786 protein-coding genes, 17 tRNA genes, 2 other RNA genes, 4 pseudogenes and 2 riboswitches (2 of these 811 running past the window's edge) are annotated in these 918,846 nt (G+C 65.0%); of the genes and pseudogenes, 414 read left to right on the top strand and 395 right to left on the bottom strand.

The genetic code is table 11. The features are described 5' to 3' along the window. Together AC1MEM_RS21765 and AC1MEM_RS21760 are read right to left on the bottom strand one after the other, a co-directional pair. Positions 1–1,607, bottom strand: the 5' portion of a protein-coding gene (locus tag AC1MEM_RS21765) for a S9 family peptidase (RefSeq protein ID WP_499474110.1). Its footprint begins 613 nt before the window's first position; only the first 1,607 of its 2,220 coding nucleotides appear in the window; the start codon lies at positions 1,605–1,607; its stop codon lies beyond the left edge, outside the window. Between the two features lie 107 nt (positions 1,608–1,714). Further along, positions 1,715–3,118 carry an MATE family efflux transporter gene (locus tag AC1MEM_RS21760; protein ID WP_499474108.1) on the bottom strand — a complete coding sequence of 468 codons (1,404 nt, stop codon included), beginning with the start codon at positions 3,116–3,118 and terminating at the stop codon, positions 1,715–1,717. A 138-nt stretch (positions 3,119–3,256) separates the two neighbouring features. Between AC1MEM_RS21760 and AC1MEM_RS21755 the strand changes: the two genes are divergently transcribed. The 4 genes from AC1MEM_RS21755 to AC1MEM_RS21740 all read left to right on the top strand — a co-directional run bounded on the left by AC1MEM_RS21755 (position 3,257) and on the right by AC1MEM_RS21740 (position 5,662). Then, the gene (locus tag AC1MEM_RS21755; protein WP_499474107.1) at positions 3,257–3,589 is read left to right on the top strand and encodes a hypothetical protein; all 333 of its coding nucleotides are present in this window, start codon (positions 3,257–3,259) and stop codon (positions 3,587–3,589) included. Between the two features lie 140 nt (positions 3,590–3,729). After that, positions 3,730–4,638, top strand: a complete 909-nt coding sequence (locus AC1MEM_RS21750) for a DnaJ C-terminal domain-containing protein (RefSeq protein WP_499474105.1) — start codon at positions 3,730–3,732, stop codon at positions 4,636–4,638. Between the two features lie 13 nt (positions 4,639–4,651). Beyond that, entirely contained in the window at positions 4,652–4,966 is a 315-nt protein-coding gene (locus AC1MEM_RS21745; RefSeq protein WP_499474103.1) for a chaperone modulator CbpM, read from the top strand. A gap of 75 nt (positions 4,967–5,041) precedes the next feature. Then, positions 5,042–5,662, top strand: coding sequence for a type 1 glutamine amidotransferase domain-containing protein (locus AC1MEM_RS21740; protein ID WP_499474101.1), 621 nt, complete (start codon positions 5,042–5,044; stop codon positions 5,660–5,662). Positions 5,663–5,858: 196 nt separating this feature from the next. Here AC1MEM_RS21740 and AC1MEM_RS21735 read toward each other — a convergent pair whose 3' ends face one another. Continuing rightward, a complete protein-coding gene (locus AC1MEM_RS21735) occupies positions 5,859–6,206 on the bottom strand; it encodes an MmcQ/YjbR family DNA-binding protein (RefSeq protein WP_499474099.1) in 348 nt (115 codons plus the stop codon). 363 nt (positions 6,207–6,569) lie between these two features. On the opposite strand from AC1MEM_RS21735, the gene AC1MEM_RS21730 reads away from it, so the two are divergent. Then, positions 6,570–8,255, top strand: a complete 1,686-nt coding sequence (locus AC1MEM_RS21730; protein WP_499474098.1) for a hypothetical protein — start codon at positions 6,570–6,572, stop codon at positions 8,253–8,255. Positions 8,256–9,009: 754 nt separating this feature from the next. Here AC1MEM_RS21730 and AC1MEM_RS21725 read toward each other — a convergent pair. The 8 genes from AC1MEM_RS21725 to AC1MEM_RS21690 all read right to left on the bottom strand — a co-directional run bounded on the left by AC1MEM_RS21725 (position 9,010) and on the right by AC1MEM_RS21690 (position 13,611). After that, positions 9,010–10,248: an Arm DNA-binding domain-containing protein gene (locus AC1MEM_RS21725; protein WP_499474096.1), complete on the bottom strand. Its 1,239-nt coding sequence runs from the start codon at positions 10,246–10,248 to the stop codon at positions 9,010–9,012. Beyond that, positions 10,197–10,403: an excisionase family protein gene (gene xisR, locus AC1MEM_RS21720; protein WP_499474094.1), complete on the bottom strand. Its 207-nt coding sequence runs from the start codon at positions 10,401–10,403 to the stop codon at positions 10,197–10,199. The genes AC1MEM_RS21725 and xisR overlap by 52 nt, the downstream gene beginning before the upstream one ends. Continuing rightward, positions 10,385–11,086 (bottom strand): hypothetical protein, encoded by a 702-nt coding sequence (locus tag AC1MEM_RS21715; RefSeq protein ID WP_499474092.1) that lies wholly within the window; start codon positions 11,084–11,086, stop codon positions 10,385–10,387. Before AC1MEM_RS21715 ends, xisR begins: the two co-directional genes overlap by 19 nt. Continuing rightward, complete coding sequence (locus AC1MEM_RS21710; protein ID WP_499474090.1) at positions 11,083–11,271, bottom strand: hypothetical protein; 189 nt, start codon at positions 11,269–11,271, stop codon at positions 11,083–11,085. Before AC1MEM_RS21710 ends, AC1MEM_RS21715 begins: the two co-directional genes overlap by 4 nt. Beyond that, positions 11,268–11,621, bottom strand: a complete 354-nt coding sequence (locus AC1MEM_RS21705; RefSeq protein ID WP_499474088.1) for a hypothetical protein — start codon at positions 11,619–11,621, stop codon at positions 11,268–11,270. Before AC1MEM_RS21705 ends, AC1MEM_RS21710 begins: the two co-directional genes overlap by 4 nt. Before the next feature lie 2 nt (positions 11,622–11,623). Then, positions 11,624–11,965 (bottom strand): hypothetical protein, encoded by a 342-nt coding sequence (locus AC1MEM_RS21700; RefSeq protein WP_499474086.1) that lies wholly within the window; start codon positions 11,963–11,965, stop codon positions 11,624–11,626. A gap of 84 nt (positions 11,966–12,049) precedes the next feature. Next, complete coding sequence (locus AC1MEM_RS21695; protein ID WP_499474084.1) at positions 12,050–12,604, bottom strand: phage antirepressor KilAC domain-containing protein; 555 nt, start codon at positions 12,602–12,604, stop codon at positions 12,050–12,052. A 119-nt stretch (positions 12,605–12,723) separates the two neighbouring features. Beyond that, positions 12,724–13,611: a helix-turn-helix transcriptional regulator gene (locus AC1MEM_RS21690; protein WP_499474082.1), complete on the bottom strand. Its 888-nt coding sequence runs from the start codon at positions 13,609–13,611 to the stop codon at positions 12,724–12,726. Between the two features lie 125 nt (positions 13,612–13,736). Between AC1MEM_RS21690 and AC1MEM_RS21685 the strand changes: the two genes are divergently transcribed. The 7 genes from AC1MEM_RS21685 to AC1MEM_RS21655 all read left to right on the top strand — a co-directional run bounded on the left by AC1MEM_RS21685 (position 13,737) and on the right by AC1MEM_RS21655 (position 23,529). Further along, a complete protein-coding gene (locus AC1MEM_RS21685) occupies positions 13,737–13,988 on the top strand; it encodes a YdaS family helix-turn-helix protein (protein ID WP_499474080.1) in 252 nt (83 codons plus the stop codon). Positions 13,989–14,079: 91 nt separating this feature from the next. Next, complete coding sequence (locus tag AC1MEM_RS21680; RefSeq protein WP_499474078.1) at positions 14,080–14,847, top strand: hypothetical protein; 768 nt, start codon at positions 14,080–14,082, stop codon at positions 14,845–14,847. Beyond that, positions 14,844–16,238, top strand: coding sequence for a replicative DNA helicase (locus AC1MEM_RS21675; RefSeq protein WP_499474076.1), 1,395 nt, complete (start codon positions 14,844–14,846; stop codon positions 16,236–16,238). The genes AC1MEM_RS21680 and AC1MEM_RS21675 overlap by 4 nt, the downstream gene beginning before the upstream one ends. 223 nt (positions 16,239–16,461) lie before the next feature. Continuing rightward, complete coding sequence (locus AC1MEM_RS21670) at positions 16,462–16,749, top strand: hypothetical protein (protein ID WP_499474074.1); 288 nt, start codon at positions 16,462–16,464, stop codon at positions 16,747–16,749. A gap of 592 nt (positions 16,750–17,341) precedes the next feature. Beyond that, positions 17,342–18,067 carry a hypothetical protein gene (locus AC1MEM_RS21665; RefSeq protein ID WP_499474072.1) on the top strand — a complete coding sequence of 242 codons (726 nt, stop codon included), beginning with the start codon at positions 17,342–17,344 and terminating at the stop codon, positions 18,065–18,067. Between the two features lie 443 nt (positions 18,068–18,510). Continuing rightward, positions 18,511–19,971, top strand: a complete 1,461-nt coding sequence (locus AC1MEM_RS21660) for a tape measure protein (RefSeq protein ID WP_499474070.1) — start codon at positions 18,511–18,513, stop codon at positions 19,969–19,971. A 66-nt stretch (positions 19,972–20,037) separates the two neighbouring features. After that, on the top strand, positions 20,038–23,529 hold the full coding sequence (locus tag AC1MEM_RS21655; RefSeq protein WP_499474068.1) for a hypothetical protein: 3,492 nt from the start codon (positions 20,038–20,040) through the stop codon (positions 23,527–23,529). 698 nt (positions 23,530–24,227) lie between these two features. Here the strand turns inward: AC1MEM_RS21655 and AC1MEM_RS21650 are convergent. From AC1MEM_RS21650 to ssrA, 4 genes are all read right to left on the bottom strand, one after another. Beyond that, positions 24,228–24,446: a DUF4224 domain-containing protein gene (locus AC1MEM_RS21650; protein WP_499474066.1), complete on the bottom strand. Its 219-nt coding sequence runs from the start codon at positions 24,444–24,446 to the stop codon at positions 24,228–24,230. Between the two features lie 101 nt (positions 24,447–24,547). Next, positions 24,548–24,853 carry an STAS-like domain-containing protein gene (locus AC1MEM_RS21645; protein WP_499474064.1) on the bottom strand — a complete coding sequence of 102 codons (306 nt, stop codon included), beginning with the start codon at positions 24,851–24,853 and terminating at the stop codon, positions 24,548–24,550. Beyond that, entirely contained in the window at positions 24,834–25,697 is an 864-nt protein-coding gene (locus tag AC1MEM_RS21640; RefSeq protein ID WP_499474062.1) for an ATP-binding protein, read from the bottom strand. The genes AC1MEM_RS21645 and AC1MEM_RS21640 overlap by 20 nt, the downstream gene beginning before the upstream one ends. Before the next feature lie 196 nt (positions 25,698–25,893). Beyond that, positions 25,894–26,252: a transfer-messenger RNA gene (gene ssrA, locus AC1MEM_RS21635) on the bottom strand. A 343-nt stretch (positions 26,253–26,595) separates the two neighbouring features. On the opposite strand from ssrA, the gene AC1MEM_RS21630 reads away from it, so the two are divergent. Beyond that, positions 26,596–27,270, top strand: a complete 675-nt coding sequence (locus AC1MEM_RS21630) for a class I SAM-dependent methyltransferase (RefSeq protein ID WP_499474060.1) — start codon at positions 26,596–26,598, stop codon at positions 27,268–27,270. A gap of 36 nt (positions 27,271–27,306) precedes the next feature. Here AC1MEM_RS21630 and AC1MEM_RS21625 read toward each other — a convergent pair whose 3' ends face one another. From AC1MEM_RS21625 to ompA, 4 genes are all read right to left on the bottom strand, one after another. Further along, positions 27,307–27,948 (bottom strand): glycine zipper 2TM domain-containing protein, encoded by a 642-nt coding sequence (locus AC1MEM_RS21625; RefSeq protein ID WP_499474058.1) that lies wholly within the window; start codon positions 27,946–27,948, stop codon positions 27,307–27,309. A 128-nt stretch (positions 27,949–28,076) separates the two neighbouring features. After that, positions 28,077–28,766: an HAD family hydrolase gene (locus AC1MEM_RS21620; RefSeq protein WP_499474056.1), complete on the bottom strand. Its 690-nt coding sequence runs from the start codon at positions 28,764–28,766 to the stop codon at positions 28,077–28,079. Positions 28,767–28,795: 29 nt separating this feature from the next. Next, the gene (ubiG, locus tag AC1MEM_RS21615; protein WP_499474054.1) at positions 28,796–29,497 is read right to left on the bottom strand and encodes a bifunctional 2-polyprenyl-6-hydroxyphenol methylase/3-demethylubiquinol 3-O-methyltransferase UbiG; all 702 of its coding nucleotides are present in this window, start codon (positions 29,495–29,497) and stop codon (positions 28,796–28,798) included. A 112-nt stretch (positions 29,498–29,609) separates the two neighbouring features. Then, positions 29,610–30,323 (bottom strand): outer membrane protein OmpA, encoded by a 714-nt coding sequence (gene ompA / locus AC1MEM_RS21610; protein ID WP_499474052.1) that lies wholly within the window; start codon positions 30,321–30,323, stop codon positions 29,610–29,612. Positions 30,324–30,722: 399 nt separating this feature from the next. On the opposite strand from ompA, the gene gyrA reads away from it, so the two are divergent. The 15 genes from gyrA (at position 30,723) to cysM (ending at position 48,248) form a co-directional block, all read left to right on the top strand. Further along, positions 30,723–33,341, top strand: a complete 2,619-nt coding sequence (gene gyrA, locus AC1MEM_RS21605) for a DNA gyrase subunit A (RefSeq protein ID WP_499474050.1) — start codon at positions 30,723–30,725, stop codon at positions 33,339–33,341. A gap of 73 nt (positions 33,342–33,414) precedes the next feature. Then, positions 33,415–34,503 carry a 3-phosphoserine/phosphohydroxythreonine transaminase gene (serC, locus tag AC1MEM_RS21600; protein ID WP_499474048.1) on the top strand — a complete coding sequence of 363 codons (1,089 nt, stop codon included), beginning with the start codon at positions 33,415–33,417 and terminating at the stop codon, positions 34,501–34,503. A gap of 268 nt (positions 34,504–34,771) precedes the next feature. Next, complete coding sequence (gene pheA, locus AC1MEM_RS21595; protein ID WP_499474046.1) at positions 34,772–35,842, top strand: prephenate dehydratase; 1,071 nt, start codon at positions 34,772–34,774, stop codon at positions 35,840–35,842. A gap of 20 nt (positions 35,843–35,862) precedes the next feature. Further along, the gene (gene hisC, locus AC1MEM_RS21590) at positions 35,863–36,978 is read left to right on the top strand and encodes a histidinol-phosphate transaminase (RefSeq protein ID WP_499474044.1); all 1,116 of its coding nucleotides are present in this window, start codon (positions 35,863–35,865) and stop codon (positions 36,976–36,978) included. Beyond that, entirely contained in the window at positions 36,979–37,884 is a 906-nt protein-coding gene (locus AC1MEM_RS21585; protein ID WP_499474042.1) for a prephenate dehydrogenase, read from the top strand. After that, positions 37,881–39,224 carry a 3-phosphoshikimate 1-carboxyvinyltransferase gene (aroA, locus tag AC1MEM_RS21580; protein WP_499474040.1) on the top strand — a complete coding sequence of 448 codons (1,344 nt, stop codon included), beginning with the start codon at positions 37,881–37,883 and terminating at the stop codon, positions 39,222–39,224. The genes AC1MEM_RS21585 and aroA overlap by 4 nt, the downstream gene beginning before the upstream one ends. 43 nt (positions 39,225–39,267) lie before the next feature. Continuing rightward, positions 39,268–39,930, top strand: a complete 663-nt coding sequence (cmk, locus tag AC1MEM_RS21575) for a (d)CMP kinase (RefSeq protein WP_499474038.1) — start codon at positions 39,268–39,270, stop codon at positions 39,928–39,930. 149 nt (positions 39,931–40,079) lie between these two features. Then, positions 40,080–41,762, top strand: a complete 1,683-nt coding sequence (gene rpsA / locus AC1MEM_RS21570; RefSeq protein ID WP_499474036.1) for a 30S ribosomal protein S1 — start codon at positions 40,080–40,082, stop codon at positions 41,760–41,762. A 23-nt stretch (positions 41,763–41,785) separates the two neighbouring features. Continuing rightward, positions 41,786–42,091 (top strand): integration host factor subunit beta, encoded by a 306-nt coding sequence (locus AC1MEM_RS21565; RefSeq protein ID WP_056344442.1) that lies wholly within the window; start codon positions 41,786–41,788, stop codon positions 42,089–42,091. A 251-nt stretch (positions 42,092–42,342) separates the two neighbouring features. Beyond that, positions 42,343–42,645 carry a LapA family protein gene (locus AC1MEM_RS21560; protein ID WP_499474034.1) on the top strand — a complete coding sequence of 101 codons (303 nt, stop codon included), beginning with the start codon at positions 42,343–42,345 and terminating at the stop codon, positions 42,643–42,645. A 47-nt stretch (positions 42,646–42,692) separates the two neighbouring features. Continuing rightward, positions 42,693–43,868 (top strand): lipopolysaccharide assembly protein LapB, encoded by a 1,176-nt coding sequence (gene lapB, locus AC1MEM_RS21555; RefSeq protein WP_499474032.1) that lies wholly within the window; start codon positions 42,693–42,695, stop codon positions 43,866–43,868. Between the two features lie 83 nt (positions 43,869–43,951). Next, a complete protein-coding gene (gene rfaE1 / locus AC1MEM_RS21550; RefSeq protein WP_499474030.1) occupies positions 43,952–44,929 on the top strand; it encodes a D-glycero-beta-D-manno-heptose-7-phosphate kinase in 978 nt (325 codons plus the stop codon). 256 nt (positions 44,930–45,185) lie between these two features. After that, positions 45,186–45,557, top strand: coding sequence for a ComEA family DNA-binding protein (locus AC1MEM_RS21545; protein ID WP_499474028.1), 372 nt, complete (start codon positions 45,186–45,188; stop codon positions 45,555–45,557). Positions 45,558–45,678: 121 nt separating this feature from the next. Further along, positions 45,679–47,043 carry a M28 family peptidase gene (locus tag AC1MEM_RS21540; protein ID WP_499474026.1) on the top strand — a complete coding sequence of 455 codons (1,365 nt, stop codon included), beginning with the start codon at positions 45,679–45,681 and terminating at the stop codon, positions 47,041–47,043. Between the two features lie 302 nt (positions 47,044–47,345). Further along, complete coding sequence (gene cysM, locus AC1MEM_RS21535) at positions 47,346–48,248, top strand: cysteine synthase CysM (RefSeq protein WP_499474024.1); 903 nt, start codon at positions 47,346–47,348, stop codon at positions 48,246–48,248. A gap of 102 nt (positions 48,249–48,350) precedes the next feature. Here cysM and AC1MEM_RS21530 read toward each other — a convergent pair whose 3' ends face one another. From AC1MEM_RS21530 to AC1MEM_RS21510, 5 genes are all read right to left on the bottom strand, one after another. Beyond that, positions 48,351–48,695 (bottom strand): hypothetical protein, encoded by a 345-nt coding sequence (locus AC1MEM_RS21530; protein WP_136219512.1) that lies wholly within the window; start codon positions 48,693–48,695, stop codon positions 48,351–48,353. Positions 48,696–49,137: 442 nt separating this feature from the next. Then, complete coding sequence (gene mltB, locus AC1MEM_RS21525; RefSeq protein WP_499474022.1) at positions 49,138–50,319, bottom strand: lytic murein transglycosylase B; 1,182 nt, start codon at positions 50,317–50,319, stop codon at positions 49,138–49,140. Then, positions 50,316–52,328, bottom strand: coding sequence for a transglutaminase TgpA family protein (locus AC1MEM_RS21520; protein ID WP_499474020.1), 2,013 nt, complete (start codon positions 52,326–52,328; stop codon positions 50,316–50,318). The genes mltB and AC1MEM_RS21520 overlap by 4 nt, the downstream gene beginning before the upstream one ends. After that, on the bottom strand, positions 52,325–53,320 hold the full coding sequence (locus AC1MEM_RS21515) for a DUF58 domain-containing protein (RefSeq protein WP_499474018.1): 996 nt from the start codon (positions 53,318–53,320) through the stop codon (positions 52,325–52,327). The genes AC1MEM_RS21520 and AC1MEM_RS21515 overlap by 4 nt, the downstream gene beginning before the upstream one ends. Before the next feature lie 174 nt (positions 53,321–53,494). Next, positions 53,495–54,415, bottom strand: coding sequence for an AAA family ATPase (locus tag AC1MEM_RS21510; protein WP_499474016.1), 921 nt, complete (start codon positions 54,413–54,415; stop codon positions 53,495–53,497). A gap of 175 nt (positions 54,416–54,590) precedes the next feature. Between AC1MEM_RS21510 and AC1MEM_RS21505 the strand changes: the two genes are divergently transcribed. From AC1MEM_RS21505 to AC1MEM_RS21490, 4 genes are all read left to right on the top strand, one after another. After that, positions 54,591–55,523 carry a histone deacetylase family protein gene (locus AC1MEM_RS21505; protein WP_499474014.1) on the top strand — a complete coding sequence of 311 codons (933 nt, stop codon included), beginning with the start codon at positions 54,591–54,593 and terminating at the stop codon, positions 55,521–55,523. A 176-nt stretch (positions 55,524–55,699) separates the two neighbouring features. Beyond that, positions 55,700–56,578 carry a hypothetical protein gene (locus AC1MEM_RS21500; RefSeq protein ID WP_499474012.1) on the top strand — a complete coding sequence of 293 codons (879 nt, stop codon included), beginning with the start codon at positions 55,700–55,702 and terminating at the stop codon, positions 56,576–56,578. After that, positions 56,568–57,923, top strand: coding sequence for a hypothetical protein (locus AC1MEM_RS21495; protein ID WP_499474010.1), 1,356 nt, complete (start codon positions 56,568–56,570; stop codon positions 57,921–57,923). Before AC1MEM_RS21500 ends, AC1MEM_RS21495 begins: the two co-directional genes overlap by 11 nt. Before the next feature lie 84 nt (positions 57,924–58,007). Next, the gene (locus AC1MEM_RS21490) at positions 58,008–58,901 is read left to right on the top strand and encodes a hypothetical protein (RefSeq protein WP_499474009.1); all 894 of its coding nucleotides are present in this window, start codon (positions 58,008–58,010) and stop codon (positions 58,899–58,901) included. 70 nt (positions 58,902–58,971) lie between these two features. Here the strand turns inward: AC1MEM_RS21490 and AC1MEM_RS21485 are convergent, their stop codons facing one another. Further along, a complete protein-coding gene (locus AC1MEM_RS21485) occupies positions 58,972–59,232 on the bottom strand; it encodes a hypothetical protein (RefSeq protein WP_499474007.1) in 261 nt (86 codons plus the stop codon). Positions 59,233–59,453: 221 nt separating this feature from the next. On the opposite strand from AC1MEM_RS21485, the gene ylqF reads away from it, so the two are divergent. From ylqF to AC1MEM_RS21450, 7 genes are all read left to right on the top strand, one after another. Beyond that, a complete protein-coding gene (gene ylqF / locus AC1MEM_RS21480) occupies positions 59,454–60,374 on the top strand; it encodes a ribosome biogenesis GTPase YlqF (protein WP_499477727.1) in 921 nt (306 codons plus the stop codon). A 152-nt stretch (positions 60,375–60,526) separates the two neighbouring features. Next, a riboswitch (cobalamin riboswitch) is annotated at positions 60,527–60,752 on the top strand. 70 nt (positions 60,753–60,822) lie between these two features. Continuing rightward, complete coding sequence (locus AC1MEM_RS21475; RefSeq protein WP_499474005.1) at positions 60,823–62,856, top strand: TonB-dependent receptor family protein; 2,034 nt, start codon at positions 60,823–60,825, stop codon at positions 62,854–62,856. A 13-nt stretch (positions 62,857–62,869) separates the two neighbouring features. After that, the gene (locus AC1MEM_RS21470) at positions 62,870–63,907 is read left to right on the top strand and encodes a FecCD family ABC transporter permease (RefSeq protein WP_499474003.1); all 1,038 of its coding nucleotides are present in this window, start codon (positions 62,870–62,872) and stop codon (positions 63,905–63,907) included. After that, complete coding sequence (locus AC1MEM_RS21465) at positions 63,904–64,719, top strand: ABC transporter ATP-binding protein (protein ID WP_499474001.1); 816 nt, start codon at positions 63,904–63,906, stop codon at positions 64,717–64,719. Before AC1MEM_RS21470 ends, AC1MEM_RS21465 begins: the two co-directional genes overlap by 4 nt. After that, positions 64,716–65,588: a cobalamin-binding protein gene (locus AC1MEM_RS21460; RefSeq protein ID WP_499473999.1), complete on the top strand. Its 873-nt coding sequence runs from the start codon at positions 64,716–64,718 to the stop codon at positions 65,586–65,588. The genes AC1MEM_RS21465 and AC1MEM_RS21460 overlap by 4 nt, the downstream gene beginning before the upstream one ends. A gap of 129 nt (positions 65,589–65,717) precedes the next feature. After that, positions 65,718–66,383 (top strand): thiol:disulfide interchange protein DsbA/DsbL, encoded by a 666-nt coding sequence (locus AC1MEM_RS21455; protein WP_499473997.1) that lies wholly within the window; start codon positions 65,718–65,720, stop codon positions 66,381–66,383. Then, positions 66,380–66,694, top strand: a complete 315-nt coding sequence (locus tag AC1MEM_RS21450; protein ID WP_499473995.1) for a hypothetical protein — start codon at positions 66,380–66,382, stop codon at positions 66,692–66,694. Before AC1MEM_RS21455 ends, AC1MEM_RS21450 begins: the two co-directional genes overlap by 4 nt. A gap of 183 nt (positions 66,695–66,877) precedes the next feature. Here AC1MEM_RS21450 and AC1MEM_RS21445 read toward each other — a convergent pair whose 3' ends face one another. Further along, a complete protein-coding gene (locus AC1MEM_RS21445) occupies positions 66,878–68,179 on the bottom strand; it encodes an ATP-binding protein (protein WP_499473993.1) in 1,302 nt (433 codons plus the stop codon). A gap of 379 nt (positions 68,180–68,558) precedes the next feature. Between AC1MEM_RS21445 and AC1MEM_RS21440 the strand changes: the two genes are divergently transcribed. Then, on the top strand, positions 68,559–69,404 hold the full coding sequence (locus AC1MEM_RS21440; RefSeq protein WP_499473992.1) for a MipA/OmpV family protein: 846 nt from the start codon (positions 68,559–68,561) through the stop codon (positions 69,402–69,404). Positions 69,405–69,406: 2 nt separating this feature from the next. Then, positions 69,407–70,099, top strand: a complete 693-nt coding sequence (locus AC1MEM_RS21435) for a hypothetical protein (protein WP_499473990.1) — start codon at positions 69,407–69,409, stop codon at positions 70,097–70,099. A 27-nt stretch (positions 70,100–70,126) separates the two neighbouring features. On the opposite strand, the gene lspA is transcribed toward AC1MEM_RS21435, so the two are convergent. Together lspA and AC1MEM_RS21425 are read right to left on the bottom strand one after the other, a co-directional pair. Continuing rightward, the gene (gene lspA / locus AC1MEM_RS21430; protein WP_499473988.1) at positions 70,127–70,615 is read right to left on the bottom strand and encodes a signal peptidase II; all 489 of its coding nucleotides are present in this window, start codon (positions 70,613–70,615) and stop codon (positions 70,127–70,129) included. 20 nt (positions 70,616–70,635) lie between these two features. Beyond that, complete coding sequence (locus tag AC1MEM_RS21425; protein ID WP_499473986.1) at positions 70,636–71,322, bottom strand: response regulator; 687 nt, start codon at positions 71,320–71,322, stop codon at positions 70,636–70,638. A 256-nt stretch (positions 71,323–71,578) separates the two neighbouring features. On the opposite strand from AC1MEM_RS21425, the gene AC1MEM_RS21420 reads away from it, so the two are divergent. Beyond that, on the top strand, positions 71,579–71,878 hold the full coding sequence (locus AC1MEM_RS21420) for a hypothetical protein (protein WP_499473984.1): 300 nt from the start codon (positions 71,579–71,581) through the stop codon (positions 71,876–71,878). 221 nt (positions 71,879–72,099) lie between these two features. On the opposite strand, the gene AC1MEM_RS21415 is transcribed toward AC1MEM_RS21420, so the two are convergent. Both AC1MEM_RS21415 and xseA read right to left on the bottom strand, forming a co-directional pair. Next, positions 72,100–72,678 carry a superoxide dismutase gene (locus AC1MEM_RS21415; protein ID WP_499473982.1) on the bottom strand — a complete coding sequence of 193 codons (579 nt, stop codon included), beginning with the start codon at positions 72,676–72,678 and terminating at the stop codon, positions 72,100–72,102. A 121-nt stretch (positions 72,679–72,799) separates the two neighbouring features. Continuing rightward, complete coding sequence (gene xseA / locus AC1MEM_RS21410) at positions 72,800–74,173, bottom strand: exodeoxyribonuclease VII large subunit (protein WP_499473980.1); 1,374 nt, start codon at positions 74,171–74,173, stop codon at positions 72,800–72,802. 1,242 nt (positions 74,174–75,415) lie between these two features. Here xseA and AC1MEM_RS21405 point away from each other — a divergent pair. The 7 genes from AC1MEM_RS21405 to AC1MEM_RS21375 all read left to right on the top strand — a co-directional run bounded on the left by AC1MEM_RS21405 (position 75,416) and on the right by AC1MEM_RS21375 (position 81,674). Then, complete coding sequence (locus tag AC1MEM_RS21405) at positions 75,416–76,021, top strand: MotA/TolQ/ExbB proton channel family protein (RefSeq protein WP_499473978.1); 606 nt, start codon at positions 75,416–75,418, stop codon at positions 76,019–76,021. Beyond that, a complete protein-coding gene (locus tag AC1MEM_RS21400) occupies positions 76,021–76,461 on the top strand; it encodes an ExbD/TolR family protein (RefSeq protein ID WP_499477726.1) in 441 nt (146 codons plus the stop codon). The genes AC1MEM_RS21405 and AC1MEM_RS21400 overlap by 1 nt, the downstream gene beginning before the upstream one ends. 56 nt (positions 76,462–76,517) lie before the next feature. Further along, positions 76,518–77,564 (top strand): tetraacyldisaccharide 4'-kinase, encoded by a 1,047-nt coding sequence (gene lpxK, locus AC1MEM_RS21395; RefSeq protein WP_499473976.1) that lies wholly within the window; start codon positions 76,518–76,520, stop codon positions 77,562–77,564. Then, on the top strand, positions 77,545–77,715 hold the full coding sequence (locus AC1MEM_RS21390) for a Trm112 family protein (protein ID WP_499473974.1): 171 nt from the start codon (positions 77,545–77,547) through the stop codon (positions 77,713–77,715). Before lpxK ends, AC1MEM_RS21390 begins: the two co-directional genes overlap by 20 nt. Positions 77,716–77,723: 8 nt before the next feature. Next, positions 77,724–78,476, top strand: coding sequence for a 3-deoxy-manno-octulosonate cytidylyltransferase (gene kdsB / locus AC1MEM_RS21385; RefSeq protein ID WP_499473972.1), 753 nt, complete (start codon positions 77,724–77,726; stop codon positions 78,474–78,476). Between the two features lie 196 nt (positions 78,477–78,672). Further along, entirely contained in the window at positions 78,673–79,329 is a 657-nt protein-coding gene (adk, locus tag AC1MEM_RS21380) for an adenylate kinase (RefSeq protein WP_499473970.1), read from the top strand. A 179-nt stretch (positions 79,330–79,508) separates the two neighbouring features. Then, positions 79,509–81,674 carry a sodium-translocating pyrophosphatase gene (locus AC1MEM_RS21375; RefSeq protein WP_499473968.1) on the top strand — a complete coding sequence of 722 codons (2,166 nt, stop codon included), beginning with the start codon at positions 79,509–79,511 and terminating at the stop codon, positions 81,672–81,674. A gap of 256 nt (positions 81,675–81,930) precedes the next feature. Here the strand turns inward: AC1MEM_RS21375 and AC1MEM_RS21370 are convergent, their stop codons facing one another. After that, on the bottom strand, positions 81,931–82,458 hold the full coding sequence (locus AC1MEM_RS21370) for a DsbA family protein (protein WP_499473966.1): 528 nt from the start codon (positions 82,456–82,458) through the stop codon (positions 81,931–81,933). 84 nt (positions 82,459–82,542) lie between these two features. On the opposite strand from AC1MEM_RS21370, the gene AC1MEM_RS21365 reads away from it, so the two are divergent. Further along, complete coding sequence (locus AC1MEM_RS21365) at positions 82,543–82,737, top strand: DUF1059 domain-containing protein (RefSeq protein ID WP_499473964.1); 195 nt, start codon at positions 82,543–82,545, stop codon at positions 82,735–82,737. Between the two features lie 48 nt (positions 82,738–82,785). Here AC1MEM_RS21365 and AC1MEM_RS21360 read toward each other — a convergent pair whose 3' ends face one another. Then, positions 82,786–84,084: an acetyl-CoA hydrolase/transferase family protein gene (locus AC1MEM_RS21360; protein WP_499473962.1), complete on the bottom strand. Its 1,299-nt coding sequence runs from the start codon at positions 84,082–84,084 to the stop codon at positions 82,786–82,788. A 180-nt stretch (positions 84,085–84,264) separates the two neighbouring features. Between AC1MEM_RS21360 and AC1MEM_RS21355 the strand changes: the two genes are divergently transcribed. The 5 genes from AC1MEM_RS21355 (at position 84,265) to AC1MEM_RS21335 (ending at position 92,879) form a co-directional block, all read left to right on the top strand. Then, positions 84,265–84,903 carry a hypothetical protein gene (locus tag AC1MEM_RS21355; protein WP_499473961.1) on the top strand — a complete coding sequence of 213 codons (639 nt, stop codon included), beginning with the start codon at positions 84,265–84,267 and terminating at the stop codon, positions 84,901–84,903. A gap of 139 nt (positions 84,904–85,042) precedes the next feature. Continuing rightward, positions 85,043–85,801, top strand: a complete 759-nt coding sequence (locus tag AC1MEM_RS21350) for a 3-hydroxyacyl-CoA dehydrogenase (protein ID WP_499473959.1) — start codon at positions 85,043–85,045, stop codon at positions 85,799–85,801. 94 nt (positions 85,802–85,895) lie between these two features. Then, positions 85,896–87,713 (top strand): gamma-glutamyltransferase, encoded by a 1,818-nt coding sequence (ggt, locus tag AC1MEM_RS21345; protein WP_499473957.1) that lies wholly within the window; start codon positions 85,896–85,898, stop codon positions 87,711–87,713. A gap of 195 nt (positions 87,714–87,908) precedes the next feature. After that, positions 87,909–92,135 (top strand): hybrid sensor histidine kinase/response regulator, encoded by a 4,227-nt coding sequence (locus tag AC1MEM_RS21340; RefSeq protein WP_499473956.1) that lies wholly within the window; start codon positions 87,909–87,911, stop codon positions 92,133–92,135. Between the two features lie 66 nt (positions 92,136–92,201). Then, entirely contained in the window at positions 92,202–92,879 is a 678-nt protein-coding gene (locus tag AC1MEM_RS21335; protein WP_499473954.1) for a response regulator, read from the top strand. Positions 92,880–92,886: 7 nt separating this feature from the next. Here the strand turns inward: AC1MEM_RS21335 and AC1MEM_RS21330 are convergent, their stop codons facing one another. Then, entirely contained in the window at positions 92,887–93,522 is a 636-nt protein-coding gene (locus tag AC1MEM_RS21330; protein ID WP_499473952.1) for a DedA family protein, read from the bottom strand. 405 nt (positions 93,523–93,927) lie between these two features. On the opposite strand from AC1MEM_RS21330, the gene AC1MEM_RS21325 reads away from it, so the two are divergent. From AC1MEM_RS21325 to AC1MEM_RS21270, 12 genes are all read left to right on the top strand, one after another. After that, positions 93,928–94,458, top strand: a complete 531-nt coding sequence (locus tag AC1MEM_RS21325) for a GNAT family N-acetyltransferase (RefSeq protein WP_499473950.1) — start codon at positions 93,928–93,930, stop codon at positions 94,456–94,458. A gap of 289 nt (positions 94,459–94,747) precedes the next feature. After that, positions 94,748–94,822, top strand: a tRNA-Arg gene (locus tag AC1MEM_RS21320). A 469-nt stretch (positions 94,823–95,291) separates the two neighbouring features. Then, positions 95,292–97,205: an ATP-binding cassette domain-containing protein gene (locus tag AC1MEM_RS21315; protein ID WP_499473948.1), complete on the top strand. Its 1,914-nt coding sequence runs from the start codon at positions 95,292–95,294 to the stop codon at positions 97,203–97,205. A 417-nt stretch (positions 97,206–97,622) separates the two neighbouring features. Then, a complete protein-coding gene (locus AC1MEM_RS21310; RefSeq protein ID WP_499473946.1) occupies positions 97,623–98,852 on the top strand; it encodes a glycosyltransferase in 1,230 nt (409 codons plus the stop codon). Then, positions 98,836–99,060, top strand: coding sequence for a hypothetical protein (locus AC1MEM_RS21305; protein ID WP_499473944.1), 225 nt, complete (start codon positions 98,836–98,838; stop codon positions 99,058–99,060). Before AC1MEM_RS21310 ends, AC1MEM_RS21305 begins: the two co-directional genes overlap by 17 nt. Before the next feature lie 118 nt (positions 99,061–99,178). Then, the gene (locus AC1MEM_RS21300) at positions 99,179–99,637 is read left to right on the top strand and encodes a hypothetical protein (RefSeq protein WP_499473942.1); all 459 of its coding nucleotides are present in this window, start codon (positions 99,179–99,181) and stop codon (positions 99,635–99,637) included. After that, the gene (locus AC1MEM_RS21295; protein WP_499473941.1) at positions 99,637–101,598 is read left to right on the top strand and encodes a heparinase II/III family protein; all 1,962 of its coding nucleotides are present in this window, start codon (positions 99,637–99,639) and stop codon (positions 101,596–101,598) included. The genes AC1MEM_RS21300 and AC1MEM_RS21295 overlap by 1 nt, the downstream gene beginning before the upstream one ends. Positions 101,599–101,676: 78 nt before the next feature. Continuing rightward, the gene (gene wecB / locus AC1MEM_RS21290; protein ID WP_499473939.1) at positions 101,677–102,744 is read left to right on the top strand and encodes a non-hydrolyzing UDP-N-acetylglucosamine 2-epimerase; all 1,068 of its coding nucleotides are present in this window, start codon (positions 101,677–101,679) and stop codon (positions 102,742–102,744) included. A 214-nt stretch (positions 102,745–102,958) separates the two neighbouring features. Beyond that, positions 102,959–103,963, top strand: coding sequence for a UDP-glucose 4-epimerase GalE (gene galE, locus AC1MEM_RS21285; RefSeq protein WP_499473938.1), 1,005 nt, complete (start codon positions 102,959–102,961; stop codon positions 103,961–103,963). Between the two features lie 110 nt (positions 103,964–104,073). Beyond that, positions 104,074–105,225 (top strand): nucleotidyltransferase family protein, encoded by a 1,152-nt coding sequence (locus AC1MEM_RS21280; RefSeq protein WP_499473936.1) that lies wholly within the window; start codon positions 104,074–104,076, stop codon positions 105,223–105,225. Positions 105,226–105,236: 11 nt separating this feature from the next. Next, positions 105,237–106,655, top strand: coding sequence for a mannose-1-phosphate guanylyltransferase/mannose-6-phosphate isomerase (locus AC1MEM_RS21275; protein WP_499473934.1), 1,419 nt, complete (start codon positions 105,237–105,239; stop codon positions 106,653–106,655). A gap of 155 nt (positions 106,656–106,810) precedes the next feature. Then, positions 106,811–107,251, top strand: coding sequence for a hypothetical protein (locus AC1MEM_RS21270; protein WP_499473932.1), 441 nt, complete (start codon positions 106,811–106,813; stop codon positions 107,249–107,251). A gap of 190 nt (positions 107,252–107,441) precedes the next feature. On the opposite strand, the gene murJ is transcribed toward AC1MEM_RS21270, so the two are convergent. Continuing rightward, the gene (murJ, locus tag AC1MEM_RS21265; RefSeq protein ID WP_499473930.1) at positions 107,442–108,992 is read right to left on the bottom strand and encodes a murein biosynthesis integral membrane protein MurJ; all 1,551 of its coding nucleotides are present in this window, start codon (positions 108,990–108,992) and stop codon (positions 107,442–107,444) included. A 209-nt stretch (positions 108,993–109,201) separates the two neighbouring features. On the opposite strand from murJ, the gene rpsT reads away from it, so the two are divergent. Then, positions 109,202–109,468 carry a 30S ribosomal protein S20 gene (gene rpsT, locus AC1MEM_RS21260; RefSeq protein WP_110846758.1) on the top strand — a complete coding sequence of 89 codons (267 nt, stop codon included), beginning with the start codon at positions 109,202–109,204 and terminating at the stop codon, positions 109,466–109,468. Positions 109,469–109,753: 285 nt separating this feature from the next. Here rpsT and AC1MEM_RS21255 read toward each other — a convergent pair whose 3' ends face one another. Continuing rightward, positions 109,754–110,554, bottom strand: a complete 801-nt coding sequence (locus AC1MEM_RS21255) for a DUF2243 domain-containing protein (RefSeq protein ID WP_499473928.1) — start codon at positions 110,552–110,554, stop codon at positions 109,754–109,756. A gap of 356 nt (positions 110,555–110,910) precedes the next feature. On the opposite strand from AC1MEM_RS21255, the gene AC1MEM_RS21250 reads away from it, so the two are divergent. Continuing rightward, the gene (locus AC1MEM_RS21250; protein WP_499473926.1) at positions 110,911–113,145 is read left to right on the top strand and encodes an NADP-dependent isocitrate dehydrogenase; all 2,235 of its coding nucleotides are present in this window, start codon (positions 110,911–110,913) and stop codon (positions 113,143–113,145) included. Between the two features lie 170 nt (positions 113,146–113,315). Here the strand turns inward: AC1MEM_RS21250 and AC1MEM_RS21245 are convergent, their stop codons facing one another. Further along, positions 113,316–113,873: a pseudouridine synthase gene (locus AC1MEM_RS21245; RefSeq protein ID WP_499473924.1), complete on the bottom strand. Its 558-nt coding sequence runs from the start codon at positions 113,871–113,873 to the stop codon at positions 113,316–113,318. 204 nt (positions 113,874–114,077) lie between these two features. Between AC1MEM_RS21245 and icd the strand changes: the two genes are divergently transcribed. Beyond that, positions 114,078–115,334 (top strand): NADP-dependent isocitrate dehydrogenase, encoded by a 1,257-nt coding sequence (icd, locus tag AC1MEM_RS21240; RefSeq protein WP_499473922.1) that lies wholly within the window; start codon positions 114,078–114,080, stop codon positions 115,332–115,334. A 90-nt stretch (positions 115,335–115,424) separates the two neighbouring features. On the opposite strand, the gene cspE is transcribed toward icd, so the two are convergent. Continuing rightward, entirely contained in the window at positions 115,425–115,628 is a 204-nt protein-coding gene (cspE, locus tag AC1MEM_RS21235) for a transcription antiterminator/RNA stability regulator CspE (RefSeq protein WP_020653506.1), read from the bottom strand. 371 nt (positions 115,629–115,999) lie between these two features. On the opposite strand from cspE, the gene clpS reads away from it, so the two are divergent. The 3 genes from clpS to AC1MEM_RS21220 all read left to right on the top strand — a co-directional run bounded on the left by clpS (position 116,000) and on the right by AC1MEM_RS21220 (position 120,497). Further along, positions 116,000–116,302, top strand: a complete 303-nt coding sequence (gene clpS, locus AC1MEM_RS21230; RefSeq protein WP_056339252.1) for an ATP-dependent Clp protease adapter ClpS — start codon at positions 116,000–116,002, stop codon at positions 116,300–116,302. Further along, the gene (clpA, locus tag AC1MEM_RS21225; RefSeq protein WP_499473920.1) at positions 116,299–118,599 is read left to right on the top strand and encodes an ATP-dependent Clp protease ATP-binding subunit ClpA; all 2,301 of its coding nucleotides are present in this window, start codon (positions 116,299–116,301) and stop codon (positions 118,597–118,599) included. The genes clpS and clpA overlap by 4 nt, the downstream gene beginning before the upstream one ends. A gap of 317 nt (positions 118,600–118,916) precedes the next feature. Further along, the gene (locus tag AC1MEM_RS21220) at positions 118,917–120,497 is read left to right on the top strand and encodes a methyl-accepting chemotaxis protein (protein WP_499473918.1); all 1,581 of its coding nucleotides are present in this window, start codon (positions 118,917–118,919) and stop codon (positions 120,495–120,497) included. A gap of 36 nt (positions 120,498–120,533) precedes the next feature. Here AC1MEM_RS21220 and AC1MEM_RS21215 read toward each other — a convergent pair whose 3' ends face one another. Both AC1MEM_RS21215 and AC1MEM_RS21210 read right to left on the bottom strand, forming a co-directional pair. Further along, positions 120,534–121,727: a trans-sulfuration enzyme family protein gene (locus AC1MEM_RS21215; RefSeq protein WP_499477725.1), complete on the bottom strand. Its 1,194-nt coding sequence runs from the start codon at positions 121,725–121,727 to the stop codon at positions 120,534–120,536. Next, positions 121,721–123,121 (bottom strand): pyridoxal-phosphate dependent enzyme, encoded by a 1,401-nt coding sequence (locus tag AC1MEM_RS21210; RefSeq protein WP_499473916.1) that lies wholly within the window; start codon positions 123,119–123,121, stop codon positions 121,721–121,723. The genes AC1MEM_RS21215 and AC1MEM_RS21210 overlap by 7 nt, the downstream gene beginning before the upstream one ends. Before the next feature lie 284 nt (positions 123,122–123,405). On the opposite strand from AC1MEM_RS21210, the gene AC1MEM_RS21205 reads away from it, so the two are divergent. Beyond that, the gene (locus AC1MEM_RS21205; protein WP_499473914.1) at positions 123,406–124,095 is read left to right on the top strand and encodes an Lcl domain-containing protein; all 690 of its coding nucleotides are present in this window, start codon (positions 123,406–123,408) and stop codon (positions 124,093–124,095) included. 12 nt (positions 124,096–124,107) lie between these two features. On the opposite strand, the gene prpR is transcribed toward AC1MEM_RS21205, so the two are convergent. After that, positions 124,108–125,721 (bottom strand): propionate catabolism operon regulatory protein PrpR, encoded by a 1,614-nt coding sequence (prpR, locus tag AC1MEM_RS21200; RefSeq protein WP_499473913.1) that lies wholly within the window; start codon positions 125,719–125,721, stop codon positions 124,108–124,110. A gap of 199 nt (positions 125,722–125,920) precedes the next feature. Between prpR and prpB the strand changes: the two genes are divergently transcribed. The 6 genes from prpB (at position 125,921) to AC1MEM_RS21170 (ending at position 135,611) form a co-directional block, all read left to right on the top strand. After that, positions 125,921–126,805, top strand: coding sequence for a methylisocitrate lyase (gene prpB / locus AC1MEM_RS21195; RefSeq protein WP_499473911.1), 885 nt, complete (start codon positions 125,921–125,923; stop codon positions 126,803–126,805). 22 nt (positions 126,806–126,827) lie between these two features. After that, entirely contained in the window at positions 126,828–127,979 is a 1,152-nt protein-coding gene (gene prpC, locus AC1MEM_RS21190; protein WP_499473909.1) for a bifunctional 2-methylcitrate synthase/citrate synthase, read from the top strand. Between the two features lie 19 nt (positions 127,980–127,998). Beyond that, positions 127,999–128,529, top strand: coding sequence for a GNAT family N-acetyltransferase (locus tag AC1MEM_RS21185; RefSeq protein ID WP_499473907.1), 531 nt, complete (start codon positions 127,999–128,001; stop codon positions 128,527–128,529). A gap of 14 nt (positions 128,530–128,543) precedes the next feature. Beyond that, positions 128,544–131,144, top strand: coding sequence for a Fe/S-dependent 2-methylisocitrate dehydratase AcnD (gene acnD / locus AC1MEM_RS21180; protein WP_499473905.1), 2,601 nt, complete (start codon positions 128,544–128,546; stop codon positions 131,142–131,144). Positions 131,145–131,297: 153 nt separating this feature from the next. Beyond that, the gene (gene prpF, locus AC1MEM_RS21175; protein WP_499473903.1) at positions 131,298–132,491 is read left to right on the top strand and encodes a 2-methylaconitate cis-trans isomerase PrpF; all 1,194 of its coding nucleotides are present in this window, start codon (positions 131,298–131,300) and stop codon (positions 132,489–132,491) included. 177 nt (positions 132,492–132,668) lie between these two features. Next, positions 132,669–135,611, top strand: a complete 2,943-nt coding sequence (locus AC1MEM_RS21170; protein ID WP_499473901.1) for a sensor domain-containing protein — start codon at positions 132,669–132,671, stop codon at positions 135,609–135,611. Here the strand turns inward: AC1MEM_RS21170 and xth are convergent. Further along, a complete protein-coding gene (gene xth, locus AC1MEM_RS21165; protein WP_499473899.1) occupies positions 135,581–136,345 on the bottom strand; it encodes an exodeoxyribonuclease III in 765 nt (254 codons plus the stop codon). The genes AC1MEM_RS21170 and xth overlap by 31 nt on opposite strands. Before the next feature lie 459 nt (positions 136,346–136,804). On the opposite strand from xth, the gene AC1MEM_RS21160 reads away from it, so the two are divergent. Further along, positions 136,805–137,152 carry a phiTE_015 family protein gene (locus AC1MEM_RS21160; protein ID WP_499473897.1) on the top strand — a complete coding sequence of 116 codons (348 nt, stop codon included), beginning with the start codon at positions 136,805–136,807 and terminating at the stop codon, positions 137,150–137,152. Between the two features lie 13 nt (positions 137,153–137,165). After that, on the top strand, positions 137,166–137,354 hold the full coding sequence (locus AC1MEM_RS21155) for a DUF1653 domain-containing protein (RefSeq protein ID WP_499477723.1): 189 nt from the start codon (positions 137,166–137,168) through the stop codon (positions 137,352–137,354). Positions 137,355–137,595: 241 nt separating this feature from the next. Here AC1MEM_RS21155 and AC1MEM_RS21150 read toward each other — a convergent pair whose 3' ends face one another. After that, on the bottom strand, positions 137,596–139,092 hold the full coding sequence (locus tag AC1MEM_RS21150) for a leucyl aminopeptidase (protein WP_499473895.1): 1,497 nt from the start codon (positions 139,090–139,092) through the stop codon (positions 137,596–137,598). A 92-nt stretch (positions 139,093–139,184) separates the two neighbouring features. Here AC1MEM_RS21150 and lptF point away from each other — a divergent pair, with 92 nt between their 5' ends. Genes lptF through AC1MEM_RS21135 form a run of 3 tightly spaced genes read left to right on the top strand, consistent with a single transcriptional unit; the run spans position 139,185 to position 141,903 of the window. Then, a complete protein-coding gene (gene lptF / locus AC1MEM_RS21145; RefSeq protein ID WP_499473893.1) occupies positions 139,185–140,330 on the top strand; it encodes an LPS export ABC transporter permease LptF in 1,146 nt (381 codons plus the stop codon). Next, a complete protein-coding gene (lptG, locus tag AC1MEM_RS21140; protein WP_499473891.1) occupies positions 140,327–141,520 on the top strand; it encodes an LPS export ABC transporter permease LptG in 1,194 nt (397 codons plus the stop codon). Before lptF ends, lptG begins: the two co-directional genes overlap by 4 nt. Next, positions 141,520–141,903, top strand: coding sequence for a sirohydrochlorin chelatase (locus AC1MEM_RS21135; protein WP_499473890.1), 384 nt, complete (start codon positions 141,520–141,522; stop codon positions 141,901–141,903). Before lptG ends, AC1MEM_RS21135 begins: the two co-directional genes overlap by 1 nt. An 80-nt stretch (positions 141,904–141,983) precedes the next feature. Here the strand turns inward: AC1MEM_RS21135 and AC1MEM_RS21130 are convergent, their stop codons facing one another. Next, positions 141,984–143,291 carry an ISNCY family transposase gene (locus tag AC1MEM_RS21130; RefSeq protein WP_499471885.1) on the bottom strand — a complete coding sequence of 436 codons (1,308 nt, stop codon included), beginning with the start codon at positions 143,289–143,291 and terminating at the stop codon, positions 141,984–141,986. Between the two features lie 290 nt (positions 143,292–143,581). Beyond that, a complete protein-coding gene (gene yghU, locus AC1MEM_RS21125) occupies positions 143,582–144,424 on the bottom strand; it encodes a glutathione-dependent disulfide-bond oxidoreductase (protein WP_499477721.1) in 843 nt (280 codons plus the stop codon). Between the two features lie 365 nt (positions 144,425–144,789). Here yghU and AC1MEM_RS21120 point away from each other — a divergent pair, with 365 nt between their 5' ends. Continuing rightward, a complete protein-coding gene (locus AC1MEM_RS21120) occupies positions 144,790–145,164 on the top strand; it encodes a hypothetical protein (RefSeq protein WP_499473888.1) in 375 nt (124 codons plus the stop codon). A gap of 56 nt (positions 145,165–145,220) precedes the next feature. Here AC1MEM_RS21120 and cobA read toward each other — a convergent pair whose 3' ends face one another. Genes cobA through AC1MEM_RS21090 form a run of 6 tightly spaced genes read right to left on the bottom strand, consistent with a single transcriptional unit; the run spans position 145,221 to position 151,295 of the window. After that, a complete protein-coding gene (cobA, locus tag AC1MEM_RS21115) occupies positions 145,221–146,009 on the bottom strand; it encodes a uroporphyrinogen-III C-methyltransferase (protein WP_499473886.1) in 789 nt (262 codons plus the stop codon). A gap of 14 nt (positions 146,010–146,023) precedes the next feature. Then, a complete protein-coding gene (locus AC1MEM_RS21110) occupies positions 146,024–147,343 on the bottom strand; it encodes a sulfate adenylyltransferase subunit 1 (protein ID WP_499473884.1) in 1,320 nt (439 codons plus the stop codon). Next, positions 147,343–148,281: a sulfate adenylyltransferase subunit CysD gene (gene cysD / locus AC1MEM_RS21105; protein WP_499473882.1), complete on the bottom strand. Its 939-nt coding sequence runs from the start codon at positions 148,279–148,281 to the stop codon at positions 147,343–147,345. The genes AC1MEM_RS21110 and cysD overlap by 1 nt, the downstream gene beginning before the upstream one ends. A gap of 26 nt (positions 148,282–148,307) precedes the next feature. Then, complete coding sequence (locus AC1MEM_RS21100) at positions 148,308–149,024, bottom strand: phosphoadenylyl-sulfate reductase (protein WP_499473880.1); 717 nt, start codon at positions 149,022–149,024, stop codon at positions 148,308–148,310. A gap of 32 nt (positions 149,025–149,056) precedes the next feature. Next, positions 149,057–149,617: a DUF934 domain-containing protein gene (locus tag AC1MEM_RS21095; protein WP_499473878.1), complete on the bottom strand. Its 561-nt coding sequence runs from the start codon at positions 149,615–149,617 to the stop codon at positions 149,057–149,059. Next, positions 149,610–151,295, bottom strand: a complete 1,686-nt coding sequence (locus AC1MEM_RS21090; protein WP_499473876.1) for a nitrite/sulfite reductase — start codon at positions 151,293–151,295, stop codon at positions 149,610–149,612. Before AC1MEM_RS21090 ends, AC1MEM_RS21095 begins: the two co-directional genes overlap by 8 nt. A 171-nt stretch (positions 151,296–151,466) precedes the next feature. Here AC1MEM_RS21090 and AC1MEM_RS21085 point away from each other — a divergent pair, with 171 nt between their 5' ends. Together AC1MEM_RS21085 and AC1MEM_RS21080 are read left to right on the top strand one after the other, a co-directional pair. Continuing rightward, positions 151,467–152,405, top strand: coding sequence for a CysB family HTH-type transcriptional regulator (locus AC1MEM_RS21085; protein WP_499473874.1), 939 nt, complete (start codon positions 151,467–151,469; stop codon positions 152,403–152,405). A 39-nt stretch (positions 152,406–152,444) separates the two neighbouring features. Next, complete coding sequence (locus AC1MEM_RS21080) at positions 152,445–153,107, top strand: class I SAM-dependent methyltransferase (RefSeq protein ID WP_499473872.1); 663 nt, start codon at positions 152,445–152,447, stop codon at positions 153,105–153,107. Positions 153,108–153,318: 211 nt separating this feature from the next. On the opposite strand, the gene AC1MEM_RS21075 is transcribed toward AC1MEM_RS21080, so the two are convergent. From AC1MEM_RS21075 to AC1MEM_RS21060, 4 genes are all read right to left on the bottom strand, one after another. Beyond that, positions 153,319–154,335 (bottom strand): porin, encoded by a 1,017-nt coding sequence (locus AC1MEM_RS21075; protein WP_499473870.1) that lies wholly within the window; start codon positions 154,333–154,335, stop codon positions 153,319–153,321. Positions 154,336–154,444: 109 nt separating this feature from the next. Continuing rightward, positions 154,445–155,617, bottom strand: coding sequence for a PAS domain-containing sensor histidine kinase (locus AC1MEM_RS21070; protein ID WP_499473868.1), 1,173 nt, complete (start codon positions 155,615–155,617; stop codon positions 154,445–154,447). A 287-nt stretch (positions 155,618–155,904) separates the two neighbouring features. After that, positions 155,905–156,666, bottom strand: coding sequence for a LytR/AlgR family response regulator transcription factor (locus AC1MEM_RS21065; protein ID WP_499473866.1), 762 nt, complete (start codon positions 156,664–156,666; stop codon positions 155,905–155,907). An 81-nt stretch (positions 156,667–156,747) separates the two neighbouring features. Further along, a complete protein-coding gene (locus tag AC1MEM_RS21060; protein ID WP_499473864.1) occupies positions 156,748–158,094 on the bottom strand; it encodes a sensor histidine kinase in 1,347 nt (448 codons plus the stop codon). Between the two features lie 320 nt (positions 158,095–158,414). Here AC1MEM_RS21060 and AC1MEM_RS21055 point away from each other — a divergent pair, with 320 nt between their 5' ends. Next, entirely contained in the window at positions 158,415–159,353 is a 939-nt protein-coding gene (locus tag AC1MEM_RS21055; RefSeq protein ID WP_499473862.1) for an exopolyphosphatase, read from the top strand. Positions 159,354–159,577: 224 nt separating this feature from the next. Here the strand turns inward: AC1MEM_RS21055 and AC1MEM_RS21050 are convergent, their stop codons facing one another. From AC1MEM_RS21050 to AC1MEM_RS21035, 4 genes are all read right to left on the bottom strand, one after another. After that, positions 159,578–160,279, bottom strand: coding sequence for a YjjG family noncanonical pyrimidine nucleotidase (locus AC1MEM_RS21050; RefSeq protein WP_499473861.1), 702 nt, complete (start codon positions 160,277–160,279; stop codon positions 159,578–159,580). 115 nt (positions 160,280–160,394) lie between these two features. Next, positions 160,395–162,803, bottom strand: a complete 2,409-nt coding sequence (locus AC1MEM_RS21045; protein ID WP_499473859.1) for a putative bifunctional diguanylate cyclase/phosphodiesterase — start codon at positions 162,801–162,803, stop codon at positions 160,395–160,397. A 137-nt stretch (positions 162,804–162,940) separates the two neighbouring features. Further along, a complete protein-coding gene (locus AC1MEM_RS21040) occupies positions 162,941–164,206 on the bottom strand; it encodes a nitronate monooxygenase (protein ID WP_499473857.1) in 1,266 nt (421 codons plus the stop codon). Between the two features lie 172 nt (positions 164,207–164,378). Further along, the gene (locus AC1MEM_RS21035) at positions 164,379–164,864 is read right to left on the bottom strand and encodes a YajQ family cyclic di-GMP-binding protein (protein WP_499473855.1); all 486 of its coding nucleotides are present in this window, start codon (positions 164,862–164,864) and stop codon (positions 164,379–164,381) included. A 183-nt stretch (positions 164,865–165,047) separates the two neighbouring features. On the opposite strand from AC1MEM_RS21035, the gene murB reads away from it, so the two are divergent. Beyond that, positions 165,048–166,076 (top strand): UDP-N-acetylmuramate dehydrogenase, encoded by a 1,029-nt coding sequence (gene murB, locus AC1MEM_RS21030; protein ID WP_499473853.1) that lies wholly within the window; start codon positions 165,048–165,050, stop codon positions 166,074–166,076. On the opposite strand, the gene AC1MEM_RS21025 is transcribed toward murB, so the two are convergent. Continuing rightward, the gene (locus AC1MEM_RS21025) at positions 166,073–167,086 is read right to left on the bottom strand and encodes a diguanylate cyclase domain-containing protein (protein WP_499473851.1); all 1,014 of its coding nucleotides are present in this window, start codon (positions 167,084–167,086) and stop codon (positions 166,073–166,075) included. The genes murB and AC1MEM_RS21025 overlap by 4 nt on opposite strands. A 159-nt stretch (positions 167,087–167,245) precedes the next feature. Between AC1MEM_RS21025 and AC1MEM_RS21020 the strand changes: the two genes are divergently transcribed. Next, the gene (locus AC1MEM_RS21020; RefSeq protein WP_499473849.1) at positions 167,246–167,959 is read left to right on the top strand and encodes an SDR family oxidoreductase; all 714 of its coding nucleotides are present in this window, start codon (positions 167,246–167,248) and stop codon (positions 167,957–167,959) included. Here AC1MEM_RS21020 and AC1MEM_RS21015 read toward each other — a convergent pair. From AC1MEM_RS21015 to AC1MEM_RS20985, 7 genes and pseudogenes are all read right to left on the bottom strand, one after another. After that, positions 167,902–168,207 carry a hypothetical protein gene (locus AC1MEM_RS21015; RefSeq protein ID WP_499473847.1) on the bottom strand — a complete coding sequence of 102 codons (306 nt, stop codon included), beginning with the start codon at positions 168,205–168,207 and terminating at the stop codon, positions 167,902–167,904. The genes AC1MEM_RS21020 and AC1MEM_RS21015 overlap by 58 nt on opposite strands. A 545-nt stretch (positions 168,208–168,752) precedes the next feature. After that, positions 168,753–169,985 (bottom strand): argininosuccinate synthase, encoded by a 1,233-nt coding sequence (locus AC1MEM_RS21010; RefSeq protein ID WP_499473845.1) that lies wholly within the window; start codon positions 169,983–169,985, stop codon positions 168,753–168,755. A gap of 114 nt (positions 169,986–170,099) precedes the next feature. Next, positions 170,100–171,023, bottom strand: coding sequence for an ornithine carbamoyltransferase (argF, locus tag AC1MEM_RS21005; RefSeq protein ID WP_499473843.1), 924 nt, complete (start codon positions 171,021–171,023; stop codon positions 170,100–170,102). A 225-nt stretch (positions 171,024–171,248) separates the two neighbouring features. Further along, positions 171,249–172,816, bottom strand: a pseudogene (locus AC1MEM_RS21000) (IS3 family transposase). A 73-nt stretch (positions 172,817–172,889) separates the two neighbouring features. Next, the gene (gene rsgA, locus AC1MEM_RS20995) at positions 172,890–173,801 is read right to left on the bottom strand and encodes a ribosome small subunit-dependent GTPase A (protein ID WP_499473841.1); all 912 of its coding nucleotides are present in this window, start codon (positions 173,799–173,801) and stop codon (positions 172,890–172,892) included. Then, complete coding sequence (locus AC1MEM_RS20990) at positions 173,798–174,130, bottom strand: 4a-hydroxytetrahydrobiopterin dehydratase (RefSeq protein WP_499473839.1); 333 nt, start codon at positions 174,128–174,130, stop codon at positions 173,798–173,800. The genes rsgA and AC1MEM_RS20990 overlap by 4 nt, the downstream gene beginning before the upstream one ends. Continuing rightward, complete coding sequence (locus AC1MEM_RS20985; RefSeq protein ID WP_499473837.1) at positions 174,127–175,389, bottom strand: M48 family metallopeptidase; 1,263 nt, start codon at positions 175,387–175,389, stop codon at positions 174,127–174,129. Before AC1MEM_RS20985 ends, AC1MEM_RS20990 begins: the two co-directional genes overlap by 4 nt. A gap of 122 nt (positions 175,390–175,511) precedes the next feature. Here AC1MEM_RS20985 and orn point away from each other — a divergent pair, with 122 nt between their 5' ends. Both orn and AC1MEM_RS20975 read left to right on the top strand, forming a co-directional pair. Beyond that, positions 175,512–176,042 (top strand): oligoribonuclease, encoded by a 531-nt coding sequence (gene orn, locus AC1MEM_RS20980; protein ID WP_499477720.1) that lies wholly within the window; start codon positions 175,512–175,514, stop codon positions 176,040–176,042. 58 nt (positions 176,043–176,100) lie between these two features. After that, positions 176,101–178,614 carry a hybrid sensor histidine kinase/response regulator gene (locus AC1MEM_RS20975; RefSeq protein ID WP_499473834.1) on the top strand — a complete coding sequence of 838 codons (2,514 nt, stop codon included), beginning with the start codon at positions 176,101–176,103 and terminating at the stop codon, positions 178,612–178,614. A gap of 1,029 nt (positions 178,615–179,643) precedes the next feature. On the opposite strand, the gene AC1MEM_RS20970 is transcribed toward AC1MEM_RS20975, so the two are convergent. From AC1MEM_RS20970 to AC1MEM_RS20960, 3 genes are all read right to left on the bottom strand, one after another. After that, complete coding sequence (locus AC1MEM_RS20970) at positions 179,644–180,585, bottom strand: MBL fold metallo-hydrolase (protein WP_499473832.1); 942 nt, start codon at positions 180,583–180,585, stop codon at positions 179,644–179,646. A gap of 176 nt (positions 180,586–180,761) precedes the next feature. Beyond that, positions 180,762–182,543 (bottom strand): chloride channel protein, encoded by a 1,782-nt coding sequence (locus AC1MEM_RS20965; RefSeq protein ID WP_499473830.1) that lies wholly within the window; start codon positions 182,541–182,543, stop codon positions 180,762–180,764. A gap of 16 nt (positions 182,544–182,559) precedes the next feature. Continuing rightward, on the bottom strand, positions 182,560–182,904 hold the full coding sequence (locus tag AC1MEM_RS20960) for a MarR family winged helix-turn-helix transcriptional regulator (protein WP_499477718.1): 345 nt from the start codon (positions 182,902–182,904) through the stop codon (positions 182,560–182,562). 278 nt (positions 182,905–183,182) lie between these two features. Here AC1MEM_RS20960 and AC1MEM_RS20955 point away from each other — a divergent pair, with 278 nt between their 5' ends. Beyond that, positions 183,183–184,370: an HPP family protein gene (locus AC1MEM_RS20955; protein ID WP_499473828.1), complete on the top strand. Its 1,188-nt coding sequence runs from the start codon at positions 183,183–183,185 to the stop codon at positions 184,368–184,370. A 98-nt stretch (positions 184,371–184,468) separates the two neighbouring features. On the opposite strand, the gene AC1MEM_RS20950 is transcribed toward AC1MEM_RS20955, so the two are convergent. Further along, positions 184,469–185,161 (bottom strand): UPF0149 family protein, encoded by a 693-nt coding sequence (locus AC1MEM_RS20950; protein ID WP_499473826.1) that lies wholly within the window; start codon positions 185,159–185,161, stop codon positions 184,469–184,471. A gap of 91 nt (positions 185,162–185,252) precedes the next feature. Here AC1MEM_RS20950 and AC1MEM_RS20945 point away from each other — a divergent pair, with 91 nt between their 5' ends. Both AC1MEM_RS20945 and AC1MEM_RS20940 read left to right on the top strand, forming a co-directional pair. Continuing rightward, positions 185,253–186,263 (top strand): serine/threonine protein kinase, encoded by a 1,011-nt coding sequence (locus AC1MEM_RS20945; protein ID WP_499473824.1) that lies wholly within the window; start codon positions 185,253–185,255, stop codon positions 186,261–186,263. 127 nt (positions 186,264–186,390) lie between these two features. Then, on the top strand, positions 186,391–188,709 hold the full coding sequence (locus AC1MEM_RS20940) for a coiled-coil domain-containing protein (protein ID WP_499473822.1): 2,319 nt from the start codon (positions 186,391–186,393) through the stop codon (positions 188,707–188,709). 75 nt (positions 188,710–188,784) lie between these two features. On the opposite strand, the gene AC1MEM_RS20935 is transcribed toward AC1MEM_RS20940, so the two are convergent. Both AC1MEM_RS20935 and AC1MEM_RS20930 read right to left on the bottom strand, forming a co-directional pair. After that, positions 188,785–189,204: a DUF8785 domain-containing protein gene (locus tag AC1MEM_RS20935; protein ID WP_499473820.1), complete on the bottom strand. Its 420-nt coding sequence runs from the start codon at positions 189,202–189,204 to the stop codon at positions 188,785–188,787. Positions 189,205–189,342: 138 nt separating this feature from the next. Continuing rightward, positions 189,343–190,401 carry a DUF475 domain-containing protein gene (locus AC1MEM_RS20930; protein ID WP_499473818.1) on the bottom strand — a complete coding sequence of 353 codons (1,059 nt, stop codon included), beginning with the start codon at positions 190,399–190,401 and terminating at the stop codon, positions 189,343–189,345. Positions 190,402–190,565: 164 nt separating this feature from the next. Here AC1MEM_RS20930 and AC1MEM_RS20925 point away from each other — a divergent pair, with 164 nt between their 5' ends. The 3 genes from AC1MEM_RS20925 to AC1MEM_RS20915 all read left to right on the top strand — a co-directional run bounded on the left by AC1MEM_RS20925 (position 190,566) and on the right by AC1MEM_RS20915 (position 195,663). Beyond that, positions 190,566–190,985: a divergent PAP2 family protein gene (locus tag AC1MEM_RS20925; RefSeq protein WP_499473816.1), complete on the top strand. Its 420-nt coding sequence runs from the start codon at positions 190,566–190,568 to the stop codon at positions 190,983–190,985. A gap of 238 nt (positions 190,986–191,223) precedes the next feature. Further along, a complete protein-coding gene (locus AC1MEM_RS20920) occupies positions 191,224–192,411 on the top strand; it encodes an efflux RND transporter periplasmic adaptor subunit (protein WP_499473814.1) in 1,188 nt (395 codons plus the stop codon). Between the two features lie 3 nt (positions 192,412–192,414). Further along, positions 192,415–195,663, top strand: a complete 3,249-nt coding sequence (locus tag AC1MEM_RS20915) for an efflux RND transporter permease subunit (RefSeq protein WP_499473813.1) — start codon at positions 192,415–192,417, stop codon at positions 195,661–195,663. Positions 195,664–195,828: 165 nt separating this feature from the next. Here AC1MEM_RS20915 and AC1MEM_RS20910 read toward each other — a convergent pair whose 3' ends face one another. The 5 genes from AC1MEM_RS20910 to AC1MEM_RS20890 all read right to left on the bottom strand — a co-directional run bounded on the left by AC1MEM_RS20910 (position 195,829) and on the right by AC1MEM_RS20890 (position 200,807). Then, complete coding sequence (locus tag AC1MEM_RS20910) at positions 195,829–196,311, bottom strand: hypothetical protein (protein ID WP_499473811.1); 483 nt, start codon at positions 196,309–196,311, stop codon at positions 195,829–195,831. Between the two features lie 431 nt (positions 196,312–196,742). Further along, the gene (locus AC1MEM_RS20905; RefSeq protein ID WP_499473809.1) at positions 196,743–197,204 is read right to left on the bottom strand and encodes a hypothetical protein; all 462 of its coding nucleotides are present in this window, start codon (positions 197,202–197,204) and stop codon (positions 196,743–196,745) included. 350 nt (positions 197,205–197,554) lie between these two features. Then, positions 197,555–198,529 carry an NAD(P)H-hydrate dehydratase gene (locus AC1MEM_RS20900; protein WP_499473807.1) on the bottom strand — a complete coding sequence of 325 codons (975 nt, stop codon included), beginning with the start codon at positions 198,527–198,529 and terminating at the stop codon, positions 197,555–197,557. Positions 198,530–198,542: 13 nt separating this feature from the next. Next, positions 198,543–199,307: a histidine phosphatase family protein gene (locus AC1MEM_RS20895; RefSeq protein WP_499473805.1), complete on the bottom strand. Its 765-nt coding sequence runs from the start codon at positions 199,305–199,307 to the stop codon at positions 198,543–198,545. Positions 199,308–199,406: 99 nt separating this feature from the next. Then, positions 199,407–200,807 carry an L-cystine transporter gene (locus AC1MEM_RS20890; RefSeq protein ID WP_499473803.1) on the bottom strand — a complete coding sequence of 467 codons (1,401 nt, stop codon included), beginning with the start codon at positions 200,805–200,807 and terminating at the stop codon, positions 199,407–199,409. A 262-nt stretch (positions 200,808–201,069) separates the two neighbouring features. Between AC1MEM_RS20890 and AC1MEM_RS20885 the strand changes: the two genes are divergently transcribed. After that, positions 201,070–202,785, top strand: coding sequence for a methyl-accepting chemotaxis protein (locus AC1MEM_RS20885; protein WP_499473801.1), 1,716 nt, complete (start codon positions 201,070–201,072; stop codon positions 202,783–202,785). A 14-nt stretch (positions 202,786–202,799) separates the two neighbouring features. Here AC1MEM_RS20885 and AC1MEM_RS20880 read toward each other — a convergent pair whose 3' ends face one another. Then, a complete protein-coding gene (locus AC1MEM_RS20880; protein ID WP_499473799.1) occupies positions 202,800–205,481 on the bottom strand; it encodes a bifunctional diguanylate cyclase/phosphodiesterase in 2,682 nt (893 codons plus the stop codon). 350 nt (positions 205,482–205,831) lie between these two features. Here AC1MEM_RS20880 and AC1MEM_RS20875 point away from each other — a divergent pair, with 350 nt between their 5' ends. The 6 genes from AC1MEM_RS20875 (at position 205,832) to AC1MEM_RS20850 (ending at position 212,858) form a co-directional block, all read left to right on the top strand. Beyond that, complete coding sequence (locus AC1MEM_RS20875) at positions 205,832–206,506, top strand: hypothetical protein (RefSeq protein WP_499473797.1); 675 nt, start codon at positions 205,832–205,834, stop codon at positions 206,504–206,506. Between the two features lie 222 nt (positions 206,507–206,728). Next, complete coding sequence (locus tag AC1MEM_RS20870; RefSeq protein ID WP_499473795.1) at positions 206,729–209,431, top strand: type VI secretion system Vgr family protein; 2,703 nt, start codon at positions 206,729–206,731, stop codon at positions 209,429–209,431. Beyond that, positions 209,428–210,306, top strand: coding sequence for a DUF4123 domain-containing protein (locus AC1MEM_RS20865; protein WP_499473793.1), 879 nt, complete (start codon positions 209,428–209,430; stop codon positions 210,304–210,306). Before AC1MEM_RS20870 ends, AC1MEM_RS20865 begins: the two co-directional genes overlap by 4 nt. Further along, the gene (locus AC1MEM_RS20860; RefSeq protein ID WP_499473791.1) at positions 210,303–210,890 is read left to right on the top strand and encodes a DUF3304 domain-containing protein; all 588 of its coding nucleotides are present in this window, start codon (positions 210,303–210,305) and stop codon (positions 210,888–210,890) included. Before AC1MEM_RS20865 ends, AC1MEM_RS20860 begins: the two co-directional genes overlap by 4 nt. After that, positions 210,868–212,334 (top strand): T6SS phospholipase effector Tle1-like catalytic domain-containing protein, encoded by a 1,467-nt coding sequence (locus AC1MEM_RS20855; RefSeq protein ID WP_499473789.1) that lies wholly within the window; start codon positions 210,868–210,870, stop codon positions 212,332–212,334. The genes AC1MEM_RS20860 and AC1MEM_RS20855 overlap by 23 nt, the downstream gene beginning before the upstream one ends. A gap of 8 nt (positions 212,335–212,342) precedes the next feature. Continuing rightward, complete coding sequence (locus AC1MEM_RS20850) at positions 212,343–212,858, top strand: hypothetical protein (RefSeq protein ID WP_499473787.1); 516 nt, start codon at positions 212,343–212,345, stop codon at positions 212,856–212,858. A 111-nt stretch (positions 212,859–212,969) separates the two neighbouring features. On the opposite strand, the gene AC1MEM_RS20845 is transcribed toward AC1MEM_RS20850, so the two are convergent. From AC1MEM_RS20845 to ybgC, 8 genes are all read right to left on the bottom strand, one after another. Beyond that, positions 212,970–213,045: transfer RNA gene (locus tag AC1MEM_RS20845), tRNA-Lys, on the bottom strand. Between the two features lie 72 nt (positions 213,046–213,117). Further along, the gene (gene ybgF, locus AC1MEM_RS20840) at positions 213,118–213,873 is read right to left on the bottom strand and encodes a tol-pal system protein YbgF (protein ID WP_499473785.1); all 756 of its coding nucleotides are present in this window, start codon (positions 213,871–213,873) and stop codon (positions 213,118–213,120) included. Positions 213,874–213,998: 125 nt separating this feature from the next. Then, positions 213,999–214,520: a peptidoglycan-associated lipoprotein Pal gene (gene pal, locus AC1MEM_RS20835; RefSeq protein WP_499473783.1), complete on the bottom strand. Its 522-nt coding sequence runs from the start codon at positions 214,518–214,520 to the stop codon at positions 213,999–214,001. Between the two features lie 36 nt (positions 214,521–214,556). After that, positions 214,557–215,822, bottom strand: coding sequence for a Tol-Pal system beta propeller repeat protein TolB (gene tolB / locus AC1MEM_RS20830; RefSeq protein WP_499473781.1), 1,266 nt, complete (start codon positions 215,820–215,822; stop codon positions 214,557–214,559). A 35-nt stretch (positions 215,823–215,857) separates the two neighbouring features. Continuing rightward, positions 215,858–216,892 carry a cell envelope integrity protein TolA gene (gene tolA / locus AC1MEM_RS20825; RefSeq protein ID WP_499473779.1) on the bottom strand — a complete coding sequence of 345 codons (1,035 nt, stop codon included), beginning with the start codon at positions 216,890–216,892 and terminating at the stop codon, positions 215,858–215,860. Positions 216,893–216,904: 12 nt separating this feature from the next. Further along, positions 216,905–217,336, bottom strand: coding sequence for a biopolymer transporter ExbD (locus tag AC1MEM_RS20820; RefSeq protein WP_499473777.1), 432 nt, complete (start codon positions 217,334–217,336; stop codon positions 216,905–216,907). Between the two features lie 16 nt (positions 217,337–217,352). Beyond that, positions 217,353–218,036 carry a protein TolQ gene (tolQ, locus tag AC1MEM_RS20815; RefSeq protein WP_499473771.1) on the bottom strand — a complete coding sequence of 228 codons (684 nt, stop codon included), beginning with the start codon at positions 218,034–218,036 and terminating at the stop codon, positions 217,353–217,355. A 24-nt stretch (positions 218,037–218,060) separates the two neighbouring features. Then, positions 218,061–218,465: a tol-pal system-associated acyl-CoA thioesterase gene (ybgC, locus tag AC1MEM_RS20810; RefSeq protein ID WP_499473769.1), complete on the bottom strand. Its 405-nt coding sequence runs from the start codon at positions 218,463–218,465 to the stop codon at positions 218,061–218,063. Positions 218,466–219,466: 1,001 nt separating this feature from the next. On the opposite strand from ybgC, the gene AC1MEM_RS20805 reads away from it, so the two are divergent. Continuing rightward, a complete protein-coding gene (locus AC1MEM_RS20805; protein WP_499473767.1) occupies positions 219,467–220,096 on the top strand; it encodes a hypothetical protein in 630 nt (209 codons plus the stop codon). Between the two features lie 52 nt (positions 220,097–220,148). Here AC1MEM_RS20805 and AC1MEM_RS20800 read toward each other — a convergent pair whose 3' ends face one another. Beyond that, the gene (locus tag AC1MEM_RS20800) at positions 220,149–220,895 is read right to left on the bottom strand and encodes an SDR family oxidoreductase (protein ID WP_499473765.1); all 747 of its coding nucleotides are present in this window, start codon (positions 220,893–220,895) and stop codon (positions 220,149–220,151) included. Positions 220,896–221,033: 138 nt separating this feature from the next. Further along, positions 221,034–221,138, top strand: a riboswitch (ZMP/ZTP riboswitch). A gap of 101 nt (positions 221,139–221,239) precedes the next feature. On the opposite strand from AC1MEM_RS20800, the gene glyA reads away from it, so the two are divergent. From glyA to AC1MEM_RS20755, 9 genes are all read left to right on the top strand, one after another. Then, positions 221,240–222,487 (top strand): serine hydroxymethyltransferase, encoded by a 1,248-nt coding sequence (gene glyA / locus AC1MEM_RS20795; RefSeq protein ID WP_499473764.1) that lies wholly within the window; start codon positions 221,240–221,242, stop codon positions 222,485–222,487. A gap of 106 nt (positions 222,488–222,593) precedes the next feature. Then, complete coding sequence (nrdR, locus tag AC1MEM_RS20790) at positions 222,594–223,052, top strand: transcriptional regulator NrdR (protein WP_499473762.1); 459 nt, start codon at positions 222,594–222,596, stop codon at positions 223,050–223,052. Positions 223,053–223,167: 115 nt separating this feature from the next. Next, positions 223,168–223,704 (top strand): type IV pilus modification protein PilV, encoded by a 537-nt coding sequence (gene pilV / locus AC1MEM_RS20785; protein WP_499473759.1) that lies wholly within the window; start codon positions 223,168–223,170, stop codon positions 223,702–223,704. Continuing rightward, positions 223,701–224,636, top strand: a complete 936-nt coding sequence (locus tag AC1MEM_RS20780) for a PilW family protein (RefSeq protein ID WP_499473757.1) — start codon at positions 223,701–223,703, stop codon at positions 224,634–224,636. Before pilV ends, AC1MEM_RS20780 begins: the two co-directional genes overlap by 4 nt. Before the next feature lie 7 nt (positions 224,637–224,643). Further along, on the top strand, positions 224,644–225,267 hold the full coding sequence (locus AC1MEM_RS20775) for a PilX N-terminal domain-containing pilus assembly protein (protein WP_499473755.1): 624 nt from the start codon (positions 224,644–224,646) through the stop codon (positions 225,265–225,267). A 33-nt stretch (positions 225,268–225,300) separates the two neighbouring features. Next, entirely contained in the window at positions 225,301–225,741 is a 441-nt protein-coding gene (locus AC1MEM_RS20770) for a type IV pilin protein (RefSeq protein WP_499473753.1), read from the top strand. Then, positions 225,669–226,298, top strand: a complete 630-nt coding sequence (locus AC1MEM_RS20765; protein ID WP_499473751.1) for a GspH/FimT family pseudopilin — start codon at positions 225,669–225,671, stop codon at positions 226,296–226,298. Before AC1MEM_RS20770 ends, AC1MEM_RS20765 begins: the two co-directional genes overlap by 73 nt. Before the next feature lie 43 nt (positions 226,299–226,341). Continuing rightward, positions 226,342–227,448: a bifunctional diaminohydroxyphosphoribosylaminopyrimidine deaminase/5-amino-6-(5-phosphoribosylamino)uracil reductase RibD gene (ribD, locus tag AC1MEM_RS20760; protein WP_499477716.1), complete on the top strand. Its 1,107-nt coding sequence runs from the start codon at positions 226,342–226,344 to the stop codon at positions 227,446–227,448. Positions 227,449–227,460: 12 nt separating this feature from the next. Next, positions 227,461–228,090 carry a riboflavin synthase gene (locus AC1MEM_RS20755; RefSeq protein WP_499473749.1) on the top strand — a complete coding sequence of 210 codons (630 nt, stop codon included), beginning with the start codon at positions 227,461–227,463 and terminating at the stop codon, positions 228,088–228,090. An 18-nt stretch (positions 228,091–228,108) separates the two neighbouring features. Here AC1MEM_RS20755 and AC1MEM_RS20750 read toward each other — a convergent pair whose 3' ends face one another. Further along, a complete protein-coding gene (locus tag AC1MEM_RS20750) occupies positions 228,109–228,906 on the bottom strand; it encodes a nuclease-related domain-containing protein (protein ID WP_499473747.1) in 798 nt (265 codons plus the stop codon). Positions 228,907–229,106: 200 nt separating this feature from the next. On the opposite strand from AC1MEM_RS20750, the gene AC1MEM_RS20745 reads away from it, so the two are divergent. Then, a complete protein-coding gene (locus AC1MEM_RS20745; RefSeq protein WP_499473745.1) occupies positions 229,107–231,068 on the top strand; it encodes a S9 family peptidase in 1,962 nt (653 codons plus the stop codon). Between the two features lie 157 nt (positions 231,069–231,225). Here AC1MEM_RS20745 and AC1MEM_RS20740 read toward each other — a convergent pair whose 3' ends face one another. After that, complete coding sequence (locus AC1MEM_RS20740; RefSeq protein ID WP_499473743.1) at positions 231,226–234,099, bottom strand: M16 family metallopeptidase; 2,874 nt, start codon at positions 234,097–234,099, stop codon at positions 231,226–231,228. Between the two features lie 72 nt (positions 234,100–234,171). Beyond that, the gene (locus AC1MEM_RS20735; RefSeq protein WP_499473741.1) at positions 234,172–236,880 is read right to left on the bottom strand and encodes a two-component system response regulator; all 2,709 of its coding nucleotides are present in this window, start codon (positions 236,878–236,880) and stop codon (positions 234,172–234,174) included. A gap of 360 nt (positions 236,881–237,240) precedes the next feature. On the opposite strand from AC1MEM_RS20735, the gene ribBA reads away from it, so the two are divergent. The 3 genes from ribBA to nusB are packed head-to-tail and all read left to right on the top strand — an operon-like array spanning position 237,241 to position 239,375. Beyond that, complete coding sequence (ribBA, locus tag AC1MEM_RS20730) at positions 237,241–238,353, top strand: bifunctional 3,4-dihydroxy-2-butanone-4-phosphate synthase/GTP cyclohydrolase II (protein WP_499473739.1); 1,113 nt, start codon at positions 237,241–237,243, stop codon at positions 238,351–238,353. A 52-nt stretch (positions 238,354–238,405) separates the two neighbouring features. Further along, entirely contained in the window at positions 238,406–238,891 is a 486-nt protein-coding gene (gene ribH / locus AC1MEM_RS20725; protein ID WP_499473737.1) for a 6,7-dimethyl-8-ribityllumazine synthase, read from the top strand. Between the two features lie 13 nt (positions 238,892–238,904). Next, positions 238,905–239,375, top strand: a complete 471-nt coding sequence (gene nusB, locus AC1MEM_RS20720) for a transcription antitermination factor NusB (RefSeq protein ID WP_499473735.1) — start codon at positions 238,905–238,907, stop codon at positions 239,373–239,375. Between the two features lie 370 nt (positions 239,376–239,745). On the opposite strand, the gene AC1MEM_RS20715 is transcribed toward nusB, so the two are convergent. Beyond that, a complete protein-coding gene (locus AC1MEM_RS20715; protein ID WP_499473733.1) occupies positions 239,746–240,543 on the bottom strand; it encodes a transglycosylase SLT domain-containing protein in 798 nt (265 codons plus the stop codon). A gap of 577 nt (positions 240,544–241,120) precedes the next feature. Between AC1MEM_RS20715 and ubiD the strand changes: the two genes are divergently transcribed. From ubiD to AC1MEM_RS20675, 8 genes are all read left to right on the top strand, one after another. After that, on the top strand, positions 241,121–242,620 hold the full coding sequence (ubiD, locus tag AC1MEM_RS20710) for a 4-hydroxy-3-polyprenylbenzoate decarboxylase (protein WP_499473731.1): 1,500 nt from the start codon (positions 241,121–241,123) through the stop codon (positions 242,618–242,620). Between the two features lie 80 nt (positions 242,621–242,700). Beyond that, a complete protein-coding gene (locus AC1MEM_RS20705; protein ID WP_499473729.1) occupies positions 242,701–243,387 on the top strand; it encodes a type 1 glutamine amidotransferase domain-containing protein in 687 nt (228 codons plus the stop codon). Between the two features lie 65 nt (positions 243,388–243,452). After that, positions 243,453–243,551: signal recognition particle sRNA small type (gene ffs, locus AC1MEM_RS20700), an RNA gene on the top strand. Between the two features lie 170 nt (positions 243,552–243,721). Then, positions 243,722–245,875, top strand: coding sequence for a DNA polymerase III subunit gamma/tau (locus AC1MEM_RS20695; protein WP_499473727.1), 2,154 nt, complete (start codon positions 243,722–243,724; stop codon positions 245,873–245,875). 37 nt (positions 245,876–245,912) lie between these two features. Then, entirely contained in the window at positions 245,913–246,242 is a 330-nt protein-coding gene (locus tag AC1MEM_RS20690) for a YbaB/EbfC family nucleoid-associated protein (RefSeq protein WP_499473725.1), read from the top strand. A gap of 46 nt (positions 246,243–246,288) precedes the next feature. Then, complete coding sequence (recR, locus tag AC1MEM_RS20685) at positions 246,289–246,879, top strand: recombination mediator RecR (protein ID WP_499473723.1); 591 nt, start codon at positions 246,289–246,291, stop codon at positions 246,877–246,879. Positions 246,880–247,099: 220 nt separating this feature from the next. Then, positions 247,100–248,236, top strand: a complete 1,137-nt coding sequence (locus tag AC1MEM_RS20680; protein ID WP_499473721.1) for a glycosyltransferase family 4 protein — start codon at positions 247,100–247,102, stop codon at positions 248,234–248,236. Beyond that, the gene (locus AC1MEM_RS20675; protein WP_499473719.1) at positions 248,223–249,029 is read left to right on the top strand and encodes a DUF2334 domain-containing protein; all 807 of its coding nucleotides are present in this window, start codon (positions 248,223–248,225) and stop codon (positions 249,027–249,029) included. The genes AC1MEM_RS20680 and AC1MEM_RS20675 overlap by 14 nt, the downstream gene beginning before the upstream one ends. A gap of 191 nt (positions 249,030–249,220) precedes the next feature. On the opposite strand, the gene AC1MEM_RS20670 is transcribed toward AC1MEM_RS20675, so the two are convergent. Then, positions 249,221–249,502 (bottom strand): hypothetical protein, encoded by a 282-nt coding sequence (locus AC1MEM_RS20670; RefSeq protein WP_499473717.1) that lies wholly within the window; start codon positions 249,500–249,502, stop codon positions 249,221–249,223. A 189-nt stretch (positions 249,503–249,691) separates the two neighbouring features. Here AC1MEM_RS20670 and AC1MEM_RS20665 point away from each other — a divergent pair, with 189 nt between their 5' ends. Further along, positions 249,692–252,154, top strand: a complete 2,463-nt coding sequence (locus AC1MEM_RS20665; RefSeq protein ID WP_499473715.1) for a penicillin acylase family protein — start codon at positions 249,692–249,694, stop codon at positions 252,152–252,154. A gap of 161 nt (positions 252,155–252,315) precedes the next feature. On the opposite strand, the gene AC1MEM_RS20660 is transcribed toward AC1MEM_RS20665, so the two are convergent. From AC1MEM_RS20660 to AC1MEM_RS20645, 4 genes are all read right to left on the bottom strand, one after another. Beyond that, positions 252,316–254,496 carry a putative bifunctional diguanylate cyclase/phosphodiesterase gene (locus tag AC1MEM_RS20660; RefSeq protein WP_499477714.1) on the bottom strand — a complete coding sequence of 727 codons (2,181 nt, stop codon included), beginning with the start codon at positions 254,494–254,496 and terminating at the stop codon, positions 252,316–252,318. A 13-nt stretch (positions 254,497–254,509) separates the two neighbouring features. Then, the gene (locus AC1MEM_RS20655) at positions 254,510–257,317 is read right to left on the bottom strand and encodes a response regulator (protein WP_499473713.1); all 2,808 of its coding nucleotides are present in this window, start codon (positions 257,315–257,317) and stop codon (positions 254,510–254,512) included. 283 nt (positions 257,318–257,600) lie between these two features. Next, complete coding sequence (locus AC1MEM_RS20650; protein WP_499473711.1) at positions 257,601–257,798, bottom strand: YbdD/YjiX family protein; 198 nt, start codon at positions 257,796–257,798, stop codon at positions 257,601–257,603. After that, complete coding sequence (locus tag AC1MEM_RS20645) at positions 257,798–259,867, bottom strand: carbon starvation CstA family protein (protein ID WP_499473709.1); 2,070 nt, start codon at positions 259,865–259,867, stop codon at positions 257,798–257,800. Before AC1MEM_RS20645 ends, AC1MEM_RS20650 begins: the two co-directional genes overlap by 1 nt. A gap of 263 nt (positions 259,868–260,130) precedes the next feature. Between AC1MEM_RS20645 and AC1MEM_RS20640 the strand changes: the two genes are divergently transcribed. From AC1MEM_RS20640 to AC1MEM_RS20630, 3 genes are all read left to right on the top strand, one after another. Beyond that, positions 260,131–261,297: an HDOD domain-containing protein gene (locus AC1MEM_RS20640; protein WP_499473707.1), complete on the top strand. Its 1,167-nt coding sequence runs from the start codon at positions 260,131–260,133 to the stop codon at positions 261,295–261,297. Then, complete coding sequence (locus tag AC1MEM_RS20635) at positions 261,290–263,371, top strand: putative bifunctional diguanylate cyclase/phosphodiesterase (protein ID WP_499473705.1); 2,082 nt, start codon at positions 261,290–261,292, stop codon at positions 263,369–263,371. The genes AC1MEM_RS20640 and AC1MEM_RS20635 overlap by 8 nt, the downstream gene beginning before the upstream one ends. Before the next feature lie 158 nt (positions 263,372–263,529). Further along, a tRNA-Ser gene (locus AC1MEM_RS20630) sits at positions 263,530–263,619 on the top strand. 191 nt (positions 263,620–263,810) lie between these two features. On the opposite strand, the gene AC1MEM_RS20625 is transcribed toward AC1MEM_RS20630, so the two are convergent. Continuing rightward, positions 263,811–265,547: a class I SAM-dependent methyltransferase gene (locus AC1MEM_RS20625; RefSeq protein ID WP_499473703.1), complete on the bottom strand. Its 1,737-nt coding sequence runs from the start codon at positions 265,545–265,547 to the stop codon at positions 263,811–263,813. A 220-nt stretch (positions 265,548–265,767) separates the two neighbouring features. Here AC1MEM_RS20625 and AC1MEM_RS20620 point away from each other — a divergent pair, with 220 nt between their 5' ends. The 3 genes from AC1MEM_RS20620 to AC1MEM_RS20610 all read left to right on the top strand — a co-directional run bounded on the left by AC1MEM_RS20620 (position 265,768) and on the right by AC1MEM_RS20610 (position 269,228). Further along, positions 265,768–267,492, top strand: a complete 1,725-nt coding sequence (locus AC1MEM_RS20620) for a bifunctional diguanylate cyclase/phosphodiesterase (RefSeq protein ID WP_499473701.1) — start codon at positions 265,768–265,770, stop codon at positions 267,490–267,492. Positions 267,493–267,611: 119 nt separating this feature from the next. Continuing rightward, complete coding sequence (locus AC1MEM_RS20615; protein WP_499473699.1) at positions 267,612–268,688, top strand: porin; 1,077 nt, start codon at positions 267,612–267,614, stop codon at positions 268,686–268,688. 102 nt (positions 268,689–268,790) lie between these two features. Next, positions 268,791–269,228: a hypothetical protein gene (locus AC1MEM_RS20610; protein WP_499473697.1), complete on the top strand. Its 438-nt coding sequence runs from the start codon at positions 268,791–268,793 to the stop codon at positions 269,226–269,228. 340 nt (positions 269,229–269,568) lie between these two features. Here AC1MEM_RS20610 and AC1MEM_RS20605 read toward each other — a convergent pair whose 3' ends face one another. The 3 genes from AC1MEM_RS20605 to AC1MEM_RS20595 all read right to left on the bottom strand — a co-directional run bounded on the left by AC1MEM_RS20605 (position 269,569) and on the right by AC1MEM_RS20595 (position 272,129). Continuing rightward, positions 269,569–270,615 carry an SDR family oxidoreductase gene (locus tag AC1MEM_RS20605; protein ID WP_499473695.1) on the bottom strand — a complete coding sequence of 349 codons (1,047 nt, stop codon included), beginning with the start codon at positions 270,613–270,615 and terminating at the stop codon, positions 269,569–269,571. A gap of 134 nt (positions 270,616–270,749) precedes the next feature. Then, the gene (locus AC1MEM_RS20600) at positions 270,750–271,769 is read right to left on the bottom strand and encodes a sulfate ABC transporter substrate-binding protein (RefSeq protein ID WP_499473693.1); all 1,020 of its coding nucleotides are present in this window, start codon (positions 271,767–271,769) and stop codon (positions 270,750–270,752) included. Positions 271,770–271,916: 147 nt separating this feature from the next. Then, entirely contained in the window at positions 271,917–272,129 is a 213-nt protein-coding gene (locus AC1MEM_RS20595) for a hypothetical protein (protein ID WP_499473691.1), read from the bottom strand. 135 nt (positions 272,130–272,264) lie between these two features. Here AC1MEM_RS20595 and AC1MEM_RS20590 point away from each other — a divergent pair, with 135 nt between their 5' ends. Then, positions 272,265–272,969, top strand: coding sequence for a phosphatase PAP2 family protein (locus AC1MEM_RS20590; protein WP_499473689.1), 705 nt, complete (start codon positions 272,265–272,267; stop codon positions 272,967–272,969). A 13-nt stretch (positions 272,970–272,982) separates the two neighbouring features. Continuing rightward, positions 272,983–273,819: a metallophosphoesterase family protein gene (locus AC1MEM_RS20585; RefSeq protein WP_499473687.1), complete on the top strand. Its 837-nt coding sequence runs from the start codon at positions 272,983–272,985 to the stop codon at positions 273,817–273,819. Positions 273,820–274,018: 199 nt separating this feature from the next. Here AC1MEM_RS20585 and cls read toward each other — a convergent pair whose 3' ends face one another. The 7 genes from cls to AC1MEM_RS20550 form a co-directional block, all read right to left on the bottom strand. Next, positions 274,019–275,407, bottom strand: a complete 1,389-nt coding sequence (gene cls / locus AC1MEM_RS20580) for a cardiolipin synthase (RefSeq protein ID WP_499473684.1) — start codon at positions 275,405–275,407, stop codon at positions 274,019–274,021. Further along, a complete protein-coding gene (locus tag AC1MEM_RS20575; protein WP_499473682.1) occupies positions 275,404–277,539 on the bottom strand; it encodes a site-specific recombinase in 2,136 nt (711 codons plus the stop codon). Before AC1MEM_RS20575 ends, cls begins: the two co-directional genes overlap by 4 nt. Positions 277,540–277,676: 137 nt before the next feature. Continuing rightward, positions 277,677–278,084 carry a hypothetical protein gene (locus AC1MEM_RS20570; protein ID WP_499473681.1) on the bottom strand — a complete coding sequence of 136 codons (408 nt, stop codon included), beginning with the start codon at positions 278,082–278,084 and terminating at the stop codon, positions 277,677–277,679. Positions 278,085–278,382: 298 nt separating this feature from the next. Then, positions 278,383–279,051, bottom strand: a complete 669-nt coding sequence (locus AC1MEM_RS20565) for a YiaD family glycine zipper/OmpA-like lipoprotein (protein WP_499473679.1) — start codon at positions 279,049–279,051, stop codon at positions 278,383–278,385. A 169-nt stretch (positions 279,052–279,220) separates the two neighbouring features. Beyond that, positions 279,221–279,367, bottom strand: a complete 147-nt coding sequence (locus AC1MEM_RS20560; protein WP_193686458.1) for a lmo0937 family membrane protein — start codon at positions 279,365–279,367, stop codon at positions 279,221–279,223. 91 nt (positions 279,368–279,458) lie between these two features. Further along, the gene (locus tag AC1MEM_RS20555; RefSeq protein ID WP_499473676.1) at positions 279,459–279,716 is read right to left on the bottom strand and encodes a hypothetical protein; all 258 of its coding nucleotides are present in this window, start codon (positions 279,714–279,716) and stop codon (positions 279,459–279,461) included. Positions 279,717–279,950: 234 nt separating this feature from the next. After that, the gene (locus AC1MEM_RS20550; protein ID WP_499473674.1) at positions 279,951–280,703 is read right to left on the bottom strand and encodes a glycine zipper 2TM domain-containing protein; all 753 of its coding nucleotides are present in this window, start codon (positions 280,701–280,703) and stop codon (positions 279,951–279,953) included. Positions 280,704–280,922: 219 nt separating this feature from the next. Between AC1MEM_RS20550 and AC1MEM_RS20545 the strand changes: the two genes are divergently transcribed. Next, on the top strand, positions 280,923–281,654 hold the full coding sequence (locus AC1MEM_RS20545; protein ID WP_499473673.1) for a Crp/Fnr family transcriptional regulator: 732 nt from the start codon (positions 280,923–280,925) through the stop codon (positions 281,652–281,654). A 16-nt stretch (positions 281,655–281,670) separates the two neighbouring features. Here AC1MEM_RS20545 and AC1MEM_RS20540 read toward each other — a convergent pair whose 3' ends face one another. Further along, entirely contained in the window at positions 281,671–282,216 is a 546-nt protein-coding gene (locus AC1MEM_RS20540; RefSeq protein ID WP_499473671.1) for a hypothetical protein, read from the bottom strand. Between the two features lie 90 nt (positions 282,217–282,306). Here AC1MEM_RS20540 and AC1MEM_RS20535 point away from each other — a divergent pair, with 90 nt between their 5' ends. Next, positions 282,307–282,663, top strand: coding sequence for a winged helix-turn-helix domain-containing protein (locus AC1MEM_RS20535; RefSeq protein WP_499473669.1), 357 nt, complete (start codon positions 282,307–282,309; stop codon positions 282,661–282,663). Between the two features lie 104 nt (positions 282,664–282,767). Here the strand turns inward: AC1MEM_RS20535 and AC1MEM_RS20530 are convergent, their stop codons facing one another. The 3 genes from AC1MEM_RS20530 to AC1MEM_RS20520 all read right to left on the bottom strand — a co-directional run bounded on the left by AC1MEM_RS20530 (position 282,768) and on the right by AC1MEM_RS20520 (position 285,495). Continuing rightward, complete coding sequence (locus AC1MEM_RS20530) at positions 282,768–282,989, bottom strand: YMGG-like glycine zipper-containing protein (RefSeq protein ID WP_499473667.1); 222 nt, start codon at positions 282,987–282,989, stop codon at positions 282,768–282,770. Between the two features lie 20 nt (positions 282,990–283,009). Then, a complete protein-coding gene (locus AC1MEM_RS20525; RefSeq protein ID WP_499473665.1) occupies positions 283,010–283,324 on the bottom strand; it encodes a BON domain-containing protein in 315 nt (104 codons plus the stop codon). Positions 283,325–283,428: 104 nt separating this feature from the next. Continuing rightward, entirely contained in the window at positions 283,429–285,495 is a 2,067-nt protein-coding gene (locus AC1MEM_RS20520) for an AsmA family protein (RefSeq protein ID WP_499473663.1), read from the bottom strand. 206 nt (positions 285,496–285,701) lie between these two features. Between AC1MEM_RS20520 and AC1MEM_RS20515 the strand changes: the two genes are divergently transcribed. From AC1MEM_RS20515 to AC1MEM_RS20490, 6 genes are all read left to right on the top strand, one after another. Then, complete coding sequence (locus AC1MEM_RS20515; protein ID WP_499477713.1) at positions 285,702–286,082, top strand: DUF4398 domain-containing protein; 381 nt, start codon at positions 285,702–285,704, stop codon at positions 286,080–286,082. Positions 286,083–286,185: 103 nt separating this feature from the next. Next, positions 286,186–287,109: an OmpA family protein gene (locus AC1MEM_RS20510; RefSeq protein ID WP_499473661.1), complete on the top strand. Its 924-nt coding sequence runs from the start codon at positions 286,186–286,188 to the stop codon at positions 287,107–287,109. A 30-nt stretch (positions 287,110–287,139) separates the two neighbouring features. Beyond that, the gene (locus AC1MEM_RS20505) at positions 287,140–287,679 is read left to right on the top strand and encodes a ferritin-like domain-containing protein (RefSeq protein WP_499473659.1); all 540 of its coding nucleotides are present in this window, start codon (positions 287,140–287,142) and stop codon (positions 287,677–287,679) included. A 39-nt stretch (positions 287,680–287,718) separates the two neighbouring features. Beyond that, complete coding sequence (locus tag AC1MEM_RS20500) at positions 287,719–288,048, top strand: ElaB/YgaM/YqjD family protein (protein WP_499473658.1); 330 nt, start codon at positions 287,719–287,721, stop codon at positions 288,046–288,048. 20 nt (positions 288,049–288,068) lie between these two features. Further along, positions 288,069–288,455 (top strand): phage holin family protein, encoded by a 387-nt coding sequence (locus AC1MEM_RS20495; protein ID WP_499473656.1) that lies wholly within the window; start codon positions 288,069–288,071, stop codon positions 288,453–288,455. 24 nt (positions 288,456–288,479) lie between these two features. Next, on the top strand, positions 288,480–288,902 hold the full coding sequence (locus AC1MEM_RS20490; RefSeq protein WP_499473654.1) for a hypothetical protein: 423 nt from the start codon (positions 288,480–288,482) through the stop codon (positions 288,900–288,902). A gap of 231 nt (positions 288,903–289,133) precedes the next feature. On the opposite strand, the gene AC1MEM_RS20485 is transcribed toward AC1MEM_RS20490, so the two are convergent. Next, complete coding sequence (locus AC1MEM_RS20485; RefSeq protein WP_499473652.1) at positions 289,134–289,529, bottom strand: hypothetical protein; 396 nt, start codon at positions 289,527–289,529, stop codon at positions 289,134–289,136. Positions 289,530–289,675: 146 nt separating this feature from the next. Further along, positions 289,676–290,152 carry an outer membrane lipoprotein gene (locus AC1MEM_RS20480; RefSeq protein WP_499473650.1) on the bottom strand — a complete coding sequence of 159 codons (477 nt, stop codon included), beginning with the start codon at positions 290,150–290,152 and terminating at the stop codon, positions 289,676–289,678. Between the two features lie 203 nt (positions 290,153–290,355). Here AC1MEM_RS20480 and AC1MEM_RS20475 point away from each other — a divergent pair, with 203 nt between their 5' ends. From AC1MEM_RS20475 to AC1MEM_RS20465, 3 genes are read left to right on the top strand one after another with little or no spacing between them, the layout of a single operon-like run. Then, positions 290,356–290,916: a hypothetical protein gene (locus tag AC1MEM_RS20475; RefSeq protein WP_499473648.1), complete on the top strand. Its 561-nt coding sequence runs from the start codon at positions 290,356–290,358 to the stop codon at positions 290,914–290,916. A gap of 60 nt (positions 290,917–290,976) precedes the next feature. Beyond that, a complete protein-coding gene (locus AC1MEM_RS20470) occupies positions 290,977–291,291 on the top strand; it encodes a BON domain-containing protein (protein WP_499473646.1) in 315 nt (104 codons plus the stop codon). A gap of 45 nt (positions 291,292–291,336) precedes the next feature. Continuing rightward, a complete protein-coding gene (locus tag AC1MEM_RS20465; RefSeq protein WP_499473644.1) occupies positions 291,337–292,587 on the top strand; it encodes an AI-2E family transporter in 1,251 nt (416 codons plus the stop codon). A 203-nt stretch (positions 292,588–292,790) separates the two neighbouring features. Here the strand turns inward: AC1MEM_RS20465 and AC1MEM_RS20460 are convergent, their stop codons facing one another. Further along, positions 292,791–293,720, bottom strand: a complete 930-nt coding sequence (locus AC1MEM_RS20460; RefSeq protein ID WP_499473642.1) for a YihY/virulence factor BrkB family protein — start codon at positions 293,718–293,720, stop codon at positions 292,791–292,793. A gap of 158 nt (positions 293,721–293,878) precedes the next feature. Continuing rightward, positions 293,879–294,907, bottom strand: coding sequence for an OmpA family protein (locus AC1MEM_RS20455; protein ID WP_499473640.1), 1,029 nt, complete (start codon positions 294,905–294,907; stop codon positions 293,879–293,881). A gap of 464 nt (positions 294,908–295,371) precedes the next feature. On the opposite strand from AC1MEM_RS20455, the gene AC1MEM_RS20450 reads away from it, so the two are divergent. From AC1MEM_RS20450 to AC1MEM_RS20435, 4 genes are all read left to right on the top strand, one after another. Then, on the top strand, positions 295,372–295,977 hold the full coding sequence (locus AC1MEM_RS20450; protein WP_379719772.1) for a winged helix-turn-helix domain-containing protein: 606 nt from the start codon (positions 295,372–295,374) through the stop codon (positions 295,975–295,977). A 214-nt stretch (positions 295,978–296,191) separates the two neighbouring features. Then, positions 296,192–296,938, top strand: coding sequence for a glutathione peroxidase (locus AC1MEM_RS20445; protein ID WP_499473638.1), 747 nt, complete (start codon positions 296,192–296,194; stop codon positions 296,936–296,938). A 28-nt stretch (positions 296,939–296,966) separates the two neighbouring features. Next, positions 296,967–297,833: a M90 family metallopeptidase gene (locus AC1MEM_RS20440; RefSeq protein WP_499473636.1), complete on the top strand. Its 867-nt coding sequence runs from the start codon at positions 296,967–296,969 to the stop codon at positions 297,831–297,833. Positions 297,834–297,909: 76 nt separating this feature from the next. After that, complete coding sequence (locus AC1MEM_RS20435) at positions 297,910–298,464, top strand: hypothetical protein (protein WP_499473634.1); 555 nt, start codon at positions 297,910–297,912, stop codon at positions 298,462–298,464. A 57-nt stretch (positions 298,465–298,521) separates the two neighbouring features. On the opposite strand, the gene AC1MEM_RS20430 is transcribed toward AC1MEM_RS20435, so the two are convergent. The 7 genes from AC1MEM_RS20430 to AC1MEM_RS20400 all read right to left on the bottom strand — a co-directional run bounded on the left by AC1MEM_RS20430 (position 298,522) and on the right by AC1MEM_RS20400 (position 304,754). Further along, positions 298,522–298,881: a TraR/DksA family transcriptional regulator gene (locus AC1MEM_RS20430; RefSeq protein WP_499473632.1), complete on the bottom strand. Its 360-nt coding sequence runs from the start codon at positions 298,879–298,881 to the stop codon at positions 298,522–298,524. A 355-nt stretch (positions 298,882–299,236) separates the two neighbouring features. Then, entirely contained in the window at positions 299,237–299,878 is a 642-nt protein-coding gene (locus AC1MEM_RS20425) for a hypothetical protein (protein WP_499473630.1), read from the bottom strand. 16 nt (positions 299,879–299,894) lie between these two features. Beyond that, complete coding sequence (locus AC1MEM_RS20420; protein WP_499473628.1) at positions 299,895–300,755, bottom strand: hypothetical protein; 861 nt, start codon at positions 300,753–300,755, stop codon at positions 299,895–299,897. An 89-nt stretch (positions 300,756–300,844) separates the two neighbouring features. After that, positions 300,845–301,210 (bottom strand): VOC family protein, encoded by a 366-nt coding sequence (locus tag AC1MEM_RS20415; protein ID WP_499473626.1) that lies wholly within the window; start codon positions 301,208–301,210, stop codon positions 300,845–300,847. Positions 301,211–301,263: 53 nt separating this feature from the next. Then, positions 301,264–302,055, bottom strand: coding sequence for a 2-oxo-tetronate isomerase (gene otnI, locus AC1MEM_RS20410; protein WP_499473624.1), 792 nt, complete (start codon positions 302,053–302,055; stop codon positions 301,264–301,266). A 309-nt stretch (positions 302,056–302,364) separates the two neighbouring features. Further along, on the bottom strand, positions 302,365–303,765 hold the full coding sequence (locus AC1MEM_RS20405) for a DEAD/DEAH box helicase (protein ID WP_499473622.1): 1,401 nt from the start codon (positions 303,763–303,765) through the stop codon (positions 302,365–302,367). A gap of 209 nt (positions 303,766–303,974) precedes the next feature. Continuing rightward, positions 303,975–304,754 (bottom strand): inositol monophosphatase family protein, encoded by a 780-nt coding sequence (locus tag AC1MEM_RS20400; protein ID WP_499477711.1) that lies wholly within the window; start codon positions 304,752–304,754, stop codon positions 303,975–303,977. Between the two features lie 175 nt (positions 304,755–304,929). Here AC1MEM_RS20400 and AC1MEM_RS20395 point away from each other — a divergent pair, with 175 nt between their 5' ends. Beyond that, positions 304,930–305,691, top strand: coding sequence for an RNA methyltransferase (locus AC1MEM_RS20395; protein ID WP_499473620.1), 762 nt, complete (start codon positions 304,930–304,932; stop codon positions 305,689–305,691). 96 nt (positions 305,692–305,787) lie between these two features. Here AC1MEM_RS20395 and AC1MEM_RS20390 read toward each other — a convergent pair whose 3' ends face one another. The 10 genes from AC1MEM_RS20390 to AC1MEM_RS20345 all read right to left on the bottom strand — a co-directional run bounded on the left by AC1MEM_RS20390 (position 305,788) and on the right by AC1MEM_RS20345 (position 315,486). Continuing rightward, the gene (locus AC1MEM_RS20390) at positions 305,788–306,621 is read right to left on the bottom strand and encodes an acyl-CoA thioesterase (protein WP_499473618.1); all 834 of its coding nucleotides are present in this window, start codon (positions 306,619–306,621) and stop codon (positions 305,788–305,790) included. Between the two features lie 160 nt (positions 306,622–306,781). Beyond that, the gene (locus AC1MEM_RS20385) at positions 306,782–307,510 is read right to left on the bottom strand and encodes a methyltransferase family protein (protein WP_499473616.1); all 729 of its coding nucleotides are present in this window, start codon (positions 307,508–307,510) and stop codon (positions 306,782–306,784) included. After that, positions 307,507–308,232 carry a methyltransferase domain-containing protein gene (locus tag AC1MEM_RS20380; RefSeq protein WP_499473614.1) on the bottom strand — a complete coding sequence of 242 codons (726 nt, stop codon included), beginning with the start codon at positions 308,230–308,232 and terminating at the stop codon, positions 307,507–307,509. The genes AC1MEM_RS20385 and AC1MEM_RS20380 overlap by 4 nt, the downstream gene beginning before the upstream one ends. A gap of 78 nt (positions 308,233–308,310) precedes the next feature. Next, a complete protein-coding gene (locus tag AC1MEM_RS20375; RefSeq protein ID WP_499473612.1) occupies positions 308,311–309,258 on the bottom strand; it encodes a DUF2145 domain-containing protein in 948 nt (315 codons plus the stop codon). After that, entirely contained in the window at positions 309,258–309,725 is a 468-nt protein-coding gene (locus tag AC1MEM_RS20370; RefSeq protein ID WP_499473610.1) for a hypothetical protein, read from the bottom strand. The genes AC1MEM_RS20375 and AC1MEM_RS20370 overlap by 1 nt, the downstream gene beginning before the upstream one ends. Positions 309,726–310,127: 402 nt before the next feature. Further along, complete coding sequence (locus tag AC1MEM_RS20365; RefSeq protein ID WP_499473608.1) at positions 310,128–311,492, bottom strand: dual specificity protein phosphatase family protein; 1,365 nt, start codon at positions 311,490–311,492, stop codon at positions 310,128–310,130. Further along, complete coding sequence (locus AC1MEM_RS20360) at positions 311,492–313,267, bottom strand: bifunctional alpha/beta hydrolase/class I SAM-dependent methyltransferase (RefSeq protein WP_499473606.1); 1,776 nt, start codon at positions 313,265–313,267, stop codon at positions 311,492–311,494. Before AC1MEM_RS20360 ends, AC1MEM_RS20365 begins: the two co-directional genes overlap by 1 nt. Continuing rightward, on the bottom strand, positions 313,264–313,926 hold the full coding sequence (locus AC1MEM_RS20355) for a lysophospholipid acyltransferase family protein (protein ID WP_499473604.1): 663 nt from the start codon (positions 313,924–313,926) through the stop codon (positions 313,264–313,266). The genes AC1MEM_RS20360 and AC1MEM_RS20355 overlap by 4 nt, the downstream gene beginning before the upstream one ends. 8 nt (positions 313,927–313,934) lie before the next feature. Next, complete coding sequence (locus tag AC1MEM_RS20350) at positions 313,935–314,873, bottom strand: phosphatidate cytidylyltransferase (protein ID WP_499473602.1); 939 nt, start codon at positions 314,871–314,873, stop codon at positions 313,935–313,937. A gap of 4 nt (positions 314,874–314,877) precedes the next feature. After that, a complete protein-coding gene (locus AC1MEM_RS20345; protein WP_499473601.1) occupies positions 314,878–315,486 on the bottom strand; it encodes a CDP-alcohol phosphatidyltransferase family protein in 609 nt (202 codons plus the stop codon). Positions 315,487–315,740: 254 nt separating this feature from the next. On the opposite strand from AC1MEM_RS20345, the gene AC1MEM_RS20340 reads away from it, so the two are divergent. The 6 genes from AC1MEM_RS20340 (at position 315,741) to AC1MEM_RS20315 (ending at position 321,147) form a co-directional block, all read left to right on the top strand. After that, on the top strand, positions 315,741–316,262 hold the full coding sequence (locus AC1MEM_RS20340) for a twin-arginine translocation signal domain-containing protein (RefSeq protein WP_499473599.1): 522 nt from the start codon (positions 315,741–315,743) through the stop codon (positions 316,260–316,262). Position 316,263: 1 nt separating this feature from the next. Further along, positions 316,264–317,913 (top strand): GMC family oxidoreductase, encoded by a 1,650-nt coding sequence (locus tag AC1MEM_RS20335; protein WP_499473597.1) that lies wholly within the window; start codon positions 316,264–316,266, stop codon positions 317,911–317,913. Continuing rightward, the gene (locus AC1MEM_RS20330; RefSeq protein WP_499473595.1) at positions 317,910–319,232 is read left to right on the top strand and encodes an alpha/beta fold hydrolase; all 1,323 of its coding nucleotides are present in this window, start codon (positions 317,910–317,912) and stop codon (positions 319,230–319,232) included. The genes AC1MEM_RS20335 and AC1MEM_RS20330 overlap by 4 nt, the downstream gene beginning before the upstream one ends. A 66-nt stretch (positions 319,233–319,298) precedes the next feature. Next, the gene (locus tag AC1MEM_RS20325) at positions 319,299–319,826 is read left to right on the top strand and encodes a phasin family protein (protein ID WP_499473593.1); all 528 of its coding nucleotides are present in this window, start codon (positions 319,299–319,301) and stop codon (positions 319,824–319,826) included. 78 nt (positions 319,827–319,904) lie between these two features. Continuing rightward, positions 319,905–320,591, top strand: a complete 687-nt coding sequence (locus AC1MEM_RS20320) for a TetR/AcrR family transcriptional regulator (protein WP_499473591.1) — start codon at positions 319,905–319,907, stop codon at positions 320,589–320,591. 13 nt (positions 320,592–320,604) lie between these two features. Beyond that, on the top strand, positions 320,605–321,147 hold the full coding sequence (locus AC1MEM_RS20315) for an LOG family protein (RefSeq protein WP_499473589.1): 543 nt from the start codon (positions 320,605–320,607) through the stop codon (positions 321,145–321,147). A 157-nt stretch (positions 321,148–321,304) separates the two neighbouring features. Here AC1MEM_RS20315 and AC1MEM_RS20310 read toward each other — a convergent pair whose 3' ends face one another. From AC1MEM_RS20310 to AC1MEM_RS20280, 7 genes are all read right to left on the bottom strand, one after another. Continuing rightward, positions 321,305–324,004: a bifunctional diguanylate cyclase/phosphodiesterase gene (locus AC1MEM_RS20310; RefSeq protein WP_499473587.1), complete on the bottom strand. Its 2,700-nt coding sequence runs from the start codon at positions 324,002–324,004 to the stop codon at positions 321,305–321,307. A gap of 10 nt (positions 324,005–324,014) precedes the next feature. After that, positions 324,015–324,446 (bottom strand): phosphate ABC transporter substrate-binding protein, encoded by a 432-nt coding sequence (locus tag AC1MEM_RS20305; RefSeq protein ID WP_499473585.1) that lies wholly within the window; start codon positions 324,444–324,446, stop codon positions 324,015–324,017. An 8-nt stretch (positions 324,447–324,454) separates the two neighbouring features. Next, on the bottom strand, positions 324,455–325,702 hold the full coding sequence (locus AC1MEM_RS20300) for a hypothetical protein (protein ID WP_499473583.1): 1,248 nt from the start codon (positions 325,700–325,702) through the stop codon (positions 324,455–324,457). A gap of 233 nt (positions 325,703–325,935) precedes the next feature. Next, the gene (arsH, locus tag AC1MEM_RS20295) at positions 325,936–326,652 is read right to left on the bottom strand and encodes an arsenical resistance protein ArsH (protein ID WP_499473581.1); all 717 of its coding nucleotides are present in this window, start codon (positions 326,650–326,652) and stop codon (positions 325,936–325,938) included. A gap of 12 nt (positions 326,653–326,664) precedes the next feature. Further along, positions 326,665–327,945 (bottom strand): arsenic transporter, encoded by a 1,281-nt coding sequence (locus AC1MEM_RS20290; RefSeq protein WP_499473579.1) that lies wholly within the window; start codon positions 327,943–327,945, stop codon positions 326,665–326,667. A 19-nt stretch (positions 327,946–327,964) separates the two neighbouring features. Next, positions 327,965–328,444, bottom strand: a complete 480-nt coding sequence (locus tag AC1MEM_RS20285; protein WP_499473577.1) for an arsenate reductase ArsC — start codon at positions 328,442–328,444, stop codon at positions 327,965–327,967. 15 nt (positions 328,445–328,459) lie between these two features. Then, entirely contained in the window at positions 328,460–328,789 is a 330-nt protein-coding gene (locus AC1MEM_RS20280) for an ArsR/SmtB family transcription factor (RefSeq protein ID WP_499473575.1), read from the bottom strand. Between the two features lie 163 nt (positions 328,790–328,952). On the opposite strand from AC1MEM_RS20280, the gene AC1MEM_RS20275 reads away from it, so the two are divergent. Continuing rightward, positions 328,953–330,161: an MFS transporter gene (locus tag AC1MEM_RS20275; protein WP_499473573.1), complete on the top strand. Its 1,209-nt coding sequence runs from the start codon at positions 328,953–328,955 to the stop codon at positions 330,159–330,161. 18 nt (positions 330,162–330,179) lie between these two features. Here AC1MEM_RS20275 and AC1MEM_RS20270 read toward each other — a convergent pair whose 3' ends face one another. The 5 genes from AC1MEM_RS20270 to AC1MEM_RS20250 all read right to left on the bottom strand — a co-directional run bounded on the left by AC1MEM_RS20270 (position 330,180) and on the right by AC1MEM_RS20250 (position 333,453). After that, complete coding sequence (locus AC1MEM_RS20270; RefSeq protein WP_499473571.1) at positions 330,180–330,698, bottom strand: YgjP-like metallopeptidase domain-containing protein; 519 nt, start codon at positions 330,696–330,698, stop codon at positions 330,180–330,182. Positions 330,699–330,806: 108 nt separating this feature from the next. Then, positions 330,807–331,181, bottom strand: coding sequence for a KGG domain-containing protein (locus AC1MEM_RS20265; protein ID WP_499473569.1), 375 nt, complete (start codon positions 331,179–331,181; stop codon positions 330,807–330,809). Positions 331,182–331,350: 169 nt separating this feature from the next. Continuing rightward, entirely contained in the window at positions 331,351–331,902 is a 552-nt protein-coding gene (locus tag AC1MEM_RS20260; protein ID WP_499473567.1) for a hemerythrin domain-containing protein, read from the bottom strand. A 23-nt stretch (positions 331,903–331,925) separates the two neighbouring features. Beyond that, positions 331,926–332,312, bottom strand: coding sequence for a phasin family protein (locus AC1MEM_RS20255; protein ID WP_499473565.1), 387 nt, complete (start codon positions 332,310–332,312; stop codon positions 331,926–331,928). A gap of 115 nt (positions 332,313–332,427) precedes the next feature. Next, positions 332,428–333,453: an NADP-dependent oxidoreductase gene (locus AC1MEM_RS20250; RefSeq protein ID WP_499473563.1), complete on the bottom strand. Its 1,026-nt coding sequence runs from the start codon at positions 333,451–333,453 to the stop codon at positions 332,428–332,430. 144 nt (positions 333,454–333,597) lie between these two features. Here AC1MEM_RS20250 and purU point away from each other — a divergent pair, with 144 nt between their 5' ends. Genes purU through AC1MEM_RS20235 form a run of 3 tightly spaced genes read left to right on the top strand, consistent with a single transcriptional unit; the run spans position 333,598 to position 335,531 of the window. Next, on the top strand, positions 333,598–334,467 hold the full coding sequence (gene purU, locus AC1MEM_RS20245; RefSeq protein ID WP_499473561.1) for a formyltetrahydrofolate deformylase: 870 nt from the start codon (positions 333,598–333,600) through the stop codon (positions 334,465–334,467). Positions 334,468–334,488: 21 nt separating this feature from the next. Next, positions 334,489–335,034, top strand: a complete 546-nt coding sequence (locus tag AC1MEM_RS20240) for a YaeQ family protein (protein WP_499473559.1) — start codon at positions 334,489–334,491, stop codon at positions 335,032–335,034. 38 nt (positions 335,035–335,072) lie between these two features. Then, positions 335,073–335,531, top strand: coding sequence for a copper chaperone PCu(A)C (locus AC1MEM_RS20235; RefSeq protein ID WP_499473557.1), 459 nt, complete (start codon positions 335,073–335,075; stop codon positions 335,529–335,531). Positions 335,532–335,588: 57 nt separating this feature from the next. On the opposite strand, the gene AC1MEM_RS20230 is transcribed toward AC1MEM_RS20235, so the two are convergent. Then, a complete protein-coding gene (locus AC1MEM_RS20230; protein WP_499473555.1) occupies positions 335,589–336,365 on the bottom strand; it encodes a head GIN domain-containing protein in 777 nt (258 codons plus the stop codon). Between the two features lie 192 nt (positions 336,366–336,557). On the opposite strand from AC1MEM_RS20230, the gene AC1MEM_RS20225 reads away from it, so the two are divergent. Together AC1MEM_RS20225 and AC1MEM_RS20220 are read left to right on the top strand one after the other, a co-directional pair. Beyond that, on the top strand, positions 336,558–337,031 hold the full coding sequence (locus tag AC1MEM_RS20225) for a DMT family transporter (protein WP_499473553.1): 474 nt from the start codon (positions 336,558–336,560) through the stop codon (positions 337,029–337,031). A 255-nt stretch (positions 337,032–337,286) separates the two neighbouring features. Next, positions 337,287–338,408 carry a type IV pilus twitching motility protein PilT gene (locus AC1MEM_RS20220; RefSeq protein ID WP_499473551.1) on the top strand — a complete coding sequence of 374 codons (1,122 nt, stop codon included), beginning with the start codon at positions 337,287–337,289 and terminating at the stop codon, positions 338,406–338,408. Here AC1MEM_RS20220 and AC1MEM_RS20215 read toward each other — a convergent pair. The 3 genes from AC1MEM_RS20215 to AC1MEM_RS20205 all read right to left on the bottom strand — a co-directional run bounded on the left by AC1MEM_RS20215 (position 338,405) and on the right by AC1MEM_RS20205 (position 341,552). Then, entirely contained in the window at positions 338,405–339,667 is a 1,263-nt protein-coding gene (locus AC1MEM_RS20215) for an FCSD flavin-binding domain-containing protein (protein ID WP_499473550.1), read from the bottom strand. The genes AC1MEM_RS20220 and AC1MEM_RS20215 overlap by 4 nt on opposite strands. Positions 339,668–339,671: 4 nt before the next feature. Continuing rightward, positions 339,672–340,514 (bottom strand): quinoprotein relay system zinc metallohydrolase 2, encoded by an 843-nt coding sequence (locus AC1MEM_RS20210; protein ID WP_499473548.1) that lies wholly within the window; start codon positions 340,512–340,514, stop codon positions 339,672–339,674. Between the two features lie 120 nt (positions 340,515–340,634). Further along, positions 340,635–341,552 carry a quinoprotein dehydrogenase-associated SoxYZ-like carrier gene (locus tag AC1MEM_RS20205; protein ID WP_499473546.1) on the bottom strand — a complete coding sequence of 306 codons (918 nt, stop codon included), beginning with the start codon at positions 341,550–341,552 and terminating at the stop codon, positions 340,635–340,637. 1,167 nt (positions 341,553–342,719) lie between these two features. Here AC1MEM_RS20205 and AC1MEM_RS20200 point away from each other — a divergent pair. Beyond that, a complete protein-coding gene (locus tag AC1MEM_RS20200) occupies positions 342,720–344,405 on the top strand; it encodes a PLL family lectin (RefSeq protein WP_499473544.1) in 1,686 nt (561 codons plus the stop codon). 204 nt (positions 344,406–344,609) lie between these two features. Here AC1MEM_RS20200 and AC1MEM_RS20195 read toward each other — a convergent pair whose 3' ends face one another. The 5 genes from AC1MEM_RS20195 to AC1MEM_RS20175 are packed head-to-tail and all read right to left on the bottom strand — an operon-like array spanning position 344,610 to position 348,175. Then, positions 344,610–344,951 (bottom strand): group II intron maturase-specific domain-containing protein, encoded by a 342-nt coding sequence (locus tag AC1MEM_RS20195; protein ID WP_499473542.1) that lies wholly within the window; start codon positions 344,949–344,951, stop codon positions 344,610–344,612. 13 nt (positions 344,952–344,964) lie between these two features. Beyond that, entirely contained in the window at positions 344,965–346,233 is a 1,269-nt protein-coding gene (locus AC1MEM_RS20190; protein ID WP_499473541.1) for a c-type cytochrome, read from the bottom strand. After that, positions 346,230–346,937: a c-type cytochrome gene (locus AC1MEM_RS20185; protein WP_499473539.1), complete on the bottom strand. Its 708-nt coding sequence runs from the start codon at positions 346,935–346,937 to the stop codon at positions 346,230–346,232. The genes AC1MEM_RS20190 and AC1MEM_RS20185 overlap by 4 nt, the downstream gene beginning before the upstream one ends. A gap of 53 nt (positions 346,938–346,990) precedes the next feature. After that, positions 346,991–347,590, bottom strand: a complete 600-nt coding sequence (locus AC1MEM_RS20180; protein WP_499473537.1) for a 3'-5' exonuclease — start codon at positions 347,588–347,590, stop codon at positions 346,991–346,993. Between the two features lie 21 nt (positions 347,591–347,611). Further along, positions 347,612–348,175, bottom strand: coding sequence for a ProQ/FINO family protein (locus AC1MEM_RS20175; RefSeq protein WP_499473535.1), 564 nt, complete (start codon positions 348,173–348,175; stop codon positions 347,612–347,614). 600 nt (positions 348,176–348,775) lie between these two features. On the opposite strand from AC1MEM_RS20175, the gene rpoD reads away from it, so the two are divergent. The 3 genes from rpoD to AC1MEM_RS20160 all read left to right on the top strand — a co-directional run bounded on the left by rpoD (position 348,776) and on the right by AC1MEM_RS20160 (position 354,705). Continuing rightward, entirely contained in the window at positions 348,776–351,448 is a 2,673-nt protein-coding gene (rpoD, locus tag AC1MEM_RS20170; protein ID WP_499473533.1) for an RNA polymerase sigma factor RpoD, read from the top strand. Between the two features lie 380 nt (positions 351,449–351,828). Beyond that, entirely contained in the window at positions 351,829–353,769 is a 1,941-nt protein-coding gene (locus AC1MEM_RS20165) for a methyl-accepting chemotaxis protein (RefSeq protein WP_499473531.1), read from the top strand. A gap of 96 nt (positions 353,770–353,865) precedes the next feature. Next, positions 353,866–354,705 carry a transporter gene (locus tag AC1MEM_RS20160; protein ID WP_499473529.1) on the top strand — a complete coding sequence of 280 codons (840 nt, stop codon included), beginning with the start codon at positions 353,866–353,868 and terminating at the stop codon, positions 354,703–354,705. Between the two features lie 148 nt (positions 354,706–354,853). Here the strand turns inward: AC1MEM_RS20160 and ppc are convergent, their stop codons facing one another. After that, positions 354,854–357,679, bottom strand: coding sequence for a phosphoenolpyruvate carboxylase (gene ppc, locus AC1MEM_RS20155; RefSeq protein WP_499473527.1), 2,826 nt, complete (start codon positions 357,677–357,679; stop codon positions 354,854–354,856). Between the two features lie 265 nt (positions 357,680–357,944). Between ppc and hemC the strand changes: the two genes are divergently transcribed. The 5 genes from hemC (at position 357,945) to ppa (ending at position 362,662) form a co-directional block, all read left to right on the top strand. Beyond that, positions 357,945–358,853: a hydroxymethylbilane synthase gene (gene hemC, locus AC1MEM_RS20150; RefSeq protein WP_499477710.1), complete on the top strand. Its 909-nt coding sequence runs from the start codon at positions 357,945–357,947 to the stop codon at positions 358,851–358,853. 15 nt (positions 358,854–358,868) lie between these two features. Next, positions 358,869–359,636 carry a uroporphyrinogen-III synthase gene (locus AC1MEM_RS20145; protein WP_499473525.1) on the top strand — a complete coding sequence of 256 codons (768 nt, stop codon included), beginning with the start codon at positions 358,869–358,871 and terminating at the stop codon, positions 359,634–359,636. Next, complete coding sequence (locus AC1MEM_RS20140; protein ID WP_499473523.1) at positions 359,633–360,784, top strand: uroporphyrinogen-III C-methyltransferase; 1,152 nt, start codon at positions 359,633–359,635, stop codon at positions 360,782–360,784. Before AC1MEM_RS20145 ends, AC1MEM_RS20140 begins: the two co-directional genes overlap by 4 nt. A 37-nt stretch (positions 360,785–360,821) precedes the next feature. Beyond that, on the top strand, positions 360,822–361,988 hold the full coding sequence (locus tag AC1MEM_RS20135; RefSeq protein WP_499477708.1) for a heme biosynthesis protein HemY: 1,167 nt from the start codon (positions 360,822–360,824) through the stop codon (positions 361,986–361,988). A 134-nt stretch (positions 361,989–362,122) separates the two neighbouring features. After that, on the top strand, positions 362,123–362,662 hold the full coding sequence (gene ppa, locus AC1MEM_RS20130) for an inorganic diphosphatase (RefSeq protein WP_499473522.1): 540 nt from the start codon (positions 362,123–362,125) through the stop codon (positions 362,660–362,662). Between the two features lie 83 nt (positions 362,663–362,745). Here the strand turns inward: ppa and AC1MEM_RS20125 are convergent, their stop codons facing one another. The 10 genes from AC1MEM_RS20125 to AC1MEM_RS20080 form a co-directional block, all read right to left on the bottom strand. Then, positions 362,746–364,179 (bottom strand): PA domain-containing protein, encoded by a 1,434-nt coding sequence (locus AC1MEM_RS20125; protein WP_499473520.1) that lies wholly within the window; start codon positions 364,177–364,179, stop codon positions 362,746–362,748. Continuing rightward, on the bottom strand, positions 364,172–364,564 hold the full coding sequence (locus AC1MEM_RS20120) for a post-PEP-CTERM-1 domain-containing protein (protein WP_499473518.1): 393 nt from the start codon (positions 364,562–364,564) through the stop codon (positions 364,172–364,174). The genes AC1MEM_RS20125 and AC1MEM_RS20120 overlap by 8 nt, the downstream gene beginning before the upstream one ends. Before the next feature lie 337 nt (positions 364,565–364,901). Continuing rightward, a complete protein-coding gene (locus AC1MEM_RS20115) occupies positions 364,902–365,975 on the bottom strand; it encodes a branched-chain amino acid ABC transporter permease (RefSeq protein ID WP_499473516.1) in 1,074 nt (357 codons plus the stop codon). A 3-nt stretch (positions 365,976–365,978) separates the two neighbouring features. Next, the gene (locus tag AC1MEM_RS20110; protein WP_499473514.1) at positions 365,979–367,001 is read right to left on the bottom strand and encodes a branched-chain amino acid ABC transporter permease; all 1,023 of its coding nucleotides are present in this window, start codon (positions 366,999–367,001) and stop codon (positions 365,979–365,981) included. A gap of 10 nt (positions 367,002–367,011) precedes the next feature. Next, positions 367,012–367,737, bottom strand: a complete 726-nt coding sequence (locus AC1MEM_RS20105) for an ABC transporter ATP-binding protein (protein ID WP_499473512.1) — start codon at positions 367,735–367,737, stop codon at positions 367,012–367,014. Further along, on the bottom strand, positions 367,730–368,521 hold the full coding sequence (locus AC1MEM_RS20100; RefSeq protein WP_499473510.1) for an ABC transporter ATP-binding protein: 792 nt from the start codon (positions 368,519–368,521) through the stop codon (positions 367,730–367,732). Before AC1MEM_RS20100 ends, AC1MEM_RS20105 begins: the two co-directional genes overlap by 8 nt. A 1-nt stretch (position 368,522) precedes the next feature. Continuing rightward, positions 368,523–369,704: a substrate-binding domain-containing protein gene (locus tag AC1MEM_RS20095; RefSeq protein ID WP_499477706.1), complete on the bottom strand. Its 1,182-nt coding sequence runs from the start codon at positions 369,702–369,704 to the stop codon at positions 368,523–368,525. Positions 369,705–369,724: 20 nt separating this feature from the next. Continuing rightward, entirely contained in the window at positions 369,725–370,468 is a 744-nt protein-coding gene (gene fabG / locus AC1MEM_RS20090; RefSeq protein ID WP_499473508.1) for a 3-oxoacyl-ACP reductase FabG, read from the bottom strand. Positions 370,469–370,481: 13 nt separating this feature from the next. Further along, positions 370,482–371,399, bottom strand: coding sequence for an alpha/beta fold hydrolase (locus tag AC1MEM_RS20085; RefSeq protein ID WP_499473506.1), 918 nt, complete (start codon positions 371,397–371,399; stop codon positions 370,482–370,484). A gap of 76 nt (positions 371,400–371,475) precedes the next feature. Further along, positions 371,476–372,996 carry a class I adenylate-forming enzyme family protein gene (locus tag AC1MEM_RS20080; RefSeq protein ID WP_499473504.1) on the bottom strand — a complete coding sequence of 507 codons (1,521 nt, stop codon included), beginning with the start codon at positions 372,994–372,996 and terminating at the stop codon, positions 371,476–371,478. 101 nt (positions 372,997–373,097) lie between these two features. Between AC1MEM_RS20080 and AC1MEM_RS20075 the strand changes: the two genes are divergently transcribed. Further along, positions 373,098–374,030, top strand: coding sequence for a LysR family transcriptional regulator (locus tag AC1MEM_RS20075; RefSeq protein ID WP_499473502.1), 933 nt, complete (start codon positions 373,098–373,100; stop codon positions 374,028–374,030). A 61-nt stretch (positions 374,031–374,091) separates the two neighbouring features. Here AC1MEM_RS20075 and AC1MEM_RS20070 read toward each other — a convergent pair whose 3' ends face one another. From AC1MEM_RS20070 to AC1MEM_RS20060, 3 genes are all read right to left on the bottom strand, one after another. After that, entirely contained in the window at positions 374,092–376,371 is a 2,280-nt protein-coding gene (locus tag AC1MEM_RS20070; protein ID WP_499473500.1) for a TonB-dependent receptor, read from the bottom strand. Positions 376,372–376,674: 303 nt separating this feature from the next. Then, positions 376,675–377,022 carry a hypothetical protein gene (locus AC1MEM_RS20065; protein ID WP_499473498.1) on the bottom strand — a complete coding sequence of 116 codons (348 nt, stop codon included), beginning with the start codon at positions 377,020–377,022 and terminating at the stop codon, positions 376,675–376,677. Positions 377,023–377,272: 250 nt separating this feature from the next. Further along, positions 377,273–378,424, bottom strand: a complete 1,152-nt coding sequence (locus AC1MEM_RS20060) for a GNAT family N-acetyltransferase (RefSeq protein WP_499473496.1) — start codon at positions 378,422–378,424, stop codon at positions 377,273–377,275. A gap of 97 nt (positions 378,425–378,521) precedes the next feature. Between AC1MEM_RS20060 and AC1MEM_RS20055 the strand changes: the two genes are divergently transcribed. Both AC1MEM_RS20055 and AC1MEM_RS20050 read left to right on the top strand, forming a co-directional pair. Further along, on the top strand, positions 378,522–380,576 hold the full coding sequence (locus AC1MEM_RS20055) for an NAD(+) synthase (RefSeq protein ID WP_499473494.1): 2,055 nt from the start codon (positions 378,522–378,524) through the stop codon (positions 380,574–380,576). A 28-nt stretch (positions 380,577–380,604) separates the two neighbouring features. Beyond that, positions 380,605–380,943: a P-II family nitrogen regulator gene (locus AC1MEM_RS20050; protein WP_498574490.1), complete on the top strand. Its 339-nt coding sequence runs from the start codon at positions 380,605–380,607 to the stop codon at positions 380,941–380,943. Between the two features lie 19 nt (positions 380,944–380,962). Here the strand turns inward: AC1MEM_RS20050 and AC1MEM_RS20045 are convergent, their stop codons facing one another. The 4 genes from AC1MEM_RS20045 to trxB all read right to left on the bottom strand — a co-directional run bounded on the left by AC1MEM_RS20045 (position 380,963) and on the right by trxB (position 385,758). After that, positions 380,963–381,571, bottom strand: a complete 609-nt coding sequence (locus AC1MEM_RS20045) for a trimeric intracellular cation channel family protein (protein ID WP_499473492.1) — start codon at positions 381,569–381,571, stop codon at positions 380,963–380,965. A gap of 207 nt (positions 381,572–381,778) precedes the next feature. After that, entirely contained in the window at positions 381,779–383,959 is a 2,181-nt protein-coding gene (locus AC1MEM_RS20040) for an ATP-binding protein (protein WP_499473490.1), read from the bottom strand. 148 nt (positions 383,960–384,107) lie between these two features. Beyond that, positions 384,108–384,779 (bottom strand): Smr/MutS family protein, encoded by a 672-nt coding sequence (locus tag AC1MEM_RS20035; protein WP_499473488.1) that lies wholly within the window; start codon positions 384,777–384,779, stop codon positions 384,108–384,110. A gap of 19 nt (positions 384,780–384,798) precedes the next feature. Beyond that, positions 384,799–385,758: a thioredoxin-disulfide reductase gene (gene trxB / locus AC1MEM_RS20030; protein ID WP_499473487.1), complete on the bottom strand. Its 960-nt coding sequence runs from the start codon at positions 385,756–385,758 to the stop codon at positions 384,799–384,801. A 182-nt stretch (positions 385,759–385,940) separates the two neighbouring features. On the opposite strand from trxB, the gene AC1MEM_RS20025 reads away from it, so the two are divergent. The 7 genes from AC1MEM_RS20025 to AC1MEM_RS19995 all read left to right on the top strand — a co-directional run bounded on the left by AC1MEM_RS20025 (position 385,941) and on the right by AC1MEM_RS19995 (position 393,570). Further along, the gene (locus AC1MEM_RS20025) at positions 385,941–388,424 is read left to right on the top strand and encodes a DNA translocase FtsK (RefSeq protein WP_499473485.1); all 2,484 of its coding nucleotides are present in this window, start codon (positions 385,941–385,943) and stop codon (positions 388,422–388,424) included. Positions 388,425–388,536: 112 nt separating this feature from the next. Further along, on the top strand, positions 388,537–389,169 hold the full coding sequence (lolA, locus tag AC1MEM_RS20020; protein WP_499473483.1) for an outer membrane lipoprotein chaperone LolA: 633 nt from the start codon (positions 388,537–388,539) through the stop codon (positions 389,167–389,169). Positions 389,170–389,277: 108 nt separating this feature from the next. Then, on the top strand, positions 389,278–390,222 hold the full coding sequence (locus tag AC1MEM_RS20015; RefSeq protein WP_499473482.1) for an NADP-dependent oxidoreductase: 945 nt from the start codon (positions 389,278–389,280) through the stop codon (positions 390,220–390,222). A 113-nt stretch (positions 390,223–390,335) separates the two neighbouring features. Further along, complete coding sequence (locus AC1MEM_RS20010; RefSeq protein ID WP_499473480.1) at positions 390,336–391,640, top strand: replication-associated recombination protein A; 1,305 nt, start codon at positions 390,336–390,338, stop codon at positions 391,638–391,640. A gap of 98 nt (positions 391,641–391,738) precedes the next feature. Then, positions 391,739–393,034, top strand: coding sequence for a serine--tRNA ligase (gene serS, locus AC1MEM_RS20005; RefSeq protein ID WP_499473478.1), 1,296 nt, complete (start codon positions 391,739–391,741; stop codon positions 393,032–393,034). Positions 393,035–393,138: 104 nt separating this feature from the next. Next, a tRNA-Ser gene (locus AC1MEM_RS20000) sits at positions 393,139–393,228 on the top strand. A gap of 252 nt (positions 393,229–393,480) precedes the next feature. Further along, a tRNA-Ser gene (locus AC1MEM_RS19995) sits at positions 393,481–393,570 on the top strand. 140 nt (positions 393,571–393,710) lie between these two features. On the opposite strand, the gene AC1MEM_RS19990 is transcribed toward AC1MEM_RS19995, so the two are convergent. Beyond that, on the bottom strand, positions 393,711–394,652 hold the full coding sequence (locus AC1MEM_RS19990) for a methyltransferase (RefSeq protein ID WP_499473476.1): 942 nt from the start codon (positions 394,650–394,652) through the stop codon (positions 393,711–393,713). Positions 394,653–394,828: 176 nt separating this feature from the next. Here AC1MEM_RS19990 and AC1MEM_RS19985 point away from each other — a divergent pair, with 176 nt between their 5' ends. The 5 genes from AC1MEM_RS19985 (at position 394,829) to AC1MEM_RS19965 (ending at position 399,950) form a co-directional block, all read left to right on the top strand. After that, the gene (locus AC1MEM_RS19985; protein WP_499473474.1) at positions 394,829–395,005 is read left to right on the top strand and encodes a hypothetical protein; all 177 of its coding nucleotides are present in this window, start codon (positions 394,829–394,831) and stop codon (positions 395,003–395,005) included. Continuing rightward, a complete protein-coding gene (gene ypfJ / locus AC1MEM_RS19980) occupies positions 395,002–395,889 on the top strand; it encodes a KPN_02809 family neutral zinc metallopeptidase (RefSeq protein ID WP_499473473.1) in 888 nt (295 codons plus the stop codon). The genes AC1MEM_RS19985 and ypfJ overlap by 4 nt, the downstream gene beginning before the upstream one ends. A 197-nt stretch (positions 395,890–396,086) precedes the next feature. Next, positions 396,087–397,271 (top strand): zinc-dependent alcohol dehydrogenase, encoded by a 1,185-nt coding sequence (locus AC1MEM_RS19975; protein ID WP_499473471.1) that lies wholly within the window; start codon positions 396,087–396,089, stop codon positions 397,269–397,271. 10 nt (positions 397,272–397,281) lie between these two features. Continuing rightward, on the top strand, positions 397,282–397,884 hold the full coding sequence (locus AC1MEM_RS19970; protein WP_499473470.1) for a hypothetical protein: 603 nt from the start codon (positions 397,282–397,284) through the stop codon (positions 397,882–397,884). 221 nt (positions 397,885–398,105) lie between these two features. After that, on the top strand, positions 398,106–399,950 hold the full coding sequence (locus AC1MEM_RS19965) for a M4 family metallopeptidase (RefSeq protein WP_499477705.1): 1,845 nt from the start codon (positions 398,106–398,108) through the stop codon (positions 399,948–399,950). A 136-nt stretch (positions 399,951–400,086) separates the two neighbouring features. Here AC1MEM_RS19965 and AC1MEM_RS19960 read toward each other — a convergent pair whose 3' ends face one another. Then, positions 400,087–400,809 (bottom strand): M23 family metallopeptidase, encoded by a 723-nt coding sequence (locus tag AC1MEM_RS19960; protein ID WP_499473468.1) that lies wholly within the window; start codon positions 400,807–400,809, stop codon positions 400,087–400,089. Between the two features lie 33 nt (positions 400,810–400,842). After that, a complete protein-coding gene (locus tag AC1MEM_RS19955) occupies positions 400,843–401,847 on the bottom strand; it encodes a L,D-transpeptidase family protein (RefSeq protein ID WP_499473466.1) in 1,005 nt (334 codons plus the stop codon). Between the two features lie 114 nt (positions 401,848–401,961). Between AC1MEM_RS19955 and AC1MEM_RS19950 the strand changes: the two genes are divergently transcribed. Further along, on the top strand, positions 401,962–402,261 hold the full coding sequence (locus AC1MEM_RS19950; protein ID WP_499477703.1) for a 2Fe-2S iron-sulfur cluster-binding protein: 300 nt from the start codon (positions 401,962–401,964) through the stop codon (positions 402,259–402,261). Here the strand turns inward: AC1MEM_RS19950 and AC1MEM_RS19945 are convergent. After that, positions 402,230–403,183 (bottom strand): alpha/beta hydrolase, encoded by a 954-nt coding sequence (locus tag AC1MEM_RS19945; protein WP_499473465.1) that lies wholly within the window; start codon positions 403,181–403,183, stop codon positions 402,230–402,232. The two genes, AC1MEM_RS19950 and AC1MEM_RS19945, sit on opposite strands and share 32 nt — an antisense overlap. Before the next feature lie 131 nt (positions 403,184–403,314). Here AC1MEM_RS19945 and AC1MEM_RS19940 point away from each other — a divergent pair, with 131 nt between their 5' ends. After that, the gene (locus tag AC1MEM_RS19940) at positions 403,315–403,494 is read left to right on the top strand and encodes a hypothetical protein (RefSeq protein ID WP_499473463.1); all 180 of its coding nucleotides are present in this window, start codon (positions 403,315–403,317) and stop codon (positions 403,492–403,494) included. 115 nt (positions 403,495–403,609) lie between these two features. Further along, entirely contained in the window at positions 403,610–403,780 is a 171-nt protein-coding gene (locus AC1MEM_RS19935; RefSeq protein WP_499473461.1) for a hypothetical protein, read from the top strand. Positions 403,781–403,852: 72 nt separating this feature from the next. Here AC1MEM_RS19935 and AC1MEM_RS19930 read toward each other — a convergent pair whose 3' ends face one another. Beyond that, positions 403,853–404,023: a hypothetical protein gene (locus AC1MEM_RS19930; protein WP_499473459.1), complete on the bottom strand. Its 171-nt coding sequence runs from the start codon at positions 404,021–404,023 to the stop codon at positions 403,853–403,855. Positions 404,024–404,217: 194 nt separating this feature from the next. Between AC1MEM_RS19930 and AC1MEM_RS19925 the strand changes: the two genes are divergently transcribed. Further along, positions 404,218–404,355, top strand: coding sequence for a hypothetical protein (locus AC1MEM_RS19925; protein WP_499473457.1), 138 nt, complete (start codon positions 404,218–404,220; stop codon positions 404,353–404,355). An 85-nt stretch (positions 404,356–404,440) separates the two neighbouring features. Next, positions 404,441–404,812, top strand: coding sequence for a hypothetical protein (locus AC1MEM_RS19920; RefSeq protein ID WP_499473455.1), 372 nt, complete (start codon positions 404,441–404,443; stop codon positions 404,810–404,812). A gap of 52 nt (positions 404,813–404,864) precedes the next feature. Here the strand turns inward: AC1MEM_RS19920 and AC1MEM_RS19915 are convergent, their stop codons facing one another. The 3 genes from AC1MEM_RS19915 to AC1MEM_RS19905 all read right to left on the bottom strand — a co-directional run bounded on the left by AC1MEM_RS19915 (position 404,865) and on the right by AC1MEM_RS19905 (position 408,877). Further along, positions 404,865–405,065 (bottom strand): hypothetical protein, encoded by a 201-nt coding sequence (locus AC1MEM_RS19915; RefSeq protein WP_499473453.1) that lies wholly within the window; start codon positions 405,063–405,065, stop codon positions 404,865–404,867. 89 nt (positions 405,066–405,154) lie between these two features. After that, positions 405,155–408,004 (bottom strand): bifunctional diguanylate cyclase/phosphodiesterase, encoded by a 2,850-nt coding sequence (locus AC1MEM_RS19910; RefSeq protein ID WP_499473451.1) that lies wholly within the window; start codon positions 408,002–408,004, stop codon positions 405,155–405,157. 120 nt (positions 408,005–408,124) lie between these two features. Then, positions 408,125–408,877 (bottom strand): fused MFS/spermidine synthase, encoded by a 753-nt coding sequence (locus tag AC1MEM_RS19905; protein WP_499473449.1) that lies wholly within the window; start codon positions 408,875–408,877, stop codon positions 408,125–408,127. Positions 408,878–408,995: 118 nt separating this feature from the next. Here AC1MEM_RS19905 and AC1MEM_RS19900 point away from each other — a divergent pair, with 118 nt between their 5' ends. The 3 genes from AC1MEM_RS19900 to AC1MEM_RS19890 all read left to right on the top strand — a co-directional run bounded on the left by AC1MEM_RS19900 (position 408,996) and on the right by AC1MEM_RS19890 (position 411,301). After that, entirely contained in the window at positions 408,996–409,271 is a 276-nt protein-coding gene (locus tag AC1MEM_RS19900; RefSeq protein WP_499473447.1) for a hypothetical protein, read from the top strand. Next, the gene (locus AC1MEM_RS19895; RefSeq protein WP_499473445.1) at positions 409,265–410,455 is read left to right on the top strand and encodes a GGDEF domain-containing protein; all 1,191 of its coding nucleotides are present in this window, start codon (positions 409,265–409,267) and stop codon (positions 410,453–410,455) included. The genes AC1MEM_RS19900 and AC1MEM_RS19895 overlap by 7 nt, the downstream gene beginning before the upstream one ends. Positions 410,456–410,614: 159 nt before the next feature. Then, a complete protein-coding gene (locus AC1MEM_RS19890) occupies positions 410,615–411,301 on the top strand; it encodes a hypothetical protein (protein WP_499473443.1) in 687 nt (228 codons plus the stop codon). Positions 411,302–411,328: 27 nt separating this feature from the next. Here AC1MEM_RS19890 and AC1MEM_RS19885 read toward each other — a convergent pair whose 3' ends face one another. The 6 genes from AC1MEM_RS19885 to AC1MEM_RS19860 all read right to left on the bottom strand — a co-directional run bounded on the left by AC1MEM_RS19885 (position 411,329) and on the right by AC1MEM_RS19860 (position 415,850). After that, entirely contained in the window at positions 411,329–411,616 is a 288-nt protein-coding gene (locus tag AC1MEM_RS19885; RefSeq protein WP_499473441.1) for a hypothetical protein, read from the bottom strand. 181 nt (positions 411,617–411,797) lie between these two features. Further along, complete coding sequence (locus tag AC1MEM_RS19880) at positions 411,798–412,442, bottom strand: ABC transporter ATP-binding protein (protein ID WP_499473439.1); 645 nt, start codon at positions 412,440–412,442, stop codon at positions 411,798–411,800. 13 nt (positions 412,443–412,455) lie between these two features. Next, entirely contained in the window at positions 412,456–413,250 is a 795-nt protein-coding gene (gene phnE, locus AC1MEM_RS19875) for a phosphonate ABC transporter, permease protein PhnE (protein WP_499473437.1), read from the bottom strand. After that, a complete protein-coding gene (locus tag AC1MEM_RS19870) occupies positions 413,247–414,074 on the bottom strand; it encodes a PhnE/PtxC family ABC transporter permease (protein WP_499473435.1) in 828 nt (275 codons plus the stop codon). The genes phnE and AC1MEM_RS19870 overlap by 4 nt, the downstream gene beginning before the upstream one ends. A gap of 38 nt (positions 414,075–414,112) precedes the next feature. After that, entirely contained in the window at positions 414,113–414,940 is an 828-nt protein-coding gene (locus AC1MEM_RS19865; protein WP_499473433.1) for a phosphonate ABC transporter ATP-binding protein, read from the bottom strand. A 28-nt stretch (positions 414,941–414,968) separates the two neighbouring features. After that, positions 414,969–415,850, bottom strand: a complete 882-nt coding sequence (locus AC1MEM_RS19860; protein ID WP_499473431.1) for a putative selenate ABC transporter substrate-binding protein — start codon at positions 415,848–415,850, stop codon at positions 414,969–414,971. A gap of 164 nt (positions 415,851–416,014) precedes the next feature. Between AC1MEM_RS19860 and egtD the strand changes: the two genes are divergently transcribed. The 4 genes from egtD to AC1MEM_RS19840 all read left to right on the top strand — a co-directional run bounded on the left by egtD (position 416,015) and on the right by AC1MEM_RS19840 (position 419,446). Further along, complete coding sequence (egtD, locus tag AC1MEM_RS19855) at positions 416,015–416,977, top strand: L-histidine N(alpha)-methyltransferase (RefSeq protein ID WP_499473429.1); 963 nt, start codon at positions 416,015–416,017, stop codon at positions 416,975–416,977. An 8-nt stretch (positions 416,978–416,985) separates the two neighbouring features. Beyond that, positions 416,986–418,209 carry an ergothioneine biosynthesis protein EgtB gene (egtB, locus tag AC1MEM_RS19850; RefSeq protein ID WP_499477702.1) on the top strand — a complete coding sequence of 408 codons (1,224 nt, stop codon included), beginning with the start codon at positions 416,986–416,988 and terminating at the stop codon, positions 418,207–418,209. After that, positions 418,206–419,147, top strand: a complete 942-nt coding sequence (locus AC1MEM_RS19845; protein ID WP_499473427.1) for a YihY/virulence factor BrkB family protein — start codon at positions 418,206–418,208, stop codon at positions 419,145–419,147. The genes egtB and AC1MEM_RS19845 overlap by 4 nt, the downstream gene beginning before the upstream one ends. Positions 419,148–419,272: 125 nt before the next feature. After that, positions 419,273–419,446, top strand: coding sequence for a hypothetical protein (locus AC1MEM_RS19840; RefSeq protein WP_499473425.1), 174 nt, complete (start codon positions 419,273–419,275; stop codon positions 419,444–419,446). Here the strand turns inward: AC1MEM_RS19840 and AC1MEM_RS19835 are convergent. The 5 genes from AC1MEM_RS19835 to AC1MEM_RS19815 form a co-directional block, all read right to left on the bottom strand. Further along, entirely contained in the window at positions 419,443–420,594 is a 1,152-nt protein-coding gene (locus AC1MEM_RS19835; RefSeq protein WP_499473423.1) for a GGDEF domain-containing protein, read from the bottom strand. The genes AC1MEM_RS19840 and AC1MEM_RS19835 overlap by 4 nt on opposite strands. Before the next feature lie 166 nt (positions 420,595–420,760). Continuing rightward, positions 420,761–421,816: a selenide, water dikinase SelD gene (gene selD / locus AC1MEM_RS19830; protein ID WP_499473421.1), complete on the bottom strand. Its 1,056-nt coding sequence runs from the start codon at positions 421,814–421,816 to the stop codon at positions 420,761–420,763. Between the two features lie 15 nt (positions 421,817–421,831). Next, complete coding sequence (gene senB, locus AC1MEM_RS19825) at positions 421,832–422,818, bottom strand: selenoneine biosynthesis selenosugar synthase SenB (protein ID WP_499473419.1); 987 nt, start codon at positions 422,816–422,818, stop codon at positions 421,832–421,834. 374 nt (positions 422,819–423,192) lie between these two features. Then, positions 423,193–424,656: a DEAD/DEAH box helicase gene (locus AC1MEM_RS19820; protein WP_499473417.1), complete on the bottom strand. Its 1,464-nt coding sequence runs from the start codon at positions 424,654–424,656 to the stop codon at positions 423,193–423,195. Between the two features lie 422 nt (positions 424,657–425,078). Then, complete coding sequence (locus AC1MEM_RS19815; RefSeq protein ID WP_499473415.1) at positions 425,079–426,413, bottom strand: transglycosylase SLT domain-containing protein; 1,335 nt, start codon at positions 426,411–426,413, stop codon at positions 425,079–425,081. 443 nt (positions 426,414–426,856) lie between these two features. Between AC1MEM_RS19815 and AC1MEM_RS19810 the strand changes: the two genes are divergently transcribed. The 5 genes from AC1MEM_RS19810 (at position 426,857) to AC1MEM_RS19790 (ending at position 433,817) form a co-directional block, all read left to right on the top strand. Further along, entirely contained in the window at positions 426,857–427,426 is a 570-nt protein-coding gene (locus AC1MEM_RS19810) for a DUF1415 domain-containing protein (RefSeq protein WP_499473413.1), read from the top strand. Then, the gene (locus AC1MEM_RS19805; protein WP_499473411.1) at positions 427,407–427,616 is read left to right on the top strand and encodes a DUF1289 domain-containing protein; all 210 of its coding nucleotides are present in this window, start codon (positions 427,407–427,409) and stop codon (positions 427,614–427,616) included. The genes AC1MEM_RS19810 and AC1MEM_RS19805 overlap by 20 nt, the downstream gene beginning before the upstream one ends. A gap of 213 nt (positions 427,617–427,829) precedes the next feature. Further along, positions 427,830–430,991: an EAL domain-containing protein gene (locus AC1MEM_RS19800; protein WP_499473409.1), complete on the top strand. Its 3,162-nt coding sequence runs from the start codon at positions 427,830–427,832 to the stop codon at positions 430,989–430,991. Further along, positions 430,951–433,278 carry a xanthine dehydrogenase family protein molybdopterin-binding subunit gene (locus AC1MEM_RS19795; protein ID WP_499473407.1) on the top strand — a complete coding sequence of 776 codons (2,328 nt, stop codon included), beginning with the start codon at positions 430,951–430,953 and terminating at the stop codon, positions 433,276–433,278. Before AC1MEM_RS19800 ends, AC1MEM_RS19795 begins: the two co-directional genes overlap by 41 nt. 272 nt (positions 433,279–433,550) lie before the next feature. After that, a complete protein-coding gene (locus tag AC1MEM_RS19790; RefSeq protein WP_499473405.1) occupies positions 433,551–433,817 on the top strand; it encodes a WGxxGxxG family protein in 267 nt (88 codons plus the stop codon). 242 nt (positions 433,818–434,059) lie between these two features. Here AC1MEM_RS19790 and AC1MEM_RS19785 read toward each other — a convergent pair whose 3' ends face one another. Then, the gene (locus AC1MEM_RS19785; RefSeq protein WP_499473403.1) at positions 434,060–434,485 is read right to left on the bottom strand and encodes a thioredoxin family protein; all 426 of its coding nucleotides are present in this window, start codon (positions 434,483–434,485) and stop codon (positions 434,060–434,062) included. 79 nt (positions 434,486–434,564) lie between these two features. Here AC1MEM_RS19785 and tsaB point away from each other — a divergent pair, with 79 nt between their 5' ends. Genes tsaB through AC1MEM_RS19765 form a run of 4 tightly spaced genes read left to right on the top strand, consistent with a single transcriptional unit; the run spans position 434,565 to position 437,635 of the window. Beyond that, positions 434,565–435,281 carry a tRNA (adenosine(37)-N6)-threonylcarbamoyltransferase complex dimerization subunit type 1 TsaB gene (gene tsaB / locus AC1MEM_RS19780; protein WP_499473401.1) on the top strand — a complete coding sequence of 239 codons (717 nt, stop codon included), beginning with the start codon at positions 434,565–434,567 and terminating at the stop codon, positions 435,279–435,281. Further along, positions 435,278–435,754, top strand: a complete 477-nt coding sequence (rimI, locus tag AC1MEM_RS19775; protein ID WP_499473399.1) for a ribosomal protein S18-alanine N-acetyltransferase — start codon at positions 435,278–435,280, stop codon at positions 435,752–435,754. Before tsaB ends, rimI begins: the two co-directional genes overlap by 4 nt. After that, on the top strand, positions 435,751–436,686 hold the full coding sequence (locus AC1MEM_RS19770; protein WP_499473397.1) for a uracil-DNA glycosylase: 936 nt from the start codon (positions 435,751–435,753) through the stop codon (positions 436,684–436,686). Before rimI ends, AC1MEM_RS19770 begins: the two co-directional genes overlap by 4 nt. Next, complete coding sequence (locus AC1MEM_RS19765; protein WP_499473395.1) at positions 436,652–437,635, top strand: DUF1853 family protein; 984 nt, start codon at positions 436,652–436,654, stop codon at positions 437,633–437,635. The genes AC1MEM_RS19770 and AC1MEM_RS19765 overlap by 35 nt, the downstream gene beginning before the upstream one ends. A gap of 123 nt (positions 437,636–437,758) precedes the next feature. Here the strand turns inward: AC1MEM_RS19765 and lplT are convergent, their stop codons facing one another. After that, entirely contained in the window at positions 437,759–439,021 is a 1,263-nt protein-coding gene (gene lplT, locus AC1MEM_RS19760) for a lysophospholipid transporter LplT (RefSeq protein WP_499473393.1), read from the bottom strand. A 161-nt stretch (positions 439,022–439,182) separates the two neighbouring features. On the opposite strand from lplT, the gene alr reads away from it, so the two are divergent. The 16 genes from alr to AC1MEM_RS19680 all read left to right on the top strand — a co-directional run bounded on the left by alr (position 439,183) and on the right by AC1MEM_RS19680 (position 456,820). Beyond that, entirely contained in the window at positions 439,183–440,292 is a 1,110-nt protein-coding gene (gene alr, locus AC1MEM_RS19755; RefSeq protein WP_499473391.1) for an alanine racemase, read from the top strand. Then, positions 440,285–441,664: a DNA repair protein RadA gene (gene radA / locus AC1MEM_RS19750; RefSeq protein ID WP_499473389.1), complete on the top strand. Its 1,380-nt coding sequence runs from the start codon at positions 440,285–440,287 to the stop codon at positions 441,662–441,664. The genes alr and radA overlap by 8 nt, the downstream gene beginning before the upstream one ends. A 123-nt stretch (positions 441,665–441,787) precedes the next feature. Further along, entirely contained in the window at positions 441,788–442,057 is a 270-nt protein-coding gene (locus AC1MEM_RS19745) for a PilZ domain-containing protein (protein WP_499473387.1), read from the top strand. A gap of 643 nt (positions 442,058–442,700) precedes the next feature. Next, positions 442,701–443,747 (top strand): phosphate ABC transporter substrate-binding protein PstS, encoded by a 1,047-nt coding sequence (pstS, locus tag AC1MEM_RS19740; protein WP_499473385.1) that lies wholly within the window; start codon positions 442,701–442,703, stop codon positions 443,745–443,747. Positions 443,748–443,913: 166 nt separating this feature from the next. After that, positions 443,914–444,846 (top strand): phosphate ABC transporter permease subunit PstC, encoded by a 933-nt coding sequence (gene pstC, locus AC1MEM_RS19735; protein WP_499477700.1) that lies wholly within the window; start codon positions 443,914–443,916, stop codon positions 444,844–444,846. Further along, positions 444,846–445,700 carry a phosphate ABC transporter permease PstA gene (gene pstA, locus AC1MEM_RS19730; RefSeq protein ID WP_499473383.1) on the top strand — a complete coding sequence of 285 codons (855 nt, stop codon included), beginning with the start codon at positions 444,846–444,848 and terminating at the stop codon, positions 445,698–445,700. The genes pstC and pstA overlap by 1 nt, the downstream gene beginning before the upstream one ends. Before the next feature lie 27 nt (positions 445,701–445,727). Beyond that, entirely contained in the window at positions 445,728–446,519 is a 792-nt protein-coding gene (gene pstB / locus AC1MEM_RS19725) for a phosphate ABC transporter ATP-binding protein PstB (RefSeq protein ID WP_499473381.1), read from the top strand. 86 nt (positions 446,520–446,605) lie between these two features. Next, positions 446,606–447,298, top strand: coding sequence for a phosphate signaling complex protein PhoU (gene phoU, locus AC1MEM_RS19720; protein WP_499473379.1), 693 nt, complete (start codon positions 446,606–446,608; stop codon positions 447,296–447,298). 3 nt (positions 447,299–447,301) lie between these two features. Next, positions 447,302–447,985, top strand: a complete 684-nt coding sequence (locus AC1MEM_RS19715; RefSeq protein WP_499473377.1) for a response regulator — start codon at positions 447,302–447,304, stop codon at positions 447,983–447,985. 27 nt (positions 447,986–448,012) lie between these two features. Then, positions 448,013–449,305, top strand: coding sequence for a phosphate regulon sensor histidine kinase PhoR (gene phoR, locus AC1MEM_RS19710; protein WP_499473375.1), 1,293 nt, complete (start codon positions 448,013–448,015; stop codon positions 449,303–449,305). Positions 449,306–449,540: 235 nt separating this feature from the next. Beyond that, positions 449,541–450,452: a patatin-like phospholipase family protein gene (locus AC1MEM_RS19705; protein ID WP_499473373.1), complete on the top strand. Its 912-nt coding sequence runs from the start codon at positions 449,541–449,543 to the stop codon at positions 450,450–450,452. 32 nt (positions 450,453–450,484) lie between these two features. After that, the gene (locus AC1MEM_RS19700) at positions 450,485–450,898 is read left to right on the top strand and encodes a GlcG/HbpS family heme-binding protein (RefSeq protein ID WP_499473371.1); all 414 of its coding nucleotides are present in this window, start codon (positions 450,485–450,487) and stop codon (positions 450,896–450,898) included. Between the two features lie 462 nt (positions 450,899–451,360). Beyond that, positions 451,361–452,524: a glutamine-hydrolyzing carbamoyl-phosphate synthase small subunit gene (gene carA / locus AC1MEM_RS19695; protein WP_499473369.1), complete on the top strand. Its 1,164-nt coding sequence runs from the start codon at positions 451,361–451,363 to the stop codon at positions 452,522–452,524. 1 nt (position 452,525) lies between these two features. Further along, positions 452,526–455,756: a carbamoyl-phosphate synthase large subunit gene (carB, locus tag AC1MEM_RS19690; RefSeq protein WP_499473367.1), complete on the top strand. Its 3,231-nt coding sequence runs from the start codon at positions 452,526–452,528 to the stop codon at positions 455,754–455,756. Positions 455,757–455,870: 114 nt separating this feature from the next. Then, entirely contained in the window at positions 455,871–456,350 is a 480-nt protein-coding gene (greA, locus tag AC1MEM_RS19685) for a transcription elongation factor GreA (protein ID WP_499473365.1), read from the top strand. Further along, positions 456,350–456,820, top strand: a complete 471-nt coding sequence (locus AC1MEM_RS19680) for a DUF4149 domain-containing protein (RefSeq protein WP_499473363.1) — start codon at positions 456,350–456,352, stop codon at positions 456,818–456,820. The genes greA and AC1MEM_RS19680 overlap by 1 nt, the downstream gene beginning before the upstream one ends. 121 nt (positions 456,821–456,941) lie before the next feature. Here the strand turns inward: AC1MEM_RS19680 and yhbY are convergent, their stop codons facing one another. Beyond that, positions 456,942–457,412 carry a ribosome assembly RNA-binding protein YhbY gene (yhbY, locus tag AC1MEM_RS19675; protein WP_499473361.1) on the bottom strand — a complete coding sequence of 157 codons (471 nt, stop codon included), beginning with the start codon at positions 457,410–457,412 and terminating at the stop codon, positions 456,942–456,944. Between the two features lie 42 nt (positions 457,413–457,454). On the opposite strand from yhbY, the gene AC1MEM_RS19670 reads away from it, so the two are divergent. From AC1MEM_RS19670 to AC1MEM_RS19645, 6 genes are all read left to right on the top strand, one after another. Next, a complete protein-coding gene (locus tag AC1MEM_RS19670; protein WP_499473359.1) occupies positions 457,455–458,141 on the top strand; it encodes an RlmE family RNA methyltransferase in 687 nt (228 codons plus the stop codon). A 215-nt stretch (positions 458,142–458,356) separates the two neighbouring features. After that, entirely contained in the window at positions 458,357–460,243 is a 1,887-nt protein-coding gene (gene ftsH, locus AC1MEM_RS19665) for an ATP-dependent zinc metalloprotease FtsH (protein ID WP_499473358.1), read from the top strand. Between the two features lie 135 nt (positions 460,244–460,378). Continuing rightward, a complete protein-coding gene (gene folP / locus AC1MEM_RS19660) occupies positions 460,379–461,215 on the top strand; it encodes a dihydropteroate synthase (RefSeq protein WP_499473356.1) in 837 nt (278 codons plus the stop codon). A 43-nt stretch (positions 461,216–461,258) separates the two neighbouring features. Beyond that, entirely contained in the window at positions 461,259–462,596 is a 1,338-nt protein-coding gene (gene glmM, locus AC1MEM_RS19655; protein ID WP_499473355.1) for a phosphoglucosamine mutase, read from the top strand. A gap of 68 nt (positions 462,597–462,664) precedes the next feature. Then, positions 462,665–462,741, top strand: a tRNA-Pro gene (locus AC1MEM_RS19650). Positions 462,742–462,809: 68 nt separating this feature from the next. After that, a tRNA-Arg gene (locus AC1MEM_RS19645) sits at positions 462,810–462,886 on the top strand. A gap of 57 nt (positions 462,887–462,943) precedes the next feature. Here the strand turns inward: AC1MEM_RS19645 and AC1MEM_RS19640 are convergent. Continuing rightward, a complete protein-coding gene (locus tag AC1MEM_RS19640) occupies positions 462,944–463,429 on the bottom strand; it encodes an Rv1443c family protein (RefSeq protein ID WP_499473353.1) in 486 nt (161 codons plus the stop codon). 187 nt (positions 463,430–463,616) lie between these two features. Continuing rightward, positions 463,617–464,702 carry a M28 family peptidase gene (locus AC1MEM_RS19635; protein WP_499473351.1) on the bottom strand — a complete coding sequence of 362 codons (1,086 nt, stop codon included), beginning with the start codon at positions 464,700–464,702 and terminating at the stop codon, positions 463,617–463,619. Between the two features lie 232 nt (positions 464,703–464,934). On the opposite strand from AC1MEM_RS19635, the gene AC1MEM_RS19630 reads away from it, so the two are divergent. Then, the gene (locus AC1MEM_RS19630) at positions 464,935–465,897 is read left to right on the top strand and encodes an MBL fold metallo-hydrolase (RefSeq protein WP_499473350.1); all 963 of its coding nucleotides are present in this window, start codon (positions 464,935–464,937) and stop codon (positions 465,895–465,897) included. 5 nt (positions 465,898–465,902) lie between these two features. Here AC1MEM_RS19630 and AC1MEM_RS19625 read toward each other — a convergent pair whose 3' ends face one another. Further along, a complete protein-coding gene (locus tag AC1MEM_RS19625) occupies positions 465,903–467,183 on the bottom strand; it encodes a family 1 glycosylhydrolase (RefSeq protein WP_499473348.1) in 1,281 nt (426 codons plus the stop codon). A gap of 503 nt (positions 467,184–467,686) precedes the next feature. Between AC1MEM_RS19625 and AC1MEM_RS19620 the strand changes: the two genes are divergently transcribed. Both AC1MEM_RS19620 and AC1MEM_RS19615 read left to right on the top strand, forming a co-directional pair. Further along, complete coding sequence (locus AC1MEM_RS19620) at positions 467,687–468,814, top strand: polysaccharide biosynthesis/export family protein (protein ID WP_499473346.1); 1,128 nt, start codon at positions 467,687–467,689, stop codon at positions 468,812–468,814. 16 nt (positions 468,815–468,830) lie between these two features. Beyond that, a complete protein-coding gene (locus tag AC1MEM_RS19615) occupies positions 468,831–471,116 on the top strand; it encodes a polysaccharide biosynthesis tyrosine autokinase (protein ID WP_499473344.1) in 2,286 nt (761 codons plus the stop codon). 581 nt (positions 471,117–471,697) lie between these two features. Here the strand turns inward: AC1MEM_RS19615 and AC1MEM_RS19610 are convergent. From AC1MEM_RS19610 to AC1MEM_RS19500, 23 genes are all read right to left on the bottom strand, one after another. After that, positions 471,698–472,900, bottom strand: coding sequence for an acyltransferase family protein (locus tag AC1MEM_RS19610; RefSeq protein ID WP_499473342.1), 1,203 nt, complete (start codon positions 472,898–472,900; stop codon positions 471,698–471,700). A 25-nt stretch (positions 472,901–472,925) separates the two neighbouring features. Further along, complete coding sequence (locus tag AC1MEM_RS19605) at positions 472,926–473,531, bottom strand: phosphatase PAP2 family protein (RefSeq protein WP_499473340.1); 606 nt, start codon at positions 473,529–473,531, stop codon at positions 472,926–472,928. Positions 473,532–473,540: 9 nt separating this feature from the next. Then, positions 473,541–474,131: a sugar transferase gene (locus AC1MEM_RS19600; RefSeq protein ID WP_499473338.1), complete on the bottom strand. Its 591-nt coding sequence runs from the start codon at positions 474,129–474,131 to the stop codon at positions 473,541–473,543. After that, positions 474,128–475,309, bottom strand: coding sequence for a DegT/DnrJ/EryC1/StrS family aminotransferase (locus tag AC1MEM_RS19595; protein ID WP_499473336.1), 1,182 nt, complete (start codon positions 475,307–475,309; stop codon positions 474,128–474,130). The genes AC1MEM_RS19600 and AC1MEM_RS19595 overlap by 4 nt, the downstream gene beginning before the upstream one ends. Before the next feature lie 49 nt (positions 475,310–475,358). After that, positions 475,359–476,540, bottom strand: coding sequence for a glycosyltransferase family 4 protein (locus AC1MEM_RS19590; protein ID WP_499473334.1), 1,182 nt, complete (start codon positions 476,538–476,540; stop codon positions 475,359–475,361). A 224-nt stretch (positions 476,541–476,764) separates the two neighbouring features. Beyond that, complete coding sequence (locus tag AC1MEM_RS19585; RefSeq protein ID WP_499473332.1) at positions 476,765–477,877, bottom strand: choice-of-anchor Q domain-containing protein; 1,113 nt, start codon at positions 477,875–477,877, stop codon at positions 476,765–476,767. A 1,124-nt stretch (positions 477,878–479,001) separates the two neighbouring features. Beyond that, positions 479,002–480,126 (bottom strand): right-handed parallel beta-helix repeat-containing protein, encoded by a 1,125-nt coding sequence (locus tag AC1MEM_RS19580; RefSeq protein WP_499473330.1) that lies wholly within the window; start codon positions 480,124–480,126, stop codon positions 479,002–479,004. A gap of 32 nt (positions 480,127–480,158) precedes the next feature. Next, on the bottom strand, positions 480,159–481,412 hold the full coding sequence (locus AC1MEM_RS19575; protein ID WP_499473328.1) for an O-antigen ligase family protein: 1,254 nt from the start codon (positions 481,410–481,412) through the stop codon (positions 480,159–480,161). Continuing rightward, entirely contained in the window at positions 481,409–482,839 is a 1,431-nt protein-coding gene (locus tag AC1MEM_RS19570) for a lipopolysaccharide biosynthesis protein (RefSeq protein ID WP_499473326.1), read from the bottom strand. The genes AC1MEM_RS19575 and AC1MEM_RS19570 overlap by 4 nt, the downstream gene beginning before the upstream one ends. A 165-nt stretch (positions 482,840–483,004) precedes the next feature. After that, positions 483,005–483,697: a hypothetical protein gene (locus AC1MEM_RS19565; RefSeq protein WP_499473324.1), complete on the bottom strand. Its 693-nt coding sequence runs from the start codon at positions 483,695–483,697 to the stop codon at positions 483,005–483,007. Positions 483,698–483,798: 101 nt separating this feature from the next. Continuing rightward, complete coding sequence (gene wecB / locus AC1MEM_RS19560) at positions 483,799–484,899, bottom strand: non-hydrolyzing UDP-N-acetylglucosamine 2-epimerase (protein ID WP_499473322.1); 1,101 nt, start codon at positions 484,897–484,899, stop codon at positions 483,799–483,801. A gap of 44 nt (positions 484,900–484,943) precedes the next feature. Further along, positions 484,944–485,795 (bottom strand): hypothetical protein, encoded by an 852-nt coding sequence (locus AC1MEM_RS19555; protein ID WP_499473320.1) that lies wholly within the window; start codon positions 485,793–485,795, stop codon positions 484,944–484,946. 1 nt (position 485,796) lies between these two features. After that, positions 485,797–486,909: a DegT/DnrJ/EryC1/StrS family aminotransferase gene (locus AC1MEM_RS19550; RefSeq protein ID WP_499473318.1), complete on the bottom strand. Its 1,113-nt coding sequence runs from the start codon at positions 486,907–486,909 to the stop codon at positions 485,797–485,799. A 37-nt stretch (positions 486,910–486,946) separates the two neighbouring features. Further along, a complete protein-coding gene (locus AC1MEM_RS19545; protein ID WP_499473316.1) occupies positions 486,947–487,456 on the bottom strand; it encodes an acyltransferase in 510 nt (169 codons plus the stop codon). Then, complete coding sequence (locus tag AC1MEM_RS19540) at positions 487,453–488,514, bottom strand: Gfo/Idh/MocA family protein (protein WP_499473314.1); 1,062 nt, start codon at positions 488,512–488,514, stop codon at positions 487,453–487,455. Before AC1MEM_RS19540 ends, AC1MEM_RS19545 begins: the two co-directional genes overlap by 4 nt. Continuing rightward, positions 488,514–489,887 (bottom strand): UDP-glucose dehydrogenase family protein, encoded by a 1,374-nt coding sequence (locus AC1MEM_RS19535; protein WP_499473312.1) that lies wholly within the window; start codon positions 489,885–489,887, stop codon positions 488,514–488,516. The genes AC1MEM_RS19540 and AC1MEM_RS19535 overlap by 1 nt, the downstream gene beginning before the upstream one ends. Before the next feature lie 205 nt (positions 489,888–490,092). Continuing rightward, complete coding sequence (locus tag AC1MEM_RS19530) at positions 490,093–491,259, bottom strand: glycosyltransferase family 4 protein (protein ID WP_499473310.1); 1,167 nt, start codon at positions 491,257–491,259, stop codon at positions 490,093–490,095. After that, on the bottom strand, positions 491,250–492,368 hold the full coding sequence (locus AC1MEM_RS19525; RefSeq protein WP_499473309.1) for a DegT/DnrJ/EryC1/StrS family aminotransferase: 1,119 nt from the start codon (positions 492,366–492,368) through the stop codon (positions 491,250–491,252). Before AC1MEM_RS19525 ends, AC1MEM_RS19530 begins: the two co-directional genes overlap by 10 nt. Before the next feature lie 6 nt (positions 492,369–492,374). Continuing rightward, on the bottom strand, positions 492,375–493,022 hold the full coding sequence (locus tag AC1MEM_RS19520) for an acyltransferase (RefSeq protein WP_499473307.1): 648 nt from the start codon (positions 493,020–493,022) through the stop codon (positions 492,375–492,377). A 1-nt stretch (position 493,023) separates the two neighbouring features. Continuing rightward, positions 493,024–494,085, bottom strand: coding sequence for a Gfo/Idh/MocA family protein (locus AC1MEM_RS19515; protein ID WP_499473305.1), 1,062 nt, complete (start codon positions 494,083–494,085; stop codon positions 493,024–493,026). A 20-nt stretch (positions 494,086–494,105) separates the two neighbouring features. After that, the gene (locus AC1MEM_RS19510; protein ID WP_499473303.1) at positions 494,106–495,434 is read right to left on the bottom strand and encodes a nucleotide sugar dehydrogenase; all 1,329 of its coding nucleotides are present in this window, start codon (positions 495,432–495,434) and stop codon (positions 494,106–494,108) included. A 51-nt stretch (positions 495,435–495,485) separates the two neighbouring features. After that, positions 495,486–497,243, bottom strand: coding sequence for a polysaccharide biosynthesis protein (locus AC1MEM_RS19505; protein WP_499473302.1), 1,758 nt, complete (start codon positions 497,241–497,243; stop codon positions 495,486–495,488). A 726-nt stretch (positions 497,244–497,969) separates the two neighbouring features. Beyond that, positions 497,970–498,917 (bottom strand): N-acetylmuramoyl-L-alanine amidase-like domain-containing protein, encoded by a 948-nt coding sequence (locus AC1MEM_RS19500; protein ID WP_499473300.1) that lies wholly within the window; start codon positions 498,915–498,917, stop codon positions 497,970–497,972. A gap of 678 nt (positions 498,918–499,595) precedes the next feature. Between AC1MEM_RS19500 and AC1MEM_RS19495 the strand changes: the two genes are divergently transcribed. The 6 genes from AC1MEM_RS19495 to AC1MEM_RS19470 all read left to right on the top strand — a co-directional run bounded on the left by AC1MEM_RS19495 (position 499,596) and on the right by AC1MEM_RS19470 (position 503,132). Then, the gene (locus AC1MEM_RS19495) at positions 499,596–499,760 is read left to right on the top strand and encodes a hypothetical protein (RefSeq protein WP_499473298.1); all 165 of its coding nucleotides are present in this window, start codon (positions 499,596–499,598) and stop codon (positions 499,758–499,760) included. A 40-nt stretch (positions 499,761–499,800) separates the two neighbouring features. Next, a complete protein-coding gene (locus AC1MEM_RS19490; protein WP_499473296.1) occupies positions 499,801–499,977 on the top strand; it encodes a hypothetical protein in 177 nt (58 codons plus the stop codon). Between the two features lie 224 nt (positions 499,978–500,201). Then, on the top strand, positions 500,202–500,573 hold the full coding sequence (locus tag AC1MEM_RS19485) for a LiaF transmembrane domain-containing protein (protein WP_499473294.1): 372 nt from the start codon (positions 500,202–500,204) through the stop codon (positions 500,571–500,573). After that, complete coding sequence (locus tag AC1MEM_RS19480) at positions 500,566–501,324, top strand: LiaI-LiaF-like domain-containing protein (protein ID WP_499473292.1); 759 nt, start codon at positions 500,566–500,568, stop codon at positions 501,322–501,324. Before AC1MEM_RS19485 ends, AC1MEM_RS19480 begins: the two co-directional genes overlap by 8 nt. Further along, positions 501,324–502,400, top strand: coding sequence for a sensor histidine kinase (locus AC1MEM_RS19475; RefSeq protein WP_499473290.1), 1,077 nt, complete (start codon positions 501,324–501,326; stop codon positions 502,398–502,400). The genes AC1MEM_RS19480 and AC1MEM_RS19475 overlap by 1 nt, the downstream gene beginning before the upstream one ends. A gap of 3 nt (positions 502,401–502,403) precedes the next feature. Next, a complete protein-coding gene (locus AC1MEM_RS19470) occupies positions 502,404–503,132 on the top strand; it encodes a LytR/AlgR family response regulator transcription factor (RefSeq protein WP_499473288.1) in 729 nt (242 codons plus the stop codon). Positions 503,133–503,143: 11 nt separating this feature from the next. Here the strand turns inward: AC1MEM_RS19470 and AC1MEM_RS19465 are convergent, their stop codons facing one another. The 3 genes from AC1MEM_RS19465 to AC1MEM_RS19455 form a co-directional block, all read right to left on the bottom strand. Further along, positions 503,144–505,399, bottom strand: coding sequence for an ATP-dependent DNA helicase (locus tag AC1MEM_RS19465; RefSeq protein ID WP_499473286.1), 2,256 nt, complete (start codon positions 505,397–505,399; stop codon positions 503,144–503,146). Then, positions 505,396–507,045 carry a VRR-NUC domain-containing protein gene (locus tag AC1MEM_RS19460; protein WP_499473284.1) on the bottom strand — a complete coding sequence of 550 codons (1,650 nt, stop codon included), beginning with the start codon at positions 507,043–507,045 and terminating at the stop codon, positions 505,396–505,398. The genes AC1MEM_RS19465 and AC1MEM_RS19460 overlap by 4 nt, the downstream gene beginning before the upstream one ends. Before the next feature lie 102 nt (positions 507,046–507,147). Beyond that, positions 507,148–507,912, bottom strand: a complete 765-nt coding sequence (locus AC1MEM_RS19455) for a hypothetical protein (protein WP_499473282.1) — start codon at positions 507,910–507,912, stop codon at positions 507,148–507,150. Between the two features lie 105 nt (positions 507,913–508,017). Between AC1MEM_RS19455 and AC1MEM_RS19450 the strand changes: the two genes are divergently transcribed. The 4 genes from AC1MEM_RS19450 to AC1MEM_RS19435 all read left to right on the top strand — a co-directional run bounded on the left by AC1MEM_RS19450 (position 508,018) and on the right by AC1MEM_RS19435 (position 514,449). Then, positions 508,018–508,854 (top strand): M15 family metallopeptidase, encoded by an 837-nt coding sequence (locus tag AC1MEM_RS19450; RefSeq protein ID WP_499473280.1) that lies wholly within the window; start codon positions 508,018–508,020, stop codon positions 508,852–508,854. A 98-nt stretch (positions 508,855–508,952) separates the two neighbouring features. Beyond that, the gene (tssM, locus tag AC1MEM_RS19445; protein WP_499473278.1) at positions 508,953–512,693 is read left to right on the top strand and encodes a type VI secretion system membrane subunit TssM; all 3,741 of its coding nucleotides are present in this window, start codon (positions 508,953–508,955) and stop codon (positions 512,691–512,693) included. Further along, entirely contained in the window at positions 512,693–513,658 is a 966-nt protein-coding gene (tagF, locus tag AC1MEM_RS19440; protein WP_499473276.1) for a type VI secretion system-associated protein TagF, read from the top strand. Before tssM ends, tagF begins: the two co-directional genes overlap by 1 nt. A 5-nt stretch (positions 513,659–513,663) precedes the next feature. Beyond that, positions 513,664–514,449, top strand: coding sequence for an OmpA family protein (locus tag AC1MEM_RS19435; RefSeq protein WP_499477699.1), 786 nt, complete (start codon positions 513,664–513,666; stop codon positions 514,447–514,449). A 61-nt stretch (positions 514,450–514,510) separates the two neighbouring features. Here AC1MEM_RS19435 and icmH read toward each other — a convergent pair whose 3' ends face one another. From icmH to tssJ, 3 genes are all read right to left on the bottom strand, one after another. Continuing rightward, positions 514,511–515,275 (bottom strand): type IVB secretion system protein IcmH/DotU, encoded by a 765-nt coding sequence (gene icmH, locus AC1MEM_RS19430; protein WP_499473274.1) that lies wholly within the window; start codon positions 515,273–515,275, stop codon positions 514,511–514,513. Next, positions 515,272–516,618, bottom strand: a complete 1,347-nt coding sequence (gene tssK / locus AC1MEM_RS19425; protein WP_499473272.1) for a type VI secretion system baseplate subunit TssK — start codon at positions 516,616–516,618, stop codon at positions 515,272–515,274. Before tssK ends, icmH begins: the two co-directional genes overlap by 4 nt. A 74-nt stretch (positions 516,619–516,692) precedes the next feature. Then, positions 516,693–517,244, bottom strand: a complete 552-nt coding sequence (gene tssJ / locus AC1MEM_RS19420) for a type VI secretion system lipoprotein TssJ (RefSeq protein WP_499473270.1) — start codon at positions 517,242–517,244, stop codon at positions 516,693–516,695. Positions 517,245–517,508: 264 nt separating this feature from the next. Here tssJ and AC1MEM_RS19415 point away from each other — a divergent pair, with 264 nt between their 5' ends. The 7 genes from AC1MEM_RS19415 to tssA all read left to right on the top strand — a co-directional run bounded on the left by AC1MEM_RS19415 (position 517,509) and on the right by tssA (position 524,937). Beyond that, complete coding sequence (locus tag AC1MEM_RS19415; RefSeq protein ID WP_499473268.1) at positions 517,509–518,087, top strand: tetratricopeptide repeat protein; 579 nt, start codon at positions 517,509–517,511, stop codon at positions 518,085–518,087. A gap of 46 nt (positions 518,088–518,133) precedes the next feature. After that, positions 518,134–518,634, top strand: a complete 501-nt coding sequence (tssB, locus tag AC1MEM_RS19410) for a type VI secretion system contractile sheath small subunit (protein ID WP_499473266.1) — start codon at positions 518,134–518,136, stop codon at positions 518,632–518,634. Positions 518,635–518,643: 9 nt separating this feature from the next. After that, positions 518,644–520,131 carry a type VI secretion system contractile sheath large subunit gene (gene tssC / locus AC1MEM_RS19405; protein ID WP_499477698.1) on the top strand — a complete coding sequence of 496 codons (1,488 nt, stop codon included), beginning with the start codon at positions 518,644–518,646 and terminating at the stop codon, positions 520,129–520,131. A 47-nt stretch (positions 520,132–520,178) separates the two neighbouring features. Further along, positions 520,179–520,670 carry an Hcp family type VI secretion system effector gene (locus AC1MEM_RS19400; protein ID WP_499473264.1) on the top strand — a complete coding sequence of 164 codons (492 nt, stop codon included), beginning with the start codon at positions 520,179–520,181 and terminating at the stop codon, positions 520,668–520,670. A 68-nt stretch (positions 520,671–520,738) separates the two neighbouring features. Then, positions 520,739–521,248 (top strand): type VI secretion system baseplate subunit TssE, encoded by a 510-nt coding sequence (tssE, locus tag AC1MEM_RS19395; RefSeq protein ID WP_499473262.1) that lies wholly within the window; start codon positions 520,739–520,741, stop codon positions 521,246–521,248. 24 nt (positions 521,249–521,272) lie between these two features. Next, positions 521,273–523,927, top strand: a complete 2,655-nt coding sequence (gene tssH / locus AC1MEM_RS19390; RefSeq protein WP_499473260.1) for a type VI secretion system ATPase TssH — start codon at positions 521,273–521,275, stop codon at positions 523,925–523,927. A gap of 8 nt (positions 523,928–523,935) precedes the next feature. Next, a complete protein-coding gene (tssA, locus tag AC1MEM_RS19385; RefSeq protein ID WP_499473258.1) occupies positions 523,936–524,937 on the top strand; it encodes a type VI secretion system protein TssA in 1,002 nt (333 codons plus the stop codon). A 102-nt stretch (positions 524,938–525,039) separates the two neighbouring features. Here tssA and phaP read toward each other — a convergent pair whose 3' ends face one another. Beyond that, complete coding sequence (phaP, locus tag AC1MEM_RS19380) at positions 525,040–525,621, bottom strand: TIGR01841 family phasin (RefSeq protein ID WP_499473257.1); 582 nt, start codon at positions 525,619–525,621, stop codon at positions 525,040–525,042. A 232-nt stretch (positions 525,622–525,853) separates the two neighbouring features. Here phaP and cueR point away from each other — a divergent pair, with 232 nt between their 5' ends. Both cueR and AC1MEM_RS19370 read left to right on the top strand, forming a co-directional pair. Then, positions 525,854–526,273 carry a Cu(I)-responsive transcriptional regulator gene (cueR, locus tag AC1MEM_RS19375; RefSeq protein ID WP_499473255.1) on the top strand — a complete coding sequence of 140 codons (420 nt, stop codon included), beginning with the start codon at positions 525,854–525,856 and terminating at the stop codon, positions 526,271–526,273. A gap of 76 nt (positions 526,274–526,349) precedes the next feature. Then, positions 526,350–526,868 carry a hypothetical protein gene (locus tag AC1MEM_RS19370; protein ID WP_499473253.1) on the top strand — a complete coding sequence of 173 codons (519 nt, stop codon included), beginning with the start codon at positions 526,350–526,352 and terminating at the stop codon, positions 526,866–526,868. Positions 526,869–526,996: 128 nt separating this feature from the next. On the opposite strand, the gene AC1MEM_RS19365 is transcribed toward AC1MEM_RS19370, so the two are convergent. From AC1MEM_RS19365 to AC1MEM_RS19355, 3 genes are all read right to left on the bottom strand, one after another. Then, positions 526,997–527,081, bottom strand: a tRNA-Leu gene (locus tag AC1MEM_RS19365). A gap of 107 nt (positions 527,082–527,188) precedes the next feature. Further along, positions 527,189–527,273: transfer RNA gene (locus AC1MEM_RS19360), tRNA-Leu, on the bottom strand. Between the two features lie 62 nt (positions 527,274–527,335). Next, positions 527,336–527,420: transfer RNA gene (locus tag AC1MEM_RS19355), tRNA-Leu, on the bottom strand. Positions 527,421–527,815: 395 nt separating this feature from the next. Here AC1MEM_RS19355 and rnr point away from each other — a divergent pair. From rnr to AC1MEM_RS19335, 4 genes and pseudogenes are all read left to right on the top strand, one after another. Further along, positions 527,816–530,032: pseudogene (gene rnr / locus AC1MEM_RS19350) on the top strand (ribonuclease R); the annotation flags it as partial. A gap of 1,157 nt (positions 530,033–531,189) precedes the next feature. Then, entirely contained in the window at positions 531,190–531,930 is a 741-nt protein-coding gene (gene rlmB, locus AC1MEM_RS19345) for a 23S rRNA (guanosine(2251)-2'-O)-methyltransferase RlmB (RefSeq protein WP_499473251.1), read from the top strand. Positions 531,931–532,211: 281 nt separating this feature from the next. Further along, complete coding sequence (gene cysE, locus AC1MEM_RS19340; RefSeq protein WP_499473250.1) at positions 532,212–532,949, top strand: serine O-acetyltransferase; 738 nt, start codon at positions 532,212–532,214, stop codon at positions 532,947–532,949. A gap of 21 nt (positions 532,950–532,970) precedes the next feature. After that, positions 532,971–533,669, top strand: coding sequence for a YceH family protein (locus tag AC1MEM_RS19335; protein WP_499473248.1), 699 nt, complete (start codon positions 532,971–532,973; stop codon positions 533,667–533,669). On the opposite strand, the gene AC1MEM_RS19330 is transcribed toward AC1MEM_RS19335, so the two are convergent. From AC1MEM_RS19330 to AC1MEM_RS19315, 4 genes are read right to left on the bottom strand one after another with little or no spacing between them, the layout of a single operon-like run. After that, a complete protein-coding gene (locus AC1MEM_RS19330; RefSeq protein WP_499473247.1) occupies positions 533,629–534,453 on the bottom strand; it encodes a hypothetical protein in 825 nt (274 codons plus the stop codon). The two genes, AC1MEM_RS19335 and AC1MEM_RS19330, sit on opposite strands and share 41 nt — an antisense overlap. Further along, complete coding sequence (locus tag AC1MEM_RS19325) at positions 534,453–535,442, bottom strand: hypothetical protein (protein WP_499473245.1); 990 nt, start codon at positions 535,440–535,442, stop codon at positions 534,453–534,455. Before AC1MEM_RS19325 ends, AC1MEM_RS19330 begins: the two co-directional genes overlap by 1 nt. Further along, the gene (locus tag AC1MEM_RS19320) at positions 535,439–536,311 is read right to left on the bottom strand and encodes an ABC transporter ATP-binding protein (RefSeq protein ID WP_499473243.1); all 873 of its coding nucleotides are present in this window, start codon (positions 536,309–536,311) and stop codon (positions 535,439–535,441) included. The genes AC1MEM_RS19325 and AC1MEM_RS19320 overlap by 4 nt, the downstream gene beginning before the upstream one ends. Further along, positions 536,308–536,676, bottom strand: coding sequence for a GntR family transcriptional regulator (locus AC1MEM_RS19315; RefSeq protein WP_499473241.1), 369 nt, complete (start codon positions 536,674–536,676; stop codon positions 536,308–536,310). The genes AC1MEM_RS19320 and AC1MEM_RS19315 overlap by 4 nt, the downstream gene beginning before the upstream one ends. A gap of 487 nt (positions 536,677–537,163) precedes the next feature. On the opposite strand from AC1MEM_RS19315, the gene AC1MEM_RS19310 reads away from it, so the two are divergent. Continuing rightward, positions 537,164–539,386, top strand: coding sequence for an NHL repeat-containing protein (locus tag AC1MEM_RS19310; protein WP_499473239.1), 2,223 nt, complete (start codon positions 537,164–537,166; stop codon positions 539,384–539,386). Position 539,387: 1 nt separating this feature from the next. Here AC1MEM_RS19310 and AC1MEM_RS19305 read toward each other — a convergent pair whose 3' ends face one another. The 3 genes from AC1MEM_RS19305 to AC1MEM_RS19295 are packed head-to-tail and all read right to left on the bottom strand — an operon-like array spanning position 539,388 to position 541,349. Then, on the bottom strand, positions 539,388–540,152 hold the full coding sequence (locus tag AC1MEM_RS19305) for a UDP-2,3-diacylglucosamine diphosphatase (protein WP_499473237.1): 765 nt from the start codon (positions 540,150–540,152) through the stop codon (positions 539,388–539,390). Between the two features lie 53 nt (positions 540,153–540,205). After that, positions 540,206–540,697, bottom strand: a complete 492-nt coding sequence (locus AC1MEM_RS19300; protein WP_499473235.1) for a peptidylprolyl isomerase — start codon at positions 540,695–540,697, stop codon at positions 540,206–540,208. 40 nt (positions 540,698–540,737) lie between these two features. Next, on the bottom strand, positions 540,738–541,349 hold the full coding sequence (locus tag AC1MEM_RS19295; protein WP_499473233.1) for a peptidylprolyl isomerase: 612 nt from the start codon (positions 541,347–541,349) through the stop codon (positions 540,738–540,740). A 270-nt stretch (positions 541,350–541,619) separates the two neighbouring features. On the opposite strand from AC1MEM_RS19295, the gene cysS reads away from it, so the two are divergent. The 6 genes from cysS to AC1MEM_RS19265 all read left to right on the top strand — a co-directional run bounded on the left by cysS (position 541,620) and on the right by AC1MEM_RS19265 (position 547,758). Beyond that, positions 541,620–543,014, top strand: coding sequence for a cysteine--tRNA ligase (cysS, locus tag AC1MEM_RS19290; protein ID WP_499473232.1), 1,395 nt, complete (start codon positions 541,620–541,622; stop codon positions 543,012–543,014). Further along, positions 543,014–543,709 carry a DNA-3-methyladenine glycosylase family protein gene (locus AC1MEM_RS19285; protein WP_499477697.1) on the top strand — a complete coding sequence of 232 codons (696 nt, stop codon included), beginning with the start codon at positions 543,014–543,016 and terminating at the stop codon, positions 543,707–543,709. Before cysS ends, AC1MEM_RS19285 begins: the two co-directional genes overlap by 1 nt. A gap of 69 nt (positions 543,710–543,778) precedes the next feature. Next, entirely contained in the window at positions 543,779–544,756 is a 978-nt protein-coding gene (locus tag AC1MEM_RS19280) for an acetyl-CoA carboxylase carboxyltransferase subunit alpha (protein WP_499473230.1), read from the top strand. Between the two features lie 10 nt (positions 544,757–544,766). After that, entirely contained in the window at positions 544,767–546,185 is a 1,419-nt protein-coding gene (gene tilS, locus AC1MEM_RS19275; protein ID WP_499473228.1) for a tRNA lysidine(34) synthetase TilS, read from the top strand. 136 nt (positions 546,186–546,321) lie between these two features. Next, entirely contained in the window at positions 546,322–547,569 is a 1,248-nt protein-coding gene (locus tag AC1MEM_RS19270; RefSeq protein ID WP_499473226.1) for an aspartate kinase, read from the top strand. A gap of 96 nt (positions 547,570–547,665) precedes the next feature. Next, a tRNA-Ser gene (locus AC1MEM_RS19265) sits at positions 547,666–547,758 on the top strand. Positions 547,759–547,847: 89 nt separating this feature from the next. Here the strand turns inward: AC1MEM_RS19265 and AC1MEM_RS19260 are convergent. Then, entirely contained in the window at positions 547,848–548,294 is a 447-nt protein-coding gene (locus AC1MEM_RS19260; RefSeq protein ID WP_499473224.1) for a hypothetical protein, read from the bottom strand. Between the two features lie 221 nt (positions 548,295–548,515). On the opposite strand from AC1MEM_RS19260, the gene tssF reads away from it, so the two are divergent. Both tssF and tssG read left to right on the top strand, forming a co-directional pair. Beyond that, on the top strand, positions 548,516–550,366 hold the full coding sequence (gene tssF, locus AC1MEM_RS19255) for a type VI secretion system baseplate subunit TssF (RefSeq protein WP_499473222.1): 1,851 nt from the start codon (positions 548,516–548,518) through the stop codon (positions 550,364–550,366). After that, positions 550,315–551,493, top strand: coding sequence for a type VI secretion system baseplate subunit TssG (tssG, locus tag AC1MEM_RS19250; protein WP_499473220.1), 1,179 nt, complete (start codon positions 550,315–550,317; stop codon positions 551,491–551,493). Before tssF ends, tssG begins: the two co-directional genes overlap by 52 nt. Here tssG and AC1MEM_RS19245 read toward each other — a convergent pair. Further along, positions 551,450–552,967, bottom strand: coding sequence for an aryl-sulfate sulfotransferase (locus AC1MEM_RS19245; RefSeq protein ID WP_499473218.1), 1,518 nt, complete (start codon positions 552,965–552,967; stop codon positions 551,450–551,452). The genes tssG and AC1MEM_RS19245 overlap by 44 nt on opposite strands. A 168-nt stretch (positions 552,968–553,135) precedes the next feature. On the opposite strand from AC1MEM_RS19245, the gene AC1MEM_RS19240 reads away from it, so the two are divergent. Further along, a complete protein-coding gene (locus AC1MEM_RS19240; RefSeq protein WP_499473216.1) occupies positions 553,136–555,616 on the top strand; it encodes a heavy metal translocating P-type ATPase in 2,481 nt (826 codons plus the stop codon). 212 nt (positions 555,617–555,828) lie between these two features. Here AC1MEM_RS19240 and AC1MEM_RS19235 read toward each other — a convergent pair whose 3' ends face one another. From AC1MEM_RS19235 to AC1MEM_RS19215, 5 genes are all read right to left on the bottom strand, one after another. After that, positions 555,829–557,199, bottom strand: coding sequence for a multicopper oxidase family protein (locus tag AC1MEM_RS19235; protein ID WP_499473214.1), 1,371 nt, complete (start codon positions 557,197–557,199; stop codon positions 555,829–555,831). Then, a complete protein-coding gene (locus tag AC1MEM_RS19230; RefSeq protein WP_499473212.1) occupies positions 557,196–558,596 on the bottom strand; it encodes a TolC family protein in 1,401 nt (466 codons plus the stop codon). Before AC1MEM_RS19230 ends, AC1MEM_RS19235 begins: the two co-directional genes overlap by 4 nt. Continuing rightward, positions 558,593–559,075 (bottom strand): hypothetical protein, encoded by a 483-nt coding sequence (locus AC1MEM_RS19225; protein ID WP_499473210.1) that lies wholly within the window; start codon positions 559,073–559,075, stop codon positions 558,593–558,595. Before AC1MEM_RS19225 ends, AC1MEM_RS19230 begins: the two co-directional genes overlap by 4 nt. 69 nt (positions 559,076–559,144) lie before the next feature. Next, positions 559,145–559,546, bottom strand: coding sequence for a hypothetical protein (locus AC1MEM_RS19220; protein ID WP_499473208.1), 402 nt, complete (start codon positions 559,544–559,546; stop codon positions 559,145–559,147). Between the two features lie 78 nt (positions 559,547–559,624). Further along, on the bottom strand, positions 559,625–560,593 hold the full coding sequence (locus tag AC1MEM_RS19215; protein WP_499473207.1) for a cation diffusion facilitator family transporter: 969 nt from the start codon (positions 560,591–560,593) through the stop codon (positions 559,625–559,627). 84 nt (positions 560,594–560,677) lie between these two features. Between AC1MEM_RS19215 and AC1MEM_RS19210 the strand changes: the two genes are divergently transcribed. Continuing rightward, a complete protein-coding gene (locus AC1MEM_RS19210; protein WP_499473205.1) occupies positions 560,678–563,368 on the top strand; it encodes a bifunctional acetate--CoA ligase family protein/GNAT family N-acetyltransferase in 2,691 nt (896 codons plus the stop codon). A gap of 234 nt (positions 563,369–563,602) precedes the next feature. On the opposite strand, the gene AC1MEM_RS19205 is transcribed toward AC1MEM_RS19210, so the two are convergent. After that, complete coding sequence (locus tag AC1MEM_RS19205) at positions 563,603–564,850, bottom strand: DEAD/DEAH box helicase (protein WP_499473203.1); 1,248 nt, start codon at positions 564,848–564,850, stop codon at positions 563,603–563,605. 132 nt (positions 564,851–564,982) lie between these two features. Next, positions 564,983–565,111 carry a hypothetical protein gene (locus AC1MEM_RS19200; protein ID WP_499473201.1) on the bottom strand — a complete coding sequence of 43 codons (129 nt, stop codon included), beginning with the start codon at positions 565,109–565,111 and terminating at the stop codon, positions 564,983–564,985. A 196-nt stretch (positions 565,112–565,307) separates the two neighbouring features. Between AC1MEM_RS19200 and AC1MEM_RS19195 the strand changes: the two genes are divergently transcribed. Together AC1MEM_RS19195 and AC1MEM_RS19190 are read left to right on the top strand one after the other, a co-directional pair. Next, positions 565,308–565,826, top strand: coding sequence for a hypothetical protein (locus AC1MEM_RS19195; protein WP_499473199.1), 519 nt, complete (start codon positions 565,308–565,310; stop codon positions 565,824–565,826). Positions 565,827–565,928: 102 nt separating this feature from the next. After that, a complete protein-coding gene (locus AC1MEM_RS19190) occupies positions 565,929–567,233 on the top strand; it encodes an NAD(P)/FAD-dependent oxidoreductase (RefSeq protein ID WP_499473197.1) in 1,305 nt (434 codons plus the stop codon). 172 nt (positions 567,234–567,405) lie between these two features. Here the strand turns inward: AC1MEM_RS19190 and AC1MEM_RS19185 are convergent, their stop codons facing one another. Further along, positions 567,406–568,125 (bottom strand): sensor histidine kinase, encoded by a 720-nt coding sequence (locus AC1MEM_RS19185; protein WP_499473195.1) that lies wholly within the window; start codon positions 568,123–568,125, stop codon positions 567,406–567,408. Positions 568,126–568,299: 174 nt separating this feature from the next. Here AC1MEM_RS19185 and AC1MEM_RS19180 point away from each other — a divergent pair, with 174 nt between their 5' ends. After that, entirely contained in the window at positions 568,300–568,764 is a 465-nt protein-coding gene (locus tag AC1MEM_RS19180; protein ID WP_499473193.1) for a hemerythrin domain-containing protein, read from the top strand. A 75-nt stretch (positions 568,765–568,839) separates the two neighbouring features. Here AC1MEM_RS19180 and AC1MEM_RS19175 read toward each other — a convergent pair whose 3' ends face one another. Then, positions 568,840–570,468, bottom strand: coding sequence for a response regulator (locus AC1MEM_RS19175; RefSeq protein ID WP_499473191.1), 1,629 nt, complete (start codon positions 570,466–570,468; stop codon positions 568,840–568,842). A gap of 261 nt (positions 570,469–570,729) precedes the next feature. Between AC1MEM_RS19175 and AC1MEM_RS19170 the strand changes: the two genes are divergently transcribed. After that, positions 570,730–571,182 (top strand): hypothetical protein, encoded by a 453-nt coding sequence (locus AC1MEM_RS19170; RefSeq protein WP_499473189.1) that lies wholly within the window; start codon positions 570,730–570,732, stop codon positions 571,180–571,182. Positions 571,183–571,528: 346 nt separating this feature from the next. Here AC1MEM_RS19170 and AC1MEM_RS19165 read toward each other — a convergent pair whose 3' ends face one another. From AC1MEM_RS19165 to AC1MEM_RS19150, 4 genes are all read right to left on the bottom strand, one after another. Beyond that, the gene (locus AC1MEM_RS19165; RefSeq protein ID WP_499473187.1) at positions 571,529–572,521 is read right to left on the bottom strand and encodes a response regulator; all 993 of its coding nucleotides are present in this window, start codon (positions 572,519–572,521) and stop codon (positions 571,529–571,531) included. Between the two features lie 132 nt (positions 572,522–572,653). Further along, on the bottom strand, positions 572,654–575,674 hold the full coding sequence (locus tag AC1MEM_RS19160; RefSeq protein WP_499473185.1) for a PAS domain-containing hybrid sensor histidine kinase/response regulator: 3,021 nt from the start codon (positions 575,672–575,674) through the stop codon (positions 572,654–572,656). 218 nt (positions 575,675–575,892) lie between these two features. Next, positions 575,893–576,717, bottom strand: a complete 825-nt coding sequence (locus AC1MEM_RS19155) for a response regulator (protein WP_499473183.1) — start codon at positions 576,715–576,717, stop codon at positions 575,893–575,895. Between the two features lie 89 nt (positions 576,718–576,806). Continuing rightward, positions 576,807–577,430, bottom strand: a complete 624-nt coding sequence (locus AC1MEM_RS19150; protein WP_499473181.1) for a 2-hydroxychromene-2-carboxylate isomerase — start codon at positions 577,428–577,430, stop codon at positions 576,807–576,809. A 518-nt stretch (positions 577,431–577,948) separates the two neighbouring features. Here AC1MEM_RS19150 and AC1MEM_RS19145 point away from each other — a divergent pair. Further along, positions 577,949–578,593 carry a TOL_0243 family YfiR-like periplasmic protein gene (locus AC1MEM_RS19145; RefSeq protein ID WP_499473179.1) on the top strand — a complete coding sequence of 215 codons (645 nt, stop codon included), beginning with the start codon at positions 577,949–577,951 and terminating at the stop codon, positions 578,591–578,593. Beyond that, complete coding sequence (locus AC1MEM_RS19140; protein ID WP_499473177.1) at positions 578,593–580,497, top strand: sensor histidine kinase, YfiR-like protein-associated; 1,905 nt, start codon at positions 578,593–578,595, stop codon at positions 580,495–580,497. The genes AC1MEM_RS19145 and AC1MEM_RS19140 overlap by 1 nt, the downstream gene beginning before the upstream one ends. 115 nt (positions 580,498–580,612) lie before the next feature. Here AC1MEM_RS19140 and AC1MEM_RS19135 read toward each other — a convergent pair. The 4 genes from AC1MEM_RS19135 to AC1MEM_RS19120 form a co-directional block, all read right to left on the bottom strand. Then, positions 580,613–580,689: transfer RNA gene (locus tag AC1MEM_RS19135), tRNA-Arg, on the bottom strand. Positions 580,690–581,118: 429 nt separating this feature from the next. Then, positions 581,119–581,195, bottom strand: a tRNA-Arg gene (locus AC1MEM_RS19130). A gap of 225 nt (positions 581,196–581,420) precedes the next feature. Further along, a tRNA-Arg gene (locus AC1MEM_RS19125) sits at positions 581,421–581,497 on the bottom strand. Positions 581,498–581,732: 235 nt separating this feature from the next. Continuing rightward, positions 581,733–581,809: transfer RNA gene (locus AC1MEM_RS19120), tRNA-Arg, on the bottom strand. Positions 581,810–581,919: 110 nt separating this feature from the next. Between AC1MEM_RS19120 and AC1MEM_RS19115 the strand changes: the two genes are divergently transcribed. From AC1MEM_RS19115 to AC1MEM_RS19105, 3 genes are all read left to right on the top strand, one after another. After that, positions 581,920–585,894: a sensor histidine kinase gene (locus tag AC1MEM_RS19115; protein WP_499473175.1), complete on the top strand. Its 3,975-nt coding sequence runs from the start codon at positions 581,920–581,922 to the stop codon at positions 585,892–585,894. Then, positions 585,891–587,036 (top strand): alpha-hydroxy acid oxidase, encoded by a 1,146-nt coding sequence (locus AC1MEM_RS19110; RefSeq protein WP_499473173.1) that lies wholly within the window; start codon positions 585,891–585,893, stop codon positions 587,034–587,036. Before AC1MEM_RS19115 ends, AC1MEM_RS19110 begins: the two co-directional genes overlap by 4 nt. Before the next feature lie 151 nt (positions 587,037–587,187). Beyond that, positions 587,188–589,092, top strand: coding sequence for a TonB C-terminal domain-containing protein (locus AC1MEM_RS19105; RefSeq protein WP_499473171.1), 1,905 nt, complete (start codon positions 587,188–587,190; stop codon positions 589,090–589,092). A gap of 106 nt (positions 589,093–589,198) precedes the next feature. Here the strand turns inward: AC1MEM_RS19105 and AC1MEM_RS19100 are convergent. The 3 genes from AC1MEM_RS19100 to AC1MEM_RS19090 all read right to left on the bottom strand — a co-directional run bounded on the left by AC1MEM_RS19100 (position 589,199) and on the right by AC1MEM_RS19090 (position 592,215). Then, positions 589,199–590,448 (bottom strand): IS3 family transposase gene (locus AC1MEM_RS19100; RefSeq protein ID WP_499473170.1). Its coding sequence is split into 2 segments (ribosomal slippage): positions 589,199–589,969 and positions 589,972–590,448, totalling 1,248 coding nucleotides; the frame shifts between segments, so codons are not numbered across the junction. 234 nt (positions 590,449–590,682) lie between these two features. Next, a complete protein-coding gene (locus AC1MEM_RS19095; protein ID WP_499473168.1) occupies positions 590,683–591,630 on the bottom strand; it encodes a D-2-hydroxyacid dehydrogenase in 948 nt (315 codons plus the stop codon). Between the two features lie 240 nt (positions 591,631–591,870). Continuing rightward, positions 591,871–592,215: a hypothetical protein gene (locus AC1MEM_RS19090; protein ID WP_499473166.1), complete on the bottom strand. Its 345-nt coding sequence runs from the start codon at positions 592,213–592,215 to the stop codon at positions 591,871–591,873. Between the two features lie 218 nt (positions 592,216–592,433). Between AC1MEM_RS19090 and ligD the strand changes: the two genes are divergently transcribed. Continuing rightward, positions 592,434–595,148, top strand: coding sequence for a DNA ligase D (ligD, locus tag AC1MEM_RS19085; RefSeq protein ID WP_499473164.1), 2,715 nt, complete (start codon positions 592,434–592,436; stop codon positions 595,146–595,148). 33 nt (positions 595,149–595,181) lie between these two features. On the opposite strand, the gene AC1MEM_RS19080 is transcribed toward ligD, so the two are convergent. The 4 genes from AC1MEM_RS19080 to AC1MEM_RS19065 form a co-directional block, all read right to left on the bottom strand. Further along, the gene (locus AC1MEM_RS19080) at positions 595,182–596,576 is read right to left on the bottom strand and encodes an alpha/beta hydrolase family protein (RefSeq protein WP_499473162.1); all 1,395 of its coding nucleotides are present in this window, start codon (positions 596,574–596,576) and stop codon (positions 595,182–595,184) included. A 299-nt stretch (positions 596,577–596,875) separates the two neighbouring features. Then, positions 596,876–597,109: a hypothetical protein gene (locus AC1MEM_RS19075; RefSeq protein ID WP_499473160.1), complete on the bottom strand. Its 234-nt coding sequence runs from the start codon at positions 597,107–597,109 to the stop codon at positions 596,876–596,878. A gap of 3 nt (positions 597,110–597,112) precedes the next feature. Beyond that, entirely contained in the window at positions 597,113–598,171 is a 1,059-nt protein-coding gene (gene ku, locus AC1MEM_RS19070; protein WP_499473158.1) for a non-homologous end joining protein Ku, read from the bottom strand. 146 nt (positions 598,172–598,317) lie between these two features. Further along, entirely contained in the window at positions 598,318–599,292 is a 975-nt protein-coding gene (locus AC1MEM_RS19065) for an SDR family oxidoreductase (RefSeq protein WP_499473157.1), read from the bottom strand. Between the two features lie 181 nt (positions 599,293–599,473). On the opposite strand from AC1MEM_RS19065, the gene AC1MEM_RS19060 reads away from it, so the two are divergent. From AC1MEM_RS19060 to AC1MEM_RS19045, 4 genes are all read left to right on the top strand, one after another. Continuing rightward, on the top strand, positions 599,474–600,943 hold the full coding sequence (locus AC1MEM_RS19060; RefSeq protein ID WP_499473155.1) for a GGDEF domain-containing protein: 1,470 nt from the start codon (positions 599,474–599,476) through the stop codon (positions 600,941–600,943). A gap of 329 nt (positions 600,944–601,272) precedes the next feature. Beyond that, a complete protein-coding gene (locus tag AC1MEM_RS19055; RefSeq protein ID WP_499473153.1) occupies positions 601,273–602,919 on the top strand; it encodes a SulP family inorganic anion transporter in 1,647 nt (548 codons plus the stop codon). Positions 602,920–603,017: 98 nt separating this feature from the next. After that, positions 603,018–603,155 (top strand): hypothetical protein, encoded by a 138-nt coding sequence (locus tag AC1MEM_RS19050; RefSeq protein WP_499473151.1) that lies wholly within the window; start codon positions 603,018–603,020, stop codon positions 603,153–603,155. Positions 603,156–603,167: 12 nt separating this feature from the next. Then, complete coding sequence (locus AC1MEM_RS19045) at positions 603,168–605,003, top strand: DUF1302 domain-containing protein (RefSeq protein ID WP_499473150.1); 1,836 nt, start codon at positions 603,168–603,170, stop codon at positions 605,001–605,003. A gap of 66 nt (positions 605,004–605,069) precedes the next feature. Here AC1MEM_RS19045 and AC1MEM_RS19040 read toward each other — a convergent pair whose 3' ends face one another. Then, the gene (locus tag AC1MEM_RS19040; protein ID WP_499473148.1) at positions 605,070–605,696 is read right to left on the bottom strand and encodes a 1-acyl-sn-glycerol-3-phosphate acyltransferase; all 627 of its coding nucleotides are present in this window, start codon (positions 605,694–605,696) and stop codon (positions 605,070–605,072) included. A 190-nt stretch (positions 605,697–605,886) separates the two neighbouring features. Between AC1MEM_RS19040 and arsC the strand changes: the two genes are divergently transcribed. Further along, positions 605,887–606,234, top strand: coding sequence for an arsenate reductase (glutaredoxin) (gene arsC, locus AC1MEM_RS19035; RefSeq protein ID WP_499473146.1), 348 nt, complete (start codon positions 605,887–605,889; stop codon positions 606,232–606,234). 29 nt (positions 606,235–606,263) lie between these two features. Here arsC and AC1MEM_RS19030 read toward each other — a convergent pair whose 3' ends face one another. From AC1MEM_RS19030 to AC1MEM_RS19005, 6 genes are all read right to left on the bottom strand, one after another. Next, positions 606,264–607,511, bottom strand: coding sequence for a right-handed parallel beta-helix repeat-containing protein (locus AC1MEM_RS19030; protein ID WP_499473144.1), 1,248 nt, complete (start codon positions 607,509–607,511; stop codon positions 606,264–606,266). Positions 607,512–607,654: 143 nt separating this feature from the next. Further along, complete coding sequence (locus tag AC1MEM_RS19025) at positions 607,655–608,065, bottom strand: acyl-CoA thioesterase (RefSeq protein ID WP_499473142.1); 411 nt, start codon at positions 608,063–608,065, stop codon at positions 607,655–607,657. 178 nt (positions 608,066–608,243) lie between these two features. Continuing rightward, entirely contained in the window at positions 608,244–609,110 is an 867-nt protein-coding gene (locus tag AC1MEM_RS19020; protein ID WP_499473140.1) for an endonuclease/exonuclease/phosphatase family protein, read from the bottom strand. Between the two features lie 200 nt (positions 609,111–609,310). Continuing rightward, complete coding sequence (locus AC1MEM_RS19015; RefSeq protein WP_499473138.1) at positions 609,311–610,003, bottom strand: hypothetical protein; 693 nt, start codon at positions 610,001–610,003, stop codon at positions 609,311–609,313. 3 nt (positions 610,004–610,006) lie between these two features. Beyond that, the gene (gene pepN, locus AC1MEM_RS19010) at positions 610,007–612,667 is read right to left on the bottom strand and encodes an aminopeptidase N (protein WP_499473136.1); all 2,661 of its coding nucleotides are present in this window, start codon (positions 612,665–612,667) and stop codon (positions 610,007–610,009) included. 290 nt (positions 612,668–612,957) lie between these two features. Then, a complete protein-coding gene (locus AC1MEM_RS19005; protein ID WP_499473134.1) occupies positions 612,958–614,019 on the bottom strand; it encodes an alkene reductase in 1,062 nt (353 codons plus the stop codon). A gap of 157 nt (positions 614,020–614,176) precedes the next feature. On the opposite strand from AC1MEM_RS19005, the gene sugE reads away from it, so the two are divergent. Continuing rightward, positions 614,177–614,497 (top strand): quaternary ammonium compound efflux SMR transporter SugE, encoded by a 321-nt coding sequence (gene sugE / locus AC1MEM_RS19000; RefSeq protein WP_499473132.1) that lies wholly within the window; start codon positions 614,177–614,179, stop codon positions 614,495–614,497. Between the two features lie 122 nt (positions 614,498–614,619). Here the strand turns inward: sugE and AC1MEM_RS18995 are convergent, their stop codons facing one another. The 4 genes from AC1MEM_RS18995 to AC1MEM_RS18980 form a co-directional block, all read right to left on the bottom strand. After that, positions 614,620–615,288, bottom strand: coding sequence for a hypothetical protein (locus AC1MEM_RS18995; RefSeq protein ID WP_499473130.1), 669 nt, complete (start codon positions 615,286–615,288; stop codon positions 614,620–614,622). A gap of 320 nt (positions 615,289–615,608) precedes the next feature. Continuing rightward, positions 615,609–615,857: a DUF3297 family protein gene (locus tag AC1MEM_RS18990; RefSeq protein ID WP_499473128.1), complete on the bottom strand. Its 249-nt coding sequence runs from the start codon at positions 615,855–615,857 to the stop codon at positions 615,609–615,611. 243 nt (positions 615,858–616,100) lie between these two features. Beyond that, the gene (locus tag AC1MEM_RS18985) at positions 616,101–619,883 is read right to left on the bottom strand and encodes a hypothetical protein (RefSeq protein ID WP_499473126.1); all 3,783 of its coding nucleotides are present in this window, start codon (positions 619,881–619,883) and stop codon (positions 616,101–616,103) included. A 154-nt stretch (positions 619,884–620,037) separates the two neighbouring features. After that, positions 620,038–621,012: a M14 family metallopeptidase gene (locus AC1MEM_RS18980; RefSeq protein ID WP_499473124.1), complete on the bottom strand. Its 975-nt coding sequence runs from the start codon at positions 621,010–621,012 to the stop codon at positions 620,038–620,040. A gap of 105 nt (positions 621,013–621,117) precedes the next feature. On the opposite strand from AC1MEM_RS18980, the gene AC1MEM_RS18975 reads away from it, so the two are divergent. Continuing rightward, the gene (locus tag AC1MEM_RS18975) at positions 621,118–622,260 is read left to right on the top strand and encodes an acyltransferase family protein (protein WP_499473122.1); all 1,143 of its coding nucleotides are present in this window, start codon (positions 621,118–621,120) and stop codon (positions 622,258–622,260) included. Here AC1MEM_RS18975 and AC1MEM_RS18970 read toward each other — a convergent pair. The 3 genes and pseudogenes from AC1MEM_RS18970 to AC1MEM_RS18960 all read right to left on the bottom strand — a co-directional run bounded on the left by AC1MEM_RS18970 (position 622,241) and on the right by AC1MEM_RS18960 (position 624,327). Further along, entirely contained in the window at positions 622,241–622,714 is a 474-nt protein-coding gene (locus AC1MEM_RS18970) for a hypothetical protein (RefSeq protein WP_499473120.1), read from the bottom strand. The genes AC1MEM_RS18975 and AC1MEM_RS18970 overlap by 20 nt on opposite strands. Before the next feature lie 103 nt (positions 622,715–622,817). Next, positions 622,818–623,699 (bottom strand): annotated as a pseudogene (locus AC1MEM_RS18965) (pirin family protein). Positions 623,700–623,730: 31 nt separating this feature from the next. Next, a complete protein-coding gene (locus AC1MEM_RS18960; RefSeq protein ID WP_499473118.1) occupies positions 623,731–624,327 on the bottom strand; it encodes an FMN-dependent NADH-azoreductase in 597 nt (198 codons plus the stop codon). A 113-nt stretch (positions 624,328–624,440) separates the two neighbouring features. On the opposite strand from AC1MEM_RS18960, the gene AC1MEM_RS18955 reads away from it, so the two are divergent. Then, the gene (locus AC1MEM_RS18955; RefSeq protein WP_499473116.1) at positions 624,441–625,352 is read left to right on the top strand and encodes a LysR family transcriptional regulator; all 912 of its coding nucleotides are present in this window, start codon (positions 624,441–624,443) and stop codon (positions 625,350–625,352) included. A gap of 50 nt (positions 625,353–625,402) precedes the next feature. Here the strand turns inward: AC1MEM_RS18955 and AC1MEM_RS18950 are convergent, their stop codons facing one another. The 8 genes from AC1MEM_RS18950 to AC1MEM_RS18915 all read right to left on the bottom strand — a co-directional run bounded on the left by AC1MEM_RS18950 (position 625,403) and on the right by AC1MEM_RS18915 (position 633,370). After that, positions 625,403–627,484, bottom strand: coding sequence for a TonB-dependent receptor (locus AC1MEM_RS18950; protein WP_499473114.1), 2,082 nt, complete (start codon positions 627,482–627,484; stop codon positions 625,403–625,405). Positions 627,485–627,486: 2 nt separating this feature from the next. Next, positions 627,487–628,338 carry an archaetidylserine decarboxylase gene (gene asd, locus AC1MEM_RS18945; protein ID WP_499473112.1) on the bottom strand — a complete coding sequence of 284 codons (852 nt, stop codon included), beginning with the start codon at positions 628,336–628,338 and terminating at the stop codon, positions 627,487–627,489. Between the two features lie 305 nt (positions 628,339–628,643). Next, positions 628,644–629,501, bottom strand: coding sequence for a flocculation-associated PEP-CTERM protein PepA (pepA, locus tag AC1MEM_RS18940; protein ID WP_499473110.1), 858 nt, complete (start codon positions 629,499–629,501; stop codon positions 628,644–628,646). A 149-nt stretch (positions 629,502–629,650) separates the two neighbouring features. Continuing rightward, positions 629,651–630,901 (bottom strand): TCR/Tet family MFS transporter, encoded by a 1,251-nt coding sequence (locus tag AC1MEM_RS18935; protein ID WP_499473109.1) that lies wholly within the window; start codon positions 630,899–630,901, stop codon positions 629,651–629,653. Further along, positions 630,898–631,560, bottom strand: coding sequence for an HD domain-containing protein (locus tag AC1MEM_RS18930; RefSeq protein ID WP_499473108.1), 663 nt, complete (start codon positions 631,558–631,560; stop codon positions 630,898–630,900). The genes AC1MEM_RS18935 and AC1MEM_RS18930 overlap by 4 nt, the downstream gene beginning before the upstream one ends. Further along, positions 631,541–632,227, bottom strand: coding sequence for a ribonuclease HI family protein (locus AC1MEM_RS18925; RefSeq protein ID WP_499473106.1), 687 nt, complete (start codon positions 632,225–632,227; stop codon positions 631,541–631,543). Before AC1MEM_RS18925 ends, AC1MEM_RS18930 begins: the two co-directional genes overlap by 20 nt. Positions 632,228–632,328: 101 nt before the next feature. Next, positions 632,329–632,937 (bottom strand): thrombospondin type 3 repeat-containing protein, encoded by a 609-nt coding sequence (locus tag AC1MEM_RS18920; protein ID WP_499473104.1) that lies wholly within the window; start codon positions 632,935–632,937, stop codon positions 632,329–632,331. 196 nt (positions 632,938–633,133) lie between these two features. Further along, positions 633,134–633,370: a hypothetical protein gene (locus tag AC1MEM_RS18915; protein ID WP_499473102.1), complete on the bottom strand. Its 237-nt coding sequence runs from the start codon at positions 633,368–633,370 to the stop codon at positions 633,134–633,136. 226 nt (positions 633,371–633,596) lie between these two features. Here AC1MEM_RS18915 and AC1MEM_RS18910 point away from each other — a divergent pair, with 226 nt between their 5' ends. From AC1MEM_RS18910 to AC1MEM_RS18880, 7 genes are all read left to right on the top strand, one after another. After that, the gene (locus AC1MEM_RS18910; RefSeq protein WP_499473100.1) at positions 633,597–636,755 is read left to right on the top strand and encodes a penicillin-binding transpeptidase domain-containing protein; all 3,159 of its coding nucleotides are present in this window, start codon (positions 633,597–633,599) and stop codon (positions 636,753–636,755) included. A 102-nt stretch (positions 636,756–636,857) separates the two neighbouring features. Further along, positions 636,858–638,153: a hypothetical protein gene (locus AC1MEM_RS18905; RefSeq protein ID WP_499473098.1), complete on the top strand. Its 1,296-nt coding sequence runs from the start codon at positions 636,858–636,860 to the stop codon at positions 638,151–638,153. Further along, the gene (locus AC1MEM_RS18900) at positions 638,150–638,704 is read left to right on the top strand and encodes a hypothetical protein (RefSeq protein ID WP_499473096.1); all 555 of its coding nucleotides are present in this window, start codon (positions 638,150–638,152) and stop codon (positions 638,702–638,704) included. Before AC1MEM_RS18905 ends, AC1MEM_RS18900 begins: the two co-directional genes overlap by 4 nt. 2 nt (positions 638,705–638,706) lie before the next feature. Continuing rightward, positions 638,707–639,762, top strand: coding sequence for a hypothetical protein (locus AC1MEM_RS18895; RefSeq protein ID WP_499473094.1), 1,056 nt, complete (start codon positions 638,707–638,709; stop codon positions 639,760–639,762). Beyond that, positions 639,759–640,775: a hypothetical protein gene (locus AC1MEM_RS18890; RefSeq protein ID WP_499473093.1), complete on the top strand. Its 1,017-nt coding sequence runs from the start codon at positions 639,759–639,761 to the stop codon at positions 640,773–640,775. Before AC1MEM_RS18895 ends, AC1MEM_RS18890 begins: the two co-directional genes overlap by 4 nt. 61 nt (positions 640,776–640,836) lie before the next feature. Further along, positions 640,837–643,005, top strand: coding sequence for an SPFH domain-containing protein (locus tag AC1MEM_RS18885; RefSeq protein ID WP_499473091.1), 2,169 nt, complete (start codon positions 640,837–640,839; stop codon positions 643,003–643,005). Positions 643,006–643,015: 10 nt separating this feature from the next. Continuing rightward, entirely contained in the window at positions 643,016–645,277 is a 2,262-nt protein-coding gene (locus AC1MEM_RS18880) for an SUMF1/EgtB/PvdO family nonheme iron enzyme (protein ID WP_499473089.1), read from the top strand. Positions 645,278–645,457: 180 nt separating this feature from the next. Here AC1MEM_RS18880 and AC1MEM_RS18875 read toward each other — a convergent pair whose 3' ends face one another. Together AC1MEM_RS18875 and AC1MEM_RS18870 are read right to left on the bottom strand one after the other, a co-directional pair. Continuing rightward, complete coding sequence (locus AC1MEM_RS18875; RefSeq protein WP_499473087.1) at positions 645,458–647,014, bottom strand: FHA domain-containing protein; 1,557 nt, start codon at positions 647,012–647,014, stop codon at positions 645,458–645,460. A 579-nt stretch (positions 647,015–647,593) separates the two neighbouring features. Continuing rightward, positions 647,594–648,547 (bottom strand): PP2C family protein-serine/threonine phosphatase, encoded by a 954-nt coding sequence (locus AC1MEM_RS18870; RefSeq protein WP_499473085.1) that lies wholly within the window; start codon positions 648,545–648,547, stop codon positions 647,594–647,596. Positions 648,548–648,626: 79 nt separating this feature from the next. On the opposite strand from AC1MEM_RS18870, the gene AC1MEM_RS18865 reads away from it, so the two are divergent. Then, positions 648,627–649,085, top strand: a complete 459-nt coding sequence (locus AC1MEM_RS18865; protein ID WP_499473083.1) for a GNAT family N-acetyltransferase — start codon at positions 648,627–648,629, stop codon at positions 649,083–649,085. 11 nt (positions 649,086–649,096) lie between these two features. Here the strand turns inward: AC1MEM_RS18865 and AC1MEM_RS18860 are convergent, their stop codons facing one another. The 5 genes from AC1MEM_RS18860 to AC1MEM_RS18840 all read right to left on the bottom strand — a co-directional run bounded on the left by AC1MEM_RS18860 (position 649,097) and on the right by AC1MEM_RS18840 (position 655,177). Further along, positions 649,097–649,549: an SH3 domain-containing protein gene (locus tag AC1MEM_RS18860; RefSeq protein WP_499473081.1), complete on the bottom strand. Its 453-nt coding sequence runs from the start codon at positions 649,547–649,549 to the stop codon at positions 649,097–649,099. Position 649,550: 1 nt separating this feature from the next. Next, a complete protein-coding gene (locus AC1MEM_RS18855) occupies positions 649,551–651,110 on the bottom strand; it encodes a hypothetical protein (protein WP_499473080.1) in 1,560 nt (519 codons plus the stop codon). Further along, on the bottom strand, positions 651,080–653,428 hold the full coding sequence (locus tag AC1MEM_RS18850) for an FtsW/RodA/SpoVE family cell cycle protein (protein ID WP_499473078.1): 2,349 nt from the start codon (positions 653,426–653,428) through the stop codon (positions 651,080–651,082). The genes AC1MEM_RS18855 and AC1MEM_RS18850 overlap by 31 nt, the downstream gene beginning before the upstream one ends. Next, complete coding sequence (locus AC1MEM_RS18845) at positions 653,425–654,366, bottom strand: protein kinase domain-containing protein (protein WP_499473076.1); 942 nt, start codon at positions 654,364–654,366, stop codon at positions 653,425–653,427. The genes AC1MEM_RS18850 and AC1MEM_RS18845 overlap by 4 nt, the downstream gene beginning before the upstream one ends. Positions 654,367–654,718: 352 nt before the next feature. Further along, the gene (locus AC1MEM_RS18840) at positions 654,719–655,177 is read right to left on the bottom strand and encodes a PXPV repeat protein (RefSeq protein ID WP_499473074.1); all 459 of its coding nucleotides are present in this window, start codon (positions 655,175–655,177) and stop codon (positions 654,719–654,721) included. 208 nt (positions 655,178–655,385) lie between these two features. Here AC1MEM_RS18840 and AC1MEM_RS18835 point away from each other — a divergent pair, with 208 nt between their 5' ends. After that, complete coding sequence (locus AC1MEM_RS18835; RefSeq protein ID WP_499473072.1) at positions 655,386–656,522, top strand: metallophosphoesterase; 1,137 nt, start codon at positions 655,386–655,388, stop codon at positions 656,520–656,522. A gap of 107 nt (positions 656,523–656,629) precedes the next feature. Then, a complete protein-coding gene (locus AC1MEM_RS18830; protein ID WP_499473070.1) occupies positions 656,630–658,072 on the top strand; it encodes a M20/M25/M40 family metallo-hydrolase in 1,443 nt (480 codons plus the stop codon). 46 nt (positions 658,073–658,118) lie between these two features. Here AC1MEM_RS18830 and AC1MEM_RS18825 read toward each other — a convergent pair whose 3' ends face one another. Further along, the gene (locus AC1MEM_RS18825) at positions 658,119–658,478 is read right to left on the bottom strand and encodes an Lcl C-terminal domain-containing protein (RefSeq protein WP_499473068.1); all 360 of its coding nucleotides are present in this window, start codon (positions 658,476–658,478) and stop codon (positions 658,119–658,121) included. Positions 658,479–659,161: 683 nt separating this feature from the next. On the opposite strand from AC1MEM_RS18825, the gene AC1MEM_RS18820 reads away from it, so the two are divergent. Then, positions 659,162–659,329 (top strand): hypothetical protein, encoded by a 168-nt coding sequence (locus AC1MEM_RS18820; RefSeq protein WP_499473066.1) that lies wholly within the window; start codon positions 659,162–659,164, stop codon positions 659,327–659,329. Positions 659,330–659,400: 71 nt separating this feature from the next. Here AC1MEM_RS18820 and AC1MEM_RS18815 read toward each other — a convergent pair whose 3' ends face one another. Then, positions 659,401–660,072 (bottom strand): SOS response-associated peptidase, encoded by a 672-nt coding sequence (locus AC1MEM_RS18815; RefSeq protein ID WP_499473064.1) that lies wholly within the window; start codon positions 660,070–660,072, stop codon positions 659,401–659,403. Between the two features lie 113 nt (positions 660,073–660,185). On the opposite strand from AC1MEM_RS18815, the gene AC1MEM_RS18810 reads away from it, so the two are divergent. From AC1MEM_RS18810 to AC1MEM_RS18795, 4 genes are all read left to right on the top strand, one after another. After that, positions 660,186–660,590, top strand: a complete 405-nt coding sequence (locus AC1MEM_RS18810; protein WP_499473062.1) for a hypothetical protein — start codon at positions 660,186–660,188, stop codon at positions 660,588–660,590. Between the two features lie 22 nt (positions 660,591–660,612). Beyond that, the gene (locus AC1MEM_RS18805; protein WP_499473061.1) at positions 660,613–660,810 is read left to right on the top strand and encodes a hypothetical protein; all 198 of its coding nucleotides are present in this window, start codon (positions 660,613–660,615) and stop codon (positions 660,808–660,810) included. 276 nt (positions 660,811–661,086) lie between these two features. Further along, the gene (locus AC1MEM_RS18800) at positions 661,087–661,887 is read left to right on the top strand and encodes a TorF family putative porin (RefSeq protein ID WP_499473059.1); all 801 of its coding nucleotides are present in this window, start codon (positions 661,087–661,089) and stop codon (positions 661,885–661,887) included. 50 nt (positions 661,888–661,937) lie between these two features. After that, positions 661,938–663,947 carry a methyl-accepting chemotaxis protein gene (locus AC1MEM_RS18795; protein ID WP_499473057.1) on the top strand — a complete coding sequence of 670 codons (2,010 nt, stop codon included), beginning with the start codon at positions 661,938–661,940 and terminating at the stop codon, positions 663,945–663,947. 216 nt (positions 663,948–664,163) lie between these two features. Here AC1MEM_RS18795 and AC1MEM_RS18790 read toward each other — a convergent pair whose 3' ends face one another. Both AC1MEM_RS18790 and AC1MEM_RS18785 read right to left on the bottom strand, forming a co-directional pair. Next, a complete protein-coding gene (locus tag AC1MEM_RS18790) occupies positions 664,164–665,477 on the bottom strand; it encodes an MFS transporter (RefSeq protein WP_499473054.1) in 1,314 nt (437 codons plus the stop codon). A gap of 77 nt (positions 665,478–665,554) precedes the next feature. Next, positions 665,555–666,904 carry an FAD-binding oxidoreductase gene (locus AC1MEM_RS18785; protein ID WP_499473052.1) on the bottom strand — a complete coding sequence of 450 codons (1,350 nt, stop codon included), beginning with the start codon at positions 666,902–666,904 and terminating at the stop codon, positions 665,555–665,557. A 247-nt stretch (positions 666,905–667,151) separates the two neighbouring features. Here AC1MEM_RS18785 and AC1MEM_RS18780 point away from each other — a divergent pair, with 247 nt between their 5' ends. Next, positions 667,152–668,084: a LysR family transcriptional regulator gene (locus AC1MEM_RS18780; protein WP_499473050.1), complete on the top strand. Its 933-nt coding sequence runs from the start codon at positions 667,152–667,154 to the stop codon at positions 668,082–668,084. Positions 668,085–668,105: 21 nt separating this feature from the next. On the opposite strand, the gene AC1MEM_RS18775 is transcribed toward AC1MEM_RS18780, so the two are convergent. Together AC1MEM_RS18775 and AC1MEM_RS18770 are read right to left on the bottom strand one after the other, a co-directional pair. Further along, entirely contained in the window at positions 668,106–669,965 is a 1,860-nt protein-coding gene (locus AC1MEM_RS18775; protein ID WP_499473048.1) for a T6SS phospholipase effector Tle1-like catalytic domain-containing protein, read from the bottom strand. A gap of 272 nt (positions 669,966–670,237) precedes the next feature. After that, positions 670,238–670,324, bottom strand: a tRNA-Leu gene (locus AC1MEM_RS18770). Between the two features lie 184 nt (positions 670,325–670,508). On the opposite strand from AC1MEM_RS18770, the gene AC1MEM_RS18765 reads away from it, so the two are divergent. The 12 genes from AC1MEM_RS18765 to AC1MEM_RS18710 all read left to right on the top strand — a co-directional run bounded on the left by AC1MEM_RS18765 (position 670,509) and on the right by AC1MEM_RS18710 (position 683,156). Next, positions 670,509–671,297: a hypothetical protein gene (locus AC1MEM_RS18765; RefSeq protein WP_499473046.1), complete on the top strand. Its 789-nt coding sequence runs from the start codon at positions 670,509–670,511 to the stop codon at positions 671,295–671,297. Between the two features lie 46 nt (positions 671,298–671,343). Continuing rightward, complete coding sequence (locus AC1MEM_RS18760) at positions 671,344–673,611, top strand: penicillin acylase family protein (RefSeq protein ID WP_499473044.1); 2,268 nt, start codon at positions 671,344–671,346, stop codon at positions 673,609–673,611. Positions 673,612–673,625: 14 nt separating this feature from the next. After that, complete coding sequence (locus tag AC1MEM_RS18755) at positions 673,626–674,192, top strand: sugar O-acetyltransferase (protein ID WP_499473042.1); 567 nt, start codon at positions 673,626–673,628, stop codon at positions 674,190–674,192. Between the two features lie 103 nt (positions 674,193–674,295). Continuing rightward, the gene (locus AC1MEM_RS18750; RefSeq protein ID WP_499477696.1) at positions 674,296–674,817 is read left to right on the top strand and encodes a thymidine kinase; all 522 of its coding nucleotides are present in this window, start codon (positions 674,296–674,298) and stop codon (positions 674,815–674,817) included. Between the two features lie 37 nt (positions 674,818–674,854). Then, a complete protein-coding gene (locus AC1MEM_RS18745; protein ID WP_499473040.1) occupies positions 674,855–675,445 on the top strand; it encodes a hypothetical protein in 591 nt (196 codons plus the stop codon). Positions 675,446–675,605: 160 nt separating this feature from the next. Further along, positions 675,606–677,876 carry a carboxy terminal-processing peptidase gene (locus AC1MEM_RS18740; RefSeq protein WP_499473038.1) on the top strand — a complete coding sequence of 757 codons (2,271 nt, stop codon included), beginning with the start codon at positions 675,606–675,608 and terminating at the stop codon, positions 677,874–677,876. Positions 677,877–678,202: 326 nt separating this feature from the next. Then, positions 678,203–679,393, top strand: a complete 1,191-nt coding sequence (locus AC1MEM_RS18735; protein ID WP_499473036.1) for an acyl-CoA dehydrogenase family protein — start codon at positions 678,203–678,205, stop codon at positions 679,391–679,393. Positions 679,394–679,402: 9 nt separating this feature from the next. Further along, positions 679,403–680,554: an acyl-CoA dehydrogenase family protein gene (locus AC1MEM_RS18730; RefSeq protein ID WP_499473035.1), complete on the top strand. Its 1,152-nt coding sequence runs from the start codon at positions 679,403–679,405 to the stop codon at positions 680,552–680,554. Then, entirely contained in the window at positions 680,551–681,012 is a 462-nt protein-coding gene (locus tag AC1MEM_RS18725; RefSeq protein ID WP_499473033.1) for a MaoC family dehydratase, read from the top strand. Before AC1MEM_RS18730 ends, AC1MEM_RS18725 begins: the two co-directional genes overlap by 4 nt. A gap of 114 nt (positions 681,013–681,126) precedes the next feature. After that, positions 681,127–682,773, top strand: a complete 1,647-nt coding sequence (locus AC1MEM_RS18720) for a long-chain fatty acid--CoA ligase (protein ID WP_499473031.1) — start codon at positions 681,127–681,129, stop codon at positions 682,771–682,773. A 96-nt stretch (positions 682,774–682,869) separates the two neighbouring features. Beyond that, positions 682,870–682,995, top strand: coding sequence for a hypothetical protein (locus AC1MEM_RS18715; RefSeq protein WP_499473029.1), 126 nt, complete (start codon positions 682,870–682,872; stop codon positions 682,993–682,995). Further along, a complete protein-coding gene (locus AC1MEM_RS18710) occupies positions 682,992–683,156 on the top strand; it encodes a hypothetical protein (protein WP_499473028.1) in 165 nt (54 codons plus the stop codon). The genes AC1MEM_RS18715 and AC1MEM_RS18710 overlap by 4 nt, the downstream gene beginning before the upstream one ends. 121 nt (positions 683,157–683,277) lie before the next feature. Here the strand turns inward: AC1MEM_RS18710 and AC1MEM_RS18705 are convergent, their stop codons facing one another. The 3 genes from AC1MEM_RS18705 to AC1MEM_RS18695 all read right to left on the bottom strand — a co-directional run bounded on the left by AC1MEM_RS18705 (position 683,278) and on the right by AC1MEM_RS18695 (position 686,214). Further along, positions 683,278–683,544, bottom strand: coding sequence for a hypothetical protein (locus AC1MEM_RS18705; RefSeq protein WP_499473026.1), 267 nt, complete (start codon positions 683,542–683,544; stop codon positions 683,278–683,280). Positions 683,545–683,672: 128 nt separating this feature from the next. Beyond that, positions 683,673–684,800: a TGL-type protein-glutamine gamma-glutamyltransferase gene (locus AC1MEM_RS18700; RefSeq protein ID WP_499473024.1), complete on the bottom strand. Its 1,128-nt coding sequence runs from the start codon at positions 684,798–684,800 to the stop codon at positions 683,673–683,675. 136 nt (positions 684,801–684,936) lie between these two features. Continuing rightward, on the bottom strand, positions 684,937–686,214 hold the full coding sequence (locus AC1MEM_RS18695) for an NRAMP family divalent metal transporter (RefSeq protein WP_499473023.1): 1,278 nt from the start codon (positions 686,212–686,214) through the stop codon (positions 684,937–684,939). An 801-nt stretch (positions 686,215–687,015) separates the two neighbouring features. Here AC1MEM_RS18695 and AC1MEM_RS18690 point away from each other — a divergent pair. Further along, positions 687,016–687,261: a hypothetical protein gene (locus tag AC1MEM_RS18690; RefSeq protein ID WP_499473021.1), complete on the top strand. Its 246-nt coding sequence runs from the start codon at positions 687,016–687,018 to the stop codon at positions 687,259–687,261. 107 nt (positions 687,262–687,368) lie between these two features. Here AC1MEM_RS18690 and AC1MEM_RS18685 read toward each other — a convergent pair whose 3' ends face one another. From AC1MEM_RS18685 to AC1MEM_RS18645, 9 genes and pseudogenes are all read right to left on the bottom strand, one after another. Continuing rightward, complete coding sequence (locus AC1MEM_RS18685; protein WP_499473019.1) at positions 687,369–687,761, bottom strand: hypothetical protein; 393 nt, start codon at positions 687,759–687,761, stop codon at positions 687,369–687,371. Positions 687,762–687,898: 137 nt separating this feature from the next. Beyond that, entirely contained in the window at positions 687,899–688,216 is a 318-nt protein-coding gene (locus tag AC1MEM_RS18680) for a hypothetical protein (RefSeq protein WP_499473017.1), read from the bottom strand. A 91-nt stretch (positions 688,217–688,307) separates the two neighbouring features. Beyond that, positions 688,308–689,875, bottom strand: a pseudogene (locus AC1MEM_RS18675) (IS3 family transposase). A 280-nt stretch (positions 689,876–690,155) separates the two neighbouring features. Then, positions 690,156–692,018, bottom strand: coding sequence for a dihydroxy-acid dehydratase (gene ilvD / locus AC1MEM_RS18670; protein ID WP_499473015.1), 1,863 nt, complete (start codon positions 692,016–692,018; stop codon positions 690,156–690,158). Between the two features lie 150 nt (positions 692,019–692,168). After that, on the bottom strand, positions 692,169–693,101 hold the full coding sequence (locus AC1MEM_RS18665; RefSeq protein WP_499473013.1) for a diguanylate cyclase: 933 nt from the start codon (positions 693,099–693,101) through the stop codon (positions 692,169–692,171). Further along, on the bottom strand, positions 693,098–697,510 hold the full coding sequence (locus AC1MEM_RS18660) for a PAS domain-containing protein (protein ID WP_499473011.1): 4,413 nt from the start codon (positions 697,508–697,510) through the stop codon (positions 693,098–693,100). The genes AC1MEM_RS18665 and AC1MEM_RS18660 overlap by 4 nt, the downstream gene beginning before the upstream one ends. Positions 697,511–697,640: 130 nt before the next feature. Then, positions 697,641–698,858 carry an acyl-CoA dehydrogenase family protein gene (locus AC1MEM_RS18655; RefSeq protein WP_499473010.1) on the bottom strand — a complete coding sequence of 406 codons (1,218 nt, stop codon included), beginning with the start codon at positions 698,856–698,858 and terminating at the stop codon, positions 697,641–697,643. Positions 698,859–698,874: 16 nt separating this feature from the next. After that, complete coding sequence (locus AC1MEM_RS18650; RefSeq protein WP_499477694.1) at positions 698,875–699,924, bottom strand: phosphotransferase; 1,050 nt, start codon at positions 699,922–699,924, stop codon at positions 698,875–698,877. Positions 699,925–700,052: 128 nt separating this feature from the next. Next, a complete protein-coding gene (locus AC1MEM_RS18645; RefSeq protein WP_499473008.1) occupies positions 700,053–700,757 on the bottom strand; it encodes a histidine phosphatase family protein in 705 nt (234 codons plus the stop codon). Positions 700,758–701,035: 278 nt separating this feature from the next. Here AC1MEM_RS18645 and AC1MEM_RS18640 point away from each other — a divergent pair, with 278 nt between their 5' ends. From AC1MEM_RS18640 to AC1MEM_RS18565, 16 genes are all read left to right on the top strand, one after another. After that, positions 701,036–702,739, top strand: coding sequence for a GspE/PulE family protein (locus AC1MEM_RS18640; RefSeq protein WP_499473006.1), 1,704 nt, complete (start codon positions 701,036–701,038; stop codon positions 702,737–702,739). Further along, a complete protein-coding gene (locus AC1MEM_RS18635; RefSeq protein WP_499473004.1) occupies positions 702,739–703,986 on the top strand; it encodes a type II secretion system F family protein in 1,248 nt (415 codons plus the stop codon). Before AC1MEM_RS18640 ends, AC1MEM_RS18635 begins: the two co-directional genes overlap by 1 nt. Further along, positions 703,986–704,558 carry a hypothetical protein gene (locus tag AC1MEM_RS18630; RefSeq protein ID WP_499473002.1) on the top strand — a complete coding sequence of 191 codons (573 nt, stop codon included), beginning with the start codon at positions 703,986–703,988 and terminating at the stop codon, positions 704,556–704,558. The genes AC1MEM_RS18635 and AC1MEM_RS18630 overlap by 1 nt, the downstream gene beginning before the upstream one ends. Further along, positions 704,559–705,095: a type II secretion system protein gene (locus tag AC1MEM_RS18625; protein WP_499473000.1), complete on the top strand. Its 537-nt coding sequence runs from the start codon at positions 704,559–704,561 to the stop codon at positions 705,093–705,095. It abuts the gene before it with no gap. Between the two features lie 99 nt (positions 705,096–705,194). Beyond that, on the top strand, positions 705,195–705,695 hold the full coding sequence (locus AC1MEM_RS18620) for a pilus assembly FimT family protein (RefSeq protein ID WP_499472998.1): 501 nt from the start codon (positions 705,195–705,197) through the stop codon (positions 705,693–705,695). Beyond that, positions 705,685–706,293, top strand: a complete 609-nt coding sequence (locus AC1MEM_RS18615) for a prepilin-type N-terminal cleavage/methylation domain-containing protein (protein WP_499472996.1) — start codon at positions 705,685–705,687, stop codon at positions 706,291–706,293. Before AC1MEM_RS18620 ends, AC1MEM_RS18615 begins: the two co-directional genes overlap by 11 nt. Next, on the top strand, positions 706,290–707,174 hold the full coding sequence (locus tag AC1MEM_RS18610; RefSeq protein WP_499472995.1) for a prepilin-type N-terminal cleavage/methylation domain-containing protein: 885 nt from the start codon (positions 706,290–706,292) through the stop codon (positions 707,172–707,174). The genes AC1MEM_RS18615 and AC1MEM_RS18610 overlap by 4 nt, the downstream gene beginning before the upstream one ends. Further along, positions 707,171–707,644: a pilus assembly PilX N-terminal domain-containing protein gene (locus AC1MEM_RS18605; protein WP_499472993.1), complete on the top strand. Its 474-nt coding sequence runs from the start codon at positions 707,171–707,173 to the stop codon at positions 707,642–707,644. Before AC1MEM_RS18610 ends, AC1MEM_RS18605 begins: the two co-directional genes overlap by 4 nt. After that, the gene (locus AC1MEM_RS18600) at positions 707,641–710,757 is read left to right on the top strand and encodes a hypothetical protein (protein WP_499472991.1); all 3,117 of its coding nucleotides are present in this window, start codon (positions 707,641–707,643) and stop codon (positions 710,755–710,757) included. Before AC1MEM_RS18605 ends, AC1MEM_RS18600 begins: the two co-directional genes overlap by 4 nt. Positions 710,758–710,895: 138 nt before the next feature. Beyond that, positions 710,896–711,837 carry an agglutinin biogenesis protein MshI gene (locus AC1MEM_RS18595; protein ID WP_499472990.1) on the top strand — a complete coding sequence of 314 codons (942 nt, stop codon included), beginning with the start codon at positions 710,896–710,898 and terminating at the stop codon, positions 711,835–711,837. Then, complete coding sequence (locus tag AC1MEM_RS18590) at positions 711,834–712,481, top strand: PilN domain-containing protein (RefSeq protein ID WP_499472988.1); 648 nt, start codon at positions 711,834–711,836, stop codon at positions 712,479–712,481. The genes AC1MEM_RS18595 and AC1MEM_RS18590 overlap by 4 nt, the downstream gene beginning before the upstream one ends. After that, entirely contained in the window at positions 712,478–713,161 is a 684-nt protein-coding gene (locus tag AC1MEM_RS18585; RefSeq protein WP_499472986.1) for a type II secretion system protein M, read from the top strand. The genes AC1MEM_RS18590 and AC1MEM_RS18585 overlap by 4 nt, the downstream gene beginning before the upstream one ends. Continuing rightward, a complete protein-coding gene (locus AC1MEM_RS18580) occupies positions 713,158–713,532 on the top strand; it encodes a hypothetical protein (RefSeq protein ID WP_499472984.1) in 375 nt (124 codons plus the stop codon). The genes AC1MEM_RS18585 and AC1MEM_RS18580 overlap by 4 nt, the downstream gene beginning before the upstream one ends. A 14-nt stretch (positions 713,533–713,546) precedes the next feature. After that, on the top strand, positions 713,547–715,319 hold the full coding sequence (mshL, locus tag AC1MEM_RS18575) for a pilus (MSHA type) biogenesis protein MshL (RefSeq protein WP_499472982.1): 1,773 nt from the start codon (positions 713,547–713,549) through the stop codon (positions 715,317–715,319). Continuing rightward, the gene (locus AC1MEM_RS18570; protein ID WP_499472981.1) at positions 715,319–716,209 is read left to right on the top strand and encodes an ExeA family protein; all 891 of its coding nucleotides are present in this window, start codon (positions 715,319–715,321) and stop codon (positions 716,207–716,209) included. The genes mshL and AC1MEM_RS18570 overlap by 1 nt, the downstream gene beginning before the upstream one ends. Positions 716,210–716,216: 7 nt before the next feature. Further along, positions 716,217–717,587: a tetratricopeptide repeat protein gene (locus AC1MEM_RS18565; protein WP_499472979.1), complete on the top strand. Its 1,371-nt coding sequence runs from the start codon at positions 716,217–716,219 to the stop codon at positions 717,585–717,587. Positions 717,588–717,797: 210 nt separating this feature from the next. On the opposite strand, the gene AC1MEM_RS18560 is transcribed toward AC1MEM_RS18565, so the two are convergent. After that, a complete protein-coding gene (locus AC1MEM_RS18560; protein WP_499472977.1) occupies positions 717,798–718,955 on the bottom strand; it encodes a pyridoxal phosphate-dependent aminotransferase in 1,158 nt (385 codons plus the stop codon). 25 nt (positions 718,956–718,980) lie between these two features. Beyond that, entirely contained in the window at positions 718,981–719,457 is a 477-nt protein-coding gene (locus tag AC1MEM_RS18555; protein ID WP_499472975.1) for a putative toxin-antitoxin system toxin component, PIN family, read from the bottom strand. Positions 719,458–719,487: 30 nt separating this feature from the next. Between AC1MEM_RS18555 and yaaA the strand changes: the two genes are divergently transcribed. After that, a complete protein-coding gene (gene yaaA, locus AC1MEM_RS18550; RefSeq protein WP_499472973.1) occupies positions 719,488–720,255 on the top strand; it encodes a peroxide stress protein YaaA in 768 nt (255 codons plus the stop codon). Between the two features lie 118 nt (positions 720,256–720,373). Here the strand turns inward: yaaA and AC1MEM_RS18545 are convergent, their stop codons facing one another. Continuing rightward, on the bottom strand, positions 720,374–721,213 hold the full coding sequence (locus tag AC1MEM_RS18545; RefSeq protein ID WP_499472972.1) for an outer membrane protein assembly factor BamD: 840 nt from the start codon (positions 721,211–721,213) through the stop codon (positions 720,374–720,376). A gap of 64 nt (positions 721,214–721,277) precedes the next feature. Between AC1MEM_RS18545 and AC1MEM_RS18540 the strand changes: the two genes are divergently transcribed. Together AC1MEM_RS18540 and pgeF are read left to right on the top strand one after the other, a co-directional pair. After that, complete coding sequence (locus AC1MEM_RS18540; protein WP_499472970.1) at positions 721,278–722,321, top strand: RluA family pseudouridine synthase; 1,044 nt, start codon at positions 721,278–721,280, stop codon at positions 722,319–722,321. Continuing rightward, a complete protein-coding gene (pgeF, locus tag AC1MEM_RS18535; protein ID WP_499472968.1) occupies positions 722,321–723,091 on the top strand; it encodes a peptidoglycan editing factor PgeF in 771 nt (256 codons plus the stop codon). The genes AC1MEM_RS18540 and pgeF overlap by 1 nt, the downstream gene beginning before the upstream one ends. Positions 723,092–723,103: 12 nt before the next feature. Here the strand turns inward: pgeF and AC1MEM_RS18530 are convergent, their stop codons facing one another. Continuing rightward, positions 723,104–723,310, bottom strand: a complete 207-nt coding sequence (locus AC1MEM_RS18530; protein WP_499472967.1) for a hypothetical protein — start codon at positions 723,308–723,310, stop codon at positions 723,104–723,106. 41 nt (positions 723,311–723,351) lie between these two features. On the opposite strand from AC1MEM_RS18530, the gene phaC reads away from it, so the two are divergent. Beyond that, the gene (gene phaC / locus AC1MEM_RS18525) at positions 723,352–725,109 is read left to right on the top strand and encodes a class I poly(R)-hydroxyalkanoic acid synthase (RefSeq protein ID WP_499472966.1); all 1,758 of its coding nucleotides are present in this window, start codon (positions 723,352–723,354) and stop codon (positions 725,107–725,109) included. Between the two features lie 197 nt (positions 725,110–725,306). Further along, positions 725,307–725,867 (top strand): polyhydroxyalkanoate synthesis repressor PhaR, encoded by a 561-nt coding sequence (gene phaR, locus AC1MEM_RS18520; RefSeq protein WP_499472964.1) that lies wholly within the window; start codon positions 725,307–725,309, stop codon positions 725,865–725,867. Positions 725,868–726,083: 216 nt separating this feature from the next. On the opposite strand, the gene AC1MEM_RS18515 is transcribed toward phaR, so the two are convergent. Beyond that, complete coding sequence (locus AC1MEM_RS18515; protein WP_499472962.1) at positions 726,084–727,730, bottom strand: methyl-accepting chemotaxis protein; 1,647 nt, start codon at positions 727,728–727,730, stop codon at positions 726,084–726,086. Positions 727,731–727,945: 215 nt separating this feature from the next. On the opposite strand from AC1MEM_RS18515, the gene rimO reads away from it, so the two are divergent. From rimO to AC1MEM_RS18500, 3 genes are read left to right on the top strand one after another with little or no spacing between them, the layout of a single operon-like run. After that, positions 727,946–729,361 (top strand): 30S ribosomal protein S12 methylthiotransferase RimO, encoded by a 1,416-nt coding sequence (gene rimO, locus AC1MEM_RS18510; RefSeq protein ID WP_499472960.1) that lies wholly within the window; start codon positions 727,946–727,948, stop codon positions 729,359–729,361. Positions 729,362–729,374: 13 nt separating this feature from the next. Next, positions 729,375–730,538, top strand: coding sequence for a cystathionine beta-lyase (locus AC1MEM_RS18505; protein WP_499472959.1), 1,164 nt, complete (start codon positions 729,375–729,377; stop codon positions 730,536–730,538). A 25-nt stretch (positions 730,539–730,563) separates the two neighbouring features. Beyond that, positions 730,564–733,230 (top strand): HlyD family type I secretion periplasmic adaptor subunit, encoded by a 2,667-nt coding sequence (locus AC1MEM_RS18500; protein WP_499472957.1) that lies wholly within the window; start codon positions 730,564–730,566, stop codon positions 733,228–733,230. A 174-nt stretch (positions 733,231–733,404) separates the two neighbouring features. On the opposite strand, the gene AC1MEM_RS18495 is transcribed toward AC1MEM_RS18500, so the two are convergent. The 3 genes from AC1MEM_RS18495 to trxC form a co-directional block, all read right to left on the bottom strand. After that, positions 733,405–734,364, bottom strand: coding sequence for a chemotaxis protein (locus tag AC1MEM_RS18495; protein WP_499472955.1), 960 nt, complete (start codon positions 734,362–734,364; stop codon positions 733,405–733,407). A gap of 76 nt (positions 734,365–734,440) precedes the next feature. Next, complete coding sequence (locus AC1MEM_RS18490) at positions 734,441–734,803, bottom strand: DUF4870 family protein (RefSeq protein ID WP_499472953.1); 363 nt, start codon at positions 734,801–734,803, stop codon at positions 734,441–734,443. A 99-nt stretch (positions 734,804–734,902) separates the two neighbouring features. Next, entirely contained in the window at positions 734,903–735,337 is a 435-nt protein-coding gene (gene trxC / locus AC1MEM_RS18485) for a thioredoxin TrxC (protein WP_499472951.1), read from the bottom strand. Positions 735,338–735,491: 154 nt separating this feature from the next. On the opposite strand from trxC, the gene AC1MEM_RS18480 reads away from it, so the two are divergent. From AC1MEM_RS18480 to AC1MEM_RS18460, 5 genes are all read left to right on the top strand, one after another. Next, positions 735,492–735,860: a GIY-YIG nuclease family protein gene (locus AC1MEM_RS18480; protein ID WP_499472949.1), complete on the top strand. Its 369-nt coding sequence runs from the start codon at positions 735,492–735,494 to the stop codon at positions 735,858–735,860. Then, positions 735,857–736,285, top strand: a complete 429-nt coding sequence (locus tag AC1MEM_RS18475; RefSeq protein ID WP_499472947.1) for a helix-turn-helix domain-containing protein — start codon at positions 735,857–735,859, stop codon at positions 736,283–736,285. The genes AC1MEM_RS18480 and AC1MEM_RS18475 overlap by 4 nt, the downstream gene beginning before the upstream one ends. Before the next feature lie 90 nt (positions 736,286–736,375). Further along, positions 736,376–737,128, top strand: a complete 753-nt coding sequence (locus AC1MEM_RS18470) for a DUF72 domain-containing protein (protein ID WP_499472945.1) — start codon at positions 736,376–736,378, stop codon at positions 737,126–737,128. 7 nt (positions 737,129–737,135) lie between these two features. Continuing rightward, on the top strand, positions 737,136–737,876 hold the full coding sequence (locus AC1MEM_RS18465; RefSeq protein WP_499472943.1) for a Mut7-C RNAse domain-containing protein: 741 nt from the start codon (positions 737,136–737,138) through the stop codon (positions 737,874–737,876). Next, a complete protein-coding gene (locus AC1MEM_RS18460) occupies positions 737,873–738,289 on the top strand; it encodes a hypothetical protein (protein ID WP_499472941.1) in 417 nt (138 codons plus the stop codon). The genes AC1MEM_RS18465 and AC1MEM_RS18460 overlap by 4 nt, the downstream gene beginning before the upstream one ends. Here AC1MEM_RS18460 and AC1MEM_RS18455 read toward each other — a convergent pair. Genes AC1MEM_RS18455 through AC1MEM_RS18435 form a run of 5 tightly spaced genes read right to left on the bottom strand, consistent with a single transcriptional unit; the run spans position 738,286 to position 743,154 of the window. Further along, the gene (locus AC1MEM_RS18455) at positions 738,286–738,606 is read right to left on the bottom strand and encodes a hypothetical protein (protein WP_499472939.1); all 321 of its coding nucleotides are present in this window, start codon (positions 738,604–738,606) and stop codon (positions 738,286–738,288) included. The genes AC1MEM_RS18460 and AC1MEM_RS18455 overlap by 4 nt on opposite strands. A 39-nt stretch (positions 738,607–738,645) precedes the next feature. Then, the gene (locus tag AC1MEM_RS18450; RefSeq protein WP_499472937.1) at positions 738,646–739,557 is read right to left on the bottom strand and encodes an EamA family transporter; all 912 of its coding nucleotides are present in this window, start codon (positions 739,555–739,557) and stop codon (positions 738,646–738,648) included. 12 nt (positions 739,558–739,569) lie between these two features. Then, on the bottom strand, positions 739,570–740,298 hold the full coding sequence (locus AC1MEM_RS18445) for an ABC transporter ATP-binding protein (protein WP_499472935.1): 729 nt from the start codon (positions 740,296–740,298) through the stop codon (positions 739,570–739,572). A gap of 11 nt (positions 740,299–740,309) precedes the next feature. Beyond that, entirely contained in the window at positions 740,310–742,262 is a 1,953-nt protein-coding gene (locus AC1MEM_RS18440; protein ID WP_499472933.1) for a branched-chain amino acid ABC transporter ATP-binding protein/permease, read from the bottom strand. A gap of 1 nt (position 742,263) precedes the next feature. Further along, positions 742,264–743,154, bottom strand: a complete 891-nt coding sequence (locus tag AC1MEM_RS18435; protein ID WP_499472931.1) for a branched-chain amino acid ABC transporter permease — start codon at positions 743,152–743,154, stop codon at positions 742,264–742,266. Here AC1MEM_RS18435 and AC1MEM_RS18430 point away from each other — a divergent pair. Further along, entirely contained in the window at positions 743,153–743,284 is a 132-nt protein-coding gene (locus AC1MEM_RS18430; RefSeq protein ID WP_499472929.1) for a hypothetical protein, read from the top strand. The genes AC1MEM_RS18435 and AC1MEM_RS18430 overlap by 2 nt on opposite strands. Here AC1MEM_RS18430 and AC1MEM_RS18425 read toward each other — a convergent pair. From AC1MEM_RS18425 to AC1MEM_RS18400, 6 genes are all read right to left on the bottom strand, one after another. Then, the gene (locus AC1MEM_RS18425; protein WP_499472927.1) at positions 743,272–744,429 is read right to left on the bottom strand and encodes an ABC transporter substrate-binding protein; all 1,158 of its coding nucleotides are present in this window, start codon (positions 744,427–744,429) and stop codon (positions 743,272–743,274) included. The genes AC1MEM_RS18430 and AC1MEM_RS18425 overlap by 13 nt on opposite strands. Before the next feature lie 288 nt (positions 744,430–744,717). After that, positions 744,718–745,116 (bottom strand): membrane lipoprotein lipid attachment site-containing protein, encoded by a 399-nt coding sequence (locus tag AC1MEM_RS18420; protein ID WP_499472925.1) that lies wholly within the window; start codon positions 745,114–745,116, stop codon positions 744,718–744,720. A 179-nt stretch (positions 745,117–745,295) separates the two neighbouring features. After that, a complete protein-coding gene (locus AC1MEM_RS18415) occupies positions 745,296–746,621 on the bottom strand; it encodes an SGNH/GDSL hydrolase family protein (protein WP_499472923.1) in 1,326 nt (441 codons plus the stop codon). Positions 746,622–746,922: 301 nt separating this feature from the next. After that, a complete protein-coding gene (serB, locus tag AC1MEM_RS18410) occupies positions 746,923–747,765 on the bottom strand; it encodes a phosphoserine phosphatase SerB (RefSeq protein ID WP_499477693.1) in 843 nt (280 codons plus the stop codon). A 20-nt stretch (positions 747,766–747,785) separates the two neighbouring features. Then, positions 747,786–751,232, bottom strand: coding sequence for a transcription-repair coupling factor (mfd, locus tag AC1MEM_RS18405; protein WP_499472921.1), 3,447 nt, complete (start codon positions 751,230–751,232; stop codon positions 747,786–747,788). A gap of 86 nt (positions 751,233–751,318) precedes the next feature. Further along, positions 751,319–752,185 carry a DMT family transporter gene (locus AC1MEM_RS18400; RefSeq protein ID WP_499472920.1) on the bottom strand — a complete coding sequence of 289 codons (867 nt, stop codon included), beginning with the start codon at positions 752,183–752,185 and terminating at the stop codon, positions 751,319–751,321. Positions 752,186–752,495: 310 nt separating this feature from the next. Between AC1MEM_RS18400 and AC1MEM_RS18395 the strand changes: the two genes are divergently transcribed. The 4 genes from AC1MEM_RS18395 to AC1MEM_RS18380 all read left to right on the top strand — a co-directional run bounded on the left by AC1MEM_RS18395 (position 752,496) and on the right by AC1MEM_RS18380 (position 755,333). Further along, on the top strand, positions 752,496–752,963 hold the full coding sequence (locus AC1MEM_RS18395) for an Lrp/AsnC family transcriptional regulator (protein ID WP_499472919.1): 468 nt from the start codon (positions 752,496–752,498) through the stop codon (positions 752,961–752,963). An 82-nt stretch (positions 752,964–753,045) separates the two neighbouring features. Next, positions 753,046–753,954, top strand: coding sequence for a hypothetical protein (locus AC1MEM_RS18390; RefSeq protein WP_499472917.1), 909 nt, complete (start codon positions 753,046–753,048; stop codon positions 753,952–753,954). Between the two features lie 15 nt (positions 753,955–753,969). Further along, complete coding sequence (locus AC1MEM_RS18385; protein WP_499472916.1) at positions 753,970–754,398, top strand: hypothetical protein; 429 nt, start codon at positions 753,970–753,972, stop codon at positions 754,396–754,398. Beyond that, positions 754,395–755,333: a sensor domain-containing diguanylate cyclase gene (locus tag AC1MEM_RS18380; protein ID WP_499472914.1), complete on the top strand. Its 939-nt coding sequence runs from the start codon at positions 754,395–754,397 to the stop codon at positions 755,331–755,333. The genes AC1MEM_RS18385 and AC1MEM_RS18380 overlap by 4 nt, the downstream gene beginning before the upstream one ends. 21 nt (positions 755,334–755,354) lie before the next feature. On the opposite strand, the gene AC1MEM_RS18375 is transcribed toward AC1MEM_RS18380, so the two are convergent. The 7 genes from AC1MEM_RS18375 to AC1MEM_RS18345 form a co-directional block, all read right to left on the bottom strand. Next, entirely contained in the window at positions 755,355–756,083 is a 729-nt protein-coding gene (locus AC1MEM_RS18375; protein WP_499472912.1) for a DNA-binding protein, read from the bottom strand. Positions 756,084–756,229: 146 nt separating this feature from the next. Further along, the gene (locus AC1MEM_RS18370; protein ID WP_499472910.1) at positions 756,230–757,186 is read right to left on the bottom strand and encodes a 5'-nucleotidase; all 957 of its coding nucleotides are present in this window, start codon (positions 757,184–757,186) and stop codon (positions 756,230–756,232) included. Further along, entirely contained in the window at positions 757,187–758,170 is a 984-nt protein-coding gene (locus AC1MEM_RS18365) for an HDOD domain-containing protein (protein WP_499472909.1), read from the bottom strand. A 153-nt stretch (positions 758,171–758,323) separates the two neighbouring features. Further along, the gene (locus AC1MEM_RS18360; protein WP_499472907.1) at positions 758,324–758,659 is read right to left on the bottom strand and encodes a hypothetical protein; all 336 of its coding nucleotides are present in this window, start codon (positions 758,657–758,659) and stop codon (positions 758,324–758,326) included. A gap of 124 nt (positions 758,660–758,783) precedes the next feature. Continuing rightward, positions 758,784–760,607, bottom strand: coding sequence for a putative bifunctional diguanylate cyclase/phosphodiesterase (locus AC1MEM_RS18355; protein WP_499472905.1), 1,824 nt, complete (start codon positions 760,605–760,607; stop codon positions 758,784–758,786). Beyond that, positions 760,570–761,934 (bottom strand): sensor domain-containing diguanylate cyclase, encoded by a 1,365-nt coding sequence (locus AC1MEM_RS18350; RefSeq protein ID WP_499472903.1) that lies wholly within the window; start codon positions 761,932–761,934, stop codon positions 760,570–760,572. Before AC1MEM_RS18350 ends, AC1MEM_RS18355 begins: the two co-directional genes overlap by 38 nt. Next, positions 761,931–762,326 carry a PAS domain-containing protein gene (locus tag AC1MEM_RS18345; protein ID WP_499472901.1) on the bottom strand — a complete coding sequence of 132 codons (396 nt, stop codon included), beginning with the start codon at positions 762,324–762,326 and terminating at the stop codon, positions 761,931–761,933. The genes AC1MEM_RS18350 and AC1MEM_RS18345 overlap by 4 nt, the downstream gene beginning before the upstream one ends. A 2,582-nt stretch (positions 762,327–764,908) precedes the next feature. On the opposite strand from AC1MEM_RS18345, the gene AC1MEM_RS18340 reads away from it, so the two are divergent. The 17 genes from AC1MEM_RS18340 to AC1MEM_RS18260 all read left to right on the top strand — a co-directional run bounded on the left by AC1MEM_RS18340 (position 764,909) and on the right by AC1MEM_RS18260 (position 788,815). After that, positions 764,909–765,193, top strand: a complete 285-nt coding sequence (locus AC1MEM_RS18340; protein ID WP_499472899.1) for a hypothetical protein — start codon at positions 764,909–764,911, stop codon at positions 765,191–765,193. Between the two features lie 499 nt (positions 765,194–765,692). Beyond that, a complete protein-coding gene (locus AC1MEM_RS18335; RefSeq protein WP_499472897.1) occupies positions 765,693–767,198 on the top strand; it encodes an undecaprenyl-phosphate glucose phosphotransferase in 1,506 nt (501 codons plus the stop codon). 337 nt (positions 767,199–767,535) lie between these two features. Beyond that, positions 767,536–768,765 (top strand): XrtB/PEP-CTERM-associated polysaccharide biosynthesis outer membrane protein EpsL, encoded by a 1,230-nt coding sequence (epsL, locus tag AC1MEM_RS18330; protein WP_499472895.1) that lies wholly within the window; start codon positions 767,536–767,538, stop codon positions 768,763–768,765. Positions 768,766–769,498: 733 nt separating this feature from the next. Beyond that, positions 769,499–770,299, top strand: a complete 801-nt coding sequence (epsE, locus tag AC1MEM_RS18325; RefSeq protein ID WP_499472893.1) for a polysaccharide export protein EpsE — start codon at positions 769,499–769,501, stop codon at positions 770,297–770,299. A gap of 201 nt (positions 770,300–770,500) precedes the next feature. Continuing rightward, a complete protein-coding gene (gene epsF, locus AC1MEM_RS18320; RefSeq protein WP_499472892.1) occupies positions 770,501–771,922 on the top strand; it encodes a chain length determinant protein EpsF in 1,422 nt (473 codons plus the stop codon). Continuing rightward, on the top strand, positions 771,919–772,836 hold the full coding sequence (gene epsG, locus AC1MEM_RS18315; RefSeq protein ID WP_499472890.1) for a chain length determinant protein tyrosine kinase EpsG: 918 nt from the start codon (positions 771,919–771,921) through the stop codon (positions 772,834–772,836). Before epsF ends, epsG begins: the two co-directional genes overlap by 4 nt. A 223-nt stretch (positions 772,837–773,059) precedes the next feature. Beyond that, positions 773,060–774,649 (top strand): lipopolysaccharide biosynthesis protein, encoded by a 1,590-nt coding sequence (locus AC1MEM_RS18310; protein WP_499472888.1) that lies wholly within the window; start codon positions 773,060–773,062, stop codon positions 774,647–774,649. Continuing rightward, the gene (locus AC1MEM_RS18305) at positions 774,646–776,067 is read left to right on the top strand and encodes an O-antigen ligase family protein (RefSeq protein ID WP_499472887.1); all 1,422 of its coding nucleotides are present in this window, start codon (positions 774,646–774,648) and stop codon (positions 776,065–776,067) included. The genes AC1MEM_RS18310 and AC1MEM_RS18305 overlap by 4 nt, the downstream gene beginning before the upstream one ends. After that, a complete protein-coding gene (locus tag AC1MEM_RS18300; protein ID WP_499472885.1) occupies positions 776,064–777,029 on the top strand; it encodes a glycosyltransferase family 2 protein in 966 nt (321 codons plus the stop codon). The genes AC1MEM_RS18305 and AC1MEM_RS18300 overlap by 4 nt, the downstream gene beginning before the upstream one ends. Before the next feature lie 2 nt (positions 777,030–777,031). Further along, complete coding sequence (locus AC1MEM_RS18295) at positions 777,032–777,880, top strand: heparin lyase I family protein (RefSeq protein ID WP_499472883.1); 849 nt, start codon at positions 777,032–777,034, stop codon at positions 777,878–777,880. A 191-nt stretch (positions 777,881–778,071) separates the two neighbouring features. After that, positions 778,072–779,268: a glycosyltransferase gene (locus tag AC1MEM_RS18290; RefSeq protein WP_499472881.1), complete on the top strand. Its 1,197-nt coding sequence runs from the start codon at positions 778,072–778,074 to the stop codon at positions 779,266–779,268. 93 nt (positions 779,269–779,361) lie between these two features. After that, positions 779,362–780,468 (top strand): acyltransferase family protein, encoded by a 1,107-nt coding sequence (locus tag AC1MEM_RS18285; protein ID WP_499472879.1) that lies wholly within the window; start codon positions 779,362–779,364, stop codon positions 780,466–780,468. Between the two features lie 480 nt (positions 780,469–780,948). Then, complete coding sequence (locus tag AC1MEM_RS18280; protein ID WP_499472877.1) at positions 780,949–782,259, top strand: nucleotide sugar dehydrogenase; 1,311 nt, start codon at positions 780,949–780,951, stop codon at positions 782,257–782,259. Further along, complete coding sequence (locus AC1MEM_RS18275) at positions 782,243–783,592, top strand: glycosyltransferase family 4 protein (RefSeq protein WP_499472875.1); 1,350 nt, start codon at positions 782,243–782,245, stop codon at positions 783,590–783,592. The genes AC1MEM_RS18280 and AC1MEM_RS18275 overlap by 17 nt, the downstream gene beginning before the upstream one ends. A gap of 86 nt (positions 783,593–783,678) precedes the next feature. Further along, entirely contained in the window at positions 783,679–784,809 is a 1,131-nt protein-coding gene (locus AC1MEM_RS18270) for a glycosyltransferase family 4 protein (RefSeq protein ID WP_499472874.1), read from the top strand. Positions 784,810–784,947: 138 nt separating this feature from the next. After that, a complete protein-coding gene (gene asnB, locus AC1MEM_RS18265) occupies positions 784,948–786,780 on the top strand; it encodes an asparagine synthase (glutamine-hydrolyzing) (protein ID WP_499472872.1) in 1,833 nt (610 codons plus the stop codon). Positions 786,781–786,826: 46 nt separating this feature from the next. After that, on the top strand, positions 786,827–788,815 hold the full coding sequence (locus AC1MEM_RS18260; protein ID WP_499472870.1) for a heparinase II/III family protein: 1,989 nt from the start codon (positions 786,827–786,829) through the stop codon (positions 788,813–788,815). 668 nt (positions 788,816–789,483) lie between these two features. On the opposite strand, the gene AC1MEM_RS18255 is transcribed toward AC1MEM_RS18260, so the two are convergent. Beyond that, the gene (locus AC1MEM_RS18255) at positions 789,484–791,883 is read right to left on the bottom strand and encodes a penicillin-binding protein 1A (RefSeq protein ID WP_499472868.1); all 2,400 of its coding nucleotides are present in this window, start codon (positions 791,881–791,883) and stop codon (positions 789,484–789,486) included. Positions 791,884–792,028: 145 nt separating this feature from the next. Here AC1MEM_RS18255 and AC1MEM_RS18250 point away from each other — a divergent pair, with 145 nt between their 5' ends. Further along, on the top strand, positions 792,029–794,302 hold the full coding sequence (locus tag AC1MEM_RS18250) for an OPT family oligopeptide transporter (RefSeq protein WP_499472866.1): 2,274 nt from the start codon (positions 792,029–792,031) through the stop codon (positions 794,300–794,302). Positions 794,303–794,473: 171 nt separating this feature from the next. Here AC1MEM_RS18250 and AC1MEM_RS18245 read toward each other — a convergent pair whose 3' ends face one another. Further along, positions 794,474–795,397, bottom strand: coding sequence for an NAD-dependent epimerase/dehydratase family protein (locus AC1MEM_RS18245; protein ID WP_499472864.1), 924 nt, complete (start codon positions 795,395–795,397; stop codon positions 794,474–794,476). Positions 795,398–795,502: 105 nt separating this feature from the next. On the opposite strand from AC1MEM_RS18245, the gene AC1MEM_RS18240 reads away from it, so the two are divergent. Continuing rightward, positions 795,503–796,432, top strand: a complete 930-nt coding sequence (locus AC1MEM_RS18240; RefSeq protein ID WP_499472862.1) for a LysR substrate-binding domain-containing protein — start codon at positions 795,503–795,505, stop codon at positions 796,430–796,432. 94 nt (positions 796,433–796,526) lie between these two features. Here AC1MEM_RS18240 and AC1MEM_RS18235 read toward each other — a convergent pair whose 3' ends face one another. Further along, complete coding sequence (locus AC1MEM_RS18235; protein WP_499472860.1) at positions 796,527–797,936, bottom strand: peptide MFS transporter; 1,410 nt, start codon at positions 797,934–797,936, stop codon at positions 796,527–796,529. Here AC1MEM_RS18235 and AC1MEM_RS18230 point away from each other — a divergent pair. Both AC1MEM_RS18230 and ppnN read left to right on the top strand, forming a co-directional pair. Beyond that, entirely contained in the window at positions 797,935–798,174 is a 240-nt protein-coding gene (locus AC1MEM_RS18230; protein ID WP_499472858.1) for a hypothetical protein, read from the top strand. The two genes, AC1MEM_RS18235 and AC1MEM_RS18230, sit on opposite strands and share 2 nt — an antisense overlap. Before the next feature lie 164 nt (positions 798,175–798,338). Further along, positions 798,339–799,709 (top strand): nucleotide 5'-monophosphate nucleosidase PpnN, encoded by a 1,371-nt coding sequence (ppnN, locus tag AC1MEM_RS18225; RefSeq protein ID WP_499472857.1) that lies wholly within the window; start codon positions 798,339–798,341, stop codon positions 799,707–799,709. 227 nt (positions 799,710–799,936) lie between these two features. Here ppnN and lysS read toward each other — a convergent pair whose 3' ends face one another. The 3 genes from lysS to prfB all read right to left on the bottom strand — a co-directional run bounded on the left by lysS (position 799,937) and on the right by prfB (position 803,307). Further along, positions 799,937–801,478 carry a lysine--tRNA ligase gene (gene lysS / locus AC1MEM_RS18220; protein WP_499472855.1) on the bottom strand — a complete coding sequence of 514 codons (1,542 nt, stop codon included), beginning with the start codon at positions 801,476–801,478 and terminating at the stop codon, positions 799,937–799,939. 26 nt (positions 801,479–801,504) lie between these two features. Then, entirely contained in the window at positions 801,505–802,200 is a 696-nt protein-coding gene (locus AC1MEM_RS18215; RefSeq protein WP_499472854.1) for an HAD family hydrolase, read from the bottom strand. Beyond that, positions 802,200–803,307 (bottom strand): peptide chain release factor 2 gene (gene prfB, locus AC1MEM_RS18210; RefSeq protein WP_499472852.1). Its coding sequence is split into 2 segments (ribosomal slippage): positions 802,200–803,225 and positions 803,227–803,307, totalling 1,107 coding nucleotides; the frame shifts between segments, so codons are not numbered across the junction. The genes AC1MEM_RS18215 and prfB overlap by 1 nt, the downstream gene beginning before the upstream one ends. Before the next feature lie 151 nt (positions 803,308–803,458). On the opposite strand from prfB, the gene AC1MEM_RS18205 reads away from it, so the two are divergent. Further along, positions 803,459–805,474: a bifunctional 2',3'-cyclic-nucleotide 2'-phosphodiesterase/3'-nucleotidase gene (locus tag AC1MEM_RS18205; protein WP_499472850.1), complete on the top strand. Its 2,016-nt coding sequence runs from the start codon at positions 803,459–803,461 to the stop codon at positions 805,472–805,474. Next, a complete protein-coding gene (locus tag AC1MEM_RS18200) occupies positions 805,471–805,863 on the top strand; it encodes a hypothetical protein (protein ID WP_499472848.1) in 393 nt (130 codons plus the stop codon). The genes AC1MEM_RS18205 and AC1MEM_RS18200 overlap by 4 nt, the downstream gene beginning before the upstream one ends. 191 nt (positions 805,864–806,054) lie before the next feature. Here the strand turns inward: AC1MEM_RS18200 and AC1MEM_RS18195 are convergent, their stop codons facing one another. From AC1MEM_RS18195 to AC1MEM_RS18175, 5 genes are all read right to left on the bottom strand, one after another. Then, a complete protein-coding gene (locus tag AC1MEM_RS18195) occupies positions 806,055–806,804 on the bottom strand; it encodes a GAF domain-containing protein (protein WP_499472846.1) in 750 nt (249 codons plus the stop codon). 220 nt (positions 806,805–807,024) lie between these two features. Next, positions 807,025–808,629 (bottom strand): methyl-accepting chemotaxis protein, encoded by a 1,605-nt coding sequence (locus AC1MEM_RS18190; protein WP_499472844.1) that lies wholly within the window; start codon positions 808,627–808,629, stop codon positions 807,025–807,027. A gap of 190 nt (positions 808,630–808,819) precedes the next feature. After that, entirely contained in the window at positions 808,820–809,155 is a 336-nt protein-coding gene (locus AC1MEM_RS18185; protein ID WP_499472842.1) for a DUF2288 domain-containing protein, read from the bottom strand. Between the two features lie 16 nt (positions 809,156–809,171). Then, entirely contained in the window at positions 809,172–809,855 is a 684-nt protein-coding gene (locus tag AC1MEM_RS18180) for an RES family NAD+ phosphorylase (protein WP_499472840.1), read from the bottom strand. A gap of 2 nt (positions 809,856–809,857) precedes the next feature. Further along, a complete protein-coding gene (locus AC1MEM_RS18175) occupies positions 809,858–810,295 on the bottom strand; it encodes an antitoxin Xre/MbcA/ParS toxin-binding domain-containing protein (RefSeq protein ID WP_499472838.1) in 438 nt (145 codons plus the stop codon). A 135-nt stretch (positions 810,296–810,430) separates the two neighbouring features. Between AC1MEM_RS18175 and AC1MEM_RS18170 the strand changes: the two genes are divergently transcribed. Then, the gene (locus AC1MEM_RS18170; protein ID WP_499472836.1) at positions 810,431–810,889 is read left to right on the top strand and encodes a YybH family protein; all 459 of its coding nucleotides are present in this window, start codon (positions 810,431–810,433) and stop codon (positions 810,887–810,889) included. Between the two features lie 155 nt (positions 810,890–811,044). Here AC1MEM_RS18170 and AC1MEM_RS18165 read toward each other — a convergent pair whose 3' ends face one another. From AC1MEM_RS18165 to AC1MEM_RS18150, 4 genes are all read right to left on the bottom strand, one after another. Further along, positions 811,045–812,046 carry a Bug family tripartite tricarboxylate transporter substrate binding protein gene (locus tag AC1MEM_RS18165; protein ID WP_499472835.1) on the bottom strand — a complete coding sequence of 334 codons (1,002 nt, stop codon included), beginning with the start codon at positions 812,044–812,046 and terminating at the stop codon, positions 811,045–811,047. 48 nt (positions 812,047–812,094) lie between these two features. Further along, positions 812,095–812,826: an SDR family NAD(P)-dependent oxidoreductase gene (locus tag AC1MEM_RS18160; protein WP_499472833.1), complete on the bottom strand. Its 732-nt coding sequence runs from the start codon at positions 812,824–812,826 to the stop codon at positions 812,095–812,097. Positions 812,827–813,234: 408 nt separating this feature from the next. Continuing rightward, entirely contained in the window at positions 813,235–814,884 is a 1,650-nt protein-coding gene (recJ, locus tag AC1MEM_RS18155; RefSeq protein WP_499477692.1) for a single-stranded-DNA-specific exonuclease RecJ, read from the bottom strand. A 44-nt stretch (positions 814,885–814,928) separates the two neighbouring features. After that, positions 814,929–816,104, bottom strand: coding sequence for a hypothetical protein (locus AC1MEM_RS18150; RefSeq protein ID WP_499472831.1), 1,176 nt, complete (start codon positions 816,102–816,104; stop codon positions 814,929–814,931). Between the two features lie 162 nt (positions 816,105–816,266). On the opposite strand from AC1MEM_RS18150, the gene AC1MEM_RS18145 reads away from it, so the two are divergent. From AC1MEM_RS18145 to AC1MEM_RS18105, 9 genes are all read left to right on the top strand, one after another. After that, the gene (locus AC1MEM_RS18145; RefSeq protein ID WP_499472829.1) at positions 816,267–817,544 is read left to right on the top strand and encodes a lipoprotein-releasing ABC transporter permease subunit; all 1,278 of its coding nucleotides are present in this window, start codon (positions 816,267–816,269) and stop codon (positions 817,542–817,544) included. Between the two features lie 10 nt (positions 817,545–817,554). Continuing rightward, a complete protein-coding gene (locus AC1MEM_RS18140) occupies positions 817,555–818,832 on the top strand; it encodes a lipoprotein-releasing ABC transporter permease subunit (RefSeq protein ID WP_499472827.1) in 1,278 nt (425 codons plus the stop codon). Next, complete coding sequence (lolD, locus tag AC1MEM_RS18135) at positions 818,825–819,535, top strand: lipoprotein-releasing ABC transporter ATP-binding protein LolD (RefSeq protein WP_499472825.1); 711 nt, start codon at positions 818,825–818,827, stop codon at positions 819,533–819,535. Before AC1MEM_RS18140 ends, lolD begins: the two co-directional genes overlap by 8 nt. A 3-nt stretch (positions 819,536–819,538) precedes the next feature. After that, positions 819,539–820,342 carry a TatD family hydrolase gene (locus AC1MEM_RS18130; RefSeq protein ID WP_499472823.1) on the top strand — a complete coding sequence of 268 codons (804 nt, stop codon included), beginning with the start codon at positions 819,539–819,541 and terminating at the stop codon, positions 820,340–820,342. Between the two features lie 172 nt (positions 820,343–820,514). After that, positions 820,515–823,286: a type VI secretion system Vgr family protein gene (locus tag AC1MEM_RS18125; protein WP_499472821.1), complete on the top strand. Its 2,772-nt coding sequence runs from the start codon at positions 820,515–820,517 to the stop codon at positions 823,284–823,286. A gap of 87 nt (positions 823,287–823,373) precedes the next feature. Next, positions 823,374–825,041, top strand: coding sequence for an esterase/lipase family protein (locus AC1MEM_RS18120; RefSeq protein WP_499472819.1), 1,668 nt, complete (start codon positions 823,374–823,376; stop codon positions 825,039–825,041). Beyond that, positions 825,038–826,765 carry a T6SS immunity protein Tli4 family protein gene (locus tag AC1MEM_RS18115; RefSeq protein ID WP_499472817.1) on the top strand — a complete coding sequence of 576 codons (1,728 nt, stop codon included), beginning with the start codon at positions 825,038–825,040 and terminating at the stop codon, positions 826,763–826,765. Before AC1MEM_RS18120 ends, AC1MEM_RS18115 begins: the two co-directional genes overlap by 4 nt. Continuing rightward, entirely contained in the window at positions 826,762–827,895 is a 1,134-nt protein-coding gene (locus AC1MEM_RS18110) for a T6SS immunity protein Tli4 family protein (protein ID WP_499472815.1), read from the top strand. The genes AC1MEM_RS18115 and AC1MEM_RS18110 overlap by 4 nt, the downstream gene beginning before the upstream one ends. A gap of 28 nt (positions 827,896–827,923) precedes the next feature. Continuing rightward, complete coding sequence (locus AC1MEM_RS18105; RefSeq protein ID WP_499472813.1) at positions 827,924–830,269, top strand: DNA internalization-related competence protein ComEC/Rec2; 2,346 nt, start codon at positions 827,924–827,926, stop codon at positions 830,267–830,269. Here the strand turns inward: AC1MEM_RS18105 and AC1MEM_RS18100 are convergent. Then, entirely contained in the window at positions 830,266–831,789 is a 1,524-nt protein-coding gene (locus AC1MEM_RS18100; protein WP_499472811.1) for a sensor histidine kinase, read from the bottom strand. The genes AC1MEM_RS18105 and AC1MEM_RS18100 overlap by 4 nt on opposite strands. A 2-nt stretch (positions 831,790–831,791) precedes the next feature. Then, the gene (locus AC1MEM_RS18095; protein ID WP_499472809.1) at positions 831,792–832,493 is read right to left on the bottom strand and encodes a response regulator; all 702 of its coding nucleotides are present in this window, start codon (positions 832,491–832,493) and stop codon (positions 831,792–831,794) included. A 174-nt stretch (positions 832,494–832,667) separates the two neighbouring features. Between AC1MEM_RS18095 and AC1MEM_RS18090 the strand changes: the two genes are divergently transcribed. The 4 genes from AC1MEM_RS18090 (at position 832,668) to AC1MEM_RS18075 (ending at position 835,734) form a co-directional block, all read left to right on the top strand. Beyond that, positions 832,668–833,198, top strand: coding sequence for a Spy/CpxP family protein refolding chaperone (locus AC1MEM_RS18090; protein WP_499472807.1), 531 nt, complete (start codon positions 832,668–832,670; stop codon positions 833,196–833,198). Positions 833,199–833,222: 24 nt separating this feature from the next. Continuing rightward, positions 833,223–834,386 carry an alpha/beta fold hydrolase gene (locus tag AC1MEM_RS18085; protein WP_499472805.1) on the top strand — a complete coding sequence of 388 codons (1,164 nt, stop codon included), beginning with the start codon at positions 833,223–833,225 and terminating at the stop codon, positions 834,384–834,386. 65 nt (positions 834,387–834,451) lie between these two features. Further along, the gene (gene dcd, locus AC1MEM_RS18080) at positions 834,452–835,018 is read left to right on the top strand and encodes a dCTP deaminase (RefSeq protein WP_499472803.1); all 567 of its coding nucleotides are present in this window, start codon (positions 834,452–834,454) and stop codon (positions 835,016–835,018) included. Positions 835,019–835,074: 56 nt separating this feature from the next. Next, positions 835,075–835,734, top strand: a complete 660-nt coding sequence (locus AC1MEM_RS18075; RefSeq protein WP_499472801.1) for a cation efflux transmembrane domain-containing protein — start codon at positions 835,075–835,077, stop codon at positions 835,732–835,734. 275 nt (positions 835,735–836,009) lie between these two features. On the opposite strand, the gene AC1MEM_RS18070 is transcribed toward AC1MEM_RS18075, so the two are convergent. From AC1MEM_RS18070 to wrbA, 14 genes are all read right to left on the bottom strand, one after another. Next, complete coding sequence (locus AC1MEM_RS18070) at positions 836,010–838,265, bottom strand: Orn/Lys/Arg family decarboxylase (RefSeq protein WP_499472799.1); 2,256 nt, start codon at positions 838,263–838,265, stop codon at positions 836,010–836,012. Positions 838,266–838,499: 234 nt separating this feature from the next. Further along, positions 838,500–838,994 carry a dihydrofolate reductase gene (locus AC1MEM_RS18065; protein ID WP_499472797.1) on the bottom strand — a complete coding sequence of 165 codons (495 nt, stop codon included), beginning with the start codon at positions 838,992–838,994 and terminating at the stop codon, positions 838,500–838,502. Positions 838,995–839,136: 142 nt separating this feature from the next. Continuing rightward, on the bottom strand, positions 839,137–839,835 hold the full coding sequence (locus AC1MEM_RS18060; protein WP_499472795.1) for an MOSC domain-containing protein: 699 nt from the start codon (positions 839,833–839,835) through the stop codon (positions 839,137–839,139). 12 nt (positions 839,836–839,847) lie between these two features. Then, positions 839,848–845,832 (bottom strand): anti-phage protein ProA, encoded by a 5,985-nt coding sequence (gene proA / locus AC1MEM_RS18055; protein ID WP_499477690.1) that lies wholly within the window; start codon positions 845,830–845,832, stop codon positions 839,848–839,850. 137 nt (positions 845,833–845,969) lie between these two features. Further along, complete coding sequence (thyA, locus tag AC1MEM_RS18050; protein ID WP_499472793.1) at positions 845,970–846,764, bottom strand: thymidylate synthase; 795 nt, start codon at positions 846,762–846,764, stop codon at positions 845,970–845,972. A 23-nt stretch (positions 846,765–846,787) separates the two neighbouring features. Continuing rightward, entirely contained in the window at positions 846,788–847,870 is a 1,083-nt protein-coding gene (locus tag AC1MEM_RS18045) for a threonine aldolase family protein (RefSeq protein ID WP_499472791.1), read from the bottom strand. Between the two features lie 131 nt (positions 847,871–848,001). Next, positions 848,002–850,023, bottom strand: a complete 2,022-nt coding sequence (locus tag AC1MEM_RS18040) for a methyl-accepting chemotaxis protein (RefSeq protein WP_499472789.1) — start codon at positions 850,021–850,023, stop codon at positions 848,002–848,004. 116 nt (positions 850,024–850,139) lie between these two features. Next, entirely contained in the window at positions 850,140–851,987 is a 1,848-nt protein-coding gene (locus AC1MEM_RS18035; RefSeq protein ID WP_499472787.1) for an ABC transporter transmembrane domain-containing protein, read from the bottom strand. A 43-nt stretch (positions 851,988–852,030) separates the two neighbouring features. After that, positions 852,031–853,107, bottom strand: coding sequence for a lipocalin-like domain-containing protein (locus AC1MEM_RS18030; RefSeq protein WP_499472785.1), 1,077 nt, complete (start codon positions 853,105–853,107; stop codon positions 852,031–852,033). Then, complete coding sequence (locus AC1MEM_RS18025) at positions 853,107–855,668, bottom strand: FtsX-like permease family protein (protein ID WP_499472783.1); 2,562 nt, start codon at positions 855,666–855,668, stop codon at positions 853,107–853,109. The genes AC1MEM_RS18030 and AC1MEM_RS18025 overlap by 1 nt, the downstream gene beginning before the upstream one ends. Then, positions 855,656–856,090 carry a DUF4124 domain-containing protein gene (locus tag AC1MEM_RS18020; protein ID WP_499472781.1) on the bottom strand — a complete coding sequence of 145 codons (435 nt, stop codon included), beginning with the start codon at positions 856,088–856,090 and terminating at the stop codon, positions 855,656–855,658. Before AC1MEM_RS18020 ends, AC1MEM_RS18025 begins: the two co-directional genes overlap by 13 nt. A gap of 23 nt (positions 856,091–856,113) precedes the next feature. Beyond that, on the bottom strand, positions 856,114–857,523 hold the full coding sequence (locus AC1MEM_RS18015; protein ID WP_499472779.1) for an FAD-binding oxidoreductase: 1,410 nt from the start codon (positions 857,521–857,523) through the stop codon (positions 856,114–856,116). Next, positions 857,516–857,914: a DUF2069 domain-containing protein gene (locus AC1MEM_RS18010; RefSeq protein WP_499472777.1), complete on the bottom strand. Its 399-nt coding sequence runs from the start codon at positions 857,912–857,914 to the stop codon at positions 857,516–857,518. The genes AC1MEM_RS18015 and AC1MEM_RS18010 overlap by 8 nt, the downstream gene beginning before the upstream one ends. After that, positions 857,914–858,537, bottom strand: coding sequence for an NAD(P)H:quinone oxidoreductase (gene wrbA, locus AC1MEM_RS18005; RefSeq protein ID WP_499472769.1), 624 nt, complete (start codon positions 858,535–858,537; stop codon positions 857,914–857,916). The genes AC1MEM_RS18010 and wrbA overlap by 1 nt, the downstream gene beginning before the upstream one ends. Before the next feature lie 61 nt (positions 858,538–858,598). Here wrbA and AC1MEM_RS18000 point away from each other — a divergent pair, with 61 nt between their 5' ends. Beyond that, positions 858,599–859,969: a YihY family inner membrane protein gene (locus AC1MEM_RS18000; protein ID WP_499472766.1), complete on the top strand. Its 1,371-nt coding sequence runs from the start codon at positions 858,599–858,601 to the stop codon at positions 859,967–859,969. Positions 859,970–860,101: 132 nt separating this feature from the next. Here the strand turns inward: AC1MEM_RS18000 and AC1MEM_RS17995 are convergent, their stop codons facing one another. Genes AC1MEM_RS17995 through AC1MEM_RS17985 form a run of 3 tightly spaced genes read right to left on the bottom strand, consistent with a single transcriptional unit; the run spans position 860,102 to position 862,523 of the window. Beyond that, on the bottom strand, positions 860,102–860,392 hold the full coding sequence (locus AC1MEM_RS17995) for an Mpo1-like protein (protein ID WP_499472764.1): 291 nt from the start codon (positions 860,390–860,392) through the stop codon (positions 860,102–860,104). After that, on the bottom strand, positions 860,389–861,210 hold the full coding sequence (locus AC1MEM_RS17990; RefSeq protein WP_499472763.1) for an alpha/beta fold hydrolase: 822 nt from the start codon (positions 861,208–861,210) through the stop codon (positions 860,389–860,391). Before AC1MEM_RS17990 ends, AC1MEM_RS17995 begins: the two co-directional genes overlap by 4 nt. Positions 861,211–861,212: 2 nt before the next feature. Beyond that, positions 861,213–862,523, bottom strand: a complete 1,311-nt coding sequence (locus AC1MEM_RS17985; RefSeq protein WP_499472761.1) for an O-acetylhomoserine aminocarboxypropyltransferase — start codon at positions 862,521–862,523, stop codon at positions 861,213–861,215. Between the two features lie 183 nt (positions 862,524–862,706). On the opposite strand from AC1MEM_RS17985, the gene AC1MEM_RS17980 reads away from it, so the two are divergent. Beyond that, positions 862,707–863,159 (top strand): CBS domain-containing protein, encoded by a 453-nt coding sequence (locus AC1MEM_RS17980; protein ID WP_499472759.1) that lies wholly within the window; start codon positions 862,707–862,709, stop codon positions 863,157–863,159. Between the two features lie 216 nt (positions 863,160–863,375). Here AC1MEM_RS17980 and AC1MEM_RS17975 read toward each other — a convergent pair whose 3' ends face one another. Further along, positions 863,376–865,667, bottom strand: coding sequence for a GGDEF/EAL domain-containing response regulator (locus AC1MEM_RS17975; RefSeq protein ID WP_499472757.1), 2,292 nt, complete (start codon positions 865,665–865,667; stop codon positions 863,376–863,378). Between the two features lie 210 nt (positions 865,668–865,877). Between AC1MEM_RS17975 and aroC the strand changes: the two genes are divergently transcribed. After that, the gene (gene aroC, locus AC1MEM_RS17970; protein WP_499472756.1) at positions 865,878–866,969 is read left to right on the top strand and encodes a chorismate synthase; all 1,092 of its coding nucleotides are present in this window, start codon (positions 865,878–865,880) and stop codon (positions 866,967–866,969) included. A gap of 204 nt (positions 866,970–867,173) precedes the next feature. Here the strand turns inward: aroC and AC1MEM_RS17965 are convergent, their stop codons facing one another. Both AC1MEM_RS17965 and AC1MEM_RS17960 read right to left on the bottom strand, forming a co-directional pair. Continuing rightward, positions 867,174–868,670: an HDOD domain-containing protein gene (locus tag AC1MEM_RS17965; protein ID WP_499472754.1), complete on the bottom strand. Its 1,497-nt coding sequence runs from the start codon at positions 868,668–868,670 to the stop codon at positions 867,174–867,176. After that, positions 868,667–870,400, bottom strand: a complete 1,734-nt coding sequence (locus AC1MEM_RS17960) for a putative bifunctional diguanylate cyclase/phosphodiesterase (protein ID WP_499472753.1) — start codon at positions 870,398–870,400, stop codon at positions 868,667–868,669. The genes AC1MEM_RS17965 and AC1MEM_RS17960 overlap by 4 nt, the downstream gene beginning before the upstream one ends. A gap of 339 nt (positions 870,401–870,739) precedes the next feature. On the opposite strand from AC1MEM_RS17960, the gene AC1MEM_RS17955 reads away from it, so the two are divergent. From AC1MEM_RS17955 to AC1MEM_RS17940, 4 genes are all read left to right on the top strand, one after another. Beyond that, positions 870,740–872,467: an isovaleryl-CoA dehydrogenase gene (locus AC1MEM_RS17955; RefSeq protein ID WP_499472751.1), complete on the top strand. Its 1,728-nt coding sequence runs from the start codon at positions 870,740–870,742 to the stop codon at positions 872,465–872,467. A gap of 45 nt (positions 872,468–872,512) precedes the next feature. Beyond that, a complete protein-coding gene (gene upp, locus AC1MEM_RS17950; RefSeq protein WP_499477688.1) occupies positions 872,513–873,163 on the top strand; it encodes a uracil phosphoribosyltransferase in 651 nt (216 codons plus the stop codon). 14 nt (positions 873,164–873,177) lie between these two features. Then, positions 873,178–873,558 carry an Hpt domain-containing protein gene (locus tag AC1MEM_RS17945; RefSeq protein WP_499477687.1) on the top strand — a complete coding sequence of 127 codons (381 nt, stop codon included), beginning with the start codon at positions 873,178–873,180 and terminating at the stop codon, positions 873,556–873,558. A gap of 290 nt (positions 873,559–873,848) precedes the next feature. Continuing rightward, positions 873,849–874,052, top strand: a complete 204-nt coding sequence (locus AC1MEM_RS17940; RefSeq protein ID WP_182988379.1) for a cold-shock protein — start codon at positions 873,849–873,851, stop codon at positions 874,050–874,052. 142 nt (positions 874,053–874,194) lie between these two features. Here the strand turns inward: AC1MEM_RS17940 and AC1MEM_RS17935 are convergent, their stop codons facing one another. Then, complete coding sequence (locus AC1MEM_RS17935) at positions 874,195–875,121, bottom strand: LysR family transcriptional regulator (RefSeq protein ID WP_499472749.1); 927 nt, start codon at positions 875,119–875,121, stop codon at positions 874,195–874,197. A 193-nt stretch (positions 875,122–875,314) separates the two neighbouring features. Here AC1MEM_RS17935 and aceB point away from each other — a divergent pair, with 193 nt between their 5' ends. Continuing rightward, positions 875,315–876,904: a malate synthase A gene (aceB, locus tag AC1MEM_RS17930; RefSeq protein WP_499472747.1), complete on the top strand. Its 1,590-nt coding sequence runs from the start codon at positions 875,315–875,317 to the stop codon at positions 876,902–876,904. A gap of 248 nt (positions 876,905–877,152) precedes the next feature. Here the strand turns inward: aceB and gloB are convergent, their stop codons facing one another. Then, on the bottom strand, positions 877,153–877,986 hold the full coding sequence (gene gloB / locus AC1MEM_RS17925) for a hydroxyacylglutathione hydrolase (protein WP_499472745.1): 834 nt from the start codon (positions 877,984–877,986) through the stop codon (positions 877,153–877,155). A gap of 32 nt (positions 877,987–878,018) precedes the next feature. On the opposite strand from gloB, the gene AC1MEM_RS17920 reads away from it, so the two are divergent. From AC1MEM_RS17920 to AC1MEM_RS17905, 4 genes are all read left to right on the top strand, one after another. Next, positions 878,019–878,792, top strand: coding sequence for a class I SAM-dependent methyltransferase (locus AC1MEM_RS17920; RefSeq protein ID WP_499472743.1), 774 nt, complete (start codon positions 878,019–878,021; stop codon positions 878,790–878,792). A 35-nt stretch (positions 878,793–878,827) separates the two neighbouring features. After that, positions 878,828–879,268 carry a ribonuclease HI gene (gene rnhA / locus AC1MEM_RS17915; protein ID WP_499472741.1) on the top strand — a complete coding sequence of 147 codons (441 nt, stop codon included), beginning with the start codon at positions 878,828–878,830 and terminating at the stop codon, positions 879,266–879,268. A gap of 54 nt (positions 879,269–879,322) precedes the next feature. Continuing rightward, a complete protein-coding gene (gene dnaQ / locus AC1MEM_RS17910; protein WP_499472739.1) occupies positions 879,323–880,030 on the top strand; it encodes a DNA polymerase III subunit epsilon in 708 nt (235 codons plus the stop codon). A 39-nt stretch (positions 880,031–880,069) separates the two neighbouring features. After that, positions 880,070–880,144: transfer RNA gene (locus AC1MEM_RS17905), tRNA-Val, on the top strand. A 309-nt stretch (positions 880,145–880,453) separates the two neighbouring features. Here AC1MEM_RS17905 and AC1MEM_RS17900 read toward each other — a convergent pair. The 4 genes from AC1MEM_RS17900 to AC1MEM_RS17885 all read right to left on the bottom strand — a co-directional run bounded on the left by AC1MEM_RS17900 (position 880,454) and on the right by AC1MEM_RS17885 (position 884,057). Beyond that, the gene (locus tag AC1MEM_RS17900) at positions 880,454–881,062 is read right to left on the bottom strand and encodes a TadE family protein (RefSeq protein ID WP_499472737.1); all 609 of its coding nucleotides are present in this window, start codon (positions 881,060–881,062) and stop codon (positions 880,454–880,456) included. Continuing rightward, entirely contained in the window at positions 881,049–881,540 is a 492-nt protein-coding gene (locus AC1MEM_RS17895) for a TadE/TadG family type IV pilus assembly protein (protein ID WP_499472735.1), read from the bottom strand. Before AC1MEM_RS17895 ends, AC1MEM_RS17900 begins: the two co-directional genes overlap by 14 nt. Then, positions 881,537–883,009: a TadE/TadG family type IV pilus assembly protein gene (locus AC1MEM_RS17890; protein ID WP_499472733.1), complete on the bottom strand. Its 1,473-nt coding sequence runs from the start codon at positions 883,007–883,009 to the stop codon at positions 881,537–881,539. Before AC1MEM_RS17890 ends, AC1MEM_RS17895 begins: the two co-directional genes overlap by 4 nt. Before the next feature lie 433 nt (positions 883,010–883,442). Continuing rightward, the gene (locus AC1MEM_RS17885) at positions 883,443–884,057 is read right to left on the bottom strand and encodes a flavin reductase family protein (protein WP_499472731.1); all 615 of its coding nucleotides are present in this window, start codon (positions 884,055–884,057) and stop codon (positions 883,443–883,445) included. 203 nt (positions 884,058–884,260) lie between these two features. On the opposite strand from AC1MEM_RS17885, the gene AC1MEM_RS17880 reads away from it, so the two are divergent. After that, positions 884,261–885,439 carry an ABC transporter substrate-binding protein gene (locus tag AC1MEM_RS17880; RefSeq protein ID WP_499472729.1) on the top strand — a complete coding sequence of 393 codons (1,179 nt, stop codon included), beginning with the start codon at positions 884,261–884,263 and terminating at the stop codon, positions 885,437–885,439. A gap of 43 nt (positions 885,440–885,482) precedes the next feature. On the opposite strand, the gene AC1MEM_RS17875 is transcribed toward AC1MEM_RS17880, so the two are convergent. Next, a complete protein-coding gene (locus AC1MEM_RS17875; RefSeq protein WP_499472727.1) occupies positions 885,483–886,427 on the bottom strand; it encodes a LysR family transcriptional regulator in 945 nt (314 codons plus the stop codon). Between the two features lie 170 nt (positions 886,428–886,597). Here AC1MEM_RS17875 and AC1MEM_RS17870 point away from each other — a divergent pair, with 170 nt between their 5' ends. Continuing rightward, positions 886,598–888,514 carry an FAD-binding monooxygenase gene (locus AC1MEM_RS17870; protein WP_499472725.1) on the top strand — a complete coding sequence of 639 codons (1,917 nt, stop codon included), beginning with the start codon at positions 886,598–886,600 and terminating at the stop codon, positions 888,512–888,514. 144 nt (positions 888,515–888,658) lie between these two features. Here AC1MEM_RS17870 and AC1MEM_RS17865 read toward each other — a convergent pair whose 3' ends face one another. From AC1MEM_RS17865 to AC1MEM_RS17850, 4 genes are read right to left on the bottom strand one after another with little or no spacing between them, the layout of a single operon-like run. Next, positions 888,659–889,918 (bottom strand): M20/M25/M40 family metallo-hydrolase, encoded by a 1,260-nt coding sequence (locus AC1MEM_RS17865; RefSeq protein WP_499472723.1) that lies wholly within the window; start codon positions 889,916–889,918, stop codon positions 888,659–888,661. Then, positions 889,915–891,699 carry a 2-oxo-4-hydroxy-4-carboxy-5-ureidoimidazoline decarboxylase gene (gene uraD / locus AC1MEM_RS17860; RefSeq protein ID WP_499472721.1) on the bottom strand — a complete coding sequence of 595 codons (1,785 nt, stop codon included), beginning with the start codon at positions 891,697–891,699 and terminating at the stop codon, positions 889,915–889,917. The genes AC1MEM_RS17865 and uraD overlap by 4 nt, the downstream gene beginning before the upstream one ends. Before the next feature lie 2 nt (positions 891,700–891,701). Next, complete coding sequence (gene puuE / locus AC1MEM_RS17855) at positions 891,702–892,646, bottom strand: allantoinase PuuE (RefSeq protein WP_499472719.1); 945 nt, start codon at positions 892,644–892,646, stop codon at positions 891,702–891,704. 33 nt (positions 892,647–892,679) lie between these two features. Next, entirely contained in the window at positions 892,680–893,396 is a 717-nt protein-coding gene (locus tag AC1MEM_RS17850) for a GntR family transcriptional regulator (protein ID WP_499472717.1), read from the bottom strand. 130 nt (positions 893,397–893,526) lie between these two features. On the opposite strand from AC1MEM_RS17850, the gene uraH reads away from it, so the two are divergent. From uraH to AC1MEM_RS17835, 3 genes are all read left to right on the top strand, one after another. Further along, entirely contained in the window at positions 893,527–893,883 is a 357-nt protein-coding gene (gene uraH, locus AC1MEM_RS17845; RefSeq protein ID WP_499472715.1) for a hydroxyisourate hydrolase, read from the top strand. A gap of 196 nt (positions 893,884–894,079) precedes the next feature. Beyond that, positions 894,080–895,291 (top strand): urate hydroxylase PuuD, encoded by a 1,212-nt coding sequence (locus tag AC1MEM_RS17840; protein ID WP_499472713.1) that lies wholly within the window; start codon positions 894,080–894,082, stop codon positions 895,289–895,291. 88 nt (positions 895,292–895,379) lie between these two features. Next, positions 895,380–896,900: a nucleobase:cation symporter-2 family protein gene (locus AC1MEM_RS17835; RefSeq protein WP_499472711.1), complete on the top strand. Its 1,521-nt coding sequence runs from the start codon at positions 895,380–895,382 to the stop codon at positions 896,898–896,900. Positions 896,901–896,918: 18 nt separating this feature from the next. Here AC1MEM_RS17835 and AC1MEM_RS17830 read toward each other — a convergent pair whose 3' ends face one another. The 8 genes from AC1MEM_RS17830 to AC1MEM_RS17795 are packed head-to-tail and all read right to left on the bottom strand — an operon-like array spanning position 896,919 to position 902,522. Beyond that, a complete protein-coding gene (locus tag AC1MEM_RS17830; protein ID WP_499472709.1) occupies positions 896,919–897,443 on the bottom strand; it encodes a HupE/UreJ family protein in 525 nt (174 codons plus the stop codon). Next, positions 897,440–898,072, bottom strand: coding sequence for an urease accessory protein UreG (gene ureG / locus AC1MEM_RS17825; RefSeq protein WP_499472707.1), 633 nt, complete (start codon positions 898,070–898,072; stop codon positions 897,440–897,442). Before ureG ends, AC1MEM_RS17830 begins: the two co-directional genes overlap by 4 nt. A gap of 17 nt (positions 898,073–898,089) precedes the next feature. Further along, a complete protein-coding gene (locus AC1MEM_RS17820; RefSeq protein ID WP_499472705.1) occupies positions 898,090–898,764 on the bottom strand; it encodes an urease accessory protein UreF in 675 nt (224 codons plus the stop codon). Continuing rightward, positions 898,761–899,279, bottom strand: a complete 519-nt coding sequence (ureE, locus tag AC1MEM_RS17815) for an urease accessory protein UreE (protein ID WP_499472703.1) — start codon at positions 899,277–899,279, stop codon at positions 898,761–898,763. The genes AC1MEM_RS17820 and ureE overlap by 4 nt, the downstream gene beginning before the upstream one ends. Before the next feature lie 10 nt (positions 899,280–899,289). After that, positions 899,290–901,005, bottom strand: a complete 1,716-nt coding sequence (ureC, locus tag AC1MEM_RS17810; protein ID WP_499472701.1) for an urease subunit alpha — start codon at positions 901,003–901,005, stop codon at positions 899,290–899,292. A gap of 1 nt (position 901,006) precedes the next feature. Next, entirely contained in the window at positions 901,007–901,330 is a 324-nt protein-coding gene (locus AC1MEM_RS17805) for an urease subunit beta (protein ID WP_499472699.1), read from the bottom strand. Positions 901,331–901,352: 22 nt separating this feature from the next. Continuing rightward, the gene (locus tag AC1MEM_RS17800; protein WP_499472697.1) at positions 901,353–901,655 is read right to left on the bottom strand and encodes an urease subunit gamma; all 303 of its coding nucleotides are present in this window, start codon (positions 901,653–901,655) and stop codon (positions 901,353–901,355) included. An 18-nt stretch (positions 901,656–901,673) separates the two neighbouring features. Further along, on the bottom strand, positions 901,674–902,522 hold the full coding sequence (locus tag AC1MEM_RS17795; RefSeq protein WP_499472695.1) for an urease accessory protein UreD: 849 nt from the start codon (positions 902,520–902,522) through the stop codon (positions 901,674–901,676). Between the two features lie 359 nt (positions 902,523–902,881). On the opposite strand from AC1MEM_RS17795, the gene AC1MEM_RS17790 reads away from it, so the two are divergent. Continuing rightward, positions 902,882–904,228: an MFS transporter gene (locus tag AC1MEM_RS17790; RefSeq protein ID WP_499472693.1), complete on the top strand. Its 1,347-nt coding sequence runs from the start codon at positions 902,882–902,884 to the stop codon at positions 904,226–904,228. Positions 904,229–904,300: 72 nt separating this feature from the next. On the opposite strand, the gene AC1MEM_RS17785 is transcribed toward AC1MEM_RS17790, so the two are convergent. Next, entirely contained in the window at positions 904,301–905,224 is a 924-nt protein-coding gene (locus tag AC1MEM_RS17785; protein WP_499472691.1) for a LysR family transcriptional regulator, read from the bottom strand. A gap of 92 nt (positions 905,225–905,316) precedes the next feature. On the opposite strand from AC1MEM_RS17785, the gene AC1MEM_RS17780 reads away from it, so the two are divergent. From AC1MEM_RS17780 to AC1MEM_RS17765, 4 genes are read left to right on the top strand one after another with little or no spacing between them, the layout of a single operon-like run. Next, entirely contained in the window at positions 905,317–906,279 is a 963-nt protein-coding gene (locus AC1MEM_RS17780; RefSeq protein ID WP_499472689.1) for an MBL fold metallo-hydrolase, read from the top strand. 32 nt (positions 906,280–906,311) lie between these two features. Next, a complete protein-coding gene (locus AC1MEM_RS17775) occupies positions 906,312–908,006 on the top strand; it encodes an FAD-dependent oxidoreductase (protein WP_499472688.1) in 1,695 nt (564 codons plus the stop codon). Beyond that, on the top strand, positions 908,003–908,215 hold the full coding sequence (locus AC1MEM_RS17770; RefSeq protein WP_499472686.1) for a DUF2783 domain-containing protein: 213 nt from the start codon (positions 908,003–908,005) through the stop codon (positions 908,213–908,215). Before AC1MEM_RS17775 ends, AC1MEM_RS17770 begins: the two co-directional genes overlap by 4 nt. Further along, positions 908,175–909,671, top strand: coding sequence for a TonB-dependent receptor plug domain-containing protein (locus AC1MEM_RS17765; RefSeq protein ID WP_499472684.1), 1,497 nt, complete (start codon positions 908,175–908,177; stop codon positions 909,669–909,671). Before AC1MEM_RS17770 ends, AC1MEM_RS17765 begins: the two co-directional genes overlap by 41 nt. Before the next feature lie 150 nt (positions 909,672–909,821). Here AC1MEM_RS17765 and fahA read toward each other — a convergent pair whose 3' ends face one another. Both fahA and hmgA read right to left on the bottom strand, forming a co-directional pair. Further along, complete coding sequence (gene fahA / locus AC1MEM_RS17760) at positions 909,822–911,159, bottom strand: fumarylacetoacetase (protein WP_499472682.1); 1,338 nt, start codon at positions 911,157–911,159, stop codon at positions 909,822–909,824. Continuing rightward, entirely contained in the window at positions 911,156–912,502 is a 1,347-nt protein-coding gene (gene hmgA / locus AC1MEM_RS17755) for a homogentisate 1,2-dioxygenase (protein ID WP_499472680.1), read from the bottom strand. Before hmgA ends, fahA begins: the two co-directional genes overlap by 4 nt. Positions 912,503–912,611: 109 nt before the next feature. On the opposite strand from hmgA, the gene AC1MEM_RS17750 reads away from it, so the two are divergent. The 4 genes from AC1MEM_RS17750 (at position 912,612) to AC1MEM_RS17735 (ending at position 917,361) form a co-directional block, all read left to right on the top strand. After that, the gene (locus AC1MEM_RS17750) at positions 912,612–913,514 is read left to right on the top strand and encodes a LysR family transcriptional regulator (RefSeq protein ID WP_499472678.1); all 903 of its coding nucleotides are present in this window, start codon (positions 912,612–912,614) and stop codon (positions 913,512–913,514) included. Positions 913,515–913,883: 369 nt separating this feature from the next. Beyond that, positions 913,884–914,396 carry a GNAT family N-acetyltransferase gene (locus AC1MEM_RS17745; protein WP_499472676.1) on the top strand — a complete coding sequence of 171 codons (513 nt, stop codon included), beginning with the start codon at positions 913,884–913,886 and terminating at the stop codon, positions 914,394–914,396. Between the two features lie 576 nt (positions 914,397–914,972). Then, positions 914,973–916,562 (top strand): isocitrate lyase, encoded by a 1,590-nt coding sequence (locus AC1MEM_RS17740; protein WP_499472674.1) that lies wholly within the window; start codon positions 914,973–914,975, stop codon positions 916,560–916,562. Between the two features lie 73 nt (positions 916,563–916,635). Beyond that, complete coding sequence (locus AC1MEM_RS17735) at positions 916,636–917,361, top strand: 3-hydroxyacyl-CoA dehydrogenase family protein (protein ID WP_499472672.1); 726 nt, start codon at positions 916,636–916,638, stop codon at positions 917,359–917,361. Positions 917,362–917,470: 109 nt separating this feature from the next. On the opposite strand, the gene AC1MEM_RS17730 is transcribed toward AC1MEM_RS17735, so the two are convergent. Then, positions 917,471–918,385, bottom strand: a complete 915-nt coding sequence (locus AC1MEM_RS17730; RefSeq protein ID WP_499472670.1) for a LysR family transcriptional regulator — start codon at positions 918,383–918,385, stop codon at positions 917,471–917,473. A gap of 102 nt (positions 918,386–918,487) precedes the next feature. Between AC1MEM_RS17730 and AC1MEM_RS17725 the strand changes: the two genes are divergently transcribed. Further along, a protein-coding gene (locus tag AC1MEM_RS17725; RefSeq protein ID WP_499472669.1) for a muconate/chloromuconate family cycloisomerase crosses the window boundary here: on the top strand, positions 918,488–918,846 show its 5' end (the start). 751 nt of this gene lie beyond the right edge of the window; only the first 359 of its 1,110 coding nucleotides appear in the window; it begins with the start codon at positions 918,488–918,490; its stop codon lies beyond the right edge, outside the window.

Genomic DNA, 918,846 nt, shown 5'->3' with positions numbered 1-918,846 from the left:
AAATAATTGCCCCAGGTACGGGTCACGCGCTGCGAGTGCGGGCCGCCATAGGTGAACAGGAAGACCGGATATTTTTTCGTCGCATCGAAACCGGCCGGTTTGATCATCGAGTAGTACAGGGTCTGGCCGTCCTTGGCCTTGATGGTGCCGTATTCGGTAGGCAGCAGGTCGGGCAGGTATTTCGCGAACGGGTGGCTGGCGTTCAGCTCGTTATGCTCGAGCCATTGCACCATCGCGCCGTCGGCCTTGCGGATCGATACCTGCGGCGGGGTGCGCGGGTTCGAATACGTGTCGACGAAGATCTTGCCGTTGTTTGCAAACGCCGCCTCGTGCCAGCCGTCGCCGGTGGTGACGCGCGCCGGCTTGTTGGCCGTGCTGCCATTCAGGGCCAGTGCATAGGTCTGCTTGTCGATAACGGCGTCGCGGTTCGACGACACATATACCTTGCCGGCCGCTTCGTCGACGGCCAGCACGTCGTCGATGCCCCATTCGCCGCTCGAGATCGGGTTCAGCAGCTTGCCGTTCAGGTCGTACAAATACAGGTGGTTGCGGCCGCTGCGCTCGGAAGCCCAGATAAAGGCCTGGCGGTTTTTCAGGAAGCGCAGGTCGTTATGGATGCTGACCCAGGTCTTCGAGGTTTCGGTGAGCAGCGGGCGCTGTGCCAGCGTGGCCGCATTCACGGCGATCAGGTCGAGGCGCTTCTGGTCGCGCGTCTGGCGCTGGTAGACCAGGGTCTTGCCGTCCGCGCTCCAGTCGGCGCGCACCAGGTAGATGTCTTTCTCGGCGCCGATGTCGACCTTGCGCGCGGCACCCGTTTCCGGCGACACGATGAACAGGTCCACCAGCACGTTCGGGTCGCCCGCGGCCGGGTAGTGCTGGTCGATCACTTCGGTGCGGTCGGCAAAGATCTCGAAGCGGCGCGCCACCGGCACCGGCGCTTCGTCGTAGCGTTTATAGGCAATGCTGGAATCGTCCGGCGCCCAGTAGTAGCCGGTCGTCTGGTCCATTTCTTCCTGGGCCACGAACTCGGCTTCGCCGTTGTGCACGGTACCTGCGCCGTCGGTCGTGAGCTGGCGCTCGGCGCCGGTTTTCAGGTCGATCACGACCAGGTTCTGGTTGCGCACGAAGGAAACGTAGCGGCCCTTCGGCGAAATCTTCGGGTCAATCACATTGCCCGAGGCCACCTTGCGCGCGGCATCCGGCTTCGCCACGTCGACCAGGTACAGGTCGCCGGCGATCGGCACCAGCAACTGCTTGCCGTCGGGCGACCAGCTATAGCTCAGGATGCCGGACAGGCTGGCGGTACGGGCGCGTTCGCGGCGGGCCTTTTCCTCGAGAGACAGGTTTTCGTTCGGCACGAGCTGCTTGGAGTCGACCAGGCGATGCGTGGTCTTGTCCTTCATGTTGTATTCCCACAGGTCGAGCTGGAACTGGTTGTCTTCGCGGCCGCGCAGGAAAGTCACGCGCTCGCCGTCGGGCGACACGCGCAGGCTGCGCACGCCGGGACCGGCAAGGGACGGGTCCGCATGAATGCGGTCGAGCGTCAGGCGTTCCGCGGATGCGGGCGCGGCCGCGAGTGCGGCCAGGAGGCAGAGGAGAAGGCGCATTGTTTGTCTCGTTGAAAGTTAGCTTTATGCAACGGACGAGACGATACCAGAGTCCTACGGTAAAAGCTGTACATACCACTTCATTCAGGGGCGTCTGCGCCACAATGTCAGTGCGTCGCCATGAGTACCTTCCGGCGCGACAGCTTTTCCATCGACCAGCTCAGCAACACCGCGGCAATCGTCAGGCCGAGCACCAGCCCGATCCAGAAGCCTGTCGTTGCCATCGGCGCACTTGGCGACCACGGGAACCACGCCGGCGCGATGCCGAGGATATAGCCCAGCGGCAGGGAAAAGCCCCAGAAGGCGACCAGCTGGATGATCATCGGCGGACGCGTCACCTGATAGCCGCGAATCGCGGACGCGGTCGCGACCTGGGTCGCATCCGACAGCTGGAACAGCGCCGCGAACAGCAGCAGGTGCACGCAGGCTTGCTGCACCGCCGGGTCCGAGGTATAGGCGCGCGCGATTTCCCAGCGGAACAGGGCGATGCAGGCCGCCGACAGTACGCCAAAGGCGACCGAGATGCCGACCCCGACCCGCGCCACGAACTGCGCCCGTACGGGATTGCCTTCGCCCATTGCCTGGCCGACCCGGGTCAACAGGCCTATGCCGAAGCTCAAGGGCACCATGAACACGAGCGAGGAAAAGTTCAGTGCAATCTGGTGCGCCGACACCTGGATGACGCCGAAGCGCGCAACGAGCAGGCTGATCAAACCGAAGGCGCTGACCTCGGCGAAATACGTGATTCCGATCGGGATGCCGAGGCGCAACATCGTGCGGATCTCGTTCCAGTCCGGGCCTTCCCAGCCCGTGAACGGATAGGTCATGCGATAGACCGGGGAAATTTTCACCCAGACCAGCATGGCGATCAGCATCAGCCACATGCCGACGGCGGTCGACACCGCGCAGCCGACCGCGCCCAGTTGCGGAAAACCCCCCTTACCGAACACCAGCAGCCAGTTGCTGGCGATGTTGAACAGCAGGCCCATGATTGCGATGACCATGATCGGCTTGGTCTCGTTGATGCTGGTCGTATAGCCGTACAGCGCCCGGTAGCAGGCAAAGGCGGGCATGCCGAGGCTGATCACGTGCAGGAACAGGGCGGCCCGGTCGGCCACTGCCTGCTCCATCCCGATATGGTCGAACAGCAACGTGCACAGGTTCGTCGCCAGACAGGCGATGAGGCCGATGCAGCCGCCTTTCCACAGCGCCTGGCGCACCGAATGGGGAATCTTGTCGTAGCGTCCGCCGCCGATTTCGTGCGCGACCACGGTGTTAATCGACATCATGATGCCCATCACCGTCACCAGCACGATCGACCAGACCGAGGCGCCCAGCGAGACGGCAGCCAGCTCGGCCGCACTGACGTGCCCCGTCATCGCCACGTCGGCCACGCCCATGCCGACGGTTGCCATCTGGCCGACCAGCATCGGCCAGGACAGCTTCCAGAGGGTCGCGATTTCGAGGCGGACAGGAGACGGGGCAGGGGCGAGGGTGGTGGTCGAAGTCATGGGCGAGCAGGAAACGGTAACCCATGATTTTACTGTCTATTTGACTGTTTCGATATCAAGCGTCAACGGAACGGATCATACCGGCGTTGGAGGAGGGAGCATATTGCTCGCCATTTCAAAAACTACTCGGAGAACCCCATGAAATCGATGTTCAAGATTGCAGGTGCTACGTTGTTGTTGGTTTCGGGCGCAGCTTTTGCCACTGGTCAGACGGCAACGCCTGCCCCCGCCAAAACGACGACAACGCAGAGCACGACGACCGTCCCCGCCACGACGACGGCGACAACCACCACTGCCCCTACGAAGATGACGCATGCACAGTACAAAGCCGCGAAAAAGCAGATCGAGGCTGACGAGAAAACCGCGAAGGCAGCGTGCAAGAAGATGAAGGGCGCCGATGAGTCGGCCTGCAAGAAGGATGCTGAGGCGAAAGAGGAAACCGCGATGGCGGACCTGAAAGCCAGGAAGTAAGCGAAGCTGTCGATATGAAAAGCCCTGCTTTCATCGCAGGGCTTTTTTTATGACGAGCCAATCTACCCGGCGCGCGGAACTTTATTTTCCGCGCCGTGACCCCATCTCCGAAGGAACAAGCAACCATCCGGGAGTGCACTGTGGAATACAAGGACTACTACCAGACCCTTGGCGTCGACAGGGGCGCGGCTGCGGACGACATCAAGAAGGCGTACCGGAAAATGGTGCGCAAGTATCACCCCGATGTCAGCAAGCACGAGGACGCGGACGCGAAAACCAAGGAAATCAACGAAGCCTACGAAGTGTTGGGCAACGCCGAGAAACGCGCCGCCTACGACGCACTGGGGCGCGGCCATCATGCCGGTGAGCAGTTCCATCCGCCGCCGGACTGGAGCGAGCACTTCGATTTCGCCGGCGCCGGCGCCGACGACTTCTTCGCCGACCTGTTCGCCCAGGCCGGACGCTCGCGCCGCGGCGGCGGTTTCCAGATGCGCGGCGACGACATCCACGCCGCCATCACGATCGACCTGGCCGATGCCTACCGCGGCGCGACCCGCACGGTCAGCCTGCGCGTGCCGAAAGCGGAAGGCCCGGGGCGCGCCACGATGCAGGAAAAAACGCTCAGCGTGAACATCCCGCGCGGGGTGACGCCGGGCCAGCAACTGCGCCTGGCCGGGCAGGGGCACGAAGGCCACGGCGGCGGCGGGCCCGGCGACCTTTACCTGGAAATCGGCTTTTCTCCCGATCCGCGCTACCGCATCGAGGGTTCGCACGTCTACGAGAACGTGCCGGTCACGCCCTGGGAGGCGGCGCTGGGCGGCAATGTCGCGGTGCCGACGCCGTCGGGCACGGTCGAGGTGACGATCCCGGCCGGCTCGCAAAGCGGCCGCAAGCTGCGCCTGAAAGGAAAGGGGATTCCGGCCAGCGTGCCGGGCGACCTGTACCTGATCCTGGACGTCGTGCTGCCGCCTGCCAACAACGACAAGGCGCGAGCCCTGTACCAGGCGATGGCGCGCGACCTGGCTTTCAATCCACGACAGAATGCCTGAAGAGGAGAGGACGATGTTTGCGAACCAGACTGTCACCGGGGTCTTGATCGACGAGGCCGCCCTGGACCTGATCGAACTGGCGCGCGCCTGTCGGGTCGAACCCGACTGGGTGGTGCGCCATGTCGAGGCCGGCGTGCTCGGCGCCGAGGCAATGCAGGCGGCGCAGCTGCGCTTTCGCAGCGGCGACCTGGCGCGGGCACGGCGCCTGCTCGAACTGGAGCGGCAGTTCGATGCCAACGAGGAGCTTGCTGCCCTCGTGATCGACCTGGCCGACGAGGTGCGCCGCCTGCGCGCGCGCCTGCATGCGCTCGGCCTGAAGGACACCTGAAGCGCGCGCCGTGCACGCTGGCGTCCTCCTAGAATTGTGTCAGATGAATCACCAACAATTGATTGAGGAGGTCATATGGATCAGGTAGAGGTACAAGCGCCGGAGAGCGAAAAGGCGGGCCGCGGGGAGTTGGACGGTAAACGCGTTGCCGTGCTGATGACGGATGGCGTCGAACAGGTCGAGTACACGGGCCCGCGCAGCTTCCTGGAGCAGCACGGCGCGCAGGTGATGTTGATTTCGCCGAAACGCGTGGGCGAGTCGGTGCAGGGCATGAACCACGACGACAAGGGCGACAGCTTCCCGGTCGAATTGAACGTGAACGACGCCAGGCCCGGCGATTTCGATGCGTTGCTGCTGCCGGGCGGCGAAAAGAATCCGCTCGCATTGCGCAAGAGTGCCGAGTCGATTGCCTTCATCCGCGACTTCTATGCCGAGGACAAGCCGATCGCCGCCATTTGCCACGCGCCGTGGGTGCTGATCGACGCAGGCATCGCCGAGTCGAAAAATTTGACCAGCTGGCCCGACATCCAGGACGACATGAAGAAGGCCGGCGCCGAGTGGATCGACCAGGAAGTGGTGATCGACGAGAAGCTGATCACGAGCCGCAAGCCGGACGATATTCCGGCGTTTAACGATGCCTTGTTGAAGGCGATGATGATTTCGCCGGATATGGCCGATATGGGGCCGTCGTCCTGATGATATAGAAGCAGGCTGTGGACTTGCGGGCGCCCGCCGGTTATGTGCCCGCGTCGCGTCCTCATATCCGTGCGGCGTCGACCACGAACCTCTCCCGTAGGGGGGGGCATGCCCACGCGGATCAAACCCACCGATAACGCCACAGGCAACAGCCCCACGTCCCCAGGCACACGACGAGGCCTGCAAATCGCCGGCACTAAACCCCGCCTATCTCCCGCTGCAACTTCTTCGTCAATTTTCCAAACACCAGCTCATACGACCTGCGCAGCAACTGCGCCGCTTCCTCATCGCCCAGCGCTTTTGCATCCTCGACATACACCCACTTCGCCCGCGCCAGGTAGGGCGCCGGAATAATCCCCGGACGGTCCGTCAGCTCGAGGAAGCGCTCTTCCTCGACCTTGAAGCTCATGCCAGTGGCCTCGTCCAGGTTGGTCACAGCGAACATTTTTTCACCAACGGAAAAGACGAGGTCGTTGTCCCATTTCGTGTCTTCGGTGACGCCGGGAAAAGTGCGGCAGAGGGTTTTTGCGCTCTCAAAATTCACTATTTTGCTCTTTCGGCTGAGTAAGGTTAGCGGACGGGCAATTTTATACCGCCGCCATGACTGCATTCCGGGATCTACACCATTTACTCGGCCTCACCTTCGACTTGCAGCAAACCCTGGAAGGAAAAGACCGGTGGTTTGCCTGTAAAAATCGGTGCCGCGTAGTTGTCTTTAGATCATGATTGAATTTGAGGCCACAGTCACATTTTCCCTTTGCGGGGTGTTGCACATTTTCATATCGCGGCGCCTGGCCCGGCAACTTCCACGAGCATGCGTCCGGCGCGGCGCTGTTGCTGGCTGCGCGTACGCCTGTGGCGCTGACATCCGAGCCGCTGCCGTCTGAGTGTTAACAGGAGAATCCACATGACTAAGTTTCGTACCTTGCCGGGCCTGCTGCTCACTGCGCTGGCCATGGCGTCGCCGCACGCCGAGCCGCTGCGCCTGGAGACCCGGCTTCCCGCCGCCAGCGTCAGCCCGAGCCTGAAGGAACTTGCCGCTGCGATGCCGGCGGCGCGGGCCACCGCAGCGCCTGCACACACCGTGGTTCCGCTGCGCCTGGTGACACCCGCAATGAAAAGCCGCGCGCCGCAGTCCGCAGCCGCCGCCGCACCCGAGGCCGCAGCCCTGGGCGCGGCCCCGGCCAGCGCACTGCTGGCCGGCAGCGGCGCCATCACGCCGAACGTCTACACCAACGGCACCCGCGTCAACGTCGAAGGCATCGTATCGGACAACACCGTCGCGCCGGCCGACCCGAACGGGGCAGCCGGCGCGACCCAGTACGTCCAGTGGGTCAACCAGCGGCTTGCGGTCTACAACAAGGCGGACGGCGCGCTGTTGCTCGGCCCCGTCCCGGGCAACATCCTGTTCGCGGGCCTGACCGGCAGCCCTGGCGCCGACGCCTGCGCCAACAGCAACTTTGGCGATCCGATCGCCCAGTACGACAAGCTGGCAAAACGCTGGATCCTGACCCAGTTCGGCTGGGACCCGGCCAACACCGCGACCGGCCCGTACTACCAGTGCATCGCGGTCTCCACCTCCTCCGACGCGACCGGCTCCTACTATCGCTACGTGCTCGAGAGCCGCACCAGTGGCGGCGCCGTGGCGTTCAACGATTACCCGAAGCTGGGCGTGTGGCCCGACGCCTACGTGCTGACCTCCGTGCTGTTCGAGAGCGCGACCGAGGGTGGCTATCTCGGTCCGCAAGTCTGCGGCCTGCAACGTGCCGCGATGCTGGCTGGTGCGGCGGCCGCCGTCCGCTGCTTCGACCTCGGTGACGCCTTCGGCCCTGTGCTGCCCGCGGACCTCGACGGCACGAAGTTGCCGCCGCACGGCAGCCCGAACTACCTGTTGTCGCTCGACTTCAACGCAGACGGCAGCGGCGACCACCTGTTCCTGTGGCGCTTCTCATTCACCCGGAACACACTCGGCAGCCCGGTCACGATACCGGTGGCGCCGTTCACGATCGCCTGCCCGAGCTTGTTCGGCGGCCCATGCGTCCGGCAACCCGCGCCCGGCGAGCCGCTCGATGCGCTCGGCGATCGCCTGATGTACCGCCTCGCCTACCGCAACTTCGGCCACCACGAGTCGCTGGTGGTCAACCACTCGGTGCAGCAGCGCGGCGCGCCCACGGATGGCCCGGTCGGCGTGCGCTGGTACGAGCTGCGCAACCTGTCGACCACACCGGGCGTGTACCAGCAAGGCACCTGGGCACCTGACGCCAACAGCCGCTGGATGGGCAGTATCGCGATGGACCGGATGGGCAACATCGCGCTCGGCTACAGCATCAGCGGTCCCAGGGTCTATCCGGGAGTCCGCTACACGGGCCGGCTGCGCGGCGAGCCGCTGGGCCGCCTGGAGCGCGAAGCGGTCATCGTCAGGGGCGGCGGGGTCCAGGTCGACACCTTTAACCGCTGGGGCGACTACAGTGCGATGACGGTCGACCCGGTTGGCGATTGCAAGCTGTGGTACACGCAGCAGTACCAGGCCGAGACGGGGAGCTTTAACTGGCATACGCGGATTGCCAACTTCAGGTTCAGGAATTGTTGGTAGGTGATGCGGCAGGGCGCGAGGGCTGAACGCCACGCTCGCAAAAACAAGGCCCCGCCGGTTGCGGCGGTGGGGCTTTGTTTCTTGTGTACGGTGGTGGTGGCGGAAAGGCAAAAACTTGCTGCCCCGATTTTCTTTAGGTAGTCGATGTTGCTGGCGACGATGGTGTCAATGCGGCGGCATCATCGCTACTTCAGCGGCCAGAACTATACCTTCGTCGACGACCAGTAGCAGTCCTCTTCGCATGTCGGGCCCCAGTCACCGGGCGCCACAAGGTCAATGTGACCCTGTCGGTCGCTCCCGCCGTACAGGCTGAAAAAGCTGATCACAACAAACAGAATAAGGTCAGGTCTGACATTCGGACGCGAGCTCAGCAGGACACAGCAAAGGGTTCGAAGGAGGGCGAGAGGCAAAAAATCGCTGCGCGATTTTCCTTAGTCAGGCGAATCGAAGAGCCCTTGCGCCCGGAGGCGCAAGGTCGCTCGTGGGCTCGTCGCTGCGCGACTCGAAACCCCTGCTCGGCCTTGCGCCTGCATGCGCAAGGCCGTTCACAGGCTCGCCGCTGTGCGACTCGAAACCCCTGTTCACCCCACGCGTCCGTGCCGTCCGCGGATTCGATTCCCGACGCCGAAACGACACCGCACAAAGAACAACGCCCCGCCGGCTTTCGCCGGCGGGGCGTTGTTCTTTGTGCGGTGGTGGAGGCGGCGGGAATCGAACCCGCAGCTTTTTTGCCCTTTTTCATAGGAGAGCACTGTCAATTTCCACGGTCGCGTGTCGTACGCGTGTCGTTCGCCGGTTGCGTGTCGCTCCAGTCGTTGACCGGGCGGTACTGGCCGCTGTCCGCGTTCGGTATCCACTTGCCGTAATGCCTGAACACCATCTCGACGTCGACGTGTCCCATCTGCTTCGCCACCCACCACGGGTTCTCGCCGGCCGACAGCATTCGCGATGCATAGCTGTGCCGGGTTTGGTAGGGGTTGCGGTACCGAACCCCCGCTTTCTTTAGAATCAGCGTCCAGCACGTTTTCCGGATCTGCCCGTCGGTCTCCCAAGCCAGGCCAGTTCGTGGATTGTGGAATACGCGCTTGCCCTCCAGGAATGTGTGATCCTTCTGTGCCTGCAGCGCGGCGCGCGCGAAAGGAAGGAGCAGCACATCACGTGTGCCAGCCTTGGTCTTCGGTCCCTTCTCAGTCTTGGCAACCACGGCGCGCTGGACGCGCACGGTGCCGTGGATCCAGTCGATGTCGTCCCACTCGAGTCCGATCAGCTCTGACGTGCGCAGGCCGGACCAGAAGGCAAACTGGAAGAGGTTGCGCGCCTGGCCGGCGGCGGCGCCCACAATCGCGTCGATTTCGAGATTGTCGAACGGGTCGACCTCGTACTCGGACTTCTTCGAAGTCGTCGACAGCAGCTTCTTGAGCGCGATCCTCTCAAGCGGGTTCTGATCGATCAGCTCATCGTTCACGGCGTCGTCCAGGGCCGACCGAAGTACCGACACGATGTTGCGCGCGGTCTTCGCGGTGACCCCGAGGGACGACAGCCACTGGCGCAGCACCGACGGCGCCAGCGCCCGCACTTCGACCTTGTCGAACTGGGGCAGCAGATGGCCCTTGATGATTCCCCGGTACCCGACGATAGTCGACGGTGACAGGTTTCCATTCTTAACCGCATGCTCGCATCCCTCGAGGTGGGCGCGCAGCAGGTCGCCGACAGTCTTCTTGCTGACCACGTAGCCGAACAGGGCCGCCCGGGGTGAGTCCGGAAAGTAGTCCTGATACTTGAACGACTCGCTCACGATCTTGCGCATGATCTCGGCGCGCAGCCCCTCCGCATAGCGAAGGTTCGCCGTCGTCGGATCGAGCCGCAGGCTTTCCCGGCAGCGCACGCCGCGAAACACGAAAGCAATCTGGATCGACTTAACGCTCTTGTGTTCGCGTATGCTTACCCCGCGCGGAGGGCGCTTATCGCCGACCGATTTCCCTGTTCCACCCATTTTTCCACCGCCTCCACATTGACCCACAGATTGCCGTCACTGGCGATTTTGCAGTGCACTCCGTCCAGGAACTGCCCCTTTTTCCGCTTCGAGTGCACCGCGTTCGAGGTATCGCCCGACAGTTCACAATACTTACTCAGCTTAACCCAGCGCATGGCCCATCCTTTCCTGGTTCGGCGTTGTTATCGCGTTTTTTAGAAGAATCCTGCTTAGCGCGGACCGCGTCCCATTTATCGCGCACCATCGGGGCGTACACGCCGGCCAGCGCTGCGCGGAGCTCTTCAATTGCTTCCAGCATCGCGTTGGCGCGCTTTCGAGGGTCGGCCGGGCTCCGTGGACTGCACGTATCCCCGCAAATCTGCGCCCAGCTGATGATCGCCAGGTGAAGCCGGCTGTGCACCTCGATGGGCGCCGACCCGATGCCCTGCGCCTTGTGAGCGTTGCAGAAGATGGCCACCCCATACGCCATGCCGTTTAGAAATTCATCGCCGCAGTCGTCACGCTTGACCATGTGCGTAAGGATGGTGAAGACCAAAGCAAGCGCATCTTGGAGTGCACGCGCGCCGTAGCCGCCGTCGTCAATGCTTACCCCAGGGGAGGGGTCGTTTTCCTGAACGACACCCCCGTGCTGCTCGCCGGGGAGGGTGTCCACAATTTGTGGCTTCCCCTCCATTTGAGCGGGGGCCATCCCAGCATGCTCATGCCCGGGCTGTTCGCTCTGCCGGGTGCGCGGGTCGCGCTCGTACGACAAGCGATCGCAAGGGATGATGCGCCGCGACCTGCAGCTTTCGACATAGGCGTCGTACGCGTCGACCGGACCTCGTTTTATAGGCTTCATTTTGTGAAGTTCTCCACTACGGTAAGGATGATGCCGGCCAGGCGATCAAGTGCGAAGCCGGCGCCCAGCACCAGGGCGATAAACGCTGCCTCGGCGGCGGCACGGTGGCGGGCCAGGCGAACCAACGCCGGCGCCGAGGTGCGGTAGGTCGTGTAGCCAGCCAAACTGGGGGACGTGCGCTTCATTTCGCCACCTTGGCCTGGCGCAGGAGCGATCCCATATCGGCGTCCACCTGCTGCAGGTGCTGGGCCTCCACTGCCAGATGCTTGATCAGCTGACCGAGATTGCGGAAGTGCTGGTTGTCGGTGTCGTCGTCGCTTCCGCCGGCGATATACAGGAGCTGCCCGATCGACTCGATGCCGGTCAAGATCGTGTCGCTCGCGTTGATGGCGTGACACTGGGCAGCTTCGATCATTTGAACCTGGTCGGCCGAAAGCTTGGTCGAGCCGGTCACCGGTCCGAGGTTCGCGATGAGGTAGGGCAGCTCATAAGCTGGGCGCTCGGAATTATTGAAATGTGGATTCTTCGAAGCCATGATCACGCTCCTTCGGTGGTGCGGGTGTTGAAGTAATCTATGCGACGCTCGGCAAGGTCCGCCAGCATCTGCATCGATTCCGACAGGAGGCCAGCCAAAGCGTCGATGCTGTTCCCATCGAGCAGCGGGCGATCGCCGTTTTCCGCGGCGAGGATGTCGGCGTGGATGATCCCCGCAACTACCTGCGCGCCACGCGCCACCGCCAAAACGCGCACAGCCAAGTACGCTTCGTTGCTGACGACCTTCCCCTGGCGGAGAGGGTTGTTTGGGGTATGCAACGGCTCAAGGTGGTCTCGAACGCTTGCACTCGACATTTCCTTTGTGCTACTCTCATCATTCGCCATTTCTTTTCTCCAAAAGGTTAGGGGCGTAAGGGGCCATCCGGTGCTGGATACACCGGGTGGCTTTGTTGTTTCTGCTGGGTTAAATCAGGGCGGACTTGCCGCTGGGCCGGTTTCACGGTCGCACTGGGCTGAAAATTCAGCCCACGGTATTCCGGCGGGCTTCTCAGCGCGTGCCCTCTGTTCGGCCACCATGCAGGCCAGCTTGGTCAGCCCTCGCGGCGTGACGAGCACCTGCTCCTTCACCTTCTGCTGGCCGCTGTTCGGATCTTCGTACTGGCCCATCTTGTGGATCAGATAGCCTTCACGGATCTTCGCTTGGCTGGCGAGGTAACCGGGCTTGCCCGGGCGGTGATACGTCCATCCATTCTTGAGTAACAGCTCAATCAGCTGCTGGCGCTGGATCTGCAGCGTTTTGGCGGCTTCAGTGATGCACATTGATCCGTCCTGCTTTGCGATCATGTCCAGACCTGCGGCGGCCGGCGCCAGGTCGGCGAGTTGGTGCTCCAGTTGCTCGACTTTGCTTGCCAAGTTCCGCTTTGCCTCCACCTCGTCAGCCCAAGCGCGTGCTGCCGCGACGGGGTCAGAGAAGTTTGGCAGCCCAGAAGGCTGTGGAAGAGTAGCGTGCAGTGGTGTATTCATGGGTGCCTCGGCGTTGATCCCCGACATGGTGGAACAACTTTATCACGCCTAAAAACGCTTTACAACACATAAGGCGTAAAAAGGCGTGAAGTAAGACAAAAAAAACGCCCGAAGGCGCTTTATTCGTAGGGAATCGGCTCTTCGCCAGGGTACTCGTAGTTCCATCCTGCATCGTAGATGCGAGCGGGGTTTGTGAGGAAAGCAACGACATTCGCCGGCGTGCGAGCAAGGACTAAATAGATTCCCATGTCGGCCGCCTCGGCAGTTATCCGTCTCAACAGCATTTCATTTGTTGCACTGGACTGCGTGCCTGATGGGTCAACAATGCGCTCGTTGATTGGTTGATTCTGTGGGTAGGTAATGATCAAAAGTCTGTATCTTCCAGACCCTTCTGCTAGGCTGCCTGGTAGACCGATCGTTAGGTATTGCCACAAATAGCGGTATATGTTCACCCGCAGATGCAGGGCTAAAGCAGATGCCGTCGGCGCGGGCAAAATCTGAGCATATAGCTCATCATTCGTATAATCAACACGCCAGATTCCATGTGCGCTCTTGATCATCTCATCCCATGTACTGGTAGGGTCGACGCCTTGAACAACAGGGGCAATCATCCGCTTGAGAGCTACGGGGTTCGCGCCAAAATTGAACCGCGCTTCCGCTGGAAATGTCGCGGGAAGTGACGTGGACATAACACCGCTTGGCGGCGAATCCTCCGCCTCCCAAGCAGTGATCTCAGGATCAGTAAGCATCAACTCTGCGAGGCGGTCATTACCTAAATATTTTGAAGTATCTATGGTGGACGACGCCTCCATTTCCCGGAGCTTATTTCCGTTAATGTTGAGTGCGTGGAGTAGGTTTGCGAGAGCCTTTGGCCTTGGCTTGCTCTTTCCTCCCTCCCACTTTGCGATGGTTTGCTGAGAGACACCGATGCGGTCACCCAGCTCGTCCTGGGTGAAGCCAGCCCGCTCTCTGAAGGTTTGAATGATGCTCCCAAGCTTATCGCTCATGCTAACAACCCCTTGGTTGTAAAAAACGATAAGTGTAACGGTTTCCACACGTTTGTAAAGCAAATGGACTACATAGTTGTTTTTAGTTGTACAATGGCGTAAAACAACTTTGGTCGAGGTCAATAATGTTGGAAGTAAGCTCTACCCCCTCGGGTATCGCGGATGCAATCGTCGCCGCAGGGACGCAGGCGGAGTTGGCAGCCCATCTGGGGGTAACCCAGCAGGTCGTAAGCCGCTGGCTGCGTCGGGGATGGGTGCCGCTCCGCAGGGCCAATCAAATCGAACAGCGCTACAAAATACCGCGAGGACGCCTGGCTAATCCTCGACTGATGGCGCTGATCGTGCCAAGCGAAAGCGCGCCCGCGCGCAGCAGCTAGAAACCAAACATGAGTAACCACACGAACGCCGCCGCTCACTCGGCCGGTGTAGGGCCTCTTTACGCCCAAACTTCAAAAGCCGAGGTCAAGCATGGCTAACCCATGGTTCCGCATGTACGCGGAATTCGCGCACGACCCGAAGGTGCAGATGCTGCCCGAGGCAATGCAGCGCCGCTACGTCATGCTGATGTGCATGCGATGCAGTAACGCCCTTGTAACGTTACAGGACGATGAGATTGCGTTTCATCTCCGGATCGATACGGCGCAGCTGGCCGAAACGAAGGCACTTTTCGTCGCCAAGGGATTCATCGACGAGCGGTGGACGCTGCTGAACTGGGACAAGCGCCAGTTTGCATCGGACAGCAGCGCACAGAGGGTGGCCAAGCACCGAGCGGCCAAGAAAAAGGGCGCGAAGGATGGCGGTAACAGCGATGTAACGTTACATGAAACGATGGGTAACGCCCTAGATACAGATACAGATACAGATACAGAAGAACCTACTACTACTGACGTAGTAGTCGTCGCCAGCGCTGCTGACGGCCATCCGCCCGCCGAGCCAAAACGAGACTGTCCCCATAAGGAAATCATCGCCCTGTACCACGAGGTGCTCCCCATGTGTCCGGAGGTTCGGGACTGGACGCCGACCAGGGCGCAGCAGCTCCGCACGCGATGGAAGGAGGACGCAGCCAGGCAGGATCTCGACTACTGGCGCCGGTTCTTCGAATACGTGCGTGATAAATGCGGCTTCCTGGTGGGCAAATCGGTTAGCCCGGGGAAGCGCCCGTTTCTCGCCGACCTGGAATGGATGACCAAACAGGGGAATTTTACGAAGATCCGTGAAGGGAAGTACGCAGAATGAGCGACACGACGAATCGGTTATCCCCCAACGGGGGAACACCACCACACTCTAACGAGGCTGAGCAATCCGTTCTGGGCGCGCTCCTGCGCTTCAACGACGTGTTCGACCGGGTCGGCGACCTGCAGGTGAAGCACTTCTACCGAGAGGATCATCGCATGATCTACGCCGAGATCGTGCGCATGATCGGGCGCGGCGAACCTGCCGATGTGATGACGGTATGGGCGGCGCTCGAGGGTCGAGGTGGCGCAATCGGCGACGACATCGCTGCATACCTTAACCAGCTCGCGCAGACGGTTCCCAGCGCCGCGAATATCGCCCAGTACGCCGCTGTCGTGGTGGATCGCGCGTTGCGTCGCGCCACGATGCTGTTGGCCGATTCGATCAGCGGCCTGGCCATGAACCCGAAGGGCAAGAGCGCCGACGAGATCCTGGATGCGATGCAGTCGATGGTCACGGCGCTGGCCGAGCGACGCGTGCGCAACGAACCTAGGATGATCCGCGACGTCGTGGCCGAGTTTATCGACGGCGTCGCCAGGCGTTCGGAGGGCCAGGACAACACCATCCCGACCGGTATCCCCGGCATCGACCGAATGTTGACCGGCGGCGGCCTGAGGCCTGGCCAGCTGGTCATCGTCGCTGGCCGCCCGTCGATGGGCAAGAGCGCGCTAACGGCTGACGTGGGTCTAAACATGGCCGCCGACCACAGTGTGCTCGACTTCAGCATGGAGATGGAAAGCCAAGAGATTGCAGGCCGCGCGGTGGCGAGTCGCGGCCGGGTGTCGCTGGGGAAGGTGATGAGCCAAATTCCTGCCGACGACGTGGCCACCTGGGGCGGAGTGACGGCCGGCTGCATCAAGCTCGACGCACTGCGCTTCGCAATCGATGACACCCCGGCGATTTCGCTGATCGAGCTGCGCATGAAGTCGAAAGCCTGGAAGCGCAAGCACGGCCTGCATGTGATCATCGTCGACTACTTGGGCCTGATGTCGGGCGGCGACGGGGAGAAGCGGCACGAGCAGATCGGCTCGTACTCGCGGGGCCTGAAAGCACTGGCCAAAGAACTGGGCGTTGCCGTGATCGCGCTGGCCCAGCTGAACCGCAAGGTGGAGGACCGGCCCGACCGGCGCCCAGTGCTGTCAGACCTGCGCGATTCAGGTGAACTCGAGCAGGATGCGGACATTGTGATGCTGGTGCATCGGCCCGAGATGTATGAGCCCGAGAATCCAGGCCTGCGCGGCTATGCCGAAGTGCTCCTCCGGAAGCAGCGTGGCGGCGAAATCGGCGACATCCCTTTGCTTTTCGACGGTCCAACCTGCAGCTTTTCAGATTGGTCGGGGCCTCCCCCGGCGACTGCATCAAAAAGTCGGGGCTCGCGGAGTTTTGAGGGATGAGCAGGCGCGCCTCGACGATCAAGGGTGTCGCCAAACGCTACCCCCTTTGGGGAAAATTCGACCGGCTGAATTTTCAGCCCGTTGAATTTCGCTCGGAGGGGGTAACGTTTCGTTACCCCCTTTGGGCAGGATTCAGCCGCCTCAAAATTGAGTTGGTTAAATTTTGCTCGGATGGGGTAGCGGGCTGCTACCCCATGCAAACCACCACCGGTGGGCGGACGTCATGAGCGCCGGCGCGCGCGCGGCGCTGATCGAGATCCTGGAAGGTGTCGAAGCGATCGACGTTGACGCCTCGGCAAAGCAGAAGTTCCGCCAGCTGGTGGGCGCCATCGCCACCACCCACGGCTACGACTGGATCGAGCGCGCCAATCGGATCGCATTCGCGCGCGGGCTATTGCGCACGCGGGTCAGCCGGCCCGAGGTGCGAGACCGGCTGATTGTGCTGTACGGGATCTCGCGCCCTCAGGCCTACCGGATCATCAGCCACGCGCTGCAACTGTCTCACGAATGAACTGCGGATGAGACGCCCCGACGGTTTAATGAACACATCGGAAACCCCAATCACGAAAGAAAATTGCTATGCCGAACACTGCAACCGAGACCGTAAAAGTGCGCCTGCTGAGGGATTGCGAATTAGGGCAATGCGACGACGTCGTTTTCATCGACCCTGCGCTGGTGCCTGGATACTCGAAGGGTGGGCTCGTCGACCCTCACCCAGCTGCTATCGCCTACGCTGAATCGTTGAAGTGATGGGAGAATTTCCAATGGGTTTCACAAGGCTTGGCTCACCCGGCGTCATTGCCGCAAAAGGCCACTGGGGAACGATGATGCAGGCGGCGGTCAACGCCAAAATAAGGCAGGCAACTGCCACGGCGGCGCCGCGCGCCGCAGGTTCAGAGAAGGGCAGAGCTACCTTGGCGAAGAACAAGGCGGCACTCGCGAAAGCCCTGGCGAACATCCCTGCCAGTAGGGCGCCGCACGCCTCGAGCCCCAGGGCCACCCCCGCGAACTCCACCGCAAATAGGGCGCGCCTCAACGCACTGCTGGCGGATAACGACTAAGCCGCGACGCCTCCAATCAAACAAATCGAAGGATCAATTTACATGCCATACGCCAGCACCACCGACGTCCTCGTCAGAAGCATGACCGGCCCAAAGGGTGGGCTCAGGGAGGTGGACGCACCACCACCGGTACCGCCGAAGCCAGCGATCGAAATCGATTATCCCCACATCGCCACGCGCCCCGAATACAAGGCCGAACTCGACAAGCTTAATCATTTCGCCAAGCAGAAAGATGAGGCAGAGGCAAAGGTGGCGGACCTGTTCAAGCAACTGGAGCTGGCCAGTAAGACCGTCGAGCGCACCGATGAAGATGCGATTTCGAAGGCGGAAGCGCTGCTGGCCGGCGAGGTGCATGGTGTCAATCTGCATGCCGAGATCCAGGCAGCAAACAAGCTTATCGAGGCCCTTCGCGCTGCCATGTATGCCCAGCACGCTGTTCTCCGTCGTGTGAACCAGCAGCTGTCCACAGCCGCAGGGCGCCGATACCAGGAAGAACATAAGAAGCGGGTCAAGCGTCTGATGGCGGCGCTGGATGAGTTGTACGCCGCTGACTATGCCGAACGGGCTTTAAGAGATGATCTGGCGCGCTTGGGCTATAACGGCGAAGCCCTTCCGGCGATGACTTTTCGAGGGGCGGAAGACCCGCACGACCGCAACGGGAATCTTGCCTACTACTGGTATCGGGAGGCCGAGAACTACAGCCAGTCCGCCACTGAGATCGCGGCCGGCCTGCGCAAGTCGCGCCTTGCGGCAGCGCTCGCTGAGTAGTCATCGTCGTCATGGAAGGGGTCGCTTTCAACACAGACCCTTGCGCCAAGAGTTTTGCGACTTAGTCGTAAAACTCATCCGATAAATTTTAATTAATAGCTGACCTGCAAAGTTGGTCGGCTATTTTTTTATCAACCGGAATGAACCCTATGCAAAAACAAACTAACGAATTAACAGTCCCGACTGAATTGCCGGCTGCGCTGAAAGCTCGTGTTAATCAGCTCGCGTCCCGCCGTGGTAAGCAGGAGGCGAAACTGGTCCGTGAAAGTACGCTAGCGGCGCTTCAGCTTATGGCCAACGACGGCGCCTCGTGGGACCGGTTGTCGGCAGCATTTGCCGTAATCGAAGAGGATGGGGCTCGCAGGTTGTGCCATCCGCCCACCGATAAGTAAGCAAGCCCTCCCGCGAAAGGGGCTTTGCGGTCGCAGCCACTGCGCCGCTTGATGGAAGAAGGGGAAATCATGGTTGTAGGCGAACTTGAAATTCGTATCATGGCAGATATCGCCAGGCTAACCCGGGACATGGGCGCCGCCCGGCGGATCGTTACAGAGACGACCGAGGGCATGTCTCGAGCTGCGGCGCAGGCAAAGGCCGCTCTCGGCGCAATCGCAGGAGGGATCGGGCTCCAGCAGATTGCTCAGATGGTTGATCAATACCAAAAATATACGGCGCAGTTGAGGCTTGCTACAAATTCCGAGCGTGAATATGCGGCCGCACGCGCCGACGTGCAGCGTATCGCGCGCTCGGCGCAGCAAGACCTTGGGGCGACTGGCGTCTTATACGCCAAAATTGCCAATGGCACCCGTGAGCTCGGCGTCACCCAGGCGCAGGTGGCCGCGATTACTGAGACGGTCAACATGTCGCTCAAGGTGTCCGGGGCGACTGCCTCGGAGTCAGCATCTGCCCAGCTGCAGCTGTCCCAGGCATTCGCCGCCGGCGCGCTACGCGGTGAGGAATTTAACGCTGTGAACGAAGCCTCGCCAAGGTTAATGCTGGCGCTGGCTGACGGCATGGGCGTTCCTGTGGGCGCGCTCAAGAAAATGGCGGAGGAAGGCAAGATCACGTCCGCCATCATGGCCGATGTGCTGCCCCAGGCTCTGGAGAAGGTGCGCGAGGAGGCGAAGCAGATCCAGACGATCGGCGGCGCCTTGACGGTGCTGAAAAACAGCGCGATGGAATTTTTCGGCGTCCAGGCTAATGCAAGCGGCGCGGTTGCCACATTGACTGGAGCAATCGGTTTGCTTGCCGATAACCTGGCCCTGGTTGCTGGCGCCGCGGCTACGCTGACAGCGGCAAAGCTCGTGACCTGGCTGGAAAAAATGGTGACAAGCGTGTACAGCGGTATCGCGGCAAACCGCGCACTTGCTGCGTCGACGCTGGCGACAGCCGTTTCGACGACTGAAGCGGAATCGATCATGGCAGCAGCGAAGCTGGCGGACGCGCAAGCGAATGTGCGTACGACCGCGACGGCGATGAACCTGGCTAACGCGCGCGTTGCTGAACTGCGCACGGCTGTACTCGCAGCCGAGGGCGAGGTTGCACTTGCGATCGCTACCAATGGCCTAATCCCGGCGCAGACGCGCGCCCTCATGCTGACGGAGGCGAACAACATCGCCCTGGCGGCACAAGCTGTTGCTGCGAATGGGGCAACCGTCGCCGCTGGAGCTCATGCAGTGGCCATTGACGCGCAGGCAGTGGCTGCGACGCTTGGCGCGCGCGCGATGGGCGTGCTGCGCGGCGCCATGATGTTTTTGGGCGGGCCCATCGGGGCAGTCGTGACGCTTCTCGGCTTGGGCGCGACAGCCTGGATGATGTGGGGCGACAAGAGTAAGGAGGGCAACGACAAGGCCACCAAATCGACTGACGAATCGACGGTCGAAATGATTGCGCGCCTGGACAAGTAAATCGAGAAACTCCGCGAGCGAAACAGGCTGGCGGAGACCGAGCCGCGCATTAAAAGCCTCACCGAAATGAGTGATGCGGACAAGGACGGGATTGCTCGTGCGCAGAAGGCCCTTGAGGCGCACCGGAATAGCTCCACCAAGCCGGCCGCTCCATATGACCATCAGTTCCACCCTTGGCGCATGGAAGAGCAGCGGCTTGTAATCGAGTACGAAACCGCACTCAAACGCGTGGGTGATGCGCAGGAAGCGGTCGCACGGGGTGCAAAGAATACCCGTGATGCAGACATCAAGGAGTGGTACGGAAAGCACGGCACTGCTGCGCAAAGGATGGCTGCCGAACTGGATGAGCTGAAGAAGAGATTCGGCACAATTCCGGAGGAGATGCGCAAGCTGGTAGAGGCAAAATACGCCGACAAGGGCGCGGCCTCGGCGGTCAAGCAGGAGGCTACTGCATACGACACGCTGATCACGTCGATCCGCGAAAAGATTGCCGCGAACAAGCTCGAGGCGGCAGGCTATTCGACGATGACCGATGCCCAGAAGATGACCGTCCAGCTTGACGCGGCCATCGAAACGGGCAAGAACAAGCTGTCGAAGGAACACATCGCCACGGCCCGCGCCTTGATCGCTCAGGTCGAGGCCGAGGACGCTGCGCTGAAGTCGGCTGCCAACGTGAAGAAGGCGGTGCAGGACCTGACCGACGATCGCAATGGCGCCTTCGCCGCCGCCATGGCCGAAGCACAGGCCAACGAGGAACTGGTGGCCACCTACGGCATGACGAAGACCCAGATCGAGCAGTTGACCTTGGCGCGTCTCGAAGACCGCCTGGCGCAGCGCGCGACGCTGGATCTGGACGAGAAGGAGGTGGCCCAGATCACGCGAATGATCGAGGCAAAGCGTCGAAATGCCACGGCTGTTGGCACGCTCGATATGCTTGAGCGCGGGACCGACGTCACCAAGGCCAAGGAACTGCTGGACATCATGACGTCCGTGGACGACATCGCCAGGTCGGCAGCATCCGGCATGACGGAATCGTTCGGCCGCGTCGGCTCCGCGATCGGCAGCCTTACCACCGCGCTGACTGGCCTAGGAAAAACCCAGGCGGCAATCGCGGCCCAGCTTGCAGCAGCAACGAAGGCCGCCGGCGGCGACCAGGTCAAGATCGCTGCGGCGACCACCTCGGCGGCGCGCGAGACCGCACAGGCCCAGATCCGTTCGTACGGCGACATGGCCGGGGCCGCGAAACGCTTCTTCGACGAACACTCCCGTGGCTACCAGGCGATGGAAGCTGCGGAAAAAACCTTCCGCGCGTTCGAAATCGCCCTGGCCATCAAAACCATGTTCGAGAAGAGCGGGATCCTGCAGGCCTTCACCGCGATTTTCGTGACCAGTAAGGCGACCGAGACGGCGGCTACCGTGGCCAGTGTGGCGCCGGATGTCGCGGCGTCGATGGTCAAAGGTCAGGCAGCGGCAGTTGCGGGCGTGGCCGGGCAGGCCCAAGGCGATCCATACAGTGCCTGGGCGCGCATGGCGGCCATGGCTGCGGTCATGGCAGCGCTGGGCTTCGCGGTCTCAGGTGCGGGTGGACGAAAGGACACCACCGCGGTCGACCGGCAGAAGGCAACCGGTACCGGCTCAGTGTTGGGCGATGTCGACGCAAAGTCGGAATCGATCGCGAAGGCAATCGAACTGTCGGCCGCGAACTCCAACATCGACCTGAACTACACGGCCGGCATGCTGCGGTCGCTGCGGGCGATCGAAAGCTCGCTTTCTGGCCTTGGCGGCATTTTGGCCCAGAACGGTGTGAGTGGTGCAGCGCCAGGGTCTGATATGAGCGGCCCCAACAGCATCGGGCGTCTCCTCAATGGTGGAGCCCTGGGTGCGCCGTTCATCACCGCATTGGACAAGATAACAGGGGGATGGATCAGCAAAACGACCGGGCAAATCGCTAACGCTATTTACGGCGGCAAGGTTTCGACACTCGACGTTGGGGTCATGGCCGGCGCGGCAACCGTGGGCGGCGTGCGTTCGAACGGACTGCAGGCATCGAACTACGCCGACACGAAAACCGACGGCGGCTGGTTCCATAGCGACAAATACCGCACCGCAACGGAGGCCCTCGGCGCTGAGTCGAACGCGCAGTTCACGCTCATCGTAAAGAACATGGCTGACGCTGTAGGCGAGGCCGGCAAGCTGTTGGGCATAGGCGGCTACGCCTTCGCTGAGCGTCTGAATGGCTTCGTGGTAGATATCGGCAAGATCAGCACCAAGGGTCTAAATGCGGAAGAGATCCAGAAGCAGCTGGAGGCGGCGTTCTCGAAGGTCGGCGACGACATGGCGCGCTGGGCCGTCGGTGGCCTGACGCAGTTCCAGAAGGTTGGCGAGGGCGCGCTGGAAACGCTGGTGCGCATCGCTTCGAACTATGCCAACGTCGACGCGGTGCTGGCCAGCGTGGGCAAGACCTTCGGCGCGACTGGCTTGTCCAGCATCGCCGCGCGCGAGAGCCTAGTCGAACTTGCCGGCGGCATCGACGAGCTGGCCAGCAAGACGGCCGGCTTTGCCGAGAACTTCCTGAGCGAGGCCGAGCGCCTGGCGCCGGTGCAGAAGTATGTGGTCGACCAGCTGGCATCGATGGGCCTGGCCAACCTGCGGTCGCGGGACGCGTTCAAGCAGTATGTCCTGGAGCTGGATCTGACCAGCGAGGCGCAGCGTCAGCAGTATGTCGCGCTGATGGATTTGCAGGATGCCTTCGCCAAAGTCTATCCCGAGATCGAGGCGGCAACGTCGTCGCTCGCCGATGCGAAGTCGGCATTGGCCGAAGCGTACAACGCGGAAGTCGACGCCATCGGCGCCACGATCGACCGCATGGGTTCATTCGCTTCCACCTTGCGCAACCTGCGTGACAGCGCGCTGCTGGGCAACCTGTCGCCGCTGTCGCCGCAAGAGAAGTATGCGGAGGCGAAAGCGCAGTACCAAGCGGTGCTGGCGGCCGCGCGCGGCGGCGATGAGGGCGCCCAGTCGAACTACCAAGGTGCGTTCACCTCGTTCCTCGAGGCGTCGCGCACGGTATTCGCCAGCAGCGGCCAGTACCAGGTGGACTTCGCCATGGCGCAGGCTGCCACGGAAGAGGCCGCGCGATGGGCTGAGCTTGAGGCCGATGTGGGCCGGGCCCAGCTGGACGTGCTAAAGCTTCAGGTCTCCGGAATCATCGAGATCAACAAGTCGGTGCTCTCGGTGCGTGATGCGCTGCTCCAGTACCAGGCTGCGATGGGCGGGAACACCATGCCGCTGACCGGGTATGCGCCGCCGGCTGCTGGCCCGATCCCGTACGCTTCGTACGGCGCCGCAAACACCACGGCGCTTGTCGCGGAGATCAAGTCGCTGAACAGCCGGCTCGAAACCCAGACGCAGGTGATCGAGGGCCTGCGCGCCGACCAGCGCCAGCAGACCGGCGATGTCATCCAGGCGCAGTACGGCTCGGCGGACGAATCGGCAAGGCGCATCAGCGGTAGTGTCAAAGCGGCGGCCTACAGCGAAGCGAGGGTCTATCCTGAGTGAGTAGGCCCGGCCTGCAGATGGCGCAGGTCGGGTATTCCATAGAGCGATGCATCCAAATCTGGATGCATCCTTCTCTCCTCAACTTGAGGAATGCTGTGTAATCAATGAGTTAGCGATGGGGTGCAAAAGCTGCACCCATCTCTAATTAGATGCGCGCAAATCTGCTCACATCTTCCTAGACTCCCTCAACCTGAGGAAGTGCGGAAACCTGCTTAATTTTTAAGCAAAACCCCCCGCCGGCCTGCAAAGTGTAGAAGCGGTGGCCGGCGGACACCACCATGTCTCCCACGCGCAGAAAAAATCCCCCTTTGGAGATTTTGTTAAAGCCTTTAACAGGCGTGACCTACCTGCGGATCGCCGGTTTTGGCTGTGTTCTCCTATGTGGGAAGCGGTGCCTGGTGCCCAGTTCGATGACGCGGACCTGTTAAAGGCTTTAACACGCCGGCGCCGGTGCCTTTAACACCTGGCATTTGAATTCCATTTGAAATGAGGGGACTTTTTTGCGCGTGAGAGACATGGTGGTGTCCGCCGGCCGCGACCTCCTCGACTTTGCAGGGCCGCCGGGGGGGGCGGTCTGAAGTGGCCGGCTCGGGGCGTCAGGGACCGTCAGGTTCCATCCGCGTGCGCACCCGCGAATTGAGAATTTTTTTCCGGCCGCTGTTCGCCGGGGAACCAGGGATCCGTCGTGTCCTCGCCTGTTATCGATTCTTCACCGCGTTCGACTTCCACTTCACTTTCTTCTCCACCGTTTTCACATCCCCGCGACCCTCTATCACCGCCCTGGCGACGACCGGCCTACCTACCGCGTTCACCCAGAACGGGATGCCCATGTTGCGCAGCTGTTCGATCTGAAGGCTTTTGATCTTGCGCGCCGTAAGGGTTTCGATCTCATCCTTGGTAAGGAACATTTCAGGCATGGCATCTCCTGCTTGTAGAGGAAACCCTTAGGCCAAAAACGAACGAGCGCCGAGACCGTGCATCGGCCGCGGCGCCCGCGAGGCGTCTACTTTTGTTTGGTTTAACTGCTGCGAGCAGTGCCGCATCTGGAAAGAATAACGTGCTTGACCAGAGGGCGGACGGCCTCGCTGACATTGGTGAGGCGCACCCGGCTCTTAAAGTCGGCTAGCCCTATCGATGCCGCGAGTTGACCAATGCACTCGTCTGCAAACGAGGGCGTCAGACTCTTGTTATGAAAATCAATTTCAATTGACTCATGTTCTTCCAGAAAGTTTAGGAGCTCTTGACGCGCCTTAGCTCCGACAGGGCGTGTTGTCAGCTCACTTGCTACATCATCAATATCGATGCTAAAAGTCGAAGTCATCATCTGTCATTCCTTCCGGAAGTGGGAAGCTTTTGTACACCGCACCGAGGTCCATCGGTCGGTCTAGATCCCACTCAATTACAAGTAAGGTACCATTCCAGCGCCATTTGCTGGTTGTTTTGTGGCTAGCGGTTTGCGATAAGTAAAACGCTTCATTGCCTGACCGAACATACAGAACTCCTTGGCATCGCTCAATCAACCTCCTCGCGACCGCCAGGCCGTAACCGTTGTGCCCCCGACCAGGCTTGCTTGTTATACCGTATTCAGTTGCCATCTCGCAACTGTTTTCATACTTAAGTCTGTTGAGCAACAACGGGTTTTCCATCAGTGAGCCGCGAATGCCAATCCCTGAATCTGCCAAGACAATCTGTGCCTTCCTCCCGCCGCCCCACACTTGAGCACAGGTGATCCCAAACAGGCCATCATTGACAGCAGAGTGAGCAAAGCAGTTCCCAATCAGTTCTCTCAGCATCGTCTGAACTGCATCCAGAGTCGGTGCGTCCAAGCACACTTGGTGAAAAAGCTTCACCAGCGCTTCGGCGGCCGGCTCGATCGATCGCTCATCCTGCAGTAACGTTACGGGATGATACCGGCCGCCGGGATTGCGTTCGAAATGCCCGAACGGAGAGTTGATGCCGAGCGCGCCCCACAAGTCCATCGTGTGCGCATACGGAGCAATTTTTTCTGGAAGATTAAGTTGTGCGACTGGATTGCGCCGGAGGGCGTGGGCAAGCGTAGCCAGGTGGAAGGGCTTAACGAACTTTGGGCCTCGGCAACGATGCTGAGTGCGCAGAATTTCAAGCTCTTCGAGCCAGTTCTCGATCTCGCCTGCTTTAACAAAGTCCATTAGGTACCTTTCGGAGGGCAATAAAAAACCCAGCCTGAGCTGGGTTTCCGCGTGTCGCCTGCGTGTCATTTGGGTGTCATTCTGCCGACAATCAAAGACCACAAGAGACAACCTAATACTACTGAACACCTACCGAAAAACCTTGTCGTTTCAATGGCTTACATGGTCTTTCGTGGTGCTTCATTACAATGTGCATTGGTGGAGGCGGCGGGAATCGAACCCGCGTCCGCAAGCACTCTACAGACAGTTCTACATACTTAGCACTGTCATTTAATTTAACCAGTACAACGGGGACGTGCACCCTTTGTACCAGCGAGTTACCTTAAATTTCGGAAGCAACCAAGTAACCCGGTTGAGTCCTAGCCTCTGTAAATGACTCTACTTGCCTTTCGGCCCACCCCAGAGGCGAGGTAGTGTAGAGCTAGCAGCAATTAAGCTGCGAGTGCGTACGAGTTATCGTTTGCAGTTATTGATTTCTGGATGTATTTACGAGGTAACCAGTCCTCGGTATGCCCTGCACTGCTTTGCAACCCACGTCGAAACCAGGTCGCCCCCAACGAAACTCCATTGTACTCCAATCGGAACGGCCTGGCACGCAACTGCGCTGAATCAAAGTGGTTAGCTAGCAGATCAAACATCTTTACTTCTTGCCAACGATGTCATAGTCTTTGGCGTGGACTTTCCCAAAGAAAATTTTTCTGAGGTGAAGAGGATGGCGTGCATCGTGTGCGGGAATTCCCAAACTGCTGGACTGGCTGCCTGGCACGCACGCTGTCCGGCGTGTTCCTACGAAAGCGCGGCCCTGGAAGTGGCCATCAACGATGCGCACGCCTGCCAGCAAGTCAATGAAGAGGAACGCGAAGCCGCTCTCAAGGCATTGCGGCTCGAGAATTTCAAGGTGATCGTCGATCTCGCGGAGCGTTTTGCGCCGGCGGGCGGAGGCTCGCTGCTCGACGTGGGGAGCGCCCACGGCTGGTTTCTCGAGACGGCGCGGGATCGCTTCAAGGTGCTCGGCATCGAGCCGGACGCGGTGGTCGGGGCGCTGGCGACAGCGCGCGGACTGCCGGTGCGGCCAGGCTTTTTTCCGGAGGCGCTGCATGAGGATGAGCGTTTCGATGTCATCGTCTTCAACGACGTCATCGAACATATCCCGGACATCCATGCCGCACTGAGCGCTTGCGAGGAGCGGCTGCAGCTAGGGGGAATCCTGATCCTGAACCTGCCGAACAGCCGGGGCTTCTTCTATCGCTTGTCGAAACTCATGGCCCGGGCGGGGCTGCGCACGCCGTTCGACCGGCTCTGGCAGAAGGGCCTGCCGTCGCCGCATGTCCATTATTTCGATCCGCATAACCTGTCCAGGCTGGTCGGCACGCACCGCTTCGAACAGGTGTACGGCACCCAATTGCCGTCACTGAGCGCGAATGGCTTGCTGGAACGCCTGCGTTACGTCGGCAAGATGTCGCCGGTCGCGCTGTACACGCAGTACGCCGCGATCCGCTGCGCCATTCCCTTCCTGCGTTTTTTCCCGAGCGACATTATCGTCGGCATCTTCCGTAAAAAAACCGCAGCCTGAGACAGCGCTGCGGTTTCGGGTGGCGTCGATGGCCGCTTACTGGCTGTTGCGCTTGGCGACTTCGTTGCCGACGAAGCCGCCGCCGATGATGCCGGCCAGCGTTGCCAGTTTCTTGCCGTTGCCGCCGCCGACCTGGTTGCCGATCAGGCCGCCGATGACGGCCCCGGTGCCGATGCCGACATAGTGTGGCTGCGCAGGCGCCGGGGCAGCCTGGTAGGCCGGCTGCTCGTAGTGGTTGACCGGGCGTGCCGGACGGTGTTCGACGACGCGATGCTCGACGATACGTTCCACGACGCGCGGCTTCTGCACGACAACCTGCTTCACCACCGGCGCTGGTTCCTGCCTGACGATCACGGCCGGCGCGTTGGGGGCCTGCACGTAAGTCGTGGTACCGGGCGCGGCGCTGATGACCATCGGTGCCGCGGCAGGAGCGGGGTACTGGGCAACTGCGGCAGGAGCGGGGTACTGTGCAGCCGCAGCGGTTTGATACTGGCCCGCAGCCTGTGGCGCGGCGAGCGGCATGCCGGCATTGGGCGTCATGACGGCTTGCGGCTCCGGAGCGCTACGGGACGAAGGCAGCATGCCGCTGATGGCGGCGGCGCCGGTCAGGCTGACGATGATCACCGACACGGCTGCGGTGGCCATCAAAGGATGAATGCGGGTGGCGGTGGTGTTCATGGTCTGCTCCATCTGTTGTTGCGTTGTCGATGGATGCAGATTACGGCTCACAACAGTTACACGGTAGACAGAAACCCGTTTCAGTCGTTAACGAATGTAACAGCGAGATGTAACTGCAAGACGGTGGTTCACACCCGTGCGATGGCGACGCTGCGCAGCAGCTCCAGCAAGTCGAGCGGCGTGGCGCAGAGGAAGTCGGCGCCCCAGCGCGATGGCTCGATCGCGCCGCAATAGCCCCAGGCGCAAGCGACGGTCGGCATGCCGGCCGCACGGCCCGCTTCGATGTCGCGCAGGTCGTCGCCGACATACCAGCAATCGCGCGGAGAAATGTCCAGCCGGCGCGCGCCTTCCAGCAGCGGTTCCGGGTGCGGCTTGGCGTGCGGCGTGGTGTCGCCCGAGACGATGCAGCGCGCGTGCGCCAGGCCGATCTGCGGAATCAGCGGATCGGTGAAGCGGGCCGGCTTGTTGGTGACGACGCCCCAGGCCATGCCGGCCTCTTCGATGCCCTGCAGGAGTGCATCGATGCCCTCGAACAGCCCGCTCTCGACGGCCATGTTCGACTGGTAGCGGTCGAACCACTGGAGGCGCAATTCTTCGTAGCCGTCGTCGCCCGGCGCCAGGCCGAAGGCGGCGCCGATCATGCCGCGCGCGCCGGCCGAGGCGGTCGGGCGCAGCACGCTGTAGGGCGTGGGCGCGAGGCCGCGCTCGGTACGCAGCCAGTTGACGGCGGCGGCGAGGTCGGGCGCGGTATCGGCCAGCGTGCCGTCGAGGTCGAACAGGACGGCACGCGGTGCCGTGGTCAAAGCAGGGGAGGTCATCGAATCGAAAGCGTCAAAAAGGGGCTTGGTCAGACAGGCTTGGTACAGGCCACCATGTAGTTCACATCGGTGTCGTTGTTGAGCGAGTAGATCTTGGTCAGCGGGTTGTAGGTCAGGCCCTTCATGCCTTCGACCTGCAGGCCAGCGGTGCGCATGTATTGCGACAGTTCGGCCGGCGTGATGAATTTGCCGTAGTCGTGGGTGCCGCGCGGCAGCATGCGCAGCACGTACTCGGCGCCGACCACGGCCAGCATGTAGGCCTTCATGTTGCGGTTGATGGTCGAGAAGAACAGGTGGCCGCCCGGTTTTACCAGGGCTGCGGCCGCGCGCACGATCGAAGCAGGGTCCGGCACGTGTTCGAGCATCTCCATGCAGGTGACGACGTCGAACTGGCCCGGTTCTTCAGCCGCCATGTCTTCGGCGGCAATCAGCTTGTAACGGACGTCGACGCCCGACTCCAGTCCGTGCAGGTCGGCGACCTTCAGGGCCTTCTTCGACAGGTCGATGCCGGTGACTTTGGCGCCCTTGCGCGCCATCGATTCGGACAGCACGCCGCCGCCGCAGCCGATGTCGATCACGTTCTTGCCGGCTAATGGCGCGCGGGCGTTGATCCACTCCAGGCGCAATGGGTTGATTTCGTGCAGCGGGCGGAACTCGGAGGTGGGGTCCCACCAGCGATGGGCCAGCTCGCTGAATTTATTGATTTCGATTGGGTCGGCGTTCGTAGTCATAGGTCGGAATAATAGCGGGAAATATTGGGCTGCGACGGACAAAAGAGGGCGCCCGCGCGTAGGGACGAAAAAAAACCCCGCCGCAGCGGGGTTCTTCGACCCTCACACCAGATTACTGCTGGCGGGTACGGGTACCGACGACTTCGATCTCGACGCGGCGGTTTTTCGCGCGGCCAGCCGAGCTCTTGTTGTCAGCAACCGGCTGCTTCTCGCCCTTGCCTTCGGTGTAGACGCGGTTGGCGTCGATGCCTTTGGTCTGCAGGTAAGCCTTGACCGATTCGGCGCGGCGGATCGACAGCTTCTGGTTGTAGGCATCGGTGCCGATCGAGTCGGTGTGGCCGACGGCGATGATGACTTCCAGGTTCATGTCGCCCAGCTTCGAGGTCAGCTCGTCGAGCGACTTCTTGCCTTCTGGCTTCAGGACGGCCTTGTCGAAATCGAAGAAGGCGTCAGCCGAGTAGCTCACCTTTTCCGAGGTCGGGACCGGAGCTGCCGCAGGGGCCGGGGCCGGAGCAGGCGCTGGTGCGGCTTCGACCGGTGGTGGCGGTGGGGCCACGCACTTGCCGTTTTCGAGCTTTTCAGGCGGTACGCACAGTGGCGCGTCGCAGCCAGGGACCGCATCGGCCGGGGTCCAGTAGCCGGTACGCCAGCACAGGCCGAAAGGATCGCGCGCGATCACGCCGCGGCTGTCCTGGACGTACGCGCTGTACGGCTTGTTCGCCTGGATGTCGGTGGTCAGCGGAGCATACGGAGGTGCGCTCTGTGCGAACGCACTGCCAGCCATCGCTGCCGAAGCCGCGAGCATGAGGGTTGCAATCTTTTTCATATTTTTTGATCCTTTCGGGTTTTAAATCTTATCGCTGCGAAACTTTAACCATTCACGACAACGTAGGCAGAATAATAACACCATTTGCCGCCGTGTTCGTTTCGCATTGTGAAACAAGCAATTAACTTCTGGACCATTTTGCCACATTCGCCATAGTCGTACGATCTGCGCCTGCTCAATCGTGGTGCATGGAATTTGCCGTGTTGTTTCTGCGCAACAATCCTACGGTAGAGCACGCTATCTTGACGAATGTTTATGACCTGCATGTGTCAACTCAATAAACAGGCAGAAAATCAGGGGATGTTGCCGTGTCGGCAAATGTCGCCCGCTGTATAGGTGCATGGTAGAATCATCCGTTGGAACTCATAACCATTAGCCTGAAAGCAGTCGACCCGCCCAATGGATCAATTCGCAAAAGAAACAGTCCCCATTTCCCTCGAAGAAGAGATGCGCAAGAGCTATCTCGATTACGCCATGAGCGTGATCGTGGGCCGTGCGCTGCCGGATGTGCGCGATGGCCTGAAACCGGTGCACCGCCGCGTCCTGTTCTCGATGCACGAGAGTAACTACAACTACAACCGTCCGTACGTCAAGTGCGCGCGCGTGGTCGGCGACACCATGGGTAAGTACCACCCGCACGGCGACTCGTCGATCTACGACACGCTGGTCCGGATGGCCCAGGATTTCTCGCTGCGCTACACGCTCGTCGACGGCCAGGGCAATTTCGGCTCGATCGACGGCGACAGCGCCGCGGCAATGCGTTATACCGAGTGCCGCCTCGACAAGATCGCCAGCGAATTGCTGGCCGATATCGACAAGGACACGGTCGACTTCCAGCCGAACTATGACGGCAAGGAAAAAGAGCCGACCGTCCTGCCGACCAAGATCCCGAACCTGCTGATCAACGGCTCGTCCGGCATCGCGGTCGGCATGGCGACCAACATCCCGCCGCACAACCTGTCGGAAGTCATCAACGGCGCCCAGCACCTGCTGCGCAACCCGGACTGCACGATCGACGAGCTGATCGAACTGATCCCGGCGCCGGACTTCCCGACCGCCGGCATCATCTATGGCGTCTCGGGCGTGCGCGACGGCTATCGCACCGGCCGTGGCCGCGTCGTGATGCGCGCCAAGACCCACTTCGAAGAGTATGGCAAGGATGGCGGCCGCATCGCGATCATCATCGACGAGCTGCCGTACCAGGTAAATAAAAAGTCGCTGCTCGAGCGTATCGCCGAGAACGTGCGCGACAAGAAGCTGGAAGGCATCAGCGACATCCGCGACGAGTCCGACAAGTCGGGCATGCGCGTGGTTATCGAACTGAAGCGTGGCGAAGTGCCGGAAGTGGTGTTGAACAACCTGTACAAGCAGACGCAATTGCAGGACACCTTCGGCATGAACATGGTCGCGCTGGTCAACGGCCAGCCGAAGCTGCTGAACCTCAAGCAGATGCTCGAGTGCTTCCTGTCGCACCGCCGCGAAGTCGTCACGCGCCGTACCGTGTTCGAACTGCGCAAGGCGCGCGAGCGCGGCCACATGCTCGAAGGCCTGGCCGTCGCGCTGGCGAACATCGACGACTTCATCGCCATCATCAAGGCCGCGCCAACGCCGCCGGTCGCGAAGACGGAACTGATGCAGCGCGCCTGGGATTCGTCCCTGGTGCGCGAGATGCTGCTGCGTACCGCCGAAGGCAGCACCATCGGCGGCATCGAGGCCTTCCGCCCCGAGCACCTGCCGAAGCACTACGGCATGCAGCAGGACGGCCTGTACAAGCTGTCGGACGAGCAGGCCCAGGAAATCCTGCAGATGCGCCTGCAGCGCCTGACGGGACTGGAGCAGGACAAGATCGTCAACGAGTACAAGGAAGTGATGTCGCACATCGCCGACCTGCTCGACATCCTGTCGCGTCCGGAACGCGTGACGACCATCATCAGCGACGAGATGGTGCAGATCAAGAGCGACTACGCGGACAACGGCAAGGACACGCGCCGTTCGGCCATCGAGCACAACGCCAGCGACCTTGACACCGAAGACCTGATCACCCCGCAGGACATGGTCGTGACCCTGTCGCACACCGGCTACATGAAGTCGCAGCCGATCGCCGAATACCGCGCGCAAAAGCGCGGCGGCCGCGGCAAGCAGGCGATGGCGACGAAAGACGAAGACTGGATCGACCAGCTCTTCATCGCCAACACCCACGACTACATGCTGTGCTTCTCGAACCGCGGCCGCATGTACTGGCTGAAGGTGTGGGAAGTGCCGCAGGGTTCGCGCAATTCGCGCGGTAAGCCAATCGTCAACATGTTCCCGCTGCAGGACAACGAGAAGATCACGGTCATCCTGCCGCTGTCGGGCGAAAACCGCAGCTTCCCGGAAGACCATTACGTCTTCATGTCGACCTCGCTCGGCACCGTCAAGAAGACGCCGCTGAAGGACTTCAGCAATGTGCGCAAGGCCGGCATCATTGCGGTCGACCTGGACCCGGGCGACTTCCTGATCGGCGCCGCGCTGACCGACGGCCAGCACGACGTGATGCTGTTCTCGGACGGCGGCAAGGCGGTGCGCTTCGACGAGAACGACGTGCGTCCGATGGGCCGTCTGGCGCGCGGCGTGCGCGGCATGAACCTGGAAGACGGCCAGAGCGTGATCGCGCTGCTGGTGGCCGAGAACGAGCAGCAGTCGGTGCTGACGGCAACCGAGAACGGCTTCGGCAAGCGTACCCCGATCACGGAGTACACCCGCCACGGCCGCGGCACCAAGGGCATGATCGCGATCCAGCAGTCCGAGCGTAACGGTAAAGTGGTGGCCGCGACCCTGGTCGACGTCAGCGACGAGATCATGCTGATCACGACCGGCGGCGTGCTGATCCGCACCCGCGTGTCCGAGATCCGCGAGATGGGCCGTGCCACCCAGGGCGTGACCCTGATTGCGGTGGAAGACGGCACCAAGCTGTCCGGGCTGCAGCGCATCGTCGAGACCGACCTGGAAGAGGTCGAGCTCGAAGCGGCGCCGGAATAAGCCAATGAACGCCACTCCTTCGGGGTGGCGTTTTTTTTCGTACAATGGAACACTTCCGCTTTCCCTTCATCGCATGACCCAGGTATTCAACTTTTCAGCAGGACCCGCCGTCCTCCCCAAGGAGGTCCTGCAGCAGGCCGCCAGCGAGATGCTCGACTGGCACGGCAGCGGCATGTCGGTGATGGAGATGAGCCATCGCGGGCCGGAATTCATCTCGATTTATAAACAGGCCGAAGCCGACCTGCGCGAGCTGCTGGCGGTGCCGGCCAACTATAAAATCCTGTTCATGCAGGGCGGGGGGCTGGGCCAGAACGCCGTCATTCCCTTGAACCTGTTGAACCGTGTGCGCGCGCCGGCGACGATCGACTTCGTCCACACCGGTTCGTGGTCGGGCAAGTCGATCAAGGAAGCGGCACGCTATGCCAACGTCAACGTCGCTGCCTCGAGCCAGGCCGAGGGCTTCACCTGCGTGCCGCCGCAGGATGCGTGGAAGCTGACGGACGGCGCGGCCTACCTGCACGTCTGCACCAATGAAACCATCGACGGCGTCGAATACAATTTCGTGCCGCAGCCACTGGACGGCGTGCCGCTGGTGGCGGACATGTCCTCGCACATCCTGTCGCGCGTCATCGACGTGTCAAAATACGGCGTGATCTTCGCCGGCGCCCAGAAGAACATCGGGCCGGCCGGGCTGACGCTGGTGATCGTGCGCGAGGACCTGCTGGACTACGCGCTGCCGACCTGCCCGTCGGCCTTCCACTGGAAGAACGTGGCCGAGCACGAGTCGATGTTCAATACGCCGCCGACCTATGCGATCTATATCGCCGGCCTCGTGTTTGCCCACCTGAAAGCGCAGGGTGGCGTGGCGGCGATGGAAGCGCGTAATATCGAGAAGGCGCGCCTGCTGTACGAGGCGCTGGACCGTGACGATTTTTATAGCAACCGCGTCGAGAAATCATGCCGCTCCCGCATGAATATCCCGTTCTATTTGCGCGACGAATCACTGAATGAACAATTCCTGGCCGGCGCGAAGGCGCGCGGGCTGCTGCAGCTGAAGGGCCACAAGTCCGTCGGGGGCATGCGGGCATCCATTTACAATGCGATGCCGATCGAAGGGGTGCAGGCCCTGGTCGATTATTTGAACGAGTTTGCGGGGCGGTAGAACCGTCCGCAGCGGTCGTGCACGAACCCGCGGCGGTTGTGCACCCATCGGTGTGATGTACCCGGATCGGTGGTGCACCGTAGGGTGGGCTCCCGAGCCCACGCGTTCGTGCCGGTGCATTCCACCATCGCGTCCGCGCACGCCACGACCGCGTGATCATGCTGGACGGGCGTCGCCGGATGAGCCGCAACCGATCGAACGGTGAACGCGTGGGCACAAGTGCCCACCCTACGTTTCGCAAATGCCAACAAAATTTAGCAAGCACAACATGACAGACAAACTCACCCCCCTGCGCCAACAGATCGATGCGATCGACGCCCAAATCCTCGACCTCCTGAGCCGCCGCGGCCGCATCGCCCAGGAAGTCGGCCACGTCAAAGCCGAAACCGACGCCCCCGTGTTCCGCCCCGAGCGCGAAGCGCAGGTGCTGCGCGGGGTCGCCGAGCGCAATCCCGGCCCCCTGAAAAACGGGGACGTGCAAACCATCTTCCGCGAAGTGATGTCCGCCTGCCGCGCGCTTGAGAAACGCGTCACCGTCGCCTACCTCGGCCCGGCCGGCACCTTCAGCGAGCAGGCCGTGTACCAGCATTTCGGCCACGCGGTGGAAGGCCTGCCCTGCGCCTCGATCGACGAAGTGTTCCGCGCGACGGAAGCCGGCACCGCCGACTTCGGCGTCGTCCCGGTCGAGAACTCGTCGGAAGGCGCGATCAACCGCACGCTCGACCTGATGCTGGCGACGACCACCGCGATCAGCGGCGAAGTCTCGATTCCCGTCCACCACAGCCTGATGACGAAGACCGGCAGCATGGACGGCGTCACCGTCGTCTGCGCTCATTCGCAGGCGTTGGCCCAGTGCCAGGTGTGGCTGAACCTGCACCACCCGAACGTCGCGCGCCGCGCCGTCGCATCGAATGCGGAAGCGGCCGTCATGGCGAGCCAGGACCCGACGGTGGCTGCGATCGCCAGCGAGATGGCCGGCGAACAGTATCAACTGGGCGTGGTGCAGGGCCACATCCAGGACGACCCGCACAACCGCACGCGCTTTGCCGTCATCGGCAGCCTGCAGACCAACCCGTCGGGCCGCGACCGCACCTCGCTGGTGCTGGCCGTGCCGAACATCGCCGGCGCCGTCTATAAACTGCTGGCGCCCCTGGCCACGCACGGCGTGTCGATGACGCGCTTCGAGTCGCGCCCGGCGCGCATCGGCACCTGGGAGTATTACTTCTATGTCGACGTCGAAGGCCACCGCCTCGACGCACCGGTCGCGCGCGCGCTCGACGAACTGCACACCAACGCCGCCTTTTTCAAGCTGCTGGGTTCCTACCCGGTCGGTCTCTAATTTTTAGTCGAGAAAACCCCATGTCGAAATTCGGTCCAGAATACGTCCGCGCCATCGCCCCTTACCAGGCCGGCAAACCCATCGCTGAAGTCGCCCGCGAGTTCGGCCTCGACGAAGCGAGCATCGTCAAACTCGCCTCCAACGAAAACCCGTTCGGCGTGCCCGAGTCGAGCAAGGCCGCGATGGCGCAAGCCGCCGCCGACCTGGGCCGCTACCCGGACGCCAACGGTTTTGAACTGAAGGCAGCGCTGGCCGCGCGCTACGACGTGCCGGCCGACTGGATCACGCTGGGCAACGGCAGCAACGACATCCTCGAAATCGCCGCCCACGCCTTCGTGCAAAAGGGCGAGTCGGTCGTGTTCGCGCAGTATTCGTTCGCCGTGTACGCGCTGGCCACGCAAGGCGTGGGTGGACGCGCGATCGTCGTCCCGGCCGTGAACTATGGCCACGACCTGCAGGCGATGGCGGCCGCGATCGAAGAAGACACGCGCCTGGTGTTCGTGGCGAACCCGAACAACCCGACCGGCACCTTTGTCAAAGCCGACGAGATCGAGGCTTTCCTGAAGCAGGTCCCGGGCAACGTCGTCGTCGTGCTCGACGAAGCCTATAACGAATACCTGGCGTCCGAACACCAGTTCGAGTCCGCCGACTGGGTGCGCAAGTACCCGAACCTGATCGTCTCGCGCACCTTCTCGAAGGCTTACGGCCTGGCCGGCCTGCGGGTGGGATTCGCCATCGCCCAGCCGGACGCCACCGACCTGATGAACCGCATCCGCCAGCCCTTCAACGTCAATTCGCTGGCCCAGGCGGCAGCGATCGCCGCGCTGAACGACAAGGAATTCCTGCAAAAGGGCGCCGAGAACAATGCGCAAGGCTACAAGCAGCTGACCGCCGCCTTCGATGAACTGGGCCTGGAATACGTGCCGTCGTTCGGCAACTTCGTGCTGGTACGCGTGGGCGACGACGACCAGGCCGGCGCGCGCGTCAACCTGGCCTTGCTGAAGCAGGGCGTGATCGTGCGTCCGGTCGGCGCCTACGGCTTGCCGCAGTGGCTGCGCATCTCGATCGGCCTGCCGCAGGAGAACGCGACCTTCATCGAGGCGCTGAAGAAGGCCTTCGCGAACGCGGGAGTTTAAATGCTGGGCAAGGTCGTCGTCGTCGGCGTCGGGCTGATCGGCGGGTCGTTCGCGCTGGCCCTGAAAAAGGCAGGCGCCGCGCGCCAGGTCGTCGGCATGGGACGTTCAAAAGAAGCACTGGGGCGCGCGCTGGAACTGGGCATCGTCGACAGCATCACCGACTCCGCTGAAGAAGCCATGGCCGGCGCGGACCTCGTGCTGCTGGCCGCACCGGTTGCGCAAACGGGGCCGATCCTGAGCTCATTGTTGCCCTACCTGGACATCGGCACCGTGATTACCGATGCCGGCAGCACCAAGTCCGATGTCGTCGCTGCCGCCAGGGCCGCGCTGGGCGACAAGGTCAAACAGTTCGTACCGGCGCACCCGATCGCCGGACGCGAATCGAATGGTCCGGATGCCGCGCTGGCCGAGCTCTACCAGGGCAAGAAAACCGTCATCACGCCGCTGCCGGAAAACGCAGCCGGCGACGTCGGCCTGGTCGTCGCCGCCTGGCGCCTGTGCGGGGCCATCATCCACACGCTCACGCCGGCGCAGCACGACCGCGTGTTCGCGGCGGTCAGCCACTTGCCGCACCTGCTCGCCTTTGCGCTGGTCGACGACATCGCCAGGAAGCCGCATGCCGACCAGCTGTTCCAGTACGCCGCCAGCGGCTTTCGCGACTTCACCCGGATTGCCGGCTCGTCTCCCGAAATGTGGCGCGACATCAGCCTGGCCAATCGCGATGCGCTGCTCACCGAGCTCGATGCATATCTGGCACAATTGACCGTATTGCGCGGGCACCTCGCCACCCACGACGGCGCCGGCCTGGAGCTCATCTACACGAATGCGCAGCGCGCCCGCCGCGCCTGGAGCGAGGCCATCGAAACGGCCGAGCCCGCGCCGCCAAAGAACCAGGAACCCGAATGACGCAGCAAAAACCGCAGTTGAAACACTATCCGCAGCACATCGACCTCGAGCCCGTGATGCATGTCGCGGGTACGGTGCGCCTGCCGGGCTCGAAAAGCATTTCGAACCGCACGCTCCTGCTCGCCGCCCTCAGCGAAGGCGACACCACGATCCACGACTTGCTGGCTTCCGACGACACGATGGTCATGCTGGGCGCGCTGCGCTCGCTCGGTGTCCAATGGGAAGAAATCGACGAGCGCACCATCAAAGTGCAAGGCAATGGCGGCGTGCTGCCGAACCCTGAAGCCGACCTGTTCATGGGCAATGCCGGCACCGCGATCCGTCCGCTGACCGCGGCGCTGGCCGTGATCGGCGGCGACTACACCCTCCACGGCGTCTCGCGCATGCACGAGCGTCCGATCGGCGACCTGGTCGACGCCTTGAACGAGATCGGCGCGCAAATCGAATACACCGGGGAACAAGGCTTTCCGCCGCTACGCATTCGCCGCGGCCACATCCATGCAAACCGCATGTCGGTGCGCGGCAATGTGTCGAGCCAGTTCCTCACCGCGCTATTGATGTCCGCGCCGCTGATGGCGCGCGGCCACGCGGTGACGATCGACGTCGTCGGCGAACTGATCTCGAAGCCCTATATCGAGATCACCCTGAACCTGATGCGCCGCTTCGGCGTGACGGTCGAGCAGAACGGCTGGGCTTCGTTCACGGTGCAGCCGGGGCAGAAGTACGTGTCGCCGGGCAGCATCCACGTCGAGGGCGACGCCTCCTCGGCCTCCTATTTCCTGGCGGCCGGCGCGATCGGCGGCGGGCCGGTGCGGGTAGAGGGAGTGGGGCAGGACAGCATCCAGGGCGACGTGCGCTTTGCCGACGCACTGGAACGCATGGGCGCGATCGTGACCCGCGGCGAGAACTGGATCGAAGCGCGCGGGAATGGCGTGCTGAAGGCGATCGACGCCGACTTCAACCATATTCCCGACGCCGCGATGACGATTGCGGTCGCCGCCCTGTATGCCGACGGCACCAGCACCTTGCGCAACATCGCCAGCTGGCGCGTGAAGGAAACCGACCGCCTCGCCGCAATGGCGACCGAGCTGCGCAAGGTCGGCGCGATCGTGGAAGAGGGCGCGGACTACATCCGCATCACCCCGCCCGAGGAGCTGCTGCCGGCCACCATCGACACCTATGACGACCACCGGATGGCGATGTGCTTCTCGCTGGCCGCGCTGGACGGCAAGGCGCGCCGCGGCAACGCCATGCGCATCAACGATCCGAAATGCGTCGCCAAGACCTTCCCCGACTACTTCGAAGCGTTCGCCAGCATCGCACGCAACGAATTGTTTTAACGGCGCGCCACAAGCGCACCCGTCCACCAAGAGCTAGAAAAAAATGCCCAATTCCCATATCCCCGTGATCACAATCGACGGCCCGACCGCCTCCGGCAAGGGGACGGTCGCGGCGCGCGTTGCCGACCGGCTCGGCTACCACCTGCTCGACTCGGGCGCGCTCTACCGCTTGACAGCGCTGTCCGCCATGCGCGCGGGCGTGGCGCTCGACAATGAACATGCGGTGGCCGAGCTCGCGCAGGCACTGCCGGCAAGCTTCACCAATGGCGGCATTTTCCTCGCCGGCGAAGAGGTGGGGGCGCTGATCCGGGCCGAGGATGTCGGCAACAATGCGTCGAAAATCGCCGCCTTCCCGAGCGTGCGCCAGGCCCTCTACGCCCTGCAACTGGGCTTTCGCAAGGCGCCCGGACTGGTGGCGGACGGGCGCGACATGGGCACCGTCATTTTCCCCAACGCACGCCTGAAAGTGTTTCTCACGGCCAGCGTCGAAGCGCGTGCGCAACGCCGATATAAGCAATTGATTGACAAAGGGTTTTCTGCTAATATGGACGGTCTGCTTGCCGATTTGCAGGCGCGCGACGACCGCGATACCCATCGCACCGTCGCCCCGCTGGTCGCGGCAGAAGGCGCGTACATCCTCGATACGTCGGACATGACGGTCGATGAAGCGGTGGAGCAAGTGCTTCACTGGCATACATTGTTGTGACTGCGTGCTGTAATTGTTTGGTGCCTGTGGTGGCGTATCGCCCCGCAGGTGTTGTTTTAACCTGACCCAGTTCAGAACCGCACTATCGCCGGTCCTGCTGGCTAACTCGTAAATAACCTATGTCTACTGCAACTACCCAAGATTCCGGTATGGAAAGCTTTGCCGCCCTGTTTGAAGAGTCGCTGTCGCGTCAAGACATGCGCTCGGGCGAAGTCATCTCCGCCGAAGTCGTGCGTCTGGATCACAACTTCGTGATCGTCAACGCCGGCCTGAAATCTGAAGCATTCATCCCAATCGAAGAATTCAAGAATGACCAGGGCGAACTGGAAGTCGCAGTTGGCGACTTCGTTTCCGTGGCCATCGAATCGCTGGAAAACGGTTTCGGCGATACCATCCTGTCGCGCGACAAGGCCAAGCGCCTGGCATCGTGGCTGGCTCTGGAAAAAGCAATGGAGTCGGGCGAGATCGTCACCGGCACCGTCAACGGTAAAGTCAAAGGCGGCCTGACCGTCCTGACCAACGGCATCCGCGCATTCCTGCCGGGTTCGCTGGTCGACACCCGTCCGGTCAAGGACACCACCCCGTTCGAAGGCAAGACCCTCGAATTCAAGGTCATCAAGCTCGACCGCAAGCGTAACAACGTCGTCCTGTCGCGCCGCGCCGTCATCGAAGCATCGATGGGCGAAGAGCGCCAGAAGCTGATGGAAACGCTGAAAGAAGGCACCGTGGTTACCGGCGTCGTCAAGAACATCACCGACTACGGCGCGTTCGTGGACCTGGGTGGCATCGACGGCCTGCTGCACATCACCGACCTGGCATGGCGTCGTGTGCGTCACCCGTCGGAAGTGCTGTCGGTTGGCCAGGAAATCACCGCCAAGGTCCTCAAGTACGATCAGGAAAAGAACCGCGTCTCGCTGGGTGTCAAGCAGCTGGGCGACGACCCATGGACCGGCCTGTCGCGTCGTTACCCACAGAGCACCCGCCTGTTCGGTAAAGTCACGAACCTCACCGACTACGGCGCGTTCGTCGAAGTCGAGCAGGGCATCGAAGGCCTGGTGCACGTGTCGGAGATGGACTGGACCAACAAGAACGTGGCCCCGAACAAAGTCGTGCAGCTGGGCGACGAAGTCGAAGTCATGGTCCTGGAAATCGACGAAGAGCGTCGCCGTATCTCGTTGGGCATGAAGCAGTGCAAAGCGAACCCATGGGACGACTTCGGCATGACCCACAAGAAGGGCGACAAAGTCCGTGGTTCGATCAAGTCGATCACCGACTTCGGCGTCTTCATCGGCCTGCCAGGCAACATCGATGGCCTGGTGCACCTGTCGGACCTGTCGTGGACCGAAGCCGGCGAAGAGGCAGTGCGCCGCTTCAAGAAGGGCGACGAGCTGGAAGCCGTCGTGCTGGCCATCGACGTCGAGCGCGAGCGTGTTTCGCTGGGCGTCAAGCAACTGGAAGGCGACCCGTTCAACAACTTCGCTTCGCTGAACGACAAGGGTTCCCTGGTCACCGGCACGGTCAAGTCGGTTGAGCCGAAAGGCGCCGTCATCGCGCTGAACGAAGAAGTCGAAGGCTACCTGCGCGCTTCGGAAATCGCCCGTGACCGCGTTGAAGATGCTGGCACCCACCTGAAGGTCGGCGACAAGGTCGAAGCCCTGGTCATCAACATCGATCGCAAGGCTCGCAGCATCCAGCTGTCGATCAAGGCGAAAGACAATGTCGATACCCAGGAAGCGATGACCAAGCTGTCGAACTCGAGCGACAGCAATGCCGCATCGGGCACGACCAGCCTGGGCGCGCTGCTGAAGGCCAAGTTCGATAACAAGGGCTAATTGCCCCTGCCTGAGGCGAACAGATGACCAAGTCCGAGCTGATTGCCCGACTGGCTGAGCGTTATTCTCAGCTGGTCGCCAAGGATGCGGAGTACGCAGTCAAGACCATTCTCGACGCGATGACCAACGCCCTGGCGACCGGGCAGCGCATCGAGATCCGTGGTTTCGGCAGCTTTGCACTCAACAGCCGCCCGCCCCGCATCGGCCGCAACCCGAAGTCGGGCGACAAGGTGATGGTTCCCGAAAAACGGGTGCCCCACTTCAAGCCCGGCAAGCAGCTGCGCGAGCGGGTCGACGCGATGGTCGGGCAACCGATTATCGAAGACTGAGTCGTCTGCCACGTGCAGGCAACAGAGAACGGCATCCTCGCGGATGCCGTTTTTTTTTGTTCGCGCGGCTGATCTTGCTTGGGTTGAACGCGTGGGCACGGGGCGCCCACCCTACCGAAACGCATGCGTCCGTAGGGTGGGCGCCCCGTGCCCACGCGGTACGAAACCCCCGCGAACACCCATCAATTTTGAAATAACGGTACAGATATGCGACACTGCGCCTTTGCATCCCCCACCGCCAGGCCCATCAGATGAAATTTGTCTCCACCATCGCGGGATTTATCCTGTTCGTCCTGTTTTTCGGCTTCGCGCTGAAAAATACGCAGGAAGTCGACCTGAACTTTTTCCTCGGCTATGAACTGCGCGGCCCGCTGGTGCTGATGCTGCTGGCCTTTTTCATCGCCGGCGCGGCGCTCGGCATCCTGGCCATGTCGCCCACCGTCTTCCGCCATCGCCGCGAAGCATCGCAGCACAAGAACACCGTGCAGGCGCTGCAGAGCGCGGCCGGCACCGGTACCGCCCAGCCCGCCGCGGATGCGGTCGCGCCGCGCTGACGCCGTGCCCATCCCGCGCTCATCAACTGAACCAACAATAACAACTCATGGAATTTGAAACCTGGTGGCTGCTCGCCGTCCCTGTCTTCTTTGGCCTCGGCTGGATCGCCGCCCGGGTCGACATCAAACAGATCCTGTCCGAATCGCGCACCTTGCCGCGGGCCTATTTCAAGGGCCTGAACCTGCTGCTGAACGACCAGCCCGACAAGGCGATCGACGCCTTCATCGAGATCGTCACGCTCGACCCTGAAACGGCGGACATGCACTTTGCGCTCGGCAACCTGTTCCGCCGCCGCGGCGAAATCGAACGCGCCATCCGTGTCCACCAGAATCTGCTGGCGCGTCCCGACCTGCCGGCCGAACAGCGCACCCAGGCCCAGTACGAACTCGGCATGGACTATTTGAAAGCCGGCCTGCTCGACCGCGCGGAAGAAACCTTCAACGGCCTGGTCGAGGGCAGCTACAGCGTGCAGGCAAGCAAGGCGCTGCTGGAAATCTACCAGCGCGAAAAGGAATGGGGTCGCGCGATCGATGCCGCGACCGGCCTGCAGGCCTCGGGCGCCGGCGCGCGCCAGAAGGAAATCGCCCAGTTCTATTGCGAGCTGGCCCAGGACACGCTGGTGCGGAGTGACTTGCCGGACGCGATGGCGCTGCTGGACAAGGCCCTGCACGCCGACCGCAACAGCGTGCGCGCGACCATGCTGCTGGGCGACGCCCTGCTGGCCCAGGGTGACGCCGAAGGCGCGATCGCCGCCTGGAAGCGGGTGGAACAGCAAAGCGTGCCGCACGTGGCGCTGGTCGCCGGGCGCCTGATGGACGGCTACCGCCGCGTCGGCCGGCCGCAGGAAGGCGTCAACCTGCTGCGTTCCTACCTGGCGGAAGCCTCGTCGATTGACCTGATCGAGGTTGTCTTCAAGGCCGTGATTGAACTCGACGGCGTGGAAGCTGCCAAACAGCTGGTGGTCGACGAGTTGCGCCGCAATCCGACCTTGCTCGGCCTCGACAAGCTGCTCGAAGCGCGCCTGATGGACGCCCCGGCCCACCTCTGGGAAGAGCTGTCGATGGTGAAGAACCTGATCCACGGTTACACGGCAAAGCTCGCGCGCTACCAGTGCAGCCATTGCGGCTTCAAGGCGCGCCAGTATTATTGGCAATGTCCGGGCTGCAGCCGCTGGGAAACCTATCCGCCGCGTCGCACGGAAGAACTGAATGTCATGAATTGACATAGCCAACGAGACGCGACGTTCCGCGTGGGCACGGAGTCCGATCGCGGCCCGGCCCACCCTACATACCTACGCACACGCAGATGATTACCGAAACACCAAGCCGCCTGCTCGACGGCGCAGACTACCTCCACACCGCCGCCCCGCGGCTCGACAACGTGCGCATGCTCGTGGTCGGCGACGTGATGCTCGACCGCTACTGGTTCGGCGACGTCTCGCGCATTTCGCCGGAAGCGCCGGTGCCGGTGGTGCGCATCGAACGGCGTGAAGAGCGCCTCGGCGGCGCCGCCAACGTGGCGCGCAACGCGGCCGCGCTCGGCGCCCACAGCGGCCTGCTGGGCGTGGTCGGTGCCGACGAAGCGGGAACATCGGTCGAGCGCCTGCTGCTCGATTCCGGCATCCATAGCTACCTGAAGCGCGACGAGGCGATTTCCACCATCATCAAGCTGCGCGTCATCGGCCGCCAGCAGCAGATGGTACGCATCGACTTCGAGGACGCCCCCACCGAGACCGTGCTGCGCGACAAGCTGACGCAATTTCGCGCGCTGCTGCCGGACTACGACGTGCTGATTTTCTCCGACTATAACAAGGGCAGCCTGGTCAACGTCGCCGAGATGATCCGCGCCGCGCGCGAGGCCGGGAAGATCGTGATGGTCGACCCGAAGGGGGACGATTTCTCGCCCTACGCGGGCGCCAGCATGCTCACGCCGAACAAGTCCGAACTCAAACGCATCGTCGGCAACTGGAAGAGCGAAGAGCAGCTGACCGCCAAGGCGCAAGCGCTGCGCACGGAGCTCGGACTCGAGTCGCTGCTGCTGACGCGCTCGGAAGAGGGGATGAGCCTGTACACGGAAAACGAGGTGCTGCACGTGCATGCGGATGCGCGCGAGGTGTTCGACGTGTCGGGCGCCGGCGACACGGTCATCGCGACCATGGCCGCCATGCTGGGCGCGCGGGCGCCGCTGGACGTGGCGCTGGCAACCGCGAACCGCGCCGGCGGCATCGTCGTCGGCAAGCTGGGTACCGCCACTGTCACCCGCGAAGAATTATTCCCAGGCTGATCATCGTAGGGTGGGCATGCCCACGCGTTACGCACGGCTCCCGGTCGAAACGTTTTACGTGGCCTGCGGGCTCCGCACGCGTGGGCATGCCCGGTGAACCCGTCATTGAGGCCACTGGCCTCAATGACCCCGTACGTTACGCGGAGGCCAACTCCATTTGATCCGGCTCAATCGCTTCAGGTCAACAGCCTTTCATCTGCCGCGTTAAGCGCGGATGGACGGCATCCGCCGTCCGTTACCCAAATGGAGACTTTTGATGATCAAGAAACTGATGCTTGCCGTTGCCATGCTGGTCGCCTCGACCGGCTTCGCGTTTGCCCAGGTCGACGTCAACAAGGCCGATGCCGCCGCCCTCGATGGCGTGAAGGGCGTGGGGCCGAGCATGTCGAAAGCGATCCTGGAAGAGCGCAGCAAGGGCGAGTTCAAGGACTGGGCCGACTTCCAGAAGCGCGTCAAGGGCGTCGGCGAGAAGAAGGCGGCCAAGCTGTCCGAGGCCGGCCTGCAGGTGAACGGCAAGGGCAAGAAAGGCGCCGCGGCCGGCGTCAAGCCCGACACGAAGACGGCCAAGGCCGCTCCGGGCGCGAAGGAATCGAAAGCCAAGCCGGCCGAAGCCAAGCCCGGCATGTAAGGGCGAGCTGCCGCCGTCGCCCCGGCGGCAGCTGTTCCACCCCGGATTTTCGCCCGTAAAGACTGTAACAGGCGGGGGCGGCATGAGAAGATAAGGATTCGCACCGACTCCAGGGACCTTCATGCATCGCCTCCGCATCACCGCCCGCCTCATCGCCGGTCTGCTCGCTTCCGCTTCCAACGCCGCGCCCGCCAGCCCGGACGTTTCCCGCCACCAGGCCCAGATCGACAAGATCGTCGCCCAGATTTCCCCGAAACGCATCGATGCCTATGTGCGCAAGCTCGTCAGCTTCGAGACGCGCCACACGATGTCGGACACGGCTTCCGGGACGACCGGCATCGGCGCCGCGCGCCGCTGGATCAAGGCCGAACTCGAGCGCTGCGGCGCCGGCACGCAACTTGAGGTCAGCTTCGACAGCCACATCGCCCCGATCTCGGCGCGCATCTCGCGGCCGACCGAGATCGTCAACGTCGTCGCCACGCTGCCGGGTACCCAGGAGGCCTCGAAAGACCGCCTGTACGTGGTGACCGGCCACTACGACTCGCGCAATACCGACGTGATGGACGCTGCCGGCCGTGCGCCGGGCGCGAACGACGACGCTTCGGGCACGGCCGCCGTGATGGAGATGGCCTGCGTGATGGCCAGGTACACATTCGACGCGACCCTCGTCTTCATGGCGGTCGCCGCGGAAGAGCAGGGCCTGCTCGGCGCCGGCCACTGGGCGAAGATGGCGCGCGAAAAGAACCTGAACGTGGCCGGCATGTTCACCAACGACATCATCGGCAGCTCGCACGCCGACGACGGCCGCGTCGACAACAAGCAGGTGCGCCTGTTTGCACAGGGCGTGCCGGCGACCAGGGAGATGAGCGACGCGGTGCGCCAGCTCGTCGCGACCGGCGGCGAAAACGATTCGATCTCGCGCCAGCTCGCGCGCCATGTGAAGGAGCAGGGCGAGCGCTACGTGAAGGGCTTCAAGGTCAATGTGATCCAGCGCCACGACCGCTACCTGCGCGGCGGCGACCACATGCCTTTCCTCGAGCAGGGCTATGCGGCACTGCGCTTCACCGAGCCGAACGAGGACTTCTCGCACCAGCACCAGAACCTGCGCACCGAGAATGGCAAGGTGTATGGCGACCTGGTCGACTTCGTCGATCCTGATTACACGGCGAAGGTGGCGAAGGTGAATGCCGCCGCGCTCGCTTCGCTGGCCCTGGCGCCGGCCGCGCCGCAAGGCGTGAAGGTGCGCACGGACAAGCTGGTGAACGATTCGACGCTGGTGTGGCAGGCGAATGCGGAACCGGATGTCGCGGGTTACCGGATTGTGTGGCGCGATACGACAGCGGCCGGGTGGCAGGGGGCGAAGTTTGTCGGCAATGTGACGGAGGCGACTGTGAACCTGTCGAAGGACAATTACTTCTTCGGCGTGCAGGCGGTCGATAAAGACGGCAACGTCAGCGTCGCGACCTATCCCGCTCCGCTACGCTGATTCGTAGGGTGGGCATGCCCACGCGGAACGGTGCATGGTGTTGGCGCGATTCCGGTCCGCACCGTGAAACCGCCGAAACGTCTTGAATGAACATTTGGACGCGCTGGCGGGTATCCACGTTCGCGTCTCCAAAATCACCACCATTGATCATCGTTCCGCGTGGGCATGCCCACCCTACGTTACGTCGGCGCCGCGGAATGACGGTGATTGCGTCGGGGCGGAGACCGGCCGCGACCCCTCTCCATGCGCACTCTTGCGTCCCGGTTTAGAATGGCATTTTGAAGAACAGCAAGAGAGCGAGCATGGCCTATAAAACCATCGAAGATACGATCGGCAATACCCCGCTGGTGCAATTGATGCGCCTGCCGGGCGCGGATGCCGTGGCGCGCAATAACGTCATTCTTGGCAAGCTCGAAGGCAACAACCCGGCCGGGTCCGTGAAGGACCGCGCCGCGATGTCGATGCTCAAGAATGCCGAGGCACGCGGCCAGATCAAGCCGGGCGATACCATCATCGAGGCAACTTCCGGCAACACCGGCATCGCGCTCGCCATGGCGGCCTCGATCCGCGGCTACAAGATGATCCTGCTGATGCCGGATAACCTGTCGATCGAGCGGCGCCAGAGCATGGCGGCCTACGGCGCCCAGATCGTGCTGACCCCGAAGACGGGCGGCATGGAATACGCGCGCGACATGGCCGACCAGATGCAAAAGGAAGGCAAGGGCATCATCCTCGACCAGTTCGCCAACCAGGACAATCCGCTCGCCCACTATGAGACGACGGGTCCGGAAATCTGGCGCGACACCGATGGGCGCATCACCCATTTCGTCAGCGCCATGGGCACCACCGGCACCATCATGGGCGTGTCGCGCTACCTGAAGGAACAGAACGAGGCGGTGCGCATCATCGGCGCCCAGCCCGAAGAAGGGTCGTCGATTCCCGGTATCCGCAAGTGGCCGCAGGCTTACCTGCCGAAGATCTTCGACAAGTCGCGCGTGGACCAGGTCGAAAACGTCGGCCAGGCCGCGGCCGAGCAGATGGCGCGCCGGCTGGCGGCGGAAGAGGGGATTTTCTGCGGGATTTCAGCGGGCGGCGCCTGCGAAGTGGCGCTGCGCATTTCACAGACCGTGGAGAATGCGACGATCGTGTTCATCGTCTGCGACCGCGGCGACCGTTACCTGTCGACCGGCGTGTTCCCGGCCTAAGACGCGCACAGGACGGCAAAAGGGGCGATCGCATCGCCCCTTTTTTTCGTTCAGCATCCTGCACGGCCGCATGATTGCCGGCTGCGCGGGAATGCGTGAAAATTACTCGCCGCTCGAGGCGGACGGTGCCGCGCCTTCTTTTGGCTTGAACTGCTTGTCGCTGATGCGGAACTTGTTGCGGCGGTCGCCCATCAGGTAGCGCAGGTCGCGGATCGACAGGTCGCTCACTTCGTGCATGCGGATCAGGAGCGATGCGCCGACCGGCAGGCGGTGGTGGCGGATCTTCGAGATCACCGGCGGCGCCACTTCCAGGGCGCGCGACAGGGCTGCGTCGTTCTTCAGGCGCAGGTTCTCGATCAGGGTGTCCAGCAGACGGTTCGGGTTGTATTGCAACAGTTCATCCGACTCCGCATCGCTGCTCATATCAATGCCGACTTGGTTTGTCATGATTCAAAAATTCCTATTGTGGGTTACGGAAAGTTGCTTGCGGCGTTTCGGTTCCGGAAGTTCTTTCGAAAAAATCTACTCAATTGTACAACTAATTCAGGCTCTAGTACTTATGAGCAATAGAATTCGGTGCGAAGCCTCGGCTCTGTTGTCTATTCGCAACAATAGCCGCAATGCAATTCTCTCACAAACTCACGAAAAAAATAATTGTTTTTTCATTAAACCTGAGTGTAAAGGAAACAGACGTTGCGCGCCGCACGTTTCAGAATGATATGCACAAATGGCAACATCGGAGGGAGTATGCCGCGCCTTTGAATGTTTCCATAGAGTACAGAAATCAGGCGGGTCGGGATACACCGGGGGAGTACCCGGGGTAAGGAGCGCTGCGCCGGGGAAGAACGGGGGCGCAACGCTGTTACAGCCTGTTACAACTTTGTCAGCTCTACAATGCCTGGGCCATCCGGGCTTCGCGTACGGCGCGTCCCAGGTCGATGACCGACATGGCATAGAAATAACTGCGGTTATATTTGGTGATGGCAAAGAAGTTATCGGTCGCCAACCAGTACTCGGTCGCTTCGGCGCCGTTCTGCAGGTCGACCAGGCCGTACAGGCGGCCCGGCGCCAGCGCCGCGGGCGGGATGACGCCGGCCGCTTCCAGTTCGTCCGGACGCAGCGTGGCGGCCAGGCCGCGCTCGAGCAGCGGCTCCCAGGCGCGGTGCGCGGCGACGTCGACCGGGATCACGGCCGGACCCGGGTCGCTCGGCTTCCAGCCGTGTTCGATCAGGAAATTGGCCACGCTGCCGATCGCGTCCGCGGTCGAGTTGCGCAGGTCGATATGGCCGTCGCCGTCGAAATCGACGCCATACTTCAAAATATTCCCGGGCATGAATTGCGGCAGGCCGACGGCGCCGGCAAAGGAGCCGAGCAGCGTGAACGGGTCGATCTTCTCGTGGCGCGCCAGCAGCAGGGTGTTCTCGAGTTCGCTACGGAAGAAGTCGGCGCGCGCGGTCTTGTTCGGCGCGTCCGGATAAGCAAAGGCAAGGGTGGTCAGGGTGTCGAGCACGCGGAAGCGGCCGGTATCGCGCCCGTACACCGTTTCCACGCCGATGATGCCGACCAGGATCTCGGCCGGCACGCCGTACATCGCCTCGGCACGCGACAGTGCGGCGTCGTTTTCGTTCCAGAAGCGCAGGCCGGCATTGATGCGGATCGGCTCGATGAAGCGCTCGCTATAGGCTTTCCAGTTCTTCGGCTTGCCCGGCGGCGCCGGTTTCACCAGCTGCACTGCGGACTCCACGAAATGGACCTGGCGCATCTGCGCTTCGAGCTCGGCGCGGTCGAAACCGTGCTTGACGACCATGTCGTCGACGAAGCCCTGGACGGCCTGCCATTCGCCGAAATTGATCGGCTCGCCCTTGTAGTCGATGGCCGACACGGCAGCCACCGCCGCAGCGGCGGCCAGCGCCTTGCGCACCCTGGGACCGGGCCTGGAGAGCGATGCTTTGGCCGCGCTTGCCTTGGCCTTGCCGGCCTTGGCCGGCGGATGCTTCGTCGCGGCGTTGGCGTCGAACACCGGGGGTGCTGCGAAAACGAGTGCTGCGAGAACTAATACTAAGGATTTCATCGAACTTGCGAAAGTAAGCGCTTCAGGGTCGCGGCCAGATGGGCGTCGTCGCGGCGCGGCGCATACCGCCAGGCGCTGTAACGGCCGAGGAACTCGGCGGCGGCCGCTTGCGCGGGCGCTGCCAGGCTGCCTGCCGCGACAATGCGCGCGCAATAGGCGGTCGGGCCTTCATCTGCCGAACGCGCCAAACCCAGCCGGGCCAGGCGCGAACACAGGGCCGAGTATAGCGCATCGACCGGATCGCTAGCCCGGCGTTGCTGGAACATTCTAAACAGCAACAACACTCCGGCCAGGAAAGCCAGCAAGACCGGCATGTGCCAGCCGAACAGCGAGGACTGCACGCTCGCGACGACGCTTTGCTGGCGCTGCGGCGTGTAATTGAGCACCCACTGGTTCCAGCCATTGTTCATCGCCCCGGCCGCGTAGCGCATCTGGGCGATCCATGGCGTGCTCTCGCCGTCCATGCCCATGAAGCGCCCGAATCCTTCGATGCCGAAGGGCGGGCGCGGCGGGATCGCGCCGTCCAGGCCGCGCCGCACCCGTTCCGGTGCCACGGCCGCGGTCGGGTCGACACGCACCCAGCCGCGTCCCGCGAGCCAGACTTCGGCCCAGGCGTGGGCATCGGACTGGCGCACGGTGACATACCCATCGAGCGGATTCAACTCGCCGCCCTGGTAGCCGGTGACGACCCGCGCCGGCACCCCGGCCGCGCGCATCAGGAAGACGAAGGCGCCCGAAAAATGTTCGCAAAAGCCGGCGCGGCTGCCGTAGAGGAAATCGTCGACCGCATTGCGCCCGAGCAGTGGCGGGTTCAGCGTATACACATAGTTCTCGCGCCGGAAGCGCTGCAGCACGGCCTCGACACGGCGGCGCGGATCAGGTTCGGCGCGCAGGTTGAGGCCGGCCAGCAGGGCACGCGGGTTGCTGTCGGCCGGCAGCTGCAGCCAGTCATCTGCGTCCGGCGGCAAGCCATCCTTTTGCAGGCTGTAGTCCAGGAAGGAGCGCATCCGGTAGCGCAGGCGCGTCTCCACCGGGAGATTCGTCGTCAGTTCGAATTCGCCCGAGACATGCGCGAGGTTGCCGTCCAGCGCGGGCAGGCGCTGCGGCATCTCGAGCGCGAACAGCCAGCGGTTTGACCCGGGTTCGAGCGTGACTTCATAGCCGACCGGCTTGCCGGCAACCAGCAGGGACGGCGGCTGCTGCGCCGAGCGCCGGCGTGCCCTGGCGTCGATCCGGGTCCAGGTGCGCCCGTCGTAGGCGCCCAGCACCGGGCCGCGCCAGTACAGCTGCTCCTGGCGCGGCACCGGGCCGTCGAAACGCACGCGGAAGGCGGGCTCGCCCGACTGCGCCAGGTTCGCCATCGTTCCCGGCGCCATCGTTTCCGACAGGCCGGAACGGGCACTGGTGGCGTCGCCCGGCAAGCCCCACAGCGGCCCCTGGATGCGCGGGAACAGGAAGAACAGGGCGAGCGCCAGCGGCGCGGCCAGGCCCAGGATCTTCACGCTCATCAGGAAGCGCCGGCGCAGCGGCGGCACGGCGCCCGTGAACTGGAAACTCAGCTGGGCGGTGAGCAGGGCCAGCACCGAGAGCGCCATCAGCAAGGCCGTGCCGATGCCCTGCTCGTAGAAGAAATTCGTCAGCACCAGGAACAGGCACAGGAACACGACCACGAACAGGTCGCGCCGCGCATGCATTTCCAGCATCTTGAAGGCGACCAGCAGCACCAGCATGGCGACCCCGGCATCGCGCCCGAGCAGGGTCTGGTAGCTTTGGGCGACGCCGAACATGGCAAGCGCCGCCAGCGGCAGCAACAGCAGGCTGGGCGGCATGCGCTTGCCCTGCAGCGTGATCGCGCCGCGCCACAGCAGGGTCAGCGCGCACAGCCCCGACACCCAGGCCGGCAGGTGCGCCACATGTGGCGCCAGCACCAGCAGGGCGCTGGCGAGCAGCAGCAGGGTGTCGGCCTTGTCGCGCGGCAGGGCATGCAGTCGGGCAAAGAGCGCCTTCATCGCGGCGTTTCCAGGCCATACAGCGCCAGCGCGCGCAGGCAGGCGGCCGCGTGGGCGGGGCCGCTGGACGCTGCGAACGAGGCCGCGCCCAGGTAGAAGGCGTAGGGCAGGGCGCGGCTCTCGGCCTCGAGCACCCAGCGTGCCATGCGCGACAGGCGCAACTCCAGGTCGAGTGCGGGAGGCAGGCTGGCCAGGTCCAGCACCAGCTCCTCGCGCGCGCCGCCCTCGAAATGCTTGATGGCGAGCTGGCCGCCGTCTTCCAGGGCGAGGCGCGCGATCTGGCGCCAGGCCAGCCGGCGCAGCGGGTCGCCCGGCTGGTAGGGGCGCACGCCGGCGAAATCGTCTTCGCCGCCCGCACTGGCCGTGTCCCCGGACGAAGGTGCGCCCGTGGCCCGCGGCAGCGGTGGCGCATCTTCCTCGGGGAACGGATAGACCAGTGCGCGCAGGTCAGGCTGCCAGTAGCTCCAGGCGCGGAACAGGCCGAGCGGAAAGCGCGTGCTCAGCACCAGGCGCGGCGCGGCCAGCCAGCCGCGGCGTTCGGTCGGAACGGCGAGGCGCACGATGGCGTCGGCACCGGCCGCAAGGTCGGCCGCGTGGCGCGGTTCGTCCTCGCTTGCGGCATCGACCCGGATGGCGTAGCGGGGACGGGCGGTCGTGTTGACCAGTTGCAGCTCGAAGCTGGCCTCCTGGCCGGCGAACACGGCCGGCGTGCGGCCGGCTTTCAGGCGCAGGTGGGCCAGGTTGCGCCAGGTGAGCAGCATGTCGACCAGCGCACAGGACAAGGCCAGGAAGGTCAGGGCATAGCCCAGGCCCAGGTTGTAGTTGATCGATCCGACCAGCAGCACCAGCAGCAGCGCGCCGAAACCCACCCCCGGTCCACTGGGCAGGATATAGATGCGGCGCTGGCCGAGGAACAGCTCGCTGGTCGCGCGCGCTTCGCGGCGCAGGCGCCAGTGGCCGCCCTCGGCCGGGGTCGGGCCCATGCTGTCCATCGTTTAGAACCTATCCCAGTAGGGATGAGTCGTTGCTGACGCGCCTGGAAAGCGCGTGCTGCGTTGCTCGTCGCGCATTTGGTAAATTCGTGGTTTACCATGCGGCCTCCTCGCGCCTTGCCCGCGCTTCCCATGCATCGTCATCAACTTCCTCCTCCCTACTGGCATAGGTTCTTACACCGGCACCGATTTTTGCAGCTGCAGCACCAGGTCGCGGCTGGCCTGCGCCATCCCGTGCGCCGACTTCAGGGGCCGCAGGCGGTGCGCGCAGACCGGCACCAGCACTGCCTGTATATCTTCCGGCAGCACATGGTCGCGTCCCTCGAGTGCGGCCCAGGCGCGTCCGGCCTGCAACAGGGCGATCGCGGCGCGCGGCGACAGGCCCTCGGCGAACAGGGTGCCCGAGCGCGAGGCCTGGGCCAGCGCCTGCACGTAGTCGATCAGCGAGCTTGACGCATGGATCGCACGCAGCGCACGCTGCGCCTCGAGAAGCTCTTCCGGATTCATCGCGGCGTCCAGCGTGCGCAGCAGGACGCGACGGTCTTCGCCCATCAGCAGCGCACGCTCGGCGGCGGCGTCCGGATAGCCCAGCGACAGACACATCAGGAAGCGGTCGAGCTGCGACTCCGGCAGCGGGAAGGTGCCGAGCTGGTGCGCCGGGTTTTGCGTGGCGATGACGAAGAAGGGTTCGGGCAGGGCGCGCGTCATGCCGTCGATGCTCACCTGCCGCTCTTCCATCGCCTCGAGCAGGCCCGATTGCGTTTTCGGCGTGGCGCGGTTGATCTCGTCGGCCAGCAGCACCTGGGTAAAGATCGGTCCCGGGTGGAAGGCGAAACCGTTCTTCTCGCGCTCGTAGACGGAAATGCCGGACACGTCGGCCGGCAGCAGGTCGCTGGTGAACTGGACGCGGTTGAATTTCAGGCCGAGGGACAAGGCCAGCGCATGCGCCAGCGTGGTCTTGCCGACGCCCGGCACGTCCTCGATCAGCAGATGGCCGCCGGCCAGCAGGCAAGTGAAAGCGAGGCGCACCTGCTGGTCCTTGCCGACCACGATCTGGCCGACCTGGCGCGCGGCGGCGTGCAATTTGTTGAACATGGTTGGGTTCCAAGGTGGAATATGCGGGGCCGCGGGCGGCATGGTAGATTAGCGCTATTGGCAACTATTCTTTCCATGCAGCGGGAACGTCCGTCTCCGGATGATTCTATGCGAGAACGGGCATTCCCGGTGTATGGCTGAGCAGCAGGCAACACATCGACAAGCAGCCACGATCATGAGCACAGCAATCTACAGCCATCCAGACTGCCTGAAGCACGACATGGGCGACTGGCATCCCGAATGCCCGGCCCGCCTGCAGGCGATCGACGACCAGTTGATCCGGGCCCGGATCGACGGCCTGCTCGAACGCCGCCTGGCGCCGCTGGCCGAGATTCCCGCGATACTGCGCAACCATACCGAGGGCGCGCTGGCGCTGGTGCGCGACCATATCCCGAGCACCCCGGGCGACACCTATCCGCTCGACGGCGACACCCTGCTGTGCCACGCGAGCTACGACGCGGCCCTGCGCGCGGCTGGCGCCGCCCTGGCCGCGACCGACGCCGTCATTGCCGGCGATATCGACAACGCCTTCTGCTCGGTCCGCCCGCCCGGCCACCACGCCACGCCAAGCGAGCCGATGGGCTTTTGCCTCTTCAATAACGTCGCGATCGCCGCGCGCCACGCGCTCGAGGCGCACGGGCTGGAACGGGTCGCGATCGTCGACTTCGACGTCCACCATGGCAATGGCACGTTGGAATCCTTCCGCAAGGATCCGCGCGTGCTGATGGCGAGCTTCTTCCAGCATCCGTTCTATCCGTACGTGGAACCGGAACCGGTCAGCGCCACCATGGTCAACATCCCGGTGCCGGCGAGGAGCGGCGGCGATGTCGTGCGCCAGGTGGTGCAGGAATACTGGCTGCCGGCGCTGCACGCGTTCCGGCCGCAAATGATTTTCATCTCGGCGGGTTTCGATGCCCACCGCGACGACGACATGGGCGGCATGGCCCTGGTCGAAGCCGATTACGCCTGGCTCACGCGCCAGGTGATGGCGGTGGCGCGCGAGCACGCGGGCGGCCGCATCGTCAGTTGCCTGGAAGGCGGCTATGAATTGTCGGCACTCGGCCGCAGCGTCGTTGCACACCTGAAAGTTCTGGCAGAGCTTGATTAAAGGCAAACTTTGTTCGTTTTCGCGCGAATACAACGCACTATTCTTCTCTCGCTTGTTCAATTGACTCGTTTCTAGTGCAGGCATACAGTCAGCTCAGCCGCAGGAAGCGGCTGCGCCTGGCTCTGCCGGCAGCGATGGCATCGGGACAGGCGTCAACTCTACAAGAGGAGATGATTGTGAAGAAAGCCCTACAGTTGGTCATGGCGGCCTGTCTGATGGTCGTTTCAGGCTTCGCTGCCGCAACAAACTACACACTCTGGATCAACGGCCGCACTGGCGGCGGCGTGGTCGGCAACTACAACAGCTGGTCCTACTGGGGCCCCGGCACCACGGCTGCGGGCGTCAACAAGAAATCCGTCAACTGGGATGGCCGCAGCAGCATCGCTTCGCAAAGCGGCAAGATTCGCGACGCGCTCGACTGCTTCTGCACCGGGAACAACTGGTGCTATGTCGTCACCCACAGCGCCGGCGACCTGATGATGGGCTACAACATGGCCAACTACGGCGGCTCTTCGCGCGTCAAGAAAAACGCCATGGCCAACGCCACGGGTGCCTGCGGCAACAGCGACGGCACGGCCCAGACCGGCTGGAACATCAAATGGGTGCGCGCCGCCTCGGGCGCGGGCGGGGGATCGGAGCTGTCGGATGCCGGTTCCTGGACGACGTCCGAACCCCTCGTGCAGGACCTCAAAACCAGCACCGCGCGCGCCATGTACAACCACAACACCACGCGCAATGTCTGGTTCTACATGTATGCCGCGGCGAAGGGGACGGCCTATTCCGGCATCCTGCCGGGCCAGGACGATGAAGCCGTCGCTTACCACAGCACCGGCGGCGTGTCCGGCAGCGGGGGCGGCTCCTACTGCAATCCGAGCGACTGGTTCTGCAACGACCTGACCCTCGGCACGGCGGCCAACGAAGGCGGCTCGCTGAAATGGAGTTACCACTCGGTCAGCTTCCGGGACGATAACGAAACCTACAATCACTATGCGAACGGCAACTGGAAAGGCATCGTCGGGGTCGTGCGCAGCGCCGTGGTGAACAGTGCCCTCTGATCGACAACAACCGGGCCGCGCAAGCGGCTTGCGGCGCTGGCTGCCCCTCGTGCTGATCCTGGCGCTGCTGGCGGCCGTCGCCTGGCTGGCGCTGCGCGGCGACACGCAGTCGCCGGTCACGACCGTCGCCGCCGGCGGCGGCCCGCAACAGCGCCCGCAGTTCTTCGGCCAGGTCGACGGCCAGCCGCTTGCGCCGGCCCCGGGCGAGCGGGCACGCCAGCGCCAGCAGCTGGTCGACAACTATGCGCTGGCCGACAACACGTATTGCAGCTACCGCGAGGGCAGCATGTATCCGCCGGGCTCGCAGCCGATGTCGCGCAATCCCGACCAGGTCTATCCGAACCGCCCGGTGACGGAGACCAACCCGATGCGCGGCGAGGACCGCCGCGGCGATCCGAACATCCTGCTCCAGACCTCGCAGTCGCGCGTGTTCCTCGCCGCCGGCGAGTCGGCCGCGTTCTCGCTGCGCGCGGTCGAACCGAACGGGACCACCGTGCCGCTGGTCGTCACGCGTGCGCTTGCGGCCGGCATCGTCACGGCCGGCGCGCGGCCCACGACCCAGGTGCCGCTCGCCTTTGCCGACGATGGCGCCGGTGCCGATCCGGTGGCCGACGACGGCGCCTTTGCCGGGGTACTGACCCCGGCGCAGACGGGACTGGCGGGTTTTCACGGCACCATCCGCACCGAGGTGCGCTACACGGCGGGCGGCAAGAATGGCGTCGTGATCTTCGACGTCATCTATTCGCCGAAGGTGCCCGCGGTCTGGGCCGGGCCGCCGCGCGAAGCGATGGAGGACGGTTCGCTCACCTTCATCCTGCGCGCCGACGTGCGCCAGCCTGGTCGTTACGTCGTCACCGGCCGCATCGACGATGCGAAAGGCCGTCCGTTCGCGCTGGCGACCTTCAACGAGGTGCTGGGGCCGGGGCCGAACGACATCAAACTGACGGTGTTCGGCAAACTCATGATCGATGGCGGCGCCGCTGCCTTTGATGCTGCGCGACGTCGACGGTTATCTGCTCAAGGAGAACACCGACCCCGACCGCGAGCTGATGCCGCGCCTGGAAGGGCCCGTGCTGGCCAGCCGCAAGCGTTCGCTCGAGGGTGTGCTCGACACGGAGTGGGACAGCGAAGAACGCCAGCGCCACCTGGCGGAATTCGCGAAGGACCGCAAGGGCGCGGCCGCCGAACTGGCGAAGTTCGACCCCTCGCAACCCTTGCCGCCGAGCGCCTGCGGGCCCGTGAAATAAGCGTCCTCATCTGGAGTCGGCGCCGCCTGTGTTGGCGGCGCCGCATTCTTCCGGCTGTTCAGTATCCTTCCTCCAACGTGCGCCTCGTGCGCGGTTGACGTGCCAACCGACTTGTCACAAGAATGGTCGTTCGCGGTCGGCCGTCGACACGTCCCACTGCAACCAGAACGATGGAGGATGACATGGGACGATCCGCACGCCTTGCCGCTTTGCCCTACCTGCTATGCCTGCCCGGCCTGCTCGCCGCCGGCGTGGCGAGTGCCACCAATTACAGTCTCTGGATCAACGGCCGCACCGGCGGCGGCGCGATCGGCAACTACAACGACTTCACCTATTTCGGCCCCAATGCCGTGGCGGCGGGCGTGAACAAGAAGTCGGTCAACTGGGACGGCAGGAGCGGGATCGCCTCGCAAAGCGGCTATGTCCGCAACGCGCTCGACTGCTTTTGCACCGGCAACAACTGGTGCTATATCGCGGTCCACAGCGCCGGTGACATGCTGATCGGCTATACGCTGGCCAACTACGGCGGCTCGGCGCGCCCAAGGACGAATGCGCAGCCGAACGCGTCCGGCGTGTGCGCGGCCGGCACGGGCGGCACGCAAACGGGCTGGAACATCCGGTGGGTGAGGGTGGCGGCAGGCTCCGCCGGCGGCAGCGAACTGGCCGACATCGGCGCCTGGACCACGAGCGAACCGCTGGTCCAGCAGCACAAGGTCTCGACCGCGCGCGCCCTGTACAACCACAACGACACGCGTGGCGTCTGGTTCTACAACTATGCCGGCGCGAAAGGCACGCTGTATTCGTTCATCCTGCCGGGCCAGGACGACGAGGTCGAGGCCTATCACAGTTCGGGCGGGGTGTCCGGCACCGGCGGCAGCTCATTCTGCAATCCGGGCGACTGGTTCTGCAACGACCTGACGCTCGGCTCGGGCCCGAACCAGGGCGGGCGCGCGAAGTGGGCCTGGCACTCGGTCGTGTTCCGGGACGATGGGGAGGACTACGGGCACTACACGGACCGCAACTGGGGCGGGGTCACGTCACTGGTGCGCAGGGATATGGAAGCCATGGCGAGGTGAGGGGGAGTTGCCGGTTTGGCAGGATGGGCACCCGTGCCCATCCTGGTCGTGCACCTGCAGGTGATTTTCTTTACCCCGCGCCTCCACGCGCGGCGGCCCGCTTCTTCGCTGCAGTGGGCCGCTTGCCCACCACATACACCACATACCGCGCCTCGGTGCCGGCCGCCTGCGGCCCCGGCTGCGCCAGCTCCACTTCCGCCACCGCGCCCACCCGGCTTGCCGGCTTCGCCCGCTCGGCCGGTCTGTCCAGGCAGGCCAGCAGGATCAGCCCACCGAACGCCCCAAAAATCCATACCTCGACATTGCGCGCGACACCCATCAACTTCGCCATGACCTTCTCCTCGACATTGTCCCTTGACCGGCCACAAGCGGCCGTTCCCTCATCGTGCCCGTCCGCGGTGACTCGATATTGCAACGAATCAAGCCAAAATCATTCCAGTTGGAAACATAACGACAATGGAGCCGGGCACCGGTCGCGGCGCCAGCGTAAAATACCGCCTCGTTCGCAGAATTTGAAAGCACAGCATGTCGATACAATGGTTCCCGGGCCACATGAACTCCGCCAAGAAGCAGGCGGAGGAGCAGATGGAATTCATCGACCTCGTCATCGAGGTGCTCGACGCGCGCCTGCCCGAGGCAAGCTGCAACCCCCTGGTCGACCGCATGCGCCAGTTCCGCCAGCGCCCGGTCCTGAAGATCCTGAACAAGATCGACCTGGCCGACCCGGCGGCCACCGCCGCCTGGAAGGCGTATTACGACGCCAAGCCGGGCGTGACGGCCTACCCGATGACGACCAAGAAGCCGCTCGATGTCGCGCGCATTCCGGCGCTGGCGCTGTCGCTCGCCCCGCACCGCGGCGTGCCGACCAAGCCGCTGCGCATCATGATCATGGGCATTCCGAACGTCGGCAAGTCGACGCTGATGAACGCGCTGCTGAAAAAGCGCGTGGCCAAGGTCGGCGACGAGCCGGCCGTCACCAAGGTCCAGCAAAAGCTGTATCTCGACAAGCACACGGTGCTGGTCGACACGCCCGGCCTGATGTGGCCGAAGATCGAGATGCCGAGCGACGGCCTGATGCTCGCCGCCAGCCACGCGATCGGCACCAATGCACTGATCGAAGAAGAGGTCGCCTTCTTCCTGGGCGACATCCTGCTCGAGCGTTACCCGCAATTGCTGACCGCCCGCTACGGCTTCAAGACCGAGGGGCTGGACGGTATCGGCGTGGTCGAGCAAGTGGCCGCGCGCCGCGGTTTCCGCGTGCGCGGCGGCGAGTTCGATGTCGAAAAGGCGGCCCACGTGCTGCTGCACGACTACCGCAGCGGCGCCATCGGGCGCATCAGCCTCGAGACGCCGCAATCGCGCGCCGCGCGCCTGGAAGCGCACCGTCTCGAGAAGGAAGAAAAAGAGCGCATCGCCGCGGAGAAGGCGGCTGCGAAAGCGGAAGAAGCCGCACGCGGCAAGCGCGGCACGTAAGGACATGTCGACTGCGCACCGGTCTCGTAACGCATGGGCATGCCCATCCTGCGTTATGCAGCTTCCGCGGCCCGTGGTGCACCGTAGGGTGGGCATGCCCACGCGTTCACCACATGAATACCCGCGCCGCAAACCCTGACCCATTGTCCGATATATAATCACGCCGTTCTGGTGCCCGCGTGCGCAGTCTGCGCACGCAGTTAAACGGGAAACACGAAGCCATGGCGCCCCCGGCGCCCGGCCAACGTGTGCTGCCCCCGCAACGGTAAACAAGCGTCGCCCCGGCGACAGTCCGTCTCGAAAACCACTGTGCCCGCACAGGAAGGTGAGGCGCTCGCGCTTGCTAGCCCGGATACCGGCCAGGACAGGTGGACAGGTCATTGCCTTGTCCGTTGAATCCGGACTGCGGGGACGCAGGCCGGGTGCACACTTATCGAAGAACCACAACATGACTTTTGCTGCTGTTTCGAACAGCGCGCCGGCACGCAAGCCGATCGCGCTCGCCTGCGCCGTTTCCCTCTCTCTCTCCCTCTCCCTTTCCTTGTTCGCCGCCGCCGCCGCCCACGCCGATGAGCAGGCCATGTCCACCGTCCACGTCACGGGTGCGCGCTTCCCGAGCGATGCCGCCTTGCCGCCCGTGGGCGCCACGGTGATTACCGCCGACGAGATCCGGAATGCCGGCGTCAACGACGTCAACGCAGCCATCCGCAAGATCGGCGGCGTCTACGGCCGCCAGAGCCTGGACGGCTCGCCCGACTTCGGCCTCGACCTGCGCGGCTTCGGCACCAACAGCGCCCAGAACCTGGTGATCCTGGTCGACGGCGTGCGCCTCAACGAAAACGAGCTGGCCGGCACCGTGCTGTCGACCATCCCGGTCGACACCGTCGAGCGCATCGAGATCACGCGCGGCGGCAGCAGCGTGCTGTACGGCGAAGGCGCGACCGGCGGCGTGATCAACATCGTCACCAGGGGCGGCAATGAGCATGGGGCGGAGCAGGGCTATCACGGTAGCGTGGTGGCCGAAGCCGGCCAGCGCCACCAGTTCGATACCCGCGCCTCGCTGCGTCATGGCGAAGGCCCGCTGTCGTTCGACCTGGCCGCCGCACGCCAGGGCACCCATAACGACCGCGCCAACAACCAGTTCCTGCAGAAGAGCGTCAGCGGCGGCGTCCAGTGGGCCGCCGGCGATACGCGCGTCGGAATGCGCGTCGAAAGCGCGCGCCAGGATGCGCGCTTCCCGGGCGCGCTGACGCTCGAACAATTCGAACAGGATCCGCGCCAGGCCACGACCCCGAACGATTTCGGCACGCTGGCCAGCGACCGCGTGGCGCTCTTTGCCGGGCAGCGCATCGGCAGCGTCGAACTGGCCGCCGAGCTCTCGCACCGCGAACGCGAGAGCCGGGCGCATTATGAAACCACCTTCGGCACCGGCGACGTCGTCAACACGAGCCGCCAGACGCAGTTCTCGCCGCGCCTGCGCCACCTGGCGCGCATCAGTGGCCCCCTGAGCGGCCTGCTCAACGAATTCGTGGCCGGTGTCGACCTGCTGCAATGGGAGCGTGTCTCGACCTATGCCACGGCCTTCGGCACCTCGCGTAACGACGCGGAGCAAAAGTCCCGTGCCTTCTACCTGCGCGACGAACTGCGCTGGAGCGACGCATACAATGCGCGCCTGGCCTTCGGTGCGCGCCACGAACGCTTCGACAAGGACTACGCCGACGCGGCCGCAAGCGTCCCTCAGGAAAGCAGCGCGCAGTCGCAGAATGCCTGGTCGCTCGAGGGCAGCATCGATCCGGTCCCCGGCGTCACCCTGCACGCCAAGGCCGGCAAGAGCTACCGCTTGCCGAATGCCGACGAGAACAGCTACCGTTCCAGCGCCGGCGTGCTGGACGTCCAGACCTCGCGCGACCTCGAGCTCGGCGTGACCGTCGGCGACAAGGCGCGCCAGGTGTCGGCGCGCGTGTTCCGCCACCGCCTGCGCAACGAAATCTTCTTCGATCCGACCCTGTTCGGCGGCTTCGGCACGAACACCAACCTCGACCCGACCCGGCGCCAGGGCGTCGAGCTCGACGCCCACGTGGACCTGCCCGCCGACCTGCGCCTGAGCGGCCACGTCCAGCACGTGCAGGCCGAGTTCACCGACGGCCCGAACGCAGGCCGCGACATGGTGCTGGTGCCGAAGAACGTGCTGACCGCGCGCCTGGCCTGGACCCCAGGCAATGGCCAGAGTGCCGACATCGGCGCGCAGTACGTGTCGAACCAGCGCTACGGCAGCGACTTCGGCAACGATTGCAGCGCGCGCATTCCTTCGTACACGACCTTCGATGCCCGCTACGCGGTCAAGGCCGGCGCCTGGGAGTTCGCAGTGAACGCCCTGAACCTGGCCGACCGCCAGTACTTCAGCCAGGCCTACGGCTGCCGCGGCGGCATCTACCCGAGCGATGGACGCCAGCTGAAGCTGTCGGCGCGCTACGACTTCTGATGCCGTCGGCCGCATGAACACCATCGCCGCCACCTCGCCCGCACGCCGCCGCGCCACGCTCGCGCTGCTGGGCGCGTGCGCGCTGCTCGCGCTGGCCGGGGCGGGGCTGGCCGGTTCGGTGGCGGTCCCGCTGGCCGACCTGCCGCGGGCCTTTGCGAGCCTGCTGGCCGGCAGTCCGGACGGCATGGCGGCGACCCTGCTCGACCTGCGTTTGGGACGCGCCAGCAGCGCTTTCGTCACCGGCGCCTCGCTGGCGCTGGCCGGCGTCATGATGCAGGCCTTGGTGCGCAACCCGCTGGCCGACCCGTATGTGCTGGGCGTGTCGGCGGGCGCCGCGGTCGGGGCGCTGGCAGCCTTGCTGTTCGGTGCGGCCCTGTGGCTGGTCGACGGTGGCGCGCTGCTGGGAGCGGTGGCGATTTCGCTGCTGCTGTACCTGCTGGCGCGCCGCGACCTGGCCGGCGGGCGCGGCGGCGCGCCTGGCGGCGAATCGAGCGTGCTGCTGCTCACCGGCGTGGTGCTGGCCTCGGCCTGCATGGCGCTGGTGACCCTGATGCTGTCGGTGGCGCCGGAATCGCGCTTGCGCGGCATGGTGTTCTGGATGATCGGCGACCTGGCCGGCACTTCCTGGCGGCTGCTGCCTTGGCTCGTGCTGGCGGGCGCCTTGTTCCTGGCGCGGCGCCAGGCGCGCGCCCTGAACGTGATGGCGCTGCATGCCGATGCCGCCGTCACCCTCGGCGTCAACGTGGCCGCGCTGCGCCGTTTCCTCTTCGTCTGTTCGGGCCTGCTGACGGCCTGCGCGGTCACCACGGGCGGCAGCATCGGCTTTGTCGGCCTGGTGGTGCCGCACGCCTGCCGCCATGCCTTCGGTCCGGACCACCGCATCCTGTTGCCCGGCGCGGCCCTTGCCGGCGGCGCCTTCCTGGTGCTGGCCGACACGCTGGCGCGCACCGTGCTCGCGCCCCAGCAGCTGCCGGTGGGCGTGCTGACCTCGCTGATCGGCGTGCCCGTGTTCCTCGTCCAGTTGCACCAACTTCACCTGCGCCCGCGATGATCGAAACGCATGAACTCACCCTGCGTGCCGGTGCACGCCTGCTGGTCGAGCACCTGGACTGGCGCGTCGCGGCCGGCGAATGCTGGTGCGTGATCGGCCCCAACGGCGCCGGCAAGAGCACGCTGCTGCGCACGCTCGCGGGCCTGCGCGCGCCGGATGCCGGCAGCGTCAGCCTGGCCGGCACGCCGCTTGCCCAGTGGCCGCTGCCGGCGCTGGCGCGCGAGCGTGCCTGGCTGGCGCAGTCGCGCGGCGACGCCTTTGCCTACCGCGTCATCGAAACGGTGCTGATGGCGCGCCATCCCTATCATGCCGACCGCTACTGGGAAGGCAGCGACGACCACGCCGCCGCGGAAGCTGCGCTGCGCACGCTCGACGTGCTGCACCTGGCCCAGCGCGACGTGCGCACCTTGTCCGGCGGCGAGCGCCAGCGCGTGGCGATTGCCGCGCTGCTGGCCCAGGACACGCCGCTGCTGCTGCTTGACGAGCCGGCCAATGCGCTCGACCTGGCGCACCAGGTGGCAATGACCGATTTGCTGGCGCGCCTGTGCCGCGACGAGGGCAGGGCAGTGGTGAGCGTCGGCCACGATTTGAACCAGGCCTGGAGCGGCGCTACCCACGCGCTGCTGCTGCACGGCGACGGCGAATGGCGCGCCGGGCCGGTAGCAGAGGTCATGCGCGCCGAGCTGCTCGGTGCCTGCCTCGGCCATCCGATTTCCGTCATCGAACATGGCGGACGCACGATCTTCCTGCCCGAGGCGCCCGAAGCGCCCGCCCGCGCAGGGACCGTCCTTCCCGTCCGGAGAGCCCAATGAACGCCTTTCTCTTGTTCCTGCTGGCGCTGTGCGCTCCGCTCGCGCAGGCCGCCGTCAGCGTGGTCGACGACAGCGGCCGGCAAGTCGTCCTGGCGCGTCCCGCGCAGCGCGTGATCTCGATGGCGCCGCACGTGACCGAGCTGCTGTTCGCGGCCGGCGGCGGCGCGCACATCGTCGGCGCCATGAACTACAGTGACTACCCGCTTGATGCGCGCAAGATTCCCCTGATCGGCTCGAACAGCCAGGTCGACCTCGAGCGCGTGATCGCCATGAAGCCCGACCTGCTCATCGTCTGGCAAAGCGGGAACACGGCGCGCCAGATCGCCCAGCTTGCCAGCCTGGGCATCCCGGTCTTTCACAGCGAACCGCGCAACTTCGGGACGGTGGAGACGAGCCTGCTGCGCTTCGGCCGCCTGCTCGGCACCGACAAGACCGCCGCCGCCGCGGCCGCGCAATTCCGCGCGAAAGTGCACAGCCTGCGCACGCGCTACGCCGGCCGGCCGCCGGTCACGGTGTTCTACCAGGCCTGGGACAATCCCCTGTTCACCCTGAACGGCGAGCAGATCGCCAGCGACGCGATCCGCCTCTGCGGCGGCCGGAATATCTTTGCCGGGCTGAAAACAATCGCGCCCCAGGTCGGCATCGAGGCGGTGGTGCAGGCCGATCCGGAAGCCATCGTCGGCGGCAAACGCTACACGCCCCAGGACCGCGGGCTGTCGATCTGGCAACCGTATCGGGGCATGACGGCCGTACGCCGCAACAACCTGTTCACGCTGGACGAAGAAATGATTACCCGCCCCGGACCGCGCGTGGTCGATGGCGCAGCCACCCTCTGCGCCCGTCTCGAAGAGGCGCGCACGCGGCGTTAAGAAGCCCGGTTGCAGGCCGGTTACAGCGGTAAGCAAATGCAAAAAACGGCGCGGGCCTCCTTGGGGCGGCCGAAAAAGTGGTAATCTCGCGTCGTTTTCTTCAATTCCAAACAAGAAGGATCTATTCATATGCGCCGTTCCCTGCGTTTCGCCCTTGTCGCTGCCAGCCTGGTCGCCAGCACCGCTTTCGCTTCGCCCACCAATCCGCAGAACGGGGTCGAATACGTGACCTTGTCCTCGCCGCAGCCGGTCCAGGCTGTCGGCAAGAAGGTCGAAGTCGTGGAATTCTTCGCTTACCACTGCCCAGCCTGCTACGCGCTGGAAGCGCCCCTGCTCGAATGGACCAAAAAGAACGCCGACAAGGTCAATTTCCGCCGCATTCCGCTGCCGTTCCAGGGCCCGGCCGATCCGGAAGCCCACCTGTTCCTGACGCTCGAGGCGATGGGCAAGGAAGCCGAGATGCATGCGAAGATCGAGAACGCGGTGCACGTGCAGCGCATCCGCCTGATGAAGGATGAGCAGATCATCGACTGGGTGGCGAAGAACGGTATCGACAAGGCCAAGTTCATGGAAACCTGGAATTCCTTCGGCGTCATGACCAAGCTGCGCCGCCTGCCGCAGACAACGACCAATTACCAGGTGAGCGGCACCCCGACCCTGATCGTCGACGGCAAGTACCAGACCGCGCCGGGCCTGGTGGCCGAGAAGCTGAAGATCACCGACCGCAACCAGATGCTGCAGGCGCATTTCCAGGTCCTCGATGCGCTGGTCGCGAAAGCAGCCGCCACGAAATGAGCGACGGAGAACGCAAAGTCCTGGAAATGTACGAGGGCGCCCGCCCCCGGGAAGAGGACTTGTTCGAGATCAGCCACGTGAACCACGTGGCCTGGTCGCTGGCCGTCATCCTGTTCGGCCTCGTCATCTGGCTCTGCATTGCACTCGTCAATGCCGAGAACCAGCGCTACGCCCTGATGACGAATAAATGCCAGGACCCGGTCTTCAAGACCGGCGTCGACAAGGCCTGCCTCTACACCGTCCGCTCGCGCGACCATTGGTGGGAACACCTGTGGTACGGGTTCACGCATGTGAAGCCGGAGAGCAAGTAGGTTTCGAGGTGCCGACCTTGTACCGCGTGGACTCTTGAGTCCACCCTACGGTTCTCTGGATGCAAACTGGTGTGGCAGTAAGGTGCCCCGATTCCGACCGCTCGCGCAGAGACGAACGTAGGGTGGACTCTTGAGTCCACGCGGTACCACGCCCGCACATCGAAACGCACCGCGCAGCGCCGCTCACCCCTCCAACACCACCACAAACCGCGCGCCCCCGAGCTCCGAGCCCTCCACCTGCAAGCTCCCCCCGTGCACCAGCACCGCCTTGCGCGCAATCGACAGGCCCAGCCCGAAGCCCCCGGTCGCCCGGTCCCGGCTGCGGTCGAGCCGGTAAAACGGCTCGAAAATCCGTTCCCGCTCTTCCACCGGAATCCCCGGCCCGTCATCCTCGACCGCAATGAGCACGCGCCCACCCTCGCGCCACGCGCTCATCCGGATGCGTGACAAGGCATACTTCTGCGCATTCCTGAGCAAATTCGACAGCGCCCGCCCCAGCAGCCGCGCATCGGCCTCGATGCTCCCCACCTCGAGCCCGCACTCGATGCCGATGGAAACCTGCCCCGGCGGCAGCGCCGCCTCGCTCGAGCGCAACAGCGCGGCGACATCCACCGTCGCGCGCTGCGGCGCCTGGCCGCTGTCCAGGCGCGCCATGCCGAGCAGTTCGCCCACCAGGCTGTTCAGTTCCAGCACGTCGCCCTCCATCGCCGCGATCCGCTTCTTCAACACGGGATCGTTCGCCTTCGCATCCAGCAGCTCGAGCGCGAATTCTAGGCGCGCAATCGGCGTGCGCAATTCGTGCGAGACCGAATGCAGCAGCGTCTTTTGCGACACCAGCAGCTCTTCGATGCGGTCGGCCATGTGGTCGATTCGTTCGGCCAGCGGGTAGATGCTGGAGGAGGGCTGCATGCGGGCGCGCGCCGACAGCTTGCCGGCACCAAATTCGTCGGCCACGCGCGACAGCGACTGCAGCGACTGCCAGTGCGAGCGCGACCACAGCGCGATCGGCACCAGCAGCGCCAGCGCCACGATCACATAGCGCACCGCCTCCATCTGCAGCGCCAGGCTGACATCGATCGGCAAGTCCTGCGCGTGGATGACTTCGTCTTCGCTGCCGATGTAGCGCTCGCCCTTGAGGTCGACGCGGCGATAGAAGGACTTGCCGTCGACATCGAGCACGACCTCGCCGCGGTCGAGCGCGCCGAGGCTGGCGGCGGGGAGGAAGGCGCGGGCTTTCGGCAGCGGGATCAGGTCGAAGCGGGTGTCGGACACCTCGCGCACCCGGTTCAGGCGCGCCAGCCACTGGTCGGCGGGGGCCGCGTCAACATATTGTTCGATCAGGAAAATCTGGGCGGCGGCCTGGCGCCGCGCGATGTCTTCCAGCGGGTCGCCGAACAGGCGGCTCATGGCGAAATAGATGACGAAAGTGGCCGCCGTGATCGACAGCATCACCAGCATGAAGAAACGGAAGAAGATCCGGTTCACCCGGGTCCTCCTGCAACGTGCCGGCCGCCTTCTCGTTTCAACACCATTTTTTTCTCCTAGCGGCATTGTATCGGAGCAAACATTACCTTGCCAGCTTACAAATTCGCGACAATTCATCGACATCTGCTGCGAGTTTGGAAAGTTTTCGCAAGTTAAGATGTCCGGTAATCAGGTTTTCCGTTTGCCCACTCGGCATGCGAGTGTCGATGGGCTTTTTTATTCGGGTCGCCGCCTTTCCAGGCGCGCGGCCACATGGACTGCAGCCGCCCGGCCCTGGTGCAGTCGATACCAACGATTTGTAGACAGGCAAACACGACACTTGGGAGGAGGGCTTGCCTCAACGTAAAATACTGGCACCTGAGCTTTCGCTATCCCAACCATGACCAAGCTTTTCGCCCTGGCGCTGGCCACCGCATGCTGCGCAGCCTCTGCGCAGACGCCGGCGACCAATCCGATGCCCGACGGCAGCCGCGACATGTATGTCGGGCTGGGCATGGTCTCGAAGCCGCGCTACGACGGCGCCGGGCAAAGCGAACGGTCGGCGCTGCCGGTGCTGCAGCTTCAGTTGAGCAATGGTTTGTTCGTGTCGGGCATGCGCGCCGGCATCCACCTGGCGCACTCGCCCCAGCTTGAATTCGGCCCCTTGCTGGAACTGCAGCCGCGCCGCGATGCCGAAGGCGAGGGCGGTGAAGCAGGCGGCGTCAGCGAAGTGCGTTTCAGCATCGTCGCCTTCCCGCCGGCCGCCTTCAGCGACAACCGCCTGGCCGGCATGCCGGTGATCCACAGCCGCGTGCAGGGCGGGGGCTTCCTCAACTATTACCTGACGCCCGGGTGGCGCTTCACCAGTAGCCTGCTGTACGGCGCCGGCAACGACCGCAAGGGCACGAAACTCGAACTCGGCGTGCAGCGCCTGGCGCTGGAGCTGGGCACCCATCACCGGGTCGCACTCGATGCCGGGGTGACGCTGGCCGACCGCCGCTACAACATGGCCTTTTTCGGCGTCGGCGAAGAGGATTCGTACACCAGCGGAAATGCCGTGTTCGCGGCCGGCGGCGGCCTGAAGGATGCGCACGTCGGTGCGCGCTGGAACTGGGCCTGGTCGCCATCCTGGATGCTGAACTCGAGCGTGCAGCTTACCCGCCTGCTGGGCAGCGCCCGCCTGAGCCCGCTAGTCGAGCGGCCGACCAACCTGACGGTTTCCACCGCCATCGCCTACCGCTTCTGACGATGCCACCGGCCCCTCATCTCATCGCCACCCTGACGCTGGCCGCGCTGTCCGCCAGCGCGCCGGTCTACGCCGGCGACTGGGTCAGCTACCGCGACGCCTACCGCGCCATGGTCGTGTTCGAAAAATACGGCGGGCCGAAGAATTTCCTGCAAAGCCAGTTGCAGGTCGCGCCGCAGGACCGCGGCGCCCAGGTCGAGGGCTTGCAACTGACGCTGGCCGGCAAGACGAACCAGGTCAACCTGCCGCTCGACCCGCTGGGCCGCACCCCGTTCCCCCTGCTCAAGGGCGCCTACGACGAAAACGTCGCCTTGCTGCTGAGCCGCAAGATCGGCAGCTTCATGGTACGTCCGCGCGTGTCGATCGCGCTGCAGGCCGATGGCGTCTACGAGGATGGCGAATTGCGCGCCGGCTGCGAGCAGGCGCTCGGTTTTGCCCGCTACGGCGACGGCTCGCTGCGCACGCGCGTGTGCGGCGGCGTGCGCTTCGTGTTCGCCAAGCGGGCGGGGGAGGTCGGCGTGCGCCTGCACCGGCCAGACGGTTCCGACGCTGCGCTGGCCGTCGTCGCCGGCGTCGCGTTTCCCGGGGACGCCGACGACAATTTCCCGACGGTGCAGTACCGCTTCGCCGGCAACGAGCGGGGCCAGCTTGTCACCGCCTATCCGCCGCTGGCGATCGTGCCGCTGTTCGACTAGGAGCCGTTGTCGACATGCCGGGCGCGTCTATTTCCGGCGACTTCCTTCCATCTCCTTGCTGAAGACGAGCAAGGCTGCGCCACCGAATACAAACACGTCGGCAACATTGAATGAATATGGGTTGGTAATGGTGCAGCAGCTGACGTTGAGGTAATCGGCAACCGCACCATAGACCACCCGGTCATAGGCATTGCCGAGCGCTCCACCGATGACGGCACCGGAGGCCAGCGGCAAGACCCAGCCTGGCTTGTTGCGTGTCCATAGTGCCAGCGCCAGCGAGACGGCGACGCTGAATGCGACCAGCAACCAGCGGCCATCGATACTGTGCAAAAAACCGAAATTGACGCCTTTGTTCCAGGCCATCACAAAGTTGAGATAGGGCGGCCATACCTCGATCGTGTGGACCGATGCCAGGTCGAGCCGATGAACGATGATGACTTTGGACAGCCGGTCGAGGCCGAAAGCAATCAGTGATGCGATGAGCGTCCGGAGCATGGGCATGGGCATGGATGACATGGTTGCTTGTGTTGCAGGGGCTACACCCAGGCCGATGGCGAGAACAGATACCCTTCGCCCCAGACCGTTTTGATTTTCTCCGATTTGGTATCGTCGAACTTGCGCCGCAGCTTGGAGATGCAATTGTCGATGCTGCGGTCGAGCCCGTCGAACTCGATGCCGCGCATCTTCTTGAGCAGTTCGTCGCGCGACAGCACCCGTCCGGCCGCCTCGGCCAGCACCAGCAACAGTTTGTATTCGGTATTGCTCAGCACGCAGAGTTCGCCGCGCCAGAACACGGTGCGGTCGGCTTCGACGATGCGCAGCGCGCCGAAAGCGAGTTCACCGGTTTCGGGGGCGGCCTTGGGCTGGGTGCGGCGCAGCAGGGCGCGCAGGCGCGCCAGCAGCACGCGCGGCTGCACCGGCTTGTTGACGAAGTCGTCGGCCCCTTGCTCCAGGCCCGACACTTCGTCGTAGGAATCCTCGCGCGCCGTCAGGATCAGGATCGGCACCTCGGACAATTCCCGGATCTGGCGGCAGACGACCATGCCGTCCAGGCCGGGCAGCATCAGGTCGAGCACGACCACATCCGGCGCAAAGGCCTGGAAGCGCGCCACTGCCTCGTCTCCGCGCGTGACCAGGTCGACCGCGAACTCGTAGCCGGACAGGTATTCCGTGACCAGTTCGGCCAGGCGCGCATCGTCTTCCACCAATAACACTCGGTACATGCTGTTCTCCTCAGTCCGATATTGTATAGAAGCAATCGGATCGCAGCACAGGCCGGCGACACTCTGCCGACAGTTGAATACATTTTCGGGACAAATGGAAGCAAACGCGCTTGCCTGGCGTAACTGCGACAAACGCAGCCCGAGTTGCCCTGCAGTGGGTACCCTGGTTCTTTTGAACCAGCCCAAGGGGCGGGGCCGGCCGCATGCGAAAATCTCCAGCTGCTTCCGAAAAAAACGCACACATGGGAATAGCGATATGTCGACAAGAAATGAAAACAGCGTCGACGCCATTTTTGAAAAACGACGAACCTTCACTGTGCTGGTGCGTTATTGGTTGTTATCTTTTGTTGTGCTATGGGCAGTTGTGCTCGGAACAAGCTGGTTATTGCGGCCGCAACTCTTCCATGCAGATTTTTTGCGGTCTTTCACACCGATCATCGTTATTCTTTCGACGCTGTGCCCGGTTCTCGTCATTCTTCCAGAAGCGCCGAACTCAGGGGCGAACAAAGCGCCTCGGCAACGGACCCCAGTAGTGCATGAGCATCTCCGGGAATAAGGCTGCGACGATTCCAGGTGGAAACAAGAGATGTGTGAGTACAGATCGGCTCGCACTCGGACGGTCCAGACGACTGGCCGATCCGCACGATTCAGCCAGCAATCGCAGAAATATCTGCGCTTCAAAAGACACGGCCCGCGCGAGGCGGGCCGTGAGTCACGAAGCGTTTCGGCCTCGATCAAGTTGTGCAAACTTGATGAGGGCGAAACAGACGCGTCGAATTACGCCATGTTCTTGCCGACGAATTCCCAGTTGACCAGGTTCCAGAACGCTTCCACGAACTTGGCGCGGGCGTTGCGGTAGTCGATGTAGTAGGCGTGTTCCCAGACGTCGCAGGTCAGCAGGGCCTTGTCGTTCGAGGCCAGCGGGGTGTGCGCGTTCGAGGTGTTGACGATGTCGACGCCGCCGTCGGCCTTTTGCACCAGCCAGGTCCAGCCCGAACCGAAGTTGCCGATGGCCGACTTCGAGAACTCTTCCTTGAACTTGTCGAACGAACCCCACTTGGCGTTGATCGCGTCAGCGACCGGGCCGGTTGGCGCGCCGCCGCCGTTTGGCGTCATGCAGTTCCAGAAGAAGGTGTGGTTCCAGACCTGGGCCGAATTGTTGAAGACGCCGCCCGAGGACTTCTTGACGATTTCTTCCAGCGACATGTTTTCGAACTCGGTACCCTTGATCAGGTTGTTCAGGTTCGTCACATAGGTGGCATGGTGCTTGCCATAGTGGTATTCCAGGGTCTCGGCGGAGATGTGCGGCTGGAGTGCGTCTTTCGCGTACGGCAGCGGTGGCAGGGTGTGTTCCATGTCTTATTCCTTTATTGGTTGGCAACGAATTAATTCTTCGGAAACGGTGCATATTTTAAACTGGATGGGCAGACCCTGCATGTTTGCTGCCGAAAGGACAAGCTTGCCCCTCCCGGCAGCCTCATTCCAGGCGTGCCTGCACGCTCGATACCTTCATTTCCGCGCTACCCTCGGCCAGGCGCACCGTCAGCACTTGACGCGCCTTGATCTGTCCGGGCGCACGCAGCGCCTGACCCTCGGCATTGCTGACGATCGCATAGCCGCGCTCGAGCGTGCGTTGCGGGTTCAGCAGTTCCAGTTGCGCCGACAAGGCCTCGAGCGCGTCGCGCCGCTGTTTGACCGCGCCGCACAGGCTTGCGTTCAGGTGGCGGCCTTCGGAGATGATCTGGGCGCGCAGCGAGCGCAGGTCGGGCCGGTGGCGGGCCCAGCGCTGCTGGAGTTGCGCCAGCAGCACGCCGCCGCGGTTCAGGGGCGCGCGCACCACGTGGGTCAGGCTGGAGGCCATGGCGCGCAGTTTGAGGCGCTGGTGCGCGATCTGGGCCGTCGGGCTGAGCAGGCGGCGGCTGAAGTTATCGAGCCCCTGGTTCGCTTCCGACAACTGGCGCCGCATCGCGCGGCGCAGGTCGGTGGCGTCCGCCGCCAGCGAGCCCATCCAGTCGTCGCGTGGCGTGGCCGCCAGTTCGGCCGCCGCCGTCGGGGTGGCGGCGCGCATGTCGGCGGCGAAGTCGGCGATGGTGACGTCGGTCTCGTGGCCGACGCCGGCAATGACCGGCATGCTGCAGGCGGCGATCGCGCGCGCCACGACTTCCTCGTTGAAACTCCACAAGTCTTCGATCGAGCCGCCGCCGCGGCAGACCAGCAGCACGTCGACCTCGGCGCGCCGCGACGCGGTCATGATGGCGCCGGCGATTCGTTCCGCCGCGCCCTGGCCCTGCACCGGCGCCGGATACAGCACGATGTTCACGTGCGGCGCGCGGCGTTTCAAGGCGGTGAGGATGTCGCGCAGGGCCGCGGCCTGGGGACTGGTGACGATGCCGATGCTGCGCGTAAAGAGGGGCAGGGCGCGCTTGCGGTCCTGGTCGAACAGGCCCTGGCTTGTCAGCTTTTCCTTCAGGCGCAGGAAGGCCTCGTACAGCTGGCCGACGCCGGCGCGCCGGATCGCTTCGACATTGATCTGGTAGTCGCCGCGCGCGCCATACAGGGTGACCAGCGCGCGCACCTCGACCTTGTCGCCTTCGCGCGGCACGAAGCCGGCGTACTGGGCGCGGCCGCGGAACATCACCGCGCGCACCTGGGCCGCATCGTCTTTCAAGGTGAAATACCAGTGGCCGGAACTGGCGCGCGTGAAATTCGAGATTTCGCCGCCAATCCATGTCAAGGGAAACGAGCGCTCGAGCAGGCGCGCCACCTGTGCATTCAGGGCGGTGACGGTGAGGACGGGCGGAGCGGCGAAGGGCGCGTCGGAGTCGGAATCAAAATTCGGGTTGTTCAGCATGGCATCGTTGCGGACGGTGGAGCGGAAAGCTTATGGCATAAGCCGCGCCGCCCGACAAGGGCTTTTTGTCCCGAATCGCAGCCAGTGCGGTGCGCCTTATTTGCTGGCAGTGCAGGTTGATTTGTTTAAAATCAAAGGCTTAGGAGGCGGTAGATGCACTTGGGCACAATGTTATCCACAAAAAGTGTGGGGAACTCATCCAGAAGACTTGTGCACTGCTGTAAAAGCGGGCAGGCATCCGTTTCCTGTGTCGAATCAAAGGCTTAGTCATTAGACGCTGCGTTTGCGCACATTGTTTTCCACAGTTTGTGTGCATAGCGGGTGACGGCGGCCTGCGCGCGGAGCAATCGAGCGCCCTGAATACCCCGGCAACCCTGCCTGCCACTGACTACGGGGCTGGACTTACCCACTGCAAGGATTTTGTGCAACGTAAATTTTCCCTTTTAAATCAATGTACTTGCGCCACATCAACGCTCTTCCTCACAATTTTGTCCACAGAAACTGTGCAGAACGGCGGGACGTGCACGCCGGTACAGGAGGGCGGCAATAACATCGCCGCGCCTGCCATAAAAACAAGCACGCATCTTAATCCGTATCGAATCAAGCACTTAAGCCAACACAAGCGCGCTTGCGCACATTCTTTTCCACAGAATGTGTGCACAGCGAGGACAGCGCACAAAGCCCGGGCAGCGGAAGTCTGCTATGCAACGCAACGCGCGCAGCGACAATGTGGATAATGTCCGGTGCTCAATTTCGCGACAGTAAAATCTTTCCTTTTGAAATCAAGTACTTGAGTATGCTCCGATGCTATTGCACACAATTTTGTCCACAAAAAATGTGGGAAACCGGCGCAATACGCTGCGCAGCCAGCGCCGTGTTTTCTTGCCGCAATTTTCAGCGCTGCCTTAATGTTGATTAAAATCAATGACTTAACTCGTACATATGTCCATTGCACACAATTTTATCCACAGAAAATGTTTACAAGTCGCGCCCGGCGGCCGCGGCGCGTTCGATGAATTCGGGCAGCAAAAACCCACAGTTTCCCTAGGTGCTACATAATTGCGCATAGGAAAAATTCCTTTAAGAATCAAGGCGCTTTGATCCAGAACAAGCCCTTGCACACAATTTTATCCACAGAACTTGTGCAGAACTTCACTTGCCGCATTGCTGCCAACTTGCTACATTGCCGGGATTCGAGTCTCATCCTTATCTTCATCCTTTCTTTCATCTTCAGGAGTTCCCTTGTTCGCCATTCTTCAAGCCGCAGGCTGGCCCATCTGGCCATTGCTGATTGCCTCCATCGTCGCCCTGGCCTTGATCATCGAACGCCTGATTTACCTGCGCCGTGAAAAAATCTTGCCGAAGCAATTGCTCGCTGAAGTCATCCAGGTTCACCGCAACAAGAAGGCGACCCCCGAGATCATCAACACGCTCGAGCAGAATTCGCCGCTGGGCACCGTGCTGGCCGCCGCGCTGCGCAATGTCGATGCCCCGCGCGACGTGATGAAGGAATCGATCGAAGAGGCCGGCCGCGGCGTGGCCCACGTGCTGGAACGCTTCCTCACGACCCTCGGCACGATCGCCTCGCTGGCCCCGCTGATGGGCCTGTTCGGCACGGTGGTTGGCATGATCGAGATTTTCGGTTCGCAAAACGCCAGCGGTGCCAACCCGGCCCAGCTTGCCCACGGTATTTCGGTGGCGCTGTATAACACCGGCTTCGGCCTCGCCATCGCGATGCCGGCCCTGGTCGCCTACCGCCACTTCCGCGCCCTGGTCGACAGCTTCATCATCGACATGGAACTGCAGGCCGTCAAATTTGTCGACGTCGTCCATGGGGCACGCAAATGATGGATTTCCGCCGCGGCCGCAAGCGCGAGGATCCGGAGATCAACCTGATCCCCTTCATCGACGTTCTGCTGGTCGTGCTCATCTTCCTGATGGTGTCGACCACCTACAGTAAATTTACCGAGCTCCAGATCACGCTGCCGACCGCCGATGCCGACAAGGTCGCCGAGAAGCCCTTCGAGATCAATGTCACGGTCGATGCCAAGGGCAATTACACGGTGAACAACACGCCGGTGTCCTTTCACGGCGTCGCCGGCCTCGCCGACGATTTAAGGGTGGCCGCAAGGCAGGGCCCGAACGGCCAGCCGGTGAAGGATCCCGTCATCATCGTCAATGCCGACCAGTTCGCGATGCACCAGATGGTGATCAACGTACTGGAAGCGGCGCGCCTGGCCGGCTATGACAAGCTGACCTTCGCCGCCCAGACCGGCGGCAAGAAGTAAAGCGGAGCCGGCACCGGACGGGCGCATTGCCCGCCGGTGCTGGTTTCCCGTATCTCATGTCCAAAAACAATTCCCTCGAATCGAGCCTCGAATCCACCATCATGCGCGCCTGGCTGCGCCGCGGCCTGCTCGCCTGCGCGCTGTGGCCGGTCTCGCAGCTGTTTCGCGCGCTGGCCAGCCTGCGTGCCGGCCTGTACCGCGCGGGCATCCTGAAAGCCGGGCGCCTGCCGGTGCCGGTCGTCGTGGTCGGCAATATTTTTATTGGCGGCACCGGCAAGACGCCGCTGACGATCTGGCTGGCGCAGGCCCTGCGTGATGCGGGCTTTCGTCCGGGCGTGATTTCGCGCGGGCACGGGGCCGAGGGCGATGCGCCGCGCGCGGTCACCTGCGAATCCAGCACGCTCGAGGTGGGCGACGAGCCGCTGCTGATCGCGCGCCGCGCCGGCGTTCCCGTGTTCGTCGGCAGGAAGCGCGTCGAGGCGGGCAGGGCGCTGCTGGCCGCGCATCCGGAGGTCGATGTCGTGCTTACCGACGATGGCCTGCAGCATTACGCGCTCGCACGCGACGTCGAAGTGCTGCTGTTCGACGGCCGCGGCGTCGGCAATGGCTGGCTGCTGCCGGCCGGCCCGCTGCGCGAAGCGCCGTCGCGCAAACGCGATGTCACGGTCGTCAACGCGCCTGTCATTACGCCGCAGCTGGCGTCCAGCGTGGGCGCTACGCCGTTCCAGATGCAGCTGGTCGGCGAGGTCGCCGAGCAACTGGCGGACCCTCGCCAAAAGCGGCCCCTGGCCGCGTTTGCCGGACAGCGCGTGCTGGCCGCCGCCGGCATCGGCAATCCGGGCCGCTTCTTTACCCTGCTGCGCGGCGCCGGCCTCGCGTTTGCCGAGCTGCCCTTGCCCGACCACTATGATTTTCGCGCGGACCCGTTTGCCGGCGTCGATGCCGATGTCATCCTGATCACCGAGAAGGATGCAGTAAAATGTGGGCAACTTGAAAACCTGAAGGACGATCCACGCTTGTGGGTGGTCCCGGTCACGGCGCGCATCGATGCGGCCCTGGCCGAACATATTGTGGAGAAATGTCGTGGACGCTCGCCTGCTTGATATCCTGGTCTGCCCGTTGTGCAAGGGACCGCTCGAATACGATAAGAAGGCCCAGGAACTGACCTGCCGTCCTGATCGCCTGGCCTATCCGGTGCGCGACGGCATCCCGATCATGTGGGCCGACCAGGCGCGCAAGATCGAGCCGCTCTGAGCGTCGGCATGGGTTTCACCGTCATCATCCCGGCACGGCTCGCTTCGACCCGCCTGCCGAACAAGCCGCTCGCCGATTTAGGGGGCAAACCGATGGTCGTGCGCGTCGCCGAGCGCGCCCGCGAATCGGGCGCCGCGCGCATCATCGTCGCCACCGACCACCCCGACATCCTGGCCGCCTGCGCGGCGCACGGGGTCGATGCGCGCATGACGCGCAGCGACCATCCGTCGGGCACCGACCGCATCGCCGAAGTGGCGCGCGAGATCGGGCTCGGCATGGATGAGGTCGTGGTCAACCTGCAGGGCGACGAGCCGCTGATCGACCCCGCGCTGCTGGCCGCCTGCGCCAGCCGCATCAGTGCGGAGGTGCCGATGGCCACTTGCGCCCATCCGCTGCATACCGTCGCTGACGTCTTCAATCCGAACGTCGTCAAAGTCGTGCTCGACAAGGCGGGCAGGGCGCTGTATTTCTCGCGCGCCACGATTCCCTGGCACCGCGATGCCTTTGCCGCCAGCCGCGAAGCGCTACCAGGCGGCTACGCGCCACTGCGCCACATCGGCCTGTATGCCTACAGCAACGCCTTCCTGCAAGCCTATCCGGGGCTGGAACCGGCCCCGCTCGAGCACATCGAGGCGCTCGAACAATTGCGCGTGCTGTGGCACGGCTACCCGATCGCGGTCCACGTCACCGACAGCGCGCCCGAGGCCGGTGTCGATACGCCGGAGGATCTGGCACGGGTGCAATTGCACTACGCGTCTTGAGCTACGCGTCTTGAGCTACTTGGCAATTGATTTTTATCCTATCTGCGTAACATCAATATTCTGTTGTTGCCGGCGCCAGGATTGGCGCTGAGGCTTGGTTTTGTGGTAAGTTTCGTACCAAGGTAGTCAGATATGCATCAATTGACATGTATTGCCAACACAATAACGATTTTCAACATTTGCTTTAGGAATTTTCATGCGTCTCATTCTGTTAGGAGCGCCTGGCGCCGGCAAAGGCACCCAGGCTAACTTCATCAAGGAAAAATACAATATCCCGCAAATCTCCACCGGCGACATGCTGCGCGCGGCGATCAAGGCCGGCACCGAGCTGGGCCTGGCGGCGAAAAAAGTAATGGACGCAGGCGGACTGGTGTCGGACGACATCATGATCGGGCTGGTCAAGGACCGCCTGCAAGAGGCCGATTGCGCCAACGGCTACCTGTTCGACGGCTTCCCGCGCACCATCGCCCAGGCCGACGCCATGAAGGACAACGGCATCAATGTCGATTACGTGCTGGAAATCGACGTGCCTGACGAACTGATCGTCGAGCGCATGAGCGGGCGCCGCTCCCACCCGGCATCGGGCCGCGTGTATCACACCAAATTCAACCCGCCAAAAGCGGCCGACATCGACGACGTCACCGGCGAAGCGCTGGTCCAGCGCGACGACGACAAGGAAGAAACCGTCAAGAAGCGCCTCGCGGTCTACCATAACCAGACCGAAGTGCTGCTCGGCTATTACAACAAATGGGCCCAGTCGGGCCTGCCTGGCGCGCCGAAGTATCGCAAGATCACGGGCGTGGGACCAGTCGAACAGGTACGGGACGCAGCCTTCGCGGCGCTGTCCGAGTAAGACACCAGGCGGACAGCGATGTCCGCTTTTTTTTTGGACCGGGATGACACCGTAGCCATCCGTCGCACTATAAGTTTGCATCAAAGATTTGCAGTACGCAGTGAGTCAGACTGCTTCGCCGAAGAGGTGAGCATCTTTCGTTGTGTTGTTGTGACTTGATCGAAAACTAAGGGGACGATATGGCTGCAAACTATCTCGCGTTTGCCGTGGCATGCGGCGTCATCGCGGTACTCTACGGGCTCTGGGCCCGCGCCTGGATTCTCAAGCAAGACCCCGGCAATGCGCGCATGCAGGAAATCGCGCAGGCCATCCAGGAGGGCGCCTCGGCCTATCTCGGGCGCCAGTACCGCACCATCGGCATCGTCGGGCTGGTCTTGCTGGTCGCCATCTACGCATTGCTCGGGCCACGTACCGCGCTCGGCTTCTTCGCCGGCGCCGTACTCTCGGGCGCCTGCGGCTTCATCGGCATGAACGTCTCGGTACGCGCCAACGTACGCACCGCCCAGGCCGCCGTAACGGGCATGAACCAGGCGCTGAACGTGGCCTTCAAGGGCGGCGCGATCACCGGCATGCTGGTGGTCGGACTGGGCCTGCTGGGCGTGACCCTGTTCTACTGGTATCTCACGAGCACTGGCGGTAGCGGCCAGACGCGCCACGCCGTCATCGAGCCGCTGATCGGGCTGGCCTTCGGCGCCTCGCTCATTTCCATCTTCGCGCGCCTCGGCGGCGGCATCTTCACCAAGGGCGCCGACGTCGGCGCCGACCTCGTCGGCAAGGTCGAGGCCGGCATTCCGGAAGACGATCCGCGCAACCCGGCCGTGATTGCCGACAACGTCGGCGACAACGTCGGCGACTGCGCCGGCATGGCGGCCGACCTGTTCGAAACCTATGTCGTCACGCTGATCGCGACCATGCTGCTCGGGGCATTGCTGGTGGGCGGCGAGAACGGCGCGGCGATCATCTATCCGCTGCTGCTGGGCGCGGTGTCCATCATCGGCTCGATCGTCGGCTGCTCGATGGTGCGCTACCGGCCCGGACGCAAGATCATGTCGGCGCTCTACACCGGCCTGTGGTGGGCCGCGGGGCTGTCGCTGATCGGCTTCATCGTCGTCACCTGGCTGGTGTGGGAAGATTCAGCGATGCGTGGCAGTATGCTGGGCTGCGCCGTCGTCGGCATCGTGCTGACCGGCCTGATGGTCTACATCACCGAGTACTACACCGGCACCGACTTCAAGCCGGTGCGCCACATCGCCGAAGCCTCGACCACCGGCCACGGCACCAACATCATCGCCGGCCTGGGCGTGTCGATGAAGTCGACCGCCTATCCGGTGCTGGTGGTGTGCATCGCCATCCTCGTCTCCTACCAGTTGGGCCAGCTGTACGGGATTGCGATCGCGGCCACCTCGATGCTCTCGATGGCCGGCATCATCGTCGCCCTCGACGCCTACGGCCCGATCACCGACAACGCCGGCGGCATCGCCGAGATGAGCGGCATGCCGGAATCGGTACGCGCCATCACCGACCCGCTGGACGCCGTCGGCAACACGACCAAGGCCGTCACCAAGGGCTATGCGATCGGCTCCGCGGGCCTGGCCGCGCTGGTGCTGTTCGCCGATTACAGCCATGCGCTGGACACGGCCGGGATGTCGATGGCTTTCGAATTGTCGAACCCGATGGTGATCGTCGGCCTCTTCATCGGCGGCCTGATTCCCTACCTGTTCGGAGCGATGGCGATGGAAGCGGTGGGGCGCGCGGCGGGCGCGGTCGTGGTGGAAGTGCGGCGCCAGTTCCGCGATATCCCCGGCATCATGGCCGGCACAGGCAAACCCGAGTACCACAAGGCGGTCGACATGCTGACCGCCTCGGCGATCCGCGAGATGGTGATTCCGTCGCTGCTGCCGGTGGTGGTGCCGATCGCGGTCGGCATGCTGCTGGGGCCTGCGGCGCTGGGCGGGCTGCTGATGGGCACCATCATCACCGGCCTGTTCGTCGCCATTTCGATGACGACCGGCGGCGGCGCCTGGGATAATGCCAAGAAATACATCGAGGACGGCCATTTCGGCGGCAAAGGTTCGGATTCGCACAAGGCGGCCGTCACGGGCGACACCGTCGGCGACCCCTACAAGGACACGGCCGGGCCGGCGGTCAACCCGCTCATCAAGATCATCAACATCGTCGCACTGCTGATGGTGCCGCTGCTGCCGGCTGCGGGCTGGGTGGCCGTGTCGGAGCCGAATGTCGCGCAGTTGAAGTGGTCTGCCAAGCCGGCCGGGCAGGGCGGCGTCCAGCCGGCGAGTGCGGTGCAGGCAACGACCGTGGCGCAGGAACCGCGCGAGCAGCATTGAAAGCAGCGTCCGCAGTCGATGACGTCGCGTACCGTAGCGTGGGCACTTGCGCCCGCGCGGTACACCGTGTGATCTGTGGCGGCTGTACCGGCAACGCACGAATCGGCGAATTCTCGTTCGCCTTTCGCGCAATCCATATTCAACCGTCGTAACGCGTGGGCACAAGTGCCCACCCTACGTTACGCCGCGGTTAGCGGTAAAAAATAACTGCCGCTCATCGCGTTTTGACCAGACCCGCTTGCCCGACGCGACCGTCTCACGCCTCGCCCAGCGCTTTCCCGATCGCCGCCGCCAGCGAAGCCTGGTCCGAATCGCCGTGATAACGCTCGCCGTTGATAAAAAAGGTCGGCGTGCCGCGCGCGCCGAGCGCGCCGGCCTGCCCGGCGTCGGCCGCGACGCGGGCGCTGTGCTTGCCCTCGTCGAGTTCGTGCGCGAAACGCTGCGTGTCCAGGCCGAGGCTGGCGGCGACGGCGGGCAGGGCGTCCTCATCCAGCATGTCCTGGTTGTCGAACAGGGCGTCGTGCATCTCCCAGAACTTGCCCTGCGCGCCGGCGGCCTCGGCCGCTTCCGCCGCAGGCATGGCGAAGGGGTGCAGGTCGGCGAGGGGCAGGTGGCGGTAGACCAGCGCCACGCGTCCCTCATGCTGCGCCATCAGCCCGGTCAGCGCCGCGTGGGCGCGGGCGCAGTAGGGGCACTGGAAGTCGCCGTATTCGACCAGCATCACCCGGGCGTCGCGTGCACCCCGCAGGTGGTCATGTTCTTCGATCCTGATGCTTTCGCTCATCTTTCCTCCAATAGTCGGGCTTGCTTGAACTGGCGCCGCCAACCGATACACTGAGAGATTGGGACACCTGCTGAGGAGGTCATCATGGCACGCAAATTCATCGATTGCCGCGAGTTTCCGAGCGAAAAGAACTGTTCGGTCACCATCGCCGCCGACAGCGAGAAGGAGTTGATGGAAGTCGCCGTCCAGCACGCCGTCAGCGTTCATGGACACCAGGACACGCCGGCCTTCCGCGAACAGCTGCGCGCGACCATGCACGACGGCCGGCCGCCCGAGTAGAACGGGCGGCGGCGCGGTGTGCAGGTTGGGTGAGGCGCGCGCCCGCGCTCAGAACACGCACATCCGGTTTGCCTCCTCGCGCAGCCAGCCCCGAAAATCCGGATGCGCGATCGCGATCAGCGCCTGCGCCCGCTCCTTGGCGGACTTGCCGCGCAGCTGGGCCACGCCGTATTCGGTGACGACATAGTTGACGTCGTTCTTGCTGGTGGTCGCATGGGTGCCGGGCGTGAGCGTCGGCACGATGCGCGAAATCGTGCCGTCTTTCGCCGTCGAGGGCAGCACGATGAAGGACTTGCCGCCGCGCGAACGGTTGGCGGCGCGCACGAAGTCGACCTGGCCGCCGGTGCCCGAATAGGGCAGGTGGGCGATGCTTTCGCTGCCGCACTGGCCGAGCAGGTCGACCTGCAGGCTGGCGTTGATCGACACCAGATTGTCGTTTTGCCCGGCGATGTACGGATCGTTGGTGAAGTTCGATGGATGCATTTCCAGCATCGGGTTGTGGTGCATGAAATCGTAGAGGCGGCGCGAGCCGAGGGCGAAGGTGGCGACCATCTTGCCGGGCAGCAGGGTCTTCTTGCGGTTGGTCACCGCGCCGCATTCGACCAGTTTCAAAATGCCGTCGCCGATCATCTCGGTGTGCACGCCGAGGTCGCGTTTGTGGGTCAGCTGCATCACGACCGCGTCCGGAATGCCGCCGTAGCCGATCTGCAAAGTCGATCCGTCGTCGATCATGTCGGCCACGTATTTGCCGATCGCTTCCTGCACCGGGCCGATGCCGGGCAACCCGACTTCGAGGATCGGATCGCTGCTTTCCACCAGGCTCGTTACCTGCGAAATGTGGACGTGGCAGTGGCCGTGCGCGAAAGGCACGTTCGGATTGACCTCCAGCACCACGACGCGTGCCTTTGCTACGGCCGCCATCGTGTAGTCGGTGCCCAGGCTCAGCGCGAAATATCCCTGGGCGTTCATGCTGGAGGCCATCGCGAAGACGACGTCGGCCGGCATGTACTCGCGCTCGATCAAGGTCGGGATTTCGGAAAAATAGTTCGGGATGAAATCGCACCAGCCGCCCTGGCCGCTGGCGCGCGAGGCGCCCCCGAAGAACAGGGCGGCGTGGCGCACGTGCTGCGCCGTGTCCTGGTCAAAATAGCCGTATTTGCGCATCGCCAGGATTTGCGCGACGCGCACGCCGTGCCAGCGCGTGCGTTGTTCCGACAGTGCCGTCAACAGCGTGGGCGGTTCGCCGACGCCGGTCGGCACGATGATCATGTCGTCGTCGCGCAGGTGCGCCAGCGCGTCCGTCGCACTGCCGCGTTTGGCTGCATAAAGGTCTTGTACGGTCTGCATCAGGGTCTCCGTTTTTTCGATTGTCGCCACGCCCCGCCGGGCGGATCGCTGCCCAGCGTACCGCGCGAAACTGACGCGGACATGACATGGCCGCGTCCCGTGGCGCATGGCGTCGACACACGCGCGCCATGCCGGTCCATGGCGGCAGATAATTGCTCCATTGGCCGCATGGAGGCGAACATGAAGCACGCGAAACATTCGAAGCCGCTACGCATCGTCCGGATCGCGCTGGTCCTGCTGGCCGTGCTGGCGGCGAGCACGGTGGCAGGGCAGGGGGCGGTGCAGGGGGCGCAGCCGCCCGGGCAGCCCAGGGCAGGCGCAGCCCCGGCCGCACAAGTGACACCGGTCCCGGCCGGCCCGACCTACGGCCCGGTCCTGCATCCGCAGCCACTCAAATCCGAGCCGGGCGCCCAGCCCGGGCAAACCCCGCAGGCCCAGGAAGAAAAATCCGGCGCAGCACCGGCGAACCGCGCGCTCGAGGCCGATCCATCCGCCCGTCCGGCCCCGCAGCAGAAGGATTCCGCGAAAACCGACATCCGCAAGGAGCAGAAGAAGGGCAGGCACCGCAGCGCGCGCCGTTCCAACCCGCAGCGCGTGGACCTCGTGCCACCGGCGTCATCGGACCCCGCCTGGCTGGCGCCGCCGCCCCCGGTCCAGCCGGTGTCGATCGTGCCCGGCCCGGCCCAGATCAACAGCTGCATCGGCGGCACCTGTACCGACACCAGCGGCGCGACCTACAACACCGGTGTCGGCAACGCCGCCGTCAATGGCCAGGGTCGCTTGTGTACCCGCAGTGGCAACACGATGCAGTGTTTTTAGGCCGCGCCGCCCGAGACCCGGGGCGATCCCGGCCTTTTGCGACCAACATGGTTTTCGCCCCAAAAGTTCGCTACAATCCTGCTGGTTGACGTTAACGTAAACGTCAAAAAAAGAACGCCAAAAGGAAAAAGGGACAGCCATGCAAATTCAGAACAATGTGTTCATCATCACCGGCGGCGCGTCGGGCCTGGGAGCAGCAACTGCGCGCATGATCACGGAAGCGGGCGGGAAGGTCGTCATCGCCGACGTGCAGGCGGAAGCGGGCGCGGCGCTGGCGCTTGAGCTCGGCGGCCAGTTCGTCAAATGCGACGTCACCTCGGAAGCGGACGGCCAGGCGGTCGTGGCTGCGGCCGTGGCGCTGGGCACGCTGCGCGGCCTCGTCAACTGCGCCGGCGTGGCGCCGGCCGTGAAGACCGTCGGCAAGGACGGTCCGCATCCGCTGGACGTGTTCCAGCGCGCGGTGAACATCAACCTGGTCGGCACCTTCAACATGTCGCGCCTGGCGGCCGAAGCGATGGGCAATACCGAAGGTGCGGAATACGGCGAGCGCGGCATCATCATCAATACCGCCTCGGTCGCGGCTTTCGACGGCCAGATCGGCCAGGCCGCCTACGGCTCCTCGAAAGCGGCCGTGGCCGGCATGACGCTGCCGATGGCGCGCGACCTGGCGCGCAGCGGCATCCGCGTGATGACCATCGCCCCGGGCATTTTCGAAACCCCGATGCTGATGGGCATGCCGCAGGAAGTGCGCGAGTCGCTGGGCAAGATGGTTCCGTTCCCGCCGCGCCTCGGCATGCCGAAGGAATACGCGCACCTGGCAAAAGCGATCATCGAAAACGTCATGCTCAATGGCGAGACGATCCGTCTCGACGGCGCCATTCGCATGCAGCCGAAATAAGCCGTGGAATGAACTGTCTGACAATTTGATGTAGGATGCCAACGGTATCGGGCGTGCGACCCCTCGCACGCCCGTTTTGCTTTCAGGGATTCCGATGATCAAATTCAAGATGCTTGCCGTCGCGGCGGCACTCGCCGCGCTCTCCGCGCCCTTCAGCACCGCACTGGCCCAGAAGGTCGAGCAAAAGCTCGAGCAACAAGTCGCGCAAGAGACCACCCAGCGCGCTCCCGAAATCGCGACCGGCTATGCCGAAAAGGCCGGCTGGGCCGCACGCAATTACATGGTCGCTGCGGCCAACCCGCTCGCCGTCGAAGCCGGCTACGAAATGCTCAAAAAGGGCGGCACCGCCATCGATGCCGCGATCGCCACGCAAATGGTGCTGACCCTGGTCGAGCCGCAAAGTTCGGGCATCGGCGGCGGCGCCTTCCTGATGTATTACGACGGCAAGAAAGTGCAAGCCTTCGACGGCCGCGAGACGGCGCCGATGGCGGCCGACGAACACCTGTTCCAGCATCCCGACGGCACGCCGCTGTCGCGCACGGCGGGCATCGTCGGCGGCCGCTCTACCGGCGCGCCGGGCGTGCTGCGCATGCTGGAACTGGCCCACAAGCAGCACGGCAAGCTTCCCTGGAAAACCCTGTTCGCACCCGCGATCCGCCTGTCCGAACGGGGCTTTGCCGTCAGCCCTCGCCTGAACGGCCTGCTGACCTGGGACGCCCACATCCGCAAGGACCCGGCCGCGGCCGCCTATTTCTATGACCCGTCCGGCCAGCCCTGGCCCGTCGGTCATATCCTGAGAAACCCGGCGCTGGCGAAAACCCTGCACGAGATCGCGCAGGGCGGCGCCGACGTCTTCTACAAGGGCCATATCGCACGCGACATCGCGGCCAAGGTCCACGCGCATCCGACCAATCCGGGACTGCTCACCGCAAAAGACATCGCCGACTACCGTCCCCGCGTGCGCGAGCCGGTCTGCAGCGATTACCGTTTCTATACGGTATGCGGCATGCCGCCGCCATCCTCGGGCGGCATTGCCGTGGCGCAGATGCTCGGCATGTTCGAAACGCGCGACATGGCAAAACTCGCGCCAAAAGACGGCGTGCCGGGAGCGGACGCCGTGCACGTATTCTCCGAAGTCGGGCGCCTCGCCTATGCCGACCGCGACCGCTATGCCGCCGACACCGATTTCGTCCCGCTGCCGGGGCGCGGCTTGCCGGCCCTGATCGACAAGACCTATCTCGCGCAGCGCGCCAGCCTGATCGGCGAGCGCTCGATGGGGGAAGCGCCGCACGGGAATCCGCCCGGCCTGAACGTGGCCTGGGGCAAGGACAACGCCATCGAGGAACACTCGACCTCGCACCTGGTGGTGGTCGACAGCCAGGGCGCTGGGCTGTCCATGACGACGACGGTCGAGGACGCCTTCGGTTCGCGCCAGATGGTCGACGGCTTCATCCTGAACAACCAGCTGACCGATTTCTCCTTCGATTCGCGCGACGCCAGCGGCCCGATCGCGAACCGGGTCGAGCCGGGCAAGCGTCCGCGCAGCGCCATGTCGCCGACCGTCGTGTTCGACAAGCAGACCCGGAAACTGGTGCTGGCGGTCGGTTCGCCCGGCGGTCCGGCGATCATCAATTACGTGGCGAAAGTACTGGTCGGCACCCTCGACTGGGGCTTGAACGTGCAGCAAGCTATCAACCTGCCGAACTTCGGCAGCCGCAACGGCCCGACCGAACTGGAAGCGGGGCGTTTCCCGCAAGCGACGATCGACGCCCTGACGGCGCGCGGCCATGCGGTGCGCCAGACTGAACAGAACTCCGGCCTGCACGGCATCATGCGTTTGCAGATCCATGGCGAGCCATGGTGGTTCGGTGGTGCGGATCCGCGACGCGAAGGTGTGGCAAAAGGCGATTAATAGTGGCTTTTGGGCAAGAATTGCCCTCAGGCTCAAGTTTGTTTGCTAACCTTGCGAAGTGGACCGCCAACCAGAACCCTACCTCTTCGCCGCCGGCGCCGGGAAGCAGCTTTCCCGGCCACCGCGCATTCCCTTCCTTACCTGCATGCGCCCCCACGGAGCGGGCAGGGCATCACGCGTTTCCGTCGTTACCGCATGAGGGCGCTGCTGTGCGCATTGCTGCTGGCGCTGGCCGGCTGCCCCGGCGCGCCGGCTTTCGCCGGGCCGGCGCCGACGCTGCGCTTCGAACACCTGAGCGTCGAGGATGGCCTGGCCCAGGAGACGGTGCTGGCCATGGCCCAGGACCGCGACGGCTTCATGTGGTTCGGCACCCAGAGCGGGCTGTCGCGTTTCGACGGCTACCGCTTCGTCAATTTCCGTAACGCCGCCGGCGACCCGACGACGCTGCCCAGCACCTGGATCCGCGTGCTCCACGTGGACGGCAAAGGGCGCCTGTGGATCGGCAGCGACGGCGGCCTGGCGCTGTACGACCCGAAGGCCCAGACCTTCCGCCAATACCTGCCGGACGACGAGTCGGGCCGGCGCGGCAACGGCAACCGCCATGTGCGCGCGATCGTCGACGACGGCAAGGAGGGCCTCTGGCTCGGTACCGCCGACGGCCTGCAGCACGTGGACATCGCCAGCGGGCGCTTCACGACCTGGCACAGTGTTCCCGGCGACCCGCGCAGCCTGGCCGACGACGACATCAACGCGCTCGCCCTCGACAAGCGCGGCCGCCTGTGGATCGGCACCGGCTCGGGCGTCGACAGCCTGGACCCGGCGATGCAGCGTTTCGAGCACCACCCGCTCGGCACGGGCGGGCCCGAAACCGTGCACGCGCTGCTGCTCGACGGTGCCGACAACCTGTGGATTGGCCTGCTGAACGGGCTCGAGCGCATGACGCTGGGCGCCGGCAAGCCGACGCTGCGCCATTACGGCCCGGAAGACGGCATCGGGCGCGTCTGGATCGCCGCCCTGTACGACGACGGCAAGGGCCAGGTCTGGGTCGGCGGCCACGACGACGGCATGTACCGCTGGGACGCGGCGCGGGACCGTTTCGAGGCGCACCGGCGGGTCGTCACCGACAAGCACAGCCCGGCGGACGACCACATCGCCTCCCTGTTCCGCGACCGCGTCGGCACCTTCTGGGTCGGCACCTGGTATGGCGGCGTCTCGCGCGTCGACCTCAGCAGCGGCGGCTTCGCGCGCGTGGTGCGCGAGCACGACGGTTTTGGCATTCCCGCCGACAACCGGGTGCGCGCCATCGACAACGACGGCAGTGGCCGCCTGTGGCTGGCCAGCGCCGACACCCTGCAGCTGTTCGACCCGGCCAAAACCGGCCCCGAGGCCTACCGCATCTGGCGTCACCAACCGGGCAACCCGAACAGCCCGATCGACCCCTCGATCAATGCCCTCGTGCGCGACCGCGACGGCATCCTGTGGATCGGCGGGCGCGCCGGCATCACCCGTTTCGACGCCGCCAGCAACCGCTTCACGCGCCGGGTGCTGGTGCCGGGCGACGCCGAGGCCAACAACGTGCGCGCGCTGACGCTCGGCCGCGACGGCGCGATCTGGATCGCCACCCGGGGCGGCCTGCACCGGATGGAGCCGCGCAGCGGGGCGCTCGAATCCTGGCGCCACGACCCGGGCCGCCAGGCCAGCCTGGCCGACGACATCGTGCGCCCGGTGCTGGAAGACCGGCGCGGCCGGACCTGGATCGGTACCTTCAACGGCCTCGACCTGCTGGACCGCGCCAACAAGCGCTTCCGCCATTTCCGCCACGAACAATACAACCAGAGCAGCCTCAGCCACGACGAGGTCCACGCCCTGCTGGAAGACCGGGCCGGCAACGTCTGGGTCGGCACCGCCGGCGGCCTGGACAAGATGGTCACCGCCGCCGACGGCTCGGTCAGCTTCGTGCGTTACACCACGCGCGACGGCCTGGTCGACGACTCGGTGGCGGCGATCCTGGAAGACCTCGACGGCGTCATCTGGATCAGCACCACCAACGGTTTGTCGCGCTTCGACCCGGCCAAGAACAGCTGGCGCAGCTACATGGCGGCCGACGGCACCATCGACGGCGCCTATTTCGACGGCTCGGCCCTGCGCGCGCCGGACGGCACCCTGTATTTCGGCGGCTTCAACGGCATCACCGCTTTTGACCCACGCGCGCTGCGCAACAACGGCATCGCGCCGCCGGCCGTCATCACCGGCATCCAGATTTTCAACCGGCCGGTGCAGCAGGCCTATCCATGGCTCCTGAAGGGGCCGGTGGAGAACACGCGTGCGATCACGCTTTCGCACAAGCATTCGGTGTTCTCGCTCGAATTTTCGGCGCTGCATTACGCCGCGCCCAAGCGCAACCGCTTCGCCTACAAGCTCGAGGGCTTCGACCAGGGCTGGGTGTATGCCGACGCCAGCAAGCGCTTTGCCACCTATACCAACCTGGAGCCGGGCCATTACGTGTTCCAGGTGCGCGCCGCCAACAAGGACGGCGTCTGGAGCGAGACCCCGGCCACGCTGGCCATCACGGTCGAGCCGCCGGTATGGGGCACCTGGTGGTTCCGCAGCGCCGCCGCGCTGCTGCTGCTCGGCGCCTGCTACGCCGGTTATTTCCTGCGCGTGCGCGGCTTGAGCCGCCAGAAGGAACGTCTCGAGGGGCAAGTCAACGCGCGCACCAGGGAAATTGCCCTGCAAAACAGCCGCCTCGAACGCCAGACCGAGGAATTGCGCGAGCGCGAGCGCGAGGTGAGCCGCAACACGGCTGAACTGGCCGAGGCCAACCGTGCGCTGTACGAAAACGAGCAGCGCCTGCAGCTGGCCAAGCAGCGCGCCGAGGATGCGGCGCGCCAGAAATCGGAATTCCTGGCCAACATGAGCCACGAGATGCGCACCCCGCTGGCCGGCGTGATCGGCATGCTCAATTTCGCGCTGCGCGACAGCGGCGTACGCGACAGCACGCGCGAGCAGATCCAGCGCGGCCAGGCGAACGCCGAGTCGCTGCTGGCGATCATCAACGACCTGCTCGATTTTTCGAAAATCGAAGCGGGCAAGCTGACCATCGAAAACATCGACTTCGCGCTCGACGCGGCGATCCACAACGTGGTCGGCCTGTTCGCCGAGCAGGCGGCCGCGCACAGCGTGGACTTTGCGATCGGGATGGCCGAGGACCTGCCGCGCTTCGTGGTGGGCGACCCGACGCGCCTGCGCCAGGTGCTGATCAACCTGGTCGGCAATGCCTTCAAGTTCACGCCGAGCGGGCAGGTGAACTTGCGGGTCGAGCGCCGCGGCGAAGACCAGCTGCCGGGAACCGAGCACATGATCCGTTTTTCGGTGCAGGACACTGGCATCGGTATCGCGCCCCAGGCGCTGCCGCGCCTGTTCCAGAAATTCGAGCAGGCCGACACGACCACGACGCGCCGCTACGGCGGCACCGGCCTCGGCCTGGCGATCTGCCGCCAACTGGTGGAATTGATGGGCGGCACGATCGGCGTGACGAGCACCCAGGGCAGGGGCAGCACCTTCAGTTTCGTGCTGCCGCTGCGCGATGGCGTCGAGCCGCCGACGGTCGAGCAGGCGCCGCGCATGCCGCACACCCACCGCCTGCGCGTGCTGTGCGCCGAGGACTTTGCCACGAACCAGATTATCGCCCGCATGATGGTCGAGGAAATGGGCCACCAGATCGAAGTCGTCGAGAACGGCGCGCTGGCGGTGGCGGCCTGCGCGCGTACCCGCTTCGATATCATCCTGATGGATGGACGCATGCCGGAGATCGACGGCGCCACCGCCACCCGCCTGATCCGCGCCGGCGGCACGCTCGACGCGCCCGTGTTCGACCAGCACGTGATGATCGTCGCGCTCACGGCGAATGCCAGCGACGAGGACCGCGACCGCTATCTCGCCTGCGGCATGGACAGCTTCCTGGCCAAGCCGATCGACGAAGCCGCGCTGCATGATCAATTGAGCCGGGCCATAGAGCGCCAGCTGCAGCGCGGAATCGAGCTGCCGCCGATGCCGCAGGCCGGGCCGAGCGTGGCCGAACTGGACGCGATGTTCGGGATCGACGGCGCCGGCGGGCTCGCGCCGGCGCCGCCGGTCGACCGGGCCGCGCTGCTGCACGCGCGCATGCGCGCCGCGTTTGCCGCCGACCTGCCGCGCCGCCGCGCCGAACTGCGCACGGCACTCGAGACCGGCGACGTCGAAGGCTGCGCGCGCGTGCTGCACGGCCTGCGCGGCAGTGCGGCCCATCTCGGGGTGGACGAGCTGGTCGCCATCTGCGCGGGGCTCGAAGTGGCCGCCGACCGCGGCCTGCACGCCGAGGTGCTGGCCGCGCTGCCGGGACTCGAGGCCATGCTGCGCACGTTTGAACAGCTTCCGGCCTGATGTGGGCGAGCGACGTATAATGTTCTTCAAAGCAACAAATTGGCGAGGGCCGCGATGAAGGTGCTGGTGGTAGACGACGACGTGGTGTCGCGCATGATGCTGATGCATCTGGTCGACAGCTGCGGCACATATGAAATCCTGGAAGCGGAAGATGGCGCCGACGCCTGGCGCCAGCTCGAAGCGGGCCTGCGCCCGGCGATCGTGTTTTGCGACCTGCGCATGCCCCACCTGTCGGGCACCGAATTGCTGGCCCGCGTGCGCGCCCGGCCCGAGCTGTCGAACCTGCCATTCGTGCTGGTGTCGGCGGCCAACGACGGTGAGACGATCGGCGAGGCCGACGCCCTGGGCGCGAACGGCTATGTCGTCAAGCCGTTCCGGATCGAAAGCCTGCGCCCGCACCTGATGGCGCTCGAACACGACGAAGCGCCGGCGGCCAGCACCCAGCGCCTCGGCATCGATGCGGCCCGCCTCGCGCTCTACCTGGGCGGGCTCGAGCGGCAGCTGGCCGAGGCCGGCGGGGTGATCGAGACGGCCCTGGCGCAGGGCGACGCAGCGTTCGCCAGCGAACGCCTGCGGCGCCTGCGCGAAGGCTGCGTGATGCTCGGTTTGCACGCGGCGGCCACGACGCTGGCGCGGGTCGAAGCGGCGCCGCAGGCGGCGCCGGTGGCGCAGGCGCTGGCGGCGGCGCAGGCGGCGGTGGCGTCGCGCGCGGCATCCTTGCGCAGCGGGCGCGACGGGGCTTAAAGCGCGTTCATCCCGGTTCGTGTTCCTTTTCCCGGCGCTCGCTCTTGGCCGGCGCACGGTAGGTGATCACACGGTACAGGTACCAGGCCAGCATCGCGCCCAGCACCACCTTCGACACCGGATCGACATACTTCGCCACTTCCTGATAGTTAGTCTCAAGCAAAAAGCCGGCCGCCGTCAGCAGGCCGGTCCAGGCCAGCGAGCCGATACCCGAATACAACAAGAACTGTCCCAGCGACATGTTGCCAAGGCCGGCGGGAATCGAGATCAGCGTGCGCACGGCGGGAATCAAGCGTCCGAACAGCACCGCCTTGCGCCCATGCTTGCGGAAGCTGGCGAGCGCGGTATCGATGTCGTCCGGGCTCACCGTCAGCCAGCGTCCATGGCGCCCAGCCATGCGCTTGAGGCGCTCGCAGCCGTAGAAGCGCGCCGCGTAATACCAGGGCAGGGCGCCCGCGACCGAGCCGGCGGTGCCGGCCAGCAGCACGCCGGCCAGGTTCAGCTTGCCGCGCGCGACGACGAAGCCGGCGAAGGGCATGATCATTTCGGAGGGGATCGGGGGGAAGATGTTCTCGAGCGCCATCAGCGCGAACAGGCCGAGATAGCCGCCATGTTGCAGGAAACCGGTGATGAACTCGAACATTCGCGCACTCCAGGCAGGCTCGGGAGTGGCGATGATAGCGCGGATGGGAAAACGCCTGCGCGCGGGGCGCGGGGCCTTGAGTAGCGGGCGCAGCCGCTCGCGCATGGAGGGTGCGCGGCGGGGCGGAGCAGGGTGGTCCTCCCGACTGGGTTCGATTGCCGTTTGGAGCTCAGCCAAGGCGTCGATACGAAAGGATTTTTGTTGTTGATGAATTCGTGGCGTACCACGGTCGCTACCGCACTTCGTCCTGCTTGAGCGTCATCGCATGACGGTTGGAACTTGTCTTGATGGCATTCTCTTCGTACACTGAGCCTTTACGAAGGTCTGCAATCGCGCCAGGAACGGACCTTCGCTTGTAGCCGACAATGGACGGCTTGTCTGGCACCAGTACATGGAATCCAGCTCATGAATAGCGAATTCATCACTTCTGTTCCATACCTCCACACGGAACGACTCATGCTTCGTGAATATCGACGGGAGGACTTTGACGCATTCGCAGCGCATTGCGCCGACCCTGTAAGCGCGGCCCACCTGGTTCCGGCTGACCGCCAGGCTGCATGGCGAATCTTCTGTTCACAAGCAGGATTATGGCTCATACATGGCGCCGGATGGTGGGCTGTCGAGGAAAAGCAGACTGGTCAACTCGTCGGGAGTGTTGGCGCGTTCTTTCGCGAGGAATCCACGGTGATGGAGCTTGGCTGGAATACCTATCGTGCCTTTTGGGGCCAGGGATTCGCGAACGAAGCGGCGGCGGCAGCCTTGAACCATGCGCTCGAGATCCGGCGCGAACCAAAAGTCCGGGCTCTCATCGCTTCAGCCAATGAATCATCGCTGCGCGTTGCCAGGCGCCTTGGCCTGACTTATGAAGCGGAAACTGAGATATACGGCAAAGCGGTCGGCACTTATACGCGTGAGCGGGGAGGCTCAGTTGTTTAGGCCTACAGGACTGCATGGGAAGCTGTTGGCCAGGCCCGCAATGGGTCGGTTGCAGGCGTTTGCGCATTCGGGGGGCTGGTCTGACATTCGGACACGAGCCCTGCCTTATTCAGCCGAGTCTTGTGGGGGGCGTGTCTCACGATCGTCCAAAGGATAGTTTCAACATCCGCATCACGTATCTTTTACAGCCCTTGCTTGCCAGGGAGTGGGTAGGCGACCATCTGTGCACCTCCTCGGGGTGCCAGCGTTTCCCAGATAGTTGCCATCCCTGTATAATTCACGGTTGTGTGTCGCCATCGTACAATGGATAGTACAAGGTCCTCCTAAGACTTAGATGTGGGTTCGATTCCCGCTGGCGATACCACTTTTTTTCCCGTCCCCGGTCAAGGCACTGCAGTGCCGGGAGCGCCGGGGCCGGTTCATGCCGGTCGCCCGCAACGCCTGCTTGCATATCCGCCTGACCGGCTTTGGCTTTGAGTGGTTTGAACACTTCGCAGCGCTCGGGCGGGACACCTCCCATGTTGTTGGCCCATCGCATTCGCCTCGACGCTCCCTCGCGCAGTGCGATGACTTCGCATGCGTGGCGGGACCGCACGCCGGGTCTGGAACCGGGCCCTGGTCGAGTGGCAACGCCGGATCGCCGAGGGCCTGCGACCCGACGCGATGGCGCCGAAAAGACAGGTCAATGGCGACGAAAGCCGCTAATTTGGAAGACTATTGGAAGGGTCGCCTCCGCAATCGGTACAATGGCGGCTTCTTTCACCTTTCCCCGCCGCGCCACATGTCTCCGAGCACGCTCGTCGAGCCCATCGCGCGTGGCCTGCTCACAGATTATGGCTGTCATTTCTCTCTCGTCCGCGCAACTCGCGTTCGGTCACGTCGCGTTGCTCGACCATGCGGACTTTTCCCTCGAAACCGGCGAGCGCGTCGGTTTGATCGGGCGTAACGGCACCGGCAAATCCTCGCTGCTCAAAACCATTGCCGGGCGCTTCAAGCTCGACGACGGCCTGCTTGTCATGCAGCAGGGTATCAAAATTGCCTATGTCGAGCAGGAGCCGACCTTCGATCCGGAGTCGACCGTGTTCGACGCCGTGGCCGCAGGCATGGGCGAACTGCAAGGCATGCTCGCGGAATACGAAGCGCTGACCGGCCAGTTCGGCCAGGGCGACGACGATGCGCTGATGGAGCGCATGCACGTTATCCAGGTCAAGCTCGACGCCACCGACGGCTGGAACCTGGGCAACAAGGTCGACACCACGCTCGACCGCCTCGGCCTGAACGCCGATGCGAAAATGGGCACCCTGTCCGGCGGTATGCAGAAACGCGTCGCCCTGGCCGTGGCGCTGGTTTCGGCGCCGGACGTGCTGCTGCTCGACGAGCCGACCAACCACCTCGACTTCAAGTCGATCATGTGGCTGGAAGGCCTGCTGCGCGAATTCCGCGGTTCCGTCCTGTTCATTACCCACGACCGCAGCTTCCTCGACAACGTCGCTACCCGCATCATCGAACTCGACCGCGGCAAACTGCTGTCCTTCCCCGGCAATTTCTCGACCTACCAGGAACGCAAGCGCGAACTGCTGGCCAACGAAGAAGTCGAAAATGCCAAGTTCGACAAATTCCTGGCCCAGGAAGAAGTGTGGATCCGCAAGGGCGTGCAGGCACGCCGTACCCGCGACGAAGGCCGCGTGCGCCGCCTCGAGGCCTTGCGCCTGCAGCGCGTGGCGCGCCGCGACACGCAGGGCCAGATCAAGCTCGACGTCGGCATGGGCGAGCGTTCCGGCAAGATCGTGGCCGAACTCGAGAACGTCTCCAAGAGCTACGGCGAGAAGGTGATCGTGTCGAACTTCAGCGGCACCATCCTGCGTGGCGACAAGGTTGGCCTGATCGGCCCGAACGGCGCCGGCAAGACCACGCTGCTCAAGATCATCCTCGGCGAGGAAACCGCGGACGGCGGCACCACGCGCCTGGGCACCAAGCTCAATGTCGCCTACTTCGACCAGATGCGCACCCAGCTCAACGAAGAGGCGAGCCTGGCCGACACCATCGCGCCGGGCAGCGACTGGGTCGAAGTCAACGGTCAGCGCAAGCACGTGATGACCTACCTGAACGACTTCCTGTTCGCTCCCGAGCGCGCCCGTTCGCCGGTCAAGTCGCTCTCCGGCGGCGAGCGCAACCGCCTGCTGCTGGCGCGCCTGTTCGCGAAACCGGCCAACTGCCTCGTGCTCGACGAACCGACCAACGACCTCGATATCGACACCCTGGAGCTGCTCGAAGAGCTGCTCGAGGAATACACGGGTACCGTCTTCCTCGTCAGCCACGACCGCACCTTCCTCGACAACGTCGTAACCCAGGTCATCGTTGCCGAAGGCGAGGGCCTGTGGCGCGAATATGTCGGCGGCTACAGCGACTGGGAACGCGTCAAGGCGACCGCGCCGCAGCCAAGTGCCGCCGCAACGAAGAGCTCGCCTGTGAAGGCCGCGGAAGCCCCGGCGCCCGACACGGCTGCGAAAAAGGTCAAGCTCAGCTACAAGGAGCAGCGCGAGCTGGACGAACTGCCGAAACTGATCGCCTCGCTCGAGGATGAGCAATCGGCCATCACCGCCCAGCTCAATGCGCCGGACTTCTACAAGACCAACCCGGCCGACGCACGCCGCATCAACGCCCGCTTCGCCGAGATCGAAGACCTGCTGCTCGACGCCCTTGAGCGCTGGGAAAAGATCGAAGCGCGCTCGCGCGGCGAGGGCTGATGTAAAGCCGCTGCCGCGCCTGCGGCGGCAGCAAGTGCGACGACACGCCACGGGCACTGTGCCTGTGGCGCTCCATCGACGGCGGACGCGCCCTGCGTCCCGCCATCAGGCTGCGCCCCGGCGCACATCCTGATTACTCCCGAGTCCCTTCCCGGCGCCTGCAAGTGCTGACTCCACCTCTCGAACGGTAGCACCGGCATCGGTGCGCTTCTTCCCTTGCGTCAAACGCGCCGGCGGAACTCATGCGCACCGGCGGCGTCGCAGGCAGGGGCAGCGCCGCCAGGGCAGGGTAGCCTGCAACGTGTGGCTACTCGTCCTTGATCGACCTCAATCGCGCGCCCCGCACGCGAGGGCGGGTACGGGCATTTTGGCAGGGCCCTGCGCTAGTATCGACTGCGACACCCCGACAAGGCTCCCATGCGCACCCGTCCATTTTCGATTGCCTTCATCGTTCGCGACCCGCTGCCGCCGCTGTGCGCGGACGTCGCGACCCTGTTCGGCGCCGAGATGCCGCGCCACGGCGTGCACACCGAGCTGGTGGGGCAGCGCGGCGGCACCGGGGGCGTGCCATGGCGCGCCGGCGGCATGCACATCGTCGGCAACCTGCGCAGCCGCTTCGCCAGCCTGCGCGCGCCCCTCTGGGACGGGCTCGGGCTGCTCCGCGCCTGGCGCCACACGCGGCCCGACTGCATGCAGGTGCGCGACAAGGTCGCCAGCGCGCTGCTCGCCCTGCTGGCCGCGCGCCTCCTGCGCATTCCGTTTATTTACTGGATGTCCTTCCCGCTCGTCGAGGGCTTCGAGGCGCGGCGCGATGCGCTTGCGCTGCATGGCCGCGGCCCGGCCTGGCTGGCCCATGCGCTGCGTGCGCGCATCGCACGCCGGCTCGTCTACCGGCTGCTGCTGCCGGCCGCCGACCACCTGTTCGTGCAGAGCGAGGCGATGCGCGACTGGCTCGCCGGCCTGGGCATCGCGCGAGCGCGCATGACGCCGGTGCCGATGGGGGGCGATGCCGGCCTGTTCGACCGCGCCACCATCGCGCCCAGCATCGACCCGCGCCTGGCGGGGCGGCGCGTCGTGCTCTACCTCGGGCGCGTGGCCCGGTCGCGCCGCTCTGACTTCCTGCTCGAGGTCGCCGATTGCCTGCGCAGGGAAGTGCCCGAGATGCTGCTGGTGATCGCCGGCGAGGCGCCTTCGCCCGACGAAATGGTGTGGATGCGCAGCGCGATTGCCGCGCGCGGCCTCGGGCACCATGTGCTGCTGACGGGCTGGCTGCCGCAGGCGGCCGCGCTCGGTTATGCGGTGCGCGCCGAAGTCGGGCTGTCGCCGATCCCGCGCGGCGCGCTGTTCGACGTCTCGTCGCCGACCAAGCTGGTCGAATACCTGGCGCTCGGCATTCCTGGCGTGGCCAACGACATCCCCGACCAGCGCCACGTCATCGAAGAGAGCGGCGCGGGGCTGTGCGTACCGATGGAGGCGGACGCCTTTGCGCAGGCCACGCTGCGCCTGCTGCGCGAACCCGCGCTTGCCGCGCAGTGCGCCGAACGCGGCCCGCCCTGGGTCCAGGCGCATCGCACCTACGACATCCTGGCGCGCGAGGTCGCGCTCGCCTATCACCGCATCCTGATGCCATGTGGACCTGGTCCCTGAAGGGATCGAGGGCCTGGTGTTGTATGCGAACGACGGCCGCTTTCGCTGGCGGGGCGTCGCCACCCCGGCCTTCACGGCGCTCGAGGAGGCGGGTTTGGGCCGCGCCTTCCTGCTGCGCGTACCGGGCGGGGAGCTAGCGGTGGGGCGGGTTCCGGCAATTCTGCCCGGGCCGAACGGCAAGTTCGAATTTGTTGCGCCCGAAGGCTGAACCGTGCGCGGAAGCTGCAATAGGTGATGTATGATCGAAATATTGCGCCTTTATTAAGAATAGTGAACCCGTCTCCCTTCAACAGTTTGGCTGTGCCCCTGAGCGCCGGAGTTCGTGCATGACAGCGCGCGCGCCGCGCATCCAGATGGCCGGCACCGCTCCGGAAGGGCGGGGCGCGGTGGCGGCGCTGGCGGCGCTGGTGGCGGACGGATTTGCAAGGGCGATTGCCTGCCTGTGCCCGCTGGCGATCGCCCATGCGCATGCGGCCTCGCTCGCACGCTTCGCGCGCAAGTCGCTGCTGCCGTGGCTGGCGCGCTGCGCCGCCTGCCAGACCATTTTCCACCTGCACGGCGGCGGCGCTCGCCAGTTCGCCACGCCGGGGCCAAGCGTCGTGACGCGGCGCCGGATCCGTCATGCGCTCGAGCGCAGTTCGCGCGTCATCGCCCTCACCGAAGACCGGGCCGGTTTCGTGCGCGGCTTCGCGCCGCGCATCCGGACCAGGGTGGCGCAGCACTATTCAACAGAAGCGGCAGGCAGCCGGCTGGCTGCGATCCATAACGATTTGACGAGGGCTTGATGAACGCAACAGTACGCATGGTGTGGTGGGTGAATCGTCTGCGCTGCATGTCGGTGGCTGAAATCGGCTACCGCGTGCGGCGGGCGGCACGCTCGAAAATGGCGCGCGGGGCTGCCGCGCGCACCGCACCGGCGCCGCTGCCGCGGGCACGCACCTTCAACGTCCATGGCGCCCCCGCGCTCAGCCCGGTCCAGGTCGATGCACTGCTGGCCGAGGCCGATCGCATCTGCGCCGGCCACGTCGTGCTGTTCGCCGACCGCAGTTTCGACGTCGGCGTGCCGACCGTCTGGAACCGCGATCCCTACAGCGGCGTGACGGGCCCGTCCGTCTTTTCCAACGACATCGCGATCGACAATCCCGAGCTGGTCGGCGACATCAAGCATGTCTGGGAGCTGAACCGCCACCTGCATCTCGTGCGCCTGGCCCAGGCCTGGAGCGTGAGCGGCGACGTGCGCTGGCTGCACGCCCTCGAGCAGCAGCTGCGCAGCTGGCTCGACCAGTGCCCGGTGCTGACCGGGCCCAACTGGACCAGCCCGATGGAACTGGGCATTCGCCTGATCAACTGGGCCTTGCTGTGGCAACTGGTGGGCGGAGAAGCGAGCACCTTGTTCGCCGGCGAATCCGGCCAGCGCCTGCGCGCCGACTGGCTGGACAGTATCCACGCCCACTGCCGTACGATTTCGCGCAACCTGTCGCGCCACTCCTCGGCCAACAACCACCTGATCGGCGAACTGGCCGGCCTGTTCGTGGCCAGCTCGGTCTGGCCCTGCTGGAAGGCGTCGAGCGGCTGGATGGAGCAGGCCCGGCGCGAACTCGAGCAGCAGGCGCGCCTGCAGTACTCGCTCGACGGCGTGAATCGCGAGCAAGCCTTTGGCTACCACGTGTTTTCGGCCGAGTTCCTGTTCGTGGCCGGCCTCGTCGGCCAGGCCTGCGACGTCGCCTTCTCGCGCACCTACTGGAGCGTGCTCCAGCGCGCCCTGCGCTTCCTGCGCTCGGTGCGCGATGTCGGCGGCCATGTGCCGAACGTGGGCGACAGCGACGACGGCAGCGTGTTCCGGCTGGACGCCGCCGGCAGCGATCGCGCGGTCCAGTTGCTGGCCCTGGGCGAGACCGTCTTCGGCTTTCAACCGGCCGGCCATCCGGGCGTGCGCTGGCTGCTGCACGCGCTGCCCGGCAAGCGCCCCGACGCCGATCCCCACGAGTCCGATACCGGCTGGGCCTTCCCGGATGGCGGCTACCTGCTGTTCGGTTCGCACTTCGGCGAGGAAAACGAGATCAAGGGCATGCTCGACTGCGGGCCGCTCGGCTACCTCGGCACCGCCGCCCACGGCCACGCCGACGCCCTGTCGCTCACGCTGTCGGTGGCGGGCGAACAGGTGCTCGTCGACCCGGGTACCTATTCGTACTGGCAAGGGCAGAAGTGGCGCGATTATTTCCGGGGTACCTCGGCCCACAACACGGTGCGCGTCGACGGGCGCGACCAGTCGGTCTCGGGCGGGCGCTTCATGTGGCTGCGCAAGGCGCGCGCCAGCATCGAGCGCATGCCGGCTTCGCCCCACGAATTCGATTTCCGCGGCTCGCACGACGGCTATGCGCGCCTGTCCGATCCGGTGCGCCACCTGCGCAGCGTGCGCTTCGACGCGGCCAGCAGCACGCTGGTCGTGCGCGACGAGGTGGCCGCGAAAAAGGCGCATCCGCTCGAGCTGTTCTGGCATTTCGCGCCAGAACTGAACGTGCGCCTGACCAGCGCGGGCCTGCACGTGCGCGGCAAGCGCTTCGCGCTGCAGATGCACACGACCGGGGCCGATCTGAAGCTTGAACTGGTGCGCGGCGCCGAGAACCCGCCGCTGGGCTGGTATTCGCGCTGCTATCAATCGAAGGAGCCCAGCGACGTGCTCCGTATCTCAACCGTATCGTCCGCCGTTCCGGTGGAGTGCAGGTTTACAATAACGTTTTTCTAATTTGTTTCCATAATTACTATAGTTTCAGGACAGTCCAAAATGCTTATTTATCTGGTTGCAGGCGCAAGGCCCAATTTCATGAAGATCGCTCCTATCGTGCGTGCACTGCAGGCACAACAGGCGCTGTCGTTCAAGATCATCCATACCGGTCAGCACTACGACCGCGACATGAACGACGTGTTCTTCGAGGAACTCGGCATTCCGCAACCTGACGTCTTCATGGCCGCCGGCGGCGGCAGCCATGCCCAGCAGACCGCCAAGATCATGGTCGGTTTCGAAGAACTCTGCATGGCCGAATGCCCGGCCGCGGTGCTGGTCGTGGGCGACGTGAATTCCACGCTGGCCTGCTCGATCGTCGCCAAGAAACTCAACATCCCGGTCGCCCATGTCGAAGCGGGCCTGCGCAGCGGCGACATGTCGATGCCCGAGGAAATCAACCGCCTGGTGACGGACAGCATCTCGGACTGGTTCTTCGCCACCGAACCGGCGGCCGTCGAACACCTGCGTCGCGAAGGCAAGCCGGATTCGGCCGTGCACTACGTTGGCCACGTGATGGTCGACAACGTCCTGTTCCAGGCCGACAAGCTGACCCGCGCCGACACCTCCGGTTTCGACACCGCCGCTTTTAAAGCAGCGGCCCAGCAAAATGGCGGCAAATACGGTGTGGTCACGATGCACCGCCCGAGCAACGTCGACGATCCAGTGATGTTCGCCCGCATCGCCGGCGCATTGAAGGAAATCGCGGCGGAACTGCCGCTGATCTTCCCGGTGCACCCGCGCACCCGCGCCAACATCGAAAAATTCGGCATCGACCTCGGTCCGAACGTGACCCTGGCCGGTCCGCAAGCCTACATGGCCTTCCTCAACCTGTGGAAGGACGCGGCCGTGGTGCTGACCGACAGCGGCGGCCTGCAGGAAGAAACGACGGCGCTCGGCGTGCCCTGCGTCACCATCCGCGAGAACACCGAGCGTCCGGTCACGGTCGACGAGGGTTCGAACGTGCTGGCCGGTACCGACCCGGCGAAGATCATGCTGGAAGCGCGCAAGGTCTTGCGCGGCGAAGGCAAGCAGGGCCGCCGTCCGCACCTGTGGGATGGCAAGGCCGCCGAACGCATCGTGGCGGTACTGGCACGCGAACTGGCGTAATCCCCGCCGTCGCATGGATGGGCCAGCCGCGACGCGAACCGCGCGCCGGGCCCGTACGCGGCCACTGGATACAGCGCGCTCCCCGGGGCGCGGCCGAATTAGGGAAGACGCGGTCGGAGAACCGCTGCCGAAGGACAAAGAGGGGGATGGCGCCAGGCGCCGTTCCGAGCGCCGAAACAGGCGCGCATCAACTGTTTACAAGAGAGTGACGACAATGAAGATTCTGGTTACCGGCGGCGTGGGCTACATTGGTTCCCACACCGTCGTCGAGTTGCAAAATGCCGGGTACGACGTGGTCGTGGTCGACAATCTCTCCAACGCCCAGCGCTCGGTCCAGGACCAGGTGCAGAAAATCACCGGCAAGTCCTTCGACTTCGTCGAAGCCGACATCCGCGACCGCGCGGCCATGGAAGCGGCCTTTGCCGCCCACAAGGTCGACGCCGTGATCCATTTCGCCGGCCTGAAAGCCGTCGGCGAATCGGTGGCGCAGCCGCTGCGCTACTACGACAACAACGTTTCCGGCAGCGTCGTGCTGTTCGAGACGATGGCCAAGTTCGGCGTCAAGACGCTCGTGTTCAGCTCGTCGGCGACCGTGTATGGCGATCCGGCCTCGGTGCCGATTACCGAAGATTTCCCGCTGTCGGCCACCAATCCCTATGGCCGCAGCAAGCTGATGATCGAAGACATCCTGCGCGACCTGATCAAGGCCGAGCCGGACTGGCATATCGCGCTGCTGCGCTACTTCAACCCGGTCGGCGCCCATGAAAGCGGCCTGATCGGCGAATCGCCGTCCGGCATCCCGAACAACCTGGTGCCCTACATTGCCCAGGTCGCCACCGGCCAGCGCGAAAAGCTGTCGGTCTACGGCGGCGATTATCCGACGCCCGACGGCACCGGCATGCGCGACTACATCCACGTGGTGGACCTGTCGATCGGCCACGTCAAGACCCTGGAAAAACTGGCGCAGGGTCCGGGCCTGGTGACCTACAACCTCGGCACCGGGCACGGCAACAGCGTGCTGGAAATGGTGCGCGCGTTCGAGCAGGCCAGCGGCCGTCCGGTTCCCTACCAGATCGTCGACCGCCGTCCGGGCGACATCGCCAAGTGCTATGCCGATCCGGCCCGTGCGCGCGACGAACTGGGCTGGGTGGCGACGCGCGACGTTGCGCAGATGTGCGCCGATACCTGGCGCTACCAGACGATGTCCGCCAAGGCCTGAAGCGCCTCCGGCCAGGCCAATCGGGCGACAGACACGTACAACAAGCGCAAATAAACCGACAAAGTTTTACAGCTGAAAAGCTTAACAGCATAGAGAATGAGGACGGTTCAATGAAAGCAATGATTCTCGCGGCAGGCAAAGGCACGCGCGTTCGCCCGCTCACCTACGACCTGCCGAAACCAATGATTCCCCTGCTGGGCAAGCCGGTGATGGCTTACCTGGTCGAACACCTGAAGAAACACGGCGTCACCGAGATCATGGTCAACGTCAGCTGGCTGCACGAGAAGATCGAAGAGTATTTCGGGGAAGGCGAGCAGTTCGGCGTCCAGATCGGTTATTCCTTCGAAGGCTATACGACCGACGACGGCACCATCGTGCCCGAGCCGATCGGTTCGGCCGGCGGCATGAAGAAGATCCAGGAGTTCGGCCAGTTCTTCGATGACACGACGATCGTCCTGTGCGGCGACGCCCTGATCGACCTCGACCTGAAGGCGGCGCTCCTCGAGCACCGCCGCAAGGGTGCGATGGCCACGGTCATCACCAAGGAAGTGCCATGGGACAAAGTGTCCTCGTATGGCGTGGTCGTCACCGACGAAGGAGGGCGCATCACCGAGTTCCAGGAAAAGCCGAGCCAGGAACAGGCGAAGTCGAACTTCATCAGCACCGGCATCTATATTTTCGAACCGGAAGTCGTCGACCTGATCCCGTCGGGCGTGCCCTTCGACATCGGCTCGGAACTGTTCCCGCTGCTGGCCGAGCGCGGCCTGCCGTTCTACGCCCAGGGCCGTCCGTTCAACTGGCTCGACATCGGCACCATGTCGGATTACTGGGAAGTGCTGCAAACCGTGCTGACCGGCGAAGTCAACCACATGGACGTACCGGGTACCCAGATCGAGCCGGGCCTGTGGGTCGGCCTGAACACGAGCATCGACTGGAACGGCACGACCATCGAAGGCCCGGTGTATATCGGCTCGGGCGTGCGCATCGAAGCGGGCGCGCACATTGTCGGACCGACCTGGATCGGGCACGGCAGCCACATCTGCGAAGGGGCTGAAGTTGTCAGAAGTGTATTGTTTGAATATACTCGTGTGTTGCACGATGTAACACTTAACGAAATGATTGTGTTCAAAGAATATAGTGTCGACCGCGCAGGGGAGATGAAGCACGCCTCCGAATACAGCTCCGAGGAGTGGTTGAACGCACGCGATCGCCGACGTAGTAGCCGCAAAGAAAACGCAGGCCAGAAAAGTATTAATCGATAGAAAGCGAACGCATGAAAATTTATCCAGTGATCCTTTCCGGCGGCGCCGGCACCCGTCTGTGGCCGCTGTCGCGCGCTGTGCTGCCCAAGCAGCTGCTGCCGATCGTGGCCGACAAGACCATGCTGCAGGACACGGCCTTGCGCGTGGCCGGCCTGCCGGGTCTGATGGCGCCGCTCGTCGTCTGCGGCAACGACCACCGCTTCATGGTGGCCGAGCAGCTGCGCGCGGCCGGCATCACGCCGCTGGGGATCCTGCTCGAGCCGGTCGGCCGCAATACCGCTCCTGCCGTGGCCGCGGCGGCTCACTACCTGAAGTCGATCGATCCCGAAGCGGTCATGCTGGTGCTGCCGGCCGACCACGTGATCGAAAACACGGAAGCGTTCAAGGAAGCCGTCACCCGCGCCGCGAACCTGGTGCAGGACGGCGGCCTGGCCACCTTCGGCATCGTGCCGCAGTCGCCGGAAACCGGCTATGGCTACATCCGCCGCGGCGCAGCCCTGGCCGGCCGTGAGGGCTGCTACCGGGTCGAGCGCTTCGTCGAGAAGCCGGACCTGGCCACCGCCGAAGCCTTCGTCGCCGATGGCGGCTATTACTGGAACAGCGGCATGTTCATGTTCGCCGCCGAGCAATACCTGGCCGAGCTGGCGAAGTTCGCGCCAGGCATCGCCGAAGCGGCCGAAAAAGCCATCGGCACCGGTTACCGCGACCTCGATTTCTGCCGCCTCGACGAGGCTGCATTCTCGGCATGCCCGTCCGATTCGATCGACTACGCCGTCATGGAACACACGGCCAACGCGGTCGTCGTTCCCGCCGATATCGGCTGGAACGATGTCGGTTCGTGGTCGGCCTTGTGGGAAGTGCAGCCACACGACGAGAACGGCAATGCGCAGCGCGGCGACGTCTACCTCGACGGCGTCAAGAATTCGCTGGTGCGGGCCGAGAGCCGCATCGTGGCCGTGGTTGGACTGGAAGACATCGTGGTGGTCGAGACCAACGACGCCGTGCTGGTGGCGCACAAGAGCCAGGTCCAGCGCGTCAAGCAGGTGGTCGACCACCTGAAGTCGAAGGAGCGTACCGAGCACCTGCACCACACCAAGGTCTACCGTCCGTGGGGCCATTACGAGGGCATCGATGCGGGCGACCGTTTCCAGGTCAAGCGCATCACGGTGAAACCAGGCGAAAAACTGTCGCTGCAGATGCATCACCACCGCGCCGAACACTGGGTCGTGGTGTCGGGCACGGCGCGCGTGACCTGCGGCGAAAAGGTCACGCTGCTGTCGGAAAACGAGTCGACCTATATCCCGATCGGCATGAACCACCGCCTCGAGAACCCGGGCAAACTGCCGCTGCACATCATCGAAGTGCAGTCCGGCAGCTACCTCGGCGAGGACGATATCGTGCGCTTCGAGGACATCTACAAGCGTTCGTAACCGGCGTGGGCCGCACATGAAAACGGGCAGCGATGCCCGTTTTTTTTCGTCCGTCGCCCGGCCGTACGCGCGCCACTGCCGGGGCAGTCTGGCTCGACCGGCCACGCCAGCCCGCGCACGCTTGACCCGTACGCCTGCGCGCGTATGATGAGCTGATGCGACAACTTGCCATTCTCTTATTGCTGGCCTGCACGGCTTGCGCGACCCGGGCCGATGCGCCGGCCGACCAACACGCGGCGCCTGCGCCGGCCGCCGCACCCGTCGCGCGCGTCGGGGCCGGCGCCACGCCGGCGCCAAGCGCTACCCTGGAGCGCATCCAGGTTCTCGTGGGGAAGGCGGAGTGCACCAGCGACAGCCAGTGCGAGGTGCTGCCGATGGGCGCCAAGGCCTGCGGCGGCCCGGCCGGCTATCTCGCCTTTTCGAACGCGAAGACGAATGCCGCCGAGTTGCAGGCCCTGGCCGAGCGTTACCATGGCGAGCAGCAGGCAAGCAACCAGCGCTCGGGCATGGTCTCGAACTGCCAGGTCGTCCCGATGCCGGTCGCGGCATGCCGGGCGAATACCTGCCAGCTGACGGAAGCACTGCCAGCACGTTGAGCTCACATTGCTCATCCCATCCCGGATGTTGCTGCCGGATGTTGCTGCCTCTCACGGCCTGCCTTGCAGTGGCGCGCCACGGCAAGGCCTGGCCCGGTCAGTGCTCAGCCTGCGAAGAACTGATCGATCAGGATCGCTGAAATTCTCCCGCTCACCATTGGTTCATCACGCACATCCGGGCCGCCCTTGATTACTTGGCGCGGCGCTTGAAGTCGCGCGGACGGAAGCCCAGGCCAATCAGCACGCCGAAATAGGTGACGGCGGAAAGGACGATGATCCCGAACAGCGCCGCGGCGCGCAGCAGCGGCCGGGCGCGTAGCGCGGCCCAGTCGAACTGCGCCTGGCAGACCCAGGCGACGACGCCCATCAGGCTCACGGCCAGGGCCAGTTTCAGGAAAAAGACCGCCCAGCCGGCCTGCGGCGTGTAGATGCCGCGCCGGCGCAGGCCCGTGTACAGGAAGCCGGCATTGATGCAGGCGCCCAGGCCAATCGACAAGGCGAGGCCGGCCACGCCGAACAGCGGCACGAAGACCAAGTTCATCAGCTGGGTGGCGACCAGCACGCCGACGGCGATGCGCACCGGGGTGCGGATGTCCTGGCGCGCATAAAAGGCGGGCGCCAGGGTTTTCACCAGGATGATGCCGACCAGGCCGGCGCTATAGGCCATCAGCGGCATGGCCGAGCTGGTGATCGCGGCGGCGGTGAATTTGCCGTAGTGGAAGAGGGTGGCGATCAGCGGCTCGGCCATCGCCGCCATGCCGACCGCCGAGGGCAGGGCCAGCAGGAAGGTGAGGCGCAGGCCCCAGTTCAGCAGCGAAGAATATTCATGGGTGTCGTTCTCGGCGCTGGCTTTCGACAGGCTTGGCAGCAGGATCGTGCCCAGCGCCACGCCCAGCATCGCGGTCGGGAATTCCATCAGGCGGTCGGCGTACTGCAGGGCCGAGACGGCGCCCTCGGCCAGGCTGGCGGCGATACTCGTATTGATCAGCAGGCTGATCTGGGCAGCCGAGACGGCGAACACGGCCGGTCCCATTTTCTTGAGCATGCGCCGCACGCCGGCGTCGCGCAGGCCCGACAGGGGATTGAAGGAGATGCGCGGCAGCATGCCGATTTTCACGAGCGCCGGAATCTGGATCCCGACCTGCAGCAGGCCGCCGACGCAGACGGCGATCGCCATCGCATAGATCGGTTGCTCGAGGAAATGCACCAGCACCAGGGAAGCGAAGATGAAGGAGAGGTTCAGCAGCACCGGCGTGAAGGCCGGGATCTTGAACTGGCGCCAGGTGTTGAGCACGCCGCCGGCCAGGGCCACGAAGGACATGCAGGCGATGTAGGGGAACATCAGGCGCGTCATCAGGACCGAGGCGTCGAAGGCTTCCGGGTTGCGCTCGAGGCCGCCGGCGATCATGTACAGCAGGACCGGCGCCCCGATGATGCCGACCAGGCTGGTCAGCACCGTGGCCCAGACCAGCGAGGTGGCGACATGGTCGACCAGGCCTTTCGTTGCATCCTGGCCGTGCTGGGTCTTGTATTCGGACAGGATCGGCACGAAGGCTTGCGAGAACGCGCCCTCGGCGAACAGGCGGCGCAGCAGGTTCGGGATGCGGAAGGCGATGATGAAGGCGTCGGTGTAGGCGGAGGCGCCGAAGGCACGGGCAAACAGGCTTTCGCGCAACAGGCCGGTGACGCGCGACAGCATCGTCATGCTGGAAATGGCAGCGAGGGTCTTGAGCAGATTCATGGGGCGAGATTATAGCTGGGCAACACCCCGGAGACAGCTTCTGTCGCAGCAAAAATGAAGAATGAATTGCCGGTAGTGGATTCCTTCGCTATAATCGTGGGCTGTACTGAATTCTGTTAGCAGACACAATGTTTTGGCAGGCACTGGAATGGGCCAGTTTGACTCGCTAATGTTTGCAAACGCAACTTGACCCCGATTTAGGAAATTCCATGGCAAATACCGCACAAGCGCGCAAACGCGCTCGTCAAGCAGTTAAGCAAAACGCACACAACAGCTCGCAGCGCTCGACCCTGCGTACCGCCATCAAGGCCGTCCGCAAAGCCATCCAGGCAGGCGACAAAGCTGCAGCAACGACCATCTTCCAGTCGTCGGTCTCGACCATCGACAGCATCGCTGACAAGAAGATCATCCACAAGAACAAGGCCGCTCGCCACAAGAGCCGCCTGGCTGCTGCCCTGAAAGCCCTGTCGGCTTAATAAGCTGGTTGGCGCGCGACCCAGGTCGCGCTGGCAGTACAGTGGAAGAAAGACCCGCCCGGCGCAAGCCCCGGCGGGTTTTTCCGCTTTCGGAGTGTCATGGCTCCGTTTCCGGAGCCCGTCGCCGATGTGCACCGTAGGGTGGGCACTCGTGCCCACGCGTTCGTGCCCGTGCGCGCCGCACCATTTCCCGGGATCGTGGACGTCGCGGACCGGGTTCGATGTCGCAGTTGATCAACCGGTGAACCGCGTGGGCACGAGTGCCCACCCTACGGTGCGCTTCGGTCAACGGGATGCCGACGTCCACGCCAGGCAGCCGATCGCCAGCGCCGAGTTGCTGACCATCCAGGCCCCATGCCGGTAGAGGAAGGCGGTTTTCTCCTTGTCCTTCACGTCGAGTGCCCACACGTCCCCCGACGGCGCCGACCACAGGATGCGGCCGTCGACCGCGTCGATCCCGGCAAACACCGTCGCCGGCGACGTTCCCGGCTTGAAGAACACCATCACCGTGTCCACCCCCGGCGGCGGCAGCGCGGCCACCGGACCGCCGGCCAGCACCGCCAGCACCAGTGCCGCCGCAGCGCCCCTGCCGCCGAGCGATCCGCCATTCCCGCGCCGCAGCCACCAGCCGAGCGCAACGAACGCCACGCCGAACACGACGAACCACAGCAGGTCCCAGAACAGCAGGTGCTCGCTATCGAGCCGGACCCGGTGAATGCCGAGCAGCCAGTGCGACAGCACCCCGTCGAGCATGTGCCAGGCGCCGAAACCGGTCGCCGCGTTGGACAGCAGCAGGCGGTCGCTGCCCGGGACGCTGAACTGATGCCGCCCCTTCCACAGTTTCCGCAATCCGGCAAAAGTAATCACATACATCAGCAGGTGGAATACCCCGTCGGCCAGGATCTGGACGCGGATGTCCTGGAAGGGCGCACGGGTGACGAGCGAGAGCAGGTGGTGCCATTGCAGGATCTGGTGCAGCAGGATGCCGTCGAAGAAGCCGCCCAGGCCGAAGCCGAGCAGGAAGCCGGCCCAACCGAGGGCGCGCAGTTCGGGAATGATGAACGCATCGGCCTGGCGTACCGTCATGGCAACTCCTCCGGAGAATGTGATCGTCCTTCGATATCCTAGCGCGTTCTCACGCAGCCGCGCGCCGCGCAGCACCCCGAGGCTTGCTAAAGCTGTAGCGCACAGTAAAATACTGGTGCATAATGTGAAACGCCGTCTTATGTCTTATAGAAGACTTGCGGGTGTAGAAGAGGTCTCCCGGCAGTGTGGTTGAAGCTGGCCGGGCTACCCTTCGCACTCCATTCCCCTTCGCGTGGAGGTGGAGTAGCATGACCGGCGGGCCGCGTAGGACGTCGCGTTCACCGCGAACGACGACAGGCGTTACTTATCAAGATTTACACATCGCGAACCGTTCGCGAGAACCGAGGAAAAAGCGCATGAGCAGTAATCCGACCATCATCTATACCCTGACCGACGAGGCGCCGCTGCTGGCGACCCACGCCTTCCTGCCTGTCGTCAGCACCTTCACCAAGGCCGCCGGCATCGATGTCGTGTCGAGCGACATTTCGGTCGCGGCCCGCATCCTGGCCGCCTTCCCGGAAAACCTGACGCCCGAGCAGCGCGTGCCGGACGCACTGGCCGAGCTGGGCAAGAAGACGCTGGAAGCCGATGCGAACATCATCAAGCTGCCGAACATCAGCGCTTCGGTCGGCCAGCTGACCGCCGCCATCAAGGAACTGCAGGAGAAGGGCTATAACCTGCCCGACTACCCGGCCGACGCCAAGACCGAGGAAGAAAAAGCGATCAAGGCACGCTACAACAAGTGCATCGGTTCCGCCGTGAACCCGGTGCTGCGCGAAGGTAACTCGGACCGCCGCGCGCCGCGCGCCGTCAAAGAGTACGCACGCAAGAACCCCCATTCAATGCAGCCATGGTCGCCGGCTTCGCGTACCCACGTCTCGCACATGACCCATGGCGACTTCTACCACGGCGAAAAGTCGATGACGGTGCAGGGCGCCCGCGACGTCAAGATGGAACTGATCACCAAATCGGGCCAGACCATCGTGCTGAAGCCGAAGGTCGCGCTGCAGGATGGCGAGATCATCGATTCGATGTTCATGAGCCGCAAGGCCCTGCTCGAGTTCTACCAGCAGCAGATCGACGATGCCAAGGAAACCGGCATCCTGTTCTCGCTGCACGTGAAGGCGACGATGATGAAGGTCTCGCACCCGATCGTCTTCGGCCACTGCGTGCGCATGTTCTACAAGGAAGCCTTCGAGAAGCACGGCGCCCTGTTCGACAGCCTCGGCATCAACGTCAACAACGGCATGGCCGACCTGTACAACAAGATCGCCGACCTGCCGGCCTCGCAGCGCGAAGAAATCGAGCGCGACCTGCACGCCTGCCAGGAACACCGTCCGGCGCTGGCCATGGTCGACTCGGCCAAGGGCATCACCAACTTCCATTCGCCGAACGACGTCATCGTCGACGCCTCGATGCCTGCGATGATTCGCGCCGGCGGCAAGATGTACGACGCCAACGGCCGTCTGAAGGAAGTCAAGGCAGTCATCCCTGAATCGACCTTCGCCCGTATCTACCAGGAGATCATCAACTTCTGCAAATGGCATGGCGCTTTCGACCCGAAGACCATGGGCACCGTCCCGAACGTGGGCCTGATGGCCCAGCAGGCCGAGGAATACGGCTCGCACGACAAGACCTTCGAGATCCAGGAAGACGGCGTCGCCAACATCACCGACCTCGCCACCGGCGAAGTGCTGATGAGCCAGAACGTGGAAAAAGGCGACATCTGGCGCATGTGCCAGGTCAAGGATGCGCCGATCCGCGACTGGGTCAAGCTCGCCGTGACGCGCGCGCGCAACTCGGGCATGCCGGCCGTGTTCTGGCTGGACCCGTACCGTCCGCACGAGAACGAGCTGATCAAGAAGGTGCGCACCTACCTGAAGGACCACGACACGGCTGGCCTGGACATCCAGATCATGTCGCAGGTCCGTGCGATGCGCTACACGCTGGAACGCGTCAAGCGCGGCCTGGACACCATCTCGGTGACCGGCAACATCCTGCGCGACTACCTGACCGACCTGTTCCCGATCATGGAACTGGGCACCAGCGCCAAGATGCTGTCGATCGTCCCGCTGATGGCCGGCGGCGGCATGTACGAAACCGGCGCCGGCGGTTCGGCTCCGAAGCACGTGCAACAGCTGACCGAAGAAAACCACCTGCGCTGGGATTCACTGGGCGAGTTCCTGGCCCTGGCCGTGTCGCTGGAAGACCTGGGCATCAAGACCGGCAGCAACAAGGCCAAGGTCCTGGCGAAAACGCTGGACGCCGCCACCGGCAAGCTGCTGGACAACCGCAAGTCGCCTTCGCCGAAGACCGGCGAGCTCGACAACCGCGGCAGCCAGTTCTACCTGTCGCTGTACTGGGCGCAGGAACTGGCCGCACAGACGGAAGACGCCGAACTGGCTGCCTACTTCGCGCCGCTGGCCAAGAACCTGGCCGAGAACGAAGCGAAGATCGTGGCCGAGCTGCTGGAAGTGCAGGGCAAGCCGGCTGATATCGGTGGCTACTACAAGGCCGATGAAGCGAAGGTGAAGGCGATTATGCGTCCGAGCAAGACGTTCAATGCGGCGCTGGAGTCGCTGGGCGCCTGATTAGCGCTTTGCTCGTAATGAAAAACCCCGCCCGGCTATTGGCCCGGCGGGGTTTTTTGTAGGGTGGGCGCCCCGTGCCCACGCGGAAAACGGCATGGTGACGGCCGTGTTTGCGCGGTCAACGCCGCGACGACATGACGCCACGTTCCGGTGGGCACGGGGCGCCCACCCTACCTTATCGCCGATGCAGGCACCTCGACGAACTCGCCCGGCATCAACGGATGCGTCTGCAAGGAAAACGGCCCGATACTGCTGCGCACCAGCCGCAGCGTTGGCAGCCCGACGGCCGCCGTCATGCGCCGCACTTGCCGGTTCTTTCCTTCTTCCAGCGTGATCGCGATCCAGCCGGTCGGCTTGTCCTGGCGCGTGCGGATCGGCGGGTTGCGCGGCCACAGCCATTCGGGCTCGGCGATGCGTACCGCGCGGCAGGGCTTGGTCACGAAATCGCCCAGGTCGAGCGGCGCCTGCAGGCGGGCCAGCGCGGCGGCGCCCGGCACACCGTCGACCTGCACCAGGTAAGTCTTCGCTTCCTTGTGATCCGGATGGGCAATCTTGTGCTGCAGGACGCCGTCGTCGGTCAGCAGCATCAGGCCCTCGCTGTCGGCGTCGAGCCGGCCGGCGGGGTAGATGCCGGGAATGGTGAGGTAATCGGCAAGCGATTGCCTGCCCTCCTGCGGCGAAAACTGGCACAGGACCTGGAAGGGTTTATTGAAGAGAATCAGGGGCATGGATGAAGTTTCGGGTCGAAGCGGCGAGGGCGGTTGGAACGCCGGGCGCCAAGGTATGACATCTGGCAAAATACTGATGCATAATGCAAGTCGCAATCCGTACGTCTTATAGAGGACTGCGCGGCTGGTCATCGATCGCCGCTATTGTAATGCAGAGCGTATGCCACGCTTCGCCGCAGTCCTGCGGCCACCTGGGAGAACACGATGTACCAACATATTAATGTACCGGCCGAGGGCCAGAAAATCACGGTCAATCCCGATTTCTCGCTCACCGTACCGGACAATCCGATCATCCCCTATATCGAAGGCGACGGCACCGGCCTGGATATTACGCCCGTCATGCTCAAGGTGGTCGATGCGGCAGTGGCAAAGGCCTATGGCGGCCGGCGCAAGATCAGCTGGATGGAAATCTTTGCCGGTGAGAAGTCGACCAGCATCTATGGTCCCGACGTCTGGCTGCCGCCCGAGACCCTCGACGTGGTCAAGGATTACGTGGTCTCGATCAAGGGGCCGCTGACGACGCCCGTCGGCGGCGGCATCCGTTCGCTCAACGTCGCGCTGCGCCAGGAACTCGACCTCTACGTCTGCCTGCGCCCGGTGCGCTATTTCAAGGGCGTGCCCTCGCCGCTGAAGCAGCCGGAGAAGACCGACATGGTCATCTTCCGCGAGAACTCGGAAGACATCTATGCCGGCATCGAATGGGCGGCGGAGTCGGAAGGGGCGAAGAAGATGATCGATTTCCTCACGAGGGAGATGGGCGTCAGGAAAATTCGCTTCCCGGAAACCTCGGGCATCGGCATCAAGCCCGTGTCGCGCGAAGGCACCGAGCGCCTGGTGCGCAAGGCGATCCAGTATGCGATCGACCACGACAAGCCATCGGTGACGGTTGTCCACAAGGGCAATATCATGAAGTACACCGAAGGCGGTTTCCGCGACTGGGCTTATGCGCTGGCGCAAACCGAATTCGGCGCAGCGCCCATCGACGGCGGCCCGTGGTGCAGGCTGAAAAACCCGAAGACGGGGCGCGACATCATCATCAAGGATTCGATCGCCGACGCCTTCCTGCAGCAGATCCTGCTGCGTCCGGCCGAGTACAGCGTGATCGCGACGCTGAACCTGAACGGCGACTACATCTCGGATGCGCTCGCGGCCCAGGTCGGCGGGATCGGCATCGCGCCGGGCGCCAACATGTCGGATTCGGTGGCGATGTTCGAAGCCACCCACGGCACCGCGCCCAAGTATGCGGGCAAGGATTACGTGAACCCGGGCTCGCTCATCCTGTCGGCGGAAATGATGCTGCGCCACATGGGCTGGACCGAGGCGGCCGACCTCATCATCTCCTCGATGGAAAAGGCGATCACCTCGAAACGCGTCACGTATGATTTCGCGCGACTGATGGAAGGGGCGACCCAGGTATCATGCTCGGGCTTCGGCGAGGTCATGATCGAGCAGATGCAGTAAGCAGATGCAATGCCGGGCAGGGCGTATGTATTCTGGATAGGCGAAAAAAAACCCCGCGTGTGGCGGGGTTTCTCGCTTCCTGGGGATGTATTACATGCCCTGGATGTTGGAAGCTTGCTTGCCTTTAGGGCCTTGCGTGACTTCGAATTGGACTTTCTGACCTTCTTTGAGGGTCTTAAAACCGTTCATGTTGATTGCGGAGAAATGCGCGAACAGATCCTCGCCGCCGTCATCTGGAGTGATGAAGCCAAAGCCTTTGGAATCATTGAACCACTTAACAGTACCAGTTGCCATAAAAGAACTTTCAAATATAAACAAATCACACGAGCCATAAAAGCAAGAAGCTTCTTGCCCCCTCCTCAGCCTGCTCACTTCTTATCAACAAGTACATAAGTACATGTCAACAGTTGCATTGTTGATGCACTGGATTTTGAAGTCAAGCCCTTTGATGCGACTGTTGTTAATTTTTTCATACGCCATGCATACGTCCAATGAAGCTGCCCCTTGATTTCTGCAATCGGGACGCCATCTGCGCTTTCAACGGAAAACAAGTAAGATGAAGGCGAGTCGAAGTGAGCCGGTCGCCGTGATCCGATCGCATTGATCTGACCACACTGAATGATATTTACGCTTTGCATCATCCTGGAACGCTTTAGAATACGCCCATGGCAACCAAGCACGATACCGAACAGCTGCTGGAGCGGCAAGTCGTAAAACCACCGCCCCTGTATCAGGTGGCGTTGCTGAATGATGACTACACACCGATGGAATTTGTGGTGGCAATCATTCAGGAGTACTTCAACAAGGATCGCGAGACGGCGACGCAGATCATGCTTTCCGTACACCGTCATGGTAAAGGAGTGTGCGGGGTGTTTTCCAAAGATATAGCGTGTACCAAAGTGGAGTTTGTCTTAACGCATGCACGCAAGGCGGGGCATCCCCTGCAGTGCGTGATGGAGGAAGTATGATTGCGCAGGAACTTGAAGTATCCCTACACATGGCCTTTGTCGAAGCTCGACAGGCACGGCACGAGTTCATTACCGTGGAGCACCTGCTGCTTGCGCTCCTCGACAATCCCTCGGCCGCTGAAGTCCTGCGTGCATGCGCGGTCAATATCGATGACCTGCGCAAGACCCTGACCAATTTCATCGGTGACAACACCCCGACCGTGCCCGGCACGGGCGAGGTCGACACCCAGCCGACGCTCGGCTTCCAGCGCGTGATCCAGCGCGCGATCATGCACGTCCAGTCGGCCTCGAACGGCAAGAAGGAAGTGACCGGCGCCAACGTGCTGGTCGCGATCTTCGGCGAGAAGGACTCGCACGCTGTTTACTACCTGCACCAGCAGGGCGTGACGCGTCTCGACGTGGTCAACTTCATCTCGCACGGCGTGCGCAAGGACCAGCAGATCGACAGCCAGAAGGCGTCGGAAGGCGTGGAAGAGGCGCAGGTCGAGGGCGCGACGAAGGAGAGCCCGCTCGACCAGTTCACGCAGAACCTGAACAAGGCTGCCGCCGACGGCAAGATCGATCCGCTGATCGGGCGCGAGGAAGAAGTCGACCGCGTCATCCAGATCCTGTGCCGCCGCCGCAAGAACAATCCGCTGCTGGTGGGCGAGGCTGGTGTCGGCAAGACCGCCATCGCCGAGGGCCTGGCATGGCGCATCGTCCAGGAAGAAGTGCCCGAGATCCTGCAGAACGCCGTCGTGTTCTCGCTCGACATGGGTGCGCTGCTGGCCGGCACCAAATACCGCGGCGACTTCGAGCAGCGCCTGAAGGCCGTCCTCAAGCAATTGAAGGACACGCCGAACGGCATCCTGTTCATCGACGAGATCCACACGATCATCGGCGCCGGTTCGGCTTCGGGCGGCACGCTCGACGCATCGAACCTGCTGAAGCCTGCGCTCGCCAACGGCCAGCTCAAGTGCATCGGCGCGACCACGTTCACGGAATTCCGCGGCGTGTTCGAGAAGGACCATGCTTTGAGCCGCCGCTTCCAGAAAGTGGACGTCAACGAGCCGTCGGTCGAGCAGACCGTGCAGATCCTGCGTGGCCTGAAGTCGCGCTTCGAAGAGCACCACGGCGTGAAGTATTCGTCGTCGGCGCTCTCCACCGCGGCGGAACTGGCGGCGCGCTTCATCAACGACCGTCACCTGCCTGACAAGGCGATCGACGTCATCGACGAAGCCGGGGCAGCCCAGCGCATCCTGCCGAAGTCGAAGCAGAAGAAAACGATTGGTAAAGCCGAGATCGAGGAAATCATCGCCAAGATCGCGCGCATTCCACCGCAAACGGTCAACCAGGACGACCGCAGCAAGCTGCAGACGATCGACCGCGATTTGCGCAACGTCGTCTTCGGCCAGGACCCTGCGATCGACGCGCTGGCGTCCGCCATCAAGATGGCGCGTGCCGGTCTCGGCAAGCAGGACAAGCCGATCGGCTCCTTCCTGTTCTCGGGTCCGACCGGCGTCGGCAAGACCGAAGTCGCTAAGCAGCTGGCCTTCATCCTCGGCATCGAGCTGATCCGCTTCGACATGTCGGAGTACATGGAGCGCCACGCCGTGTCGCGCCTGATCGGTGCGCCGCCGGGCTATGTCGGCTTCGACCAGGGCGGCTTGCTGACGGAAGCCATCACCAAGAAGCCGCACGCGGTGCTGCTGCTGGACGAGATTGAAAAGGCCCACCCGGACATTTTCAATATCCTGCTGCAGGTGATGGACCATGGCACGCTGACCGACAACAACGGACGCAAGGCCGACTTCCGCAACGTGATCATCATCATGACCACGAACGCGGGCGCCGAGAGCCTGACCAAGCGTTCGGTGGGCTTTGTCGACTCGAAGGCGGCCGGCGACGAACTGGCCGACATCAAGCGCATGTTCACGCCGGAGTTCCGCAACCGCCTCGACGCGACCATCAGCTTCCGCGCGCTGGACGAGGAAATCATCCTGCGCGTCGTGGACAAGTTCCTGATGCAGCTGGAAGAGCAGCTGCACGAGAAGAAGGTGGAAGCCATCTTCACCGAGAAGCTGCGCAAGTTCCTCGCCTCGAAGGGTTTCGATCCGCAGATGGGTGCGCGTCCGATGTCGCGCCTGATCCAGGACATGATCCGCAAGGCGCTGGCCGACGAGCTGCTGTTCGGCCGCCTGGTCAACGGTGGGCGCGTGACGGTCGACCTGAACGAGAAGGACGATGTCACGCTCGAGTTCCCGGAAGGCGACGCATTGCCACCGCCGGCTCCGGCCGAGACGGTCGAGATCGAGTAAGCTTTGTAGCTCACCCAAAACCGCGCCGGGTGCGCGGTTTTTTTTCGTCCATGCCGTCGTACATTACGGGCGTGCCGGTGGTCTATCGATTGCGCATCGGCCCCGTCCGCGTGGGCACGAGTGCCCACCCTACGATACGCCACTGCCGCATGAACCAGTCGAGACCGTTGTGCACCGTAGGGTGGGCACTCGTGCCCACGCGTCCCGGCCATCCGATCACAAGCGCATTCACGCTCACCGCGATCGACGAGCACCCGTTCATGATGTTGTCACATTCCCTACCTACACTGCGGCCACCTCCACCCACCGTGATCCGCATGTCCCTCGCCAAACTCCAGACCGGCACCCGCATCCTCGGTTCCTTTTGCATCGTCTCCCTCCTCATCGTCCTCATCACCTTCGTTGCCCTCTGGCGCATGGCCGCCGCGGACGCCATCACGCGTGATCTCGTGAACGACAAGCTGGTGAAGCAGCAGCTGGCGTCCGACCTGCTCGGCGTGGCGCGCCTGAACGGCCTGCGCGTCATGTCGGTGGCGCGCAGCGACAGCCTGGAGCTGGCCGACCTGTACAAGGCGCAGCTGCAGGAGGGAGAAGGGCGCGTGGCCGTCATCGACAAGGCCATGCGCGCGCTGCCGGCCTCGCAGGCGGAGCAGCGCATGCTGCGGGCAATGGCCGAACACAAGACGGTCTTTGCCGACGCGACGCAAGCCGTCTTCACCGCCAAGGACCTGGGGCGCACCCAGGAAGCCGAGGACCTGCTGGTCCGGTCGCTGGAACCGGCCTTCGTACGCTACAGCGCCAGCCTCGAAGCGCTGCTGCAGCACCAGGCGCGCCAGGCACGTGCACTGGCCGCCGACTCGGCCGGCGCCTCCGCCTTCAGCCGCAGGCTGCTGCTCGCACTCGGCGCGGCCGCGCTGGCGGCGGGCGGCCTGCTCGGCTGGATCCTCACGCGCAGCATCGTGGTCCCGCTCCAGCAAGCCGTGACCCTGGCCGAAGACGTGGCGCGCGGCGACCTGCGCCCGCTCATCCGCCACGATCGTTTCGACGAGATCGGCCGGCTGTTCGAGGCCCTGAACGGCATGACGGACGGGGTGTCGGCCACCGTCACCGAAGTGCTGCGCGGCGCGCACGGAATCGATGCCGCATCCGGCGAGATCGCCGAAGGCAACCAGGACCTGTCGCAGCGCACCGAGCGCCAGGCCGGCGCCCTGCGCCAGACCGTTGTCGCCATGGAGGCGCTGACCGATGCCATCGCCAGCAACAACAGCAGCGCGCGCGAGGCCAACCTGCTGGCGCAGTCGGCCTCGCAGGTCGCCGGGGAGGGCGCCGCGGCCGTAGCCCAACTGGTGCAGCGCATGGGCGCGATCAGGACCTCGGCGGACAGGATTGTCCACATCACGGGGATGATCGACAGCATCGCCTTCCAGACGAATATCCTCGCATTGAACGCGGCCGTGGAAGCGGCGCGCGCGGGCGCCGAAGGGCGCGGCTTTGCTGTCGTCGCGGCCGAAGTGCGCAGCCTGGCCCAGCATTCGGCCGGGGCGGCGAAGGAAATCAAGATGCTGCTTCAGGCGTCGGCCGGCGAGATCGAGGCGGGCACCGGCATCGCCCACGGGGCCGGCGACACGATGCGCGCCGTACTCGGCAAGGTGCACGAGGTCGCGGCGATTCTCGGTGCGATCCACGGCGCCAGCGAACAGCAGGCGCAGGGCGTGGCCAGGGTAGGACAGGCGATCGCCGAGATCGATCTGTCGACCCAGCAGAACGCGGCGATGGTCGAAGAAGCGGCCGCTGCGGCCGCCTCGATGCGCGAACAGGCAGCGGCCTTGTCGAAGCTGGTCGGCACCTTCCAGGTACGCCGGCAGCTGGACATGCCGCGTCTGCCCGCAGCGGCCTGAATCAGCTTGCGCCGCGCAGGCCTCGCCGCGGCTGCACTAGACCTGGTCGAGCGCGCGCCGCAAATCCGCACGCTGGTCCTCCACATGCTCGATCCCCACCGACAGCCGGATCAGCGTATCGCTGATCCCCAGTTCCGCGCGCTGCGCCGCCGGAATCGTCGCATGGGTCATCAGCGCCGGATGTTCGATCAGGCTCTCGACGCCACCCAGGCTCTCGGCCAGCGTGAACACCCTGCATGCCTCTAGAAAGCGCCGCGCACCCGCGAGGTCGGATTCCAGCTTGATCGAGACGATGCCGCCAAAACCGCTCATCTGGCGCCGCGCCAGTGCATGCTGCGGGTGCGTCTCCAGCCCCGGGTAAAACACTTTCCGTACCTTGGGCTCGCGCTCGAGCCACTGCGCCAGCGCCATGGCGTTCGCATTGCTGCGCTCGACCCGCAAGGCCAGGGTCTTGATCCCGCGGAGCACCAGGAAGCTGTCGAACGGCCCCTGGATCGCGCCCACCGCGTTCTGGATGAAGCCCAGCCCCTCGCGCAACTCGGCGTGGTGCGGCGCATCGCCCACCACCGCCACGCCGCCGATCACGTCCGAGTGGCCGTTCATGTACTTGGTGGTCGAGTGCACGACGATGTCGATGCCCAGTTCCAGCGGGCGCTGGTTGATCGGGCTGGCGAAGGTGTTGTCGCAGACGGTGATGATGCCGCGCGCGCGGCACAGCGTCGCGATGGCTGCCAGGTCGGCCAGTTTCAGCATCGGGTTGGTCGGCGTCTCGACCCAGACCAGGCGCGTGTCAGGCGTGAGTGCGGCAGCCAGCGCTTCCGGTTCGGCCAGGTTCACATAACTGAACCGGTGGCCTGCGCTCTTGCGGCGCACGCGTTCGAACAGGCGGTAGGTGCCGCCGTACATGTCGTCGCCGGCGACGATGTGGGAGCCGGCGGGCAGCAGTTCCAGCACCGCCGAGATGGCCGCCAGGCCGGAGGCAAAAGCGAAGGCGGCGCTGCCGGACTCGATGTCGGCCACGCAGCGCTCGAGCGCCCAGCGCGTCGGGTTGTGCGAGCGGCCGTAATCGAGCCCCTTGTGCACGCCCGGGCTCTCCTGGGCAAACGTCGAGGTGAGGAAGACCGGCGGCATCACGGCGCCGGTCGCCGGCTCGGGCGACTGGCCGCCGTGGATGACGCGGGTGGCGAGATGGAGTTTAAGGGGAGGATAATGAGCGGATGAGTTCACGATAAGGTCCTGCGCAGGTGGTTGAGGAGGTCGAATCGGGTGATCAGGCCGTAGAAGCGCTCGCCGTCGGCAATGACGGCGGTCAGGCCGCGGTCGAGGATGGCGCGCAGCTGGGCCATGCCGGCCGAGGGCAGCAGCGTCTGCAGCTGCACCGTCATGGTCCTGGAAACCGGCGACTTGAAGTGCGCGGCTTCCACGGTCACGTGCATCAGGAGGTCGGACTCGTCGATGATGCCGACCAGCTGCCCCTGGTCGATCACCGGCAGCTGGGCCAGGTCGCTCGAACGCATGCGGCTGAAGGCCGTGAGCAGGGTGTCGTTTGGTCCCACGGTGACGACTTCGCCGGCGTCGAAACGGCGCCCGACCAGGTCGCGCAGGTCGCCCAGCCGCGGGCGCTGCAGCAGGCCCTGGTCGACCATCCAGCCGTCGCTGTAGACCTTGGTGAGATAGCGGGTGCCGGTGTCGCACACGAAGGTGGCGACGCGTTTCGGGCGGGTCTGGGCGCGGCAGTATTTGAGCGCCGCGGCCAGCAGGGTGCCGGTCGAGGAGCCGGCCAGCAGGCCTTCTTGCTGCAACAGGGCGCGCGCCGTACCGAAGCTTTCTTCGTCGGTGATCGTATAGGCGCTCTTCACGCGCGACAGGTCGGCGATGCCGGGAATGAAGTCTTCGCCGATGCCTTCCACCGCCCAGGAGCCGGCCTCCTTCGCCAGGTGCCCGGTATGGATGTAGTCGGCCAGGATCGAACCCTTCGGGTCGGCCAGCACGAACTCGAGCGCGGGCTGGACGCGCGCGAAATAATTCGACAGGCCGGTCAGGGTGCCGCCCGAGCCGACGCCGACGACGATCGCATCGAGTTCGTGATTGGCCTGCTCCCACAGCTCCGGGCCGGTCGTGGTTTCGTGGGCGCGCGGGTTGGCCGGATTATTGAACTGGTCGGCGAACCAGGCGCCCGGGATCTCGCGCGCCAGCCGGGCGGCGACGTCCTGGTAATACTCGGGGTGGCCCTTGCCGACGTCGGAGCGGGTCAGGTGGATCTCGGCGCCCAGGGCTTTCAGGTGCAGGATCTTTTCGGCCGCCATCTTGTCGGGCACGACCAGCACGACCCGGTAACCCTTGATGCGGGCGACCAGCGCCAGGCCCAGGCCGGTATTGCCGGCCGTGGCTTCGACCACGGTGCCGCCGGGCTGCAGGCTGCCGTCGAGTTCGGCCTGCTCGATCATGGCGCGGCCGATGCGGTCCTTGATCGAGCCGCCGGGGTTTTGCGATTCCAGTTTCAGGAATAACTGGCAGGGACCGGTGTCCATGCGGGTCACTTGCACCAGCGGGGTGTTGCCGATCAGGGAAAATATAGCTGCCTGAGTTGCCGCTTGGGGCGTATTTTGCGTACTGCCTTGCATAGTGCCTCCAGAGAAGCGCCTTGTGGGCGCCGTAAGCTCGGAAAAGACGCGGAAGAAGAGGGCGCAGATGGGTGCCCTGCCATGATAAAAAAGACATGGTACGGCGGATCGGCGCGCAGTGGATATGCGATTAATCAGGCGTGTGGATGGGGCGGGGAGCTAGCATGGCCCGCGCTGCTCGAAGCGGGTAAAGGGCTCGGACCAGCGCCCCTGCGTGGCTAATTACTTATCAATTGTTTTAGAAAAAACGTTATAGTGAAGCATCATTTTCCTCCTGCACATCCATGACCTCCAAACGACTGCTTGCCCTTGTCACGACCTGTGCACTGTTCCTGCTGACCGCTTGCGGCAGCAACGACGGCGTCAAGCTCGGCGAATTCCCCGCCATCAGCGCGACCGAAGGCGATGCCCCTTTCGAACTGAAGGCGCCTTCCTCGAGGAGTCCCGCCGCCTTCAGTTTCACCAGCAGCGACCCGAAGGTGGCCACGATCGAGGGCAATATGGTGACCGTCCACGTGGCCGGCAAAAGCACGATCACGGCGCAGCAAGGGGAACTGGGCAGCTACAACCCGACCTCGACCAGCACCGTGCTGACGGTCAAGGAGCGTGTCTGCACCGCGCCCCTGGTGCGTGAGAATGGCCAGTGCGTGGCTCCCCCGAACACGGCCGGCTACGTCACACATGAGGGCGCGACCTGGATGCCCGCGACCGTCGCGCTCACCTGGGCACAGGCCGACGCGTACTGCAAGAACACGAAGATCCAGGGGGCGACCGGCTGGAAGCTGCCGGGACAGTTCGAGCTGGCGGCCCTGAGCAGGTCAGGCATGCTGGAGGGGCAGGGCTGGGCGGCTGGCGACGCCTGGACGGCCACCGCCGGCAGCACGGCCGACAGCCACTTCGCGGTCAACCTGGCGAGTGGCGCATCGAACGCCTTCCCGAAAGAGAACAAGGCCTACGTGACTTGCGTGCGCTGACCTGGGCCTTGCTCAGGTCCCGGCGCGCAGCCGCCGCCACAAGGTCGTGCGGCTGATGCCGAGGTGGCGCGCGGCGGCGTCGCGCTGGCCGCCGAAGCGGGCCATGACCTCGGCGATGCTTTCCCCCATTGCCGGCGTGGCCGGCGCCGGCGCATCGGGCACGGCTGCGCCGGGCGCGCCCAGCTCGGGTGCGATCCCCAGCAAGAATGTCGGGCTCAGGGCCTGCAGCGGTTCCGCCGCCAGGAACAGGGCAAGCCGCTCCATCAGGTTGCGCAATTCGCGCACATTCCCCGGCCAGGCATAGCTCGTCAACAGCGGCGCGCAAGCCTGGACCTCGGCATGCAAATTCGGATGCGGCTTCGCGCCGAGCGCGGCCAGCGACTGCTTGAGCGACCATTCGGCCAGCGGGACGATGTCCGCCACGCGCGCCCGCAATGGCGGCAGGGCCAGGCGCAGCACCGCCAGCCGGTAGAACAGGTCGGCCCGAAACCGTCCTTCGCGCACCCGCGCTTCCAGGTCGCAGTGGGTGGCGCTGACCACGCGCACATCGATCGGTACCGGCCGCGTGCCGCCGACCCGCATCACCTCGCGCTCTTCCAGCACCCGTAGCAGCCGCGTTTGCAGGGCCAGGGGCATCTCGCCGATCTCGTCCAGGAACAGGGTGCCGCGGTTGGCCGCCTCGAACAGGCCCGCATGGCCGCCGCGGCGCGCTCCCGTAAACGCGCCTTCCTCGTGGCCGAAGAGTTCCGATTCCAGCAGCGACTCGGCGATCGCCCCGCAATTGACCGCGACAAAGGGGCGGTTCGCGCCCAGGCTGCGCGGCCCTTCGCGGTGGATCGCCTGGGCGACGAGTTCCTTGCCGCTGCCGGTCTCGCCCTGGATCAGCACGGTGGCCGGCGAGCGCGCGTACAGCACCACCGTCTGGCGCAGGCGTTCCATCGCATCGGACTCGCCGCGCAGGTCGTTCAGCCCACGCCGCGTGCGCCGCGATTCGTTGACCGGGCCGCGCCGGATGCGGTTCGCTTCCAGCTGCGTCAGGCGCGCCAGCTCCAGCGCATCGTCGAAGGCCTGGCGGATCGAGCCGGCCGAATACAACAGGATGCCGGTCAATCCCGCTTCCTCGGCCAGGTCCGTGATCATGCCCGCGCCGACGATGACCTCGATGCCGGCCGCCTTCATCTCGTCCATCGTGCTGCGTGCATCCTCGCGCGTGACATAGCTGCGCTGGGCAACCGTCAGGCCGAAGGTGGCGCTGAACTCGGCCAGTTCCGGCAGTGGTTGCTGGTAGCTGATCACGCCGATCCGCGTCGAGACCTTGCGCGCCCGCACCAGCGCGCCCATCACGTCGTAGCCGCTGGCCTTGGCGACGATCACCGGCGCCGAGACCCGGCCTTTCAGATAGGCGCCGTTCGAGCCGGCGGCGATGACCACGTCGCAGCGTTCGTTGGCCATCCGTTCGCGGATATGGCGGGCGGCTTCGTCGAAGCCGAGGTCGATCGGCTCGATCGTGGCCAGGTGGTCGTACTCGAGCGTGATGTCGCGGAACAGGTCGGACAGGCGCGATACGGAGACGGTCCAGATCACCGGTTTGTCGAGGTCTTGCGGGGCGGGCGAGAGGGGGCGCATGTTGCAATTTTACTGCAACCTTGTTTCGTCTGTTTCATTATGAAACGCCTCGTGAAACACCGGCGCGGATTTCGGCCTCGTCAATGATGAGCCAAGTGCTTGAAACGATGTGGTTTTCCGGCGGTCGAACACTTGGGCAGACGCTGGCACGTTCTTTGCGAAAGAAAGCGCATACTCAATCGATTCACCAGGAGACCCCATGATCCAATCCGCAGGCGCCGCGTTCCGCAAAGCCGTCCAAGAAGAATCCCCGCTGCAAGTCGTCGGCGCCATCAATGCCAACCACGCGCTGCTGGCCAAGCGCGCCGGCTTCAAGGCCATCTACCTGTCGGGTGGCGGTGTCGCCGCCGGTTCGCTCGGCCTGCCTGACCTCGGCATCTCGAACCTGGACGACGTGCTGACCGACGTGCGCCGCATCACCGACGTCTGCGACCTGCCGCTGCTGGTCGACGTCGACACCGGCTTCGGCTCGTCCGCCTTCAACGTCGCGCGCACCGTGAAATCGATGATCAAGTTCGGCGCCGCCGCGATGCACATCGAAGACCAGGTCGGCGCCAAGCGCTGCGGCCACCGTCCGGGCAAGGAGATCGTCTCGAAGCAGGAAATGGTCGACCGCATCAAGGCCGCCGTCGACGCCCGCACCGACGAGAATTTCGTCATCATGGCGCGCACCGATGCGCTGGCCGTGGAAGGCATCGACGCCGCCATCGAACGGGCAGTGGCCTGCGTCGAGGCCGGCGCCGACATGATCTTCCCGGAAGCGATGACCGACCTCGCCATGTATTCGCGTTTCGCCAAGGCGGTCGGCGTGCCGGTCCTGGCCAATATCACCGAGTTCGGTTCCACCCCGCTGTTCACGGTCGAGGAACTCAAGACGGCCGATGTCGGCCTGGTGCTGTACCCGCTGTCGGCCTTCCGCGCCATGAACAAGGCAGCCGAAAACGTCTACACTGCGATTCGCCGCGACGGTAGCCAGCAGGCCGTGGTCGACACCATGCAGACCCGCGCCGAACTGTACGACCGCATCAATTACCACGACTTCGAGCAGAAGCTCGACGCCCTGTTCGCCGCACAGAAGAAATAAGACACCAGAATTGGAGATCACGATGACTGAACAAGCCCCAGCATTCAAACCAAAAAAATCCGTCGCCCTGTCGGGTGTCGCCGCCGGTAACACGGCCCTCTGCTCGGTCGGCAAATCCGGCAACGACCTGCACTATCGCGGCTACGACATCCTGGACGTCGCCACTTCCTGCGAATTCGAAGAAATCGCCTACCTGCTGGTGCACGGCAAACTCCCGACCGCGGCCGAGCTGAAGGGCTACAAGGCCAAGCTGAAAATGCTGCGCGGCCTGCCGCAAGCGGTGAAGCTGGCGCTGGAAGCGCTGCCGGCCGGCAGCCACCCGATGGACGTGATGCGTACCGGCGTTTCGGCGCTGGGCTGCGCGCTGCCGGAAAAGGACGACCATGGCACCGCCGGCGCGCGCGACATCGCGGACCGCCTGATGGCTTCCTTCGGTTCGATGCTGCTGTACTGGTACCACTACAGCCATAACGGCAAGCGCATCGAAACGGAAACCGACGACGACTCGATCGGCGGCCACTTCCTGCACCTGCTGCACGGGACGACGCCATCGGAAGAGTGGGTGCGCGCGATGCACACCTCGCTCATCCTGTATGCCGAGCACGAATTCAACGCCTCGACCTTTACCGCGCGCGTCATCGCCGGTACCGGTTCCGACATGCACTCGGCCATTACGGGCGCCATCGGCGCGCTGCGCGGTCCGAAGCACGGCGGCGCCAACGAAGCTGCATTCGAAGTCCAGAAGCGCTACGAAAACGCCGATGAAGCCGAAGCCGACATCCGCAATCGCGTGGCGAACAAGGAAGTCGTGATCGGCTTCGGCCATCCGGTCTACACGATCAGCGATCCGCGCAACGTCGTGATCAAGGAAGTCGCACGTTCGCTGTCGCAGTCGGCGGGTTCGATGAAGATGTTCGACATCGCCGAGCGTCTCGAGTCCGTGATGTGGGAAGTCAAGAAGATGTTCCCGAACCTGGACTGGTTCTCGGCCGTGTCGTACCACATGATGGGCGTGCCGACGGCGATGTTCACGCCGCTGTTCGTCATCTCGCGTACTTCCGGCTGGGCCGCGCACATCATCGAGCAGCGCATCGACAACAAGATCATCCGCCCGAGCGCGAACTACGTCGGTCCGGAAGACCTGCAGTTCGTGCCGCTCAGTGAGCGCACCTGAGCGCACCTGAGCGCACCCGATGACTTCCTCGCCAGGCGCCGCGTTCACCGTACGCCGGCTCGGCTCGGCCGATGCCGCGCAGTACCGTGCGCTACGCCTGGCCGGCCTGCACGCCTTTCCGCATGCCTTTCGCCCGGCCGTCGAGGAAGCGCTGGCCCAGCCCCTGTGCTGGGCCGAAGCGCGGCTGGCAAAGGAGGGCGAGTACTGGTTCGGCGCTTTCGATGGCGAGGAACTCGTGGGCGCCATCTGCCTGCGCACGCAGGAGGGCATCAAGATTCGTCACTCGGCCAGCCTGAACGCGTTGGTCGTCGATCCCGGGCGGCAGCGGCGCGGCACCGGTGCCGCGCTGGTTGCGCACCTGGTCGACTTTGCGCGTTCGCTCGGCTTCATCCGCCAGATCACGCTCACCGTCCACGACGGCAACACGGCCGCGGAAGGGCTGTACGAGCGCTTCGGCTTCCGCCAGTTCGGCCTCGAGCCGGACGCCTTGCTGCAAGACGGGCAGTATTACGCCAAGCAGCACCGACAACTATTACTGGTAACTAATTAGGCTTTAACACCGTCATGAACAACGCATACCGCAAACCCCTGCACGGCACGAATTTGCATTATTTCGACGCGCGCGATGCCGTCGACAGCATCGAAGCGGGCGCCTGGGACAAGCTGCCCTACACCTCGCGCGTGCTGGCCGAGAACCTCGTGCGCCGCTGCGAGCCGATGGCGCTGGTGCCCTCCCTGAAGCAGCTCATCGAACGCAAGCGCGACCTCGACTTCCCGTGGTTCCCGGCGCGCGTCGTCTGCCACGACATCCTGGGCCAGACGGCCCTGGTCGACCTGGCCGGCCTGCGCGACGCCATCGCGCAAGAGGGCGGCAATCCGGCGCTCGTCAATCCGGTGGTGCCGACCCAGCTCGTGGTGGACCACTCGCTGGCCGTCGAGTGCGGCGGCTTCGATCCCGATGCGTTCGCGAAGAACCGCGCCATCGAGGACCGCCGCAACGAAGACCGTTTCCACTTCATCGACTGGACCAAGAAGGCTTTCCAGAACGTCGACGTGATCCCGCCGGGGAACGGCATCCTGCACCAGATTAACCTCGAGCGCATGTCGCCTGTCGTGCAGGTGAAGGATGGCGTGGCCTTCCCGGACACCCTGGTCGGCACCGACTCGCACACCCCGATGGTCGACGCGCTCGGCGTGATCGCCATCGGCGTCGGCGGCCTGGAAGCGGAAAGCGTCATGCTCGGGCGCGCTTCCTACATGCGCCTGCCGGACATCGTCGGCGTCGAGCTGACCGGCAAGCCGCAGCCGGGCATCACCGCGACCGACGTCGTGCTGGCGCTGACCGAATTCCTGCGCGCGTCGAAAGTGGTCTCCACCTACCTCGAGTTCTACGGCGAGGGTGCGTCGAACCTGACCCTGGGCGACCGCGCGACGATCTCGAACATGGCGCCCGAATTCGGCGCCACGGCCGCGATGTTCTACATCGACGAGCAGACCATCAAGTACCTGAAACTCACCGGCCGCGAAGACGAGCAGGTGGCGCTGGTCGAGCTGTACGCGAAGGAAACGGGCCTCTGGGCCGATACGCTGACGAACGTCGACTACGAGCGCGTATTACGGTTCGACCTCTCGAGCGTGGTGCGCAACATCGCCGGCCCGTCGAATCCGCACAAGCGCGTGCCGACTTCGGAACTGGCGGCGCGCGGCATCTCGGGCGTGGTCGAGAATGAGCCTGGGCGGATGCCCGATGGCGCCGTCATCATCGCCGCGATCACCAGCTGCACCAACACTAACAACCCGCGCAACATGATCGCCGCCGGCCTGATCGCGCGTAACGCCAACAAGCTCGGGCTGCTGCGCAAGCCGTGGGTCAAGTCCTCGCTGGCGCCGGGATCGAAAGCGGTCTCGCTTTATCTTGAAGAAGCGGGCCTGATGCCGGAACTCGAAAAGCTGGGCTTCGGCGTCGTCGCGTTTGCCTGCACCACGTGTAACGGCATGAGCGGCGCGCTCGACCCGGTCATCCAGCAGGAGATCATCGAACGCGACCTGTACGCGACCGCCGTCCTGTCGGGCAACCGCAATTTCGACGGCCGCATCCACCCGTACGCGAAGCAGGCCTTCCTGGCCTCGCCGCCGCTGGTGATCGCCTACGCCATCGCCGGCACGATCCGCTTCGATATCGAGAAGGACGTGCTGGGGCTTGATGCCCAGGGCAATCCGGTGAAGCTGGCCGATATCTGGCCAAGCGACGAAGAGATCGATGCCGTGGTCGAGCAGAGCGTGAAGCCCGAGCAGTTCCGCAAGGTCTATACGCCGATGTTCGCGCGGGTCGCCGACGATGGCGAAGCCGTGTCGCCGCTGTACGACTGGCGCGAGATGAGCACGTATATCCGCCGTCCGCCGTACTGGGAAGGCGCGCTGGCGGGCGCGCGCAGCTTGAGCGGCATGCGCGCGCTGGCGGTCCTGGGCGACAACATCACGACCGACCACCTGTCGCCGTCGAATGCGATCATGATGGACAGCGCCGCGGGCGAATACCTGTTCAAGATGGGCTTGCCGGAGGAAGACTTTAATTCGTATGCCACCCACCGCGGTGACCACCTGACGGCGCAGCGCGCGACCTTCGCGAATCCGACCCTGAAAAACGAGATGGTGCGCAATGCGGACGGAACTGTCCGCGCCGGTTCGCTGGCGCGCATCGAGCCGGAAGGGCAGGTCACGCGCATGTGGGAAGCAATCGAGACCTATATGGAGCGCAAGCAGCCGCTGATCGTGATCGCCGGCGCCGACTACGGCCAGGGCTCCTCGCGCGACTGGGCGGCCAAGGGCGTGCGCCTGGCGGGCGTGGAAGCGATCGCCGCCGAAGGCTTCGAGCGCATCCACCGCACCAATCTCGTCGGCATGGGCGTGCTGCCGCTGGAGTTCCAGCCGGGCGTGAACCGCCTGACGCTGGGCCTGGACGGCACCGAGACCTATGACGTGATCGGCGAACGCACGCCGCGCGCGGTGCTGACGCTGGTAGTCAACCGCCGCGATGGACAGCGCGTCGAGGTGCCCGTCATCTGCCGTCTGGACACGGCCGAAGAGGTGTCGATTTATGAAGCCGGCGGCGTGCTGCAGCGTTTTGCGCAGGACTTCCTGGCGTCCTCGAAAGTCGCGGCGTAAGGGATGTTCAACGTGCGTAACCGCGTGGGCACAGGGCGCCCACCCTACCGCAAGGTCTTGTAGGGTGGGCGCCCCGAGCCCACGCGGTACGCACATACGCCCGGCCACGCACGTCAACTGATCGCTCGCACCGTCAAACAGGACCACGAAAAAATGCCACACACCCCCCAAATCAAAATCCCTGCCACCTACATGCGAGGGGGCACCAGCAAGGGCGTCTTCTTCCGCCTGCAAGACCTCCCCGAGGCCGCCCAAACCCCCGGCCCGGCCCGCGACAGGCTCCTGCTGCGCGTCATCGGCAGCCCCGACCCCTACGGCAAGCAGATCGACGGCATGGGCGGCGCCACTTCGAGCACCAGCAAGACGGTCATCGTCTCGAAAAGCACCCGCGAAGACCACGACGTCGACTACCTGTTCGGCCAGGTCTCGATCGACAAGCCCTTCGTGGACTGGAGCGGCAACTGCGGCAACCTGTCCTCGGCCGTCGGCTCCTTCGCCATCAATGCGGGCCTCATCGACCCAGGGCGCGTGCCGCAAAACGGCATGGCCACGGTGCGCATCTGGCAGGCCAACATCAATAAAACCATCATCGCCCACGTCCCTGTGACGAATGGCGAAGTCCAGGAAACCGGCGACTTCGAACTCGACGGCGTCACCTTCCCCGCGGCCGAAGTGCAGCTCGAATTCATGGACCCCGCGGCCGAGGAAGAGGGCGCCGGCGGCTCGATGTTCCCGACCGGGAACCTGGTCGACGAGCTCGAAGTCCCGGGACTCGGGACCCTGAAGGCGACGATGATCAACGCCGGCATCCCGACCATCTTCGTCAATGCCGAGGACGTCGGCTATACCGGCACCGAACTGCAGGACGCGATCAACGGCGACCCGCGCGCGCTCGCCATGTTCGAGACCATCCGCGCCCACGGCGCCGTGCGCATGGGCCTGATCAAGGATACGGGCGAGGCCGCAGGACGCCAGCACACGCCGAAGGTCGCCTTCGTCGCGCGTCCGCTGGACTACACCTCCTCGAGCGGCAAGCAGGTGGCGGCAACCGACATCGACCTGCTCGTGCGCGCGCTCTCGATGGGCAAACTGCACCACGCGATGATGGGCACGGCCGCGGTGGCGATCGGCACCGCGGCCGCCGTTCCGGGCACCCTGGTCAACATCGCGGCGGGCGGCGGCAAGCCGGACGCGGTGCGCTTCGGCCATCCGTCGGGCAGCTTGCGCGTCGGCGCGGAGGCGGTGCAGGTGAAGGGCGAGTGGAGCGTCACCAAGGCCGTGATGAGCCGCAGCGCGCGCGTGCTGATGGAAGGCTGGGTACGCGTGCCGGGCGACTGCATGAAGTAAGGCATATGAAGCAAGGCGTCTAATACAAGGCGCGTCCCCGCCGACCGGCCCGGCCCCTGCAGCGCGCAGCGGTCGGGCTTTTTTGTTAATACCTGGTAGAGATTCCATCCACCCTGGTTTATTATCGTGCAACAACAAGCGGCCCCCAGGGAGGCCGCACGCAAGGGGACCGCCTGGATGGACAGAATCACGAGCAAACCCGCAGTCGTCGCTGCGGCACTGGACCTGGTCGCGGCACCTGCCTGCGCCTGCGACGCCTCGGGCATGGTCATCGCCGCCAACGCCGCGATGGCGCTACTCGCGGGCGAATCGCCGGCTGGACGGCCCCTGCTCGACCTGTTCAGCGGCCGCGCCGCGCGCCAGGCCGCGGTCGAACTGCGCAAGGCGGCGCGCGCCGAACGGCAGTGGCGCGGAAGGCTGGACATCGCAGGCGAAGCGCTTGCCGTCGAGGTGAGATCAAAGCCTTTGCCGCCGGATTGCGGCGCGCGCGGCGCGACCTTCGTCTTCACCGATGTCAGCGCCTACGAGCGCGGCCAGGAGGCGCTCAGGAAGACGATGGTCGAGCAGCAGGCGATCCTCGGCCACGCGCCGGTCGGCATCGTCTTCACCAAACCCGGCCTGCTCAAGGAATGCAATGCGCGCCTGGCGCAGATGGTGGGCTACAGCGTCGACGACCTGGCCGACCGCGACGCGGGCGAGATGTTCGCTTCGCCCGAGGCCTACCAGACCTTCCGCGACGAGGCCTTCGCCGCGCTGGCGCAAGGGCTGATCTACGAAAACAGCGAGTGCCAGTTCCGGCGCGGCGACGGCTCGCTTTTCTGGGCACGGGTGCGCGCCAGCGCCGTGGTGGCGGGGCAGCGCGAAGCGGGCACTATCTGGATCATCGAGGACGTGAGCGAAACGCGCCAGGCGCGGCGCGAACTGCAGGCGCTGATGAACAACGCCTCGCTGGCGGTCATGTTCACGCACGAACGGAGCATGCGCCGCGCCAATACGGGCTTCCTCGAGATGTTCGGCTACGGACCAGGCGAATGCGAGGGCCTGCCGGTGCAGCGCCTGCATCCGAGTCCCGCCGCCTTCGAGCGCCTGGTCGCCGCGGCCTATCCGCTGTTCGCCCAGGGCCGTACCTTCGAGTCCGAACTTGAACTCAGGAAGAAGGACGGCACCCCGCTCTGGGCCAAGGTGATCGGCTACCCGGTCAATCCGGACGATTTGTCTCACGGCTTCGTGTGGATCGCCGGGGACCGCACGCGCCAGCGGCGCGACGAGCAGGCGCTGCGCGAGGCGCTGCAGGAAAACCAGGCCATTTTCGACACTGCGGTGCTCGGCATCGCGGTCGTCGAGAACGGCCGCACGCTGCACGGCAACCGCAAGATGGAAGAGCTGTTCGGCTATGCACCGGGCGCGATCGGCGGCGTCGCGATCCGTGCGCTGTATCCCGACGTGGAAGCCTGGCAGGCGGCGCGCCTCGACACCGCGCGCGACTTCGCCGCCGGGCGCGTGAGCGTGAGCGAGCGCCTGCTGGCCAGGCGCGACGGCGCCACCTTCTGGGGCCGCCTGTCGGGCCGTCCGTTCGACCTGGACGACCCGGGCGGGCGCAGCCTGTGGCTGATCGACGACGTCACCGCGCAGCACGAGGCAGCCGACGCCGTGCGCCGCGCGCGCGACGAACTCGAACTGCGCGTGCACGCGCGCACGGCCGAACTGGCGGGCGCGAATGCGCTGCTGCAGGACGAGATCGTCGAACGGCGCCAGGCCGAGGCGCGCGTGCTGCACATGGCCTACCACGACAGCCTGACGGGCCTGCCGAACCGCGCGCTGCTGGCCGACCGCCTGCAGCAGGCGATCCGCGCCGCGCAGCGCGCCGGCACCCGCCTGGCCGTGATGTTCCTCGACCTCGACCGCTTCAAGACCATCAACGATTCGCTCGGCCACGCGACCGGCGACTTCCTGCTGAAGGAAGTGGCGAGCCGCCTGTGCCACGCGGTGCGCGCCAGCGACACCGTGGCGCGCCTGGGCGGCGACGAATTCGTGGTGCTGGTGCCGGGCGCCGGCACGCGGGAGGAGTGCAGCGAGGTCGGCGACAAGATCATCGAGGTGCTGGGCGCGCCGGTGCGCTTCGAGGGCCACAGCCTGCACATCTCGCCTTCGATCGGGATCTGCCTGTATCCGGACGACGGCGGCGACGTCGACCTCCTGATGCGCCATGCCGACGCCGCGATGTACCAGGCCAAGGCGGCCGGGCGCAACAACTACCAGTTCTTCAACGAGCGGCTCGACGACGCGGCATCGCGCCATTTCGTGCTCGAATCGAACCTGCGCCACGCGCTCGCCAACGGCGAGTTCGAACCCTTCTACCAGCCGATCATGGACATGGCCACCGGCCGCGTGCATGCGCTGGAAGTGCTGCTGCGCTGGCGCCGGCCGGGCAATGAGGAAAACCTTGGGCTTGTGCTGCCGGACGACTTCATCCCGACGCTGGAAGAGAACGGCATGATCGTGCCGGTCGGCGAATGGGTGATCCGGCGCGCCTGCGAACAGAGCATGGCCTGGCAGCGCGCGGGCCTGGCGCCGGTGCCCCTGGCGATCAACCTGTCGGCGCGCCAGTTCATGCACCGCTCGCTGGTGGCGTCCATCAAGAACATCGTCGACGAGACGGGCATCGATCCCGCGCTGGTGGAGTTCGAAATCACCGAGACCGCGCTGATGCAGCACGGCGAGCAGACGCTCGAGATCCTCGACCAGATCAACCGCATGGGCATGCGCCTGTCGATCGACGACTTCGGCACGGGGTATTCGAGCCTGGCCTACCTGAAGCGCTTCCCGGTCAGGAAGATCAAGATCGACCGCGCCTTCGTTCGCGAGCTGGAGTCGAGCGGCGAGGATCGCGCGATCGTCGCGGCCGTGATGGCGCTGGCGAACAGCCTGCAGCTGCAGGTCGTGGCCGAGGGCGTCGAGACCGAGGCCCAGCTGGCGCTGCTGCGCGAGTACGGCTGCCAGTACGTGCAGGGCTGGCTGTTTGCGCGCGCGCTCGATGCCGGGGCGGCGCAGGCCTTGCTGGTTGGCGACCAGGCGGCGCCCACCCTACGTCAATCGATGGTCGCAATCACCGGCGTGTGATCCGACGGCTGCTCCCACTTGCGCGGCTCCCTGTCGATCACACAGGCCGTACACCGTTTGGCAAGCGCCGGCGACAGCAAGATATGGTCGATGCGCAGCCCCCGGTTGCGGCGGAAGCCCATCATCCGGTAATCCCACCAGCTGTACTGTTTCTCCGGCTGCTCGAACAGCCGGAACGAATCGGCCAGCCCCAGGCCGACCAGCCCCGTCATCGCCGCCCGCTCGCGCTCGGAGCAGTGGATCTTGCCTTCCCACTCGACCGGATCGTGCACGTCGCGGTCTTCCGGGGCGATGTTGTAGTCGCCCAGCAAAGCCAGTTGCGGATGGGCGCGCAATTCCTCGCCCAGCCATTCGTGCAGGGCCTCCAGCCAGGCCATCTTGTAAACGTATTTATCCGAATCGACCGCCTGGCCATTCGGGATATATGCGCAGACGAAACGCACGCCTTCGATGGTGGCCGCAATGATGCGCTGCTGCGCATCCTCGAAACGCGGATTGTTCCTGACCACGTCCTGGATCGGGAAACGCGACAGGATGGCGACACCGTTATAGGTTTTCTGGCCGGTAAAGGCGACCTGATAACCCGCCGCGTTAATTTCCGCAACCGGGAACTTATCGTCGGTGAGTTTTGTCTCTTGGAGGCAGAGCACATCAATTGGATTCGCTTCCAGCCAGCGCAGCAGGTGGGGCAGGCGTACTTTCAGCGAATTGACGTTCCAGGTTGCTATTTTCATGTCGGCGCGTGTAGATGAAGCGCGGCGGACCGTCCGCCGCGACTGCGCGCAGTATCGACGCTGTAAGGGATTCATGCAACTTTCCCGCATCTTTCCCACAGCGCGCGCCGATAAAACGGCAGCGTTGTATCGGTTTGCCCAAATTGCAATCGCAGTGCTCCGGCGACAAGTTTGTGGTTTAAAATATATTGTCGTTTCGCACGGATGGTATTTAGGCCTAGCAATATGTAACAATCACCGGCTAAAATGTGACACACCTATTGTTACTGATAGGTAATATCTGGTTGTTTTTATATAACGCCCAAGGTAGTATCTCGGCTGGTCGATAATTGGTCGGCCGCATCACGGCACCGCACGATTGAGAATCATTCGTGCAAGGCTTTAAGTGATGAAATGGTACTATGGTGAAATATTGCTGTTTCGATAGCGAATATCCGTACCCATATGAAAAGGACAGAGATGCGCAGTGCATTTGAAGCGTGGGCCCAGCGTGATGGCCACATCGTTCGCCGTCGTGAAGACAAGCCGGAGGAATACCTCGTCTATGAAACGCAGCGCCGCTGGGTGATCTGGCAGGCCGCACTGGCGCATGGCGCCAAGACCGCGGACGCCGCTCCCTCGAAGTTTGCCGCGGCCGAGCAGGGCGCGAAAGCGGTCCAGCCCGACGAGGCAGCGGTACGCAACCGCGTGCTCAACGAAGTGCTCGACGCCTTCAGCGACCTGGATGAAGACACCGGCATCGAAGGCGTGCTGAAGGTCATCCAGAGCCTGAAGAAAAAGCAGAAGGCCACGGCCGAGCAGGCCTGAAGGATCACGCTTGATACAGTACCGTCACTACAAGGGCGGCCTCTACGAGCTGGTCTGCGAGGCCACGCTCGAGGCCGATCTCACGCCCATGATCATCTACCGTGCCCACGACGGCTCGATCTGGGCACGGCCGAAGTCGGTGTTCTTCGAACTGATCGAGGTCGAGGGCTTGATGGTGCCGCGCTTCGCGCCGGTGTCGTAGCGCGTTTGAAATAAAATTTCTCGGCGTACCGTAGGGTGGGCATGCCCACGCGTTACGGACGGTTGCGTTACGAAACGACCTTCCTTGCGGTTCATCCATTCCCGGATGTCGCCATCCGCGCCATATGCCGATGGTGACGCGTGGGCATGCCCACCCTACCGTGCACGACCGTTCCAGGCAAAAAAAATGGGCCGCATCAGCGGCCCATTTTCAATTCGGCTGACCGTTTCAAACCCGCGCTTTACACCCTGTTCATCAGGAAGGTCGTCAGCAGCGGCACCGGGCGGCCAGTGGCCCCTTTTGCCGCGCCGCTCTTCCACGCGGTGCCCGCGATGTCCAGGTGCGCCCAGGTGTAGTTGCGGGTGAAGTTCTCGAGGAAGCAAGCCGCCGTGATCGAGGCGCCGCCTGGCGTGCCGATGTTGGCGAGGTCGGCGAAATTCGACTTCAGCTGCTCGTTGTACTGCTCGCCGATCGGCAGGCGCCAGGCGCCGTCGCCGGTCTGCTTGCCGGCGTCCATCAGTTCGTCGGCCAGGGCGTCGTGGGCGGCATCGTGGCGCGTGAACAAGCCGCTGTTGTGGTGGCCCAGCGAGACGATGCAGGCGCCCGTCAGCGTGGCGATGTCGACCACGGCGGCCGGCTTGAAGCGCTCGGCGTAGGTGAGGGCGTCGCACAGGATCAGGCGGCCTTCGGCGTCGGTATTCAAAATTTCGATGGTCAGGCCGTTCATGGCGGTGACGATGTCGCCCGGCTTCGACGCGCGACCCGACGGCATGTTCTCGCAGGCGGCGACGATGCCGATCACGTTCAGCTTCAGGCCCATCTCGCCGATCGCCTGGAAGGTGCCCAGCACCGAGCCGGCGCCGCACATGTCGTACTTCATTTCGTCCATGCCGGGGCCCGGCTTGATCGAGATGCCGCCCGTGTCGAAGGTGATGCCCTTGCCGACCAGGACCACCGGCGCGTCCTTCTTGTTGCCGCCCATGTGCTTCAGGACGATGAACTTCGGCGCTTCGTCGCTGCCCTTTGCCACCGACAGGAAGGAGCCCATTTTCAGGGCTTCGAGCTGCTTGCGCTCGAGGACTTCGATCTCGAAGCCATGGTCGTCGGCCAGCTTGCGGGCGACGGTGGCGAGATAGGTCGGGGTGCAGATGTTCGGCGACAGGTTGCCCAGTTCCTTGGTCAGGTTCATGCCGTTGGCGATCGCGACCGATTGCGCCAGCGTGGCCTTGGCCGCGGCGTCGGCCAGCGGCAGGGCCAGCGTGATCTTGCGCACGCCGGTGAGTACGGGATCCTTCTTGCTCTTTTGCGCGTCGGTGCGGAATTCGCCCTCGGTGGCGGCAACGACGATGGCGCGCGTGGCCCACTCAGGCGTGCGCTCTTTCACTTCCGTCATTGGAAATGCGATAATGGCGTCCGCCGCGCCCAGCGACGCAAAGGCTTTGAGCGTCGCGCCGACCGCGGTCATGAAATTCTTTTCGCTGACCGCCTCGTCCGCGCCCATCCCGACCAGCAGCACGCGCTGTGCGGCTACACCGGCCACGCCGCGCAGCAGCAGGGTCGAACCGGCCTTGGCGGTGATATCGCCCGACTTCAATGCCGCCGTGATTTCGCCGGTTTGATCGAGGGCTTTCGCAGCCTGCGACAGTTTTTTGTTTTCGAACACCGCCACTGCCACACAGCCGGTTTTGGCTGCGGTCAGGGTGTTCCTGGTGTCGAATGCTTTTATGCTAAAGTCCATTTGATTCTCCGTTTCGTTTTTGTTCGCGCGATGGGTACGCACGATGTGTATCCATGAGGCGGCGCTACTCAACCTGCAATTATAACTATCGAATGATTTTCCAACGCGCCCTGCACCGTGAACTTGCCAGCGCAGCCGGGGCAACCTTCACGGTATTGTTCACGGTGTGCGTCACCTGGACCCTCATTGCCATCCTCGGCAGGGCCGCCGGCGGGCGGGTCGCATCGGGCGACGTCGTCGCATTGATTGCGTTTCAATCATTGAATTATCTGCCAACTGTCCTGATTCTCACCAGTTTTATTTCCGTATTGGTGGTCGTCACGCGCAGCTACCGCGATTCCGAGATGGTCGTCTGGTTCGCCTCGGGCCAGTCGCTGCTTGCCTGGGTGCGTCCGGTGCTGCTGTTTGGCCTGCCGCTGGTGCTGCTGGTGGGCGCGCTGTCGCTCGTGGTCGCGCCCTGGGCCAAGATGAAAAGCGCGGAATTCATCCAGCGCTTCGAAAAGCGCGAAGACCTGAAACGCGTCGCGCCCGGCCAGTTCCGCGAGTCTTCCTCGAGCGACCGCGTGTTCTTCGTCGAAGGCAGCACCAACGGGTCGACCGTGGTGAAGAACGTTTTCGTGAGTACCAACCAGAAGGAAGGCAGCTCGATCGTCGTCGCACGCGAGGGCGTGGTCGAAGCGGACGGCAAGGGCGGCCAGTACCTGGTGCTGAAGAATGGCCGGCGTTACCAGGGCGTGCCGGGCCAGGCCGATTTCCAGTCGATGGAGTTCGAGCGCTACAGCATGCGGGTGGCGACCAGGGTGCCGGTGCTGGGCGCCGACGTACCGCTCGACGCGATGTCGACACCGTCGCTGCTGGCCGTGGTCAACCAGTACACGCGCTCGGAACTGCTCGACCGCATTTCGGCGCCGATCACCTGCCTGGTGCTGATCCTGCTCGCCATTCCGCTCGGCTTCGTGAACCCGCGCGCCGGCAGTTCCGCCAACCTGATCCTGGCCTTGCTGATCTTCTTCACCTATAACAACCTGGTGAAAATGTCCGAGGCCAGCGTCAAGCAGGCGAAAGTCGATTTCGCGATGGCCTGGTGGCCGCTGCACCTGGTCGTGGCGCTGATCGTGCTGGGCCTCTTTGCCTGGCGCCTGAACGTGAACCACCATTACCACCCGCTGGTCCTGATCAATGCCTGGAAGCGGCGCCGCCGGCAGCGCGCGCCGGCCGCCCAGGTGGAGTCCCGATGAAAGTCCTGCAGCGCTATTTCGCGGTCAACATCACGCAGGCGGTCGCCTTCGTGCTGGTCGCCTTCCTCGGCCTGATCGCCTTCATGGACCTGACCACCGAGCTGCCCGCCGTCGGCAAGGGCAACTACATGTTCCAGCATGCGCTCCTGTACGTGGCGCTGATGCTGCCCGGGCACGTGTACGAAGTGATGCCGGTGGCGGCGCTGATCGGCACCATCTACGCGATGGCGCAGTTCGCGCAAAGCTCGGAATTCACGATCATGCGCGCGTCCTCGATGTCGACGCGCATGGCGGGCTGGATGCTGTTCAAGATCGGCATCGTGTTTGTCATCGTCACCTTCATCTTCGGCGAACTGATCACGCCGCGCACCGCGCCGCTGGCGGAAAAGGTGCGCCTGTCGGCCAAGGGCGCGACGCTCGCCTCGGAATTCCGCTCCGGGATGTGGACCAAGGATAACGTGCATGCCGAAGGGCCGAACGGCACCCGCGGCGCCGTGATCGGCTCGCGCTTCTTCAACGCGCGCCAGATCCAGCCAGACGGCGGGCTGCTCGATGTGCACGTCTACGAATTCGACCAGGCGATGCGCATGCGCGCCCTGATCACGGCGGCCAGCGCCACCTTCCTCGGCAACGGCACCTGGCGCCTGAAGGATGTCGCCGAGACCCGGTTTTCCAACAGCCGCACGCTGCCCGAGCCGGGCGCGCCGGTGCCGCAGGGCCAGACCATCCAGAGCACCTATGGCCAGGAGACCAGTGCGGCCGCCAACCGCAAGCTCGCCAGCATGGACCTGGTGTCGGAAATCACGCCGAAGATCCTGCAGGTCTCGCGGCGCGACCCGGAGCGCATGTCGGCGCACGAACTGAGCGTGTATTCGCGCCACCTGGCCGAGAACCGCCAGGAGAGCGAACGCTTCCAGATCGCGTTCTGGAAAAAGATCGTCGACCCGCTGGCGATTTTCGTGCTGATGGCGCTGGCGCTGCCCTTCGCCTACCTGCACACCCGCAGCGGCGGCGTGAGCCTGAAGATCTTCATCGGCATCATGATCGGCGTCGGCTTCCTCCTGATCAATTCGCTGTTCTCGCACCTTGGCCTGCTGTCCACCTGGCCGGCCTTCTTCACGGCGGTGGCCCCGAGCCTGCTGTTCCTGCTGCTGGCAATCGGCGCCTTGCGCTGGGTGGAGCGACACTGATGAACGGTCCGTCGAATCGGCGCGCGCTCGTCCTGTTTGCCCATGGCGCGCGGGCTGTCTCCTGGGCGGCACCCTTCGAGCGGCTGCGCGAACTGACGGCGGCGCGGCTGCCCGATTGCGCGGTGCGGCTGGCCTTCCTGGAGTTGATGGAGCCGCGCTTGCCGGAGGCGGTGGCGGAGCTGGTGGCCGACGGCGTGGAGGAGGTCACGGTCGTGCCGGTGTTCCTGGGGCAGGGCGCGCATTTGCTGCGCGACTTGCCCCTGCTGGCGGAGGGCTTGCGCGCCGCGCATCCGGGCTTGCGGCTTTCGGTAGTCGGCGCGGTTGGCGAAGATCCCGGCGTGCTGGCTGCGATGACGGACTATTGTGTCCGGTCGATAGGGTAGCGTAACGTAGGGTGTGTAAAGGCAAATTAGAAATGTCCGGTTTCAGCAAAATAGAAATGTCCGATTTTTTTCGGCAATTCCTAGCAGTGTTGAGGCGACTTGGATGCGACTTTGCGCGCGCTCGTTTGTTTGGCAGCGGTGACGCCGGCTGCGATCTCGGCGGCAGTGGGATTACGGTACGGACGATTGCGTTTGCGCTTCTCGGCCAGCTGATCGAGCGTGTGGTCTATCGTCTTGGTGTCGACATCGATGAAGTGTCGCGCTTTCAGGTTGCATTCTTGTACCGTATGCGGCAGCAGGTGCGTGCCTGCGCGTACTTCGATGCGTCCATCGGCAAAGGTGTAGAGCGCTACCGAGCTTCCAGCGTGGGCCCTGGCAGCGGCCGAATCCACAAGCACAAAGCGCTTCGATTCAAATTGCAGCGTCAACTTGGCACTCAGTTTTCGTTGTTCGCGGTGGGCCAGGATCAGGGACAGATCTTCATTCGATCTGACTGGGCGGTGCAGATTGATCGTGCTGTGCGCTGGTCGCTCAAAACGCTCGTTGTATTGGCAAACGAAGCTGTCGCACCAAACGTTGGCTTCAGCGATGCTGCTGATGTTTGCCAGACGCAGTTCCCGTGTCAAGCGCGCTTGCAAACTGCGATTCATGCGTTCGACCCGCCCTTTGGCTTGGGGAGAGTTGGCACAGATCAGCTCGATATCCAACTCATCGAGAGCGCGTTGAAACTGCGTCGGAGCATGGCGGTTTTGCGCAGCCGAGCGAAATACCGCAGCCTTGTCGGCATACAAGGCTCGAGGCTTGCCATGGCGCCCGAGGTAGCGCCGCGTGGCTTCGAAGTAGCCGGTGGTTGTTTCGGTTTCGGCAAAATACAGTTGCATTAGCCGGCCAGTGGCGTCATCGACGTACACGAGCAAAGCGCAATGCGGAGCACGGCCTTCGAACCAATCATGCCGGCTTCCATCGATTTGGACCAGCTCACCCAGGCAAGCGCGCCGCGTACGAGGCTGATGCAAAACGCCTGCGCGGGCGTCGCGTGGTGTCCACAAACCGCTCTCGATCATCAAGCGACGCAGCGTCTCCTTTGAGAGCACCACGTCATGGCATTCAGCCAGCTTCTCGCAAGCGAACGTGGGTGGAAAATCAGCGTAATGGTCCCGGACCAACTGCAACGCTTGCTGTGCCAAGCCTGGCTTCAGCTGGCGATTGCCAGCCTTACCGCGCTGCGCCGAGATCAACCCAGCTGGCCCGGCATCACGAAATTGGTTAGCCAGCCGCTGCACCTGCCGCGTCGTCAGTCCAAGCTGCAACGCCGCCGTTGCCGGCTTGATCTGCTTGTCGACCAAGGCCTTGATGACCTTACCCCGATCTACTTCTTTCATGTTCATGCTCCCGGTTCTGCTCATCGCCCAACTCCGACATATTCGAAGTCAACAGCTTGAATGAAATAGCAAAATCGGACATTTCTATTTTGCTAGAACCGGACATTACTATTTTGCCCTTACAGGGTGGGCACTCGTGCCCACGCGGTTCGGCCGTTGATCATTCACGGCGTCTCGGCAATTCACACGCTTCCGGCCTTCGGCTGATTCTCGAATAATCAACGGTGCGTACGCGTGGGCACAGCCCACCCTACGGTGCGCCGCCGTTCGTGGGCTACGCGCAGCGCATCAGGGAATCAATCAAGATCCGCCGCCGAATGCCTCTCCGGCAGCTGCTCCGCTTCATTCCCGAACACCCGATTGACCCGGCGCCCGCGCTTCACCGCCGGCCGCGCATAGACCTCTTCCGCCCAGCGCCGCACGTGTTCGTACTCGTGCACCGACAGGAATTCGCCCGCCCCGTACAGCTCCCCGCGCACGAGGTTGCCGTACCAGGGCCAGATCGCCATGTCGGCGATCGTGTACTCGTCGCCGGCCACATAGCGGTTGGCAGCCAGCTGGCGGTCCAGGACGTCGAGCTGGCGCTTCACTTCCATCGCGTAGCGGTCGATCGGGTACTGGTATTTTTCCGGCGCGTAGGCGTAGAAGTGACCGAAGCCGCCGCCCAGGAATGGCGCCGAACCCATTTGCCACATCAGCCAGTTCAGCGTCTCGGTGCGCGCCTGCACCTCTTTCGGCAGGAAAGCGCCGAACTTCTCCGCCAGGTAGATGAGGATCGAACCGGATTCGAACACGCGCACCGGCTCGCTTCCGCTGCGGTCCATCAGCGCCGGAATTTTCGAATTCGGATTGACCTCGACAAAACCGCTGGAGAACTGCATGCCTTCGCCGATCTTGACCAGCCATGCGTCGTACTCGGCGCCCGTGTGGCCGGCCGCGAGCAACTCTTCCAGCATGATCGTCACCTTCACGCCGTTCGGCGTGGCCAGCGAGTACAGCTGCAGCGGGTGCTTGCCGACAGGCAGCGCCTGCTCGTGGGTGGGGCCGGCGACCGGGCGGTTGATGTTGGCAAAGGTGCCGCCGGAGGAAGCCGGCGGGATCCAGACCTTCGGTGGCACGTAGTTCGATTGTTCAGTCATCATTTCTCCTTGCGCTCGTTGGAATGCGCCGCCGCCGTGCAGGCGGCGTGCCCGTAATCAATCCTGAACGGGGAGCTTACCGCAGTCCGGCGCTTCGCGTGGGCGGGGCACCGTGGCAGGGCTGGCGCGGCGATTTCATTGACGGCGTGGCAAGCTTGAGGAAGAACCGCGTGGTCCTTGTTCCACATCATGCTGCTTCACCGCCAGTCCGGTTTGACAGCCCTGGCGAACCAACACACACTGCTCGGGCTCCGGCCGCGTCCGCCTATTCACTCGACTGCGCTTCCATGCTCCCATCCTTCCTGAAACAGATCCTCGCCATGCTCCTGCGCCCACGCGCGGGACGGGAGTCGCTTTGGAAAGGCATGCGTTTGCCAGGCGGGCTGTTCGCGCAGATGCGCTGCGCGCGCCACATCGATGCCACCGCGCGCCGGGTAGCGCTGCTGGGCCACAAGATCACGATCCTGTCGAACCGCCTGCTCGCAGGCAGCGTGTCCGGCCAGGTCGACGCCGACCGCAGCCTGCGGCGCATGCTCGACGAATTGAAGGAAGATTTGAACAGCATGCGGCGCGACCTGGCGCGCTGGCACAACCGCGAATGCGCAGGACGTTCCGGCGCGCGCCTGCAAGCGGCGATTGCGCGCCTGAACCGGGTCAATGCGGATACCCATGCGGCGGCCGACCGGCTGCTGCGCCAGATCGACGAATACGACGGCGCGCGCGCGCATATCCCTGGCTAGAAACCTGCCCGGTAGCGGGGCGGCCAGGCCCGAGGGCTTGCAGCGGCGCGCCCGGCTCAGGCGCTGCGCACCTCGCCGACCTGCGCGGCGAGCGCCGGCTGATGCGCACGCAGGCGCAAGGCCTCGCCGATCATCACCAGCACCGGCCCATGCGCCGCTTCCAGGCCGCGTGCCAGGTCCGCCAGCGTCAGGCGCGCGATGCGCTCGTCGAAGCGGCTGCAGTTTTCCACCACCACCACCGGCGTGTCCGCGCGCCGTCCCTGCGCCAGCAGACGCTCGGCGGTGGCCGCGGCTTCGCGTCCGCCCATGTACTGGACCATCGTGTCGGTGTGGGGCAGGGCGGGGTGTTCCGGCTGGTCCGGCCCCGTGCTGGACGTGAAAAAGGCGACGCTGCGGGCAACGCCGCGTTTGGTCAGGGGCTGTTTGGTGGTGGCTGCCGCCGCCAGCGCGGTGGTGATGCCGGGAACGATCTCGACGGCGATCCCCTCCGCTTCGAGGGCGCGCAACTCTTCGTCGGCACGTCCGAACAGCATCGGATCGCCGCCCTTCAGGCGTACCACGGTAGCGAATTTGAACGCACAGTCGACCAACAGGGCGTTGATCGCATCCTGCGCGGTGGAGCGCTGGCCCGAGCGTTTGCCGACCGAGACCAGCTCGGCTTGCCCGCAGAGGGCCAGCATCTCGGGCGTCACCAGCGCGTCGTAAAGGACGACATCGGCTTGCGCCAGCAGGCGCGCGCCGCGCACGGTGATCAGGTCGGCGGCGCCGGGGCCGGCGCCGACCAGGTACACCTTGCCGGCAGACCTGCCGGACGGCCCAGGTACTTGGTTTTCCAGCAAGGCCATACGCCGCTCCTGTCTTATTCGCTCAGGCGAATCATACCCGCCGCAACGGTCTGGTGCGTGACTTCATCGATCAGGATAAAGGCGCCGGTGGCGCGGATGTCGGCATAGGCGTCGGCCACCAGGGGCTGCTGCACGTTCAGGTTGATGCGCGCGATATCGTTCAGCTTCAAGCCCTCGAGCGGGTTGTCGACCACCTTGCGCTGCTGGGTGTTGATGTCGAGGATGGACTCGACCTTCGTCACCTTGGCAGCCGTCTGGCGCGTGCCGTGCTTGATCCAGTATTTGCGGCGCGCGTCCAGCGGCTCGTCCGACATCCAGCACACGTCGGCGACGACCTGCTTGAGCAGGGTTGCCGGTGCATTGGCGCCGGACAGCGTATCGCCGCGCGAGATGTCCAGGTATTCCTCGAGCAGCAGCGTGACCGACTGGCCGGCGGCGGCGGTGTCCTTCGATCCGTCGAAGCTCAGGATTTCCTTGACCGTCGCGCTTTGTCCGGAAGGCTGCACCACCAGCTTGTCGCCGACCGCGACGCTGCCCGACTCGACGCGGCCCATGTAGCCGCGGAAGTCCTTGGCCTCATGGCCGTTGTGGCGGGCGACCAACTGCACCGGGAAGCGGAAGGGCGCATCGTGCGCTTCGTCGTAGACCGAGACCGACTCGAGCAGCTCGATCAGGGTCGGACCGGTGTACCAGTCCATGTTATCGGAGCGATCGACCACGTTGTCGCCGGCCAGGGCCGACAGCGGAATCGCGGTGACGTCCTTGAGGCCCAGCGAGTTCGCGAATTCCTGGTAGGCGGCGACGATGCGGTCATAGGTGACCTGGTCGTAGTTGACGAGGTCCATCTTGTTGACGGCGACGATCACGTGCTCGATCTGCAGCAGGTGGGCGAGCGTCGAGTGGCGCTTGGTTTGAATGAGCAAATCGACGCCGCCGTCTTCGCGCAGCTTCACTTTCGACACGTCGACCAGGATGATCACGGCGTCGGCCGTCGAGGCGCCGGTCACCATGTTGCGGGTGTACTGCTCGTGGCCCGGGGTGTCGGCGATGATGAACTTGCGCTTCGGGGTCGCAAAGTAGCGGTAGGCCACGTCGATCGTGATGCCCTGTTCGCGCTCGGCTTCCAAGCCGTCGGTCAGGAGCGACAGGTCGATCGTGTCGCCGACGGTGCGCTTGTGCTTCGAGCGCGAGACGGCCGCCAGCTGGTCGGCGAAGATGCCCTTGCTGTCGAACAGCAGGCGGCCGATCAGGGTGCTCTTGCCGTCGTCGACGGAACCGGCCGTGATGAAGCGCAGCAGGCTGTGTTGGGTGAGCTTGTCGTTGAGGGCGTTCATCAGAAATATCCTTGCTTCTTGCGTTTTTCCATCGATGCTTCGGAGGTCTGGTCGTCCATCCGGGTGGCGCCGCGTTCGGTCACTTGCGTCACGGCCGTCTCGGCGATGATCGCCTCGACCGTGCTGGCGTCCGACGACACCGGGCAGGTGCAGCTGATGTCGCCGACGGTGCGGAAGCGCACGGTCTGCATTTCGACGCTTTCGCCTTCCTTCGCCGGGGTCAGCGGGGTCAGCGGCACCAGCAGGCCGTTACGCGGGATCACTTCACGCTGGTGCGCGAAATAGATCGACGGCAGGGCCAGTTGTTCGCGGGCGATGTACTGCCACACGTCCAGTTCGGTCCAGTTCGAGATCGGGAACACGCGCATGTTTTCGCCTGGGTGGACGCGGGTGTTGTACAGGTCCCAGAGTTCCGGGCGCTGGGCCTTCGGGTCCCACTGGCCGAATTCGTCGCGGAAGGAGAAGATGCGCTCCTTGGCCCGTGCCTTCTCTTCGTCGCGGCGGGCGCCGCCGATGCAGGCATCGAAACCGTGTTCGGCGATCGTTTCCAGCAGGGTCACGGCTTGCGCCGCGTTGCGCGAGTCGGTGGCCGGGTTACGCAGGCGCACGGTGCCCTTCTTGATCGAGTCTTCGACCGAGCCGACGATCAGGCGCTCGCCGAGTTCCGCGACCTTGGCGTCGCGGAAGGCGATCACTTCGTCGAAATTGTGGCCGGTGTCGATGTGCACCAGCGGGAAGGGGAATTTGCCGGGGCGGAAAGCCTTTTCGGCCAGGCGCAGCAGCACGACCGAGTCCTTGCCGCCCGAGAACAGCAGGGCCGGATTCGTGCATTCGGCGGCCACTTCGCGCAGGATGTGGATCGCTTCCGATTCGAGGGCGTCGAGATGGCGCGCGTTCACCGTGGCAAGGATGCCGGCGTTGTCCAGGAGGTTCGTCATGAGTTGCCTTGTATTCGTGTTGTGGCTCAGGCGGCCACGGATTTGATGCGGATGAGTTTGCCGTCGACCACGTGCAGGCCGCATTCCTTCGACTCCGGGTTTTCCCACCACCAGCGCCCGGCGCGCACGTCCTCGCCCGGCTGGATGGCACGGGTGCAGGGCTCGCAGCCGATCGAGGGATAGCCGCGGTCGTGCAGTGCGTTATACGGCACCTTGTTGGCGCGGATATATTCCCAGACGTTTTCTTCGGACCAGTCGGCCAACGGGTTGAACTTGGTCATGAAGTGCGCCGGATCGTCTTCCTCCACCCGCAGGTCCGAACGGGTGGCGGACTGCGCGCGGCGCTGGCCGGTGATCCAGGCCTGGTTGCCGGCCAGGGCGCGCCCGAGCGGCTCGACCTTGCGGATGCGGCAGCATTCGCGGCGCATCTCGACGCTGTCGTAAAAGGCGTTCAGGCCATTGCCGGCAACATAGGCGTCGACCGCCTCGGTTTGCGGGCGGAACAGCGCGATCTCATAGCCGTAAGTCGCCTTGACGGCGTCCAGCACGGCCAGGGTTTCTTTGTGCAGGCGGCCCGTTTCCAGCGAGAAGATGCCGATCGGCAGCTTCGAACGCAGGATCAGGTCGGTCAGCACCATGTCTTCCGCCGCCAGGCTCGAGGCGAACACGGCCGGCGTGAAATCGCGGGCAATGCGCGCCAGGATGGCTTCGGTTTCGCTGACGCGGATGGCGAGGTCGCTCATGGGGTTTTCCAATGCGTTATCCAATGCGGTCCTTAGATGCCTGCGCCGAGGTCGCTATGTTCGAGCGGCACGTCGCGTTCCTTGCGGCGGAACAGCGGCAGCGGCTGGTCGACCGAGGCCTGGTAGGTTTCGGAAAACACGGTCAGGCCCTTCAGTGCGTCATGGATCGACCGGTCCTGGCGGGTGGCGTAGGCATTGAAGCCGACGCGTGCCATCGAGAACAATTGATCACGCAGCACGTCGCCGATCGCGCGCAGTTCGCCGGTATAAGCGAGGCGCTTGCGGACGTTGTAGGCGATCGAATAGCCGCGGCCATCGCTGAACTTCGGGAAGTCGACGGCGATGACGGCAAAGCGGTCGGCGTCGCCCTTCAGGGCTTCGAAGCGCTCGTCGGCCGCGAGCCACACGCCGAGTTCGGCACGTTGCGCCAGGGTTTCCTTCTGCGCCAGCCACACCGTCAGCGGCACGATGAGCTTGCCTTCGGGGACGACGACGCTCTCGGCCGCTTCGTTTTCTTCCAGGCGCAGCACGCGCCAGTCGTCGGCCACGACTTCACGGCCGCGGATGATGTGTTCGTGGACTACTTCAAGCATGGTCTTCCCCAACCAGTTCGCCCGCCGCGATCGGCGTGGCATACACGTGTTCCTTGAATGGCGCGATGCCGAGACGCTGCGCCGTCTCGGCGAAACGTTCGCCTTCGAAACGGTTCTGCACATACACATTCAGCAGGCGCGCCACGACTTCCGGCATCTGGCCGCCGGCAAACGAGGGGCCGATGATCTTGCCGATCGCCGAGTTGTTGCCCTGCGCGCCGCCGATCGAGACCTGGTACCACTCGCTGCCATCCTTGTCGACGCCCAGCACGCCGATCGAGCCGACGTGGTGGTGGCCGCAGGCATTGATGCAGCCCGAGATGTTCAGTTCGATGTCGCCGATGTCGTGCTGGAAGTCGAGGTTGTCGAAACGCTCGGCGATGGCGGCCGCGATCGGGATCGATTTCGCATTCGCCAGCGAGCAGAAATCGCCGCCCGGGCAGGAAATGATGTCGGTCAGCAAACCGATGTTCGGCGTCGCCAGGCCTTTCGATTTGGCCAGGGTCCAGACTTCGAACAGGTCCGATTGCTTGACGTCGGCCAGCACCAGGTTCTGTTCGTGGGTCACGCGCAGTTCGCCGAAGCTGAACTTGTCGGCGAGATCCGCCACGAAATCCATCTGCTCGGCGGTGGCGTCGCCCGGCGGCACGCCGGTCTTTTTCAGCGACAGCACGACCGATGCATAGCCCGGCACCTTGTGCGGCTTGACGTTACGGCCGAGCCAGTTGGCGAAGGCCTTGTTGTCGGCGTGGGCCGCCAGCGGATCGACCGGGCCCAGGGTCTCGTAAGGGGGCGATTCGAAATAGGCGGCCACGCGGTCGTATTCCTCGCGCGTCAGGGTTTCCGGGCCATCCTTCAGGTCTTGCCACTCTTCTTCGACCAGGCGCGCGAATTCCTCGACGCCCAGTGCCTTCAGCAGGATCTTGATGCGGGCCTTGTACTTGTTGTCGCGGCGGCCGTACGAGTTGTACACGCGCATCACGGCTTCGGTATAGGTCAGCAGGTGCTGCCATGGCAGGAAGTCGCGGATCACGCTGCCGATGATCGGCGTGCGGCCCATGCCGCCGCCGGCCATGAACTTGAAGCCGACTTCGCCGGCTTCGTTGTGGGTCAGGGTCAGGCCGATGTCGTGGATCGCGATCGCGGCGCGGTCTTCCACGGCGCCGTTGATGGCGACCTTGAATTTACGGGGCAGGGCGATGAATTCGGGGTGGAAGGTGCTCCACTGGCGCAGGATCTCGGCGAACGGGCGCGGATCCATGATCTCGTCCGCGGCCACACCGGCGAACTCGTCGGTCGTGATGTTGCGGATGCAATTGCCCGACGTCTGAATGGCGTGCATTTCCACCGAAGCGAGTTCGGTCAGGATGTCCGGCGTCTGTTCCAGCTCGATCCAGTTGTACTGGATGTTCTGGCGCGTCGTGAAGTGGCCATAGCCGCGGTCGTACTTGCGGGCAATGTGCGCGAACATGCGCATCTGGCTTGTGGACAGCAGGCCGTAGGGCACCGCAACCCGCAGCATGTAGGCATGACGCTGCATGTAGAGGCCGTTTTGCAGGCGCAGCGGCAGGAACTCTTCTTCGGTCAGCTCGTCGTTCAGGCGGCGGGCAACCTGGTCGCGGTATTGCGCAATGCGCTCGCGGACGATGAGATGGTCGTACTGATCATAACGATACATAGTAAAAATCCTGGCGTGTTCGGGGTGGAAGGCCCGCTAATCTGGATCGAATGGTAAGCCCAGGCAGCTTTATTCCAAACGACTGACAATTTATTTGCTTATATACGGTAGGGGCATAAGCATTCGCATAAAATAGCGACTGGCGTTTTCACAACATCTAGAAAAACAGGAATGAACCTTCATCAACTGCGCTTCGTCCGCGAAGCCGTGCGCCAGAATTACAACCTGACCGACGCGGCGAAGGCCTTGTTCACCTCCCAGCCGGGGGTGTCGAAAGCCATCATCGAGCTCGAGGAAGAGCTCGGCGTCGACATCTTCACCCGCCACGGCAAGCGCATCCGCGGCCTGACCGAGCCGGGCCGCCTGGTACTCGAGTCGGTCGAGCTGATCATGCAGGAAATCGAAAGCCTGAAACGCATCGGCAAGGAATACGCGGCCCAGGACAGCGGCAGTTTCACCATCGCCACGACCCACACCCAGGCGCGCTACATGCTGCCGAAAGTGGTGCAGGCCTTCATGGTCAAATACCCGAAGGTGCGCTTGTCGCTGTTGCAAGGCAACCCGAAGCAGATCGCCGACATGGTCAAGGGCGGCCAGGCCGATCTCGCCATTGCAACGGAGGCGATCGCGTCGATGGACGGGCTGGTGACCTTGCCCTGCTACCAGTGGGAACACGTGGTCGTGGTGCCGCCGGAACACGATTTATTGCGCTCGAAAGCGGTCTCGCTGGAGGAAATTGCCGGTTACCCCTTGATCACCTATGATGCCGCCTTTGCCGGACGCAGCAAGATCGACCATGCGTTCAGCCTGCGCGAACTGAAACCGGACGTGCTGCTGGAAGCGATCGACGCCGACGTCATCAAGACCTATGTGGAGTTGGGCATGGGCGTGGGCATCATCGCCGGCATGGCCTTCGACACCGAGCGCGACCGCAACCTGCGCGCGATTCCCGTCGGCCACTTGTTCGGCATGAACGTGTCGCGCGTCGCGGTGAAGCAGGGCGCGTATTTGCGCAGTTATATTTATACCTTCATCGAGCTGCTGGCCCCGAGCCTGACGCGCAAGATGGTCGAGTCGGCCATGCGCGGCGGCGAGAACTATGAACTGTAATGCGGCGAGCTGTGTCGCAATGAGCTGTAAGAGAAAAACATGAACAATCAACAAGTTGCAAAATACTATGCCCTGCTGGGCGAAGCGCTCGAGGACAAGTACCTCGAGCCGGACATGGGCGACGACATCGACGACATGAGCATCCACCTCGGAAACGTCCTTGCCGGGCATACGGTGCTGGAACTGGGCTGCGGCACCGGGTTCTGGACCGAAGTGACGGCCGAGTCGGCGGCGTCGGTGCTGGCGGTCGACATCAACGCCTCACTGATCGACATCGCCCGCGAGCGCGGCATGCCTGAAGGCAAAGTGTCCTTCCGCGTGGCCGATGCGCTGGATTTGCCGGAAGACATCGGCAACGACCTTGGTAAATTCACGGCGGTGCTGGTCAGTTTCCTGTGGTCGCATTTGACCAAGGGCGAGCAGGAAAAGCTGCTGGCGACGCTGAAAAAGCGCCTGGGCAAGGATGTGCTGCTGGTGATCCTGGACGATTCGTTTGTGGAAGGCTTCAGCGAAACCATTGCCCGCACGGATGCCGAAGGCACGACCTACGAGATCCTGACGGCACCCGAGGGCGAACGTTTCGAGCTGCCGAAGAGTTACCAGTCGGACAGTGCTTTGCGCAAGCGGCTGGGGAATGTCAGCAAGGAGATCAAGATCGAGCGGGTCGAGTTTTTCTGGATCCTCACCTGCCGGCTCAAGTGATCACTGCGTTGGCGATCGCATGACGTAGGGTGGGCTCGTGAGCCTACGCGGTACGGCGCTTGCATATCGCGGCGGATGATCTCGCACAATGTGGTGATCATCCGCCGCGTTTTTTTACAACGTGTGCGGAGCGCATCGGCACGAACGCGTGGGCATGCCCACCCTACGTTACGCGACTGTCTGCGGCTAACCGAGACAGCTCGTATCACTCTTAAAACGCGTGGCGCATGCCCACCGTGAACGCGGTCGGATCCGCACCCAGCGCGGTCGCCACAGGCGTGACGTTGTTCGACGACGAGTTCAGGCCGAATACGCCGCGCTCGTTGTTGCGCATCGCGCCGTAAGCAGTGTACAGGTTGGTGCGCTTCGACAGCGCGTAGCTGTAGGCCAGCGACCAGGCGTTGCCGCGGGCGCCGTTGTCGATTTTGTTGCGTTGCACGTTCGCGTAGAACTTGTTCGAACCCATAGTGTAGACGCCGCCCAGGTTGACCTGCTCGAACTTGTTGTTCGCGCCGGCCTGGTCGGCGGACATGTAGTTCGCCTTCAGGTCGAAATCGCCGAATTTGTAGCCGGCGCCGACTGCGACTTCCTTGTCCTTTTCCGTTGCCACGCGTTCCACCTGGTGATAGCCGGCGCCGACGTAGAATGGGCCGTTCGCGTATTCCAGCGCCACGCCCAGCAGGTTGCCGTTCGGGCCGCCGGTGGTGCGCTCGCCGGCCGAGTAGGCCGCCAGCACGCTGAAGCCTGCCATCGGGTTGCTCTTGAAGTTCACCGAGTTCGACAGGCGGCGGGTCAGGCGGTTGGTGGTGAAGGCCGACAGGTTGCTGCCGTAGAAACCCTGGCCGAGCGCGTCGGTGGCCGCGGCGATCGAAGCGATCGGGCTGTATTCGCGGCCGATCGTGACCTGGCCGAAGCCGCCTTGCAGGCCCACCACCGAGCGGCGGCCGAACAGGGCGGAATCGGCGGCGCCGGTGTCGAGCGCGACGCCCGCTTCGATGTTGAAGATCGCCTTCAGGCCATTGCCCAGGTCTTCGGTACCGCGAAAGCCCAGGCGGCTGCTCGACTGGTTGCCCGAGCTGACGACGGTGCGGCGCTTTTCGCCCGGTGCGTCGGTATCCTCGATGGCGACGGCCGCGTCCATGACGCCGTAGACGGTGACGTTGGTCTGCGCATGCGCGAACAGCGGAAGGGTCGTGATCAGCGCGGCGGCCAGGGCTTTGTATTGCATGAAGATCTCCAATAAGGTGACGAAGGATTGAGTTGGCGTTTTGCAAACTCAAGGTCCAGCGCATCTTATCGAAGCAATATTTCTTCTTGATGACAGGCAGTCATCGGCACTACACGACGTGGCCGGCGATCGGCAACACGATGTCGATGCGGGTGCCGGGCGGATCCTCGGCGCTGATCGTGATCTCGCCGTGCAGGCCCCAGACCCGTTCGCGCATGCCGATCAGGCCGAGCGATTCGGCCTTTTCCAGGTCTTCCTCGCGGATGCCGCGGCCGTCGTCGCGGATCGTGACCAGGAGTTCGCCATCGATGCGGTACAGGTTCATCGTCACGGCGCTTGCCCCGGCGTGGCGCGCGATGTTGGTCAGCGCTTCCTGCACGATGCGAAAGATGGCGGTGCTGGCCTGGTCGTCCAGGCGCAGCTCGGCTTCGTCTGCCAGGACCTGGCAGGCAATGCCGTGGCGCTCGGTGAAGTCGTCGCGCAGGCCCTGCAGCGCGAAGTACAGGCCGCCTTCGTCGAGCGAGCGCGGGCGCAGGTTGGTGGCGATGCGTCGCAGCGAGGTAATTGCCGTGAGCAGGTTGCCGTCCATGCCGCGGATCAGGCGCAAGGCGTCGGGCGTGGCGCCGCATGCGTCCTGCAACAGCGTCAGGTCCATGCGCAGCGAGGCCAGCAGCTGGCCGAGATCGTCGTGCAGTTCGCGGGCGATGTGGGTGCGTTCTTCCTCGCGGATGGTCTGCAGCGCCGCCGACAGTTGGCGCAGCTGGTCGTGAGAGCGGGCAAGTTTGCGCTGCACGCGCTGGCGCTCGGAGACATCGCGCAGGATGATGGTGTAGACGATGCGCCGGTAATGCCGGGCTTCGGCGATCGAGCCTTCGATCGCGAACGCGGTACCGTTGGCGCGCAGCCCGGTGCCGGCGTAATCGGTGCCGCGGCGCCCGGCGCTGCCGCCGGCGCGGAAATAGTCGAGCGGACCGGCGCCGTCCGCTCCGAAGTCGACCGCCCGGGGCGCTTCGATGAAGCGCGCCAGCGGACTGCCTTCCATTTGCTGCACGGTCACGCCGAACATGCTGGCCGCGGCCGGATTGGCCAGCACGATGCGGCTGGTCTCGTCGGCCGCGATGATCGCTTCGCCCGCGTTGTGGACGATGCGCCGGCTGTGGCGGGTGGGTGCATCGCCGGCGCCGTCGGTATCGAAACGGGCCAGCAAACGCCCGCCGAGCACGCCGAGCGCGAACATCGCCAGGCCCCGCCCGCGTGGGCGCGCACTGCGCTCTTGTTTCATCTGGATATGCCTGCGGTAATGTCCGCGTGCGCGGACCAAACGCTACGATACGGCGGGCGAAGCGGGGTATGGTTGAGCCGGCACAAGCAGGGAAGATGGGCCTGGAACTGTTGCGTAAGGTAGGGTGGACTCCTGAGTCCACGCGGTCGTACAGTTGCGTGCCGCAACGCGTGACAGCATCACGAACGCACGCACTGTGAAGCTGACGCGCGGCGTTTCGATATGCATATGCCGTACGCGTGGAGTCAGGACTCCACCCTACGGTGCACGACGGCCAACAATGCTTTTTACATCTGCTTGAACAGGTGCAGGAAACTGCGGCTCACTTCCAGCTTCTCCGGGCGCCCCTTGACCAGCACCAGGTGGCGGCCGCGGATGTCGCGCGTCACGCCTTCGATCGCGTTGACGTTGACCAGCGTAGCGCGGTGGATTTGCCAGAACAGGGCAGGGTCGAGCTCGTCGGCCAGGTCGCGCACGGGTTTCCTGATCAAGGCCTCGAATGTCGCGGTCTGCACGCAGGTGTATTTTTCGTCCGAGCGGAAGAACAGGATGTCCTCGACCGGAATCATCCGTAAATCCTGGCCGATGCTGGCCTGGATCCATTGCAAATGCTTCGGCTTGGGCGCGGCGATCTTCTCGGCCAGTTGCGACAGCATTGCGGTGACGCTGTCGTTGACCACGGCGCCGGGCTTGCCGAGGCGTGCCTTGAGTCGTTCGACCGTCACCTTCAGGCGCTCGGGCTCCGACGGTTTCAGCACGTAATCGACGGCGCCGCGCTCGAAGGCCTCGACCGCGTACTGGTCGTAGGCGGTGACGAACACGATCTGGCTGCGGTCGCCGATCTCGCGCGCCGCTTCGATGCCGGTCTTGCCGGGCATGCGGATGTCGAGGAAGGTGAAATCCGGCTTGCACTGGCCGACCAGCTCGACCGCCTCTTCGCCATTTTTCGCTTCGCCCACGATGTCCAGTTCCGGCCACACCTGCTCCAGGCGCAGGCGCAGCTGGTCGCGCATCAGTCTTTCATCATCGGCAATAATCGCGGTCGGCATGGTCGTGGTCCTGGCGGAAAGAGGAAGTGACAATTATTCAACGAATTGGCGCCGCAGGCAAGGCCGGCGGTGAGCATGGTGTCAGCGCGAAACCTGGTAGGGCACCTCGACCATCGCGATCACGCCGCTCGGGCTGTTGGCGGCGATGTGCAGCTGGCCGGCCTCGCCGTGCAGCAATCTCAGGCGCTCGCGGATGGTCGGCAGGCCGAGGCCGGTACCGGTGCTCGGCACGACGCCAAAGCCGACGCCGTCGTCGGTGACGGTGACGCGCAGTTTGTTGTCGGCGACGTCGGCCACGATCTTCAGGGTGCCGCCCTCGGGCTTGCATTCGAGTCCATGCTTGATCGCATTCTCGACCATCGATTGCAGCATCATCGGCGGAAAGGCCGCGCTGCGCAGTGCGTCGGGAATGCGCATATCGACCGTCAGGCGCTCTTCCATGCGCATTTTGAGCAGTTGCAGGTAAGCCGTCACCATGTCGACTTCGCGCCCGAGGTTGGTCACCAGGGTGTTGTCGCGCATCTGCGGCAGCACGGCGCGCAGGTAGAGGATCAGGCTGCGCTGCATGGCCGAGGCACGCGGCGGATTGGTCTCGATCAGGTGTTCGACGGAAGCGAGCGTGTTGAACAGGAAGTGCGGTTCGACCTGCGCCTGCATCATCTGCATGCGCGCTTCGGACAGCTGGCGCTGCATCGACTCGCGCTCGGCGGCGGCGTTCGCGCTCTGGGTCTGCAATTCGGCGCGCTTCTTGCCGCCCATCAGTGCCTTGATGCCGAACAGCGCCATCAACAGCAGCAGCACGAAGCTCCTGAACCAGGTCGAGGCCTGTTTGTGATAACGCGACACTTTCGCTTCGGCCGCATCGTCCACCGCACCTTCGATCGCGACCGACAACTCTTCCGCGATCTGCGGCGGCAATTCGATGTGCACCGAATCGCTGCCGGGGCGCGCGCCCTTCGGCAGGACGAGGTCGGGCGCGGCCATCGCGGCCGCCGCTCCGGCGGCAGCTGCTGCCCGGGCAGCGGCTGCCGGGGAGGCCGCCGGCGCAGCGGGCGCTGCAGGAGCGGCGGGAGCGGCGTCTGCCGGGGCCTCCGGCGGCGCCGGCGGCACGGGCGGGGGGAGGGCCGCAGGGCCGTTCGGGCTGCCGGGTTTCGGCTTGTTGCGCGGGTTGAAATGGATGCCGCTGTCGTCGATCAGGATACTGGGCTGGTCCTTGCGCGCGGCGCGTTCGGCTGCTGCGATGTCGGCACCGCTGTCGGAAAATAGCTCTTCCTGCAGGATGATGCCGGCGATCAGGGTCAGCGCCGCGAACAGGAAGAATTTCCACCACGACAGCTGGGTCACCCAGGTAGCGACGGCGTCGAAGGCGCGGTAGAGCGACGACAGGATGCCGGAAAAATAATGATTGGTGGAGCTGCGCGCTTGCATGTCTGGTCTTGTCGTTCGATTCGTGGGCGCAACGAGTGTACCGCGCCGGCGCCGCCCGGTGCCGGTTTGCCTTCCTCGAAAGGCAGGGTCTGGCGTCCGGATTGTTGGAATGTTGCAACTTTACCCCGCTCGCCGGCGCGGGGCACCTGCTTTGCGACAGCCTGCACGATGCGGGGCGTGGAATGCAAAACCGGACGCCGGGACCGCCCTCTTATTTGCGAAACAGCCTGACAAAAACTAACAGCTGGAAACATTGCACGGTATGATGAAAAAACGATTTGATGCTTCCACAGTCAACCATTCGACGAAAGGGTCCGCCGATGTCCGCCGTTCCAGCTCAATTCCGCCTCGTCACCCGCAGCGACTTCGATGGACTGGTCTGCGCGGTCCTGCTCAAGCACCTGAACCTGATCGACGACATCCTGTTCGTCCATCCGAAAGACATGCAGGACGGGAAGATCTCGATCAGCAGCCGCGACATCACGACCAATCTGCCCTACGTCGCCGGCGCCCACCTGTCCTTCGATCACCACCTGTCCGAGACGATTCGCAACACCGGCGTGCGCAACAACCACGTGATCCAGCCCGAGGCGCCCTCGGCGGCGCGCGTGGTCTGGGATTATTACGGCGGCGAGAAAGTGTTCCCCGTCGCCTGGCTGGACATGATGGCGGCCGTCGACAAGGGCGACAGCGCCCGCTTTTCGCGCGAGGAAGTCCTCGAGCCGGCTGGCTGGAACCTGCTCAATTTCCTGATGGACGCCCGAACCGGCCTGGAGCGCTTCCGCGATTTCCGCATCTCCAACTACCAGCTGATGATGGAGCTGATCGAGGCCTGCCGCCAGCATTCGATCGACACCATCATGGCCATGCCCGACGTGCAGGAGCGCACGAAGCTGTATTTCGAGCACAGCAACCAGTGCAAGGAACAGATCCGGCGCTGCGCCCGCGTGCACCGCAACCTGGTCGTGCTCGACCTGCGCAACGAAACGACGATTTTCGCCGGCAACCGTTTTATCATCTACGCGCTGTTCCCGGAGACGAACATCTCGATCCACGTGCTGTGGGGGCTGAAGAACCAGAACACGGTGTTTGCGACGGGCAAATCGATCCTGAACCGGACGTCGAAGACGAATATCGGCGCGCTGATGCTCGAATATGGCGGCGGCGGGCATGAGAATGCGGGGACCTGCCAGGTGGATAATGCGATGGCCGAGGATGTGCTGGGGGCGCTGATCCAGCGGATTACGACCGAGGGCTAATGCGGTTCGCGAAAGGCGGTGTGCGGACAGGGTGGGGCTGTTGCCTGTGCGGTACGTGGTGCGCGCGATCCGCGCGGGCATGCCCACCCTACGGTCGCCTTTCGTGGCGAGTTCACGCACACCCCGGACCCGCTATCGTGTCCCGTAGGGTGGGCATGCCCACGCGGATTAAAAACACCGATAACAGAACAGGCAACAGCCCCACGGCCTGTCGCCCTGAAAGTTCAGGCCCCCGCCATGCGGCGCAGCGCCGGCACCACCTCATCGAGCCGCCTCACTTCGCAGGTCGGCAGCGCTCCCGTGTCATTGCCCAACCCGCCCGGATTGAACCAGCAGCTCTCGATCCCGAACCGGTTCGCGCCTAGAATGTCGGCGTCCAACCGGTCGCCGACGATGACCGTCTCCGCGTTCGAAAACGCGCGCGCCATCTTGACCGTGTAGTCGAAAAACCGCGCGTCCGGCTTGGCATGGCCGCAGGCCTCCGAGGTTGCGACAAACGACACATGCGCGTGCAGCTTCGATGCGGCGATGCGCCGATGCTGGATATGCTCGACGCCATTCGTGATGATGCCCACTTCGCCGATGCCGGCCAGCGTCTCGCACAACTGCTGCGCGCCGTCGATCAGGACCACCGTATTCGACAGCGATTCGAGGTAGAGGTGGCTGGCCGCCTGCGGATCGAGATCCAGCCCGGCCGCGGCGAAGGTCGCGCGGAAGCGCTCCACCTTCAGATAATCTTTCGAAACGGCGCCAAGCTCGAAGGACTTCCAGAGTGCGAGGTTGATCGCCTGGTAGCGCGCGAACAGCCCCTCGGGAAGCGTATCGAGCCCGAGTTCGCGCATCGTGCGATCAAAGGAGCGTTGTTCCGAAGCCTTGAAGTCGAGCAGGGTGTCGTCCAGGTCGAAAAGAAAAAGTCTGTGTTTCATCGTGTTGGATGCGCGCACGGCAGTGGCGCCGTGCATGGCAAAGAATGCGTCGGGAACCAGGCATGATACCGGAAGCGCCGACCCGACTCCCGCCGCCGGGCCTGGTGCCGGTCCTTTACGCAGGCATGCGGTCGCGGTCGCGCACCAGTTCGCGCGCCGCCTCGGCCGCCATCGGCTCGCTCATCAGCAAGCCCTGCAGCACCGCGCAGCCGTGCGAAGTAAGAAAGTCGCGCTGGGCGTGCGTTTCGACCGCTTCGCCGATCACCGGCATGCGCAGGTTATGGCCGATGTCGATCAGGGTGCGCGCCATCGTGCCGCCTTCGGCATCGCGCTCGTCGGCAATCGCGTGGACCGCTTCTTTCGACAGTTTCAGCTGGCCGACGGACAGTTCGCGCAGGAAGCCGAGGTCGCTCATGCCCTGGCCGAATTCGTCGATCGACAAGGTCAGGCCGAGCTCGCGCAACTGGGCCGCCAGGTCGCGCACCTGGCCGGGATTGCGGATCACGGTTTCCTCGCGCAATTCGATCTGCAGGCTGTCCGGCGCCAGGCCGTAGGCCGTGAGGCGCGCCGCGATGTCCGGGACAAAATTCTGCTGGCCATATTCGCGCGCCGAGACGTTCACCGTGACCGGCACGTCGGTCACGCCAAGCTGTTTCAAATCGTGCAGGAAGGCGCAGGCCTGGTCGAGTACCCAGGCGCCGAACTCGACGATACGGCCGTTTTCCTCGGCCTCCGACAGGAAGGCCGAGGGCAGCAGCACGCCATGCTCCGGATGGCGCCAGCGCAGCAGCGCCTCGAAGCAGGAGACCCGGCCGCTGCGCGCATCGATGCAGGGCTGGTACAGCATGAACAGTTCGCCGCGCTCGATCGCGTGCGACATGCCGGAATCGAGCCGCTGGCGCGCCTCGCTGCTCGACTTCATATCGTTCGAGAAGAAATAGATTTCGTTGCGGCCGGTGGCCTTGGCGTGATACATGGCGACGTCCGCCGAGCGCACCAGCTCGGCCGCCGTGACGCCATCGTGCGGATAGACCGCGACGCCGAGGCTGGCGCCGACTTCGATCTGCTTGTGCATGAAGGAGGCCGGCTGGGTCAGGCTCTGGCGCAGGCGCTCGATCATGCGTAGCGTGAAGCGCAGCGAAGGTTGATTCACCAGCACCAGCACGAATTCGTCGCCGGACAGGCGTGCCACGGTGTCGATGTCGCGCACCGAGGCCTGCAGGCGCCGTGCCACCACCTTCAGCACCACGTCGCCGGCCTCGTGGCCGAAGCTGTCGTTGATGCTCTTGAAGTTGTTCAGGTCGATCAGGACGATGCCGACCATCGATTTCTGGCGCTGCGACAGGTGCAGCGCCTGCTCTAGCCGGTCCCACATCAGGTTGCGGTTGGCGAGGCCCGTGAGCGGGTCGTGGTTGACCTCGTGCTCGAGGTGGGCGGTGCGCTGCTTGGTGGCGGTGACGTCCATGATGACGCCGATGAAATGGGTGGTGACGCCGTGCTCGTCCAGCACCGGCGTGACGGAGAGGTCGTTCCAGAACAGCTCGCCGTTCTTGCGCATGTTGCGAAACACGACGTTCACCGGCTGGCGCGCGGCGATTGCCTCGTGTACCTGCATGCGCTCGTTGTTGTCCATGCCGGGCGCGGCCATGAAGCGGGAATCGCGCCCGACGACCTCGAGGGCGCTGTAGCCGGTGATGCGCTCGAAGGCCGGATTGACGTATTCGATCGGGCAGTCGCGCCCGGCTATGCCGGTGATGACGATGCCGTTGCTGGCCGCGTGCAAGGCGCGCTCGCGCAGTTGCAGCATGCGTTCCTGGTCGCGCCGCGCAGTGATGTCCATGCCCATGCCGAACAGGTACTGGCCGCCGTCGCAATCCACGCGCGCGCCGCACAGCAGCATCGGCGTCTCGCGCCCGCTGCGCGACACGACCTCGGCTTCGATCGCAATTTCCTCGTCCTGCTCGAACACGCGGCGGATACTGTCGGCAATCAGGGGACGGGTCGGCAGGTCGAACAACTCGAGCACGTTGAGCGCGGCCATCTCGTCCGGGCTGTAGCCCGTGGCCCGTTCGTGATTGCGGTTCCAGAGCACGAAGCGGCTGTCGCGATTGAGCGCATACACGGTGCCGGGCAGGAAGTCGATGACCGCCGACAAGGGGGTACGCCCAACCAGCACGGTGTCGGGCGTGTCGTCGCCGTGGACATTGTCGATGGCGGCGACCCAGACCCGGGACACGCCGTCGGGGCCGTACTGCGGACACAAGGCCAGGTCGGCTTTCACCTCGCCGCCGTTCGCGCGACGCAGCACCACCCGGTTGGTGTTGCCATGGTCCTCGGCCAGGCCGAGCCAGCGCTCCCCGCTGTCTTCCGGCGCAACGCCGGTGAGCAGGGCGCCGAGTGGCTGCCCGATGGCATCCATGGCTGTGAAACCAAGCAGCTTTTCGCAGGCATCGTTCCAGGCCGCGATGATGCCGGTCTCGTCGACCAGGAAGGCGGCATTGGCTGTCGGTACGGACATGGTCATGCTGGGCGCCTTTGGCTGGTTGGGCATCCTCAGTTGGACTCGCCCAGCGTACACGCGTTCCCGAAGACGTGTCGCCGTTGTGCCAAAACAAAAAAGCCATGCGTGGGCATGGCTTTTCGCTAAAAACGCGGCGCGGTTCAGGCCGCCGCGCTCTCCTGTTTTTCCGGCAGCGCGATGGCGTTGTCCACGCTGAACTGGTAATCCTTGAACACGTGCTCCGCGCTCAGGATCTGGTAGTTACCGTCGGCCAGTTTATGCGTCGTGTCCTTCAGGCGGTAAGTGTAGTGGCCGCAGGTCCAGCAGTTATAGTTGCGCATGTGCGTGCACAGGCAGGTCTTGTCCATCACCGGCGGATTTTTCACGTCCGGATTCGCCAGCACTTCGCGGTTGTACGAATTGATGTAGGCGCAGTTGCCGGTGGCGTCCAGCAGGTAGCCGTAGGATTCGCAGCCCGGACGGATGCCGGAACCGATCGCCGGCGTGCTTTTCAGCATGCGCATCGGGTAGCCGGTCGGCGAGATGCCGTTGACGATGATGTCTTCCTCGCTGGCGCGGAAGTATTCCTGCTTGACGCTGTCGGGCATGCCGCACTCGCGGGTGACGGTGAAGCGGGTCGCCACCTGCACGCCGCCGACGCCTTTTTCGAGGAAGCTCACCGCATCCGAACCGGTGAACACGCCGCCGGCCGCGATCAGCGGGATATCGATGTTTTCCGCGCGCATGTAGGCGAGGATTTCGTCGATGATCAGGTGCAGGTCGTAGTTCTTCCAGTCGAAACCGAAACCCAGGTGGCCGCCGGCCAGGGGACCTTCGACGATGATGAAATCGGGCGGGCGGTTCAGTTTGGCGACCTTGCGCAGGAACAGCTGCAGCGCGCGCACCGACGACACGATGATGCCGAGCTTGGCTTCGCGGAAGCGCGGGTGGTCCTTGATCAGCTCGAACGAACCGAGGTGCAGGCCGGCCGACATGGTGATGCCGTCGATGCCGGCGTCCAGCGCCGAGGCCAGGCGCGTGCGCAGGGTTTCCTTGGGCGCGTTCATGGTCAGCTTTTCCATGCAGTTCACGAAAATCAGGCCATCGCCTTTTTTCGCCGCCATGGTCGCGCCCACGTGCAGGCGCGTCGCTTCAGCCAGGCGTTCGAGGTCGAACTTCACGACCGCCTTGTCCATGTTGTTGATGTTGAACTTGTAGAGCTTGGTCTTGTCCTTGACGAAGGTGGTATCGAACTTGCGGTCCGAGACGTCCTGCACCATCGCGTCCGAGATGTGGCCGATGCCGCCCAGGCGCGCCGCTTCCAGCGCCAGCTCGGAGGTCGAAATGTCCACGCCCATTCCGCCAATCATGATGGGCACATATTCCTTGTTGCCCAGACGCAGGCGGAAATCATCAACACGTTTCATTGCTATCCTTAGACTACCGAAGTTACTCTTGCTGCCACAGCAGGGCCGATGCGAGCGAGTTTGTGCCGCCTCAATTCTACCTCAAGCAAAAAGTGGGTAGCGCGAGGCGTGCGGCGATATGCAGAGTGAGAGAAACAGAGGCGCCGCCCCTGTTCCGGATCTTCTTATTGCATCAATCGCGGAAGTTGTTGAATGCGAGCGGCAAGTCCTGGATGTCCTTGCGCAGCAGCGCCATCGCGGCCTGCAGGTCGTCGCGCTTGGCGCCGGTGACGCGCACGGTTTCGCCCTGGATGCTGGCCTGCACCTTCATCTTGCTTTCCTTGATCGCCTTGGTGATCTTCTTGGCGTCCTCGGTCTCGATGCCGTTGCGCACCTTGATCAGCTGCTTGACCTTGTCGCCGCCGATTTTTTCCACTTTTTCCTCGTCGAGGAAGCGGACGTCGACTTTCCGCTTGGTCATTTTGTTGACCAGCACGTCGTACACCTGGCTCAGCTGGAAATCGGAATCGGCGAACAGCGTCAATTCCTTTTCCTTCTGCTCGACCTTGGCCGAGCTGCCCTTGAAGTCGAAGCGGGTGGTGATTTCCTTGTTCGATTGCTCGACGGCGTTCTTCACTTCGACCATGTCTGCTTCGCAGACCACGTCAAACGATGGCATGGCGGTTTCCTTTTATAGTTTTGCTGCTGAACTTATGAATGGCAGTATTTTAACGGAATGGCCCAAATAGAACGACCGTTTTAGGCGGCAAGGCCGGGCTTGCTACGATAATTGCCACTATAATCGACCGCTTATTTCTTCTCGACCCGCCTTTCTCGACCCGCCCCTCAACTGTTCCTGCCCATGTCCATTGTCCTCCCGATCGAACACGACGTTTCGCTGCAAGCCTTCAACACGTTCGGCCTCCCCGCGCGTGCCCGCCACTACCTGCGCGTCACCGACCCGGCCCAGCTCGACGCCCTGCAGGGCGATGCACGCTTCCCGAGCCTGCCGCGCTTCGTGCTGGGCGGCGGCAGCAACGTATTGCTGACGAAAGATGTCGAGGCCCTGGTGCTGCACATGGCAATCGCCGGCCGCGAGATCGTGGGCGAAGAAGACGGCAAGACCCTGGTGCGGGCCGGCGCCGGCGAACACTGGCATGCCTTCGTCGACTACACGATCGAGCAAGGCCTGGGCGGGTTGGAAAACCTGTCCCTGATTCCCGGCACCGTGGGCGCGGCGCCCATCCAGAATATCGGGGCGTATGGCCTCGAGATCAAGGACGTGTTTCATTCGCTGACGGTGTTCGACCTGGCAAGCGGCGCGCGGCGCACCCTGAGGGGGCCGGAATGTCGTTTCGGCTACCGCGACAGCGTGTTCAAGCACGCCGACGGCGCCAACCTGGTGGTGCTGGACGTCACCTTCGCCTTGCCGCATGCCTGGCAGCCGAACCTGCGTTATGCCGAGCTGGCGCAGGCGCTGGAGTCCGCGGGCATCGCCGCGCCGACGCCGCGCCAGGTGAGCGACACGGTCGTCGCGATCCGGCGCCGCAAGCTGCCCGATCCGGCGGAGATCGGCAACGCTGGCAGCTTCTTCAAGAATCCGGTGGTATCCGGAGCGCGCTGCGCCCAGCTGCTGGAACGCTTCCCGCAGCTGGTGCACCACAGGCAGCCCGATGGCAGCGAGAAGCTGGCGGCGGGCTGGCTCATCGACCAGTGCGGCTGGAAGGGTAAACACCTCGGCGCTGCCGGCGTCTACCCGAAGCAGGCGCTGGTGCTTGTGAACAATGGCGGGGCGACGGGGGGGGAAGTCATGGCGCTGGCGCGCGCGATCCAGCACGATGTGCAGGAGCGTTTCGGCGTCGGGCTCGAACCCGAACCCGTCTTTATTTAAGCGCGAAAAGCCGCCACGCGGTTGCGGCCGCGCGACTTGGCCGCCTGCACGGCTTCGCCGGCCCGCGCCAGCACGGCGTCGAAGATGGCTTCTTCGGATGGCACGGTCGAGGCGACGCCGACCGACATCGTCACGATGCGGCGTTCCGGCGCCGGGTGCGACAGGGCCAGGCGCTCGAGCGCCGTGCGGCAGGCTTCGGCCACCTGCACGGCGCCGTCCAGTCCGGTATCGGGCAGCAGGATCGCGAACTGCTTGCCGTCGTAGCGCGCGGCGAGATCCGACGGGCGCTTCAATTGACCGGTGAGCACGCCCGCCATCTTGCGCAGGCAGAGGTCGCCCGCTTCGCGCCCGAAGCGGTGATTGAAATAACCGAAACTGTCGACGTCGCACACCAGCAAGGACAAGGGCTGGCCATTGCGGCGCGCGCGCTGCCATTCGCCCTGCGCGACCTGGTCGAAGCGGCGCCGGTTCGGGATGCCGGTCAGGCTGTCGACGCCGTCGATGCGGTCGAGTTCGCTCTGGGCGCGCGCCAGCAGCGCTCCGGTTTCGGCGAGGCGGCGCAATGCGTCGTCGCGTTCGAACAGGGCCTGGCCGGCGCGCGCGTGGTAGCGCAGGCGCGCCAGCCATTCGGTCTGGGTCGGCAGCTCGGCCAGGTAATCGCTGGCCCCGGCGGCAAAGGCGGCCTCGCGTCCGGCATTGCCCGCCGCATTGCCCGCCGCGTTGCCTGCATTGGGTGCGAGCACCAGCAGGGGCAGACCGCCAAGCAGCGGGTGCGCGCGGCAGGCGCGGATGAATTCGCTGCTGTCTTCCGTCCCGGCCAGGGCGCGCACCAGCACCGAAGGACGCAGCGCAGATGCCTGTTCCAGTGCCTGCGCGGCATCGGTGATCACCAGTTCGATATCGTCGACAGCCGCCAGCATGTCGCGCAGCGCGCCGGCAAAGGGCGGGGCGCCGACCAGCAGGACGCGGCATGGACTGTTCAGTGACGCAAAGGCAGTGGCAAGTGGCATCGGTGGCTAAGTGGCGAGACAGGTGGACAGGGCGGACTCATTCTACCTGAGGCATGTTCGAAGTGTTGCATTTAACCTACTTAAAGTGTCCGCATACAACGGTCTGCGCCGGCGGCGCGCATTCGGCTATGCTTGGGTTCCATTCCCGAGGAGAAGTGCATGAAAGCCATCGTCACCGGCCACACCAAAGGTCTCGGCGCCGCCATCGCCGCCGAGCTGATCGAACGCGGCGTCCCGGTGCTGGGCCTGGCGCGCGGCCGGTCCGCCGGGCTGTCTTCCGAACTGCTGGCCGAAATCGAAGTCGACCTGTCCGACCCCGCCGCCATGGGCGCCTTCCTGGCCGGCGACACGCTGGCGCGCTGGCTGCGCGACGAGGGCGCCACGCTGCTGGTGAATAATGCCGGCGTCGTTGCACCGGTCGGTCCATTGGCTGAACAAGATCCATTGGCCGCGCTGCGCGCCGTGACGCTGAACGTGGCCGCGCCGCTGGCGCTGGCGGCGGCCGTCGTGCGCGCCAGCCGGGGCGAGCGCCGCATCTTGCACATCTCGAGCGGCGCGGGCCGGAATGCCTATCCGGGCTGGAGCGTCTACTGCGCCACCAAGGCCGCGCTCGACCGCCACGCGGAGGCGGTGCTGCTCGATGGCGATGCCTCGGTGCGCTGCTGCAGCATGGCGCCGGGCGTGATCGATACCGGGATGCAGGCCGAGATCCGGGCCACGCCGGAGTCGAATTTTCCGATGAAGGAGCGCTTCGTACAGCTCAAGCAGGAGGGGGCGCTGGCCAAGCCGCAGGACTGCGCGCGCCAGCTGGTGGACTACTTGCTGGCTGAGGGTTTCGGCAACGAGCCGGTGGCCGATCTGCGCAAGGCCTGAGGCGGCCCGGTCGAGGACATGGATTCATCGGCACGGCCGGGACGGCGCCGCGGCAAGGGCGTGCGCTGGTACGCCGTGCGGTCGAGCACGCGCTGGGCGACTGCGTCGGGCACCCGGGTTTCGCGCAAAAACGCGGCGGCTACCCCCATGCCGACGTTGTCGCGATAGGCGATGGCCACATCGACCACTGCGCCGAGTACGGGATCGGCGCGCCGGTCCCGCATGCTGCCTGCAACCGAGTCGTCCACGCTGTCTCCTCATCGCTTTGCAGCCACACCGCGGCCGGCCCGAAGGGGTTACCCGCGCCATCGCCGCTGGAACCAGGCGCAGCGGCTGTTCCGGCTATGCAGATCGGGTAAGCTCATGTCAGTTTAGTAAAGACATGTGATCAACGCAACAGGTATCGGCGCAACTGATCTGCGCCACAGTGACTGGCGCGGCCGGCCCCGAGCGTGCCGGCGCTGTGCAAAAACGGTAGCGCGTGCCTGCTACGAAACCAATGAAAAAGCCGCCCGCAGGCGTAATGCCGTTCAGTTAAGCGCGGATGAGCTGCCCCGGGCCAGCATAACGCGCGGGCATGCCCGGTGAACCCGTCATCGAGGCGATTGGCCTCGATGACCCCATACGGTGCGCTACCGTCGTCATTGTTGGTCGAGGCCGCTATGTAACGTAGGGCGGGCATGCCCGCGCGTCGACCTCAAGAACAAAGGCCGCTCCGATGTGAATCGAAGCGGCCTTCTTCACTGAACGGCATTACGCCCGCAGGCGGCTTTCCGTAGCGGTCGAAAGACCCTTACTGCCCGCGCTTGGCGCGCGCCTTCGCCGCAATCCGCATCCGCAGCGCATTGAGCTTGATGAAGCCGCCCGCGTCCGCCTGGTTGTAGGCGCCGCCGTCTTCATCAAACGTCGCGATGTTCATGTCGAACAGCGAATCGGTCTTCGAATCGCGCGATACGACGATCACGTTGCCCTTGTACAGCTTGATGCGTACCCAGCCATTCACGGTCGCTTGCGTGTGGTCGATCAGCGTCTGCAGCGCGACGCGTTCCGGCGCCCACCAGTAGCCGTTATAGATCAGCGACGCGTAGCGCGGCATCAGGTCGTCCTTCAGGTGCGCCACTTCGCGGTCGAGCGTGATCGACTCGATTGCGCGGTGCGCGCGCAGCATGATGGTGCCGCCCGGGGTTTCGTAGCAGCCGCGCGACTTCATGCCGACGTAGCGGTTCTCGACCAGGTCGAGGCGGCCGATGCCGTGCTTGCCGCCGAGGCGGTTCAGCTCGGTCAGCACCTGGGCAGGCGACATGCGCACGCGGTTCAGGGCGACGATGTCGCCGCGCTCGTATTCGAGGTCGAGGTACTCGGGAGTGTCCGGCGCCTGCTCCGGCGACACGGTCCAGCGCCACATCGATTCCTCGGCTTCGGCACTCGGGTTTTCCAGGTGGCGGCCTTCGAAGGAGATGTGCAGCAGGTTGGCGTCCATCGAATAAGGCGCGCCGCCGTTCTTGTGCTTCATGTCGACGGCGATGCCGGCGTCTTCCGCGTACTTCAGCAGTTTTTCGCGCGACAGCAGGTCCCATTCGCGCCATGGCGCGATGATCTTGACGTCCGGTTTCAGGGCATAGGCGCCCAGCTCGAAGCGGACCTGGTCGTTGCCCTTGCCGGTCGCGCCGTGCGAGACGGCGTCGGCACCGGTTTCGTTGGCGATCTCGATCAGGCGCTTGGCGATCAGCGGACGCGCGATCGAGGTGCCGAGCAGGTATTCGCCTTCATACACCGTGTTCGCGCGGAACATCGGGAACACGAAGTCGCGCGTGAATTCTTCGCGCACGTCGTCGATGTAGATGTTTTCAGGCTTGATGCCGAACTTGATCGCCTTGGCGCGGGCCGGTTCGAGTTCTTCGCCCTGGCCGAGGTCGGCCGTGAAGGTGACGATCTCGCAGCCGTAATTGTCTTGCAGCCATTTCAGGATCACGGAGGTGTCGAGGCCGCCGGAGTAGGCGAGAACTACTTTTTTGATGTCGCTCATGGAGATTCCAGTGTGGAGGAGAGGTAGGATTGAAGTGGTCAGCCGGCCCGCTTTTCAACGGGGCCGACGATCAAACAAAGGGGTGGTGCTTTACAAATTATTCCTTGGCTTCGCTCAGTTGTCGATTCTGCCGAGCAGCAGGTATTCGATCAGCGCCTTCTGCACGTGCAGGCGGTTTTCCGCTTCGTCCCAGACAACCGACTGCGGGCCGTCGATGACCTCGGCGGAGACTTCCTCGCCGCGGTGCGCCGGCAGGCAGTGCATGAAGAGCGCGTCGGGCGTGGCGCGCGCCATCTTGGCGGCGTCGACGATGAAGCCGTCAAACGCTTTCAGCCTTTCTGCGTTTTCCTTCTCGTAGCCCATGCTGGTCCACACGTCCGTGTTGATCAGGTGCGCGCCTGCGCAGGCGTCCGACGGGTTCTCGAAATGCGTGTAGCGGTTGGTGGAGACCAGCGCCGGGTCGAGGTCGTAGCCTTTCGGCGTCGAGATGTTCAGGTGGAAGCCGAACACTTCGGCCGCCTGCAGCCAGGAGTACAGCATGTTGTTGGCGTCGCCGATCCAGGCCACCGTCTTGCCGGCGATCGGGCCGCGGTGTTCGTAGAAGGTGAAGATATCTGCCAGCACCTGGCAGGGGTGGTGCTCGTTGGTGAGGCCGTTAATCACCGGCACGCGCGAGTTGGCGGCGAAGCGCTCGATGATGTCCTGGCCGAAGGTGCGCACCATGATGATGTCGCACATGCGGCTCATCACCTGGCCGGCGTCTTCGACCGGCTCGCCGCGGCCGAGCTGGCTGTCGCGCGTGTTCAGGTAGATCGCGGCGCCGCCCAGCTGGTGCATGCCGGCCTCGAAACTCAGGCGCGTGCGGGTCGAGCTCTTCTCGAACACCATCACGAGCGTACGGTCGACCAGCGGGTGGTACACCTCGTAGGCCTTGAACTTGCGCTTGATGACCTTCGCGCGCTCGATCACGTATTCGAATTCGTCGAGCGAGAAATCGGAGAACTGCAGGAAGTGCTTGATCGCTTTGGAGCCTGGCATATCGTGTTCTTCAGAGGGAGTATCCCCTTGATTATAGTGGTTTTGCGAAGGCTGGGGTCAGGTCTGACATTCGGACACGGTCTCAAGCGTAATCGCATCGACGTTGAACGTTGCTTGTCCAAGGCAGAGTTCGTGTCCAAATGTCAGACCTGACCCCAGCTTTTTTAATGCAGAGCTCGTGTCCAAATGCGGTGGTTGTCAAGCTAGTTGTCGCGTGAGCAGCCGTTAAGCTGTTCTTCTAAAAGCCGGCATATTGGTCGCCGGCGCTGTGGTTTCGCTGATCGCGTGGTCGGGGTTGAGATGCACTTCCCTGATCGGCGACCAGTTGCGTATGGACCCGGTCCAACGCAGCGGATTGGCCTCACGTGCGGCGTTGTAGACGGCTGTGCGGGCTGCCAGCAACACGTGGTGGAGGCCCGCGTGACGTTGGGTCGGCGTCACGAAGTTGATGGTGCTGTGACGGTGCTCGTTGTTATACCAGCGCACGAATCTGGCCACCCAGTTGCGTGCGTGTGCGAGGTCCGTAAATGCTTTACCGGGATAGTCGGGGCGGTACTTCAAGGTCTTGAACAAGGATTCCGAATATGGGTTGTCATTGCTGACGGCCGGCCGGCTGAACGAAGGCATCACGCCCAGTGCCTGCAAGGTCGCCAGCATGGTCGCGCCCTTCATCGGGCTGCCATTGTCGGAATGTAGAATCACCTGGTTGGGCTGGATTTTTTCACGTGCACAGATGTCGCGCATGACCTCGGCCGCAAGGTTGCTATGCTCGTCCCGATAAACCTGCCAGCCAACGACCTTTCGGCTGTAGATATCGATGAACATGTACAGGTAAAAATAGATTCCCTTTACCCCGCTCGGCAAATAGGTAATGTCCCAACTGTAGAGCTGGTTAGGCGCCGTGGCACAGATGGCGCGCGGTTTGCTGCGCTCTTGAACCGGCCGCGCCGCCTGCCGATGCTTGACCAGGCCAGCGCTTCGCAACACCCGATAGAACGTCGATTCGGAGGCCAGGTAAGTGCCCTGGTCGGCCAGGCGCGGCACGATCTGGCTAGGCGGCATCTGGCCAAACTCGGCCGAGTTGGCGATAGCGAGAATCTCTTCACGCTCTCGCGCCGTCAACGCATGAACTGGTTGTTGGACGCGCGTCGTACGCCCATCGGGCGCAGCACCGACTAGCTTCCAGCGCTGCAATGTGCGCAAGCTCAAGCCGATGATTTCACATGCTTTGGTATGGCGCGCTCCCGAGGAAACGGCTTGGGCGACCATCGCGACGATATCGGCCCGCGCTGCGGGCAAGGTCATTTGACCTCGTCCTCCCACAGCGCATTGAACTTTTTTTGCAATAAGAGCAGCGCTGCGGCCTCCGCGAGTGCTTTATCTTTACGATCCAAATCCCGGCGCAATTTGTCTATCTCTTGCTGCAGGCTGCGCATCTCGCGTGTATCGACGGGGGCGGTCGGCTTTGCATCCAGGCAGAACCCGGTACGCCAGGCTTCAAGATGGTGCACGAACAGCCCACGCTCGCGGCACCAGGCCTGCAGCGCTTCCTCATCCAGGGCGTGCGTTTCGTGCAGCGCCACCAGCTGCTCGCTTCGGCTCCAGTCCTGCGGCCGCTTTTCCCTGTCAGAGGACGCTTTCAACATATATAAATTCTTTCTGCGAATCCAGTTCTTGACCGTGTACACATTGACGTGCAGGTCGTCGGCAACGTCCTGTATGGTGCGCTTGCCGCGAGAATACACCTTCACCAAGGCTTGTTCGATGAAGGCGTCGGAATACAGTTTGCTCATGTTGTCTCCTAAATGTGAGGCGACAACTAGCGTGACACAGGGGGAATGCCAGACCTGACCCCAGCTTTTGTTACTAATACAGCGTCTGCGCCGACTCGTGCAGCAGCTGGCCGTACAGCTCGTGCCTGTGCTTCGCGATCTTGCCACTGGCGACAGCGTCGAGCACCGCGCATTGCGGCTCGGCCAGGTGGCGGCAGTTGTAGTACTTGCAGCCGCCCAGATAGGGCTTGAACTCGACGAAAGCCCGTTCCAGCATGCCTTCGCTCAGGTGATACAGGCCGAATTCCTGGAAGCCCGGCGAATCGATGATCGCGCTGCCGTCGGGCAGCCAGTAGAGGCGGGTGAAGGTGGTGGTGTGCTTGCCCGTATCGAGCGCGGCCGAGATTTCGCGCACGGCGATGTCGGCGTCCGGCACCAGCAAATTGATCAGTGAGGATTTGCCCATGCCCGACTGGCCGATGAAGATCGACGATTGCCCCGCCAGCAGCGGCTGCAGCACGGCCAGTGCATGCTCGGGATTGGCGCGCGCCGACACTTCATGCACCGGATAGCCGAGCGCCGCATAGACGCCGGCCCGTTCGCGTGCGCGCGGCAGCAGGTCTGCGACGTCGGTCTTGTTCAGGATGAGGTGGGCCTCGATGCCGGCCGCTTCGGCCGCGACCAGCGAGCGCGAGACGAGGTCGTCGGCGAAACCGGGTTCGGTGGCGATCACGATGAACAGGCGCGAGATGTTCGCTGCCAGCAGCTTCGATTTGTACTGGTCCGAGCGATACAGCAGGGTCGTGCGGTCGGCGATCTTCTCGATTACCGCCTGGTCGTTCGAGGTTTTCACCAGGTGCACCACGTCGCCGACGGCGACATTCGTCTTCTTGCCGCGGGTGACGCACTGGAGTTTTTCGCCGTTCGCATCGGCCAGGTAATGGCGTCCGTGTGCCGCGATGATGGTGCCGCTCAGGCTGGCGCTTTCTTTGTTCTTCGTGCTCACGCGCGTGTCCGTTCTTCGTAAATTGCGTCGGCTTTCGCAGCGCAGATCAGGTCGTTCAGCGAAACGGTATTGCCCGCCGAGTGGGTAGTGTAGGCGACGATGCAGTGGCGATAGCGCACCGTCAGTTCGGGATGATGGTCTTCAAGGTGGATCATCGCCGCCAGCGCGTTCACGAAGGCGATGGTCTCGTGGTAGTCCTTGAATTCGAACGCGCGCACGATGCGATCGCCTTCGCGTTGCCACTGCGGCAGCTGAGCCAGCAAGGCGCCCGGTTCGATGGCACCCAGCGCCGGCGCGCCATGCGTGCAGTGTTGCTCGACCAGCCTCATGCCGCCGCCGCGTTCAGGTGGGCGATGCGGACCGACGCCGGCGGATGCGAATCGTAAAACGCCGAGTGCAGCGGATCGGGCGTCAGCGTCGAGGCATTGTCCTCGTACATTTTCACCAAAGCCGACACCAGGTGGCTGGCGTCGCTGTGCTTCGCCGCGAAGGCGTCCGCCTCGAACTCGTGCTTGCGCGAGGTGATCGCATTCAGCGGCCCGAAGACGAAGGTAAAAATCGGCAGCACCAGCGCGAACAGCAGCAGGGCCATCGCATCGTTCGGCGCCTGCAGCATCGGCGTCACGCCCAGGCCCGTGTAGAACCAGCTTTGTTCCTTCAGGTAGCCGAGCAGGGCAAGGAAGGCCAGCGACAGCGCGAACATGACGACGATGCGCTTGACGATGTGGCGCAATTTGAAATGGCCCAGTTCGTGCGCCAGCACCGCTTCGATTTCGTGCGGCGCCAGGCGTTCGATCAGGGTGTCGAAAAAGACGATGCGCTTGGCCGCGCCGAAGCCGGAAAAATAGGCGTTGCCGTGCGCGCTGCGGCGGCTGCCGTCCATCACGAACAGCCCTTTGGAAGCGAAACCGACGCGCGCCATCAGGCCTTCGATGCGCGCCTTGAGACTCTCGTCGGCGAGCGGCGTGAATTTGTTGAACAGCGGCGCGATCACGCTCGGGTACAAGACCATCATGAGGAGTTGAAAGCCGCTCCAGACCAGCCAGGTCCAGAACCACCACAGGGAACCGGTCGACTCCATCAACTTGAGCACCACCCACAACAGCGGCAGGCCGATCACGGCGCCGATCAGCGCGCCTTTGACGCCGTCGCCGAGCCATAGCCCGACGCTCATCTTGTTGAAGCCGAAGCGCTCTTCCATCACGAACTGGCGGTAGTAGTCGAAGGGCAAATCCAGCAGGCCGGAGACTGTCGCGAACGCGGCGACCAGCAGCAGTTGATGTAGCATTCCCGGACCGGCGACGTGCAGCAGCGCATTCGACAAGGCCTGCAGGCCGCCGAGCAGGGTGAAACCGACCAGCACCAGGCCGCCCCAGAGCAGGGCCGCGATGCCGAATCGGCTTTTTGCGACCGTGTAGTCGGCCGCTTTCTGGTGCGTCTCGAGCGAGACTTTGGGCGCGAACTCGGCCGGCACGCTGGCGCGATGGCGCAGCACGTGGCGGATCTGGCGGTTGGCCAGCCAGAAGCGCAGGCCGAGCGTGAGCACGAAGAAAACGACGAACAAAACCGAAAACGCGAATGAAGACATTCCGTGCCTGTGAGAAAATGCAGGATTGATTAGGCAAAGAGAGAATTATGTCACACCCCACCGATTCCGCTGCATCTGCAACCTCTGCTACCCCAACTGCGACCGCCCAGCGCCCGAACGACATGAACCTGGTCTGGGTCGACATGGAAATGACGGGGCTCGACCCGGACAACGACCGCATCATCGAGATCGCCGTCGTCGTCACCGACATGCACCTGAACGTGCTGGCCGAAGGTCCCGTGTTCGCGATCCACCAGTCGGACGAAACGCTGAACAAGATGGACAACTGGAACAAGGGCACCCACGGCAAGTCCGGCCTGATCGACCGCGTGAAGGCCTCGACCGTCACCGAAGCCGACGCCGAAGTCGCCCTGATCGCCTTTTTAAAGAATTTCGTGCCGGCGAATAAATCGCCGATGTGCGGCAACACGATCTGCCAGGACCGCCGCTTCATGGCGCGCGGCATGCCGAAGCTGGAAGCCTTCTTCCACTACCGCAACCTGGACGTGTCGACACTGAAGGAATTGTGCCGCCGGTGGAAGCCGGAACTGGCCTCGGGTTTCAAGAAGCACCAGAAACACACGGCGCTGGCCGACATCATCGAGTCGGTCGAAGAACTGAAGTACTACCGCGAGCATTTCATCAAGCTGTGATGCGCAAGCTGTAGTTCGAGTTGCAAGAAAGACGATAGGCGATGTTCGCGGGCAAGTCGTGTTCTGGAACATCGCCGAACTGTGGGACAATCGGCAGATGCCCGGCATCCTCCCCAACGACCCATCCTCTCCTTTGACAGGCGTCCGCGCGCTCTACGCCGCGTACGACTGGCGTCTTTGCCCGCTCGGACACCCCGATACCTGGCCGCCCGAACTGGCGACCGCGGTCGGCATGAGCCTCAATTCCTCGTTCCCGATGTTCGTCGCCTGGGGACCGGACCTGCGCTTCCTGTACAACGACGCCTACGCGGTCATCCTCGGCGCCAAGCACCCGGCCGCGTTGGCCCAGCCGTTCCGCAAGGTCTGGGCCGAGATCTGGCGCGACATCGTGCCGATCATCGACCAGGCGCTGTCGAACAAGTCCGCTTTCCACGAAGACCTGCCCCTGACCGTGGTGCGCCAGGGTTTTCCGGAGCGGGGCTATTTCACGTTTTCGTATTCGCCGCTGCACGATGGCACCGGGGCGGTCGCCGGCATGTACTGCACCGTCATCGAAACCACCAGCCGCGTCGAGGGCGAACGGCGCGCCGCGCTCGAACTCAAGCTCTCGGATGCACTGCGGCCCTTGAGTTCGCCCGACGACGTGCTCGACACCGCGAGCGCGCTGCTGGGCCAGGAACTGGGCCTGACGCGCGCGATATACGCGCAGGTCGACGACGCCGCCGGCACCTTCACCGTACAGCGCCAGTGGATCGAGGCGGGCGCGGTCGAACTGTCCGAGGCGACCATGGCGATCGCCGGCTTCGGCCCGGAAATCGGTGCGGTGTTGCGCGCGGGCGATACCCTGGTCATCAACGATCCGGCGCTCGACCCGCGGACCGCCGCCTTTCCCGCCGCCTACCGCGACGAACGCATCGGCGCCGTGATCACCGTGCCGCTGGTTCGCAACGGGCGCCTGGTCGCCTTCCTCAGCCTGAACCGCGCCGAGCCGTATTACTGGTCCGAAGGCGAAGTGCGCTTCACCCGCGAGACGGCCGAGCGCACCTGGGCCGCGCTGGAAACGGCGCAGGCGCAGGCGGAACTGCGCGCCGAGCGCGACCGCAGCCGCTATATCTTCGACACCATGGTCGAAGGCTTCGCGCTGATGGCCCCCGACTGGACCATCGCCACGATGAACGCCGAGGGCCTGCGCATCTGCCATATGGCCGCGGAGCAGGTCATCGGGCAGAACTACTGGGCGCTGTTCCCGGCAATCGAAGGCAGCCAGGCCGGCGCCATGCTGCGCCGGGCAATGGAGGCGCGCGAGGCGGGCGCCGTCGAACACCGGCTGTCCGAGATCGGGGGGCGCGGCGGCTGGAACGAGATCCGCGCCTTTCCTACCCAGGATGGCGGCATCGCCGTGTTCTTCCGCGAGATCACCGACCGCAAGCGCGCCGAGGAACAGTTGAAGGTGGCCGACCAGCGCAAGGACGAGTTCCTCGCGATGCTGGCGCACGAACTGCGCAACCCGCTGGCGCCGATCAGCGCGGCGGCGATGCTGCTCGACATGGGCTCGCTGAATGAGACCCGGGTGCGCCAGAGCAGCGCCATCATCGGGCGCCAGGTGCGCCACATGACGCGCCTGGTGGATGATTTGCTGGACGTGTCGCGCGTCACGCGCGGCCTGATCGAGCTCGATCGCAGCCTGCTCGATGTGCGCGCAATCGTCGACGAAGCCGTCGAACAGGTGCGTCCGCAGCTGTCGGCGCGGCGCCAGCGCCTCGCGCTGCATTTGCCGGCCGGGCCCTTGCCGGTTGAAGGCGACCGTGCGCGCCTGGTGCAGGTGTTGTCCAACCTGCTCGGCAACGCGGTCAAGTACACGCTGGACGATGGCGCGATCGAGGTCGGGGTCGAGGCCGGCGACGGCATGCTGGTGCTGTCGGTGCGCGACGACGGCATCGGCATGGAACGCGAACTGACCGAGCGCGCCTTCGACCTGTTCGCCCAGGCCCGGCGCAGCTCCGACCGCTCGCAGGGCGGCCTCGGGCTGGGGCTGGCGCTGGTGCGCAACCTGGTCGAACTGCATGGCGGCAGCGTTACCTGCGCCAGCCCGGGCCTGGGCCAGGGCAGCACCTTCACGGTCACGCTGCCGCTGGCGGCGGCTGCGGCCGACGCCGAGCCGCAGCCGGAAACGGCAGCCGTTGGTGGCGCGGGGCTGCGGCTGCTGGTCGTGGACGACAATGTCGATGCCGCCACGACGCTGGCGATGGTGCTCGAGGCCATGGGCCACGAAGTCCATATCGAACACGAATCGCTGCGCGCGCTGGAGCTGGCGCGCAGTGCGCTGCCGGACGCCTGCCTGCTCGACATCGGCCTGCCCGATATCGACGGCATCGAGCTGGCGCGGCGGATGCGGGCGCAGCCGCAAACCGCGCACAGCGTGCTGATCGCGGTGTCGGGTTATGGCCAGGAGCAGGACCGCAAGGCGGCGCTCGAGGCGGGATTTTCGCATCACCTGGTCAAGCCGGTCGATCTCGAGGCCTTGAATGCATTGCTGGCCACCGTGCGCCGGACCGAGGCCGCAGCGGCTTGAGCGATCCGTAGGGTGGACTCCCGAGCCCACGCGGTCGTACCGTCGCACGCCGCAACGCTGACTCAACAACGGTACGCTTGCATCCCGATGTTGTCATGCGCTTCGGACGGGACGCGCCGTACCGCGTGGGCGGAGCCCACCCTACGGATCGCGATACGCAACGCAGCGGCTTGAGCGATCCGTAGGGTGGACTCCCGAGTCCACGCGGTCGTACCCTCGCACGCCGCAACGCTGAATCAAAAACGGTACGCTTGCATCCCGATGTTGTCATGCGCTTCGGCGGGGACGCGCCGTACCGCGTGGGCGGAGCCCACCCTACGGATCGCGATACGCAACGCAGCGGCTTGAGCGATCCGTAGGGTGGACTCCCGAGTCCACGCGTTCGTGCGCTCGCACGCCGCAACGTTGACTCAACAACGGCACGCTTGCATCCCGATGTTGTCATGCGCTTCGGCGGGGACGCGCCGTACCGCGTGGGCGGAGCCCACCCTACGGATCGCGATACGCAACGCAGCGGCTTGAGCGATCCGTAGGGTGGACTCCCGAGTCCACGCGGTCGTACCGTCGCACGCCGCAACGTTGAATCAAAAATGGCACGCTTGCATCGCGATGTTGTCATGCGCCTCGAACGGGACGCGCCGTACCGCGTGGGCGGAGCCCACCCTACGGATCGCGATACGCAACGCAGCGGCTTGAGCGATCCGTAGGGTGGACTCCCGAGTCCACGCGTTCGTACCCTCGCACGCCGCAACGCTGACTCAACAACGGTACGCTTGCATCCCGATGTTGTCATGCGCTTCGGCCGAAACGCGCCGTACCGCGTGGGCGGAGCCCACCCTACGGATCGCGATACGCAACGCAGCGGCTTGAGCGATCCGTAGCGTGAACTCCCGAGTCCACGCGGTCGTACCGTCGCACGCCGCAACGTTGAATCAAAAACGGTACGCTTGCATCCCGATGTTGTCATGCGCTTCGGCGGGGACGCGTCGTACCGCGTGGGCGGAGCCCACCCTACGGATCGCTACGCAGTCAAGGCATCCGCGTGTAGTTGACCGGCATCCAGCGATAGCCCTTGCCCTCGACGCGCAGGTAGCCCAGTCCCGGGAAGGAGAGGTGGGCGCCGCCGACCAGCGAACCATCCTTGGCCGCCGCATCGAACAGTTTTTTGCGCGCCGCGGCCGCCGCTTTCTGGTCGCCGTCGAAGCCGATCGTCACCGCCGGGTCTTCGAACTGCACCGCCGCCACGTGGATCAGGTCGCCGATCGCGACCATCTTCTGGCCGCGGCTCTCGATAATATAGGTGGTGTGGCCCGGCGTGTGGCCGTGTCCGCCCTGGGCGCGAATGCCGGGTACGAGTTGGGCATCGCCTTCGAAGGCCTTGAACTTGCCGGCCTTGACGTACGGATCGAGCGCGGCCATCGCATTCTTGAAGCTGCCTTTGCCGTCTTCCGGCGCCTTGTCCATGTTCGCCTGGCTCAGCCAGTGGTCGGCTTCCGTTTTCGATGCGCGCACGACCGCGTTCGGGAAGGCCGGCTTCGACTGGGCCGCGAGGCCGCCCACGTGGTCGCTGTGCATGTGGGTCAGGTAGATTTCGTCGACCTGCTCGGGCGTGTAGCCGGCCGCCTTCAGGCTCGCCCCGATCTTGCCCAGCGTCGGCCCGAACAGCATGCCGGCGCCGGTGTCGATCAGGATCAGTTTGCTGCCGGTATTGATCAGGAAGGCGTTGTCCGAGGTTTCGAGCGGCGCCTTCAGGTGCGCCTTCGCCAGCGCGGCATTGGTCTTGTCGGCCTTTTGTTTCAGCAGCTTGTCGACCGGCAGGTCGACCGTGCCGTCGGACAGGGGTGTGATTTCGAAGTCGCCCAGCATCACGCGGAAATAGCCCGGGGCCTGGGTTTTCGCCATCGGCGCGGCGGCGAAGGAAGACGTGGTGAGGAGGGCGGCGGCGAGCAGGCACAGGGAGGTGCGTTTCATGGGGGCTCCGTGAGGGGTGTTGTGGTCGAAAAGACAGGGTGACCTATCGTACCTCAAGGGGGCCGCCGGTATGTAAACGCCGTCAACGCGTGGCGTCAGGATGCCCTGCGATCATCGCGATGCGTAGGGTGGAGTCCCGACTCCACGCGTTACAAGGCCGGCATATCGAACAGGGCCTAGTCCGCGCGAACGGCCGGCCGGCGGGCAAACGGCCGGGCGCGCATCACCCGGCGCTCGTGCTCCTCGACGTGCAGGACCGCCGTTGCCTTGATCAGGTCGCTGCGGCTGACAATGCCGACCAGTGCCGGCGAGTCGGCCCGCGCCACCACCGGCAGCCGTTCCAGTCCCAGCACCGCCAGGCGCGTGGCGATCGTGCGGCAGGTTTCGCCGGCCAGCGCAACGGCCGGGGCGGCGGCGCCGAACAAAGCGCCCACCGGCGCCTCGGGCGGCTGGCCGTCGAGCGCTTCGCGCTGGATCATCCCGACCAGCGCGCCGTCGCGGGTGACCGGATAGGCGCGGTGCGCCTGGCCGGGCCCGAAGTGGGACACCAGTATCGCGCCGACGCTGGCGCCGGCATCGATGCTGCGCACCTTCGCCGTCATGACTTCGGCCACGCTGTGGCGCTCGAGTGGATCGATGCCGTATTCGCGGTAGATATGGTGGCCGCGGCGCGCGATCTTTTCGGTCAGGATCGAGCGGCCCATGGTCAGCACCGTGAAACCGTAGGCGCCGGCGGTCGCCGCCAGCAGGGGCAGCAGGGCGTTGGCGTCGTGGGTCAGTTCGAAGGCGAACACGGCCGCCATGACCGGCGCGCGCATCATGCCGCCCAGGGTCGCGGCCATGAACACCAGCGGCCACAGCGCGGGTTCGGCGCCCGGCAGCCAGGGGGCGAGGAGGGCGCCCAGGCCGGCGCCCAGCATCAGCAGCGGGGCCAGCACGCCGCCCGAGGTGCCGGAGCCGAGCGCGATCAGCCAGATCACCAGTTTGACGCCCAGCAGCGCGGCGATGGCGCCCAGCGCCAGGTGGTTGTGCAGCAAATCGCCAATGACGTCATAACCGACGCCCAGCGCGCGCGGCTGGAAATAGCCGCCGATGCCGACCGCGAGGCCGCCCAGCGCCGGCCACCACATCCAGTGCATCGGCAGGCGGTGGAACCAGTCCTCGACCCGGTACAGCGTGGTCGACATGAACCAGGCCAGCGCCCCGCAGAGCACGCCCGCGAGCAGGCAGGACAGCAGCGCGACCGGTTCGACCGGCGCCGTTTGCAAGGGGAACAGCACCTCGCCGCCGATTGCCAGCGGGCGCAGGAAACCGGCCACCGCGCAGGCGACCGCGACCGGCAGCAGGCTGCGCGGGCGCAGTTCGAACAGCAGCAGTTCGATCGCCATCAGCAGGCCGGCCACCGGCGTGCCGAACACGGCCGTCATGCCGGACACGGCGCCCGCCACCAGCAGCGTCTTGCGTTCGCCGCCGGTCAGGTGGAAGTGCTGGGCGATGAGCGAGCCGATCGCGCCGCCGGTCATGATGATCGGGCCTTCGGCGCCAAAGGGGCCGCCGCTGCCGATCGCGATGCCAGAGGCCAGCGGTTTCAGTACGGCGACCTTGGGCGACATCGCGCTGTTCTTGAACAGGATCGCCTCGATCGCTTCCGGGATGCCGTGGCCGCGGATCTGTTCGGTGCCGAAGCGCGCGATCAGGCCGATGATGAGGCCGCCGATGACCGGGATGGCGATCACCCAGGCGCCCAGCGTATTGTCGGCCGGCGAGAGGTCGGCCAGCGACAGGCGTCCGTAGAAGAACAGGTCGGTGAAGAAGCGGATCAGGAGCAGCAGCACGCGTGCGGCGAGGGTGCTCAGCAGGCCGATGAAGGCGGCGAGGGCGGCAATGCGCAGCAGGCGGCGGTCGCCGGAAAAGTCGCGCCGGGGAGCGTCGTGCCGGGTAGTAGAGGACAAGGACATAAAAATTCAGCCAGGATCAAAGAAGGTTGGGAATCGTGAACACGCCCTGCAGCGCGCGCAGTTCGGCGCGGTGGACTGCGGCCAGGTGGGTCAGGATGGCTTCGCCGGCGGGCAGCAGGTGCACTTCCACGCGGCGGCGGTCGCCGGCGTGCGCGCGCCGCTCGACCAGTCCGCCGGCTTCGCAGCGCGTCACCAGCGCCACCACGCCGTGCTGCTTGGACTGCAGGCGCTCGGCCAGTTCGCCCACCGTGGCCCACTCGCGGCCGGGAAAACCCTTGATATGCAACAGCAGCAGGTACTGCAGCGGCGTGATGCCTTCGGCCTGCACCGCGGTTTCGGAGAAATGCTCGTAACGGCGCATCTGGTAGCGAAATTCCGAGAGTGCGCTAAAGTCGGATTTGGAGAGTGCAGGCTTGGACGGCGGACGGGTGGGAGAGTTCACGGCGGGCAGTGGTGGGGGCAGAGGCCGGCGAATATATCATAAAGTGATACAATTGCGGACCTGTCGTGATGTTTGTTTCGTTTCGGTATTCTCTGCAATACGCAGTTTTCGAGCACTTTCCCCCAGCAGTTCCCTGTCGACATCCGGCCTGCGTGCTGGTGAAGCATGGTTTTTATTGTTTTTTCGAGTAGACGTATATGTTGGACAAAAGTGTGGAATGGCTGTGGTCTTTCGTGCCCCAGCCGAATACGGTCCCGCGCACCGAGCGGATCCGAGCGGTGGCGGGGGCGCTGGTCGGCCTGTTCGTGACCGCGATGTTCAGCGACATGCTGAGCACGGCCGGACCGGGGGGACTGGTCCCGCTGGCCCTGGTGGCGCCGATGGGCGCGTCGGCGGTGCTGCTGTTCTGCGTGCCGGCCAGTCCGCTGGCCCAGCCCTGGTCTGTCATCGGCGGCAATACGATTTCGGCGCTGATCGGCATCGTGTGCATGAAGCTGATCGGGGTGCCGATGATCGCGGCCCCGGTCGCCGGCGCGCTCGCGATTTTCGTCATGTTCCTGCTGCGCTGCCTGCATCCGCCCAGCGGCGCCGTGGCGCTGACGGCGGTGCTGGGCGGCCCGGCGGTGCATGCGGCCGGATTCAGCTTCGCCTTCATGCCGGTCTGCCTGAACTCGACCCTGATCGTGCTTGCCGCCCTGGTCTTCAACAACCTGACCGGGCGCCGCTATCCGCACACCCAGCAGTCAGGGATGCGCAATGTCCATGCAACGAAGGACCCGGTCCCGACCGCGCGCCTGGGATTCTCGAAGGAAGACCTGGACGCCGTGCTGGCGCACTACGGCCAGGTGCTGGACGTGAGCCGGGACGACCTCGAGGAGATTTTGCTGGAAACGGAGATGCGTGCCTTCGAGCGCCGCTTCGGCGTCGTCACCTGCGCGGCCATCATGTCGCGCGACGCGGTGACGGTCGGGCCGGACATGGCACTCGCTGACGCCTGGCGCCTGCTGCGCCGGCACGGCCTGCATGCCTTGCCGGTGCTCGATGGCGAACGGCGCGTGATCGGCATGATCGGGCAGGGCGACTTCCTGCACCATGTCGGGCTGGACGATTACCAGACCCTGGGCGAACGCCTGCGCGACCTGTTCGGCCACCTGCTGGGCGTGCGCGCCGACCAGCGTCCGGCCACGGTGGGGGAGATCATGCATGTGCCGGTCAAGACCGTCGAGGCCGGCGAGTCGATCGCCGAACTGATCCCGCCGATGAGCAACAACGGCCTGCACCACGTCCCGGTCGTCGACGCGCGCGGGGTATTCCTCGGCATCGTCAGCCAGACCGACGTGCTGGCGGCCTTGTACGAAAGCCGGCTGGCGCAGGCGCTGACCTGACGGCTGGGGTCAGGTCTGACATTCGGACACAAGCTCTGCCGTATTCGCCCGTTATTGTTGAGGTCGTGTCTAAATGTCAGACCTGACCCCAGCTTTTTTTACGCCGATTCGGCCCCGCAGCACTTCTTGAACTTCTTGCCGCTGCCGCAAGGGCAGTCGTCGTTGCGGCCGACCTTCGGCGTTTCGTGGCGCACGGTTTCCACTGCGGCTTTACGCAGCGGCAGCCAGTAGCGGTAGATCGCAGGCAGGTTCGCTTCGATTTCGAGCGCCAGCTGGTGCGCCTTGGCCGGGTCTTCGACCAGCGGCAGTTCGGCTTCCTCGATCTCGTCGGCGCCCAGCAGGTAGAGCGGGCGCATCAGTTCGGCGACTTCCGATTCCCAGATCGGCTCCCAGGAACCCGGGCGCAGTTCCATGCCTTCCCAGAAGCCCCAGCACCAGGCTTCGCCGTCGATCAGGGTCTGGCCGTTGTGCTCGTGCTCGCAGTACAGCGGCTCGAACTCTTTCGGCGCGACTTCGAAGGTGATCAGCACTTCGTTCATGAAGCGCATGATCAGGTTGAGGATGCGCTCTTCTTCCTTCGGGCTCTTCCACTTCGGCGCGGCGCCGTCTTCCTGGCCCCAGACGCGCGGCAGCCATTCGGCCGGCATGATGGTTTCCGGGCCGATCGCGATCGCGGTCAGGTAGCCGTGCAGGGTGTCCATCGTCATCGCGTCTTCCGGGCTGCGCTCGGAGAGGAGGAACTGGTCGAGTTCGTCGAATTCTTTTTCGCTCAGGGGCTGTTCGAGTTGCATATGTAGGCTCTAATTTCGGTGAAGTCTGCCAGTTTAACGCGTGGCAGCCGGAGTGCGTACGAAATAACGCGCCGCGCCGTACAATGGGCTTATGCATAACGAGTCTATTTCTTCCCCAGAATCCGCGGCGCACCCGTTCTCGCGCCTCGACCCAAGCCGCGTGCTGGACGCCGTCGACAGCGTCGGCCTGCACGGCGACGGCCGCCTGCTGGCCCTGAACAGCTATGAAAACCGGGTCTACCAGGTCGGCCGCGACGAGGGCGAGCCGGTGGTGGTCAAGTTCTATCGGCCGAACCGCTGGAGCGACGCAGCCATCCTGGAAGAACATGCCTTCGTGGCCGAACTGGTCGAGCATGAAATCCCGGTCGTGCCCGCCATGGAAATCGATGGGCGCACGCTGCACGAATTCGACGGTTTCCGGTTCGCCGTCTTCCCGCGCCGCGGCGGACGGGCGCCGGAACTGGGCAACCCGGATACGCTGGAATGGATGGGGCGCTTTATCGGCCGCATCCATGCCGTGGGCGGGGTCAGGCCCTATGCGCTGCGTCCCGAGCTGAACCCGCGAACCTTCGGGCGCGAACCCTTCGATTTTCTTTTGAAGCACGACTTCATCCCGCTCGAGCTGCGCGCAACCTATGCCAGCGTGGTCGAACAGGCCCTGGCCGGCGTGGCACGCTGCTACGAGCGCGCGGGCGACTTGCCGACCCTGCGCCTGCACGGCGACTGCCATGGCGGCAACGTCCTGTGGACCGGCGACGGCCCGCATTTCGTCGACTTCGACGACAGCCGCATGGGCCCGGCGGTGCAGGACCTGTGGATGATGCTGTCGGGCGAACGCCATGAGATGGTGCGCCAGATGGCCGACGTGCTGGCCGGCTACGAGGACTTCTGCGATTTCGACCCGCGCCAGTTGTACCTGGTCGAAGCCCTGCGCACCCTGCGCCTGATCCATTACGCGGGCTGGCTGGCGATGCGTTGGGACGATCCGGCTTTCCCGGCGGCATTTCCGTGGTTTAACACGCAGCGTTACTGGCAGGATCGGATCCTCGAGCTGCGTGAGCAGGTCGCGCTCATGGACGAGCCCCCTCTCTGGCCCGTTTAAGCCTCGAACTGCGAGGATTTCCTCACCCAGTTCCGCGTGCCATGATTGTCGGGTTTCGTTGATAATGAATCAGCGACTCAGCGACTCAGCGCCTGCACTCAGCGCCTGCAACAACCCGAGAATGATCATGGAACCAGCACCACACGACGATACCGACTTCACCATCGACATGCCGCCGTCGAAGGCCCAGCCTGCCGCGCCTGCCGCCCCAACGGCTGACCGCGGCGCTGTCGAAAAAATGGCGATCAAGGAAGCGATCGCGCGCGTGGAAGCCGAGGCCAAGGCCAATGTCGCCGCCGAAACGCGCGCCCATGCCGAGGCGCGCGCCCGTTCGCTGGCCGACGAGCGCGCCGCGCTCGATGGTGCCGCGGCGGCCGCCGCGCTGGCCAACGCCCAGGCGTCGGAAGAAGTCATCGAACTCAATCGCGACCGCCTGGAAACCCTGCGCGCCGCCGCACTGGCCTCGAACGAGCGCCTGGAAGCGATGCGCCTGGAAACGGCCGAGCTGCGCGCGCGCGTGCAGGCCGATACCGAAGGGCGGCTGGCGGTGGAAGCGCGTGCCCGTGCGGCCGAGGAAGCCAGGCGCCGCGCGACCGAACAGATCGAGGCCGAGGCGGCGATGGCGGTCGAAGCGGCGCGCGTGGCCGAAGAACTCCTGGTGCAGACCGAGGAAGCGCGGCGCCAGGCGGCCGAGCGGGTCGCCGCCGTCCAGGCCGCGCGCGAAGAGGTGCTGCACAGCGCGAGCGCCGACGCCCGCGTCGCCGTCCTCGCCCGCGAGCGCGAGCGGGCCGAAAAAGCCGCGCGCCAGACCGCCGAAAAGCGCGCGCAAGTCGAAGCCGAGGCGCTGGAACTGGCCCTGCAGCGCGAACGCGCCGACCAGGTCGCCCTCAGCTCCGCCTTTGCCCGGGCGACGGCCGAGGCGCGTGCGCTGGAAGAAGCGCGCGCACTGGCCCACGTCGAAAAGGAGCGCGAGTCGATCGCGCAATCCCAGGCCGACTCGACCCGGATCGCGGCCGATACCCTGCGCGCCCGGCTGCAGCTGGAAAAGGAATTGCGCGACGCCGCGATCCACCGCGAGCGCCTCGAACAAACCGCCGCCGCCACCGCCGAAGCGCGGCGTGAAGCCGAGGCGCGCATCGCCGTGGCGACCGAAGCGCGCATCGAGGCCGACCGCAAGCTGCGCGAAGTGGCGCTGGCGCGCGCCGAAGCCGAACACGAAGCGGGCTTGCAGGTCGAAGCCCGGCTGCAGGCCGAAACCGATGCGGCCGAACACGCGCGCGCCCGCGCCGAGGCCGACCGCCTGGCCGCGCAGGCCGCCGGACAGGACGCCCTGGAGCAGGAGCGCGAGCGGGCGCTGGCCACGGAACGCGCGGAGCTGGCCCAGGCCGCGGCCGACGCCAAAGCAAGGACCAATGCGGCCCGCGAAGCCGAGCTGGCGCTGGCGACCGGGGCGCTCGAAGACGAACAGCATGTGGCGCAACTGGCGGAGCAGCGCGCGCAGGAGGCGCAGGAACTCGCCGCCGCCGAACGCGCGCGCCTGGACGCCGAAAGCGCGGCGCTGGCGCAGCAGCAGGACAAATTGCAGGCCGAACGTGCGCTAAGCGAAGCGGCCGCCGCGCGTGCGCAAGCCGAGGCGGCGGAGGCGGCCGCGCTGCGCGAGCAGCTCGACGCCGAGGGGCGCGCGCAGGCTGCGCGGCAGGCCGCGCTCGAAGCGCAGCGCATCGAGACGGCACGCGCGGTCGAGGCGGCTGCACAGGAAGAAGCGGCAGCCGCGGCCGCACAAGCCGCAGCCGAGGCTGCAACGGAACTGGCGCGCCTGCACACCGAACGGGCCACTGCCGAACAGGCGCGGCTGCTGGCCACCGAAGCGGCGCTGGAGGCCGAACGCGAAGCTGCCCAGGCCGCGGCCGAAGCCCTGGCGCTGGCCGAACAGAAACTGACGGCCCAGCGTCAGCAGGTCGACTTCGACACGCGCGCCAACGCTGCGGCGGCCGAGCGCCTGGCGTTCGAGGAAGAAGCGGCGCTGGCCGCACGCGTGCGTTGCGAAGCCGAGGAGGAGGGCGCGCGCCTGGCGCGCGAGCACGAACAGGCCGAGTCAGCGGCGGCGCAGGCGGCGATGGAAAAACGCGACGCCCAGCGCGCCTTGCTCGAACACGCCCAGGCCCACGCCGAGATGCAGCGCCGCACCGCTGCCACCACGCACCAGATGGCCGAGGCCCGGCGCGAGTTGTTGGAACTGGAAACGAAGCGTCTCGAGGAACAGGCGGCCGAGCTGTCCGCCACCGAGGACGCCATCAACGAGCGCAAGGCCGAAGCGCACCAGCGCACGGCGTCCGAAAACATCACCCGCGAAGTGCTGGGCCGGCTGAAGCAGCCGTCGGCGCAGCAGGCGGCGGCCAGGCTGGCCGAGGTGATCATGAACCAGAGAAGGTCGAGCGGGGAATAAAACGACCGTTACCGATACGTCCCTCCGGATAATACGTGGAATGAATCACCCGTTTCCGGTGATATATCCAACGTATCACCGCGCCCCGGCCGGCGCGTCGCTCGGCGCCACCGGCGACACCGGCCCGATATTCACCGCGTTCACGAAATACTCGGTCTCGCCGAAGCAGTTGGTCGGCACCCCGCGGTGCTGCTCGTAACCGATCTCCACGCGCTGTCCCATGGTTGCCTGCAATTTCTTGACCAGCGCATCCTCGCGCACGGTAAAGGCGAAGCGTTCCGGAATCGCGCCCGGCATGCTCGAGAGCAGGATTTCGCCTTCCCAGGTCTTGCACAGCCAACCCTTTTTCGAGAACTTCTGCAGGTAGCCAGCCCGTGTGCCTTCGGAATACGACCAGCTCAGCGTCGCCCAGGTGTACAGCCCGGCGATCACGATCAGGGCGGCGACGAGGGACAGCAGGATGGCGGTGGCGCGTTGCGGCAGGGCTTTCGGCATGGTATCGGGAATGGTGGGTGGAGAGGGCGCTCAGCGGCGAGGGTAGCCTCATTCTGCCACGCGCGCCGCGATTGTCAAAATGGCAGGCCGTGTCGGCGCTGCCGTTTAAGGTCGGCTTAAGCGCGAGCCGATGTCAGGTCACATCACCTCGGCCTTGTCCGGCGTTTCCTCCAGCGCCACGCGCTTGCGGTGCCGGATCGAGGACCAGAGCGAGACCAGGATGAAGGCCACCCCCGACAGCCCCGTGAACCACTCCGGGATTTCGTAGTGCACGCTGGCGAACATGATCAGCGCCAGGATGCCGATCGCGTAGTGGGCGCCGTGCTCGAGGTAGACGAATTCCTGCAGCGTGCCCTTGTAGACCAGGAACACCGTCAGCGAACGCACGAACATCGCGCCGATCGCCAGGCCCAGCATGATGATGACGACGTCGTTGGTGATCGCGAACGCGCCGATCACGCCGTCGAAGCTGAACGAGGCATCCAGTACTTCGAGGTAGAGGAAGCCGCCGATACTGCCCTGGGAAATCAACTTGCCGATCGTCGGGTCTTCTTCCTCTTCTTCCAGCAGGCTGCTGATCCAGTCGACGCCGACATACACCAGCACCCCGACCACGCCCGAAATGAGCACCGCCAGCTTGCGGCCCTCGGGCATCAGGCTCATCGCGCCGAACACGGCGAGCAGGGTCAGCAAAATCGCCAGGCCTTCGGTACCGTACTTGCCGACTTTTTCTTCGAGCCAGCCGAGCCAGTGCAATTCTTTTTCGTCGTCGAACAGGAAGTTCAGGAAAACCAGCAGCAGGAAAGCGCCGCCGAAGGCCGACACTTCGGCATGGTGCTCGGTGAGGTGGCGTGAATACTCCTGCGGGGTCTGGATCGCCATGTCCCAGACGTCGAGCAGGCCGAGGCCGGTCGCCACCGAGACGATCACGAGCGGGAACAGCAGGCGCATGCCGAACACGGCGACGACGATACCGACGGTCAGGAACAGCTTGCGCCAGAATTCGTTCCAGTGCCGCAGGACCGACGCGTTGACCACCGCGTTGTCGAAGGAGAGCGACACTTCGAGGACCCCAAGTACCGCCGTGATCCAGAGGGCATTGACCAGCCCTGTCGTGCCGCCGTGCTGATAACCCCACCAGCCGGCCAGGAACATCAGCACGACGGTGACGGCGAACGAAAGCCTGAAGTGACGCATATAAGTTTCCCTTTGAGTCTTATTGGTTGAAATGCCACGTTTTTCAGTATCTTAACCGCAGCCGGGGCGCTGCGGCGCATCGGAGTCGCCGTATAGCATTGCTTCTGCGATAATTCCGGCGGGCATATGCACTCATCCAGAGCACACCAGCAGACAAGGATTCCATGGACTACGCTTACCTCATCACCCCCTTCCTCACCTGGCTGGTCGTCGGCCCGATCAAGTTCCTGATCAACAGTGCGCGCCAGCGGCGCTGGGCCTTCAATCTGGTCGGGAATGGCGGCTTTCCGAGCAACCATAGTTCGGTCGTGACCAGCATGGCGACCCTGATCGCATTGCGCGAGGGAATCGATCACCCGGCCTTCGGGGTGGCCGTCACGCTCTGCTTCATCGTGATGATCGACGCCAACAGCCTGCGCCAGCACGTCGGCCGCCAGGCCGCCGCCATCAACCGCCTGGCCGCGGGCGCTGCCAGCCACACCACGCTGCGCGAGCGCATGGGGCATACGCTGGTCGAAATTTGCGGCGGCATCGTGACCGGCATCTGCATGGGTTTCCTGGTGTATCACCTGTTCGGCGGGTAATCCGATTCCATCCCGGGGCGGTGCCCCGGGCTCCCGCTTGTGTAACACAGCACGCACGGCCCGCATTTCGTCACGTACGTATGCAGCTCATCGCAGCATTTCGCAGTTCATCCCTCCAAAATAACAACGGGCGGGAACGTCAATTGACGGGTGCGGCAAGCTCCCGGATACTGCGCGCTGACAGTTTTCATCCAATTTTAATAAATACGTCATCAGCGTCCAACCGGGAGATTCTTCAATGCTGCGCAACACATTACTCGTCCTTGCCATCGCGTCCGCCCTGGGCGCCTGCAGCAAGGGGGCCAAGGATCCGGCCAAGGCAGAAGGCAAGGCGGTCGCCGGTGCCGGCCAGAAGGACACCCGGCCGAGCCAGCTGCTGGTCGCCCCCCAGGACCTGCTGACCGTCTCGAGCGATGCGCTCGCTTCCGGTCCCGTGGTCACCGGCTCGATCCAGCCGGAACGCCGCGCCGACCTGCGCGCCGAAGTGTCCGCCGTGGTACTGCAGGTACTCAAGGAAAATGGCGAGCCGGTCAAGCGCGGCGACCTGCTGGTGAAACTCGACGAGACGGCGATCCGCGACACCCTGGTCTCCGCCGACGCCGCCGTGCGCGCGGCGGGCCAGGCGCTCGACCAGGCGAATCGCCAGCTCGAGCGCCTGAAGACGCTGCGCGCTTCCGGCATGACCTCGGCCGCGGCCCAGGACGAAGCCGAAGTGCGGCGCAATACGGCCCTCAGCGAAGTGTCCGCCGCCAAGAGCCGCGCGGCACTGGCGCGCCAGCAGATCGCGCGCACGATGGTGCGTGCTCCGTTTGATGGCATCGTCAGCGACCGCAAGGTCTCCGCCGGCGACACCGCCACGGTCGGCAAGGAGCTGGTCAAGGTCATCGACCCAACCAGCATGCGTTTCGAAGGACGCGTTTCGACGGACAAGATCAGCACGATCAAGGTGGGCCAGCACGTCAAATACCACATCAACGGCTATGGCACCCAGCAGTTCACGGGCGTGGTCAAGCGCATCGACGCCTCGGCAAACGACATCACCCGCCAGGTCGAGGTGCTGGTCGCCCTGACCGGCGAACAGCCGCGCGTGGCCGGCCTGTATGCGGAAGGCCGGATCGATGCCGAGACGGCGAACGTGCTGATGCTGCCGGAAAGCGCCATGGTGAAAACCGGCGACAAGACCTATACCTGGCGCGTGAAGGGCAACCTGCTCTCCAAAGTCGACGTGCAGACGGGCATGCGCGACCAGCGCACCGGCAACATCGAGATCAAGTCGGGCCTGGCCGCCGGCGACGTCGTGCTGCGTAGCCCGAGCTCGAACCTGAAGGATGGCCAGAAAGTCCAGTTCGCCGGCGGCGCGCCGGTTGCGGCCAAGACCGTCGCCAGCGCGGCTGGTACGGGCAGTACAGCGGTCAAAGGAAACTAAGTCATGTTCCTGTCCAATTTCTCAGTCAAAAAGCCGATCGCGACGGTCGTGCTGATCCTGGGCATGATGGCCATGGGCCTGCTGGCCCTGTCCAAACTGCGCGTCAACCAGATGCCGGACGTCGAGATTCCGGTCATCGTCGTCAACATCCCGTATCCGGGCGCATCGCCGGAGACGAGCGAGCGCGAGATCATCAACCGCCTCGAAAAGCAGTTGCTCAGCGTGCAGGGCGTCACCGAGATCGAGTCGTATGCGAACGAGGGCAGCGCCACGCTGGTGCTGCAGTTCGACTTCAAGCGCAACCTGATCGAAGCCTCCGACGACGTGCGCAACGCCATTTCCGCGGTGCGCTACAAGCTGCCGACCGAGATGCGCGAGCCGATCCTGCGCCGCGTCGACCCGGCGGCCCAGCCGATCATGCAGTTGGCCCTGTCCTCGGACAAGCAGACGCACGCTGAAATCTCGCGCCTGGCCGAGGACGTGCTTGCCGACCGCTTCCGCGCCATCGAAGGCGTGGCCACGGTCAACGTCAACGGTTCGCTGCGGCGCGAGCTGTCGGTCCTGCTGCGCGCGGATAAACTGCGTGAATACAATGTGTCGGTGAGCGAAGTGGCGAACGCCCTGCGCAACCAGAACACGAACGCGCCGGTGGGCAAGGTACGCGGCGAAATGGACGAGAAGGGCATCCGCCTGATCGGCCGCATCGAGCGTCCGGAAGACTTCTCGCAGGTCGTCGTCAAGCGCAGCGGCGAAACCATCGTGCGCCTGAACCAGGTGGCCGAGATCCAGGACGGCTTCGCCGACATCGACAGCGCCTCGATCCACAGCGGCAAGCCGAACGTCGGCATCTACGTCGTCCGTTCGCGCGACGCCTCAACCGTCTCGATCGCGAAAAAGGTGCGCGAAGAGGTGGAGAAAATCAACAAGGAGCTGCCGAAGGGCACCGAACTGGCGATTACCCGCGACGGCGGCAACGAAGCGCAAAGCAGCCTGAACAACGTGATCGAGTCGCTCATCTTCGGCGCCATGCTGACCGTGTTCGTGGTCTACGCCTTCCTCAATTCGTGGCGCTCGACGCTGATCACCGCGCTGTCGCTGCCGACCTCGGTGCTGGCGGCCTTCATCGCGGTCTGGCTGTGCGGCTTCACGCTGAACTTCATGACCCTGCTCGGGTTGTCGCTGGCGATCGGCGTGCTGATCGACGACGCCATCGTGGTGCGCGAAAACATCGTGCGCCACATGGAAAACGGCGCCGACCGCCGCACCGCGGCCCTGGTCGGTACCTCCGAGATCGGCATGGCGGTTGCGTCCACGACCTTCTCGATCATGGCCGTGTTCATTCCGGTGGCCTTCATGCCGGGCGTGCCCGGCGAATGGTTCCGTCCGTTCGCGCTGACGGTGACCTGTTCGGTGCTGGTCTCGCTCGGCATTTCCTTCACGCTCGACCCGATGCTGTCGGCCTACTGGGGCGACCCTCCGGGCCACCACCACGCGCCGAAGAAGGGCATTTCGAAGGTGCTCGGCCGCTTCAACGACTGGTTCGACCGCCAGGCTTCGCGCTATGGCAACATCATCGCCTGGGCGCTGCACCACCGCCGCTGGATGGGTTTCATCGCACTGGCCAGCCTGGCCGGCGCCATCGCCCTGCAAGTCTCGATCGGCGGCACCAGCTTCATGCCTAAAGGCGACGGCAACAAGATCATGATCGACGTGCGTACCCCGGCCTCGTCGAGCCTGGAATACGCCCGCATCAAGATGGAACAGGCCGCGGCGCTGGCGCGCAGCATGCCTGAAACCCGCGCCACCGACAGCGTGGTGCGTGCGAACGGCGGCTCGATCTATATCGAGATCGGCAAGCGCAACACCCGCCACCGCACGGCGGCGGATATCGGCGCCGACCTGCGCACCAAAGTCGGTCAGCTGGTGGGCGCCGAGTACACCGTGCTCGACGACCTGAACGGCGGCGGCAAGCCGGTGCAGATCGAGTTCACGGGTACCGACTCGCGCAAGCTGATGGAGCTGACCGCGGCCTACATGGAGAAACTGCGCCAGGTGCCGGGCGCGGTCGACGTGACCCTGTCGCAGCAGGATCCGAAGAACGAGCTGCAGATCGAGCTCGACCGCGGCCTGGCCAATTCGATGGGCGTGTCCGTCGGCGACGCCGCCACCGCGCTGCGGGTTGCTTTCGCCGGTATCGAAGTGGGCGACTGGGTCGACCCGACCGGAGAGACGCGCGACGTCGCGGTGCGCCTGCATCCGGAAGACCGCGTCAACATCGAGAACATCGAGCGCCTGCCGATCGCGATCGCCGGCACCAATATGATGGTGCCGCTCGAGCAGATCGCCCGCATCAGCATGGGCAAAGGTCCATCGGAAATCATGCACAAGGACGGCAAGCGCGTGATCACGGTCTCGGCCAACGCGCAGGGCCGTTCCAGCGGCGAAGTCACGGCCGACGCCATGAAGCTGGCCAAGACCTTCGACTTCCCGCCGGGCTATGGCCTGGCGCTGGGCGGCGCCGGCAAGGACCAGGCGGAACTGTTCGGCGCGATGCTGACCGCGCTGTTGGGCGGCATCGGCCTGATGTACCTGATCCTGGTGATGCAGTTCGGCTCGTTCACGGCGCCGCTGGGCGTGATGCTGTCGCTGCCGCTGTCCCTGATCGGCGTCGTGCTGGCGCTGCTGCTGACCGGCGGCACCCTCAACCTGATGAGCTTTATCGGCATCATCATGCTGATGGGCCTGGTCGCGAAGAACGCGATCCTGCTGCTCGACGCGGCGCGCGGACTGGAAGCGGAAGGCTACGGCCGCGAGGACGCCCTGATGAAGGCTGGCCGCATGCGCCTGCGCCCGATCCTGATGACGACCTTCGCGCTAATCGCCGGCATGCTGCCGGTGGCCTTGGCCCTCGGGCCCGACGGCAAGTTCTACCAGCCGCTGGCGGTGGCGATCATCGGCGGCACGATCACCTCGACCTTGCTGACGCTGCTGGTCGTGCCGACCTTCTACGACAGCATCGAGATCGCCCGCGACCGCATGGTGGCCAAGTTCCATCGCCGCGCCGAGCGCTGGCACGCGCTGCCGGCCTTCCTGATGACCTTTGTGGAAGCGGTCCTGACCCTGGTCTTCGTACGCCTGGTGTTCCGCACCATCGTGCGCGGCTTCCGCCTCGTTACCGGCCGCGGCCGCGGTCCTGCGGAGCCGGTGGCGCTGGCGAAAGCGCCGGCTGCCAAGGTGACCGAACGGGTTTGAGCCCTGCCTTGATGGACAAAGAAAAGCCCGCGCAAGCGGGCTTTTCTTTTTGAGGAACCGGGGTCGGGTCTGACATTCGGACTCCCGCCTTGGCGCGACCTCTGCCTTATTCGGCCGGCTACCGTTGAGGCCGTGTCTAAATGTCAGACCTGACCCCAGCCTTGGTTAGTGGCTGCTGCCGTCGCCGCCAGTGCCTGGTTTGGTCGAGGCCGGGCCGGTGCCGGTGGTGTTGCCGGTGTGGCCGGTGCTGTGCGTGCCTGCCGCCGGCGCCGCCTGCATCGGGGAGCCGCCGGGGTTGGTGCCGCCGGTGGTGTTGCCGCTGCTGTCGATCGGCTTGACGCCGTCGACCCCGCTGGCCCCGCCGGACGCGCCGAGGCTGGTTTCCTTGGTGCTCTCGGCGTTGCCGACGGTGCGCGGCGTATTGTTGGTGTTGTACTCGGTCGAAGACAGGCCTGCGTTGCCCGAGTTGCCGGTGGCGCCGCTGACACCGGCAGCCGAGCCGGCGCCCGAGCCTTCAGTCCGGCTCTCGACGTGGGCGGCGTCGCCGGCGCCGCCGATGCCGGAATCCTTCTTGGTGCAGGCGCCGAGCGTGGCCGCGAGGAAGGCGGCGGTCAGTACGATTTTCGGTAAAGCATTCATGGTACGCATGGTGGAACTCCTTGTTCGATGGCTTGCCGTTGCCGCATGGATGGGGCGGGCGGCGTCGGGTACTGGGTTTTATTCTGGCATGGAATGAGGGGATGCACTGTGCGCTGTTTGACAGAGCGGGAACGGCAAAGCGCCGGCGGTCCGATCAAGCACGGAGGCGGGTGGCACTTCTGGCGCGGGATGCACCGGGCAGTCGAAGGGTGCGGGAAGGGCGCAGGTAAAAAAGGCGGGGTGCAGGCAAAGGCAGGACGAAGGTCGACTCAGGACGCAGGCATAGGCGCGACGGAAAGAAACGGGGAGGAAAGCGGAGGACGAAGCGAAACCGCCCGAACGACAGGCGTACAGCAAAACGCCGGCTGCTTACGTGCCGGCCAGACGCAAACGCGGAGCCCGCGTTATGGGGCTCCGGTTTGTGGGCGGACGGAAGCCGGTTAGCGGCCGGTGCCCGTGGTGCCGGTGCCGGTGGTGCCAGTACCCGACGAGTCGGTGTTGCCGGTGGTGCCGCCAGCGCCGGTGACGCCGGTGGTGCCCGAGGTACCGGTGGTGCCGCTGGCGCCCGTGCCCGTGGTGCCGGTTGCGCCGGCGCCGCTCTGGTCGGTCATGGTGCCGGTGCCCGTCGTGCCCGCTGCACCTGCTGCGCCGGTGCCGGTCGCGCCGGTGCCCGAGGTGCTGCCGGTGGTGCCCATTGCGCCGGTGCCGGTGGCGCCGGTGCCGGTATCACCCGTGGTGCCCGTCGTGCCGGTGGTGCCGCTGGTGCCCGAGGTCGAGGTCGGCGAGGTTGCCGAGGTGTCGCCAGCCGTACCGGCCGTGTCGTTCTTCTTGCATGCGCCGAGCATCGAAGCGAGCAGGGCGGCGGTCAACAGGATCTTTGGTGCTTTGGTGATTGCGTTCATTTTTTAACTCCTCGTTCACGTCTATTTTGTGCCGTCGTCCCCAGGTGAGGCGGTGGGGAATGACGGCGCCAGTTCGGTCTTGCCATGCACATCTGTCGGCGTGACCGATTGCTCGATACGCCTCTGTGTTCATTGGCAAAAACCACCAGGGAACCGACGCAACACGCGGCCCCAATTCAGTGCACGAATTCGACTGAAAAAATTAGACTGCCGTCACTACCGCCAGTTCACCGAATTGTGCACTTCTTGCCTTGTTCCGCGATACCGCTTGCGGAGTTTGATACCGGTCAAACGGCTTCCCGTTCAACCAGCCCCCCGGCGTTCGCCGGATGGTTGGTACAGGGAGCATCTCAGGACTCCCTTTGCTTGCCCGCCTCGCGGCCGGCAACGGATTCGAGTAGCGCGGGGATCTCGTCCGGGATCTCGCGCGCCAGGTAGCCGAGCACGCCCAGGCGTTCGGCCAGGCGTTCGCCGGCGCGCGCGTGCAGCGCCACACCCCAGCAGGCGGCCTGTTCGAGCGTCGCGCCGCGCGCGGCGAGGCCGGCGATGATGCCGGCCAGCGTGTCGCCCGAGCCGGAAATGGCGAGGCCGACATTGCCGCCTTCGTGCTCCCACATGTCGCCCTGCGGCGAGGCGATCACGGTGCGCGCGCCCTTCAACGCGACCACCGCGTTCCAGGCCGCGGCCGAGGCCAGCGCCCGCGCGTCCGGTCCGGACACGATCTCGGTCTTGTCGATGCCGGTCAGGTGCGCCATCTCGCCGCAATGCGGGGTGACGATCACCGGTTGCCGGAAGCGGAAAGCTTCGCCCGGCGCCCAGCCCTCGGGCGCGTGCAGCAGTGTGCCCATCGCGCAGGCGTCGAGTACCACCGCCGTTTCACTGCCTTCCTTGCTGCCTTGCATCCGTTCCAGCAGGCCGTGCACCAGTTCGGCGGCGGCCGCTTCGTCCTGCATGCCCGGTCCGATCAGCACCGCGTTGACGCGGTCGGCCAGCGGGTCGAGGCGGGCGATGGCTTCCGGCAGGAAGCCGCCGGCATCGGTTTCGGCCAGGCCGATCACGCGTGCCTCGGGCATGGCCAGCGCAACGAGCTGGGCGACGCTGGCGCCCGTCGCCACCGTCAGCTTGCCGGCGCCGGCGCGCAGCGCGGCGGTGGCGGCGAGGATGACGGCGCCCGGCATTTCGCGCGAGCCGCCGAGGATCAGCACATGGCCGCGTTCTTCCTTGTCGCCGTCAAAGCCCGGCATCGGCAACGGCCAGTCGCGCAGCAGTTGCGTGGTGACCTCGTGCACGGCGGGAGCGGCGTGGATCGCATTCATGATGGTCATTGGATGCGCGGCCTCAGGCTTTAGGCGCGGTCGGCACGTCTTTGCCCACCGTGACCGGGGTGCCCGTGTTTTCCAGCGGCGCGACGAAATTCACGAGGCGCACGACCAGCTTGCCGTGCTTGCCCTGGATCGGGTCGAAGCCGTAGGAAGTGACCGAGCAGTTCGGGACGTCGCTGGCGCGGTCGAAAGCGAGGATGCTCGCTTCGTCGAGGCGCTCGATCAGGTAGCGGAAGCAGTTGACGATGACCTGGTGGGCGACGATCACGACGCGCTCGTGGCAGTAGTCGCGGCTCAGGGTGTCGAGCACGCTGCGCAGGCGCAGGATGACGTCGCACCAGCTCTCGCCGCCGGGCGGGCGGAAATAGAACTTGCCGACGTGCTGGCGCTGGGCGTAGAGCTCGGGATATTTGTGGGCGATGCCGTGCGTGGTGAGGCGGTCGAGGATGCCGAATTCCTTTTCGCGCAGGCGCTCGTCGGCATTGATGGCCAGCATCGAATCGCGCTCGAGGCGGCGGATCAGGATTCTTGCGGTCTCGGCCGCACGCACGTAGGGCGAATGCAGGACGACGTTCGGACGCTCGTGCTGCGGCAGGGCGGCGAACCAGGAGGCAAGGGCTTCGGACTGGCGGATGCCCAGATCGGACAGGGGGACATCGACGTCGCGTTCGGCGATGTCGATTTCGTGCCCGGCAGCGGCCTCGGCCACGTCACGTGCGACGTTGCCGGCGCTTTGCCCGTGCCTGATCAGCCAGAGTTCCTGAGGCCACTTCTGCTCCATTACTTGTCCATTGTTGATGTTGACATGTCATCATCATAGACAGATTCGGCAAGTGGGCCGCGCACGATTCCGTGCGCAAACTATTAACTTTTCTTTGCTTCAGGCGGCTTGTTCTTCCCCGTCCAGATTGGTTTCCACGTCGCTATTAAATATGCCCATGTCGGTGGCGCCGAGCGCGCGCGAGGTCAGGGTGCCGGCCGTGATCGAACCGCTCACGTTCAGGGCGGTGCGACCCATGTCGATCAGCGGTTCGATCGAAATCAGCAGGCCCGCCAGGGCGACCGGCAGGTCCATCGCGGAAAGCACGATCAGGGCGGCGAAGGTGGCGCCGCCGCCGACCCCGGCCACGCCGATCGAGCCGAACACGACGGTGGCCAGCAGCGGCAGCAGGAAGCTCGCGTTCCACGGGTCGATGCCGACCGTCGGCGCGATCATCACGGCCAGCATGGCCGGATAGATGCCGGCGCAGCCGTTCTGGCCGATCGTGGCGCCGAAGGACGCCGCGAAATTGGCGATGCCTTCCGGGATGCCGAGGCGCGTGGTCTGGGTCGCCACGCTCATCGGGATGGAGCCGGCGCTGGTGCGCGAGGTGAAGGCGAAGGCCAGCACCGGGAAGATTTTCTTGACGTAGCGCGCCGGGTTCAGGCCGGACAGTGCCACCAGGACCAGGTGCACGCAGAACATCAGGATCAGCGCGCTGTAGGAAGCGAGCACGAAGCCGAGCAGGTTCAGGATGTCCTGCAGGCTCGACCCGGCCACGACCTTCGCCATCAGCGCGAACACGCCGAACGGGGTCAGGCGCAGCACCAGGGTCACCATGCGCATCACGATCGTGTGGGCGACGTGCACGAAATGGCTGAAGGAGGCGAATTCGCCTGGCTTCTTTTGCGCGATGCCGGTCGCGGCGATGCCGACGAACACCGAGAAGAACACGACGGCGATGGTCGAGGTCTTGCGCGCGCCCGTCATGTCGAGGAAGGGATTGGCCGGAATAAAGGACAGCAGCATCGACGGCAGCGAGATTTCCTGCGCCGTCGACAGCGAGCCCTGCAGGTATTCGCCGCGCGCCACTTCGGCGGCCGAGGCCGTGAGGCCGACGGCGGTCAGGCCGAACAGCTTGGCCATCAGGATGCCGATCATGGCGGCCACGGCCGTGGTGGCGATCAGGATGCCGATCGTCAGCGCGCTGATCTTGCCGAGCGAGGCCGCGTCGCGCAATTTCAGGATCGCGCCGATGATCGAGACCATGATCAGCGGAATCACGATCATCTGGAGCAGCTTCACATAGCCGCTGCCCAGCACGTCCAGCCAGGCGTTCGTGGCGGCGACGGCGGGAGAGCCGGCGCCGTAGATCGCCTGCAGGGCCGCGCCCAGCAGCACGCCCAGTCCGAGGCCCGTGAACACGCGCTTGGTGAACGAGGCATGCGCCGCCTGCATGCGGTAGAGGAGGGCGCACACGAGCAGGGCGACGACCAGGTTCAGGATCAGGGGCAGGGTCATAAGGATTCTTCGATGGGCGCTTAGCGCAATTGAAATTTATCCGCAGCATTTTATAGGCAAACCGATTACCCCGCAGGACAGCAAACTTGCCGATTTATCCTGAGCGCTTGACGGCTTGCTATTTTTTCGTTGCACCAACGCGACGAAAACCCTGAAAGCGGTATGGATATCCGATAGTGTTTCCTTGAGGATTGATAAATTTCTATAATCTAATTAACCCAGCCGGTCGGGCCTTCCCCATTACTTCTTTCGCGGTCGAATCATGTTCAAGAACATTACCATCAAGACGCGCCTCATTTTCGTCATCGGCTTTCTCGCCATCGAACTCATCGCTGGCTTTGCCGTCGGCATCCTCAACCTGGAAAAGTCGAACGACGCCATGAAGAGCATGTACGACGACCGCCTGGTAGCGCTGTCGCAGCTCGGCGAGGTCGAGCGCGCCACCAAGCTGAACCAGATCCTAGTTGCCAAGGCCGTCACGACCGGCGCCCCGGCGGCGCCGATCCTGGAGCAGGTCGATGCCAACACGGCCCTGGCCGACAAGGCATGGCAGGCCTATGTGGGGACCAGGATGGACGACGAGGAAAAGCGCGTGAGCCAGCAGTTCGCCGCTTCGCGCGCACGCTTCCAGGAGCAGGCCATGAAGCCGATCATCGCGGCCTTGCGCGAGGGCGACGTCGACCGTGCCACCGCACGGATGAATGGACCGATGCACGCCCTGGCGGCGCCGATGGGCCAGGCGATCGCCGCCCTCGTCAAGATCCAGACCGATGTCGCCGCGGCGGATTTCAAGCGCTCGCAGGAAATCGTCGGGATCGTGCGCATCGTCTGCTTCGCCGGTCTCGTCGTCGGCCTGGCGTTCGCGGTGGTGCTCGGCTGGCTGCTGGTGCGCGCCATCGTGCGTCCGCTGGAAAAAGCGGTGCAGATCGCCGGCGCCGTGGCCCAGGGCGACCTGACCCAGCACATCGAAGTGCGTTCGAACGACGAAACCGGCCGCCTGATGGGCGCGCTGCGCGACATGAACGATTCGCTGGTCGAGATCGTCACCCGGGTGCGCGCCGGTACCGACACCATCTCCACCGCCTCGAGCGAGATCGCCGACGGCAACCTGGACCTGTCTTCGCGTACCGAACAGCAGGCCGGCGCGCTCGAGGAAACCGCTTCCTCGATGGAAGAGCTGACCTCGACCGTGCGCCAGAATGCCGACAATGCGCGCCAGGCCAATGTACTGGCTGGCTCGGCCTCGCAGATCGCCGGCAAGGGCGGCGCAGTGGTGGCGCAGGTGGTCGAGACGATGGGCGACATCAATACTTCGGCCGGCAAGATCGTCGAGATCATCGCCGTGATCGACGGCATCGCCTTCCAGACGAATATCCTGGCGCTGAACGCCGCCGTCGAAGCGGCGCGTGCCGGAGAGCAGGGCCGCGGTTTCGCGGTCGTGGCGGGCGAAGTGCGCAACCTGGCCCAGCGCAGCGCGGCGGCGGCCAAGGAAATCAAGGGCCTGATCGACGATTCGGTCGGCAAGGTGCGGTACGGTTCCGAGCTGGTCGACCAGGCCGGCGCGACGATGAAGGAAATCGTCGCCAGCGTCAGCCGCGTGACCGACATCATGGCCGAGATCAGCGCCGCCAGCCAGGAGCAGACCGCCGGCATCACGCAAGTCAACGAGGCGATCGTGCAGATGGACCAGACCACCCAGCAGAACGCGGCCCTGGTCGAGCAGGCCTCGGCGGCGGCGCAGTCGCTGCAGCACGAAGCGGCCTCGCTGGCGCGCACGGTGGGCGCGTTCCGGATCGCGGGCAGCGTGGCGGTCACGGCCGCGGCGCCCAAGCGCCAGGTCGCTCCGGCGGCAAAAGCGCCGGCACCTGTACCGGCCCGTGCCACGCTCGCCAGGCCCGCCGCGCGCCCGGCAGCCGCGAAGCCGCGTCCGGTTCAAATGGAAGCGGCAACCGCGGGCGACGGCTGGGAAGAGTTCTGAGCGTCTAAGCCGGCTCAGGCGACGACGGCGCGGTTGCTCTCGATCAGCGCCGGCACCATCTCGGCCTCGACCGGCCGGCTGAACAGGAAACCCTGGTAGTCGTCGCAGGCAAGGCCGCGCAGGATCGCCAGTTGTTCCTCGGTCTCGACCCCTTCGGCCACCACGGCCAGCTTCAGGTTGCGCGCCAGGTTGACGATCGAGCGCACGATCGCCGCGCTGTCCTCGTCGCGGCCGAGGTCGCGGATGAAGGCGCGGTCGATTTTCAGGCGCTGCACCGGGAAATGCTTCAGGGCCGCCAGGCTCGAATAGCCGGTGCCGAAATCGTCGATCGACAATTCGACCCCGAGCGCGCGGATCGCGTGCAGCAGGTCGTCGACTTCGCCCTCGCGCCGCATCAGGGCCGTTTCCGTGATCTCGCATTCGAGGCAGGTCGGATCGATACCGGTCTCGAGAATGCAACGCTGCATCATCGGCACCAGGTCTTTCTGGTCGAACTGGCGCGGCGACAGGTTCACCGCCACCTTCAGCCGCTCGCCGCCCGCGTTCCAGCGCGCCAGCTGGCGGCAGGTTTCCTGCAATACCCAGGCGCCGATCGGCACGATCAGTCCCGTGCGTTCGGCCAGCGGAATGAAGCGCACCGGCGACACGTCGCCCAGTTCCCCGTTTTTCCAGCGCAGCAGCGCCTCGAAGCCGACAATGCGGCCGGACCCGATCGCCACCTTCGGCTGGTAGACCATGCGCAGCTCGCCGCGCTCGAGTGCGCGCCGCAGCTGGGCCTCGACCGTGAGGCGCTCGTCGAGGTCGGTCTGGGCGCTCTCGGAGAAGAAGTGGATCGTGTCGGCATCGGCGCCGATGCGGTTGCGGGCGCTCTCGGCGCGCCGGAACAATTCGTCGGCGCTTTGCCCGTCCTCGGGGAAGATCGACACGCCCACGCGCGGACCGAGGGAGAATTCGCGGCCGTTGACGGTGAGCGGGCTCGATAGCCGGCGGTGCAGGGCGGCCGCGAATTCCTCCAGCTCGCCGCGCCCGTGGTGCGCATGCACGAGCACGGCGAATTCATTGCCCTTGATGCGCGCCACCCCGGCCGCGCGCGGCAATTGCGACTGGAACAGGGTGCCGACCTCGCGCAGGGCGGCATCGCCCGCTTCATGGCCCAGCAGGTCGCTGATTTCGTGCAGGCGCGCCAGCGACACGACCAGGGTGCCGAGCGGGGTTCCCTTGGCGGCGGCGTCGGCCAGCTCGGCCCCGAGCAGGTGGCGGAAGTGGTTCTGGTTCGGCAGGCCGGTGAGCGCGTCGAAATTGGCAAGATAGGCCAGGTGCGCCTCGGCCCGTTCGCGCTCGGTGATGTCGGTCAGCAGGTTCACCAGCTGTACCTGTCCCGAGGCGTCGAGCAGCTGCGACGTCTGCTGGATCACCGTGCGCGCCTCGCCGCTGCCGTCCTTGACGGTGGCCAGCGCCTCGTCCGTGCGGCCGGTGCCGAGCACCAGCGCGTAGCGGCGTTCGCGCTCGGCGCCACCGGCCGGGTCCAGCACCTCGGCCTCGAGCGATCCCTGCATCTCCTCGGGCGCGCGTCCGGCGAAGCGGGCAAACGCGTCGTTCCACACCACCAGCCGGCGCGCATTATCCAGCACCCAGATCGGCGTGCGCACGGCATTCAGGATCGCCGCCAGGTAACCTGCGCTCCTGCCGGCGCGCGCTTCGCTCGCCTCGAGGCGGGCGATCAGGGCGTGCTGGCGCCGGGTGTCGCGCGCCACGCGCCAGGCGAGGAACACGAGCACGACGCAGACCAGCAACAGCAGCGGCACCGCGGTCCACAGCCGGCCATACCAGGACGCCAGTGCCGCCGATTTGTTCATGCCGGTGATGATCACCAGCGGATAGTGGCCGACCGCGTCATAGCCATACACCCGCGCCAGGCCGTCGACCGGGCTGACCGTTTCGAAGGCGCCGCGCTCGCTCACCGGCAGGTGCTGGCGGAACAGGGGCGTGCCTCCGAACGAGCGTCCGATGCTCTGCGCCAGCGTCGGTCCGCGCACCAGCATCGTGCCGTCGCGGTGCAGCAGGGTCACGGAACCGCCTTCGCCCAGTTCCACCAGGCTGTAGATGCGCTCGAAGCGCTCCGAGTCGACCTGCGCCAGCACCGAGCCGACGCGCCGCCCGGCCGCGTCGTGCAGCGGCCGCACGAACTCGATGATGCCGCGCCCGGTATTGGCGTCGACTGCGGTGATGCCGATCTCGAGCCCGTCGCTGCGCAGCAGGTCGCTTGCCGGCGCGGCCGGGGCACGGGCGCCCGCGGGCGCACCAGGCGGCAGGGCGCTGGCCAGCAGATGCCCATCGAGGCCGTAAACATACAGGCCAAGCAGGTAATCCTGGGCGGCGCCCTGTTCGTTGAAATAGTCGAGCCGAGGCGGCTGGGTGCGGGGGCCGGCCTTGTAGCTGCGCTCGACCTGGTGCAGCGCCTGGTCGACCGCCTGGGCCACGATCTGGGTCTGCGCCGCAAACGCGATGGCCAGGTTGCGCAGCGTGGTTTTCTGCTGGCGCATCGTGTCCTGGTAGCTGACCTGGAGCATGGCTGCGGTACCGAGCACCAGCGTCAGGATCAGCAGCGCCGCGAGCGCACCCAGGCGGGCCAGCGAATAGGGACTGAGCCGCAGGGGCGGCGTGGCGGTTGGCGGGGATGGACCGCGTAATATCATGTTTGACGCATCGATCTGCCTCGTGGGCGTGGAGTCTGGGCCATGTCGCGGCGTGGCCGGGCTGGCGCTTTACGGCCGGGCCGGCCTTGTCGCGATGCCTCACCCGGATTATGCAATAAGGCGCGCAATGGCGGCACGCAGGAAACTGAGCAGTACGGTGGACGGGCGCGAACGCGGGGCCGGAGCGGATGATAACGCTGCCGGCGCTTCTGGAGCGTATTTGATGTCCGGATGCGTCAGTTGAGGACGGCGCCTTGATAAATGTTGACTTTCCGATCACGCGGGAATAGCCTCGAACACAGCACTGGCGCCGTCCAGGTGTCGACGACTGCATTTCCTTCGAGGTGATCATGACGTTCACGCTGCCTGCCAAATCGACGTGCAAACCCTCCGATGCCGGCGCGGTCGAAAAATACCTGCGATCGATTGTCGCCTACCAGCCCAAGGCCCGCACGACCTACCAGTTCTACGAAGTGATCGATGCACGGCTAGGCCCATGGGGGGAGGCCGGCTACCCGATCGGCTACGGCAAGAAATACAATATTGCGTTCACGACCGACGCCAGCCTGAACGATCCGTCGCGCTGGGTCAGTGCCAAGTGGGTCAGGGAAACCACGGTCAACCTGCAACTGCCGCTGATCGCACTCATCGTGGCGCGCATCAAGGCCGGCACCCTTGCCAGCCTTGACGAGAAAACCTTGCGCCAGGCAGCGTTCGCTTCGCATCCGAAGGCGTATCTCGACGCCGGCCTGGTCGATGTCGCGAGCTACGAGGTGGAATCCATCCCGCGCATTCTCCTCATTCCCTACGCCGAGTTCAACCCGACCAATCCAAGTTTCAAGGCGACCGTCATGCAGGTGATCGCCGTGATCAAGGACCCCGGCCTGCTGGGGTGGATCACAGCCCTGTCCAACGGCGTCACCAACTGGCCGGTGCGGGAGATCAAGAGCAGGCTTGGCAGCCTGTTCACCTATCTCGACTGGGAGATCAAACAGTCGTACGGCTATCCGGCCAACCTGTATTGAACGTCGCCACAGCCCGGATGCGGGCGGGCTGGACTCCCACGTCCTTGTGTCTTGACGGCACGCTCAACCTTGACGCGGCGCAAACTATAGATGAGGCCGCGAACCCTGCGTTTCCACTGCGATATCGTGATGAGTGCTTTCCTTTGAGCACGGCCGAGGTGTGCGAGCAGCGATGCCCGTGCCGAGGTCGCGGATCGATCCGTACATGGAGCGTCGTCGAGGATGCCAAATCTTTCAGCGCGAGAACTCAGGCGGACCCTGGCCGCCTTTTCCAGCACAACCAGGCTTTACGAACTGTTCGTTAGTGACGGCAGGGCGGCGCTCTCCACGGGATTTCTGGTCGAGGCCTTTGCGGCGGACGACGCGGTGCAGGAGATCGGGGCCCGCGACCTCATCGTCCTGTCGACCAGTGCGCATGTCGACCCGTCGTCCCTGCTGGGGAAGGGGGCCAGGCTGGAGATCAGCCTGGCCGACGGCACGCGCACGCGCTTCGCCGGCGACATCAGCGAAGCGGCGATGCTGGGCAGCGACGGCGGCTTTGCCCGTTACCGGATACGGATCTCGCCCTGGTTCTGGCGGCTCGGCCAGGCGCGCAACAGCCGCGTATGGCAGGACAGGACGGTGGTCGAGATTGTCGATGAAGTGCTCGCGCCTTACCGGCCATTGGCACGCTGGCGCTGGAGCGACGACACCGGACAGTTCATGGCGATGGCCGTGCCGCGCAGTTATTGCTGTCAGTACCGGGAGTCCGATCTCGATTTCGTACGTCGGCTGCTGTCCGAGGAAGGACTGTGCTGGCGCTGCGAGCAGACCCCGGACGGGCCGGGAATGGTGCTGTTTGCCGACAGCAGCCGGGCCTGCGCCGTGCCCGAGGACCCGTGCAGCAAAGTTCAGGGCGGCGTCCGTTTCCATGGCGTCAGTTCCGTCGAACGCCAGGATACCGTGCAGGCGCTTGTGGCACGGCGCAAGCTGTCTGCGTCGCTCGTCACGGTCGTCAGTCCGAACTATAAGTCGAAGCAGGTAACGGCGGCCAGTTCGCCCTCCACCCTCCGGCGTTCGTCCAGGTTACCCGTGCTGGAGTCCTATGATGCCCCTGGCCAGTATGCGTATGCGAACAGGAAGGACGCCGAGCGCTACGCCGACCTCGCCATGGAAGGCATGGAAGCACGCACCCAGCTGTGGCGCGGCCGCTCGACTGTGCGCACCCTGCGCGCGGGAACCCGGATGGTCGTGTCGGGTGCGCCGCGGCGCGCGCTCGGCGCCAGTGCGCCGTTCACCATCCTGAGGGTGACGAGCGTCGGGGTAAACAACCTGCCGCCACCGGCCCGTGATGCGCTCGCCGAGCTGTTCGGGCCGATTCCCGAACTGCTGCAGGAACTTGCGCCCGACGCGTTTTCGGTCGACTTGGCACTAGCGATCGCCCAGGCCATCGAATCCGGTTATGCCAACTGCTTCGAAGCCATCCCCACGGAGTTTCCCTGGCGTCCCCAATTGCCCGGCAGCGAGGGTCGCCGGAACGCCAGGCCAACCGCAACCGGGTCGCAGACTGCGATCGTCGTTGGGCCGGACGGCTCGGCCGGCAGCGGCATGGGCTGCCAGTTCCTGCCGCGCATCGGCCAGGAAGTGCTGGTGCAATTCCTGGAAAACGATATCGACCGGCCGATCGTCGTTAGTGCCCTGTACAACGGCCAGGGCGAGGGCGGCGTCATTCCGACACCGGGCGGCCGTGTCGATCGTGCCAGCGACGCGAAGATATTCGGCCGCGCCCCTGATCACGCGCCTTCGGCGCAGGGCAACCTCGCCGGCGGCAATAGTCCCGTCTGGCACGGCGCATCGGGCGACAGCGCCGGCCACCGCAACGGCGCCGCGCAGTGGGGCATCCGCAGCAAGGAATTCGGCGGCGCGGGCTATAACCAGCTCCTGTTCGACGACACCGATGCGCAAGGCCGGGGGCAATTGAAGTGCAGCCATGCGTCGACCGAACTGAACCTCGGTCACCTGATCCACGCCGCCGACAATTATCGGGGCAGCTTCCGCGGTACGGGCGCCGAGCTGCGTACCGATGCCTATGGCGCAGTGCGGGCCGGCGCCGGCTTGCTGATCACGAGTTACCAGATCGAACACAGCGCTGCCAGGCGCGATCCGGCCGGCGAGAACGCGGCTGCGGGCAGCTTGCTGCAACAGGCGGTCAAGCTGGCGGAGACATTCAATGGGGTAGCGGTAACGCATCAGGCGGTTGGCCTGGCCGCTCACCTGGGGGCCGCATCGGCTGACGGGAGCGTACTGGACGGCACAGCGGCACCGTTGGCCGCGATGTCGAAGGCGGTAGCGGGCGAGGTGGAAACGCAGGGCAGCGAGCCGCTGCCGCACCCGAGCGCGCCTGTCATTGCGATCGCCGCGAAGGATGGCTTCGGCGCGAACGCCGCGCAGAGCTTGCAGCTATCGAACGGCGAAACCGTCAGTGTGATGAGCGGACAGGACACCCAGTTCGTGGTCGGTGGACAGATGCGCATGCATACACGGCAGGCAATCGGCGTCCTCGGGGGCGTCGTGAAACCAGGCGAGGGCGGAACCGGGCTGCAGATGATTGCCGCCAGGGATGCGATCGATCTCCAGGCGCAGGGCGATGAGCTGAAAGTACAGGCGCGCGACGCCATCGATGTGATCAGCGCGAATGGCCATATCGACTGGGCAGCGGCCAAGCGCATCAGTTTGTCGACGGCGGGCGGGGCGAACATCACGATCGAGGGCGGGAATATCACGGTGCAGTGCCCGGGAAAGATCAAGGTTCATGCGGGCAAGAAGAGCTTGATCGGTCCGGCCCGACTCGACTATCCGCTGCCAGCCCTGCCGACGAGCATTTGCGTCGAGTGCCTGCTGAAGGCGCGGGCCGCGGGCTCGCCTTTTGTCGTGAGGTCCGAATGAGTATTCCCATCGATTTTCGCGCTGTTGCCGAGGAAATTCTGGCGGCACATCCGAGCTCGAACCTGTACTTCCTGCTCGACCATGCCGGTATGCCCGGCCTGCACCGGCAGCTGCTTGCCAGTTCGGTGGAATGGTCGAGCTTGTTCGATTGCAGCAGGGAGGCCAATGCGCTGCAGGTTGCGCCGTTTCTCGTACTGGTCGGTAGCGTGGGGCAATTGCGGATGTTCCGTCATCTGTTCAAGTGGATAGGGGAGCACGGGACCTACTCCTCTTCCGTTGTGATGTTAACGACTCCGCTGGATATTGGGCAGCTTCGAAATCGACTGGCTGCGCGCCTTGATGTGATGTTCTCGGAAAACATGGAGGCAATGCTGCGTTTCTTCGATCCGCGGGTGTTAGAGAGTCTGGTGAGTATTTTGTCTGCCGAGCAGGCAGAACCTTTTTTTGGGGCGGCGGAATCCTGGCGATATGTCGACCGCTCCGGGAAGCTTGTGAATTTCAACACAAAATTTGACCCCCAGAATAACTTTTCCGCTCCACTCCTACTCACTCAGCGGCAAGAAATTGCGTTGCTCGATGCGTGCGAAATCGATCAGGTACTCAATCTGCTTCGAGAGAACTTTTCGAACCTCTTGAGGGCGGTCCCGCCGGTTGATCAGCCTGCATTCGTCAGCGAATCCATTGGCATGGCAAAACAGGGCGGGGTGGAATCGGTTTTCAAATTCTCGATTTTTACCGCGACGATTCTGATGTACAGGAAAAAATTCGCTGATGGGGCAGAGCGAGAACGATTGCTGGAAGAATTAAAGCGGGACGACTTTGCTTCAGAACGGCTAAGCATTTTTGATCTTGATGAAACTGGGGAGCAGGTATGAAGAAAATGTTGACTCGTGATCGAACACAACAGTCCATCGTGCGATGCGCTTGTCTAATGATGTTATGTATGACGTTCAGTGCATGCCATGCACGGTCGGGCAATTCGACAGGGGGAAATGACGACGGCAACGATCTTCTTTTGGGGCTTGTTGGCTATAATTACACAGATCGCAATATTTCGAGTTACACGGTGAATGACTCTGGAGGCGGCCACGTCTTTCTGAGCTCTCCGGATAGCGGCGGTAGCGGTGTAACCTGCTGTGTAAGGATTTCTAAAAAATCGACGAGACCTTTGCGCGTCAAGGTTCGGTGGCAATACGATGGCTGTACATATCTCATCAAGGACGAACGCACTGGGGCGGCTGATAGGGTAAGACATTTTTATTTCAGAGAGACTGAAGTAGACGTTCCCCGGCCCGCCGGCGAAGAGCCGAATACCATCGAAACCCATTTTTATCCCGACGGGTCCGTGCAAGTTTTTCTATCGAAAGATGGAGCTGGGCCGCGCCTCTCCCTTGATGGGAGGCGGAAGGACAAATCTTCATTCCCAAGGTGCAAAAATGACGAAAAGCCAGAAGTATGACTCAGTGGGCGATCAAAAGACGCCTGGCCTTCAGGCAACGGAGTCCGGCCTTAGTACCGCAACCGATCAGGCACGGGGTATCTCAGCAGAAAATCCTGGACCAGCACAAAGACTGTCGACTTTGCAAAACATGGCCGCGTCGTTAAAAACCCGAAACAATCTGAATGGCGCTCCGGGCGCATGCACACAAATCCTATGGCTCTCGTTTTTCTTCGATGGTACTGGCAATAACCTCGATGCAGACCTTGGTCTGGCAAAGCACAGCGCTATTGCAAGGTTATACAGGGCGCATGTACCGAAGAACGATAATCAAGGAATCCTTGTCGTATATATCCCGGGAATCGGCACCTATTTCCCTGAAAAGGGCGATGACGGGGGCAGTGCATTGGGCCTGGGCTGCGGGAGGATGGGCGACCGACGCCTCGAGTTCGCACTCGAGCGACTCGATAGCTTTCTAGCCAAACCGTTGGCACGTGCCAAGGCGCCGTCAAACGCAATCAAGGAAATCAACATCGCCCTGTTTGGATTCAGCCGGGGTGCTGCGCTTTCCAGGGCATTCGTCAACATGGTGATGGAGGAGCGATGTGTACTACGCAACGGCAGGTGGATTTTGAAGGAGGGACACTGGCCAGTTCGCTTCCGCTTCCTCGGCTTGTTCGATACCGTTGCCTCGGTTGGTTTACCCATGAGTTCAGGTACTACGGGTGTGTATGAAGCCGCTAACGGAGATACCGCGGGCTTGATGGCGAAACGCCGGAGAAACTACCGAGCGACTCGGCCCGAGGAACTGGCTTATGCGATCAATGCACTTCCAGGCGCAGACCCAGCATGGGGAAACTCTCATGGGCATGACGACTGGGGCGACAGGTTACGGGTTCACGCGACCATTGAGGAGGTGCGCCATTTTGTTGCGGCGCACGAAATTCGGAATTCATTCCCGGTCGACAGCATAAGCGCCATCGAGAATGGACGAATATTCAAACCGGCGCATTTTCACGAAGCGGTGTACCCTGGCGCGCACTCCGATGTAGGTGGCGGCTATGCTCCCGGCGAAGGCGCAAAAGGAATCCGTCCTTCGCAAAACCTGAGCTTAATTCCGTTGCGCCACATGTACGAACATGCCTTACGCCAAGGGGTGCCAATGCTCGCCGAATGGCAAGCAGATAATGCAAACGATTTTGCAACCGATCCGGCAATGTGTGCCGCTTACAATAGTTATTTGAAAGCCGTAGGACCATTTAAGACCCTAGGTGAGGGTATCAACAAACACATGGCCTTGTACTATTCTTGGCGTTTCAGGGCAATCAAGCGTAAAGTCGCTGGCGACATAACGGAAGCCAGACTTATCGAAGTCCACGACAGGAAATTCCGGGAGCAAGATGGCGCATTGACGCGTGAAGTTGACAACCTGGCAAAAAAGAGAAGCTCGCACAGTTATCTTTGAATGCATCAATGACCTTGCAGGATATGCAAGCGAGCGCTTCGAGCGACAGTGCTCAACAGCCGATGGTGTCTGAAACTAATGGTATCGTGGAGTCGGCACGCGAAGACTACCAAGCCTCCCGCCGCGCCTACCTGAAAGCAAAAGCCCGCAAAGATTCGGTTCCGAATCTGAATAAGCTGCAAGCCTTGATAGAACTCTACGACAGGGAGTTGTTGGCTGATATACGTGCAATCCGCCCGGCTTTGTCCGGACCACGCAACAACAGGAAAATGGAAGAGTTACGTCCTCATTACAAAGCCTTGGTCGAAGCGTACGAAAATGAGTTTGAACGGAACAACGGGCTGAAGGACGAGCAAGTCATCAGCTTCTTCGACAACTATGTGCACGATTCGCTTGCAGGGTTCGGTAAGGACGCGACACTGCCATCCGATCCACGCGTCGTCTACATGGGCGACGATCAGAAGTACAAATATGCCGGCTTGGACGAGGATTTGTCGAGCGATAGCGTATCGAGGACGGCGTGAGCAATCTCGTAGCGAACCAATGAAAATCCTGCTCGCCATGCCGTACCGGCCAGGAAAACAAAAAAGGCGTCACGATCACTCGTAACGCCTTCATTGTTGCAACTAAATTCGTGGTAGGCCGTGCGGGATTCGAACCTGCGACCAACGGATTAAAAGTCCGCTGCTCTACCAGCTGAGCTAACGACCCGAAAGAAGCAAGATTATAGGGGGGCGCCGTCGTGCTGTCAAATGTGCGACCCCTGAATCTTGCTTTAAGACTTTATTTCAGGGCAGCCAGGCGGTCCTTGGCGGACTGCGCGGCCTGCGAATCCGGGAACTTCGACACCAGCGACTGCAAGGTCTTCTTCGCTTTGACTTTGTCCTTCAGCTCGGCGTAGCTGGTGGCGATGTTGAGCATCGCGTCCGGCGCCTTGGCGCTGCTGGCGTAGGTGGTCGTCACGACTTCCTGGGCGGCGATCGCGTTCTTGTAGTCGCGCTGGGCGTAGTAGGCGTTGCCGAGCCAGTATTGGGCGTTGGCGGCATACGCCGACTCCGGGTAGCGCTTGACGAAGTCCTGCAGGGCGCCTGCTGCGCGCTTGTAGTCGCCGGTCTTGAAGACTTCCATCGCGCTCTCGTAGGCCTGCTTTTCGGACGGCAGCACCTGCGCCGTTTCGCCGTCGATGGTCTCGGCGCGCGGCTCGATCTTCTTGATGCGCGCATCGAGGTCGGAATACAGGGTGCGCTGGTTGTTCTGGGCCTTGCTCACTTCGTTGGCCAGCACTTCGATCTGGCCGCGCAGCCTGGCGACCTCGGCCTGCAGCTGCTCATTCTGGTTCAGGAGGTCGAGCGTCGCGTTCTTGTCGGCCTTGGCGTCGAGGCGGGTGGTCAGGTCGCGCGTGATGGCGTCGACCTTCGCGCGCAGGTCGAGGATGGCGCGGCGCGCTTCATCGTCGTCCAGGATGCCCGCGGAGGCCTGCAGCGGCAGCACGAGGGCCAGTAACATGGCGGCAAGGCGGGACGGGGTCAGTTTCATCATGTCGTACTCTTTCTATACCAGTGAGGCAATGAAAAACGGGGCGGGTTGCAGTCTGCACCGCACCCGCCCCGCTGTCAATCAGCTGAGTCTTAAGAGCCGAGTCTTAAGCGACTCTGTACATACGATTACTGATAGACGATGTCGGCGCGACGGTTTTCAGCCCAGGCGGCTTCGCCCGAACCGGTTGCCTTCGGCTTTTCTTCGCCCAGCGAGACGGCTTCCATCTGGCCTTCGGCCACGCCCTGGGTTGCCATTGCACGGCGCACGGCTTCGGCGCGCTTCTGGCCCAGGGCCAGGTTGTACTCGCTGCCGCCGCGATCGTCGGTGTTACCCTGGATCAGGATCTTGCGGCCCTTGTTCTGGTTCAGGTACTGCGAGTGGTTGGCGACCACTGGCTTGCCATCTTCACGCACGACATAGCTGTCGAAGTCGAAGTAGACGCTGCGGTTGGCCAGCACGCCTTTTGGATCGTTCAGTGGATCGACGGTGGCGGTTTCCACTGGGCGGATGTCGCGGCTGTCGGTCACTGGGGCCGCGGTTGGGGTACGCTCGACAACGGTCGGCTCGGCGACTGGGGCTGGCGATTTGCACGCTGCCAGCAGGGCAGCGGTTGCGATGATGAAGGACACACTCTTAACGTTGCGCATGGTTTTTCTCCTGGTCTTGGTTGGTTGATTTACTTCTTACTTCATGAAGGGACCCCAGCTGGGCTCCCGAATGTTTCCCGCTTTGGTGGTCAAGCGTTGCTTGACCCGACCATCCGTCGATACGACCGCCAGCGCGACACGCCCGCCAGCCTTGTTCGCATACATGATGTATTTGCCGTTCGGCGAAAAACTCGGTTCGGAGGCCCCATCGGCCAGGCGCAGTTCCTGGCCGCTCGCCAGGTCCTTCGCGTAAAGAGAGAAGCCACCATCGCGCTGCGAGATCCAGGCCAGGGTCTTGCCATCCGGAGACAGGCGCGGGCTGATGTTGTAGTTGCCGTTAAAGGTGACGCGGGTGGCGTTGCCGCCCGAGACGCTCATTTTGTAGATCTGCGGTCCGCCGCTGCGGTCGCTCGTGAAATAGATGCTCTGGCCGTCGGCGGAGAAGCGCGGTTCGGTGTCGATGCCGCTGCTGTTGGACAGGCGGCGCAGGCCGGAACCGTCGGCGTTCACGATGTACACCTGGTAGTTGCCCGACTTCGACAGGGCGATCGCCAGCTTGCTGCCGTCCGGCGACCAGGTCGGCGCCGAGTTGCTGCCTTTTTCGTTGGCGATCACGCGGCGCTTGCCGGTGACCAGGTCCTGCATGTAGATGACCGGCTTGCGGTCTTCGAACGACACGTAGGCGACCTTGCCGCCGTCGGGCGACCAGGACGGCGAGATGATCGGCTCGCGGCCATGGGCGGCGACGATTTCGTTCTCGCCGTCGGCGTCGGCCACCGCCAGCACATAGTCGCGGCCGGCACGGTTTTCCTTCACGTAGGCGATGCGGGTCGAGAAGATGCCGCGGGTGCCGGTCAGCTTTTCATACACGTCGTCGGCGATGCGGTGCGCCTGCAGGCGCGTGAAGCGCGGCTGGACTTCGTTGCCCAGCTGCGAGAGCTGGCTGCCCTTGACCGTGTCGTAGAGCTTGTAGCGCACGGCGAAACGGCCGTCGGGCTGCTTCTGCACGCTGCCGACGACCAGCGCATCGGCGCCGCGTGCTTTCCAGCTGCCGGCGTCGACGCTGGCGCTGTCGCTGATGACCTGGCCGGCGTTGATGACCTTGAAGACGCCGCTGCGCTCGAGGTCGGCACGGACGATGGCCGAGATCTGTTCCGGCGCCATGCCTTCGTCGGCGAAGGCGGCGACCGCCACCGGGATCTGGTTGCTGCCGACGCCGGCAATTTCAACTTGTAGCTGGGCATTGGCCGCCGACCCGATCAGGAGGGTGGCGGAAAATAACAGGGTATGAATTTTTTTCATGCGTTCTTTTCTCGACAATGATTATTCAGGTGCGATCAGTCCAGGTCTTTCATGGAGAAATTGACCACGATTGTGCGCTCCACCGTACCATCTTTCTTTTTAGGAAGTGGTGACGATTTGTTAATGCCACGCTCCACCGCGTCGTCGAATTGCGGCACGCCGCTGCTCTTCGACAGGCGCACCGACAGGATCTCGCCGGTGGGCAGCAGCTCGACCCTGAACACGGCTTTCGGATTGCCCGGCACATCGGTACTGCCGGCAAAGGTCGTATTGCTCTTGATGAGGGCGGTCAGCTTGCCGATGTAGCCGGCGTCGATCTTCGGCGCGCTCGACTTCTGCGCGCTGCCGGAGGTGCCGGCGGCGCCCATCATGCGCTTGAGCTCGTCGGCGTGCATCTTGTCCAGCCTGGCCTGCTCGGCAGCTTCCTTCTTCGCCTTCGCTGCTTTTTCCGCTTTTTCCGCTGCGACTTTCTTCTTCTCGGCGTCCGCTTTCTCGGCGGCCAGCTTTTTCTCGTCGAGCTTCTTTTCTTCGAGCTTTTGCTCCAGCTCTTTCTTTTCCTGCTCTTTCTTGGCGAGTTCTTTCTTTTCCTGCGCCTTCTTCTCGGCCAGTTCCTTCGCCTTCAGTTTTTCGCGCTCTTCTTCACGTTCTTTTTTCTCGGCCAGCTCGCGCTCACGCTCTTTCTTTTCCAGCAGGTCGCGCTCGCGCTGCTTCTTCTGCTCGGCGAGTTTCTTTTCGCGTTCGAGGTTGATGTCGGGCGCGGCAGGCTTGACGGGTTCGGGTTCCGCGACCTTCGGCGGTGGTGGCGGTGGGGCAGGCGTCGGCTCCGGTTGCGGTTCCGGCTCCTGCATCTCAGGCGGGGGCGGCGGAGGCAATGCGGGCGCGGCGGCCGACTGGACCTTCATGTCCCAGACCTCGGCTTCGACCGCGGGCGGTTCGGTGTTCTGCCAGCTGATGCCGATCCACAGGAAGGCCAGCAGCAGCGCGTGCACGGCCAGCGCCAGCGCGATGGCGGGCAGGCGGTTCGGTTCTGGCGGCACCGTGTAGGGGGCGCCCATGGTGGCTGGCTTCATTGCGGACATTGCTTACTTCGTCGCGAGACCGACGCGATTGATCCCCAGCTTCTTCGATTCCGAAATCAGTTCGATCACGTCGGCGTATTTGCTGTCGCGGTCGCCCGCGATCATCACCGGATAGTCGGGATTACTCTCGTGCAGTTCACGCAGGCGGGCGAGCAGGGCGGCGCGGTCCGGCATCGATTCGGCGGCAATCGTTTCCTTGCCGCTCACGCCGATCGACAGCGTGGCGTCGGGTTTCACGGTGATGTGGATAAAGGTGTCCGGCGGCAGCGCCGATTTCTCGGCGTTCGGCAGGTTGATCACGTTCGGGGTCGGGTTGCTCGGGACCGCCATGAAAATGATGAGCAGCACCAGCATCACGTCGATATACGGCACGACGTTGATTTCGGATTTGAGTTTGCTGCGGCGTCCGCCGCGCATGCTGCTGGAAAAGGCCATGGTCGAATCCTCTCGATCAGCGCGACTGGCGCTGCAGGATGTTCGAGAATTCCTCGACGAAGCTCTCGAAGCGGGTCGCGAGGCGGTCGATGTCGTGCGTGAAGCGGTTGTAGGCGACGACTGCCGGAATCGCGGCGAACAGGCCGATCGCGGTCGCGATCAGCGCTTCGGCGATGCCCGGCGCGACGACGGCGAGCGTGGCTTGCTGGACGCTGGCCAGGCCGCGGAAGGCGTTCATGATGCCCCACACGGTGCCGAGCAGGCCGATGTAAGGCGAGACGGAACCGACCGAGGCCAGGAAGTTCAGGTGCAGGTCGAGGCCGTCGAGTTCGCGCTGGAAGGCGGCGCGCATGGCGCGGCGCGAACCGTCGAGCACGGCGCCCATGTCGAGGGCGTCGCGCGAGGCTTGCTTGCCCTTGATGAATTCGCCCATGCCGGCTTCGAAGATGCGTGCCAGCGGACCGCTCTGGTCGCGCTGGGCGCTGGCGCTCTGGTGCAGGGTATGCAGGTTGCCGCCGGCCCAGAAGCTGCGCTCGAACTGCTCGGTCTGGCGGCGCGCGGCGCGGATGGCGAACAGTTTGCGGAAGATGTACGACCAGCTGACCACGGACAGCAACAGCAGGAGCAGCATGATGAGTTGCACGATCACGTGCGCATGGCTGATAAGTGTCAGGAATGAAAGGTCAGGGGTTGGTGTCATCGGGTATGCAATATTGTTAATGGATCAAGCGGCACGCATTTTATCAGCCACTTCGATCGGGAGCGAGCGCGGGCGTACGGTGGCGATGTCGACGCAGCCGACTTTCACCTGCGCTTCGACCAGCAGCAGGTCGCCGAGATACGCCTTCTGGGCGAACTGCACCGAGGCGCGGCCGAGCTTTTCGATGGTGAGAGTCAGTGTCAGTTCGTCGTCGAGGCGGGCAGGCGCGTGGTAGTCGATGCTGGCGCTCTTGACGACAAAGGCGGCGCCGTCGCTGGCGATGAGCTTCTGTTGATCGACACCGGCAGCGCGGAGCCATTCGGTGCGCGCACGTTCGAAAAACTTCAGGTAGTTCGCGTAGAACACGATACCGCCGGCGTCCGTATCTTCGTAATAGACCCGTACTGTCCAGGTGAAAAGCGCAGGCATTCGTTTTTGCCAAAAATGATAATAGGAAACATTTTACGCTATCGGCGCAAATGTACGCTAGCGAACGCACCACCCGGGACAGTGGGGCAGGGCGTTCGGTCGGAAATCCATGGAGCGCGCGTAGTAGACGAGAGAAAACGCTATCAGGACAATAACTGTAACACTTTCTCACAATTATCGTCGCCGAGGCGCACGATGGCCGGCGACCCGGTTTTTCACGGCCTGCTTTTACAGGCCCGACCGATACTTCGCTCAATCAGGATCAAACAAGGCGCAGGCTTTCGCGGAACGCAATACCGCCGAGTGGATCAAACATTGATCAGTGCACGGGTTCGTGACGACTGGCGATGCATGTCGGGATCGTCCGATCGCGGACTTCTACCTATTTGGCGGAAAAGATGAGAATTCCCGGCATAGTCGAGAGGGATGGCGACGGCAGCACCCGGTTGGTCGCTCTCGCCGCGGTTGCTGCTCTTCTGCTTGGTGCGATATTTCTTGCTTGCGCAATTCCGGATGTGCGTCCGAAGGCAGCGACACAACCGGTCCCCGCTACGCCATCGAAAGCGCCGCCGCCGGGGAAGGGGGCGGAAGGCGCGACGTCATCAGGGCAAGGGGCAGCGGGGGCGACAGCTGCCACGGGAAAGCCATCCGCTACCCAACAGCAGGCCGCTGCGGGAAAGCCCGCCGCTACGGTCAAGCCGGCCCCTACGGTCAAGCCGGCAAATGCATCGGGAGGCGGCGCTACTGCCGGGCAGCTTCCTGCCGCGACAGGCTCGGCGGAACCGGTCAAGCCGGCAGCGGCCGGTCTGCCGATATTCCCCGAGGACGGGGAAACGCGCAATGCGGCGCGTTGGGCAGCACTCCTGTGGGCCTTTGCATGCTGCGCGGTCGGTGCATTCCTCGGGTTTATTTTCGGAATACCGAGGTCGCTTTCATCGGACACCGCGCGTACCACGGTCCCGCTATCAGCACGCGCATCCGACGCCGCGAAAGCAAAAACGGTGGCATTGAAAGCTGCTGCCGCCAAGGCTGCAGCCGACAGGGACAAGGCGACAGCGGAAGCGAACAACGCGGCTGCGGCGCTTTCACGCGCCGCTGCGGAGCTGAATGAACTCAGGGCGGCGGCGGGGCAGGGGGCGGACAGCGACGCGCGCGTGCGCGCCGCGACGCAGGCGCATGCCGGGCTCGTGCTAAAGAAAACGAACCTCGACAAGATCGCTTCGGAAAAAGCGAGGGCGGCGGAGGATGCGGAAGAACAGGCGAAAAAAGACGGCGAAACGAGCGCTGCAAGCGGCGCGCCGAGTACCGCCACGTTTTCGCAGCCCCAGAATTCACGCGGTCCTTCGACCGCGGTGAACACGAACCTCGAGCAGATTTCCGATTGGCTGACCAAGATTATCGTTGGCGTGTCGCTGGTGAACAGCGAAAAAATCGGCACTGCCCTGATGACGGCTTCGAAGGAAATGGCAAGATCCTTCGGTGGCGAACCCGCCAGTTCACTTGCCCTGGCGATGTTGACGTATTTCGGCGTGATCGGACTACTGGGCGGCTATCTGTTAACCCGTCTTTATCTGCAGCGCGCCTTCGAGGCGGCCGGATCGTACGACATGGCCGCACATCGCCCGGGGTAGCGCCGTGGCAAACGGCGCTCTGCAAATCGGCTACCGCGCGCTACAGCCAGCCTCAGGCCCGCTTGATATTGAAAGGCGAGAAGCCCTGGCAGGTCGGCATCATCTCGATGCTGTTGACATTGATATGGGGCGGCAGCGTCGCGATCCAGTAGGCCGTCTCGGCAATGTCTTTTGCCGTCAGGGGCGTCGTGCCTTCGTAGACCTTCGCCGCCGCGTCGTCGTTGCCCTTGAAGCGCACGTTCGAAAATTCGGTGCCGCCGCACAGGCCGGGCGCCAGGTTGGTCGCGCGCACGCCGGTGCCGACCAGGTCCGCGCGCAGGTTCAGCGTGAACTGCTCGACGAAGGCCTTCGTTGCACCGTACACGTTGCCGCCCGGGTAGGGGTAGTGGCCGGCCACCGAGCCCAGGTTGATCACCAGGCCGCTGCCGCGCCCGACCATCGCCGGCAGGACGGCGCGCGTCATCGTCACCAGGCCCTGGCAATTGGTGGCGATCATGGTTTCCCAGTCGTCGAGCGGCGCCTCGTGGGCCGGCGCGGTGCCGAGCGCGAGGCCGGCATTGTTGATCAGCACGTCGATCTGGCGCCAGGATTGCGGCAGCATGGCCAGCGCTTCCTCGATCGATTTCTTGTCGGTCACATCCATTTCGACCGGCAGCGCCGACTCGCCCAGTTCGGCCGCCAGCGCTTCGAGGCGCTCGATGCGGCGCGCCGCCATCACGACCTGGTGGCCGTTGCGGACGAAAGTGCGCGCCATTTCGGCGCCGAAGCCGGCGGAGGCGCCGGTAATGAAAACGATCATGATGGAGTTCCCCTGGTGGCAGATGCTGCAAGATTGTAGCCGAAATGACCATCTTGTCGGAATCATGACAGTGGTTGCCGACCTGGCAGGGCTTTCCTTGCCCTCAGCGGGCAGTTCACATACAATCCCCAGTCCATTTATGTCTCGCGTAACTGGCGAAAACTTCAGCGCAACCGCTGCGGGAAAGGTGGGTAACCACCGGGAAGCGTGAGACTTCATCCGCCGTTCGCCTGGGCAGCCGACAATGGCTCGCGTGCATTGCATCCGCAGCCGGCTGCTTGCTGGGCCACGCGCCGATCCGACACTGCCGTTGTCCGGTTCTCTTATCGATTGGAGTTTTGTTCATGTTTGCAAAAGATCACACGCTGGCCAAGGTTGACCCGGAACTGTGGGGCGCCATCCAGAAGGAAAACACTCGTCAGCAGGATCACATCGAGCTGATCGCGTCCGAGAACTACACCTCGCCGGCCGTCATGGAAGCGCAGGGTTCCCAGCTCACGAACAAGTACGCCGAAGGCTATCCGGGCAAGCGTTACTACGGCGGCTGCGAATACGTCGACGTCGCCGAGCAGCTGGCGATCGACCGCGTCAAGGAACTGTTCGGCGCTGAAGCGGCCAACGTCCAGCCTAATTCCGGCTCGCAGGCCAACCAGGGTGTGTTCTTCGCGATGCTCAAGCCTGGCGACACCATCATGGGCATGTCGCTGGCCGAAGGCGGCCACCTGACCCACGGCATGGCGCTGAACATGTCCGGTAAATGGTTCAACGTCGTGTCCTACGGCCTGACCCCGGAAGAAGACATCGACTACGAGGCCATGGAACGCCTGGCGCGCGAGCACAAGCCGAAGATGATCATTGCCGGCGCCTCGGCGTTTGCGCTGCGCATCGACTTCGAGCGCTTCGCCAAAATCGCCAAGGAAGTCGGCGCCTACTTCATGGTCGACATGGCCCACTACGCCGGCCTGATCGCGGCGGGCGAATACCCGAACCCGGTCCCTCACGCCGACTTCGTCACCTCGACCACCCATAAATCGCTGCGCGGCCCGCGCGGCGGCATCATCCTGATGAAGGCCGAGTTCGAAAAGCAGATCAATTCGGCGATCTTCCCGGGCATCCAGGGCGGTCCGCTGATGCACGTGATCGCCGGCAAGGCCGTTGCCTTCAAGGAAGCACTGACGCCTGAGTTCAAGCAATATCAGCAGCAAGTCGTAAAGAACGCCAAGGCCCTGGCCGACGCGCTGATCGCACGCGGCCTGCGCATCGTGTCGGGCCGTACCGAATCGCACGTGATGTTGGTGGACCTGCGTTCGAAAGGCCTCACCGGCAAGGAAGCGGAAGCCATCCTCGGCCAGGCGCACATGACCTGCAACAAGAACGGCATTCCGAACGATCCGCAAAAGCCGTTCGTGACCTCGGGTATCCGCCTGGGCAGCCCGGCCTTCACGACGCGCGGCTTCAAGGAAGAAGACGCGACGAAAGTCGGCAACCTGATCGCCGACGTGCTCGACAACCCGCACGACGCCGCGACCATCGAGCGCGTGAAGGCGGAAGTCAAAGTGCTGACCGACAAGTACCCGGTGTACGCCGCGTAAGCGAAATGTCCTCCAGGCTGCAAACGTAGTAGAGTTCAGGAACGGCAACCAGCAATGGGAGCTGTTCCTTTGCATCACCCAGCACGATCAAGCACCACCGGCGCCCATGAAATGTCCGTTCTGCCAGCATGAAGACACCCAGGTCCTCGATACGCGCGTATCCGAGGAGGGCGACGCGATCCGGCGCCGGCGCCGCTGCGTGCAATGCGACAAGCGCTTCACCACCTACGAACGCATCGAACTGTCGATGCCGATCATCGTCAAGAAAAACGGCAGCCGCACCGAATTCGCGCCAGCGAAGCTGCGCGGCAGCCTGATGCTGGCCCTGCGCAAGCGCCCGGTCTCGGCCGAGGCCATCGACGCCGCCGTCGCCTCGATCGAGGAAAAGCTGCTCACCAGCGGCCGGCGCGAAGTCGATACCGGCTATGTCGGCGAACTCGTGATGCAGGAACTCAAGCGTCTCGATGAGATCGCATATATCCGCTTTGCCTCTGTCTATAAAGACTTCAAGGATCTGGCGGAGTTCCAGCAGGCCCTGGCCGAAGTCGGGCAGGCGCGCAAGTAAATCAATCTCTCCTGAACCACCTGCGCACGCTTGAGCCAACGCAGGGGAGCCTCCGACCCCGCTGATAACTTCTCGGTTCGCGCGAATTCCCGCGCCCGGACTGTGGAGGTGTTCCTTGCAGCGCTGTCGTATCAATGGCTTCACGCTCATCGAAGTGCTGGTCGCCATGTTCGTGCTGGCGCTCGGCGTCGTCGGCGCGGCAGGCACGCAGGTGACGGCGGCGCGCCTGCGCCAGCAGGCCGCCCTCGAGTCCGAGGCCGTGCAACTGGCGGCCTCGCTCGGGGCGCGCATGCGCGTCAACGCCGCGCAGATGGCGCTGGCCGATGCAGCGAATCCCTATCTCCAGTTCGCGTACGACGCGCTCGATGGCGATCCCGCCGCGCCGCCCGTGCAATGCTTCGGCGCGGCCGCTTGCGATCCCGCCCAGATGGCCGCTTTCGACCTGTACGAGGCCGCGCGCATCGTGCAGGGCGCCTTTCCCGGCGGGCGCATCGCGGTCTGCCGCGATGGCGGCGGCTGGAACGCGGCGCTGCAATCCTTCGAATGGACCTGTGCCGGCGGCGCGGGCGCGCCGGTCGTCGTCAAGCTGGGCTGGCGCGCGCCAGGCAGCGATGCAGCGGCGCCGTTCGTGGCGATGGTGGTCGCGGGATGAGTGCGCGCCGCTTCCCCCTGCGCGAGGCCGGCATGACCCTGGCCGAGCTGCTGGTCGCGCTGGCGCTCGGGCTTGGCGTGCTGCTGGCCGGCGGGGTGTTGATGATCGGCGCGAACCGGGCCTATGTCGCCCATGAAGACGCGGCCGGCATCGACGATGGCGGGCGCTATGCGCTGGCCCTGATCGGGCGCGCCGTGCGCCAGGGCGCCTATGTCGACTGGGAGCACCAGGGCGCGGCCGGGCCGGGCAAGGATGTGCCGGCGCCGCTCGCCGGGCTGGACAGCCGCTCACTCGTCAAGACAAGCGTCGGCATCGACAACGCGGTATCGAGCGCCGTGAACGGCAGCGACGTGCTGGCGGTGCGCTATGCGGGTGCCGGCGCCGCGCCCGGTGGCGACGGCAGCGTCATCGATTGCGCGGGTTTTTCCGTGCACGAGACGAAAGAGGGCTGGAGCATCTTCTATGTCGCCCGGAATAGCGACGGCGTCGCCGAGCTGCGCTGCAAGTACCGGGGCGCCGCCAACTGGAGTGCGGATGCGGTGGTGTCCGGCGTCGATGGCTTCCAGGTGCTGTATGGCCTCGACAGCGATACGCCGCCCGACGGCATCCCGAACCGTTACGTGAACGCGAGCGCGCTCGCTGCGCTCGACGCCGGGCTGCCCGCCGCCGAGATCAACGAAAAGACATCGTGGAAGCGCGTGGCCACCGTGCAGGTGGCGCTGCTGCTGCACGGAGAGCGTCCGTCCGCGGCCGTGCAACAGCCGGATGGCTACGCGCTGTTCGGCCCGGCCTACAGCCTGGCGCAGGCGGAAAGCGACGCCGGCGTGCAGCTGGCGACCGCCGGTTTGCAGGAGCCCGCATCCGCACCCGCGTCCGCGCCCTCGCGCCGGCTGTTCACGGCCGTATTCGCGGTCGGCGCGGCGCAGCCCTGAGGCGGCCATGAAGATTCCTGTTCGCGAGCGCGGCGCGGCGCTCGTCACCATGCTGTTCCTGATGCTGGCGCTGCTGATGATGTCGCTCTCGAGCACGCGCGCCGCGCTGGCCGGCGCCAAATCGGCGCGCTACGAGCGCGACCGCCAGGTGGCCCACGCGGCGGCCGAGGCGGCGCTGCTGGATGCCGAGCGCGACATCGATGGCGCCGCCGGGCCGGCCTCGCCGCGCACCGCGATTTTCACGGCGCTCGACGCGGACGCGTTTGCCGAGCGCTGCACGGGCCAGGCCGAGAGGACGGGACTGTGCAAGGTCGTGCCCGGCGCCGGTGCGCCGGCCTGGCAGGCGGCCGACCTGGCGGGCGAGGCCGCTGTCGAATATGGGCGCTTCAGCGGCCGCGCGCTCCCGACCGGCGCCGGCACGCTGCCGTCTGCCGCGCCGCGCTACGTGGTCGAGCTCCTGCCCGGCGCGCAGCCGCTCTTTCGCATCACCGCGCTCGGCGTGGGCGCGGACCCGGCGACGGCGGTCGTCTTGCAGGCTTATTACCGGCGCGCGGCCGGCAGCGCGCCCGGCAAGCGGCTGGGCTGGCGCGAGATCGCCAACTGGCCCGAGCTGCACCGGGCGGCCTCCTGAATTGCATCCTGATTGACTACCGGAGAGAGCTCGATGACGCACACGCGTGGTTTCACCCTGGTCGAAATGATGATCGTGCTGCTGATCGTCTCCGTGCTGGCCAGCCTCGCCTATCCGGGCTATGCCGCTTACCTGACGAAGACGCGGCGCATGGAAGGGAAGGTCGCGCTGATCCTGGCCATGCAGCAGCAGGAGCAGCACCACGCGCTCCACCACACCTATGTCGCTTTCTCGAACGCCGCGCCGGTGGACGGGCTGCCCTGGTGGTCGGGGAACCTGGCCGCCGGCAGCGCGTACGAGCTCGACGCCGAGGCGTGTCCGGACCGGGACTTGCGCGACTGCGTGCAGTTGAGGGCGCGTCCGGGCACGGCAAATGTCGACGCCCGCTTCCTCGATCCCGAATGCGGCACGCTGACGCTACGCAGCACGGGCGAGCAGGGCGCCGGCGGCAAGGCGACGCGCTGCTGGCCATGAGCGCGGCGCGGTCCAGGCGCGGCTTTTCGCTGCCCGAACTGTTGATCGTCGTGGCGATCGCCGGGGTCCTGCTGGGGATAGCCTTGCCCAACCTCGGCGCGCTGCTGCGCGCCCAGCAGCTGCGCACGGCCAGCAACGACCTGTTCGGCGCGATCGGGCTGGCGCGGGCGCAGGCGATCGCGCGCAACGAGCGCATCTTCCTGGTGCCGCGCGATGCCGCCGGCGTCGACTGGGCCCAGGGCTGGACCGTGTTCGCCGACCGCGACGGCGACGGCCTGCCGGGCGCCGGGGACGACGTCCTGGCCGTGCACGAAGCGCTGCCCGTGGGCGTCAGCGCCGTCTTTGCCTTCACGAGTCCTGCAGCGCCGTATTACATCGCCTACAATGGCGCCGGGCGCAGCTGCGGCGTGGCCAGCAGTGCATCCGCACGCTGGGGCACGCTGTCGCTGTTTCATGGCGGCGCAATCCGCCGTATTAAAATCAACATGCTGGGCCGGGCGCGGGCATGCAACCCCGAACGCGACGACAATTGCGACGGCGCCGAGGCACCCGGCTAGATTTCGAACGAAGACAGTGCAGATCAAAACCGATACCGAAGGCATGGCGCTGGCGCTGGACTGGGCCGCGAAAGGCATGACCATCACGGCGCCTAACCCGCGCGTGGGCTGCGTGATCGTGCGCGATGGCGAAGTCATCGGCGCCGGCCACACCCAGCCCGCCGGGCAGGCGCATGCCGAAATCCAGGCCCTGCGCGACGCGGCCGCACGCGGTAACGACGTGCGCGGCGCCACGGCCTATGTCACCCTCGAGCCCTGCAGCCACTACGGCCGCACGCCGCCCTGTTCGAACGCCCTGGTCGAAGCGGGCCTGGGACGGGTGGTCGCGGCGATGGGCGACCCGAATCCATTGGTGGCCGGGCGCGGCATGGCGCAGCTGGCGGCGGCCGGCATCGCGACGGCATCGGGCCTGATGGCGGACGAAGCCCATGAGCTGAACATCGGCTTCTTTTCGCGCATGCGCCGCGGCCGTCCGTGGGTGCGCCTGAAAACGGCGGCCAGCCTGGACGGCATGACGGCGCTGGAGAACGGCGAGAGCCAGTGGATCACCGGGCCTGAAGCGCGCCAGGATGGCCACGCCTGGCGCGCGCGCGCCTGCGCCATCCTGACCGGCATCGGCACCGTCAAGGCGGACGATCCGCAACTGACCGTGCGCAGTATTGGTACGGGCAGCGATACGGGCGTCGCTGCGCCGACGCGCCAACCGCGCCGCGTGATCGTCGACAGCCGGCTCGAGATCGCCCTGGGCGCACGCATCCTGCAGGGCGAGCCGTGCTGGATCGTGGCTGCCGTGCCGAGTCCGGACAAGGAAGCCTTGCTGCGCGCCGCCGGGCATGAGGTGATCCTGCTGGCCAATGGCGCCGGCAAGGTCGACCTGCCGGCGCTGATGCTGGAACTGGGCCGGCGCGAGATCAACGAGGTGCATGTCGAGGCGGGTTCGAAACTGAACGCTTCGCTGGTGCGCGAAGGCTGCGTCGACGAATTGCTGGTCTACCTGGCCCCGAGCCTGATCGGCGCCGGGCAGGGCATGTTCGCGCTGCCGCCCTTGCATCGCCTGGCGGACAAGGTGGCACTGCGCTTCCATGAAGTCACGCCGGTGGGCGCCGACCTGCGCATCCTGGCCAGATTCAACAATCAAGAACCAACCTGAAGGAAAAGCAGCATGTTTACTGGAATCGTCGCCGCCGTCGGCACTATCAATTCGGTCGCGCCGCTGGCGGGCGGCCTGGACGCGGGCGTGCGCCTGCAGATCGATGCCGGCGGCTTGCCGCTGGCGGACGTCGGGCTGGGCGACTCGATCGCGATCAACGGCGCCTGCATGACGGTGGTCGAGAAGAGCGCATCGCGCTTTTGCGTCGACGTCTCGCGCGAAAGCCTGAGCAAGACCGTGGGCCTGGATGCGCCGGGCGAAGTCAACCTGGAAAAGGCGCTGACCCTGGCCGAGCGCCTGGGCGGACACCTGGTGTCGGGCCACGTGGACGGCCTGGGCCGGGTGCACAGCTTCGAGCCGGTCGGCGAATCGCGCGAACTGGTCATCGACGCGCCCCAGGAACTGGGCAAATTCCTCGCCTACAAGGGCTCGATCGTGGTCAACGGGGTGTCGCTGACCGTGAACCGCGTGGAAGACCTGGCCGTCGACGGCGCCAGGGTGTGCCGTTTCTCGATCAACCTGATCCCGCACACGATCGAGGTCACGACCTTGAAGCACCTGCGCGCCGGGTCGCAGGTGAACCTGGAAATCGACCTGATCGCGCGCTACGTCGAGCGCATGCTGTCGGCCGCGAAGGCCTGATCGCGGCGAGACGCGCAGCTACACGCTGCGCAGCTCCGCGCCCTGCGGCGCGTCCGCGCAGCCGGGCGCCGCACCGGCACCGGCCGGCCCCGGTCCCGGCGCCGCTTCGCGCCGCAGCCCGAAGCGCGCCATCGTGTCGGCCGTCGAGGGCCGGTGCAGCGCAATCAGTCTCTGGGCGATGTCGCCGATCGAATCGGACATGCGTGCCCGGTTCAGGTTACCCAGCACCGTCAGGACGGGCGCATTGTCCATCCCGCTGTTCAGCCTTTCCATGAACTGGTCGGCCTTCATCACGCGCGCGCTGTCGAAGCGGCGCGGGCGCTCGATGCGGGCGTTCGGGGCCAGCAGCACCAGGGTGTCGACCGGGGCGTCGTCGAGCCCCAAGGGTTCGAGCACGTCGCGCAGGACCGTGACGTGGCGCGCCAGCGCATCGAGCGGCGAGGGCATCGGCTCGAAACGCTTGGTCGCCTCGTCCCAGCGCAGGAAATCGCCGTCTTCCGTGATTTTGAGGCCGTGCGAAAAATGCCGCGTGTCGAGCAGGTAGAAGCGGCGCGAGCGGTGGATCAGCAGGTGGTCGATCTGCGCCGCGGCGCCCTCGTTCGACACCAGCCGCAGGTCGTGCACAACGGCCGTGCGGGTCGAATCCTTCAGGTACACGTCGATCAGGCCGGTCGCCTCGCGTTCGGCGATGATTCCCGCACGCATCATGCGCAGTTCGCGCTCGATCAGCGGCCGCTTGTCGGGGCCCGCCATCGCCAGCATGCGCTGCAATATCGCGACGACGGGCATCTTGTTGTCGCTATCCTTGTAGATCATCGTCAACTCCTGCTGAGGTCGAACTCCCACTCTAGCTCTGCGTCAACGATCCGCCACCGTATTTCTTAAGTGCAAGCAAGATTATCCCGCCTGCATACAAAATGTTGCGCTCCCGACTCAGGAAATTCGGCGTAGACTGCCTTCCACAATAAACATGAGCTTGCCCCCATGTGGCGCGGCGGCCATTTTGAGGAGAAAAGATGAGAGTCAAGGAAACCTGGTCACGGCTTGCGTTGGGAACGGCACTCGGCACGGCATTGCTCGCGGCCACGGCAGCGCAGGCCGCGCAGATGCGCGAATACCGCTCGGTGGCGATCAGCGGCGGCGAATCGGTGGCCGCGATCGAATCGATCGACCCGGGCATCCCGGGCCGGCATGCGCACGGCCGCATCGTCGTACGCGATGCCGCCAGCGGCAGGATCACGGCCGAATACGATCCCTGCGCCACCTGTTCCTATGATTTCCCGGCCTGGTCGCCGGACCGCAAGGGCCTCGCCTTCATCGGCGCCAACCGCGACACCGGAGAAGCGACGCTGTGGGTTGCGCAGGGCGGCAAGCTGGCGGCGGCGGCCACGATCAAGGGCGTGGCGAACACCGCGCGCTGGTCGCCGGACGGCGCCAGCATCGCGCTGCTCGCGACGGTGGGCGCGAAGAAGCAGACCGGCGCGGTCGAAGCGGGCGCCCGCCAGGTGGGCGAGATCGGCGTCGACGAGGATGCGCAGCGCATCGCGCTGGCGCCCGCCGCGGGCGGCGTGCTGCGCCTGGTGTCGCCGCCCGATTCGTTCGTCTATGAATACGACTGGACGCCGGACGGCCGCGGCTTCGTCGCCACCAGCGCCAGGGGCAATGGCGACAACAACTGGTGGGTAGCCACCCTTGGGCATGTCGATATCGCCAGCGGCGCGCTGCGGGTGATCGCGGCCCCGAAAATGCAAATCAGCCTGCCGCACGTGTCGTCCGACGGGCGCACGGTCGCTTTCGTCGGCGGCCTGATGAGCGACTTCGGCTCGGTCGGCGGCGACGTGTTCACGGTGCCGATGGCCGGCGGCGAGCCGCTCGACGTGACGCCGGGTTATGCCGGTTCCTTCAACGGCCTGGCCTGGAAGGGCACGCAATTGCTGGCCTCGAGCCTGCAGGGCAGCGAGATGGCGGTGGTCGCGCTTGATCCGGCCGCGCCCACCGCACACGCTGCGCGCACGCTGTGGAGCGGCGCGGTGTCGGCGAACGGTTCGGCCGACGGGCGCATCGTGTTCAGCGCGGATGGCAGCTCGGCCGTCTCGGTGCAGGAGAGCTTCGAGCAGGCGCCGCGCATCGTCGCAGGACGCCTGCCGAAGCTCGCCCCCATCACGCGCGACAACGACGATTTCGCGCCCCAGGTGGCGGCGAAGAGCATCAGCTGGACCAACGAGGGCATGCGCAGCCAGGGCTGGCTGGTCGGCCCGCGCAAGGCCCTGGCCGGCGTGAAGCACCCGATGGTCGTGCTGGTGCACGGCGGGCCGTCGTCGGCCGCCACGCCGCGTTTCGTCGCGGCGGGCGAGTTCGGCAATCCGCTGGTGCGCGAACTGACGGCGCGCGGCTTCTATGTGTTCCAGCCGAACCCGCGCGGCAGCTACGGGCAGGGCATGGCCTTCGGTAGCGCGAACCGGCGCGACTTCGGCGGCGGCGACTGGCGCGACATCCTCGCCGGCGTCGACGCCGTCCTCAGGGAAGCGCCGGTCGACGGCGCGCGCCTCGGCCTGATGGGCCACTCGTATGGCGGCTTCATGACGATGTGGGGCGTCACCCACAGCCAGCGCTTCAAGGCGGCGGTGGCCGGCGCCGGCATCGCCAACTGGATCAGCTACTACGGCCAGAACGGCATCGACCAGTGGATGGTGCCTTTCTTTGGCGCGACCATGTACGAGGATCCGGCCATCTACCGCGCCGCTTCGCCGATCGAATCGATCCGGAATGCGAAGACGCCGACCCTGATCTATGTGGGCGAGCGCGACGTCGAAACGCCGGCGGTGCAGTCGATGGAATTCTGGCACGGCCTGCGCGCCGTGGGGACGCCGACGGCGCTCGTGATCTACGATGGGGAAGGGCATGCGATTCGCAAGCCGGAGCATCAGCTGGACCAGCGCCGGCGCACGGTGGAGTGGTTCGAGAGGTATTTGAAGTAGGTGGCGTCAGCCGTAGGGTGGCGGGCTCCACCACCAAATGATGAGCAGAGGCGCCCTGTGCGCCGCCCACGCGTCGATAGCTAGCAGCGAGATCAGCCGGCACGATAGCGGAGCCGCCAACGATCGACGCGTGGACGGGAGACCCGTCCACCCTACATCAATCCACCGGTTTTGCGGCAGCTTGCTGCACCACCGCCTCCGCCTTCTTCTCCGGATACAGCACCACCTGCACGTAATTCCCCGTGTCCAGGTAACGCCGCGCCGCGTCCTGCACCTCGCTTGCGGTGAGCGCGTCGATCCGCTCCTCCTGCGTCAGGATCGCCGCCGGGTCGGTCCCGTCGAGCAGCGCCGTCTGGATGCGCCCCAGCCAGTAGCCGTTCTCGCGCAGCGCCTTGCGGTGGTTCTGGATCCAGTTCTGCTTGACCTTGGCCAGGTCGGCTGCCGCCGGCCCTTCGCGCTTGAGGCGCTCGAATTCGGCGAAGGTCGCCGCCAGCACCTTGTCGACATTTTCCGGACCGGTCGGCAGGGTGACGGCCAGCGTGTAGTTCCCGTAGGGGATGCGGCCCAGCTGCCCGCCGGCGCTGCCGCCGTAGATCAGGGAGAGCTGCTCGCGCAGCACCTCGATGATGCGGATGTTGAGCACCTCGACCAGCGCCTGCAGCCGCATTTGCTCCGCTTCCGAGAATGGCGCCTCGCCCGTAAACGTCAGCGAGATCGTGCTCTTCGGTTCGCTGCCGCTGTACACCGCGCGCTTGACCACGCCTTTTACGGGACGCAGGCCGACGTCGCGCCAGGCGGTCGGGATCTCGGGCGTGGGCAGGCTGCCCAGATAGGTCGCCAGCAGCGGCTTGAGCCTGGCCGGGTCGAAGCTGCCGACGATCACGAAGGTGAGGTCTTTGGCGCTCGAGAAACGCTCGCGGTAGATCGCGATGCTGCGGTCCAGGCTGATCTGGCTGAATTCTTCCGGACGCAGCGGACGCGGGGCGCGCGGGTGGTTGTTGTAGAGCGTGGCGACGACGGTGTCGCCGAAGCGCGCGCCCGGCTGGCCGAGGCGGTTGCGCGCGCTTTCCACCTGCTTGCCGATGAAGGACTTGAACAGGTCTTCGTCGCGCCGCACGGCGTCGAAGCGCAGCCACAGGAGCTGCAGCATGGTCTCGATGTCGGTCGCGCCCGATGAGGCGCCCAGCACTTCGCTGTAGCCGGCCAGGCCCATCGTCACGGCGGCCGCCTTGCCCGCCAAAACCTTCGACAGGTCGAGCGGTGAATAATCCTGCAGGCCCATGCTGGCGACGATCGCGTTGGCGTAGCGCGCGTTGAGGATGTCTGCCTCGCCGTACAGGCTCTGGCCGCCGAAGCGGGCCGCGCTCATCATGACCTGGTCGTTGCGGAAATCGGTGGGCTTCAGGATCGCCTTGACACCGTTCGAGAACGTCAGACAGGTCAGGCCGAGCGCCTTGTCCTGCGTCTCGGCCACGATGCTGCCCGCTTTCGGCGGCTGCGCCATCAGCTGGGTGCCGAGCTGCCTTTCCTCGTGCGGCGCGACCTCGGCTTTTTCGGCCGCGGCCACGGCGGCCAGCAGCGCCTCGCCCGGAGGCGGCGGGCTGTCCGCGCGTTCGATGCCGGTATAGATCACGAGTTTGCCGGAGCTGGCCGGGATCGTGCGCCGCGCATAGGCGTTCATTTCGTCGAGCGTCACCGCCGGCAGCATCTCGTTGGCGTAGCGGTATTCGGCGGCGATGCCGGGGATCGGTTCCTGCTGCAGGAAGCTGCGCAGGTATTCGGCGACATAGGCGCCGGAATCGGTCTTCTCGCGTTCGTTGTAGGCCTGCTCGAAACTGCGCAGCATGTTCTTGCGGGCGCGATCGAGTTCGGCCTGGCCGAAGCCGTAGCGGCGCGCGCGCTCGTTCTCGCGCACCAGGGCGTCGATGGCTTTTGGCGCGCCACCCGGGCCGATGACGGCGCTGGTGTTGAAGGATTTGTAGAAGGGCGTGATCTTGCCGAGGGCGCTGCCGCCGCGCAGGAAAGGCGGCTCGGCCAGCTGCGACAATTCCTGCAGGCGCGCGCCGAGCATGCCGGTGAACAGGCTTTCGATCAGCTGCTCGCGGTAGCCGCGCGGCGTGTCGGGCTCGCGTACCGGCTGCACCGGATAGCGCACCAGGATGCTGTTGCCGCCGGCCTCGCGGTCGGTAACGACGACGGCCTCGGTTTCTTCGCGGCGCGGGATCTCCGCATACACGCGGGGGCGCTCCGGTTTCGGGTTGGCCAGCCGTGAAAAGTGCGTGCGTATGAGTTTTTCGATGGTTTTCGGGTCGATGTCGCCGACCGCCACCACCGCCATCAGGTCGGGCCGGTACCAGTCGCGGTAGAAGCGGCGCAGGGTCTCGGGCTGGAAGTTGCGCAGCACTTCTTCCTTCCCGATCGGCAGGCGCTCGGCGTAGCGCGAGCCGTTATAGATCTTCGGCCAGATCTGCTTGCCCATGCGGTCCCCCGCGCCTTTCCCGAGCCGCAGTTCCTCGAGCACGATGCCGCGTTCCTTGTCGATGGCGGCGTCGTCGAACGAGAGGCCGTGCGCCCAGTCTTCCAGCACCTGGAAGGCCTTGCCGAGGTTTTCCGGACGGTCGAGCGGGATCGGCAGGATATAAACGGTTTCGTCGAACGAGGTGTAGGCGTTCAGGTCCGCACCGAATTTGACGCCGATCGATTGCAGGTAGTCGACCAGCTCGTGCTTCTTGAAATTGGTCGAGCCGTTGAAGGCCATGTGCTCGACGAAGTGGGCCAGGCCCTGCTGGTCCTCGTCCTCCAGGATCGAACCGGCTTTCACTACCAGGCGCAGTTCGAGCTTGTGTTCGGGGCGGGTGTTCTTCTGGATGTACCAGGTGAGGCCGTTGGCCAGCTTGCCGACCTTGACCTGCGGGCCGACCGGAATCGGCCCATCCAGTTTCAGGGCGGCGTCGGCGACAAAGGACTGGGTCAGGAGGACGGCGGCGAGGCAGGCGTTGCGGACGAATTGACTGAATTGCTGACTAAGCATCGGGGCTTCCGTTGAAAGGCGTCGAGCGGCCATTGTAACGGCCGCCCGCGCCCCTGTCCTTCAGCTGTGTCCTCAGACGATCACGCGCCCCGCCAGCAACAGCATTTCCATCTCGCGCGCCGGCACCGGCCGGCTGTAGAGGTAACCCTGCAGCACCGCGCAGCCGATCTTGCCCAGGAAGTCGCGCTGCGCCAGCGTCTCCACGCCTTCGGCCACGACTTTGAGTGACAAGCCTTCGGCCAGCGCGATCGTGGCCTGGGCAATCGCCGCGCTGCGCGGGTCGGTGGTGATGTTGCGCACAAAAGCCTGGTCGATTTTCAGCTTGTCGAGCGAGAAGCGCGACAGGTAGCCGAGCGAGGAATAGCCGGTGCCGAAGTCGTCGAGCGAGAGCGATACGCCCATGGCGCGCAGTTCGGCCAGCTGGGCTTCGGCCGCCGTGGTGTCGCCCATCATGACGCTCTCGGTCAGTTCGATCTCGAGGTACTGCGGCGCGAGTCCCGTTTCCTGCAGCGCCGCGCGTACCACCTGCGGCACCGTGCCGGCCTTGAACTGGTGTGCCGAGACGTTCACCGCCACCGGCACGCAGGGCAGGCCCGCATCCTGCCAGGCCTTGTTCTGCAGGCAGGCCTGGCGGATCACCCAGTCGCCGATCGGCAGGATCAGGCCCGTGTCCTCGGCCAGCGGGATGAAGTCGGCCGGCGAGACGCGGCCCAGTTCCGAGCTGTGCCAGCGCAGCAGCGCTTCCATGCCGAGCACGCGCCCGTCCGCGCAGGCCACCTGCGGCTGGAAGTGCAGCGCCAGTTCGGCCTGGCCGATGGCGCGCCGCAGGCGCGTTTCCAGCGCCAGCCAGCGCATCGCCTGGTCGTTCATCTCGCCCTTGAAGAAGCGGAAGCCATTGCGGCCGGCGTCCTTCTGGTTCGCCAGCGCGGCGTCGGCCGCCTTGAGCAGGTCGCCGGCCGCATTGCCGTCGCGCGGGAAGACGCTGATGCCGATGCTGCCGGTGACGACCACGTCATGCCCGTCGACCGCAATCGGCTGGGCGATCGCCTCGATCAGGCGCTGGGCGGCGAGGATGATGTCCTCGGTGTCCTCGCAGCCGGTGAGCAGCACGAATTCGTCGCCCGAGAGGCGCGCCACCGTGTCGGCGGGGCCGGCGACGGCGCTGGCCCGGAGCGCCACTTCGCGCAGCAGGGCGTCGCCGGCGGCGTGTCCCAGGCTGTCGTTGATGCGCGAAAGCCGGTCCACGTTCACCAGCAGCAGGGCCAGCTGGCTACCGTCGCGCCGCGCCGCGGCGATCGCCTGCTGCAGGCGGTCGTGGAACAGCGAACGGTTCGGCAGCAGGGTCAGTGCATCGTGGTTCGACAGGAAGTCGAGCCGGTTGTGGGCCGCTTTCAAAGCCGACAGGTCGGTCGACACCGAGACATAGGCCGTGAGCTTGCCGGCCTCGTCGCGCACCGCGCTGATGCTCATGCGCTCGGGGTAGACTTCGCCGTTCTTGCGGCGGTTCCAGATCTCGCCGCGCCATTGGCCGTCCTGTTCCAGGCCGTCCCACATGCAGCGGTAGAACGAGGCGTCGTGGCGGCCGGAGCGCAGCACGCTGGGATTGCAGCCGACGACCTCCGCTTCGCGAAAGCCCGTGATCTGCTCGAAGGCCGGATTGACCGCGACGATGTTCGCACTGGCGTCGGTCATCATGATGCTTTCCTGGGTGCTGTCGAAGACCTGGCGCGCGAGCTCGAGCCGGTGTTCGCTCTCGCGCAGCGCGGCGTCGGCTTCGGCGCGCGCGGTCGCTTCGAGCTGCAGCTGGGCCGCGTGGCGCTGCACCACGCCGTACAGGTTCAGGTTTTCGTAGGCGACCGCCAGGTGGGCGGCCAGGGCCGAGGCCCAGCGTTCGTCCTCGAGTTCGAAGGGCGCCGCGCTCGGGGCGCGCACGAAGTACACCCAGCCGTGCAGGTGGCGCAGGTCGCGCACCGCGAGGCCGAGGAAGGAACCGCAGCGCGGCAGTTCGGGCGGCAGCGTGGACAGCAGCGGATCGCCTTCGGCCAGCAGCAGCGGCCCGCGCGTTTGCAGCAGGGCGCCGGGCAGGCGCGTGCCGGCCGCATGGGGTGCGAGCAGGGCGCCGTCGAGGCCGCGCGCGGCCAGGTGGCGCACCGTGCGCTCGTCGTTCTCGAGCAGGCACAGGGCCAGCTGGTCGGCGTCGAGGATGCGCGCCGCGGCCTGCAGGAACAGGTCGACCAGGCCCTCGACGCGGCGTTCGCCCGCCAGGCGCAGGCACATGTCCTCGAGGGCGGCCAGGCGCGTGGCGAGGCGGCTGTCGGCGGGTGGCGGCGCGGGCGGCAGGAATGCCGCGGAGGAGGGCGCGTTGCGTGCTTCACGGACGGCTTCGCGTGGCGCCTCCTGCGCCGCCGCGGCCGACAGGCCCAGTTCGGCATTGACCGCCGCCATGATGTCCTGCGGGTCGGAAGGTTTGGAGAGCACGGTCTGCACGCCGCAGCTGCGCGCCATCGCGATCGTCTCGCGCTCCGCATATACGGCTGAATAGAAGATGACACGGGTGGCGGCCAGGGCGCGGTCGGCGCGCAGGCGCTGCACGAACTCGTAGCCGTCCATGGTCGGCATCAGGATGTCGGTGATGATCAGGTCTGGCCGTTCGGCGCGCACCAGTTGCAGCGCGGCGGCGCCGTCTTCGGCTTCGAGCAGCCGGTGCTCGGTAAATCCAAGCAGTGCCATCAGGTAGGCGCGGTTGCTCGGCCGGTCATCGACGATGAGGATGGTCGCCATCAGTGGGTCTCCCGGGCTGCGGCGGTGGACTGACGGGCAAATAGCGGTACCAACATGACTACTCCATGAGTGCGCCGGCAGCAGCACGGCGGCGCGTTAGGCCAGATCGCGATAAATTGACATCGGAATGATGTCGCAAACCCTACATAGTTGCATAGTAAAACATAAAAATTAACAATTGTTTTTGAACAAATGTATTCTTGTTGCATTGGTGCAACGTTCGAAGTGTTCAAATACAACTCTCTGCTGCCAGCTGGCTACAAGCTGGCTGCCGGCTTCCTCGCATCGACTCGGTCGGAACCCCATAAATCCTTTAAAATAGCGGATTACGCACGACGCGTCACCGTTTCAAGGAACCGAATGTCTATTTCTAGTACTCAGGAAATCGTTGCCGAACTGCGCGCCGGGCGCATGGTCATCCTGGTCGACGAGGAAGATCGCGAGAACGAGGGCGACTTGGTGCTGGCGGCGGACTTCGTCACGCCTGAAGCGATCAACTTCATGATCCGCCACGCGCGCGGCCTGGTCTGCCTCACCCTGGCCGAAGAAATCTGCGACCGCCTGGCGCTGCCGATGATGACGAGCCGGAACGGCACCTCGTTCGGCACGAATTTCACCGTCTCGATCGAAGCGGCCGAAGGCGTGACCACCGGTATCTCGGCGGCCGACCGTTCGCGCACGATCCAGGTCGCGGTGAGCAAGGGCGCCAAGCCCGACGACCTGGTGCAGCCGGGCCACATCTTCCCGCTGCGTGCGGTGAAGGGTGGCGTCCTGATGCGCGCCGGCCACACCGAAGCGGGCTGCGACCTGACCGAAATGGCCGGCCTGACCCCGGCCTCGGTGATCTGCGAGATCATCAAGGAAGACGGCACCATGGCGCGCCTGCCGGACCTGATCGAGTTCGCCAAAGAGCACAACCTGAAAATCGGCACGATTGCCGACCTGATCCACTACCGCAGCGAGAACGAAAGCCTGGTCGAGCGCGTTGCCGAGCGTACCCTGAACACGGCGCAGGGCGAATTCAAGCTCGTCGCCTACCGCGACAAGCCGAGCGGCTGCGCCCACCTGGCGATGGTCCATGGCGACGTCAGGCGCGAGGTCGAAACCCTGGTGCGCGTGCACCAGCCTGTTTCCATCCTCGACGTGCTGGAACACCGCGCCACGACCCACTCCTGGACCATGGCCTCGGCGATGGAAGCGATCCAGAAAAGCGAGAGCGGCGTCGTCGTGTTGCTGAACTGCGGCGAGACGGCCGAGCAGCTGTTCGCCCAGTTCGGCTCGCTCGACGCGCCGGGCGCGCGTCCGACCGGCCGCGCGGCCACGATGGACCTGCGCACCTACGGCATCGGCGCCCAGATCCTGAAGGAACTGGGAGTGGGCAAGATGAAGCTGCTGGCCAATCCGCGCAAGATGCCGTCGATGACCGGTTTCGACTTGGAAGTCACCGGCTACATTGCGAATCCGACGGCCTGACGCAGTACCATACATACACTATTAATACGAACATACCAAGAAGAGGGCAGCCATGACCGTAGGAACTTATGAGAGCAACATGACAGGCGAGGACCTGCGCATCGGGATCGTGCAGGCGCGCTTCAATGCCGACGTCGGCCATGGCCTGCTGTCATCCTGCCTGGCCGAGCTCAAGCGCCTGGGCGTGGCCGACGAAGACATCCTGCACGTGACCGTGCCGGGCGCCCTGGAAATCCCGCTGGCCCTGCAAAAGATGGCCGAGACCCAGCAGTTCGACGCCCTGATCGCGCTGGGCGCCGTCATCCGCGGCGAGACTTACCACTTCGAGCTGGTCTCGAACGAGTCCGGCGCCGGCATCACCCGCATCGGCCTGGATTACGGCATCCCGATCGCGAACGCCGTGCTGACCACCGAGACCGACGAGCAGGCCGAAGTGCGCATGGCAGAGAAGGGCGCCGACGCGGCCAAGGTGGCCGTCGAGATGGCCAACCTGCTGCTGGCGCTGGAAGAGCTGCACCCCGAGGAAGAAGAAGAGTAATCGAAGGACGAACATGACCGACAAGACCACCCACGCCAACCCGAGCAAGAACCGCACCCCGCGCCACCGCGCGCGCGAGTTCGCGCTCCAGGGCCTGTATCAATGGCTGCTGAACAATGAGCCATCGTCCCAGGTGGCCAACAACATCCGCGCCGCCCACGGCTTCGACAAGGCCGACGGCGAGTATTTCTCGACGCTGCTGAACGGCACCATCACGACCTCGGTCGAGCTGCGCGAATCGATCGCCCCGCTGATTGACCGCAGCGTCGCCGAACTGTCGCCGATCGAGCACGGCGTGCTGTTGCTGGGCGCCTTCGAGCTGAAGAACCACCCGGAAATCCCCTACCGCGTCGTCATCAACGAAGCGGTCGAGCTGACCAAGTCCTTCGGCGGGATCGACGGCCACAAGTACGTCAACGGCGTGCTCGATAAACTGGCCTCGCGGCTGCGTCCCGAAGAAGTCGGCGCCGACGCCCGGCGTTAATTTCCCTCTCTATATAGTAGGGATGGCGAAAAGCCACCGTTGCCGAGCCGGCACGGTGGCTTTTTTGTTGGTTCGCGGACTTTGTGCTCGCCGTTGGCGGAAGTGCACCGTAGGGTGGGCACGCCCACGCGTACGTGCCGGTGCGCAGGCATAACGCCACCGCAAGACCGCGAACGATGGATGGACCGTGGTGTGCGTATTTCGCGGGCGATCGTCGGAGGTTGTAAGCTCTCATATGCCGTAACGCGTGGGCATGCCCACCCTGCGTTACGCAGCTGCTGCGGACTCCGGCACGGTATCGCAATACATCTTCATCGCCATAAAAAAGCCACCGCGAGCGGTGGCCGTGAGGAGTGTTCGATGCGTCGCCTTACAGCGTCGCCAGCGCTTCCACGTGCTCGGCCGGGGCCGCCTGGTCGGCCTTCGGCACCGCCGGGGCAGCGGCTGGCGCTGCCTTGACGACCATCTGCGTAGGGGCGGCCGGCGTGGTGGTCGGCACCTTCTTGCCGCCGGCGACCATTTTCAGGCGCTTGTATTCGGCCAGCACCTTGGCGCCATAGCCGGAATCGTCTTCCATGTCGGCCGCGCCCACGTAGGTCTTCAGGCCGCCCTCGACGGAGCCGGTGCGCTTCACGTAATCCTTCAGGATCTGCGCGCCCACCTTGATGTTGGCGACCGGGTCCAGGGCCGCTTCGGCGCCGCCGAGTTCCTGGAATTTGTCGTGGTGGACCTTTGCCATCACCTGCATCAGGCCCTTGGCGCCCATCGGGCTTTCCGCGAACGGGTTCAGGCCCGATTCGATGGCCATCACGGCCAGGATCAGCAGGGGATCGAGCTTGATCTCGTGGGCCGTCGTATAGGCCGTCGAGACGAGCATGTTGGCCGCATCGCCGGCTACCCGGTAGCGCTTGGCGAGCCAGGAGGTGACGTTCTGCTGTTGCTTGCTGTTGCCGAGGACCTTCAGCTCGGCCGGGGCTTGCGTCGTCTCGTGCGCGGCATCGTGGGCCGGCAAAGGGGTGGCGGTTGCGACGACGACGCCAACGGGTGCGCGGGCCGCGGATCCTGGCGTCAGCAGTGCGGACACTTTTTTCGCTGCATCCGGGTTCGTGTAGAGCAGGGCCAGTACTGCCACTGCCGAGAGACCGAACACGGTCAATGTGTGCTGCATTGTGGTCAACAGACCACGTGCCGTTTTCGTCACTTGTGAAAACGTGATTGGCTGGCTGGCCATGTGGACGAGCCTTGCGCTCGAGCCGAACAAACGATTGATCATCGAAGTCCCCTTTGTCGCGGCGAAAAGGATCCCGTCGTGGCGCACTGAGCGCTACGGAGGTACCAATGCCGTGCATCAGAAAAATCGTCAGGGCTTCCAGTAGGGAAGACCAAAACGCCGTCATTGCTTTGCTTCAGCTGGCCGGTGTCCCAGGGCGGGTGCGGTCCAGTGGCTCAACAACTGTGTCGGGGGTTCAGGCAGAAGCCTGGTGGAAACACTCCTTAAAAATGTCGTTGGGGCCCCGACCCCGTGAAGTTATGAGAGCGGCTACAATCTGCTTTTCAAATGGCCGCCTCATCAAGTAGGTGCGATTGTAGGAGGTCGTTTATACCAAGTCAATACTAGCACGACTGCGCCTTATAACTTATAGATCTGACTTTTCGTACCTGAGCTCAGCAATACCTTGCCAAATCAAACACTTGGCGGCGCAATTTGATTAACCTCAAGCAACCGAAAAAACAAGCAAAACTTGATGAAATATTCAGATCTTCGGGATTTTATGTCCCAACTGCAACTAAATGGCGACTTAAAGCGTGTAAGCGTCCCGGTATCGACCCATCTCGAGATGACGGAAGTGTCCGATCGCGTCCTGCGCGCCGGCGGACCCGCGCTTTTGTTTGAAAAACCGACGGGTCCGGGCGGCGCTCCGCAGACGATTCCCGTCCTGGCCAACCTGTTCGGCACGCCGCAACGGGTGGCGCTGGGCATGGGCGCGGACAATGTCAGCGAGCTGCGCCGCATCGGCCACGTGCTGGCGCGCCTGAAGGAGCCCGAGCCGCCGCGCGGCTTCAAGGACATCCTGGGCCTCGGCTCGCTCGTGAAAGCCGTCTGGGACATGGCGCCCAAGGAAGTGAAGGGCGCGTCCTGCCAGGAAATCGTCTGGGAAGGCAATGACGTCGACCTGGCGCGCCTGCCGATCCAGCATTGCTGGCCCGGGGATATCGCACCGCTGATCACCTGGGGCCTGGTCATTACCAAGGGTCCGAACAAGAAGCGCCAGAACCTGGGCATCTACCGCCAGCAGGTGTTATCACGCAACAAGGTCATCATGCGCTGGCTGGCCCATCGGGGCGGGGCGCTCGACTTCCGCGAGCACGCGATCGCCAACCCGGGCCAGCCGTATCCGGTGGCCGTCGCGCTGGGCGCCGATCCGGCCACCATCCTCGGCGCCGTCACGCCGGTGCCCGACAGCCTGTCCGAATACCAGTTCGCCGGCCTGCTGCGCGGCCAGCGCACGACGCTGACGAAAGCCATCGGCAGCGAACTGCGCGTGCCGGCTTCGGCCGAGATCGTCCTGGAAGGCCATATCTATCCGGATGCGAACCACCCGACGGGCTTCGAGCACGCGCTGGAGGGGCCGTACGGCGACCATACCGGTTACTACAACGAGCAGGACAGCTTCCCGGTGTTCACGATCGACCGCATCACGATGCGGCGCGACCCCATCTATCACTCGACCTATACCGGCAAGCCGCCCGACGAGCCTGCCGTGCTGGGCGTGGCGCTGAACGAAGTCTTCATTCCGCTGCTGCAAAAGCAGTTCAGCGAGATCACCGACTTTTACCTGCCGCCGGAGGGCTGCAGCTACCGCATGGCGGTGGTGCAGATGAAGAAACAGTACGCCGGGCATGCCAAGCGCGTCATGTTCGGGGTCTGGAGTTTCCTGCGCCAGTTCATGTATACGAAGTTCATTGTCGTGGTCGACGAGGATGTCGACGTGCGCGACTGGAAGGAAGTCATCTGGGCGATCACGACCCGGGTCGATCCGACGCGCGACACGGTGCTGGTCGATCACACGCCGATCGACTACCTCGACTTCGCCTCGCCGATCAGCGGCCTGGGCAGCAAGATGGGCATCGACGCCACCAATAAATGGCCCGGTGAAACCAATCGCGAGTGGGGCACGCCGATCGTGATGTCGCCGGACGTCAAGACGCGCGTCGACGACCTCTGGCAGCAGTTGGGCCTGTGAGGGGATAGCCCTTGCGTGCGGCGCGCGCGGCGGCGTGCGGGTAGACTCGGCCTTCGATCATGAACGCCCAAGGAGGCCCGATGAATATCCTGATGGTGCTGACCTCGCACGACCGCCTCGGCGACACCGGCAAGAAAACCGGTTTCTGGCTGGAAGAGTTCGCCGCTCCCTATTATGTGTTCAAGGACGCCGGCGCCAGCCTCACGCTGGCTTCGCCCCAGGGCGGCCAGCCGCCGCTCGACCCGAAGAGCGACGAGCCGGATTCACAGACCGAAGCAACGCATCGCTTCAAGGCAGACCCGGCCGCGCAGCAGGCGCTGGCGAACACGGTCAAGCTGTCCACTGTATCGGCGGAGAAGTTCGATGCCGTGTTCTATCCCGGCGGCCACGGCCCGCTGTGGGACCTGGCCGAAGATGCCGACTCGATCCGCCTGATCGAGACGATGGCCGCAAGCGGCAAGCCGGTCGCCGCCGTCTGCCACGCGCCGGGCGTGCTGGGGAAGGTGAAGGGCCCGGACGGCGCGCCGCTCGTGAAAGGCAAGCGCGTTACCGGCTTCACTAATACGGAAGAGGCTGCCGTCGGCCTGACCGAGATCGTGCCTTTCCTGGTCGAGGACATGCTGGTGAAAAATGGTGGCCAGTACAGCAAGGCGGGGGACTGGGCGCCCTATGTGATTACCGACGGCTTGCTCGTTACCGGACAGAATCCGGCCTCGTCCGAGCCGGGCGCGCATGCCTTGCTGGCCCTGCTGAAACAGGGGGGCTGAACCGTCTGCAGGCAGGGGCCGAAAAGCCGGCCCCAAAACCGGTGCGGTCGGTTATAATGGCCGCTGGCGGGCCCCTGCGCATTGTGGCATGGTTTACCTGGTCAGGTCGGGAACGAAGCAGCCAAAGCCGTTCACCGCAAGTGCCGCAGATCAGGCTCGCCTCCTTCGTTTTCCTCGTCGTTCTCCCTCCCGCAGTCCCCTCCGGTTTCAGTGCGCCTCAGTCTCAAACAATTGTTTGTCGATCAAGACAAAAGTGCTGCGCCAACAGATAGCCTTCCGCCTTGCCTCAGCCGGGAATGTTCGCGCCGACCGCCATCTGCGGTAAAATCGCGGTATGTCCTATCAAGTCCTCGCCCGCAAATACCGTCCCAAGAACTTCGAAACGCTGGTCGGCCAGGAGCACGTCGTGCGCGCGCTCACGCACGCGCTCGGCACCGGCCGCTTGCACCACGCCTACCTGTTCACGGGCACCCGCGGCGTCGGCAAGACGACGCTCTCGCGTATCCTCGCCAAGTCGCTCAACTGCACCGGGCCCGACGGCACGGGCGGCATCACCGCCCAGCCCTGCGGACAGTGCGAAGCCTGCCGCGCGATCGACGCCGGCCGCTTCGTCGACTATATAGAGATGGACGCCGCATCGAACCGCGGCGTCGACGAAATGGCCCAGCTGCTCGAGCAGGCCGTCTACGCGCCGAGCAATGCGCGCTTCAAGGTCTACATGATCGACGAGGTGCACATGCTGACCAATCACGCGTTCAATTCGATGCTCAAAACGCTCGAAGAACCGCCCGAGCACGTCAAGTTCATCCTCGCCACGACCGACCCGCAAAAGATCCCGGTGACGGTGCTGTCGCGCTGCCTCCAATTCAACCTGAAGCAGATGCCGCCGGGTCACATCGTCGGCCACCTGGAAAATATCCTGGGGCAGGAAGGCGTCAGCTTCGAGCAGCCGGCCCTGCGCCTGCTGGCGCAAGGCGCCCACGGTTCGATGCGCGATGCGCTGTCGCTGACCGACCAGGCGATCGCCTATGCCGCCGGCGCCGTGACGCTCGATGCCGTGCAGGGCATGCTCGGCGCGCTCGACCAGTCCTACCTCGTGCGCCTGCTCGACGCGCTCGCGCTTGAAAACGGTGCCGACCTGCTGGCCGTGGCCGACGAGATGGCCAGCCGCAGCCTGTCGTATAACGGCGCGCTGCAGGACCTGGGTACCTTGTTGCACCGGATCGCGCTGGCGCAATCGGTGCCGGCCGCGGTGCCGCAAGACTTGCCGGAGCTGGCCGACATCCTGCGCCTGGCCGGGTCCTTCGATCCGCAGGAAGTGCAGCTGTTCTACCAGATCGCCGTGCACGGCCGCAACGAGATCGGGCTGGCGCCGGACGAGTACGCAGGTTTCACCATGACGCTGCTGCGCATGCTGGCTTTCCGCCCGGGGCAGGGCGGGGCCGAGCGCATCGCCGCGCCGGCTGCGGCGAGCGCACCGCGTCCGGCGCCGCCGGCGGCGCGTGCAGCAGCGGCTGCCGTTGCCAGCCACGCGCAGGCGCCGGCGGCTGCGCCGGCTCCGGCTGCCGCACCGCCGCGTCCGGCTGCGCCGCCGGCCAACCCGGCCCCGGCCATGAATTCGGCGCGCGCCGCGATCAACGCCGCGCTGGAGGCGGCCCGCGCGGCCTCCGGCCAGCGTGCGCCGGCCAGGCGTCCGGGCGCCGACGCGCCGCCTGCAGCCGAGGCGCCGTCCGCGCCGGCAGCACCGGCACGCCCGATCAATGTCGGTCCTTCCGGCGGCCAGCCCGGCAGTGCGTCCGCGCCGCCCGCCGCCGGCATGCCGGCACAGCCCGCGCGTCCCGGCGCGGCGCCGCCCTGGGACAGTGGCCAACAGCCGCAGGCGGTGGCGCGTCCGCAGGCACAGGGCCGCCAGCAGGCCGCTGGCAGCGATGACGACGGGCCGCCATCCTGGGTCACCGAATTTTCCGACGACACCGCCGTCGCCAACGAAACGGCGGCCGCAACCGCAACCGTAACGGCGCCGGCGAGTGTACCTGTTTCAGCGCGGGCGCCGGCCAAGGCGCCGCATGCCTACGTCGTCACGCCCGTGCCCGAGCTCGACTGGGACGGCAACTGGCCCGCGCTGGCCGCGACCTTGCCGCTGCGCGGCGTGTCGCAGCAGCTGGCCTTGCAGACCGAACTCATCGACTGCCATGCCGACACCCACTCCGCCGTGTTCCGCCTGCGGGTGCCGGTCGACACGCTGCGTGCCAGCGGCAACAGCGAAAAACTGCAGGCGGCAGTGCAAGAGATGTTTGCCGGCAAGCGCATCACCGTCGAGACCGAAATCGGTCCGGTCTGGTACACGGCCAGCGCCGAGGCGAAAGCCGCGAAGGAAGAGCGCCAGCGCCTGGCCGAAGCCATCGTCGCCGGCGACCCCTTCGTGCAGGAAATGGAGCGCTTGCTGAACGCCTTCGTCGTGCCCGGCTCGGTGCGCCCGCCGGTCTGACCACCTACTTTCAAACAATTTATTGGAGAACCACACCATGATGAAAAACCAGCTCGCAGGCTTGATGAAACAGGCGCAAGCCATGCAGGACAACATGAAGAAGGCGCAGGACGCGCTGGCCCTCATCGAAGTCGAAGGCCAGTCGGGCGCCGGCCTGGTGAAGGTCACGATGACCTGCAAGAACGACGTCAAGCGCGTCCAGATCGACCCGTCGCTGCTGGCCGACGACAAGGACATGCTGGAAGACCTGGTGGCCGCCGCCTTCAACGATGCCGTGCGCAAGGCTGAAGCCACCTCCGCCGAAAAGATGAGCGGCCTGACCGCCGGCATGCCTGGCCTGCCGCCCGGCTTCAAGATGCCGTTCTGATTGCCGTTCTGACCGAGCTCCCGACCTTCATCGCGCACCGCCCGACATGTCCAAGTCCCTCGACTTCCTGACCGAGGCGCTGCGCCGCCTGCCCGGCATCGGGCCCAAGTCCGCCCAGCGCATGGCCTTCCACCTGCTGCAGCACGACCGCGAAGGGGCGGCGATGCTGTCGCGCGCGCTCTACCAGGCGGTCGACTCGGTGCACCACTGCGCCATGTGCAATACCTTCGCCGACACCGAGGTCTGCGAGATGTGCGCCGACGAGGCGCGCGACCGCACGCTGCTGTGCATCGTCGAAACCCCGGCCGACCAGATCATGATCGAGCAGACCCTGACGTACAAAGGCCTGTACTTCGTGCTGATGGGGCGCCTGTCGCCGCTCGACGGCATTGGTCCGAAAGACCTGCACCTCGATAAGCTCGTCGGCCGCGCCGCGGATGGCGTCGTCGTCGAGGTGGTCCTCGCGACCAATTTCACCAACGAGGGCGAAGCGACCGCCCACTACATCAGCGAGATGCTGAAGGCCCGCGGGCTGAAGGTCAGCCGCCTCGCGCGCGGCGTGCCCGTGGGCGGCGAGCTCGAGTACGTCGACGCGGGTACGATAGCGCGCGCCATGCTTGACAGGCGCAGTGCATAATCTTCTGATAAGAACCCCGTAGCGACGGAGCATTGGAGCGGCTGACAAAGCCTTCAGGACAGGCACCTCATCGAAGTCAGTACATTGGTACGGCGAGACGATACAGGGCCGCCATGAAGGCTTTTGTCAAACGGTCCGCGGCGGTGGGCGTTTGCGTGCGCGCAATCGGCGCCCAAAGTCCGCTGCTATCGTGGGACTGACCTCAAGCGGACCTGCGAGCATGCACCTAGTCGACATCACGATGTTCTACGCCGCCGAAGGCAACGGCGTGAGCACCTACCTGAACGCCAAGGCCCGCTGGCTGGCGCGGCAGAGCCGCGTCCGGCACACCATCCTCAGCCCGAACGTCGACAGCGGCGGCGAAGCGCCGGCCCTGGTGCGCGTGCCCGCGTTTGCGCTGCCGGGCATCAACGGCTTTCGCATGCCGACCTCGGTGCGCGCCCCGGCGCGCCTGCTGCGCCAGGCCGAACCCGACCTGATCGAGGCGGGCGACGCCGGCCACAGCGCCTGGGCCGCCTTGCAGCTGCGCCGCCGCCTGGGCGTGCCGGCCATCGCTTTCTACCATTCCGACCTGCCGCGCCTGGTGCGTCCGCGCTTCGGCCCGACGGCCGAGGGCGTCACCTGCAAATACCTGTCGCACCTTTACCGCCAGTTCGACCTCGTGCTCGCGCCCAGCCGTGCCATGGTCGAGCAACTGCACGAGATGGGCGTGCCCGACGCGCGCCACCAGCCGCTCGGGATCGACAGCAGCGTCTTTCATCCGGCACGCCGGGTCGAGACCCTGCGCGCACACCTGCGCCTGCCCGACAACGCGCGCCTGCTCGTGTATGCGGGGCGCTTCACGCAAGATAAAAAACTCCCGCTGCTGATCGAGGCGGTGCGCAAACTCGGCCGGCCCTACCACCTGCTCATGATCGGCGGCGGCCTCGACCTGCCGCGCTATCCGCAGATCACCTATGTCCCGTTCAAGCGCAACCAGCGCCACCTGGCGCGCCTGCTGGCCAGCTGCGACGTGCTGGTGCATCCGGGCGACTGCGAAACCTTCGGCCTGATCGTGCTCGAAGCGATGGCCTGCGGCTTGCCGGTCGTGGCCACCAGCGGCGGCGGCGTGGCCGAGCTGGTCGACGAGCACACCGGCATCCTCGCGCGGCCGAACTGCGTCGACAGCCTGGCCAGCGCGATCGAGGCCATCTACGCGTGCGACCTGGGCCTGCTGGGCGCAAACGCGCGGCGCAAGGCAGCCGAGTATTACGACTGGAACGAGATCCTGCCGCAGGTGATGCGGCGCTACCAGGCCGTGCTCGGCACGCGCGGGCAGGACGAACCCGGAGCGAGGAGCATCTGTGTCACCGATTGAAGCCCATCTGGCCCCAGGCGAGCCGCCCCTGCTGTGCGTGTCGATCCACGACGTCGCGCCCGCCACCTGGGAGGAGTGCGCGCGCCTGGCGCGGGCCATGCGCGAGGTCGCCGACATCCGCCTGACCTGGCTGGTCGTGCCGCGCTACCACGACCGTAGCGACGACGAGGGCGCCATGCGCCGCGGGCTGGACGCGGTGCTGGCGCGCGGCGACGAGCTGGCGCTGCACGGCTATACCCATCTCGATACCGCGCGCGCATCAAGCGGCCTGCGCCAGCGATTCCTGCGCGGCGTCTACACGCAGAGCGAAGGCGAGTTCGCGGCGCTCGCCGCCGAGGAAGCGCGCGAGCGCATCGCGCTGGGACTCGAATGGTTCCGCCAGCGCGACTGGCCGGTCGCGGGCTTCGTCCCGCCCGCCTGGTTGCTGGGCGAGGCATCCTGGCGCGTGCTGCCGGAGTTCGCCTTTTCGTACACCACGACGTTTACCCGCTTTCACCTGCTGCGCCAGGGACGCTCGGTATTCGCGCCTTCGCTCGTGTACACGGCCAGGAACCGCACGGGGAGGGCGCTGTCGCCGGTTGCCGCAAGCATCGCCGCGCGCTGCCTGGCGACCGGGCCGCTGATGCGCCTGTCCCTGCATCCGCCCGACGTGCGCCATCCTCACCTGGTGGCGCACGCGCAGCGCCTGGTCGAGCGCATGCTTGCCACGCGCGAGGCCGTCACGAAAGCCGAGTGCGCGAGGCGTCTGCTAGCGCTCTCTCCCGCACCATTTTTACCGGGAACCGCTACGTAACGTAGGGTGGGCATGCCCACGCGGACGTACGCATGCATGCCGCAACGTGAGCGACGAATCCACGCGGTCGAATTCCAACGACATCACGCGCGAGCCGATGCGGTCCCCGGTGACCGTGCAACATGCCGGAGCATGAGCGCGTGGGCATGCCCACCCTACGTTACGCAGCGGTCCCGGGCTCTCGGCAACTGTTACCAGCCGCGACCCCAGAATCCGCCGCCCCAGTAGCGTCCGCCCCAGCCTCCGCCATACCCGGCGGAACTGCCGTAGCGCTGCACCTCATCCTTCGTGCTGAGGCTGATAATGCAGTTGCGCCATTGATCAGATTGCTGGGCATAGCCGAGCCGGTCGCAGGCCGGTCCGTAGACGGCGATCATCTCCGCCATTTCCGCCTGTTTGCGCGCCGCCCGTTCCTGTGGAGTGGCGCAGGCGCTCAGCAGCAGCGCTGCTGACAGGATGATGTAAGTACGCATTGCGAGCTCCTTTGCGGTGAACTTCACCGGTTTCGAGCTTAGCGCAAGAACCAGAACACTGCTCGATCCGGTCCAATCGGACGCTCCCTTGCATCTTCATGCGCACCGCATGGAATCGCGCAGACCGCTTTCTCCGGTGTGGTTTTTCTGGCAACATCATCCGCATAAATAAAAATAACTGGGGGAGAGATGCGAGCTCGAGGCTGGAAGGCCTGGACGCGGCGCCTGGCGCTCGTCCTGTTCGCACTGGTGGTTCTGGCCGGCCTCGGCGCCTGGCTGCTGCTGCGCGCCAGCCTCGCGCAGCTCGACGGCAAGCGCGACGCGCCCGGCCTCGCCGGCCCGGTCACGATCGCGCGCGACGAAGCGGGCGTACCGATGATCCGCGGCGGCAACCGCCTCGATGTCGCCTATGCCACCGGTTTCGTCCACGCCCAGGAGCGCTTTTTCCAGATGGACCTGCTGCGCCGTACCGCCGGAGGCCAGCTGGCCGAGCTGTTCGGGCCGCGCGCCTTGCCGCTCGACCGCGCGCGCCGCCTGCACCGTTTCCGCGCCCGCGCCGTGCAGGCGCTGGAGACCCTCTCGCCGGCCGAGCGTGCCTTCGTCGACCGTTACGTGGCCGGCGTCAACGACGGTGTGAAGGCGCTCGCCGCGCGGCCCTTCGAATACCTTTTGACGGGCACGGCGCCGGCGCCGTGGCGGGCCGAGGATTCGCTGCTGGCAGTGTGGGCGATGTTCATCGACCTGCAGGGCAACCAGGAGCCGCGCGAACTGGCGCGCGGCTGGCTGCGCGAGCACAGCGATGCCGCGCAACTCGCCTTTTTGCTGCCGCAGGCGACGCGCTGGGACACGCCGCTCGACGGCCCATCCATGGCAGCGCCGGCCGAGGCAGCGCTGCCGGACCGCGCACCGGCCTGGTGGGGCAGCAGGGCGGGCCAGCCGGCGCCGCTGGCCTTGCTCGGGCGCGGCGACCTGGTGGGGAGCAACAATTATGCGATCGCCGGCAGCCGCAGCACGACGGGCGCCGCGATCGTCGCCGACGACATGCACCTGGGCCTGCAGTTGCCGAACATCTGGTACCGGCTGGCCTTGCGGTATCCGGACGGGCAGGGCGGCGAGCGGCGCCTGGTCGGGGTGACGCTGCCGGGCGCGCCGCCGCTGGTGATCGCAGGCAGCAACGGCAAGGTTGCCTGGGGTTTCACCAACAGTTATGGCGACTACCTGGACCTGGTCGAGGTCGGGCGCGAGCTCGAGCGCACGCGTCCCGGGGAGGTGCGCACGCCGCAAGGATGGGAGCGCCCGGCCGAGCATGCCGAGACGATCGCCGTGAAGGGCGCGCCGGCCGAGCGGCTGCTGGTACGCGAGACCCGCTTCGGGCCGCTGCGCGAGGCGGGCGGCAGGACCTGGGCGCTGCACTGGGTGGCGCACGCGCCGGGCGCCGTCAACCTGAACCACCTGCGCCTCGAGGGGGCCGCCACGCTCGAGGAGGCGCTGGGGATCGCCGCGCTCGACGGCATTCCGGCCCAGAATTTCATTGCCGGCGACGCCGCCGGGAACATCGGCTGGACGATCGCCGGCCGCTTGCCGCAACGCGCGCCGGACGCCGCCGGCGCTACGTCTCTCACCGCGCCTCTCGCCACGCCTTTCGCCACGCCTTTCGCCAGCTTTCCGCTGCTGGCGGGCGAGCCGACGCCAACCTGGAGCGGCCTGCTCGCGCCCGAACATTATCCGCGCGTGATCAACCCCGCAGACGGCCTGCTCTCGACCGCGAACAACCGCCAGCTGCTGGGATCAAACAGTGCGCTGCTCGGGGACGGCGGTTTCGACCTCGGCGCGCGCAGCAGCCAGCTGCGCGACCGCCTGCGCGGCCTCGGGCCACGCACCGACGAGCAGGGCGCGTTTGCGGTCGCACTCGACGACCGCGCCCTCTTCATCGCACTCTGGCGCCAACGCGCGCTCGACGTGCTCGACAGTGCCGCGACAGCGGGAAAGCCGCGCCGCGCCGCCTTCCGGCGCCTGCTCGAGACCAGCTGGAATGGCCGCGCCGACGTCGATTCGGTCGGCTACCGCCTCGCGCGCAGCTTCATGTGGGCGCTGCACGACATCCTCTTCGAAGGCGTCGATGCGCAACTGGCGGCGCTCGACCCGAAGGCGACGATGGCGCTGGCCAATCCGCGCTGGCCGGCGCTGGTCGCGCGCCTGCTCGATGCACAGCCCGCCGGCTGGCTGCCGCCGGGGCGGCGCAGCTGGCGCGAGGTGCAGCTGGGCGCGGTCGACCGGGTGCTGGCCAGCCTCGACGCCGAGGGCCTGCCACTGGAGGCGGCGACCTGGGGTGCGCGCAACACGGCGGCGATTGTCCATCCGATCGCGCTGGCGATGCCCTTTCTCGGCCGCTGGCTGGGCGTGCCGCCCGACCAGTTGGCGGGCGACGCCAACATGCCGCGCGTGGCGGGTCCGAAATTCGGGCAGTCGGAACGGATGACGGTGTCGCCCGGGCACGAAGAGCAGGGGCTGTTCAACATGCCGGGCGGGCAGAGCGGCCATCCGCTCTCGCCGTATTTCCTGCACGGGCACGCCGACTGGGTGCAGGGCCGGCCGGTGCCGCTGCTGCCTGGACCGGCGCGCCATACGCTGACGCTGGCGCCGGCCGGGTAGGGTGGTCGGCTCCACCCGATAATGTGAATTGACGCGGCGTCCGCGCCGCCCACGCGTTCAACGCACGCCGGCATCGACGCGGGATATCACAAGGCGGGCGTCACGCGTGGGCGGCGTCGGGCGCAGGCGGGTGTCAGGCACCCCGGGGGGAGCCGACCACCCTACGGCGCCGGCAATGCAGGCAGCTCCGGCTGGATCATGCGCAGCTGGCCCAGCATCTGCGTGATCGCCTCCGCGCTCGCCGGGTGGCCGAGGAAGTAGCCCTGCACGAGGTCGCAGCCGAACTGCTCGAGCAGCACCAGCTGTTCGTCGGTCTCGACCCCCTCGGCGACCACGGCCATTTTCAGGCCATGGGCCATCGCGATGATCGCGCGCGTGATCGCCGCATTTTCCGAATCCTGCGGCAGGCCGCAGATGAAGCTGCGGTCGATTTTCAGGGCCCGCACGTCGAAACGTTTTAGATAATTCATCGACGAGTAGCCGGTGCCGAAATCGTCGATCGACAGGTAGACGCCGATGCCGCGCAACTGCTCGAGGGTGGCCATCGTCGCCCTGGCGTCGTCCATCAGCGTGCCTTCGGTCAGTTCGAGTTCGAGCAGCTTCGGATCGAGCCCGGTCTCGTCGAGCGCGGAGACGACGATCTGCGACAGGTTCTCGTCCTTGAACTGCTTGGCCGACAGGTTCACCGCCATGCGCACCGGGCGGTGCAGCGCACGCTGCCAGGCGCGCGCCTGGTTGCAGGCGGTGCGCAGCACCCATTCGCCGATCGGCACGATCAGGCCTGTCTCTTCGGCCAGCGGGATGAATTCGGTCGGCGAGATGATGCCCCGCTCCGGATGACGCCAGCGCACCAGGGCCTCGACGCCGACGATTTCGAGCGAGCGCACATCGAGCTGCGGCTGGTACAGCAGATACAGCTCGTTGTTCTGCAAAGCCTTCCGCAAGCCCACTTCGAGCTTCACGTGGCTCATGATCTGCATCGTCAGCGAAGAGCTGTACAGCTTGGCGTTGTTCTTGCCGCAGTTCTTGGCGTGATACATCGCCGTATCGGCGAACTTGAGCAGCGAATTACAATCGTCGCCGTCTTCCGGGAACAGCGAGATGCCGATGCTGGCGGTGACGAAGATCTCGTTGCCGTCGATGAGGAAGGGACGGCGCATCGCTTCCTTGACGCGGTGCGCGACGTTCAGTGCATGCTCGACCCGCTCGAGGTCGGGAATCAGGATCGTGAATTCGTCGCCGCCCAGGCGCGCCAGGTTGGTGGCCGAGGATTCGGTTGCGGGTGCCTCGCCGGGTAGCGCTTCGCTGCGCGACACCAGGTCGCTGGGACGGATCGTTTCGCGCAGGCGCTCGGAAACGATCTTGAGCAGGTGGTCGCCGACATTGTGGCCAAGCGTGTCGTTGATGCGCTTGAAGGCGTCGAGGTCCATGAACAGCACCGCGAACTTCTTGTTGCCGACTTTCGAACGCTGCAGTTCGCGTTCCAGCGTTTCGAGGAAAGCCTGGCGGTTCGGGATGCCGGTCAGGCTGTCGCAATAGGCCAGGCGCCGGATCTGCTCTTCACTGCGCTTCCTCTCGCTGATGTCGCGCACCAGGCCCAGGACTTCGGAGGGCCCGGTCGCCACCAGGCGCGCCTCGAAATGCTGGGTCGCGCCGAAGCGCAGCAGTTCGTATTCGATCGAGCGGATCTGCTGGGTGCGCAGCACCTCGGCCAGTTGTTCCATCACCCGTCCCCCGATGTCCTTCGGCAGCACTTCGGAGATGTGGCGTCCCACGCAGCGTTCGCTGGTGAAGGGCACGGCGCCGTCGCGCTCACGGCTGGGAAAACCGCGGCCCGGTTCGTAGTCGAGATAGAAGCCGTCGCGGTTCATGCGGAAGAACGTGTCCGGAATCGCGGCCAGCACGGCGCGGTTCTGGGCGTCGGCGATGCGCAGGCGGGCGATGGCGTCGCTGGCGCGCAGCACGTAGAGCACGCGGTGGCCGAGGATCGGCCAGTTGATCGGCTTCGAGACGAAGTCGGTGGCGCCGGCCTCGTAGGCGCTGGTGACGGCTTCGATATCGTCGCCGCCGGTGACCATCACGATCGGCACCGAGGCGCCCGGACCCTCGCTGCCGCGGATCGCGCGGCACGCGGCGAAGCCGTCCAGGTACGGCATCTCGACGTCCATCAGGATCAGGTCGGGGCGGCGCTCGCGCGCCAGGGCCAGCGCTTCGCGTCCGTCCCCGGCTTCGATGCCGTCGAGTCCGACCTGCTGCAGCATCTCGAGCATCAGCAGGCGCATCACCGGATCGTCGTCGGCAACCAGCACGACACCGCGTTGGGAAGAAGGGGAGGCTGGCATCATGTTTCCTTCACTAGTTTTCCAGCATGGCATTCAGTGACTGCCGCACGGTCTGGAACTCTTCTTCCATGTCGGTCAGCAGGGTGGCCGCGCCGCTCACGCTGGCATTGCGGCCCATCTGTTCGAGGTCCTTGCACAGGCGCGCGAGCGTCTCCGCGCCGACGTTGGCGCTGGCCGATTTCAGGCTGTGGGCGACGCGGCGCACGGTATCGGCATCCCGCCCGCCGACCGCCTGGCGCAGCGTGCGCAGGTGTTGCGGGGCGTCGCCGACATAGGCCCGGATGACTTTCCGCACCAGGGCGTCGCCTCCCTGCTGGCTGAGCGCGCGGATGTTCTCCAGCGCTTTCGCGTTGATGACGTCGCGCTGGATCACTTCGCGCGCTTCGATCGGCAGGGTCGGGACGGACTCGTCGTGGTGCACGCTGGCGGCCAGCGGCAGCGCGATCCAGCGCCCGATCACGCCCGCCAGCTCGGCTTGCGTAAACGGTTTCGACAGGTAGTCGTCCATGCCGGCGGCGAGGCAGGCCTCGCGGTCGCCCTGCAGCGCATTCGCGGTAATCGCGATGATCGGCAGCGTGCGCGCACGGCCGGCATCCTGCTCCTCGCGCCGGATCGCCGCCGTGGCGGCAAAGCCGTCCAGCACCGGCATCTGGCAATCCATCAGCACGGCCTCGAAAGCGGTGCCGCGCGTCGCCTCCAGGGCTTGCAGGCCATTCTGCGCGACCTGCGCCTGCAAGCCCAGGCTCTCGAGCATGGCTTTCGCCACTTCGACATTGACCGGATTGTCTTCGGCCAGCAGCACACGCCGCACGCGCGCCGTGCCCTCGCCACGCGGCGCCTGCGGCGGCGGCAGGAACTGCGGCGCGGGCGCGGTCAGGCCGCGCGGACGGGTACCGAGGCAGGCGAACAGGTCGGCCGCGCGCGCCGGTTCGATCAGCTGGTAGGCCACACCCGCTTCGCGCCGCTGCACCGGATCGGCCGCGACGCGTTCGGGGCTGAGCAGGATGATGCGGGTCGGCCGCGTCAGCGGGGAGGACTTGATCGTCGCCGCCAGCAGCAGGCCGCTCGACTGGGTCAGTTCCATGTTGACGATCGCGGCGTCGAAAGGCTGGCCGGCGCGCGCGCGGCTGACCAGGCGGTCGAGCGCGGCGCCGGCGCTGGCCGCACCCTCGCAGGCGAGCTCCCATTCGGCCAGATGGCGTTCGAGCGCGATGCGCGTGGTCTCGTCCTCGTCGACCACCAGCACGCGCATGCCGGCAAGCAGGTCCTGCTGCCCGCCGGGCGCGTCCGGATCGACGCGGCGCTTGTCGAAGCTGACCGTGAACCAGAACACCGAACCCTGCTTTGCACCGTTGTCGACCCCGATCGCGCCGCCCATCAGTTCGACCAGCTGCTTCGAGATCGCCAGGCCCAGGCCCGTCCCGCCGAACTTGCGGGTGGTCGAATCGTCGGCCTGCGAAAAGGCTTCGAACAGGCGCCCGCGCGCCTCGCGCGAAATGCCGATGCCGGTATCGATCACTTCGAAGCGCAACACCACGGCCTGGCTGTCTTCGCTGGCCACGCGCACGCGCGCCTCGATCCGGCCCTGTTCCGTGAACTTGATGGCGTTGCCAAGCAGGTTTGCCATGATCTGGCGCAGCCGGTTCGGGTCGCCGCAAATGGCCACCGGGATGTCGTTGGCGATGTCGAAGTCGAGCGCGATCCCTTTGTTCTGGGCTTGCGGCGTGTAGACGGTGTGGATGTCTTCCAGCAGGTCCCACAGGTTGAAGTTGATGTATTCGATGGTCAGCTTGCCGGCCTCGATTTTCGAGAAATCGAGGATGTCGTTGATGATCACCAGCAGGTGCTCGCCGGAGCGCTTGACCAGGCGCGTGTAGTTGCGCTGGGCCTCGGTGAGATTCGTCCCGAGCAGCATCTCGGTCATGCCCAGCACGCCGTTCATCGGGGTGCGGATCTCGTGGCTCATGGTGGCGAGGAAGGCGCTCTTCGCGCGGCTGGCCGCCTCGGCGGCGTTCTTGGCCCGTTCGAGCTGCTCGGTGCGCACCGACACCTGGCGTTCGAGTTCGTCGCGGTGCAGGCTCAGGGCCGCGCCGCGGCCTTCGATCTGGGCCAGCATGTCGTTGAAGCTGTTGATCAGGGTGCCGAGTTCGTCGCGCCGCTCATGCGGCACGCGCAGGGTGTAGTTCTGGCTGCTTGATACCTCCTGCGCGGTCTGGATCAGTTTCGTCACCGGGGCGGCAATGCTGCGCGTGAAACGCCGCGCCAGCACCAGCGACACCAGCAGCGAGGCGCACATCGCCCCCGCCAGCACGCCGCTGCTGCGCAGGATCCCGCGCCACATCGGCAGCAAGTCGACTTCGATCACCAGCACGCCAACCTGGGCTTTGGCGCCGGCCACCCCGCGCACCAGGCGCATGCGCGGCGACCACAGGCTGCCGGCCTCCGGGTTCGCGGCCGGCGCGGACTCGTCGCCCGGCTCGAGCACGGCCGCCGGCTCCTCACCGGCGTGGGCGGGGGCGCTGTAGGAGGCGAACAGCTTGCCCTTGCGGTCGTACAGGGCGGCATGCGAGATCTCGTCCTTCGCTTCGAGCGAGGCGAGCAGGGTGCGCGCCAGGCTGCGGTCGTTGAACACGAGCGCGTCGGCGCTGTTGGCCGCGACCACGCCGGCCAGCGAGGACAGCTGCCGGCCTTCGTTCTCGCGCCCGTTCAGCACCGAGGCGACGGTGAAGGCGACGAACACGCAGGCCAGCGCGACGCCGGTCGACAGCAGCGACATCGTGGTCAGTTTGCGATACAGGCTGGAGCGCGCGAAGTTCGGCATGGAAGATGGGCAGGAGCGGCATCATCGTGCGGGCCGGCGCCAGGTTGCGTGCGCATGCCCTCCTTGCAGAAATGCAAATTCCTGCAGGAAAAAATATTACGTTGTAGGGGAGGGGGTGGCTTTGCGATGGCGCAAAGCGGGAGGGGAGGGATGGTAGGGTGGACGCCTCTGCCGTCCACGCGTTCAATGCACGTGTGATGTTGCGCGCTGTGTCGATATGCGGCGTTGACAGAACGCGTGGACGGGGGACCCGTCCACGCCACAGTTCAATGCAGTGTTTGTGCTAGCAACACCCCCCGCTGCGCCCCGACCCATACCGCGCTTCCTGGCGCTCGCGGAAAAACTCCTCGTAGGTCATCGGTCGCTTGTCCGGATGCTCGCGCTCCATGTGCGCGAGGTAGGTGTCGTACTCGGGCAGGCCGACCATCAGGCGCATGCTTTGCCCGAGATAGCGGCCGGCCTGGGCGAGGGTGGAGAACATCACTGCACCTGCGCGGCGGCCGGCGCGGCGACGAAGGGCGATTCCTTCACCGACGGCGTGTTGTTGTTGCGGGCGTTCAGCACCGTGCGGATGCCGTAGAACAGCACCGCGACGACGACGACCATGAAGAAGCCGGCCAGCGTAGCGTCGACATAATCGTTGAAGATGATGCGGTGCATCTCGTCGAGCGACTTGGCCGGCGCCAGCAGTTGGCCCCCGTCCAGTGCGGCCTGGTACTTGCGGGCGTGGGCGACGAAGCCGACCTTCACGTTAGCGTCGAAGATCTTCTGCCAGCCCGCGGCCAGGGTGCAGATCAGCAGCCAGATGGTCGGCACGATCGTGACCCAGGCGTATTGGCCGCGCTTCATCTTGAACAGCACCACGGTGCCCAGCACCAGCGCGATACCGGCCAGCATCTGGTTGGCGATGCCGAACAGCGGCCACAGGGTGTTGATGCCGCCCAGCGGATCGACCACGCCCTGGTACAGGAAATAGCCCCAGGCCGCGACGCACAGGCCGGTCGCCAGCAGGTTGGCCGGCAGCGATTCGGTGCGCTTCAGCGAAGGCACGAAAGCGCCCAGCAAATCCTGCAGCATGAAGCGGCCGGCGCGGGTGCCCGCATCGACCGCGGTCAGGATGAACAGGGCCTCGAACAGGATCGCGAAGTGGTACCAGAAAGCCATCATCGACTTGCCGCCGGCGACATTGGCCAGGATGTTGGCCATGCCGACGGCCAGCGTCGGGGCGCCGCCGGCGCGCGAGATGATGGTGTGCTCGCCGACGTTCTGCGCGGTCTGGGTCAGGATTTCCGGGGTGACGACGAAGCCCCAGTTCGACACGGCGGCCGCTGCGCTTTCCGCGGTGGCACCCAGCACGGCGGCCGGCGCGTTCATCGCGAAATAGATGCCCGGGTCGATGGTCGATGCGGCAACCAGCGCCATGATGGCGACGAACGACTCCATCAGCATGGCGCCATAGCCGATGAAGCGGGAATGGGTTTCGTTCTCGATCATCTTCGGCGTGGTGCCGGAGGAGATCAGCGCGTGGAAGCCGGAAACGGCGCCGCAGGCGATCGTGATGAACAGGAAGGGGAACATGTTACCCGACCACACCGGGCCGGTGCCGTCGATGAAGCGGGTCACGGCCGGCATCTGCATGTGCGGCGCGACCAGCACGATACCGATGGCCAGCGCCATGATGGTGCCGATCTTGAGGAAGGTCGACAGGTAGTCGCGCGGGGCGAGCAGCAGCCAGACCGGGATGACGGAGGCAACGAAGCCGTAGCCGATCAGCATCCAGGTCAGCTCGGTGCCGGTGAAGGTGAACATCGGTCCCAGCACCGGCGAATCGTGCACCCACTGGCCGCCGATGATGGCCAGCATCAGCAGGATGAAGCCGATGAAGGAAATCTCGCCGATACGCCCGACGCGCACATAGCGCGAATACACGCCCATGAAGAGCGCGATCGGGATCGTCGCCATCACGGTGAAGCTGCCCCATGGGGAGCCGGTGAGGGCCTTGACGACGATCAGCGCCAGCACCGCGAGGATGATGACCATGATCATGAAGGTGCCGAACAGGGCGATAATGCCCGGGATTTCTCCCATTTCGGATTTGATGAGGTCGCCCAGCGAGCGGCCGTCGCGGCGCATCGACATGAACAGGACGATGAAGTCCTGCACCGCGCCGGCGAACACGACGCCGGCGAGGATCCACATCATGCCGGGCAAATAACCCATTTGCGCCGCCAGCACGGGGCCGACCAGCGGGCCGGCGCCGGCAATCGCGGCGAAGTGGTGGCCGAACAGCACGTACTTGTTCGTCGGCACGTAGTCGAGGCCGTCGTTGTATTTATAGGCGGGGGTCTGGCGGCCTGGGTCGAGGCCCATTACCTTGGTGGCAATGTAGAGGCTGTAAAAACGGTATGCAATCAGGTAGACGCAGACGGCGGCCGCGACCACCCACACGGCGTTGATGGACTCGCCGCGGCGCAAGGCAACGTAAGCGAGCGCACCGGCGCCGAAGAGTGATAGCGCCGCCCAGCCGAGTCGGTTTCCGAGACTTTTCATGGTGGCTCCTAAGGTTTTTCTCATGGGGGTGCGGCGCGTCCGCCTCGCTGCGGGCGTGCCAGCGCGGCGCAGAGGAATCCGACCCGTATCTTGCACTATTATGGAAACGGCAAGCGCATGATTCTAACTGTCGGGAATGTCAATTCGGCTACGTAATAACACGTAATAAAGGCGATACGAAATGTATCCATATGGAAACATTTCCATTGCTTTTGGCCAGTTGCTAGACTAATATTGTCCGACTACCTACTCCAAAGACCACGATGGCTTTGCTGGACCACATCCCCGCCCCAACGGTACGCCTGCACCCCGTAGCCAACGGCCGGAAGGAATGGGTGGCGCTCGGCATGGACCTGAGGACAGGCAGCCTGCCCGAGCTGCTGGGCACCCTGTTCGGCGCGTCCGACCTGCTGGCGGCCATCGCCCCCCTCGACTGCGTGCTGCTGCTGGCCACGCCAGGCCAGCTCACGCCCAAGCTGCTGGCCCTGCTGCCCCCGAACCGCGTCGTGCTCGGCTTCGGCGCCGCCGCGCTGGCGCAGGAGGGCACCGCGCAGCAGCTGTCGGCGCTGATCGAGGGCGGCTACCGCCTGATGCTCGACGGCGCGCTGCCCCCTGGCCTTGCGCGTCCCGCCGGCATACGCGCCGTGACCATGGACTGCCGCGACGGGGCGCCGCCGGCCGCCAGCCTGCTGCCGCTGTTCGGACCGCACCTGGCGCGCGGGGTCGACAGCGCGGCGCGCCTGCTCGAGTGCGAGCGTGCCGGCTTCACCTGGTTCTGCGGCGACTATCCGCTGGCGGTCGAGGCAGGCGGGCATGGCCAGGACGGGACCTCGCGCCGGCGCCTCCTTGGCCTGCTGGCCCTGCTCGCAAGCGATGCCGATTCGCGCGAACTCGAACTGCTGCTCAAGCAGGACCCGGCGCTGTCCTACCACCTCCTGAAACTGGTCAATTCGGCGGCGTTCGCCGTCAACACCGCGATCACCGGTTATGCCCAGGCGATCGCCGTGCTCGGCCGGCGCCAGCTGCAGCGCTGGCTGCAACTGCTGCTGTATGCGCGCAGCGATGCGGACGGCTTGCCGAACCTGCTGCTGCCCCTCGCGGCACTCCGCGCCGGCCAGCTGCAGCTGCTCTGCAAGCGCGACGGCGGCGATCGCGACGCCCAGGATCTTGCCTTCATGACCGGCGCCTTTTCCCTGCTCGACCGCCTGCTCGGCATGCCGATGGCCGAGATCCTGGCCGACCTGCGCCTGCCCGGCCACGTGGCGGCCGCGCTCCTCGAACGCCAGGGCGTGCTGGGCCGGCGCCTGCTGCTCGTCGAGCGCGGCGCCGATGCGGCGCTGCTCGCCAGTGCGGGCATCGACGCCGGCACCTGGTGGGACAGCCAGCTGCACGCGCATCACTGGGCGATCCAGGTGGGCCGCAATGTCTGACGCCCGTCTTGACCACTGCGTCGACCAGCGCATCGACCGCAGCGACGACTTCGTCGCCTGCAGCGCCGCTTTAAGCGAAGCCGTGATGCGCCTGCGCGGCGAGGCGCTCTCCGCGGAACTCGGCCGCATCGCGCGCGCCTTGCTTGACAGCCCCGACGGGCGCTTCGTGGCGGCCGACCCGCTGGCCCCGGCGGACTTCGCGCCGCGCGCCGCGCGTCGAGGCATGCTGGTGCAGGAGATCCACGTCGACGGCGCCTGCTACGGCTGCTATGAAGTCGGCGGCCGCCACGGCTACGACGCGCAGGACCGGCGCCAGCTGGCCGGCCTGGCGGCGCTCACCGGCACGCTGTTGCAGGTTCATTCGCTGGCCCGGCGGGCCACCCACGCCTATGCCGGCATCGAGGCGCAGCTGGCGCACCAGTCGCAGATCCTCGACCAGATCCACGAGTCGGTGCTGACCCTCGACCTGATGGGCTACATCACCAGCTGGAACGGCAGCGCCGAGCGCCTGTTCGGCTACTCCTCGCTCGAAGCGGTCGGAAAAAACATCCTGTTCCTGTATGCCGACGAGGACGAGAGCACGCCCGACGCCTTTGCCGAAGGGGGCGGGCGCATGATGGAAGTGCGGCGCCGGAAAAAATCGGGCGAGGTGTTCTGGGCCAGCCTGTCGCTGTCGCCACTGCGCGACATGGAGGAGCGCCCGGTCGGCCTGATCGCCTACCTCACCGACATCACCGAGCGCAAACTCGCCGAAGAGCGGCTGCACCATCTCGCGTATTACAACGAGCTGACCGGCCTGCCGAACCGCACGCTGTTCGCGCGCCTGGTCGACCAGGCGCTGATGGTCGCGCAGCGCAACGTGGCGACCGGCTGCGTGCTGTTCATCGACCTGAACCGCTTCAAACTGGTCAACGACACCCTGGGCCGGCCGGTCGGCGACGAACTGCTGCGCCAGGTCGCGGCGCGTTTCCGGGCCGCGCTGCGCGAGGAAGACGTGGTGGCGCACATGGCCGGCGACGAATTCGCGGTCGGCCTGTTCGACATCCGCCAGCACTTCGAGGCCACCACCGTCGCCCAGAAACTGCAGTCGGCCCTCGACGCGCCTTTCCTGATCGACGGTCACGACCTGCGCGTGGGGGCCAGCGTCGGCATCAGCGTCTTCCCGCAAGACGGCATGGAAGCCGAAACACTCCTGCGCAATGCCGACATCGCCATGGCGCGCGCAAAAGAAGGCCATGCCAACCCGGACCACAGCGTCGCCTTCTACAGCCTCGACATGAACCAGGGCATGCACGAGCGCATGCGCATCGAGTCCGGCCTGCGCCACGCGCTCGGCCACGGCGAACTTCTGCTGTATTACCAGCCGAAGTTTGAAATCGGCAGCGACCGCATCGTCGGCGCCGAAGCCCTGGTGCGCTGGTCGCATCCCGAGCGCGGCCTGGTGCCGCCCTCCGAATTCATCCCGCTGGCCGAAACCACGGGCCTGATCGTGCAGGTCGGCGAATGGGTGCTGGAACAGGCCTGCGCCCAGGCGGCAGTGTGGCAGCGCGCCGGCCTGCGCCCGTTCCGCCTCGCCGTCAACGTCTCCGCGCGCGAATTCACCGAGTCGCTGCCGACCCGCGTCGCCGCAACGCTGGAGCGCTACGGGCTGGACGCCTGCTGGCTCGAGCTGGAGATCACCGAGAGCACGCTGATGCACGACATCGACCGCGTGATCGGCATCATGGACCGCATCAATGCGCTCGGCGTGGCGCTGTCGCTGGACGACTTCGGCACCGGTTACTCGAGCCTTTCGTACCTGAAGCGCTTCCCGATCCATACCCTGAAAATCGACCGCTCGTTCACGACCGGCATTCCCGCGGACGCCAGCGACTGCGCGATTGCCAGCACCATCATCAGCATCGGGCGCCAGCTGGGGCACCGGGTGATTGCGGAAGGGGTGGAGACGCTCGAGCAGCTGGACTTCCTGCGCGAGTCGGGCTGCGACGAGGTGCAGGGCTATCTGTACGCGGCGCCCTTGCCGGCGGCGCGCTTCGAGCAGGGCTTGCGCGAGAACTGGCTGCTGGTGGAGTAGGGAACCGTAGGGCGGACGGGTTTCCCGTCCACGCGGCGATACACGAACCTTGACCTGCCGAGCTCCTGCCGACAGTGATGGCGCTACGCGCGGCCTCTCGTGCCTCGTACCGATTGCCTGCCGTCAGCACAGTGATTTATGTATAATGCCGGACTTCAGGAAGCGTGGCCGAGTGGTTGAAGGCAGCAGTCTTGAAAACTGCCGACGGGGGAACCCGTTCGTGAGTTCGAATCTCACCGCTTCCGCCAGGAAATAAAAGAAACCGCCGAAAGGCGGTTTTTTTATTGTCGGGCGAGAGCGAGATGAGCGTCCGTTATCAGCCCGCGAGGCGGGCAGCGGCGCGCACGCCGTACCGCTGATCAAAAAGCCCGGCAGCAGGCCGGCCCGCTGCAGTTCACGCCCAGCCCTGTCGATCCCCTACGATACCAGGTGCCGGCCTTCAGGAGCTTCCTACGCCATTGCCTGTCCGTTCGCGCAACCCAAGCGGCTCCCATGGCCTGAGCCCCTGATCCTTGCTCAACCTGATCCTGTACAGCTTCATCGCATCGATGACGTCGGCCGTCCCCGGGCTGCTCGCCAGGACTGGCAAGGTCTGATTGGCCTCCAAAAAGAACTGCCGTGCCCGCTCCTCGCCCTGGCTCAGGAAAGCCTCGGACCACCAGTACGTGATGCAATCGCTGGCCCGCTCCAGCGCCGCCTGCGTCACCAGCCGGTTCGACTTTTGAATATTGATGCGCCGTGAAGCCGGCATCAGGTTCCATGCATCCCCGCAAGGCCAGGCAGCGAACGGAAAGCAGTGATCGACATCGTACTCGTCACCCAGGCGCGTACCCGACCAGACGCAGTACACCGGCTTGCCGCCGGCGCGGATGCGGTCAACCGCAGCCCGCGCGAAGCGCGTATCACGCGCAGGGTCAACCCAGGCGAGCAGTGCGTGCGCAAGCATGCGAATGTCAGGGCGCCGGTGCGCAGAGTAGCCTTCGATCAGCCTGACCCATTCCGATACGAGCGCCGGTTCGACCCACACGTTGTAGTGGGCCAGGGCTTGCCAGATCTCGTGTGGAATCCGAAAGTCGCCGAAGCTCCACAGGAAGGCTTCGTCGATCAGCAAGCGGGACGGCGTCGAAACCTGGCGGCGCCGGCAAACGGCGAAGATCGGGTTGTCGCTGGACGGCCAGCGCAAGTACTTCGCAGGCATGTCCCGTATTACTTGCGCAATCTCCGACAGGCTTCGGTGAAGATGCTTTGCCGTCTGGCCGCCGAACACCGAACCGACGCGCAGCTCGACTGCGGTGACTTCCCGCAGCGCGTTGAAGTGGTCGGTAACGAAGCCGGGTCGGGTTCCGAGGCGCGAGGGCGGCATCTGCGGCAGATCGTTCTCGATCAGCGGCTTGAACATGCGCATCCAGTACAGCGATACCAATCCCAAAGGAACGACGACGGAATCGGATTCATAGCGCGCCAATCCCGCGGCGGTATCTGCGATACGGGCCAGGACGCGTAGCAGCGCAATCTTGTACGTCGAGGACTTCTCATCGACCAGGATCAAATGCCGCAGCAGGGGCAGGGCGCCAAGGCCATCGTCGGGAAGCCCCAACACGACATTCGTCCAGGACACCTCGGCCCGCCCCAGCCTGTCGGGACTATCGGTTGTCTGCACGATCCGCATGCCGAATTGTTGAGCAAGGGCGGACAGCTCCTGCAACGACACCGCATACATTGCGCGCTCGGTGTCGGGCGGCCCGAGCCGGAGACTGATCGCAATGCGCCCCTTCGGCGCAAGCAGCGTGGCCAGCTTTCTCAACGCGCGTTGGCGCGCAGCCGGCGGGATGTGCATCCATACGGCGGACAGGAGAATGAGGTCGAAGCTCAGGCCGAGACGCCGGACCTTTGCAAGTTCAGGCAGGCTGTCCGATAACCAGTGGATGTTGTTCGAGGGGTGGAGCGTCCGCGCACGGGCGAGCATGGCTTCTGCCGGCTCGACAGCAACGACCTCATATCCATTTGCCGCGAGCCACGCGGCGTCGCGGCCGGAGCCGGCCCCAACGTCGAGTACGGTTGCTCCCCGCGCCGGAAGGATGTCGACCAGCCCAGCATGCACATCCTGGAAAGAGAGCGACTCGTACTGGTCGGCCAGTCGCGCCGCATGCTGTTCGTAGTGGGGGATCGATGCCATTGACCATTCGTTCAGGATGTTGAGCTACAGACTATTGTAGTCTGGAACTGTCCAGCCGCCGAAGGTGGATGCATGCAGGCATCCACCGCCCCGTCGTTTGTCACCAGAAACTTCCGGTCCCAAACAAAATAACTCAAAAGCATTGCAATAAAGCATCAGCCCGGTTGTCCACATCTTCCCGCGCAGCTATCATTGCCGATTACCCACGGACTTCATGCCGATGAACAACCCGCCCCGCAGCCCGGCCCGCGCAGTGGCCCGGCGCCCGCTGCGCCTGGCCACGCTGGCCATGCTCACCGTCAGCATCGCGGTCACCCTGACGGTGCTGCTGCATTTCGCCCTGGTCAGTCATTTCGCGCACCAGCAGGCGCGCAAGGAAGCGCAGTTGCGTCTGCAGCAGCTGTCGTGGCAGATGCGCGACTCGCTCAACCGGGTGACCGGCAATGCCGTCGCCAACGTCAGGCTGCTCTCGGAACTGCCGCAGGTGCGCTCCTTCGAGCGTCCGGATGCGACACGCCACGCGCTCGAATCGTTGCAGCGCGGTTTCCCGGACTATGCCTGGATCGGCGTCGCCGATATGCAGGGCAAGCTGGTCGCTGCCACCGGGCGCCTGCTGGAAGGGGCGGCGGTCGAGGCGCGTCCCTGGTACCAGGCCGGCATGCACGGCGTGATGGCGACGGACTACCATCCAGCGGCCTTGCTCGACAAGCTGCTGCCGCAGGCGGCAGATCCCTGGCGCTTCATCGATGTCTCGGCGCCGCTGATCGGCGACGACGGCAAGCTGCGCGGCGTCGTCGGCGTCCACATGAGCTGGCAATGGGCGCGCCGCCGCGCGCGCGAGCTGTTGACGCCGGCCCTGCGCGAGTACGGCGCCGAGGTGCTGGTGGTGCGTTCCGACGGCGTCGTGATCCTCGGGCCGGAGGCCCTGGTCGAGAAAAAATTCGAGAGCCCCAGCCTGCGCCTGGCGCTGGCGGGCGCGACCGCCTCGTTGCGCGAAGTGGGGCCGGACGGCAAGGCCTACCTGACCGGCTACAGCCGCACCGGCACGGCGGGCGACCGGTCGACGCTGCAGTGGGCTGTGCTGGTGCGCCATACGGAAGACGCGGCGCTGGCCGATGCGCGTAGCCTGCAGGACCGCATCATTGCGCTGAGCGTGCTGATGGCCGCGGTACTGGCTGGCTGCGCGGCCTTGCTGGCGCGGCGCCTGACGCGGCCAATGGATGCGCTCGCCGGCGCGATCGAGCAGGCGGTCGAGGCGACGCGCGCCGGCGGCCGCGCGCAGGACATTTCCGTGGTCAGCGGCTTCCATGAGGCGCAAGTGCTGTCGCGCGCGATGCGCGAACTGGTGCGCAGCGAAGAAGCCCACCGCAGCGCCCTCGAAACGATGAACCAGCAGCTCGAGATCACGGTCACCGCACGTACCGCCGAGCTGCAGGCCTTGCTGCTGCACGACGCCCTGACCGGCTTGCCCAACCGGCGCGCCCTGATGCAGGCCTTGCCGGAAGCCATGCATCGCGCCGCGCGTGCTGGCAAACCCTGCGCCTTGCTGTTCCTCGACATGGATGGCTTCAAGGCCGTCAACGATACCCATGGCCATGAAGAGGGCGACGAGTTGCTGCGCCAGTTCGGCGCCCGCCTGCAGGCTGCGGTGCGCAAGACCGACCTGGCCGCACGCCTGGCCGGCGACGAATTCGTGGTCGTGCTGGAAGGCTTGGGCGACGCCCGGGATGCGCATGAAAAGGCGGGCAGCGTGCTGGCCGTGCTGCGCGCGCCCTACACGCTGCGTCGCGTCACCGTCAGTGTCGGCGCCAGCATCGGCGTGGCCCTTCACCGGCCCGCGGACCGGCACGATCTCGACGCCTGGCTGGCCCGTGCCGACGGCGCCATGTACGCGGCGAAACGGGGCGGCAGGAACGCGGTGGCGCTGGCAGCCTGCGCCCTTTAGCGTGATCGTGGGAGTTTGCCTACACAACGACAAGCCTAACTGGTCAGCTGTATGTGCGACATTCGACAGATGAAACCGCTCCAGAGGGGTAAGGTAGAGGCGTAGAGAGGGATACGCCGATGCTCAAGTCGTTTGTCACGTTTGCAATACTGGGTGGAAGTGCCGCGCTTGCCTGCGCGCAGACCGGCGTCACGACTTATGGCGTGATCGATGCCGGCGTGGTGGGGCAGGGCGGCTGCGGCGATGCCTGCGCGACCCAGGTCGGCAGCGGCATCGCATCGGAATCGCATATCGGTATCCACGGCAGCGAGCCGGTCGGCAATGGGACCTCCGCCATCTTCACGCTCGAGAGCGGCGTGCGGGTCGACACCGGCCGCAGCGACCAGCGCGAGCGCCTGTTCGGGCGCCAGGCCTTTGTCGGCCTGGCCGGCGAATTCGGCGCGCTCACGATCGGCCGCCAGTACAACCTGCAATACCTGGCGCTGACCGATGTCGGCGATCCGTTCAAGGGCGGCATGGCCGGCAGCGCCAGTAACCTGATCGGCGGCGGTCGCCGCGTCGACAACAGCGTCCAGTATTTCGGGGCGCTGGCGCGCGGCATCTCGGCCGGCGCTTCGTATGCATTCAGGGAAAACGTCGATACCTCGCCTGCCGGGCGCGCCTGGGGCATGACGGTCGGCATCGAGGCCGGGCCGCTGACCGTGCGCGCTGCCCACCAGAACCTGAGCGCCGTGCGCGTCCAGCTCAACAGCAAGACCGCCAACGACACGGTGTCGCGCAATTCGATCCTGGCGGCCAACCTGCGCCTCGGCTGGGGCACGGCCTATGCGGCCTACAGCCTGAGCCGCGGCTGGGCCAGTTCACCGCTGTTCAATCCCGATAATCCTTACGGCGCCGGCCTGGCGCGCACCGCCTCGACCAACAGCCGTGACGTCCTGCTCGGCATGGCGGTGCCGGTCAGCGAGCGCACGACCCTGCTCACCTCGTTCATCCGCAAGGACGACCGCGACCTGGCCAACCAGGACGCCGACCAGGTCGCGTTCGGCGCGAGCTACGCGATCTCGCGCCGGACCGATTTCTACGGCGCCTGGTCGCATATCAAGAACCGCAACGGCGCCGGCTATACGGTCGGCAACGCCAGTGCACGCGGAAACGGTAATTCGGCCATCAACATCGGCATGCGCCACGCCTTCTAGCAGCCGGCGCTAGCGCAAGCCCTGCGCTGCGACGTGCGCTGCCGAATGGCTGTAGCCTGACACCATACAAAACTATCCGACAACCATCTTCACGGAGGCATCATGACTGGCAGTAGCACACTTGATCCGGACAACTTCCCGGAAGGCCCGGACCGCAGCCTTGGCAAGGGCCATGGCACCGACGCGCTGGGACCGAGCGATATTTCCGATACTGGCAGCGACGTGGTCGGCGGCCCGGGTTTCTCGACCAACCTCGACGACGACCAGGTGCTGCACCTGGACGAAGGCACGACCTCCGACCTCGAACAGAGCCATGCGGGCGACACCGCCGGTCCCGACGTCGGCGACGCGGATTTTTCCGGTGACAGCGACATGGGCGGCACCGGTGAACGCGCCGCGGCCGGCCGCGACACCGTCGCCAGGGATGGCGCCGACATCGATACCGACCGCATCGAGTCGATTCCCGACCTGCCGCTGACGGAGGAGGACACGGACTTTTTGGCCAGCCGTCCGCCGATCGGCAAGGACGCGGGGCAATAAAACCCCGTGCCGCGCAGGCTGCATTTCGCGATACGTACGACTACGACGCGGGGGAATAATCCCGTGCCGTGCTGCCTGCGCTCCGCGATCCGTAGGGTGGACTCTTGAGTCCACGCGGTACTGCGCCTGCACCATGAGAAGCAGAGTACGGCCGAGGCGCGTGCTTATAGCATTGTTTGCACATGCCACGGTGTGCGAAGGTAGTACCGCGTGGACTCAAGAGTCCACCCTACGGATTGCTCGTATCGGGCGTCGCCACTGAGTCTTTACCGAGAACCAATCAAAAAAAGCTGCGTCGATCAGATCGAGGCAGCTTTGTTTTGTGACCGCTCAGGCAGGTTCAAGCCCGGCCCAGCCGGCGCCGCGACAGCCCCGGCCCGGCCAGCTTCCAAGCCGCCAACAGCACGCCCCCGCCCAGCAAGGCCGTGACCAAAGGCGTTTTGTTCAGGCTCAGCGACGTATAGGCCGAGGTTTCCTTGACGCTACGCTCCGTCATGCCCTGGCGCTCGCGCAGCGCGTGCGTCGGATCCGGCGCGTGCAGGGCGTCCGGCCGTCCCGGCATCTTGTCGAACTTCGATTTTTGCTGGCTGAACATCGTGGCGCGCACATAGCGGTCCATCAGGTGAGGCAGGCGCGCGCGGCTGGCGGAGATGAACTTCGAGGCGCCGCCGACGAAGACTTCGCGCTTCGGGTGCTGGGCGCAGTGCAGGATCGCTTTGGCCACGATCTCGGGCGCGTACACCGGCGGCGGCAGCACCGCTTCCTTGTCCATGTAGTTTTTCGCGTGCACGGCGAACATGGTGTCGATCGCCGCCGGCTTGATCAGCGTGACGGAAATCGGCGCTTCTTCCTTTTCCAGTTCCATGCGCAGCGAATCGGTAAAGGCTTTCACCGCATGCTTGGAGGCCGAATACATGCCTTGCAGCGGTACCGGCGCATCCGACACTTCGCTGCCGACATTGATCAGGGCGCCGCCGCCGCGCTGCTTCATCTGCTTCACCGCTTCCAGCGAGCCATTTACCACGCCCCAGAAATTAGTCTGGAACAGGCGCTGGTGGTCTTCCAGCGACACGTCCTCGAGACGTCCGAAGGTGCCGACCCCGGCATTGTTGACCCAGGTGTCGATGCGGCCGTAGCGCTCGAGCGCGGTCTGGCCGATGCGGGCGACATCGGCAACATTACCAACATCGGCGGCCACCGCCGCCACCTGGCAACCCTGGCGCCGCAATTCGCTGGCAAGTTGGTCCAGCGCGTCGCCGTTGCGCGCGGCAAGCACCAGTTTGGCGCCCTGTTCGGCCGCCATGCGGGCGGTGGTGAGACCGATGCCGCTACTGGCGCCGGTGATGACGATGACCTGTTCGTTGATGTTGCGAAGTTTTGCTGACATGTCGGCTTCCTTTCCTGGGGGTAGTACGGGAAGGACTGCCGCTTCAAAGCCACAAGGGTGCCCGGCGGCAGGCCACGAATATCAAATAGACACAGTCGTGGCCAAGTGCTGGATTTCAAGGCATGAATTTCACCTCATTTTTTGCCTGGCTGGTAAACCTGGTCGAACACGCCGCCGTCGGCGAAGTGGGTCTTCTGCGCATTGGTCCAGTTGCCGGCGATCTGGTCAAGCGTGAACAGCTTGATGTTTGGAAACTGCGTCGCATACTTGCGCGAGAACTTCTCGACTGCCGGGCGGTAGTAATTTTTGGCGATGATGTCCTGGCCTTCGTCGCTGTACAGGTATTCGAGGTAGGCCTGGGCCACCTGGCGCGTGCCGCGCTTGTCGGCGACTTTGTCGACCACGGCCACCGGCGGCTCGGCCAGGATGCTCACCGAGGGCGCGACGATCTCGAACTTGCCCGGACCGAGTTCGCGCAGGGCGAGGAGCGCCTCGTTTTCCCAGGCCAGCAGCACGTCGCCGATGCCGCGCTCGACAAAGGTGGTGGTGGCGCCGCGCGCGCCCGAGTCGAGCACCGGCACGTTCTTGTACAGGCGGTTGATGAAGTCGCGCGCCGTGGCCTCGTTGCCGCCCGGCTGGCGCAGCGCATAGCCCCAGGCCGCGAGGTGGTTCCAGCGCGCGCCGCCCGAGGTCTTCGGGTTCGGCGTGATGACCGAGACACCCGGTTTCACGAGGTCGCCCCAGTCCTTGATCCCTTTCGGATTGCCCTTGCGCACCAGGAACACGATCGTCGACGTGTAGGGCGCGCTGCGGTACTTCAGGCGCTCCTGCCAGTTGTGCGCGATAAGGCCGCGTTCACTGATAGCATCGATGTCGTAGGCCAGTGCCAGCGTGACAACGTCGGCCGGCAGGCCGTCGATCACGGCGCGCGCCTGCTTGCCCGAGCCGCCGTGCGACTGGCGCACCGTGACCTTGTCGCCGGTTTTGGCCAGCCAGTGTTTGGCAAAGGCCGCGTCGAAGTCCTGGTACAGCTCCCGCGTCGGGTCGTACGACACATTGAGCAGCGTAATGTCAGCCGCAGATGCGACCGTGAAAGCGGCGGACTGGGCCAGCAGCGCGATGGCCACCAGCGATTGGGCGATTTTCTTGAACATACGTTTCTTCCGGATGAGTTGGGCTTACTGCTAGAGTAGGTCCCGCTTCACCCGAAGAAAACGAATGATTTCAGCTATGGTTATGCGAATTTCAACGCTTGCCCTATTGCTACAAACAGGCAGCGTGCAGGCCCGAGGGCCCGCCATTCAGTGCGCCCTGGAGAGGATGAGGAGCCAACGGCCGAACAGCAACACCTCGACGTGGCCCGGCTCGACGCCCGTATCGCACTCGATGATCGGGTTGATCGGATAGAAGCGCTTGCGGAAGTCGCGGGTGATCAGGATTTCGCGTTGGCCAAAACGCATAAGAAAAGGTGCAGGAGCGTATTCCAGGCCGAAGGAGTTGTTCAGAGTGGTCATTGACGTTTCCCTTGTTTGAATTATGTTGGTCAGTGAAAACAGAATAGCACAACTACTGTATAAATCCACAGGTACTGTACATAACACCAGTAAAAATAATTAACTGTAGTTTTTTTGCCATGGCCCATCCATTTGATGATTGATTCCTTGACGACCCGCCGGCACCTGATGCCCGGCCTGCTGGCGCTACTGCTGGCGCTGGCCGGCTTCGCCTGCATCGCCGCGGCTGTCATGCACAATGCGCCGATCACCTTGCTCGACCTGCGCCTGGCGAACTGGCTGCATCTCCACGCGAACGACAGCACGCTGCTGCGCAGCTTCATGTTCGGGATCACCCAGCTGCACAGCACGCCCGGCGCGCTCGGCCTGACCGCGCTGGCGGGCTGGTGGATGGTGCGGCGCGACGCGTACTCCTGGATGCTGGCGCTGGTGGCCGCGGTGCCGGGCGGGATGCTGCTGAACGTGGCGCTGAAGCACATCTTCGTGCGTGCGCGCCCGCATTTCGACCAGCCGATCATCACGCTGACGACCTACAGTTTCCCCAGCGGCCATACGGTCGCCGCGACCCTGTTCTACGGCGTGCTGGCCTGCTACCTGACGCGCCATGCGCACAGCCGGGGCGCGCGCCTCGGCATCGTCGTGCTTGCTTGCGCGATGGTGCTGCTCGTTGCAGGATCGCGCCTGTACCTGGGCGCCCATTACCTGTCCGACGTGTTGGCTGGAATGCTCGAGGGCTGCGCCTGGCTGGCGATCTGCGTCACCGGGAGGGCGATGCTGCAGCGGCCCCGGCGAAGGCCAGCAGGGCAATCCGAACACTCCGAATATCCCGAATATCAATGAGCGAGGAACCCCGATGCGAACACTCATCCACCTGTCCGACCTGCATTTCGGGCGTGTCGACCAAGCCTTGCTGGGCCCGCTGCGCGACCTGATCCATTCGATCGCGCCCAGCGTCGTCGTCATCTCGGGCGACCTGACCCAGCGCGCCAGGCCCGAGGAATTCGAGGAAGCGCGTGCCTTCCTCGACACCTTGCCCGGGCCGCAGATCGTGGTGCCGGGCAACCATGACATTTCCCTGTACAACGTGTTCCGGCGTTTCGTCAAACCGCTCGACCGCTACAAGCGCTACATCACGGACGACCTCGACCCGATCTATGCCGACGAGCAGATCGCGGTGGTGGGCGTGAACACGGCGCGCTCGCTGACGATCAAGGACGGGCGCGTGAACAAGGAGCAAGTGGCGAAGATCCGTGAGCAGCTGGCCGGCCTCGATCCGAACGTCACGCGCATCGTCGTCACCCACCACCCCTTCGACCTGCCGACCACCTTCGAGGAACAGGACCTGGTCGACCGCGCGCCGATGGCGATGGAGGTGTTCGCCGAATGCGGCGTCGACGTGCTGCTTGCCGGACACATGCACGTGAGTCATGCGGCCAGCACGGCCTCGCGCTACCAGATCGACGCTTACGCGGCGCTGGTGGTGCAGGCAGGCACGGCGACCTCGACGCGGGGCAGGGGAGAGGTCAATTCCTTCAACCTGCTGCGGGTCGAGCATGAACGGGTCGAGGTGGATCGTTATGGCTGGGATGCGCTGACGAAGTCCTTCCGCGTGATCCTTACGGAGAAGTTCCTGCGCAGTGGGAATGTATGGGCGTCGGCGGCGGAAGGCATGCTGGCGGCGGGCTTGTGACGGGTGAACCGAGCGGCGCGGCCTGAACCTTGCGATCCGTAGGGTGGACTCTCGAGTCCACGCGGTGCAACGCAGGCATATCGAAACGCGCGCAAAGCGTATGTCCAGGGATGTTCTCAGGCGCCGCGGTATGCAAGGGTGCGACCGCGTGGACTCGGGAGTCCACCCTACGGATCGCGCCTCGCAAGCGGCGCCGTACTCAGATCCAGTACTCCGTCAAGCGCGACGCCCATTCCTTGATCCGGTCCGCCCAGGGCCGGTCGCGCCATTTTTCCAGCGTCACTTCCTTCGAGTCGCGCAGGTCTTCGTTGAAGGCGCTTTCCATGTCGCGCCCGAAGGCAGGGTCGATCACGACCACGTTCAGCTCGTAGTTGTGGATGAAGCTGCGGCGATCAATATTGGCCGAGCCGATCGTCGACCAGGCTTCGTCGATGACGGCCGTCTTCGCGTGCAGCACGGCCACCTGCAGCTGGAAGATCTTCACGCCGCCCGCCAGCAACTGGTCGAAGAAGGCCTGGCCCGCATACATGACGAGGCCGTGGTCGGACACGCCCGGCAGCACCAGCTTCACGTCCACGCCGCGCTTGGCGGCGGCAATGAGCGCATCGACCACCTGCTGGTCGGGCACGAAATAGGCCGAGGTGATGTGGACCGATTTCTTTGCTTCGCCGATCGCCAGCATCAGCGACTTGTAGATTTCCGAGTTGCTGCCCGGCTCGGTGGCGAGCACGCGCACGAACTTGTCGCCGACGGGCGCCAGGCGCGGGAAATAATCGCGCGCCGACAGCTCGCCGCCTTCCTGGCGCACCCAGTTGTTGACGAAGGCCCACTGCAGCGTCGCCACCGCCGGACCTTCGATCTTCACGTGGGTATCGCGCCAGCCGACCTTGTTCTTGTCGACGTTGTCCGGCTTCCTGCGCGAGCGGAACAGCGAGCTGTTGGCGTAGTCGCTACTGATGTTGATGCCGCCCGTGAAGGCCGTGCTGCCGTCGACCACCATGAGTTTACGGTGGTCGCGGTTGTTGATCGACCAGTTGCCCCTGGCCTTGGCCGGATTGACGGGGTTGAAGGCGATCATGTTGATGCCGGCCGCGCGCATGCGGTCGAAAAACACTTGCGGGGTGCCGAGGGTGCCGACGCTGTCGTACATGACGTTCACCGTCACGCCCTGGCGCCGCTTTTCCATCAGCAGTTCGGCGAACTGCAGGCCGATCGGGTCCTGGTCGAAGATATAGGTTTCGAGGTTGATCGAGGTGGTCGCGCTCTTCACGGCCGCCATCATTTCGCGCATCGTGGCCGGACCGTCGAACAGCAGCTGCACGCGGTTGCCGGCGATCAGCGGCAGGCCGGTGGCCTGTTCCTCCAGCACGGCCAGCTGCTTCAGGTCGCCGGTCGCATTCGCCCAGCGGCGCTTGAGCAGCTGCGCGGCCTGCTGCTTCTGCAGCGTGCCTTTCGCGGTTTCGACCGTCGGGTTGGCCTTCTGCGGCGTGTCCGGCAGCCGGTCGGCATCGGGCAGCGTGCGGCAGGACGCCATCACGCCCACCAGAAGCAACGATGCGAGCGACCATTTGATCCGTTGCATGTTCATTTGTTTCCCCTTGTGGCGACGTGGATCTCGATCGTGTCGACGTCCCTTGGTCCGATAAAAAAGTCGAGCGGCGCGCTCATGAAGCGCCGGCCGAGTGCGCGCAGCAGCAGGATGCTGCGTTTGAACTGGATCTTGCGGGCGCGCAGCGCCACCCACAGCGCCAGGCTGAAGCTCACCAGCAAGTTCACGGCACCGATCAGCGCCACGCCGAGCGTGGCATTCGCGGCCATCTCCCAGCTCATCCGGTAATCCAGTCCCACCAGGGCGGTCGCGACATTCGCGGTCGAAAAGGTGACGTGGCGGATGTCGAGCGGCAGGCCGAGCAGGTAGCCGACGGTGCCGGTGGTGCCGAGCAAAATGCCGAAATAGAAGTTACCCATCAGGCCGCCGAGATTGTCCTCGACATAGCGCGCCAGGCGGCCGCGCCGCTTGTCGCCGATCAGGCTGCCCAGCCAGCGCAGCTGGCGCACCCGCTGGCCCATGCGCGTGTAGAGCGCCTTGTTGTCGTAGTAACCGGAGATCAGGCCGGCCACGAACAGCCAGACCCCGGCAATGGCGGCATAGAACAGGGCCGGGGTGTGGATCGGATCGATGTCGTGCAGCAGGTGATGCGCCTTCTCCGGCGAGACGAGGTGGTGGCCGGTCATTTGCTGCCAGGCGATGGCGATCACCAGCGCGGTCGGGAAAGCGACCACGACGTTGCCTAGCACCGAAACGATCTGGGTGCGGAACACCTTGTTCACCAGCTCGGCCATGCTGTCGAAATCGATGCTGCGCCCGTCGCGGCTGTGCAGGCCGGCGGCGATGCGCTGGGCCGTCATGGCCGGCTGCTTGGTGGCGATGGTCCAGTGCAGCATGTGGACAAACATGAAGCCGAGCGAATAGTTCATACTGAACAGGAAAGCCTCGACCAGGGGCGCGGCGCGCAGGTAAGACAGCAAGATCTTGAAAGTCGCCATGAAGCCGACGATGAAGCCGGCGCCGGCCGCGGCCTTGAACATGTCGCGCAGCTGGGCGCGGCTTTCGGCGATGTAATGCTCGCCGGTGCGGCTGGCGTTTTCGGTGACGTTACGGGCCAGCAGGTGGATATTGTCGCGAAACAGCCCGCGCACCTGGTATTTCGTGTTGTGGGCCTCGACCAGTTCCTGGGCCAGGGCCAGCGCCGCCGCACGGCGCGCGCTGACCGGACGCGGCGGTCCCGCGACGGGCGGGATGGGCACCAGGGCGCGGCTTTCCGAGGCCGGCTGTTCGGGCAGGTCCTGCGGCGCGGCCAGCAGCACCGGCGCCTCTTCTTCGGCCGATTCGCTGCTGTCGACCAGGAACAGCAGTTTGCGCAGCCGCTCGATGCTCTGCGTAATGGCGACAAGCACATAGGTCAGCGCGACGCTGGTGCCGAAGGAGAGCGAATTGCGGCGGATCTTGCCGACGACCTCGTCGCACTGGTCGAGCATCACGAGCAGGTGGCGCGGATCGTCCGGGCGGGCAATCGTGCCTTGCAGGAAGCTGCCGTATTCGTCGAGGTAGTGGTTGACCTCGATGTTCTGCATCAGGAAGGGCGAATCGAAATCCTCGATCTCGCTGTAGCTGTGCACCAGGCGCGGCTCCAGGCCCAGCGCGCAGACGCGGCAGGACAGGGTGCGGATGGCGTCGAGCATGCCCATCGTCGTGACCAGGTGCGCGCGGTCGGGCGCGGCGTCCATCGGCGGCGGCGCCTCGGCGACGACGTCGAACAGGGCCAGCCAGTCGGCGTCGGGGACCGAGCGGATCCAGTAATGATCCTCTTCCGCATACAGCACCTGGTCGAGCGCATCGGACAGGTATAAATCGTCGAGCGCGGGCGGCAGCACGCGCCAGGCGATGCGGCGCTTGAGTTCGGTGAAGAAGCCGTCGTTCGAGAGGATGCCGATGTCGCTGTAGAGGCTCGTGTGGCGGCGTTTTTCGAGCAGGGTGACGATATAGCTGCGCAGCGCCCAGGCCTGCGCCGGGTTCCCTTTCAACAGTTGTGTGAGCGTACGCACGGCCGCGCGCGCATGGCCGGGATGACGCCGGCGCGGGCGCAGGCAATCGACCAGCTCGATGAGCAGGTCGATGTCGTTGCTGTGCGGGTCGACGCGTTCAAGAATGTCAAGCATACAATTTCCGTTTCCTCATAGCGGATAGTGTACGCGTTGAAACCGGACGTGCTTGGTACGGCAGCGTACGCATCGGCAGATGAGGACGCTTGAGAGAACGATCGCGTTATACGGGTAAGGTGGGCGGGTAAGCCAGTTCAGGTGTATGCCAGAAGCAAACTCGTTAACATCGCTCCTGCGCCCCAGCAGGCGAGGCCGCACAGCACCGCCATGCCCAGCGCGCCATTCCAGCCGCGCCGCGCATAGCGCCGGCCGAAGCGCCGCCGCACCAGGCGCCACTGGGGCGCGGCCGCGCCCAGCAGCCACAGGCCGAGCCAGGCCAGGGCCAGCCACCGGGCAAACGGCGCGTTGCCGTTGACCCGCTCGGTAATGGCGCCGGCCAGCAATTCCAGCGCCAGCACCAGCACGCTGCCCAGTAGCCACCACTGCGCGCTGCGGGCGGCACGCGCCTGCCCCAGCACGCGCCAGTTGTGCATCAGGAGCCAGGACCCGAACACCGGCGTGAAGAACAGGCTCCAGGCGACGACCGCCGACGGACGCCACAAGGCAGGTGTTTCATGGGAGTCGTGCTGTGGCGGCGCGCAGGTATCGGGCATGATGGCGACAGGAAATGTTGCTTAAACGAAGCAACACTATCCCGCCGGAACGGCTTCCTGTCCTTGCGCTGGGTCCGCGTTCATGGCGTCCAACGGAAGGGTTTGCAGCAATACGACAGTCTTGACGCCGACGCCCTCGCCGTGGGGCAGGCGCAAAAAAAGCCGCCCGGCGTGCACCGGGCGGCTTGCTCTTCATAAGAAATACTTATGCGTGCGGTCGAAGTAGATGCCAGTCTTATGAATCGACTTAGCCGCGGCCAGGTTCCGCCACGTAGATCTCGACGCGGCGGTTGCGTGCGCGGCCGCTGTTGTCGTTGTTCGAGGCGATTGGCTCGCGTTCGCCGCGGCCCTCGACCGTGATGCGGCTCGGGTTCACGCCGCGCCCGGCCAGGTAGTCGCGGGTGCGCGCCGCGCGGTCGACCGACAGCGGCTGGTTGATGGCCGGGCCGCCGGTGTTGTCGGTGTGGCCGATGATGACCACGTTGGTTGCCGGGTTCTCGTTGAGGGTGGCGGCGAAGCGCTCGAGCACTGGCTGGAAGTTCGGCTTGATGTCGGAACGGCCAGAGTCGAAGGAGACGTCGCTCGGGATGTCCAGTTTCAGGCGGTTGTCGGAGGTCTGCGTCACCTGCACGCCGGTGCCGCGGGTCGCCTGCTCCATCGCCTGTTTCTGCTGCTCCATGCGCTTGGACCAGATGTTGCCGATCACGGCGCCGGCTGCGCCGCCGATGACGGCGCCCTTGGCGGCGCGGCCGCCGCCGCCGCCGTGGGTGGTGCCGCCGATCAGCGCGCCGAGGGCTGCGCCGGCGCCGGCGCCTTGTGCGGTGCCGCGCTGGGTGGCGCTCATGTCGGCGCAACCGGAGACGCCCAGGGCGAGGACGGTGGCTGCGACGGCGGATTTGGTCAGTTTCGAATACATGATGTGCTCCTTGAAAGAAAAAATCCGTTTCGTAGGCGCGCCCATGGGGCACGACCGCGAAACGGATTGGTCAAAACCTGCTACGGGTGGTGCTTGGCCGGTACCGGTAATGCGAAGCTTAGCGCCGCACACCATCCGGTACAACCGATTTGATATTGCATGCAGCCTGCTATATGCCTCGACCGCTGATCAGGCGCACCAGGATCATGATGACGGCAACCACGAGCAGGATGTGGATGAAGCCGCCCACGGTGTACGAGGTGACCAGGCCGAGCAGCCACAAGACGATAAGAACGATGGCAATGGTATAGAGCATGATGAGTCTCCTCACTGGGGTTCGCGCCGATAGTGGCGCCGTGAATCCAGTATCGCGCGCCCAGCTCAGCATGACCGTTCGCTGGCGTACATTATGCGCGAGATTTTTGTTTATTTCGCAAGCCCGCGCCCGGCATTCCGGCGCTCTGCAAGCCTGGAATCCAGCCCATGAAGCCGAGCAGGCCGACGATCCCGATCAGGCAGGTGAGCAAACCGCCGCTGACGAGGAAGAAGACGTCGTGCGCCGCGAGCTCGCCCGCCTGCTCGAGCGGCGGCGTGGCCGAGACAAGCCCGAAACCCGTGACGACCAGGCCCCAGGCGATGATGCCGATCCATGCAAGGCTGTTCATGGTGCTCCCCTTATGCGAAGTTTGAATTGAGCGGAAGGTTCACATGAACGCTATCCGCCGTGCGCCGCCAGCGTGGCACGCGCCCTTTCGGCGCTCATCCATTCTCGGGGTAGCTCAGCAGTATTTCCGTGCGGTGGCGCACATTGCACGTAGGAAAAAGTCAAGGCCGGCGGTCTGGCGACGGCCGGCCTTGCTGGGTGTTGCTCGAATGCCGCGAAGCGGCTGCTATCGGTATCAGGCGCTGCGCAGGTGGCCCTTGACGATGCGCACGCGGTCGCCACTACGCCATTGCGGCTGGCTCGACTGGTGGAAAGTGCGCAGGGTGCCGTCGTCCAGGCGCACCCGGATCTCATAGCTGGTGGTCGCCTTCATGTTGCCCTCGACCTGGTTGCCGACGACCGCGCCGCCGACTGCACCGGCGACGGTCGCCAATTGACGACCATGGCCGCCGCCGATCTGGTTGCCCAGCAGGCCGCCGAGGATCGCGCCGCCGGCCGCGCCGACGCCGCTGCCCTGGGCACGGTGCTTGAGCGCCTGCACCGATTCGATGTTGCCGCAGTTGCCGCACCATTTCGGTTCGCTGGCGGCCACCTGCACCGGCTTCGGTTTGACGATCGTGCGCGGGGCCGGTTCAGGCTCCGGCGCATAGGCCTGGCTTGTTGCCGGCGCGTAGTTCTGGGCCAGCTGCTGCGACGGATAGGCCGGTGCGGCAGGCGCCACCTGTGCGGCCTGCGCGGCAGGGTAGGCCGGACCTTGCGGCGCCAGCTGCGCCAGCGGGGCAGCGGGGGCGGCCGCCGGCAGGCTCGATGCCAACGCGGCACGCTCGGCCTCGTTGAGCTGGCGCGTTGAATTGCCGCCGATCGAAGAGGGGATCCAGCCCATGATGGCTGCGGTGCCGATCAGGCAGAACAGCACGACGGCGAGCGCGGCAAGCAGCAGCAATGGATGGTGCTGGGCGCGGGCCGGTGGAGTGGGAATGTTGTTCATAGCTTGTTCTCCAAGAGTTGCGGTTGGCTTGTCCATTTCCGCATCGGCAGGCGGGGCCGGCCGATGGGAAGGATTGTCCCTAGGAACAACAAGGTATTCCGTGCGTCACCGAACATACACCCTGCTATCAGAGCATTTAACCTGATCGAAATTGTTTGCAAATGTATCTAACTATCCGTCCCGGCACTTGCCGGGCCTGTCATTTATCGCGAGGGTTCGATGGACTTTGCTGCTACTCCCGACGTCGCCGAGCACAACGCCAATTTGTTGCTGGCCGCGCTCCCGCCGCAGGAGCTTGCCCAGGTGTTGCCGATGCTCGACCAGGTTCACGTCGAGGCCGGCGAAGTGCTGGGCGAAGCAGGCAATCCCATCCGGTATATTTATTTTCCGCATGATTGCCTGATCTCGCTGCTGGGCGTGGCCGGCGGGCGCATGACACTCGAGGTCGGCCTGGTGGGCCGCGAAGGCATGCTGGGCGCCACCGTCGCGCTCGGCCATGAAACGGCCCAGGTACGCGCCGTGGTCCAGCGGCCCGGCAGCGCCAGCCGCATGGACAGCGCCGCCTTCCGCGCCGAATTCGCGCGCAACGCCGCACTCCAGCGGGTGCTGTACCGCTACACCGACACCTTGCTGGCGCAGGCGATCCAGATCGCCGTCTGCAGCCGCTTCCACGTGCTAGAGGCGCGCCTGGCGCGTTCGCTGCTGATCACGCGCGACCGCCTGCAATCCGACAAATTCCACCTGACCCACGAATTCCTGGCCCACGCGCTGGGCGTGCGCCGGGTCGGCGTGACCAAGGCGGCCAGCGCCCTCCAGCAGCAGGGGCTGATCATCTACAGCCGCGGGAATATCGAGATCCTCGATGCCGAAGGACTGGCGGCCGCCTCCTGCACCTGCTACGAGATCGTCAAGGATGCGGGTGCTGGTGCCTTGTCGAGCGCCTTTGTTTAGCGCCTTTGTTTAGCGCTCAGCGCAGCCTGGGCGCCACGCGCATCAGGATGAATTTTGCTGCGTACAGAACGGTGATCGTGCCGAAAAAGTCGCCGGTCGCCATCACCATGAAGCTGCGCACGAGGCCGGTCTTGCCTTCGTACAAAGCGAACCAGATGTGATGGAGCAGGGGACTGGCCAGCGAAAAGGCGAGCGCACAGATGAGCAGGCGCGTGGGCGTCAGGTTGGTCAGCGCCGCCTGCAAACCGAAGTGGCGCCGCATCCCGAGGTAGACCAGGTACGGGCTGACGCTGGCCAGCACGCCGCCGGCGAACGAGCGCACCGGGTCGTCCGGGAAAAAATAGAAGAAGCACACGGCCCAGGACACCAGCAGCAGGCCGACCGCGCCGGCTTCGGCGAACAGCAGGGTGCACAGCAGGCGCACGCCGGCCGGCAGGTAAATCCAGTTGATGCCGGGCGCAAATTCGAGGCGCGTGAACAGCAGTTCGTTGATCGCCAGTGCCAGGGTGAACAACAGGATGGTCGCGCTGATCATCAGCGTATTCATTTTGAAGGGGCTCATTGTGCCCGTACAGTACAATATTCGCCAGCCAGCCGGTAGGGGAAAGCGACACTGCGTCGCGCCAGCTTCCGGCGTTGTACTGACAGGATCATGAAGAAAACCCGCCCGGCCGACATCTACCTGCGTTTCCTGCAACTGAGCGAAGCATTGCGCGGCTTGCCTTCGCTGCCCCCGCTCGATCCGCTCGAAGAACGCATCCTCGCCCTCATCGCGCGGGCCGGGCAGACCGACGAGCGCCTGTCGGTGCGCGACGTGATGGGCAACCAGGAACTGGGCGCCCCCGCGACCGTGCACAACCGCCTGAAATCGATGCGCCAGAAGGGCTGGATCATGCTGGCCGATACCGAGGACACGCGGCGCAAACGCATCGAGCTGACCCAGGCCGCACTCCAGCATTTCGACAAGCTCTCCCAATGCATGGTGCGCGCAACGAATCCGCAAGGCTGAGCGCTCTCGTCAGCACCACCCCAGAAACGTTACGCCCCGCCGGCGCAGTGCGCGAGCGGGGCGTTTCGTGTGTGTTTGCCTTTGGGTACTACCAAGGGGGTAAATCAGTGCGTCTTGCCAGTCTGGTTGCCGATGACGCCGCCAACGGCTGCGCCGCCGACCGTGCCCACAGCGCTTCCGCCAGTCAACACGCCGCCGACCACTGCACCGGCGCCGGCGCCGATCGCGGTGTTCCTGTCCTGTCGCGTCATATCGGAGCAACCGGTCATGCCCAGTGCCAGGGTAGCCAGGGTAGCGCATACTGCCAGGTGTTTGATGTTTTTCATACTGATCTCCTTGGTGGGTTTTACTTCAGGCGTAGGTCATTCCTGACCGACTTTACGCCCTTCACTGTGCGCGCAACCGATGCTGCGGTGGCCACGCTTTCCGCCGAGACGACATAGCCGCTCAGCTGGACAATGCCTTCGCGGGTAGCGACATCGATGTCGGCCGCATGGAGTTCCGTATTGCCGCCGATGGCTGTTTTGACGCCGGTGGTGATGGTGGAATCTTCCACCGCCGGGCTTGCAGCCAGCAGGCCGCCGGGACTGCCACAGCCCGCCAGCGGAGCCCCGAACATCAGGGCCGCCAGCAAGGCCAGGGCCGGTTTCCAATGCGTCATGCGTAATCCTCGATTGCCGTATTCCTGTTTCAGCGTTGATGCCAGAATAAATCCGTGCACATGTCGAGTCTGTTCGACAACACACACACACGCCAACTTACTGCTCAGTGCGTCTTGGCCTTGCCCGGCGGCGGCGCGACCGGCTTTTCCTTCGCCAGTGCGACCAGCTTGCCGCATTCGCTGTTCTCGCCGGGACCGGTATTGATCAGCGGGATCAGCGCGGCGACCGGCGCCGCAGCCGCCGCCAGCACGGCGGCGCCGCCGGCCTTCAGCGCCAGCACGCCCTTGTCGACCGACACATCGGGCTTGCTGAACGGGCCGCGCACATACAGCGGTGCGCGCAGCGTGAACAGGCGCAGCGCCTTGGTGTCGGGCTTGATCGTCAGGTCCATCTGCTCGTTGGCCAGGCTGATGCTGCCGTTCACGCGGATGATCGCTTCCGCGGTATCGACCACGAACACGTTCGACTGCATCAGGCCCTTGTTGACGTCGAAGTCGGCGGCCATGCAGTTCAGCTGCACCGTCTTGTCGCCGAACAGCTTGGTGACAATGATGTTGCCGACGTTCAGGCCCATCTCCTCCAGCAGCATCTTGCTGATCGTGCCCTCGTTGACCAGCGCCTTGACCTCGCCGTTCGAAGAGCCGAGCAGGGCCGCCACCGAGCTGCCGGTGGCCGACAGCTGGGCGTCGCCGTTGATCTGGCCGACCGTCGCCTGCATCTTCTCGATGGTCGGGAACAGCTGCTTGATCTGGATGTGGCGCGCCGTGACCTTGGCCGTGGCCGCGATCGTGTTCTTGCCCCTGGCGCCGCTGCCGTCCAGGCGGATGGTCGAACGCAGCGTGCCGCCGGCCGCGCCGAAGTCGAGCGGGGCGAGGGTGATGACGCCGTCCTTCATGATCAGGTGGGTCGACAGCTTGCTGATTGGCAGTGTCTTCTCGCGCCGGATGCTTTCGGCGGTATAGCGCACGTCGGCGTCGATCGCCTTCCAGCGCTCGGTGCGGAATTCTTCCACCGGCAGCACCTTGCCGCCCGGCTGCACGGTCGCGACGCCGCGCGCCTTCTTGCTCTCGTTCGAATCGCCGCCGATCAGCGGGGCGAGGTCGGAGAACAGCAGCTGGCGGGTCGATACATTGCCCGACAGTTTGCCGCGCGGCTTGCCGCCTTCGTACACGAGTTTGCCGCCGATGTCGCTGGCGCCGACCTTGCCCTTGAACTTGTCGTAGGTCCAGCGTCCATGCTCGCGGTCGAGCTCGCCGACCAGGTGGCCCGAGGTCGAGAAGGCCGGGGTTTCCGGCAGCGTGATGCCGGTGAAGTTATACAGTTGCGCCATGCTGCGTCCCGCCAGTTCGAGCTGCAGGTCGACCGCCTTCAGCTTGGCCGGGCTGGTGACCGTGCCTTCGATGGCGATGCGGCTGGCACCGCTGCGCATGTCGGCCTGCACCGGGTAAGGCGTGTCCTGGTCCTTCAGCGAGAGCACCTGCCCGACCTTGCCGCCGCCGGTGACCGGGGCGCCGTTGTAGCTGCCCGTCACCTTGAAGCCGATGCCGTATTTCGCATCCTTGTCGAGCGTGTGCACATTGGCCGTGACATCGGCCTTGGTCACCGCATCGACGACCCGGATCACGCCATCGGTCAGCACCACGCGCTCGAGGTCGAGCTCCCACTTCGATTTCTCGTCCTTCTTTTTATAGACCCAGTTGTAATGGGTACTGTCGGTGCGCTGCAGTTCGACATACGGCGCATCGAAGCGCAGCACCGGGATGCCGATCGTGTGGTGCAGCAGGCCGAAGGGATTCAGGGAGAACGAGAACTGGCGCACGCGCGCCATGTCCATCTGCTTCATGCTGGCCGGATTGCCGACGTGCACGTCGTTGGCGATCAGGTGCGGCCAGGGCAGCCAGTCACGCAGGTGGCGGTCCGAGGGCGCCATGCGCTTCGCCGGGACTTCCCATTGCACCGCGAGGTTGCCGCGGATCGCGAAGGGACGCTCGATGGCTTCGCTTACCTTGGCATTCAACCACGGGCGCGCCTTGTTCCAGTCGAAGGTCAGGATGAAAATGATGGCGATGACCGGAATCGCAATCAGGATGGCGAGCAGGCTGAGGAGGATTTTCTTTTTCTTGCCGCCATGCTTGTGGGCGGCATCGTGCTGGGTGGTGGTATCGGGCATGACGATCCTTCAAAGGGTATCGATCTTGCGGCCAAGCTTAGCGCAAAGGGAAGGGCGGCAAATGTGCGGTGTCGCACGGTGCGGCCGATGAGCATGGGTGGATGCCCCGCGATGTACGATCTATGTGCGGCAGCGAACCGAACGCGACCGATAACAGGCTTATAACGTTAACAACTTGCTTACATCCACAGGAGAAAGATATGGATATGAATCGCCCGATGAACACCCTCGGCCGCGCCGCGGCACTCGCCGCAGTGCTGGCACTTGCCGCCTGCGCCAGCCAGAAGGCGCCGGCCACGGCCGATGTCGCGGTATCGCGCAATGCAGTCGCCAACGCCGTGCAGGCCGGCGCCGCCGACCTGGCGCCGGAGGAAATCACGGCCGCGCGCGCCAAGATGATGCGCGCCAACGAAGCACTCGCCGCCAAGGATTACAAGCTGGCACGTGAACTGGCGATGCAGGCCCAGGCCGATGCACAGCTGGCGCAGAGCAAGGCCAACTCGGCCAAGGCGTCCGCCGCCTCGAACGCACTCAACGAAGACCTGCGCGTGCTGCGCCAGGAAGTCGACCGCGCCAATTCGCAGTAAGCAGCTGCTACCTCGTTGCGCTGGCCGGCGCCCCGCACGCCGCGGCAGCATCCACAAGAACGCGAACGCGCCTTCACCGGCGCCATGAATGAAGGGGAAGACCATGACACCACGTTTCCTGAAACCGGCCGTCCTTGCCAGCGCCATCCTGCTGGCCGCCTGCAGCACCGTGCCGACCACCACGCCGACGCTGGACCAGGCGCGCGCCGATTTCGTCGCCGCCAATAACGACCCGCAAGTGTCGAGCTATGCACCGCTGCAATTCAAGGAGGCCAGCGATGCGCTCGACCGCGCCAACGCGGCCGCCGCCAAGAAGGAAAGCCTGAACGACATCGACCGCCTGGCCTATGTCGCCAAGCAGAAAATCGCCACCGCCCAGGAAGTGGCGCGTGGCAAGGCCGCCGAGGCGAATATCGCCGACGCATCGCGCCAGCGTACCGAGGTGCGCCTGGAAGCACGCACCCTTGAGGCCGAGCGCGCCAAGCGTGACGCGGCGGACGCGCAGGCTGCGGCGATGGCTGCCCAGCAGCAAGCCGCGACGGCACAGCAGCAGGCCGCCATGGCCCAGGACCAGACCCGGATGATGGCCGAACGCACCGCCAAGCTCGAAGCCCTGCTGGTCGAGCTGCACGCGACCAAGACCGAGCGCGGGATGGTCGTGACCATCGGCGACGTGCTGTTCGCCACCAACGAAGCGAACCTGACACCGAACGGAATGTCGACCCTGCGCAAGCTGGCCGACGTGATGGCACAGAACCCGGAGCGCACTGTGCTGGTCGAAGGGTTTACGGACAGCACCGGCAGCTCGAGCTACAACCAGAACCTGTCGCAGCGCCGCGCCAATTCGGTTGCCATGGCACTGGCCGGCATGGGCGTGGCGCGCGAACGGATCGCCATGAAAGCCTATGGCGAAGCCTTCCCGGTTGCCGCCAACGATACGGCATCGAACCGCCAGCTGAACCGCCGTGTCGAGATCGTGCTGTCGAACGACAACGCGCCGATCCCGCCGCGTTCGGCCAACCGCTAAAGTTTTAACCTGCACTTTTAAGGAAACATCATGGAACAAAGCAAGACGCCACTGGCGCATGGCTTCGATATCGAGGCCATCCGCCGCGCCGCGGCCAACCTCGACGATGGCGCCGTCACCGCGGGTTACGCGGCCGACCGCGAAGCCGTCATCGCCATGCTCAACGACGCGCTCGCCACCGAACTGCTGTGCGTGCTGCGCTACAAGCGCCACTACTTCACCGTCAGCGGCCCGAACAACGGCGCCCTGAAGGCCGAATTCCTCGAGCATGCCCAGCAGGAACAGGACCACGCCGACCGCATCGCCGAGCGCATCGTGCAACTGAACGGCTCGCCGAATTTCAACCCGGCCACGCTGACGGCCCGTTCGCATGCCGAGTACGACGATTCGGAAGATACGCAAGCCATGGTCCGCGCCGACCTGATCGCCGAGCGGGTCGCCATCGAGTCGTATCGCCAGATGATCCAGGCGATCGGCGACAAGGACCCGACGACCAGGCAGATGCTGGTCGAGATCCTCGCCGTCGAGGAAGAGCACGCCGACGACATGCACGATTTCCTTGTGCGCTAATTTTTCTAACCATCACATCACCGATAACAGGAGTTCACCATGCTAGACACCACCCGCACCAGCCGCTCGATCGACGACGGCATCCAGAACGCCGGCGCCGACATGAAGGTCCTCGTCAAGGATGCCCAGGCCCTGCTGACCGCCGCCGCTTCGCTGACCGGCGTGAAGGCCGACGAGCTGCGTTCGCGCGGCATGGAATTGCTCGACCGCGCGATGGGCAAGGCGAGCCAGTACCAGGGTCAAGCAGTCATCAAGAGCAAGGAACTGGCCGAGAGCGCCGATGTCTACGTTAAGGACAACCCATGGCGCACCGTCGCCGCGGCGGCAAGTGTCGGCCTGCTGGTCGGCATCTTCCTGGGTCGTAAATAATTCGCGCCGGAGAGAACGCCATGGAAAAGACCGAAACCGTCGTGCATGGTCCCGGACTCATGGGCGGGATCTCCGGCCTGGCGAAGAACCTGTTCGGCCTCATCGTGTCGCGCGTGGAGTTGGCGGCGCTCGAGATGTCGGAAGTGCGTAACCACGTGATCGAACTGCTGGCGATCTTCGCCGGCGCCGTTCTCGCCGTGTGGTTCGCACTGGCCTACGGCACCGCGACGATCGTGATGCTGGCCTGGGATAGCTGGGGCTGGAAGATCCTGCTGGTGATGTTCCTGGTGTTTTTGGTGATCACGGTCGTCCTCGTGATGAAGGGACTGGCCATGCTCAAGCAAGGCAAGCTCGCCTTCCCGGAAACGATGAACGAACTGCGCCACGACCGCGACGCGCTGATGTAAGCGGCCACCAACAGGGGAGGGAACATGGACAAACACGATCATCAGGATCACAAGCCTCACAAGCACGACAAGGACGAGCCGACCGGACTGGCTGGCCACAAGCACAGCGCCGACCCGGTCAAGCGCAAGGCCGAGCTGCTGCGCGAAGGCGAGTTCTACCGTGCTGGCGTCACTTATGCGAAGGCACAGGTAAAGCACGGCGCGCGGCCCGAAGTCATGCTACATTCTGCTCTGGACCACGCAACGTGGGCACTGCGGGCAAGGGCTGATGCTCTGCTGAAACCTACGGGCACCAGCATCTCGGTACTCGCACCGTACGCGCTGACCGCATTCAATTTCCTGCGCCAGCGCCGCATGGGCAAGCAAGCCCTCGCGGGTGCCGTACTGGCGGGTGTCGCCGGCTGGTACATGAAGAAACGGCGCGCGCAATCGCAGTACGAAGCCTGATAAGTCCCGCATGGCGGCTGTGGCCGTCATGTCGGCCAGGCCTGAGGGTCAACGAATATGGTGGGGCTTGAGCGGCGTCGCAATCATTGATTGGACGCCGTCTTTTTTTGCTGGTCGGTCCAGGCGATGCTGCACCTGCGGCCCATGCGTACCGGAGGGTGGGCATGCCCACGCGTTACGCACGCATCCATTCTCGTTGGCCGCGAAGACGCTTGTCCGTCGCCCGCAATATCAACGCGTCCGGGTCCCCGGTTGCGCACCCGCTTCGGCACGCGCCGCATTCAACTCTTCCCTGTATGTCGCCTGCGCCGCCCTCACGCACTCCGACCGCTCCGCCGCCGGCCCCTGGCCGCAAGCCCGCTTCGCTTCATCCAGCGCCGCGCCAATTTCCTTCTGGCGCGTACGCCATTGCTGCTGGGCCGTCGCATCCTCGCGATACCAGCGCGCCGGATCGCCGCGCGCGATTTCGCGGGCTTGCTTGCTGGCCGCGGCCGGCGTCACCATCGCATCGTTGCTGGCGTTGCTGGCGTTGCTGGCGTTGTTGCTCGTTTGTGCGCCGGCCATGCCGCCCGCGCCCGCCAGCAAACAAGCCATCACCACGCGCATCGTTTGGGTCTTGGCATTCATCTTCACCTCCATGAAATGAAACGGGCCGGCAAGGCCGGCCCGGTGATGCGTCAAGCGATGCGTGCGGCGCAGGAGGCAGTACGTGTCCATGCCCGATATGACATCGGAGAGGACGAAGGCACCACGGCTGCGCCGCGCACGCCGGATCAGTAGCGGTAAGCGCGGCCGTCGACCAGGCGCACGCGGTTGCCCACGCGCAGGTCGTAGACGTTGTCCTGGACCACGGTGCGGTATTCGCCGTTGTCCATGCGCACGTTGACCTGGTACATCTCCTGGCCGTTGCCGGTATTGCGGTTCTTCTCGACGTTGTTGCCGATCGCAGCGCCGGCAACGCCGCCGGCGACGGTCGCGGCGGTACGGCCCGTGCCGCTGCCGACCTGGTTGCCCGCCAGGGCGCCGACGAGGCCGCCGACAATGGCACCGGCACCGCTCGTGCGTCCTTCGGCCTGGGTCACCTGGATCGATTCGATGACGCCGTAGCCCATCGAAGCGGTGTTGTTGTAGCCGCTTCTGTAACCATTGTTGTTGCTGTAGCCGTTGTCATACGAAGGCGAGCTGGCGCAGCCCGAGAGCAGGGCGACGGCTGCAACGGCTGCGGCGGCGAGGGTGCGTGGTGCTTTCATATTGTTCTCCTGGCAAAAAGGTGTGAGTCAAGAATACGAGCGGGCCAGGGTGGGGTCTGTGCGATGACGCACTGTGAGTTGCCAGATTACTATTATATAAACAACATTTTCTGTTGTGTTCGACAGCGAACAGAGAACGCGGCAGGATCGGCGTAAAACATCACTCACGGTCACGCGACATGCGCAATCAGGAGAACAAGAACATGACAACCAAGATGAGAAACGTCCACGCATTACTGATCATCGGCGCCGCCCTGGTGTGGTCCGCCCATGCCCGCGCACAGACTGTGCCGGACGCCAAGACGGCGTACAACACGGCGCGCGACCAGGCGGCCACCCATTACAAGGCAGCCCACGCACGCTGCGAGCTGGTGACCGGCAATCCGCGCGATGTCTGCATCGCCGAGGCGAAAGCCGAGCGCGTGCGGGTCGAGGAAGAAGCGGGCGCCGCCTACAAGAACACCCTGAAGGCCTATACCCAGGCCCGCATGCGCATCGCCGACGCGAACTACGATCGCGACAAGGCACGCTGCGGCGCGGTAACGGGCAACGACCGCGACGTGTGCATCAAGCAGGCCAAGGCGACCCTGATCGCCGCCCAGGCCGATGCCACGGCCGATCGCAAGATGATCGAAGCGCGCAGCAATGCGCGTGAAGACAAACTGACGGCGGAATACCGGGTCGCACTCGAAAAGTGCGACGCGTTTGCCGGCGCGGCGAAAGACCATTGCGTCGACGCCGCAAAAACCGCGTACGGCAAGTGACGTACCGGATTCGCTCATACGAGCAATTTTGATTTTGACCAACGAAGAAAGGGATACATCATGAAAATCACCCAACGTCTCGCCACCGCTATCTTCACCGGCGCGCTCGCCTTCACCATGGTCGGTTGCGCATCGAGCCCAACGAAAGAAAGCGCCGGCGAATACGTCGACGACAGCGTCATCACCGGCAAGGTGAAGGCTGCCTTCGCTGCCGACCCGACCGTGAAAGCGACCGAAATCAACGTCGAGACCTTCAAGGGCGACGTCCAGCTGTCGGGCTTCGTCTCGCAGCCAGGCGATGCACAGCGTGCTGTCGAAGTCGCACGCGGCGTCAAGGGCGTAACATCGGTGAAGAACGACATCCGCGTGAAGTAATCCCAGCCGCTGGGCGGCGGTCCGGCAATTTGAAACGGCAAACATATGCATCTCGCCAGTCCTGGCTCGGCTCCCGCCGGGCAGAACAATCCCGCCGCCCTCGAGGCATCGCCGGCCATCACGGCCGACATCGTCCCGCCGGAGATCCACTCCGGTCCGGGCGATGACCTGACCCTGCAGTCCGGCAACCTGCGCCTGCCGATTCACGTGAATGCGCGCGGCCTGTCGCTCGGCATCCTGGCCACGGTCGCCTTCGTGTTCGCGCTGCAATGGGCGCAAAAATTCTTCGTGCCGCTCCTGCTCGGCATCTTCATCGCTTATACGCTCAGCCCGGTCGTACGCTGGCTCGAGCGCATCCACGTCAAGCGCGTCATCGGCGCGACCCTCGTCACCGCCATCCTGATCGGCGGACTCGGCGCGACCATGTACCGCTTGCAGGACGAATTCTTCAACATCATCGACGAGCTGCCCACGCTCACCCACAAGGTCACCAAGCTGCTCGCCTCCGCCGCCAGCGGGGAGGGGACCATCCAGCAGATGCAGAAGGCGGCCGCCGAGATCGAGCAGGCCACCGCCAGCGTCGGCCAGAACAAGGACGCGCGCCTGGTCCAGCGCCGTCCCACGCTGTCGCAGCCGCATTCGCCGGCTTTCCGCGTCACGGACTGGCTGCTCGCCGGCTCGGTCGGGCTGGCCTCTTTCATCAGCCAGGCCACGATGGTGCTGTTCCTCGTGTTCTTCCTGCTGCTGGCCGGGGACACCTTCAAGCGCAAGCTGGTCAAGCTGACGGGGCCCTCGCTGACCCGAAAAAAAGTGACCGTGCACATCCTGGACGACATCAACACCTCGATCCAGAGCTATATGTTCATGCTGCTCGTGACGAATATCCTGCTGGCGCTGCTGATGTGGGTAGCGCTGCGCGCGATCGGCCTGGAGAACGCCGGCGCCTGGGCCATCTTTTCCGGCGTGGCCCACATCATGCCGTATTTCGGCCCGCTCCTGATCACCACCGCCACCGGGCTGGTCGCCTTCCTGCAATTCGAATCGCTGCGCATGGTCATCCTGGTCGCGGGCGCCTCGATGGGCATCGCGACGCTGGTCGGCATGGTCGTTACCACCTGGATGACCGGCAAGATCGCCAAGATGAACCCGGCGGCGGTGTTTGTCAGCCTGCTGTTCTGGGGCTGGCTGTGGGGGATGTGGGGCTTGCTGCTGGGGGTGCCGGTTGTCGTGATCCTCAAGACGGTGGCGGAGCGGGTCGAGGGGATGGAGTTTGTGGCGGAGTTGTTGGGCGAGTAATTGCGGTCGGGTGTGCAAAGGCACGTAAAACGCGTGGGCATGCCCACCCTACGTTACGCAAGGGTCCCCAGGGTCGGCAGGCCCACGCGGTCAGACGGTCAATCAGCCACAGGGCCGCCGCATCGTCATCGCTTGCACACCAACATGAAAAAACGGCGCGGACCCCATCGGATCCGCGCCGTTTCATTTCATCGAACCGCCCGTCACGCCATCCGCTTCACATTCTTCGCCCCGGTCTCCTGCTCCGGCTTGTGCCGCAAACTACCCAGCTGCAGCGCATACTGACGCGCGAACTCGGCGCCCAGGAAGAAGATCTGTGCCGAGTAGTACACCCACAGCAGCAGCGCGATCAGCGAGCCGGCCGCGCCGAAAGTGCTCGCCGCGCCGCTGTTGCCGATGTACAGGCCAATCAGGAATTTACCCAGCGTGAACATGGCGGCCGTACCCAGCGCCCCGATGATCACGTCATGCCAGGACAGCTTGATCCGCGGCAGCAGCTTGTAGATCACGCCGAACATCGTCGCGATCACCAGGAAACCGATGCAGGACGAAATCCAGCCCATGAGTATGGCCGAGTCTTTCCACATGCCGCCGAGATAGCCGTCGACCACGTTCATCGCCGCACTGACGACCAGCGACACCAGCAGCAGGAAGCCCAGCACCAGGATCAGCCCGAAGGACAGCACGCGGGTGCGCACCGTGTCCCACCAGCTGGCGTCTTTCGGCGCCGGGACGTCCCAGATTTCGTCGAGGCTGTCCTTCAGCTCGGCAAACACGCTGGTGGCGCCCACCAGCAGCAGCACGGTCGCAATGATGGTGGCGATCTTGCCGGTTTCCTTGTTCCGGGCGCCGGCCAGGATGGACTGGATCGTCTCCGCGCCTTCCTTGCCGACCAGGCCGCGCAATTCGCTGAGCAACTGGCCCTGCGCCGCTTCCGCGCCATAGAAGAAGCCGGCGACGGCGATCACCAGTACCAGGATCGGCGCCATCGAGAACAGGGTATAGAAGGCGAGGGCTGCGCCCTTGCTGGCGGCACGGTGCGCCAGCCATTCGGTCACCGCGCATTTGATGATGTGGAAGATCTGGCGCGGGGACGGAATCCACTGTCTTTTTTCTTTACTGACCGTATCCATACCGATTCTCCGAAAAAGAAAAAGGGGCACCGGGCTCCGCGATCAACCTGTCATCGTGAGAATCGAGATTGACCGGGCCAAGTGCCCCCCAGGCCGCGGCCGACCAGGCCGCGTAGCGCCGCTCGGCCGTGATGCCGGAGCGGCGGCTGAGATGCCGATTACTGAACGCGCTTTTCGATCGTGATCTGTTCGACTTCGACGCGGCGGTTTGGCTCCAGGCACTTGATCAGGGCTGCACGGTTTTTCTCGGTGCAGGTCACGACCGGGTTGGCTTCGCCCTTGCCGTAGGCCTTCAGGCGGCTGCCGTCGACACCCTTGTTGACCAGGTATTCACGCACGGCATCGGCGCGGCGCTGCGACAGCTTCAGGTTGTACTTCTCCGAACCCAGGCGGTCTGCGTAGCCGGTGACGTCGACGTCGGTGATGCTCGTGTCGGCCTGCAGGGCAGCGGCGATCTCGTCCAGCTTCGGCTGCGGCGCGCGCAGGGTGGCCTTGTCGAATTCAAACAGTTCGGTGCTCGACAGGGTGACCTTCTCGAAGCGTGCCGGCGGCGGAGCGACCGGTGCCGGCGCTGGTGCAGGTGCCGGAGCTTCGGCGACCGGTGCCGGTGCCATGACTGGTGCGGCTGCGACTGGCGGCGGGTTGAAGGCGTAGTTCAGGCCGACGGTGATGTACTTGTTGTTCGGCTTGTTGAAGCCGAAGTCTTCGTCGTGACGCAGGTCGCTGCGCACGGTACGGATGTCGGCCTGCAGCGACCATTGCGGGGTCAGGGTTGCCTGGACACCGACGCCGGCGGTCCAGTATGGCGAGTTGTGGCTCACGTGGCGCAGCGGGTTTTCAACCTTGTCGCGCTCGACGCCGGCGCCGATCAGTACGAATGGACGCACCCGGTTACGCGACAGCATCAGCAGGCCATCGACGCCCAGCAGGGTCTGGCGGTAGGCCGCCGGGCCGTCTTCGGTACGCACGTGGGAGCCGCCGAACTGGACGTCCCAGTACTGGTTGATGGCTTTACCGAACTTCAGGCCACCGCCCACGTCCTTCTTGTCCACGCCGAAGTCAGCGTCCGGCTTCATGCCGACGATGCTCGGCTGGATGTACCAGGACGGGTTGATTTCTTGGGCCAGCGTGGTACCGGCGGCGCACAGCATGGCCACGGCCAGGGCGATCTTCTTCGTATTGTTCACAGGAAACTCCCATAAGTTGAAAAGGTAGGTGACATCGCGTGCTTAACAGTGATGTTGGAGTGAAGAATACGAGTGGGGTTCCCGAGGGTCGGTGCGCTAGCGCACCTATTCATACTGCTGAGTGACAAATTCGCAACAACATGCTGCACTCACAAAATTCCCCTTATATAGAGCGCATAAAAAGGTGTAATTTCGATAATTATTTCTATGGCAAAAATCTTTACTGAAACGTCGCGTTTTTGCAACAAAAGTCGAGTTAGGCCCGCACGATTGATTTTCCGCTAGGACAAATTCATAAAAATGCTTAGAGGAATTTTGCCAATGTGGGATGGCGCACAGACCGGCCGGGCTGACGCAGGCAATCTTGTGGTCAGTTAAGCGGAACCCGAGGTGTTGTCGGAGTGTCAGACCACACACAGCGACCCGGGCCTTCCAAGTCTCTCTCTTTATTGGAGTAAATCAACATGCATGCAACGACTCATCACAACGCGGTGCAAGGCGACATCGGCGCAGTGCACACTTCCAGCAATTCAGCGCTGATCGAACGCGTCCCGCCACAGCCAACCGAACGCGCGCCCATCTCGCTGGCGCCGATCGAGCGCGTGCGGTCGACTTCTGCAACGCAGCGTCGGATCGAGAACATGCAAAAGCTGATCAACGAACTGTCGACCCACGAAATGCTGGCCGACGAGATCGCGTGGTTCCTGAAATTTTCGCCGTCGGGCGCCCGCAAGTACATCCGCGACCTGCGCGAAGCCGGCGTGATCGAACTGGCTCGCTATATCGAAGGCACCGCCACCTACCTCGGCAAGGCCGTCTACCAGATCTGCCCTGACCAGGAACGCGTGAAAGCCTTCCTCGCCGCCATCTGCCAGCCCAAGCGCGAGGGCGTCGCCCCACGCAAGGAACGTCCAGGCCTGCGCGAGCAGAGCATGGCCGGCAGCGGCCGCCACTTCCACATCCTGGCCGACGACACCCATTACGCGATCCGCGTGAACCGCAGCCCGGTCACCCGCGATCCGCTGGTCGCCGCGCTGTTTGGCCCGGCGCCGAGCCAGCTGGCCAAGTAAGCCTACCGACGGGAGGCGCCGCGGTGGAGACCCGGGGCGCAATCCCGTAACCGACGATCGCTGTCGTCAAGCAAACGCCGCGCATTGCGCGGCGTTTGCCGTTTACGTCCCTGTCACGGCACGGGGACTGCGAATATTGAAAACCCGGCAACAGGCCCAAACTGCGAGGGAAGCGGCCACCCTGGCCGCATCACCCACCGCAAAAGGAGTCTCCATGCTGCCAACTGCCGAATCGCTCGAAGGAAAACCCGTACCGCAAGTCACGTTCAAGGCCCGTCCCGAGAACCAATGGCGCGACCTGACGACCGACGAACTGTTCAAGGGCAAGACTGTCGTCGTGTTCTCCCTGCCGGGCGCTTATACGCCCACTTGTTCCTCGACCCATTTGCCGCGTTATAACGAGTTGTCCCAGGTGTTCCGCGACAATGGCGTGGACGACATCCTGTGCCTGTCGGTGAACGATGCCTTCGTGATGAACGAGTGGAAGCAGGGCCAGGACGCGGAGGGCATCACGTTCATCCCGGACGGCAATGGCGATTTCGCGCGCGGCATGGGCATGCTCGTCGACAAGCGCGCGCTCGGCTTTGGCATGCGTTCCTGGCGCTATTCGATGCTGGTGCGCGACGGCATCATCGAGAAGGTCTTCATCGAGGAAGAGGGCGAAGACGAGGACCCGTTCAAGGTATCCGACGCCGACACCATGCTGCGCTACATTAACCCGGAAGCGCGCGCACCGGAGCCAATCGTCATGTTCTCGCGTCCGGGCTGCCCGTTCTGCGCGCGTGCCAAGGAAGCGCTGTCGGAACGCGGACTGCGGTATACCGACTTCTCGCAAGACCAGCGAATCAATACGAGCGTGCTGCGCGCCGTCAGCGGCCGCCTGACCTGGCCGCAAGTGTTCATCGGCGGACGCCTGATCGGCGGCGCTGACGAACTGGACGCGCACCTGGCCGACGCGTGAACGTCGCCACAGTGGCAGGAGCCGCCTGATGGAAGCCTTGTTGACCGTCTCGATCCTGGCTGCGGCCGGCCTGCTGGCCTGGGCGCTGCCGCGCTGGCGCCTGCGGCGCGCGCTGGCGCAGCCGCTGGGGGCGGACGCCATCGCCATCCTCGAACGCAATATCGGCCAATACCGGGCGATGGACAAGGCGCAACGCGCCCGGCTGGAGCGCCTCGTGCGGCGTTTCCTGCACGAAAAAACCTTTGTCGGCTGCGCCGGGCTCGAGATCACCGGGGAGATGCGCCTGACGATCGCCGGCCAGGCTTGTCTACTGCTGCTCGGCGCCCGCGGCGAGGCCGTCTATCCGAGCCTGAACGCGGTGCTGGTCTATCCGGGCGCCTTCCTGGTGCCGCGGCGCCAGGTCGACGCCGCCGGGGTCGTCACCGAGGAGCGCCAGGATTTACTCGGCGAATCCTGGGGCGACGGCCGGGTGATCCTGTCCTGGGACCATGTACGCCGCGCCGGCCTGGATGCGCCGCCTTCGCATAACGTTGTATTGCACGAATTCGCGCACCAGCTCGACAGCGAATCGGGCACCACCAACGGCGCGCCTTACCTGGGCAGCGCCGAGCGTTACCGCAGCTGGTCCGAGGTGCTCGCACGCGATTTCGCGGCCCTGCGCCACGACGCCTGGTTCGGCCAGGAGGGCGTGCTCGACCATTACGGCGCAACCAATCCGGCCGAGTTTTTCGCCGTCGCCACCGAAGCCTTCTTCGAGCAGCCGCACCGCCTCGCGGGGCGCCATCCGGCCCTGTACGACGAGTTCCTGAAATACTACCGGGTCGATCCGCGCGCCTGGCAGGAACCCGAACCTGAACCGGGTTTCGACGAAATGGCGTATGGCCAGTGGCGGTAGGCTGCGTGCGTTTGCGTACAGAGAGGACAGCCCAGCAGGAGCATGCTTCGCCTAAACAACGATGCAGGAGAAACCGATGTCGACGATCATTGCAGGGCATTTCCAGACCCAGGGCGAGGCCGACGCCGCGTCCCGGGCGCTGGCACAGGCCGGCTTCACCGGCGAGCGCGTCAGTATCTTTTATTTAAGCCAGGCGGGACAGCACGACATGACCCCGATCGGCGGCGACAACCTGCATTCGCCGGGCGCCAAGGAAACGCCGATCGGCGTGGTGCAGGGCGGCGCCACCGGCGGCGCGGTCGGCGCCATCCTCGGCGCCGCGACGGCGCCGGTCACCGGGCCGGCCGGCCCCATCGTCGGCGGCCTGGTGGGCGCCCACGTCGGCTCGCTGTTCAGCTTCAGCAAGATGAAGGAAGCTGGCGAAGGCGAGCAGGGCGGCCGCGCGCCGATCGAGCAGCGCAAGGCCGGCATGCTGGTCGCTGTCGCCTTTGACGACGCCGGCCAGGAGTCAGACGCGGTCGACGTGCTGCGCCGGCTGGGCGCGGTCCAGGTCGAGCGCGCCCGCGGCAATATCGTGGATGGCGACTGGGCCGATTTCGACGCCTCGATTCCGCCCGAGATAGTCCGCTGAGCGCTCACTGAGCGCTCACTGAGTGGTCGTTGACGCAGGGTCGCGGCGCAGCCCCGGCTAGCGTTTTTCCGCGCGCGTCTGGCACCCGATGCACAGGCGCGCTTCCGGGCGTGCCTGCAATCGAGAAAAGCCGATGTCGCTGCCGCATTCTTCGCACAGGCCATAGCTGCCGTCGTCGAATTTCGCCAGTGCATGGCGCAGCACCTGCATCCGGGCCGCGTGGTGCCCGGCCGCCTCCAGTGCGAGATCGTTCAGCAGGCGCACGGTGGCCTTGTCGGCCGGCGAGGTTTCCACTTCCGGCACGGGCAGGTCGTGCCCGCCGTCCGCCTGCGGCGCGTCCGTGCTGCTGAGCGCAGCCAGTTGCGACACGAGCGCTGCGCGCAACTGGGCCAGCTGGCCTTGGTCGAGGGCGTTCATTGGGAGACCTGCGTGTGTCAGGATTGGGCGGCGGCACGCCGCGCGCATGGACAAAGCAAGGAAAAGCCGTGCATTGCGACCTCCCACATGAGCTGGAACTGAGCTGGAACTGGAACCGGTGTGGGATCAGTGTAGCGCGACGTGCGCCCATTGAACATGGGCGCACGTCTGCCTTATTTGCCTACTTGGAGCCTATCCCAGTAGGCAGGAGTCGCTCCTGTCGCGCCTGACGAGCGTGGGCGGCCTTGCTCGTCGCGCGTTTGGCAGATTCGTGGCTGGCCATGCGGCCTCCTCGCGCCTTGCCCACACTCGCCATGCATCGACATGCGCTTCCCCTCCCTACTGGGATAGGCTCTCAGGCCGGCTTCGGTGCGCCGGCGCGGTGGGTGTCGATGTCTTTGATGTGCGTGTGGATCTTGCCGAGCGCAAGGACGATCGGTGCTGCCTGGCCGGTGGCGGCCGCACCAGCCAGGCTGAGCAGGCCCCCGACCAGGCCCGTCACGTCTCCGATCAGCGCGATCTTGCGGATCTTTTCCGCCGCCGCGCTCGTGAGCGCCACCACTCCCTCCTGCGACTTGCCGAGCGACTTGACGATATAGGTCGCGGCATCGGCATACAGGCCGTTGGCGCGCTGGCGCAGCAACAGCTCGTCTTCCAGCAGGGCGCGTGCAGTCGCCTGCACATGGGCCGGCACGATGCCGCCGTCATAGGCGCGGATGTCGCGCATGATGCGCTCGTGCAGCTGGTCGGCGCAGGCCGATAGCTGGTCGGCCAGCTCGACGATCTGCTTCACGCTGGCCAGGCCGCCGTTGCCGCCGGCCGGGGCCGGGGCGGGCGAGCGGATGACGGCGCCGTCGCCGCTGCCTGCCGTGGTGGCCGCCGGCGACTCCGCCGGACTCGCGGGGTGCTGCGCCGTTGCCACGCTGGCGACCGCACCGGCGAGGGCGTCGATTGCCGCATCGGCCGGGTCGACCGTTACCTTCGTTTCGTTTCCCATGCTGCCTCCGTAAAAATCAATTGGCCGCGAGGCCTTCGTGGATCACCCGCAGGTCGCGTCCATAATTGCCGAGCAGGCGCTTGACGTCTTCCTGCGTCAGCTTGTGCAGGTTTTCGCGCAGCTTCTGGTGCCCGAGCGCCACCTTGGTCAATCCCTGCAAGGCCAGGTCGTAGCGGCGGTCGATCAGCTTGTATTCGCTCGCCTTGTTCAGGTAATGCACCTTGGCCAGGGTCACCAGCATGCGTTCGTTGCTGCCCCGCGTGATCGGCAGCTCGACGTCGAAGATGCCGAGGATCGTCTTCTTTTCGTTCTCGTTGGTCTTGTAATACAGGCGGGTGAGCGAGATCATCGTTTCGAGCAGGGTCTGGACGTCGGCGTCGCCGTCGCGCACCATGGTCTCGACGCTGCGGTTCTGGTAGCCGGAAGCGATCACCCGCGTCAGCAGGCGGGTGAGGCCCGTATAGGCGGCGATATGGCGCTGCTGCAAGCCCGATTCGGTATTGGCTTTCAGGCCGTTCCCGAGGTCGTCGATGCGCTCGGTCAGGTCGTAGCGCGTGTCGCCGGCGAGCAGGCTGAGCGTCTGCATGTAGAGCACGACGGCCTTTTGCACGCTGACGAAATCTTCATACACGGCGCGCCGCTTGGCGTCGTTTTCGCGCGCCAGTTTGTCGCTCGAGGCGGGCAGGTACGGCTGTTCGCGCTCATAGGTATCGCGGTAGCGGCGCGACAGCTCGGAATAGCCGCCGAGCCTGGCCGAAGCATCCGCGAATTCGCGCACTTCCTGCAGGCTGACGGGCCCGCCGGTGGAGGCGCAGCCGGCCAGCAGCAGGTTCAGGCCGAACAGGCAGATGGCGAGGGCAAGGCGGAATGTTCTCATTGGGTCCTCTCGAAGCGGCAATGATGCCGGACGGAAAGACCCTATTCTGGCGAACGCCGCGCGCGGCGACGTTGCATTGGATCAACTAATCAAGCGACGTTGGCCGCGTCGAAGTGGGGATTTTCGATGATTCCGAACAGGTTGCCGTACGGATCGCGCACAGTCGCGACCTTGATGCCGTCGCCGACATCCGCGAGCGCAGACTCGACCGTCGCGCCGAGCGATTCCAGCCGCGCCAGTTCGGCTGCGGCGTCGGCCGTGCCCCAGTAGGCCGTCGCGCCGGCACTCCCGGGCACGCCATCGGGCACCAGGCCCAGTTCAAAGCCGCCGACCTCGAAGCCGACATAGAAGGGCTGCTCGAAATAGGGCGCTTTATCGAGCACGCGGCGGTACCAGTCGGTCGCCTCCAACAGTTGCGTGACCGGATAGATGACGGTGCGCAGTCCCTGGATCATGATGTTCTCCTTATTGGTAAGGAAACAATGGTGCCCCAGCTGGCGCAGCCTGTCTAGCCCAGGGCCGCCGTGGCCGGGGCGCCGCGCCAGCCGAGCCCCTCGAGCGTCCCCGCGGCCGGGTTGTATTCGCAGCCGATCCAGCCCTCGTAGCCCAGCTCGTCAAGCAGGCGGAACAGGTAATGGAAATTGATTTCGCCCGTGCCGGGCTCGTGCCGGCCCGGGACGTCGGCCAGCTGGATGTGGCGGATCACGGGCAGCAGTTCGCGCAGGCTGTTGCCCAGGTCGCCTTCCATGCGCTGCATGTGATAGATGTCGAACTGCAGGAACAGGTTGTCCACGGCGCACTCGGCAATGATGGCGGCGGCCTGGCGCGAGCCGGTGAGGAAATAGCCCGGCATGTCGCGGTCGTTGATCGGTTCGATCAACAGGTTCACGCCTTTTTCTTTCAAGGCCGCTGCCGCGAAGCGCAGGTTCGACACATACGTGGCGTGGGCGCGCTCGCGCGGCACGTTGGGCGGCAGCTTGCCCGCCATGCAGTGGAGTTGCTTGACGCCGAGTTCTTCTGCGTAATCGAGGGCCAGTTCGACGCTGTCCTGGAACTCGCCGATACGGCGCGGATCGCAAGCCATGCCGCGGTCGCCCGCCGCCCAGTCGCCGGGCGGGAAATTGTGCAGCACGAGCTCGAGGTGGTAGCGCGCCAGGCGGCCGGCGATCCATTCCGGTTCGCAGGCATACGGGAACAGGAATTCGACGGCATCGAAGCCGGCCTCGCGCGCCGCGGCGAAACGGTCGAGAAAGCTGAGCTCGGTGAAGAGCGTGCTCAGGTTGGCGGCGAATTTGGGCATGGCGGTCTCGAATGTTGTCAGCCCGTTATCGTAGCACCGTGTCGATCGGCGCGCCGGGGACGCCCAATCGTGCGGGCGACGTAGGGTGGGCGGCTCCACCCGGGTGTTCGATCATTGGCGACGTCTGCGCCGCCCACGCGTTCAACGCACGTGTGACATGGCGCGAGGTTTCCGGAGCCGGTTGAACGCGTGGGCGGCGCATCCGCAGCGTATGCGCAGGCAGTGGCGTGGAGCCGCCCACCCTACAGGTCAGCACAAATAAAAACAGCCCGGCAAGCCGGGCTGTTTTCCATTCACCTGCGTGACGGCTTAGCGGCCGCGGCCGCCCGTGCGCGGCGCGGACGCCGAACGCGGGCCATTGCCATTGCCGCCACGGCCAGCGCCGCCGCCGGCGGCAGCCGGACGGCCACCGCCATTGCCGGCCGGACGCGCACCGGCGGCAGGCGCCGCGCTGCGAGGCTGGCCCTGGCCGCGGCCACCACCACCCGGACGGCCGCCACGGCCGCCATGGCCCGGCGCGCCGCTGCGCAGCTGGATCGGCTGGGCCTTGGCGTTCATGTCCGGCTCGAAGCCCGGGATCACGTGACGCGGCAGCGTCTGCTTGATCAGCTTCTCGATGTCTTTCAGCATCTGGTGCTCGTCGACGCAGACCAGCGACACGGCTTCGCCGGTGGCGCCGGCGCGGCCGGTACGGCCGATGCGGTGGACATAGTCTTCCGGCACGTTCGGCAGGTCATAGTTGACCACGTGCGGCAGCTGGTCGATGTCGATGCCGCGCGCGGCGATATCGGTTGCGACCAGCACCTGCAGGCTGCCGTCCTTGAACTCGGCCAGGGCCTTGGTACGGGCGGTCTGGCTCTTGTTGCCGTGGATCGCCATCGCGCCGATGCCGTCCTTGCCGAGCTGTTCGACCAGCTTGTTGGCGCCGTGCTTGGTGCGCGTAAACACCAGCACCTGGCTCCAGTCGTTTTCCTTGATCAGGTGCGACAGCATCGGGTGCTTCTTGTCGCGGTCGACCGGGTGGATCTTTTGCGAGATCACTTCCACGGTCGAGTTGCGGCGTGCGACTTCGATTGAGGCAGGGTTGTTCAGCAGCTTGTCGGCCAGGGCCTTGATCTCGTCCGAGAAGGTGGCCGAGAACAGCAGGTTCTGGCGCTTCGGCGGCAGCACGGCCAGCACTTTCTTGATGTCGTGGATGAAGCCCATGTCGAGCATGCGGTCGGCTTCGTCGAGGATCAGGATTTCGACTTTCGACAGGTCGACCGTGCGCTGGCCGACGTGGTCGAGCAGGCGGCCAGGGGTGGCGACGAGGACGTCGACGCCTTGCTTCAACAGCTTGATCTGCGGGTTGATGCCGACGCCGCCAAAAATCACGGCCGAATTCATGTTGGTGTACTTGCCGTACAGGCGCACGCTTTCCTCGACCTGAGCCGCGAGTTCGCGGGTCGGGGTCAGGACCAGGGCGCGGATGGCGCGCGGCGAGTTTTTACTTTTCTGGGCTGCGCCGACCGCGTCGGTCGACAGGCGCTGCAGCAGCGGCAGGGTGAAGCCGGCGGTCTTGCCGGTGCCGGTCTGGGCGCCGGCGAGCAGGTCACCGCCGCCGAGCACGGCGGGAATGGCTTGCGCCTGGATCGGGGTAGGCGTGGTATAGCCTTGTTCAGTGACAGCACGAACGATAGCGTCGGACAAGCCGAGGGTAGCAAATGACATAGACTCTTCTGGTGAGGTTGATCCGCCGCGGCGCAAGCGGCGCCAGGAGCGGAAGAGGTGCAGGGCGTCGGGGCCACGCAAAAGCGCGGTCAGCCGTCGAGCCGGAGCATTATAGTGATTTTGTTGCGCAGTGGAAATGCTGGGGTGAGGGGCTGCCACCGTGTGCACTGCGGGTCACGGTGGCGAGCAAGACCGCTATTTTACGCGAATTACGCGAACGGGACCATCAGCGGGACCATCTGTGCGAATACCTTCGGGCCGGCGGCCATGATGTCGCCCTTGTTCAGGTACGAGGACTCGCCGTTGAACTCGCCGCAGATGCCGCCCGCTTCCGTCACCAGCAGCGAACCGGCTGCGATATCCCAGATTTTCAGGCCCTTCTCGAAGAAGGCGTCGACGCGGCCGGCGGCGACGTTGGCCAGTTCCAGCGCGGCCGAACCGCTGCTGCGCACGCCATGGCAGCGCGAAGCGACGACTTCGTACATGCGCAGGTATTCCGCCAGCGCGCGCGGGTCGGGGCCGTGGCCGGCGGCGATCAGTGCCTTGCCGATGCGGTCGTGGTTCTTGACGCGGATGCGCTTGTCGTTCAGGTAGGAGCCGGCGCCCTTGCTGGCGGTGAACAGGTCGTTGCGGACCGGGTCATAGATGACGGCCTGGGTGATCACGCCCTTGTGCTGCAGCGCGATCGAGATGCAGAAGTTCGGGTAGCCGTGCATGAAATTGGTGGTGCCGTCGATCGGGTCGATAATCCAGACATACTCGCTGTCGTCGTTCAGGTTGCGCGACGCGCCCGACTCTTCGGCAAGGATGGCGTGGTCGGGGTAGGCTTTCAGCAGCGTTTCCACGATTGCCTGTTCCGACGCCTGGTCGACATCGGTGACGAAATCGTTGTGTTGTTTTTCAGAGACCACGATACGGTCGATGTCGAAAGACGCGCGGTTGATGACGGTGGCGGCGCGGCGAGCGGCCTTGATGGCCGTATTGAGCATTGGATGCATTGTGCTTTTTCCCTGAAAAAAACGCTGACGCCCACGGGGCGTGAAGCACCATGGACGGTCGAGTATGGATTGAATTAAAGAGCAAAGCGGCGCCGAACCCGTTAAAATTCCGGCCCTTGATGCCAGAAATTCAATTGCTCGTCGCCGCGCGATAGCGCTATTTTAAATGAACCCGCCAAATTCCGACACGTCTCTTTTCAATCGCCTGCCTCATGGGCTACGTTTCGTTCTCGTCGAGACCAGCCGCGCCGGCAATATCGGTTCGGTCGCACGTGCCATGAAGACCATGGGTTTTACGGAACTCGTCCTCGTCGCGCCGCGCTGCGCCGATCCCCTGAATGACCCGGAAGCGGTCGCCTTTGCCAGCGGCGCGATCGACGTATTGCAGAACGCACGCATCGTCGGCAGCATCGGCGAGGCTTTGGAAGGCTGCAATTTCGCCGCCGCCGTCTCGGCCCGCCTGCGCGAATTTTCGCCGCCGGTGTGGACGCCGCGGTCCTTCGCCGGCCACGCTGCCGGCCAGGGCGAGGTGAAGGCCGCGCTCATCTTCGGCAACGAACGCGTCGGCCTGCCGAACCAGATCGTCGAGAAGTGCAATGTGCTGATCAATATTCCCGCCAATCCAGCCTATTCCTCGCTGAATTTGTCGCAGGCGGCGCAGGTGCTGGCCTACGAATGCCGGATGGCGGCGATCGCCGATGAGGTGCCTGACACGCCGGTCGGATTCCACGGCGACGCCGCCAGCCTGACCGAGATCGAGGGCATGTATGCGCACCTGGAAGAGGCGCTGGTGTCGATCGGCTTCCTGAATGCGGACAATCCGAAAAAGCTGATGCCGCGCCTCAAGCGACTGTTTTCGCGCACGCAGCTCGAAACCGAAGAGGTCAATATCTTGCGCGGAATTGCGCGCCAGATCCTGAAGCGCTGACGATTTCCCCCGATTTGATGTTCAAACATACTATGTTGATGGCGCCGGTGCACCTCTGACTTGTGATCCGGCGCCAGGGCACATGCGCTCCCCGGCCTATTCCTTGAAATAGACCACCTGGTGGCTCGTCGCCAGCAGTTCGCCGGATGCGCTCCAGACTTCGGCGCTTTGGTCGAAGAAGCCCTTGCCGAAGCGTTGGGCCCTGGCGCTGCCGAGCAGGTGGGCCGTTCCTTGCGCCGCCAGTGCCGCGGCATCGGCATGGAAATACGTGGTCAGCGCGACCGTGCCCACCGGGACCCATTTCGGCCGGCGCACGAAAATGCGGGGGAAGAATGCGTCGCAGATGGCCGCCAGCGCCAGGTAGTCGAGCGGCCGCGGCGGCGCGTCGCGGATCCAGAGCCGGCTCTCCGACGCCAGCGCATCGCTGCCCGGCGCGCCGGGAATGCCGTCGATGAAGCGCATCTCGTAGGCGCCGGTCCAGGCTGCCCGCGCAATCGCCGGCGCGCGCTCGCGTTCGCGGGCCGCCGGCACGCTGGGAAATACGGCATCCTGCGCCTCCCAGGTGGCGCGCGGCAGCGCGGTGACGGCGGTGGCAAACGCGGCGACCTGTGCGTCCTGGATCAGCTCGACATGCCAGTGCTGGGTCGTGCGGTTGGTGCGTACGGCCCTGGCCTCGACCGAGAAGCCGCCATCGGCGATGGGGGCGGCGAAATGCACGGTCAGCGACACCGGTTCACCCAGCAGGGCCGGGTGGCACAGGACGGCGTTGAGCAGGGTCGCGCCGATCACGCCGCCGAAGGGCCCGACCATGTTGCCGTATGCGGGATGGGTCTGGCCGCTGAAGCTGCCGGCGCCGGCGCCAGTTGGTGCGAGGGCCGTGGCCGCGTCGAATACATGCAAGGCGCCGTCCGGCGTCGTTTCCTGGTCCATTTACGCTCTCCTGTGGTGTGTGGGCAGGCCCTATGGTGCCATGGCGCGCGCTTCGGCGCCCGGTGGCGGTCGGCGCCGCCGCAGGGAGGTGTCGATCCGCTCAGCCAGGAATAACCGGCGCGGGACTGCAAGGCAGGTGCGGAAGCGTTGAACGGCTCCCTTACGGCTTGACGTAGCCGGTCTTTTTCGCCGTCCGCACCGCGAGATAGCTGCCCAGCCAGATGACGAACGCCGTCGCCATGGCTTCCGGCGCGGGCAGGGCAGGTGGCCCGATCACCTGGTAGTCGGCCCACAGCTTGACGGCCGCCAGGGCCAGGAGCACAACGAACATGGTGTTGTACTCCTTCACCAGCACGCGGCGCCAGTTGAAGCGCATGCCTGCCACCGCCGCACGCCAGCCGCGCAGGCGCGGCACCCACCTGGCGACGCGCCGGCAGTACTGCACATATTGCGCGCCGAATTTCTCGCGCAGGAAGGCTTCTTCGGCCGCGACGATGGCAACATAGGCGTAGGTCACCAGGGGCAGCACGAGCAGGTAGAACACCAGCGAATTGACGACCAGCGCCAATCCCGCGGCCAGCAGCACGTTGCCGACGTACAGCGGGTTACGGCATTGCGCGAAGACGCCGCCCTGTACGAGCTTGCTCGCATACACCTGTCGGTTGCGCCCGCCGCGTTCGATGTATTCGAAACCGATGGTCACGATACGCAGCAACTGGCCCGCCAGGGCCAGGGCGATCCCCGCACAGTCGAGCAGCAGGTTCAAATCGGGGCTTCCCGCCGGGAAGGTAGGGCGGCCCCCGAGCAGCGCCAGGATGAAGAGGACCGGGCCGAGGCCGTTGCGGTAGCGGAAGAGGAAGTTCCCGACGCGTATATTTAGTTTGCTCATTTGATTGCGAGAAAACCTTCAAAGCATACATATTTATGGACGGTCATGAGATCCGTGAAGCCCGCGCGCCCCAGCATGTCGGCATTGCCCTGGCTGGAAAACGGCTCCATCACGCCCTTGATGCTACGCGACTTGTTCAGCACTTCCGCTTCGGTAAAACCCTTGTCCAGTTTGTATTCGACATACACCTGGCTGGCGTAATCCTGGAATCGGCCATCGGGCGCGCGCACCTTTTCGAACATGAAGAAGGCGCCGCCCCAGTTCAATGCCCGATAGACCTGGTCGACCAGCACTTGCCGGACCCGGGGTGGCAGGAACTGGATCGTGTAGTTGGCGATGATCATGTCGCAGGGCTTGAAATCGATATCGAGGACGTCGCCCTCGATGAAGGACAAACGCGGATCGCGCTCGGCCAGGCGGCTCGCGCGCTCGATCATGTCCGGCACGCAATCGATGCCGATCAGCTGCAATTGCTGTTTGGACGGATGGCGTTCCGCCAGCTGCGCCAGCATGGTGCCGGTCGAGCAGCCGATGTCATACACGACGCTGTCCGGCTTGAGGAAGAAATCGCTGTAGTAGCAAACGAGCTGATGCCCTTCGCGGTACAGGGGGATCGATTTGAGGATGTGTTCGTCGAAGCTGGCGCTGATATTCTCGAACGTCCAGCCGGCGTTGTGCTGGCTGATGTGCGCGTCGACGTATTTCTTTTCGAGTTCGTTCATGGCGTCGTCCTTCACAAGGAAAACACCAGCCTGCGGCCGTCGACGTGAAAATTTTGTTAAGGTCGGCCTCGCGTTTCCTCAGCCTTGGGCAGCTTGCGCTGTACCTTGATCTGGCTCAAGGGCGATCACCTCGTCGCCCGGCATCGGGCGGCACTCCGCTCCCAGCGGCGCCCACCCCCGGCGCACGACGATGCGTTCCCTGTCATGGCACATCTCCACCCGCCGCGCGCCAGGCAGGCGGCGCCGCACGAAGGCCTCGATCGATTCCGGCACGCTGACCTGCAGCGCCAGCGCGTAGATGTCGTCCAGCGGATGGTCGTCCACGTGTATGAGCGGCACGAACTGGCCGCCGAACATCATGGCGCGCGAAGGCACCTTCACCGGACCGGCCGTATAACCCTGCGCGCGCAGCCAGGATTGGGCCTGCACACGTGCATCGGCCGTGCCGCCCAGGTGGCCCCAGGCGCTGGCGAGGAGCTCCGCCACCCATTGATTGCAGTTCTGGTAGCGCGTGCCGAAGGCATAGGCATTCGCGCTGTACTGGCCGGCCAGGAGAGAGAGGGCGAGCGGCTTGTCGAGGGCCGCGCGTTCGAGCAGCGCGCCGTCTTCATCGGGCAGGAATACCAGCGACATGTGGCCGCGCTTTGGGGCGTCGGCCCCGAGCGCGAAGCCGGCGATGCCCTGGTCGAACAGGCGCGGGCGCGATTCGTCGCAGGCGTAATAGAGCTGGCGCACGGCCCACGGGCTGCCGGGATTGTCCTTGAGCGCAATGCCGGAGTGCGAGTACAGCAGGCCGAAGCGGCTCAGGTCGAGCCCGGCGCGCGAGACCAGCGCGACCTTGCCGCCGGCGTGTTCCAGCTCACGCTTGACGACGCCGGCAAAACGCAGCACACGGTCCTGGTCGGCAGCGGTGACCTCGTTGGCGCGCTCGCAGAAGGTCGGGATGCCGGCCCAGGCGCTGCCGCCGGCACAGAGCGCCAACGCGGCCAGGCCCAGCCGCAGCGGCAGCGGCAGCGGTTGACGCATCAGATCGCGACTTTTTGCGAGCCCAGTTCGCGGTACCAGCTGTCTTCCAGTGCGAGGAAGAAGGATTGCTTCGTGTCCGCGTGTGCGAACTCGTAGCCGTATTCCCGCTCGTTGACCTGGACCAGTTCACCTTTGGCCACGTCGCGCTGCGCCAGGGCGCGGTTCGGCACGTCGAGATAGAACTCGCGGGTGGCGCCGGCGGCGGATGCGTGCAGGGTCATGCGCGTGGTGTCCCGCTTGCCCGGTGCGGCGGCGATGTCGATCACGCGGTACTGGCCGGCGGCCACGCGTTTGTCGTCGCCCGAGCTGTTGCTCGACGCGCCGATCGAATCGGACACGCTGCCCGACGAGGCCGAACCCGCGCTGGAAGCGGAAGAAGCGGCGGTACTGGCGGCCTGGACCGGCAGGGTGCAGGCGGCGGCAAACAGGGCCAGGCAAACGGCGCGGGAGAGGGAGGTGAGGGTCATGGCAGTCTTTCGTAGTCGAGCTGAATGGCGCTATGGTACTAAGTACTCGGCCAGAAAGAAATGTGTTTTTGGCTGCCAGAACCGGCGCGTTGCTGCGTTGGCTCGTGCTTGCAGTGCTCGCACTGCGGCGCACTCGCCGCCTTGCACCGCATCCGGTTCTGTTTGCCAAAATTCACATTTATTTCTGGTCGAGTACTTAAGCCGGCGCTCCGCTGAGAAGGCTGGACGCAACTGTGCAGGCGCCTGAACGGACCTTGTGCTGGTCTGCCGCTGCCCGGGCACCGTGCAAAGAACTTTGCATCCCTGGCTCCCGATGCAAATATTGTTTGCATCCCAAGCGCTCATGCATGATTCTGTATGGTGTCCAGATGCCATCGTCAACACGCTAAAACGGTACCTCTACTACTCCGCTGATGCCCGTGCCCTGGTCGCGAGGATGTATCGGTCGAGTGCCGCCATTGCGGCTGGCGACAACACCACCCGTGGCTGCGCGGCCTTGACCAGCATGACTGCATCGTCGCGCGAGCTTGCGAACCCGCACCGACTCAACCAGGCCGCAATAACGAGTGCGCTGCGCGCGTATCCAAGCGCGCAATGCACCAGCACCGGACCGCCAGCATACAACTCGTCGAGGGCCCGCGTCGCCTCCTCGAGTCCCGAGAGCGGCGGTGCGAGGAGGTCGAGCATGGGCACGTTTCGGTAGCGCAGCCGGCGTGACTGGGGCCTCGCGATGAACTCTGCTGTCAGGTCAAGGACCGCGCACACCTGCAGTTGTTCCAGATCCTTGCGGCCAGGAGCGCGGGCGATCCAGAGCCCCGGGACGACTTGCGCGCCAGGTGCGGCGCCACGCGTCAGCCAGCGCGAACTTAACCAGGCTCCGGTCTGGTACGGAAACAATAGTAAACTCGCCGCCCATGCCGTGCCTCCGCCGCTTTTCTGAAAAATTGCGGGACCGATTCCTGCGTAGGCCAGGGAAACCAACCCCAGGGAAAGCGCAGGCCACAGGAGCACCCATGCCCAATCCCCAATCAGGATCGCGAACGCAGCAAGCGTACATGCAGTTGCGCCGTAAATGCCGGCAAGCTTGACCCGGGCGGGATCGGTGGAGCACGCCCCCCGTGCCCAGTATGGCTTGGCTGGAAATACGTACACGCACATGATTGCGACGACGATGCCGCCGATGCAGTCGATGATGCGGTGTTGAAAAGTCGTGAGTGCCGAGAGTCCGATCAGGGCAAACCACAGGTGCATCGCGCATTTCGCCCGCCCGTTCAGATGGCGCGCGTACACGAACCACAAGAGCAGCAACAGGCTGACGTGCAGGGAGGGCGCCTGGTTGAAGGGCGGATCGGCACTGGACAGGATCGCGAACAGTGCGCCGCACAGGCCTGTGCTGGGCGGGCGTATCGTGTCAAAGCGCAGCGGAAACAGGAGAAAGCACACAACCGACACGAGCGTAGCGCAGAGCAAGCGTTTGCCGTGGATGTCGAGCTCGGAGCGTTTCGTGCAAAGGAACAGTGAGGCAACATAGAACGCGTCGATGGACATATACGGGATGATCGTCCATTCGATGAACGGTATCTTCCTCTCCCAGGCAAAAGCAAACGAAGGTACCTGCGGCAGCGTGGAGGTCCAGTGCGCCGCCATACCGTAGGTAAGGAAAAAAACCGGTCCGAGGATCAGTAGCCAACGCACGGCGCGTGCGCGCAGCAATCGCCCGCTGCTTTTCCGCAGGGGCGCGGTCTGGGCGACAGCGGCCAGCCGCATCAGGTCCGCCGGGCAGTGCGGCGGCACACGGAGACGGTGAAGATGCCCCATTCGTCAACCAGCTGGTCGATTTTTTCGAAACCCGCTTGCGTGACCAGTTGATCGATTTCCCCCTGGGTCCGCCGTCTCATGACCCACGGTTGACCCTTGCGGTGACTGGTCAGCGAGCGCGCGATCATTTCCAGCTGTGGATGCCAGGGTTGCCCGGTATAAACCAGATAACTGCCTTCATCCATGCAAGCGGCAACCCCTGCCAGCGAACTGCGCACCGGGCCGTTGTCGGGAAAGAGTTCGTAGAGCCCGGAGACGACTGCAAGGGTAGGACGAGGCTCGATGGCGGCGAACGCCGCCTCGTCGCAGGCATCGCCCTGAACGACCTGCGCCACGTCTTGCAAACCCAACTGTTGAACCATCCGCTGCGCGCCCTCGATACTGCCCGCGTCATAGTCGCGCAGCGTGATGCGCTCCACGTGCTTGCGTAAAGGGGCGAGCGTTTCCAGCAGGTAGCGGCCATGCCCCGCGGCAATGTCCAGCACACGCACCGGCGTGCCCTGCGTCACGAGCCTGGCTACGGCGCTGGCAATCAAGTCCTCGATGTGGGTCTTGCGCAGCCGGATACCGCGCCACCCAATGCTGTCGAGATAGATGCGGTCGATGAGCTTGCCCAGCAGGGGCAAGCCAGTTGCACGATTGCAGTAGACGTAGTCGAGCGTGCTTCCCGAATCGAAACCGGTTTTGATGCCGAGGGCGATTCCGGCAGAAAATTTCCCTCCCAAGCCAATCGAGAACCGGGCCATGCGCCAATATGCACGGGCCGCCGGCGAGCGGGGTGCACAGTTGAGCCGATCGAATTCAGTCCTTGTAAAACCACCTTTGTCCGCGTTCGCCAAGTCCAGCGGACGTGCCGATGCTGCAAATTGTCGGGTAACAAATGCTCGGACCTTGGTGACTGCCTGCGCACGCTCCAGCTCGCCGAGCGTGTCGTGATAAAAGCCGTCCAGCACGTGGACTTCCTTGTCCGCGCTGCCAAGCTTGCGCATGAACGCATGCTGCGGCGCGTGGTGGACAACGAAGTCCGCGCCAGAAATGAGTAATTGCGTCGGAACCGTGATCGTGGCTGCGTCGGCGACAATGCGTTCGGCAGTCGAATACAGGCCTAGCAGGACATTGACCGCAATAGGACGTGTGATGAGTGGGTCGGCCTGATAGGAGGCGATGCGTTCGGGATCGTGCGTGAGGAATCGTGGTTTGACGTAGGAATTGACAAAAAATTTCTTGCGGAACCTGCTGAGCAAGGCGAGGCATGGACGTGCAAAAGGGACGTACAGCTTGACCTTGAAGGCAGGAGATGCCAATACCATGCAGCGGATTCGCGGCGCAAAATCGTGGGCCCAGGCGGCAACGGCAACTGCCCCCACGCTCTGTGCGATGACGGCCATGTTCTCGACGCCGACCCCGTACGTGCCGGCGATATGGCGAATGAACGCGTCGACGTCCTTGACGAGCGTACTGAAGTTATCGGCGTATCCGCGTTCTCCGCTCGAACGGCCGAGTCCGCGCGCGTCCCAGGCAAAGATGGCGTAATCCGCCATGTCGAGCTCGTCGGCCAGGTGTGCCATGCGGCCCCCATGTTCATGCCCCCGGTGGAACAGCACCAGGGCGCCCCGGCATGCTTGTTGTGAGCTGGGCCAGTAGCGATAGAACAGCCGCGTTCCATCGCTGCTTTCGAACCCGGCTTCCAGGAAGGGGCGCGCCCCGTGTACTCGTGCGTTCATAGGCTTTCGTGCTCGTGGGTTGAAAGGGTGTTCGCCCGCAGGCGGTGCAAGCGCTGGCTCAGGAGCGCCAGGAATTCGCTCTTGTCCAGGTTGCCGTGCAGGGCGCGCCCGACGGTGACTTTGACGACGAAGGGCAGTGGAAACACGCGTCCTTTCGGCATCGACTTTCCCGCGCCATACATGAATACGGGGACGACCGGTACCTGCGGAAACCGGCTGGCCAAGTGCCAGATACCAGATTTCAGTTTCGCCATCTGCTCCGGCTCGCCGCGCGTGCCCTCCGGGAAGAGCACGAGCACCTTGCCCGCGTCGAGGGCGCGGTAGCACTCCTCGAGCGGATCCTGTGCTCCTGAGCCACTGCTTCGCCTGACCGGCACGATGCCGACCAGGCGAAGGGAAAACCATCTGAGCCATCGATTGGCGAGGAAGTAGTCTGCCGCCGCGACCGGATGTACGTCGGCGATGCGGGTCAGCGGGAAGAGCGACAACAGGACGAGAGTATCGAAATGGCTGTTGTGATTCGCAGCGACGATCGCGGGCCCCGCCAGCGGCAGGCGCCCGGCATGACGCACCCTCAGGCCGAGCCACAGCAGCACGACGGGATAGGCAGCCATCAATACAAACATCACGCGCAGGGCACTCGCTAGCAGGCGTCGCATGGATGACCCTAGTAATAAAAGTAATGGAGGTAGTGGAAAAACACGGGGGCGGTAAAGGTCAGCGAGTCGAGCCGGTCCAGCATGCCGCCGTGGCCAGGCAACAGGCTGCCGCTATCCTTGACGCCCATATCGCGCTTGACCGCGGAGATGACGATGTCGCCGATGAATCCGGCGAGGCCGACCAGCAATCCGCTGACGCAGGCGTGGAGGCCGTTCATCGGCGTGAGCGACGGCGCCAACAGCCAGGCGAGCGCGGTGGTCGTCGCGACGCCGCCAAGTATGCCTTCGACGGTCTTGCCGGGGCTGACCTGCGGCGCCGCGCGGCGCTTTCCGCAGGCTTTTCCCCACAGGTACTGCGCGACATCGTTCAGCTGGGTCAGCACGAGCAGGTAGAACACCAGCATCTCGCCGCTCGCCTGACTGCCGGCCGCCTGTGGCAAGGTCAACAGGCAGGCCGCGTGGCTGATGCCGAAGACAATCGTCATCAGGCCCCATTGCAATGTGCTGGCTGCGCGCAGGAAACCTCTCGGGTCGCCCAGCAGGACGAGATGCAGCGGTACCGCCAGCATGGTCCACAGTGGAATAAATGTGAGAAATACCTGGTAATAGCCGAGCCCTGTCCATGTGTACTGGAGTGGAACGAGGGCATAGGCGAGCAGCAGTACCCAATGATCGCCCTTGCGTGTCGGGACCATCGACAAAAACTCTCGCAGCGCGAGAAAGGTCACAACAGCGAAGATGGCGAGGGCCAGTTTCTGGTCGACGCTGAGCGCCAGGAGGAGCAGTCCCACCAGCCACCACCAGGTCTGGACGCGCAGTTTCAGTTCGACGAAGGATTTTGCCGGATACAAGCGGATCAGGACAGCCGTGATCGCCGACGCCACAGCGAGGACGACGAACAGCGCAACGAAACCGAGGCTGAGCGGACTGGCGCCGATTTGCTGCATCGGGTTAGTCCGCCGTGCGCGCGAATGCGGCCGCACTGCGCACGCGCCGGAAGATGGTAAGGGCGAGCAGGACTGCGGCCAGGTCCAGGATGGTGTCGACGAGTGGCAGGATGGCGCTTCCCGCGCCGATCAGGAATCCCAGTATCCCGAACAGGGCGGACCTGTCGCTCTTTCCAAGCGGTCCCTCCTGCCGGCGCCCGGTCCCGGTGGCATGCCCGAGCACCCCGACGAATTCGCTCATCATCGCAAGGAACACGACGATCAGCACATCGATGGACCTGACCCCGGCCACGAAGGCAAATGGCAGGTACAAGGCGATGTCGGACACGACATCGCTCACTTCATTCAGGATCGCACCGAGTGCGCTTTGCAGTTGAAAATCACGGGCCAGCATGCCATCGAGCGCATTGAGTGCCATCCGCAGGAAAAGGAAGCCTGGGAGCAGGAGATAAGGCGCCGGACTCCTGGAGGCCACCATCCAGAACCCGTATACGAGCGACAGAAGAAGAGCAGCTACCGTGATGCTGTTCGGCGTCGCGCCACAGCGGCGAGCCAGCGGCACGAGCGGGCGAAGCAGGCTCTGGAATTGTGGTTTGAGCGAATAGAGCGTCATCGAGGTTCCCGGTGCCTGGCGGTGCTGGCGTATCTCACGAACGTATGCGAAACACGCAGCAATAAAATTGGCGTAGATCAATCTTACAAATAGTCATCTTTTCTGCGTTGTAGAATTGAGCGAAAGGGGAGGGCAGCGTTTCCGTCGACTGGTCAATCATCGCGGGTGTTTGCGGCTAGACGACTTCGTCTAATCTGCTGCTTAGGTGAACGATTCTTCTTTCGGTACACTACGAAAAACAACAAGGATGCCAGATGGAGACAAACCGCAGATCCTTCCTGAAAGCCGGCGCCCTCGGTGCGCTCGTGCTGGCCGCGGGCGGCGGCATTTACCGCGCCGTGCACACGCCGCGTCCGCAGGGTTTCGTCCTCGACGGCGAGGCGCGCGCCGCGCTCGGCGCCATCGTGCCGGCCATGCTGGCGGGCGCACTGCCGGGCGAGCAAAACGAACGGAAGGCGGCGATCGCCAACACGGTCGAGGGCGTGCATACAGCCATCTCGAACCTGCCGCTGTCCGTGCAAAAGGAAGTGCAGGACCTGTTCGGCCTGCTCGCCCTGGCGCCCGCGCGGCGCCTGCTGACCGGTGTGTCCGGCGGCTGGGCGAATGCCAAAGAAGCCGAGGTGACGGCCTTCCTGCAGGACTGGCGCCTGCACCGTTTCGCCCTGCTGCGCACCGCCTACGGCGCCCTGCACGACCTGTCGCTCGGCGCCTGGTATGCGCAGCCGGCCAACTGGGCTGCGATCGGCTATCCCGGCCCGCTGAAGGAACTGTCCTGAGATGAGCGACAAAACCATTCCCGTAAAACCTGCGCAGGGCCTCGTCCCGGACCCGATCAAGGCCGGTATCGCGCGCGGCTGGAAGATCGTCGACGCAGCCAGCCTCGAGGCCGACCGCACCCTGGAAGCCGACGTCGTCATCGTTGGCAGCGGCGCCGGCGGCGGCGTGACGGCCGAGATCCTGGCGCTGGCTGGCCTGAAGGTGCTGATCGTGGAGGAAGGCGCGCTGCGTTCTTCAAACGACTTCAAGATGCGCGAAGCCGATGCCTATCCGTCCCTGTACCAGGAGTCGGCCGCGCGCCAGACGCTGGACAAGGGCGTCAAGATCCTGCAGGGACGCACTGTCGGCGGCTCGACCACCGTCAACTGGACCTCGAGCTTTCGCACGCCCGTGCCGACCCTCGACTACTGGCGCGACCGGTTCGGCATCGCCGGCTACGACAGCGACACGCTCGCCCCCTGGTTCGCGATGATGGAAGCGCGCCTGCACGTGGGCGACTGGCAGGCGCCGCCCAACGAAAACAACGATCTGTTGAGACGCGGTCTGGAGAAGCTCGGCATCCAGCCGGGCTTCATCCGCCGCAACGTCAACGGCTGCTGGAACCTGGGCTATTGCGGCATGGGCTGCCCGACGAACGCCAAGCAGTCCATGCTGGTGACGACGATTCCCTCGGCCCTCGACCATGGCGCGACCCTGGTCACGCGCGCGCGCGCCGAGCGCTTCGTGCTGCGCGGCGAACGCGCCGACGAGTTGCTGTGCAGCGCCCTGGGTCTTGATGGCGTGGCGCCGACCGGCCGCGTGCTGCGCCTGCGCGCGAAGCACTTCGTCGTGGCCGGCGGGGCGATCAATTCGCCGGCCCTGCTGTTGCGATCCGGCGCGCCGGACCCGCACGGCCTGCTGGGCAAACGCACTTTCCTCCATCCGACACTGATCTCGGCCGGTATCTTCCCGCAGCGCGTCGACGCCTACGCGGGCGCGCCGCAGACGGTGTATTCCGACCACTTCCTGCACACGGCTGCCATCGACGGCCCGATCGGCTACAAGCTCGAAGCCCCGCCGCTGCATCCGGTGCTGCTGTCGACGACCCTGAACGGTTTCGGGCAGCAGCATGCCGCGATCATGCGCCAGTTCCCGCACATAAGCGGCATGCTGGCGCTGCTGCGCGACGGCTTCCACGCCGAGTCGCCGGGCGGCGCCGTGCGGCTGAAGGATGGGGCAGGGGTGCTCGACTATCCATTGAACGACTTCCTCTGGGACGGCGCGCGCCGCGCCTTGCTGACGATGGCCGAAATCCAGTTCGCCGCCGGCGCCAGCGCCGTGCAGCCGGCGCACGAAACCGCGCGCTCCTACGCCAGTTGGGCGGAAGCGAAGCGCGAGATCGCGGCGCTGCCGCAACGCCTGCACATGACGCGCGTCGCCTCGGCCCACGTGATGGGCGGCTGCACGATGGCGGGCGATGCGCAACGCGGCGTGGTCGCCCCCGACGGGCGCTACCGGGAATTGTCGAACCTGTCCGTGCACGACGGCTCGCTGTTCCCGACCTCGATCGGCGCCAATCCGCAGCTGTCGATCTACGGCATCACCGCACGCCTGGCGAGCGGCCTGGCGCACACGCTGACCGGCAAGCCGGCGCCGCGGGTCGTGGCATGAACATCAATGCGCGCCAGATGACGCGGGGCCTGCTGGTCCTGCAGCTGGCCAGCGCGACCGCCATCGCGCTGGCCGGCTGGCACTGGCGCGGCCTGGCGCCGGCCGCCGCGCTGGCGCTGGGCCTGGGCTGCGTCATGTTGCTGCGGCTGGCGATCAACATGAACAACTTTGTCCTCAGCGCCTGCTTCGCCAGCCCGACGCCGGCCGACTTCCGCCTCACCCTGGGGGCTCGCCTGCACCTGCTCGGCGAGGAGTTCAGGACAAGCATCCTGTGCACCTCCTGGCTGATGCCGCGCGCAGCGGCCTGCCGCAGCATCCATCCCGATTCGACCGCGGTGCCGGTACTGCTGGTGCATGGCTATGGCTGCAACAGCGGCTACTGGAGCTACCTCATGCCGCGCCTGGACCGCAACGGCATCAGCCATGCCAGCGTCGACCTCGAACCGATGGGCGGCGCCATCGACGACTACGTGCCGGCGCTGGAAAGGGCGGTCGAAGACTTGTGCGCGGCGACCGGCGCGCCGCAGGTCGCCATCGTGGCCCACAGCATGGGCGGGCTGGTGGCGCGCGCCTGGATGCGCGCGCACGGCAGCGCGCGCGTCGCGCGCCTGGTCACGCTCGGCACGCCGCACCACGGCACGCGCCTCGCGGACTTCGGCCCCGGCGCCAACGCGGTCCAGATGCGGCGCACCAGCGACTGGCTGCGCGAACTCGCCGCCAGCGAAGACGCCGGCCGGCGCGCGCTGGTCACCTCGATCTTCAGCCACCACGACAACATCGTCGCGCCGCAAACCTCGAGCGTGCTGGAGGGCGCGCGCAATATCGCGCTGGGCGGCGTCGGGCACGTGGCACTGGGCTGCAACGACCGCGTGCTCGATACCGTGATGGCGGCGCTGGATGCGCTGGCGCTGCCTGCGGAGCCCCACGATACGCTGGAGCCCCCGGTCCTGCTGCTGGTCGACGACGACCCCTTCATGCTGGAGGTGCTGGCCGACGCCGTGGCGGGGCAGGGCTGGCGCGTGGAGACGGCCGATTCCGGGCGTGCCGCGCTCGGCGTGCTGGCGCGCGAGCCCGTCGCCGTCATCGTCAGCGATCACCTGATGCCGGAGATGAGCGGCGCCGAACTGCTGGCGCAGGCGCGGCGCCTGCAGCCGGCCAGCTTTCGCATCCTGCTGTCCGGTGCGCGCGACGACCCGGCGATCGCGGCCTCGCTCGCCGGCGGCGACGCGGACGCCTTCCAGCCCAAGCCCTGGCGCATGGACGCGCTGCTGGCGCTGCTGCATGAAGGCTTTGGCGCGCAGCGGGTGCACGGCGTTTAGAATGCAGGTTGGATCGTGCAGACCCCGAATGGGTTTGGGACGATGAGGAAGCGGCATGAGGAAGCGATGACGAAAAATATCAGGGAACTCGAGCAGGAAGAAGAAGAGCTGTCGCGCGCGGTGCGCAGCTCGGCCCAGCAGATCTGGCAGGCGGGTCTCGGCGCTTTCGCCAAGGCCCAGCAGCAGGAGGGCGGGCGCGCGGGTGGACGTGAATTTACGCGCCTGGTGCGCGACGGCAGCGAGCTGCAGAAGCGCGCGCGCCAGGTCGAGGATGCGACCGACACCGTGGCGCGCAAGGCCGAGCGTTCCAGCCGCCGCGCGTCCGGCACCTGGGGCAAGCTGGAACAGGTGTTCGAGGAGCGCGTGGCGCGCGCGCTGGCTACCATCGGCGTGCCGGCGCGCAGCGAGATGGAGGCGCTGAACCACCGCATCGAGGAGCTGGAGCGGATGCTGGCCGAGCTGGCGGGCGAGCAGATGCACCGTGCCGCGAAAAAGGCAGCGGCGCCGGCCTCGAAGAAGGCGGCCGCAAAAACGGGCGCAGCGAAGGGGAGCGCCACGAAGCGCGCCACGGCGAAACCCAGGGCCGCCGAGTGAGCTGCAAGCCCGGCCGCAGTGTCGTCGAGCTGCGGTTCGATGATATGCTTGCGGACGACACCAATCAGACCGCCATCCATGCTACAGAAAGCTCCACGCCGCACCCGCGAACGCATCCTCGAGCTCTCGCTCAGGCTGTTCAACGAGTTCGGCGAGCCGAACATCACGACGACCGTCATTGCCGAGGAGATGAATATCTCGCCCGGCAACCTGTACTACCATTTCCGCAACAAGGACGACATCGTCAACTCGATCTTCGTGCAGTTCGAGGCCGAGATCGAGCGCATCCTGACGGTGCCGGCGGGCCGGCGTTCGAACATGGAAGACGTCTGGCTCTACCTGCACCTGATGTTCGAACTGATCTGGCGCTACCGCTTCTTCTACCGCGACCTGAACGACCTGCTGTCGCGTAACCGCAAGCTCGAACTCCACTTCAAGGCCATCCTCGCCCACAAGATCAAGGTCGCGCGCCAGCTGTGCGAAGACCTGCGCAGCGAAAATTCGCTCGAAGCGGGCGACCAGCAGATCGGCGCGATGGCGACCAACATGGTGGTGGTGGCGACCTATTGGCTGTCCTACGAATACGTGCGCAACCCGCGCAAGTACAGCGAGCAGCAGGCCATCGCCGACGCGCTGGCGCGCGGCTGCTACCAGGTGCTGTCGATGCTGGGGCCCTACCTGCGCGGCGACACGCGGCTGCTGTTCGAGAAGCTGGCCGAGGAATACCTCAAAAAACTGCCCGGCGAGGGCAGGGACCCGTCCTGATTAGCGAGAACTCATGAAATCGATTGCTGTCTACTGCGGCGCCTCCAACGGCGCCAAGCCCCAGTATGCCGACGCCGCGCGCAGCCTGGCGCGCGTGCTGGTCGAGCACAACATCGCCCTCGTCTACGGCGGCGGCAAGGTCGGTCTGATGGGCGTGATCGCGGACGAGGTGTTGCGGCTTGGCGGCGAGGCGACCGGCGTCATCCCGCGCGCGCTGGTCGAGCGCGAAGTCGGGCACGCCGGCCTGACGCGGCTGTTCGTGGTGAAGGACATGCACGAGCGCAAAGCGATGATGGCCGAGCTGTCCGAGGGTTTTATCGCGATGCCGGGCGGTTTCGGCACGCTGGAGGAACTGTTCGAGATGGTGACCTGGGCGCAGCTGGGGATTCATGCCAAGCCGATCGGGCTGCTCAATGTGGACGGGTTTTACGATGGCTTGATGGGCTTCGTGCGGCACCAGCAGGAGGAGGGGTTCGTCAGGCCGGGGCATGCCGGGCTGATGCAGGTGGACGCGGATGCGCACGCGTTGGTGAAACGATTACGCGAGGTTTCGTAGGGTGGGCATGCCCACGCGGACGTGGGCATTGTGTTGGCGGGATTCCGCACGCGCCGTTCGCATCATGGAAACGTGTGCGGATGATCCGCGATAGCGCGTCGGGTTTGATGGACTGTCAACATGACGAAAACGTCCGCGTGGGCATGCCCACCCTGCGTTATGCGGTCGCCAACTCCAGCGCATACGCTTCCAGCATGTCGACGATCGCATCCGCCGTTATCGGCTTGCTGAACAAATACCCCTGCATCTCGTCGCACTCGTTCTCGCGCAGGAAAGCGCGCTGCTGCTCGGTCTCGACGCCCTCGGCGATCACGCGCAGGTTCAGCTTGTGGCCGAGCGAGATCACGGCCATGGCGATCGCCTGGTCGTCCGGGTTGTCGGCCAGTTCGCTGACAAAACTCTTGTCGATCTTCAGGCGGCTGATCGGGAAGGTCTTCAGCGACGACAAACTCGAGTAACCGGTGCCGAAGTCGTCGATCGACAGCGACACGCCCATCGCCTCCAGCTCGCGCATCCTGGCCACCGACCGCGAGAGGTCGCGCATGATCAGGCTTTCCGTCACTTCGAGTTCCAGCAGTTCCGGCGCCAGGCGCGTGTCGCGCAGGGCCGTGGCGACGCGCTCGACCAGGCGCGCTTCCTCGAACTGGCGCGCCGAGACGTTCACCGACATCGTCATCTGCGGCAGGCCGGCGTCGACCCAGGCGCGCGCCTGGCGGCAGGCTTCGCGCACCACCCAGTCGCCGATCTCGACGATCAAACCGCTTTCTTCGGCCAGGCCGATGAAGCGCTGCGGCGGCACCATGCCGTGCTCCGGATGCTGCCAGCGGATCAGGGCCTCGACGCCGAACACGCGCCCGGTACGCAGGTCGACTTTCGGCTGGTACAGCAGCCGGAAGCCGTTGTCGACAGCGCCCTCGATGGTCGCCTGAACAGCGCCGCGCAGGCCGTCGAGCAGGACCAGCTTTTCCTCGACGCTGGCATTCATCTCGCGTGCGTAGAACTGGAAGTTGTTGCTGCCCAGGTCCTTGGCGCGGTACATGGCCGCGTCGGCGTTCATCAGCAGGGCGTTGGCGTCAAGCCCGTCGCGCGGGTACATCACCACGCCCATGCTGCAGCTGACCTGCACCGCCTGGCCCGACACCGCGACTTCCTCGGTGACGGCGATCCGGATCTTTTCCAGCAGCGGCGCGAGCGCCTGCGGGTCGTGGCCCTGGTCCGGCAGCAGGATCACGAATTCGTCGCCGCCAAAGCGCGCCAGCGTGTCGTTGCGGCGCAGGCAGGCACCCATGCGCTTGCTGACCACCTTGAGCAGCTCGTCGCCGGCCTGGTGGCCGAGACCATCGTTGACCAGCTTGAAGCCGTCCAGGTCGACGAACGCGAGCGCCACTGCGCTGCCCTGGCGCGCGGCATTGCTGATCGCCTGTTCGATCCGGTTGCGCATCAGGTTCCGGTTCGGCAGGCCGGTCAGCTCATCGTGGTGCGCCAGGTGGAAGATGCGTTCCTCGACCTGCTTGCGCTCGCTGATGTCGCGCACGATGACGACCACGCCGTCCTCGACCGCGACAACCTGGCGGTGCAGCCAGCGGCCGCTGGCCGGGCGCGAGGACGCCTGCCATTCGCCTTCGCGCGGCGCGCCGTCGAGCGCCACGAGCGCGATGTCGTCGAAGATGCCGTTGTCGCGGAGCGTCGGCAGCATCTCGCACACGCGCATGCCGCTCATCGTGTCGCGCGGCAGGCCCATGATGTCTTCGGCGCGCGAGTTGGTCGCCTCCACCATGAAGTCCAGTACGATCCCGCCGGGGCCGCGCACGCAGCGCAGCACGAAGAAAGCGTCCAGGCTGCCTTCGGAGGCGGCCGCATAGGTTTCCTGGGCGCGGCGCGCGCGCCGGCGCACCCGGGCCAGTTGCCAGGCCCAGCCCGAGATCATGGCCACCACCAGCAGCAGCAGCGCGCTGGCGCCGCCGGCGGCAAGCAGGTAAGTCCGGCGTTTTTCGACGAAGGGCGCGAACTGCTCGTCGCGCGACAGGCCGACCACGATCGCCAGCGGGAAGCCGTGCAGGCGCTGCACGCTGGTGTAGCGGACAATACCGTCCGGTCCCTTGTGCAGCGTGACGGCGCCGCCGGCGGCGGTGCCGAGTTCGATGCGCTGGCCCCAGGTCACGCTGTCGCCGACGCGCAGGGCGCGCATCAGGCCATCGAGGCCGGCCAGGCCCAGCATGCCGTGCTCGCCGTCGCGCGAACGCTCGTAGGCGCTGGTGAAATAGGATGGGTCGGCTTCCACGATCGCGACGCCCGCGAACTTCCCGGCGCGGTCGTTGATGCGGCGCGTGAAGTGCAGGTGCGGTTCGCGTTTGGGACTGTCGGCCATGGTCGCGCTGACGAAAGGCAGGCCGAGGTCATTGTTGCGGTGGTAAAGGAAAAAGGCGGTACCCGAGACGTCCTGCGCGTCGTCGTCCGGATTGGTGGCGGCAATACGGCCTTCGCGATCGGCGACTTCGACCACGAACACCAGGCCGGGCGGCAGCAGGCCCTGTGCGCGCAGGGCCGGCAGGGCGCCCGCGGTGCCGTTCAGTTCGACCGCGTACTTGAGCACCTTCAGGGTCTGGTCGATGCCGTACAGGCTGCGCGCCATCTGCGCTTCATAGGTTTCGACGCGCTCGAGCGTGGCCGCTTGCACCGCGCTCGCGGCGGCGGCATGGTCGGCGTCGATCACGCGCAGGGTCAGGATCCACAGGCCGATGACGAGCAGGCCGGCGAACAGGGGCAGCGAGATATGGGTGTCGAGGCCGCGTCCGAGCCAGCGGGCGAGGCGCGACCCGCGCGAGCGCCGTTCCTTCGTGGGTGGGAATGAGAACATGGAGCTCCTTTCAATGCAGCAGCAGGACCGGCCGCACCGACGGGTCCAGGGCTTCGCGTTCGATATAGCCGACCAGGGCCGGGTCGTCGGCCACCGCCTTGCGCACCTCGGCGCTGCCGGCCAGTTCGCGCGGCGGCTGGCCGCGGCCCGTAAACACCATCTTCGACCACCAGGCCTTCAGCAGGGCCGGGGTCTTGCCCGCCACGCGCAGGTAGAACTGGTCGCGCTCGGGCGATCCGATCGGCTGGTCGAGCGCGGTGGCCAGCCGCCCGTTCGGAAAGCGCGGCGCCTGGCCGAGGAAGATCGCCGCCACCTGGTCGGGCCGCAAGGCTTCCACCGGGCTGCGCGCCGAGACCACGACCACCAGGTCGTCGGCCTGCGCCCGGCCGGCGCACAAGGAAATGAGGAGGGCGGCCAGCAGCCGCGTACGTCTAAATCGCATGCCGTCCCTCAGAAAACGAAGTCGAGGGCAGCGCTGGTCACCTGCGCCGTGTGCCCGGACTGGTAGTCCGGCACCGTATTGATGAACATGCCGCGTGAGCCGCGCCTGGTCGTGACGCGCTGGTGCTGCAGCTTCAATGCCATGTTCGACGCCAGGTCCCAGCGCAGGCCGGCCCCGAAGGTCGACTGCGAGGGTACCGCACGCAGCATCGTCGCCAGCGCGGTATTGAGCGTGGCGCCGGCGGCCGCATACGGCGCCGGCAGGCCGGCCAGCGACAGGGCGGTCGCGCCTTCCGGCGGGCTGCCCCAGACGCGGGCCCAGGTGGCATATGGCGTCAGGTTGGCGTGGCGCCAGCCGGCGCTGAGGTAGGTCGAGCGCGTGCTGCCGAGATAACCGTCGACTTTGCTGCGTCCGGCTTCGCTCATCACGAACCACTGGCCCGGATCGTAGTTCAGGCCGATGCTCATGGCCGCTGCACGCTTGTCGTCGATGCGCAGGCGGCGCGCGATGTCGCGGCCCTGGGGCCCAAAGCCGTCGAGCGCGGCGAACAGCTCGCCGAACAGGTCGACCGACAGGCGGCTCGTGATCACGGAGGCGCGGGCGCTGAAGGCGCCCTGTTCGACCGTGTGCGAGAGCCCGGCGATGTCACGGCCGCGCAGGCGCGCGCCGTCGTACAGTGGCACGTCGGTGCGGCCGTAGAACACCTGGGTCGTGCTGCGCAGCGCTTCGCCGTTCCAGTGCCAGCTGAGGTCGGCCCCGTCGCTGTTACTCAGCGGCAGGACGCCATACACCTCGACCGGCGTGCGCACCCATGGATAGGCGTAGCCGACCTTGCGGTAATCGGCGGCGATGAATATCGGTAGGGCGATCCGGCCAAGGCGCAGGGCCAGCTCGGGCGTCACCTGGTATTTGATGTTGGCCCATTCCACGCGTGGCTGGTAGCTGTTGTCGGCGCGCTGCTCGGTGACGACTTGCAGCACGGCCGACCAGCGCGGGCCGAGCGCCAGGTCGACCTGGGCGCCCAGTTTGCTGTCCACATGGCGGCTCCAGCTTGCCGTGCGCCCGGCGCCGCTGCCCTTCAGGATGGAGGCGGTGAAGTCTGCCTGGCCCTCGTCGGAGTGCACGAAGCCGGCGGTGCCGAAACCGGAAAACTTCCAGGCCGGCGCCGCCGTTTCGGCGCAAGCGGCGCCGCCGAGCGCAAACAGGACGGCGCCCGCGCAGGCGGGAAGGGTGGTGGCAGTGGGTGGGAAAAACATGAATCGCTCTCAATCGGGTCTGGCCTGCGGCGGCGCGGACGGGCAGCGCGCAACAGCCTGGTCGCCGGCGGGAGCCGGCTGCGTACATCGCGCACGCCTCGGATTGGACTGTAAGCGAGCGACCCCTCGAAAGTCGATATATTTGCGAATGGAAACGGACTGGGTCGCGCTAACCGTTGTGATTCGGCAACGAAACTTGCATCGAATGGAACGCCCAGCGTGTCCGCAGGTCGTCAGATCTTCTGCAACTGCCGGTCGATCGCCTTGCGTGCGCGTTCGCTGCGCTCGCTGTAGCGGTCGGTCAGGTAATCGGTGCGGCCGCGCGTGAGCAGGGTGAACTTCACCAGCTCTTCCATCACGTCGACCACGCGGTCGTAGTAGCTCGATGCCCGCATGCGGCCATCCTCGTCGAACTCCTTGTAGGCCATCGGCACCGAGGACTGGTTCGGGATCGTGAACATGCGCATCCAGCGTCCCAGCAGGCGCAGCGTGTTGACCACATTGAACGATTGCGAGCCGCCGCAGACCTGCATCACGGCGAGCGTGCGGCCCTGGCTCGGGCGCAGCGCGCCCTGCTCGAGCGGGATCCAGTCGATCTGGTTCTTCATCACCGCCGTCACCGCGCCGTGGCGCTCGGGACTGCACCAGACCTGGCCTTCGGACCACAGGCACAGCGCGCGCAGCTCGGCCACTTTCGGATGGGTCTCGGGCACGCTGCCGGCCATCGGCAATTCCATCGGGTCGAAGATGCGTACCTCGGCGCCGAAGTGCTCGAGGATGCGCGCGGCCTCGAAGGTGAGGAAGCGGCTGAACGAGCGCTCGCGCAGGGAGCCGTAGAGCAGCAGGATGCGGGGCGGGTGGTCCATGGCGCCGGCCGGTGCCAGCTTCGCGTCGTTCGGGATGTCCACCAGTTCGCGCTGGAGGTTGGGAAGGTTCGGGATGGAAGTCATGGTCGTCTTTTCTCAGGAGAGGCGCAGGGCCAGTGCGCACAGGGTGACGAACAGGATCGGCAGCGTCAGCACGATCCCGATGCGGAAATAATAGCCCCAGGAGATGCGGATGCCTTTTGTGGACAGTACGTGCAGCCAGAGCAGGGTGGCCAGGCTGCCGATCGGCGTGATCTTCGGCCCGAGGTCGGCGCCGATGACGTTGGCGTACACCATCGCTTCGCGCACCACGCCGTGCGTGGAGGTCGCATCGATCGCCAGCGCGCCGACCAGCACGGTCGGCATGTTGTTCATCACCGAGGACAGGATCGCGGTGACGAAACCGGTGCCGAGCGCCGCGCCCCAGACGCCGTGCGCGGCAAAGCGATCCAGCAGGGCGGTCAGGGCATCGGTCAGGCCGGCGTTGCGCAGGCCGTAGACGACCAGGTACATCCCGAGCGAGAACACGACCACCTGCCAGGGCGCACCGCGCAGCACGGCCCGTGTCGAGATGCGGTGCCCGCGCGCGGCCACCGCCAGCAGCAGGAGCGCGCCGGCCGCGGCCACCACGCTGATCGGGATGCCGACGTCGTCGAGCCAGAAGAAGCCGACCAGGAGCAGGGCCAGCACCCACCAGCCGGTGAGGAAGGTGGCGCGGTCGACGATGGCCTCCTGCGGACGCCTGAGCTGGGCGAGGTCGTATTCAAGCGGGATATCCTTGCGAAAGCACCAGGTCAGCGCTGCCAGCGTCGCGGCCACCGAAACCAGGTTCACCGGCACCATCACCGCCGCGTAGCGCGCGAAGCCGATATCGAAATAGTCGCTTGATACGATGTTCACCAGGTTCGACACCACCAGCGGCAGGCTGGCGGTATCGGCGATGAAGCCGGCCGCCATCACGAAGGCCAGCGTGGCCTGCGGCGAAAAGCGCAGGGCGGCCAGCATGGCGATGACGATGGGCGTGAGGATCAGCGCGGCGCCGTCGTTGGCGAACAATGCCGCCACGCTTGCTCCCAGCAGGACCAGCAGCACGAACAGGCGCCGGCCCTTGCCCTTGCCCCAGCGCGCCACGTGCAGGGCCGCCCATTCGAAGAAGCCGGCTTTATCCAGCAGCAGGCTGATGACGATGATCGCGACAAAGGCGCCGGTTGCATTCCAGACGATGTGCCAGACCGTCGGGATGTCGGAGACGTGGATCGCGCCGGTGAGCAGGGCGGCCGCGGCGCCGGCACTGGCGCTCCAGCCGATACCCAGGCCGCGCGGCTGCCAGATGACGAGGACGAGGGTGGCGAGGAAAATCAGGGAAGCGGTCAGCACAAGGTTCTTCGCGGGTTCGTTAGGGCAGCATCGTGCCGATGCGGTCCAGCTCCGCCTTGAAGCGTGCGGGGTCGTTCTTCAACGCTTCCAGCGGCAGCGCCAGCAAGGCTTGCGTGCGTGCCAGGATGATGTCGTGGGTGCGCTCGAAGGCTGCCTCGATCTCTTCGTCGGTGCCGGTGACGTGGCTGGGGTCATCCAGCCCCCAGTGCGTGCGCAGCACCGGCCCGAGATAGGCGGGGCAGGTTTCGCCGGCGGCGCTGGCGCAGACCGTGACGACGATATCGGGCACTACCGGCAAGTCGTCCCACGATTTGCTGAAATAGCCCTCGGTCGAGATGCCCTTGCGCCGCAGCAGCGCCACTGCCCGCGGATGGAGCCAGCCGGTTGGCTGGCTGCCCGCGCTCATCGCGCGCAGGCCTTCGGGTGCCAGGTGGTTGAAGACGCCTTCGCTGAGGACCGAGCGGCAGGAGTTGCCCGTGCAGAGAAACAGGATGTTCATGTGTCGTTTGTTCGTTCAGGATGATTGCTGGCAGTTTGTCGCCGCAGGCACACCGCAGGGCACGCCGCCGCAGCAGTTCTCTGTCAGGAAGCCGACCAGGCCGTTCATCGCGTCCACGTTCGCCGAATAAATCACGAAGCGTCCGTCCTGCCGCCCGGCGAGCAGCCCCGCGTGCGTCAGTTCCTTCAGGTGGAAGGACAAGGAGGAGGGCGCGATGTCGAGCTGTTCGGCAATCCTGCTGGCCGCCATGCCGGCCGGGCCGGCCTGCACCAGCAGGCGAAACACGGCCAGCCGGCTTTCCTGTGCCAGCGCCGAGAGCGCTGCCAAGGCTGTTCGGGTATCCATCACGGCTCCGCTTGAAAAAGATGGACACATGATACCGGAAGCAATACGACAATTCAACAAATGTCGAATTGTCAGGGGAAGGAGGCTCGTCGGGAATCCGGCTATGATGCTGTTGGCGCCGTGCAATTGCCGCGGCGAGCACCGCCTTCATTGAAGAGGACCGATGACTTCCCAGTGGCGCACCATCAGCATCCTTGCCCCGACCCAGATCATCTCCTGGGGCTCCCTCTACTACGCCTTCAGCATCCTCGCCCCCGGCATTCAGCACGAGCTCGGCTGGAGCACGGGACTCGTGTTCGGCGCCTATTCGTGGAGTTTGCTGGTGGCGGGGCTGGCGGCCACGCCGGTCGGCATCCTGCTCGACCGCCACGGCGGCCGCGGCGTCATGGGGGCGGGATCGGTACTCTGCTGCATCGGCCTGCTTCTACTCAGCGCGAGCCGCAGTCCGCTCGCTTACCTGTCGGCCTGGACGGTACTCGGCCTGGCCATGGGCATGAGCCTGTACGAAGCCGCCTTCGCCACGATCAACCGCCAGTTCGCGGGTATGGGCCGGCAGGTAATCTCGAACCTGACCTTGTTTGCCGGCTTCGCCAGCACCATCTTCTGGCCGCTGACGCAAGCCATGAACGCCGCGCTCGGCTGGCGCGAAACCTGTTTCTGGTACGCGATGCTGCAGTTGCTGGTGTGCCTGCCCTTGCACCTGCTGCTGGACAGCCGGCGCGCGCGGCCGCTCGAAGCGCCGGGGGCGGGGCGGCGCAGCCATACCCTGGGCGAGGCCCTGCGCCATCCGGCCTTCTGGAAGCTGACGATGGCCTTCGCGGCCAATACCCTGGTCTTCTCCGCACTCTCGGTCCATTTGATCCCGCTGCTGCAGGACCTGGGACACAGCGCCCGGCTCGCCGTGCTGATGGCGATGCTGATCGGTCCGATGCAGGTGGCGGGGCGGGTGCTGGAGCGCACGGCCGGGCGCGCCCTGGCGCCGCAGACCGTGGGCAAATTCTGTTTTGCCGCGCTCCCGGCCGCGCTGGTGAGCATCCTCCTCTTCGGCACCCAGGCCTGGGCGGTGGCCTGCTTCTGCATCCTGTACGGATTGAGCAATGGCGTGATCACCATCGTGCGCGGCACCTTGCCGCAGACCCTGTTCGGGAGCGAGAACTATGGTGCGATTTCCGGCGCCATGGCCGGCCCTTCGCTCCTCGCCAAGGCGGCCGGTCCCGTCATCGGGGCGCTGGTGCTGGCCCGGCATGGGGCGCCGCAGATCGTGCTGGGCCTGATGTTCGGGGTGGCGGCAAGTTCGGTGCTGTTTTATTTCGCCGCGATCAGGGTGCGGCCGGAGACCGGCGCGTCACCCGTGGCGTCGGGCGGGGCGTAAGGACGAGGCCGGAACAGCTCAGGCGCCTTCCGCCCAGAGCCGCTCGCCCGTCTGCTCCATATGCGTGAGATACAGGCGCAGGTCGAGTTCGAACTGGTGGTACTGCGGCTCCATCCAGCAGCACAGTTTATAAAACGCCTTGTCGTGCTGCTTTTCCTTCAGGTGCGCCAGTTCGTGCACGGCGATCATGCGCAGGAATTCGAGTGGGGCGTCGCGGAACACGCTGGCGATGCGGATTTCGTGCTTTGCTTTGAGCTTGCTGCCCTGCACGCGCGAAATCGCCGTATGCAGGCCGAGGGCGTGCTGAACGACGTGGATCTTGCTGTCGTAGGCGACCTTCGCCACCGGGTCGGCGTTGCGCAGGTGCTCAATCTTCAGGTCCTGCACGTAGTCGTACAGGGCGCGGTCGGTGCGCAGGCCATGCGGACTTGGGTAGCGTGAACGCAGCAGGGCGCCCAGGCGTCCTTCCCCGAGGAGGGTGGCGGCCTGCTGGCGCAGCTGGTCGGGATAGGCGGTGAGGTAGCGGAGTTCAGGCATGGGGCGCAGAATGTACCACAGCCGTGCCTCCGCCGCAGGCAGGGCCCGCGATCAGAAAACGATGGGGCGAAGCTTCGCCCCATCGCGCCTTGCCGGCAGGCCTGCGGCTTATTCCTTGCCGCCCTGGCGATTGCCGCCCTTGGCCGCCGCATCGCCAGTAGCTGCCGCACCGCTCGCCGCCGCCCGGCTGGCCGACTGCCGGCTCTCGCCTCCCTTGCGGCCGATATCGGCCATGTGCGCACGGTTGCGGCTGACCGCCTCCCCGCCTTTTTGCCCCGCGCGGCGCGCTTCTTCGGAATCGAATTCGTGCGCCGTGCCTTTCTGGTGGGCCGCCTGGCCGCCCTTGCTGGCGATCTCGCGCTGCTGGTTCTGGTCCATCGCCGCGAAGCCGCGCTTGGCCGGGCCGCTGCCGCTGCCGCCACCACTCTTTTGCGCGCTGCCGGGGCTGCCCGCGCCCTTGCCGCTCTCCTTGCCTGTCGCCATGTCGTTCTCCTGGTTGCCCTGCAGTGAAGTGGAAGTGAACGCACATTGCTGCGCTCGTCCGGTTAGAGACACCGCGCCTGTGTTAGTTCCGCCTGTTTGTGGACGCCGCTTGCAGGCCCCTTTGCAAGCCTTCCTGCGGCGCCTGCGGGGGCAGCCGCGCACCATGGGTTCAGTCCGGCGCGCGCGGCGGCGTGCGCCTGCCGTCGTGCGGCTCGGGGGCCTCGAAACTGCCGGGCGGCGCGGCCATGTCGTCGTCGAGCTGGGCACGCCGCAGCGCCAGCCGGTGTCCGAGCTCGACCAGGTCGATGCCGGCCGCGCGCGCGGCGTCGAACATCTCGCCTTCTTCCTGCGCCACGTGGTGCGCGAACTCTTCGCCCAGCACTACGAGCGTGGCGTCGAAATGCTCGTCGCCGGGGTACATGACTTCGAGCTGGCTGATCAGCTCGCGTGCGCCGGCATGCTCGAGCTCGGCGTCGTCGAACAGTTCGTCGTCGCCCGTCGCCGCGCGCACGGCGGGGTAGAACAGCTCTTCCTCGATCATGGTGTGGACGATGAGCGCGTCGCACAATTCGTCGACCAGTTCGGCCAGCGTTTCTTCCGCGTCGTCCAGGCCGCGCAGGTCCTCGCAGCGTGCGAACAGCCGGCGTACCTGGTCGTGCTCGGCGAGCAGCAGCGCGAGCGCGTCCACCACCCCATCCGGGTGATTGCCAATCGATGCCATGGCTTCTCCTCCTTGTGAATGGGTCAGGTGGGGTTGTGGGCGGCGCCGACGTCTTCGCCGCCGGCGACCCGGCGCGCGGCCTGCCAGCTGCCGTCGTTGGCGTCGTGCGCGAGGAGCGCGCCGCTGGAGGTGAGCACGCCCATCAGGGCGCTTTGCCAGATCTGCCAGTGCTCGGCCGCCGGCTGCGTTTCGCGCAGCGCGACTGTGCTCATCTGGAAGGGATCGTTGCAGCTTGCCAGCGCATGCCCGAGCTTGAAACCATCGTCGAGCATCTGGCGCGCCGTGCGCATGTTCAGTTCGCTGAGCTGGCGAATGGTGTCGAATGCGTGGTGCGAGACCTGGTTCAGGAAATCGACCTGCGCCCCGAGTTGGGTGCGCAGGTCGGGAAGGGGAAGGGAAAAGGCGTTCATGGGGTCCTCGACGAAAGTGAAGTGTCGGTAGACGCCGTAAACGTGCGGGAGTTCGCGCAGGAATTCGGGCAAGGGGCTTGCGCCAGCGACTGGCGCAAGCGTGCTCCACTAATTTTCAGGCATCGGCCACTTTGAGCACCAGCTTGCCGAGGTTCTCGCCCTTGAACAACATCAGCAGCGTGGACGGGAAGGTCTCGAAACCCTCGACAATGTGCTCGCGGCTCTTGAAGCTGCCTTCCTTCATCCAGCGTGCCAGCGTCGCGACGCCTTCAGGATAGCGCGCGGCATAGTCGGTGACCAGCATGCCTTCCATGCGTGCGCGGTTGACCAGCAGCGCCAGGTAATTGGCCGGGCCCTTGACTGCTTCGGTCGCGTTGTACTGCGAGATCGCGCCGCAGATCACGATGCGCGCCTTCATGTTGATGCGGGTGAGGACCGCGTCGAGGATGTCGCCGCCGACGTTGTCGAAATACACGTCCACGCCCTGCGGGCAATGCTGCTTCAGGCCCGCCTGCACGGGACCGGCCTTGTAGTCGATGCAGGCGTCGAAGCCGAGTTCCTCGACCACGAAGCGGCACTTGTCTTCGCCGCCCGCAATACCGACCACGCGGCAGCCCAGGTGTTTGGCAACTTGCCCCACCGTCATCCCGACCGCGCCGGCCGCACCCGACACCACGACGGTGTCGCCGGCTTTCGGCTGGCCCACTTCGGTCAGGCCGAAATAGGCGGTCATGCCGGGCATGCCGAGGGCGTTGAGCCAGGCCGGCAGCGGCGCCATGCCAGGGTCGACTTTCGCCAGCATCGCGCCCGCATCAATGGCCGGTCCGGTCCAGTAGCGCTGCACGCCCATCACGCCCATGACGTGGTCGCCGGCGGCAAACTTCGGCGACTTCGATTCGACCACCACGCCGACGCCGCCGGCGCGCATCACTTCGCCGATCGCGACCGGGCGCACGTAGGAGCGCGCATCGTTCATCCAGCCGCGCATGGCCGGATCGAGCGAGATGTAGAGGATCTTGACGCGCACTTCGCCGTCGGCAAGTGCGCCGAGGGGCGGGGCGGCGCGCTGCCAGTCGCTGTCTTTCGGCATGCCGACGGGACGTGCGGCAAGCAGGAACTGGTCGTTGGTGGCTTCGGTCATGGGTGTCTCCCTCAGTGTTGGTATGAACCGCCAACTATACCGAAAAAAAGACGGTCGTGCGTTTTTAAAATCAGGGTCGATCCCGGCTGTTTTTGCGAGGCATGCGACAATGCAGGAGACCTCTACCATGACCACCTTCCCACCATGACGCATCCGGAATACATCCTGACCCTGTCCTGCCACGACCAGCGCGGAATCGTGCTGCGCGTGGCCGGTTTCCTGGCCGAACACGGCTGCAACATCATCGACTCCGCCCAGTTCGGCGATCCGGAGTCCCAGCTGTTCTTCATGCGCGTGCACTTCGCATCGGAAGACGCGAGCGTGCAGGATGCCGACCTGCGCGCCGCCTTTGCCGCCCTGTGCGAAGCGAACGCGATGCGCGGCCAGCTGCACGACGCGCACGCCAAGCCGCGCGTCCTGATCATGGTCTCGAAAATCGGCCACTGCCTGAACGACCTGCTGTTCCGCTACAAGAGCGGGCTGCTGCCGGTCGAGATTCCGGCGATCGTCTCGAACCACATGGAGTTCTACCAGCTGGCCGCGAGTTACAATATCCCGTTCCACCACCTGCCGCTGGCAGCGGGTGCGCCCGAAGAAGCGAAGCTGGCGCAGGAAGCACGCATCATCGAGCTGCTGGACATGCACAAGATCGACCTGGTGGTGCTGGCGCGCTACATGCAGATCCTGTCGCCAGGTTTATGTGACGCGTTGCAGGGCAGGGCGATCAACATCCACCACTCCTTCCTGCCGAGCTTCAAGGGCGCGCGCCCGTATGCGCAGGCCCACACGCGCGGCGTCAAGCTGATCGGCGCGACCGCCCACTTTGTCACGGGCGAACTCGACGAAGGCCCGATCATCGAGCAGGATGTCGAGCGGGTCGACCATGCGATGACGATCGACGAGCTCACTGCGATCGGCCGCGATGTCGAATGCGTGGTGCTGGCGCGGGCAGTGAAATGGTTCGTGGAACACCGCATTTTGCAAAACGGCCATCGTACGGTCGTCTTTAAATAATTTCAGATAAAAGAAGCATCAATGGCACTCAAAGCGACCATCTACAAGGCCGACATCCAGATTGCGGACATGGACCGCAACTATTATGCGGAGCATGGCCTGACCATCGCCCGCCATCCGTCCGAAACCGACGAGCGCGTGATGATCCGCGTGCTCGCCTTCGCGCTGCACGCCAACGAAGCGCTGTCGTTCACGAAAGGCCTGTTCGATACCGACGAACCTGACCTGTGGCAGAAAGACCTGACGGGCGCGATCGACACCTGGATCGAGGTCGGCCAGCCGGACGAGAAGCGTTTACTGAAAGCCTGCGGGCGGGCCGAGCACGTGTATGTGTACTGCTACAGCGCGACCAGCCACATCTGGTGGAAGGGCATCGCGAATAAACTCGAGCGGGCGCGCAACCTCACCGTCATCAACATCCCGGCCGAGACCAGCGCCGCGCTGGAAAAGCTGGCCAAGCGCGCGATGCAGCTACAGTGCACGATCCAGGACGGGCAGCTGTGGCTGACCGACAGCGTCGACACCGTGCTGGTCGAGCGCGAGAGCTTCAAGGCCGCTGCCGCCTGAGTCCATCCTCCTCCGACCAACATTTACCGAGCCCGAACATGATCCGATCCCTGTCCGTCCTGCTGGCCGCCGGCCTGTTTTCCGCCAGTGCGCTGGCCCAAGTCACCGTTACCGAACCCTGGGTACGCGCCACCGTGCCGAACCAGAAGGCCTCCGGCGCCTTCATGCGCGTGCAGTCGGCGCAGGCGGCGCGCCTGGTCGGCGTCAGCACCCCGGTCGCGGGCCGCGCCGAGCTGCATGAGATGGCGATGGAAAACAACACGATGCGCATGCGCCAGGTCGACGGCATCGAGCTGCCGGCCGGGCAGCAGGTGAACCTCGCGTCCGGCGGCTACCACGTGATGTTCTTCGACCTGAAGCGCCAGCTGAAGGAAGGCGAGACCGTGCCGGTGACGCTGGTCGTGCAGGATGCGGCGAAGAAGAAAAGCAGCGTAACGGTCGAGGCGCGGGTGCAGCCGCTGACCTATGTGGCGCCGCAGGCGGGCCACCAGCACTAGCAATCGTAGGGTGGGCGCCCCGCGCCGACCCGACAACGGCGACCATGTTCGTGTCGCTTATTTCGGCGCAGCTCCCATCCTGCGCACATTACCCGATCCCACGCTCGACTTGCTCACCTGCGGGTCGCCGTAATAATTCACGTCCCCCGAGCCCGCGATCGTCGCGCTCAATTCATTACGCGGCCACACCGTCGCTTCGCCCGAGCCGGCAATCGTCACGCTGGCGCTCCTGGCCTGCACCCGTCCAAGATCGACATCGCCCGAGCCGCCGATCGACACGCTCAGCCTGCCGACCGTGCCGCTCGCGGCCTTGAGGTCGCCGCTGCCGCCGAGCGACACCGCCAGCGCATCGCTTTCGACGCCTTTCAGCCTGATCGTGCCCGAGCCGCCCAGGTCGACGTCGAGCTTGCGGGCGCGCAGCGCGTCGGCGTCGATGCTGCCCGAGCCGCCCAGCGCCAGGCGCTCGATCGAACGGGCCTGCACGACGATGCGGATCGATGTCGATTGCAGGTTCAGGTTGCGCTTCGACGGGCGGATCTGCAGGGTGCCGCCTTCGACGACGGTCTCGACCAGCGGCAGCAGGTTGTCGTCCGCTTCGATGGTGAGGCCCTCCGCATTGCCGATGCGTAGCTCGACATGTCCCGGCACCCCGAGCGACAGTCCATTGAAATTGCCGACCTGGCGCGCCTGCTTGACGATGCGCCCGCTGCCCTGCACCTGCTCGCCGCCCCAGAACGAGGGCGCGGCAGCCACGTGTGCGGTGGCGGCCAGGCCGGCTGCGATGCAGGCGGCCAGCAGGGTGCGGCGGGCGTAGGTGGAGATTGTCTTGTTCATGATCGTGTCCTTACGGTTGTCGATGACAGGAATGTAAGCACATACGGGCCCGGACGCGACAGGATTGCGACAGACTGCGCAGGAAGGCGACAGACGGCAGCCGGCCACATCGAAAATGGCTGCACATGCGCGGCCCACTTCCACTACAATCTTGCCCTTTTTGCTGCGGCAGCGCCGGTTAGGTAGAGATTCATGAATGCGATTTTGTTTGTCCTGGCCTTTTGCGTCGGCATCTTCATTTCGGTCCAGGCGGCCGTCAACAGCCAGCTGGCCAGCGCGCTGCATGCCAACTCGGTGGTGGCCGCCCTGATTTCGTTTTCGGTCGGCACGCTGGTACTCGGCATCGCGGCCTTTGCCCGCGGCGGCGTGGGCGAATCGCTCGGGCTGCTGGGCCAGCAGCCGCTATGGAAGCTGACCGGCGGCATGCTCGGCGCGGCGTTTGTATTCGGCACCGTGTTCCTCGCACCCCGCATCGGCCTCCTGAACCTCGTGGTGCTGGTGATCGCCGGCCAGCTGCTCATGTCCATGGCGATCGATAACTTCGGCCTTGTGCAGATGGCCGTGCGCAAGGTGTCGAACATTCGCATGGCGGGCGCCCTGGTCGTCGTGGCTGGCGTGGCGCTGACTCTGTTCGGCGACAAGATCGTCGCCGCATGGGGACGCTGAGAGCCTATCCCAGCAGCCCGGAGTCGCTGCTGGCGCGTCTGACAAGCGGGTGCTGCGTTGCTCGTCGTTGCATGGCCAGCCATGCGGCCTCCTCGCGCCTTGCCCGCGCTTGCCAGCCATCGCCATCAGCTTCCCCCGGTCTACTGGGATAGGCTCTAAAATTTCTCTCTAGCAGCTGCAATTTCTGATGAGCATGGTTCTATAATGGCCGGTATTGTCTGAACGACACTTCGAATATCAAGAGAGCCACGCCCGATGGAATTCCACCAGTCCTCGCAAATCCCCACGCTGTCGTATGTCGAAAACGAAGACCATCCGGTCTTCGGCACCCTGGTCGAGCAGATCCTGCACCTGCTGAACTCGCGACTGGTGTTTTCCGACATCATCATCCACCAGAACAGCCCCCTGATGCTGCGCCAGCCGAAAGGCCTGGTCGCGGTCACGGATTCGCCGATCACGCGCGAGGAGCTGGAGGAATTCTTCGAAGTCATCGAGCCGAACTGGGCCGAGCGCATCGCCGACCGCGCCTTCGACCGCTCGATCGACCTGCACACGGCGCGCATCCGCGCCAACTGTTTTACCTTCCAGGGCAAGAAGCGCCTGGGCTGTGTGATCCGCCGCTTCCCGAAAGAGCCGATCGCACTCGGCGAACTCGGACTCGACGCCGACGCCCAGGAATTCGCGCGCCTCACCAGCGGCCTGGTGCTCATCATCGGGGACACCTGCCAGGGCAAGTCGACCACGATCGCGTCGATGCTGGACGAAATCAACAAGCGCCGCTCGGGCCACATCATCACGATCGAAGACCCGGTCGAAACCCTGATCCCGCAGCGCAAATGCATCATCACCCAGCGCGAAGTGGGCATCGACGGCGACGTCGAAAGTTATTACCTCGGTGCGCTCGATGCCTTGCGCGAGCGGCCGGACGTGATCGTCATCGGCGAGATCCGCGACGCCCAGACGGCCCAGGAAGCGCTGGCGCTGGCCGAATCGGGCCCCCTCGTGCTTGCCACTCTTCATGCGCGCTCGACCGAGATGGGTTTGCAGAAGATGCTGCGCCTGCTCGGCAATTCGGACGCCCAGGCCCAGGCGCTGGCGCATGCCCTGCGCGGCGTGCTGTGCCAGGCGCTGCTGCCTTCGAACGACGGCAACCGTTACCACCTGGCCACCGAATGCCTGACGCCCGGCCCGGCGGTGGCGCGCCTGATCGAGGAGGGCGACCTCGGCGCCCTGCGCGAACACATGAACAGCGGGCGCGATCCCGGCTGCCATACGATGAACGCCTCGCTCGAGCGGCTGCTGTCCGGTCACAAGATCGGCATCGAGGATGCGCGTGCGGCGACGACGGACCGCGTCGGATTCGCCGACCTGGTTTAAGTCAGGACATCCGCCCAGATTTGCTGGGCCCATGCATCGGCATCGACCCCTTCCTGCACCGATGGATGGTCCGACAGGATACCGCTGCCGTCGGCTTGCATGCTTTCTTTCGCCGGATCATAGCGGTACAGGGTCGATATGTGCATCGCCTGCCTGTCGTCGATAAAGCTGTAGCAGGTATTGGCAAAGGCCGGTGCCGGGTCGGGCGCCTGTCCCAGCATCAGGTCGACGATGGCACGCGCGCAGGTCTTCGCCTGCGCATTGGCCATATGGGCCGATTTCGGCAAGCCCGATTCGATCGCATCGCCAATCACATGAACACGGGGCAGGACCTTCGATGCGTAGGTGACGAAGTCGACCTCGCACCAGCGCCGCCCGGCATTGGCCAGGCCGCTGTCCTGGGCAATCCGGCCCGCGCGCTGGGGTGGAATGATGTTCAACACGTTTGATTTCACCGTATCGAATGCGGTCCTGACGGTCTTCGTCGCCACCTCGACGTGCTGCAGCTCGCTGCCCGGCACGTATTCGATCATGCCCGGATACAGGTCGCGCCATGCCCGTTCGAACAGGAGGCGTTTCGAGGTAATCACGGGATTGGCATCGAGCACGATGACTTTGGACCGGGGTTTGTGCGTCTTGAGGTAATACGCGACCTGGCAGGCGCGCTCGTAGGGCGCCGGTGGGCAACGATAGGGCTGCGGGGGAACCACGATCGTGAAGACGCCGCCATCGGGCATCGCGATCAGCTGGCGGTGCAGGTTGCGCGTTTGCGGTCCCGCTTTCCACGCATGGGGAATGTACTCCTGTGCGCCGGCGAGCATCGGAAAGGCATCGTAGATGAAGTCGATGCCGGGGGCGACGACCAGCCGGTCGTAGGCCAGTTTTTTCCCTGCCACCACGATGTGCGACTTGTCCGCATCGATCGCGCTGACGCTGCCCTGCATGAACTTCACGCCATGGTGTCGCTGCAGCGCATCGTAGCCGAACGTGAGTTGATCGAGCGTTCTCTGGCCGCCCAGCACGCGGTTGCTGACAGGGCAAGAAATAAAATCGGCGCCCTGGTCGACGAGGATGACTTCGATGCGCCCGCCGCCCAGGATGCTCACATACCTGGCCGCGGTAGCGCCGCCATAGCCGGCGCCGACGACGACGACACGCCCCAGGGCAGGGCGTGCCCGGCCGGGCTTGCCGGCTGCCGCAGCCATGGATGACCAGGCCGATCCGGCCACTGCCAGTTCGAGAAAATGCCGCCTGCGCATCAGCTCACTCCCATTCCAGGGCCGGATAGATAAAGTTGACGTTGCGCCGGTTGACGACGTCAAAGAGTTGCCAGCGCGCCCGTTCAGAGGCAGCAGCGCTTGCCATCGACTCGGTCATGCTGCTGCCCTGCCGGATGCTGCTTCGCACGTCTTGCAGCAAGGTCGTCAGGTAGCCGCGCTGCCTGGCCAGCGCCCCGTTTTTATCGCGGGTAAGGGGGCCGTGTCCGGGGATCGTCGTCACGGCAGGCAGCTTGTCCAGTGCGTCCATGGCGGAGAGCCAACCCTTGATATCGCCATCGACGGCGGGCGTGCGCTCGATGAAGAGCAAATCGCCCGTCCACAACGTGCCGGTGCCGGCGTCGAATACGGTCACATCGGTATTCGTATGCGCGCTCGGCCAGGCGGTCAATTCCAGCTTTCGGCCACCCAGGTCGAGGACCAGGTGATTTTGCACGGTCTCGGTGGGGGCGATCAGCGTGCTTTTTTGCGCCGCGCCTGCCAATTGCTTTTTCAAATTGCGTAAATAGGTGTCGCTGCGCGACGCCATCGCAAGAGGCAGTGCCGCATGACCGACGAATCGCGGTGGCGCGCCGGCCCCGGCGGAATCGTCATCGGCAAAGGCGGCGTTGCCGAATACGTGGTCGGGATGCACGTGCGTATTGATCACATAGCGAATCGGGAGCCGGGTGATGCCGCGCAGCGCTTCCTTCAAGGCCATGCCGACGGCATACGATCCGCCCGTATCGATGATCGCGACCGCGTCGGTGCCGATCACGAAGCCGATGTTGGCGATATCGCCATCGTAAGCATCCTCGAAATCCTTGTGCTGCCCGATGTGCACGTACACGCCCGGCGCGACTTGATCGACGCGCAGTGGCGCCGCGGCAAGGTGCGGAGCGGCGGCAGCGACAGCGGCTGCCAGCAGCCAGGCCGCGGGGTTCGGGCGCCGCTTCAGGCCTGTGCGCATCTAGCCTCCCACCTCCAGCGAGTGGCGGAAGCTGGCGCCCTCACTGTCGCGGATCAGCACTTGCAGGGCCCCGGGTTCTTGCGCGACGAAGCCGAACTGGATCGAGGGATCTTCGCTGATGCCGATCGACGTGTCCGCCGTCAGCACCGGCTTGCCCTTATAGGTGACTTCGATCTTGTTGATGAAAAACGCGGGCCGATATCCATTGGTGGACAGGTCGCGCTGCAAGCCGGTGTACATCGGATGCCTGATCAACAGCCTGGCCTTGTTGAGGCCTGCGCGTTTGAATGGCCCGTCGAGCGCCATTTTCATTTTTCCTGCCGCCGCCATCGCTGCCGCATTATCGCCCAGCGTCGTTCCGCCGCAACCGCCGGACGCTTTCACGACAATGGCGTTCACATACAAGCGGCCATCGTTCGACTCGGCCACCACGTGTACCGGCGAATCGGACTCGAAGCGGATTCTGGTGGCAATTTCCGCCTTGCCGCTCTCGGGATAGAAGTGAAAAACCGCCGTCAAGGGCGCCGGATTGGCGTCGACGATCACGGTCACCGACTTGATGTACTGTTTTGCAGTCATCGGATGATCGATGCTGAAAGCGAAAGGAACCTGGTCGCCGCTGGCCGCGCGCGCGGGCGCGGTCAGGTGGATGAAAGGGGCATCTTCCAGTTGCTTGCCGGGGAAGTAGGACTGTTGCAAGGCCGTCCAGGAAGCGTCCGGCGCCTGGGCCAGCGCCGCTGGCGGGCAGGCCGACAAGGCCAGGGTTATCAGGCTGAGCAATAAATACAGACACCGCGCGCCGCGTGTACGAGTTTTCATCGAATCAACCTTTATCCCGAGGTGGCTACACGATCTCATTTGTGAAACCGGCGCCCCGTTGTTTTGCCAGGCACCGTGACGTCCTCGCACCGACTGCATGCGTCCTTGCCGATAAGACGACTATAACGCATGAAATCCGTTGTATGAATCGTAGCTTGTGAAGTCGCAAAAATTCCTTGAATGGCAATTCGAGAAATTCATTTTCCTTAGGGAAGTGCTGATGAATTTAACTTTTACTCAACATTTATAAGTCAGGCGCTCACTTCTTTGCTTCATGGATGCGACGGCAAAAGATGCGATGTGACATTGTGCCAGCTCGGCGGGGCTCGCAGAGGCAAGCTCAGGAATAATTCAGCGGTTCCCTAACCCGCTGGATAAAAGCGCGTCCAGCGAAACTGGGATTGCGGCTTGCGCTCCCGATTTGCCGTCGAGATTGGGGTCTGTGGCACGACAAAGGTTGTGTTTGCGGTAGCTCAACGTCCCCATGCATTTTTGAGAACCTACCGCTTAACGTTTGGTCATAACACTGAGCGCCGAAAAGTAGAAGCGGGGAGACGCTATTCATTCGGAGGTAAGGAATGAAAGTCTCGCGGGGACGTCCGAGTCGGTGCGCTGTCAGCATTCCCGATTACATTTTGCAATAGCGATGCAAGGGATTCCTGGAGAGAGCGATGGCGAAAGAGAATAACACCCTTCCAACCCCGAAGCGGGGCGCGTTCCCGACCCCCAGAAGCGTACTGGCCGGCGCCACACCCTACGCGCCCGAAAAAACCGCCGACCAACCAGGATCGGAATCGTACTCCCCGGAAGTATCTAACCGTTCAGGTACTAGTACAGGAGGAATAGCTATGAGTGATCAGTCAGGTTCGGCGAGCTATGTCGGGACTGCAGGTACGCCACCGCCGCCCTCAGGCGCCGCTGCCGCTGGTTCGAAGTCTGGCTCACAGTCCAGTGCGAGCTATGTCGGGACTGCAGGTACGCCACCGCCGCCCTCAGGCGCCGCTGCCGCCGGTTCGAAGTCCGGCTCGCAGGCCGGTTCGGGCTATGTCGGAACCGCAGGTACGCCACCGCCGCCCTCAGGCGCCGCTGCCGCCGGTTCGAAGTCCGGCTCGCACGCCAGTTCGGGCTATGTCGGAACCGCAGGTACGCCCCCGCCGCCCAAATAAGATCTGTCCAATAGAGCGGTCTGATCCAGGGAGCGGGAAGAGGCCCCTCGAGATGTAGAGGGCTCAGTTTTCGCCTTATTGTCAGAAGGAGTAAGACGCGATGCCTGCGATTAGCACTCTGAAGCGAGGCGCATTGCCTACCCCACGGTCGGTATTGGCCTCGGCGAAACCTTTTGTCGCCAAATTGGGTGCGCCACCCGAATACATCGTCATCCCGCAACAGCTCTCGATGTGGGGCAACGACGTGCACGGAGACTGCGTAACGGCGGAGGAAGCATTTGCGAAGGCCTGCTATCAGCCGGAGATTTTTATCACCGAGGGCGAGGTCATCAATTGGGCGACGCGCCATGGAGTCCTTGAAGGCGCCTATATCAACCAGGTGCTCGACTGGATGGTGAATGACGGCTTTCAGCAGGACGGTCAGACCTACAACGATGGCGGCAAACTGTCGGTCGATTGGAGCAATGCCGGCATCCTCAAGAATGCAATTTCGCAGGGTCCGGTGAAGATCGGCATTGCCGCCGATCAGATTCAGACTGCTTATCGGCGACAAAATGGCTGGTTCGCGACCGGGTTTTACGCCGACGCCAATGAGGATCACAGCGTCGCGCTTTGTGGCTACGGCAGTATGTCCTGGCTGGCGCAGCAGCTCGGCGTCTCGGTACCATCCGGGGTGGATGGCAACGCGCCAGGCTATGCCCTGTATACCTGGGACACGATCGGCATCATCGACGAGCCGTCGATGCAGGCGATCACGCACGAGGCCTGGCTCAGGGTGCCGACAACGGTCATCGTGTCCGCGCAGGGTGTGCGCATCCATGTCTGCGCCCGTGGCAGCGACGGTGCCGTGTGGCACAGGTGGCAGACGGCTCCCAACAATGGCTGGAGCGACTGGTATTCGCTCGGCGGCTGGGTCGACTTGATCGAGGTCGCGACGAACCAGGACGGGCGCCTCGAGATCTTCGCGCGCGGCGGCGACGGCGCTCTCTGGCACAATTGGGAGCTTAGCCCCGGCGGCGGCTGGAGTGGCTGGTACTCGATGGGCGGCTGGATCGACCGGCTGAACGTGGTCCAGAACGCCGATGGCCGCCTCGAGATCTTCGCGCGGGGCGGCGATGGTGCACTCTGGCACATGTGGCAGACCGCTCCCAGCAACGGCTGGAGTGACTGGTATTCGCTCGGCGGCTGGATCGATACTCTGGACGTGGCTCGAAACGCCGACGGCCGGCTAGAAATCTTCGCACGCGGCAGTGATGGTGCCGTCTGGCACATGTGGCAGACCGCTCCCAACAACGGCTGGAGCGACTGGTATTCGCTCGGCGGCTGGATCGATATACTGGACGTTGCTCGAAACGCCGACGGTCGGCTAGAAATCTTCGCACGCGGCAGTGATGGTGCCGTGTGGCACATGTGGCAGACCGCTCCCAACAACGGCTGGAGCGACTGGTATTCATTCGGCGGCTGGATCGATAGGCTGGACCTCGGCAGAAATGCGGATGGCCGCCTCGAGATCTTCGCGCGCGGCGGTGATGGTGCGGTCTGGCACATGTGGCAGACCGCTCCCAACAACGGCTGGAGCGACTGGTACTCGCTCGGCGGCTGGATCGACCTGCTCAATGTCTCTTCGAACGATGATGGCCGCATGGAGGTCTTCGCGCGCGGCGGCGACGGCGCTGTCTGGCATATGTGGCAGACGGCTCCCAGCAATGGCTGGAGCGACTGGTATTCGCTCGGCGGCTGGATCGATATTCTGGCGGTATGGCCCAAGGCGCCCGGGACGCCGTAACCCGAAGGCGGGAAGAGAACATCGGCCGCGCGGCTGACGATACCCAGAAGGCGCCATGGACTCGACTCCGTGGCGTTTTTTCCGTGCGCTCAGCATGAGCGCTATATTTTTATGGGTGAGTACTTAGAATCAAGGCGGCAATCGTGGCGGCGCCAGGTGTGGGCTTCTCGCCGGGGCCACGCGCGCTCGCCAACGTTCCGGTGCCTATCCAGCTTTTGGAGCGGCGACAAAGATGAACCGGTGGGCATGTTTGAAGTAAGCGTACCAGCCTCGCAGGGGCGGATTGAGCGACGCAATCACGCACTCGATGGAATGACGCACGGTACGCTTCGTCTTGGCGCGGATTTTATCGCGCAACGACCGCAGACTTTTCTTGCGCACCCAACGCTGCGCTGCTTCAAAGCGGTAGCCCAGAAACTCGAACCCTTGCCCCTCCACCCGGCAATTTCCGACATGCGTCTTGTCAGGATGTAGCGTCAAGCCGTTCGCAGTCACCCATGCCCGCATTCGAGCCAGCGCTGCTTCCGCTTCCTCCCACCACGGCATGACCCCACGGCATCTAATCGAGCGGCACGCTGCGGTAGCGATTCACCTCCGAGGCCGTTGCGGGCGCCGCGGCGTTGCCCCAGCTGGCGCGCAGGTAGCTCACCAGCGTCGCCACCTGGCTGTCGTCGAGCACGTGGCCGAAGGGCGGCATGCCGTAGGGACGCGGGTTGCCCTGTGTTCCAGGTGCAAAGCCGCCATTCAACACGACGCGGATCGCATTCACCGGCTCGCTTAATGCCAGCGCCCGGTTACCGGCAAGCGCCGGATACGGTCCCTTGCCTTCGCCGCGCTCGCCATGGCAGGTGGCGCAATGCTTGCCGAACAATTGCTCTCCCGCGCGCATCATCTGCTCGGGCGGCGCCGCCGCGGCCGCGCGCTCCACGCCGGATCCGGCCGGCAGCGCTTTCAGGTAGACGGCCATCGCGCCCAGGTCGTCCTGCGTCAGGTATTGCAGGCTTTGCGCCACCACTTCGGCCATGGGCCCGGTCACGCTGGCGCCCGGCGCAACACCGGTGCCCAGCAGCTGCACGATATGCGCCTCGCTCGACTTGCCCATGCCCGCTTCTGCATCCGACATCAGCGAAGGCGCATACCAGCCAAGCATCGGGATCAGGCCGCCGCCGAGCGTGCCGCCGCTTGCGCCGAACTGGTTGCGCGCGCTGTGGCAGGCGCTGCAGTGGCCGAGTCCCTCGACCAGGTAGGCGCCGCGGTTCCAGCGGGCGTTCTTCGCGGCGTCCGGCTGCTGCACGCCGGGCTTGAAGTAGAGCAGGCGCCAGCCGGCCAGCGTCAGTTGCTGGTTGTAGGGGAAGCCCAGGTCATGCTCGATATTTTGCTGGCGCACCGGCGGCAGGCTGCGCAGGTAGGCAAACAGGGCATCCGCATCCGGCCGCGTCACCTTCGTGTAATTCGTGTAGGGGAAGGCCGGATACAGCAGGCGGCCATCCTTCGATTTGCCGTTGTGCAGTGCGCGCCAGAAATCGTCGGCCGTCCAGTTGCCGATGCCGGTCGCCGCTTCCGGCGTGATGTTGGGCGCGAACAGGCGGCCGAAGGGCGTATCGAGCGCGCGGCCGCCGGCCCAGGGCACGCCGCCGCGCGCCGTGTGGCAGGCCATGCAGTCGCCGGCGCGGGCCAGGTAGGCCCCGCGGGCGAGATTCGCCTCGGTGGCCGCATGGTCGGCGGGCGAAGCCGAGGCAATGAATTCCTCGCGCGGCCAGGCCAGCGCGACGAGCCCCGCCGCCACGACGAGCAGCAGGATCAGGCCATAGGCAATGCGCCGCTTCATGGCACGCTCCCGCAGGCGATCGGAAGGGGTTGCGTCAGGCGTTCGGCCGGACGCGCGTCGGGCGGCGTCGGCTGGCTGGCGAGCCAGGCCGAGATGGCGGCGACGTCGCCCGGTGCCAGCCGTTCGGCGATCAATGCCATGCAGTCGGGCGCGTGGGCGCGGCGCACCTTGTTGCGCCAGGCGCCGAACTGCGCATTCACGTAATCGCGCGGCAGGTTCAGGAGGCCGGGAATCGCGGGCGCCACGCCGGCCAGGCGCTCGCCATGGCAGGCGACGCAGGCCGGCACCTTCAGTGCCGGGTCGCCCTGGCGCACCAGGCGCTGGCCGCGTTCGAGCACGCCGGCTGCCACGGCCGGCGCGGCAGGCGCCGGGACTGGCGGGTGCTGACTCGAGAAATAATCCGCGATTTCATGCAGGTAGGGATCGGGCAGGTGGGCGACCATCCAGGTCATCAGGGGATACTGGCGCCGGCCGTCGCGGAAGTTCACCAGCTGGTTGTACAGGTAGCCCGCTGGTTTGCCCGCAATGCGCGGAAAATAGACGCCGCCCGCGCTGGTGCCGGCGCCATCCTTCGGCGCATGGCAGGCGATGCAGGCGGCGACGCGCTGCTCGATCGTATCGGGGACGGGTGTGCGGGCGCCGGCAGCAAAAGGCAGGGCGCACAGGAGGAGTGCTGAAAAACGGAGCGGAGCAGGGATCGGCATGCGGCTTCCAGGTTATCAATATCAGGATGATAACCCAAGGCCGCAGGCCTGGCTCATGCGGGCGGGTTTGCCCGCCAGTGGCGATAGATGCGCAAAGCCACATGCGCATCGTCGGCGGCGTAGCGGATCTGCTGTTCCGACAGCCGCGGCAGCGCCCAGTTGGTGGTGGTGATGCGCTTCGACTTGGCCAGGCGCTGGCCGAAGAAACGCGCCACCGCCGTCTTCGCGCCGAGCGTGTTGCGCTCGCCGCGGCGGCGCAGCGTGGTCGACAGGTCGACCACGTTCTGCGTCTCGATGCCGAGCTTGCCGCGCAGGCGGCGCAGGTCGTCGCCCAGGCCAAAGCCCACTTTCAGGATCGACGGGGATTCCAGTATCGCCTTCAGCACAGCCTGCAACGCGTCGGCGCCGGGCTTCGCGCCGATCTGGAACAGGTAGGCGGTGCTGTCGGTGGCCAGCTGCACCAGGTGCGGACCGGTCGATTCTTCTCCCTTGGCGAAGGTCGGTTTCGACTCGGTGTCGAAACCGACGACGTCGGCGCGGGACAAGGCCGCCAGGGCCTCGGCGGCCTCGGCCTCGGTCTTCACCAGCACGATGTCGTCGAGGGTGATGCCTGCGTACGGCGGCAGCTCTTCTTCTTCAGGAAGGGAACTCATTCGCGCTGCGGTTAAAAGAACTTAACCGCGCGAAAACTTCGAGGCCAGCTGCTGCAGCTTTTCCTGGCGCAGGCGCGCCGCTTCGGCTTCTGCGGCCGCGGCCTTTTCGGCCTTCTTGCGGTCGGCTTCCTTCTTGAAGCGCAGCTGCAGCTGTTCCTTGGCGTGCAGGCGGTGGGTGTCGGTCACTTCCGCGCCGGCAACGCCGTCGAGGTCGTAACGCACGGTCGCCTTTTCCATGGAACGCAGGTAGCGCATCGAGCCGGTATGGATGCCGAGCGCGGCGCGCATGGTCTTGCGGTCGAGGCCGGGAATGCGCGACAGCAGCTGCTTGTCGATGCCGATCGCCAGCGGCAGGCAATCGCGGAAGGCCGGGAATTGCTGCTGAAGCTGTTTCAGCAGCGCACGCGCCGACTGGGCTGGCGCAGTGGCTGCCGTCGCGGCTGCGGCCGGTGCGTCGCTGGCCGCGGGCGCCTCGGCGCCGCTGTCGACGGAGGTATCCGGGGCCGTTGCCTCGGTGTTCGGGGTCTCGGCTGGGGAAGGGGTGGTAGCGTCGACGGACTCGGCGGCAGAACTAATGGTATTCATTGACTTCATGGTAATAACAGGAATCCGAAGGATAGCATGCTGGCCCGCACTAGTGCGCTGCCAATCGTGTGACTTCTGCTGAGCGTGAAAGGGTGACCGATTGTGGAAAGGCCGTACTCAACAAGCCGGCGCGCAGGGCGGCGCCCCGGTTCGCGAAATCGTGTATGATCCGCCTCTTGCCTTGCGCGCGGCTTGCGTCGGCGCAGACGGATCGAAGGCCTGAGTCGTGACTGAAAAGCAACAGTATGTGATTTGCTTATATCTCATATCGGATATATCAATTATCACCAATTCCGTGCCTTAAGGCATAATGTTGGCTGTCCCGTCTCTTCGATCCGATAGAGCTAGATGCAAGCCCGCCCCGCCGACGGGCTTTTTTTCGTTTCGACATGCACACCGCGATCCTGACCACTGCCTATTCTCATCCTGCTTCTCGCGCATCCGGCCCCGCCGCATGCCGCCGCAGGTGACGGCGTCCTTGATTTGCGGCCTGTCCGCCCTTAACTAGGGCCCTTCCCGATCCTTTAACCGCGGCCGATCCAGGCCGTGGTGACCTTTGACCTCGCAGGCGCGCACCCGCCTCGACAGGAGAGTTTTTTAATGAAGAACACCGCCAAAACACTGACATTGACAGCAAAGAAAGCGCCGGCCAAGAGCGCCACGGCGCAGTTGGCGGTGCCGAAAACCGCGACCTCCTATTTCCTCGAAACGGAAGCGGCGTCCAAGGTCACGGTGGTCAAGACGCGCTCGCGCCTGGCCTCCCTGAAAGCGCAAGCCGATGAAATCCTGGCGGCCGGCGCTGCGCTCGCCCCAGTGGAAGCGCCCGAAGCCCTTGCCGCGGCGGAACCGGTCGAAGCCGCGATTCCAGTCGCGGAGCCGGTCGAAGCCGAAGCCGTTTCGGCATCGGTTGCGGACGCTGTCGAGCCCGAGCCCGAATACATGCAGGCCGCGCCAGCCGAGGCTGCGCCGGCCCCGGTCATCGTCCGCAAGCGCGGCTCGAAACTCGCCGCCCTGAAACCTGCCGATACCGCCGAGGCCGCACCTGCCGCCGCCGCGCCTGCACCTGTCGACGACGAGGCGCCGAAAGCCGCCAAGCCGCGCGTCGTGCGCCGCATCGAGCCGGCCCCGACCGTGATCCAGACCGCCGGCAGCTCGGTGAGCAAGACCACCGACGCCGCCACGCTGGCCGCGATCGACACCACCGGCTACCTGCTGCCGCAAGTCAAGGTGCCGGGTCGCCGTGGCCGCAAGCCGAGCGAATTCACGCCCGAGAACGACGAAGTCGCGGCACTCAACGCCGTCGAGCGCGCCGAACTGAAGGCCGTGTCGAAGGCGCGTGAGCGCAAGGCCAAGGGCATGCCGACGCTGGGCACCGAGCAGGGCTTCTCGGAAGCCGAACTCGAAAAACGCCGCACCCAGTTGCGCAACCTGATCAACATGGGCAAGGAGCGCGGCTACCTGACCCATGCGGAGATCAACGACCACCTGCCGGAAAACATCATCGATCCGGAAGCGATCGAAGGCATCATTGCGACCTTCAACGACATGGGCATCGCGGTGTACGAGCGCGCCCCGGAAGCGGAAATGATGCTGCTGTCGGACAACGCCGTGACGCCGACCAGCGAAGACGAAGTCGAGGCCGCCGCCGCGACCGCGCTGTCGACCGTCGACTCCGACTTCGGCCGTACGACCGACCCGGTGCGCATGTACATGCGTGAAATGGGCGCCGTGTCGCTGCTGACGCGCGAAGGCGAGATCGAAATCGCGAAGCGCATCGAACAGGGCCTGAAAGACATGGTGCAGGCGATCTCGGCCTGCCCGACGACGATTTCGGAAATCATCGCGCTGTCGCACAAGATCGCCGCCGACGAAATGAAGATCGACGAAGTGGTCGATGGTTTTGTCGACCACAACGACAGCGGCACGCCGGCCCCGGCCGCGCCTGTCGCCGCACCGCGTGCGGCTGCGGACGACGAGGAAGAGGAAGAAGAGGAAGAAGTCGAGGAAGAAGACGGCGATGCCGCCGGCGGCGCGGCCGGCTACTCGACCGAGCAGCTGGCGCAGCTGCGCCGCGGCGCGCTGGACAAATTCGCGCTCATCGAAGAGCAGTTCGACCGCATGGGCCATGCCTTCAAGACCAATGGCTACGGTTCGGCCGCTTATATCAAGGCGCAGGACATCATCACGAACGAGCTGCTGGGCATCCGCTTCACCGCGAAAGTGGTGGAAAAGCTGTGCGACACGCTGCGCCATCAAATGGACGAAGTGCGCGCCATCGAACGGGCCGTGCTCGACATCTGCGTGAACCGCTGCGGCATGCCGCGCGCCCACTTCATCAAGGTCTTCCCGGGCAACGAAACGGATCTCGCCTGGGGCGACCGCGAAGTCGACTGTGCCTATCCGTACAGCGCCGTGCTGGGCCGTAACCTGCCTGCGATCAAGGAACTGCAGCAGCGCATGATCGACCTGCAGGCCCGCGTGGCGCTGCCGCTGGCCGACCTGCGCAAGATTAACAAGCAGATGGCGGCCGGCGAGAAGCGCGCCCGCACCGCGAAGCGCGAAATGACGGTGGCCAACCTGCGCCTGGTGATTTCGATCGCGAAGAAATACATCAACCGCGGCCTGCAATTCCTCGACCTGATCCAGGAAGGCAATATCGGCCTGCTGAAGGCGGTCGACAAGTTCGAATACCGCCGCGGTTATAAATTCTCGACTTACGCGACCTGGTGGATTCGCCAGGCGATCACGCGTTCGATCGCCGACATGGCCCGTACCATCCGCGTGCCGGTGCACATGATCGAGACGATCAACAAGATGAACCGCATCTCGCGCCAGATCATGCAGGAAACCGGCAGCGAGCCGGACCTCGCCACCCTGGCCGTCAAGATGGAAATGCCGGAGAACAAGGTTCGCGAGATCATGAAGATCGCGAAAGAGCCGATTTCGATGGAAACCCCGATGGGCGAGGATGGCGATTCGCAGCTGGGCGACTTCATCGAAGACAACACGACCCTGGCCCCGCTTGACGCTGCGCTGCACGCCTCGATGCGCAACGTGATCAAGGAAGTGCTCGACTCGCTGACCCCGCGCGAAGCGAAAGTGCTGCGCATGCGCTACGGCGTCGAAATGTCGAACGACCACACGCTGGAAGAAGTGGGCAAGCAGTTCGACGTAACGCGCGAGCGTATTCGCCAGATCGAAGCGAAGGCGATGAGCAAGCTGCGCCAGCCGTCGCGGTCGGACAAGCTGAAGACGTTCTTGCACGATAAATAAACCTTTATCGCTTCATGAAAATGCCGCTCAGTTATCGCTGAGCGGCATTTTTTTTGTAGGGTGCGCTCCGCCTACGCGGTGATACGCGCCAGCGAGATCGTCGAGCACGAAATCGGAGCCGCTAACGATCACCGCGTTGAAGGCGTGCACTTCAACCATGCTCATCATTGCCCGGTATAGCCGCCCACCCTACGCCGGCCTGCGTGTTCAATATTGAATCGCTACACGAATGCCTGGACCGATTGTCAATCTGACGAAAGCACAACACTTACTTAAAACTGTATAAACACTTTCTGGTAAACAAGTTGACGCGTGTGGGCGCATACGTGAACATGCGCTACGGAAACATTCTATCAATAGTCACACATTCCCACCGCCCCATGCTCGCCCAATTCCTCCGTCGTTCGTCGATCAAGACCAAGCTCATGCTCAGCATGGCCGCCTGCCTGCTGCTGTTCCTTGTCATTTCCACCACTCTGAGCGTCACCCTGACCGGACGCAGCCTGAGCGAGCGCGCCGTCAACCAGGAGTTGCCGGCCGTGGTCGGCGAGATCCGCAATGACGTGCTGCGCCAGATGGGCGGCCCGATCACGGCCTCGCTGGCGCTGGCCAACAACAGCTTCCTGCATGCCTGGGAGCGCGACAACCTGGCCGACAGCGGCCTGGACGCCTGGCGCACCTATGCCGGCAAAATGAAAGACCTGAACAAGGCAATGACCGTGTTCTGGGCCTCGCCGAGCCAGATGAAATTCATGGACCAGACCGGCCTGTCCTACATGCTGGAAAAGGGCAACCCGCGCGACAAGTGGCTGCCTGAGTTCCTCGCCGGCGGCAAGCCCTACGACCTGAACCTGGACCCGGACCCGAAGACGGGCGAAATGAAGCTCTTCATTAATACCCGGGTCGACGCGGGCGAGGGCAGGGTGGCCGTCGCCGGCCTGGGCCTGTCGGTGAAGGCGATGGCCGACGCCGTGCGTGCGCACAAGGTCGGCAAGTCGGGTTACGTGTTCCTGGCGCGTCCGAACGGCACCATCGTGCTGCACCGCGATCCGACCCTGGCCGATGGCGACCACAAGATGGTCGACCTGCCGGGCTTTACCCCGGCCCTGATCGGCACGCTGTTCAACAAGAGCCAGTTCACGCACGCGACCCGCCAGTCGCCGCAGGGCAGGCTGATCGTCGCCTCGTCCTATGTGCCGGAACTCGACCTGTACGTGGTCGCCGAAGTGCCCGAGAGCGAAGTGCTGGGCGACCTGGCGCGCACGGCCATGATCGCCGCGCTGGTGGCCGGCCTGGTCGGCGGCGGTATCGGCCTGTTCGTCTTCTATTTTGTCAGCCGCGCGATCACCGCGCCGGTCTCCCGCGCGGCCGCCATGCTGGGCGAAATCGCCGACGGCAAGGGCGACCTGACGCGCCGCATGCCGGTCGAGTCGCAGGATGAAGTGGGCGCGCTGGCCGACGCGTTCAACCGCTTCGTTTCCTCGCTCAACCACACGATGAGCGAAGTGCGGCGCAGCAGCCACGCGATCGCCGAAGCATCGAGCGAAATCGCCGCCGGCAACATGAACCTGTCAAGCCGTACCGAAGCGCAAGCCTCGAGCCTGGAAGAGACGGCGGCCGCCATGGAAGAACTGACCTCCACCGTGCGCCAGAACGCCGACAATGCACGCCAGGCGAACACGCTGGTGGAGTCGGCCAGCGACCAGGCGCACCAGGGCGGCCGGGTGGTGGGCGAGGTCGTGTCGACGATGGGTTCGATCACCGACAGTTCGCGCAAGATCGCCGACATCATTGGCGTGATCGACGGCATCGCCTTCCAGACGAATATCCTGGCGCTGAACGCGGCGGTCGAAGCGGCGCGCGCCGTCGAGCAGGGCCGCGGCTTCGCGGTCGTCGCCAGCGAGGTGCGCAACCTGGCGCAGCGCTCGGCCGCGGCGGCGAAGGAAATCAAGGGCCTGATCCAGGATTCCGTGGACAAAGTCGAGACCGGCGCGCGCCTGGTCGATACGGCCGGTGCGACCATGAACGGCATCGTGCAGGCAGTCGGGCGCGTGGCCGACCTGATGCGCGAAATCGATGCCGCCAGCACCGAGCAAAGCCATGGCATCGGCCAGGTGAACCAGGCAATCGCGGCCATGGACGACGCCACCCAGCAGAATGCGGCCCTGGTCGAGGAAGCGGCCGCTGCCGCCAGCGCGCTGGAAGAACAGACCGCCACGCTGGAGCAGGTGGTCGGCGTGTTCAAGCTGGAAGAAGACGCCCGCGGCGCGGCGCCTGCGCCGCGCCGGCCTGGGCACGCGACGGCGCTGCTGCCTGCCTGAACGGCCAATCGGACGGGCTTGACCTTTCGATATCGGTAAAATCCGGGCGTCCTGGCGGAACGTTTCGCCAGCCCGATCGAATCGAAGGAGCTTCGCATGTCTCGAAACTGTACTCCACGCCTGTCCCGCCTGTTGCCTGGTCTTGCGCTCCTGGCTGCGGCCTGGCTTCCCGCACAGGCCCAGGAGGCGCCTGGCAAGGACGAGCCGCTGGAGACCGACCGGCCCGATTTCGTCGAAACGAGCAAGGTCGTCGGCAAGGGCCGGTTCCAGGTCGAAACCAGTGTCCTGGCCGAGCGCGAGCGCAACCCGGAGGAGCGGCAGCGAACGTACTCGATGCCGACCATGCTGCGCGTCGGCCTGAGCGATGCGGTCGAACTGCGCATCGAGACCGACGGCCGGATGGTCCAGCACAGCACGGACAATGCAAGCGGCGAGCGCAGCACGACGGCGGGCTACGCCGATAGCGCTATCGGTGTGCTCTGGCATGTGCAGGATGCGGACGGCAAGCGGCCATCGGTCGGCGTGGTGCTGAACGCAACGCTGCCGACCGGCTCGAACAGCCTGCGCGGCAAGGGCGTACGGCCCTCGCTACGGGTGGTCGGCGAATGGGAGCTGCCGGGCGACATGGAGCTGGGCATGATGCCCGGCATCGCCTTCGATCACGACCAGGAGCACGACCGCGCCACGCCGCGCCATGCCTACGGCCTGTTCGGCATCGTGCTGGACAAGGCCTTCAACGAACGCCTGCACGGCCTGGCCGAAATTTCGCTGCCGCGGATCGCCCGCAGCCGCCATGGCGGCACCGAGGCCAGTTTCGATGTCGGCGCCACCTATTTGCTGACGAAAGACTGCCAGGTCGACACGCTGTTTTCGCGGGGGCTGAATCATCGCACGCCGTATTCGAGCTGGACGGTGGGGCTGTCGTTCAGACTCTGATTCGGCGCGGCTCACGGAAACGTGTGCGGATGATCCGCGATAAGGTGTCGGGGTTGACCGCGTTATCGCCGCGGTCGACCGCCAACGCGATGCACACGTCCGCGTGGGCACGGGTGCCCACCCTACGGTTATGCGTCGTTTTTGTCCATCAGCCCGTATTGCGCAAGCCCGCCGCCACACCATTGATCGACAAATGAATCCCGCGGTGCACGCGCGGGTCCATCTCGACACTTTCGCCGCCTTCGTTCACCTTGTGCGACATCGCGCGGTGGCGGTGGATCAGTTCGACCTGCAGGTGGTTCAGCGGATCGAGGTAGGCAAACCGGTTCTGGATCGAGCGCGCCAACAAAGGATTCGCCGCCAGCCGTTCGCCCGTTCCCGTGACCGCTTCCAGCTGGCGCAGCGTCTCGCCGTGTTCGGCGGCGATGCGCTTGAAGATGCGGTCGCGCAGCGCCGCATCGGGCACCAGGCCGGCGTAGCGCGAGGCGACCGCGAGGTCGGTCTTGGCCAGCACCATGTCCATGTTCGACAGCAGCGTGGCAAAGAAAGGCCAGTCGCGGAACATCTCCCGCAGCGTCTTCAAACGCTCCCCGCCGCTATCCTCGCTCAACCAACCGGCGACCGCCGCGCCGAAGCCGTACCAGCCCGGCAGCAGCAGGCGGCACTGACCCCAGGAGAAGCCCCAGGGAATCGCGCGCAGGTCTTCGATGCGGCGCGTCGACTTGCGCGAAGCCGGGCGCGAGCCGAGGTTCAGTTCGGCGATTTCGGCGATCGGCGTCGCGGCGAAGAAGTAGTCGGTGAACCCCGGCGTCTCGTAGACCAGGTCGCGGTAGGCCGCATACGCCCGCTGCGACAATTGCGCCATGACGCCTTCGAACACGGCCAGGCGCTCGGCTTTTTCTCCCTCGAGCGCATGCGGCATTAGGCTCGCTTCCAGCGTGGCGGCGACCAGCAGCTCGAGGTTGCGGCGGCCGATTTCCGGGTTCGAGAATTTCGAGGCGATGATTTCGCCCTGTTCCGTTAGCCGGATCTGGCCGTTCACGGTACCCGGCGGCTGGGCCAGGATCGCCTGGTAGCTCGGGCCGCCGCCGCGCCCGACGGTGCCGCCGCGGCCGTGGAACAGGCGCAGCTTGACGCCGGCGCGCTCGAAGACTTCGACCAGTTTGAGTTCGGCCTGGTACAGCTCCCAGTTCGAGGTGAGGAAGCCGCCGTCCTTGTTCGAATCCGAATAACCGAGCATGACTTCCTGCAGCCGGCCCTGGTTGTGGACGATGCGCGTGACCGGGGCCAGGCCCATCCAGCTTTCCATGATGGCGCCGGCACGCTGCAGGTCGGGGATGGTTTCGAACAGCGGGATGACCATCACGTCCGAGACGCCGGCGGACGGGCGCACCAGGCCCGCTTCCTTCAGCAGCAGCAGCACTTCGAGCAGGTCGGACACGGCCTCGGTGTGCGAGATGATGTAGTTGCGGATCGCGCGCGCGCCGTAGCGCTGGCGGATCTCGCGCGCCGCGCGCACGATCGCCAGTTCCGATTGCGTCTCGTCGGTATAGGTTTCGAAAGGCGAGTACAGGAGGCGCGGCTGGGCGATTTCGGCCAGCAGCAGCTTCACCTTTGCCTCTTCCGACAGGGCCGCGTAGTCGGCTTCGACCTTCGCCTTTTCGAACAACTCGGCCAGCACGCGCTCGTGCACGTCCGAGGTCTGGCGCATGTCGAGCGAGGCCAGGTGGAAACCGAAGATGTGGGCCGCGCGCGTCAAGCCGGCCAGGCGCGGCATGACCAGCATCGCGCCGTGGTTCTGCTTCAGTGACTCGGCGATGATGCCGAGGTCGGCCGCGAATTCGGCGGCGTCGGCGTACGGCTCGGCGTGGCCGACTTCCTTGCGCAGGATGTTGGTCGCACCGAGTTCGCGCGCGCTGGCGGCGAGGCGCGCATACATGCCGATCAGGGCGCGGCGATAGGGTTCGTCGGCGCGGTGTTCGGACTGGTCGGTCGAGCGTTCGGAGAGCGCCTGCATGGCGGGCGTGACGTCGACCATCAGCGTGGACGTCGACAGCTCGGCGCCGAGCGCATGCACTTCATCGAGGTAAAAATCGAGGATCGTGGTCGCGTGGCGCATCGTCGCGTGGCGCATGGTGGCGGCGTTCACGTTCGGGTTGCCGTCGCGGTCGCCCCCGATCCAGCTGCCCATCTGGACGTAGGCGGCATCGCCTAGTTGCGGCGCGCTGCCGTGGTATTGAAAGCCGATCTCGTCCTCGATGTCGTCGTACAGCGCCGGCAGCTCGCGGAGAAAAGTGATGCGGTAGTAGGAGAGGGCATTCTCGATCTCGTCGGCCACCGTCAGCTTGGTGTAGCGCAGCATGCGCGTCTGCCACAGGGTCGCGATGCGGGCATGCAGCAGCTGCAGGTTGCGGACTTGCTCCTTGGGTGTCAACGGCTGGTCGCGTTCGGCCAGCAGGCGCGCGATGTCGTGCTCGGCGTCGAGGATGGATTTGCGCTGCACCTCGGTCGGGTGGGCCGTGAGCACGGGCGCGATCAGGGCGTTGCGCAGGAAAGTCTCGATCGTGTTCTGCTCGACGCCGGCGCCGCGCAGCTTGCCGAGCGCATGGCCGACGCTGCCTTCGCGCGGACGCGAGCCGGCCAGCAGGTGGGCGCGGCGGCGGCGGTTGTGGTGCTGGTCTTCGGCGATGTTCGCCAGGTGCGAGAAATACGAAAAGGCGCGCACCACCGAGATGGTCTGGTTGCGCGTGAGCTTGTGCAGCAGGGTGGTGAGCTCTTCGCCCGCTTCCGGATCGGCGTCGCGCCGGAAGCGCACGGCGGTCTGGCGGATGGTTTCGACGACGTCGAACACGGCGTCGCCCTCCTGGTCGCGCAGCACGTCGCCGAGCAGGCGGCCGAGCAGGCGGATGTCTTCTTTCAGGGGCGCGTCCTTGTCGGCGCCTGCTTCAACTTGGGGTGCAACGGGTTTGTCCATATCGGCCACTGTTCTCACTTGTCAGGTACACCAGTTGGCATGGCGATCGGCCATGATCCAGGGGAGGCCGCATGCTAAAATTTGTGATCTTATGCAAGAGGCGTTGCTAAAGCTGATTTACTAAAGCTGATACTGGCATCGGCCGGGTCGGCGCAACGGCAGTGAAACAATTCGTTTTGAAAGCACTTACATGACGCAGCAGCAGCAGCCAGCAGTACGCTTGCCAACACAGCTGATTATCGCCTCGCGCGAGAGCCGCCTCGCCATGTGGCAGGCCGAGCACGTACGCGACCGTCTCGCCGCATTATATCCAGATTGCCAAATCAGCATTCTCGGGATGACGACGCGCGGCGACCAGATCCTCGACCGCACGCTCTCGAAAGTCGGCGGCAAGGGCCTGTTCGTCAAGGAGCTCGAAGTCGCGATGGCCGAAGGCCGCGCCGACCTGGCCGTGCATTCGCTGAAAGACGTGCCGATGGACCTGCCGGAAGGGTTCGAGCTGGCGGCCGTGCTCGAGCGCGAAGATCCGCGCGATGCCTTTGTCTCGAACGATTACGCCAGTCTCGACGCACTCCCGCCCGGCGCCGTGGTCGGCACCAGCAGCCTGCGCCGCCAGGCCCTGGTCGCCGCGCGCTACCCGCAGCTCGTCATCAAGCCGCTGCGCGGGAACCTCGATACCCGCCTCGGCAAGCTCGATCGCGGCGAGTACGCGGCCATCATCCTGGCCGCCGCCGGCTTGAAACGCCTCGGCCTGCCGCAGCGTATCCGCGCCGTGCTGGCGCCGGAACTGAGCCTGCCGGCCGCCGGCCAGGGCGCGATGGCGATCGAGATCGCGAGCGGCGCGCGTTCGGATGGCGTCGATTTGCAGGCGATCCTCGCGCCCCTGAACCACGCGGACACGCGCCATGCCGTGCTGGCCGAGCGCAAGGTGTCGAAAATTTTCGGCGGCAGCTGCCAGATCCCGCTGGCCGCGCATGCGACCGTCGACGGCGCCAGCATGCACCTGCGCGCGATGGTCGCCACGCCGGATGGCACGCGCAGCGCCGTTGCCGAACTGACCGGTCCCGCCGATCGCCCGGAACTGCTGGGCGAGCAGGTGTCGGCGCTGCTGGAAAAACAGGATGCGCAGGCGATCCTGGCCGTCTGCCGGCTCGATGCCGCGCCTGACGCCTGAACCTCGCCTTCGCTGATGCCAGGCTCTGTCGTCATCACCCGTCCGCGCGCCCAGGCCGAGGGCCTGGCGCAGGCCGTGGCAAAGCTCGGCCGCACGCCGGTGCTGCTGCCGCTGCTGGAGATCGCGCCACTGGCGGACCAGTCGGCCTTGCGCGCGGTGTTGGCTGAACTCGACCGTTACGCGCTGGTCGCCTTCGTGTCGCCGAATGCGATCGACGCGGCGTTTGCGCATATCGCGCACTGGCCGCGCCAGGTGGCGCTGGCCGTACTGGGCGAGGGCAGCCGCGCCGCGCTGGCGAAGCATGGGCTCGACGCCGGCAATGCCACCATCCTCGGCCCGCTCGACCCGACGCGCAGCGATTCGGAGAACTTGCTGGCTTCGCTCGACCTTGCCGCATTGGCCAGCAAGCGCGTGCTGATCGTGCGCGGCGAGTCGGGGCGCGAACTGATGGCCGACGGTTTTCGCGCCGCCGGCGCCGAGGTGACGGTCATCCCCGCCTATCGCCGCAGCGTGCCGGCCCTGGGCCCCGAGCTGGACGCGACGCTCTGCGCCTTGCTGGACACGCCGAACGACTGGATAATCACGAGCTCGGAGGCGCTGCGGGGGCTGTTCGACCTGCTGCGCCAGCTTGGCGATGCCCGATTGGATCAAATGCAACAGCAGCACGTCATCGTGCCGCACGCCCGGATTGCCGCCACCGCGCAGGCACTCGGGCTGGCGCGGGTGACGCTTACCGGCTCGGGCGACGAGCGTTTGCTTGCCGCGTTACAATCTCAAAAATGAACGAATTGCCGAATAGTCCAGAGCTGCCGCCGACGCAGCCACCGATACAGCCACCCCAGGCGCCGCCGGCGCCGGCTTCCGAATCGTATCGCCCGCGCGCCCCGGAGCGCAGGGCAGGCCCTGCGCTGGGCGAACAGCTCACGCGCCCGCTGCCGCTGGCGGTCATGGTGCTGGCCGTGCTGCTGGCAGCCCAGACCTGGTCCAGCCACAGCCGCATCAACACGCTGCGCCAGGAAATGGCGCGCAGCCTGCAAAAGGGCAATGAGACGAATGCCGAGACCGCCTCGCTGGCGCGCGACGTTGCCGAGCAATCGAAAGCGCTGCAGCTGAAAGTGGGCGTGCTCGAGAGCCGCCAGCTCGAGAACCAGAGCCAGCAGCTGGCCCTCGAACAGCTGTATGCGGACCTGTCGAAGAGCCGCGACGAGTGGGCGCTGTCGGAAGTGGAGCAGGTCCTGTCCACCGCCAGCCAGCAGCTGCAATTGGCCGGCAACCTGCAGGGCGCGCTGATCGCGCTGCAGAATGCCGACCGTTCGCTGTCGCGCTCGGACAAGCCGCAGTTCATCGCCGTGCGCCGCGCGATTGCCGGCGACCTGGAAAAACTCAAGGCCACGCCGGCGGTGGACCTCGCGGGCGTCGCCCTGCGCCTGGACAGCGTCATCGGCCAGGTCGACACGCTGCCGCTGCTGTCGGACGAAAAGCCGCTGCTGCCGGCGGCGCCCTTGCGCGCCCAGCGTGCCCAAAAACAGGCCACGCCTGCCGCCCCCCTCGGCATCGGCGAGCGCATGCTCGCCACCTGGCGTAACTGGAGCGAGGAAATGTGGGACGACGTGCGCCAGCTGATCCGGGTGCGCAGCGTCAATACGCCGGAAGCGCTGATGCTGTCCCCGGGCCAGAATTATTTTGTCCGCGAAAACCTGAAGTTGCGCCTCCTGAACGCGCGCCTGGCGCTGCTCTCGCGCGACGAGACGACCTTCGCCGGCGATTTGGCGGCCGCCCAGGAAACGCTGGACAAGTATTTCGACACGCGCGCCCGCACCACGCAGCAGGCGCAGTCGGCGCTGCGCCAGGTACAGGCGAACAATCTCGCCATCGAGATGCCGACGCTGGCGGACAGCCTGAACGCCGTTCGCAACTACAAGAAGCCTTGAATAATTTATGCGTCTACTTCTCTGGTTAGTCGCCCTGATGGCCACGGCCATCGGCATCGCCGTGACGGCGCGCTTCAATCCGGGCAACGTGGTGCTGTTCTACCCGCCGCACCGGATCGACATGTCGCTGAACCTGTTCGTGGTGCTGCTCGCGCTCCTGTTCCTGACGCTCTACGGCCTGGCGCGCGCGATCGTCGCGACCTTGCGCATGCCCCAGCGCGTGGCCGCCTACCGCCAGCGCAAGCGTGAGCGCGAAGGCAACAAGGGCATGCGCGACGCCCTGAAAGCCCTGTTCGAGGGCCGCTTCGGCCATGCCGAAAAGGCCGCCATGCGCGCCGCCGAACTGCCGGAAAACGCGGGCCTCGCCGCCCTGATCGGCGCGCGCGCCGCGCACCGCATGCGCGAGCCGGCCCGGCGCGATGCCTGGCTGGCCGGCGTCGCCCACGACAACGCCCTGAAAACGGCGCGCCTGATGACGGTCATCGAACTGCTGGTCGACGACCACCAGCCGGAAGCGGCGCTGGCCGCGGTCGACGAACTCAACGCCAGCGGCCAGCGCCACATCCACGCCCTGCAATGGTCGATGAAGGCCAACCAGCAAGCGCGCAACTGGCCGGAAGTGCTGCGCCTGGTGCGCATCCTGGACAAGCGCAAGGCGCTGCACCCGGCGCTCGCCGCGCGGCTGCGCGAGCTGGCCTACGAGGCGCTGCTGTCGGAAGAGGGACGCGACCCGGAAGCGATCCGCCGCGTCTGGGCCGGCGTGCCGGCGCCCGATCGTACCAAGCCCTATATCGCCGCACGGGCGGCGGCCGCCTTCAACGCCAGCGGCCTGCAGGACGAAGCGCGCGTGATCGCCGAAGAGGCATTGAAGGCAGGCTGGGACGAACGCGTCGTGCGCGCTTACCGCGATGCCGCCGGGCCGGCCGGCTCGCCGACCTTGCTGGCGCAAATCGAGCACTGCGAAGCCTGGCTGCGCGAGCGTCCGAACGACGCGGAACTGGCGCTCACGCTCGGTTCCCTCTGCCTGCGCCAGAAACTCTGGGGCAAGGCCCAGCGCTACCTCGAACTGGCGCTGTCCGACGCCACCCAGTCGCACATGGTGCGCGACGTCCACCTGAAGCTGGCGCAGCTGCACGAGGCGCTGGGGCAGGAGGAGTCGGCGGCGAGTCATTACCGGCAGAGCGCGCTGGCGACCATGCTGTAATCGGGCGCGGTTCCGCCGGCACCTACGATCCTCCTCCGACCAATCCGCACGGCAAGGTGCTGCGCCGCACAAGCGTATGCTGATTCGATATAATGTTTCCCTTTATTGATTCTTCAGCAACCAAGGAACGACCCATGAGCCTGAACCACGTCCCAGCCGGCCGCGATGTGCCGAACGACTTCAACGTCATCATCGAAATCCCGATGAACGCCGATCCGATCAAGTACGAAGTGGACAAGGACACCGGCGCGATCTTCGTCGACCGTTTCATGGGCACCGCGATGCACTATCCGTGCAACTACGGCTATGTGCCGCAAACCCTGTCCGACGACGGCGACCCGTGCGACGTGCTGGTGATCACCCCGTTCCCGCTGTTCCCGGGCGTGGTCGTGCGTTGCCGCGCGATCGGCGTGCTGAAGATGACCGACGAAGCTGGTGGCGATGCCAAGATCCTGGCCGTGCCTGTCGACAAGATCCTGCCGATCTACAGCCACTGGCAAAAGCCGGAAGACCTGCAAGACCTGCGCCTGCAGCAGATCCAGCACTTCTTCGAGCACTACAAGGACCTCGAAAAAGGCAAGTGGGTCAAGATCGAAGGCTGGGAAGGCCCTGAGGCAGCGAAAGAAGAGATCGTCAACGGCGTCGCGGCGTACAAGGCAAAAGAGCAGAAGTAATACGCTTGCTGTTCGTGAGAAGGCCCGCCCACCCTCGAGGTGGCCGGGCCTTTTTTATTGCAGGGCCTTAGCGTCGATCGGGCTTACCATCCAATATCTTGCAGCAGCGGATAGGTCAGGTCGCGCGGCGGCGTGACGGTGTGCGTCAGGTCCGAATTGATCGCCGGTTCCATCAACTGGTTCGGCTTGGCATCGGTCGTGTAATGCGACACCGAGGAACCGGGCGCGTTCGTGGTCGGCGTGTACATCAGGATGCGGCTGCGGTTGTCGGCGCCGGCCAGGCGGTGCCGGTAGACACTGAGGCTGGCGAAGACGCCGGAGCGGGTGCGCGAGCGCGCCTGCAGCGCCGCGCGCAGTTTCACGCCGGCTTCCTGCGTTACCCGCACCGACGGGATCCGGATGTTCGGGTCGCTGCCGCTCATGCCGGCCGGCTCGCCCGGCGCATTGTCGGCCACCACCATGCCGATCGCGCCCGCCGCCTGGACGTTGCGCGCCTTGTCGACAAAGGCGCAGGTGCCGCGCGAGACGAGCGCGATGTTGCCGCGCACTGCCCAGGCATTGTGCTTGTTCAGGGGCGCGCAGGCCAGGCCGCTACCGTCGGGCTGGTCGATCACCGGCATCAGCTGTCCCTTGACGGGCCGGCGGCCGAGCGGCGGGCCGAACGAGGCGTCGCCGACCTGGTAGTCGCCGGACGCGCGGCCGGCGACCTTGCCGAAGACGGTCATGCGCGAGCGTGGATCGAGTACCGCCGGCACGGCCGCGGTAACGATCCGGCCATTCCAGGACAGGCCGTTGCCGCTGATGGCCGAGGCCACCCGCTGTTCGGGCGTCATGTTGACCCAGAGCTGCTCGGTGCGGTTGTCGACGAGGTAATGGTCCCAGACCGAGGGAAGGTCGAGGATTTCGGCGCCGGTTTCGTCGTCGGTGAAGGTCTGGAAGCCCAGGCCGTGCGCCATTTCGTGCAGCAGCACGGTGACGAGGTCGAGGGCCTCGCCGGCATTGTTGTCCAGCCCGAGGTAGAAGCCGGGACCGGGCAGGCAATCCGGGAACAGGCCGAGGCGTGAATTGAAGCGCGCGATGATGTGCGGCTCGCCCGGGGTGGAGACATCGACCCCTGCGAGTTTGCTCGCCAGCGCGCTGGGATACCAGGTGGCTGCACGCGGCGCGTTGGGGAAGTCGGACCAGATCTCGTTGGCGCCGGCCGAACCGAGCACGGCGCTGCTCGCGGTGCAGGACAGCGGCACGAAGGAGGCGCCGATGCGGATCGGCACGCTGCTGCCGAGGGTGGCGCCCCAGATGTCGGCCGCGTGCTGGAACGCGATCAGGCGCTGCTCGCCGAGCGTGACGCCGGGATTGCCGCCGACCGCCGTGGCCGGCGTCGGGTCGTTGAAGCCGATGCCGGGCGCGTTCTGGTTGACGATGGTGATGGTGGCGGCCTGGGCGCCGACCTGGGCGGCGGCAAAGGCGGCGCAGGACAGCACGAGGGCGGCAACGCGGCCAAGCGGGGACTTATTCATGTGACTGCTCCTTGTGCTGGGCTGGCGCTGGGGTGTGGACGGCCTTGTCGGCGGCCGCGGCGCCCTGTACGCATTGGTCGTGCAGCTTGCCGTCGGCATCGCGCGTGACGACCGAATAGACGAGGCTGCGCTCGCCGAGCCTGACCTGGCGGCTGCCGCCCGGATGGGTCACGAGGGCCGGCTGCGCCGGGGCGGCCATGGCCGCGGATGCGCGGGCGGGCGGCGCCAGCGCGCGGCTCTCGGCTGCGGTGGGCGCGCGCAACTGCCCGGTCTCGGCGTCGCGCACGACGACCATGCCGGGTTGCTCCTGCGCCGAGGACGGCGAGGCCAGTGCGGCGCACAGGGCGGCGCACGGCAGGACTGCGAGTAGGTTTTTATAAGACATGGTGGGTCTCCGCTCAAGCTTCAGATGACGGCTTGCGGCGCATGAAACTCGGCGCGCCCAGGCCAGGGGCCAGCATCAGGTGCAACGATGGTCGGGGAACCGCCGTTACTACTCGGACCGTGTCGAGCCCGAGGTAGTTCAGGGTGCCGGCTCAGACCATCATATGAGCTGAACGATCACGAACCTTGATCTGGCTTCAATGTGCGTAACGGTAGAGCGGGCAGGAATTTCGTGTGCGCGCGGGAATGTTTTTTGCACCAAGGTGGTGCAAATGGACGGGGCAAGGGGGGAAGCAGCAGCGCGCGGACGGCAGGACGCCGCCCGCGCGCAAGAGCGGTCAGCGGCGGGCCAGGTGGCTGCGCAGGCGCAGCTTGCCGACGATCCCGATCGGGAAGAAATAGATCGACAGGACGAAGAGCACGCCCAGCCACAGCATCCAGCGGTCCGGGTGCAGGGCCGCTGCCAGCAGCGGCACGCCTTCCATCGCGGCCGAACCGTGCGCCATCAGTTCCTTCAGGTAGTTCTGGGCCAGGATGAAGAGCGCGGCGCCGACCACCGCGCCATACATCGTGCCCATGCCGCCGATCACCACGATCAGCAGGATGTCGGTCATCACCTCGAAACCCAATGAGGTCTTGGGGCCGACATAGCGCAGCCACAAGGCCATCAGCGCGCCGGCCAGCGCCGCCACCAGCGCGGCCAGGCAGTTGGCCCAGATGCGGTAGACGACGGTGCGGTAGCCGAGCGCCTCGGCGCGGAACTCGTTTTCGCGGATCGCCTGCAGCACCCTCCCGAACGGCGAGTTTACGAGGCGCAGCAGGAACAGGAACAGGAGCAGGCAGCCGAAGAACACCAGGTAATAGCTGAGCAGCTTGCCGTCGATCGCACGCCCGAACACGGCGTTCTCGACCAGCGTGAAGCCGGGCGAGAGCACTTCCGGCACGCTGAAGGTCTTGCCGTCTTCGCCGCCCGTGAAATCCGACAGCTGCGAGGCGAGAACCGCGAACGAGGAAGCCACCGCCAGCGTGATCATCGCGTAGAAGATGGCGCGCACGCGCAGGGCGAACAGGCCGACGACCGTGGCCAGCGCGAGCGCCAGCAGCAGCGCGAGCCCGAGGCCGGTGAGCGCGGCCGACCAGGTCGGCTCGTCGACGGAAGAGAGACCCAGGCCGATGCCGTAGGCGCCGATCCCGTAGAACATCGTGTGCGCGAACGAGACGATGCCGGTGTAGCCGAGCAGCAGGTCGTAAGAGGCCACCAGCACGATGTAGACGCAGATCGTGGCCGCCGTATTCAGTGGACGCGCGCCGCTGGTGAGGAAGGGCGCGCAGGCCAGGCCGAGGAAGATCAGCAGCAGGACCAGCGTGAGGATGCGGCTGCGCGGCAGGTCGCCGGAAAGAAGTCGGTTCATGAGTCAGTTCCGCGATGTCGAATACAGACCGGCCGGACGCCACATCAGCACAGCGATCATCAGGGCGATGTTCGAGACCAGCGCGAATTTCGGCGCCAGGAAGCCGGCATAGTTGGCCACCAATGCCATCAGCAGCGAACCGATGAAGCAGCCGCCCACCGAACCGAGGCCGCCGATGATGATGACGATGAAGATCATGACGATGGTCTCGCTCCCCATCGCGGCCGACAGGGTTTCCTTGTACAGGCCCCACATCACGCCGCCCAGGCCGGCCAGCGCGGAACCGGCCGCGAACACGGCCACGAACAGGCGCCGGATGCGGTAGCCGAGGCTCTCGACCATGTCGCGGTTTTCCACGCCGGCGCGGATCAGCAGGCCGATCTTGGTGCGGTTCAGCGTGAGGAAGAGCACCGCGAACACGACCAGGCCGACCACGACCGCCAGCAGCCGGTATTTCTCGATCGCCGCGTCGCCCAGGAAGATCGCGCCGCGCAGGGAAGTCGGCAGCGGCAGCGGAATCGTTTCCGCGCCCCAGATCACGTTGATCAGCTGTTCGGCCACGATCATGCCGCCCATCGTGATCAGGATCTGCTTCAAATGCTGGCCATACACCGGCATGATGATGATGCGCTCGAAGGCCCAGCCCAGCAAGGCGGTAACCACCATCGCCAGCGTGACGGCCAGGCCCAGCACGCCGAGGTTGAGCAGCAGCGAATCGGCTTCGAGCCAGCCGCGCATCGGCAGCAGCACGAGCGTCGCGGCAAAGGCGCCGACCGAGACAAAGGCGCCATGGCCGAAGTTCAGCACGTCCATCAGGCCGAAGACCAGCGTCAGGCCGCTGGCCATGATGAAGATCATCATGCCCATCGCGAGGCCGGCAACGGTCAATGTGACCCAGGTGGGGAAACTGCCGACCAGCGGCAGCATGAGCAATGCCAGCACGGGAATAAGCAGCAGCGGCGCCGGGTCGCGCTTCGCAGCCGGCAGCGGCGTGTCCGTTGGCGCGAGGGGGAGGCTTGCACTCATCGTTTCAATCCTATTGGTGGGAAGCGAGCGACAGGCCGAGCAGGCGCTGCTGGAGCTCATCGTCGTTCGCCAGCGCTGCCATGCTGCCGGCATGGGCCACGCGGCCGTCGTCCATCACGCTGACGCTGTCGCCGAGCGAGCGCACGAAATTGAAGTTCTGCTCGACCAGCAGGATGGTGGTCTCAAGCTCTTTCAACTCGCGGAAGGCCGCGATCAGGCTTTGCACGATGCTGGGGGCCAGGCCCTTGGTCGGCTCGTCGACCAGCAGCAGTTTTCTCGGCTCGATGATCGCGCGGGCGATCGCCACCATCTGCTTCTGCCCGCCCGAGAGGTTCCCCGCGGGGTAGTTCCAGAATTTTTTCAGGGCCGGGAAAAAGCCGAAGATCCAGTCGACGCGCGCCCCGTCCATCGGCCCATTGCGCGCGGCGAGGTGCAGGTTTTCGCGCACCGTCAAATCCGAAAACACGGCCATGCTTTCCGGGACATAGGCGATCCCGAGACGCGCGATGTCCGGCGTGGCCAGCTTCGTGATGTCCTGGCCGTCGAAGGTGATTGAGCCGGCGCTGGCCTTCCACAAGCCCATGATGGTGCGCAGGGTCGTGGTCTTGCCGGCGCCGTTGCGGCCCAGCAGCACCGACAGGCCGCCGCGCGGCACGGCCAGGTCGACGCCTTGCAGGATGTGGTACTGGCCGATGTGGGTGTGCACGCCGGATAACGTCAGGAGCGGTTCAGGCATGTTCGGGCTCCGGTGTTCCAAGATAGGCTTCCTGTACGATCTTCGATTGCATGACGTCGGCGGGCATGCCGTCGGCGACGAGGGTGCCGTTATGCAGCACGATGATGCGGTCGGCCAGCTGGCGCACCACGTCCATCTTGTGCTCGACCAGCAGCACGGTCTTGTTGGCGTCGCGTTTCACGGCGTGGATCAGGTCGAGCACCACCGGCACTTCGTCGACGCTCATGCCAGCGGTGGGCTCGTCGAACATCAATATATCCGGCTCCAGGGCCAGCAGGATCGCCACTTCCAGCTTGCGCTGGTCGCCATGCGAGAGCGAGCCGACGTGGGCGTCGCGCTTGCCCGCCATCGCCACGCGCTCGAGATAGTGTTCGGCGCGGTCGATCAGTTCCTTGTGCCCGAACCAGACCGAGAACATATTGAGTCCCAGCCCGGCGCGGCTTTGCACGGCCAGGCGCACGTTTTCCATCACCGTCAGGTTGGGGAATAAATTCGTGAGCTGGAAGGCGCGGCCGATACCGAGCCGGGTGCGCTTCGCAGCGCCGGCGCGGGTGACATCGAGCCCCTTCAACAGCACGCTGCCCGAAGTTGCCGACAGCTGGCCCGAGACCAGGTTGAAATACGTCGTCTTGCCGGCCCCGTTCGGGCCGACGATCACCGTCAGCGTGCCCGGATAGAAGTCGGCCGTGACCCCGTTCACGGCGACGTGTCCGCCGAAGCGGATCGTCAGGTCGCGCGTGGACAGGGAGGGCTGCCGTGCCGCCTGTGCGTTGCTAGGCTCCATCTCAGCGCTTGTTCCTGACCGGCAGCGGCAGCTCGGCGGCCGGGATCTCGCGCACCAGTTCCAGCAAGTCCCATTCGTCCTTCTGGTCCTTCTTGATGCGGAAGTGGTACATCGATTGCAGCGCCTGGTGGTCTTCCTTGCGGAAGCTCATCGGGCCTTTCGGCGTGTCGAATTTCATGCCTTCCATGGCGGCCACCAGTTGGTCGCCATTCCCGCTGGGGACCTTCGACAGCGCGTTGAACACGGCGCTGGCCGCGGCAAAACCGCCGGCGGTGAACATGTCGGGCGGGGCCTTGAAGCGCCTGGTGTGTTCCGCCACCAGCCAGTCGTTCATCTTGTTCTTCGGGAAGGCGTAGTAATAATAGATCGTGCCCTCCGTCCCGGCGTAGTTCTTCCAGGTCTTCATCACCGGCAGGATGTTCCCGCCCGGCGCCAGCGAGATGCCGAAGCGCTCGGGCTTCATGTCGGCGATCTTGTTCATCGGGTTCGGGCCGGCCCAGACGATGCCCAGGACGCGCGGCTGCGGCTTGTCTTTCAATGCGTCGAACAGGCGCTGCGTCGGCGCGGTGAAGTCGGTCGCGGTGGCCGGCGCGTATTCCTCGTGCACCACCTTCGCCTTGCTGCCGGTGGCGGCCAGCGCTTCCTTGCCGGCCTTGACGCCGTCGCGCCCGAACGCATAGTCCTGGGCCAGGAAGGCGACGCTGCCGCCTTTCAGGGTAGTGGCGGCGGCCAGCGCATCCTGCATCGAACTGCGCGCGGTACGGAAGATGTACTTGTTCCACTTGTCGCCGGTGATGGCGTCGGCCACGGCCGGTTCGATGACCAGGACCTTCTTGTATTCCTTCGCCACAGGCAGCATGGCGATCGCCGAGCCGGAAGACGACGTGCCGACCGCGATCTCGACCTTGTCGTCGCCATAGGCTTCGGCCAGCAGCGTGCGGCCCAGGTCCGGCTTGCTCTGGTCGTCCTTGACGATGACCTTCAGCTTGCGTCCGCCGATTTCCATCTTGCCGCCGGTGAGGTATTCCAGGCCCAGCATGAAGCCGGTCTCGGTTTCCTTGGCATAGGCTTCGAGCGGGCCGGTCTTGCCGGCGATGAGGGCGATTTTCAGGTCGGGGCCGGCGGCGTGGGCCGAGGCGCCCACGGTGGCCGTGACCGCGCCGGCGATCAGCAGGGGTAGCATCTTTTTCATTGTCGTCTCCGTCATAGTGTCAATCCGCCCGTCACTTCGAGCGTCGCGCCGTTAATGTAACTTGCTTCGTCCGACAGCAGGAAAACGGCCGCGTCCGCGATCTCGCGCGGCTGTCCCATCCGCTTCTGCGGAATTTGCGCCACCATGTCCTCGACCACCCGTGCGGGCATCGAGGACAGGATCGGTGTTTCGATAAAGCCCGGGCAGATGGCGTTGCTGCGCACGCCTTTGCGCCCCAGTTCGCGGGCCCAGGTCTTGCTCATGCCGAGTACGCCTGCCTTGGCGGCGGCGTAGTTGGTTTGCCCGAAATTCCCCGACATGCCGACAATCGACGAGATGTTGACGATCGCGCCTTGGCTCGCCAGCAAGGCATCGACACACGCGCGGGTGCTGTTGAAGACCCCCTTCAGGTTGATGCCGATCACCCGGTCCCACTGCTCCTCGCTCATCCTGGCCAGCTGCGCATCGGCGACCACGCCGGCATTGTTGACCAGGCCGTGGATGCGGCCGAAGCGCGCCAGCGTGGCGCCGGCGGCGTGCCGTACGGCCGCCAGGTCGGAGACATCGACGATGAAACCGGCGAGGTTGGCGCGCGTGGTCAGGGCGCCGATGCGTTCGAGCGCGGCGGCAACCGCGTCGGCCTGGTAGTCCCATAGGGCCACGTTCGCGCCCTCGGCGGCGCAGCGCTCGGCGATGGCCAAGCCGATTCCCTGGGCGCCGCCGGTCACGATGATGGTCTTTCCTGTCAAATTCATGTCTTTTTTCCGTTCAATCGACCTGGTCGAGGAAGGCGCGCAGCGCGGTCTGGGATGCGCACTCCATCAGCATGGGAGCGTGGCCGACGTCGGGCACCTCCGCCACCGCCAGCGACGGCGCCGCCGCGCGCATCATGGCCACCTGCTCCGCTTCGATCAGGTCGGACAGGGTGCCGCGCAGCAGCAGCGTAGGGCGCGCGCGCGCCAGGCGCCGGAAGGCGTAGCGCGCGATCATGGAAGTGGGCTTGATCTTGCCGGCCTTGATCGCGACGGCGATATTCGGGTCATAGCGCATTGCCAATTCGCCGCTCCCGGTGTCGGCAAAGGCGCGCCGCGCCCATTTGTCCCAGTCCGCCCCGGAATTCGACGGGAAGGCACAGCCGTTGATGGTGCGCAGGTACTGCGCCGCTTCCTCCCACGTGGCCGGCGGCTTGCCGCCACCGACGTAGCCGGCGATGCGTTCCAGGCCGCGCAGCGAGAGCGCGGGGCCGATGTCGTTCAGGACTGCGGCCGCGATCAGGTCCAGCCGGCGCATGGCGAGCGTCATCGTGATCAGTCCGCCCATCGAGGTGCCGATGAACACGGCGCGGGCGATGCCCAGGTCTTTTGCCAGCTTGGCGACGTCGCCGGCATACACGACCGGGTTGTAATGCCTGGGGTCGGGATCGTAGGCCGAGTTGCCGCGGCCGCGCACATCGACCGCCAGCACGCGCCGCCCCTGGCCCGCGATCCACGGCGCGACTTCCTCGAAGTCGGCGGCGTTACGCGTCAGGCCGTGGATGCAGATGACGGGCAGGCGGGCGCGGCCGCTGGCGGCCGGGTAATCGCGCGCGTACAGCTGCAGGCCGTCGGTGCTGGTGAAGCGAAGTTCGGAATAGGTCGACACATTGGCACCGTTGGTGAGGTTACGGGTGAGCACGCCGGAGTGCATGCTCTGCAGTTTGCGCGAAAACGCCAGGCTCTGGAAGGCAGGGGGGCGCCCACCGTGTGTGCATGAATGCACAGCCTCAGATGGCACGCCCGCGTCCGCTCCAGTAGGGGTCGCGCAGCACGCGTTTGAGGATCTTGCCCGCCACGCTGCGCGGCAATTCGTCCATCAGGAGCACCCGGCTGACCCGCTGGTAACGGGCGCCGACGCGTTCGTTGATCCATTCGCGCAAGGCGTCGGCGTCGAGCGCTTCGCCGGGGCGCAGCTGGACCGCCGCGACCGGGGTTTCGCCCCATTTATCGTCGGGCACGCCGAACACGACCGCTTCCGCAACCTGCGGATGGCGGGCGATGACTTCCTCGATGTCGTGCGGGTAGACCTTGACGCCGCCCGAGTCGATCATGTCTTTCTTGCGGTCGACCAGGTAGAGGAATCCGTCCTCGTCGACATAGCCGAGGTCGCCCGTCATGAGCCAGCCGTCGCGGATGGCCTCGGCGGTGAGTGCGGGCTGCTTGTAGTAGCCCGGCATCAGGAACGGCCCCTGTCCGGCGATTTCGCCGACTTCTCCCGCGCCCAGCGCCTGGCCCTGTTCATCGACTATGCGCAGCGAAAAAAATGGCGGCGGGATGCCCACCGAGCCGCGCTTGCGGACGGCATCGGCGCGGTCGAGGATGGTGACGAAGCCCTCGGTCAGTCCATACAGCTCGTGCAGGCGCGCCGGCAACAGCGCCTCGAGCCGCTCCTTGTGCGCCAGCGGCAAAGGGGCGCCCAGCGAGACCAGCACCTGCAGCGACGCCAGGCGCGCCGGGTCGAAGCCGGGCAGGTCGAGGACCGCGGCCAGCTGCGACGGCACCAGCATGGTATGGGTCACGCGCTCGCGTTCAACGGTGTCGACAAAGGCGGCGGCGTCGAATTGCGGGTGCAGGATGAACCCGGCGCCGGTCGTCAGCGCCGGCAGCAGCGTGACGAACGCACCGTTGAAGAGGAGTGCCCCGGTGTGCAGGACGACCGACTCCGGCGCCATGCGCCAGGCATTGGCCAGCAGCGTGGCGTAGTGGGCCCGGATGCGGTGGGTCAGCGCGATTCCCTTGGGCAGGCCGGTGGTGCCGCTGGTGTACATGATGTTGAACAGGTCGTCCGGGGCGATCGCCGCGGCGTCGGGGGCGGCGGGCGCCGCGCGCGCGGAATGGACGAAATCGTCGTATTCGGCGCCGGTGCGGATGCGCAGGCAGGACAGGCAGGCGCTCGCGTCCGCGCTGGCGGCCTCGGTGGCGGCGCTGCAGACGATCAGCGCCGGTTCGGCGTCGGCCAGCAGGGTGCGCAGGCCGGCCGCCGTCAGCAGGGGCGACAGCGGCACCGCCACCGCGCCGATGCGCGCGCAGGCCCAGTAGAGCTCGACCAGCTCCGGGCAGTTGGCCAGGACGGTGACGACGCGGCTGCCGTGGCCGACGCCGGCGCCATGCAGTGCGCGGGCGAGGGCGTCGACGCGCCGCTCCAGCTGCGCCCAGCAGAGCCATTCTGCGCCGAATGCGAATGCCCGCGCCTGCGGCCGGTAGCGGGCGTGATGGGCGACGAGGCCGCCGATGTTCAGGGAGTCCATGGGTATCCTTGAGTGAACGATCAGGCAATTCTAGTGCGGGGTGATGCCGATCGGTGACGAAGAAATTGCCATATGCTTGTGCATTGATGCACAATGGAATCATGAAAACCTTGCCTGAATGGACAGACCTGCGTTTCTTCCTCGAACTGGCCCGCAGCGGCACCCTGTCGGGCGCTTCCCGTGGGCTCCAGGTCGAGCACACCACCGTGGCGCGCCGGATCGACCGGCTCGAGGCGCAACTGGGTTCGACGCTGTTCGACCGCTCGCGCGAGGGCTACGAACTGACCGAAATGGGCGCGGCGCTGCTGCCGCATGCCGAGGCAATGGAAAGCGCGGCCCTGGCCGCCCAGGACCAGTTGAGCGGCAACCGGGTGGGCGTGCGCGGCGTGGTGCGCCTTGGGGTGCCGGAAGTGCTGGGCGTGCGCATCATCACGCCACTGCTGTCGCGCTTCCTGCAATCGCATCCCGACCTGTCGATCGACTTGCTGGTGCAGCCGCGCTTCGCCAACCTGGCCAACCGCGAGGCAGACCTCGGCGTGACGCTCGATGCACCGAACACGGGGCGCTACATGGTCACGCGGCTGGCGTCCTTCCGCGTCTACCTGTACGGTTCGCCCGACTACCTGGCACGGCGCCCGGTGCGCAGCCGCGCCGACCTGGCGAACCACGATTTCGTCGATTACGTGCAGGACCGGCTGGCCAGCAACGAGCTCAACTTCCTCGATGAACTCGGATTCACGCCGCGCCGGCGCCTGTGCTGCACCGGCATGATGGCGCAAGCCGAGGCGGCCGCGGCCGGGCTCGGGCTGATCATGGCGCCGCCCTATGTGATTCCGGCCGACGGCAGCCTGGTGCCGGTCATGCAGGACGCGATCTACGCCGAGCGCGCCTACTGGATGGTGGCGCCCGTCGACCTGTACCGCCTGCCGCGCGTGCGCGCCGTGTGGAATCTGCTGCGCGAATACGCCGATACCCAGCCGGCCCTGTTCGCCCATCCCGACAGCACGCCGGCGGCCGGCGCGCGGCGCCGCTGAGCGGCCACGGGAAATAAAAAAGGGCGCCCGCCGGGCGCCCTTGCCGTTCATGCGGGCCGGATCAGAACTTGTAGGCCAAGGTCAGGCGCACGGTGCGCGGATCGCCGTAGAAGGTGGTGACCGTGTTGAAGAAACCCGAGAAATTGTAGCCCGCGACCTTGTAGCGCTTGTCGCCCAGGTTGCGGCCATGCAGGCCGACCTGCAGCTTGCGGTCGCGGCTGGTCCAGACCAGGCCGGCGTCGAACAGCGTGTAGCCGCCCTGGGCCAGCATCAGGTTGCCCGGTACCGTGGCGTCGAGGGCGGCGGTGGCGCCGAGGCGCGCGAACTCGGTCTGGTAGACCATGCTCTTGTATGAGCTGCTGCCCAGCAGCGACAGCGAGCCGCTGCGGCCCATCATCGTCAACGGCCAGTCGTAGCTTGCCGAGAGGTTGGCGGCATGCCGGGGCGTGTTCTGGAACTCGGCCTGGTCGGCCACGTTCTTCAGGCCCGTGCCGTTCGCAACGATCCACTCGTCGTGATTGGCGTCGATGAAGCTGTACATGGCGCTGATGCTCAGCGCATCGGTCGGGCGCATCACCGCTTCGAGTTCGACGCCCTTGATCTTGGCCTTGCCGGCGTTGGTCAGCGAGCCGGCGAAGCCGTTCACGTTGCCGGCCGCATCGTAGGTCGGGATCGAGCCGGGAATCTGCACGTTCTTGTACTTGCTGAAGAACACGGCCGCGTTGGTTTGCAGGCGCCCGCCGGCCATGTTCGACTTCAGGCCCAGTTCCACCGAGGTGACGGTTTCAGGATCCACGCCCTTGCGCTTTTGCAGCGAGGCGGCCGAGTTCGGGTTGCCGCCGAGGTCCATGCGCGGGTCGTACATGCCGCCCTTGAAGCCCTGGGTGGCGGTGCCGTACAGGTTGTGGTCGGGCGCCAGCTTCCAGCCGAAACCGAGCTTCGGCGTGAACTTGGTGTCGGTCCGGTTCAGGTCGTTCTTCGACATGTCGGTGTTGGTCGGCAGGCCCACGGCCGCCGGGTTGCCCAGGGTCGGCGAGCCGGTCGGGCTGACGTAATTGCGCTTGAAGATGCGGGCGCTGCGTTCGTCGTCGGTATAGCGGCCGCCGACGTTGATGTTGAAGCTGTCGGTCAGCGAGTAGCTCAGGTCGGCGAAGGCGGCCCAGGTGCGGGTGTCGATGTCGTCGAGAGTGTACAGCGACAGGCCGGAGAACAGCACGTCGAACTCGTTGAAGGCATTGCTCTTCATGTAGAACAGGCCGGCCACGCCCTGGATCTTCGCGCCGGTGTAGGTCAGCTGGAATTCCTGGCTCTTCTGGTTGTCGGAATAGATCGACGGTGCTTCGAACAGCGGCGTATTGAGCGAATCGAAGTCGATCGGCGCGTACGATTTCGACTTGCGGTAGGCGGTGATGGACTTGACGGACAGGGTCGGGTCGATCGCGTAGTCGACCAGCAGCGAGCTGCCCTGGGTGATCACCTGCTGCTCGTGGCCGTTGACCTGGTAGAGGTTGGCGCGGGTGTCGTAGTCGCCGCCCAGCGGCGCGAGACTGGCCGGGGCCGGGCCATTGGTCAGGCGGTAGCCCTGCTTCGGCTGCGAATCGTCGACGGTGCGGTCGGCGGCGAGGCGGATGAAGAGATCGGGAACCGGGTTGGCCTCGACGCTGACGCGTCCGGCGAGCACGTCCTTGTTGTAGTTTTCCCTGCCGTTGACGACGTTGCGGCCGAACCCGTCGCGGTTGAAGGTGCCGATGGTGGCGCCGATGCGCAGCATGTCGTTGATCGGCGTGCTGGCCTTCAGGACCAGGTCTTTCTCGCCGTAGTTGCCGAAGGTCGCCTTGGCATCGAAGGTGGGCTTGGCGGCCAGCTTGCGGGTCACGTATTTGACCGCGCCGCCGATGGTGTTGCGGCCGTACAGGGTTCCTTGCGGACCGCGCAGCACTTCAATGCGTTCGAGGTCGTAGATGTCGGTCAGTGCGCCTTGCGGACGGACCAGGTAGATGTCGTCGAGGTAGATGCCGACCCCCTGTTCGAAACCGGCCACCGGGTCTTGCTGGCCGACGCCGCGGATGAAGGCGGTCAGCGTGGTATTCGTGCCGCGCGAGCTTTTCAGGGTGGTATTCGGCAGCGTGTCGGCCAACGCGGTCAGGTCGGGGGTGGCGCGTTTTTCGAGTTCGGCGCCGGAGATGGCAGTGACCGCGCCCGGCACGTCCTGGATCAGTTCTTCGCGGCGGCGCGCGGTGACGACGACCCGGGTGGTCTCGACGCCGGCAACCTCGGTCTCGGCGGTGTTCGTCTGTGCCAGGGCGGAGTCGGCGACTGTAACGGCAGGAAGGGCCATCATTACCGCAACAGAACGTCGCAGCATCGCCTTATGTTTCTTCGAAATACGCATTACAGTCTCCAAAGGTTTATGTTTCTTGTACGCGGGCCGAGACCCATCGCCTTGGAGTGTGCGACTTTTCCTTGTTGAGTTAAAGATAAAGGCTTGCAAGGCCTGTGTGCAAAATTGCACACAGGCGCATCGGGGACGGCGTCGCCGCACGGCACAGGAATGAGGAATGGGCTGAAAGCGTGCCGGACGCTGCGCGCCGGCAGCGTAGTAAACATGCAACTCTTGAGTGTGGTCAAGACTTGTGCGGTTTAGTCACGAACGAGTCCTGGACGCGCATGTAATCTGCGCCGCGAGCAAGACGTCGCAGTCAGGTTGGCTGATCCTGGCACGGAAAAAGCGATATGCTCGGAATAATGAAAAATTGCTTTCATAGCCAGAAATTTGTTTGCGCAAGGGGTAGGCATGACTAATTCGGGTCCGGTGCTGGTGCGCGGCTTCGTGTCGGCTGACGAGCGTCAGGTCAACACGATTGCGCGTGCCGGCTTCGCGCAATACGAAGGGCGCTACGCTGGCTGGCTTTCGTTCAATGACGGGATCGGACAAACGGCGCAGTTGGCTGCGCGCCGCGATCTTTCCGGAGGCGTGGTCGGTGATTCGCATGCTCGTGGTCGCACCGGAACATCGCGGCCTGGCATAGGTGCGCGGCACGATCGGGCGCCGGCGGTGGGATTGCACACCAGGCCCCTGATGGCCTCGGCGCTACGGATATACACGGCGTTCGGGTTCAAGCGCGATTCGTACCTTCCGCCGATCAGGGGCGTGCATATGGGCGCTATGTATTGCGGGCAGATGGACTCGGTGCTGCCATTGCCCGGCTGGTGGGGCGCTAACGTAGGGACGCAGGGTGGGCTCAGGAGTCCACCCTGCGAAGTCCTTTGAACGGATTACGCTCGTTCAGCTCACTGATGTAATCGTCGATACCGCCCGCCTCGCGTTCGAGGAAACGCTCGATCGCATCCGCGAACGCGGGATGCGCCAGCCAGTGCGCCGAGAAGGTCCGCGTCGGCAGGAAGCCGCGCGCCATCTTGTGTTCGCCCTGGGCGCCGCCCTCGAAGGTCTTGATGCCTTGCTCGATGCAGAACTCGAGCGGCTGGTAATAGGCCGCCTCGAAATGCAGGCAGGGCACGTGTTCAAGTTCGCCCCAGTAGCGCCCGTACAGGGTATCGGCGCTGTGGATCACCAGCGAGGATGCGATCGGCCGGCCTTCGCGCTCGGCGATCACGAGGAGGATATTCCCGGGCATCGTGCGGCCGATGCGGCGGAAGAAATCGAGGTTCAGGTAGGGCGTCGAATGGTGCGCCGCGTAGGTGTGGCGATAGCAGCGGTTGAACAGCTTCCAGTCCGCATCCGTGGCGTCGATACCGCGCACGCGCCGCAGCGTAACGCCGGCCTCCGCCACCTTGCGCCGCTCGGCGCGGATGTTCTTGCGCTTCTTCTGCTCCAGCGTGGCGAGGAACTCGTCGAAATGCGCATAGCCGGGATTGAGCCAGTGGAACTGCACGCCGCTCCTGAGCGTGAAACCCGCCGCTGCCAGCTGGCGCGCATGCGCTTCCGGCGGGAACAGGATGTGGGTCGACGACACTTCGGTCGCGCGCTGGGTCGCCTGCAGCACGTCGATCAGCGCGGATCGCGCCTGCGCGTCGACCGCCAGCAGGCGGGGGCCGGCCACCGGCGTGAACGGCACGGCCGCCAGCAGCTTCGGATAGTAGTCGAGCCCGTGGCGCTGGTAGGCATCGGCCCAGGCCCAGTCGAACACGTATTCGCCGTAGGAGTGGCCTTTCACGTAGAGCGGCAGGGCCGCGGCCAGGGTGTCGCCATCGTAGAGCGCGATGTACTGCGGCTGCCAGCCGGTCTCGGGCGAAGCGCTGCCCGACTCGTGCAGCGCGTGCAGGAAAGCGTAGGAAAGAAACGGGTTTGCTTCGTCCTGCAGCGCCAGCAGGCCGTCCCAGGCTGGCTGGCCGATCTCGGACAAGGAAGAAACGATATGCGTGCGATAATTCAAGTGATCTACTACCTAAAAGAAGAAGTGCGAGAAGTGCTTTCCGGGGACCGGCGCAGCTGGCTGGCGATCCGTACTTCCCGCATGCGAAAGGGGCTCAATGAACAACCGATTTTTTAACCTGTACTCGCATGGATTCGCGCGCGTGGCCGTGGCCATTCCCCGTTGCCGCATCGCCGACCCGGCCTACAACGTCGAGCAGACCCTGGACCTGGCGCGCCAGGCGGCAGGGCAGGGCGCGGCCCTGGTCGCGTTCCCGGAACTGGGCCTGTCCGCCTACAGCTGCGACGACCTGTTCCACCAGAAGACCTTGTTGGACGCCTGCATGGAAGGCTTGCAAGCGATTGTCGAAGCGTCGAAGGACCTGCCTCTGGCGATGGTAGTGGGCCTGCCCCTGCGGGTCAATCACCAGCTGTTCAATTGTGCGGCCGTGGTCGCGAACGGGCGCGTGCTGGGGCTGGTGCCGAAGAGCTACCTGCCCAATTATGGCGAGTTCTACGAATCGCGCCAATTCAGCGCCGCCGAATGCGCCGCCGTCGACACCGTCGAGCTGTTCGGCGAGAGCGTGCCCTTCGGGCCGAACCAGGTGTTCGAGGTAGAGAACCTGCCGCTGCTGCGCTTCCACGTCGAGATCTGCGAAGACGTCTGGGTGCCGGTACCGCCGTCCTCGTTCGCCGCGATGGCCGGCGCGACCGTGCTGGTGAACCTGTCGGCCTCGAACGTGCTGGTCGGGAAGAGCACCTACCGCCACCAGCTGGTCAGCCAGCAGTCGGCGCGCTGCATGGCGGCCTACCTGTACACCTCGGCCGGGCGCGGCGAATCGAGTACCGACATGGCCTGGGATGGCCAGGCGATCATCTACGAAAAGGGAGAGATGCTGGCCGAGTCGCAGCGTTTCCTCGACGAGTCGCACATCATCTTCGCCGACGTCGACCTCGAGCGCCTGTCGCAGGAGCGCATGCGCGCCACCACCTTCGCCCAGTCGGCGCGGCGCCATGCGCAAGAGGTGGCGAGCTTCCGCGTCCAGCGCGTGAAGCTGGCGCTGCCTTTCGAATCCACGCTGCCCTTGCAGCGCGAGGTCGAGCGCTTCCCCTACGTGCCGGCCGACCGCGCCTTGCGCGACGAGCGCTGCACCGAGGTCTACAACATCCAGGTGCAGGCACTGATCCAGCGCCTGTCCTCGAGCGGCATCCAGAAGGTGGTGATCGGCGTCTCGGGCGGGCTCGATTCGACCCACGCGCTGCTGGTCTGCGCCGCCGCGATGGACCGCCTCGGCCTGCCGCGCACGAACATCCTCGCCTACACGATGCCGGGCTTTGCCACCAGCGGCCGCACGCTGCAGCAGGCGCACGCGCTGATGGACGTGGTGGGTTGCACGGCCCGGGAAATCGACATCCGCCCGAGCTGCCTGCAGATGCTGAAAGACCTGGGCCACCCTTACGCCGAGGGCAAGGAGCAGTACGACGTCACCTTCGAGAACGTGCAGGCGGGCGAGCGCACGAATCACCTGTTCCGGCTCGCGAACCACCTCGGCGCGATCGTGATCGGCACCGGCGACCTGTCCGAGCTGGCGCTGGGCTGGTGCACCTACGGCGTGGGCGACCATATGTCGCACTACAACGTGAACGCCAGCGTGCCGAAGACGCTCATCACGCACCTGGTGCGCTGGGTCGCCGAGACCGGCGCGGTGGTGAAGGGCGGGGCGGAAGTGCTGCTGAACGTCCTCGGCACCGAGATCAGTCCGGAGCTGGTGCCGGGTACGGGCCGCGACGACAAGCCGGCCCAGATCACGGAAAACGTGATCGGCCCGTACGAGCTGCAGGATTTTAATTTGTACTACATCCTGCGCTACGGCTTCACGCCCTCGAAGGTGGCCTTCCTGTCGTATTCGGCCTGGCGGGCGAGGGACGAAGGACGCTGGCCCGACGAGCACGGCGCGCGCAACGAATACGAGCTCGCGGCCATCAAGCGCAACTTGTCGATCTTCTTGTGGCGCTTCTTCAAGACCAGCCAGTTCAAGCGCAGCTGCGTGCCGAACGGGCCGAAGGTCGGCAACGGCGGCTCGCTCTCGCCGCGCGGCGACTGGCGCGCGCCGAGCGACTCCGAAGCGACGGTCTGGCTCGACGACCTGGCCAACATCCCCGACACACAATAAAAACCATTCATTCAAAACAGGAGCAGACATGAAACAGATTACCTGCGTAATCAAACCTTTCAAACTCGACGAAGTACGCGAAGCCCTCGCCGACGTCAACGTGACCGGCCTCACCGTCACGGAAGTCAAAGGCTTCGGCCGCCAGAAGGGCCATACCGAGCTGTATCGCGGCGCCGAATACGTGGTCGACTTCCTGCCGAAGGTGAAAATCGAAGTGGTGGTGGACGACGGCGTGGTCGACCAGGTGGTCGACGCCATCATCAAGGCGGCGCGCACCGGCAAGATCGGGGACGGCAAGATTTTCGTGCAGGATGTGCAGCAGGTGATTCGCATCCGGACCGGCGAGACCGGCGCGGACGCGGTTTAAGCGCACGTCAAATGGGGCGTCAACGCCCCATTTGAATATCGAACTTCCAGGTCACCAGCCGCAGCACGCTGATGAACAGGGCGCTGCTCCACAGCGCGAAATCGTGCGACACGCTCGTGTACAGGCCCATCAGCAAAAACATCCAGTTGCCGAGGAAGGCGCAGATCGCATAGGGCTTGCCGTCCCTGAATACCATCGGCACTTCGTTGCAGACGATGTCGCGCAGGACGCCGCCGAAAATGCCGGTGATCACGCCCATCATCGAGGCGATGAAGAGCGGCATGTTGGCGTCCAGCGCCGACGACACGCCGGCGATCGAGAACAGGCCCAGGCCGACGGCATCGGCAATGACGATCAGGCGCTCGGAGACCATGTGGCGCAAGGTGCGGATGAGCGGGGAGGCGATCAGGGCCAGCACGAAAATCAGGATCGCGTATTCCTGGTGCGTGACCCAGAACAGCGGACGGCGGTCGAGCAGGATGTCGCGCAGGGTGCCGCCACCGAAGGCGGCGATGAAGGCGACCGTGAAGACGCCGACCAGGTCCATGCGCTTGCGGCGCGCCTCGATGAAGCCGGAAAACGCCCCGACCAGGATCGCCATGATTTCGATGAACTTGATGAGGGTCATGCAGCGGCTTATTCTGTTGGCGTGTTGCTAGCCTAACATGCGGCAGACTTTCTCTGCCACTGGCGGCTGTGTAACGTAGGGTGGGCATGCCCACGCGTTTTCACCGTCCGATGTCCGGCGACGCCGAATGCGTGACGCGACGCATGCGGCACATCGCATGTACACGCAAACACAAATCATCCGCCGTACCGCGTGGGCATGCCCACCCTACGCTTCGGCCAGCGGCAGGCGCACGCTGAACACGACTTGGCCATCTTCATGGTGGTAGGCGATCTCGCCCCCGTGCTCGCGCACGATGCTGGCCACGATGTACAGTCCCAGCCCCATGCCGCTGCGGTTACGCGGGTTGTGCAGCGACGAACGCTTGAACGGATTGAACAGCGTCGCCGCGAGATCGTCGGCAATCGGCGAGCCATTGTTCGCCACCTCGAGCGTGGCCCAGCCGGCCCCGGCCTTCAACAACACGCGAATCGGGTGGCCAACGTGTCCGTGATGACGCGCATTGCTCAGCAAATTCGACAGCACCTGGGACATCCGCCCGGCATCGGCGCGCACCAGGGTCGGTCCCGGATTCGCGTACTCATAGCGAATCGTCGGATACGCGAGGCGCATCTCGTCGACCAGGTCTTCGGCCAGCGCCGCCAGGTCGATCGGTTCGAGCAGCAAGCCCAGGCCCAGGCCGCCGTCGATGCGGCTCATGTCGAGCACCTGGCCGATCAGGCGCTGCATGCGGTTGCTCGACGACTGGATGCGCTTGCCCAGCGTCGGCTGGTTATTGCCATTGCCGCGCTCGAGCAGGGTGCCGGCCATGTTGATGGAGTGGAGCGGGTCGCGCAGGTCGTGCCCCAGCATGGCCAGCAGCTGGGCGCGCGTGGATTCGGTCTGGGCACGGCGTGCATTCGAGGCGCGCAGCAGTTCCGAGAGCATCAGCCGGGCATGGCTTTGCACCGGCGCTTCCCAGGGCTGGGCACGTCCGCGTACGGTTTCGTGCCAGGCGTCGAAAGAGCCGCGCGGGGTCAGGCGCGCACCCAGCGGGCCGTAGGTGATCGTCTTTTCCGGGCGTCCCGCCCAGGCCACCTGTTCGATCTGCTCGGTGCGCAGCAGCAGGCACCAGCCGCCGCCCGGCGGATCGAAGGGCAGTCCCAGCATGCCGACCCACTTGCCCAGCAGCGGCTGCAGCGCGGGCGGCCAGTCGTCGCGCCTGTCGCGCACCAGCAGGGCGCTGCCATCGTCCGGCAGCGAGCGCACGATGGCATCGAGCGTGGCGCCGTCGATTGCGCCGAAACTGGCCACTTTGCCGTTGTGGACGCAGACCATCGCATGCGAGCCGGTGGCGCCCTGCAAGGCCGCGGCATGGCGCGCCAGCGCGTCCAGCGGCTCCTCGTCGGTCAGCAGCGACTCGACCAGGCTGGTACGCACCTGCGCAGCCTGTTCAACCTGTTCGGCATCCTGGCGCGCTTCGATGCTCTGGATGGTCGAGGCCATGACCTGGGCCAGCACATCGGCCGCCATCCGGATCGCGTAGGGCACCTGTTTCGACGCCATGTGGTGGCAGGCCAGCAGGCCCCACAACCGGCCGTTGATCACGATCGATACGCTCATCGACGCGCACACGCCCATGTTCTGCAGGTATTCGAGGTGGATCGGCGACACGCTGCGCAGCACGCTGTAGCTCATGTCGAGCGGCAGCGCGCCGGGCACGCCCAGCAGCGGCACCGGCGCGTAGCCGACGCGTGCGATCATGCGCAGCGTGGTCAGTACGTACATGCGCCGCGCTTGGGCCGGGATGTCGCTGGCCGGATAGCGCTGGCCGAGGTAGGGCACCAGGTCCTCGCGCCGGGCCTCGGCCACGACATCGCCGCTGTCGTCGTCGCGGAAGCGATAGGCCATGACGCGGTCGAAACCAGTGAATTCGCGCACCTGGCGCACGGCCGTCTCCAGCAGGGCGTCGATGCTTTTCTGGCGCCGCACGCGCTCGATCGAACCGTGTGCCTTGACCGCGAACAGGCCCACCGCGTCGGCAGGCACGTCGCGCGTTTCGAATTCGGCGACGATGCGCCCGCGCGTGGCGTGCACGATGCAGTCGTATTCGAGGCCGCCCAGCCCGACGGCGGCCAGGGCCGGCGCGCACTCGCCGTCGACCTGGGCGCCAACGCAATCTTCGACCAGGCCGGCCACGGCTGCCGGCAGCGGCAGGCTGTCGAAGTGCTGGCCGGCCTGGAGCCGTGCCAGTTCGGCGGGCAGGTTCGCGCTCCAGCCCTCGACCAGGCCGTCGAGGCCGAAGAACAGCAGGAAGCCGTGCGGCTGGATGAATCCGGGAATGTGGATCGGTTCGTCCGCGCAGGATTGCAGGTCGACCAGGGGCGCCTCGGACATGGGAACGGTCAAGCTCGACTTCAATGGACTTCCCTTATGTTGGGCGCGGCGCGGAGGGCAACAGCAATCGCGGCATTCTACAACGCGCGCCAAACCGGTGTCGCCTCGACATTGTTGCAGCGTGGGGGGTGTGGTATCGACCCGGATGACAGCCCGGGTACTACAGGTCGAGCGCAGGTTTCAGCAGCACGATCAGGGCGCCGTTACCGCCATCGGCGCGGTTGGCGACACAGAAGGCCACCACCTCGTCGAGCTGCACCAGCCAGCTGTGCACGACCGAACGCAGCACCGGCTCGCCGTTCGGCGAACCATAGCCGACGCCGTGGATGATGCGCACGCAGCGCACGCCGCGGCGAATCGCGCGCCGCACGAAGTCGCCCACCTGGCCGCGCGCGACGTCACGCGTCATGCCGTGCAGGTCGAGTTCGTCCTGCACCGGCCAGTGGCGCTTGCGCAGCTTTTTCACCACGTCGGGACCGACGCCTTCCTTGGCATAGCTGAGCGTCGGATCGTCGTCGAGCAGGCCGTCGACGTCGAACTGGTCGGACAGCGACTGCTGCAGCACCAGGGCGTCGTCTTCTTCCTGCGACAGGGCGCGGCGGGCAGGGTGCTCGTTTCGCCCCCCTTGCAGCAGCGCTTCCTGCACCGGGCGGTAGACGTAGCGGTTCGACTCCGGCATCTTCTTGACGCCTTCCATCGCACCACGGAACTCGACTGCGCGTTCGCGCGCGATGCGCTCGCGCTTCTCGCGCTCGGCCTGTTCGATGGCGCGCACGCGTTCTTGTTCCCTGAGCGCGTCGCGCAGGGATTTCAGGTCGCCGAAGTCTTTCATGCCCGCCGTCGTTCTCCGCTTACTGGTCTTCCAGCGCTTCCAGGTAGCGCTGGGCGTCCAGCGCGGCCATGCAGCCGGTGCCGGAACTGGTGATCGCCTGGCGATAGATGTGGTCCTGCACGTCGCCGGCCGCGAACACGCCCGGCACGCTGGTGGCGGTCGCCATGCCCTCGTTGCCGCTGCGGGTCTTGATATAGCCGTTGTGCATGTCGAGCTGGCCTTCGAAGATCATCGTGTTCGGCTTGTGGCCGATCGCCACGAACAGGCCGTGCACGGTCAGGTCCTTGACCGCGCCATCGGCGGTGGACTTGAGCTTCAGTCCCGTCACGCCGCTGTTGTCGCCGACGACTTCGTCCAGCGTCTGGTTCAGCTCCAGCACGATCTTGCCCTCGGCAACCTTGTTCATCATGCGGTCGACCAGGATCGGCTCGGCGCGGAATTTCTCGCGGCGGTGGATCAGGGTGACTTTCGAGGCGATGCCGGCCAGGTACAGCGCTTCCTCGACCGCGGTATTGCCGCCGCCGATGACCGCCACTTCCTGGTTGCGGTAGAAGAAGCCGTCGCAGGTGGCGCAGGCCGAGACGCCGCGGCCCATGAAGGCCTGTTCCGATTCGAGGCCGAGGTACTGGGCCGAGGCGCCGGTGGCGATGATCAGGGCGTCGCAGGTGAATTCATGCGAGTCGCCGACCAGGCGGATCGGCTTTTCGTTCAGATAGGTCGTGTGGATGTGGTCGAACACGATGTCGGTATTGAAGCGTTCGGCGTGCTGCAGCAGGCGCGCCATCAGTTCCGGACCTTGCACGCCCAGCGGGTCGCCCGGCCAGTTCTCGACATCGGTCGTCGTCATCAGCTGGCCGCCCTGTTCGACGCCGGTCACCAGCATCGGGCTCAAATTCGCGCGCGCGGCGTAGACGGCGGCGCTGTAGCCGGCGGGACCGGAACCGAGGATCAGGACTTTGGCGTGTTTCTTAGTGGTCATGGGGTGCGAGGTAGTAAGGTGGAGAGTGGAAACTGGGGACGAAGGGGATACAAATCAAGTCACCGGATGCAGCCCGGATTATAGACGATGATGCGCACGAGCATGAATGATGGGGCCGTGTGCGGCCATATGGCTTAGAATGGCTGGATTCCGAAACGGCGAAGCCATCAGCACCCAGCAGCATGAGCAAGAAGAGTCCCGCACAGCCCCCGATCCCACCCCGTCATCCGTCCCCAAGGTCGCCGATGCCGCGCCGTCTCGCCCGTCTCCTGCTGGAGGCGCGCTGGATCGCCATGGCCGTCGCTTTCCTGTATTTCGTGCTGATATTGCTAAGTTACAACAAGGCCGATCCGGGCTGGTCGCACGCGAACACGGTCGCCAGCATCACCAACCTGGGCGGCAAGGCCGGCGCCTGGCTGGCCGACCTGATGCTGTTCATCTTTGGCTTCTCGAGCTGGTGGTGGGGCGTGTTGTTCCTGCGCGCCGTCTGGCGCGGCTGGCGCAAGCTGACCAATAAATTGCCGACGCCGGCCGAACCGGAACACCAGGACGAATTCATCGTCCGCTGGATCGGTTTCGGTTTGATGTTCGCCGGCAGCGTCGGCCTCGAATACCTGCGCATGTGGTCGTGGGACGTGGAACTGCCGCGCGCCCCGGGTGGCGTGCTGGGCCAGATGCTGGGCCACGCGTCCCAGGTTGCCTTCGGTTTCACCGGCGCGACGCTCTTGTTGCTGCTCTTGTTCGGCCTCGGCTTTTCGCTGTTCTTCCACGTTTCCTGGCTGGCCGTCGCCGAGCGCATCGGCGAGACCTTCGAGACGACGATGGACTGGTTCCGCATGCGCTATGAGGATCGCGAAGACCGCCGCCACGGGGAAGCGGCCGCCGTGCAGCGTGACGAAGCAGTGGTGACGGAACGGGCGAAAATCGAGAAGCCGGCGCCGTCGCGCCGTGCCGAGCCGATGCTGGACGACGATGACGAACCGGTGCATATGCCTGCGCCGGCACGCGTTGCGCCGTCTCTCGCCGCGCCAGCGCCAGCGCCTGTCGTCGCCGCACAAACGGTGCCGGCTGAACCTGCGCCGATGAAGATCGAGCCGCAGATGATGTCGGTGCCGAAAGGCGAGCGCGCCCAGAAAGAGCAGCAGACGCCGCTCTTCCGCGACCTGCCGGGCGACTCGCCGCTGCCGCCGCTGTCGCTGCTGGACGAGCCGCCGCCGGTGCAGGAAACCGTGGCCGTCGAGACGCTCGAATTCACGAGCCGCCTGATCGAGAAAAAGCTGTCGGACTTCGGCGTCGACGCCAAGGTCGTGGCCGCCTTCCCGGGCCCGGTCGTCACGCGCTACGAAATCGAACCGGCCACCGGCGTCAAGGGCAGCCAGATCGTCAACCTGGCGCGCGACCTGGCGCGTTCGCTGTCGCTGACCTCGATCCGCGTCGTGGAAACGATCCCCGGCAAGAACTACATGGCGCTCGAGCTGCCGAACCCGAAGCGCCAGATCGTGCGCCTGACGGAAATCGTCGGCTCGAAGGTCTATAACGACAGCCCGTCGAACCTGACGGTTGCGCTGGGCAAGGACATCGCCGGCAAGCCGGTGGTGGCCGACCTGGCCAAGATGCCGCACCTGCTGGTCGCGGGTACCACCGGTTCCGGTAAATCGGTCGGCATCAACGCGACGATCTTGTCGTTGCTGTACAAATCCGACCCGGCCGACGTGCGCCTGATCCTGATCGACCCGAAGATGCTGGAAATGTCGGTGTATGAGGGCATCCCGCACCTGCTCGCGCCGGTCGTGACCGACATGCGCCAGGCCGGGCACGCGCTGAACTGGGCGGTGAACGAGATGGAGCGTCGCTACAAATTGATGTCGAAGCTCGGCGTGCGTAACCTGGCCGGATACAACACCAAGATCCTGGACGCGCAAAAGCGCGAGGAGCACATCCCGAATCCGTTCTCGATCATGCCGGATAATCCCGAGCCGCTGGAAAAGCTGCCGACGATCGTCATCATCATCGACGAGCTGGCCGACCTGATGATGGTGGTCGGCAAGAAGGTGGAAGAGCTGATCGCCCGTATTGCGCAAAAGGCGCGCGCCGCCGGCATCCACCTGATCCTGGCGACCCAGCGTCCGTCGGTCGACGTGATTACCGGCCTGATCAAGGCGAACATCCCGACCCGCATCGCCTTCCAGGTGAGCTCGAAGATCGACTCGCGCACCATTCTCGACCAGATGGGCGCCGAAGCGCTGCTGGGCATGGGCGACATGCTCTACATGCCGCCGGGCACCGGCCTGCCGGTACGGGTGCACGGCGCCTTCGTGTCGGACGACGAAGTGCATCGAGTTGTAAAACATCTTCAATCGCTGGGCGAGCCGAATTACATTGAAGGCATCCTGGAAGGCGGCACGCTGGAAGAGGGTGGTGCCGGTGGTGGCGGCGACGCCATGGCAGGCGAGGGCGGCGGCGAGTCCGACGCCCTGTACGACCAGGCCGTGGCCGTGGTGCTGAAGAACCGCCGCGCGTCGATTTCCCTGGTCCAGCGCCACCTGCGCATCGGCTACAACCGCGCCGCCCGCCTGCTCGAGCAGATGGAGCAAAGCGGCGTCGTCTCGCCGATGCAAAGCAACGGCAACCGCGACATCCTCGTGCCGGCCACCCAGGCGGAGTAAACGGCTGGCTGTTTGCTCCCGCACCGACTGATAACGGTTGTGCACCGTAGGGTGGGCTCTCGAGCCCACGCGTTCGTACCCCTGCACGCCGCACACTAAACAAAGGACCACGATGCCCAACATCAAAAACACCATCGCCGCAATGCTCACTGCAACCCTGGCCATCTCCGGCGCCGCCCACGCATCCGCCCTCGACCAGTTCAAATCCTTCGTCGCCACCACCAAGGCCGCCAAAGGCGAATTCACCCAGCAACAACAGCGCAAATCCCAGACCGGCAAGATCTCGCCCATCTCCAGCGGCAGCTTCGTCTTCGCCCGTCCCGGCAAGTTCATCTGGAACTACCAGAAACCCTACGAGCAACTGCTGCAGGCCGACGGCGACCAGCTCTACATCTACGACAAGGACCTGAACCAGGTCACCGTCAAGAAACTCGGCAACGCCCTCGGCTCTTCGCCCGCCGCCATCCTGTTCGGCAGCAACGACCTGGAAAAGAATTTCACCCTGTCCGAAGCGGGCACCCGCGACGGCCTCGAATGGCTGAACGCCGTGCCGAAGGCAAAGGACACGACCTTCGAACAGATCAGCATCGGCCTGAAGAACGGCACGCCGGAAGCGATGGAACTGAAGGACACCTTCGGCCAGACCTCGGTGCTGAAGTTCACCAGCTTCCAGCGCAATCCGTCGCTGGGCGCCCAGCAGTTCAAGTTCGAGATCCCGAAGGGGGCCGAGGTCAGCAAGCAGTAAACAACTGTTTGCCAATGTGAAACAATTGTTGTGCCCGGGCGTGGCGGCGCGCCGCCCCGGCGGCCCTTGCCGTAGAATCGTCAGCGACGACGACGGCAAGGAGCAGGCATGAAAGCAGTACGCATCCATCAGTACGGAGGGCGCGAAGTCCTCTCCATCGACGACATCCCGGTCCCGGCCATCGCGCCGGACGAGGTGCTGGTGCGGGTCGTCGCCGCCTCCATCAATCCGGTCGACTGGAAGGTCCGCGCCGGCTACCTCGCGCACATGATTCCCCACGCGCTGCCGCTCACGCTCGGCTGGGACGTCTCGGGCGTGGTGGCGGACGTCGGTAGCGCGGTGACGCAGTGGCAGGCCGGCGACGCCGTGTTCGCGCGTCCGGACCTGGCGCGCAATGGCACCTATGCCGAGTTCGTCGCGATCCGCGCCGGCGAGTGCGCGCGCAAGCCGCGTACCATCTCGCACGTCGAAGCAGCCTCGCTGCCGCTGGCCGGCATCACCGCCTGGGAGGCGATGGTCGACGTGGCCAAAGCGGGGCCAGGCCAGCGCGTGTTGGTGCATGCCGGCTCGGGCGGCGTCGGCTCGCTGGCGATCCAGATCGTCAAGGCGGCCGGTGCCACCGTCATCGCGACCACATCGGGCCGCAACCGCGCCCTGGTCGAATCGCTCGGCGCCGACCAGGTGGTCGACTACACGACGACGGCCGTCGCGGAGGCGGTCGAACCCGTGGACGTGGTCTTCGACACCATTGGCGGCGCGGTGCAGGAGGCCTCGTGGGCGCTGCTCAAGCCTGGCGGCATCCAGGTATCGATCATCAGCCCGCCAGACGAAGCGCGTGCGGCCGAGTTGGGCGTAAGCGGCGTGCGCGGGGCGTTTGTCTTCATCGGGCCGAACGCGCCGGTGCTCGATGGCCTCGCCGCGATGGTCGACGGTGGCACGCTGCGCCCGATCGTCGGCGCCGAGTTCGCGTTGGCCGACATCGCCGCCGCGCATGCGCTGAGCGAGAGCGGGCGCGCGGTGGGCAAGATCGTGCTGTACGTGGGCACGCCCTGAGTCGGCGCAAGCGGGCACGGACGCAGCCCGCGTCCGGCGCATCGGCTACACTAGCCGCATGACCAACAATCCCATGATTTCCATGCTCGCGCCCCTTGCCACCGGAGTTCTCCGTGGATGATCTGTTCAAGCACGAACCCGCGGCCCCGCTGGCCGAGGCCCTGCGTCCGCGCACGATCGACGAAGTCATCGGCCAGAGCCATTTGCTGGGACCGGGCAAGCCGCTGAACCTGGTCTTTAAATCCGGCAAGCCGCATTCGATGATCCTGTGGGGCCCACCGGGCGTCGGCAAGACCACGCTGGCGCGCCTGACCGCCTATGCCTTCGATTGCGAGTTCATTGCGCTCTCGGCCGTGCTGTCGGGCGTGAAGGACATCCGCGCCTCGGTCGAGCAGGCCGAACAGTACCTGGCGCGCGGGAAGCACACGATCCTGTTCATCGACGAGATCCACCGTTTTAACAAGTCGCAGCAGGACGCCTTGCTGCCCTTCGTCGAATCGGGGCTCGTGACCCTGATCGGCGCGACCACCGAAAATCCATCGTTCGAAGTGAACTCGGCACTGCTGTCGCGCTCGCAGGTCTACGTGCTCAAGGCCCTGACCGACGACGAGATGCGCCTGCTATTGAAGCGCGCGCAGGAGCGGGTGCTGGCCCATCTGAAATTCGACGAGATCGCGATTTCCACCCTGATCGGTTACGCCGACGGCGACGCGCGCCGTTTCCTGAACCTGCTGGAGCAGACCAAGACCTCGGCCGAGACAAGCGGTATCACGACGATCACCGGCGAGTTCGTCGACAATGCGCTGACCCTGAATTCGCGCCGCTTCGACAAGGGCGGCGACAATTTCTACGACCAGATATCGGCCCTGCACAAATCCGTGCGCGGATCGCATCCGGACGCGGCCCTGTACTGGCTGTGCCGCATGCTCGACGGCGGGGCGGACGCCAAATACCTGTCGCGCCGCATCGTGCGCATGGCCTGGGAAGACATCGGCCTGGCCGACCCGCGCGCACTGCAGGTCGCCAACGATGCCGCCACGACCTACGAGCGCCTCGGTTCGCCCGAAGGCGAGCTGGCGCTGGGACAGGCCGTCGTGTATCTCGCGATCGCGGCCAAGAGCAATGCCGGCTACAACGCCTTCAACGCCGCCATGGCCTTTGTCCGCAAGGACAAGTCGCGCGAGGTCCCGGTCCACCTGCGCAATGCCCCGACCAAGCTCATGAAAGAGCTCGGCTACGGCCACGAATACCGCTACGCCCACGACGAGCCGAATGCATATGCGGCCGGCGAAACCTATCTGCCCGAGAACATGCCGGAGCCGCGCTGGTACCAGCCGGTGCCGCGTGGGGTGGAAGCGAAGATCGCGGAAAAGCTGGCCTTCCTGCGCCAGCTCGATGAGGACGCCAGCGAGACGTGAATCTCGGCGTCAAGAACCGCTGCCCACTTGGTACAATTGCGGTTTAGACAAACTGCGCGACATACTGCCGGCCTGACCCATACTACGATATCCCGACAATGATAGACATCCAACTCCTCCGCAAAGACATCGACACCGTCGCCACGCGCCTGGCCGCGCGCAAGTTCCAGCTCGACGTGGCTGGCTTCAACGCGCTGGAAGCCGAACGCAAGGCGATCCAGACCCGCACCGAAGAACTGCAGGGCAAGCGCAATTCGCTGTCGAAACAGATCGGCATGTTGAAGGGCAAGGGCGAGGACACCTCTGGCGTGATGGCGGAAGTCGCGGGCCTGGGCGACGAGCTCAAAGCCAACGAAGCATCGCTGGCCGACGTCCAGCGCAAGATGGCGGAATTCATGGAATCGATCCCGAACCTGCCGCACGAGTCGGTACCAGGTGGCGTCGATGAATCGGGCAACGTCGAAGTACGCAAGATCGGCACGCCGCCATCGTTTGACTTCGAGGTGAAGGACCACGTCGACATCGGCGAAAAGCTGGGCCTGGACTTCGACACCGCAACGAAACTCACCGGTTCGCGCTTCTCGGTCATGAAGGGCGGCATCGCGCGCCTGCACCGCGCGCTGGCCCAGTACATGCTCGACACGCATACCGACAAGCACGGCTATACGGAGTGCTACACCCCATACATGGTGAACGCGGACTCGCTGCGCGGCACCGGCCAGTTGCCCAAATTCGAAGAAGACCTGTTTTCGGTGAAGAAGGGCGGCGCGGAAGGCGAGGGCGAGACCTTCTACCTGATCCCGACCTCGGAAGTCACGCTGACGAACACGGTACGCGACGAGATCGTGCCGCTGGATGCGCTGCCGATCAAGATGACGGCGCACACCCCATGCTTCCGCTCGGAAGCCGGCAGCTATGGCCGCGACACCCGCGGCATGATCCGCCAGCACCAGTTCGACAAGGTCGAGATGGTGCAGGTCGTGCATCCAGAGCAGTCGTACGCCGCGCTGGAAGAGATGGTCGGCCATGCCGAAACGATTTTGCAAAACCTTGGCCTGCCATACCGCGTGATGTCGCTCTGCACCGGCGACATGGGCTTCGGCGCGGCCAAGACCTATGACCTCGAGGTCTGGCTGCCGGCGCAGAACACGTACCGCGAAATTTCCTCGCTGTCGAACTGCGAAGCCTTCCAGTCCCGCCGCATGGGCGCGCGTTTCCGCAACGCCCAGAACAAGCCCGAATTGCTGCACACGCTGAACGGTTCGGGCCTGGCAGTGGGCCGCACGCTGGTCGCGGTGCTGGAGAATTACCAGCAGGCCGACGGCAGTGTCGTGATTCCGGAAGTGCTGCGTCCGTACATGGGTGGGCTGGAGCGTCTGTCTCCGGCAGCCTGAGCGTAGCCTCGTGCGAATTTGGGAAGGGCGCGATTTTGCTCTTCCGTTTTTGCCCGGGGCTGGCTATAATGTTTGTCTCTTGCAGCGACCGTGACACCGATTTAGGAGAGGTGGCAGAGTGGTCGAATGTACCTGACTCGAAATCAGGCGTACGTTAAATCGTACCGTGGGTTCGAATCCCACCCTCTCCGCCAATAAATAAGAAAGGACTCCCTCGGGAGTCCTTTTTTATTTGGTGGCGGAGAGGAGGGAAGCGCCTGCGCGCTTCCCGTGTGGCGCCAAGGCGGTAGATTCGAAGACCCGCGCATACGGGAGGCTGGGCACTTGTGCCCAGTGGAACGGCGATCAGTGTTGGTTCCCCTGATGCATCCAACATCGTTCCCTTGCACAACACCCGATCGCTCGCTATAATGCGAGCCTCTTGCAGCGACCGCAACACCGATTTGGGAGAGGTGGCAGAGTGGTCGAATGTACCTGACTCGAAATCAGGCGTACGTTAAATCGTACCGTGGGTTCGAATCCCACCCTCTCCGCCAAAAAATAAAAAAAGGCTCCCTCGGGAGTCTTTTTTTATTGCGTGATCGGTAGCGCAGGCGCCAGGTATCGGGTCTGCGACCGCACGTAAACCGCGTGGGCACAAGTGGCCACCCTAGGGTACGCAGACGTTCGTGGCGCATCAAGCCCGCTTCGTCGCCCGCAACCACACCGCCGCAATCCGCTCCACCTCTTCATACCCCTCGCAATCGAGCTGCCCGCCGAAGATATCCGGATCGAGCTCCTCATACGTCCACGACTCGCAGGCCGCCGCCAGGCGCGGCCGTATCGTCTCGAGGAACTCGTCGCGCCCGTCGACGATCGCAATCCCCGTGTACAGCAGCAGCGTCCCGCCCGGCGCCAGCCGATCGAGCGCCGCGTCGACGATCTGCAGCGACAGGCCCGCCCCGCGCATGTCCCCGCCGTGGCGATAGCGCAGCTTGCGCGGATCGAGGATGAAGGGCGGGTTCGACAACACCAGGTCGAATTCGCCGTCGAGGTCCTTCAGCAGGTCGCTGTGGCGCGCCTGCACGTTGTGCGTGCCCGCAAGCCGTGCGTTGACGCCGGCCAGCGCCAGCGCGCGGTCGTTGATGTCGGCCGCGAACACCTGCGCCCCGGGAAAACGCGCTGCAACCTCGATCGCGCCCGGCCCGCCGCCGGCGCCGATGTCGACCGCGCGGCGCGGCGGCCGCAGGTCGGCCATCGCACGCTTCAAGGCCGCGACATAGCGATAGGTATCCGGCCCGAAGAAGACCGCATCCTCTTCATGTGTCGGAAACGCCGAGTGAAAATACAGTCGGGTGCCAATCGTTGAAGCGCGCACCGTAGAACACAGCTGGCCGTCGCGCTCGACAACCACGCCGGCCCGCCGCATTAACGACGTAATGTCCGCGGGAAGCACGCCGTCGCGAAACGGCCGGCTCCAGCCGAAGACGCCGCGCAAGTCCTGCGCCGAGGAATTTCCGGGCCGGCCGTTGACGCGCCGGTGCGTGGCCGGCGTGACGGTGGTGAACTGGTAGCCTGCTTCCTGCAGGGCCCGGCCCAGCGCGAGCAGGGCCTCAATATCCTGGATGGTGGCGGTCATGACGCCAGCATGGCTGATGGGGTCTGCGGCCTCTGTACGATGGCGCACCGAAGCTGGGGGATGGCGGGCGCCGCTTATGTGAATGCCCGAACATACTGCGTGACGGGACACGTCCATACTGGAGGACATGTTCAAGTTGGCAACGGTGCCGGCGCGACGACATTTTTAGGATAGCCATGAAGCCATTACTCCCGGATCAGGAACACGCACGCATCGACCGCGAGGTCGCGCGCGAGCGTCAGGAACGCAGTCTCAACGATGAAGCCCGTGCCGGCCTGGCACTCGACGACGAATTCCGCATGAAAGATGCGCGCGAAAGCATGAATTCGTCCAGCCTGCGGCGGGCACGATGAAGTGGGAAGGCGACCGCGAGAGCAGTAATGTCGAGGACAACCGTGGCGGTGGCGGTGGCGGGGGCGGTGGCGGTTTCAATATCGGCCGCGGTGGGATAGGACTCGGGACGGTGGCGATTGCGCTGGTGGCCTCGATTTTCTTTGGCGTCGACCCGGGCACGGTGATCGGCATGCTCGGCGGCGGCGGCGGACCTGCCCCGCAGGTGCAGCAGCAGCGCGCCCCGAACGCGCCCCAGGCCAACGACCGCGAGACGCGCTTCGTGCGCACGGTGCTGGCCTATACCGAAGACGCGTGGACGCCGATCTTCAAGGCTCAGGGCAGCACCTACATCCCGCCGAAGCTGCAGTTGTTCGAAGGCCGCACGCAAACAGCCTGCGGCGCCGGCAACGCGGCCACGGGCCCCTTCTATTGCCCGTCCGACCAGAAGGTGTACATCGACCTGAGCTTCTTCCGCCTGATGCAGGAGCGCTTCCACGTCGGCGGCGAGTTCGCGCAGGCCTATGTGATCGCGCACGAGGTCGGCCACCACGTGCAAAAGCTGATCGGCGTGTCCGACCAGGTGCACAACGCGCAGGCCCGCGCATCGGAGACCGAAGGCAATGCGCTGTCGGTACGACTCGAATTGCAGGCCGACTGCTTCGCCGGCGTCTGGGCTTACCACACCGAGAAGAAGGAAGCCTTCCTCGAGCAGGGCGACGTCGAAAGCGCGCTGGCCACCGCGACGGCGATCGGCGATGACACCCTGCAGCGCCAGTCGCGCGGCACCGTCGTGCCGGACTCGTTCACGCACGGCAGCTCCGAGCAGCGCGTGCGCTGGTTCAAGCGCGGACTCGAGAAGGGCGACGTGCAGCAGTGCAATACCTTCGAGGCACGCCAGCTCTGATGGATGCCTGAATAAGGCTGCCAGCAGGAACATCCCGTTTCCTGCTGCGAACGGAATGCGAACGCATGGCTAAAATCTGTTAAAAAACACGAGTTCGTTTCCGTGCGCGTATCGCAATTGATAGCGTTTTGACATAAGTTTAGCTTCTACGCGCTCATTCGCAAGGGTGAGTACCGCAAACTTTCGAGGAGGAATTTATGCTGGCAATGAACTATCGGGGGCCCTACCGCGTCCGCGCGACTCACAAGTCGGATCCCGTGATCGAACATCCGGGCGACGCCATCGTGCGCGTGACGCGCTCCTGCATCTGCGGCTCGGACCTGCACCTGTACCATGGCATGGTGCCGGATACCCGGGTCGGCCATACCTTCGGCCACGAGTTCATCGGCATCATCGAGGAAGTCGGCTCCCAGGTGCAGACGCTGAAGGTGGGCGACCGGGTGCTGGTGCCCTTCAATATTTTCTGCGGCTCCTGTTACTTCTGCCAGAAAGAACTCTACGGTAACTGCCACAACGTGAACGCGGAAGCCACCGCCGTGGGCGCCATCTACGGCTACTCGCACACGGCCGGCGGCTACGACGGCGGCCAGGCCGAGTACGTGCGCGTGCCGATGGCCGATGTGGCGCCAATCAAGATCCCGGACGATATTGTCGACGACGATGCCGTGCTGCTGACCGATGCGCTGCCGACCGGCTACCAGGCCGCCGAAATGGGCGACATCAAGGAAGGCGATACCGTCGTCGTGTTCGGCGCCGGCCCCGTCGGCATCTTCGCCGCGAAATCGGCCTGGCTGTTCGGCGCCGGGCGCGTGATCGTCGTCGACGAGGTGGAGTACCGCCTCGAATTCGTCAAGAACTACGCCCAGTGCGAAGTGGTGAACTTCAAGGACGTGGGCGACATGGCGCTGCACATCAAGAAGATGACCGACTGGCTGGGTGCCGACGTCTGTATCGACGCGGTCGGCTGCGACGCCGCCGGCAGCATGGCGCAAACCGTGACCGGGCGCCTGATGAAGATGCAGGCCGGCGCAGCCACGGTGCTGCACTGGTGCATCAACTCGGTGCGCAAGGGCGGCAATGTGTCGATCGTCGGCGTGTATGGCCCGACTTTCAACGCCGTGCCGATCGGGAATGCGCTGAACAAGGGCATCACGATGCGCATGAACCAGGCCAGCGTCAAGCGCCACCTGCCCCGCCTGATCGAGCACATCCGCGCCGGACACATCGACCCGAAGCAGATCATCACGCACCGCATTCCGCTGGAAGAGGTGGCCGACGCTTACCACATCTTCTCGAGCAAGCTCGATAACTGCATCAAGCCGATCCTGATCCCGCCGCGCGCCCACGAAGTGCGCGCCGTTGCGGCCAGCGCCGGCAAATAAGGAGAACCGCATGGAAAACGGAACCGCCCTGGTCAAGCACGACAACAACCCCGATCATGACCACGATTTCGAGAACACCCACGACCACACCCACCATCACCATGTGCAGCCCGAGTTGCGCCAGACCCGCCGCACGCGCGAGCAGCTGACGCACATCAAGGGCTGGGGCGCGGACCTCGACCACAAGAACCGTCCGGGCGTGCCGATGGAGCGTACGCCGCCGCGCTACACGCCGGCCGGCATGGCCACGCCGCAGGCACAGGAACAGAAGGTCGAGGTGCTGGTGTCGAACGAGCGTCCCGGCATCACCCAGCTGCACGGCTCGGCGCAGCCGCCGTCCGGGTTGTCGGGCATGCTGCGGCGCGCCGCCTTCAAGTTCAGCGAGAACGACCTGCGCCACTGGCTGATCCTGCTCGGCGCCGACCGCATCAATGTGGTCGAAGGGATTGTCGAGGACCTGGCCCACGGTCACGTCCCGAACATCCTCGGCGAGATGGGCCTGAAGGCGGAGCTGAAGCACAATCCGAAAGGCCTGGCGAAGAAGGTGGCGATCGCCGGCGCCATCGGCGCGGCTGCGTACTTCCTGCTGAAGGACCGCGACGAGTCTTATTGACGCACCCGGCTGACGCACCCGGCTGATGCGGACGGGCGCCGCCTGCCGCATCGCGCGGACGCCTCCGTCCCAACAGCTCCGCCGTTGCGTACTCGCGCAGCGGCGCAGCGGCGCACCGGCGGCGCGTCTTGCGTTTGAGCAAATTCCTTTTTTGAGCTTCATCCACACTTCGATGATGTCCGGCCCATTGTTGCGGCTGGGAACCTTCGAATGGAGAGATGATGAAGCTTCGAACCCGCCTGCTGGCCACGCCCCTTGCCGTCCTGATCGCAAGCGCCTGCGCGGCCGCCGCGACGCCGGCCGTGCCGACACCCATGATGAGTGCCCCGACACCGCCGTCTGCCGCCACCACGGCCGCCCTGGTGTCGAAGCTGGCCCAGGGGCGTGCGGCCTATGGCCTCGACAACAACCACAGCTTCACGGTGGCCCAGCAGCACCCCGGCATGCAGGGCACGCAGGTGGTGCGCGCCGCCCATACCTACAAGGGCCTGCGCGTGTTCGGCTCGGAGTCGGTGGTGGTGGTCGATGCGGGCGGGGCCATCGTTTCGGAGTCCGCCTCGACCCGGCGCCTGCACCTCGGGCACGGCGCCGCCAACCGGCTGGGCGCGGCCACGGCCGACTTCAAGGTCAAGCCCGCGATGCCACCGAAAGCCGCGATCGACGCCGCCGTCGGCGCCACGCTGGCCGCAGCCGGGCCGGATGCGACCCACATCACGCCCCCGAGCGCCGAGCTGCTGATCTATCCGGTCATGAAGACGGAGCGCGCGCCGGGCGCCGCCGACAAGGCGGAAGAGGAGTTGAACGCGCTCGACCTGCAGGAAGTCGTCGACCATTATGAGCTGGCCTACCTGGTACGCACCCGCATGCGGCGCGGCGACCATCCGTATTACCACGACACCATCGTCAGCGCGAACGACGGCCATATCGTCGATCGCTGGAGCGCCCTGCAGACGGTGATCGGCGTGGGAAAAAGCCAGTACAACGGCGAGGTGCCGATCAGCACCACCTTCAGCGAAGGCAGCTACAAGATGCTCGATCCCGAACGCGGCACCGGCGGCGTCTATGGCGCGATGGCCATCACGAATGCCGATGGCAGCAGCAACGCCGGCAAGATGTACACGCAGTCCAGCAATACCTGGGGCGACGGCAAGCAGTACATCCGCGGCGGCAGCACGACCGACGCCAACGGCCAGACCGCGGCGGTGAACGCCATGTGGGGCCTGATGAATACCTACGACACGCTGAAGAACGCGCTTGGCTGGCATTCGCTCGACGGCCAGAATACGGCGACCTATATCGCCGTGCACGTCAACACGGCCTACGACAACGCCTATTACAGCGATACCTGCCGCTGCATGTTCATCGGCGACGGTTCGAGTTTCAACAGCCTGGGTGCGATCGACGTGATCGGCCACGAGATGGGTCACGGCGTCACCGCCGCCACCTCCGACCTCGTGTATTCGGGCGAATCGGGCGGGCTCAACGAATCGAGCTCGGACATCGGCGGCGAAGTGGTGGAAGCCTATGCGCGTGCCGGCGGCACCGGCGAGAGCATTCCGGCAAGCGGCAACGACTGGATGCTGGGCACCGAAATCGCCCGCGACAACATTCCGCTGCGCTGGATGTACCGCCCGAGCAAGGACGGCAGCAGCCCGGATGCATGGAGCACGTCATTGAAACGCCTCGACGTGCACTACAGCAGTGGGCCGAACAACCGGATGTTTTATTTCCTGGCGATGGGTTCCAGGGCGGACAAGGCGGGCGACTACTACAGCAAATTCCTCGTGAAATCACCCGCGGCCATGAGCGGTATCGGGACCGATAAAGCGTTCCGGATCTGGTTCAAGGCGAATACGACTAAGTTCACGTCGAGCACCAATTACGCCGATGCGCGCGCCAAGATGGTCGAGGCGGCGCAGGAGCTGTATGGGGCCGCCAGCCGCGAGGCAATTGCCGTGCAGCGCGCCTATGCGGCGATCAATGTGGGCGCGGATGTCGACGAGCCGGCGGCTGTCGAGCCCGCGCCGCCGGCGGAGACCCCGGCGGGCGTGCGGGCGCCGGGCTAGGGCGTCCACTGTAGGGTGGGCGCCCCGTGCCCACCGCAAAGCCTGCGCAGCGTTAGCAGCGATCGCCGCCAACAATGGTCATCATTCCGCGTGGGCACGGGGCGCCCACCCTACGTACGCCATGCCCCCGGCATGATTAATCGCCAAGCAGCGGATACGGATTGACCGGCATTCCCTTCCACCACTGCTTCTCCGGCGTCAACGCCACCACCGCGAAATGCAGGTGCGGCGCGTTCGGATCGGCGTTGCCGGTCGTGCCGACATAGCCGAGCAGCTCGCCGCGCTTGAGCTGCATGCCTTCCTTGATGCCGTCCGCGTATTTGTCGAGGTGGGCATAGTAATAGGCATGCTGCTCGCCCGGATCGAACTGGTACAGGGTCAGGCCGCCGGGTTTGCTGTCGAAGAGTTTTACCACCTTGCCGTCGCCGGCCGCGCGCACCGGCGTGCCTTTCGGCGCCATGATGTCGAGCGCTTCGTGGTGGCGTTCCTGGCCGCGCGGCTGGTCGAAGGTGTCGGTCAGTTTCGCATACGGCACGCCCTCGACCGGCACCAGCAGCTTGGCCGGCATGCCGCCGGCGGCCGTCAGTTCCGGCGCGGCCGGGGTCGCCGTCGACGATTGCGGGGCCGGGCGGATCGGCAGGTCGGCGTCCTGGAGGTCGGTCTGCACGAGACGGTCGGCAGGCGTGGCGCCCGCCGCGGGCAGGGCGGCGCGCGCGGGCGGATCGCTCGGCGGCGCGGGCACCGGGGCGCCGGCCGGCGCACCGCCGTCGGTGATGATCGGATTGGGCGCGTCAGCGAACTGGCGCAGCCCGACAAACAATCCACCGGCGCCCACCGCCACGCCGAGCAAAAACGTCATCAACCATCTCATCTGCACACCTCCTCCAGGTAATTACTCCTGCAATACGACTTGCGTACCCGCCGCGACCACGGCTGACACTTCGGCCGCGCTCCAGTTGGTCAGGCGGATGCAGCCGTGCGATTCGGTCTTGCCGATGAATTTCGGCACCGGCGTGCCGTGGATGCCGTAATGCGGCTTGGACAAGTCGATCCAGGTCACGCCGACCGGGTTGTTCGGGCCGGCGGCAATCGTCGCTTTCTTGTCGCCCGGCTCGGCATCCCAGAACAGTTTCGGGTTGTAGTGATAGGTCGGGTTCGGATGCACGCCGTCGATTTTCCAGTTGCCGATCGGCAGTGGGTCGTGTTCGCTGCCGGTCGAGGCCGGGTATTGCGCGATCAGGCGATCCGATGCGTCGAACAGCATCAGTACCTTGCGGCTGTCGCTGACGACGACTTTCGACGCCGCCGGCAGGGCCGCGCCGCCGTGCACGCTCGGCACGACGATCTGTTCGCCGGCACGGGTCAGGTTCTTGCCGGGATTCAGGCGCGTGATCAGCTCCGGGCTGGCGTGGAATTTCTCGCCGAGTCCCTCGGCCGGGGTCGCGTAGCCGAGCTTGGGCAGCTTGGCCTTTTCCATCATGTCCTCGGGAATCGGCTGGAACGGGCCGGCCACGTCTTCGTTCGTGAGCACGTAGTTGGTGAGCGTCGGCGTCGTGTCCTGGTTCAACGCATTCATGGTGGCGTCGTCGAGCTTGCCCGTCGCTTCCAGGTTGCGGGATTTCTGGAAGGCGCTCAAGGCCTGGCGCATGTTCGAACCAAAGGCGCCGTCGATCTCGCCCGGCGAAAAGTGCAGGCGGTCGAGCAGGACCTGGGCGCGCAGCATGCGCTCGAATTCGGCGCGCTCGGCGGTAGCCGTGTCGCTGGCGGCGGTTTGGCCCGGCTGCTGGGCAGCGGCTGGTTGCTGTGCCGCCTGCGGGGCAGACTGGCCGGCATTGGCGGCGAAGGGCAGGGCGCCGGCGAGGACGGCGAGGAAGAGGGGAGCGACGATTTTTTTCATATGGCACCTGCAATACTTGCTAAGGGAAACCCCAGCGTAGAGGCGCACCGCTCAGCGGTCTGTGCGGGAACGAACTCAGGCTTTCGGGGCCCGGGCGGCGCTACAATGGCGGCCATGACCATCGACGCCACCGTCCACACCATCACGCTGCTCCCGCTTGGCTGCAGCGTACCGGCATCCGGCGCGACCGTGCTGCACACGCTGGAAGCGGCCGGCATCGACCTGCCCAATTCCTGCCGCAACGGCACCTGCCGCACCTGCCTGTGCCGCCTCGCATCCGGCAGCGTGCGCTATCTCGTCGACTGGCCCGGCCTGTCGATCGAGGAAAAGCGCGACAACTACCTGCTGCCCTGCGTCGCCGTGCCGACGGGCGACATCGTCGTCAACGCGCCGCTGGCAAAGCGGCGGCCCTGACCGCATCCTTGTCCGTCGCCTTGTCCAGGGTATGCGCCAGCGCGCGTTCGATGGCGGCCGCCACCAGTGGCCAGGAGGGCGAGCTGGCCGCGACTTCGTCGTAATGGCTGGCGCCCGGCAGGATCACCACTTCGGCATTGTCGCCGGCCGCGCGTGCCCGCGCCGCGTAATCGTGCGCCACCCGCGGCGGCGAGATCGTGTCCAGTTCGCCCGTCACGAGGATCGTGTGGCTGCCGTTGGGCACCAGCTCGGCCGCATTGGTGTCCACGTAGACGTCGGGCCGCGTCGCGCTCGGCAGCCCCGCCAGTTCCGGTGTGTCGCGCCCGCAGCTCGACTTGATCAATGCGCGTTCCCGGCGCAGGTCGGCCAGGCCGCCCAGGCTGACGACGGCGCGCACCGGCAGCATCTGCGTGCGATGCAGGGGACTGCCGGCAGGGATGCGGGCGCGCCCGGCGATCCACTGCACCAGCTGCCCGCCGGCCGAATGACCGACCGCTACCACCCGCTCCAGGTCGAGGTGCTGCGACCCGGCCTGGGCCGCCAGCGCATCGAGGGCGGCATGCATGTCCTGATACATGCCGGGATAGCCGCCGCCGGGCTCATCGACGCGGCGGTATTCGACATTCCACACCGCGATGCCGCGCCCGACGAGCGCGCCGGCCATGTTGCGCAGCTGGTCGATGCCGCCGAATTCCTTGGTCCAGCAGCCGCCGTGGACCAGCACCGCGACCGGGTACGGGCCGGCGCCTTTTGGAACGAACAGCTCCGCGTACTGGGAGGGAGCGGGACCGTAGGCGACGCGCGAGGTGGGGGCGGGGCCGGACAGGGCCATGTAGTCGGCAAGTTTCATCGGGGTAGCCGACACGAGGGCCGGTGCAAGAGTGGAGAACAGGGTGGCCAGGAGCAGGAGGCGAATTTTCATCGGGCGGATGTGGACGGAAAACTTGCACTATACGCATGTTTTAGCCTTGCGCACGATTGAAAACCTCCTCCGTTCTTCCATGCTAGTCTGCGCAAAACGTCAATGTTTTCAACCACCACGGGAGATTTTCCATGAACGAATCGAAAGCGAACGATAACCAGAGCAAGCAGTCCGAGCACATGTCGGAAGAGGACCTGGCGAAACAGCGCGCCGGCAAGGACCACAAGAGCAGCCATGACCACATGTCGCGCGAGAAGGCCAGCACCAACGAAGGCGCCGGCGGCGGTGCCAAGCAGAAGCAGAACCACTGACCTGGGCAGGACGGCTGAGGCTATCCACCTTTGACCACCACGGCGGCGCGGTCCTCCCGGCCGCGCCGTCTTCGAGTACAACCCGGAGCACGACCTTTTCGAAGCGAGGACGCTGATGGATACGAACGATCCGCTGGACGGCGGCCGGGGCGCGCTGCATGCCCATTCGACGCCCGAACCCGATCAGACCCCACCCGCCATTCCGGTACCCGACGACGTGCCCGATCCGGCGCATGCTCCCGTCGAGGAACCTGTCATGCCTGAGCCGCCCATCCGCGCGCTCTGAAACAGCGGGGACAGTCGAGCGACAAGCAAAAGCGCCACCCGAAGGTGGCGCTTTGTTTTTCGCGGCGGCTTTTTACTGCTTCGGCTGGTCGCTGCCGTTGGTGCCCTTGAGCGGCGGAATTTCCTTGATCATCTCTTCGGTTTCCTTTTCCGCCGGCGTTTTTTCGCCGCTGCCGATGTCGCCTTCATGCATGAGGGCGCCGCCCTTGACTGCCGGATCCTGCGGTTGTCCTGATTGCTTCATGATGCTTCCTCCCTGATCAATGTTGGGTCCATCCTAACAGTCGCCTGACGCCACCGGCGCGCAGTACGACAGTGTGGCGATCTTGCTGAATTACACATAAAGTTACAATTATGTTGGGTGCCGAACGTTCCCAATGTGTGATTTTTTTTATAATATCAGCTCATGGTTTTTAGATCGAATCGACGGAGACTTAGATGGGCAATTCGCTGCATAACAAGATTTACCTGGGCCGGAGCACCGGCTTCGCATCGCGCCGTTTCCAGGGCGTACTGGCCGTCGGTGCCATCATCGGCGCAGGCCTGCTGTGGATCGCTTTGCGCACGCTGCGCTGATCCCGAAGCGCCTGCAGACCTTCGCCGGTTGCCGCCAGGCGCCACGGCGGTTACCATGACGGCCCAGCACACGATATGAGCCGTAATGAAGAACGAAAAACTGACCACTGACGAATACAACGCCCTCGAATTCATCCGGGGCGGCGCCCGCAGCGACCGGGTCAACGCCTGCGTCGGGCGGAATGCCAAGCGCCTGGCCGGCCTGAAGATGATCGCCTATGGGCGCGACGGCAAGGTCGAGATGACGGAAAAGGGGCAGCAGGTGCTGTTCCTGCGCGCATGCGTCGAAGCATTGACGAGCCTGGCCCAAGATCCGGCGGCGGCGGTACCGGGCGATGTCGCGCAGTTCTTGATTCGCAAATCGCACATCGCGCCGCGCGAGGAAGGTGGCTTCGAGGTCACGGCGCGCGGCCTGGAGTCGCTGGCCGACATCCAGGCGCAGGAACCGAAGAAGTAAATCGGGGAATCCCCTGCGAGCGCAGGGGAGGGGCTTTACCGAAGCGCGCCGTTCAGCGCCGGCGGCGGCCCGGATACACCAGCGTGCGCACCGCAACCTCGGCCGGCACGTTCATCGCCGCAAGGAATTCCGCTGCGCGTTGCAGGCCCAGCGTCGGCACCGATGCCACCGCCTGGTTCACCAGGTCGCGTGTGCGCAGGTCGGTCCTCACCACGCGCGCATTCGCCGCATGGCGCGCTTGTACTTCTTCCATCTTCATCATCTTCCCGAACGTTGCAATATCGACACGGCTATTGTAAAGCACCGATATGCAAATTGTCACGTTTTTGTAGGAATAATCCTTCAAGCAGGCAAGGCGACCGCCTCGGGAGCGATGATTTCCTCCGGCGCCAGGCCGCGGCCCTCGATCAACAGCTGCTCGAACTGCGGCGCCGCCAATGGCCGGCTGAAGTAATAGCCCTGCATCTCGTCGCAGCCGTGGCGGCGCAGGTAGTCGAGCTGTTCGCCGGTTTCCACGCCTTCGGCGATCACGGCCAGTTTGAGGTTGTGCGCCAGCGCGATGATCGAGGTGACGATCGCCTCGTCGTTGGCGTCGCGCGTGATGTCGGCCACAAAGGAGCGGTCGATCTTGAGCACGTCGATCGGGAAGCGCGACAGGTAGGACAGGCTTGAATAGCCGGTGCCGAAGTCGTCGATCGACAGGTTCACGCCGAGCGCCTTGATCCGGTGCAGCAGCTCGACGGCCGGGGTGATGTCGCTCATGAACAGGCTTTCGGTGAGCTCGATCTCGAGGTATTTGGGTTCCAGCCCCGTATCGGCCAGGACCGCGGCCAGGTTCTCGATCAGGTCGGCCGCGCCGAACTGGCGCGCCGACAGGTTCACGGCCACGCGCAGCTTGTCGTAGCCGGCGTCCTGCCAGGCCTTGTTCTGGGCGCAGGCGCTGCGCAGCACCCAGGCGCCGATCTCCACGATCATCCCGGTTTCCTCGGCGATGCCGATGAAACGGCTTGGGGGGACCATGCCCAGTTCCGGGTGTTGCCAGCGGATCAGCGCTTCCATGCCGACGATCTTGCCCGTCTTCATGTCGAGCTGGGGCTGGTAGTAGAGCACGAACTCGTCGCGCTCGACCGCGTTCCGCAGTGCGCTTTCGATGCGCACCCGTTCCAGCGACTCTTCGTTCATGGCCGGCGTGTAGAACTGGAAGTTGTTGCGACCCAGCTTTTTCGCGCGGTACATGGCGATGTCGGCATGCTCGATCAGGGTGTCGGCGCTCGTGCTTTCGCTCGGGTAGACGGCCACGCCGATGCTGCAGGTAACGAAGAATTCCTTGGTGCCGAGCATCACCGGCTGGGCGACCGCATCCATCACGCGCTGCACGACATCGGGCGTGAGCTGCTGCTCGCCGCTTTCGGACACGATGACGACGAATTCGTCGCCCGACAGGCGCGCCACGGTATCGGCGTCGCGCAGGGACGAGCGCAGGCGCGCCGCGACCGTCATCAGGAGCACGTCGCCGGCCTTGTGGCCCATGCTGTCGTTGACGAATTTAAACCGGTCGAGGTCGATCAGCATGACCCATACCGGATTGCTGCTGCGCGTCGCATAGGCTACGGCCTGGCCGAGGCGGTCCTGCAGCAGCGAGCGGTTCGGCAGGCCCGTCAGGGCATCGTGCTGGGCCACGTGGTGCACGCGCTGCTCGGTCAGTTTGCGTTCGGTGATGTCGCTGCCGGTGCCGCGGTAGCCGGCAAACTGGCCGCGCTCGTCGAACACGGGCTGGCCGTTGACCAGGAACCAGCGCGTCTGGCCGATATCGTCCAGCACCTGGTATTCGAGGTCGGCGAAGGGCTGGTAGGCCTGCACTTGCGCGATGTGCCTGCGCCCATAGTCGGTGTCGCCCAGCGCCGGGATGTATTCCCAGCGCGTCTTGCCCAGCAGGTGCTCGACCAGGACGCCGGACTTTTCGCTGAAGCCCCCGGTGACCATCGTGAAGCGGAACTGGCTGTCCTGTTCCCAGTACCAGTCCGAGGACATCGACACCAGCTGGCGGAAGCGCTGCTCGCTTTGCTGCAAGGCCTTTTCGGTGCGTTCGCGCGCGACCATGTCGTCGACCAGGCGCCGGTTGGTGCGCTTGAGGTCGGCGGTGCGCTTGCGCACCAGTTGCTGGACGCGCCGGGCGCGCTCGCCCGAGGCCTGCACCCATGCCGCCGTCATGAGGCTGAGCAGGATGCCGCCGGCCAGTATCGCGAGCGACGCCAGGTGGTCGGCCGCGAAGGGGCGCGGCCGGGTGCCGACTTCGACCAGCCAGGGGCGGCCCGCAACGTCGAGGGTGCGGGCGACGCTGGTCGCGTGTTCGGGAGCGATCCAGCTGCCCAGCAGCTCGCGCCGCGGCCGCGCGCCATCGAAGCTGGTGGTGAACACCCGGTCCGCCGCGTCGGGGCGGGCGCCGGCATACACCGACATCACGATCTGGCTGTCGTCGAGCAGGCCCGCGCCGGCCAGCGCCATGCTCACCAGTTCCTCGGCGCGCACCACGACGGCGGTGTCGCCGACCAGCTGGCCCCTGGCGTCGTAGACCGGCAGGATGATCTGGAAGCTCGGCTGCGGACTCGCGTCCTGGACCAGCGGGAACAGCGGGGTCGCGGCGGCGCGCCGCTCGGCGTGGGCGCGCGCCAGGGCCGCGTTGATTTGGGGCCGGGTTGCGGCGTCGAAGCCGAAGGCGGCTTCGTTGCCTCCCATCGGCACCAGGTAGTCGACGATGCTGTAGGCCGGGCGCCGTGCGGCCGGCAGGCGCGCGCTGCCGCGTTCTTCGCTGATGACCGTGCCGGGAATCACGCGCTGCAGTTCTGCCTCGACCGCGGCGCGCTCGCCGTCCTTCACGATGCGGTGGTAGTTGAAGGCCTTGATGAAGGGGTGGCGCAGCAGCAGGGGCGCGGTGAAATCGTGGAACTGGGCGCGCGTCACCGGGGCGCCGAGGGAAAACAGCTGGTTGGCCACCGTCACCACTTCGACCGCGTCGTGCAGGCCCTGGCGCACCGTTGCCACGCGCTGGTCGGCGCGCTGTTTGAACGACAAGGCGAGGTTATCGTATTCGAGATGGCTCACGCCCACGAACAGGGCGCTCGAGGCGGCGAGACCCGCCCCCAGCGTGAGGGCCGCCGCGCGGGTCAGCGAAAACGGCAGGCGACGCAACATGTCTGTTCCCAAAGTATTATTTGCCTGAAAGCACAAAAGCGCCCAAGTGTGTCATTTCCTTCGGGTTTGTGCAAACAAATCCTGAGCTTGCCGGGCAGGATCCCGGCCCTGTCGCGGCGATCAGACAGGACGCCAGGCGAGCCAGGCGACAAGCGCCCGTGCCAGCAGCTTGTTCAGGAAGGCAAAGCGCAGGCCACGGTGGCGCTCGAAGGGGCGGGCAGCGCCGCCCGCCCCGGCCCGCAAGGCGAACAGCAAGTGGTTATTCCCGGCGATGCCGGGAAAGTCGCAGACGCGCCCGTCGAAGGCGCGCTCGATCCGCTCGACCAGCGCGTCGTGGCTGGGATCGTAGCTGAGGATGTTCGCCGCCAGCACGCCGCCATCGCGCAGTGCGCGCCGGCAGTCGCGGTAGAAGGCCGCGCTGCCGAGCGCGGCGGGCATGCCGGCGGCGTCGAAGCCGTCGACCAGGATCACATCGCAGCTGGCCGGCGCCGCGCGGATGTAGTCGGCGGCATCGGCGTGGACGATACGCAGGCGGGCGTCGTCCGGCGGCACCTGGAAGGCGTCGCGCAGGGCGATCACGTCGGCGCTGATCTCGAGTACCGTGATGTGCGCGTGCGGAAAATGGCGGTAGCAAAATTTCGCGAGCGAGCCGCCGCCCAGGCCCACCATCAGGATGTGGCGCGGGCGCGGCGCGAACAGGGCGAAGCACATCATCGCGCGCGCATACTCGAGCACCAGGGCATCCGGCTTCGACATCAGCATTTCGCTCTGGATGTCCCCGGGCTGGAATTCGAGCGTGCGCCGGTTGCCGCGGGTATGCACGCGCGGCAGGGAGGGCGGTGGCGGATCGGTCGGTTCGGAGCGGGGCGGCATGACGCCAGTATAGAAGAGAAGAGCGTCGTATTTCGTCTGGTAGTGCGGCCCCTTGTTGCGTCTTGTTCGCAGGCATGAAACTCTGCTAAGCTGGCCGCTGCCGACACCGGGAGTTCCCATGTTCCTCGATCACCCATCGATCACCGCCACCAACAGCGACCTCGAAGCCGACCGCATCGAGCGGCTCAACCGTGTTTATGGCTATGCGATGGCGCTGGCCGACAGTGCCGGCAACCCGCAGTTCGTCGACAAACTGACCCAGCTGCACGACCACAAGGGAACGCTGATCGTGTTCTGGAACGAGCCGCCAAGCGACGCCGAACGCGGCTACCTGGTGCGCGCCTGGGCCAGCAGGGTCGGCGACGGCACCGAGAACGTGGAGCACGAATGCTGAGCGGCGCGATGCTGAGCCTCGATTCCACCACCATGGTGCTGGTGCTCGCGCTGGGCAACCTGGCGCTGTGCAGCCTGCTGTTCTTCTTCGACTACGGTGCGGTGCGGGCGCCGGCGCTGGCCAGGTGGGGCTTGTCGAAACAGGTGCAGGCGGCCAGCTGGATCCTGCTCGCGCTGGGCGGAGCGCGCGTGGTGCCGGAGCCGCTCGCGCTGCCGGTCGGCTGGGCGCTGCTGATCGCCGGTGTCGCGCTGGAATCGGCGTCCCTGTGGGAGACTGCGCACCGGCGCAGCCTGCACCGCGTCATGCTGCCGCTGGCCATCGGCGCGGTATTGATCTTCCTGGCTTCCTACGCGATCGACCCGATCGGCCTGCGCACGCTGGCCGCAGCGCTCATCCTGGGCGCCTGTTACCTGCTCGGTGCGGCGGCCCTGGCGCGCGGCTGGGGCGAAGCCTCGATGCTGCAGCGCGCGCTGGCGGTGGCCACGGCGGTGCTGGCGCTGCTCGTCGCCGCACGCGGCATCCTGGTGCTGGTCACGCCCGACGGCTGGCGCTGGCTTTCGCACGACTTGCTGCGCCAGCTCTCGACCATGGCGTTTTATTTGCTGATGCTGGTGAACGGCGTCGGCTGCCTGCTGCTCGCGCGCGAGCGCCTGCAAAGCGATGTCGCGCGCCTGGAAACGCTCGACCTCGTGACCGAGGCGCCCAACCGGCGCGGCTTCTTCAATGCGCTCGCGCCCTGGATGGCGCTGGCGCGCCGCCCCGGTTCGCCGACCGCGCTGGTGGTGCTCGACCTCGACAGCTTCAAGCGCGTCAACGACGGCTACGGTCACCCGGTGGGCGACGTGGTGCTGCGCCACGTGGCCGACCTGTGCAAGGGCCAACTGCGCGACAGCGACCTGCTGGGGCGCCTGGTGGGCGGCGAATTCGCGCTGCTGCTGCCGCGCACCGGCGCCGACGAAGCGATCCTGGTGGCCGAGCGCCTGCGCGCGGCGATCGAGTCCACGCCGGTAAAAACCGAGCGCGCCATGATCTCGATGACGGCCAGCTTCGGCGTCACCACGATCCGTCCCGACGACAGCAACGTCACGCTGTTCGGCCGCGCCGGCGCCGCCATGCGCGAAGCGAAGACGGCGGGGCGCAACGAGATTCGCCTGGCGCCGCGCGCGGTCGTGCCGGAAGCCTGAGCCGCCACCGCACTCGCCTCTCGGCGTCATCAGGCGGCGCCAACCTGCCGCTTTCTCCAGCCAGTTCACGCGCTGCGCCAGCGCTGGCAACAGGACGCCCCTATCGGGAATGCGCCCGATCGACTATATTGTTTACCTTGTTAAGCAGTGGATTACCCAATGACCAAAAAACCGGCTCCCGCAACGGGAGCGGCCGCATCGACGCGGGCAAAAGCAGTCCCGGCACCCTCAAAAGCTGCGCCGAAGCGCGCCAGCGGCGCCGCGAACAAAACCACCAAATCCGTGCCTGCGAAGGCGGCCCCTGCAAAGGCCGCCGCCAAAACCGGCGTGCGTGCGGCGACGAAGACCGTTGCCGTCAAGGCGGTGAAGCCGGCGGCGAACACCGTGCCGAAGGCGGTGCCGAAAGCGCCTGCGAAGACGGCCAGGCCGGCGCCGAAAGCCGCCGTTAAAGCCGCAGCCAAACCCGCAGCCAAGGCCGCCGTCAGGCCGGCGGCCAAAGCCGTTGCCGTGAAGGGGCCGGCACTGAGCGTCAAGAATGCGGCCAAGGCCCTCGTCAAGGCTGCAAAGGAAACCCCGGCGGCCGGCCGTGTGCGCGCCGCCCAGGCGGCCCCGGCAGCGGCAGCCGGACGTCCCGTGCTGGTACGCGACAGCTTCACGATGCCCGACGGCGAATACGCGGTGCTGGCGACCGTGAAACAGGCTTGCCTGAAGGCGGGCTTCGAGATCAAGAAGAGCGAGTTGCTGCGCATCGGCGTGGCGCTGGTGGGGCGCCTGGACGTGGCGACGCTGCGCCAGGTACTCGACAGCCTGCCGCAGCTGAAGACGGGACGTCCGCCCAGCCAGTAGGGCGGTTCGCGCATCGTGCGCGCTGCGCTAATGCAGCGCGGCCGAGGTCAGCTCCTTGAGTTCGCGGATCGGGATATTCGATTTCTCGTGCATGCGCAGCAGGATGGTCGCACCCACGTTCAGTTTGCGGTGGCGGATTTTGCTGATGATCGGCGGCTGCACTTCGAGCACGCGGCATAGTTCCGCATCATTCTTGAGGTGCAGTTTTTCGATCAAGGTGTCGAGCAGCTTGTTCGGCACGAAAGTCGACGGCTCGAGGGCGCGGGCGCGGTGCATCGCGGCCAGCATTTCCTGTTTTTTTTGGCGTACGTTCATGTACTCCTCCAAAATGCTTGCTTTGGTTGAGGGGACAGGACCGTTCTGGATACGCCCGGTATTTTGATAACTTATGCGTGCGGGTCGTTGTGATATTACTACGCCTTCACGGCGGGCGCCGCACTATTCGCTGCGAACAGTGTCTAACGTGCTTATTTCCGCTCGGAATTTACGCTAAATGTCACGCTGGCTTGAGGCCGTCACGGGTCAGCAGCAGGATCTCGTCGGCCATCTCGGCCGCGGCATGCGAGTGGGTGACCATGATGGCGCCGGCGCCATTGGCGCGGACTTCGTCGCGCAGCAGGCGCAGGATGCCGCCCGCCGTTTCCGGGTCGAGGTTCCCGGTGGGTTCGTCCGCCAGCAGGAGGGCCGGCTTGTGCACGAGGGCGCGCGCAATCGCCACGCGCTGCAGTTCGCCGCCCGAGAGCTGGCGCGGGAAATCCTGCCCGCGTCCCGCCAGCCCGACCGCCGCCAGCATCGCGTCGGCGCGCGCCGTACTTTCCCTGTTGAGGAGCAGCGGCAGCGCCACGTTCTGCTGCAGCGTCAGGTGCGGCAGCACGTGGAAGGCCTGGAAAATGAAACCCATGCGCGTGCGGCGCAAGCGCGTGGCGGCATCGTCGTCGAGCGCGGACATGGCCTGGCCGTCGACGATCACCTCGCCGCTGTCGGGCGCGTCGAGCCCCGCGATCAGGTTTAAAAGCGTCGACTTGCCCACGCCCGATTCGCCCATGATGGCGACGAAACGGCCCGCTTCGAATACATGCGACAAATTCGACAGGACCGTGCGTCCTCCATAGGTCTTGGTCAGGCTGGCCAGTTCGAGCATGGGCTTTTCGAGGTTAGCGAGTGAGGACGCGCCGCAGCGCAAAGCTGATCGCATCGACCAGGGCAACCAGCAGCAGCATCGCCAGCACCACGGTCGCGGCGCTTTGCATCTGGAACAGCGACAGGTGGTATTTCAGCATCTGCCCGAGGCCGCCGGCGCCGACCACGCCCAGCACGGCCGCGGCGCGGATATTGTTCTCCCAGCGGTACAGCGTGTAGGAGAGCATCTGCGGCAGGGTCTGCGGCAGGGTGGCGTAGAAAAAGGCGGCCAGCGCGGGCGCGCCGTTGCTGCGCAGCGCCGCTTCCGGTTGCGGCTCGGCGTTTTCCAGCGCGTCGGCGAACAGTCGGCCGAGTACGCCCGAGGTGTGCGCGGCCAGCGCCAGCGTGCCTGCGAACGGGCCCAGGCCGGCGGCCACCAGCAGCAGCGCGGCCCAGACCAGTTCCGGGATCGAGCGCAGGACGTTGAGCACGATGCGCACGGCCGCGCGTGGCGATGCGCCCCAGCGTCCGGCCGCCGGCAGCGCCAGTACCAGTCCGGCCATGACCGCCAGCAGGGTGCCGAGCGCCGACATCGACAGCGTCTCGAGCGACGCGTTCAGGGTTTTCATCAAAAACGGCGTGGCCGTTTCCGGCGGCGCGAAGCCGCTTAAAAATTCGCGCGTGGTGTCGACGGCTTCCGGCGTGAAGAAGGCGGCCAGGTCCAGGTGCAGCGTGGCGAAGCTGGCCACGACCAGTGCCAGCAACAGCACCAGCAGGACAGGCGTGCTCCAGGAGCGCGCCGGCGCAGGCGGTAAAACCGGCCGGTTCATCCGAGCCTCCGGCGCAGCAGGGTCGAGACCAGGTCGGCCGCGGCCACCAGCAGCACGAACATGAACAGCATGGTCGCCACTTCGCCGCCGGCCATCATCTTGGTCGATTCATCCATCCGCTGCCCCAAACCGCCGGCGCCGACGAAGCCCATGACCGCCGAGCCGCGGATCGCGCACTCCCAGCGGTAGATCGTGTACGACACCAGTTCGGCCGCTGCATCGGGCAGGGCGCCGTACAGCAGGGCCGGCAGGCGCGCGCTGCCGTTCGCGAGCAGGGCGTCGGTGGCGTGGGCGTCGCTCGATTCGAGGATCTCGGCGTACACCTTGGCCAGCATGCCAGAATAGGTGAGCGCGATCGCCAGCACGCCGGCGGTGGGCCCGAGGCCGACCACGCGCACGAACAGCAGCGCCCAGACGAGTTCCGGCACGCTGCGCAGCAGCACCAGCACCCAGCGCAGGACCTGGCGCAGCAGCGCCGCCGGCCAGCGCACGCGGCCCGTGCCGAGGCGCGAGATCGACAGCCGCTCGCTCACCAGCAGCGTGGCGGGAATCGCGCCCAGCAGGGCCAGCGCGAGGCCGCTGGTCGCAATCGCCACCGTGATCCAGGTTTCGCGCAGCACCATCGCCAGGAAGTCGAGCGAATGGGCCGGGTGCAGGAAGTCGCCCAGGAAGGCGCCGGCCGCCGCCAGGCTTTGCAGGTCGAACAGGACCCAGGGCTTGAATTCGCTGTAGACGAGGGCGGGCCACAACAAGGCCAGGGCAATGGCGCAGGCCAGCAGGCGGCCGCGCCAGGCCGGGTCGGGATGCAGGGAGAGGGCCGTCATCGGTCAGAGGCAGGCAGAGTGTCGAAAGCAGGCATCGGTCAAAAACAGGCGCCCACGGCGATGCGTTCGGGCGACTCGTGCTGCGCATGTGGGTGCGCTTCGATGGTGTCGTTTTCGTAGAGCGCGGCAATCATCGCATCGGTGACCTGTTCGCGCGGCAGGTCGAACACGATGCGGCCGTCGCGCAGGCCGACGATGCGGTTGAAACAGGCACGCGCCATCTCGACCTGGTGCAGGCTGCACACCAGCGTCGCATTGCGGCGCGCGGCTTCTTCCTGCAAGGTGGCGAGCGTGAGGCGCGCCAGCGCCGGGTCGAGCGCGGAGATCGGCTCGTCGACCAGGAAGGCGTCCGCATTCGATAACAGCAGCCGCGCCAGGCTGCAACGCTGGCGCTCGCCGCCGGAGAGGCGGTCGACGCGCGCATACAGTTTGTCGCCGAGGCCGAAGCGGCGCAGCGCTTCGAAGGCGGCGTCCGGGTCGGCGGGCTTGAACAGCGAGCCCAAGGCTTTGAACAGGCTCCAGTGCGGCAGGCGCGCGGCCAGTACGGCGGTGACGACGCGCTGGCGCGGCGGCAGCGGCGGCGTTTGCGGCGCCAGGAACAGCCGTGCGCGCAGGCGGTGGCGGGCGGCCTGCGGCAGCGCCCACGGATCGGCGCCGAACACGGCCAGGCCACCCTCGGCCGGCTGGTGCGCGCAGGCCAGGGTCGACAGCAAGGTCGTCTTGCCGGCGCCCGACGGACCGATGAGCGCGAGCTGCTCGCCCTGGCCGATGGCCAGGTCGAGTTCGTGCAGCGCGGCCGTTTTGCCACCGGTGAGGTGGCGCACGGTCAGTTTGTCGAGCTTGAAACTGTCGAGCTTTAAAGTCATCGGTCCGCCAGCGGGTTGATGTCGATGCTTATTTCAGCAGGCCGGCATTGCGCGCCGCCGCTTCGATCGCCTTGTAGTTCTCGGCCTTGGTCGGGATGAATTTGGTCGCGCGCTGCAGGTCGAGGATTTCCTTGCCCTGCGGAGTCGACGCGTCCAGCGCCAGGAAGGCGTCGCGGATCTTCGTTTGCAGCGCCGGCGCCATGCTGGCGTTGACCGACCAGTTGTAGTCGAAATAGCCCGGGGTCGTGTAGAACACGCGCACCGTTTTCGGATCGACCTTGCCGGCTTCGACCAGCTTTTCCCAGACCGAGATGTTCAGCGCGCCGGCATCGACCTTGCCGCCGGCCACGGCCGCCACCGTCGCATCATGCGCGCCGGAGAAGGCGACGCGCTTGAGGTCGGTGTCCGGATTGATCTTCGCGCCCAGCAGGAAGGAGCGCGGCATCAGGTGGCCCGAGGTCGAGGACTCGGAACCAAAGGACAGGGTCTTGCCGCGCAGGTCTTCGAGCTTGTTGATGCCGGGCTGGACGGTGATGAACACGGAACGGAATTTCTCGTCCTCGGCGCGCTGCACCAGTGGCACGATCTTGCCCTTGCTGCGCACATTGGCCTGGACGAAGGTGAAGCCGCCGAACCAGACCATGTCGAGCTTGTGGTTGATCAGGCCCTCGACCGACGCCGCGTAATCGGTGACCGGGGTGAATTCGACTTTCAGGCCGGTCGCCTTGGCCAGGTAGTCGCCCAGCGGCTTGAACTTGCGCTGCAGTTCGGTCGGCGCTTCGTCGGGAATGGCCGAGACGCGCAGCACGCCCGGGGTGTTCTGGGCGGAAGCGGGAGCGGCCAGGATCAGGGCGACGGTCGAGGCGGCAAACAGCGATTTCAGGGCGGACAAAGGCGACAAGGAGGACATAAAAGGGGCTTTCTTCTTTTAAATGGCAGGGGAAACGACGGCGTGCACGCTTGGCGGCGGGCGAACGCGGAGGAGCCGGGACTTCCGCTATGATAGCAAAAACAGCAACTTCCTCCCTAAGCCAGGGCGCATCGGGTGCTCCGGCGGCACGAATGATAAACCTTATGCTGACGTCTTGCACAACCGAGAAGCCCGCCGCCGTAGCCAGCGCCCATGTGCCCGCCGAGCTTTTTGCCGGCCTGGGCGCGCGCCAGGCGACGATTTCTCCCAAGTTCCTGTACGACGCGCTCGGCTCGAAACTGTTCGAGGCGATCTGCGAGCTGCCCGAGTATTACCCGACCCGCACCGAGGCCGGCATCTTCGAGCGCCACGGCCGCGAGATCGCCCACGCCTGCGGCATGGGCAGCACGCTGATCGACCTGGGCGCCGGCAATTGCGCCAAGGCGGCGTCGCTGTTCCCGCTGCTGCGCCCGGCGCAGTATGTCGCGGTCGACATTTCCACTGAATTTGTCAGCGAGGCCCTGGCCCGGCTGCGCCTGCGTTTTCCGCACATCGACATGCGCGCGCTCGGGCTCGATTTTTCCAGTGGCCTCGACCTGCCGGAAAGTGTACGCGCCGAGCGCCGCCTGTTCTTCTATCCGGGCTCCTCGCTCGGCAACTTCACGCCGCCCGAGGCACGGGTCTTCCTCACGCGCCTGCGCAAGGGCTGCGGCCCCGATGGCGCCTTGCTGATCGGGATCGACCTGGCCAAGGACAAGGCCATCCTCGACCCGGCCTACGACGACGCGCTTGGTGTCACGGCCGCCTTTAATCTGAACGTGCTGCGCCACGTGAACCGCCTGCTCGGCAGCGACTTCGACATCCGGCACTGGCGCCACGTCGGCTTCTACAACGAGGCGGCGGGCAGGGTGGAAATGCACCTCGAGGCGAAGCGTTTTCAAGCCGTGCGCTGGCCCGGCGGCGGCCGCGATTTCGCCGCGGGCGAGCGCATCCATACCGAAAACAGCTACAAATACCGCCAGGCCGACGCCATCGGCCTGCTCGAACAATCCGGCTTCGAGGCAAGCCGCGTGTGGACCGATCCGCGCTGCCCGTTCGCCGTCATCCACGCGCAGGCCAGCGCTTGACCGGCATTATGCTGCGCGATGCATTCCAGGCCGTGCGCCAGCGTTCCCTGCAACTGGCCGCGCCGCTATCAAGCGAAGACTGCTGCGCGCAGTCGATGCCGGACGCCAGCCCCATCAAATGGCACCTGGCGCACACGACCTGGTTTTTCGAGACCTTCATCCTGGAAGCGCGCGAGCATGGCTTCACGCCTTACCATCCCGCTTTCCGCGTGCTGTTCAATTCGTATTACAACGGCGTCGGCGCCAGGCACCCGCGCGCGCAGCGCGGCCTGCTGACGCGGCCCTCGCTGGAGGAGGTGAAGGCCTACCGCGCCGACGTCGATGCGCGCATGCTGCGACTGTTGGAGGCCGGGACGGACCTTGCGATGGATGCGCCGCTGGCCGAACTCGTCACGCTCGGCCTGCAGCACGAGCAGCAGCACCAGGAGCTGATGCTGACCGATGTGAAGCACCTGCTGGCGCAGAACCCGATCGCGCCCGGCTACGACGGCGAGCTGCTGGCGCCCGGGACCGAACCGCCGCCGCTGGAATTCCTCGAATTCGACGGCGGCCTGGTCGAGATCGGCCATGACGGCCGCGGCTTTTGTTTCGATAACGAGCTGCCGCGCCACCGCAGCTATGTCGCGCCCTTCGCGCTGGCCTCGCGCCTGGTGACGAACGGGGACTACGCCGCCTTCATCGAGGCCGGCGGCTACCGTGACCCGGCCCTGTGGCTGGCCGAGGGCTGGGACATGGTCGCGTCCGGCGATCTGGCCGCGCCCCTCTACTGGCGGCGCCAGCCGGACGGTGGCTGGAACGAATTCACCCTCCACGGCGAACACCCCCTCGACCCGGCGCGCCCGGTCACCCATGTGTCGCTGTACGAGGCCGACGCCTACGCACGCTGGTGCGGGGCACGCCTGCCGCTTGAAGCTGAATGGGAATTCGCCGCGCGCCTGGCCGGGATCGAGGCGGGGAGCCTGCATCCCGCAGCCGCGGCAGCAGCCGGTGACGGCCTGGCGCAAATGTTCGGCGCTTGCTGGCAATGGACCAGCAGCAGTTACGCGCCTTACCCCGGCTACGCGCCGGCGGCGGGGGCGATCGGCGAATACAACGGCAAGTTCATGGTCAACCAGTACGTGCTGCGCGGCGCGTCCTGCGCGACGCCGGCCGGCCATGCCCGCGCCAGTTACCGCAATTTCTTCCCGGCCTGCGCGCGCTGGCAATTTACCGGCATCAGGCTCGCACGATGATCGGTACCGGCCGCCTGCGCATGGGCCGCCTGCGCGTCCGCATCCTCAACCGGCGCGCCAACGCCTATATCCTGTCGCATCCGCTCGCGTTTACCCTCAGCGTGATCAAGGGCTTCCGCGCCAACCAGGGCTTGCTGCTGGCGGGCGCCGTCGCCTATTACGCGCTGCTCTCGATCGTGCCCTTCCTGATGCTGGTCGTGGTGGCGCTGTCGCATTTCATCGACCAGGCCGAACTGCTGGTCACGCTGCGCCGCTACCTGGAGTTGCTGGTGCCGGGCCAGTCGGCCTCGATCGCGGCCGAGGTCGCGAACTTCCTCGACAACCGCGACCTGATCACCTGGGTGCTGGGCGTGACGATGCTGTTCTTCAGCTCCTTCGCCTTCACCGTGCTCGAAAACGCGATGAGCGTGATCTTCATCCACCGGGTGGCGATCCGGCGCCGCCATTTCCTTGTGTCGGCCGTGCTGCCTTACTGCTACATGCTGGCGCTGGGGGTAGGCGTGCTGCTGGTGACGATCGTGGCCGGCACCTTGCAGGTGATGGGGCAGGAGAGCGTGCAATTGTTCGGCACCACCTGGTCGCTGGGCGGCGTGTCGGGTGCGCTGCTTTACCTGCTCGGGCTGCTCGGGGAAATCCTGGTATTGACCTCGATCTACCTGGTGATGCCGGTCGGACGCCTGTCGCTCTCGCATGCGCTGGTGGGCGGGGTGACGGCGGCCTTGCTGTGGGAAATTGCGCGCCACGTGCTGGTCTGGTATTTCTCCACGCTCTCCCAGGTGAACGTCGTCTACGGTTCGATGACCACCGCCATCGTCGTCATGTTCAGCCTCGAGATCGGGGCGACGCTGCTGCTGTTCGGCGCCCAGGTGATTGCCGAGTACGAGCGCGTCGGGCGCGGCAAGCCGGAAGCGCATACGCCGCTGACCACTGTCGCCTGAAGCGCGCCGCAGCAGCGACTCCCCTGGCGTCGCTTTGTTCTACCTCAATTTCGTAGAAGCAAGCCAGTGGCACAGTAGCCTCTTGCGCCGGCATGACGCTGGGCAATAGACGAGGAGGCGGTGTCATGGAAGCTGGTTCGTTCATGGGTTTGCAATTGCCGGTCATGCTGGCATTCGTCGCGCTGCTGGCCGGGCTGGCCATGGTGGCGCGCCAGTTGCACAAACTTCGCCAGCCCGTCATCGTGCGCCGCGGCGCCCATCCCCCGTCCCCGCACCGGGGACCGTCCCAGCCGGACTAGAGCACCACGCTGCGGTCACGTCCGGCCGACTTGGCCGCGTACAGGGCACGATCGGCCCGTTCGATGGCCTGGTCGATCGGCTCGCCTTCCTCGTAACGCGCAAAACCCGCGGAAAAACGTACGCGCACGTCGTGCAGCGCGACGCTGGCCGGCATGTCGGCCAGGCTGGCGCGCAGGCGCTCCACGCCCAGCGTCGGGTCGCCCGGGGGCGTTTCCGGGAGCAGCAGCAGGAATTCCTCGCCGCCCCAGCGTCCGATCATGTCGGTGGTCCGCAGCACAACCTGGGCTTGCGCCGCAAACGAGCGCAGGACGGCGTCGCCGGTGGCGTGGCCGTAGGTATCGTTGATGTTCTTGAAGTGGTCGAGATCGATGATGCACACGAAAAAACGCGGGCCGCCGCGCGCGCGCCGCGTCGCATGTTCCTGCAGCAGCGTCATCATGCGGCGCCGGTTCGGCAAACCCGTCAGCTCGTCGCGCGCGGCCATTTCCTTGATGTGCGACAGGGCTTGCTCGAGCGCGATTTTTTGCGTTTTGAGGCGGGTGCGCATGTCCGTCAGCTGGCCCGAGAGCTGGGAAATGGTGAGCATCACGATGGCCGTCAAGGCGAAATTGAAGATCTCCTGGCGCACCGGATAATGCAGCGGCGTGTATTGGGTGCACCAGAACATCACGATGCCCATCAGCGTCACCGTATAGACGCAGGCGAGGCGCACCGAGGCCGGACGCAGGCTGAACATGCCGAACACCATCACCAGCGACAACATGATCACGGTCGCGCCGTGCACCGGTCCCGTGACGGCATACGAGGCCGCGATCAGGGACTGCGCCATGATGGACTGCGGCATGGCCAGGGTCGGGTCGGCAAAGCGCCGGTTCATCCCGCTGCGAATGACGACGTAGAAACCGACGATGAAGACGAAGTACAGGGCGGTCAGCACGCTGACCTCGCTGACGTCGGCCACGCCGATGCTGGCGGCGTAGACCAGCAGCACGACGACGGTGGCGGTTACCAGGGCGGCCAGGCCCAGCAGCGCCAGGGTCAGGCGTTGCAGGCTGTCGGAGCCGAGGAGGACGGTGGCCAGGTGAGTGGTCCACCCGAGGGAACGAGGCGAGTCGAGCGCCGCCGAAGCGGCCTGTTGCGTGGGCATTGTCTCTGGGATTCGTTGTTAGCTTACACGCCGATCTGTGCCGGCGAGGGAATTATACAACCGACAATTCTTGAAAAAACAATGCTTCGCTTTGCTGATACAAAATATATGTGTTGACACGGCAACGTTTTGGCTTGCCGCGTCCCCTCGATAAGGGCTTGCCGGGTCAGGCCTTGACGACGACGCCCGGGGTGCCTGCCGCCATGCGGCCGATTACCTTCGCGTCGCCGAATCCCTCGCGCGCGAACAGGGCCAGTACGGCCTCGGCCGCGGCCGGGTCGCAGGAAACGAGCAGGCCGCCCGAGGTCTGCGGGTCGGTCAGCAGTGCCTGCTGCGCCGGCATGATGCTGTCCGACAGCGCGACATCCTTGCCGTAGGCATCCCAGTTACGGCCCGAGGCACCGGTGAAGAAGCCATCCTGGGCCAGCTGGAGCACGCCGGGGAGGAGAGGGATGTCGGCCATGTCCAGTTCGGCCGACAGTTTGGCGCCGCGCGCGAGTTCCAGCAAATGGCCCAGCAGGCCGAAGCCGGTGACGTCGGTCAGCGCGTGCACGCCTTCCATCGCGGCCAGCGCCTGGCCGGGCTTGTTCAGTTTCGTGGTGTTGGCGATCATCGCGGCATAACCTTCCGCGCCCAGCACGTCCTTCTTGAGTGCGGCCGACAGCACGCCCACGCCCAGCGGTTTGCCGAGGATCAGCACGTCGCCGGCGCGGGCGTCGGCATTGCGTTTCACCCGGTCCGGGTGCACCAGGCCCAGCACCACCAGGCCATAGATCGGTTCGACGGAATCGATGGTGTGGCCGCCGGCGATCGGGATGCCCGCTTCCGCGCACATCGATTCGCCGCCGCGGATGATCTCGCCGATCGTCTCCAGCGGCAGCTTGTTGATCGGCATGCCGACCAGGGCCAGCGCCATGATCGGCGTGCCGCCCATGGCATAGACGTCGGAGATGGCGTTGGTGGCGGCAATGCGGCCGAAGTCGAACGGATCGTCGACGATCGGCATGAAGAAGTCGGTGGTGGCGATCAGTGCCTGCTCGTCGTTGAGCTTGTAGACGGCCGCGTCGTCGGCGGTCTCGATGCCGACCATCAGCTGGGGCGGCACCGGGAAGCCGCTCGACTTCTTCAGGATTTCGGCCAGCACGCCGGGAGCGATCTTGCAGCCGCAGCCGCCGCCGTGCGAGAAGGAAGTCAGTTTGATGGTCTGATCGGGCGCGTTCATGTGTGGTTCCATTCTTTATGAGTGTTCGGGCTGCCCGGATCGCGGGCGCAGCAGATTATCCACCAAGTCGGCCACGGCCGCTTGTTCGGCCTGCGGCGTGAACAGGGCGGCGCGCGCGGCGCACTGGCGGCGCAGCAGGGCGTCGAACGCCTGGTCCTGCGCGCAGCGCTCGACCAGGCGCGCCAGCGCGGCGGCGTCGCCCTGCGGGAAGTAGCCGGCGTAATCCTGCCCGAGCATGCCGACGTTGCCGTCGATGCGCGAGGCCAGCACCGGCACGCCGCTGGTGACCGCCTCGATGATGACGTTGGCGCCGCCTTCCATCCTGGACGCGATCACCATCGCGCGGCAGCGTTTCAGTCGCTGGCGGGTTTGCGCATGGGGCATCGGGCCCAGCCAGCGGTAGCGCTCCGTCGCCGCTTCAGTGGTGCGCGCGGCTTGTCCGAGTTCCGGGTCGAGCGCGCCGCCGATGTGCAGCAGGCGCACGCCCGGCGTGCTGACCAGCTTTGCTGCGCGCATGAAGGTCAGCGGGTCTTTTTCCGTGCGCAGGTGGCCGATCATGCAGATGTCGATGGTGCGGCTGCTGGGCGTGGCCGGGCGCAGCGCGGGCGAGGACTGGTAGATCACGCTCGCCTTGGCCTGCACCTGGGCCGGCAGGCGCGCCAGGCCGGCCTCCTGCAGCACCACCACGGCGTCGGCCAGGTCGAGCGAGGCGCGCGCCTCGGGAGCGTTGTCGACGTCGCGGTACAGATCGGTGCCGGTGAGGACGAGCAGGGCGGGGCATTGCGGGTGCGCGGTTTTGAACGCAGCCAGTGACTGTGCCGAACGCCGTGCGTGGAGGGCGATCAGCAAGTCGGGTGCGGGGTCCGCCGGGCTCCAGCTTGCGGTGACCTCGACCGCATGGCGGCCGCGCAGGAAGCGCGCCCAGCGGCTGGCGGTTTGCCAGTTGCCGTTGTTGTCGCGGGCGGCGGCGGGGCTGACGATGAGGATGCGCTTGCGGACCATCGGGGGAGTCATAGGGGGGCTGGGCGGGAGCGCGATTATACGTCGTGGGGCGTGTGGGTCCGTTTGCTTTTGTAGGGTGGACGGCTCCACGCCGAATGCGTGATTCGTCGCGGCGCCGATGCCGTCCACGCGTTCAAGCGCCTTTGAAACGTCGCGCCGGGTCATATCACGCGTTCAAGCGGCTTCGTGAAACATCGCGCCGGGTCATACGTGCGTTGAACGCGTGGGCGGCATACACGCCGCGTCGGTGCGGACGGACGGGTGGAGCCGACCACCCTGCGCGCCACCGACGTGCATGGGGTAGGCGCCGGCGTCCAGGCGAAAAAAAAACGGCTGCCGAAGCAGCCGTCCTTGTTCATCCAGCGACAGCGATATTAATTATCGCCGAAGCTGCGGCGCGCGCCGTCGGTCGAACGTGGGTTCGAACCGCGGTAGCCGCCGCCGCTGCCTTCACGGCGTGGGGCGCCGCTGCTTGGGCCGCGTGGCGCTGCGTCACGGCTGTAACCGCCTTCGCGCGGTGCTGCCGATGGCTTGCTGAAGCTGCGCTGGCCTGGCTTGGCGGCGGCGCTGCGGCCGTCGCCTGGTTTCCAGCCGCCTGGGCGGGCGCCGGTACGGGCAGGTGGCGCCGAACGCTTCGGCTCGAAACCTTCCACCACGGTCGCCGGGATCAGCTGCTTGGTGAAACGCTCGATGCGCTTGATGTTCATGCCTTCGGCATGGTTCACCAGCGAGATCGCGAGACCATTGCGGCCGGCACGGCCGGTACGGCCGATGCGGTGCACGTAGTCCTCGGGGAACTTCGGCAGGTCGTAGTTCACCACGTGGGTGATGGTCGGCACGTCGATGCCGCGGGCAGCGACGTCGGTTGCCACCAGCACGCGCACCTGGCCGCGGCGCAGGCTGTCCAGGGTGCGGTTACGCGCGCCCTGGTGCATGTCGCCGTGCAGCGCGGCGGCTGCGAAGCCGGCGATGTTCAAGCGGTCGGCGATGGTGTCGGCGTCACGCTTGGTGGCGGTGAACACGACTGCCTGGTCCATCGACTCGTCGCGCAGCAGGTGGTCCAGCAGGCGGTTCTTGTGCGACAGGTCGTCGACGAAGTGCACGCGCTGCGAGATGTTCTCGTGGCGGTTCGTGGCGCTGGCGATCTGGATCACCATCGGGTCCTTCGTGATGCGGCGCGCCATGTTGCCGACGACGCCGTCCAGCGTGGCCGAGAACAGCATGGTCTGGCGGTTTGCCGGGGTCGCGGCGACGATCTTTTCGATGTCGTCGATGAAGCCCATGTCCAGCATGCGGTCGGCTTCGTCCAGCACCAGGATCTCGAGTTCCGAGAAGTCGATCTTGCCGGACTCCATGTGGTCGATCAGGCGGCCTGGGGTAGCGACCAGGATTTCAGGATTTTTTGAGAGCAGTTGCATCTGCTTCGGGTAAGGCATGCCGCCCAGGATCGAGACGGCGCGGATGCGGCGCATGTAGCTGCCGTATTTTTCGGTCGCGACCGTGACCTGCAGGGCCAGTTCGCGGGTCGGGGTCAGCACCAGCATTTTCGGCTTGGCTGCGGTGAAACGGACGCGCTCGCCGCGCGAACGGGCCGACTGCGCATCTTGCGCAGGGGTGCGTGCCGGGACCGGCGCGACTTCGGCGCTGACCAGCTTGTGCAGGGCAGGCAGCATGAAAGCTGCGGTCTTGCCCGAACCAGTCTGCGACGAGACCAGCAGGTCGCGGCCTTCGATGGCGGCAGGAACGGCTTGTGCCTGGACCGGCGTAGGGACGGTGTAACCCGCTTCGTTGACTGCTTTGACGATCGTGGCGTGGAGGCCTAGTGCTTCAAAACTCATTGTTTTCTTACTTTCGGTAGTGATCAGCGCTCAATAGTTTTACGAGCGCGAAATAGCAACGCGAACCAACAGAACGAAATGACTCAGAAATGAAAGAAATTTCGGCACAAAAGCTTTGCGCCGGGACGGTGTCAAAGGTCGACACGCAGGGCGGGAGGGCTTTAGAAGGCTGCCTGGAACGGCGGGCCTGGCTGCGATGCTGCTTGTTGTTACTTACTGCATTAGTGCGCTGTCTGGCGACAGGTAGTCGCTTTATTGCAGCGCACAAACAACACTATACAGTAGTTTGCGAATGCTTGCACAGGTCAGCCAATTTGATCTTGCGCAAAGCGTGGTGGTTTGTGGGCCGGGGGAGGAAGGCAGGAGGCGCGAAAAAAACACGGTCCCGGGCACGATGGCCCGGGACATTCACCGGTCAGCGGTTAGCGGTGCTTACGGCGGGAGTTGGTGTTGCGGGACACGCGTGCGTTCGACGCGGCGCTTGCCTTGACCTTGAAACGCCCGCTGCGCGCTTCGCCGCGGTCGGCTTCGAGTGCCATGACGGCGCTGTCGACGATGTTCTCGGCAATGTCCGAACCCATCGAAGCCGAGGTCTTCGGCACCAGAATGGTCGAGCCGGCTTTCAGGCGGGTCTGCATCGGGATGTTGTTCGCCTGGCGGATGACTTCCGCCGTGGTCCCGAACTTCGAGGCCAGCGAGGTGATGCTTTCCCTGGCGCCGGTGATCTTGTGCGTGGTCCAGGTGGAGAGCGCATGGCCCCATTGCGCCAGGTTCAGGTGGAATTTCTCTGCGTTCTTTTGCGGCAGCAGGATCTTGGTGCCGTCTTCGCCGGTGATGACCGGGCGCTTGAACTGGGGATTGAGGGCCTTGAATTCGTCGACCGACATCTCGGCCAACTGGGCGGCAATGGCGAGGTCGATGTCGCTGGTCTTGTCGACCGTCGTGAAATAGGGCTGGTTCTCGATCGCCGGCAGGGTGATGCCATACTGGCCCGGGTTGGCGACGATGTTCTTGACGGCCTGCAGCTTCGGCACGTAGTTGCGCGTTTCCGCCGGCATCAGCTCGGCCAGGCTTTCGAAGTCGGTCGGCTTGCCGAGCGCCTGGTTTTTCTTGATCGCCTTCTGGACATTGCCTTCACCCCAGTTGTACGCCGCCAGCGCCAGCTGCCAGTCGCCGAACATCGTGTACAGGCGCTGCAGGTAGGTCAGGGCGGCATCGGTCGAGGCCAGCACGCCGCGGCGTTCGTCCTTGAACATGTTCTGCTTGAGGTTGAAGTCTTTACCGGTACCAGGCACGAACTGCCAGATGCCGGCAGCGTCGGCGGTCGACATGGCTTGCGGGTTGAAGGCCGATTCGATCACCGGCAGCAGGGCCAGTTCGGTCGGCATGCCGCGCTTTTCCAGCTCCTGCACCACGTGGAACAGGTAGAGCGAGGCGCGGCCGGAGATGCGGGCCATGTAGTCGGGCTTGCTGCTATACGACTTGGTATGGCGCTCGACCAGGTTGTTGCTGATGTCGGGAATGGCGTAGCCGCTGCGGATGCGGCCCCAGACATCGGTTTCCTTGTATTCGTCGGCTTTCAGCGCGTCGACTTTCAACGATCCGGCACCGGCAGGCGCGGCAACAGCGGCCGGGCGCATGAGGGCGGCGTTCTGCACAGCGCTGACCGGAGCATTGTCGATGGCATGGGCGAATGGGGCCGAGAGCAAAAGCACCAGCGCGGCAGCAATAGAGGTAGGGCGGGTCATGTCGTACATAGCTTTCCAGTATGTTGCGTCCAGGAACTACAGGACCTGACGATAAGGGGGCAGTGTAAGGAGCAGCTGTTGAGGCAGTCAAGCAGTAATCCCGGGCGGTTACAAAATTTTTTGTCTATCCTTTTTGCTAACATGAAATTATTTTGATAACACACACCGGGGGGTATGCTGAATCAGGCAAGTAATTTCATAGGACCGGATCAGCGTACGAATTGCATACCGCCCGGGAGTATGTGATGTAATACGTCTGTAATTACATTCCACACGGAAACAATTCAGCCGTTCCGCATACTTGTCGAGATGATAATAAAACCCTGCTTTTCCCGTCGAGGCGGGCATGTTTTCAACTTACCCGCCTCGAATGCTTGACCTATGAGCGCACGCAAACTGTGCGTACAATCCGGTTTCGCACGCAGCGTTTCCCAATAAGAGAAGACCCCACTATGAGTACCGCAAACCTGAACGCCGACGACGACGCCATCGTCGCCGCCACCCGCCGCTGGCTGGAAAAGGCCGTCATCGGCCTGAACCTGTGCCCGTTCGCCAAGGCTGTCTATATAAAGGAGCAGGTGCGCTACGTCGTCTCGCCGGCGCGCACGCCCGAGGCGCTGCTGGAACAGTTGATGGACGAGCTGCAAACCCTCTCCGACACCCCGGCAGAAAAAATAGACACGACGCTCCTGATCCACCCCTTCGTGCTGGACGATTTCCTCGACTACAACGAGTTCCTCGATGTCGCCGACGCCGCGGTCGAGGACATGCATCTCGATGGCGAACTCCAGGTGGCGAGCTTTCACCCGGACTACCAGTTCGCCGATACCGACAAGAACGATATCGAAAACTTCACCAACCGCGCGCCCTACCCGATCCTGCAGCTGCTGCGCGAGGACAGTATCGAGCGCGCCGTCGAGGCCTTCCCCGACGCGGCCGAGATCTTCGAGAAGAACATCGAGACCATGGAAAAACTGGGCCACGACGGCTGGGACAAGCTCGATGTCGGACCAGCACGCTGATCCCGCGGCGGCGCCGCCGCGTCCGGACACACCCTGCGTCGCAGTCTGCTCGACGACGTTTGACGACGTCTGCCGCGGCTGCGGGCGTACCGTCGCCGAAGTCGCGCACTGGGTGTCGATGTCGGCCGAGCACAAGGAACTGGTCTGGCGCCGCATCCTGGCCGAAGGCTATCCCCGCCGCAATACCTGAACACGGCTGGACAGCCCGCCGCCGGGGCGGGCACGGCTGTGCGATGATAGGCTTGTAACGGGAGGGTTCGCGCCTGTGGCAACCGCCGGTTTCCGGCGCCGCAGGCCAGCCTGATCTGGTGGCTTACGGCAATATTTACATGCATAATCCCTGGCGTGAGCATCTTCCCGACCCAGGCCGGCGACCCCGGCGCCAACCATTGCGGCCACGACCATGCCACCGATTGATCCGAGCCGATTGACGTCGAGAATAAGCCGGCTCTACACCAGGTCGGTGTACGGCGCCATGCTGATGGTCGTCGTCGGCGGCCTCGTCATTCCCGCGCTGCTGGCCAGCTACTTCCTGCTCGTGGTGCAGGAGCGCCGCAACACGGCCGCCGAACTCAACGAAACCCTGCAGCGCAATGCCGAGATCCTCGCGCTGGGCGTGCAGGAATCGCTCTGGAACATGAATGCCGGCGCCGCGCGCTCGCTGGTCGACTCCGTGATGCGCGACCCGTCGGTGGTACGGATCCAGGTGCGAGGCCAGGGCGACACCGGTTTCATCGACGTGCGCGCGCCCGAGCGGGCCCGGGGCCATGTGTTGCGCGCCGAGCGCCAGATCGTGATGCAGGGCGAGCGCATCGGCGACCTGACGATCGAGATGGACGACCTGCGCGCCGGGCAGGAGCTGCACCGCAAGCAGCGCAACTACGCGCTGGTGCTGGCGGTCCAGGTCACAGTGTCGCTGCTGCTCATCCTCGCCTTCCTGCGGCGCCGCCTGCAGGCGCCGCTGCGCACCCTGGCCGGTTTTTCCGACCGTCTCTCGCGCGGCGACTTCGATACGCCGCTGCGGCTCGACGTCGAGGGCGAACTGGGACGCCTCGGCATCCAGATGGAACGCATGCGCGTGGCGATCCGCACCCTGTTCGAAGACGTGGCGCGGCGCGAGGAGCAGTTCCGCACCATCGTCACCCAGGTGCCCGGCGCCGTCTTCCGGGCCCATCCGGGCGGCACGATCGATTTCGTCAGCGACGCCATCGAAGACATCTGCGGCTATCCGGCGGCGCAGGTCATCCGTGGCGGCACCGGACTCTGGACCGGCCTGATCCGCGAGGAGGACCGCCAGCGGCAGAGCCAGTTGATGCGCGATGCGCTTGCTTCCGGACGCAGCTACGAGGCCGAATACCGGATTGTCGATGTCCACGGGGTCGAGCACTGGGTGCTCGAGAGCGGACAGCCGCAGGGGCGGGAAGGCGAGAGCGCGGTCTGGGTCGACGGGATCATCTCCGACATCAGCGAGCGCAAACACAATGAGATGCGCATCGGCGCGCTGCTCGCCGAGCAGGGCGCGATCCTCGACAACGTCATGTTCGGCGTCGTCTTCACGCGGGAGCGGCGCATCGTGTCGGTGAACCGGCGCAGCGAGCAGCTCTTCGGCTACCCGGAGGGCAGCATGCTCGGCCTGCCGGCGTCGGTCCTGTTCGTGAATGCGGGCGAACGTGCCCGGGCCGAGGGCGAATTCTTCCCGCGCCTGGCGCGCGGCGAAGATGCCAGCCACGAGCGCCAGTTCCGGCGCCGCGACGGCAGCTTGCTGTGGTGCCTGGTGAGCGGCAGCGCGATCGATGCCGGCCGGCCCGAGGCGGGCAATGTCTGGGTCTTCGCCGACATCTCCGAGCGCAAGCAGAACGAGGAAAAACTGCGCTTGTCCGCCACCGTCCTCGAGCACATCGCCGACGGCGTGATGGTGGTCGACGTGCTTGGCACGATCGTCACCGTCAATCCCGCCTTCACCCACATTACCGGCCACGATGCCCGGGATGTCATCGGCAAGTCCTGGAGCGTGACGCGCACCACGGGCCAGGACCAGGACATCTTCTGGACGATGTGGCGCCAGCTGAGCGACACCGGCTTCTGGCGCGGCGAGCTGTGGAGCACGCGCAAGGACGGCGAGACCTTCCTCGAGTGGCTCACCGTGTCGACGGTGCGCGGCGACGACGGCCGCGTCACCCATTACGTGGGCGTCTTCAGCGACATCACCCGCCTGAAGGAATCGCAGGAGAAGCTCGACTACCTGGCGCACCACGATCCGCTGACCGGCCTGCCGAACCGCCTGCTGTTCCAGGACCGCCTGCTGCATGCGATCGGCCGCGCCGCGCGGGAAAGCCAGCAGCTGGCCGTCGTGTTCATCGACCTCGATCGCTTCAAGAACGTCAACGACACGCTCGGCCACCACGTCGGCGACGAACTTCTCAAGCACGTGGCACAAGCGCTCGGTGCGCGCCTGCGCGAGGGCGACACGCTGGCACGCCTGGGCGGCGACGAATTCATTGTCCTGCTCGAGGACGTCGACGGCAGCTACGGCGCCGGCCAGGTGGCATCGAAAATGATGGCCCTGTTCGAGCAGCCTTTCACCGTCGCCGGCCACGAGCTGTTCCTCACCGGCTCGATCGGCATCAGCCTGTTCCCGGGCGATGGCGAGGACGCGAACCTGCTGGTACGGAACGCCGACGTCGCCATGTACCAGGCCAAGTCGCGCGGCAGGAACGGCTACCAGTTCTATGCACCGGCCATGGATGGCGAAGGCGTCGAGCGCCTGCGCATGGAAGCGCTGCTGCGGCGCGCGATCGACCGCCAGGAGATTTTTCTCCATTATCAGCCGCAGGTCGACATCGAGACCCGCCGCCTGATCGGGGTCGAGGCGCTGGTGCGCTGGCATAATCCGGAACTCGGCCACGTCAGCCCGGTGCGTTTCATTCCGATGGCCGAGGACACCGGTTTCATCAACCAGATCGGCGAATGGGTGCTGGTCGAGGCCTGCCGCCAGATGGTGCGCTGGGACGAGGCGGGATTGATCGTTCCGAAGATGGCGGTCAACCTGTCGGTGCGCCAGGTCGAGCGCGGAACGATGGCGCCGCTGGTATCGCACACCCTGGCCGCGACCAGGCTGGCGCCCCACCGGCTGCAGCTGGAAGTGACGGAGTCGGTGATCATGAATACCGGCGACGCGCTGGCTTTCGTGCACGAACTGCATGCCATTGGCGTGGGGCTTGCCATCGACGATTTCGGCACCGGCTATTCGTCGCTGGCCTACCTGAAGCAGCTGCCGGTGGACGTACTGAAGATCGACCGCAGCTTCATCAAGGACATTGCCCTCGATGCGAACGACGAGGCGATCGCGATCGCGATCATCCAGCTCGGAAAAAGCATGAACCTCTCGGTCATCGCCGAGGGGGTGGAAAACGAAGAACAGGCGGCATTCCTGCTGCGTCACGGCTGCACGCGCGCACAGGGTTACCTGTACGGCCGGCCGGCGGCGCCGGACGAGCTGCTCGACACATGGGGAAACGGGAATAATGAGAGACACGAACACGGCGGCCGCGAAGTCGGCACCTGAGCCGGTACCAGAAGGGGCAATCGCCAAACGGCGCGCGCGCCGGCGCTTCCTGCTCGGCGGCCTGGTGGCCGGCGGCGCGCTGCTGGTCGGCTGGGGCACGCGCCCGCCGCGCCAGCGCCTGCACACGAGCGAACCGCTGCCGGTGACGAATGGCGCGGTCGCCCTGAACGGCTGGATCGCGATCGCGCCCGACGGCACGGTCTCGGTCGTGGTGCCGCGCAGCGAAATGGGGCAGGGCGTGCACACGGCGCTGCCAATGCTGGTGGCCGAGGAGCTCGACGTGCCGCTGCATGGCGTCGCAATCGCCCAGGCGCCGATCGACAAGATCTTCGGCAACCTGGCCGTGCTGCGCGAGAACCTGCCCTTCCATCCCGACGATCGCGGCAACGTGAAGGACGGCACCCAATGGGTGCTGGCGAAAATCGGGCGCGAACTGGGCATCATGTTCACCGGCGGCTCGACCAGCGTGAAGGATGCCTGGCAGCCGATGCGGGAAGCGGGCGCCGTGGCGCGCGCGATGCTGGTCAAGGCGGCAAGCGAAGACTGGAAGGCGCCGGTCCGCGACCTGCGCACCGAGGATGGCTTCGTGATCCACAAGGATGGCCGGCGCGCCTCCTACGCCAGCCTGGCCGCGCGCGCGGCGCAAGTCGGCGCCGGGATCGATGCCGGCGACGTGCGCCTGAAGGATCCGCGCGCGTTCCGCCTGATCGGCAAACCCGTACCGCGCCGCGACAGCCCGGCCAAAGTCGATGGCAGCGCGCGCTTCGGCATCGACGCGCGCCCGGCCGGCATGCTGTACGCGGCCGTGAAGATGGCGCCCGTGGTCGGCGCGAGCGTGGCCTCGTTCGACGCGGTGGCCGTGAAATCCATGCCGGGCGTGGTCGGCGTGGCCGACGTCTCGGCCTCGCTCGGGCCCTATGCCGGCGCCGGGGCCGGGGTCGCCGTGATCGCGAAGAGCTGGTGGCAGGCGAAGACCGCCGCGGCCGCGCTCCACGTGACCTGGAACGAGGAAGCGGGCAAGGGGCTGTCTTCGGAGGGCATCTTCAAGGGCTTTGCCGATGCCCTCGACAACGAATCCGGTTTTGCCTATTACGAAAGCGGCATCCGCGATGTGGCGGGCATCGCGAAAACGGTGACGGCCGAATACCGCGCGCCTTTCCTGGCGCATGCGACGATGGAACCGGTGAACTGCACCGCCCAGGTCGCAAACGGCAAGGTCCACCTCTGGGCCTCGACCCAGGTGCCGAGCATCGCGGTCGACGTCGCGGCGAAAGTCGCGGGCGTGGCGAGGGAAAGCGTGACGATCGAGGTGATGCTGCTGGGCGGCGGCTTCGGGCGCCGGCTGGAAGGCGACATGGTGGCGCAGGCCGTGGCCGTGGCCATGGCCGCGGGCGGGAAACCCGTGCAGCTGATCTGGACGCGCGAAGACGACACCACCCACGACGTCTACCGTCCCGCCGCCCTGGCGCGCTTCACGGCCAGCCTCGATGCAAAAGGAAAGCTGCTGGCCTGGGACAACAAGTCGGCCAGCGGCGCGATCGGCCACCAGTACTTCCCGCGCAACCTCGGCCTGCCGGGCATGGGGCCGGACAAGACGACGGCCGAGGGCGAGTACGACATGCAGTACGAAATCCCGAACCAGCGCATCGCCCACGTGATCGTCGACAGCGCGGTGCCGCTCGGCTACTGGCGCTCGGTCGGCCACTCGCACAATGCCTTCTTCAAGGAGGGATTCCTGGACGAAGTCGCGCATGCGGCGGGCCAGGACGGCGTGGCCTATCGGCGCGCGTTATTGAAAGGGCACCCGCGCCACCTGGCGGTACTCGACGCGGCGCTGGCGAAGGCCGGCGCGCCGGCCGCGGGCCGTGCCCATGGCGTGGCCCTGCACCAGTCTTTTGGCAGCATCGTCGCCGAGGTGGCCGAGGTCTCGGTCGAAGGCACGGAGATCCGCGTGCACCGCGTCGTCTGCGCGATCGATTGCGGCATCGTGGTCAACCCCAACATCGTGGCCCAGCAGATGGAGTCGGCGGTCGTGTTCGGGCTGTCGGCGGCGCTCGGCGGCGAGATCACGCTCAAGGATGGCCGCGTGCAGCAGTCGAATTTCGGCGACTATCCGGTGCTGCGCATGGGCCAGGCGCCGCTGGTGGAAACCGTGATCGTGCCGAGCGCGGAGCCGCCGGAGGGCGTGGGCGAGCCGGGCGTGCCCCCGGTGGCGCCTGCCGTGGCGGCGGCTGTATTCAAGCTGACGGGGAAGCGGCTGCGCAGCCTGCCGCTGCGGCTGGCCTGAGTAGCCGGGCAGGTAAATAGTGACGGCACTGGGTAATAAGGACGGCGCTGGGTAATAAGGAAGAGCGGAATGCCGGTGTATTTATTCGGATGCTTCGCGGGTAAAAAAATGAACGAAGCCCGGTTATTTCCGAAAGGCTAGCGAACGCAGCCGTCTTGGCATCTTGACTATACTGGCCTCGCAAGTGAAGCACATCATCCTGCGACCATGAGTTGCGCGATATTCTCGCTCTACCTTAATTAAAACCGATCTTTATAACCCAGGAGTGGAATATGAAAAAACTTAATACCATTGCAGGCACCGCCGTTCTCGCCATCTCGATGGCCGCCGCTTTCTCGCTGCCGGCCCAGGCGCAAAACACGGCCACCACCGATCCCGCCGCCACCAGTACGACGACCACGCAAACGGTCCCGGTGCGCGAAAAAGAAGACCATGACTACGGCTGGATCGGCCTGCTGGGCCTGGCTGGCCTGCTCGGCCTGCGCCGCAAGAAAGAAGAACATATTCATCGCACGACCACCACGACCACGCCGCGTTAATAGTCGCGAAAAGGAAATCGTGGCCGCTTTCCGCTGATAACGCGCTCGCACGCGATATCCCGGAAGCGGGGCGGTAATAAAGAAAAGCCGGGCGTCGCCAATGCATATTGGCGCTGCCCGGCTTTTCTTTATTTCGATAAATGTTTTTATGCCTGAGATAATCCGGAAGGGATGATCGGGGCCGGCATCGTTTATTCGGCACCGCTATCAATTCGCGCGCCTGCCTGTATTTCCGGTTATCCTCAACCGGCCTGGCGCAGCAGGGTCTGCAAATTGCAGTCGCGCTGCCAGTCGCGCCGTTCCTGGCTCGACTGGGCCAGGCGCACCAGTTCCTCGGGGGGCAGTTCGGCCTGGGCCTGCACCAGGCGCTCCGCCAGCAGCGCGTCGGGCAGCATGGTGCCGAAGAAGGCCACCGTGTCGCCCCGCTGCAGCAGCAGGGTCGGGAAATTGTCGACGTCGAGGTCGCCGACGACGTCGGCCTGGTCTTCGATGTCGATCCAGACGAAGGTTTTGTCCGGGTGGCGCGCCGCCAGGCTCTCGAAGGCGGCGCGGTAGCCGCCGCAGGTGCCGCACCAGGCGGCGCACAGGCAGGCGACGATCCAGCGGCCGCCGCCGATCGAGGCGGCGAGCTGGTCGCGGTTGGTGGTATCCAGGGTCAGGGAATGCATGGGCGGATTCTACCCCGGCGCGCCGATCCCGGCCAAGGACGCCATGGCCGGGGCCGGGCGCGGCGGGTTAAAATAGCGCATGCCTATCATCCTTGCCATCGAAACCTCGTCCGAACTCGCTTCCTGCGCGCTGCTGTCCGGCGACACCACCCTGTCGCGCGAATCCGGCGGCGTGCGCACCCATTCGCAATCCGTGCTGCCGATGGTGCAGGAACTGCTGGCGCAAGCGCAGGTGCGCCTGAACGAGGTCGATGCCATCGCCTTCGGCGCCGGGCCGGGATCGTTCACGGGCGTGCGCACCGCCTGCGGCGTGGCCCAGGGCCTGGCCTTCGGCGCCGACCTGCCGGTGCTGCCGCTGGTGACGCTCGAGGCGATGGCCGAGGCCTGCCGCGCCGCCCACGGCGCGACCGAGGTGCTGGCCGTGCTCGACGCGCGCATGAACGAAGTCTATTGGGCGCAATACCGTTTCGAGGGCAGCTGGCAGGTCGTGGTGGAACCTGTTCTCTCGGGTCCCGAGGCGGTCGAGCCGCTGGCGGCCGATGGGCTCAAAGCCTGCGGCAACGGCTTCGCGGCCTATCCCGACGCCTTTGCCGGCAAACCGTTCGCCGCGCAGGCCGACGCGTCCATCGTGCCGCACGCGCGCGACCTCGCCCGCATCGGCGCGGCCGCGCTGGCGACGGGGCAGGCCGTGCCGGCCGCGCAGGCCCAGCCGCTCTACCTGCGCAACAAGGTCGCCTACACCAGCGCCGAGCGCCAGGTGATCAATGCGGCCAAGGCCGCGGGGGCGAAGCCATGATGGCTGCCGCTGCCTGCCCTGCGGCCGGCCTCGCGCTGGTGCCGATGACGCTGGACGATGTCGACGAGGTCCACGCGCTCGAATGCAGCGTATTTCCCCATCCGTGGAGCCGCACCAACTTCAGCGATTCCGTCCAGGCCGGCTACGACGCCTGGCTGCTGCGCGACCCGGCCGGCGAGCTGGCGGGCTATTTTCTCCTGATGTACGCACTCGACGAAGCGCACCTGCTCGACGTGGCCGTCGCCGGCAAACGCCATGGCACGGGCCTGGGACGCCACCTGCTCGATACCCTGTGCGCACGGGCAAAGGAGATGGGCGCCGAATCGGTGCTGCTCGAAGTGCGCCCGTCGAACGAACGCGCGCTGGCCGTGTACCGGCGCTATGGCTTTGTCGAGATCGGACGGCGCAAGGGCTATTATCCGGCCCATGAGGGCAAGCGCGAGGACGCCATCGTGATGAGGCATGCGGTATGAACCTGAACGAACGCGACGAAGTCTTCCTGGCCGAGATGGGCATCACGCCGCTATGGCGCTTGCGCAGCGTGCCGGCGCAGCCGGAGGGAGGGCAAGAGGCTGCCCAGCCGGACCAGGTGCAGGCAGAGGCGCCTGCCGTGGTCCCGGCGGTGCCGGCGCCCCGCGCCCCAGCGCCCGCGATCATCCCGCCGCCGCCGCGCGACCCGGCCTGGGGCGAGATTCCGAGGACGACCGCGCCGCCACCGCCGGCCTGGACGCCTCCGGCTCCCGCGCCCGTCGAAGAAGAGCAGGGCGACAGTCTTGAGGCGATTGCCGCCATGGACTGGGACGAGCTGCGCACCGCGATCGCCCGCTGCACCCGCTGCGGCGACTGCACGGGCCGTAAACCCGGCCGTAAACCCGTGTACGGCGCCGGCGCGATGCAGGCGCGCTGGCTGGTCGCCGCCGGCGCCACCAGCGCCGCCGACGAACAGGCCGGCACGCCGCTGGCGGGCGAGGCCGGCAAGCTGCTGGACAACATGCTCGCCGCCGTCGACCTGGCGCGCGGGCAGGATGTTTACGTCACCAGCCTGGTCAAGTGCCGCCCAAGCTCCGCCAACGGTGGCGACCGCGCCCCCACGGCCGACGAAGCGGCGGCCTGCCGTCCCTTCCTCGAGCGCGAACTGGCACTGACCGGCGCCGGCGTCGTGCTGACCCTCGGCCAGATCGCCGCCAACGGCCTGCTCGGCCAGCCCTTGCAGGAGCCGCTGGCGGGCACCCGCGGCAAGGCGCACACGCTGGGCAAGGCCGCGCTGGTGGCGACCCTGCATCCGGGCGAACTGCTGCGCCGCGGCGGCGACAAGGCGCTGGCCTGGGCCGACCTGTGCCGCGCGCGCGCCCTCGATGGGCAAGCTTTCGATGAGCGAGCTTCGGATGCAGGACGGCGCCGCTAGCTACCAGGCCGCCTTCCACCGCCGCTGGGGACACCTGCGGCGGGCCCGGGTGCGCGCGCTGGCCTGGCTGCTCGACTCCCCCGACCTGCTCGACGCCGGCGCGCCGCACTGGCAGGGCCGGATCGCCTCGACCGGCCCGGTGACGCCTGAAGTCGAGCGCTGGCTGCGCGAGCTCGACCACGACCCGGCGCCGCTCGACGCCGCCCTCGGTCCGCGCGTCTACACGCGCCTCGGCCTGTATGCCGAAAAGCTGATGGCCTTCTATTTCCAGGAGCAGGGACGGCTGGTGGCCCACGGCCTGCAGATCCGCGCGAACCGCAACGACACGGTCGGCGAGTTCGACTTCCTGCTGGAGTCCGGTCCCGACGCCCTCGAACACATCGAATTCGCCACCAAGTTCTACCTGCTGCAGGGAAAAGCCGGGCAGGAGTTCGATGCCCTGGTCGGACCGAACCTGGCCGACAGCCTGGGCGCGAAGATGCGCAAGATCTTCGGGCGCCAGCTGGAATTGGGGTCCCATCCCGCAGCCCAGCCGCTGCTGCCGCATCCCGTGACTTCGGCGCGCGCGCTGGTCAAGGGCTGGCTGTTCTATCCCGCCGGCAGCTGGCCCGCGATGAGCGGCATCACCGCCGGCCACTGCCGCGGCTTCTGGTGCGCGCTGGGCGAACTCGATACGCTCGGCGCCGACGCCTTTCTGATCCTGCCGAAGCTGCAATGGCTGGCGCCGTTCCGGGCGGGGCAGGCGGAGTGGCTCCTGAATCGGGCCCAGTTGCATGCGGAGCTGGAAGCGCAGTTCGAGACGAATGCCTCGCCGGTGCTGGTGGCCGTGGTGCGCGCGGCGCCGGGCCTGGTGGAAGAGGTCGAGCGCGGATTCATCGTCCCGAACGACTGGCGCGAGCGGGCCGAAGCGCGCAGCGCCAACGACAATATGCGAAATATTGTTTGGTAAAACTTAGTATACTGCAAACAAAATTTGCATGGCAGGCAGTCGTGTAACGTAGGGTGGGCACTCGTGCCCACGCGTTACGCACGCCCCCGCCAGCCGATAACGACGCCGCGGGGCAAGCACGTTTCAGTGCTTGTGCTCCCCAATCAGCGCCAGCGAATCATGCTGCGCCTGGTTACGCTGATGCAGCCGCATGATCATGAAGGTCACCCCCGCGATCGACAGCCCGAACATCACGATGATCACGTTCAGGTCGAGGTTCAGCGTGATCATGATCGCGTACAGCGCCAGCATGGTCAGGATCGACAGGTTCTCGTTGAAGTTCTGCACGGCGATCGAGTGGCCCGCGCTCATGAGCACGTGGCCGCGGTGCTGCAGCAGCGCGTTCATCGGCACCACGAAGAAGCCCGACAGGAAGCCGATCAGGGCCAGCAGCGGGTAGGCGATGATGACGTTATGGACAAACACCATGATCGTCACGACCAGGCCCATCAGGATGCCCATCGGAATCACGGTCAGGGACTTCCTCAGCGGGACGATCTGGGCCGCCAGCGCGGCGCCGATCGCCACGCCGATCGCGACCACGCCGATCAGGCTGGTGGCTTTATCCAGCGGCATGTGCAGCGAGCGCTCGGCCCACTTCAGCACGATCAGCTGCAAGGTGGCACCCGCGCCCCAGAACAGGGTGGTGACGGCCAGCGAGATCTGGCCCAGCTTGTCCTTCCAGAGCGTGGCCGAGCAGTTCGCGAAGTCCGAAATCAGCGTGGCCGGATTGCGTTCCTGGTGTTCGTAGCGCGCGCCGGTTTCCGGGATGCGCAGGTTGAACAGCGCCGCTGCCAGGTAGATCACGACCACGACCGCCATCGCCGCCTCGCTCGTGGTGTCGATACCGGTATCGATCAGCGGGAAGTCGAAGCCCAGCAGCAGGGCCGAGCCCTTGGCGCTGACCAGGGCGCCGCCCAGCACGGTACCGAAGATGATCGAGAGAACGGTCAGGCCCTCGATCCAGCCATTCGCGGCCACGAGTTTTTCGGGCGGCAGCAGTTCGGTCAGGATGCCGTATTTCGCCGGCGAATACACGGCCGCGCCGAAGCCGACGACGGCGTAGGCCACCAGCGGGTGCACGGTCAGGAACATCAGCGCGCAGCCGAAAACCTTGATCAGGTTCGCGATGAACATGACGCGGCCCTTGGGAAGCGAATCGGCGAAGGCGCCGACGAAGGCGGCGAGCAGCACGTAGAACAGGACGAATGAAAGCTTGAGCAGCGGGGTGAGGGACGCCGGGGCGTGCATCGACACCAGCACGTCAATGGCTACAAACAGCAGCGCATTGTCTGCCAGCGACGAGAAAAACTGCGCCGCCATGATGGTATAGAAACCACGATTCATTCGAGTGAGTCAGAAAACAAGAGTGGGTTGCTTTATACCATGAAAGAACGGCAAGCCAAAGAAACGGACGGGCAAAGGTCGGGCAAAACACGGGCAAAATACGGGCCAGTCCGGTAAAATATCCGCTTTCGCCCGACCGGCTTTTTCGCCCAAATACCTCCATGCCACGCCCGCTCTGCGCCACCATCCATCTCGATTCGATGCAGCATAACCTTGCCCGCGCGCGCAGTTGCGCCCCGGAGGCGAAAGTCTGGGCCGTCGTCAAGGCGAATGCTTATGGCCATGGCCTCGAGCGCGGCATGAAGGGCTTCGCATTGGCAGACGGCCTGGCGCTGATCGAAACCGAGAACGCGCTGCGCCTGCGCGAACTCGGCTGGATCAAGCCGATCCTGCTGTTGGAAGGCATTTTCGACGCAACCGACGTGCCGCTGCTGGCAGAACACAATATCAACAGCACGGTCCACTCGATCGAGCAGATCAAGATGCTCGAGTACACCCAGCTCTACCGCCCGATCGACGTCCACCTCAAAATGAATACCGGGATGAACCGTCTCGGCTTCAGGCCCGAAGAATACGCGGCCGCCTATAAACGGCTGCGCGCGATTCCGGGCGTGCGCAACATCACCCTGATGACCCATTTCGCCAACGCCGACGAGCTCGAACATCCGCGCCTGGCCATTGCCGACCAGGTCCAGCGTTTCCGCGCCGGTTCGGAAGGGCTGGAGGGCGAGCGCAGCCTGTCCAATTCGGGCGGGGTGCTGCACCAGGCGGAGCTGCAATCGGCGCTGCAGAACGACTGGGTCCGTCCCGGCATCATGCTGTATGGCGGCACGCCCGGCGGCGGGCGCACGGCGCAGGATTACGGCCTGCGCCCGACGATGACGCTCACCTCGGAGATCATCGCGATCCAGAACCTGGTGGCGGGCGACACCGTCGGCTACGGCAGCCGTTTCGAGGCGAGCGGCCCGATGCAGGTCGGCGTGGTCGCCTGCGGTTATGCCGACGGCTACCCGCGCCACGCGCCGCACGGCACGCCGGTGATCGTCGACGGCGTGCGCACCAGCGTGGTGGGACGCGTCTCGATGGACATGATGACGGTCGACCTGACCCCGATCCGGAACGCCCGCGTCGGCAGCCAGGTTACCCTCTGGGGCGATGGCCTGCCGATCGACGAGGTGGCGGCAAGCGCCGGCACCATCGGCTATGAATTGATGTGCGCACTCGCCGCGCGCGTGCGCATCACGGAAGGACGTCTGGGTACCCATGGCTAAGGCAAAAACACAGTTCGTCTGCAGCGAATGCGGCAGCGTCACGAGCCGCTGGACCGGCCAGTGCGCCGATTGCAAGGCCTGGAACACGATGGTCGAGCAGACGGTGGAGACGGGCGGCGTGAACCGCATGTCGCAGGCGGTGAACCACAAGGCACTGGCGCAGACCGCGCCGGTGCTGTCGCTCGCCGACATCGACGCCGTCGACGTGCCGCGCTTCGGCACCGGCATCGAGGAATTCGACCGCGTGCTGGGCGGCGGCCTGGTCGCGGGCGGCGTGGTGCTGATCGGCGGCGACCCGGGCATCGGCAAGTCGACCCTGCTGCTGCAGGCGCTGGCCAACCTGGCCGCGACGCGCAGCACCTTATATGTGAGCGGCGAGGAATCCGGCGCCCAGATCGCGCTGCGCGCGCGCCGCCTGCAGGTGGAGGCGAAAGACCTCAAATTGCAGGCCGAGATCCAGCTCGAGAAAATCCTCGGTACGCTGGCCGATTTGAAGCCGGAAGTGGCGGTGATCGACTCGATCCAGACCCTGTATTCGGACGCGCTCACCGCGGCGCCGGGTTCGGTGTCGCAGGTGCGCGAATGCGCGGCGCAACTCACCCGCGTCGCCAAGCAGACCGGCGTCACCATCATCCTCGTCGGCCACGTGACGAAAGAGGGCGCGTTGGCCGGTCCCCGCGTGCTGGAACACATCGTCGACACCGTGCTGTATTTCGAGGGCGATACGCAATCGAGCTTCCGCCTGGTGCGCGCCATTAAAAACCGCTTCGGCGCGGTGAACGAGCTGGGCGTGTTCGCGATGACGGAAAAGGGCTTGAAAGGGGTGTCGAACCCGTCGGCGCTGTTCCTGTCGCAGCACGACAACCAGGTGCCCGGTTCCTGCGTGATGGTGACCCAGGAGGGCACGCGGCCGCTGCTGGTGGAAATCCAGGCGCTGGTCGACGCCAGCCATCTGCCGAACGCGCGCAGGCTCTCTGTGGGTCTGGAACAAAATCGGCTGGCGATGCTGCTGGCCGTGCTGCACCGGCATGCCGGCATCGCCGCCTTCGACCAGGACGTGTTCATCAACGCCGTCGGCGGGGTCAAAATTGCCGAACCGGCAGCCGACCTGGCGGTGCTGCTGGCGATCAATTCCTCGATGCGCAACAAGGCGCTGCCGCGTGGTCTCGTGGTGTTCGGCGAGGTCGGCCTGGCCGGCGAGATCCGCCCGGCCCCGCGCGGCCAGGAACGCCTGAAGGAAGCGGCCAAGCTCGGCTTCTCGATCGCGCTGATCCCGAAGGGGAATATGCCGAAGCAAAAGATCGAGGGCATGAACATCATCGCGGTCGAGCGTATCGACCAGGCGTTTACCAAGCTGCGCGAGCTGGACTAATACGCGACCTGGGCTGCCAGGTTCAGCCATCTTGCATATAATTGCGCCTTGAATTGACCGACCAGGCGTACCGTGCAAGCAGATCAAAGGCAGTCCCAACGCAAGATACTGAAAACCCGGGCCATGCTGGTCTTCGAAGGCAGCGCCCCGGTGATGGGGCGCACGACCGATGTCAGCGCCAAGGGCGTCAGCGTGAACGTGCCGCAGCCGCTCGGTACCGGTCAAACGGTCCAGATGCGCTTCGACTTGCTGGTCGAAGGCAATGTGGTCCCGATCCAGTCCCGGGCGTGCACCCAGTATTGCATCCTCAGCAATGGCGAATTCAAGGTCGGGCTCCAGTTCCTGAACCTGGAACTGGCCGCCATGACAGCACTGTCGCGCTTCCTCCGTTAAGCGAACCAGGCGGCCGCGCCATACTGCTGCCAATGCCGCGTTTGCGCTGCGTGCGCTCGCGCGGCCGTTAAAACGAAAGCGGCGAGCGCCCATTGGGCCTCGCCGCTTTTTTTACGTGTCCCGCAAAGCGGGTAGGGCACTATTCGTGATAGTGGTCATGCAGGGCTTCTGAACTGCCACCGATCTCCTGGAAAATTTCGTAGGCGATGAGGCCGACCATGCCCGATAAAATTGCAAATACAAACATATTCCACATAAATACCAAACGCTCTTCAGCATCGCTCCGTGTAGTGACTACGCTTTGAGCATAGCAGCCGCCAGTGTATTTACAAGAGTGAAAAGCCCCTAAATTTGCGGCCCGGTTCGCCCGACGCCGGCGCCGCGTTTTGGTGCCGCCTGTATAGACGATATCAATTGTGTGACGGTCATTCCCACATCGCGGCACTATGGCGCCACCGCTCGATTGCGCGGCAATGTCATGCGCCTGACACCGAACTGAAACAGGAAGATGACAGGGCCACGCCGTATGTCATCGATTCGATGACATACCGGGCTGTCGATGTCATCAACTTGTCATATTCGGCCGCTAGACTGCGCAGCAATACCGGGGCGCAGCCTGCGCCCCCACTCAAAGGAATTCGATATGCGCATGAAGCCCTGGTTCGTCTCGATCGCACTCACTGCTGCCACCTTCGCCACCTTCGCAGCCTCCGCCCAGGCCGTGAACATGACCGGGGCCGGCGCCACCTTTCCCTATCCGGTCTACGCGAAGTGGGCGGAAATGTACAAGGCCGCCAGCGGCAATGGCCTGAACTACCAGTCGGTCGGCTCGGGCGCGGGTATCAAGCAGATCAAGGCGGGCACCGTGGACTTCGGTGCGTCCGACATGCCCTTGCCTGCGAACGAGCTGGCGGCTGCCGGCCTGTTCCAGTTTCCGGCCGTGATGGGCGGCGTGGTGCCGGTGCTGAACCTGCCGGGTGTCGGTCCGGGTCAGGTGAAGCTGACCGGCGCGGTGCTGGCCGATATCTTCCTCGGCAAGATCACCAAGTGGAATGCCCAGCCGATCGCCGCGCTGAACCCGGGCGTCAAGCTGCCGGCGGCAGACATCACCGTCGTGCACCGTGCCGACAGCTCGGGTACCTCCTTCCTGTTCACCGATTACCTGTCGAAGGCCAGCCCCGACTGGAAGCTGAAGGTCGGCGCCGGCACCGCCGTGAAATGGGCGACGGGCGTAGGCGGCAAGGGCAACGAAGGCGTGGCCGCCAACGTGCAGCGCATCAAGGGCGGCATCGGCTACGTCGAATGGGCCTATGCCAAGAAAAACAAGATGGCGCACACCCAGCTGCAAAACCACGACGGCGCCTGGCTGCAGCCGGACGACGCGGCCTTCAAAGCCGCCGCCGCCAGCGCCGACTGGGCCAAGGCGCCGGGCTTTGCCGTGGTGCTGACCGACCAGCCGGGCAAGGCCAGCTGGCCGATCACGGGCGCCTCCTACATCCTGGTGCACAAGGCGCAGGCCGACGGGGCCAAAGGCAAGGAAGTGCTGAAGTTCTTCGACTGGGCGTATAAAAACGGCGATGCCGCTGCAAGCGAGCTGGACTACGTGCCGATGCCCGACGCCGTCACCAAGCTGGTGCAGGACGCCTGGCGCGTGAACCTGAAGGATGGCGCCGGCAAGGCGATCTGGTAAGGACCGCATGAACCTGGATACCGCCGCACCCGCGGTGCGCGGCGGTCCTCCTCGCAGTACACTATAAGAACAGCACATGAGCGCACAACCTTCCGTCGCCATCGACAAGCCGGCCGCCAATGACGCCGGCACCGTCGACCTCCAGTACGCCGCCCTGCGCAAGACCATGCGCAACCAGCGCATCCAGGACTTCCTCTTCCATAAGATCACTTTGCTGTTCGCGGCCAGCGTGCTGCTCGCCCTGCTTGGCATCATCGTTTCGCTGGCGATCGGCGCCGCGCCCGCCTTCAGGGAGTTCGGCGCGAGCTTCATCACCACCGTCGAATGGGATCCGGTCGAGGACAAGTTCGGCGCCCTGATCGCGATCTGGGGCACGATCGCCACCTCGCTGATCGCTTTGCTCGTCGCCTTCCCGATCAGCTTCGGCATCGCGCTCTTCCTCACTGAAATCTGCCCGGCGCGGCTGCGCCGCCCGATGGGCACGGCGGTCGAGCTGCTCGCCGGCGTGCCTTCGATCATCTACGGCATGTGGGGCCTGTTCGTGTTCGCGCCGCTGTTCGCCGACCACGTCCAGCCATTTTTAAAAGAGACGATCGGCCAGTTGCCCGTGATCGGCCAGCTGTTCCAGGGCCCGACGATGGGCATCGGCATCCTGACGGCCGGCCTGATCCTGGCGGTGATGATCATTCCGTTTATCTCGTCGGTGATGCGCGACGTGTTCGAGATCGTGCCGGCCGTATTGAAAGAATCGGCCTACGGCCTGGGCTGCACGAAGTGGGAAGTGGTGCGCAAGGTGGTGCTGCCTTATACGCGTAACGGCGTGGTCGGCGGCGTGATGCTGGGCCTGGGCCGGGCGCTGGGCGAGACGATGGCGGTGACCTTCGTCATCGGTAACGCGCACGAGTTGAGCTGGTCGCTGTTCTCGGCTGGTAACTCGATCTCCTCGACCCTGGCCAACGAATTCGCCGAAGCCGCCTCGCCGCTGCACGTGTCCTCGCTGTTCGCACTGGCGCTGATCCTGTTCGGCATCACCTTCATCGTGCTGTCGGCTGCGAAATTGATGTTGGCGGGGATGTCCCGCAAGGAAGGCACGAAATAATGAATTCGAAAAATCCTGTCTACCGCAAGCGCCTGCTTGGGCACCGCATCGGCATCGCGCTGTCGGTGCTGGCGATGGCGATCGGCCTGGCCTTCCTCGGCTGGATCCTGTGGACCCTGCTGGCCAACGGCCTCTCCGCCGTCTCGACCCTGATGTTCACCGGCGACACGCCGGCGCCGGGCGGCGAGGGCGGTGGCCTGCGCAATGCCATCGTCGGAAGCCTGATGATGGTCGGCCTGTCGACCCTGATCAGCACGCCGGTGGGCATCCTGGCCGGCATCTACCTCGCCGAATACGGCAGCACCAACCGCTTCGGCCAGGTCACGCGTTTTGTCACCGACATCATGCTGTCGGCGCCGTCGATCGTGATCGGCCTGTTCGTGTACGCGCTGTATGTGGCCAACGCCAAGCACTTTTCGGGCTATGCCGGCACCATCGCACTGTCGCTGATCGCGATTCCCGTGGTCGTGCGCACGACGGACAACATGCTGCGCCTCGTGCCCAACAGCCTGCTCGAAGCCGCCTTTGCTTTGGGTGCGCCGCGCTGGAAAGTGGCGATGCTGGTGCGCCTGCGCGCCGTCAAGGCGGGCGTGATCACCGGCGTGCTGCTGGCCCTGGCCCGCATTTCGGGCGAGACCGCGCCGCTGCTGTTCACGGCCCTCAACAACCAGTTCTACAGCACCGACATGAACGCGCCGCTGGCCAACCTGCCGGTCGTGATCTACCAGTTCGCGATGAGTCCCTATGACGACTGGCGCGCCCTGGCCTGGGGCGGCGCCTTGCTGGTGACCTTCACCGTGCTGTTCCTGAACATCCTGTCGCGCACCGTCTTCACCCAGAAGACCCCGCGCTAACCCGGCCAAACAAGTATCGTGATAAACATGACCCAAGCAATGGCAACCCCGGCAGCGTCGACGAAGACCAAGACCATCGAAATCTCCGGCCTGGATTTCTTCTACGGTAAAACGCAGAGCCTGAAGAATGTCTCGCTCGACATCCATGAAAAACAGGTGACGGCCTTTATCGGCCCGTCGGGCTGCGGCAAGTCGACCCTGCTGCGCACCCTGAACCGCATGTACGACCTGTACCCGGGCCAGCGTGCCGAAGGTTCGATCATGTACCGCGACCGGAACATCCTCGAGCCGGGCGTCGACGTGAACATGCTGCGCGCGAAAATCGGCATGGTGTTCCAGAAGCCGACCCCGTTCCCGATGTCGATCTACGACAATATCGCCTTCGGCGTGCGCCTCTACGAAAACCTGTCGAAGGGCGAGATGGACGAGCGCGTCGAATGGGCGCTGAAGAAGGCGGCACTGTGGGAAGAGGCGAAGGATAAGCTCAACAAGAGCGGCCTGTCGCTGTCGGGCGGCCAGCAGCAGCGCCTGTGCATCGCGCGCGGCGTGGCGGTGAAGCCGGACGTCCTGCTGCTCGATGAGCCGACCTCGGCGCTGGACCCGATCTCGACGGCCAAGATCGAAGAGCTGATCAGCGAACTGAAGCAGGACTACACGATCGCCATCGTGACCCACAACATGCAGCAGGCGGCGCGCTGCTCGGATTACACTGCATACATGTACCTGGGCGAACTGGTGGAATTCGGCGAGACGGATCAGTTGTTCATGAACCCGGGCCGTAAAGAGACACAAGATTACATCACGGGCCGCTTCGGTTAAGCGCCCCTTAAAAAAGATAGAAAAGAATCGCGTCAGCGGCGGGCAGAGCGTGATCGCGGTTCCACCCCCAAAACTAGGAGAGCAGCATGATTGGCGAGCATTCATCCAAACAATACGACCAGGAACTGGAAGCGATCCGCTCCAAGGTCCTGCTGATGGGCGGCATGGTGGAAACCCAGTTCGAACAGGCACTCAACTGCTTCCGGGTCGGCGACCTCGCGGCGGCGGACAAGGTGATGGCGGACGACCACGCGGTCAACCAGCTCGAAGTCCAGCTCGATGATGCCTGCAGCCACCTGATCGTCCGCCGCCAGCCGGCCGCGAACGACCTGCGCACCATCATGGCCACGATCAAGGTCATCACCGACCTCGAGCGCATCGGCGACGAAGCCAGCAAGATCGCGCGCACGGCGAAGAGCCTGCACGAGCGTGGCGCCACCAGCTTTGCCCATTACGACATGATCCGCGCGATCGGCAAGAATACGTCCGACCTGCTGCACGATGCACTCGACGCCTTTGCGCGCCTGGACGGCAAGCAGGCGATGGGGATCATCGCGGGAGATGAGGTCATCGACCACGAGTTCCGCACTATCCTGCGCAACCTGATCACCTTCATGATGGAAGACCCGCGCACGATCTCCTCGGCACTGGACACGCTGTGGGTGGCGAAAGCGATCGAGCGCATCGGCGACCATGCGAAGAACATCGCCGAATACGTGATCTACGTGGTCGAAGGACGGGACATCCGTCATAGCAAACCCGTGGCACAGGAAGGCTGAGGGATGCAGACTACGAGCGTACTGGTGGTCGAGGATGAACCGGCCATCGTCGAGCTGGTGAGCTACTCGCTGCGCGAAGCCGGCTGGGCGATCGAGTCGGTGGGCACGACGGGCGCGGCCTGGGACAGCATCCGCCAGGGGAAACCCGACCTGCTGCTGCTCGACTGGATGCTGCCCGACCAGAGCGGCCTGCGCCTGCTGGCGCGGCTGCGCGCGGATCGCGATTTCCAGGACATCCCGGTGATCATGCTGACCGCGAAAAGCATGGAAGAAGACAAGCTGGCCGGCCTGAATACGGGCGCCGACGACTATGTGACCAAGCCGTTTTCGCCGCGCGAACTGCTGGCCCGCTCGCGTGCGCTGCTGCGCCGGAAGAGTCCTCACCTGGCCGAGGCGCCGCTGCGCGCCGGCGCCGTCGTGCTCGATCCGGCCAGCTGTACGGTCACGATCGAGGGGCAGGGCGTCGACATCGGCAACGCCGAATACAAGCTGCTCAAGTTCCTGCTGGCGCACCGCGAGCGCGTGTTCTCGCGCGCCCAGCTGCTCGACAAAGTCTGGGGCGACCATGCCGTCATCGAGGAGCGCACGGTGGACGTGCACGTGCTGCGGCTGAGGAAGGCCCTGAAAAGCGCCGAAGGCCTGATCCGCACGGTGCGCAGCGTCGGCTACATGCTTTCCGAAAAATGACGCAGTGTTAAACAAGTCGAAGGCCCGATGAATCCCAAATTGCTGTTCTGGGTGCCGGCGCTGCTGCGCCTGGCCACCGTGTTCGTTGCCGCCGGCGTCCTCTGGTGGATGGCGGGGCCGGTTGCCGGCCTGTCGCTGGCGCTGGCCGGCGCCATCGTTGCCCTGTTCGTCCAGCTGTCCTACCTGCACCAGCTGGGCGAGTGGCTGAACGACCCGCAATCGGGACGCCTGCCCGACGGCTGGGGCGCCTGGACCGACGTCTTTGCGCGCCTGTACCGCATGCGCCGCGAGGACGAGCGCAACCAGTCCGAACTGGCCGAATGGCTGGCCCGCTTTCGGCAGGCCATGCACCTGCTGCCCGAAGGCGTGGCGATCATGGACGACGTGCTCTTCCTGGAATGGTGCAACCCGGCGGCCGAGCGCCACCTGGGCCTGACGATCGAGCGCGACAAGGGCCTGCGCGTGACGAACCTGGTGCGCCATCCCGACTTCATCGACTACATCATCCTCGGGCGCTACGAACAGCCGCTGACCCTGTCGATACGCGGCCGCAAGATCGAATGCCGCATGATCCCCTTCGAGAACCGGCGCCAGATCCTGGTCACGCACGATGCCACCGACACCGAGCGGGTCGAGGCGATGCGGCGCGACTTCATCGCGAACGCTTCGCACGAACTGCGCACGCCGCTGACCGTGATCGTCGGCTTCCTGGAGATCGCGCTGTCGGACCCCGGCATGGATGCGGCGACGCGCGTAGCGCACCTGACCTTGATGACCGAGCAGGGCCAGCGCATGCAGCGCCTGATCGAAGACATGCTGACCCTGTCGCGCCTGGAGTCGGACGAATTCCCGCTGCGCCGCGAGCGGGTCGACGTGGCTGCGCTGGTCGAATCGGTGGCGCTTGAAGCGCGCGCGCTGTCCGGCGGGCGGCACGAGATCCTGGTCGCCATCGACGGGCCGGATGTCATGGGCAGCATGGAAGAACTGCGCAGCGCCTTTGCCAACCTGGCCTCGAACGCGGTGCGCTACTCGCCGCAGGGCGGCACGATTGCACTGTCCTGGCGCCGCGGCGAGGACGATTTGCAGTTCGTCGTCGCCGACTGCGGCATCGGCATCGACCCCCAGCACATCTCGCGCCTGACCGAACGGTTCTACCGGGTGGACAAGAGCCGCTCGCGCGAGACGCAGGGCACGGGCCTGGGACTGGCGATCGTCAAGCACGTGCTGCTGCGGCATGGCGGACGCCTCAAGATCAGCTCGACGCCGGGGCAGGGGAGTACGTTTATTGCGTCGCTGCCGAATACGTCCTTGCAAGGTTGACGGTCGCCTGACGTAGGGTGGGCATGCCCACGCGTTCGTGCCGATGCGTTCCGCGCATTGCCTACGGCTCGCAACCGTCGCGTCGAATTCGTCGTCACGTCGATTCAAACGCCGTAACGCGTGGGCATGCCCACCCTACGTTACGCCACTGCCGTGGGCGAGCCCATAAGCCTGGCCTCATCCACGCGCCAACATTGCGCGGTACAATCGGGAATTGCTCTTTTCGATCCCGCACATGCTCTCTCGCCGTACTTCCCTCATTGCCTTGAGCAGCCTGCTGCTCGCCGCCTGCGGCAGCACTCCATCGCCACCGCCAGCCCCGGTCGTCGTCCAGGCACCGCCACCCGCACCGAAGAAAATCAGGATCGGCCTCGCCCTCGGCGGCGGCGCCGCGCGTGGTTTCGCCCACATCGGCGTCATCAAGGCGCTGGAAGCGCAGGGCATCGTCCCGGACATCGTCGTCGGCACGAGCGCGGGCTCCGTGGTCGGCGCCCTGTACGCCTCGGGCTACAGCGGCTTCGCGCTGCAAAAAATCGCGATGGACATGGACGAGGCGACCATCTCGGACTGGGCCATGCCGCTGTTCTCCAGCTCGCCCGGCCTGCTGAAGGGCGAGGCGCTGCAGAACTATGTGAACAAGGCCGTCGGCAACCGGCCGATGGAGAAGCTTCCGAAACGCTTCGGCGCGGTCGTCACCGACCTGAAGACCGGCGAGGCCGTCATGTTCGACAGGGGCAACACCGGCATGGCCGTGCGTGCGTCGTCCGCCGTCCCCTCCGTGTTCCAGCCGGTAAAAATCGGCGGCAAGACCTATGTCGACGGCGGCCTGGTCGCGCCGGTGCCCGTGAAGTTCACGCGCGACAAGATGGGCGCCGACTTCGTCATTGCGGTCAATATCTCGACCCAGGCCGACACCCAGGCCACGGTCAGCTCGCTCGACGTGCTGATGCAGACCTTCAGCATCATGGGCCAGCGCCTGAACCATTTCGAGCTGAAGGAAGCCGACATCGTGATTACGCCGGCGCTGGGCAAGATGGGCAGTGCAGATTTCAACGGCCGCAACCTGGCGATCCTCGCCGGCGAGCAGGCCGCCGCCGCGGTCATGCCGCAAATTAAGGCCAAACTCAAGGCCAAGCAGCAGCCATAACTTCCAACCATAACAACCCACAGGAGAATTGAATGAAGACGAAACCGATGCTGACCCTGGACGACGTCAAGAAGATCGCCGCCGCCGCCGAAGCCGAAGCCCTGCAAAACAACTGGGCCGTGACGATTGCCATCGTCGACGACGGCGGCCACCTGCTGTGGCTGCAGCGCCTGGATGGCGCGCCGCCGGTCTCGAGCCACATCGCCCCGGCCAAGGCGAACACGGCCGCAATGGGCCGCCGCGAGTCGAAGGTGTATGAAGACGTCATCAACGGCGGACGTGTCTCCTTCCTGTCGGCGCCTGCGATCCAGGGCATGCTCGAAGGCGGCGTGCCGGTGATCGTGGATGGTCACGTCATCGGGGCGGTGGGCGTGTCGGGCGTGAAGTCGAACGAGGATGCGCAGATTGCGAAGGCGGGTATTGCGGCGCTGGTTGGTACGGCGTAATCATCCCGTCGTGATGCTCCGCGTCGTATCGCACCTGCGTTGAACGCGTGGGCGGCGGACGCGGTTCGGGTCCGCATAGGGAAGCGGGGAGCCGGCCACCCTACGCGTCAACGTATGCTGTAGGGTGGACGGCTTGACCCGAACGTGAGCGGACATGCGGCTAGTGCGCCGTCCACGCGTTCAACCAGCTGCCGCCCCGCGCCACCGTTGAACCACGGAAAATCCCAGCTCATCTGTAAGTAAAAATGGCGATGTTGCCCCGCAAAGCGCCGATGGTGCATTGCGGCGAAGCTTGAACCACGCTATAATTTGGGGGTTTAGCCATTCACTTACTTGCCGTAGCGCCTACCCTCCATTCCTCATTCAAATACGACTTCCACCCTCTGGCACGCTGAACGCGTCCGCAGGTTTTGGATGCCGGTCTGACGTGGCGCAGCTACGGTAACTTTATTGGGAGTTACCTTGCCGCCATTTTTTTCTGGCCCTGCCGTCCCGGCCATCCTGGCCCTCGCAGACGGAACTATTTTTCGGGGATATTCGATTGGCGCCGCCGGTCACACGACCGGTGAGGTGGTGTTCAATACCGCCATCACGGGCTACCAGGAAATCCTCACCGACCCCAGCTACTCGCGTCAGATCGTCACGCTGACGTACCCGCACATCGGCAACTACGGCGTCAACGCCGCCGACGTCGAAGCGTCCAAAGTCCACGCCGCAGGCCTGATCATCCGCGACCTGCCGCTGCTGGCATCGAACTTCCGTTCCACCCAGTCGCTGGGCGATTACCTCAAGGCCGAGAACGTCGTCGCGATTGCCGGCATCGATACCCGCAAACTGACCCGCCTGCTGCGCGAGAAGGGTGCCCAGGGCGGCGCCATCCTCACCGGAACGCAAGGCAACCAGCCTTCCGAAGCGCAGGCGCTCGAGCTGGCACGCTCGTTCCCGGGCCTCGCAGGCATGGACCTGGCGAAAGTCGTGTCGGTCAAGGAGCCGTACGAGTTCACCGAAACCGAGTGGAAGCTGGGCGAGGGCTTCGGCAAGCAGGACAATCCCCAATACCACGTCGTCGCTTTCGATTACGGCGTCAAGCGCAACATCCTGCGCATGCTGGCCGAACGCGGCTGCAAGGTCACGGTGCTGCCGGCCGAGTCCACCGCCGCCGACGCGCTGGCGCTGAATCCCGACGGCATTTTCCTGGCCAACGGTCCGGGCGACCCGGAGCCCTGCGACTACGCCATCAAGGCGACCGCGGAACTGATCGAGAAGGGCATCCCGACCTTCGGCATCTGCCTCGGCCACCAGATCATGGCGCTCGCGTCCGGCGCAAAGACGATGAAGATGAAGTTCGGCCACCACGGCGCGAACCACCCGGTGCAGGACCTCGATTCGAAGAAGGTCCTGATCACGTCGCAGAACCACGGTTTCGCGGTGGATCCGGAAACGTTGCCCGCCAACTGCCGCGTCACGCACGTGTCGCTGTTCGACGGTTCGCTGCAGGGCTTCGCCCGCACGGACAAGCCGGCCTTCTGCTTCCAGGGCCACCCGGAAGCCTCGCCCGGCCCGACCGACGTCGCCTACCTGTTTGACCGCTTCATCGGTTTGATGCAAGCAGCGGAGAAGAAATAATATGCCAAAACGTAGTGATATCAAAAGCATCCTGATCATCGGCGCCGGCCCGATCATCATCGGCCAGGCGGCCGAATTCGATTACTCGGGCGCCCAGGCCTGCAAGGCCCTGCGCGACGAAGGCTACAAGGTCATCCTCGTCAACAGCAACCCGGCGACGATCATGACCGACCCGGAGATGGCGGACGTCACCTATATCGAGCCGATCACCTGGAAGGTCGTGGAAAGCATCATCGAGAAAGAGCGTCCGGACGCGATCCTGCCGACGATGGGCGGCCAGACCGCGCTCAACTGCGCACTCGACCTGCACCACCACGGCGTGCTGGAAAAATACAAGGTCGAACTGATCGGCGCCTCGCCGGAAGCGATCGACAAGGCCGAAGACCGCTCCAAGTTCAAGCAGGCGATGACCAGGATCGGCCTCGGTTCGGCGCGTTCGGGCGTCGCCCATACGCTGGACGAAGCGCGCGCCGTCCAGCGCGAACTCGGCTTCCCGACCATCATCCGCCCGTCGTTCACGATGGGCGGCTCGGGCGGCGGCATCGCCTACAACGAAGAAGAATTCGAGACCATCTGCAAGCGCGGCCTGGAAGCCTCGCCGACCTCGGAGCTGCTGATCGAAGAGTCGCTGCTGGGCTGGAAAGAGTACGAGATGGAAGTCGTGCGCGACAAGGCCGACAACTGCATCATCATCTGCTCGATCGAGAACCTCGACCCGATGGGCGTGCACACCGGCGACTCGATCACCGTCGCGCCGGCGCAGACGCTGACCGACAAGGAATACCAGATCATGCGCAACGCGTCGATCGCGGTGCTGCGCGAAATCGGCGTGGACACGGGCGGCTCGAACGTGCAGTTCGCGATCAACCCGCAAGACGGCCGCATGATCGTCATCGAGATGAACCCGCGCGTGTCGCGTTCGTCGGCACTGGCATCGAAAGCGACCGGCTTCCCGATCGCCAAGGTTGCGGCGAAGCTGGCCGTTGGTTTTACCCTTGATGAGCTGCGCAACGAGATCACCGGCGGCGCGACCCCGGCTTCGTTCGAGCCGTCGATCGACTACGTCGTCACCAAGATCCCGCGCTTCGCCTTCGAAAAATTCCCGGCCGCGGACAAGCACCTGACGACGCAAATGAAATCGGTCGGTGAAGTGATGGCCATGGGCCGCACCTTCCAGGAATCGTTCCAGAAAGCGCTGCGCGGCCTGGAAGTGGGCGTGGACGGCCTGAACGAAAAGACGCGCGACCGCGAAGTCATCGAAGAAGAGCTCGGCGAGCCGGGACCGGAACGCATCTGGTACGTGGGCGACGCCTTCGCCCAGGGCTTCACGCTGGAAGAAGTGCACAACCTGACGAAAATCGATCCCTGGTTCCTCATCCAGATCAAGGAAATCGTCGACATCGAACTGTGGCTGGACCACCAGACGCTCGACTCGCTCGACAAGCCGACGCTGTACAAGCTCAAGCAAAAGGGCTTCTCGGACGCGCGCATGGCCTTCCTGATGCACACCGCGCAGGCCGCGGTGCGCGAGCGCCGCCACGCGCTGGGCATCCGCCCGGTCTACAAGCGCGTCGACACCTGCGCCGCCGAGTTCTCGACCGACACCGCCTACATGTACTCGACGTACGACGAAGAGTGCGAGGCCGCGCCGACCGACAAGAAGAAGATCATGGTGCTGGGCGGCGGTCCGAACCGCATCGGCCAGGGCATCGAGTTCGACTACTGCTGCGTGCACGCGGCCCTCGCCATGCGCGAAGACGGCTACGAGACCATCATGGTCAACTGCAATCCGGAGACCGTGTCGACCGACTACGATACCTCGGATCGCCTGTACTTCGAATCGCTGACGCTGGAAGACGTGCTGGAAATCGTCGACCTGGAAAAGCCGGTCGGCGTGATCGTGCAGTACGGCGGCCAGACGCCTTTGAAGCTCGCGCTGGACCTGGAGGCGAACGGCGTGCCGATCGTCGGCACCTCGCCCGACATGATCGATGCGGCCGAAGACCGCGAGCGCTTCCAGAAGCTGCTGCAGGACCTGAAACTGCGCCAGCCGCCGAACCGCACCGCGCGTACTGAAGCCGAAGCCCTCACGCTGGCCCAGGAAATCGGTTATCCGCTGGTCGTGCGTCCTTCGTACGTGCTGGGCGGGCGCGCGATGGAGATCGTCCACGAGCAGCGCGACCTCGAGCGCTACATGCGCGAAGCGGTCAAGGTCTCGCACGATTCGCCGGTGCTGCTGGACCGCTTCCTGAACGACGCGATCGAAGTCGACGTCGACTGCATTTCGGACGGCGAGACGACCTTCATCGGCGGCGTGATGGAACACATCGAACAGGCCGGCGTGCACTCGGGCGACTCGGCCTGCTCGCTGCCGCCTTACTCGCTCTCGCAAGAGACGATCGATGAACTCAAGCGCCAGACCGCGCTGATGGCCAAGGGCCTGAACGTGGTCGGCCTGATGAACGTCCAGTTCGCGATCCAGCAGCAGGAAGTCGACGGCAAGACGGTCGATACGGTGTTCGTGCTGGAAGTGAACCCGCGCGCCTCCAGGACGGTGCCTTTCGTGTCGAAAGCGACCGGCATCCAGCTGGCCAAAGTCGCCGCGCGCTGCATGGTCGGCCAGACCCTGGCGGAGCAGGGCATCACGAAAGAGGTGACGCCGCCGTTCTACAGCGTCAAGGAAGCCGTGTTCCCGTTCGTGAAATTCCCGGGCGTCGACACCATCCTCGGACCGGAAATGAAGTCGACCGGCGAAGTGATGGGCGTGGGCGAGACCTTCGGCGAAGCCTTCGTGAAGTCGCAGATCGGCGCCGGCATCAAGCTGCCGACGGCGGGCCGCGTCTTCCTGTCGGTGAAGGCGTCCGACAAGCCGCGCGCGGTGCAGGTGGCGCGCGACCTGGTCGCGATGGGCTTCACGCTGGCGGCCACCAAGGGTACTGCAGCGGTGATCGCCGCGGCCGGCCTGCCGGTGGTGGCGGTGAACAAGGTGATCGAAGGCCGTCCGCACGTCGTGGACATGATCAAGAACCACGAGATCGAAATGGTCATCAACACGGTCGAGGAAAAGCGCAGCGCGATTGTCGACTCGCGCACGATCCGTACCTCGGCGCTGCTGGCGCGCGTGGTGACCTACACGACGATCGCCGGCGCCGAGGCGGCGATCCAGGGCATGCGCCATCTGGACGCAATTCGGGTCTATGATTTACAAGGCCTGCATAAAACCTTAAACTAAGCGGCAATAAGCTACACTAAGCAGTACCGTCAAACCACAGAGCTCGCGCGGCTTGCGTCGCGCGCCTCTGTGGTTTTCGCTTGGTACGTCCACGAATTCGATACCTGAAGATTTATGAACAATACGATTCCACTCACGAAGTACGGTGCCGAGCTTCTCAAGCAGGAACTGCATCAGCTGAAAACCAAGGAACGCCGCAGCGTCATCGACGCGATCGCCGAAGCGCGCTCGCACGGCGACCTGTCGGAGAACGCCGAATACGACGCCGCCAAGGAACGCCAGGCTTTCGTCGAAGGCCGCATCGCCGAACTCGAAGGCAAGCTGAGCGCCGCCCAGATCATCGACCCGGCCACGCTCGACGCCGAAGGCCGTGTCGTCTTCGCTTCCACCGTCGATTTAGAGGACCTCGATTCGGGCCAGAAGGTGAGCTACCAGATCGTCGGCCTCGATGAAGCCGACCTGAAGCTGAACAAGGTCTCGGTGACCTCGCCGATCGCGCGCGCCCTGATCGGCAAGTACGCCGGCGACGTGGTCGAAGTGCAGGCGCCGTCCGGCCCGCGCGAATACGAAATCCTCGAAGTACGCTACATCTGATGACGGGCGCTGGCGGCCGCGGTGTTGGCCGAATCGCAGCGGCGCGCGTGCTGGTGGCGGCCCTGTGGGCGGGCGCCATCTGGGTGCTCGGCTATATCGCCGCGCCGGCGGTCTTTTCGATCGCCAGCGGGCCGCTGGCCGGCGACATCGTCGGCGCTTTCCTGCGCCGCCTGGCCTGGATCAGCATGGCCTGCGCCGTGCTGATGCTGGTGCTGGTGCAGGTGTCGCCGGACCTGGAGCGGGGGCGCCGGCGCTACCTGTTCCTGCTGGTGCTGGCGATGCTCGCTTGCGCGCTGGTGATGTTCGTCGGCCTGCAGCCGGCAATGGCGCAGATGCGCGAGGCGGCAGGACCGCTGGGCATCCGTGCTTCGCCGCTGTGGACGAAGTTCGCGGTAATGCATGGCGTGTCGCAGCTGTTCCACCTGATCGAGGGCGTGCTGGCGGCAGTGTTGATTCTGAAAAGCCGCTGACCCGTAGGGTGGGCACTTGTACCCACGCGGTACGGCGCATGATCCGTGTTGCCGCTAGCGGAAATACCGCCCGCTGCACAAGGCCGGTGAAAAAAAACCGGAGACTCGCTCCGGCTTTCGATCACTTGTTCAGTGCATTCTTCTTGGTGCTGGCCTGGCGCGGTTTGGCGCGCTTGATGTTGCCGCCGGCGGTGACGCGTTCATTCCCCTTGATCATGACCTTGGTGACGCTTGGCTTCTTGGTGCCGCTGGCGCTGGCCTTGACGATGGTGACTTCGCGCATGCCCTTGCCGGCCTTGCTGCTGCGTTCCTTGACCGTCTCGACTTTCGGACGGTAGAGGACCAGCAGTTTGCCGATGTGCTGGACCGGCGCGGCGCCGAGTTCGCTGCAGATCTGTTCGTACATGGCGGCGCGCGCCTCGCGGTCGTCGCCGAAGACGCGGACCTTGATCAGGCCGTGCGCGTCGAGGCTGCCGGCGATTTCCTTCATGACGGATTCCGTCAGGCCGGATTCGCCGATCATGACCACAGGCTTCAGGCCATGGGCTTCCGCACGCAAGGCGCTACGTTCGCCGGGTGTAAGTGTAAGCATAATAATTTTTTGATGTACCTTTAAAAGCAGTATTCTACGCGAATGGCCAAGAACAAATCCAACCAAAACTGGTTACACGACCATATTAACGACCCGTACGTGAAGCAGGCGCAAAAAGACGGGTTCCGCGCCCGGGCCGCCTACAAGCTGAAAGAAATCGACGAAGCGGAAAAACTCATCAAGCCCGGCCAGGTCATCGTCGACCTCGGCTGTACGCCCGGCAGCTGGGCCCAGTACACGCGCCGCAAACTCGCGGGGAAAGAGGGCGGCGGCATCAGCGGCACCATCATCGGCCTCGACCTGTTGCCGATGGAACCGATTGCCGACGTCCATTACATCCAGGGCGACTTCCGCGAAGATGTTGTATTGGACCAACTGGCGACCGTACTCGAAGGCCGCAAGACGGACCTCGTGCTGTCGGACATGGCGCCCAACCTGTCGGGGATTCCGACGGCCGACGCTGCGCGGATGGAACATTTGATCGATCTCGCGATTGAGTTTTCTCAAATGCACCTGAAACCCGGTGGAGCATTGTTGGTTAAGTGCTTTAAGGATATGGGCTTCACACAAGTCGTGGAGAGGTTCCGTAGCGAGTTCAAGACCGTCAAGCAAATCAAGCCAAAGGCGAGCCGCGATAAATCGTCGGAAATTTTCTTGCTCGGGCGCGGTCTCAAGAATCCGGTGGAGTACAAATCGGGACTTGATCGCGGCGCCGCTCTTGATATTTGAGATCGCAGCCGCACATGCACCGCATGACGCCTCATTTCCTCCAGGCGCCGGGAGCGTTCCTGCGCGCTTGTCGAGGTGGAAACGGTGGCAATATGGCATCATGTCGGGCTGCGCGTAGCGCGGCGTGCATGTTGTAAGTAAATCCCGAGTAAAATCGCGGGTAGAATCGGCAATCTCAAATTGGTATTGGTGCGATCGGCATCGGAGGAGTTTTCGTGAATAATATGTTTTCCAAATCCGCCATCTGGGTGGTCGTCGCACTGCTGTTGTTCATGCTGTTCAAGCAGTTCGACAACCATAGCCCGGCAGGCGGCAGCAAGACCATCGCTTATTCCGAGCTGCTCGACGATGTGAAAGCGCGCCGTGTGAAGGACGTCGTGATCGAAGGCGCGAACATCACCGCCACCCGCACCGACGACACCAAGGTGCGCGCGACCGCCACCATGCTCGACCGCGGCCTGATCGGCGACCTGCGCGAGAACGGCGTGCGCTTCGACGTCAAGCCGCCGGAAGAGCCATCGTTCCTGCAGCAAGTCTTCATCTCCTGGTTCCCGATGCTCCTCCTCATCGGCGTCTGGGTATTCTTCATGCGCCAGATGCAGGGCGGCGGCAAGGGCGGGGCTTTTTCCTTCGGCAAGTCGAAGGCACGCATGCTCGATGAAACGAACAACAGCGTCACCTTCGCCGACGTCGCCGGTTGCGACGAAGCGAAAGAAGAAGTCAGCGAGATCGTCGACTTCCTGAAAGACCCAACGAAATTCCAGAAGCTCGGCGGCCGCATCCCGCGCGGCGTGCTGATGGTCGGTCCTCCGGGCACCGGTAAAACCCTGCTGGCGCGTGCCATCGCCGGCGAAGCGAAAGTGCCGTTCTTCTCGATCTCCGGTTCCGACTTCGTCGAGATGTTCGTCGGCGTGGGCGCGTCCCGCGTCCGCGACATGTTCGAGAACGCGAAGAAGCATTCGCCTTGCATCATCTTCATCGACGAGATCGACGCCGTCGGCCGTCATCGCGGCGCCGGCATGGGCGGCGGCAACGACGAACGCGAACAGACGCTGAACCAGCTGCTGGTCGAGATGGACGGCTTCGAAGCCACCTCGGGCGTCATCGTCATCGCCGCCACCAACCGCGCCGACGTGCTGGATAAAGCGCTGCTGCGTCCGGGCCGTTTCGACCGCCAGGTAATGGTGGGCCTGCCGGACATCCGCGGCCGCGAACAGATCTTGAACGTGCACATGCGCAAGGTGCCGATCGGCGCCGACGTGAAAGCCGACATCCTGGCCCGCGGTACCCCGGGTTTCTCGGGTGCGGACCTCGCCAACCTGGTCAACGAGGCAGCCCTGTTTGCCGCGCGCCGCAACAAGCGCCTGGTCGAGATGGCCGACTTCGAGGACGCCAAGGACAAGATCTACATGGGTCCGGAGCGCAAGTCGATGGTCATGCGCGAGGAAGAGCGCCGCAACACGGCCTACCACGAGTCCGGCCACGCGGTGATTGCCAAGCTGTTGCCAAAGGCCGACCCGGTGCACAAGGTCACGATCATGCCGCGTGGATTCGCGCTCGGCCTGACCTGGCAGCTGCCTGAACACGACGCACTGTCCGGCTACAAGGACAAGATGCTGGAAGAAATCTCGATTCTGTTCGGCGGCCGCATTGCCGAGGAAATTTTCGTCGGCCAGATGTCGACCGGCGCCTCGAACGACTTCTCGCGTGCGACCAAGCTGGCGCGCTCGATGGTCACCCGCTTCGGCATGTCCGAAAGCATGGGCGTGATGGTCTACGAAGACAGCGAGAACGAAGGCTTCTTCGGCGGCGCCACCAAGACGATCTCGGAAGCGACCCAGCAAAAGGTCGACGCCGAAATCCGCGCCATCCTCGACACCCAGTACGCGCTGTCGCGCCGCCTGCTCGAAGAGAACCGCGAGAAGGTCGAAATGATGACCAAGGCCCTGCTCGAGTGGGAAACCATCGATTCCGAGCAGATCAACGACATCATGGCCGGCCGCGAGCCGCGTCCGCCGAAAGCGGGCATCCTGACTAAGCGCACGCCGCCTGGCGACAGCGGTTCGGGCGGTGTCGCCACCAACGCGCCGGCACCGGCCTGATTTGTCCTGATCCGTCCACGCGCTTGATCGCTTAGCACCTCGCCAGCAAAAGGCATCCATCCGGATGTCTTTTGCTCGTTAACGAGCTGCGCTTGCTCACTCGCGCACATTCTTCCTCGACTTTCCACTTCTACTATGCGTCAACTGCTGCAATGCGGCCGCTTCAGCTTCCGGCTCGAGAAGCAGCCCCTGGTCATGGGCATCCTGAATGTGACCCCCGATTCCTTTTCCGATGGCGGCCGCTACGGCTCGCTCGAGTTCGCCATCTCGAAGGCCGAGGAAATGGTCACCGACGGCGTCGACATGATCGACATCGGCGGCGAATCGACCCGCCCCGGCTCGCCGAGCGTCCCGGTCGCCGAAGAACTGCGCCGGGTAATGCCTGCCATCTACGCCTTGCAGGGCCTGGGGCGGGCCTTGTCGGTCGACACCTGCAAGCCCGAGGTCATGCGGGAGGCGATTATTGCCGGTGCTGACATGATCAACGACATCAACGGTTTCCGGGCGCCGGGCGCGATCGAGGCCGTGAAGGACAGCGATTGCGGGCTGTGCGTCATGCACATGCAAGGTACGCCCCAGGACATGCAGGCCGAACCCGTCTATGGCGACGTGGTCCGGGACGTGACTGATTTCCTGCGCGAACGCATCGACGCGCTGCTGGCAGCCGGCGTCGAGCGCGAGCGCATCTGCGTCGACCCGGGCCTCGGTTTCGGCAAGACGGTCGAGCACAATTACGCCTTGTTGCGCGCCACGGCCCGCATCGAGCAGGAACTCGGCTTGCCGGTGCTGATCGGGCTGTCGCGCAAATCGATGATCGGCGCCGTCACCGGCCGTCCCGTCGAAGGGCGCTTGCCCGGCAGCATCGCAGGCGCGTTGGCTGCTGTCGCGCATGGCGCTAAAATCGTGCGGGTACATGATGTGGCAGAAACGGTCGACGCGCTGAAGGTCTGGCGCGCGGCCACTATTGCTTAATTGCACAATTTGTTATTGATTAATTTACGATAAAGAGAAGAAAATGGCACGCAAATATTTTGGTACGGATGGCATTCGCGGTCAGGTCGGCGTCGCGCCGATCACGCCTGACTTCGTGATGCGCCTCGGCTACGCCGCCGGCATGGTGCTGGCCAAGGACTACGCTGCCAGCAGCCGTCCGACCGTCTTGATCGGCAAGGACACGCGCATTTCCGGCTACATGCTCGAAGCCGCGCTGGAAGCGGGCTTCTCGGCAGCGGGCGTCGACGTCATGCTGGCGGGTCCGATGCCGACCCCGGCAATTGCCTACCTGACGCGCGCGCTGCGCCTGCAGGCCGGCGTCGTGATCTCGGCATCGCACAATCCGTTCCAGGACAACGGCATCAAATTCTTTTCCGCGCACGGCACCAAGCTGCCCGATAGCGTCGAACTGTCGATCGAAGAGGCGATCGACCAGCCGATGGCATGCGTTCCCTCCGACAAACTCGGCCGCGCCACGCGCCTGCGCGACGCGCAAGGCCGCTACATCGAATTCTGCAAGAGCACCTTCCCGAGCGAACTCGACCTGCGTGGCCTGAAGATCGTCGTCGACAGCGCCCACGGCGCGGCCTACGCCATCGCCCCGCACGTGTTCCACGAGCTGGGCGCAGAAGTCGTCTCGATCGGCGCCACGCCGGACGGCTTCAACATCAATGCCGGCTTTGGCGCCACCGCACCGAAAGCGCTGTCGGCCGCCGTGATCGAGCACAAGGCCGACCTCGGCATCGCGCTCGACGGCGACGCCGACCGCCTGATCATGGTCGACGCTTCCGGCCGCGTGTATAACGGCGACGAATTGCTGTACCTGATGGTGCGCGACCGCATGTCGACCGGGCAGGTCGCCGGCGCCGTCGGTACCCTGATGACGAATATGGCACTGGAAGTGGCCTTCAAGGAACTGGGCGTCGGCTTCGCCCGCGCCAAGGTCGGCGACCGCTACGTGCTGGAAGTGATGCAGGAGCGCGGCTGGATCCTGGGAGGCGAGGGCTCGGGCCACCTGCTGGCGCTGGACAAGCACACGACGGGCGACGGCATTGTCTCGGCCCTGCAGGTGCTCTCGGCGCTGAAGCGCAGCAACAAGTCGCTGGAAGCGTGCTGCAGCGAACTGACGCTCTATCCGCAAACGCTGATCAACAAGCGCGTCAAGCCGGGCTTCGACTGGACCAAGGACATGGGCATGGTTGCAGAGAAGGAAGCGGTCGAGCGCGAACTGGGCGACGCCGGCCGCGTGCTGATCCGCGCATCGGGCACCGAGCCGCTGATCCGCGTGATGGTCGAAGCGAAGGACGCGGAGATGGCCGACAGCATGGCGCGCCGCATCGCGGACAAGCTCGCGGCCTGAGAACGGAATGCAAGTCCTGAGGTGCCCGCATTGACGCGGGACCTCCGGGCGAGTATGATGAATGTATTCGGAGTGTAGCGCAGCCCGGTAGCGCACCTGGTTTGGGACCAGGGGGTCCAAGGTTCGAATCCTTGTACTCCGACCAAGTATTACGAACGGGCCGTTTCGACGGCCCGTTTTCATTTCTGCGTCGACATTCGTCAGCGCTTCTCTCTGCCCATAGCTCAGTTGGATAGAGCATCAGCCTTCTAAGCTGAGGGTCGCAGGTTCGATTCCTGCTGGGCAGGCCAGTGAAATCCAGAATTTTCCGCTTTTCAATCGCGCTTTCTATCCTTGCCCTGCCGCGTTCAAACCGCGGCGCCCTGCGCCGGTTTTACTGCCCCCTTGGCAAACGACTTCGCGAGTACCGCATGCCGGTGTTCAAAAAACAATTTCACGAACCAGCCGACCAGCGGCCCCGCGATGCGCGGCCTGAAGGTCAGGTTGTCGGTCACGAGCGTGCCGTCCGCCGTGGGCGTGACGATGCGCTCGTGGCGCCAGGAACGCATCGACAGCAGGGGAGACTGCTCGACGAAACGGCGGCCCGGTTCGAGTTCGGCGAAGGTCAGCTTCGACATATCGATGGGAAAAAGTCCGAGCAGCAGGAACTGGCAGCGGCATAGGGGCTTGTCCAGCGTCATGTCCTCGGCGATGTGGGTCATGCCCTTCGGAAAAGTCATCTTCAGGACGGGCCACATCTCGGCCTTGATGCCCTTGATGGAGGTCGACCAGGCCCAGACTTCCTCGGCGGAAGCTGGAACGGTCGTCGTAAAGGTGTGTCGTACTGTGCTCATCGGGCCTCCACTGTTCATCGAACAGATTGTCGGCGCAACTGTTACATCAGTCCGTTAGCCAGTTCGCAGTTCGCGTAAAGTTTTTGGGAATGCGTTTCAGGCGCGGGAGGAGGGTGCGGCGGCGGCGCGACGCACCGCCTGAGCAGTCGTTCAGGGAACGAGGGGCCGGATCGCGCCCCTCCCATCCTTATTTCAGGTTGCGGCCTTGCCAGATACCCAGGTACTTGGCCGCCTTCGGATTCTTCGCATCCCACTTCGGCGCGGTCGTGCCGTTAGCGATCGTCCAGATCGCCAGCGCAACAGTGCGGTCGACTGCGGCCATGTTCTCGTAATCGATCTTGTCCCAGTGGTCGCCCGCGCCATGGTAGTCGGGGAAACCGTAGGCCACGCTCACCGTGTGCGATGGAATGCCCTGGTCGGCGAGCGCCTGGTTGTCGCTGTGGGCGAAATACTTGTCGCTGTTGACCGGGTGCTTCCAGACGCGGATGCCGGTGTCGTCGCCGGCCGACTTGAGGATGGCGCCGACGTCGGAAAAATCGAAGCCGGTGACGCCGACGGAACGCACCTGGGCGCCTTCGTTGTCGTCTGTGCGTCCGACCTGTTCCAGGTTGATTCCGGCGATCGTCTTGTCGATCGGCACCAGAGGGTGAGCGCCGTAGTAACGCGAACCCACCAGGCCATGTTCCTCGCCGAACACCGTCATGAACACGATGCTGCGTTTCGGGCGCGTCTTGTTCTGGCTGAAGGCCCTGGCCAGCTCGATCACCGACACCGTCCCGCTGCCGTCGTCGTTGGCGCCGTTGAAGATGCCGTCGCCCTGGCCGGGTTTCATGCCCACGTGGTCGTAGTGCGCCGTCACCAGCACATACGTGTCCTTCAAGGCCGGGTCCGAACCGCGCAGGATGCCGACGACATTGCGCACCTTCACAGGCGCGGCCGGCGTTGCCGGTGGATTCTTTGCGCGCCGGGGATCGATCAGGTTCCAGTCGGCCGTCTGGAAATAGCCATCGTCACCGAGCGGCTCGAGCCCGGCCGCGCGGAACTGCGAGGCGATGAATTCGGCCGCGATATCGAGCCCGCGCGAGGGCGTGCCGCGGCCCTCGAGCGCATCCGAGGCGAGGAAGGACAGGTTGCCGCGCATCGAAGCGGCCGAGATGCGCTCGATTACCGGCGCCACCTCGGCCGGTACCGGAGCGGCAGTGGCGGCAAGAGGCAAGGCCAACGACAGGCCGAGCAGGGCGGGGATGATGCGGGGAAGCAGACCTTGGGACATGGGAGAGCGCGTAAGCGTTTTGATTAGTTGGTGAAGTAACAAAGCTGCTCAAGTATATCCCGGCGCGTTGCGCTCGGGAACCGCCTTGCATGGCTGGCGGACGCGGGGGAGGAGCGCTGAACATGGTGCGAGTTGTTTGTCTGGAAACGAACGCCGCCGGGATAGTCTTTATGTTAACGTCTTGGCCTCCAAGGGGCTCCAAGTAGCGGGCTCGTCCATTTACGGAGTGTGTATGCGTGTTCATCGTTTGCTGGGGTCTGCCGTCTTGCTGGCCGCATTCGGGATCTCCTTCGCGGGCCTCGCGCGAGCGGAGAGCCAGCCGCAGGCGGTCGTGCCGCAGGGCGATACATATACCCTCAAGCTCCCCGCCGGCGAGCCGGCGGCGGCCGCGGAATCGGGCACAGTGCAGTTCATCGGCACCGCGACCGTGCTGATCCGATACCAGGGACTGACCATCCTGACCGATCCGAACTTCCTGCACAAGGGAGACCACGTGCACCTCGGCTACGGCCTGACCGCCCAGCGCCAGACCAACCCGGCCATCGACTTCGACAAGCTGCCGCCGATCGACCTCGTGATCCTGTCGCACATGCACGAGGACCATTTCGACAAGCTGGTGCAGGAGCGCCTGAACCGCAACACACCGATCGTTTCCACCCGTGAAGCGAGCGAAAAGCTCAAGCGCCTCGGCTTCCAGCAGCGCTTTGCGCTCTCCGACTGGGACAAACTCGAGGTGACCAAGGGCGACACCCGCCTCCGCGTTACTGCCGTGCCCGGCCGTCATGGCGCGGCCGGGGTGTCGGTGCTGCTGCCGACGGTGATGGGCAGCGTGCTCGATTTCGGCGCGAACGCGGAGACGCCGGACTACCGCATGTATATCAGCGGCGACACCCTTGTGTACGACGACATCCGCAGCATTCCGCAACGCTTCCCGGGCATCGACCTGGCCCTGCTGCACCTGGGCGGCACCCGCATCCTGGGCGTTTTCAAGGTGACGATGGATGGCAAGGACGGCGTCCAGATGATGCAGATCATCAAACCAAAGAAGACGATCCCGATCCACTACAACGATTACGACGTGTTCAAGTCGCCGCTGGCCGAGTTTGCGCGCGAAGTGAAGGCGGCAGGGCTGGAGGACGGCGTGGTCTACCTGGCGCACGGCGACACCTATTCCTTCACGCTGCGCAAGCGCTGAACCGGTCAGCCCTGGATGGCCCCGCTGGCCGGAGCCTCGGGGGCGATCGACGTGATCTCGGTGCCGAATTCGTGCGGCATGACGACCGGCACCTGCAGGCAAATGCTCTTGGTCGGCAGTACGGCTTCCCAGGCTTTCACGAGTTCGCGGTAGGCGACGCCGACCGGACGGATCTGGCGGTCGAGGTCGAACAGGCCGAGCGCGTTCACATTGCCGTTGTTGACGCGTAGCGCGCTGTCCCAGTCGACCTGGTCCGTCAGGGAATACCAGGTGAAGCCGATCAGGGGGACGCCGTTGTTGCGCACCCGGAGGACATTCGCCCATTCCTTTTTCAGCCAATACACCGCCTCGTCGCCCCCCGGGCCCTGGCACAGATTCGTTTCCGTGTGCATCACCGGCAACCGGTAGCGGTTGTAATACTGGTGAGTAATGACCGCGTAGCCAAAGATCTCGCCGGCCGCGCGCGTCATGCCGTCCGCCGCGACATAGTGCTCGTTGGTCTGGTAATAGTCGTTGCCCATGATGCAGTGATGCTTCAGATTGTGCTGGAGGAAGAAATGGTATTCCTCGCGCCGCATCCCGTTGTCGAGCAGGTATTCGTACATGTCGGAATCGACGCGCCGCCCGTAATTCAGGTCGAGCGCGAGAAAGCGGCGTGCATTGTTCATCTCAGCGGGGCCGACGGCGTCGGGCGACTCGGCGTGGAAGTATTCGGTCGACTCGCTCTGGATGAACAGGGCATCCGGGCGTACCGTCAGGATCGCATGCATGGCCAAAATGTTAGCCTTGACCAAGTGCTTGATCGCGGTCACGAAGGCGGTGTCGCTGCGCATTTGCTCGTTCCACCAGCCGTACAGGGTCGAAAAGACCGCACAGATCCACATCTCGTTGATCGGCGTGTACATTTGCACCCAAGGGTAGCGCCGAGCAAAAGCGCTGGCGTAGTTGGCGAACAGCTCGGGAAAATCCGGATTCTGGAAATTTCCGATCCAGTCGGGCACACCGAAGTGGCAGAGGTCGACGATCGGGGCGATGTTGCGGCGCTGCAGGTCGGCGAAGGTCAGGTCGGCGAATTCCCAGTCGAAGCGATTCGGGCCGAGCCAGGTGCGATGCAGGGGCGGGCCGTAGCGCAGCACCCGCAAGCCGAGTTCCTGCACGAGGTCGAAATCGAGCTTCCAATGCTTGTAATGGCCGCATTTCTCGAGCTCGTCCATGCGCACCTGGCCGTCCGCGATGGTCGGCGCGCTGTTCTCGATCCCGGTCGCGAAAATGAATCCTGCAAGCATAGGTAGGCCTCCATTGGTATCAGGGCGCTACCAGTATCGTCCACGCCGCCGGCAATTGCCAGCGTGTGCACGCGCTGGCCCGGTCAACGCGCTGCTGCCAACTCGACAATACAGGGTCGCGGCAGCATGTGGCGCGCTCGCTGCCGACGTGAAGTTTGCTCCAGCGACTCGTCGGGTGGTGATCGGATTGTCGTTGTCTTCGATGATGCATGCGCTGATCCTGTCGGTCCCGGCATGCTCCCTTTCGCTGGACCTGGCCGCGCGTCGACGTGACCGGAATCTGCGGTATCCGGCTGTTTACCCGAGTCCTTCGGGTTGCCGGGAGAATCGCGCCGGTCTTTCCTCGTCTTGCGGGAATCGTCCGGGCGGCGTCATCACCAGCTCAGCCGTGCATCACCAGCTCACTTGCGCCTGCCGTTTGACGTGCAGCAAAGTCTCCGATGACGGACGCCTTACGCTGAGTTAGTCAGCCATAACATCCCAGTCCATCCCATAGGCAAGTCATGAAACTCCCATCAGTAGTTGTGCGGTTGCGCTTTGTCGCCGCCTTAACTGTGCTGGTCCTGGCCGGTTGCGCCCCCGGGTTGCAATTCCGATCCGAGGGCAGTGGTGCCTCCGCGGACGCGCCGCCTCCCACGGAAATGATTACAGAGCAGTTGATCGCCACGGAGAAGCAGGCCAATTTGCAGCAAGTCGACCAGGACCTCTCGCAGTTGCTGCTGCCGCATCAGTCGCGGTACACCATCGGCCGCGGTGATATCCTGTCGATCGTGGTTTGGGACCATCCTGAACTGGCCGCCGGCGGCATGACCGCGGCCACCGCAGCGGCCGACGTCACCGCTTCCAGCGCCGCCAATGCCAATACATCACAGCCGGGATTCGTGGTTGACCACCAGGGGCGCATCCAGTTTCCTTTCGCCGGACTGCTGCCGGTCGAGGGACTGACCGAAGACGAGGCGCGCGCGCATCTGACGCATAAGCTCGCCAAGTACATCGCCAACCCGAACATTACCCTCCGCGTGCAGTCCTACCGTAGCAAGCGCGTCTATATCGATGGCGAGGTCAAGTCGCCCGGCCTGCAGGCGATCAACGATATTCCGATGACGCTGGTCGAAGCGCTCAATCGCGCCGGTGGACTGCTCCCGACCGCGGACCAGAGCCGCATTGCGCTTGAGCGCGGCGATGCGCGCTACCGCATCAATCTGCGCGAGCTGGTGCAGAAGGGCGTTAATCCCGGAAACATCATGCTGGCGCACGGCGACGTCGTGCGGGTCCACTCGCGCGACGAAAGCAAGGTGTTTGTCTCGGGCGAAGTGGTCACCCCCCGCGCGCTCCCGATGCACGACGGCCGCCTGACCCTGAACGAGGCACTCGGCGAGACCGGGGGGATCAGCCCCCTGAGCGGTGACGCGCGCCAAATCTATGTCGTCCGCAAGACGCCTGAGCGCACCCGCGTGTTCCAGCTCGACGCGCGCCTGACGGGCTCCATCGCCATGGCCGAGTCGTTCGACCTGCGGCCAAAAGACGTGGTCTACGTTGCCGCCTCGCCGATGGCGAAATGGAACCGCCACCTCAGCTTGTTGTTCCCCGGCGCGCTTACCTCCGCGGTTGGCGTCACCAACCGGCCCTGAGCCAAGGGAGCCGAACATGACCAAGCACTCCGACAACCATACGCTGACCCATCTTGCGCACAGTCCGCCCATCCTGAGCGTTCCGTTCGACCCGCACCCGACGCAGGGCGCTGCGGACGAACCCACGGTCGACCTGAAGGCATATTTCAATACGCTGTACGAGAGCCGCTGGCTGATCGGCGGCATCACGGCACTGATCACCCTGATCGCGGTGTTGTACGCCCTCGTGGCCAAGCCGGTGTACGAAGCCAACCTGATGATCCACGTCGAGGAGGAAAGCCCATACGCCTCAAAGAACATCTTGAGCGAGGCGTCCTCATTGTTCGAGACCAAGAAGGCCGCCATCGCCGAGATGGAACTGCTGCGCTCGCGCATGGTCGTCTCACAGGCGGTGGACAACCTGCAGCTCTACATTGAGGTGCAGCCAAAATATTTTCCCGTCGTCGGCTTCTGGTTCGCAAACCAGAACGACGGCGTGCTCGCCAACCCGGGCTTGTTCGGCTATGGCGGCTATGTATGGGGGGGCGAAAAGGCAGAAGTGTCGGTGTTCGACGTCCCTGAAAGTTGGCTCAACCGCGAGTTCACGCTCACTGCGAATGGCGTCAATCGCTATCACTTTTCCGGAGGGGGCCAGCGCCTGGCTTTCGACGGTACAGTCGGCCAGCGTTATCGCGTCGCGACGCCGGACGGGAGCATGGAGATCAAGGTCGACCGGCTGTACGCGAACCCCGGTGCGCGCTTCAGCCTCAAGCGCAAGTCCCGCCTCGGGACGATCCAGGCGATCCAGACGGCCATGGTCATCACCGAGCAGGGCAAACAGTCGGGCGTGATCGAGGTCAAGCTGCAGGGCGAAAACGCGAAGCGCATCAACGCCTTGCTCAGTGAGATCGGCCGCGAATACATGCGCCAGAACCTGGCTCGCAAGACGGAGGAAGCGGAGAAATCGCTGGCATTCCTGAACAAGCAGCTGCCGATCCTGAAACGCCAGCTGGAGCAATCCGAAGACCGCTACAACCAGTTCCGCAATTCGCACGGCACTGTCGACCTGCGTGAGGAAGCGAGGATGAGCCTGGCACAGGCGACTGCAGCAAGGGCGCGCCGGATCGAGCTGCTGCAGAAAAAAACCGAGTTGCTCGCACGCTTTACCGAAGACCACCCGATCGTTGCTGCGATCAACCGCCAGCGCAAGGAAGTCGACGCCGAGATCGAGGAAGTCGCCGCACGCATCAAGACTTTACCGGTGCTCGAGCAGGATGAGGCGCGGTTGACGCGCGACATCAAGGTCAACACCGATTTGTACACAGCACTGTCGAATACGGCGCAGCAGCTGCGGCTCATTTCGGTGGGCCGTGTCAGCAACGTGCGCCTGATCGATGCGCCGATCGCGCCCGAAAAGCCGCTCAAGCCGAACCGCCCGCTGATCGTCGCGCTCGCGGTCGTTACCGGCCTGTTGCTGGGAACGCTGCTGGCCTTTGCCCGCAAGGCGTTGAAGGGCGGCATCGACGATCCGCACAAAATCGAGCGCTTGCTGAACGCACGTGTCGTCTACGCATCGATTCCCCACAGCGGCAACCAGGACAAGCTGCTGCGCAAGGCGCGCGGCGACCGCGCCGTGCTGCCCTTGCTGGCCCAGATCATGCCGGAAGATCCGGCGGTCGAAAGCCTGCGCAGCTTCCGGGCAGCGTTGCAATTCTCGATGCCGCACTTCAAGAACAACATCGTCATGTTCGCCGGCCCGACTCGCCACCTGGGCAAGTCCTTCGTCGCCGCCAACTTTGCGGCCGTCATGGCGGCGAGCGGCAAGCGGGTGCTGCTGATCGACGCCGACCTGCGCAATGGCCAGTTGCACCGCTATTTCGGCGTGGCGCGTGACCTGGGACTGTCGAAAGCGATCACTGGCGCAATGCCGGTCGAGGACGTGATTCATCATGAAGTGATGGAGAACCTGGACTTCATCCCAACCGGCGCCTTGCCGCCGAACCGTTCGGAGTTCTTGCTGCATCTTAATTTAGGCGAGCTGCTCGAAGCGGTCAGCGCCGATTATGACCTGGTGCTGCTGGACCCTCCGCCCATCCTGGCCGTGGCGGATTCGCTGATTATCGGCGCCCACGCCGGCGCGGTCTTCATCGTGACCCGGGCTGGGGTAACCAACGAGGCTGACATCACAGAGTCGATCAAGCGCCTGAACCTTGCAGGAATCTCGCCGCAGGGCATTCTGTTTAACGATATGATGCCTGTCATTGGCCGGCGTGGGACTCTATATCAGTCGGAGTCTAGTGTGCAGATCGGCTACTCGGCCTGATTTGTGTATGCCGTCGCGGGTTCGCGCCAGCCCGCCGCAGGGAGTCCTCTCCACAGCTATAACGCTTGGCGTCGGCCGGCGTTGGGTCCTCTGTCAGTCGGAGTCTGGTGTGCAGATCGGCTACTGGGCCTGATTCGTGTGCGCCGCCGCGGGTCCCGCGCCAGCTCGCCTCAGGGGATCCTCTCCACAGCTATGACGACTGGCATCGGCCGGCGTGAACACGATATCGGTCGAAACCTCGCGTCCAGATTCCGTCCACATCGGCGATTCGGCCTGAGTCCACGCCGCGGCGGTGTGCCATGTCGCAGTAGGGATGTCGGTTGAATGAAGCGACGATCGACGTCGCCCCGGGCCGGGGGCCTATCATGCGCATCCTGCTGAGTTGCTGCCCTATTCAGCCTGATGATTCGGTGCTGCGGGTCTTCGCCAGTGGGTTGGCGGCCCCATCGGCGGCCACTTCTGATCGCAAATAAGCCAGCTACCTATTCGCGAATGAAGCAGGCCGGTGGCCGATACCCGCGCGCCGAGCCGGTCCCGGATTCGTGATTCTGCGAAGCCGGGCGGCGGGTTGGCTATTGGAGTTAGCGCTTGGCCCGCGCCGGCACGGTTTCTTGAGGTGCTGCATGGCGCCGCGCAACCAGGTCCTTCACGATTCGCCGGATGCGGTAGGTCCGCGATTCGAACATGAGGTAGGACAGGTAAGACGCGCCCATCAGGATTGCCAGCATGCCAAGGTAGACCACGAAGTGCAAGGGCTCGCCGGGCGACAGCTGGGGCAGCGCGAATTGCGTGGTTGCGATGTGTTTTAGCAGGAAAATCAGCGGGACGTGCAGCACATATAGGCTGAAGGAAAAGTCAGCGAAGAAGTTGCCGACGCGGGCGAGCGGCTGGCTTAGCGTCGAGTCCGGCGCCGCCTTGAATTGCAGGCTGGAGAGCATTACCAACAACAGGACGCTGGCCACAAGGTCCGTTCCGAGCGTGTCTGCGTTGAACTCGTCATTGTCGCCAGTCAGCCGGAAATAGGACAGGGCGGCGACCAGCAGTACCAGCCATGCGCAACGCGCCGTAACGCCGCACTCGATGCGCACGCGCGAGAACACCACCCCGAGCAGCCAGATGGCGAAGTACATCGTGATTTTGCCGGGAAGGAGGGCGGCTGCCAGTGCCAGCGCAGCGCCGCTGGCGATGCGGGCGCTGTGGCGGCGCGCGGTGAACAGCACCACCAGCAAGGGGAATAACGCGTAATACCAGGTCTCGTTAGCGAGGCTCCAGAGTGCGTAGTTGCCGCCGAAATCGTCCAACGTCACGTTCTGCAGCCCAAGCAGATTGCCGAGAAACGATAGCGCCGAAAATTCGTTAGCGGCCGAGAAATCGATACCATTCGGATGGAGCATACCGGTGGCGAGGCCGAACAGCAGCGTCAGCCCGAAGGTTGGAATCAGCACGGTCCAGAGACGGGTGGCGCGGTCGATCGCATAGTTGGTGATGGCGCCCGGATGGCCCATCTTGTTGAGCAGGCTGCCACCGACCAGCCATCCGCTCATGACGAAGAACACGAGCACCGCCTGGTGTCCGAATCCCGTGATGAATGCGAAACCCTGGAACCACAGGGAGGGATCTGCCAGCGTACTCAGGCCCGGATACATGTGTGCGCGCAGGTGTGCGGCGGCGACAAGAAACGCGGCGAGACCCCGTAATATCGAAATCGTGATCGAGTGCCAGTAATCCTCGCCGAGCGGGCTCTGTCGCTGGAAGGACGGGCGCGGTAGGTTGTGCGTTCGCATGGGAGACCCTTGGTATGGTTGGTTTTTAACTGCCGGTGCACCATTGCACAGGAGGGGAATTACCTGAAATAAGTACGGCGGTACGGGCCATCAGGTAGCCGTATGGCACCTCATGCATGACCCAGGCTGCCGACGCGAATACCAGCATCGCGCACAGCACGCCAAGTGGCAGTGCGCGGGAGGCTGGCTGTCCACGTGCCATGTGGACAGCGCCGAGGCTCACGGCCGCGCCGGTGAACCAGCCGACCAGCGCTTCGGCCAGGCTGTGCTCGTTCTCGGCGACAAGGAGGATGACCATCAGGCCTCCCAGCGCCAGGCCAGCGACGATTCCGCCCGCCTGCGCACGCGCCCCGCGGGGCTGCAGGAGCAGGTAGAGCAGGGTGGGGAACACCGCGGTCACGCCAGTGGCGTGGCCGCTGATTGCCTTGAATTCGACGTCGTGCAAGCTCATTCCCCAAGCCATGAATGCGACTTTGCTGGCAGTGACCAGGCCGATGCCAAGTCCGAAAAGCAGGCTCCACCAGAACGCCATGCGCCACGCGCGCGCCGTCAGCAGCCAGGCGCTGATTCCCGCCGCAAGCGCCAGCGTCAGCTTGATGTCGCCCAGTTGCAGGAATGGGATCCAGGTCATCTGCGTTCCTCAGTGAATGATGGCTACCAGGGTGCCGAAGATGATCCGCAGGTCGGTCCAGAAGCTGCGTTCCTGGACATACCGGACGTAGTAGCCAATCTTGATGGGGAGAATCGTATCGAGGTAGGCCCGTTCAGCGTCCGGCGCTTGCCCGAGTATCTGGCTTTCCTCGCGATACAGGATCGAGGCCCAATCGGTGATGCCCGGCGCTACAGACAGAACGATCGCGCGGGCATCCGGTGGATAGCAAGCCATGTAGCGCGGTACCTCCGGTCGTGGACCGACCAGGCTCATTGTTCCCTGGAGCACGTTGATAAGTTGTGGTAATTCATCAATCTTGTATCGGCGCAGCAGGCTGCCCGCCCTGGTGATGCGGCAGTCAGCGCCGATCGTCAGCTCGAGCCCTGCGCCGGTTCGCGTGCTCATGGTGCGGAACTTGATGATGTTGAACGGCTTGCCGAAGCGGCCGACGCGCAGCTGGCGGAAAAATACCGGGCCTGTGGAGTCGACTTTGATCCAAAGGGCAACGAGCGCGAACAGAGGCGCCAGCAGCACCAGGCCCGCAGCCGCTGCAGCGATATCGAACAGGCGTTTGATCATGACAATATCGTCCGCACAGCCGCGATGACGCGGTCCTGATCCGCATCGCTCATTTTTGTATACAGGGGCAGCGTCAGCATGCGTTCAAAGCTGTCTTCGGCAACCGGAAACTGGCCCGGAGACAAGTTGCAAGTGTCGCGCCAGTAGGGATGGCGGTGCAGGGGAATAAAATGCACGCTGGTCCCGATGCCCCGCTCGGACAGGGCAGCGATGACCATGTCGCGGTCCAGCGCGGCATCATTGGTCAGCTGCACCGGATATAAATGCCAGGCATGGCTCGAGCCATCCGTTGCGTCCGGGGGCAGTTGTAGCGGCAAGCCCGCAAGGCCCGCAGCGTAGCCCCGTGCGAGCTGCTGGCGGCGCAGCAGGAAGCGGTCGAGCTTGCGCAACTGCTGGACGCCGATGGCAGCGGCGATGTCGGTCAGATTGTACTTGAACCCGGCCGCAATCACCTCGTAGAACCAGGCCGGCTTGGGCGAGGTATAGCGCGCGAACACGTCCTGCTTGATTCCGTGGATGCGCATCAGCCGTACCCGGGCCGCGAGTGCCGGATCGCGCGTGACCACCATGCCGCCTTCACCGGTGGTCATGGTTTTGTTGGCATAGAAGCTGAAGACCGTGATGTCGCTGTCCAGGGTGCCGACCAGCCTGCTTTTGTAGACCGTGGGGAGCGCATGCGCAGCGTCTTCGATCACGCGTAGACGATGCGCTGCCGCGAGCGCGAGAATCGCTTCCATGTCACATGCCAGGCCGGCGTAGTGCACCGGGATGACGGCCTTGGTGCGCGGCGTGATCGCAGCCTCGATTGCGGCCGCGTTCAGGTTGAGGGTGCCCGGCTCGACGTCGACGAGCACCGGTTGCGCGCCCAGGTAACGTACGACTTCGGCGGTAGCGGTGAAGGTCATGGTCGGGAGAATCACTTCGTCGCCGGGGCCAATGCCAAGCGCTTCGAGTGCCAGATGCAGTCCGGCGGTGGCCGAGTTGACGGACACCGTCTCGATGCCGCCGCCCAGGTAGGAAGCGAAATCCTGTTCGAACTGGCGCACTTTGGGGCCTGTCGTCACCCAGCCGGAACGCAGGCAGGCGACCACTTCGGCGATTTCTTCATCGCCGATGTCAGGTAGCGCGAAGGGGAGGAAGGGTCGGGTGTCGACAGGCGCTGCGAGCGGTTCGATCATGATGTCCTCATTTGAAAAACGGCTGCCTTCGGCGTGCCCTTGCCTTTTGTCAGGCACAGGCTTTCAAGAAGCGTTGTCCCAGCACCGGATAGGTGAGGTTGTCCAGGACGAACTTGCGACCCTGCAGACCCAGCGCCTCGCGCCGGTCCGGGTCTATGGCGCGCATGGCGCGGATGGCTTGTATGACGGCCGGCGCGTCCTCGGCCGTGACGGAGATACCGCATCCGGCCTCCGCCACCAGGTCATTGCCTGCCTCGACGGCGTACAGGACCGGGCGTGCGGCCATCATGTAGTCGATCAGCTTGTTGGGAGCAACGCCAAAACGAAACAGCGGCTGGCGTTGCAGCCCGATGTACGCCAGGTCGAAGCACGCGAGCAGCGCAGGCACATATTGTTTTGCGACCGGGTCCAGGAAACAGACATTGTCGAGGCCTTCATCGCGGGCGCGCTGCCTGAGCCTTTCTTTTTCGGGGCCGGCGCCGGCCAGTAGGAAGACAACCGGATCGTCGCGCATCAGTGCGGCGGCACCGAGCAAGGTGTCCAGCGCATTGGCGATGCCATGGCTGCCGGCGAAGCCGACGATGAAATGGCCGCGTTGGCGCAGTGCCGCCAACGTATCCGCTACCGCAGCCGGCAAGGGCGTGGGATGGCTGAGCCACTCGGACGGGTCGGTGCCGTTGGGGACGAGGTGCAGCTTGTGCGGCGCCATGCCATGCGCTTCCAGATGTTCGCGGACTTTGGGAAGGATGGACACCACTGCGTCGGCATGGCGGCAAGCGTAGTTCTCGGCCGCCTGCAAGAGCATGATGAAAGGGTGCCTGGTAGAGTAGCCGCCCAGCTCCATCGGCGACAGTGGCCACAGGTCGTGCACCTCGAACAGCAGGCGCGCACCAGACAGGCGAGCAATCCTGTGGGCTGGCCAGATGTCGAGCGGATAAGTGCTCGAGGCGATGACGGCATCAGGGCTGAACTCGCGCGCAAGGGCCGGCCCTTCGCGGTACAGGCGCGTGACGAATGCCGCCATGTTGAGTGCTCGGCCGGCGCCGTTGCCGTTATAGGCGGGTGTCTTGAACCAGGTGTATTCGATGCCGTCGATGACTTCGTCGACGCGCGACTGGCCCTGTGGATCGGGATTGCGTGTTCTTACGTGCGAGTGGGCCGATGCGACGATCCTCACCCGGTGACCCAAGCGCAGCCATTCGCGCGCCAGGTAGTAGGGGCGGTATTCCATGCCGTGTCGCACTGAACCTGCGTAATGATTGATTAGTAGAATGTTCACGCTGAGCCACTCGGTTCTATTCGGTCTTGCCTGTGTCAAGCGTGAAGGATATCAATCTAGTAAGTCGGCGCTTTGAACCGACGCAAAGAAGCTGAGCGCAAAAAAAACCCACGCGAAGCAGAGCTTGGCGTGGGTTGGGGAACTGGCGGGGACGATGTCCCCGGCCATTCGGACTATTAGTAGCTTTCGTAGGCGCCGATGTCGACCGCGCCGCCGCGTGGGCGGGCGATACCGTCGATATCGGTGGTCGGTGCCGAGGTCGCCGTGCCCTTGTTGATCGCTGGCGAAGTGCTCTTCAGGCGGTAGTTGCCTGCAGTGCCGCTAGCCTGGTAGCTGACGAATTGTGGATCGGCCGAAATCGTGCCGGTCGCGGTGCCGACCTTCATCGTCACTGCTTTTCCGTTGCCGTACACCAAGTTATTGGCGACGACGTTGCCGCTGCCAATGCACTTCTGGCCGGAAGCGCAGTACTGCAGGATGCCATTGGCCGGGTTCTTGTAGACGATATTGTTGATGATCTTGGTGTTGGTCAGGATCTTGCCGCCTGGGGAGTCGCCCACGCCTTCCACGATACCACCGCCCATGCTGCCGCCGCCATTGGCGAACGAGGTATTGTTCGCGACCAGGACTTTGTCCGCGGCATGCCACAGGTGGATGCCCCACGACGCACTACGGTAGACGATGTTGTTCAAAATGTTGCCGCGCAGGTTGGCGTGATAGATGCCATGCACTGCGTTGCACTTGCCCGGGACGCCGATATCGTGGACGACGTTGCCGATGATGTCACCATCCGAAGCCGTGTAGACAGCATTCATGATGCCCGCGCCGCCGGCGCCGGTACAGCCGCCGGAAACGGTGAGGTCGTGCACGTGGTTACCCTGCACGAGGGTGTACGAACCCTGGTTCAAGACACCCAGGCGGCCTGGACCGGTGATATCGAAACCGACGATGTCGGTGTAGTTGGCATTGTTGGTCCACATGCCCTGGGTGCCGCTACCGATGATCTTGGCGCCCCACTTGGTGTCGGACACATAGCGGATACGCGCGCTCGCAGTGCCATGCACTTTGGTCGTGACGTTTGCGCGGTAGGTGCCGGCGGCGACGTGCACCGTTGTCGAAGGCTTTGCCATGTTGGCAGCGCGCTGGATCGTTTTAAATGGCTTGGCCTGCGTGCCCGGGTTCGAATCCGAACCGGTGGTGGCAACGTAGAGGTTGTAGATCGACGGCGATGCTGCGGCAGCGGCCGAATTGGAAGCGAGCAGCTGGCTGGTAGCGTCTACCGGTGCCATGAGCGCTGGGTCAGCTTGGAATGCGGTGTATGCCTGTTCAAATCCAGCTGCGGAGACTTGTTGCATTACACCTGCGGTCAACAGGACCGTGGCGCTGCAGCACAACAGGGCGTGGATACGAACATTTGAAGCAAAAGTAACGACGTTTTTCATCTAAAAAATCCTAGTAACAGCGTGTGAATGAGTAAGCTTTGAGTGGCGGAAACTTCTTTAGTTCAATAGATTTTCGGAAAAATTTCTATGCAGTATCAAATTTCTAAATCTCTTGAACCTACCAACAACATGCAGGTGAGTAAGCTTTGAGTGGTAGAAAATTCCAAAGTTCAATAGATTCTCAGAATAATTTCCATGTAGTATCAAATCTCCAATGCTCTTTAACCGTGAGGATTACTTACGAGCGAGTAAGCTTTGAGTGGTAGAAAATTCCAAAGTTCAATAGATTTTGAGAAAAATTTCCATGTGGTATCAAATTTCTAAAAAGTTTTTCTTTTCAGAAATTAAACTATCGGCTGGGAATTTATAGTGCAATCGCGTGAGCGCGACGTGGCAGAGTCATTGACCGGGCCCCGCCGCACATCGGCGCCAGTGTCCACGCAAGCAAACCCGCGATAAAGTCCAGGTTCAACGAGGCTGAGGTCGATGACGTCGATGGCCGGGGATTTTCCTGCACGCGGGGTACTGCAATGCTGCGCGCCCATGCGACCTTGTCGGTGCGGAGAGCGGCCTCCAGTTCGGGGCGGCACAACTGGGCGGGATCGACGGCGAAGTACGCTTAAGGCGGACGTATCCGTGCCTATTGAGCGGATAATCGACGAGGGGATAGTGGTGGGCCGTGGCGGGAGGGTGGTTCCTGCCTCGCTGTGATCCGATTGGAGACTGCCGCGACCATGGCAATGGACGCAGTTCGGCCGCTGCCGATCCGGACGGCAAGAACGAATTACCTAGAGCCTATCCTGGTAGTCCGGTGAAGCTGATAGCGACATGCGCGTAGGGATGCATGGCAAGCGTCGGTAAGGGGCGAGGGGGCCGCATGGCTGCAACGAATTTGCCAAATGCGCGACGCGCTCCGCAGCCCCCGCTTGGCAGGCGCGCCAGCAGCGACTCCTGGCTACTGGGATAGGCTCTTACTGGCTTTCGTAGGCACCAATGTCGGGAGACACGCGCCGTGGGCGGGCGACATGCTCGATATCGGTAGGTGGTGCGAAACTCGCCAGTCCCTTCTCGACGCCTGGTGAGGTGTGCTTCAGGCGATAATTCCCATGGCCCGTGGCCTGATAATCAATGAACTGCGGATCCTCTGTGATCGTGCCGGTCGCTTCGCCCACCTTCATAGTCACGGCTGAGGCGCTGCCGTATACCAGGTTGTTGGCCACGATGTTGCCGCTTCCAATGCAGTTCTGGCCCGGGTAACAAAACTCGGTGATTCCCTTGGCCGGGTTGTTATAGACGATATTGTTGATCACCTTGGTATCGGTGAGAATTTTCCCGCCCGGGCTGTCGCCGACGCCGATCACGATGCCGCCGCCCATCCCGGCGGAGCCGTTCTCGAACACCGTATTATTGGCAACGATCACGTCGTCCGCGGCATGCCACAGGTGAATGCCCCACGCAGACGCACGGTACACGATGTTGTTGAAGATCCTGCTACGCAGGTTGGTCGCATAGATACCGTGGATGCCGATGCACGAACCCGGCACGCCGATGTCATGCACTACATTGCCAATGATGTCGCCGTCCGACGCGCTGTAGTCGGCGTTGTGGATCCCGGCGCCGCCGGCGCCGGTGCAGCCACCTGACACGGCCAGGTCGTGTACGTGGTTGCCTTGCATGAGCGTGTGGGATGCGAGGTTGAGGATGCCCAGGCGGCCGGTGCCCGAAATGTCGAAACCGATGATGTCGGTATAATTGGCGCTATTGGTCCACATGCCTTCGGTACCGCTGCCGACGATCCGCGCTCCCCATTTAGTATCGGATACGAAGCGGATACGCGCCGCGGGGGTGCCATGTACCGTGGACGACACGTTTTCCTGGTAAATACCCGGAGCGACGTGCACGGACGTACCCGGCTTTGCCAGGTCAGCGGCGTGCTGAATGGTGTGGAACGGCTCGGACTCGCTGCCCGGATTCGAATCCGAGCCGGAGGGTGCGACATACAGTCTGTACCCGACAGGCGGCTCGAGCGTGGTCTTGCCGACGCAAGCGGACGCGGCTGCAGCAATCAATACGCTGCCAATAATTGGTTTGTACACGTTAGTCCCTGTTATAGCGGAACAAAGGCGGCTTAACCTGGTCGGCGCCGCAGTCCCCGATACGCGTGCGGTGATAGGGACCGATCGGCGTCGGATACGCGCGCCTTGAGATGTTTTTTTCTGTGTTCGTAGCGCACATAAGCGCCCAGCGTGGCACCGATCAGCATGTCCGAGAAAAAATGCGACTTGACCAGCAATAAAATGGTGGCGCATTCCATTGCGAATGCGAGCGCAAAGTCCCCATTTTTTTTCCCCGAAAAATATCCGGTAATAATCATCCAGATGGACGGGACAATCATTAATGCGAGCAGGTAGATAAATCCGAGTATGCCGAGGTCGACCCAGGCCGACAATACATTGTGCGCATAATGGCCGGGCGCATAGCTGGCGTAATCGCCAAATATTGGATAGTTTGAAATGGTCTGTATTGCGTGTTCGTTTAAGTGATGTCGTGCGATGGCTGAAGTCGAATGCGACAAGTCAAACAACTCCAGTATTCTGTTATCCGGAATCTGGGCCAGTATCGGATCTATATTCATGGTGATCAGCGCCGCAATCGACGCCAAGACAATGGCAAACAGAACTTTCTGGCTGGCGAAGTAGAATTCGATGATAGGGATCGCGAATAGTAGCGCGACGAACTCGCTGCGCGCGGTGTTGAGAAACAGGGAGGCGGCGCCGACGGCATAAAGAGCGACGCGTAGTGGCAGCCTGTGCGTATAAGCGATTACACACAGAAAATTTATCAGGTAAGAGCGGGCCAGGCCCTGGTAGGTAGACAGGCTGCTCGGATCCAGGGCGAGGCCCATCGCATCCATGCGGAAAACACCATCGACGGAAAACCCGAAGATGACGCCGGACATTCCCAACAAGCACAACACAAGAGGGTAGCGAATCTCCGGGTGTGCGAAATCCATCATTTTGAACATGACGAAAGTGTTCGCCATATACAGTATTCCCAGCAGATGGGAGCCGACAATGGTCGGGTTCGCGCCGGTCACGGCGTTGACGGCCACTACGAGAAAGAAAAAAATCAGGAACACGCCGTAGAGCAGCTCACTTGGCAACACCCGGCCACGTTTTTGAATAAGTTGCTTGGTATAAATTATGGCGATCGGCAGCGCAAATGCCAGCGATACGGGGGCGAAATATCCCCCTAGGAACGCGCGTATCCGTCCCGTCCCCAACAGGAAGTGATAGAAAAAGAATCCCGGGAAAAGAGCCAGGTAAGCGATCGTCAGGATTGCGCGTTCAATCCGGGACTCGCGTGTAGTAAGCGTCGTCATGCGACCGCCGGGCGGTTCCGGGCGCACTGGTATGACATGTGCAGGTACACCAGGTAGAGCAGGCAATAACCGGTCGCATACCAAAGTACGCTTTGATGTAGCGACACGGGTGCCATGAACACGGTAATCGTCATCAGGAACAGTGCCACCTGCCAGAACAGTTCCTTCTTCTGCTTGCCTGCGACAAAAAAAACATAACTCAGGGGACTGGCAATGAAGTTCAGGAAGCACAGTGGGGCCAGGATGCGCGCCAGTTCTCCGGCCGGGCGCCAGGCCTGACCGAATATTGCGCCAAATAGTTGGGGCGAAAACAGCAACAGGATCAGCGATGGTCCAAGCGCCAGCAATGTCAGGGCTTTAAACGTGGCGCGATAGACCTCCTCGCAATTGCCGACAGTTTGGAAATCATGTACCGACTGGCGCTTGAATACTTCGAGCACCGAAGCCGCGAGCAAGGAAACCGGAGCAGCGACCACGCGCTGGGTCAGGGCGAACAGACCTGCGGCCAGCGCGCCGTGTTTAAGTCCAATCATAAACAGGGGCAACTGCCCGACCAGTGCGTTGAGCAGACTCGAAGGCAAGGAAAAGCGCCAGAACGCCTTGTGCTTCATGAGGTAGTTGCGTTGTTCGGTGTCGAGCCTGAATCCCACGCGTGCGGAAGGTGGTGACAGTAGCATCCGCGCCGCCCACAGTCCGGCGGCAAGACCGATCAGTTGGCCCCCTGGCAGTGCGGTCCCGCCCAGCCCCGTGGCGAGCAGCGCCAGCTGGCTCAGGGCGATTGTGCCAGCACCCAGCATCTTGGCTTTTGCTGCCTTTCCGAACTCGTTGTGCGAGGTTGCATAGGCGAGCGTGGTTTGGGTGTAGGCGGTGAGCCAGGTACCGACCCCGACCGTGAGCAGGCCGAACCAGGTGATGCCACGCAGCGCCGGCAGATCAAGGGCGTGGACCGCTATGGCGATCAGCGTTATCGCCAACGCCAGCAGGGTCGCGGAGTAAGCGACGACTCCGAAGCAGAGGCGCTGCTCGTGCTCTTCGTGATCGAGGATCATGGCGATATCGACGCGCAGGGTGGCACCGATCGCAGCCACCGTGATCACGCTCAGCCAGATACTGAAGGCGCCCATATCGGCCGGCGTACACATACGCGTGAGAAGCGGTGCTGCCAGCAAGGGCAAGGCTTGCGCGCCTGTCGCTCCGGCCAGAACGGTGGCGACGTTGCGCCAGAAATCGGGCCGCAGTGCGCTCATGAGCGTGCGTTCTCGAACGGCTTGGATATCGCCGTCGCGCAGTGTGGCGCCCGCGGCCGTGGGACGATCAGGTGTCAGAACGTCAAGGCGAACTGGTTCACCGCCGTGATGACCGCTTTTGCCGTCCGACGTCGAATGCATAGGCTTGGCAATTTTCTGGGAAGGGCGGAAAAACCGCATAAAAAATAATTCCTATCTCCATGCAAAACGACGTTCATCAGTTGGATTGTCAAAACGAAGGTTCATTATCACAAGGAGTTCTCATGATGGGTTTGATGATTCTTAAGGTCTAACTTATGCCGCCAGGGCGGTCATCGGGTCACGATGCTTCCTTGTCGAAGCCATTCATTTGAGGCTGTACTTGGCGCGGTAAGGCTGGAAACCGAGGGCCAGTTTGAATTGACGCAGCCCGGGCCCAGCGCCGAAAAATGTGTCGTACATGACGTAATTCAGGGCGCCTTCCTCGATCAGACCGCACACGATGTCCATCACCAGCAAGTGCATGATGCCGTCGTTGTTGCGGCAGCCAATCACATGCGAGAAAGCGCAGAAATCACCGTAGATACCCAGGTTTGCGTAAGCCATCAGTTTGCCACTGGCGTCGAACAAGCCGAAGTACTTGAAATGGGGCCAGTTTTCGAACTGAGTCACTTTCTGAAGATAGTGCTGCTCCATAGGGCGGCCCTGGCGGGTTTCCACTGAAGTATTAATTGCATGGATCTCTTCGATGAAATTGTTGCGCTCGATCTCGGAGACGACGTAGCCACGCGCCCGTGCGCGCTTGGCGTGGTAGGCACCGCGATTTTTGCCTTGAATCTTTTCCAGATAGCTGTCGCGGTCCGGGGTTGCGTGCAGGTCGATGAGTGCGGCGCCCACACTCTTGTTCTGGATGACGCGGTATTTCGGATGGGGCTTGGTGAAATAGCGGTACGCCTCCTGGATCCGTGAAGGATCGATGTGCGAATGGAAGCGCAGCAGAGCGACCGGCAGCCGGACTATCTCGACGACCGTGGAGAAGTGGCGGGCAAGTGATTCCATGGTGACAGGCCTTGCGAGAGGGTTGCGGCCGCGGTCTGATCGGTGGATCGGATACGACCAGGATGGCAATGGGTTGACTGGCAGGATCCAGGGCAGACCCGTCAATCCAGGTCCGAAACGAGCTGTTGAACGATGCGCCCGGCGGCGTCGCCCCGGCCGTAAGGGAGGATGTCATCCCCGCAGGTGCCGAGGCTGGCGCGTAGCGCCGCAAGGACCGTGGACGCATCGGTGGGTGGCGCAAGGCGGTTCCAGCCTCCCTCCACGAGCTCGGTCCATTCGGTCTCGTCGCGCAAGGTGACGCAGGGCACGTGGTAGAAAAAGGCTTCTTTCTGGATACCGCCCGAATCAGTGGCGATCAGGGCAGCGTGCTTTTCGAGATAGACCATGTCCAGGTAACCCAGCGGATCGAGCAAGGTCATGGTGCGTGCCAGGGTTTCCAGTTGCCTTTGCCTGGCAAGCACGGCGCGGGTACGTGGGTGCAGGGGCCAGATCACTGGCGTATCCCTGGCAAAGGCTGTCAGGGCATCGACGATGACGCCCAGACGCGCCGGATTGTCGGTATTTTCGGCCCGGTGAATCGTGACCAGGCAGTATGGTTGCCGCCGCAACACCGGGTCCAGCTTGCGCACGGCGTCGCTGGCGCTGGCGCGTGCCCCATAGCGCAGCGCGACATCGAACATCACATCGCCAACCTGGTGAATGCGTGCGCTCGCAACGCCTTCTCGCAACAAATGCTGGTCCGCCGCATCCGTCGGCGTGAACAGCCATTCCGACATCCGGTCAGTCAGTATCCGATTAATCTCTTCCGGCATCGCCATGTTGAAAGACCGCAATCCGGCTTCTACGTGGGCCACCGGGATATGCAATTTGGCTGCGGCCAGCGCGCCTGCCAGCGTCGAGTTGGTGTCGCCATACACGAGGACCGCGTCGGGCCTTTCCGCCAGTACCACCTTTTCGATATCGATCAGCATGCGACCCGTCATCTCCCCATGTCCGCAGCCATGGATCGCCAGTTGGTAGATGGGCTTGTCCATGCCGAGTTCGGGAAAGAACACATCGGACATATTGGCGTCGAAATGCTGGCCCGTGTGGACCACGATTTCGGTCAGCTGGGGGCAGGCTGCGATGGCGGCCGACACCGCGCTGGCTTTGATGAATTGAGGGCGTGCCCCGATAATCGTCAGGATCTTCCTAGGAGTCATAGATCACCAATACTCAGTACTGTTCAGGTCCGAATGACATGCGCTTACCAGGTCAAGCCCTCGTAGAAGCGCACCAGGTTGCTTTTGGTGTTTTCCTTCCAGTTGGTCGCGTATTGCCTGGGATGGGTCAGCAGATAGACCCGGCTGTGGCGGCGAATGGCGTCGAGCGGCGAAGTCGGGTGATAGTATTGCGGCGGCGGACGGTCCGAAATGTACACCCCAAAGTGTCCGATCACATCCTCGTCATAGGCTTCGCACTCGATGCCGCAGTCGCGGCGTAGCGCCGGGCAGCGCAAGATTTCCGTGTTGGCCAGCTTGAGGCGGCGATTTGCGAAATCTCCATGGCTGGCAACCGTCACCATTTTGCGTCCAAGCTGGCGCTCGAGTACCTGGAAGTTCCGGAGGAAGTGGTCGCGGATCTCCGGGAGCCGTTCGCGCAGTCTGGCGGGATCCTTGATGTTGTGTTTCTTCGCAAACGTCGCGAGTTCCTCATAGTGATAGCTCGCCTCGCTGCCATAATCTTCGATCTCGTTCATCAGGTCGACATCCAGAGTGCACAGCCTGAAGTAGTAGCTTGACTTGACGTTGTACTTTTTTTCGATCTCGAACAGCCGTCGCGCGGTACGCACGTCGGTGTCGACGTCGTGCCGGTGCAGGATGATTTTGTCGGCCGGCGCGGGCCGCGTTTTCAGCGACTTCGAAAAGTCGCGCAGCGACGTCTGGGTATAGCCGGCACTGCATGCCGCCTGGACGATTCGCTCGTGCTCGTCCAGGCGCGACGGCATCATGTAATCGCTGTAAATCCTGTCCAAAATTGTTTTCATCGTCGCGAGACTTGTTCGGGTTGATGGCAATTTCTTTTGCGGTCCGGCGTACGGGTCGGTGTCAGCTTGCATATCATTGGACCTGGCTGAACTGCGTGATGGCGTTGACGACGTGCTGCTGTTGCGCGTCCGTCATTTCGGGAAACAAGGGCAGCGACAGGATCGTCGACTGATTGGCATACGCGTTGGGAAACTCATGGTGTGCATGCTTGTAATGGCGATACGCGGGCAGGAATGGCAGCGCAACCGGATAATTCACAACCGTTTGTATGTTCGCTGCCTGCAGGTGGGCGGCCAGGCCGGCGCGCTCCGGATGGCGCACCACGTACAGGTGATAGACGTGTTCGCGTTCCTCGATTGACGGCGGCAGCATCAGCGCCTCGACCCTGGCCAGGGCCGCGCTGTAGCCTGCGGCCCATTGCTGCCGCGCACGCGTCCAGGCCCGAAGATGGGGTAGCTTGGCACAAAGAATCGCGGCCTGCAGGCCGTCGAGCCGACTATTGATGCCTTCGATCTGGTGGTCGCCCTTGAACAGGCCGCCATGCCGTGCGAACATCGCCATGCGCTCGGCGAGGCGCGCATCGGCGGTCACGATGGCTCCCGCATCGCCCATCGCTCCAAGGTTCTTTCCCGGATAAAACGAGAACGTCGCGGCGTTGCCGAACGTCCCCACGGTACGACCTTTGTATTTTGCCAGGTGCGCCTGGGCACAGTCTTCGATCACCCACAGATGATGCTTGCGCGCGATGGCCATGATCGCGTCCATGTCGGCCGGTTGGCCGTAGAGGTGGACCGGGATGATGCCCACGGTGCGCGGCGTGATCTTTGCTTCGATCTGGGCTGGATCGATTGTGAAGGTGTCGCGATCGGTATCGCAAAACACCACCTTGCCGCCGGCCTGGGTGACCGATTCCGAAGTCGAAATCCAGGAATGCGCCGATGTAATAACCTCCATTCCCGGCTCGACCCCGAGCGCGTGCAGCGCAATGTACAGTGCGTCAGTACCGTTGGCGCAGGAGACGCAGTGCGCGATGTCGAGTGCGCTGGCGAACTCGCTTTCGAAACGCTCGACATGCGGGCCGCGTATATAGGCCGACTCTGCGATGACAGTAGCGATGGCGGCGTCGATTTCATCCTTGATGGACAGGTACTGTGCATGCAGGTCAGCGAAGGGAACGGTAGGCATGGTGTCGGCAGGTCAGTGGTTGTAGGAGCGATGGCAATTACGTCTGCGCTGGCAATGGGCGGATCAGGCGTGCGGGGTTGCCGGCGTAGATCCCGGGTTCCAGGATGTCCCTGGTGACGACCGCACCGGCACCGATGACGGCCCCGTCACAGATATGGACCGGCATGACGGTGGCATTCGAGCCGATCGATACGGCGCGGCCGACATGCGTGGCGCGCCATAAATGCTGCTGGCCACCAGCAGGCCCACCGCTGGCGAAGGTGTCGTTGATGAACATGACACCATGCCCGATGAAACAGTCCTCGCCGATGCTTACCAGGGAGCAAACGAAGGTATGCGATTGCACCTTGGTACGCGCACCGATCAATACATTGGACTGGATCTCGACAAACGGTCCGATGAAACAATCGTCGCCGATTCCACAGCCGTACAGGTTGACGGGGCCCACGACCTTGACGCGGTGGCCGAACGACACGTCCCGGGTACCCGCCTGAAGCAGGGTAGGCACATGCGCCGCAGGCACCGCAGCTGCGTCGAGCGGATTCATGCAACTTCTCCGAGGCGGCAGCGTTTGGGCCGAAAGTGCAACGGTACTTCGCGGCCGGTTTCGATTGACTCGTAGAGCGCGCTGATTAACTCCAGGCTGCGCCGCCCGACCAGGCCGTCGACCAGCGCGGGGCTGCCGTCGAGCAGGCAGGCGGCGACGTGTTCGTAATAGGCCTGATGACCGAAGCCATACACGTTCGGGGGATTGACCGAGAAATTCTCGACGACGTCGGCATCCTCCAGGGTCGGCTTGGCAAATTGCCACGAGCGGATCTTGTTGACCGAAAAGCCGGCGATCTCGACCGAGCCGTGCTCGCCCATCACCGACAAGGATCCCTCCAGGTCGCGGGGACGCACGGCGGTCGTCGCTTCGATAATGCCCAGCGAACCATTGCGAAACTTCAGCGTCGCCACGGCGGTGTCTTCGGTCTCGATACGGGCCAGCGCCGTCGAGGAACGGGCATGGACTGAATCGGCTTCGCCCATCATCCATTCGAGCAGGTCGATGTGGTGGCTGGCCTGGTTGGTCAACACGCCGCCGTCGAGCTGCCAGGTCCCGCGCCATGCGTCATGGTCGTAATAAGACTGCTCGCGGCACCAGCGCACCCGGACGGTCCCCAGGATCAGGCGCCCGAACCTGCCCGCGTCGAGGGCTTCCCTGAGCTTGACGACCGGCAGGTTGAAGCGGTTCTGCTTGACGACAAAGAGCTTGACGCCGGCATCGTCGCAGGCACGGATCATCGCATCGGCATCTTCCAGGCGCAGGGCCATCGGCTTTTCGACGACCACATGCTTGCCGGCCCTGGCTGCCGCGATGGCATGCTCGGCATGCATGCCGCTCGGTGTGAGGACGGCCACGAGGTGGATCCCCGGGGCATTCAGGAGTTCGTCGATATGCTGGAACGCCGGCACGTTGAACTCATGGCCGTAAAGCTGGGCGCGTTCCGGCACGACGTCGCAAACGGCGCCGAGACGCAAGTTGGCGACCTGGCGGTTCCCGAGCAATTCGATATGACGTTTTGCGATACGGCCGCAACCGAGTATTCCGACGTTGATCATTACATTGCTCCCGTATTCAAGAAACTGTTGCCGGCGGCTCGGCCGGCGCTATGGGGGCGCCCGACCGAGTAATAATCGAATCCCGTTTCACGCAGCCATTTAGGTTCATACAGATTGCGCCCGTCAAAAATCACCGGCGTGTTCAGCTTGCGCATCATCAAGCTGAAATCCGGACTGCGGAACTCTTTCCATTCGGTGACAATAATCAGGGCATCGGCGCCTTCCAGCACCTCATACATATTGGTGCCGAACTGAATGCGCGGCGAATCTGGAAAGATCTTGCGCGCCTCGTCGATCGCGATTGGATCGAACACCTGGATGTTTGCGCCCTCCGCCAGCAAGCCGTTAATAATGGCGATGCTGGGTGCTTCCCGCATATCGTCGGTGTTCGGCTTGAACGACAGCCCCCATATTGCGAAGTTCATTCCGGCCAGGCTCTGGCGGAAATGGCGCCTGACTTTTTCGACCAGCAGCAGCTTTTGTGCGCTGTTGGCAGCCTGGGCTGCGTCGATGACCAGCATCGGGCTGCCATGTTCGGCTGCTGTCTTGCGCAAGGCGCTGACATCTTTCGGGAAGCAGGAGCCGCCGTAGCCGCACCCGGGATACAGGAAATGATGTCCGATGCGTGGATCGGCGCCCATTCCCTGGCGTACCTGTTCGATGTCGACGTCGAGTTTTTCAGCCAGGTTCGCCAATTCATTCATGAACGAAATGCGCGTTGCCAGCATCGCGTTCGACGCGTATTTGGTCAATTCGGCCGACTGGATATCCATCACGATCATGCGCTCGTGGTTGCGCTGGAACGGCTGGTACAGGTGGCGCATCGTCTCGGTGGCGTGTGCATCGTCGACGCCAATGATGATGCGGTCCGGGCGCATGAAGTCCTCGATCGCCGTGCCTTCCTTCAGAAACTCCGGATTCGATACGACACCGAACGCGAGGTCGAGGCTGCGCCTGGCGAGTTCCTGGCTAACGGCTTTCCTGACTCTCTCGGCGGTTCCGACCGGAACCGTCGATTTATTGACAATCACCTTGTAGCTGTTCATATGGGCACCGATGTTGCGCGCGGCGGCCAGCACGTGTTGCAGGTCGGCCGAGCCGTCCTCATCGGGCGGGGTGCCGACTGCAATGAACTGCACATCGCCAAAGGCGACCGCAGCGGCAACATCGCTTCCAAATTGCAGGCGGCCCGCCGCCATATTGCGTCGGACAATATTTTCGAGGCCCGGCTCGTAAATCGGAATGTGCGATGCATTCAGCAAGTCGATCTTTTGCTGGTCGATGTCGAGGCAATAAACCTGATTGCCGACTTCAGCCAGGCAAGCGCCGGTCACCAGACCGACATAACCAGTTCCGACCACGGTGATTTTCATGATAGGCGTAAGTGAGTCATTAATTTATTAGCAGGCGCGCTGCGAGACTGGATTGCAGCTACCGTTATCGCCTGGCCGGTGTTTAGACAATGTTTTTAACAAAACAATATTGTCCTGTTGTTATCATGGCGGCAAAGTGCTGGTACAGTTTTGAGGGATCGCAACGGGAATAACGCTTATGGATAAGCCCGCCCGCGTCCGGTATCTATGCTGCGCGCTTGCCTGTTTCACGGCGCATGATTGCGCTGTAAAACTCCGTCAGTTTTTCTGCCTCGGCGTCCCAGTTATATCGATCGTGTACCGCCTTTCTCCCGTTTTCCCCCATCTCCTGCGCGAGATCGCGGTGGGCGACGAGATGGTCGATCGCGGCCGCGATGGCGGCGGGATCGAAAGGATCGACGCAGATGCCGCACCGGTTGCCCTCGATGATGGCGCGCCAGGACGGGATATTCGATGCGATAACGGGAATGCCAGCTGCCATGTATTCGAACATCTTGATCGGTTGCCCATACAAGAAATTGCCGATCGGGTGAGACGTCACGAGGCCAGCCACCGAGCGGCCCAATACCGCGCGCACACTGGCGCGGTCGAGAAAGCCGAGTTCATTGACCCGGTTCCAGCCGGGTTCGGCCTTGACGCTTGCCTCCAGTGCGGGCTCGGTGAATTGTCCCGCCAGGTTCAGACGCGTCCCCGAACGCAGCAATGCGCAGGCGCGCACGATTTCACGTGCGCCGCGGATGGTGTCGATGCCGCCGACGAAGCAGACCTCATCTCGTTTTGCGCTCCAGTCGCCTGGTGCATCCAGCTCCCCTGCGAGCGGAAAGTTACTGACGTCGATGGTGTATGGGTTCATATGCCGGAACTTGTCACGGATAAACGGTGTCGCGCCGATGATGCCGTCCAACCTGGGACAGGCGAACCGTTCATAAGAAGCGAACACGCTGGACAGCAGGCGCAACGCGGCAGGATTAAGGTAGGGCTTGTCGAGCAGTTGCTGGGGGACGTCTTCGTGCGAGTCGAAGACTACCTTCTTTCCCATGCGCTTCAGGCGCAGGCCGAAAGGGATCAATTCCGGATCGTGCAGGTGGTAAATCTGGGCGTCCAGCGCGGAGGCTGTCCGGAACACCCGTCGGGTGCTGCGCAGGATGCGGTTCATGCGGCCCGGCAGCCGGCCGACGTCGGCGATCGCAACGCCGTCCCTGGCGTCATTGCCCTTGCCGTCGGCCACCACCAGTGTCACGTCGTAGCCATGCGCTGCCAGCGTACGGCATTGTTTGATGAAAATGCGCGTATCGTGGCGTGGGTGGACCGAGGTCAGGTGGGCGACCCGACACGGGGCGGCGCTGTGGTCCGATGCGCTGGCTATTGACATGGTGCAGCTTCCGGAAGTGCCACGCCCGCAGCCGCGAGCAGCGTGGTGGCCACGCGGCTGGCGTCGGCGGACGACAGGTAGGGGCCGAATGGCAGGCTCATCACCTTTCTTGCCATCTCGAGCGCGACCGGGCAGCTGTCCGCACTGCCCAGGTGGGCATAGGCGGGCTGCACGTGGATCGGTACCGGATAGTGGACGGCGGTCGGGATCCCGGTCGCCTGCAGCAGCGCCTGCACCCGTTCGCGTTCCTCGAGCACGACCGTATATTGGGCATGTACGCTGGTGCAGTTGCGGCTGCGGCCGACCAGGCCGAGGCGGCCCGACAGCAGCGCGTCGTAGTGTGCCGCCACCCTGGCGCGCTCGCCCAGCTCCCAGTCGAAGCGATCGAGCTTCGCCAGGACGACGGCGCACTGAAGCGTGTCCATCCGGCCACCAACGCCGACCCGGGTATGCACATAGCGGCGCGACTGGCCGTGCACCCGGATTTCGCGCGCCGCGGCGGCAAGCGCATCGTCGCTGGTGAACAGCGCGCCACCGTCGCCGTAACATCCGAGCGGCTTGCTGGGGAAGAAGCTGGTACAGCCGATCGTCGACAGGTTGCAGCTTTTCCTGCCTTGGTAGGTGGCGCCGAAGCTCTGGGCCGCGTCCTCGATCACTGCCAGCCCGTGGCGCCGTGCGATCGCGTTGATCGCTTCCATGTCGGCCGGCTGGCCGTACAGGGAGACCGGCATGATCGCCCTGGTGCGTGGCGTGATGGCGGCTTCGATCAGCCCCGGCGCGATATTGCAGCTGGCCGGATCGATGTCGACGAACACCGGCCTGGCGCCGACCAGCACGATGGCCTCGGCAGTGGCGATGAACGAAAAGGGCGTGGTGACAACCTCGTCGCCCGGTCCGATACCAAGCGCCATCAAGGAGATGATCAGCGCCTCGGTGCCGGACGCGACGGTGATGCAATGGCGCGCGCCGGTGTAGGCCGCCAGCCGTGCCTCCAGTTCCGCCACCTCCGGCCCCATGATGTACTGCCCATGGTCGAGTACTGCCTGGATGCGCTGGTCGATCAGCGCGCGCGCATGCTGATATTGCGATTTGAGGTCGATGAATTCCATGGTTGCTTACTCGGTCCGGTCGGTTCTGGTTAAGGGCTGGCTAGGGGCAAGTGCGGGGTGGGCGGGGAGCAGAGTGCAGGCGCCGTCCTGCAACACGTAGGCATCGCCTGTGTGGGGACAGAGCGCCTCGCCGCTGCCGTCGCGCGGCAGCGGCAGGCGTTCGCCGAAGCGGCTCATCCAGCCGATCCTGCGTGCCGGAACACCTGCCATCAATGCAAATGCCGGGACGTCGCGGGTGACCACCGCGCCGGCGCCGATGAAGGCGTATTCGCCGACCGTCACGCCACAGACGATGGTGGTGTTGGCGCCGATGGTCGCCCCGCGGCGCACCAGCGTGCGCCGGTATTCGTTCTTGCGCTCTACCGCCGCGCGCGGATTGTGGACATTGGTGAAGACCATGCTGGGGCCGCAAAAAACATCGTCTTCGAGCGTGACAGCGTCATAGACGGACACGTTGTTCTGGATCTTGACGCGGTCGCCAATCTGCACGTCGTTGCCTACGAAAACGTTCTGGCCGAGCGAGCAGGCGGCGCCGATGCGCGCGCCGCCGCAGACGTGGGCGAAGTGCCAGACCCGTGTGCCGGGACCCAGCGTCGCGCCGGCGTCGACGATGGCGCTTGCATGAACCGGTGACTCCAGGGCATGCCGGTCCATCTCAGTACTCCAGCGGCAGGGCGACGCGCTTGCCGTCGCGCGCGGACATGTAGGCGGCGACCAGCACTTCGAGCGATTTGAGCCCTTCGCGGCCATCGGTTTCGGGCTCGGCCTCGCCACCCAGCACCTTGATGACGTTGTCGTAGTAGAGCGGGTGGCCAAAGCCGTAGACCGAAGTGGTCTGGTAGCTGGCATCGCGCACCAGGACGTCGTCCGGGTCGGGCTGGGCGAATTCCCACTGCTGCACCTCGTTGACGGCCACGCCGCCGATGCGCACAGTGCCGTGCTCGCCCAGGATCGTGATCGAGCCTTCCATGTTGCGCGGGTAGGTCAGCATGGTGACGTTCATCGAGCCGAGCGCGCCGTTGCGCCAGCGTAGGCTGATGACGCCCGTATCCTCGACCTCGATATTGCGCGCCAGCGTGGCCGTGTACGCCTGCAGGCTTTCGACCGGACCGACGATCCAGTCGATCAGGTCGACATAGTGGCTGGCCTGGTTCATGAAGGCGCCGCCGTCGAATTCCCAGGTGCCGCGCCACTTGGCGCTGTTGTAGTACTCGTCGGGGCGGGTCCAGAATACGTTCAGGTTGACCATGTAGATGCGGCCAAAACGTTTTTTCTCGACCGCGCTCTTGAGCAGTTGCAGGGTCGCGTTGCGGCGGTTCTGCTTGACCACGAACAGGCGCACGCCCGCGGCATCGGCGGCCGCGACCATGCGCTTGCCGTCTTCCCAGCGCGTGGCCATCGGCTTTTCGGTAATGACGTGGCGCCCTGCGCGTGCGATCTTGACGGCTTGCTCCGGATGCAGGCCGGAGGGCGTGGTAACGATGAAGGCATCGGCGTTGCAGCGGGCCAGCATCTCGTCGAGCGTGGCATAGGTCTCGGCGCCGGTCTTGTCGGCAGCCTGGGCCATAGCACGTGGATCGATGTCACACACGCCGACCAATTCGCAGCGGTCGCGGTGCTGGCGGATGGCGCCGAAATGGTTATTGGCAATACGGCCGCAGCCCACGAGGGCGAAGCGGATCTTGCGGTCGACGATGGCGGGGGGATAGTTGCGCATGATCTTCTCCGGTAGACAGCTCAGGCCTTGACGACGTGGGGCAGGCGTTCGAGGTACACGCCACGGGTATCGACGATCAGGTTGGCGTAGCGGCGGATCATGTCGTAATCGAAAGCGGTATGGCTGGTCGCCAGCAGGACCAGGTCATAAGACGCCAGGGCGTCGGGCGTCAGCTTCACGCTGGAGAGCTCGAACCGGTGTTCGCGCATGCGCGGGAAGGTCGGCACGTGCGGATCGGAATAGTCGACGTGGGCACCCTTGTCGCGCAGGATCTCCATCAGTTCAACCGAGGGCGACTCGCGCATGTCTTCGACATCTTTTTTGTAGGCGATGCCCAGTACCAGCACACGGCTGCCCATCACCGAGCGCCCGCGCTGGTTCAGCGCGTCGGTGACCTTGCCGATCACCCAGTGCGGCATTTCGCTGTTGATTTCGCCCGCCAGTTCGATGAAGCGCGTGTGCACGCCATACTGGCGCGCTTTCCAGGTGAGATAGAACGGATCGATCGGGATGCAGTGGCCACCCAGGCCGGGACCCGGGTAATACGCGGTGAAGCCGAAGGGCTTGGTGGCGGCGGCCCGGATCACCTCATGGATATCGATCTCCATCTTGTCGGCGATGATCTTCATCTCGTTGACCAGCCCGATGTTGACCGCGCGGTGGATGTTTTCCAGCAGCTTGGTCAGTTCCGCGGCGCGGGTCGAGCTGACCGGCACGACGCGGTCGATTGCGGCGCTGTACAAGGCCACGCCCGCTTCCAGGCAGGCGGCGGTGCTGCCTCCGCACACCTTGGGAATGGTCCGCGTTTCGAAATGTGGATTGCCCGGGTCCTCGCGCTCTGGCGAAAACACCAGGAAGATGTCGTGGCCGACGGCAAGGCCGCGCGACTCCAGGCGCGGACGCAACTCTTCCTCGGTCGTGCCGGGGTAGGTGGTGCTCTCGAGCGAGATCAGCTGGCCGGGACGCACGAAGGGTAGCAGCGCATCGGTCGTGTCAAGGACGAAGGAGAGGTCGGGCTCGCGATAGGCGTTCAGGGGCGTGGGTACGCAGATGATCAGGACGTCCGGCTCGCCGGCGCGCGTGAAGTCGCTCGTCGCCTCGAAACCGGTGCCGCGCGCGGCCTCGATAGCGCTGACCGGGATGTGTGCGATATAGCTTTCGGCGCGATTGAGTTTATCGACCTTGGCCGTATCGATGTCGATCCCCAGCACCCGGAAGCCGACTGCCGCATAGCGCAGCGTCAGGGGCAGACCGACGTAGCCGAGTCCGATGATGCCGATGACCGCCGTGCGGTCGCGCAGTTTGGCTGTGAGCTGCTGCAGGTGGGCCGATTGTGGTTCGTCGCGCATGTGTTCCTCGCCAACATGAGGTGGTGGGTGGGTGGGGATGGGGTGCCGCCGCTAGATGCGGAAGGGCACGAATTTATGGATGAGACTGAGCCGCGCCTTGCCCGATTCGAGTTCGGGCTCGGGCACTTGCGCCGGTGCGGTGACCGGCAACTGGGGTGTGTATTCGCTGACGATGGCCTTGACCATCGATACGATCATGCCGCGCTCATGCGTCTCGCAAGCCATCATCAGACAGGTGATGCAGGTCTCGAGCACGCTCGGACGCAGGGCGTTTTCCTTCATGCGCATGATGCGCGGGTGTTCGCTCGGGAACACGGTGCCGTCGGTGAGCAGTTCTTCGTGCAGCTTCTCGCCCTGGAACAAGCCGACAAACTTCACTTCGATGTCGCCCTCCGGGTTTTGCGGGGTCTTTTCGGTCAGGCCCGACATGGCGAGCAGCGTGCGCGCCAGTTCGACGATGCGCACCGGTTCGCCCATGTCGAGCACAAACACGTCCCCGCCCTTGGCCATCGCGCCGGCCTGGATGACAAGTTGCGCCGCTTCGGGAATGAGCATGAAGTAGCGCGACACGTCGGGATGGGTGATGGTGAGCGGCCCGCCGCGCGCGATCTGGCGCTGGAACAAGGGGATGACCGAGCCGGACGAGCCGAGCACGTTGCCGAAGCGGACCATGCAAAAGGTGGTTTGTCCACCGTGCTTGGCGGCCGCCGCCTGGAAGATCAGCTCGGCAATACGCTTGCTGGCGCCCATGATGTTGGTTGGACGCACTGCCTTGTCGCTCGAGATCAGTACGCAGGTTTCGACATGGTGGCTGGCGCAGGCCGCGGCGATGACCTGGGCACCGAGCACGTTGTTGCGCAGGCCCTCGACGATGTTCGTCTCGACCAGCGGCACGTGTTTATAGGCTGCGGCGTGGTAGACCGTATCGACATGGCTGTCGGCGAGGATGCGCTCGATGAGGTCGGCATTGCAGACAGAGCCGAGGTGGGCGTCGATGCGCAGGTCGGGAAAGCGCGTGCTCAGCTCTTGACGAATGGTGTACAGCGCGAATTCGGAGTGGTCGAGCAGGTGCAGGCGGCTCGGGGCAAGCGTGACGATCTGGCGGCACAGTTCGCTGCCGATGGAACCGCCGGCGCCGGTGACAAGTACCGTCTTGCCGCGCACGCAGCGGGCGAACATGTCGAGCCGCGGCGGTACCGGGGGGCGGCCGAGCAGGTCTTCGAACTTCAGCTCGCGGATCGAGTCGCGTGGACGCACCCGGTCGTCGGCCAGGTCAACCAGCCGGCTCAGGATCTTGGCGGTGACGCCGGCCCCGGCCAGTCGCTGCATGATGTCGCGCAGGCGTTCAGCAGGGATGCCGGGTACGGCGATGACGACGGTGCGGATGCCGTGGGCGGACACCAGGTCGGCCAGGCGGTCGGTGTGGAACACACGCAACCCGGCGATGGTGCGGTCGTTCAGCGCGCGCTTGTCGTCGAAGAAGCAGACGGGACGGTATTCGTCGCTGCTCCGCATGGTTTGCGCCAGGCGGGCGCCGGCCTCGCCGGCACCGTAGATGGCGACGGCGTCCGAGGTCGGGCGGCGCGTGCTGTGATTGCGCAGAAAATTGCGCATGCCGATACGCGAGGTCACCACGTAGGAAAAGACGATGAACCAGTAAATAGCCAGGGCACTGCGGGGAAACATGGCGTCGTTAATGGCAAACAGCACGACATACGCGCACAGGACCGCAATGCCGAGCGCGAAGCCCGTCGCGCTTAATAACCTGCCGTCGATGAAGCGGATCACCGCGCGGTACAAATCGGACATCGAAAAGGCAGCGATCGTGACCAGCGCCACGATTAAGAAAGAGGCTGGACCATAATGGGACGCTAGTTTTATGTCGCCGCCGCGCAATAACAACGCGATCAGAAAACATAAAGGCAATGCCACCAGGTCGATGCAGACCATCAGCGCTATTTTGGTAGTCCGATGCAGCGATACCATTCCGGCGCAAAACTGGCTTAAGACTCGGGTCGATATAGTTGGCATGGTGCGCGTTACTCGGTCGGGTGGTTGCAATAGGAGCGGTAAAGGCTTGCGCAGTGGAATTTCAGTGCGGACTAAATTAAGAAAGATGTCGTCGGAAATAATTGGCGCGAGAATGGAATTGATGTTGCATTCAGCCTTGCCGTTGCTGAGTAAATTTATTATCTGCTCCACTCGGATTGCTGAGGTTGACCCTGCTCAACCGCGAATTCCGAATTAAAACGAAATGGCCTGTTTATTTAACTCAGGAAATGTAATTAGGAAATGAATTGAGATCCGGTCGGCAATAGATTTCTGATGGGAATATAAATCTCGGGAAGCGGCGGATAATATGGTGCGACGCTGTGCAGCCGATTCCGGCGCTCATTTGCTGGCGTCGAGATGGCCGGCAGGAGGGGGAGTTGGACTGACTCGACCCGGGAGCCGAGCGGGGAAGGACGGCGCCGGTGTGGCGGCGCAGGGAACTGGCCGGGCGCGCACCGGTGGCGCGTCCGGCAGTACGGCTGATCAGGTACCCGGGCGCGGCTGCGGTGCCATCGGCGGCGCCACGATGTTGTCGTTCAGGCGCAGGAACTTGAAGCCGGCCAGGCGCTGGCCCTTCCTGCCTTCGCGCGCGTTGCGGGCTTCGCGTTCGGCGGCGCGCGCAATGAAGGAATCGAAGCTTTCCTCCCGTACCTTCGGCTCCGAGGAATGCAGGAAGTGGCGTTCGCCGTTCGCACCGAGTACCACCAGGCCCACGTGCGAGGCCCAATGCTGGCCGTCGCGGGTCGAGATGACGTTGACGAAATCGCCTTCCTGCAGCTGGCTGACGATTGCCGCAACCTGTTCTTTCGGCACGTAGCTCTGGCGGCTGGTTTCCACCGGAATGCTGCGTTCGGTGTTGTGGCGCGTTTTGAGGAAGCGCGCGCGGTCGACGCGCATCGCGTAGCTCGGCCCGTTCGCGCCAGCCAGGGCGGCGCTGACGTCGGTGACGAGCCAGTTGTTGGCGACGTTCCAGTCCATCTCGGTGTAATGGTTGCGCGTCGCCACGCCGATCACGCCGTCGCGGTAGCGGATCCGCTGCAGCATCCAGAAAAATTCTTCCCACGAACGGGACAGCGCCATCGCATACGTGTGTTCCACAAACACGACGCAATCACTGCGATCGAGGCTGAACATCGGTAAATCGTCGTGCACCTCGAAGGGAAACTCGCCGAGCAGGTTCAGCAGATATGGCTGGCCCAGGTTCTTGCGCCCGATCGCGGCGATGCGTTTGCGCAGGTTGGGCTCGGCAGCGTGGACCCAGGCGACGTAGCGCCCGGCTTCGACCGGTGTCATCTGGAAGATCTGCTTCTGCAGCAAGGTCTCGATCGCGACCGGTGCAGGCGACGCCGGCGTCACCGCGGGCGGCAGGGTGGACTGGCTGGCGCAGCCGCCGAGGGCGGCTGCGGCGAGCAGCACGGGGGCAAAGCGCATGGATGGGGCTCCGTATTGTGTTTTCAAGACGCTAACGCGGCCACGCGGCGTTTCACAATCACTATTTGTCGGGCATCCATCACTCAGTGTTGCGGAAGCCAAACATAGCTTCAAGTCAGGGCTACAGGATTACGAGTAATTTTCCAGTTATTTATTTATAGCTAATGCTATCAATATGGCAGCGCTCACCTACCGCCAACATCACGCCATACTAATATCCAGGCGCTCGCTGCAGCGCCTGGCCGACGTGGCGGTGCGTACGACTACGACGAAGCGGAAAAAGTGTTGATGCGCCGCACCAAACCGGACACGTGCGCCGGCCACGACCGCCCGATGACCACGCTGGCCTTCAGTGCCAGCCACAACCTGACGCCGAGCGTGATCGTCTCGTTTGACGCCCCACGGCGACTACGGCAGCAACCAAAGGGGAGCTGCGGTTTCCTGTTTTTCGGCCCTTTCCGCAAGGAGGCAACTCATCCTTGCGCACAGTGTGCGTCACCTAACGGTGCGTCAGCCACGGCCTCGCTATGATGAAGCCGTGTGAGTGAGGCGCCAGCGAATTCGTTCTGCAGGCCTGCCGAATATCTCAACAGGTTAGCCGGTCGCCTCGAGGATCGGCACCAGATTTCGGCCGGCGCCATGTGGCGGCGGTCTACAAAAACCGGAAGCGGAGGCCGCATGTCTGCGACGACCAAGAATCCACCGAAGCATCTTGTGCGCGAATACCTCGCGCGCCGCTCGCGCGATCCGCAACCGCCGCCGGCACCCGAGGAAATCCGGCGCCAGCTGGGGTGGGGGATGCTCATGCCGGCGGACCTGAAGCTGGCCACCGGCCGGTCCTGAGGGCGTTTTCGGAAATACTGATTTCACAGAGGAGAAGCACATGACCAAGCGTATCGGCAACAAACACGAAGCACAGCACCGCGGACGCGACGAACGTCTCGACATCCGCCGCACCAACATCGAACGCGAGACTGTCAAGCAGCTTATCGCGCGCGCCAAATACCGCAACCAGGTCAAGGGCCAGCCGCCAATGAGCCTGTCCGCATCGGCCGCCTGATTTTTCCAGGCAGCGAACAGCCCGCCCGGCAACGCGGCGGGCTTTTTTTCGTCCATCGCCGCCGACGCCGGCGCCGGCCATGCCGCTTCGCTCGCTTTGCTTCGCTTCGCGCAATTCACCGATTCCTTCGCCATTCGCCGATCCGGCGCCGCCGTTCGCCGAAAGGCGCTTTCCTTCCCAGCCGCTCCCCGCTATCGTCCATCCATCACAACACGGAGGACGACATGAGTTCCGAAAATAGCTACACGACGCGCAAGCAGATGGTGTGGGGCCTGGTCCTGATCGCGGTCGGCCTGGTCTTCCTGCTCGACCGCATGTATATCGTCGATGCCGAAACGGTATGGCATTATTGGCCGTTGCTGCTGGTCGTGGCCGGCATCAACCAGACCATCGGCTACCCGAGCGCGCGCCAGTTCCGCAACGGGTTGTGGACGATTTTCACGGGACTCTGGCTGTTCGCGGTGTTCGAGCATTTGTTCGGCCTGACCTTCCGTAACAGCTGGCCGCTGTTCCTGCTGATGTGGGGCCTGCTGATGGTGCTTACCCCTGTTTTCAACCGCCGCTTCCCGCAGTCGCAGGAGAAAGACCATGTTTAAGGACACCATCGAAGACCGCCGCGCCGCGCGCCAGGCACGCCGGGCAGCACGCCGCGCCGACCGCGGCATGACCAGCCAGGTCCTGATGGGCGTGCTGGTGATCGCCCTCGGCCTGCTGTTCCTGCTGGATAACCTCGACATCATCGAGGTGCGCGACGCGCTGGCCTTCTGGCCGCTGATCTTCATCTTCGCCGGCGTCGCCAAGCTGCTCGACACCACGACCCCGAACGGCTACCTGATTGGCCTGGGCGGCATCGCGGTCGGCGTGACGATGATCCTGCACCGCCTCGGCATCATCTATTTTTCATGGCGCGCGGCCTGGCCGCTGGTATTGATCGCCGTCGGCCTGATGGTGGTGTACCGCGCCATGACGGGCCAGCGCATCACGACCCATGGCGTGGTCGACGACAAGCCGGGTTCGGAAAGCCAGGTAGTGGACGTGACGGCGGTGCTGGGCGGCTTCGAACGCCGCGTGCAAACCCAGGACTTCCGCGGCGGCGAGGTCACCGCGGTGATGGGGGGCTGCGCACTCGACATGCGCAGTGCCTCGATCGTGGGCGAGGCAGTGATCCACGTGTTCGCGTTCTGGGGCGGGGTGACGCTCAAGGTGCCGCCCGACTGGACCGTCGTCCTGCAAGGCACGCCGATCATGGGCGGCTTCGAAGAGAAGACGATCGTCCCGCCGGACGGCAGCAAGCGCCTCGTCGTTCGCGGCTACGCGATCATGGGCGGTGTCGAAGTGCGCAACTGATGATCGGGGCGCTGAGTACGACGCGCAGCACCGCGCTCTACCTGGCCGCCTGGGCGCTGTTGGGGGTGCTGCTGTCCGGCCTGATGGTGGCGGCCGGTGACGCGCCCTGGGGCGCAAGCCTGTTGTTCGCCGTCCCGCTGGCGCTGGTGTATGGCTGCGCCAGCGGATTCTCGTCCTATTACCTGTGCCGCGCGTATCCGCTCGCAAGCCGGCCGCTGCTTGCCGTGCTGGGCGTCTTCACCTGCACGGCAGTGTGCGCCAGTGCGCTCTGGACCGCGGCCGGGGGCGGCTACGCCGACACCCTGCGTGGCCTGGTGCCCGGCCTGCCGCTCATGACGCGCCCGTTTGCGGCATTGATGTTCGGCCTCGGCGTGATCCTGTACGGCCTGACGGCGGTGGCGCACTACCTGGGCCTCGAGTTCGAACGGGCGCGCGCACTCGAGCGGCGCGAGCTGGAAATGAAGCTGGCCGCGCAGGAAGCCGAGCTGCGCATGCTGCGTACCCAGATCGACCCGCATTTCCTGTTCAACAGCCTGAACTCCATCAGCGCGCTCACCTCGATCGACCCGGCCGGCGCGCGCGGCATGACCTTGCAGCTGTCCGATTTCCTGCGCCGCAGCCTCGGCATGGATGCGCAGCGCAAGGTCGCGCTGATCGAGGAGATCGCGCTGGTGCGCGCCTTCCTCGCGATCGAGCAGGTGCGCTTCGGGCCGCGCCTGCGCTTCGAGGATGCGATCGGCGAAGGGGCAGGGGAATGCCTGCTGCCGCCGATGCTGCTGCAGCCGCTGGTGGAGAACGCCGTCAAGCATGGCATCGGCAACCGGCTCGATGGCGGCACGGTGCGCATTGCCGCCGAACGCGCCGGGTCCCTGTTGCGCATCCGCGTCGAGAACGATGCGGACGAGGACGATGCCTTGCAGCCGGCCGCCGGTTGCGGCATTGGCTTGGCCAACGTGCGGCAGCGCCTGTTGGCGACGTATGCGCACGAGGCGAGCGTGCACTGGGCGCGCCTCGGTGCGCGCTTTCGCGTCGATATCGCGCTGCCCGTTGAAACCGAACCCCTTGCGGAGACCTGATCCATGCGTGTCATCATCGTCGACGACGAACACCTGGCGCGTGCCCTGCTGCGCGAATACCTGGCGGCCCATCCCGAGGTCGAGATCGTGGCCGAGTGCGCAAACGGCTTCGAGGCGGTCAAGGCGATCGGCGAGCTGCAGCCGGACCTGGTCTTCCTGGATATCCAGATGCCGAAACTCGACGGCTTCGAAGTCGTCGAACTGGCCGGTACAGGCGCGCAGTACGTGTTCGTGACCGCCTACGACCAGTTCGCGCTGAAGGCGTTCGAGGTGCGGGCGATCGACTACCTGTTGAAACCCTTCAGCCGCGAGCGCCTGGCCCAGGCCCTGGCCAGCGCCCGCACGCGGGCGACACCGCCCGAACAGGTCGAAGCGGTGGCGATGGACGCCGCGCGGCGCCACGGCCCGCTGGAGCGCATCCTGATCCGGGACGGCGCGCGCGTGCACGTCGTGCCAGCCAGCTCCATCGACTGGATCGAGGCGCAGGACGATTATGTCCAGATCAGCGCCGGCGGCCGCACGCACCTGAAGAACGGGCGCATGGCCGAACTCGAGCAGGGACTCGATCCCTCGCTGTTCCTGCGCGTGCACCGCTCCTACATCGTCAATGTCGGCGCGATCGAGCGCATCGAGGCCGCCAGCAAGGACAGCTGGTGCGCGGTGCTGAAGGACGGCAAACGGGTGCCGGTCAGCCGCAGCGGCTATCAGAAGGTGCGCGAGCTGCTGGCGTGATCAGGCGCTGCTCATGCGCTGAGCCGCTCGACCTGCCACCAGCGCGGCAGCAGTTCGCGCACGGCGCCCTGGTCGAAGCGGTCGTCGATCAGGTAGACCACGCCGCGGTCGGCTTCGGTGCGGATCACGCGGCCCGCCGCCTGCACCACCTTCTGCAAGCCGGGATATAAATAGGTGTAGTCGTAGCCGGCGCCGAACATCGCCTGCATGCGCGTGCGCAGCTGCTCGTTCACGGGATTCAATTGCGGCAGGCCGAGGGTGGCGACGAAGGCGCCGATCAGGCGCGCGCCCGGCAGGTCGATGCCTTCGCCGAACGAGCCGCCGAGTACGGCGAAACCGATGCCGCGCCCTTCCGGCTGGAAGCGATCGAGGAAGGCGGCGCGTTCAAGCTCGCTCATGCGCCGCTCCTGGCGCCAGGTCGGCACTTCGGGATGGAGTTCGGCGAACAGCGTTGCCGCCTGTTCCAGGTAGTCGAAGCTGCTGAAGAAAGCGAGGTAGTTGCCGGGTGACTCCGCGTACTGGGCGGCCATCAGCTGCGCGATCGGCGCCAGCGACGCCGCGCGGTGCTGGTAGCGCGTCGAGATACGGCCAGCGATATGGACCGCCAGCTGGCCGGCGGAAAACGGCGACTCGACATCGACCCAGCCGGTGCTCTCGGGCAGGCCGAGCAGGTCGGCGAAATAATGCCAGGGGCTGAGGGTGGCCGAGAACAGCGTCACCGAGTGCGCGGCCTCGAAGCGCGGTTTCAAAAAAGGCGCCGGGACCACGTTGCGGATGCAGAGCAGGCTGTCCTTACGCTGGCGGGTCAGGTCGACCAGGGAGTGAGGGCCAAACGATTCGGCCAGGCGCGTAAAGTGCATGGCGTCGAAATGAAAGCGCTGCAAGGCCGGGTCGAGGAGCCCCGGTTGTTCGGCGACGTAGTCGTTGACGGTGCTGGTGGCGTTCGTGAGGGCGGTCAGCAGCTTTTCGCCGGGCGCGTCCAGCACCTGGTAGGGAAGCGGTGCGGCTTCATCGATCTCGCCCCAGACCCGCGCGACTTTGCTCAAGGCCTTTTTCACGGGCGACGGCGCCGCGGCGCGGGCGGCGCGCAGGGCGACCCGATCGAGTTCGCAGGAATACATCGAGCGCGCGCGCGCCACCATGTTGTGCGCCTCGTCGACCAGCACGCTGGCGCGCCAGCCGTTGGCCTGGGCCAGCGCGTACAGCATCGCGCTGCCGTCGAAATAATAGTTGTAGTCGCCGATCGCCACGTCGGTCCAGCGCGCCATCTCGCTGCCCAGGTAGTAGGGACACACATCGTGGGCCAGGCCGACTTCGCGCAGCGCGGCGCGATCCAGCACCGGGACGCTCAACGCCGCTTGGCGTGCGGCGGGCAGGCGGTCGTAGAAGCCCTTCGCCAGGGGGCAGGACTCGCCGTGGCAGGCCTTGTCCGGATGCTCGCAGGCCTTGTCGCGCGCGGTCAGCTCCAGCACGCGCAGCGGCAGTTCGGGGGCGTGATTGCAGATGGCCCCGGCGGCGTCGAGGGCCAGCTGGCGGCCCGGCGTTTTCGCGGCAAGGAAGAAGATCTTGTCGATGCGCTGCGCTGGAGCGGCTTTGAGCACCGGGAACAGGGTGCCGATGGTCTTGCCGATGCCGGTCGGCGCCTGGGCCAGCAGGCAGCGCCCGGTAGCGTTTGCCTTGAACACGGTCTCGGCCAGCTGGCGCTGACCGGGCCGGAACTGCGCGTGCGGGAAGCGCAGGCCGGTCAGCGCCGCGTCGCGCGCTTCGCGGTGGCGCAGCTCCTGTCCGGCCCATTCGGCGAAGCGCCCGCAGGCTTCCTCGAACATGGCTTTCAGTTCGCCCGCGCTGCGCGTTTCGCGCAAGGACGTCTCGAGGCCGCTGCCGATTTCGTAATACACGAGCGCCAGGTTGACCTGCTCCAGGCCACGGGCGGCGCACAGCAGGTGGCCATAGACGCGCAGCTGGGCCCAGTGCAGGTGGCGGTGGTTGTCCGGCATCGTCGATAGCTGGCCGCGGTAGGTCTTGATTTCCTCGAGCAGATTCTGCGCCGGGTCGTAGCCGTCAGCGCGGCCGCGCACGTGCAGCGGGCCGTGGTTGCCGCTGAGGGTCACCTCGGCCTGGTAGCCTTCGCCCCGACGCGCGGTGACGACGGCGTGGCCGGCGATGCCTTCCTGGGCGGTGGGCGAGGGCGTGAAGCGCAGGTCGAGGTCACCGCGTTTGGCCGTGAATTCGCACAGCGCACGCACCGCGACGACATAGCTGCTCAAGCGGCATGCTCCCACTGCAGGTAGCACACGGCGACCGGCATCTCGTGCGCCGCGCAGTAATCGATCCAGCGCAGCTGGTTGTCCTGCAGGCGGTCGCCCGGGCCCTTCACTTCGATCATGCGGTAGCGCCGCTCTGCAGGCCAGAACTGGATCAGGTCGGGAAAGCCGCTGCGATTGACCTTCACGTCGGCCAGGATGCGTTCGCACCAGCGCTTCACGTGCGCCGCCGGGATGCAGTCGAGCGCCAGTTCGAGGAGCGCGCGGTCGAGGTATTCCCAGGACAGGAAAGGCGCCGAGATGCCGGCCTTTTCCTCGAAGTGGGCCAGGATGGTGGCGCGGTAGCGGCCGTCGTCGCACTGGGCGAGGCAGTCGGCGAATTCGGCCGCGCGGCGCTGGTGGAAGTCGAGGCTGTGCAGGTCTGCGGGGGCGCGGTGGAAGGGGTGGAAGAAGGCCCCGGGGATGGCGGCGAAGATCGCGCGCCAGCACAGCAACCCGAACAGGGCGTTGGCCAGCATGTTCTCGACATAGAACACCGGCGCCTCTGCGCTGCCGAGGTGGTCGCGCACCGCGCCCTCGACCCAGGGACCGTCGCCCGGCACGGGCAGGCAGAGGTCAAGGCGCACCGGCGCGGCCGGACGGCGGGCGATGGTTTTCGGGTGGCCCAGCTTGCGCGCCAGGCGCGGGCCGATGCGCAGCAGGTGCTGGGATTCGGCGTCGTTTTCGGGCGCGCGTTCGGCTTCCTGCAGCAACTGCCAGGCCTCGCGATAACGCTCGGCCTTTTCCAGAACACGAATGGCGCGTCCGCGCGAACCCGGATAGCCGCAACGCGTGTAGACCTCGGTGGCGCGGGTCCAGTCCTGCTGCTTCTCGAAGTGCTGGCCGACCTGGAACAGGAATTTCTCGCGCCGGCTGTCGAGCCACTCATTGTCGAATGCCTGCAGCGGCAGCTCGTTCAAGACGTCGTCGATCGGCTCGCCGCCTTCGGCGAAGCGCCCCTTGCAGGCATGCAGTTGCAGGTAGTGATCGATGTCGCGCCGGTCGCGAAAACCGCGCGAGGCGGGCGAGAACTCGACCTGCTCGTAGCGGAAGACGCCGAGGTCGGCGAGCACGAATTCGGTCCAGTCCTGGTGCAGGTTGCCGAAAAAAATCAAGCGCAGACGGTCGCACAGGGGTTTGACGAGAATGCGCAGGGCAAGGTCGTCGCAACCGGCATACCAGCTTGAAAAGGCGCGGCTGTCGGTGAAGGCTGCGCGCAAGGCTTCGAGCTGCTCGGCCTTGCGTGCACTCTTCTGGTGCGGATGGGCCGCGAATGCCGTGGCGATCTCGGGCTTGGCCAGCAGGTCGAACAGTTCGTCGAGGCTGAGCACGGGATCGAGCTCGATCCAGCTGGTGGGAAGCAGGTGATGCGCGGCCTCGACCGGGCAGCCGATTTCCGCATACCGCATTTTGCTGGCCCGGAACAGGTCGCCCTTGCGCATGACCATACGCACGAACAGGGCGCGCGCAGGCTGCGGCAGCGTGGGGAAGGCGGCGATGAAAGCTTGTTCTTCGTCGGTCAGCAAGTCGTGGTAACGCTCGATGATCCAATCCAGGACACTCTGGAAATTATCCAGGTAATAAAACTCGTTTTCCAGAACCCTGTTCATTTTGTGAGGCGACAACTGTGCTTATGTACAGTATAGCCTCACGGTCGCCGCAGGCCCAGCGCTTTCGCCCGCAGGTGCCAGACGCCGTGGTTTTTTGCCACATCAGGGGCGGGTGGCCTTTGGCGGGCATTTGGACCCGCTGCAGGCAGCCGAGGGATCGTGCTCGCCGCGATGGCGCTCGGAATGCCGGATGATTGCGGAGATCAGGGCGACGTCGCTGTCGACCTGGGTGTCGGCATTCGCGGGGGCCTTGCGGGCGTGGCTGATGGCGGCAGATCTGGACTTCGCCGCGCCACCGGCGCGGGCCTGGGCAGGTTTGGCGGCACGGCTCGCCGGCTTCGGCGCCTTGTCCGCTTTTTTCTCGACGCTGCTGCGCGCTGCAAGCTCGGTCGGCTCGGACTTGACCGGCTTCGGAACAGCACGTTCCTCCGCCACGCGGGCCGCGGTCGGCACCGGTTTCGTCTCCTTGAGTTCGTGCGGCGGGAGCATGACCAGCGGCGGCACGTTGCCGGCAACCGTCACATCGCGTTTGCCTGCCGACTCGTCGACGATGACTGCCGTGCGCGGCGCGTCGACCACCGATGCCGGCGCCGCTGCTGCAGGCGGCTGGGGCGGCAGAACCGCGTCCGGCATGACCGGCGGCACTACGACGGTGATGGCATCGTGCCGGGCCTGCAGCTCCTGCGCGCCCTTGTGGTTGTCGTAAGCGAGCCAGGCGACGCCGCCGGCGAGGATGCCGGCCAGCGCCGCCGCGGCCCCGTACGAAGCCAGTCGGATGCCGGACATGCGCGCGCCGGTACGGCGGGCCGAGTCGCGCTCGAGCATCGCGAGGATGTTTTCTTCTCCGGCGCCGCGACGCGAGGACATCAGGTTTGGTCTTGTCGAGGCTGCTTGATTTTCGTCTGTAGGGCGCACGGCGTACCTCCTAAGATGGACGTTCCTGCTTCGATTAGAAACGCTCTGGGAAAACCCATGCTGATCTTTATCGCACTTCTGTATTTTTGTGTCGCTTGCAGCCTGATCTGGCTGGCCTGCTTCCCGAGCGGGCGGGCTTTGATCAACCATTTCATGTTTGGTTTGCGCAGCCGGCTCGGGCGCGTGGCGCTGTGGCGGCCCGGGCCGGCCGCGCATGGCTTGCCTTCCCGGCGCGACCTGCGCGGCGTGTTCAAGGCGCTCGTCAAAAAGATGCACCGCAACTGGGTCGTGCTGGCGATCGTCGTGCCGGTGGTAGCGATTCCCTCGCTGCTGGCGCTGGCCCTGCGCACGCCCGACATGCTGCCCGGCTACGAGCCGACCGAAGCGCTGCCCGACGCCCAGATCGCCGCATTGCTGCAGGGCGAGCAGCTGGTGCCGCCGGTGGATCCGCCGCCGCTTGCCTTTTCCACCCAGGAAGTGGTGCAGGTGCGGCCGATGCTGGTCAATGCGAGCCGCAACTGGGGTTTGATGCACCCGGACTTCAGCCAGCGCTTGCTGCTCGCGTTCAAGATCATGAAGGAAAAGCATGGCTATGACATGGCCCTGCTCGAAGGCTACCGCAGCCCGGCGCGCCAGGACATGCTGGCGGAAATGGGGGGCGCGGTGACGAATGCGCGCGCCTTCCAGAGCTGGCACCAGTATGGGCTGGCTGCCGACTGCGCGTTCTGGCGCGACGGCAAGCTCGTGATTTCGGAAAAAGACCCCTGGGCCATGCGCGGTTACCAGCTCTACGGCGAGGTTGCCGAGCAGCTTGGACTGACCTGGGGCGGGCGCTGGAAGATGATGGACCTCGGTCACACCGAGCTGCGCCTCCGGGGTGTGATGCGGCGTTGAGCGGTCCGTTGGGGGTTGAGGAAAATCCAATTTTCCACAGGCAATTGATGCGAGCATTGCCTGTCGGACTTTCCCCCAACCTTCACAACGCTCCCGCCATGGCCCGTCTCTGGAAGTTCCTCACCGACAGCCACGTGCTTGTCGTGATTGGCATCATCGCCTGCATCGGCATCCTGTTCCTCAGCACGGACACCTTCGAGATTGGCGCCATCTGGGCCGTGATCGGGGCGCTGGTCCTGCTCGCCCTGTGGGGCAGTTATTGGGGCCTGTGCCAGTTGCTGCGGCGCCGCGCCGCCGCGCGCCTCACCGACAGCCTTGCTGCAAGCGGCGATGCGGGCGGTTTTGAGGACGGCAAAAGCGAAGTGGCGGTGCTGCGCAGAAACATGCTGGAAGCGATCACCACGATCAAGACCTCGAAGCTCGGTCTCACGCGCGGCGCGGCGGCACTCTACGAACTGCCCTGGTACATGATCATCGGGAACCCGGCGGCGGGCAAGAGCAGCGCGATCGCGCACTCCGGCCTGACGTTTCCTATCCCGGGCAGCAAAGCGGTGCAGGGCGTGGGCGGCACCCGCAACTGCGACTGGTTTTTCACCACCGACGGCATCCTGCTCGACACCGCCGGGCGCTATTCGGTGCAGGAGGGCGACCGCGCCGAGTGGTTCAGCTTCCTCGAGCTGTTGAAAAAGCACCGCCGCCGCGCGCCGATCAACGGCATCCTGATTGCGGTGAGCGTGGCCGAACTGACGGCTGGTCCCGCCAGCGCCTCGATGGAACTGGCGAAGAGCCTGCGCACGCGGGTGCAGGAACTGACCGAGCGCCTGGGCGTGTATGCACCGGTCTATGTGGTGTTCACCAAGGCCGACCTGATTGCCGGCTTTTCCGACTTCTTCCATGACGCCGAACGGGGCGAGCGCGACCGCGTGTGGGGCGCGACGCTGCGCTACAACCGGCGCAGCACGCCGCAGGACGTGCTGGCCTTTTTCGACGCGCACTTCGACGAACTGCACGACGGCCTGAAGGAACTGAGCCTGGCCAACATGGCCGGCAATCGCAGCGCCCAGATGCGCCCCGGCGTGTTTACCTTCCCGCTCGAATTCGCGGCCATTCGCAGCCCGCTGCGCGCTTTCCTGTCGACGCTGTTCGAGGAGAACACGTATCAGTTCAAGCCCGTGTTCCGCGGCTTTTATTTCACCAGCGCGCTGCAGGAAGGGCAGGTGCAGGACCTCTCGTCCAAGCGCGTGGCGAGCCGCTTCGATCTCGAACTGAACGACCGCAAGCAGGCGCAGATGGGTGACGAAGCCCACGCCGGCGAAGGTTCGGGTGAAGGTTACTTCCTGCTCGACCTGTTCCGCAAGGTGATCTTCGCCGACAGGGACCTGGTCAAGCGTTACACCAATCCCGCCAGCGCGCGCCTGAAATATACCGCCTTCTTTGCCGCCACCGTGCTGCTGGGCGCCGCGCTGGGCGGCTGGAGCTGGGCCTACATGGGCAACGTCCAGCTGGTGGCCAACGTGCAGGCCGATCTCGACAAGGTGATGCGCCTGCAGGAAAAGCGCGTCGACCTGCAATCGCGCCTGGAAGCGCTCGACATCCTGCAGGATCGCATCGAACAGCTGTATAAATACCGCGAGGACCAGCCCTGGGCGCTGTCGTTCGGCCTGTACCAGGGCGACAAGCTGGAACGGAAACTGCGCGACGAGTATTTTGCCGGCGTGCGCGCGGTGATGGTCGAACCGGTCGCCGCTGCCCTGGAGACCATGCTGGCGGAAGTGAATGCCCACGCCGACGCGCTCGATCCGAACGCCGCCGCCGCGCCGAGTTCCAAACCGGGCCAGCCCTACCAGGAAGTCTCGCCGACGAACGTCGCCGACGCCTACAACGCCCTGAAGACGTATTTGATGTTGGGCGATAAAAGCCACGCCGAGCCGGGCCACCTGAACGACCAGTTGACGCGCTACTGGCGCACCTGGCTGGTCGCGAACCGCGGCGCCATGCCGCATGAGCAGATGATCCGCAGCGCCGAACGGCTCCTGACCTTCCACCTGTCGCAGATGAGCGACCAGGCCTGGCCGCAGGTGACGCTGAAACTGAGCCTGCTCGACTCTGCACGCGAAAACCTGCGCCGCGTCGTGCGCGGCACCCCGGCGCGTGAACGCGTCTACGCCGACATCAAGACCCGCGCCGCGACGCGCTTCCCGGCGGTGACGGTGGCGCGCCTGGTCGGCGACGGCGATGCGGGCCTGGTGGTCGGCAGCCATGCGGTGAGCGGCGCCTTTACCCGCGCGGCCTGGGAAAAATATGTGCTGGGTGCGATCCGCGACGCCTCGAACCGCGAACTGCAAAGCACCGACTGGGTGTTGAAGACAGTCGCCAAGGACGACCTGACGCTCGAGGGCAGCCCCGAACAGATGCAGAAGACCCTGGTCGACATGTACAAGGCCGAGTATGCAAAGGAATGGGCGAAGTTCGTGCAGGGCGTGACCGTCGCCGACCTGAAGGGTTTCGACGGCAGCGTGCTTGCGATGAACCGGCTGGGCGATCCCCAGAACTCGCCGATCGCGCGTCTCCTGAAAGCCATCTACGACGAAACCTCGTGGGACAACCCGGCCGCGGCGCGCGCGAACCTCGGCAAGACCGAGCGCACGCTGGCCGCCTGGTTCAAGGAGGTCGTCATGCGCCGCGCGCCGTCGGATGCGCGCACCCTGGCCGATGCCGTCGGCCCGTTGGCAAGCGGCGCACAGGGCGGGATGGGGCCGATCGGACGCGAGTTCGCCGGCGTCGCGCGCCTGGTCGGCACGCGCGAAAAGGAAGCCTCGCTGATGACCGGCTACCTGGACTGCCTGTCGCGCCTGCGCACGCGCCTGAACCAGCTCAAGAACCAGGGCGACCCCGGCCCCGGCGCCAAGCAGTTCATGCAGCAGACCCTGGAAGGCAGCGGCTCGGAGCTGGCCGATGCGCTTAAATATGTCGACGAGCAGATGCTGACCGGGACGAGCGACGCGCAAAAGGCGGCGCTGCGCCCTCTGCTGGTGCGTCCACTGGTGCAGACCTTCGCGATGATCGTACTGCCGTCCGAATCCGAGATCAACAAGACCTGGCAGGCGCAGGTGGTCGAACCCTTCCAGAAAACGCTGGCCGAAAAATACCCGTTCTCACCGGGCAGCAGGATGGAGGCGACCAGCGCCGAGATCGGCCAGGTGTTCGGACCGGAGGGCGTGGTGGCGAAATTCATCAACACCTCGATGGGGCCGCTCGTGATCAACCGCGGCAGCATGCTCACCGCGCGCACCTGGGCCGACATCGGCATCACGCTGGCGCCGCAGGCGGTCTCCGGCTTTCCGGGCTGGGTGGCGCCCTTGTCGAGCAACGGCGTGGCCCAATCGAATGGCAGTGGGCCGCAAACGGTGTTCCAGCTTCAGGCCTACCCGGCGCCCGGCACGACGGAATACACGGTCGAAATCGATGGCCAGCAGCTGCGCTACCGGAATACGCCGGCCGCATGGACCAACATGGTGTATCCGGGCCCCGGTCCCGCCGGTGCGCGGGTCAGCGCCGTCACTTTCGATGGACGGACGGTGGAGCTGTTCAATGAGCCCGGCCAGTTCGGCATGAAAAAAATGATCGAGGCCTCGACCCAGACGAAAAAGGGTGGCGGCGTGAACGAGCTGCGCTGGGTCAGCGGCAACCTGGCCATCGTCGTCGACCTGCGCCTGGTCAGCAGTGCGGCAGTCGCCAGCAGCGGCAAGGGCTTCCAGGGCCTGCGCCTGCCGCAGACCATCGTCGGCCGTCCAGTCGCCGAACCGGCGGCCGCCACCCTGGCAGGCGGAGGCCAGTAATGCGCGCTCCCGCCATGGACCGCATCGGCTACTTCGGCAAAATCCCGGCACGCAGCGACTTCGTCAAGCTGGCCCACGACGCGCCAGCCATGGGCATGCTCGACGACTGGCTGGCGGCCGTGATGCAACGCCTGCCGTCGGACGCGCGCTGGAAGATCAACTACGATGCGATGGCGCCCGTCAGTTTCGCCTTCGTCGGGCCGGCGCGCCGCCATGCGGTCGCCGGGCACCTGGTCGCCAGCCACGATGCGCCCGGCCGCCGCTATCCCTTCCTCATGATGCGCACGCTCGACGTCGCCGACCCCACCGCCTTCGTCTCGCGCTGCCCGCTCGCCTTCGCGCCGCTCTGGGCCTTCCTCGAAACGGCGGCGCCGCAGGTGGTCGAAGCCTGCGATCCGACGCTGCACCTGCAAGGCATCAGCGACGCGGCCATCACGCTGGGCGAGGCCGATGGCGCGCTTGCGGCCTTCCTCGCGACCGGCACCATCGGCTCGCTGTCGAACCTCCTCGGCGGCGAGGATGCAAGCCGCGTGATCCTGGCGCTCGGCCTGCTGCTGCAGCCGGTCATGCATAGCAAACCCACCCAACTCGACAAAAGCCTGGTGCTGCCCCTGCCGGAGGACGAAGCCTTGCGCGCGCCGGTGGCCGCCTTCTGGCTGGAGCTGGTGGCCCCATTCGTCCGCCGCGCGGCGTTCGACCTGGCGCTGTTCCTGACCCACCAGGACGAGCGGCCGGTGCTGGTGATCGGTTTTTGCGGGGCGGCCGCGCAGGCGCTGCGCGGCATCATCGATCCGCTGGTCGGGCAAGAGCTGCAAGTGCGCCTGCTGGACACCGGCTGGATCGACGAGCAGCTGGGGCTGGACGTCGACGTGCGCGCGCTGGCCAGCTACCTCGACCAGCCGCAGCTGCCCTTGAAGTTGGCGCGCGAACTGTTCCTGAAGACCTTCATCGGAGACGCAACGTGACCAAGATGCTTATCATTGCAGCCTGCCTGCTGGTGGCGGACGCTGCCCGGGCCCAGGCGCCCGCCGCCGCGCCGGCGGCGCCACCGGCTGCCAACGCCGGCGCGCCGATCGTGGTTGCCGGCACCGTCGCCGACGAAGCCAGCAAGGCGGCCCTGCTGGCGCGCCTGCGGGCCGTCTACGGGCTTGACCGCGTCGTCGACCAGCTCGCGGTCGGTACCGTGTCCACCCCGGCCAACTGGAACGATTACGTCGGCCGCCTGATCGGCCCGAACCTGAAAATGATCAGCCGCGGCCAGTTGAAAGTCGACGGCAACACGGTCAGCCTGCGCGGCGACGTCTCCAACGAGGCGCAGCGCCAGCAGATCGCCGGCGACATCGCCGCCAGCCTGAACCCGACCTATACCGTCAACAACGGCTTGCGCGTGGCGGCCTCCGAACAGGGAGTACTCGATGCCGCGCTGGCCAACCGCATCATCGAATTCGAATCGGGCAAGGCCGCCTTGACCCCGTCGGGCATGGCGATCCTCGACCAGATGAGCGAAGCCTTGAAGAAGCTGCACGGGATCAAGGTCGAGGTGATCGGCCACACCGACAACGCCGGCTCGCGTGCGGGCAACCTGTCGCTCAGCCAGGCCCGTGCGGAAGCCGTGAAGGCCTATGTCGCCGCCCGCGGCATTTCCGCCGATTCGATCGCGGTATCGGGTGAGGGGCCGGACCGGCCGGTCGCGGACAACCGCACGCCGGATGGCCGCGCGCGCAACCGGCGCATCGAATTCAAGGTCGTCCAATAAGGAGAGCAGACAATGAAAAAGCCGCCGGTATCGCTACCGGCGGCTTTTTCTTTTTGGCCGGCTAAGGCAGGGTAATCGTCACGTTCGCCGCGCGCGGCGGCAGCTTGACCAGGTCGTTGTAGCTGGCCAGTGCGGTCTCGGTGTCGTGCGACAGCTTGGCGCGAAAGCCTGCATACGCGCCGAGGCCGGCCAGCGCGAATACCGCGCTCAGCACCCACAGCGACAGGTCGCTGCGCAGCGTGTTCGTGATCTGGTCGGGGCGTTCCGCGTGTGGTGCGAAGCCGCGGTTCTTGCCGCGCATGCGGGCGATCTCGTCGCCCAGGCGCGCCACCAGGTAGCTCAGCTTGTCGTGGCCGTCGAGTGCATAACGGCCTTCGAAACCGAGCAGCAGGCACATATGGAAGACCTCGAGCGCCTGCAGGTGCACACTGCCTTTCGCGCGCAGGTCTTCCAGCCGGTGGAAGAAGTGCTCCCCCGCGAGCTGGTCGCCGAACACGCGCAGCTGCAGCGGGCGCGTTTCCCAGGCTTCGCGCACCTCGAAGTTCGAGCGCAGGATGATCTCGTCGACCGCCGAGCAGAACGCATACTTGGCCGCCGTGACGTCTTCGGCCGCGACGCCGATGGCCTTGGCGTTGCGGTCGACGTCGCCGAGGAAGGCCGTCATGTGGTCGGCAAAGGCGGCTTTGTCGTGCGGCCCGCAGCCGTTCTTCAGCAGGAACAGGGCATAAAAACCTTCGTACATCAAGTCGACCAGGGATTGCGGCGCGTTGCCGGCGGCGCCGCGTGCCGCCGTGGCAGCGGTACGGCGTTCGACGTGGGCGCTCATGCCGCCACCCCGATCAGGTCGAGCTGGAGGTCGCGGATCCCGTTCGGCACAAAAATCGAGATCGCCTGGGCCTTGAGCATGTTCTCGTACAGGATGCCCTTGTTTTCGAGCGCGAAATAATGGGTGTCGGGCCGCACCGGCAGCGCCGCCGGCACCTGCGGCGCGTGCATCAGCTTCACGCCGGGCAGGGCCGAGAGCACGAATTTGTCCACGTCCTGCGGCGCGCCGAGCTTGAAGCGCAGCGGCACCACGTCGATCAGCTGCAAGGCCGGCATGTCGGCCGACACCGCGAGATACAGCATGGTCTGGGCGTTGATCTTGCCCGAATCGAGCGCGCCGACGTGGTAGGACGGGCGATCGTTCGAGAGCGCGATCGAGAAATAGCGGCTCGAGACGACAGTGTCGAGCAGGTCGCGCAGGATCGCGTCCAGGCGCGCGAACGCCGGGCCGGGATCGAGGTGCGAATAGGCCGGCAGGTCTTCGAGTTTGTAGCTGCGCGAATAGGCCATCAAGCCACCGGCGAGTGCCAGCATGTCGCCAAACAGGCGTTCCGGATGCAGGTCGGGATGGTGGAGGTAGTGCGACAGCGCCGCGTAGCCGCTGCTGGCCGTGTGCAGCAGCCAGAACGAAGACATGTCGCCGCCGCGGATCTCGACCACGTTGCGGCTCGGCTCGCGCATATGGCCATACAGCGCATTCACCTTGGCCAGCAGCTTTTCCATCAGGCGCGCGACGGCGTTGTGCAGCCCGGGTGCACCCTCGATCGAGACGCTTGGCGCGATGAAAGCCGGGTCGACCTCGAAGCCGCCGGTCGCCACGCGGCGCAGGCGCACCAGCGGAAAACTCTCATAGGCGGCCAGGGCATCGATGTCGGATACCAGGCGCACTGTCTTTTTCAAATACGTGATGCCGGCGTCCGCGGCCTGCGTAAACAAATCCTGCGTATCGCGCTCGTGCTGCACGAAGCGGGCGTCGTCGCGTTCGGCGTCGAGGTCGGCGCAGTTCTCGCCATGCGCTTTGAGTGCGGGCAAGGCGGCGTGGAAGGTGATCGACTGGGTCGATGGGGGCAGGGCGCCGAGCTTGACCTGCAGCGGCAGGGCGTCGCTTTCGGGCGCGCGGACAATTTCGCCGTCGGCAAAGACGAGCGACAGTGCATCGATACGGAGCACGTCGCTTGTCAGCGCCTCGTGGTCGATCGCGAGGCGGCGCACCCCCCAGGCATACGGATGCAGGGCGCGCGCGGTCTGGTTCAGGCGCGCTTCATGGTAGCGGTCCTGCTGCTGGAAATGCTGGGGGCGCAGGAACAATCCCTCACCCCACAGCAGTTTCGATGGCATGTTCACTGTTACCTCGCGATTAAGTGTTTGCGGAAGTGTTTAGCGGAAAGAGTTGAGCTTGCTGGAAGGCCGCGACACCTTCATTGACAGCGCGCAGAACCCGGCGCCCTGCTACCCGAAACGCTTGGCGCCGCGCCGGCGCCGGCTGCCAGCGCGCAGGCTTGCAGGGCAACGGTGATGCCGTCCTTCTCCGCCTCGGCGGCAGAGAACGACATGCGCCAGCGCTGCGGCGCCGGCGAGCGGAACAGGGCGACGACGCCGACATAGGCCGCTTCGCGCGGAAGTTTTTCGACGACCTCGTAGCGCTGCCCGGGCACCAGGGTCACGTCCTTGACCTCGACCAGGTCGGCGCCGAAGGCCTCGCGGTCGGCTCCCGGCGTGAGGAAGGTGGCGTAGGGCGCCGCCTCGAAAGCGGCGTTCTGGCGCAGCGTGTAGACGCGGGCGACGAGCGCCAGCGGCCGCCCTTTGGCATCGGTATTGAGCCTGGGCGCCGCGTGCAGGCGCAGGGCGACCGGACGCGGCCCCTTGAGCATGTCGGCCTGGGCCGTCTTGCGCAGGCCCGCCACATCGCGGGCGCAGCCGGCCAGGGAGGCAGCGAAAAGGAGGAGGCCGATCGAAGGAAACGCTTTCAACGGAACCGCTTTCAAAGGAGACGCTTTCAAAGGGAACGCTTTCAAAGGGAACGCTTTCAAAGGGAACGCTTTCATTGAGTACTTTCCTCTTGTAAATAACGCCAGCGCTCATTTAACAGCAACGCCATGCGCTCCGTCTGCGCCAGCGCAAGCGGTCCGGCCACGTGTCGCATTCAAGCGACCTGTGCCATTGTTGACCATCCGCAACTCTCCTCAATTTCCTTCCCGAATAATGGCGGCTGGTTCAACGTACTGGAGACCGAAATGATGTTCACACGACTGATGCCGGCCATGGCGTGCGTCGCACTACTTTCCGCCTGCGCCAGCACCGGCGAAGCCACGGGCAGCGCACCGAAGGCGATGACGATGGCGTCCTCCATCGCCGCGGCCGACGCCGCAACCGCCGCCGGGCAGCCCGACAAGGCCTTTGCGGTGCTGAAAACTGCAAGCCAGGCCTTCCCGACCGACAAGACTCCCTGGGTGCGTATGGCGCAGATGCGCTTCGACGCGGACAACTATGGCGAGGCGATCACTGCTGCGCTGGAAGCGCTCGAACGTGACCCGGACGACACGCTCGCCAACAGCATTGCCGCAGTGAGCGGCCTGCGCGTGTCGAGCAAGGCGCTGGGCGAACTGACGCGCAAGAACAGGCTCAATGGCGACGTCAAGTCCGAGGCCCAGGACCTGGCCAAGCTGCTGCGCTCGAGCCTGGGCGAGGATGTGCTGGTGCCGGGCAACAAGCCGAAGTCGACGCCGCGCTCGCGACCAGCGACGGCGACGGCAGCCGCGACCCAGGCCAAACCCGCATCGACCTCGAGCGACCCGTTCGGCGCGCTCAAATAAACCCCGCGGGCCGGCGCCCGCCGGCCCGTTACTCCTTGGAGCAGCCATGGCAAAAAGTGAAAGCGTGCAGAAACGCTTGCAGAAGGTACGCGCGCCGCGTGTGCAGATGACCTATGACGTCGAGATCGGCGACGCCATCGAGAACAAGGAGCTGCCCTTCGTCGTCGGCGTGATCGGCGACTTCGGCAACGACCCGAACGCCGAAAAGAAGCGCCTGAAGGACCGCAAGTTCGTCAACGTCGATGCCTCGAATTTCGACGAGGTGCTGGGCGGCGTCGCCCCGGCCGTGCAGTTCCGCGTCGAGAACCACCTGTCGGAAGAGGGCGGCCAGTTCGGCGTGCAGCTGCAGTTTCGCGAGATGGCCGACTTTCGCCCGGAGGCCGTGGTGCAGCAGGTCGCTCCCCTGAAAGGCTTGCTGGACGCCCGCACCAAGCTGGCCGACCTGCGCAACAAGCTGGCCGGGAACGACAAGCTCGACGATATCCTGAGCGAAGTGCTCGGCAATACCGAGAAGCTGGCAGGCCTGCGCAAGACGGAGGACAAATAAATGGCGGCCATGCTCGAACAAGCGGTGAAGCCCGCGCTGGAACTGGCGCCGCAACTGAATACGTCGCTGCTCGACCAGATCGTCGAGCAAAGCCGGGTTGCCGCTTCGCCCAGCGAACACGAACGCGCGCGCGATTTGATTTCCGAGCTCGTGACCCAGGTGATGTCGGGCACGATGGTGGTGTCGAACAACCTGTCGGCGATGATCGATGCGCGCCTGGCGGAACTGGACCGGATGATCTCGACCCAGCTCTCGGCCGTCATGCATGCGCCCGAATTCCAGAAGATGGAGCGCAGCTGGACCGGCCTGCAATACCTGGTGAAGAATTCGTTCACGAGTTCGGGCCTGCAGATCCGCATGCTCAACGCCAGCAAGCGCGAACTGGTGAAGGACTTCCAGGCCGCGGTCGAATTCGACCAGAGCACCCTCTTCAAGAAGGTGTATGAAGAGGAGTTCGGCACCTTCGGCGGCGCGCCCTACGGCACCCTGGTCGGCGACTTCGAAATGAGCCGCCAGCCCGAGGACATGTACTTCCTAGAGCAGATGTCGCACGTGGCCGCGGCCAGCCATGCCCCCTTCGTCACCTCGGCCGCGCCGGAACTGTTCGGCGTCGACAGCTTCGGCGACCTCGGCAAACCGCGCGATCTGGCGAAGGTCTTCGATACCGTCGAATACGCCAAGTTCAAGGCGTTCCGCGAATCGGAAGACTCGCGCTATGTCGGCCTGACGCTGCCGCGCTTCCTCGGGCGCCTGCCGTATAACCCGGTGGACGGCATGACCACCGAAGGCTTCAATTATGTGGAAGACGTCGACGGCACCGATCACAGCAAATACCTGTGGTGTAACGCCTCGTATGCCTTCGCGTCCAAGCTGACGCGTGCCTTCGAGGACTACGGCTGGTGCGCGGCGATTCGCGGCGTCGAAGGCGGCGGCCTGGTCGAGAACCTGCCGACCCACACGTTCAAAACCGACGAGGGCGAAGTCGCACTGAAATGCCCGACCGAGGTCGCGATCACCGACCGCCGCGAAAAGGAACTCTCGGACCTGGGCTTCATCTCGCTGGTGCACTGCAAGAACACGTCGTACGCGGCCTTCTTCGGCGCGCAGTCGGCGCAGAAGGCGAAGAAGTACGCCAACGAAGCGGCCAATGCCAACGCCATGCTGTCGTCGCAACTGCAGTACATCTTCGCCGTTTCGCGCATCGCCCACTACATGAAGGCCATGATGCGCGACAAGATCGGCAGCTTCGCCGCCGCCTCGAACGTCGAGGATTACCTGAACCGCTGGCTGACGCAATACGTCCTCCTGGACGACAACGCCAGCCAGGAACAGAAGGCGCAATTCCCGCTGCGTGAGGCAAGCGTCCAGGTGTCGGAAATACCGGGCCGCCCCGGATGCTACCGCGCCGTGTCCTTCCTGCGTCCCCACTTCCAGCTCGATGAGCTGTCCGTTTCGCTCCGACTGGTCGCGGAGTTGCCGCAGTCGACCAAAAATTGAATCACTCGTCACTTCACCACTCTCAACCTGAACTGGAGTAAGCAAACATGGCAATTGACGTATATCTGCAGATCGATGGCATCAAGGGCGAATCGATGGACGACAAGCACAAGGACTGGATCGAGTGCACCTCGGTGAACTGGGGCGTGAGCCAGCCCCGTTCGGCCACGGCCTCGACCGGCGGTGGCCACACGGCCGAACGCTGCGAGCACAAGGAAGTCACCTTCACCAAGCTTGCCGACCTGGCTTCGCCGATTTTGCTGCAGACCTGCTCGGCCGGCAAGACCATCCCGAAAGCGAAGCTGGAATTCATGCGCGCCGACGGCCAGGGCGAGCGCATCAAGTACTTCGAGATCGAACTGGAGAACGTCCTGATCGGCGCAATCATGCCGGCGGTGCACGAAGGCTCGATCATCCAGGAGCAGGTCGGCCTGAAGTTCTCGAAGATCAAATGGAAGTACACCCAGCAAAAGGTCACCGGCGGCGCCGGCGGCAACACCTCGGGTGGCTGGGACCTGGCGACCAACAAGATCGCCTGATCGTAGCGCCGGGCGCGTCACCGCATGGTCACGCGCCCCTTTTTTTTGATCCCGTCAGAGGAGATCCCATGAAAGGCTTCACGCCCGGCCTGCTCGACCGCCTGATGGACGAGCGCAGGGAACCGGGCGCAGCCTCCCCGCCGACGACCCAGGGCTTGCACCTCGACCAGATCAAGGACCATGTAGCGCGCGACCTCGAGGCCTTGCTCAATACCCGCGCGGCGCTGCCGCCTTCGGTATTCGAGCGCTTCCCGCTGGCACGGGCGTCGATCCTGAATTATGGACTGGTCGATTTCGCCGGTTTCTGCCTCTCCAGCGACGAAGACCGCGTCGCCATCTGCGCCAGCCTGAAAGCCGCCATCGAAATCCACGAGCCGCGCCTGAAGGACGTCAGCGCCAGCCTGGAGCTGGTCGAGGGCAGCGTCAACCGGCTCGACTTCGTCATCCACGCGCGGCTGGAACTCGATTCCGGCGGCGATACCGTCAATTTCAGCGCCGTGCTGCAGCCTTCTTCGCTGCACTACGCGATCAGGAAAGTGGCGCGGCCGCGCCCTGAGCGCAGCCGCCGCCAGGCATAACCCGACACAAAGGACGCGACACGCATGGACATCAACCTGAAAACCCTGATCGGCAAACTGAACGACGCGACGCGCATGGCCGCCACGCGCGCAGCCAATATCTGCGTCGGGCTGGGCCAGTACGAAGTCGATATCGAGCACCTGTTCCTGGCGCTCCTCGAGCAGCCCGATTGCGATGTGGTGGTCGCCGCCCGCGCCTGCGATATCAGCGTCACCAGACTGGAAGCGGACCTGCGCCACGAGGTGGCGCGCTTCGCCGCCGGCAGCGCGCGCACGCCCGTGTTTTCGAAAAATCTGCCGATGCTGCTCGAACATGCATGGCTGATCGCCTCGCTCGGCACGGGCGGTCCGAACACGATCAGGAGCGGCCACCTGCTGCTGGCGCTGCTCACCGAACCGAGCCTGGGGCAACTGGCCCAGCGCGCATCGACCCTGTTTGCCGAGTTTCCGCTCGACCGCCTGAAGCACGATTTCGACAAGCTCACGCGCGGCTCCGGCGAGACCGTCGCCCCTGCTTCCTGCATGACGCGGGGGCAGGGGCAGGGCGGCGATCCGGTGGGCGAGCTGGAGTCGCAAGCGCCCGGCAAAACGCCGGCGCTCGACCAGTTCACCACCTGCCTCACCAGCCGCGCGCGCGAAGGCAAGGTCGATCCGGTGATCGGGCGCGATCCGGAAATCCGCCAGGCGATCGACATCCTGATGCGGCGCCGCCAGAACAACCCGATCCTGACCGGTGAAGCCGGTGTCGGCAAGACGGCAGTGGTCGAAGGCCTTGCGCTGCGCATCGTGCAGGGCGACGTGCCCGAGGTGCTGCGCGGCGTCGAGATCCACACGCTCGACATGGGCCTGCTGCAGGCCGGCGCCAGCGTGAAGGGTGAATTCGAGAACCGCCTCAAGAACGTGATCGATGAAGTGAAGAAGAGCCCGCACGCGATCATCCTCTTCATCGACGAAGCGCACACGATGATCGGCGCGGGCGGCGCGGCCGGCCAGAACGATGCGGCGAACCTGCTGAAGCCGGCCCTGGCGCGCGGCGAGCTACGCACGATCGCCGCCACCACCTGGAGCGAATACAAGAGGTATTTCGAGAAGGACGCGGCACTGGCGCGGCGCTTCCAGGTGATCAAGGTCGAGGAGCCGGACGAGGAAACTGCCTGCGCCATGCTGCGCGCGATGGCGCCACTGATGGAGCAGCACTTCGGCGTGCGCGTCTACGACGAAGCCATTACCGAGGCGGTGCGACTCTCGCACCGGTATATCAGCGGGCGCCAGCTGCCGGACAAGGCCATCAGCGTGCTCGATACGGCCTGCGCCAAGGTCGCGCTGGGCCAGAGCGCCACGCCGGCGCTGCTGGAATCCTGCATGCGCCGCATCGAGCGCATCGACGCCCAGGTCGCGTCGCTCGAACGCGAGCAGAGCGCCGGCGGCGAACACTCGGCCCGCCTGATGCAGCTGCGTGGCGACCGGATGGCGGCGCTGACCGAGCAGGAGCGGCTGACCGCGCGCTGGGAGCAGGAACGCCAGCTGACCGCCGACATCGCCCGCATGCGCGGCGAACTCGAAGGCGGGCGCGCTTCGTCCATGAGCGCCCCGGTCTTGAAAGCCGCGCTCGGCGAGCTGCGCAGCGTGCAGGGCGAGGCGCCGCTGGTGCCGGTGCAGGTCGACGGGCACACGGTCGCCGGCATCGTCGCCGCCTGGACCGGCATTCCTTTGGGCCGCATGGTGAAGGACGAGATCAGGACCGTGCTGCAGCTGCAGGCGCTGCTGGACGAGCGCATCCTCGGCCAGTCGCATGCGACCAGCGCCGTGGCCCAGCGCGTGCGCACGGCGCGCGCCAACCTGGACGATCCGAACAAGCCGAAGGGCGTGTTCCTGTTCGTCGGCACCTCGGGCGTCGGCAAGACCGAGACCGCGCTGGCGCTGGCCGACCTGCTGTATGGCGGCGAGCGCAAACTCGTCACCATCAATATGAGCGAATACCAGGAAGCGCACAGCGTCTCCGGGCTGAAAGGCTCGCCGCCGGGTTATGTCGGCTATGGCGAAGGCGGCGTGCTGACCGAAGCGGTGCGGCGCAATCCGTACAGCGTGGTGCTGCTGGACGAGGTCGAGAAAGCGCACCCGGATGTACTCGAGCTGTTCTTCCAGGTCTTCGACAAGGGCGTGCTCGACGACGCCGAAGGGCGACAGATCGACTTCCGCAACACGATCATCATCCTGACCTCGAACACGGCGTCTTCCACGATGATGCAGGCTTGCCTGAACAAGACGCCGGCCGAGATGCCCAAGCCCGAGCAGCTGCTCGAAGCGATCCGTCCACAGCTGATGAAGCAGTTCAAACCGGCCTTCCTCGGCCGCCTGGCGACCGTGCCTTTCTATCCGATCGCCGACGAGGTGCTGGCCAATATCATCCGCCTGAAACTGAACCGCATCGGCCAGCGCGTGCGCGACAACCATGGCGCGACCTTCGAGTACGACGAGGCGCTGGTCAATGCGGTGCTGAGCCGCTGCACCGAAGTCGATTCGGGCGCGCGCAATGTCGACACGATCCTGAACGGCACGCTGCTGCCCGAGATCGCCGACAGCGTGCTGGCGCGGATGGCCGAGGGCGGGGCGATCGCGCGCATCAAGGTCGGCGCAACCAGGGCCGGCAAATTCAAGTACGCGATCGACGCCGCCTGAGGACCGCCATGTTCAAGGTCGAACAATTACTCAACCCGGTCAGCGCGGCCAGCCCCTGCGGCGAGGACCTCGCGTTCTCGCCCGAGATCGATGCGATCGCCCAGGCGCGCAAGGCCGACGATCCATCGATCGAGCAGGGCGCCTGGGTCACGACGCTGAAAGAAGCGGACTGGAAGTTCGTCGCGAAACGCTGCGCGCACCTGCTCGAGACGCGCAGCAAGGACTTGCAGCTGGCCGTCTGGCTGGCCGAAGCGAGTGCCAAAACGGGCGGGCTGCGCAGCCTGGGCGAGGCGCTGCAGGTGGTCGCCGCGCTGTGCGAACGCTTCTGGGACGGGCTGTATCCGCAGCCCGACGAAGGCGGCTTCGAGCAGCGCATCGGCAACCTGTGCTGGATTGCGGCGCGCGTGCCGCAGCTGGTCACCGAGTGTCCGGTGACCGAAGGCGCGGCCTTTTCGATGCGCGATATCGAAGCGGCGCGTGCCCACGGCGCCGAGGCGATCGCCAATGTCGAGGCGGCCCGTAGCCGGACCTCGAAAGTCTTCCAGCAGTCGCTGCTGGAAGACTGCACCCACTGCCTGGCGGCGCTCGCGCAGCTTGAAAATGCGGTCGACGCGCGGCTGGGTGCCGACGGCCCGGGCTTCAGCCTGGCACGCACTGCGCTGCAGAACCTGGCGCATTTCGTCACGCCTGCCACGGCTGCCGTCGCCGCCGCGCCAACGGCGCTGCCGGCCGTAGCACAAGCGGGTGCGCTCATGCCTGCGGCAGCAAGCCTGCCGGTATTCGCGGGCGCGATCGCCAGCCGCGCACAGGCGCTCGGCCAGCTGCGCGCCGTGGCCGACTATTTCCGCCAGACGGAGCCGCACAGCCCGGTCGCCTACCTCGCCGAAAAGGCGGCGCGCTGGGGCGAGCAGCCGCTGCACCTGTGGCTCAAGACAGTCGTGAAGGATGCGGGCGCGCTGGCCCACGTCGAGGAAATGCTGGGAATCGTGCAGGAAGAGAAGGGTGGATGAAATATTCTTTCATCCAGCGACTTCGGATGAAAGAATGTTGCAGGGCGGCGCAAGCCGCCCTGTTTGCGTTAACCGACGCCAAAGCGGTGGCCTGCACGCCTTTTACTGAGCAGGCTTGTCGCCCGGCTGTGCGCCCGATGCTGCCTTGTCCGCCCCTGGGTTGACCAGTGAGGAAGCCTTGGCAATCTGCTCCTCGACATTCTTGACGGCGTCGCGCGTGGCCTGGGTCACCTGCTCATAGCCCTTGAAGGCATTGTCGATCGCCGCCTTGATAATTTCCACCGCGTTTTCCGATCCCGGCTTCACGTTTTGCGTGACGTCGTAGATCAGCGCCGACAGCGTGCTCTTCGCCTCGGCCACGTGGACGTCGGCGGCGCGCCGGAACTCGCTTTGCATCTCCTCGATGATGACCTTCATCTGGTCGCGGTATTCGACGCTGCCGGACATATCCGGGGTCATCCGCGCCGACAGTGCGTCGAAAGCGGCGCGCGCGTCGCGTGCCTGGGAAACGTCGCGGCTGGCGGCGAGCGTTTTGTCCATCGTGCTGCGGGCGGTGGCCATGTTCAGGGCCATCACCTGTTCCAGTCCCTTCACAGTCTTGTTGGCAAGCATGTCGAAGGTCTGCATTTGCAGGTCAAACAGGGTTTTGGTAGCGGATGCGAATTGTTCCGGACTCGTGAACATCAATGTCTCCTCGGTTCTAATGAATACAGCGATCGGCGACCTGCGACTAACGAAACCTATTATTTAGCAACGATGAGCTTTTCGCAACGGCTGTCCCGATAGGAAGCCGGCAGGCGTGCGAACGCAGGCATCGTAGCCCGAGCATAGCCCCTTATCGGGCGCCGTCAAGGAGTTTGTCTTGAGCTTCCCACGGTGGGAAGGTGTATCCTGCCTGTCGATGACGGGAGAGAACATGGAAGCATTGAGTATCGGCGAGGCGGCGCAGGCGTCGGGGGTGTCGGCCAAGATGATCCGCCATTACGAGTCGATCGGCCTGATCGGCGCGGCGCGGCGCACCGAAGCCGGCTACCGGCTGTATGCGCAGCGCGACGTGCAGGTGCTGCAGTTCATCCATCGCGCTCGGGCGCTGGGCTTTTCGCTGGAACAGATCCGCGCATTGCTGGCGCTGTGGCAGGACAAGGCACGCGCCAGCGCCGACGTGCGGCTGCTTGCGCGCAGCCATATCGCGGAACTGGAAAAGAAAATTGCGGAGATGGAGGCGATGAAACGGACCCTGGCGGCGCTGGCGGCATCCTGCCATGGCGATGCACGTGCCGATTGCCCGATCCTCGACGACCTGGCGAGTCGGGAGGGGAGTGAAGCTGGTCGATAGCGCACGTACGAACTTTGCGCCCCGGTTTGCGGTCAAAGGGCTTGGTTCGACGGATCGAGCGTGTGGAGAATCCACTGTGAGCTGGGAAGACTACCAAAACGGACTCAACGGCATCGGCGGCGGGTCCGGCATGGACTATTTGAAGGGCGTGAACGAACGCGAGCGCGATCGTGCGGCGCAGAAGCCCCAGCCACCACCGCCACCCGCGCCCGGTCCGGGCCTGACCACTTACCATGCACCGCCGACTGGCCCTGTATGGCGTGGCGGTGCCGGAGGCCGCGAGGCAATCCACGCGGCGCCAGCCACTCTTCGCTCGATGGCGAAGTCCGGGGCAGGTCTGCTCTGCGTGCTGTTCGTTGGCTACCTGCTGCTCATCGATCCTGCGTGGACATGGGGCAAGCTGGTCATCGGCGCGGCCGGGGCCGCTGCGGTCGGCGCTATCGCGGGCGCGGCCCTGTACGTCGCGATCAGGATTTTGCTGAAACTGCTCAAGATCGCCGGGGTGCTGCTGCTGATCGGTGTGGTGCTGGATTTTGCCAACGTGATCAATCTTGCCGACGTACTCGGTCGCCTTGCGCGGATGGTCGGCTTGTAATCGTGGCCGGCTGAAAATTCGACAGCGCGCGCAAAAACGCAAAATGCAAACGCAATAACGCAAAACGCCGCAATCCTTTTGCAAAGATTGCGGCGTTTTGCGCCGGTCAGCCATCAACCAGAAAACTTTGGTGCCCACGGAGGGACTCGAACCCCCACACCTTGCGGCACACGGACCTGAACCGTGCGCGTCTACCAATTCCGCCACGTGGGCACTGCGATTACGATATTACGATATTACGATATTACAATTGCCAACAACATTCCAACAATGAGTCATGCGCTCAAGAGCACATGCTACGCGGATTTAATGCCAGTAGATGGTGCCCACGGAGGGACTCGAACCCCCACACCTTGCGGCACACGGACCTGAACCGTGCGCGTCTACCAATTCCGCCACGTGGGCATTTTATTACGACATTACAATTAAAACGGCACATCAAAATATTGCGGAGTGCTTCCAGTAGATGGTGCCCACGGAGGGACTCGAACCCCCACACCTTGCGGCACACGGACCTGAACCGTGCGCGTCTACCAATTCCGCCACGTGGGCATTTTACTGCTGAAGCCAACATCATTTCGGCGATGAGTCTCTGTGCTCAGGAGCACAGGCTGCGTTATCTATCGCCGAAGCTGATACAATATCAGGCTTTCCTGTTTTTCGCTAGATCAACTTTCGCTGCTCCGGCGCAGGACTTCCTCTTATTGCCCCTGCTTTTCTTCGCTCAAACAATGCTGTCGTTGCGAAAGAGCCGAGATTATAGCGGAAGGTTTGCAAAAGTCAAAGACCCGCCTGCCTGGGCCTCGGGCAGCCTGGACGCCCCGCACGCCAGCACGCTATGTTAGGCGAATAGCGCCGTCCTCCGTTACACTACGCCTGACAAGGTGTCAATCCAACCACGGCGCCGGCCGGTCCGGATCCTATTAAAAAGAATTCAAGAAAACGATTTGAAGCAACCTACTCATACTATTCCTAGCCGAGAGGAAATCCTCGGTGTGTTCCGTGATGCAGGCACGTCGCTCGATGCGACCACGCTCGCACGTGCCCTCCAAGTCAATCCAGCCGCCCAGGAAGTCCTCGGGCGCCGCTTGAACGCAATGGAACGCGACGGCCAGATCCGCAGCGAAGGCGAGGGCGCTTATGCACTCGCCGACCAGGCTGGTTTTATCGCAGGCAAGGTCGCCGCGCACCGCGACGGCTTCGGCTTCGTCATTCCCGACGAGCCGGGCAACGACCTTTTCCTGAACGACAAGGAAATGCAGAAAGTGCTGCATGGCGACCGCGTGCTGGCGAAGGTCACCGGTACCGACCGCCGCGGCCGCCTCGAAGGCACGATCGTCGAGGTCGTCGCGCGCGCCAACACCCACGTCATCGGGCGCCTGCTCAATGAAGGCGGTGTCTGGATCGTCTCGCCCGAAGACCAGCGCATGAACCAGGACATCCTGATTGCCGGTTCTCCCGGCAAGGCGAAGGCCGGCCAGGTGGTGAGCGTCGAACTGATCGAACAGCCGGCGCGCTTCCAGAAGCCGACCGGGCGCATCGTCGAAGTACTCGGCGAGCTGGACGACCCGGGCATGGAAATCGAAATCGCCGTGCGCAAGTTCGGCGTGCCGCACGTGTTCTCGCCGAACGCCCTGAAGCAGGCCAACCGCCTGCCGAACGAAGTGATCGATGCCGATCTCGCGGACCGCGTCGACCTGCGCGACGTGCCGCTGGTGACGATCGACGGCGAAGACGCGCGCGACTTCGACGATGCGGTGTATTGCGAGCCGGTGAAGATCGGCCGCGAAAACGGCTTCCGCCTGCTGGTCGCGATTGCCGACGTCAGCCACTACGTCAAGCCGAACGATGGCCTCGATGCCGACGCCATCGAGCGCAGTACCTCGGTATATTTCCCGCGCCGGGTGATCCCGATGCTGCCGGAAAAGCTGTCGAACGGCCTGTGTTCGTTGAACCCGGCGGTCGACCGCCTGAGCCTGGTGTGCGACATGGTCGTCAGCAGCGAAGGCGTGGTCCAGGCCTACCAGTTCTACCCGGCCGTGATCCACTCGGCTGCGCGCCTCACCTATAACCAGGTCGCCGAGATCCTGGCCGAGCCACAGGGCGAGGAAGCGGCCCGCCGTCCGGCCATCGTGCCGCACCTGCAGAACCTGAACGGCGTGTTCCAGGCGCTGCTCGGCGCGCGCCAGCTGCGCGGCGCGATCGATTTCGAGACGACGGAAACCTATATCGTCTGCAATGCGATGGGCAAGATCGAAAAGATCATCCCGCGCACCCGCAACGACGCGCACCGCCTGATCGAGGAATGCATGCTGGCCGCGAACGTTTGCGCCGCCGACCTGCTGATCCGCCACAAGCATCCGGGCACCTTCCGCATCCACGCCACGCCGACCGAGGAAAAGCTGAACCAGCTGCGTACCTTCCTCAAGATGACCGGCCTGAACCTGGGCGGCGGCATGAAGCCGAGCGCGAGCGACTACGCGGCCCTGATGCGCGAGATCAAGGAGCGTCCGGACGCATCCCTGCTGCAGACCATGCTGCTGCGTTCGATGCAGCAAGCCGTCTACAGCCCGGACAACGTCGGCCACTTCGGCCTGGCCTACGAGGCATATGCCCACTTCACCAGCCCGATCCGCCGCTACCCGGACCTGCTGACCCACCGCGCCATCAAGGCGGTGCTGGCCGGTAAAAAGTACGAGCCGAAGGGCATCGATCTCGCCAAGCTGAATACGACGATGTCGAACGCCGGGCGCAAGCAGGCGGCGAAGCACAAGGCCGAGGGCACCGCCAAGGATCCGAAAGACCTGACGATCTGGGATGCCCTGGGCGTGCACTGCTCGGCCAACGAGCGCCGCGCCGACGAAGCCTCGCGCGACGTCGAGAACTGGCTCAAGTGCTACTTCATGCAGGACAAGCTGGGCGAGTCCTTCACCGGCATCGTCGCCGGCGTGACGACCTTCGGCATCTTCGTGCAGCTCGATGAACTGTACGTCGAAGGCCTGGTCCACGTGACGGGCCTGGGCGAAGATTATTTCCAGTACGACGAAGCGCGCCACGTGCTGCGCGGCGAACGTACGGGTAAAACCTTTGGCCTGACCGACCGCGTCACCGTGCAGGTGGCCAAGGTCGACCTGGAAGCACGCAAGATTGACCTCGTGCTGGCGCAGGACGGCAGCACTGAAGCGGCGCCTGTGCAACAGCGTGAGCAGGGTCGTTCGGGCGGTCGTCGCGACGAGAACAAATCGGACCGCAACCGCGGTTCGAACGCCCAGCCGGCAGCCCCGGCACCGGCGGCGCGCCCGGCCGGCAATGGCGCCGCGGAAGAAGGCAAGGGCAGCCGCTCGAAGCGTTCGCGCCGCGGACGCAAGGAGCGCGCAGCGGCACGTGGGCTGGCAAATGAGCTGGCAGGCGATCTGCCGGTGATGGCGCAGCAGCAGCCTGAATCGCAAGCGCAGTCGCAGCAGCCGGCCGCCGGCAATGCTGGCGAGACCGCCGGCAGCGGCAAGTCGAAGCGTTCGCGCAAGGAGCGCAGGGAGCGTGCAGCCGCGCGCGAGTTGGCAAACGGATCGGCGATCGAATCGGCGAACAATGTAGCCGCCGAACTGCCGGTGATCGAGCAGGCCCAGCCGGCGCCAGGCCAACTGGCGGACATCGGCCAGGAGACCGGCGCATCCAAGCGAGCACGCCGTGCGCGCAAGGAGCAGGAAGCCGCGCCCCAGGTGCCGGTGCAGGCGAGCGTCCAGCCAGCCGTGGCCGAGCCGGTGCAAGCCGCTCAGCCGGTGGCCAGCATCGCCGAGGCGAAGCCTGCGCGCCGTCCGCGCAAGGCGCCCGCCGCGCTCGACATGGGTGCAGCGGTAGCACCGCAGCCGGTCGTGGACGTCGTCGAAGCACCTGCGCCGGTCGCCGCCAAGCGTCCGCGCAAGGCCAAGGCAGTCGCCGAGGCGCCGGTCGAGGCGGCACCAGCCGTCCGGGCCGAACCTGAGGCCGCGCCGAAACGCGCGCGCCGCGCCAAGGCAGCCGAACCGGCAGCGGCGGCTCCGGCACCAGCACCGGAAGTCGCTGAGGAGGCGCCAGCCAAGCCGCGCCGTGCCCGTGCGGTCAAGGCCGCGCCGGTCGTGCAAGAGAGCATCGCCGTGCCAGCCGCTGCAGCAAAAAAGAGCGTCGCCAAAAAGGCCGTCGCCAAAAAAGCCGTCGCCACAAAGAGCGTCGCAACAAAGAGCGTCGCCGAAAAGAGCGTCGCCACGAAAGCCGCCACCAAGGCGGTCACCGCCAAGGCGGGTAGTACACCATCCAAAACGAGCAGCAAGAAGAAAAGTAACGCATGAAGAATAAAATGATTTTCGGCTTCCACGCCGTGACCTCGCGGCTGCGCCACGAAGCCCAGTCGGTGGAAGAGATTTTTGTCGACGCCGAGCGCAATGACGGCCGCATGAAGGACCTGATCGCCAACGCGAAAGCAGCCGGCGTGCGCGTCATGCCGGTCGAGGCCGGGCGTCTCGATAAAATCGTCGGCACCCGCCGCCACCAGGGCGTGATCGCCTTCGCCAGCCAGCTGGCACTGGCGCGCAACCTCGACGAACTGCTGGACGCCATCGAAGGCCCGCCGCTGCTGCTGATCCTCGACGGCATCACCGACCCGCACAACCTGGGCGCCTGCCTGCGCGTGGCCGACGGCGTCGGCGCGCACGCGGTCATCGTGCCGAAGGACCGCGCGGTCGGCCTGAACGCCACCGCCGCCAAGGTCGCCAGCGGCGCCGCCGAGACCGTTCCGTACATCACGGTGACGAACCTCGCGCGCACCATGCGCGAGCTGAAGGACCGCGGCATCTGGCTGATCGGCACCTCGGACGACGCCGAGAAGGGCCTGTACGAAGCCGACTTCACCGGCCCGACGGCGCTGGTGATGGGTTCCGAAGGCGAGGGCATGCGCCGCCTGACCCGCGAAACCTGCGACCTGCTGGTCAATATCCCGATGTTCGGCTCGGTCGAGAGCCTGAACGTCTCCGTCGCTTCGGGCGTTTGCCTGTACGAAGCACGCCGCCAGCGCGGTATCAATGCCTGAAAGCCGGTGCTAATTCCTTAGCCTGGTTTCATAGTCTGTTTGAACGCGTGGGCATGCCCGCCCTACGGTAAGCAACAGCTAAGGGCTCGATTCCAGCCCGTGGCCGGTGTGCACCGTAGGGTGGGCATGCTCACGCGGAACATGCCCACCAATCACGGTGCTGGCAACAGCCCCACCGAAGCCCGCACGCAAGCAAGCGTGGCATCCAGAATCGCCCCCCTTCCAAGCAACAAGTAGCCGTATAAGCTACCATTTGTCCCTGTTTTCCTCCTGTACTGATTATGTTTTCCTCGTTGCGCGAAGATATCAAGAGCATCATCGAACGCGACCCGGCCGCCCGTAACGGCTGGGAAGTGCTGACCTGCTACCCGGGCCTGCACGCCATTGTCATGCACAATTGGGCGCATGCCTGCTGGCACCTCAGGCTGAAGTGGCTCGGCCGCTTCATCTCCTACCTTGCGCGGGTCATCACCGGCATCGAAATCCACCCCGGCGCGACCATCGGCCGGCGCGTCTTCATCGACCACGGTTTCGGCGTCGTGATCGGCGAAACGGCGGTCGTCGGCGACGACTGCACGATCTACCAGGGCGTGACCCTGGGCGGCACCACACTGGTCGCCGGCACCAAGCGCCACCCGACGCTCGAGCGCGGCGTGATCGTCGGCGCCGGGGCCCAGGTGCTGGGCGCGTTCACGGTCGGCGAATTCGCGAAGGTCGGCTCGAATGCCGTGGTCGTGAAGCCGGTGCCGGCCGGCGCCACGGCGGTCGGCAACCCGGCCCACATCATCCGCAAGGAAGACCAGTCGAGGAGCGCGCGCATGTTCGCGGCGTATGGCGTGGCGCCGAACGGCGACGATCCGATTTCCAAGGCCCTGCGCGGCCTGATCGACCATGTGGCGCGCCAGGACGAGCAGCTCGAACGGCTGACCGCCACCATCAAGGCGGCCGGTATCGCCTGTCCGAACATCTGCGAGGGTGATAAACTCGATTCGGCCGAACTGAACCGGCTGGTTGATTAATCGCGCGCTCAAAGGAATCCCATGACTGAAGAAATCATTGCCGGTGTTGGCGCGGCGCCGGTACTCGACCCGTTCGAGATCCGCGTGCTCGCGGTGCTTGCCGAAAAAGAGGCGCTGACGCCCGACAATTACCCGATGTCGCTGAACGCCATCGTCAACGGCTGCAACCAGCTGTCGAGCCGCGATCCGGTGATGCAGTTGTCGGAAGAAACCGTGCAGGACACCCTGCAGCGCCTGATCGAGCGGCGCCTGGTCAGCGGGGTCAGCGCCGCGGGCGCGCGCGTGACCAAGTACGAACACCGCATGCGCATCAAGTGGACGCTCGAACAGGACAAGGTAGCCGTGCTGACGGTGCTGATGCTGCGCGGCCTGCAGACCGCCGGCGAGATCCGCACGCGCACCGGACGCCTGCACGAATTCAAATCGGTGGCGGACGCCGAGGCAGCGCTGCAGTTCCTGATCGACAAATATCCGCCGCTGGTGGCCCGGCTGGAGCGTGCGCCGGGCACCAAGGAGCCGCGCTACGGCCAACTGCTGGGCGGCGAGATTTCAGTCGCCCGCGACGATTCGGCTTTCGGCGCAGTCTCGGCACCGGCACCGGCACCGGCACCGGCGCCTTCCAGCCGCATCGGCCAGCTGGAAGACGAAGTCGCCGCATTGCGCGGCGAGCTTGACGCACTCAAGGCGCGGTTCGAGGCGTTTCAGCAGCAGTTCCAGTAACCGGTCCGGCAAGCGCGGCAGTCGCCCCGGGTTTGCGGGCAGGCTCCTCGAAGGCCAGCTCGATCAGGGCATTGTCGCTCCAGCCCGGTTCAAACAGGGCCACGCTGAAGCTGTGGTCCTCGGTTTTCAGCTCCTCGCTGCGTTCGCCTTCGCGCAGGACGGCCGCGACAAGCTGCTCATCGGTCGTGAAGCTGAAGGTATAGTCCTTGCGGTCGAAGAAGGCGCACCAGTCGCTCGTACGCAAAACACCCGTGATGGCCAGCTTGCCCCACAGGGGAATCTCCGCCTTCCCGATGCCGATCAGGACCTTGCACTCGAGCCGCAGGTCGCCCAGGCGCCGTACGTTGTCCGGGAGCCCCGGCGTACGCACGTACGGCACCATCCGGTAGTAGCGCCGCGTCTGGTTCAGGACCAGCTCGCTGTTCGCATCCAGCGCCGCCTCGCTGCGCGGCACGGTGAACAGCCTGGTGCTGTCGAGCGCGACCGGCAGGATGAAACCGCCGTCGCCCTCGAGCCGTACCTGCAGCGCTTCCTTCGGATCCGGTACCGTGATGCCGGTGCGATGCCGGATCCTGAACTGCAGCGCCGGCACGCCTGGCGCCAGCGCATGGTATTCATCGAAAGCATCCAGGCCGGCCAGGACCGACTTGTACTTGCGCAGTTCAGGTTTGCGAATCGCGTTGACATGGATGGTCGAAGGCTCGTCTACCCCCGGCACCGCCGCGGCCGGGCCGCAGCAGAGCAGGGAGCCGAGCGCACATGCAAGCAATGAGCGTCGCATCATCAACCTTCATCGCGCCAGCGGCGCAGGCGGATCGCCCCAAGAATCATCGCCACGCCCGCCAGCACCCCGGTCCAGAGCGCCGGCTTGCCCAGCGTCGACCACGAGTAGCCGAGCATGGTCAGCATGTCGACACCGTGATGGGTCGGCAGCGGCAGCTCGCCGCCGGCGTTCATGAACCAGGTGCCGGGAACCAGGCCGAGCAGGATGGTCTCGAGCACGTTATGGATGATCCAGCCGGCGTTGATCGTCAGCCCGCTCGTCATGCCCAGCAGGAAGTCGAGCCACTTGAGCAGCACGGCGGCGATCAGCGGCACGCCGACGGCCCACAGGAAGACCTTCGACTTTGCCCAACTCGACACCAGCATCAGCCAGCCCGCGGTCGGCAGGGCCCACAGGATATACACCGGCAGCATGCCGACCAGGTAGAGCGGCGCCAGGTAGAAGTTGACGTTGGTAAGCACGGCGCCGAACAGGCTGACCCCGTGGTAGCTGGCGGCGATCCCGCCGAAGAACAGGATCGCCAGCGCCGCCGCGGTCGCCACGCCGATCGAGATCAGGGGCGCGACGACCAGCACCGTGACCAGCTTCGAGAGCACGGTGTCGGCATCCGAGATCGGCAGCGACTTCCAGAACAGGATGCTGCGGTCGCGCCGGTCGTCGTACAGGGCGGACAGGCAGTAGAAGAAGGCGACGACCGGCAGCACCACGAAGATCGGCGCGCCCACCGCGATATAGTTGTTGGCGGCGAGCCTGGCCATGTCCGCGCGTTTTTCGGGCGTCACGACCTTCGAGATCGAGGTGTTGTGCACCTCGTCGCCATTGACCTGGATGGTGATGCTGTCGCCGTGCATCTTGCCGCTCGAAATGCCGTAGCCGACGACGCCGCCGACCAGCACCACCATGATGATCGCGGCGATCAGCGGCGCCCACACGAAGCCGCCCTTGTGCTCCCAGAACTCGCGGCGGAGCAGCCATTTCATCGTATTCATGCGTAGGTTCCTTTCATGGTTGCCACGAACAGGTCGGCGACGCTCGGATTGCGCGTTTCGCCCAGGGCGGACAGCTGGGCCCGCGACACGCCGCCCGCGCGCGCCGAGTCGAACAGCATCACGTTCTTGCCGAACACGGTGCGCTGGTCGAGCGGCTGCAGCGCATTGGCGGCGTTCACTTTGTCGGCGGCCACCATCACTTCGACATAACGCTCGCCCACTTCGTCCATCGACGCGGCCAGCACGATGCGCCCGTCGCGGATGAACAGCAGGTCGGTCAGGATGTGCTCGACTTCCTCGACCTGGTGCGTCGTGATGATGATGGTCTTGTTTTCGTCAAAATAATCCTCGAGCAGGTTCTGGTAGAACTGCTTGCGGTAGATGATGTCGAGGCCGAGCGTCGGCTCGTCGAGCACGAGCAGCTTGGCGTCGATCGCCATCACCAGCGCCAGGTGCAGCTGGACGATCATGCCCTTCGACATTTCCTTGACCTTCATGGTCGGGCGCAGCCGGGTATTGGCGATGTAGCGCTCTGCACGCGAGCGGTCGAAGCGGGGATGAACGCCGGCCACGAAGTCGATGGCATCTATCACGCGCAGCCAGCGCGGCAGGATCGCCACGTCGGCAATAAAACAGACGTCCTGCATCAGGGCGTCGCGCTGGGTGCGCGGGTCCAGGCCCATCACCGTCAGTTCGCCGTCGAAGGGGATCAGGCCCAGCGCCGCCTTCAGGGTCGTGGTCTTGCCCGAACCGTTGGGACCGATCAGGCCGACGATGCGCCCGGCCGGGATATCGAAGTCGATGCCGTCGATGGCGGTCTGCTTGCCGTAGCGCTTGGTCAGGCCACGGGCGGAAATCACGGCGCTCATGCTGTGCCTCCCGGCTGCGTAGTGTGCAGCAATTGTTCGACGTTCAGACCGAGCAGGCGGATGCGTTCCACCATGGCCGGCCATTCCTCGCGCAGGAAGCGTTCCCGTTCGCTTGCAAGCAGTTTCTCGCTCGCTCCTTCAGTGACGTACATGCCTATCCCCCTTCGTTTTTCTACTAGGTTTTCGTCCACCAGCTCCTGGTACGCCTTGGAGACGGTGATCGGATTCAGTTGGTACTCGGCCGCAATCTGGCGAACCGAGGGCAGGGCGTCGCCGGCTTTCAGGATGCCGTCGAGCATCATCTCGATGACCCGGTCCTTGAGCTGCCGGTAAATCGGTGCGTTGTCGTTCCAGCCAATATTCATGGATGGCCTCCCTGTCGCTCGGGTGCTGCAGCATGGTCGTGCATGTCTGGCTCCTGTGGATGAAGTGTCGCTTTGGTGTTGTAGTGAACTATAACAGTGACACTTTTTGAGGCAGGCGGAATGCGACGAACTGCACAAAAACCGGCGTGAAGCGCGCAAACGCCGCGCCAAACCGATGGGCCGCAGGTCGGCACGGTGTGGCGGGACATACACAGGGCGGGCTTCCAATTTGTTTCATTTCGGCATGATAGGCTAAATAATTGCTTGAAAACTAACCAACTATTGCATTTAGTCGCGGGGAGTGGGGACGGGCTGGCTGGTCCCACCGTTCGTCGCCACGGGGAAATTTCTATTGAGCGACACATCCAAAAAAAATGTGTAAAAATCAATTATCAAGAATTATTGTAATTTTTTTATCATAACGTTTCGTGTCGAATAGATGAACGGCGTGGTTTGCCCCCCCAGTAAGTGCTCAAGGAGAAAAAAATTGAAACTCAAACGATTTGAATATGCAGTTGCCACGGCGCTGCTGGTATTACTGGCTGGTTGCGGCGGCGGTGGCGGCGGCGGCGGCGGTTCGACCACCCCGGCCAACCCGACCGGCCCGACGTCGCCGGCGGCCCAGTACACCGTGGGCGGCACCGTGGCCGGCCTCGGCGCCGGCGCGGTCGTCACCGTCAGCAACGGCAGCGACACGAAGCTCATCACCGCCAACGGCCCGTTCACCTTCGACACCAAGCTCAGTACAGGCGCAGCTTACGAGATCAAGACGACCTCGCCGCAAGGATTCACATGCCAGGTCACCGATGGCAAGGGCACGATCGGCAGCGCCAACGTGAACGCCACGGTTGCCTGCGCCCCAGCCTACGGTAACCAGGTGGCCGGCCAGATTGCCGGCCTGTCGACCGCCCTGAAGGAGCCGCTCGCGATCACCTCCGACGGCGCCGGCAACCTGTACGTCGCCGATGCCGGTCCGCACGCCATCTTCAAAGTCGATACGGCTGGCCAGGTGAGCACCTTCGCCGGCAAGACCGGCAAGCCGGGCATGGCCGACGGGAACGCCGACGGGTCGCAGTTCTGGCTCGGCGGCGCCGGCGGCATCGCCCTCGATGCGCAGGGCAACCTGTTCGTGTCCGACGGTTGCAACGGCGAAATCCGCAAAGTGGCCGCGGACGGCACGGTATCGACGCTGGCCGGCCATGGCTCGACCGCCTGCAACAACGTGGTGACGGCCACGACCCGGGTCGACGCCACTGGCGCCGCCGCCCGCTTCGAACGCCCTGGCTCGCTGGTCGCCGACGGCGCCGGCGGTGTCATCGTGATCGACACCAATGGTGCGCTGCCTGCGGTGCGCCGCGTCAGTGCGGCCGGCGTGGTCACCACCCAGACCTATGCCCAGCCGGAGGCAGGTACCACGCTCACCCTGCAGCGCATCGCTCGCGCGCCCGACGGCACGCTGTACTTCTCCGACGCCACCAACCGCATCTGGAAAGACGTCGGCGGTTCGCTGGTCCTGTTCGCCGGCAAACTGCTCGGTACCGGCTCGATCGACGGCGCCGGCGCCGCGGCCCGCTTCAGCGCCATCACCGGCATGGTCATCCTGCCGAACGGCAAAATGTATGTGACCGACCTCGCGTCGGTGCGTGAAGTGAGCGCGACAGGCGCGGTCACTACGCTCGCCGGCAACAACGCCAACCGCGGCTACAAGGATGGGCAGGGCGCGGCGGCCGTCTTCGGCACGCTGCTGTCGATCGCCTTCGACGGCACCAACCTGGTCGTCGTCGACAGCGGACAGGAAATCCTGCGCAAGGTCAGCTTGACCGGTGCGGTGACGACCGTCTCCGGAACCCCTGCGCTGCGTGACAGCGTCGACGGTCCGGGCATCGCGGCACGCTTCGGCTCCTTCAGCGCACTGGCAGCGGGCACCGACGGCAAGCTGTATACGGTCGACCCGGCGCGCAATGTGGTTCGCATGTCGACGACGGGTGGTGTCGTGACGACGATCGGCGGTACCGGCGCGTCCGGCAATGCCGATGGCGCACTTGCGACGGCCACGTTCGCAACGCCTAACCGGATTGCAGCGGGCAAGGATGGCAGCCTGTGGATCGCTCAAACGACGGGCCTGCGGCGTATCGTGAACGGCATCGTGTCCACCCCGAATGCGACCGTTCGTCCAATCAATCTCGCCATCGACCCGACCAACGGCGATGCGATCGTGGTGACGGGTACCAACACGAGCGAGGTGCTGCGCGTTACCGCAGCAGGCGTGCCCTCGACAATCGTGACGCAGGCGCAGGTCGCAGCCCTGTTCCCGAGCCGTACGGGTGTCAAGTTCACACCGCAATCGGTCGCCGTCGATGCCGCCGGTAACATCTATATCGCCGATACCGCAACGGTGGCAGTCTACAAGCTGCCGGTGTCCGGGCCGCTGAGTGTGTTCGCCGGCACGCCGTTCAACGAAGCCGGCAATATCGATGGCCCGGTCGGCACCGCCACGCTCGGTTTCTATGAAATCGATCACATGACGATCGACGAGCAGGGCAACCTGTACCTGAGCGGCCAGGGCAGCGTACGCAAGATCAGCGCGACCGGTGTCGTATCTTCGCCAGGCTTTGGCTGGGGCAACGCCGACATCGGCGCGCTGACCTACGCCAATGGCAAGCTGTACGGCATGACGCGTTACGCGCTGCTGCAGTCCTCCCTGCCGTAATTCAGGGCAGGACGGGCAAGCCGTCGATGCCATGCCGCGTTAGCGAGCCATGGTCATCGACGGCGATCCAGCCGCCGCGCGGCGGCTGGAGATCGAGTTCCCAGTCGGGCAGGACATAGCGGCGCTTGCCGCCGTGCAGGTGCAAGGCAGGACGGTGGGTGTGGCCGTGGATCAGTACATCGGCACCGGTGGCCTCGAACACAGCGTCGATGGCGCCTGGGGTGACATCCATGATCTCGTAGGACTTGGTCGTATGCGCCTCGCGGCTGCCTTCGCGCAGGCCGGCGATGATCGCCTTGCGCTGGGCCAGCGGCATGGCCAGGAACTGCGCCTGCCAATGCTTGTCGCGCACCATTGCGCGAAATTCCATATATTTACTATCCAGCGTGCATTCGGCGTCGCCGTGCACGAGCGCAATGCGTTGGCCGCCGATCGTGGCCACGTGCGGTTCTTCCAGCAGGCGCAGGCCGGCCGCTTCGGCGAAACCATCGCCAACCAAAAAGTCGCGGTTACCCGCCATCCAGAACAGTTCGACTCCGGCATCCGCAAGGCGCCGCAAGGCCGCGATCACGCGTGCGTGGAAGGGCGTCTCGAGGTCGTCGTCGCCGGCCCAGTATTCAAAGATGTCGCCCAGGAGATAGAGCTGCCGCGCATGCGCCGCATGGTCTTCAAGGAAGCGGAAGAAGGCATCGGCCGTGTGCGGATGGGATTCCTGCAGGTGCAGGTCGGAAATGAAGAGCGCGGCCGTGCGCGCGGGAGTGGACATGGAAATACGGGCTCCCGCGCGAGGGTGTTGAGGGTGCTGCTAACGACTACTAATTAAATGACTTCGGCTTTTTCGATGATGATCGGCTCGACCGGCACGTCGGCGTGCATGCCCGAACGCGAAGTCGCGACCTTGTTCAGTTCGTCGACGATGTCGGTACCGGCGGTGACCTTGCCGAAGACGGCGTAGCCCCAGCCATCCTGGCCCGGGTAGTTCAGGAAGTCGTTGTTCTTCGTGTTGATGAAGAACTGGGCCGATGCCGAATGCGGCGCCGAGGTGCGCGCCATGGCGACGGTGTACTTGTCGTTCTTGAGGCCGTTCTTGCCTTCGTTCTCGACGGTCGCGTCGGTGGCTTTCTGCTTCATGCCCGGTTCGAAACCGCCGCCCTGGATCATGAAGTCCTTGATCACGCGGTGGAAGATGGTGTTGCTGAAGTGACCCTTGTTCACGTAGTCCAGGAAGTTGGCAACCGTCTTCGGCGCTTTCTCGGCGTCGAGTTCGATGGTGATGTTGCCCTTGTTGGTGGTCAGCAGTACGGAGGTCATGGAAAGTCCTGTTCTATTGTTGAAAGAGGTAGCAAGAACGTTATTTTACAAGCTTATCGGATGACAGCACGGTTGCGGAGCGGATCACGATCGGCGTGACCGGCACGTTCTGCATGCCGCGCATGTCGTCCACCATCACGCCCTTGATCTTGTCGACCGTCTCCTGCCCCTTCACCACGTGGCCGAACACGGTATAGCCGTAGCCATCCTGGCCCGGGTAATCGAGGCCGGCATTGTCGTTGACGTTGATAAAGAATTGCGAGGTGGCCGAGTTCGGGTTGTCGGTCCGCGCCATGGCCAGCGTGTAGGGCTTGTTCGAGAGGCCGTTCTTCGACTCGCTCGGGATCGGCTTGCGCACGCCAGGCTTGTCGACCAGTTTCTCGGTATAACCGCCGGCCTGGATCATGAAGCCGTCGATCACGCGGTGAAACACCGTATCTTTATAAAAGCCCGATTTCACGTATTGCAGGAAATTCGCGGTACTCTTCGGCGCGTTCTGCGCGTCGAGCTCGACCACGATCTCGCCCAGCGTGGTCTTCAGCGAGACCTGGGGATTGTCGGCGGCAAGGACGCTGCCGGCCAGGCCGAGGGCCAGCGCGGCGCCGGCCAGGCGGGCAAAAAGTGCGCGGCGGGATTGTTTTTGTGCGTGCATGGAGCGTCTCCTCGGTGGACGTGGCGCAAAGCCCTGTCAAGTCTTTTACAGAAAAATAAACCTGAACCATATGCGGCCAGTCGGGATTTTATCAATGCTATACTTTGCGCAGAACGTCCCCATTCTATCAAAAGAACTTAGTATCCAAGAACAACAAAGAGGGTTGACGGTCCCGTAGCAAAGATTGAATCCGGCATGCGCCTTTGGCGAAATGTGCCCGGAATTCGTATTGTTCCGGGCTTCCGATCCCCTCTCGAATCATCACCACCAATGAGCCAATTAAAGATCTACAACACGCTGGCGCGCGAGAAACAGGTATTCGTTCCGATCGAGGCCGGCAAGGTCGGCATGTATGTCTGCGGCATGACCGTCTATGACTACTGCCACGTCGGCCACGCGCGCATGATGATGGCCTTCGACGTCATCTATCGCTGGCTCATGGAATCGGGATATGAAGTCAAGTACGTGCGCAACATCACGGACATCGACGACAAGATCATCAAGCGTGCGGTCGAGAACGGCGAAACGCTGTCCTCGCTCGTCACGCGTTTCACCGCCTACATGGATGAAGACTTCGCCGCGCTGAACCTGCTGCCGGCGAGCTTCGTTCCGCGTGCCACCGAACACGTGCCGGGCATGCTGTCGATCATCGAAAAACTCGAGGAAAAAGGCCTGGCCTACAAGAGCGAGGATGGCGACGTCAACTACGCGGTACGCAGTTTCGAAGGCTACGGCAAGCTGTCGGGCAAGTCGCTCGACGACCTGCGCGCCGGCGAACGCGTCGACGTCAATACCGGAAAGCGCGATCCGCTCGACTTCGTCCTCTGGAAAGCGGCCAAGGAATCGGAACCCGCCGAAGCGAAGTGGGATTCGAAATGGGGCCGCGGCCGCCCGGGCTGGCACATCGAGTGCTCGGCCATGAGCTGCGCACTGCTGGGCGAACACTTCGACATCCACGGCGGCGGCCAGGACCTGCAATTCCCGCACCACGAAAACGAGATTGCCCAGAGCGAGGGCGCTTTTGGCGGGCCGATGGTCAATTACTGGATCCACAATGGGTTCGTGCGCGTCGATAACGAGAAGATGTCCAAATCCCTGGGCAATTTCTTCACGATCCGCGACGTCCTCAAGAAATACGATGCCGAAGTGATCCGCTTCTTCATCGCGCGCGCCCATTACCGCAGCCCGCTGAACTATTCCGACGTCCACATCGACGACGCCAAGGGCGCACTGACGCGCCTGTACACGGCGCTGGCGGATGTCGACCTGGGTGAGGACACCCCGGCCGTCGACTGGGATGAAGCCCGTGCCCGGCGTTTCCGCGAGGCAATGGATGACGACTTCAATACGCCGCTGGCCGTGGCCGAGCTGTTCGACCTGGCAAGCGAAGTCAATCGCACCAAGTCGGTGCCGGCGGCGCGCCAGCTGAAAGCCTTGGGAGGCGTGCTGGGCCTGCTGCAGCGTGCGCCGCAGGAATTCCTGCGCGCCGGTAGCGGGGAGGGCGGCCTTGGCGAAGCAGAAATCGCCGACCTGATCGCCGCCCGCGCCGCCGCCAAGAAGGCGCGCAATTTTGCGGAAGCCGACGGCATCCGCGCCGAGCTGGTTGCCGCCGGGATCGTCCTCGAAGACAAGCCGGACGGGACGACGAACTGGCGTCGCGCATGATGGCAGCAGAAAAGGACAACGGCGCTGGCGGCGCGCCGGAACTCGAGGTGCCCCCGTACTGGGCCGAGGCGAAAGCCGAGCTGATGAAGCGCGACCGCATCATGAAGCGCCTCATCCCGCAATTCGGCGACATGCACCTGAAGGGCCACCCCGACCCGTTCACGACGCTGGCGCGCTCGATCGTCGGCCAGCAGGTCACGCCGAAAGCAGCCGACGCCGCCTGGGCCAGGCTCGGCCAGTGCTGCCCGAAACTGGCCCCGAGCCAGGTCATCAAGCTCGGCGCCGAGCAGTTGTCCGCCTGCGGCCTGTCCAAGCGCAAGACCGAATACATCCTCGACCTGGCCGACCATTTCAAGGCCAAGCGCGTGCACACCAACCTCTGGTCTGAAATGGACGACGAGGCGGTCATTGCCGAGCTGGTGCAAATCCGCGGCATCACCCGCTGGACGGCCGAGATGTTCCTGATCTTTAACCTGCTGCGTCCGAACGTCCTGCCGCTCGACGACGCCGGCCTGATCCAGGGCATCAGCCAGAACTATTTCTCCGGCGAACCGGTGTCGCGCAGCGATGCGCGCGAGGTCGCGGCGAACTGGGAACCCTGGCGCACCGTCGCCACCTGGTATTTGTGGCGCAGCCTCGACTCCAGCGCAGCCTCAGGTTTGGCGTCCGCAGCGGCCTCCGGTACGGTAGAATAGCGCCGAATTGCCACATCGTGCCGTGTGGCCGCCCGGCGCCCGCGGCCAGAGAACAACCCCGGAGGTACAATGACTAAAACAACTTTCCTCAGTTTCGAGCAGCCTATTGCCGAGCTCGATTCGAAGATCGAAGAGCTGCGTTTCGTCCAGGACGATTCCGCCGTCGACATCTCGGAAGAGATCGACCGCCTCGACAAGAAGAGCCAGCAGCTCACCAAGGACATCTACGCCAAGCTCACCCCCTGGCAAGTGTCGCAGATCGCGCGCCACCCGCAGCGTCCGTACACGATGGACTACGTGAACGCGATCTTTACCGACTTCCACGAACTGCGCGGCGACCGTAGCTTCGCCGACGACCAGTCGATCGTCGGCGGCCTCGCGCGCTTCAACGGCCAGGCCTGCATGGTCATCGGCCACCAGAAGGGCCGCGATACGAAAGAGCGCGCGATGCGCAACTTCGGCATGCCGCGGCCGGAAGGCTACCGCAAGGCGATGCGCCTGATGAAGGTCGCCGAGAAGTTCAACCTGCCGATCTTCACCTTTGTCGATACGCCGGGCGCCTTCCCCGGCATCGATGCCGAAGAGCGCGGCCAGTCCGAAGCGATCGGCCACAACCTGTACGTCATGGCCGAGCTGAAAGTGCCGCTGATCGCCACCATCATCGGTGAAGGCGGTTCCGGCGGCGCGCTGGCCATTGCCGTCGGCGACGCCGTGCTGATGCTGCAGTACGCGACGTATTCCGTGATTTCGCCGGAAGGCTGCGCCTCGATCCTGTGGAAGACCTCGGAGCGCGCGGCCGATGCCGCCGACGCGCTGGGCCTGACCGCGCACCGCCTGAAAGCGATGGGCGTGATCGACAAGATCGTCACCGAGCCGCTGGGCGGCGCCCACCGCGACCCGAAGAGCATGGCACAAATGCTCAAGCGCGCGCTGGCCGACACCCTGCGCCAGTTCCAGGGCATGAAGACCAAGGACCTGCTCGAAGCCCGTCACGCGAAACTGATGGCTTACGGTAAGTTCAAGGAAATGACGCCGCTTGACGAGTGAGTTTTGATCAGTGAGTAGTCCGCTAGCCGGGTCCGTCCCGGCCACTTTCGCACGCGCCCTGGATTCACTCCTTGCGCTGCGTACCCCGGTTTCTCCCTCCACGATAGCAATTGCCTGCAGCGGCGGCCTGGATTCGATGGTCCTGCTGCAACTGGCATCGGCCTGGTGCCACGCGCACGGGCACACGCTCCTCGTTTTCCACGTGCATCACGGGCTCAGCCCGCATGCCGACGCATGGCAGCGCCATGTCGAGGCCCGTGCGGCCGCGCTTGGCCTCGGTTTCGATGTGCGCCACGTCCAGGTCGACGCCGCCGGTGCCGGAACCGAAGCGGCCGCGCGCAAGCTGCGTTACCGCGCGCTGGGCGACATGTGCCGCGCGCACGGCGCCACGCTGCTGCTGACCGCCCACCACCTGGACGACCAGGCCGAAACCGTGCTGCTGCAATTGCTGCGCGGCTCAGGCACGGCCGGCTTGTCCGGCATGGACGCCGCCAACGCCGCGCCCGAACTGCTCGGCAATCCGGACCTCGTGATGGCGCGCCCGCTGCTGCCGCTGGCACGCGCCGAACTGGACGCCTATGCGGCCGAGGCCGGGCTCGCCTGGGTCGAGGACGAATCGAACCTCGATACCCGTTACGCCCGCAATGCCCTGCGCCACCAGGTGATGCCGGCGCTGGCCGCTGCCTTTCCCGGCTTCCAGCAGCGTTTCGCGCGCAGCGCCGCGCACGCCCAGTCGGCGCAGCGCCTGCTGACGGAACTGGCCGAGGCCGACCTTGCAGCGAGCGTGATCGACGGCGCCATCGATGTCGCGCGCCTGCGCAGCATGAGCCTGGACCGCGTCTACAACCTGCTGCGCCACTGGTTCGCAGGGCAGGGCCTGGCGATGCCGTCGACCGCCTGGCTGACGGAGCTGGTGGCGCAATTGATCGAGGCCAGGCACGACGCCCAGCTGCTGGTGACGCACCCGGCCTGCCACCTCCGGCGCCACCGCGACCGCCTGTACATCACCCCGAAGCTGGCCGACCTCGCCGGGATGCGCGACCCCGACGATGAGGGCGTCATCGAAAAAGAGGGCGAGTCCTTCCGCTGGCAGGGAGAGGCGCAACTGGCTTTTCCGGCCTACGGCGGCGTGTTGCACTTCGCGCCTGCGACGATCGGTTTCGATCCTGCCTGGCTGCGCGAACGAGCCCTCGTCATCGACTTCCGCAAGGGAGGCGAGCGCCTGAAACTGGCCCATAACCGGCCGACGCGCGCCCTCAAGGCGCACTACCAGGCAGCCGACATCCCCGCCTGGGAGCGTACGCGCCTGCCGATCGTCAGCAGCGGGCGCGACCTGCTGTTCGCGGCCGGCCTCGGCATGGACTGCCATCACTTCGGCGTGGAATGCGCCGAGCCCGTCGCCTTGCGCTGGGAGGCGAAGCTCGATTAGTTTCTATGCGAAAAGCGTATTACTTTATTTTCTTTTCGTATAGCTTTTCGGACTTCCCCTCATTGCGACCTTGCACTGCAACATGCTAGAGTAGGTGTTCCCTTTTCACCCTCACCACGCTGGGAAGCTTCCTGTTATGGCATTAATTGTCCACAAATACGGTGGTACGTCGATGGGCTCGACGGACCGCATCAAGAACGTCGCGGCACGTGTCGCCAAGTGGCACGACGCCGGCTACCAGATCGTCGTGGTGCCGTCCGCGATGTCGGGCGAGACCAACCGCCTGATCGGCCTCGCCAAGGAAATCATGGCGCAACCGGATCCGCGCGAACTGGACATGATCGCCTCCACCGGCGAGCAGGTCTCGGTCGGCCTGCTGGCGATGGCCCTGCTGGCCATCGGCAAGGACGCCGTCTCCTACACCGGCTGGCAAGCCGGCATCCGCACCGATTCCGCGTTCACCAAGGCGCGTATCCAGTCGATCGACGACACGCGCGTGCGCGCCGATCTTGACGCGGGTAAGATCGTCATCATCACCGGTTTCCAGGGCATGGACGAGGAAGGCAACATCTCGACGCTGGGACGCGGCGGTTCGGACACCTCGGCCGTGGCGATCGCCGCGGCGCTGAAGGCCGACGAATGCCTGATCTATACCGACGTCGACGGCGTCTACACGACCGATCCGCGCGTCGTCGATGAAGCGCGCCGCCTGGATAAGATTACGTTCGAAGAAATGCTGGAACTGGCCTCGCTCGGCTCGAAAGTGCTGCAGACGCGCTCGGTCGAATTCGCAGGCAATTACCAGGTGCCGACACGCGTGCTGTCGTCGCTGACCGACCCCCTGATGCCATTGGCGCAAGAAGCCAACTCCGGCACCCTGATTTCGTTTGAGGAAGAAACCAACATGGAACAAGCCGTCATCTCCGGTATCGCATTCACCCGTGATGAAGCCAAGATTACCGTCCTCGGCGTGCCGGACAAGCCGGGCGTCGCCTTCCACATCCTGGGTCCGATCTCGGACGCCAATATCGAAGTGGACATGATCATCCAGAACCAGTCGGTGGACGGCAAGACTGATTTCACCTTCACCGTTTCGCGCGGCGATTACCAGCGCGCCATGGCGGTGCTGGAAAGCCAGCGCGACGAGCTCGGCTTTACCCGCCTCGTGGGCGACGCCAAGGTATCGAAGGTGTCGGCAGTCGGCGTGGGCATGCGCAGCCACGTTGGCGTTGCCTCGCAGATGTTCCGCACCCTGGCCGAAGAGGGCATCAACATCATGATGATCTCGACCTCCGAAATCAAGATTTCGGTCCTGATCGACGAGAAGTACATGGAGCTCGCCGTCCGTGCCCTCCATAAAGCTTTTGACTTGGAAAAAGCTTAACTTTTTCCATATTTTTGGCCGCGCCGCCTTGACCAAACGGGCACCGGCCATTAAGATGCTTGCACTCAGCGCTAGCGAAACTTGCTGGAGTTGATTGGAGACGTGGCCGAGTGGCCGAAGGCACATCCCTGCTAAGGATGCATACGGCTTATACCTGTATCGTGGGTTCGAATCCCACCGTCTCCGCCAGATTCAAGAAAAAAGCCACCGCGAGGTGGCTTTTTCTTTTCTGCGTTCCTGAACCCGCACACCGGCCTTCCACCTGATCGCTCCGCCCGTCACGGTTTGCGCCTGCGCCCCGAGACAGCCTTCCCGGCCCGCGGCAAGTGCGGGTGATTCGGGCCCGGATTCGCCGGCCGCGCCAGCACCAGCGCCAGGTCGGTCGTCAGCCGGTGCAGCGAGAGCAGGTCGGCCGCGGCAGAGAGGCCAGCGCGGCCGAGCGCCGCGTCGCCCGCCTCGACCTCCGTGACGATCCGGTGCAGCGAGGCCAGCAGCAGGGCATTCTCCGCCAGGCGTTCGTGCAGGCCGTCAAAGGCCAGCGTTTCCATGACGGTTTCTTCGTGCGCCAGGTCGGCTTCGATCGCGGCGACGATCGCCTCGAACCCGGCGCTGAACTCGGCATCGGCCATGGATGCATGCTGGTGGATGCGGACAAACAGGAGCTTGCGCGCGTGGCGCAGCGCGGCGACGGCTGTGTGGGAAGGGGAAAGGAAGAGCGGAGGCATCGGAGGCTGCGCGTGCGCGGGTTCATCCCGGCCAGTGTGCATCGACTACCGTTATAAACCTTGAGGTGAATCAAAACAACGTATGTCAGTTTGTTGTCCCAATCCGAACGCCCGATCAGGTACGCGCTGTCGTTCGAGGCGCAATCGCTTCTTATCCCCAGTCAAAGTCGCAGGGGCAACGCAATGGGAGCATGGTTGTTTCCAGCGAGCACGGAGAACGTATGGATGAGCTGCTACGGTATTTCGAGGAGGAGTTGGGGCTGTTCGGGCAGTATGCCCGCGAGTTCCGCAGCCGGTTTCCGAAGCCCGCGGGCGACTTGCACCTCACCGGCGAGAACTACGAGGATCCGAGCGTCGCGCGCCTGATCCAGTCGGTCGCGCTGTTGAGCGCGCGGATCCACAAGCGCCTCGACGACGACCATCCGAAATTCACCGAGTCCCTGCTCGAGAGCCTGTATCCGCATTACCTGCGGCCACTGCCCTCGTATTCTGTGGCGCGCATCGCACAAACGGGCCGCGACGTCGGCGAATTCACCAGCATCCCACGCGGCACGCCCCTGCGCAGCAGCCCCGTCGCCGGCACGGTCTGCCAGTTCCGTACCGTCTATCCGGTGCTGGCCGGGCCGCTGCGCATCGACCATGCAGCCTTTTCGCTTCCCATCGATGCGCCGCGCGCGGCCCGGCTGCCCCGCGGCGTGACGGCCGGTCTCGCGATCGGGCTTGCGCTGAAAGGTTCGCTGCTTGAGCTCTGCCGACGGGGGCTGGGCCGGGTGCGCGTGTTCGTCGACGGCGAGCCTGCGCTGCGCGCGGCCCTGATCGATGCGCTGTTCATGCGTGCACGCGGCGCCTGGGTCCAGGCCGAGGGCGCCGGGCAGTGGCTGCCGCTCGATGCCGTACCGCTGGGCCTGGCCGGCCTCGCCGAGGACGAGGCGCTGCTGCCGGCGCCGGCGCGCTCGCATCCGGCCTTCCGGCTGCTCACCGAGTATTTCACCTATCCGGAAAAATTCAACTTCATCGATATCGACCTGGGCGACATCGCGCGCTGCCTGCCGGCCGGGTGCGAGCGCTTCACGCTGCACGTCGGATTGACCGGGATGGCGGGGGAGGGCGACGCCGCGCGCGTGCTGGCGCAGTTGGCGGCGCGTCACCTGCTGCCTGGCTGCACGCCGGTGGTGAACCTGTTTCGCAAGGCCGGCGACCCGGTCCAGCTGTCGCATACCGGCGCGGAGTACCGGCTGGCGGCCGATGGCGCCCATGCGTCTGCTTTCGAGATCCACAGCATCGACAAGGTCTGCGTCGTGCGGGAAGCGCGCGGCCATGCCAGCGTGACCGAATTCTCCCCGTTGTATGCGGTGCGCCACGACGGCAACGGCGCGCCCGGACATTTCTGGGTGGCGCGCCGCGACGAAACGCTGGCCCGGATCAGTCCCGGGCACGAACTGAAACTGGCGCTGGTCGACCCGGGCTTCACGCCGGATGAGGCCTCCAGCGCCACGATCTCGACCGAGCTGACCTGCTCGAACCGCGACCTCCCGACCCAGCTGCGCATCGGCCAGCCAGAGGGCGACCTGCTGGCCGAATCGTCCGGCGGCGCCGCTCCCTTCAGCCTGCTGCGCAAGCCGACGCCGAGCTGGCGTTTTCCGGTTGGCGACGGCGCCCACTGGCGCCTGATCTCGCACCTGTCGCTGGACTATGCGGGGCTGACGACGGCGGACCTGCCGGACCTGCAGAAGATGCTCGCCCTCTACGACCTGCCGCGTTCGCCGATTGCGCGGCGCCAGATCGCGGGCATCGTCGGCCTCGAGCATGGCACCCTGCGCGCCTGGCTCAGGACGCGGCCCGTGTCGTCGCTGATGCCGGGCGTGGGCATCCGCATGACGGTCGACGAGCAGGCCTTTGCAGGCAGTTCGCTGTACGTGTTCGCGCAGGTGATGGACCGCTATTTTTCCCTGAACAGCCAGCTCAACTGCTTCACCCGGCTCGAGATCGTCTCGCACCAGACCGGAGAGGAGATGCTTGTATGCGCCCCACGCACCGCCGAGAAACTCAGAGCGTCATCGACCGGCTGCTAGCGGCGCCGCAGAAATTCGAGTTCGTGCAGGCGGTCTCGATCCTGCTGGCCTGGCTGGAAGAACGGGGCGTGTCGCGCGAGCAGGGCTTGCGCGACTGCCTGCGATTCGAGAACAGCCTGCAGCTGGGTTTTCCTTCGTCCGAGATCGAGGCCATCGCGCGCACGGCGTCGGCGTTCGAGGACGCCGATGGCGAGCGCAGCCGATTCACGATCACGCCGGGCTTCATGGGACTGCTCGGCGTGCACGGGGCGCTGCCCGCCCATGTCACCGAACGCATCGCTGCCTGGCAAGGCGGGCGCGATGACGGCGCGCCGCGCGCCTTCCTCGACCTGCTGTCGAACCGCATGCTGGCGCTGTTCTACCGGGCATGGCAAAAGAGCCGAGTCGAGCACATGGCGGCCGCGCAGAGAGGGGGGCGGGACCGGTTCCAGCCGCTGCTGCTGGCACTGGCCGGCTGCCCGCCGGGCCCCAGGACGCAGGCGCAGGAGCAGGAGCAGGCGCTGCAGGCGGTGCAGGCGGTGCCCGATGGCCTGATCGCACATTTCGCCGGCCTGTTGCACCAGCGGCCGCGATCGAGCCTTGTACTGGCGCGCGTGCTGGCCGATTTTTTCGAGGTTGCCGTGGAGATCGAAGAAGCGGTCGGCTACTGGGACCGCTTGCAGCCCGGCGAACAGGCCGCGCTGGGCGTCAATGCCGAGCTTGGCGACAACGTGCTGCTGGGCGAGCGCAGCTGGCGGCCGGACCTGCGCGCCCGCCTGCGCATCGGTCCGCTCGGTGCGGCTGCGTTTGCCTGGCTCCTGCCCAGCGGCGCGGGCAGCGCTGCATTGCGCGCGATCCTGGCCAGGTTCGCGGAACCGACAGTCGGCTTCGAAGTGCAGCTCATCCTGCGCGCCGATGAAGTCCGCCCGGTCCAGCTGGCCGGGCTGGCATCCAAACCGGCGCGCCTGGGACGCGACAGCTTTCTCGTCAGCGCCGCCGCACAGCTGGACCGCACCGACATGCGCTACCTGGTCGCGCCGATGGCCGCGCTCGGCTTTATCGGTGGGGGCCGCTCCGGCAGTGCAGGCGCCGCCTCCTTGCCTCCTACTTCAGCGTCAGGTCGGAGAAGTCGATCGCCTTGCCGTTGAACGCGACGGCGCAGCCAGTGGACGGATACGCGTAGCTGAACGCAACCTTGCCGCCGCTGTCGAGCGCGACGAGCTGGGTCCTCGTTCGCGCGGCCGCCGCCGAATACGTGATGAGGTAGTGGTTCGCTGCCCCTCCTTCGTAAACACTCGAGCAGATGTCCGAGAAGATGGCCGGCGTCGGCGAGTAGGTCCAGGTTTCGACGGCGGTGCGGGTGCTTTCGTCGATGACATAGCGCGACGGCGTGCTGTAGTCGCGGCTGACGCCGGGGGAGGTGCCGGCAGGCTGGTTGAGGCTGCCCAATCCGTTATTGAAGAGCATCAGGTCGCCGTTGGACGCCATCGACAATGAATGCTGCCCGATCGGCGTTTTGCCGGACTTGAGCTTGAGGGCGAGCGCGCGCAGCGACGGGTAGTCGGCATACCAGTGCTTGGTGGTGTCGCCCAGCAGCCATTTGATACGACCGGTCGCGTAGTCGATCTTGACGACGAAGTTCTCGCGGCTCGAGATCAGCAGCGAATCGTCGGCCGCGACATAGACGGCGGAATTCATGTGGAACCAGTCGCCCCCGTCGCGCACGAAGCTCGATGGATCGTCGCCGGCGGCTTGCATGACGGCGCGGAAGATCGCCGCCATGTCCCATTCCTTGATCACTTCGCCCGTCGGGCTGATTTCGGCGAGGATCGACTCGATCCGGGGCACGCCGCCTTCGAGCGCGTCGAGTTCGGCCAGGAAGCCGGTCTTGCCGCGCACGAAGTCGTGGTGGAAGTTGGTGTAGCGGGTCGAGGCCAGTGGACGCGCGCCCAGGGTGCCGTTGAACTCGACGCGGTAGAGATCGGGCGTCGACTGGCTGCCGACGAAAAAGGCGTCCTCGTTGAACAGCGACGAGTACGAATCCACCGGCGCGCTGGCGACCCAGCGCAGGTTGCCGTCGGTATCGAGCACCGCCGGCGAGGAAACGCCGTTCTGGAGCATCATGTAGTCGAAGCCGGGCGACACCGCCGCCGTGCGGGCGGTCCGCACCTCCGGCGCGTTGTAGGCGGCGGCGGGACCGGTATAGGCGGGCGTCGCGACCGTCAGGCGCTCGACATGGGTTGTCGCATCGCGAAAGCGCATGGTCAAGGTGACGCTGTTCTGGAAATTGGCGTACAGGCCGAAGACGGCGAAGGCCAGGCGCTTGTCGGCCGCGTGCCAGGCGCCGGTGCGTTCGAGCCAGGCCCGGGTGTAGTTGACCGAGACCGGTTTCGAGAACGTGCCCGGCTTGGCGGCGATGGTGAAGGAAACGCCGTCGAGATTTGAAAAGTCCTCGAGCCCGAGCGCAAGGTTCATGATGAAGGGGGTGGGCCCTGGAGACTGCTCGACGACCGTCACGTGGGCCGAGTCGGCCTGGGTTGCGTTTTCTTCGGCGAGCCGGCTGCACGCTGCCGCCAGCAGGCAGGCGGTCAGCACCATGGAATTACGGAATAAAATTTTCAATGCATTCTCCAGTGAGGGAAACCGACGAGTTAACCCTTCGATATGGAACGCGGCGCGAAGTTCATCCGCCGCCGCCCGGTCGAGGACGGGATCAAGGAGTCGTCATCAGGGCTTGACCTTCCCACGGTGGGAAGGCATATGCTCGATGAATCGAAAGGAATGGACACCATGGACAACAACATCGATCAGCTTGCCAAGACCACCGTCGTCAGCTTTGATATTTCCGGTATGACATGTGCCTCCTGCGTCGCGCGTGTGGAGAAAGCGATACGCAGCGTGCCCGGAGTGTTGGATGCAGGCGTCAACCTGGCCACCGAGCGCGCCAGCGTGCGGGGTGGGGCGGCGCCCGAGGCGGTCGTCGCGGCCGTGCGCAAGGCCGGGTACGAGGCGGACATTACGTCGGCCGCCAGGCCGGCCGTAACGAAACGCGCGGCGCCGGCCTGGTGGCCGCTGCTGGTGGCGGCCCTGTTGACGGCGCCCTTGCTGGCGCCGATGCTCGGCCATTTGTTCGGCCAATTAAGCGGACGCGACTGGTCGCTGCCGGGCGCCGTGCAATGGCTGCTGGCCACGCCCGTGCAGTTCTGGCTGGGCGCGCGCTTTTACCGGGCCGGCTGGAAAGCGCTACGCGCGGGCAGCGGCAACATGGATTTGCTGGTCGCGATTGGCACCAGCGCCGCCTACGGCCTGTCGGTCTGGCTGCTGGCGCAAGGGGGCCCGCATGGCGCCGCGCACCTGTACTTCGAATCGTCGGCGACGGTGATTACCCTGGTCCTGCTCGGCAAGTGGCTGGAGGCGCGCGCGAAGGGTCAGACGGTCGAGGCCATCCGTGCGCTCGAGGCACTGCGCGCGAGCGAGGCCATCGTACGGCGCGCCGGCGCCGACCGCGCGATCCCCCTCGACGCGCTGCGGGTGGGCGACCTGCTGGTGGTGCGTCCCGGCGCCCGCGTGGCGGCCGACGGGCGGGTAATCGAGGGCCGTAGCCACCTGGACGAGTCGCTCCTGACCGGCGAAAGCCTGCCGCTGGCGAAAGGGCCGGGGGCGCGCGTGACGGGCGGCGCCGTGAATGGCGAGGGCCTGCTGCTGGTCGAGGTAACGGCGGTCGGGGCCGAGACCATGCTCTCGAAAATCATCCGCCAGGTCGAGGATGCGCAAGCGGTCAAGGCGCCGGTGCAGCGCCTGGTCGACCGCGTCAGCGCCGTCTTCGTGCCGGTCGTGCTGCTGGTGTCGCTGGTGACCCTGCTCGGCTGGGGACTGGCAACGGGCGACTGGCAGGCGGCGCTGCTCAACGCGGTGGCGGTGCAGGTGATCGCCTGTCCCTGCGCGCTCGGGCTGGCGACGCCGACGGCGATCATGGTCGGCACCGGCGCCGCCGCCCGCCACGGCATCCTGATCCGCGACGCCGAAGCGCTCGAGCGGGCGCATGCAATCGATACCGTCGTCTTCGACAAGACCGGCACCCTGACCGAGGGCCGGCCGCGGGTCGTCGCGGTGGAGGGCAGCGATGTGCGGCTCGTTGCCACCCTGGCCGGCGCCGTGCAGCAGCACAGCGAACACCCGCTGGCGCATGCGGTGGCCGCCTGGGCGCAGGAACAGGGCCTGCCGGTCCCGGCGGCCGGCGCGGCGCGCGCCTTGCCTGGACGCGGGGTGCAGGCCGAGGTCGACGGCACGACCGTCTGGCTGGGCAACGCGCGCCTGATGGAGGAACTGGGCGCCGGCATGGAAGCCTTGCGCGCGGCGGCGCAGCGCCACGAGGCCGACGGCCGCACGGTATCGTGGCTGGCGCGCCATCCGACAGGGGGGCCGGGCGCGGTCGAGGCACTCGGCCTGCTCGCCTTTGGCGACCGGGTCAAGGAGGGCGCCGTGGAGGCCGTCGCCCGCCTGAAGGCCATGGGCGTGACGCCGCTGATGCTCACGGGCGACAATGCCGGCGCGGCGCGGGTGGTCGCCGCGGCGCTCGGGATCGAGCGCTACACGGCCCAGGTGCTGCCGGACGAGAAGGCCGCTGCGGTACGCGCGGCCATCGCGGCAGGCGGCACGGTGGCGATGGTCGGCGACGGCATCAACGACGCGCCCGCGCTGGCGGCCGCGGACGTCGGCATCGCGATGGCTGGCGGCACCGATGTGGCCATGCACACGGCCGGCATCACCCTGATGCGTGGCGACCCGCGCCTGGTGGCCGAGGCCATCGACGTTTCGCAGCGCACCTGGCGCAAGATCCGCCAGAACCTGGGCTGGGCCTTCATTTATAACCTGGTCGGCATCCCGCTGGCCGCGTTTGGCCTGCTCAACCCGATGCTGGCGGGGGCCGCGATGGCGCTCAGTTCGGTGAGCGTGGTGGCCAATGCGCTGCTGCTGCGTGGCTGGCGGCCGGGGGCAAACGATTCCTCAAGCGCCGGCACCGGCGTAACATTAGCGGCACCTCAATCGACTGGAGAAAACACGATGTATGAATTGACTGTGGAAGGCATGAGCTGCGGCCACTGCGTGGGCCGCGTGACGAAAACGGTGCAGGGACTGGACGAAAACGCAAAGGTCGACATCGACCTGGCGAGCAAGAAGGTGCGTATCGACAGCAAGGCCGAACTGGAGCGGATCGCTGCTGCAATCGATGAAGCCGGCTATCCGGTGACGGCGCGTTCGGCGGCGTAAATCGGCCTTCACGGGGCGGATGCTCCGTGTGCCCCACCATTGCGAATCGTAGGGTGGACGGCTCTACCCTGACGCACGCAAAAACGCGGCCTCGGCGCCGTCCACGCGTTCAACGCACCGCAGAGTCGTCGTGCAGCGACAGCGGTTGAACGCGTGGACGGCGCCAGGACCGCGTGAGATCACGATCCTGGGTGGAGCCGTCCACCCTACGATCAGTGACTGTGCGTGCTTGGCTTGCGTACGGTGACCGTTTCCCCCGCCGGCGCTGCGGCGCTGCCGGGCGCCTGCGGCGCGGCCGGCAATTCGCCGGTCCACTCGCGCGCGACGGTGCCCGCCGGGTGCTGGTACCAGCCCGGATCGCGGTAGTCGTTCCTCCCCAATCCTGCGCGTACCTTCAGCGTCGTGAACATCCCGCCCATCTCGAGATTGCCGAAGGGGCCGCGTCCGTCCATCATCGGCAGCGTGTTTTCCGGCAGCGGCATCTTCATGTCGCCCATCGAGCCGCCTTTCTCGCCCATGACCATGTAGCCCGGGATCAGGTCGTTGATCTTTTTCGCCACCCCCCGGTGGTCGACGCCGACCAGGTTCGGCAAGTCATGGGCCATCGCGTTCATCGTGTGGTGCGACTTGTGGCAGTGGAAGGCCCAGTCGCCCGGATTGTCGGCCACGAATTCGATGGCGCGCATCTGGCCCACGGCGATGTCGACGCTCACTTCCGGCCAGCGCGCCTCGGGACGCACCCAGCCGCCGTCGGTGCCGGCCACTTCGAAGCGGTGCCCATGCAGGTGGACCGGGTGGTTCGTCATGGTGAGATTGCCGACCCGGATGCGGACCCGGTCCCCGAGGCGCGCCACCATCGGGTCGATGCCCGGGAAGACGCGGCTGTTGAAGGTCCACAAATTAAAGTCGAGCATCGTGTTGGTGCGCGGGGTATAGCTGCCCGGTTCGATATCGTAGGCGCCGAGCAGCAGCACGTAATCCCGGTCCACCGCGTGCTGGCGGAGGTCCTTTGGGTGCGTCACCCAGGAGCCCATCATGCCCATCGCCATCTGCTGCATCTCGTCGGCGTGCGGGTGGTACATGAAGGTGCCGGCATGGCGCGCCACGAATTCGTAGACGAAGGTTTTGCCGGGCGCGATGCCAGGTTGCGTCAGGCCGGTAACGCCGTCCATCCCGCAGGGCAGGACCTGGCCATGCCAGTGGATGCTGGTGTGCTCGGGCAGCTTGTTGGTCACGAAGATGCGCACCCGGTCGCCTTCGACCACCTCGATCGTCGGCCCCGGACTCTGGCCGTTGTAGCCCCACAGGTTGGCCTGCATGCCGGGCGCGAGTTCGCGCACGACCGGTTCGGCCACCAGGTGGAATTCCTTGACGCCGTCCTTCATGCGCCAGGGCAGGGTCCAGCCGTTGAGGGTGACGACCGGGTTGTAGGGGCGGCCGTTCGGGGGCGCCAGCGGCGCCGACGTGGTGCCAGAAGACTGGCTTGGGGCTTCCGGCAGCGTTGCCGCCCCGGCCTTGCTGACGAGCGAGGCGCCGACCATGGCGATGCCGGTCCCGCTCAAAAATGTGCGGCGTGTAGTCATTGTGCTTGTTCCTTGTGCTGTAGCGGCGCCGGCTGCGCGCCGTGGGCGACCGGGCCGCCGAGGGCTTCCTCGAGGTCGACGTGGGCGCTCCAGAATTCCTTGAGGGCGTCGATGCTGGCGTTGACGGCGCCGGCCTGCTCGCGCGCGTCGGACAGCAGGTCGAAGCTGCTGGCCAGCATGCCGTTGTAGCGCAGCAGGACCTCGTTCGAGATCCGTTTGCGCAAGGGCAGCACCTCGTCGCGGTAGTGGCGTGCGAGGTCCCAGGCCGCGCGGTAGCCGAGGTAGCGCTCGCGCGCCTGGCTGCGCGCGTTGACCGCCGTTTCCGCCACGCGCCGCAGCGACTGCATGTACAGCGCTTCGGCACGCGCGCTGCGTGCCTGGCCCCAGTCGAACAGCGGCAGTTCGATCGCCACCTCGTAGCCGCGCGCGGCCGGCATGCCGGTCTCGCTCTTGCGCACGGCGCCCAGTTCGAACACGTTGATGAAACGCGTGGCACGGGTCAGGCCCAGGCTGGACGCAAGGGCCGCGCTATCCTGGCGCGCCGCGGCGACGTCGAGGCGATGCTCGAGCGCGCGCTGTTCCAGGCCGGCTATCTGCGCCGGCGCCGCCGGCAGGTCCGGGAGGCGCTCGGGCAGGGTGAACGCACTGTCCTGGCCCCACAGGCCAAGCAGCCGGACCAGGCGCTCGCGCGCCGTCACCGCTTGCCGGTCGGCGCGCGCGACGCCGGCAAAGGCTTCCGCGTGGAAGGCCTGTTCGCGTGCCAGGTCGAGTTTGGCGGCATTTCCGGACCTGGCCATGCGTCCCATCAGTTCGGCGCTGGCTTCGGCTGCGGCGTTCACGCGGCGCGCATAGTCGAGCGACTGGCGCGCGCTCACCGCGTCGATCCAGGCGCGGCGCGTCTCGACCGCATGGCGCTCGATCTCGGCGCCCACGGCAAGTTTGACCTGTTCGAAGCGCGCGCCCTCGAGGCGCCGCGCCAGCGGCAGCGTCAGCGCCTGCACCAGGCTGAAGGTAAACGAGCGCTCGATCTCGACATCGCCTCCGCCCGCCATGCGCTTGAAGCCGAACGCCGGATTTTGCAGGCGTGCGGCCTGGGCCAGGTCGGCCTGGGCGATACCGACGTTCCAGTAGCTCGCCTGCAGGCTGGGGTTGTTGAGCAGCGCGATCCGCACCGCGGCGTCCATGTCGAGCGGTTTGGCCAGCAGCGCGCGCGTGGCCTCGGCGACCGCGCGTGCATCGGCCTCGTCCAGGACGATGCGCGGCTCGAGACCGCCTCGTTCGTGCGCGCGCCGGGCCACGGCATCGAAGCCGCCGTCCGGCGTGACGCCGGCGCAACCGGCCACCAGGGCAAGCAGGGCGGCCGCGCCGGCGCGCCGGGGAAGCGGGCGCGCCCTCACGGGTGGTCCCCGTGCTGGTGGCTGCCGGACCGGGCGGCTTCGGTGGCCCTGGCGGGGGCACAGGATTGCGGTGCCGCGGCGCTGTCCTGGCAGCAGCAGCCCTCGCCGGGGCAGCAGGGCCTGGCGGTGACGGACATCTTGCCGGCTTGCGCCATCGCATGGCCGGCATGGGGATCGGCGGCAGCGGTGGGGGCATGGCCGGCATGTCCGGCATGCGGGTCGGCGCCATGGGCCGGTCCGCCCATGGTCAGCATCATCGAATTCTGGGCGGCGACGATGCGGTTCTGTTCGCGCCAGGCGCGGTCGGGGCTGGCGGCGTCGGGTGCGGCAGGCTGGTAGCGGGCGGCCGGCGTATAGACGGTCGGTGGCACCGGGACGCCGGCGTCGGCGGCGCCAGAAACGGGAACAGGAGTCGCGTGGGCGGCGCCGGCCAGCAGGCATAGCGCGGCCACGCGGGAAAGCGTGATGGCGAAGGTCATGACATCCTCGAATGAAAACGTGAATTGAAACGTCCTGCGGGACCGCGCACGGGCGCGGCGGGACACGAATCAGGCGAGGCGGGGGCGCGGAGGTCGTTCCGGCTGGGCGAGATCAACCGATGGCAGATGGCCGTCGGCGGCAGGGTGGGAGGCGACCGGCGGCGCGTGGACCGCGAGCGGCGGGAAACCGGCCGGCAGGACCGCGACGCCGATGCCGCAGGCCGCGCAGTGCGCGCACTTGGTCCAGCCAGGGTGCGCCTGCTTTTCCTGCTTTTGCTGCTTGCCGCCGGATGGCGCTACTGCGGCCGTTTCATGGCAGGGCGGCTGCTGCGCAGTGTGGGCGCGGTGCGGTATTGGGGCGGTCATCGGCATCGCCGGCGCGCACGCGGCCATGGCCGCTGCTGCCACGCCCTGGTAAGGCAGGGCCAGCATCAGGAGCCAGACGATCAGCGAGCGCAGGAGAGTGTTCACGAAAATATTCTAGCACGCTGTCTCGGCGGTGCCGCAGTTGCTGATTGCTATCAAATGTTGTGGCTGATCTGCCCGCCGCTACCGCAGCGCCGAGCGCAGGGCCGCCGCTTCGAAATAAACCCGCGTGATCGTGGGATCGAATTCGGCGACGGCGCGTTCCAGGCGCGCGATCGCGAGGTCGACCTCGTCGATGCGCATGCCGCGCTTGAAGCGCACGGCCGCCGTCAGCAGGACGTCGTCCGGCCCCAGCTGCATCGTCATCAGCTGCCCGACCGTTTCGATGGCCGGGTCGGCGCGAAACAGTTCCTTCAGTTTCCCGGTCTGCTCCACGCCGACGCCTTCTCCCAGCAGCAGGGCGCCCGTCTCGCGCGCCAGGGTAAAGGCTGCGCCGATCAGCAGCAGGCCGATCACGATGGAGGCCGCCGGGTCGATGGACGGATTCTCCAGCAGGTGCCCAAGGAAGATGCCGCCCGCCGCGATCACGATCCCGATCAGCGCCGCCGAGTCCTCGATGAAGACCGTGAAGGTCGAGGCGTCCTTGCTGGCTTTCATCGTCTGCCAGAGCGAGGCCCCAGGACGCCGTTTATCGTTCAGTGCGCGGCGCGAAACGTTCCAGCTGTATCCTTCGAAGATGAAGGCCACGCCCAGCACGACGTAGTTCCAGAACGGGTCGGTGAGCGGTTCCGGCGCCTGCATGCTCTGGACGCCGTGGTAGATCGACAGCCCGCCGCCCAGCGAAAACACGGAGAGGGCGACGATCAGCGCCCAGAAATAGACGGCCTTGCCGTAGCCGAAGGGATGGCGCGCGTCCGGTTTGCGGGCGCTGATTTTTTCGCCGACGAGCAGCAGCAATTCGTTGCCGGTGTCGACGGCCGAGTGGATGCCTTCGGCCAGCATCGCCGCGCTGCCGGTGAGCGCGGCGACGACGAATTTGGCGGCGGCGATGCCGAGGTTGGCGACGATGGCGGCATAGATCACCTTGCGGCTGTCGGTGGCGGGCGGCGTGTCGTTATGCGTGTCGTTATTCGTGTCGTTATTCTTGGTCATATCGGGAGAGGGAGGTCAGCTTGCGGTCCAGTCTAGCGAATTCGCCGTTTTTACCGGGCACGCCTGAGCGCGCAGCCCCGGGCCATGAGCGTCCGTAACCTCGGCAAGCTGTTCGCGCCGCGCTCGGTGGCCCTGATCGGCGCCTCGAACCGCCCCGGCAGCCTGGGCGCAACGCTCTTGCGCAACCTGGTGGCGGGCGGCTTTCGCGGCACGATCCATCCAGTCAATCCGAAATACACCGAGCTGGAAGGCCTGCCGACCGTTGCCCGCGTGGCCGAGCTGGCCGCCGCGCCCGACCTGGCGGTCGTCTGCACGCCGCCGGCGACGGTGCCGGCCATCATCCGCCAGCTCGGCGAAAAGGGCACGCGCGCGGCCATCGTGCTCAGCGCCGGGCTGGCGGACGCGCGCGACGAACGCGGCCGCTCCCTGAAGCAGGTCATGCTGGACGCGGCCAACCCCTACTTGCTGCGCATCCTCGGGCCCGACAGCGCCGGCCTGCTGGCGCCGGGCATCGGCCTGAACGCGAGCGTCGCGCACAGCGGCGCGCTGCCCGGGCGCATCGCCTTCGTCTCGCAGTCCGGCGCGCTGATGACCGGGGTGCTGGACTGGGCCCGTTCGCGCGGCATCGGCTTTTCGCATTTCATCGCGCTCGGCGACTCGAGCGACGTCGATTTGGGCGACGTGCTCGACTACCTCGCCAGCGATGGCGCGACGGGCTCGATCCTGCTGTACGTGGAGCACCTGCGCTATGCGCGCAAGTTCATGTCGGCCGCGCGCGCCGCGGCGCGCAGCAAGCCAACCCTGGTGCTGAAAGCCGGACGCGCCGGCGGCACCCTGCGCGCAGCCGCCAGCGAGAGCGGGGCGCTGGCGAGCATGGACGAGGTGTTCGACGCCGCGATCCGCCGTGCCGGCATGCTGCGCGTGTTCACCACCGAGCAGCTGTTCGCGGCGGTCGAGACCCTGGCCCACGCCAGGCCGCTGCACGGCGAGCGGCTGGCGATCGTCTCGAACGGCGCCGGGCCCGGCGTGCTGGCTTTCGATGCGCTGGTCTGCGGCGGCGGCAGCGCGGCCACGCTGGCGCCGGAGACGGTCGAGCGCCTTGCCGCGATGTTGCCCTCCCTTCTGCCGCAGCGAACCGCGCTCGCCAATCCGCTCAAGCTGCACGGCGCCGCCGAGCCCGAAGGCTACCGCCGGGCGCTCGAGATCCTGCTGCAAGACCCGAACACCGATGCGGTGCTGGTGGTGCACGCACCGACCGCCACCGTCGACAGCGCCGACGTCGCGCGCGCGATCGCGCCGCTGGCCAGGGGCGCCTCGCGCAACGTGCTCGCGTGCTGGCTCGGCGGCGATTCGGTCGCGTCGGCGCGCGAGATCGCCTCCAGCGCCGGCATGCCGACCTTCGACACGCCCGAAGACGCGGTTGCCGGCTTCCTGCAGATCGTGCACTACCGCCAGAACCAGAGCCTGCTGATGCAGGTGCCGCCGTCGGTCTCGAGCATCCCGGCCTTCGAGCGCGGCGCGGCGCGGGCGCTGGTGCGCGAAGCCCTCGCCGGCGGGCGCTACCTGCTGTCCGACCCCGAGACCAAGGCCATCCTGCGCGCCTACGGCATGTCCCTGGTCGAGACCCGCGCTGCTGCCAGCGTCGACGACGCGGTCGCGGCCGCGCGCAGCATCGGCTTTCCGGTGGCCGTCAAAATCCTGTCGCCGGACGTGATGCACAAGTCGGACGTCGGCGGCGTGGCGCTCGACCTCGACTCCGAACAGGCGGTGCGCGCCGCGGCCCGGCGGGTGCGCAAGCGCCTGGCCGAAATGCGCCCCGACGCGCGCTTCGAGGGCTTCTCGGTGCAGGCGATGGCGCGCCGCCCGGAAGGGCATGAACTGATCCTGGGCGCGGCGACCGACCCCGTGTTCGGGCCGGTGATTTTGTTCGGCCAGGGCGGCATCGCGGTGCAGGTGGCGGACGACCACGCGGTGGCGCTGCCGCCCTTGAACGCCGTGCTGGCGCGCGAGATGATCGGGCGCACGCGTGTTTCGCGGCTGCTGGCCGGCTACCGCAACCGCCCGCCGGCCGACATGGACGCCATCGTCGCCGCGCTGGTGCAGGTGTCGCGGCTGGTCTGCGACATCCCGGAAATCGTCGAGCTCGACATCAATCCGCTGCTGGTGGATGCGAAGGGCGCGATCGTGCTCGATGCGCGCATGCGCCTGGCCCTGGCCGACCGTTCCGGCAGCACGCTCGACCGGCTGGCGATCCGGCCCTATCCGCGCGAGCTGGAACAGACGATCGACTTCGGCGGCGCGCCGCTGCTGCTGCGGCCGGTGCGGCCCGAGGATGGCCCGGCCCATTTGCGCTTTTTCGACGCGCTCACGCCGGACGACGTGCGCTACCGGATGTTCGTGCGCATCCGCGAGCTGCAGCCCTCGCAACTGGCGCGCTTCACGCAGATCGACTACGACCGCGAGATGGCCTTCATCGCGACCCGGCCGGGGCCCGATGGCGTGGCGGAGACCCTCGCCGTCGGGCGCGTGGTGGCGGACCCGGACAATGTGAGCGCCGAATTCGCGGTGACGGTGCGCTCGGATTTGAAAGGGCAGGGGCTGGGCAGGATTTTGATGCAGAAGCTGATCGACTACTGCCGCGTGCGCGGCACGCGCGAGATCGTCGGCGAGGCGCTGCCACAGAATAACCGGATTATCGGGCTGGTGAAGAAGCTGGGCTTCGAAGTGTTCCCGGCGGGGGAGGAGGGGGTGAGGAAGTTTCGGCTGACCTTGTGAAATAATATTTCAAGGTGCCGCGCGAGATGAAAGATTATTTCAAAACGGCCGCGTGCCCGTAGGGTGGTCGGCTCCACCCGGCGGCTCGATCATCGGCAACGCCCGCGCCGCCCACGCGTTCAGCCAGCTCCCGAAACCTCGCGCCGTGCACACGTGCGTTGAACGCGTGGGCGGCGCGAGCGCTGCGTCTGTTCAGCCCGTGCGGTGGAGCCGACCACCCTACGGCAGACGCAATCATCGCCGGAAGCGGACGTCCTCTGTGACGACTTTCGCGTCGCCCTTCGGCTTCTTGGGCTTCTTCGGTTTCTTGACCACCTGCCCGCTGGCATTCGTCTCCGGCACCCGGTGATCCGGCGCGAAGCCCGGTTCCTCGACGCGTTCCAGGCTCTGCCCGGTCAGTTGCTCGATCGCCGCCAGCTGGGCTACTTCGTCGGCGCAGACCAGCGAGACCGCTTCGCCGCTGGCCCCGGCGCGGCCGGTGCGGCCGGTACGGTGGACATAGTCTTCGGCCACGATCGGCAAATCGACATTCACCACCACCGGCAGGTCGTCGATGTCCAGCCCGCGCGCGGCGACGTCGGTCGCGACCAGGATATCCACTTCGCCGGCCTTGAAGCGCTCCAGCGCCCGCAGGCGCGCCGGTTGCGGCTTGTCGCCGTGGATCGAATCGGCGTTGATGCGTTTGGCCGCGAGCAGCTCCACCAGTTCGTCGACCCCACGCCGCGTCTTGACGAAGGCCAGCACCTGGCCCCAGGCGTGCTTCTTCAACAGGTGCAGGAACAGCTCGGGTTTGCGCTTCTTGTCGACCGGTACCGCCCACTGCTTGATCGCCTTGACCGTCGTGTTGCGCGGCGCGGTCTCGATGCTGAGCGGATCGTTCAGCAGCTTGGCGGCAAGCGCGCGGATCGGGTCGGAGAAGGTGGCCGAGAACAGCAGGGTCTGGCGCGCTGTCGGCAGGGCGGCGAACACCTGGTCGAGCTCGCGCGAAAAGCCGAGGTCGAGCATGCGGTCCGCTTCGTCCAGCACCAGCATCGTCACGCCGTTCAGCTTCAGGGCGTTCTGGCGCTGCAGGTCGAGCAGGCGGCCCGGCGTCGCCACCAGCAGGTCGACGCCTTTGCGCAGGCGCATCATCTGCGGGTTGATGCTGACGCCGCCATAGGCCACCATCGTGCGCAGCGGCAGGCCGGCGCCGTAGGACTTGAAGCTCGAGTGCACCTGTTCGGCCAGCTCGCGCGTGGGCACCAGCACCAGGGCCCGCGCCGAGTTGGGCGCAGCCTGGCCGCCTTCCATCGCCAGGCGCTGCAGCAAGGGCAGGGCGAAACCGGCCGTCTTGCCGGTGCCGGTCTGGGCGGCGGCCATGACGTCGCGCCCGGCCAGCACGGCGGGAATCGCCTGCGACTGGACCGGGGTCGGCGTGGTGTAGCCGAGTGTGGCGAGGGTGCGCGTGATCTGGTCGATCAAACCGAGCGAGGAAAACGACATGTCAACCTTGGGGCAAATGAACAGCCGACAGTTTACCTTGCACGGCGCCGGAGGGTGGACATTTCGATGCGCGCGTCGGCGCGCGGGCAGCGCAGGCCCATCCGCACGGCGGCCGGAAAAGTCCGGCGCCGGCTAGTAATCGATGAAGCAGACGATGGGCGTCGACGCGATCGGCTTGACCGGGTCCCGGGGCCCCTTGCAGGCGGCGGCGAGCAGGCAGGCAAGAGCGACGGCGCCGTAGCGCAGGGCACGCGATGGCATGGCGATTCCTCCTTCGCCTCCATGATAGCGAGGTTCGGCATCAAAGCGCGCGCCATTTCGTGCCCGGCGCCGTGCCGTTCCGCGTAGAAAGGCGCAGATGACATTGGCAATGAAATTGTAAAGGTGTGTTGCAACGAACAAAGATTTCCGAGAGAACCTGTTAAAGTCCGCACAACATCGCAATGAAAGGATCACCATGACATCCCCGCTCCGTTCCCTGTTTCTCGGCGCCGCACTGGCCGCTGCCGCCCTCCCTGCTTTCGCGCAGACCAACGTCAGCATCAGCGTCGGCCAGCCCGGCTTCTATGGCCGCGTCGACCTCGGCGACTTCGGTGCGCGTCCGGTCGTGTATGCGCAGCAGCCGGTGATCGTGCGCGAAGTGCGCCATGTGCGCAGCGAGCCGGTCTACCTGCGCGTGCCGCCCGGCCACCGCCAGCACTGGTCGCGCTATTGCGGCCGCTACGACGCCTGCGGCCGTCCGGTGATGTTCGTGCGCGACGACTGGTACACGAATACCTATGTGCCGCACTACCGCGCGCGTCACCATGGCTATCGCGACGTGCGTGAAGTACGCGAAGTGCGCGAAGTGCGTTACGAGGAGCGCCGCGACCGCCACGACCGCGACGATCGCGACGATCGCCACGGCCACGGCCACGGCGGCGGCCACGACAAGCACGGCAACGGCCACGGAAACGGCCACGGTCACGGCCATTGATGTGCGGCGCGGTCACGGCCGCGCCGCGTTTTTCCTCCGGGTGTACACTTGCCATGTAGCCAATAGCCGGCCGGGCCGGCGGCGCAACCAACGGAGGATGGCTTGCAAAGCGAAATCGTGATCGTAGGTGGAGGAGCGGGCGGACTGGAACTGGCCTGCAAACTGGGACGCAAGCTCGGGCCGGCGAAGGTCCTGCTGGTCGACACGAGGCTGTACCATATCTGGAAGCCCTCGCTGCACGAGGTGGCCGCCGGCACGCTCGATATCCACCAGGAGGGCCTCTCTTACCAGATGCTGGCCCACGATAACGGTTTCACCTTCATCTACGGTCCCATGACCGCGCTCGACCACGGGGCGCGGCGGATCACCGTCGGCGCGGTGCGCGCGCTTGATGGCGAAGACGTCCTGCCCGAGCGCCGCATCGATTACGGCTCGCTCGTCATCGCGGTCGGCAGCACGTCGAATTATTTCGGCGTGCCCGGCGCGCGCGAACACACGATTTCCCTGAATGCCACCGAGGACGCCGAGCGCTTCCGCCTGCGCCTGCTGCGCCTGATGGCGGTCGCCGAGCAGGCACGCGAGGAACGCAATGATGCCGATGCGGCGCTCGACATCGTCATCATCGGCGGCGGCGCGACCGGCGTCGAACTGGCGGCCGAACTGCGCGAAGCCTCGGGCGTGTACGCCACCTACGGTTTCTCGCGCCTGCAGGTCAAGCGCGACGTGCGCATCACCCTGCTCGAAGGCGCGCCGCGCATCCTCGCGCCGCTGCCGGAACGGGTCTCGAACGCGGCCCTGAAGCTGCTCGACGAGCGCGGCATCCGCGTGGTGAACAATTGCCGCGTCACGAACATCGAAGCGGAGCGGGTCGTCGACGCCGATGGCCATGTGTACCCGGCCAGCCTGTGCGTCTGGGCCGCCGGCATCCGCGCGCCTGAATTCCTGGGCACGCTCGGCCTGCCCGTCAACAAGGGCGGGCAGATCGAGGTCGACGGACAGTTGCGCGTGCAGGGTGTGCCCGGCGTGTATGCGCTGGGCGACTGCGCCGCCTGCATCGACGCTTCCGGCAAACCGGTGCCGCCGCGGGCGCAGGCCGCGCACCAGCAGGCCGACTACCTGCGCAAACGATTCGTGCGCGTCGCGGCCGGCAAGCCGGTGGACGAGAAGCCGTATCTGTATCGCGACTACGGCTCGCTGGTTTCGCTCGGCAAGACGACCAGCGTCGGCAGTTTGATGGGTTCCCTGAGCGGCGCCAGCTGGTTCGTCGAAGGCATGATCGGGCGCATGATGTACACCAGCCTGCACCTGATGCACCACCAGGCCGTGCTGGGCGCGATGCGGACCGGGGTGCTGGCGATCGCGCGCTTCCTGATTCGCAGGACGACGCCGCTCGTGAAGTTGCATTAACGGTAGGGTGTGCCGGGGCAAGTAAACGCGTGGGCATGCCCACCCTACGGTGCGCAGCGTCCGCGGCAGTAAAGTACCGTACGGGGTCATTGATGCCAATGCCATCAATGACGGATTCCCGGGCATGCCCACGCGTTTTACGTGCCGTAAAACACCCAAACGCCCGCGATGCTCACTCCCCCTGATGCTGCCTCGGCAAAATCATGGTCAACGCCGCCCCGCCGCCTTCCACCCCCGCCAGCGTCACACTCCCGCCCAGCGCCCGCGCCCGTTCGCGCAGCAGGCGCAGTCCATGGCAACGCAAGGATTCGGGACCCGGCGGCTGCGCCCGCCCCACGCCATCGTCGCGCACGGTCAGCATCAGCTGCTCGCCATCGTCGTCGAGGATCACGTCGACCGTAGCGGCGCGCCCGTGGTGCAGCGCATTGCGCAGCCCTTCCTCGGCGCAGCGCAGCAGCGCGACGCCCTGCGCACGCGGATAGGCGTCGTCGTCGTCGGGCAGGCTGACCCTGGCCGTGATGCCGTGCTCCTGCGAAAATTCCGCCACCAGCTCGGACAGCGCCGCCTTGATGCCCAAAAATTCCAGCTTGTCGTTCCAGAGAGACAGCTGCACCTTGCGGTTGGTCTCGATGATGCCGCCCAGCAGGCTCTTCATCTGGCCCGCACGCTCGACCGCCTTGGGGTCGCTCAAGCCCTTCGCGAGCAGGCCCAGGTGCATCGTCAGCGCCGTCATCGAGGAGCCCAGGCTGTCGTGGAGTTTGCGCGCGAGCAGGCGCCGCTCGTCGTCCCAGCAGCTCATCAGGTGGGCGACGAGCTCGGTCAGTGCGGCGGTGCGTTCGGCAACCAGCCGTTCCAGGTCCGGGTCTGGGTGTTGCGGGTCCGGTGCGGTCATCGTGGGCTCGGTTGAATGTTTCCCAAATCATACAACAGCTTCATACAGGAAGTGCGCACACTGGCGCATTGGCGTCCGCGCCTGCGTGCGCTGCCGTACAGTACGGCGCGCCATTTCGGACGATGCTGGAGGCCTGGATCACTTATTAAATAAACAAACCTTCAGGGAGCTCCCATGCCTAAAACCAATGGATCGATTGACGCCGTCGAACTGCTGACCCAGCAACACCGCGAGGTCAGGGAGATGTTCGATCGCTTCGAAAACATGACCGACCGCGCCAAGGTCAGCAAGAAGAAGCTGGCCGACGAGATCTGCAATGCGCTGATCATGCACACGACGATCGAGGAAGAGATCTTCTACCCGGCCACCCGCGAAGCGAGCGAAGAGACCGAAGACATGGTCGACGAGGCCGTGGTCGAGCACGCTTCGGCCAAGGACCTGATCGCCCAGATCATGGAAATGGACCCGGGCGACGACCTGTACGACGCCAAGGTCAAGGTGCTGGGCGAGCTGGTCGAGCACCACGTCAAGGAAGAAGAAGAGGAAATGTTCCCGAAGACGAAGGAACTGAAGCTGGACATGCAGGCGCTGGGCCAGGAAATGAAGTCACGCCAGCAAGAAATCGAAGCGGCGCAGTAAGCCGCACCGCCGGCCAGGCAGCCGCCAATAAAAAAACCGCACAGCGAACTGTGCGGTTTTTTTTATTGATGGCACTTAGCTCGTAGACGTCGGCAGCGGCGCCGGTTCGCCCAGCGCGCCGAGCAGCTGGGCAATATCCACCGGCTTGACCAGGTGCATGTCGAAACCCGCTTCCAGCACGCGGCGCTGGTCTTCGGCCAGGCCGTAGCCGGTGAGGGCGATCAGGCGCATGGCGCCCGTTGCCGGATTGGAACGCAGGCGGCGCGCCACTTCGTAGCCGTCGATGCCGGGCAGGCCGATGTCGACCAGGGCCACCTTCGGCAGGTGGGCGGTGGCCAGGGCCACGCCGTCCAGGCCGTCGGCCGACTGCAGCACCGGATAGCCATACACGTCGAGCATGGTCGCCATCATTTCGCGGCCGTCCTCGTTGTCTTCGATCAGCAGCACCGCCGGTTTGCCGCATGCCTCAGCCGATGGCGCCGCGTGCGGCGTCGCCTCGGCCGCGGGGGCCTGCGCGCGCGGCAGGCGGATGGTGAAGGCGCTGCCTTCGCTCGCCCCGCCGCTGGTGGCGCTGACGCTGCCGCCATGCAGCTCGACCAGGCGGCGCACCAGCGACAACCCGATACCCAGGCCGCCTTGTGCGCGGTCGAGGCTGATCGAACCCTGCACGAAGACGTCGAATACATGCGGCAGCAGCTCGGCGGAGATGCCGACGCCGGTGTCGCGCACAGTCAGCAGCACTTCATCGGCATCGAGGCCGAGCGTGATGTCGATCGTGCCGCCGGCCGGGGTGTACTTCAGGGCATTGTCGATCAGGTTGGTCGCGATCTGTTCCAGGCGGGTGGCGTCGCCGTCGACCCAGTTCGGCGCCAGGTCGACATTGATGCGGTAGCCGCCGGTGCGGCCGGTGGCGCGGAAGGTGTCGAGGCAGGCGCCGACCAGGCTGGCCATGTCCACGGGTTTCCGGGCCAGCAGGATCTTGCCCGACATCGCGCGCGACAGGTCGAGCAGGTCGTCGACGATGCGCGACAGGTGCTGGGTCTGGCGCTGGATGATCTGGCGGGCCCTGGACGCCATTTCGGCGTGCGCGCCCGGCATGTCGATCAGGGCGGCGGCGCTGGAAATGGCCGAGAGGGGATTGCGCAGCTCGTGCCCGAGCATGGCCAGGAACTCGTCCTTGGCATGGCTCTTGGCCTCGGCCGCCTGGCGGTCCTCGATCTCGCGCATCAGGCGTTCGTTGGTGCCGGTCAGTTCGAGCGTGCGCTGCGACAGCTTCTCGGTCTGGCGCCGCAGCTGCTCGTTCTTGTTGGCCAGGGCCACGAAGACCGAGACCTTGGCGTGCAGGATCTGCGGGATCACCGGCGTGAACAGGAAGTCGGCCGCGCCGCGCTGGTAAGCCTTCAGGCGGTCGATCTCGTCGGCCAGGAAGGCGGTCACGAAGATGATCGGGATATCGGCGGAGCGGGCGCGCTGGTGGATCGCCTCGGCCGTCTCGAAGCCGTCCATGCCGGGCATGTTGACGTCGAGGATGATGACGGCGAAATCGTGCAGCAGCACCTGGCGCAGCGCTTCCTGGCCGGAACGCGCGGACATGACGGTATAGCCGGTTTCCACGGCCCATTGGTCCAGCAGGCTGGAGAGGGCCAGCAGGCTGGCGGCATCGTCATTAACGACCAGAATCTTTGGTTTGTCGGTAGTTGGCACGTCGTTCCTGCTGCGTTCGTCGTAGTGGGCCAGAATCCTGCGGGATTGAAAGGATAGCAGAGCGTTTGTGTTTTCCAAAGTAAAGACACAATTCAGGCGCACGAATGATAGCACGGCAATTTCTGGTGTTTTAACGCAATCGTGCGCAGTGTTGCGTGTTCGCCAGCGCACATACCAAAAGGAGGCGTCGTGCGATAGTGGAAGCGCGTCCCCTCGACCGTATGAGGTCGAGGGACAGGCTGCTTACTTGAGAGGACAAAAATGAATATCAACACGATTGTTACCGAGCAGTTTCACGGCAAATCGCTGCGAGAACTGGTGGATGCGCCGCTGACGGCCCTGTGCGGCATTGGCGAGAACGAGGCAAAGGCGCTGCAGGATGCGTTCAATGTGAAGACGATCCGCGAGCTGGCCCAGCTCAAGATCGTCGCCCACGCCGTCGCGATCGAAATGATGGCGAGCGCCGAGCATCCGTCGGCCTCGGAAACGGCAAAGGAAACCCTGCTCGACGACGCGGTCGAGATGACCTTCCCGGCGAGCGACCCGATCTCGGTCGACTCCGGCATTACGCGCATCGAAGTCGCGCCGGAAAAGGTCGAGGCCTCGCGCGACCACCAGAACGCGTCGGCGATCGCCGTCCATAACAAGGAGGCCACCGGCCAGACCTGCGTGGGAACGAAGGAAACCGAGGCCAAGGATATCGGGTCGGCTTGATGCTCTGACTGTGGGGCGCCGAAGCAGGGCGCTTCAACAAGGAACGGCGCCTGCCCGCAGTAGTGTAGGCAGGCGCCGTTGTCGTTTGCGCGGTGGCGGCTGCCGTTGTCGATTGCGATGCGGTAAACGTAGGGTGGACTCCTGAGTCCACGGCCGTACGCATGCGTACCGGACAGCGACCGGAGGCCGTGGCTGTTGCGTCGCGAAAAAAGAGCGCGTCGGGAGCGGAGCGTGTCCGCGCAAGTGTGGCACTGATCGGGCGCCGTAACGCGTGGACTCGGGAGTCCACCCTACGGATCGCAATGATTCAAAGGATTTGACCGGGCGCGAACGCCCGTCCACCATGTTACCGGTGCGGGACCAGCTCGGGTACGGCTTGCTTGCTTGGCGTCTTGACCGCCATCTTCGGCGCGCTGCCGGTCGAGCAGTAGCGGTTCTTGCCGGCGCGCTTGGCTTCGTACAGGGCGTAGTCGGCGATGCTGATCAGGGCGTCGACCGATTCGGCGTCGTCCGGATAGATGCTGATGCCGATCGACGTCGACAGGCGCAGCGTCAGGTCGTTGATGAAGAAGGGCTCGCACAGCGCCTCGACCAGCTTGGCGGCCGGACCTTGCGCATCGGCCAGGTTGTGGATGTCGCCCAGCACGACCATGAATTCATCGCCGCCCAGGCGCGCGACCGTGTCTTCCTTGCGCGAGGTGGACAGCAGGCGCTGCGAGACCATTTTCAGGATCTCGTCGCCATAGGCGTGGCCGTAGGTATCGTTGATCGCCTTGAAGCCGTCCAGGTCCAGGTACATGATCGCGGCCTTGGCATGGCTGCGGTTCGCGTGCTGCAGGGCGGTTTCGATACGGTCTTCCAGCAGGCGCCGGTTCGGCAGGCCGGTGAGGGCGTCGTGCAGGGCGAGTTCCTGCTGGGCGCGGCTGTACTGGGCCAGCTCTTTATAGAGCAGGCGTACTTCGAGCATGTTGTGGATGCGCTTGTGCACTTCCAGCAGGTCGAAGGGTTTGCTGATGAAGTCGCGCGCGCCCGCTTCCAGGGCGGCGATCTTGAAACTCGGCTGGGCGGTCAGGGCCAGTACCGGCAGGTAGCCGCCTTTTTCGATTTCCTTCAGGCTTTTCATCACTTGGAAACCGTTCAGGCCTGGCATTTGCAGGTCGAGCAGAATGAGGTCGTAGTTATGCTCGCGATGCAGCGGACAGACCTGCTCCGGCTCCATGGTCGAGCTGACGTTGGCGTAGCCCTCCTCGCGCAATATCTCTTCCATCAATTCGATATTGTCCGGGGAATCGTCCACGACCAGGATCTTGGCGTTCAAAATTTCTTGTCTGCTCGGCATGCTTGTTCTCGTCGAAATAGGTACTGGAAGGAAACTCATTTCACTGCAGAAATCCAACTTTCCCACTCCACGTAGTCTAACTCAGGCCAAAGAATTTCTTGTAGGACAGCGCCGCGTCCGATAGTAGGAACTTCAAGTGCGCTTTCTGGCCGCCGTCATGCGCACCAGCGAAGCGACCGCCTCGATCAATTCGCTCGGTTCGACCGGCTTTGAAATGTGCGAGCTGAAGCCCGCTTCCAGTGCCCGCAAACGGTCTTCGGAACGGGCAAACGCGGTCAGGGCGACGGCCGGCAGCAGCCCGCCGCGGTCGCGCGGCAGGGCGCGTACCCACGACAATAACTCGAAACCATCGACTTCGGGCATGCCGAGGTCGCTGATCAGGAGGTTGGGCATGTCGGCCTGCAGGGCGGCGAAGGCTTCGCGCGCGCTGGCGGCGATGCGCACCCTGGCGTTGCAGTCGGTCAGGATGCGCGCGATCAGTTCGCGCGCGTCGCGGTCATCGTCGACAACGAGCACCGACACGCCGGTCAGGTCGCGCGCCGTCAGGTCGGGCGCGGCCGGCGGCGGGTTGCCCTGGGTGCCGATAATCAGGGGGTTGCGGCGGGCCGGCCGTGCGGCCGCCTGGGCCACCGGCAGTTCGAACGAGAAGCTCGCGCCGAGCCCTTCGCCCTGGCTGTCCGCGCGCACGGTGCCGCCGTGCTGCTCGATCAGGTGCTTGACGATGGCGAGACCCAGGCCGAGGCCGCCGTGGCGGCGCGTCATCGAGGCGTCGGCCTGGCGGAAGCGCTCGAACACGTGGGTGATGAATTCGGGGCGGATGCCCGAACCCGTGTCGCGCACGGTCACCACCACCGAGCCGTCGCGCCGGCCGAGTTCGACCGTCACCAGGCCATCGCGCGGGGTGAACTTGATCGCGTTCGACAGCAAATTCCACACCACCTGCTGCAGGCGCGCCGGGTCGCCGGCGATCATGCCGGCGTCGGGCTCGTAGCGTTTCTCGATCCGGATGTTCTTGGCGTCGGCCGCCGGGCGCACGGTTTCGATGGCGGCGTCAAGGAAGCCTTGCGGATTGAGCGTCTGCATGTCGAGCAATACCTTGCCCGAAGTGATGCGGCTCATGTCGAGCAGGTCTTCGATCAGCTGGGCCTGGGCGCGCGCGTTGCGCTCGATCGTCTGCAGGCCGCGCTGCAGATCGTTTTCGTCCTTGCCGCCGCGGCGCAGCACCTGGGCCCAGCCGAGGATGGCCGAGAGCGGGGTACGCAGCTCGTGCGACAGGGTGGCGAGGAATTCGTCCTTCATCTGGCTCGAGCGTTCGGCTTCGGCACGCGCCTCGCGCTCGCTTTCCAGCAAAACCTTGCGCTCCTCGGCCGCCTGCTGGGCCGCTTCGTAGAGGCGCGTATTGTCGAGCGCCACTGCCGCCTGGGCGGCGATGCCGCGCACGATGCGTTCGGTGCGCTCGGTGAACACACCCGGCTCCGGATGCCCGAAGAACATGGTTCCCAATACTTCGCCCGAACCGGCCGTGACCGGCACCGCGAGGTAGCTGCGCACCGTCGGCTGGCCCGACAGCAGGCTGAATTGCGTCGGGGTAGGGCCGTAGCGCGGATCGTCGAGGATGTCGCTGGAACGAACGACGCCGGAGCCGCGGAAACTCGGCCCGAACAGGGTGCTGGCCTGGGGCTCGCCGAAGCTCTGGAATTCGTTGGCGGTGCCGCCGGTCACTGTGTACAGCGAGAACCTGGGCCCTTCGCTTTCCTTGCCGTGATAGAAGAAGGCGCCGAAGCGCGCGCCGGCGATGCCGCTCGCGGCGTCGGTCGCCACTTGCAGCAGCGAACGCAGGTCGCGCGTGGAGGCCAGCGCGCCGCCGGTGCTGTTGAGCAGTTCCAGCACTTTCGATTCTTCGCGCAGGGCCTGCTCGACGCGCTTGACCTGGTCGACGTCGGTATTCGTGCCGAACCAGCGCACGACCTGGCCGTTGCGGTCGCGTACCGCGTTCACCCGGGTCAGGAACCAGCGGTACTGGCCGTCGGCGCCGCGGATCGGGAATTCCATCTCGAAGGGTTCGCCGCTGCGAATCGAGGCGTGCCAGTGTTCCAGCATGGCGGGCAGGGCGTCCGGCTCGACCGTGTCTTGCCAGCCCCAGCCGGTAGCGCTGTCGGGCGTGGTGCCGCTGTACTCGTACCAGCGCTCGTTGAACCAGACGATCGCGCCGTCGGCGCGCGCCATCCAGGCCAGTTGCGGAATCGTGTTGGCCAGCGTGCGCAGCACTTCCTCGCTCTGGCGCAGGCTGTCCTCGGCGTTCTTGCGCGAGGAAACGTCCTGCATCACGCCGGTCATGCCGGTGACGCTGTCGCGCAGGGCCGGATTGGCGTAGTCGGCACGCCCGACCAGGGCGATCCAGCGCGCCTGGCCGCCATCGGGCAGCAGCCGGCATTCGATGTTCAGGTCGGTATGCGTCGAAAACGCATGCAGCACTTCGCGCCGCACGCGCTCGCGGTCGGGCTCGTCGATGCGCGCACGCACGTCGAGCCAGGCATGCGGCACATCCGGCGCCAGGCCCAGGATCTCGGCGGCGCGCGTGCCCAGGCTGATGCGGTCGCCGGCGGCGTCCCAGCGCCAGTCGCCCAGGCGCCCGGCGGCAAGCGCGACCTGCAGCCGGCTGTTGCCGTCCATCAGGGCCTGCTGGTCGGCGCGGCGCCGGGTGACGTCATGGAAGTACAGGGTCAGCCCGTCGGGCGAGGGGTACATACGCGCCTCGATCCAGACGGCAAGGCGCGGATAGAAGAATTCGCGGCTGCCGGTCTGGCGCGAGCTCATCGCACGCTCCAGTTCGGCGGCCAGGTTGCTGCCTGTGAGTTCCTCGAACTCGTCCCACAGGCGTTTTCCCAGCAAGCCTTCGCGCGTCTTGTTCAGGGGTGCCAGCAGTTGCAGGGCGCGGCCATTGACATAGGTGATGCGCCAGTCGAAGTCGACCGCGCAGAAGGCGTCGGTCAGGCTTTCCAGCATGTTTTCCATGCGGGCATTTGCCTGGCGCAGGGCTTCCTTGGCGGCCGTCAGCTCGGCTTCGGCCTGGCGGCGCGCGTCCAGCACCTTGCTCGCGCTGCGCAGCGCCGCCGCACGCATCGTTTCGAGGTCGTCGCGGTTTTCGCTCACGCGGGGCCTCCGGGCTGCGTCCGGCCGCGTGCCGGCGCCGCGCCGGCGGCACGGGAACGGAAACGGCAATGGCGTGGCTCAAGAGGGATCATGGAAGACTGGACGTTTGGCTGGATGCAAATGGGGGCAGTTGCGGTATGCGCGCAGGCGCGCCTGCGCGCCGCACCAGGCCATTCTAGCCCGGCCGCGCCGTTTCGCTGCACACGCGTGAGCGGCACTCAGGCGCCCGCCCGCAGCTGGCTCGCCACTTGTCCGAGCGCGTCCTGCAGCTGGTCGAGCTCATACGGCTTTTGCAGCGACTGGTAGGGGAAGTCGAGATGGCGCAGCAGCATGTCGCCATAACCCGAGGCGAAGATCACTTTCAGGTGCGGGTAGCGCGTCAGGGACTGGCGCGCCAGGTCGACGCCGGACATGCCGGGCAGGCTGACATCGGTAAACAGCACGTGATAGTGGCGCGCGGCCAGGTGCGTCAACGCATCGTCCGGATGGGCAACGCCATCGGCCTCGTAGCCAAAGGCCTTGAGCATCTCGCACACCAGGTACTGGGAATCGAGGTTGTCTTCGACCACCAGGATGCTGAGGGTGCCCGGTTCCTCGGCCGCCGGCGGCTGCGCCTGCGTGGCCGCGCCCAGGGCGCAGAGTACGCCGCCGGCGCCACCATTCGAAGCGCCGATCGGCGTGAAATACAGGTCGAAGCGCTCGCCGCCGCCGCCGAAATTGACGCTGGCCGCCGGGACGCAGGCCGCTTCGCCGCGCTGCGCACGCGCCAGCGCGTCGCCGGCCGCCGCGAACGGTGGCGGCAGCACGGCGGGAACGGAACCGCCCGGCACGCGGCTGAATCCGGCGCCGGCCAGCAGGCCATAGGCCTCGTTGCACAGCACGACCGGCTGCTCGCCCCAGGCCAGCAACATCGGCAGCGGCGTGTTGAACATCAGGTCGGCGGCCAGGCGCAGCGGCTGCGGCCAGCGGGTGGGATGGCCGAGCGCGCTGGCGCTCCAGTCGTAGGACGAGGCGGTGCGGGCGGAATTACCGGAAGCGGACATGGGAAACGGCCTGTTGTGTATTCAAAAACATGGCCGAATCGTACACTAAATGATTGCCGGTCGTCGGCGCGCAGGTGTACAGGGCGCCGTCATGCGAGGCTGCGGCCCTTCGCACAGGCGATGGCGTCTTCCAGCCGATCGTTGCCCCAAAACATCTCTTCGCCGACGAAGAAGGTCGGCGCCCCGAAGATGCCGCGCGCCGACCCGAGCTCGGTCCGTGCTCGCAGGCGCAGCTTGTTGTCGGGCGCGAGGGCGGCGGCCAGCAGGGCATCCGGATCCGGCACCAGGCCGGTCAAGGCCTCACGCACGGCCGCCGCATCGTCGATCTCGCGGTCCTCGACCCAGTTCTGTTGCATCACGTTCCTGACGAACTCGCCCATCCAATCTTCCTGCGCACCGAGGGTGGCGACGCGCATGGGCAGCAGGGCAGTGCGCGGGAACGCGCTCGGGCGGCGCCAGGGCAGGCCATATTTTGCCGCTTCGCGCTCCATGTCGCGCCACATGTAGCGGCCCTTGGCGGCTTGCAATACGAAAGGGGAGGTGCTCCAGCCGAGTTCGCGGAACACCGGACCGAGCAGGAAAGGGCGCCAGAGCACGGCGACGCCGGCGGCGCGCGCCAGGTCCTCGATGCGCATCGCGGAGAGGTAACTGTAGTTGCTGCCGAACTCGAACCAGAACTCGATGGCCGCAGGGGCCGCTTCACGCTGTGTCATCGCAGTCTCTCCCTTGCTCTCTTCGTGGCTAAACAATGATAACAAAGCAAGTTCGTTTGCGCGGGCAAAAAAAAGCCCGCTCGGTTGGAGCGGGCTGAATCTATTTCCGAGGAGGAGATAGAGGAGACAGGAAGAATTATGCTGCGATGCAATACCGATGACCAATTTAGATTTCTAATGACCGTCATTGATGTTGCATATGGCTGGTGCATATGTGCACGGAAGATCGCACTCGCTTGGTGCATTGGAGAAAATGTTTTAACATCGCATATGTCACGAAACAATTCAGCGCCTTGCAATACCGGCACGCCGAACATCGCATGCCCGCACTGGCCCGATTGCCCGCGCCGCGATGTCATGAGCTCGATGCCCGTGGCAGGCGGCGCGCGTGGCGGGCCGCGAGGCCCTCGGCGGCATTGCCCGGTTAGGATGGGCATGCCGAACCTGGCGAACCGGGTGTGCGCCAGGCGTTCGAGCGCTTCACCCATGAGCGCGACCTGCAAACTTAACCCCGGCCAATGATTCGACACCGCTTTCCGCCTACCCCGCAGCTGTCGTCCTCCGCGCGCATGCGCCGGCTGGCCGTCGGCCGCCTGGCCGGCTGGTCGCTGGCCTGGGCGGCGGCCCTGTTGGCCGGCGCCGCCGCGGTGCCGGCGCCGGCCCATGCGGAAAGCGAATCGAGCCAGGCGCTCGAGCGCCGCGTGAAAGCCGCCTTCCTGTACAAGTTTCTCGGCTATGCCGATTTTCCGGCGTCGGCGTTTGCCGACGCCGCGTCGCCGGTGACGATCGGCGTGGTCGGCTCCGACGAGATGGCGGCCGAGCTGGCGCGCGTCGTGGCCGGGCGCCAGGTACGCGGACGGCAAATCGTCGTGCGCACGCTGCGCGAAGGCGATCCGGCCCAGGTCCACCTGCTGTTCGTCGCCGGCAGCGACAGCGCGCACACGGCGCGCATCCTGCGCGCCGCATTGTCGGCAAGCCCGGCGGCCCTGCTGCCGGTCACCGAGTGCGACTCCGGCCTGCAATACGGCAGCGTCATCAATTTCAGGATTATCGAGGAGCGGGTGCGGTTCGACGTCTCGCTCGACTCGGCAGAGAGGAATAACGTGAAACTCAGTTCGCGCCTGCTTACGGTCGCCAACCGCGTGGTAAAGGGAACCAGCTGATGCAATCCCGCCAGGCTTCCCACGACGGCGGTTCCGTCCGCAGCAAACTGATCAAGATGGCGGTCTTCACGACGCTGGCGGCATTGCTGTCGGCCTCGATCGCCATGCTCCTGCTCGACCTGCGCACCTTCCAGCGCTACTGGGTCGACGACCTGACCACGCAAGCCGACATCATGGCCAGCGTCACCGCGCCGGCCCTGTCCTTCAACGATGCCGCGACCGCCCAGCAGCAGCTGGCCGTGCTGCGCGCGCGTCCGCAAATCCTGGCCGGCGCGCTGTATGCCAATACCGGCGCCCGCTTCGCCACCTATGCCAAGGCCGGCACCGAGCAGGCGCTGCCGCCGCGCCCGCAGCCGGCGGGCTACCGCATCGAACACGGCGAGCTCGAGGTCTGGCACAACATTGTCGAGAACGGCGAGGCGGTGGGCACGGTCTACCTGCGCTCGCGCTATGGCCTGCTCGACCGCCTGCTGAACTATGGCGCGATCCTCGGCGGCGTGATGCTCGGCGCGCTGGTGATCGCGGCCCTCGTTGCCTCGCGCCTGCAGGCGGCCATTACCCGGCCCCTGGAAGCGGTGACCAACGTCGCGCGCCAGGTGATGCAGCAGCGCGACTTCACGCTGCGCGTGCCGGGCAATAACAGCGGCGAGATCGGCGTGCTGGTCGAAGCCTTCAACGACATGCTGGCCGAGATCGGCCGCCGCGCCGACGCCCTGCAGACGGCCAACCGCACCCTCGAGCACGAAATGGACGTGCGCCAGAAGGCCGAAGAAGCGCTGATCGTGGCCGACCGGCGCAAGGACGAATTCCTGGCGACCCTGGCGCACGAACTGCGCAATCCGCTGGCGCCGATCCGCACCGGCCTCGACATCCTGCGCATCCGCAGCGGCGACGCCCAGGCGACCCAGCGCGCGACCGACATCATGGAACGCCAGCTGCGCCAGATGGTGCGCCTGGTGGACGATTTGCTGGACGTCTCGCGCATCAATACCGGCAAGTTCGCGATCAAGATGGGCCGCGTCGAACTGAAGGCGGTCGTCAACGACGCCATGGAAGTGGTGCGCTCCTACATCGAGCTGCACGGCCATGAGCTGGCGATCGACTTGCCGGACCGTCCCGTGTTCCTGCACGGCGACGCCACGCGCCTGGCGCAGATCCTGTCGAACCTGCTCAACAACGCCGCCAAGTACACCAACCGCGGCGGACGCGTCACCCTGTCCGCCCATGTGGAAGACAAGACCCTGGTGCTGGACGTGAGCGACACCGGCATCGGCCTGGCGCCGGACATGCTGGACTCGGTATTCGAGATGTTCGTGCAGGTCGATTCGACCCTCGAGCGCACGAATGCAGGCCTGGGCGTGGGCCTGTCGCTGGCGCGCAAACTGGTCGAGCTGCATGGCGGCACGATCGCCGCTTCCAGCGAAGGCCTGGGGCGCGGCAGCCGGTTTACCGTGCGCCTGCCGATCGTGGTCGAGCCGGAACTGCCGACCAAGCCGACCCCGGCCGCCTTCATCAGCACCGAGACCTACCGCATCCTGCTGGCGGACGACAACGTCGACTTCGTCAACAGCATCGGCGCCCTGCTGACCGCGATGGGGCACAGCGTCGTGATTACCCACAACGGCCCGGACGCGCTGGCAGCCGCGGCGCGCTTCTGCCCGGACTATGCCTTCCTGGATATCGGCCTGCCGCAGATGTCGGGCTACGACCTGGCGCGCGGCATCCGCAAGCTCAGCTGCGGCCCGATGACGGTGCTGATCGCCGTCACCGGCTGGGGCCAGGAAAAGGACCGCCAGCTCGCCTTCGAGGCCGGCTTCGACCATCACATGGTGAAGCCGGTGCGCTTCGAGCAGATCGAGGAAATCCTGGGCAACCGCACCATCATCAAGAAGCTGCGTACCTGAGGCGGTGGCAGGGCAGGGCAGCTTGGCTGCCGGCCCTGCGGGGCGCCGGCGGAAATGTGAGGCGGAAAAGAAAAATGGCTCAGAATCGCTTCTGAGCCATTTTCTTTGAAACTAGTGGTGCGGCTGGCAGGAATCGAACCCACGACCCCTTGGTTCGTAGCCAAGTACTCTATCCAGCTGAGCTACAGCCGCCCGAAGCACGCATTATAGCGGGGCATGGCCAAAAAGGGAAGTGCCCTGCCAGCGCCGGCAAACAGGCGTAGGGTAGGCGGCTCGGCCCCGGAAGGTGCGTGCCCGATGCCGGTGCGCCGCCCACGCGTTCAACAGGCAGCGAAGCAGCCGCGCGGCCAGGCGAACGCTGCTTGAGCGCGTGGGCCGCGCACCCGCTGGCGCTGTTCATGCACCATGGTCGAGCCGCCCACCCTACGAGCGTGTGAAAAAATCGCCATGGCTGCGTTGCATCGTCTCGCCGTACCCACGTACTGTCTTCGACGATGCGTCGGGCGGCCGCATCCCTTGCCCTGACAATTTTTTCACGCGCTCTACGATAGGTCGGCAGCTTCGCGAAGGTGCGGCCCACAACGAAAAAGGCCAGATCTCGCGATCTGGCCTTCATATTCGTGGTGCGGCTGGCAGGAATCGAACCCACGACCCCTTGGTTCGTAGCCAAGTACTCTATCCAGCTGAGCTACAGCCGCCCGAGCACGCATTATAGCCGGACATTGGCAGAATGGGAAGGGCCGCGCCAGCCCCGGCAAGCAGGCCGTAGGGTGGGCTCCGCCCGCGAAGGTGCGTGCCCGAAGCAGGTGCGCCGCCCGCGCGTTCAACAGGCGGGAAGGCAGCCGCGTCGCCATGCGGGCGCCTTCGCGAACGCGCAGCCCAAACGAAAAAGGCCAGATCTCGCGATCTGGCCTTCGTATTCGTGGTGCGGCTGGCAGGAATCGAACCCACGACCCCTTGGTTCGTAGCCAAGTACTCTATCCAGCTGAGCTACAGCCGCCCGAAGCACGCATTATAGCCGCACATTGGCAGAATGGGAAGGGTCCTGCCAGCCCCGCAAACAGGCCGTAGCGTGGGCGGCTCGGCCCCGGAAGGTACGTGCCCGACGCCGGTGCGCCGCCCACGCGTTCAACAGGCAGCGAAGCAGCCGCGCGGCCATGCAAGTATGTCGGCACTTCCCGAATGCGCAGCCCAAACGAAAAAGGCCAGATCTCGCGATCTGGCCTTCATATTCGTGGTGCGGCTGGCAGGAATCGAACCCACGACCCCTTGGTTCGTAGCCAAGTACTCTATCCAGCTGAGCTACAGCCGCCCGTGAGACGCATTATAGCAGCGGCGTCGGCATTGCGGAAGTCTTAATTTATTACAACTCTTTGGCTTCCTCTGGTAGATTAGGCGTCCTGTATTCGATTCCAAGACACTATGCTGGGCAACACCTTGCGCGGGGGACGGACCGCGGTGCGCACCTTGCTGGCGGCCACGCTGGCCCTGCTGGCGCTGGGCGACCCCGCCACCGCGGCGCCCCCGCCCAACCTGCGCAACCTGCGCTTCGACCAGGTGTCGATCGAGCATGGCCTGTCGCAGGAAACCGTGCTCAACATCCTGCAGGACCGCCGGGGCTTCATGTGGTTCGGCACCCAGGCCGGCCTGAACCGCTACGACGGTTACCGGATGACCGTCTACCGCACCGACCCGCAAGACCCCGCCTCGCTTCCCGACAGCTTCATCAACGCCTCCTTCGAAGACGCCGAGGGACGCCTGTGGTTCGGCACCAAGGGCGGGTTGGCGCGCCTGGACGCCGCGTCCGGCAAGTTCGTGCGCTACCCGCTGGCCGATGCCGGTACGCCGCAGGACGGCAACCGCAGCGTCAACGCGATCGTCGCCGACCGGGAGGGCATCCTCTGGCTGGGCACCAATGACGGCCTGAAACGCTTCGATCCGGCCAGCGGCGCCTTCACCACGATCCGCCACCCGGCGCACGACGGCGCGCCCGGTGGCGACGCCGTGGTCGCACTCGCCTTCGACGGCCGCGGCGCGCTCTGGGCCGGCACCTCGCGCGGGCTGGGCCGCCTGGCGCCCGGCGCGCAGCAGCTCGAACACTTTGCGCCGCGCGGCCAGGACCCGCGCAGCGCACGCGTCAATGCCCTGTCGATGGGCCCGCGCGACACCCTCTGGGTCGGCACCGACGCCGGGATCGAGGCCTGGGACCTGGACGAGGGCACGCCGCGCCGGCGCACGCTCGGCGCCGCGGAAGGCGTCGGCGACATGCGCGTGCTGGCGCTGTACCACGATGCCGGCGGCACGCTCTGGGCCGGCACCGATGCCGAAGGCGTCAAATGGCGCGACCCGACCACCAGGCGCTTCGTCTCGTATGGCAACCGCCCGCTCGACCCCCACAGCCTGGCCGACAACCAGGTCGGCTCGATCCGGATCGACCGCAGCGGCACGCTCTGGGTCGGCACCCGTTTCCGCGGCCTGTCGCGCACCGACCTCGCCAGCGGCGGCTTCTCGAACTTCAGCTTCCGCCCCGAAGGCAGCTACCGGATCGGCTTCGAAAAGGCGCGCGACGTCGCCGTGCGTCCCGACGGCAAGCTCTGGATCGGCACCTTCGGCGGCGGCCTGGTGCTGCTCGACCCGGAGACCGGGCGTACGGAACAGCTGCGCCACCAGGGTGGCCGCGACGACACCATCCCGAGCGACGTGGTGCACAGCCTCTCCATCGCGGGCCAGCGCCTCTGGGTCGGCAGCCAGGGTGCGCTGGCATGGAGCGACGTGAACGGCGGCCCCTTTCACCGGGTCGAGCTGCCGGGGCTGGGCACCGCTTCCGTGCAGGAGGTGCAGCGCACGCGCGACGGGGTGCTGTGGGCCGTCACGCGGGCCGGCCTGTACCAGCTGGACGAGGACCTGCACGTGCGCCAGGTCTGGCGCCACGACCCGCGCCAGCCTGCGAGCATCGGCGACAACACGCTGTTCCAGATGGTCGAGGACGCGCAGGGCATCCTCTGGATCGGGACCGACAATGGGCTCGACCGCTTCGACCGCAAGAGCGGCCTGTTCACCCATTACCGGCACGACCCGCAAGACCCCTCCAGCCTGCGCCACAACCGCATCTACGGCCTGGCCCTGACGCGCCGCGGCCGGCTCTGGGTCGGCACCGCCGGCGGCCTGCACCGGGTCGACCGCGGCGCCGGCGGCAAGCTGGCCTTCACCCTCGTCAAGCTGATCGACGCGCACGGGCCGCTGCCGATCGGCGCCGTGCTGGAAGATGCGCGCGGCCGCCTGTGGGCCAGCATGACCGACGGCATCAGCCGCTACGACCCCGTGACCGGCCAGTACAAGCACTACACGGACAAGGACGGCCTGATCGACGGCACCTTCTTCGTGGGTTCGGGCGCGCGCGGCCCGGACGGGCAGCTGCATTTCGGCGGCGTGAACGGCCTGACCTCCTTCATGCCGGACGCGATCCGCGACAATCCCTATCCGCCGCAGGTGGCGATCACCGATTTCCTCGTTTTTAACAAGTCGCAGCGCCTGCCGCCCGGGCGCACCCGCGAGATCACGCTGTCGCAGCAGGAATCGGTGTTCTCGTTCGAATTCGCGGGCCTGCACTACGCGGCGCCCGCCAGCAACCGCTATTCCTACCGGCTCGAGGGCTTCGACCAGGGCTGGGTCGATACCGATGCCGGCAAGCGCTATGCCACCTACACCAACCTCGATCCGGGCACCTATGTGTTCCGGGTGCGCGCGAGTAACAAGGACGGGGTCTGGAGCGAGGCGCCGGCGGCGCTGTCGATCACGGTGACGCCGCCCTGGTGGAAGAGCTGGTGGTTCCGCCTGCTGGCGCTGGCCGCCGCCGCCGCACTCCTGCTGGCCGGCTACCGCCTGCGCATCCGCGCACTGGTCCAGCAAAAGGGGATGCTCGAACGCGAGGTCGGCGCCCGCACCGCCGAACTGGTGCTGCAGAAGGATGCGGCCGAACGGCGCAAGCGCGAAGCCGAGGAGCAGGGCGAGGCCGCCGACAGCGCGCGCCGCAACATCGCGCTGCTGTCCGATATCGGTCGCCGCCTGACCGCCAACCTCGACACCGAGGCCATCACCACCACGCTCTACGAACACGTGCAGGTGCTGATGGACGCGCCGGTGTTCGCGGTGGCGGTGGCGCGCGGCGAGGGCGCGCAGCTCGAGTTCCCGTATGCGGTGATCGATGGCCGGCGCTGCGCGTCGCCGGTGCGCGAACGGGACGACCCGCTCCAGCTGGCCGCGTGGTGCATCGAACATGGGCGCGAAGTCTTCATCAACGACCTGGCCGCCGACACGCCGCGCTACCTGCCGGGCGTCGATCCGCGCGAGGCGGCGGCGGCGGCCTTGCCCTGCGCGCCAGGCGCGCGGCCGGCATCAAACCTGCCGCAGTCGCTGCTGTATGTGCCGGTCGCGGTCGGCCAGCGCGTGCTCGGCGCCTTGTCGGTGCAAAGCTTCGCGCCGCATGCCTACCAGCGCGTGCACCTCGACATGCTGCGCACGCTGGCCGCCTATGTCGGCGTTGCGCTCGACAATGCCCGGGCCTACCGCCAGCTGAAGGACGTGCAGGGCCAGCTCGCGGCCCAGGAAAAGCTGGCTTCGCTCGGCTCGCTGGTGGCCGGCGTCGCCCACGAACTCAATACCCCGATCGGCAACAGCCTGCTGATGGCCAGCACCCTGCACGACAAGACGCTGGACCTGTCCACCGCGCTCGACACGGCGGCGCTGCGGCGCTCCGAACTGGCCGGCTACCTCGGTTCGGCGCGCGAAGCGTCCGAGCTGATCATGCGCAGCCTGCACCAGGCGGCAGACCTGGTGAACAGCTTCCGCCAGGTCTCGGTCGACCAGGCCAGCGCCCAGCGCCGCCGCTTTGACCTGGCGCGCGCCTGCCAGGAAATCGTCGCCACGCTGATGAACAAGGTGCGCCTTGCCGGACACGTGCTCGAGATCGACGTGCCGGCGGGGATCACGATGGACAGCTATCCGGGCCCGCTCGGCCAGGTCCTGATCAACTTCGTCAACAACGCGCTGCTGCATGCGTTTGAAGGCCCGGGAGGAACCATGCGCCTGTCGGCCCGACTGCTCGACGGCGACTGGGTCCGCATCGCTTTTGCCGACGACGGGCGCGGCATCGCGGCGGAGCACCTGGCGCGCGTGTTCGACCCCTTCTTCACCACGCGCACGGGGCAGGGCGGCACCGGCCTGGGCCTGAATATCGCGCATACCATCGCCACCTCGCTGCTGGCCGGCGCGATCCGGGTCGAGAGCACGCCCGGCAGCGGCACCGTCTTCATCCTCGAGCTGCCCCTGCGGGCGGCCGACGCACGAACACCGACAAGTACCCCGTCCCCCACCGAAGAGAGGAAACTGCACGCATGAGCATCATCACCACGATCGAGGATCTGCGCGTCCTGGCAAAAAGGCGCGTACCACGGATGTTCTACGACTACGCCGACGCCGGGTCCTGGACCGAATCGACCTACCGCGCCAACGAGGAGGATTTTGCGAAGATCAAATTCCGCCAGCGCGTGGCGGTCAACCTCACCAACCGCAGCCTCAAGAGCACGATGATCGGGCAGGAAGTGGCGATGCCGGTGGCGCTGGCGCCGACCGGCCTGACCGGCATGCAGCATGCCGACGGCGAGATCCTTGCTGCGCGCGCGGCCGAGAAAATCGGGGTGCCGTTCACGCTCTCGACGATGAGCATCTGTTCGATCGAGGACGTCGCCGCGCGCACCAGCAAGCCGTTCTGGTTCCAGCTGTACGTGATGAAGGACCGCGAGTTCATCAACCGCCTGATCGACCGCGCGAAAGCGGCGCAGTGTTCGGCGCTGGTCCTGACGCTCGATTTGCAGGTGCTGGGCCAGCGCCACAAGGACCTGCGCAACGGCATGACGGCGCCGCCGAAGCTGACGATTCCGAACATGATCAACCTGGCGACCAAGCCGCGCTGGTGCTGGAACATCCTGCGCACCCCGCGCCGCCAGTTCGGCAACATCGTCGGCCATGCGACCAGCGTCTCGGACATGAGTTCGCTCTCGTCCTGGACCGCGCAGCAATTCGATCCCGCGCTGTCCTGGGACGACGTGGCCTGGATCAAGGAGCGCTGGGGCGGCAAACTGATCATCAAGGGCATCATGGACCCGGAAGACGCGCGCCTGGCGGTCAAGAGCGGCGCCGACGCGCTGATCGTCTCCAACCACGGCGGACGCCAGCTCGACGGCGCGCAGTCGAGCATCGGGGCGCTGCCGGCCATCGTCGCCGAGGTCGGCAGCCAGATCGAAGTGCACATGGACGGCGGCGTGCGCTCCGGCCAGGACGTGATCCGCGCGCTGGCGCTGGGGGCGCAGGGCGTGTATATCGGGCGGCCCTTCCTGTATGGCCTGGGGGCGATGGGTGAGGCGGGCGTGGCGCGCTGCCTCGAGATCATCCGCAACGAGCTCGACCTGACGATGGCCTTCTGCGGCCTGCGCGACGTGCGCGACGTGGACCGCAATATCCTGCTGCCAGGCACTTACTAAGCAGGGGCCATGGGCCTTGCCCGTACGGAGCGATGTGTTGCGTGGAGCCTGTGATAGCATTGCTGAGTTCCTTGCCAGTTTGGCATCTCCGCAATCGTCACCATGATCACATCGATTCACCAGGCACCCCGGCCACGGAAAAGCGCGGCGCATGACTGAGTTCACGCCTGCGCAAAGGCTGGCCGACTGGCGGCCCGCTTTCTTCCTCCAGGGCCGCCCCGCGCGCATGAATACCGCGTTCCTGCTGTCGGCGGCCGTTCACGCGCTGCTGCTCAGCCTTGCCGTCGGTGGAGAGACCCTGGGCCTGCCGGGCCTGCACTTTCCGTGGGAAGAAAGGCGGCTCGGGCCGAATGAATTGCAGGTCCGGCTGGCGCCCGCCCCCGCTGCGGCGCCCCTGCCGCCGGCACAGCCCGCGCCTGCACCCGCCGCAGCGGAAAAGCCCGCAGTGGCGAAGGCGGCGACACCCCGCGCCACGCCGGCAGCGGCCGCCGCATCGATCCCGGCACCGGCAGCCATGCCGGCGGCGCCAGCCGCGCCGCCGTCCGCACCTCTTCCGGCCCCCGTGCCGGCCCCCGTACCCGCGCCCCTTCCAACGACCGCTGCTGCGGCGCCGCCAACGCCGCCGGTGATGACAGCGCAACTTGCCCAGGAGAGCACAAGGCCGGAATCCGAAAAAACGGCCGATGTGGCACAGCGGCGCATCGACGAGGACCGGCGCGAACGAGCGGTCGAGCAAGAGCGGGAGCAGGCGCGCACACAGCGGCTGCGGCAGCTTGCGCTCGAGGCGGACGCGCAGCGCGAAGCGGCACGCCTGTCGGCCGAACGCGAGGAGCTTGCGCGGCAGGAGGACCTGCGCCGGGCAGCGCAGCGGCAGGAAGAGGCGAGGCTGATCGAAAAGGCGCAGCAGGAGAGCGCCCGCCAGGAACGCGAACGGCTGGAGGCCGCGCGCCACGACGCCGATCTGCGGGAACAGTCGCGGCAAGCGCAAGCCGAGGCCGCGCGGGCGGAAGCCGCGCGTCAGGAATTGGCCCGGCAAGAGGCCCGGCGTCAGGAAGCAGCACGCCAGGAGCAGGAACGGTCCGAGTTGGCGCGCAGGGAAGCGGCACGCCTGGCCGCCGAGCGTGACGAGGCGCTGCGCCAGGAGCAGGCAAGCCTGCGCGACAAGGCCCAGCAGGAAGCGGCGCGCCAGGAGCAGGAACGGCAGGAGGCTGCACGCCGGGACGCAGCCAAGCAGGAGCAGGCAAGACAGGCGCAGCAGGAAGCTGCCCGCCTGGCCGCCGAACGCGAGCAGCTTGCGCGGCAGGAAGCCCAGCGCCAGGAGCAGGCGAGGGTGCTTGAAAAAGCGCGCCAGGACGCCGCCCGCCAGGAGCAGGAACGCGCCGAGGCCGCGCGCCTGGTGGCAGCGCAACAGGAGTCAGCGCGGCAGGAATCAGCCCGTCAGGAGTCAGCCCGTCAGGAATCAGCCCGGCAAGAGGCCGCTCGCCAGGAAGCCGCGCGCCAGGACGCCAGCAGGCAGGAGCAGGCCCGCCAGGACCAGGCCCGTCTGGAGCAGGACGCACTAACGCAGGCCAGGCTGGAGCGCGAACGTGAAAAGGCCGAACAGGAGGCGCAGCGCGAGGAGCGCCTGCGCGCGATCGGCAAGCAGCTCGACGCGGAAAAAGCCCAGCGCGACGCGGCGGCCAAACCCGCCCCCACGGTCAGCAGCCTGCGCCGCGGCTGGCTGTTCGGCCGCGCCGATGCGAACGCCGACCTGGTCCAGTATGCACAAGCCATGAGCCGCAAGATCGAGATGAACCAGTCGCTCGACACCGTGCGCGACCTGCTGAAGCAGCCGCATGCGCAGCCGGTCGTGACGGTGGCGGTGCGCGCCGACGGCTCGGTGGAGAAGGTGACCTTCGTGGCCTCCAGCGGCGTCCCGGCGCTCGACGAGGCGATCCGCAACGTGGTGGCCGGCCAGGCGCCCTACGGCCGCTTCCCGCCGGCCCTGGCGCGCCAGTACGATGTGGTCGAGATTCGCCGCACCTGGATCTTCGACGTCGCTATCCGCCTGGAGTAAATCGGAACCGGCGGCGGTGATGCCGCCCTCGGCCTGATCCTGCGAGGCCGCGAAATACGTAGGGTGGGCGCCTGTGAAGTGACCCCACAAAGTTGGACAGTTAAGTCTACGCAGCCAAGTGCTGAGTCCTGAATTGTACAGGGCTCAGCCCGCCGAGCTTGAGCTTGATGCGCTCGTGATTGTAGTCATGACAGTTTCCCTTGCGTGACATGCTCTGCACCATGCCGCGTTCCTTGAGCATTTGGCGATAGGCCGTCATGCGGTACTGCCACCCCTGGTCGGAATGGAGCATCGGCTTGTCTGCCGAACTGAGTTTGGAAAACGCTTTTGTCAGCATCGACGTCACGAGCTCGAATGGTGGGCGCCTGTTCATCTCAAAAGCGACGATCTCACGGTTGTACAGGTCGAGCACTGGCGACAAATATAGCTTCTCGCCGGCGACGTTAAATTCGGTCACGTCCGTCACCCACTTCTCGTTCGGCGCCGTCGCTTCGAACTGGCGGTTCAATTCGTTCGGCGCCGCCTGGCCCACCTCGCCTCTGAATGACTTGTATTTCTTGGGTCTGACCAGCGACTTCAGTTTCAACACCCCCATCAGGCGCTGAACGGTCTTGTGGTTGACGTGCTGACCCAGCTGGCGGAGCGCGGCCGTGATACGACGGTAGCCGTAGCGGCCCTTGTGGCGTTCATACTCGGCCTTGATCATCGCCTTGAGCGGTTCGTACTTGTCGCCAGCCTTCTGCGCGCCGACTTGGAAATAAAAGGTGCTCCGTGCCAAGCCAATAAGCCTGAGCAAACCAGCAACTGGATACTGCTGCCTCAGTTCCTGCACTACTTGCGCTTTTTCGGCGTGGCCGATTTCTGCCGTGCTTGAACTAAGGCATCCAACTTTTTTAGGACTGCATTCTCCATGCGCAGGTAATCGAGCTCAACGAGCAATTCTTCCCGGCTGCGTGTGTCCTCGCCTGCAGGAACGACCGGCTTTGTTGGTATCGGTATTTTCTTCACTCGTCTTGTCGGCGGTAGCGTCAACGCTTTGACCCCGCCCTCTCGATATGCGCGCTCCCAAGTTCCTACTGTCGAATGACGGCGGATATCGAACTGGGCAGCGGTCTGGGTTATGGAAAGCCGATTTTCCCACATGTGCTGCAGCACCGACAATTTGAAATCGGCGTCATATCGGCTTCGCTTCTCCCTCAGTCCAGCATCGCCATGGAGCCGATAGGCCGTCACCCACCGCTCGACCAACGAGCGATTGGCCATACCGTGGCGCTGCGACAGGGCCCGATAGCCACCGCGACCAGACAAGTAATCTTGAACCACCGTGTGTTTGAACTGTTCTGTGTACTTCGACATACACCTCCCAAAAGTTGTGTCCAACTTTTGGGGGTCAGTTCACTGTGCCCACGCGGACGTTTGTGTCGTGTTGACCGATGCACGCGGCGATAAGGCCCGCAAACCAGAATACGTTATCGCGGATCCTCCGTATAGATTGCAGTATGCGGTGGGCGCGGAATCCAACCCGGCCAACGCGGCGCATGGTTCCGCGTGGGCACGGGTGCCCACCCTGCGGGAATCGACCGTTCGTCGTCACCCCACCAGGTTCGTCGCCCGTCCCGCTTCCCACGCCTCGATATTGTCCACCAGCATATCCGCCAGCGTCTGCATCGCCCCGGCGCTGGCCCAGGCCACGTGCGGCGTCAGGATGAAATTCGGCAGCCGCAGCCCCAGCAGCGGATTGTCCTGTGACGGCGGTTCCTTGGAGAGCACGTCGAAACCGGCGCCACCGATCGTGCGCCGCATCAGCGCTTCGGCCAGCGCGTCCTCGTCGACCAGGCCGCCGCGTGCGGTGTTGATCAGGAGTGCGCCCGGCTTCATCAGCCCCAGTTCGCGCGCGCCGATCATGTGGCGCGTCGCATCGGTCAGCGGCAGGTGCAGGCTGACCACGTCCGACGTGGCCAGCAATTCGTCCAGGGCGAGCTGCTCGACGCCCGGCTCGCTGACCGGCGAGCGCGAGGTCGTGGCGATGCGCATGCCGAAGGCCTGGCCGATCTGCGCCACGCGCCGTCCCAGCGCGCCGTAACCGACAATGCCGAGGCGGCTGCCGGCCAGGTCGCCGATCGGGTGATCAAGCAGGCAGAAACGGTTGGAGCGCTCCCAGCGCCCCGCCTCCACATCCGCGACATAGGCGCGCAGGTTGCGGCGCAGGGCCAGCATCAGGGTAAAACAGTGCTCGGGCACCGACACGACCGAATAATCACGGATGTTGGCGACCGCAATGCCGCGCGCGCGGCAGGCCGCGAGATCGACGTTGTCGGTCCCGGTGGCGGCGACGGCCACCATGCGCAGTTCGGGCAGCTGGTCGAGGACTTCGGCGCGCAGCGGCACCTTGTTGGTGACGGCGATCGTGGCGCCGCGCAGGCGCTCAAGCACCTGGTCGGCCGCGGTGGCCGGGTAGTCGAGCCAGTCGTGGGCAAACGCGGGAGGCCGCACCTGGGCAAGCAGGCTGTCGCGGTCGAGGAAGACAATCTTGTGCATGGCGCGCTCCAGGGCAGGGGAGCGCATATTGTAGAGCATGCGCCCGATGGGGGAAGAAACCGGCCCGGAACGAGCGCGGACAGGGGATGTACCGCTGGATAAGCAGCGCTTGCCCGGCGTGGGTAAATCAGTGGGTAAATCAAGCGCCGGCGTGGCGCGGGCCGGCGCGATGACAGGCGAAAAAAAGACAGGGCAAACCCTGTCTTTTTTGGGCTATGGTGGGGCTCGAGCGGCCTGTAATTATTTGGTGGCGGCGGTGGTGCTGTCCGCTTTGTGCGTGGCAGTGTCCGCCTTGTGTTCCGCCTTCGCTTCGGCGGCGTCGGCTTTTGCTTCCGCTTTTTTCTTGCTGGCTTTCTTCGTGGCCTTGGCCTTGTCCTTCGCGGCGTCCGCTTTCGCGTCGGCGACATCGGCCTTCGCTTCGGCCTGGGCCTTCTCTACCTTGGCATCGGCCTTCGCAACTTCCTTGGCTTCCTTCGCTTCCGCCTTGGTGCTAGGCGTGGCCGCGTGCGTTGCGTGCGTTGCGGTCTGGGCGAATGCCGAGGTAGCGAACAGGCCGGCGATCAGGGTAGCGACGATTTTGCTCATGGTCTTTCCTTCAGGAGTGGACATATGAATGGAACCTGGACCGCGTTCCGGTGCTGCTGTGCCGATAACGCGGCTCGGATCGACAGCGTTGACGTCCTTTTACATCCGGTTACAAACAGCACGCGATTTGAACCCGGGCGCAACCGTTAGCTGCCGTACAGTCGCCCCGGCACAGCTCTCCTACACTGGGCCTTACCGGAAAAACGCAGGAGTTCGCCATGCCCGACGCCCTCAAGCTCTACAAATCCAAGCGCGATTTTTCGATCACGTCCGAGCCTGCCGAAGGCGGCGTGCCGGGGAAGGACGCGCTCAGCTTCGTGATCCAGAAACACTGGGCCAGCCGCCTGCACTACGATTTCCGCATCGAACTCGACGGTACGATGAAGAGCTGGGCCGTGCCGAAAGGCCCGAGCTACGACACCCACGACCGGCGCATGGCCGTGCACGTCGAGGACCACCCGATTTCCTACTCCGATTTCGAAGGTACGATTCCCGAAAAGCAGTATGGCGCGGGCAAGGTCATCATCTGGGACAAGGGCACCTGGGAACCGGAGGGCAATCCGCACGAGGGCTACCGCAAGGGCAACCTGAAATTCCGGCTGCATGGGCACAAAATGCACGGCAACTGGGTGCTGGTACGGATGAAGGGCCGTGGCGACGAGAAGCAGGAAGCCTGGCTGCTGATCAAGGAAAAGGACGATTACGCGCGCCCGGCCGAGGAGTTCTCGGTGGTCGACGAAATGCCCGATAGCGTGAAGTCGCTGCCGATGCCCGGCACGAGCGAGAAAGTGCCGGCGAAGGTGAAGGGCAAGGCGAAGGCAGCTGCGGCCGATGAGGCGGCGCCCGCGAAGACGACCCGCGCCACGAAAGGCAAGGCAGCCGCCGCGGCGCCGGCCGCTAAGTCGACCGCCAAAAGCCGCACCACGAAAGCGAAGGCCGACGCCGCCGCCGTGAAAGCCGCCGACGCGGCGCGCGACGGCAGCCTGCCCGAAGGCGTGGTCGAGGCGCCGCTGCCGGCGCAATTCGCGCCGGAGCTGGCGACCCTGGTCGACAGCCCGCCGGCCAATCCCGAAGAATGGGTATTCGAAGTCAAGTTCGACGGCTACCGCATGCTCGCGCGTATCGAGAATGGGGAAGTGCGCCTGATCACCCGCAACAACAACGACTGGACCGACAAGCTGCGCCCGCTCCAGAAAGAAATCGAACGGATCGGCTTGCCCGACGGCTGGTATGACGGCGAAATCGTCGTGCACGACGCCAACGGGCGCCCGAATTTCGGCTTGCTGCAGCTCGCTTTCGACGGCAGCGACAAGGCCGACATCGTCTATTTCATTTTCGATGCGCCTTACCTCGGCGGCTATGACCTGCGCAATGCGGCGCTGGTCGACCGGCGCGCCTTGCTGGAAGGGGCGCTGAACCAGGCGAAGGCGTCCGAGAGCGTGCGTTTTTCGGGCGTCTTCGGGACCGATCCCGAGGGACTGGTCGCGGCGGCCTGCAAGATCGGCCTGGAGGGCGTGATCGGCAAGCGGCGCGATTCGCGCTATGTCTCGCGCCGCTCGCCCGAATGGATCAAACTGAAATGCGGCCAGCGCCAGGAATTCGTGATCGCCGGCTATACCGACCCCAAGGGTTCGCGCACCGGCGTCGGTTCGCTCCTGCTGGGCACCTACGACAAGGAGGGCGTGCTGCGTTATGCCGGCAACGTCGGCAGCGGCTTCAATGCCGAGAGCCTGCGCGACGTCACCGCCAAACTGAAGGCGCTCGATACCGACGCCAGCCCCTTCCCGCCGCGCTCGGTCCCGGGGCGCAAGCACCACTGGGTGAAACCCGAGCTGATTGCCGAGGTCAGCTTTTCGGAGTGGACCAATACCGGCTCGGTGCGCCATCCGGTGTTCCAGGGCCTGCGCACCGACAAGCCGGCCGCGGGCATCACGCGCGAACTGCCTACCCCTGTGAAGGAAGTCGAAATGAACGAAAATGCCGAACCCGTCTCGAAGGAACCCGCATCGAAGCAACCCCTTGCGCCCGAGGGCAAGCTTCCCGCGACGCTGAAGATCACGAACGGCGACCGCGTCGTCGACGAAAAGAGCGGCGCCACCAAGATGGACGTGGTGCGCTATTACGCGCTGGTGGGCGAGCTGATGATGGAACACCTGAAGGGGCGGCCGGTATCGCTGGTGCGCGCCCCGGCCGGCATCAAGGGTGACCTGGTGTTCCAGAAGCACGCCGACATCAAGAAGCTGCCCGGCGTAAAACACATGGACCAGGCGCTCGATCCGGACCATCCGCCGATGCTCACGGTCGATAACATCGCCGGCATCCTGTCGGCGGCCCAGTGGAACGCGCTCGAATTCCACACCCAGAACGCGCTCGGCAAGGCCTACGACAAGCCCGACCGCATGGTATTCGACCTCGACCCGGGCGAGGGCGCCGAGTGGCCGGCGATGCAGGAAGCTGCCCAGGTGATGCGCGCCTTGCTCGAGGAGCTCGGGCTGCCGGCCTTCCTGAAGACCAGTGGCGGCAAAGGCTTGCACGTGGTGGTGCCGATCAAGGGCGGCAAGGACTGGGACACCGTCAAAGGCTTCTCGCAAGCGATCGTGAACCACCTGGCCAAGACCTTCCCGGATCGCTATTCGGCCAAGAGCGGCGCCAAGAACCGGGTCGGGAAGATCTTCATCGACTACCTGCGCAACGGCCAGGGCGCGACCACGGTCTGCGCCTGGTCGGTGCGCGCGCGTCCCGGGCTGGGGATCTCGGTGCCGCTGGCCTGGGACGAACTGCAGTCGATGAAGTCGAGCGACCAGTGGAATGTACTCAACGCGCATACGCGCCTGGACAAGGGAAACGATCCTTGGGAAGGGTATGCGAAGGCCGCCAGAACGCTGACGGCGGCGATGAAGAAACTCGGCTACGAGGCGCCGGCCGGGGGCTGATGCATCTCGAGCCGCGGCGGCCGCGCCAGTTGCTCAGCGCTGGCGCCCGATGAAGGTGGCGACGCGTTCGAGCGCGGCGGGCGCGATCGTTTCGTCGATCTTCTCGTATTCCGCCGTGCCCCCGGTTTTCGCCGTCTGGAACAGGTGGTTCAGGTTCGGCAGGATCGCCGACTCGACCTTTTTATTGCCGCCCTGGCGCAGCGCGCCGGTGATCCCTGCGACGTTTTCCTGCGCGGGCACCTGGTGGTCGAGGCTGCCGTTCAGGACCAGCACCGGTACCCTGACGGTGCGCCAGTCGCTGCGCGGGTCGGACTGCAGCAGCGTGCGCAGCCACGGTTTACGCGCCTCTTCCAGGCGCAGCGAGCCATAACCCATCTTGTACTTGGCGAGGATGGCGACGGCGTCCGGCTGCTCTTCCCGCAAGGTCTTCAGCGCCGCCATGCGGGTGTCCGCATCCTCGTGGGCGACGATCGTGCGGTAATACGCGCCGGCGTAGGCGACGACGCGTCCGGCTTCCTCGGGCGTGGCCCCGGCATCCATGGTTTCGATGCGGTCCTGCAGCAGGGTCAGGTCCAGGCCCGGCAAGCCGATGCCGGCCATCGAGACGAGGAAATCGGCATCGCGCGGCGCGCGCGCCGCCACGGCCGCGGACAGTCCCGAACCTTCGCTCAGGCCCAGCAGTCCCACGCGGCTGAAGCGCTTGCTGGCGCGCAGGGCACGCAGGGCGCCTTGCGCGTCGTCGACCAGCTTGCTTGTCGTGAGCGTTTCGAAGTCGCCGCTCGAGCGGCCATTGCCGCGCTTGTCGTAGCGCAGCACGGCAATCCCGCGCCGCGCCAGGTAGTCGGCCAGCACCCGGAAGTGCTGGTGGCCGGCGATGTCGGCGTCGCGTGTCGACGGGCCGCTGCCATGGACCAGCACCACGGCGGGCGGGCGCTGCACGCCATGCGGGACCGACAGCGTGGCACCGAGCATGACGCCGTCGCCGCCGGCGATCGCCAGCGTTTCCTCGGTGTAGGGGAAGGGAGGCTGCGGCGTTTGTGGCCGCGCCTTGCGCGGGAAGTCGGCTACCTGGCGCAGCGTCAGGGGAAAATTCTCGCCGGCCTGTTTCCAGACGCCCTTGAAATGGTCCTGCTCCCAGGTCAGCACCAGCACGCCGAAGGGCAGGACCAGTTCCGCCTGCGCTCCGTTTTCGGTGACCGCTTTCAGGGGCAGGTCGTACTGGCCCTGGTCGGGGCTGGCCATCGAGGCCCAGGCCGCACCATCGGCGCGGGTGAACAGGTCGGCGCCGAGCTTGAGGACAGGGCCGTTCGGAATCGTGATTTCGCCCATCCAGCGGCCCGGGTGGTCGGCGATCACGCCGGCATGGGCAGCCGCCTGTGCAGCGAGGAGGGAAGCGATGGACAGCGTCCTGAGGATTGCCGTTTTCATCGTCGTTCACCTTGCCGTTAGCATATCGATATCCGATTGTAGAGCGGAAAATTTACTTGAGGGAAATTTTCGGATATGCATGCGGCGGCCTGCGGGGCTTTCGCGCCCTGCGGTTGGCCATGAAAAGGGAAGGCCGCGGCATGCGCCGCGGCGCAACATCAATAGCGGCGCGAGCTGGTCGTGCCGTTATAGGTTTGCTTGTTGACCTTGGCCGAGATTTTTTTCCAGATGAAGCCGGCAATCGCCATCATGATCATTTTGCGCATCGTATTCTCCAATAAGTGAAAGGTTGGTGTTCTTCAGGACTCGTTCTTGTAGATTCCACGGAAATTCATCGCCATCAGCGCCACCTGCAGCGCAATCAGTGCCCAGGCTTCGTCGTGGACGCCCCAGATGATCCACAGGACGTTACTGAGGATGAACATCCAGAAGCCGAAAATGCGTTTGCCGGCTTTTTTCGAGCCGATCATGAAGGCGGCATACAGGCTGACCGCCATCGCGGGCCATTGCAGGAGGTCGAGCAAATCCTCCATCCGTCAGGCCGCCTTCTTGCGGCGAACGGGCGCCTTGGCAGCTACCGCCTTGGCGACCGCCTTGGCCGCCGGCTTTGCGGCCGCCTTCTTTGCAGGAGCGCGCTTCGGGGCGGCCTTCGCAGCCACGGCCTCGCGGCTGGCGGCGGCCGTCCTGCGGCGCGGCGCCGGTTCCTCGTCCTCGTCTTCCGCGGCGGGCTTTTTGGCGCGCTTCGGCGGCGGCGGTTCGTCGTCATCGTCGTCCCCGGCTTCACTATGCGCCGCCTTGCCCGGCTTCTTGCCCAGGCTGGCCTGCAGCAGCGAGACCAGGTCGATGACATTGGTCGCCTTTGCCGGCTTCTCGTCCGGGTCGGGCATGGTGATGGTCTTGGTCTGCTTGGCCTTGACCTTCTTCTCGATCAGGGCCAGCACGTCTTCGCGGTAGGTGTCGTGGTACTGCTCCGGCTCCCAGTCCTCGCTCATGCCCTCGACCAGGGCCATCGCCATTTTCAGTTCCTTGTCGCTGATCGCCGTTTTCGCGTTCTTGCCCGGGATTTTCAGTTCCGCGGCGTCGCGGATCTCGTCGGCATAGCGCAGCGTGTTCATCACGATCGTGTTGCCCACGCAGTGCAGGGCGGCCAGGTGCTGCTTGACGCGGATGACGACGTGGGCGATGCCGATCTTGCCCACTTTTTTCAGGGTGTCGCGCAGCAGCGCATACACCTTGTCGCCGCCCTTGCCGGGGGCGAGGTAATAGGGCTGGTCGTAATACAGGAGCGGCACGTCCCCGGCGTCGACAAAGGCGAGGATGTCGATCGTTTGCGTCGCTTCCGGATTCGCGCGCCTCAAATCCTCGTCCGAGAGCACGACCCATTCGTCGTCGGCGTATTCGTAACCCTTGATGATGTCGTCCCAGGTCACTTCCTTCTGCGTGTTCTTGTTGTAGCGCTTGAACCCGATCGGGGAAAAGTCGCGGCGGTCGAGCATGTGCAGGTCGAGTCCTTTGTCGCTCACCGCCGGATACATCTCGACCGGGATATGCACCAGCCCGAAGCTGATCGCACCTTTCCACATACTGCGTGCCATAACGATTCTCCTTATGTCGTGCCTGACAAAACCGCCATGGCGGCGTTGCACCGTCTCGCCGTACTAGCGTACTGTCTTCGCGGTCCGCCGGTGCGGCGCTGCGCCTTGCCCTGACGGCTTTGTTTGACGCCCTGAAATGAAGCTGTTTATTCGCCCACGCTGCCGGTCACCGGCAGCACGATGCCCGTGATATAGCTCGAGCAGGCATTCGAGGCCAGGAACACATAGGCCGGCGACAGTTCTTCCGGCTGGGCGGCGCGCCCGTAGGTCGTGCTCTCGCCGAAGTGGACGATCTTGTCCGGCGCCTGGTCGGCGGGATTCAATGGCGTCCAGACCGGGCCCGGGGCCACGCAGTTGACGCGGATGCCCTTGTCGAGCAGGTTCGCCGCGAGCGACATCGTGAAGGCGTGGATCGCGCCTTTGGTCGACGAGTAGTCGAGCAGGAGCTTGGAGCCCTTCAGGCCCGTCACCGAACCGGTATTCACGATCGCCGCGCCACGCTTCAGGTAGGGCAGGGCGGCCTTGGCCATGTGGAAGTAGCCGTAAATGTTGGTCCGCATCGTTTCGTCGAAGCGCTCTTCGGTGATGTCCATCAGCGAGTTCGCATGTTCCTGGAAGGCGGCGTTATTCACCAGCACGTCCAGGCGGCCCCACTGGCCGACGATGGTATCGACTGCCTGCTGGCAGAAGTCCATGTCCTTGACGTCGCCGGCAATCGTCACGCAACGCCGGCCCTCGGCCTCGATGCAGCGCTGGGTCTCGGCCGCGTCTTCGTGTTCGTTCAGGTAGAGGATGGCGACGTCGGCGCCTTCGCGCGCGAACAGCACGGCGACCGCGCGCCCGATGCCGGAGTCGCCGCCGGTGACGATCGCCACCAGCCCCTCGAGCTTGCCGCTGCCCTTATAGTGCTCGGCCATGAAACGCGGCTTGACGTCCATCTGCGCTTCCAGGCCCGGCTTGGCCAGGTGCTGCGCAGGCATCGGCGGGACCGGCTGCTCGGCGCCGAACTGCGCGGGCATCTGGCCCTCGTCCTGATCGCCACTGCCGCCGCTGGCATCGATCTGGTCCTGGCGGTTCTGGATTGCCTTCTGGTGGTTCGCTACATCGTCCTGGTTGGCCATCGCGTGATTCCTTTCGTCTGCATGTTCGAAACCCGCCCAGTATCGGCCCGCCGAACACGGCGCGACGGTGCGCTCCCACACACAGGACGCCACTTCGGCTGCGGTTCGCCTGTCCTGCGGACGCCATTTATGTCAAAATTCGCATCGTTATGTAACAAATATGCATGCCAAGGAGAAAACCATGCCACAACAGGTCGCGCCGGAAGGCCCTCGTACCGGGTTGTTCGTCAATCCGGCAGCCGGGCGCCGCGGCGATTTCGAGGCCGCCTGCGGCGGGGAGTTCGGCGCGCTGACGCTGGTCGACGGCGCCGATACCGCCCTGGCGCTGCCCGGTTTCGCGGCCTGCGACCTGCTCGTCATCGATCTCGACCATTTCGATCCGGAGCTCGACCATGCGGGTCTCGCGCGCCTGGTCGCGGCGCGCGCCGGCGCCCCGACCTTTGTCCTGTGCCCGTTCGCGAACACGCGCTGGCTGCCGGCCCTGATGGCTTGCGGCCCGATCGACTATGCGATCGCGCCCCTCGGCGACGACGCGCTGCGTGAAGCGATCCGCACCTGCCTGGCCAGCACATCGGCGCCACCGGCCGAGCCCAGCCCGCGCGAACGCGAGCTCGATGCCTTGCAGGAGCTGCGCGCGCGCGTGCGCCAGGCGCTGGCCGAGGGCGAAGAACTCGATGCGCTGGCCGAGCGCCTGTGCCAGGCGCTGTGCGGCTGGCCTGGCGTGATGCATGCGGCGCTGTTCTACCTGCAGCCGGGCGGCGACCTGCAGCTGCAGGCCCAGGTTGGGGAGCGCAACCTGAACCTGGCCAGGGTGCTGGGACGCGCCGACCGCCTGCTGCAGTCGCCGCTGCGGCACGCTTTCCCGGGCCTGCTGGCGGCGGCCGCGAACACCATCGCGCTGCTCGACGACCTCGACAAGTCCGGCGAGCCGCAGCTGGCCGAGGCCTTGCGCGAGCACGGCGCCGGGATGGCGCTGGCGCTGCCGATTCCCTCGAGCGGCCCCGGCGCGCCGCGCGGTTCGCTGTGCCTGCTGTTTCGCCAGCCGCGCCGCTTTTCGCGCGACGAACTCGATGCGCTGGCCGAGCTGGCCGACCTGGCCGCCGTCGGCCTGCGCCTGGCGGACCTGAACCGCGAGAGCGAGGAAATGCTGGTGCGCGTGACGCACCTGTCGACGCTCGACGCGCTCACCAGCGTCGCCAACCGGCGCCATGGCGAGACCCTGCTCGAGCAGGAAATCAAGCGCGCGCGCCGCTATAAAGTGCCGCTGGCGCTGATCGCCTTCGACATCGACCGCTTCAAGGGCGTGAACGACCGCTATGGCCATCCGGTCGGCGACATGGTGCTGCGCGCCGTGGCCGAAGCCGCGCAAAAACTCGTGCGCGCCAGCGACGTGCTGGTGCGGGCGGGCGGCGAGGAATTCCAGGTGATCGCGCCGCATACGAGCGCGATCGACGGCCTGAAAATGGCCGAGAAGCTGCGCACGGCGATCGAGGGCACGGCAATGCCCGGGGTCGACCAGGTGACGATCAGCCTCGGCGTGGCGCAGCTGGGGGAGCACGAGAGTGCGGATTCGCTGACCGTGCGCGTGAATGCGGCACTGGGACGGGCGAAGCGGGCGGGGCGCAATTGCGTGGAATTGGCGATGGGTTAGGGTGAATGAACGCCAGTGGGGCTGTTGCCTGATGCGTTAGCGCTACCTATGATCCGCATGGACTCGGGAGTCCATCCTACGGATTGCGCCGTTGGCTCGTCCCTGCGGTTCTCGACGGCAAAGGCCCGCGGCGTTTGCTGTCGGCTGGCTTGGGATCTCGATGGCTGCGGACTGCGGCGTTTTCCGTAGGATGGGCACTTGTGCCCATGCGGATCGTGCATACCCATGACCCCACAGGCAACAGCCCTATTGTCACCGGCATGCCGCTCGGAATCGCGGCCACCACGCCCCCGCCGTGCTACCCTTGCGCCTTTTGAAACGGACGAGCAATGCTGCACTGGTTGAGGCACTACCGGCGCGCCATGCTGCCTGGCGACATCAGCGCCGGCGTCGTGGTGGCGATGATGATGATCCCGCAAGGCATGGCCTACGCCCTGGTGGCCGGTTTGCCGCCGGTCGTCGGCATCTACGCCAGCATCGTGCCGCCCGCGCTGTATGCCCTGTTCGGCACCAGCAACACCCAGTCGGTCGGGCCGATGGCGATCATCTCGCTGATGACGGCCTCCAGCCTGGCCCCGCTCGCCGCCAGCGGCACCCCGCTGTACGCGACCCTGGCCGCCCAGCTGGCCCTGCTGTCCGGCGCCGTCCTGCTGGCCTGCGGCCTGCTGCGCATCGGCTTCATCGCCAATTTCTTCTCGCGCCCGGTGATGAGCGGCTTTACGATCGGCTCCTCGATCGTCATCGCCCTCGGCCAGTTGCCGGCGCTGCTCGGCGCCGAGCTGCCGTCGCTGCACCTGCCGAGCGCCGTCCTTGGCCTGGCCTCCCTGCTGCTCCTGCTGCTGGCGAAAAGCCTGCTCGCGCCGCTGCTGCGGCGTTTGGGTTTGAGTGCTTCCTTGGCCGACATTGGCGCCAAACTCGCGCCGATGGTGGTGGTGCTGGGCGCGACCGCGCTGGTGCCGCTGCTGGGCCTGGAAGCGCTCGGGGTGCGCACCACGGGCGCGGTGCCCGCCGGGCTGCCGATGTTCACGTTCGCGATCTCCAACGCGCACTGGCAGGCGCTGCTGCAGCCGGCGCTGCTGATCGGCTTCATGGTCTTCCTGATCAGCATGTCCGGGGCCCAGACCCTGGCCCTCAAACGCGCCGAAAAACTGCACAGCAACCATGAACTGATCGGCCTCGGCGCGGCCAACCTCGGCAGCGCCCTGACCGGCGGCTTTCCCGTCACCGGCAGCATTTCGCGCTCGGCCGTGAATTTCGCGGCCGGCGCCAACACCCAGCTCGCCAGCCTGATCACCGCCAGCCTGCTCGCGCTGGCCCTGGTCGCGCCGACCGGCTGGCTGGCGCTGCTGCCGCTGCCGACCCTGGCCGCGACCATCATCGTGGCCGTGCTCGGCATGCTCGACACCACCACCTTGCGCACCGCCTGGCGTTACGACCGGGCCGATGCCGCCGCGCTGGTGGCGACCGCCGCCGGCGTGCTGGCGCTGGGCGTCGAGGCCGGCGTGGTGGTGGGCGTCGCCTTGTCGATGGGGGCGCTGATCTGGCGCGCCAGCCGGCCCCACATCGCGGTGCTGGGACGCATTCCGGGCACCGAGCACTTCCGCAATATCGAACGCCACAGCGCGGACACCGCCCACGGCCTGCTCTTGCTGCGCGTCGACGCCCAGCTCTTCTTCGGCAACGCGGAGGCGGTCAACGAACGCATCGAGGACGAACTGGCGGCCCATCCCGCCACGCGCCACCTGGTGCTGGTGCTGTCGGCCGTGAATGCGATCGATACCTCGGCCCTGTTTGCGCTCGCCGAGCTGAACAGCATGCTGCGCGGACGCGGCATCGGCCTGCACCTGGCCGAGGTGAAAGGGCCGGTGATGGACCGCCTGAAACACAGCGAGCTGCTAAGCGCGCTGAACGGCAAGCTGTTCCTGAGCACGGCGATGGCCTGGGACGAATTGTCTGCCGGCGCGCCGATGGACTGAAATACGGACTGGGTTATGCACTGAGCATTGAGGTAGCGCAAAGCCTATGGCAGGATGGGTGGACAACCAAGGCCAAGGAGGCTGCGATGGATCGCCTGATGACGTTCGCGTGCATGGTGCTGGCTACGCTACTCTGGATCGTCGGGCTCAACGGCGGCCCGCTCCTGGTCTTCCTCGCCGCCGCGCTGGCCGAGCTGATGGTCCAGCGCCGCATGCCGGCGCGCGGCGCCGTCTGAGGCGGCTGCGCCATGGACTCGCCTTCTGCTCCCCGGCACGGCGCCGGAACCTGCACACGACAATTCCTTTCCCATCCGCTTTCCCGCGGCGGCGCGTTGCTGGCGCTGGCGGCGGCCGCTTTGCCGGCCGCGCAGGCGGTCGATTTCAAGACGAGTGGACGCCTGAGCTTCGGCTCCGTGCTGCGGCTCGAAGATCGCGATCCGCAACTGCTCACCGGCGTCAATGCCGCGGCGATTGGCCTGCAAGGCTACGGCAGCGGCGGCAATGCCGACGACGCCAACATGAATTATGCGCGCGGCGACGCGGTCTCCACCGCGCTGAAGGCTTACCTGGACGTGAACGCGCGCGAAGGCGCCTGGTCGGCACTGGTGCGCATCAAGGCCTGGCACGACCTGGCGCTGGCCGACCGCAAGCGGCCCTGGGGTAACGTCGCCAACGGCTATGCGGTCGATGCGCCCCTGGGCGATGCCGGCGCGCCGCGGCTGTCGCGTTTTTCCGGCGTGGCGCTGGGCGACGCGTGGCTCCAGTACGCCACGCAGGGCGGGCCGGATTCGCTGCGCTACACGGCCCGCCTCGGGCGGCAGAGCCTGGGCTGGGGCGAGCGTCCCGGCATGGCGGGTACCCCGGGCGGCCTGGAAGCCCTGGATGCAAGGGACTTGCCGGCACTGCACCGGGCAGGGGCTGTGCCGCAGGAGATGCGCGTGCCGGCTGCCATGCTGTCCGGCCGCATCGACCTGAACCCGGCCATCGGCGTCGAGGCGTACTACCAGCCGCGCCATACCCCGACCGCGATCGACATGTGCGGCACCCTGTGGTCGCTGAGCGACTACCTGACGCAGGGCTGCGACTTCGTGATGTCGGGCCAGCCGGCGGTCAACGACCGCGCAAGGATCCCGCTCGGGGCGACGATGAAGCGCCTGCCCACGCCCGCGGTCGACAAGGGCGAATACGGCCTGGGCCTCACCTGGAAGCCGGCGCAGTCGGGGCCGGGCCTCGACCTCGGCCTCTATCACGCACGCTACAACGCGCGCACTGCGCTGCCGAGCCTGCGCCGCAGCACCCGGGTCGGGGGGGCGCCCCTGGTCGCGGGCGACCCGGACGGGCGCAACATGGCCTATTTCACCGAGTACGTGGAAAACCTGGCGATCACGGCGCTCACCTTCGCCCACAAGCGCGAGCGCACCACCTTCTACGGCGAAGCCTCCTACCGGCCGCGCGTGCCCTTCATGCTGGCGCCGGGTGACGTGCTGCCGCCTTTCCTCAACGCGAACGTACCGGCCCTGCTGCGCGCGAGCGCCAACGCGGTGCCGCCGGGCGGCCTGTTCCACGGTTATGACCTGTACGCCATGTCGCAGCTGCAGCTCGGGGCAGGGCGGGAATGGCAGGCCGGGAAAGCCATCCTGGCGGCGAGCGCGGAAATCGTCGGCAAGCACGTGTCCGGCCTGCCCGACCAGGCAGTGAGGCGGTATGGCCGCGCCGACATCTTCGGCGTCGGGACGGTGAATGGCGCGTGTAATGTCACCACCGGCAATCCCGAACGCCAGTGCAGCCTGCGCGGCTATGCCACGACGAACAGCTACGGCTACCGCCTGCGTTTCGAGGCCCGCATGGCGGCGCTGGCCGAGGGGCTGGCGGGCAGCGCCAGCATCACGTTTGCGCACGACCTGAAAGGCTGGGCCGGCGACTTCCTGCTCAACGAAGGCCGCAAGACGGCCAACCTGGCGCTGCGCTTCGAATACCGCCGGCGCTACCTGCTCGAGCTGTCCTGGCTACCGAACTGGGGCGGCGACTACAACCAGGTCGCCGACCGCGACCTCGCCGCGCTCGCCGTCGGGGTGCGCTTTTAGAAGGAACCCGGTGCGCCCCGGTACGGCAGCGTGTGCGTAGGCACGGGCCGACGCAGCAATGCGGGATCAGGCCTTGCGGCGATCCGGGCCGATGTGGGGCGGGGCCAGCTTGATCGGGGCCGCGTCCTGTGGATTCAGGGCATGGCGGTCCTGGTAGACGGCGGCGATCGCCGCCATGTCGGCCTTCTGGTCGCCGCTGAGGCGCACGATGTCGACCACGCCCAATTCCTTTTTCTTGTAGTCGATGTACACCAGCACCAGCGGCACCCTGGCGGCCATCGCGAGATGGTAAAAGCCGCTCTTCCAGTGCGGGCGGTAGCTGCGCGTGCCTTCCGGGGTAATGGCCACCCAGCACCACGGTTCGCCCAGCATGCGTTCGGCGAGCAGGCGCGTCGCACCCATGGGGGCGCGCCGGTCGACGGGCACGCCGCCCCAGTAGCGCATCACCGGGCCCAGCGGACCCTTGAACAGCGAATCCTTGGCCAGCCAGCTGAAGGGCAGGCCAAGCGCCCACTTGCCGAGCAGGCCGATCAGGAAATCCCAGTTCGAGGTGTGCGGGTAGACGACGGCAATGCCGTGCGGGCCGGGCAGGGGCCGGTAATGCAGGTTCCAGCCGATCATGTTCAGCAGGCGCAAGGAGGCGCGCTGGCCCCAGGTGGGCAGGGCCGCAGGATGCATCAGGGTGTCGCTCATCGTTTCTCCGTCGTGCGCCATCGGGCGGCCGTCTTGTTCTGGGTATGCTGGCTACTGCTCGCGCAAGGAAGCAATACCTTGCGGAAAAGCGACGGATTTTATAGCGCTAGGGCAAGAGCGACAAGCAAAAAAACTGGTCTGTTGCAAGGCCGGGCCGTATCATGGCGCCTTGTTCGTCATTTTGATCATCATGGACATCACGATCTACCACAACCCACATTGCAGTAACTCGCGCAATACGCTGGCGGCGATCCGCGAGGCCGGCCTCGAGCCGCGCATTGTCGACTACCTTGCCACGCCGCCCGCGCGCGAGGAACTGGTGCGCATGCTGGCAGCGGCCGGCTTGCGCGCGCGCGATGCGATCCGCAGCAAGGAAAGCCTGTACACCGAACTCGGCCTGGGTGCCGAGGGCGTGGACGACGATGTCCTGATCGATGCGATGCTGGCGCATCCGGTGCTGATGAACCGGCCTTTCGTGGTCACGCCCAAGGGTGTGCGCCTGTGCCGGCCGCCGGAAACGGTGCGGGAAATCCTGTAGGGCGTTTCCCCGCCAGGCCGGGGCCGCGGCTAGCGCGTCGCGTCCGCCTCCTGGATGGACTGCAACTCCGCGTCCGGCACCTGCTCGTGCTGGAAGGCGCCGATATCGAAACCGGTGGCCGTGCTGCGCGGCTTGCCCTCGAAGTCGGGTTCCGCCGCATCGACCGCGATCCCGCGCCCGATCGCGGGCGAGCGGCTGCTGAGGCGGAAATCCGGCGTGCCGGTGCGGCTGTACTCGACGAAGCCCGGTTCGGCCGCGACCGTTCCGACATGCCTGCGGCCGGGCGCCAGGCGCCAGTCGCTCGCCTCGTTCTGGAATACCAGGTTGTTCACAAAACGGTTGTCGGGACCGGTGGCGCCCTCCTCGAGGATGCCGCGCTTGTTGTCGAAGACGATATTGTTGGCGACAACTGTATTGTCGTTCGGCCCCTTCGTGTAATAGAAGTCGCCGCCGCCGACGACGATCCCCGATCCGGAGGAGGACACGGTGTTGCCCGTGATGTCGACATGCTCGGCGTCGTGCCAGAGGTGGATGCCGGCACCGGATACCCGGTAGATGACGTTGCTGCGGATGCGCGCCTGGGTGCCGACATAGATGCCGTGGTGGTAGCGGCAATCGGCCGGCCCGATGTCGTGCACGTTGTTGCCGACGACATCGACCTGTTTGCCCTTGTAATAGCTGTCCACGCCGATGCCCGAGCCGCCGGTCGGCTCGCATGCGAGGTCGACGGCGATGTGGTGCACGTGGTTGTGGCGGATGCTGTTGTACGCGCCGCCGTTGTAGATGCCGCTGAGCCATTTGGTGCCGCTCTGGTACTGGAAGCCGTCGATCTCGAAACCGATGATGTCGACGTGGCTGCCGCGGTTGTCCCAGGCGCTGGTGGTACGCGAGTCGAGCGGCGGGACGATTCTCGCGCCCCAGCGCTCGGACGAGACGAAGATGATGCGTGCCTCGGCGCTGCCGCTGACATTGGTGCGAAAGCCGCCCGTGTACTGGCCTGGCGCCACGTACACCGTGGTGCCCGCCGTGACGACCTGGGCCGCGCGTGCGATCGTGCGGAAAGGCTCGGCCTGGGTGCCGGGATTGGCGTCCGACCCGCCCGGCGCGACAAACAGGTTGGTGCGCACGACTTCCGGAATGACCTGCTGTTCGGAGGACCCTTCGCGCAGGCGGCAGCCATTGAGCACGAGCACCAGCACGATGGCGCAGAACACGGCTGTGAGCAGCGGGTTGGCGGCCCGCGTCAGGGACAAGAGCAAGGGCAAGGAACCGGACATGGCGAGACCTCGTGGGCGGCGGACACCAGTGCAGTGTCACCCGGCCCGAACGTCACCCGGCCCGGTTTGCTCAAGTTTGCCTTTGAGCGCACGCAACGCGTGTCGCGCAAGCCCATGCATGGGTCAGCGTGGGCCGGGCAGCCTCATTTGCCGTTCACGACCTGGGGCATATAGGCCGCGAGGAATTCGGGCGGCATGCGCCGCGGCCGGCCGCCGCTGATGTCGATGCAGACCAGGTCCCAGCGCCCGCGCAGCACGGTCGCCCCGTCGCTGGCGCGTACCAGCTGGAAGCGGCGTTCCATGGAGAGCTTGCCGTCGCCGCCGACGAGCCAGGTTGCCAAAGTGAGTGCCTCGCCCAGCAGCGTGGGCAGGATGTAATCGTATTCGCCGCGCCGGATCGCCATCGCGCGGTCGAGGCGCCGGTAATCCTCGATGCCGAGCCCGAGCGACTCGGAATGCGCCCAGCCGACCTGCTCGCACCAGCGCACGTAGACGGCATTGTTCGTGTGGTTCAGTCCATCGATATCCCCGGCGCCGGGGGCGAGGGAAAGCAAGTAGGGTTGCGGGTAATCCCAGGTCAATTCAGGTCCTTCTCGGGCACGGTGCGTGGCGCCGGCGGCAATGACGGCTGCGGCGTCGGCAAAACCTCATTCTAGCCGGAGGGCGGGCTCGCCGTCGCGTCGGCTTGCCGCTCGCGTTTTGCCGGCCCGCTGACTGCCGCCCTGCCGGCGGCTACCCGGGGGCGTCATCGAGTTCGAGCACAAGGGGCTGGTGCGCCGACCCGGTATCGAGGCCATCCACGCGCAGCCGCCGCACCCGTGCCGCGAGGTCGGCCGTGACAAAGGCGTAATCGAAGGTGAACGGCATCCGGGCGCCCGGCGCCTCGTTGTGCAGGCCGACCGTCGGCGCGTGGCGCTCGTCCGGATGCGCCAGTTGCCAGGCGTCGCACAGGCCGGGCATGCGGGCGTCGGAGGGCGCGAGCAGGCGCGCGTATTCCGGCGAGCCGGGCAGCATGTTGAAGTCGCCGAGCAGGATGGCCGGCGCCGCGCGCGGCAGGGCGGCAAACGGGCCGCCGCCGGGCAGGCCGGGCGCAGGGTGGCGTACGTGGCCCAGGGCCTCGCAGTGCAGCTCGCGCAGGCGTCCGACCTGGGCCATGCGCTGCGGCAGCGAGAAATACTCGAGGTGCACCGACAGCACGCGCAGCACGCCGCCGGGCGCGGCCAGCGTCACCTCGAGCACGCCGCGCGGCATCGAGGGCTGGTCCGGATCGGCCGGCCAGGGCAGCGAGTGGCGGAGCACCTGCAGCATGGGATAGCGCGAGCAGATCACGCTGCCGAGCCGCTCGTGTGCGCCCTCGCGCGAGAACCTGTCGAGCGGCGCCAGCGCGGCAAACTGGTGGCCGGGCAGCTGCGCCGCCAGCGCCGTGAACCAGTCGCCCCTGGCCGTGCCGTCGGGGTCGCTGAAGCCGGCGGCGACTTCCTGCAGGCAGAGTACATGGGCATCGGCGAAGCGGTCGAGCGCGGCCACGATGCGGCCCGGATCGAGGCCGTCGGCACGCGTGCGGGCCGACTGGATATTCCAGGTGACGAAGCTGGGCATGGCGCTCCTTTCAACGATCCGCCAAGGCTAAGGCGCGCCTGCCTGCGCAGTCTGATCCAGGTCAGCCGTGCGCGCCGAACCGATTCGGCTCCCGGCGCATCCAATCCTGAAGGTGAAGCCCCGAGGGTGCTGCCCTGAAGGCAAGGCGCCATGAAAGCGCGCGGGAACGGCGCGCGCAGCCTTGCCGTTACCGGCTGCGTCTAATGGCGGGTCCAGCTGACGCCGGTCGGGCAGGTCGTTTTGCTGGCGCCATGGCCGTCGGCCACGCCGAAGCCGGTGGCGAGGCCGCCGACGCTGCCGCTGCGGTAACAGCTGACCCGGTCGCCGACGGTCTTGCGGTAGACGATGACGCCGTCAGCCTCCGTATAGCTGTCGAGCGTGACGGTGTTGGGGCCGCCCGTACGTGCGGCCGCGACGGCCTCGGCGAAGCGTTCCCATTTGCGGTCGGGTTCGGCCGTGATGACGCTGGCGCCCTTGCGCAGCGCGCGGTCGACCCGCCCCGCCATCGCCTTCGCGCTGGCGAGCAGGTCGCCGGGCAGGGCAGCAGGCGTCGGGTCTTGCGGGACACTGGCGGTGGCGGGGGCGGGGGCGGACGACGGCGGGGACACGTCGGGCGCTTGCGCGACGGGGGGCGTAACGACAGTGGGCGAAGCAGGCGGGCCCATCCGCGCCGGCAAGCGCACCCGCGTGGAAGGCGGCGGCGGCGCCGGTTTCGGCAGGGCCAAGGGTTGCAGCAGCACGAAGGCCGACGCGGGCGGCGGCGGGTCGCGCGCCATATCGCCGCGCGCGCCGCTGAACCAGGCCAGCACCAGCAGCAGGTGCAGGCCCAGCGTCAGCGCGAGCGGCGTCCACGGCCGCGCGCCCTGGTAGGTCGCAACGCCGCCGCGCTGCACGGCTTACTTCGGCGCCGTCATGGCCTGCTTGATGCTCACGCAGCGCTGGTCTTCCTGCTGGGCGTCGAGCAGGGCGCGGCGGGTGCCGGCCGACAGCTCCTTCATCGTGGCCGCGGCCTGGCTCAGCCGCTGGACGCTGGCAGGGGTGCAGCCGGTCGGAATCAGCGCTCCGGCATACGAACGCATGTACACCGGACCGGCTGCCTTGTCGATCGCCGGCAGCTGCGCCAGGCGGCGGGCAGCGGTCTGTTCGGCCAGCGATTTTTGCTCGGTCGGATACAGGCTGTGCATCGCCGTGCGGATCTTCGAGAACGGCAGCGCCGTCTTGAGGTTTTCGACCGTGCCCAGCCACTCGGCCTTGACTTGCGGGTCCGGACGCACGACGGTGGCGGCGAGTGCCGCGGCCTGGCCACTGTCCGACTTGTCGCGCGCGGCTTCCTGCTCGACCAGGGCGGCGGCGCCCGCGTGGTTGTAGCGGTTCAGGCGGGCGATGATGGCCCAGCGCAGGTCCTGGTTGATCGCCAGGCCATCGACGCTCACGCTGCCGGCCAGGATGCCGGCCAGGCGGTCGAGGGCGGCCGGCGTGCTGGCCAGGCCCAGGTAAGTGTTGAACCAGCGGCGCTGGAAGTTGTCGTTACCCTTGTTCGCCAGCGTGCCTTTCCAGGCCATGTCTTCCAGCGCGGCGCGGGTCTGCTGCGCCCAGCGAGACTGCAGGCCCATCGCGTCGAGGTAGTGCGCTGCCATGCCGACCTTGCCCAGCACGTCGCCCAGCAGGGTGTAATCCTTTTCCTGGGGCGCGTTGGCCAGGGCCGTCTTGATGAATTCGTTCAGCGGCAGCTTGCCGTCACGCACGCCGTCCCACAGACTCTGCCACAGCATCGTGCGCAGCAGCGCGTCGTCCACTTTCGACAGGCTGGCGCGCGCGGTCTCGAACGAGCGCTTGTCGAGCTGCACCTTCACGAAACCCCAGTCTTCGTAGTTCGGGTACACCAGGTCCGGGCAAGCCGCGCCGTTCAGGGCGGGCACGTTGGTCGTGGCGCCGGCATAGGTCACCGGCACGTTTTGCAGCGCCACCAGCTTGTCGCCCTCGACCTTGAAGGTCGCGACCTGCACGCGTTGTTCGCGCAGCGTCGGCAGCGCCTTGCTGGGCGCTGTCTGGTGCAGCGTGAAATTCCTGATCTTGCCGCCACTGCAGGTGAAGTTGGCGGCGATCGTGTTCACGCCCGGCTCGTACAGCCACTCCTTGGTCCAGCCCGACAGGTCGCGGCCCGCGGCTTCGCCCAGGCTGCCGATGAAGTCGTCGAGTTTCGCGTTCTGGAAGGAATACTTGACCAGGTAGTTGTGCACGCCCTTGCGGAACACGTCGGCGCCCAGCAGGTGGCGCAGCTGCATCAGGGTCGAGGCGCCCTTCGAATAGGTGATCGCATCGATGTTGTCGAAGGCGTTCGCGGTCGACGGCACCGGCACCTCGATTGGGTGGGTGTTCGACTTCTGGTCCTGCGCGTAGGCGGCCTGCTTGCCGGTCGAGTAGAAGTGCTGCCAGGCGTCCTTGAACTCGGTCGCCTCGGCCGTTGCCAGCGTGCCCATGAAGGACGCAAAACTTTCGTTCAGCCACAGGCCGTTCCACCATTTCATCGTGACGAGGTCGCCGAACCACTGGTGCGCCATCTCGTGCATGATCACCGAGGCCAGCGACTGGCGCTGGGCATCGGTCATGGCCGCCTTGTGCAGGAAGCCGCCCTCGGCGAAGGTGATCGCGCCGGCATTTTCCATCGCGCCGTAGAGGAAGTCGGGCACCAGCAGCTGGTCGTATTTCTCGAACTGGTAGTCGACGCCGAAGTAGCCGTCGAAGAAGGCCAGGCCGGCCTTCGTGTAGCGGAACCAGTCTTCGGGCGCGACTTGCGAGGCCACCGACTGGCGCGCCAGCAGGCGCATCGGGTATTTGCCGCTCTTGTCTTCCCAGACTTTATACGGGCCCGCGTGCAGCGAGAAGTTGTACGGGCTCAGTTTTTTCGACTTCGGGAAGATCCAGCGCCTGGCTGTGCCGGCGTCCTCGATGCGCGTCTCGCGCGTGGTCGAGACGACCTGCCAGTCGGCGGGCGCGGTCGTCGTGACCTGGTAAGTCGCCTTGAGGTCGGGCTGGTCGAAGACGGCGAACATCTGGTGCGCGGCGGCCGGCTCGAAATGCGAATAAGTGTAGACCCGGTTATCGACTGGGTCGACCATGCGGTGCAGGCCTTCGCCGTTCGTGCTGTGCAGGCGATCGTAGGCGATGACGACGGTGTTGCGGCCCTTCGCCAGGTCGGCGGCCGCGATCGTGACGAACCAGTTGTTGTACTGGGTTTGCACCTGCTTGCCGTTGACGGTCACCGATTTCACGGTCGCCTTGTCGAGGTCGATCGTCAGCGGCGATCCGTTGTCATTCAGGTCGAAGCTGGCGGTGGTGACGCCGCTGAAGGATTCCTTGCCGGTCAGCGTGAATTCGAGGGCGTAATCGACGTTCGACACGCGCGCCGAACGGGCGGCGGCATCCTGCTGGGAAAGGAAAGCGTTCTCGGCACGGGGAGTGGATGCGGCGGCCTGTGCGCTGCTGAAGGAAAATGCGGATGCGGCAAAAGCGGTCGCGACGGCGAGCGTCATCGCGCGTGGTGCAAAGATAGTCAAGATGTGTCCCTGTTATTGTGTGTGCACCGCCAACCGGCGCACCTTGCGAATCGCGCAAGAATAGCATGAGCGCAAGGGCAATTACAGGGGAAAACGCCGCCGCCGGGAGACATGCATATTCCGTACATATGCTGTCAATACGGGCGCCGTTCGGCGCGGAGAATAAACAGAGCTGGGGTCAGGTCTGACATTCGGACTCCCGCCTTGGCGCGACCTCTGCCTTACTCGGCTTGGTATCGTTGAGGCCGTGTCTAAATGTCAGACCTGACCCCGGATTTTCATGACGTCGATCAGGCTTGTTGCAAGGCCGCGTAATCCGTATAGCCTTCGGCGCCGCTACCGTAGATCACTTCCGGACGCAGCGGATTCAAAGGCGCACCTTGCTGCAGGCGCTGCGGCAGGTCGGGGTTGGCGATGAACCACAAGCCGAAGGCGATGGCGTCGGCGTTGCCGGCCGTCAGCAGGCGCTCGGCGGTCTCGACCGTCATCTTTTCGTTGGCAATGAAGGCGCCGCCGAATTCCTTCTTCAGCAGTGGACCCAGGCTGTCCTCGCCCACGGCTTCGCGCGCGAAGATGAACGCGATGCCGCGCTTGCCCAGTTCGCGTGCGACATGGCCAAAGGTCGCGACCGGGTCCGAATCGCCCATGTCGTGCGCATCGCGGCGCGGCGCCAGGTGCATGCCGACGCGGTCGGCGCCCCAGACGGCGATGCAGGCATCGGCCACTTCGAGCATCAGGCGCGCGCGGTTCTCGATCGAGCCGCCGTAGGCATCCGTACGCTGGTTGGTGCTGTCTTGCAGGAACTGGTCGAGCAGGTAGCCGTTGGCGCCGTGGATCTCGACGCCGTCGAAGCCGGCTTTCTTCGCGTTCTCGGCGCCCTTGCGGTAGGCCGCGACGATGCCCGCGAGCTCATCGGTTTCGAGCGCGCGCGGCGTGGCGTATTCGCGCTTCGGGCGCACCAGGCTCACCGTGCCGGCCGGCTTGACCGCGCTGGCGGATACCGGGGCGGCGCCGTCGAGGAAGACCGGGTCCGAAATGCGCCCGACGTGCCACAGCTGCATGACGATGCGGCCGCCGACCGCGTGCACGGCCTCGGTGATCTGCTTCCAGCCCGCCACTTGTTCGTCGGACCAGATGCCGGGCGTGTCCGCATAGCCGACGCCCATCGGCGTGACCGAGGTCGCTTCCGACAGGATCAGGCCGGCGCTGGCGCGCTGCACGTAGTATTCGGCCATCAGGGCGTTCGGCACGCGGTCCGGGCCGATGGCGCGGGCGCGGGTCAGCGGCGCCATGATGATGCGGTTCGGCAGCTCGAAGGCGCCAATCTTGATCGGGTCAAATAAAGTGGTCATTCTCATTCCTCATGCGTGTCAGTCGGGGCATCTTACGGGATGCACCGGATTCCTGCCGGGGCCGCCGCGTTTTGGCCGCCGAGGCAGGCTGGACCGGGCGCGGTGCTATACTGCGGGCCAATTTTTGTCAGCCGGGCAAGTCCCGCGGGAGCGAGTAATGAGCTGGATTTACCTGGTGGTGGCGGGACTGCTGGAAGTGGCCTGGGCGGTCGGCCTGAAGTACACGGAAGGCTTTACGAAGCCGGTCCCGACTGTCCTGACGCTGCTGGCCATGGCGCTCAGCGTCGGCATGCTGGGCCTGGCCCTGCGCCACCTGCCGCTCGGCACGGCGTACGCCGTCTGGACCGGCATCGGCACCATCGGCACGGCCGTGTTCGGCATGATGATGCTGGGCGAGCCCGCCGGCGCGCTGCGCATCGGCTCGATCGGCCTGATCGCGCTCGGAATCGCGGGCCTGAAGCTGTTGACGCCGGCCTGAGTCGAGGCAGGCGAAAACAAGAACTGGGGTCAGGTCTGACATTCGGACACGACCTCTGCCTTACGCGGCCGGCTATCGTTGAGCCCGTGTCTAAATGTCAGACCTGACCCCAGCCGTTCGCGTCAGAAACGGTAGCTGACGCCGACGCGGATCACGGGGTACAGCTTGAAGTCTTTCACTTCTTCGCCCAGCTTGACGTTTTCGGCAGCCACGTCGCTGACGAGTTGCGAGCACACGATCGCCACTGCCGTGCAATTGTTCGAGGCCAGCTGGGTTTTTGGCGTGCCCTGGAACATGACGCCCAGGTCCATGCCGAAGGCGAAGCCTGCTTCCCTGACGGCGTTGCCCCAGCCAATGCCGAGGTAAGGCGCGGCCTTGCGGAAGTCGATCTTGCTGCTCAGGTCACCGACGGCGGCGGTGCTATAGACCACCCTGTTGATCGTGTAGGTGCCGTCGTTCGGCTTGGCGCGCGCATCGATCTTGTTGCCGTTGTAGACGACGCCGCCGGTGACGCGGAACACGCCGTCGAAGGGGTGGTAGTCGAGCAGGGCATCGACCGTTTTCAGCTTCAGCTTGAAATCGTAGTCCATGTCCGAGGTGTTGCCGTCGTACGAATAGCTCGCGACGTTCAGGCCGATGCGTGCGTTCAGCTGCCGGGTCAGCGGGGTGGCGACATGCAGGCCGAGGCCGGTGGTGCCGAGCGCAAACGTCGTGGCGATCTCGCGCGCCTGGACGGTTCCGGCCGCTGTCAGGGCGATCAGCAGGGTCGAGACAAGTGTCGTTACTTTCATCTGAATTCCAAATAGCCACGGAGGGCGGTGAGTGCGGGAGTTGCCGTACTGCAACCAAGAGCCGCCATCATATTGTTCCGTATTGGAGCAGGCAAGCGCTATCGCCGCCGCGAAGTTGATCTGTTGCGGTGCGGTAACAGCGCGCGCCGACGGATCCGCGGGTCGGCAGATGGCAGGGGAATCCGTGGGGACTGGAGGCAGGCGGGGAGACGTAGCCGAGTCGTCCGGCAAACGGCAGGAGCCGGCGCAGCAGCTGCGCCCGGCTCGACAAACGTGATGGTGGAAGGCGCCGGCCAGGCCTGGGCCACCGGCCCGATCGATCAGCGGTAGAACGCCTCGACCTTGCCCTTCAGTTTGATCAGCATCGGCTTGCCCTTGCGATCGAGGGTCTTGCCGGCGGCGACCTTGATCCAGCCTTCGCTCAGGCAATATTCTTCGACGTCGTGGCGGTCCTTGTCGTTGAAGCGGATGCCGATGTCGTTCTGGAAGACGTCGCGGTTGTGGAAAGGGCTGCTCGGGTCGATCGAGAGGCGGTCTGGGAGTGGGGGGAGGGTGGCGGTATCAGTCATGGGGCGAATTATCCACTAGAACGCGGGCGGGGACAACGGCGCGAATAAGAACTGCTAGTAGTGAGAAGAAACATGGCGTACGAACGATGTCACGCGCCAAGTTCTTCTCTGTAGAGTTGCTCAATTAAGCCACAACATGCTTCTGAAGCAAGAAAAAAGTTGCTGTTGATTTAATGGTGCAGTTAAGTCGGCTCATCGTCGAGGACGTACAACGTGTCTAGCACTTGCGCGACGAACAGATTTTTACTCGAACCTTTCGTTTTTTTGGCGTTGGTACGCGGTGTCCTTACGTCGTTCATCGTAATTTCCAGCCAGCAATTCTGCCTTAGCTGACTTAGCAAAGACTTGGAACTCTTCGTCAAACATATTGAGTACCTCGTCAAGAGCTGTCGAGTTAACTTCAATAACGGCCGCGCTTGAACCAGCCCAAGAGTGAGGTAATAAACGCCTAATAATACCGACGAGCGCATTCTTCGGTAAGGGGGAGTGCTTCAATATTGACCGTGCTTGTGCCGTCAACTGCATTCGCCCACGCTCTCCTGCTGGCTCAACTACAGGCACAATCGTGAGTGCGAAATCGTAACGCAACGAGGAATCTATGTTGCACCAGGAAATCAGATCGTCCGGCGCTAGTGCTCTGCCCGGATGATCGCTCTCATATTCCACATCGTTCATCATTTGCACAGCGTTAGCGCGACCCTCGTCATCAGTATCGTAAAGCGCCGAAAGTAGTGAATGAGGCTGCAACTGCGACATCACTAGAAGAGTCTCGTCACGCGATCCATGGTATGAAGCATCCGTATCTTTGCTGGCATAAATTTTTTGAACCAAAACTTTTATTAGCGCTTCGGTGTCTGGTTCGTTACGCTCTAAAGCGTATGTTGCCAAGTCGGCAGTGCCGATGTCCAGCGGGTCCGTGTATTCTCGAAAATCTGCATAACTTAGGACGGTGCGGCATAAATCTCCAAAGTCTAGATCGCAGCTCGACCGGCGCTCTCGGACCATCGCGATCCATGTGAGAATTACGTCTACGGCTACCGCAAATCCTTTAGGCTCCATTGCGACTTTCGTTATTACCTCGGCAGCGTCTACGAGTATCGATGGCCCTGATTTTGGAACATTGTAAAGGTGACGATACTGTTCTAGTGGAATGGATTTTTTATCGTGCAAATTTAAAAGCCGCGCAATTCCTGAAGTGTCCCATCCAATTGTACTTGTTAGTGCGGGTAATGCTGAGATTAGCGTGCTATTGCCTAGGATATCATCAAGCCATTGTTCGGTAACCAGTTCACCACGATCGATCATTGAGCTGACATAGCCCTGTAGAAACGTCGGATTTAGTTCGCTCGGCGGAACAGTGGCCCAAGCTTCAGTAAGAATCTTCCATGTCTTGACTGGGTCGGCTGCTGAGGCGCCTACTCCGCGACCAAACGTGTAGGCGTAAGGCCCAAAACGCAAAAGTATGATTGCCAGGTTTTCGATAGCGTCAGGTTGCGCTCCAACTTTTCTACCAAGTTGTTCGCTTATCTTGTCAAGCCGCTCCATTTGAGCAGTATATGTTTCTGGACGTAGCTTATCCCGCGAACTTAATGTCGTCGATAACGAAATTTCGAGTACTTCGTTAACCACGCCCGTGGGGCCGAATTTTTCTATTAGCGATCGCAGTTGTGCTTCAGCAGTTTCATCAGCCTCGAATCGATGCAACGCTCGATAGCAAGCAGCCCAACCCTCCTGCCAAATTTTGCCTGATCCGCACTCAACCATGTATGCGACGAGATCTTCGCGTAAATCAGGGAGCGTCCAAAGTGCCGCAAAGCTCTCAGCCAGCTGTGCGCAGACGAATGAAGCCTGCGTCCCTGCCTCATTTTGAAAGTTTTTGGTTGCTTCCAAACTTTTCCGATACCAGCTAACGTATTCGATATCGGTTAGCTGACGAGGGCGCCGAATCAGCGGGTGCAGGGTATGTGTTGAAGGCCTTGTCCTTGATGACTCAGTCGAGAGCGCTTGTCCAAGAGCCATTTCCGATAGATCTTTTAAAGTACGATCTTCGCTGTTGCGCCATCGAAGAATATGCATGAGCCGCATTTCGGTGGGAGCGCTTGTTTGTGGATCAGTGGCTTGATAGAACGACAACAAGACTTTACGAACGCGGCTAGATAGAGCCTCATTTTTACTGATCAAAGCTACTTCAAGCAAGGAAATACACCGATCAAATAGGTCTTGGTTTATCGCGAGTAGTTGTATTAGTGATAGTAAATCGAAGGTTTTTGGGTCACGTAGGTCATTCTCTTTTGCCGCCCGCTCGATTGCAGATAACACTTGGTTCGGCACAACCAGAGCCACGTCTTCCAACGCCTTGATTTCGTCAGTCCCTAATTTATATATCTCCGAGAATTTCCCGCCAGGCTGGACTAAGGATGTGCAAATTTGAATGGCGACGGGATGGTCATTCAAATATGCGAGGCGCCGCGTTAAAGAGCATAGTAAGCGCGAATTACTATTTTCGGTAACCTGTTGATATATCCGACTTGCAGGGATTTCCTGCAACGCTCTTCTTGCTAGATGGTTGGCGAGAGCATGTGGGAGCACTGCAGCCCAGTGGTCACGCTCTTGAATTAGCTCGCGACGTCTCATCTCAGCAATATGTTTTAGTAGCTCGTCTGCGTCTTGCTTGACGAGACTGCCGAGCCGCGCTAGCTCTGACGTTCCCCGGTCGATGGCAGGACCGCTGATATCAAAGGAGTATATAAGAGAGAGAACTTGCGCGGCCTGTAGAAGAGAGCGGTCTTTTTCATGCCGCTGCCAAAACAGTCGGTCAAATAGTTCAGCGCTGCTTAGGCTCGTTAGATTATCAGAGGCACGAACCGTCCCCGCAATTGCTAACGCAATTCTCGCATTGCCGTCTGCCGCGTTAGCAATAATCTCAACGTCTGTCTTAGCTAGGCTTGGATGTCGGCGTTGGACTAGCTCCTCTATTAACTTAATTGACGCCGCGTTAATCGTAACGATCGCTGTTTCTTCGGGTAAATCTTCGCGCACATCATACTCAACGGTGATAATGCTGAGGCGGCTATTCGGATGCGCACACGTTCTCGCTAACGCTGCATGCAAGTCGCTGCCGCAATTATCGACAATTAGGACCGCTTGTTGGCGTTGTGCAATCAGCGAACTTGCGAGCGTAACGGGTTGCGGAGTTGGGTTTAAATTTAAGTCCGTATAAACGGCCGATGATGTCGGGAGTGCTTGCTGGCCGATTTGCGGCTCAAAGAGCGCTTCAATAAACCGAGTTTTACCTACGCCCGATAACCCAACCACCCTGACGGCCTGCCCAGGACGGTTCAGCAATTCGCGGAGACGCGATATCGCCTCAGCAGCGGTATATTGGGCGGCCCCGCGACTTCCTATGCTGACAATCAGGCGATTGTCGAGCAAATAAGGTCCTTTGTCATACCCTTGAGGATGACTCCATCGATCGAAGGAATGCCAGCCATGAATCTCTCGTCCGGCAACACTACGAACCCAAAGAATCAGACCAGGATGACTACGAACCCAAGTTGCAATACGTGTTCGGTCAAAAAAATCAGTATGTAAGTTCTGGCCGTCGCTGCAGTCTTTTAAGGCGTCACGCATTGCTTGGCGTCGCTCTTCTAGGCGTAGTTCGGCAGTCGTACCGGTTGAACTAACTATGATGTATGCGCCTCCGTCCTTTGCTAGGTCTTGGATGACTGACCGAAGCTTTCCCTTTGGCCGCATCTCATCAATAATGGCGGATGGTCCCATATCAGGCTTTTTAACTTGATAGCCTGTATGAGGCTTGGGGAGCCCCGGGCCACAATACCGTGCGTCAGAAGGTAACGCGGCGCGAACATCTAATCCGCCGTCTGCTGCTGTTTGATTGCCTCCCCAAGTTACGTGCAGTGACGAGTACCCATGAGCTTGGGCATCTGCCTCTACTAGGCGAGCGATAAGTTCACGAAGTTGTACATCGTCCAGTCGGAGTATGTCATCGGGTGAGATATCAAACATTAGTTAGCGGGTCTCCGCCTGTAGAAGTTGTTGACAGGGTTTGTCAAGATCGATTTATGCCTCTCAACGACACTCGTTGTTCTCCTGCCATAATAGCGAAAATGGCATCTTGATATATTGCCAATAGTAAATTATTTCGCTCTTCTAGTCCCGCTTACCCGCGCCCGAATTCCGGATTGGCCCGCGTCAGGTAATACCACTCCGAATTCGCCCCCGCCTTGGCATCCGGGAACAGGATGCGGCCGCTGAATTCCGCCAGCACCGGCGCGCCGTCCGCGCGCGTGCCGATCTGCTCGCCCTCGGCGACCGGATCGAAGCTGGCCCAGGCGCGCGAGAAGCTGTCGCGCGCGTCGAGCTTGTCGTACACCGCCACCATGTGCAGCGCTTCCATCTCCTCGAAGGGCACCGGTTCCGGCTCGGGCGCTTCGATCAGCTTGAGGAAGGCCAGCGTGTTGACAATGGCGTTGTAGGCGACCTGCGGGGCCTGTGGATCCACGTGCTGGCCGCATTCGAGGGTCAGGGCGTAGCCGCCCGTGGTGCGCATGTATTCGGTGGTGCCGACGCCGTAGCGCAGCACGGTTTCGAGCTCCGCCGCGTTGCCGCGCGAGCGGCGCTGCACGCCGCCGCCGTAGGCCGCCATCCAGCCGGTGACGAAGCGGCGCACGCCGAGGCGGCGCGCCAGCGCGCGTTCCTTCTCCGCATGCACGAAAGGCTCGAGCGGCCCGTCGTTGTTGACCGGACCGACCATCACGAAGGGTTCGCCGTGCGCGGCGTTGAAGGAATGCAGGTCGAGCAGCACGTCGTGCTGGGCCAGCAGCGGGCACAGCCAGTTGGCGACCTGGTCTTCGAAATCCTGCGGCTCATCCTTCGGGAACAGGTTGCGGTTCAGGTTGCGGTCGCCGTTGCGCTCGTTCTTGAAATAAGCGAGGGGATTGACGATCGGCACGAAGGTGACGCTGCCGGCAGCGATCTTGCGCTCGCCGCTGTCGAGTTCCGCCATGACGCGGCGGATCGCCTCGGTGCCGCAAGTTTCGTTGCCGTGGGTCGCACCCATGATGATCACGCTCGGACCCTGCTCCAGGCCGGTATAGTTGACAAACTTGAACTGCAGATTCGGTGCGGAAGCCATGCGTGGTGATCCAAAGAAATATCGGTGCCGCCATTTTATCGGGAAAAGATGGCACGCGCGGAGAGGGCGTGGCATGATCCGCCACCCATCACTTGTCGGAATCCCATGAACCAGTCCCGCAGCGTCCGCCTGCACGGCCTCGACACCTTGCGCGCGCTCGCCGTCACGCTGGTCGTGCTGCACCATTACACGCTGTTCGTCTCGAACGACGACCATACCTTCGGCTGGGTCGGGCAGATCGGCTGGGCCGGGGTCGACCTGTTCTTCGCGCTGTCGGGCTACCTGATCGGCAACCAGATTTTCGCTGCCCTGAAAACGGACGCCGGCTTGTCCCTGGCGTCCTTCTACGCGCGGCGCCTGCTGCGCACCTTGCCGAACTACCTGGTCGTGCTGGCGTTGTATTTCATGTGGCCCGCCGTGGGCGAGGAGGCGCCGCTCGCGCCCCTGTGGCGCTACCTGACCTTCACGCAGAACTTGGGGCTGGCGCCGGGCACGGCGTTTTCGCATAGCTGGTCGCTCGCGGTCGAGGAACAATTTTATGTGCTGCTGCCCGCGCTCGCGCTGCTGGGGGCCGCGCTGCGCCTGCGGATGGCCAGCGCCTGGACCTTCGTCGCCTGCGTGATCGCAGCCGGCATGCTGCTGCGTGCCGGGCTCTGGTCCGGGCAGGTCGATGCGCACGAGTATGGGATTTACTTCTATTACAAGCTCATTTATTACGCGAGCTTATGCCGCCTAGACGAACTGGTGGCCGGTGTCGCGCTGGCGCTGGTGAAGAACCGCCATCCTGGCCTGTGGGCGCGCATGACAAGCCACGGCAATCGCGCGCTGGCGGCGGGCGTGGCGGTGCTGGGCGCCACCTTCTGGCTGTTCCTCGACAATCACTACGGTTTCGCGGCGACTGTCTTCGGATACCCGCTGCTGGGGCTCGGCTTCGGCCTCCTGATCCTGGCCGCGCTGTCGCAGCGTTCCTTGCTGCGCGACCTGCGCGTGCCCGGCGCCGGGCCGCTTGCCGCCTGGTCGTATGCGATCTACCTGACCCACCGCGGTGTCGGCGAGATCGCCGCCGGCCGGGTGCAGGACCTCGGTTACGGCCCGCAGGCGCCGCTTGCCATCGTCGTCCTGCTGGCCTTGTCCGTGCTTGCGGGATGGGTGCTGTACCGGCTGGTGGAAACGCCGTTCATGATGCTGCGCGAGCGCTATGTGCCGAGCAACCTGGCGCGCCCCGCGCTCACTCGCGCGCCTCAATGACGTCGAACGCCGCCGGCATCGCACCGAGGAAAGCGAGTACCGCGTGCACGCGTTCGCGCGCTTCCTGTCCCGAGCTGGCCTCGATTGCCGCACGCAGGCCGGGCCGCGCTTCGATCGTGTACGGACTGCGGTAAGCTTCGACCAGCAGCAGCACCAGGTCGGAAGGCGCGCCGCAGGAACGGCGCAAGCGGCTATCGATGACGCCCAATAAAGTGCGCTGCATGGCCGGCGTCGGGTTCGCGATGTGGGCGAAGACAGAGGGCGTATTCGCGATCGAGGCGCACAGCGCACGCTCGATGGCGTCGGGCTTCAGGTCCGAGGCGATATCGAAGTAGGCCCGGTCCCAGTGCGTGCGCGCATGGACGTGATGCGACGGAAAACGGTCGACCGTCTCGAAGCCGAGCGCAAAGCTGGCGCGCGCCAGCAGGTCGAGCAGGACGGGAATCAGCGGCATGGAAGGAGGGCAGAGGTGCGCATGCCCGCAGTGTAACGCAAGCGCGCCGGGCGATCCAATGACGGCCGGGCGCGCGTAAAACAATATAACCAGTTTCTACAACTCAGCCGGCGAAACGCCCGGCGCGGAAATCCTCGACCGCCTGCTGCAGCTCGGCCTGGGTATTCATCACGAAGGGGCCATACTGCGCGATCGGCTCCTTCAATGGCCGGCCCGCGATCAGCAGCAGGCGCGTCGCGCCGGCCGCCTTGATGACGACGCCATCCGCGCCCTCGGCATTGTCGAGGATCGCCATGCGCGTTTGCGGCACGGCCTTGCCGCCGACGACCGCTTCACCGCGAAACACATAGATGAAGGCATTGTGCCCGGCGGGCAGCGGCTGCTCGAAGCGGGCACCCTCGGGCAAGTCAATGTCGAGGTACAGGGGCTCGGTGCCTTCGCGCTGCACCGCGCCTTCGACGCCGTGCGCGCTGCCGGCGATGACCTGCACCGTCACGCCGGATTCGGTCGTAAACCGCGGCACCTCGGCGTTCGGGATGTCGCGGTACCAGGGCGCGCGCATCTTGTCCTTTGCCGGCAGGTTCAGCCACAACTGGAAACCTTCCATCAGGCCTTCGTTCTGCTCCGGCATTTCGGAGTGGATCACGCCGCGCCCGGCCGTCATTCATTGCACGCCGCCGTCCGTGATCAGGCCTTCGTTGCCGCCGCTGTCGCGGTGGCGCATGCGCCCGGCGAGCATGTAGGTGACGGTCTCGAAGCCGCGGTGCGGGTGCTCCGGAAAGCCGGCGATGTAGTCGCCGGCCTTGTCGCTCCCGAATGCGTCGAGCATCAGGAAGGGATCGAGGCGGCGCTGCAAGGTTTGCGTGAGGACGCGGTTGATCCTGACGCCGGCGCCGTCCATCACGAACTGGCCGCTGATCACGCGTTCCACGCCGCGTGGCCGCGCGACGCGCTCTTCATTACGTTGGTCCGTCAATGCATTCATCACGCTCTCCTTGATAACGCTGCCCGAACAATCAGGCCAGTGCGGCCTCGATGGTGGCATCAGCTTCCGAACGGCCCTTGGCCGACGCTTCCGGACCCATCGCCTGTGCCGGCGAGTGGATGAAGGTGTGGTCCGTCATGCCCAGGAAGTTCAGCAGCATGCGCACGAACGGCACTTGCGGATCGGCTTCAGCCGGGTAGATGCCGCCGCGCGAGGTCGCCACGAACACCTTCTTGCCCTTGAGCAGGCCTTCTGGGCCGCTCTCGGTGTAGCGGAAGGTCACGCCGGCACGGGCGATCGCATCGAACCAGCTTTTCAGTTGCACCGGGATGCCGAAGTTGTACATCGGCGCACCGATCACGACCACGTCCGCCGCCTGCACTTGCGCGATCAGGGCGTCGTCCAGGGCCACGCGGGCAACCTGCTCGGGCGTACGCGATTCGGCCGGGGTGAACAGGGCGCCGAGCGCCGCTTCGTCCAGCACGGGGTGCGGTGCACGCGCCAGGTCGCGGGTCACGACGGTGGCGTCCGGGTTCGCGGCGAGCAGTTTGGCGACGATGCTGCTGGTGACACGGCTGGACTCGGAATCGGCGCCGCGCAGGCTGGAGGTGATTTGCAGGATGTTCATCTTGTGTTCCCTTTAGGTGGTGTCTGTGATTCGATGAGACCACTTTAACAGTTCCAAAATCAATCTGGAAGGCGCTAAAATGGATAACATTATTCAGCCAATGGAACAATCGAATGGAAGTCGAACCGAACGACCTGCTGCTCTTCGCCCGCATTGTCGAGGCCGGCAGCTTCAGCGCGGCGGCGACCCGCGTCAACCTGCCCAAGTCGACCGTCTCGCGCCGCATCTCGCTGCTCGAAGCCCGCCTCGGCGAGCGCCTGCTTGCCCGGACCACGCGCAAGCTGATGGTGACGGAATTCGGCGCCAGCCTGCTCGAACACGCGCGCAAGGTGGCCGAAGAATCGGAAGCGGCCGGCGCCCTGGCCCAGCACCGCCAGGCGGCTCCCAGCGGACGCCTGCGCATTTCGCTGCCGGCCGATTTTGCCAACCTCGGCATGAGCGCGATGATCGCGCGCTTCCTCGAACGCTATCCGGCGGTGAGCGTGGAACTCGACCTGTCGCCGCGGCGGGTCGACCTGGTGGCCGAAAACTTCGACATCGCGATCCGCATGGGCGATTTGCCGGATGACGCCACGCTGGCCGCGCGCCGCGTCACGCTGCAGCGCTTCGGCCTGTATGCCTCGCCCTGCTACACGGCCGTGCGCGGCCTGCCCGAGCATCCGGACGATTTATCGGGCCACGATTTGCTATGCCTGCTGAGCCGCGGCGGCGGGCCGTCCCCCTGGGTCCTCACGCGCGGCAAGGTGCGCTGGCAGCGCGAACTGCCGGCGCGCCTGACGGCGAATTCGCCGGACCTGTTGGCGCGCATCGCCTGCAGCGGCGCGGGGATCGCGGCCAGTTCGGAGCTGTTCGCCTCGCCGCTGGTGAAGAAGGGGGAACTGGTACGGGTGCTGCCGGAATGGGATTTGCCGCCGGCGGTCGGCTGGGCCGTCTTCCCGGGCCGGCGCCTGATGCCGGCCAAGACGCGGGCCTTCCTCGACATGATGGAAGAGATGTTTTGCAGCGAGGCGGGTCAGCAGGGCTAAAAGGGGTGATTCGCTGCGGGCACCCCGTGCCCACCCTACAACCAGGTGCCTCAGCCGAATTTCTTTACAAAGCCCACATACACGCGCCGCGCGACGAAATGATCGAACCCCGCCTGGCGGAAGGTACGGGTGTCCGTCCGATAGCTGCGCCGGCTGCCGTCAAAGATATCGCTGGCGTTCACCGTCAGGCTGAGCGACTTGCTCAATGCGTGTTTCCAGGCCAGGTTCACGCTGCTGGTCGCCCCCTGGCGGCCGAGCGGCGTGATGCCTGATGACTGTCCATGCGCGTCGAGCGACAGGTCGTCGGCTCCGGCGCTGTACGCCGCCCTGAGGTTGACATAGCCCGCGATATCGTCCTGGCGCACGGGGCCGGAAAGGTCGGGCGTCGCCAGCATCACGCGATAGGCGCCGCCGTCCACGCCCAGGCGCAGCGTCGCATCCGGCGTCCAGTCGAGCGAGCCGCTGATGCCGGCCGAGCGCGCGCGCCCGCCGTTCTGCTTCGAGGTCACCAGCACATTGCCGGCGAAGCTGCGTTCATCGAACACCGTATCGCGGCTGGCCCGATAGAAGGCACCCAGGCTCCCGCTGAACTGTCCACTTTCCGCATTCGTGCCCAGTTCCCAGGCGCCCAGGACCTGCGGCTGCAGGCCGGGATTGCCGCGGCTGAGGTTTTGCGCATCGACATAGGTCGTGTGCGGATTGAGGTCGCGCGGATCGGGCATCTGCAGGCTGCGGCGATAACTGAGCGTCAGGTCGGCTTTCTCGCTGACGGCATATTTCAGGTGCAGGCTGGGATTGAATGCGCGCCAATGGCCTGTGCGTGCGCTGTCCCGTGCCGGACCGACCCGCAGCGCCATCCGTTCGGCGCGTGCGCCCAGCAGCGCTTCCCATTTGCCGTGCCTGAGCTGGTCGGTCAGGTAGGCGGCGGCGAGGGTCGTCCGCACCGCATAGGCGTTGGTCGTATTCGGGTCAAGCGTCTCGGCAGCCGAGGAGGCGTCGACCCACGCCTGGTAATTGTCGACGTCGTCGACCTTGTCCTGGACATCGACGCCCATGCCCCACTGGCCGTGTCCGGACGCGCGCGTCCAGTCGACCGTGGCCTGGTCCAGGCGCCGCGCCGACCTGGTCGCGCCGTGGCTGTAGTCCGTGGCGCGCGCCGGCACGAGGAATACGTCGCTGTACGACTTGTCGACCAGGCCGGCCGTCGCGCTGTGCTGCAGCATCGCCTTGAGCGCCGCCCCCTTGCCCTGGTGGCTGTAGGCCAGGCTGGCGCTGTCGTCGGACTGCTCGTTGGGCCCCTCGGAGATGCGATGAAAGATGGTCTCCTCGCTGCCCGTGCGGTTCTCGTTGAGGACGTCGAACAAGGGACGCGAGCGGCGCGCGTTATGGCGCGCCGCCAGGCTGAGGGTGTCCGTGTCGCTCAGGGCATCGTCGATGCCCAGGGCCGCGGTTTCCACGACGCGGCGCACGAACACCGTCGAGGCCTGCCGCGCCTGCCCGGCCCGGCCTGCGAGCGGATCATTCCAGTCCACCGTCGACGCGCGCATTTTCAGCGTGCCGTCGTGGCGCAGCGCCAGGCTGCCATGCGCGCTGATATGGCCGCGGGTCAGGTCGCCCGAAGTGCCGGCATTCCACAGGCCCTGGCCGGTGGCGCTTCCTTGCACCTGCGCGTGGGCGCCCGGCTTGCGGTTGCGCTTCAGGACGATATTCAGGATCGTGCCGCCATTCGCGTTGTAGGCCGCCGACGGATTGGTGATGACTTCGATGCTGGCGATGTCGGCGCCGCTCATGGTCTGCAGCGCCACGGCCCGCTCTTCGTCCGAACCCGACAGCATCGCCGTCGGCTTGCCGTCCACCAGCACCGTGACTTGCTGGCTTCCCTTTACACGGATCTGGCCATCGGCCGTCACGGAGACGTCGGGAGTCGATTGCAGCAGGTCCTGGGCGCTGCCGTTCGCCGCCTTCGGCGTGCCGGCAAGGTTATAAACGGTCTTGTCGAGCTTTTTAAGGACCGGCTCTTTTTTGCCCGTTACCGAGACGGTCGGCACCGGTGGATCGTCGGCGCGCGCCGGCGCGGGCAGCGCGGCGAGCCCGCACAGGATGAGGGGCAGGGCCGTCCTCAGGACGGGCACTGTCAGGCGGGCCTGTTGCCCATCATCTCGCCCAGGCGCACCTTGCGTTCCGGCGCCCAGTCGGGATTGAAGGCGATCGTCTTTTCCTTGAACAGCATGACGACGGTGGAACCGAGCAGGAAGCGGCCCATCTCTTCGCCCTTTTTCAGCACGACCGGGGTCGTGTCATAGGTCCACTCCGAGATGCGCCCGGTGCGCTGCGGGTTGACCACGCCATGCCAGGGCGTGGCCATGCTGCCGACGATGGTCGCGCCGACCAGCACCATGACGAAGCTACCGAATTCCTCGGACTCGAACACGCAGGTGACGCGCTCGTTGCGCGCGAACAGGCCCGGCACGCCGCGCGCGGTGGTCGGGTTCACCGAGAACAGGGCGCCGGGCACGTAGATCATGCGGGTCAGGCGGCCGTCGCAAGGCATGTGCAGGCGGTGGTAATCCTTGGGGCTCAGGTACAGGTTCGCAAACGAGCCATGCTGGAACTGCGCCCCCAGCGCGGCGTCGCCGCCGACCAGCTGGGTGGTGGTGAACTTGTGGCCCTTGGCCTGCAGGATGTGGTGGTCGTCGATCGCGCCGAACTGGCTGATCGCGCCGTCGACCGGGCAGACGAAATCCGCCTGGGCCAGCGGACGCACGCCGTCCTTCAAGGGACGGGTAAAGAATTCGTTGAAACTCGGGTAGCTCGCGATGTCGGAGTTGGCCGCCTCGTCCATGTTGACGCCGTACTTGCCGACGAACCAGCGGATCAGGCGGGTCGTCATCGCGCCTCCGCGGTGGCCGGCGACGCGGCCGGCGAACGAGGTCAGCGCCTGCTTGGGCAGGACATATTGTGGCAGTACTTTGAAACGATCGGACACGGTGGCAGCCCTTATTACATTTGACGATGGCGAATTATAAATAAGGGGCGTGCCCGTGCATATCATTGTTTTCGACGGCGGCGCCCCGGGGCCAGTGTAGCGCATCGGTCCAGAAGCGGACGCCGGCATGCAGATGAGGATCAGGCCAGGCGCAGCGCCGCCGCCAGGGCTACGGACGCCCGGGTCATCCCCCACAATGCGATGCCGTACGAGGCCGCCGCATCGGACGCAAATGAATGTGTGTCCCATAAAAGCAAATAGCCTGGCGAGCCAGGCTATTGTCGTGCTGCCAGGGCGAACCCCGATTACTTTACGCGGCGACGCATCGCGCCGATACCGAACAGGGCGATGCCGAACAGGGCGACCGACCCTGGCTCAGGAACGTCGGCGAACTTGAACTGACCGTTATTGCTGACGAAGAAGTGGTCGCCTGCAACGTTTTTGTATATACCGGGCTTATTGCCAGGGATGCAGCCTGGACCGGTGAAGCCCGCGAACTGGCAAGCCACTTCGTTGACCAGCCTGCTAGTCGGCGAGCCGACGGCATTGGCGTTGGTGAAGGCGAACGAAGTGCTCTTCATGGTCGACATGTCGATGCCGCGTGGGTCGAAGAAATAGCCTGCCTTCAGATCGCCAACCTGCGACTCGGCGAACACGCTGACCTGGCCGTTCGTGACCGGATTGCCGGTACCATCGACCATGCCGCCACCGCCCAGGATGCTGAAAGTGCCGATCAGGTTGCCGAGGTCTGCGCCGTAGATGCCGTTAGCCGTACCGTACTTCCCTTTCTGGGGGTTTTGGTACATCTTGATGGTGCCGCTGGTAAAGGCGAAGCTGCCGTTGAAGGTGCCGGCGCCAACAGCATCGAGCGTTGCAGAGATGTTTCCGGTTTTGTAGCTTATTGGGAAGAGCTTGCCATTGCTGTCAGCCTGGCTCAAGTTGAACACAGCGTGCTCGGTGAACGAGAACGCGCCGGTGCCGGTCGCTTTCAACTGGATGAAGCCATTACCGTTTACATCCAAGTATTCGTTGATTTCCTGACCTTTCGCCAGACCGGTGCCGGCCGGGTTGAAGGTCCAATCGTTCATGATGGCGTCAGCTTGAGCGGCGCCGGCGGCGAGGGCGATGGCTGCAGCGCAGCCCAGTTTTTTCAGGACGGTCATCGTTTTCTTTCAGGTTGAGGGTGTTGACTGCTGCCATATAAGCAACACTCATGCCAACCAGAAAGTTTTGTTATAAATCAATTAGTTGCGACTTGGAACCCGGAATTTCCTGGGGCAACTGTAAAGATTTCCGACAGGCATGCTTCCTTTCACGCGGCCTCGCTTTGACGGGCCCGGCGGAAGTAGCGCAGCGCGGCCAGCACTGCGAGCGCCTGCATGGCCGCCGACAGGAAAAAGCTGCTGCCGATGCGCGCGTCGCCCGGCGGCAGGTGGCTGACGGCGCCGAGGATGGCCGAACCGAGCAGGGGCATCACGATGACCCCGAGGCTGTTGATCGACTGTAGTGAACCCATCAGTTCTCCCTGCTCGCCCGCAGGCGTCCCGCGCGAAATGATCCCCTGCAGCGCGGGCCCGGCGGCAAAGGCCAGCAGGTTGCAGCAGATGAGGACATACATCATCCAGCCCTGGGTGGCCAGGCCGTACAGCACGAAGGTAAGCGCGCCAGACGCCAGGCCCAGCACCGCCACGCGCGCTTCGCCGAAGCGCCGCAGCAGCACCCCCAGCAGCCAGGCCTGGACGACGACGGTGGAAAGGCCGATGCAGAACATGGCGATGCCGTTGTCGCGCGGGCTCCAGCCGAAACGGAAGGTCGTGTACAGCACCCAGGTCCCCTGGGTCATCATCTGGGCGAAGGTGGCCAGCGCGAACACGCCGACGATGCCGCGGATGTCCTCCTTGCCGGCCAGCCGCGCCAATGCGCGCAAAGGATTGATGCGTTTCCAGTCGAAGGGGGCGCGCTCGCCCGGCGCCAGCGACTCGGGCACGTACAACCACCCGTAGACCAGGTTGACGGCCGCGAGCGCGCCGGCGACCCAGAACGGCAGCGTGAGCGAGACGTCGCCCAGCAGGCCACCGAGCACGGGGCCGCAGATGAAGCCGACACCGAAGGCGGCGCCGATCTTGCCGAAGCTTTTCGCCCGGTTCTCCGGCGTCGAAACATCGGACGCATAGGCCGAGGCGACCGACATGCTGGCCGCCGAGACGCCGCCGATGACCCGCCCGAGAAAGAGCCAGGCCGGGCTCGGCGCCCAGGCCGTGACGAGGAAATTCAGGCACATGCCCGCCATCGAGTACAGCAGCACCGGGCGCCGCCCGACGCGGTCGCTGATCGCGCCGAGCGTGGGCATGAACAGGAATTGCAGCAGTCCGAACACGGCCGCCATGAGGCCGTACCACAGTGCCTGCTCGTCGCGCCCGGGCACGAACTGGCCCACCAGCACCGGCATCACCGGGATGATCAGGCCGATGCCGAGCACGTCGATGAAAACGCTCACCAGCACGAAGCCAAGTTTGCCGCTGGCGGCGGGCGCCTCCGCCTCGAGCGGGACGGGCGCGTTCACGCGGCGTTCCCAAACCACTCGGCCGCAAAGTCGTCGCGGAAGGCGAGCAGGCGCGCCAGGCGTTCCCCGGCCAGGGCGCGTCCCGCCTCGAGCTGCATCATTCCCGGCAGTTGCGCGAGCTTGACCATGATGTGGTCGAGCGACCAGGCGCCGTCGTCGAGGTCGCGCGCCTGGGCCAGCGGATCGCTCGGGTGCGCGAGCGCGCGGCCCATCTTCCCGGCGACATAGAACATGCGCGCCAGGCCGACGGCGCCGAGGGCATCGAGCCGGTCGGCGTCCTGCACGATCTTCGCTTCGATCGTGACCGGGACGACCGCCGCGGAATAACTGTGCGCCTCGATGGCGTGGGCCACGCCGTCCAGGCGCCCGCCAGGAAAGCCGAGCCGCGCGAGTTCGGCGCGCGCCAGCTGCGCCGCCCGGCGCGAGGCCTGGGCCCGGCCGGGGTCGTTCTTCGGCAGGTTGACCAGGTCGTGCAGGTAGCAGGCGGCCATCACGACCAGGACATCGGCCTCGGGATGATGCGCGAGCAGGTCCTGCGCGCTGCGCCAGACGCGCTCCAGGTGGCTGGCGTCATGGGCGCCGTCGTCGCCGGCGTGGGCGGCGGCGAGCGCGGCCAGGCGCGTGCGCCAGGCCGACAGTTCAGGGGACAAAGGAAACATCGGGCTCCAGGGAGGACGGCATGCTGGCGCGCTGCGAGAGCGCGTCGGCGTCGAGGTTCTTGTGGCGTGGTACCCAGCGCAGCAGGGTGCCCGGCAGCTGTGCCAGCAGGGCGCGTGCGCGGGCCCGGTAGGGCTGCAGGGCAGGAGCGCTCTTCGCATCAGGCGCGGCGACGTCGTCGAGCACGACGCGGCTGTCGCCATACACGGTGAGTTCGCGCGCGCCCTGGGCCAGGGCTGCCCCGAGCACGGCGATCAGGGCCAGGTATTCGGCTTCGCCGCTGTTGCCGTAGCCGGCGGGCTCGGATAATTCCACGACCTGGCCGGCCGGGCCGAGCAGGCGCGCGCCGATGCCGCAGCGGCCCGGGTTGGGACGCGCCGAGCCGTCGAACCAGGCGCGCCAGGCGGTGGGGGCGCCCTCGTGGCGTGCCTGGCGTACGGCCAGGGCGGCGGCACGCGCCGCCTGCCGGGCCAGCGCGCGTGCGGCTTCGGCTTCGCGCAAGGCGCCGCGCTCGGCCAGCAGCGTGGCCAGGCCCGCAGCGCCGGCGCTGGCGGCAAGCGTCATGCGCAGCGCTTCCTCGAGCGGCAGGCTCCTTGTCAAGGCCAGCTTGCGGCTGGCGGCAAGTTCGGTTCGGTTGGAGGCGCCTTGCAGGCGGTCGAGTTCGGTCATGGCGTCAGCATAACCGTTTTCGGGCCATCCAAAAACCCTTCGCCAGTCCGCAACGGACGCAAAAAAGCGCCCCGGAGGGCGCTTCGTGCGGCTGCCTGCGATCAGCGGCGGTAGGGATTCTCCGGCCGCGCATCGCGGTGGTTCGGTACGCCATCGCCGTCGACATCGCGGTCGCGGCGGTTCGGGATGCCGTCGTTGTCGAGATCGCGGTCATAGCGGTTCGGCACACCGTCGTGGTCCGTGTCGCGGCCGCGGCCGTGGTGCTCGTAGCGGTCGGGCACGCCGTCGCGGTCACGGTCGCGGTAGCCGTCGTGCTGGCCGTAGCCGCGGCCGCCGTCGCGGTCGTAGAAACCCTGGCCGCGGTAGCCGTCACCGCCGCGCGGGGCCCAGTAACCCTGCTGCATGAACCAGCGGCCGTCGCGCTGCTGCCAGGCCGGCGGCGCATAGATATAGCCGGGGCGCTCGACGATATAGGTGCCCGGCACCCAGTGGTGGCGATGGCCGCGCCACTCCCAGTAGCCCGGCGACCAGACATAGCCGCGGCGCACGACGGGAGCGCGTTCGTACAGCGGCGCCGGCGGGGCCGAGCCGACGTACAGTTCAACGTTTTGCGCCATCGACGGCAGCGGTGCATAGGCGGCGGCGGTCACGGCGATCAGGGCAGCCAAGTTCAGGCGTATGTTCGAGCGTAACTTCAGGCGGGATTTCATGTCGGTCTCCATCTCCAAAAGCGGATGATTCAATATATCAATCGCTTGAACGAAATGGTGCGTTTGACGCATGTGCTTACAACTGACACAAATTGCAGCAGCCGGGGCAGCAAGGGTCGGAGGAGGGGGCTGTGGGGGGTGGGACGTGGCGGGTGGCCGGGCAGGCCTCAGCAGGCGGCCCGGCACACACGGGTAATCAAATGCGGCTCACTGGAACGCGGCGATCGGCCAGCACGGTCGGCTGCCGTTCGGCGCCCGGGCGCTTGCCTTTCACGACCACGACGGCCATTCTGGTTTCGGTGGCGATGCTCGAATCCTGGATGGCGGCGGGGCGGGCTTCCGCTTGCGGCAGCGCTTCGGTGAAGAAGCTGGCCGAGCCGGCGGCGGCGAGGGCAACGACGAAAACGGCTTCCATGTGCTTGGCGATGTTCACGGTGTTTCTCCTTGCGGGTGGGTGTGCGATGTGTCCAATGTAGCCAAAGCCGCCAGGGACCTCCATCGGATTGCGACAAGGTGCATGAAAAGCGGGATGGCCTGCACAAAACCGGGTGCGACGCGAAGCCCGCAACGTCGCGCAACTCGACGCTATCGCCGCGCTTTTCGCCTCCCCCCGCTAGAGGCCGGCGGAGGCGGCCACGTCGGCGCGCGGGGAGGGGAAGATGGGGGAGATGTTCGTTACGGTGTTCGCCGGACTGGCCGCCAATGGCCGGGCGCGGCGGCGCGCGCGCAACCTGCGGGCCGGCGCCGTACCAGGCGTGCCGGCGCTACGCATGGTGCCGGGACGCGCCGCGACGCGCTGGTGGCTGGCGCTGGCGGCGCTCGGCTTCGTCGCGGCCGGCGCCTTGCTCATCGCCGGCCATGCGCGTTCGCTCGGCGCGGCCGCTTCCAGCCGCTCGGCGGCGGCCGGCGGACCGGTGCGGATGCTGGCCTCGTTCCAGCCGGCCCTGCCTGGCGCTTCCTTCAGCGTGCCGCTGGTCCCGGCCGTGAACCTGGCCGCGCAGCCCGGCGGCGCTTTGCTCGTCGTGGCGAATGTACGCGCAGCCCGGCCGGTCGTGATCGACCTGTGCAGCCAGGCGCTCGCGGGATCGGGCGGACGGCTGGCGCCCCTGCGCATCGGCTACCGGTTTGCCGATGTGGCGCGCTGGGCGGGACGCAACGCCACCGCCGCCAGTCCCGTCACGCTGCGCAATATCGTGCTGGCGGGTGCTCCCATGCCGCAGGTCGACATCAGCGGTTCCCTGGGGATGCCCCTGCAGCTGGCCTGGCGCGGCGAGGCGCGCTGGATCGGCGACGCGGGCGCTGGCGTGATTGCCCGCGGCCCCCAGGGCGCGGTAGCGCTCGGGCGCGAAGGCTGGCTGGTGTGGGGAGAGAACCGCGCGCTGCACATCGCCCGCCGCGCCAGCGCCGCCTGTGCCGAGGGCGGCGAACTGGTGCTCACTTCCTATCCGGGCGAAGCCGGCAGCGCCGGCGCCCTGGTGGCCGCGTTTCCCGAACATGGGCCGATGCGCAGCGCGCACCTGGCGCCGGGAGCCTACCGCGTGCCCGCCGAGCCGCCGGCGGAGCTCGAAGACGGCGCCCTGTTCGACAGCCTGCTGGCGCGCGGCTTCGTGCGCCTGGCGCATGACGGCATGATCGAGACCGCGCCGCGCGACCTGCTGCAATGGCGCGCGGCCGCCCCTGCCCAGCGCGCGGCCGACCTGCACGGCTGGGACGGCGTCGAGCTCGACGCAACGGGCCTGCGCCTGCTCGAGCGCCTCCACGCGCGCGCCGATGGCGCCTATGTGCGCGAACAGATCCGTGTCTTCAATGGCGAACGGCGCCTGCTGGCCTGGCGCCTGCGGCCCGGTGCCAACACCGCATGGCTGGCGCAAGCCGGCGCGGTCGCTGCCGGCACCGTCGAGACAATGCCGCTGGGCGCCGCGCGCCTGTTCGACAGCCTGCCGCAAGGCTGGGCGCCGTGGCGGCGCCTGGCCGACTGGCCGGCCGGCGCGGCCAGCGCGCGCCTGGTCCTGACGCTCGCGCAGCCGGCGCGTGGCGACGAGCGCATCGAGCTGATGCTGGCGGGCCGGGTGCGCGCCATCGCCGGTGCCGCGCTGAGTGGCGGGCGTGCGGTCTGCGGCGGGCGCGCCTGCACTGGAGCCGACGATGTGCGCGAACTGGTGCTGGCGCCGCGCCCGGGTACGCGCCAGGTCGTGATCGAAGCGGCGCCGCTCGACCTGGCGGCGCTGAGCGGTAGCGGCGACGGGCCGTACCGGCACCTGCAGCTGAAGGATGGCCGGCTGGCCTGGCAGGCCATCGCGCCACAGCATCGCGCGGCCCGCGGCGTATCGGCGCCGGTGCTGCTGGCCGACCGCGGCGGCGCGCCCCTGTGGGAAGCCGGCGGCGCGACAGCGCAGGCGCGTGCGGCCGGCCTGTCCACGCTGCTCGGCCTGGACCCCCGGCACGGCAGCAGCGTGGCCGGGATGCTGGCGCGCGTTCCCGCACCGGACGGCCGCCCGCATGCCGCCACGCTGACCCTCGACCTGGACTTGCAGCGCATGGGCCAGGCGGTGCTCGACTGCGTCGGCATGCGGCGCGGCCAGTGGGATGGCGCGCGCTGCCTGGGCGGGTCCGCGCCGCCGGCGGGACGCCAGGCCGGCCTGGTGCTGCTCGACACCGGCAGCGGCGATATCCTGGCCGCCGCCAGCGGCGCCGCAGGCTCACCACCGGCGGCCGCGGATTGGAACGAGCTGCGCGACTTCGACCGCGTCGATCCGGCGCGCAGCCCCTTGCGCCAGGCCGCCTTCCAGCACGACGGCGGCGCCGAGCGCAGTCCCGGTTCGACCTTCAAGATCGTCAGCGCGCTCGGCCTCGAACTGGCAGCCCAGCGCGACCCACGCCTCGACGATCTGCTGGGCGGGATGCCGCTGGCCGACCTCAACCGGTTCGCGGCCGCGCGCGGCTTCGCCTTCCGCACCGACGGCGCCAGCTATCCATATGAGGGAAAGGGCGCGCGCATCACCAATTTCCGCGACGGCACCCTGGACCGCCGCGCCCAGGACGGCAAGCTGGGCCTGGCCCAGGCGCTGACCTACAGCCTCAATACCTGGTTCGCCTGGAGCGCGGAGCTGAGCGACGCCAGCCTGTTCGGCAAGGCGCAGGGCGGCGCGCCCAGCCTGCGCGCGCTCGACGACACGGCCTTCGCCGGCGTGCGTCCCATCGCCGAGATGGCGCAGCGGCTCGGCTTCGAGCGCCCGCTGCCGCTCGACGGCGGCCTGCTGCCCCCTGACTTCGCGTGGCGCAATTGGGACGCACTGCAGGCCAGCGTGGCCGGCTTCGATCCGATCGGCTCGCGCCACGAACTGCGCCAGATGGCGATCGGACTGCGCATGCAGGCCGCGCCGCTGCACATGGCGCTGGCCGCCGGCGCGGTGGGCGAAGGCAGGACGATCGCGCCGCGCCTGCTGCTGGCGCTCGACGGGCGCCAGGCCGAAGCCCGGCAGGGCGCGCCGCTCGGCGTACGGCTGGACCGCATCCGCGCCGGCCTGCACGGCGTCGTCGCGAAGGGCACGGCGGCCAGCGCCTTCCGCGCTGCGCAGTTCAACGACATGCGCCCCGGCCTGTACGGCAAGACCGGCACCGCACCGGTCGGGCAGGACGGGCAGGCCACGGTCTGGTTCACCGGCTGGCTCGAGCCGGGCAGCATCCCGGGCCAGCCCCGGCGCCTGGCCTTCGCCGCCTTTGTCAGCCGTTCGGAGGCGACCGGCGGCGAGCATGCGGCGCCGGTGGTCGCGGCCCTGCTGCGGACGATGGCGCAAAAGGCCGAACAGAAAGGGTAATGCGCCCCTCCAGCGCGCCTTGTTTTTGTGTTTGTATGGCATGATTTACAAAATCCGTTATCTGGCGGATACGCCATGGGCTCACGAATTCAAGAGGAAGGTATGCGTTTGCCGGGAACCCGGTATCAGGAGCCTGGCTGGGAGCAGGTGCGCAAGCTGCTCGGCCAGTGTTCGCTCGATGCCTTTGCGCGCTGCGATCCTGCAGGCTTGCTGGCCCCCGCGCCGGCAGGCGAGGCGCTGGCGCTGTATGTCGAGGTGCTGGCCGAGAGCCTGCATGCGGCCGGCCGCGGCGCGCGCGCCGGGGCGCCTGGCAACAGCTATGGCGACAGCGTCGCCGAGCTGGCCCTGCTGCTCGCCTATGAACTGGCCGCGCGCCCGTCGGACTGGGAAGCGTTTCGCACGGCCCTGGCCAGCGAGCATGCGCGCGTGCCGGCCTTCTGGCGTCGGCCGGGTGGCGAAGCGCTGCTGCGCAAGAAGGTCAACGACATGTTCGCCCTCCTGCGCGACAGGGTCGACGCCGACAATTACCAGGCCGCCTGCGGACGCGCCTGCAGCCCGAACCGCATCTACGCCTTCCGCATGCTCGACACGGCCTATGGCGAGATCGCGCGCCTGTTCGACAACTGGCATGCGCACCGGGCCCAGGTCGGCGCCATCCTCGGCCGTCCGCTCGATGGCGCCTTACCGATCGAGGTGCGCCAGCTGGCCTCGATCGGCGGCTGCCGCCCCGAATGGATACTGCGCTGGAGTGCGACGCTGGAACGGTTCACGGGTTCGCCCGGTCCCCTGCACACGCGCTCGAAGCGCTTCGACAGCCTGAAGGACAATGCGGCCAGGATCGGCGGGATGCTGGCCGAGATCGGCGAATACGAAGCCCTGTCGGCCAACCGCGACCGCGACTGGCTGCAGGACGCCGATACATCGGCTTCCTGGATCGAGGATTACTGGCGCGTGCTGGACGAGTCGGGCGCGGCCAGCACGCCGGGGCCGGACCTGGTCCTGGAAGCGCTGGAAGATGAACTGGACAGCGCGGACCCGCCGGCGCCGCCCGCGGTGATCGACGAAGATGAACCGCTGCACGCCCTGCGCGCGCAATCGGTTTCACTGCCCCCCGGCTTTGTGCATGCGGCGGGCGCGGCGCAGGATCCGTCCAGCTGGAGCGCGCGCATGCTGGCGCCCGACTCGCTCGCGGTGCGCCTGGCGGTCTACCTGAAGCTGCTCGGGCCCGGGGACGACAGCTATCCGGACGAATGGCGCGATCCGGCGACCAATGCGCTGCCGACCATGGCGCAACTGGCGGCGCTCGACGCCGTCTCGCTGCCGACGCTGCGCAAGCGACGCGACGCGGCCATTGCGCGCCTGGGCGCGGCAGCATCCTCGAATGGGAGTAGCGAATGAAAACGAACCATGACATCGAACGCAAACTCCGCGAACGCCTGCTGCTGGCCCCGCGCGTGGCGGGCGACCGCCTGATGCTATCCGACGCGGTGCTGCAAGCGGCGCTCGACGGCAGCCGTCCGCTGACGCATGCCGAGCGTGCGGCCCTGCAGGCCTCGCCGCTGACGACGCGGCGCCTGCGCACGCTCGTGCTCGAACGTCGTGCGGCCGCGAACGATGCCTGGCAGGGCAGCAGCGGCATGCTGCGTGCGGCCGACAGCGGACAGGGGCTCGCCGAGCTGGCGACCGACGACGGCTGCTGGCGCCTGCACTTCGTCGACAGCGCAGGAAGGCGGCGCGTGATCCTGCAACTGATGCCGGACGCCCCGTTCTCATCGCGCCTGCTGCGCGAGGCGCCCTTGCTGCGCGTGCTCGATGGCGCCGGAGCGGAGCTGCTCGTTGGCCGCCTCGACGCGGACGGCGAGCTCGAGGCCGACTGGCCGTTCGAGGACCTGCCGGCCGCGCACTTCCAGCGCCACGGTGCGGCCTTCACTGTGCAACCGGCGGCCTGACCATGCTCGACCTGTTCAAGCGCATGGCGCGCGCGCCCGCCTTCGACGCCGCAGGACTCGGCGCGCAGGTGATCGCGCGCCCGATTGCGTCCGGCTGCATGCTGCCTGCGGGCGCTGTCGGCGTCGCCGTGTCGTCGACCGGCCACACGCGCCGCGTCCTCGCCGGCGGGCGCATGGTGCTGGCCGAAGGCGAAGCCGGCTGGTGCTTCCACCCCGGCCCGTATGGCTGCGACCTGCTGCCCTTTGCCGCCGCGCCCGAGATCGGGCTGCGCGTGCACTTCGCGATCGACAGCCCCGATCCGCGCGTGACCCAGCAGCGCTTCGACCTGTTCCTGGCCAGCGAAGGCGCGGGCGAACTGGCGCTCGGTGCGCTGGCCGAGCGCATCGAGGCGGCCCTGCAACGCGAGCTGGCCCAGGGCAACCTGGAGCTGCCGCCGTGCACGACGCTCGACGAATGGAATGCGTTCCGGGGCGGCTTCAACCAGCTGCTCTACACGCGCTTCGGCGTCACGGTCGACGACTGCGTGCCGGTCGACCTGGCGGACAGCCGCGATTTTGCGCGCGAACTGGCGGCGCGCGCGGTGGCCGGCGCCGCCGCGGTGCCCGTCGCGCAGGAGGCGTCCGCCGCCGCGCCGCCGGCGCTGGTCGATGCCGGCCGCGACGACGCCCGCGCGCTGCGCCGGCTCTTCCTCGAACTGCCCTGCGTGATGTGCCGCGTGCGCCAGGCGGCGCTGCCCCAGGGGCAAAGCCTGTTCCGCCAGCAGCAGGCCTTGCTGCAGCGGCTCGACCTGGTCTGCCTGGCCGCTTCCACCATGCCAGCGCTCGGCCTGGCGGCGCCGGGGCAGGCGCTCGACAGCGACAATCAAGCGCGCCGCGCGCACCACAGCCTGCGCGCAGCGGGCGCGCTCGACGAAGCCTGGGCCCTGCTGGCGCGCCTCGAGCGCGCCGGCGACGAAGGACTGGATGTGCTCTTCGACGAAGCGGACCGCATCGTGGCCAACCTCGAATACGAACTCGCCGGGCGCAAGCGTGTGGCGCCGGAAGAGGAGGACGCATGAACGCGCCGCTGCCGAAGCGTCCCGATACCGTGACCGTGCGCAGCGGCTTGCCCGATGGCGGCTACGTCGCCGTCACCGCCACCCGCCGTCAGCGCGGGGGCCGCGCCGAAGTGAAATGCAGCGTGCCCGGCGCGCCGCAGCTGGCCGCGCGCATGGCGCTGGTGGCCAGGCTGGCGCGGCACACCGAAGCGCGCTACGACAGCCGCGACCAGGTCGTGATCAGCATGGACCGCGCACCGGGGTCCTCGCTGCGCGACTGGGAACTGGCAGTGGTGCTGGCCGACCGCGCCGTGCGCGGCCTGCTTGCGCTGCGCGACGGCGTCGTGGCGAATGGCTGGTCCGGCGACTGGCAGCGCGGCCGTATCGATGGGCACGACGTGTCCGACCTGCCGTCCGGCGCGCTGCGCGGCGGACCAGGGTACTTGCACCATCTTGGTGCAGTGTCCGGCCAGCCCGACGTGGCGGCCTCGGTATCGAGCGCGCGTGCCTGGTTCCCGCTGCACAGCGGCGGCATCAACGACAGCCTGTGCTGGGTCGAGGTCAGCGTCTATCCGCTGGAGGCCGGCGCGCCGGCGGACGAAGACGCGATCGCCGCGCCCGGCCTGGACGGCGTGCGCCAGCAGGCGGTGCGACTGGCCTTGCTCGGCGCGCGCCATTTCGACGGCGCACGCCCTGCGCGCTGGCGCACCACGGTGCGCTTCGGCCACGACGGCCTGGCCGGCGCCTCGTATGAACTGGCGCTGGTACTGGCGGACCGCCTGGCGCGCGGGCGCGAGTTCGTGCCGCGGGGGCGCATCATCGCCAGCGGATGGTCCAGCGCCTGGCATGCCGGGCTGGTCGAACCGGTCGAAGGACTGGGGCCGAAGTGCGCGCTGATCGAGCGCGAAGCCCAAGCTGGGGACCGCATCCTGCTGCCGCGCGCCTGGGAAGCCGGCCTGCCGCCGGGCCTGGCCGATGCGGTCCGTGCGAAAGGCGCCAGCCTGGTGTGCGTGGAGCGGATCGGGATCATTTAGAATCGGTCTGTTACCACGGACCGTCGGTAGATAGAGAATCACGTGAGGATGGAGTCGGATCATGGTCCAGATGTTCGGTTTTGGCGGCAGCCGCTGCCCGCGTTGCGAGCACAGGAACGCGGGCGGCGCCGGCTATTGCGCGGCCTGCGGCATCACCCTGGGCGCGCCGCGCAATGCGCCGGTGCTGGTCGAAAACCGCTGGATCGCCGGCCCCGGCGAGCTGGCCGTGTTCTTCGGCGTGCGCGCGCTGTCGGGCCTGTTCGTGAAAACCCTGCGCGTGCCCGCCACCGCCCGCGCCTACATCCTGCAGGGCGGCGATGCGACCGAAGTGCCGCAGGGCGAATACGAAATCGAGGGCTTTTTTTCGCGCCTGAACCACCTGCTGCGCGACGGCCACGCCGAAATCCTGGTCACGCGCACGAATGCCTTGCCGGTCGATTTTCATTTCGACGATCTGCAGAGCGCCGAGCACCTGGCGGTGGGCGCGCAGTTCAGCGTCAGCCTGCGCATCGAAAACGTCCCCGCCTTCGCGCGCCATTTCATGACCATGCCGGGCACGGTGACCGTGGCCCAGCTGCGCGAACTCCTGCAGCCGGCCGTGCGCCAGCTGGCGTCCGAGTTTGTCGGGGCGCGCTCGCTGCGCGAAATGGCAAAACAGCCGGAGCTGCGCGCGCAATTCGACGAGCGCCTGCAAGGCGCGCTGCGCCTGCTGCTGGCGGACTATGGCCTCGGCGTGGTGCAGGTCGACACGCTCTCTCTGCGCCACGATAAATTCGACGCCAACCGCGCGCGCATCGGCACGCTGTGGCTGGCCGCCGACGAGCGCCGCGTGCAGATGGAACACGCGCGCCAGCTCGAGGAACTGTACGACGAAGGCGAGTGGCACCGCATCACGCGCGAAGAGCAGGCGGCGCGCCTGCGCCTGCGCCGGCTCGAGCTGCAGCAGAACGAAACGCTGGACCGTGCCGAGCTGACCCTGGCAAACGGCGAGCGCGCGCAGGCCGTGCGCGCGCGCGAACTCGACCTGTTTGCGCGCGTCGCCGAATCGCGGTCGCGCCGCGAAGCGGTCGAGCGCGGCGCCGGCGAGATCCTGGCCGAACTCGATCACGAACTGGCGCAGAAGCGCGGCCAGCGCGCCGGCGAACAGGCCGAATGGGCGCAGCTGCAGGCGCTGGCCGGCATCCGCATGCGCGGAGCGCTCGAAGTGGCGCAACAGGAAGCGCTGCAAGCACGCACGCTTGCGCGCCAGCGCTTTTCGCAGCAGCTGCTGACCCAGCAGATCCGCAACAAGGTCGAACAGGCGAAGGAAATCGAAGACGCCTCGCGCCGGCGCGCCGAGCTGGCGCACCTGCGCACAAGTGAAGAAGCGGCCGCGCGCCGTGCCCGCGAGCTCGACGACGAGGAACACAATGCGCAGTTCGCGCTCGTGGTGCTGGCGAATAATGCGCGCAGGCGCTCGCTCGAGCGCGAAGAGGAATGGATCGAGCTGCAGGCGCAGGCGCGCGTGCGCGAACACGCGCTGGGAAATGAGCTGGAAACCGAAGGCGTCAAACAAAAGATTGACGCCTTGCGCCGCGAGGGCGGCCAGCAGGAAGCGATTGCACAGCACGAAAAGCTGCTGCGCACGATCGAAGCGGAGCATCGCCAGGCGCGCGCGGCGAAAGAGGTCGAGCTGCTGGCCGAGGAGCGCCGCCACCAGCAGCGCCGCGCCGAACAGGAAGCGAGCTGGCAGCACGAGTTGCGCCGCATGGGCGCCGAGCGGGCCGAACGCGCGGCCGAGCTGGCGCATGCGCTGGACCTGGCACGCATGGAAATCGCGCGCGCCGAATCGCTCGACGCGTTGGACGACACGACCAAGCTGGCCGTGGCCGGCACGCCGAATGCGGCGGTGCTGGCCGATTACCTGAAAACGCGGGTGCACGCGACGATGGATGCCGGCCAGCTGGCGGCGCTCGCCGGCGTGGTGGCGGCGGGCGGCGCACTCAGTGCGGCGGACGCGGCGCGCCAGGCCCAGGAAGCGCTCGAGCGCGAGCGGGTACGGCGCGAAGTCGAGGTCGACAAGGACCGGCGCCACCAGCTCGACCTGCTGGCGCTGCAGAACGACGTGAACAAGGCGGCCCTCGATGCGCAGGCCTCGGTGGCGGCGAGCGCGGGCCGTGCCTGCGCCAACGGCCATCCGGCGCACGCGGGGGACCGCTTCTGCGGCGCCTGCGGCGCGCCCCTGCACTGACGCAGGCCCGATGCAAACCGCCATCGACAAGATCCGCGAACTGCGTGCCCTGCACGAGGATGGCCTGCTGAGCCGCCAGGAATTCGACCAGCGCAAGAATGCGATCCTCGATGCGGCCCATGCGCCGCCGGCGTCCGCCGCGGCGCCCCTGGCTTCGCGCGGCACCGAGCTGGGACTCATGGCCGGCCAGCAGGTGGGCCCGCCGAACCGGCGCTACCGCCTCGAGCGCCTGGTCGCGCTCGGCGGCATGGGCCAGGTCTGGCAGGCCACCGACCTCGCGACCCACGCGGAGCTGGGCCACAGCGCCCGGGTCGCGCTGAAGATCCTGTCGCCGGAACTGACGCTCAGCTCGGCCCACGCCAGGCTGCTGGTGCAGGAAGCCACCCGCGCGCGGCGCCTGGCGCACGAACACATCGTGCGTGTTTATGACTGGGCGCAGGACCCGGCGACGTCGAGCTATTTCGTGATCATGGAATGCCTCGAGGGCGAAGACCTCGACAGCCTGCTGGCGCGCGAAGGCGCGCTATCCCTGGCGCGCACGCTCGACCTGGTGCGGCCCGTCGCCATGGCCCTCGACTATGCCTGGGAGCGGCACCGGCTGGTCCATCGCGACATCAAGCCGGGCAATGTCTTCGTCACCGCGCGCGGCGACGTCAAACTGCTCGACTTCGGGATCGCCGCGCGGGCGCGTGCGGGCGGGCGCACCGGTGGACCCACTGCGGCCGAGGCGCCGGCGCTGTCGGGAACGCCCGGCTACCGCGCGCCGGAAGCGGGTTCGCCCGGCACGGTGCCGTCGCGCGTGCTCGACGTGTATTCGGTGGCGGTGATGGTGCACCAGATGGTGTCCGGCAGCGCCACGCCCGTGGTCGGCGAGGCGCCGAGGCCGGACGGGCTCGACGACGCACAGTGGGACGCCTTGCGCAGCGGTTTTGCGCACGATCCGGCGGCGCGGCCCGCGAGCGTGTCGGCGCTGCTCGACCGGTTGGGCGCGGCGCCGGCCGAGGCCTTGCCTGGCGCGGTCGCGGAAAGCCCGCCGCCGGACGCGGTGCCCGATGAAGCACCTGCTGCCGATCCGGCGCCCGCGGCCGACGCGGTCGCGCAGCAGGCGATCGACGCCGGCGAACGCGCCCGCAACGCGGCGGCCGCGGCAGCCGCCCAGGCCGCGCGCCAGCGCCTGCGCGAGCAGCAGAAACGCGAACGCGCCGAAGAGGAAGCCGCGCGCCGCGCCCGCCGCGAAGCGCTGCGCGAGCAACTGGCGGCGCGCCGCGACGAGGAAGTGGCGAAGACGCGCCAGGCCCAGGACGAGGCCCAGCGCAAGGCGCTGCAGGCCAAAGCCGCGGCGGCCTACCTCGCCGAACAGGAACGCGCGCGCACCCAGGCGGCGGCCCAGGAAGCGGCGCCCCCCACAGCGGCGCCCGTCCCCGCGGAGCCGCCGACGCTGCTGCGCGACGCCTTCCTCGACGGCAGCGGCGCGGGCCCGGAACTGGTCGTGCTGCGCGCCGGCCGCTTCCAGATGGGCTCTCCGGAACACGAACGAAAAATCGCCATGCTCTGCGGCGCCCAGAAGAACTGGCTGGCGCGCGAAACGCCGCAGCACTGGGTCGGTATCGGGCGGCCCTTTGCCATGGGCCGCTACCCGGTCACGGTCGGCGAGTGGCGCGCCTTCGTGGAGGCCACCGGCTGGCAGCCCGCCGGCGAAGTCGACTGGTCGGCGCCGGGATTTCCGCAAACAGACCTGCATCCGGTGGTCGGCGTGACCTGGGGCGACGCCCAGCGCTACGTCGCCTGGCTGAGCGAACGCAGCGGCCAGCGCTACCGCCTGCCCAGCGAAGCCGAATGGGAATACGCCTGCCGCGCCGGCACCAGGACCGCGTTCAGCTTCGGCGACGCGATCGACACGACGCTCGCCAACTACGACGGCAATTTCACCTGGAACGGAGGCGCGCGTGGCGAGTACCGGCGCGGCACTACCCCGGTGACCCAGTTCGCGCCGAATCCCTGGGGCCTGCACGACATGCATGGCAACGTCTGGGAATGGGTGCAGGACGTGATGCACGACAGCTACGACGGCGCGCCAATCGACGGCAGCGCATGGGAAGCGGGGGGAGAACGCGCGCGCCGCATCCTGCGCGGCGGCTCCTGGCTGTACAACCCGCGCTACCTGCGCTCGGCGCTCCGGAACGGCTTCTCGGCCGTGATGGCGAACGATATCGTAGGTTTCCGGGTCGTGCGCGAACTGCCTGCGGAGCCGGACGAAGCGGACGTTTCCTGAGCGCAATTTCTTCGCGGTAGCGTGCGCAAGCCGCGGCATGGCCGGCGTAGGCTGGAGCAGTAAGAACGGTCTATTGAAAGCGCACAGGAGGACGTGCCATGAAAATCCCCGAAGAGCTGCGGATCCCGGCCATCGTGTTCGCGCTGCAGGCGGCGCTGCTGGCCGGCTGCGGCCTGATCTTCATCGTGCTGCTGACCCAGGGGCACTAGCGCCCGGGCATGCGCCGGTTGAGGCGCCGATGCGGTCGGCGCGGCGGCCGTGCGCGGTGCCTTCCTGCGAGTGCGGGACCAGCGTGGCCGGCCCCTTGCGGTGTTCCGGATAGGGCCGGGCGGCGAAGCGCGCGCCGTGCGGCCAGCCGGCCAGGGCCGGACCCTGCTCGGCGAGTGTCGGAGTGAGCGGCGTCTGCTCGCCGCTTTGCGGGTCGAGCTGCCAGAAGCCGCCGTCAAGGTGGAACAGCGGCGGCAGCCCGAGCGCGGCCAAACGCGGCGCGGCCTCAGGCTTGCGTTCCGGGTCCATCAGATAAAACGCTTCATGCGCCATGGCGGCATCGAGCCGGTTCAGGATGACGCCGTTCGTCAGCACGGCGCTCACCTCGAACAGGACGACGCCGGGGATGCTGGCCGTCAGCTCGATGCGCATGCCGGGACGCAGGGTGACGGGGACGTGCTTGCCGGGCCAGGCGCCGTCGAGCAGCAGGCCGTAGCGCGACACGTCCTCGATTTCGTAGCCGTCGCGCCCGCGCCGGATCAGCGCATGGCGGCTCGAAATGCGGCGCGTCAGGCCTTCGGGCAGGCAGCCCGATTCGCCGTGGTGCATCAAACGGATATCGGCATCGATCGCACCCGGTTCGTCGCGCCCGAGCACGCATTCGTCGAGCGCGAACAGGCGCAGGTAGCGGGGAACCGGCGCGTCGGCCGCGCCGTCCAGCACCAGGCAGGCGCTGCTTGCGGGGCAGGGGTGGACGGCAGCTGGGGCCGGCACGTCGATTTCGAGCAGGTCTTCGTCCCAGGCGATGCTGGAAAAGCCGAGGTCGATCTTGCCGGTGGGGGCCTGGGCGTCGAGGTCGAGGTGGGCGATGCCGGCGTTGGTCGCGCTGACGTCGATGTCGACCCGTCCGCCGCTGGTGCGGGCATTCACCCGCGCGATCGAGGCGTCCTCGGCATGCATGCGCACGTTCTTGTGGGTGGCGAGGAAGGTCTGGTGGATCTCGTGCAGGCTGGCGTCGGCGCGCGGGGCCAGGATCAGCAGGGTGGCGATCCAGGTGCGCGCGTTCGCGCCGGGCGCCTCGGCGCGGCTGTGCAGCTCGGCTTCGATGCGGTATTGGCCGTGTTCCAGGCCGCGCGAGGAAAACTCGAGGAAGACCGGCAGCCATTCGCCGCGCACGGTGCGCGTGAAACTGTGGCGATCGCCGTTTTCCAGCTGCAGGCGCGAACTCGCCAGCAGGGTGACCTGGGCGGCGCAGTCGAGCGGCATGCCGCGCAGTTCGAGTTTCAATACCTGGCGCCCGCCGGCCGCGCGCGGATCGAAGCCGCTCACGTGCAGGTGCGGGCGCAGCGCGGCGGCCGTGCCGATCGGCTCGCTGGCCGGGAGGGCGGCGATATCGGAGGGACGGATTTCCGGCACGGAGGCATCGGCCGCAAGCGGGGAAGGCTGCGCATGACCGTGCGCGCAAGCACGCTCGCCTGGCATCACCCAGACGGTGCAATGCGGATGATCGGGATGACGGCAACGGTTCATGAAAGGCCTCGTGGACCGGTGGAGCTTACGCGGATTGGCCCAGCCGTGGCGCGCGCGAGGGTCCGGCTGGAGTTGATTTATCGCATTATTTCCCATTGTAAAGCAACTCCCGTCCGACAGTCCGTGGCCGCGGCGCAGCGTAGGGTGGGCATGCCCACGCGTTCGAGCGCATGCATGTCGCCCAGCCCCACCCGGAACGCAGACGCCGCGGGCCAGGCAAGATTTTCGTCGTCATTACCGCCGTACGCGTGGGCATGCCCACCCTACGTTACGCGACGGTTAGCGGGCCAGGTAGGCCTGATCATGAAGCTAAGCGCGGCGCACCGTAGGGTGGGCATGCCCACGCGTTCGAGCGCATGCATGTCGCCCAGCCCCACCCGGAACGCAGACGCCGCGGGCCAGGCAAGATTTTCGTCGTCATTAACGCCGTACGCGTGGGCATGCCCACCCTACGTTACGCGACGGTTAGCGGGCCAGGTAGGCCTGATCATGAAGCTAAGCGCGGCGCACCGTAGGGTGGGCATGCCCACGCGTCAGGCGCACGCATGTCGAAAAGTCCACGCCGCCATGATCAACGATTCAGCCAGCTTGCGGCAGCGCCGTCTCGTCCCTGCCCGCGCCCCGCACACGCAGCACGATCGCAGTCAGGTTATCCGGTTGCAGCCCCACCGGCGGCCGCTCCTCGATCTCGGCAAACAGCGCGTCCAGGCACGCCTGCGCGTCGCCCTGCGCGAACAGGCGCGGCCAGCGCGCGACGAATTCGGCCGGGTCGCGGCAGGACCAGAAGCCGTCGGTGGCGAGCAGGTAAGCCGCATCCGCCCGTAAAACAAGGGCGCGGCGGTCGGGCAGGGAGCGCAGCCAGGGCGGCAGCGTGTCCACCTCGAGCGCGAACAGGCCGTCGTCGAGGCGCGCCGGATCGGCAAAGGTATTCCCGAGGATGAAAGCCTGGGCGATCTGCGGCGCATGGCTGCCGTGCACGTGCCGGCGCCATTCGCCTTCGTCGAGCAGGCCGGCAATCGCCAGCACCGTGGCCGGCACGTGGTCGACGGTGAGCGGCGTGGCCGCTCCCTGCGTGATTTCGTAGAGCCGCGAGTCGCCCGCATGCCAGAGCAGCGGACTGCCGGAGGCCGGGATCTCGAGCATCGTCAGCGTGGTGCCTGGACGCGGCCCCGCCTCGTGAAGCGCGTCGAAACGCCCCTGCAATGCGTGGTGCAGGCCGTCGAGATGGTGCGACAGGCTGGCAAGGTCGACACAGGCGGGAATCGCCAGCAGGCCGGCCGCGACAGATTCGGCCGCCTCGCGCCCATGCCCGTGGCCGCCCATGCCGTCCATGACGGCCAAACGCAGGTGGCCCGGCGGCCAGCCCGCGACCTGGACCGATTCGGGCTGGCCGCCCAGCAGGTAGCCGGCGCGGCCGGCGCCGTCGATGACCAGCAAATTGTCCTGGTTCTCGCGCCGTCGATGCGGGCCGGCGCCGATCCGGCTGTCCGCCGCGATCTCCATCCGTCCCCCGCTGTTCAGACCTTCAAGCATCGCTTTCCGTTCCCGTCCGCCGCTCCCATCAAAGGCATATCGTATGGTATGTTTTAGTTTTGACAAAGCCCCGCACGCGATGCTGATACGCCTCCTCGAATCGCCGGACCTGCCCGCCTGCGCGCGCCTGCTGCGCGCGAGCGCGACCGAATTCATCGTCCACGAATCGCCACGCGAAGGCGCCTGCACCTTCCTGCGCGAGAACGACGAAGCGGGGATGCGCGGCCATGTCGCTGCCGGCCACGTCTACCATGTGGCGATCGACGGGAACGAAGTCGCCGGCTTCATCTCCGTGCGCGACAACAGCCACGTCTTCCATATGTTCATCGACAAGCGCTGGCATCGCCAGGGACTGGCGCGGCGGCTATGGGAGGCTGCGCGCGCGGCGACGCTGGCGCGCGGCGGCAGCGGTGCCTTCACGGTGAACGCCTCGAACTACGCGGTGCCGGTCTACCAGTCCTTCGGCTTCGAACGCACGGCGCCGACCCAGTGCCTCAAGGGCCTGTACTTCAATCCGATGCGCTACACGCCGGGATAGGTTCCAAGCCCTCACGGCCGGGCTTCGTCCGCGCGGCGCAGCCACAAACTGCTGGCCCAGCCCTCGAAACGCTGGCCGTCCGCCTCGGCGCTCACTTGCCACCAGTCGCCCTCGCGTCTCCCCGTTGCCCGCACCAGCGAACCGGCCGGCAGCACCAGGACGCGGCGCGCGCCGACGCCGCGCGCGGCGCGCAAGTTCAGGGCATCGGCCACGCGGTAGCTGCGCCCGGCGTCCGGCAGGGGCGGGGCGCTTGCCTCCGGCAGGGCGGCGGCATGGGCCGTGTCGGCCGGCGCGAAGCAAGCCCACAGCGCGCCGCCGATCAGGCCCGTGCCGAGCACCAGCACCGCGAGGGCGCGCGCGTTCGGCCGGCGCCACCAGGCCCGCGGCGTGCAGTGCGCCGCCAGCGCGAGCGTCAGCAGCAAGGCGCCTGCGCCGCAGGCCGGCAGGAGCAGGGCCGGCGCCATGTCAGGCCTCGACGCGCAGCACGTAATGGCCGGCCACGATGTGGTGGCCGAGCGGCACCACATACGCTTGTTCTGCGCCGGCCGTCTCGATCGCGGCCACGAAACCGAGGCGCTCGTCGAGGTGGTACAGCGCCTGGGTCGGCGACTCGCGCGTGACCCGATAGCCATCCGGACCGGCTTCGAAACCGAAGGCATTGCGCGACAGGCCGAGGCGGTCGGCGCCGCCCGCATCGAGGCTGTCGGCCCCGCGCAGGCAGCCCCCGTCGAGCACGCGCAGGCCGGCCAGCATCGGGGCCGCGCGCCCGAAGACGTGGCGGGTGCCGCCCGGGACCGGCAGGCTGTGCTCCTGCGGCAGGCAGACGATGGCGCTGTAGCGCTCCGCCATCTGCGGGCTCGGGGCAAGCACGCGCACGTCGACGCCATCCCTCGGCGCAAAGCGGTTCGGCACCGCGATGCGCTGGCGGCCGTCGGGCGTGATCGCGTACACGGCATCGTTCGCATCGAGGGCAAAACCGAGCAGGCAGTCGGGCTGCACCGGGCCGGGCGCGAGCTCGCGCGTGAACCCGAACTCGATGGCGGCCGCGCCGGTGTCGCGGTAACGGCTCAAACGCGGCAGGGCCAGCGCGGCCAGGCTGACGCGCTGGCGCAGCACGGGGGCGTAGGTTGCGTCCTGGGCGGGCATGGACTGCGCGGCCGGCGCGGCGGCGCGGTGCAGCACCGGCACGGCGGTCAGTTCGGCGTCGTCGGTGCGGGCACGCGTTTTCCAGACCGCCGGCGCGCGCGGAGCCGGCGGCGCGCTGACGGGACGCGGCGCGGCGGCGGCCGCCTTCGCCTGCGCCGGCGTCACCTTCAACAGCAGCCGGGCAGGGGTGCCGGCCGTCTCCGGCGCGCGCGCGCGGATCGTGTAGTAGCCGCTGGCGGCGTCAAAACTGCAGTCGAAGGCGTCTTTCGGGCGCACCTGGAGTTCGAGCGGCGCATCGGGACCGTCGTTGATGATGAGGATGTTCGCGTGCGCCGCAAACGGCCAGCCCGGCACGCCGTGGGTGGCGCTGGCCGCGTCCGCGCCAAGCACGGTGAGGCGCTGGTTCGGATACACCGGGCAGACCGGCTGCCAGATGGCGCTGTCGCGCGAGACGCTGACCGTGTACAGCACTTCTTCGCCCGGCGCCGGCAGGTAGACGGCATGGCCGAACTTGACTTCGACCTGGCCGGGTTCCAGCGCATCGGATCCGAGCACGTGGTAGCGCACGTCGTCCGCGCCCAGCAGGTCGCCGAAATCCTTCTGGTGCAGCGCCTGCAGCGTCTGCGCCAGGTCGCGCACGCGCGCGCCGCGGGTCAGGTGGCGGTCGTCGTCGACCTCGTCCTGGGGCAGCACCAGGGTGACGTGGGAAAAGCAGCGCGTGGCCGCGCGGCCGCGCTGCTCGCGGGGAGAACGTTCCAGCAGGTCGCGCAGGAAGGGACGGCGGTTGAGAAGCGCCAGGCCCGGCGCCTGCCACAGCGCTTCGGCATTGAACACGTCGCCGACGCGGTTCAAGGTTTCGTGTTGGACGTAGACCGGCATGGTGGGTTCTCCTCGATTGTTGGGGCTGGACTAGCCAGGGCTAGCAGGGGGAAGATGAAAAACAGCAGGTGCGAGCCGCCGGCGGACAGGAAACTCATCGGCTGGCCCATGATCGGAAAGAAGGCGAGATTCGTCCCCCACGACAGGAGGAAATGACCGAACACGAAGGCGGCGCCCCCGCACAGGACGAAACAGCGGAAGCGCCCCAGCCAGGCCTGGCGGTAGTCGCGCGCCGCAAGCGCCCCCTGCCAGGCGCGCCAGGCGCCCGCCAGCAGCGCGCACAGGAACAGCGCCTGCAGCGTCCACAGCGCCAGTGCCGCGAGCAGGCCGTGGCGCTGCAGCAGGAAGGATGGCGCGAAATCGTCCTGCACCGCGGGGATCGCCAGCGCCTCCAGCGCGCCTTGCCCGAGCGCGGCCATGCCGAACAGGCCGTCGGCGCCCGTCCAGCCGCCGTCGGCGATCGCCTGCGCGCCGAGCAGCAGTTGCTGGCCCGTGTGCGGGTGCGCCGCCGGATCAAGCCAGACGCCGAAGCGCTCGCCATAAAAGGTCCACTGCGCCACCTCGTCCGGCGCGGCGCCGCGCAGCATCGCCAGGGCCAGCAAAGCGGTGCATGCCAGCGCGGCCACTGCCAGCGCCGGACCGGGCTTGCGCGCCGCGTACGACCAGGCCAGCAGCATTGCCGCGCCCCAGACCAGCAGCAGGATCAGCGGAGAGTAATCGTCGACCTGGACCAGGGCGACGGCCAGCAGCACGACGAAGAGCAGGACGGGCGAGGCCAGGCGCAACCAGCGCAGCAGGAAGCTGGCCCGGCCGGCGTCGCGTTCGCCCGCGCCCAGGCCGAGGGCCACACAGTGGGCCGTGAGGACCACCAGGGCGAGCTTCGCGAACTCCACCGGCTGCAGGTCGAACACGCCGGTCTCGTTGCCCCAGCCGACCTGCAGCAGCAGCGCCGCGAGCGCGGCGCCTGCGAGCAGCAGCAGGAGCAGCTCGACCCGGCCCTGCGCCGGCGGCTTGGCGCGCGCGAGGAGCAGCGCCAGGCTCGCCAGGCCCAGGCCCAGCGTGCTGGCGGCGGCCGTCTTCTGGAAGTGGCGCAGCCAGGAGGTGTCGGGCGCGCCGCTGCCCAGTTCCAGCTGCAGCAGCAGGCCGGCCGCAAGCAGCAGCACGCCAAGCTGCATGACGGCGCCGGCGCGGCGCGCAGTGAACGCATGCCACAGTGCGGCCCAGGACAGCAGCAGCGACACCGCGACACCGGGTGCGCCGCCCGTGCGCTGGGCCAGCAGCAGGCCGAACCCGGCGACGGCAAGCGCGGCGCCGGCCCCCAGGTGGGCGCAGCTTGCAAGGTCCTTGCGGTAGCGCGTGCGGCTGGCGATCGCTGCGGCCAGCAGGCCGGCCGCCCCGGCAAACAGGGCCCACCAGCTCCCGGCCGCCGGCCAGGTCCAGGCGTCGCGCGGCTGCCAGTGCCAGCGCACGCCTTGCGGCAGCTCGGTACGGCCTTCGGTCGAGAGCGCGACCCGGCCCGTCGGCTGCAGGCGCAGCAGCTTGCCCTCGACGCTGGCCAGCATGCGCGTGCGGCCGGCCGTGATCGACGTCACGCCGGCGAGCGCCTGTTCGGCCAGCGCCAGGTCCTGCGGCAGGCCGCGCTCGTCGAACAGCAGCGGCACGCGCTCGACGCCGGTGGCCGCGGCGAGTACGGGCACCCCATCCTCGAAGACGAGTTGCGCGCTGCCGGCCGGCGCGTCGGCGTTGCCGACCTGGGTGCCGCAGGACAGGTTGCCGCCGAAGCGCAGCGGGCGCTTGAGCGTCAGCGCGTGCGGCGCCCAGCGGTTCCACAGGGCCAGCAAGCGTGCGCCCGGACCCGCCGCGGGACAAGGGCCGAGCGTGGCGCCGTCGCGGCGCAGGCTCGCGCCGTCGTAAGTCCAGGCGTGGGCGCCGTCGCTGAAGGCTACCCCGTCCTCGCCTGCTCCGGTGATCCGGTAGGGGACGGCGCCGAGCCGGAATTGCTGACCGGCTTCTACCCGCCGCGCTCCGCTGCGCAGGCGCTCGTCGCCGCGTTCGAAGCGCAGGCCCTGCATGCCGTCGGCGCTGGCGGCGAACCAGCGGCCCTGTTCGTCGCGGCGCAGGCGCATATGCTGTTTTGCGGCCTGGGGCGCTGCCAGCTCGGCGCGTCCGAGCACGATTGCGGCGCCCGGGTCCAGCGCGATCTCGATCGAGGACGGCAGCCAGGCCGGGGGCGTACGCAGCACGGCCAGCGCCTGCAGGATGCACAGCAGCGCGAGCGCGGCCGCTGCGAACATCCTGCTGCCGGGCGCGCGCATCATGCGGCCCTCCGCAGCGTGCTTCCCTGGGCCGCCGCGATCAGGCGGCTGATCGCCAGCGCGTGCGGCGGGCGGTCCTGCGGCCTTCGCGCGAGCAGGGCGCGCAGCAGCGTCAGCGCAGCCGCGCCGCCATCGCCGGCGCAAGCGAGGAAGCGCGCGGCTTCGTCATCGGGCAGGATCGCCAGTGGTGCGCCGCCCAGCTGCACCGCGCCTTCACGCCCATGTGCCCGGAAAGCGTCGCCGCAGGCGCTGCAATAGCGCAGCGTGGCGCCGTCGGTGACGAGGTAGTAGAACAGGGCGCCGAGGGCGAAGTAGTCGGCCCTGGCCCCGGTGAGGTAGCCGGCGGGAGTGGGGAAGAACTGCTCGGGCGCCTGCCAGCTGGCCGTGCCGGCGTAGGAGTGGGCGGCCGTGTCGGCCAGGCTGCGGTTGGTGCCGAAGTCGGCCAGTTTGACACGCTTGTTGGCGGCATCGACCAGCAGGTTGGCCGGTTTCAGGTCGAGGTAGCGCCAGCCGTGCTGGTGGACCTTGGCCAGTGCGGCATTCACTTGCCCGATCCAGGCGAGTGCCTGGGGCAGGCCGATGCGGCGGCCCGCCGCGGCCTGCGCGGCAAGGTGCGCGGCGAGGTCTCCGTCGAGCAGTTCGAGCGCCATGGCGGGCAGGTCCTCGTGCCGGCCATGGTCGAGCAGGCGCACGATGTGGCGCGCGTCCCACGGCGCCAGGGAGTCGAGGAAGGCGATTTCGTGCGCGGCGCATTCACTCCAGCGCGGGCGCAGCGTGGGTACGGCGCGCTCCATCTGGGCGCGGTTGACCAGCTTGATCGCCACCGGGGCGAAGCCGTCGCGTTCGGCGCGCCAGACCGTGCCGTAGCTGGAGCCGGCCAGCTGCTCGCGCAGCCGGTAGTGGCCTGCCTTGAGCGTCACGATGTCGCCGCTTCGTACCATGTTTTCCCCGATGAACGCGGCAGGATGCCGCTGCTTCGACTAGCGGGGGGCGCTGGAAAACGACAGCGCCGGTCGCGCACCGTATGGGGTCATTGAGGCCAATGGCCTCAATGACGGGTTCACCGGGCACTTGTGTCCACGCGGTACGGCGATCGATCACTGGTTGCCGTCGAGCTCGCAAACCGCCCTCATGCACCGGATAAAGGCTTGGATGTCGAGCCGCGTGTTATCCGCCGGTGAACCGCGTGGGCACGAGTGCCCACGCTACGGTGCGCTACGGACACGAGTGAGCTCGGCGTGGACGAAAAAAACCGCGCTCGGGAGCGCGGTTTTTGCTGCAGCAGGGCCTGGATCAGCGGCGATAGCCGTCGTGGTCGCGGTAGCCGCCGCGGTCATGGTCGCGATAGCCACGGTCGCCGCGATCCCAGCCGCGGTCGCCACGATCCCAGCCGTGGTGACGGCCCCGTGGTTCGACGTACACGACCGCAGGTTCGCGGTAATAGCGTGGCTGTTCGTAATACACCGGGCGTGGCTGGACGTACACCGGAGCCGGCTGGTAATAACCAACCGAAGCGTAGCCGCGGTTGTTGTTGTAGTAGCGGCGATCGTCGTGGCCGCCGATCGAGTTGCCGACGGCTGCGCCGAGGACGCCGCCCACCAGGGCACCGCCGCCACCGCCCGCACTGGCGCCGATTGCTGCGCCGAGCACCGCGCCGACTGCCGTATTGGTGCCGCGGTCGCCAGCGAATGCCGAGGGCGAGACGGCGACAGCGGCCAGGATCACCGCACCAAAGCATTTTTTATTCAACATGGCATTTCCTTTTTTGCCTCAACGAGGATCGACATGATCGCTGTGACGCCGGGGCATGGAAACCACTATAGCCCGGGCCGCCGTGATCGCCACCTGCTAATACAGATTCTTACAACTGATCCGCACTCGGTAACATTCTTTTGACAAGCCTTGCAGACCGCCATGCCCGCCCCATCTGGGTTAAATATCTTCTTTTTCCCGAGCCTACATGTCCGCACGCCGTAACCTGGTCTTTGTCCTGTCCCTGCTGGTTCTTCTCCACGTGTATATCGGTGTGCGCCTGTTGCCCGCCCTCGGCCTGGGCCTCGGCGGCATGCTTGCCGGGACCGCTTTGCTGGCCTTGTCGACGGTACTGGTGCCGGTCGGGCTCCTGTCCTCCTCGCTGCGGCGCCGGCGCTGGTCGGAACAACTGGCCTGGATCGGCCTGCTGGCGATGGGCCTGTTTTCCTCGCTGCTGGTGCTGACCTTCGTGCGTGAGCTGGTGCTGCTGGGCGCGGCGATGGCAGGCGAGGGCAGTGCGCTGCTGGACCACACCAGTGCGCTGGCCGTGCCGCTGCTCGCGTTTGGCGTGACGGTCATCGGCTTCGTCAACGCCCGCCGCGTCGCGCGCGTAAAACGGGTCGACGTGCCGATCGAGGGCTTGCCGGAAGCGCTGCACGGCTATTCGATCGCGCAGATCTCCGATATCCACGTCGGCCCGACCATCAAGCGGCCCTACCTGAACGCGATCGTCAACCGCGTCAATGCGCTCGACGCCGATGCGATCGCGGTGACGGGCGACCTGGTCGACGGCAGCGTGCAACGCCTGGGGCTGCATACCCAGCCGTTGGCGCGCCTGTCGGCGCCCGACGGCGCGTTTTTTGTCACCGGCAACCATGAATATTATTCGGGCGCGGAAGAGTGGATCGTCGAGCTGCGGCGCCTGGGCCTCACCGTGCTGCTGAACCAGCACGTCGTGCGCCGGCGCGGCGACGCCGCGCTGATGATCGCCGGCGTCGCCGATTATTCGGCCCACCATTTCAATCCGGCCCACCGCAGCGACCCGCAGGCGGCCGCTGCCGGCGCGCCGCTCGGCCTTGCCGTGAAGATCCTGCTGGCGCACCAGCCGCGTAGCGCAACCGCCGCCGAAGCGGCGGGCTTCGACCTGCAACTGTCGGGCCATACACATGGCGGCCAGTTCTTCCCGTGGAATTTGTTCGTGCCCTTGCAGCAGCCGTTTGTTGCCGGGCTGCACCGGGTGCGCCGCCTGTGGGTGTACACCAGCCGCGGCACGGGTTATTGGGGACCGCCGAAGCGTTTCGGGGCGCCGTCGGAGATTACGCTGGTACGCCTGGTTCCTGCCTGATCGGGGCAGCGGTCCCTCTACCGCCTTTGCATTGGCGCTTGTAAAGACAGCAAAAACTTGCAGTATGCGCTATCGTTCTCATCCCCGACTCTTGAAGGATAGAACGCATGAACCGTCTCCGCCAGCCAGCCCTCCGCCTCGCGGTTGCAGCCCTGTTCGCCGCGCCGTCCGTGGGCAGCGCCCAGGCTGCCAGCCCCGGCAACGACCCGGCCGCGCTGGCGAAGATCCGCGATACGGCGCTGCAAAGCGACTATGCATGGGAACGTACGGCGGACATGACCGACCTGATCGGTCCGCGCCTGGCTGGCTCGAACGGCGCGGCGGCCGCGGTGACCCAGGTCGCCGATGCCATGCGCAAGCTGGGCGCGAAGGTGACGCTGCAGCCGGTCAAGGTGCCGCATTGGGTGCGCGGGCAGGAGACGGGCGAGCTGGTCGACTACCGCGGCCGGCCGGGCGGCATCAGCCAGCACCTCGTGCTCACCGCACTCGGCGGCTCGGGCGCCACCCCGGCCGCGGGCCTGACGGCGCAGGTCGTCGTGGTCTCGAGCTTCGACGAACTGAAGGCGCGCGCCGGCGACGTCAAGGGCCGCATCGTGCTCTTCGACGTTCCCTTCGACCAGAACATGGCCGACCGCGGCCTGGCCGGACAGGCCTATGGCGCCGGTTCGAACTACCGCACCAACGGCCCGCGCATGGCGGCCGAGCTCGGTGCGGCGGCGGCGCTGGTGCGTTCGGTGGGCGGCGCCAACTTCCGCCTGCCGCATACGGGCGCCACCAACCTGCAGGACGGCGCGCGCATCCCGGCCGCGGCCGTCACGGTCGAGGACGCCATGCTGATGAGCCGCCTCGCGAAACGCGGCCCCCTCACCATGCGCTTGCTGCTTACGCCGCAGATACTGCCTGACGCCGACAGCTACAACGTGATCGCCGACCTGCCCGGCACGGACAAGGCGGACGAGGTCGTGATCGTCTCGGGCCACCTCGATTCCTGGGACCTGGCCACCGGCGCCAACGACGACGCCGCCGGCGTGGCGAGCGCCATGGCCGTCTTCGACACCCTGAAAAAGCTCGACTACCGGCCGCGCCGCACGATCCGCCTGGTCGCCTGGATGAACGAAGAGAACGGCACGCGCGGCGCGCGCGCCTATCTCGAGGCGAACACGGCGAACGCCGCCAGCCACGTCGGCGCGATCGAGAGCGACAACGGGGCAGGGCGTCCGTTCGGCCTGCGCGCAAGCGTGCCGGCAGCGTCGAGCCGCCTGTTTGCGCCGCTGCAGGCGGCCTTGCAGCCGATCGGCGCCGGCGTGTTCCAGCGCCAGGACGCGCTCTCGACCGGCGACCTGTCGGGCCTGGAACGCGCAGGCGTGCCGAGCTTCGCGCCGCTGATCGACACCTCGCGCTACTTCGACTACCACCACACGGCAGCCGATACGCTGGACAAGGTCGACCCGGACAACCTGCGCCGCCACGTGGCCCTGATGGCGACCACGGCCTGGTTCCTGGCCAATGTCGAGGAGCCGATCGGGCGCGCGGTGGTGCCGGCTCGGTAAGAACCTGTCCCGGCGGGCCGGAGTCGCTGCGCGCGGGCTGGCCCGCTCACTCGATCGGCACCCGCCTGACGGCGCGCGCATGGCCGCGAAACGGCCGGCCGTATACTGTCTGGATGCCGCTGGCGAAGTTTTCGCCCCAGACCAGTTGCGCGCGCGTCTCGTGCGCCTCGGACGACCAGTACCACTCGCGTTCGAATTGCTCGCGCAGGTTCGCGAACAGCAGGGACAGCTCGCGCCGGCTCGGCAGTTCGCCGCCCTGCGCCGTGGCCCATTCGAGTGCGCCCGGCCAGCCCACATCGGCTGCGTCGCCGGGAAGCAGGATCAGGTGGTGGTCGGCGCCGCCATCCTTGCCCAGGATAATGCCGGCGTAATGTTCGCCTTCCTTCAGCGTGTCTCGTAATTGCATATAGATACCCATCGGTGTCCTCGCGCGTCGGTTTGGTTTATCCGGTCATGCAGGTATGACACCGGCCTCGGCGTTTTAGTTGCCTGGCTGGCTAGACATAGATCAGGAAGCTATTCGATTTCAAGGCAATAAACGGTTTTAATCGCGTAGCAGAACTGAATTTCATTCACGCCGCCCGAACAAGGGCCGCGCGGCTGCAAGGCCTGCGGGTTTTTGGCGTCGAATGGCAGGAGTGTGATCTGGCGCAAACACATTGCGCAAATTCGTATTTAAGAGTCAAGACCTTCGTGTAGAATCAATTTTTTAAGTTGCGGGTCAGGGCGGACGTCCTGGTGGCGTGCGGTTCGTTCCGGCGTTCCCGGCAGCAGATCGAACACGGTACCTGGCATGTCACGCACTGCGCATCACGAGTTGTTCAGTTTCACGTGTTTTACGTCCTTCCACGGCGCGGCGCCTGCCCGCGCCGTTGTCTTTTCTGCCCACACGATCGCGCGCCGCAACTGTCCGCGCGGCGCCGCCCGCATCCGCAGGCCAGGATCTCCCGCCCGGCTTGCCTGAGCTCGGCCGACGCCGCGCGTCGCGCCCGAGCTTCCCCCGACACTCCTGCCACCGCGCCGCGGCCCGGCATTCCCACAGTCTTTTCTTCGCCCACGATGTTGGGGAGTTATCGAATGGATATCGAGATGAACACGAACGAATCGCAAGCACAGCCTGTCCCCGACGCTGCACGCCGTCCACGCCGCCATTTCGCGAAACAACTGGTCGAACGCGGCCAGCGCCTGCGCAACCGCACGGGCGTGCTGATCGGTTTGTCCCTTGGACTGGTCGCCCTGCTGACGATGCTGGAATAGGACCGCCGTCCCTCCACGCTGGCGCGTGAGGGGAGGATGGTGTTGAGTGGACCGACGCCGCGCGCGTCGTGCTACTCGGGCATCGGCAGCGCCATTTCCGGGCCGTCGGCATTCGCGCGGTTGACTTGCGGCGTGACCTTGAACCACTCGAAGGCCTCGGGCGGAAGCGCCGCCTGGCGCGCCAGTTCGAGCGCCTGTTCGGGACTGATGTCCGGATCGAGCCAGAGCGCGGCGTCGGCCGCCTCGAGCACGACCGGGCGCCGGTCGTGGATGTCGAGCATGCCTTCGGCGGCATCGTCGGTGACGAGTACGAAGCCGGCCTCGGCCCGGTTTTCGGTAAACGTGCCAAAACTGGCCAGCGCCAGCATGTACAGGGGAGCGCGGTCCTTGCGGTGGATATGCCAGGGCTGCTTTTTCCCCTTTTCGCCGGTCCACTCGTACCAGCCGTCGGCCGGCACGATCGCACGGCCGTTTTTCAGCAGCCGGCTCCAGTAGCGGTTGCTCAGCTTGTCGAGGCGGGCGTTGATGGAAATCGGCAGTTTCCCTTCAGCCCATTTCGCGCGATAACTCCAGAAGACATCGTCGATGCGACGCTCGCCGTCCTGCATGTGCATGACGGGGCGATACGTACCGGGCGGCACGTTATAGGCCGGCGTCGATTCGCTGTCGTACACGGCATCGGCCCAGCCGAAGACGCTCGCGTAATATCGTGCCGTTTGGCTCTGGTCAAATCGTCCACACATGGGACCATGGTACTGCAAAATTCGCGCCGCACGATTGGCAAGGGGGCAGCGGGGCGGGGCTGGGCTACGGGTGGTGCTATCCTGCAAACCTGACACCAGAAGGAGAAAACGACATGGCGGCAGCCTGGCTGAAAGTACTGAAATCCGTTCCCTGGGGCGAGGTCATTTCGGCCGCGCCCCAGGTCGCAAGCAGCGCGCGCCGGCTGTGGGAGACCGTCGGCCGCAAGGTGACTCCCCTGCCCAACACCGAGCTCGACGAAGCGGTGGCGCACATGCCGGTCGACGACGGGCTGGCCATGCTCGCGGCCCAGGTGGAACAGCAGGACGCCGCGATCGCCCAGCTCCACGGCCAGGTGCGCGAAGCCTCGAAACTGATCACGGAACTGGCCGACCAGAACGCCCAGCTGATTGCGAAACTGCAGGCCGCGCGCGAGCGCCTGACCCTGGTCGGTTTCGTTGCCGCCGCGTCCGGCGTGCTGGGCCTCGTTGCGCTCGCGCTGGTGCTGGCGCGCACTTGATGGCGAACTGGACAAGTCCTGCATGAAATTCGTCCTGATCCTGTTCACGAGCTTCGTCTTCATCGCCATGCTGATGAATTCCGGGCGCAAGCGCGGCATGCTCAGCAAGGACGCCGACAAGGCGGTGGCGGGCCTCGCCACCGCGATGCGCTATTTCCTCTACGGCGTGCTCGTCATCGGCGCCGCCGCTTGCGCGGTGCTGCTCTACCAGGGCCGTTAGGCCTGCTGCGCGCGCCGGTCTCCCGATCGGCGCCGGATCTCCTCACCGTTCCTGCCCCCCGTTCGCAGCGGCCTGCCCGCCTCCGGGTAGCGGCCGCGTTATCAAACACGAATGCCATCCTTGCTACTTTGTGGCGCGGATGATGCAGCGCAAAAAAATCTGGTTTTCATTCTGGCATGAAAGCGCGGCTCGGCTGTGGGATACGCATAAAATTCCTGCAGGAAATTTGCCTTACGGAATCTTTTAGCCTCCAACCGGCGCAATGCGCCCACCACCATGACCCTTTCCATCCAGCGGCTGCTGCCGCTCGCCTGCCTCATCCTGTGCACGCTGCCGCCCGCGCACGCCGACGACGCCATCGACGTCGGCAGCATCGACAGCGCCTGGAGCGTGACCGGCAACGCCAGCCTGGCGTCGCAATACATCTCGCGCGGCTTTCGCCAGACCTGGGGCCAGCCCGCCGTCCAGGGCGGCATCGATGTCACCCACCGCAGCGGCTGGAGCGCGGGCAGCTGGGTGTCGAACGTGAGCGACCGGTACATCGAACACGGCAAGCTCGAGTGGGACCTGTACGGCGGCTATAGCGGCACTGTGCGCGATATCGGCTACAGCCTGGTCGCGCTCTACTACAAGTATCCGGGCGCGGTCATCGGCGCCACCGGCACCCGTTTCGATTACGGCGAACTGTCGGCCGGCCTGACCTGGAAAGCCGTCTACGCTAAATACAACTACACGTTTACACGCGACTTCTTCGGCATCGTCAACGCCCGCGGCACCGGCTACTTCGACAGCGGCGCCAGCCTCACGCTCGGGCACGACACCACGCTCACCCTGCACGCCGGCGAAGGCCGGGTGGCCGGCGCCGGCAACGATTACTGGAACTGGCGCGACATCAAGGCCGGCCTGTCGCGCCCGCTGCCCGGCGGCTGGACCGTGGCCGCGGCCTGGACGCGCGCTTTCGGCGCCACCCACGCCTACGACCGTTACAGCACCGGGGTACCGGACGCCCGCGGCCACATCGCCTGTTCGAATCCGGCCAAGGGCAGCGTCGTGTTGTCGCTGACGCGCAGCTTCTGACCCGCAATCCGACCCGCAACCCGACCCGCATCCCGACGCCCACCGCATCCATGAAGACTCCCGACTCCACTCCACGCCGCGCGCGTTTCTCTTTCTCGCTCAACACCCGCATCAGCACCACTGCCACCGTGCTGGTCATCCTCAGCCTCGGCATCACCTCGAGCGTCATCGGCTTCAAGGGCAGCGAAGCCTCGGAAGCCGCCGCGATGCGCCTGGCGCGCACTGCAGCGCGCGAGACCGCGAGCGTGCTCGATGGCCGCATCGGCGCCAACCTGAACGCGATCTCGACGGTGGCCGGCGCCGTGCGCGCGACCGGCGTGGCGAACGAAGGCCTCGCGCGTGGCCAGGCCGGGGCGATCACCCGGTCGATGCTGCTCGGCTCCGAAGACCTGATCGGCGCCTCGATCACCATGGAGCCGGATGCGCTCGACGGCAAGGATGCCGAGTTCGCCGGCAAGAAGCCGGAATATGATGCGAACGGCCGCTACATGCCGTATTACACGCTTGGCGCGGACGGGAAGGTCGGCGTGGAACCGATCGTGTTCACCACGGTGCCTGGTGCCAACGACTGGTACGACGTGCCGAAGAAAACCGGGAAGCGCTTCCTGACCGAACCGTATTCCTACCCGATCAACGGCAAGGACGCGCTGATCGCCTCGCTCGTGGCGCCAATCATGGTGGATGGCAAGTTCAGGGGCGTCGCGACCGGCGACATGATGGTCTCGAAGCTGTCCGCCATCCTGGCCACGATGAAGCCGATCGAAGGCGGCGTGCTGACCCTGGTGTCGAACGGCGGCCTGTATGCGAGCCACCCCGATGCGGCGCGCAACGGCAGGAAGGCCGACGACATCCCGGCCGCGGGCCTCGACAGCATCCGCCAGGGCAAGCCCTACGAATTCATCGACGCCCACGGCATGGTGCGCCTGCTGGAGCCGCTGCGTCCGCACCCCGAGATGGCGCCCTGGGCGGTCCAGCTCAGCTTCCCGCATGCGGTCGCCACCGCCTCGGCGCGCGAACTGATGACCTATTCGCTGATGATCTCGGTCGTGTGCGCGCTGCTGGCCGCCGCCGTGATGGTCACCGTGCTCTACCGCCTGATGCGCCCGCTGCGCGCGTTGGCCGCCACCATGACGGGCCTGGCCGGCGGCAATGCCGACCTCTCGGCGCGCCTGGACGTGCGCGGCAACGATGAGCTGGCCACGATTGCCGTCGGCTTCAATACCTTCGTCGCCAAGATCCAGGACGTGCTGGCGCGCGTGCGCCTGAGTTCCGACAGCGTGGCTGGCGCCAGCCACGAAATCCGCCAGGGCAACGCCAACCTGTCGGCCCGCACCGAACAGCAGGCCAGCGCGCTGGAAGAGACGGCGGCCTCGATGGAAGAGCTGACCTCGACCGTGCGCCAGAACGCCGACAATGCGCGCCAGGCCAACCAGATGGCGGCCTCGGCCTCCCAGGTGGCGGTGCGCGGCGGCGAGGTCGTGGCGCAAGTGGTAGACACGATGGCCTCGATCGACGCCTCCTCGCGCAAGGTGGTCGACATCATCTCCGTGATCGACGGCATCGCCTTCCAGACGAATATCCTGGCGCTCAATGCCGCGGTCGAAGCCGCGCGTGCCGGCGAGCAGGGCCGCGGCTTTGCCGTCGTCGCCACCGAAGTGCGCAATCTTGCGCAGCGCAGCGCCGCCGCGGCGAAAGAAATCAAGGGCCTGATCGGCGACTCGGTCGACAAGGTCGGCATGGGTTCGATGCTGGTGGCCGAAGCCGGCCAGACGATGCGGCAGGTGGTCGAGAGCGTGCGCCGCGTGACGGATATCGTCAGCGAAATCAGCGCCGCCAGCGCCGAGCAGAGCACGGGCATCGGCCAGGTCAACCAGGCCATCGTCCAGATGGACGACGCGACGCAGCAGAATGCGGCGCTGGTCGAACAGGCCGCGGCGGCGACCGAAAGCCTGCAGGAACAGGCGGCGACCCTGGTGGCGCTGGTGGGCGAGTTCAAGCTGGAAAGCGCGGCGGCTCCTGCAGCCGCCGCACGCCAGCTGGCATTGGCGCGGCCGCGATGAGCGCGGCCGCCTGCACCCGGACGCGCAGCCCGCTGGCCGTGCGCTCGCGTCCGCCGCTGCGGCCCGCGCGTGCGATCTCTCCGGGACGCGCTGCTTGGCGCGCAACCGATCACGGCCCCGCGCACGGCGGCGCGCGCCTGCTGCCGGCTTGCAGCGCCGAGCAGGCATAACAGGGCGACGCTCTCAGCGAGGCCGGCGCGCAAGCTGCAACGCCGGTTAGCGCAATTTCGGCGAGGTGCAGAGCGTCAGCAAACCGCCCGCCAGCAGGCAGCCCGCAAGCATGTACACGCCGCTGTCGAGCGAACCGGTGACGCTCTTGATCCAGCCCATCAGCGTGGGGCCCACGAAGCCGGACAAATTGCCGAAGGAGTTGATCAGCGCGATCCCGGCTGCAGCCGCCGCGCCGCCGAGGTAGGCCGTCGGGATGCTCCAGAAAATCGGCAAGGCGGTCATGATGCCCATCGTCGCGACCGACATGCCGAGCATGGCAACCGGGATATTCGCGCTGAACTTGACGCTGACGATGAAGCCGATGGTGCCGAGGACTGCAGGGATGGCGATATGCCAGCGGCGTTCGCCGCGGCGTTCGCCGCGGCGGTCGGCACTGCGCGCGACCAGCACCATGGCAACCACGCCGGCCGCCCAGGGCAGGGCGCTCAGCAAGCCAATATCGAGGGCGTCCTTGACGCCGGTTGCCTTGATAATGGTCGGCAGCCAGAAGCTGATGCCGTACAGCGAAAACACGAACAGGAAGTAAATCATGCTGAGCAGCCAGGTGCGGCCGCTGGCGAAGGCCTTGCCGATCGAGGAATGGGACTTGCCCACTTCTTCCTTTTGTAGCAGGGCAAGCACTTCGCGCTTTTCGGCATCGGTCAGCCACCTGGCATCCTCGACTTGATCGTCCAGGTAGCGCAGCAGGAAGAAGCCGGCGATGACTGAAGGAATACCTTCAGCCACGAACATCCATTGCCAGCCCGCCAGGCCTCCGAGGCCATTGGCGTCGCGCAGGATCCAGCCGGACAGGGGGCCGCCGATCACGCCGGCCAGCGCGATGGCCGTCAGGAACAGCGAGGTGGCGCGGCCGCGGCGGTCGGCCGGATACCAGCGCGTGAGGTAGTAAATAATCCCAGGAAAAAAGCCCGCTTCAGCCAGCCCCAATAGAAAACGCACCACATAAAACGAGGTGGCGCTTTCGACGAACATCATCGCGGCCGACAGGACACCCCAGGAAATCATGATGCGGGCGATCCAGCGCCGCGCGCCCACCTTGTGCATGATGATGTTGCTGGGGACTTCAAAGAAGAAGTACCCGAGGAAAAACACGCCGGCGCCCATCCCGTAGACCGCGTCGCTCCATCCCAGGTCGCCCAGCATTTGCAGCTTGGCGAAACCGATATTCATGCGGTCCAGGTAGGACAGGATGTAGCAGAACAGGAGGAACGGGATCAGCCGCACGCTGATTTTCCTGTAGATCCGGTCGATATTCGTCGTCTCGTCCAGCAGCAACTGCCCCGCAGTGATCTCGTTCATCTCTTGTCTCCAATGTTTGTTTTCCGGCTTGTGCCGGTTTTTATATTGGCGCTATTGGACGCCGCTCGGTACATTCGTTAGTTCAGTTCGAATATCTTCCCGGGATTGAGCAGGTTCTGCGGGTCCAGCGCCCGTTTGATGGCGCGCATGACGTCCAGCGCATCGTCGCCATGCTCGGTGCGCAGGAACGCTTTCTTGTGCATGCCGATGCCGTGTTCGCCGGTACAGGTGCCGCCCATCGCGAGTGCGCGTTCGACGACCCGGGCGTTGATGCGCTCGGCCTCGTCGCGCTCATCCGGCTTGTCCGGATCGATCAGGATGATGACGTGGAAATTGCCGTCGCCGACATGGCCGACGATCGGGCAGGGCAGCGACGACGCCTGCAAGTCGGCTTCGGTCGCCGTGACGCATTCGGCCAGCCGCGAAATCGGCACGCACACGTCGGTGACGACCGCCTTGCAGCCGGGCTTCAACTGCAGGGCGGCAAAATAGGCGCTGTGCCGCGCATTCCACAGTTTCTTGCGGTCTTCCGGATGGGTGGCCCATGCGAAGCGATGGCCGCCATTGCCTGCGGCAATCTGCTGGACCGTTTCAGCCTGTTCCTTGACGCCGTTGTCGCTGCCGTGGAATTCGAAAAACAGCGTCGCCATCTCGGCCAGTTCCAGTTTGTCGTGCCGGTTGATGGCCCTGATCGACAAGGCATCGACGAATTCGACACGCGCGATCGGTACGCCCATCTGGATCGTTTCGATGACGGTCCGGACGGCGTCGGCCACCGTCGGAAAAGCGCAGACGGCGGCCGAAATCGCTTCCGGCTGCGGATAGACGCGCAGCGTGACCTCGGTGATAATGCCCAGCGTCCCTTCGCTGCCGATATAGACGCGGGTCAGGTCGTAGCCGGCCGAGGACTTGCGGGCCCGGGTTCCCGTATGGATGATCTTGCCTTCGGGCGTCACCACGGTCAGGGCCAGCACGTTTTCCCGCATCGTCTGGTAGCGCACGGCATTCGTGCCCGACGCACGGGTCGCGCACATGCCGCCGATGGACGCGTCGGCGCCCGGATCGATCGGGAAGAACAGGCCCGTATGCTTGATTTCCTCGTTCAATTGCTTGCGCAGCACGCCCGCCTGCACGGTGACGGTCAGGTCCTCGGCGTCGACGGCGACGACGGCGTTCATTCCACTGAGGTCGAGGCTGATGCCGCCGTGCGGCGCCAGCAAATGGCCTTCGATCGAGGTGCCGGCGCCGAAAGGAATGACCGGCACCCGATGCTCGGCACACAGGCGCATGACGGCAGCCGCCTCTTCGGTATCGAGGATGAAGGCGACGGCATCGGGCGCGATGATGCCGAAGGGCGATTCGTCCTTGCCGTGGTGTTCGCGTACCGGCAGGGACAGCGTGAACCGGGTATCGAGCAGGGCGCTCATTGCTTCTCGAAATGCTGCTGGAAGGGGTGTCTCGACGACATCTGCTGGCAGGGACATGGTGGTCATGGGATCGCTCCGTTTTATTGCGCTGCCGGGGAGCTTACTGCGAAAAGGCGCCATGGATGGCATATCGAATGCATATCCTTCGTTCTCGTTTCCAGATGACCCGGTACGACGCTGCCGATATCATTAGAGAAATAGAACAAAACGAGCCGGGGCGGGAGACAATCAGGTGGAAATCAGGCAAATGAAGTATTTCGTGGCCGTCGTCGACAGCGGCAGCGTCTCGCGTGCGGCGGGGCGGCTGTTTGTCGCGCAATCGGCCCTGAGCAAGCAGATATCGGACCTCGAAACCGATCTGGACGTGATCTTGCTGCACCGTAGCCACAGCGGCGTGTTCCCCACAGAAAGCGGCAAGGTCTTCTACGAATATTGCAAGGCGATCCTGAAACAGATGGGCGACGCCCGCGAAGCGGTGCATTTCTCGGCCGAGGCCATCGTCGGCAATGTCGTGGTCGGCGTGCCGCAAAGCGCATCGGTGGCGCTGGCGCTCCCGCTGATCAACGCGGTCCAGGCGCAGTTGCCGAATATTTCCCTGCACATCAACGAAGAACTGACCGGCAACCTGCTCGAACAACTGCGGCAGGGCCACGTCGACCTGGCGCTCTTTACATCGAACATCGCCTTGCAGGGCTTTTCCTTCAGTCCGATTGCACAGGAGGATTTTTACCTGGTACAGCCGGCCAGAGGAAGCAGCGCCGGAAGCGGCGAGGAAGGCGACGTCGGCCTGGAGGAAGCGCTGTCCGGGCCGCTGCTGCTGTCGGGCCTGCAACACAGCCATTGCCTGCGCAGCATCATCGAAGAAACGGTGGCGAAGCTGGGCCTGCACATGCCGGCGCTGCTCGCCGAAATCAATTCGGTGCACATCCTCAAAACGGCCGTCGAGGCCGGCAAGGGCAACACCATCATGCCGCTCGCCCTGGTACAGCAGGAAGTCATGCAGGGACGGCTCTCTGCCAGGCGTATCGATCCGGCGCAGGTCTCGCGCACCCTGGGGATTTGCCGGTCGAATAATATTCCCGAGACGAATGCGAAGCGTGCCGTGTCGGACTTGATCACGCGGCTGGTGGGCGAGCTGCGCGAGAACGGGAAGTGGCCGTCCTTGCGCTGCGTGAGCTGAGCAGATGGGCTGAGCAGCTGTTCAGGCGCGCGATTGCACGTGACGGGGCCGCGCGCTCGTCGCAAAGATACCGCAGGCGATGAGCAGCGAGCTGCCCCCGAGTCCGACCCATTTCGTCAGGTTCGCAAGCATCATCAAAAATCCAAGGGCGGCCGATATGGAGGGGTTGTCCCAGTAAAGGGACCAGAGCGTCAGGATGGTCAGCAAGTTTTCACCGACATCGGCGGCGACGGCGATCATCGGCGCCCGTCCCAACACGAACAAAGGCTGCGCTTTTTCGTCCGGATTGCGCCATCCCGCCATTTCCTTGAACGCCCATGCCGCGAACAGCCCGAGCAGCCAGCTATACGAGGCGATGAAGCCGAAGTCGACCACGATGGCCCAGAAGGCCGGCGGCAAGGATTTCAACCGGGGCGAACAGGCCGGCCAGTCGTTCACGCATGCCGCGAGGAAGTCCCGTTGCCAGGCATCGAACTCGATCGCGCCCAGCCGCGCGCGATCGACAAGGCCGAGCGTGCCTTCGGGATCGAAAGCCCCATGGGCCAGCCAGCCGCATGCCAACGCAAGCAGGCAGGCGGAGACCAGCGCCAGCCAGAAGCGATAATTGTTCAGTACCGCTTCGGCATTCCACGCCGGATGGATGCGGTCGGCGGGCTCGCGGGCCGCCCCTTCGGGGAGCACCCTGATCGTCCTTTCCTTGCCCTTCGTGGTATGCGTCACGTTGGTACGCACGCTCAGGCCGGCCACGCCCCACCACGGCGTGTCGAAACAGGGATCGTGCGCAATGCGGGGTTTCGCGCGCTGGCGAGGGGCGGGCTCGGCGGAACCGATGCGCAAGCCGCGCCCGACCGCTTCCCCGAGCATCCAGCTGAATGCCTGGTCGGACAGTCCCGTTTCGTTCTCGTCGTAGCCGCCGCCGACGTCGCTGTGGACGCCGCGGAACCAGCGTTGCCGCAGCGACCGCGAATTGGAGGGCTGCTGCGGGTCGTCGACCGTGTAATCCTCGTCCCAATACAGGCGCGGCGCGAAGCTGAGCCGGTGCTCGTCCATCGACAGGGCATGGCGGATATGGCGGAAGCCATCCTTGTCCCTGGTCGAGCCGCTGCTGGTAATGCTTCGAGTAAACAGCGGGACGCCTACCGACTCGACCGTATCCCAGACGCCGACAAAGTAGGTACAGGCTGTCCTGCCGTGGCGCGAGGTGAACGAGTCGCGCACTTGTTCGGCCACCTCTTCGCGCAGGACTTTTCGACCTTTCTTGTGCGCCAGGTAGGTCTTGACGTCGCCGGCAGCAACGTCGCCCGTGGCCATGCCGGTGTCCCGCGCCAGCTGCGCGTTCTTCGTCTTCTTGTGCAGGGCCCGCTGCGCAGACCAGGCCGCCCACCAGGGGCGGTCCTTTTGCTGGCTGTCGGACGGCGTCGTGAAATACACCCGGATGAGTGTCAGGATCAGGGACTTGCTGTCGGGCCTGATGATGCCGAAGGTGTTGACCATGCCGGCCACGCAGCGCGCGGTAAAGGCACCACGCGAAAAACCGAAGATGTAGATCTCGTCGCCGGGAGCATAGTTGTCCACCAGGAAGGAATAGGCTTCCGCGATATTTTCGTAGACACCTTTTCCCTTTGCCAGACCCGCGATGCGCTCCATTTTGCGATGCAACTCGTTCAACAGGCCCAGCGGCGGCATCTGGTCCGGCGCCCCGACCCCCGGATCGTAATACACCAGCTGGTTCTGCTGCTCGGGCGCCAGCCGGCCGACGAGTTTCAGGACATTGGTGTCGCGGCTGCCGCCGGTGAGGGTATTGTTGGTGCCGTCGCAGCACACGATGATCTGGCGTGCCCCACCTTCGGTGACGGCCGCTGTGCTCTCGTCGGTATGCATGGGACCCCGCGCTGTTGTTGCCGGAATCAGGTTCCGGGGCGCTTGCCTGCCTGGGAAACCTGCCTGAACACAATCGGAAGTACGACCATCCTGAGATGCGGGCTACATCGATTACTCTACGCCTGAAATGATCGTGATCAAAACAGTATCGAGAATGCGGGCGTTGTTTTTATCCAAACGGGAAACAGCTTGCGCGTCCATACGAAAAAACCCGCGTGGCCGTGAGGGCAAGCGGGTTGCGATGGGGGTGTTACGGTGCGCTGCAGCCATATTGGTGCCCCGAGCCGGAATCGAACCGGCACGCCCTTGCGAGCACGGGATTTTAAGTCCCGGGTGTCTACCAGTTTCACCATCGGGGCAGCGCGGCAGGATTCTAGCACAGGCCTGTCCTGGCCGGGTCAAAGTTGCAAGATTGCACTCATCGAGGAAGGCCGCACCCTATGGCCGAGCCATCGAATGGTGTAGCATGCTCCCCGGCGCAGAGAAGCCTCCGCATTGACGCTTCGATGTGCGCCCCGAACAAGAAGTGCAAGGACCCGAATTTTGAATATCACCATCAACGACCAGCTGCGGGCCTTCGTCGACCCGCTGTCCGCCATCGAACACGAAGCGCTCGAGCGCAGCCTGCTGGCCGAGGGCTGCCGCGACGCCCTCGTGCTGTGGCGCGACGTCCTGATCGACGGCCACAACCGCTACGAGATCTGCCGCCGCCATAACATCCCGTTCCGTACCGTCCACAACAACAGCTTCGAGACCATCGAAGACGTGATGCTGTGGATGATCGACAACCACCTGGCGCGGCGTAGCGTGTCCGATTTCCAGCGCGGCCTGCTGGCCCTGCGGAAAAAAGAGATCGTCACCGCGCGCATGGCGCAGAAGATGGCGGACGAGCCGCCGGTGCCGAACCCGGACGACATGGACGCGCGTCCGCCGCCGCCGTGGAACACGCGCGAGGAAGTCGCCAAGGCGGCGCGCGTGTCGAGCAATACCATCAGCCAGATCGAACGCATCCAGAAGGCGGCCACGCCGCAGCTGGTCGAAGCAGTGCGCTCGGGCACGATCTCGATCAACGCCGCCGCCAACGTGGCCTCGCTGCCGGAAGAAGCGCAGATCGCCGCCGTCGCCGGTGGCCGCAAGGAACTCCAGCAGGCCGCGCGCCAGGTGCGCGAGCAGAAGGCGGCGAGCAAGCCGAAGAAGCTGGGGCCGGATGGGGAACCGATCGACGAAAAGGCGGCCCTGAAAGCGGAGATCGCCGCGCTGAAGGACCGCATGGCGACCTTGCTGACCGAGAACGAAGTGCTGAAGCAGAAGCTCGCCAACAACGCCGGCTGAGCAGGCGGCGCAGGCGCCAGAACGATAACAATAACGGAGAATCCGCATGTTCCTGTCCCGCTTACTTTCATCGGCCTTCGCAGCGGCCCTGGCCGCCACCGCAGTTCCGGTATTCGCCAAGCAAGATGTACCGGCCAAGGTGCCGGCCGTGCCCGCCCGCGGCGCAGCCAGCGCCGCCGAGCTTGCACGCTGGCAAAAGCTTGCTGCCCGGGTCACGATCATGCGCGACAAATGGGGCATTCCGCACGTGTTCGGCAAGAGCGATGCCGACGCCGTGTTCGGCATGCTGTACGCCCAGGCCGAGGACGACTTCAACCGCGTCGAACTCAATTACATCAACGCGATGGGGCGCCTGGCCGAAGTCGAGGGCGAGAAGGAAGTCTGGCGCGACCTGCGCATGAAGCTCTATATCCGGCCCGCGGACATGCGGGCGAAGTATGCGGCCAGTCCCGCCTGGCTGAAGGACTTGATGACTGCCTTCGCCGACGGCCTGAATTTCTACCTGCACACGCATCCGGAAACGAAGCCGAAGCTGCTGACCCGCTTCGAGCCGTGGATGGCGCTCGCCTTCAGCGAAGGCAGTATCGGCGGCGACATCGAGGAGATCGGGCTCAAGGACCTGGAAGCCTTCTACGGCAACGAATTGAAGCCGAGCGTGCAGCCGACCATACAGCCGACCCCAACCGTGGCCGACAACACCAACCTGCGCGACGCGGAACCACGCGGCTCGAACGGCTTTGCAATCGCGCCGAGATTGTCGGCGTCGGGCCATCCGCTCTTGCTGATCAACCCGCACACCTCCTTCTACTTCCGTCCCGAAATCCACATGGTCAGCGAGCAGGGGCTGAACGCCTATGGCGCCGTGACCTGGGGCCAGTTCTTCATCTACCAGGGCTTCAACGAGAAGACCGGCTGGATGCACACCTCGGGCGGCGGCGACGTGATCGACGAATACCTGGAAACAGTGGTCGAGCGTAAAGGAAAGTATTTTTATACATACGGCGGCGAAGAGCGCGCGCTGCGCGCGGTGCCGATCACGCTGCCCTTCAAAAAGCCCGACGGCAGCATGGGCAGCCGCAGCGTCACCGCGTACTTCAGCCACCACGGCCCGATCATCCGCAGCGCAGACGGCAAGTGGGTTGCCGTCAAGATGATGGACGAGCCGGTCAAGGCGCTGACGCAATCGTATTCGCGCACCAAGGCAAAGAGTTACGCCGCCTTCTACAAGGCGATGGAACTGCGCACGAATTCCTCGAACAATACCGTGTATGCCGATGCCGACGGCAACATCGCCTACTTCCACGGCAATTTCATTCCGAAGCGCGATCCGGCCTTCGACTGGTCGAAGCCGGTCGACGGCAGCAACCCGGCCACCGAATGGCAGGGACTGCATGCCATCAAGGACACGATCACGCTCTTCAATCCGGCCAGCGGCTATATCTCGAACACGAACAACTGGCCGTTCAGTTCGTCGGGCGCGAACAGCCCGAAGCCCGAGGCCTATCCGGCTTACATGTGGTCGCTGCCGGAAAACGCGCGCGGCAAACACGCCGAGCGGGTGCTGAAGGATGCGAAGGCGCTGACCCTCGACAGCCTGATTGCCATGGCCTACGACAGCTATCTCACCGCCTTCGAACCGCTGGTGCCGCAGCTGACGAAAGACTTCGACGCGCTGCCGGCCGGCGATGCGCGCAAGGCGGCCCTCGCCGAGCAGGTTGCCAGCCTGCGCGGCTGGGACCTGCGCTGGGCCGCCAACTCGGTGCCGACCGCGCTCGCCGTCTACTGGGGCCAGGAAATGGTCGCGGCGAATGCAGCACGGGCGCGCGCGGCCAACGTCCCGACCGTCGATTTCATCACGACGAAACTGAATGCGGACGAGCGCCTCGAGGCACTTCAACGCGCCAGCGAGAAACTGACGCGCGACTTCGGCACCTGGAAAACGCCTTGGGGCGAGATCAACCGCTTCCAGCGCATCAGCGGCGACGTCCAGCAGGAGTACGACGACAGCAAGCCGAGCTGGCCGGTCGCGTTTACATCCGCCAACTGGGGTTCGCTGGCCTCCTTCGGCATGGTCGCAAAGCAAAAGACCAAGCGCATCTACGGCGACCGCGGCAACAGTTTTGTCGCCGTCGTCGAGTTTGGCCCGAAAGTAAAGGCGAAGAGCATCCTGGCGGGCGGCCAGAGCGGCAATCCGGCCTCGCGCCACTTCGCCGACCAGGCCGAAATGTACAGCCGCGGCGAATTCAAGGATGTGCTGTTCTACAAGCAAGACATCGAGAAACAGCTCGAGCGCAAGTATCACCCGGGACAATAAGGGGGCAAACAAGGATGACACGCAGCGAGAAAGACAAGATGCTGGCGGGCGAGCCATATCACCCGAGCTGCCCGGAACTGCAGGCCGAGCTGGAGGCCTGCGCCGCCTGGCTGGCGCGCTACAACGCGGCAATGGGCGAGCCGGCTTCGGCGTGGCGCCAGCTCCTGGCCGAGCGCCTCGGCGCGGTGGGCGAGGGCGCGATGCTGCGTCCGCCGTTCTACTGCGACTATGGCTTCAATATCCGGCTCGGCGCCAACGTCTTCCTCAACTACAACTGCGTGATCCTCGACACGGCGCCGGTCACGATCGGCGACGATACCCGCATCGGTCCGGCGGTCCAGATCTACACGGCCGATCATCCGCGCGATCCTGAAGTACGCCGCAGCGGGCTGGAATCGGGCCTGGCGGTCAGCATTGGCAAAAATGTCTGGATCGGCGGCGGCGCCGTCATCCTGCCGGGCGTGAGCATCGGCGACGACGCCATTGTCGGCGCCGGCAGCGTGGTCACGCGCGATGTGCCCGCGGGCGCGACGGTGGTCGGGAATCCGGCGCGCGTGGTGGGCGGCAAGGTGAACGGCTGAGCTGGCGCGGTCCCCGTCGCACTTGTATAATTTCGCGATTCGGTCTCAACTTCAATCCGCGCACGGGCAGGCAGTGGCAAAACTCTATTTCAGGTATTCGGCGATGAACGCCGGCAAATCCACGGCACTGCTGCAGGTGGCCCACAACTATGAAGAGCAGGGCCAGCAGGTCAAGCTCTACACGGCCGCGATCGACAACCGCTACGGCGTCGGCCTGATCACCTCGCGCCTCGGTCCGCAACGCCATGTCGATACTTTTGATGGCGGCACCAATTTCCTGGCCGCCGCGCCGACGGTCTCCTGCGTGCTCGTCGACGAGGCGCAATTCCTCACGAAAGCCCAGGTGCAGGAGCTGCACCAGCTGGCCCAGGTGCGCGGCGTGCCCGTCATCTGCTATGGCCTGCGCAGCGATTTCCGCGGCGACCCCTTCCCGGGTTCGGCCTACCTGCTGGCGCTGGCCGACGACATCGAGGAAATCAAGAACATCTGTACCTGCGGCAAAAAGGCGACCATGAACATCCGCGTCGACGATAACGGTCGCCGTATCCGCGAAGGCGAGCAGGTGAGTATCGGCGGCAACGAAAGCTATCGCCAGGCCTGCGGACGCTGCTTCTACGCGCGCTGACCGCCTGAGCCCGCCATGAGCCCGCCATGAGCCCGCCATGAGCCTGCCCGCCTGCACGGCCTGGCTGCCGGGCTTCCTGTGCAGCCATGGCGCGCTTTTGCCTGCGCCTTTGCCCGCGCCTTTTCTTGATATCCTGGTCTACCTCGTGCCGTCGATCGCGATGGCCTTCCTGTTCTGGATCTTGTCCGGCGCACATCCGGCCTTCTTCCTGCTCACCGCACCTGGCACCCTGTGCCACGAGCTGGCGCATTTCAGCGTCGGCCTGCTGACCAATGCCGAGCCGACCAATATCAGCCTGTTCCCGCGCCGCAAGGGCAAGGTCTGGGAACTCGGCTCGGTCACCTTTTCCAACCTGCGCTGGTACAACGCCGCCCCTGCGGCGCTGGCGCCCTTCCTGGTCCTGTTGCTGCCACTTGCGGTCGCTGCCTGGCGTACCGGTCCCGGCTGGCGCTTCGCGCCGCTCGACCTGCTGCTGGCCGTAGTGCTCGCGCCCCAGTTCCTGTCCTTCTGGCCCTCGCCGGTCGACTGGCGCCTCGCAGTGCGTTCCTGGCCCTGGGCGGTCCTGCTCGGCCTGGCTGGCGCGCTGTACCTGTGGCACGACGTGCTGCTGCGTTCAATACGAGGCTGACCACGCAGCCTTAAGCCAACCTTAATCTTGTCACGACGCCCCGCACAAGCCGACTCGACGCGCGCCCCCGTTCCTGTAGAATGGGTTCGCGCGCTTTGGATACCGCAGGTATCGGCGTAGCGTCGCCAGTTACTCAAGTTCACGTTCGGAGAACGACTACATGAAGAAGCAGATGTTGATCCTTGCCCTGGCCGCGGCCTGCGTCGTGTCCACGCATGCGGTGACCGCACAGCCGGAAAAAGTCGCGTCGACCCAGATGAAGCCCATTGCCGCACAGACGCAAGCTGCGCTGTGGGCCTCGCGCGTGCTGGGCCGCTACCATTACAAGGCGACCCCGCTCGACGACGCCATGTCGGAAAAGATCTTCGACAACTACTTCGAAACCCTGGACAGCGAAAAGCTGTATTTCACCCAGGCCGACATCGACCGCTTCGCCCCGCTGCGAACCAAGCTCGACGATGCGATCAACAACGAAGACCTGAACCCGCCGTTCCAGATCTACAACCTCTACCAGCAGCGCTTTGCCGACCGCATGAGCTATGCGCGCGGCCTGCTGAAGACCAAATTCGATTTCACGACCGACGAAACCCTGCAGCTCGACCGCGAAAAGGCCCCGTGGGCCAAGAGCGAGGACGAGATCCGCGACCTGTGGAGGAAGCGCGTCAAGAACGACTGGCTGCGCCTGAAACTGGCCGGCAAGGATGAGAAGGGCATCCGCGAGACGCTCGACAAGCGCTACGAGACCTACGTCTCGCGCATGAAGAAGCTGAACAACGAAGACGTGTTCCAGATGTTCATGAACGCGTACGCGACCGCCATCGAGCCGCATACCAATTACCTCGGCCCGCGCTCGGCCGACAACTTCGACATCGCCATGCGCCTCTCGCTCGAGGGCATCGGCGCCGTGCTGCAGACGCGCGACGACTACACGGTGATCCGCGAAGTCGTGCCCGGCAGCCCGGCCGACAAGTCCGGCAAGCTGAAGGTGGGCGACCGCATCGTCGGCGTGGCGCAGGGCACCGGCCCGTTCACCGACGTGCTCGGCTGGCGCATCGACGACGTCGTGCAGCTGGTGCGCGGCGAGAAGGGCTCGACCGTGCGCCTGGACGTGATCCCGGGCGACGCCGGCATCGACGCCAAGCACGTCACCGTCTCGATGGTGCGCAAGAAGATCAGCATGGAAGAGCAGGCGGCCAAGAAGTCGATCATCCAGGTCAAGGAAAACGGCATCAACCGCCGCATCGGCATCATTTCGCTGCCGACCTTCTACCAGGACTTCGAAGCGCGCCGCAAGGGCGACAAGGACTTCAAGAGCGCCACCCGCGACGTCGCCCGCATCCTGGGCGAACTCAAGAAGGACAAAGTGGACAACGTCCTGATCGACCTGCGCAACAACGGCGGCGGTTCGCTGGTGGAAGCGGTCGAACTGACGGGCCTGTTCATCGACAAGGGTCCGGTGGTGCAGCAGCGCAATGCTGAAGGCCGCGTCGAAGTCGAGGCCGATACGGCGCCCGGCCTGGCCTGGGATGGCCCGATGGGCGTCCTGATCAACCGCGGTTCGGCGTCGGCGTCGGAGATTTTTGCCGCGGCGATCCAGGATTACGGCCGCGGCCTGATCATCGGCGAGCCGAGCTTCGGCAAGGGAACGGTGCAAACCCTGATCGACCTCGACCGCTTCTCGCAGTCGGACAAGACGCGCTTTGGCGAACTCAAAATGACGATCGCCCAGTTCTTCCGCATCAACGGCGGCACCACCCAGCTGCGCGGCGTGACGCCCGACATCAAGCTGCCGGTGACGACCGATCCGGACAGCTTCGGCGAGTCTTCGTTCGATAACGCCTTGCCGTGGGTGTCGATCAAGCCGGCCAATTACGTGCCCTCGGGCGACCTGAAGGAACTGGTGGCGCCGCTGCAGAAGCGCCACGAGGCGCGCATCGCCAAGGACAAGGATTTCATCGACCTGCGCGAAGACATCGCCGAAGTCATGAAGCTGCGTAAGGAAAACGCAATCTCGCTGAACGAAGCCGTGCGCCGCAAGGAGCGCGATGCCCAGGACGCGAAAGCGAAGATGCGCGAAGCACGCCTGGCGGCAGGCAAGGGCGCGACCACGCCGGACGAACCGGCGGCAGCGCCGGGCGGCAAGGAAGCACGCAGCAAGGTGCCCGAGCCGACCCGTCCAGCCAAGACCGTCGTGGCCTCGCGCAACTCGCTGTCGCGCGACGACGGTTTGCAATCGGACGAGCGCGCATTGTCCGCCGAGATCGCCGCCGAGAAGGCAGCGAAGGACGCGAAGGACGTGCTGCTGCAGGAAACGGCCCATATCCTGGCCGATGAGGCAGGGATGCTCAAGACCGATACCCGCATGGCCTCGCGCACGATGCCGTACATGGCGGCGCCCGGGCCAGGCAGTCCGGATGTCGTGAAGAAGTAAATGCCTTCAAAGAAAGCTCCTTCGGGAGCTTTCTTTTTGCCCGCTTTATCAGGCGACCGCCGAGTAGAGATAACCGTAGGGTGGGCTCCGCCCACGCGCTCGTGCCCCTGCATGCCGCAACGCTTGCGAACGGTGTGTCGATCTGCATGCGTACTACCGCGTGGGCGGAGCCATTCGTGGCCCGGCCCACCCTACATCTTGCGCCATGCACGCGGGGTGGCCGAATCCCCCTCTTTTTTATTTGATAAATCCGCCATTTTTTCGGGTAGAATCTTTCGTGAACGATCGTGCTTTTTCACCCGGCGCGACGATAACAAGGAGACCGAATGGACCTGAATTACCTGGACCAAGACCTGGCATTTCGCAACGAAGTGCGGGCCTTCCTCGACGCGGCCTTGCCTGCCGACCTGCAGCACAAGGTGCGCCACCACCTGCGCCTCTCCAAGGACGACAGCGTACGCTGGCACAAGATTCTCGCCGAGAAGGGCTGGGTTGCGCCCGGCTGGCCGGTGGAGTTCGGCGGTCCGGGCTGGACCCCGGTCCAGCGCCACATCTTCGACGAAGAATGCGCACGCGCCGGCACGCCGCAAATCCTGCCTTTCGGCGTCAATATGGTCGCGCCCGTCATCATGGCCTTCGGCAATGCCGAGCAAAAAGCGTATTACCTGCCGCGCATCCTGTCCTGCGAGGATTGGTGGTGCCAGGGATACTCGGAACCGGGCGCCGGCTCCGACCTGGCTTCGCTGAAGACCACCGCTGTTCGCGACGGCGACCACTACGTCGTCAACGGCCAGAAGACCTGGACCACGCTGGCCCAGCACGCCGACATGATCTTCTGCCTGGTGCGCACCGATACGGGCGTGCGCAAGCAGGAGGGCATCTCCTTCCTGCTGATCGACATGCACACCCCCGGCATCACGGTGCGCCCGATCATCATGCTCGACGAAGACCACGAAGTGAACGAGGTCTTCTTCGACAACGTGCGCGTCCCCGTGGCCAACCTGGTCGGCCAGGAAAACCGGGGCTGGACCTATGCCAAATACCTGCTCGGCCACGAGCGCACCGGCATCGCAGCGGTGGGCCGCAGCAAGCGCGAACTGGCCTTCCTGAAAACGCTCGCCAGCCGTGAGACCAGGAACGGCAAGCCGCTGATCGACGACCCGCTGTTCAGTGCGAAACTGGCCAGCCTTGAAATCGAACTGATGGCGCTCGAAATGACGGTCCTGCGCGTGCTGTCGCGCGCCGACAAGGGCCCGGGGCCGGAAGCCTCGGTGCTCAAAGTGCGCGGCACCGATATCCAGCAACTGCTGTCCGAACTGATGGTGGAAGCGGTCGGCCCGATGGCGCTGCCTTTCGACCCGGCCTACCTGGACGGCGAGCGCGCGCACAGCCTGGTCGACCATGACGACGCCGCGCCGCTGCTGTCGCACTACTTCAATTATCGCAAGACCTCCATCTACGGCGGCTCGAACGAGATCCAACGCAACATCATCACCCAGATGATCCTGGGCCTGTAAGGAGAAGGCATGGACTTCAATTTCAACCAGGAGCAGCTGCAGTTTGCGGACGCCCTCAAGCGCTGGATCGGCCGCGACTACGGTTTTGAAACGCGGCGCGGGATCATTCATTCGGACACCGGTACCTCGGACGCCGCCTGGGCCACGCTGGCCGAACTCGGCATGACGGCATTGCCGGTGCCGGAAGAACACGGCGGCTTCAACGGCAATGCCGTCGACATGTTCGTCGTGATGCAGGAACTGGGCCGCGGCCTCGTGGTCGAGCCCTACTTTGCCACAGTGCTCGGCGCCGAATTCCTGCGGCTGGCAGGCGGCCGCGGCGAGCTGCTGGAGAGAATCGCAACGGGCGAACTGAAACTCGCCTGCGCACTGGGCGAGCGCCAGTCGCGCCACGACATGTTCGACATCGCCACCCGCGCGGTCGCAAACGGGGACGGCTGGACCTTGAACGGCGAGAAGAAGGTCGTCATCCATGGTGCCCAGGCCGGCATGCTGGTGGTCTCGGCACGCACCGGCGGGGAGCAGCGCGGGCAGGATGGCGTCACGCTGTTCGTGCTTCCTGCCGACACGGCGGGCGTTACGATCACCGGCTACCGCACCCTGGACGGCCAGCGCGCCGCGGACGTCCGCTTCGACAACGTGCTGGTGCCACGCTCCGGCTTGCTGGCAGAAGAAGGCAAGGGCGCCGGCATCCTCGACGCCGCCCTCGATTACGGCGCCGGCCTGCTGTGCGCCGAAGCGCTGGGCGCGATGGAAGCCATCTTCGAGGCGACCCTGGAATACCTGAAAACGCGCCAGCAGTTCGGCGCCCCGATCGGCAAGTTCCAGGCCCTGCAGCACCGCATGGCCGATATGTACATCCATCTGGAGCAGGCGCGCTCGATGGCGCTGATGGCGGCCGTGAAGCTCGCCTCGAGCGATGCCGAGGGTGCACATGAGCGCCGCCGCGCCGTCTCGGCCGCCAAGTACCGCATCAACCAGGCCGCGCGCTTCGTCGGCCAGCAAGCCGTGCAGCTGCACGGCGGCATGGGCGTGACCGACGAACTGCCGGCCGCCCACTACTTCAAGCGTTTGGCGACGATCGAACTGACGCTGGGCGACAGCGACCACCACCTGGCGCGTTTCATCGCCCAGCCGGGTTTCAGGGAAAGGGCGGCATGAAGAAGCAGTGGTATTTCGACGACTTCGTGCCCGGCCAGGAATTCGAACTCGGCCAGCGCACCGTCAACGAAGACGAAATCATCGCCTTCGCCACCCAGTTCGACCCGCAGCCCTTCCACGTCGACAGGGAAGCGGCGGCGAAATCGATCTACGGCGGCGTGATCGCCAGCGGCTGGCATACCTGCGCCATGATGATGCGCATCGTCCTCGACGGCATGGGCTGCGAGGAAGCGAGCATGGGCTCGCCGGGCCTGGACGGCGTGCGCTGGCTGCAGCCGGTACGCGCCGGCGACACCCTGCGGGTGCGCTATGTGACGAAGGAGGTCAAGCCATCGACCTCCAGGCCGGACCGCGGCGTGGTGTTCTCGACCTGGGTCGCTACCAACCAGAACGGCGAACCCGTCTGCACCATCGAGGGCAAGGCGCTGTTCCGGCGCCGTCCACAAGCCGCCGCGTAGCAAGCACAAAGCAAGCACAAAGCAAGCACGAAGCAAGCACGCCCATCCTGTCGATGCGCCGCTGCCCGCCAGCGGCCTGCGCGCGCATCGACCGACCTGAGGAGACACAGCACCATGCTCGAGCGTCACGTCGATTTCTGGCCGCGCGGTTTGCCGCGGCACCTGACCGTTCCACAAACGAACCTGTTTTTCAACCTCGAAGTATCGACCGCGCGCTACCCGGACAAGCCCGCGGTGATTTTCTACGACACCCCGCTCAGCTACGCCGCGCTCAAGGATGACGTCGAGCGCGTGGCCGGCTACCTCGAGCAGGAATGCGGCGTGAAGGGGGGCGACCGCGTCCTGCTCTACATGCAGAACAGCCCCCAGTTCATCATCGCCTACTACGCCATCCTGCGCGCGAACGCGGTCGTAGTGCCGGTCAACCCGATGAACCTGACCGAAGAGCTGCGCCACTATGTCAGCGACACCGGCGCCACCACCATCTTCGTGCCGCAAGACCTGTATCCGCAGGTAGCGCCCTTGTTGGACGCCGGCTTGCGCCACGTGCTGGTGGCCGCGTATTCCGATTACATCACCCGGCCCACCGACCTTGCCGTCCCCGAATTCGTCGCCGCCCCGCGCCGCGCGCTCGAAGGCGAGGGCGTCGTGCTGTGGAGCGCGATGCTGGCGCGCGCATGCCGCCCCGGACCGCTCACCGCCGGCCCGGCCGACCTGTGCGCCATGCCCTACACCTCGGGCACCACCGGCCTGCCGAAAGGCTGCATGCACACCCACCGCAGCGTGATGTACAACGCGCTGGCCGGCTTGCAGTGGTTCGGATCGCAGCAGGATTCGATCGCGCTGAGCGTCCTGCCGCTGTTCCACGTGACCGGCATGCAGGGCGGGATGAACGGCCCGATTTTTGTCGGCGGGACCATCGTGCTGCTGGCGCGCTGGGACCGCGACATGGCGGCCGAATGCATCCGCCGCCACCGCGTGAATGCGACCCAGCTGATTTCGACGATGGTGATCGATTTGCTCTCGAGTCCACGCGTGGCCGAATACGACCTGTCGAGCATCCGGCGCATGAGCGGCGGCGGCGCCGCCATGCCCGAAGCCATCGCGCGCAAGATGCAGGAGCTGCTGCGCATCGATTACGTCGAGGGTTACGGCATGTCGGAGACGATGGCGCCGACCCACATCAACCCGCCCGACCGGCCGAAGAAGCAATGCCTCGGCATCCCGATCCAGGATGTCGACGCGCGCGTGATCGATGCCGATAGTTTCGAGACGCTGGGCGTCGACCAGGTCGGCGAAATCGTCGTGCACGGGCCGCAGGTGATGCTGGGGTACTGGAACAATCCGGAGGCCAGCGCCGAGGCCTTCATCGAGATCGGCGGCAAGCGCTTCCTGCGCACGGGCGACATCGGCCGGGTGGATGAAGACGGCTATTTCTTCATGGTCGACCGCCTGAAGCGCATGATCAATGCCTCCGGTTACAAGGTCTGGCCGGCGGAGGTCGAGGCCCTGATGTACCGGCATCCGGCGATCCGGGAAGTGTGCGTGGTCTCCGGCGTGGATGCGCGGCGCGGCGAGACGGTGAAGGCGGTGGTGGTGCTGAAGGATGGCTTCCACGGCACGGTGAGCGAGCAGGACATCGTCGACTGGTCGCATGCGAACATGGCGGCCTACAAAAGCCCGCGCATCGTCGAGTTTCGCGAGGCCTTGCCGAAGTCGGGGACCGGGAAGGTGCAGTGGAGGTCCTTGCAGGGCGCGTGACGAGTGAAACGCGGGGTGCCAGGCCTTGCCAGGTTCCGCTATCGGCGAGAAACTCAGGTCCCGCTTTACGATGATGGATCCTGGCAGGAAACCGATATGAATGAGTTTCTTTCGCTGAATGCAGGCGAGTTCAGCCGGAAAGATTGTTTTGACAGGATTTCCGAACTGCGTTCAAATGTGCGCAAAGAATTGCACACCTTACACAATTGGAGCGCCGCTTGAAGATTCAAAGGAATAACAAAATCGCAGGCCGCCTGCTCATTGCATCCGGCGTCGCGTTTTTCGTCTCGTTCGCACTGATGCAGCAACCAGCGCTCCTGAGCGTTGGCTGCGCCCTGATCGTCATCGGGGTCATCACCTTCCGGAAGCGGAATAAAGACTAGTCCTGGCGCCCGGCACTGTGTGCACCGTGACGGGCCCGGGGCAGCTCGTCGCCGCGCTCCAATGAAGAATGGCCGCGCCCCGCCAACCACCGGCGAGGACGCGGCCATTTTCAGGATCAGCTTATTTCCTGGTGGTGGCGGGGGCGTTGGCGGGCGCCGTGTTGTTTGGCGAAGCGGCCGCTGCTGCAGCCGCAGCCTGCTTCTGCTTCTTCTTTTCGGCATGGTGCCCGATCGCGCATCCGATTGCCGCGCCGGCGATGCCGTGCTTGCCGGCCACGTGGCCGACGACGCCGCCCGCAATGGCCCCTTTACCGCAGCCTGCCGTGGCTGAACCGGCAGCCAGCAACAAGGCGGTGGATACGACGGCAAGCTTGGATTTCGTGCTCATGACTGCTCTCCTTGGGTAAGCGAATGAGATTCATGCTAACGGTTTCATGATCCGGGAACAGTTCGTTCGCTCACATAGAGTGTCAGGCATGCCCTCGCCATGCAGGTAGCCGCAGCCGGCAGCTTGCGTCAGCCGGGCAGCACGATGTCCGCGGAGCCGACACAGACCTTGCGCGCGAATTCGCGCGAGAAGTCGATGCAGCCGCCGGCGCCGTATTCGCCGGGACCATCGCGCAGGCGCATCATGCGGTCGACCACTGCCGCGAGGCGGGCCGGGTCGGCCATGGTGTGCGCGGTCCTCGCTTCGACGATGGTTTCGTCCATGCGCAGGTCCCCGTCCGCATCGACGAAGGTCCCGTGGCGCCAGTGGTAGATCTCGACGCACTTGCCGGCCAGGCTGTAGGGGCGCTCGCGGTTCCAGAAATTGCTGAACATGCCGTTGCCCAGATAGATGACCCAGGAGCCTTCGTAGCCTGATGCGTCCGACGAGTGCGCGTCCGGATTCCTGAACCAGACCCGGTCGCCCGGTACGTAATAACCCGGCGGCAGCGGCGCCTCGAGCGAACCATATTCGACCAGGAAGACATCATGGAAAGCACGCGACTGGATCGCGCGGGCCTCCCACCGCCGCTGCAGTGCCGCGAGGAGGGGCGGATTGACCCGTTCCAGCTCCTGCGCAATCCCGAGCAGCATCACGTACTCGCTCGCCCGGTAGCCGGAGAATGCATACAGCCGGCCACCGCCCGCATCGGGCTGGGTGGCCAGTGTCAGGGCCTCGATCAGGGAGCTTTGGGAGAGCAGCGTGAAGCCGCGGTCCTCGTCATACGTCCAGTGGCTCGGCGGGCGTTCCGCTTGCGCGGTGCCGAACGCCAGCTGCGTACGGCGCGCTGCGAGCACGATGTTGCGGCGGATCGCCACGGCCGACAGGAACTCGGCGGCGCTGGGGAAGGACAGGGGACGCGGTGCCGCCAGCACGGCCAGCACGATCTCGCGTTCGAGATCGGCCACGCTGGAAAGTGGTTCGAGGCCGAGCTCACGGCACAGGTTCAAGGTGTCGCCGCCACTGGCCAGTTGCGCGGCCGCCTCAAGCGACAGTCCGAACAGCTGATGGCATTCCAGTGCGCGGTGGGCGAGATAGGGTCTCAAGCCGAGTTCGTCGAGCTTGTCCAGCACGGGGCGGCATTGCGCCGCATCGCTTGGCCGGACATCGAAGCCACCGATGGCCGGTGGGGATTTCTGGAAAAAATCGAGCTTCATGCAGACAGTCCATATCGGGAGAGTCCGGGAAAGGACGACCGTCCTTCCCTGCGGCAGTATGAACTTTACATCCGGAAACTTAAGCCGTCACTAGCCGGCCCTGGATTTTTGTAAACAGCACAACTGGCCCGGCCCGTCACAAGGTCGCGAACATCGCCACCACCGCCGCCAGCATGATGGCAATGCCGCACCAGCCGATCAGCGTGTGGCGGGTGCTCAGCGTGTACTTCCCCATGATCTTGCGGTTATGCGCCAGCATCATCATGACGGTCATGATCGGCACCGCGATTACGCCGTTGATCTGGGCCGACAGCACCAGCGCCGCGATCGGGTCGATCGGGGCGAAGTCGAGCAGCACGCCGCCCAGTGTCGCCAGCGCGATGATGCCGTAGAACTCGCGCGCCTCGACCACCTTCAGGTCCATGCCGTTACGCCAGCGGAAGCTCTCGGTGACGGCGTAGGCGGCCGATCCGGCCAGCACCGGCACCGCCAGCATGCCGGTGCCGATGATCCCCAGCGCAAAGGCGAGGAAGGCGAATTCGCCGGCCACCGGGCGCAGCGCCTCGGCCGCCTGGCTCGAGGACTGGATGTCGGTGATGCCGTGCGCGCCCAGGGTCACCGCCGTCGTCAGGATGATGAAGAAGGCGACCAGGTTGGAAAAGCCCATGCCGATCAGGGTGTCGGCCTTCATGCGTTTGAGCTGGGCGAGGGCGTCCAGCGGGCGCGTGCGCAAGGCGCGCGTGTGCGGCGCGTTGCGGATTTCCTCGACTTCCTGCGACGCCTGCCAGAAGAACAGATAGGGGCTGATCGTGGTGCCGAACACGGCGACGATCAGGGCCACCGACTCCTTCGTGAACGTGAAATGCGGCCAGACGGTGCGGGCGAATACCTCGGTCCAGGGCATGTGCACGGCGAAGGCGGTGGCGACATAGGTCAGCAGGCCGAGGGTCAGCCACTTCAGGTAGCGGACATAGGTGGCGTAGGGCAGCAACACCTGCAGCGACAGGCACAGCACGCCGAAGCCGAGCGAGTACAGGTGGCCGGAGCCGGTGCCGGTCACGAGGCGCATGGCTTCGCCCATCGCGGCGATGTCGGCCGCGATGTTGATCACATTCGCCACCAGCAGCAGCGCGACGATGACGTACAGCAGCCAGGGAGAATAGGCGCGCCGGATGTTGGCGGCCAGGCCGCGGCCGGTGACGCGGCCGATGCGTGCCGAAACGAGCTGGATGCCCACCATGAACGGGTAGGTGAGCACCAGCGTCCACAGAGTGTTGAAGCCGAATTGGGCGCCGGCCTGCGAATAGGTGGCGATGCCGGACGGGTCGTCGTCGGCGGCGCCGGTGATGAGGCCGGGGCCCAGGGACTTCAGGGTGGCGTTGTCGGTGAGGCGGCGGAAAAGCTTGAACGGCATGGTCGGCGTGCGCAGGTAAGAACCGGCGCAACCGAAGAATCACGGCGCCGGAATGATAGAGGGAATAGGGGGACAGTTCATGGTCGGCGCGCAGTGTAGCATAGTGGAAACGACAAGGGCGAAAGGAAGCGCAACGCTAAGCCTGGCTTAAGGCAGGCTCGCCGGCTCGGCGCGCTGCCCATCCGCTGCCAGGCAATCGGCGCAGCGCGGCCAGAAAGCACATTCCTTTCCGCGAGAGTACTTACTAAAATTAAATAATAACGGCTTCCTGGGTGCAATAAAAATTCCCCGATAGATAGTCCGTGGCATATCGGCATCTCGTGCGCAATAAATCTCCTGTAGGAATGGACCTACAGTCAATCGACTGCTATGCTTTACACATGTTTCACCCACGGGAGTTCGGCCACTCGAAAGCCCCTTCCACTGCAAGTGCAGGCATCAGAGATGGCTTCCTTGCCAAACGACTGTCGCACTTTGCCAACCTGATAACACGGAGCGCTTGTGGAATTGATGCCAGCACAATCCATATTCGAATGCAAATCTGCAGATCCCCGCGTCGATAGCTACACCGCGGCGCGGGTGAATGACGCGTTAAGGATCCTGGCGAAAGATGGGATAAATGCGGCACTCGAATTCATGCAGCTCGTCGGCGTACCCCGCCGCGTTGCGTGGCGTGTACTGTGCTCCCCACTTTACAAACGAAAGCGGGACCGGCGCAATTCGCCTCGGCAGGAAGCGCCGCAGGCGCGCGCTTTCGGCTGATTTTTAAGTTCGTAGATCGAAGGACGGGGGGACAAGTCTATGTCTAACTATGAACGGCTGAATGCCAGTCTTCAGAGTATCGTTCAGCAAGGCGTTATTCTCGACGCGGAGCAGGGCGCATTGAAGGCCTGGATGTTCATGCAGCAGGGTGGGGTTAGCGACACCACGATCTTGCGTGTCCTGGCAAATCCACATAGACGAAGGGCGACGGACACCGCTGCGCTGGAGCGTGCCCGGAAAGACGGTTTTTCGCCGGGGCGCCGACGCGGAATCTGTTTCTCTTGATATCGCTACCGTCAGGCAAGCTATCGACAGCGTGGCATGTTGCCGATTCGGCCGTCCGTCGACAGGACGGTGGCCGCCATCGTCGATCAAGCGTCAAAGTGCTCCAGCTAGGCGAATTGATCAGCGACACAGGCGAGGTAAAGCCAGACCAGGGCGAAGAGGACGGGGAGGGAAATTCCTGAAATCTGTCCTAATATCGATGGAAGCCAGTGAATCCCATATTCGAACGAGTTTCTGCTTTCCTGATTCGCGTAACGGTGGATAAAAAACATTGCCGTTAGCGCTCCCACGATCCCAATCCCGATAATAATGGCGATCCCGATACCTACCCAGGGGAATACGCGCCGCACGATGTCGAGCACCAGTACCCTGGTTTCGCCCTCCAGACTCTTTTGTGTATCGAAGAGCAGGACGAGAAGAGTGGCATAGCCGGAGAAAAGGATGGCTTGGGCCACCAGTAACCAGGTCAGCCGATGATTGATCAGATCATCTTCGTGCAAACCACCGCTCGCGCCAGTAATTGACGCCTTTCATGGGCAGACCCGATATGGGTGAACGCCGGGCCATTTTGCTGTTTCACCGCTTATTTTTAACGTCGACGCGAAAGTCCGGGGTCGTCCGACATGATACGGAGCGACTACTCAGCATGATCACGGTGCCCGGAAGGACCTGACGGAAGCGGTTCGCCCTGGGATGCTTCCTGTCGGCTGAAAGCGTGATCAGGGCGTGCAGTTGTCCGCGCAGCATATTGCAGGCTGCGCCTGGCAGTCGAGATTGTCAAGCCTGACACGGCCCACGCGCGGCCTTGTGGAAAAAAGAAACCCCAGCTTTTTTTTGCGCTGCGCTCGACATCGCGCGGGCGCATGACCAGCAAGCCCGCGCGCAGCAGATCCGCCGGCACATGTTCGATGCCGAGGCCAAGGCCCGAAAAAGAAACCGGGGTCAGGTCTGGCATTCGGACACGGCCTCAACAATAACAGGCCGAGAAAGGCAGGGGCCGTGTCCGAATGCGGTGGTTGTCAAGCTAGTTGTCGCGTGAGCAGCCGTTAAGCTGCTCTTCTAAAAGCCGGCATATTGGTCGCCGGCGCTGTGGTTTCGCTGATCGCGTGGTCGGGGTTGAGATGCACTTCCCTGATCGGCGACCAGTTGCGTATGGCCCCGGTCCAACGCAGCGGATTGGCCTCACGTGCAGCGTTGTAGACGGCTGTGCGGGCTGCCAGCAACACGTGGTGGAGGCCCGCGTGACGTTGGGTCGGCGTCACGAAGTTGATGGTGCTGTGACGGTGCTCGTTGTTATACCAGCGCACGAATCTGGCCACCCAGTTGCGTGCGTGTGCGAGGTCCGTAAATGCTTTACCGGGATAGTCGGGACGGTACTTCAAGGTCTTGAATAACGACTCCGAATACGGGTTGTCATTGCTGACGGCCGGCCGGCTGAACGAAGGCATCACGCCCAGTGCCTGCAAGGTCGCCAGCATAGTCGCGCCCTTCATCGGGCTGCCATTGTCGGAATGTAGAATCACCTGGTTGGGCTGGATTTTTTCACGTGCACAGATGTCGCGCATGACCTCGGCCGCAAGGTTGCTATGCTCGTCCCGATAAACCTGCCAGCCAACGACCTTTCGGCTGTAGATATCGATGAACATGTACAGGTAAAAATAGATTCCCTTTACCCCGCTCGGCAAATAGGTAATGTCCCAACTGTAGAGCTGGTTAGGCGCCGTAGCACAGATGGCGCGCGGTTTGCTGCGCTCTTGAACCGGCCGCGCCGCCTGCCGATGCTTGACCAGGCCAGCGCTTCGCAACACCCGATAGAACGTCGATTCGGAGGCCAGGTAAGTGCCCTGGTCGGCCAGGCGCGGCACGATCTGGCTAGGCGGCATCTGGCCAAACTCGGCCGAGTTGGCGATAGCGAGAATCTCTTCACGCTCTCGCGCCGTCAACGCATGAACTGGTTGTTGGACGCGCGTCGTACGCCCATCGGGCGCAGCACCGACTAGCTTCCAGCGCTGCAATGTGCGCAAGCTCAAGCCGATGATTTCACATGCTTTGGTATGGCGCGCTCCCGAGGAAACGGCTTGGGCGACCATCGCGACGATATCGGCCCGCGCTGCGGGCAAGGTCATTTGACCTCGTCCTCCCACAGCGCATTGAACTTTTTTTGCAGTAAAAGCAGCGCTGCGGCCTCCACCAGTGCTTTCTCTTTCCGATCCAACTCCCGCTTCAATTTGTCATTCTCTTGCTGCAAGCTGCGCACCTCGCGTGCATCGGTGGCCACGGCCGGCTTTGCATCCAAGCAGAAGGCCGTACGCCATGCTTCGAGATGGTGCACGAACAGCCCACGCTCACGACACCATGCCTGCAGCGCTTCCTCATCCAATGCGTGCGTTTCGTGCAGGGCCACCAGCTGCTCGCTTCGGCTCCAGTCCTGCGGCCGCTTTTCCCTGTCGGAAGAGGCTTTCAACATATACAAATTCTTTCTGCGTATCCAGTTCTTGACCGTGTAGACGTTGACGTGCAAATCGTCTGCAACGTCTTGTATGGTGCGTTTTCCGCGAGAATACACCTTCACCAAGGCTTGTTCGATGAAGGCGTCAGAATACATTTTACTCATGTTGTCTCCTAAAAATATAAGGTGACAACTAGCCTGACAGAGGGGGAATGTCAGACCTGACCCCAGCTTTTTTTGTGACCCCAGCTTTTTTTTTGCGCTGCGCTCGACATCGCGCGGGCGCATGACCAGCAAGCCCGTGCGCAGCAGATATGCCGGCACATGTTCGATGCCGAGGCCAAAGCCCGGGGCGGCTGCGCAGCCGCCCCGGGCCTCGGGCCCGAGCGCCGGAATCAAGCTCGGCCAGGGGCATCTCCAGGCCTGTGGCCCGGGCGCGGTCCTGTCAGCGCTTCAGTTGCGCCAAATCGCGCACCGCGCCGCGGTCGGCCGAGGTGGTCAGCGCCGCGTAGGCCTGCAGGGCCTGCGACACGTAACGTTCGCGGCCCACCGGCTGCCAGGCATCCTGGCCGCGTGCTTCCATCACGGCACGGCGCTCGGCCAGGTCGGCAGCCGTGACGCGCAGGTTGATCGTGCGCGCCGGGATGTCGATGTCGATCATGTCGCCTTCTTCCACCAGGCCGATGGCGCCGCCTTCGGCCGCCTCCGGCGAAGCATGGCCGATCACCAGGCCCGACGAGCCGCCGGAGAAGCGGCCGTCCGTGAACAGCGCGCAGGCCTTGCCGAGTCCCTTGGACTTGATGTAGGAGGTCGGGTACAGCATCTCCTGCATGCCCGGGCCGCCTTTCGGGCCTTCGTAGCGGATGATGACGACGTCGCCCGCGGCCACGCTGTCGCCGAGGATCGCTTCGACCGCCGCGTCCTGGCTCTCGAACACGCGCGCCTTGCCCGAGAATGTCAGGATGCTGTCGTCGACGCCGGCGGTTTTGACGATGCAGCCCTTTTCCGCGATGTTCCCGTACAGGACCGCGAGGCCGCCATCTTCGGAATAGGCATGGGCGCGGTCGCGGATGCAGCCCGTGCTGCGATCGATGTCGTTGCTGGCAAAGCGCTCGGACTGCGAGAACGCGGTCTGGGTCGGTACCCCGCCCGGCGCGGCGCGGAACAGCTGGTGCACCGACTGGTCGTCGCTGACGCGGATGTCGTATTTCGCGATCGCGTCGGCGAGCGTGGGGCTGTGGACCGTCGGCAGCGAGGTATCGAGCAGGCCGGCGCGCGCCAGCTCGCCCAGGATGGCGACGATGCCGCCGGCGCGGTGCACGTCTTCGATGTGGAACTTGTCGGTCATCGGCGCGACTTTGCAGAGGCAGGGTACCTTGCGCGAGATGCGGTCGATGTCGGCCATCGTGAATGGAACCTCGGCTTCATGCGCGGCGGCCAGCAGGTGCAGCACGGTGTTGGTCGAGCCGCCCATCGAGACGTCGAGCGCCATCGCGTTTTCGAAAGCCGCCTTGGTGGCGATCGAGCGCGGCAGGACCGAGTAATCGTCCTGTTCGTAATGGCGCCTTGCCAGTTCGACGATGACGCGGCCGGCTTTCAAAAACAACTCCTTGCGGTCGGCGTGGGTGGCGAGGATGGTGCCGTTGCCCGGCAGGGACAGGCCCAGCGCCTCGGTCAGGCAGTTCATCGAGTTCGCGGTGAACATGCCCGAGCAGGAACCGCAGGTCGGGCAGGCCGAGCGCTCGGCTTCCAGCACGTCGGCGTCCGACACCTTCGAATCGCCCGCCTTGATCATGGCGTCGATCAGGTCGAGCTTGATGACCTTGGTCTCGTTGCCCACCACCTTGACCACCTTGCCCGCTTCCATCGGGCCGCCGGAGACGAAGACCACCGGGATGTTCAGGCGCATCGCGGCCATCAGCATGCCGGGCGTGATCTTGTCGCAGTTCGAGATGCAGACCATCGCATCGGCGCAATGGGCGTTGACCATGTATTCGACCGAGTCGGCGATCAGGTCGCGCGAGGGGAGCGAGTAGAGCATGCCGCCGTGGCCCATGGCGATGCCGTCGTCGACGGCGATGGTGTTGAATTCCTTGGCGACGCCGCCGGCCGCTTCGATCTCGCGCGCCACCAGCTGGCCCAGGTCCTTCAGGTGCACGTGGCCCGGCACGAACTGGGTGAAGGAATTGACGACGGCGATGATCGGCTTGTCGAAGTCGCCGTCCTTCATGCCGGTGGCGCGCCACAGCGCGCGGGCGCCTGCCATGTTGCGGCCCTGGGTGGTGGTGTGGGAACGGTAAGTCGGCATGGGGTTTCCTGATGAGGCGAGTAAATGTTGCCTTCAGCATGCCGGATGGACATCGATATGTCCAATACTTGATTTTGCGCGCTGTGATTCTTTTGTCGTATCACAGCGCAGCGTGTGCGGGATTACCGGGGATCCCGCAAAGCCGCCGGCTTATGGCGCGGACGCGGGCGGCCCCACGCAATACCGGTTACGCCCCTCGTCCTTGGCCTGGTACAGCAAGGCATCGGCCGCGCGAATCAGCGAGGCGCTGGTCTGCGTACGGTCGGGCACCAGCGCGGCGATGCCCATGCTGGCAGTGAGCAGCGGCGCGGTCGGCGAGGCGGCGTGGGCGATGCCGAGCGCCGCCAGTTCGGCCAGCAGGCGCTGCGCCACGCAGGCTGCCCCCAGAGCATCCGTCTCGGGCAGCAGGATCGCGAATTCCTCGCCGCCGTAGCGGGCGACCATGTCCTGGGCCCGGTTCGCGGCGCGGCACATGGCGCGCGCCACTTGTTCCAGGCAGGCGTCGCCGGCCTGGTGGCCGTAATGGTCGTTGTACAGTTTGAAGTGGTCGATGTCGGCCAGGACCAGCGCCATCGGCAGCCTGGCGCGGGCGGCGCGGCGCCATTCGGAATCGATCCGTTCGCTGAAGGCGCGCCGGTTTGCCACGCCGGTCAGGCTGTCGGTGAGCGTGAGGGCGCGCAACGCGTCGGCCTGGCGTTTGACGGTCAGCTGGGTGCGCACGCGGGCGCGCACGACGGCGGCGTTCACCGGCTTGCTGATGAAGTCGGCCGCGCCGGCCTCGAGCGCGCGGGTTTCGTCTTCCGGCGAGGAGAGGGCGGTCACGAAAATGACGGGCGTGCCGGCGGTCTCGGGCGCGGCGCGCAAGGCTTGCAGCACCGCGTAACCGTCCATGCCGGGCATGACGGCGTCCAGCAGGATCAGGTCCGGAACCTGGCTGTGCACCAGCGCGAGCGCCTTCGCGCCGTCGAGGGCGAACAGCACTTCGTGCTCGTCCTGCAATGCCGCGTGCAGGATCTGGATGTTTTCCATCGCGTCGTCGACGACCAGGATGCGCCCGTTCAGGGCGAGTTCGGTCCAGCTCATGCGTCTCCCTTTTGTTCCAGTATAGCCGCCAGCAGCGAGGCCGCGTGGTCGAAGCGCAGCGTGCCGACCGCCTCGGCCAGCGCGTGCGCTTCGCTCGCGCCGGCCAGCAGGTCCAGGCCCGGGGCAAGCGCAGCATGGGTCGCCAGCGCCTTCAAATTGTTATTCTGAAGCAATTCCAGCAAGTATGCCAACGCGGACCCGTCCACCTGTCCGGTCGGCGTCGGCAACGGGGCCGGGGCGAGTGCGCGCGCGGCGGCCTGCAGCGGCGCCAGGCTGGCATCGAGCAGGACCAGCTGGCGCGCGGCCTGCGCATCGTCGCCCGCGCGCAGCGCCGCTTCCAGCGCGAGCGCGTGCGCGGCCAGCGCGCTGGCGCCGAGATTGGCGGCCACCCCGCGCAGGCGGTGCGCGCCCGCCAGCACGTCCTGGCGCTGGCCTGCTTCAAGCTGCGCGTGCAACTCGTCGACGCCCGCGCCGGCGCCGGCCGCGAAGCGGTTGAACACGGCGCCAAAGGCGTCGAGACTGCCGCCGAAGCGCGGCAGCGCCGCCTGCAGGTCGATGCCGGGCAGGTCCGGCAAGGCGGCGCCGGCACCGGCGCCGGCAACACCGGTTGCGCCGGCGCGCCCGGTCAGCCGCGCCAGCGTCGCGACCAGCTCGTCGACGTCGATCGGCTTCGATAAATGGTCGTCCATGCCGGCGTCGAAGGCGCGGCGCCGGTCTTCGGCGAGCGTGTTCGCGCTCATCGCGATGACGGGCAGCGCGTGCAGGCCCATCGCGCGGATCGCTTCGCAGGCGGCGTAGCCGTCCATGACCGGCATTTGCAAATCCATCAGCACGGCGTCGTAGACGGCGCCGGGCGCCTGCAGCAGGTCGAGCGCGGCGCGGCCGTCCGGCGCCACCGCGACCCGCGCGCCGGCATGGGTCAGCACATAGGTCGCCACTTCCTGGTTGATGGCGTTGTCCTCGACCACCAGCACGGAGAGGCCCGCCAGGCAGGATGCCAGCGGCGAACGCGCCGCGGGCACCGCCGTGGCCTTACTGCGCAGCTCGTCGAGGGCGGCCTCCAGCGCCGCATGCGTGAATGGCTTGCCGAGCAGGGTCACGCGCGGTGCAGCGGCCGGGAACACAGGCGCCTCGGCATACGCGTCTTCCACCAGCAGCACCGTCGGCGGCAGCGTGGGGGCGGGGATGGCGGCGGCAAGATCCGCCATCCCGGCGTCGACAAAGGCGAGATCGAAGGCGCCGCCGGCCAGCAGTTCGCGCATTGCACGCCCGTTCGCCGCCCAGGCAGTTTCCCAGCCCCGCGCATGCAGGGCGCTGCGGAGCGCCGCGGCCGCGCTGGCGTTGTCGTCGGCGACCAGCACGCGCAGCGGCGGGCTGCCGGTGCGCGCTGCTTGCGGTGGCTCCAGCTCGCCGAAATCCGCTTCGAAATGGAAGGTCGAGCCGCGGCCAGGCGCGCTTTCCACGCCCAGGCTGCCTCCCATCAGCGCCACCAGCCGGCGCGCGATCGACAGGCCCAGGCCCACGCCGCCGTACTTGCGGCCGGTCGAGCTGTCGCCCTGCGAGAAGGGTTCGAACAGGCGTGCCTGGTCGGATTGCGCGATGCCGATGCCGGTGTCGCGCACGGCAAAGCGCAGGCGCACCCGGCCCGGACTGCGCGCGGCCACGTCCACCGACAACACGATCTCGCCGCCCTCGGTGAATTTGACGGCATTGCCCACCACATTGAGCAGCACCTGCTCTAACCGGGTCGGGTCGCCGCGCAGCAGGTGCGGCACGTCCGGCGCCACCGCGAACACGGTCTCGATGCCCCTGGCCCGGGCGTTGGGCGCGTTCAGGACGGCGATGCCCTGCAGCGTGGCGTCGAGCTGCAGCGGCACGTGTTCCAGCACCAGCTGGCCGGCGTCGGTCTTGGCGTAGTCGAGCAGGTCGTTCAGGATGCCGAGCAGCGAGCTGGAGGCGCGCCGGATGTGGGCGACGTGAGCCCGTTCGCGCCGGCCCAGCGGCGCTTCTTCCAGCAGGCGCGCCAGGCCCATGATGGCGTTCATCGGGGTGCGGATTTCGTGGCTCATGTTGCCGAGGAATTCGCTCTTCGCGCGGCTGGCCTGCTCGGCCTCGCCCAGCGCCTGCACCAGGCGGCCCTCGGTGAGTTTCAGTTGCGAGACGTCGGCATGCAAGGCGTAGACGCCGCGCACCTTGCCGGCCTTGTCGATGTCGGGGAGATAGCTGCCCCAGACGTGGACCGGCTCGCCGTCCACGTTGCGCAGCTCGGTCTCGAAATTCTGCGGCGTTCCTGCCAGCACGCCGCGTATGTGGGGGGCCAGCTGGGCGAGCACGTCGGCCGGGATCAGTTCGCGCGCGTGGCGCCCGAGCGCGGCGGCATCGTCGTCGACGCCGAGCCAGGCCAGCGCAGGGCGGTTCGCGAAACGCAGCCGCTCGTCGGCATCCCAGTAGCTGACCAGCGCCGGCAGGTTGTCGGTGACGGTGCGGATGAAGCGCTCGCTCTGGCGCAGCTGGGCGCCGCTGGCGCGCAGCGCGGCATCGGCCGCCACGCGTTCGGTGATGTCGCGGATCGTCACCTGCATCATGCCGCGCCCGCCGATGTCGACGCTGGAGAGCCGGATGTCGGCGTGGAAATTGCCGCCGTCGCGGCGCCGGTGCACCCACTCGAACTGGACGCCGCCTTCGTCGAGCGCGCGGCGCATCAATTCGGAGGCCATCTCGTCGGAGCGCCGGCCGTTGGGCTGGAATTCCGGCGAGGCGCTGGCCGGGGACAGCATCACGAGTTCCTCGACCGTGCAGCCGAACAGGGTGGCCGCGGCGGGATTGGCGCTGACGAAGTGGGCGTTATAGGCGAGCAGTGCCTGGGCATCGCCCGACCCCTCGAACAGGACGCGGAACATCTCCTCGTTGTCGCGGTTTTTCTGCTCGAGCATCTTGCGCTCGGTGATGTCGATCACCACCGCGTTGATGCCGACCAGCTCGCGCCCCGGCCCGAACACGGGGTAGTAGCTCGACAGCCAATAACGGGACACGCCCGGCTCGGCCGGCACTTCGCCGGCCACCTCGAGGTCGCGTAACGCGCGCCCGGTTTCCAGCACGCGGCGATACGGCGCTTCGAAGGTCCTGCCGACCTCGCCCAGCAGTTCGGGCAGGGTGCGCCCGAGGTGGGCGGCCGCCGGGATGGCATTGATCGCCGCGAGGCAGTCGTTGATCATCACGAAACGCAGGTCGCGGTCGAGGAAGCACAGGCCGACCGGCGCCGTGGCATACACCGTTTCGATCCGCGCGTGCAGGCGTTCCAGTTCGGCCGTGCGGTCGGACACGCGCGCTTCCAGGTCGCCGCGGTAGCGCAGCAATTCGCTTTCGACTTCCTGCAGCGCTTCGGCCACCACGGCGGTCTCGCGGATTGCCGGCGGCATCAGGCCGAGCGGCTCGCCACGGCCGAGCGCGGCGGCCGGCTGCACCAGGCCCCGCACCGAGCGCGCGATGGCGCCGCCGATGATCCAGGCCAGCAGCAGGCCCAGCGCCAGCAAGCAGGAGGAAGCGGCGACGGTGGCCGGCAGCGTATCGCCGAGCAGCTCGCGCGCCGCATCGTCGGGATAGCTGACCGCGACCATCCAGCCGTGCCGCGGCGAGCGCATCCAGGCTGCGTGCACGCGGGCGCCGCCGTCGTCGGGCAAGTCGACCAGGCCTTCGGGCCTGGCCGCCGCACTCGAGGCCAGCACGCCGTTCATCGGCGTGCCGGCGTAGCGCGCGCCATCGGCGTTGCTTGCCACCACCATGCCGCGCCCGTCGAAGACTTCGGCCACCCAGCCGGGCGGCAATTGCTGGGCCGCAAGCAGGTCGGCGATCCGTTTCGGGCGCACACGGCTCGAGAGCACCCAGGCGACCTTGCCCTCGCGCCAGACCGGCACGTCGGCGGAAAAAACGAAGGCCTGGCCTGGTTCCGGACGGTACAGGCTGGAGATGCGGGCGTCGCCGCGCAGGAAGACAGCGTCGATCGACTCGCGATTCGGTATGGCCGGCAAGCCGCTGGCGAAGGGGTGGCCGGTGTCGAGCAGTGCACGGCCGCCGGGGCCGCTCAGGGCGAAGCCGGATGCGGGAAATTCCGGACGCAGCACCAGCCGGTGCGCCTGGGCGTGGAATTCGCCGAGCGTGGCGGGCGCCAGCGTCGGCCAGGCGGCGGCGACCCGGGCGGCGGTTTCGGCGCTCTCGAGCTCGCGGTCGAGGGCGGCGGCCAGCGCGCGGGTGATGGTCGCGGCGTCGCGCGCCACGTGGCGTGCCTCGCGCTGGCCGGCATCGCGCACGAACGCGATGTAGGCGAGCAGGAGCGGCAGGACGCTGGCAAGGACAAGGGTGAACAGCTTCGAGCGGATCGAAGGCAGGGATGAGCGGCGAAACAGAGACAAAAGCGATCCAGGTCGGCGCGGCGCGAATGCGCCGCCAGCGAGCATGGTATCCAAGACTGGGGCGGGCGGTAGCGCCGGGGGCCGCCGCCATCCCTATCTGTAGAGCATCAGCAACACTTATTTCCAACAATCATAGGTATTTGGCAAGCTCCACCTTGGCAATCGCGTTGCGGTGCACCTCGTCCGGACCATCGGCCAGGCGCAGCGTACGGTTGCCCGCCCACTGGGCAGCCAGCGGGAAGTCGTCCGATACGCCGCCGGCGCCATGGGCCTGGATCGCCCAGTCGAGCACCTGCTGGGCCACGTTCGGCGCCAGCACCTTGATCATCGCGATCTCGGCCGCGGCGACCTTGTTGCCGACCGTGTCCATCATCCACGCCGCCTTTAACGTGAGCAGGCGCGCGGTGTCGATCCGGATGCGCGATTCGGCGATGCGCTCGCGCCAGACGCCCTGTTCCGAAATCTTCTTGCCGAAGGCGACCCGGGAATCGAGGCGCTTGCACATCAGCTCCAGGGCCCGTTCGGCGACGCCGATCGCGCGCATGCAGTGGTGGATGCGGCCTGGTCCGAGGCGGCCCTGGGCGATCTCGAAGCCGCGGCCTTCGCCGAGCAGCATGTTCGCGGCCGGCACCCTGACGTTCTCGAACAGGATTTCGCAGTGGCCGTGCGGGGCGTCGTCGTAGCCGAAGACGGGCAGCGGACGCTTGATGGTGATGCCCGGGGTATTCGCCGGCACCAGGATCATCGATTGCTGCTGGTGGCGCGCGGCCGTCGGGTCGTTCTTGCCCATGACGATGAAGATCTGGCAGCGCGGGTCGCCGGCGCCGGAGATCCACCATTTATGGCCGTTGATGACGTATTCATCGCCCTCGCGCTCGATGCGGGTCGCGATGTTCGTCGCGTCGGACGAAGCGACGTCGGGCTCCGTCATTGCAAAGGCGGAGCGGATCTCGCCGCGCAGGAGCGGTTCGAGCCACTGCTGCTTGTGTTCTTCGGAGGCGTAGCGTTCCAGCGTTTCCATGTTGCCGGTATCCGGCGCCGAGCAATTGAACACTTCCGGCGCCCAGCCGACGCGGCCCATGATTTCGCAGAGCGGCGCGTAATCGAGGTTCGATAGGCCTTCCGGCGCACGCTTCGATTTCGGCAGGAACAGGTTCCACAGCCCCTGTTCGCGCGCCAGCGGCTTCAGGCGCTCGATCAGCTCGGTCGGCACCCAGCGGTTGCCGGCGACGCCGTTGGCATCGATTTCCCTTTTATAGGCTTTTTCGTTCGGGTAGATGTGCTCGTCCATGAAGGCGAGCAGGCGGGTGCGCAGTTCCTTGCAGCGGTCGGAATACTCGAAATCCATTGTGGTCTCCTGGGTGTTATACCTGCGGGTTCGCGAATTGCCAGGCCATCTCGGCCATCGGGCGGGCGGCCTTGCCGTTTTCCAGCGCCTGCGCGCTCGAGGCGGTGCCGTCGACATAGCGTTTCATGATGCCTTGCATGATGCCGGCCAGCCGGAACATGTTGTAGGCGAGGTAGAAATTGAAATCTTCCAGCCGGATCGTCTTGCCGGTGCGCTCGGAATAGCGCGCAACATAGGTTTCCAGGTCAGGAATGCCGAGCCCGGCCAGGTCGAGCCCGCCGATGCCGCGGAATTTACCCGGCGGGATGTGCCAGCTCATGCAGTGGTAGGAGAAATCGGCCAGCGGATGGCCCAGGGTCGACAGCTCCCAGTCGAGCACGGCGAGGATGCGCGGCTCCGTCGGGTGGAAAATGATGTTGTCCAAGCGGAAGTCGCCGTGCACGATGGAGGTGTCTTCTCCCGGCGGGATGTTTTTCGGCAGCCATTCGATCAGGCGGTCCATCGCTTCGATCGGTTCGGTCGCGGAGGCCTGGTACTGCTTCGTCCAGCGCTCGATCTGGCGCGCGAAATAATTGCCGGGCTTGCCATAGTCCTGCAGGCCGATGGCGGCGTAGTCGATCGTGTGCAGCTGGGAGATGACGCGGTTCAGCTCGTCGTAGATGGCGCCGCGTTCTTGCGGCGTCATGCCCGGGAGCGATTGCTCCCACAGCACGCGGCCCTCGACGAAATCCATCAGGAAAAAGGCGCGGCCGATGACCGATTCGTCGGTGCACAGCGCGATCTGGCGCGGTACCGGAAAGCCGGCCCCGTGCAGTGCACGCATGACGCGGAATTCGCGGTCGATGGCGTGGGCCGAGGGCAGCAGTTTCGCGGCCGGGCCGGGTTTGGTGCGCAGGACGAATTGCTGCGTCCCGGCGCGTAATTTGAAGGTCGGATTCGACTGTCCGCCCTTGAATTGTTCCACGGCCAAAGGGCCGGCCGGGAAGTCCGCCACGTTCGCCCGCAGCCAGCCGGCAAGCGCCTCGACATCGAATTTCTGGCGCTCGGACACCGGCTTGGTCCCCATCATTTCTTCATACACTGGCGTCTCCTCCTGTGTTGTTGTCGACCTTCATTGTCGATCGATTGTAGCTGATGAAGTGCACGACCGTACTATTTATTTTGCCAACTTATTTGCCAACCTGGTTGCCGCCTTCAGCTGCCGCGGCGGTACTGCGTGTACAGCTGTTCCATGGTCGTACTGCGGGCGTCGGGCTGCAGCGGGGAGGGTGGCACGTGGTTCACGAAACGCACTACCCAGTCGAGCGGATCGCTGCCCACATCGAGCGCGTTGATGCAGCCCGCTTCCTGCGCCAGGCCGCCGAGGAACAGGCGCTGGCCGGTGAGGGCGAGCGAGAGGATCGCGCAGTTGACGCCGCCGTGCAGGACCAATAAGGCGGTGTCCCAGTCGGGGGCGGCACGCAGGCGCATCAAGGCGGGGTGGACCCGGTCCATCATCTCGCCGACGGATTCGCCGCCGAGGAAGCGCTGTTCGGGATTCACCAGGCCTTCGAAGGCGCCGGTGAAGGCGCGTTTCAGGTCAGCGTCGGGGATGGTCGAGAGCCGGCCGCCGCGGATTTCGTGGAGCTCGGGCCAGGTGTCGGGTTCGATTTGTTGGCCCGTGACGGCGAGCACGCGGGCGGCGGTTTCGACGGTGCGGGGAAGGCCGGAGACGATGACGCGGTCGAAGCGGATGCCGCTGGCGGCAAAGGCGGCGCCTGCGGCATCGGCCTGGGCGCGGCCTTTTTCGTTGAGCGGGACTTGTTCGGGCAGGGCGGGGCGGCCGGCTGCGTCGAAGTAGGTGACGCTGCCGTGGCGCATCAGGAAAATGCGGCGGCGGGCACTGGGTTGGTCGTGCATGACATCTCCACGTAAATTGAACGGAGCCGCGTAGGGTGGGCGCCCCGTGCCCACGCGTGAAGCCCGCACCGTGTTGACCGGTTTTTTCCCAAAACGAAGCCAACACGATGCGACATTTACGCGTGGGCACAGGGCGCCCACCCTACGAATCTTGTTTATATTACACGCGCCCAACTATCCAACGCGGCCTTTCAACCACAAAACTAATTCCAACGGTAAATATCCCCCCGTTCTGCCTTAAAATGATTTCCCATTTTTAAAGCATTACAAGGGGCGGTATGGCGAGGCCAGAAAAAGTCCGGCTCGGCGAAATCCTGGTGCAGCAAAAGCTGCTGTCCGAGGAGCAGCTGGACCAGGCATTGAGCGACCAGAAACGCACCGGGCGCAAGCTCGGGCGCGTCTTCGTCGAAAACGGATTTGTCACCGAAGAGCAGATCTCGGGCGCGCTGGCGCGCCAGCTGAACATCCCCTACATCAACCTGAAGTTCTACAACATCAGCGACGCCCTGGTGCGCCTGCTGCCGGAAACGGCCGCGCGCCGCTTCCGGGCGCTGGTGCTGGAAGAACGCCAGGGCGGCCTGCTGGTGGGCGTGTCCGATCCGACCGACCTGTTCGCCTACGACGAGATCGCGCGCCTCCTGAAGAAGAACGTCGAGCTGGCCGTGGTCAACGAGACCGAGGTGCTGCACACGATCGACCGCATCTACCGCCGCACCGGGGAAATCACCGATTTCGCGAAAGAGGTCGAGGCCGACATCGGCGACGCCTTCGTCGACTTCGGCGCCATGACGGCGAACCCGGGCCTGGAAGAGGCGCCGGTCGTCAAACTGCTGCAGTCGGTGTTCGACGACGCGACGCAGGTGCGCGCTTCCGACATCCACATCGAGCCGCAGGAAGGGCGCCTGCAAATTCGCTTTCGCATCGACGGCGTGCTGCACCTGCAGACCGAGGCCGACATCAAGATCGCCACGCCGCTCGCCTTGCGCCTGAAACTGATGGCCGACCTGGATATTTCGGAAAAACGCCTGCCGCAGGACGGCCGCTTCGCGATGAAGGTCAAGAGCCAGCGCATCGACGTGCGTATCTCGACCATGCCGACCCAGTTCGGCGAGTCGGTCGTGATGCGCCTCTTGAACCAGGCCGGCAACACGCTGCGCCTGGAATCGATCGGCATGCCCCGTAAAATGCTGGAGCGCTTCCGCGCCATCGTCCAGCGCCCGAACGGCCTGGTGCTGGTCACCGGCCCCACCGGTAGCGGCAAGACCACCACCTTGTATAGCGCGCTGGCCGAACTGAATTCGGTCGAAAAGAAGCTGATCACGGTGGAAGATCCGGTCGAATACCGGCTGCAGGGCATCAACCAGGTGCAGGTGAACGACAAGATCGAGCTCTCCTTTGCACGCGTGCTGCGCTCCGCGCTGCGCCAGGACCCCGACATCGTGCTGGTCGGCGAGATGCGCGACCAGGAAACCGCGCAGATCGGCCTGCGCGCCGCCATGACCGGCCACCTGGTGCTCTCGACCCTGCACACGAACGATGCCGCATCGACCCCGCTGCGCCTGATGGACATGGGCGTGCCGCGCTACATGGTCGGCGGCTCCCTGCAGGCCGTGCTGGCCCAGCGCCTGGTACGCGTGATCTGCGAGAGCTGCAGCACGGCCTACACGCCGACCCCGCCCGAGCAGACCTGGCTGCGCGCCGAACTCGGTAGCTTCGTCGAGCAGGCCCAGTTCTTCCACGGCAAAGGCTGCTCGCATTGCAACGGCACCGGCTACCGCGGCCGCACCGGCGTCTACGAGCTGCTGGAAATGACGCGCGCCGTCACCGACGCAGCCAACCACCCGGACCCGGCCCACTTCCTGAAGGTGGCGCATGGCGAGATGGGCGGCGAGACCTTGCGCCGCCACGGCGTGCAGCTGGCCGTGCAGGGCCGCACGACAGTCGGCGAAGCCATGCGCATCAGTAACCAGATGGACGACTGATGCCCTTCTTTGCCTACAAGGGCCGCAATGCGCGCGGCGAACTGATGCAGGGCGTGCTCGAAGGGCTCGACGCCGGGGCGGTCGCCGACCAGCTGTTCGGCACCGGCGTCACGCCGGTCGAGATCGTGGCGACCCGGCGCGGCGCTGTCAGCAACGGCGGCAGCGGCGGCGGCCTGCAGGACGTCTGGCGCCGCCTGAAAGAAAAGAAAGTCACGTCGATGGACGTGCAGCTGTTCTCGCGCCAGATGCATACCTTGCTCAAATCGGGCGTGCCGATCATGCGCGGCCTGGCCGGCCTGCAGGAGTCGGCCACCAGCGCGGCGTTTGCGCGCGTGATCCGCGACGTGCGCGAGTCGCTCGATTCGGGGCGCGAACTGTCCGCCGCGATGCGCCGCCACCCGGAATGCTTCTCGAGCTTCTACCTGTCGATGGTGCGCGTGGGCGAGATGACGGGCCGCCTGGAAGAGGTCTTCCTGCGCCTGTTCGACCACCTCGAGTTCGACCGCGACATGCGCGACCGCGTCAAGACGGCGCTGCGCTACCCGAGCTTCGTGATGATCGCGATGGCCCTGGCCATGGTCGTCGTCAACATCTTCGTGATCCCGCAGTTCGCCAAGGTGTTCGAGAGTTTTCACGCGACGCTGCCGCTGATGACGCGCATCCTGATGGCGACCTCCCGCTTCACGATCGACTACTGGCCGCTGCTGGCCGGCGGCACGGTCGGCGCCTTCGTCGCCTTCCGCTCCTGGGTCGGCACCACGGCCGGGCGCTACAGCTTCGACAAGCGCAAGCTCGGTTTCCCGATCGCCGGCAAGATCATTTTGAAGGCGACGATGGCGCGTTTCGCGCGCAGCTTCGCGCTCTCGATGCGCAGCGGGGTGCCGGTGGTGCAGGCGCTGACCGTGGTCGCGCAGACCGCCGACAACGCGTATCTTGCCGCGCGCATCGAGCAGATGCGCGACGGCGTCGAGCGCGGCGAGAGCATCCTGCGCACCTCGACCGCGGCCAACGTCTTCACCCCGATCGTGCTGCAGATGATCGCGGTGGGCGAGGAAACCGGTTCGCTCGACGACCTGATGGACGAGATCGCGCTGATGTACGAACGCGAGGTCGATTACGAACTGAAAACCCTGTCGAGCCAGATCGAGCCGATCCTGATCACCTTCCTCGGCGTGATGGTGCTGGTGATGGCGCTCGGTATCTTCCTGCCGATCTGGGACCTGGGCAAGGCCGCCTTGCATCGATAATGCGAACGATCCTCTCCACCCGGCAGCGCGGCGCGACCCGCCTGGAAGCGGCACTGGCCAGCATCCTGGCGGCGCTGCTGGCCGGCGTGTTGCTGAACAGCCTCATCAGCGTGAAGGGCGAAACCGAGGACGTCGCGGCAAAACAACTGATCGGGTCGCTCCGCACCGCACTGGCAGTGCGCACCGCCAGGGTCATTTCAACAACAGGCGAAGCCGGTTTATTGGCACTTGCTCAACAGAATCCGATGACATGGTTGCAAAATCGCCCCCAAAACTACCTCGGCGAATACTATTTGCCCCAAAATGAGGCGCTTCCGAGCGGAAACTGGTACTTCGACCGCAGTGCACAAACGCTCGTCTACCTGCCCGCTGCCCAGAAATCTTTTTCTTCTGGGATACAAAAAGTTCTTACCTTCAAGGTAAAATTGGTTGGCGCATCCGGTCCGGTCAATGCAGCGCGACGGGAAAGCGGCAGCGCAGGCCTGGTGCTTGATCAAGTCGACGACCAGGCGGTCGCTTTCAACAATATTGCGGGGTCCGTTCCGCGCTTACATTTCTCGGAGAATAATTAAATGAACAAGAGCATCAAAGCAGCGCAAGGCGGTTTTACCCTGATCGAATTGATCGTCGTGATCGTCATCCTCGGCATCCTGGCCGCGACCGCGCTGCCGAAGTTCGCCAGCCTGAGCGGCGAAGCCCGCCTGGCCAGCCTGAATGCAGCCAAGGGTTCGCTGAGCGCGACCTCGGCCATGACCCATGGTAAATACCTGGTCGCGCCGAACGCGACCATCGCGGTCGAAGGAACCGATGTCACGATGAACGCGACCTCGGGCTATCCATCGGTCAAGACCCAGGCCGACGCGGACGCCCTGGCAGCCGCAGCCGGCCTGTCGGCCGCCGACTACACGGTGTTCGTCCGCGGTACGGCCGGCGCCAACAAGCCAGCCGTGAAAGCAAACCAGGTCGCCATCGTGCCGAACAGCATCGTCGGCACCAAGACTGCCCAGAAGTGCTTCGTGCTGTACGAGGCGTCGACCGCCCTCAACACGCCGCCGGTCATCACCGTCGGCACCCCGACCAATCCGACCCAAGTGGCGAACTGCGAGTAATCGCGTAGTCTATCTGTAACCCCGCCCGTGGCTGGCCCGCATCCCCGACCCTTGCGTCCAGCGTCCAGCCGCGGCACCCGGTTCCACCTTGGCTTCACCATGGTGGAACTGATCGTCGTTATCGTCCTCATCGGCATCCTCGGCACCGTTGCCGCCAGCCGCTTCTTCGAACGCTCCACCTTCGACACCGCCGCCTGGACCGAACAGGTCAGGTCGACGCTGCGCTTCGCGCGCAAGGTGGCGGTCGCCCAGAATGCCCCCGTCTACGTCCACATGACGCGCGAGCGCGTCGCCGTCTGCCTCGACCGCGACACGGCCTGCGCCAACGCCGATTTCCGGCTGCCGGCGCCCGGCGGCGCCAACAGCGGCTCCGCATCGACCCGCGCCGCTTGCGGTTCCGGCAGCTGGATGTGCGAGGGCCGCCCGTCCGGCGTCACCATGGGCCTGCCGGGCGATGCCGTGTCTTCCCCCGGCGGTGTCGAGTTCAACGGCCTGGGCCAGGCGCGCATGATCGACGGTTTCAAAGGCCGCCTCGAGATCGGCGGCGACGGCCTCACCAATACCATCGGCGTCGACCCGGAGACCGGCTATGTCGACTGAACGCCGCCTCCACGGCCGCCACCGCCAGTCCGGCGTCACCTTGGTCGAACTGATCCTGTTCATGGTGATCGTTTCGATTGCGCTGGCCGGCATCCTGCAGGTCATGCGCATGACGACCGCCAACAGCGCCGACCCGCTGCGCCGCAAGCAGGCCCTGATGATCGCCGAGGCCCTGCTCGAGGAAGTGCGCGGGGCGGGCTTCACCATCTGCGACCCGCGCTCGAAAGACGTCGACACGATTACCAAAACAGGCGACTGCGAGTTCCCGGAAAACTTCGGCAACGAAGGCCCCGCGGGCACCCAGTTCGTCCGTCCTTACGACAACGTCAACGATTACGGCGCCCCCGCCAACGCACCGGTCGCCGCCTTCAACGACAGCACCGGCAAGCTGGCCGACGCCCTCGGCCGCCGCATGGACGTCGCCGGCTACAGCGCCTCGGTCGCCGTCATCCCCGACAAGCTGGGCGACATCGCCGCCGGCGCCGGCGCCGACAGCGATGCCCTGCGCATCCGCGTGACGGTCAGTTACGAAGGCGACGGGCCGGTCGTCCTCGACGGCTACCGCGCGCGCTATGCGCCGACACCGGGGGGGCAATGAGCCCGGCCCGGCAGCGCCGCGCGCGCGGCTTCACCCTGGTCGAGGCGATCGTCGTGATCGTCATCATCGGCATCATCGGCGCCATCGTCGCCGTGTTCATCCGCGCGCCGCTGCAGGGCTATGCCGACAGCGTCGCGCGCGCCGAGGCGGGCGACGAAGCCGACCTGGCGCTGCGCCGCATGGCGCGCGACATCCGCCTGGCGCTGCCCAACAGCGTGCGCGTGAACGCCGCCGGCAGCGCCATCGAATTCCTGCTGACGAAAACCGGCGGGCGCTATCTCGCCGTGGAGGATGCCGTCGCCGACAAGCCGGTGCTCGATTTCGCCGACGCCGCGAAGACCGAATTCACCGTCGTCGGCGGCCTGCAAACCGCCGTCGAAGCGGACGAGTATGTCGTCGTCTACAACCTCGGCACCGGGATGGCGCCCGCCGACGCGTATGGACAGGACCCGGCAAACCGCAACATCGCCCGGGTGGCCGAGCGGGCCGACGCCGGCGCCACGCTGCTCAAGCTGAAAAGCAACCCGTTCGCGCGCGAGGAGCCGATGCCCTCGCCGGGGCGCCGCTTCCAGGTCGTCAGCACCCCCGTCACCTATGCCTGCGAGAGCAGGAACGGCAGCCTGGTCCTGACCCGCTACGCCGGCTACGACATCCGCGGCGAGATCACCGACCCGATGGCGGGCGCCGCGACGACTTCAGGCGTGCTGGCGCGCCGCGTGGCGAGCTGCGCCAACCTGTTCAGCTACGGCGAGGCCGACGTCGAACTGCGCCGCAGCGCGCTGGTCCTGCTGGCGCTGACGCTGCACACGCGCGGCGCCGGCGACGCCGGCAACGGGACGGTGCGCCTCATCCACCAGGTCCACGTCGACAACACGCCATGAACTACGCCCTCATTTCCACCGTCCGCGCCCGCCGCCGCAGCGCCGGCATCGGCATCGTCACCGCGATTTTCCTGCTGGTGGTGCTGGCCGGCCTCGGGGTCGCCCTGGTCACCCTGTTCACGCAGCAGCAGCAGGGGATCGCGCTCGACGAGCAGGGCGTGCGCGCCCAGCAGGCGGCACGTGCCGGTATCGAATGGGGCTTGTTCCACCGGCTGCGCGACCAGGCCTGCGCGGACGGCCAGACCTATCCGGTCGCCCTCGCAGGCGAGGTGCTGCGGGGGTTCACGGTCGCGGTCTCGTGCAGGATTGCGGGCGATCCGGCGGACAAGCTGGTCTCGTCCGACCCGGACGCCAACCTCGAGCGCTGGATCATCCGCGCGGTCGCCTGCGCGCCGGCAAAGGAGGGCGCCTGTCCGCCCAGCTGGAACAATCCCGATTACGTACGGCGCGTGATCGAGGTGCAGATATGAGCCTGCGCTCCGTCTTCCTGCGGCTGCTGGCGCTGGTATTGCTGGCCACCGCGGGCGCGGCGCGTGCCGACACGCCGATCACGCTCTGGAAATCCTTCGACGGCCGGGTGAACTTCGCAGGCACCCAGGTCTCGCTGCGCACCAGGAGCAACACCAGCGGTGCCTGTACGGTCAGTTCCGCGGGCACCAACCGCACGGCGAAGCTGTCGCTGCCGTCGGGGGCGACGGTCCTCTCGGCGCAGTTGTACTGGGCCGGCTCCGGCACCAGCGACAGCACCGTCAGCTTCGAGGGCAAGTCGGTGACGGCCAGCCGCAAGTACACCTCAAGCACCGTCGGCGGCGGCCTCAATTACTTCGGCGGCGCGGCCGACGTGACGACAGTCGTCCAGAAAAAGGGCGCCGGCACCTACAGCTTCTCGGGCCTGACGGTGTCGAACGGGAAGCCGTGGTGCAACTCGCAGGCCGTGCTCGGCGGCTTTTCACTGCTGGTCGTGTATTCGAATCCGGCCGAACCGGAACGCGTGCTGAACCTGTACGAAGGTTTCCGCTACCTGCAGAACAGCGAACTGATCGTCAGTGCCAGCAATTTCCGCTGGAACCGGACCGCAACGCCCGTGAGGGAAAAGGCGCGCATCGGCCACATCACCTGGGAAGGCGACCCGACCCTGGCCCAGGATGGCGAGCGCCTGCTGTTCGAGGGCAACGAGGTATCCGACTCGCTCAACCCGGAAGGCAACCAGTTCAATTCGAAAAGCAATATCAACGGCGACAGCGCTTCCTACGGCATCGACTTCGACGCCTACGATACCTCGGTCCTGATCTGGTCCTGGCAAGATGCGCGCGTGACGACCTCCTACCGCACCGGCCAGGACCTGGTGCTCCTGAATGCCGAGATCCTGGTGGTGCCGACGGTGCCGGTATCGGACCTGTCGGTCGCGATTGCGCGGCCGGGCGGGCTGCAGGTCGGCCGCAATGCCGTCTATACCGTCACCGTCACCAACAACGGCCCCTACACCGAGGCCGGGCCGGTCACGGTCACCCAGGCGCTGCCCGATGGCATGAGCTACGTATCGGGCAGCGGCACCGGCTGGACCTGCGTGGCCAATGGCGCGCAGGTCACCTGCACCTACCGCGCGGCCATGGCGCCCGACACCAATGCGGCGCCGCTCACGCTCACGGCCGCCGTGACGAGTACCGGCGACAAGACGACCACGGTCACCGTGAAAGGCACAGGCGACGACAATGCGGCCAATAACACGGCCTCGAACAAGGGCACGGCCGCCGCCGCGGCCGTAACGCCCGGCACGGGCCCGGCCACGGGCACGACCGGCTACGTCTTCACCGACAGCAAATGCACGGCCGGCATCAAGGTCGGCGCTGCCGGCCAGGCCTGCAAGGAATACAGCGCCGCGATGGTCGGCGGCCAGTCCGTCGACATCTACCTGACCGCGATCAGCGGGGACCTGCCGACCGCGCCCAGCAAGAGCAAGGAGACGAGCGTAGCGATGCAGTTCTCGCTCGACTGCGTCAATCCCGCCAGCGGCAGCGTCAACGCGACCTATGCCGGCATCGCCCTTCCGGTGTGCGCCGCGTCCGGGCTGCCGGCCGCCTGGTCGGGAAGCACCACCGTCAAGTTCGCGGCAAACGAGGTGTCGGTGAAGCAGGCTTTCGCTTACAACGACATCGGCAGGGTCGCGCTCAGCCTGCTGGCGGGCGGCGCCACCGCCTCGACCCGGCAATTCGTCGTGGCGCCGCTGCGCATCGATTTCAAAAGCATCCGGAGCGGCGCGCTGGACAACCCGAAGAGTACGGCGCCGGACGGCGCCGGCTTCGCCCCGGCGGGCGCGCCCTTGAAGGTCGAGATCGGCGCGCTGCTGGCCGGCACGGCCGGCTACGCCCCGAATTTCGGCAACGAGGACGTGCCGTCGGCGCTCAAGCTTGTCCATGCGGAAGCGGTCAAACTCGTGAGCCTGGGCGAGCTGACGCAAGGCGCGCCCGACTGGACCAAAACCAAAGGCATCGCCACCATCGACGCGGCCTGGAGCGAGGTCGGCGCCATCAATGTCGTGGCCGGCCTGGTGGACGCCGACAATCCCGACGACGCGAGCAAGTCCAACCTCTACCTGGGCGTGCCGACGCCGGGCAGCACGGTCGCGGTCGGCCGCTTCTATCCGGCCTATTTCAAGACCATCGTCAGCGGCCGCTTCGATTGCCCGGCCGTACTTCCCGCCACGCTGAACTGCCCCGGCGACAAGGGCGCCGTGTATTCGCAACAGCCGTTCACGGTCACGGTCGAGGCCTACAACGCCAGCAACGAGCTGGTACAAAATTTCACGGGCGACTGGTACCGGACCGTCACCCTGAGTGCGGTGAAGGAGGCGCGCGGCGAGCCGGCCGAGACGGCGCTCGGTACCGCGACGGGCACCGCCCCGGTGACGATCGCGCCGCCGCCCAAGCCGGCCGATCCGGCCGCGAAGCCACTGCCGTACCCGATGCAGGCGACGGCGACGTTCAAGCTGGCGAGCCCTTACGTCGATACGCCGCCGCGCCCGGCCGTGGGCGATCCACGCACCATCGCCGTGCGCGCCACCGCCGGCGACACGCAGCTGGCCGCCGGCGGCGGCCCCGCCACCGTCGCGGTCGCGATCAGTTCGAACGTCGAGGACTCCGAGGAGGGCGGCATCCTGGTGCTGCACGGCCGCCTGAAGCTGCCGAACGCGCTCGGCACCGATACCCTGCGCACGCCCCTGAACCTGCGCGCCGAATACTACCTCGGCACGGCGGGCTGGCTCTTCAATCCCGGCTTTGCCGAGGCCATCGCGGGCGTGGTACAGCCGGTCTCCTGCGCGGCCGTTGCGGCGACTTTCCTCGACCCGGGCGAAACCTGCGCGGCGCTCATCGGCGCGGCGGACACGAATCCGGTCCTGATGAAAGAGCAAAAGGGCGGCACCTTGTGGCTGCGCGCACCGGGCAAGCGCAAGAACGGCGCGGCCCGCAGCGGCAGCGTCACCCTGCGCTACAGCAGCTGGCCCTGGCTGCCGAGCACGACCGGCCGGGTCAGCTTCGGCAGCCACCGCAGCCCCGTGATCTACGTGCGCGAGTTGTATTTCTGACGCCGCTGCGGCCTGTGTCGCCCGGCGCCGTCCAGTGTGGCCGCAGTCGATTTAGTTCGATGAAAATGTCGATCTTGAATATAATCAATCTTCTACGGTCAAGACACCAGAGATCGCCCCATATCGACAACGGCCCGCATGCGTTTTTTTAGAAAAGCAAAGAAAAGAGAAGGGTGGCTGGCCATCGCGCTGCAAGGCGACGGCCTGGCCGCCGTCAGCATGCAAACGGCGCCCGATATCAAGCCGCAGGTGCGCCAGGCCGTCTTTTATCCGGGCAAGAACGCCGCCGAGTTGCTGGAGAAAGCGGGCCACGAACTGCATGCCCACGCCTACCGCTCGATCACCATGCTGTCCGCGGGCGAATACCAGATCCTCTCGGTCGACGCCCCCAATGTCGCGCCCGACGAGCTCAAGACCGCGGTGCGCTGGCGCCTGAAGGACATGCTCGACTTCCACGTGGACGACGCCACCATCGACGTCCTCGATTTGCCGGTCGACCCGAACGCCGCCGTGCGCGCCCAGCATTCGATGTTCGCCGTCGCCGCGCGCAACAGCGTGATCGAGGCGCGCCAGAAGCTGTTCACCGCGGCCAAGGTCGAGCTGGCCGTGATCGACATCCCGGAAATGGCGCAGAGGAATATCTCGGCCCTGGTCGAGCCGCCCGGGCGCGGCGTGGCGATGCTCTCCTTCTGCGACGAAGGCGGCCTGCTGACGGTCTCCTACCGCGGCGAACTCTACCTGGCGCGCCGCATCGACCTCGCGCTCGCGCAGCTGCTCGACGAGGACGCCGAGCGCCGCAACGCCGCGTTCGACCGCGTCACGCTCGAGCTGCAGCGCTCGCTCGACAACTTCGAGCGCCAGTACTCCTTCATCAGCGTGGCCAAGCTGGTGCTGGCGCCGTCTCCGGTCGTCGGGCTCGACGACTACCTGTCGAGCAACCTCTACACGCCGGTCGATACGCTCGACCTCGCGACCTTGTTCGACTTCGAACGCGCGCCCGAGTTGGCCGACAAACTCCTGCAGCAGCGCTTCCTGGTACCGCTCGGCGCCGCCCTGCGCCACGAGGAGACGGTGCTGTGAGCCAGCAGATCAACCTGTTCAACCCGGTCTTCCTGCAGCAAAAGAAGATTTTTTCGGCACGCACGATGGCGGCCTCGCTGCTGGTGCTCTTCCTCGGGATGGCCGCGCTCCAGGCCTACGGCAAGATGCGCCTGCGGGATTTGCAAAGGCAGGCCGACGCCGGCGCCGCCCAGCTGACACAAAAGCAGAAGCGCCTCGAGAGCGTGAACGCCGAATTCGCGCCGCGCCAGAAAAATCCGGCGGTCGAGGCCGAACTGGCCGAGGCCCAGACCCAGCTCGCTTCGCTGCGCGAAGTCTCCGGCGTGCTCGAACGCGGGGAGCTCGGCAACACGCAGGGCTATGCCGAATACTTCCGCGCGCTGGCGCGCCAGCACGTCGACGGCCTGTGGCTGACGAGCGTCAGCATCACCGGCGCCGGCCTGGACATCGGCGTGCGTGGACGAGCGCTCGATCCGCAGCGCGTTCCCGGCTACCTGAACCGCCTGACCACGGAACCCATCCTGCGCGGCAAGGCCTTCGGCAGCCTGTCCATCAGCCAGGGCGTGGCCGGTGCCCGCCTCGACGAGGGCGGCAAGACGGTCACCACCCCGGCGCCCTTTGTCGAATTCAGCCTGCTGTCGACGCCGGAAGGAGCCAAACCGTGAAGGAACAGCTCACCCGGCTCGCCGCCCGCGTCGATGCGCTCAGCCTGCGCGAGCGGGGGCTGCTGTTCGCGGCGATCGCCGCCGCTACCGTCTTCCTCGTGCATTTCTTTGCGCTGGGGCCGATGTTCGCGAAGCAGGGCCTGCTGCGCACCCAGATCGTCCAGCAGCAGAACAACCTCGAAGGCATCGACAACGAGATCGGCGACAAGGTGCGGGCCGCCCAGGTCGACCCGGACGCGCCGGTGCGCGAACGTATCGCCGCCGTGTGCGCGCAGACGGACGCACTGGCAACCAGCCTGCGCGCGATGCAGAACGGCCTGGTGCCGCCCGAGCGCATGGCGCCATTGGTCGAAGCCATCCTGCGCGCCAACGGCCGCCTGCAACTGGTGTCGATGCGCACGCTGGCGGTCGAGCCGCTGCTCGGCGCGGGCAAGCCGCAGCCCGCCGCGCCCGCGGCACCCGGGGCCGCCAGGCCCGCGGCGCTGCTGTATCGCCACGGCGTCGAAGTGACGGTGCGCGGCAACTACCTCGACATGATCGGCACCATGGCGGCGCTGGAATCGATGCCGACCCAGTTGTTCTGGGGCGCAGCAAAGCTGGACGCGGAAACCTGGCCGGCCTCGCGCCTGACCCTGACCCTGTACACGCTGAGCCTGGACGCGAAATGGATGAAACTGTGAGGCGCATTGTATTCTGCCTGCTGCTGGCAGGCGCGAACCCGGCGGACGCCCAGGCGCTGCAGGACCCGACGCGCCCGCCGGCCGCCCTGATGGCGGGGCAGGGCGGCGCGGCCGGCCAGCCGGATGCCGCTCCCGTCGAGCGCGCGCCGCAGTTGCAGTCGGTGCTGATCGCACGCCAGCCAGGCGGGCGCCACGTGGCCGTGATCGACGGCGAGACCCTGCGCCTGGGCGACACCTACAAAGGCGCGCGCGTGGTGCGCATCGAACAGAACGAGGTGGAGCTGGTGCGCGGACGCGCGCGCCGGGTCCTGACACTGAATGCGGCCGCCGCGCCCAGGGCCGGCGGGATGACGCGGGTACACGACAAATGAAGGACAGGACATCCATGCGACATCATTCCCTGCTGGCGCTCCTGGCTGCCGGCGCGCTGCTTGCCGGCTGCCGGAGCACGCCGCCGCACCAGACTTACGACGCCATCAAGCGCGAAGTCGCCACGGCCAGCGCCGCCACCCGCGCCGCCCCGCAGGTCGACGATGCGGTGGCGAATGCCTTGCTGCCGCCCGCGAGCGCCCTCGCGCGCGAGCTGCCGAAGGCCAGGCCGGCGCTGGAAGAGCGCTTCAACGTCGCCTTCAACAATGTGCCCGCGCAGCAGTTCTTCCGCTCGATCGTGGCCGGCACCCGCTACAACATGCTGGTCCATCCCGATGTCAGCGGCAGCATCAGCGCCAACCTGAAGGACGTGACGCTGGCCGAGACCCTGGAAGCCGTACGCGAGATGTACGGCTACGACTACAAGATCGACGGCACCCGCATCACGATCCGCCCGCTGACGATGCAGACACGGATGTTCCATGTGAACTACCTGGTCGGCAGCCGGCGCGGCTCGTCGAACCTGCGCGTGACCTCGACCTCGGTGTCGAACGTCGCCAACAACGGCGGCAACAACCAGGGGCAGCAGGGCAACCAGCAGAACCAGAACCAGAACAACGGCAATAACCAGAACCAGAACGGCGGCAGCATGACGCAGGTCGCCAGCACCGACGTCAACATGCTCTCCGACAGCGACTTCTGGGGCGACCTGAAGGCGGCCATCGACGCCATCGTCGGTGGAAAAGAGGGCGGGCGCAGCGTCGTCGTCAGCCCGCAGTCGGGCGTGCTGGTGATCCGCGCGATGCCGGAAGAACTACGCAACGTCGATATGTACCTGAAGGCGACCCAGTTGTCGGTCGACCGCCAGGTGATCCTGGAAGCGAAGATCCTGGAAGTCGAGCTGAACGAGCAGTTCCAGAGCGGGATCAACTGGGCCAGCTTCTCCTCGATCGGCAACGCGCGCAACAACCGCGTTTCCACCGGCCTGATTTCGCCCGGCGCCGCGCTGGCGCCGCTGCCTTTCAATGGCGGCCAGCCCCCGGTGATCAGCAACGGCAGCGGCCTGGCCGCCAGCACCGGCTTTTCGCTCTCGAACGCGGCGAACGCCGCCGGCGCCCTGTTCGGCTTTGCCTTCCAGACGAATAATTTCGCCGCACTGATTTCGATGCTCGAGCAGCAGGGCACCGTGCACGTCCTCTCGAGCCCGCGCGTGGCCGCCGTCAACAACCAGAAGGCGGTGCTGAAAATCGGCACCGACGAATTCTTCGTCACCGGCGTCACCACCACGACCAACACCAGCACCGCCGGCAACACGACCACGCCGAGCGTGACCCTGCAGCCCTTCTTCTCGGGCGTGGTGCTGGACGTGACCCCGCAGATCGACGAGAAGGGCAACATCCTGCTGCACGTGCACCCCTCGGTCAGCCAGGTGACGACCGTTACCAAGGGCATCGACCTCGGTTCGGCCGGTTCGCTGACGCTGCCGCTGGCCGCGTCCTCGACCTCGGAACTGGACAGTATTGTCCGCGGCCAGGACGGGCAGGTAGTGGCGGTGGGCGGCCTGATGCGCCAGGCCGCGACCGACGACACCAGCCAGCTGCCGGGCGCCGGCCGGGTGCCGGTGCTGGGCGCGCTGTTCCGCAACAAGAACAAGGTCGTCCAGAAGCGCGAGCTGGTCGTATTGATCAAGCCGACCATCGTCGACAGCGCCAGCAACTGGAGCCAGGACCTGCTCGACACCTCGCGCCGTATCGATGCGATGGATCCACGCAGCCTGGAGCGCAAGTAATGTACGCGGCGCATTTCGGCTTGCGCGAACTGCCGTTCGGGATCACCCCGGACACGAGCTTCTTTTTCGGCAGTCCGCGCTCGCAGGAAGCGCTCAATACGCTGCTCATCGCCGCGCGCAGCGGCGAAGGCTTCATCAAGATCACGGGCGAAGTCGGCACCGGCAAGACGCTCCTGTGCCGCAAGTTCATGGCGACCCTGGGCGAGGAATTCGTCACCGCCTACATCCCGAACCCTTTCCTCGAACCGCGCACGCTGATGCTGGCGCTGGCCGACGAACTGGAGGTGCCGCTCGAGCGCAACGTCGACCAGCACCGCCTGCTGAAATCGATCATGCAGCGGCTGCTCGAACTGGCCGGGCAGGGCAAGCGCGTGCTGCTCTGCCTGGACGAAGCGCAGGCGATTCCGGTCGAAAGCCTGGAGGCGCTGCGCCTGCTGACGAACCTGGAGACGGAAAAGCGGAAGCTGCTGCAGATCGTCCTGTTCGGCCAGCCCGAGCTGAACCGCAAGCTGGAACTCGATGCGATCCGCCAGCTGGCCCAGCGCATTACCTTTCATTATCACCTCGGGCCGCTGTCCCGCGACGACCTCGATTTCTACCTTGCGCACCGCCTGCGCGTGGCCGGCTACACTGGCGCGCGCCTGTTTTCGGCCGCCGCGGTCAAGCGCCTGTACCGCGCCAGCGGCGGCATCCCGCGCCTGGTCAACATCATGGCGCACAAGGCGCTGATGCTGTGCTATGGCGAAGGCAAGCAGCAGGTCAATGCCCAGCATATGGATGGCGCCGCGCGCGACACGGTCGCATCGAGGCACCGCTTGTGGCCATGGCTGGCCGGCGCGGGCGCGCTGGCCGGGATGGCAGCCTCGCTTGCCTGGACCCTCACACGATGAGCCTTCGATGAGCCTGATAAACAAGATGCTGCAAGACCTCGACGCGCGCGGCAACGCGCGGGCCGATGGGGTGCCGCCGGAGATCAAGACCGTCGGCGGCGGCGAGCGCCGGCTGCCGCTGGGACGCATCGCCGCCGTCACGGGGGGCGTGCTGGTGGCCCTCGGTGCGGCGGCCTGGTTTGTGCTCCCGTTGAAGGGCAAGACCTATGACGTGCAGCCGCCTGCGCCGGCGGCAAAGGCGGTGCCGGCCACCCCGGTGACGGTTGCCCGGGTGGCGCCGGCGCCCGCCGTGCGGGAAGAAAAACCGGTGGAGGCGCCGCGCGCAGCGCCGGTGTCCGAACCTGCGCCCGAACCGACGCCGGCGGCGGCCATCGCGCACGAGCCGCGCGAGCCGCGCAAGGCCGCAGCCGCGGCGGGCAAGAAGGAAGCTGTCGTACCGCCCGAACCGGCGCCACTGCCGAAGCCCCACCCGGCCCCGGCGCCCGCCCTTGCGGATGCGGCTGCCGAGGCCACGACCACCTCATGGGCGGTGGCCAGCGAACGCGCGCGCGCCGAACGGGCGCGCCTGGACAAACGCTGGAAGGCGGAGGAAGCCCGGCTTGCCGCGCTGCCCCGATCGCAGCGCCGCGAGGCGGAACGCAGGCTGCGCGAAGAACGCGCGCGGGCAGCGGCCAGGGCGAAAACCGAAGCATCCTGGCTGGCCGCCCTGAAGCGCAAGGAAGCAGGCGGCGCTGTTGCCGGCGCCGACAGCGCGCCGCACCTCGCCTCGACGGCAGCGCTTGCGACCCGCGGCCAGGGACGCGTCGAGACCGAGAGCCAGGGTGCGGAGAATGCCTACCGGCGCGCGCTCGCCGCCCTCCAGGACGGGTGCGTCAGCGAAGCGATGGCGAGCCTGCACGGCGCGCTGCGCAGCAATCCCCGCCACGAAGCGGCGCGCCAGACCCTGGTCGGCCTGCTCATCGAAAACAACCGCGGCGACGAAGCCATGACCCAGCTCCAGCAGGCCCTGGCGCTGGACCCGCGCCAGCCGGCGCTGGCGATGCTGCTGGCGCGCCTGCAGATCGAGCGCGGCAAGAGCGGCATCGAGGCGCTGCTGCGCACCCTGCCTTATGCGACGGGCAATGGCGAATACCACGCCTTCCTCGGCGGCGCCTTGCAGCGCCAGGCGCGTTTCCACGAAGCCGCCGAGCAGTACCAGAGCGCGCTGCGCGTGGCGCCGAACAATGCCGTGTGGTGGATGGGCCTCGGCATGGCCCTGCAGGGCGAAAAGCGCAACCCCGAGGCCGCCGACGCCTTCCGCCAGGCGCGCGCGCTCGGGACCCTGCCGACGGATTTGCAGGGCTTCGTGGAGCGCAGGCTGCAGCAGGTCGCGCGCTGATCCTCGCGCCTTGATGCCTGCATGATCATGACGCTCGTAGGGTGGGCTCTGCCCACGCGGATCGTGCGCACCGATAACGGCACGCCGACGGGCTCCGCGCCTACGCGCATCACGGGTGACCGGTCCCTGCCAACGAAAATGGATGCGCACGTACCGCGTGGGCGGAGCCCACCCTACGGATCCCGGCATGCATCGTGCGTGGTCTAGCGCTTAGATTCCTGCCAGCCGTTCGAGCGCGAGCTTCAGGGTCGCATCCTCTTTCGCAAAACAGAAGCGCACGATCCCTGACTCCCTGCCGCTGCTATAAAACGCCGACACCGGAATCGCCGCCACCTTCAGTTCCGTCGTCAGCCACTGCGCAAACTGTGCCTCGGGCATAGCGGACACCGCCCGGTAATCGACGCACTGGAAGTAGGTCCCGTCCGCCGGCAGCAGCCGCAGGCGCGTGCCCGCGAGTCCCGCGCGGAACAGGTCGCGCTTGCGCTGGTAAAAACCGGACAGCCCGAGATAGGGCGCCGGATCGCCCATATAGCCGGCCAGTCCATGCTGCATCGGGGTGTTCACGGTGAACACGTTGTACTGGTGCACCTTGCGAAACTCCGCGGACAGCGCTGCCGGCGCCGCCACATAGCCGATCTTCCAGCCGGTGACGTGATAGGTCTTGCCGAAGCTCGAGACGACAAAGGCGCGCTCGGCCAGCTGCGGGTGGCTGGCGACAGAGGCGTGCCGCTCGCCGTCGTAGACCATATGCTCGTACACCTCGTCCGACAGGACCAGGATATCGGTGCCGGCGACAATCGCGGCCAGCTGGTCGAGGTCGGCGCGGCGCAGGACCGAGCCGGTCGGGTTGTGCGGCGAATTGATTACGATGAGGCACGTGCGCGGCGTGACCGCGGCGGCCACTTTCTCCCACGGCACGCTGTAGCCGTCCTCGCCCACCGCCATCTCCAGCGGTACCACGATCCCGCCGGCCAGCGTGATCGCGGGCGCATAGCTGTCGTAGGCAGGTTCGATGACGATCACCTCGTCGCCCGGGTGCACGCAGCACAGGATCGCCGTGGTGAGCGCCTGCGTCGCGCCCGCGGTGACGGTGATTTCAAGCGCGGCATCGTAAGCGTGGCCGTAGAGCCGGGCGATCTTGGCCGCGATCGCTTCGCGCAGCGCCGGCACGCCGGTCATCGGAGGGTACTGGTTGTGGCCGGCGCGCATGGCCTCGTTGACGGCGTCGAGCAGCAGCGGGTCGCAGCCGAAATCGGGGAAACCCTGGCCGAGGTTGACGGCGCCGTGCTGGCTGGCCAGCGCCGACATGGTGGTAAAGACGGTGGTGCCGACCAGGGGCAGGCGCGATTGCAGGGCAGGGGTGCTCATGGGGACAGTGGAAAGTTGCGGTGGCTTATTCTAGCGCGGCTGGGGTTTCGACCGGGGCAGCCGGGGTTTGCAGCTTGACCCAGGCTTCCGGCAGCATGATGCGAAACAGCCCGCCCTGCAGGGTCTTGCGCCCGAGTTTCAGGAGCGCCTTGTCCTTGGTGATCAGGATGGACGCACTGGCGTCGCGCGCGATCTCGAGGAATTTCTGGTCGTCGCGGTCGCTGCAGATGGGCAGGCGGATCGGTTTGCTGTCGGGCGCGACGACGGCAACGAGCTGGTCGAAACGCGCCGCGGCAGCGAGGCGGCTGTCGTCGTCGAGCGGCAGGTGCGGGTAGCGCAGCACGATCAGGTATTCGTCGCGGCAATCGGCGCGCGTCACGGCCCTCAGTTCGCCGCGCTCGAGGGCCGCCAGCAGCGGCGCCCAGCGCGGGTCGTGGAAGACGAACAGGTCGAGGCAGACATTGGTGTCGATGACGATGGGTTGGGCGGAAGCGGGTATCATGTTGGAAATCTTAGTTGCCTTAGAATGTATATGCTGATTGTCTTATCGCCTGCCAAATCCCTCGACCTCGACACGCCAAGCCCTACCCAGGAACACACGCTCCCCGCATTCACGACACGCGCCGCACAACTGATCGGCGTGCTGCGCGACCTGTCGCCCGGCCAGGTCGGCGACCTGATGCACATTTCCGACCAGCTGGCGACGCTGAACGTGGCCCGCTACGCGAGCTGGACGCCCGATCATGCCGAGGGTTACCAGGCCGTCATGGCTTTCAATGGCGATGTCTATGCCGGTCTCGATGCGCGCAGCCTGCAGCCTGCCGCGATCGATTTTGCCCAGCGCCGGCTGCGCATCCTGTCCGGCCTGTACGGTCTGCTGCGCCCGCTCGACCTGATCCATCCTTACCGGCTCGAGATGGGCACCAGGCTCGCCACGCCCGGCGGGAAGGATTTGTACGCCTTCTGGGGCGAAACGATTACCGCGGCGCTGAACGCGGAACTGGCCGCCACGCAATCGACGGCGCTGGTCAATCTCGCCTCCGAAGAATACTTCAAGTCGGTCAAGCCCAAACTGCTGGCCGCGCCGGTGATCACGCCGGTGTTCGAGGACTGGAAGAACGGCAAGTACAAGATCATCTCGTTCTACGCCAAGCGTGCACGGGGGATGATGGCGCGCTTTGCGATCGAGAATGCGATCACGGATCCGGAGCGCTTGAAGGACTTCGATGTCGATGGCTACGGGTTCGTGGGTGATGGGTCGACGGACCGCAGCTGGCTGTTCCGGAGGAAAGTAGCGTAAGGTAGGGTGGGCATTCATGCCCACGGCGTGATACGTGCGGGCTCCGGTATCGGGCGCGACGATCTCGCCGCTACGTATCACCGCGTGGGCACAAGTGCCCACCCTACGCCAGTCGCAATTATTTCAACGCATCCTTCGGCGCTGGCCGCGGCCCGGACTTCGACCAGAACTTCCACCATGGCGCGTCGCCGCGGGCGTTCGGGTTCAGGAAGCGGCTGTTCGGATAGTTCAGGGTCAGGACGCGCTGGGTGTCGTCGCGCAGCGGCAGCATGCCGAGCTTGTCGTAGCTGCGGATCATGATGAACAGCGCTTCTTCGCGCGCCGGCGAGTCGGCGTAGTCGCTGACGGCGCTTTGGGCACGGTTCAGGGCGGCCAGCCAGGCGCCGCGGCGATAGTAGTAATTCGCCACGTGCACTTCGTACGACGCCATCGCGTTGACCAGGTAGTTCAGGCGCGCGATCGCGTCCGGCGCATATTTGCTGTTCGGGAACTTGTCGACGAGGGCCTTGAACGCGGCGAAGGCTTCGCGCGTTGCTCTCGGATCGCGCTCGGTCGGGTCCTGCGAATAAATCACGCTCAGGAAGCCGATCTGGTCGTTGAAGTTGATCAGGCCGCGCAGGTAGTACATATAATCCACCTGCGGATGATTCGGGTGCAGCTTGATGAAGCGCTCGACCGCGGCGAGGGCCTCGGCCTGGTCCTGCGCCTTGTAGTGCGCATAGGCGATTTCCATCTGCGCCTGGGCGGCGTAGGTGCCGAACGGATAGTTCGCTTCGAGGCGCTGGAACAGCTTGATGGCCGCCTCATAATGGGCGCCCGACATCTCTTCGCGTGCCTCAGCGTATAATTTCTCCGCTGACCACTTTGCGGTCTCGTCGGTTTTCTCGGGCAAGAGCCCGCAGCCCGACAGACCGAACAAGGCACTCATAGCAACAACAACCAACAGTTTTTTTTGCATAGCTTTTTGCAGAAAAGTTTTACCGAGATTCAACGAACGGCTGATTATAGCCGATGGGACTGACGTGATATTAACTCCTGAGCCGAATTCGGCGGATTTGCCCCTGGACCCCGATTTTGACGAAGAAATCGATGCCGACGAAATTGCGTTCCTTGCCCCCAGCGGCATCGACCTTTCGCCGATCACCTTGCACCTGGACGAGTCCGCTTGCGGCCAGCGTCTCGACAAGGTCGTCGCCGGCCTTGTGCCGCAGTTTTCGCGCAGCCGCCTGCAGCTGTGGTTCGACGGCGGCCACATCCTCGTCGACGGCAAGACCGCGCGCGGCAAGGACACCGCCTATGGCGACGAAACCATCGAAGTGCGCCCGCAACCCGCGCCCGAGGATACCGCTTTCGCGCCGGAAGAAATTGCGCTGAACATCGTCCATGAAGACGAGCACATCATGGTGATCAACAAGCCGGCCGGCCTGGTCGTGCACCCGGGCGCCGGCAACTGGTCGGGCACGCTGCTCAACGGCCTGCTGCACCACGCGCCGCAACTGGCTTCCGTGCCGCGCGCCGGCATCGTGCACCGCCTCGACAAGGACACCAGCGGCCTGATGGTGGTCGGCAAGACGCTGGCCGCGCAGACCGACCTCGTGCGCCAGTTGCAGGCACGCACCGTGAAGCGCGAATATTTTGCGCTGGTCTGGGGCACGCCGCAATTGTCCGGCACCATCGATGCGCCGATGGGCCGCCATCCGAAAGACCGCGTCAAGATGGCGGTCTCGTCCAGCCTGGGCGCCAAGCCGGCGATCACGCATTACACGCGCCTGGCCGAAGGCATGCTCGACCGCCGCCCGGTCAGCCTGGTGCAATGCCGCCTGGAGACGGGCCGCACCCACCAGATCCGCGTGCACATGCTGTCGATCGGCTTCGGCCTGGTCGGCGATTCGGTTTACGGCAAGACGCACCTGAGCCCGGTGTTCCACCGCCAGGCGCTGCAGGCACGGCGCCTGGGCCTGGTGCATCCGGCCACCGGCGAGCAATGCGAATGGGTCGTGCCGCTGGCCGCCGATTTCGCCGAGCTGATCGCCAAGGCCGGCATTCCCGAGCCGGAAACGGTCTGATGGAGGGACTCCTCGTTCCCGACTGGCCGGATGCGCCCGCCAACATCGGCGCGCTGGCCACGACGCGTGCGGGCGGCGTCTCGCAGGCGCCGTACGGCGACGGGCGCGGCGGCGGCGGCTTCAACCTCGGCCTGCACGTGGGCGACGATCCGGCCGCTGTCGCTGCCAACCGTGCGCGCCTGCAAGCCGTGGTGCCGGGCCGGCCGGCCTGGATCGCCCAGGTGCACGGCGCGGACGTGGTCGATGCCGCCACCGTCGGCACCGGCCAGCCGGTGCGCACCGGCGACGCCAGTATTGCAAGCGCGCCCGGCATCGTCTGCGCGATCCTGACCGCCGATTGCCTGCCGGTGCTGTTCGCCGACCGCGCCGGCAAGGTGGTGGGCGCGGCACATGCCGGCTGGCGCGGGCTGGCCGGCGGCGTGCTCGGGCAGACGGTCGCCGCCATGCGCGCGCAAGGGGCCGATGAGATCACGGCCTGGATGGGGCCGGCAATCGGTCCGCAAGCCTTCGAGGTCGGGCAGGATGTGTTCGACAGTTTTGCGGCCGCACTGCCCGGGATCGACGTCGGTTTCGCCTTTGTCGCGCGTCCCGGGTTTTCAGGCAAATACCTGGCCGACATGTTCGCGCTGGCGCGCCTGATGCTCGCGCGCGATGGCGTCACCAGCGTTGCCGGCGGCACGCACTGCACCGCAACGGAAATCGACCGCTTTTATTCCTATCGCCGCGACGGCGTGACGGGCCGCCAGGCCAGCCTTGTCTGGATTAAATAGCGCCGCCCCGCCTCATTCGACTTTGCCGGGCGCCGCAGCGGCTGCCGCGGCTTTTTCCGCGCGCCGCGCACGGCGCCGCTTCGCGCCGGTGAGGTAAAAAAGTAAAGACAGGGGTATCATGCAGTACACGAGAAAAGTCATCACTCCCGCGACGAAGGACGTTTCCGTCGCTGCCATCAGGATGACGACATAGCTCCAGCCGATTGCAACGATCCACATGCTTTCCTCCAATTGATAATTCAATTCTAACGGACGCCGACATGAATATGCCCGACCCACAAGCTTTCGCCGCCACCTGGATGAACCAGTTCACCGATCCCTCGGCCTGGCAGGGGTGGCTGAAAATGCCCGCGGCGGCCGGCATGAATGCGGGCGCGGCCAATCCGCTGGCCGGCGTGTTCAGGGATTTCGGCGTCAGCATCGACCCGGCGCGGCTCGACGCACTGCGCCAGGACTACCTGCAAAGGGCAGGGGCCTTGTGGCAGGAGTTCATGGCGGGCAAGGCGCCGCAACTGCAGGACCGGCGTTTTTCCAGCGCCGAATGGACGGCCAGCCCGCTCGCCGCCATCACGGCCGCCTCCTACCTGCTCAACAGCGAATTCATGCTGTCCCTGGCTGATGCGGTCGAGGCCGGTCCGCGCGAGCGCCAGAAGATCCGCTTCACGGTGCAGCAGATGGTCGACGCGATGTCGCCCGCCAACTTCCTGGCGACGAATCCGGAAGCCCAGGCCCAGCTCATCGAAACGAAGGGCGAGAGCCTCACCAAGGGCTTGCAGAACATGCTGGAAGACTTGCGCAGGGGCCGCATTTCGCAGACCGACGAGTCGGCTTTCGAAGTCGGCAAGAACGTCGGCAACAGCGCCGGCCAGGTCGTCTTCGAGAACGAACTGTTCCAGCTGATCCAGTACAGCCCGACGACGCCGACCGTGCGTGCGCGGCCGCTGCTCATGATCCCGCCGTGCATCAACAAGTTCTACATCCTCGACCTGCAGCCGGAAAACTCGCTGGTGCGCTACACGGTCGAGCAGGGTAATACCGTGTTCATGGTTTCGTGGCGTAATCCCGACAAGTCGATGGCGAACCTCGGCTGGGACGATTACGTCGAGCGCGGCGCGATCGAGGCAATCCGTGTGACGCGCGAGATCAGCGGCCAGGACAAGGTGCACGTGTTCGGTTTCTGTGTCGGCGGCACCATTGCCGCCAGCGCCCTGGCGGTACTCGCCGCGCGCGGGCAGCAACCGGCCGCCAGCCTCTCGCTGCTGACCACGCTGCTCGACTTTTCCGACACCGGCGTGCTGGAAGTCTTCATCGACGAAGCCCAGGTGGCGCTGCGCGAATCCTCGCTGGCCAAGGGCGGCATCATGCCGGGCCGCGACCTGGCGACGACCTTCTCGGCCCTGCGTCCGAACGACCTGGTCTGGAATTACGTCCAGCAAAACTACCTGAAGGGCAAGGTACCACCGGCATTCGACCTGCTGTACTGGAATGCCGACAGCACGAATTTGCCGGGGCCGATGTTCTGCTGGTACCTGCGCAACACCTATCTGGAGAACAAGCTCAAGGTGCCGGGCCAGCTGACGGTCTGCGGCGTGCCGGTCGACCTGGGGCGCATCGACGCGCCGGTCTTCGTCTACGGTTCGAAAGAAGACCACATCGTGCCGTGGCCGGCGGCGTTTGCCTCGCTGAGTTTGCTGAACCCGAAGAAGCCGAAAGCCAACCGCTTCGTGCTGGGCGCCTCCGGCCACATCGCCGGCGTCATCAACCCGGCCTCGAAAGGCAAGCGCAGCTACTGGGTGAACGACGGAGCGGGGGCAAAGAAAGGCGGGAAGGGGCCGCGTTCGGCTGAGGAGTGGTTCACGGGCGCGACGGAAAACAAGGGCAGCTGGTGGCCGGAATGGGCGCGCTTCCTGCAAGAAAATGGTGGCGAAGAAGTGCCGGCCCCGGGCGTATTCGGTAACGCGCAATACCAGCCGACCGAGCCGGCGCCCGGCCGCTATGTAAAGGCGCGCGCCGACTGAGGGGCAGGGTGTCTCTTGCCTTGAAATAAATTCAGTAGCAAAAGCGATAATTGCTGCACCTGCGCATCGAACGTGGTATTTTTAGCCGGTTCGTCCTGTCCGGCAACATCTTGGCCAGCGAGGGCGGACCGACACCGGCCTATTGAACAATCTTCGCAGTGCCCGCCCATGAGGCGGGCGCAACATTGGAACTTGAGATGAGTAGTGCAAAAAACAGTACTGAACGCCTGATCAAGAAATACCCGAACCGTCGCCTCTACGACACCCAGACCAGTTCCTACATCACCCTGACGGACGTGAAGCAACTGGTCCTCGACGCCGACGAGTTCACGGTGGTGGACGCCAAGACCAGCGAAGACCTGACCCGCAGCATCCTCCTGCAGATCATCCTGGAAGAGGAAGCCAATGGCGCGCCGATGTTCTCGAGCGTCGTGCTGGCCCAGATCATCCGTTACTACGGCCACGCGATGCAGGGGATGATGGGTTCCTACCTGGAAAAGAACGTCCAGGCCTTCACCGACATCCAGAACAAGTTCACCAGCAGCGCCGCCGGCGCCGTCGAAGGCAAGCCCTTCAGCCCGGAAATGTGGACCCAGTTCATGAACGTCCAGGGTCCGATGATGCAGGGCATGATGAACAGCTATATCGACCAGAGCAAGAACCTGTTCGTGCAGATGCAGGAGCAGATGCAGAACCAGAGCAAGGCCTTGTTCAGCGCGTTTCCGTTTCCGCCGGTGCCGCCGGCGGACAAGAAGTAAACGTTCCGGTCTCGCCGGCCTCGTGTGCGAACGCCCGTGGGGGCTGTTGCCTGCACGGTTCGTGGCAGGGATGATCCGCATGGGCTCGAGAGCCCATCCTACGGGTGAGGCCGCGGCGCATCCCGTAGGATGGGCACTCGTGCCCATGCGGATTTAACACACCGATACCAGCGCAGGCAACAGCCCCGTTAGCGGCTGCCCGCCTTAAAACTCTTCTCAGCCAGCGCCGCCCGCCAGCGCCATCTTGCGCGCCGGCGCGGCCGTCAGTTCCCGCTGGGGCGAGGTCGAGCGGCCCGGGCCCTGCGCCTCATTCCCCACCTGGAACACACTCACCAGCTGCGCCAGGCTCGCCGCCTGCTGCTGCATCGCCGCCGCCGCCGCCGCCGCTTCCTCGACCAGCGCCGCATTCTGCTGCGTCACCCCATCCATCTCGATCAGCGCGACATTGACCTGCTCGATCCCGCGCGACTGTTCCTCGCTCGCGGCCGAGATTCCCTTCACCAGCGTCGCGACCTGGCGGATGCTGTCGACAATCTCGTGCATCGTGCTGCCGGCTTCATCCACGAGCTTGCTGCCGGCGTCGACCTTGTCGACCGAATCGGCGATCAGCCCCTTGATCTCTTTTGCTGCAGCCGCCGAGCGCTGCGCCAGGTTGCGCACTTCGCTGGCGACGACCGCAAAGCCACGGCCCTGTTCGCCGGCGCGCGCCGCTTCCACGGCCGCGTTCAGGGCCAGGATATTCGTCTGGAAGGCGATGCCGTCGATGACGCTGATGATGTCGACGATCTTCTTCGACGAATCATTGATCGCGCCCATCGTGCCGACCACTTCCGCCACCACGCTGCCGCCGCGTTCGGCCACCTGCGAGGCCGTGCGGGCCAGGGTGTTGGCTTGCGCCGCGTTGTCGGCATTGTGCTTCACGGTCGAGGTCAGTTCTTCCATCGACGAGGCCGTCTCTTCCAGCGTGCCGGCCTGGGCTTCGGTGCGGTTTGATAAGTCGGCGCTGCCGCCGGCGACCTCGGCGGACGCCTGGGCGATGCTGTCGGTGGCAACGCGCACCTGGCCGACCAGGGTCGCCAGGTTGTCGCGCATCGTGCGCAGCGCAAATAGCAGGCTGCTGGTGTCGCCGTCGCGCGTGCGGATCGGCACGTTCAGCGCGCCTTGCGCGATCTGCTCGGCGATCCTGGCGGCGTACAGCGGCTCGCCGCCCAGCTGGCGCAGCAGGCCGCGTGTGATGGTCCAGGCCAGCAGGGCGCCAATCGCCAGCGCCGCCAGCGTGATGAGCGCCGTCTGCATGCGCGCGGTGTGGTGGGCGGCGGCGGCTTCCTGCGCGGCGTCGGTGACCAGGCTTTCCTCGTGCGCCACCATCGCATCCATCGCCTCGATGGTTTTCGCCTGCAAGGGTTGCAATTCGTTCAGCAGCACGTGGTTCGAGCCTTCGCGGTCGCCCGCCTTGACCAGGGCCGTCATTTTGGTGACCACATCGACCGCGGCGGCGCGGGTGGCCGTGATCTTGTCGAGTGCGGCCTTTTCGGCCGGGGTCGCGGCCAGCACTTCCAGGCGCTTGAAGGTATCGGCGTAGACCGCGCGGTTTGCGGCCAGGCGCTTGTTTTCAGCGTCGATCTCGGCCGGGTCGTTCATCAGGGCGATGTTGCGGCCGTTCATGAGCGCATTCATGACCGACTGGCGCATTTCCATGATGGTGCTCACCTTGACGTTGTCGTGGCTGACGATACGGTCGAGCTTATCCTGGATGGTCGCCATCCTGGACAGGCTCAGGAGCGCCAGCAGGACGATGATGGCCAGCATGACGGAAAAGGCAAGGGCGAGGCGCCGGCCGACGCCGAGCTTGTTGATATTCATGATATGAAAAGTCGCACGGAAGTGCGCAGAGAGAATGGGAGGGTATTGACAGCGCCGGAAAGTATATCTACACAGCAATGTTTAGTGGTTTCCAGAAAACGACAGTCCGGCGAAAACCGTGGAAACCCACAAGCCCGAAATGCCGCCCCGGTGTTCCCGAACTGCGCGTTCAGGTACAATCGCAGATTGCCCAGAACCTTTGTCGCCTCCACTCCATGCTCGAACTCCGCCGCAATCCCGTCCCCGCCGCCAATCCTGAAGTTGCCGCTGCTGCTCCAGCCGCCGCCCCGAAGGTCGGTTTCGTCTCGCTCGGCTGCCCGAAGGCGCTGGTCGACTCGGAACAGATCCTGACCCAGCTGCGCGCCGAGGGTTACCAGACCGCCAAGTCGTATGCCGGCGCGGACCTCGTGATCGTCAACACCTGCGGCTTCATCGACGCCGCGGTGCAGGAGTCGCTCGACGCGATCGGCGAAGCGCTGGCCGAAAACGGCAAAGTCATCGTCACCGGCTGCCTGGGCGCGAAAAAAGACGCCTCGGGCCAGGACATCATCACCAAGGTGCACCCGAAGGTGCTGGCCGTGACCGGCCCGCACGCGATGGCGGAAGTGATGGAGTCGGTGCACCTGCACCTGCCGAAACCGCACGACCCCTTCATCGACCTGATGCCGGACCACGGCGTGAAGCTCACGCCCAAGCACTACGCCTACCTGAAAATTTCCGAAGGCTGCAACCACCGCTGCAGCTTCTGCATCATCCCGTCGATGCGCGGCGACCTGGTCTCGCGCCCGATCCATGAAGTCTTGATCGAAGCCGAAAACCTGTTCAAGGCCGGCGTGAAGGAACTGCTGGTGATTTCGCAGGACACCAGCGCTTACGGCGTCGACGTCAAATTCCGCACCGGTTTCTGGAACGGCCGCCCGATCAAGACCCACATGACGCAGCTGACCGAGGCCCTCGGCCAGCTGGCGCGCCAGTACGACGCCTGGGTGCGCCTGCATTACGTCTATCCGTATCCGCACGTCGACCAGGTCATCCCGCTGATGGGCGACGGCCACGTGCTGCCTTACCTCGACATCCCGATGCAACACGCGCATCCGGACGTATTGAAGCGCATGAAGCGTCCGGCTTCGGGCGAGAAGAACCTGGACCGCATCCTGGCCTGGCGCAAGATGAACCCGGACCTGACGATCCGCTCGACCTTCATCGCCGGCTTCCCGGGCGAGACCGAGGCCGAGTTCGAATACCTGCTCGACTTCCTGCGCGAGGCGCAGATCGACCGCCTGGGCTGCTTCGCCTATTCGCCGGTCGAAGGCGCGACCGCCAACGAGCTGGCCAATCCGGTGCCGCAGGAAGTGCGCGAAGAACGCCGTGCGCGCGTCATGCTGCTGCAGGAAGAAATCTCGATGAAGCGCCTGCAGGCCAAGGTCGGCAAGACCATCCGCGTGCTGGTCGACGAAGTCGGCCCGCGCGAAGCGATCGGCCGTTCGTCCGCCGACGCGCCCGAAATCGACGGCGTGGTCCACATCAAGCGCCCGCTCGTTCCCGGCAAGAGCAAGCTGGCGGTCGGCCAGTTCGCCGACGTGATCGTCACCAAGGCCGACGCCCACGACCTGTGGGCCACCCTGGCGTAAGAAGGCGGGGACCATGACGAAGAAGTCGCTCCAGACCACGCTGGTCCACACGGCTTACACGGCGCCGGAAGGCTTCGACGCCTTCCCGCCGGCCATCCACCACGCCTCGACGGTGCTGTTCAAGGACGTCGCCGCGATGCGCTCGGGCGAGTGGAAAGAGAAGAACGCCTATACCTACGGCCTGCACGGCACGCCGACCACGTTCACGCTGGAAGCACGCCTGGCCGAAATCGAGGGCGGCCATCACTGCCTGCTCGCGCCTTCGGGCCTGGCCGCGATCGCGATGGTCGACTTCGGGCTCCTGAAAACCGGCGACGACGTCCTGCTGCCCGATAACGTCTACAACCCGAACCGCGAACTGGGGCGCTGGCTGGCGAACGATTTCGGCATCACGGCGCGTTATTACGATCCGCTGATCGGCGCCGGCATCGCGGACCTGATCCAGCCGAACACGAAGCTGATCTGGACCGAGGCCCCGGGCTCGGTGTCGATGGAAGTGCCCGACCTGCCGGCGATCTGCGCCGCCGCCCACGCGCGCGGCGTGCTGGTCGCCCTCGACAACACCTGGTCGGCGGGCCTGGCCCTGCGCGGCTTCGACCTGGGCGTCGATATCGTCATGCAGGCGCTGACCAAGTACCAGTCGGGCGGTTCGGACGTGCTGATGGGCGCCGTGATGACAGTTGATCGCGCCGTGCACGACCAGCTCGCCATGGCGCACATGCGCCTCGGCCTGGGCGTGAGCGCGGATGACGCCTATCTCGTCATGCGCGGCCTGCCGAGCATGAAGCTGCGCTTCGACGCCCACGATGCCGGGGCGCGCACCGTTGCGGCCTGGTTGAAAGGGCGTCCCGAGATCACCCGCGTGCTGCACCCGGCCTTCACGGACTGCCCGGGCCACGACACCTGGAAGCGCGACTTCACCGGCGCCGGCGGCCTGTTCTCGGTGATTTTCGACGAGCGCTACACGGAAGCGCAGACCGACCGGTTCGTCGATTCGCTCGCCTTGTTCGGCCTCGGCTACAGCTGGGGCGGTGCGAATAGCCTCGTGATGCCCTACCGGATGGCGGCAATCCGCCGCAACTGGGAAGGGAAGGGCACGCTGGTGCGCTTCAATATCGGCCTCGAAGATACGGATGACCTGATCGCCGATATCGCGCAGGCGCTGGGACAGCTGTAAGGCAGTCGCCGCCCAGTCCGGAGAGATGAAAACCACCGCATGCGGTGGTTTTTTTTCGTGCTCACCGTCCCTGGTGCTGCACACGGGTAACCGCATCGACGCCGTGCTGGGGAGCGAAGTGTTCCGCCACATGCTGCGCCTGTCGCTCCCCTTTTTCGAGCAGCGTCCGACCGGGACCCTGGTCGCGCGCCTGCATGGCGTCGAGACGATCCGCGAATTCATTTCCGGCGCGGCCGTCACGCTGATCCTCGACCTGCCGTTCCTGCTGATCTTCCTGGCCGTGATGTTCAGCTACAGCTGGCAGCTGTCCCTGATCGCGGTCGGCCTGCTCGGCGTCATCGCCGTCATGAGCGTGCTGGTCACCCCGCTGTTTCGCGAGCGCCTGAACAAGCAGTTCATGCTCGGCGCGCGCAACCAGGCTTTCCTTACCGAATACCTGGCGGGCATGGGAACCGTGAAGTCGCTGCAGATGGAACCGGACGTCGACCGCAAATACAGCGACCTGCTGGCCCAGTCGCTGGCGGCCGGCTTCTCGACCAAGCAGGTCGGCAACACCTACAACGTGGCCGCGAATGCCATCGAGCAGGTGATGACGCTGTCGATCCTGCTGGTCGGCGCCTTGCTGGTGATGCAGAACGACGGCTTCACGATCGGTATGCTGGTCGCCTTCCAGATGTTTGCCGGACGCATGAGCCAGCCGATGCTGCGCTTATCAAGCCTGTGGCAGGAATTCCAGCAGGCGAACATTGCCGTGAAACGACTGGGCGACATGATGGACATGCCGGCCGAGCCCTACGCGCTGACGCCGAGCCGCGAGGCCGGAAGGCAGGGCGCGCTCGAACTGGTGAATGTCGCCTTCCGCTATTCCGAGCACCATCCCTTCCTGTACCGCAACCTGAACCTCGCGTTCAAGCCGGGACGCCTCTCCGTGCTGATGGGGCCATCGGGCTGCGGCAAGAGCACCCTTGCCAAGCTGCTGCTGGGCTTTTACCAGCCGAGCGACGGCCTGATCCAGCTCGACGGGCGCGATATCCGCTTCCTGGCCGCGAATGAGCTACGGCAAGTGTTCGGCGTCGTGCCGCAGGAGACCGTGCTGTTTTCCGGCACCATCTACGACAACCTGGTGATGGCGCATCCGCACGCCAGCTTCGAGGACGTGATCGCGGCCTGCAAGGCAGCCGAGATCCACGAGACCATCGAGAAGCTGCCGAACGGTTACCAGACCGAGATCGGCGAGCGCGGCACCGGCCTGTCCGGTGGACAGCGCCAGCGCCTGGCCATTGCGCGCGCGCTGCTGCGCAAACCCAGGATCCTGATTTTCGACGAAGCCGTCTCGAACCTCGACCAGCACACCGCCGAACAGTTCGCGCGGACCGTGAATTCGCTCAAGGGCAAGGTCACGATGGTCTTCATCACGCACCAGATCTCGCGCGGCCTGCAGGTCGACGAAGTGTTCAGCTTCGATCGTTCCGCGTGGTCGTACTTCGGCCACCTCGACATCGTCGCCGTCGCCGAGGGCAAGCTGGTGCCGCAGACCTACGTGAAGATCGTCCAGCCGGCCGAATCGGGCATCGTGAAGGAAATCCTGGTGCGCGAAGGCGATACCGTGCGCGCCGGGCAGGTCCTGATGCGGATGGACACCCTGCTCACCGACGCCGACGCCAAATCCGTTCAGTCCGACCTGCAGGGCAAAGGCCTGGCGCTGCGCCGGATCGACGCCGAACTGGCCGACGCGCCGTTCCAGGCCAAGCCCGGCGATTCGGCCCACCTCGCCGCCGCCGCAGAGGCGCAGTACCGCGCCGACCGCGCCGCCTTCCAGGCCGCGCTGGCCGAGGAACGCAGCCGCCTCGCCAAAGCGCGCCAGGACCTGGCCGCCGCGCTCGAGATCGAGCACAAGTTCCGCGCGATCCGGCCGCATTACCGCGAACAGGAACAAGCGTTCGAGAAGCTGGGCCGCGACGGTTTCGCCAACGGCGTGCTGGTCAGCGACAAGCGCCGTGAACGCATCGAGAAAGAGGAAGAGCTGGCGACCCAGGCCCATATGATCGAATCGGCGCGTGCCGGCGTGCAGCAGTCGGAAATGAAGCTGGTGCAGATCGACTCGGACTACCGGCGCCAGTTGCACGTCGAGCGCGGCGAAGCCCAGCGCGCCTTCGACCAGCTGTCGCAGGAACTGGCCAAGCAGACCCACCGCAAGGAACTGCTGGAATTGAAGGCGACGCAGGATAGCGTGGTCAAGGACCTGGCCACCCATTCGATCGGTACCGTGGTCCAGCCCGGCACGGTGCTGCTGACCCTGGTGCCCCAGCACGAAAGCCTGCGCGCGGAAGTGTGGCTGTCGAACGACGACATCGGCTTCGTCAAGGAGGGCCAGTCGGTGCGCATGAAATTTGCCGCTTTCCCGTTCCAGAAGTACGGCATGGCGCAGGGACGGGTCGAGCATATCGGCGCCGACGCGAGCGACGCCACCCAGGAGGGCATGCCGAACGCTGCCCCGGGCGCAACGCCGCGCTCGACCTACAAGGCGCTCGTCGCGCTCGACGCCTCGGCGCTGGAAGCGGACGGCACGCGCTTCCCGCTCAGCGCCGGCATGCAGGCCAACGCCGAAATCCTGCTCGGCACCCGCACCGTGCTCGAGTACCTGCTCTCGCCGATGCAGAAAGCCTGGCACGAAGCCGCGCGCGAGCGCTAAAAGGCTGGGGTCAGGTCTGACATTTGGACACGGCCTCAACCATTCGACGCCGACTAAGGCAGAGCTCGTGTCTGAAAGTCAGACCTGACCCCAGCTTTGCCGATGGCGCAATAACGAAAAAAGGGCGCGTGGCGGAACCTTCCGCCACGCGCCCTTTGTCTTTCCTGCCTGCGCTTATTGCTTCATTACCCGGCGCAGCGTCGTCGACAAATCCTCCGCCGAGAACTTCGCCACATACGCATCGGCGCCGACGTTCTTGACGTGTTCCTCGTTCGTCGTACCCGACAGCGAGGAGTGGATCACCACCGGCAAATTGGCAAAGCGCGCACTTTTCTTGATGTTGCGGGTGAGCGTAAAACCGTCCATCTCCGGCATCTCGAGGTCGGTCAGCACCAGGGCCACGCGGTCGTACACGCTCTTGCCTTCGGTTTCGGCCGCGTTGGCGATCGTGTTCAAATGATCCCAGGCTTCCTTGCCGCTCTTGGTCATGATAAAGGGCAGGCCCATCGCGTCCAGGCCCTGTTCGATGAGTGCCCGCGCGACGACCGAATCGTCGGCGGCCAGGATCACGGCACCCGGCCTGATCTGGATCTTCGCGCCGACGGTCTGCTGGCTGATGTCGGGCGCCGATTCCGGATTCATGTTGCGCAGGATGGTCTCGACGTCGAGCACCTGGGCCAGGCGGCCCGGCGTGCCGTTCTCGCCCTCGAGGCGGGCAATGCTCGTGACCATGCCGCTGCCAGTGCTCTTTTCCGCCGACATCACCTGGCTCCAGTCCAGGCGCACGATCTCTTCCACGCTCTCGACGGCGAACGCCTGCGTCGTGCGTGCGAACTCGGTGACCAGCATGATGTTCAGGCCGGTCTTGGGCTTGACGCCGGCGATTGCCGGCAAGTCCAGCACCTGGATGATCTGGCCGCGCAGGTTGACCACGCCCAGCACGTGCGAGGGCGACCCGGCCACGGCCGTGATCGCGGGCATGGCCACGATTTCGCGGATCTTGAAGACGTTGATGCCGAACAGCTCGCTGCGCTCGCCATTGTCATCCCCGCCGAGGCGGAACAGCAGCAGCTCGAACTTGTTGGTGCCCGTCAGATTGCTGCGCTCGTCGACTTCCTGCTGAACCGATTTCATATCTCATCCCGAATAGTAGTGGTGCCATCAGGAAAGTATTCTAGCTGCGAATATGTCGAAAAGCGCGAAACAATCCTCAGATCGGCATCGCTTTGTTGCTGTTCAAATCCAAAAAACCACGAATTAGACGATAGGCCTTCCACAACCACGCCAATCCCCAGACCAGCCATGCGACCGGGATACCGATCAGCGTGGCGAACAGGATGAAGCCGACCACCATCCACAGCGCGTAGAACCAGAACGAGCGGATCATCCAGCTGTGGTGGCTGTAGACGATGGTGCCGTTCGTTTCCGGGCGCTTGAGGTAGTTGACGATCAGCGGCAGGAAGGACAGCATGCCGAGCGAAAAGAAGAAGGTGCAGGCATGGACCAGGTAAAGGATGCGCGCCATCTGCTTGGCGTCTTCGGTCCCGCTGTCCAGAACGAGTTGTTGCGACATGAATGGCTCCTTGTTGATTCCTGAATGGGACGACCCCGCCTGCATGCATTGTAGCAGCGCCTCGTGGCATTTTCGCTAACGTTGCAGGAATGCGCCCGTCTACAGTTTCGACTGCACCCAGGCCACGATATTGCCCGCATCCATCGCCCCCGGCTGGCGCGCCACCTCGCGTCCGCCGCGGAACAGGGCCAGCGTCGGAATGCTGCGGATGGCGAACTGCGCGGACAGCTCCTGGGCGCGCTCGGTATCGACCTTCAGCAGGCGCACGCGCGGCTCGAGCCGGGTTGCGGCCTGGGCGTAGGCGGGCGCCATCATCTTGCACGGACCGCACCACTCGGCCCAGAAGTCGACCAGCACCGGGATGTCGTTGCGGGCGATGTGTTTGTTGAAGCGTCCGGCAGTGACGTCGAGCGGACGGCCGGCGAACAGGGGCGCGGCGCATTTGCCGCAGGTGGGATTGTCGGCCAGGCGCGCCGGGGCCAGGCGGTTGACGGCGTCGCAGGCGGGGCAGACGATGTGGATCGGATCGGTCACGGAGTACTCCTTCGAAAAATCGTGTTATCGCCATTCTAAGAGCACCACGCAAAACCTGCCGAACATGTCTCATTTTACCCGGGTATTATTGACGCCGTAATTTTACCCGGATATTATTCGTCTACCCCAACCCGGCCTGGCCGCAAAAGGATTCATGATGACAAACAAGCAAATGCTGAAACGGCAGTATCTGGAGACGGCGACCCGGGCCGGCGTGTATGCGATCCGCAACCAGGTCACGGAGCGTGCCATGGTCTCAGGCAGTACGGACGTTCACGGCACGCTCAACCGGCACCGGTTCGAGCTGCGGCACGGGCAGCATCGCAATGCGCGGCTTGCGCGGGACTGGGTCGAGCACGGGGAGGCGAGCTTTCGCTTCGAGGTGCTCGACATGGTCAAACCCGATGGCGATCCGGCGTTCGATGTCGCGCAGGAACTCGACCTGCTGGTCAGCCTGTGGCGCCAGGAAATCCCGTGCCTGGGCGAACACGGCTACGACCTGGCGGGGAGCGAACCGCGATGAGCATCCATCTCGATTTCTGCCTGGGGCTGCATCGTGCCCACGCCAGCCTGCAGCTCAGGCTCGACGACGAGTTGGGCACGTATCACGGCATCAGTTTCGGCGACTTCGCGCTGCTCGATTTGCTTGCGCAAGCGGACGGTGGACGGGCAAGCATTCCTGAACTTGCCCGGCCGGCCGGCCAGTCTCCATCGGCTGTCCTGCGCCAGTTAATCGTGCTCGAGAAAATAGGCCTCGTGCGGCGCGACGGCGGCAATGGAATCCGCGACGCCGTTCTGCTACCGGCCGGCAGTGCGCTGGCGAACGCCGCGCGCGCGACTGCGGACAGCATTTGTGCCGACGCCCTCGAATCGATCGCCCCCTTTGTACCCGAGACGGTGTCGTTTGCAATGACCAGGCTGGCACGGGCGCCAGGCCTGGCAGCTTGAGGCGCAAGGCTGGCGCTGCGCAGCTCAAGCATGCGCCCCGGCAAGCGCCGCGGGCGTACAATCGGCGCAACATCAAGTGCAAGAGCGTCAATGAAAAAACAGAGCGATGCCGCCCCCCTCATCGGTTGCGCCGGCTGGAACATCCCGAAAGAAGCGGCCGCCGCCTTTCCGCCCACCGGTAGCCATCTCGAACGCTATGCGGCCGTGTTCCCGATGGTGGAAATCAACTCGTCCTTCTACAAGCCGCACCAGCCCAAGACCTATGCGCGCTGGGCGGACAGTGTGCCGGCCGGTTTTCGCTTCTCGGTCAAAGTGCCGCGTGCGATCTCCCACGACGCCCAGATGCGCGACATCGACGACTTGCTGGCGCGTTTTGCGAACGAAGTAAAGGAGTTGAAGGACAAGCTCGGCTGCCTGCTGGTGCAGACGCCGCCCAAGCTCGGCTTCCACGACGAGACCGCGCGCGATTTCTTCCTGAAGCTGTACGACACCTTCGGCTGCATGATCGCCTGCGAAGGGCGCCATCCGAGCTGGTTCAGCGACATCGCTACCGAGGTGCTGCGCGAGCGGAAGGTCACGCGCGTGATCGCCGACCCGGCCGCCGGCCAGCCGGGGCCGCACGTCCCGACGACGAACGACATCTACCTGCGCCTGCATGGGGCGCCGCGAATTTACTATTCCTCCTACCCGCAGGACTACCTCGACGCGCTGGTGCGCGACATCGACGTGCACCGCGCGGCCGGGCGCCAGGTGTGGTGCATCTTCGATAATACGGCAGCCGGCGAGGCGGTGCCGAACGCGCTCGACGTCCTGCGTGCTACCGGCGGCATCGCTACGGCATGAGGGCGCCATGGTCCAGGCGAGCTTTCGCTTTTTCGGGGAATTGAACGACTTCCTGCCGCGCGCGCGCAAGGACGCAGCCTTCGCCACGCCCTGCGCGCGCGCCGCCACGACCAAGCACATGATCGAGGCGCTCGGCGTGCCGCATACCGAAGTCGGGTGCCTGCTGGTGAACGGCGCAGCGGCGGGACTGGAGCGGATGCTGGAGGAGGGCGACGATGTCGCCGTTTATCCGCAGCGCAGCCGTGCCGCGAGCGGGATCCGCTTCATCGCCGACGCCCACCTCGGCGGCCTGGCGCGCCTGTTGCGGATGGCCGGCTTCGATACGCTCTACGACAACGGCTATCAAGATGAAGAAATCGTCGCCATCGCCGGACGCGAGGGGCGCACCGTGCTCACGCGCGACCGCGAACTGCTCAAGCGGCGCGAGGTCGAACAGGGCTGCTACCTGCACACGATCCGGCCCGAGGCGCAGTTGCGCGAACTGTTCGAACGCCTCGGCCTGGCCGCGCTGGCCCGGCCATTCACCCTGTGCCTGCACTGCAACCTGCCGCTGCGTGCGGTCGACAAGGCCGCCGTGCTGGAGCGCCTGCCGGAAGCGGTGCGCGCGACCCATGATGAATTCACGACCTGCGACGCCTGCGGCCGCGTGTTCTGGAAAGGCTCGCACCACAAGCGGATGCTGGCGATGCTGGCCGGGGCTTTTCCGTTAGAATCGGCCATGCCTCCCACCTCGGACGACAACGCGTGACCGCTTCCTTGCCCCTGCTATCGTTTCCGATCCGCGTCGAGTGCCCGCCCGGCGCCTGCGTCTGCGAGCGCGATCGCCTGCTGCTCGACCCCGACGGCGACCTGCGGCCGCTGGCGATCGACCGCAAGCAGGAGCAAAAGCTCATCGACCGTATCGAGCGCATCGACAACTACGCCGACCTGCGCCACGTGCAGGAACTCATCCGGAAGAACATCGGCGCCGAGCTGCGCATCGCGCCGGGCCCGAACGAAGTGCGCACGATGCGCGGCATTATCATCGTGCTGGAAGAAAAGCCGGGGCTGTGCAAGAAGGTGAGGCAATCGGTGCCGGCGGCGATCCGCAAGCGGCTGCAGGAGAAGCCGGAGATCGCATACGCGATCCTCGATGCCGGTGACCTGTTCGGCGAAGCTTAAACCTTCACCAGGTATTTCAGCACGAAGCCGACCAGCAAACAGGCCGCCATCGCCAGCGACAGCGCGCCGTGCAGCACGCTTGATCCGACCGAGACCTCGCGCGACATCTCTTCCTTGCTCATTTTCCCCGCGCGCGTCAGGACGACCGGGCGCAGCAGGCCCTGGATGCCGAGCAGGAGCAGTCCCAGTCCGATCAGCGATTCGCCGACCAGGCCCTGGCGCAGTCCGCTCCACAGCCCCATGCTGCCAAGCCCGACGCCGAACAGGAACCAGAAGATGCGCGAGCCGGTGTAGCGCGAGAATTTCGAAGTGGTCATGGGAAGGTGTGCAGTCAAAGCCGCGCTGTCAAAACGCGATTATAGCGGCGCCGCAGCCCGTACCCGCGGCCTGACCATGACCAGCGCCAGCGAAGCCACCACCAGCACGATCCCCGCCCACTGCCAGGGCGTGACGACTTCGCCCAGGCCCAGCATGCCGGCCGCGATGCCGACCGGCGGCACGGCCAGGCTGAAAGGCGCGACGCGGTTGGCGGGATGGCGTTTCAACAGGCCCGTCCACATCGCATAAGCGAGGATGGTGGCGAACCAGCCGAGATAGGCCAGCGAACTCCAGGCGGTGAGCGAGACGGCGTGCCAGTCCCAGCGGGTGGAGGGCGGGTCAAAGGCGAGCGAGAGCAGCACGAAGGGAACGATCGGCACCAGCGAACTCCAGACCATGAAGGGCAGCACATCGAACTGCGGCGTGCTGCGCTGAGCGATGCGCACGACGATGTTCGAGGCCGCCCACAGCGCGCTCGCTGCCACGCACAGGATAAAACCGGCCGGGGTCACCGCCGAACCGCGCCCCAAAGCGGCGACGCACAGGCAGGCCAGGCCCAGGGCGGCAATGCCCATCGCGCCCTGCAGCCTGCGCGAGACGCGTTCGCCGAGCACGACACGCGCAAAAAGGGCGGTGAAGAAGACCTGCATCTGCAGCAGCACCGACGCTACCGAGGCCGACATCCCTGCACGCAGCGCCAGGAACAGGAGCCCGAACTGGCCGACCCCCTGGCACAGGCCGTAGAGCACGACCCAGCGCGGCGCCAGCCTGGGCGGGCGCACGAACAGCAGCAGCGGCAGCAGCGCGAACAGGTAGCGCCCGGCGCCGAGCTGGAAGGGCGTGAGTTCGCGCAGTGCCAGCTTCATGGCCACGAAATTCGTCCCCCAGATCAGCACGACGCACAGGGCTGCGGCATAGTCGCGTCCCTCGAACGAACTTGAACCACTCATCAGTACTCGACCTTAATGTGCATTTCCGCCGCCGAGATAGGCCGCCACCACCTTCGGATCGTTTTTCAGGCTCTCGGCCGGGCCGTGCACCGAGATGCGCCCGTTCTCCAGCACATAGCCGTAGTCGGCCACGTTCAGCGCGGCGGCCGCGAACTGCTCCACCAGCAGCATCGTCACGCCCTCGGATTTCAAACGCGTGATGATGCGGAACACCTCTTCGACCAGGATCGGCGCCAGGCCCATCGACGGTTCGTCGAGCAGCACGACGTCCGGGTTCAGCATGACGGCGCGCGCCATGGCCAGCATCTGCTGCTCGCCGCCGGATAAAGTCCCCGCCAGCTGGTTGCGCCGCTCCTTCAGGCGCGGGAACAGTTCCATCGCCTTTTCCAGGTCGCGCTGCACGTCGCCTTTTGGCCGGGCACGCGTGAAGCGCGGGAAGGCGCCGAGCAGCAGGTTGTCGGTGACGCTCATGGTGGCGAACACGCGCCGTCCTTCCGGCGAATGGGCGAGACCAGCGCGCGCGATGCGGTGCGAGTCGAGGCCGGTGATGTCTTTCCCGCCCAGGGTGATGCTGCCGGCCTTCGGCTTGATCATGCCGGAGATGGCGCGCATGGTCGTGGTCTTGCCGGCGCCGTTCGAGCCGATCAGGGTGACGAGTTTGCCCTGCGGGACCTCGAGCGAAATGCCGTGCAGGACCTGCACCTTGCCGTAGGCCGCTTCCAGGTTTTGAATGTTGAGCATGGTCGGTCTCCTTACATTGCGGCCGCGGCCGGAGGGGCGGCTTCGGCGGTGCCGCCGAGGTAGGCTTCGATGACCTTCGGATCGGCCTGCACGCGCGCGGGCACACCCTCGGCGATCTTCTGGCCGAAGTCGAGGACGGTGACCGTGTCCGAGATCGACATCACGACATCCATGTGGTGCTCGATCAGGATGATGGTGATGCCGTGGTCGCGGATCTTGCGGATGATCGCCATCAGCTCGCGGATGTCCGGCGCCGTCAGGCCCGCGGCCGGTTCGTCGAGCAGCAGCAGCTGCGGGTTCAGGCCCAGCGCACGGCCGATTTCGAGCAGGCGCTGCTTGCCGTAGGGGAGATTTCGCGCTTCCTCGTCGGCCAGGTTCGACAGGCCGACGAATTCCAGGATGGCCGCCGCGCGCCTGCGTGCGGCCGCTTCCTCGCGGCGCTGGCGCGGCGTCGAGACCATGGCGTCGAATACGGTCGAGCGGAAGGTGTGGTGCAGGCCGACCAGCACGTTTTCGGTGGCGGTCATTTCGCCGAACAGCTGCACGTTCTGGAAGGTACGCGCCACGCCGCCCAGCGCGATTTGCGAGGGCGTGCGGCCGCTGATCGGCTGGCCGGCGAAGACGACGCCGCCCGCGGTCGGCTTGTAGATGCCGGTCAGGACGTTCATCATCGTGCTCTTGCCCGAGCCGTTCGGCCCGATGAGTCCATGCACCGAACCGCGCGCGACGGTCAGGTCGACCTGGTTCAGCGCTTTCAGGCCGCCGAACTGCATCAGGATTTGTTCGGCACGCAGCAGGTCGCCGCCGGCCTGGCCCTTCGCCACGCCCTCGAAGGCGTCTGCGGCACCATCCGCCGCTACCGCCTGCGTATGCTGCACGCGCCGCCCCAACAGCTGGCGGAAGAAGCCGACGATGCCGTCCTGCAGGTAGTAGACGACGAACAGCGTCATCAGGCCGAAGATCGTCAGGCGCCAGTCGACCATGTTCGCGATCCGGTACGACCAGATCGCGAGGCCGATCGTGGCCACCAGGGGAATGAGCACCTTGCGCGGCGTCGCGCGTTTTTTCGCCAGCGCGAAGCCTGAACCGATCACGCCCAGCACGGCGGCGCCGACCGCGATCTGGCGGAACAGGGCGATGTCGGACAGGAGGCTCGGCAGCATGACGACGATGATCGCGCCGAGAATGGCGCCGACCCGGGTCTTGCGGCCGCCCATGATCACGGCCAGCAGGAACAGGATGGTCAGTTCGAAGTTGTAGGTGTTCGGCGAGATGTACTGCTCCGAATAAGCATACAGGCTGCCGGCCAGGCCCGCGAAGCCGGCGCTGATCACGAACGCATACACCTTGTAGCGGTACACCGACACGCCCATGCAGTCGGAGGCGATCGGGCTGTCGCGCAGCGCTTCGAAGGCGCGCCCGATGTTCGATTTCAGAAGGCGGTGCACGACCAGCAGCGAGAGCACCATGAAGACGGCGACCATATAAAAATACTGGGTCTCGTTCAGGTCCGCGCCCAGCACCTTCGGTTTCGGGACCATGATGCCGAGCGGGCCTTCGGTCAGGAAGGTCATCTCGTTGATCAGGATTTGCACGATGGTGCCGAAGGCCAGCGTCACCATCGCCAGGTAGGGCCCGGTGACGCGCAGCGCCGGCAGCGCGAGGACGGCGCCGAACAGCGCGGTGATGCCGATACTGGCGGGGATGGCGAGGAACCAGGGCGCGCCCAGCTTCATCACCAGCACGCCGGTGACGTAGGAGCCGACGCCGAACAGGCCGGCGTGGCCAAGCGAGACCTGGCCGGTATAGCCGACCACGATGTCGAGGCCGAACAGCAGGATCGCGTAGATCAGGATGGTTTCGGCGAGGTGGATGTAATACGGATTCGGGAAGACGTGCGGGAACATGGCCAGCACGATCAGCCCGAGTACGCTGGCAGCGAGCAGGGTTTTATTTTTCATCATGTCAGACCTTCTTGATCGCGGCCTTGCCGAACAGGCCGGACGGTTTCACCGCCAGCACCAGCAGCAGCAGGATCAGGCCCGGCACTTCCTTGTAGCCGGTCGAGATGTAGTAGCCGGTCGCGGTTTCCGCGATGCCCAGGATCAGGCCGCCGACGATCGCGCCCATGCCCGAGGTCAGGCCGCCGATGATGGCGACCGCAAAGGCTTTCAGGCCGAGCGAGGCGCCCATGGTGGCGCTGGTAAGCGTCAGCGGCGCGATCAGCGCGCCGGCAAAGGCGGCCGTGGCCGAAGACAGCGCGTACGAGAAGGTGATCACGCGGCCCGTGTTAATGCCCATCAGGCCGGCGGCGTCGCGGTCGTTCGAGGTGGCGACGACGGCCTTGCCGTAGATCGACTTGCGGTTGAAGAGTTCGACCGCGAGCATGATGGCCAGGGCGCCGACGATCACGGCCACCTGCATCGGCTGCACGTTGGCGCCCATGAACTGGAAGGGCGTCGAGGACAGCGGCGAAGGGAAGGGCAGCACGTCCTTGCCCCAGATGTTTTCGGCGACGTTCTTGAAGATGATGGCCAGTGCGATGGTCGACATGATCCAGCCGAATTCGGACTTGATCTTGATGGCCGGGCGCACGCCGATCCATTCGACGAACATGCCCTGCAGCGCGCCGAAGGCGATCACCAGCGGGATCATCAGCCAGTAGCTCATGTAAGGGCCGCCGTGGATGCCGCCGACAAAAGAGAGGCCGACCAGGGCGCCGAGCATCAGCGCCTCGCCCTGGCCGAAATTAAGGGTGCCGGAAGTGGCGAAAGTGAGTTGATAGCCGAACGCGACGACGGCATAGATCATGCCGAGCGCGATTCCGCTGAAGACGAGCTGCAAAAGGATATCCATGATTTCCACCGTTTTTCACACGCTGGGAAGCGCAGGGGTGACACCCCGCGCCTCCGGTCAACAAGAAAATGGCCAGCCCGAAAACTCCTGGCTGGCCACGATCAGCTTATTGCTGCCTTACTTGGCGTGAACGACGCGGCCGCCGCGCACTTCGCCGAACACGGTGTTGTTGAAGTTGATGGCTTCGTGGTCGGTCTTGCTGTATGGCTTGTCGTAGGTGGTGACGACGCCTTCGAGCTTGGTGTTCAGGTTCTCGAGCGCGGCGACGATCTTCGGGCCTTCCGTCGAGTTGGCCTGCTTGATGGCCGCGGCCAGCAGGTAGATCGAGTCATAGCCCTGGGCGGCCGACACCGCGGAGGGCATGCGTCCGCCCGGCGGGTTGTAGGCTTTCACGTAGGCGTCGATGAAGGCCTTGCGCTTCGGCGTGTTCGGATCCTGGATGAAGGTCTGCGGCATGCGCGTGCCTTCGCCGTTCTTGCCGGCGTTGTCGACGAAGTTGGCCATGGCGAGCGTCCAGCTGCCGATCATCGGCACTTTCCATCCCAGCTTTTCCATGCCGTTGGCGATCTGCGCCAGTTCCGGGCCGATACCGTAGGTGAGCACGGCTTCGGCGCCGGCCTGCTTCGCCTTCAGCAGCTGCGAGGTCATGTCGACGTCCTGCAGGTTGTATTTTTCGACGGCGACCGGCTTGATGCCTTTCTTCTCGAGGGCCTTTTCCAGGTCGGCGCGCCCTAACTGGCCGTAGTTGGTCGAGTCGGCCAGGATCGCGACCTTCTTGAAGCCGCGGCGGCCGATCGCCTCGTCGACGATCATCTGCGACTGGATGGTATCGTTGGCCGAATTGCGGAAGACGAAATTCATCGGCTGGGTGGCGAATTGCTGGGTGACGATCGAGCCGGTGGCGACGTTGTTCATCACCGGGATCTGCGCCTGCTGGTAGAAGCGCTGCGAGGCCAGGGCCACGCCGGTGTTGATGTAGCCGACGGTCGCGGCGACGCGTTCCTTGTTGATCAGCTCCTGGGCGATCTGCACGCCGCGTTCGTTCTTCGCTTCGTCGTCGCGTTCGACCAGCTCGATCTTGCGGCCGAGGACGCCGCCGGCGGCGTTGATCTCATTGGCGGCGAGCCGGACGCCATCGCGCATCGATACGCCCATCGGGGCCGAGCCGCCGGTGAAGGGACCGGACACGCCGATCTTGATTGGCTCCGCAGCCATGCCGGACATCGAAAAACCCAGTGCTACTCCTGCAACCAATGCTTTCAACTTGAAATTCATTGCCGTCTCCGTTATGTGTTTTTGGTCATGCGCTGCGTTCGACTGCACCGGCTAACAACTCGCCGCATTGCCATCGCCCAACCCATTGTAGGTTAGCAATTGGCCAACAGCAATCGATTGCTATGACGCATTGCACCATGTGTACAACATAAGTCGGTGCAAGGAAAACGTAAGTAAGCGGTAAGGAAAAGGGCGTAGGCGGACAAAATAAAAGAGGCCGCACATCCCGTGCGGCCTCCCTGTTCTGGTGCATTTTTGCGGCGGCGCGATGCGCTGCGCCGCTGTCGATCAACGGTGGCGGTAACCCCCACCGCGATGGTGGTAGCCGCCGCCCCAGCTGCGCCCGAAACTGAAGCCCAGGCCGATCGAGACCGGCGGATACCAGAACGGATCCTGCACGTAGACGGGCGGCGCGACATAGACCGGCGGCGCCGCATACACGGGCTGGCCGGCATAGAGCGGGGCCGGGGCCGGATTGACGACGACGTTCGAGCTGGTGACGACACCGGCATCGCCCGCACGGGCGCCGGTACCGGCCGGAACCGGCGTCACCGACACGACTTGCCAGCCGTTCGGATCGTTCGATTGGGCGTAGCCACGGGTGCCGTAGTTGGCCGGGCCGGGGCCCGGCGCGGCGCAGCCGGCCAGTGCGGCCAGCGAAGCAAAGACAAAGATGAGTTTTTTCATGGCGGTCCTCCTGATGACGCCATGGTAGTTTTTTCGTGTCCATTTTGGCGCGGAATTACAGCTTGTTACACCTCGGGTTGTATCGAAACATGAGCCCGTTGCCCTGCCAAGCCGGTTCGTGCCCGGGAGCGCTGCGGCGCCGTCCGCGAGCATGCAGGGTGGCTGCACAGGCACTCGGCTCAGAGCGCAAGCTCGCCCGCGACGAGGCCGCTGGCGACGAGGCCGATGGCGACGAAGGGCGCGAGCGGCACCGCGTTGGCGATGGCCTGGTAGCCAGCGGCGTTCGGGTGCAGGTGGTCGCCGCTGTCGTAGGCGGCCAGGATGCGCCCGCGCCTGGCAGGATCGCGCAGCGCCGCTTCGGTATCGAGCAGCCCATCGAATTCGCTGCTTGCGCGCATCCAGTCGTTCACCGCGCGCCGGACCCTGTCGCGCGCGGCCGTGTAATAGACAAAGCCCTCGAAGGGCGGCAGGGTGGCGCCGATGATGGCGACGCCCCGTGCGTGGGCGCGCGAAATCATCTGGCGGTAGCCGGCGATGAGATCGTTCGCCGGGACCGGGTTCGATCCGTTACTGTAGCAAATGTCGTTGATGCCGATGAGCGTGACCACGAAGCGTACCCCGCTGGTTGCGAGGACGTCGCGGTCGAAGCGCGCGAGCGCCGCGCGGCCGGCGAGCAGGGCGTTCGGGTAGTCCTTGAGCATCGAATTGGCGCTGATGCCCCGGTTCACGATGCCGATGCGTCCGGCCGCGCCGAGCGAGGCCTGCAGGCGGCGGGCCAGGTAATCCGGCCAGCGCCGGTTCGTGTTCGCAGGACTGCCCTGGCCGTCGGTGAGCGAGTCGCCCAGGGCCACCAGGCAGGGCAGGGCGGCGTCGACGTCGACCTCGGCCAGGAAGGGCCAGGACCCCAGCGTCCGCGACACCGGCATCGAGATGGTCGCGGTGTAGTCGCCGCCGGGCGACAGATAATTGCTCTGGAGCGCGAGGTTGTGGAGCGTCGTTCCCTGCATGTTGCCGGACAAATAGAGGCTGACGGCGAGGTCGGCCTGGGCCGGCACGGCGAGGTCGACCGGGTCGGACATGGCCGGGGTCCCGGCGGGAATCGTGATCGCCGCCTGGCCGCCGAAGCGCAGTTCGCGCAGGCTGGCCGGGTTGATGGCCGCCCCGCTGGACCGCAGGGCGATGCTGGCATGGCCGATCCGCAGCGGCGCCGACCCCATTTCGTTGGACACCCGGATGCGTACCCGGTTGCCGCCGGTGCTGGTGTGCACGATCAGGCGCAGGGTCTGGTTCGAATAGGTCTGGATGCTCCCTGAAGGCGGCGGGCCGGCCGGCCCCGCACCCCAGGTCCCGCACCAGCGCGGGCCGCCCGAGGTTTGCGCGCGCGCCGGCAGGACCGGCGCCGCGAGTGTGGCTGCGGCGAGTGCCGGGGCCGCCTTGAGGAAGACGCGCCGCTTGGAAACAGGGTCCTCGGGCTGGACGGACACCGGGCTTGACGCGCTCTTCATGACAGTGCTCCAGGGGCAGGTTGGCGGAACCGGGGCGCCCATGGGAAATGCAGGGCGCATGAAGCAATCTAAATCGGGGGAGGCGGTTGACTCAAGGGACGCACGACAGGGGATTTGCGTTGGCGCAGGAGTGGATGAGAAATGGCCTGCGGTTGGGCAATTGTTTGTTGGGTTTAACGCGGGACAGCGGGTGCAGGGTGGGGTGTGCGCGGTCAACCGGTGGCGGACCGTGGGGATGTCGACCGGAATGGAGCAAACGTGAGGCGACGTTCCGCGTGGGCACGGGTGCCCACGCGGAAGCCTAGCCCAGCACCGCCAACATGCCATCCAACCCGCTGAAATTGAGCGCCACATCCGCCTGCGCCCGCACCACCGGCTTGGCCCGGAACGCCACCGACAGCCCGGAAACGCCCATCATCTTCAGGTCATTCGCCCCATCGCCCATGACGATCGCGCGCGAGGCCGGCACACCCAGTTGCGCGCACACGCGCTGCACGGTGCGCATCTTTTCCTCGGCGTCGACGATGCCGCCGACCACGCGGCCCGTCAGCCGGCCATGCTCGATCTCGAGCACGTTCGCATGCGTGTAGTCCAGCCCCAGGCGCGGCTTCAGGCGGTCGGTGAAGAAGGTAAAGCCGCCCGAGACCAGCAGCGTCTTCAGCCCGGCCGCCCGTACCGCGGCCAGCATCGTTTCCGCCCCCATCGACAGGCGCAGGCGCTCTTCGTACACGCGCTCCAGGGCCGAGGCTTCCAGCCCTTCCAGCAGCGCGACGCGCCGCGTCAGGCTGGCCGAAAAATCGAGTTCGCCGCGCATCGCGCTTTCCGTGATTTCCGAAACCTGGGCTTTCAAACCCTGCATGTCCGCGATCTCGTCGATGCACTCGATCGTGATCAGGGTCGAGTCCATGTCCATCGCCACCAGCGCGAAGTCGGACAGCGTGCGGCCCGCCTCGATGAAGGTCGCATCGACCCGTGCCGCCAGCGCGGCGGCCTGCACTGCCTCCACGAGCCCGGGTGAAGAAGCGACGTCCTCGCAGCGCAGCGCGCCACCCGCCAAGGAAACCACACGCGCCGGACGTGCCGGCGCCGCGATCGATTGCAACACGTCCTGCGAGGCCCCGGGCCCCTGTAACACCAGATTCATCGTCATGGTTCGTCTTATTCTTATGCCAAGAGTTGTTTGATCGTTTGCTTCACCTGCAGTACCCGTGCCGCGAGGTCGGGCATGGCGGCGGTGATGCGCAGCTTGTCCTGGCCGGCCAGCTTGATGTGGCGGTTCTTCTGGATCAGGGTGATGATTTTGATGGGGTCGATCGGCGGCTTCTCCATGAACTGAAGACTTGCCGCTTCGCTGTGCGCGTCGATCTTGACGATGCCGACCGTCTTCGCCGCGATGCGCAGGCGGTGCGTCTCGATCAGCGCCTTGACCTGCTCGGGCAGCTTGCCGAAACGGTCGATCAGCTCTTCCTGCATGTCGTCGATCTTGCCCGCGCTTTCGCAGTTGGCCAGGCGTTTATAGATCGACAGGCGCTCGTGCACGTCGCCGCAGAAGTCGGCCGGCAGCAGCGCCGGCACGTGCAGGTTGATCTCGGTGGTGGTCGACAGCGGCGCCGCCAGGTCCGGTTCCTTGCCGGCCTTCAGCGAACGCACGGCCTCGTTGAGCATGTCCGAATACAGCTGGAACCCGATCTCCAGCATCTCGCCCGACTGGTTCTCGCCCAGCACTTCGCCGGCGCCGCGGATCTCGAGGTCGTGCATGGCCAGATAGAAGCCGCTGCCCAGTTCTTCCATCGCCTGGATCGCATCGAGCCGGCGCTGCGCCTGCTTGGTCAGGGTCTGCACGTCGTTCACCAGTAAATACGCATAGGCCTGGTGGTGCGAACGGCCGACGCGCCCGCGCAGCTGGTGCAGCTGGGCCAGGCCGAATTTATCCGCGCGGTGCATGATGATCGTGTTCGCGGTCGGCACGTCGATGCCGGTTTCGATGATCGTCGTGCACAGCAAAATATTGAAGCGCTGGGCCACGAAATCGCGCATCACCTTTTCCAGGTCGCGCTCGTGCATCTGGCCGTGGGCGACCGCGATGCGCGCTTCGGGCAGCAGTTCGCGCAGCATCGCGTAGCGGTTCTCGATGGTCTCGACTTCGTTGTGCAGGAAGTAGATCTGGCCGCCGCGTTTCAGCTCGCGCAGGCAGGCTTCGCGGATCACGGAACCGTCTTCGCTGCGCACGAAAGTCTTGATCGCCAGGCGCTTCTGCGGCGCGGTCGCGATGATCGAAAAGTCGCGCAAACCTTCCAGCGCCATGCCCAGCGTGCGGGGGATCGGCGTTGCGGTCAGCGTCAGGACGTCGACTTCGGCGCGCAGGGCTTTCAGCGCTTCCTTCTGGCGCACGCCGAAGCGGTGTTCCTCGTCGATGATGACGAGTCCGAGGCGCGTGAATTTGACGTCGGGCGACAGCAGTTTATGGGTGCCGATCACGATGTCGAGCGTGCCGTCGGCCATGCCCTTGATCGCATTGTTAATTTCTTTTCCTGTCCTGAAGCGCGACAGCTCGGCGATCTTCACGGGCCAGTCGGCGAAGCGGTCGGCAAAGGTCTGCGCGTGCTGCTCGGCCAGCAGCGTGGTCGGCGCCAGGATCGCGACCTGCTTGCCGCCCATGACGGCGATGAATGCCGCGCGCAGCGCGACTTCGGTCTTGCCGAAGCCGACGTCGCCGCACACCAGGCGGTCCATCGGCCGGCCCGAGGTCATGTCCTTGATGACGTTGATGATGGCCTCGCGCTGGTCCGGCGTCTCGTCGAAGCCGAAGCTCTGGGCGAAGTTCTCGTAGTCGATCGACGAGTATTCGAAGGCGTGGCCGGTGCGCGCCGCGCGGCGTGCGTACAGGTTCAGGAGTTCGGCCGCCGTGTCGCGCACCTGTTCGGCAGCCTTTCTCTTGGCCTTGTCCCACTGGCCGGAGCCGAGCGAATGCAAGGGGGCATCCTCGGGGGACGTCCCCGAGTACCGTGAAATAACGTGCAGCTGCGACACCGGCACGTACAGCTTGGTGTCCTTCGCATATTCGAGGTGCAGGAACTCGGTCTGGCCTTCGCCCAGGTCCATCGAAATCAGGCCCATGTAGCGGCCGATGCCGTGGTTGATGTGCACCACCGGGTCGCCGATTTTCAGCTCGGAGAGGTCGCGCACCATCGATTCGACCTGGCTGGTCGCTTCCTGCTTTTTCTTGCCGGCGCGCCGTCCCGAACCCGCATACAGCTCGGTCTCGGTGATGAAGGCGATGCAGCCGCTCGATTCTTCCAGCAGTTCGAAGCCGGCCTGCAAGGGCGCCACGCCCAGCGCCAGTCTGGCGTCGCTGGCACGCATGCCTTCGAAGCCTTCGACCGGCACCAGGTCGAGGTGGTATTCGTTGAAGTACTGCTGCAGCGTCTCGCGCCGTCCGTTTGACTCGGCGCAGATCATCACGCGGCAACCGGTACGCGAGATGAAGGAACGCAGGTTGGCCAGCGGGTCTTCCAGGCGGCGGTTGACGGCGACGTCGGGAATCGGGGCCGACAGCTCGGAAGCAGGGGCGTCAGGATCGCGTGCGATGTTCCAGCGCCCGTGCGGCTTGGCGAGGGTGAAGAACTGTTCGTTTGATAAGAACAGTTCGCGCGGCTCCAGCAGCGGGCGTTCGCGGTCGCTTTTCAGGAAGCGGTAGCGCGATTCGGTGTCCGTCCAGAAGCGGGCGATGGCACCGTCGATGTCGCCGACCAGGGCCAGCGGGCTTTCCGCCGGCAGGTAGTCGAACAGCGTCGACGTCTCGTCGAAAAACAGCGGCAAATAATATTCGATGCCGGCCGAAGCGATGCCGCTGCCGATGTCCTTGTAGACCGGCGAACGCGAGGGATCGCCCTCGAAACGCTCGCGCCAGCGGCTGCGAAAAAGCGTGCGCGCCGCTTCGTCCATCGGGAATTCGCGGCCCGGCAGCAAGCGCACTTCGCGCACCGGATACAGCGAGCGCTGGGTGTCGGCATCGAAGGTGCGGATCGTTTCGATCTCGTCGCCGAACAGGTCCAGCCGGTAGGGCAGGGCCGACCCCATCGGGAACAGGTCGATCAGGCCGCCGCGCACCGAGTATTCGCCGGGCGACATCACCTGCGACACGTGCGAATAGCCGGCCAGGGTCAGCTGGGCTTTCAGCTTCGCTTCATCGAGGTTTTCGCCCTGGCGGAAGAAGAAGGTGTAGGCCGCGAGGAAGGAGGGCGGCGCCAGGCGCACCAGGGCGGTGGTGGCCGGGACCACCAGCACGTCGCACTGGCCGTTGCGGATCTCGTGCAGGGTCGCCAGGCGTTCGGACACCAGGTCCTGGTGCGGCGAGAAGGCGTCGTAGGGCAGCGTCTCCCAGTCCGGCAGCAGGTGGCAGGCCAGTTTGCCGTCGGCGAACCAGGCGATTTCATCGAGCAGGCGCTGGCCGTCGCTGGCATTGGCCACGATGACGGTCAGGATGCGTTTCTCCGCCTTGAATTCGAGGCCGGCGACGGCGAGCGCATAAGCGTCCGACGAACCTGCCAGGGCGGGCAGGACGAAACGGTTACCGGGCTTGGGGAGGTGCTTTTTGAGGTCGAAAGGCATGCAGGCGTGCGGTTTGGGCTGGGGCCGATGGGGCCTTCATTATAGACGAACCGACACGGCCGCGCCCCCGCACGCGAGGCCTGCGCTTATCTCCGGCGCCCGGCCGCCAGCGCCACGCCGGCGAGGATGATGCCGAAGCCCACGGCGTGGTACAGCCGCGGCGCTTCGCCCAGCAGCGGCCAGGCCGCGAGCGTGGCGAACAGCGGGATCAGGTAGACCGACAGGCTGGCGCGCGCCGGTCCCGCGAGCGCGACCAGGCGGTCGAAGCAGAAGTAGGCGCCCAGGCTCGGTACCACCGCAAGAAACGCCAGCGCGATGTACAGGCGCGGATCGTGGAAGTTGGCCACATCGCCGAGCGACGCTTCCAGCACCGCGAAGGGCGCCAGCACCAGCGCGCCGCCGCCGATCAGGGCCGCCAGCTTGACGGTGCTCGGCAGGGCGGGGAGCGGCAGGCGCTTGCCCAGCACCGTGTAGAGCGCCCAGCCGCAGGCGGCCAGCACCACCCACAGGTCACCGGTGCCGAAAGCGAAACCGCCCAGCGCTCCGGGGTCGCCTTTGGTCAGCACGACCAGCACGCCGCAGATCGCCAGCAGCATGCCGCCGGCCTGCTTGCGCGCCAGCGGCGCCTTCCAGACCAGGGTCTCGAGCAGCATGACGAGCGCCGGGCAGGCGGCGAAGATGATGGCGATATTCGCCGCGCTGGTATGGCGCGCGCCGATGTACTGGGGACCGACCGCCATGCCCATGCCGAGGCCGGCCAGCAGCATCAGGCGCGGGAAGTTGGCCATGATGACGTGGCGCAGCGCCCACAGGCGCGGGCCGACGGTTGGCAGCAGGATCGCAAAGGCCAGCGCCCAGCGTCCGAAAGCCAGGAACAGCGGCGGCAGCGCCGCGCTTTCGGCCCAGCGGGCAACGACCAGGTTGGCGGCAAACAGGGCGGGGGTGACCAGCATGAGCGGCAACTCGGCATTGAGGCCGTCAAACCGTGGACTTGCTCCGGCTACTGATCCTGCGCGTGAAACTGCTTCTGACACGAAAACTCCAAATTCGGGATGCTGCAATGCGGGCAAAACGGCGGTTCGGACGCTGGGAACGAGCGCTCTCTGCTGCTGGGATGGCGAGCCGAAATTTTACTGCACTGCACAAAAAATATTCTTTCGTTCATCCGCCCAATGGCGGGAATGTATGGATAATCCTTCTATGGATCGGATAAAATGAAGAAGAGTTATCTATTCACACTCGTATAGACAGGAGGGACCGCACATGAAGGAAGGTGTTCTCGACGAGATCGACAGGAAAATCCTGCGCACACTCAGCCGCGATGGGCGCATCAGCAACCAGAAGCTGGCCGAAACGGTCAACCTCTCGCCGACGCCCTGCTGGCACCGGGTACGGGCGCTCGAGGAAGCGGGACATATCAGCGGGTATGTGGCCGTGCTCGACCAGCGCACGCTGGGCCTGCCCGACACGGTGATCATCGAAGTCACGGTAGACCGCCACGACGACGAGCTGTTGCAGGCCTTTTCGGACGCGCTGTCCGAGCTGCCGGAAGTGATGGAGGCGTATTTGCTGTCGGGCGAATACGATTACCTGATCAAGGTGGCGGTGTCGGGGACGGAGGGTTATGAGCGCTTCCTGCGCCAGAAACTGTACAAGCTGCCGGGCGTGCGCAATACGCGCTCGACGTTTACCTTGCGCTGCCTGAAGCGGACGGTGTCGGTGACGCCTTGACTAAAAACTGCTGTGGCGTAATTGCATCAACGTAATACCAACGTCATATCAACGTAATAATCCGTCATCAACATGCTGTAGCATGCTTGATTTTGACCAACACTCATCCACCATGGACGCCTTCCCGGCACTTCTTGACGACGCCCGCGCACTCCTCGCCGACGCCGACCAGAAACTGGCGCAGTTGCGCGCCATCGAACCCTACCTGATCGATATCTCGCTGCGCGAGAATCCGGTCGGTTCCGGCATCGGCCACACGCTGGCCGACAAGCTGCGCATCCTGCCGCAACTGCGCGCTTTCGGCATGAAGAACATCCACCTCGGTTCGCTCGACTACGCCCTGCCCGAGGAACCCGAGGTCGACGACGATTTCATGGCCTGGCTGCGCGACCACGAGGTCGACATGACAGGCTGCTTCGCCTTCACCGACATCGGCGCGCTCACGCAAGACGGCAGCTTCCAGCCATCGCCCTCGATGCTCAAGCTGCAGGCCTACACCGTGCCGAACACCCTGCACGAGATCTACCTGAGCGACGAGGGGATGGCCGGCCTGTACGACTTCGAGACGCTCAAGCGCAACCTGCGCGCCAGCATCGCCTGGCTGCACGCGAACATCGTCGGCGACGCCGGCGGCGCGCCGCGCATTCTGATCAACATCGTCGACGGCTGCGATGCGCTCACCAACAGGCTCGAGCGCAGTTGCGCGCTGCTGGCCCTGCTGGCCGCCGAGGACATCGAGGGCGTCAGCATCGAGGACGACCGCGGCACCTATCTGCCCTTCCAGGTGGGCGCCTGCGTGGCGATCGCGCGGCGCTGCCTGCCAAGGCCGAAGAAGCTCGTGGTCCACGTGCACGCCGGCGCCGGTTACGAGAACGCCTCGGTGATCGAGGCCCTGCTGCGCGGCGCCGACGGCGCCTGGGGCGGCATCCCGAAGCAGGCCGCGCTCATCGGCCATGCCTCGCTCGGCGAATTGATCGCCAACCTGGTCTGAATCGGCAATCCGCACATGGCCGCCTACCAGGTCGAGCGCCTGCTGCCGCTGGCCACCAGTTTGCAGGAGTGCGATTCGGGCGCGCCGGTGCCGGACGACGTACCGGTCCTGGGCCGCAACGCCTACCGCCTGACGCTCGGCTTCTTCCGCCAGACGGCGACGCGCCCGATGGACTTGCCGCCCGAGCGGATCGGCGGGCGCTACGGCTACCGTATCTGCCCGGTGGTCAGCGACCGTCCCGTGATCGCCGGACGCCTGGCCGAAGTGACCGGCCATCCGGCCGACTCCTTCCCGGACGAGGTCCTGGACTGGATGATCCGCCTGATGCGGCGCGACCTGCGCGCCGGCCGGCGCCTGGCCTACGACAAGCCGGCCGAGCTGCTCGCACTGCACCGCCGCGCGCTCGCCATGCCGCCGGCCCCACTTGCTTCCAGGTCCCCATGAGCACCAGCCCCAGCTACGACGACCCCGGCGTTTACCGCACGCTGCTCGAATCGACCAAAGCCATTCCCTGGAAGATCGACTGGGCCAGCATGCGTTTTACGTATATCGGCCCGCAGATCGAAGCGCTCCTCGGCTGGCGCCAGGACAGTTGGCAGACCGTGAGCGACTGGGCCGACCGCATCCACGAGGACGACCGCCAGAAGACGGTCGATTTCTGCGTCGCGCAGTCGATGCAGGGCGTCGACCATGAGGCGGATTACCAGGCGCTGACGAAAGACGGCGACCTGGTGTGGATTCGCGACGTGGTGCACGTGAAGCGCCATCCCGACGGCAGCGTCGACTGCCTGGTCGGCTTCATGTTCGACATCACCGAGAGAAAAGCGGCCGAAGACAGGATCCTGCAGCTGCAGAAGGAACTCGAAACCCTGTCCTACAGCGATCCGCTGACCGGCATCCCCAACCGCCGCATGTTCGACCGTATCCTCGACGTCGAGTGGAGCAAGGCGCGCGCTTGTGGCGAGCCGCTGTCGCTGGTCACGCTCGACATCGATTTCTTCAAGCAGTACAACGACAGCTACGGCCATCCCCAGGGCGATGCCTGCCTGCGCCAGGTGGCGGGCCTGCTGGCCGACACCGCCGTCCGCACGCGCGACCTGTGCGCGCGCCTGGGCGGCGAGGAATTCGTGATGCTGCTGCCCGCCACCAACGAAGACGCGGCGCGCGCCATCGCCGGGCGCCTCGCGCGCCAGCTGTCGCGCGCGGCCATCCCGCATCGCAATTCGCGGGTGGCCGACGTGCTCACCGTCAGCATCGGCCTCGCCACCATCGTGCCCGGCGCGCGCGACACGCCCGGCGCCTTCATCGACCTGGCCGACACGCGCCTGTATCGGGCCAAGACGGAAGGACGCAACCGGATCGTCGGCGCCGGCGACTAGCAAACGGCTGGGGTCAGCCTTTTATTTCGATTTCTTGCGCAGCGCGTCCACTTCCATGCGCAGCGCGCCGCGGTCACTTTTGGCGGCCGCCAGCTGCGCCTGCAGATCCTTGACTTCCAGCGCCAGGCTGTCGCGCGCGGTGGTGGCGCCGATCAGTTCCATCTCGGCCGCCAGGCGCGCGTCCGACTGGGTCGACGAGGCCGCCACGCTGCGCTCGAGCTGGCCGCGCAGGTCGGCCAGCTGGGCATCCTTGCCGTCGATCGCCAGTTGATCCTTGGCCTTGCCGACCAGGGCGTCCATCGCGATCTGGCGTGCGTTGCGCAGTTCGGCGTTCAGGCGATCGATTTCCTCCTGGCGCTCGTCGGCCGCGGCCTGCGCCACATCGCGCGCGCTGCTGGCGTTCTCGATGTCGGCTTCCAGGCGCTCGCCGGCGCCCAGCAAGTCTTCCATGTCGCGTTCCAGCTGCGACAGTGCGCCGCGCGCACCGGCGCCGGCGTCGTCGGCGTACTGGCGCGCCCATTTCGCGAGCTCGGCGGCGAGCGCGGCCGGCAGTTCTGCCAGCGGAGGCGGGGCCGGCTGTTCGTGTTCGAGGCGCCAGGCGCGCAGGTGGCGGCCGATGGCGCTCGGCGAGGCATCGAGTGCGTCGACGAGCGCATCGAGCGTCACGGGCGTACCTGCGCCCCGCAAGTTGGAAGCCGCCGCGGCGACTTCGTCGAAAGTGATTTCCTGGCCTGGTGAATCGGTGGTCATTGAGCGAAAGAGAGCGTTGTGATTGGCCCGTATGAGACGCGAGGCCCCGCCGGCGCTGGGCGCCGGCGGCGGCATAAACGGCCGGCACGGCGCCGTAGAGCCCGCTAGTGTGGCGTTATTGCCTCACTGCAATATTTTCGGCATTGTCAGGATGGCAGCTGCAAGGATGGCGCTGGTGCCCGGTTCGCGATCCCGAAGGGCACATGCACCATCGGAATCGTGCCGCCCGGCCCGGCACGCAAATGCGTCAGCTGGTCGTCGAAAAAGATGTGCGGCCGGAAGATTTCGAGCACGCGCGACTTGTCCATCCCGCCCAGGAAGAAGGTTTCGTCGGCCGAGACGCCCCAGCTTTTCAGGGTCGTCACGACCCGCTCGTGCGAAGGCGCGCTCCGCGCAGTGATGATGGCGATGCGCACGATCCGCCGGTAGCCGGCGTCGCGGCGCTGGGCGCGCTCTTCCAGGCGCTGCATCATCGCCAGCTTCTGGAACATGTTGGCCAGCGGCCCGGGGCTGTGCGGGCGGCCCATGTGCAGCGTTTCGTGGGCGTGGAACTCATCGAGGCCGTCCTGCTTGAAGACGGTTTCCGATTCGTCGTCGGCCAGCACGCCGTCGAAGTCGAAGGCGACCCGCAATTCCAGATCGTCGCCGCCGTCGTCGATCTGCGAGGGCAGCACCAGGCCGGCCGGGTAGTTGACGGCGATCGCGCTTTTCACGTCTTCCTCGTTGGCACTCAGGAACAGCGAGGCATTGAAGGCGGGCAGGTAGGAGTAGGGCGACTTGCCGGCCATGAAGGCGGCGCGTGAAATATCGAGTCCGTAGTGCGCGATCGAACGCATGACGCGCAGCCCCGTTTCGGGAGAATTCCGCGAAAACAGCACCACCTCGACCGGCGACTGGCGCGGAAAGCATTTATTGATGTTCAGGAAGCGCTTGATGAAGGGAAAGGCCACGCCCTTGCCGAGGATGGCGTCGATGTGCGCTTCCTGGTAGAGCCGGTATTCTTCCGGCCCCTTCTCGAGGTAGACCGCATGCGATTCGGAGAGGTCGAACAGGGCGCTGGACGCGATACCGATCACGAGTTTTTGTTCAATGGGAAATGGCATTCAGGTTTCCTGTGGCAGCAGCAAGTCGAAAACGGGACGCAGGCGGGGGCCGGCGTGGGCGGCGACCAGTGGATCGTCCGGCGCGAGTTCGCCGGCGTCGACCAGCAGGCGCAGCTTGGCCAGGGCGTCGGCGCTGCCGAGCACGCGGGCCAGCGGGCTCGCATCCGGTTCGCCAAGGCCAGCGATGGCGCCGGCCACCGCCGGCGGGAATTCCCAGGCGAGCGCGATCCCGTGCGCGAGCCGGCGCGCATGGCGCATCAGGGCGAGGCAAAACGCATCGGACCTCGGCAGCACGTCAGCGTTATACACCTGGTCGACCAGGCGGAAGGCGACGATCAGCCCGACGTTCTGGATCAGCCCCGCCAGGTAAGCTTCGAAAGGATTGGCCCCGCCGTGGGGCGCCAGCGTGGCGCAGGCGAGCGCGCATTTTTCCGACTGCATCCAGATGCGCGGCGCGACCTGCTTCGTGAAGCGCCCCGACTGCATGCTGATCACCGGACGAAAGGCGACGCGCGCGAGCAGCATGCGCAGCCCGTTCTGGCCGAGCAGCATGACGGCGCCCTCGATGTTGCGCACGGGAGTCGGCGGCCGGTAGAAGGGGCTGTTCGCTTCGCGCACCACTTCGGCCACCAGCACCAGGTCCTGGGAGACCAGGCGCGAGAGGTCGGCGTTCGAGACGCTGTCGTCGCGCAGGCTGCGCAGCAGTTCGGGAATCACGGCCGGCACGCGCGGCACCAGCCCGGCGGCGCGCGCCGGATCGTCGGCCAGGCGCGCGAGTTCGTCCAGGATCAGGCGTTCGGTCGCTTCGGAAGCATCGCCCCCGGCGGCGCCGGTCAGCCAGCGAAAGAAGGCGGCGTCGACCCCGGCGCTGGCGGCGGGCCCATCGGGCCCGGGGGCGCCAGGCACTGCCGCGGACAGGGCCGGCTGGACGCGTTCGCCCTGGCGCCGGGCGCCGCCGAACAGGCGCGCAAACCAGTTTTTCATCGTTGTGAAGCCTTGGCCTTGGAAAAGACCGATTCTACCTGACAAGTTTGGGGGAGCGAACAGCGCCGCGGCGTGGGGTAAACGATGAGCGGGCCGGCTATTGGGCCGGCCCGCGGGCACGCTGGTAGCGTGCCGGACAAGACGCGATCAGGATCAGCGGCGGGTGCCGTCTGTGGTCGGGGTGGCGGTCGAGTCGGTCGTCCCCGTGGCGCCGGTGGTACCGGTCGTGCCGGTGGTACCAGCCGCGCCCGCAGTGCCATTGCCCCAGGCGCCGGCGGTGCCCGCAGGCGCGCCGGTCGTGCCGGTGGTCGGGGTGCTGCCGGTGGTGCCCGTGGTCGGGTTGCCGCGTTCGGTCATGGCGCCGCCGCTGCCGGTCGTGCCCATGGTGCTGGTGCCCGATGAGTTGTCCATGGAGTCGGTCGACTTGCAGCCGGCCAGTGCCAGGCCCATCGAGGCGGCGAGGAGAATGCTCAGGGTGGTTCGTTTCATATTCTTCCCTCCACATTGGTTCGAAGCCTTCATCATGCGAGCGCACGATTGGGGCCGCCATAGGAAGAAAGCGTCAATACGTGTAGGAGATGCCGGACAGTTAATGCCCGATCCTTACTGGAAGTCAGCAGCGCCCGTCGTGCGGCTGCGCGACTATCCACTCCACCAGCGCGTTCGACACCAGCGGCCGGCTGAAGAAATAGCCTTGTCCCTTGGCGCAGGACTGGGCGCGCACGGCGTCCAGCTGGGCTGCGGTCTCGATGCCCTCGGCCACCGTGTTCATGCCCAGGCTTTGCGCCACTTTGACCGTCGCCTCGATCAGCACCCGGTGGTGGTGGCTGGTGTCGGCCTTGCACACGAAGGAGCGGTCGATCTTGACGGTGTCGACCGGCAGCAGGTGCAGGCTCGACAGCGAGGAATAGCCGGTGCCGAAATCGTCCAGCGCAAGCTTGATGCCGAGGCCTTTCAGTTCGTGCAGGCACACCTGGATCTGCTCGTCCTGGGCGGCCAGGCTTTCGGTGACCTCGAGCTGCAGGCTCTCGGCCGGCATCCCGGTCTCGGCCAGGATGCTCGCCACTTTGGCCGTCCAGTCGGGCTGGGCCAGCTGGGCGCGCGACAGGTTCACGGCCATCAGGCGCGGCGCGGCTTCGCCCAGCTGCGCGCGCCAGCGCATGAAATCACGGCAGGAGCGTTCCAGCACGAAGTCGCCGATGCGGTCGATCAGCCCGCATTCCTCGGCCACGCCGATGAAGTCGAAGGGCGGCACCAGGCCGCGCGCCGGATGCTGCCAGCGCACCAGCGCCTCGACCCCGGCCGAGTAATCGGTCGAGCCGTCCGGGTTCAGGCCGACCACCGGCTGGTACATGACGAACAGCTGTTCCTCGGCCAGCGCCAGGCGCAGCTGGGCTTCGATGTCGGCGCGGCGGGCGGCGCGTTCGCGCATGTGCGCTTCGAACATCACGTGGCGCGCGCCGCCGGCGCGCTTGGCCTCGATCATGGCGATGCTGGCGTCGCCGATCACGTCGTCGGCGTCGCGGCCCGCGTCGACACTTCCATGCGCTCCACCGCAGAACACGCCGATGCTGGCGCGGCAGGCCACCTCGACGCCGTCGACATGGTGCGGCCTTGCCAGCGTATCGAGCAGGCGCAGCGCCAGGCGCTCGGCTTCGTCCGGATGGCGCAGGCCATCGAGCAGCACGACGAATTCGTCGCCGCCGACGCGCGCCACCAGTCCGGCGCCGCCGGCGGCCGGGTCGACGCGGCCATTGGCCGGCAGGCCGCCGGCGCGCATGCGGTCGGCCAGCGCGGCCAGCAGGCGGTCGCCGACGCTGGTGAGCAGCCGGTCGCCGGCCGCCTGGCCGAGGGTGTCGTTGACCTGGCGGAAGCGGTCGCAATTGAGGAAGAGCAGGGCGAAGCGTTCGTCGCCTGCTACCCGCCCGAGCATGCCGCGCAGCTGTTCGACGGCGGCGGCGCGGTTCGGCAGCCGGGTGAGCGCGTCGGTGCGCGCCGCGCTGCGCAGGCGCCGGCGCAGGTTTTCCTGCTCGCGCTGGATGTCGAAGGTGGCGTCGGTGATCGCCGCCATCAGGCGTTCCGGGTCGAGTTTCAGGAGGCTGATCGACAGTACCTGGGGCGCGCCAGGCGCGCTGTTGTCGGCGCCGAGCGGCACGCGCAGCGCTTCGCAGACCACGCCCGAGGGCTGGTCGAAGGCGGCCGCAAGCTGCTTCACCTCCGGCGCGACCGCGTCGAGCGTGTCGAACAAATTATCCAGCCCACCGTCGCGTGCGAGCGGCATCAGCAGGTTCGAGGCCATCGGATTGAGCATGTCGACGGCGCCTTTCAAATCGGTTTGCACCAGGCCGATCGGGGCGCGGTACAGGAACTGGACCAGGGTTTCGTAGGCGTCGATCTGCTCAACCTGCATTGCGGCTTCGCTGTGGAGTGTCTGCATGATGGTTCAATTCGTCGGTCCAGGCGGCGACGCGGTTGCGTCCCGCCGCCTTGGCCTGGTAAAGCGCCTCGTCGGCGCGCTTGATCAAAAGGTCGATGCCGACGGGGCCGGCGCCGGCATCGCTGTCGAGCACGGCGACGCCGGCGCTGACAGTGTAGGCGATTTCAAAGCCGTCCGCCGCCACGAGGCGGGTCGCCACAAGCGCGCGCAGGCGCTCGGCGCTGGCCAGCGCCTGCGCGATGCCGGTCGACGGCATCAGCACGGCGAATTCCTCGCCGCCCAGGCGCGCCACGGTATCGACGGCGCGGAAGCTGTCGCGCAGGGCCTTGGCCAGGTCGCACAGCACGCGGTCGCCGGCCGGGTGGCCGTAACGGTCGTTGACATGCTTGAAGTGGTCGGCGTCGAACACGATCAGGGCCAGCGCGCGCGGCGTGTGGGCGGCGCGCTCGAATCCGAGTTCGGCCGCCTCGAAGAAGGCGCGCCGGTTCGCCAGTTCGGTCAGGTGGTCGCAGAAGGCGGCCTGGCGCCGCTTTTCGGTGGCGGCGCGCTTGTCGCTGATGTCGCGCAGGATCAGGCAGTAAGCCGGTGCGGACGGATCGTCGCCGAAGGCTTCGCGGTCCGGCAAGGGCGCGATCAGGGCGCTGCACCAGTACTGGCTGCCGTCGGCGCGCAGGCGCAGGCCTTCGTCCATGCTCCAGCCGTTGTTGTCGGCTTCGCGCAGGCGGTCGAGCAGGTGTTCGCCTGTCATCGCGTCCGGCGGGTAGAAGATGGACCAGGGCGACCCGACGATGTGTTCACCAAAACCCGTCACGCGCGCGATGCTGTCGTTCCAGTCGCACAGGCGGCCCTGGCGGTCGATCGCGGCCAGCGCGTAGTCGCTGATGCGGGTCAGGATGGCGTTCAGCCAGGCATCGCTCTGGCGCAGTTGGCGTTCGCGCCGCACTTCCGCCGTCACGTCCTGGATCACGGCCATGACGCGCGCGGCGTCGAGTTTCAGCAGCGTCAGCGACAGGATCTGCGGCGTGCCGCGCCGGTCTTCGGCGCACAGGTGGATGTGCACACCTTCGAAGACCATGCCGTTGTTTTTCGGGTACTGCGCGCACTCCAGGCGCAGGCCGGGCGCCACGCCTTCGAGCGCGGTGAAGAGATTGGTCAGGCAGCCATCGGGCGACAGCGGCATCAGGAGCTGGGCCGAGATCGGGTTGATCATCACGATCTCGCCGTCGATGCCCGCCTGCACCAGGCCGACCGGCGCCAGGTAGAGGAACTGCATCAGCGCTTCGTGTTCGGCGCGCAGGCTCTCCATGCTGTCGGCGGCGTCGATCACCGGCGTTGCACCAGCACGTAACGCATACCCGGGGTGGCGCTGTTCGCGCCGGCGAGCAGGCGCAGCTTGACCTTCACCGGGCGCATGCGCAGGGTCAGCACGTAATCGATCGTATCGTCGAGCTCACTGGCGTCGTCGGCCGCGTCTTCGAAACGCTGGGCCACCATGAAATTGTTCATGCACGGCGCGACATTGGTGAACAGCGGCTCGCCGATCACGCGCTGCGGCGACAGGCCGGCGGCCTGGGATTCGACGGCGTTGTAGCGGCGGACGATGGTGTCGGCGTCGAAGGCGATCACGCCGAAGTCGAGGGTATCGAGCTGTTCGGGTTTGCTGGCGTCGAGGATGTCGGCCAGGCCGCGCGCGTCGAAAGAGGGGGATGTACTGGTCATGAGGGTCTCCGCCGCGTGGGCCGAATTGATGAATTTATTTGAGGAAACAAATGTTGGCATGCGCTCGTACAAGTGTCAATCGCCAGAGCTAGTCTGGGCCACAGTTTTAGCGCTGTTGACAGAAAAGGCTACCTGCCGCGCTATCGCCAGCCCTGATTCCTTTCGAAGGATCCAATCTCGCAGCGCACACGTACGGTAGTGTGAGGTTCAGGCGATGGCTGTCGGGCCGACGTCGCATTTTGTCCCTCGTTTCGGCGAATCGTGTTTCCGGCTTATGTGGTGCTGCTCCAAAGGGATCTACTCCGGCCCGGAGCGCTTCTCTCCGACGATTTGGCGAGCACAACTCACTCCGGCGCGTGGGTGCCTGTTCACTGTAGTCCCAGAGTACCTTGGTGGCTCGCTCCGCGCCTTTTCAAGGATGTAAATGGCTCAATTTTTGGCGGTTTGTTCGGGGCGACCGGCGAGCCTTAACAGGCTCCGGTCATCCCCACTTCTTGGGGCAAGGTTAACGAACATTTGATAGTCGGGCAAAACCGGATCGTCCGGTCACTGAAGGTTAAGGCGCATCCGCGCTAAACGTTAATCCGATCTTGCCAGCTCATTGCCGCATCGACCCATGTTCGGTTGATGTGGATAGCAGCGCTTGTCGCCATGATGTTGAAGGTGCAGGTAGACCGGAGAGGCGAGCGGGTTACCAACATGAACCTAAATGCCGTGGCCACGGCCGCGAGGAACCTGACAAGGGCGATAAACCGAGATTTTCACATATTGTTTAGCCGTCGGGCTAGGGTGTTGCACATTTGAAAAACAAATGTGCGGCTATCGCGGCTGGATTTAACGGAAGCAGGCAGGCGCGTGCAACCAATACTGTGCCGCGATTAACCCATCTTGAAATATAAAATAATTCCGGCCATAACTTCCCTCAGACATGATTCATAGCGTAGGAAATGTTGCGCCGCCAAGTTTCGGTAACAGAGGCGGTCTTTTCGTTCGCACCGCCAGATGGGATAACGCGTTCTAGCTTGCCAGCACGGCCGCATATGTGACGCTTTGGTTGCTCTTCGATAACAAAGCTCGTTTCCAGTACCAACATTAACGCGGCTCCCGATAAATGCGTGCATCCGAGTCGGCCGTAAGAAACATGCTTCAGAAAAATTTCGGGCTTGTCCCTTTCCGTCTGTCGCGCTACACGGCAAGCGCCGCGTTTGAGCAAAAAAGAGCGTACCCGTGGCGTTTAACACAATCGCCTCGACCTTTTTCGCGGCACAACAAGACTCACTAGTGCCGTGACTATCGCGATCGGCATCTTCGGGTTAGGTGCAGGCGACGGTGCAGTGACCGCATGAGCGAGCGGAGTCGGGCGAGGGTTTGTTCGCAATGGCACCCTGATGGCGTGGGCCATACTGAAGGCGGCCGGACGACCCGCAGGCCTGCTGCACTTGGTCGCGCACGGTCGGTGCAGGCCAGTTTCGTTAATACGAGTCGCTGCCGTCACTTACGTTCTTTTGTGTCGATTATCTTGCTGGAGATCGCCGTCGCGCCAATGGATGGGATCACTCGTGATTCACCGCCGAGCGTCAATAGTTCGCAAAGTGTTGCAGCGCCGTATCACAGATTGCGGATTTGTGAAAGGTAAGCGACGCGGCCATTTAACATACTTTGGTTTGTGAAACATAAAAACAATCCCAAGTCGCTAGGCAATTCTTGGCAGTTCCGAAGGCAGTTAGCGGAGTAATGGCGGGACCGGGGGCACGCCGAGGAGATGCTCAGCATAGCTCGGCTATTCGGGCGATTTAGAAGCCGAGCAGCCGACTGCGCTGCGACGTTCCACACGTTTCGCGAGCCTATCGTGATTCCCTAAGCCAGCAATCAATAATCACGATAGCCGGCTAAGCAGTACAAGCGTTGTTCTGACGTTCAAAATTTAACCGGGGCCCCACAATTAATATTGACAGTAATCTCAATTACCCGTAACTTTGGGTTCATAGAACAATGGCACTGGCCCAATGTGAATGCTCGGTGGAATCGATAGGAAAAGCAGAGTACCTGGGCGCAGAGTACGGTGACGTGGCTTTGATCAATCTTCAGCACAATGGGTACCGCCGGAGCTTTAGAGTACGAGACGCTACCAGTCTGTGCCCATAAACCTTCAGCGCTTTTTCGAAAAACGTCGGGGGGACCTGTAGTCGAAAAGGTGACGGCGTATCAGTGCGGGTGACTTGGGCAGGAAAGCGATGCGCCACGATGGTGAGAGCTAGCCGTGCCTGCACCTACGTGCGGTCACGCGCCGTCCGCTATGAGCTGCGATACCCACTTTGCATGGCGCATTAAAGCCGAGCCGACTAATCGTCGCCCAGGAAGCCCGAAAGGACGCCCGCGAAAAAATCTTTTGGACCTGCCTAAACCTTGATCGTTCCGAAGGCGTATTTGCGGCGAGTACGCATTTCTGTCTGACCTGTTGCACATAAAAAAAAGTTGAATAATGATAATTAATGTTGTGTTGTTGAAACTGCGACCGAAAAATCTTTGCGTTTTTTAGTTTGCGCCATTGACGCACTTCCATCCATTTACTAGGGGCTATCATGAAGTACAGCAAACTCTTCTTTGGCGCCGTGCTCATGGCGTCCGCGACAGTCGCACTTGCGGGTAATACGCCACCACCTGAAACCGAACTTCCCGCGCGGAACAGCGTCTGCATGGGCGGTTTTGGGAACACTATTGCCACCGTAGGTGGGTCTTTCCTGAGTACGCATACGCTTGCCCGTCAAGCGATGTCGAGCCTTGCCGCGGAGCCGACTATCGACCGTCCCGTCCTTGCTGAAACAAGCCATTCGGGCGGTGGCAATCTCAACGTCGCTCTGCCCTAGGCTAGAAAGCTGGGCCACGATGGCCTCCGGTATCTCTGCCTTAGCTTTTGTCGCTTGTCGTCGCAAGCAACGCGCACAAAAGCCTGGCGCTGCGCCTCGCTAACCGTTCGGCGCGGCCACCAAAAGGTGGTCGTACCAAGCTCTCGTGTCGATGCTTGTCGAGCGAAAGGACGGGGGCCTGCTGCACATAGCCACGCATTTCCACCGAACCTGCGCGTTATTGCGCGATCGGGTCCCAACGCGCGTATCCAGCGGTCAAAGTGCTATCGCGGCGCCGTCATCCCGGTTTTGAAACGGATTGTGCAGGCCGATCAGGAGCTTAGTCTGCGTGTTTGTATCAAAAGGTTCTTATTTAAGAATCTTTATGGGAAAGAACGTTCTCGTTCGCACTTTTTCACCTGTGGTTTGACGGAACCAGACGCATAAGCCTACCCGCCGGCACCGGCAGTGCCGCAACGGAAGGGCGATTCCAACTGATTGACGAACACGAGTATGCAAAATGAATAACTCTGAGTCGACTATTAATTCTGATGACGAGGAAATGCTATTGCCGCAAACTAAAGGGAGCGAGTTCGGCTTCGTGTCTCGGGAGCGCGCAGCTCAACGTTTGAGGAAATACCGTCTCTCGTACATTCTGAACGCGTTGAAATTTGCCGATATTGCTGCACTTCTGGCTGCCGGATTTGGCGGGTATGTGCTCCGTTTTGGGTTTACGGCGACGATGACCTCGTCTGACCACTTATTCATATACCTGAGCACTATCGTCACGACCGTGTCACTGCATGTCGTGCACGCATATTGTATTCGCTCACTTCCTTCCCTCTACTCCCTTCTAAGCACATTATTGATTGGGAGCGCGGGTGCGCTGTCGGTGATCCTGGTCTGCGGTTATCTTTCAGGGACACTGCACTTTTTTTCTCGGGTCTGGTTGGTATTCAGCGCAACGGGTTCCCTGATCTTGTTGTTCCTGAACCGGGCAGCCGTTACGCGCGTACTGCACTACGCTGGACAGGTGGGCCTGCTGAACGAATCCATTGTCGTAGTCGGCGCGAACGCATGCGCCGAGATGACGATTGATGCTATCAGCAATCATCAGCGTTCGAACATCAAAGTCCTCGGGGTGTTCGACGACCGCATAGGGCGGGAAATGCCAGCTTCGCTGCGTCCGCAAATGTTGGGGTCAACTAACTCTTTACTTAACTACATCCGCAGCAACCATGTGGATCGGGTCGTCGTAACCCTCCCGTGGATCGCGTCCGATCGTGTCGAGGCGCTGCTGAGGAAAGTGCGCACCGTGCCCGTCCGCATTGACTTGGTGCCGAACAATGTGGTCTGGCAGTTTCCCGGCATCAGCACGGAGCGTCTGGCCACCGTGCCCGTATTGACAGTAGCAAATGGGCGCGTCGATGAGCAAATGGGCACTGTAAAGCGAGTGGAAGACCTTGTTATTTCTAGCCTTCTGCTGATCATGATCAGCCCTCTGATGTTGATGGTCGCTCTATTAATCAAGATGGATAGCAGGGGGCCGGTCATCTTTAAGCAGCGCCGCCACGGTTTTAACAATCAAGTCTTCGAAATCTACAAATTCCGGTCAATGACGGAGAACGATTTCGACAGCAAAGCGGTTGTACAGGCAACCCGCAACGACCGCCGTGTTACCCGTGTTGGCAAATTCCTGCGCCGCAGTAGCCTGGACGAACTGCCGCAACTGTTCAATGTGATATCCGGGCAAATGTCCATCGTCGGGCCACGCCCGCACGCCGTGCAGCACAACGCGGCATATGGCGCGATCATCTCCGAATACTTCGCCCGCCATAACGTTAAGCCAGGCATCACCGGATGGGCTCAAATCAACGGGCTACGTGGCGAAACCGATACTCCGGAAAAGATGCGCCGTCGGGTCGAACATGATCTCCATTATATCGAGAACTGGTCACTATTGCTGGATCTAAAAATTATTTTATTGACGTCATTTGCTGTCTGGTTTCAAGCGAGCGCTTATTAACGCCGGTTTCGTTGGCGCCCCGTGGCGGCCGATCTCAGACAAGGGTTAACTTTGGAAGCGCCGAGCCAGGGATCTCGGGGAGAAACCTGCATTGCCACCTATCGAAGCCGCGCCTGTAGGTCGCATGCCAGATTTCGAGACGATGTCCGAAAATTCACGGTCCGGGCCACCTCAGGTCAGATCTCGCGCTTGCACGATGACCATTTGGCAAACCCGCAAGCGCCGTATTCGACTTGGAACTCGTATGCAAGAACAATGGACAAACAAATTTTTTTCACGGGCAATACCGCGGTCCGGAATCCTCCATGTTCAATGGTGGCGTTGGCGAAGAACTTTAATGCATAAGCGGACGTCCCTCATATCGAAGCAATTGCCAAGTATTGCTGCGCCGCTGCTTACTCTGGGGGGTGGTTTCGCCGCTCCTGCCCACGCCCAATTTGACGGTCAGGTTTTACGGCCATTCCTGACGCTATCGGGCTCGTACGACTCGAACGTTCTGGGTTTGTCGAGTGCCGATGACGCGACCGCGGCCACGGGGTCCCGAATAATGTCAGATAAGACACGTACGTTGGGTGGCGGACTAATATTTGCGCGGTCCTTCGGCCGCCAGTTTGTTACCGCCAACGTTTCATCAAATCAGGTACGTTTTGACCGCTTTTCTCAACTCAATTACGACGGTAGCAATGTGAGCCTGGAGTGGGCATGGCGTCTAGGGAGCACATGGGAGGGGAAATTGGGCTTCGGCCGCATCGTTAGCCTTGCGCCATTTACCGACTACCACCAACTGGAACGGAATATAAGCGCGTCGAACCATCGGTACTTTTCGGGCGCATTACGCATCCGCCCTGACTGGCGCATCCGCGCTGTGCTGACCCGTTACGGGATTGATTACAGTGCCCATTTGCAGAGTGCATACGACCGCTTTGAAAACCACGGTGAAGTGGGAGTCGACTATATAAGCCGGGCCGGTAACACGATTAGCATTCAACGGCGAACAATCGAAGGCATCCAGCCGAAGCAGTTACTTGGCTCGTATCAGCAGCCGAATAGTTACCGACAAGACCAATTAGAAGTGAAAGGGCACTGGGCAGTTAGTGGGTCGACAAGTGCCGACTTTGTCGGAGGCCGGGTGTCTCGTACTCATGCGGCGAATCCTGAGCGCAACTTTCACGCCTCTAACGGTCGAATGACCGCCAGTGTTCTGCTGAACGGACGTAGCGCAATCACGGGCGCTGCATGGCGCGAGACCGGTATGTTTGACGAACTATCGACAACATATTCGACAAATCGTGGGCTGAGCCTAGCTCTTCGGTGGTCAGCTACCGATAAGACATCAGTCGAAGCGTCTGTTCGGCGAGAGCACCGTGACTTTAGTTTAGCCCCCCAGGTTGCTTTCTCGAGGGAATATCGGGATGTCCTCCATACAGCGCAATTAACAATTACCTATTCGCCAACGCGGCATATTAATGTTCAGCTGACGGCAGTCACTGGGGGGAAGATTGTCGCCAATGGTATAGGCGGGTACGCCCACCGTGGGGCGAATCTGAGTACACGTTACCAGTTTTAAAATTCTGAATCGCTCAGTTCTGTCAGGAAAGTATAAGATGTGATGCTTAACAATAAGCAGTCGACTGAATTTCAGATTTACGCTGTTATCGTGGTTTTGCACCGATGAAGCATTGCCCCCAAGCAGCTAACCTTGAATATTGCATGCGATTGTGCGGCACTTAAGACACCTAAGAGAAGGGATCTCGAAAAAAGTGGGATCTTGCGTTAAAATGTGGGCGGCCTAGCTCTGTGTTTGGTCAACTCAAAGGGGGAGATCAAACGAATTAGGCATTACCGATATATTCCAGCTAGACAGGCCAATGCAGTACTCAATGGCGCCGCCGTGCTACAGTTACCGCGGCACTCGCGTGCTCACAGGTCGTTGGGATACTACAAATTTCGCCTATGGTGTTTGGGTGCGAGCGCTAAACTCATTGTTAGATTTTTCATGCAGCGAGGAATTGCCCTTTGAAATTGAGGAATGCATTTATAAATTCGACGTGACCGGGTTTTTGGTTTACGCTCATGAGATAGTGAGAGCATAGTACGTACGGGCGTCGACGTGAGCTAGGTTCGGTGCGACATCGTGATTTAAGATTCGTTGCAGGAATGTTCAGGTCAGCGCTTTCCGGAGGCAGAGGACGTAGAGAGTTGCCGAAAGGGCGAAATCCAGTCAGCTTTCGCATCACTTGTTGATGCAGGCAGCGCTGCTAGTGGTATTCATCAGTCATTGCATGATCGGTAGGAGTGATATGAAGGCATGGATCACACAGATGGGCGCATACACGTTCGCGGTTGCGTTAGCGTTATTTGCTGGGATTGCTTCCGGCCAAGACATGGCATTGGGAGTAGGCGATGTCATCCATGTTCAGGTATTCGGGAATCCAGACCTGACGCTGGAGACGCGTGTTGGCGAAGCTGGAAATATCTCCTACCCGCTGATAGGTGAGGTGAAAGTGGCTGGCTTGGGTACTGCAGCTGCGGAGAAAAAAATTTCCACCGCTTTGCGCACTGGCGGTTTCGTGCACAATCCGCAGGTAACGATTACGGTGGCGCAATTTCAGAGCCGCCAAATTTCAGTGTTGGGTGACGTCAACCGGCCGGGGCGCTATCCACTCGAGACCCGGAGAACATTGGTAGATGTGCTGGCGCTGGCTGGTGGGGTCAGCCAGGAAGGTGGTGAAATTGTACAGTTGCTGCATACAGCAGATGGTAAGACAACTCGGACGACTGTTGACCTGCCGGCTATGATGAGTTCGGGTGCATTGGACCAAAACGTGGTGGTCGCAAGCGGGGACGTAATTTACGTCGAGCGCGCTAAGAAATTTTATATTTATGGCGAAGTCCAACGCCCAGGCGCATATCGTCTGGAGCGCAACATGACCGTTATTCAGGCGCTAGCGGCTGGTGGCGGACTAACGCCGCGGGGCACCGAGCGCGGTATTCGTATCAAACGTCGCGGCGCGACCGGCGGCATCCAGGTCATCGAAGCCGCGCAGGAGTCCCCCGTGTTAGTGGACGACGTCGTCTATGTAAAAGAGTCGTGGTTCTAACGATCCTTCGCAACGCAGCAGCCCAATTAGGAAATTGGCAGTGAATACCGCACGAATACGAATTCCAGCGAAATTCGAACAACCGATCCTCGATGGCGCGCGTAGTTTGACTTGCAGAAAGCCGGCTTTTAGCTGCGCACAGGTTCAGCTAGTCTCTTTCGTCCAAACTATTCTCGCGGGCCCTATAAAGGCACAGCTTCCATGAACCTGTCGCAGTTAATTTTAATTCTCAATGCGCGACGGAGGATGGTTGTGTTGACCGTCGTCCTCACGATAATTATTACGACGGCCGCCACTCTGGTTATGCCCAAGAGTTACGAGGCCAGCACCACTCTAGTTCTCAACTTCAAGGGGACAGACGCGGTAACGGGCGCGATTGCGCCGTCGGCGCTCGCGCTGACCTACCTGTCCACTCAAACGGACATTATCCAGAGCAAAAACGTGGCGCTGCGGGTGGTGGATCGGCTGAACCTGGCTAAAAATCCAACGGTTAAGCGCGACTTCCTCGAGGCAAACCAAGGAGAAGGCGATGTCCGCGACTGGCTTGCGGGCCTGCTCCTCAAGAAGCTTAGAGTGAATCCTGCGCGTGACAGCATGGTCGTCGAAATTGTCGTCAAGGGTAGCACGCCTGAGTTCGCTGTCGCCGCGGCAAACGCCTTCGCATTTGAATATCAGGAAACAGCCGTGCAGTTGCGGGCTCAGCCGTTGATCGCTGCCTCGGCTTACTTCAACGAACAAATTAAAAGCCTCGGGAGCGGTATTGAAGCCGCCCAGGCCAAACTGTCCAAGTATCAGCAGGAAAAGGGGTTGGTGAGCGTCGATAACCGCCTGGATGTCGAAACGGCACGACTGAATGAGTTATCGAGCCAACTCCTCGTTGTCCAAAACCAGCTAATGGAAGCGTCGTCGAGGCAAAGCCAGGGCCAAGGCGCGCACGCGTCGGAATCGCCAGATGTAGTGAGCAATCCGCTCGTTCAAAACCTAAAGGTATCTTTGGCTATCGCCGAGTCAAAATTTTCCGAGGTTTCTGAACGACTGGACGTGAATCATCCGACCTACCGGTCCAGCCGGGCCGAGGTGAATAAGCTCCGCCTCGAATTGCAAAAACATATTGCCTCTACGGCTGGAAGCCTGGCTTCAAACTCACGTATTCTGCAGCGCCGCGAAGCAGAACTGCGCGCCGCACTTGATACGCAAAAGGCGAAAGTGCTCGAACTCAACCGTGCACGCAATGAACTCACAGTAATGATGAAAGAAGTGGAGAGCGCTCAGCGGGCCTATGATCTGACCACGCAGCGTCTCGCCCAGACCAACCTGGAAGGGCAGTCGAACCAGACCGACGTCGCGATCTTAAGCCCGGCCGTGCCGCCTCTCGGGCCCTCCAGCCCGAATTTGCCACTGAATATGACATTATCGACCTTCCTGGGCACACTGCTGGGTGTTGCAAGCGCTATTGCGCTCGAACTGGCTAACCGCTTGACCCGTGGCCCGGCCGACCTTAGCGAGGTTCTTGGCATTCCTGTACTTGCCATACTGCGCAAAGACCGCCCAAAGCACAAGTGGTACATGCTTGGTAACACGGTACCGTCAATTAATCACGCGGCATCGAGGGGAGAGAAATGAGTTCGGAAATCGTCGAGCGCAAGGTGTTGCCCGCAAAGGCCCGCGAACTTACCACCGCTGAGCGCCCGGTAGCGGTTGCGAAACCTCGCGAACCAAACATTGGACAGATGCTTCTCGACGCGGGAAAGATTCGCCCCGAGGACGCAGAGCGTGTGCTATATGCGCAGCGTGAACGCGGATTGCGGTTTGGAGAAGCTGCCGTAGCGCTGGGACTTGTGACCGAAGCGGACATTCAGCAGGTCATTGCTCGCCAGTTTCATTACCCCTATCTTCTCCCTGGGGAAGGTTCATATCCCAATGACTTGGTGGCCGCATATGAGCCTTTCTCCGCCGATGTGGAAGCGTTGCGCGCCCTTCGCACCCAGCTGATCCTCCGCTGGTTTGCACAAGGGCATAAATCACTCGTCCTTCTGTCGCTCGACAGGGGGGCAGGTGTCAGCCATGTGGCCGCCAACCTTGCAGTAGTATTTTCACAGCTGGGTGAGCGTACCTTACTGGTGGACGGTAACATGCGTGCCCCAAGGCAGCACGCTATCTTCAACCTTTCCGGAAGGGCCGGGTTTTCTGACGTACTTGCCGAGCGCAGCGGGGCTGAGGCAATTGCTCAGATCAATTCGTTTCTGTCGCTCAGCGTTTTTCCTGCCGGCACGAGGGTACCCAACCCGCAAGAGTTGCTCAACCGTCCAAGTTTTACAGCGCTCGCCGACAAGCTTGAGCTCAGCTATGACACCGTACTTTATGATGTGCCCGCTTTTTCGGAGGGCGCCGATGCGTTGACGCTTGCAGCTAAAGTCGGAGGCGTGCTCGTGGTCGCTCGTAAGGACGTGACGAAAATTGACGGCTTGGCCGACATGTGTAAACAGTTGTCGCGCACTGGTGCCACGATCGTCGGTTCAGTACTCGTCGACTTTTAAGTTGAACTTGCCATGAGTTACAGCGCATGTGCGATCGGTAACGACCCAATGACGAGCCGCACCAACATGAAGCTTGTGGAAATGCAATGCGGTTTGCACATACTAACTTCCGACATGCTTCTGTCGCGGATTTCCACAACCGAGCGCAATCCCCCTGCGCATTCAGTTCTCAAGAGCGGTTTGTCAGCGAACTCAGCGTATTCGTTCCGACAGCGACATACACATGTTTGTTTGGACGGCGAGCACCGAATATGTATACAGCCGCGCTCGTTCCAAGGAACAAAGGGGTGTAGACGTGCGTAGTTCTTCTCTGCAGAATCAGAGCATAACCGCCGTCAAGTGGAGTGCAATTGGCACAGGTACTCGCTATGTGCTACAACTCGGCGCGCAAGTCATCCTCGCGCGACTGCTCGGTCCGGAAAACTACGGCATATTCGCCATTGGCTTGCTGGTATTGACCCTGTGTACATTTATCGCCGACTTCGGTATCGCATGGGGTCTCGTGCAAATGCAGCAAATCGACGACAACACAGTCCGATTTGCTTTTACTTGGCAGCTTGTTACGGGGGGCTTGGTAACGGGGCTGCTGTACAGTTTTTCACATGAAGTCGCAAGTTATTTCAAAGAAACCCGTGCAGACCAAGTTATCCACTGGCTCAGCTTGGCATGTGTGTTCAATTCGGCAGCGACAACTTCAACCAACCTGCTGAGGCGTACGCTCGATTTTAAATGGATCAATATTGTCCAAGTCGTGAGCTATTTCCTTGGCTACATTTGCGTTGGTATCCCTGCCGCTATTTATGGCGGTGGAGCGCTTTCGCTGGTCGCGGCCTCCGTGGTACAGTCACTTTGCACCTTGGTAATGACGTATGCGCGGTGCCGGCATTCAGTGCGTCTTTTATTCTGGTTTCCCGGCGCGCTTTCGCTTATTAAGGTCGGCACGGCAGTATTCGGGACAAATCTCGGCAACTGGTTGTTGACGAATCTCGACCGCACCATCATGGCACGCTTCCTTAACGCGCATGCAGTCGGCGTTTACGCAGCCGGGTACAACTTGGCACAGATTCCCAATAATCTCTTCATTAGTGCGCTTCAGCCAGCCTTCCTCGCAGCCGGTGCACGCCTACAGGACGACGTGCCGCGTTTAAAGGAGGCTTATTTGAGCGTTCTCAGCAGCGTCTGGGTACTGGTTGCTCCACTGTTCGCCGTCCTTGCTGCTCTTGCACCGGATGTTATCCTTACCGTTTACGGTGCGACTTGGGCAAAAGCTGGTGCGGTGCTACGTGTGCTTGCGCTCGCAATGCCTGCTTACATTTTCTGGGCGATGTCGACGCCCGTATTGTGGAACACCGGCAAAAAACAGTGGGAATTCCTGTTGCAACTGCCCGTTATTCTACTGAGCGGTCTGCTGCTTTATCGATATGCGGCCGCAGGTCCGCTCACGGTGGCTTTGATTGCGGGATTTGTATATGTCCTGAGGGGCGCAATAATCACCGTAGCCGCTTGCAGCCGCCTCAAAATTCGGGCGAGCGACCTTGTACCATATGGCTGGCGAGGGGCCGCATTCTGCTCGCTCTCGGCAGGGGGAGCACTGGTTATCTCCGGCGCACTGCTACGTACCGATACCCTACCGGCCCTGCGACTGATAATGTCTGGCGCTGTTGGAATAACCTGTGCTGCTGCTGTCGGGTGGGCATTTCCGGGCCTACTTGGCAACCGAGTAAAATTGGTATTAAGCCAATTCGTGCCCCGACTAACCGCTATTGCGCCACAGGCGTCGGCGTGTCGTATAGAACAAGGGACGGGACCGTGAGCGAGTTGATATTCCCGGCGCTTCTCGGAATCAGTGCGCTGTTAAGTGCCGCGTTGCTGGCGTTGGGTGCTGGCGTACTTGTCCACTTTGGGAGAGGCAGCGAACGAGGCCTTCTGCCGTATGTCTTCTATTTGGTCCTATTGGTCGTCGCACTCAGCGTTGTTCTGTCCAGCCGGAATTTGTACCTGCCGTCTGACGTGAATCTGACTACCGTTCAACCAAAGCACGACTTTGCATCTTGGGTCCAACGGCTTTGCTCCATTGTTATGATTCTGGTCGCATTCGAACGCATTGCGACCCGCACTTTTACATGGGGCCAAGGTCGGCCGTTTCCACATCGGCTGTTTGCAGCATTCGCAGCGTTTTTTTTCACGAATGTCCTCAGCGCAGCATTACTGGGCGCACACCGCAGCTTTTCGCACGACTACATCTATCCGCTTGTCATAGGGTGTGCTGCCTTGCTAGTCGTTGCGAGCGAGGGGCCCAAGGCGACACAATCATTTCGCAATGCTCTGTTCCTATTCCTACTTGGGAGCGCTATCGCAGCGCTGACCAAACCCGAGCTCGTGTTGAGCAAGGATTATCAGGGATTCATCCCAGGTGTGAGTTTCCGCTATTCTGGCTTCGCACCTGGTCCGAACGCGCTAGGCCCGCTTTGCGCGGTCTTCATGCTAAATCTTTGGCAATCTCCTTTTCGGCGAAAAGCCCTGGCTATTTTCGCATGGCTGCTGGGGGCAGTCAGCTTCCTACTGGCACAATCCAAAAGTAGCTGGATTGCATTTATGCTGAGCGTCGCGGTCGTTTGCTTTTATCGATACCCAGAACAGTTGAGGTCGATTTGGCGCAGTAAAAGAGCAGTGACGGCGATCGTCCTCATTTATGCTGTGATTACGTTAGCGTGCGCGATCCTGTTAGCCATGATGTTTTCCGATTTTGGCGATTCGATCACGCGGTTTCTTAACACACGTGCTGGCTCCGATCTGATGTCCCTTACAGGGCGCGACCAGATCTGGACGATTGCGCTGTACGAATGGAAGTTGCACCCCCTGTTCGGCTATGGTTTGAGCATATGGGATCTCGACTTTCGACTCCGCGTTGGTTTGCCGGAAGCCGTGCATGCGCATAATCAGCTGTACCAGAGTCTTTGTAGCGCCGGACTGGTCGGTGCTTTCGGCTTGACGATCTACGTCGGTGCCTTGTTTAAGTATTCAGTTGCTACTGCTCATGCCAGCAAAGGAATGACCTTAGGAATCTTTATATTAATAATTGCGCGGGCGATCAGTGAGGTTCCGCTTTCCCTAACCGGCTTCGGGATAGAACAAATGACGCACATGTTTCTTCTCATGCTGATCGCAGCTTATTACTTGCCGGCCGTACGGCTGCCGCCAAAGGGCCGAACGACCGGATCAATTTTATGACCAGCGAACCTGAATCGATATTGTGTTCTATCGTTATTCCGCTTTATAACAAGGCGCCATACATTGTTTTTGCAATCGAATCCGTTTTAAACCAGACTTATCAAAAATTCGAAATCATAATAGTCAACGACGGCTCCACAGATGAGGGGCCGGCCTTGGTGGAGGCAGTTAGCGATTCCCGGATTCGCCTCGTCCATCAGGAGAACGGCGGCGTTTCGAGGGCGCGTAATCATGGGATCGGCCTAGCGACAGGGGATCTCATGTTTTTTCTAGACGCGGACGACTGGTATTGCCCCGAGTACCTAGAAACGATGGTTGTTATGTCCCGAGAATACCCAAGCCATCAGGCGTTCGCGACCGCTTTCCGGCGCGTTTGCGGGGCGCCAGTTTTGAGGCTCAATACCGGATTAGCGGAGTTGAGACGCAGGGAGGTGGTAGACAATATGTTCGCGCGAGTCATCGGGCAGGCCCCACTTTTTCACCTCACTTCAATCTCTTTGCGCCGGCCTTTTTTGCGCACGATGCAACTATTTTTCCCTGAAGACGAACGCATGGGTGAGGACCTGGATTTTCTGTTCAGACTCGCGTCGAGTACTTCTATCGTCTGGTGTCCAGCCCCCCTCGTCGGTTATCGACAGGAAGTGGAGGGCAGTCTTTGTGCAACAAACCCGGTTACCACGTTGCTTCCAGTGTTTCAGCGACTCGAAACGCGGGCAAAGACCGGGGAACTTCCGAGCGAATTACGTTGCTCCATGCTCGCGCTGGCATCGGATGCACGGATTACCATTGCGCGTACAGCTTTGATGTCTGGGGAGTGGCGAACAGCTGTTCAGCAATTGCTCACCGCGCGCAATGGAATCGGGAGACACCGGTGGTGGGTCACTTTGATGATGTGCCTGTTCCCAGTTCCTGGAATGGCCGCTCGCTGGGAGCGTTGGCGTGCTTCGCGAACTAAAGGATAACTATGTTGTATTTCAACCAAAGAATTTCCTTGATTGTTTTGGCTCTGGCCATTCTGGTGGCGCCTCGGTTATCGAGCGCTGAACTCCTATTTTGTGGCGGTTGCAAGGAACCATACGCGAGAGGACAGTGGACAGATACCCAGCAGTTCGCGGCTCGGCGAATTACCGTTGCCGATGACCCCGGCGGCGGACGCGGCATGGTCACAAGGGTTGTGGTAGCACCCGGTGACAACGTCGGAGGGTGGGGGGGGGAGAGAGCAGAGAAATACGGTATGCTTGGACCGTCCGGTGCGCGATTGCCTGTGCTAGCTTCTACCCCGCATGAATTTTACGCTATCTCTATTAAGCTTCCGCTAGGTTGGAAAGGACCTGACCGCGACCCGATAAATGGAACCTGGGGATTATTCTTTCAACTGCACGGACCGGACCGATACCGGGCTCCCCCGAGTTTGGGGCTTACGGTTGAGGAAAAATTCCGTCTTAACGTGCTTGGTGGCGACGTCTCGCCGCTAAAAAGAAAGTTAGTCGACAGTTTCGAACTGTCTGATGCGTCATTAAGGCCGGGAAAGTGGATTGATTTCGTAATTGAAACGCGTTGGTCGTCTACCGCAAATGGCCTAGTCGTCGTATACAGGCGCGACGAGGGTGAGAGTGTATGGCGTCAGGTGCTCTACCGAAGTAGGATAGCGACATTGCAGCGCTGGGGGAATGAGCCGAGTGGCGAACACTACTGGAAGACCGGTTATTATCGTAATCCAAGTAAATTGACCAGCGTCCTTTGGTTAGGGCCAGTTGCGCGTGCGACGACGTGGGAGGAAGTCGAAATTGCTGCATTTCCTTCGGGTATGTGAAATGTGACATATTTTTAGACGCGTCGTGGCGACGGGCGTTCCGCACGCGCACGTTCTGAGATGGGAGCAGGACATCCGGACAGCAGGAATGTTTGAATTGATCGTAATGCCTGCATAGCGGCACAAAGCTAATGGAAGGGCACTACTGACGCGCGCAATTATTTGCTTTAAAAATCGAATGGGCTTGAGAAATGGTTAACCACACTCGTATTCGCGTGCTCCAGCTGGTACCTGAGCCGTTACCGACGCACCGACCTGATGTCTCAGCGCTCTTCGAAAAATATTTGTGTAGATATGGGGTTGATTGTAAGTTAATTGGGAAGAGCAACTCAAAGATAGGACATGTTCAACAAAGGGTAATTGATGAAGCAAGCTTTTTAGTCAGCTGTCTAAAGCATCTGGCGTTAGCAACGAAAAAATCGTTCGACGTGATTCAGGTAATGGACATGGTTTCGATAGGCCTACTCGGATTGTTCGTGGCACGCTTGAGGGGCGTACCCTTCGTGTACTGGATGTCTTTCTTGATGTCAGAGGCGAGAATTGAACGTGCGACCGGTCGATTAGAGCGCAAACGTACGATGCGAAACATTGCGGTGCTGCTAAAGGGAAAGCTCGAGCGATGGGCATTGTACTCGATAATTTTGCCGTTCAGCGACCATGTGTTTGTTCAAAGCGAGGCAATGCGGGCTTTCGTGGAAGAGCATGGCCTGCCCCATAGTCATATCACGCCGGTGCCGATGGGTGTTGACACTGAAGTCCTTTCGACCAAAGATATTCAGCGCCGCCGACTTCCAGGGTGGGAGGATGCAAAAATTATTGCGTATCTTGGCACGGTCGACAAAATGCGACAGTTGACAGTCGCGATTGATGCTTTAGCTCTGCTCCGAATCAAGTACTCGGATGCGAAGCTGCTTTTCATTGGTAGTTCTTCAACAGTATCAGATATTGCCGAGCTCCTTGCACATGCTCGGAGTAAAGGGTTGGAAAATCACGTCCATGTTACCGGATGGATGGCAAGTAAAGACGCACTTTCGTTACTGGCCGGAGCCGACGTCGCACTTTCTTATGTTCCCCGAGGGAAAATACTCGATACAGGCTCCCCTACGAAATTGCTCGAGTATCTTGCGCTTGCCGTTCCATGCGTTGGGAACGACAATCCAGATCAAGGAAAAGTGCTTGGCGATAGCGGTGCGGGTCTGCTTTGCGCGAGCAACATAGATGCTCTCAGCAGGGCCCTCGGTGAAATACTCGGGAACAAGTCTTGTGCGGCAGTTCGGGCAGCAGCAGGTCCGGAATACATTGAAAAGAATCGTAGTTATCGCGTCATTGCGGCCGAGCTTGCGCTGGTCTATAAAGCCCGCTTTTTGAAAAAAGAAAAGTCAGTCTGAATTTATCAAGAAACTTCGTTTAGGAGCGCCGAGGAAGTAGGCTGCTGCATTTTCTTGTGGCGGTCACGGAATGTTTGAAGAACTGAGGAATGAATGAGCAAACAAAGCGGGCTTTATATTCCGTCATTAGATGGTATTCGCGCTATCGCGGCGTCGTTGGTGTTCGTAAGCCATGCTGGCTTTCAGGACGTCGTTCCCGGAGGTTTTGGCGTAAGTCTGTTCTTTTTTCTAAGCGGCTATTTAATAACGACATTGCTTCGGGTCGAGTACGAGAAGTATGGGAGCATCAGTTTAAAAAATTTCTATTTGCGTAGAATTTATCGAATTATACCGCCGATGTACTTCGTTCTCGCTTGTGTTCTATTGTTGTGCAAGGCGGGAATCCTGAAATCCGACCCAAGCGCTATTGGGCTACTAGCGCAACTTTTACAGTTCACCAATTATTATCTTATCGTTTCGCCAGATCCCCATTTATTGCCGACTACTGCTGTGTTTTGGTCGCTTGCCGTGGAGGAGCACTTCTATCTTATTTTTCCCATATCATTAATATTCTGTTTAAAGCGATATCGATATATAACGATTTCCCAAGTATTCTTGACAGTCTGTATTGCGGTATTGTGCTGGCGTATCGCTTTAGTGTACTGGATGCACGCTCCCGAGACAAGAACCTACTGGTCGACTGATACTCGCTTGGATAGCTTGCTGTTCGGATGTGTGATGGGATTATGGAATAATCCTGCGTTGGACCGAATCCCAAGGGTGTTTAACTCAGCGGTTGGGCGTTCGGGGGGCGGTTTGGTTGCCGTAGCTTTGCTGCTTTTTACGCTTTTGTATCGCGACACTGGGTTTCGAGAAACGCTACGGTATACTCTGCAGGGGCTCGCTCTTTTTCCGATTTTTTGGCTTGCTATTAAACAGCCGCATTCGTGGTTGTTTCGTCCGCTAAATTGGAAGTGCGTCCGTGGTTTGGGAGTTGTCTCTTACTCCTTTTATTTGTCGCACGAGTTTTGGCTTCTGACCGTGGATAGTGCGATCGGTCACGGGAAAATAGTTACTGGCGTAGTGGCATTTTTGTTGACGGTTATTTTTGCTACTGCAATGTATTATGGGATCGAAAAACCTTTTGCGCGCCTTAAAGACGGTTTGAAAAATCACCATAAAGTAGTCACGCAAAATTTCGATAAGCCCAGCACGACCTAATTAGCGTCCCTGTTTACGACCCCGTTGTTTTCTTTCGTCTTGTTGGATGACGGCGTTCTGCGTTCTTAACGAACGGGGTAGGTTTTGTTGACATATTCCATTTTCACTATGGTACGCTTACAACCGCCGTGAGTGCACGAGCTCGAACTCGATCGAGTGGAGAATTCAGTGGCGCGTACCTCGGTTGTTCGACGACAAATTTAGATGCCTCAAACGCAACCAACCTGGCGAGTTCGCTGGTAAGAAAAGGTTCCTCGTCGGAATCGTATACCAGCGATGAGTTTTCTCTGCCTTTTCCATAGGGTGTTGCTATGAACGCGTGGCTCATCGGCTTCCATTATATGTTCCCAGCTTTGAACGCGGCGGATCGTGAAAATCTCTACAGCACGCGCCGACAGTAGTTGTATTTTGGTTCGATCGCGTCAAAGGGTGTCAATTTTTTATTATAATAATTGGTCAGCACAATAGCTTGGGGGAAGTGTGAAGATCAGCATATTCGGTTTGGGGTACGTGGGTGCCGTCTCTGCCGGATGCCTTGCCGCCGATGGGCACACGGTCATTGGCGTCGACCCGAATGCGACCAAAGTCGACCTGATTAACGCTGGAAATACGCCAATCATCGAAAAGGATATCGGCGAAATGATTGGCAAGGCGGTGCGCGAAGGTCTGTTGTACGCGACCACGGATGTGCAGGTGGCCGTACTGCAGTCTGAAATTTCGCTGATTTGCGTGGGGACCCCGTCCCAGTTGAACGGCAACCTGGATCTCAGTCACGTTCGCAAGGTGTGCAGGGAAATCGGTGTCGCCCTACGCGAAAAACCGGGTTTTCACGTTGTTGTTGCACGGAGCACAATGCTTCCCGGATCGATGCGCGACGTCATGATCCCAACGTTAGAAGAAGCGTCCGGCAAGAAAGCCGGAGTAGACTTCGGGGTGTGCAACAATCCGGAATTCTTGCGCGAAGGCACGGCTGTTTTCGACTACTATCATCCTCCGAAGACCGTGATCGGCGAGACCGACGAGCGATCGGGTGCGCTGCTGCTGAAGCTCTACGAAAAAATGGATGCGCCGCTCGTGCGTACGGACGTCGAAACCGCAGAAATGGTCAAATACGCCGACAATTCTTGGCACGCGGTCAAAGTTTCCTTCGCCAATGAAATTGGGAATCTGTGCAAGGCCACTGGCATTGATGGGCATGAGGTCATGAAGATTTTCTGCCAAGACCTCAAGCTCAACCTGTCGCCGTATTACATGAAACCGGGCTTCGCCTTTGGCGGCTCGTGCCTGCCGAAAGACGTACGGGCGCTAACCTACAAGGCTCGCAGTCTTGATCTCGAGCTTCCGTTGCTCAATTCGATCCTGCCGTCGAACGAGAAGCAAGTGCATAAAGGGATCCAGATGATCGTCGACAAGGGCAATCGGAAAGTAGGTATTCTCGGTTTTTCGTTCAAAGCGGGAACTGATGACCTACGCGAGTCGCCGTTGGTGGAAGTTATCGAGTACCTGATCGGCAAAGGCTATGACCTTAAGCTTTACGACAAGAATGTGAATCTTGCAGCGCTCACGGGTGCGAACCAAAACTTCATCTTGAATCATATTCCACACATTTCGAAACTCATGGTCGGATCGGTGGAAGAGGTCCTCGATTTCGCCGGCACCGTCGTAATTGGGAACGGGGCCGAAGAATTCCGGTCGGTGCCTGGCAAGCTAAGTGATGACCAGGTAGTGGTCGACTTGGTACGTATCAGCGAAGCGAAAAGTGGAGGAAAGTACGATGGTATCTGCTGGTAAGAACCGCCGTGTTCTGATTCTCGTGGAGAACTTGCCATCGCCGTTCGACCGAAGGGTCTGGCAGGAAGCGACGACATTATTTTCGCACGGGTACGAGGTTTCGATTATTTGTCCGACCGGCGAGGGTCACGGGAGCCGCTTCGAGGAAATTGACGGCGTCCATATTTACCGGTACAGGCTCCCGCTGGAAGCTGAGGGGGCCAGAGGCTACGCGATCGAGTACGCTGCAGCACTGTTCCACACATTCCGGCTCGCCTTCAAGGTGTGGCGCACCCGCGGCTTCGATGTGATTCATGCGTGCAATCCGCCAGACTTGCTCTTCCTGATCGGAGGGTTCTTTAAGTTGTTCTTCCGCAAGAAATTTCTGTTCGATCACCACGATATTAACCCGGAATTGTACGAAGCGAAATTCGGTCGCCGCGATTTTTTCTATAAGCTCATGGTGTTGTTCGAGCGGTGGTCGTTCAAAACGGCCGACGTGTCGATCGCGACCAACGAATCCTATAAACGGATCGCGGTCGAGCGCGGCGGGATGGACCCTGCTGATGTCTACGTGGTGAGAAGCGGCCCGAAGCTTGATCGCATGCGCGTGCTGCCTCCGACGGAAAAACTTAAACGAGGGCGCAAGTATTTGGTTGGCTACGTCGGCGTTATGGGGGCGCAGGAGGGCATCGAGTATCTGCTCCAGGCAGCGCGGCATATCATCCTCGACATGGGCCGCACTGATATTCACTTCGGTCTCGTGGGCGGTGGCACTTCGCTGGAGGAAATGAAGCGCTTGACCGTATCGCTCGGTATTGCTGACTACGTCACGTTCACCGGAAGGGTACCGGATCAGGCCTTGCTCGAGATGCTGAATACAGCGGATGTTTGCGTCAATCCCGATGTCGCCAACGACATGAACGATAAATCTACCATGAACAAGATCATGGAGTTCATGGCATTAGGCAAACCGATGGTGCAGTTCGACTTGACGGAAGGGCGGGTGTCAGCGCAGGAGGCGTCGCTCTACGCGAAGCCTAACGATCATGTCGACTTAGCGCTGAAGCTGGTCGAGCTCATCGATAACGCCCCCTTGCGCAGGGTAATGGGTGAGTTTGGCCGTCATCGTGTGGTGAATGAGCTTGAATGGAAGTACGAGGTGCCGAAATTGCTCGCAGCGTATGAAGCCGTATTCACGGGGCGCCGCGTCATTCCGCCACGAGTGTTGTCGATCCAGCCAGAGATCGTTGCTCCCTCGGTTACCGGAAATGCCGACGCTGCCCTTGTGGCCGCACCAGGAAGTGTAGCTGGGCTGCCGGCGTCCGAGTTCAAGAGCGCAGATTCGGTCTGATTATGAAGTTGCGTAGGAGCCGACCGCGTGAAACACTCGATAAGGATGGATTGTGTTTTAACACTACCGGGGCAGCAGGCGCATCTGTGCGAAAACGTAAAATATCCATCATGTTGCTCGGGCCGTCCCGCACTGCCGTAAGCGGCGTCAGCACTCACCTAAACCAGATATTCCAATCATCCCTGGCCGACCAGTTCTGCTTGTACCACTTTCAGATTGGTAGCGAGGGGCGGCAAGAATCGCGCGTCGCGAAACTGTCCCGTCTGCTGTTGAGCCCAGTGCAGTTTGCATGGCAGGTGGCGAGCAAAAGGCCGACCGTAGTCCACATTAATACATCTCTGGAGGTAAAAAGCTATTGGCGCGACATCGCGTATTTGCTCGTGGCGGCTATTTTCGGCCGCCGGGTACTGTACCAGGTGCATGGGGGCGCATTGCCGGCTGACTTCTTTGCAGGTAGCCGTGTGCTGACCCACTTGCTGGGTTGGGTGTTGCGTCTGCCGGACGTGGTGGTCCTGCTGGCACGTCAGGAGATCGACGCTTATCGGCGCTTTGCCCCGGATCTGCGACTTGCACTCGTACCGAACGCAATTGAATTAGTTGCCGACCCTGCGCACAAGGCAACTATGCCGCTAGACAGACCGTTGCGAATCGGCTTTGTAGGACGCCTAGTCGAAAGCAAGGGGGTATTCGAGGTAATTGAAGCCGGCGCGCTGCTGTTGGCTCGAGGTGTCCAAGTTCATCTGATTGTCGCCGGTAGCGGCCCGGACGAAACTCGATTGCGCCAGCGGGTCTCGGATTTGGGGCTAGAGACGTCCGTGCGCTTTACTGGACCGGTTCATGGTACGGACAAGGACGGAGTTTGGAACGAGTGCGACCTTTTCGCGTTTCCCACAGCTCTTCGGGAAGGCCTGCCATACGCACTCTTGGAGAGCATGGCCAGCCGTACGCCGCCTATCGTAACGTCCGTCGGCGCCATCCCTGACGTTATTGAAGACGGGATCCATGGCGTCATCATACCTGCGCACGATCCTGGTGCGCTTGCCAACGTGGTAGAGCGCCTGCATTGCGACCGTGTAGTCATTGCGCGTATGGGCGCCGCCGGGAGGCGACGCATCGAACAGGCGTACACGGTCGAACGTCTTTCGCGGGACCTTACAAGTTTGTACGTTAGACTGGCCGCGGGCAAGCAATACTCTGCGAGCGAGTCGGAAACGTAGTTCAAGCCGGCTAAGCACTGGTGACATTGGGTCAGTGCCCCGTCTCTTTCAGCCGCGCCAGTGCGGCGCTCTTTTCGACAGGATTGGGGATATCACTGAATGTGCGGTATTGCAGGTTTTGTAACATCTAGAGGCGGGATGGACCATGCCGAGGTACTCCGGCGGATGACCAGTTTGCTGGCGCACCGCGGCCCAGATGGGGACGGGCACTTCCTTACGACGACGGCTAACGGGACAGATCGTGTCGGGCTGGGCCACCGGCGTCTGGCTATCATCGATCTGGCGACGGGTGCACAACCGATGGCCAACGACGACGGGAGCATCCAAGTCGTCTTTAATGGGGAGATCTATAATTTTCAGGCACTACGTGCCGAGCTAACCCAGTACGGTTATGTATTTCGGACAACGTCCGACACTGAAGCAATCGTGCACGCTTATGCGCAATGGGGCGAACGCTGTTTCGAGCGGTTGCGTGGCATGTTCGCAATCGCAATTTGGGACCAGCGGAGAGACCGGCTGTTTCTGGCACGCGACCGTTTCGGCGAAAAGCCGTTGTTCTATCGGGAGACCTCGGGTGCGATTGCCTTTGGGTCGGAGATCAAAGCGATACTGTCGTTTCCTGGGATGGATGGTCAGATCAACCTGCCTGCCATCTCTGGCTATCTGACTTACCGCTACGTTCCGGCGCCCGATACACTCTTCGACGGCATCCGTAAGCTTATGCCGGGGTCATATGCAGTCTGGGATGGCGGCGCGCTGCGTGAGCACCGCTATTATGAGCCGCCTGACCGGGGGGCGTTGTGCAGGTCTACCGAACCCGAGGGTGACTTCGTGGGCGGCTTCCTTGAACAACTGGAAGATGCCGTGCGCGTGCGGATGGTGGCCGATGTACCGTTTGGCGCATTTCTGTCCGGCGGGCTGGATTCGTCCGGCGTAGTGGCGTTAATGGCACGCCAGATGACCGCGCCCGTGAAAACATTTTCCGTCGGCTTTGACGCCAACAAATATAACGAGCTCAGTTATGCCGCCCAGGTCGCGCGGCAGTTCCGCACCGAGCACCACGAGTTGACGGTCGATGGCGATCACATCATGGAGCTGCTGCCTGCCATGATCCGCTTTCGCGACGCGCCGGTCGCTGAGCCGTCAGATATTGCGATTTATTTGCTAGCCAAGGAAGCGCGCAAGAGCGTGAAGATGGTGCTGACTGGCGAAGGTGCCGATGAGTTCCTGGGTGGTTATCCGAAGCACGTCTACGAGCGCTTAGCGCAGCCATACCAGTGTCTGCCCGTAGCGTTGCGGCATCAGGTGATCGAACCTATGGTAAATGCGCTCCCGTATCGCTTCTGGCGGGCAAAGACCGCCGCCGCCACCTTGGGAATGGAAGCCTATGACGAGCGAATGCCACGCTGGTTCGGCGCTTTGTCGCATCAGGGAAAGGCGCGTCTACTATCGATACCAGCACAGGAGGGCGCAGAAGCCATTTATGCTTTGTCCGGCGATTCGGATAATAGTGCGCTGCGCCGTATTCTCTTCTTCGACCAAGCCAGCTGGCTTCCAGATAACTTGTTAGAACGCGGCGACAGCATGACGATGGCTGCTTCGCTCGAGTCGCGCATGCCTTTTGTCGATGTAAAATTAGCGGCATTTGCCTCGCGCCTGCCGGACCGTTACCGCGTGCGCGGCCGGACAACGAAATGGATCCTGCGCCAAGCGATGCAGCGGGTCCTTCCGCAGGAAATCCTGCAACGTCCCAAAGTGGGTTTTCGCGTTCCTGTCAGCGAATGGTTCCGCGGTTCGATGCGAGATTATCTGTACAGCCACCTGACCGGGCCCGACTCCCGGACAGCGCACTACTATCAGACCAAGCAAATGGAAAAAGTGCTGCGAGACCATGTCACGCGGCGTGAAAATCATGAAAAACTGCTCTGGACCCTGCTGAGTTTAGAGATTTGGCACCGCGAATACATGTAGGCCACATCCTGCAAATCCGCGGTGGATAGCAGAAGAAAGCATCTACATGTTAAATCAACTTGCTTGGATCTTGAATCGCTTGCGGACCATGGACAAGGCCGAGCTCGTCTACCGAGTCCGCCAAACCACGCAAACTTACATCGAAGCGTGGGGCTGGGGGCTGGCGTCCCGCCCGCCCTGCGCACGGGACGCGGGAGGCGCGCCATGGGTGGCAGTCCTGCCGCGCGAATTTGATGTCGCTCCATATCTCGCAGCAGCCGATCGCATCCTGGCTGGCCGGTTCGACGTGTTTGCACTGCAGGATGCACCGCTAGGATTTCCGCCGGATTGGAACCGTGATCCGAAGACGGGGACGGTCGCGCCGCTAAGCTATGGCAAGCGCTTGAACTACCGCGACGAGCACCTCGTCGGGGACATCAAGTATATGTGGGAACCTGGCCGGCATCTTCAGATGACAACCTTGGCGCAGGCCTACCATCTGAGCGGCGACCTAAGGTATGCAGACGCTATACGAGTGTTGTTGACCTCCTGGCTGGACCAGTGCCCATACCCCAACGGTGTTCACTGGGTAAGCTCGCTCGAACTTGCGATCCGCCTGATGAACTGGTCCGTGAGTTGGCATCTTTTGGGCGGTCAGAACAGCCCCCTTTTTCGTGACGACGAAGGCAAGCGCTTTAGAGGGCGCTGGCTGCAGAGCATCTACCAGCACAGTCACTTTATCGACGGCTATTGTTCCCGGCACTCTTCAGCCAACAATCACCTGTTTACCGAGTTGCTCGGACTGTATGTGGCCTCGCTGACCTGGCCCTGTTGGCGCGAAAGCAAACGCTGGCATGCGCAGTCGCGTGCCGAACTTGAAGCTGAAGCGATCAAGCAAAACCATCCGGACGGAGTCAATCGCGAGCAGGCGATCTACTACCATCGCCAAGTCGCGGACATAATGCTGTTGTGTTGTCTGATCGGGCGTACTAATGGCATGCCCGTGACTGACGCGCTCATGGACCGCCTTGAACGCATGCTTGAATTTTTGGCATCGGTCATGAACGTGGCGGGGGAGGTCCCGATGATCGGCGATGCTGATGACGCCTCGTTAGTGCCATGGAACCAATCAGCCAATTGGGACCACTATCGCTCGTTGCTGGCTGCTGGCGCTGTGTTGTTCAATCGGGCGGATTTCAAGCGCAAGGCAGGGTGTTTCGATGACAAAACCCGATGGCTGCTGGGAGACTCGGCGGCGGCGGCATTTGCCGCTCTTCCTACGGCCGCAGGCGATGATGCGCCGTGCCGCGCATTCCCGGAGGGTGGTTACTACATTCTGGGAAATTGCTTCGGCACGGCAGCCGAAGTGCGTTTGATCGTTGACGCAGGACCGCTGGGATATCTGTCCATCGCCGCTCACGGCCATGCTGACGCACTATCCTTTACCTTGTCAGTTGGCGGGGTGGCTGTGCTGGTGGATCCAGGCACGTATGCCTATCACACGAAAAAAAAATGGCGAGACTATTTCAGAGGCACCTCAGCACACAACACAGTACGCGTGGACGGTCTTGATCAGTCCGAGCCTGGGGGCAACTTCATGTGGCTCCGCAAAGCCCACGCGCATAGTGAAAGATGGACATCAAGCGACCGTGCTGACGAGCTCGTCGCCAGTCATGATGGCTACGCCCGCCTGACCGATCCTGTCAGCCACCGCCGTCACATCACTTACCTGAAGGCCGAGCGCCGGATTATCGTCGAGGACACGCTCGAATGCCGGAGCTGCCACGTCGTTGAGTTCCACTGGCACTTTTCCGAAGCTTGCAGTGTGCGCAAGGAAGGCATGGCGGTCGTGGCACGCGTGGATCGAAATCGCGTGGTGCTGACCGTGCCGAATGAGATCGGCGTACTGAGTGTGGTAGTTGGACAGGAAGACCCTCCGCTAGGTTGGATATCGCATAGAATGGACGAAAAAGTACCATCACCGACGGTCGTTTGGAGGGAGACAATCAGTGGCACCGTCCGACGAACTACCGTGTTCGACCTGGTATCGGACTGAGCGATCGGCCGACGTGCCAAGGCCACCACGGGCGATTCTTAGATACTGTCGCTCATCTGCACGCGTAGAGACTCAACAAGCGTGTGAGTGAATGCGGCGCGTTTCTGACAACAATTGCTCAGCCAATGCTGGAACGACGCACTGATGCAGGCTTGGGCATAGCGTAGGCAACCAACCACCTACGGGCATTCTCGGCCGTATTCCTAACGGCCGCTGCTTGGCATGACGGCGACACAGCCGCTCCTGTCATGCGCCTCTGCCGCAGCGTCGCTTGCCGGCGCCGGGAGCAGAGACCTGCACAACCATCATGTACTGCTCAACGCCTCGACCACACGCGGCGGCAATATCGCAAAGTTCGGCTGGACGACGGTGCAGAAGCAATCTCCACGACGACGCTGTTGCGGAGAGTTTCTTCCAGCTATTGAAACGAGAGCGAATCCGCCCCGTCGAATCTACGCCACAGGCAAGAAACCAGATAGGACCTCTTCGATCATATCGAGAGTGTCTAGAAGACATAGCGCCGACACGGCTTAAGCAACGATATCTCGTCAGTCGAGTACGATAAGCAGGATTCCCAGCAGCTCACAAGTGTCTAGTGAAGCCGTGGCGATTCATTCCTTTCCCCCGTTTTGCATATCCGTCCGATTGCCTGGACTACGGCAACAGCCTTACTGCGCCGGCACGAACACCGGCGCCGGCAAGGGCGCGGCCGGCGCGTCGTCGGCGCGCGGATGGTCCGCGCCGTTGTCGTCGTCATCGGTCAGGTAGGGCGTCGGCGCGGCCAGCGTCGCCGGATCGATGTCGATCGTCCGGAACTGCGGCATCTCGGCGAACTCCGCATAGACCCAGTCGTCGTTCTCGCGCATCACGCCTTCCGGTTCGGGACGCGCGGCCTCCGGCTTTTTCGCCAGCGCCACCTGCATGTAGTCGATCCAGATCGGCAGGGCGAGGGTGGCGCCGAATTCGCGCCCGCCCAGCGAACGCGGCTCGTCATAGCCCATCCAGGCTACCGCCACGATATTGCCGCTGTAGCCGGCGAACCAGCCGTCGATGGCGTCGCTCGTGGTGCCGGTCTTGCCGGCGATGTCGGAGCGCCCCAGGCGCTTGGTGGCGGCCGCGCCGGTGCCATAGCGGGTCACGTCGCGCAGCATGCTGTCCGTGACGAAGGCATTGCGCGCATCGAGTACGCGCGCGCCTTCCTCGCGCACCTGCGGCGGCTTGTTCTCGACCAGCACCGCGCCGTTGCCGTCTTCGATGCGCGCGATCAGGTAGGGCTTGACGCCATAGCCGCCGTTGGCGAACACGGCGTAGGCGCCCGCCATCTGCAGCGGCGTCACGGCGCCGGTACCGAGGGCCAGCGTCAGGTTCTTCGGATGGCGCGCCAGGTCGAAACCGAATTTACCGAGGAAGTCGTGGGTGTAGGGGACTTCGAGCGCGCGCAGCAGGCGCACGGTCGGCACGTTCTTCGAATGTGCCAGCGCATAGCGCATCGTGATCGGACCGTCGAACTTGCCGTCGTCGTTCCCCGGTGACCAGTCGGCGCCGGCATTCTCGCCGGGCATGGTGAGCGCTTCGTCGAGGATCAGGGTGCCCGGCGAATAGCCCTTGTCGAGCGCCGCCGAATAGACGAAGGGCTTGATCGAGGAACCCGGCTGGCGCCAGGCCTGGGTCACGTGGTTGAATTTCTGCAGGTTGTAATCGAAGCCGCCGACCAGGGCCCGGTAGGCGCCGTTTTCGGCGTCGAGCGCGACAAAGGCGGCCGCCACCAGCGGCACCTGGGTGATGGCCCAGCCATCCTTGCCCTGCTTGCTGATGCGGACGACGGCGCCGGGCGCGATGCGCTGGGCTTCCTTGGCTTTGTCCGATAACCCGGCCGCCGCGAACTTCAGGCCCGCGCCGGAAATGCTGATGGTGTCGCCGTCGATGGTCTCGACTTTTACCGACTTGCTTGACGCTGCAGTCACCACCGCCGGCTCGAGGCCGTCGCTCGACGGACGCTTTTGCAGCGCCTCGACGATCGCATCTTCGCGTTCTTCCCCGCTTGCGGGCAGTTCGATGCGCGCTTCCGGACCGCGGTAGCCGTGGCGGCAGTCGTAGGCCAGCACGTTGCGGCGCACCGAATCGTAGGCCGCTTCCTGGGCTTTCGAGTCGATGGTCGTGATCACCTTGATGCCGCGCGTGTACGACGCTTCCGCGTACTGGGCGAACACGGCCTGGCGCGCGAGTTCGGCCACGTACTGGGCGTGGGTGCCGAATTCCTGCGGTTTGGAGTGCACGCGCACCGGTTCGGCGACGGCCTGTGCATACTGGGCGTCGTCGATGTCTTTCAAATCGCGCAGGCGCCGCAGCACCTGTTCCTGGCGCAGTTTGGCGCGCTTCGGGTTCACGGCCGGGTTGTGGCGCGCGGGATTTTGCGGCAGGCCGGCCAGCATCGCCGTTTCCGCGATCGTCAGCTGGTCGAGCCGCTTGCCGAAATAGCTGCGCGCGGCGCTGGCGAAGCCGTAGGAACGCTGGCCGAGATAGATCTGGTTCATGTACAGCTCGAGGATCTGGTCCTTGGTCAGCGCATCTTCGATCTTGTAGGCCAGGACGATTTCGTTGAGCTTGCGCGACAGGACCTTTTCGCGCGACAGGAAGAAGTTGCGCGCCACCTGCATCGTGATGGTCGAGGCGCCGCCGGAGCCGAAGCCGCCCGTCACGTTGGTCTTGAGCGCGCGCCCCATGCCGACCCAGTCGATGCCGCTGTGTTCATAGAAGCGCGAGTCTTCGATCGCCAGCACGGCCTTTTTCATCATCGGCGGGATTTGCGCGATCGGCATGAAGTCGCGGTGCTCCTCGCCGAATTCGCCGATCAGGACATTGTCGGCCGTGTAGACACGCAGCGGGATCTTCGGCTTGTAATCGGTGACGGCATCGATCGAGGGCACGTTCGGCACGATCGACATCATGAACCAGACGGCGGCGCAGGCAATGACGAGGACGATGGCGGCGAGGATGAAGAAGATGAAACCGCCTTGCTTGTTCAGCGCGAGGCGAGGCAGCGGCAAGCTGCGAGGGGACTTGGTCAAGACAGTATTCTCCTGCTGTGGGGCCGCGCAAAAGGCAGGCCCGGCGGGGCATTATAATCCGCTTTCTTTCGCCCTCTGCATATGCCATAGTCACGCCTTCAGCCTGCCTTAAGAAAGCCTGGCACTCCCAGAACCAAGGAATACGATGCCTTACGATCCTGCTCCCGCCCCCGTCAAGCCGTACATACCGGCGACGGCCGATCTCCCCGAAATGACCATCCGCGCCCTCGTGATGGGCGTCGTGCTGGGGATGATCTTCGGCGCTTCCTCGCTCTACCTGGTGCTGAAAGTCGGCCTGACCGTCAGCGCGTCGATCCCGGTGGCGGTGATCGCCATCACCCTGTTCGGCATGTTCAAGAAGATGGGCGGGCGCGAGTCGACCATTTTGGAAAACAGCATCACGCAGACGGCCGGTTCGGCCGGCGAGTCGCTCGCCTTTGGCCTGGGCGTCACCATGCCGGCGATCATGATCCTCGGCTTCGACCTCGAGATCTCGCGGGTGATGTTAGTGGGAATATTGGGCGGCCTGCTCGGTATCCTGATGATGATCCCGATGCGCCGCACGATGATCGTCGACGCCCACCGCGAACTGAAATACCCGGAAGGCACGGCCTGCGCCGAGGTGCTGAAGGCCGCCGCCACCGAAACCTCGCGCGAAGCGGCGGGCGAAGTGCGCGAAGCCGGCTCGGATGCGGCGCGCGATGCGAAGCGCCGTGCGGCCATCATCTTCGGCGGCTTTGGCCTGGGCTTGCTGTACAAGGTGGCCAATGTCTCGTTCAAGGGCTGGAAGGACGTCGCCAACTTCGAATTCGGCGCGCCCCTGAAAGCCGGATCGGCCGGTGCCGAAATCTCTCCGGAGCTGGTCGGCGTCGGCTACATCATCGGCCCGCGCATCGCCTTCACGATGGCGGCCGGCGGCGTGCTGTCCTACCTGCTGCTGATCCCGATGATCAAGTTCTTCGGCGAGCTGCTGACCGTGCCGCTGTCGCCGGGCACGATGCTCATCAAGGACATGACGCCGGACGACATCCGCGACGCCTACGTGCTGTATATCGGCGCCGGCGCGGTGGCCGCGGGCGGCCTGATTTCGCTGGCGCGCTCGCTGCCCTCGATCTGGAACGGCCTGAAAAGCGGCCTGGCCGGCATGGGCAAGAATAAAGCGGGGACGGGCGCAGGCAGTGGCAACGCGGCGCTGCGCACCGACCAGGACATCCCCTTCAAATGGGTCGCCATCGGCTGCCTCGCGATCATCGCCATCATCACCTTCGCCACGCCGCTGCACATGAACCTGCTGGGCGCGCTCCTGATCCTCGTGTTCGGCTTCCTGTTCGCGACCGTGTCCTCGCGCCTGACCGGCGAAGTCGGCTCCTCCTCGAACCCGATTTCGGGCATGGCGGTGGCGACCTTGCTGTTCACCTGCCTGATCTTCCTGGTCATGGGCTGGACCGGTGGCCGCTATTACGTCACCGCCTTGTCGGTCGGCGCGATCGTCTGCATCGCGGCCAGCAACGCCGGCACCACCTCGCAGGATTTGAAGACCGGCTTCCTGGTCGGCTCGACGCCGAAGCTGCAGCAGTACGCGATCCTGTGCGGCGCCTTTGCGTCGGCGCTGATCCTCGGGCCGATCCTGCTGAAGCTGAACGATGCCGGCACCGTGTACGTACCGGCCGTCCAGGTCGCACCGGGCATCACGGTCGACGCGTCGAAGCTGACGGAGACCGCGCAGCTGCAAGGTCCGCAGGCGGAAACCGACAACAAGACTTATAAGGTCTGGCGCAAGACCGGCACCGCCGGCGGCCCCGAGGGCAAATACCTGGTGGCGGACGACGGCAAGCTGGCCTACCTGGTCGACCCGGGCATCAACGGCCACCACCACACGCGTCCGGACGGGACCGAGGTGAAGAAATACGACGCACCGAAGGCCGTGCTGATGTCCTACATCATCAAGGGCATCCTCGACCAGCAGCTGCCGTGGACGCTGGTGCTGTTTGGCGTGATGATCTCGGTGGTGCTGGAGATGGCGGGCATCCAGGCGCTGGCCTTCTCGGTGGGCGTCTACCTGCCGCTGGTGTCGACCTTGCCGATCGCGGTCGGCGGGGCAGTGCGCTGGGCGGCTGACCGCCGCAACAACAAGCTGCCGCAGTATGCCAGGCTCAATGAGGAAGAGCGCACCGCCGCGGGTGACCGCAGCTGGGGCACCTTGCTGGCCTCGGGCTATATCGCGGGCGGCGCGCTGGCGGGCATCATCATCGCGATCACGGCGGGGGTGCTGACCAATTTCGACAGCATGATGGCGAAGTGGGCGGAGGCGTCGAACCCGTTCTTCGCGGGGCCGCGTGCGGACTTGCTGTCGCTGATACCGTATGCGGCGATCGTGCTGCTGCTGTATTGGGTGGCGCGGGAGAAGCCGCAGCAGTAAATGGAACGGGCGCCAGGAAGCGCCCGTTTTTTTATGTGGCCGTTGTCGAAGGCCGCGTGCCCGGAGGCGGGGAACGCGTGGGCATGCCCACCCTGCGGTGCACCACCGTTAGCGGTTGCCTAACGTAGGGTGGGCATGCCCACGCGTTTGCACCCTCCGAACAAGCACGGCTCAAACAAATGCCAGATCGTGCTGGCGAATCACATCGTCCAGCCATTCGTCCGTCCGGCTGAACCTGAACCCCAGCTGCGCAGCGCGTCCGGTGTCGAGAACCATCGCCGCCGGCGCATCGAACGGCGACAGCACTCCCGGCGCCACCGATCCGGTCACGGGCTGGAAACGCACCGCCGCATCCAGCACATCGCCCACCCTCCCGAACAAATCGTGCGCCGACAGCGCCCCCTGTGACGCTGCATTCACCGGCCCCGTAAAGTCCTGCGCACCCACCCAGTCCAGGAAGGCTGCCGCCTCCTGCGTGCCAAGGAAAGACAGCTTCGCCTGCGCATCGGTATAACGCAGCGCCATCCCCTGGCGCAGGGCGTCCACATACCAGGACAGCCGCCCCGTGAATTCCTCCGGCCCGCCCAGCACATGGGCCAGGCGCGCCGTCGCCAAAGGCAGCGAGCCGTCGCGATAGAGATAGGCCTCGGCCTGCACCTTGCCCGCGACATAGCTTTCGACCGCGCGCGTCGGATCGTGCCAGGGATAGCGGGTGTCGATCGGCTGCGCCAGCACGCGCAGGCCGGATTCGGCCAGCGCGCCGCCGGCCGGCTGCACGCCGCGGTAAACGTCGATCGTGGAAGTCATGACATAGCGCCCGACCTTGCCCGCGAAGCTGCGCACGGCAATCGCCGCATCCAGCGGGCTGTAGCACATCTGGTCGAACACGAGGTCGTAGCGCTTGTTGGCAAAGGCGCTGCGCATCGCAGTGTCATTGCGGCGATCGACGCGGATGCGTTCGATGCGGCTTCCAAACGGGTCGGGGGCATAGCCGCGGGTGGCGATCGTCACCCGGTGGCCGGCGCGCACCAGGCGCTGCACGAGCAGCTTGCCGAAATAGCGGGTCCCGCCGATCACCAAAATATTCTTGTGCATGGCTTCTCCTTGACGATTCGCGTATATTTTCTGCTCAGCAGTAAATTCGCACAAACGAGAAAAACCGAGCGCTATGAACAAGAATAACTTATGCATGGCGGCGCCATGAAGCCGCTGCGCTCCCTGTCCGGCCTGATCGACTTCGAGTGCGCAGCGCGCTGGGGCAGCTTCAAGCTGGCCGCGCGCGAGCTGCACAAGACGCCGGCCGCCGTCAGCCTCCAAGTGAAACAGCTGGAACAGGCTGTTGGTTTTGCGCTGTTCGTGCGCCACCCGCGCCATATCGCCCTCACCGAAAAGGGCCAGGAACTCTCGGTCGCGGTCGGGCGCATGCTGGCCGACCTGCGCGCCAAGGTGGCGGCGCTGCAGCGCGGCGACGAGGAATCGGTGCTGCGGATCTCGACCACGCACTCGTTCGCCATCAAATGGCTGGTGCCGCGCATGCACCGCTTCACCAAGCTGTATCCGGAACTCGATATCCGGATCGATTCGAACGACGCGCCGGTCGACCTCGAGGCCGACACGACCGACGTCGCGATCCGCTACGGCCAGGTGCGCGACGGCGACCCGTCGACGCTGTTTCGCGAGCGCCTGGTGCCGGTCTACAGCCCCGAGCTGCTGGCCCCGGGCGAGCCGGGGCTGCAGCTGTCCGACCTCGGGCGCTGGCCGCTGCTGTGCGAGAAGTCGCCCGAGCGCTGGCTGCAGCTGCTGAACGAAAATCGCGCCTTGAAGGGCGACTATGCGCGTCACTTCGATTTCTCTCGCGCCTACAGCCACTGGGGCGTGCTGGTGCAGGCGGCGGTGGCGGGGCAGGGCGTGGCCCTGGTGCCATACGGGATCGCCTGCCAGGACATCGCCTCGGGCGCGCTGCGCCAGATCGCCTGCCGCAGCGCGCGCTTTGAAAACGGCTACCGCTTCCTCGCCAATCCGCACAAGGAAAACATGGGCAAGGTGCAGCGGTTCAGGGCCTGGATCGAGGGGGAGATGGAGCAGATGCGGCGCGAGCTGGATGGGGTGTCGCCCACCGATACCGCATGAAAACCGGCCCGTCGGGCGGGCGGCTCCACCGGCCGGATTGCACAACAAAAAAACGGCAGCCGCGGCTGCCGTTTTTTACGAAGCGACAAGGCGTTTACTTCACGCCGTGCATCAGCTTCTGGATCAGCGGTGCGATCACGAAGAGCAGGATGCCGCCGCCCACCAGGATCCAGAAACCCATGGTGTAGCCGTCAAGCGCCGAGCGGACCGACATGCCGGTGTCGCCCGAAACCCACGAAGCAAAAATGCCCGAGAGGTTATTGCCGATACCGGTCGACAGGAACCAGCCGCCCATGCCGAGGCCGACGAGGCGGGTCGGGGCCAGCTTGGTGACCATCGACAGGCCGATCGGCGACAGGCACAGCTCACCGACCGACTGGATGAAGTAGACGCTGAACAGGGTCCAGAACGGGATCTTGCCGTTCATGTCCACCAGGGTCGACAGTGCGTACATCAGCAGGCCGAAGGCGAGGCCGTTGAAGATCAGGCCGAGGCCGAACTTGCGCGGGATCGACGGGTTGGCGTTGCGGCGGCCCAGCATCACCCAGATGGCGGCGATGATCGGCGCGAAGACGATGATCGCGATCGAGTTCACGCTCTGGAACCAGGCGACCGGGAAGGTGAAGCCGCCCAGGTTGCGGTCGACGATCTGGTCGGCCAGGAAGGTGAACGAACTGCCGGCCTGTTCGAAGAAGCACCAGAACAGGATGTTGAAGACGAAGATGATCATCATCGCGATGGTCTTGTCGCGCGCGACCTTGCCGTTGCGGATGCCCTCGACCATCAGCATCACCGCCAGCACGATGAACAGCACCGACAGGATGCCTTGCAGCGTATCGGCGCCGAGTTTCAGCAGGAAGTAGAAGGCCGGGATCGCGACGACGGCGCCGACGGCGACGGCCAGCGTGCGGCCGTGGGTTGCTTCCGCGCTTGGCGCGCCGATACCCTTGAGCGTCTTGCGGCCGATGAAGAACCAGACCAGCGAGATCAGCATGCCGATGCCGGAGGCGAAGAACACCACCTTGTAGGCCGGCGTGCTGCCGTCGCCGAAGTGCTGGGCCAGCACCTGGGTCAGGATCGGTGCGATGAAGGCGCCGGTATTGATGCCCATGTAGAAAATGGTGAAGCCGGAATCGCGGCGGGTATCGTTCAGCGCATACAGCTTGCCGACCATGGTCGAGATGTTCGGCTTGAACATGCCGTTGCCGACGATGATGGTGGCCAGGCCCAGCTTGAAGATGTCCGGGTTCGGCAGCGTGATCATGAACAGGCCGGCCGCCATGAAGACGGCGCCGATCAGGATCGAGCGCTGGTAGCCGATGACGCGGTCGGCGATCAGCCCGCCGAAGACGGCGCCGGCGTACACGAGCGCGAGGTAGGAACCGTAGGTGAGGTTGGCGTCGGCCTGGCCGACGGCGGCGCCGCCGTAGAACTGGGCGACGATATAGAGCACGAGGGCCCAACGGATGCCGTAGAAAGCGAAGCGTTCCCAGAATTCGGTCATGAACAGCATCCACAGCGGTGCTGGGTGCCCCATGATCTGTTTGAATTCGGGAATGGCGACGTTATTGGCAGGTGAACTTACTGCACCACTTGCTGCACCGCTCATGCGGGGTCCTCCGGAAAATAGTGTTTTGAGAGTGACTTTTTTATTGGAACGCCCGGGATTGCCGGAATTTCCAGTTGGGACGCATTTTAGAGGAAATTGCTTACCTCAAGAAAAATATTTGCCATTGTGGTAAGTACGCGCGCAAGCGCTGCATTAGCTTGCCGTGGCGTTGCCTTGTTGCACCATTGCCGCACACAAGCGCAGGCGTCTCGCGGCGAGTTGTCGTATATTGGTGAAACAGCCAGCCAAGTTTCCGGAAGCCTCTATTTCCGACGTAATAGCAAAAGGAATACCCGCATGAACTACGAAGTCATCGATACGCTTATTTCCCCAGAGGGCCGGCTCGAAGTCCTGTCGAAGGCCGAAGTCGCCAAGCTGCTCGACACCAGCCAGGGCGGCCTGTACAACATCTTCCGCAAGTGCGCGCTCGCTGTGCTGAACTGCGGCAGCTCGATCGACGACGGCAAGGAACTGCTCGAGCGCTACAGCAGCTTCGAGATCAGCATCATCCAGCGCGAGCGCGGCATCAAGCTCGATATCCGCGGCGCCCCGTCGATCGCTTTCGTCGACGGCAAGATGATCAAGGGTATCCACGAGCACCTGTTCGCCGTGCTGCGCGACATCGTCTACGTCCACTTCGAAGTCACCGACAACCCCAAATTCAACCTCGCGAAACCGGAAGGCATCACCGACGCGGTGTTCCACATCCTGCGCAACGCGAACATCCTGCAAACCCAGCGCAACCCGAACCTGGTCGTGTGCTGGGGCGGCCACTCGATCAACCGCATCGAGTACAACTACTCGAAAGAGGTCGGCTACGCGCTCGGCCTGCGCGAACTCGATATCTGCACCGGCTGCGGCCCGGGCGCCATGAAGGGTCCGATGAAGGGCGCCGCGATCGGCCACTCGAAGCAGCGCCTGCACGGCGGGCGCTATCTCGGCATCTCCGAGCCCGGCATCATCGCGGCCGAGTCGCCGAACCCGATCGTCAACGACCTGGTCATCATGCCGGACATCGAAAAACGGCTGGAAGCGTTCGTGCGCACCGGCCACGGCATCGTCGTCTTCCCGGGCGGCGCCGGTACGGCCGAGGAGATCCTGTACATCCTCGGCATCCTGCTCCATCCGGACAATGCCGAGATGCCGTTCCCGCTGGTCTTCACCGGTCCCGCCACGGCGCGCGAATATTTCGAGCAGATCGACGGCTTCATCGGGCAGACACTTGGACCGCGCGCCCAGGCCCGCTACAAGATCATAATCGACGACCCGGACGCGGTCGCGCGCGAAATGCAGGCGGGGATCAAGCAGGTACGGGAATTCCGCAAGGCGAAGAGCGACGCCTATTACTACAACTGGCTGCTCAAGATCGACCACGAATTCCAGAAGCCCTTCAAGCCGACCCACGAGAACATGCGCAACCTGTCGCTGCACAAGAACCAGGAAACGCACCTGCTGGCCGCGAACCTGCGCCGCGCGTTTTCGGGCGTCGTGGCGGGGAATGTGAAGGAAGAGGGTATCCGCGAGATCGAAAAGCACGGCAAGTACGAGATCCACGGCGACAGCGAGATCATGGGGCCGATGGATGCCTTGCTGGCGTCCTTCGTCGAGCAGAGCCGGATGAAATTGCCGGGCAAGGCGTACGTGCCTTGCTATACGATCGTTCAATAAACCGTAGGGTGGGCTTGCCCACGCGGTGCGGCATATGAATCGCGTTTCGACATGCAAGCGCCGTACCGCGTGGGCATGCCCACCCTACGTTACACCGCCGTCATCAATGGAAACCGGGGCATGGTAGGGTGGGCGCCCCGTGCCCACGCGGACGCGTGCACGGTGTTGGCACCACATTCAACAAAAAACGGGGCGCCGCAGCGCCCCGTTTTCATTCGATCAACCGATCAGTCTTCCTTGCGAAGGTGCGGGAACAGCAGCACGTCGCGGATATTCGGCGAGTCCGTCAGAATCATGATCAGGCGATCGATACCAATGCCGCAGCCACCGGCCGGCGGCATGCCGTATTCCAGCGCGCGGATATAGTCGGCGTCGTAATACATCGCCTCTTCATCGCCCGCATCCTTGGCCTCGACCTGCGACAGGAAACGCGCAGCCTGGTCTTCCGGATCGTTCAGCTCCGAGAAGCCGTTCGCAATCTCGCGGCCCACCATGAACAGCTCGAAGCGCTCGGTGATGCCCGCACGCGTATCCGACGCACGCGCCAGCGGCGACACTTCAACCGGATAGTCGATGATGTAGGTCGGCTCCCACAGCTGCGACTCGGCCGTCTCTTCGAACAGCGACAGCTGCAGCGCGCCGAGGCCCGCATTGGCGAACGGCTTGACGCCGAACTTCTTCAGCTCCGCCTTGATGAACTCCGCATCCTCCAGCTGCCCGGCCGTGTAGCCCGGCGCATACTTGTTGATCGCCTGGACGATGGTCAGGCGCTGGAAGGGCTTCGACAGGTCCAGCTCGCGCCCGCCATACGACAGCACGGCGGTACCCTGGGCGTCGACCGCGGCCTGGCGAATGATCGCTTCCGTGAAGTCCATCAGCCAGGTGTAGTCCGTGTAGGCCGCGTAGAACTCCATCATCGTGAATTCCGGATTGTGACGGATCGAGACGCCTTCGTTGCGGAAGTTGCGGTTCACTTCGAAGACGCGGTCGAAGCCGCCCACCACCAGGCGCTTCAGGTACAGCTCGGGCGCGATACGCAGGAACATCTGCATGTCGAGCGCGTTGTGGTGGGTGATGAATGGTTTCGCTGCCGCGCCGCCCGGGATCGGGTGCAGCATCGGCGTTTCCACTTCCATGAACTCGTTCTTTTCCATGAAGCGGCGCATCGACGACAGCGCGGCGGTACGCGCTTTAAAAGTGCGGCGCGTCTCTTCGTTCATGATCAGGTCGACGTAGCGCTGGCGGTACTTGGTCTCCTGGTCGGCCAGGCCGTGGAACTTGTCCGGCAGCGGACGCAGCGCCTTGGTGACCAGGCGCAGCTTGCTGACCTTGATTGTCAGCTCGTCGACCTTTGTCTTGAACAGCGTGCCCTCGACGCCGAGGATGTCGCCCAGGTCGTAGCTGCGGAAGGCTTCCATCGCGGCTTCGCCGGTCGCATCGAGCGTGACGTAGATCTGGATGCGGCCGTCGGCGCGGATGCCCGACGCGTCCTGCAGCGTCGCGAAGGCCGCCTTCTTGCCGGCTTCGCGCTTGAGCATCATGCGGCCGGCCAGCACCACGGGAATCGCCTTTTCTTCCAGCGCTTCACGCGACAGGGAACCATACTCCTCATGCAGCGCGGCCGCCTTGTGCTGCGGCTTGAAGTCGTTCGGGAAGGCGACGCCCTGTTCGCGGATCGCGGCCAGCTTCGCGCGGCGCTCGGTCATGATCTTGTTGTCGTCCGACGTTGCGGCCGATTCTGCCGTGTTCTCTTGGTTTTCCGTAGTCATGGTTGGTTCAACTCTTGTTGGTTTGTTCAGGCGACGAGCGATGCAATGAGCGAGTCAAGCGACACGCCCGAGAAATCGTCGACGATCGCGATCACGTTGTCGAATTCGGCAAACGCTTCACGCGGCAGGGTGGTGGTCAGCACCACCACGCGCATGCCGGCGCGGCGCGCCGCTTCCACGCCCAGCGGCGCGTCTTCGAAGACGATGCAGTTGGCAGGTAGCGCGCCGCAACGGCGAGCCGCTTCCAGGAACACGTCCGGATGCGGTTTGCCGCGCGGGACGTCGGTGGCGCCGACGACGGTCTCGAAATGGCGGCGCAGATCCAGCCCGTCGAGCGTGAACGCGACGTTCGCCGGTGGCGCGGCCGTGCCGACGGCCAGCGCGATGCCCTGGGAGCGGGCATCGGCGATCAGGTCCTCGAACCCGGCGACCGTTTTCAAATGCGGCGCATACAGCTCGCGGTACACGGCTTCCTTCTCGTGGTTGAGCACCGCGACTTCAGCGTCGTCCAGGTGCTCGCCCATCTGCGAACGGATGATCTCCTTGCCCTGGCGGCCGGCCGTCGCGCGGAAGAATTCGTCCGCATCGATGTCGCGCCCGCGGCGCTCGAAGAAGGTGACCCACGACCGCGTGTGGAAGGCCATGTTGTCGACGATGGTACCGTCCATGTCGAAGATCAGCGCGCGCTTCACCGGGTTCACGGACTGCATGTTCGGCTTCATTACGCCACGCCCTGTTTCAGCGAGGCCGAAATGAAGTCGTCCAGGTCGCCGTCCAGCACGTTCTTGGTGTTGCCGGTCTCGAAGCCGGTACGCAAGTCCTTGATGCGCGACTGGTCGAGCACGTAGGAGCGGATCTGGTGGCCCCAGCCGACGTCGGTCTTCGAGTCTTCCAGCTTCTGCTGCTCGCTCATGCGCTTGCGCATTTCCAACTCAAACAATTTTGCGCGCAGCATGTCGAAGGCTTCGGCCTTGTTGCGGTGCTGCGAACGATCGTTCTGGCACTGCACGACGATGCCCGACGGGCCGTGCGTCAGGCGCACCGCGGAGTCGGTCTTGTTGATGTGCTGGCCGCCGGCGCCGGATGCGCGATAGGTATCGATGCGCACGTCGGCCGGGTTGATCTCGATCTCGAACGATTCGTCCACTTCCGGATACACGAACAGCGAGGTGAAGGACGTGTGGCGGCCGTTGGCCGAGTCGAACGGCGACTTGCGCACCAGGCGGTGCACGCCGGTTTCGGTGCGCAGGTGGCCATAGGCGTACTCGCCCTCGACCTTGATGGTCGCGGTCTTGATGCCGGCGACTTCACCGTCGGACTGCTCCAGGATCTCGGCCTTGAAGCCCTTGCGTTCGCAATAGCGCAGGTACTGGCGCAGCAGCATCGAGGCCCAGTCCTGGGCTTCGGTACCGCCGGCGCCGGCCTGGATGTCGATGAAGCAGTTGGCGTGGTCCATCGGGTTGCCGAACATGCGGCGGAACTCCATGCCCTCGATGACCGCGCGAATCGCATCGGCGTCGCCGCTGACGGCTTCGATGGTGTCGTCGTCGCCTTCCTCGCGCGCCATCTCGAACAGGTCGGATGCGTCGGCGAGATCGGCTTTCGCTTTTTCAAGCGTCAGCACGACGCCTTCCAAAGCCTTCTTCTCTTTACCGAGGTCCAGCGCCCGTTTCTGGTCGTTCCAGACGGTCGGATCCTCGAGTTCTTCGTTGACCTGCTCTAGTTTCTCTGCCTTCCGATCGAAGTCAAAGATACCTCCGAAGTTCGGCCTCGCGACCGGTCAGGTCGTTCAGCAGGGCGGAGATGGCGTTGATGCGTTCAGCTTCCATGGTCGTGGCGTGTAGTATGAGTTGAGATGAGTTGAATCCAACCTTCGATTATACCCCAGTCGCAGGAAGCGCCGGTGGGGCGAACGCCCGCGCCTTGCCGCCGTTCGCGTCGCTGCCGTATCATCGGCCCGTTCCCATCCGAAGAGCCTCCATGCGCCACTCCATTCCTTGTCAAATCGGCATTGCCATCCTGCCTGCCGTTCTCGCCGTGCCCGTCCTCGCCGCCAGGCCCGCCGCGCCGCAGGGCGCGACGGCGACCCTTGCCGTGCTGGAAACCACCGACCTGCATTCGAACGTCGTCGGCTACGATTATTTCAAGCTCGCCGCCGAGCCATCGATTGGCCTCGACCGCACGGCGCGCCTGATCGCGCAGGCGCGGGAGGAATTCGCGAATACCGTCCTGTTCGACAACGGCGACACGATCCAGGGCAATGCGCTGGCCGACTGGCAGGCGCTGGTCAAGCCGCTGCGCTGCGACCAGACGCTCGGCATCTACAAGGTGATGAATGCGCTGAAGTACGACGGCGGCTCGATCGGCAACCACGAATTCAACTACGGCCTGGCCTATCTCGGCCAGGTGACGGGCAGCCGCTTCCAGGTCGCGGGCATCGACCAGCCGAAGCGCTGCGCCGGCCCAGCCTTTCCCCAGGTGCTGGCCAACGTCTACAGCGTGAAGACGAAGCTTCCGATTTTTGCTCCATACCGCATCATCGCGAAGCAGGTCAGCGCGCAGGACGCGGACGGGCGCCCGATCACGGCGACGGTCAAGGTCGGGATCATCGGCTTCACGCCGCCGACCATCATGTCCTGGGACAAGCGCTGGCTGGACGGGAAGGTCTACACGACGGGCGTGCGCGAAGCGGCCCTGAAATACATCCCGGAGATGCGCAGGAAGGGCGCCGACATCGTCGTCGCCATCTCGCACGGGGGGCTGGACGCCAGCCCCTACAGCCCGACGATGGAAAACGCCGGCTGGTACCTGGCGCAGGTGCCGGGCGTGGATGCGATGCTGCTCGGGCATGCGCACCAGCTGTTCCCGAACGCGGCCAGCACGGCGCCGCAATTCAACCTGGCCGGCGTCGACAAGGCGAAGGGCCTGGTGCATGGCGTGCCGACCGTGATGGCGAATTTGTGGGGCAAGCACCTGGGCGTGATCGCGCTGCAGCTGCGCGCGGACGGCAAGCGCTGGAAGATCGAGAAGGACAAGACGGTCGTCGAGGCGCGCGCCGCGCAGAACCTCGACAAGAGCTTCGTCGCCGCCGACCCTAGCGTGATGGAACTCATCCGCGCGGAGCACGAGGCGACCATCGGCTACGTCAAGACGCCGGTCGGCAGCACCGACTTCCGCATGACGACGTATTTTGCCGATGTCGGCGACCCGTCCGCGCTGGCGGTGGTGAACGCGGCGCAGACGCAGTATGTGAAGAATTATGTGGCGGCCAACCTGCCGCAGTACGCGAAGCTGCCGGTGCTGTCGATGTCGGCGCCGTTCAAGAGCGGCCTCGCGGGCGCCTTCGATTTTACCGACGTCCCGGCCGGGAACCTGGCGCTGAACAACGCGGCCGACCTCTACCTGTACCCGAATGCGCTGTATGCGGTCAAGGTCGACGGCGCGGGACTGAAGGCCTGGCTCGAAACGTCGGCGCGCCGCTTCAATACGATCGACCCGTCGAAGGCGCAGCCGCAGGAGCTGGTCAACGCCGCGGTGCCGAGCTATAACTTCGATACGCCGACGTCGACCGAGATCAGCTACGAGATCGACCTCACGCAGCCCGCCGGTGCGCGCATCCGCAAGCTCGCCCTGCGCGGCGTGCCGGTCTCGCCGGATCAGGAATTCATCGTCGCGACGAATAACTACCGCGCCAGCGGCGGCGGGAATTTCCCGGGCCTGGACGGCAGCAAGACCGTGCTCGCCTCGCCCGATACCAGCCGCGACGTGCTGATTGCCTATATCCGCGACACCCGCAAGCTGACGCGCGCGCAGCACGGCGCGACGCGCAGCTGGCGCTTTGCGCAAGTGAAGACGGCGGGGCCGGTGGTCTTCCATTCGGCGCCAGGCATGCTGGAGCTGGCGCGCGAGGCGGGGCTGGAAAATGTCAGCCAGGTCGCGACCGACGATGGCCTCGGCAAGGGCTTTGCGCTGTATGCGGTGGACCTGGCGAAATGAGGACGCTGGCGCTGCTGCTGGCACTGCTGTGCGCCGGGACTGCCCAAGCTCAGGCCCAAGCCCAGGCGGGCGATGCGCGCGCTGCTTACGCGCTGGGGCTGAAGTATCGGAACGGGATTGGCGCCGCGGTCGATCCGGTGCTGGCGGCGCGCTCGATCGAGGCGGCCGCGCGCGGCGGACTGCCCGAGGCGATGTTTACCTGGTCGAACATGCTGGCGGCGGGGGAGGGTGTCGTGGCGGATGCTGCCGCGGCACGGCGCTGGCTGGAAGCAGCGGCCGCGCTTGAATTTCCGGCGGCGCTGCAGGAGCTGGCATTACGTGCGCCGGATCCGCGGGAGGCCGAGCTGTTGATGCGACAGGCGGCGCATGCGTTGCAACATCAACCGTAGGGTGGGCGCCCCGGGCCCACGCGGACATATACGTCGCGTTGACGCTCGATCGGGGCGTTAACGCTGGCCATCGTTCGCGGCGCAAATGGCGTTCCGTTTGCGCGTCGTTCCGCGTGGGCACTGGGCGCCCACCCTACGCGCCACCGTTCGTCGAACCCACCCGCCACACGTCAGCGCGGGCGCTTATGGTTTCAACGCTCCGCCGACGCCTCGATCTCGCCGGCGGCGATCGCCGCCAGATCCACCAGCGCCTGCAGTTCCGACGCGCGCAGCTTGCGCGGCTCGCGGTCGATCACGCACAGGGTGCCCATCGCCATGCCGGAACGGTCGCGCAGCGGCACGCCGGCATAGAAGCGCATGTGCGGGTCGGCCAGCACCAGCGGATTGCCGGAGAAGCGCGCATCGCTCATCGCGTCTTCCACCACGAAGGGCCCATCCTGCAGGATCGCATGGGTGCAGAAGGCCCACTCGCGCGGGGTCTGCTGGGCCGGCAGGCCGACGCGCGCCTTGAACCACTGGCGGCGCGCGGTCAGCAGCGAGATCAGGGCGATCGGCGACTCGGTCACTTTCGAGGCCAGGCGCACGATGCGCTCGAAGCGCTCTTCGGGCATGCTGTCCACCAGCCGGGTCGCGGCCAGCGCGGCGAGGCGCTCGGCTTCCTCTTCCGGCACCGGGAAGCCCGGGTCGGGATTGGGCAGGAATTCGGGATCGGTCGGCGTCGGGAGCTGGCGCCGCTCGGGGACGCCGCCCTGGCCCGAGACCTTGGTCATCAGGGCGCGGATGTAACTCTCGCGCGTGCGGCGGTGTCCGCCGGGCGTTTTCCATGACTCGATCGCACCACTTTCCATCCAGAGCTGGACGGTACTGGTCGCCACGCCGAGCAGGCGCGCGGCGGCGCTAGTGGTGAGGATCGGGTCCTCTTCGATTAAATTGCTGTTCATCAATCTTCCTACAGTTTACGGAAGTATATCCGATTTGACGAAATGAACAGGGTGTTCCGGTTTTGTCCCGCAAACTGAGAAAGGAAACGGCAAAGTACGCATATTTTCTTGGCTCGACGGAAACTACGTTCGTGCAAATGCTGCATTTTCGTCAATTTCTAACCGGCATTTCGCGGCGCTGGTGCAAGGCGGCGCACGCGTCCGCCACCTTGCCAGGCCCTCATGCAAGCGCCAGCGCCAGGTGCGCGCCGCCGGCAGTGCGTGGGCGCACTGCCGCGGTACCGGCGTCATCGAGCTTGAAGGTGCTGACCACCTGCGCCAGCTGCTCGGCCTGCTGCTGCATCGATTCGGCGGCGGCTGCCGCTTGTTCGACCAGGGCCGCGTTCTGCTGGGTGACGCTGTCCATGTCGACGATCGCGCTGTTGACCTGCTCGATGCCCGCGCTTTGCTCTTCGCTGGCGTTGGCGATGTCGCCGATGATGCTCGTCACGTGCTCGATGCTGCGCACGATCTCGCCCATGGTGGCGCCGGCGCGGTCGACCTGGCCGGTACCGGCGGCGACCTTGTTCACCGAATCGTCGATCAGCGCCTTGATCTCTTTCGCAGCGCTCGCCGAGCGCTGCGCCAGGTTGCGCACCTCGCTGGCGACGACCGCGAAGCCGCGGCCCTGTTCGCCCGCACGGGCCGCTTCCACCGCCGCGTTCAGCGCCAGGATGTTGGTCTGGAAGGCGATGCCGTCGATGACGGAAATGATGTCGACGATCTTGCGCGACGACTCATTGATGGAGCCCATGGTGGTCACGACTTCGGCGACCACGGTGCCGCCTTCGGCCGCGATGGCGGCGGCGCTCTTGGCCAGCTTGTTCGCTTCGCGGGCATTGTCGGCGTTCTGGCGCACGGTCGAGGTCAGTTCTTCCATCGACGACGCCGTTTCCTCCAGCGAGCCGGCCTGCTGTTCGGTGCGGCTCGACAGGTCGGCGTTGCCGCTGGCGATTTCGTCCGAGGCCGTGGCGATCGCGCCGGTGCTGCCGCGTACCTGGCCGACGATGCCGGCCAGTGCCTGCGACATGCTGCCGAGCGCGCGCAGCAGGTCGCCGGTTTCGTCGCGCGTGTCGACGGCGGCGCGGCTGGTCAGGTCGCCGCGTGCGACGCGCTGGGCGAAGCCGACGGCATGGCCGAGCGGCACCGTGATCGAGCGGGTGATGAACCAGGCGCAGGCGACGCCCAGCAGCAGGGCAATCATGCCGAGGGCGATCAGGATGATGCGGGTATTCGCGTACGAATCGAGGATCGTCGTGGCGACGCCGTCGGCGGCCTTGATCTGCATGGCTGCCAGCTTGTTCATCTCGGCCAGGTAGGTCTTGCTGCTTGTGCTCATCTGGCCGTTGTAAAGCTTCTCGGCCAGGGCCGCGTCGCCTGCGTCCTTGGCCCGGAACAGCGCGGTGCGCGCCTGCAGGTAAGCTTCGCGCGTCGTCTTCACCAACAAGAACTGGGCGCGCACGGCTTCATTGCGAAACGAGGACGCGACCATGTCCTGCAGTTCGGTCGAGCGAACGGACGCGGCCTTCATTTGCGCCTCCACCCTGCCGAGGACGGCAGGATCGGTCGAGACGTAGGCCGTCTGCAGCCTGGCGTCGTTGAGTTCGATCATCTTGCTCCATTCGGCCACGGCACGCTGGTTCTTGATGCTGGTGTTCACGAGCCGGTGCGTCATGTCGCCCGCGGCCTGCATGCGCAGTATGGCGGTGACGGTGACGGCCAGCAGCAATGCGAGGACGATGGCGAATCCAGCGCCCAGGCGGACGCCGATCTTGAGGTTCTTCACGTTGGATATTCCTGAGGAAGGTTGATGTCGAAACGATTGCAGGCGGGCTGGCGCGGTCGATCCGCAGCCTGGCTGTTCGAGGAGTATACCAGTGCAGGAGCAACAATTGATGCTTTGCAGCAAAATTGCAACATCACGCAATGCCGATGTTGCAATTTCCGGGTGGCGCAGGAACCGGCGCCGGAGAGGATTAATGCAGTTGCTTCTTCTCGGGCTGGACCAGGATGAAGGGGTGGACCACCGCCGCCCACAGCGCCGCTTCGGCGGCGGCCCAGGTCTGGGCCTGCAGGTCCGATACTTTCGCGACCTTGCCGTCGGCCATCCAGCGCGCGATGTTGTCCTTGTCGTCGTGCGAGATGCGCATGGCGACCTCGATCAGGTCGAGTTCCTCGCTGACATAGATGACATTGCCTTGTGCGAAATGGCGCTCGAGCTCGCTCCAGGCGATGCGGCCGGTTTCGCGGTTGATCTTGTCGTGCAGTTCGGTGTCGCGCAGTGCGGAGTCACCCTTGGGATTGGTTTTCATGTCGTGCATTCCTGAATCAGATGATGTCCACCGTCGGTTCCGGCGAACCCGCCCATGTTAACCGATAGGCCTGCCCCCTGCGCACATTGCCGACGAGGGCGGGGCGGGAGCAGGCGAGGTTGACGCCGCCCGGCGCCCGCACGCTCGGGTAGATGACTCCCATCGAGCCAAGCTCGAGCAGGCTGTTGGCCAGCTCCTGGGAGGCGACATAACTGCGCGGATCGAGGCATGTGTGGAAGCCGCGCGCGCCGCGGATGTCGTGGAAGCCGGCGTTGAAGTCGGCCAGCATCGCCTGGTAGGTGACGCTGTCGTCGAAGCGGCCGATTTCCTGGTATTCGACGGTCTTGTGGAAGCCGATCTCGGCCAGCGCGGTGTCCGCGTCGAAGGCGCAATACCAGGCGCCGCGCTCGCCGTCATTGAAGCGGCTGCCTTCGGGACGCGCATAGGTAAATGCCGCATTGATGATGCGGAAATTCGGGACGCCGAACACCAGTTCATCCATGCCGATGCCCGGCAGCAAGCCCGCTTCGCCGCGCAGGCGTTCGTTGGTCGCGTTATCGAGGTCGAACAGGTCGCGCAGGGTGGCGTCGTTGTCGGCGAGCGGCGCCAGCACCGAATCCTCGAGGTCGGCGAAGCGCGAGGGCAGCAGGCGGCAGGTGTCGAACTGGCGCAGGCTGGTCAGTTTGGGAAGTACCGCCAAGGTCACAAGCCTCCGCGGCGCGCGTCGAGCAGCTTGCGCACTGTCTGCATGGCCAGCAGGCCGCCGCCCAGCATCAGGGACAGCGGCGTGCGTCCGCCGAAAATCAGGTTGCTGTTCGGCAGCGCCACCCATTCGTCGGCCAGCTTGTCGCCGTACAGGATGTGCAGCGCCTTGTAGATGCCGAGCAGATAGGAAATGCGGGTGATGCGGTCGACTTCGAGCAGGCGGTCCGGGTTCTTCTTCCAGTCGTAGAAGGCGGACGCCGACAAGCCGCCGAGCAGCTCGCGCGCATCCTCGTCGCGCAGTTGCCAGGCCTCGGCCAGCCTGAAGAAACCGGTCAGGGCCGACTTCGACAAGCGCTCGCGCTCGGCGCGGGAATTGAGGTCCACCAGCACCGCCGGTTCGAAGCGGCTCTTCGGGTAGGAATAGGCCAGGCTCATTGTTTCCTCCGTTTATGGAGTCTTTATACTCCGTTTCCGGAGTGGGTGCAACTGGCGGTTGTCAAGCCGTGTGCGGCGTGACAGAATTGGCGCCGAGTTGTCGAAAGGAAAATGTTCGAAAGGAAAGGTAATCCTATGCGGTGGCGATCGGCGGCAGTTCTTTTCTTGATGGTGGCCTGCGTTGCGGCAGCGGCCGTCGGCATGGCGCGTGGTTCGCGCGTGGAGCCGGGCAGCCTGCGCCAGCAGGTGCTCGCGGCCGAGCGCGGTTTTGCAGCGACGATGGCCCGGCGCGACTTCGAGGGGTTTACGGCCTACGTGTCGCGCGAGGCCGTCTTCATGAACCCGGACGGGGCGCTGCGCGGCAAGGAGGCGGTGGCGCAGGCCTGGCGCGGCTATTTCGACAAGCCGGCGGCGCCGTTTTCGTGGGCGCCGGATGAGGTCGAGGTGCTCGCTTCGGGAACGCTGGCCTTCAGCAGCGGGCCGGTGAAGGATGCGGCGGGCAAGCAGGTGGGACGGTTCAATTCGGTATGGAGGCTGGAGGGGCCGGGGACATGGCGGGTGGTGTTCGATCGGGGGTGTGATTGCGGGCGTTGATGAGCAGCATAAAATCGCGTTATCGCTGTTCTACCGCCGTAACGCGTGGAGTCAGGACTTCACCCTACGATTCGCGCCGCTTGTAGGGTGGCGTCCCGACTCCACGCGGTTTCACCGGTTGATGATCGGTGCGATCATCAACCGGTGCGAATAATTCAATCCGCCGTCGCGCCCGACACCTTCACCGTCTTGCCCCACTTCTCGGTCTCGCTGCGGATGAATTCGGCGAACTGTTCCGGCTTCTCGCCATGTGGCTCGGCGCCTTGCTCGGCCAGCTTCTTCTTCACGTCCGGATCGGCCAGCGCTTTCAGGATCGAGGCGTTCAGCCGGGCGATCACCGGCGCCGGCGTTCCCGCAGGGGCCAGGATGCCGAACCACGAGGTGGCGCTGTAGCCGGGCACGCCCGATTCGGCGATCGTCGGCACGTTCGGCAGGGCCGGCGAGCGGTTCGGGGTGGTCACGGCGATCGGACGGAGTTTACCCGCGCGGACGTGGCCGATCGCCGATGGCATGTTGTCGAACATGATCGCGGTCTGGCCGCCGAGCAGGTCGGTCATGGCCGGCGCGCTGCCTTTATACGGGATGTGCTGCATCTCGACGCCGGCCATCTGCTGGAACATCTCGCCCGACAGGTGGATCGAGCTGCCGCTGCCCGAGGACGCGAAGGTGAGCTTGCCCGGATTGGCCTTGGCGTAGGCGATCATTTCCTTCACGGTCTTGAAGGGCTGCGAAGGATTGGCCACCAGCAGGTTCGGCACCAGCGCAACGCGGCTGATCGGCGCGAAGTCCTTGATCGGGTCGAAGGCCATCTTCTTGTACAGGCTCTGGTTGATCGCGTGGGTGCCGACGGTGCCCATCAGCAGCGTGTAGCCGTCCGGCGCGGCGCGCGCCACCAGCTGCGCGCCGATATTCCCGCCGGCGCCGGCGCGGTTGTCGATGATGACCGGCTGGCCCAGGTCCTTCGACATGAACTGGCCGACCACGCGCGCCAGGATGTCGGTCGTGCCGCCCGCCGAGAACGGCACCACCAGCGTCAGCGCCTTGGTCGGAAACGCCGCCTGGGCGCTGGCGCCGAGGGGCAGCAGTGCGATGGCGCCCGCCGCCATGACGGCAAGGGCGAGGGTACGGCGCTTCGGTACGAGGGCATTACGGTGCATGAAAAATCTCCTGGATTGTTTTAGTGATGGGATGGTGAACGCAGGGCGTCAGATGGGTGCGACGCCGAGCGTGGTGCCGCCGCAGACGTAGAGCACCTGCCCGGTGACGAAGCCGTTATCGGGCGCGAGGAAGAACAGCGCGGCGCGGGCGACGTCCTCGGGGGTGCCGATGCGCTTGACGACGATGCTGTCGAGGATGCGCTGCGTTTGCGGCGCGCCTTCCGGGTTGCTCTTCATGAAAAGCTCGGTCGCGATCGGGCCGGGCGCCACCGCGTTGACGGTGATGCCGTCGCCGCCCAGTTCCTGCGCCAGCGTGCGCGTCAGGCCGATCAGCCCGGCCTTGGTGGCGGAATAGACGATGCGTTCTGGCTTGCCGAGCGCGGCGCGCGACGAGATGTTGACGATGCGGCCATGGCCGCAGGCGCGCAGCGAGGGCAGCGCGGCCTGGATCAGGAGGATCGGGGTTTTCAGGTGCAGGCCGACGACGTCGTCGAGCTGCCCGATGGTGGCCGTGTCGATGCTGCCGGGGCGGGTGGCGCCGGCATTGTTGACGAGGGCGGTGACGGCGTAACGGGCGGCGATGTCGCGCGCCACCGCCTCGACTTCTTCCTGCCGGGTCAGATCGGCCTGGAAGGAGACGAGCCGCTCATGGCGCCAGTCGGGCGCCTTCAAGTCGAGATTCACGACCGTGCGGCCTTGCGCCAGCAGCGCTTCGCAGATGGCCCGGCCGATGCCGGAACTGCCGCCGGTGACCAGGGTAACTTGCTGTACTTCACTCATGCAGACGACTCCTCGAAACGGCCGGGCCCAGCGGCCCGGCATGGGCCGATATTAGCATGTCAACGGAGCTCGATGAAAGACGGGTATGCGGGCTGGGTGGGCGCGAATGGCAGTGCAGCTGCGGTGCGGCGGGAGCGCGTGGGCATGCCCACCCTACGGTGCACGACCGTTCCCGGCCAGCCCGCGGCACCCGCGTAACGTATGGTGGCATGCGCACCATGCGGTGCACGACCGTTCCCGGCGAGCCCGCGGCACCCGCGTAACGTATGGTGGCATGCGCACCATACGGTGCACGACCGTTCCCGGCGAGCCCGCGGCAGCGGCGTAACGTAGGGTGGGCATGCCCACGCGTTCGTGCGCCTGCACGCCGCAACGCCGGATGCAAACGGATCGCAAGCGCTCCGGGTGTCATGCCGGCTCCGCGTGCTCCACCAACAACTGCACCTTGGTGACGCCGTTGTACTCGTTCGCATCGAGCCGGAAGGCGACGCGGGCGCGCTCTCCCAGGCCGTCGGTGCGGCCGAACCAGATGGCGTCGTAGCGGCGGCCATTGCGCTCGAGCAGCAGCTTGAGGTGCTTCTCCTTCAAAATGCGCTGGCTCAGCACGCGGAACTCGTCGCAGAACACCGGCGGCGCAAAGCCTTGCCCCCAGACCTGGCCATCGCACAGCTCGATGAACGACGTCGAATAAAACTCGTCCTCCAGCGGGCCGTCGGTTTCGACGACGCGTTCCAGCTGCGCCTGCGTCAGCCAGGCGCGCCCGACCGCCTCGAAGGCCTGCTGGAAGGCCTCGAAGGATTCCGCCTTGATCGTCAGGCCCGCCGCCATCGCGTGGCCGCCGAACTTGTCGATCAGGCCCGGCACCCGTTTCGAGACCAGGTCGAGCGCGTCGCGCATGTGAAAGCCGGGAATCGAGCGTCCCGAACCTTTGATCAGGCCAGGCCCGCCCGGCGCGAAGGTGATCGTCGGGCGGAAGAATTTCTCTTTCAGGCGCGAGGCGACAATGCCGATCACGCCCTGGTGCCAGCCCTCGTCGAACACGGCAATCGTACTGCTGTCGGCAGGTTCGAATGCATCCAGGTGCAGCAGCGCCGTGTCCTGCATGTCGGCCTCGATCTCGCGCCGTTTGAGGTTGATGTCGTTGAGCTGCTGGGCGATCGCCCAGGCGCGTCCCTCGTCGTCGGTGGTCAGGCACTCGATCCCGAGCGCCATGTCTTCCAGGCGCCCGGCCGCGTTCAGGCGCGGGCCGACGGCAAAACCCAGGTCGAAGGGAGAAGCGGAGCGCGCCTCGCGTCCCGCCACACGGAACAGGGCCGCCACGCCGGCGTGCATGCGGCCGGCGCGCATGCGCTTGATGCCTTGCGCGACCAGGATGCGGTTGTTTGCATCGAGTTTCACGACGTCGGCCACGGTGCCCAGCGCCACCAGGTCGAGCAGGTTGTCGAGCTTCGGCTGCGTCTGCGCATCGAACACGCCGCGCCTGCGCAGCTCGGCGCGCAGGGCCAGCAGCACATAGAAGACCACGCCGACGCCGGCCAGGTTCTTGCTCGGGAAGCCGCACTCGGGCTGGTTCGGGTTGACGATCACGCGCGCCGGCGGCAGGGAGTCGCCCGGCAGGTGGTGGTCGGTAACGACGACTTCGATGCCGCGCCGGTTCGCTTCCATCACGCCGTCGACGCTGGCAATCCCGTTGTCGACCGTGACGATGATGTCGGGCGACTTTTCGCGCGCCGTCAGTTCGACGATCTCGGGCGTGAGGCCATACCCATGCACCACGCGATCGGGCACGATGTAGTCGACGTTCGCGCCCATCGCGCGCAGGCCGCGCAGGGCCGTGGCGCAGGCGGTGGCGCCGTCGCAATCGTAGTCGGCGACGATCGTCATCTTCTTGTTGGCGGCAATCGCGTCGGCGAGGAAAACGGCTGCCGCATCGATGTGTTTCAGGCCGCCCGGCGGCACCAGGGAAGAGAGTTCGCAGGACAGCTCGCGCACGTCGAGCAGGCCGCGCGCGGCGTAGATACGGGCCAGAACAGGATGTACGCCGCCCTGGCGCAGCATTTCGGACTGGCGGAACGGGCAGGGGCGGGTGGAAATACGGGTTTTCAAAGCAGTCGGTCCAGGGTGGTGCGGCGCCAGAACATGCGTTGCGCCAGGGCGGTGGTGGAGAATTCGGCATGCGCGTCGCGGTGGCTCAGCACCAGCTTCACTTCGCGCACGCGGCCCTTCATCAATGCATTCAAGATGGGTGCGAACAGCGCGGCTTCAAGCTGCTGCACTTGCGCGACCCAGCCGCCCCAGTCGGCGCCGACGGCGTGCGGGGCGGCGCTGCCGCACCAGAGGATGGTCTCGGCTTCCAGGGCGGCGGCGAAGTCGGGCAGCCCGGCCGGCTGCGCAGCGGCCAGCAGCGCGACCGCGCCAGCGGCCTCGAAGGCCATCAATTGCGGCGCCTTCGACGCCGGCAGCAGCGCCGCATCGGCCGCCCCCCAGGCCCAGAAAGCGTTCACCGGCGGCAGCCGCCGCGCCTCGCGCGCCACGTTCACCGGGTGCGTATGCCACAGGATCTGCACCTCGTTCTGCAGGCGGCGGAAGGCTGCGGCGCTGCTGCCTGCCGGCATCCAGTCGGTCAGGTCCATGCCCAGCGCCGCGTCGGGCGTGGAGGTGTCCAGGCCTGCCCAGTGGTCGGCGCGCATGAACCAGGTCTGCGCGTCGCCGTACACCAGCGCGTGGCCGGCCTCCTCGAAATAGGGCAGGGCCGTTTCGAACAGGGCGCGGGAGTCGGCCTCGTTCAAACCGAGATTGCGCAGGTCGCCCATCATCAAATGGGTACGCGCGATCTCGATATGGATCGGGTTGACGATGAACCAGGTGCCGTCTTGCGCTTCGATGCCGCAGGCGCGCATCGCGCCCGCCGCAAAGGCGGGACGGCCGGCGCCATCGATGCCGAGCGCCTTCGCCAGCCACTGCTCGTGCGGCAGGGCGCGGATCGTGTCGTTGGCGGGTACGCGCGCATGGCTGCTGGTACGCGACAGCAGGGCGGCGAGCGCCGGCGCCTGCAGGGCGCGCACCAGGTCGGGTGCGAATTCGGGAATGGGGAGGGCGAACGGAAGGACGAGCGTGATCTGGGACATCCCGTGATTGTAGGCCAAATGGGCGGTGCGCGAGTAGTCGGCCGCCGCTCCGCAGGGCGCATCCGTGCCCGCGCCGCCACACCACGGCAGTTCGCGCCGGGCGCGGCCGCCGATAACTGTCGGGAGCGTGCAGGAAGCCAGCCGCGGCATGTCGTCTCCACATCCGTTTGCCCGTTTGCGGACTCACGGGTTCGACAGGCCGCGCCGGGCTGAAGTTCCGGGCTCGCCAGGGGCAAGTCGGCGCCTCCCGTGCTGTCACGGATGAGCTTTGTGTGGCAAACTGCGGGGTCAAGTTGTCAAACATTAAAATTCATGAGCATCATCTACAAGCTGCCGTACGAGGCCCTGGTGGGGCTGCGCTACACGCGCGCCGGCAAGCGCAGCGGCCGCAACCGCTTCATTTCCTTCATTTCGATGATTTCGGTGGCCGGTATCGCCCTGGGTGTGGCCGCGCTGATCGTCGTCTTGTCGGTGATGAACGGCTTCCAGAAAGAGGTCACCGACCGCATGCTGTCGGTGCTGTCGCATATCGAGGTCTACGACGCGAGCGGCGTCATGCCCGACTGGCGCGCGGTCGCGCGCGACGCCGCGCGCAATCCGCAAGTGGTGGCCGCCGCGCCCTTCGCCGACGTGCAGGGCATGCTGCTGCGCGACGGCGTCATGAAGCCGGCCCTGCTGCGCGGCATCCTCCCCAGCGAGGAAGCGAAGGTGTCGGAAGTGGCGCACGAGATGCGCCAGGGCAGCCTCGGCAAGCTCACGCCCGGTTCGATGAACATCGTGCTGGGCAGCGCGCTGGCGAAATCGCTCGACGTAACGGTGGGTGAGCGCGTTACCATGTTGCTTGGCAGCGCAGGCAACGGCGGGGCCAGTGGCTCGACGCCGGCCGCGCCGCGCACCCAGACCTTCACGGTGGTCGGCATCTTCGAAGCCGGCCACTACGAATTCGATTCCACGCTCGCCTTTGCCCATATCGACGACGCGATTCAGGCCGCGCGTATCGCAGGCCCGGCCGGCCTGCGCCTGCGTTTGCGCGACCTGCACCAGGCGCCGCGCGTCGCGGCCGAGCTGCGGCGCAGCCTCGCGGGCGAGCTCGTGCTGCGCGACTGGTCGCAGGTGAACACCGTCTGGTTCGCCGCCGTGCAGTCGCAAAAGCGGATGATGTTCATCATCCTGGCGATGATCATCGCAGTCGCCGCCTTCAACCTGGTCTCGACCCTGGTCATGACGGTCAAGGACAAACAGGCCGACATCGCGATCCTGCGCACGCTGGGCGCTTCGCCGCGCTCGATCATGAAGATCTTCATCGTGCAGGGCACGCTGGTGGGCCTGCTCGGCAGCGGGCTGGGCGTGCTGCTGGGCGTGACGGTGGCGCTGAACGTCGGCGTGATCGTGCCCTTCATCGAGCACCTGTTCGGGATCCAGTTCCTCTCGAAAGAGATCTACCTGATCAGCGAGATCCCGTCCGAACTGCGCTGGCCGGACGTGGCCAGCATCGGGGGCCTGGCGGTTCTGCTCGCCTTTGTCGCCACCCTGTACCCGAGCTGGGCGGGCGCGCGTGTAAAACCGGCCGAGGCCCTGCGGTACGAGTGAGACTATAAACATGAGCATCATCCATAAATTGCCTTTTGAATGGCTGGTCGGCCTGCGCTACACGCGCGGCGGCAAGGGCGGCGACAGCAACAGCGGCGGCGGCTTCATTTCCTTCATCTCCCTGATCTCGGTGGCCGGCATCGCGCTCGGCGTGGCGGCGCTGATCATCGTGCTGTCGGTGATGAACGGCTTCCAGAAACAGGTCACCGACCGCATGCTGTCGGTGCTGGCCCATATCGAGGTGTTCGACGCCCAGGGCAGCATGCCGCAATGGCGCGAGGCGTCGAAAGAGGCGCTGCGCAACCCGGCCGTCATCGGCGCCGCGCCCTTCGTGCAGAGCGACGCATTGCTGCAGCAGGTCGATGGCGCCATGCGCCCGGCCGTCATCCGCGGCATCCTGCCTGAGGCCGAGCGCAAGGTCTCCGAGATCGCCGACACCATGCGCGAGGGCCGGCTCGAGTCGCTCACGCCGGGCAGTTTCAACATCGTGCTCGGCTACGCGCTGGCCGGTGCCTTGAATTTGCGCGTCGGCGACAAGGTCACCATGCTGCTGGCGCAGGCCCAGGCCACGCCCGCGGGCCTGCTGCCGCGCATGCGCACCTTCACCGTCTCCGGCATTTTCGAGGCGGGCCATTCCGAATTCGACGCCGGCATGGCCTTCATCAGCCTGGGGGACGCCGAGAAGATGGAACGCCTCGGCGCACCCGCCGGCCTGCGCCTGCGCATCAAGGACATGCACGCCGCGCCCCAGGTGGCGAACGAGCTGAAAAAATCGATGTCGGGCGACCTCGTGATGCGCGACTGGTCCAAGCTGAACGCGGTCTGGTTCGGCGCCGTACAGACCGAGAAGAAGATGATGTTCATTATCCTGACCCTGATCGTGACGGTGGCCGCCTTCAACCTGGTGTCGACGCTGGTGATGACGGTGACCGACAAGCAGGCCGACATCGCGATCCTGCGCACGCTGGGCGCCTCGCCGCGCTCGATCATGAAGATCTTCATGGTGCAGGGCGCGGTGGCGGGCCTGCTCGGCACCGCGCTTGGGGTGGCGGGCGGCGTGCTGGTCGCGCTGAACATCGATGTCATCGTTCCATTCATTGAACATTTGTTGGGAGTGCAGTTCTTGTCCAAGGATATTTACCAATTCACGGCCGTGCCGTCCGACCTGCGCTGGCCGGACGTGGCGCGCATCGGCGTCGTTTCCGTGTTCCTCTCGTTTGCCGCGACCCTCTACCCGAGCTGGTCGGCGTCGCGCGTGAAACCTGCGGAGGCGCTGCGCTATGAGTGACGCTTTGAATCCCATGGCCGACACGCCAGTGCTGGCCTGCCGCGGCCTGAGCAAGACCTTCAAGCAGGGCGACTACCAGGTCCAGGTGCTCGACAAGATCGACTTCGCGATTTCGCGCGGCGAGCGGGTCGCCATCGTCGGCGCTTCGGGCTCGGGCAAGTCGACGCTGCTGCATTTGCTGGGTGGGCTCGATACGCCGACCGGCGGTTCGGTCACCCTGCTCGGCGAAGACTTCGCGACCTTGTCCGAAACCCGGCGCGGCGACCTGCGTAATTCCTCGCTCGGGTTCGTCTACCAGTTCCACCACTTGCTGCCCGAGTTTTCGGCGCTCGACAACGTGGCCATGCCGCTGATGATCCGGCGCGAAAAGCGCGCGCAGGCGGTCGAACAGGCGAATGCGATCCTCGGCCGCGTAGGCCTGGCCAAGCGCGTCGTGCACCGTCCGGGCGAGCTGTCGGGCGGCGAACGCCAGCGCGTGGCGCTGGCCCGCGCCCTGGTGACGCAGCCAGCCTGCGTGCTGGCCGACGAGCCGACCGGTAACCTCGACCACACGACGGCGCTCGTCATCTTCGACCTGATGCTGGAACTCTCGCGCACCCTCGGTACGGCCTTTGTCATCGTCACCCACGACATGGAGCTGGCCCGCCGCTGCGACCGCGCGCTGCGCCTGACCGAGCACGGGCTGGTGCCGCTGGAGGAGTAAGCCGTGTGGATCGACACCCACTGCCACCTGGACGCGCTCGAATTCGGCGCGTCCTCGCTCGACATAGCGCGCGCGGCCGGTGTGCAGGGCGTGTCGATGATCGTGATCCCGGCCGTAGCGCGCGATAATTTCGATATCGTCGCACGGCTTGCGCATGCGGCGCCGAACGCCAGCTATGCGCTCGGCATCCATCCGATCTACGTGCCGCAGGCGCGTGACGAAGACCTCGTCGCGTTGCGCGCCGCGGTCGAAGCCGCGATGGACGATCCGCGCTTCGTGGCCATCGGCGAGATCGGTCTCGATTTCTTCATCCCGCTCCTGTGCGAGCCCGCCATGCGCGAGAAGCAGGAACGCTTCTTTCGCGAGCAGCTGCGCATCGCGCGCGACTTCAAGCTGCCGGTGCTGACCCACGTGCGCCGCTCGCAGGACCAGGTGCTGAAACACCTGCGCCAGATACAGCCGGCGGGCGGCATCGCCCACGCCTTCAACGGCAGCGAGCAGCAGGCGGCGACCTTCATCAAGCTCGGCATGCATCTCGGGTTCGGCGGTGCCATGACCTTTACGCGCGCGCTGCAGATCCGGCGCCTGGCAGCGAACCTGCCGCTGGAGCGGATCGTGCTCGAGACCGATGCACCCGACATCTCCCCGAGCTGGATCCACCCGGGGCGCAACAGCCCGGAGCAGCTGCCGGCGATCGGCGCGGCGCTGGCCGGACTACGGAGTGCCGGCATCGATGAGGTGCGGGCCGCGGCCTGGCGCAGTTCGCTGGCCGCGATCCCGCGCCTGGCGGCGCTGCTGGCCGAATAAAACCGGCCTCGAACGGAACTATTCAGGCTGGCTGAACTCTGCTGTGTGGGCAACCAGATGACGGTCCCGGCAGTGCAAAGTTCGCCACATTCTGCTTGGACACAATGATGCTGCGCAATCGGGTATTGTCGGGTTCGTGGGACGATGGCTCTTTCGGCATGGGAGAGGGAAATTGGACAGCGCGAGTGCCTTCCTGCGGGTGCTACAGCACGAACAGTCACTGAGCACCGCGCACCGCGCGCTCCGGCTGCGCCTCGCGCATGCCGAGGGTCTCGCCGACGACGTCCTGCTGCCGCAGCAGATCGCCGGCACCGAGTCGATTTGCGGCGGCATCGAGTACCGCGTCGCCTGCGTCGCCAGCGACCCTGCGCTCCCTTTGAAAAGCTTCATCGCGCTGCCCGCCGAGATCCAGGTCGTCACCGACCGCGGCGCCTTGCGCAGCATCTGCGGCATCGTTACCGAAGCGCGTGCCGGCGACAGCGACGGCGCATTGACCACTTACCAGCTGGTGCTGCGCGATGCGCTCGCAATCATGGAAAAGCGCGTCAACAGCCGCATCTTCCGCAACCAGAACGAACTGGCGATCGTGCAGCTGCTGTTCGACGAGTGGCGCCACGCGAACGCGGTGCTGGCCGGCGCCTTCGAGTACGAAGTGGACGGGCTGCTCGACCTGGCAGCGTATCCGGCGCGCGAACAGACCATGCAGTACAACGAATCCGACGCCGCTTTCGTCCGGCGCCTGCTGCGCCGGCGCGGCATCTCCTGGTGCGTGCGGTCCGGCCGCAGCCGCGGCAGCGCGGTCGACCCCAGCCACGACCGCATCCCGGCCCACACCCTGGTCCTGTTCGCCGACGCCGCCAGGCTGCCGCAGAACAGCGCCGGCACCGTGCGCTATCACCGCGACGACGCCACCGAAGAACGCGACACCATCACCGCCTGGAACGCCGCGCGCAGCCTGCAGCCGGGCAGCGCCGCGCGCCACAGCTGGGACTACAAGAATGCCGGCGGCGAGCGCTTCATGGGGAGCAGCGTGCGCGGCGCGTTCGAGCAGGGCGGGCGCGGCAACGCGCTGGCGGCCAGCCTCGACGACTACCTGATCGAAACGCCGCACGCCGGCAACGACGTCGAGGACCATGCGCGCCTGGGCGAACTGCGCATGGCGCGCCACGCCTTCGAGGCGAAGTGCTTCCATGGCGAAGGCACGGTGCGCGACTTCTGCGCCGGGCAGTACTTCACGCTGGCCGGGCATCCCGAGATCGACATGCATCCGCAGGCCGAGCGCGAATTCCTGATCACCGAACTGCACGCCAGCGTACGCAACAACCTGCCGGGCGACATGAACGGGCGCATCGAACGCCTGCTGGAGCGCAGTGGCTGGGTGGCGCCAGCCGGCGGCGCGCCGGTCAAGGTTCGCTTTTCGGCCGTGCGGCGCGGCGTGCCCATCGTCCCCAGCTTCGACCCGCGCGTCGACCTGCCGCATCCGCAACTGCAAAGCGCGATCGTCGTCGGCCCGGCCAACGAAGAGGTGCATTGCGACAGCCTGGGCCGCGTTAAAATCCGCTTTCCCGGCATGCGCACGGTCGATCACGAACACGCGCACGGCGCCGGCGCATCCGGCTCGCCGCTCGATTCGGCCTGGGTACGGGTCGCCTCGAACTGGGCCGGCAATGGCCCCGGCAGCCACCAGCAATGCGGCACGCTCAGCCTGCCGCGCGTGGGCGGCGAAGTGCTCGTCGCCTTCCTTGGCGGTGACCCGGACAAGCCGATCGTGCTGGCCCAGCTTTTCAACGGCCAGGCCGTGCCGCCGGCGCTGAGCGCGAACGGCGAGCTGCCGGGCAACCGCTACCTGTCGGGCCTGCGCAGCCGCGAAGTGAACGGCCGGCGCGGCAGCCAGCTGCGTTTCGACGACACCCGCGGCGAAATCGGCGCCCAGCTCGCGAGCGACCACGCGGCCTCCGAACTGAACCTCGGCTGGCTGTCGCGTCCGCGCGCGAACGGCGAAGGCAAGGCGCGGGGCGAGGGCGCGGAACTGCGCAGCGAGCAGGCGGTCGCCATCCGCGGCCGGCGGGGCGTGCTGGTGACGGCCGAGGCCTCGCCGGCGGACGAAGGACAGCAGCTCTCGCGCGCCGGCCTGGTCGGCCTGGCGGAGCTGATGCAGAGCGTCGCCGACGAAATGGCGAAACTCGCCGAGCAGCACGCGGGTGATGAGCAGAGCAGCGGGCGGCTGGCGGAACTGGCCGATAAACTCAAGCGCTGGGACGAGGGCACGAACCTGGCGCCGGGTTCCAGCCCGGCCGCGCCGATCGTCGCCGTCACGGCGCCGGCCGGCATCGTGCTGGCCAGCCAGGACAACGTGGCGCTCGGCTCGGAGAAAAAGGTCGACATCGCCAGCGGCGGCGACGCGCAAATCTCGGCCGGGCGCAACGTCTTCGTGCGCGCGGCGCGCGGCATCAGCGCGTTTGCGCATGCGCTCGGGATCAAGCTGGTGGCGGCGCGCGGCAACCTGACGCTGGAGGCGCACCAGGGCGGCGTCGAGATCAAGGCCTCGAAGCGCATCAGCCTGATTTCGTCGGAGGCCATCTACATCGAGGCGCCGGTGGTGCGGGTGGTGTCGAAAGGGGCGCAGACCGATTGGGCGGACGGCACGATCGTCCAGCAAAGCGCGGGCAAGCAGGTCGTCAAGGCGGCTTCGATCGTGCACGGCGGTCCGGGTGGCGGCACGCCGGCCACGCTCGATTTCGCGAAGTCGAACATCCGCACCGACGAGCGCGTGGTGCTGCGCGACCTGCAGACGCGCGAACCGGTGCCCAACCAGCGCTACACCGCGCACCTGCAGGACGGCAGCAAGATCGACGGCATCAGCGACGAGGAGGGACGCACGTCGCTGCACCAGAGCGCCACGCTCGGTCCGGTTCGTTTCGAACTTCTTCCCTCGAACGCCTGACGCTTCGCCCTTCCCATGAGTGAAAAGACCAGGCCGTTACCGCCTCCCGTTCCCTTGCCCAACGGGGGCTGGGAACTGAATTCCTTTATGTCGTCGACCGATTACACGATTCGGGGAATGGGGCTCATTCCGCCGAATCATGTGATTCCAGTGATTGTGGTGCCCGGGATTATGGGGACCAATTTGCGGGCGAAGCGCAAGCCGCGTTCGATGAGGATCATTAACGAGAAAAACACGAAGGTCACGCCTGGGGAGCTTGTCTGGCGGCCGCCTAACGGTAAACAGGAGGGCATCAGTGCTGTATTTGAATGGCGCCGTATTTCGCCAGCAGACCGTCAGAGACTGTTCGATGGCCCGACACTGGAGGTGGACGATCTCGGCCCCGTCGCAGCGCTGGACGCCGTCCACGGCTACGAGCTGTCGGAGGCCGGCGCGCGTGAACGCGGGTGGGGTGAAGTGCATGCCGAGTCTTACGGCGAACTGTTGCACGCGCTGCAGACACGCCTGAACCAGACGTTGGGGTACGACGAAGCCAAGAAAGAGCACTTCGTCTTGCCGCACTGGAAAGATGTGATGGCCTGTGAGCCACAAAAGTGGGGCGTGCGCGAATTCGAGCCGCTGACGGAAAAACATCTCAAGAAAAACGCAAAACGATATTTTCCAGTCTACGCAGTCGGCTACAACTGGCTCGAAGATTGCGGGAAATCGTCGGAGCTGTTGGAGAATCGGATTCTCGAGATTATCGAATCCTGGACCAAGTCGAAACGGCACTGCGAACAGGTCATTCTCGTTACGCACTCGATGGGTGGACTGGTGGCACGCGCCTGCGCAAAACGCATCCCGCACAAGATCGCCGGCATTATCCACGGCGTCATGCCCGCATTCGGGGCACCGGCCGCATATCGCCGGATGGCCTGTGGTACAGAAAGTTCGAGTCCGGATAACGGCCCGCTCGCGAACGCGGAAGCCTGCGCGTTGGCATCAATTCTGGGCGAAACGACCGAGAAAACCACTGCCGTGCTGGCGACGTCGCCGGGGGCGCTCGAACTGCTGCCGAACCACCTTTATCCTGCGCCGTGGCTGCATGTCCGTGTTATGGCAAGCGATGGAAAAGCGCAGCCCTCAGGTCGTGAAGCAATAGGGCAGGCTCTCAACAACGGCCTTGCACGCGGCGACTACCTGCACCTTCCAGGCGGAAAGTTGTCGAATCCATATGATGTCTACCGCGACCTGACCCCTTGGTATCGGCTGATCAATCCGGCGTTGGCCGACCCCGCTGGGAAATATAAGAAAACACGGGACGGTGTGGAAAAGGCGATTACTGACGCAATTGACACCGCAGAGCAATTCCACCGTTCCCTTGGCGATTATTACCATCCAAACACGTACGCGTTTTACGGCGACGATCAACACAAACGGTCGTATGGTCAAGTGCGATGGGTTGCGAGGCAACAGGCAGGTTCTGCAATGGTCATCACGGCCGCCAACGTCAGCGCGGCACGTTTCATGGGGCAGACTCCTGTTGGCCAGCGCCGCGTTCGGATAGAGGGGAAGACCGACCTGGTTTTCGAACTCGAAGAGCAAGACGCCCGTGGGGACGGCACGGTTCCTCACCAGTCGGGAACGGGGCCAGGTCGAAAAGTCAGGCAGGTTTTCGCGACGCAGGGATATGACCATCAGGGATGCTACAGCAATCAGGAAATGCTGATGCTGACGCTGCGCCTGATCGTCAAGATCGTTCAGGAGACGTCGTGACGCATTGGCTCCGTAACGGGCTGGCCAAGCTGCTAGCCGGGATCGTCATCGTCGGATTAACGGGAGCCTGGGCCGTCGGCGAGGTTCGCGACAAGCGCGAGGCGGCACGTCGGGACCAACAAGAGGTGGCGCAAATGACTAGGAAAATGAAAACGGTTTGCATTGGCAGGTTCCTGATCGACATACCGGAAGAGGCACAGCTGGAGTTAACCCAGCCGCACATAGACGGGTTCGACATCTCGTCGTTTGACGAGCCGGAACCAGACTTCCAGAATCGTCTAGTCCAGCGCGAGGCGCGCCTGCGGGCCGAGCCAGACCGGCTTGGCGGAAACAAAAACCTCGAATCGGTGAGGGAAGTTAAAACGCAAAACGGCGTAGTTGGAAAAATTTTTTTACACAGCCGAAACGTAACGGAAGGCACCCGAGCAAGGGGCCTCGAGCTGGAGCGTTACCGTTATGAAGGCATTGCGGTCGAAGCCCTCGTGCATGGAGAGGGCATGAGCTTCGAACTGTCGGCAAATGATTACAATCCGGATCTCATCGAAAATTTGCCAAAGCTGATAGCTAAGCTGGTGCCGAACCCGGCCAACAAAGCGCCAACGGAGCCAGGCTTCTGTGTCCACCGCGCTTGGTTCCGTGATCCGCTAACCGCCGATCAGGGCGAAGAAATCATCAGGCACGCGCAGTTGCCAAGCCATCCGGATATTCGATTCATGGCCATTCTGGCTGCCGGAAACAAGCCGGCAACCCAAACTCTGCTTGAAAGGACAGCAGACGCGATGGCAGGATTGACACCGGACGAAAAGAAGCGCATTTCGAACTTGCGCGAAGAGCGACGAACAATTGGAGGAATCGCCGGTGATGAGGTGCTCACGCGCGTCGCGGAGCAAAATGACGCCATCGTCTACACGTTCTGGTGGGAGGTCGACGGGACGGAGGACAACGTGTTTCTTCCGCACGTCGCTTTCAAGATGTATGTCGGAAAAGGCGACAACGGCCCGGTTCCTTCGTCATTATCGCAAGAGGCCGGGATGGCCCTCTGGGACAAGATCTCGTCCAGCATTCGATTACGTCCTACCGAAATTCCCAAGCCTGTCGCGGTCGAACCGCCGCACACACCGCTCGGCACCTACGCATGGGCGGGCGAGCGCTGTCCCGAAAGCGGCTGGTGGCAGTGCGGCGACGGCGGCAACGGCATCGGCGTGCTGGGTGGGCAGCGGCAGTACATCAAGAAGGGCGAGCGCATGCCGCAGGCCTTGTTGCTGCCGCCGCAGAACCTGTGGGAAAAGCTCAGGGGAATGCAGCAGAGCTTCGAATCGAAAACCCAGACTTCCTGGAAACTGGTCGACAAGCGCAGCCGCAAGCGGGTGCCGCTGCCGCTGGCGCAGGCGACGCCGGTGGCGGCTGCCGGCTTTACCACTGGCGGTACCGGATCGCGCATCATGGAGGAGCAGCGCGTTCCGGTCGGCAGTTTTGCCGCAACCGGCGTTCCGTGTCCGGCGAGCGGCTGGTGGCATTGCGAAGACCCGCGCGCGTTGGACGGGACGCGCTGGTTCGCCCAAGGCAGCTTGCTGCCCTTGGCAACCTTCGCGCTCCCGCCTGGCGCCTTCGGCCGTTCGGCAAACGCGGCGAGGTCGATCGAGCGGCGCGGCGCGTGGCGTTTGGTGCGGCTCGCGGATGCACCGCGGCAGGCGGGCGGCGATAGCAACGGGGAGTCGACGTGAAGCGCGCGTTCTGGATGAGGGTCAGCAAGCTGGTTGCCGCCGGCGCCTTCGGCTTGGTCGCGGCCAGCTGGGCAGTCGGGCAGTTGCAGGGAAGAGAAGTCGTGCGCAGGGACCAGCAAGAGGTGGCGCGCATGACAAAGGGAATGAAAACGGTGTGCATGGGCAGGTTCCTGATTGACATGCCGGAAGAGGCGCAGCTCGAGCTCGAACAGCCTCGCATCGACGGCTTTGACATCTCGTCATTCGACGAGCCGGAAGCCGATTTTCGAAAGCGCCTTGTCCTGCGCGAAGCGCGCCTCAAGGCTGCGCCGGACCTGCTAGGCGGAAACGAGAACCTCGAATCGGTCAAGGAAGTGACGACAGACAACGGTGTCGTTGGCAAGATTTTTGTACACAGCCGCAACGTGTCGGAAGGCACCCAAATGAGGGGCCTGGAACTGGAGCGTTACCATGACGAGGGTGTTGCAATCGAGGCTCTTGTGCATGGGCAAGGAATGAGCTTTGATATTTCCGCACGTGATTACAACCCAGACCTGATTGAAAACTTGTCAAGGCTGGTCGCGAAGCTCGTCCCGAATCCGGACAGCCGAGCGCCGACGGAACCGGGCTTTTGTGTCTATCGTGCGTGGTTCCGCGATCCACTTGCCGCCGATCAGGGTGAGCAAATCATGATGCACGCCCAAGTGCCAAATCACCCAGATATCAGATTCATGCTCATCCTGGCAGCTGGAAACAAGCCAGATAAGCAAAGCCTGCTTGAAAGGAGCGCGGAAGTGGATGCGAGATTGTCGTTATCCGAGAAAACGCGCGTTAAAAACCTGCGTGCAGCACCACGCACGATCGCTGGCATTGCCGGTGATGAATTGGTCACACGGGTAGTTGAGAACAACGATGCAACCGTCTATGGATTTTGGTGGGAAGTAAATGGAACCGAACACAATGTTTTGATCCCCCACCTTTCCTTTACCATGGACATTGGCAAAGGCGATAATGGACCGGTTCCCTCGTCATTGTCGCAGGAGGCCGCCGTGACCCTGTGGGACAAAATAATCTCCAGTATCCGCTACCATCAGTCCAGCTCCGCGCAGGCCGCGCACCCATCGCCGCCCACCAGCGCCCCGGCTACCTGACGGCCGCCGGCCTTCCTCGCGGCGCCCCATGCGCTCCACCATCCTCGGCTTCGTCGCCGGCGCCGCCTTCCTGCAAACGCGCGCCGCGCTGCCCGATCCCTGGCAGATCGCAGCCTGCCTCACAGCAGCCATCGCGCTCCTGCTCGCCCTGCGCGGGCCCGTGCGTGCCACGGTCGCCGGAACACTAACCGGCTTCGCGTGGGCCGCCTTCCTCGCCCACCTCACCCTCGCACCCCAACTCGCCAAGTCCGACGAAGGCCGCGACATCGAACTGGTCGGAACGGTCGCCAAGCTCCCGCACGATTTCGGCCAGGGCGTCCGTTTCCAGTTCGCCGTCGAACACGTCCTCACCAGGCAAGCCACGGTCCCGCCGATGCTCGCCCTGTCCTGGTACCGCGCCGAAGGCGAGTCCGCAGCCATGCACCCCGGCGAGCGCTGGCGCCTGACGGTCCGCCTGCAGCGCCCCCACGGCAACGCCAACCCGTTCGGTTTCGACTACGAAGCCTGGCTGCTGGGGCAGGGCATCCGCGCCACCGGCTATGTGCGTGCGGCGCCGGACAATCGGCGCCTCGACGATTTCATCCTCACGTCCGGCCACCTGGTCGAGCGCTGCCGCGACGTCCTGCGCGCACGCATCGTCGATGCGCTGGCCGGCAAACCGTATGCCGCCGTGATCGTGGCCCTGGTCGTCGGCGACCAGCGCGGCATCGAGCAGCCGGACTGGGATGTCTTCAACCGCACGGGCGTGAGCCACCTGGTCGCCATCTCCGGCCTGCACATCACGATGGTCGCGGGGATGGCGGCGCTGGCGATGTCGCTGCTGTGGCGCCGCTCCTTCTTCACCCACGCCCAGTTGCCCCTGCTGCTGCCGGCGCAGAAGGTCGCGGCACTGAGCGGTGCCGCCGCCGCGCTGCTGTACGTGCTGCTGGCGGGCTTCGGGGTGCCGGCCCAGCGCACCCTGTACATGCTGTCGGTGGTGGCAGCGGCCTTGTGGATGGGACGCCTGACGAGCGTGTCGCACATCCTGTGCCTGGCCCTGGGACTGGTGGTGCTGCTCGACCCCTGGGCCGTGCTGTGGCCGGGCTTCTGGCTTTCGTTCGGCGCGGTGGGCGTGATCCTGTATGTGGGCCTCGGGCGCCTGCACGGCTCGGCGCAGGGCTGGCGCGCGGCATTGCGGCTGGCGGCGCGCACCCAGTACGCGGTGACCCTCGGCCTTGTGCCCCTGACCCTGCTGTTGTTCTCCCGGGTGTCGCTCGTCGGCCCGATTGCCAACGCGGTCGCGATACCTGTCGTGAGCTTCGTCGTCACGCCGCTGGCGCTCCTTGGCAGCCTGCTGCCCGCGCCCCTGGCCGGGCCAGTGCTCTGGTGCGCGCACTTCGTGCTCGAAGTGCTGGCGCGCGTCCTCGGCTGGCTGGCGACGCTGCCGCTCGCGGTGTGGAGCGCACCCGTGCCGCCGGCCTGGCTGTTCGCGCTGGCCCTGGCCGGCACCGGCTGGATGCTGGCGCCGCGCGGCTGGCCCTGTCGCTGGACCGGCGCGGTGGCCTGGCTGCCCTTGTTCCTGCTGCAGCCGGCGCAGCCGCCGGCCGGCAGCTTTGCCGTTACCGCTTTCGATGTCGGCCAGGGCATGGCGCTGCTGGTCGAAACGCACGGGCACCGGCTCCTGTACGACACCGGCCCGCAATACGCGCCCGGCCAGGATGCGGCCAGCCGCGTGATCCTGCCTTACCTGCGCGCCCGCGGCATCCGCCGCCTGGACACGCTGGTGGTGTCGCACAGCGATGTCGATCACGTGGGCGGGGCGCTGACGCTGCTCGAGGCGCTGCCGGTCGACCTGGTCAGCAGTTCGCTGGGGGAGGGGCACCGCGTCGTCGCCGCGGCGCGCATGCACACGCGCTGCGTTGCGGGACAGCGCTGGGAATGGGACGGCGTCGTCTTCGAGATGCTGCAGCCGGCGCCCGCCAGCTACGCAGCCCCCGACCTGAAGGCGAATGCACGCAGCTGCACCTTGCGCATATCGGCGCAGGGAAGGGCGGTCCTGCTCGCGGGCGATATCGAGGCGGCGCAGGAAGCGGCGCTGGTGGCCGGCAGCCTCGACAAACTGCGCGCCGACGTCCTGCTCGCGCCGCATCACGGCAGCGGCACTTCATCGACGCCGGCCTTCCTCGCGGCTGTGCAGCCATCGATCGGCGTGTTCCAGGTGGGTTACCGCAACCGTTACCGGCACCCGAAAAAAGAGGTCTTCGAGCGCTACGGCGGGCTCGATATCAAGCGCCTGCGCACCGACGAATCGGGCGCGATCGGCTTTGCATTCGGACCTGCCATCGCGGTAGAGGAATTCCGCCGCACGAACGCGCGCTATTGGTTCGAACCCTAGGCCACGCGCGGCAGCGCGATCGTCACCTGCAAGCCGCCGCCCTCGCGGTTCGTCGCGCGAATGCTGCCGCCATGCCCCTGCACCACGCGCTCGGCAATCGCCAGGCCCAGGCCATGTCCATCGACATTGTTCGTCGACGGATTCGAGCGGAAGAAGGGCTGGAAAATCGTCGGCAGGTCGCCGGGCGCGATGCCCGGGCCGCGGTCGAGCACCTCGACCTGCACGAGCTTCGCATCCGCGCGCAGCCTGAGTTCGACGATGCCACCAGCGCCGCCGTGCTTCACCGCGTTGCGCACCACGTTTTCGATCGCGCGCCACAGCAGGTCGGGCGCCCCGCGCACCGCGATCTGTGCGTCGCCCTCGATGGACACCGCGATCGCCGGCCCGTCCGCGCCCGCCTCGAAACGCGCGTCGGAGGCGATGCCGTCGACCAGTTCCGCCATGTCGACCAGCTCGACCTTCGGCAAGTCGGGATTCGCTTCCAGGCGCGACAGCGTCAGCAGCTCGCCGACGAGTTTATCCATGCGCACGCTCTCGCGCTCGATGCGCTCGAGCGAGGTGGCGATCCGGTCGGGCTGCTGGTGGGCCAGGCCGATCGCCGCCTGCAGGCGCGCCAGCGGCGAGCGCAGTTCGTGCGAGACGTCGTGCAGCAGGCGGCGCTGGCCGTCCATCAGGGCGCGCAGGCGCGCGCTCATGCGGTCGAAGTCGCGTCCCAGGTCGTTCAGTTCGTCGCCGCCCTTGCGGCTCGCGGCGAAGCGCGGCGCGAGGTCGCCGGCGGCCGCGGCCTCGAAGGCATTGCGCAGCGCGCGGATCGGGCGCGAGAAATACCAGGCGAGGAGGAAGGCGAACAGCAGGCTGACGATGACGCTGGACAGCAGCGGGATCGGTTTGCTGAACTGCCATCCTGGACCGAAAGGGCCGGGAGGGCCGTCGCCACGGCCGAAACCTGGGCCGCGCTCATGGCCCGGGCCGCCGGAGCCCGCGTGCGGCTTGCCGCGCCCGTCCTTGCGCGCGTCGAGCGCCGGGTCCGGACAGGCGTCGCCGGATGGCTGGCCTGGGCGTGGGATGGCCGGCGCGCCGGCCGGTGCCGGGCGCAACTGGCGCGGCACGAAGGCAAGCAGGCGCCGTCCATCGGGTGCGACGAGTTCGCGCACCGGCTGGAACGGACGGCCCGCCCCCAGCTCGCGTCGCGCCTGCGCCAGCATGGCCTTCGTCACTTCGCGTCCGAGCAGTTCCTGTCCGTTCGGGTCCACGACGAACACGGTGTGCCGGTTGCCTGGCTTGACGATCTCGCGCAGCGCCGGCAGCCCGCCGTATTTGAGGGCGACCGCGGCCGAATCGAGCATGAAGGCGGCTGGCGGTCCGGTCTCGATCGTGGTGACGGTATTGGTTACCCGCGCCTGTTCGCGCAGCCAGAAATAGGTGCCGATGCCGACCGCCGCCGCGACCTGGGCCAGCAGGATCGAGAGGAAGAACTTCCAGAAGAGGCGTCCCGCGGGTCTTCCGTGCGCGCGCGCCATCGTCACACGCGAATCAGCTGGTAGCCGAGACGGTACACGGTCTGCAGCGGCGAGCGGCCATCGTCGAGAAGGCCGAGCTTGTGGCGCAGGCTGGAAAGGTGGACGTCGATATTCCGGTCGAAGCGGGCCAGCGGCCGGCCCAGTCCCTGTTCGGACAGCTCGTTCTTGCTGACCGGGCGCCCGGCATGGCGCGCCAGCACTTCGAGCAGGTTGAATTCGGTGCTGGTCAGTTCGAGGCTGGCGCCATCCCAGGTGGCGCGGCGCTGCTCGGGCAGCATGGTGAGTTTGCCGACGCTGAGCACGGCGCCGGCATTGCCGTCCGGCTGGGTGTCGTGGGTGCGGCGCAGGATGGCACGCACGCGCGCGGTCAGCTCGCGCGGCGTGCAGGGCTTGGTGACGTAGTCGTCGGCGCCCAGTTCCAGGCCCAGGATGCGGTCGGCGTCGTCGCCGCGGCCGGTCAGCATCAGGACCGGAATCTTGCTGAACGCGTTGCCGGCCCCACGGATGCGGCGCAGCGTGTCGATGCCGTTCAGGGAGGGCATCATGACATCGAGCACGGCGATCGCATGGCGCCCGCTCAGGGCTTCGTGCGCGCCGTTCACGCCATCGTGGGCGCAGGACACGGTAAAACCTTCCTGCTCCAGGTATTCGGTAAACATGGCGACGAGTTCGGTGTCGTCGTCGATCAGCAGCACATTATTCATCCCGGGGATGATAGCAAAGCCGCGCGCGCGCAGGCATGGCAACGCTCAGCATTTACCGATCTTTACAAGGCTGTGCGCGAGCGCCGCACTTACGCGGTTTTACGTCCGATTTACAGCGATTTACAGGCCGGCATTCAACAATGGCGTCTTTCGAATCATCGTCCAGGAGCCAGCATGAATCCGTTTCGCATCACCGCCGCCTCATTCATCGTCGCCATCATCGCCGCCAGTCTTGCCACCGCCGCGCCCGCCATCGCCGACCCGGCGCCGCCGCAGGGCGAGTGCATGGCCGGACCGGGCTTTGACGCGGACCACGGACCAGGCGCCGGACCGGGCCCGGGCGAAGGCCGCGGCCCGGGCGGCCACGGTCCCCGCCACGCTTCAGGCCCCGGCCTGCCGTTCCTGCGCGGGATCGAGCTGAGCGAAGCCCAGGAAGACCGCCTGTTCGCCATCCTCCACGCCCAGGCGCCGCAGCTGCGCGAGCAGGGCAAGATCGAGGACAAGGCGCACGAGGCGCTGCGCGCCATGCTGGAATCGGGCGACTACAACGAAGCGGCGGCCGCCGCACACGCCAGGGCGCTGGGCCAGGCGATCGCCGCGCGCGCGCTGCTGCGCGTGCGCACCGCCGGGCAGGTGATGGCGCTGCTCACGCCTGAGCAGCGCGCCCGGCTCAAGCAGGGACGCGCACCGCGGGCATCACAATAATTAGGCGAGGGGCGCAAGCCGCACGTGCACTTCGAGGTCTACCCGACGCCGGCGGCGGCCACGGGTGCAGCGAACCGGGTGAAAACCTCGCAGTTCACCTTCCCGCTGTCCACGCTGAACGAGGTCTGCACGGCGACCGGCTACAGCGCCAGCGCCGGCAACCTGGCGCGCATCAGCTATGCGACCGACAGTGTCTTCGGCGACGGCACGCTGCTGGCAGATGGCGAGCATGAGCGGCGACATGGTCACCGGCTACGTGGCCGACCTGGCTGTAGGTGTTTCCCTCTAAAGGAAGTTCGGGCGCGCGTCGGCGGCATTACAATCGACTCTCTTTCGACCGACCCCGCGCGCTTCATGACCAAGCCCCTGCTGCATTTTTGCCACGGTAACAGCTTCCCCTCGGGGACCTACCGCCAGCTGCTCGACGGCCTCGCCGTGCATTACGAGGTCGGCATGACGGACATGGTCGGCCACGACCCGCGCTATCCGGTGGACGACAACTGGAGCCGGCTGGTGGACGAGTTGATCGCCGATATCGAGGGCCACGGCCGGCCCGCGATCCTGGTCGGCCATTCGCTCGGCGGCATGCTCAGCGCGATGGCGGCCGCGCGCCGCCCGGACCTGGCGCGCTGCGTCGTGATGCTCGATTCGCCGGTGGTCGCGGGCTGGCGCGCGCTGGCCTGGCGCCTCGTCAAACTGCTGGGGAAGGGCACGCGCTTTTCGCCGGCGCGCTTTTCCGAACGGCGCCGCAATGTCTGGCCCGACCGCGCCGCGGCGCGCGCCCACTTCCTGTCGAAGGATATTTTCAAAGCCTGGGCGCCGGGCGTGATCGACGACTACCTCGACGTCGGCCTCAAACCGCATCCCGAGGGCGTCCAGTTGCGCTTCGACCGTGCCGTCGAAACGGCCATCTACAATTCGCTGCCGCATCACCTGGGCGAGCTGATCGCCAGCGACTTTCCGGTGCCGGTCGGTTTTATTGGCGCCACGCGTTCGGAAGAGTTGCGCCAGGCGGGGCTGTCCTCGACGCGCAAACTGGTGGGCGACAATTTCGTGATGACCGAGGGCAGCCACCTGTACCCGATGGAAGATCCTGCACGGGCTGCGCAACTGACCTATGAGATGATCGTGCGCCTGCTCGGAGTAGGGCTTGGCGAAGATGCAAGGCTGGCAGAACGGCAAGCCTGAGGACGACCGGCCGGCGCTTTTCGCGTAAAATCGCGGGATTCCAAGCAATCCTGAAAGAACCCAGCATGGCAATCAAGAGCGACAAATGGATCCGCCGCATGGCGGAAGAGACCGGCATGATCGAGCCCTTCGCGCCAGGCCAGGTCCGCGAAGAAGAGGGCCGCCGCATCATTTCCTACGGCACCTCATCGTACGGCTACGACATCCGCTGCGCCGACGAATTCAAGATTTTCACGAACATCAACAGCACCATCGTCGACCCGAAGAATTTCGATTCGAACTCCTTTGTCGACGTGAAAAGCGACGTCTGCATCATCCCGCCGAACTCGTTCGCGCTGGCGCGCACCATCGAATACTTCCGCATCCCGCGCAATGTGCTGACCGTCTGCCTCGGCAAGTCGACCTATGCGCGCTGCGGCATCATCGTCAACGTCACGCCCTTCGAACCGGAATGGGAGGGTTACGTGACGCTGGAGTTCTCGAACACGACGCCACTGCCGGCCAAGATCTACGCCGGCGAGGGCTGCGCGCAAGTGCTGTTCTTCGAATCCGACGAAGTGTGCGAGACTTCGTACAAGGACCGCGGCGGCAAGTACCAGGGCCAGCGCGGCGTGACGCTGCCGAAAACCTGATACGGTTTCAGGAGGCAGGCCTCCATATTTGTATCATTTCTGGCGGGAGGTCTTGCATGGCCGATTGCTGCAGCGGCGGCTGTTCCGCCGACAAACCGCCGGTCGACCCGCGCTACCGGCGCGTGCTCTGGATCGCGCTGGTCGTCAACGTGCTGATGTTCGGCGTCGAGATCGTCGGCGGCTGGGCGGCGGGCTCGGTCGCGCTGCTGGCCGACGCGGTCGACTTCTTCGGCGACGCGGCCAATTACGGCATCTCTTTATTCGTACTCGGTCTCGCGCCCATCTGGCGTTCGCGTACCGCGCTCGTCAAAGGCGCGACGATGGGCGCGTATGGCGTGTTCGTGATCGGTGCCGCCCTCGCGCACCTCGCGGCCGGCACCGTGCCCGCCGCGCAGACGATGGGTGCGATCGGCGTCGCGGCGCTCCTTGCGAACGGGCTGGTGGCGCTGCTGCTGTTCGCCTTCCGCAATGGCGACGCCAACATGCGCTCGGTCTGGCTGTGCACGCGCAACGACATGATCGGCAATCTCGCCGTGCTGCTGGCCGCGCTCGGCGTGTGGCAGGCGGGGAGCGGATTGCCCGACCTGTTCATGGCCAGCGTGATGGGCGTGCTCGGCCTGACGGCAGCGCGCAGCGTGATCGTGCAGGCGCGCGGGGAGATGGAGGCGCGGGCGCTTGCGATGCCAGCGCCGATTGTCGAGTTAAAACGGCGATAACGAAAAAAGAGGAGCCAGCGGCTAATGCCGTTCAGTTAACCGCGGCTCAGCTGGCTCTGGGCCAGCTAACGCGCGGGCATGCCCGCCCTACGGTGCGCCACCGTCGTCGTTTTTGGTCGAGGCCGCCGTGTAACGTAGGGCGGGCATGCCCGCGCGTCGACGTCGAGAGCAGCGCTCCATCTACAACAAAGGCCGCCCCGATGTGCATCGAAGCGGCCTTCTTGACTGAACGGAATGAGCCAAGGGCTCCTCTTTTCACATCGGCACAGCGCCCATCAATCCTGGCGTACGCAATCGACGAAGTAATCGCGCTTGCCATCCACTTCGCGTTTGACGAGGCCATGGACGTCAGTCTCGAAGCCCGGGAACTTCTCGTTGAAGTCGCGCGCGAAGCGCAGGTAATCGACGATGATCTTGTTGAAGCGCTCGCCCGGAATCAGCAGCGGAATGCCCGGCGGGTACGGCGTCAGCAGGATCGCGGTGGTGCGGCCTTCCAGGTCTTCGATCGCGACGCGCTCGATGTCGCGGCGCGCCATTTTCGCGAATGCGTCCGACGGCTTCATCGCCGGCACCATGTCCGACAAATACATCTCGGTCGTCAGGCGCGCGACGTCGTACTGCTTGTAGAAGGTGTGGATCTGCGTGCACAGGTCGCGCAGGCCGCTGCTCTCGTAACGCGGATTGGCGGCGGCGAACTTCGGCATCACGCGCCACATCGGCTGGTTGCGGTCGTAGTCGTCCTTGAACTGCTGCAAGGCGGTGACCAGCGTGTTCCAGCGGCCCTTGGTGATACCGATCGTGAACATGATGAAGAACGAATACAGGCCGCACTTCTCGATGATGACGCCGTGTTCGGCCAAGTACTTGGTCACGATCGAGGCCGGGATGCCGGTCTCGCCGAACTGGCCGTCGAGCGACAGGCCCGGCGTCACGACGGTCGCCTTGATCGGGTCGAGCATGTTGAAGCCCGGGGCCAGGTTGCCGAAGCCGTGCCAGTCGTCCTCGGCGCGGATCATCCAGTCGTCCTGGCTGCCGATGCCTTCCTCGCACAGCTTGTCCGGGCCCCAGACCTTGAACCACCAGTCCTGGCCGAATTCCGCGTCGACCTTCTTCATCGCGCGGCGGAAGTCGAGCGCTTCCAGGATCGATTCCTCGACCAGCGCGGTACCGCCCGGCGCTTCCATCATGGCGGCGGCCACGTCGCAGGAAGCGATGATCGAGTACTGCGGCGAGGTCGAGGTGTGCATCAGGAAGGCTTCGTTGAAGGCGTCCTGGTCGAGCTTGACCGACTCCGATTCGCGCACCAGCACCTGCGATGCCTGCGACAGGCCGGCCAGCAGTTTGTGCGTCGACTGGGTCGAGAAGATCATCGACTGCTTGGCGCGCGGGCGGTCGCGGCCGATCGCGTGCATGTTCTTGTAGAAGTCGTGGAAGGTCGCGTGCGGCAGCCAGGCTTCGTCGAAGTGCAGGGTCTCGATCTTCCCGTCCAACATTTCGCGCAGGGTCTCGACGTTGTACACCACGCCGTCGTAGGTCGACTGGGTGATGGTGAGGATGCGCGGCTTCTTGTCGAGCGCTTCGCGCGCGAACGGATTGGCCTCGATCTTGCGGGCGATCGATTCTTCCGTGAATTCTTCGAGCGGGATCGGGCCGATGATGCCGAGGTTGTTCCGGGTCGGCATCAGGAACACGGGGATCGCGCCGCACATGATGATCGAGTGCAGGATCGACTTGTGGCAGTTGCGGTCGACGACGACGATGTCGCCCGGCGCGACGGTGCTGTGCCAGACCATCTTGTTCGAGGTCGAGGTGCCGTTGGTGACGAAATAGCAGTGGTCGGCGCCGTAGATGCGCGCGGCGTTGCGCTCGGATTTCGCGACGGGACCGGTGTGGTCCAGCAGCTGGCCCAGTTCCTCGACCGCGTTGCAGACGTCGGCGCGCAGCATGTTCTCGCCGAAGAACTGGTGGAACATCTGGCCGACCGGGCTCTTCAAAAAGGCGACGCCGCCCGAGTGGCCCGGGCAGTGCCAGGAATAGGAGCCGTCGTAGGCGTAATTCACCAGCGCGCGGAAGAAGGGCGGCGCCAGCGAATCGAGATAGGCCTTCGCTTCGCGGATGATGTGGCGCGCGACGAATTCCGGCGTGTCCTCGAACATGTGGATGAAGCCGTGCAGCTCCTTCAGGATGTCGTTCGGGATGTGGCGGCTGGTGCGGGTCTCGCCGTAAATATAGATCGGGATGTTCGAATTCTTGTGGCGGATTTCTTCCACGAAGGCGCGCAGGCGGGTCAGCGCGGTATCGGTCTCTTCGACGGAACCGCCGCCGAATTCCTCATCGTCGATCGACAGCACAAAGGCCGAGGCGCGCGACTGCTGCTGCGCGAACGACGACATGTCGCCGTAGCTGGTCAGGCCCAGTACCTCCATGCCTTCCTTTTCCATCGCGGCGGCGAGGGCGCGGATGCCCAGGCCCGAGGTGTTCTCGGACCGGAAATCCTCGTCAATAATGATGATGGGGAAACGAAATTTCATTGACTGCTCCAATGCGAAGCGCCGTGGGGGCCGGACCGCGCAGGTTGCGCGGCCCGCCGCGCACGGCACCGAAAATAAGAAGCGGATTTTCGCAGAAAATCCGCTGCCCGGTGTAGGTTTTTTTACTGGCTCATCGACTAGATTAGCGGGATGCGGCCAGCCATGGCGCACATCAGTGCGCCAGGCGCGATCGGACCGGCCTGCCGCAGGCCGCTAGCGCCCCGGACGTGGCGCTCAGGCGGCGCTATCCCGGCGTTCCCAGGTCACGAAAGCGTAGTCGTAGCCGTTGGCGTCCGAGTGATGGGTTTCGCGCGCGGTCTCGACCCAGGCGGCCGGGTCGATCGGCGGGAAGAAGGTATCGCAGGCGAAGGTATGGTCGATCTCGGTGACGATCATGCGGTCGGCAATGGCCATCGACTCCGTGAACACCTGGGCGCCGCCGATGATGCTGGCCGGCGCGTCGCCCGCGAGTGCGATCGCGGCCTCGAGCGAGGTCACGGCGTCGACGCCTGCGTGGCGCCACTCCGCATTGCGCGTGACGACGATATTGCGCCGGCCCGGCAGCGGGCGGCCGATCGAATCGAAGGTCTTGCGGCCCATGATGATCGGCTGGCCGAGGGTCACGCGCTTGAAGTGCGCGAGGTCTTCCGGCAGGTGCCAGGGCAGCTTGTTGTCGATGCCGATGCCGCGCTGCGCGTCGACCGCCACGACCAGGGTCAGGCGGCTCACCGGGCATCCCCTGTGTGGCGGAAAAAGGCGGGGGAAAGCAGGCGCATGTCGGTAGTCCTTATCGATTGACCGGGTGGGGAGGCCAGATGGTGTCGCGTGCAGGACGGCGTGTCAAGCCTCGTGTGGGCTGCGGCGGCCATGTTCAGGAATCCTCGAACAGGCGCTCGCCCTGCCAACGCGGCAGCGCCGGCGCCGAGCGCGCCGGCACCGCCCTGGCCGCGTACCGCGGGCCGAGCCGGGCAAGCAGGCGTGGAAAAGCGCGGCAATAGCTGGACTGGATGCCGGCCAGGCGCGCGAGGTGAGCGTATTCGATCACCGCCTCGGCCGGAACGGCATCGAGCACGCGCCGCACGCGTTCGCGCCAGTCATCAAGCCAGGGACGTGCAAGGACGCCGAGGTCGCGCACACGGTCGCCGCGCCGGATCGTGCCGCCGGCGAGCACCCGCGCCAGCATGCCGCGGCGTGCGCCGATGCGCCCCGACAGGCCCGGGACGATGGCGTCGAGCTGGCCGCAGGCTTCGCACTGGAACATCATCCTGAGCCGCACGTCGCCGCCAATCTGCAGGACGGTCCCCGAACCGAGACAGGAAGTATCGATATCGAGCATCAGGTTTTCGCGCAGCGCATGCGGAGGAAGGGCGAAGTCGTCGTACGCCGAGGCGCTTGCCAGCAGCAGCTGGCGCGGCGAGAGCGCGTCGGCGTGCACGTCGCCATCGATGCCGACGCCGGCGCGCACGGCAAAACGCTCGCACGCCGCCGGCGGCACAGCGCGCGCTGTGCGCGATGCCAGTGCAAGCACAGTACCGATGTCGATGTCGATGTCGATGTCGATGGCGGCCACCCGCACGCCGCCTTACCGCTTCAGGCTGCGTACGAGCCCGTCCTCGACGCCGACCCGGCTTGCCGCCGGCTCGGCCAGCAGCGCGCGTCCGATGCGTTCTTCCGCATCCGCCGTCGTACGGCTGATGCCGAACAGCCGGCATACCGCCCGCGCCAGGCCTTCCTGGCTCGTCGCGCCTTGCTGGGCGAGGACGTACGATGCGGCATTGCCGAGTTCCTCGAGGGCGATATCGTCGATACCGCGACGCGACTCCGCGTCCGCGTTCGGGACGCGCAGGCCCTCCCAGTTTGCCGGGACGACGCCCTCGGGCCAGTAGACCACGGTCCCATCGTTCGCAGCGACAGGAGCGTGGGGCACGAGGCGCGCCAGGTGTTCCTCGGCGCGGCGGGTGAGGCGCGCCACGCCCCAGGCACGTGCGACGCGCCTGAAGAGCACAGCTTGCGTGACCGGGCCCTCGGTGCGGATCACGTTCGCCAGCTGCGCGCGCAGCAGCGGAATCGAGGCGCGTTCATAAAACAGGTCGGCATCGCCACCGTCGATTGCGGTGACGAGATAAGGGGCCAGGCCAGGAGTAGCCGCCGGATCGGCCGGCGCCGCCGCATCCGGAACGGACGCGGCCTCCGCGGCAGGCGCCTCGGCCGCGCTCTCCGGCTCCGGCACGGGTTCAGGCATGATCGCAGGCTCGGGCTCGAACACGGGTTCGCTTTCGATCGGCTCCTGCACCAGCGCTTCCAGGCGCGCAATCAAACGCCGCGCCGGCTCTTCCGGATTGATCCACCAGTCGGTCGACCAGATCCGGTGCAATTCCCAGCCCAGGCCTTCGAGCACGTGCTGGCGCAGGCGGTCGCGGTCGCGTGCCGTGGCCGCCGAGTGGTAGCTGGCGCCGTCGCATTCGACGCCGAGCAGGTAGCGGCCCGGCGCGCGCGGATCGACCACGCCGATATCGATCCTGAAGCCCGACACGCCCACTTGCGGGTGCGCTTCCCAGCCGCGTTCGCGCAGCAGCGCGATCACCTGGCGTTCGAAGGGGCTGTCCGGTTCGCGCCCGGTCGGGATGCGCTGCTCGACGAGCGCGCGCGGTCCGCGGATCGCGAACTCCAGGTAGTGTTTCAGGTCGCGCACGCCGCTGGCACGCACGCGCGACAGGTCGATCTGTTCCGGCATCAGCGTGCTGTAGACGACGACCTGCTGGCGTGCGCGCGAGACCGCCACGTTCAGGCGCCGGTGTCCGCCTTCCAGGTTCAGCGGCCCGAAGTTCAGGCTGACCTTGCCGGCGGCGTCGGGCCCGTAGGTGATCGAGAAAAAGATGATGTCGCGCTCGTCGCCCTGGACGTTTTCCAGGTTCTTGACGAACAGCGGCTCGGGGCCGGCCTGCGCCTGCGCCAGCGCCGCGTCCAGCTGGGGCAGGGCGCGCCGGCGCTCGTCGAGCAGGCGCTCGATCAGGGTTTGCTGCGCCTGGTTGAAGGTGACGACGCCGACCGTCTGGCGGCGCTTTGCCGGGTCCAGGTAATGGGCCTCGACGGCCTGCACGATCGCGTCGGCTTCGGCGCGGTTGGTGCGCGAGCCGCCGCGGTCGTACACGCCTTGCACGCGCTGGAAGCGCACGCCCGTGTCCGCGGTGTACGGCGACGGGAAGGTCACGAGCGCATTGTCGTAATAGGTGACGTTGCTGAAGGTAATCAGGCTTTCGTGGCGGCTGCGGTAATGCCAGTGCAGCGTCAATTGCGGCATGCCGATGCCGAGGCACTCGTCGAGGATGCTCGCCAAGTCCTGCAGTTCCTCTTCATTGTCGTCGCCGCCTTCATCGACCTTGCTGAAGAAGCTCGTCGGCGGCAGCTGCTTGGGGTCGCCCACGCAGACCAGCTGGCGGCCGCGGGCGATGGCGCCGACCGCGTCCCAGACCGGAATCTGCGAGGCTTCGTCGAAGATCACGACGTCGAACTGGGCGTGGCCGGCGTCGAGGTACTGGGCCACCGACAGTGGCGACATCAACAGGCAGGGTTTCAGGCGCGGCATCAGCGTCGGCAGGTTCTGCACCAGCTGGCGCACCGGCATGTGCCTGCGCTGCTTTTGCAGTTCGCGGCGCAGCTTGCCCATTTCGGAGTCGGCGCCGGGTGCGAGGGCGCTGCCCGCCGGGATCTGGCCGGCCAGTTTCGCCACCACGTATTGCTGGGTCAGCGCCTGGAAGCGCTCATCTGCCTGGCGGAATTCGCGTATCTTGCGTTCGTGGTCGGCACTCGAGAAGGAACACAGCACCGGTTCCGCGCCGATGGCTTCGCGCACCCACCAGTTGCGGTAGCTGAACTCGAAATAGTCGGCGACGTCTGCCAATGGCGTGTCGCCCGCCTCCAGCGCATCGACGATGCCCTGCAGGCCCTTGCCGATGGCGTCGTGGCGTGCGCGCTGCCACAGGCTCCAGGGCTGCAGCTGGCGCGCCGCCTGGCGCCAGCCGTGCAGCATCGCGCGCAGGCGGTCGAGGGCCGCGGGACTCGACGGGTCCGCGCCCGCCAGCGGCACGCCGCCTGCCAGCTGCCTTACCTCGTCGATGCCGTCGATGGCGGCGCGCCATGCGGCGCGATACGCGAGCAGGATGCGGCCATGGGCCATGTCGCCCGCGAGCAGTGCGCGCTGGCCGTCGACCAGGGCGCCCAGCTTTTCGCGCAGCACCCCGGTCAAGTCGGGTTCGCCGCCGCCCAGGCGCAGGACGGCCTGGGCGAAGCGCGCCGCCCACTGTTCGGCAGCCTCGACCCGGGCCCAGTCGGTCTTGTGGCCGGCGAAATCGTGCTGGAGCAGGGTTTCGGATTCCACTGCCATCGTGCCCAGCGCCCGGTCTTCGGCGTTGAGCGCAGCGAGGGTGTCGACCAGGCCCGCCATGTTCGCCTCGAACGGACGCTGTCCATCGCTGCGGTAAGCACCGAGGCGCTTCAGGACGGCGCGTTTGGCAAACCAGCTCTTTGGCCACCAGGCCTGGCTGGACGCCGCCCATTCCAGGCGCAGCGCCTGTGCGTCGAGTGTGGCCACATCCTCGCGCCAGCCGCCGCCGAGTGCATCCCAGGCTTGCGCGCGCGCCAGGCCGTGCCGGCGCACGAGCGACAAACGGGCGCGCGCCGACTCGTCGTGGGCGGCGCGTGCGACCCCCACCGGCACCGCGGGTGCGGCCAGCAAAATGTCCGCCAGCTCGTCCAGCACGGCCAGTTCGCCCAGGGAGAGGCTGCCATGGTCCAGGCCCAGCAAGCCGACATACTGTCCCGCCGCGTCCTGCAAGGCGGCAGCCTTTTCCGCCAGGCTGGCCGCCGCTTGCAGCAGCGACTGTTCCCAGCCCGGGGTCCAGTCACGGCGCGTTACCTGCGCCAGCGGGTGGTTGGACAAGCTGGTGAGCTGGCCCGCCAATGCGGCCATCTGGCGGCAAGCGGCGCGCAGGCCATCGAGTTCGGCCCGCGTATGCGCGTCGAGCCCGGCGAAATGCATGTGCGCCGGACGCCAGCCGGGGTGCGCGACCGTGGTGCCGATCGCGTCGTAGATGGTCAGCTCGTTGCGGTGCACCCGGTGCAGGGCTTCAGCGACGCCGTTCAGGTCCTGGCGCAGCGACCACAGGCGACCGGCTTCCAGTTCCCAGTCGCGCACGGTGCGCGTGCCCGCCGCCTCCAGGGCCGTACCGAGCTGCTTGAGCACGTCCGCCTTGCGCGCCTTGGCCGAATGCAGCTCGAGGCAGAAGGCGCCCAGGCCCAGTGAACCCAGGCGGCGGTGCACGACGTCGAGCGCCGCCATCTTTTCGGACACGAACAGCACGGTGCGCCCGGTCGCCAGCAGGTGGGTGATCAGGTTGGTGATGGTCTGGCTCTTGCCGGTGCCCGGCGGACCCTCGATCACGAGGTTCTTGCCGCCGCTGGCCACGCAAATGGCGCGCAGCTGCGAGGAGTCCGACAGCATGGGCGCGAACAGGTCGTGCGGCCGGTGGGTGTCGTCGAGCGTGCGCGGCTCGAAGCCGAGCGGCTCGTTGACGAAGGCCTTGCCCGGGTTGTTGATCAGGTGGGAGACCACGCTGTTTTCCTGCAGCTGGCGGTGGCGGTCCTGCAGGTCCTTCCACATCAGGTATTTGGTGAACGAGAAGATCCCGAGTTCCACCGTCTCCCTGACTTCCCATCCCTTCAGTTCGGCCACATGCAGGCGGAAGGTTTGCAGGATGGCCGCGACGTCGATCCCTTTTTCGTCGCTCGGGAGCAGGTCGAAGGCGGGCAGCTTCAGGTCGAAATCCTGGGCGAGCTTCTGGCGCAGGGTCGGATTCACCAGCGCCTCGTCGTCATGCCGCGTCAGGCGAAAGCCGCTGCGCACCGACTGGCGCGAGAGCGTCACGGGAACGAGCAGGATCGGCGCCAGGTGCGTCGCCTCGGCGTCCACGCTTTCCTGCCATTGCAGGAAACCGAAGGCGAGGAACAGGGTATTCGCTCCGCCTTCCTCCAGCCCGGTCGAGGCTGTGCGGAATACTTCGAGCAGCCGCGCGTCGAGCGCCTCGCTCGTGCTGTCGACGACAATCTCGCCGCGGCCGAGTGCATCGAGCGCGAGCGCGTCGAGCGGCGTCGCGCCATGGCGGGCGGTGTAAACGGCGGCGTCGCGCTTGTCCACTCCCGTCATCAGGGGCGGGGTGGCCCGGATCTTGAACTCCTTGCCCTCGGCCAGGCTGTCTTCGAAAGCGGCCAGGTCAGGACAAATCACGCGCAGCGTCGTCTTCGACGGTTTGAAGTTCAGCAGGCGGTTACGCAGCGTCAGGTCGAGCAGGCGGCTCTTCCACTTTGCCAGGCGGCCTTCCGGCGTGTCGGCCGCGAGTTCGCGCACGGGCAGCGCACCGGGGTCGAGCGGCGGCAGCGGCGGCATCTCTTCGATTCCCGGCGCGCCTGTGTCCAGCATCGGCAGGGCCGGCGCCTCCGAGGTCGAGCGCGAAGGGAGCGGGCGGACCTGGGCTTCGCGCGCGCGCCGCACGTCGATGGCGCAGCTGAACGCCATGTCGTCGGCGAGCTGGTCTTCACCCTGTTTGCAGGCGGCGCGCAGCGTGGTTGGGGCGCCGCCGGCGACAACGGTCGTCTCGAACACGATCAGTTCGCCGGACTTGACGCGCTTGCGCACGGACTGCACGTCGTCGACCAGCGCGGTGGGAAACGTCGCTTCGACCAGCCAGGCGCCGACCCAGGCGTGGCCTTCCTTGAGCAGCAGGACCGGGTTCAGGCCGGCCTGCTCGAGGCAGGCCGCGAACAGCATCACCAGGTCGAGGCAGGTGGCGACCCTGGTGTCCAGGATGCGCTCCGGCGTGCGGATTTTCTGCCCGTCGCTGCCGAACGAGGCCGGCGGGTTCGAATATTGCAGGCCTTCGGCGGCGATGGTGCTGTAGATGGCGGAGGCCTGCTTCCATGCGTGCTCGCGGTTCTTCGACTGGTAGCCGCTCATGGACAAGCCGGGGGCGCTCGCGCGCAGCAGGCTGGACGCCCTGGCGAGCAGGCGGTCGACGACCGGCGAATTGGGCATGCAGAAGGCGGCGAGCAACTCCGGCAGGGCCCGGGTTCCGGCCCACTGGTCGTAGGCCAGCACCTCGACCGGGTGGATCGCTTGCGCCACGGGTGCCCCGCCCACGGCCACGCTGACGGTGACTGCGCCGCGCTCGGACTCGTCGAGCGCCGCAAGGTGGCGGTGGTCGGGCTTCAGGTCGAGCGGCGCGATACGGCGCACTTCGCCCGGCGCGAGGCGCTCGAAATGCAGCCGCTCCCCGAGCGCGAAGGCCGGGGCACAGGCGATCACTACCTCGACGTCTTCGAGGGGCGCGTCGCCGGCGTTGGTGAGCGTGAGCGCGCGCAGGACCGGGAGGTTGTTCTGGATCGCCGCGTAGCCTGTCGTCGGGTCGGCATGGAGTTCGATATGCAGGGTAGATGGCAGGGTGGATGGCCGGGCGAGTTGCTGTGATGATGCGTCGGCAGGGTGGGGCAAGACTGGCTCCGCGAGCTGGTCCATGGTCATGGTGCGATCCTGAAAAAAGGAAAACCCGCCAGGCGTGCGCGAGGCGGGCAATGCTTCAATCTAAAGGATGAGTCCTGCCTTGTCAATTGTGTACAGTCCGCGTGCACGGCTGGCCAGGACAAGGGGCGTGCTTACACCGCCACCGGCGCCTTGATGCCCGGATGCGACTCGTAGCCGACGAACTCGAAATCCTCGTAGCGGTAATCGAAGAGCGAGTCCGGTTTGCGCTTGATGACCAGCTTCGGCAGCGGGAAGGGCTCGCGCGAGAGCTGCAGGTCGGCCTGTTCGAGGTGGTTCGAATAGAGGTGGCAGTCGCCGCCGGTCCACACGAAGTCGCCAACTTCCAGGCCCGCCTGTTGCGCCATCATGTGGGTCAGCAGCGCGTAGGACGCGATATTGAAAGGCACGCCGAGGAAGATGTCGGCGCTGCGCTGGTAGAGCTGGCAGGAGAGCTTGCCGTCGGCGACGTAGAACTGGAACAAGGCGTGGCAGGGCGGCAGCTTCATCTGCGGGATGTCGGCCACGTTCCAGGCCGAGACGATCATGCGGCGCGAGTCGGGCGTGCTCTTGATCTGCTCGAGCACCTGCGCGACCTGGTCGATGTGCCCGCCGTCTGGTGTCGGCCAATTCCTCCACTGGTAGCCGTAGATCGGACCGAGTTCGCCCTTGGCGTCGGCCCATTCGTCCCAGATCGAGACGCCGTTTTCCTTCAGGTAGGCGATGTTGGTCGAGCCCTGCAGGAACCAGATCAGTTCATGGACGATCGATTTGAGGTGCACCTTCTTGGTGGTCACCAGCGGAAAACCGTCCTGCAAATTGAAGCGCATCTGGTGGCCGAACACGGACAGGGTGCCGGTGCCGGTGCGGTCGGTCTTGAGCGCGCTGTGCTCTTTCACATGGCGCATGAAGTCGAGATATTGGCGCATTGCTGTCCTTCTGACGAAACCGGCTATTTTAACGTATTTGCAAAGATGGCCAGCGCCTCGCGCAGGCGCGCTTCCGGCACGCCCAGCAGGTTGTCGCCCACGTAAAGCTCGAAGTAGCTGGTGTCCGGCAGCACGCCGTTCGACACGCGGTTGAACAGCCAGATGCCGTGGCGTTCGGCCAGCTCGGTGCGGATCGCCAGCGCGCGCTCGCGGCCCACCGGCAAGTGCAGGTGCAGCATGTTGGCGGCGGGCCGGGCCGGGTTCACGCGGATCTCCGGGTGCGCGCGCAGCGCATCGTAGAGCAGTTCGGTGCGGCGGAAGTAGTCCGCCATGGCGGCCAGGCGCGCATCGAACTGCATGGCGGCGGACACCACATAGGGCGACCTGTGGATCACGTTGCCGCCCTGGCGCCGGAACCATTCGGCGGCGCGCTCGACAAAGGCGCGGCTGCCCGCCAGCATGGCGCCGCCGAGTCCCCCGATGCCTTTATAGAGCGACACGTAGACCGAATCGAAACCGGCCGCGATCTCGGCGGCGCTGCGGCCATAGCCGGCCTGCGCCTCCCACAGGCGCGCGCCGTCCATGTGCAGGTGGGCGCCGCGGGCCTTGCAGTGCGCCTTGATGGCGTCGAGTTCTTCCCAGCTTGCTGCCTGGCCGCCGATCTCGCGCATCGGGATTTCCAGGCCGACGGCGCCGAGCTTATCGGGCACGGCTTCGAGGTCGGCGGCCGTCCATGGACGGTTGCGGTCGCCCACCTGCAGCGCGTCGAAGTGGCCGAGCATCTGGTAGTTCGAGCGCTCGTGGACAAAGATGTGGGAGGTCGGGTGCAGCGCGGCGGGGGCGTGGCCGCGGTCGGTGCAGGCCAGGCGCAGGGCGGTCACTTGCGCCATCGTGCCGCTGATGCAGAACACGGCCGCTTCGAAGCCGAGCAGGGCGGCGATCTTGTCTTCGAAGCTTTCGATCAGGGCGCCCGCGCCGTAGACGTCGTGTTCGACGCCGTGCTGTTCGCACCAGGTGGCCATGGCGGCGTACGTCTCGGCGGGGGTGCGGGCGCGGTGGCCGGGAAAGACGGTGTCGCAGCGGCGTATGAGTTCGGCGTCGGTCAAGATGGGCTCCTGGGGTGGGGCACGACTTTACACCGAACGGGTGGCGTCCGGAAGGGCGCGGGACCGCCGCGCACTGTAAGGCGGTCAACGCCGTACGAACATCCGCGTGGGCATGCCCACCCTACGGTGCATCAAACGTGCGTGAGTGCCACGCGTTGCACAGGTGCTTCCAGAGCACCGGCGCCGCCATCGAGCCTGAACAGGCGCACCGCGCGCGCCAGTTCCTCCGCCTGGTCCTGCATCGCCTGCGCCGCGGCGCTGGCCTCTTCGACCAGGGCGGCATTGTGCTGGGTCGTCTCGTCCATCTCGCCGATCGCGCGGTTCACCTGCTCGATGCCCTTGCTTTGTTCCGCGCTGGCGGCCGTGATGCCGGCCATGATGTCGGTCACGCGCCCGACGCTGGCCAGCACCTCGTTCATGGTGGCGCCGGCTTTAGAGACCAGCTCGCGCCCAAGGTCGACCTCGCCGCTCGAGGCGGCGATCAGGGCCTTGATTTCCCTGGCCGCGGCGGCGCTGCGCTGGGCCAGGTTGCGCACTTCGCCCGCAACGACGGCGAAACCGCGTCCCTGTTCGCCGGCGCGCGCCGCTTCCACCGCGGCGTTCAGGGCCAGGATGTTGGTCTGGAAGGCGATGCCGTCGATGACGCCGGTGATGTCCGCAATCTTGCGCGAGGACTGGTTGATCGACTCCATCGTCTCGACGACCTGGGCGACCATGCTGCCGCCTTTCTGGGCGATGGTCGATGCGCTGACCGCCAGCGTATTCGCCTGGCGCGCGTGCTCGGCGTTCTGGCGCACGGTCTCGGTCAGTTCGCCCATCGACGAGGAGGTCATGGCCAGGCTGCCGGCCTGCTGTTCGGTGCGGGCGCAGAGGTCCAGGTTGCCGCTCGAGATTTCGTTCGAGGCGGTGGCGATCTGCTCGGCGCCAATGCGCACCTGGCCCACCACCGCGGACAGCTTGCGGCTGATGCCGTTCATGGAGTCGAGCAGCAGGCCGATCTCGTCGTTCCGAGCGGATGCGATGTTGACCGTCAGGTCGCCGTCGGCGATGCGCAGCGCGGCGTCGCGGGCGCCGGCCAGCGGACGGGTGATGGTGGCGCGCACAAAGGCGTACAGGATCGCGGCGAAGACGAGGAGGGCGACCAGGCCGAAACCGATGTACTGGTTGCGCAGGCGCGAAGCCTCCTGCGTGATCTCGTCGCGGTAGGTGCCGCCGGCGATGACCCAGTTCCAGTCCTTGAACCAGGTGAACGCAACGACTTTTTCGCGCGCCGTCGTTTCGCCCGGATTCTTCCAGTCATAGTTGATCAGGCCCGACTTCTTCTCGAGGATCTCTTTCACGAATTCGCGGCCATCCGACGCGCGGCTGCCGAGGATGTTCTCGCCCTCCCGTGTCGGGTGCACCAGCAGCTCGCCATTCGCCTTGCCGGGCGCGGCATTGAGCACATAGAAGTAGCCGGTCTCGCCGATCCTGATCGAGCGGATGCGGTCCTTCAGCGCCGCCACATCCTTCGTGATGTCGACCCCGACGTAGAGCGCACCGACGATGGTGCCGGCGCTGTTCTTCACCGGTTCGTACTGGGTGATGAACTGCTTGCCGAACAGCTTGGCGAGGCCGACGTAGACTTTGCCGTCCTTCAGTGCGGCATAGGCCGGGCTGGCGCGATCGAGCTGGGTGCCCACCGCCCGGTCGCCGTTTTCCTTCTTCACGGAGGTGGTGACGCGCACGAAGTCTTCGCCGTCGGCCACGAAAATCGTGGCGTTGCCGCCGGTTTGTGCGCTGAAGCGGTCGGGCGCGCTGAAGTCGAGGTTCAGGACCTTGCCGTCATGCGTCAGCGACGGGACCTGCTTGCCGCCGATCTCGACGGGCTTGGATGGGTCGGCCTCGAAGGTGCCCGCGAACTGGGTGGCGAAGATGCTTCCGAAGCTGACCGCTTCGCTCGACACGGTGCGGTTGAACAGCTCGACCGTGCTGACGACGCCTTTCAACTCGTTCTGCATGTTCTGCTTTGCCCGGTCTTCGAGCATCGACGCGGTGGTGACCGTGATCGTCAGGACCAGCGCGGCGATGATCGCTCCGACGAGGGTGAAGCTGAAGGCGCTGATCTTGGTGCCGACGTTCCAGTTGGCAGGGTGATACCTATTCTTGGACATGGTTGATTGTGACAATGACGGATGTCACCAATCATACCAAGGTATTGCTTCCAGTTAATAAAACGGCGGAAAAACCGGACGTCCCTGTGTCGCCAGAAACACAGGATGCTGGAACGTCAATGCGCGACGTGCACCTGGTGAAACTGCAGCGCCGCCAGGTTGGCATAGATGCCGCCCATCGCTACGAGGGACGCATGGGTGCCGGTTTCGACCACGCGGCCGTCTTCCATCACGACGATGCGGTCGGCGCGCTGCACGGTCGCCAGGCGGTGCGCGATGATGACGGTGGTGCGGCCGACCATTGCCGCTTCCAGCGCCCCCTGCACCAGGCGCTCGGATTCGGCGTCGAGCGCGCTGGTCGCCTCGTCGAGCAGCAGCAGCGGCGGGTTTTTCAGCAGGGCGCGCGCGATCGCGATGCGCTGGCGCTGGCCACCCGAGAGGCGCACGCCGCGCTCGCCCAGGAAGGAACGATAGCCCTGCGGCAGGCGCTCGATGAATTCGTGGGCCGCCGCCAGCTTCGCGCAGGCGATGACTTCCTCGTCGCTCGCATCGGGCCGGCCGTAGCGGATGTTTTCCATCGCGTCCGCCGAGAAGATGACGGTGTCCTGGGGGACGATGCCGATCGCGCCGCGCAGCGTATGCAGGTCGAGGTCGCGGAGGTCGACGCCGTCGAGGGTGATCGCGCCGGACTGCGGATCGTAATAGCGCAGCAGCAGCTGGAACAGCGTGGTTTTGCCGGCGCCCGAGGGGCCGACCACGGCGACCGTTTCGCCGGGACGGATCGCGAGCGAGACGTGCGACAGCGCCGCCGTGTCCTGGCGCGACGGGTAGGCGAAGGTGAGGTCGTGCAGCGCGAGGGCCGCCCCATTCGACGAGCGCGCCGGCAGGGCGCGCGGATGCGCCGGATTCCTGATGTCCGAGCGCGCAGCCAGCAGTTCGAGCAGGCGTTCGGTGGCGCCGGCGGCGCGCTGCGCTTCGCCCATCACTTCGGCCAGCGCGCCGATCGATCCAGCCACGATCGAGGCGTACAGGATGAACTGTCCCAGGTCGCCCCCGGTCATGGTCCCTTCCAGCACCGCGTGCGCGCCCAGCCACAGCACGAAGACAATCGTGCCGAAGACCAGCACGATGGCCAGCATGGTCAGCAGCGAGCGCGCGCGGATGCGCTGCATGGCCGCGCCGAACGCGCCTTCGACGGTGGCGCCAAAGCGTTCGGCCTCGATTTTCTCGTGGGTATACGCCTGCACGGTCGGCATCGCGTTCAGGATTTCACCGGCCAGCGCCGAAGCGTCGGCGATGCGGTCCTGCGAATCGCGCGAGAGCTTGCGCACGCGCCGGCCGAACAGCACGATCGGCAGGATCACCGCGACGAGCAAAGCGAGGATGATCGCGGTCAGCTTCGCGCTGGTCACGAACAGCATCACCAGGCCGCCCAGGAACAGCAGGGTATTCCTCAGGGCCAGCGAGATGCTGGTGCCGACCACGGCCTGGATCAGCGTGGTGTCGGTCGTCAGGCGCGACAGCACCTCACCCGTTTGCGTGGTCTCGAAAAATTCGGGGCTCTGGTGCACGACGTGGCGGTAGACCGCGCTGCGGATGTCGGCCGTGACGCGCTCGCCCAGCCAGGACACCATGTAGAAGCGCGCGGCGGTCGCCACGCCCAGCACGGCGGCGACGCCGAACAGGGCGAGGAAGGTGGCGTCGACGTGGCGGATGCTGCGCGCGCCGGCCTGGGCGCCGAAGCCGAGGTCGATCATCTGCTTGAAAGCCGCGGGAATGGCCAGCGTGGCGCCGGCGGCGAACAGCAGGGCGATGCCGGCCAGGATGAACTGGCGGCGATAGGGCGCCAGGAAGGGGAGCAAGCCCCGGAGTGCGGCGAGGCTGCCTTTGCGCGATGTGGCGGAATCGGTGCCGGTGGTGCTCGTATCGGTGCTGGTAGTGGTGCTGGGTGAGCGCTTGGTCATCGTGTCGCTTGTTGTTGTTCTGCTTGTAATGTTAACGTGTGGTTCAAAGTTTCATCCGTCGTACATAGCCGGTCATCTCGAGGTAGCCGCGTCCGGCCGGCACGCCGTCGCGCTGTAGCGTCACCGCGCCTTCCCAGTAGACAGCGCCGGTCGAGCGGCGCGAATCGAGTTCCTGATCGGGCTGCAGGGGCGCGATTTGCCAGCGCGTGGCGCCCGTCGTGATCGTCGTCGACACCGGATACTCGCCATTCGTGCGCGGCGACTTCCACCGTGCCTGGGGCGCGAAACTCACCTCGTCCGGTGCATAGCGCGTGACCTTGCCGTCGCGTCCGCGAACGGCGGCATACGCCCATAGTTTACCACCGTCCTTGCTGCGGATCTGGAAAGCGGTCAGCGCCGAGCCGTCGTCGAGGTTCGCGGCGATCCAGTCCCAGCCCTGCGCCTCGGGCTGCAGTGCTTCGCTCGACCATTCGTGGTCGAACCAGGCGCTGCCCGTCACGGGCCCCACGGCGCCTGTGCGGCCAGCCATACCGGACACCTTCAGCTGCGGCAGGCTGTAGTAATAACTCGCGTGCTGCGCGGCGGGTCCCTTGCGCGAGTAGCCGGCCTCGCCCTGCAACAGGGGCGGCTGGGTCGGCGCCAGCATCAGTTCGAGCGTCATTTCCGCAGACTTCAGCGTGACGCGGTAGCTGCCGTCGGCGGCGCGCACCATACGCCAGTCGTCGAGTTTTACATCGAGATCACCCGGTTTGGCCCAAGCCAGGCCGAAGCCTTCGCGGGCGCTGCGCTGGTCGTGCACAAGATGGCCGAGCCCGGGGTCGGACAGCGCCGCGTGGCCGATCACCAGCTGATGCGGCGCGAACGCGCTCGGGTTGGCCGGATCGTGCCCGGTACGGCTCCGGAAAAAGGTGACCTGGAAACCGAGCGGTTTGCCGGCGGCTGTGTTGAGCCAGCCCGTCACATACCACCATTCGGTCCGGAACGCGGGATGGGCGCCGAAGTCGCGCGGGAACACCAGCGCCTGCCCGGGTTTTACGGGCGCGAAGGTGGGCGGCGCGGCCTGCGCCAGGCCGGCCAGGTCCGCCAGGAACAGCAGCAGCACGACAAAAATAAAGCGCATCACCAGTCCTCCCGCACGGCGCGCACCGGCCCGCCCGACAAAGCATAGCGTCCCGACACCAGCGCGGTGCCGACCGAGGCCGCGACCAGCACGGCGGCGACCGTTCCCAACAAACCCCAGGGCAGGTGCAGCCCCATGGTCCAGTGGAAGGATTGCGGGTTGACGACGAAAACGAGGATCAGGCTGATCACGAGGCCGAGCACAAAGCCGCAAGCCACGCCGAGCAGGGTCAGCAGGCCGCCCTCGCAGGCGAGGATGCCGAGTACCTGCCCGCGCGTGACGCCTACGTGGCGCAGCATGCCGAACTCGCGCGCCCGCGCCAGCGTCTGCGCCGAAAAGGTCGCGGCCACGCCCGACAGGCCGATGACGATGGCGATCGCCTCCAGCAGATAAGTGACCGCGAAACTGCGGTCGAAGATCTGCAGGCTGGCCGCGCGGATTTCGCCGGGCCGCGCCAGCTGCAGCGCGGGGCCGAAGGGCAGCTTGCGCAGCGCGCGTTCGATGCGGTCGAGCGCCGCTGCGTCGCCGGCATAAATGGCGGCATCGGTCACTTCCAGTGCGCCGGTCAGCGCGCGGTAGTCGGGCAGGCGCACGACGATCGAGCCGGACTGGTTGGCGTAGTCGCGCCAGACGCCGGCGACAAAAAAGGGAGCGGGACGCCCGCCCAGCGGCAGCGCCAGCGTCTGGCCGGGCTTGACGCCGTAGAGGTCGAGCATCGCTTCCGAGACCCAGGCGGGACGCGCGCCGGGGGGCGCCGGAAGCGAGGCGCCGACCAGGAACAGCAGGCGGCCGGGGTCGGCGGCATCGATGTCGCGCGCGATCAGGATTACGTCCGGGCGGTCGGCCTGCAGCGAGATCGGCCGCGTGCGCAGGAACTGGACTTGTGCGCCGCTGTTTCCAGTCCTGGCCGCGCTGGCGATGGCATCCTGCTCGGGTTTGCCGAAGAAGCCCGAGCTGTTGCCGGCCGCGCTACGCACGTACAGGTCGGCCGGCAGGATGTGGCGCATCCAGTCGTCGACCGAGATGCGGAAGCTGGCCACCATGATCCCCATCGCCACCATCAGGCTGAAGCTGGCCAGCACGCCGCCCAGCGCAATCGATGCCTGGCCCGGGGCATTCGCGAGGCGCGAGAGCGTCAGCGCCAGCACCGGCGGCGGCCTGGAAGCGCGCCGCAGCGGGCGTTCGAGCATGCGGAAGCTTGACGCGGCCAGGCGCGGCATCAGGCCGATGCCGCCGATCAGCAGCAGGGCGATGGCGACATAGCCGAACAGCGGCAGCTCGAACACGGGCGGGGCAAAGGCGAACAGCCCGGCCAGCGCCAGGCAGATGAAGGAAGGCCAGACGCGCGACAGGCGGCTCAGCGCCGCTTCGTCGTTGCCGGCTTTCAGGGCCACCGCAGGTTTGGCGCGCGCCGCCTCCAGTGCCGGCGCCAGGCAGCCGAGAAGGGCCACGCCCAGGCCCAGCGCGAAGAAAACGAAGGCGGCGAGCGGCGTGAACACGACTTGCGGTTTGATGCCGGGGAAGTAGCCGGCGCCGAGGTCGCCGCCGAAAAAGCGCAAGGCCAGCGCCGCCAGCGCGTAGCCGGCCGCCACGCCCAGCAGCGCGCCGATCACGCCCAGGCCGGCGCCTTCGACCAGGACCTGGCGCAGCAGCTGCCCCCGTTCTACGCCCAGCACGCGCAAGAGCGCGAACTGGCTGCGCCGCCGCATCACCGACAGGGCCTGGGTCGAGAACACGAGGAATGCGCCGGTGAACAGCGCGACCAGGGCCAGCACGGTGAGATTGACGCGGTAGGCGCGGCTGAGGTTATTGTTGCGGCTTTCCTGGTCGCTGTCGTTTGGCTGCTGGACGCGGAAGCGGCCGGGGAAGCGGCGTTCCAGGTCCTTCCTCAATCCAGCCTCGAACCCGGCGCGGTTCACGCCGTCGCGCAGTTTCAGGTCGACGCGCGACAGTTTGCCGAGCTGCTTGAGGCGCCACTGGAGGGCGCCGATATCCATCACGCCGAAGCGCTGGCCGGGCCGGGCGCGCTGCACGGGGCCGGCCACGCGTAGCGCAAAGTCCGTGGTGCCGGCGCGCACCCTGAGCGGCGCGCCTGCATGCAGCTTGAGCCAGCCCTGCGCCGCGGGAGACAGGAAAACCGTATCGTCGGCCAGCACGTCGGCGCCGCGTCCCTCCGCCGGCACACCGAGCAGATCGGGCGCGATATAGCCGGCCCGCAGCGGGTCGATGCCGACGATGCGCAGCGAAGCTTTCGCACCCGGCACCGCGGCCTGCAGTTCGAGCACGGGCGAGGCCAGCGCCACGCCCTCGTACTGCGCGAGAAACGGATAGACCGCCTCGTCGAACAGGGCTTCGCGTCCGGCCACCTGGACGTCGGCCTGGCCGGACAGGCTCTTGATCGCCGCCGAGAACTCGTTGAAGGCGGCGGCGTTGATCAGGTGGATGGCAAAGCCCATCGCCACCCCGACCGCGATCGCGGCCACGGCCAGTACGGCGCGCACGGGATGCGCGCGCCATTCGCCGACCAGCAGCCAGGTTGATAAGACGTTCAGGCCGGACATTGAATTGCCAGCGCCTCCGCCCGCCGCTTCGCCTTCAGGCGCGCGGCGGCGGACGCCGCCTTGCCGGCGCGCGCCGCGTCTTCTTCCGCCCATTTCTGCTGCAGGCGCAGGCGCTCGCATGTCGAGCGCGCGGCCGCTGCCGCCCGCGCCGCACGCCCGTGTTCGCGCTCGTCGCGCGCATCGCGCGCGTCGGCGGAGGAGCGCTCTTTTTGCAGCGCCGCCAAATGGGCCTTGTCGCGTTCCAGCGCTTCGGCGGCATCGGCGCCGGAAGGGGCCGGCGGCACTTCCAGCGCCGTCGTTTTCCCATGCGCGCAAGGCCGCTCGCCATAACTGACCTTGCCGTCCACCGTGCATTTGTAGACCGTCTGCGCCGCCGCCGGCCCGGCCAGCGCGCACATGCCCAACACCACCATGGTCTTCATCGCGCCCATTGCTTCACCCTCCCTCACAAAATTTTGCCAGGGTTCATGATGCCGAGCGGGTCGAGGGCGCCTTTGATGGCACGCATCATGTTCAGTTCGACGGGGTCCTTGTAGCGTTGCAGGTCTTCGCGTTTCAGGGCGCCGATGCCGTGTTCGGCCGAGATCGAGCCGTCGAAGCGGGCCACGCTGTCGTGCACGATGCGGTTGACCGCCGGCTGGTTGCCGAGGAAGGCATCGTGCGAAACGCCCTCCGAGGGCGCGACGTTGTAGTGCAGGTTGCCGTCGCCCAGGTGCCCGAAGCAGACCACTTGGCAGCCGGGAAAGGCATGCGCCAGCGCGGCGTCGGTGGCGGCGATGAAGGCGGCGATCTGCGAAATCGGCAGCGAGACGTCGTGCTTGATGTTCTTGCCGGCGCTGGCCTGGGCCAGCGGGATGTGTTCGCGCAGCTGCCACAGGCCGCTCGACTGGGCGATCGAGGTGGCGACCACGGCGTCGTCGGCCAGGCCGCCCTCCAGGGCCGCTTCGATCGCGCCTTCCAGCAGTCCCACCGCGTGCTCCTCGGATTCGCTGCTCGACACTTCCAGCAGCGCGTACTGCGCATGGCTGCGCCCGAAAGGACGCGGCAGGTGCGGGAAGTGTTCGGAGACGAGTTTCAGGCAGAAGTCCGACATCAGCTCGTAGGCCGTCAGGCTCGAGCCGCACTGGTCCTGCATCAGCGACAGCAGGGACAGGGCGCGTTCGGGCGAATCCATCGCCACCAGGGCCGTGGTCGAGGCCTTCGGCTGCGGATACAGTTTCAGCACGGCGGCAGTGATCACGCCCAGCGTCCCTTCGGCACCGATGAACAGTTCGCGCAGCGCATAACCGGTGTTGTCCTTGCGCAGGCCGCGCAGGCCATCCCAGACCTCGCCGGCCGGGGTGACCACTTGCAGCCCCAGGCACAGGTCGCGCGTATTCCCGTAGCGCAGGACGGCGGTGCCGCCGGCATTCGTCGACAGGTTGCCGCCGATGGTGCAGCTGCCTTCGGCCGCGAGCGACAGGGGGAACAATAAACCGGCGCGGCTGGCCGCTTCCTGGATCTGCTGCAGGATGGCGCCGGCTTCGACCGTGATGGTGCGGTTCGTGGTGTCGATCTCGAGGATGCGGTTCATGCGCCGAAGCGACAGCACCACGGCCGCGCCGCTGGCGTCGGGCACGCTGCCCAGCACGAGGCCCGTGCGTCCGCCCTGGGGGACGATCGGCACGCGCGCCGCCGCGCAGGCGGCGACGAGTTGCGCCACCTGTTCGGCGTTCGCGGGCAGCAGCACGGCGCGCGCGCGCCCGGTGAAGCGGCCGCGCCAGTCGGTGAGATAGGGCGCCATCTCGCTTTCCAGCGACAGCACCCAGGACGCGCCGACGATGCCGCGGCAGCGTCCGAGGAAGTCCTCAGTCATGCGGTACTTTTACCTTGTCGAGCAATTCCTTGGCCATCTTTTGCGCCGCCTTTTTATACGGTCGCAGGTAGAGCAGGGCGCAGGCGAAATACACGCAGACCAGCGCCACTTCGCCGAGGGCCATCATGCGCGACAGTTCCTGGGTGTCGCTCCAGGCCCGCACTGCGCCTTCGGCAAAATAAATCAGGATGAGCATCGACGACCACTGCAGCGTGTACAGGTCGCGCTTGATGACGCCGCGCAGCGGCACCAGCAGCAGCACGGCTTTCAGGGCCAGCAGCGAGCCGCCCGGATGCAGCGGGGCGACCCAGATTTCCCAGGCCACCAGCCAGCCGATCAGCCAGATCAGGCTGGCGATGGCGCCACCATGGAAGAGCTTTTGGGTTTGCATCAACGTGGTCCGTGCAGTGGTAAGTGCAACTTGGCAGCGGCTTCGGCCAGGCGGCGGCCAAGGGCGATCGCGAGGCGCTTCTCGTCTTCGGTGACCTGCTTGTCGCCGTCGATGCCGGCCCAGTGGGTGGCGCCGTAGGGGCTGCCGCCGCTCGAGGTCGTCATCAGTTCCGGGTGGGTGTAGGGCAGGCCCATCACGAGCATGCCGTGGTGCAGCAGCGGAATCATCATCGACAGCAGGGTCGCTTCCTGGCCGCCATGCAGGCTGCCGGTGGAGGCGAACACGACCGCCGGTTTGCCCGACAGGGTGCCGGCCAGCCATTCGGCCGCGGTACCATCGAGGAAGTATTTCATCGCCGCCGCCATGTTGCCGAAGCGCGTGGGCGAACCCAGCGCCAGTCCCGCGCACTCGGCCAGGTCGGACAGTTCGACATAGGGCGCGCCATCCGTCGGGATGCTGGGCGCGGTCGCTTCGGCCACCGTCGACACCGCCGGCACCGTGCGCAGGCGGGCATCGACGCCCGGGATGCTTTCGATGCCCTGGGCGATCAGCTCGGCCAGCTTGCGGGTGGCGCCATGGCGCGAGTAATACAAAACGAGAATAGTCAGGGAGGTCGGGTTCATCGTTGGTATTATAGAATGCTTTGCTGGAGCAACTGCTCTTCGGCCGATCTAAAACGACAACATGCTATCCAAAACCGTTCATGCAATTTCGCGCTCGACCAACGAGATGCTCAGCGACGGCTTCGAGCGCGTGCGCGGCCTGACGCTGCTCGAGGTGCAGGACCTGGTGCGCTTCGCGCGCCGGCGCCTGCGCGAGGAAATGCTGCCCCAGGTGGCAGGCAGCCTCACCTTTACCACGACGCTGGCCCTGGTCCCGCTACTGACGATCGTACTGGCCATTTTTACCACGTTTCCGATCTTCGGTCAGCTCCGCACGGCCCTCGAAACCTATTTCGCCCAGGCCCTGATGCCCAAGGCGATTTCGAACACGATCATCGCCAACCTGACCCAGTTTGCCGACAAGGCCAAGGGCTTGTCGATGCTGGGTGCGGTGGTGCTGCTGTTCACGACCACCGCCATGATGGGCATGATCGAGCGCGTCTTCAACCAGATCTGGCGCGTGCGCCGCCCGCGCCCGCTGATGCAGCGGATGCTGACCTATTGGGCCCTGATCACGCTCGGCCCACTGCTGTTCGGCCTCTCGATTTCGCTCACGGCGCAGCTGTTCATGGTCACCGGCGGCGTGATGAAGGCGGTGCCGTTGCTCGGCACGGTGCTCTCGACCCTGGCCTCGATCGCGCTCACGACCGGCGCCTACACGCTGCTGTACGTGGCGGTGCCGAACCGCTACGTCAACTGGCGCGACGCCTTGTGGGGCGCGCTGGGGGCGGCGATCGCCTTCGAGCTGGCGAAGCGACTGTTCGCCCTGTTCATCCGCCAGTTCCCGACCTACGCCATCATCTATGGCGCCCTGGCCGCGCTGCCGCTGTTCCTGGTCTGGATGTATCTGTCCTGGCTGATCACGCTGCTGGGCGCCGTGGTGGCCGCCGCGCTGCCGGTGGTCAAATACGAACGCTGGTGGCATGTGCCTGCACCGGGCGGGGTGTTCGTCGACGCGATGGCCGTGCTGAAGGTGCTGCACGGCGGCGCGCATGCAACCGGTTCGGCGCTGGTGTCGAGCGCGGCGATCCGCGCGCATACCCGGATCGGGTTCGATGAATTGAGTTTGCTGCTCGAGCAGATGGTGGCTGCCGGCTGGGTCGGGCGGGTGCAGGCCGAGCTGCCGGCGGGGGGGCGCTGGAACAGCGCAGGGCGTGCCGGCGCCGACGACTGGGTGCTGCTGGCCGATCCCGACAAGCTGCGCGTGGCCGACGTGTACCGCCTGTTTGTATTCGGCGGCGCCAAAGCGGCGCTGGCGCCGAACGCGCAGCAGGTGGCCGGCTCGACGCTGTCGCTGGACGCCGGCGCGCTGGCGCGGCAGGTGGAGACGGCCGTGGGGCAGGGGCTGGACCAGCCGATTGCGGCGTACTTCACGAGGATGCACGCGCCGTAAACGCGTGGGCATGCCCACCCTACGGTGTGCAGCAGCCAGCGATCGTCGTGTAACGTAGGGTGGGCATGCCCACGCGTTACGCACGGCCAATCAGTCGAAATATCAATATGGGCACCGCACCCGGTCGCCCCATCAAAAACTCAGCTTCCCGGTCAGCATCTGCCAGTACATCACCCAATCCGCCTTGAACGACAGCCACGGCTGCGCGAACGTCGCCGGGCGGTTGTGCTCATAGAAGAAATGTCCGATCCAGGCGCCGCCATAGCCGAACACGAGCGCCACCAGCACCCACCAGGCATTTGCCGTCACGATCGCCGCGGCGATGGATGACAGCGCCCCCGAGCTGCCGATGAAATGCGTGCGCCGGCAGCGGCGGTCGGCGTGCTGGCTCAGGTAAAACGGATAGAACTCGGCAAGGGTCATGGGGTGGTCTCCTCGAGCGACAGGGCAAAGGCGTCCAGCGCGTCGAGCACGGCATCGGGCTGTTCGCTCATGAGCGAATGGCCGGCGTCGACCTGGACCACTTTTCCATGCGCGATCGTGCTGGTCAGCAGTTTGGTCGAACGCGCCGGCGTCATCATGTCCTTGCTCCCGAAAATGAAGAGCGTCGGGCAGCGCACCGCAGCCGCCGCCGCCTCACCGTTGGCATACGCATTGCAAGCAGAAAAATCCTTGTAGAAGAGCTGGTCCGGATTCAAGGCCGACATGCGCTGCATGAGCCGGCGCGCACCGCCCATCACCGAGAATCCAGGGGCCGGCGAAGACGGCTTGTGCGCAATCGTCGAATGCGACCAGATGTTGACCATGTCGATCGCCCTGCCTTCGTCGTCCCGCGCGGTCGCCAGCAGGGCGTCCGACACCTTCATCGGCCAGGTCGTGCCGAGCATGGCAAGCGCGCGTATCTTTGCCGGCGCACGTTGCGACGCTTCGAGCGCAATCAGTGATCCCATGCTGTGGCCGACCAGCAGGGCCTTGCGCACCCCGGCGGCATCCAGCACCGCCAGCAGCCAGTCGGCCATCTGTTCGACGCTGCCGAGCGCCGGGCCGGCGCTGCGGCCATGCCCCGGCAGGTCGACCGCCAGTACGCCATAGCCGTGATGCGCGAACCAGCGCGACTGCAGGCCCCAGACGGAGTGGTCGTTCTGGGCGCCGTGGATGAAGACGACGGTCGGCAGCATGGCGTCGAACGCCTTGCCGCCGGTGTAGCAATAGGACGCCTTGCCTTCGATATCGAGGATCATGTTTACGCTCCTTTCTGCGAGGCTTTGAGCGCGCGCGCCAGGTCTTCGATCAGGTCGTCCGCATCTTCCAGTCCGACCGACAGGCGCATCGTCCCTTCCGTGATGCCGGCTGCGGCCAACTGGTCGACAGGGACGCGGAAGTGGGTGGTCGAGGCAGGATGGATGACGAGCGACTTGGCGTCGCCGACATTGGCCAGGTGCGAGAACACTTTCAGGCTGTCGACGAAACGGCGGCCGGCGGCGCGGTCGCCCTTCAGGTTAAACGTGAACACGGCGCCGCTGCCTCTCGGCAGCAGGGAGAGTGCCAGCGCGTGGTCCGGGTGGCTGTCGAGCTCCGGATAGGACACGGATGCCACGGCAGGATTCGAGAGCAGGAATTCGATCACGCGGCGCGTGTTGGCCACGTGGCGGTCCATGCGCAGGCCGAGCGTCTCGATGCCCTGCAGGATGGCGAACGCATTATGCGGACTCATGGTCGCGCCGAAGTCGCGCAGACCTTCGCGCCGCGCGCGCAGGGCAAAGGCGCCGACGGTCGACTCTTCGGTGAATACCATGCCGTGGAAGCCATCGTAGGGCGTGCACAGTTCGGCGAAGCGGCCGGTCCGGTCATGCGCCGCCTGCCAGTCGAAAGTGCCGCCGTCGACCAGCAGGCCGCCGATCGCCGTGCCGTGCCCGCACAGGAATTTGGTGGCCGAGTGGAACACCAGGTCGGCGCCGAGGTCGAATGGCCGCTGCAGGTACGGCGTCGTGAAGGTGGCGTCGACCATCAGCGGCAGATCGTGCTCGTGGGCCAGCGCGGCGATGCGCGGGATGTCGAGCACGTCGAGGCCCGGGTTGCCGAGGGTTTCGCCGAACAGCACCTTCGTCTCCGGGCGAATGGCGGCGCGCCAGGCGTCGAGGTCGCGCGGATCGACAAAGGTCGTCTCGATGCCGAAGCGCCTCAAGGTATAGCCCAGCAGGTTGTGCGAGCCGCCGTAGAGGGCACGCGAGGCCACGATATGCGAGCCGGCGCCGGCGATCGTCGACAGGCCGAGGAACATCGCCGCCTGGCCGCTGGCGGTCGCGATGCCGGCCACGCCGCCTTCCAGGGCCGCGATGCGTTCTTCCAGCACCGCATTGGTCGGGTTCGAGATGCGCGAATACACGTGGCCGCTGCGCTCCATGTTGAACAGCGAGGCGGCGTGGTCGGAATCGCGGAAGGCGAAGGAGGAGGTGAAGTGGATCGGCGTGGCGCGCGCGCCGGTCGCCGGATCGACGGCTGCGCCTGCGTGCAGCGACAGGGTGTCGAAGCCTGGGTAGTGTGGACCGCTCATGAATGTCTCGTTTTAAGGAATAGTTATGGGCGGCATCGTAGCATTCTTTCATCGCCGCGCAAGCCGCCGAGGGCTTCTCCCTCGCGTAACTGGATTTTCTGCTAGGCTTAGGCTACATTCGTGTTATGCCTTAGACAAAGAAATCGACTAGTGAATATTCCAACAGAAGCCGGGGTGGCTAATATGAAAGTTTCAGAAATCCTGCAGGTCAAGGGCAATATCCTCTACACGGTGACCCCTGAAACACTGCTCGCCGACGCGGTCAACACGATGTCCGAAAAGGACATCGGTTCGCTGGTGGTCATGGAGTATGGCGACCTCGTCGGGATGCTGACTTTCCGCGAAGTGATCAAGGTGCTGCATTCGAACGGCGGCGCCCTCGGCGCCGGCACCGTACGCAAGCACATGGATGAAGCGCCGATCACGGTCACCCCTGAAACCGAGGTGAACGAAGTACGGCGCATGATGCTGGAAAAGCACGCGCGCTACCTGCCGGTGATGGACGCCAAGACGCTGTTGGGGGTGATTTCGTTCTACGACGTCGCGCGCGCGGTGCTCGAGGCGCAGAGTTTCGAGAACCGCATGCTGAAGGCGTATATCCGGGACTGGCCGGCGGAGCAGACGGCGGAGGATTAACGAGCCGCGGTCCCTGGCGCCTGGATGGCGCTGTTCGTAGGGTGGGCACTCCGTGCCCACGCGGACGTTCGCGTCGTGTTGGCGGTGTTGATCGCGGCGACCTGTTCATGTCGCGGCGTCAACCGAGGCGAGTTCGCGGCTCTTCCATGGATAACGACACCAATGGCGCTACCACTGCGCTGACTTCCGCGTGGGCACGGGGTGCCCACCCTACGATCAAGCAGCGTTCAACTGCTGCATTCCCAACCATTCCAATAATGCCTCCGGCGACAAGGGCCGCGAGAACAGGTAGCCCTGCGCCAGCGGGCAGCCCAGCGCGTGCAGGATCTGCGCCTGGCGCTCGTCCTCGACACCCTCGGCGATGATCGACAAGCCCAGGTTGCGCCCGAGCTGGACGATCATCTCCGCGATGCTGCTGCCGCGCGCGGAATCGGTGATTTCGGACACGAAGGCACGGTCGATTTTCAGGCGGTCGACTTTCAGGCGCTGCAGGTGCGACAGCGACGAGAAGCCGGTGCCGAAGTCGTCGATCGCGATCGAGACGCCCGTGCACTTGACCTGGGCCAGCATTTCGGCCAGCTGCTGCGGCTCTTCCATCGCCATCGACTCGGTGATCTCGAGCTCGATGAATTCGGGCGGGGCGCCACTCGCCGCTAATGCATTCCGCAGCACGTCCACGAACTGCGGATGGCGGAACTGGGCCTGCGACACGTTCACCGACATCGTGAAGTCGAGGTAGCCGGCTGCGCGCAGGCGCATCAGTTCGTCGCAGGCTTCGCGCAGCACCCAGGCGCCGATCTCGACGATGAGGCCCGAGTATTCGGCGATGGGAATGAAGCGGTCCGGCGGAATCATCGTGCCGTCCTTGCTGCCGTCCTGCATGCGCCAGCGCAACAGCGCTTCGGCGCCGAAGGGACGGTGCGTCGCCAGGTCGACCTGCGGCTGGTAAGCCAGGAACAGTTCGCCGCGCTGGACGCCGGAGCGCAGCGCGTGCATCAGGCGCACGCGTTCGCGGATCTCGACGCCCATGCTGCGCGAAAAATAGAAGTGGCCGCCGCGCTGCTGCGATTTCGCGCGTTTCAGGGCAATGTCGGCATCCTTCAGGGCATCCGCGCCGCAGCCGTCGTGTTCGACCAGGCGCACCAGGCCGAGCGTGGCTGATACCTGCACGTCCTGGCCCTCGATCGAGAAGGGCGCTGCGAACAGCGCGTGAATCGCTTCCGGCGTATTGAGTGTACCCATCCCCAGCACGGCGAAAATGTCGCCGCCGATGCGCGCCACCTTCAGGCGCGGGTCGAGCTGCGCTTGCAGGCGCCGGGCCACGGTGACCAGCAGCTGGTCGCCGAACTGGTGGCCGAGGGCGTCGTTGCTCTCGGCGAAATGGTCGAGGTCGACCAGGGTCAGCGTGGCGTCGGAGGCTTCGGAGGGTTCCGCAGCGGCCACCACGCTGTCGAGGTCCTCGACAAGCTGGGTGCGGTTCGGCAGGCCGGTCAGCTGGTCGAAGAAGGCGGCATTGTTCAGGCGCCCGACCAGTTCAAGGTTGTCCAGGCTGACCGCGACCACGCTGGCGAAGACCTCCAGCAGGCGCTTGTTGCCCTCGCTGACCGGCCGCGCGAGCGGGACCGCGGCGGCGAAATCGCGCCCGGATTTACCGGGGAAGTACAGCGTCAGGCAGGTCGGGCTGAATTCGGGCTGGCGCTGTGCCAGGGCGCGCGCAAGCGGGCCCGCCAGCAGCGCGTGCTGCTGGGCGTCCCGTCCTGCGTCGTGTTCGGTGTCGAGAATGCGCTGCTCGAGTGCGAGCGCGTCGCCGGCGCCGCCGAGCACGCGCAGCCCGTGGGCGTCGCGCGCGCACAGCACGCCGCCGGGTTCCTGGCCGAGCAGGGCGGCCGCCTGCTGCAGTACCGACCGGGCGACGTCGCGCGCGCCGTGCAGGCGCATCAACTCGGTGCCCGCGTGGACGATGCGCTCCAGGCCGGCGCGCCCGGCGCCCAGCGCATGCAGCTGCTGGTAGGCGCGCACGGCGGCGGCCACGGTCGTGTAGAGCTTGGTGCGGGTAAGTTCGGACTTGGTGCGGTAGTCGTTGATGTCGAGGTCGCGGATCGCTTCCATCTCCGGCGTGTAGCCTGGCTGGCCGGTGCGCAGGATAATGCGCACGTCCAGCATGGCCAGCGTTTCGCGGATATGGCGCACCAGGTGCAGGCCGGCCTCGGGCTGCTCCATGACGACGTCGAGCAGGATCACGGCGATGTCGGGCTCGCGCGCCAGCAGGGTGCGCGCGTCGCTCGCCGAATAGGCGTGCAGGAACTCGAGCGGACGGTCCTGGATTTCGAGGCCCGCCAGTGCGAAGGTGGTCGTCGAATGGACGTCGGCGTCGTCGTCGACGATGAGGATGCGCCAACCAGGGACGCCGGGCCGGCCGCCGCGCAGCTGCGCGAGCGGCGCTTCATCCAGGAAAACCAGGTCGTCGTGCGCGTCGAACGCGACCCCGGGCGACATCGATGCGGGCATTATTATTGCGTCTCCAAGAGTAGGCTCGGCAGTTCTTACCCGCGAAGTATAACGGACATTGGCGGCCGGAGCGGCCAAATAATGTTGCCGCAGGCAAATATATATCCACAAGGAAACATGAGCGCACCAGGCCCGGCGAAAAATCCGGGCGCCCGCGGCTTGCGCCGCGGGCTGGTAGAATGGTCTTTTTCGCACCTTCCGCCTACGCATATGTCTGGTAATTCCTTCGGTAAGCTGTTCTCAGTCACCACCTTCGGCGAATCGCATGGCCCCGCGATCGGCTGCGTCATCGATGGCTGCCCGCCGGGCATGGCCCTGTCGGAAGCGGACATCCAGCTCGAACTCGACCGCCGCAAACCCGGCACCTCGCGCCACGTGACCCAGCGCCAGGAAGGGGACCGCGTGCAGATCCTGTCGGGCGTGTACGAGGGCGTGACGACGGGCACCCCGATCGCGCTGCTGATCCCGAACGAAGACCAGCGCAGCAAGGATTACGGCAACATCGCCGAGACCTTCCGACCCGGCCACGCCGATTACACCTACTGGCACAAATACGGCGTGCGCGACCCGCGCGGCGGCGGCCGCTCCTCGGCGCGCCTGACCGCGCCCGTGGTCGGCGCCGGTGCGGTGGCGAAGAAATGGCTGCGCGAGCGCTACGGCATCGCCTTCATGGGCTGCATGCGCCAGCTGGGCGAGATCGACATCCCATTCGGCGGCTGGGAACACGTCGCGAACAATCCCTTCTTTGCCGCCACCGGCGATTGCGCCCTGCTGGCGAAGATGGAAGACTACATGGACGAGCTGCGCCGGGCCGGAGACTCGATCGGCGCGCGCATCGACGTCGTCGCTACCGGCGTGCCGGTGGGTTTCGGCCAGCCGATCTATGACAAGCTGGACGCCGACATCGCCTACGCGATGATGGGAATTAATGCGGTGAAGGGCGTCGAGATCGGCGCCGGCTTCGGCGCGGTCGTGCAGAAGGGTTCCGAGCATGGCGACGAACTGACGCCCGAAGGTTTCGTCGGCAACCAGTCCGGCGGCGTGCTGGGCGGGATCTCGACCGGGCAGGACATCACGGTCTCGCTGGCGATCAAGCCGACGTCTTCGATCCGCGTGCCGCGCCGCTCGATCGACAAGGCGGGCAACCCGGCCATGGTCGAAACCTTCGGCCGCCACGACCCCTGCGTCGGCATCCGGGCGACGCCGATCGCCGAAGCGATGCTGGCGCTGGTGCTGATCGATCACGCGCTGATGCATCGCGCGCAGTGCGGCGACGTGCGGGTCGATACGCCGCGGATCTGAAGGGGAAGCCCGGTCGCTACGCGAGAATTTAGCGGTCCGTAGGGTGGACTCTTGAGTCCACGCGTTGTACCTATGCACACCGCGGCGCTTCAAATTAACGTTGCGTACGCGCTGCGTGCGACGTTTCGATATGCATGCGCTGCACCTCGTGGACTCGAGAGTCCACCCTACGTATCGCGAGATGCACGCTTCTCGGCGTCGGACTCAGGGTTTCCCGGCCGCCGCCAGCTCGGCCTGCGAGCGCCGCTCGATCGCGCGCACCACGAGTCCGCGCAAGTCGTTCAGCAGCGAGAACTCCGTCTGGCTCAGCGAGATGCTCGGGAAGCTATCGTCCCAGTCGCCATAGATGAAGCCGACCGGCTGGCCGTTCAGGCACAGCGGAATGACGACGAAGCAGCGCGCCTCGGACAGCGTGCCGCGCCACCAGCCGGGCAGCTTGGCGGCGAATTTCGGGTCGCGCGCATTCTCGATGAAGATCACGCGGTCGCTGGTGAGGGCCGCATGGAACACGTCGGCCTCGTAGGCGTCGTCGAAAGCCAGGTTCGGCATCATGGACTTTGCGCCCTCGCCGAAACCCATGCGCGCCAGGTATTTGCCTTCGCGCCGGTTGCGCAGGAACGCAAAGGCGCGCGTAAACGACAGACCCTGAAAGATCGTTTCGAGGGCCATCGACATCATCTGGCCCGGGTTGACGTTGACGCCGGCGTCGCGCATGTCGGCCGCGCCGCTCATCAGGATCCGGTTGCCGGCCTCGCGCTTGCGCGCCACCTTTTCCACCTTCTCCTGTTTTTCCTGCGGCCGGGACATGGGTGCGATCGAGAGGTCCGCCTGCGCCTCGGTCTTCGCCTTGTCGATGGCGGCCAGCATCCGCTCCGGCGCCACGCCCAGCATCGGCGCGAAGGCCTCGGCCAGGGCCAGCACCTCCGCGGCGCCGGCCTCGTCGTTGTTCCAGAGCGAGCTGGCGCAGCGGGTCGACATGGTGCCCAGCGCGGCCAGCCAGTCCTCGTGGCCGAAGCCTTCCTCGCGCTCGCCCGGTTCCAGCGTGCGCATGCCCGCCACCAGGTTGCGCGGCAGGCCCCAGTGCTCGGCCGTGGCGCGGCCCAGGGCTTCGAGCGGCAGTCCGAGTACCGCTTCGGCGGCCGCATCTTCGCCGCCGGCGCCGGCGATGTCCTGCATCCGCGCCCAGCGTTCGGGCATGTAGAAGGTCACCATCATGCGGCCCAGCGAATGCAGGATCGAGCAGACCACGGCTTCCTCGGGGTCGCGCGTGGCGGCGCTGGCGGCCACCTGGTGGGCCACCATCCCGGCCAGCACGGCCTTTTCCATCTCGACGTGGGCGAGTGCCGAATCGGGCGTGCTTTTCGCCAGTTCCTCGATCAGTTTCAGGCCCAGCGCCAGGTGGCCGATCGCTTCGGTACCGAGCACCAGTACCGCTTTCGACACCGTGTTGATGCGCTGCCCGAAGGCCGAATACATGCCGCTGTTGGCCAGGCGCAGGACCTTCTGGGTCAGGACCGGGTCCGACAGCACGGTTTGCGTCATCGAGAATTCGCGCTCGTCCTCGCCGCGCATCGAGGCCAGGATGGCATTGATGGCGCGCGTGAAGCCGGGCATGTCGCCCTGGCGCCGGGTGCGTTCCCACAGTAGCGAAAGCGTCGCGTCGGCCGTCGGCGCGCGGTCTTGGAAAGCGGGAGCGGTCATGGTGTCCTGGCCTGGCGATCGGGCGGCAGCAAAGCCGTGTAATGGTTGTCCTGCAGGGCGGCGAGGGCCACGTGGGCCGGCATCGGTTTGCCGGTCAGGTAACCCTGGACGTAGCGGCAATCGCGCTGCTGGAGCCAGCCCAGCTGCTCCTCGGTCTCGACGCCTTCGGCCACCACCGACAAATCGAGGTGGCGCGCCATGTCGAGCACGGCGCTGCAGATGGCGGCTTCCTTCTGCGCGCCGGGCAGGTCCTTGACGAATGCGCGGTCGACCTTCAGCACCGAAATCGGGAAGCGTTTCAGGTAGGCCAGCGACGAGTAGCCGGTGCCGAAATCGTCGATCGCGATGCGCGCGCCGCGTTCGGCCATCTTGGTAAGGATGGTTTCCGCATGCTGCGGATCGACCATCAGCGTGCCTTCGGTGATCTCGAGCACCAGCTTGTTGCCCGGCAGGCCGGACAGGGCCAGGGCATCGTCCAGCACGCCGAGGAATTTATCGTTGCGGAACTGGCGCGGGCTGATGTTGACCGAGATGTAGAGGTCGCGCTTGGCCGCTTCCTCGAACTGCTGGATCTGGGCGCAGGCGGCTTTCAATGCCCAGGCCCCGAGCAGGTTGATCAGGCCATTCGTTTCGGCGATCGGGATGAAGCGCACCGGCGGCACCATGCCCAGCGTCGGGTGCTTCCAGCGCATCAGCGTCTCGAAGCCTTCGATCAGGCGCGTGCGGGCGTCGACGATCGGCTGGTAGTAGAGCAGGAATTCGCCTTCGCGCACGGCGGAAAACATCGCCGCTTCGAGCGAGATGTCGTGCTGCGGCGGGCCCTGTTCGCGCGCGCTGTAGACCAGCGCGCGGCCCTTGCCGGTTTCCTTGGCGCGCATCAGGGCGGCGTCCGCCAGCGACAGCAGGCCGTGGTCGTCCTCGGCGTGCTGCGGGTAGAGCGCGACGCCGACCGAGGCGCCGAGGTGGATCGTGTGGCCGTCGGCCTCGAACGGCGACTGCAGCGTCGCCAGCAGGCGGCCGGTGACGAGCTTGATCTGCGCTTCGCTGGCGGTGCCGGGCAGGATGACGACGAATTCGTCGCCGCCCACGCGCGCCAGCGTGTCGCTGTCGCGCATCGCGCGGCGCAGGCGGGCGCCGGCCTGGCGCAGCACGTCGTCGCCGATCGCATGGCCGAGCGCGTCGTTCACTTTCTTGAAGCCGTCGATGCCGATCGTGGCCACGGCGAAGCCTTGGCCCGAGCGGCGCGCGTTGGCGACCACCATGCGGATGCGGTCCGACAGCAGCACCCGGTTCGGCAGTTCGGTGAGCGCGTCGTGGGTCGCCATGTGGCGCAGTTTTTCTTCGGTGGCGTGCTGGGCGCTCATGTCGCGCCCGATCACGAGCAGGCCGTCGTCGCCGAGCGTCGCGATGCGCAGTTCGAAAGGGATCTCGCGATCGAGGCAGCGCAGGTGCACGCGGACCAGCACCGGTTCGGCCGCCGCGTGGGCGCCGACGATCGCCATGCGCAGTGCGGCAGCGTCGGCCTCGGCGATAAAGGCAGCCAGGGACATGCCCACGACCGGCGCCTGCAGGCCGAGCAGGCGCACCGTGCGGCGGCTGGCGCCACGGATGTCTCCGCTCGGGGCGATGCGCAGCGCGCAGTCGCCTGCCGCTTCCATCAGGCTGTCGGCGCCATCGACCGGCGCGGGACGCGGCTGGTCGATCGGCACGGAGGCGGAAGGGGAGCCCATTGTTGAAATATCTGCCTTATTGCTGACACCCGGAGCAGGTGGAACCGTGCGAGTTTAACAAACCACAGGGCACTTTATCACTGAAAAATTCCAAGGGGCACGAAAATACATCGCCCCCATGCCTCTTTACGATTCATTTGCGCTACCGCAGTGACGCCTTGCCTGCCGTGTCGCTTTGCGCTAGTCTGTTGACGGATCGCTAACGTGCTTTGCGCTATGCAATGTCAATACAAGACCGCCATTGTCGCGCAGCAGTTGCATCGAGGAAAGCAAAACTGAGCTAATTGATGCTTTTCTGCAACATTATAGCCCAGAATGCGCATCCAGCGAGGAGCCGCCATGAACCAGTTCGATACCCACGAAGTTTTCAACCAGGCGCCACCCTTCGGTGACGTGAACCTGCTGCGCTGCGACCCGGCGCTGCAGGAAGGCCTGGCGCGCGAGGGAGCGGACTGGGCCCTCGGCGAACTCGATGCGCTCGGCGCGCGGCTTGGTCGCCCGGAGATGCTCGAGCTGGCGCGGCTGGCGAATGCGAACGGCCCGCGCCTGGTCAATTTCGACCGCAGCGGCCGGCGCGTCGACGAAGTCGAATTTCATCCCGCCTGGCATGAACTGATGTCGATGATGATCGGCGCCGGCGCCCATTCGGCGCCCTGGACCGATCCACGGCCGGGCGCACAGGTCGCGCGCGCCGGCGCCTATTTGCTGTTCGGCCAGGTCGAGAACGGCGCCCAGTGCCCGGTGACGATGACCTATGCATCGGTGCCGGCGCTGCGCCGTGCCGGCCGGCTGGGCGAGCGCTGGCTTCCGAAAATCCTCTCGACCGACTACGATCCGCGCTCCTTGCCGGTCGAGCAAAAGACCGGCGCCCTGGTTGGCATGGGCATGACCGAAAAGCAGGGCGGCACCGACGTGCGCGCGAACACGACGCGCGCCACCGAAATGCTGCCGGGCGAGGCGCGGGCGCTGTTTGGCGAGGAAGGCGAGGGCGCCTGGCGCATCGTCGGCCACAAGTGGTTCTTCTCGGCGCCGCAGTCGGATGCGCACCTGATCCTGGCCCAGACCGATGACGCAGGGAGTGCGGGACTCTCGTGCTTTTTCGTGCCGCGCTACCTGCCCGACGGCAGCCGCAACGCGATCCGGGTGCAGCGCCTGAAGGACAAGCTCGGCAACCGTTCGAACGCCTCCTCGGAAGTCGAGTTCTGCGATGCGACCGGTTGGCTGGTCGGCGCAGTCGGGCGCGGCATCCCGACGATCCTGGAAATGGGCAGCCATACGCGCCTCGACTGCGTGGTCGGCACCGCCGGCATCATGCGTGCCGCGCTCTGTCACGCGCTGCACCACGCGCGCGGCCGCGCCGCCTTCGGTAAACCGCTGGCGCAGCAGCCCTTGATGCAGAACGTGCTGGCCGACCTCGCGCTCGAGTCGGAAGCGGCCACCGCGTTCGCGCTGCGCCTGGCGCGCTGCTTCGACAACCCGGACGATCCGCAGGAAGCCGCCCTGGGGCGCATCCTGACCCCGGCCGGCAAGTACTGGCTGTGCAAGCGCGGCCCGGCCTTCGGCGCCGAAGCGATGGAAGTCATGGGTGGCAACGGGTATGTCGAGGACGGCCCGCTGGCGCGCCTGTACCGCGAATTTCCCGTCAATTCGATCTGGGAGGGTTCCGGCAACGTGATGTGTCTGGACGTGCTGCGTGCGCTCGGCAAAGCGCCCGAAGCGGCGCGCGCCGCGCTCGAGGCCGAGCTGGCGCCGGCCGCGGCGCTGGATGCGCGCTTCGCGCGCTACGTGCAACAACTCGGGGAGGACATGTCGAACACGGACGAATCCGGCGCGCGCCGGCTGGCCGAGCGGTTGGTGATCGCGGTGCAGGCGGCACTGCTACTGTGCCATGCGCCGCCCTTCGTGGCCGAAGCCTTCGTCGCTTCGCGCATTGCCGAGGATGTGGGCGGCGCCTTCGGCCGGCTGCCGCCCGGGCTGGACCTGGAAGCGATCCTGGCGCGCTCGCTCGCCGTCCAGGATGAACTTTCTACACCCGGGCCGCGACAAAAGCGCGCGCGGCTGGGATAATGTCAGGTTACGAGCAACAACCAAAGTACATCTCCTATGTCCATCATGAAACAAGACCCGCGTTTTCCGAGCCTTTACATCCTGAGCCACCCGCTCATCCAGCACAAGCTGTCGCACATGCGCGAGCACGACACCTCGACGCGCACCTTCCGCGAGCTGCTCAAGGAAATCACGCTGCTGATGGGCTATGAGATCACCCGCGACCTGCCGCTGACCACGCGCCCGATCCAGACCCCGCTGGTGACGATCGACGCACCGGTCATCGCGGGCAAGAAACTGGCCATCGTGCCGATCCTGCGCGCCGGTATCGGCATGAGCGACGGCCTGCTCGAACTGGTGCCGTCGGCACGCGTCGGCCACATCGGCGTGTACCGCGACCCGGACACCCACGAGCCGGTCGAATACCTGGTGCGCCTGCCGGACACGTCCGAGCGTACCTTCATCCTGTGCGACCCGATGGTCGCCACCGGCAACTCGGCCGTGCATGCGGTCGACGTCCTGAAGAAGCGCGGCGTACGCGACGACCAGATCATCTTCCTGGCCCTGGTGGCGGCGCCCGAAGGCGTCACGGTTTTCCACAATGCGCACCCGGACGTGAAGCTGTACGTCGCCTCGCTCGACTCGCACCTGGACGCGCACGCGTATATCGTGCCGGGCCTGGGCGACGCGGGCGACCGCATCTTCGGTACCAAGTAAGGGGCGGCCGAGTGATGACGGGAACGGTCGATACGGACTTCTTTGTCCGTTTGACGCAGGCGAACGAAGACTTTCGGGCCGGGTTGCCGGACACGCTGCGCCGGCTGGGCGCAGCGGGAGCGGACTTCGATCCGGCCGCGCCGGCGCCCGCGCTGGCGGCCGAGCTGCAGGCGCTGCTGCATACGCTGGCCGGCGCCGCGGTCACCTTCGGCTTTCGCGAGCTGGGGCAGGGCGCCCGCGCCCTCGAGCAGCGCCTGCGCGTACTCACCGCCTTCGAACTCGTGGGCGAAGACGACTGGCAGGCATGGCTGGCTTCACTGGACGATTTTGTCCGCAGTGGCCTGGCGGCTCCTCTGCCTGCCTATCACAGCGCCGCGTTTTCACTCTTGCCCTGAGTTAAAAGTCTAGCGTCGAGCCGTTTGATCCAGCGCAAACTTGCCCAGCTTCGATGACCTATATTGTCCCTACTGCCGATGCTAAATCAGGGCCGCGTAAAGTTGATCTGGAGCATTGTTACGTAGGCGGTTTTTTTATTTTGCGAAAATCGCTTGCGCGGGGTTTTATTCGGTATAATACGGGATCGTTGGGTTCGAGCTAGTAGTGCAGTCTGTCTGTCATTTCTTTCTTGCTACTTCAAACGATCATAAACGGGCGTAAGCCCACTTAACTGAAATAGGAAATTGTAATGGCAACTGGCATCGTTAAATGGTTCAATGACTCCAAGGGTTTCGGCTTTATTACCCCTGACGAAGGCGGCGAAGATCTGTTCGCTCACTTCTCGGCTATCCAGAGCCAAGGCTTCAAGTCCCTGCAAGAGAACCAGCGCGTCTCGTTCGACGTGACCTCGGGTCCTAAGGGCAAGCAAGCATCGAACATCCAGCCGATCTAATCGCTGAATGAAGATAAAAAATCCTCGGCATTGCCGGGGATTTTTTTTCGCCTGTCGATTCCGGACAGCAATGTCCGGTCGACCGGACATCAGTGTCCGCTCCAACATACGGCCGCGGTAACGCGGCCGTTTTACTGCCGGCTCAGGTTTCCGCAGGCTGCTTGGTTTCCGTCCGCCAATAATCCGCTTGCGCATAAGCACGCCGCAGGAAATCGACAAAGGCACGAATGCGCAGCGGTAAATGACGCCGCTGGGCAAACACTGCGTAAATATCGTTGCCGGGCGCCGCATAATCGTCGAGCACTGTCACCAGTTCCCCCGCTTCGATCTGCGCGCCGACTTCCCACATCGAACGCCAGGCCAGGCCCTTGCCGTCGAGCGCCCAATCGTGCAGCACTTCGCCGTCGTTGCAGACCATGTTGCCAGCGACTTTCAGGGTCACCGTTTTGTGATGGTCGCGAAAGGTCCAGCCGCGCTGGCTGCCTTCGCTGCTGATTGCCAGGCAGTTGTGGCGCGCCAGGTCAGCCAGCGTGCGCGGCGTGCCGTGACGTTGGAGGTAGCCGGGCGTGGCCACCACGACGCGCGCATTGTCGGCCAGTTTCACGCCGACCAGGTTCGAGTCGCCCAGGCTGGCGATGCGGATCGCCACGTCGACGCCTTCGCCGACCACGTCGACGACGCGGTCGTTCAGGTTCAGGTTGACCGTCACGTCGCGGTGTTCGGCGAGGAAGGAGGGCAGCAGCGGCGCCACGTGCTGGCGCCCGAAGCCCGCCGGCGCCGATACCAGAAGGTGCCCCTTGGCATGCGCACTGCGCTCCGATACGGCGGCCTCCGCTTCTTCCATCTCCGCCAGGATGCGCTGGCAATCCTCGAGGAAGGCCGCGCCCTCGTCGGTGAGCGCGAGGCGCCGCGTCGTCCGCTGCAGCAGCTTGACGCCGAGGCGGCTTTCCAGCGCGTCGAGCCGCCTGCCGATCATCGCCGGCGCAATCCCCTCGGCCCGCGCCGCCGCCGACAAGCTCCCGCGCGCCACAACTTCGACGAAGGTCGATATCTCCCTGAACTTGCCCACGCCTCTCCCGTCCGGTCCGCGTTCACTTGTGACAAATACGCACAAATGAAGTGCATAAATGTATCGTTCCACTATTTTATGTTGAATATACTTGATGATATGACAAACGCCAAGCTGACCTATACTTGACGTTCATTGGCCAACTGCCGCGCACGTTCATCCCGCACTATCATCCATCCGCAAGGAGCACCACATGACCATCGCCACCCCGCAAGGCCTGGAAATCTCGGGCGACATCAAACCCGGTTTCGAACAAATCCTCACCCCCGGGGCCCTCGAGCTGGTGGCGATGCTGACCCGGAAATTCGAGCCGCGCCGCCAGCAACTGTTGGCCGCCCGCGTCGAGCGCGCGCAGCGCCTGGACGCCGGCGAGCGTCCCGACTTCCTGCCTGAGACCGCCCACATCCGCGATGGCGACTGGAAAATCGACCCGATCCCGCAAGCACTCGAATGCCGCCGCGTCGAAATCACCGGCCCGGTCGAGCGCAAGATGGTCATCAACGCCCTGAACTCGGGCGCGGACAGCTACATGACCGACTTCGAGGATTCGAACGCCCCGAACTGGGACAACCAGGTCACCGGCCAGATCAACATGCGCGACGCCGTGCGCCGCACGATCTCGCTCGAACAGAACGGCAAGAGCTACAAGCTGAACGACAAGGTCGCGACCCTGGTCGTGCGTCCGCGCGGCTGGCACCTCGACGAAAAGCACGTGCTGGTCGACGGCAAGCGCATCTCGGGCGGCATCTTCGATTTCGCCCTGTTCATGTTCCATAACGCGAAAGAGCAGCTGGCACGCGGCGCCGGTCCGTATTTTTACCTGCCGAAGATGGAATCGCACCTGGAAGCGCGCCTCTGGAACGACATCTTCATCGCCACCCAGGAAGCGCTCGGCCTGCCGCGCGGCACGATCAAGGCGACCGTGCTGATCGAAACGATCCTTGCCGCCTTCGAGATGGACGAGATCCTGTACGAGCTGCGCGAACACAGCGCCGGCCTGAACGCGGGCCGCTGGGATTACATCTTCTCGTGCATCAAGAAATTCAAGCTGGACAAGGACTTCTGCCTGGCCGATCGTCCGAAGGTGACGATGACTTCGCCCTTCATGCGCGCCTACGCCTTGCTGCTGCTGAAGACTTGCCACAAGCGCGGCGCGCCGGCGATCGGCGGCATGGCGGCCCTCATCCCGATCAAGAACGATCCGGAGAAAAATGAAACGGCCATGGCCGGCGTGCGCACCGACAAGGCGCGCGATGCGACCGATGGTTACGACGGCGGCTGGGTCGCGCACCCGGGCCTGGTCGAGCTGGCCATGACGGAATTTACCAAGGTGCTGGGCGACAAGCCGAACCAGATCGAGAAGCAGCGTCCGGACGTCGCCGTGACGGCCGCCCAACTGCTCGACTTCAAGCCGGAAGCGCCGATCACGGAAGGCGGCCTGCGCTACAACATCAACGTCGGCATCCACTACCTGGGCGCCTGGCTGGCCGGCAATGGCTGCGTGCCGATCCATAACCTGATGGAAGATGCGGCCACCGCCGAGATCAGCCGTTCGCAGGTCTGGCAATGGATCCGTTCGCCGAAGGGCGTGCTGGACGACGGCCGCAAGGTCACTGCCGAGATGGTGCGCGCCATGATTCCGGAAGAGCTGGCCAAGGCGAAGGAGGCCGCCCCGAACGGCGACAACCCGAGCTATGCCCGTGCTGCCCAAATCTTCGAAGAAATGTCGACGTCGGAACAGTTCGCGGAATTCCTGACGCTGCCGCTGTACGAAGAAATCTGAGCTTGCAACAAGCAATCCGGAGCGGCGCCGTCACCGGGACGGCGCCGCTTTTTTAGCGCCAAAATTTTCCACAAAAACGTAACTAACCAACATTGGAAAAAAATACAAAATCGCGCGCTCCCGGCTACTCATGCACGCTCGCCCAGCCACCAGGCAAGGAGGCCGCCAAAGCGCTCAAACGGGTAGGGTGGGCACTCGTGCCCACGCCGTTTCACCCTCTGTTCATGGGCGACATCACTCCACCGCCCTCACTGGTACACGTTCTTCCATTCCCGCAAGGCGGCAAACACCTGCACCGGCATTGCGCCCTCAGTCAACTTGCCGGCCGCAACCAGCGATCCCGCAATCCCCGGTTCGCGATAGCGCAGAAAAGGATTCGTGCTCCGCTCCAGCCCTATGCTGGACGGCACCGTCGGAAGCTCAAGCGTCCGCTTCGCGCTCACGTCCCGCATTCGCAGCTGCAAGGCTTCATTCCCCGGCTCGACCGCCAGCGCGAAGCGCAAATTCGACAGCGTGTATTCGTGTGCGCAATAGACTTCGGTATCCTCGGGCAGGGCGGCGAGTTTATCGAGCGAAGCCGCCATCTGGCCTGGGGTGCCTTCGAACAGGCGCCCGCAGCCGCCGGCGAACAAGGTATCGCCGCAGAACAGCCAGTGCAGGCCCGGCGTCGTGCGCACATAGGCGATATGGCCGAGCGTGTGGCCGGGCACCTCGAGCACCGCCAGTTCCAGGTCGAGCCCGGGCACGGTCACGCGGTCGCCTTCCGCCAGCGGATGGGTGACCGCGTCGATACCGTCGTTGCGCGGGCCGAATACAGGCACCTGGTAACGGTCCAGCAGGGCGGGCACGCCACCAATGTGGTCACTATGGTGATGGGTGAGTAGAATGGCGGTGAGGGTGAGCCCGTGTTCAGCGAGCGCTGCCATGATCGGGGACGCGTCGCCGGGATCGACCACCGCGGCATTGGCACCGTCGTGGATCAGCCAAAGGTAATTATCCTTGAACGCGGGCACGGTCAGGACACTCAAATCATTACGCGCGGCTTTCGCGTTCGCGCCGATAGGGTCAGGTTTGGTTTGCATGGGTTGCAAGGGTTGCATATGAGGGGGTCGCCATGGATAGCGCTGCGTCCGAAAAATCCATTATAGCGCTCGACGAATGGCTGCTTTCGCCGGCGGGCGCCTACGTGCGCGCCTTCGAGCAGGCTTGCCTGGATGAGCTGACGGCCGACATCTTCGGCTACAACGCGGTGCAGATCGGCGTCCCGCAAATCGACGCGCTCGCCGCCAACCGCATGCCGAACAAATGGCAGGCCGCAACGCGCACCTCGACTTTCGACGAACTCGCGTTCGCCGCCAGCGGCAAGCAGATCGCCGTCGCGCTCGACTTCGCGGATTTGCCCTTCGCCTCGCAAAGCCTGGACCTGGTCGTCCTGCCGCACGTGCTCGAGTTCGCGGCCGAGCCGCACCAGGTCTTGCGCGAGGTCGAGCGCGTGCTGATCCCCGAGGGGCAGGTGATCATTTGCGGCTTCAATCCGGCCAGCTTGTGGGGCTTGCGCCAGGGGATCGGCAAGGTCACGCGCAGCGGCTACCTGCCGGCGGCAGGCGAATTCATCTCTATGCCCCGCATGAAAGACTGGTTAAAATTGTTGAATCTTGGCGCCACGCGCAGCCACTTCGGCTGTTATGCGCCACCGTTTCGCTCCGCCCAGTGGATCAACCGCTTCGCGATGATGGAAGGGGCAGGGCAGAAGTGGTGGCCCTACCTGGGTGCCGTCTACATCGTGCACGCGATCAAGCGTGTCAAGGGCATGCACCTGATCGGGCCGGCGTGGAACAAGAAGTCGAGCCGGGCGCCGCAGGCGGTCCCGGCAACGAATCGAGAATAAATGCAGAGAATAGAGAATCAAGGAAACCGCGCAGCATGACGACGAAAGTGGAAATTTTTACCGATGGCGCCTGCAAGGGCAACCCGGGTACGGGCGGCTGGGGCGCGCTCCTCGTTGCTGACGGTCACGAGAAGGAAATCTTCGGCGGCGAGCCCAACACGACGAATAACCGCATGGAGCTGAAAGCCGTGATCGAGGCCCTGGGCGTCCTGAACCGCCCCTGCGACGTCGTACTGCACACCGACAGCCAGTACGTGCAGAAGGGCATCTCGGAGTGGATCCACGGCTGGAAGGCGCACGGCTGGAAGACGGCGGCGAAAGAGCCGGTCAAGAACGACGATTTGTGGAAGGCGCTCGACCTGGCCCAGCAGCAGCACACGGTCGAATGGCGCTGGGTGCGCGGCCACAACGGACACCCGGGCAACGAGCGCGCGGACGTGCTGGCGAACCGCGGTGCGGCCGCCGTACGGCGTTAGGAAGAGTCCGCTTGCGCTATACTGCCGGCTTGCCTCAACTCACTATTAGCCGCCATGCGCCAGATTGTCCTCGATACCGAAACCACCGGCCTGAACCCACGAACCGGTGACCGCGTCATCGAAATCGGCTGCGTCGAGCTGTTCAACCGCACGCTGACCGGCAACAATTTTCACCGCTACATCAATCCCGAGCGCGAGTCCGACGAGGCCGCGCTGGCGGTCCACGGCCTGACCACCGAGTTCCTGAGCGACAAGCCGAAGTTCGCCGAAATCGCCGAGGAACTGCGCGCCTACATCGACGGCGCCGAAGTCATCATCCACAACGCGCCGTTCGACTTAGGTTTTCTCAACGCCGAATTCCAGCGCCTCGGCCTGCCGAGCTTCACCTCGCATTGCAGCGGCGTGATCGATACCCTGGTCAACGCCAAGGAAATGCACCCGGGCAAGCGCAATTCGCTCGACGCGCTGTGCGACCGCTACGGCGTCTCGAACGCGCACCGTAAACTCCACGGCGCCTTGCTCGACTCGGAGCTGCTGGCGGACGTCTATCTCGCGATGACGCGCGGCCAGAACTCGCTGTCGATGGACCACGAGGTGGAAACGTCCAGCGACGGTATCGAGCTCGATGCCGTGCCGCTGGGCGAGATCATTGTCGTCGCTGCCAGTGCGGACGAAACGGCCGAGCACGAAAACGTCCTCGCCGGACTCGACAAAGGCGTCAAAGGCGAATGCGTGTGGAGAATTTATTCGCCAAAGGTTTGACGGTAGAGAAAGTTTTTGGCATAATACGCCTCGTTGTCAGGGAGGTTAGCTCAGGGGTAGAGCACTGCATTCACACTGCAGGGGTCGCAAGTTCGAAACTTGCACTTCCCACCAGAATTTAGGTTTTCGATTCAGGCGCTTAGGTGCGCCCAGCGAACCCAGCATAAAAGCTTGGGGGGAATCGAAAGCGAGCTGAAGAAGCGTTGCACGCGAAAGCGGGGCAGCGCTTTTTTGCTTTTTGGGGGCGATTTTTCAGTACTGAGTGAGCGAGCGCAGTGCTGGTTTCTACTCTGAAAACGGCTCGGTTCGCCTGGGCCGTCTATCTTGCGAAGGCTGCCAGAGCAACGCTGGCGCGCTCGCCTTCATGCGGGCGATGGTGTTGTCAGGGACCACAGCCCACGCCAGGAGCCGCATCATCTCTCGCTAGCCCGAGGCCGCGCCAGCCGTGTATCCCATCGACCGGGCCGGGGAAGTTGTTGTCGAGCGTGGCAAGACCAGGCGGGAAAAGTTGACTAATGGGAAAAACATTTGGTATGGAACGGGCATACAGCGGTCCGTAACATTGGGCTGGCATACCTGTACGCGAACAAAACGGATACAGTTTGCGCCGTAAGGATCAGACAGGCAGTTGAGCCGGTTCGCAGTCGGACTTGCAGGCAGGGGGGACACTGGCTGCATCGTAAGCGCGCCGCCAGGGGCACGGGCGAGCGACAGGTATTCGAGCCTCAGATGCTCAGCGGTTATCGGCTTGCCGAGCACCAGATTCCCGGTCTGGTCAGCAAATATTGCTTGCTGCCGGACGGTTGTTTGGGCGGTATCGCTAAAGGGCGAGTTGACTGCAATCGCTGCCGCCCGCCGGGTCACCTCCTGGAGGGTGTTCAAGAGATACACCATACGGGCTATCTCAAGTATGCCGAATACAAGCGCAAAGAATATCGTGGCGAGCAGGGCGAACTCGACAGCCGCAACGCCTCGCTGTTTCGAGGTCTGTCCGTTGCGGCGGCCGCCTGGTCTTTGATTAGCGTCCCACATAGGGCAATGTCACTCCGGCTTTAATAGATAGTCCTTCAAACCCGATAAGGGATTCAATTATGGGAGAAAGAAACGGATCGCTTACCTTCATCGAAATTTGCGCTTTCATCGCGGCGGGTCGGCCGTCGGAGCAGAGACTTGGTGTCGTTGCTCCGTATGGGGTTGCAAAGAGGCAATAAGTAGCAGACCCACCCGCAGACCGCGTGGTTTGATCGATGTCCGCAAGTCCGTCATTTATTATCTGTTTCGCTATCGCGTCTGCTTTGTCACTCATGACATCGGCGAGTGGTGCAGTGGAAAGATATACCGACGCATCGTGCGCGGTTTTTTGTGCAACGGTGTAATACCAGAAATACCTGCCGAAAAAAAGGGTGAAGGCCAGCAATGGAATAAGAACGAAACCGATCGTCACCGCGGCTTCTATGGCCACCGATCCTGTCTGATTCCGGCATTTAACGGGGCGCGAAAGAAGCCTCATTTGTAGAGCTCCACCTGTCCAACGAGTGATTTGGGCTTGGCCAGTCCGGCAAATTCGGCAAAGAGATCCTTATCCGTTGCCCGAACGGTCATAAAGAATTTTCCGATCGCCAGTACTTCAGCCTGTGCGGGCGAGCCTTCCGGGACGGGGCAGCGCAGCAGTGGAATGTTCAGGACACGCCGGTCGGCGACGGCGCGAGCCCCTCCGTTCCTGGGGTCTGCTTTGTAAGGAGATGGCGAGGGATAATTACCTTTTGGCTTAGGCGAGCCAGGAGTGTATAGCGTTGCCCAGTCCGCTGTGGTGAACGTGGAATATCCGGCAGGCTCAGGTTCAGGCTGGTCGGAATATTTGGCTGCCTTCGCAGATATCCAGAGCGGACCGTACAGGTCAGCTGTCGTCTTATCGGAAATCTCGGAGGGTGCCAGCTCGGCAATTGTGAACAGCTGTGTGTCGGTTGTCCTGGGATCGGCCGACTGCGCTTTGGGTTTATCGATCATCCAGCTAAGTGCGCCAGTGTATTCCTTGGTATTCGTGTCCGGCGGAGCGCCATTCTCTGTACAAGGAGCGGCATATGTGCCGCCGAAACGGGAGTTGATCTGCCCAAAAACTGAACCCAAAGGGAATCCATGATCGACTGTAAGCTTTCCCTGAGTAACCTGAGGCATATCCAAAGTCCCTGTACAGACAAATGGTTTGATGACCTCGAGTTTCGTGCCGTCGGAGCTGCCCATCGTTCCCGGCGCTGCGACGGGATTGACGAGAAAATGCGCGCCGCTTTTATTGTCGTTCGGGTTCAGTTGCATCAAGTTATAGCTGATCCCTCGTCGGAACCCATGTTCAACGAGTTCCTGTCCACGTTTCGTTGCCCGCGTGTCTGACATCGCGCATAGAGCAAGGGGCATGACGTTGATTGTCGAGCGGCCGGCAACTGCCCGGCTTCCAGTTTGTGCAGACGCACTGGCTGACGGAAGCACACGGAGCAGTAGCAAATCGAGAGTGCCAGGCGTTGCGTTAAGCCGGCTGGTGTCAACCTCAACATAAAACATGGTTTCGGGTTGAAGCTTGGCCTCTGCAGTGGGTACCCATGTGCTTCCGGAAGGTGCGGAGCCAAATCTGATGGCGTCCGGCGACCATACGACGGGAAGCTTCCCGTAGCCATAGATAATGGCGTATTTGGCACCCGCTTCGGAAGCAGCCAGCGCAGCACTGTCGATGCCTTCCTTGGTTCCATCCAATCGCGCCGCGGCGGCGAGTGCAATGGCATCCGCTACCGTCTGCAATTCAACCTTGCGGTTGTAGAGCCTGCTCAGGTCAAGAGCAAAACCGCAGCATCCGATGATGACGATGATAAGCACGGCTGTCATCACCGCGAAGGCGCCTTCCTCGCGCCGTAGAATCAGCGTGCCTCTGCCCGGCCGAACATGCGTGCATCGAGGCGGGTCTGTCAGCTGGTGGCGTTGCTTGAGCATCCGTCTCTCTCGTGTCCGCAGAATTTTTCAAACGAAATCTTGCACAAGAAAAAGTGTAAAGCCGAGAGAACAGGGAAGATTGAGATACCGCAACTCCGGTTGCTCTTGAGTTGGTGTTCGGAGATGCACAGTTGTATCGAAACCAATGGCTGAGAGGCATCAGCTCCCTCCAGTTCATCCCTTGCGCTCGAGCGCTCATTCCAGCAGATTCACATTCTGGTCGATCTAAATATGGCCGGATTCAAACTGTGGCCCACTATTTTTCGAGCGGCGCGCGTCGTCATACCTTGGCGGATTTTTTTTGTTTATTTCCGGAGTCATGGCAATCCTTGCAGTGACGATTCACGGCCATCGGTTCGACAGAATTCCGGTGTCCGGGTATTCGCTCCTTTGCTTGATGACGCGCGCCGCGGCCAGCGCTGCACGAGGGTCCTTAACGGGGACGAAACATCTGGAACAGCTGTTCCGGCCCGACCGTAAAATAATCGGCCGGACCGCCGCCGCGCAGGATATGGCCGGCGGAAGCCGTATCGTAAATCCCGTCCCTGAGCAGGGCGTTTGCGATGTGTATCCCCACCACCTCACCCAGCACCAGCCATGTCGGGACGGTCTCGCCGTTTTCGCGTTGCAGCTGGATGAGCTGGGTGAGCTTGCACTCGAAGGACACCGGGCTTTCGGCCACGCGAGGCGTGGCGATCAATCGCGAAGGCGCCGGCGTCAGGCCGGCGAGGGCGAATTCGTCCACGTCCGGCGGCACAGCCGCGCAGGTGCTGTTCATCGCCTCCGCCAGCGACCTGGTCGCCAGGTTCCATACGAATTCCCCAGTCTCCTGCACGTTGTGCAGCGTATCCTTGGCGCCGATACTGGCAAAGCCGACAATCGGTGGCACGTAGTTGAACGCGTTGAAGAAACTGTAGGGGGCGAGGTTCAGCGCCCCGGTTTTGCCGCGGGAGGATATCCAACCGATCGGGCGCGGCCCGACGATCGCATTGAAAGGATCATGGGGAAGTCCATGCCCGTTGCAGGGCTCGTAGAAATGGGTCGACATTTAGCGAATGCATGGGGTTTCGAAGCGTTCAGCATAACAGCACAACTGCACGGTACAACTGCCCGGTCCACGCGGCAGCGCCACCATTATTCAAAAAGCTGATTATATAAATCAGAGTCCAACAAGTATCCAGCGTCCGCGAACTTGGGCACACTGTGGCCGATAATTCCAAGAAACAAAACGACACAACCGGAGACAACAGCATGAAAAAACTCGCATCCAGCGTATTGATTGCAGCGGCCGCGCTCGGCGTCACCTTGCCGGCGCAAGCCGCGGGCCAGGACACCATCAAGGTCGGGCTGATCGCACCATTTTCCGGGCCGTTTGCCGATTACGGCAAGCAGATGGAAGGCGGGATCAAAGCGTATATGGCGCAACATGGCAGCACCGTCGCCGGCAAGAAAATCGAGGTCATCATCAAGGACTCGACGGGCCCGGCGCCGGAAATCGCCAAGCGGCTGGCCCAGGAGCTCGTTGTGCGCGACAAGGTCGACTTCCTGGCCGGCTTCGGCCTGACGCCCGAGGCACTGGCCGTCGCGCCGCTTGCCGAGCAGGCCAAAAAGCCGATGATCATCATGAATGCGGCCAGTTCGGTCATCACGACGAAGTCGAACTACATCGCGCGCGTATCGATGACGCTGCCGCAAAGCTCGGCGCCGATGGCGACCTGGGCTTTGAAGAACAAGATCCGCAACGTGGTCACGCTGGTAGCCGATTACGCGCCGGGTATCGATGCCGAAACGGCGTTCAAGGCGACCCTGGCCGAAGGGGGCGGCAAGGTCCTGGAGGCGATCCGCGTACCGCTGAAAAATCCCGACTTCGCGCCTTACATCCAGCGCATCAAGGACGCCAAACCGGATGCGGTCTTCGTCTTCGTGCCGCCCGGCGAGCACACCATCGCCTTCATGAAGGGCTACCGCGAGCGCGGATTGGCCGAAGCCGGTATCAGGGTGATCGGCACCGGCGACCTGACGGACGACCACATGCTGGCCGCGATGGGCGACGCGACACTGGGCGTGATCACCACTTTTCACTATTCGGCGGCGCACAAGTCGCCCGAAAACGCCGCATTCCTCAAGAGCTTCGCGAGCGCCAACCCAGGCGCGGGCCGGCCCAATTTCATGGCCGTCGGCGGCTATGACGGCATGGCGGCCATCTACGAGGTGGCGCGCAAGCTGAACGGCAAGATCGATGGCGACCAGGCCATGGCGGTCCTGAAGGGCATGAAGCTGAACAGTCCGCGTGGACCGATCATGCTGGACGCCGCCACGCGCGACGTGGTCCAGACGGAATACGTGCGCCGGGTCGAGAGGGTCAACGGGGAACTGTTCAATATCGAGTTCGACAAGTTCCCGAATCAGAAGGATCCCGGAAAACCGTAGCAGTCGCTGGCGTGAGGCCATCGCCTGGCGGCAGCGGACGCCATCATCGCGATGGATCGGACGCGCTGGTGTTCACGGTGCTCCCGGCCTCCTCCCCGCTGGCAAACAGCGCGGCAACCATCTGCCGCAGCCAGCGGTTCGAGACGTCGGCATGATAGCGTTCGTGCCAGTGCTGTTTGACCTGGTAGCTGGGCAGGTCCACCGGGATCGCCAGGAAGCGGACCGCTTCGCTGCTTGCCATCGTGCTCGCATAGCGCAAGGGGACAATGGCCAGCAGTTCCGTCTGTGCCACGACGGGCGCAACGCCCAGGAAGCTGGGCAGGTTCAGCACCACGGTGCGCTCGATCTCTTCGCGCGCCAGGACCTTGTCGACGATCGCATGGCCGGTGCCCGAGGTCCGCACCCGCACATGTCCTTCCTGCCGCAGGTTCTCGACGCTCAGCGAGTCGCCCACGCGCGGATGCGACTTCGCCACCAGGCAGACGAAGTGCTGGTCGAACAGCTTTTGCTGGTAGAAGCCCGCCTCCAGGTGCGGCATGAAACCCACCGCCAGGTCGACCGTGCCATCGGCAAGCTCGCCAGGCGTGTCGGGGGAAATCCGCGATATCTCGAGATGAATGCCCGGGGCAATACCGCGCAAGTGGTTCAGCATGCGCGGCAGGAGCACGATCTCGCTGATATCGGTCATGCAAATACGGAATTGACGCGCACTCGCGGCGGGGTCGAACACCGGCTGGTCGGACAGCGCATGCTGCAGTGCCTCGATCGAGCGGCGCACGTCCCCGATCGCGTTCTGTGCGCGCGGCGTGGGCACCATCCCCCTGGCGGTACGGCTGAACAGCTGGTCATTGAAATGGCCGCGCAGCTTGCCCAGGGCGAGGCTGACGCTCGACTGCGGCAGGCCGAGGTTATGGGCGGCCCGGGTGACGTTTCCGGTTTTGAAAATTTCATCGAAGACCAGCAGCAGCTCGAGGTCGAATCGCTTCATCGGTTTATCAGTATTTAAAATCCTGATTATAGCAATCAACAATCATCGGTTTTCAAAATACGGCTTTTCGGTCAAAGTGATTCCCATCGCGGGACCGGGGTTCGCCAGCACGCGGCCTTCCTCCCCCGCCATCAAATACAACGGTAGTAACAGCCTCCAGGAGACCAGCCATGCAATTCCATCTCGACGGATTTCGCCCCGGCGACCCGCATCGTCACCCCGCTTCGCCGCTCGCGCGGCCGCACACCGATGCCGTGCCGGCACAGGTGGACGTGCTCATTGTCGGCTGCGGCCCGGCCGGCCTGACGCTGGCGGCGCAACTGGCGGCGTTCCCGGAGATCCACACGGCCATCGTCGAGCAAAAGGATGGCCCGCTGGAGAAAGGGCAGGCCGACGGCATCGCCTGCCGCACGATGGAGATGTTCGAGGCCTTCGACTTTGCCGGGCGCGTGCTCCAGGAGTCCTGCTGGATCAACGAAGTCACGTTCTGGAAGCCGGGCGAAACGAACCCGGAGGACATCGTGCGCCATGGCCGCGTGCAGGACACCGAGGACGGCTTGTCGGAGTTTCCGCACGTGGTGCTCAACCAGGCGCGGGTGCACGACCTCTACCTCGAGACCATGCGCAATTCGCCCAGCCGGCTCGCGCCCCATTACGCGCGCAAACTGGTCAACGTCGAGGTGGACGATGCGGCCACGGACTATCCGGTGACGGTGACGCTGGAACGGTCCGATCCGGCGCATGCCGGGCAGCGCGAGACCGTGCGTGCACGCTACGTCGTGGGCTGCGACGGCGCGCGCAGCGCCACCCGCGCCGCCATCGGCCGCGAACTGGTTGGCGAGGCCGCGCACCAGGCCTGGGGCGTGATGGACGTGCTGGCGGTGACGGACTTCCCCGACGTGCGCTACAAGGTGGCGATCCAGTCCGGCGCAGGCAGCCTGCTGATCATCCCGCGCGAGGGGGGCTATCTCACGCGGCTGTACGTGGAGATGGACAAGCTGGGCGAGGACGAACGCGTGTCGCAGCGCCAGCTCACGGTCGAACAGTTGATCGATGCCGCGCAGCGCATCTTCCATCCGTACAAGCTCGATGTGAAGGAAGTAGCCTGGTGGTCGGTGTACGAGATCGGCCAGCGCATCTGCGACAAATACGACGACGTGAGCGCTGGACAGGAAGGAGGCCGGCTGCCGCGCGTCTTCATCGCCGGCGACGCTTGCCACACCCACAGCCCGAAGGCGGGCCAGGGCATGAATTGCTCGATGCAGGATGCGTTCAACCTGGGCTGGAAGCTGGCGGCCGTCCTGCGCGGCCAGTGTCCCCCGTCGCTGCTGCATAGCTACAATGCCGAGCGCCAGGCGGTGGGAAAACAGTTGATCGACTTCGACACCGAGTGGGCGAAGATGATCAGCGAAAAGCCGGCGGACGGCAAGGGCGGAGGCCTCGACCCCAAGGAGTTCCAGAAGTATTTCGAGCGCCACTTGCGCTTCACGGCGGGCATGGGCACGCAATACACCCCATCGCTCCTGTGCGGTGACGACAGGCACCAGGCTTTGGCCAGCGGCTTCGAAGTGGGGACGCGTTTTCACTCGGCCGAAGTGGTGCGCATCAGCGACGCCAGGGTGGTCCAACTGGGACACGCGGGCAAGGCCGACGGGCGCTGGCGCCTCTACGCCTTCGCCGGCAAGGATGACGCCGCGGACGACACCGGCGGCGTACGCGCGCTGTGCCGCTTCCTCGCGGGGGCGCCCGCTTCGCCGGTGCGAAAGTACACGGCCGCGGGCCAGGATCCGGATGCCGTGTTCGACCTGCGCGCAGTCTTCCAGGACGGCCACGCCGACCTGGACATCCAGTCGATGCCCGCACTGCTATGGCCGCAGAAAGGGCGCCATGGCCTGCACGACTACGAAAAGGTATTCAGCGCCAGGCTCAGGCACGGCCCCGACATCTTCGACCTGCGCGGCGTGGATCGCGGGCAGGGCGCCCTGGTCGTCGTGCGCCCCGATCAGTATATCGCCCTGGTATTGCCTTTGAATGCGCACGAGGCCCTGGCCGATTTCTTCGCGGGTTTCATGTTGCCGCAGGTCTGATGCAGGCGGTCGATCATGGGCTGCCGCACACAGTACAAGCTGTTTGCCACAGCTGGTGGCAGAGGGGGCGGTCGTAACGCGTGGGCATGCCCATTCTACGGTTATGCGGCTGCCTCCGCCCCCATGTCGTGGTGCATGCCGGCGTCAGCCCAGCAGGTCGAACAGGGTGCGCGCCACGACCTTGGTGGCGCGGCGCAGGTCCTCGAGGTCGATATGTTCGTCGGCGCGCTTGGCATTGCTCTCCGCGACCGTGCGCGGGCCGCAGCCGTACAGCACGGCCGGAATGCCGCGTTCGCCGAACAGGCGCGCATCGGTGTAGAGCGGCGTGCCGGCGGCTTCGATCGGCTCCTCGAAAAGCGCGCTGGCGTGCCGCGACAGCGCGTCGACCATGCCCGCGTTACCCGCCAATGGCTTGAGCGCCCTGGCCAGCAGCAGGCGTTTGATCTCGATCGTGATGCCCGCGCAATCGGCGACCGCATCCTGGATGAGTTGGCGCAGGGCGGCTTCGACCTCGGCCGGGCTCTCCTCCGGGATCATGCGGCGGTCGAGCTTGAGCACGACCTTGCCCGGCACCACGTTGGTATTGGTGCCGCCCGCGATCAGGCCGACGTTCAGGTAGGGGTGGTTGATGCCTTTCACCCCGCTGCGGGTCTGCTTGTACAGCGTGTTCTGGCGGTACAGTGCGGCCAGTATCTGCGTGGCGGCCTGCAGGGCATCGACGCCGGTCTCGGGCACCGCCGCGTGGCCCATCTTGCCGTGCACCGTGACCTCCATCTGCAGGCAGCCGTTGTGGGCCGTGATGACCTGGTAGCTGAAGCCGGCCGCAATCAGGAGGTCGGGCTTGGCCAGCCCCTGGTCGAGCAGCCAGCCCGGACCGAGTTCGCCGCCGAATTCCTCGTCATAGGTGAAATACAGTTCGACCCCGCCCTTCAGCGGCATTTTTTCCGATGCTGCGAGCGCCTCGAGCGCGCGGGTGGCGAAGGTAAAGGTCGCGAAATCGCATTTGCTGACGGCGGCAGCGCGGCCATAGAGCTTGCCGTCGACGATGTCCGCGCCGTAGGGCGGGTGGGTCCAGCCTTCTCCGGGCGGGACCACGTCGCCATGCGCATTCAGGCCGACGATCTTGCCGCTGCCGTAGCTGCGGCGCACGACCAGGTTGGTGATGCTCTGCAGCCCGGCATCCCGGACTGCCTGTGCCGGTACCGCATGTTGTTCGGCCTCGAAGCCGAAGTCCTGCAGCAGCTGGGCGGTGCGCACGGCATGCGGGGCGTTGTTGCCCGGCGGGGTATCGGTGGGAACGCGCACCAGCTCCTGCAGGAAGCGCAGCTCGTCGTCGAAATGGGCGTCGACCCAGGCGTCGAGGCGCTCGTAGGCAGGCGTTGCGGGAAGCGAAACAGGAGTCATGTCAGGTCCGTGGCGAGTTGATCGAGGAGGGTCTGGAAGGCGCGCACACAGAGTTCGGTGTCGTCGTTGGTGATCGCTTCCAGCGGGTTGTGGCTGATGCCGGCGTTCAGGCCGCGCAGGAACAGCATGGCCTGGGGCATGACCTGGTGCAGCATCATGGCGTCGTGGCCGGCGCCGCTGGGCAGGCGCAACACGGGCAGGCCGAGCGCCTCCACCGCACGTTCCCAGCGCAGGCGCCATTCGGGCGCGCAGGGTGCGGCCGCGGCGCGCATGGTTTCTTCCAGCGTGTACTGCAAGCCACGGCGGGCGCAGATCGCCGCCAGTTCGGCCTGTATGTCGCGGGCGCAGGCATCGCGCACGGCGTCGGTGGTCGCGCGTACGTCGAGGCTGAAGCGGCAGCGTCCGGGGACGACGTTGATCGAACCGCCCGGCACCTCGAGCATGCCGACCGTCGCGACCAGGTCCGGCTCGGCGCCCGCGCGGCGTTCGACGAACAGCAGCAGTTCGGCCGCGGCGGCGGCGGCATCGCGGCGCATCGCCATCGGCGTGGTGCCGGCGTGGCTGGCCATCCCCACGATCTCGCCGAGGTAACGTAGGCTGCCGTTGATCGAGGTGACGACGCCCAGCGGCAGGTCGGCCTCGTTCAGGACCGGGCCCTGTTCGATATGGGTCTCGACAAAGCCGAGGTAGCGCGCCGGGTCGCGCCGCAGTCCGGCGATATCTTCCATGTCAACTGCGCGCAGGCCGGCATGTGCCATCGCCGCCCGCATCGTGATGCCGTCGGCGTCCTGCTGCTCGAGCCAGGCGGGGTCGAACTGCCCGGTGAGCGCACCGGAGCCGAGGAACACCGCCTTGTAGCGCTGGCCCTCTTCTTCGGCAAAGGCGACCACCTCGATCGTACAGGGCAGGCGGCGGCCCGCGCGCCGCAGTTCGCGCACGCAGGCCATCGGCACCAGGATGCCGAGCCGGCCATCGTACTTGCCGCCGTTGCGTACCGTGTCGTAGTGCGAGCCGGTCAGCAGGCGCTTCGCCTGCGGGTCGGCGCCGTGGTAGACGCCGACCACATTGCCGACCGCATCGATGCGCACCTCGTCGAAGCCGCAGTCGTGCTCCATCAGCTGCGCCAGTTGGGCCGCGCAGGCGCGGTGGGCGTCGGTGAGGTAGGTGACGCACAACTCGCCGCGTTCGGCGTAACCCGGGTCGCTGTGCACGGCCAGCGCTTCGGCCCAGTCCCAGACCTGGTTGCCGAGCACCGGCTCGTGGCCGAACTTGTCATCCAGGCGGATCTCCGCGATGCGGTGGATGTTGCGCAGCGCTTCGGCGAACTCGAAGGCGGGTGCGTTGGCGAGGCGCCGCGCGAAGCTTGCGATGATTTCCTGCCGGGAGAGGCCGGCGCCGCGCGGTCCGCGAATGGCAAGGATGAAGGGAAAGCCGAACTTCGCGTTATAGGCGTCGTTCAGGCGCCCGATCGTGGCGAATTCTTCCGGCGTGCAGTCGGTCAGGCCGGCCTTGCCTTGTTCGTTGGTCGATTCCGCGGTCAGGGTCTTCGACACCATCGCCTTGCCCGCCAGTTCCGGGTGCGCGCGGATCAGGCCGAGCCGGGCGTCCTCGGACGCGCCGCGCACCGCCGCGGCCAGCGCCAGTTTCAGTTGCGCCAGGCTGGCAAACGGCCGCTCCCGCCAGGCACGGGCCGCGATCCAGGGCGAGTGTTCGTAGACGCCGTCGAGGAGGGCGGTGAAGGCCGCTTCGTCGGCGGCGTTGAGTTGGTCGAGGGTTGGCATGGTCACTCCCAGGTAAACGCGCTGTCCGGATTGAAGGGGTGGACGCGCTTCCAGTGGCGCGCGATGTCAATGCGGCGGGTGACCCAGACGCGGTCGTGCCCTTCGATGTAGTCGAGGAAGCGCTGCAGCGCCTTGAAGCGGCCGGGACGCCCGAGCAGGCGGCAATGCAGGCCGATGCTCATCATGGACGGGCGTTCGGCGCCTTCCTCGTAGTGCACGTCGAAGGCGTCGCGCAGGTAGGAAAAGAACGGGTCGCCGTGCGAGAAACCCTGGGGCAGGGCGAAGCGCATGTCGTTGCAGTCCAGGGTGTAGGGGACCACGAGCTGCGGGGCCGTGCTGCCGTCGCTCTTGCGTACCTGCAGCCAGAAGGGCAGGTCGTCGCCGTAGTAATCGCTGTCGTATTCGAAGCCGCCGTCGTCGGCCACCAGCCGGCGCGTATGCGGGCTGTCGCGGCCGGTGTACCAGCCCCGCGGCCGCGTGCCGGTCAGGCGCTCGATGGCCTCGATGCCGCGCGCCATGTGCTCCCTTTCGGTGGCCTCGTCCACGTTCTGGTAGCTGATCCAGCGCCAGCCGTGGCAGGCGATTTCGTGGCCGAGGTCCTTGAAGGCGGCGCTCACGTCCGGGCAGCGCGCCAGCGCCATGCCGACCCCGAACACGGTCAGCGGCAGGCCGCGCCGTTCGAATTCGCGCAGGATGCGCCAGACGCCGACGCGCGAGCCGTACTCGTAGATGCTTTCCATGCTCAGGTGGCGCGCCGGGAAGGCGGCCGGGTTGAACATCTCGGATAAAAACTGCTCGCTGCCGGGGTCGCCGTGCAGCACGCTGTTTTCGCCGCCTTCTTCGAAATTGAGGACGAACTGCACGGCGACGCGGGCGCCGCCTGGCCAGCCGGCATGGGGCGGCTCCTTGCCGTAGCCCTGCAGGTCACGCGGATAGGATGGGTTCATGGTGGACTCGCGGGTGAAGGTCACGGGTTGAAGTCACTGAGTGAGGATGTCGGCGAGGTCGACCTGGGGCGGCTCGAGGTCGAGGTTGTGCTGGACGTTGGCGAGGTGCTTGCCGACCAGGCGCACGGCGGCCTTGACGTCGCGCCGTTCGAAGGCGTCGACGATGGCGACATGCTCGGCGAGCGATTCCCCGGCCGATTGCGAGGACTGGCGCATCAGCGCGATCAGCGAGGAACGCGCCAGCAGCTCGCCCAGCATCTGGACCAGCACACCGTTGCCCAGCATCTGCGCCAGCACCAGGTGGAAGTCGCCCAGCAGGCGGGTGCGGCCCGGTACCTCGGCGTTGTCGACGGCCGCGCGTTCGAGTTCCAGGTGCGCGCGCAACTCCCGCACCTGGTCGTCGGTAATGACCGCGCACAGCTGCTTCGTCACCGTCGTCTCGAGGATGGCGCGAACCTCGAACACGTCGCGCGCTTCCTCCGCCGTGGGGGTGGCGACGAAGGCGCCGCGGGCCGGCTCGAGCACCACCAGCCGGTCGCGGCTGAGCTGGTTGAATGCTTGCCGCACCACGGTGCGCGAGACGGTGAAGATATCGCCGATCTTCTGTTCCGACAGTTTCGTTCCCGGCATCAGGCGCCGGTCCGCGATCGCATTCGTGATGGCGTCGACGATGCGCTGCGTGGCGTTTGCCGCGGGCGCAGCGCCCTGGCTGGACTCAGCGAGGGCGGGTGGAGTGCGGGAGCGGGCCATAGAGTGGGTGGTGATGAAGTGGCTATCGCCTGATTGACAACGTGCACAAAGTGTATACACTTTTTCTCAGCTTGAAAATATCAACTGTATGCAGTGATCGATCTTCAGCTCCTGACCTGAAAGGAAACCGATGGGACACCTCAGCACCCACGTGCTCGACCTCATGCATGGCTGCCCGGCCGCGGGCATGCAGGTCACGCTGCAGGCAATCGACGCCGCCGGCGCACGCACGCTCAAGACCCTCACGCTCAACGCCGACGGCCGCACCGATGGCGGACCCTTGCTCGACGTGGCCTCCATGGCGGTCGGGCGCTACCGACTGGTGTTTTCGGTGGCCGCGTATTTCCGCGAGCGCGGCGTCGACCTGCCGGAACCGGCCTTTATCGACGAGGTGCCGATCGAGTTCGGCATCGCCGACGCCGACGGCCATTACCACGTGCCGCTGCTGGCCAGTCCTTGGGCGTATTCGACCTACCGCGGTTCATAGTTGTAAAACGCAGTTATAGAAATATATATCCAGGCTGTTCAGGATCGTATACAGTTATTTGGTCGCCGCGGAGCGCATCGGCATGCTGAATCAGTTGCCGGTGCTTGCGATGTTTTGCCCCTCACAGAGCCCGCTGTGGTGAAGGGAGAGTACTGCGTCGTTTGCGCGGTACTGCTTCCTTTTCGCTTGAGGCTCTATGGAATCTTATCTGCTCGACTGGGCCAATTTGCTGCTGCGTTGGACCCACGTCATCACCGCCGTCGCCTGGATCGGCGCATCCTTTTATTTCGTCTTCCTCGATAATTCCCTGCACAAGCCGAGCGCGCCCGACCTGGTCGCCAAGGGCGTGGACGGCGAACTCTGGGCCGTGCACGGCGGCGGCTTCTATCATCCGCAAAAATACCTGGTGGCGCCCAAAGCCATGCCGGAAAACCTGCACTGGTTCTATTGGGAGAGCTACGCCACCTGGCTGTCCGGTTTCGGCCTGTTCACGGTGCTCTACCTGTTCAATGCGGGCACCTTCATGGTCGATAAATCGGTCCACGCCTGGTCGCCGGGCCAGGCCGTCGGCGCTGCGCTCGGCTTCCTGGTGGCTTTCTGGTTCGTCTACGACCTCATCTGCCGCGTCTTCGGGCGCGGCAAGAACGGCGACCTGATCGTCGGCGCCTGCGTATCGGTGTTCGTCGTCGGCGCGGCCTGGCTGGCCTGCCAGCTGTTCGCCGGGCGCGCCGCTTTCCTGCTGGTGGGCGCCATGCTGGCCACCGCGATGAGCGCCAACGTTTTCTTCTGCATTATCCCGGGCCAGCGCAAGGTCGTGGCCCAGCTCAAGGCCGGCCAGCCGGTCGATCCGCTCCACGGCTGGCGCGCCAGGCAGCGCAGCGTCCACAACACCTATTTCACGCTCCCCGTGCTGGTCGCCATGACGTCCAACCATTACGGCTGGCTGTATTCGGGCGCGCACAACTGGCAGGTGCTGGTCCTGCTGATGCTGGCCGGCGCCCTGGTGCGCCACAGCTTCGTGGCGCGCCACAAGGCCGGGGTGCAGGGCAGGCGCGTGCCCTGGGAACATGCCGGCGCCGGCGTCGCGATCCTGCTCGGGATGGTGTTCTGGCTGGCGCCGGCGTCCGCTCCGCAAGCGCCGCTCGTGGCGGGGCCGGCTGCGCAAGCCGTCAGCTTCAGCCGGGTCAAAAGCGTGATCGACCAGCGCTGCGTGCTGTGCCACTCGGCCCAATTGCAGAGCAAGGGGATCGCCTTCGACTCCCCGGCGGCGATCGGGCGCCATGCGCAACAGCTGTACCAGCAGGCAGTGGTGCTCAAAGTCATGCCCTTGAATAACGCGACCGGGATCACGCCGGCGGAGCGCGACCTGCTCAAGCGCTGGTACGAAGAGGGCGCGCGCATGGACTGATTTCATCGCCCCGGTAAGGCCCAGGCGGCATGCATTCTTTGGTTTTCGACCTTCGTCAATCACTATCAACAAGAATCGGGAGACACGCATGAACCATCCCCGCCACCATCCGGTGGACGAGCCACTGCCCATCGGGCGCCTGGGCGCACTCGGGCTGCAACACGTGCTGGTCATGTACGCCGGCGCCATTGCGGTGCCCCTGATCGTCGGGCGCGCGCTTCAGCTGTCCCCCGAACAGGTCACCACGCTCATTTCCGCGGACCTTTTCTGTTGCGGCCTGGTGACCCTGATCCAGTCCTTCGGGCTGTCGTCCTGGTTCGGCATCAAGCTGCCGGTCATGATGGGCGTGACCTTTGCCGCGGTCGGGCCGATGGTCGCGATCGCGCATGCGGTGCCGGGCGTCGAGGGCGCCCGCGCCATCTTCGGCGCCGGCATCGGGGCCGGTGTGCTGGCCCTGCTGATGGCGCCGATGATGAGCCGGCTGCTGCGCTTTTTCCCGCCGGTCGTCACCGGCACCATCATCCTGGTCATCGGCATCAGCCTGATGCGCGTCGGGGTCGGCTGGGCCATGGGCGGCCCGGATTCGGCCGCGCAGGTGGTCGATACCGCCAGGCTGGTCGCCATGGTCGAGCAGGCGAAGGCGAACGCGGCCCTGGCGCCGGCCACGCTGCAGCCAGGCGTGGCCACGCCGGCCCTGAACCTGGCCGGGCCGGTCCCGATGCTGCCCAATCCCGCCTACGGCGCACTCGACAACCTGGCGATCGCCGCCTTCGTGCTGCTGGTCGTGCTGGGCCTGGTGAAGTATGGGCGCGGCTTCGTCTGCAACATCTCGGTCCTGCTCGGCATCGTGGCGGGCTGCGGCCTGGCCTTCGCCCTTGGCAAGATGAATTTCGATAAGATCGGCAAGGCCGCGTGGTTCCAGGTCGTGACGCCGTTTGCCTTCGGCATGCCGACCTTCGACCTCGTCATGATCCTCACCTTCACGGTGGTGATGATCGTGGTGATGATCGAATCGGCCGGCATGTTCCTGGCCCTGTCCGAGATGACGGGAAAAAAGATCGACCAGGCCCAGCTCGCGGCGGGGCTGCGCACGGACGGCCTGGGGACGCTCCTCGGCGGCATCCTGAACACCTTCCCGCACACCAGCTTCTCGCAGAACGTCGGCCTGGTGGCAGTCACCGGCGTCAAGAGCCGCTGGGTGTGCGTGGCGGGGGGCGGCATCATGATCGTCCTCGGGCTGCTGCCGAAAATGGCGGCCATGGTCGAGGCCATCCCGCAGTTCGTGCTGGGCGGCGCCGGGCTGGTCATGTTCGGCATGGTGGCCGCTGCCGGCATTCGCATCCTGGCCCGCGTCGACTTCAGGGACAACCGTTTCAACCTGTACATCGTCGCGCTGTCGATCGGCTTCGGCCTGATCCCGCTCGTGGCGCCGCACTGGGCCCAGCAGATGGCGCATGGCCTGCACCCGCTGCTCGATTCCGGGATCCTGCTGACCGCGGTGGCGGCGGTGGCGCTGAACCTGTTTTTCAATGGCAGCGGCGCCATGGCGGACGCGGCCCATGGGGCGGACGTGGTCGAGCATCCGGTTATCCAGGGAAGCAGCGCCTGAAGGCGCCCGGGCTTGCCGTCAGGCGAAGCCCAGCATGCCGGCGCCGGCCAGTGCGACCAGTGCCGGTGCGAGCTTCTGCAGGCGCGCGCTGCGTCCCGCCACCTGGCCCAGGACCATGAGGCCCATGCTCGTGCAGATGGCGCCGGCCGCCGCCGCGAAGCCGGCCATTTCCTGGCCGTGCGCGTGGCCGTGCACCAGGCTGAATGCGCCGGCGAGGACCAGGCCGAGGCCTGCCGGCAGGCGCGCCGCGCCGAGGCCCATCAGGCCGGCGGCCAGCACGCTCGCCGCCAGCAGCGGCTCCACCGCAGGCAGCGCCAGGGGCGCGAAGGCGCCGGCTGCCAGCGCTATGCAGACCGTGGCCAGCGCCTTGCGCGGAATGCCGGCAGCGCCGCTCCAAAGGCCCAGCCCCAGCATGGCCAGCCAGTGGTCAAGCCCGAGCAGGGGGTGCAGGAGGCCATTCGTCAAGCCCCCGGCGCCGTGGCCGGGGTGGGCCCAGGCGCTGCCGGCGGTCATCAGGATAATTAAAGTAATCAAACGTTTCATACTGCGTGCTCCTTGGTAGCGGCCTCCAGCAAGCCCTGTTCGCGGATGAAGGCGACAATCTCGGCCACGCCGGCGCCGGTGCGCAAATTGGTAAAAACGAAGGGCCGCTCGCCGCGCTGGCGGCGCGCATCAAGGGCCATGATGTCGAGATTGGCGCCGACGTGCGGCGCCAGGTCGGTCTTGTTGATGAGCAGGAGGTCCGAGCGTGTGATGCCCGGCCCGCCCTTGCGCGGGATCTTCTCGCCGCCCGCCACGTCGATGACGTACAGGGTCAGGTCCGACAGTTCGGGGCTGAAGGTGGCCGCCAGGTTGTCGCCGCCCGACTCGACCAGGATCAGCTCCAGGTTCGGAAAGTCCGCTTGCAGGCGGGCGATGGCCTCCAGGTTGATGGAGGCGTCTTCGCGGATGGCCGTGTGCGGACAGCCGCCGGTCTCCACGCCCATCAGGCGCTCCGGCGGCAGCGCTCCGGCGCGCACCAGGATATCCATGTCTTCTCGGGTGTAGATGTCGTTGGTGATGACGGCCATGTCGTGCTGGTCGCGCATCGCCCTGCAGAGCTGCTCGCAGAGCGCCGTCTTGCCCGATCCGACCGGGCCGCCGACGCCCACGCGCAAGGGATTGGTTTGCATGCTTGTTCCTCTCAATATCAAGACCGGTACAGCCGGCCGCTCTGGACTTCGTGGTACATGGACAGCCGGGCCAGTCCCGGCGCCCAGCTCGATAGTTCTTCATCCGGCAGCGTGCGCGCCTCCGTGGCCGCCGCTTCGATGGCCGGCCGTAGCGCCAGCAGCAGGCGTTGCCCGGCCACCTGGCCGAGCGGGATCGATTTCACGCACACGAGCACCTGGTTCTCGGCCCACGAGAACAGCATCGCCAGCAGCGCTTCTTCATGCGGCACGCCCAGCGCGTGCACCGCTTGCGCCAGCGCGGCGGGAAAGCAGGTGTCACGCATGGCGGTGTCTGGCGCCAGCCCCAGTTCGATCAGCAGCCGGGTCAGCGAAAAGCCCATCTGCACCGTTTCGGCACGCAGCTCGGCGCTTTCGCGCGAGGCCAGGTAACGCGCGTTCCACTGCTCGAATGCGACGGTGTCGCCGCTGCTGTCACGATCGCGGCAGGCGGCCAGCAGGCGCCAGAACACGGCGCCGTCCCAAGGCGCCAGCACATCGCCCAACTGGTGCACCAGGTAGCGCGCGGCGCTGTCCGGGCACGACACGCGGCCGCGTTCGATGGCTGTTTCCAGGCCTTGCGAATAGCTGTACGCGCCGACCGGCAGCGATGGACTGGCCAGCTGCAGCAGGTGCAGCAGGGCTGTCCCGTTCACGCGCTCTCCACGTCGCCGGGCCGGTGGATTTTCTGGCGCAGCGGCACCGGAGCGAGCAAATGGCGCGGCTCGTGGTCGTGGCCGTGTCCATGGCCGCCGCCATACGCACCGGGTTCCGGATGAAACGCGGCTTGTTCCTCGGTCACGGTCGCGCCGAGGCCGGCCAGCATGTCGCGCAGGACCGGGTCGGCGCGGATGCGCAGGTGGTCAAAGCCGATCTGCACCTGGCCATGGCGATTGCCGAGGTGGAAAGCGCAGCGCACCAGCGCTTGCGGGTCCTGCGCGCCAATGCGGTAGGTCGCTTCCAGGGCCGCGCGCACGCGCACTACCGCGCCTTCCGGCCCGGTGAGCAGGTCACCGTCGCGCAGGACCGAACCGCGCGGCAGGAACAGGGCCGCCACCGCGCCCGAGCCGAGCGTGATGCGCAAGCGGCAGCGCTCGCGCTGGTCGTAGGCCAGCACCGCCTCATCGGTGACATGGTCGGCCCGCTCGAGGCGGGTATGCAGGGTCAGCATTGGAAACTCCTTAAAACAGAAAATAGCGCTGCGCCAGCGGCAGTTCGGTGGCCGGTTCGCAGGTGAGGAGCTGGCCGTCGGCGCGCACCTCGTAGGTTTCCGGGTCGACCTGCATGACGGGTGTGGCGCCGTTGTGGATCATGTCCGCCTTGGCGAGGCCGCGCGTGGCGCGGATCGGCAGCACGGTCTTGGTCAATCCCAGGCGCGCGGCGATGTCGTCGTCGAAGGCGGCCTGAGAGACGAAGGTCACGGACTTCTTCAACCCACCGCCAAAGGCGCCGAACATGGGCCGGTAGTGCACCGGCTGCGGCGTCGGAATCGACGCATTCGGGTCGCCCATCTGCGCCATCGCGATCATGCCGGCCTTCAGGATCATCGAGGGTTTGGCCCCGAAGAAGGCCGGCTTCCACACCACCAGGTCTGCCAGCTTGCCGACCTCGATCGAGCCCACCACGTGCGCAATGCCGTGGGTGATGGCCGGATTGATGGTGTACTTCGCGATGTAGCGCTTCACGCGGAAGTTGTCGTGGGTGGCCTCCGGTCCGTCCGGTTCGGCGAGGTGCCCGCGTTGGACTTTCATCTTGTGCGCGGTCTGCCAGGTGCGCATGATGACTTCGCCGACCCGGCCCATCGCCTGGGAGTCCGAGGACATCATCGAGATCGCGCCAAGGTCGTGCAGGATGTCTTCGGCGGCGATGGTCTCGCGCCGGATACGCGATTCGGCAAATGCCACGTCCTCCGCGATGGACGCGTCGAGGTGATGGCAGACCATCAGCATGTCGAGGTGTTCGTCGAGCGTGTTGACGGTGTAGGGGCGGGTCGGGTTGGTCGACGAGGGCAGGACGTTGGCCTCGCCGACCGCCGCGATGATGTCCGGTGCATGGCCGCCGCCCGCGCCTTCGGTATGGAAGGTGTGGATGGTGCGGCCCTTGAACGCGCCCAGCGTGCTTTGGAGGAAGCCGGCTTCGTTGAGGGTATCGGAGTGCAGCGCGACCTGCACGTCGAAGCGCTCGGCGACGGCCAGGCAGTTGTCGATGGCTTGCGGCGTGCTGCCCCAGTCTTCGTGAAGCTTCAGGCCGACCACGCCGGCCCGGATCTGTTCCTCCAAAGGCCCCGGCAGGCTGACGTTGCCCTTGCCCAGGAAACCCAGGTTCATCGGAAAGGCATCGGCTGCCATCAGCATCGAATGGATATGCCAGGGGCCGGGCGTGCAGGTCGTTGCCGCCGTACCCACCGCCGGTCCCGTGCCGCCGCCGATCATCGTGGTGACGCCGCTGGTGAGCGCTTCCTCGATCTGTTGCGGGCAGATGAAATGGATGTGGGTGTCCACGCCGCCGGCGGTGACGATATTGCCTTCGCCCGCGATGATTTCCGTCGCCGCGCCGATGGTCATCGTGACGCCGGGCTGGATGTCGGGATTGCCGGCCTTGCCGATGGCGGCGATGCGCCCCTCCTTTAATCCGATATCGGCCTTGACGACGCCCCAGTGGTCGACGATGACGGCATTCGTGATGACGGTATCCATGACATCGGCATGCAGCCGCTGCGACTGGCCCATGCCGTCGCGAATGACCTTGCCGCCGCCGAATTTGACTTCCTCGCCGTAGTGGGCCGCGGCGTAGTCATGCTCGATTTCGATGAACAGTTCGGTGTCGGCCAGGCGGATGCGGTCGCCAATGGTGGGGCCGTACATCTCGGCATAGGCCTGCCGCGTGATGGTCGCCATCTCAGTTGCCCTCCAAAGGCGGCAAGGCGCCCATCACCTGGCCATTGAAACCGTAGACTTCGCGCGCGCCGGCCAGCGCGATGAGTTCGACCGTGCGGTACTGGCCGGGCTCGAAGCGCACCGCCGTGCCCGCGGCAATGTCGAGGCGCATGCCGAGCGCCGCCGCACGATCGAACTGCAGCGCCGCGTTCACCTCGGCGAAATGAAAGTGCGAGCCGACCTGCACCGGGCGGTCGCCGCTGTTGGCCACGCGCAGGATGTGGGCGGGGCGGCCGGCGTTGAGGACGATGTCGTCCTCGCGCAGGATATATTCACCGGGGATCATAGTGTGTCCTCAAACTTGGTCCTCAAACGATCGGGTGGTGGACGGTGACGAGCTTGGTCCCGTCCGGGAAAGTGGCTTCGACCTGGATGTCGGGGATCATCTCGGGCACGCCCTCCATCACGTCGGCGCGCGCGAGGATCTGCGTGCCCTCGTACATCAGTTCGGCAACGCTGCGGCCATCGCGCGCCCCTTCCATGATGGCCGCCGAGATCAGCGCGACCGACTCCGGATAGTTCAGCTTCAGGCCGCGCGCGCGGCGCCGCTCCGCCAGCAGGGCGGCGGTGAAGATCAACAGCTTGTCTTTTTCTCTTGGTGTCAGGTCCATGTCGGCACTATGCAAAGGTCAGGTGGCCCAGATGCGGGGCAGGAGGGCGGGGCGGCCAATCACTTGCGGACGCAGCAGCTGCCACACGCCCGTCATCACGCGGCGCGCATGCTCGCTGTCGCTGCACAGCAGGCGCGCGATGAAAACGGATTTGAGCTGGCTGGCTCCGAGCGCCGGGTCGAGCGTGCGGACCTGGGCCAGCAGCGGGGCGGGGAGCGCGGGTCCCACTGCCGTGAGGGTGGCGCAGACGGTTTCGCCATCGAGCCCGAAGGGCCCCGCGAGCGCATCGGAGCCGGCGTCGAGGCGCGCCTGTTCGTACCACAGCAACTGGCAGCCGCACCAGATCTCGGAATGCAGGCGCAGCCGGCCGCGTTCGAAGCGCTCGCCGCTGGCCTGCCGGCCGAGGCACATCACATCGCAGCCGATGTAGCGCGCGCCGGCGCCGAGATGCACGCTATGGCGCTGCACCGCGCGCGCGCCGTTGAAGTAGATCGTCTCCTGCGGCATCCATTCGAGTGCCGCGCCGTCGCCGGCCGCCAGCCGTACCGACTGGGATGCTTCGCCGTCGCCATCCTTGCAGCGATACCACTTGCTTGCGCCCGGGGAGGTCAGGAAGGCGTGCGCCTTTGGTGCGACGCTGGCCTCGATCTCGAGCCGGTCGCCGGCGCGGATGCCCGCCGGGGGGTGTACCAGGATCGCGTGGACCGTCTGGGGGCCTTCCGGATACAGCGGCTTTTGCACGCGCAGCGGACCCTGATGGCGGTTGCGGCGCACGACGCTGGCGCCGCCGCTGAAGGCGATGTCCAGTTCCAGCCTGGCGAGCCAGCCGGCGAGGGAGTCGTTCTGGGGGTTCGGTTCGTCGCGCATGGGTTGGTATAAAGCACTTTCCGTGCCACCGGCGGGACCGTGTGCGTCCCGTCGTGGTGCAGCCTCCCCACGCCAATGGCATGCAATGCACCCGGTTCAGGCGAACTGGACCGGGCGCGCACCAGATGGTCGAATTTGGTGCGCGCTCTTGTCGTTCGTGCACTGGTTTGAAGCGCCATGCATGTGCGCTCGCAGCACAATGAGCGCTATTCATAACAACTATGAGGGTGATGCGATTTACATATATTCCTGCAAATTCTAGGATGGGTTCCTCGCCAGGCCTCCGGGCGCAACGACAGATCCAGCCAGCACGCCGCTGCCCCCAGGCTGCGGTAAACGAATACAACAGGAGACATTCCATGTATAACGCAACCACCGGCCTCGCCCCGGTGCTGCCCGCCCTCGCGGCCGGCACCGACGATGCGCTCTACCGCAAGGTAACGCGGCACATCATTCCCTTTCTCTTCCTCTGCTACGTCGTCTCCTTCCTCGACCGGATCAACATCGGCTTTGCCCAGTTGCAGATGAAGCAGGACCTGGGTTTCAGCGATGCGATGTACGGACTGGGCGCGGCGGTCTTCTACATCGGTTACGTGCTGTTCGAAGTGCCCAGCAACCTCTTGCTGGCCAGGTTCGGCGCGCGCAAGACCTTTGTCCGCATCATGCTGCTGTGGGGCGCCGCCTCCGTGGGGATGATGTGGGTCTCGACGCCGATGCATTTCTATGTCGTGCGCTTTTGCCTGGGCGTGTTCGAGGCCGGGTTCTTCCCCGGTATCGTGCTCTACCTGACCTACTGGTACCCGCCGATGCGCCGTGCGTCGGTGCTGTCCTTCTTTTTCGCAGGGGTGGCGGTGGCCGGTGTCCTCGGTGGACTGGTGTCGGGCTGGATCATGCACGACATGGCCGGCGTGCTGGGAATGAAGGGCTGGCAGTGGATGTTCGTGCTGGAAGGTTCGCCGGCGCTGCTGCTGGCGGTGATCGCGTATTTCTATCTCGACGATTCACCCAGGGATGCGGGCTGGCTGGACCAGGCCGAGAAATCCCGGCTGGCGGCCAACCTCGACAAGGATGCGCACGCGGGCCGGGATGACATGCGCAGCCGTCCGGCCGACAAGATCGCGTCCTGGCTGGCCAACCCGCGCATCTACCTGTATGCCTTCATCTATTTCGCCCTGACCTGCGGCTCGCTGACGCTGAGCTTCTGGATGCCGCTGATGATCCGCGACTTCGGCGTCAAGGATGTCGTGATGGTCAGCCTGTATTCGGTGATTCCGAATGCGATCGGTGCGGTCGGCGTGATCCTGATCGCGCGCCGGGCCGACCGCAGCGCGCAGCACGGCAAGTATTTTGCGCTGTGCACGGTGGGCGGCGCACTTGCCCTGGCAGCCTTGACGACCCATCCCGAAAGCCTGGCATTGGCGCTGGCGCTGTTGTCGCTGGCGACCGTCCTGATCTTTTCGGCATTGCCGATCTTCTGGGCCATTCCGACGGCCCAGCTCCCGCGCGAAGGACGCGCCGGGGGCATTGCCATGATCAGCTGCTGCGGCATCACCAGCGGTATCGCCGGACCCTGGGCCATCGGCACCATCAAGACGGCCACCGGCAGCATGGATAACGCGCTGTACATCCTGAGCGGCCTGCTGGTGCTGAGCGCCTTCGTGCTGCTCGCCAGCGCCGTCAAGCGCCGGGAGCCGGTCCTGGCGTGATGGAGGGATTGGCCGCGCAGTGCCACATCGCCTCGCGCGATGTGGCACTGCGCTTTTTTTTTGCGGGCCGCCTTATTCGGGGTGGGTGTCGAATACTTCCTTGACCTGCTTGCGCAGCCACACATTGGCGGCATCGTGCTGGACGCGCGGGTGCCAGTGCTGGCGGATCGCGAACGGCGGCACGTCGATCGGCGTCTCCAGCGCCTTGATGCTCTTGTAGCTGGCAAAGCGCGTCGCCAGCTCGCGCGGAACGGTGGCGATCAGTTCCGGGTTCTGCTCGATGATCATCGGCACCGTCAGGAAGTGCGGCGTGGTGAGATAGACGCGGCGCGGCCCCGCCAGCTGGTCGACGATGCTGTCGTAGCCATCCTCCACCCGGCCCGACAGCGACACCACGATGTGCTCCATTGCGAGGAACTGCTCGCGCGAGAGCGTGTCGCCGATGGCGCGGTTGCGGCGGTTCACGATGGTCACGAAGGAGCGCGTGAACAGCTGCTGCTGGAACAGGCCCTCCGGCACCGAGTGCAGGGAGCCCAGCGCGAGGTCGGCCTCGCCGCTCTCGAGCACACCCTCGATCTGGGACATCGGCACCTGCAGCGTGCGCAGCGTGCAGCCGGGCGCGGCCGCGCGCAGGCGTTCAATCAGCCGCGGCAGGAAGATCAGTTCGCCCATGTCGGTCAGGCACAGGCTGAAGACGCGCCGGCTGCTTGCGGCGTCAAAACCTTCGTGCACCAGCAACTCGCTGCGCACCGTTCCCATCACCGCCAGCACCGGCGCGAGCAGTTCGAGCGCGCGCGGCGTCGGCTGCATGCCGCTGCCGGTTTTCAGGAAGAGCTGGTCGCCGAAGAACAGGCGCAGGCGCTTCAAGGCATGGCTGACCGCACTCTGCGACATGTCGAGCTCTTCGGCCGCACGGCTGACGTTGCGCACGCGGATCAGGGCGTCGAACACCGGCAGCAGGTTGAGGTCGAGGTCTGCGTTATGTATGTTGTTCATAGCTCTAATCGATGTAAGCTGATTTACAAATACTACGCGAACTCGTATCGTCTGCCTACCGACCTTGCGTCGACCACCACGAGGAGACAAGCATGACCGAGAAGAAATTCGCATCCCAGGCCGACCTGGAAGAAAAGAAAACCAGCTTCATCAAACTGTCCGACAACGCCTATGCCTACACGGCCGAAGGCGATCCGAATTCCGGCGTCATCATCGGCGACGACAGCGTCATGGTGATCGACACTACCGCCACCCCGCTGATGGCGCAATCGCTCATCAGGCATATCCGCAGCGTGACCGACCTGCCGATCAAGTATGTCGTGCTGTCGCACTACCACGCCGTGCGCGTGCTGGGCGCCTCGGCCTATTTCAAGGAAGGCGCCGAGCAGGTCATCGCCTCGAAAGGCACCCATGAACTGATCGTCGAGCGTGGCGCGCAGGACATGCAGTCCGAGATCGAGCGCTTCCCGCGCCTGTTCTCCGGCGTCGAGTCGGTGCCGGGCCTGTCCTGGCCGACCATGGTCTTCGACAAAGAGATGACCATCTTCATGGGCAAGCTGGAAGTCAGGCTCGCGCATATCGGCATGGGCCATACGAAAGGCGACACCATCGCCTGGATCCCGTCGCAGAAGATCTGCTTCTCGGGCGACCTGGTCGAATACGGCGCGGCCGCCTACACCGGCGACGCCCAGCTCGAGGAATGGCCGGCGACGCTGGAAGCGCTGCGCGCGCTCGGCGCCGAGAAGCTGGTTCCGGGCCGCGGCGAAGCGCTGGTGACCCCGGAGCAGGTCAACGAAGGCATCGACTACACGAAGGATTTCGTCACCACCCTCCTTGGCAGTGCGAAGGAAGCCGTAGCCCAGAACATGTCGCTGAAAGAAGCGATGACCCATGTGCGCAGCAAGATGGACCCGAAGTTCAGCCAGGTCTTCATCTACGAACACTGCCTGCCCTTCGACGTGACGCGCGCCTACGACGAAGCCAAGGGCATCAAGCATCCACGCATCTGGACCGCGGAGCGCGACAAGGAAATGTGGCACTCGTTGCAAGCGTAAGCCGTCGCCGTCCCACACTTCCTGGACTGATCATGGACATCGATTATCAACGCTGCGAATTCGCGTACACGCCGGGCAGCGGGCGTGAACAACAACGCCACCCGGTCGTCGTGGTCGGCGCCGGCCCGGTCGGCCTGGCAACCGCGATCGACCTGGCTCAGAACGGCACGCCGGTCGTGCTGCTCGACGACGACAACAAGCTCTCGGCCGGCTCGCGCGCGATCTGCTTCTCCAAGCGCACGCTGGAGGTCTTCGACCGCCTGGAGTGCGGCCAGCGCATGGCCGACAAGGGCGTCAGCTGGAAGGTCGGGCGCATCTTCAACCGCGACGAAGAAGTCTACAGCTTCGACCTGCTGCCCGAGGAAGGCCACCAGCGTCCGGCCTTCGTGAACCTGCAGCAGTATTATGTCGAAGGCTATCTGCACGAGCGTGCGCAGGAACTGCCGCAGCTCGACCTGCGCTGGTGCAGCCGGGTCACGGGCCTCGTCCGGCACGCGGAACACGTCGCACTGACCGTGTCCACGCCCGAAGGCGAGTACGTACTGGAAGCCGATTACGTCGTTGCGGCCGACGGCGGCCGGAGCGCGGTGCGCAGCCTGATGGGACTCGAGAGCCACGGCCGTACCTTCCGCGACCGTTTCCTGATCGCCGACGTCAAGATGACGGCGGACTTCCCGACCGAACGCTGGTTCTGGTTCGATCCGCCTTTCCATCCGGGCCAGTCGGTGCTGCTGCACCGCCAGCCCGACAATATCTGGCGTATCGATTTCCAGCTGGGCTGGGACGCCGATCCGGTGGCGGAAAAAGCGCCCGAGCGCGTCATTCCGCGCATCCAGGCGCTGCTGGGTGCGGACGTACAGTTCGAACTCGCATGGGTCAGCGTCTATACGTTCTGCTGCCTGCGCATGGACGCGTTCCGCCACGGCCGCGTGCTGTTCGCGGGCGACTCCGCCCACGGCGTCTCGCCCTTCGGCGCCCGCGGCGCCAACAGCGGCGTGCAGGACGCGGACAACCTGGCGTGGAAACTGCGCCTGGTGGTCGAAGGCAAGGCGCCGGACACGCTGCTCGACACCTATGCCAGGGAACGCGAAGCGGCGGCCGACGAGAACATCCTCCATTCGACCCGCGCTACCGACTTCATCACGCCCAAGAGCGAAGTGAGCCGGATGTTCCGCGACGCCGTGCTGCAACTGGCGAAAGACCAGCCCTTTGCCCGCAAGCTCGTCAACAGCGGCCGCCTGTCGACCCCGTCGAGCTACGCCGACTCGGCCCTGAACACGCCGGATGTCGACGGTTTCGGCAGGGGGCTGCGTCCGGGCGCGCCGGCGGCCGATGCGCCGGTCACCATGGAGGGCCAGCCCGGCTGGCTGCTGCGCCATACCGGCAACGCATTCACCGGCATCTATTTTGCCGGCAGCATGCGCGACGCCGAGGTGTTCGCGCAGGCGGAATCGCTCGCGCGCGATGCCATCCCGATCAAGACGCTGGTCGTGGTAGCAGCAGGGCAGGGTGGTTCTGGCCTCCTGGAGGACAGCGAGGGACTTGTCGCGGCGCGCTACGACGCCACGCCGGGCAGCTTCTACCTGCTGCGCCCGGACCAGCACGTGTGCGCCCGCTGGCGCCAGTTCACGCCGCAGGCCGTGCGCGCAGCCGTCGCGCGCGCCAGCGGCAACAGCGCGGCCCAGGCCGTCGAAGCGCAATCCGCACGCCAGGTGGAGCCCGTATGAACGCACGACTGAACGTCCAGCCGAACCTGCCTGAACCCGACGCGTTCTACGAGCTGCTGGTCGATACCCACCAGGACCTCAGTGACGAGCAAAGCCGGATGCTCAATGCCCAGCTGGTGCTGCTGCTGTCGAACCACATCGGCGACCTGGCGGTGCTGCGCGAGGCCTTTGCGCTCGCGCGCGGGAACGTGCAGGCCCGGTCCGCGTGAGTGCAGGTGCGGGCCGTGGACTGGCCAGAAGCGGACCTCATCGAAGCGCAAAAAATGTTGCCGTGATGATAGCCTGGGACGCAGCCTGGGCTTCAACCTGACGCCGCGCATCAACTGGAACCTTGCGAATGGCGATACGCTCACCTCGCAGACCTTCGTCAACGCAAACCGTTTCGAAGCGGACGATCGTACCAGCACCAGCGTGACTGCGGGCACTGCGCCGCTGTACAGCGACATCGCGCTCGACTTGAACAACGCATTCGAGATGTTGCGCACGGACCTGAACTGGACCAGGAAGCTGGGCGATAGCCAGAAGCTCGACATGAAGTTCGGCGGCAACGTCAACAGCATGCGCAACGAACAGCGCCGCGTGGCTGTGCCAAGCCTGGGCGGCGCCGATTTGAACAGCTTGATCACCTTGCATGGCAATGAGCGCGGCTGGACCAGCACCGGCAAGTATTCGACGCCTCTGTTCGAAGGCCATTCCTTGTCCACCGGCTGGGACGGTGGCTATCAGGAGCGAAGCGAGTCGCGTGTCCAGCGTGAAACCGGCACGGCTGCGCATAACAACGATGAGTGGTTCGACGCCGGCGTTACGCGGCTGGCCTTCTATGTCCAGGACGAGATGAGCCTGTCCGAACACTGGTCGCTCTACCTTGGTGCACGCTGGGAAGGCATCGAGACCCGGTCGGTGGCGAACGATGCTGCCCACTCCAGGACCCGGTTCTCGATCTTGAGTCCAGTAATGCAAACCCTGTTCAAGATACCGAATACTAAGGGCGACCAGATCCGCTTTGCGGTCACCCGCACCTTCAAGGCGCCGACGACCAACCAGCTCGTGGCGCGTCGCTTCTCGTCGGTCAATAATAGTGCGATCGATCCTGACTTTGCGAGCAACCCGGACCTGAAGCCGGAGCGTGCGCTTGGTGTTGATGCCGCCTATGAGCACTATCTCGGAACGCAGGGCGCGCTGATCTCGGTCAGCACCTCGGTACGCAAGATCAAAGACTTCATCCGTAACGACCTGCGCGAGATGTTCATCAATGGCGAACAACGTTGGGTGATGCTGCCGACGAACGGAGGCGAAGCAACGACACGCGGCCTGGAGTTGGAAGCGAAGTTTCCGCTGAAGGCGATGTCCGTTACTGCGCCGAATATCGATTTGCGCGCCGGCCTGGCGCGCAACTGGTCGAACGTCGATTCCGTGCCGGACCAGACAACCGGCTGGCCGAACAGACACCCGTATCGGCCACGCTGGCTTTCGACTACAAGAACGGGGCCTTGTCTGCGGGCAGCAGCTACGTTTTCCGTAATGGTGGCTATGTGCGCGTCTCAGGCACCCAGGCGACCTACCAGAGCGTACGCCGCGAACTGGGGGCCTATTTACTGTGGAAGTTCGACCCCAGGCGCCAACTCTACGTCACACTCGCCAATGTGCTGGCAGAGGACTTTGTGAACGAAACGTATGTCGTGCGCCCGGGCATCGATACGAGCCGTCGTACCCAGGTATTCTCGAGTCCGATGCTGGTTCGCGCAACGTGGGAGCAAAAGTTCTGACCTGCCCGGTGCGGCGGCGCCTTGGCGCCGCTAGTGTGCCGATGCCGGATCAGCGCGCCGGCAGTACCGTCGCCGCCACCTCGCCAAAACCGATGCGCGGCCGGCCCGGACGCGCGGCCGAGCCCCGCATCACGATGCGGTCGCCATCTTCCAGGAACACGCGCTGCTCGCCATTCGGCAGCGTCAGGCGCTGCTTGCCGCCCACGGTCAGTTCCAGCAGCGAGCCGGCTTCCTGCGCCTCGGGTCCGGACTGGGTGCCCGAGCCGAGCAGGTCGCCGGCGCGCATGGCGCAGCCGTTGACCGTGTGGTGGGCCAGCAGCTGGGACACGGTCCAGTAGGAGTGGCGGAAGTTCGATTGCGACAGCGGTGCCGGCGCCTGGCCCGCGCCGCGCATGGCCTCGGTTTCGAGCAGCACTTCGAGTTCGATGTCGAAGCCGCCCGCCTCGCGCAGCCCGGCGTAGTCGAGATAGGGCAATGGCTGCGGGTCGGCGGCGTCGCGCTGCCAGGCGGCGCGGTAGGGCGCGAGCGCTTCGAGGGTCACGATCCAGGGCGAGATCGTGGAGGCGAAGTTCTTCGACAGGAAGGGGCCGAGCGGCTGGTATTCCCAGGCCTGCAGGTCGCGCGCCGACCAGTCGTTCAGGAGGCACAGGCCGAACACGTGGCGCTCGGCGTCGGCGGCCGCGATCGGCTCGCCCTGTTCGTTGCCGGCGCCGACAAAGATGCCGATTTCGAGTTCGTAGTCCAGGCGCTTGCACGGGCCGAAGCTTGGCTCGGTGTCGCTGGCGCCGCGTACCTGGCCGCGCGGGCGGCGGAAGTCGTCGCCCGAGACGCCGATCGTGGACGAACGGCCGTGGTAGCCGATCGGGACCCATTTGTAGTTGGGCAGCAGCGGTTCATCCGGCCGGAACAGCTTGCCGACGGCGGTCGCGTGGTGGATCGACGTATAGAAGTCGGTGTAGTCGCCGATCTGCGCCGGCACCGCATACTCGGCCGCGGCCTGCGCCACCAGCAGTTCGGGACGCGGCGCGGCGCTGCTCCGCAGCAGGCGCGAGAGCGCCAGGCGCAGTGCCGACCAGGCTCGCGGGCCGGCGTCCATCAGGGCGTTGAGCGTGTCGCGCCCACCCAGTGCGGCCGCCTCGCGCGCCGCGCCGTCCACGGTATCGCCCACTGCAGTGCCCACGGCGGCGGCGACCAGCGCCAGGTCGACGATCTGGTCGCCGATGGCGACGCCGCCGCGCCAGGTTTCACTGTCGCCTTCACCGAGGCCGCGCCGGCGGAACACGCAGAAGGGCAGGTTCTGGATCGGGAAGTCGGTGCCCGCGCTGTTGGCGGACGTCACCCAGCTTGTCAAGGCCGGATCGTGGGTTTCGTTGAGTTGCATGTTCATGCCTGGTTCCCATTCTGGTGACCGGTGAAGAATTTCTTGAAGCCCTGCCAGCATTCGAAATAGTCCGGCTGCAGCTGGGGCGAGGCCAGCGCATGCGCCGTCGGGCAGATCACGTCGCGTGTCTCGAACATGAAAGCCATCGTGTTGTCGACCTTGTGCGGCACGCTGGTGTCGCTGGCGCTCGCCTTTTCGAAGGTCGGCGCATCCGGCCCGTGGGCGCTCATGCAGTTGTGCAGGCTGGCGCCGCCGGGACGGAAGCCGGTCGACTTGGCGTCGTACTGGCCTTCGATCAGGCCCATGAATTCGCTCGCCACGTTGCGGTGGAACCAGGGCGGGCGGAAGGTGTTCTCGGCCGCCAGCCAGCGCGGCGGGAAAATCACGAAGTCGAGCGTGTCGACGCCGGGCGTGTCGCTCGGGGCCTGCAGCACCAGGAAGATCGACGGGTCCGGATGGTCGTAGCTGATCGAGCCGATGGCGTTGAAGTGGCGCAGGTCGTATTTATAGGGCGCGTAGTTGCCGTGCCAGGCGACGACGTCGAGCGGCGAGTGGCCGATGCGCGCCGCCCACAGGTTGCCGCCGAATTTCGCCACCAGTTCGAATTCGCCCTCGAGGTCCTCGAAGGCGGCGCGCGGGGTCAGGAAGTCGCGCGCGTTGGCCAGGCCGTTCGAGCCGATCGGGCCCATGTCCGGCAGGCGCAGCAGGGCGCCGAAGTTCTCGCAGATATAGCCGCTCGCCTGGCCGTCCGGCAGCGTCACCTGGAAGCGCACGCCGCGCGGGATGACGGCGATTTCCTGGGGTTCGAGGTCGAGCACACCGAGTTCGGTGGCAATGCGCAGGCGTCCCTGCTGCGGGACCACCAGCAGCTCGCCGTCGGCATTGTAGAAATAGCGTCCTTCCATCGATTGGTTGGCCGCATACAGGTGGATGGCGCAGCCGGCCTGCGCGGCGGGCGAACCGTTGCCGGCCATCGTGACCCAGCTGTCGATGAAATCGACGGGGCTGTCGGGCATCGGCAGCGGGTCCCAGCGCAGCTGGTTGGGCGGCACCGCCACCGCGTCGAAGCGGCTGACGATACGGCCGTTGCCGATTTGCCGGAAAGGCTGGTGCATGGCGGCCGGACGGATGCGGTACAGCCAGCTGCGCCGGTTGCAGGCGCGCGGCGCCGTAAAGGCCGTCCCCGAAAGCTGTTCGGCGTACAGGCCGTAGGGCGCGCATTGCGGCGAATTCTGGTGCGCGGGCAGGGCGCCGGGAAGTGCCTCGGTGGCGAATTCGTTGCCGAAACCGGACTGGTAGCCGGACTGTAAATCGGACTGAATACGACCGTGGTCGGTGGATGTTTTCACAGCCTCTCCTCGATGATGGTGAAAGCGACAGGAATAATGTGAAGTCTAGCGACGTTTACGGTATAAATAGCAAAATTATGTCTATTTACGTTGGAAATGGAGCGCCGCCGTGAACCTGCGGGAAATCGACCTGAACCTGCTGCTCGTCTTCCACGAAGTGCTGCGCGAGCGCCAGATCTCGGCGGCCGCGAAGCGCCTGAAGGTGACGCAATCGGCGGTCAGCAACGCGCTGGCGCGTTTGCGCCGCAGCACCGGCGACGAGCTGTTCGTGCGTACGCCCGCGGGCATGCAGCCGACGCCCTTTGCCGAACGGATGGCCGAGCCGGTGGCGGCGGCGCTCGCCCACCTGGAAGAGGCGTTCAAGCCGGCGCAGGCCTTCGATCCGGGATCGACCCGGCGCCGCTTCACGATCGCCATGACCGACGTCGGCGAAACCTATTTCATGCCCGGGCTGATCGACGCCTGTGCAACCCGGGCGCCGCAGGTCGACATCGCCTCGGTGCGCGCCGGCCTGGTCGACCTGCGCACCGAAATGGCGGCCGGCAGGGTAGACCTCGCGATCGGCGCCTTCGAGGATGCGCCCGCCGTGTTCTACCAGCGGCGGCTGTTCCGGCAGGCCTATGTCAGCCTGTGCCGCCGCGGGCATCCGCTCGGCGGGCACTTGTCGACCCTGGCGCAGTTCAGCGCCGCCCGGCACCTGGTCGTGAGCTCGATGGAAAGCCCGTATGACGGCATCAACGAAGCGCTGCGCAAAGCCGGGATCGCACTGGAGGCCTCGTTCAGCGTGCCGCATTTTGCAGCCGTTCCCTATATCGTCAGCACGACCGACCTGGTGGCGACGGTGCCGCAAAAGCTGGCCGAGCGCGCGGCCGGGCCCTTCGGGCTGACGGTCGCCGCCTCGCCGCTGGGCCTGCCGGCGCTGCAAACCAATATGTTCTGGCACCGCCGCTATAACCAGGATGAAGGCAACCGCTGGCTGCGGGGACTGGTGGCGGAACTGTTTGCGGAATAGGCACCACACCGGGGCGGCCTTTGTTCTTGAGGTCGACGCGCGGGCATGCCCGCCCGACGTTACACAGCGGTCTCGACCAAATGACGACGGTGGCGCACCGTACGGGGTCATCGAGGCCAATGGCCTCGATGACGGGTTCACTGGGCATGCCCACGCGTTATGCTGGCCCGGGGCAGCTCATCCGCGCTTAACTGAACGGCATTGCCGCGCAGCGCGCGTTGTTCGCAGAATCTCAATTTCCTGCAGACGGTCGAGTACAATCGACGGCAGTTGGCCACAAGCCGTCTCTCATCATCAGGTCAGCGAATTTGGCGCTCTTTGTAAATACCTTTTAGGCTGACGCATCCATTTTCGGTATTTCTTTCCCTTATGCTCATTCTGGAATTTCCAAACGAAAAACATCGCGCTGCCTACGAAGACATGGTTCATCGGTGGCGTACTGTCGAAACGCCCACCTCTCCGGGCCGGCTTTTTACGGGAAAAGACTTCGACGAATTCCTGTCGATCGTCCAGCGCGAACCGACCGAATCGGATCCAGCGCGCGTGCCGGCACACTTGTTTCTTCTCGCCGATACCGAAAGTTCGAAACTTTTCGGTGCCATCCAGATTCGCCACCACATTCACCATCCCAACCTCATCGAGACTGGCGGCCACATTGGCTACGGCATCTGCCCGAGCGAAAGGCGCAAGGGGTATGCGACAAGAATGCTGGCCCTCGCCATTCCCGAAGCGAAGAAAATCGGACTTTCCCAGCTCCTCGTCACCTGCAAGGACGCGAATGTCGGATCCTGGAAAGTCATTGAATCGAATGGTGGCGTTTTTGAACGCACTACCTTCGACGAAGGGCAACTGGCGCGTCGCTATTGGATCAAGACTGCTTAGGCGCGTCGTGGTCCCCCCGATTTGACGGACTGAATCACCGCCAGCCCGGTCCCCGTCGAGCACTAATGCCGTTCAGTCAAGCGCGGATGAGCTGTCCCGGGCCAGCATAACGCGCGGGCATGCCCAGTGAATCCGTCATCGAAGCCATTGGCCTCGATGACCCCGTACGGTGCGCCACCGTCGTCATTGTTGGTCGAGACCGCCGTGTAACGTAGGGCGGGCATGCCCGCGCGTCGACCTCAAGAACAAAGGCCGCCGGCGGCATGGGCCCTGGCCATGGCGGCCAGCGTAGGTCCCTCCGTTTTTCACCCGATCAAATCCCATTTCACATCGTGAACTGTCGCGCGGAGAATAGCGGGCGCGCTATCTCATTGCACAAAACATTGTTCCGGAATGTGAAATGAGTGGCTTAAGTCACTGATTTTCAAGACTATAAATATAAACAAAGTCTTATATAAGACATAAAACATACGGCATTTTGCGCTTATGATGAACCCATGTGCTTGCGGTTCGCTCCACACGGTGCGCACAGCAGGAATGCAACAGGTTTCGATTCATCTTTCATGGAGTGTCATCATGTCCCAGTACCAGAACGATATCCAGTCCATCGCCAGCCTCAAAGAGCAGCAGGGCAGCGCGTGGGATGCCATCAACCCCGAGTCCGCGGCACGCATGCGCGCGCAGAACCGCTTCCAGACCGGCCTCGATATTGCCCGCTACACGGCCGGCATCATGCGTCGCGACATGGCCAATTACGACGCCGATCCGTCGCAGTACACGCAGTCGCTGGGATGCTGGCACGGCTTCATCGGCCAGCAAAAGATGATCTCCATTAAAAAGCACTTCAACAATACCGACCGCCGCTACCTGTACCTGTCGGGCTGGATGGTTGCCGCGCTGCGCTCGGAATTCGGCCCGCTGCCGGACCAGTCGATGCACGAGAAGACCGCGGTGGCGGCATTGATCAAGGAGCTGTACACCTTCCTGCGCCAGGCCGACGCGCGCGAACTGGGCGGCCTGTTCCGCCAGCTCGACAGCACCGACGCAGTTGACACCTCGGCGCGCGCCGCCATCCAGGACAAGATCGATAATTTCGTCACCCACGTGGTGCCGATCATCGCCGACATCGATGCCGGCTTCGGCAATGCGGAAGCAACCTACCTGATGGCCAAGCAGATGATCGAAGCGGGCGCCTGCTGCATCCAGATCGAAAACCAGGTGTCGGACGAGAAGCAGTGCGGCCACCAGGACGGCAAGGTCACCGTGCCGCACGAGGATTTCCTCGCCAAGATCCGGGCCGTGCGTTACGCCTTCCTGGAACTCGGTGTCGACGACGGCCTCATCGTGGCGCGTACCGATTCGCTGGGCGCCGGCCTGACCAAGCAGATCGCCTACACCCGCGAACCGGGCGACCTGGGCGACCAGTACAACAGCTTCCTCGACGTGGAAGAGGTGTCGCTCGATGCGATGGCGAATGGCGACGTCGTCCTCAAGCGCGACGGCAAACTGCTGCGCCCGAAGCGCCTGGCCAGCAACCTGTTCCAGTTCCGCGAGGGCACCGGCGAGGCGCGTTGCGTGCTCGACTGCATTACCTCGCTGCAGAACGGCGCCGACCTGCTGTGGATCGAAACCGAGAAGCCGCACATCGCGCAGATCGGCGGCATGGTCAAGGAAATCCGCAAGGTCATCCCGAACGCCAAGCTGGTGTACAACAACAGCCCGTCCTTCAACTGGACCCTGAACTTCCGCCAGCAGGTGTTCGACAGCATGAAGGCCGAGGGCCTCGACGTCTCGGCCTACGAGCGCTCGCAGCTGATGAGCGTGGAATACGACGACTCCGAACTGGCGCGCCAGGCCGACGAGCGCATCCGTACCTTCCAGGCGGACGCCGCGCGTGAAGCGGGCATCTTCCATCACCTGATCACGCTGCCGACCTACCATACCGCCGCGCTGTCGACCGACAACCTGGCGAAGGAATATTTCGGCGAGCAGGGCATGTTGGGCTATGTCGCCGGGGTGCAGCGCAAGGAAATCCGCCAGGGCATCGCCTGCGTCAAGCACCAGAACATGTCCGGCTCGGACCTGGGCGATGACCACAAGGAGTATTTCAGCGGCGAAGCGGCACTCAAGGCTTCGGGCAAACACAACACGATGAACCAGTTCTGACGGAGCGCGCAGCAGGCCCGCAGTCGCGGGCCTGCTGCGCCGGTTATCCGGTCAACTATTTCAAGGAACAAGCATGAGTGAAATGAATTGCGAACTGCGCGACGGCGGCCGGCAGGTCCGGACGCCGGTCCCGCTCCCGGAGCGCACAACGGAGCGCACAACGGAACACCATATCGGCCTCTCCGCGGACCCCGTCCCGCGGCCGGTTGGCAGGGTCGGCATCATCGGCGCCAATGCCACCGGTATCGGCATCGCCATGCGCTTGCTGGACGCCGGCATTCCGGTAACGATCGTCGACCGCGAACGGGCGTCGCTCGACAAGGCGCTGGCGACGGCGCGGTCGCGTTGCCAGGACGCGGTCACGCACGGCGCTCTGGCAGCGGATGCGCGCGACCGGCGCCTGGCGCTGTTGGCCGGCACGGCCTACTTCCATCACTTGAAGGACTGCGACCTGGTGATCGACACCGTAGTCACGGGTATGGGCGTCAAGGAGGCCTTGTTCCGCCGGCTGGACGACGTCGCCAGGCCAGGCGCCATCCTCATGACTGCCGATGCCGGTTGCGACGTGAACCAGCTTGCGCGCTTCACCCGGCGTTCCGGCGAGGTGCTGGGCTTGCGGATCCTGCACCCTGCAAACGAGAGGGCGACGTGGGAGTTTGTGCCGGCAAAGGGGACGTCCGAACAGACCCTGGCCACGGTCATGTCACTGTCCGGGAAACTGCGCAAGCTGACGACCGTATCGAGCCTGCGCCACGGCTCCGCAACGCAGGAACCCGGCGCCGCGCAGCGCCTGCAATAAACCCTCATCTCAATGGGTGGTGCGGCGCGGCAGGCCGGCCCGGTCCACGCACGTTTCCTGTCGCGCCCGCCACCGGCAGCCGGGCATCCCATCCCGGCTGCGGCACCCCTTACAGCACGTGCTTCACGTGCGCGATGCCCAGTTCGTCGTAGATCTCGTAGATCACGTCCAGCATGTTCGTCAGCTCGGGTGAGCGGTCCATGTGGCGCGCGCTGAAGATGATCGGCGACACCGCCTGGACGTCGTCCAGCGGCCGGTAGACGACATCGGTGCGGATCATGCCTTGCAGGCTTTGCGGGACGATGGCGATGCCCTGGCCGGCGCCCACCAGGCCGATGGCGATCTGCAGTTCGCGCACCTCCAGCACCGCTTGCGGCACCAGGTTGCGCTCGTTGAACGTATTGAGCACCTGGTCGGCGAAACTCGGGCGCGGGTTTTTCGGGTACACCAGCAGCGTCTCCTGCACCAGTTCCGACAGCGCCAGGGGGCGGTCGGTCGCGCCCAGCCGATGGCCGGTTGGCAGGGCGACGATCATCGCTTCCTCGCGCAGCACGATGCGGCGAATCGCCGGATCCTGGCTTTTCAGGCGCCCGAAACCCACATCGATCCGTCCTTCCTTCAGGGCCTGCAGCTGCTCCATCGTGGTCAGCTCGTGAAAGCTGATCTCGAGCGACTGATAGCGGTTGCGAAAGCGGCGGACGATTTCCGGCAGCAGGCCATACAGGGTCGAAGCGACGAAGCCGATCGCGAACTTGCGGTCGATCTTGCCGACGCGCTGGGTCATGGCCTTCAGGTCCGAGGCCTTGGCCAGCAATTCCGCGGCGTGCGCATGAAAGAACTTGCCGGCCTCGGTCAGGCGCAGGGGGCGCGAGCCTTTTTCGATCAGTACCACCCCCAACTCTTCTTCCAGCTGCTGGATCTGCCGGCTCAGCGGCGGCTGCGCAATGCTGAGGCGCTCCGCTGCGCGCGTAAAGTTTTTCTCATCGGCGACAGCGACGAAATAGCGCAAATGACGCAATTCCATGTTCATACCTCCAGGGTATCAAAACCATACTAAATCAGTGTTGGACGCTTATCTGTTCTGGGAATATCGTGTATTCACCTACACACATTATACGAACTGAATATGATTCGCGAAATCGAAACCACGCTTGTCGATGTCCCGACCATCCGCCCGCACAAGCTGTCCGTCGCGACGATGAACACGCAAACGCTGGTCCTGGTTCGGATCCGTTGCGACGACGGCATCGAAGGCTGGGGTGAGGCCACCACGATTGGCGGTTTGAACTACGGCGAAGAAAGCCCGGAAAGCATCAAGGCGAATATCGACGCCCACATCGCTCCGCTCATCATGGGTATGGACGCAGCCGGCGTCGCTCCCCTGATGAAGAAGCTGCGCAAGACGATCCAGGGCAACCGCTTCGCGAAATGCGCCATCGAGACTGCGCTGCTGGACGCGCAGGGCCAACGCCTCGGCGTGCCGCT

This window comes from Telluria sp. AIW5 (genome assembly GCF_056680575.1).
Note: the sequence above shows the minus strand (reverse complement) of the source record. Positions and strands in the feature narration are given on the sequence as shown.

Bases quoted from the DNA above. Each gene is read 5' to 3' on its own strand.
- AC1MEM_RS21760 (WP_499474108.1), bottom strand. From the start codon at position 3,118: ATGACTTCGACCACCACCCTCGCCCCTGCCCCGTCTCCTGTCCGCCTC.
- AC1MEM_RS21755 (WP_499474107.1), top strand. From the start codon at position 3,257: ATGAAATCGATGTTCAAGATTGCAGGTGCTACGTTGTTGTTGGTTTCG.
- AC1MEM_RS21745 (WP_499474103.1), top strand. From the start codon at position 4,652: ATGTTTGCGAACCAGACTGTCACCGGGGTCTTGATCGACGAGGCCGCC.
- AC1MEM_RS21740 (WP_499474101.1), top strand. From the start codon at position 5,042: ATGGATCAGGTAGAGGTACAAGCGCCGGAGAGCGAAAAGGCGGGCCGC.
- AC1MEM_RS21730 (WP_499474098.1), top strand. From the start codon at position 6,570: ATGACTAAGTTTCGTACCTTGCCGGGCCTGCTGCTCACTGCGCTGGCC.
- AC1MEM_RS21725 (WP_499474096.1), bottom strand. From the start codon at position 10,248: ATGGGTGGAACAGGGAAATCGGTCGGCGATAAGCGCCCTCCGCGCGGG.
- xisR (WP_499474094.1), bottom strand. From the start codon at position 10,403: ATGCGCTGGGTTAAGCTGAGTAAGTATTGTGAACTGTCGGGCGATACC.
- AC1MEM_RS21715 (WP_499474092.1), bottom strand. From the start codon at position 11,086: ATGAAGCCTATAAAACGAGGTCCGGTCGACGCGTACGACGCCTATGTC.
- AC1MEM_RS21710 (WP_499474090.1), bottom strand. From the start codon at position 11,271: ATGAAGCGCACGTCCCCCAGTTTGGCTGGCTACACGACCTACCGCACC.
- AC1MEM_RS21705 (WP_499474088.1), bottom strand. From the start codon at position 11,621: ATGGCTTCGAAGAATCCACATTTCAATAATTCCGAGCGCCCAGCTTAT.
- AC1MEM_RS21700 (WP_499474086.1), bottom strand. From the start codon at position 11,965: ATGGCGAATGATGAGAGTAGCACAAAGGAAATGTCGAGTGCAAGCGTT.
- AC1MEM_RS21695 (WP_499474084.1), bottom strand. From the start codon at position 12,604: ATGAATACACCACTGCACGCTACTCTTCCACAGCCTTCTGGGCTGCCA.
- AC1MEM_RS21690 (WP_499474082.1), bottom strand. From the start codon at position 13,611: ATGAGCGATAAGCTTGGGAGCATCATTCAAACCTTCAGAGAGCGGGCT.
- AC1MEM_RS21685 (WP_499474080.1), top strand. From the start codon at position 13,737: ATGTTGGAAGTAAGCTCTACCCCCTCGGGTATCGCGGATGCAATCGTC.
- AC1MEM_RS21680 (WP_499474078.1), top strand. From the start codon at position 14,080: ATGGCTAACCCATGGTTCCGCATGTACGCGGAATTCGCGCACGACCCG.
- AC1MEM_RS21675 (WP_499474076.1), top strand. From the start codon at position 14,844: ATGAGCGACACGACGAATCGGTTATCCCCCAACGGGGGAACACCACCA.
- AC1MEM_RS21670 (WP_499474074.1), top strand. From the start codon at position 16,462: ATGAGCGCCGGCGCGCGCGCGGCGCTGATCGAGATCCTGGAAGGTGTC.
- AC1MEM_RS21665 (WP_499474072.1), top strand. From the start codon at position 17,342: ATGCCATACGCCAGCACCACCGACGTCCTCGTCAGAAGCATGACCGGC.
- AC1MEM_RS21660 (WP_499474070.1), top strand. From the start codon at position 18,511: ATGGAAGAAGGGGAAATCATGGTTGTAGGCGAACTTGAAATTCGTATC.
- AC1MEM_RS21655 (WP_499474068.1), top strand. From the start codon at position 20,038: ATGAGTGATGCGGACAAGGACGGGATTGCTCGTGCGCAGAAGGCCCTT.
- AC1MEM_RS21650 (WP_499474066.1), bottom strand. From the start codon at position 24,446: ATGCCTGAAATGTTCCTTACCAAGGATGAGATCGAAACCCTTACGGCG.
- AC1MEM_RS21645 (WP_499474064.1), bottom strand. From the start codon at position 24,853: ATGATGACTTCGACTTTTAGCATCGATATTGATGATGTAGCAAGTGAG.
- AC1MEM_RS21640 (WP_499474062.1), bottom strand. From the start codon at position 25,697: ATGGACTTTGTTAAAGCAGGCGAGATCGAGAACTGGCTCGAAGAGCTT.
- AC1MEM_RS21625 (WP_499474058.1), bottom strand. From the start codon at position 27,948: ATGAACACCACCGCCACCCGCATTCATCCTTTGATGGCCACCGCAGCC.
- AC1MEM_RS21620 (WP_499474056.1), bottom strand. From the start codon at position 28,766: ATGACCTCCCCTGCTTTGACCACGGCACCGCGTGCCGTCCTGTTCGAC.
- ubiG (WP_499474054.1), bottom strand. From the start codon at position 29,497: ATGACTACGAACGCCGACCCAATCGAAATCAATAAATTCAGCGAGCTG.
- ompA (WP_499474052.1), bottom strand. From the start codon at position 30,323: ATGAAAAAGATTGCAACCCTCATGCTCGCGGCTTCGGCAGCGATGGCT.
- gyrA (WP_499474050.1), top strand. From the start codon at position 30,723: ATGGATCAATTCGCAAAAGAAACAGTCCCCATTTCCCTCGAAGAAGAG.
- serC (WP_499474048.1), top strand. From the start codon at position 33,415: ATGACCCAGGTATTCAACTTTTCAGCAGGACCCGCCGTCCTCCCCAAG.
- pheA (WP_499474046.1), top strand. From the start codon at position 34,772: ATGACAGACAAACTCACCCCCCTGCGCCAACAGATCGATGCGATCGAC.
- hisC (WP_499474044.1), top strand. From the start codon at position 35,863: ATGTCGAAATTCGGTCCAGAATACGTCCGCGCCATCGCCCCTTACCAG.
- AC1MEM_RS21585 (WP_499474042.1), top strand. From the start codon at position 36,979: ATGCTGGGCAAGGTCGTCGTCGTCGGCGTCGGGCTGATCGGCGGGTCG.
- aroA (WP_499474040.1), top strand. From the start codon at position 37,881: ATGACGCAGCAAAAACCGCAGTTGAAACACTATCCGCAGCACATCGAC.
- cmk (WP_499474038.1), top strand. From the start codon at position 39,268: ATGCCCAATTCCCATATCCCCGTGATCACAATCGACGGCCCGACCGCC.
- rpsA (WP_499474036.1), top strand. From the start codon at position 40,080: ATGGAAAGCTTTGCCGCCCTGTTTGAAGAGTCGCTGTCGCGTCAAGAC.
- AC1MEM_RS21565 (WP_056344442.1), top strand. From the start codon at position 41,786: ATGACCAAGTCCGAGCTGATTGCCCGACTGGCTGAGCGTTATTCTCAG.
- AC1MEM_RS21560 (WP_499474034.1), top strand. From the start codon at position 42,343: ATGAAATTTGTCTCCACCATCGCGGGATTTATCCTGTTCGTCCTGTTT.
- lapB (WP_499474032.1), top strand. From the start codon at position 42,693: ATGGAATTTGAAACCTGGTGGCTGCTCGCCGTCCCTGTCTTCTTTGGC.
- rfaE1 (WP_499474030.1), top strand. From the start codon at position 43,952: ATGATTACCGAAACACCAAGCCGCCTGCTCGACGGCGCAGACTACCTC.
- AC1MEM_RS21545 (WP_499474028.1), top strand. From the start codon at position 45,186: ATGATCAAGAAACTGATGCTTGCCGTTGCCATGCTGGTCGCCTCGACC.
- AC1MEM_RS21540 (WP_499474026.1), top strand. From the start codon at position 45,679: ATGCATCGCCTCCGCATCACCGCCCGCCTCATCGCCGGTCTGCTCGCT.
- cysM (WP_499474024.1), top strand. From the start codon at position 47,346: ATGGCCTATAAAACCATCGAAGATACGATCGGCAATACCCCGCTGGTG.
- AC1MEM_RS21530 (WP_136219512.1), bottom strand. From the start codon at position 48,695: ATGACAAACCAAGTCGGCATTGATATGAGCAGCGATGCGGAGTCGGAT.
- mltB (WP_499474022.1), bottom strand. From the start codon at position 50,319: ATGAAATCCTTAGTATTAGTTCTCGCAGCACTCGTTTTCGCAGCACCC.
- AC1MEM_RS21520 (WP_499474020.1), bottom strand. From the start codon at position 52,328: ATGAAGGCGCTCTTTGCCCGACTGCATGCCCTGCCGCGCGACAAGGCC.
- AC1MEM_RS21515 (WP_499474018.1), bottom strand. From the start codon at position 53,320: ATGGACAGCATGGGCCCGACCCCGGCCGAGGGCGGCCACTGGCGCCTG.
- AC1MEM_RS21510 (WP_499474016.1), bottom strand. From the start codon at position 54,415: ATGTTCAACAAATTGCACGCCGCCGCGCGCCAGGTCGGCCAGATCGTG.
- AC1MEM_RS21505 (WP_499474014.1), top strand. From the start codon at position 54,591: ATGAGCACAGCAATCTACAGCCATCCAGACTGCCTGAAGCACGACATG.
- AC1MEM_RS21490 (WP_499474009.1), top strand. From the start codon at position 58,008: ATGGGACGATCCGCACGCCTTGCCGCTTTGCCCTACCTGCTATGCCTG.
- AC1MEM_RS21485 (WP_499474007.1), bottom strand. From the start codon at position 59,232: ATGGCGAAGTTGATGGGTGTCGCGCGCAATGTCGAGGTATGGATTTTT.
- ylqF (WP_499477727.1), top strand. From the start codon at position 59,454: ATGAACTCCGCCAAGAAGCAGGCGGAGGAGCAGATGGAATTCATCGAC.
- AC1MEM_RS21475 (WP_499474005.1), top strand. From the start codon at position 60,823: ATGACTTTTGCTGCTGTTTCGAACAGCGCGCCGGCACGCAAGCCGATC.
- AC1MEM_RS21470 (WP_499474003.1), top strand. From the start codon at position 62,870: ATGAACACCATCGCCGCCACCTCGCCCGCACGCCGCCGCGCCACGCTC.
- AC1MEM_RS21465 (WP_499474001.1), top strand. From the start codon at position 63,904: ATGATCGAAACGCATGAACTCACCCTGCGTGCCGGTGCACGCCTGCTG.
- AC1MEM_RS21460 (WP_499473999.1), top strand. From the start codon at position 64,716: ATGAACGCCTTTCTCTTGTTCCTGCTGGCGCTGTGCGCTCCGCTCGCG.
- AC1MEM_RS21455 (WP_499473997.1), top strand. From the start codon at position 65,718: ATGCGCCGTTCCCTGCGTTTCGCCCTTGTCGCTGCCAGCCTGGTCGCC.
- AC1MEM_RS21450 (WP_499473995.1), top strand. From the start codon at position 66,380: ATGAGCGACGGAGAACGCAAAGTCCTGGAAATGTACGAGGGCGCCCGC.
- AC1MEM_RS21440 (WP_499473992.1), top strand. From the start codon at position 68,559: ATGACCAAGCTTTTCGCCCTGGCGCTGGCCACCGCATGCTGCGCAGCC.
- AC1MEM_RS21435 (WP_499473990.1), top strand. From the start codon at position 69,407: ATGCCACCGGCCCCTCATCTCATCGCCACCCTGACGCTGGCCGCGCTG.
- lspA (WP_499473988.1), bottom strand. From the start codon at position 70,615: ATGTCATCCATGCCCATGCCCATGCTCCGGACGCTCATCGCATCACTG.
- AC1MEM_RS21425 (WP_499473986.1), bottom strand. From the start codon at position 71,322: ATGTACCGAGTGTTATTGGTGGAAGACGATGCGCGCCTGGCCGAACTG.
- AC1MEM_RS21420 (WP_499473984.1), top strand. From the start codon at position 71,579: ATGTCGACAAGAAATGAAAACAGCGTCGACGCCATTTTTGAAAAACGA.
- AC1MEM_RS21415 (WP_499473982.1), bottom strand. From the start codon at position 72,678: ATGGAACACACCCTGCCACCGCTGCCGTACGCGAAAGACGCACTCCAG.
- xseA (WP_499473980.1), bottom strand. From the start codon at position 74,173: ATGCTGAACAACCCGAATTTTGATTCCGACTCCGACGCGCCCTTCGCC.
- AC1MEM_RS21400 (WP_499477726.1), top strand. From the start codon at position 76,021: ATGGATTTCCGCCGCGGCCGCAAGCGCGAGGATCCGGAGATCAACCTG.
- lpxK (WP_499473976.1), top strand. From the start codon at position 76,518: ATGTCCAAAAACAATTCCCTCGAATCGAGCCTCGAATCCACCATCATG.
- kdsB (WP_499473972.1), top strand. From the start codon at position 77,724: ATGGGTTTCACCGTCATCATCCCGGCACGGCTCGCTTCGACCCGCCTG.
- adk (WP_499473970.1), top strand. From the start codon at position 78,673: ATGCGTCTCATTCTGTTAGGAGCGCCTGGCGCCGGCAAAGGCACCCAG.
- AC1MEM_RS21375 (WP_499473968.1), top strand. From the start codon at position 79,509: ATGGCTGCAAACTATCTCGCGTTTGCCGTGGCATGCGGCGTCATCGCG.
- AC1MEM_RS21370 (WP_499473966.1), bottom strand. From the start codon at position 82,458: ATGAGCGAAAGCATCAGGATCGAAGAACATGACCACCTGCGGGGTGCA.
- AC1MEM_RS21365 (WP_499473964.1), top strand. From the start codon at position 82,543: ATGGCACGCAAATTCATCGATTGCCGCGAGTTTCCGAGCGAAAAGAAC.
- AC1MEM_RS21360 (WP_499473962.1), bottom strand. From the start codon at position 84,084: ATGCAGACCGTACAAGACCTTTATGCAGCCAAACGCGGCAGTGCGACG.
- AC1MEM_RS21355 (WP_499473961.1), top strand. From the start codon at position 84,265: ATGAAGCACGCGAAACATTCGAAGCCGCTACGCATCGTCCGGATCGCG.
- AC1MEM_RS21350 (WP_499473959.1), top strand. From the start codon at position 85,043: ATGCAAATTCAGAACAATGTGTTCATCATCACCGGCGGCGCGTCGGGC.
- ggt (WP_499473957.1), top strand. From the start codon at position 85,896: ATGATCAAATTCAAGATGCTTGCCGTCGCGGCGGCACTCGCCGCGCTC.
- AC1MEM_RS21340 (WP_499473956.1), top strand. From the start codon at position 87,909: ATGAGGGCGCTGCTGTGCGCATTGCTGCTGGCGCTGGCCGGCTGCCCC.
- AC1MEM_RS21330 (WP_499473952.1), bottom strand. From the start codon at position 93,522: ATGTTCGAGTTCATCACCGGTTTCCTGCAACATGGCGGCTATCTCGGC.
- AC1MEM_RS21325 (WP_499473950.1), top strand. From the start codon at position 93,928: ATGAATAGCGAATTCATCACTTCTGTTCCATACCTCCACACGGAACGA.
- AC1MEM_RS21315 (WP_499473948.1), top strand. From the start codon at position 95,292: ATGGCTGTCATTTCTCTCTCGTCCGCGCAACTCGCGTTCGGTCACGTC.
- AC1MEM_RS21310 (WP_499473946.1), top strand. From the start codon at position 97,623: ATGCGCACCCGTCCATTTTCGATTGCCTTCATCGTTCGCGACCCGCTG.
- AC1MEM_RS21300 (WP_499473942.1), top strand. From the start codon at position 99,179: ATGACAGCGCGCGCGCCGCGCATCCAGATGGCCGGCACCGCTCCGGAA.
- AC1MEM_RS21295 (WP_499473941.1), top strand. From the start codon at position 99,637: ATGAACGCAACAGTACGCATGGTGTGGTGGGTGAATCGTCTGCGCTGC.
- wecB (WP_499473939.1), top strand. From the start codon at position 101,677: ATGAAGATCGCTCCTATCGTGCGTGCACTGCAGGCACAACAGGCGCTG.
- galE (WP_499473938.1), top strand. From the start codon at position 102,959: ATGAAGATTCTGGTTACCGGCGGCGTGGGCTACATTGGTTCCCACACC.
- AC1MEM_RS21280 (WP_499473936.1), top strand. From the start codon at position 104,074: ATGAAAGCAATGATTCTCGCGGCAGGCAAAGGCACGCGCGTTCGCCCG.
- AC1MEM_RS21275 (WP_499473934.1), top strand. From the start codon at position 105,237: ATGAAAATTTATCCAGTGATCCTTTCCGGCGGCGCCGGCACCCGTCTG.
- AC1MEM_RS21270 (WP_499473932.1), top strand. From the start codon at position 106,811: ATGCGACAACTTGCCATTCTCTTATTGCTGGCCTGCACGGCTTGCGCG.
- murJ (WP_499473930.1), bottom strand. From the start codon at position 108,992: ATGAATCTGCTCAAGACCCTCGCTGCCATTTCCAGCATGACGATGCTG.
- rpsT (WP_110846758.1), top strand. From the start codon at position 109,202: ATGGCAAATACCGCACAAGCGCGCAAACGCGCTCGTCAAGCAGTTAAG.
- AC1MEM_RS21255 (WP_499473928.1), bottom strand. From the start codon at position 110,554: ATGACGGTACGCCAGGCCGATGCGTTCATCATTCCCGAACTGCGCGCC.
- AC1MEM_RS21250 (WP_499473926.1), top strand. From the start codon at position 110,911: ATGAGCAGTAATCCGACCATCATCTATACCCTGACCGACGAGGCGCCG.
- AC1MEM_RS21245 (WP_499473924.1), bottom strand. From the start codon at position 113,873: ATGCCCCTGATTCTCTTCAATAAACCCTTCCAGGTCCTGTGCCAGTTT.
- icd (WP_499473922.1), top strand. From the start codon at position 114,078: ATGTACCAACATATTAATGTACCGGCCGAGGGCCAGAAAATCACGGTC.
- cspE (WP_020653506.1), bottom strand. From the start codon at position 115,628: ATGGCAACTGGTACTGTTAAGTGGTTCAATGATTCCAAAGGCTTTGGC.
- clpS (WP_056339252.1), top strand. From the start codon at position 116,000: ATGGCAACCAAGCACGATACCGAACAGCTGCTGGAGCGGCAAGTCGTA.
- clpA (WP_499473920.1), top strand. From the start codon at position 116,299: ATGATTGCGCAGGAACTTGAAGTATCCCTACACATGGCCTTTGTCGAA.
- AC1MEM_RS21220 (WP_499473918.1), top strand. From the start codon at position 118,917: ATGTCCCTCGCCAAACTCCAGACCGGCACCCGCATCCTCGGTTCCTTT.
- AC1MEM_RS21210 (WP_499473916.1), bottom strand. From the start codon at position 123,121: ATGCAAGGCAGTACGCAAAATACGCCCCAAGCGGCAACTCAGGCAGCT.
- AC1MEM_RS21205 (WP_499473914.1), top strand. From the start codon at position 123,406: ATGACCTCCAAACGACTGCTTGCCCTTGTCACGACCTGTGCACTGTTC.
- prpR (WP_499473913.1), bottom strand. From the start codon at position 125,721: ATGCGCCCCCTCTCGCCCGCCCCGCAAGACCTCGACAAACCGGTGATC.
- prpB (WP_499473911.1), top strand. From the start codon at position 125,921: ATGATCCAATCCGCAGGCGCCGCGTTCCGCAAAGCCGTCCAAGAAGAA.
- prpC (WP_499473909.1), top strand. From the start codon at position 126,828: ATGACTGAACAAGCCCCAGCATTCAAACCAAAAAAATCCGTCGCCCTG.
- AC1MEM_RS21185 (WP_499473907.1), top strand. From the start codon at position 127,999: ATGACTTCCTCGCCAGGCGCCGCGTTCACCGTACGCCGGCTCGGCTCG.
- acnD (WP_499473905.1), top strand. From the start codon at position 128,544: ATGAACAACGCATACCGCAAACCCCTGCACGGCACGAATTTGCATTAT.
- prpF (WP_499473903.1), top strand. From the start codon at position 131,298: ATGCCACACACCCCCCAAATCAAAATCCCTGCCACCTACATGCGAGGG.
- AC1MEM_RS21170 (WP_499473901.1), top strand. From the start codon at position 132,669: ATGGACAGAATCACGAGCAAACCCGCAGTCGTCGCTGCGGCACTGGAC.
- xth (WP_499473899.1), bottom strand. From the start codon at position 136,345: ATGAAAATAGCAACCTGGAACGTCAATTCGCTGAAAGTACGCCTGCCC.
- AC1MEM_RS21160 (WP_499473897.1), top strand. From the start codon at position 136,805: ATGCGCAGTGCATTTGAAGCGTGGGCCCAGCGTGATGGCCACATCGTT.
- AC1MEM_RS21150 (WP_499473895.1), bottom strand. From the start codon at position 139,092: ATGGACTTTAGCATAAAAGCATTCGACACCAGGAACACCCTGACCGCA.
- lptF (WP_499473893.1), top strand. From the start codon at position 139,185: ATGATTTTCCAACGCGCCCTGCACCGTGAACTTGCCAGCGCAGCCGGG.
- lptG (WP_499473891.1), top strand. From the start codon at position 140,327: ATGAAAGTCCTGCAGCGCTATTTCGCGGTCAACATCACGCAGGCGGTC.
- AC1MEM_RS21135 (WP_499473890.1), top strand. From the start codon at position 141,520: ATGAACGGTCCGTCGAATCGGCGCGCGCTCGTCCTGTTTGCCCATGGC.
- AC1MEM_RS21130 (WP_499471885.1), bottom strand. From the start codon at position 143,291: ATGAACATGAAAGAAGTAGATCGGGGTAAGGTCATCAAGGCCTTGGTC.
- yghU (WP_499477721.1), bottom strand. From the start codon at position 144,424: ATGACTGAACAATCGAACTACGTGCCACCGAAGGTCTGGATCCCGCCG.
- AC1MEM_RS21120 (WP_499473888.1), top strand. From the start codon at position 144,790: ATGCGTTTGCCAGGCGGGCTGTTCGCGCAGATGCGCTGCGCGCGCCAC.
- cobA (WP_499473886.1), bottom strand. From the start codon at position 146,009: ATGGCCTTGCTGGAAAACCAAGTACCTGGGCCGTCCGGCAGGTCTGCC.
- AC1MEM_RS21110 (WP_499473884.1), bottom strand. From the start codon at position 147,343: ATGAACGCCCTCAACGACAAGCTCACCCAACACAGCCTGCTGCGCTTC.
- cysD (WP_499473882.1), bottom strand. From the start codon at position 148,281: ATGACGAACCTCCTGGACAACGCCGGCATCCTTGCCACGGTGAACGCG.
- AC1MEM_RS21100 (WP_499473880.1), bottom strand. From the start codon at position 149,024: ATGAGCGACCTCGCCATCCGCGTCAGCGAAACCGAAGCCATCCTGGCG.
- AC1MEM_RS21095 (WP_499473878.1), bottom strand. From the start codon at position 149,617: ATGCTTGAAGTAGTCCACGAACACATCATCCGCGGCCGTGAAGTCGTG.
- AC1MEM_RS21090 (WP_499473876.1), bottom strand. From the start codon at position 151,295: ATGTATCGTTATGATCAGTACGACCATCTCATCGTCCGCGAGCGCATT.
- AC1MEM_RS21085 (WP_499473874.1), top strand. From the start codon at position 151,467: ATGAACCTTCATCAACTGCGCTTCGTCCGCGAAGCCGTGCGCCAGAAT.
- AC1MEM_RS21080 (WP_499473872.1), top strand. From the start codon at position 152,445: ATGAACAATCAACAAGTTGCAAAATACTATGCCCTGCTGGGCGAAGCG.
- AC1MEM_RS21075 (WP_499473870.1), bottom strand. From the start codon at position 154,335: ATGCAATACAAAGCCCTGGCCGCCGCGCTGATCACGACCCTTCCGCTG.
- AC1MEM_RS21070 (WP_499473868.1), bottom strand. From the start codon at position 155,617: ATGAAACAAGAGCGCAGTGCGCGCCCACGCGGGCGGGGCCTGGCGATG.
- AC1MEM_RS21065 (WP_499473866.1), bottom strand. From the start codon at position 156,666: ATGCCGACCGCGATTATTGCCGATGATGAAAGACTGATGCGCGACCAG.
- AC1MEM_RS21060 (WP_499473864.1), bottom strand. From the start codon at position 158,094: ATGCAAGCGCGCAGCTCCACCAATCATTATTTTTCCGGCATCCTGTCG.
- AC1MEM_RS21055 (WP_499473862.1), top strand. From the start codon at position 158,415: ATGTCCGCCGTTCCAGCTCAATTCCGCCTCGTCACCCGCAGCGACTTC.
- AC1MEM_RS21050 (WP_499473861.1), bottom strand. From the start codon at position 160,279: ATGAAACACAGACTTTTTCTTTTCGACCTGGACGACACCCTGCTCGAC.
- AC1MEM_RS21045 (WP_499473859.1), bottom strand. From the start codon at position 162,803: ATGACCATGTCCGTACCGACAGCCAATGCCGCCTTCCTGGTCGACGAG.
- AC1MEM_RS21040 (WP_499473857.1), bottom strand. From the start codon at position 164,206: ATGAAACGTGTTGATGATTTCCGCCTGCGTCTGGGCAACAAGGAATAT.
- AC1MEM_RS21035 (WP_499473855.1), bottom strand. From the start codon at position 164,864: ATGCCATCGTTTGACGTGGTCTGCGAAGCAGACATGGTCGAAGTGAAG.
- murB (WP_499473853.1), top strand. From the start codon at position 165,048: ATGTCCATTGTCCTCCCGATCGAACACGACGTTTCGCTGCAAGCCTTC.
- AC1MEM_RS21025 (WP_499473851.1), bottom strand. From the start codon at position 167,086: ATGCCACTTGCCACTGCCTTTGCGTCACTGAACAGTCCATGCCGCGTC.
- AC1MEM_RS21020 (WP_499473849.1), top strand. From the start codon at position 167,246: ATGAAAGCCATCGTCACCGGCCACACCAAAGGTCTCGGCGCCGCCATC.
- AC1MEM_RS21010 (WP_499473845.1), bottom strand. From the start codon at position 169,985: ATGAGCGACATCAAAAAAGTAGTTCTCGCCTACTCCGGCGGCCTCGAC.
- argF (WP_499473843.1), bottom strand. From the start codon at position 171,023: ATGCCAGGCTCCAAAGCGATCAAGCACTTCCTGCAGTTCTCCGATTTC.
- AC1MEM_RS20990 (WP_499473839.1), bottom strand. From the start codon at position 174,130: ATGAGGCTGGTCGAGCAACACTGCACGCATGGCGCGCCGGCGCTGGGT.
- AC1MEM_RS20985 (WP_499473837.1), bottom strand. From the start codon at position 175,389: ATGTCTTCATTCGCGTTTTCGGTTTTGTTCGTCGTTTTCTTCGTGCTC.
- orn (WP_499477720.1), top strand. From the start codon at position 175,512: ATGAACCTGGTCTGGGTCGACATGGAAATGACGGGGCTCGACCCGGAC.
- AC1MEM_RS20970 (WP_499473832.1), bottom strand. From the start codon at position 180,585: ATGAAACGCACCTCCCTGTGCCTGCTCGCCGCCGCCCTCCTCACCACG.
- AC1MEM_RS20965 (WP_499473830.1), bottom strand. From the start codon at position 182,543: ATGTCCTTGTCCTCTACTACCCGGCACGACGCTCCCCGGCGCGACTTT.
- AC1MEM_RS20960 (WP_499477718.1), bottom strand. From the start codon at position 182,904: ATGCGCCGTTACGAGCATTTCTCCGAAACCGCGGTGCAGGCCGAAGGC.
- AC1MEM_RS20955 (WP_499473828.1), top strand. From the start codon at position 183,183: ATGTTGGACAAAAGTGTGGAATGGCTGTGGTCTTTCGTGCCCCAGCCG.
- AC1MEM_RS20950 (WP_499473826.1), bottom strand. From the start codon at position 185,161: ATGCAACTCGAACAGCCCCTGAGCGAAAAAGAATTCGACGAACTCGAC.
- AC1MEM_RS20945 (WP_499473824.1), top strand. From the start codon at position 185,253: ATGCATAACGAGTCTATTTCTTCCCCAGAATCCGCGGCGCACCCGTTC.
- AC1MEM_RS20940 (WP_499473822.1), top strand. From the start codon at position 186,391: ATGGAACCAGCACCACACGACGATACCGACTTCACCATCGACATGCCG.
- AC1MEM_RS20935 (WP_499473820.1), bottom strand. From the start codon at position 189,204: ATGCCGAAAGCCCTGCCGCAACGCGCCACCGCCATCCTGCTGTCCCTC.
- AC1MEM_RS20930 (WP_499473818.1), bottom strand. From the start codon at position 190,401: ATGCGTCACTTCAGGCTTTCGTTCGCCGTCACCGTCGTGCTGATGTTC.
- AC1MEM_RS20925 (WP_499473816.1), top strand. From the start codon at position 190,566: ATGGACTACGCTTACCTCATCACCCCCTTCCTCACCTGGCTGGTCGTC.
- AC1MEM_RS20920 (WP_499473814.1), top strand. From the start codon at position 191,224: ATGCTGCGCAACACATTACTCGTCCTTGCCATCGCGTCCGCCCTGGGC.
- AC1MEM_RS20915 (WP_499473813.1), top strand. From the start codon at position 192,415: ATGTTCCTGTCCAATTTCTCAGTCAAAAAGCCGATCGCGACGGTCGTG.
- AC1MEM_RS20910 (WP_499473811.1), bottom strand. From the start codon at position 196,311: ATGCGTACCATGAATGCTTTACCGAAAATCGTACTGACCGCCGCCTTC.
- AC1MEM_RS20905 (WP_499473809.1), bottom strand. From the start codon at position 197,204: ATGAACGCAATCACCAAAGCACCAAAGATCCTGTTGACCGCCGCCCTG.
- AC1MEM_RS20900 (WP_499473807.1), bottom strand. From the start codon at position 198,529: ATGACCATCATGAATGCGATCCACGCCGCTCCCGCCGTGCACGAGGTC.
- AC1MEM_RS20895 (WP_499473805.1), bottom strand. From the start codon at position 199,307: ATGGAGCAGAAGTGGCCTCAGGAACTCTGGCTGATCAGGCACGGGCAA.
- AC1MEM_RS20890 (WP_499473803.1), bottom strand. From the start codon at position 200,807: ATGACCCTGCCCCTGATCCTGAACCTGGTCGTCGCCCTGCTCGTGTGC.
- AC1MEM_RS20885 (WP_499473801.1), top strand. From the start codon at position 201,070: ATGTTCAAGAACATTACCATCAAGACGCGCCTCATTTTCGTCATCGGC.
- AC1MEM_RS20880 (WP_499473799.1), bottom strand. From the start codon at position 205,481: ATGATATTACGCGGTCCATCCCCGCCAACCGCCACGCCGCCCCTGCGG.
- AC1MEM_RS20875 (WP_499473797.1), top strand. From the start codon at position 205,832: ATGACGTTCACGCTGCCTGCCAAATCGACGTGCAAACCCTCCGATGCC.
- AC1MEM_RS20870 (WP_499473795.1), top strand. From the start codon at position 206,729: ATGCCAAATCTTTCAGCGCGAGAACTCAGGCGGACCCTGGCCGCCTTT.
- AC1MEM_RS20865 (WP_499473793.1), top strand. From the start codon at position 209,428: ATGAGTATTCCCATCGATTTTCGCGCTGTTGCCGAGGAAATTCTGGCG.
- AC1MEM_RS20860 (WP_499473791.1), top strand. From the start codon at position 210,303: ATGAAGAAAATGTTGACTCGTGATCGAACACAACAGTCCATCGTGCGA.
- AC1MEM_RS20855 (WP_499473789.1), top strand. From the start codon at position 210,868: ATGACGAAAAGCCAGAAGTATGACTCAGTGGGCGATCAAAAGACGCCT.
- AC1MEM_RS20850 (WP_499473787.1), top strand. From the start codon at position 212,343: ATGACCTTGCAGGATATGCAAGCGAGCGCTTCGAGCGACAGTGCTCAA.
- ybgF (WP_499473785.1), bottom strand. From the start codon at position 213,873: ATGATGAAACTGACCCCGTCCCGCCTTGCCGCCATGTTACTGGCCCTC.
- pal (WP_499473783.1), bottom strand. From the start codon at position 214,520: ATGCGCAACGTTAAGAGTGTGTCCTTCATCATCGCAACCGCTGCCCTG.
- tolB (WP_499473781.1), bottom strand. From the start codon at position 215,822: ATGAAAAAAATTCATACCCTGTTATTTTCCGCCACCCTCCTGATCGGG.
- tolA (WP_499473779.1), bottom strand. From the start codon at position 216,892: ATGAAGCCAGCCACCATGGGCGCCCCCTACACGGTGCCGCCAGAACCG.
- AC1MEM_RS20820 (WP_499473777.1), bottom strand. From the start codon at position 217,336: ATGGCCTTTTCCAGCAGCATGCGCGGCGGACGCCGCAGCAAACTCAAA.
- tolQ (WP_499473771.1), bottom strand. From the start codon at position 218,036: ATGACACCAACCCCTGACCTTTCATTCCTGACACTTATCAGCCATGCG.
- ybgC (WP_499473769.1), bottom strand. From the start codon at position 218,465: ATGCCTGCGCTTTTCACCTGGACAGTACGGGTCTATTACGAAGATACG.
- AC1MEM_RS20800 (WP_499473765.1), bottom strand. From the start codon at position 220,895: ATGATCGTTTTCATTACCGGCGCCTCCGCCGGCTTCGGCGCCGAAATG.
- glyA (WP_499473764.1), top strand. From the start codon at position 221,240: ATGTTTGCAAAAGATCACACGCTGGCCAAGGTTGACCCGGAACTGTGG.
- nrdR (WP_499473762.1), top strand. From the start codon at position 222,594: ATGAAATGTCCGTTCTGCCAGCATGAAGACACCCAGGTCCTCGATACG.
- AC1MEM_RS20780 (WP_499473757.1), top strand. From the start codon at position 223,701: ATGAGTGCGCGCCGCTTCCCCCTGCGCGAGGCCGGCATGACCCTGGCC.
- AC1MEM_RS20775 (WP_499473755.1), top strand. From the start codon at position 224,644: ATGAAGATTCCTGTTCGCGAGCGCGGCGCGGCGCTCGTCACCATGCTG.
- AC1MEM_RS20770 (WP_499473753.1), top strand. From the start codon at position 225,301: ATGACGCACACGCGTGGTTTCACCCTGGTCGAAATGATGATCGTGCTG.
- AC1MEM_RS20765 (WP_499473751.1), top strand. From the start codon at position 225,669: ATGCGGCACGCTGACGCTACGCAGCACGGGCGAGCAGGGCGCCGGCGG.
- ribD (WP_499477716.1), top strand. From the start codon at position 226,342: ATGGCGCTGGCGCTGGACTGGGCCGCGAAAGGCATGACCATCACGGCG.
- AC1MEM_RS20755 (WP_499473749.1), top strand. From the start codon at position 227,461: ATGTTTACTGGAATCGTCGCCGCCGTCGGCACTATCAATTCGGTCGCG.
- AC1MEM_RS20750 (WP_499473747.1), bottom strand. From the start codon at position 228,906: ATGATCTACAAGGATAGCGACAACAAGATGCCCGTCGTCGCGATATTG.
- AC1MEM_RS20745 (WP_499473745.1), top strand. From the start codon at position 229,107: ATGAGAGTCAAGGAAACCTGGTCACGGCTTGCGTTGGGAACGGCACTC.
- AC1MEM_RS20740 (WP_499473743.1), bottom strand. From the start codon at position 234,099: ATGCTTAGTCAGCAATTCAGTCAATTCGTCCGCAACGCCTGCCTCGCC.
- AC1MEM_RS20735 (WP_499473741.1), bottom strand. From the start codon at position 236,880: ATGGCGACCATCCTCATCGTCGATGACCGGCCGAGCAACCGCGCCTAC.
- ribBA (WP_499473739.1), top strand. From the start codon at position 237,241: ATGTCTATTTCTAGTACTCAGGAAATCGTTGCCGAACTGCGCGCCGGG.
- ribH (WP_499473737.1), top strand. From the start codon at position 238,406: ATGACCGTAGGAACTTATGAGAGCAACATGACAGGCGAGGACCTGCGC.
- nusB (WP_499473735.1), top strand. From the start codon at position 238,905: ATGACCGACAAGACCACCCACGCCAACCCGAGCAAGAACCGCACCCCG.
- AC1MEM_RS20715 (WP_499473733.1), bottom strand. From the start codon at position 240,543: ATGCAGCACACATTGACCGTGTTCGGTCTCTCGGCAGTGGCAGTACTG.
- ubiD (WP_499473731.1), top strand. From the start codon at position 241,121: ATGAAATATTCAGATCTTCGGGATTTTATGTCCCAACTGCAACTAAAT.
- AC1MEM_RS20705 (WP_499473729.1), top strand. From the start codon at position 242,701: ATGAATATCCTGATGGTGCTGACCTCGCACGACCGCCTCGGCGACACC.
- AC1MEM_RS20695 (WP_499473727.1), top strand. From the start codon at position 243,722: ATGTCCTATCAAGTCCTCGCCCGCAAATACCGTCCCAAGAACTTCGAA.
- AC1MEM_RS20690 (WP_499473725.1), top strand. From the start codon at position 245,913: ATGATGAAAAACCAGCTCGCAGGCTTGATGAAACAGGCGCAAGCCATG.
- recR (WP_499473723.1), top strand. From the start codon at position 246,289: ATGTCCAAGTCCCTCGACTTCCTGACCGAGGCGCTGCGCCGCCTGCCC.
- AC1MEM_RS20680 (WP_499473721.1), top strand. From the start codon at position 247,100: ATGCACCTAGTCGACATCACGATGTTCTACGCCGCCGAAGGCAACGGC.
- AC1MEM_RS20670 (WP_499473717.1), bottom strand. From the start codon at position 249,502: ATGCGTACTTACATCATCCTGTCAGCAGCGCTGCTGCTGAGCGCCTGC.
- AC1MEM_RS20665 (WP_499473715.1), top strand. From the start codon at position 249,692: ATGCGAGCTCGAGGCTGGAAGGCCTGGACGCGGCGCCTGGCGCTCGTC.
- AC1MEM_RS20660 (WP_499477714.1), bottom strand. From the start codon at position 254,496: ATGCCAGCCTCCCCTTCTTCCCAACGCGGTGTCGTGCTGGTTGCCGAC.
- AC1MEM_RS20655 (WP_499473713.1), bottom strand. From the start codon at position 257,317: ATGCCGAACTTCGCGCGCTCCAGCCTGTATCGCAAACTGACCACGATG.
- AC1MEM_RS20650 (WP_499473711.1), bottom strand. From the start codon at position 257,798: ATGTTCTCCACCCTCGCCCAGGCCGGCCGCTATCTCGGGCAAAGCATG.
- AC1MEM_RS20645 (WP_499473709.1), bottom strand. From the start codon at position 259,867: ATGAAAAGTCTCGGAAACCGACTCGGCTGGGCGGCGCTATCACTCTTC.
- AC1MEM_RS20640 (WP_499473707.1), top strand. From the start codon at position 260,131: ATGGCTTTGCTGGACCACATCCCCGCCCCAACGGTACGCCTGCACCCC.
- AC1MEM_RS20635 (WP_499473705.1), top strand. From the start codon at position 261,290: ATGTCTGACGCCCGTCTTGACCACTGCGTCGACCAGCGCATCGACCGC.
- AC1MEM_RS20625 (WP_499473703.1), bottom strand. From the start codon at position 265,547: ATGGCATCGATCCCCCACTACGAACAGCATGCGGCGCGACTGGCCGAC.
- AC1MEM_RS20620 (WP_499473701.1), top strand. From the start codon at position 265,768: ATGAACAACCCGCCCCGCAGCCCGGCCCGCGCAGTGGCCCGGCGCCCG.
- AC1MEM_RS20615 (WP_499473699.1), top strand. From the start codon at position 267,612: ATGCTCAAGTCGTTTGTCACGTTTGCAATACTGGGTGGAAGTGCCGCG.
- AC1MEM_RS20610 (WP_499473697.1), top strand. From the start codon at position 268,791: ATGACTGGCAGTAGCACACTTGATCCGGACAACTTCCCGGAAGGCCCG.
- AC1MEM_RS20605 (WP_499473695.1), bottom strand. From the start codon at position 270,615: ATGTCAGCAAAACTTCGCAACATCAACGAACAGGTCATCGTCATCACC.
- AC1MEM_RS20600 (WP_499473693.1), bottom strand. From the start codon at position 271,769: ATGTTCAAGAAAATCGCCCAATCGCTGGTGGCCATCGCGCTGCTGGCC.
- AC1MEM_RS20595 (WP_499473691.1), bottom strand. From the start codon at position 272,129: ATGACCACTCTGAACAACTCCTTCGGCCTGGAATACGCTCCTGCACCT.
- AC1MEM_RS20590 (WP_499473689.1), top strand. From the start codon at position 272,265: ATGATTGATTCCTTGACGACCCGCCGGCACCTGATGCCCGGCCTGCTG.
- AC1MEM_RS20585 (WP_499473687.1), top strand. From the start codon at position 272,983: ATGCGAACACTCATCCACCTGTCCGACCTGCATTTCGGGCGTGTCGAC.
- cls (WP_499473684.1), bottom strand. From the start codon at position 275,407: ATGAACATGCAACGGATCAAATGGTCGCTCGCATCGTTGCTTCTGGTG.
- AC1MEM_RS20575 (WP_499473682.1), bottom strand. From the start codon at position 277,539: ATGCTTGACATTCTTGAACGCGTCGACCCGCACAGCAACGACATCGAC.
- AC1MEM_RS20565 (WP_499473679.1), bottom strand. From the start codon at position 279,051: ATGTATTCGAAACTGACCAAATCCGCCGTCGCAGCCACCGTCCTCGCC.
- AC1MEM_RS20560 (WP_193686458.1), bottom strand. From the start codon at position 279,367: ATGCTCTATACCATTGCCATCGTTCTTATCGTCTTGTGGCTGCTCGGC.
- AC1MEM_RS20555 (WP_499473676.1), bottom strand. From the start codon at position 279,716: ATGAACAGCCTTGCATGGATCGGCATCATCGCCTGGGGCCTGGTCGTC.
- AC1MEM_RS20550 (WP_499473674.1), bottom strand. From the start codon at position 280,703: ATGAACAACATTCCCACTCCACCGGCCCGCGCCCAGCACCATCCATTG.
- AC1MEM_RS20545 (WP_499473673.1), top strand. From the start codon at position 280,923: ATGGACTTTGCTGCTACTCCCGACGTCGCCGAGCACAACGCCAATTTG.
- AC1MEM_RS20540 (WP_499473671.1), bottom strand. From the start codon at position 282,216: ATGAGCCCCTTCAAAATGAATACGCTGATGATCAGCGCGACCATCCTG.
- AC1MEM_RS20535 (WP_499473669.1), top strand. From the start codon at position 282,307: ATGAAGAAAACCCGCCCGGCCGACATCTACCTGCGTTTCCTGCAACTG.
- AC1MEM_RS20530 (WP_499473667.1), bottom strand. From the start codon at position 282,989: ATGAAAAACATCAAACACCTGGCAGTATGCGCTACCCTGGCTACCCTG.
- AC1MEM_RS20525 (WP_499473665.1), bottom strand. From the start codon at position 283,324: ATGACGCATTGGAAACCGGCCCTGGCCTTGCTGGCGGCCCTGATGTTC.
- AC1MEM_RS20520 (WP_499473663.1), bottom strand. From the start codon at position 285,495: ATGCCCGATACCACCACCCAGCACGATGCCGCCCACAAGCATGGCGGC.
- AC1MEM_RS20515 (WP_499477713.1), top strand. From the start codon at position 285,702: ATGAATCGCCCGATGAACACCCTCGGCCGCGCCGCGGCACTCGCCGCA.
- AC1MEM_RS20510 (WP_499473661.1), top strand. From the start codon at position 286,186: ATGACACCACGTTTCCTGAAACCGGCCGTCCTTGCCAGCGCCATCCTG.
- AC1MEM_RS20505 (WP_499473659.1), top strand. From the start codon at position 287,140: ATGGAACAAAGCAAGACGCCACTGGCGCATGGCTTCGATATCGAGGCC.
- AC1MEM_RS20500 (WP_499473658.1), top strand. From the start codon at position 287,719: ATGCTAGACACCACCCGCACCAGCCGCTCGATCGACGACGGCATCCAG.
- AC1MEM_RS20495 (WP_499473656.1), top strand. From the start codon at position 288,069: ATGGAAAAGACCGAAACCGTCGTGCATGGTCCCGGACTCATGGGCGGG.
- AC1MEM_RS20490 (WP_499473654.1), top strand. From the start codon at position 288,480: ATGGACAAACACGATCATCAGGATCACAAGCCTCACAAGCACGACAAG.
- AC1MEM_RS20485 (WP_499473652.1), bottom strand. From the start codon at position 289,529: ATGAATGCCAAGACCCAAACGATGCGCGTGGTGATGGCTTGTTTGCTG.
- AC1MEM_RS20480 (WP_499473650.1), bottom strand. From the start codon at position 290,152: ATGAAAGCACCACGCACCCTCGCCGCCGCAGCCGTTGCAGCCGTCGCC.
- AC1MEM_RS20475 (WP_499473648.1), top strand. From the start codon at position 290,356: ATGACAACCAAGATGAGAAACGTCCACGCATTACTGATCATCGGCGCC.
- AC1MEM_RS20470 (WP_499473646.1), top strand. From the start codon at position 290,977: ATGAAAATCACCCAACGTCTCGCCACCGCTATCTTCACCGGCGCGCTC.
- AC1MEM_RS20465 (WP_499473644.1), top strand. From the start codon at position 291,337: ATGCATCTCGCCAGTCCTGGCTCGGCTCCCGCCGGGCAGAACAATCCC.
- AC1MEM_RS20460 (WP_499473642.1), bottom strand. From the start codon at position 293,720: ATGGATACGGTCAGTAAAGAAAAAAGACAGTGGATTCCGTCCCCGCGC.
- AC1MEM_RS20450 (WP_379719772.1), top strand. From the start codon at position 295,372: ATGCATGCAACGACTCATCACAACGCGGTGCAAGGCGACATCGGCGCA.
- AC1MEM_RS20445 (WP_499473638.1), top strand. From the start codon at position 296,192: ATGCTGCCAACTGCCGAATCGCTCGAAGGAAAACCCGTACCGCAAGTC.
- AC1MEM_RS20440 (WP_499473636.1), top strand. From the start codon at position 296,967: ATGGAAGCCTTGTTGACCGTCTCGATCCTGGCTGCGGCCGGCCTGCTG.
- AC1MEM_RS20435 (WP_499473634.1), top strand. From the start codon at position 297,910: ATGTCGACGATCATTGCAGGGCATTTCCAGACCCAGGGCGAGGCCGAC.
- AC1MEM_RS20430 (WP_499473632.1), bottom strand. From the start codon at position 298,881: ATGAACGCCCTCGACCAAGGCCAGCTGGCCCAGTTGCGCGCAGCGCTC.
- AC1MEM_RS20425 (WP_499473630.1), bottom strand. From the start codon at position 299,878: ATGGGAAACGAAACGAAGGTAACGGTCGACCCGGCCGATGCGGCAATC.
- AC1MEM_RS20420 (WP_499473628.1), bottom strand. From the start codon at position 300,755: ATGAGAACATTCCGCCTTGCCCTCGCCATCTGCCTGTTCGGCCTGAAC.
- AC1MEM_RS20415 (WP_499473626.1), bottom strand. From the start codon at position 301,210: ATGATCCAGGGACTGCGCACCGTCATCTATCCGGTCACGCAACTGTTG.
- otnI (WP_499473624.1), bottom strand. From the start codon at position 302,055: ATGCCCAAATTCGCCGCCAACCTGAGCACGCTCTTCACCGAGCTCAGC.
- AC1MEM_RS20405 (WP_499473622.1), bottom strand. From the start codon at position 303,765: ATGTCATTTGCTACCCTCGGCTTGTCCGACGCTATCGTTCGTGCTGTC.
- AC1MEM_RS20400 (WP_499477711.1), bottom strand. From the start codon at position 304,754: ATGCTCAATACGGCCATCAAGGCCGCTCGCCGCGCCGCCACCGTCATC.
- AC1MEM_RS20395 (WP_499473620.1), top strand. From the start codon at position 304,930: ATGAACCCGCCAAATTCCGACACGTCTCTTTTCAATCGCCTGCCTCAT.
- AC1MEM_RS20390 (WP_499473618.1), bottom strand. From the start codon at position 306,621: ATGGACCAGGAAACGACGCCGGACGGCGCCTTGCATGTATTCGACGCG.
- AC1MEM_RS20385 (WP_499473616.1), bottom strand. From the start codon at position 307,510: ATGAGCAAACTAAATATACGCGTCGGGAACTTCCTCTTCCGCTACCGC.
- AC1MEM_RS20380 (WP_499473614.1), bottom strand. From the start codon at position 308,232: ATGAACGAACTCGAAAAGAAATACGTCGACGCGCACATCAGCCAGCAC.
- AC1MEM_RS20375 (WP_499473612.1), bottom strand. From the start codon at position 309,258: ATGCGTCAACCGCTGCCGCTGCCGCTGCGGCTGGGCCTGGCCGCGTTG.
- AC1MEM_RS20370 (WP_499473610.1), bottom strand. From the start codon at position 309,725: ATGACCCTCACCTCCCTCTCCCGCGCCGTTTGCCTGGCCCTGTTTGCC.
- AC1MEM_RS20365 (WP_499473608.1), bottom strand. From the start codon at position 311,492: ATGCGGCTGGCCGCTGTCGCCCAGACCGCGCCCCTGCGGAAAAGCAGC.
- AC1MEM_RS20360 (WP_499473606.1), bottom strand. From the start codon at position 313,267: ATGAACGCACGAGTACACGGGGCGCGCCCCTTCCTGGAAGCCGGGTTC.
- AC1MEM_RS20355 (WP_499473604.1), bottom strand. From the start codon at position 313,926: ATGCGACGCCTGCTAGCGAGTGCCCTGCGCGTGATGTTTGTATTGATG.
- AC1MEM_RS20350 (WP_499473602.1), bottom strand. From the start codon at position 314,873: ATGCAGCAAATCGGCGCCAGTCCGCTCAGCCTCGGTTTCGTTGCGCTG.
- AC1MEM_RS20345 (WP_499473601.1), bottom strand. From the start codon at position 315,486: ATGACGCTCTATTCGCTCAAACCACAATTCCAGAGCCTGCTTCGCCCG.
- AC1MEM_RS20340 (WP_499473599.1), top strand. From the start codon at position 315,741: ATGGAGACAAACCGCAGATCCTTCCTGAAAGCCGGCGCCCTCGGTGCG.
- AC1MEM_RS20335 (WP_499473597.1), top strand. From the start codon at position 316,264: ATGAGCGACAAAACCATTCCCGTAAAACCTGCGCAGGGCCTCGTCCCG.
- AC1MEM_RS20330 (WP_499473595.1), top strand. From the start codon at position 317,910: ATGAACATCAATGCGCGCCAGATGACGCGGGGCCTGCTGGTCCTGCAG.
- AC1MEM_RS20325 (WP_499473593.1), top strand. From the start codon at position 319,299: ATGACGAAAAATATCAGGGAACTCGAGCAGGAAGAAGAAGAGCTGTCG.
- AC1MEM_RS20320 (WP_499473591.1), top strand. From the start codon at position 319,905: ATGCTACAGAAAGCTCCACGCCGCACCCGCGAACGCATCCTCGAGCTC.
- AC1MEM_RS20315 (WP_499473589.1), top strand. From the start codon at position 320,605: ATGAAATCGATTGCTGTCTACTGCGGCGCCTCCAACGGCGCCAAGCCC.
- AC1MEM_RS20310 (WP_499473587.1), bottom strand. From the start codon at position 324,004: ATGTTCTCATTCCCACCCACGAAGGAACGGCGCTCGCGCGGGTCGCGC.
- AC1MEM_RS20305 (WP_499473585.1), bottom strand. From the start codon at position 324,446: ATGCGATTTAGACGTACGCGGCTGCTGGCCGCCCTCCTCATTTCCTTG.
- AC1MEM_RS20300 (WP_499473583.1), bottom strand. From the start codon at position 325,702: ATGTTTTTCCCACCCACTGCCACCACCCTTCCCGCCTGCGCGGGCGCC.
- arsH (WP_499473581.1), bottom strand. From the start codon at position 326,652: ATGACTTCCATCCCGAACCTTCCCAACCTCCAGCGCGAACTGGTGGAC.
- AC1MEM_RS20285 (WP_499473577.1), bottom strand. From the start codon at position 328,444: ATGAACATCCTGTTTCTCTGCACGGGCAACTCCTGCCGCTCGGTCCTC.
- AC1MEM_RS20280 (WP_499473575.1), bottom strand. From the start codon at position 328,789: ATGGATACCCGAACAGCCTTGGCAGCGCTCTCGGCGCTGGCACAGGAA.
- AC1MEM_RS20275 (WP_499473573.1), top strand. From the start codon at position 328,953: ATGACTTCCCAGTGGCGCACCATCAGCATCCTTGCCCCGACCCAGATC.
- AC1MEM_RS20270 (WP_499473571.1), bottom strand. From the start codon at position 330,698: ATGCCTGAACTCCGCTACCTCACCGCCTATCCCGACCAGCTGCGCCAG.
- AC1MEM_RS20265 (WP_499473569.1), bottom strand. From the start codon at position 331,181: ATGGCGACAGGCAAGGAGAGCGGCAAGGGCGCGGGCAGCCCCGGCAGC.
- AC1MEM_RS20260 (WP_499473567.1), bottom strand. From the start codon at position 331,902: ATGGCATCGATTGGCAATCACCCGGATGGGGTGGTGGACGCGCTCGCG.
- AC1MEM_RS20255 (WP_499473565.1), bottom strand. From the start codon at position 332,312: ATGAACGCCTTTTCCCTTCCCCTTCCCGACCTGCGCACCCAACTCGGG.
- AC1MEM_RS20250 (WP_499473563.1), bottom strand. From the start codon at position 333,453: ATGACCGAAGCCACCAACGACCAGTTCCTGCTTGCCGCACGTCCCGTC.
- purU (WP_499473561.1), top strand. From the start codon at position 333,598: ATGACGCATCCGGAATACATCCTGACCCTGTCCTGCCACGACCAGCGC.
- AC1MEM_RS20240 (WP_499473559.1), top strand. From the start codon at position 334,489: ATGGCACTCAAAGCGACCATCTACAAGGCCGACATCCAGATTGCGGAC.
- AC1MEM_RS20235 (WP_499473557.1), top strand. From the start codon at position 335,073: ATGATCCGATCCCTGTCCGTCCTGCTGGCCGCCGGCCTGTTTTCCGCC.
- AC1MEM_RS20230 (WP_499473555.1), bottom strand. From the start codon at position 336,365: ATGAACAAGACAATCTCCACCTACGCCCGCCGCACCCTGCTGGCCGCC.
- AC1MEM_RS20225 (WP_499473553.1), top strand. From the start codon at position 336,558: ATGAATGCGATTTTGTTTGTCCTGGCCTTTTGCGTCGGCATCTTCATT.
- AC1MEM_RS20220 (WP_499473551.1), top strand. From the start codon at position 337,287: ATGGAATTCCACCAGTCCTCGCAAATCCCCACGCTGTCGTATGTCGAA.
- AC1MEM_RS20215 (WP_499473550.1), bottom strand. From the start codon at position 339,667: ATGCGCAGGCGGCATTTTCTCGAACTGGCAGTGGCCGGATCGGCCTGG.
- AC1MEM_RS20205 (WP_499473546.1), bottom strand. From the start codon at position 341,552: ATGCAGTCGGTGCGAGGACGTCACGGTGCCTGGCAAAACAACGGGGCG.
- AC1MEM_RS20200 (WP_499473544.1), top strand. From the start codon at position 342,720: ATGCCTGCGATTAGCACTCTGAAGCGAGGCGCATTGCCTACCCCACGG.
- AC1MEM_RS20195 (WP_499473542.1), bottom strand. From the start codon at position 344,951: ATGCCGTGGTGGGAGGAAGCGGAAGCAGCGCTGGCTCGAATGCGGGCA.
- AC1MEM_RS20190 (WP_499473541.1), bottom strand. From the start codon at position 346,233: ATGAAGCGGCGCATTGCCTATGGCCTGATCCTGCTGCTCGTCGTGGCG.
- AC1MEM_RS20185 (WP_499473539.1), bottom strand. From the start codon at position 346,937: ATGCCGATCCCTGCTCCGCTCCGTTTTTCAGCACTCCTCCTGTGCGCC.
- AC1MEM_RS20180 (WP_499473537.1), bottom strand. From the start codon at position 347,590: ATGAGTTCCCTTCCTGAAGAAGAAGAGCTGCCGCCGTACGCAGGCATC.
- AC1MEM_RS20175 (WP_499473535.1), bottom strand. From the start codon at position 348,175: ATGAATACCATTAGTTCTGCCGCCGAGTCCGTCGACGCTACCACCCCT.
- rpoD (WP_499473533.1), top strand. From the start codon at position 348,776: ATGAAGAACACCGCCAAAACACTGACATTGACAGCAAAGAAAGCGCCG.
- AC1MEM_RS20165 (WP_499473531.1), top strand. From the start codon at position 351,829: ATGCTCGCCCAATTCCTCCGTCGTTCGTCGATCAAGACCAAGCTCATG.
- AC1MEM_RS20160 (WP_499473529.1), top strand. From the start codon at position 353,866: ATGTCTCGAAACTGTACTCCACGCCTGTCCCGCCTGTTGCCTGGTCTT.
- ppc (WP_499473527.1), bottom strand. From the start codon at position 357,679: ATGGACAAACCCGTTGCACCCCAAGTTGAAGCAGGCGCCGACAAGGAC.
- hemC (WP_499477710.1), top strand. From the start codon at position 357,945: ATGTGGCAGGCCGAGCACGTACGCGACCGTCTCGCCGCATTATATCCA.
- AC1MEM_RS20145 (WP_499473525.1), top strand. From the start codon at position 358,869: ATGCCAGGCTCTGTCGTCATCACCCGTCCGCGCGCCCAGGCCGAGGGC.
- AC1MEM_RS20140 (WP_499473523.1), top strand. From the start codon at position 359,633: ATGAACGAATTGCCGAATAGTCCAGAGCTGCCGCCGACGCAGCCACCG.
- AC1MEM_RS20135 (WP_499477708.1), top strand. From the start codon at position 360,822: ATGGCCACGGCCATCGGCATCGCCGTGACGGCGCGCTTCAATCCGGGC.
- ppa (WP_499473522.1), top strand. From the start codon at position 362,123: ATGAGCCTGAACCACGTCCCAGCCGGCCGCGATGTGCCGAACGACTTC.
- AC1MEM_RS20125 (WP_499473520.1), bottom strand. From the start codon at position 364,179: ATGAATAAGTCCCCGCTTGGCCGCGTTGCCGCCCTCGTGCTGTCCTGC.
- AC1MEM_RS20120 (WP_499473518.1), bottom strand. From the start codon at position 364,564: ATGTCTTATAAAAACCTACTCGCAGTCCTGCCGTGCGCCGCCCTGTGC.
- AC1MEM_RS20115 (WP_499473516.1), bottom strand. From the start codon at position 365,975: ATGAACCGACTTCTTTCCGGCGACCTGCCGCGCAGCCGCATCCTCACG.
- AC1MEM_RS20110 (WP_499473514.1), bottom strand. From the start codon at position 367,001: ATGAGTGCAAGCCTCCCCCTCGCGCCAACGGACACGCCGCTGCCGGCT.
- AC1MEM_RS20105 (WP_499473512.1), bottom strand. From the start codon at position 367,737: ATGCCTGAACCGCTCCTGACGTTATCCGGCGTGCACACCCACATCGGC.
- AC1MEM_RS20100 (WP_499473510.1), bottom strand. From the start codon at position 368,521: ATGGAGCCTAGCAACGCACAGGCGGCACGGCAGCCCTCCCTGTCCACG.
- AC1MEM_RS20095 (WP_499477706.1), bottom strand. From the start codon at position 369,704: ATGCTACCCCTGCTGATCGCCGGCGCGGTCACGGCCACCGTGGGCGCC.
- fabG (WP_499473508.1), bottom strand. From the start codon at position 370,468: ATGAATTTGACAGGAAAGACCATCATCGTGACCGGCGGCGCCCAGGGA.
- AC1MEM_RS20085 (WP_499473506.1), bottom strand. From the start codon at position 371,399: ATGCACTCCGGCGTGCTCACCCGTAACCTCACCAACGGTGCCAATGTG.
- AC1MEM_RS20080 (WP_499473504.1), bottom strand. From the start codon at position 372,996: ATGGACTCCCTGAACATCGGCGGCCTCGTCGCCCATCACGCCCGCTAC.
- AC1MEM_RS20075 (WP_499473502.1), top strand. From the start codon at position 373,098: ATGAAAACCTTGCCTGAATGGACAGACCTGCGTTTCTTCCTCGAACTG.
- AC1MEM_RS20070 (WP_499473500.1), bottom strand. From the start codon at position 376,371: ATGATGGCCCTTCCTGCCGTTACAGTCGCCGACTCCGCCCTGGCACAG.
- AC1MEM_RS20065 (WP_499473498.1), bottom strand. From the start codon at position 377,022: ATGCGAATCACCGACCACGCCTCCGGAAAGATCGCGGCGCGCAGCCAA.
- AC1MEM_RS20055 (WP_499473494.1), top strand. From the start codon at position 378,522: ATGAACAACCGATTTTTTAACCTGTACTCGCATGGATTCGCGCGCGTG.
- AC1MEM_RS20050 (WP_498574490.1), top strand. From the start codon at position 380,605: ATGAAACAGATTACCTGCGTAATCAAACCTTTCAAACTCGACGAAGTA.
- AC1MEM_RS20045 (WP_499473492.1), bottom strand. From the start codon at position 381,571: ATGACCCTCATCAAGTTCATCGAAATCATGGCGATCCTGGTCGGGGCG.
- AC1MEM_RS20035 (WP_499473488.1), bottom strand. From the start codon at position 384,779: ATGAAAGACTTCGGCGACCTGAAATCCCTGCGCGACGCGCTCAGGGAA.
- trxB (WP_499473487.1), bottom strand. From the start codon at position 385,758: ATGACCACTAAGAAACACGCCAAAGTCCTGATCCTCGGTTCCGGTCCC.
- AC1MEM_RS20025 (WP_499473485.1), top strand. From the start codon at position 385,941: ATGAGCAAGAAGAGTCCCGCACAGCCCCCGATCCCACCCCGTCATCCG.
- lolA (WP_499473483.1), top strand. From the start codon at position 388,537: ATGCCCAACATCAAAAACACCATCGCCGCAATGCTCACTGCAACCCTG.
- AC1MEM_RS20015 (WP_499473482.1), top strand. From the start codon at position 389,278: ATGAAAGCAGTACGCATCCATCAGTACGGAGGGCGCGAAGTCCTCTCC.
- serS (WP_499473478.1), top strand. From the start codon at position 391,739: ATGATAGACATCCAACTCCTCCGCAAAGACATCGACACCGTCGCCACG.
- AC1MEM_RS19990 (WP_499473476.1), bottom strand. From the start codon at position 394,652: ATGACCGCCACCATCCAGGATATTGAGGCCCTGCTCGCGCTGGGCCGG.
- AC1MEM_RS19985 (WP_499473474.1), top strand. From the start codon at position 394,829: ATGAAGCCATTACTCCCGGATCAGGAACACGCACGCATCGACCGCGAG.
- ypfJ (WP_499473473.1), top strand. From the start codon at position 395,002: ATGAAGTGGGAAGGCGACCGCGAGAGCAGTAATGTCGAGGACAACCGT.
- AC1MEM_RS19975 (WP_499473471.1), top strand. From the start codon at position 396,087: ATGCTGGCAATGAACTATCGGGGGCCCTACCGCGTCCGCGCGACTCAC.
- AC1MEM_RS19970 (WP_499473470.1), top strand. From the start codon at position 397,282: ATGGAAAACGGAACCGCCCTGGTCAAGCACGACAACAACCCCGATCAT.
- AC1MEM_RS19965 (WP_499477705.1), top strand. From the start codon at position 398,106: ATGAAGCTTCGAACCCGCCTGCTGGCCACGCCCCTTGCCGTCCTGATC.
- AC1MEM_RS19960 (WP_499473468.1), bottom strand. From the start codon at position 400,809: ATGACGTTTTTGCTCGGCGTGGCGGTGGGCGCCGGTGGATTGTTTGTC.
- AC1MEM_RS19955 (WP_499473466.1), bottom strand. From the start codon at position 401,847: ATGAAAAAAATCGTCGCTCCCCTCTTCCTCGCCGTCCTCGCCGGCGCC.
- AC1MEM_RS19950 (WP_499477703.1), top strand. From the start codon at position 401,962: ATGACCATCGACGCCACCGTCCACACCATCACGCTGCTCCCGCTTGGC.
- AC1MEM_RS19945 (WP_499473465.1), bottom strand. From the start codon at position 403,183: ATGAAAATTCGCCTCCTGCTCCTGGCCACCCTGTTCTCCACTCTTGCA.
- AC1MEM_RS19940 (WP_499473463.1), top strand. From the start codon at position 403,315: ATGAACGAATCGAAAGCGAACGATAACCAGAGCAAGCAGTCCGAGCAC.
- AC1MEM_RS19935 (WP_499473461.1), top strand. From the start codon at position 403,610: ATGGATACGAACGATCCGCTGGACGGCGGCCGGGGCGCGCTGCATGCC.
- AC1MEM_RS19930 (WP_499473459.1), bottom strand. From the start codon at position 404,023: ATGAAGCAATCAGGACAACCGCAGGATCCGGCAGTCAAGGGCGGCGCC.
- AC1MEM_RS19925 (WP_499473457.1), top strand. From the start codon at position 404,218: ATGGGCAATTCGCTGCATAACAAGATTTACCTGGGCCGGAGCACCGGC.
- AC1MEM_RS19920 (WP_499473455.1), top strand. From the start codon at position 404,441: ATGAAGAACGAAAAACTGACCACTGACGAATACAACGCCCTCGAATTC.
- AC1MEM_RS19915 (WP_499473453.1), bottom strand. From the start codon at position 405,065: ATGGAAGAAGTACAAGCGCGCCATGCGGCGAATGCGCGCGTGGTGAGG.
- AC1MEM_RS19910 (WP_499473451.1), bottom strand. From the start codon at position 408,004: ATGTTGCGTCGCCTGCCGTTTTCGCTGACCCGCGCGGCGGCCCTCACG.
- AC1MEM_RS19905 (WP_499473449.1), bottom strand. From the start codon at position 408,877: ATGCCGCCCCGCTCCGAACCGACCGATCCGCCACCGCCCTCCCTGCCG.
- AC1MEM_RS19900 (WP_499473447.1), top strand. From the start codon at position 408,996: ATGTTCCTCGATCACCCATCGATCACCGCCACCAACAGCGACCTCGAA.
- AC1MEM_RS19895 (WP_499473445.1), top strand. From the start codon at position 409,265: ATGCTGAGCGGCGCGATGCTGAGCCTCGATTCCACCACCATGGTGCTG.
- AC1MEM_RS19890 (WP_499473443.1), top strand. From the start codon at position 410,615: ATGACCAAAAAACCGGCTCCCGCAACGGGAGCGGCCGCATCGACGCGG.
- AC1MEM_RS19885 (WP_499473441.1), bottom strand. From the start codon at position 411,616: ATGAACGTACGCCAAAAAAAACAGGAAATGCTGGCCGCGATGCACCGC.
- AC1MEM_RS19880 (WP_499473439.1), bottom strand. From the start codon at position 412,442: ATGCTCGAACTGGCCAGCCTGACCAAGACCTATGGAGGACGCACGGTC.
- phnE (WP_499473437.1), bottom strand. From the start codon at position 413,250: ATGAACCGGCCGGTTTTACCGCCTGCGCCGGCGCGCTCCTGGAGCACG.
- AC1MEM_RS19870 (WP_499473435.1), bottom strand. From the start codon at position 414,074: ATGACGGCCCTCTCCCTGCATCCCGACCCGGCCTGGCGCGGCCGCCTG.
- AC1MEM_RS19865 (WP_499473433.1), bottom strand. From the start codon at position 414,940: ATGACTTTAAAGCTCGACAGTTTCAAGCTCGACAAACTGACCGTGCGC.
- AC1MEM_RS19860 (WP_499473431.1), bottom strand. From the start codon at position 415,850: ATGTCCTCCTTGTCGCCTTTGTCCGCCCTGAAATCGCTGTTTGCCGCC.
- egtD (WP_499473429.1), top strand. From the start codon at position 416,015: ATGCTGACGTCTTGCACAACCGAGAAGCCCGCCGCCGTAGCCAGCGCC.
- egtB (WP_499477702.1), top strand. From the start codon at position 416,986: ATGCTGCGCGATGCATTCCAGGCCGTGCGCCAGCGTTCCCTGCAACTG.
- AC1MEM_RS19845 (WP_499473427.1), top strand. From the start codon at position 418,206: ATGATCGGTACCGGCCGCCTGCGCATGGGCCGCCTGCGCGTCCGCATC.
- AC1MEM_RS19840 (WP_499473425.1), top strand. From the start codon at position 419,273: ATGGAAGCTGGTTCGTTCATGGGTTTGCAATTGCCGGTCATGCTGGCA.
- AC1MEM_RS19835 (WP_499473423.1), bottom strand. From the start codon at position 420,594: ATGCCCACGCAACAGGCCGCTTCGGCGGCGCTCGACTCGCCTCGTTCC.
- selD (WP_499473421.1), bottom strand. From the start codon at position 421,816: ATGAACGCGCCCGATCAGACCATCAAACTGACTTCCTTCTCGCACGGC.
- senB (WP_499473419.1), bottom strand. From the start codon at position 422,818: ATGGTCCGCAAGCGCATCCTCATCGTCAGCCCCGCCGCCGCCCGCGAC.
- AC1MEM_RS19820 (WP_499473417.1), bottom strand. From the start codon at position 424,656: ATGAGTTTTGAAGCACTAGGCCTCCACGCCACGATCGTCAAAGCAGTC.
- AC1MEM_RS19815 (WP_499473415.1), bottom strand. From the start codon at position 426,413: ATGTACGACATGACCCGCCCTACCTCTATTGCTGCCGCGCTGGTGCTT.
- AC1MEM_RS19810 (WP_499473413.1), top strand. From the start codon at position 426,857: ATGAGTACCGCAAACCTGAACGCCGACGACGACGCCATCGTCGCCGCC.
- AC1MEM_RS19805 (WP_499473411.1), top strand. From the start codon at position 427,407: ATGTCGGACCAGCACGCTGATCCCGCGGCGGCGCCGCCGCGTCCGGAC.
- AC1MEM_RS19800 (WP_499473409.1), top strand. From the start codon at position 427,830: ATGCCACCGATTGATCCGAGCCGATTGACGTCGAGAATAAGCCGGCTC.
- AC1MEM_RS19795 (WP_499473407.1), top strand. From the start codon at position 430,951: ATGAGAGACACGAACACGGCGGCCGCGAAGTCGGCACCTGAGCCGGTA.
- AC1MEM_RS19790 (WP_499473405.1), top strand. From the start codon at position 433,551: ATGAAAAAACTTAATACCATTGCAGGCACCGCCGTTCTCGCCATCTCG.
- AC1MEM_RS19785 (WP_499473403.1), bottom strand. From the start codon at position 434,485: ATGCATTCCCTGACCCTGGATACCACCAACCGCGACCAGCTCGCCGCC.
- tsaB (WP_499473401.1), top strand. From the start codon at position 434,565: ATGCCTATCATCCTTGCCATCGAAACCTCGTCCGAACTCGCTTCCTGC.
- rimI (WP_499473399.1), top strand. From the start codon at position 435,278: ATGATGGCTGCCGCTGCCTGCCCTGCGGCCGGCCTCGCGCTGGTGCCG.
- AC1MEM_RS19770 (WP_499473397.1), top strand. From the start codon at position 435,751: ATGAACCTGAACGAACGCGACGAAGTCTTCCTGGCCGAGATGGGCATC.
- AC1MEM_RS19765 (WP_499473395.1), top strand. From the start codon at position 436,652: ATGAGCGAGCTTCGGATGCAGGACGGCGCCGCTAGCTACCAGGCCGCC.
- lplT (WP_499473393.1), bottom strand. From the start codon at position 439,021: ATGAATCGTGGTTTCTATACCATCATGGCGGCGCAGTTTTTCTCGTCG.
- alr (WP_499473391.1), top strand. From the start codon at position 439,183: ATGCCACGCCCGCTCTGCGCCACCATCCATCTCGATTCGATGCAGCAT.
- radA (WP_499473389.1), top strand. From the start codon at position 440,285: ATGGCTAAGGCAAAAACACAGTTCGTCTGCAGCGAATGCGGCAGCGTC.
- AC1MEM_RS19745 (WP_499473387.1), top strand. From the start codon at position 441,788: ATGCTGGTCTTCGAAGGCAGCGCCCCGGTGATGGGGCGCACGACCGAT.
- pstS (WP_499473385.1), top strand. From the start codon at position 442,701: ATGCGCATGAAGCCCTGGTTCGTCTCGATCGCACTCACTGCTGCCACC.
- pstC (WP_499477700.1), top strand. From the start codon at position 443,914: ATGCGCAACCAGCGCATCCAGGACTTCCTCTTCCATAAGATCACTTTG.
- pstA (WP_499473383.1), top strand. From the start codon at position 444,846: ATGAATTCGAAAAATCCTGTCTACCGCAAGCGCCTGCTTGGGCACCGC.
- pstB (WP_499473381.1), top strand. From the start codon at position 445,728: ATGACCCAAGCAATGGCAACCCCGGCAGCGTCGACGAAGACCAAGACC.
- phoU (WP_499473379.1), top strand. From the start codon at position 446,606: ATGATTGGCGAGCATTCATCCAAACAATACGACCAGGAACTGGAAGCG.
- AC1MEM_RS19715 (WP_499473377.1), top strand. From the start codon at position 447,302: ATGCAGACTACGAGCGTACTGGTGGTCGAGGATGAACCGGCCATCGTC.
- phoR (WP_499473375.1), top strand. From the start codon at position 448,013: ATGAATCCCAAATTGCTGTTCTGGGTGCCGGCGCTGCTGCGCCTGGCC.
- AC1MEM_RS19705 (WP_499473373.1), top strand. From the start codon at position 449,541: ATGCTCTCTCGCCGTACTTCCCTCATTGCCTTGAGCAGCCTGCTGCTC.
- AC1MEM_RS19700 (WP_499473371.1), top strand. From the start codon at position 450,485: ATGAAGACGAAACCGATGCTGACCCTGGACGACGTCAAGAAGATCGCC.
- carB (WP_499473367.1), top strand. From the start codon at position 452,526: ATGCCAAAACGTAGTGATATCAAAAGCATCCTGATCATCGGCGCCGGC.
- greA (WP_499473365.1), top strand. From the start codon at position 455,871: ATGAACAATACGATTCCACTCACGAAGTACGGTGCCGAGCTTCTCAAG.
- AC1MEM_RS19680 (WP_499473363.1), top strand. From the start codon at position 456,350: ATGACGGGCGCTGGCGGCCGCGGTGTTGGCCGAATCGCAGCGGCGCGC.
- yhbY (WP_499473361.1), bottom strand. From the start codon at position 457,412: ATGCTTACACTTACACCCGGCGAACGTAGCGCCTTGCGTGCGGAAGCC.
- AC1MEM_RS19670 (WP_499473359.1), top strand. From the start codon at position 457,455: ATGGCCAAGAACAAATCCAACCAAAACTGGTTACACGACCATATTAAC.
- folP (WP_499473356.1), top strand. From the start codon at position 460,379: ATGCGTCAACTGCTGCAATGCGGCCGCTTCAGCTTCCGGCTCGAGAAG.
- glmM (WP_499473355.1), top strand. From the start codon at position 461,259: ATGGCACGCAAATATTTTGGTACGGATGGCATTCGCGGTCAGGTCGGC.
- AC1MEM_RS19640 (WP_499473353.1), bottom strand. From the start codon at position 463,429: ATGAGCACAGTACGACACACCTTTACGACGACCGTTCCAGCTTCCGCC.
- AC1MEM_RS19635 (WP_499473351.1), bottom strand. From the start codon at position 464,702: ATGTCCCAAGGTCTGCTTCCCCGCATCATCCCCGCCCTGCTCGGCCTG.
- AC1MEM_RS19630 (WP_499473350.1), top strand. From the start codon at position 464,935: ATGCGTGTTCATCGTTTGCTGGGGTCTGCCGTCTTGCTGGCCGCATTC.
- AC1MEM_RS19625 (WP_499473348.1), bottom strand. From the start codon at position 467,183: ATGCTTGCAGGATTCATTTTCGCGACCGGGATCGAGAACAGCGCGCCG.
- AC1MEM_RS19620 (WP_499473346.1), top strand. From the start codon at position 467,687: ATGAAACTCCCATCAGTAGTTGTGCGGTTGCGCTTTGTCGCCGCCTTA.
- AC1MEM_RS19615 (WP_499473344.1), top strand. From the start codon at position 468,831: ATGACCAAGCACTCCGACAACCATACGCTGACCCATCTTGCGCACAGT.
- AC1MEM_RS19610 (WP_499473342.1), bottom strand. From the start codon at position 472,900: ATGCGAACGCACAACCTACCGCGCCCGTCCTTCCAGCGACAGAGCCCG.
- AC1MEM_RS19605 (WP_499473340.1), bottom strand. From the start codon at position 473,531: ATGACCTGGATCCCATTCCTGCAACTGGGCGACATCAAGCTGACGCTG.
- AC1MEM_RS19600 (WP_499473338.1), bottom strand. From the start codon at position 474,131: ATGATCAAACGCCTGTTCGATATCGCTGCAGCGGCTGCGGGCCTGGTG.
- AC1MEM_RS19595 (WP_499473336.1), bottom strand. From the start codon at position 475,309: ATGATCGAACCGCTCGCAGCGCCTGTCGACACCCGACCCTTCCTCCCC.
- AC1MEM_RS19590 (WP_499473334.1), bottom strand. From the start codon at position 476,540: ATGGAATACCGCCCCTACTACCTGGCGCGCGAATGGCTGCGCTTGGGT.
- AC1MEM_RS19585 (WP_499473332.1), bottom strand. From the start codon at position 477,877: ATGGCACCGGTAGACGCTACCAGCCAGCTGCTCGCTTCCAATTCGGCC.
- AC1MEM_RS19575 (WP_499473328.1), bottom strand. From the start codon at position 481,412: ATGACGACGCTTACTACACGCGAGTCCCGGATTGAACGCGCAATCCTG.
- AC1MEM_RS19570 (WP_499473326.1), bottom strand. From the start codon at position 482,839: ATGCGGTTTTTCCGCCCTTCCCAGAAAATTGCCAAGCCTATGCATTCG.
- AC1MEM_RS19565 (WP_499473324.1), bottom strand. From the start codon at position 483,697: ATGGAATCACTTGCCCGCCACTTCTCCACGGTCGTCGAGATAGTCCGG.
- wecB (WP_499473322.1), bottom strand. From the start codon at position 484,899: ATGACTCCTAGGAAGATCCTGACGATTATCGGGGCACGCCCTCAATTC.
- AC1MEM_RS19555 (WP_499473320.1), bottom strand. From the start codon at position 485,795: ATGCAAGCTGACACCGACCCGTACGCCGGACCGCAAAAGAAATTGCCA.
- AC1MEM_RS19550 (WP_499473318.1), bottom strand. From the start codon at position 486,909: ATGCCTACCGTTCCCTTCGCTGACCTGCATGCACAGTACCTGTCCATC.
- AC1MEM_RS19545 (WP_499473316.1), bottom strand. From the start codon at position 487,456: ATGAATCCGCTCGACGCAGCTGCGGTGCCTGCGGCGCATGTGCCTACC.
- AC1MEM_RS19540 (WP_499473314.1), bottom strand. From the start codon at position 488,514: ATGATCAACGTCGGAATACTCGGTTGCGGCCGTATCGCAAAACGTCAT.
- AC1MEM_RS19535 (WP_499473312.1), bottom strand. From the start codon at position 489,887: ATGAAAATCACCGTGGTCGGAACTGGTTATGTCGGTCTGGTGACCGGC.
- AC1MEM_RS19530 (WP_499473310.1), bottom strand. From the start codon at position 491,259: ATGTCAATAGCCAGCGCATCGGACCACAGCGCCGCCCCGTGTCGGGTC.
- AC1MEM_RS19525 (WP_499473309.1), bottom strand. From the start codon at position 492,368: ATGGAATTCATCGACCTCAAATCGCAATATCAGCATGCGCGCGCGCTG.
- AC1MEM_RS19520 (WP_499473307.1), bottom strand. From the start codon at position 493,022: ATGGACCGGCATGCCCTGGAGTCACCGGTTCATGCAAGCGCCATCGTC.
- AC1MEM_RS19515 (WP_499473305.1), bottom strand. From the start codon at position 494,085: ATGCGCAACTATCCCCCCGCCATCGTCGACCGCAAGATCCGCTTCGCC.
- AC1MEM_RS19510 (WP_499473303.1), bottom strand. From the start codon at position 495,434: ATGCGCGACGAACCACAATCGGCCCACCTGCAGCAGCTCACAGCCAAA.
- AC1MEM_RS19505 (WP_499473302.1), bottom strand. From the start codon at position 497,243: ATGTCCGATTTGTACCGCGCGGTGATCCGCTTCATCGACGGCAGGTTA.
- AC1MEM_RS19500 (WP_499473300.1), bottom strand. From the start codon at position 498,917: ATGCGCTTTGCCCCCGTGCTGCTCGCCGCAGCCGCCCTCGGCGGCTGC.
- AC1MEM_RS19495 (WP_499473298.1), top strand. From the start codon at position 499,596: ATGTCTGCGACGACCAAGAATCCACCGAAGCATCTTGTGCGCGAATAC.
- AC1MEM_RS19490 (WP_499473296.1), top strand. From the start codon at position 499,801: ATGACCAAGCGTATCGGCAACAAACACGAAGCACAGCACCGCGGACGC.
- AC1MEM_RS19485 (WP_499473294.1), top strand. From the start codon at position 500,202: ATGAGTTCCGAAAATAGCTACACGACGCGCAAGCAGATGGTGTGGGGC.
- AC1MEM_RS19480 (WP_499473292.1), top strand. From the start codon at position 500,566: ATGTTTAAGGACACCATCGAAGACCGCCGCGCCGCGCGCCAGGCACGC.
- AC1MEM_RS19475 (WP_499473290.1), top strand. From the start codon at position 501,324: ATGATCGGGGCGCTGAGTACGACGCGCAGCACCGCGCTCTACCTGGCC.
- AC1MEM_RS19470 (WP_499473288.1), top strand. From the start codon at position 502,404: ATGCGTGTCATCATCGTCGACGACGAACACCTGGCGCGTGCCCTGCTG.
- AC1MEM_RS19460 (WP_499473284.1), bottom strand. From the start codon at position 507,045: ATGAACAGGGTTCTGGAAAACGAGTTTTATTACCTGGATAATTTCCAG.
- AC1MEM_RS19455 (WP_499473282.1), bottom strand. From the start codon at position 507,912: ATGTCCTCGCGTCGCGGCGCCGGAGAAGAAAACATCCTCGCGATGCTC.
- AC1MEM_RS19450 (WP_499473280.1), top strand. From the start codon at position 508,018: ATGCTGATCTTTATCGCACTTCTGTATTTTTGTGTCGCTTGCAGCCTG.
- tssM (WP_499473278.1), top strand. From the start codon at position 508,953: ATGGCCCGTCTCTGGAAGTTCCTCACCGACAGCCACGTGCTTGTCGTG.
- tagF (WP_499473276.1), top strand. From the start codon at position 512,693: ATGCGCGCTCCCGCCATGGACCGCATCGGCTACTTCGGCAAAATCCCG.
- AC1MEM_RS19435 (WP_499477699.1), top strand. From the start codon at position 513,664: ATGCTTATCATTGCAGCCTGCCTGCTGGTGGCGGACGCTGCCCGGGCC.
- icmH (WP_499473274.1), bottom strand. From the start codon at position 515,275: ATGAGCGCCCACGTCGAACGCCGTACCGCTGCCACGGCGGCACGCGGC.
- AC1MEM_RS19415 (WP_499473268.1), top strand. From the start codon at position 517,509: ATGATGTTCACACGACTGATGCCGGCCATGGCGTGCGTCGCACTACTT.
- tssB (WP_499473266.1), top strand. From the start codon at position 518,134: ATGGCAAAAAGTGAAAGCGTGCAGAAACGCTTGCAGAAGGTACGCGCG.
- tssC (WP_499477698.1), top strand. From the start codon at position 518,644: ATGCTCGAACAAGCGGTGAAGCCCGCGCTGGAACTGGCGCCGCAACTG.
- AC1MEM_RS19400 (WP_499473264.1), top strand. From the start codon at position 520,179: ATGGCAATTGACGTATATCTGCAGATCGATGGCATCAAGGGCGAATCG.
- tssE (WP_499473262.1), top strand. From the start codon at position 520,739: ATGAAAGGCTTCACGCCCGGCCTGCTCGACCGCCTGATGGACGAGCGC.
- tssH (WP_499473260.1), top strand. From the start codon at position 521,273: ATGGACATCAACCTGAAAACCCTGATCGGCAAACTGAACGACGCGACG.
- tssA (WP_499473258.1), top strand. From the start codon at position 523,936: ATGTTCAAGGTCGAACAATTACTCAACCCGGTCAGCGCGGCCAGCCCC.
- phaP (WP_499473257.1), bottom strand. From the start codon at position 525,621: ATGTTCACGAGTCCGGAACAATTCGCATCCGCTACCAAAACCCTGTTT.
- cueR (WP_499473255.1), top strand. From the start codon at position 525,854: ATGGAAGCATTGAGTATCGGCGAGGCGGCGCAGGCGTCGGGGGTGTCG.
- rlmB (WP_499473251.1), top strand. From the start codon at position 531,190: ATGAAGAATAAAATGATTTTCGGCTTCCACGCCGTGACCTCGCGGCTG.
- cysE (WP_499473250.1), top strand. From the start codon at position 532,212: ATGTTTTCCTCGTTGCGCGAAGATATCAAGAGCATCATCGAACGCGAC.
- AC1MEM_RS19335 (WP_499473248.1), top strand. From the start codon at position 532,971: ATGACTGAAGAAATCATTGCCGGTGTTGGCGCGGCGCCGGTACTCGAC.
- AC1MEM_RS19330 (WP_499473247.1), bottom strand. From the start codon at position 534,453: ATGATGCGACGCTCATTGCTTGCATGTGCGCTCGGCTCCCTGCTCTGC.
- AC1MEM_RS19325 (WP_499473245.1), bottom strand. From the start codon at position 535,442: ATGAATACGATGAAATGGCTGCTCCGCCGCGAGTTCTGGGAGCACAAG.
- AC1MEM_RS19320 (WP_499473243.1), bottom strand. From the start codon at position 536,311: ATGAGCGCCGTGATTTCCGCCCGTGGCCTGACCAAGCGCTACGGCAAG.
- AC1MEM_RS19315 (WP_499473241.1), bottom strand. From the start codon at position 536,676: ATGAATATTGGCTGGAACGACAACGCACCGATTTACCGGCAGCTCAAG.
- AC1MEM_RS19305 (WP_499473237.1), bottom strand. From the start codon at position 540,152: ATGTCCACTCCCGCGCGCACGGCCGCGCTCTTCATTTCCGACCTGCAC.
- AC1MEM_RS19300 (WP_499473235.1), bottom strand. From the start codon at position 540,697: ATGACCTCCGTACTGCTGACCACCAACAAGGGCAACATCACCATCGAA.
- AC1MEM_RS19295 (WP_499473233.1), bottom strand. From the start codon at position 541,349: ATGCACGCACAAAAACAATCCCGCCGCGCACTTTTTGCCCGCCTGGCC.
- cysS (WP_499473232.1), top strand. From the start codon at position 541,620: ATGAGCCAATTAAAGATCTACAACACGCTGGCGCGCGAGAAACAGGTA.
- AC1MEM_RS19285 (WP_499477697.1), top strand. From the start codon at position 543,014: ATGGCAGCAGAAAAGGACAACGGCGCTGGCGGCGCGCCGGAACTCGAG.
- AC1MEM_RS19280 (WP_499473230.1), top strand. From the start codon at position 543,779: ATGACTAAAACAACTTTCCTCAGTTTCGAGCAGCCTATTGCCGAGCTC.
- AC1MEM_RS19270 (WP_499473226.1), top strand. From the start codon at position 546,322: ATGGCATTAATTGTCCACAAATACGGTGGTACGTCGATGGGCTCGACG.
- AC1MEM_RS19260 (WP_499473224.1), bottom strand. From the start codon at position 548,294: ATGCCTCCGCTCTTCCTTTCCCCTTCCCACACAGCCGTCGCCGCGCTG.
- tssF (WP_499473222.1), top strand. From the start codon at position 548,516: ATGGATGAGCTGCTACGGTATTTCGAGGAGGAGTTGGGGCTGTTCGGG.
- tssG (WP_499473220.1), top strand. From the start codon at position 550,315: ATGCGCCCCACGCACCGCCGAGAAACTCAGAGCGTCATCGACCGGCTG.
- AC1MEM_RS19240 (WP_499473216.1), top strand. From the start codon at position 553,136: ATGGACAACAACATCGATCAGCTTGCCAAGACCACCGTCGTCAGCTTT.
- AC1MEM_RS19235 (WP_499473214.1), bottom strand. From the start codon at position 557,199: ATGACTACACGCCGCACATTTTTGAGCGGGACCGGCATCGCCATGGTC.
- AC1MEM_RS19225 (WP_499473210.1), bottom strand. From the start codon at position 559,075: ATGACCTTCGCCATCACGCTTTCCCGCGTGGCCGCGCTATGCCTGCTG.
- AC1MEM_RS19215 (WP_499473207.1), bottom strand. From the start codon at position 560,593: ATGACCAAGAATAACGACACGAATAACGACACGCATAACGACACGCCG.
- AC1MEM_RS19210 (WP_499473205.1), top strand. From the start codon at position 560,678: ATGAGCGTCCGTAACCTCGGCAAGCTGTTCGCGCCGCGCTCGGTGGCC.
- AC1MEM_RS19205 (WP_499473203.1), bottom strand. From the start codon at position 564,850: ATGTCGTTTTCCTCGCTCGGTTTGATCGACCAGATCACGCGCACCCTC.
- AC1MEM_RS19200 (WP_499473201.1), bottom strand. From the start codon at position 565,111: ATGCCATCGCGTGCCCTGCGCTACGGCGCCGTCGCTCTTGCCTGCCTG.
- AC1MEM_RS19195 (WP_499473199.1), top strand. From the start codon at position 565,308: ATGACATCCCCGCTCCGTTCCCTGTTTCTCGGCGCCGCACTGGCCGCT.
- AC1MEM_RS19185 (WP_499473195.1), bottom strand. From the start codon at position 568,125: ATGACCGCACCGGACCCGCAACACCCAGACCCGGACCTGGAACGGCTG.
- AC1MEM_RS19180 (WP_499473193.1), top strand. From the start codon at position 568,300: ATGCCTAAAACCAATGGATCGATTGACGCCGTCGAACTGCTGACCCAG.
- AC1MEM_RS19170 (WP_499473189.1), top strand. From the start codon at position 570,730: ATGAATATCAACACGATTGTTACCGAGCAGTTTCACGGCAAATCGCTG.
- AC1MEM_RS19165 (WP_499473187.1), bottom strand. From the start codon at position 572,521: ATGCCGAGCAGACAAGAAATTTTGAACGCCAAGATCCTGGTCGTGGAC.
- AC1MEM_RS19155 (WP_499473183.1), bottom strand. From the start codon at position 576,717: ATGTCCGCTTCCGGTAATTCCGCCCGCACCGCCTCGTCCTACGACTGG.
- AC1MEM_RS19150 (WP_499473181.1), bottom strand. From the start codon at position 577,430: ATGACACAGCGTGAAGCGGCCCCTGCGGCCATCGAGTTCTGGTTCGAG.
- AC1MEM_RS19145 (WP_499473179.1), top strand. From the start codon at position 577,949: ATGATTCGACACCGCTTTCCGCCTACCCCGCAGCTGTCGTCCTCCGCG.
- AC1MEM_RS19140 (WP_499473177.1), top strand. From the start codon at position 578,593: ATGCAATCCCGCCAGGCTTCCCACGACGGCGGTTCCGTCCGCAGCAAA.
- AC1MEM_RS19115 (WP_499473175.1), top strand. From the start codon at position 581,920: ATGCTGGGCAACACCTTGCGCGGGGGACGGACCGCGGTGCGCACCTTG.
- AC1MEM_RS19110 (WP_499473173.1), top strand. From the start codon at position 585,891: ATGAGCATCATCACCACGATCGAGGATCTGCGCGTCCTGGCAAAAAGG.
- AC1MEM_RS19105 (WP_499473171.1), top strand. From the start codon at position 587,188: ATGACTGAGTTCACGCCTGCGCAAAGGCTGGCCGACTGGCGGCCCGCT.
- AC1MEM_RS19095 (WP_499473168.1), bottom strand. From the start codon at position 591,630: ATGCACAAGATTGTCTTCCTCGACCGCGACAGCCTGCTTGCCCAGGTG.
- AC1MEM_RS19090 (WP_499473166.1), bottom strand. From the start codon at position 592,215: ATGAGCAAAATCGTCGCTACCCTGATCGCCGGCCTGTTCGCTACCTCG.
- ligD (WP_499473164.1), top strand. From the start codon at position 592,434: ATGCCCGACGCCCTCAAGCTCTACAAATCCAAGCGCGATTTTTCGATC.
- AC1MEM_RS19080 (WP_499473162.1), bottom strand. From the start codon at position 596,576: ATGAAAACGGCAATCCTCAGGACGCTGTCCATCGCTTCCCTCCTCGCT.
- AC1MEM_RS19075 (WP_499473160.1), bottom strand. From the start codon at position 597,109: ATGGAGGATTTGCTCGACCTCCTGCAATGGCCCGCGATGGCGGTCAGC.
- ku (WP_499473158.1), bottom strand. From the start codon at position 598,171: ATGGCACGCAGTATGTGGAAAGGTGCGATCAGCTTCGGGCTGGTGCAT.
- AC1MEM_RS19065 (WP_499473157.1), bottom strand. From the start codon at position 599,292: ATGGCCAACCAGGACGATGTAGCGAACCACCAGAAGGCAATCCAGAAC.
- AC1MEM_RS19060 (WP_499473155.1), top strand. From the start codon at position 599,474: ATGCCACAACAGGTCGCGCCGGAAGGCCCTCGTACCGGGTTGTTCGTC.
- AC1MEM_RS19055 (WP_499473153.1), top strand. From the start codon at position 601,273: ATGCTGCACTGGTTGAGGCACTACCGGCGCGCCATGCTGCCTGGCGAC.
- AC1MEM_RS19050 (WP_499473151.1), top strand. From the start codon at position 603,018: ATGACGTTCGCGTGCATGGTGCTGGCTACGCTACTCTGGATCGTCGGG.
- AC1MEM_RS19045 (WP_499473150.1), top strand. From the start codon at position 603,168: ATGGACTCGCCTTCTGCTCCCCGGCACGGCGCCGGAACCTGCACACGA.
- AC1MEM_RS19040 (WP_499473148.1), bottom strand. From the start codon at position 605,696: ATGAGCGACACCCTGATGCATCCTGCGGCCCTGCCCACCTGGGGCCAG.
- arsC (WP_499473146.1), top strand. From the start codon at position 605,887: ATGGACATCACGATCTACCACAACCCACATTGCAGTAACTCGCGCAAT.
- AC1MEM_RS19030 (WP_499473144.1), bottom strand. From the start codon at position 607,511: ATGTCCGGTTCCTTGCCCTTGCTCTTGTCCCTGACGCGGGCCGCCAAC.
- AC1MEM_RS19020 (WP_499473140.1), bottom strand. From the start codon at position 609,110: ATGCCCAGCTTCGTCACCTGGAATATCCAGTCGGCCCGCACGCGTGCC.
- AC1MEM_RS19005 (WP_499473134.1), bottom strand. From the start codon at position 614,019: ATGACCACTTTATTTGACCCGATCAAGATTGGCGCCTTCGAGCTGCCG.
- sugE (WP_499473132.1), top strand. From the start codon at position 614,177: ATGAGCTGGATTTACCTGGTGGTGGCGGGACTGCTGGAAGTGGCCTGG.
- AC1MEM_RS18995 (WP_499473130.1), bottom strand. From the start codon at position 615,288: ATGAAAGTAACGACACTTGTCTCGACCCTGCTGATCGCCCTGACAGCG.
- AC1MEM_RS18990 (WP_499473128.1), bottom strand. From the start codon at position 615,857: ATGACTGATACCGCCACCCTCCCCCCACTCCCAGACCGCCTCTCGATC.
- AC1MEM_RS18985 (WP_499473126.1), bottom strand. From the start codon at position 619,883: ATGTTTGATATCTCACCCGATGACATACTCCGACTGGACGATGTACAA.
- AC1MEM_RS18980 (WP_499473124.1), bottom strand. From the start codon at position 621,012: ATGGCTTCCGCACCGAATCTGCAGTTCAAGTTTGTCAACTATACCGGC.
- AC1MEM_RS18975 (WP_499473122.1), top strand. From the start codon at position 621,118: ATGAACCAGTCCCGCAGCGTCCGCCTGCACGGCCTCGACACCTTGCGC.
- AC1MEM_RS18970 (WP_499473120.1), bottom strand. From the start codon at position 622,714: ATGCCGCTGATTCCCGTCCTGCTCGACCTGCTGGCGCGCGCCAGCTTT.
- AC1MEM_RS18960 (WP_499473118.1), bottom strand. From the start codon at position 624,327: ATGAACATCCTGCAAATCACCTCCAGCCTGCGCGGCGCCGATTCCGAG.
- AC1MEM_RS18955 (WP_499473116.1), top strand. From the start codon at position 624,441: ATGGAAGTCGAACCGAACGACCTGCTGCTCTTCGCCCGCATTGTCGAG.
- pepA (WP_499473110.1), bottom strand. From the start codon at position 629,501: ATGACCGTCCTGAAAAAACTGGGCTGCGCTGCAGCCATCGCCCTCGCC.
- AC1MEM_RS18930 (WP_499473108.1), bottom strand. From the start codon at position 631,560: ATGTTTCCTTTGTCCCCTGAACTGTCGGCCTGGCGCACGCGCCTGGCC.
- AC1MEM_RS18925 (WP_499473106.1), bottom strand. From the start codon at position 632,227: ATGACCGAACTCGACCGCCTGCAAGGCGCCTCCAACCGAACCGAACTT.
- AC1MEM_RS18920 (WP_499473104.1), bottom strand. From the start codon at position 632,937: ATGAAATCCCGCCTGAAGTTACGCTCGAACATACGCCTGAACTTGGCT.
- AC1MEM_RS18910 (WP_499473100.1), top strand. From the start codon at position 633,597: ATGGGGGAGATGTTCGTTACGGTGTTCGCCGGACTGGCCGCCAATGGC.
- AC1MEM_RS18905 (WP_499473098.1), top strand. From the start codon at position 636,858: ATGCGTTTGCCGGGAACCCGGTATCAGGAGCCTGGCTGGGAGCAGGTG.
- AC1MEM_RS18900 (WP_499473096.1), top strand. From the start codon at position 638,150: ATGAAAACGAACCATGACATCGAACGCAAACTCCGCGAACGCCTGCTG.
- AC1MEM_RS18895 (WP_499473094.1), top strand. From the start codon at position 638,707: ATGCTCGACCTGTTCAAGCGCATGGCGCGCGCGCCCGCCTTCGACGCC.
- AC1MEM_RS18890 (WP_499473093.1), top strand. From the start codon at position 639,759: ATGAACGCGCCGCTGCCGAAGCGTCCCGATACCGTGACCGTGCGCAGC.
- AC1MEM_RS18885 (WP_499473091.1), top strand. From the start codon at position 640,837: ATGGTCCAGATGTTCGGTTTTGGCGGCAGCCGCTGCCCGCGTTGCGAG.
- AC1MEM_RS18880 (WP_499473089.1), top strand. From the start codon at position 643,016: ATGCAAACCGCCATCGACAAGATCCGCGAACTGCGTGCCCTGCACGAG.
- AC1MEM_RS18875 (WP_499473087.1), bottom strand. From the start codon at position 647,014: ATGAACCGTTGCCGTCATCCCGATCATCCGCATTGCACCGTCTGGGTG.
- AC1MEM_RS18870 (WP_499473085.1), bottom strand. From the start codon at position 648,547: ATGCTTGAAGGTCTGAACAGCGGGGGACGGATGGAGATCGCGGCGGAC.
- AC1MEM_RS18865 (WP_499473083.1), top strand. From the start codon at position 648,627: ATGCTGATACGCCTCCTCGAATCGCCGGACCTGCCCGCCTGCGCGCGC.
- AC1MEM_RS18860 (WP_499473081.1), bottom strand. From the start codon at position 649,549: ATGGCGCCGGCCCTGCTCCTGCCGGCCTGCGGCGCAGGCGCCTTGCTG.
- AC1MEM_RS18855 (WP_499473080.1), bottom strand. From the start codon at position 651,110: ATGCCGGTCTACGTCCAACACGAAACCTTGAACCGCGTCGGCGACGTG.
- AC1MEM_RS18850 (WP_499473078.1), bottom strand. From the start codon at position 653,428: ATGATGCGCGCGCCCGGCAGCAGGATGTTCGCAGCGGCCGCGCTCGCG.
- AC1MEM_RS18845 (WP_499473076.1), bottom strand. From the start codon at position 654,366: ATGGTACGAAGCGGCGACATCGTGACGCTCAAGGCAGGCCACTACCGG.
- AC1MEM_RS18840 (WP_499473074.1), bottom strand. From the start codon at position 655,177: ATGTTGAATAAAAAATGCTTTGGTGCGGTGATCCTGGCCGCTGTCGCC.
- AC1MEM_RS18835 (WP_499473072.1), top strand. From the start codon at position 655,386: ATGTCCGCACGCCGTAACCTGGTCTTTGTCCTGTCCCTGCTGGTTCTT.
- AC1MEM_RS18830 (WP_499473070.1), top strand. From the start codon at position 656,630: ATGAACCGTCTCCGCCAGCCAGCCCTCCGCCTCGCGGTTGCAGCCCTG.
- AC1MEM_RS18825 (WP_499473068.1), bottom strand. From the start codon at position 658,478: ATGCAATTACGAGACACGCTGAAGGAAGGCGAACATTACGCCGGCATT.
- AC1MEM_RS18820 (WP_499473066.1), top strand. From the start codon at position 659,162: ATGAACACGAACGAATCGCAAGCACAGCCTGTCCCCGACGCTGCACGC.
- AC1MEM_RS18815 (WP_499473064.1), bottom strand. From the start codon at position 660,072: ATGTGTGGACGATTTGACCAGAGCCAAACGGCACGATATTACGCGAGC.
- AC1MEM_RS18810 (WP_499473062.1), top strand. From the start codon at position 660,186: ATGGCGGCAGCCTGGCTGAAAGTACTGAAATCCGTTCCCTGGGGCGAG.
- AC1MEM_RS18805 (WP_499473061.1), top strand. From the start codon at position 660,613: ATGAAATTCGTCCTGATCCTGTTCACGAGCTTCGTCTTCATCGCCATG.
- AC1MEM_RS18800 (WP_499473059.1), top strand. From the start codon at position 661,087: ATGACCCTTTCCATCCAGCGGCTGCTGCCGCTCGCCTGCCTCATCCTG.
- AC1MEM_RS18795 (WP_499473057.1), top strand. From the start codon at position 661,938: ATGAAGACTCCCGACTCCACTCCACGCCGCGCGCGTTTCTCTTTCTCG.
- AC1MEM_RS18790 (WP_499473054.1), bottom strand. From the start codon at position 665,477: ATGAACGAGATCACTGCGGGGCAGTTGCTGCTGGACGAGACGACGAAT.
- AC1MEM_RS18785 (WP_499473052.1), bottom strand. From the start codon at position 666,904: ATGAGCGCCCTGCTCGATACCCGGTTCACGCTGTCCCTGCCGGTACGC.
- AC1MEM_RS18780 (WP_499473050.1), top strand. From the start codon at position 667,152: ATGAAGTATTTCGTGGCCGTCGTCGACAGCGGCAGCGTCTCGCGTGCG.
- AC1MEM_RS18775 (WP_499473048.1), bottom strand. From the start codon at position 669,965: ATGCATACCGACGAGAGCACAGCGGCCGTCACCGAAGGTGGGGCACGC.
- AC1MEM_RS18760 (WP_499473044.1), top strand. From the start codon at position 671,344: ATGTTCCTGTCCCGCTTACTTTCATCGGCCTTCGCAGCGGCCCTGGCC.
- AC1MEM_RS18755 (WP_499473042.1), top strand. From the start codon at position 673,626: ATGACACGCAGCGAGAAAGACAAGATGCTGGCGGGCGAGCCATATCAC.
- AC1MEM_RS18750 (WP_499477696.1), top strand. From the start codon at position 674,296: ATGAACGCCGGCAAATCCACGGCACTGCTGCAGGTGGCCCACAACTAT.
- AC1MEM_RS18745 (WP_499473040.1), top strand. From the start codon at position 674,855: ATGAGCCTGCCCGCCTGCACGGCCTGGCTGCCGGGCTTCCTGTGCAGC.
- AC1MEM_RS18740 (WP_499473038.1), top strand. From the start codon at position 675,606: ATGAAGAAGCAGATGTTGATCCTTGCCCTGGCCGCGGCCTGCGTCGTG.
- AC1MEM_RS18735 (WP_499473036.1), top strand. From the start codon at position 678,203: ATGGACCTGAATTACCTGGACCAAGACCTGGCATTTCGCAACGAAGTG.
- AC1MEM_RS18730 (WP_499473035.1), top strand. From the start codon at position 679,403: ATGGACTTCAATTTCAACCAGGAGCAGCTGCAGTTTGCGGACGCCCTC.
- AC1MEM_RS18725 (WP_499473033.1), top strand. From the start codon at position 680,551: ATGAAGAAGCAGTGGTATTTCGACGACTTCGTGCCCGGCCAGGAATTC.
- AC1MEM_RS18720 (WP_499473031.1), top strand. From the start codon at position 681,127: ATGCTCGAGCGTCACGTCGATTTCTGGCCGCGCGGTTTGCCGCGGCAC.
- AC1MEM_RS18715 (WP_499473029.1), top strand. From the start codon at position 682,870: ATGAATGAGTTTCTTTCGCTGAATGCAGGCGAGTTCAGCCGGAAAGAT.
- AC1MEM_RS18705 (WP_499473026.1), bottom strand. From the start codon at position 683,544: ATGAGCACGAAATCCAAGCTTGCCGTCGTATCCACCGCCTTGTTGCTG.
- AC1MEM_RS18700 (WP_499473024.1), bottom strand. From the start codon at position 684,800: ATGAAGCTCGATTTTTTCCAGAAATCCCCACCGGCCATCGGTGGCTTC.
- AC1MEM_RS18695 (WP_499473023.1), bottom strand. From the start codon at position 686,214: ATGCCGTTCAAGCTTTTCCGCCGCCTCACCGACAACGCCACCCTGAAG.
- AC1MEM_RS18690 (WP_499473021.1), top strand. From the start codon at position 687,016: ATGTCTAACTATGAACGGCTGAATGCCAGTCTTCAGAGTATCGTTCAG.
- AC1MEM_RS18680 (WP_499473017.1), bottom strand. From the start codon at position 688,216: ATGCCAGACCTGACCCCGGTTTCTTTTTCGGGCCTTGGCCTCGGCATC.
- ilvD (WP_499473015.1), bottom strand. From the start codon at position 692,018: ATGCCGACTTACCGTTCCCACACCACCACCCAGGGCCGCAACATGGCA.
- AC1MEM_RS18665 (WP_499473013.1), bottom strand. From the start codon at position 693,101: ATGAGCTGGACCGAACTCGCCCTGAACGGGCGCATCCTGGTCGTCGAC.
- AC1MEM_RS18655 (WP_499473010.1), bottom strand. From the start codon at position 698,858: ATGGATTTCGAGTATTCCGACCGCTGCAAGGAACTGCGCACCCGCCTG.
- AC1MEM_RS18650 (WP_499477694.1), bottom strand. From the start codon at position 699,924: ATGGGGACCAAGCCGGTGTCCGAGCGCCAGAAATTCGATGTCGAGGCG.
- AC1MEM_RS18645 (WP_499473008.1), bottom strand. From the start codon at position 700,757: ATGCACGACCAACCCAGTGCCCGCCGCCGCATTTTCCTGATGCGCCAC.
- AC1MEM_RS18640 (WP_499473006.1), top strand. From the start codon at position 701,036: ATGGCGAGGCCAGAAAAAGTCCGGCTCGGCGAAATCCTGGTGCAGCAA.
- AC1MEM_RS18635 (WP_499473004.1), top strand. From the start codon at position 702,739: ATGCCCTTCTTTGCCTACAAGGGCCGCAATGCGCGCGGCGAACTGATG.
- AC1MEM_RS18630 (WP_499473002.1), top strand. From the start codon at position 703,986: ATGCGAACGATCCTCTCCACCCGGCAGCGCGGCGCGACCCGCCTGGAA.
- AC1MEM_RS18625 (WP_499473000.1), top strand. From the start codon at position 704,559: ATGAACAAGAGCATCAAAGCAGCGCAAGGCGGTTTTACCCTGATCGAA.
- AC1MEM_RS18620 (WP_499472998.1), top strand. From the start codon at position 705,195: ATGGTGGAACTGATCGTCGTTATCGTCCTCATCGGCATCCTCGGCACC.
- AC1MEM_RS18615 (WP_499472996.1), top strand. From the start codon at position 705,685: ATGTCGACTGAACGCCGCCTCCACGGCCGCCACCGCCAGTCCGGCGTC.
- AC1MEM_RS18610 (WP_499472995.1), top strand. From the start codon at position 706,290: ATGAGCCCGGCCCGGCAGCGCCGCGCGCGCGGCTTCACCCTGGTCGAG.
- AC1MEM_RS18605 (WP_499472993.1), top strand. From the start codon at position 707,171: ATGAACTACGCCCTCATTTCCACCGTCCGCGCCCGCCGCCGCAGCGCC.
- AC1MEM_RS18600 (WP_499472991.1), top strand. From the start codon at position 707,641: ATGAGCCTGCGCTCCGTCTTCCTGCGGCTGCTGGCGCTGGTATTGCTG.
- AC1MEM_RS18595 (WP_499472990.1), top strand. From the start codon at position 710,896: ATGCGTTTTTTTAGAAAAGCAAAGAAAAGAGAAGGGTGGCTGGCCATC.
- mshL (WP_499472982.1), top strand. From the start codon at position 713,547: ATGCGACATCATTCCCTGCTGGCGCTCCTGGCTGCCGGCGCGCTGCTT.
- AC1MEM_RS18570 (WP_499472981.1), top strand. From the start codon at position 715,319: ATGTACGCGGCGCATTTCGGCTTGCGCGAACTGCCGTTCGGGATCACC.
- AC1MEM_RS18565 (WP_499472979.1), top strand. From the start codon at position 716,217: ATGAGCCTGATAAACAAGATGCTGCAAGACCTCGACGCGCGCGGCAAC.
- AC1MEM_RS18560 (WP_499472977.1), bottom strand. From the start codon at position 718,955: ATGAGCACCCCTGCCCTGCAATCGCGCCTGCCCCTGGTCGGCACCACC.
- AC1MEM_RS18555 (WP_499472975.1), bottom strand. From the start codon at position 719,457: ATGATACCCGCTTCCGCCCAACCCATCGTCATCGACACCAATGTCTGC.
- yaaA (WP_499472973.1), top strand. From the start codon at position 719,488: ATGCTGATTGTCTTATCGCCTGCCAAATCCCTCGACCTCGACACGCCA.
- AC1MEM_RS18545 (WP_499472972.1), bottom strand. From the start codon at position 721,213: ATGCAAAAAAAACTGTTGGTTGTTGTTGCTATGAGTGCCTTGTTCGGT.
- pgeF (WP_499472968.1), top strand. From the start codon at position 722,321: ATGGAGGGACTCCTCGTTCCCGACTGGCCGGATGCGCCCGCCAACATC.
- AC1MEM_RS18530 (WP_499472967.1), bottom strand. From the start codon at position 723,310: ATGTGGATCGTTGCAATCGGCTGGAGCTATGTCGTCATCCTGATGGCA.
- phaC (WP_499472966.1), top strand. From the start codon at position 723,352: ATGAATATGCCCGACCCACAAGCTTTCGCCGCCACCTGGATGAACCAG.
- phaR (WP_499472964.1), top strand. From the start codon at position 725,307: ATGAGTAGTGCAAAAAACAGTACTGAACGCCTGATCAAGAAATACCCG.
- AC1MEM_RS18515 (WP_499472962.1), bottom strand. From the start codon at position 727,730: ATGAATATCAACAAGCTCGGCGTCGGCCGGCGCCTCGCCCTTGCCTTT.
- rimO (WP_499472960.1), top strand. From the start codon at position 727,946: ATGCTCGAACTCCGCCGCAATCCCGTCCCCGCCGCCAATCCTGAAGTT.
- AC1MEM_RS18505 (WP_499472959.1), top strand. From the start codon at position 729,375: ATGACGAAGAAGTCGCTCCAGACCACGCTGGTCCACACGGCTTACACG.
- AC1MEM_RS18500 (WP_499472957.1), top strand. From the start codon at position 730,564: ATGAAAACCACCGCATGCGGTGGTTTTTTTTCGTGCTCACCGTCCCTG.
- AC1MEM_RS18495 (WP_499472955.1), bottom strand. From the start codon at position 734,364: ATGAAATCGGTTCAGCAGGAAGTCGACGAGCGCAGCAATCTGACGGGC.
- AC1MEM_RS18490 (WP_499472953.1), bottom strand. From the start codon at position 734,803: ATGTCGCAACAACTCGTTCTGGACAGCGGGACCGAAGACGCCAAGCAG.
- AC1MEM_RS18480 (WP_499472949.1), top strand. From the start codon at position 735,492: ATGATGACAAACAAGCAAATGCTGAAACGGCAGTATCTGGAGACGGCG.
- AC1MEM_RS18475 (WP_499472947.1), top strand. From the start codon at position 735,857: ATGAGCATCCATCTCGATTTCTGCCTGGGGCTGCATCGTGCCCACGCC.
- AC1MEM_RS18470 (WP_499472945.1), top strand. From the start codon at position 736,376: ATGAAAAAACAGAGCGATGCCGCCCCCCTCATCGGTTGCGCCGGCTGG.
- AC1MEM_RS18465 (WP_499472943.1), top strand. From the start codon at position 737,136: ATGGTCCAGGCGAGCTTTCGCTTTTTCGGGGAATTGAACGACTTCCTG.
- AC1MEM_RS18455 (WP_499472939.1), bottom strand. From the start codon at position 738,606: ATGACCACTTCGAAATTCTCGCGCTACACCGGCTCGCGCATCTTCTGG.
- AC1MEM_RS18450 (WP_499472937.1), bottom strand. From the start codon at position 739,557: ATGAGTGGTTCAAGTTCGTTCGAGGGACGCGACTATGCCGCAGCCCTG.
- AC1MEM_RS18445 (WP_499472935.1), bottom strand. From the start codon at position 740,298: ATGCTCAACATTCAAAACCTGGAAGCGGCCTACGGCAAGGTGCAGGTC.
- AC1MEM_RS18440 (WP_499472933.1), bottom strand. From the start codon at position 742,262: ATGATGAAAAATAAAACCCTGCTCGCTGCCAGCGTACTCGGGCTGATC.
- AC1MEM_RS18430 (WP_499472929.1), top strand. From the start codon at position 743,153: ATGATTTCCACCGTTTTTCACACGCTGGGAAGCGCAGGGGTGACACCC.
- AC1MEM_RS18435 (WP_499472931.1), bottom strand. From the start codon at position 743,154: ATGGATATCCTTTTGCAGCTCGTCTTCAGCGGAATCGCGCTCGGCATG.
- AC1MEM_RS18425 (WP_499472927.1), bottom strand. From the start codon at position 744,429: ATGAATTTCAAGTTGAAAGCATTGGTTGCAGGAGTAGCACTGGGTTTT.
- AC1MEM_RS18420 (WP_499472925.1), bottom strand. From the start codon at position 745,116: ATGAAAAAACTCATCTTTGTCTTTGCTTCGCTGGCCGCACTGGCCGGC.
- AC1MEM_RS18415 (WP_499472923.1), bottom strand. From the start codon at position 746,621: ATGAAGAGCGCGTCAAGCCCGGTGTCCGTCCAGCCCGAGGACCCTGTT.
- serB (WP_499477693.1), bottom strand. From the start codon at position 747,765: ATGAATCTGGTGTTACAGGGGCCCGGGGCCTCGCAGGACGTGTTGCAA.
- mfd (WP_499472921.1), bottom strand. From the start codon at position 751,232: ATGCCTTTCGACCTCAAAAAGCACCTCCCCAAGCCCGGTAACCGTTTC.
- AC1MEM_RS18400 (WP_499472920.1), bottom strand. From the start codon at position 752,185: ATGCTGGTCACCCCCGCCCTGTTTGCCGCCAACCTGGTCGTTGCCCGC.
- AC1MEM_RS18395 (WP_499472919.1), top strand. From the start codon at position 752,496: ATGAAGGAAGGTGTTCTCGACGAGATCGACAGGAAAATCCTGCGCACA.
- AC1MEM_RS18390 (WP_499472917.1), top strand. From the start codon at position 753,046: ATGCTTGATTTTGACCAACACTCATCCACCATGGACGCCTTCCCGGCA.
- AC1MEM_RS18385 (WP_499472916.1), top strand. From the start codon at position 753,970: ATGGCCGCCTACCAGGTCGAGCGCCTGCTGCCGCTGGCCACCAGTTTG.
- AC1MEM_RS18380 (WP_499472914.1), top strand. From the start codon at position 754,395: ATGAGCACCAGCCCCAGCTACGACGACCCCGGCGTTTACCGCACGCTG.
- AC1MEM_RS18375 (WP_499472912.1), bottom strand. From the start codon at position 756,083: ATGACCACCGATTCACCAGGCCAGGAAATCACTTTCGACGAAGTCGCC.
- AC1MEM_RS18370 (WP_499472910.1), bottom strand. From the start codon at position 757,186: ATGCCATTTCCCATTGAACAAAAACTCGTGATCGGTATCGCGTCCAGC.
- AC1MEM_RS18365 (WP_499472909.1), bottom strand. From the start codon at position 758,170: ATGAAAAACTGGTTTGCGCGCCTGTTCGGCGGCGCCCGGCGCCAGGGC.
- AC1MEM_RS18360 (WP_499472907.1), bottom strand. From the start codon at position 758,659: ATGAAACGAACCACCCTGAGCATTCTCCTCGCCGCCTCGATGGGCCTG.
- AC1MEM_RS18355 (WP_499472905.1), bottom strand. From the start codon at position 760,607: ATGCAGACACTCCACAGCGAAGCCGCAATGCAGGTTGAGCAGATCGAC.
- AC1MEM_RS18345 (WP_499472901.1), bottom strand. From the start codon at position 762,326: ATGACCAGTACATCCCCCTCTTTCGACGCGCGCGGCCTGGCCGACATC.
- AC1MEM_RS18340 (WP_499472899.1), top strand. From the start codon at position 764,909: ATGAAGTACAGCAAACTCTTCTTTGGCGCCGTGCTCATGGCGTCCGCG.
- AC1MEM_RS18335 (WP_499472897.1), top strand. From the start codon at position 765,693: ATGAATAACTCTGAGTCGACTATTAATTCTGATGACGAGGAAATGCTA.
- epsL (WP_499472895.1), top strand. From the start codon at position 767,536: ATGCATAAGCGGACGTCCCTCATATCGAAGCAATTGCCAAGTATTGCT.
- epsE (WP_499472893.1), top strand. From the start codon at position 769,499: ATGAAGGCATGGATCACACAGATGGGCGCATACACGTTCGCGGTTGCG.
- epsF (WP_499472892.1), top strand. From the start codon at position 770,501: ATGAACCTGTCGCAGTTAATTTTAATTCTCAATGCGCGACGGAGGATG.
- epsG (WP_499472890.1), top strand. From the start codon at position 771,919: ATGAGTTCGGAAATCGTCGAGCGCAAGGTGTTGCCCGCAAAGGCCCGC.
- AC1MEM_RS18310 (WP_499472888.1), top strand. From the start codon at position 773,060: ATGTTTGTTTGGACGGCGAGCACCGAATATGTATACAGCCGCGCTCGT.
- AC1MEM_RS18300 (WP_499472885.1), top strand. From the start codon at position 776,064: ATGACCAGCGAACCTGAATCGATATTGTGTTCTATCGTTATTCCGCTT.
- AC1MEM_RS18295 (WP_499472883.1), top strand. From the start codon at position 777,032: ATGTTGTATTTCAACCAAAGAATTTCCTTGATTGTTTTGGCTCTGGCC.
- AC1MEM_RS18290 (WP_499472881.1), top strand. From the start codon at position 778,072: ATGGTTAACCACACTCGTATTCGCGTGCTCCAGCTGGTACCTGAGCCG.
- AC1MEM_RS18285 (WP_499472879.1), top strand. From the start codon at position 779,362: ATGAGCAAACAAAGCGGGCTTTATATTCCGTCATTAGATGGTATTCGC.
- AC1MEM_RS18275 (WP_499472875.1), top strand. From the start codon at position 782,243: ATGGTATCTGCTGGTAAGAACCGCCGTGTTCTGATTCTCGTGGAGAAC.
- asnB (WP_499472872.1), top strand. From the start codon at position 784,948: ATGGACCATGCCGAGGTACTCCGGCGGATGACCAGTTTGCTGGCGCAC.
- AC1MEM_RS18260 (WP_499472870.1), top strand. From the start codon at position 786,827: ATGTTAAATCAACTTGCTTGGATCTTGAATCGCTTGCGGACCATGGAC.
- AC1MEM_RS18250 (WP_499472866.1), top strand. From the start codon at position 792,029: ATGCCTTACGATCCTGCTCCCGCCCCCGTCAAGCCGTACATACCGGCG.
- AC1MEM_RS18245 (WP_499472864.1), bottom strand. From the start codon at position 795,397: ATGCACAAGAATATTTTGGTGATCGGCGGGACCCGCTATTTCGGCAAG.
- AC1MEM_RS18240 (WP_499472862.1), top strand. From the start codon at position 795,503: ATGAAGCCGCTGCGCTCCCTGTCCGGCCTGATCGACTTCGAGTGCGCA.
- AC1MEM_RS18230 (WP_499472858.1), top strand. From the start codon at position 797,935: ATGAACAGCATCCACAGCGGTGCTGGGTGCCCCATGATCTGTTTGAAT.
- AC1MEM_RS18235 (WP_499472860.1), bottom strand. From the start codon at position 797,936: ATGACCGAATTCTGGGAACGCTTCGCTTTCTACGGCATCCGTTGGGCC.
- ppnN (WP_499472857.1), top strand. From the start codon at position 798,339: ATGAACTACGAAGTCATCGATACGCTTATTTCCCCAGAGGGCCGGCTC.
- lysS (WP_499472855.1), bottom strand. From the start codon at position 801,478: ATGACTACGGAAAACCAAGAGAACACGGCAGAATCGGCCGCAACGTCG.
- AC1MEM_RS18215 (WP_499472854.1), bottom strand. From the start codon at position 802,200: ATGAAGCCGAACATGCAGTCCGTGAACCCGGTGAAGCGCGCGCTGATC.
- AC1MEM_RS18205 (WP_499472850.1), top strand. From the start codon at position 803,459: ATGCGCCACTCCATTCCTTGTCAAATCGGCATTGCCATCCTGCCTGCC.
- AC1MEM_RS18200 (WP_499472848.1), top strand. From the start codon at position 805,471: ATGAGGACGCTGGCGCTGCTGCTGGCACTGCTGTGCGCCGGGACTGCC.
- AC1MEM_RS18195 (WP_499472846.1), bottom strand. From the start codon at position 806,804: ATGAACAGCAATTTAATCGAAGAGGACCCGATCCTCACCACTAGCGCC.
- AC1MEM_RS18185 (WP_499472842.1), bottom strand. From the start codon at position 809,155: ATGAAAACCAATCCCAAGGGTGACTCCGCACTGCGCGACACCGAACTG.
- AC1MEM_RS18175 (WP_499472838.1), bottom strand. From the start codon at position 810,295: ATGAGCCTGGCCTATTCCTACCCGAAGAGCCGCTTCGAACCGGCGGTG.
- AC1MEM_RS18170 (WP_499472836.1), top strand. From the start codon at position 810,431: ATGCGGTGGCGATCGGCGGCAGTTCTTTTCTTGATGGTGGCCTGCGTT.
- AC1MEM_RS18165 (WP_499472835.1), bottom strand. From the start codon at position 812,046: ATGCACCGTAATGCCCTCGTACCGAAGCGCCGTACCCTCGCCCTTGCC.
- AC1MEM_RS18160 (WP_499472833.1), bottom strand. From the start codon at position 812,826: ATGAGTGAAGTACAGCAAGTTACCCTGGTCACCGGCGGCAGTTCCGGC.
- recJ (WP_499477692.1), bottom strand. From the start codon at position 814,884: ATGCTGCGCCAGGGCGGCGTACATCCTGTTCTGGCCCGTATCTACGCC.
- AC1MEM_RS18150 (WP_499472831.1), bottom strand. From the start codon at position 816,104: ATGCCGCGGCTGGCTTCCTGCACGCTCCCGACAGTTATCGGCGGCCGC.
- AC1MEM_RS18145 (WP_499472829.1), top strand. From the start codon at position 816,267: ATGAGCATCATCTACAAGCTGCCGTACGAGGCCCTGGTGGGGCTGCGC.
- AC1MEM_RS18140 (WP_499472827.1), top strand. From the start codon at position 817,555: ATGAGCATCATCCATAAATTGCCTTTTGAATGGCTGGTCGGCCTGCGC.
- lolD (WP_499472825.1), top strand. From the start codon at position 818,825: ATGAGTGACGCTTTGAATCCCATGGCCGACACGCCAGTGCTGGCCTGC.
- AC1MEM_RS18120 (WP_499472819.1), top strand. From the start codon at position 823,374: ATGTCGTCGACCGATTACACGATTCGGGGAATGGGGCTCATTCCGCCG.
- AC1MEM_RS18105 (WP_499472813.1), top strand. From the start codon at position 827,924: ATGCGCTCCACCATCCTCGGCTTCGTCGCCGGCGCCGCCTTCCTGCAA.
- AC1MEM_RS18100 (WP_499472811.1), bottom strand. From the start codon at position 831,789: ATGGCGCGCGCGCACGGAAGACCCGCGGGACGCCTCTTCTGGAAGTTC.
- AC1MEM_RS18095 (WP_499472809.1), bottom strand. From the start codon at position 832,493: ATGAATAATGTGCTGCTGATCGACGACGACACCGAACTCGTCGCCATG.
- AC1MEM_RS18090 (WP_499472807.1), top strand. From the start codon at position 832,668: ATGAATCCGTTTCGCATCACCGCCGCCTCATTCATCGTCGCCATCATC.
- dcd (WP_499472803.1), top strand. From the start codon at position 834,452: ATGGCAATCAAGAGCGACAAATGGATCCGCCGCATGGCGGAAGAGACC.
- AC1MEM_RS18075 (WP_499472801.1), top strand. From the start codon at position 835,075: ATGGCCGATTGCTGCAGCGGCGGCTGTTCCGCCGACAAACCGCCGGTC.
- AC1MEM_RS18070 (WP_499472799.1), bottom strand. From the start codon at position 838,265: ATGAAATTTCGTTTCCCCATCATCATTATTGACGAGGATTTCCGGTCC.
- proA (WP_499477690.1), bottom strand. From the start codon at position 845,832: ATGGACCAGCTCGCGGAGCCAGTCTTGCCCCACCCTGCCGACGCATCA.
- thyA (WP_499472793.1), bottom strand. From the start codon at position 846,764: ATGCGCCAATATCTCGACTTCATGCGCCATGTGAAAGAGCACAGCGCG.
- AC1MEM_RS18040 (WP_499472789.1), bottom strand. From the start codon at position 850,023: ATGTCCAAGAATAGGTATCACCCTGCCAACTGGAACGTCGGCACCAAG.
- AC1MEM_RS18035 (WP_499472787.1), bottom strand. From the start codon at position 851,987: ATGACCAAGCGCTCACCCAGCACCACTACCAGCACCGATACGAGCACC.
- AC1MEM_RS18030 (WP_499472785.1), bottom strand. From the start codon at position 853,107: ATGCGCTTTATTTTTGTCGTGCTGCTGCTGTTCCTGGCGGACCTGGCC.
- AC1MEM_RS18025 (WP_499472783.1), bottom strand. From the start codon at position 855,668: ATGTCCGGCCTGAACGTCTTATCAACCTGGCTGCTGGTCGGCGAATGG.
- AC1MEM_RS18020 (WP_499472781.1), bottom strand. From the start codon at position 856,090: ATGAAGACCATGGTGGTGTTGGGCATGTGCGCGCTGGCCGGGCCGGCG.
- AC1MEM_RS18015 (WP_499472779.1), bottom strand. From the start codon at position 857,523: ATGACTGAGGACTTCCTCGGACGCTGCCGCGGCATCGTCGGCGCGTCC.
- AC1MEM_RS18010 (WP_499472777.1), bottom strand. From the start codon at position 857,914: ATGCAAACCCAAAAGCTCTTCCATGGTGGCGCCATCGCCAGCCTGATC.
- wrbA (WP_499472769.1), bottom strand. From the start codon at position 858,537: ATGAACCCGACCTCCCTGACTATTCTCGTTTTGTATTACTCGCGCCAT.
- AC1MEM_RS18000 (WP_499472766.1), top strand. From the start codon at position 858,599: ATGCTATCCAAAACCGTTCATGCAATTTCGCGCTCGACCAACGAGATG.
- AC1MEM_RS17995 (WP_499472764.1), bottom strand. From the start codon at position 860,392: ATGACCCTTGCCGAGTTCTATCCGTTTTACCTGAGCCAGCACGCCGAC.
- AC1MEM_RS17990 (WP_499472763.1), bottom strand. From the start codon at position 861,210: ATGATCCTCGATATCGAAGGCAAGGCGTCCTATTGCTACACCGGCGGC.
- AC1MEM_RS17985 (WP_499472761.1), bottom strand. From the start codon at position 862,523: ATGAGCGGTCCACACTACCCAGGCTTCGACACCCTGTCGCTGCACGCA.
- AC1MEM_RS17980 (WP_499472759.1), top strand. From the start codon at position 862,707: ATGAAAGTTTCAGAAATCCTGCAGGTCAAGGGCAATATCCTCTACACG.
- AC1MEM_RS17975 (WP_499472757.1), bottom strand. From the start codon at position 865,667: ATGCCCGCATCGATGTCGCCCGGGGTCGCGTTCGACGCGCACGACGAC.
- aroC (WP_499472756.1), top strand. From the start codon at position 865,878: ATGTCTGGTAATTCCTTCGGTAAGCTGTTCTCAGTCACCACCTTCGGC.
- AC1MEM_RS17965 (WP_499472754.1), bottom strand. From the start codon at position 868,670: ATGACCGCTCCCGCTTTCCAAGACCGCGCGCCGACGGCCGACGCGACG.
- AC1MEM_RS17960 (WP_499472753.1), bottom strand. From the start codon at position 870,400: ATGGGCTCCCCTTCCGCCTCCGTGCCGATCGACCAGCCGCGTCCCGCG.
- AC1MEM_RS17955 (WP_499472751.1), top strand. From the start codon at position 870,740: ATGAACCAGTTCGATACCCACGAAGTTTTCAACCAGGCGCCACCCTTC.
- upp (WP_499477688.1), top strand. From the start codon at position 872,513: ATGAAACAAGACCCGCGTTTTCCGAGCCTTTACATCCTGAGCCACCCG.
- AC1MEM_RS17945 (WP_499477687.1), top strand. From the start codon at position 873,178: ATGACGGGAACGGTCGATACGGACTTCTTTGTCCGTTTGACGCAGGCG.
- AC1MEM_RS17940 (WP_182988379.1), top strand. From the start codon at position 873,849: ATGGCAACTGGCATCGTTAAATGGTTCAATGACTCCAAGGGTTTCGGC.
- aceB (WP_499472747.1), top strand. From the start codon at position 875,315: ATGACCATCGCCACCCCGCAAGGCCTGGAAATCTCGGGCGACATCAAA.
- gloB (WP_499472745.1), bottom strand. From the start codon at position 877,986: ATGCAAACCAAACCTGACCCTATCGGCGCGAACGCGAAAGCCGCGCGT.
- AC1MEM_RS17920 (WP_499472743.1), top strand. From the start codon at position 878,019: ATGGATAGCGCTGCGTCCGAAAAATCCATTATAGCGCTCGACGAATGG.
- rnhA (WP_499472741.1), top strand. From the start codon at position 878,828: ATGACGACGAAAGTGGAAATTTTTACCGATGGCGCCTGCAAGGGCAAC.
- dnaQ (WP_499472739.1), top strand. From the start codon at position 879,323: ATGCGCCAGATTGTCCTCGATACCGAAACCACCGGCCTGAACCCACGA.
- AC1MEM_RS17900 (WP_499472737.1), bottom strand. From the start codon at position 881,062: ATGTGGGACGCTAATCAAAGACCAGGCGGCCGCCGCAACGGACAGACC.
- AC1MEM_RS17895 (WP_499472735.1), bottom strand. From the start codon at position 881,540: ATGAGGCTTCTTTCGCGCCCCGTTAAATGCCGGAATCAGACAGGATCG.
- AC1MEM_RS17890 (WP_499472733.1), bottom strand. From the start codon at position 883,009: ATGCTCAAGCAACGCCACCAGCTGACAGACCCGCCTCGATGCACGCAT.
- AC1MEM_RS17885 (WP_499472731.1), bottom strand. From the start codon at position 884,057: ATGTCGACCCATTTCTACGAGCCCTGCAACGGGCATGGACTTCCCCAT.
- AC1MEM_RS17880 (WP_499472729.1), top strand. From the start codon at position 884,261: ATGAAAAAACTCGCATCCAGCGTATTGATTGCAGCGGCCGCGCTCGGC.
- AC1MEM_RS17875 (WP_499472727.1), bottom strand. From the start codon at position 886,427: ATGAAGCGATTCGACCTCGAGCTGCTGCTGGTCTTCGATGAAATTTTC.
- AC1MEM_RS17870 (WP_499472725.1), top strand. From the start codon at position 886,598: ATGCAATTCCATCTCGACGGATTTCGCCCCGGCGACCCGCATCGTCAC.
- AC1MEM_RS17865 (WP_499472723.1), bottom strand. From the start codon at position 889,918: ATGACTCCTGTTTCGCTTCCCGCAACGCCTGCCTACGAGCGCCTCGAC.
- uraD (WP_499472721.1), bottom strand. From the start codon at position 891,699: ATGCCAACCCTCGACCAACTCAACGCCGCCGACGAAGCGGCCTTCACC.
- puuE (WP_499472719.1), bottom strand. From the start codon at position 892,646: ATGAACCCATCCTATCCGCGTGACCTGCAGGGCTACGGCAAGGAGCCG.
- AC1MEM_RS17850 (WP_499472717.1), bottom strand. From the start codon at position 893,396: ATGGCCCGCTCCCGCACTCCACCCGCCCTCGCTGAGTCCAGCCAGGGC.
- uraH (WP_499472715.1), top strand. From the start codon at position 893,527: ATGGGACACCTCAGCACCCACGTGCTCGACCTCATGCATGGCTGCCCG.
- AC1MEM_RS17840 (WP_499472713.1), top strand. From the start codon at position 894,080: ATGGAATCTTATCTGCTCGACTGGGCCAATTTGCTGCTGCGTTGGACC.
- AC1MEM_RS17835 (WP_499472711.1), top strand. From the start codon at position 895,380: ATGAACCATCCCCGCCACCATCCGGTGGACGAGCCACTGCCCATCGGG.
- AC1MEM_RS17830 (WP_499472709.1), bottom strand. From the start codon at position 897,443: ATGAAACGTTTGATTACTTTAATTATCCTGATGACCGCCGGCAGCGCC.
- ureG (WP_499472707.1), bottom strand. From the start codon at position 898,072: ATGCAAACCAATCCCTTGCGCGTGGGCGTCGGCGGCCCGGTCGGATCG.
- ureE (WP_499472703.1), bottom strand. From the start codon at position 899,279: ATGCTGACCCTGCATACCCGCCTCGAGCGGGCCGACCATGTCACCGAT.
- ureC (WP_499472701.1), bottom strand. From the start codon at position 901,005: ATGGCGACCATCACGCGGCAGGCCTATGCCGAGATGTACGGCCCCACC.
- AC1MEM_RS17805 (WP_499472699.1), bottom strand. From the start codon at position 901,330: ATGATCCCCGGTGAATATATCCTGCGCGAGGACGACATCGTCCTCAAC.
- AC1MEM_RS17800 (WP_499472697.1), bottom strand. From the start codon at position 901,655: ATGGACCTGACACCAAGAGAAAAAGACAAGCTGTTGATCTTCACCGCC.
- AC1MEM_RS17795 (WP_499472695.1), bottom strand. From the start codon at position 902,522: ATGCGCGACGAACCGAACCCCCAGAACGACTCCCTCGCCGGCTGGCTC.
- AC1MEM_RS17790 (WP_499472693.1), top strand. From the start codon at position 902,882: ATGTATAACGCAACCACCGGCCTCGCCCCGGTGCTGCCCGCCCTCGCG.
- AC1MEM_RS17785 (WP_499472691.1), bottom strand. From the start codon at position 905,224: ATGAACAACATACATAACGCAGACCTCGACCTCAACCTGCTGCCGGTG.
- AC1MEM_RS17780 (WP_499472689.1), top strand. From the start codon at position 905,317: ATGACCGAGAAGAAATTCGCATCCCAGGCCGACCTGGAAGAAAAGAAA.
- AC1MEM_RS17775 (WP_499472688.1), top strand. From the start codon at position 906,312: ATGGACATCGATTATCAACGCTGCGAATTCGCGTACACGCCGGGCAGC.
- AC1MEM_RS17770 (WP_499472686.1), top strand. From the start codon at position 908,003: ATGAACGCACGACTGAACGTCCAGCCGAACCTGCCTGAACCCGACGCG.
- fahA (WP_499472682.1), bottom strand. From the start codon at position 911,159: ATGAACATGCAACTCAACGAAACCCACGATCCGGCCTTGACAAGCTGG.
- AC1MEM_RS17745 (WP_499472676.1), top strand. From the start codon at position 913,884: ATGCTCATTCTGGAATTTCCAAACGAAAAACATCGCGCTGCCTACGAA.
- AC1MEM_RS17740 (WP_499472674.1), top strand. From the start codon at position 914,973: ATGTCCCAGTACCAGAACGATATCCAGTCCATCGCCAGCCTCAAAGAG.
- AC1MEM_RS17735 (WP_499472672.1), top strand. From the start codon at position 916,636: ATGAGTGAAATGAATTGCGAACTGCGCGACGGCGGCCGGCAGGTCCGG.
- AC1MEM_RS17730 (WP_499472670.1), bottom strand. From the start codon at position 918,385: ATGGAATTGCGTCATTTGCGCTATTTCGTCGCTGTCGCCGATGAGAAA.